At 63.5% G+C, this 922,746-nt stretch carries 661 protein-coding genes, 3 tRNA genes and 15 pseudogenes (2 of these 679 only partly in view); 320 read left to right on the top strand and 359 right to left on the bottom strand.

Features of this window, described 5'->3' with window-relative positions; translation table 11 throughout:
• The 7 genes from BW992_RS18085 to BW992_RS18115 form a co-directional block, all read right to left on the bottom strand.
• Window positions 1–155: the 5' end (the start) of an aldose 1-epimerase gene (locus tag BW992_RS18085; protein WP_072399000.1), read on the bottom strand. Its footprint begins 715 nt before the window's first position; the window shows 155 of its 870 coding nt (coding positions 1–155); it begins with the start codon at window positions 153–155; its stop codon lies beyond the left edge, outside the window.
• Between the two features lie 212 nt (window positions 156–367).
• The gene (locus tag BW992_RS18090) at window positions 368–1,648 is read right to left on the bottom strand and encodes a TRAP transporter large permease (RefSeq protein ID WP_072398999.1); all 1,281 of its coding nucleotides are present in this window, start codon (window positions 1,646–1,648) and stop codon (window positions 368–370) included.
• Window positions 1,648–2,175 (bottom strand): TRAP transporter small permease, encoded by a 528-nt coding sequence (locus BW992_RS18095; protein ID WP_072398998.1) that lies wholly within the window; start codon window positions 2,173–2,175, stop codon window positions 1,648–1,650. The genes BW992_RS18090 and BW992_RS18095 overlap by 1 nt, the downstream gene beginning before the upstream one ends.
• A 75-nt stretch (window positions 2,176–2,250) precedes the next feature.
• Entirely contained in the window at window positions 2,251–3,219 is a 969-nt protein-coding gene (locus BW992_RS18100; RefSeq protein ID WP_072398997.1) for a TRAP transporter substrate-binding protein, read from the bottom strand.
• 56 nt (window positions 3,220–3,275) lie between these two features.
• Window positions 3,276–4,181 (bottom strand): SMP-30/gluconolactonase/LRE family protein, encoded by a 906-nt coding sequence (locus BW992_RS18105; RefSeq protein WP_072398996.1) that lies wholly within the window; start codon window positions 4,179–4,181, stop codon window positions 3,276–3,278.
• 45 nt (window positions 4,182–4,226) lie between these two features.
• On the bottom strand, window positions 4,227–5,048 hold the full coding sequence (locus BW992_RS18110) for an NAD-dependent epimerase/dehydratase family protein (RefSeq protein WP_072398995.1): 822 nt from the start codon (window positions 5,046–5,048) through the stop codon (window positions 4,227–4,229).
• Between the two features lie 190 nt (window positions 5,049–5,238).
• Window positions 5,239–6,468 carry an OprD family porin gene (locus BW992_RS18115; RefSeq protein ID WP_207956537.1) on the bottom strand — a complete coding sequence of 410 codons (1,230 nt, stop codon included), beginning with the start codon at window positions 6,466–6,468 and terminating at the stop codon, window positions 5,239–5,241.
• 461 nt (window positions 6,469–6,929) lie between these two features.
• Here BW992_RS18115 and BW992_RS18120 point away from each other — a divergent pair, with 461 nt between their 5' ends.
• Together BW992_RS18120 and BW992_RS18125 are read left to right on the top strand one after the other, a co-directional pair.
• Window positions 6,930–8,414, top strand: a complete 1,485-nt coding sequence (locus BW992_RS18120) for a helix-turn-helix transcriptional regulator (protein ID WP_076406862.1) — start codon at window positions 6,930–6,932, stop codon at window positions 8,412–8,414.
• A gap of 239 nt (window positions 8,415–8,653) precedes the next feature.
• Window positions 8,654–8,902: a DUF1652 domain-containing protein gene (locus BW992_RS18125; protein WP_072396108.1), complete on the top strand. Its 249-nt coding sequence runs from the start codon at window positions 8,654–8,656 to the stop codon at window positions 8,900–8,902.
• A gap of 49 nt (window positions 8,903–8,951) precedes the next feature.
• Here the strand turns inward: BW992_RS18125 and BW992_RS18130 are convergent, their stop codons facing one another.
• Both BW992_RS18130 and BW992_RS18135 read right to left on the bottom strand, forming a co-directional pair.
• Window positions 8,952–10,337, bottom strand: coding sequence for a sensor histidine kinase (locus BW992_RS18130; RefSeq protein WP_072396111.1), 1,386 nt, complete (start codon window positions 10,335–10,337; stop codon window positions 8,952–8,954).
• A complete protein-coding gene (locus BW992_RS18135; protein WP_072396113.1) occupies window positions 10,315–10,998 on the bottom strand; it encodes a response regulator transcription factor in 684 nt (227 codons plus the stop codon). The genes BW992_RS18130 and BW992_RS18135 overlap by 23 nt, the downstream gene beginning before the upstream one ends.
• Before the next feature lie 293 nt (window positions 10,999–11,291).
• Between BW992_RS18135 and hcnA the strand changes: the two genes are divergently transcribed.
• The 3 genes from hcnA to hcnC are packed head-to-tail and all read left to right on the top strand — an operon-like array spanning window position 11,292 to window position 14,291.
• Window positions 11,292–11,615 carry a cyanide-forming glycine dehydrogenase subunit HcnA gene (gene hcnA, locus BW992_RS18140; RefSeq protein WP_072396115.1) on the top strand — a complete coding sequence of 108 codons (324 nt, stop codon included), beginning with the start codon at window positions 11,292–11,294 and terminating at the stop codon, window positions 11,613–11,615.
• Entirely contained in the window at window positions 11,612–13,021 is a 1,410-nt protein-coding gene (hcnB, locus tag BW992_RS18145) for a cyanide-forming glycine dehydrogenase subunit HcnB (protein WP_076406863.1), read from the top strand. The genes hcnA and hcnB overlap by 4 nt, the downstream gene beginning before the upstream one ends.
• Window positions 13,014–14,291: a cyanide-forming glycine dehydrogenase subunit HcnC gene (gene hcnC / locus BW992_RS18150; RefSeq protein ID WP_072459019.1), complete on the top strand. Its 1,278-nt coding sequence runs from the start codon at window positions 13,014–13,016 to the stop codon at window positions 14,289–14,291. Before hcnB ends, hcnC begins: the two co-directional genes overlap by 8 nt.
• A 557-nt stretch (window positions 14,292–14,848) precedes the next feature.
• Here hcnC and BW992_RS27580 read toward each other — a convergent pair.
• Window positions 14,849–15,166: pseudogene (locus BW992_RS27580) on the bottom strand (glutathione S-transferase N-terminal domain-containing protein); the annotation flags it as partial.
• Window positions 15,132–16,046 (bottom strand): MurR/RpiR family transcriptional regulator, encoded by a 915-nt coding sequence (locus BW992_RS18160; RefSeq protein ID WP_072396142.1) that lies wholly within the window; start codon window positions 16,044–16,046, stop codon window positions 15,132–15,134. The pseudogene BW992_RS27580 and the gene BW992_RS18160, both read right to left, overlap by 35 nt.
• Window positions 16,047–16,357: 311 nt before the next feature.
• On the opposite strand from BW992_RS18160, the gene BW992_RS18165 reads away from it, so the two are divergent.
• The 13 genes from BW992_RS18165 to BW992_RS18220 all read left to right on the top strand — a co-directional run bounded on the left by BW992_RS18165 (window position 16,358) and on the right by BW992_RS18220 (window position 31,963).
• The gene (locus tag BW992_RS18165; RefSeq protein ID WP_076406865.1) at window positions 16,358–18,295 is read left to right on the top strand and encodes a bifunctional 5-dehydro-2-deoxygluconokinase/5-dehydro-2-deoxyphosphogluconate aldolase; all 1,938 of its coding nucleotides are present in this window, start codon (window positions 16,358–16,360) and stop codon (window positions 18,293–18,295) included.
• Between the two features lie 100 nt (window positions 18,296–18,395).
• Window positions 18,396–19,289 carry a myo-inosose-2 dehydratase gene (iolE, locus tag BW992_RS18170; RefSeq protein WP_072396146.1) on the top strand — a complete coding sequence of 298 codons (894 nt, stop codon included), beginning with the start codon at window positions 18,396–18,398 and terminating at the stop codon, window positions 19,287–19,289.
• Window positions 19,286–20,095 carry a 5-deoxy-glucuronate isomerase gene (gene iolB, locus BW992_RS18175; RefSeq protein WP_072396148.1) on the top strand — a complete coding sequence of 270 codons (810 nt, stop codon included), beginning with the start codon at window positions 19,286–19,288 and terminating at the stop codon, window positions 20,093–20,095. The genes iolE and iolB overlap by 4 nt, the downstream gene beginning before the upstream one ends.
• A gap of 42 nt (window positions 20,096–20,137) precedes the next feature.
• The gene (locus BW992_RS18180) at window positions 20,138–20,959 is read left to right on the top strand and encodes a TIM barrel protein (RefSeq protein ID WP_076406866.1); all 822 of its coding nucleotides are present in this window, start codon (window positions 20,138–20,140) and stop codon (window positions 20,957–20,959) included.
• 142 nt (window positions 20,960–21,101) lie between these two features.
• Window positions 21,102–23,033, top strand: a complete 1,932-nt coding sequence (gene iolD / locus BW992_RS18185) for a 3D-(3,5/4)-trihydroxycyclohexane-1,2-dione acylhydrolase (decyclizing) (protein ID WP_076406867.1) — start codon at window positions 21,102–21,104, stop codon at window positions 23,031–23,033.
• Between the two features lie 32 nt (window positions 23,034–23,065).
• Window positions 23,066–24,076 carry a Gfo/Idh/MocA family protein gene (locus tag BW992_RS18190; RefSeq protein WP_076406868.1) on the top strand — a complete coding sequence of 337 codons (1,011 nt, stop codon included), beginning with the start codon at window positions 23,066–23,068 and terminating at the stop codon, window positions 24,074–24,076.
• 134 nt (window positions 24,077–24,210) lie between these two features.
• Window positions 24,211–25,263, top strand: a complete 1,053-nt coding sequence (locus BW992_RS18195; protein ID WP_072396156.1) for a Gfo/Idh/MocA family protein — start codon at window positions 24,211–24,213, stop codon at window positions 25,261–25,263.
• Window positions 25,264–25,401: 138 nt separating this feature from the next.
• Window positions 25,402–25,554 (top strand): hypothetical protein, encoded by a 153-nt coding sequence (locus BW992_RS27095; protein ID WP_165887479.1) that lies wholly within the window; start codon window positions 25,402–25,404, stop codon window positions 25,552–25,554.
• 53 nt (window positions 25,555–25,607) lie between these two features.
• On the top strand, window positions 25,608–26,534 hold the full coding sequence (locus BW992_RS18200) for a sugar ABC transporter substrate-binding protein (protein WP_072396167.1): 927 nt from the start codon (window positions 25,608–25,610) through the stop codon (window positions 26,532–26,534).
• Window positions 26,535–26,614: 80 nt separating this feature from the next.
• Entirely contained in the window at window positions 26,615–28,177 is a 1,563-nt protein-coding gene (locus BW992_RS18205) for a sugar ABC transporter ATP-binding protein (protein ID WP_072431458.1), read from the top strand.
• Between the two features lie 223 nt (window positions 28,178–28,400).
• Window positions 28,401–29,423 carry an ABC transporter permease gene (locus BW992_RS18210; RefSeq protein ID WP_072396170.1) on the top strand — a complete coding sequence of 341 codons (1,023 nt, stop codon included), beginning with the start codon at window positions 28,401–28,403 and terminating at the stop codon, window positions 29,421–29,423.
• A 347-nt stretch (window positions 29,424–29,770) separates the two neighbouring features.
• Window positions 29,771–30,175, top strand: coding sequence for a TraR/DksA family transcriptional regulator (locus tag BW992_RS18215; RefSeq protein WP_072396172.1), 405 nt, complete (start codon window positions 29,771–29,773; stop codon window positions 30,173–30,175).
• Window positions 30,176–30,739: 564 nt separating this feature from the next.
• The gene (locus BW992_RS18220; RefSeq protein ID WP_440776466.1) at window positions 30,740–31,963 is read left to right on the top strand and encodes a methyl-accepting chemotaxis protein; all 1,224 of its coding nucleotides are present in this window, start codon (window positions 30,740–30,742) and stop codon (window positions 31,961–31,963) included.
• 152 nt (window positions 31,964–32,115) lie between these two features.
• Here the strand turns inward: BW992_RS18220 and BW992_RS18225 are convergent, their stop codons facing one another.
• The gene (locus BW992_RS18225; protein ID WP_072396176.1) at window positions 32,116–32,352 is read right to left on the bottom strand and encodes a DUF2789 family protein; all 237 of its coding nucleotides are present in this window, start codon (window positions 32,350–32,352) and stop codon (window positions 32,116–32,118) included.
• Between the two features lie 762 nt (window positions 32,353–33,114).
• Between BW992_RS18225 and BW992_RS18235 the strand changes: the two genes are divergently transcribed.
• From BW992_RS18235 to BW992_RS18245, 3 genes are all read left to right on the top strand, one after another.
• Window positions 33,115–33,564, top strand: coding sequence for a hypothetical protein (locus BW992_RS18235; protein ID WP_072396180.1), 450 nt, complete (start codon window positions 33,115–33,117; stop codon window positions 33,562–33,564).
• A 189-nt stretch (window positions 33,565–33,753) separates the two neighbouring features.
• The gene (locus BW992_RS18240) at window positions 33,754–34,764 is read left to right on the top strand and encodes an ABC transporter substrate-binding protein (RefSeq protein ID WP_072431460.1); all 1,011 of its coding nucleotides are present in this window, start codon (window positions 33,754–33,756) and stop codon (window positions 34,762–34,764) included.
• Window positions 34,765–34,901: 137 nt separating this feature from the next.
• Window positions 34,902–35,339 carry a DUF3995 domain-containing protein gene (locus BW992_RS18245; RefSeq protein ID WP_072396184.1) on the top strand — a complete coding sequence of 146 codons (438 nt, stop codon included), beginning with the start codon at window positions 34,902–34,904 and terminating at the stop codon, window positions 35,337–35,339.
• Window positions 35,340–35,352: 13 nt separating this feature from the next.
• On the opposite strand, the gene BW992_RS18250 is transcribed toward BW992_RS18245, so the two are convergent.
• From BW992_RS18250 to BW992_RS18280, 7 genes and pseudogenes are all read right to left on the bottom strand, one after another.
• On the bottom strand, window positions 35,353–35,715 hold the full coding sequence (locus BW992_RS18250) for a Na+/H+ antiporter subunit G (protein WP_072396186.1): 363 nt from the start codon (window positions 35,713–35,715) through the stop codon (window positions 35,353–35,355).
• A complete protein-coding gene (locus tag BW992_RS18255) occupies window positions 35,712–35,990 on the bottom strand; it encodes a K+/H+ antiporter subunit F (RefSeq protein ID WP_072396188.1) in 279 nt (92 codons plus the stop codon). Before BW992_RS18255 ends, BW992_RS18250 begins: the two co-directional genes overlap by 4 nt.
• Entirely contained in the window at window positions 35,987–36,475 is a 489-nt protein-coding gene (locus BW992_RS18260) for a Na+/H+ antiporter subunit E (protein WP_072431461.1), read from the bottom strand. The genes BW992_RS18255 and BW992_RS18260 overlap by 4 nt, the downstream gene beginning before the upstream one ends.
• Window positions 36,472–38,154: a monovalent cation/H+ antiporter subunit D gene (locus BW992_RS18265; protein WP_072431462.1), complete on the bottom strand. Its 1,683-nt coding sequence runs from the start codon at window positions 38,152–38,154 to the stop codon at window positions 36,472–36,474. Before BW992_RS18265 ends, BW992_RS18260 begins: the two co-directional genes overlap by 4 nt.
• Window positions 38,151–38,495 carry a Na+/H+ antiporter subunit C gene (locus BW992_RS18270; RefSeq protein ID WP_030141296.1) on the bottom strand — a complete coding sequence of 115 codons (345 nt, stop codon included), beginning with the start codon at window positions 38,493–38,495 and terminating at the stop codon, window positions 38,151–38,153. The genes BW992_RS18265 and BW992_RS18270 overlap by 4 nt, the downstream gene beginning before the upstream one ends.
• On the bottom strand, window positions 38,495–41,419 hold the full coding sequence (locus tag BW992_RS18275) for a monovalent cation/H+ antiporter subunit A (protein WP_072396203.1): 2,925 nt from the start codon (window positions 41,417–41,419) through the stop codon (window positions 38,495–38,497). Before BW992_RS18275 ends, BW992_RS18270 begins: the two co-directional genes overlap by 1 nt.
• Before the next feature lie 281 nt (window positions 41,420–41,700).
• Window positions 41,701–42,703 (bottom strand): annotated as a pseudogene (locus BW992_RS18280) (DMT family transporter).
• A gap of 16 nt (window positions 42,704–42,719) precedes the next feature.
• On the opposite strand from BW992_RS18280, the gene BW992_RS18285 reads away from it, so the two are divergent.
• On the top strand, window positions 42,720–43,283 hold the full coding sequence (locus BW992_RS18285) for a helix-turn-helix domain-containing protein (RefSeq protein ID WP_072396247.1): 564 nt from the start codon (window positions 42,720–42,722) through the stop codon (window positions 43,281–43,283).
• Between the two features lie 14 nt (window positions 43,284–43,297).
• On the top strand, window positions 43,298–44,740 hold the full coding sequence (locus tag BW992_RS18290) for an FAD/NAD(P)-binding protein (RefSeq protein WP_076406870.1): 1,443 nt from the start codon (window positions 43,298–43,300) through the stop codon (window positions 44,738–44,740).
• 182 nt (window positions 44,741–44,922) lie between these two features.
• On the opposite strand, the gene BW992_RS18295 is transcribed toward BW992_RS18290, so the two are convergent.
• From BW992_RS18295 to BW992_RS18305, 3 genes are all read right to left on the bottom strand, one after another.
• Window positions 44,923–46,038 (bottom strand): Gfo/Idh/MocA family protein, encoded by a 1,116-nt coding sequence (locus BW992_RS18295; protein WP_076406871.1) that lies wholly within the window; start codon window positions 46,036–46,038, stop codon window positions 44,923–44,925.
• Window positions 46,039–46,270: 232 nt separating this feature from the next.
• On the bottom strand, window positions 46,271–47,038 hold the full coding sequence (locus BW992_RS18300) for an SDR family oxidoreductase (RefSeq protein ID WP_003180553.1): 768 nt from the start codon (window positions 47,036–47,038) through the stop codon (window positions 46,271–46,273).
• A 24-nt stretch (window positions 47,039–47,062) separates the two neighbouring features.
• Window positions 47,063–48,130, bottom strand: a complete 1,068-nt coding sequence (locus BW992_RS18305; protein ID WP_072459009.1) for a phosphotransferase family protein — start codon at window positions 48,128–48,130, stop codon at window positions 47,063–47,065.
• Window positions 48,131–48,327: 197 nt separating this feature from the next.
• On the opposite strand from BW992_RS18305, the gene BW992_RS18310 reads away from it, so the two are divergent.
• Window positions 48,328–48,723 (top strand): DUF4280 domain-containing protein, encoded by a 396-nt coding sequence (locus BW992_RS18310; RefSeq protein ID WP_072396255.1) that lies wholly within the window; start codon window positions 48,328–48,330, stop codon window positions 48,721–48,723.
• A 136-nt stretch (window positions 48,724–48,859) separates the two neighbouring features.
• Here the strand turns inward: BW992_RS18310 and BW992_RS18315 are convergent, their stop codons facing one another.
• From BW992_RS18315 to tssB, 11 genes are all read right to left on the bottom strand, one after another.
• A complete protein-coding gene (locus BW992_RS18315) occupies window positions 48,860–49,402 on the bottom strand; it encodes a toxin-antitoxin system YwqK family antitoxin (RefSeq protein WP_076406872.1) in 543 nt (180 codons plus the stop codon).
• An 11-nt stretch (window positions 49,403–49,413) separates the two neighbouring features.
• A complete protein-coding gene (gene tssI, locus BW992_RS18320) occupies window positions 49,414–51,423 on the bottom strand; it encodes a type VI secretion system tip protein TssI/VgrG (protein ID WP_076406873.1) in 2,010 nt (669 codons plus the stop codon).
• Window positions 51,424–51,455: 32 nt separating this feature from the next.
• Window positions 51,456–52,037 (bottom strand): hypothetical protein, encoded by a 582-nt coding sequence (locus BW992_RS18325; protein WP_072396261.1) that lies wholly within the window; start codon window positions 52,035–52,037, stop codon window positions 51,456–51,458.
• A gap of 71 nt (window positions 52,038–52,108) precedes the next feature.
• Window positions 52,109–52,750, bottom strand: coding sequence for a hypothetical protein (locus BW992_RS18330; protein ID WP_143007960.1), 642 nt, complete (start codon window positions 52,748–52,750; stop codon window positions 52,109–52,111).
• Window positions 52,751–52,795: 45 nt separating this feature from the next.
• On the bottom strand, window positions 52,796–55,339 hold the full coding sequence (tssH, locus tag BW992_RS18335; RefSeq protein WP_076406874.1) for a type VI secretion system ATPase TssH: 2,544 nt from the start codon (window positions 55,337–55,339) through the stop codon (window positions 52,796–52,798).
• 1 nt (window position 55,340) lies between these two features.
• Window positions 55,341–56,366 (bottom strand): type VI secretion system baseplate subunit TssG, encoded by a 1,026-nt coding sequence (gene tssG / locus BW992_RS18340; protein ID WP_076406875.1) that lies wholly within the window; start codon window positions 56,364–56,366, stop codon window positions 55,341–55,343.
• On the bottom strand, window positions 56,330–58,120 hold the full coding sequence (tssF, locus tag BW992_RS18345) for a type VI secretion system baseplate subunit TssF (RefSeq protein WP_076406876.1): 1,791 nt from the start codon (window positions 58,118–58,120) through the stop codon (window positions 56,330–56,332). Before tssF ends, tssG begins: the two co-directional genes overlap by 37 nt.
• Window positions 58,104–58,547, bottom strand: a complete 444-nt coding sequence (gene tssE, locus BW992_RS18350; RefSeq protein WP_072459004.1) for a type VI secretion system baseplate subunit TssE — start codon at window positions 58,545–58,547, stop codon at window positions 58,104–58,106. Before tssE ends, tssF begins: the two co-directional genes overlap by 17 nt.
• Before the next feature lie 12 nt (window positions 58,548–58,559).
• On the bottom strand, window positions 58,560–59,057 hold the full coding sequence (locus BW992_RS18355) for an Hcp family type VI secretion system effector (RefSeq protein WP_072431474.1): 498 nt from the start codon (window positions 59,055–59,057) through the stop codon (window positions 58,560–58,562).
• A gap of 125 nt (window positions 59,058–59,182) precedes the next feature.
• The gene (gene tssC / locus BW992_RS18360; protein ID WP_072396328.1) at window positions 59,183–60,664 is read right to left on the bottom strand and encodes a type VI secretion system contractile sheath large subunit; all 1,482 of its coding nucleotides are present in this window, start codon (window positions 60,662–60,664) and stop codon (window positions 59,183–59,185) included.
• 30 nt (window positions 60,665–60,694) lie between these two features.
• A complete protein-coding gene (gene tssB / locus BW992_RS18365; protein ID WP_072396330.1) occupies window positions 60,695–61,261 on the bottom strand; it encodes a type VI secretion system contractile sheath small subunit in 567 nt (188 codons plus the stop codon).
• A 224-nt stretch (window positions 61,262–61,485) separates the two neighbouring features.
• Here tssB and BW992_RS18375 point away from each other — a divergent pair, with 224 nt between their 5' ends.
• Genes BW992_RS18375 through tssA form a run of 5 tightly spaced genes read left to right on the top strand, consistent with a single transcriptional unit; the run spans window position 61,486 to window position 69,013 of the window.
• Window positions 61,486–61,950: a type VI secretion protein gene (locus BW992_RS18375; protein WP_072396334.1), complete on the top strand. Its 465-nt coding sequence runs from the start codon at window positions 61,486–61,488 to the stop codon at window positions 61,948–61,950.
• Between the two features lie 51 nt (window positions 61,951–62,001).
• Window positions 62,002–63,333 (top strand): type VI secretion system baseplate subunit TssK, encoded by a 1,332-nt coding sequence (gene tssK, locus BW992_RS18380; protein ID WP_072396355.1) that lies wholly within the window; start codon window positions 62,002–62,004, stop codon window positions 63,331–63,333.
• A gap of 18 nt (window positions 63,334–63,351) precedes the next feature.
• Window positions 63,352–64,113: a DotU family type IV/VI secretion system protein gene (locus tag BW992_RS18385; protein ID WP_072396357.1), complete on the top strand. Its 762-nt coding sequence runs from the start codon at window positions 63,352–63,354 to the stop codon at window positions 64,111–64,113.
• Window positions 64,110–67,934 (top strand): type VI secretion system protein, encoded by a 3,825-nt coding sequence (locus BW992_RS18390; protein WP_076406877.1) that lies wholly within the window; start codon window positions 64,110–64,112, stop codon window positions 67,932–67,934. Before BW992_RS18385 ends, BW992_RS18390 begins: the two co-directional genes overlap by 4 nt.
• Window positions 67,931–69,013 carry a type VI secretion system protein TssA gene (tssA, locus tag BW992_RS18395; protein WP_076406878.1) on the top strand — a complete coding sequence of 361 codons (1,083 nt, stop codon included), beginning with the start codon at window positions 67,931–67,933 and terminating at the stop codon, window positions 69,011–69,013. The genes BW992_RS18390 and tssA overlap by 4 nt, the downstream gene beginning before the upstream one ends.
• Here tssA and BW992_RS18400 read toward each other — a convergent pair.
• A complete protein-coding gene (locus tag BW992_RS18400; protein ID WP_072431477.1) occupies window positions 69,010–69,963 on the bottom strand; it encodes a 2-hydroxyacid dehydrogenase in 954 nt (317 codons plus the stop codon). The two genes, tssA and BW992_RS18400, sit on opposite strands and share 4 nt — an antisense overlap.
• Before the next feature lie 334 nt (window positions 69,964–70,297).
• On the opposite strand from BW992_RS18400, the gene BW992_RS18405 reads away from it, so the two are divergent.
• Complete coding sequence (locus BW992_RS18405; protein ID WP_072396365.1) at window positions 70,298–71,578, top strand: serine/threonine transporter; 1,281 nt, start codon at window positions 70,298–70,300, stop codon at window positions 71,576–71,578.
• Between the two features lie 123 nt (window positions 71,579–71,701).
• Here the strand turns inward: BW992_RS18405 and acnB are convergent, their stop codons facing one another.
• Complete coding sequence (gene acnB / locus BW992_RS18410) at window positions 71,702–74,302, bottom strand: bifunctional aconitate hydratase 2/2-methylisocitrate dehydratase (RefSeq protein WP_076406879.1); 2,601 nt, start codon at window positions 74,300–74,302, stop codon at window positions 71,702–71,704.
• Between the two features lie 407 nt (window positions 74,303–74,709).
• Here acnB and BW992_RS18415 point away from each other — a divergent pair, with 407 nt between their 5' ends.
• Together BW992_RS18415 and BW992_RS18420 are read left to right on the top strand one after the other, a co-directional pair.
• A complete protein-coding gene (locus BW992_RS18415) occupies window positions 74,710–75,180 on the top strand; it encodes a DUF1289 domain-containing protein (RefSeq protein WP_076406880.1) in 471 nt (156 codons plus the stop codon).
• 245 nt (window positions 75,181–75,425) lie between these two features.
• On the top strand, window positions 75,426–76,550 hold the full coding sequence (locus tag BW992_RS18420; RefSeq protein ID WP_076406881.1) for a hypothetical protein: 1,125 nt from the start codon (window positions 75,426–75,428) through the stop codon (window positions 76,548–76,550).
• Window positions 76,551–76,661: 111 nt separating this feature from the next.
• Here the strand turns inward: BW992_RS18420 and BW992_RS18425 are convergent, their stop codons facing one another.
• Window positions 76,662–77,525 carry a universal stress protein gene (locus BW992_RS18425; RefSeq protein WP_072396371.1) on the bottom strand — a complete coding sequence of 288 codons (864 nt, stop codon included), beginning with the start codon at window positions 77,523–77,525 and terminating at the stop codon, window positions 76,662–76,664.
• 160 nt (window positions 77,526–77,685) lie between these two features.
• Here BW992_RS18425 and BW992_RS18430 point away from each other — a divergent pair, with 160 nt between their 5' ends.
• Complete coding sequence (locus tag BW992_RS18430; RefSeq protein WP_072396382.1) at window positions 77,686–78,291, top strand: tRNA-(ms[2]io[6]A)-hydroxylase; 606 nt, start codon at window positions 77,686–77,688, stop codon at window positions 78,289–78,291.
• A gap of 19 nt (window positions 78,292–78,310) precedes the next feature.
• On the opposite strand, the gene BW992_RS18435 is transcribed toward BW992_RS18430, so the two are convergent.
• The 3 genes from BW992_RS18435 to BW992_RS18445 all read right to left on the bottom strand — a co-directional run bounded on the left by BW992_RS18435 (window position 78,311) and on the right by BW992_RS18445 (window position 80,676).
• Window positions 78,311–78,802: a GFA family protein gene (locus BW992_RS18435; RefSeq protein ID WP_072396393.1), complete on the bottom strand. Its 492-nt coding sequence runs from the start codon at window positions 78,800–78,802 to the stop codon at window positions 78,311–78,313.
• Window positions 78,803–78,943: 141 nt separating this feature from the next.
• Window positions 78,944–79,570 (bottom strand): DNA-3-methyladenine glycosylase family protein, encoded by a 627-nt coding sequence (locus tag BW992_RS18440; RefSeq protein WP_072396395.1) that lies wholly within the window; start codon window positions 79,568–79,570, stop codon window positions 78,944–78,946.
• 23 nt (window positions 79,571–79,593) lie between these two features.
• The gene (locus BW992_RS18445) at window positions 79,594–80,676 is read right to left on the bottom strand and encodes a bifunctional transcriptional activator/DNA repair enzyme AdaA (RefSeq protein ID WP_072396397.1); all 1,083 of its coding nucleotides are present in this window, start codon (window positions 80,674–80,676) and stop codon (window positions 79,594–79,596) included.
• A 144-nt stretch (window positions 80,677–80,820) separates the two neighbouring features.
• Here BW992_RS18445 and BW992_RS27125 point away from each other — a divergent pair, with 144 nt between their 5' ends.
• Window positions 80,821–81,327, top strand: coding sequence for a hypothetical protein (locus BW992_RS27125; RefSeq protein WP_177344740.1), 507 nt, complete (start codon window positions 80,821–80,823; stop codon window positions 81,325–81,327).
• An 80-nt stretch (window positions 81,328–81,407) separates the two neighbouring features.
• On the opposite strand, the gene BW992_RS18455 is transcribed toward BW992_RS27125, so the two are convergent.
• Window positions 81,408–82,862, bottom strand: a complete 1,455-nt coding sequence (locus BW992_RS18455; protein ID WP_072396401.1) for a TrkH family potassium uptake protein — start codon at window positions 82,860–82,862, stop codon at window positions 81,408–81,410.
• Window positions 82,863–83,064: 202 nt separating this feature from the next.
• On the opposite strand from BW992_RS18455, the gene BW992_RS18460 reads away from it, so the two are divergent.
• The gene (locus tag BW992_RS18460; RefSeq protein WP_072396404.1) at window positions 83,065–83,652 is read left to right on the top strand and encodes a LysE family translocator; all 588 of its coding nucleotides are present in this window, start codon (window positions 83,065–83,067) and stop codon (window positions 83,650–83,652) included.
• 13 nt (window positions 83,653–83,665) lie between these two features.
• Here BW992_RS18460 and BW992_RS18465 read toward each other — a convergent pair whose 3' ends face one another.
• On the bottom strand, window positions 83,666–84,490 hold the full coding sequence (locus tag BW992_RS18465) for a helix-turn-helix transcriptional regulator (RefSeq protein WP_072396406.1): 825 nt from the start codon (window positions 84,488–84,490) through the stop codon (window positions 83,666–83,668).
• A gap of 235 nt (window positions 84,491–84,725) precedes the next feature.
• Here BW992_RS18465 and BW992_RS18470 point away from each other — a divergent pair, with 235 nt between their 5' ends.
• Window positions 84,726–85,688, top strand: coding sequence for a sensor domain-containing diguanylate cyclase (locus BW992_RS18470; RefSeq protein ID WP_072396408.1), 963 nt, complete (start codon window positions 84,726–84,728; stop codon window positions 85,686–85,688).
• A gap of 188 nt (window positions 85,689–85,876) precedes the next feature.
• On the opposite strand, the gene BW992_RS18475 is transcribed toward BW992_RS18470, so the two are convergent.
• Window positions 85,877–86,872: an aldo/keto reductase gene (locus tag BW992_RS18475; protein WP_076406882.1), complete on the bottom strand. Its 996-nt coding sequence runs from the start codon at window positions 86,870–86,872 to the stop codon at window positions 85,877–85,879.
• Between the two features lie 114 nt (window positions 86,873–86,986).
• Between BW992_RS18475 and BW992_RS18480 the strand changes: the two genes are divergently transcribed.
• Window positions 86,987–87,910, top strand: coding sequence for a LysR family transcriptional regulator (locus BW992_RS18480; protein WP_076406883.1), 924 nt, complete (start codon window positions 86,987–86,989; stop codon window positions 87,908–87,910).
• Window positions 87,911–87,962: 52 nt separating this feature from the next.
• On the opposite strand, the gene BW992_RS18485 is transcribed toward BW992_RS18480, so the two are convergent.
• Window positions 87,963–89,432 (bottom strand): efflux transporter outer membrane subunit, encoded by a 1,470-nt coding sequence (locus tag BW992_RS18485; RefSeq protein ID WP_072431485.1) that lies wholly within the window; start codon window positions 89,430–89,432, stop codon window positions 87,963–87,965.
• 91 nt (window positions 89,433–89,523) lie between these two features.
• Here BW992_RS18485 and BW992_RS18490 point away from each other — a divergent pair, with 91 nt between their 5' ends.
• From BW992_RS18490 to BW992_RS18505, 4 genes are all read left to right on the top strand, one after another.
• Window positions 89,524–90,144, top strand: coding sequence for a TetR/AcrR family transcriptional regulator (locus BW992_RS18490; protein ID WP_072396434.1), 621 nt, complete (start codon window positions 89,524–89,526; stop codon window positions 90,142–90,144).
• A gap of 163 nt (window positions 90,145–90,307) precedes the next feature.
• On the top strand, window positions 90,308–91,429 hold the full coding sequence (locus BW992_RS18495) for an efflux RND transporter periplasmic adaptor subunit (protein WP_072396436.1): 1,122 nt from the start codon (window positions 90,308–90,310) through the stop codon (window positions 91,427–91,429).
• Window positions 91,426–94,518 carry an efflux RND transporter permease subunit gene (locus BW992_RS18500; protein ID WP_072458995.1) on the top strand — a complete coding sequence of 1,031 codons (3,093 nt, stop codon included), beginning with the start codon at window positions 91,426–91,428 and terminating at the stop codon, window positions 94,516–94,518. Before BW992_RS18495 ends, BW992_RS18500 begins: the two co-directional genes overlap by 4 nt.
• A 32-nt stretch (window positions 94,519–94,550) precedes the next feature.
• Window positions 94,551–95,330 carry a thioesterase family protein gene (locus tag BW992_RS18505; protein ID WP_072458994.1) on the top strand — a complete coding sequence of 260 codons (780 nt, stop codon included), beginning with the start codon at window positions 94,551–94,553 and terminating at the stop codon, window positions 95,328–95,330.
• Window positions 95,331–95,560: 230 nt separating this feature from the next.
• On the opposite strand, the gene BW992_RS18510 is transcribed toward BW992_RS18505, so the two are convergent.
• The 4 genes from BW992_RS18510 to BW992_RS18525 form a co-directional block, all read right to left on the bottom strand.
• Window positions 95,561–96,811, bottom strand: a complete 1,251-nt coding sequence (locus tag BW992_RS18510; RefSeq protein ID WP_083714637.1) for a multidrug effflux MFS transporter — start codon at window positions 96,809–96,811, stop codon at window positions 95,561–95,563.
• Complete coding sequence (gene fabF, locus BW992_RS18515) at window positions 96,811–98,103, bottom strand: beta-ketoacyl-ACP synthase II (protein ID WP_072396442.1); 1,293 nt, start codon at window positions 98,101–98,103, stop codon at window positions 96,811–96,813. Before fabF ends, BW992_RS18510 begins: the two co-directional genes overlap by 1 nt.
• Before the next feature lie 141 nt (window positions 98,104–98,244).
• Window positions 98,245–99,246, bottom strand: a complete 1,002-nt coding sequence (locus BW992_RS18520; RefSeq protein WP_072396445.1) for an NADP-dependent oxidoreductase — start codon at window positions 99,244–99,246, stop codon at window positions 98,245–98,247.
• 104 nt (window positions 99,247–99,350) lie between these two features.
• Window positions 99,351–100,139, bottom strand: coding sequence for an SDR family NAD(P)-dependent oxidoreductase (locus tag BW992_RS18525; RefSeq protein ID WP_072396447.1), 789 nt, complete (start codon window positions 100,137–100,139; stop codon window positions 99,351–99,353).
• 266 nt (window positions 100,140–100,405) lie between these two features.
• On the opposite strand from BW992_RS18525, the gene BW992_RS18535 reads away from it, so the two are divergent.
• The 3 genes from BW992_RS18535 (at window position 100,406) to BW992_RS18545 (ending at window position 101,799) form a co-directional block, all read left to right on the top strand.
• On the top strand, window positions 100,406–101,020 hold the full coding sequence (locus BW992_RS18535; protein WP_076406884.1) for a TetR/AcrR family transcriptional regulator: 615 nt from the start codon (window positions 100,406–100,408) through the stop codon (window positions 101,018–101,020).
• A 72-nt stretch (window positions 101,021–101,092) separates the two neighbouring features.
• Window positions 101,093–101,374, top strand: a complete 282-nt coding sequence (locus tag BW992_RS18540; protein WP_231991065.1) for a hypothetical protein — start codon at window positions 101,093–101,095, stop codon at window positions 101,372–101,374.
• Window positions 101,371–101,799 (top strand): DUF2846 domain-containing protein, encoded by a 429-nt coding sequence (locus BW992_RS18545; RefSeq protein ID WP_072431491.1) that lies wholly within the window; start codon window positions 101,371–101,373, stop codon window positions 101,797–101,799. The genes BW992_RS18540 and BW992_RS18545 overlap by 4 nt, the downstream gene beginning before the upstream one ends.
• A gap of 166 nt (window positions 101,800–101,965) precedes the next feature.
• Here BW992_RS18545 and BW992_RS18550 read toward each other — a convergent pair whose 3' ends face one another.
• The 4 genes from BW992_RS18550 to xylA form a co-directional block, all read right to left on the bottom strand.
• Window positions 101,966–103,102 (bottom strand): sugar ABC transporter permease, encoded by a 1,137-nt coding sequence (locus tag BW992_RS18550; RefSeq protein ID WP_072396456.1) that lies wholly within the window; start codon window positions 103,100–103,102, stop codon window positions 101,966–101,968.
• Window positions 103,103–104,659: a D-xylose ABC transporter ATP-binding protein gene (xylG, locus tag BW992_RS18555; protein WP_072396458.1), complete on the bottom strand. Its 1,557-nt coding sequence runs from the start codon at window positions 104,657–104,659 to the stop codon at window positions 103,103–103,105.
• Window positions 104,660–104,789: 130 nt separating this feature from the next.
• Window positions 104,790–105,791 (bottom strand): D-xylose ABC transporter substrate-binding protein, encoded by a 1,002-nt coding sequence (gene xylF / locus BW992_RS18560; RefSeq protein WP_072396461.1) that lies wholly within the window; start codon window positions 105,789–105,791, stop codon window positions 104,790–104,792.
• 147 nt (window positions 105,792–105,938) lie between these two features.
• Window positions 105,939–107,255 carry a xylose isomerase gene (gene xylA, locus BW992_RS18565; protein WP_076406885.1) on the bottom strand — a complete coding sequence of 439 codons (1,317 nt, stop codon included), beginning with the start codon at window positions 107,253–107,255 and terminating at the stop codon, window positions 105,939–105,941.
• 148 nt (window positions 107,256–107,403) lie between these two features.
• Here xylA and BW992_RS18570 point away from each other — a divergent pair, with 148 nt between their 5' ends.
• On the top strand, window positions 107,404–108,579 hold the full coding sequence (locus BW992_RS18570; RefSeq protein ID WP_072431493.1) for a XylR family transcriptional regulator: 1,176 nt from the start codon (window positions 107,404–107,406) through the stop codon (window positions 108,577–108,579).
• A gap of 30 nt (window positions 108,580–108,609) precedes the next feature.
• Here BW992_RS18570 and BW992_RS18575 read toward each other — a convergent pair whose 3' ends face one another.
• From BW992_RS18575 to BW992_RS18600, 6 genes are all read right to left on the bottom strand, one after another.
• The gene (locus tag BW992_RS18575) at window positions 108,610–109,569 is read right to left on the bottom strand and encodes a DUF3829 domain-containing protein (protein WP_072396467.1); all 960 of its coding nucleotides are present in this window, start codon (window positions 109,567–109,569) and stop codon (window positions 108,610–108,612) included.
• A complete protein-coding gene (locus tag BW992_RS18580) occupies window positions 109,566–111,224 on the bottom strand; it encodes a J domain-containing protein (RefSeq protein WP_076406886.1) in 1,659 nt (552 codons plus the stop codon). The genes BW992_RS18575 and BW992_RS18580 overlap by 4 nt, the downstream gene beginning before the upstream one ends.
• Window positions 111,221–112,927 carry a molecular chaperone HscC gene (locus BW992_RS18585; protein WP_072396471.1) on the bottom strand — a complete coding sequence of 569 codons (1,707 nt, stop codon included), beginning with the start codon at window positions 112,925–112,927 and terminating at the stop codon, window positions 111,221–111,223. Before BW992_RS18585 ends, BW992_RS18580 begins: the two co-directional genes overlap by 4 nt.
• Window positions 112,928–113,220: 293 nt before the next feature.
• Window positions 113,221–113,955 (bottom strand): substrate-binding periplasmic protein, encoded by a 735-nt coding sequence (locus BW992_RS18590; protein WP_072396473.1) that lies wholly within the window; start codon window positions 113,953–113,955, stop codon window positions 113,221–113,223.
• A gap of 16 nt (window positions 113,956–113,971) precedes the next feature.
• Window positions 113,972–115,315: a GGDEF domain-containing protein gene (locus BW992_RS18595; RefSeq protein WP_072396475.1), complete on the bottom strand. Its 1,344-nt coding sequence runs from the start codon at window positions 115,313–115,315 to the stop codon at window positions 113,972–113,974.
• Window position 115,316: 1 nt separating this feature from the next.
• Window positions 115,317–116,087, bottom strand: coding sequence for a substrate-binding periplasmic protein (locus BW992_RS18600; RefSeq protein WP_076406887.1), 771 nt, complete (start codon window positions 116,085–116,087; stop codon window positions 115,317–115,319).
• Window positions 116,088–116,291: 204 nt separating this feature from the next.
• On the opposite strand from BW992_RS18600, the gene treA reads away from it, so the two are divergent.
• Together treA and BW992_RS18610 are read left to right on the top strand one after the other, a co-directional pair.
• Window positions 116,292–117,917 (top strand): alpha,alpha-trehalase TreA, encoded by a 1,626-nt coding sequence (treA, locus tag BW992_RS18605; RefSeq protein WP_076407358.1) that lies wholly within the window; start codon window positions 116,292–116,294, stop codon window positions 117,915–117,917.
• Between the two features lie 22 nt (window positions 117,918–117,939).
• Window positions 117,940–118,473 carry a DUF488 domain-containing protein gene (locus BW992_RS18610; RefSeq protein WP_072396708.1) on the top strand — a complete coding sequence of 178 codons (534 nt, stop codon included), beginning with the start codon at window positions 117,940–117,942 and terminating at the stop codon, window positions 118,471–118,473.
• A 22-nt stretch (window positions 118,474–118,495) separates the two neighbouring features.
• On the opposite strand, the gene BW992_RS18615 is transcribed toward BW992_RS18610, so the two are convergent.
• On the bottom strand, window positions 118,496–119,431 hold the full coding sequence (locus tag BW992_RS18615; RefSeq protein ID WP_072431497.1) for a DMT family transporter: 936 nt from the start codon (window positions 119,429–119,431) through the stop codon (window positions 118,496–118,498).
• A gap of 74 nt (window positions 119,432–119,505) precedes the next feature.
• Between BW992_RS18615 and BW992_RS18620 the strand changes: the two genes are divergently transcribed.
• Window positions 119,506–120,360: a LysR family transcriptional regulator gene (locus tag BW992_RS18620; RefSeq protein WP_072396482.1), complete on the top strand. Its 855-nt coding sequence runs from the start codon at window positions 119,506–119,508 to the stop codon at window positions 120,358–120,360.
• Between the two features lie 28 nt (window positions 120,361–120,388).
• Here BW992_RS18620 and BW992_RS18625 read toward each other — a convergent pair whose 3' ends face one another.
• On the bottom strand, window positions 120,389–122,104 hold the full coding sequence (locus BW992_RS18625) for an amidase (protein WP_072431498.1): 1,716 nt from the start codon (window positions 122,102–122,104) through the stop codon (window positions 120,389–120,391).
• A gap of 284 nt (window positions 122,105–122,388) precedes the next feature.
• Here BW992_RS18625 and BW992_RS18630 point away from each other — a divergent pair, with 284 nt between their 5' ends.
• From BW992_RS18630 to BW992_RS18670, 9 genes are all read left to right on the top strand, one after another.
• Window positions 122,389–123,393, top strand: coding sequence for an ArsJ-associated glyceraldehyde-3-phosphate dehydrogenase (locus BW992_RS18630; RefSeq protein ID WP_072396485.1), 1,005 nt, complete (start codon window positions 122,389–122,391; stop codon window positions 123,391–123,393).
• A 9-nt stretch (window positions 123,394–123,402) separates the two neighbouring features.
• Window positions 123,403–124,620 (top strand): organoarsenical effux MFS transporter ArsJ, encoded by a 1,218-nt coding sequence (gene arsJ / locus BW992_RS18635; protein ID WP_076406888.1) that lies wholly within the window; start codon window positions 123,403–123,405, stop codon window positions 124,618–124,620.
• A gap of 71 nt (window positions 124,621–124,691) precedes the next feature.
• Window positions 124,692–125,369, top strand: a complete 678-nt coding sequence (locus tag BW992_RS18640) for a thermostable hemolysin (protein WP_072458981.1) — start codon at window positions 124,692–124,694, stop codon at window positions 125,367–125,369.
• Complete coding sequence (locus tag BW992_RS18645; protein ID WP_076406889.1) at window positions 125,359–126,840, top strand: AMP-binding protein; 1,482 nt, start codon at window positions 125,359–125,361, stop codon at window positions 126,838–126,840. Before BW992_RS18640 ends, BW992_RS18645 begins: the two co-directional genes overlap by 11 nt.
• Window positions 126,837–127,511, top strand: coding sequence for a TenA family transcriptional regulator (locus tag BW992_RS18650; protein ID WP_072396494.1), 675 nt, complete (start codon window positions 126,837–126,839; stop codon window positions 127,509–127,511). Before BW992_RS18645 ends, BW992_RS18650 begins: the two co-directional genes overlap by 4 nt.
• Window positions 127,498–128,307 (top strand): SDR family oxidoreductase, encoded by an 810-nt coding sequence (locus BW992_RS18655; protein ID WP_076406890.1) that lies wholly within the window; start codon window positions 127,498–127,500, stop codon window positions 128,305–128,307. Before BW992_RS18650 ends, BW992_RS18655 begins: the two co-directional genes overlap by 14 nt.
• Window positions 128,304–128,948 carry a tetratricopeptide repeat protein gene (locus tag BW992_RS18660; protein WP_072396498.1) on the top strand — a complete coding sequence of 215 codons (645 nt, stop codon included), beginning with the start codon at window positions 128,304–128,306 and terminating at the stop codon, window positions 128,946–128,948. Before BW992_RS18655 ends, BW992_RS18660 begins: the two co-directional genes overlap by 4 nt.
• A gap of 11 nt (window positions 128,949–128,959) precedes the next feature.
• Entirely contained in the window at window positions 128,960–129,622 is a 663-nt protein-coding gene (locus tag BW992_RS18665) for a response regulator (RefSeq protein WP_072396710.1), read from the top strand.
• Window positions 129,619–131,007, top strand: a complete 1,389-nt coding sequence (locus BW992_RS18670; RefSeq protein WP_072431501.1) for a sensor histidine kinase — start codon at window positions 129,619–129,621, stop codon at window positions 131,005–131,007. Before BW992_RS18665 ends, BW992_RS18670 begins: the two co-directional genes overlap by 4 nt.
• Before the next feature lie 9 nt (window positions 131,008–131,016).
• Here BW992_RS18670 and BW992_RS18675 read toward each other — a convergent pair whose 3' ends face one another.
• The 5 genes from BW992_RS18675 to BW992_RS18695 form a co-directional block, all read right to left on the bottom strand.
• A complete protein-coding gene (locus BW992_RS18675; protein ID WP_072431502.1) occupies window positions 131,017–132,108 on the bottom strand; it encodes an ArsO family NAD(P)H-dependent flavin-containing monooxygenase in 1,092 nt (363 codons plus the stop codon).
• A gap of 47 nt (window positions 132,109–132,155) precedes the next feature.
• A complete protein-coding gene (locus BW992_RS18680; RefSeq protein WP_072431503.1) occupies window positions 132,156–132,614 on the bottom strand; it encodes a YeeE/YedE family protein in 459 nt (152 codons plus the stop codon).
• Between the two features lie 2 nt (window positions 132,615–132,616).
• Entirely contained in the window at window positions 132,617–133,048 is a 432-nt protein-coding gene (locus tag BW992_RS18685) for a YeeE/YedE family protein (RefSeq protein WP_072396524.1), read from the bottom strand.
• Window positions 133,049–133,112: 64 nt separating this feature from the next.
• On the bottom strand, window positions 133,113–135,932 hold the full coding sequence (locus BW992_RS18690; protein ID WP_076406891.1) for a cation-transporting P-type ATPase: 2,820 nt from the start codon (window positions 135,930–135,932) through the stop codon (window positions 133,113–133,115).
• The gene (locus tag BW992_RS18695; protein ID WP_072396536.1) at window positions 135,933–136,856 is read right to left on the bottom strand and encodes a universal stress protein; all 924 of its coding nucleotides are present in this window, start codon (window positions 136,854–136,856) and stop codon (window positions 135,933–135,935) included. It abuts the gene before it with no gap.
• A gap of 252 nt (window positions 136,857–137,108) precedes the next feature.
• On the opposite strand from BW992_RS18695, the gene BW992_RS18700 reads away from it, so the two are divergent.
• Complete coding sequence (locus tag BW992_RS18700) at window positions 137,109–138,353, top strand: MgtC/SapB family protein (RefSeq protein ID WP_072396538.1); 1,245 nt, start codon at window positions 137,109–137,111, stop codon at window positions 138,351–138,353.
• 106 nt (window positions 138,354–138,459) lie between these two features.
• The gene (locus tag BW992_RS18705) at window positions 138,460–139,371 is read left to right on the top strand and encodes a universal stress protein (RefSeq protein ID WP_072396540.1); all 912 of its coding nucleotides are present in this window, start codon (window positions 138,460–138,462) and stop codon (window positions 139,369–139,371) included.
• 52 nt (window positions 139,372–139,423) lie between these two features.
• Here BW992_RS18705 and BW992_RS18710 read toward each other — a convergent pair whose 3' ends face one another.
• A complete protein-coding gene (locus BW992_RS18710; RefSeq protein ID WP_072431541.1) occupies window positions 139,424–139,987 on the bottom strand; it encodes a GNAT family N-acetyltransferase in 564 nt (187 codons plus the stop codon).
• A 249-nt stretch (window positions 139,988–140,236) separates the two neighbouring features.
• Here BW992_RS18710 and BW992_RS18715 point away from each other — a divergent pair, with 249 nt between their 5' ends.
• From BW992_RS18715 to BW992_RS18725, 3 genes are all read left to right on the top strand, one after another.
• Entirely contained in the window at window positions 140,237–141,127 is an 891-nt protein-coding gene (locus tag BW992_RS18715) for a universal stress protein (RefSeq protein ID WP_072396542.1), read from the top strand.
• Between the two features lie 207 nt (window positions 141,128–141,334).
• Window positions 141,335–142,225, top strand: a complete 891-nt coding sequence (locus BW992_RS18720) for a universal stress protein (protein WP_076406892.1) — start codon at window positions 141,335–141,337, stop codon at window positions 142,223–142,225.
• 97 nt (window positions 142,226–142,322) lie between these two features.
• A complete protein-coding gene (locus tag BW992_RS18725; protein ID WP_076406893.1) occupies window positions 142,323–143,678 on the top strand; it encodes an MBL fold metallo-hydrolase RNA specificity domain-containing protein in 1,356 nt (451 codons plus the stop codon).
• A 113-nt stretch (window positions 143,679–143,791) separates the two neighbouring features.
• On the opposite strand, the gene BW992_RS18730 is transcribed toward BW992_RS18725, so the two are convergent.
• Together BW992_RS18730 and fnr (BW992_RS18735) are read right to left on the bottom strand one after the other, a co-directional pair.
• Window positions 143,792–144,328: an Hsp20/alpha crystallin family protein gene (locus BW992_RS18730; RefSeq protein WP_072396548.1), complete on the bottom strand. Its 537-nt coding sequence runs from the start codon at window positions 144,326–144,328 to the stop codon at window positions 143,792–143,794.
• Between the two features lie 229 nt (window positions 144,329–144,557).
• On the bottom strand, window positions 144,558–145,310 hold the full coding sequence (gene fnr / locus BW992_RS18735) for a fumarate/nitrate reduction transcriptional regulator Fnr (protein ID WP_072396559.1): 753 nt from the start codon (window positions 145,308–145,310) through the stop codon (window positions 144,558–144,560).
• A 264-nt stretch (window positions 145,311–145,574) separates the two neighbouring features.
• On the opposite strand from fnr (BW992_RS18735), the gene BW992_RS18745 reads away from it, so the two are divergent.
• Entirely contained in the window at window positions 145,575–146,264 is a 690-nt protein-coding gene (locus BW992_RS18745) for a phosphoribosyltransferase (protein WP_072458972.1), read from the top strand.
• Window positions 146,265–146,285: 21 nt separating this feature from the next.
• Here the strand turns inward: BW992_RS18745 and BW992_RS18750 are convergent, their stop codons facing one another.
• Window positions 146,286–147,653, bottom strand: a complete 1,368-nt coding sequence (locus tag BW992_RS18750) for an erythromycin esterase family protein (protein WP_076406894.1) — start codon at window positions 147,651–147,653, stop codon at window positions 146,286–146,288.
• A gap of 168 nt (window positions 147,654–147,821) precedes the next feature.
• Between BW992_RS18750 and BW992_RS18755 the strand changes: the two genes are divergently transcribed.
• From BW992_RS18755 to BW992_RS18775, 5 genes are all read left to right on the top strand, one after another.
• Window positions 147,822–148,553, top strand: a complete 732-nt coding sequence (locus tag BW992_RS18755; RefSeq protein WP_076406895.1) for a GntR family transcriptional regulator — start codon at window positions 147,822–147,824, stop codon at window positions 148,551–148,553.
• A 134-nt stretch (window positions 148,554–148,687) separates the two neighbouring features.
• On the top strand, window positions 148,688–149,977 hold the full coding sequence (locus tag BW992_RS18760; protein ID WP_076406896.1) for an MFS transporter: 1,290 nt from the start codon (window positions 148,688–148,690) through the stop codon (window positions 149,975–149,977).
• A gap of 27 nt (window positions 149,978–150,004) precedes the next feature.
• Window positions 150,005–150,835 carry an amidohydrolase family protein gene (locus BW992_RS18765; protein ID WP_076406897.1) on the top strand — a complete coding sequence of 277 codons (831 nt, stop codon included), beginning with the start codon at window positions 150,005–150,007 and terminating at the stop codon, window positions 150,833–150,835.
• Between the two features lie 95 nt (window positions 150,836–150,930).
• A complete protein-coding gene (locus BW992_RS18770) occupies window positions 150,931–153,105 on the top strand; it encodes a PAS domain-containing sensor histidine kinase (protein WP_076406898.1) in 2,175 nt (724 codons plus the stop codon).
• A gap of 2 nt (window positions 153,106–153,107) precedes the next feature.
• Entirely contained in the window at window positions 153,108–153,494 is a 387-nt protein-coding gene (locus BW992_RS18775) for a response regulator (RefSeq protein WP_076406899.1), read from the top strand.
• 19 nt (window positions 153,495–153,513) lie between these two features.
• Here BW992_RS18775 and BW992_RS27245 read toward each other — a convergent pair.
• A pseudogene (locus BW992_RS27245) lies at window positions 153,514–153,636 on the bottom strand (LysR substrate-binding domain-containing protein); the annotation flags it as partial.
• A 246-nt stretch (window positions 153,637–153,882) separates the two neighbouring features.
• Between BW992_RS27245 and BW992_RS18785 the strand changes: the two are divergent.
• The gene (locus BW992_RS18785) at window positions 153,883–155,055 is read left to right on the top strand and encodes a (R)-mandelonitrile lyase (protein WP_072458968.1); all 1,173 of its coding nucleotides are present in this window, start codon (window positions 153,883–153,885) and stop codon (window positions 155,053–155,055) included.
• Here the strand turns inward: BW992_RS18785 and BW992_RS18790 are convergent.
• The 3 genes from BW992_RS18790 to BW992_RS18800 all read right to left on the bottom strand — a co-directional run bounded on the left by BW992_RS18790 (window position 155,043) and on the right by BW992_RS18800 (window position 157,502).
• Window positions 155,043–155,936, bottom strand: coding sequence for a LysR family transcriptional regulator (locus BW992_RS18790; RefSeq protein ID WP_072431520.1), 894 nt, complete (start codon window positions 155,934–155,936; stop codon window positions 155,043–155,045). The genes BW992_RS18785 and BW992_RS18790 overlap by 13 nt on opposite strands.
• Before the next feature lie 65 nt (window positions 155,937–156,001).
• Window positions 156,002–157,030: an alpha/beta hydrolase gene (locus BW992_RS18795; protein WP_076406901.1), complete on the bottom strand. Its 1,029-nt coding sequence runs from the start codon at window positions 157,028–157,030 to the stop codon at window positions 156,002–156,004.
• Window positions 157,031–157,052: 22 nt separating this feature from the next.
• Entirely contained in the window at window positions 157,053–157,502 is a 450-nt protein-coding gene (locus BW992_RS18800; protein ID WP_072431521.1) for a cyclophilin-like fold protein, read from the bottom strand.
• 124 nt (window positions 157,503–157,626) lie between these two features.
• Here BW992_RS18800 and BW992_RS18805 point away from each other — a divergent pair, with 124 nt between their 5' ends.
• The 5 genes from BW992_RS18805 (at window position 157,627) to BW992_RS18825 (ending at window position 163,965) form a co-directional block, all read left to right on the top strand.
• Window positions 157,627–158,550: a LysR family transcriptional regulator gene (locus BW992_RS18805; protein WP_072431522.1), complete on the top strand. Its 924-nt coding sequence runs from the start codon at window positions 157,627–157,629 to the stop codon at window positions 158,548–158,550.
• Window positions 158,551–158,838: 288 nt separating this feature from the next.
• Window positions 158,839–159,321, top strand: coding sequence for a formate dehydrogenase subunit gamma (locus BW992_RS18810; RefSeq protein ID WP_076406902.1), 483 nt, complete (start codon window positions 158,839–158,841; stop codon window positions 159,319–159,321).
• Window positions 159,315–160,874: a formate dehydrogenase beta subunit gene (locus BW992_RS18815; RefSeq protein WP_072396646.1), complete on the top strand. Its 1,560-nt coding sequence runs from the start codon at window positions 159,315–159,317 to the stop codon at window positions 160,872–160,874. The genes BW992_RS18810 and BW992_RS18815 overlap by 7 nt, the downstream gene beginning before the upstream one ends.
• On the top strand, window positions 160,871–163,747 hold the full coding sequence (gene fdhF / locus BW992_RS18820) for a formate dehydrogenase subunit alpha (protein WP_076406903.1): 2,877 nt from the start codon (window positions 160,871–160,873) through the stop codon (window positions 163,745–163,747). Before BW992_RS18815 ends, fdhF begins: the two co-directional genes overlap by 4 nt.
• A complete protein-coding gene (locus BW992_RS18825) occupies window positions 163,744–163,965 on the top strand; it encodes a formate dehydrogenase subunit delta (protein ID WP_072396650.1) in 222 nt (73 codons plus the stop codon). The genes fdhF and BW992_RS18825 overlap by 4 nt, the downstream gene beginning before the upstream one ends.
• A 117-nt stretch (window positions 163,966–164,082) precedes the next feature.
• On the opposite strand, the gene BW992_RS18830 is transcribed toward BW992_RS18825, so the two are convergent.
• A complete protein-coding gene (locus tag BW992_RS18830) occupies window positions 164,083–164,667 on the bottom strand; it encodes an alpha/beta fold hydrolase (protein WP_231991066.1) in 585 nt (194 codons plus the stop codon).
• A 131-nt stretch (window positions 164,668–164,798) separates the two neighbouring features.
• Between BW992_RS18830 and tspO the strand changes: the two genes are divergently transcribed.
• A complete protein-coding gene (gene tspO, locus BW992_RS18835; RefSeq protein WP_072458964.1) occupies window positions 164,799–165,239 on the top strand; it encodes a tryptophan-rich sensory protein TspO in 441 nt (146 codons plus the stop codon).
• Window positions 165,240–165,269: 30 nt separating this feature from the next.
• Here the strand turns inward: tspO and BW992_RS18840 are convergent, their stop codons facing one another.
• Window positions 165,270–166,514: an acyl-CoA dehydrogenase family protein gene (locus BW992_RS18840; protein WP_072431526.1), complete on the bottom strand. Its 1,245-nt coding sequence runs from the start codon at window positions 166,512–166,514 to the stop codon at window positions 165,270–165,272.
• A 381-nt stretch (window positions 166,515–166,895) separates the two neighbouring features.
• Here BW992_RS18840 and sfnG point away from each other — a divergent pair, with 381 nt between their 5' ends.
• Window positions 166,896–167,993, top strand: a complete 1,098-nt coding sequence (gene sfnG / locus BW992_RS18845; protein WP_072396656.1) for a dimethylsulfone monooxygenase SfnG — start codon at window positions 166,896–166,898, stop codon at window positions 167,991–167,993.
• Between the two features lie 138 nt (window positions 167,994–168,131).
• Here sfnG and BW992_RS18850 read toward each other — a convergent pair whose 3' ends face one another.
• Window positions 168,132–169,235: a sigma-54 interaction domain-containing protein gene (locus BW992_RS18850; RefSeq protein ID WP_072458961.1), complete on the bottom strand. Its 1,104-nt coding sequence runs from the start codon at window positions 169,233–169,235 to the stop codon at window positions 168,132–168,134.
• A gap of 290 nt (window positions 169,236–169,525) precedes the next feature.
• On the opposite strand from BW992_RS18850, the gene BW992_RS18855 reads away from it, so the two are divergent.
• The 3 genes from BW992_RS18855 to BW992_RS18865 all read left to right on the top strand — a co-directional run bounded on the left by BW992_RS18855 (window position 169,526) and on the right by BW992_RS18865 (window position 173,380).
• Window positions 169,526–170,785, top strand: a complete 1,260-nt coding sequence (locus BW992_RS18855; RefSeq protein ID WP_072396659.1) for a serine hydrolase domain-containing protein — start codon at window positions 169,526–169,528, stop codon at window positions 170,783–170,785.
• A 118-nt stretch (window positions 170,786–170,903) separates the two neighbouring features.
• Window positions 170,904–172,238: an alginate export family protein gene (locus tag BW992_RS18860; protein ID WP_072396661.1), complete on the top strand. Its 1,335-nt coding sequence runs from the start codon at window positions 170,904–170,906 to the stop codon at window positions 172,236–172,238.
• 38 nt (window positions 172,239–172,276) lie between these two features.
• Window positions 172,277–173,380, top strand: a complete 1,104-nt coding sequence (locus BW992_RS18865; protein WP_072396663.1) for a polyamine ABC transporter substrate-binding protein — start codon at window positions 172,277–172,279, stop codon at window positions 173,378–173,380.
• Between the two features lie 57 nt (window positions 173,381–173,437).
• Here the strand turns inward: BW992_RS18865 and BW992_RS18870 are convergent, their stop codons facing one another.
• The gene (locus BW992_RS18870) at window positions 173,438–174,049 is read right to left on the bottom strand and encodes a TetR/AcrR family transcriptional regulator (RefSeq protein WP_076406904.1); all 612 of its coding nucleotides are present in this window, start codon (window positions 174,047–174,049) and stop codon (window positions 173,438–173,440) included.
• 421 nt (window positions 174,050–174,470) lie between these two features.
• Between BW992_RS18870 and gabP the strand changes: the two genes are divergently transcribed.
• The 4 genes from gabP to BW992_RS18890 all read left to right on the top strand — a co-directional run bounded on the left by gabP (window position 174,471) and on the right by BW992_RS18890 (window position 180,595).
• Window positions 174,471–175,874, top strand: a complete 1,404-nt coding sequence (gabP, locus tag BW992_RS18875; protein ID WP_072396667.1) for a GABA permease — start codon at window positions 174,471–174,473, stop codon at window positions 175,872–175,874.
• A 281-nt stretch (window positions 175,875–176,155) separates the two neighbouring features.
• Window positions 176,156–177,877, top strand: coding sequence for a type I secretion system permease/ATPase (locus tag BW992_RS18880; RefSeq protein WP_072396680.1), 1,722 nt, complete (start codon window positions 176,156–176,158; stop codon window positions 177,875–177,877).
• A complete protein-coding gene (locus BW992_RS18885) occupies window positions 177,870–179,240 on the top strand; it encodes an HlyD family type I secretion periplasmic adaptor subunit (RefSeq protein ID WP_072396682.1) in 1,371 nt (456 codons plus the stop codon). Before BW992_RS18880 ends, BW992_RS18885 begins: the two co-directional genes overlap by 8 nt.
• A 2-nt stretch (window positions 179,241–179,242) precedes the next feature.
• Window positions 179,243–180,595, top strand: a complete 1,353-nt coding sequence (locus BW992_RS18890) for a TolC family outer membrane protein (protein WP_072396684.1) — start codon at window positions 179,243–179,245, stop codon at window positions 180,593–180,595.
• A gap of 192 nt (window positions 180,596–180,787) precedes the next feature.
• On the opposite strand, the gene BW992_RS18895 is transcribed toward BW992_RS18890, so the two are convergent.
• The gene (locus BW992_RS18895) at window positions 180,788–186,400 is read right to left on the bottom strand and encodes a putative Ig domain-containing protein (protein ID WP_076406905.1); all 5,613 of its coding nucleotides are present in this window, start codon (window positions 186,398–186,400) and stop codon (window positions 180,788–180,790) included.
• 278 nt (window positions 186,401–186,678) lie between these two features.
• Here BW992_RS18895 and BW992_RS18900 point away from each other — a divergent pair, with 278 nt between their 5' ends.
• From BW992_RS18900 to hemN, 3 genes are all read left to right on the top strand, one after another.
• Window positions 186,679–187,122, top strand: a complete 444-nt coding sequence (locus BW992_RS18900) for a CopD family copper resistance protein (protein ID WP_072396688.1) — start codon at window positions 186,679–186,681, stop codon at window positions 187,120–187,122.
• A gap of 93 nt (window positions 187,123–187,215) precedes the next feature.
• Complete coding sequence (locus BW992_RS18905; protein ID WP_076406906.1) at window positions 187,216–188,538, top strand: coproporphyrinogen III oxidase; 1,323 nt, start codon at window positions 187,216–187,218, stop codon at window positions 188,536–188,538.
• Window positions 188,535–189,923 (top strand): oxygen-independent coproporphyrinogen III oxidase, encoded by a 1,389-nt coding sequence (gene hemN, locus BW992_RS18910; RefSeq protein WP_076406907.1) that lies wholly within the window; start codon window positions 188,535–188,537, stop codon window positions 189,921–189,923. Before BW992_RS18905 ends, hemN begins: the two co-directional genes overlap by 4 nt.
• A 34-nt stretch (window positions 189,924–189,957) precedes the next feature.
• Here the strand turns inward: hemN and BW992_RS18915 are convergent, their stop codons facing one another.
• From BW992_RS18915 to BW992_RS18950, 8 genes and pseudogenes are all read right to left on the bottom strand, one after another.
• A complete protein-coding gene (locus BW992_RS18915; RefSeq protein WP_072396694.1) occupies window positions 189,958–190,164 on the bottom strand; it encodes a hypothetical protein in 207 nt (68 codons plus the stop codon).
• A 6-nt stretch (window positions 190,165–190,170) separates the two neighbouring features.
• Complete coding sequence (gene adeC, locus BW992_RS18920) at window positions 190,171–191,595, bottom strand: AdeC/AdeK/OprM family multidrug efflux complex outer membrane factor (protein WP_072396696.1); 1,425 nt, start codon at window positions 191,593–191,595, stop codon at window positions 190,171–190,173.
• 87 nt (window positions 191,596–191,682) lie between these two features.
• Complete coding sequence (locus tag BW992_RS18925; RefSeq protein ID WP_072396716.1) at window positions 191,683–192,510, bottom strand: helix-turn-helix transcriptional regulator; 828 nt, start codon at window positions 192,508–192,510, stop codon at window positions 191,683–191,685.
• Between the two features lie 537 nt (window positions 192,511–193,047).
• The gene (locus tag BW992_RS18930) at window positions 193,048–194,205 is read right to left on the bottom strand and encodes an FAD-dependent monooxygenase (RefSeq protein ID WP_072396698.1); all 1,158 of its coding nucleotides are present in this window, start codon (window positions 194,203–194,205) and stop codon (window positions 193,048–193,050) included.
• Window positions 194,206–194,239: 34 nt separating this feature from the next.
• Window positions 194,240–201,499, bottom strand: coding sequence for an amino acid adenylation domain-containing protein (locus BW992_RS18935; RefSeq protein ID WP_076406908.1), 7,260 nt, complete (start codon window positions 201,497–201,499; stop codon window positions 194,240–194,242).
• A gap of 91 nt (window positions 201,500–201,590) precedes the next feature.
• Window positions 201,591–202,874, bottom strand: a complete 1,284-nt coding sequence (locus BW992_RS18940) for a glycosyltransferase (protein ID WP_072431537.1) — start codon at window positions 202,872–202,874, stop codon at window positions 201,591–201,593.
• A 309-nt stretch (window positions 202,875–203,183) separates the two neighbouring features.
• Window positions 203,184–216,653: pseudogene (locus tag BW992_RS18945) on the bottom strand (amino acid adenylation domain-containing protein); the annotation flags it as partial.
• A 123-nt stretch (window positions 216,654–216,776) separates the two neighbouring features.
• The gene (locus BW992_RS18950; protein WP_076406910.1) at window positions 216,777–232,916 is read right to left on the bottom strand and encodes a non-ribosomal peptide synthetase; all 16,140 of its coding nucleotides are present in this window, start codon (window positions 232,914–232,916) and stop codon (window positions 216,777–216,779) included.
• Window positions 232,917–233,282: 366 nt separating this feature from the next.
• On the opposite strand from BW992_RS18950, the gene BW992_RS18955 reads away from it, so the two are divergent.
• From BW992_RS18955 to BW992_RS18965, 3 genes are all read left to right on the top strand, one after another.
• Window positions 233,283–234,287, top strand: a complete 1,005-nt coding sequence (locus BW992_RS18955) for a cupin-like domain-containing protein (protein WP_076406911.1) — start codon at window positions 233,283–233,285, stop codon at window positions 234,285–234,287.
• The gene (locus BW992_RS18960; RefSeq protein WP_083714577.1) at window positions 234,284–235,654 is read left to right on the top strand and encodes an MFS transporter; all 1,371 of its coding nucleotides are present in this window, start codon (window positions 234,284–234,286) and stop codon (window positions 235,652–235,654) included. The genes BW992_RS18955 and BW992_RS18960 overlap by 4 nt, the downstream gene beginning before the upstream one ends.
• 156 nt (window positions 235,655–235,810) lie before the next feature.
• Window positions 235,811–236,422 (top strand): aspartyl/asparaginyl beta-hydroxylase domain-containing protein, encoded by a 612-nt coding sequence (locus BW992_RS18965; RefSeq protein ID WP_072399261.1) that lies wholly within the window; start codon window positions 235,811–235,813, stop codon window positions 236,420–236,422.
• A 258-nt stretch (window positions 236,423–236,680) separates the two neighbouring features.
• Here the strand turns inward: BW992_RS18965 and BW992_RS18970 are convergent, their stop codons facing one another.
• The 6 genes from BW992_RS18970 to syrB1 all read right to left on the bottom strand — a co-directional run bounded on the left by BW992_RS18970 (window position 236,681) and on the right by syrB1 (window position 242,882).
• Window positions 236,681–237,508: an AraC family transcriptional regulator gene (locus BW992_RS18970; RefSeq protein WP_072399262.1), complete on the bottom strand. Its 828-nt coding sequence runs from the start codon at window positions 237,506–237,508 to the stop codon at window positions 236,681–236,683.
• Window positions 237,509–237,516: 8 nt separating this feature from the next.
• The gene (locus BW992_RS18975) at window positions 237,517–237,828 is read right to left on the bottom strand and encodes an AzlD domain-containing protein (protein ID WP_072399263.1); all 312 of its coding nucleotides are present in this window, start codon (window positions 237,826–237,828) and stop codon (window positions 237,517–237,519) included.
• Window positions 237,825–238,523: an AzlC family ABC transporter permease gene (locus tag BW992_RS18980; RefSeq protein ID WP_072432332.1), complete on the bottom strand. Its 699-nt coding sequence runs from the start codon at window positions 238,521–238,523 to the stop codon at window positions 237,825–237,827. The genes BW992_RS18975 and BW992_RS18980 overlap by 4 nt, the downstream gene beginning before the upstream one ends.
• A 290-nt stretch (window positions 238,524–238,813) precedes the next feature.
• Window positions 238,814–240,025 carry a syringomycin E biosynthesis aminoacyltransferase SyrC gene (gene syrC / locus BW992_RS18985; protein ID WP_072399265.1) on the bottom strand — a complete coding sequence of 404 codons (1,212 nt, stop codon included), beginning with the start codon at window positions 240,023–240,025 and terminating at the stop codon, window positions 238,814–238,816.
• 59 nt (window positions 240,026–240,084) lie between these two features.
• The gene (syrB2, locus tag BW992_RS18990; RefSeq protein ID WP_072399266.1) at window positions 240,085–241,020 is read right to left on the bottom strand and encodes a syringomycin E biosynthesis L-threonyl-[L-threonyl-carrier protein] 4-chlorinase SyrB2; all 936 of its coding nucleotides are present in this window, start codon (window positions 241,018–241,020) and stop codon (window positions 240,085–240,087) included.
• A gap of 17 nt (window positions 241,021–241,037) precedes the next feature.
• Window positions 241,038–242,882 carry a syringomycin E biosynthesis L-threonine--[L-threonyl-carrier protein] ligase SyrB1 gene (gene syrB1, locus BW992_RS18995; RefSeq protein ID WP_076406912.1) on the bottom strand — a complete coding sequence of 615 codons (1,845 nt, stop codon included), beginning with the start codon at window positions 242,880–242,882 and terminating at the stop codon, window positions 241,038–241,040.
• Window positions 242,883–243,364: 482 nt separating this feature from the next.
• Here syrB1 and BW992_RS19000 point away from each other — a divergent pair, with 482 nt between their 5' ends.
• The 9 genes and pseudogenes from BW992_RS19000 (at window position 243,365) to BW992_RS19035 (ending at window position 323,164) form a co-directional block, all read left to right on the top strand.
• On the top strand, window positions 243,365–244,411 hold the full coding sequence (locus BW992_RS19000) for a TauD/TfdA family dioxygenase (RefSeq protein WP_076406913.1): 1,047 nt from the start codon (window positions 243,365–243,367) through the stop codon (window positions 244,409–244,411).
• Window positions 244,412–244,445: 34 nt separating this feature from the next.
• Window positions 244,446–246,143 carry a cyclic peptide export ABC transporter gene (locus BW992_RS19005; protein ID WP_072399279.1) on the top strand — a complete coding sequence of 566 codons (1,698 nt, stop codon included), beginning with the start codon at window positions 244,446–244,448 and terminating at the stop codon, window positions 246,141–246,143.
• A gap of 343 nt (window positions 246,144–246,486) precedes the next feature.
• A complete protein-coding gene (locus tag BW992_RS19010; RefSeq protein WP_083714580.1) occupies window positions 246,487–275,553 on the top strand; it encodes a non-ribosomal peptide synthetase in 29,067 nt (9,688 codons plus the stop codon).
• Window positions 275,550–288,722: a non-ribosomal peptide synthetase gene (locus tag BW992_RS19020; RefSeq protein ID WP_076406915.1), complete on the top strand. Its 13,173-nt coding sequence runs from the start codon at window positions 275,550–275,552 to the stop codon at window positions 288,720–288,722. The genes BW992_RS19010 and BW992_RS19020 overlap by 4 nt, the downstream gene beginning before the upstream one ends.
• A gap of 531 nt (window positions 288,723–289,253) precedes the next feature.
• Window positions 289,254–293,801: pseudogene (locus BW992_RS27585) on the top strand (amino acid adenylation domain-containing protein); the annotation flags it as partial.
• A gap of 9 nt (window positions 293,802–293,810) precedes the next feature.
• A pseudogene (locus tag BW992_RS27590) lies at window positions 293,811–305,309 on the top strand (amino acid adenylation domain-containing protein); the annotation flags it as partial.
• Between the two features lie 60 nt (window positions 305,310–305,369).
• Window positions 305,370–319,970: pseudogene (locus BW992_RS27595) on the top strand (amino acid adenylation domain-containing protein); the annotation flags it as partial.
• A gap of 78 nt (window positions 319,971–320,048) precedes the next feature.
• On the top strand, window positions 320,049–321,200 hold the full coding sequence (gene macA, locus BW992_RS19030) for a macrolide transporter subunit MacA (protein ID WP_072398821.1): 1,152 nt from the start codon (window positions 320,049–320,051) through the stop codon (window positions 321,198–321,200).
• A 2-nt stretch (window positions 321,201–321,202) separates the two neighbouring features.
• Window positions 321,203–323,164, top strand: coding sequence for a MacB family efflux pump subunit (locus BW992_RS19035; RefSeq protein WP_072398820.1), 1,962 nt, complete (start codon window positions 321,203–321,205; stop codon window positions 323,162–323,164).
• Window positions 323,165–323,361: 197 nt separating this feature from the next.
• Here the strand turns inward: BW992_RS19035 and BW992_RS19040 are convergent, their stop codons facing one another.
• Window positions 323,362–324,702, bottom strand: a complete 1,341-nt coding sequence (locus tag BW992_RS19040; protein WP_072432100.1) for a diaminobutyrate--2-oxoglutarate transaminase family protein — start codon at window positions 324,700–324,702, stop codon at window positions 323,362–323,364.
• A 368-nt stretch (window positions 324,703–325,070) separates the two neighbouring features.
• On the opposite strand from BW992_RS19040, the gene BW992_RS19045 reads away from it, so the two are divergent.
• Genes BW992_RS19045 through BW992_RS19055 form a run of 3 tightly spaced genes read left to right on the top strand, consistent with a single transcriptional unit; the run spans window position 325,071 to window position 330,681 of the window.
• Window positions 325,071–326,501, top strand: a complete 1,431-nt coding sequence (locus BW992_RS19045; protein WP_076406917.1) for an efflux transporter outer membrane subunit — start codon at window positions 325,071–325,073, stop codon at window positions 326,499–326,501.
• A gap of 59 nt (window positions 326,502–326,560) precedes the next feature.
• A complete protein-coding gene (locus BW992_RS19050; RefSeq protein ID WP_072398825.1) occupies window positions 326,561–327,601 on the top strand; it encodes an efflux RND transporter periplasmic adaptor subunit in 1,041 nt (346 codons plus the stop codon).
• Window positions 327,598–330,681, top strand: a complete 3,084-nt coding sequence (locus tag BW992_RS19055; protein ID WP_072432099.1) for an efflux RND transporter permease subunit — start codon at window positions 327,598–327,600, stop codon at window positions 330,679–330,681. Before BW992_RS19050 ends, BW992_RS19055 begins: the two co-directional genes overlap by 4 nt.
• 52 nt (window positions 330,682–330,733) lie before the next feature.
• On the opposite strand, the gene BW992_RS19060 is transcribed toward BW992_RS19055, so the two are convergent.
• Together BW992_RS19060 and BW992_RS19065 are read right to left on the bottom strand one after the other, a co-directional pair.
• Window positions 330,734–331,600 carry a helix-turn-helix transcriptional regulator gene (locus tag BW992_RS19060; protein WP_072398816.1) on the bottom strand — a complete coding sequence of 289 codons (867 nt, stop codon included), beginning with the start codon at window positions 331,598–331,600 and terminating at the stop codon, window positions 330,734–330,736.
• Between the two features lie 32 nt (window positions 331,601–331,632).
• Window positions 331,633–332,406 carry an acyl-homoserine-lactone synthase gene (locus BW992_RS19065; protein ID WP_072398815.1) on the bottom strand — a complete coding sequence of 258 codons (774 nt, stop codon included), beginning with the start codon at window positions 332,404–332,406 and terminating at the stop codon, window positions 331,633–331,635.
• A 591-nt stretch (window positions 332,407–332,997) separates the two neighbouring features.
• Between BW992_RS19065 and BW992_RS19070 the strand changes: the two genes are divergently transcribed.
• Entirely contained in the window at window positions 332,998–333,597 is a 600-nt protein-coding gene (locus BW992_RS19070; RefSeq protein ID WP_072398824.1) for a LysE family translocator, read from the top strand.
• A gap of 75 nt (window positions 333,598–333,672) precedes the next feature.
• Here the strand turns inward: BW992_RS19070 and BW992_RS19075 are convergent, their stop codons facing one another.
• Both BW992_RS19075 and BW992_RS19080 read right to left on the bottom strand, forming a co-directional pair.
• The gene (locus BW992_RS19075; protein ID WP_072432097.1) at window positions 333,673–334,398 is read right to left on the bottom strand and encodes a helix-turn-helix transcriptional regulator; all 726 of its coding nucleotides are present in this window, start codon (window positions 334,396–334,398) and stop codon (window positions 333,673–333,675) included.
• 383 nt (window positions 334,399–334,781) lie between these two features.
• The gene (locus BW992_RS19080) at window positions 334,782–337,436 is read right to left on the bottom strand and encodes an excinuclease ABC subunit UvrA (RefSeq protein WP_076406918.1); all 2,655 of its coding nucleotides are present in this window, start codon (window positions 337,434–337,436) and stop codon (window positions 334,782–334,784) included.
• Window positions 337,437–337,629: 193 nt separating this feature from the next.
• Between BW992_RS19080 and BW992_RS19085 the strand changes: the two genes are divergently transcribed.
• The 7 genes from BW992_RS19085 to BW992_RS19115 all read left to right on the top strand — a co-directional run bounded on the left by BW992_RS19085 (window position 337,630) and on the right by BW992_RS19115 (window position 347,038).
• Window positions 337,630–339,114 carry a hypothetical protein gene (locus tag BW992_RS19085; protein ID WP_076406919.1) on the top strand — a complete coding sequence of 495 codons (1,485 nt, stop codon included), beginning with the start codon at window positions 337,630–337,632 and terminating at the stop codon, window positions 339,112–339,114.
• A gap of 144 nt (window positions 339,115–339,258) precedes the next feature.
• Window positions 339,259–341,418, top strand: a complete 2,160-nt coding sequence (gene nosR, locus BW992_RS19090) for a transcriptional regulator NosR (RefSeq protein ID WP_076407359.1) — start codon at window positions 339,259–339,261, stop codon at window positions 341,416–341,418.
• A gap of 54 nt (window positions 341,419–341,472) precedes the next feature.
• Complete coding sequence (gene nosZ, locus BW992_RS19095) at window positions 341,473–343,392, top strand: TAT-dependent nitrous-oxide reductase (protein ID WP_072432094.1); 1,920 nt, start codon at window positions 341,473–341,475, stop codon at window positions 343,390–343,392.
• A 28-nt stretch (window positions 343,393–343,420) separates the two neighbouring features.
• On the top strand, window positions 343,421–344,740 hold the full coding sequence (locus BW992_RS19100) for a nitrous oxide reductase family maturation protein NosD (protein ID WP_072398810.1): 1,320 nt from the start codon (window positions 343,421–343,423) through the stop codon (window positions 344,738–344,740).
• Window positions 344,737–345,654 (top strand): ABC transporter ATP-binding protein, encoded by a 918-nt coding sequence (locus BW992_RS19105; protein ID WP_076406920.1) that lies wholly within the window; start codon window positions 344,737–344,739, stop codon window positions 345,652–345,654. Before BW992_RS19100 ends, BW992_RS19105 begins: the two co-directional genes overlap by 4 nt.
• Window positions 345,651–346,481, top strand: a complete 831-nt coding sequence (locus BW992_RS19110) for an ABC transporter permease (protein WP_072398808.1) — start codon at window positions 345,651–345,653, stop codon at window positions 346,479–346,481. Before BW992_RS19105 ends, BW992_RS19110 begins: the two co-directional genes overlap by 4 nt.
• A 29-nt stretch (window positions 346,482–346,510) precedes the next feature.
• On the top strand, window positions 346,511–347,038 hold the full coding sequence (locus tag BW992_RS19115) for a nitrous oxide reductase accessory protein NosL (RefSeq protein WP_072398807.1): 528 nt from the start codon (window positions 346,511–346,513) through the stop codon (window positions 347,036–347,038).
• 121 nt (window positions 347,039–347,159) lie between these two features.
• On the opposite strand, the gene BW992_RS19120 is transcribed toward BW992_RS19115, so the two are convergent.
• The 11 genes from BW992_RS19120 to BW992_RS19170 all read right to left on the bottom strand — a co-directional run bounded on the left by BW992_RS19120 (window position 347,160) and on the right by BW992_RS19170 (window position 356,257).
• A complete protein-coding gene (locus BW992_RS19120; protein ID WP_076406921.1) occupies window positions 347,160–348,656 on the bottom strand; it encodes a nitrite reductase in 1,497 nt (498 codons plus the stop codon).
• Window positions 348,653–349,492 (bottom strand): uroporphyrinogen-III C-methyltransferase, encoded by an 840-nt coding sequence (gene cobA, locus BW992_RS19125; protein WP_072398805.1) that lies wholly within the window; start codon window positions 349,490–349,492, stop codon window positions 348,653–348,655. The genes BW992_RS19120 and cobA overlap by 4 nt, the downstream gene beginning before the upstream one ends.
• 37 nt (window positions 349,493–349,529) lie before the next feature.
• Entirely contained in the window at window positions 349,530–350,711 is a 1,182-nt protein-coding gene (gene nirJ / locus BW992_RS19130; protein ID WP_076406922.1) for a heme d1 biosynthesis radical SAM protein NirJ, read from the bottom strand.
• 41 nt (window positions 350,712–350,752) lie between these two features.
• Complete coding sequence (gene ahbB, locus BW992_RS19135; RefSeq protein ID WP_072432090.1) at window positions 350,753–351,280, bottom strand: siroheme decarboxylase subunit beta; 528 nt, start codon at window positions 351,278–351,280, stop codon at window positions 350,753–350,755.
• The gene (locus BW992_RS19140) at window positions 351,255–351,698 is read right to left on the bottom strand and encodes an Lrp/AsnC family transcriptional regulator (protein WP_072398802.1); all 444 of its coding nucleotides are present in this window, start codon (window positions 351,696–351,698) and stop codon (window positions 351,255–351,257) included. The genes ahbB (BW992_RS19135) and BW992_RS19140 overlap by 26 nt, the downstream gene beginning before the upstream one ends.
• Window positions 351,691–352,203: a siroheme decarboxylase subunit beta gene (gene ahbB, locus BW992_RS19145; RefSeq protein ID WP_072398801.1), complete on the bottom strand. Its 513-nt coding sequence runs from the start codon at window positions 352,201–352,203 to the stop codon at window positions 351,691–351,693. Before ahbB (BW992_RS19145) ends, BW992_RS19140 begins: the two co-directional genes overlap by 8 nt.
• Window positions 352,196–352,657, bottom strand: a complete 462-nt coding sequence (locus tag BW992_RS19150) for an Lrp/AsnC family transcriptional regulator (RefSeq protein ID WP_072398800.1) — start codon at window positions 352,655–352,657, stop codon at window positions 352,196–352,198. Before BW992_RS19150 ends, ahbB (BW992_RS19145) begins: the two co-directional genes overlap by 8 nt.
• 2 nt (window positions 352,658–352,659) lie before the next feature.
• Complete coding sequence (locus BW992_RS19155) at window positions 352,660–353,838, bottom strand: cytochrome D1 domain-containing protein (protein ID WP_076406923.1); 1,179 nt, start codon at window positions 353,836–353,838, stop codon at window positions 352,660–352,662.
• Window positions 353,835–354,137, bottom strand: coding sequence for a c-type cytochrome (locus tag BW992_RS19160; RefSeq protein ID WP_231991136.1), 303 nt, complete (start codon window positions 354,135–354,137; stop codon window positions 353,835–353,837). The genes BW992_RS19155 and BW992_RS19160 overlap by 4 nt, the downstream gene beginning before the upstream one ends.
• 107 nt (window positions 354,138–354,244) lie before the next feature.
• Window positions 354,245–354,553 (bottom strand): c-type cytochrome, encoded by a 309-nt coding sequence (locus BW992_RS19165; RefSeq protein ID WP_072432089.1) that lies wholly within the window; start codon window positions 354,551–354,553, stop codon window positions 354,245–354,247.
• A 24-nt stretch (window positions 354,554–354,577) separates the two neighbouring features.
• Window positions 354,578–356,257, bottom strand: a complete 1,680-nt coding sequence (locus BW992_RS19170; protein ID WP_072432088.1) for a cytochrome D1 domain-containing protein — start codon at window positions 356,255–356,257, stop codon at window positions 354,578–354,580.
• Window positions 356,258–356,455: 198 nt separating this feature from the next.
• Between BW992_RS19170 and BW992_RS19175 the strand changes: the two genes are divergently transcribed.
• The 6 genes from BW992_RS19175 (at window position 356,456) to BW992_RS19200 (ending at window position 362,158) form a co-directional block, all read left to right on the top strand.
• Window positions 356,456–357,259, top strand: a complete 804-nt coding sequence (locus tag BW992_RS19175) for a CbbQ/NirQ/NorQ/GpvN family protein (protein WP_072398795.1) — start codon at window positions 356,456–356,458, stop codon at window positions 357,257–357,259.
• Entirely contained in the window at window positions 357,243–357,827 is a 585-nt protein-coding gene (locus tag BW992_RS19180) for a cytochrome c oxidase subunit 3 family protein (protein WP_072398794.1), read from the top strand. The genes BW992_RS19175 and BW992_RS19180 overlap by 17 nt, the downstream gene beginning before the upstream one ends.
• 12 nt (window positions 357,828–357,839) lie before the next feature.
• Window positions 357,840–358,094 (top strand): cytochrome C oxidase subunit IV family protein, encoded by a 255-nt coding sequence (locus BW992_RS19185; protein WP_072398822.1) that lies wholly within the window; start codon window positions 357,840–357,842, stop codon window positions 358,092–358,094.
• A 174-nt stretch (window positions 358,095–358,268) separates the two neighbouring features.
• Window positions 358,269–358,709 carry a c-type cytochrome gene (locus tag BW992_RS19190; protein ID WP_072398793.1) on the top strand — a complete coding sequence of 147 codons (441 nt, stop codon included), beginning with the start codon at window positions 358,269–358,271 and terminating at the stop codon, window positions 358,707–358,709.
• A 3-nt stretch (window positions 358,710–358,712) separates the two neighbouring features.
• On the top strand, window positions 358,713–360,140 hold the full coding sequence (locus BW992_RS19195) for a cbb3-type cytochrome c oxidase subunit I (RefSeq protein WP_072398792.1): 1,428 nt from the start codon (window positions 358,713–358,715) through the stop codon (window positions 360,138–360,140).
• Window positions 360,141–360,319: 179 nt separating this feature from the next.
• Complete coding sequence (locus tag BW992_RS19200) at window positions 360,320–362,158, top strand: nitric oxide reductase activation protein NorD (protein ID WP_072398791.1); 1,839 nt, start codon at window positions 360,320–360,322, stop codon at window positions 362,156–362,158.
• 4 nt (window positions 362,159–362,162) lie between these two features.
• On the opposite strand, the gene BW992_RS19205 is transcribed toward BW992_RS19200, so the two are convergent.
• Together BW992_RS19205 and BW992_RS19210 are read right to left on the bottom strand one after the other, a co-directional pair.
• Window positions 362,163–362,363 (bottom strand): protein DnrP, encoded by a 201-nt coding sequence (locus BW992_RS19205; protein ID WP_072398790.1) that lies wholly within the window; start codon window positions 362,361–362,363, stop codon window positions 362,163–362,165.
• The gene (locus BW992_RS19210) at window positions 362,360–363,043 is read right to left on the bottom strand and encodes a Crp/Fnr family transcriptional regulator (RefSeq protein ID WP_076406924.1); all 684 of its coding nucleotides are present in this window, start codon (window positions 363,041–363,043) and stop codon (window positions 362,360–362,362) included. The genes BW992_RS19205 and BW992_RS19210 overlap by 4 nt, the downstream gene beginning before the upstream one ends.
• Before the next feature lie 583 nt (window positions 363,044–363,626).
• Here BW992_RS19210 and BW992_RS19215 point away from each other — a divergent pair.
• Window positions 363,627–364,817 carry an NnrS family protein gene (locus tag BW992_RS19215; RefSeq protein ID WP_072432087.1) on the top strand — a complete coding sequence of 397 codons (1,191 nt, stop codon included), beginning with the start codon at window positions 363,627–363,629 and terminating at the stop codon, window positions 364,815–364,817.
• 22 nt (window positions 364,818–364,839) lie between these two features.
• Entirely contained in the window at window positions 364,840–365,280 is a 441-nt protein-coding gene (locus tag BW992_RS19220; RefSeq protein ID WP_076406925.1) for a hypothetical protein, read from the top strand.
• Window positions 365,281–365,388: 108 nt separating this feature from the next.
• Here the strand turns inward: BW992_RS19220 and ytfE are convergent, their stop codons facing one another.
• Entirely contained in the window at window positions 365,389–366,063 is a 675-nt protein-coding gene (gene ytfE / locus BW992_RS19225; RefSeq protein WP_072432085.1) for an iron-sulfur cluster repair protein YtfE, read from the bottom strand.
• A gap of 159 nt (window positions 366,064–366,222) precedes the next feature.
• Here ytfE and norR point away from each other — a divergent pair, with 159 nt between their 5' ends.
• The 8 genes from norR to BW992_RS19265 all read left to right on the top strand — a co-directional run bounded on the left by norR (window position 366,223) and on the right by BW992_RS19265 (window position 373,248).
• Window positions 366,223–367,755: a nitric oxide reductase transcriptional regulator NorR gene (gene norR, locus BW992_RS19230; protein WP_076406926.1), complete on the top strand. Its 1,533-nt coding sequence runs from the start codon at window positions 366,223–366,225 to the stop codon at window positions 367,753–367,755.
• A gap of 123 nt (window positions 367,756–367,878) precedes the next feature.
• Window positions 367,879–368,526, top strand: coding sequence for a pyridoxamine 5'-phosphate oxidase (gene pdxH, locus BW992_RS19235; RefSeq protein WP_072398784.1), 648 nt, complete (start codon window positions 367,879–367,881; stop codon window positions 368,524–368,526).
• 91 nt (window positions 368,527–368,617) lie between these two features.
• On the top strand, window positions 368,618–369,172 hold the full coding sequence (gene moaB, locus BW992_RS19240; protein ID WP_072398783.1) for a molybdenum cofactor biosynthesis protein B: 555 nt from the start codon (window positions 368,618–368,620) through the stop codon (window positions 369,170–369,172).
• Entirely contained in the window at window positions 369,154–370,416 is a 1,263-nt protein-coding gene (locus tag BW992_RS19245) for a molybdopterin molybdotransferase MoeA (protein ID WP_231991067.1), read from the top strand. Before moaB ends, BW992_RS19245 begins: the two co-directional genes overlap by 19 nt.
• Before the next feature lie 82 nt (window positions 370,417–370,498).
• Entirely contained in the window at window positions 370,499–371,494 is a 996-nt protein-coding gene (gene ubiU, locus BW992_RS19250; protein WP_072398781.1) for a ubiquinone anaerobic biosynthesis protein UbiU, read from the top strand.
• Between the two features lie 10 nt (window positions 371,495–371,504).
• Window positions 371,505–372,395 carry a U32 family peptidase gene (locus BW992_RS19255; protein ID WP_072398780.1) on the top strand — a complete coding sequence of 297 codons (891 nt, stop codon included), beginning with the start codon at window positions 371,505–371,507 and terminating at the stop codon, window positions 372,393–372,395.
• A complete protein-coding gene (ubiT, locus tag BW992_RS19260) occupies window positions 372,389–372,859 on the top strand; it encodes a ubiquinone anaerobic biosynthesis accessory factor UbiT (protein ID WP_072398779.1) in 471 nt (156 codons plus the stop codon). The genes BW992_RS19255 and ubiT overlap by 7 nt, the downstream gene beginning before the upstream one ends.
• The gene (locus BW992_RS19265; protein ID WP_072432083.1) at window positions 372,859–373,248 is read left to right on the top strand and encodes a putative zinc-binding protein; all 390 of its coding nucleotides are present in this window, start codon (window positions 372,859–372,861) and stop codon (window positions 373,246–373,248) included. Before ubiT ends, BW992_RS19265 begins: the two co-directional genes overlap by 1 nt.
• 170 nt (window positions 373,249–373,418) lie before the next feature.
• Here BW992_RS19265 and BW992_RS19270 read toward each other — a convergent pair whose 3' ends face one another.
• A complete protein-coding gene (locus tag BW992_RS19270) occupies window positions 373,419–374,096 on the bottom strand; it encodes a Crp/Fnr family transcriptional regulator (RefSeq protein WP_072432082.1) in 678 nt (225 codons plus the stop codon).
• A 315-nt stretch (window positions 374,097–374,411) separates the two neighbouring features.
• Between BW992_RS19270 and BW992_RS27600 the strand changes: the two genes are divergently transcribed.
• The 10 genes from BW992_RS27600 (at window position 374,412) to BW992_RS19320 (ending at window position 384,563) form a co-directional block, all read left to right on the top strand.
• Window positions 374,412–375,014, top strand: a complete 603-nt coding sequence (locus tag BW992_RS27600; protein ID WP_072398776.1) for a transposase — start codon at window positions 374,412–374,414, stop codon at window positions 375,012–375,014.
• 26 nt (window positions 375,015–375,040) lie between these two features.
• A complete protein-coding gene (locus tag BW992_RS19280; RefSeq protein ID WP_072432081.1) occupies window positions 375,041–376,645 on the top strand; it encodes a ShlB/FhaC/HecB family hemolysin secretion/activation protein in 1,605 nt (534 codons plus the stop codon).
• Window positions 376,646–376,662: 17 nt separating this feature from the next.
• Window positions 376,663–378,468 (top strand): DUF2341 domain-containing protein, encoded by a 1,806-nt coding sequence (locus BW992_RS19285; RefSeq protein ID WP_072432080.1) that lies wholly within the window; start codon window positions 376,663–376,665, stop codon window positions 378,466–378,468.
• A 10-nt stretch (window positions 378,469–378,478) separates the two neighbouring features.
• Window positions 378,479–378,904 (top strand): ExbD/TolR family protein, encoded by a 426-nt coding sequence (locus BW992_RS19290; protein WP_072398773.1) that lies wholly within the window; start codon window positions 378,479–378,481, stop codon window positions 378,902–378,904.
• A gap of 2 nt (window positions 378,905–378,906) precedes the next feature.
• Window positions 378,907–379,614, top strand: coding sequence for a TonB C-terminal domain-containing protein (locus BW992_RS19295; protein WP_076406927.1), 708 nt, complete (start codon window positions 378,907–378,909; stop codon window positions 379,612–379,614).
• Window positions 379,615–379,653: 39 nt separating this feature from the next.
• Window positions 379,654–381,345 carry a putative porin gene (locus BW992_RS19300; RefSeq protein ID WP_072432079.1) on the top strand — a complete coding sequence of 564 codons (1,692 nt, stop codon included), beginning with the start codon at window positions 379,654–379,656 and terminating at the stop codon, window positions 381,343–381,345.
• 15 nt (window positions 381,346–381,360) lie between these two features.
• Entirely contained in the window at window positions 381,361–382,008 is a 648-nt protein-coding gene (locus tag BW992_RS19305; RefSeq protein ID WP_072432078.1) for a DNA repair protein, read from the top strand.
• A gap of 19 nt (window positions 382,009–382,027) precedes the next feature.
• Window positions 382,028–382,498: a YbjN domain-containing protein gene (locus BW992_RS19310; protein WP_072398769.1), complete on the top strand. Its 471-nt coding sequence runs from the start codon at window positions 382,028–382,030 to the stop codon at window positions 382,496–382,498.
• Window positions 382,495–383,439, top strand: coding sequence for a peptidylprolyl isomerase (locus tag BW992_RS19315; protein WP_076406928.1), 945 nt, complete (start codon window positions 382,495–382,497; stop codon window positions 383,437–383,439). The genes BW992_RS19310 and BW992_RS19315 overlap by 4 nt, the downstream gene beginning before the upstream one ends.
• Window positions 383,440–383,582: 143 nt before the next feature.
• Window positions 383,583–384,563 carry a LysR family transcriptional regulator gene (locus BW992_RS19320; RefSeq protein ID WP_076406929.1) on the top strand — a complete coding sequence of 327 codons (981 nt, stop codon included), beginning with the start codon at window positions 383,583–383,585 and terminating at the stop codon, window positions 384,561–384,563.
• A gap of 100 nt (window positions 384,564–384,663) precedes the next feature.
• Here BW992_RS19320 and BW992_RS19325 read toward each other — a convergent pair whose 3' ends face one another.
• A complete protein-coding gene (locus BW992_RS19325; protein ID WP_072398766.1) occupies window positions 384,664–385,356 on the bottom strand; it encodes an aspartate/glutamate racemase family protein in 693 nt (230 codons plus the stop codon).
• A gap of 278 nt (window positions 385,357–385,634) precedes the next feature.
• Here BW992_RS19325 and BW992_RS19330 point away from each other — a divergent pair, with 278 nt between their 5' ends.
• The 9 genes from BW992_RS19330 (at window position 385,635) to nudC (ending at window position 398,846) form a co-directional block, all read left to right on the top strand.
• Entirely contained in the window at window positions 385,635–386,129 is a 495-nt protein-coding gene (locus tag BW992_RS19330) for a hypothetical protein (protein ID WP_076406930.1), read from the top strand.
• 98 nt (window positions 386,130–386,227) lie between these two features.
• Entirely contained in the window at window positions 386,228–386,899 is a 672-nt protein-coding gene (locus tag BW992_RS19335; protein ID WP_072398764.1) for a DUF3313 domain-containing protein, read from the top strand.
• A 150-nt stretch (window positions 386,900–387,049) separates the two neighbouring features.
• Window positions 387,050–387,550, top strand: a complete 501-nt coding sequence (gene tpx, locus BW992_RS19340) for a thiol peroxidase (protein WP_072398763.1) — start codon at window positions 387,050–387,052, stop codon at window positions 387,548–387,550.
• Between the two features lie 178 nt (window positions 387,551–387,728).
• The gene (locus BW992_RS19345; protein ID WP_072398762.1) at window positions 387,729–389,045 is read left to right on the top strand and encodes an MdtA/MuxA family multidrug efflux RND transporter periplasmic adaptor subunit; all 1,317 of its coding nucleotides are present in this window, start codon (window positions 387,729–387,731) and stop codon (window positions 389,043–389,045) included.
• The gene (locus tag BW992_RS19350) at window positions 389,042–392,137 is read left to right on the top strand and encodes an MdtB/MuxB family multidrug efflux RND transporter permease subunit (RefSeq protein ID WP_072398761.1); all 3,096 of its coding nucleotides are present in this window, start codon (window positions 389,042–389,044) and stop codon (window positions 392,135–392,137) included. Before BW992_RS19345 ends, BW992_RS19350 begins: the two co-directional genes overlap by 4 nt.
• A 199-nt stretch (window positions 392,138–392,336) precedes the next feature.
• Window positions 392,337–395,441, top strand: a complete 3,105-nt coding sequence (locus tag BW992_RS19355; RefSeq protein WP_076406931.1) for an efflux RND transporter permease subunit — start codon at window positions 392,337–392,339, stop codon at window positions 395,439–395,441.
• On the top strand, window positions 395,438–396,913 hold the full coding sequence (locus BW992_RS19360) for an efflux transporter outer membrane subunit (RefSeq protein ID WP_072432073.1): 1,476 nt from the start codon (window positions 395,438–395,440) through the stop codon (window positions 396,911–396,913). Before BW992_RS19355 ends, BW992_RS19360 begins: the two co-directional genes overlap by 4 nt.
• Before the next feature lie 284 nt (window positions 396,914–397,197).
• Window positions 397,198–398,010 carry a crotonase/enoyl-CoA hydratase family protein gene (locus BW992_RS19365; RefSeq protein WP_072432072.1) on the top strand — a complete coding sequence of 271 codons (813 nt, stop codon included), beginning with the start codon at window positions 397,198–397,200 and terminating at the stop codon, window positions 398,008–398,010.
• A gap of 5 nt (window positions 398,011–398,015) precedes the next feature.
• A complete protein-coding gene (gene nudC / locus BW992_RS19370; protein ID WP_072398757.1) occupies window positions 398,016–398,846 on the top strand; it encodes an NAD(+) diphosphatase in 831 nt (276 codons plus the stop codon).
• Here nudC and BW992_RS19375 read toward each other — a convergent pair.
• The 5 genes and pseudogenes from BW992_RS19375 to BW992_RS19390 all read right to left on the bottom strand — a co-directional run bounded on the left by BW992_RS19375 (window position 398,814) and on the right by BW992_RS19390 (window position 402,335).
• Window positions 398,814–399,593, bottom strand: a complete 780-nt coding sequence (locus BW992_RS19375) for a TSUP family transporter (RefSeq protein WP_072398756.1) — start codon at window positions 399,591–399,593, stop codon at window positions 398,814–398,816. The two genes, nudC and BW992_RS19375, sit on opposite strands and share 33 nt — an antisense overlap.
• A gap of 102 nt (window positions 399,594–399,695) precedes the next feature.
• Window positions 399,696–399,806, bottom strand: a pseudogene (locus tag BW992_RS27135) (ABC transporter ATP-binding protein); the annotation flags it as partial.
• Window positions 399,801–400,211 (bottom strand): annotated as a pseudogene (locus BW992_RS19380) (MFS transporter); the annotation flags it as partial. The pseudogenes BW992_RS19380 and BW992_RS27135, both read right to left, overlap by 6 nt.
• Window positions 400,212–400,341: 130 nt before the next feature.
• Window positions 400,342–401,514 carry a zinc-dependent alcohol dehydrogenase gene (locus BW992_RS19385; protein ID WP_076406932.1) on the bottom strand — a complete coding sequence of 391 codons (1,173 nt, stop codon included), beginning with the start codon at window positions 401,512–401,514 and terminating at the stop codon, window positions 400,342–400,344.
• On the bottom strand, window positions 401,514–402,335 hold the full coding sequence (locus BW992_RS19390; RefSeq protein ID WP_072398754.1) for an SRPBCC family protein: 822 nt from the start codon (window positions 402,333–402,335) through the stop codon (window positions 401,514–401,516). Before BW992_RS19390 ends, BW992_RS19385 begins: the two co-directional genes overlap by 1 nt.
• A gap of 341 nt (window positions 402,336–402,676) precedes the next feature.
• On the opposite strand from BW992_RS19390, the gene BW992_RS19395 reads away from it, so the two are divergent.
• The 3 genes from BW992_RS19395 to BW992_RS19405 all read left to right on the top strand — a co-directional run bounded on the left by BW992_RS19395 (window position 402,677) and on the right by BW992_RS19405 (window position 404,024).
• Window positions 402,677–402,750 (top strand) — tRNA-Cys (locus tag BW992_RS19395).
• Window positions 402,751–402,946: 196 nt separating this feature from the next.
• A tRNA-Leu gene (locus BW992_RS19400) sits at window positions 402,947–403,033 on the top strand.
• A gap of 346 nt (window positions 403,034–403,379) precedes the next feature.
• Window positions 403,380–404,024, top strand: coding sequence for a hypothetical protein (locus BW992_RS19405; RefSeq protein WP_072432070.1), 645 nt, complete (start codon window positions 403,380–403,382; stop codon window positions 404,022–404,024).
• Window positions 404,025–404,318: 294 nt separating this feature from the next.
• Here the strand turns inward: BW992_RS19405 and BW992_RS19410 are convergent, their stop codons facing one another.
• The 9 genes from BW992_RS19410 to BW992_RS19450 form a co-directional block, all read right to left on the bottom strand.
• A complete protein-coding gene (locus BW992_RS19410) occupies window positions 404,319–404,888 on the bottom strand; it encodes a hypothetical protein (RefSeq protein WP_072398752.1) in 570 nt (189 codons plus the stop codon).
• Between the two features lie 113 nt (window positions 404,889–405,001).
• Window positions 405,002–405,364 carry a DUF5064 family protein gene (locus BW992_RS19415; protein WP_072398751.1) on the bottom strand — a complete coding sequence of 121 codons (363 nt, stop codon included), beginning with the start codon at window positions 405,362–405,364 and terminating at the stop codon, window positions 405,002–405,004.
• Window positions 405,365–405,425: 61 nt separating this feature from the next.
• The gene (arcC, locus tag BW992_RS19420) at window positions 405,426–406,355 is read right to left on the bottom strand and encodes a carbamate kinase (RefSeq protein WP_076406933.1); all 930 of its coding nucleotides are present in this window, start codon (window positions 406,353–406,355) and stop codon (window positions 405,426–405,428) included.
• A gap of 82 nt (window positions 406,356–406,437) precedes the next feature.
• Window positions 406,438–407,448 carry an ornithine carbamoyltransferase gene (locus BW992_RS19425; protein WP_072431156.1) on the bottom strand — a complete coding sequence of 337 codons (1,011 nt, stop codon included), beginning with the start codon at window positions 407,446–407,448 and terminating at the stop codon, window positions 406,438–406,440.
• A 67-nt stretch (window positions 407,449–407,515) separates the two neighbouring features.
• Window positions 407,516–408,772 carry an arginine deiminase gene (gene arcA / locus BW992_RS19430; RefSeq protein ID WP_072399312.1) on the bottom strand — a complete coding sequence of 419 codons (1,257 nt, stop codon included), beginning with the start codon at window positions 408,770–408,772 and terminating at the stop codon, window positions 407,516–407,518.
• Window positions 408,773–408,798: 26 nt separating this feature from the next.
• Window positions 408,799–410,226, bottom strand: a complete 1,428-nt coding sequence (gene arcD, locus BW992_RS19435; RefSeq protein WP_076406934.1) for an arginine-ornithine antiporter — start codon at window positions 410,224–410,226, stop codon at window positions 408,799–408,801.
• A gap of 420 nt (window positions 410,227–410,646) precedes the next feature.
• Window positions 410,647–411,606 (bottom strand): HlyD family secretion protein, encoded by a 960-nt coding sequence (locus tag BW992_RS19440; protein ID WP_072398414.1) that lies wholly within the window; start codon window positions 411,604–411,606, stop codon window positions 410,647–410,649.
• Between the two features lie 3 nt (window positions 411,607–411,609).
• Window positions 411,610–411,981 (bottom strand): DUF3302 domain-containing protein, encoded by a 372-nt coding sequence (locus BW992_RS19445; protein WP_072459330.1) that lies wholly within the window; start codon window positions 411,979–411,981, stop codon window positions 411,610–411,612.
• A 215-nt stretch (window positions 411,982–412,196) separates the two neighbouring features.
• Window positions 412,197–412,559: an NUDIX hydrolase gene (locus BW992_RS19450; RefSeq protein WP_072398490.1), complete on the bottom strand. Its 363-nt coding sequence runs from the start codon at window positions 412,557–412,559 to the stop codon at window positions 412,197–412,199.
• Window positions 412,560–412,848: 289 nt separating this feature from the next.
• On the opposite strand from BW992_RS19450, the gene BW992_RS19455 reads away from it, so the two are divergent.
• Window positions 412,849–413,037, top strand: coding sequence for a hypothetical protein (locus BW992_RS19455; protein ID WP_072398416.1), 189 nt, complete (start codon window positions 412,849–412,851; stop codon window positions 413,035–413,037).
• A gap of 232 nt (window positions 413,038–413,269) precedes the next feature.
• Complete coding sequence (locus BW992_RS19460; RefSeq protein ID WP_072398417.1) at window positions 413,270–413,497, top strand: PLD nuclease N-terminal domain-containing protein; 228 nt, start codon at window positions 413,270–413,272, stop codon at window positions 413,495–413,497.
• 29 nt (window positions 413,498–413,526) lie between these two features.
• Here the strand turns inward: BW992_RS19460 and BW992_RS19465 are convergent, their stop codons facing one another.
• From BW992_RS19465 to BW992_RS19475, 3 genes are all read right to left on the bottom strand, one after another.
• Window positions 413,527–413,955, bottom strand: coding sequence for a hypothetical protein (locus BW992_RS19465; RefSeq protein WP_072431159.1), 429 nt, complete (start codon window positions 413,953–413,955; stop codon window positions 413,527–413,529).
• A 121-nt stretch (window positions 413,956–414,076) separates the two neighbouring features.
• Window positions 414,077–414,307 carry a hypothetical protein gene (locus BW992_RS19470; protein ID WP_072398419.1) on the bottom strand — a complete coding sequence of 77 codons (231 nt, stop codon included), beginning with the start codon at window positions 414,305–414,307 and terminating at the stop codon, window positions 414,077–414,079.
• 152 nt (window positions 414,308–414,459) lie between these two features.
• Window positions 414,460–414,714, bottom strand: coding sequence for a DUF6555 family protein (locus BW992_RS19475; RefSeq protein ID WP_041022040.1), 255 nt, complete (start codon window positions 414,712–414,714; stop codon window positions 414,460–414,462).
• Window positions 414,715–414,948: 234 nt separating this feature from the next.
• On the opposite strand from BW992_RS19475, the gene BW992_RS19480 reads away from it, so the two are divergent.
• Window positions 414,949–415,848, top strand: coding sequence for a polysaccharide deacetylase family protein (locus BW992_RS19480; protein WP_076406935.1), 900 nt, complete (start codon window positions 414,949–414,951; stop codon window positions 415,846–415,848).
• 102 nt (window positions 415,849–415,950) lie between these two features.
• Window positions 415,951–416,142, top strand: a complete 192-nt coding sequence (locus tag BW992_RS19485) for a DUF2188 domain-containing protein (RefSeq protein ID WP_072398421.1) — start codon at window positions 415,951–415,953, stop codon at window positions 416,140–416,142.
• 164 nt (window positions 416,143–416,306) lie between these two features.
• Here the strand turns inward: BW992_RS19485 and BW992_RS19490 are convergent, their stop codons facing one another.
• From BW992_RS19490 to BW992_RS27255, 3 genes are all read right to left on the bottom strand, one after another.
• On the bottom strand, window positions 416,307–418,097 hold the full coding sequence (locus BW992_RS19490; RefSeq protein ID WP_076407360.1) for a DAHL domain-containing protein: 1,791 nt from the start codon (window positions 418,095–418,097) through the stop codon (window positions 416,307–416,309).
• Window positions 418,098–418,351: 254 nt separating this feature from the next.
• On the bottom strand, window positions 418,352–419,218 hold the full coding sequence (locus tag BW992_RS19495; protein ID WP_072398423.1) for a prohibitin family protein: 867 nt from the start codon (window positions 419,216–419,218) through the stop codon (window positions 418,352–418,354).
• A gap of 232 nt (window positions 419,219–419,450) precedes the next feature.
• Entirely contained in the window at window positions 419,451–421,313 is a 1,863-nt protein-coding gene (locus BW992_RS27255) for an NAD(P)-binding domain-containing protein (RefSeq protein ID WP_231991068.1), read from the bottom strand.
• A 119-nt stretch (window positions 421,314–421,432) separates the two neighbouring features.
• Between BW992_RS27255 and BW992_RS19510 the strand changes: the two genes are divergently transcribed.
• A complete protein-coding gene (locus tag BW992_RS19510) occupies window positions 421,433–422,293 on the top strand; it encodes a LysR family transcriptional regulator (RefSeq protein WP_076406936.1) in 861 nt (286 codons plus the stop codon).
• Between the two features lies 1 nt (window position 422,294).
• Here the strand turns inward: BW992_RS19510 and BW992_RS19515 are convergent, their stop codons facing one another.
• Window positions 422,295–423,752, bottom strand: coding sequence for an MFS transporter (locus BW992_RS19515; protein ID WP_072459333.1), 1,458 nt, complete (start codon window positions 423,750–423,752; stop codon window positions 422,295–422,297).
• A 248-nt stretch (window positions 423,753–424,000) separates the two neighbouring features.
• On the opposite strand from BW992_RS19515, the gene BW992_RS19520 reads away from it, so the two are divergent.
• The gene (locus BW992_RS19520) at window positions 424,001–424,759 is read left to right on the top strand and encodes an SDR family oxidoreductase (protein WP_072459354.1); all 759 of its coding nucleotides are present in this window, start codon (window positions 424,001–424,003) and stop codon (window positions 424,757–424,759) included.
• Window positions 424,760–424,839: 80 nt separating this feature from the next.
• Window positions 424,840–425,346, top strand: coding sequence for a nuclear transport factor 2 family protein (locus BW992_RS19525; RefSeq protein ID WP_072398426.1), 507 nt, complete (start codon window positions 424,840–424,842; stop codon window positions 425,344–425,346).
• Between the two features lie 239 nt (window positions 425,347–425,585).
• On the opposite strand, the gene BW992_RS19530 is transcribed toward BW992_RS19525, so the two are convergent.
• A tRNA-Ser gene (locus tag BW992_RS19530) sits at window positions 425,586–425,673 on the bottom strand.
• Between the two features lie 124 nt (window positions 425,674–425,797).
• On the opposite strand from BW992_RS19530, the gene BW992_RS19535 reads away from it, so the two are divergent.
• Window positions 425,798–426,469, top strand: a complete 672-nt coding sequence (locus BW992_RS19535) for a Bax inhibitor-1/YccA family protein (protein WP_039588756.1) — start codon at window positions 425,798–425,800, stop codon at window positions 426,467–426,469.
• 67 nt (window positions 426,470–426,536) lie between these two features.
• Here BW992_RS19535 and BW992_RS19540 read toward each other — a convergent pair whose 3' ends face one another.
• On the bottom strand, window positions 426,537–426,974 hold the full coding sequence (locus BW992_RS19540; RefSeq protein WP_072398427.1) for an Lrp/AsnC family transcriptional regulator: 438 nt from the start codon (window positions 426,972–426,974) through the stop codon (window positions 426,537–426,539).
• Between the two features lie 134 nt (window positions 426,975–427,108).
• Here BW992_RS19540 and BW992_RS19545 point away from each other — a divergent pair, with 134 nt between their 5' ends.
• Window positions 427,109–428,002: a DMT family transporter gene (locus BW992_RS19545; RefSeq protein WP_076406937.1), complete on the top strand. Its 894-nt coding sequence runs from the start codon at window positions 427,109–427,111 to the stop codon at window positions 428,000–428,002.
• Window positions 428,003–428,018: 16 nt separating this feature from the next.
• Here BW992_RS19545 and BW992_RS19550 read toward each other — a convergent pair whose 3' ends face one another.
• The 14 genes from BW992_RS19550 to BW992_RS19615 all read right to left on the bottom strand — a co-directional run bounded on the left by BW992_RS19550 (window position 428,019) and on the right by BW992_RS19615 (window position 449,728).
• Window positions 428,019–429,644 (bottom strand): NADP-dependent glyceraldehyde-3-phosphate dehydrogenase, encoded by a 1,626-nt coding sequence (locus BW992_RS19550; RefSeq protein WP_072431165.1) that lies wholly within the window; start codon window positions 429,642–429,644, stop codon window positions 428,019–428,021.
• Between the two features lie 159 nt (window positions 429,645–429,803).
• Window positions 429,804–430,718: an autotransporter domain-containing protein gene (locus BW992_RS19555; protein ID WP_072398430.1), complete on the bottom strand. Its 915-nt coding sequence runs from the start codon at window positions 430,716–430,718 to the stop codon at window positions 429,804–429,806.
• A 298-nt stretch (window positions 430,719–431,016) separates the two neighbouring features.
• Window positions 431,017–433,440 (bottom strand): autotransporter family protein, encoded by a 2,424-nt coding sequence (locus BW992_RS19560; RefSeq protein ID WP_076406938.1) that lies wholly within the window; start codon window positions 433,438–433,440, stop codon window positions 431,017–431,019.
• A 179-nt stretch (window positions 433,441–433,619) separates the two neighbouring features.
• A complete protein-coding gene (locus BW992_RS19565) occupies window positions 433,620–434,420 on the bottom strand; it encodes an endonuclease/exonuclease/phosphatase family protein (protein WP_072398432.1) in 801 nt (266 codons plus the stop codon).
• 164 nt (window positions 434,421–434,584) lie between these two features.
• Window positions 434,585–435,349: a PIG-L deacetylase family protein gene (locus BW992_RS19570; RefSeq protein WP_072398433.1), complete on the bottom strand. Its 765-nt coding sequence runs from the start codon at window positions 435,347–435,349 to the stop codon at window positions 434,585–434,587.
• A gap of 302 nt (window positions 435,350–435,651) precedes the next feature.
• Complete coding sequence (gene glgX, locus BW992_RS19575; protein ID WP_072398434.1) at window positions 435,652–437,811, bottom strand: glycogen debranching protein GlgX; 2,160 nt, start codon at window positions 437,809–437,811, stop codon at window positions 435,652–435,654.
• 208 nt (window positions 437,812–438,019) lie between these two features.
• A complete protein-coding gene (locus BW992_RS19580) occupies window positions 438,020–438,367 on the bottom strand; it encodes a DUF2934 domain-containing protein (protein WP_072398435.1) in 348 nt (115 codons plus the stop codon).
• Between the two features lie 20 nt (window positions 438,368–438,387).
• Entirely contained in the window at window positions 438,388–441,174 is a 2,787-nt protein-coding gene (locus BW992_RS19585; protein ID WP_072431169.1) for a malto-oligosyltrehalose synthase, read from the bottom strand.
• Window positions 441,171–443,249: a 4-alpha-glucanotransferase gene (gene malQ / locus BW992_RS19590; protein WP_076406939.1), complete on the bottom strand. Its 2,079-nt coding sequence runs from the start codon at window positions 443,247–443,249 to the stop codon at window positions 441,171–441,173. Before malQ ends, BW992_RS19585 begins: the two co-directional genes overlap by 4 nt.
• Entirely contained in the window at window positions 443,246–445,048 is a 1,803-nt protein-coding gene (treZ, locus tag BW992_RS19595; protein WP_076406940.1) for a malto-oligosyltrehalose trehalohydrolase, read from the bottom strand. The genes malQ and treZ overlap by 4 nt, the downstream gene beginning before the upstream one ends.
• 8 nt (window positions 445,049–445,056) lie before the next feature.
• Window positions 445,057–446,628 carry a glycogen synthase GlgA gene (glgA, locus tag BW992_RS19600; protein WP_072398439.1) on the bottom strand — a complete coding sequence of 524 codons (1,572 nt, stop codon included), beginning with the start codon at window positions 446,626–446,628 and terminating at the stop codon, window positions 445,057–445,059.
• A 549-nt stretch (window positions 446,629–447,177) separates the two neighbouring features.
• Window positions 447,178–448,140, bottom strand: a complete 963-nt coding sequence (locus BW992_RS19605) for a D-2-hydroxyacid dehydrogenase family protein (protein ID WP_076406941.1) — start codon at window positions 448,138–448,140, stop codon at window positions 447,178–447,180.
• A gap of 11 nt (window positions 448,141–448,151) precedes the next feature.
• Complete coding sequence (locus tag BW992_RS19610; RefSeq protein WP_072398441.1) at window positions 448,152–449,180, bottom strand: alpha/beta fold hydrolase; 1,029 nt, start codon at window positions 449,178–449,180, stop codon at window positions 448,152–448,154.
• A gap of 101 nt (window positions 449,181–449,281) precedes the next feature.
• The gene (locus tag BW992_RS19615; protein WP_072398442.1) at window positions 449,282–449,728 is read right to left on the bottom strand and encodes a DUF411 domain-containing protein; all 447 of its coding nucleotides are present in this window, start codon (window positions 449,726–449,728) and stop codon (window positions 449,282–449,284) included.
• Between the two features lie 173 nt (window positions 449,729–449,901).
• On the opposite strand from BW992_RS19615, the gene BW992_RS19620 reads away from it, so the two are divergent.
• From BW992_RS19620 to BW992_RS19645, 7 genes are all read left to right on the top strand, one after another.
• Window positions 449,902–450,840 (top strand): hypothetical protein, encoded by a 939-nt coding sequence (locus BW992_RS19620; protein WP_083532850.1) that lies wholly within the window; start codon window positions 449,902–449,904, stop codon window positions 450,838–450,840.
• 284 nt (window positions 450,841–451,124) lie between these two features.
• Complete coding sequence (locus BW992_RS19625; RefSeq protein ID WP_072459341.1) at window positions 451,125–452,453, top strand: flavin-containing monooxygenase; 1,329 nt, start codon at window positions 451,125–451,127, stop codon at window positions 452,451–452,453.
• Window positions 452,453–452,863 carry a RidA family protein gene (locus BW992_RS19630; RefSeq protein WP_072398444.1) on the top strand — a complete coding sequence of 137 codons (411 nt, stop codon included), beginning with the start codon at window positions 452,453–452,455 and terminating at the stop codon, window positions 452,861–452,863. Before BW992_RS19625 ends, BW992_RS19630 begins: the two co-directional genes overlap by 1 nt.
• A gap of 10 nt (window positions 452,864–452,873) precedes the next feature.
• On the top strand, window positions 452,874–453,548 hold the full coding sequence (locus tag BW992_RS19635; protein WP_072398445.1) for a DUF1028 domain-containing protein: 675 nt from the start codon (window positions 452,874–452,876) through the stop codon (window positions 453,546–453,548).
• Window positions 453,541–454,728 carry an acetylornithine deacetylase gene (gene argE / locus BW992_RS19640; protein ID WP_072398446.1) on the top strand — a complete coding sequence of 396 codons (1,188 nt, stop codon included), beginning with the start codon at window positions 453,541–453,543 and terminating at the stop codon, window positions 454,726–454,728. The genes BW992_RS19635 and argE overlap by 8 nt, the downstream gene beginning before the upstream one ends.
• Window positions 454,725–454,874, top strand: a complete 150-nt coding sequence (locus tag BW992_RS26975) for a hypothetical protein (RefSeq protein WP_156682196.1) — start codon at window positions 454,725–454,727, stop codon at window positions 454,872–454,874. Before argE ends, BW992_RS26975 begins: the two co-directional genes overlap by 4 nt.
• Before the next feature lie 49 nt (window positions 454,875–454,923).
• Window positions 454,924–455,964: an ABC transporter substrate-binding protein gene (locus BW992_RS19645; RefSeq protein ID WP_072398447.1), complete on the top strand. Its 1,041-nt coding sequence runs from the start codon at window positions 454,924–454,926 to the stop codon at window positions 455,962–455,964.
• A gap of 53 nt (window positions 455,965–456,017) precedes the next feature.
• On the opposite strand, the gene BW992_RS19650 is transcribed toward BW992_RS19645, so the two are convergent.
• From BW992_RS19650 to BW992_RS19675, 6 genes are all read right to left on the bottom strand, one after another.
• On the bottom strand, window positions 456,018–456,929 hold the full coding sequence (locus BW992_RS19650; protein ID WP_072398448.1) for a LysR family transcriptional regulator: 912 nt from the start codon (window positions 456,927–456,929) through the stop codon (window positions 456,018–456,020).
• Between the two features lie 208 nt (window positions 456,930–457,137).
• Window positions 457,138–458,340, bottom strand: coding sequence for an NAD(P)/FAD-dependent oxidoreductase (locus tag BW992_RS19655; RefSeq protein ID WP_072398449.1), 1,203 nt, complete (start codon window positions 458,338–458,340; stop codon window positions 457,138–457,140).
• A gap of 332 nt (window positions 458,341–458,672) precedes the next feature.
• The gene (locus BW992_RS19660) at window positions 458,673–459,047 is read right to left on the bottom strand and encodes a response regulator transcription factor (RefSeq protein WP_072398450.1); all 375 of its coding nucleotides are present in this window, start codon (window positions 459,045–459,047) and stop codon (window positions 458,673–458,675) included.
• Between the two features lie 100 nt (window positions 459,048–459,147).
• Entirely contained in the window at window positions 459,148–459,792 is a 645-nt protein-coding gene (locus tag BW992_RS19665) for a response regulator transcription factor (protein WP_072398451.1), read from the bottom strand.
• A gap of 24 nt (window positions 459,793–459,816) precedes the next feature.
• Window positions 459,817–461,241 (bottom strand): sensor histidine kinase, encoded by a 1,425-nt coding sequence (locus BW992_RS19670; protein WP_072398494.1) that lies wholly within the window; start codon window positions 461,239–461,241, stop codon window positions 459,817–459,819.
• 229 nt (window positions 461,242–461,470) lie between these two features.
• Complete coding sequence (locus BW992_RS19675) at window positions 461,471–462,475, bottom strand: GlxA family transcriptional regulator (RefSeq protein WP_092181767.1); 1,005 nt, start codon at window positions 462,473–462,475, stop codon at window positions 461,471–461,473.
• A gap of 259 nt (window positions 462,476–462,734) precedes the next feature.
• Between BW992_RS19675 and BW992_RS19680 the strand changes: the two genes are divergently transcribed.
• Entirely contained in the window at window positions 462,735–465,203 is a 2,469-nt protein-coding gene (locus BW992_RS19680) for a UvrD-helicase domain-containing protein (RefSeq protein ID WP_076406942.1), read from the top strand.
• A gap of 61 nt (window positions 465,204–465,264) precedes the next feature.
• On the opposite strand, the gene BW992_RS19685 is transcribed toward BW992_RS19680, so the two are convergent.
• A complete protein-coding gene (locus tag BW992_RS19685) occupies window positions 465,265–465,543 on the bottom strand; it encodes a DUF1652 domain-containing protein (protein WP_072398453.1) in 279 nt (92 codons plus the stop codon).
• A gap of 193 nt (window positions 465,544–465,736) precedes the next feature.
• Window positions 465,737–467,200 (bottom strand): MFS transporter, encoded by a 1,464-nt coding sequence (locus tag BW992_RS19690; RefSeq protein ID WP_076406943.1) that lies wholly within the window; start codon window positions 467,198–467,200, stop codon window positions 465,737–465,739.
• 134 nt (window positions 467,201–467,334) lie between these two features.
• On the opposite strand from BW992_RS19690, the gene BW992_RS19695 reads away from it, so the two are divergent.
• From BW992_RS19695 to BW992_RS19735, 9 genes are all read left to right on the top strand, one after another.
• On the top strand, window positions 467,335–468,249 hold the full coding sequence (locus tag BW992_RS19695) for a LysR family transcriptional regulator (RefSeq protein WP_072398455.1): 915 nt from the start codon (window positions 467,335–467,337) through the stop codon (window positions 468,247–468,249).
• Window positions 468,250–468,651: 402 nt separating this feature from the next.
• Entirely contained in the window at window positions 468,652–470,109 is a 1,458-nt protein-coding gene (locus BW992_RS19700) for a serralysin family metalloprotease (RefSeq protein WP_076406944.1), read from the top strand.
• Window positions 470,110–470,209: 100 nt separating this feature from the next.
• Entirely contained in the window at window positions 470,210–470,632 is a 423-nt protein-coding gene (locus BW992_RS19705; RefSeq protein ID WP_083526381.1) for an AprI/Inh family metalloprotease inhibitor, read from the top strand.
• A gap of 194 nt (window positions 470,633–470,826) precedes the next feature.
• Window positions 470,827–472,602 (top strand): type I secretion system permease/ATPase, encoded by a 1,776-nt coding sequence (locus BW992_RS19710; RefSeq protein ID WP_076406945.1) that lies wholly within the window; start codon window positions 470,827–470,829, stop codon window positions 472,600–472,602.
• Window positions 472,599–473,945, top strand: coding sequence for an HlyD family type I secretion periplasmic adaptor subunit (locus BW992_RS19715; protein ID WP_076406946.1), 1,347 nt, complete (start codon window positions 472,599–472,601; stop codon window positions 473,943–473,945). Before BW992_RS19710 ends, BW992_RS19715 begins: the two co-directional genes overlap by 4 nt.
• 14 nt (window positions 473,946–473,959) lie before the next feature.
• Window positions 473,960–475,303 carry a TolC family outer membrane protein gene (locus BW992_RS19720; RefSeq protein ID WP_076406947.1) on the top strand — a complete coding sequence of 448 codons (1,344 nt, stop codon included), beginning with the start codon at window positions 473,960–473,962 and terminating at the stop codon, window positions 475,301–475,303.
• Window positions 475,304–475,424: 121 nt separating this feature from the next.
• On the top strand, window positions 475,425–478,445 hold the full coding sequence (locus tag BW992_RS19725; protein ID WP_231991137.1) for an autotransporter serine protease: 3,021 nt from the start codon (window positions 475,425–475,427) through the stop codon (window positions 478,443–478,445).
• Between the two features lie 82 nt (window positions 478,446–478,527).
• The gene (locus BW992_RS19730) at window positions 478,528–480,381 is read left to right on the top strand and encodes a polyurethane esterase (RefSeq protein WP_076406948.1); all 1,854 of its coding nucleotides are present in this window, start codon (window positions 478,528–478,530) and stop codon (window positions 480,379–480,381) included.
• A 119-nt stretch (window positions 480,382–480,500) separates the two neighbouring features.
• Entirely contained in the window at window positions 480,501–480,887 is a 387-nt protein-coding gene (locus BW992_RS19735; protein WP_072398463.1) for a hypothetical protein, read from the top strand.
• Window positions 480,888–480,926: 39 nt separating this feature from the next.
• Here the strand turns inward: BW992_RS19735 and BW992_RS19740 are convergent, their stop codons facing one another.
• Window positions 480,927–481,151: a YgdI/YgdR family lipoprotein gene (locus BW992_RS19740; protein WP_053151286.1), complete on the bottom strand. Its 225-nt coding sequence runs from the start codon at window positions 481,149–481,151 to the stop codon at window positions 480,927–480,929.
• 213 nt (window positions 481,152–481,364) lie between these two features.
• On the opposite strand from BW992_RS19740, the gene BW992_RS19745 reads away from it, so the two are divergent.
• From BW992_RS19745 to BW992_RS19755, 3 genes are read left to right on the top strand one after another with little or no spacing between them, the layout of a single operon-like run.
• Entirely contained in the window at window positions 481,365–483,017 is a 1,653-nt protein-coding gene (locus BW992_RS19745; protein WP_076406949.1) for a VRR-NUC domain-containing protein, read from the top strand.
• Entirely contained in the window at window positions 483,014–485,341 is a 2,328-nt protein-coding gene (locus BW992_RS19750; RefSeq protein WP_076406950.1) for an ATP-dependent DNA helicase, read from the top strand. Before BW992_RS19745 ends, BW992_RS19750 begins: the two co-directional genes overlap by 4 nt.
• 54 nt (window positions 485,342–485,395) lie before the next feature.
• A complete protein-coding gene (locus tag BW992_RS19755) occupies window positions 485,396–486,940 on the top strand; it encodes a response regulator (protein ID WP_072459345.1) in 1,545 nt (514 codons plus the stop codon).
• A 24-nt stretch (window positions 486,941–486,964) separates the two neighbouring features.
• Here BW992_RS19755 and BW992_RS19760 read toward each other — a convergent pair whose 3' ends face one another.
• Window positions 486,965–487,195: a hypothetical protein gene (locus tag BW992_RS19760; protein ID WP_053151292.1), complete on the bottom strand. Its 231-nt coding sequence runs from the start codon at window positions 487,193–487,195 to the stop codon at window positions 486,965–486,967.
• A gap of 144 nt (window positions 487,196–487,339) precedes the next feature.
• Here BW992_RS19760 and BW992_RS19765 point away from each other — a divergent pair, with 144 nt between their 5' ends.
• Window positions 487,340–487,876 carry a hypothetical protein gene (locus tag BW992_RS19765; protein WP_072398468.1) on the top strand — a complete coding sequence of 179 codons (537 nt, stop codon included), beginning with the start codon at window positions 487,340–487,342 and terminating at the stop codon, window positions 487,874–487,876.
• Here the strand turns inward: BW992_RS19765 and BW992_RS19770 are convergent.
• Complete coding sequence (locus BW992_RS19770; protein ID WP_076406951.1) at window positions 487,848–489,218, bottom strand: cation:proton antiporter; 1,371 nt, start codon at window positions 489,216–489,218, stop codon at window positions 487,848–487,850. The genes BW992_RS19765 and BW992_RS19770 overlap by 29 nt on opposite strands.
• A 248-nt stretch (window positions 489,219–489,466) precedes the next feature.
• Here BW992_RS19770 and BW992_RS19775 point away from each other — a divergent pair, with 248 nt between their 5' ends.
• Genes BW992_RS19775 through ligD form a run of 4 tightly spaced genes read left to right on the top strand, consistent with a single transcriptional unit; the run spans window position 489,467 to window position 495,646 of the window.
• Window positions 489,467–490,864 (top strand): iron-containing redox enzyme family protein, encoded by a 1,398-nt coding sequence (locus BW992_RS19775; RefSeq protein WP_076406952.1) that lies wholly within the window; start codon window positions 489,467–489,469, stop codon window positions 490,862–490,864.
• Between the two features lie 9 nt (window positions 490,865–490,873).
• Window positions 490,874–491,875, top strand: coding sequence for a methyltransferase (locus tag BW992_RS19780; protein WP_072398471.1), 1,002 nt, complete (start codon window positions 490,874–490,876; stop codon window positions 491,873–491,875).
• Window positions 491,847–493,007: a carboxylate-amine ligase gene (locus tag BW992_RS19785; RefSeq protein ID WP_076406953.1), complete on the top strand. Its 1,161-nt coding sequence runs from the start codon at window positions 491,847–491,849 to the stop codon at window positions 493,005–493,007. The genes BW992_RS19780 and BW992_RS19785 overlap by 29 nt, the downstream gene beginning before the upstream one ends.
• Window positions 493,007–495,646 carry a DNA ligase D gene (ligD, locus tag BW992_RS19790; protein ID WP_076406954.1) on the top strand — a complete coding sequence of 880 codons (2,640 nt, stop codon included), beginning with the start codon at window positions 493,007–493,009 and terminating at the stop codon, window positions 495,644–495,646. The genes BW992_RS19785 and ligD overlap by 1 nt, the downstream gene beginning before the upstream one ends.
• 3 nt (window positions 495,647–495,649) lie before the next feature.
• On the opposite strand, the gene BW992_RS19795 is transcribed toward ligD, so the two are convergent.
• Complete coding sequence (locus tag BW992_RS19795) at window positions 495,650–496,261, bottom strand: Yip1 family protein (protein ID WP_072398474.1); 612 nt, start codon at window positions 496,259–496,261, stop codon at window positions 495,650–495,652.
• 168 nt (window positions 496,262–496,429) lie between these two features.
• Here BW992_RS19795 and BW992_RS19800 point away from each other — a divergent pair, with 168 nt between their 5' ends.
• Genes BW992_RS19800 through BW992_RS19810 form a run of 3 tightly spaced genes read left to right on the top strand, consistent with a single transcriptional unit; the run spans window position 496,430 to window position 497,922 of the window.
• The gene (locus BW992_RS19800; RefSeq protein ID WP_072398475.1) at window positions 496,430–496,930 is read left to right on the top strand and encodes a CinA family protein; all 501 of its coding nucleotides are present in this window, start codon (window positions 496,430–496,432) and stop codon (window positions 496,928–496,930) included.
• Between the two features lie 16 nt (window positions 496,931–496,946).
• On the top strand, window positions 496,947–497,465 hold the full coding sequence (locus BW992_RS19805) for a hypothetical protein (RefSeq protein ID WP_072398476.1): 519 nt from the start codon (window positions 496,947–496,949) through the stop codon (window positions 497,463–497,465).
• Window positions 497,466–497,472: 7 nt separating this feature from the next.
• Window positions 497,473–497,922, top strand: a complete 450-nt coding sequence (locus BW992_RS19810; RefSeq protein ID WP_072398477.1) for a DUF421 domain-containing protein — start codon at window positions 497,473–497,475, stop codon at window positions 497,920–497,922.
• A 40-nt stretch (window positions 497,923–497,962) separates the two neighbouring features.
• Here BW992_RS19810 and BW992_RS19815 read toward each other — a convergent pair whose 3' ends face one another.
• On the bottom strand, window positions 497,963–498,820 hold the full coding sequence (locus BW992_RS19815; protein WP_076406955.1) for an SDR family oxidoreductase: 858 nt from the start codon (window positions 498,818–498,820) through the stop codon (window positions 497,963–497,965).
• A 190-nt stretch (window positions 498,821–499,010) separates the two neighbouring features.
• Between BW992_RS19815 and BW992_RS19820 the strand changes: the two genes are divergently transcribed.
• Entirely contained in the window at window positions 499,011–499,415 is a 405-nt protein-coding gene (locus tag BW992_RS19820) for a VOC family protein (RefSeq protein ID WP_083526383.1), read from the top strand.
• Between the two features lie 91 nt (window positions 499,416–499,506).
• Here BW992_RS19820 and BW992_RS19825 read toward each other — a convergent pair whose 3' ends face one another.
• Together BW992_RS19825 and BW992_RS19830 are read right to left on the bottom strand one after the other, a co-directional pair.
• Entirely contained in the window at window positions 499,507–500,655 is a 1,149-nt protein-coding gene (locus tag BW992_RS19825; RefSeq protein ID WP_072398480.1) for a MalY/PatB family protein, read from the bottom strand.
• A gap of 88 nt (window positions 500,656–500,743) precedes the next feature.
• Window positions 500,744–502,390, bottom strand: a complete 1,647-nt coding sequence (locus tag BW992_RS19830) for a diguanylate cyclase domain-containing protein (protein WP_076406956.1) — start codon at window positions 502,388–502,390, stop codon at window positions 500,744–500,746.
• 303 nt (window positions 502,391–502,693) lie between these two features.
• Between BW992_RS19830 and BW992_RS19835 the strand changes: the two genes are divergently transcribed.
• Entirely contained in the window at window positions 502,694–503,854 is a 1,161-nt protein-coding gene (locus BW992_RS19835; RefSeq protein WP_076406957.1) for a hypothetical protein, read from the top strand.
• Window positions 503,855–503,894: 40 nt separating this feature from the next.
• Here the strand turns inward: BW992_RS19835 and BW992_RS19840 are convergent, their stop codons facing one another.
• Window positions 503,895–504,848 carry a sensor domain-containing diguanylate cyclase gene (locus tag BW992_RS19840; protein WP_072398483.1) on the bottom strand — a complete coding sequence of 318 codons (954 nt, stop codon included), beginning with the start codon at window positions 504,846–504,848 and terminating at the stop codon, window positions 503,895–503,897.
• 3 nt (window positions 504,849–504,851) lie between these two features.
• The gene (locus tag BW992_RS19845; RefSeq protein WP_231991069.1) at window positions 504,852–505,811 is read right to left on the bottom strand and encodes a response regulator; all 960 of its coding nucleotides are present in this window, start codon (window positions 505,809–505,811) and stop codon (window positions 504,852–504,854) included.
• A gap of 304 nt (window positions 505,812–506,115) precedes the next feature.
• Between BW992_RS19845 and BW992_RS19850 the strand changes: the two genes are divergently transcribed.
• Window positions 506,116–506,898, top strand: coding sequence for a DeoR/GlpR family DNA-binding transcription regulator (locus BW992_RS19850; protein ID WP_072398485.1), 783 nt, complete (start codon window positions 506,116–506,118; stop codon window positions 506,896–506,898).
• Between the two features lie 40 nt (window positions 506,899–506,938).
• On the opposite strand, the gene BW992_RS19855 is transcribed toward BW992_RS19850, so the two are convergent.
• Window positions 506,939–508,642 carry an ABC transporter ATP-binding protein/permease gene (locus BW992_RS19855; protein ID WP_072431189.1) on the bottom strand — a complete coding sequence of 568 codons (1,704 nt, stop codon included), beginning with the start codon at window positions 508,640–508,642 and terminating at the stop codon, window positions 506,939–506,941.
• A gap of 200 nt (window positions 508,643–508,842) precedes the next feature.
• Here BW992_RS19855 and fhuF point away from each other — a divergent pair, with 200 nt between their 5' ends.
• Entirely contained in the window at window positions 508,843–509,532 is a 690-nt protein-coding gene (gene fhuF, locus BW992_RS19860; protein ID WP_083526384.1) for a siderophore-iron reductase FhuF, read from the top strand.
• A 24-nt stretch (window positions 509,533–509,556) separates the two neighbouring features.
• Here fhuF and BW992_RS19865 read toward each other — a convergent pair whose 3' ends face one another.
• The 8 genes and pseudogenes from BW992_RS19865 to BW992_RS19900 all read right to left on the bottom strand — a co-directional run bounded on the left by BW992_RS19865 (window position 509,557) and on the right by BW992_RS19900 (window position 547,999).
• Window positions 509,557–511,209, bottom strand: coding sequence for a cyclic peptide export ABC transporter (locus tag BW992_RS19865; RefSeq protein WP_072431190.1), 1,653 nt, complete (start codon window positions 511,207–511,209; stop codon window positions 509,557–509,559).
• A 1-nt stretch (window position 511,210) separates the two neighbouring features.
• Complete coding sequence (locus tag BW992_RS19870; protein WP_076406958.1) at window positions 511,211–515,062, bottom strand: non-ribosomal peptide synthetase; 3,852 nt, start codon at window positions 515,060–515,062, stop codon at window positions 511,211–511,213.
• A pseudogene (locus BW992_RS19875) lies at window positions 515,059–525,263 on the bottom strand (amino acid adenylation domain-containing protein). Before BW992_RS19875 ends, BW992_RS19870 begins: the two are co-directional and overlap by 4 nt.
• An 89-nt stretch (window positions 525,264–525,352) precedes the next feature.
• Window positions 525,353–539,296 carry a non-ribosomal peptide synthetase gene (locus tag BW992_RS19880; RefSeq protein ID WP_076406959.1) on the bottom strand — a complete coding sequence of 4,648 codons (13,944 nt, stop codon included), beginning with the start codon at window positions 539,294–539,296 and terminating at the stop codon, window positions 525,353–525,355.
• Between the two features lie 55 nt (window positions 539,297–539,351).
• The gene (locus tag BW992_RS19885; RefSeq protein WP_076406960.1) at window positions 539,352–542,414 is read right to left on the bottom strand and encodes a non-ribosomal peptide synthetase; all 3,063 of its coding nucleotides are present in this window, start codon (window positions 542,412–542,414) and stop codon (window positions 539,352–539,354) included.
• Between the two features lie 106 nt (window positions 542,415–542,520).
• Entirely contained in the window at window positions 542,521–543,567 is a 1,047-nt protein-coding gene (locus BW992_RS19890; protein WP_076406961.1) for a TauD/TfdA family dioxygenase, read from the bottom strand.
• A gap of 17 nt (window positions 543,568–543,584) precedes the next feature.
• Window positions 543,585–547,013: a condensation domain-containing protein gene (locus BW992_RS19895; protein ID WP_076406962.1), complete on the bottom strand. Its 3,429-nt coding sequence runs from the start codon at window positions 547,011–547,013 to the stop codon at window positions 543,585–543,587.
• 8 nt (window positions 547,014–547,021) lie between these two features.
• Window positions 547,022–547,999: a TauD/TfdA family dioxygenase gene (locus BW992_RS19900; protein WP_076406963.1), complete on the bottom strand. Its 978-nt coding sequence runs from the start codon at window positions 547,997–547,999 to the stop codon at window positions 547,022–547,024.
• A gap of 247 nt (window positions 548,000–548,246) precedes the next feature.
• On the opposite strand from BW992_RS19900, the gene BW992_RS19905 reads away from it, so the two are divergent.
• The 5 genes from BW992_RS19905 (at window position 548,247) to BW992_RS19925 (ending at window position 556,691) form a co-directional block, all read left to right on the top strand.
• Entirely contained in the window at window positions 548,247–550,316 is a 2,070-nt protein-coding gene (locus BW992_RS19905) for a TonB-dependent receptor (protein WP_076407362.1), read from the top strand.
• Between the two features lie 108 nt (window positions 550,317–550,424).
• Entirely contained in the window at window positions 550,425–551,846 is a 1,422-nt protein-coding gene (locus BW992_RS19910; protein ID WP_083714590.1) for a diaminobutyrate--2-oxoglutarate transaminase, read from the top strand.
• A gap of 60 nt (window positions 551,847–551,906) precedes the next feature.
• Complete coding sequence (locus BW992_RS19915) at window positions 551,907–553,061, top strand: efflux RND transporter periplasmic adaptor subunit (protein ID WP_076406964.1); 1,155 nt, start codon at window positions 551,907–551,909, stop codon at window positions 553,059–553,061.
• Between the two features lie 19 nt (window positions 553,062–553,080).
• A complete protein-coding gene (locus BW992_RS19920) occupies window positions 553,081–556,221 on the top strand; it encodes a multidrug efflux RND transporter permease subunit (protein ID WP_076406965.1) in 3,141 nt (1,046 codons plus the stop codon).
• A gap of 86 nt (window positions 556,222–556,307) precedes the next feature.
• A complete protein-coding gene (locus tag BW992_RS19925; RefSeq protein WP_076406966.1) occupies window positions 556,308–556,691 on the top strand; it encodes a hypothetical protein in 384 nt (127 codons plus the stop codon).
• 75 nt (window positions 556,692–556,766) lie between these two features.
• On the opposite strand, the gene BW992_RS19930 is transcribed toward BW992_RS19925, so the two are convergent.
• The gene (locus tag BW992_RS19930) at window positions 556,767–557,195 is read right to left on the bottom strand and encodes a DUF2628 domain-containing protein (RefSeq protein WP_076406967.1); all 429 of its coding nucleotides are present in this window, start codon (window positions 557,193–557,195) and stop codon (window positions 556,767–556,769) included.
• 264 nt (window positions 557,196–557,459) lie between these two features.
• Here BW992_RS19930 and BW992_RS19935 point away from each other — a divergent pair, with 264 nt between their 5' ends.
• The gene (locus BW992_RS19935) at window positions 557,460–558,386 is read left to right on the top strand and encodes a Gfo/Idh/MocA family protein (RefSeq protein WP_072398394.1); all 927 of its coding nucleotides are present in this window, start codon (window positions 557,460–557,462) and stop codon (window positions 558,384–558,386) included.
• 110 nt (window positions 558,387–558,496) lie between these two features.
• On the opposite strand, the gene BW992_RS19940 is transcribed toward BW992_RS19935, so the two are convergent.
• The 4 genes from BW992_RS19940 to BW992_RS19955 form a co-directional block, all read right to left on the bottom strand.
• Window positions 558,497–560,737 carry a xanthine dehydrogenase family protein molybdopterin-binding subunit gene (locus tag BW992_RS19940; protein ID WP_076406968.1) on the bottom strand — a complete coding sequence of 747 codons (2,241 nt, stop codon included), beginning with the start codon at window positions 560,735–560,737 and terminating at the stop codon, window positions 558,497–558,499.
• A 12-nt stretch (window positions 560,738–560,749) separates the two neighbouring features.
• On the bottom strand, window positions 560,750–561,223 hold the full coding sequence (locus BW992_RS19945) for a (2Fe-2S)-binding protein (protein ID WP_072398392.1): 474 nt from the start codon (window positions 561,221–561,223) through the stop codon (window positions 560,750–560,752).
• A gap of 499 nt (window positions 561,224–561,722) precedes the next feature.
• Complete coding sequence (locus BW992_RS19950; RefSeq protein WP_072398391.1) at window positions 561,723–561,983, bottom strand: hypothetical protein; 261 nt, start codon at window positions 561,981–561,983, stop codon at window positions 561,723–561,725.
• Window positions 561,984–562,166: 183 nt separating this feature from the next.
• On the bottom strand, window positions 562,167–563,270 hold the full coding sequence (locus BW992_RS19955) for a polyamine ABC transporter substrate-binding protein (protein WP_072398390.1): 1,104 nt from the start codon (window positions 563,268–563,270) through the stop codon (window positions 562,167–562,169).
• Between the two features lie 136 nt (window positions 563,271–563,406).
• Between BW992_RS19955 and BW992_RS19960 the strand changes: the two genes are divergently transcribed.
• Window positions 563,407–564,198, top strand: coding sequence for a helix-turn-helix domain-containing protein (locus BW992_RS19960; RefSeq protein WP_072398389.1), 792 nt, complete (start codon window positions 563,407–563,409; stop codon window positions 564,196–564,198).
• A 45-nt stretch (window positions 564,199–564,243) separates the two neighbouring features.
• Here BW992_RS19960 and BW992_RS19965 read toward each other — a convergent pair whose 3' ends face one another.
• From BW992_RS19965 to BW992_RS19985, 5 genes are all read right to left on the bottom strand, one after another.
• Entirely contained in the window at window positions 564,244–565,179 is a 936-nt protein-coding gene (locus BW992_RS19965; protein ID WP_072398388.1) for an alpha/beta fold hydrolase, read from the bottom strand.
• Between the two features lie 47 nt (window positions 565,180–565,226).
• Window positions 565,227–565,838 carry a TetR/AcrR family transcriptional regulator gene (locus BW992_RS19970; protein WP_072398387.1) on the bottom strand — a complete coding sequence of 204 codons (612 nt, stop codon included), beginning with the start codon at window positions 565,836–565,838 and terminating at the stop codon, window positions 565,227–565,229.
• Window positions 565,839–565,964: 126 nt separating this feature from the next.
• On the bottom strand, window positions 565,965–567,335 hold the full coding sequence (locus BW992_RS19975) for an ATP-binding protein (protein WP_231991070.1): 1,371 nt from the start codon (window positions 567,333–567,335) through the stop codon (window positions 565,965–565,967).
• The gene (locus tag BW992_RS19980) at window positions 567,298–567,984 is read right to left on the bottom strand and encodes a response regulator transcription factor (protein ID WP_072458943.1); all 687 of its coding nucleotides are present in this window, start codon (window positions 567,982–567,984) and stop codon (window positions 567,298–567,300) included. Before BW992_RS19980 ends, BW992_RS19975 begins: the two co-directional genes overlap by 38 nt.
• Window positions 567,984–568,805, bottom strand: a complete 822-nt coding sequence (locus BW992_RS19985; RefSeq protein WP_231991071.1) for a MipA/OmpV family protein — start codon at window positions 568,803–568,805, stop codon at window positions 567,984–567,986. Before BW992_RS19985 ends, BW992_RS19980 begins: the two co-directional genes overlap by 1 nt.
• 204 nt (window positions 568,806–569,009) lie before the next feature.
• Between BW992_RS19985 and BW992_RS19990 the strand changes: the two genes are divergently transcribed.
• Window positions 569,010–570,203, top strand: a complete 1,194-nt coding sequence (locus tag BW992_RS19990; protein WP_076406970.1) for an efflux RND transporter periplasmic adaptor subunit — start codon at window positions 569,010–569,012, stop codon at window positions 570,201–570,203.
• A complete protein-coding gene (locus BW992_RS19995; protein ID WP_083714592.1) occupies window positions 570,200–573,331 on the top strand; it encodes an efflux RND transporter permease subunit in 3,132 nt (1,043 codons plus the stop codon). The genes BW992_RS19990 and BW992_RS19995 overlap by 4 nt, the downstream gene beginning before the upstream one ends.
• 107 nt (window positions 573,332–573,438) lie before the next feature.
• On the opposite strand, the gene BW992_RS20000 is transcribed toward BW992_RS19995, so the two are convergent.
• The 4 genes from BW992_RS20000 to BW992_RS20015 all read right to left on the bottom strand — a co-directional run bounded on the left by BW992_RS20000 (window position 573,439) and on the right by BW992_RS20015 (window position 576,826).
• The gene (locus tag BW992_RS20000) at window positions 573,439–573,684 is read right to left on the bottom strand and encodes a hypothetical protein (protein ID WP_143147073.1); all 246 of its coding nucleotides are present in this window, start codon (window positions 573,682–573,684) and stop codon (window positions 573,439–573,441) included.
• A gap of 463 nt (window positions 573,685–574,147) precedes the next feature.
• Entirely contained in the window at window positions 574,148–574,789 is a 642-nt protein-coding gene (locus BW992_RS20005; RefSeq protein ID WP_076406971.1) for a TetR/AcrR family transcriptional regulator, read from the bottom strand.
• Window positions 574,776–575,627 (bottom strand): 3-hydroxybutyryl-CoA dehydrogenase, encoded by an 852-nt coding sequence (locus BW992_RS20010; RefSeq protein WP_076406972.1) that lies wholly within the window; start codon window positions 575,625–575,627, stop codon window positions 574,776–574,778. Before BW992_RS20010 ends, BW992_RS20005 begins: the two co-directional genes overlap by 14 nt.
• Window positions 575,628–575,641: 14 nt before the next feature.
• Window positions 575,642–576,826: an acetyl-CoA C-acyltransferase family protein gene (locus tag BW992_RS20015; protein WP_072458940.1), complete on the bottom strand. Its 1,185-nt coding sequence runs from the start codon at window positions 576,824–576,826 to the stop codon at window positions 575,642–575,644.
• A 133-nt stretch (window positions 576,827–576,959) separates the two neighbouring features.
• On the opposite strand from BW992_RS20015, the gene BW992_RS20020 reads away from it, so the two are divergent.
• The 3 genes from BW992_RS20020 to BW992_RS20030 all read left to right on the top strand — a co-directional run bounded on the left by BW992_RS20020 (window position 576,960) and on the right by BW992_RS20030 (window position 582,590).
• The gene (locus tag BW992_RS20020) at window positions 576,960–577,976 is read left to right on the top strand and encodes an AraC family transcriptional regulator (RefSeq protein ID WP_072398379.1); all 1,017 of its coding nucleotides are present in this window, start codon (window positions 576,960–576,962) and stop codon (window positions 577,974–577,976) included.
• A 203-nt stretch (window positions 577,977–578,179) separates the two neighbouring features.
• Window positions 578,180–579,697 (top strand): sensor domain-containing diguanylate cyclase, encoded by a 1,518-nt coding sequence (locus BW992_RS20025; protein WP_231991072.1) that lies wholly within the window; start codon window positions 578,180–578,182, stop codon window positions 579,695–579,697.
• Between the two features lie 352 nt (window positions 579,698–580,049).
• Complete coding sequence (locus BW992_RS20030) at window positions 580,050–582,590, top strand: EAL domain-containing protein (RefSeq protein ID WP_076406973.1); 2,541 nt, start codon at window positions 580,050–580,052, stop codon at window positions 582,588–582,590.
• 92 nt (window positions 582,591–582,682) lie between these two features.
• Here BW992_RS20030 and BW992_RS20035 read toward each other — a convergent pair whose 3' ends face one another.
• From BW992_RS20035 to BW992_RS20045, 3 genes are read right to left on the bottom strand one after another with little or no spacing between them, the layout of a single operon-like run.
• A complete protein-coding gene (locus tag BW992_RS20035; RefSeq protein ID WP_076406974.1) occupies window positions 582,683–583,603 on the bottom strand; it encodes a sugar ABC transporter substrate-binding protein in 921 nt (306 codons plus the stop codon).
• A 45-nt stretch (window positions 583,604–583,648) separates the two neighbouring features.
• The gene (locus BW992_RS20040) at window positions 583,649–584,440 is read right to left on the bottom strand and encodes a TIM barrel protein (RefSeq protein WP_076406975.1); all 792 of its coding nucleotides are present in this window, start codon (window positions 584,438–584,440) and stop codon (window positions 583,649–583,651) included.
• A gap of 4 nt (window positions 584,441–584,444) precedes the next feature.
• Entirely contained in the window at window positions 584,445–585,461 is a 1,017-nt protein-coding gene (locus tag BW992_RS20045; protein WP_072398375.1) for a Gfo/Idh/MocA family oxidoreductase, read from the bottom strand.
• A 181-nt stretch (window positions 585,462–585,642) separates the two neighbouring features.
• On the opposite strand from BW992_RS20045, the gene BW992_RS20050 reads away from it, so the two are divergent.
• A complete protein-coding gene (locus tag BW992_RS20050) occupies window positions 585,643–587,664 on the top strand; it encodes a sigma-54-dependent Fis family transcriptional regulator (protein WP_072398374.1) in 2,022 nt (673 codons plus the stop codon).
• 30 nt (window positions 587,665–587,694) lie between these two features.
• Here BW992_RS20050 and BW992_RS20055 read toward each other — a convergent pair whose 3' ends face one another.
• From BW992_RS20055 to BW992_RS20065, 3 genes are read right to left on the bottom strand one after another with little or no spacing between them, the layout of a single operon-like run.
• Window positions 587,695–588,807, bottom strand: coding sequence for an FAD-dependent monooxygenase (locus BW992_RS20055; RefSeq protein WP_072431212.1), 1,113 nt, complete (start codon window positions 588,805–588,807; stop codon window positions 587,695–587,697).
• 4 nt (window positions 588,808–588,811) lie between these two features.
• Window positions 588,812–590,389 (bottom strand): GMC family oxidoreductase, encoded by a 1,578-nt coding sequence (locus BW992_RS20060; RefSeq protein WP_072458938.1) that lies wholly within the window; start codon window positions 590,387–590,389, stop codon window positions 588,812–588,814.
• Between the two features lie 55 nt (window positions 590,390–590,444).
• Window positions 590,445–591,218, bottom strand: a complete 774-nt coding sequence (locus tag BW992_RS20065) for an alpha/beta hydrolase (protein WP_076406976.1) — start codon at window positions 591,216–591,218, stop codon at window positions 590,445–590,447.
• Between the two features lie 87 nt (window positions 591,219–591,305).
• Here BW992_RS20065 and BW992_RS20070 point away from each other — a divergent pair, with 87 nt between their 5' ends.
• Complete coding sequence (locus BW992_RS20070) at window positions 591,306–592,745, top strand: HD domain-containing phosphohydrolase (protein WP_076406977.1); 1,440 nt, start codon at window positions 591,306–591,308, stop codon at window positions 592,743–592,745.
• A gap of 90 nt (window positions 592,746–592,835) precedes the next feature.
• On the opposite strand, the gene BW992_RS20075 is transcribed toward BW992_RS20070, so the two are convergent.
• From BW992_RS20075 to BW992_RS20095, 5 genes are all read right to left on the bottom strand, one after another.
• Window positions 592,836–593,135: an antibiotic biosynthesis monooxygenase family protein gene (locus BW992_RS20075; RefSeq protein ID WP_072398369.1), complete on the bottom strand. Its 300-nt coding sequence runs from the start codon at window positions 593,133–593,135 to the stop codon at window positions 592,836–592,838.
• A 41-nt stretch (window positions 593,136–593,176) separates the two neighbouring features.
• A complete protein-coding gene (locus BW992_RS20080; protein WP_072431216.1) occupies window positions 593,177–594,151 on the bottom strand; it encodes a zinc-dependent alcohol dehydrogenase family protein in 975 nt (324 codons plus the stop codon).
• 65 nt (window positions 594,152–594,216) lie between these two features.
• Complete coding sequence (locus BW992_RS20085; RefSeq protein WP_072398367.1) at window positions 594,217–594,519, bottom strand: ArsR/SmtB family transcription factor; 303 nt, start codon at window positions 594,517–594,519, stop codon at window positions 594,217–594,219.
• 85 nt (window positions 594,520–594,604) lie between these two features.
• Complete coding sequence (locus BW992_RS20090; RefSeq protein ID WP_072431217.1) at window positions 594,605–595,282, bottom strand: HD domain-containing protein; 678 nt, start codon at window positions 595,280–595,282, stop codon at window positions 594,605–594,607.
• A gap of 110 nt (window positions 595,283–595,392) precedes the next feature.
• Window positions 595,393–595,770, bottom strand: coding sequence for a MerR family transcriptional regulator (locus BW992_RS20095; RefSeq protein ID WP_072398365.1), 378 nt, complete (start codon window positions 595,768–595,770; stop codon window positions 595,393–595,395).
• A gap of 84 nt (window positions 595,771–595,854) precedes the next feature.
• Between BW992_RS20095 and BW992_RS20100 the strand changes: the two genes are divergently transcribed.
• Window positions 595,855–596,769 carry an alpha/beta fold hydrolase gene (locus BW992_RS20100; protein ID WP_076406978.1) on the top strand — a complete coding sequence of 305 codons (915 nt, stop codon included), beginning with the start codon at window positions 595,855–595,857 and terminating at the stop codon, window positions 596,767–596,769.
• A gap of 10 nt (window positions 596,770–596,779) precedes the next feature.
• Here the strand turns inward: BW992_RS20100 and BW992_RS20105 are convergent, their stop codons facing one another.
• Both BW992_RS20105 and BW992_RS20110 read right to left on the bottom strand, forming a co-directional pair.
• Window positions 596,780–598,075 (bottom strand): OprD family porin, encoded by a 1,296-nt coding sequence (locus BW992_RS20105; RefSeq protein ID WP_072398364.1) that lies wholly within the window; start codon window positions 598,073–598,075, stop codon window positions 596,780–596,782.
• Between the two features lie 225 nt (window positions 598,076–598,300).
• Complete coding sequence (locus BW992_RS20110) at window positions 598,301–598,792, bottom strand: DUF1543 domain-containing protein (RefSeq protein WP_072398363.1); 492 nt, start codon at window positions 598,790–598,792, stop codon at window positions 598,301–598,303.
• Window positions 598,793–598,941: 149 nt separating this feature from the next.
• On the opposite strand from BW992_RS20110, the gene BW992_RS20115 reads away from it, so the two are divergent.
• From BW992_RS20115 to BW992_RS20125, 3 genes are read left to right on the top strand one after another with little or no spacing between them, the layout of a single operon-like run.
• Window positions 598,942–599,472, top strand: a complete 531-nt coding sequence (locus BW992_RS20115) for a chalcone isomerase family protein (RefSeq protein WP_072398362.1) — start codon at window positions 598,942–598,944, stop codon at window positions 599,470–599,472.
• An 11-nt stretch (window positions 599,473–599,483) separates the two neighbouring features.
• Window positions 599,484–600,020, top strand: coding sequence for a DUF3833 domain-containing protein (locus BW992_RS20120; RefSeq protein ID WP_072398361.1), 537 nt, complete (start codon window positions 599,484–599,486; stop codon window positions 600,018–600,020).
• Window positions 600,017–600,322 carry a DUF6482 family protein gene (locus tag BW992_RS20125; protein WP_072398360.1) on the top strand — a complete coding sequence of 102 codons (306 nt, stop codon included), beginning with the start codon at window positions 600,017–600,019 and terminating at the stop codon, window positions 600,320–600,322. The genes BW992_RS20120 and BW992_RS20125 overlap by 4 nt, the downstream gene beginning before the upstream one ends.
• 17 nt (window positions 600,323–600,339) lie before the next feature.
• On the opposite strand, the gene BW992_RS20130 is transcribed toward BW992_RS20125, so the two are convergent.
• The 7 genes from BW992_RS20130 to BW992_RS20160 all read right to left on the bottom strand — a co-directional run bounded on the left by BW992_RS20130 (window position 600,340) and on the right by BW992_RS20160 (window position 605,848).
• The gene (locus BW992_RS20130) at window positions 600,340–600,828 is read right to left on the bottom strand and encodes a DUF2878 domain-containing protein (protein WP_076407364.1); all 489 of its coding nucleotides are present in this window, start codon (window positions 600,826–600,828) and stop codon (window positions 600,340–600,342) included.
• Window positions 600,828–602,090, bottom strand: coding sequence for an SAM-dependent methyltransferase (locus BW992_RS20135; RefSeq protein WP_072431220.1), 1,263 nt, complete (start codon window positions 602,088–602,090; stop codon window positions 600,828–600,830). Before BW992_RS20135 ends, BW992_RS20130 begins: the two co-directional genes overlap by 1 nt.
• Window positions 602,065–602,874 (bottom strand): DUF1365 domain-containing protein, encoded by an 810-nt coding sequence (locus tag BW992_RS20140; RefSeq protein ID WP_072431221.1) that lies wholly within the window; start codon window positions 602,872–602,874, stop codon window positions 602,065–602,067. The genes BW992_RS20135 and BW992_RS20140 overlap by 26 nt, the downstream gene beginning before the upstream one ends.
• Window positions 602,871–604,118: an NAD(P)/FAD-dependent oxidoreductase gene (locus BW992_RS20145; RefSeq protein ID WP_072458933.1), complete on the bottom strand. Its 1,248-nt coding sequence runs from the start codon at window positions 604,116–604,118 to the stop codon at window positions 602,871–602,873. Before BW992_RS20145 ends, BW992_RS20140 begins: the two co-directional genes overlap by 4 nt.
• Before the next feature lie 6 nt (window positions 604,119–604,124).
• Window positions 604,125–604,877 carry an SDR family NAD(P)-dependent oxidoreductase gene (locus BW992_RS20150; protein WP_076406979.1) on the bottom strand — a complete coding sequence of 251 codons (753 nt, stop codon included), beginning with the start codon at window positions 604,875–604,877 and terminating at the stop codon, window positions 604,125–604,127.
• Window positions 604,874–605,296 (bottom strand): nuclear transport factor 2 family protein, encoded by a 423-nt coding sequence (locus BW992_RS20155; protein ID WP_072398355.1) that lies wholly within the window; start codon window positions 605,294–605,296, stop codon window positions 604,874–604,876. Before BW992_RS20155 ends, BW992_RS20150 begins: the two co-directional genes overlap by 4 nt.
• Before the next feature lie 105 nt (window positions 605,297–605,401).
• Window positions 605,402–605,848: a PAS domain S-box protein gene (locus tag BW992_RS20160; RefSeq protein WP_072431224.1), complete on the bottom strand. Its 447-nt coding sequence runs from the start codon at window positions 605,846–605,848 to the stop codon at window positions 605,402–605,404.
• A gap of 128 nt (window positions 605,849–605,976) precedes the next feature.
• Between BW992_RS20160 and BW992_RS20165 the strand changes: the two genes are divergently transcribed.
• From BW992_RS20165 to BW992_RS20180, 4 genes are all read left to right on the top strand, one after another.
• Window positions 605,977–606,864: a MerR family transcriptional regulator gene (locus BW992_RS20165; RefSeq protein ID WP_072431225.1), complete on the top strand. Its 888-nt coding sequence runs from the start codon at window positions 605,977–605,979 to the stop codon at window positions 606,862–606,864.
• Window positions 606,865–607,091: 227 nt separating this feature from the next.
• On the top strand, window positions 607,092–608,180 hold the full coding sequence (locus tag BW992_RS20170; RefSeq protein WP_076406980.1) for a hypothetical protein: 1,089 nt from the start codon (window positions 607,092–607,094) through the stop codon (window positions 608,178–608,180).
• 214 nt (window positions 608,181–608,394) lie between these two features.
• Complete coding sequence (locus tag BW992_RS20175; protein ID WP_072398351.1) at window positions 608,395–609,282, top strand: DMT family transporter; 888 nt, start codon at window positions 608,395–608,397, stop codon at window positions 609,280–609,282.
• A 117-nt stretch (window positions 609,283–609,399) separates the two neighbouring features.
• On the top strand, window positions 609,400–610,035 hold the full coding sequence (locus tag BW992_RS20180) for a hypothetical protein (protein ID WP_072398350.1): 636 nt from the start codon (window positions 609,400–609,402) through the stop codon (window positions 610,033–610,035).
• Between the two features lie 42 nt (window positions 610,036–610,077).
• Here BW992_RS20180 and BW992_RS20185 read toward each other — a convergent pair whose 3' ends face one another.
• The gene (locus BW992_RS20185; RefSeq protein ID WP_072431227.1) at window positions 610,078–610,623 is read right to left on the bottom strand and encodes a hypothetical protein; all 546 of its coding nucleotides are present in this window, start codon (window positions 610,621–610,623) and stop codon (window positions 610,078–610,080) included.
• 231 nt (window positions 610,624–610,854) lie between these two features.
• Entirely contained in the window at window positions 610,855–611,763 is a 909-nt protein-coding gene (locus BW992_RS20190; RefSeq protein WP_072431228.1) for a LysR family transcriptional regulator, read from the bottom strand.
• A gap of 126 nt (window positions 611,764–611,889) precedes the next feature.
• Between BW992_RS20190 and BW992_RS20195 the strand changes: the two genes are divergently transcribed.
• Window positions 611,890–612,642, top strand: coding sequence for an SDR family oxidoreductase (locus BW992_RS20195; protein WP_072431229.1), 753 nt, complete (start codon window positions 611,890–611,892; stop codon window positions 612,640–612,642).
• Between the two features lie 125 nt (window positions 612,643–612,767).
• Here BW992_RS20195 and BW992_RS20200 read toward each other — a convergent pair whose 3' ends face one another.
• From BW992_RS20200 to BW992_RS20275, 16 genes are all read right to left on the bottom strand, one after another.
• Window positions 612,768–613,637 (bottom strand): DUF6282 family protein, encoded by an 870-nt coding sequence (locus BW992_RS20200; protein WP_072398346.1) that lies wholly within the window; start codon window positions 613,635–613,637, stop codon window positions 612,768–612,770.
• Complete coding sequence (locus BW992_RS20205; RefSeq protein ID WP_072431230.1) at window positions 613,634–614,410, bottom strand: alpha/beta hydrolase; 777 nt, start codon at window positions 614,408–614,410, stop codon at window positions 613,634–613,636. Before BW992_RS20205 ends, BW992_RS20200 begins: the two co-directional genes overlap by 4 nt.
• A 17-nt stretch (window positions 614,411–614,427) precedes the next feature.
• The gene (locus BW992_RS20210; RefSeq protein ID WP_072398344.1) at window positions 614,428–615,417 is read right to left on the bottom strand and encodes an NAD(P)H-dependent flavin oxidoreductase; all 990 of its coding nucleotides are present in this window, start codon (window positions 615,415–615,417) and stop codon (window positions 614,428–614,430) included.
• 61 nt (window positions 615,418–615,478) lie between these two features.
• A complete protein-coding gene (locus BW992_RS20215) occupies window positions 615,479–615,847 on the bottom strand; it encodes an antibiotic biosynthesis monooxygenase family protein (RefSeq protein ID WP_072398343.1) in 369 nt (122 codons plus the stop codon).
• A 28-nt stretch (window positions 615,848–615,875) separates the two neighbouring features.
• Entirely contained in the window at window positions 615,876–616,436 is a 561-nt protein-coding gene (locus BW992_RS20220) for a flavin reductase family protein (RefSeq protein ID WP_083714595.1), read from the bottom strand.
• The gene (locus BW992_RS20225; protein WP_072398342.1) at window positions 616,433–617,602 is read right to left on the bottom strand and encodes an LLM class flavin-dependent oxidoreductase; all 1,170 of its coding nucleotides are present in this window, start codon (window positions 617,600–617,602) and stop codon (window positions 616,433–616,435) included. The genes BW992_RS20220 and BW992_RS20225 overlap by 4 nt, the downstream gene beginning before the upstream one ends.
• Before the next feature lie 38 nt (window positions 617,603–617,640).
• Window positions 617,641–618,351, bottom strand: a complete 711-nt coding sequence (locus tag BW992_RS20230; RefSeq protein ID WP_076406981.1) for an RraA family protein — start codon at window positions 618,349–618,351, stop codon at window positions 617,641–617,643.
• Entirely contained in the window at window positions 618,348–619,538 is a 1,191-nt protein-coding gene (locus tag BW992_RS20235; protein ID WP_076406982.1) for an isocitrate/isopropylmalate dehydrogenase family protein, read from the bottom strand. The genes BW992_RS20230 and BW992_RS20235 overlap by 4 nt, the downstream gene beginning before the upstream one ends.
• Window positions 619,538–620,668, bottom strand: coding sequence for an aldolase catalytic domain-containing protein (locus BW992_RS20240; protein WP_231991073.1), 1,131 nt, complete (start codon window positions 620,666–620,668; stop codon window positions 619,538–619,540). The genes BW992_RS20235 and BW992_RS20240 overlap by 1 nt, the downstream gene beginning before the upstream one ends.
• Before the next feature lie 207 nt (window positions 620,669–620,875).
• The gene (locus tag BW992_RS20245) at window positions 620,876–621,796 is read right to left on the bottom strand and encodes a LysR family transcriptional regulator (RefSeq protein WP_083526353.1); all 921 of its coding nucleotides are present in this window, start codon (window positions 621,794–621,796) and stop codon (window positions 620,876–620,878) included.
• Window positions 621,797–621,886: 90 nt separating this feature from the next.
• Window positions 621,887–623,077, bottom strand: coding sequence for an MFS transporter (locus tag BW992_RS20250; protein WP_076406983.1), 1,191 nt, complete (start codon window positions 623,075–623,077; stop codon window positions 621,887–621,889).
• The gene (locus tag BW992_RS20255) at window positions 623,074–624,075 is read right to left on the bottom strand and encodes a zinc-dependent alcohol dehydrogenase family protein (RefSeq protein WP_076406984.1); all 1,002 of its coding nucleotides are present in this window, start codon (window positions 624,073–624,075) and stop codon (window positions 623,074–623,076) included. Before BW992_RS20255 ends, BW992_RS20250 begins: the two co-directional genes overlap by 4 nt.
• A 78-nt stretch (window positions 624,076–624,153) precedes the next feature.
• Entirely contained in the window at window positions 624,154–627,327 is a 3,174-nt protein-coding gene (locus BW992_RS20260; protein WP_076406985.1) for an efflux RND transporter permease subunit, read from the bottom strand.
• Window positions 627,327–628,343 carry an efflux RND transporter periplasmic adaptor subunit gene (locus tag BW992_RS20265; protein WP_231991074.1) on the bottom strand — a complete coding sequence of 339 codons (1,017 nt, stop codon included), beginning with the start codon at window positions 628,341–628,343 and terminating at the stop codon, window positions 627,327–627,329. The genes BW992_RS20260 and BW992_RS20265 overlap by 1 nt, the downstream gene beginning before the upstream one ends.
• 176 nt (window positions 628,344–628,519) lie before the next feature.
• Window positions 628,520–629,668, bottom strand: a complete 1,149-nt coding sequence (locus BW992_RS20270) for an acyltransferase family protein (RefSeq protein WP_076406986.1) — start codon at window positions 629,666–629,668, stop codon at window positions 628,520–628,522.
• 179 nt (window positions 629,669–629,847) lie between these two features.
• A complete protein-coding gene (locus BW992_RS20275) occupies window positions 629,848–630,978 on the bottom strand; it encodes a serine hydrolase domain-containing protein (protein ID WP_372239187.1) in 1,131 nt (376 codons plus the stop codon).
• A gap of 182 nt (window positions 630,979–631,160) precedes the next feature.
• Here BW992_RS20275 and BW992_RS20280 point away from each other — a divergent pair, with 182 nt between their 5' ends.
• The 3 genes from BW992_RS20280 (at window position 631,161) to BW992_RS20290 (ending at window position 633,516) form a co-directional block, all read left to right on the top strand.
• The gene (locus BW992_RS20280) at window positions 631,161–632,039 is read left to right on the top strand and encodes a LysR family transcriptional regulator (protein ID WP_076406988.1); all 879 of its coding nucleotides are present in this window, start codon (window positions 631,161–631,163) and stop codon (window positions 632,037–632,039) included.
• A 544-nt stretch (window positions 632,040–632,583) separates the two neighbouring features.
• Window positions 632,584–632,874 carry a DUF3144 domain-containing protein gene (locus BW992_RS20285; protein WP_076407365.1) on the top strand — a complete coding sequence of 97 codons (291 nt, stop codon included), beginning with the start codon at window positions 632,584–632,586 and terminating at the stop codon, window positions 632,872–632,874.
• Between the two features lie 123 nt (window positions 632,875–632,997).
• Entirely contained in the window at window positions 632,998–633,516 is a 519-nt protein-coding gene (locus BW992_RS20290) for a hypothetical protein (protein ID WP_076406989.1), read from the top strand.
• Window positions 633,517–633,619: 103 nt separating this feature from the next.
• Here BW992_RS20290 and BW992_RS20295 read toward each other — a convergent pair whose 3' ends face one another.
• Both BW992_RS20295 and BW992_RS20300 read right to left on the bottom strand, forming a co-directional pair.
• The gene (locus tag BW992_RS20295; RefSeq protein WP_231991075.1) at window positions 633,620–634,246 is read right to left on the bottom strand and encodes a tetratricopeptide repeat protein; all 627 of its coding nucleotides are present in this window, start codon (window positions 634,244–634,246) and stop codon (window positions 633,620–633,622) included.
• A gap of 74 nt (window positions 634,247–634,320) precedes the next feature.
• On the bottom strand, window positions 634,321–634,992 hold the full coding sequence (locus BW992_RS20300) for a hypothetical protein (RefSeq protein ID WP_083532846.1): 672 nt from the start codon (window positions 634,990–634,992) through the stop codon (window positions 634,321–634,323).
• A 352-nt stretch (window positions 634,993–635,344) separates the two neighbouring features.
• On the opposite strand from BW992_RS20300, the gene BW992_RS20305 reads away from it, so the two are divergent.
• A complete protein-coding gene (locus BW992_RS20305) occupies window positions 635,345–635,992 on the top strand; it encodes a hypothetical protein (RefSeq protein WP_076406991.1) in 648 nt (215 codons plus the stop codon).
• A gap of 184 nt (window positions 635,993–636,176) precedes the next feature.
• On the opposite strand, the gene BW992_RS20310 is transcribed toward BW992_RS20305, so the two are convergent.
• Both BW992_RS20310 and BW992_RS20315 read right to left on the bottom strand, forming a co-directional pair.
• Entirely contained in the window at window positions 636,177–637,037 is an 861-nt protein-coding gene (locus tag BW992_RS20310) for an AraC family transcriptional regulator (RefSeq protein WP_371919352.1), read from the bottom strand.
• Window positions 637,038–637,858: 821 nt separating this feature from the next.
• Window positions 637,859–638,743, bottom strand: a complete 885-nt coding sequence (locus tag BW992_RS20315) for a pirin family protein (protein ID WP_076406993.1) — start codon at window positions 638,741–638,743, stop codon at window positions 637,859–637,861.
• Window positions 638,744–638,879: 136 nt separating this feature from the next.
• Here BW992_RS20315 and BW992_RS20320 point away from each other — a divergent pair, with 136 nt between their 5' ends.
• Window positions 638,880–639,779 (top strand): LysR family transcriptional regulator, encoded by a 900-nt coding sequence (locus tag BW992_RS20320; protein WP_072391912.1) that lies wholly within the window; start codon window positions 638,880–638,882, stop codon window positions 639,777–639,779.
• A gap of 11 nt (window positions 639,780–639,790) precedes the next feature.
• Here BW992_RS20320 and BW992_RS20325 read toward each other — a convergent pair whose 3' ends face one another.
• A complete protein-coding gene (locus BW992_RS20325) occupies window positions 639,791–640,723 on the bottom strand; it encodes a LysR substrate-binding domain-containing protein (protein WP_072391908.1) in 933 nt (310 codons plus the stop codon).
• Between the two features lie 453 nt (window positions 640,724–641,176).
• On the opposite strand from BW992_RS20325, the gene BW992_RS20330 reads away from it, so the two are divergent.
• Window positions 641,177–642,097 carry an MBL fold metallo-hydrolase gene (locus BW992_RS20330; protein ID WP_072391905.1) on the top strand — a complete coding sequence of 307 codons (921 nt, stop codon included), beginning with the start codon at window positions 641,177–641,179 and terminating at the stop codon, window positions 642,095–642,097.
• Window positions 642,098–642,151: 54 nt separating this feature from the next.
• Here BW992_RS20330 and BW992_RS20335 read toward each other — a convergent pair whose 3' ends face one another.
• A complete protein-coding gene (locus BW992_RS20335) occupies window positions 642,152–642,940 on the bottom strand; it encodes an EAL domain-containing protein (protein WP_123397789.1) in 789 nt (262 codons plus the stop codon).
• 173 nt (window positions 642,941–643,113) lie between these two features.
• Between BW992_RS20335 and BW992_RS20340 the strand changes: the two genes are divergently transcribed.
• Both BW992_RS20340 and BW992_RS20345 read left to right on the top strand, forming a co-directional pair.
• On the top strand, window positions 643,114–643,575 hold the full coding sequence (locus tag BW992_RS20340) for a YqaA family protein (RefSeq protein WP_092180942.1): 462 nt from the start codon (window positions 643,114–643,116) through the stop codon (window positions 643,573–643,575).
• A gap of 330 nt (window positions 643,576–643,905) precedes the next feature.
• Window positions 643,906–648,093, top strand: a complete 4,188-nt coding sequence (locus BW992_RS20345; protein WP_372239186.1) for a DUF5801 repeats-in-toxin domain-containing protein — start codon at window positions 643,906–643,908, stop codon at window positions 648,091–648,093.
• A gap of 61 nt (window positions 648,094–648,154) precedes the next feature.
• On the opposite strand, the gene BW992_RS20350 is transcribed toward BW992_RS20345, so the two are convergent.
• The 9 genes from BW992_RS20350 to BW992_RS20390 form a co-directional block, all read right to left on the bottom strand.
• The gene (locus BW992_RS20350) at window positions 648,155–648,874 is read right to left on the bottom strand and encodes a response regulator transcription factor (RefSeq protein WP_072391894.1); all 720 of its coding nucleotides are present in this window, start codon (window positions 648,872–648,874) and stop codon (window positions 648,155–648,157) included.
• 432 nt (window positions 648,875–649,306) lie between these two features.
• Entirely contained in the window at window positions 649,307–650,692 is a 1,386-nt protein-coding gene (locus BW992_RS20355) for a TolC family protein (RefSeq protein ID WP_076406996.1), read from the bottom strand.
• Between the two features lie 3 nt (window positions 650,693–650,695).
• Window positions 650,696–652,021 (bottom strand): HlyD family type I secretion periplasmic adaptor subunit, encoded by a 1,326-nt coding sequence (locus BW992_RS20360; RefSeq protein WP_076406997.1) that lies wholly within the window; start codon window positions 652,019–652,021, stop codon window positions 650,696–650,698.
• The gene (locus BW992_RS20365) at window positions 651,990–653,774 is read right to left on the bottom strand and encodes a type I secretion system permease/ATPase (protein WP_076406998.1); all 1,785 of its coding nucleotides are present in this window, start codon (window positions 653,772–653,774) and stop codon (window positions 651,990–651,992) included. The genes BW992_RS20360 and BW992_RS20365 overlap by 32 nt, the downstream gene beginning before the upstream one ends.
• Before the next feature lie 252 nt (window positions 653,775–654,026).
• A complete protein-coding gene (locus BW992_RS20370; protein ID WP_076406999.1) occupies window positions 654,027–656,468 on the bottom strand; it encodes an efflux RND transporter permease subunit in 2,442 nt (813 codons plus the stop codon).
• Between the two features lie 43 nt (window positions 656,469–656,511).
• Entirely contained in the window at window positions 656,512–657,549 is a 1,038-nt protein-coding gene (locus tag BW992_RS20375) for a WD40/YVTN/BNR-like repeat-containing protein (RefSeq protein ID WP_083526351.1), read from the bottom strand.
• A gap of 136 nt (window positions 657,550–657,685) precedes the next feature.
• Window positions 657,686–659,047 (bottom strand): DUF1329 domain-containing protein, encoded by a 1,362-nt coding sequence (locus BW992_RS20380; protein WP_076407000.1) that lies wholly within the window; start codon window positions 659,045–659,047, stop codon window positions 657,686–657,688.
• Between the two features lie 18 nt (window positions 659,048–659,065).
• Complete coding sequence (locus BW992_RS20385; protein WP_076407001.1) at window positions 659,066–660,724, bottom strand: DUF1302 domain-containing protein; 1,659 nt, start codon at window positions 660,722–660,724, stop codon at window positions 659,066–659,068.
• Window positions 660,725–660,829: 105 nt separating this feature from the next.
• Complete coding sequence (locus tag BW992_RS20390; protein WP_072431245.1) at window positions 660,830–661,597, bottom strand: coniferyl-alcohol dehydrogenase; 768 nt, start codon at window positions 661,595–661,597, stop codon at window positions 660,830–660,832.
• A gap of 272 nt (window positions 661,598–661,869) precedes the next feature.
• On the opposite strand from BW992_RS20390, the gene BW992_RS20395 reads away from it, so the two are divergent.
• Window positions 661,870–663,705: a sigma-54-dependent Fis family transcriptional regulator gene (locus BW992_RS20395; protein WP_072391868.1), complete on the top strand. Its 1,836-nt coding sequence runs from the start codon at window positions 661,870–661,872 to the stop codon at window positions 663,703–663,705.
• An 18-nt stretch (window positions 663,706–663,723) separates the two neighbouring features.
• Here the strand turns inward: BW992_RS20395 and BW992_RS20400 are convergent, their stop codons facing one another.
• From BW992_RS20400 to BW992_RS20420, 5 genes are all read right to left on the bottom strand, one after another.
• Complete coding sequence (locus tag BW992_RS20400; protein ID WP_072431246.1) at window positions 663,724–664,395, bottom strand: TetR/AcrR family transcriptional regulator; 672 nt, start codon at window positions 664,393–664,395, stop codon at window positions 663,724–663,726.
• Entirely contained in the window at window positions 664,388–665,317 is a 930-nt protein-coding gene (locus BW992_RS20405) for an alpha/beta hydrolase (RefSeq protein WP_076407002.1), read from the bottom strand. Before BW992_RS20405 ends, BW992_RS20400 begins: the two co-directional genes overlap by 8 nt.
• A 20-nt stretch (window positions 665,318–665,337) precedes the next feature.
• A complete protein-coding gene (locus tag BW992_RS20410; protein WP_072431247.1) occupies window positions 665,338–666,780 on the bottom strand; it encodes a coniferyl aldehyde dehydrogenase in 1,443 nt (480 codons plus the stop codon).
• A 308-nt stretch (window positions 666,781–667,088) separates the two neighbouring features.
• Window positions 667,089–667,820 carry a tRNA (adenine(22)-N(1))-methyltransferase gene (locus BW992_RS20415; protein WP_083714597.1) on the bottom strand — a complete coding sequence of 244 codons (732 nt, stop codon included), beginning with the start codon at window positions 667,818–667,820 and terminating at the stop codon, window positions 667,089–667,091.
• Window positions 667,821–668,032: 212 nt separating this feature from the next.
• Window positions 668,033–668,374, bottom strand: coding sequence for a hypothetical protein (locus BW992_RS20420; RefSeq protein ID WP_072431248.1), 342 nt, complete (start codon window positions 668,372–668,374; stop codon window positions 668,033–668,035).
• A 247-nt stretch (window positions 668,375–668,621) separates the two neighbouring features.
• Here BW992_RS20420 and yghU point away from each other — a divergent pair, with 247 nt between their 5' ends.
• Entirely contained in the window at window positions 668,622–669,461 is an 840-nt protein-coding gene (yghU, locus tag BW992_RS20425; protein ID WP_076407003.1) for a glutathione-dependent disulfide-bond oxidoreductase, read from the top strand.
• A gap of 111 nt (window positions 669,462–669,572) precedes the next feature.
• On the opposite strand, the gene BW992_RS20430 is transcribed toward yghU, so the two are convergent.
• From BW992_RS20430 to BW992_RS20440, 3 genes are all read right to left on the bottom strand, one after another.
• Window positions 669,573–669,980 carry a VOC family protein gene (locus BW992_RS20430; RefSeq protein ID WP_072391851.1) on the bottom strand — a complete coding sequence of 136 codons (408 nt, stop codon included), beginning with the start codon at window positions 669,978–669,980 and terminating at the stop codon, window positions 669,573–669,575.
• 23 nt (window positions 669,981–670,003) lie between these two features.
• Window positions 670,004–670,429: a YciI family protein gene (locus tag BW992_RS20435; protein WP_072391848.1), complete on the bottom strand. Its 426-nt coding sequence runs from the start codon at window positions 670,427–670,429 to the stop codon at window positions 670,004–670,006.
• Between the two features lie 204 nt (window positions 670,430–670,633).
• On the bottom strand, window positions 670,634–670,903 hold the full coding sequence (locus tag BW992_RS20440; RefSeq protein ID WP_372239185.1) for an Lpp/OprI family alanine-zipper lipoprotein: 270 nt from the start codon (window positions 670,901–670,903) through the stop codon (window positions 670,634–670,636).
• A 204-nt stretch (window positions 670,904–671,107) separates the two neighbouring features.
• Here BW992_RS20440 and BW992_RS20445 point away from each other — a divergent pair, with 204 nt between their 5' ends.
• Window positions 671,108–671,755, top strand: coding sequence for a BON domain-containing protein (locus tag BW992_RS20445; protein ID WP_076407004.1), 648 nt, complete (start codon window positions 671,108–671,110; stop codon window positions 671,753–671,755).
• Between the two features lie 218 nt (window positions 671,756–671,973).
• On the opposite strand, the gene BW992_RS20450 is transcribed toward BW992_RS20445, so the two are convergent.
• Entirely contained in the window at window positions 671,974–672,381 is a 408-nt protein-coding gene (locus BW992_RS20450; protein ID WP_076407005.1) for a hypothetical protein, read from the bottom strand.
• A gap of 738 nt (window positions 672,382–673,119) precedes the next feature.
• Here BW992_RS20450 and fnr (BW992_RS20455) point away from each other — a divergent pair.
• Both fnr (BW992_RS20455) and arcD (BW992_RS20460) read left to right on the top strand, forming a co-directional pair.
• Entirely contained in the window at window positions 673,120–673,872 is a 753-nt protein-coding gene (gene fnr / locus BW992_RS20455) for a fumarate/nitrate reduction transcriptional regulator Fnr (RefSeq protein WP_076407006.1), read from the top strand.
• A gap of 129 nt (window positions 673,873–674,001) precedes the next feature.
• Entirely contained in the window at window positions 674,002–675,495 is a 1,494-nt protein-coding gene (arcD, locus tag BW992_RS20460; RefSeq protein ID WP_076407007.1) for an arginine-ornithine antiporter, read from the top strand.
• Between the two features lie 269 nt (window positions 675,496–675,764).
• Here the strand turns inward: arcD (BW992_RS20460) and BW992_RS20465 are convergent, their stop codons facing one another.
• Window positions 675,765–678,137, bottom strand: coding sequence for a phosphoketolase family protein (locus BW992_RS20465; RefSeq protein WP_076407008.1), 2,373 nt, complete (start codon window positions 678,135–678,137; stop codon window positions 675,765–675,767).
• A gap of 251 nt (window positions 678,138–678,388) precedes the next feature.
• Here BW992_RS20465 and BW992_RS20470 point away from each other — a divergent pair, with 251 nt between their 5' ends.
• The gene (locus BW992_RS20470; RefSeq protein WP_076407009.1) at window positions 678,389–679,372 is read left to right on the top strand and encodes a zinc-dependent alcohol dehydrogenase family protein; all 984 of its coding nucleotides are present in this window, start codon (window positions 678,389–678,391) and stop codon (window positions 679,370–679,372) included.
• Window positions 679,373–679,508: 136 nt separating this feature from the next.
• Here the strand turns inward: BW992_RS20470 and BW992_RS20475 are convergent, their stop codons facing one another.
• Window positions 679,509–680,420 (bottom strand): universal stress protein, encoded by a 912-nt coding sequence (locus tag BW992_RS20475; protein WP_076407010.1) that lies wholly within the window; start codon window positions 680,418–680,420, stop codon window positions 679,509–679,511.
• Window positions 680,421–681,443: 1,023 nt separating this feature from the next.
• Window positions 681,444–681,917 carry a hypothetical protein gene (locus BW992_RS20485; protein ID WP_076407012.1) on the bottom strand — a complete coding sequence of 158 codons (474 nt, stop codon included), beginning with the start codon at window positions 681,915–681,917 and terminating at the stop codon, window positions 681,444–681,446.
• Between the two features lie 406 nt (window positions 681,918–682,323).
• Between BW992_RS20485 and BW992_RS20490 the strand changes: the two genes are divergently transcribed.
• Both BW992_RS20490 and ftsH read left to right on the top strand, forming a co-directional pair.
• On the top strand, window positions 682,324–682,971 hold the full coding sequence (locus tag BW992_RS20490) for a BON domain-containing protein (protein WP_076407013.1): 648 nt from the start codon (window positions 682,324–682,326) through the stop codon (window positions 682,969–682,971).
• Window positions 682,972–683,040: 69 nt separating this feature from the next.
• Entirely contained in the window at window positions 683,041–684,885 is a 1,845-nt protein-coding gene (gene ftsH, locus BW992_RS20495; protein WP_076407014.1) for an ATP-dependent zinc metalloprotease FtsH, read from the top strand.
• Window positions 684,886–685,023: 138 nt separating this feature from the next.
• On the opposite strand, the gene BW992_RS20500 is transcribed toward ftsH, so the two are convergent.
• Window positions 685,024–687,303 carry a heavy metal translocating P-type ATPase gene (locus BW992_RS20500; protein ID WP_076407015.1) on the bottom strand — a complete coding sequence of 760 codons (2,280 nt, stop codon included), beginning with the start codon at window positions 687,301–687,303 and terminating at the stop codon, window positions 685,024–685,026.
• 381 nt (window positions 687,304–687,684) lie between these two features.
• Here BW992_RS20500 and BW992_RS20505 point away from each other — a divergent pair, with 381 nt between their 5' ends.
• Window positions 687,685–689,364 (top strand): HAD-IIB family hydrolase, encoded by a 1,680-nt coding sequence (locus tag BW992_RS20505; RefSeq protein WP_076407016.1) that lies wholly within the window; start codon window positions 687,685–687,687, stop codon window positions 689,362–689,364.
• Window positions 689,365–689,403: 39 nt separating this feature from the next.
• Here BW992_RS20505 and BW992_RS20510 read toward each other — a convergent pair whose 3' ends face one another.
• The 3 genes from BW992_RS20510 to BW992_RS20520 form a co-directional block, all read right to left on the bottom strand.
• On the bottom strand, window positions 689,404–689,856 hold the full coding sequence (locus BW992_RS20510; RefSeq protein ID WP_076407017.1) for an HIT family protein: 453 nt from the start codon (window positions 689,854–689,856) through the stop codon (window positions 689,404–689,406).
• A gap of 252 nt (window positions 689,857–690,108) precedes the next feature.
• On the bottom strand, window positions 690,109–690,606 hold the full coding sequence (locus tag BW992_RS20515) for a lipocalin-like domain-containing protein (protein WP_072391842.1): 498 nt from the start codon (window positions 690,604–690,606) through the stop codon (window positions 690,109–690,111).
• A complete protein-coding gene (locus BW992_RS20520) occupies window positions 690,603–691,427 on the bottom strand; it encodes an SDR family oxidoreductase (RefSeq protein WP_076407018.1) in 825 nt (274 codons plus the stop codon). Before BW992_RS20520 ends, BW992_RS20515 begins: the two co-directional genes overlap by 4 nt.
• Before the next feature lie 96 nt (window positions 691,428–691,523).
• Between BW992_RS20520 and BW992_RS20525 the strand changes: the two genes are divergently transcribed.
• From BW992_RS20525 to BW992_RS20565, 8 genes are all read left to right on the top strand, one after another.
• A complete protein-coding gene (locus BW992_RS20525; RefSeq protein WP_076407019.1) occupies window positions 691,524–692,420 on the top strand; it encodes a LysR family transcriptional regulator in 897 nt (298 codons plus the stop codon).
• A 259-nt stretch (window positions 692,421–692,679) separates the two neighbouring features.
• Complete coding sequence (locus tag BW992_RS20530; protein WP_076407020.1) at window positions 692,680–694,857, top strand: type VI secretion system Vgr family protein; 2,178 nt, start codon at window positions 692,680–692,682, stop codon at window positions 694,855–694,857.
• 16 nt (window positions 694,858–694,873) lie between these two features.
• Window positions 694,874–695,332 (top strand): DUF6484 domain-containing protein, encoded by a 459-nt coding sequence (locus BW992_RS20535; RefSeq protein WP_072391829.1) that lies wholly within the window; start codon window positions 694,874–694,876, stop codon window positions 695,330–695,332.
• 12 nt (window positions 695,333–695,344) lie between these two features.
• Window positions 695,345–696,460, top strand: coding sequence for a DUF2169 family type VI secretion system accessory protein (locus BW992_RS20540; protein ID WP_076407021.1), 1,116 nt, complete (start codon window positions 695,345–695,347; stop codon window positions 696,458–696,460).
• Window positions 696,457–697,494, top strand: coding sequence for a beta-ketoacyl synthase N-terminal-like domain-containing protein (locus BW992_RS20545; protein ID WP_072431253.1), 1,038 nt, complete (start codon window positions 696,457–696,459; stop codon window positions 697,492–697,494). The genes BW992_RS20540 and BW992_RS20545 overlap by 4 nt, the downstream gene beginning before the upstream one ends.
• Complete coding sequence (locus BW992_RS26805; protein WP_083526348.1) at window positions 697,494–698,576, top strand: PAAR-like domain-containing protein; 1,083 nt, start codon at window positions 697,494–697,496, stop codon at window positions 698,574–698,576. The genes BW992_RS20545 and BW992_RS26805 overlap by 1 nt, the downstream gene beginning before the upstream one ends.
• A 10-nt stretch (window positions 698,577–698,586) precedes the next feature.
• Window positions 698,587–699,495 carry a WD40/YVTN/BNR-like repeat-containing protein gene (locus BW992_RS20560; protein ID WP_076407022.1) on the top strand — a complete coding sequence of 303 codons (909 nt, stop codon included), beginning with the start codon at window positions 698,587–698,589 and terminating at the stop codon, window positions 699,493–699,495.
• Window positions 699,496–699,529: 34 nt separating this feature from the next.
• Entirely contained in the window at window positions 699,530–700,813 is a 1,284-nt protein-coding gene (locus BW992_RS20565; protein WP_072458903.1) for a TIGR02270 family protein, read from the top strand.
• Here BW992_RS20565 and BW992_RS20570 read toward each other — a convergent pair.
• From BW992_RS20570 to BW992_RS20580, 3 genes are all read right to left on the bottom strand, one after another.
• Entirely contained in the window at window positions 700,808–701,806 is a 999-nt protein-coding gene (locus BW992_RS20570) for a saccharopine dehydrogenase (protein WP_072431256.1), read from the bottom strand. The two genes, BW992_RS20565 and BW992_RS20570, sit on opposite strands and share 6 nt — an antisense overlap.
• A gap of 21 nt (window positions 701,807–701,827) precedes the next feature.
• Window positions 701,828–702,253, bottom strand: a complete 426-nt coding sequence (locus BW992_RS20575; RefSeq protein ID WP_072391811.1) for a DUF1810 domain-containing protein — start codon at window positions 702,251–702,253, stop codon at window positions 701,828–701,830.
• A gap of 94 nt (window positions 702,254–702,347) precedes the next feature.
• Window positions 702,348–703,262 carry a LysR substrate-binding domain-containing protein gene (locus tag BW992_RS20580; RefSeq protein ID WP_072391807.1) on the bottom strand — a complete coding sequence of 305 codons (915 nt, stop codon included), beginning with the start codon at window positions 703,260–703,262 and terminating at the stop codon, window positions 702,348–702,350.
• Between the two features lie 137 nt (window positions 703,263–703,399).
• Here BW992_RS20580 and BW992_RS20585 point away from each other — a divergent pair, with 137 nt between their 5' ends.
• Both BW992_RS20585 and BW992_RS20590 read left to right on the top strand, forming a co-directional pair.
• Window positions 703,400–703,966 (top strand): type 1 glutamine amidotransferase domain-containing protein, encoded by a 567-nt coding sequence (locus BW992_RS20585; protein WP_072391804.1) that lies wholly within the window; start codon window positions 703,400–703,402, stop codon window positions 703,964–703,966.
• Between the two features lie 62 nt (window positions 703,967–704,028).
• On the top strand, window positions 704,029–704,784 hold the full coding sequence (locus BW992_RS20590; protein WP_076407023.1) for an SDR family NAD(P)-dependent oxidoreductase: 756 nt from the start codon (window positions 704,029–704,031) through the stop codon (window positions 704,782–704,784).
• Between the two features lie 109 nt (window positions 704,785–704,893).
• Here the strand turns inward: BW992_RS20590 and BW992_RS20595 are convergent, their stop codons facing one another.
• The 4 genes from BW992_RS20595 to BW992_RS20610 form a co-directional block, all read right to left on the bottom strand.
• On the bottom strand, window positions 704,894–705,586 hold the full coding sequence (locus tag BW992_RS20595; protein WP_072391798.1) for a type 1 glutamine amidotransferase domain-containing protein: 693 nt from the start codon (window positions 705,584–705,586) through the stop codon (window positions 704,894–704,896).
• 121 nt (window positions 705,587–705,707) lie between these two features.
• On the bottom strand, window positions 705,708–706,961 hold the full coding sequence (locus tag BW992_RS20600; RefSeq protein ID WP_076407024.1) for an OprD family porin: 1,254 nt from the start codon (window positions 706,959–706,961) through the stop codon (window positions 705,708–705,710).
• Between the two features lie 93 nt (window positions 706,962–707,054).
• Window positions 707,055–708,359 (bottom strand): CitMHS family transporter, encoded by a 1,305-nt coding sequence (locus BW992_RS20605; RefSeq protein ID WP_076407025.1) that lies wholly within the window; start codon window positions 708,357–708,359, stop codon window positions 707,055–707,057.
• Window positions 708,360–708,571: 212 nt separating this feature from the next.
• On the bottom strand, window positions 708,572–709,654 hold the full coding sequence (locus BW992_RS20610) for a 4-oxalomesaconate tautomerase (RefSeq protein WP_072431260.1): 1,083 nt from the start codon (window positions 709,652–709,654) through the stop codon (window positions 708,572–708,574).
• Between the two features lie 167 nt (window positions 709,655–709,821).
• Here BW992_RS20610 and BW992_RS20615 point away from each other — a divergent pair, with 167 nt between their 5' ends.
• Window positions 709,822–710,712, top strand: a complete 891-nt coding sequence (locus tag BW992_RS20615) for a LysR family transcriptional regulator (protein ID WP_076407026.1) — start codon at window positions 709,822–709,824, stop codon at window positions 710,710–710,712.
• A 40-nt stretch (window positions 710,713–710,752) separates the two neighbouring features.
• Here the strand turns inward: BW992_RS20615 and BW992_RS20620 are convergent, their stop codons facing one another.
• From BW992_RS20620 to BW992_RS20660, 10 genes are all read right to left on the bottom strand, one after another.
• Entirely contained in the window at window positions 710,753–711,904 is a 1,152-nt protein-coding gene (locus BW992_RS20620; protein WP_072431261.1) for a TIGR03364 family FAD-dependent oxidoreductase, read from the bottom strand.
• Between the two features lie 78 nt (window positions 711,905–711,982).
• A complete protein-coding gene (locus BW992_RS20625) occupies window positions 711,983–713,002 on the bottom strand; it encodes a putative 2-aminoethylphosphonate ABC transporter substrate-binding protein (RefSeq protein ID WP_072391781.1) in 1,020 nt (339 codons plus the stop codon).
• A 50-nt stretch (window positions 713,003–713,052) separates the two neighbouring features.
• Window positions 713,053–713,880, bottom strand: a complete 828-nt coding sequence (gene phnX / locus BW992_RS20630) for a phosphonoacetaldehyde hydrolase (protein ID WP_076407027.1) — start codon at window positions 713,878–713,880, stop codon at window positions 713,053–713,055.
• 17 nt (window positions 713,881–713,897) lie between these two features.
• The gene (locus tag BW992_RS20635; RefSeq protein ID WP_083714599.1) at window positions 713,898–715,607 is read right to left on the bottom strand and encodes a putative 2-aminoethylphosphonate ABC transporter permease subunit; all 1,710 of its coding nucleotides are present in this window, start codon (window positions 715,605–715,607) and stop codon (window positions 713,898–713,900) included.
• Window positions 715,607–716,647 (bottom strand): putative 2-aminoethylphosphonate ABC transporter ATP-binding protein, encoded by a 1,041-nt coding sequence (locus BW992_RS20640; RefSeq protein ID WP_072391776.1) that lies wholly within the window; start codon window positions 716,645–716,647, stop codon window positions 715,607–715,609. Before BW992_RS20640 ends, BW992_RS20635 begins: the two co-directional genes overlap by 1 nt.
• Before the next feature lie 120 nt (window positions 716,648–716,767).
• Window positions 716,768–717,631 (bottom strand): LysR family transcriptional regulator, encoded by an 864-nt coding sequence (locus tag BW992_RS20645; protein ID WP_072391773.1) that lies wholly within the window; start codon window positions 717,629–717,631, stop codon window positions 716,768–716,770.
• Window positions 717,632–717,778: 147 nt separating this feature from the next.
• Window positions 717,779–719,221, bottom strand: a complete 1,443-nt coding sequence (locus BW992_RS20650; protein WP_076407028.1) for an aldehyde dehydrogenase family protein — start codon at window positions 719,219–719,221, stop codon at window positions 717,779–717,781.
• Between the two features lie 6 nt (window positions 719,222–719,227).
• On the bottom strand, window positions 719,228–720,001 hold the full coding sequence (locus BW992_RS20655) for a creatininase family protein (protein ID WP_072391769.1): 774 nt from the start codon (window positions 719,999–720,001) through the stop codon (window positions 719,228–719,230).
• Between the two features lie 50 nt (window positions 720,002–720,051).
• The gene (locus BW992_RS27265) at window positions 720,052–720,336 is read right to left on the bottom strand and encodes a hypothetical protein (RefSeq protein ID WP_231991076.1); all 285 of its coding nucleotides are present in this window, start codon (window positions 720,334–720,336) and stop codon (window positions 720,052–720,054) included.
• A 14-nt stretch (window positions 720,337–720,350) separates the two neighbouring features.
• Complete coding sequence (locus BW992_RS20660) at window positions 720,351–721,376, bottom strand: MFS transporter (protein ID WP_231991077.1); 1,026 nt, start codon at window positions 721,374–721,376, stop codon at window positions 720,351–720,353.
• Between the two features lie 128 nt (window positions 721,377–721,504).
• On the opposite strand from BW992_RS20660, the gene BW992_RS20665 reads away from it, so the two are divergent.
• Window positions 721,505–722,440 (top strand): LysR family transcriptional regulator, encoded by a 936-nt coding sequence (locus BW992_RS20665; RefSeq protein WP_072391763.1) that lies wholly within the window; start codon window positions 721,505–721,507, stop codon window positions 722,438–722,440.
• An 8-nt stretch (window positions 722,441–722,448) separates the two neighbouring features.
• On the opposite strand, the gene BW992_RS20670 is transcribed toward BW992_RS20665, so the two are convergent.
• The 4 genes from BW992_RS20670 to BW992_RS20685 form a co-directional block, all read right to left on the bottom strand.
• Window positions 722,449–723,123: a GntR family transcriptional regulator gene (locus BW992_RS20670; protein ID WP_072391760.1), complete on the bottom strand. Its 675-nt coding sequence runs from the start codon at window positions 723,121–723,123 to the stop codon at window positions 722,449–722,451.
• Between the two features lie 159 nt (window positions 723,124–723,282).
• Window positions 723,283–724,566 (bottom strand): aspartate aminotransferase family protein, encoded by a 1,284-nt coding sequence (locus tag BW992_RS20675; RefSeq protein WP_072391757.1) that lies wholly within the window; start codon window positions 724,564–724,566, stop codon window positions 723,283–723,285.
• Complete coding sequence (locus tag BW992_RS20680) at window positions 724,556–725,566, bottom strand: transketolase family protein (protein WP_072391754.1); 1,011 nt, start codon at window positions 725,564–725,566, stop codon at window positions 724,556–724,558. The genes BW992_RS20675 and BW992_RS20680 overlap by 11 nt, the downstream gene beginning before the upstream one ends.
• A complete protein-coding gene (locus BW992_RS20685) occupies window positions 725,563–726,447 on the bottom strand; it encodes a transketolase (RefSeq protein ID WP_072391751.1) in 885 nt (294 codons plus the stop codon). The genes BW992_RS20680 and BW992_RS20685 overlap by 4 nt, the downstream gene beginning before the upstream one ends.
• Window positions 726,448–726,634: 187 nt before the next feature.
• On the opposite strand from BW992_RS20685, the gene BW992_RS20690 reads away from it, so the two are divergent.
• The 6 genes from BW992_RS20690 (at window position 726,635) to BW992_RS20715 (ending at window position 733,290) form a co-directional block, all read left to right on the top strand.
• Window positions 726,635–728,026, top strand: coding sequence for an aminotransferase (locus BW992_RS20690; RefSeq protein ID WP_076407029.1), 1,392 nt, complete (start codon window positions 726,635–726,637; stop codon window positions 728,024–728,026).
• Window positions 728,026–729,132 carry an ABC transporter ATP-binding protein gene (locus tag BW992_RS20695; protein ID WP_072391745.1) on the top strand — a complete coding sequence of 369 codons (1,107 nt, stop codon included), beginning with the start codon at window positions 728,026–728,028 and terminating at the stop codon, window positions 729,130–729,132. Before BW992_RS20690 ends, BW992_RS20695 begins: the two co-directional genes overlap by 1 nt.
• A 150-nt stretch (window positions 729,133–729,282) precedes the next feature.
• Window positions 729,283–730,332 (top strand): ABC transporter substrate-binding protein, encoded by a 1,050-nt coding sequence (locus tag BW992_RS20700; protein ID WP_072391742.1) that lies wholly within the window; start codon window positions 729,283–729,285, stop codon window positions 730,330–730,332.
• A 140-nt stretch (window positions 730,333–730,472) separates the two neighbouring features.
• Window positions 730,473–731,651: an ABC transporter permease gene (locus BW992_RS20705; protein ID WP_231991078.1), complete on the top strand. Its 1,179-nt coding sequence runs from the start codon at window positions 730,473–730,475 to the stop codon at window positions 731,649–731,651.
• Between the two features lie 13 nt (window positions 731,652–731,664).
• The gene (locus BW992_RS20710) at window positions 731,665–732,483 is read left to right on the top strand and encodes an ABC transporter permease (protein ID WP_072391739.1); all 819 of its coding nucleotides are present in this window, start codon (window positions 731,665–731,667) and stop codon (window positions 732,481–732,483) included.
• Window positions 732,484–732,555: 72 nt separating this feature from the next.
• The gene (locus BW992_RS20715) at window positions 732,556–733,290 is read left to right on the top strand and encodes an SDR family NAD(P)-dependent oxidoreductase (RefSeq protein WP_072391736.1); all 735 of its coding nucleotides are present in this window, start codon (window positions 732,556–732,558) and stop codon (window positions 733,288–733,290) included.
• Between the two features lie 24 nt (window positions 733,291–733,314).
• Here BW992_RS20715 and BW992_RS20720 read toward each other — a convergent pair whose 3' ends face one another.
• Window positions 733,315–734,211 carry a LysR substrate-binding domain-containing protein gene (locus BW992_RS20720; RefSeq protein WP_076407030.1) on the bottom strand — a complete coding sequence of 299 codons (897 nt, stop codon included), beginning with the start codon at window positions 734,209–734,211 and terminating at the stop codon, window positions 733,315–733,317.
• Between the two features lie 228 nt (window positions 734,212–734,439).
• Between BW992_RS20720 and BW992_RS20725 the strand changes: the two genes are divergently transcribed.
• Window positions 734,440–735,066: a hydrolase gene (locus BW992_RS20725; RefSeq protein WP_072391730.1), complete on the top strand. Its 627-nt coding sequence runs from the start codon at window positions 734,440–734,442 to the stop codon at window positions 735,064–735,066.
• Window positions 735,067–735,216: 150 nt separating this feature from the next.
• Here the strand turns inward: BW992_RS20725 and BW992_RS20730 are convergent, their stop codons facing one another.
• From BW992_RS20730 to BW992_RS20760, 7 genes are all read right to left on the bottom strand, one after another.
• Window positions 735,217–736,827, bottom strand: coding sequence for a gamma-glutamyltransferase family protein (locus BW992_RS20730; RefSeq protein WP_076407031.1), 1,611 nt, complete (start codon window positions 736,825–736,827; stop codon window positions 735,217–735,219).
• Between the two features lie 78 nt (window positions 736,828–736,905).
• Complete coding sequence (locus BW992_RS20735; RefSeq protein ID WP_072391724.1) at window positions 736,906–737,685, bottom strand: amino acid ABC transporter ATP-binding protein; 780 nt, start codon at window positions 737,683–737,685, stop codon at window positions 736,906–736,908.
• A 2-nt stretch (window positions 737,686–737,687) separates the two neighbouring features.
• On the bottom strand, window positions 737,688–738,464 hold the full coding sequence (locus BW992_RS20740) for an amino acid ABC transporter permease (protein WP_072391721.1): 777 nt from the start codon (window positions 738,462–738,464) through the stop codon (window positions 737,688–737,690).
• Between the two features lie 11 nt (window positions 738,465–738,475).
• Window positions 738,476–739,282 (bottom strand): ABC transporter substrate-binding protein, encoded by an 807-nt coding sequence (locus BW992_RS20745; RefSeq protein WP_072391717.1) that lies wholly within the window; start codon window positions 739,280–739,282, stop codon window positions 738,476–738,478.
• Between the two features lie 76 nt (window positions 739,283–739,358).
• Entirely contained in the window at window positions 739,359–740,027 is a 669-nt protein-coding gene (locus tag BW992_RS20750) for a GntR family transcriptional regulator (protein ID WP_072391714.1), read from the bottom strand.
• A 221-nt stretch (window positions 740,028–740,248) separates the two neighbouring features.
• Window positions 740,249–740,701, bottom strand: a complete 453-nt coding sequence (locus BW992_RS20755) for a DNA methylase (RefSeq protein ID WP_072392001.1) — start codon at window positions 740,699–740,701, stop codon at window positions 740,249–740,251.
• A gap of 126 nt (window positions 740,702–740,827) precedes the next feature.
• Window positions 740,828–741,937, bottom strand: coding sequence for an L-dopachrome tautomerase-related protein (locus BW992_RS20760; protein ID WP_083526346.1), 1,110 nt, complete (start codon window positions 741,935–741,937; stop codon window positions 740,828–740,830).
• Window positions 741,938–742,166: 229 nt separating this feature from the next.
• Between BW992_RS20760 and BW992_RS20765 the strand changes: the two genes are divergently transcribed.
• Window positions 742,167–743,072 (top strand): LysR family transcriptional regulator, encoded by a 906-nt coding sequence (locus BW992_RS20765; RefSeq protein WP_076407032.1) that lies wholly within the window; start codon window positions 742,167–742,169, stop codon window positions 743,070–743,072.
• 14 nt (window positions 743,073–743,086) lie between these two features.
• Here the strand turns inward: BW992_RS20765 and BW992_RS20770 are convergent, their stop codons facing one another.
• On the bottom strand, window positions 743,087–744,031 hold the full coding sequence (locus BW992_RS20770; RefSeq protein ID WP_076407033.1) for a GlxA family transcriptional regulator: 945 nt from the start codon (window positions 744,029–744,031) through the stop codon (window positions 743,087–743,089).
• 110 nt (window positions 744,032–744,141) lie between these two features.
• Between BW992_RS20770 and BW992_RS20775 the strand changes: the two genes are divergently transcribed.
• The gene (locus BW992_RS20775) at window positions 744,142–744,942 is read left to right on the top strand and encodes an SDR family NAD(P)-dependent oxidoreductase (RefSeq protein ID WP_072431273.1); all 801 of its coding nucleotides are present in this window, start codon (window positions 744,142–744,144) and stop codon (window positions 744,940–744,942) included.
• 28 nt (window positions 744,943–744,970) lie between these two features.
• A complete protein-coding gene (locus BW992_RS20780) occupies window positions 744,971–745,735 on the top strand; it encodes an SDR family oxidoreductase (protein ID WP_072458884.1) in 765 nt (254 codons plus the stop codon).
• Window positions 745,736–745,840: 105 nt separating this feature from the next.
• Here the strand turns inward: BW992_RS20780 and BW992_RS26980 are convergent, their stop codons facing one another.
• From BW992_RS26980 to BW992_RS20795, 4 genes are all read right to left on the bottom strand, one after another.
• Window positions 745,841–746,044 carry a hypothetical protein gene (locus tag BW992_RS26980; RefSeq protein ID WP_072391694.1) on the bottom strand — a complete coding sequence of 68 codons (204 nt, stop codon included), beginning with the start codon at window positions 746,042–746,044 and terminating at the stop codon, window positions 745,841–745,843.
• Between the two features lie 119 nt (window positions 746,045–746,163).
• On the bottom strand, window positions 746,164–746,694 hold the full coding sequence (locus BW992_RS20785; RefSeq protein ID WP_072391691.1) for a hypothetical protein: 531 nt from the start codon (window positions 746,692–746,694) through the stop codon (window positions 746,164–746,166).
• Window positions 746,695–746,911: 217 nt separating this feature from the next.
• On the bottom strand, window positions 746,912–747,958 hold the full coding sequence (locus tag BW992_RS20790) for a class I SAM-dependent methyltransferase (protein WP_072391688.1): 1,047 nt from the start codon (window positions 747,956–747,958) through the stop codon (window positions 746,912–746,914).
• A 288-nt stretch (window positions 747,959–748,246) separates the two neighbouring features.
• Window positions 748,247–748,408, bottom strand: a complete 162-nt coding sequence (locus BW992_RS20795; protein WP_072391685.1) for a DUF2986 domain-containing protein — start codon at window positions 748,406–748,408, stop codon at window positions 748,247–748,249.
• Between the two features lie 87 nt (window positions 748,409–748,495).
• Here BW992_RS20795 and BW992_RS20800 point away from each other — a divergent pair, with 87 nt between their 5' ends.
• The 7 genes and pseudogenes from BW992_RS20800 (at window position 748,496) to BW992_RS20815 (ending at window position 778,416) form a co-directional block, all read left to right on the top strand.
• The gene (locus BW992_RS20800) at window positions 748,496–749,278 is read left to right on the top strand and encodes an SDR family NAD(P)-dependent oxidoreductase (RefSeq protein WP_072391682.1); all 783 of its coding nucleotides are present in this window, start codon (window positions 748,496–748,498) and stop codon (window positions 749,276–749,278) included.
• A 470-nt stretch (window positions 749,279–749,748) separates the two neighbouring features.
• A complete protein-coding gene (locus BW992_RS20805; RefSeq protein ID WP_076407034.1) occupies window positions 749,749–759,297 on the top strand; it encodes a non-ribosomal peptide synthetase in 9,549 nt (3,182 codons plus the stop codon).
• A 224-nt stretch (window positions 759,298–759,521) separates the two neighbouring features.
• Window positions 759,522–762,365: pseudogene (locus BW992_RS27605) on the top strand (non-ribosomal peptide synthetase); the annotation flags it as partial.
• Window positions 762,351–773,546, top strand: a pseudogene (locus BW992_RS27610) (amino acid adenylation domain-containing protein); the annotation flags it as partial. The pseudogenes BW992_RS27605 and BW992_RS27610, both read left to right, overlap by 15 nt.
• A 180-nt stretch (window positions 773,547–773,726) precedes the next feature.
• Window positions 773,727–775,100: pseudogene (locus BW992_RS27615) on the top strand (amino acid adenylation domain-containing protein); the annotation flags it as partial.
• 186 nt (window positions 775,101–775,286) lie between these two features.
• A pseudogene (locus BW992_RS27620) lies at window positions 775,287–777,110 on the top strand (thioesterase domain-containing protein); the annotation flags it as partial.
• On the top strand, window positions 777,094–778,416 hold the full coding sequence (locus BW992_RS20815) for an MFS transporter (RefSeq protein WP_072391676.1): 1,323 nt from the start codon (window positions 777,094–777,096) through the stop codon (window positions 778,414–778,416). The pseudogene BW992_RS27620 and the gene BW992_RS20815, both read left to right, overlap by 17 nt.
• A gap of 35 nt (window positions 778,417–778,451) precedes the next feature.
• On the opposite strand, the gene BW992_RS20820 is transcribed toward BW992_RS20815, so the two are convergent.
• Both BW992_RS20820 and BW992_RS20825 read right to left on the bottom strand, forming a co-directional pair.
• Entirely contained in the window at window positions 778,452–778,649 is a 198-nt protein-coding gene (locus BW992_RS20820; protein WP_072391673.1) for a hypothetical protein, read from the bottom strand.
• A gap of 218 nt (window positions 778,650–778,867) precedes the next feature.
• Window positions 778,868–779,209 (bottom strand): carboxymuconolactone decarboxylase family protein, encoded by a 342-nt coding sequence (locus BW992_RS20825; RefSeq protein ID WP_072391670.1) that lies wholly within the window; start codon window positions 779,207–779,209, stop codon window positions 778,868–778,870.
• Window positions 779,210–779,318: 109 nt separating this feature from the next.
• On the opposite strand from BW992_RS20825, the gene BW992_RS20830 reads away from it, so the two are divergent.
• Window positions 779,319–780,224, top strand: a complete 906-nt coding sequence (locus BW992_RS20830) for an AraC family transcriptional regulator (protein ID WP_072391667.1) — start codon at window positions 779,319–779,321, stop codon at window positions 780,222–780,224.
• Window positions 780,225–780,248: 24 nt separating this feature from the next.
• Here BW992_RS20830 and BW992_RS20835 read toward each other — a convergent pair whose 3' ends face one another.
• Both BW992_RS20835 and BW992_RS20840 read right to left on the bottom strand, forming a co-directional pair.
• A complete protein-coding gene (locus BW992_RS20835) occupies window positions 780,249–782,303 on the bottom strand; it encodes a 2Fe-2S iron-sulfur cluster-binding protein (RefSeq protein ID WP_076407036.1) in 2,055 nt (684 codons plus the stop codon).
• 194 nt (window positions 782,304–782,497) lie between these two features.
• Entirely contained in the window at window positions 782,498–783,736 is a 1,239-nt protein-coding gene (locus tag BW992_RS20840) for an OprD family porin (RefSeq protein ID WP_072391661.1), read from the bottom strand.
• A 253-nt stretch (window positions 783,737–783,989) separates the two neighbouring features.
• On the opposite strand from BW992_RS20840, the gene BW992_RS20845 reads away from it, so the two are divergent.
• From BW992_RS20845 to BW992_RS20880, 8 genes are all read left to right on the top strand, one after another.
• Window positions 783,990–784,934: a LysR family transcriptional regulator gene (locus BW992_RS20845; RefSeq protein WP_076407370.1), complete on the top strand. Its 945-nt coding sequence runs from the start codon at window positions 783,990–783,992 to the stop codon at window positions 784,932–784,934.
• A 180-nt stretch (window positions 784,935–785,114) separates the two neighbouring features.
• Complete coding sequence (locus tag BW992_RS20850; RefSeq protein WP_072430986.1) at window positions 785,115–785,918, top strand: putative hydro-lyase; 804 nt, start codon at window positions 785,115–785,117, stop codon at window positions 785,916–785,918.
• A gap of 36 nt (window positions 785,919–785,954) precedes the next feature.
• On the top strand, window positions 785,955–786,518 hold the full coding sequence (locus BW992_RS20855) for a nuclear transport factor 2 family protein (protein WP_072458770.1): 564 nt from the start codon (window positions 785,955–785,957) through the stop codon (window positions 786,516–786,518).
• Between the two features lie 62 nt (window positions 786,519–786,580).
• Window positions 786,581–787,501: a LysR family transcriptional regulator gene (locus BW992_RS20860; protein ID WP_076407037.1), complete on the top strand. Its 921-nt coding sequence runs from the start codon at window positions 786,581–786,583 to the stop codon at window positions 787,499–787,501.
• Window positions 787,502–787,741: 240 nt separating this feature from the next.
• Entirely contained in the window at window positions 787,742–788,449 is a 708-nt protein-coding gene (locus tag BW992_RS20865) for an HPP family protein (RefSeq protein WP_072430991.1), read from the top strand.
• A gap of 134 nt (window positions 788,450–788,583) precedes the next feature.
• A complete protein-coding gene (locus tag BW992_RS20870) occupies window positions 788,584–789,690 on the top strand; it encodes an enoyl-CoA hydratase/isomerase family protein (protein ID WP_076407038.1) in 1,107 nt (368 codons plus the stop codon).
• A gap of 4 nt (window positions 789,691–789,694) precedes the next feature.
• Complete coding sequence (locus BW992_RS20875) at window positions 789,695–790,846, top strand: acyl-CoA dehydrogenase family protein (RefSeq protein WP_076407039.1); 1,152 nt, start codon at window positions 789,695–789,697, stop codon at window positions 790,844–790,846.
• 227 nt (window positions 790,847–791,073) lie between these two features.
• Window positions 791,074–791,274 (top strand): hypothetical protein, encoded by a 201-nt coding sequence (locus tag BW992_RS20880; protein WP_072430993.1) that lies wholly within the window; start codon window positions 791,074–791,076, stop codon window positions 791,272–791,274.
• A 72-nt stretch (window positions 791,275–791,346) separates the two neighbouring features.
• On the opposite strand, the gene BW992_RS20885 is transcribed toward BW992_RS20880, so the two are convergent.
• The 7 genes from BW992_RS20885 to pssA form a co-directional block, all read right to left on the bottom strand.
• Window positions 791,347–792,120: an enoyl-CoA hydratase gene (locus tag BW992_RS20885; protein WP_072391639.1), complete on the bottom strand. Its 774-nt coding sequence runs from the start codon at window positions 792,118–792,120 to the stop codon at window positions 791,347–791,349.
• A gap of 13 nt (window positions 792,121–792,133) precedes the next feature.
• Window positions 792,134–793,261, bottom strand: a complete 1,128-nt coding sequence (locus tag BW992_RS20890; protein ID WP_072458771.1) for an acyl-CoA dehydrogenase — start codon at window positions 793,259–793,261, stop codon at window positions 792,134–792,136.
• A 9-nt stretch (window positions 793,262–793,270) separates the two neighbouring features.
• Complete coding sequence (locus BW992_RS20895) at window positions 793,271–794,458, bottom strand: acetyl-CoA C-acyltransferase (RefSeq protein ID WP_072458772.1); 1,188 nt, start codon at window positions 794,456–794,458, stop codon at window positions 793,271–793,273.
• Window positions 794,459–794,468: 10 nt separating this feature from the next.
• The gene (locus tag BW992_RS20900; RefSeq protein ID WP_072458773.1) at window positions 794,469–795,230 is read right to left on the bottom strand and encodes an SDR family NAD(P)-dependent oxidoreductase; all 762 of its coding nucleotides are present in this window, start codon (window positions 795,228–795,230) and stop codon (window positions 794,469–794,471) included.
• Between the two features lie 231 nt (window positions 795,231–795,461).
• Complete coding sequence (locus BW992_RS20905; protein ID WP_072458774.1) at window positions 795,462–797,114, bottom strand: AMP-binding protein; 1,653 nt, start codon at window positions 797,112–797,114, stop codon at window positions 795,462–795,464.
• A 207-nt stretch (window positions 797,115–797,321) separates the two neighbouring features.
• A complete protein-coding gene (locus BW992_RS20910; RefSeq protein WP_072458775.1) occupies window positions 797,322–798,338 on the bottom strand; it encodes an AraC family transcriptional regulator in 1,017 nt (338 codons plus the stop codon).
• Window positions 798,339–798,349: 11 nt separating this feature from the next.
• Window positions 798,350–799,693 carry a CDP-diacylglycerol--serine O-phosphatidyltransferase gene (pssA, locus tag BW992_RS20915; RefSeq protein ID WP_072458776.1) on the bottom strand — a complete coding sequence of 448 codons (1,344 nt, stop codon included), beginning with the start codon at window positions 799,691–799,693 and terminating at the stop codon, window positions 798,350–798,352.
• 123 nt (window positions 799,694–799,816) lie between these two features.
• Between pssA and BW992_RS20920 the strand changes: the two genes are divergently transcribed.
• The 3 genes from BW992_RS20920 to BW992_RS20930 all read left to right on the top strand — a co-directional run bounded on the left by BW992_RS20920 (window position 799,817) and on the right by BW992_RS20930 (window position 801,681).
• Entirely contained in the window at window positions 799,817–800,389 is a 573-nt protein-coding gene (locus tag BW992_RS20920) for a TetR/AcrR family transcriptional regulator (protein WP_072430997.1), read from the top strand.
• Between the two features lie 54 nt (window positions 800,390–800,443).
• Window positions 800,444–800,923, top strand: a complete 480-nt coding sequence (locus BW992_RS20925) for a nuclear transport factor 2 family protein (protein ID WP_072430998.1) — start codon at window positions 800,444–800,446, stop codon at window positions 800,921–800,923.
• Between the two features lie 356 nt (window positions 800,924–801,279).
• Entirely contained in the window at window positions 801,280–801,681 is a 402-nt protein-coding gene (locus tag BW992_RS20930) for a hypothetical protein (protein WP_072391612.1), read from the top strand.
• 103 nt (window positions 801,682–801,784) lie between these two features.
• Here BW992_RS20930 and BW992_RS20935 read toward each other — a convergent pair whose 3' ends face one another.
• The 4 genes from BW992_RS20935 to BW992_RS20950 all read right to left on the bottom strand — a co-directional run bounded on the left by BW992_RS20935 (window position 801,785) and on the right by BW992_RS20950 (window position 806,431).
• Window positions 801,785–804,208 (bottom strand): TonB-dependent receptor, encoded by a 2,424-nt coding sequence (locus BW992_RS20935; RefSeq protein WP_072391609.1) that lies wholly within the window; start codon window positions 804,206–804,208, stop codon window positions 801,785–801,787.
• 67 nt (window positions 804,209–804,275) lie between these two features.
• A complete protein-coding gene (locus BW992_RS20940) occupies window positions 804,276–805,220 on the bottom strand; it encodes a FecR family protein (protein WP_072458778.1) in 945 nt (314 codons plus the stop codon).
• Entirely contained in the window at window positions 805,220–805,729 is a 510-nt protein-coding gene (locus BW992_RS20945; RefSeq protein ID WP_072391603.1) for a sigma-70 family RNA polymerase sigma factor, read from the bottom strand. Before BW992_RS20945 ends, BW992_RS20940 begins: the two co-directional genes overlap by 1 nt.
• A gap of 180 nt (window positions 805,730–805,909) precedes the next feature.
• On the bottom strand, window positions 805,910–806,431 hold the full coding sequence (locus tag BW992_RS20950) for an SgcJ/EcaC family oxidoreductase (protein WP_076407040.1): 522 nt from the start codon (window positions 806,429–806,431) through the stop codon (window positions 805,910–805,912).
• Between the two features lie 259 nt (window positions 806,432–806,690).
• Here BW992_RS20950 and BW992_RS20955 point away from each other — a divergent pair, with 259 nt between their 5' ends.
• From BW992_RS20955 to BW992_RS20970, 4 genes are read left to right on the top strand one after another with little or no spacing between them, the layout of a single operon-like run.
• Entirely contained in the window at window positions 806,691–807,875 is a 1,185-nt protein-coding gene (locus BW992_RS20955; RefSeq protein WP_072458779.1) for a sensor histidine kinase, read from the top strand.
• Window positions 807,872–808,540, top strand: a complete 669-nt coding sequence (locus BW992_RS20960; protein WP_072391597.1) for a response regulator — start codon at window positions 807,872–807,874, stop codon at window positions 808,538–808,540. The genes BW992_RS20955 and BW992_RS20960 overlap by 4 nt, the downstream gene beginning before the upstream one ends.
• On the top strand, window positions 808,537–810,849 hold the full coding sequence (locus BW992_RS20965) for an ATP-binding protein (RefSeq protein ID WP_076407041.1): 2,313 nt from the start codon (window positions 808,537–808,539) through the stop codon (window positions 810,847–810,849). Before BW992_RS20960 ends, BW992_RS20965 begins: the two co-directional genes overlap by 4 nt.
• Window positions 810,846–811,310: a response regulator gene (locus BW992_RS20970; RefSeq protein WP_072391594.1), complete on the top strand. Its 465-nt coding sequence runs from the start codon at window positions 810,846–810,848 to the stop codon at window positions 811,308–811,310. Before BW992_RS20965 ends, BW992_RS20970 begins: the two co-directional genes overlap by 4 nt.
• A gap of 40 nt (window positions 811,311–811,350) precedes the next feature.
• Here the strand turns inward: BW992_RS20970 and BW992_RS20975 are convergent, their stop codons facing one another.
• The 5 genes from BW992_RS20975 to BW992_RS20995 all read right to left on the bottom strand — a co-directional run bounded on the left by BW992_RS20975 (window position 811,351) and on the right by BW992_RS20995 (window position 817,965).
• Window positions 811,351–812,178, bottom strand: coding sequence for an energy transducer TonB (locus BW992_RS20975; protein ID WP_072431006.1), 828 nt, complete (start codon window positions 812,176–812,178; stop codon window positions 811,351–811,353).
• Window positions 812,175–812,621: a protein TolR gene (gene tolR, locus BW992_RS20980; RefSeq protein WP_072391587.1), complete on the bottom strand. Its 447-nt coding sequence runs from the start codon at window positions 812,619–812,621 to the stop codon at window positions 812,175–812,177. The genes BW992_RS20975 and tolR overlap by 4 nt, the downstream gene beginning before the upstream one ends.
• A gap of 13 nt (window positions 812,622–812,634) precedes the next feature.
• The gene (tolQ, locus tag BW992_RS20985) at window positions 812,635–813,342 is read right to left on the bottom strand and encodes a protein TolQ (RefSeq protein WP_072391584.1); all 708 of its coding nucleotides are present in this window, start codon (window positions 813,340–813,342) and stop codon (window positions 812,635–812,637) included.
• A gap of 64 nt (window positions 813,343–813,406) precedes the next feature.
• A complete protein-coding gene (locus BW992_RS20990; RefSeq protein ID WP_072458781.1) occupies window positions 813,407–815,326 on the bottom strand; it encodes a phytase in 1,920 nt (639 codons plus the stop codon).
• A 110-nt stretch (window positions 815,327–815,436) separates the two neighbouring features.
• Entirely contained in the window at window positions 815,437–817,965 is a 2,529-nt protein-coding gene (locus tag BW992_RS20995; protein ID WP_072458782.1) for a TonB-dependent receptor, read from the bottom strand.
• 470 nt (window positions 817,966–818,435) lie between these two features.
• On the opposite strand from BW992_RS20995, the gene BW992_RS21000 reads away from it, so the two are divergent.
• Both BW992_RS21000 and BW992_RS21005 read left to right on the top strand, forming a co-directional pair.
• Window positions 818,436–819,350 (top strand): GGDEF domain-containing protein, encoded by a 915-nt coding sequence (locus tag BW992_RS21000; protein ID WP_072391576.1) that lies wholly within the window; start codon window positions 818,436–818,438, stop codon window positions 819,348–819,350.
• A 9-nt stretch (window positions 819,351–819,359) separates the two neighbouring features.
• Entirely contained in the window at window positions 819,360–820,397 is a 1,038-nt protein-coding gene (locus tag BW992_RS21005; RefSeq protein WP_076407042.1) for an AraC family transcriptional regulator, read from the top strand.
• Between the two features lie 100 nt (window positions 820,398–820,497).
• Here the strand turns inward: BW992_RS21005 and BW992_RS21010 are convergent, their stop codons facing one another.
• From BW992_RS21010 to nirB, 3 genes are all read right to left on the bottom strand, one after another.
• A complete protein-coding gene (locus BW992_RS21010; protein ID WP_072391571.1) occupies window positions 820,498–820,938 on the bottom strand; it encodes a CBS domain-containing protein in 441 nt (146 codons plus the stop codon).
• Between the two features lie 83 nt (window positions 820,939–821,021).
• Complete coding sequence (gene nirD, locus BW992_RS21015; RefSeq protein WP_076407043.1) at window positions 821,022–821,399, bottom strand: nitrite reductase small subunit NirD; 378 nt, start codon at window positions 821,397–821,399, stop codon at window positions 821,022–821,024.
• Window positions 821,399–823,960, bottom strand: a complete 2,562-nt coding sequence (gene nirB, locus BW992_RS21020) for a nitrite reductase large subunit NirB (RefSeq protein WP_072431010.1) — start codon at window positions 823,958–823,960, stop codon at window positions 821,399–821,401. Before nirB ends, nirD begins: the two co-directional genes overlap by 1 nt.
• Before the next feature lie 546 nt (window positions 823,961–824,506).
• On the opposite strand from nirB, the gene BW992_RS21025 reads away from it, so the two are divergent.
• Together BW992_RS21025 and BW992_RS21030 are read left to right on the top strand one after the other, a co-directional pair.
• Window positions 824,507–824,920 carry a CBS domain-containing protein gene (locus BW992_RS21025; RefSeq protein ID WP_053156782.1) on the top strand — a complete coding sequence of 138 codons (414 nt, stop codon included), beginning with the start codon at window positions 824,507–824,509 and terminating at the stop codon, window positions 824,918–824,920.
• Window positions 824,921–824,970: 50 nt separating this feature from the next.
• A complete protein-coding gene (locus tag BW992_RS21030; RefSeq protein WP_072391561.1) occupies window positions 824,971–825,954 on the top strand; it encodes an SDR family oxidoreductase in 984 nt (327 codons plus the stop codon).
• On the opposite strand, the gene BW992_RS21035 is transcribed toward BW992_RS21030, so the two are convergent.
• The 4 genes from BW992_RS21035 to BW992_RS27270 form a co-directional block, all read right to left on the bottom strand.
• Window positions 825,907–827,547 (bottom strand): alpha-amylase family protein, encoded by a 1,641-nt coding sequence (locus BW992_RS21035; RefSeq protein ID WP_072431011.1) that lies wholly within the window; start codon window positions 827,545–827,547, stop codon window positions 825,907–825,909. The two genes, BW992_RS21030 and BW992_RS21035, sit on opposite strands and share 48 nt — an antisense overlap.
• A gap of 10 nt (window positions 827,548–827,557) precedes the next feature.
• Complete coding sequence (locus tag BW992_RS21040; protein ID WP_072431012.1) at window positions 827,558–829,081, bottom strand: alpha-amylase family glycosyl hydrolase; 1,524 nt, start codon at window positions 829,079–829,081, stop codon at window positions 827,558–827,560.
• A gap of 213 nt (window positions 829,082–829,294) precedes the next feature.
• A complete protein-coding gene (locus BW992_RS21045; protein WP_076407044.1) occupies window positions 829,295–829,921 on the bottom strand; it encodes a TetR/AcrR family transcriptional regulator in 627 nt (208 codons plus the stop codon).
• Window positions 829,922–829,928: 7 nt separating this feature from the next.
• Window positions 829,929–830,180, bottom strand: a complete 252-nt coding sequence (locus BW992_RS27270; protein ID WP_231991152.1) for a hypothetical protein — start codon at window positions 830,178–830,180, stop codon at window positions 829,929–829,931.
• Here BW992_RS27270 and BW992_RS21050 point away from each other — a divergent pair.
• A pseudogene (locus BW992_RS21050) lies at window positions 830,061–830,638 on the top strand (NAD(P)H-dependent oxidoreductase). The gene BW992_RS27270 and the pseudogene BW992_RS21050 sit on opposite strands and share 120 nt — an antisense overlap.
• A 13-nt stretch (window positions 830,639–830,651) precedes the next feature.
• Here the strand turns inward: BW992_RS21050 and BW992_RS21055 are convergent.
• Window positions 830,652–832,220 (bottom strand): L,D-transpeptidase family protein, encoded by a 1,569-nt coding sequence (locus BW992_RS21055; protein WP_072431014.1) that lies wholly within the window; start codon window positions 832,218–832,220, stop codon window positions 830,652–830,654.
• Between the two features lie 165 nt (window positions 832,221–832,385).
• Between BW992_RS21055 and BW992_RS21060 the strand changes: the two genes are divergently transcribed.
• A complete protein-coding gene (locus BW992_RS21060) occupies window positions 832,386–833,066 on the top strand; it encodes a murein L,D-transpeptidase catalytic domain family protein (RefSeq protein WP_103894508.1) in 681 nt (226 codons plus the stop codon).
• A gap of 84 nt (window positions 833,067–833,150) precedes the next feature.
• Window positions 833,151–834,089, top strand: coding sequence for a class I SAM-dependent methyltransferase (locus tag BW992_RS21065; RefSeq protein ID WP_072391542.1), 939 nt, complete (start codon window positions 833,151–833,153; stop codon window positions 834,087–834,089).
• A gap of 76 nt (window positions 834,090–834,165) precedes the next feature.
• Here BW992_RS21065 and BW992_RS21070 read toward each other — a convergent pair whose 3' ends face one another.
• From BW992_RS21070 to BW992_RS21085, 4 genes are all read right to left on the bottom strand, one after another.
• Entirely contained in the window at window positions 834,166–839,295 is a 5,130-nt protein-coding gene (locus tag BW992_RS21070; RefSeq protein WP_076407045.1) for a leucine-rich repeat domain-containing protein, read from the bottom strand.
• Between the two features lie 124 nt (window positions 839,296–839,419).
• Window positions 839,420–840,022: a LysE family translocator gene (locus tag BW992_RS21075; protein WP_072391535.1), complete on the bottom strand. Its 603-nt coding sequence runs from the start codon at window positions 840,020–840,022 to the stop codon at window positions 839,420–839,422.
• 54 nt (window positions 840,023–840,076) lie between these two features.
• Window positions 840,077–840,913 (bottom strand): AraC family transcriptional regulator, encoded by an 837-nt coding sequence (locus BW992_RS21080; protein WP_072391532.1) that lies wholly within the window; start codon window positions 840,911–840,913, stop codon window positions 840,077–840,079.
• 79 nt (window positions 840,914–840,992) lie between these two features.
• Window positions 840,993–841,418 (bottom strand): GlcG/HbpS family heme-binding protein, encoded by a 426-nt coding sequence (locus BW992_RS21085; protein ID WP_072391529.1) that lies wholly within the window; start codon window positions 841,416–841,418, stop codon window positions 840,993–840,995.
• A gap of 222 nt (window positions 841,419–841,640) precedes the next feature.
• Here BW992_RS21085 and BW992_RS21090 point away from each other — a divergent pair, with 222 nt between their 5' ends.
• The gene (locus tag BW992_RS21090) at window positions 841,641–842,726 is read left to right on the top strand and encodes an aromatic ring-hydroxylating dioxygenase subunit alpha (protein ID WP_076407046.1); all 1,086 of its coding nucleotides are present in this window, start codon (window positions 841,641–841,643) and stop codon (window positions 842,724–842,726) included.
• Window positions 842,723–843,673 (top strand): PDR/VanB family oxidoreductase, encoded by a 951-nt coding sequence (locus tag BW992_RS21095; RefSeq protein WP_076407047.1) that lies wholly within the window; start codon window positions 842,723–842,725, stop codon window positions 843,671–843,673. The genes BW992_RS21090 and BW992_RS21095 overlap by 4 nt, the downstream gene beginning before the upstream one ends.
• A gap of 127 nt (window positions 843,674–843,800) precedes the next feature.
• Here the strand turns inward: BW992_RS21095 and BW992_RS21100 are convergent, their stop codons facing one another.
• The 4 genes from BW992_RS21100 to BW992_RS21115 all read right to left on the bottom strand — a co-directional run bounded on the left by BW992_RS21100 (window position 843,801) and on the right by BW992_RS21115 (window position 849,068).
• Entirely contained in the window at window positions 843,801–844,514 is a 714-nt protein-coding gene (locus tag BW992_RS21100) for a GntR family transcriptional regulator (protein ID WP_076407048.1), read from the bottom strand.
• A gap of 182 nt (window positions 844,515–844,696) precedes the next feature.
• Complete coding sequence (locus BW992_RS21105) at window positions 844,697–846,562, bottom strand: feruloyl-CoA synthase (RefSeq protein ID WP_076407372.1); 1,866 nt, start codon at window positions 846,560–846,562, stop codon at window positions 844,697–844,699.
• Window positions 846,563–846,702: 140 nt separating this feature from the next.
• Window positions 846,703–848,151 (bottom strand): aldehyde dehydrogenase, encoded by a 1,449-nt coding sequence (locus tag BW992_RS21110; RefSeq protein ID WP_076407049.1) that lies wholly within the window; start codon window positions 848,149–848,151, stop codon window positions 846,703–846,705.
• A gap of 86 nt (window positions 848,152–848,237) precedes the next feature.
• A complete protein-coding gene (locus BW992_RS21115; RefSeq protein WP_072391514.1) occupies window positions 848,238–849,068 on the bottom strand; it encodes a p-hydroxycinnamoyl CoA hydratase/lyase in 831 nt (276 codons plus the stop codon).
• Between the two features lie 213 nt (window positions 849,069–849,281).
• Between BW992_RS21115 and BW992_RS21120 the strand changes: the two genes are divergently transcribed.
• Window positions 849,282–849,770: a MarR family winged helix-turn-helix transcriptional regulator gene (locus BW992_RS21120; protein WP_072431021.1), complete on the top strand. Its 489-nt coding sequence runs from the start codon at window positions 849,282–849,284 to the stop codon at window positions 849,768–849,770.
• 52 nt (window positions 849,771–849,822) lie between these two features.
• On the opposite strand, the gene BW992_RS21125 is transcribed toward BW992_RS21120, so the two are convergent.
• Complete coding sequence (locus BW992_RS21125) at window positions 849,823–851,130, bottom strand: OprD family porin (protein ID WP_072431022.1); 1,308 nt, start codon at window positions 851,128–851,130, stop codon at window positions 849,823–849,825.
• 308 nt (window positions 851,131–851,438) lie between these two features.
• Between BW992_RS21125 and mhpT the strand changes: the two genes are divergently transcribed.
• Window positions 851,439–852,650, top strand: coding sequence for a 3-(3-hydroxy-phenyl)propionate transporter MhpT (gene mhpT / locus BW992_RS21130; protein ID WP_072391505.1), 1,212 nt, complete (start codon window positions 851,439–851,441; stop codon window positions 852,648–852,650).
• 28 nt (window positions 852,651–852,678) lie between these two features.
• Here the strand turns inward: mhpT and BW992_RS21135 are convergent, their stop codons facing one another.
• Entirely contained in the window at window positions 852,679–853,308 is a 630-nt protein-coding gene (locus BW992_RS21135) for a hypothetical protein (protein ID WP_072391502.1), read from the bottom strand.
• An 11-nt stretch (window positions 853,309–853,319) separates the two neighbouring features.
• A complete protein-coding gene (locus BW992_RS21140; protein ID WP_072458795.1) occupies window positions 853,320–854,546 on the bottom strand; it encodes an RtcB family protein in 1,227 nt (408 codons plus the stop codon).
• Between the two features lie 329 nt (window positions 854,547–854,875).
• Between BW992_RS21140 and BW992_RS21145 the strand changes: the two genes are divergently transcribed.
• Window positions 854,876–855,727, top strand: a complete 852-nt coding sequence (locus tag BW992_RS21145; RefSeq protein WP_072391494.1) for a CAP domain-containing protein — start codon at window positions 854,876–854,878, stop codon at window positions 855,725–855,727.
• A gap of 53 nt (window positions 855,728–855,780) precedes the next feature.
• On the opposite strand, the gene BW992_RS21150 is transcribed toward BW992_RS21145, so the two are convergent.
• Entirely contained in the window at window positions 855,781–856,665 is an 885-nt protein-coding gene (locus BW992_RS21150; RefSeq protein WP_076407050.1) for a LysR family transcriptional regulator, read from the bottom strand.
• A gap of 101 nt (window positions 856,666–856,766) precedes the next feature.
• On the opposite strand from BW992_RS21150, the gene BW992_RS27625 reads away from it, so the two are divergent.
• From BW992_RS27625 to BW992_RS21165, 4 genes are read left to right on the top strand one after another with little or no spacing between them, the layout of a single operon-like run.
• Window positions 856,767–857,099 carry an acyclic terpene utilization AtuA family protein gene (locus tag BW992_RS27625; RefSeq protein ID WP_269457896.1) on the top strand — a complete coding sequence of 111 codons (333 nt, stop codon included), beginning with the start codon at window positions 856,767–856,769 and terminating at the stop codon, window positions 857,097–857,099.
• Window positions 857,096–858,118: an acyclic terpene utilization AtuA family protein gene (locus BW992_RS21155; protein ID WP_269457897.1), complete on the top strand. Its 1,023-nt coding sequence runs from the start codon at window positions 857,096–857,098 to the stop codon at window positions 858,116–858,118. The genes BW992_RS27625 and BW992_RS21155 overlap by 4 nt, the downstream gene beginning before the upstream one ends.
• Window positions 858,118–858,441 carry an AtuA-related protein gene (locus BW992_RS21160; RefSeq protein WP_172834639.1) on the top strand — a complete coding sequence of 108 codons (324 nt, stop codon included), beginning with the start codon at window positions 858,118–858,120 and terminating at the stop codon, window positions 858,439–858,441. The genes BW992_RS21155 and BW992_RS21160 overlap by 1 nt, the downstream gene beginning before the upstream one ends.
• Window positions 858,442–858,490: 49 nt before the next feature.
• Complete coding sequence (locus BW992_RS21165) at window positions 858,491–859,798, top strand: CitMHS family transporter (protein WP_076407052.1); 1,308 nt, start codon at window positions 858,491–858,493, stop codon at window positions 859,796–859,798.
• 21 nt (window positions 859,799–859,819) lie between these two features.
• On the opposite strand, the gene BW992_RS21170 is transcribed toward BW992_RS21165, so the two are convergent.
• Window positions 859,820–860,713 carry an NAD(P)/FAD-dependent oxidoreductase gene (locus tag BW992_RS21170; RefSeq protein WP_072458796.1) on the bottom strand — a complete coding sequence of 298 codons (894 nt, stop codon included), beginning with the start codon at window positions 860,711–860,713 and terminating at the stop codon, window positions 859,820–859,822.
• 145 nt (window positions 860,714–860,858) lie between these two features.
• On the opposite strand from BW992_RS21170, the gene BW992_RS21175 reads away from it, so the two are divergent.
• Window positions 860,859–861,335 carry an Rrf2 family transcriptional regulator gene (locus tag BW992_RS21175; RefSeq protein WP_076407053.1) on the top strand — a complete coding sequence of 159 codons (477 nt, stop codon included), beginning with the start codon at window positions 860,859–860,861 and terminating at the stop codon, window positions 861,333–861,335.
• 97 nt (window positions 861,336–861,432) lie between these two features.
• Here BW992_RS21175 and mqo read toward each other — a convergent pair whose 3' ends face one another.
• The 11 genes from mqo to pedF form a co-directional block, all read right to left on the bottom strand.
• On the bottom strand, window positions 861,433–863,076 hold the full coding sequence (gene mqo / locus BW992_RS21180; protein WP_072391475.1) for a malate dehydrogenase (quinone): 1,644 nt from the start codon (window positions 863,074–863,076) through the stop codon (window positions 861,433–861,435).
• Window positions 863,077–863,467: 391 nt separating this feature from the next.
• Entirely contained in the window at window positions 863,468–864,673 is a 1,206-nt protein-coding gene (locus tag BW992_RS21185) for a DUF1624 domain-containing protein (RefSeq protein WP_072391472.1), read from the bottom strand.
• A gap of 117 nt (window positions 864,674–864,790) precedes the next feature.
• Window positions 864,791–866,161: an ATP-binding response regulator gene (locus BW992_RS21190; RefSeq protein WP_076407054.1), complete on the bottom strand. Its 1,371-nt coding sequence runs from the start codon at window positions 866,159–866,161 to the stop codon at window positions 864,791–864,793.
• Entirely contained in the window at window positions 866,145–867,302 is a 1,158-nt protein-coding gene (ercA, locus tag BW992_RS21195; RefSeq protein WP_371128607.1) for an alcohol dehydrogenase-like regulatory protein ErcA, read from the bottom strand. The genes BW992_RS21190 and ercA overlap by 17 nt, the downstream gene beginning before the upstream one ends.
• 132 nt (window positions 867,303–867,434) lie before the next feature.
• Window positions 867,435–867,506, bottom strand: a complete 72-nt coding sequence (gene pqqA, locus BW992_RS21200; protein ID WP_003243383.1) for a pyrroloquinoline quinone precursor peptide PqqA — start codon at window positions 867,504–867,506, stop codon at window positions 867,435–867,437.
• Between the two features lie 247 nt (window positions 867,507–867,753).
• Window positions 867,754–869,274: an acetaldehyde dehydrogenase ExaC gene (exaC, locus tag BW992_RS21205; RefSeq protein WP_076407055.1), complete on the bottom strand. Its 1,521-nt coding sequence runs from the start codon at window positions 869,272–869,274 to the stop codon at window positions 867,754–867,756.
• 268 nt (window positions 869,275–869,542) lie between these two features.
• The gene (locus BW992_RS21210; RefSeq protein WP_076407056.1) at window positions 869,543–871,318 is read right to left on the bottom strand and encodes a PQQ-dependent methanol/ethanol family dehydrogenase; all 1,776 of its coding nucleotides are present in this window, start codon (window positions 871,316–871,318) and stop codon (window positions 869,543–869,545) included.
• Between the two features lie 194 nt (window positions 871,319–871,512).
• A complete protein-coding gene (locus BW992_RS21215) occupies window positions 871,513–872,442 on the bottom strand; it encodes a quinoprotein relay system zinc metallohydrolase 1 (RefSeq protein ID WP_072391465.1) in 930 nt (309 codons plus the stop codon).
• A 16-nt stretch (window positions 872,443–872,458) separates the two neighbouring features.
• Window positions 872,459–873,229: a quinoprotein dehydrogenase-associated SoxYZ-like carrier gene (locus tag BW992_RS21220; protein WP_072431033.1), complete on the bottom strand. Its 771-nt coding sequence runs from the start codon at window positions 873,227–873,229 to the stop codon at window positions 872,459–872,461.
• A 10-nt stretch (window positions 873,230–873,239) separates the two neighbouring features.
• Window positions 873,240–874,115, bottom strand: coding sequence for a substrate-binding periplasmic protein (locus tag BW992_RS21225; protein WP_072391463.1), 876 nt, complete (start codon window positions 874,113–874,115; stop codon window positions 873,240–873,242).
• 5 nt (window positions 874,116–874,120) lie between these two features.
• Complete coding sequence (gene pedF, locus BW992_RS21230) at window positions 874,121–874,582, bottom strand: cytochrome c-550 PedF (protein ID WP_072391462.1); 462 nt, start codon at window positions 874,580–874,582, stop codon at window positions 874,121–874,123.
• A 252-nt stretch (window positions 874,583–874,834) separates the two neighbouring features.
• Between pedF and exaA the strand changes: the two genes are divergently transcribed.
• Window positions 874,835–876,709, top strand: a complete 1,875-nt coding sequence (exaA, locus tag BW992_RS21235) for a quinoprotein ethanol dehydrogenase (RefSeq protein ID WP_072391461.1) — start codon at window positions 874,835–874,837, stop codon at window positions 876,707–876,709.
• 150 nt (window positions 876,710–876,859) lie between these two features.
• Window positions 876,860–877,504 (top strand): pentapeptide repeat-containing protein, encoded by a 645-nt coding sequence (locus BW992_RS21240; protein WP_072391458.1) that lies wholly within the window; start codon window positions 876,860–876,862, stop codon window positions 877,502–877,504.
• A 178-nt stretch (window positions 877,505–877,682) separates the two neighbouring features.
• Here BW992_RS21240 and BW992_RS21245 read toward each other — a convergent pair whose 3' ends face one another.
• Both BW992_RS21245 and BW992_RS21250 read right to left on the bottom strand, forming a co-directional pair.
• Complete coding sequence (locus BW992_RS21245) at window positions 877,683–878,321, bottom strand: response regulator (RefSeq protein ID WP_076407057.1); 639 nt, start codon at window positions 878,319–878,321, stop codon at window positions 877,683–877,685.
• Window positions 878,318–879,577: a sensor histidine kinase gene (locus BW992_RS21250; RefSeq protein WP_072431034.1), complete on the bottom strand. Its 1,260-nt coding sequence runs from the start codon at window positions 879,575–879,577 to the stop codon at window positions 878,318–878,320. Before BW992_RS21250 ends, BW992_RS21245 begins: the two co-directional genes overlap by 4 nt.
• 377 nt (window positions 879,578–879,954) lie before the next feature.
• Here BW992_RS21250 and BW992_RS21260 point away from each other — a divergent pair, with 377 nt between their 5' ends.
• The 6 genes from BW992_RS21260 to BW992_RS21285 all read left to right on the top strand — a co-directional run bounded on the left by BW992_RS21260 (window position 879,955) and on the right by BW992_RS21285 (window position 885,145).
• Window positions 879,955–881,121 (top strand): ABC transporter substrate-binding protein, encoded by a 1,167-nt coding sequence (locus BW992_RS21260; protein WP_072391447.1) that lies wholly within the window; start codon window positions 879,955–879,957, stop codon window positions 881,119–881,121.
• A gap of 26 nt (window positions 881,122–881,147) precedes the next feature.
• Window positions 881,148–882,128, top strand: a complete 981-nt coding sequence (locus BW992_RS21265; RefSeq protein ID WP_072391444.1) for a YVTN family beta-propeller repeat protein — start codon at window positions 881,148–881,150, stop codon at window positions 882,126–882,128.
• A complete protein-coding gene (locus BW992_RS21270) occupies window positions 882,125–882,856 on the top strand; it encodes an ABC transporter ATP-binding protein (RefSeq protein ID WP_076407058.1) in 732 nt (243 codons plus the stop codon). The genes BW992_RS21265 and BW992_RS21270 overlap by 4 nt, the downstream gene beginning before the upstream one ends.
• The gene (locus BW992_RS21275; protein ID WP_076407059.1) at window positions 882,853–883,644 is read left to right on the top strand and encodes an ABC transporter permease; all 792 of its coding nucleotides are present in this window, start codon (window positions 882,853–882,855) and stop codon (window positions 883,642–883,644) included. Before BW992_RS21270 ends, BW992_RS21275 begins: the two co-directional genes overlap by 4 nt.
• A gap of 239 nt (window positions 883,645–883,883) precedes the next feature.
• A complete protein-coding gene (locus tag BW992_RS21280) occupies window positions 883,884–884,417 on the top strand; it encodes a PQQ-dependent catabolism-associated CXXCW motif protein (protein WP_072391434.1) in 534 nt (177 codons plus the stop codon).
• 62 nt (window positions 884,418–884,479) lie between these two features.
• The gene (locus BW992_RS21285) at window positions 884,480–885,145 is read left to right on the top strand and encodes a response regulator transcription factor (protein WP_076407373.1); all 666 of its coding nucleotides are present in this window, start codon (window positions 884,480–884,482) and stop codon (window positions 885,143–885,145) included.
• Window positions 885,146–885,282: 137 nt separating this feature from the next.
• Here BW992_RS21285 and nahK read toward each other — a convergent pair whose 3' ends face one another.
• From nahK to BW992_RS21310, 5 genes are all read right to left on the bottom strand, one after another.
• The gene (gene nahK, locus BW992_RS21290) at window positions 885,283–887,925 is read right to left on the bottom strand and encodes a hybrid sensor histidine kinase/response regulator NahK/ErcS' (protein ID WP_231991079.1); all 2,643 of its coding nucleotides are present in this window, start codon (window positions 887,923–887,925) and stop codon (window positions 885,283–885,285) included.
• Complete coding sequence (nosP, locus tag BW992_RS21295) at window positions 887,855–889,018, bottom strand: nitric oxide-sensing protein NosP (protein WP_072391428.1); 1,164 nt, start codon at window positions 889,016–889,018, stop codon at window positions 887,855–887,857. Before nosP ends, nahK begins: the two co-directional genes overlap by 71 nt.
• Before the next feature lie 262 nt (window positions 889,019–889,280).
• Window positions 889,281–890,465 (bottom strand): porin, encoded by a 1,185-nt coding sequence (locus tag BW992_RS21300; RefSeq protein ID WP_072391425.1) that lies wholly within the window; start codon window positions 890,463–890,465, stop codon window positions 889,281–889,283.
• A gap of 334 nt (window positions 890,466–890,799) precedes the next feature.
• Window positions 890,800–892,074 carry a glucarate dehydratase family protein gene (locus tag BW992_RS21305; RefSeq protein WP_072391422.1) on the bottom strand — a complete coding sequence of 425 codons (1,275 nt, stop codon included), beginning with the start codon at window positions 892,072–892,074 and terminating at the stop codon, window positions 890,800–890,802.
• Window positions 892,071–893,468, bottom strand: a complete 1,398-nt coding sequence (locus BW992_RS21310) for an MFS transporter (RefSeq protein ID WP_072391419.1) — start codon at window positions 893,466–893,468, stop codon at window positions 892,071–892,073. Before BW992_RS21310 ends, BW992_RS21305 begins: the two co-directional genes overlap by 4 nt.
• Before the next feature lie 107 nt (window positions 893,469–893,575).
• Here BW992_RS21310 and BW992_RS21315 point away from each other — a divergent pair, with 107 nt between their 5' ends.
• Together BW992_RS21315 and BW992_RS21320 are read left to right on the top strand one after the other, a co-directional pair.
• Entirely contained in the window at window positions 893,576–894,472 is an 897-nt protein-coding gene (locus BW992_RS21315; protein ID WP_072458806.1) for a LysR substrate-binding domain-containing protein, read from the top strand.
• A 199-nt stretch (window positions 894,473–894,671) separates the two neighbouring features.
• Window positions 894,672–895,106, top strand: coding sequence for a nuclear transport factor 2 family protein (locus tag BW992_RS21320; protein WP_072391413.1), 435 nt, complete (start codon window positions 894,672–894,674; stop codon window positions 895,104–895,106).
• Between the two features lie 72 nt (window positions 895,107–895,178).
• Here BW992_RS21320 and BW992_RS21325 read toward each other — a convergent pair whose 3' ends face one another.
• Complete coding sequence (locus BW992_RS21325; RefSeq protein WP_076407060.1) at window positions 895,179–896,102, bottom strand: LysR family transcriptional regulator; 924 nt, start codon at window positions 896,100–896,102, stop codon at window positions 895,179–895,181.
• Window positions 896,103–896,228: 126 nt separating this feature from the next.
• Between BW992_RS21325 and BW992_RS21330 the strand changes: the two genes are divergently transcribed.
• Together BW992_RS21330 and BW992_RS21335 are read left to right on the top strand one after the other, a co-directional pair.
• On the top strand, window positions 896,229–896,435 hold the full coding sequence (locus tag BW992_RS21330; RefSeq protein WP_076407061.1) for a tautomerase family protein: 207 nt from the start codon (window positions 896,229–896,231) through the stop codon (window positions 896,433–896,435).
• Between the two features lie 220 nt (window positions 896,436–896,655).
• Entirely contained in the window at window positions 896,656–897,390 is a 735-nt protein-coding gene (locus BW992_RS21335; protein WP_076407062.1) for an SDR family NAD(P)-dependent oxidoreductase, read from the top strand.
• 52 nt (window positions 897,391–897,442) lie between these two features.
• Here the strand turns inward: BW992_RS21335 and BW992_RS21340 are convergent, their stop codons facing one another.
• A complete protein-coding gene (locus BW992_RS21340; protein ID WP_072431041.1) occupies window positions 897,443–899,572 on the bottom strand; it encodes a TonB-dependent siderophore receptor in 2,130 nt (709 codons plus the stop codon).
• Between the two features lie 239 nt (window positions 899,573–899,811).
• Window positions 899,812–901,203 carry an aminotransferase-like domain-containing protein gene (locus tag BW992_RS21345; RefSeq protein WP_076407063.1) on the bottom strand — a complete coding sequence of 464 codons (1,392 nt, stop codon included), beginning with the start codon at window positions 901,201–901,203 and terminating at the stop codon, window positions 899,812–899,814.
• A gap of 145 nt (window positions 901,204–901,348) precedes the next feature.
• On the opposite strand from BW992_RS21345, the gene BW992_RS21350 reads away from it, so the two are divergent.
• The 17 genes from BW992_RS21350 (at window position 901,349) to BW992_RS21430 (ending at window position 916,454) form a co-directional block, all read left to right on the top strand.
• Window positions 901,349–902,515: an MFS transporter gene (locus BW992_RS21350; RefSeq protein WP_072458809.1), complete on the top strand. Its 1,167-nt coding sequence runs from the start codon at window positions 901,349–901,351 to the stop codon at window positions 902,513–902,515.
• 131 nt (window positions 902,516–902,646) lie between these two features.
• Entirely contained in the window at window positions 902,647–903,318 is a 672-nt protein-coding gene (locus BW992_RS21355) for a GntR family transcriptional regulator (protein WP_072391391.1), read from the top strand.
• Window positions 903,319–903,430: 112 nt separating this feature from the next.
• Window positions 903,431–904,363 (top strand): 4-hydroxyproline epimerase, encoded by a 933-nt coding sequence (locus BW992_RS21360; RefSeq protein ID WP_076407064.1) that lies wholly within the window; start codon window positions 903,431–903,433, stop codon window positions 904,361–904,363.
• Complete coding sequence (locus BW992_RS21365) at window positions 904,360–905,475, top strand: NAD(P)/FAD-dependent oxidoreductase (protein WP_076407065.1); 1,116 nt, start codon at window positions 904,360–904,362, stop codon at window positions 905,473–905,475. The genes BW992_RS21360 and BW992_RS21365 overlap by 4 nt, the downstream gene beginning before the upstream one ends.
• Complete coding sequence (locus BW992_RS21370; RefSeq protein ID WP_072391381.1) at window positions 905,468–905,704, top strand: 2Fe-2S iron-sulfur cluster-binding protein; 237 nt, start codon at window positions 905,468–905,470, stop codon at window positions 905,702–905,704. Before BW992_RS21365 ends, BW992_RS21370 begins: the two co-directional genes overlap by 8 nt.
• Complete coding sequence (locus BW992_RS21375; RefSeq protein WP_076407066.1) at window positions 905,701–906,957, top strand: NAD(P)/FAD-dependent oxidoreductase; 1,257 nt, start codon at window positions 905,701–905,703, stop codon at window positions 906,955–906,957. The genes BW992_RS21370 and BW992_RS21375 overlap by 4 nt, the downstream gene beginning before the upstream one ends.
• A 95-nt stretch (window positions 906,958–907,052) precedes the next feature.
• The gene (locus BW992_RS21380) at window positions 907,053–907,802 is read left to right on the top strand and encodes an AraC family transcriptional regulator (RefSeq protein WP_076407067.1); all 750 of its coding nucleotides are present in this window, start codon (window positions 907,053–907,055) and stop codon (window positions 907,800–907,802) included.
• 232 nt (window positions 907,803–908,034) lie between these two features.
• The gene (locus BW992_RS21385) at window positions 908,035–908,853 is read left to right on the top strand and encodes an ABC transporter substrate-binding protein (protein ID WP_072391372.1); all 819 of its coding nucleotides are present in this window, start codon (window positions 908,035–908,037) and stop codon (window positions 908,851–908,853) included.
• Between the two features lie 10 nt (window positions 908,854–908,863).
• Window positions 908,864–910,633 (top strand): cis-3-hydroxy-L-proline dehydratase, encoded by a 1,770-nt coding sequence (gene lhpI, locus BW992_RS21390; RefSeq protein WP_076407068.1) that lies wholly within the window; start codon window positions 908,864–908,866, stop codon window positions 910,631–910,633.
• Window positions 910,626–911,291: an amino acid ABC transporter permease gene (locus BW992_RS21395; RefSeq protein ID WP_072391361.1), complete on the top strand. Its 666-nt coding sequence runs from the start codon at window positions 910,626–910,628 to the stop codon at window positions 911,289–911,291. The genes lhpI and BW992_RS21395 overlap by 8 nt, the downstream gene beginning before the upstream one ends.
• A gap of 9 nt (window positions 911,292–911,300) precedes the next feature.
• A complete protein-coding gene (locus tag BW992_RS21400) occupies window positions 911,301–911,951 on the top strand; it encodes an amino acid ABC transporter permease (protein ID WP_072391358.1) in 651 nt (216 codons plus the stop codon).
• Window positions 911,944–912,666, top strand: coding sequence for an amino acid ABC transporter ATP-binding protein (locus BW992_RS21405; protein ID WP_072391355.1), 723 nt, complete (start codon window positions 911,944–911,946; stop codon window positions 912,664–912,666). Before BW992_RS21400 ends, BW992_RS21405 begins: the two co-directional genes overlap by 8 nt.
• Window positions 912,667–912,785: 119 nt before the next feature.
• Window positions 912,786–913,814 (top strand): trans-3-hydroxy-L-proline dehydratase, encoded by a 1,029-nt coding sequence (locus BW992_RS21410; protein ID WP_076407069.1) that lies wholly within the window; start codon window positions 912,786–912,788, stop codon window positions 913,812–913,814.
• A gap of 55 nt (window positions 913,815–913,869) precedes the next feature.
• Window positions 913,870–914,787, top strand: a complete 918-nt coding sequence (locus tag BW992_RS21415; protein WP_072431051.1) for a dihydrodipicolinate synthase family protein — start codon at window positions 913,870–913,872, stop codon at window positions 914,785–914,787.
• Between the two features lie 233 nt (window positions 914,788–915,020).
• Window positions 915,021–915,575, top strand: coding sequence for a DinB family protein (locus BW992_RS21420; RefSeq protein ID WP_072391346.1), 555 nt, complete (start codon window positions 915,021–915,023; stop codon window positions 915,573–915,575).
• A 25-nt stretch (window positions 915,576–915,600) separates the two neighbouring features.
• Window positions 915,601–915,951: a DUF6152 family protein gene (locus BW992_RS21425; RefSeq protein WP_072391343.1), complete on the top strand. Its 351-nt coding sequence runs from the start codon at window positions 915,601–915,603 to the stop codon at window positions 915,949–915,951.
• Window positions 915,951–916,454 carry a DUF6644 family protein gene (locus tag BW992_RS21430; RefSeq protein ID WP_072391340.1) on the top strand — a complete coding sequence of 168 codons (504 nt, stop codon included), beginning with the start codon at window positions 915,951–915,953 and terminating at the stop codon, window positions 916,452–916,454. Before BW992_RS21425 ends, BW992_RS21430 begins: the two co-directional genes overlap by 1 nt.
• A 53-nt stretch (window positions 916,455–916,507) precedes the next feature.
• On the opposite strand, the gene BW992_RS21435 is transcribed toward BW992_RS21430, so the two are convergent.
• From BW992_RS21435 to BW992_RS21455, 5 genes are all read right to left on the bottom strand, one after another.
• A complete protein-coding gene (locus BW992_RS21435) occupies window positions 916,508–917,572 on the bottom strand; it encodes a 2,3-butanediol dehydrogenase (protein WP_231991144.1) in 1,065 nt (354 codons plus the stop codon).
• A 79-nt stretch (window positions 917,573–917,651) separates the two neighbouring features.
• Complete coding sequence (locus BW992_RS21440; RefSeq protein WP_076407070.1) at window positions 917,652–918,764, bottom strand: acetoin dehydrogenase dihydrolipoyllysine-residue acetyltransferase subunit; 1,113 nt, start codon at window positions 918,762–918,764, stop codon at window positions 917,652–917,654.
• Window positions 918,764–919,780, bottom strand: coding sequence for an alpha-ketoacid dehydrogenase subunit beta (locus BW992_RS21445; protein WP_072391330.1), 1,017 nt, complete (start codon window positions 919,778–919,780; stop codon window positions 918,764–918,766). Before BW992_RS21445 ends, BW992_RS21440 begins: the two co-directional genes overlap by 1 nt.
• 35 nt (window positions 919,781–919,815) lie before the next feature.
• Window positions 919,816–920,793: a thiamine pyrophosphate-dependent dehydrogenase E1 component subunit alpha gene (locus BW992_RS21450; protein WP_072391327.1), complete on the bottom strand. Its 978-nt coding sequence runs from the start codon at window positions 920,791–920,793 to the stop codon at window positions 919,816–919,818.
• Between the two features lie 2 nt (window positions 920,794–920,795).
• Window positions 920,796–921,866 (bottom strand): ATP-NAD kinase family protein, encoded by a 1,071-nt coding sequence (locus tag BW992_RS21455; RefSeq protein ID WP_072431055.1) that lies wholly within the window; start codon window positions 921,864–921,866, stop codon window positions 920,796–920,798.
• 343 nt (window positions 921,867–922,209) lie between these two features.
• On the opposite strand from BW992_RS21455, the gene BW992_RS21460 reads away from it, so the two are divergent.
• Window positions 922,210–922,746 carry the 5' end (the start) of a sigma-54-dependent Fis family transcriptional regulator gene (locus BW992_RS21460; RefSeq protein WP_076407071.1) on the top strand. It continues 1,332 nt past the right edge of the window, so 537 of the gene's 1,869 nt are visible here — the first part of the coding sequence; its start codon is at window positions 922,210–922,212; its stop codon lies off the right edge, out of view.

Genomic DNA, 922,746 nt, shown 5'->3' on the forward strand with positions numbered 1-922,746 from the left:
CCTGGCAGGCCATTTTCCAGCGCCTGGGGCGCGGGAGGGCGCAGCAGGGGCGCACCGGTGCCACGCACGGTCCACTCAACGAGACTGGCACCCAGATGTGGGGCCAGGATGAGGCGGGTCAGTTCGTCTTCGAGATGGAGAAGGGGGGGCGTCATGGTGGTTGTCTGCCAAAGAGGAAAGGCTGTTATGCAGAGAATTGGATGTCTGTATGTGAACCCCGATTTTGGCGAAGGATTTATCCCCGCTGGGCTGCAAAGCAGCCCCGGAACCAGCAGCCCCGATCTGTCTGGCACCGGGATCTGAGCTTCAGTGCTGCGTTGCAGCCCAACGGGGAACCCTCCTTGCCACGAGAGGGATTTGTCGTTTGTTACAACACCAGTTTCGGCAGCCACAGGGAAATGGCAGGGATGTAGGTCACGGCCAGCAGGACCAGGAACAGCATGCCGTAGAACGGCAGCAGGGCCTTGACGGTGCTTTCGATGCTGACCTTGCCGATGGCGGATCCGACGAACAGCACCGCGCCCACAGGTGGCGTGATCAGGCCGATCCCCAGGTTCACCAGCATGATCATGCCGAACTGGACAGGGTCCACGCCGATGCCCACGATCACCGGCATCAGGATGGGTGTCAGGATCAGGATCAGCGGCGCCATGTCCATCACGGTGCCTAGCAGCAGCAACATCACGTTGATGCACATCAGGATCACGTAGCGGTTGTCCGACAGGGTCAGGAACGCGGTGGTGATCTTCGCCGGGATTTCCATCAGGGTCATGATGTAGCCGAAGCTGGCGGCGAAGCCGATCAGGATCATCACGATGGAGATGGTGCGTACCGTGCGGTGCATCAGTTTCGGCAGCTCGCTCCATTTGTAGTCGCGATAGATGCACATGGTCACGAAGAACGCCCACACCACGGCAATGGCGGCCGATTCTGTGGCGGTGAAGACGCCCGAGAGGATGCCGCCAAGGATGATGAACAGGGTCATCATGCCCCACATGGCTTCCTTGCAGATCTTCAGTGCTTGCTTGAGCGGAATCACTTCGCCCTTGGGGTAATTGCGCTTTTTCGCAAAAACCAGGCACAGAGCCATCAGGCAAAGGTTCATCAGGATGCCGGGGACGATGCCGGCCATGAACAGCGAACCGATGGAGACGGTGCCGCCAGCGGCGAGGGAATACAGCACCGCGTTGTGGCTGGGCGGTGTCAGCAGCGCTTGTACCGAACCACTGACGGTGACGGCGGTGGCGTAATCACGCGGATAGCCCCGGCGTGTCATTTCCGGTATCAGCACGGAGCCGACGGAGGCGGTGTCGGCCACCGAGGATCCGGAGATTGCACCGAAGAAGCTCGAAGCGACGAGGTTGACCAGGGACAGGCCTCCGCGTACGAACCCCACCAGCACACTGGCGAACGCCACCAACCGGCGGGACATGCCGCCCTCGGCCATGATGGCGCCGGCCAGCACGAAAAACGGAATGGCCAGCAACGAGAACTTGTTCACCCCGCCCGCGACCTGGATCATCATGGCCTGGAATGGAATATCGATCCACCACGCCCCGATCAGAGCGGCAGCGCCCAATGCGTAGGCGACCGGCATGCCGATCAGGATCAACAACAAAAAACTGCCCAGCAGGATCAGAGCGTCCATTAAACGGCACCTTCGCTTTCTTCAACCAGGTCGAACTGCACGACCCGACGCTGGCTTTGATCACCCAGCAAGAGTTTTTCCAGGACAAAAATCAGGGTCAGGAAACCTCCAATCGGAATCGGCATGTAGGTAATGCCGACGCGCAGGGTGGGTATGGCACTCATGAACTGATTCCAGGTGGTCATGCACAGCTTGGTGCCCCAGATGGTCATGAAAATGCAGACTGCGGCCATCAATAACTGGGTGAAGACCGACGCCACCGTGCGCCAGTGCGATGGCAAGCGGCTGGTGACCATGTCCACGGCCATGTGCGAGCCAGAGCGGTAGCTGGCGGCCGCACCGATGAAGGTGAACACGATCATCAGCAAGATCGCGGTGGGCTCCGGCCAGCTGGAACCTGAGCCCAACACATAACGGGCAAACACACCCCAGGGAATCATTAGTGCAACGGCCAGCACAGACAGGCCGGCCACCCAGATGCAAGTCATGTAAATCGTGTCGTTGATACGCAGCAGCAAATTCTTCATCGGGTTCCACCGTAACCGGGCGCGCCGTCAACCGCAGGCGCGCGCGGCCTTTTCAGGAGTACAGATCGAAAGGTCTTACTGGACAGCTTCGATACGCTTGATCAGGTCGGCATACGGCGCGCCGTATTTGGCGCGGATCGGCGCGGTGGCGTCATAGAAGGGCTTTTTGTCCACGGTGATGAACTCGACGCCGGCGGCCTTGAGTTTTTCTTCACTGGCGGCGGACTTCTGGTCCCACAGCTTGCGCTCCTCGGCCTGAGCAGCCTTGGCGGCTTTTTTCACCATGTCTTGCTGTTCCGGCGTGAGCTTGTTCCAAGTGATCTTCGACATCACGATAGGCTCGGGCAGGATCAGGTGGCCGGTCAGGCTGTAGTACTTGGCGTTCTGGTAGTGGTTGTGCTCGAGCATGGTCGGCGGGTTGTTTTCCGCCCCGTCGATCACGCCGGTCTGCAAGGCGCTGAAGATCTCACCGGTGTCCATGGCGATGCCGTTGGCGCCCATGGCATTGAACGTCTCGATGAACATCGGATTGCCCTGGACGCGGATCTTCATGCCCTTGAGGTCTTCGAGCTTGCGCACCGGCTTCTTGGTGTAGAGGTTGCGCGTGCCGCCGTCCATCCAGGCCAGGGCCACCAGACCGAACTCGGAGTTGGTGATCCGGTCGAGGATCGCATCGCCGACATCGCCGTCGATGACGGCGCGCATGTGGGCCTGGTCGCGGAAAATGAACGGCATGTTGAAGACGTTCACATCCGGCACCACGGGACCGACGATGCCGAGGCTGACTCGGGACATCTGGATCGCGCCGGCCTGCATCTGTTCGATGACTTCTTTCTCCGAACCCAGCACGCCGCCCGGGAAGTACTTGAACTTCAGTTCGCCATTACTTTCCTTTTCCAGGGTTTTACCCATGGATTCCTCGGCCACCACGGTCGGGTAACCCTTGGGATGGATGTCGGCGATCTTGAGTTCAAGGGCATGCGCCGCCTGGGCCAGGAAGGCCAGGGGCAGGGCCGCGATCAGAAGCGTGCGTTTGAAATTCATGGTCAGTCTCCAGTGTTGTTGTTTTTATGGCTCATCCAGTAAAGCGGTGCAGCAAGTCAGTTCGCGGCGTGTTTCAACCCTCCGAATGCGGGTTCGGCCAGGCCCTTGACGCCAGGGTTCAACGCGAACACACCCCCGGCGAGGGATTGGGGATCGCTGTCGTCGCCAGGACGGATCGAGGTGACGAAGAGGGTGTCGAGGCGGCTGCCGCCGAAGGCGCACATGGTCGGTTTCTTGACCGGCACTTCCAGCGAGCGGTCGAGGCGCCCATCCGGGGTGAAACGATGGATCAGGCCGGCATCGTTGGCGCAGATCCAATAGCAACCCTCGGCGTCCACTGCCGCGCCGTCCGGGCGACCGGCCAAGGGCATCATGTCGACGAACAGGCGCCGGTTGGTAGGCGTGCCGCTGTCGATGTCGTAGTCGAAGGCCCAGATCTGCTGGATCAGCGGATGCGAGTCTGAGAGATACATCGTGCGCCCGTCCGGGCTGAAGCCCAGGCCGTTGGGTACGATGAAACCGCTCAGTTGCGCCTCGACCGGGCTGCGTTGCCCGGCTTCAAAGCGGTACATCCTGCCTTCGGCGACGTTGGCGCCCATGTTCAGCACCATGCTGCCGGCCCAGAAGCGACCCTGGCGGTCGCAGCGGCCATCGTTGAGGCGCATGTCGGGGCGGCTGTGTTCGACGTTGGCGCACAACTCGCTGTCCAGCGTGTCGTCGTCATTGGGGTGCAGGCGAAAGAAGCCGCTTTCCATGCCGGCCACCCAGCCGCCGTCCTGGTGGCGGGCGATACAGGCAAGCATTTCCGGAGTGTTCCAGCCCTTGAGCTGGCCAGTCCCGGCGTTCCAGCACTGCAGGCCGCCGCTGGGGATGTCCACCCAGTACAGGGCGTTTTCCTCGGGGACCCAGACCGGGCTTTCCCCGACGGCGTTGCGTGCATCGACAATCAATTCGGCTTGCATGGTGATTCCCTTGTGGCGTTCGTATCCCATGGAAAAACAGACGAATCAGTCATCGAACGGGCCGGCCGCCACGAAGGCGCCGCCCTGATAGATCCTGGCCGGATCGTCGGCGGCCGGCATGGGTTGCGCCTCGACCTTGGCCCGGAAGATTTCAGAGCTGTCCTTGGGTTGATAACCCAGGTGTGCGGCGTGGCTGTTGTCCCACCAGACATCACGGTTGGCGGACATGCCATACACCACGGTATGGCGTACGCTCGGGGTGTAGAGCGAGCATTCGATCAGTTGGGTCAGGTCGTCGTAGCTCAGCCAGGTGCTCAGCATCCGGCGATTCTGCGGCTCCGGGAACGACGAGCCGATGCGGATGCTCACGGTCTCGATGCCGTAGCGATCGAAGTAGAAACTGGCCATGTCTTCGCCGTAGGACTTGGACAGGCCGTAGTAGCCATCCGGGCGGCGAGGGGAGAGGGCGTCGAGGGGCTCGTCCTGCTTGTAGAAACCGATGACATGGTTGGAGCTGGCGAAGATGACTCGCTTGACGCCGTGCTTGCGGGCCGCTTCGTAGATATGGAACACGCCGCTGATGTTGGCGCCAAGGATTTCTTCAAAGGGGCGCTCGACCGATACGCCGCCGAAATGCAGGATGGCGTCGACGCCTTCCACCAGTCGGTGCACTGCCTGCTTATCGGACAGGTCGCAGAGCACCACTTCTTCGCTTTCGTCGATGGCCGGCGCCATGTTGGCGATATCCGACAGGCGAATATGCCGCGCGAAAGGCTTGAGGCGCTCGCGCAGCACTTTGCCCAGGCCGCCGGCGGCACCGGTGAGCAACAGGCGATTGAAGGGATGGCGAATGGTTGTCGTAGTCATGAAGTTACCTGAGCAAACAGTGAGAGGTATCAGTTGTTATAAGTTGTCGTACGACCGAGGGCGAATATCCTTATCCTTGCGCTACCTTGTCAACGTCTGATCGACGAATCGCTCTAAACCGGCCTCCTTGCCACGCGTTACGCCAGCGTCATGACCGCTATGTGACAGGTCATGACGCCAGCTCCTTTGCTCAGAGAAGCGAAATCGGGTAGCTGATGAAAATGCGGTTCTCATCGAACTCGTTGGTGCTGAAGTCCCGACGCAGCGACGAGTTGCGCCATTTCACGTTGAGGTTCTTCAGCGCGCCGCTCTGTACGGTATAGGCCAGCTCGCTTTCGCGACCCCATTCCTTGCCATCGTCCACCGTGGCGGTGTGCACGTTGTCGCCGCTGATGTAGCGGTTCATCAGGGTCAGGCCCGGCACGCCGACGGCGGCGAAGTTGAAGTCGTGGCGCACTTGCCAGGACTTTTCCTTGGCGTTGTCGTAGCTGGAGTTGTAGCTGTCGTTGGCCAGGGTACCGCCGCTGGTGCCGTTGACCCGCATCCAGGCATCGTCGCCGCCGACTTTCTGCAGGCCGACATAGAAGGTGTTGCCGCCATATTTGGCCGAGAGCATGGCGAAGGCGGTCTTGTTGTCCAGGTCACCGGCCAGGGCGCTGCCGTTTTCCTTGCCGATGAAATAGCCGAGGTTGGCGCCCAGGGTCCAGTCGCCCATGGGCTGGCTGTGGGTCAGGTTGAAATATTGCTGCTGGTAGATGTCGGACAGTTCCGCGTACCACACGCCCACCTGGGTGCGTTTTTCGTTGAAGGCGTATTCGCCGCCGCCGAAGTTGAAGCGGTCGGAGGTGGCGGCGGGGCGGCCGTTCATGAACATGTCTTCCATGCTCGCATCGTTGCGCGGGCTGTTGCCGCGGAACTGGCCGCCATAGAGGCTCAGGCCGGCGATCTCGGTGGAAGTGACCTGGCCGCCGCGGAAGGTCTGCGGCAGGGAGCGACCGTCGTCGGAACGCAGGATCGGCAGCACCGGCATCCATTCGCCGACCTTCAGCTCGGTCTTGGAGACCTTGGCCTTGAGCGCGACGCCCAGGCGGCCGAAGTCATCGGCGGGGCGACCGTCGTCGTGCACCGGCAGCAACTGCGTTCCTGCCGTGCCACGGCCACCATCGAGCTTGACCGAGTACAGGCCCAGCACGTCCACGCCGAACCCCACCGTGCCCTGGGTGAAACCGGACTTGGCGTCGAGGATGAAACTCTGGGTCCATTCCTCGGCCTTGCCCTGGGCATTGTTCGGGTTGGTGAAGTTGCGGTTGAAGTAAGCGTTGCGCAGGTTCAGCGTGGCCTTGGCATCCTCGACGAAGCCTTCGGCCTGGGCGACGGTGGGCAGCAAGGCTGCCAGACTGCTGCAGCCGAGCAGGGTCAGGGCATGGCTGGTGCTGGAAAGGGTATGGCGAGAAGGACGGCTGGGGGAAAAACGGACACGTGTGCTCACAGTAACGCTCCCTACTTTTTTGTTGTTTTTATTTTTGTCATACGTCGTCGTACAACATGACGAGATTATTTGTGGCCGCCGACTCCTTGTCAACTGGCCATTATTTGATTTCTACCAGTGGATGCACCTTGTGAATGGGGCTCTCGTCAAGGGCAGAGCGAGTGACAGCCGTGACGATAAGGACATCGTGCGTGGCGAAAGGGGCGATGGTTGCGTTTACGGTTGTGCGATGACTGGTCTAAGACATTAGTCGAAGGCCGGCATCTTGATGATTTGCCTGGCACCCGAACGAACATCATCGGCATCGTCCCTGTCGGGCACCTTTCTCCAGGGAACGCGTCACCCTCGGGAAGGGTCGTACCACCATGCCTTGTCGATCACATGGAGACCCAATGAACCAAGACGTCCCCAATGCCGATACCAACCGTCGCCAGTTGCTGCAGATCATCGCCGGGCTGTCGGACGGGGTGATGCTGATCGAAGTCGACCAGACGATCGCGTGGGCCAATGAGGCCGCATTGACCATGCACGGCGTCAGCGATCTGAATGACCTGGGTGGCAACGCCAAGGGGTACGCCCAGCGTTTCAACCTGCGCTATCGCAACAATCACGCGTTGCCCGAGGACAACTACCCCATCGCCCGGGTGGCCCGTGGCGATGAGTTCAGCGACGTGCTGGTGGAAGTCACCCCCAAGGCCGATCCCGATCGCACCTGGGTCCATCGGATCCGCAGCATGGTGCTGACCGACCGTGGCGGTGAACCGGAATACCTGGTGTTGATCCTCAGTGATGCCACCGAATGGGCCAGCGCCGAGCAGCGTTTCGAAAAAACCTTTGCCGCGAACCCGGCGCCGGCGGTGATCTGCCGTCTCAGTGACCTGCGCTATATCAAGGTCAATCCGGGTTTCCTGGAGATGACCGGCTACAGTCGCGACCAGGTGATCGGTCGTTCAGTCTATGAACTGGACGTGCTGGAAGCCGCGGAAAAACGTGACCTGGCCGTCGAGCGCCTGGGGCAGGGCGCGACCATTCCGCAGATGCAGGCCGAGCTGAGACTGCCCGATGGCGGCAGCAAACAGGTGATCGTCGCCGGCCAGCCACTGGACCTGCAGGACGAAGACTGCATGCTGTTTTCCTTCATGGACATGGAGCCGCGCCGCAAGGCCGAGACTGCGTTGCGCCAGAGCGAAGAGCGCTTCGCCAAGTCGTTCCGACTGTCTCCCGTGCCTACCCTGGTATGCAGCGCCGAGCAACAGTTGCTGGAAATCAACGAAGCGTTCCTGGAAGCCACCGGTTATGCCAGCGAAGAGCTGCTGGGCAAGACCGTTGAAGAAATCGGCTTTATCGACAGCGAAGCCAGCGCCGCCCTGTTCGCCAAGCTGGAGAAGGCCGCCACGGTTTCAAGGATCGACGTCAAGGTGCAGAAAAAAGGTGGTGAGCTCATCGATTGTGAAGTGGCCGCCGATACGGTGCTGATACAGGACAAACCTTGCTACCTGTTGGTGCTGATGAACATCACCGAACGCAAGCGCTCGGAGCTGGAGCTGGTGGCTGCCATCGAAGAGGTGATGAAGGATGCTTCCTGGTTCAGCCGGACCCTGATTGAAAAACTGGCCAATGTGAAAAGCATCAACGCACCGGTTCCCAGCGTGTCGTTCACCGAGCTGACCGCCCGGGAACGTGATGTGCTGGGGCTGATCTGCCAGGGACTGGCCGACAAGGAAATCGCCGCACGCTTGAAACTGGCCCCCAATACCGTGCGCAATCATGTGGCGACGCTGTATTCGAAGCTGGACGTCCATAGCCGTAGCGAGGCGATAGTGTGGGCGCGGGAACGGGGTCTGTTCGCCAATGAGTGGCGCATGAAGGCACCATGATAGCCAGTGCAAATGTACCTGGCCCGTTGGTGCAAATTCGGGTTTTGCCTGTAGCCAGGCTTCCTTACGCTGTCGGGGTGCGACGTCGTCGGTGATGTCGCGTCCCCCACGAAACAGTCAAGGAATACGCCACATGTGCAGCAAGCCAATCGAATGCGGGATTGACAGGACGTCTACGCGGGTCCGGAAGCCGCAGCTGTCCGCCATTCATTCGAACCCGTGGACCTGAGGTGCAGCGCATGACTCACCTGGCTCCCTTGCGTGCTCGTCTCGAAGAGAATTTTACGCCCCTGGCCTGCGAATGCAGCCTCAATGGCGACGGCACCCTGACCGTGCGCCTCTATCACCGTGAAAGCGGTGAAGTCGATCTGGTAGTAAGCGGCATGAGCATCGACAGCGTCCGGTCGGAAGAAAGCATTGCAAAGCTGATCGAAGAACTGCGTTATGAGCTGGGCAACACTCCGCTGTATCGCGGTGATCCCGCCTGAAACTCCCTTCACCACCCCCTTCATTGCAAAGCCACGTCCTGGTTGATCGCTACAGCAGCGTCGCTCGGCAATCGAGCGCCAGGCGGGCTCCGCCCTGTTCGCTGCTGTCCACCTCAAGTGTAAATCCGTGCAGATTGACAATCGCCGCCACGATGGACAGGCCCAGGCCGAATCCACCGTGCTGGCTGCTGCCCTCTGCGCGATAGAAACGCCGGAACACGGCCTTGCGTTCCGCCTCCGGGATGCCGGGGCCGGAGTCGAGTACTTCGATGCGCGTGCTGTCGCCCTGGTCCACGCCCCGCAGGACGACCTCGCCTCCCGGCGGTGTGAACTTGATGGAATTGCTCAGCAGGTTCGACACGGCTTCGAACAGCAGCGCCCGGTCGCCATTGAGCAGGGGCAAGGTCTCGGGCACGTCGAGGCGGAAGGTCAGTTCGCGTTCTTCGGCCAGGGGCAGGTAGAAGTCGTGCAGTTCCTGCAAGAGTTGCAACGGGTCCAGGCGCACGAAACCCGAACGGCGCTGCTGGTCTTCCAGTTCGGAGATCCGCAGCAGCCCGCGAAACCGAGCCATCAGGGTATCCGTCTCGGCAATCACCTGATCCATCTGCAAGGCTTCGGGCGAGCCCTCTGCCGCTTCCTGCTGGATCCGGTAAAGCTGGGCGCGCAAGCGGGTGAGGGGCGTGCGCAGGTCGTGGGCGATGTTGTCGCACACGCCCTTGACCTCGTTCATCAGGCGCTCGATGCGATCGAGCATGGCGTTGACGATCGCCGCCAGCATGTCCAGTTCGTCGCGGCGGCTCGACAGTGGCAGGCGATGGGTGAGGTCGCCGGCCACGATGGCCTCGGCGCTGGCCTGCAGTTTGCGGATGCGCTGCAGTGGTCGGCGGCGCAGCAGATGCCAACCGGCGAGGCCCGGCAGGATGGTCAGCGACACGCCCCAGAACAATGCCCGCAGGATGATGTGCGTGACGGCGAAGAGCGAACCGTTGTCCCGTGCCAACACCAGCCAGCGTCCGTCCTGGGTCCGGGTCGCCACCGCATCGCAACTGTCCGAGGGCACGCCGGGGGCGTCGGAGTCGACGCAGCCGCCCAGCATGTGGATCTTGCCGTCCAGCGGCAGGTCGGCCGGAATCCGCTGGATCGGCCCGCTCAGGTGCCGCAGTTGCGGATCGAACAGGCCATAGGCATCGACCCCGCGCTCGTCCAGGGTCAGGCTGGCCATGAGCGCGTCCTCCAGCTGGTCGGCATGGATGCGGGCAAACAGGTGCTGGCGCTGCATCAGGGAGTGTTTGGCCAGGCTGTCGAGGTAGCCGAATACTTCGTAATACATCACCCCCATCAACAGAGCGCTCCAGATCACGAACAGCGCGCTGTACAGCGCCAGCAGGCGGCTGCTGGAGGAGCGCCAGCCCTTAGCGGGGTTCAGCAATGACATAGCCGGAACCTCGCACGGTGCGAATCAGGGGTTCCAGGCCCGGCGGGTCGATCTTCTTGCGCAGACGACCAATGTGCACGTCGATCAGGTTGGTGCCGGGGTCGAAGTGATAGCCCCAGACTTCCTCGAAAATCATCATGCGCGAAAGGATCTGTCCGCTGTTGCGCATCAGGAATTCCAGCAACTTGTACTCGGTGGGCAACAGGCTGAGCAGTTGCCCGTTGCGGCTGGCCTCGCGGCTGATCAGGTTCAGTTCCAGGTCGGCGACCCGAAGGGCGGTTTGCGTTTCCTGGGCGCCGTTGTTGCGGCGCAGCAACACTTCGACACGAGCCGCCATCTCGTCGGTAGCGAAGGGCTTGGTCAGGTAGTCGTCGCCGCCGGCCCGGAGACCGCGTACCCGTTCATCCACATCGGACAGGGCGCTGATCATCAGGATCGGCGTCGCCACGCCCATGTTGCGCAGTGTGGTGACGATCACCAGGCCGTCGAGCTCGGGCAGCATGCGGTCGAGGGTAATCAAGTCGTAATCGCCGCTCACCGCGCGTTCCAGACCTTCGCGGCCATTGTCGACCCAGTCGACGCTCAGGCCGTTGCGGGTCAGCTCGGCGACGATCTCACGGGCGGTCACGGCGTCGTCTTCGATGGTCAGGATGCGGTTCATGGGCGGTACCGGGTTGAGAAATTGATGCCATTGCGCGGCATTCTGCCAAAGATTACCTGTCGGCTTTCTGAAAAAAAGTTCATCGAAGCCGCCAGCGATTTCCCTGGCCTGGATCAACACTTGGTCACAAATTATCCCTAACATGCGTTTCGCCCGCACTATCATGTGGCATCGATTGCCCCGCCTTGGCGCGCTCGCGCTGACGCAGGCACCGACGCAACCGGTGATGGTGTGCTGCAAGGAGCCGAGACCTCACTGGTCCTTCAATAAAAGCATCAAGGAAGAGCAGCATCATGCAGTCTCAAGACCTTCTACGCCGAAAATTCGACATCCAGCCCCTGGCCAGGGCCGACATGACGGTGTGCCTGGACGGGCGGATCGTCGACGCCGCCCACGGCGAAACCGTTCTTACCGTCATCCAGTCCCTGGGCCAGCGCCAGGTGGCCCGCAACGATCACCAGCAGATCAGCGGCGCGTATTGCGGCATGGGCGTGTGCCATTGCTGCCTCGTCAAGATCGATGGGCGTCACAAGCGCCGCGCCTGCCAGACCCGGGTGCGTCCCGGCATGCAGATCGAGACCCGGGCCAACCGCATCGCCGAAACGGAGGCGCCATGAGCCTCGATCCGGTGATTGTCGGCGGTGGGCCGGCGGGCATGGCCGCAGCCATCGAGCTGGCGGCCCATGGGGTGCGCAGCACTTTGCTCGAAGAGGCGCCGCGCCTGGGTGGCGTGGTCTATCGTGGGCCGTTGCGCGACGGTGTGAGCCTGGACTACCTGGGTTCCCGCTATAGCCAGGCCCTGAACAGGCTTCACGGTGAGTTTCGCCAGTACGCCGGGCTGATCGACGTTCGGCTCGACAGCCGCGTCGTCGGAGCCGAAGGGTTCCGGGCGCTGATGCTGCTGGATGCCGACGAGCGTTTGCGGGAAGTCGCCTATTCCCATCTGGTATTGGCGGCCGGTTGCCATGAGCGCAGCGTGCCGTTTCCCGGCTGGACGCTTGCCGGGGTGATGATGCTGGGTGGGTTGCAGCTACAGATCAAGAGCGGGGTGGTCAAGCCGCCCAGTCCGGTGGTGATCGCGGGCACCGGCCCGCTGCTGCCCCTGGTGGCCTGCCAGCTGCATGCTTCAGGCGTGGCCGTGGCCGGCGTGTACGAGGCGTGCGCATTGGGCAGGATCGCCAAGGAAAGCCTGGCCTTGCTGAACAAGCCACAGCTGTTTCTCGACGGCCTGAGCATGCTGGGCTATCTCAAGCTGCACGGCATTGCGGTGCGTTATGGCTGGGGCGTGGTGCGGGCCGATGGCGACGGTGAGCTGAGCTGTGTCACCGTCGCGCCTTATTCCAGCGACTGGGAGCCGGACCTGGCCCGTGCCGAACAAGTGCCGGCCCAGACCCTGGCGGTCGGCTACGGCTTCATTCCACGCACCCAGTTGAGCCAGCAGATGGGCCTGGAGCATGGCTTCAGCGACGACGGCTACCTCAGGGCGGTGTCCGATGCCTGGCAGCAAAGCAGCGAGGCCCATATCCACCTGGCTGGCGACATGGGCGGGATCCGTGGCGGTGAAGCGGCCATGCTGAGCGGGCGCATCGCCGCGCTATCGATCCTGATGCAAGGCAATGTGCTCGACCCTCGTACCGCCCTTGAGCGCCGCGAGCGCTACCAGGCGCAACTGGACCGCATCGTGAGCTTCCGCGCCGCCGTGGACCGATACACTCGCCGCGGTGCCGGGCAAATCGCGCTGCCCGCCGCCGATACGGTGATCTGCCGCTGCGAGCACGCCACCCGCGCTGATATCGACCGGGCCCTGGAGCAGGGCGTGCAGGACATGGCCAGCCTGAAAATGCGCACCCGGGTGAGCATGGGCGACTGCCAGGGGCGGATGTGCGTCGGCTATTGCAGCGACCGGCTGCGCGAAGCCACCGGACGTGGGGATGTGGGCTGGTTGCGACCGCGCTTCCCCATCGACCCGGTGCCCTTTTCAGCGTTCCAGAACGTAGGCCAGGAGGGCGTACGGCATGACTGAGTATCAGAGCCTGAAGGATTACGACGTGGTCATCGCCGGTGGCGGTGTGATCGGGGCTTCGTGTGCCTATCAGTTGTCCAAGCGCAAGCATTTGAAGATCGCGCTGATCGATGCCAAGCGCCCGGGCAATGCCACCCGGGCTTCCGCGGGAGGCCTGTGGGCCATCGGCGAGTCCGTGGGGCTGGGGTGCGGGGTGATTTTCTTTCGCATGATGTCGGCCAACCGCAAGCGCCAGGCCCAGGGCGCCGCCGTGGCGGTGGACGCCAGTACGCCGCACATCCTGCCGCAATCGTTCTTCGACTTCGCCTTGCAGTCCAACGCCTTGTATCCGCAATTGCACCGGGAGTTGATGGACAACCACGGCATGGATTTCAAGTTCGAGGAGACCGGGCTCAAATTCGTGATCTATGACGATGAGGACCGCTTGTACGCCGAGCATATCGTCGCCTGCATCCCGCACCTGGCGGACCAGGTCCGCTGGCTCGACCAGGCCGCCCTGCGCGAGGCCGAGCCGAATGTCAGCCACGAGGCCCGGGGAGCGCTGGAGTTCCTGTGCGATCATCAGGTCAGTCCGTTCCGCCTGGCGGACGCCTATACCGAAGGCGCTCGACAGAACGGCGTCGACCTGTTCTTCAACACCAACGTCACCGAGGTCCTGCGCAAGGGCACGCGGGTCACCGGGGTGAAGACCGCCGAGGCGGGCACCTTCAATTGCCGGACCCTGATTAACGCCGCCGGTGCCTGGGCGGCGGACCTGAGTGAGCAGGCCACCGGCGTGCGGATTCCGGTCAAGCCGGTCAAGGGCCAGATCCTGTTGACCGAACGCATGCCGAAGATCCTCAAGGGCTGCCTGACCACCAGCGATTGTTATGTGGCCCAGAAGGACAACGGCGAAATCCTGATTGGCAGCACCACCGAAGACAAAGGCTTTGACGTGACCACCACGTACCCGGAAATCGAGGGGTTGGTCCAGGGTGCAGTGCGGTGCATCCCGCAATTGGCCGACATCAACCTGAAGCGGACCTGGGCCGGCCTGCGCCCTGGATCTCCCGACGAGTTGCCGATCCTGGGGCCGATGCGGGGCGTGGAAGGCTACCTCAATGCCTGCGGGCATTTCCGCACCGGCATCCTGACCTCGGCCATCACCGGGGTATTGCTGGACAAATTGGTGAACGACGAGCCGTTGCCACTGGACATCACGCCGTTCCTGGCGGATCGGTTCGAGGTGGCACCAGCGTTCGTGGAGCCGAAGGAAGTGGAACCGGCCTGAGCAAATCCTGTTTGGGATCTGTGGCGAATACCTATCCCGCCGTCACCCGAAAACAAACTGTGGGAGCGAGCTTGCTCGCGATAGCGTAAGGTCAGTCAGCATCCATGTTGGCTGGTACCCCGCCATCGCGAGCAAGCTCGTTCCCACAGGGATCCGGGGTGAATCAGAATCCTGCGCTCGACCGCCATCGCCGGTTATTCCATCGGCGTGCTGACAAACGCCTCCAACCCTTCGGCATAGGCGGTGAACGCGCTGATCGAAGGAAAGGACTTGCCCTGCACCTGATCCGGTACCACCAGGTTGGTGAAGCTCCAGGCCACTGCCAGGGTGATGCCTGCCTGATCGAGTGAGCCGTCGGTGACCAGGGGCTGTTTCACCAGTTCCTGTTCGAGCATGCCATAGGCCGCCGCCAGTTGGCCTTCAACGCGTTCGACCCAGGGGGCGTGTTGGATTTCTGTCGGCCGCAGGTTGCGTTCGTAGTAGATCTGCACCGACTTCTCGCACGCCGCCAGGGCCAGGCCGATAAGGCGCAGGGTGCGCAGCCGTTGCCCGCTGTCGACCGGCATCAGGCTTTTGCCCGGGGTGGCCAAGACCTCGAGGTGGTCGATGATCAACGTGGAGTCCATCAGCACCGCGCCATCGTCGAGCACCAGGGTCGGCGCCTTGACCACCGGGTTGATGCGCTGGAACTGTTCGAACTGCCTGAACACCGAAATCGATTCATGTTCCAGGGCAATGTCCAGGCATTTGGCGGAAATGGCGACGCGTCGTACGTATGGCGAGTCCAGCATGCCGATCAGTTTCATGGTGCTTCCTTCTGTGGTTGGACGGTCCGGGTTTCTAGTCCTCGAATCCTGCCTGTTCGTGGATTTCATCGACCTTGAGCTCCAGCCGGTAGGCCACGGCAATGAACAATGCCTGGCACAGGCAAAGGGTAGCGCTCAGGGAGCGAAACGCGAACGAGCTGCCTTCGTTTACCAGCAACACCGTATTGGCCCGTTTGGCCAGGGGCGACAGGTTGCTGTCGGTGATGATCAGGGTCTTGGCCTGGTGATGCTGGGCGATGCGCAGGCAATGCTGGGTTTCCTTGCCGTACGGGGTGAAGCTGATGGCGATCACCAGGTCGTTGGCCCGGACGCTGCGCATCTGCTCGCGATAGCTGCCACCGAGCCCGGACACCAGGTGAATGCGCTTGTTGGTGTGTTGCAGGTTGTACACCAGGTAATCGGCTACCGCGAAGGAACGCCGGACGCCCACCACATAGATATTGTCGGCATTGACCACCAGGTCCACGGCCTTGTCGAACGCCTGGTCGTCCAGTTCCAGCCCCAATCGCTCGATGCCCGAGAGTGTGGCGTTGATGCATTCGCGCGCCAGGTCGCCGCCGCAGGCCTTCTGGGATTTGTTGGCGATCATGCTGCGAATGCGCTGCTGGTAGTTCTGTACCGGCGTGGTCTTGTGGGTGTAGGCCTCCCGGAACAGCGCCTGCATTTCACTGAACCCGCTGAAACCGAAGCGTTGGGAAAAACGCACGATGGCCGACGGATGCACTTCGCATTCGCGAGCGATATCACTGATACGGTCGACCATGATGCGGTCGCTTTGCTGGCTCATGTAGCTGGCGATGCGTTTGAGCTGGCGCGGCAGGCTTTCATATTCCTCGGTGATCAGTTGCAACAGGCGTTCGGCATTGATCGGTGGGGTTGCGAGGGCGGACGCGCGCTCGGACGGCTCCGGCAGATCGGGGCGGGTCATAGAAAATCCTTCTGGCTTGTTCTTATAGGGCGGTCCGATAACGTCCCGGCCCTCGACAACAGGTTGGCTGGTCGCAGTCTACAGCGTAGGCGCAAGGAAAATAATGAGCGCGGCAGGCGACGTGACCTGCTGAAACGATGCACTGCGCCTGTCGCGGTTCCGAGCACAGGGTATTGGAAAAAATATTCCACGTAAAAAATTTATAGAATAATTATTGATATTTGCCCGTGGCTCGTTTTAGTCTGCATCCACCAACGCGTTGGCACCGCTCCGGCGGCGAACGCAGGCTGATAAAAATAACAGGAGCCAGCATGGGCCAGACTCGTTTTGCCAGTGGGCGTCAATTGGATGTGATCTGCCTGGGACGCCTGGGTGTCGACCTGTATGCGCAACAAGTCGGGGCGCGGCTGGAAGATGTCACAAGCTTCGCCAAATACCTGGGTGGCTCATCGGCCAACATCGCTTTCGGCACCGCTCGGCTCGGGCTCAGGTCCGCCATGCTGAGCCGGGTAGGGGACGACCACATGGGACGCTTCCTGGTGGAGTCCCTGGCCCGTGAGGGCTGCGATGTCAGCGGCATCAAGGTCGATCCGCAACGCCTGACCGCCCTGGTGCTGCTGGGTATCAAGGACCGGGAAACCTTCCCCCTGGTGTTCTACCGGGAAAACTGCGCCGACATGGCGTTGCGCGCCGAAGACATAAACGAGGCCTTTATCGCCTCCAGCAAGGCCCTGTTGATCACCGGCACTCATTTCTCCACCGACAGCGTCTACAAGGCCAGTATCCAGGCGCTGGACCATGCCCAGAAGCACAACGTCAGGCGGATCCTGGACATCGATTATCGCCCGGTGCTCTGGGGCTTGGCCGGCAAGGCCGATGGCGAGACCCGTTTCGTGGCCGACCAGACCGTCAGCCGGCATGTGCAAGGCATCCTTCCGCGTTTTGACCTGATCGTCGGCACCGAGGAGGAATTCCTGATCGCCGGTGGCAGCACGGATCTGCTGGCCGCGCTGCGCACCGTGCGTTCGCTGACGGCGGCGACCCTGGTGGTCAAGCTCGGCCCGCAGGGTTGCACGGTGATCCACGGCGCCATCCCCGACCGGCTTGAAGACGGTGCGATCTATCCGGGCGTCAAGGTGGAGGTCCTGAATGTCCTGGGGGCCGGCGATGCCTTCATGTCGGGCTTTCTCGCCGGCTGGCTGGAGGAAGCCGACGATGCGCGCTGCTGCCAGTTGGCCAATGCCTGTGGCGGCCTGGTGGTGTCGCGCCATGCCTGTGCCCCGGCGATGCCGACCCGGGCCGAACTCGATTACCTGTTCGACAGCCCGGTGCCCATCACCCGGCCGGACCAGGATGTCGTATTGCAACGGCTTCATCAGGTCAGTGTGCCTCGCAGGGCCTGGAAACAACTGTTCATCTTTGCCTTCGATCACCGTTGGCAACTGGTGGAACTGGCTCAAAAAGGCGACCGGGACCTGAGCAGCATCGGCGCGCTCAAGCAACTGTTCATCCAGGCGGTGGAGCGAGTCGAAGTCGATCTGCGTCGCCAGGGCATCGAGGCGGACGTCGGGTTGCTGGCCGATCAACGTTTCGGCCAGGATTCCCTCAATGCCGCCACCGGACGCGGCTGGTGGGTGGCGCGCCCGGTGGAGGTGCAAGGCTCGCGGCCGCTGGCTTTCGAGCATGGCCGCTCCATCGGCAGCAACCTGATCGCCTGGCCTGGCGAGCAGATCATCAAGTGTCTGGTGCAATTTCATCCCGATGACGAGCCGCTGCTGCGCCTGGAGCAGGAGGCGCAGTTGATGGGGTTGTACAAGGCATCCCAGGTCAGTGGCCATGAACTGCTGCTGGAAGTCATCCCGCCCAAGGATCATCCATCGCCGCATCCGGACGTGCTCTATCGCGCCTTGAAGCGCCTCTACAACCTGGGGATCTTTCCGGCCTGGTGGAAGATCGAAGCCCAGACCGCAGAGCAGTGGAAGCAACTCGATGAGTTGATCCAGCAGCGCGATCCGTACTGCCGTGGTGTGGTGCTGCTGGGCCTCAATGCTCCGGCCTCGGCCCTGGCCGAAGGTTTTCGCCAGGCCAGCCAGAGCACTACCTGCCGGGGTTTTGCCGTGGGGCGCACGATCTTCCAGGAACCGAGCCGAGCCTGGCTGGCGGGGGAGATCGATGACGAAACGCTGATCAGGCAGGTACAGGGCACGTTCGTGGAACTGATCGACGCGTGGCGAGCGGCCCGGGCGTGACCGATGGAACAAGCATCCGTGGCGAGGGGATAACCCCCCTTGCCACAGTAGTGTTGCGTTCACCCATGCATTCAGTTTGAAAACAATAAAAGGTGCAGCCATGCCCGCGATTCGAATTGGCATCAACCCGATTTCCTGGAGCAACGACGACTTGCCCTCGTTGGGCGGCGAGACACCGTTGAGCACCGCGCTGAGCGAGGGCAAGGCCATCGGCTATGAAGGTTTCGAGCTCAACGGCAAGTTTCCCAAGGACGCCAAGGGTGTGGGCGATGTGCTGCGCCCCTATGACCTGGCACTGGTCTCGGGTTGGTATTCCAGTCGTCTGGCCCGACGCTCGGCAGCCGAGGAAATCGACGCCATTGCCAGCCATGTCGAGTTGCTGGCGCAGAATGGCGCCACGGTGCTGGTCTACGGGGAAGTCGCCGACTCCATCCAAGGCCAGCGGATTCCCCTGATCGAGCGGCCGCGCTTTCACACCGACGAGGCCTGGCAGGCCTATGCCGACAAGCTGACCGAACTGGCCCGCTTCACGTTGTCCCAGGGGGTGCGTCTGGCCTATCACCATCACATGGGCGCTTATGTCGAGTCGCCTTCGGACATCGACAAGTTGATGGCTCTGACCGGTAGCGAAGTCGGCCTGCTGTTCGACTCGGGACACTGCTACATGGGCGGCGGCGAACCGCTGCAAGTCTTGCGCAAGCACATCGAGCGGATCTGCCACGTGCATTTCAAGGATGTGCGCAAGCCGGTGGTGCAGCTGGCGCGCAACAACCTGTGGAGCTTTCCCGACTGCATCATCAACGGCACCTTCACCGTGCCGGGGGATGGCGACATCGACTTCGCCGCGTTGCTCGACGTCCTGTTGGCCGCCGACTACCAGGGATGGCTGGTGGTGGAGGCCGAGCAGGATCCCGCCGTGGCGCCGAGCTATGTGTATGCCAAGAAGGGCTACGACACCCTGCGCGCCTTGCTGCAAGAGAGGATCCCGGCATGAGCCTGTTGATCAAGAGTCAAGCCAGCGGCCGGACCGTGGTGGCGTTGCCCCCGGGCGAGCTGGAATACGTCGGCTTCACGGCCTGTCGCCTGAGCCTCGGCGAAACCCTGCCGGTGGCCGCGGCCGACAAGGAGCTGTGCCTGGTGCTGCTCAGCGGGCGTATCGGTCTGAAGGGCGAGGCGCCGGGGCAGGGCGTTTTCGATTGGGACAACCTGGGTGATCGCCAGTCGGTGTTCGAGGACAAGTCGCCCTATGCCGCCTACCTGCCCCCCGGCAGCCAGGCGCTGGTGACCGCCTTGAGCGACGTGCAACTGGCGGTATGTGCCGCCCCGGGTTCGGCCGGAAACGAGTACGGCCCGCGCCTGATCCTGCCCGACAGCATGAAGCGCAGCGTTCGCGGCAAGGGTGCCAACACCCGGTATGTCTGCGACATCCTGCCGGACAGCGAGCCAGCCCATTCGCTGCTGGTGGTGGAGGTGCGCACGCCTTCGGGCCATTCGTCCAGCTACCCGCCCCACAAGCACGACACCGACGACCTGCCGCACCAGAGCTTCCTGGAAGAAACCTATTACCACCAGATCAGTCCGCCCCAGGGCTTCGTGTTCCAACGGGTCTATACCGACGATCGCAGCATCGACCAGGCCATGGCCGTGGAAAACAGCGACCTGGTCGTGGTGCCCAAGGGGTACCACCCGGTCAGCGTGCCCTACGGGTACGAGTCGTACTACCTGAATGTCATGGCCGGCCCGAAGCGGGTCTGGCAGTTCCATAACGACCCGCAGCACAGTTGGCTGCTGGACCTCTGAACGTCCCATCGCCCGTTTTGCACGAATGCCGGAGGAATAACAATGAACAAGCCCCTGCGTTTTGCCTTGAACCGAATGGTTGCGCCACGCCTGTCACTGCCTGAGTTCATCGACCTGGCCCTGGCCTTGAAAACCGATGCCATTGAAATCCGCAACGATCTGCAGGGCGTCGAGATCGAGAACGGCATGGCACCGGCCAGCGTGCGCCAGTTATGCGAGGCGCGGGGCATCAAGGTGCTGTCGATCAATGCCCTTTACCCTTTCGATGTGTGGAACGAAGAGCGCCGTGTCCAGGCCGTGAGGCTGGCCGACTACGCCCGCGAATGTGGTGCCCAGGGGCTGGTGATGTGTCCATTGAACGATCGCGCCGACCCGCGCAGCGAGGCCGAACGTTCGGCGGGGCTGCGTACCGCCCTCGGTGAGCTGGCGCCGATCCTGCGGGCCTTCGGTGTCTACGGCTATATCGAGCCCCTGGGGTTCGAGGAGTGCTCGCTGCGCCTCAAGCGCACGGCGGTGGAAGCGATCGCGGACACCGATACCCAGGATGTGTTTCGCCTGGTGCATGACACCTTTCACCATCATCTGGCGGGGGAGCGGGAGTGCTTTGCCGAGTTGACCGGCCTGGTGCACATCTCCGGCGTCGAAGATGCCCTGGCGCCCCTGGCGACGATCCGGGACGGTCACCGGGTGCTGGTGGGCGAGGGCGATATCCTCGGCAATGCCGCGCAGATCGAAGCGTTGGGGGCCGGCGGGTATGACGGCTACCTGTCCTTCGAACCGTTCGCCGAAAGCGTCCATCAGTTGGCCGACCTGCGCCAGGCGCTGGGAGCGAGCATGAATCACCTGCAGAACTCCCAGGCCTGACTGCCGTGTCGGGAAACTTTTCATGTGGGAGCGGGCTCGCCCGTCCAGGCGTCGGCATCGCATCGATGTCGCTGGCACGGCGCCTGCCCGGGGCAGGCCGGCTTCCACGCTCGATCGAGTTGCGTTTGAAAAAGGTGCAAGCATGTCCACAACACGACTGACCATGGCCCAGGCCCTGGTGAAATTCCTCGATAACCAGTATGTCGAGGTCGACGGCGTCCAGAGCAAGTTCATCGCCGGCGTCTTTACCATATTCGGTCACGGCAACGTGCTGGGCCTGGGCCAGGCGCTGGAGCAGGACAGCGGCGACCTGGTGGTGCACCAGGGGCGTAACGAGCAGGGCATGGCCCACGCCGCCATCGGCTTCGCCAAGCAGCACCTGCGTCGGAAAATCTATGCCTGCACCTCATCGGTCGGCCCCGGCGCGGCGAACATGCTGACCGCTGCCGCCACGGCCACCGCCAACCGTATCCCGTTGCTGCTGTTGCCCGGCGATGTCTATGCCAGCCGCCAGCCGGACCCGGTCCTGCAACAGATCGAGCAGTTCCACGACCTGAGCATCAGCACCAACGATGCGTTCAAGGCCGTGAGCAAATACTGGGACCGGATCAATCGCCCCGAACAATTGATGACCGCCGCGATCCACGCCATGCGCGTGCTCACCGACCCTGCCGAGACCGGCGCGGTGACCCTGGCGCTGCCCCAGGACGTACAAGCCGAGGCCTACGACTACCCTGACTATTTCCTGCAAAAGCGCGTGCATCGGATCGACCGCCGGCCGGCCACCGAGGCGATGCTGGGGGATGCCCTGGCATTGCTCAAGGGCAAGCGCAAGCCGCTGATCATCGCGGGCGGGGGCGTGAAGTATGCCGGCGCCAACGCCGCCCTCCAGGGGTTCGCCGAACGCTTCGAGATCCCCTTCGCCGAGACCCAGGCCGGCAAGAGCGCGGTGGTGTCCAGCCATCGTCTGAACGTGGGCGGTATCGGCGAAACCGGCTGCCTGGCGGCGAACCTGCTGGCCAAGGAAGCGGACCTGATCATCGGTATCGGTACTCGCTACAGCGATTTCACCACCGCCTCGAAATGGCTGTTCCAGCACCCGGAGGTGCAGTTCCTAAATCTCAACATCAGCCCATGCGACGCGTTGAAGCTCGATGGCGTGCAACTGGTGGCCGATGCCCGTTCGGGACTCGAGGCCTTGTCGTGCACCCTGGGCGACTATCGCGCCGAATGGGGCGGGCGCATCGCCGAAGCCAGGGCTCGACTGGATGCCGAGGTGGACCGGGTCTACCAGGCCGACTATCGAACCGAGGATTTCGTCCCGGAAATCAACGACCGCACGGACCCGGCGGTGTTGCGCGAATTCATCGAACTCACCGGCTCCTGCCTGACCCAGAGTCGTGTACTGGGTACCCTCAACGAAACCCTGGACGACGACGCCATCATCGTGGCCGCCGCTGGCAGCCTGCCTGGCGACTTGCAGCGCAGCTGGCGCAGCAAGGGCGTGAACACCTACCACGTCGAGTACGCGTATTCCTGCATGGGGTATGAGGTGAATGCGGCGTTGGGCGTGAAGCTCGCCGAGCCTGGAAAAGAGGTATATGCCCTGGTGGGCGATGGCTCCTACATGATGTTGCATTCGGAGCTGGCGACCTCGATCCAGGAACGGCGCAAGATCAATGTGGTGCTGCTGGACAACATGACCTTCGGCTGCATCAACAACCTGCAGATGGAACATGGCATGGACAGCTTCGGCACTGAATTCCGCTTCCGCAACCCGGACACCGGCAAGCTCGACGGCGGCTTCGTACCGGTGGATTTCGCCATGAGCGCGGCGGCCTATGGCTGCAAGACCTACAGGGTCAAGACCCTCGAGGAACTGCACGCGGCCCTGGCCGATGCGCGACGGCAGACCGTCTCGACCCTGATCGACATCAAGGTCCTGCCCAAGACCATGATCCACAAGTACTTGTCATGGTGGCGTGTCGGCGTGGCGCAGGTCTCCACCAGCACCCGTACCGATGAGGTCGCCCGCACCCTCAATGAACGACTGGCCCAGGCCCGTCAGTACTGATTGCCCCACCCAAACAACACAAGGAGTTGCAAATGTCTTTGAAGCTGGGCGTCATCGGCACCGGGGCCATCGGCCAGGATCATATCCGTCGTTGCAGCCAGACCTTGCTCAACAGCCAGGTGGTGGCGGTGACTGACATCAACCTCTCCCAAGCGGCAAAGGTCGTGGCCGACCTGAACCTCGCCGCCGAGGTGTGCCCCGATGGACATGCATTGATCAAGGCCCCGGAAGTGGAGGCGATCCTGGTCACCTCCTGGGGACCGAGCCACGAGGAATTCGTGCTGGCGGCCATCGCGGCCGGCAAGCCGGTGTTCTGCGAAAAACCCCTGGCGGTGACGGCCGAAGGCTGCCGCAGGATCGTCGACGCCGAGGTGGCCCATGGCAAGCGCCTGGTGCAGGTGGGTTTCATGCGGCCTTACGACCAGGGGTACCGGGCGCTCAAGGCGGTGATCGACAGCGGACAGATCGGCGAGCCGCTGATGCTGCACTGCGCTCACCGCAACCCGAGGGTGGGGGAGAACTACAAGACCGACATGGCCATCACCGACACCCTGATCCATGAGCTGGATGTGCTGCGCTGGTTGCTGGCCGACGACTACGTCTCGGTGCAGGTGGTGTTTCCACGCAAGACCAGCAAGGCCCTGGCTCACTTGCGTGACCCGCAGGTGGTGCTGCTGGAGACCGCCAGGGGCACTCGCATCGACGTGGAGGTGTTCGTCAATTGCCAGTACGGCTACGACATCCAGTGCGAAGTGGTGGGGGAGACCGGCATCGCCCGGCTTGCGGAACCGTCCCAGGTCCAGCTGCGCAGTGAGGCCAAACTGTCCAATGCCATCCTGATGGATTGGAAGGACCGTTTCATCGCCGCCTATGACGTCGAGCTGCAGGCATTCATCGATGGCGTGCGCGCCGGCCAGGTGGGTGGACCGTCGGCCTGGGATGGGTTTGCGGCGGCGGTGGCGGCGGATGCCTGTATTGAGGCGCAGCAGAGTGGGCAGATCGTCAAGGTCAGCTTGCCCGAGCGTCCGCCCTTCTACGGTTAACCCCAATCCCCTGTGGGAACGGGCTTGCTCGCGATAGCGGTGGGTCAGGCAACATTAATACTGGCTGATCCGACGCCATGGCGAGCAAGCTCGCTCCCACAGAGGACAGTGTCATATCCAGACAAGGAGCTTTCATGCGAATCGGACTAGTCGGCTACGGCAAGGGTGGGCGGTTTTTTCACGCGCCGCTGATCAGCAGCCTGCCGGGGGCTACGTTCGTCGGCGTGGTGACCCGGTCCGTCGAGCGACGCCAGCAGTTGGCGAGTGATTACCCACACGTCCAGGCTTTTGACACCCTCGCCGAACTGGTGGCGGCGGGCATCGACGCGGTGGTGGTGTCCACGCCTTTGGACGGCCGCCCGGCGGTGGTGATGGAGGCGATTGAACTCGGTGTGGCGGTGGTCAGCGACAAACCTTTTGCCCGGGACGCCGCGCAGGCCGAGGCAATGGTGGTGGCGGCCGAGCGGTGCAATGTGCCGCTCTGTGTTTACCAGAACCGTCGCTGGGATTCGGATTACCTGACCCTGCGCAAACTGCTGGCGTCCGGAGCCTTGGGGCAGGTCATTCGTTTCGAGTCCAGTGTCGAGCGCTATTCACCGACATCGGTTGGCAAAGGCAGCGGTGGTGGTTTCCTGCGCGATCTGGGCAGCCATCTGGTGGACCAGGCGCTGCAATTGTTCGGGCCGGTGACCAGGGTCTACGCCGAGCTGGACTACCGCCAGCCAGGCCAGGTATTCGACAACGGCTTCTTTGTGTCCCTGACCCATGCCAACGGCGTGGTTTCCCACCTGAGCGGCAACTGCCTGCAAAACGCACCGCGGCCGCGCTTTCGGGTCAGCGGCAGCGAGGGCAGTTATACCGTCGAAGGCCTCGATGGCCAGGAAGCCCTGGCGCTTGCCGGGTTGAGCCCGGCGACGGAGGGGGAACGCTGGGGTACCGAGGAACATCGACGCTGGGGGTGGTTCGAACAGGGTGGCGAGCGCGAGCGCGTGGCATCGGAGCGGGGTTGCTGGATCGAGTTCTACCAACGCCTGCAGCTCGCCTTGCAGGGCGCTGGCCCGCTGCCGGTCCAGGCCCGTGACGCCTGGGCGACGACCTCTATCCTGGACGCCGCCCGGCAGAGCGCCGAGGGGGGCGAAGTGCAGGTATTGCCCACGCCTGTCGGCCATGGAATAAAAGACGAATAAAATTCTAAAATAAGTTGATGTGGAAAATATTTTCCAATAAAGTCGTTTCCAGGTTACCGACACCCTGTTCCCATCCGTTGCCTGTCCTGAACGGATGACGAACTCAACAAAAACAAGAAACACAGCCAGGTACCGTCGATGAAAACCTTCAACCGTTCTGCGTTTCACCTGCCCCGTCCGTTGCGCCTGTCCGCAATTCTTCCTCTGTTCGAATCCCTGTGCATCCAGCGCCAAGGCGCCGTGGTGTGTTGCGTGCCGGGGGCGCCCATCGTGCGCCTGCCCCGTTCCTGAGAGCCGTCTCGCCTTATCCATAAAATCAACAAGAATGTGGAGAAAGACCGTTCATGAAGATCAAGACCCGTATCGCCTCGCTGGCCCTGTCGTTGATGTTCGCCAGCGGTGCTGCCCTGGCGGACCTGAAGATCGGCGTCAGCATGTCGCAGTTCGATGACACCTGGCTGACCTACCTGCGCGAATCCATGGACAAGAAAGCCAAGTCCATGCCGGACGGCGTCACGTTGCAATTCGAGGACGCCCGCAGCGATGTGGTCAAGCAACTGAGCCAGGTGGAAAGCTTCATCAGCCAGAAGGTCGACGCCATCATCGTCAACCCGGTGGACACCGCCGCGACCCAGCGCATCACCAAGGCCGCCGTGGCCGCGGGCATTCCCCTGGTCTACGTCAATCGTCGGCCCGATGACCTGAAATTGCCGGCGGGCGTGGTGACCGTCGCCTCCGACGACCTGGAAGCCGGGCGGATGCAGATGCAGTACCTGGCGCAAAAGATGGGCGGCAAGGGCAATATCGTGATCCTGCTGGGAGACCTGGCCAACAACTCCACCACCAACCGTACCAAGGGCGTCAAGGAAGTACTGGCCAAATACCCCGATATCAAGATCGAGCAGGAACAGACCGGGACCTGGTTGCGCGACAAGGGCATGACCCTGGTCAACGACTGGCTGACCCAGGGGCGCGAGTTCCAGGCGGTGGTGGCCAACAACGATGAGATGGCCATTGGCGCCTCGATGGCCCTGAAACAGGCCGGCCAGAAAAAAGGCAGCGTTTTGATCGCCGGGGTCGATGGCACGCCGGACGGCTTGAACGCCATCAAGAAGGGCGACATGGCGGTCTCGGTGTTCCAGGACGCCAAGGGCCAGGCGGATGGCTCCATCGATACAGCCGTGAAAATGGTCAAGAAACAAGCGGTGGAGCCGGCGGTGTGGGTGCCGTATCGCCTGATCACCCCGGAAAACGTCGCCCAGTTCAAGTGACGTCCAGCGCAGCCTCGGTCCGACCACACTAATCAGCAGGCAAGGTCGCCACGCCGATCTTGCCGAGGGAGTACCTGATCATGTTCGCCTCAGCGACTGCTTCGAGCGCCCCGGCAATGACTGTCCAGCCGGGCACACTACCTGACGAACCCTACCTGTTGGAGGTCGTCAATGTCAGCAAGGGGTTCCCTGGCGTGGTGGCCCTGTCCGACGTGCAATTGCGGGTACGTCCCGGTTCCGTGCTGGCCCTGATGGGGGAAAACGGCGCGGGCAAGTCCACCCTGATGAAGATCATCGCCGGCATCTACCAGCCGGATGCCGGTGAATTGCGCCTGCGAGGCAAGCCGGTGGCGTTCGACACGCCCCTGGCCGCGTTGCAGGCCGGCATCGCGATGATCCACCAGGAGTTGAACCTGATGCCCCACATGAGCATCGCCGAAAACATCTGGATCGGCCGCGAACAGCTCAACGGCCTGCACATGATCGATCACGGGGAAATGCACCGCTGCACCGCCAGGTTGCTGGAGCGCCTGCGCATCAACCTCGATCCCGAGGAACAGGTAGGCAACCTCAGCATTGCCGAGCGGCAGATGGTGGAAATCGCCAAGGCCGTGTCCTACGACTCCGACATTCTCATCATGGATGAACCGACCTCGGCCATCACCGAAACGGAAGTTGCCCATCTGTTTTCCATCATTGCCGACCTCAAGTCCCAGGGCAAAGGCATCATCTACATCACCCACAAGATGAACGAAGTGTTTGCCATCGCCGACGAGGTGGCGGTGTTCCGCGATGGTGCCTACATCGGCCTGCAACGGGCCGACAGCATGGATGGCGACAGCCTGATTTCGATGATGGTCGGGCGTGAGTTGAGCCAGCTTTTCCCGGAGCGGGAAACGCCCATCGGCGAACAGGTCCTGGCGGTACGCGACCTGAGCCTGGACGGTGTCTTCAAGGGGGTGTCCTTCGACCTGCATGCCGGGGAGATCCTGGGGATCGCCGGGTTGATGGGGTCGGGGCGGACCAATGTGGCCGAGGCGATCTTTGGCGTGACCCCGGCGACCGGCGGCCAGATTCTGCTCGACGGCCAACCGGTGCGCATCAGTGACCCGCACATGGCCATCGAGAAAGGTTTTGCGCTGTTGACCGAGGACCGCAAACTCAGTGGGCTGTTCCCGTGCCTGTCGGTACTGGAAAACATGGAAATGGCGGTGTTGCCCCATTACGTCGGCAACGGCTTCATCCAGCAGAAGGCCCTGCGAGCCCTGTGCGAAGACATGTGCAAGAAACTCAGGGTCAAGACCCCTTCCCTGGAGCAGTGCATCGACACCCTGTCCGGCGGCAACCAGCAGAAAGCGCTGCTGGCCCGCTGGCTGATGACCAACCCACGCATCCTGATCCTCGATGAGCCGACCCGGGGCATCGACGTCGGCGCCAAGGCCGAGATCTACCGGCTGATTGCCTTCCTCGCCAGCGAGGGCATGGCGGTGATCATGATTTCTTCGGAGCTGCCTGAGGTGCTGGGCATGAGCGACCGGGTGCTGGTCATGCACGAGGGCGACCAGATGGGCATCCTCGACCGCAGCGAAGCGACCCAGGAACGGGTCATGCAACTGGCCTCGGGTTTGTCCGCGGTCCACTAGGTTTTGTACAAAAAGTGCCTGCGCAACGATCAGGCTGCATTGAAAACAGGCTCGTGCGAGTCCGCTCGAAAGATCATAGACAGCTCGCCAAGTCGAGCGCGTTCCTCGCCTGTTTTCGCCTTGCCTGATCGCCACTCGGCGACTTTTCGTACAAACCCTTGCGATCAAACGGTTCGACAGCGATCCCCATGCCGTCGACATGTCATGAAAAAGGTGAATGGCTATGAACGCGATACTGGAAAACAAACCCGCGGCGGCGCCGGCCAGGACGCGTCGGCGGTTGCCAACGGAGCTGAGTATCTTCCTGGTGCTGATCGGCATCGGCCTGGTGTTCGAACTGTTTGGCTGGATCATGCGCGACCAGAGTTTCCTGATGAACTCCCAGCGCCTGGTGTTGATGATCCTGCAAGTGTCGATCATTGGCCTCTTGGCCATCGGGGTGACCCAGGTCATCATCACCACCGGTATCGACCTATCGTCCGGCTCAGTGCTGGCGCTGTCGGCGATGATCGCCGCGAGCCTGGCCCAGACCTCGGATTTCGCCCGGGCGGTGTTTCCTTCCCTGACTGACCTGCCGGCCTGGATCCCCGTAGTGGCGGGGTTGGGGGTAGGCCTGCTGGCCGGTGCGATCAACGGCAGCATCATCGCCATCACCGGCATCCCGCCTTTTATCGCCACCCTCGGCATGATGGTGTCGGCCCGTGGGCTGGCGCGTTACTACACGGAAGGCCAGCCGGTGAGCATGCTGTCGGATTCCTACACCGCCATCGGCCACGGGGCCATGCCGGTGATCATTTTCCTGGTGGTGGCGGTGATCTTTCATATTGCCCTGCGCTACACCAAGTACGGCAAATACACCTACGCCATCGGTGGCAACATGCAGGCGGCACGGACCTCGGGGATCAACGTCAAGCGTCACCTGGTGATCGTCTACAGCATCGCCGGGTTGCTGGCGGGGCTGGCCGGCGTGGTCGCCTCGGCACGGGCCGCAACCGGCCAGGCGGGCATGGGCATGTCCTACGAGCTGGATGCGATTGCCGCAGCGGTCATTGGCGGCACGAGCCTGGCGGGTGGGGTGGGGCGCATCACCGGGACGGTGATCGGAGCGCTGATCCTCGGTGTCATGGCCAGCGGCTTCACCTTCGTGGGGGTCGATGCCTACATCCAGGACATCATCAAGGGCGTGATCATCGTGGTGGCGGTGGTCATCGACCAGTACCGCAACAAGCGCAAGCTCAAGCGCTGAGGCCAGGGAACGGGCCCGCCTCCGTCCCGGTCCCTGCGACAAAGCGCCACGCCTGACCGCGTGGCGTTGCCATCTGTCTTCTCAATACAGCCACGGCACCGAATTTCTTGTTATAAACGCATTCCGATAACCGCCTGGCGCCTGTCAGACGGCTTTTAAAGGGGGTGTCGGATATTTTCCCTATGTTTTCAGTTGCTGAGGCTTCGACTCGGCCTTAGACTGCCGCCCCTCGTAAATTGAGTGCCGGGTGGCGCTTGGAATAAACGGCGCCTTCCCGATGAGCGTGGCAGCTTAGTGCGGGACGCTCCATAATTCGCCTTAATGCACGTTTTTTTATAGAGAAATCAATGACAAAGGAAAAGTTGCTGGCCATGCCGGCGGATGACTACATGAATGCCGAGCAGCTGGCTTTCTTCACCAAGCTGTTGCAGAACATGAAAGTCGAAACCCACGAGCGCATCGAACAGAACCGAATCGCCATTGAAAGTCTGGATTCCCCGGCTGACCCCGCAGACGCTGCTTCCGTAGAAGAAGAGCGTACCTGGCTGGTCAACGCCATCGACCGTGACCAGCGCATGCTGCCCCAGCTGGAGCAAGCCCTGGACCGTATCAACGACGACAGCTTCGGCTGGTGTGATGACAGCGGCGAGCCGATCGGCCTCAAGCGCCTGCTGATCAGCCCGACCACCAAATACTGCATCGAAGCCCAGGAACGTCACGAGCAGATCGACAAGCACCAGCGTCAGGCCTGATTTTTCTTCCGAGAGATCGCCGTCCACGGCCGTAGAGGCCCCCGGGCGGCGATCTTTTGCTTTTTCTCATCCTCCTTTCCGTTGACCTGCTGCAAGAACCCTACTAATGGACCATGGATAATGGCTCTGTAGTGGCGTTTAATGCAGGCATAACAATGAGAAGTGGTGGTGACGAACATGGCGACAGACGGATCTCTGGCGGGTGCTGTGCCTGCCTCGGTATCGGATACCAAGGGCCCGGCGCGCTGGCTGATGCCGACCCTGCAGAGCCTCGCCCTGAGTGCACTGCTGTGTGGCATGGCGCTGGGCGGGTGGTCCTTGTACCTGGTCCTGCCCCTGGCAATGGTGATTGTCTGGTTGCCGCGCCTGCGTTCGCGGCTGGCCACCACACCTGCGGCCGACACCGATGCCGACGCCCTGGCCGGGCTGACCCGCGACCTGTCCTATACCACCAGCCATAACGCCTTGTCGGCGGCGGGCGTAGCCTATTCGGTCAAGCAACTGGCCGGTAGAGTCCAGTCGCAACTCGATGCCGCGGCACAGATCGTCAGCAATGCCGAAGCGATGATCGCCACCGAACAAGCCACCTCGCAACTCAGCCAGCAGGCCCTGGGAGCCGCCAGCGAGGCCCATCGCAGCAGCGTGGCCGGGCGCAGCGAACTGGTGGAATCCATCAGCCGCATGCACCAGCTCAGCCAGCGCGCGAACGACAGTCGCGAGCTGATCGAGGCCTTGAGCGTACGCAGCGATGAAATCCAACGGGTCACCCTGGTGATCCAGTCCATCGCCAGCCAGACCAACCTGCTGGCACTGAACGCGGCCATCGAGGCGGCACGGGCCGGTGAGCATGGCCGTGGCTTCGCGGTGGTCGCCGACGAAGTCCGTGGCCTGGCTGGCCGCACTGCCGCCGCGACCGGCGAGGTCGGGGTCATGGTGGCGGATATCCAGCAACGCACCGCCCAGGTGGTCGAGCAGATCCGCCAGTTGGCCGGTGACCTGGACAGCGGCGTCCAGCAGGTCGAGCACACCGGACAGCACTTGGAGAACATCGCCCGGCTGGCCGCCGGTGTCGAGAATCAGGTCAGTGCCATCGCCCAAGGCACCGACACCAACCGCGAGCAGCTCGACAGCCTGTTCCATGCCATCGAGCAGATGCGCAGCGACCTGTCCGTCAGCGACCAGCAGACCCAGCGTCTGGCCGAGGCGGCCGTGCAGATGGAAGGCCAGGCCGAGACCATCAGCGAGCGTCTGGCCGAGGTTGGCCTGGACGATTATCACCAGCGCATCTACGACCTGGCCCGGGAAGGGGCGCGCCAGATCGCCGCGCAGTTCGAGGAGGATGTCGACCAGGGGCGGATCAGCCTGGACGACCTGTTCGACCGTAGCTACCAGCCCATCCCCAATACCCAACCGGCCAAGTACCAGACCCGTTTCGACCGTTACACCGACCAGGTCCTGCCGGCCATCCAGGAACCCTTGCTGGCCCGGCACGAGGGCCTGGTCTTCGCAATCGCCTGCACCCAACAGGGTTATGTGCCGACCCATAACAAGGTCTTCAGCCAGCCGCTGACCGGCGATCCCCAGGTGGACACGCTGAACAACCGCACCAAACGCAAGTTTTCCGATCGTACCGGGATCCGCTGCGGCAGCCACCAGCAGCCGGTACTGTTGCAGACCTACACCCGTGATACCGGCGAACTGATGCACGACTTGTCCGTGCCGATCATGATCAAGGGGCGTCACTGGGGTGGACTGCGACTGGGGTATAAACCCGAGAAGCCGCGCTAGGCGCTGTACGAAAGCCTTGATACTCGTTCATGCTGCGTTGAAAGCAGCCGCGCCTGGCCTTCGTTTCAGGACGCTGGTACAGAGCCCGGGCGGAGTAAGGAAGTGGGAGCACGTTCGCTCCCACGGAGCGCTTCATTCAGTTGGCGTCGTGACTATTTGCCGTCATGCAGGCGCACGTTCAGTTGGTCCACCAGCACGGCCTCTTCGCCATCGGCCAGCAACCACTCCCTGAGCAGGTCTTTCTGTTGATCCGACCAGAAGTCGGCTTCCACCAGCTTGGTCTCCGGCGCCAGCGGATGCGCCATGATGAAATCGTCTATGGCTTTGCCGTCCGAGGGCAGGCCCAGTTGATCGAACAGGGTCGAAAGTTCGTGAGAGGGCTGTTCCATGGGATTCTCCTTTGGGCGTGCGCCGGGATGGCGCTGGGTTGCACTCCTTTATCTGAGGCAAGCGGGCGCCAGGAGTTCTATCGCTTGTGTCCCGATGTTCAAGCGCTCTGTTCGAGGTACCTGGCCAGGTAGCAGGCTTCGTTATGATCAGCGCGGAAACCTCTTACACGTCCGGTTGATGTTTCTTCAATATGGAAAAAACACTTGCCGGCCAGGACGACCCGATAACGCGGTTGAAACAGGCCAACCTTGAGGTCATCGGCCCCGCCTAGGGGCTCATGGGGGGCGAGGTTGCGAGGCGTGGCGGGTTGGATCGGGGTTGTGAAGGCGTCCATGTGAATTCCTTTTCTATGGCTTACCGACGAATTGCCGGGTATTTCAAGTAGTCTCCGTGCCCACGGCTGCTCTAGAATCGGCAGCACCGTATGGACGGTGGTGCCTATCTAAAGCAATTTTTTTCAGGCTCGATGTCAGAAAAATGCTTTTTTAAGTCTGAAATTTCCCTAAAGTTAGTAGTCCGACCTTTTCCGATGTGCAGAGTGGAGATTTCCTTCAGCCCCTGACGCTCCTTGGGAAAGGCGGCGAGAGTGGCAATCCTTTAGTCTTCTCTCGCCCTGGGACAGGGTACGCCGTTCACTTCGAATTTCAGTGACAGGTCCATTGCGACGATACAGTCGGCACGGGTTCTTGTGGTCCGTCCGTTGTGTGGAACGGACCATTTTCAAAGATGGGGATGTTTCCTTGGCAGTAAGTAATCTCGACATGCATGCGTTATTTGTACTGGGTGACCTTCGGGCAAAACTGGTCAAACTCTTTCAGTCGCGTTTCGTCTACATCACCGAGCAGACCGCCGAAGGTATCTATGTCGCCGAAATCGATACCGAATCGGCCCTGGTGGTCGATGACAAGCAAAGGCTCGAGCTCAAGGTCGGTGATCATTTTCGCGCGGCGGTGTTGCCAAGCCGTGAAGGCGGCAAGTTTGAAATCAGGTTTCGCGAGATCAAGCTCACGGTCTATGGACTTGGCGACTATGCGTTTGTAACGACGCCGGGGGGCGAGGCGATCCTGTTCAAGGAAGGCCATAGCGTGGTCACCGTGTTCGCGGCGCACGAACAACTGCAGGAAGGCTTGACCAAGACCCTGAAGGCCGTCACCGCCAAAGCCGCGAAGTGGCGCAAGGGTGAACTCGTGACATTCAAGGCCAGTGAATGACAGATGCAAGGCCGGTGAAAAAATGTAGGAAGCGGGGCTGCGCAAGTTCCCAACTTCCACGCCGGTAACAGTTTTCACAAGATCTCGCTGGAACCTCGGCTACAGTCAGTTGACTGAACTATTCACACGCTTGCGTTCGGTTACGCAGGATCGTTCAGCTATCGCTGTGTCTGGCATGAGGTGCAATGCATGAAACGAGTTCGACAGTGGCTGGCTGCCTGGGCCACCTTCGCTGTGTTGGTTTCACCACTCCCGGCATCGGCCGCATCCGCGCCGATCCACTTCGCCGACTTGAACTGGGAAAGTGGCAGCCTGATCACCGATATCCTGCGGATCATCGTGGAGAAGGGCTACGGCCTGAAAACCGATACATTGCCGGGCACCACCATTACCCTGGAAACCGCCCTGGCCAACAACGACATCCAGGTGATCGGGGAAGAATGGGCCGGACGCAGTCCTGTGTGGGTCAAGGCCGAGGCCGAAGGCAAGGTGGTCGCCTTGGGCGATACGGTCAAAGGCGCGACCGAAGGCTGGTGGGTACCCGAGTACGTCATCAAGGGCGACCCGGCCAAGGGTATCAAGCCCCTGGCGCCGGACCTGCGCAGCGTCAGCGACCTGGCGCGATACAAACATGTGTTCAAGGATCCGGAGAGTCCGGACAAGGGGCGTTTCCTCAACAGCCCCATCGGCTGGACTTCCGAGGTGGTCAACAAACAGAAGCTCAAGGCCTATGGCCTGGCCGACAGTTTCGTCAACTTCCGCAGCGGTTCCGGTGCGGCGCTGGATGCGGAGATCACGTCCTCGATTCGCCGAGGCAAGCCGATCCTGTTCTATTACTGGTCGCCCACGCCCCTGCTTGGAAAGTTCAAGCTGGTGCAGCTGGAGGAGCCGCCATTCGATGCCGAGGCCTGGAAAACCCTGACCGATGCCGACAACCCCAATCCCAGGCCGACCCGCTCCCTGGCCTCGAAACTGTCCATCGGCGTATCGACCCCGTTCCAGAAACAGTATCCGGACATCGCCGAGTTCTTCAGCAAGGTCGACCTGCCCATCGATCCGTTGAACAAGGCCCTGGCGGACATGAGCGAAAAACGCATGCCCCCGCGCGAAGCCGCCGAGGCTTTCCTCAAGGCCCATCCACAGGTCTGGCAGGCCTGGCTGCCCAAGGATGTGGCGGACAAGGTGGCGGCGGGGCTGTAGGCATTCGCCTGGCGGCGGGTTGAACTCTTGATCCTGAGCAATGAGGGTTTCGCGCGAAGCTGGCAATCTGCGCCGGTCCAGCGAAATATCAAATTCGAGCTAGGATGAATGTTCAACCTTTTCCAGGAGACTGGCGAATGACGCTGTTATTGGCTCGGTCGCTGGTCGCGGTTTTCGCGGCCATCAGCTTGATCCATATGTATTGGGCCCTGGGCGGACGCTGGGCCGCCCTGGCGGTGGTGCCCCAGGTGCCGGTGCAGCACGGACAGGCGCTGCGCCCGGCGTTCGATCCATCGGGCTGGTTGACGCTGCTGGTCGCCCTGGGGCTGCTGTTGATCGCGCTGCTGGTAAGCCTGCGGGTCGGTCTGCTGGCGCCGCCGGTCACTCATCGGGCGCTCCAGTGGCTGATCAGCGCGATCGCCTTGCTGATGTTCGCCCGGGCCATTGGCGAGTCGAACCTGGTGGGCTTCTTCAAGGAGGTCAAGGATTCGACGTTCGCCAGGCTCGACACCTGGATCTACTCGCCCTTGTGCGTCGTGCTCGGGGCCGGGTTGTTGACGGTGGCCTGGGCCTGAGTCGGGTCACCGGCTAACTGTCGGATCCTGTCCGCCTGCTGCTCACTTCCGCCGGCACATCATCCCCGGCCATGCGCTTGCGGAACAACGCCGCCCGGGCCAGCAGCAGGGTGGTCACCGGTACGGTGATCGACAGCAGGATCGGGATCAGCCAGGCATGCAGCACCGGCCCGGACTTGAGCGCCGAGAAATACAGGATCGAGGCCAGTGCCACGCACCAGGCGCCCAGGGTCGAAGCCAGCGCCGGAGGATGCATGCGCTGGAAATAATCCTTGAGCCGCACCAGGCCAACGGCTCCGACCAGGGCGAACAGGCTGCTGAGCACCAGCAGGATCGCCACTGCGGCTTCGACCCACATCGACAATTGGCCATTCATTCGATCACCTCCCCACGCAGCAGGAACTTGGCCAGGGCGAACGAACCGACAAAGCCGAACAGGGCGATCAGCAACGCCGCTTCGAAGTAGGTGTCGCTGGCATAACGAATGCCCAGCACCAGCATCATCAGCATCGCAATGATGTAGAGATAATCCAGGGCCAGTACCCGATCCTGTGCCGATGGGCCCTTGAACAGTCGCACCAGGGTCAGCACCATCGCCAGGGAGAACAGGAAAAGACTCAACAGGATCGAGTTGGACAGGAACGGGCTCATTGGAAAATCTCCATCAAGGGGCGCTCATAGGTGGCCTTGAAGTGGGCGATGAACGACGCTTCGTCTTGCAGATCGAACACGTGCATCAGCAGGATGCTGCGGTCCAGTGCCAGTTCCGACCAGACTGTCCCGGGGATGACCGTGGTGATCATCGACAGCGCGGCCAGGCCATTGGCGTCATGCAGATCCAGCGGCACCTTGACGAAGCACGAGCGAGGTGGGCGCCGTCCGGCGTTCAGCACGCTCCAGGCCACTGCCAGGTTGGACAGCAGCACGTCGCGGCCCACCAGCAGGAACAGCCGAAGCACCGTGCCGGGGCGTCGGATACGAATGGGCCGCGGGCGCAGCGGACGCATCATCAGCGGCGCGAGAAAGCCCAGCGCCGCCCCCAGCAGCAGATGGCCGGGGCTGACCGTCAGGTTCAACGCCAGCCACAGTCCCCAGAGTGCCAGGGACAGCCAGGGTGCGGGAAACAGGCGTTTCATGGCTGCACCTCCCGTGACGCCGTGCTGGCGTCGGGGCTGGGAATGGCGCGGGTGGAAAGCACCGACATCACATAATGTTCCGGATTGTTCAGTGCCTGGGCAGCCTCCTGGGTGTAGCGCAACAGCGCCTCGGCCTTGAAGGTCAGTCCGATTCCCAGGCCCAGCAGAACGATGATCGGCAGGCATTCGAACGGCCTCAGCAACGGCGATGGCCGCTCCTTGGGCGTCCAGAAGCGCTGGATCCCCAGGCGCGAGAAGGCGACCAGCGAGGCCAGGCCGGACAGGATCAGCAAGGCCAGCAGCCCCCATGCCTGATACGAGATGGGGCCGCCACTGGTTCCAAGACCCTGGGGATTGAGCAGTGCGTTCAACAGGCCCAGCTTGCCGATGAAGCCCGACAGCGGCGGCATGCCCACCACCAGCAAGGTACACGCGATGAAACTCAAACCGAGGAACGCCAGGGTCCAGGGTATCACTTGCCCGACCACGGCCTTCTGTTCGTCATCGAGGTTGGTGCCCTTGGGCGGTTGCAGGGATTCCAGCGGCCGAGGCAACGTATCGAACTCGTCTTCCAGGGGCAGTTCGTTGGCCGAACGCGAGCGTTCGATCAGTTCGGCCAGCAGGAACAGCGCACAAAGCGCCAGGGTCGAGCTCACCAGGTAGAACAGCGCCGCGCCCACCAGGTTGGGCTGGGCGAACCCGATGGCCGACAGCAGGATGCCGGCCGATACCAGGATGCTCAGGCTGGCCATGCGCTCCAGCCGCTGGGCCGCGAGGATGGCGATGGCCGCGCAAACGATGGTGGCCATGCCTGCGTAGATCAGCCAGTCGCCGCCGAAATAGGCCGAGGCACCGGCCTGGCCGGAGAACAGCAGTGTCCACAGGCGAAGCAGGGTGTAGATGCCCACCTTGGTCATGATCGCGAACAGTGCCGCCACCGGAGCGCTGGCGGCACTGTAGGCCGGCACCAGCCAGAAGTTCAGCGGCCACATGCCGGCCTTGGCCAGGAACGCCACGGCCAGGATCGCCGCGCCGGCATGCAGCAGGCCTCGATCGGCTTCCGGTACCAGCGGTACTTTCAGGGCCAGGTCGGCCATGTTCAGGGTGCCGGTGACGCCATAGATCAGCGCCGCACCGATCAGGAACAGCGAGGAGGCCAGCAGGTTGATGGAAATGTAATGCAGCCCCGACGACACCCGTGCCCGTCCCGAGCCGTGCAGGAGCAAACCGTAGGACGCGGCCAGCAGCACTTCGAAGAACACGAACAGGTTGAACAGGTCCGCCGTGAGGAAGGCGCCGTAGAGGCCCATCAGCTGGATCTGGAACAGCGCGTGGAAGCTTGCGCCAGCGCCGTGCCAGCGGGCCGTGGCGAACAGCAGGGTGCATACGCCGATGATGCCGGTCAGCACCAGCATCAGGGCCGACAGCCGATCGACCACCAACACGATACCGAAGGGCGCCTGCCAGTTGCCCGGCAGGTACACGCCGATGGAGGCGGGCAGGGCCTGGTCCTGGGTCCAGCCCAGCAACAGCACGGCGATACCCAGGCCCAGGAGGCTGGAGAACAGGTTGATCCGGGCCTTGAGCGGGCGATGCTTCTCGCCCAGCATCAGCATCAATGCGGCGGTCAGCAGCGGCAGCAGGATGGGGGCGGCGATCAGGTGAGGCGTCAACATCATTCCCTGGGCTCCCGGCCGTCCACATGGTCGGTGCCGGTCAGGCCCCGGGAAGCCAGCAACACCACCAGGAACAGCGCAGTCATGGCGAAACTGATCACGATGGCGGTCAGCACCAGGGCCTGGGGCAACGGGTCGGTGTAGTGCAACAGGTTCTGGGGCACGCCGTCCTTGATGATCGGCTCCTTGCCGATGAACAGGCTGCCCATGCTGAAGATGAACAGGTTGACGCCATAGGAGAGCAGGCACAGCCCCATGACCACCTGGAAGGTCCGGGGCCGCAATACCAGCCAGACTCCGGAGGCGGCCAATACGCCGATTGCGATTGCGATGACTTCTTCCATCAGGCGGCTCCTGTTCCGGTGTGTGCCACGGGCTTGGGCTGCAGGCCCGGTTTATGGGCCCGCACCGACTGGTGGGCCAGGGCAGTGAGAATCAACAGGGTCGAACCGACCACCACGGCATACACGCCGATGTCGAAGAACAGGGCACTGGCCAGGTGGATATCCCCCAGCAGCGGCAGTTCGAAGTGCCAGGTGTGGGTGGTCAGGAAGGGGTAGCCGACCAGCATCGCCCCAAGGCCGGTGGTCGTGGCGAACAGCAGCCCGGTGCCCATCCAGCGCAATGGCCGCAGGCTCATCTGGGCCTCGACCCACTGGGTGCCGGCCACCATGTACTGCAGGATGAACGCCACCGACATCACCAACCCGGCGACGAAGCCACCTCCCGGCTGGTTGTGGCCGCGCATGAACAGGTAGAACGACACCACCAGGGCAATCGGCAGCAGCAGGCGCACCAGCACCGACGGCACCATCATGAAGCCCAGCGCGGTGTCGCTGGCATGCCGTGGGTTGACCAGGTCGGTGACCACGTCCGGCGCCAGCAGGCGCTGTTGCGCCGGCAACTGCATGCTTTCCTTCGGTGGTCGGAACCGCCGTAGCAGCGCGAATACGGCCAGGGCGACCGCCACCAGTACGGTGATTTCGCCCAGGGTATCGAAGCCGCGGAAATCCACCAGCATCACGTTCACCACATTGCTGCCGCCACCTTCAGGCAAGGCCCGGCTGAGGTAGAACGAGGAAATGTCGTTGGGGGTCTGGCGCGTCAGCATCGCATAGGACAGCAAGGCCATGCCGCCGCCTACCGCGATGGACAGCAACAGGTCGCGCAAACGGCGCACCCGCGCGCGTCGTTCGCTGTTGGGCAGGGGCGATGCGTCCTCGATCCGCCGGGGCAGCCAACGCAGGCCGAGCAGGATCAGCACCGTGGTCACCACCTCGACCACCAGTTGAGTCAAGGCCAGGTCGGGCGCCGAGAACCAGACAAAGGTAACGCAGGTCATCAGGCCGCAGACGCTGACCATGGTCAGGGCCGCGAGCCGGTGGTACTTGGCTTGCCAGGCCGCGCCCAAGGCGCAGGCGATTGCCAGCAACCACAGGGTGACGAAGACGATGGAGCCGGGAATCTTCGGCCGGTCGCCCCAGACCAGCGTGCCGTGCGACATCGGAATCAGTCCGGCCAACACCGCGACCAGCACCAGCAGGAACAGTTGCGCCTGCAGCCTCCGGGTACTGATTTTCCGTTCCAGCCGACGGCTCTGGCGCATCATCAGCACCAGGCTGCGTTCGAACAAGCGCTTGCCGCTGAGCCGGCCGATGAGGGGCGGTCGCTTGATCTGCCCGCGCTTGAGTTGCTGGCGCAGCAGCAGGTACAGCACGATGCCGCCGGACATTGCCACCAGGCTCATGATCATCGGCGCGTTCAGGCCATGCCAGATCGCCAGGCTGTACGAGGGCAGCGGGCCACCGAGCACCGGCAACGCGGCCGCGGCAAGCAGCGAACCGACCACCTGGGCCGGGAAGATTCCCACCAGCAGGCAGGTGAATACCAACAGCTCCACTGGCGCCCGCATCCAGCGCGGCGGTTCGTGGGGGGTATGGGGCAGGTCGGTGGCGGTGGGCCCGAAGAACACGTCCACGGTAAAGCGCAAGGAATAGGCGACGCTGAAGGTACCGGCAATGGTGGCGATGATTGGCAGCGACAGTTCGATCCAGGCCGTGGCGGAAATGAACACCGTCTCGGCGAAGAACATCTCCTTGGACAGGAAGCCGTTGAGCAATGGCACCCCGGCCATTGCCGCGCTGGCCACCATGGCCAGGGTGGCGGTGAACGGAATCAGCCGGACCAGGCCGCTGAGCTTACGGATATCCCGGGTGCCGCTTTCGTGGTCGATGATCCCGGCGGCCATGAACAACGAGGCCTTGAAGGTGGCGTGGTTGAGGATATGGAAGACCGCCGCCACGGCGGCCAGCGGACTGTTCAGGCCCAGCAGCAGGGTGATCAGCCCCAGGTGGCTGATGGTGGAATAGGCCAGCAGTCCCTTGAGGTCGTTCTGGAACATCGCGCAATAGGCGCCCAGCAGCAAGGTGCAGGCCCCCGCGCCGCCGACGATGTAGAACCACTCTTCGCTGCCCGACAACGACGGCCACAACCGTGCCAGCAGGAAAACCCCGGCCTTGACCATGGTCGCCGAGTGCAGGTAGGCCGATACCGGCGTGGGCGCGGCCATGGCGTGGGGCAGCCAGAAATGGAAGGGAAACTGAGCGCTTTTGCTCAGGGCGCCGATCAGGATCAGCGGCAAGAGAATGGGGTAGAGAGCGTGGTCACGGATGATATTGCCGGCGGCCAGGACCTTGTCCAGGTCGTAGCTGCCGACCACATGGCCGAGCAGCATCACTCCCGCCAGCAGGCACAGCCCGCCGGCCCCTGTCACCATCAAGGCCATGTAGGCGCCGCGCCGGGCATCGGCGCGGTGGTGCCAGTAGCCGATCAGCAGGAACGAGAACAGGCTGGTCAACTCCCAGAAAAACACGATCTGGATCAGGTTGCCGGAGATCACCAGTCCGAGCATGGCGCCCATGAACGCCAACAGGAATGCGAAGAAGCGCGGCACCGGATCATCCGGCGACATGTAATAGCGGGCATACAGCGAAACCAGCGTGCCGATACCCAGTACCAGCAGGGAAAACAGCCAGGCGAAACCGTCCAGGCGCAGCACGAAGTCCAGGCCCAGGCTGGGCAGCCATGAATAATGCTCACGGATCACGCCACCGTCGACGATCTGCGGATACAGCAGCGCCACCTGGACAGTACCGACCAGGGCCACCAGGCCAGCCAGCACCGATTCGGCGTTACGGGCGTTGTGCGGCAGCAGCGCCGCGACACAGCTGCCGATGAAGGGCAAAAGTAATAGAACTATCAGAGACATAGGCTTCTATTCGGCGGGTTCAGGTTGGGATCATACGTGGCGCATCCCGGATCACCAACCGCGAGGGTGTCGCAGAATCCTACAAGGTAGACGGAGTTTTCCTGTTTTGTGGTGTTTCAGCCTGGAAGCGGTGAGCGTTGCCAGGGCAGGCGCCTTGAAAAGAATCCGCACTCCGGCCCCGGAGTGCCTCATCCCCGTTCAATGATCGCCGGGGATGGTCCGAGCCTGGCGTAGAAGACGCTTGCGCCTTGGACAGGTCTTTCCGACGTTCGGGCGATGCCTCAACTCTCGCCCTCGGGCACCTCATCCACCACGACGGCATCCTTGTTCCGGGTCTTCAGTTCGCTGACGATCACCGCCGCCACGATCAGCCCGGCACCCACCAGCGCAATCGCCGGCAACCGCTCGCCCGCCAGGCGCCCGGCGATGCCGGCCCACACCGGTTCACCGGCGTAGATCAATGTGGCACGGGTAGGCGAGACGCTTCTCTGCGCCCAGTTCATCGCCACCTGGATCGCCGCGCTGGCCGCGCCCAACCCTACTGCACTGAACAGCAGGAACCAGGAAAAGTCCGGGATCGTTTCCTGGGTCGGTACTACCATCGAAAATGCCAGCACCGCCGTGCTCGCCAGTTGCACCACGGTAACGCGACGCACATCGACCTGGCCGGCGTAAGTGCTGATCAGGATGATTTCGGCGGCAATCGCGATGGCGCTGATGAGCGTGGCGATCTCTCCGGGGCTGAAGTTCAGCGAGGCACCGGCGGGGCCCGATACCAGCAAAAGCCCCGTGAACGCCAGCATGATGCCGATGCTGGGCATCAAGCCCGGCCTGCGGCCCAGCACCAGCCACTGCAACAGCGGCACGAAGGGAACATAGAGCGCGGTGATGAACGCCGACTGGCTGCTGGGAATGCTTTGCAGGCCCACGGTCTGCAAGCCGTAGCCGAGCATGATCGCCACGCCGATGAAAGCGCCGGCCTTGAGTTCGAACAGGGTCAGGTCGCGCAGGTGACGCCAGGAGAACAAGGCGACGAATGCCGCCGCGGCGGCGAATCGCAGGCCGACGAAGAACATCGGGCCGCTGACCGTCATGGCGTGCTGGACCAGCAGGAAGGTCCCACCCCAGATCATGGTGATCAGCACCAGCACGCACTCAGCCTTGCTGAGCTGCAGGAAACGGGAGGGAGCCTGTGGGGAATTCACCGATGTCATGACCTTGCGCGCCAATGGAGGCGGACGCACAATGCGTCCGAAAGTTGAGCAGTATAGTGCGCAACCCCATGGAACGAGCAATCCCAGTGCATAAAGATCACGGCCAGCGGGCATCCGTCCTGCAACACGTCAGCCAGAATGTCCGGCGCTTGCGCCATGCCGCGCAACTCAGCCAGACCGCGCTGGCGCAACTGTCCGGGGTGAGCCGGCGGATGCTGGTCGCCATCGAGGCCGGGGAAAAGAACGTCAGCCTGACCACCCTGGACCGGGTCGCCGAAGCCCTGGACGTCGCCTTCAGCGATCTGATCCAGGCCCCCGATGCCCGGGATCCCAGCCGGATCGATGAGTTGGCCTGGGCCGGCGCGATCCCCGGCAGCAAGGCCGTGCTCCTGGCCAAGGCCACGGCCACCCGTGAGGTGGAACTGTGGGAGTGGCGCCTGGAGCCCGGCGAGTCTTATCAGTCCGAGCCCGACAACGATGGCTGGAGCGAGCAACTCTACGTATTCGAGGGATGCCTGACGCTGCTGTTGGGCAGTGATGAACGCCGGATCGGTGCCGGTGAGTTTTTCATGTTCGCCAGCAACCAGCCCCATGCCTATCGAAACGATGGCCCGGTGGCGGCGAGATTCGTACGCAACGTGGTGATTTGACCCTGGAGATCGGTATGGACACAACGTTGGAGCGACAGGGGCGCGACCTCATCCGCGAAGCCGAGATCCTGATCATTGGCGGCGGCCTGAGCGGTGCCATGCTGGCCGCGCAGTTACTGCGCCTGCCGGGCCGGCGCGAGGTGCTGATCGTCGAGCCGCGCAGTGAACTGGGCCGGGGCGAAGCCTACAGTGCCGTGGAACCGGGCCATACCTTGAACGGTAACGCGGCGCGCATGAGTGTCGACCCGGACAACGCCGATGACCTGACCCAATGGCTCACCGCGTTCATCGAAGCCGGCGGCTGGCCCGAGTCGGGCCTACAGCATGTGCCGATCAGCGAATTGTTCCCACCCCGGGGGATATTCGGCCTCTATGTGCAGCAGCGCCTGGCCGAGGCTCGCCAGTTGGGCGCACAAAACGGTTCGACTGCCGAGCACGTGCGCGGGGAGGCCGTGGACCTGCGGCTTGCCGACGATACCGTGATGGTGACGCTGGACGACGGCCAACTCTTGCGTGGCCGTTTCGCCGTGCTCGCCACTGGCATGTTTCCGGCGGCGCGCACTCCGCAGACCGAATCCAGCGGCTTGAATGCCGCGGCCCTGGATCCCTGGGATGTGGCCGCGATGCGCCAGCTCGACCCGCAGTCCACGGTGTTGATCATCGGCTCGGGACTGACCATGGTCGACGCCGTGGTCTCCCTGGAGCAGGCCGGGCACCGGGGGCCGATCGAAGTGTTTTCCCGGCATGGCCTGCTGCCCCACGTGCGCCGCCAGCCACCGGCCTGGGTGGATTTCCTCGCTGAAGATCACAGCCTGCGTTCGCCCCGCCAACTGATGCGGGCCCTGCGCGAGCAATGCCGTCAGGCCCAGGCCCTGGGGATCGATTGGCAAGCGCCGCTGGACACGGTGCGTGCGCATATCGGGCGTTTGTGGAACCAGGCCAGTGACGTGCAGCGCCGGCAGTTCGTGCGGCATGTCCGGCCATGGTGGGAGAGTCATCACCATCGTTCGCCGCCGTTGAGCGCGGAGCTGGTGGCGCGTTTGCATGGGGAAGGGCGATTGCGGATCCAGGCGGCGTCGTTCAAGGGGCTGGCGTCGTCTCCCGAGGGCACAGTGGGTATTCACATCCGCCACCGGGGACAAGCCGGCCTGACAGTGGTGCAGGGCGCGGCATTGATCAACTCCAGCGGTATTGAATATGACTGGCGCCGCGTGGCGCGACCGTTGCCGCAGCAGCTGCTGGCTCGCGGACTGATCCAGCCGGGGCCGTTGGCCCTGGGCATTGCCGCCCGGCCTGACGGTGCGGTGCTGGACGCCCAAGGAGCGCCCGCCCGGCGGCTGTTCGCCATGGGGCCGCCGTTGCGGGGGATGTGGTGGGAAAGCACTGCCGTGACCGACGTGGCGAGCCAGGCCAAGGCGCTGGCGGCGCGGTTGGTTGAGTTGCAAACCCAGGTTTGAGTTGAACACGGTCCCTTGTGGCGAGGGGATTTATTCCCGTTGGGTCGCGCAGCGGCCCCAAATTTAGCCTGACACACCAAGGACGCATTTTTAGGAGCGCTTTGCACCCCAACGGGGATAAATCCCCTCGCCACACGGTTAACCATATCTCCGGACCAAACAGGGGGGACTGAAGTCAGGGGTTATAGCTCGCTGACCTTCACCCAACGCTGCTCCCGCGCCGCCACCCGAATCGCCGCCGCCAGCCGCTCCACTTCCCAGGCCTCGTCGAAGTCCGTGCCGCTGCCGCCTTCGCCGGCCAGCGTCATGATCAGTTCCTGCACTTCCAGCGTCTTCAATTCGTTGTAGCCCAACTGGTGTCCGGCGGCCGGGCTGAATGCGGCATAGCCGGGCAAGTCCGGGCCGGCCAGCAGGCGCTGGAAGCCTGGCTGGCCGACGCGACACAGGCGCAGCTCATTGAGTCGCTCCTGATCGAATGCCAGCGTGCCGAGGGTGCCGCTGATCTCGAAGCTCAGGTGGTTCTTGTAGCCATGTTTGAGCCAACTGCTGCTCACCGTGCCTCGGGCGCCATTGGCGAAGCGCAGCAGTGCGTGGACGTGGTCGTCCACCGCGATGGCCCGTTGTTCGGCATTGCCGGCGCTGGCAGGGCGCTGGTGGTGCACGGTCTGGCTGTCGGCGCACACGGCCTCGACATCGCCCAACAAGTGCCGGGCCATGGCCAGCAAGTGGCTGCCCAGGTCTGCCAGTGCGCCACCGGCGTGGGCCGCTTCGCAACGCCATGACCACGGCGAGGTCGGGTCGGCCATGAAGTCTTCGCTGAACTCACCCTGGAAGCTGATGATCTGTCCCAGCTCGCCGCGCTGGATCATGTCTCGGGCCAGCCCGATGATCGGATTGTGCTGGTAGTTGTAGCCGACCCGCGTCACCACCCCTGCGGCCTTGGCCGCCTGGCGCATCTGCTCGGCCTGTTCCAGGGACACCGCCAGGGGCTTTTCACAATAGACCGGCTTGCCCGCCGCCAACGCCGCCATGGCCATCGGGAAGTGCAGGTGGTTGGGTGTGGTAATGGCGATCAGGTGAACCTTCGGGTCGTCGATCAGCCGCTGCCAGTGGCTGTGGGCCGTCTCGAACCCCCAACTCTGGGCGCACTGCCGGGCACGCTGTGGATCGGCGTCGGCCAGGGCCGCGAGTGTCAGGTTCAGGGGGAGGTCGAACACTGCCTTGGCATTGTGGAACGCCAAGGCATGGGCACGGCCCATGAAGCCGGTGCCAATCAGACCGATGCCGAGTTCGCGCATGAGAAAGAGCCCTTTGAATTGTTATTTTCAGAAGGGTTCTTTATGGAATAAATATTCTCAAATTGCAAATTCTGGAATAAATATTCATTTGTGCGATTGCAGAGGACTCCTTGTGGGAGCGAGCTTGCTCGCGATAGCGGTGGGTCAGCAGTACTGGTGTGACTGATGCGACGCCATCGCGAGCATGCTCGCTCCCACAGGGTTTCTCACAGGTCTTGCATGGCGCTCGCTATCAGGACAGGAACCCACCATCCACATTCAACGCCACACCTGTGGTGTAGCTCGACGCATCGCTGGCCAGGTACAGCACCGCGCCGGCCATTTCGCTCGGGTCGGCCACGCGCTTGAGGGGGATCTGCGCCAGGGCGGTTTTCAGGATGGCGTCGTTCTTGACCAGTGCCGAGGCGAACTTGGTGTCGGTCAGGCCCGGCAGCAGGGCGTTGCAACGGATGCCGAATTGCGCGCATTCCTTGGCGAAGACCTTGGTCATGTTGATCACCGCCGCCTTGGTCACCGAATAGATGCCCTGGAAGATGCCCGGGGAAATGCCATTGATCGACGCGACGTTGATGATGCTGCCGCCACCGTTCTCGCGCATCAGCTTGCCGGCTTCCACCGACATGAAGAAATAGCCGCGGATATTCACATCGACGGTTTTCTGGAACGCACCCAGGTCGGTGTCCAGCACGTTGCAGAACTGCGGGTTGGTGGCCGCGTTGTTCACCAGGATGTCCAGGCGCCCGAACTGTTCGCGGATGCCGGCGAACACCTGGCTGATCTGTTCCATTTCACCGATGTGGCAGGCGATGGCGGTGGCCTTGCCGCCAGCGGCGATGATCGCATCGGCGACGTGCTGGCAACCGTCGAGCTTGCGGCTGGAAACGATCACATGGGCGCCTTGCTGGGCCAGCAGTTTGGCGATGGCTTCGCCGATGCCACGGCTGGCGCCGGAAACGAAGGCGATTTTACCGTCGAGGTCGAACAACTGGGTCTTGGACATGCTGTTTCCTTGTTATAGGTGCGCTCAGAGCGTGGATTTTTTGATGACTTGCAGGCTCATCTGCTCCAGCAGCGCGTTCATCTGAACGAACTGCGCGAAGCGTTTGTCCTGGGTCTGGCCGTGGAAATAGCGGTAGTAGATCTGCTGGACGATGCCGGCTAGGCGGAACAGGCCGTAGGTGTAGTAGAAGTCGAAGTTGTCGATGCGCATCCCGGCGCGCTCGGCGTAGTAATCGACGAATGCCCGGCGGGTCAGCATGCCTGGGGCGTGGCTGGGCTGGCGGCGCATCAGTTGCACGGGCGCCGGGTCGCCGGCTTCGATCCAGTAGGCCAGGCTGTTGCCCAGGTCCATCAACGGGTCGCCGATGGTAGTCAGCTCCCAATCCAGTACACCGATGATCTGCATCGGGTTGTCCGGATCGAGGATGACGTTGTCGAAGCGGTAATCGTTGTGGACGATGCTCGACGTCGGATGGTCGGCAGGCATCTTGTCGTTGAGCCAGGCCTTGACCGCCTCCCATTTCGGCGCGTCGGGCGTCAGGGCTTTTTCATAACGATCGCTCCAGCCCCGGATCTGCCGCGCCACGTAGCCTTCGGGCTTGCCCAGGTCCGCCAGGCCGCAGGCCTGATAGTCGACCCGATGCAGTTCCACCAGCCGATCGATGAAGCTTTTGCACAGCGCCTCGGTCCGGGCGGCGTCGAAACCCAGTTCCGGCGGCAGGTCGGAACGCAGGATGATGCCCTTGACCCGTTCCATCACATAGAACTCGGCGCCTATTACCGATTCGTCGGTGCAATGCACGTAGGCTTTCGGGCAATACGGGAAGCCGTCGCGCAATTGATTGAGGATACGGAACTCACGGCCCATGTCATGGGCGGATTTGGCCTTGTGGCCGAACGGCGGGCGACGCAGGACGAATTCCTGTTCGGGGTATTCCAGCAGGTAGGTCAGGTTCGATGCGCCACCGGGAAACTGGCTGATCCGTGGCAGGCCGGTGAGGCCGGGAATGTGGGCCTTGAGGTACGGGTCGATCAGATTGGCATCGAGTTCTTCACCGTCGCGCACGCGGGTGGACTGATCTGTAAACGCCATGCTTATCCCTTCTGCTTATTTTGGAGGCCATCGATCATTGGCTAATCTAATGGCGCGTGGGAGGCGTCACAAGCACGCCAGGGTCTTATAGGTTAGCGTGTTGCCGGATAATCAGCGGGCTTGATGCATGGCGGCGTGCGCCTCGGAAGCTGGCGAGCTATGGTTTCGGGACAGTCGCTGTCAAAGGAGCCACCGCGATGGGATGTCCGCAAGTCTGTGCGACCGCAACCCTGCAATGCAGCTTCGGCGCAGCCCCGGCGGTGCTCAATGTGCTGCCGGTCAATCGCCTGCTGACCGGCGGGATGCCGGCGGCCAATATCATGGACCACATCCCGCTGGTGAATATCACCACGTTTGGCATGTGCATGAGCCTGGCGAACCCGACCGTGGCCGCCGCCACCGCGGCGGCACTCGGCGTACTGACCCCCATGCCGTGCATTCCCGCCACTGCCACCCCGTGGATCCCTGGCGGCGCCCCGACCCTGTTGCTGGGCAACATGCCGGCCATCGATGCCAATAGCACCTTGATGTGCACCTGGGCCGGGGTGATCAAGATCGTTGTACCAGGGCAGGTGCAGATGTTGATTCCCTGATGGGCAATCCGGCGGGCATTGCACCGCCCCTGTGGAAGCGAGCTTGCTCGCGATAGCGGTGGGTCAGTGGGTGGTGAGGTTGATTGTGAGGCCGTCATCGCGAGCAAGCTCGCGCTCACTGGGGGTAAGACAATCGTCACGCCTGGGCCGGATCGTTCCAGCGCCTGAACCACCAGCGCAGCCGGGAGATCGGCTTGCCGTCGGCATCCAGCGGCCGGCCATCCTCGGCATAGGCTTGCGCCGGCTCCAACAGTTGGCCATTAAGGTAGCGGGCCTCGACTGCCGGATTGCCATTGGGGTGCATTCGCCGATAATGACCGTCACGCACCCCGTCGCGATAGAACTCGGCTTCGGCCAGTTGCCCATCGGGAAAGTAATTGTTCGCTTCGCCGTGCAGCAACCCGCGACGGTAGCTGGCCTGGCGCTGCAACCCGCCTTCGGCGGCGTAGAAGCTCGCCACGCCTTGCAACCTGCCATTCACGAAGGGCAGCACCGCCGACACCTTGCCATTGGGGTGATACAGCGTGCTGCTGCCTTGCAGTTCACCCTGGCTGTAGTTGAGCCTGGCCTGCGGACGTTGGGCTTCTTCGATCTTGAGCATGCCGTCGAGGCGGCCATCGACCAGTTGCCCCTGCAGTTGGCTGTCGTCTCGCTCCAGGTCCAGTTTTTTCGAAGCCATCGACACTCCTGTCAGTTGACCTTCACCAGGCCACCCTTGATCGTCAGCATGCCACCGCCATCCACGGTCTGTTCGGCCGCCGCCTTGTTCACCAGGCTGATGCCGGCATCGTTGGTCAGGGTGGTGCCGGCCTTGTTTTCCAGCGACGTACCAGCCTGATTGCTCAAGGCCGTGCCGGCCTTCTGGCTGATGGAGGTGCTGGCCTGGGCGGCCAGGTCGGCGCCGCTCTTGATGGCGAAACTGCCGCCGCTTTGCAGGGTCAGGGTGCCGCTGACCTTGATGGTCAGGTTACCGTCCACCGTCAGGTCGTAGTTGCCGCTGACCTTGTGCGCGTAGTTGCCCCCGGTGCTGTGGTTCTGGTCCGAGCCCACGGTCACGGTGCGGGTGTCCTTCACATCCAGGCTGTCGCTGCCGGTCTGGATGGTCACGCTGCGCTTGCCTTTCTCCAGGGTGACGGTCTCGTCGCCATCCTTGACAGTGCGGGTACGGGCGTTCTGTACCGTGAGGGTTTCGTCATGGCCGACGGTGGCGGTGGTGTCGTTGAGCACGTTGATGTTGAAGTCTTTCTGGGCCTGGAGAAATACCTCTTCGGCGTCCTTCTTGTCTTCGAAACGCAGCTCGTTGAAACCGCCGCCGCCCTTGGAGGAATTGGTCTTGATTCCGGACTGGGTCTGGTTCGCCGGCAATGCGTAGGGCAGGGCGTTGTCGCCGTTGTAGACGCAGCCGGTCACCAGCGGACGGTCCGGGTCGCCGTCGATGAAGGTCACGATCACTTCCTGGCCGATGCGCGGCACGAACTGCATGCCGAACCCCTTGCCGCTCCAGGGCAGCACGACGCGCACCCAGCAGGACGAGGTTTCGTCGTTCTTGCCGGTGCGGTCCCAGGGGAATTGCAACTTGATCCGCCCGTATTCGTCGGTCCAGATTTCCTCGCCGGCCTTGCCCACCACCAGCGCCGTCTGGGTATGCATGCGCGGTTTTGGCGTGATGCGGGCCGGCCGATACGCCGTGGCCTTGGGAATCGCTTCGAAGCGGTTGCGATAGCTGTCGTGGCTGCCTTCGTGGCTGACCGAGGTCACGACCCAGTCGATGTTCAATGTCGAGTCATCATGGCCGGCGAGGGTGAACCAATACCCCGGTACCAGCCAACGGCAATCGCTTTCACCGACAAAACGCTTCTCCTGGCTGCGCAGGCCGTCCACCCGCTGCTTGGTCAGGGCATCGCCCTGGGCCTTGGCGGTATAGCCGCCCGGATGTTCATACATCGAGTTCGGCCCAGCCACGGCTTCGGCCTGGCTGAAGAGCGACGTTGTCGGCGTGGTGAACTCGTAATCGGTCGCCTGGTAAACCCCGGCCACTGCCTGCAGGCACACTTGCCCCGAGCGAATGCCATGCAGTTCCCGAGCGCCCATTTTCTGCCCGAGATAGTTCACCGTTGGTCCATTGGGAATCGGCGCGAAGGCGTCGTTGCTGTCGGCCAGTACCAGGGTGTGCTTGCTGTCCTCGTGGCTGAAGAACCAGAAGATCCCGTCTTCCTCCATCAAGCGTGAAACGAAGGCCAGATCGGTTTCGCCGTATTGCACGCAGTACTCACGCGGGGTGTAGTTGCCGGTGAGCTTGAGCTGGAAGTCGGTGAAACCATGGGCCTTGAAAATCGTGGTGACGATGTCCGAGGTAGCCAGGTTCTGGAACACGCGGTTGTTGCTGGCCAGGCCCAGCCACCAGAGCCATGGGCGCAGCAGGAGTTGATAACGCTCTGCGGTGGCGTCGGCAGGGAGCTGGCGGATCTCGGCGACCAGCCAATCCATCGGGCGCAACAGCGCGTCCTTGTGCAGGGTGGTGGTGACGTGGCTGGCGACCGCGCTGGCGAGTGTCAGCGGGGCGCCATCGACGACGCCATTGAGGATATGCAAGCCCAGGGCATTGAGGCTTTCTTCGCCGGACAGTGATTCAGGGTACAGCGCCGAGAGCGAGGCGGCGGTGAGGGATAGGGTCGTGTTGCTGTCGGTGGAGCGGGCCATTGGACATCCTCAGGTAAAAGTCGAGGTCACACTTACCATTTGAATGTTCCACCTTTTGAATGGATCGCTGCCTGATTGTCACTGACCCATCCTCCCATCTCGTTATCGTTTCCATAGGTGTAGCTGTACATCAATACCGAGTTTTCAACATAGGGCGACAATTGCGGACCACAGAGTGGGCAGGGACTGAGTTCGATATAAATGCGGGTAACGAAATTACTGTAATCACCGTCGGGAAGCGTGACGCTATTTATTGCTTGGACCAACGCGCTGATCTCCGCGTGTCCTCGTAATGTCGTGACAACTTTTTTGGTTGTTGTAGTGTAGTTTCCAAGCAAATCCAGTTTTAACGCGCTGTCGCCGAACTTGTACATCAACAGGCCTCGAGCGGCATCGAAATGTTCGATTAGCGCGAAGCAGGTTCCATGAGATGCTCCCGAACCAGCCAAAGCCCGGCGATTGGAGGAGGATTCGTGACAGATACTGGCCAAGTCGGGAATGGTGCCGCCATTAGTAGCCTGATTGGCTGCCAGCCATGAGGCATATAAAGGGTTTGCCCCAGTCATCGCAATATTGCCGCCAGAGTAGCGACCCACTTTATGCACTTCCGTCATGTAAATCTCCTTTTCGAACAGCCCATTCAGAGATGCGAGGCCAAGCGCGCCCCATGCCAACGACGCATGACTCAAAGATTCTTCGTGTTGTACATGACACTTGAATGCCAACCGGTGACGCCGAAGGATAGGCTGTACGCCCACGGCGTAAGCCAGCTCCAGGGTCGTCCGCTCCAGCCTGACAGACCTCCCGCATTCAAGATGTCGTCGACGATGGTGTGGCAGTTGTAGGCGTCGTTATAACGATTTCCATCAAATTCTTTATACGTCAGTGTCTTTGACGAAAGAGCCGTGATCCTATTGGTCATTTTTTCGATATTGCTTTTGCTGACTTTTTTTGTGAAGAACCACAAATCCAGCGTTTTTGATTCGCTTAAATCTGTCGTCAATACACCTTCAGGGTCCAGTTCGCCCTCCATCACAATTCCGACTGAGTAAAATTGCGTTTTAGGCCCAGAGGTATGCCAAAGTATCAAGCCCGCATGGCCCGGATAGTACTTTCCACCGGATATCGGATTGAGGCGCGAAACCAGATCAATCATCACTGTTGTCCTCCAGCCATCGTCGGAAGCCAAAGTGATGAGTTTTTCCGTCGTGACTGACTTCCCGCTGGTCACCAGTTTTTTTACTTCGTTATGAACGGTATTGTCTGTCCAGCGCGGCTCCAGCTTTTTTGCCTGACCCGATGAACCACCAGAAAGGAATTTACCCACGATCTGCTCCAATCGCTTCTGTTTAATATTTTTTGGTGTACAGCATCACTCCAGCACCCACTCCGCCAGCTTCCCCGTCACCTGTGTCATCAATACATTCTCGACATCCCGTGCCCCGGCCGCGCTGCACTTGGCGAGTACGGCCTTGACGATCCCCGCGTCGAACTCGAACTGCTTGCCGGTCGCGGCCTTGTAGCGCCCGCGCAATTTCTCCAGCTTCGCCAGCACAATCCCCTCCAGCGTCGCCTCATCCAGCGGCCGGTACGCCACCACCGTCATGCGCGCCAGGAATGCCGGGCGAAACGCTTGCAGCAGGACTTTGTGCAGGGCTTCGTTGAAGGCATCGGTGCCCAGTTGCGCGGCGGGCGTATCCAGCAGCAGTTCGGCGCCGACGTTGCTGGTGGCGAGCATCACGGTGTTCTTGAAATCCACCACCAGCCCGGTGCCGTCTTCCATCAAGCCTTTGTCGAAGACGTTGTAGAAGGCTTCGAGCACATCGGGGTGGGCTTTTTCGATTTCATCCAGCAACACCACGGAATAGGGTTTGCGTCGCACCGCTTCGGTGAGCACGCCGCCGCTGCCGTATCCGACATAGCCGGGCGGGGCGCCCTTGAGCTGGCTGACGGTGTGGGCTTCCTGGTATTCCGAGAGGTTGATGCTGATCAGGTTGCGTTCGCCGCCATACAAGGCATCGGCCAGGGCGTAGGCGGTTTCGGTCTTGCCCACGCCGGTGGGGCCGACGAGCAGGAACACGCCGACTGGTTTTTGCGGGTCGGTGAGGCCGGCGCGGTAGGCTTGCAGGCGTTGGGCGATGGTATCGAGCGCGGCGCCCTGGCCCATCACCCGCAGCCCCATGCGCTGGCCGAGGGTGCGCACGGCATGGGCTTCGTCGGCGAGCATCTTGCCCACCGGGATGCCGGTCCAGCCGGCGATCACGGCGGCGACGGTCTTGCTGTCCACTTGCTCCGGCACCAGGGGATCGTCCTGGCGGATAGCATCGAGACCGGCCTCCAGGCGCAGCAGTTCGGCGGCCAGGTGGTCGATGCGATTGTCGACTTCGATGTCGGGCTTTTCGCTGTCGGCGCGTTCGCTCAAGGCCAGCAGTTCGCGGCGGGTGTCGAGCAGTTCACGCACCGCTTCGCGCTCTTCGCCCCAACGGGTCTCCAGCTCGCGGATGGCCTGCACGTTGCTGGCGGATTCATCTTCCAGCAGGGTGATGCGTTCGCGGTGATCCAGGCCGGTGGCCTGTTCCCGGCGCAGGCGTTCGAGCTCGTCCTTGAGGCTGTTTTGGCGGTGGCGCAGGCTTTCCAGGGGCGGCGGCACGTCGTGTTGGCCGAGGGCGACCCGGGCGCAGGCGGTGTCGAGCACGCTGATGGCCTTGTCCGGTAGTTGACGGCCGGAGATGTAGCGGTGCGACAGCTTCACCGCTTCATGAATGGCGGCATCGAGCACTTGCACGCCATGGTGCTGTTCCAGCTTGGCGGCCACGCCACGGAGCATTTCCACGGCGGTCACTTCGTCCGGCTCCTCGACTTGCACCAGCTGGAAGCGACGGGCCAGGGCCGGGTCTTTCTCGAAATATTTCTTGTATTCCAGCCAGGTGGTGGCGGCCAGGGTGCGCAGTTCGCCCCGGGCCAGGGCTGGTTTGAGCAGGTTGGCGGCGTCGCTGCCGCCCTCTGCGCCGCCAGCGCCGATCAGGGTGTGGGCTTCGTCGATGAACAGGATGATGGGTTTTTCCGCGCTGCGGACCGCGTCGATCACCCCCTTGAGGCGCTGCTCGAACTCACCCTTGACGCCGGCGCCGGCCTGCAGCAGACCGAGGTCGAGGACCCGCAGCGTGACCTCCTGCAAGGATGGCGGCACATCCCCCGCAGCGATGCGCAAGGCCAGGCCCTCCACCACGGCGGTCTTGCCCACGCCCGGCGCGCCCACCAGGATCGGGTTGTTCTGCCGACGTCGCAGCAGAATGTCGATGCACTGGCGAATCTCGCCGTCGCGCCCGACGATGGGGTCGATGCGTCCATCGCGGGCGTCGGCAGTCAGGTCCTGGGTGTACTGGTCCAGTACAGGGTCCTGTTTGCGGGACGCCTCACCGGGTTTGGCCGGGCGTGCGCCGCCGGTATGCTCCCGGGAGTTCTCGGTCCATTCCAGCCAGTGCGTACGCAAGGCTTCCTTGGGAATGCGCAGCAACGACGAGGCGCTGTTGAGCAGCAGGCTGCGGCGCTCGTCGCGGTCCAGCAGGGCCAGCAGCAACAGCCCGGAGCGGATGCCGTCCAGGCCCAACACGCTGGCCTGGACCACGGCGTCCTCCAGCAGCCCGATGGTTTGCGCCGACAGGGCAGGAGTGCGGGTGCTGCCGGATTTGAACAGGTCCAGGGCCTTGTTGATTTCCGCCGCCACCGCATCGCGCTCCAGGCCGAAGCGCGGCAACAGGCAAGCGAAATCGCCCCCTTCGATGTCGAGCAGTTCCAGAAGCAGGTGTTCGATTTCCACGTAATGATGGCTGCGCTGCAGACAGCGTTGCGCGGCCCGTTCCAGGGCGCGACGGTTGTCCGGGTTGAGGCGTCCGATCAGGCTGGCCAGTTCCATTTCAGGCGATCTCCGGCTGGCGAAGGCGGGTTTCGATCCGTTGTACGGTCAGGCTGGGCCTGCGTTGCAGGCCGCCATTCCAGCTCAGGCGTGGCGGTACCTGATGGCCCAGTTGCAGTGGGCTGGCGCCACGGACCAGCAACACCAGCGTGCAGTCCAGGTCGGGACCGAAATACAGGGCATAGAGGCTGGCGAGCAGCGGATGGGTTTCGCCGTCGGGCAGCAAGCCGTTGGCCTGGGTCGTGCTCAGCGGTCCGAGGGTCAGGCGCACGCCGGCATGTTCATCCCAGACCCGCGTACCGGCCACTGCGCTGCGTCCCAGGCACAGGTTGCGGCCACCTGCTTGCAGGCGGCTGCGACTGGCGGCCGGGATTAGCCGCCAGCCACCTTCATACGCGCTCAGTTCCACCGGCAACCCCAACTGCTCGCGGACGATCGCCGCGAAGCCGGCCAGGGAGCGTCGGCCATCGGCGTACAGGGCTGTGCAGGCCAGCACGGCAGAGTCGGGCGCAGCCTGGCGTTCCTGCAGGGCCTTGGGCAGCAGGCCGGTCAGTGCCCGCAGTTGTGCCTGGACGGCGGACGCCCCCGGGGCGGTGAAGCCCAGGGCGATGCGGTGCTTGCGCATGACCTTGTAGAGCAGGCTGAGCAAGCGATGCTGGAACAGGTCGAGAAATTGCGCTGGTGCGTGATCCCGGGCACGCGCCCGTTGTTGCAGCCATTCCTGATAGGCATAGGGTAATGGACCGTCGGGACCGCCGAGACCGAAGATCGGCGTGCTCAGCACTGGCGCCTGGCCGGATTCCTGGCTCAGGCTTTCGACCTCACTGGCGGCGAACAGTGGCGTCAATGGGCCGCGCAGGCGCAGGGCTTCGGCGTGGGGCGCGGTGCCGCTGCCCAGGGATTCGGCCTGGGGGTGCTCGCGCTCGAGCAACAGCAATGCCTGGAGCCATTCGAAGCGCTGCGGATCGCGCCGCAGTCGCTGGCTGAGGTTCAGAGACTCAGGGGTTTGCCGGCCTGGGGTTGCCATGTCTTCACCTCCCTGTCGGACTGGACCAAGACCGTGCGCACGAAGCGGTTGGCGGTGGCATAGAGTGAGAAGAACTGCGCCAGTACGCCGGAAAACAGTACGGCGCTGCTGCCGACGAAATGCTGCGGATCCAGTTGCAGGCGTACCTCCAGGCCGTTGCGCCAGCCACGCCAGGCATCTTCGCCCACATGGGCGATCACCCGCTCGCAGGCCAGCCCCAGCACGCCTTCGATCTGGCGCCGGGCGCTGGCTTCGTCCCGCAGGTTGTGCAGTTCGAGAATCTCGCGCAGCGCATCCAGCGCCTGGGGACCTTCCACCAGTGAAAGATGATTGAGGGTCAGTTGGGACACCAGCCGCCAGCGCGACTCACCGTCCAGGCGCGGCAGGCTCTGGGGGCTGGGCGGGTTGCGCAGGCGGGCCCAGGCCACCGGGCCGGGACGCTCGAAACCCAGCGGCGTGCCGGCCGGCAGGCTCTGGGCCAGGTGCCGGTTGGTGCACAGCAATTCGGCAGTCAGGCTGTAGTCCCGGGGATCGCTCAGGGGATCGAGCTGGGTGTCCACCAGGCTGACCATCAGGTCGGTGCCCAGCCGGTTCGGGCTCATGCCACTGACCCGACGCGCATGCCAGTAACAGGTCTGGTCGTTGCCGTGCTGGCTGCCGTAATAGGCCGGCACCCTGCGCACGCCCTGGCTGGAACTGGCCCGCATGGCGCGGATGCTGTGGATCTCGACGCTGTTTTCGCGATGACTGTCGGCCACCAGCCGGTATTCGCTGCGGGTGCCGTCCGGGCGCAATGGTTCGCTGGTCCTGGGAAACAGGTTGATCACCGGCGCGCAGCCCAGGGCGATGTCGCTGGCCTGGAGCGGCAGGCGACTGACGGGGGCGCGGTCGAAAACGATATAGAGATACAGGGACGGTTGGTCGCTGGTGGCGCCCGCCAATGGCAGGTCGAAGAAGCCGAACTTGTCGGGGAAGGCGAAATATTCGGCCAGCAATCGCATGCCCGGGTGCACACCGTCCTCGTCCGGCAGCAGGGCTTCGTCGCTGGCGAAACCGACGATCCGGGGCAAGCCCGCCAGCGGTTCCGGCACGCTGCCCGGAGCGCCGGCCAGGACCTTGACCGCATGGGCGCCGAGCAGGTCGTACAGCCAGGCGTTGATCATCGGTGAAGCCGCCAGGTGCACCCGCAGTTCATCGATCCCCAGCGTCGCCCATGAGCGTTCCCCCAGGCACCGCAGCTCCAGGCGCAAGGCCGAGCGTGCCTGTACCACACCGGTCAGCGCCTGGGCCTCATCGCTGCCCAGCAGCACGGCTTCGCAGATTTGCAGCGGCCACAGGTGCACTGCGGCGGTGGTACGCAAGTGAATGCTCTGGCCTTTGTCCGTGGTCACGAACAGGGGCGTATCCCGGGGCAGGGGATAGCCATCGTCGAGGTTGCCTTTGCTCGGGTCGGGCTCGAACTGCACGATCGCGCAGGACGGCAGCGGGCGCATGGCCAGGGGGTACAACTGTTCGAGCAAGGCATCGCTGAACTCGGCATAGTCGTCATCCAGCCTGCGTTGCAACCGTGCAGCGAGCAATGCGAAACCTTCCAGCAGCCGTTCGACGTGGGGGTCCGGGCATTCACCGGGAGACAGCTCCAGGCGCCGGGCAACCTTGGGGTAGCGTTCGGCGAACAGGCTGCCGGCATGTCGCAGCCAGGTCAGTTCACGCTGGTAATAGTCCAGCAGTTGCGGGTCAATCGAGTCGCTCATGTCGTACCTCAAGGCCGTCGCCGGCGTGCTCGATGACAAAGGCTACGGGCCAGGAGCGCGAGTCGCCGCGCAGTTCCCCCAGCAGCCGGATGCTCAATTGCTGCGGATGGCCGGGTACGGGGATGACCTGGACCTCGCCCAGTTGCAGGCGAGGCTCGAAGCAGGTGATGGCCTGGCGGATTTCCCGGGTCAACAGGCGACGGTCATCGCTGCGCTGCTGCTGCAACGCGGTCCAGTCGGCGATGCCGTAGTCCAGGATGCTCGGCGGTTCGGTCAGGGCCCGGGGGCCGCGGCGGGTGTTGAACAGACGGTGCAGTTCGGCGTGGACCGAGTCTTGCAACGCCTGGCGGTCGAACACCCGGCCATGTTCCTCCGGCAGGTCGGCCAGGCGTTCGAACAACGGCGGGCGAAATCCCTGGCCAGCCATGGCGCGGCTCCGTCACTTGCTCATCTTGTTGGCGGCCAGGTCCCAGGTGGTGCCCGCCGTGCCTTCCTTGGTGCCGTCGTCTTTCTGGGCGGTGAGCTCCCATTTGATCTTGGTGAAGTTCAGCGACAGGGTCTCCACTGGCTTGCCGCCCGTGCCGCCGCTGACACTGACGTTGGACAGTACGACGTTGGACAGGGTGTAGACGATGAAGGGCATGAGCTGGCCGCTGCCTTCGGCGGCGTTGCGGCCAATGGTGATGACGGCTTGCGGGATCGGTTTGCCGGCGCAGCAATACTCGTTGAGCGAGGGGGTGGAGCTGTCGATGAACTTGGTCAGGGTGAATTCCCCGACATGGGGTCTGCCGGAGGTCCGCTCCGAGTTGCTGACGTCGTTGGTGACTTGCATCGCCACGTTGTGGCTGTAGGACATGACTTCGATCTTGTCCGTGAAACCCTCCAGCAGGCTGTCGCCCTTGATGTCGCCGCCGAGGTCGAGAATGATCGCATCCATTGTGTTGAACTCCTGAAAAAGACAAAGGGGTGGTGGTGCCCGATACCGTTAGAACGACCGCCGAAGCTGTGGCGAGGGGATAAATCCCCTCGCCACAAAAGCTCGCTCGCCACAGGATTCCCGGGTCAGGCAGCGACCGGCGGCGGCAGGGTCGCGACCAGGCGGATCGAGGCGGTCAGCTCCTCGAGCTGGAAGTGCGGCCGCAGGAACACCGTGGCCTTGTAGGCCCCGGGCTTGCCGGCCACCTCGGTCACGTCCACCCGTGCTTCGCGCAGGGGGTACTGCGCCTTGATCTCTTGCGGCGCGTTGTCGTTGATCAGCACATAGTCGGCGATCCAGTTGTTGAGGTAGGTCTGCACGTTGTCGCGGGTCATGAAGCTGCCGACCTTGTCGCGCATGATGACCTTCAGGTAATGGGCAAAACGCGAGGCCGCGAGGACGTACGGCAACATCGCCGAGATCCGTGCGTTGGCGTTGGCTTCGTTGGTGTTGTAGACCTTGGCCTTGTTGGTGGTCTGGCCACCGAAGAACACCGCGATGTCGCTGTTTTTCTTGTGGCACAGGGCAATGAAACCGAGGTCGTTGAGCTCTTTCTCGCGGCGGTCGGTAATCGCCACTTCGGTCGGGCACTTGAGGGAAAGGTCCCCGGAACTGGTGCGGAAGGTATGGGCCGGCAGGCCTTCGACCGCGCCACCGCCCTCGGCGCCGCGAATCGCCGCGCACCAGCCGTACTTGGCGAAGGCTTCGGTGATGCGTTGCGACAGCGCCCAGGCGGCATTGCCCCACAGGTATTTGCTGTGGTCGGTGCCGTTGACGTCCTCGACGTAGTTGATGCCTTCCACCGGCAGGGTGTCCGGGCCGTAGGGCAGGCGCAGCAGGAAGTGCGGCAGCACCAGGGACACGTAGCGCGAGTCTTCGCTTTCACGGAAGGCGCGCCATTTGATCAGTTCCTGGCTCTCGAAGATCTTCGACAGGTCCCTGGGTACCGCCAGTTCGGTGAAGCTGCTCATGTCGAACAGGCGCGGGCTGGCCGCGGCAATGAACGGTGCGTGCGCCGCGGCGGCGACGTTCGACAGTTTTTCCAGCAGGCCGATGTCCTGCGGGTGCCGGCCAAAGGTGTAGTCGCCCACCAGCAGGCTGAACGGGTGCCCGCCGAAGGTACCGTATTCTTCCTCGTAGATTTTCTTGAACAGGGCGCTCTGGTCGAATTCGACGGCTTTTTCCAGGTCGTTCTGCAGCTCTTTCTGGGTCACGTTGAGCAGGCGCAACTTGAGGCGGGTGCTGGTCTCGGTGTTCTGCACCAGCATGTGCAGGCCACGCCAGGATGCCTCGAGTTTCTGAAGTTCCGGGTGGTGCAGCACTTCGTTGAGCTGGGCGCTGATCAGCTGGTCGATCTGGCTGATGCGGTCGTTGATCATGGCCACGGTGTCCTTGTCGATGGCCATGCCTTCGTCGAGGACCTGGGTGGCGAATTCGGCCAGCATGTCGCGGGCGTAGTCCTGCTGGCTGTCATCGTGGGCCATGCGGCCTTCGGCGATGATCTTGTCCAGCAGCGACAGGGTCTGGGTCGTGCTCTCGCTGGTTTGAGCGCTGGATGAAGCGGGCATGGCGTTATCTCCCTTGAGTGATGGGCACGATCAGGCCTTGGGTTCGTCGGCCGGGGCCGGGTCATCGTTGGCGGCCACGGTGGGCAGCTCCTGCGGTGCTGCGTCCTGGGGCCGGGCCGACTTGATCTCTTGCAGGCCCTCGGTGTTGGCGATGACGTCGCGCAGCAGCTTGTCCAGGTCATCGTTGCCATCGAGCTTGGTCAGCAGGTCGCGCAGGCGCTGGCGGGCTTCGAACAGCCGGCGCAGAGGCGTGATCTGCTCCACGACCTTGACCGGGTCGAAATCGTCGATGTGGCGGAACTTGAGTTCGATGTTCAGCTTGCTGTCGTCGCCGCTCAGGGTGTTGTTCACCTGGAGCGTGGCGCGGGGGCCGATGGAGGCGAGCACCTCGTTGAAGTTGTCGCGATCGATTTCGGTGAAGCGCCGTTCGTTGAGCTTGGGCAGCGGCTCCAGCGGCTTGCCCGAAAGGTCGGCCAGGATGCCGACGACCAGTGGCAACTCTTTCTTTTCGATGGCATTGCCGATTTCCACGTCATAGGTGATCTGGACGCGGGGAGGGCGGACTCTGTCGAGCTTGTGCTGGGTACTTTCTGCCATGGCGGCCGACTCCGATGCATGAGTGGAAGCAATGCATCGGGAGGCCCGCTCATCGCATTCCCTTGCTGATCCACAGGTTGCAAATGGAGGGCAGTAGACCTGTCATTCCCTTGACGAACCTGGCGCATTCGACCGTGCTGGCCGAACTATCCAAGACGCTAGAACAGGTCTATAAAAATGCAAGCAAAAACAATTTTTGACCGCTGTGAGAAGGAAGATTCATTTTGCGTGAGTTTTTTTTCGGATTTTTCTTGAGCCTGGCCCTCACCGGTTGCTCGCTCTTTGCCCCCAGCGTCGACCTGGACAGCCTCACCCTGGACGTCGCGCCCCGGGCCAATGACGACACGCCGATCGCCGTGGATTTCATTGCCGTGAACGACCCGGACCTGCTCAAGCAGCTATCGGGGATCACCGCCAGGCAGTGGTTCGCCGAGCGCGAGCAGTTCCAGCGCGACTATCGTCAGCTGATGTCGGTGTGGGGGCTGGAGCTGGTCCCCGGCCAGTTCATCGACCGCCAGCCGTTCCCGCTGGAGGGCCGGCGGGCCGCTGGACTTTTGGTCTTCGCCAGCTATAACACTCCCGGAGCCCACCGGCTCCGGCTGGACGATCAGCGCGAGGCCTGGCTCAGGTTCGACAGCCGGGAGATGACCCTCGTGAACGATGGGAAGGTCGATGCCAGTCAGCCTTGAATGACCGCGGGCCGCCTGGCGCGGCGACACTGGGATGTCGAAGGGAGTCGTATGAGTCTGTTACCTGACGCGGTGTGCTGGCACGAGGGCATGCAGTTGCTGCCCCAGCATTTCCAATTGCAAGGGTTGCGCGCCGAGGCCCTGGCCGCGCATGTCGCCACTGCCTGCAACCCCTGGTTCTGGGGTGTCAGCCAACTGGAAGTCGACCCTTCGGCCCTCGCCGCCGGCCAGGTGCGGCTGCTGCAGTTGCAAGGCACCTTGCCGGACGGGTTGCCCGTCAACCTGCAGGCCGGTGTCGGCCCGACCCTGGAGCTGGATATCACCGAGGCGGTCAACAAGACCGACGACGCCACGGTGACCGTGTACCTGGCCATCAGTCCGCTCTGGCGCGCCGGGCAATTGCTGCCCCTCAAGGGACGCCTGCAATCGGTGGTCGGCGATGCGCTGCCGGACCTCACCAGTGGCGAGTTCCCGGAGTCCATCACCGTCTGGCGGCCGAACCCGCGGTTGTGCACGCAGCTGAGCAAGGCCGATTCGATCTGCCTGCCGTTGTTGCGTATCCGCAAGGAAGGCGGCGGGTTCCTGCGCGTGCCCTACACCCCACCCACGCCCGTGCTGTTGCCCGAGTCGATGCTGGGGCGGCGGGTCGCCGGGCTGTGCGCCCGGGCGCGGGAGAAATGCATGTTTCTCGCCGGCCGGTTGCGTCAGGCCCAGGCTGCCGGTAACCAGGACGACGCGGCGGAAATCCGCCGGCAGATGACGGCGTTGTGGGCGCGCTTGCCGGAAGTGGAAGGCGCGTTGAACACCCGCGTGACGACGCCCCAGGCGATGCACGGCTTGTTGCTGGGATTGGCCGGTGCCTGGTCGGCCCTCGATCCGCTGGCCGGTGTCCCGGCTTTCGCCCCGCTGGATTTCGTCGAACTGCAACGCGGCTACGAACCCTTGCTCGACTGGCTGGAAGACACCCTGGAACGGGTCCGTGCCGGCTATCGCAGCCTGGCTTTCGAACGCAACGACCAGGTCTTTTCCATTCAGTTGCCCGACGACCAGCCGAGCCAGCGCCTGGTCATCGGCCTGCGCATGCCCAACGGTGCCAGCGAGCAGGCCGCGGCCGACTGGTTGCGCGGGGCGATCATCGCATCCGCACCGCATATTCCATTGCTGAGCCGCCAGCGCATGAGCGGTCTGCCTCACCAGGCCATGAGTCGCAACGAACAGGTGGCCTACAGCGTGGGAGACGATACCCGGTTGTTTGTGGTGAACGCCGGCGGCCAATGGTTCGACGGGCAGTTGCCGTTGCACATCGTCGCCCCGGCATCGGCCCAGGTCAGCAGCCCGTGGCAAGTGGTGCTGTTCGTGGCGCAAGTCGGTGAAAGTGCCTGATCGCAGAAGGGGAGTGGTATGCCTGACGGAAGTGGCGGGGCGGTTCGGAGTCTGCATGAGGCGCCGCTGAGCAGCGCTTTCCGGCAGGCCTGGCTGAAATGGTCCCAGCAATGGCAGGACCTGCCCAAGGACAGCGACTCCGCGGCCCTGGTCAGTCGTGTGGTGGAGTTTTCCGGACGCAGTGCCCAGCGCCTGTGGCGGACGGCCTTCGCCAGCGTCGGTGACTCCGCCACCGAGCAGGTCAAGGCGCTGGTCTATGCCTTCGTCGCACTGGTGGACGAAACCCTGCTGTTCAGCCCCTGGCCGGGGCAGCTCGCCTGGCAACAGCATCCGTTGGAATCGCGCATGTATTCCAGCCGCCAGGCCGGCGAGCGTTTGCCTTCGGCCATCAAGAAGCTGCTGGACGAGCAGATGCCCGGTACCCGGGACCTGGCGAATGTCTACCTGCAATGCCTGATCCTCGGTTTCCAGGGGCGCCTGCGTGGCGAACCCGGTCAGGTCCAGCATGAAAAATGGCGCCTGGCACTCTTCGCGTTTGCCTGGCAGTACGATGCGGACTACGAGGAGGTCAGCGAACGCCTGGCGATGTCCGCGGCGGCGCCACCGATGCGCATGCCGGCGCAGACATCGTTGCCGGACGGCTTTCGCCTGGGGCTGGCGATCCTGGCGATGGTCCTGCTGCTGACCGGGCTGGGGCAGGTGTTCTGGCGTGACATCCGTTCGGAGCTCGAACCGGTGCTGCAACTGAACGAGTCGGTGGTCCAGGAGCAGGATTCATGAGCCCCCTGAGCATCGTCGCGCTGGTGTTGCTGACCATTGTCCTGGTGGTGCTGGTCGCGGCGCTGGTCTGGTGGCTGCGGACCCAGGGCGGAGCCGCCATCCGCAGCTTCTATGGCTCGGTGCGCCACATGGAGCAGGAGCAAGGCACCCGCGACCGCTACCAGATGCCCTGGCTGATGATGCTGGGCAACGAAACCGATGCAGCCCGGTTGTGCAGCCAGTGGCGCTTGCAACCGACGGACAGGGTGGCGTGGTTCGGGCGTTGGTGGTCGGATGCCGAAGGCGCGGTGCTGGTGGTGCCCCAGGCGCTGTTCCTGCCCGACGAAGGCATGAACCGGCAACGGGGCAACTGGTGGCGTTTGCTGGGACTGATCCTGCGCTTGCGCAGTCGGCGCCCGCTGGACGCGGTGATCTGGACGGTGCCGTTCGACAAGCTCGACGATATCGAGCACACCACCGAGCTGAGCCTCAAGGTCCGGCGAGGTTTCATCGACCTGTTGCAGCGCTTCGGCCTGAGCCTTCCGGTGTATGTGGTGATCACCGGCATGGAAGAAATGCCCAGCTTCCAGGAATTGGTCAGCGCGCTGCCGGGCGACGCCCGTGAATCGATAGTGGGCTGGTCCTCGCCGTACTCGCCGGAGGCGGCGTGGCAGTCGCACTGGAGCGACCAGGCCCTGGATCAGGTCCATGCCGCGTTGTCGCAGTCGATCATTGAAATCGGCGCCCTGTCGGGGCAGTTGAGTGGCGACCTGTATGCTCTGCCGGAGCGCTTCGAAGGCTTGCGCCGGGCCTTGCAGGTGCTGTTGGAGCCGGTGTTCCAGGGCAATGTCCAGGGTGAAGCCCCACGCTTTCGCGGCGTGTATTTCACCGCCAGCCAGGCACCGGCTGCCATCGGGGACGGCTTTCCTGCCGACGACAAGGTCTTGCGGCAAACGGTGTTCGCCCGGCAGCTGTGGACCCGCCGGCTGGTGGCTGAGCGCGGCCTGGCCCAGCCGGTGCCGCGGCTGCTGCGCTTGCGCCAGCGCTGGCATCGGCTGGCCGGCGCGGTCGCGCTGGTGGTCGGGCTGGTCTGGTTGGGGGGCATGCTCTGGGTCTGGCACGATTCGGTGGAGCAAGCCGAGGGCTTGTCGCAGTTGGTGTTGCGCGCCCACAAGAACCACATGGTGGTCGATCCTGACGAACCGCAACTGGAGCCGACCCGGTTCAATGTACTGAACTACTGGAACGTGCTGGAAACAGCCCCGCGCTGGCGCTTCGTCTCGGTGGTCTTTCCCACCTCGTGGTTTTCCTCCGTGGACACGCAACTGGAACAGGGTCTGCGCCAGACCGCGCGGCACCACTGGATCCTGCCGTTGCGTGACCTGCTGGTATCGGACCTGGAGAAACTCAAGTCCATCCGCAACACCGAGCGTCGCGGCAACGTGCAGAGCGATGACCCGGCCCAGTGGCAGAGCTATGTGAAGGCCAGGGACCTGGTGGAGCGCGCGGTCCGCCTCGAACAGCACAACCAGTTGTTCAACCAGGTCATCAGTAACCCCAAGGCGCCGCTGGACGAGTTGGTGCAACTGAGCAACAACGCCCTGTCGTTGAACCTCAACCCTGGCACCCTGGGCCGGGCGCGGTTCTACAACCGGGTGCTGTTCGATGCACAGAACTCCGATCTCAAGGGCCTGGACCTGAACGCCGCGCGCCCGGTGGTCTCCGACAATTTCACCGGCCTGATGCAACGCTGGCTCGATCATTATTTTCTCGCCGACAACTTCGTGCGCCAGGCCGGTTACCTCAAGCTGCACCTGCAACGGCTGGAGGCGGGCGGTGGCAACTCGTTGAGCGAGCTGGAAGACCTGATGGCGCTGATCGATGACCTGCAGACCCTGGTCAGCCTGACCAATGCGGCCTGGAGCCGGGGCAAGGGCCAGGACCTGGTGCCCGGCTACAGCCAGTTGATGGACAAGGTCAGCCACAGCGCGCTGCTTGGGCCGCAGTTGGAACAGGATCTGCAAAGCCAGGCGGCGAAGTTGCAGCAGAGCTTTCGCGACCAGTGGATCGTGCAGAGCGGGTCCCGGGACAACCTGCTGGTCCAGCAGGGCAGCGGCCTGCTGGTGCTGCAAGAACATGTCACGGCCCTGGACGACGCGGTGCAGGCCCTGTTCAAGCGTGACTTCGTCGCCCTGGCCTTGCAGAAGGCCCCGTCCGTCGGCACCGCCGATGGTATGGGCAGCGGCAGCGACGACTTCAGCGTGGCCCTGAACTACTTCGCCAGCTACAAGAGCTACGCCAATGACGAGCTGCCACGCATTCCGCCGGCGTACCGCGACGCGCTGATCCAGGCCGCCGAAGGCGCGGCGGCGCGGGCCATGTGGCTGAGCCTGGATGAGAGCGACGAGCAATGGCCGGGCATGGGCTTCAACGTGCAGGCTTCCCAGGCCGTCGCACTGCAGAAAGCCTTCATGGACGTCAATCGTGGCGACCTGGCGGTGCGTTTCCAGCGCCTGCTCAATCGCCGTGCATTGGCCCAGATCAACAGCGGCCTGCAGGAAATCGATGCCCAGCCGCTGTTCAGCCAGCGGGCCGATATCCAGCGCTGGGACGGCTCGAAGAACTTCGGCCTGCAGCTGTATGGTGCCAGCGATCCGCAAGGGCTGAAGCTGAGCCTGAACCAGCAGTTCGACGCCATGCTGCAGATTGCCGAGCAACGCATGCCGGCCCTGGAATGGCTGATTGTCCAGCAGGACAACCTGTCGGCCTCGGAGCATGACCAGGTGTCGCGCTTCATGGCGATGAACGACGAGTTGCTCAAATACAAGAACCAGAATCCGGCCAGTTCGGCGGCGCAACTGACGCAATTGGTGAGCCGGGATTTCATCGAAATGGATACGGCGTCCTGCGGGCAGATCCTGCAGACCACCCAACTGTCCGGCGGGCGCGGCGACCTGGCCCGGCGTGCCGTGGCGTTGCAGCAGAGCGCCCTGCAGCGCTGCCTGTATCTGCAGCAAAGCCAGGCGGCGGCCGCCTGGAACGATGTGGCCGATTACTTCAACCAGTACCTGGCCGGGCGTTTTCCGTTTTCCCAGGACGCGCGGGCCAGTGACGCCGATCCGGCGCGGGTGCAGCGTTTGCTGGAGCTGATCGACACGCGCCTGCCCCTGGCCCAGGCCGGGTTGGCGCTGAGCCAGACGCCGGAGCGGCTGGCCGCGGAGGATTTCCTCAACCGGCTGAAACAGGCCGGGACCTGGTTGGGACCGCTGTTCGTGCGGGACAAGAGCGGGATCCTCGGTGTGGAGATGGATGTACGCTGGCGCACCGATCGCGACGAAGAGCGCGGTGCCGACCAGGTGATCGCCTGGGGGCTGAACACTGGCAACCAGCAGATCGGCTACCCCGGCGAACCCCAGCAGAACCTGCGCTGGATGGTCGGGCAACCCGTGCGGCTGACCCTGCGCTGGGCCCGCAACGGTTACCAGCGGCCGGCCAATGACCCGTTGCAGCCCAACCTGGTGGTACGCGACCTGGAAGCCGGTTGGGAATACCAGGGGCCGTGGTCGTTGCTGCGCCTGATGCGTGCGCAGGTGTCGGCCCAGCGCCAGCCGAACGTCGATTACACCGATTTCCCGCTGACCCTGCAGTTGCCGGTGACCGCCCAGCTCCAGACCCAGGCCCGCACCACACAGCAGACCCTGATGTTCCTGCGCCTGTCGTTGATGAGCCAGGGGTCGAAGCTGCCCCTGTCGATTGTGCCACCGCCGACCCGGGCACCCCGTTCACCTTTCATGGCGACCTCGTCGAGCCCCGCCGTCGCCACCCGTGAGGAGGGCCTGTGAGCGTACCGATATCCCCTCTGCCTGATCTGATCGCTCGCTTGCTCGAGCCCATTGGCGCCGAATCGCCTTGCGGCCAGGACCTGCGCTACGAAGCGGAATACGACCAACTGCGGGAGTTGCGCCGTGAGGACGACACCAGCCTGCCCACTGGCGTCTGGCAAGCCTCGGTCAAGCGCGCCCACTGGCCGGAGCTGGAAAGACTCGCCACGGCGCTGCTGCTCGAGCGCAGCAAGGACTTGATGATCAGCGCCTGGCTGGGGGAGGCCTGGCTGCACCTGAGCGGGCTGGACGGCCTGCCGGGCAGCCTGGCCCTGGTGGCGGGCCTGTGCGAGCGGTATCCCGAGCAACTGCACCCCATGGCCGATGAGGGCGACCAGTCATGGCGGGTGATTCCGCTGGAGTGGTTGGCTCGTCGTTATGGCGAGGTGCTGTTGACCCGGGTGGCCTTGTTCGATGGCCGGGACCCGTCCTTCGACCGCTTCTGCCTGGATGACTGGCAACGCCTGCAGCGCCAGCAAGTGCAGGTCAACGACAGCAAGAACGCCACGGCATCGGCGGAAGCCGCCCGCAGCGACCAGAAGAAACTCAGTGAGTTGATTCGCAGCACGCCGTTGTCGTTCTGGTTGCATCGCCAGGGCACCCTGATGTTGAGCCTGCAACACCTGCAGCGGCTCGAAGCCTGGAGCGATACTTACCTGGGCTCACTGGCGCCGGGCTACAAATCCTTGCAGGACGTGATCCAGGCCCTGCTGGCACTGGTAGAGGAGTTCATTGCGATGCATCCACAACAACCCTCCACGGTACCGGTGCAGGCGCCGCCGACGCTTGCGCCGTCGACGTCCGATGCGCAAAGCCCTGTGCTCCAGGCTTTCCAGGAACCGGCCAGCCGCGAGGAAGCCTATCGACAATTGCTGGTCATCGCTGCCTACCTGGCGCGTACCGAGCCCCACAGCCCGGTGCCATACCTGATCCGGCGCGGCGTGGAATGGGGCAACAAGCCGCTGAGCGAGCTGTTGGGGGAATTGATCAGCGCCGATGCCGAGTCCCGGCGGGTGTGGACCCTGCTGGGAGTACTCTAAGGTAGCGGCTCGGGCAACGGCACCGGCGTCAGTACCGGCTTGCCGGCGAAGAATGCGTTCAGGTTCTGGCCCACCAGTTCCACGGTGCCCCGGGTCGCCTCCGGTGAAAGGCCGGCGACATGGGGCGTCAGGACGACGTTGGGCAGGTGCTTCAAGGCGTCAGGCACTTCAGGCTCGTGGTCGAACACGTCCAGGGCCGCTCCGGCGATGCGTCGATATTCCAGGGCGCTGATCAGGTCGGCGGTCGAGACCACGCTGGCCCGGGCGATGTTCACCAGGAAACCGTTGGGCCCCAGGGCATCGAGGGCCTGTTTGTTGATCAACTGCCGGGTGTCGAGGCCACCGGGTGTGGCGACCACCAGGAAATCCGAAACCCTGGCCAGTTCCGTAGGCGTGGCGCAGTAGGCGTAGGGCACGTCGTTGCGCACCCGGCGGCTGTGGTAGCTGACGCTCATGTCGAAACCGAGGGCGCCCCGCTTGGCGATCGCCATCCCTACCGCGCCGAGGCCCAGCACCCCCAGCCGTTTGCCGGCCAGGGAGGGGCGCATGACCTTCGCCCATTCGCCCCGGCGCACGCAGGCGTCGGCGCGAGGAATATCGCGCACCAGCGCCAGCAGCAGCGCCATGGCATGGTCGGCCACCGATGAAGCGTTGACCCCGGCACCATTGGTTACCACGATGCCGCGCTCCCGGGCGGCCTGCAGGTCCACCTGCTCGTAGCCGGCGCCGATCACGCAAATGATCTGCAGGTTGGGCAGTGCGGCAATCTCCTGCGCCGTCAGGCCCAGGGGACCGCGCGTCAGCACCGCGTTGAACCGCTCGCCATGCTCGAAGATCGCCGCCCTGCGTTCGGCAGGCGTCGGCGCCAGTTCCAGGTGATAGCCCTGGCGCTCGAGAATCGGCAGGTATTCATTGACGGTTTCAACCAGTACCAGGACGGTTGCGGGCATGCTGTGCTCCTGTGGGCAATCGGGCTGAGAAAAAAGTGTGGGCGAGCCTGCGGCGACGGGGTTTTGTGCAGTATGGCTCATGGTGCTCTGGAATCGTTTCAATCTGTCCTGAGTGTAGGAGCTGGCGCAATGTGGCGATAGGGCCGCCAGCCTGCTCACGGGCATTACCCACAACCCATGTGCTGATCCGCACCACCGCTCCTCAGCTAAGTCTTTGCTTCTGCTCGCTAATCCCGGACAATCGCGCCCCTGTTTCGGCCAGGGCGCTGCCTGTCGGGCTTTTCCGACTCGTCCTGGCCGGGTGCACGTGACCGGACAGCGGAGATCCGACCGGATGAATGATCAGGCCAATAGCGTCGAAGAGCGCTTTGAAGCGACAGCCCCAGCCACCCTCAGTCAATGGAGTCGCCACGACACCACCTGGATGCTGGGCCTGTTTGGCACCGCCATCGGAGCAGGCACTCTGTTCCTTCCCATCAATGCCGGACTGGGCGGTTTCTGGCCACTGCTGATCCTGGCATTGCTGGCGTTCCCCATGACGTTCTATGCGCACCGGGGCCTGACCCGTTTCGTGTTGTCCGGTCGAGACGGCGCGGATATCACCGAGGTGGTGGAAGAGCACTTCGGGATCAAGGCGGGCGCGCTGATCACCTTGCTGTACTTCTTTGCGATCTTCCCGATCCTGCTGATCTACAGTGTGGCGCTGACCAATACGGTGGGCAGTTTCCTGGAGCACCAGCTGCACATCCAGCCGCCGCCGCGGGCGGTGTTGTCCCTGGTGTTGATCCTGGGCCTGCTGGCGGTGGTGCGGTGTGGCGAGCAGGCCATCGTCAAGGCCATGAGCCTGATGGTCTATCCCTTCATCGTTGCGTTGCTGTTTTTGGCAGTGTTCCTGATCCCCCACTGGAACGGTGGCATCCTGACCACGGCGTCCACGTTGCCCGAGCCGTCGGCTTTGCTGCACACGCTGTGGCTGGCGATCCCGGTGATGGTGTTCTCGTTCAACCACTCGCCGATCATCTCGGCGTTTGCGGTGGACCAGAAGCGTCGCTACGGTGTGAACGCCCAGGCGCGCAGCTCGCAGATCCTGTCTCGCGCCCATGTGCTGATGGTGGTGATGGTGCTGTTCTTTGTATTCAGTTGCGTGCTGACCCTGTCGCCGGCGCAACTGGCCGAAGCCAAGGCGCAGAATCTGTCGATCCTGTCGTACCTGGCCAATCACTTCAGCAATCGGACCATTGCCTTCGCCGCGCCGTTGATCGCGTTCGTGGCGATTTCCAAATCGTTCCTGGGGCATTACATCGGTGCCAGCGAGGGGCTCAAGGGCCTGATCGTCAAGAGCGGCCGCCGTCCGGCGCCCAAGACCCTGGATCGCCTGACGGCGATGTTCATGCTGGTGGTGTGCTGGATCGTCGCCACGCTCAACCCGAGCATCCTGGGCATGATCGAAACCCTGGGCGGCCCGGTAATTGCGGCGATCCTGTTCCTGATGCCGATGTACGCCATCCAAAAGGTCCCGGCCATGGCCCGTTACCGCGGCCAGGCGTCCAATGTGTTCGTGACGCTGGTAGGGGTTGTGGCAATTACCGCGCTGGTCTATTCCCTGACATCCTGACTGGATTCCTTGTGGGAGCGAGCCTGCTCGCGATGGCGTCAGTTCAGGTTGCATCGAAATTACAGGCATAAAAAAACGCCGCCCCTCGCAAGAAGGGCGGCGTTTTAGTCGAGCGTTGAAGCCTTAGGCTTGAACGACCGGGATGTTGGCGTTTGCAGCCGCTTCACGGAACTCGGCGATCTGGTCGAAGCTCAGGTAGCGGTATACGTCCGCCGCCATGCTGTCGATCTTGCCGGCGTATTCCATGTACTCCTCGACGGTCGGCAGCCGACCCAGGATGGATGCCACGGATGCCAGCTCGGCCGAAGCCAGGTAGACATTCGCGCCGTCACCCAGACGGTTCGGGAAGTTACGGGTCGAGGTGGATACCACGGTGGAGTTCGGCTCGACGCGTGCCTGGTTACCCATGCACAGCGAGCAGCCTGGCATTTCCATGCGTGCACCGGCCTTGCCGTAGATGCCGTAGTAGCCTTCCTCGGTGAGCTGGTGAGCGTCCATCTTGGTCGGCGGCGACAGCCACAGACGGGTCGGCAGCTGGCCCTTGACCTGATCCAGCAGCTTGCCGGCCGCGCGGAAGTGGCCGATGTTGGTCATGCACGAACCGATGAAGACTTCGTCGATCTTCTCGCCAGCGACGCTGGAGAGCAGGCGGGCGTCGTCCGGGTCGTTCGGCGCGCAGAGCACAGGCTCCTTGATCTCGGCCAGGTCGATCTCGATGACTTCGGCGTACTCGGCGTCCTTGTCGGCTTCCAGCAGTTCCGGGTTGGCCAGCCAGGCTTCCATCGCCTGGGCACGACGCTCCAGGGTGCGGGCATCGCCGTAGCCTTCGCCGATCATCCAGCGCAGCAGGGTGATGTTCGACTTCAGGTATTCGGCGATGGATTCCTTGGACAGCTTGATGGTGCAACCGGCTGCCGAACGTTCTGCCGAAGCGTCGGACAGTTCGAAGGCTTGCTCGACGGTCAGGGTTTCCAGGCCTTCGATCTCCAGGATACGGCCGGAGAAGGCGTTCTTCTTGCCTTTCTTCTCGACGGTCAGCAGGCCTTTCTGGATCGCGTAGTAAGGGATGGCATGAACCAGGTCACGCAGGGTGACGCCTGGCTGCAGCTTGCCCTTGAAGCGAACCAGGATCGACTCCGGCATGTCCAGCGGCATGACGCCGGTGGCGGCAGCGAAGGCTACCAGGCCGGAACCGGCCGGGAAGGAGATGCCGATCGGGAAGCGGGTGTGGGAGTCGCCACCGGTGCCGACGGTGTCCGGCAGCAGCATGCGGTTCAGCCAGCTGTGGATGATGCCGTCGCCTGGACGCAGGGACACGCCGCCACGGGTCATGATGAAGTCAGGCAGGGTGTGGTGGGTGGTGACGTCGATCGGCTTTGGATAGGCCGCGGTGTGGCAGAACGACTGCATGACCAGGTCGGCGGAGAAGCCCAGGCAAGCCAGGTCTTTGAGCTCGTCACGGGTCATCGGGCCAGTGGTGTCCTGGGAACCGACGGTGGTCATCTTCGGCTCGCAGTAGGTGCCAGGGCGAACGCCCTTCACGCCGCAGGCCTTGCCGACCATTTTCTGCGCCAGGGTGTAGCCCTTGCTGCTTTCGGCCGGTGCTTCAGGCTTCTTGAACAGGTCCGAAGGTGGCAGGCCGAGTTCGGCGCGGGCCTTCTCGGTCAGGCCGCGGCCGATGATCAGGGGGATGCGGCCACCGGCGCGGACTTCGTCCAGCAGGACCGGAGTCTTCATTTCGAAGGTGGTCAGGACTTCATCGGTGCCGTGCTTGCAGACCTTGCCAGCATGAGGGTACAGGTCGATCACGTCGCCCATGTTCATGTTGGACACGTCGAATTCGATCGGCAGGGCGCCGGCGTCTTCCATGGTGTTGTAGAAGATCGGGGCGATCTTGCTGCCGAAGCAGAAACCGCCGGCACGCTTGTTCGGCACGTACGGGATGTCGTCGCCGAAGAACCACAGGACCGAGTTGGTCGCCGACTTACGCGACGAACCGGTACCGACCACGTCGCCAACGTAGGCGATCGGGAAGCCGCCGTTGCGCATTTCCTCGATCTGCTTCATCGGGCCGGTCTTGCCTTGCTCGTCGGGCACGATGCCGTCGCGGGCCATTTTCAGCATGGCCAGGGCGTGCAGCGGGATGTCCGGGCGGGACCAGGCATCAGGGGCAGGGGACAGGTCGTCGGTGTTGGTCTCGCCGGTGACCTTGAAGACCCGCAGGCTGATCTTGTCGGCCAGTACGGGACGCTTCTTGAACCACTCGCCGTCGGCCCAGGATTGCAGGACGGCCTTGGCGTGGACGTTGCCATTGCGGGCTTTTTCAGCCACGTCGTGGAAGGCGTCGAACATCAGCAGGGTGTGCTTGAGCTCTTCGGCGGCTACCGGGGCCAGTTCGGCGTCGTCCAGCAGCTCTACCAGGGTCACGATGTTGTAGCCACCCTGCATGGTGCCGAGCAGTTCGACGGCACGCTTCTTGTCCAGCAGGGGGGATTGGGCCTGGCCCTTGGCCAGGGCGGACAGGAAGCCGGCCTTGACGTAGGCGGCTTCGTCGACTCCTGGTGGAACGCGATTGGTGATCAGGTCAACGAGGAAAGCTTCTTCGCCAGCCGGGGGATTCTTCAGCAGCTCGACCAGGCCTGCGGTTTGTTCGGCGTTAAGCGGCTGGGGAACGATACCCAGTGCTGCGCGCTCTTCGATATGTTTGCGGTAGGCTTCAAGCACAGTATTACCCTCATCAGTGGTCCCAAATGGGTGTCCGGGACGCTCATCCAGGAGCCCGCGGTACGCATGCGCGTCGGAGGCTTTTTGAGCCACCATGCCAGCGTTGCCGGGGTTCCTCACAGAAGCTGCTTTCAAAGTTTTACGCCTGCAGAACGGGGAGCTGATGAGGGTTGGCGTCGGGCTTTCCCCGCTGGAAAGACCCTTCGCCAACACCGTTCTGAAGGAACGACTGTGCTCGTGACGCTTTGAAAACAGCTTCTAACGGACATTTGGCGCCTTAAAAGGCTGGCTGATTCTACGGGAAAAAAAGATTAAAGGTAAGTTGGGCCAGCAAGTTTGAAGGGGTGATCAATCTTAGACAAAGGGCTAACATGCCGGCCTGTCCTGCTTTTGCGTGTGCGTGTCCTATGCCCAACCAGCTCATCAAGACCCCCTGCGTCGGCCTCTGCTCCACTGTCTACGGTGACCTGGTGTGCCGTGGCTGCAAGCGGTTCCACCATGAAGTGATCCACTGGAACGGCTATAACGAGGATGAGAAACGGGCGGTGTGGCTGCGGTTGGAAAAGCTGCTGGTGCAAGTGATGGTGGCCAAGCTGGAGGTCTTCGAGCCGGAGCTGCTGCGCCAGCAACTGGTGACACGGCAGATCCGCTTCGTGCCGCAGCAGTCGGAGTACTGCTGGGCTTATCAACTGATCGCCCGGGGCGCGCGGGTGATCAACAACCTGGAAGCCTACGGCATGGTGCTGTTGCCGGAGTTTCGCGACTGGGAACTGCCCGACTTGCGCGATGCCATCGATCGGGAATTCTTCCTGCTGTCCGAAGCCCACTACCAGCGCTACATCGCGCCGGGTTTCCTCAAGGATGCGATGGGCGGTTGATCCCCCCTCCTGGAGCTTGAGCACCGGCGCATCGCTTTCCAGCGTGTCGAGCACCGCTTCGGCGGTCGCTGGGTGGCTGAGGCCGTCCAGCAGGGGAGGAGCCGCGTCGCTTCTTCTCATGCTCCTGCGGCGTCGGCTCCGTTTATCGGATAGAGCCGTCCACCTGTTGGTTCTGACAGTAGCCAGCCTCTCGTTTGCACCGCTCAATAGACTCCAACATCTTCCCCGACAGGAGTTGCGCCACCATGTTCGAGAAAACCGATTCATCGCACGTACAAGCCAACCGTCAGATCCAGGTCTTCGACGGCGAAGAGCTCAAGGGAACCGCCAACGTCAGTGACGCGGGTGACTGGAGCCTGACGGTGACCGGGCTCAGGAGGGGATGGCACAGCTTCAAGGCGCGTGGGCTGTATGGCGAAAATCCTGAGTCGGCGGTGCGCACGCTGGAGGTCGGGTCACGGTCGGATCTGCGGCGGCCCGTGGTGGTCGAGGCCGACGCGAACGCTCAGGTGGACCCGAGCCTGTTGCCCGGCGGCATTACCGTTCGCATAGAGTATGACGGCATGCAGCCTGGCGACCAGGTGAAAATGGTGTTCGAAGGGACCGCCGATGGCAGCGCCACGCAGACCAAGAGCGTCGCGACACCGCCCGCCCCGCTTGAATACGCCATCTCCCAGGCCACCTTGTTCCCCAACAGCGCGCGCACGGTCCAGGTGTTCTACGAAGTCACCCGCGGCGGACTGCCTTACGGCGAGTCCCTGAGGTTTCCATTGAGCGTGCTGGGCCTTGCCTGGAACAGTTTCACCATCAATGGCTGGAATACGGAGTCCTTCCAGCCGGTGACCGCTTTTGACGGGGTGTTTTTCGGGCGGACCGTCAGCCGCGCCGTCGCGCCCGTGGTGTATTCCTCCTCCAAGGCGGAGGTAACCGTTGACGGTTCAGGGAAAGTCACCTTTGCCCGCGCCTGGACAGGCAGCGTCACCCTTACTGCCCGCGATGCTGGCGGGCGCTCCATTGCCTATACCCTCAACGCCCCCAGTAAATGGTTCCTGATGGAGACGCTGGCAATACGCACTGTGGCCGAGCATTATCAGTTCGTGCAGGCCAATACCGCCAAGGGTTATCGAGCGGCCAGGATCCCAGATTACACCTTCCACCTTACGAGAAAAGTGGGGCGGCTTTGGAGTGAGTGGGGCAATTTGACAGCGTATGGTTGGTCAAATACTCCAGGTTCTATTTGGCTAGCAGACGACCCGGGTGGTACTACCATGTGGCGGGATCTCAGTAGTGTCACAAATGGACCTCACGCATCCATAGAGAGTCCAGGCACATCCCGCTGGTGGACAATCTGCTACCGCAACAACCCATAGACCCTGGGCCGCCAGTCGCAGGCAAGTGAGCGACTGGCGGCATCCCCCCGATAGGCCCCCCCACATACGCCCATCAGTTCGGTCGCCATGGCGATTCTCGAATGTCCAGGATCATTCCTTGACCGCCAGCTCCACCAGGTGATCCTCCACCTCCTGGGGCTTGAGCACCAGCACATCGCTTTCCAGCGTGTCGAGCACCGCTTCGGCGGTGTTGCCGATCAGGACCCCTGACAATCCCGAGCGCGCCACGGTGCCGATCACCGTCACGGCCGCTTCGAGCCGGCGTGCCATGTAAGGGATCAGGACGTCCGCCGGGCCCTCTTCGATGTGCAGGTGCTGATCGTCGATATCGAATTCGGCCTGGAATGCCCGGCATTGTTCGCGATAACGGGCTTCGATGGTTTCCTTGAGCTGGAACGTCGGGTCGGCGGACGACAGCATCGGGGTGGGATGGGCGCTGATCACGTGAAGGTGCGCCTTGGCCAGGAGTGCAATGTCATAGCCATGATCGATGATGGTGTTGTGCAGGTGCCGATGTTCCTCGTCGGCATTGCCCACGTCGACGGCGGCCAGGATCACTCTGTCCTTCCAGGAACCTGCGGTTTTCACCAGCAGCACCGGGGTCGGGCAGTGGCGCAGCAGTTTCCAGTCCGCCGGGGTGAGCAGGGCTTTTTTCAGCGGGCTGTCGGCAAAGTGCTGCTTGATGACCAGGCCGCAACCTTCGGCCTGTTGCACATCGATGATGGTCTCGTGAAGGCTCTCGTTCCAGGCCTGTTCCGTGGTGACGCTGTAGCCATCGGCTGCCAGGCCGGCCTTGAGCACGCTGAGCATGCCGCCGTGGTCATGCTTTTTATCGCAGACCAGCAGATGCAGGTGGGCCTGGGTCACTCCGGCGATCAGCTTGGCGCGCTTGAGCGCCAGGCTTTCCGAGTGTTCGGGGTCGATGACCACCAGAATGCTGCGAATGGCTTGCATGATCGGCGTCTCCAGCAATGAAAAGGCAGGGTGTTGCTCAACTATAGTTGTTGCCGGTCAGTCGTGGACTTGATGCATATCAACGGCAATGGCTGGTGGTCTGGGAGCAGGCCGGTATAATCGGCGCCCTTTGCTGGTCTACCTTTTTTCCGTGAGCCCCATGACCCTTCCCGACATTCATGAATTCCTCGGCTGCCGCACGCCCGATGCCTGGGTCCAGGCCGCGCTGGCGGATCAGGAAACCTTGCTGATCGATCACAAGAATTGTGAGTTCAAGGCCGCCAGTACCGCCCTGAGCCTGATCGCCAAGTACCATTCCCATGTCGACCTGATCAACATGATGTCGCGCCTGGCCCGGGAAGAGTTGGTGCACCACGAGCAGGTCATGCGCCTGATGAAGAAGCGCAAGGTCGGCCTGCGCCAGCTCTCCGCCGGGCGCTATGCCTCGGGGCTGCGCAAGGTGGTGCGCAGCCACGAGCCGGTCAAGCTGGTGGACACCCTGGTGGTCGGTGCCTTCATCGAAGCCCGCAGCTGCGAGCGTTTCGAGGCCCTGGTTCCGCATCTGGACGAGGAACTGGGCAAGTTCTATTTCGGCCTGCTGAAAAGCGAGGCCCGGCATTTCCAGGGCTACCTGAAGCTGGCCTACCAGTACGGTGATGCCGATGACGTTGCCCGGGTGATCGACAGGGTGCGTGAGGCGGAGCGGGAACTGATCGAATCGCCGGACGTGGAATTGCGCTTCCACAGTGGTGTGCCGACGCTATAGACGCAGCCCCTGCACACCATCAGCCATCGGTCAGGCCCAGGCGTTCATGCCACTGGGCAATCGATTCCTCGGGGTAGACATCGAACCGCTGGTCGCCCGGATGCGCTTCGACTTCCACCCAAGGCGCCCTGGACCCCAGCATCAGATGAGTGTGCTCCGGCGGGACCGGCAGCGGGGTGTCGATGGCCGAGGCGAAGGGATGGATCAGTTCCGGCCATTCGGGGCTGAACAACCACAGCCCCGAGCCGCACAGGGAGCAGAAATGCCGTTCGGCACTGCTGCGGTGGGCGCGCTTGTCGCCTTCTTCCTTGAGTCGTGCATGGTAGATCGTGATGTGCTGGCGGCCACGCACCTTGAGACTTTGCGCGTCGCCGCCCAGGTTGATGGCAAAGCCACCGCCGCCCTGGGTCTTGCGGCAGATCGAGCAGTAGCAGCGCTGGTAAGGGTAGGGGTGGGCGCAGGTCAGGCTGAATGACACCGCGCCGCAGTGGCAGGAACCTTCGAGCTGCATGGGGACCTCCGTCGGCTGGCTTGAGACGTCGGGGTTTTTGACAGCCGATCGAGGCTGGACGTTCGAACGCTTTCGCCAGCAGGCCTCCCTTTGCAGTGGCCGGCAGTCCCGGGCGTGAGCAAACGGGGTGGGAAAAAAGCATCAGGCGCTCCCGCGGCCGGGCACTCGCCACAAGTACCATGCCGCCACGGTCCGATACGGGCTCCAGGCCAGGCCGATGTCGATCATCTGCCGACGACCGGGTTGTCGCTCCAGTCCTTTCATCCGCCGATACCCCTCGCGAACGCCAAAGTCGTCGGCTGGCAGGATGTCCGGCCGCTCCAGGCTGTAGATCAGCAGCATCTCCACGGTCCAGCGGCCGACGCCGCGCAGCGTGACCAGGCGCTCGATCAGGTTTTCATCGTCCATGGCCAATGCCGTCGGGTAATCCGGTACCACGCCGTCCAGCGCCGCTTGGGCGATGCCCTGGAGGGTGGCGATCTTGCCGGCGGAAAAACCGCAGGCCCGCAGCCGTTCGAAGTCGGTGGCCAGGATCTGTTCGGGACGAGGGAAGGCCTGCGTCGGAAACAGGGCCAGCAACCGGCCGAGAATGGCATCGCCGGCCTTGGCGTGCAGCTGCTGGTAGGCGATGGCTCGCATCAGCGCCTCGTAAGGATCGCGAGCCGGCTTGGGTTGCAGCAGGCAGGGGCCCACCGTTTCGACGTGCTGTCGCCAGTCTTCGTCGAGGTTTGCCAGAAAGGCGCTGGCTTCGTGGTAGGGCACGGGCATCGGCTGTTCACTGTTCGGGCTGATCAGAAGGCCAGGGGCAACGAGACCTGTACCGCGGCTTGTTCCAGCCGCAGCAGAAAGGCCTTGCGTGGCTGCCCGCCACCATAGCCGGTCAGCGAGCCGTCCGCACCGATCACCCGATGGCAGGGAATGACGATGGCCAGGCGATTCTGTCCGTTCGCCAGGCCCACGGCGCGGCTGGCGCCAGGGCTGCCGAGCCGGGCGGCGATGGTGCCATAGCTGCGGGTTTCGCCATAGGGGATGTCTTGCAACGCGGCCCAGACCCGTACAGCGAAAGCACTGCCGGGCATGTGCAGTGTGACAGTGAAGGTGGTGAGCTTGCCGGCGAAATAGTCGGCCAGTTCGGTTTCGATCTGCCGCAGGTGCGGGTTGTGCCCCGGCGCGACGGTATAGCCGTAGCGCTGTTGCAGCTCTTCGATTTCCCGGGTCAGGGCCGGGCGGTCGAGAAATTCCAGCAGCACCAGGCCGCGTCGTTCGGCCATGGCCAGCATGGGACCCAATGGCGTGGTCAGGCGGGTGAACAGCAGCGGTTCGCTGAGGGCGGCGCGACCTGGTGTGATGTGGAAAGACTTGACGAAGGCATCGCGAAATCCGCTCAGGGACTCGTAGCCTGAATCGAACGCGGCATTGTCGATGGAGGCTCCCTCCTTTATGCCTCCCAGCGCCATGCCCAGGCGTCGGGTGCGCAGGTAGCCGTGGAAGGTCATGCCGAAATGCTGCTTGAACCAGCGCCGGAGCTTCAGCGGCTCGATGCCACGCTCCAACAGCAGGGCGTCGGTCCAGCGCAGGTCGGGTTCGGCGTCCACGGCCTTGAGCAGGCCCTGGATCCAGTCCGGTGCGATGGCGGCGGCGTCCAGCGGCTTGCAGCGCAGGCAGGCGCGGTAGCCGGCGGACATGGCTTCGTCGGCATGGGCGAAGAATTCCACGTTCTCCGGCTTAGGCTTGCGCGCCGTGCAAGCGGGGCGACAGAAAATGCCGGTGGTCTTGACGGCCGTGAAGAACACCCCCTCGTAGGCGGTGTCTCGTTCGAGCATGGCGCGGACCATCTCGGCGTGGGGTGGGAGCAGCGAGTCTTGTCGGTTCATGGGGCTGAGCATAGATCCGCGCCCGGGTCGGCTCCACCGAAAAATCGACAGTGAATTTCCGGTCGCCGGTCGGATTTGCGCGAACAAAAAATGAACCTTTGAGTCTTAAAGGCTCAACCGTTGATTTTGTCTTTCGGAGACATCATGTCCAAACATAATAAATCCCTTATCGCCGTTGCGGTCTGCACCCTGATGCTGGGTGCTTCGGCCTTGCTGCCAGCGGATCTGTCGCCCATTGGCGCCAGTTATGCCGCAGGTGGCGGCAATGGTGGTGGCGGTGGCGGCGGTAACGGGGGAGGTAATGGCGGCGGCAACGGAGGAGGCAATGGGGCCGGCAATGGCGGCGGTCATGCCGGCGGCAAGGGCAATGGCAAGTCCGGCGACTCCAGCGGCCATGGTTTCGGCTTGAGCAGCGACCATGCCGGCAAGGCCACCCGTACCCGTGACCATGGCCTGAGCGGCATTCACACCGGTACCACCCGCACCGACCGTGCCGGCAAGACACACGCTTCGGTGACCTCGAGCGTCGCGCAGGATCGTGACACCCGTGGCCTGACCAAGGCCTCGGCAATCTCCGCCACCACCCCTGGCACCCACAACACCAAAGGCCTGACCAACGCGACCAGCTCTTCGATCAAGAACGATCGCTGATCGCCAATGAAAAGCCGCGGCGCCTCTATCGAGGTGTCGCGGCTTTTTATTGGTCGGTTACCCAGCAGCAAACGAAGCGTTCAGTACTTCCAGAACACGGGCGTGAACAGTACCAGGACGGTCAGGATCTCCAGTCGGCCCAGCAGCATGCCCAGGGTCAAGAGCCATTTGGCCGCGTCCGGCAACGTCGAGAAATTGCCCGCCGGCCCGATGATCGGCCCCAGTCCCGGTCCCACGTTGCACACGGCAGTGGCTGCGCCGGTCAAGGCCGTTGTCCAGTCCAGGCCGATCAGCGCCAGGCCCAGGGCGATGCCACCGATGGTGATGGTGAAGAAAAACGAGAAGGTCAGCAGCGAGCGGACGATCTCTTCGTCGATGGGATGGTCGTTGTACTTTTTCTGAATCACCGCCCGTGGATGGATCAGCTGTTTCAGGCTGCCTATCAGCAAGGCCTCGGCCACCTGGAAGCGAAAGATCTTCAACCCGCCGGCCGTTGAGCCCGAACAACCGCCGACGAAGGTCAGGTAGAAGAACAGCAACAGGGCAAAACTGCCCCAGAGGGTGTAGTCGCCCAGCGCAACGCCTGTGGTGGTGACCACCGAAGTCACATTGACCGCCACGATACGCACCGCATCCCACCACGAGTGATCGCTGTTCAGGCTCAGCCAGGTGCCGACCAGCAGCCAGGTAATGACCAGGAAACCGACGAATCCCCTGACTTGCTGGTCCTTGAGCAATGCACGCCTGTGGCCACGCAACGTGGCCACATAAAGGGTAAAGGGCAAGGAGCCGGCCATCATCACGACGACCGAGACCCAGTGGACGGCCGGTTGAGGCCAATGAGCCAGGGAAGAATCCGAGGTGGAAAACCCGCCCGTGGAAATCAGCGACATCGCATGATTGATCGCTTCGAAGGGCGTCATGCCGGCTCCCCACAAGGCCAGGGCCGCCAGGGCAGTCAATCCGGTGTAGATCCACAGGATGTAGTTCGCCGCGACGTGGGAGCGCGGCGTGACTTTTTCCGACCAGTCCGACGACTCGGTCTGGAACAGACGCATGCCGCCGACCCGCAGCAACGGCAGGATCGCCACGGCCATGCCGATAAAGCCGATTCCGCCGAGCCAGTGCAGCATCGAACGCCAGACCAGCAGGCCCGGGGACGCATTGTCGAGGCCGGTCAGGATGGTCGAGCCAGTGGTCGTGATGCCCGACATCGTCTCGAAAAAGGCGTCGGTGTAGCTGATGTGCTGGATGAGCACCATGGGCAGGGCGGCGAACGCGCAGACAACGACCCAACTGGCGGTGGTGAGCAGGTACATGTCTCTGGGGCGTATCTGCGTATGGGCCGGGCGGCCACGGGCCACCAGGGCGATGCCGCAGACAAAGGTGATCAGGCTCGACCACAGGAAGGCCGACAGGTCATCGTTTCGCTCATACCACATCAGCGTCAGGAGCGGGATCGCCATGCTGGCGGCCAGGGTGATCAGGAAAATGCCGAGGATGAAACCAATGAACCGCAGTACCGCAAAAGACATGGCGCGCGCCCGGTTGAGTGAGCCGCCGAGTATCGATTTCTCCGTAGAGGTTCGGCGTAAAGTTTGCGTAAAAAATCAACAGTGATGGGCCTGTTCCAAGGCTGGCGGCTGGCCGCGTCGCACTTGGGCAGTTTTGTTCAATACCCCGCCCAGCACGGCATTTACCCTGGTCGCCACCCCACAGACATGAAGAAGGTATGCGATGAATCTGATTATTTCCATGGCGGCTTTTGCCCTGGTGGCTTCCATTACGCCGGGGCCGGTCAATATCGTGGCCCTCAGTTCCGGGGCCCGTTATGGGTTCCGGGCCACCTTGCGCCATGTGGCCGGTGCCACCCTGGGGTTCGTGTTGCTGCTGGTGCTGATGGGCCTGGGATTGCACGAAGTGTTGCAGCGCTGGCCCGGCCTTACGCGGGTGGTTCAGCTGGGGGGCGTGGGATTTCTGTTGTTCATGGCCTGGAAGCTGGCGATGGATGATGGAGAGCTCGGCGCAGCGCAGGAGGGGCGTGCGCCCTCGATGTTCCATGGCGCGTTGATGCAATGGCTCAATCCCAAGGCCTGGCTGGCCTGCGTGGCGGGCATGGGTGCCTTCGTGGCCGATGGCGAAGCGCGGCTGGTGTGGCAGTTCGCAGCCATCTACCTGGTGATCTGCTACGTTTCGGTGGGTTGCTGGGCCTATGCCGGCAGTTTCCTGCGGGCCTGGCTGGGCAACCCGGCCGCCATGCGTCTGTTCAATCGGTCGATGGCGGCGCTGCTGGTGGCCAGCGCGGTGTACCTGCTGCTGCCTTGAACCGGCCTGGCCGTCAGCCGCGATACTGGCCGGGTGTCGCCGCCAGGTGCTGCTTGAAGGCTCGCTGGAAATGCGCCTGGTCGGCGAACCCGCTGTCCAGCGCCACATCGGCGATCAGCCGGCCTTCGCGCAGTTGGCGGCGGGCGAACTGGATCCGGCGATTGACCAGGAATGCATGGGGCGTCATCCCGTAATGGCGCTTGAAGGCCCGGCTCAGGTAGGACGGCGAAAGCTGCGCGGCGCTGCAGATGTCTTCCAGTCTCAGGGCTTCGGTGCAGTGATCGTGGATGAATTGCGCCGCCCGCATCAGGCCCGGATGGCTGCCCCGGTCCGGACGACCCGCCGGGTTGAGGCGCTGTTGCAGGTCGGTGAAGAACGCCTCGGCGGCGGCCTGTTTGTGCCGGATGTCGATCCGTTCATCCACCAGCAGCCCATACAGCGCCTGCAAAGCGGCGAACAGCTCGGCATCGCGGCTATGGGTGGTGGCGAAACCCTGGAAATCCGTGGTTTGGTCAAAGCCGATACGCTGTTGCAAGTCCCTCAGCCACTGGGTATCGACGTAGAGCATCACATAGGACCAGGGTTGATCGTCGATCGGGTTGCAGGCATGGACGTCGCCGGGGTTCATCAGCACCACCGTGCCGCTTTCCACCCGCAAGGCCGACTGTTCGTGAAGATAGGTGCTGCACCCGGCGGTAATCGCCCCGATGGAGAAATGATCGTGGGAATGACGCGAATAACAGACCTTGCGTCCGTCGGCGATGGCCCGGGCTTCGATGAAAGGCAGCGCCGCGTCACGCCAGAAGCGCGGGGCGTCATCTTGGGGGGCGGGCTTCATCGGCTGGCATCCTCGTGTTGGACCTGCGTCGCAGTGTACTGGAGTACATGCGCATTGCGAGGCGGTTTTCGATGCAACCTGCACTGGTATCAAGATTATTCGTACAGGGCCAGGGCTTGGCCCGTAGATATCCGCGGGATTTACCGTTCGGCTGGGTCGGCAGTGGAAGGGGCGACGGGCTGGACTAGACTGCTCCTGGACCAGACTGCGAAAAGTCCCGCCAATGGAGTTTCCAATGCTCGCGCCAGGTAAACCTGACAACGAAGCTACCCGCCTCAAGAATCTGCAAGCGCTCAAGCTGCTCGACACCGCGCCCGAGGAGCGGTTCGACCGGTTGACCCGACTGGCCCGACGCCTGTTCGACGTGCCCATTGCGCTGGTGTCCCTGGTGGACGCCAATCGCCAGTGGTTCAAGTCCAACGCCGGGCTGGATGCGAGCCAATCACCGCGGGAGATTTCTTTCTGCGGGCACGCGATTCTGCAGGACCAGATCCTGGAGATCTGCGATGCGGAGCAGGATGAGCGGTTCAGCGACAATCCGCTGGTCGTAAGTGAGCCGGGCATTCGCTTTTATGCCGGGCAACCGTTGGGGCTGGAAGATGGAAGCAAGCTGGGCACGTTGTGCCTGATCGACACCCGGCCGCGCAAGCTCGATGGCGAGGAGCGCCAATTACTGCGCGACCTGGCTCGCATGGCCGAGCAGGAATTGATCGCCGTGCAGATGGCGAGCATGGACGAACTGACCTTGCTGTCCAACCGACGCGGGTTCAAGACCCTGGCCCAGCATGCCTTGAGTGTGTGTGATCGCTTGGGGCGCCCGGCGACATTGCTGTTCTTCGATCTCAACGAGTTCAAGGCCGTCAACGACCGTTTCGGCCATGCCGAGGGCGACCATGCCCTGAAGACCTTCGCCGACGTGCTGCGCATCGCCTTTCGCGAAAGCGACGTGATCGGCCGTTTGGGCGGGGATGAGTTCGTGGCGTTGCTCACCGGGGCTTCTCATGTGGAAATCACGTCGATCATGGCGCGGCTCCAGGAAATCCTGGATGAGCGCAATGCGATGCTGCAGCGCGGCTATGACATCCGCTTCAGCGTGGGCCAGATCGAGTATCAGCCGCAGCGCCATGGGTCCATCGACACCCTGCTGGCCGATGCGGACGCGGCCATGTATGCCCATAAGCAGGCCCAGCGCCGCTAGGCTCTGTACGAAAAGCCTTGATGCTCGTTCAGGCAGCGTTGAAAACTGCCTGACCTTCGTCTCAATACGTTCGTACAGAGCCTGGCACGACGGTCGCCTGTAGGGAGCGGGCTTGCCCGCTCTCACAAAGCATCCCGGCCAAATGACAGCCCACCCCCAGACAGAACGGGCTTGCCCGCGAAGGCGGTTCAACCATTGAGCAAGCTCATCGTCTGGGCACCGTACCGCTCACCCGCGACCACGCCTTTGGCGCCGAAAATCTCATCGAGCTGGCCCAGTTCGGCAGCACTCAATGCGACCGCTGCCGCCGCCACGTTGCTTTCCAGGTATTTGCGTTGCTTGGTGCCCGGGATAGGGATCACATGTTCGCCCTGGGCCAGTACCCAGGCCAGGGCCAGTTGCGAAGCGCTGATGCCCTTGCTCGCGGCCATGGACTTGACCCGATCCACCAGCGCCAGGTTGCGATTGAAATTGTCTGCCTGGAACCGTGGGCTGAAGCGGCGATAGTCATCGGCGGCGAAGTCGTCCGGGCTCTTCAATTCCCCTGTCAGGAAACCACGGCCCAAAGGGCTGTAGGCAACGAACGCGATGCCCAGGCGTCGGCATGTCTCCAGCACGTCGTTGTGTTGCGGGTCGCGGGACCATAACGAGTATTCGCTCTGGACCGCCGCCAGGGGATGCACCCCATGGGCCCTGCGGATGGTTTCGGCGCTGGCTTCGCAAATGCCGATGTGGCGCACCTTGCCGGCCCTGACCAGTTCGGCCATGGCGCCGACCGTCTCCTCGACCGGGACCTGCGGGTCAATGCGGTGCTGGTAGTACAGGTCGAGATAATCGGTGCCGAGGCGCCTGAGGCTGCCTTCGACCGATTGCCTGACGTATTCGGGGCGACCATTGACGCCCCGGGCATGGGGATCGTCGCTGCGCACCAGGCCGAACTTGCTCGCCAGGCAGATGCCCTCGCGCTTGCCGCGCAGGGCACGACCGAGCAACTCCTCATTGGTGTACGGCCCATACATGTCAGCCGTGTCGAACAGCGTCACTCCCAGTTCCAGCGCACGATGCAGGGTGGCGATGGCCTCTGGTTCGTCCACGCCCGTGGTGTAGAAATCCGACATGCCCATGCAGCCCAGGCCGATGGCGGAAACGAAGGGGCCTTGCTGGCCTAATTGGCGGGTCTTCATAAGATTGACTCCTGGTTCATGGATGACCCGTTCAGTTTCCGGCGAACAGTGAAGTGGATAAAGTGGCGATATTTGGTTTAACTATTCGTGAATCACGAATAATGAGGCGCGAAGATGGACCGGTTACAGGCAATGCAAGTGTTCCGACGTATCGTCGAGCTGGGCGGTTTTGGCAAGGCTGCGGACGATCTGGGATTGCCACGGGCCACGGTCAGCCTGTTGATCCAGCAACTGGAAGCGCACCTGGGGGTGCAATTGCTCCAGCGCACCACCCGGCAGGTGCGGGCGACACTCGACGGCGAGGCCTACTATCAGCGTTGCGGCCAGCTGTTGGACGATCTGGACGATCTGGAAGGCTCGATGTCGGCGCAACGCAGTCAGCCTTGCGGCACGTTGAAAGTGGACATGCCGATTGCCTTTGGCTGCACCTGGATCCTGCCGCACCTGCAAGACTTCTATCAGCGATACCCGCTGTTGCGATTGGACCTGGGCTTTCATGACCACCAGGTGCACCTGCAGCGCGAAGGGGTGGATTGTGCTATCCGGGCCGGCAATATCACGGACCAGGCGCTGGTGGCGCGGCCGGTCGTACGCTTGAGCCAGTTGACGTGCGCCAGCCCGGACTATCTCGCCCGTTCCGGCACGCCGCGCCGGCTGGAGGATCTGGCGGAACATCGCGCTGTCAGCTTCGGGGCGGGCAATGGACGGTATTTCCCGTTCGAATTCGAGATGGCAGGGCAGGTGCGTGAGTGGCAAGTGCCGGGTGAGCTGACGGTCAACAATGCCGATGCCTACGTGACGGCGTGTGAAGCCGGCTTTGGCCTGATCCAGGCCCCGCGGTACCACGTGCAACGGCAACTGGCCGAGGGGCGTCTGGTGGAGGTGCTGCAGGCCTTTGCCGTACCGGCCTGGCCGATTTCGCTGGTGTACCCGCCGCACCGCCAGCTCTCGCCCCGGGTACGGGTATTCATCGACTGGGTGATCGAGCTGCTGCACGGGATCGCGCAGGCGCGGCGAGAACTGATGGTCAAGGCTTGATCGGTCTTGAGGCCACAGCCCGCACCGCTGGGCGTTGTCGTGCCGCGTTCCCTCAGGGGGCTTTCGAAATGAAACGGGCATCGACGCCGTCGTGTTGCCAGCCTCCACCCAGTGCCTTGAAGGTGGCGATCGCGGCGCGAGCCGATTCGGTTTGCGCCTGGGCCCTGCCATCCGCCGCCGCCAGGAGGTGCTCGTCGGCGTCCAGCACTTCGATCAGGCTGACCACGCCTTTCTCATAGGCTGCGAATGAGGTCGAGCGAGCCTTGGCATAGGCGGATTCGCCCTGGACCAGGTGAATCGACTGTTGCTGTCGATTGATCAAGGCCGAGAGGGAGGTTTCGACATCTTCGCAAGCCCGCAGGACGGACTGCCGATAGGCCGCCAGGGCTTCGGCTTCCTGGCCTTTCGCCAAGTCGATCTGGGCATCGATGCGGGCGAAGTCGAACAGTCTCCAACGCAATCCCAGCACCGCCGAAGCCTGGCTGGCGTCATTGCTGAACAGGTTGCCACTGGACACCGCCGTGGCAGTGCCCAGCAACGCACCCAGGGAGAGTTTCGGGTAGTACTCGGAAGTGGCTTGCCCGATGCGTGCGTTGGCTGCCGCAAGGCGACGCTCGGCGACGATCAGGTCCGGGCGTCGCCGCAAGAGATCGGCCACGGCGCCCATGTCCGCCAGGTTCGGCACGCCCGGAATGGCGCCAGGTTCGGTGAACTGTCCGCGGTAGGTGCCCGGTGGCTTGCCCAGCAGGACGTCCAGTGCGTTCATGGCTGCATCGAGGCCCGCTTGCAGGACCGGTACGCTGGCCTGGGCCTGGGTCAGCGATCCTTGGGTCTGGTGCAACTGCAATTCGGGCGCCAGGCCCTTTGCATACAAGTGCTCGATGGTGGAAAGAAGCTGTTCCCGGGTCTTGACTTGCTGCCGGGCGATGTCCAGGCGTGTCTGCAGGCCGCGGATGCTGACATAGAGGTCCGCCGTTTGCGCCACGACCGCCAGGCGGGTCGCCACCGCTGCGGCCTGGGAGGCCTGGTACTCGGCCAGGGCGGCCTCTTTGCCGCGGCGCAGCCCACCGGAGATGTCGAGTTCCCAGCCCGCGTTCAAGTTTGCCTCATAGGCGTTGCCATAGCGGTTGTAGGAGGGGGTTGAATTCAACACCTGGCCCAGCGGCGTCTCCAAAGATTGGCGAGACCGGGCGGCCTGGGCATCGACGGTGGCCGACGGCAGCAGCGCTGCGTTGGCGGCGCCCAGTCCGGCGCGAGCCTGTTCGATCCTTGCGCTGGCCTGGGCCAGGTCCAGGTTCTGCTCGAGTGCCTGGCGAACCAGCTGGTTCAGGAGCGGGTCGTTGAACGCGCCCCACCAACGGGCGAGGTCGGTTCTTGCAACGCTATCCGGCCCCGGTGCGGGCGCCTGGGTGGAAAAATGCGCCGGCAATTGCAGGTCGGGCTCGGAGTAGTCGGGACCTGCCGCGCAGCCCGCGACCATACCGAAGCACAGCATGACGGCAAAACGGGGAGTAGGGGGCATGCAATACCTTCGCAAAGGGGAGGGGTTTGTGACGATATTACGATTTGGTCACAAGTTGTCAAGCTGGCCCGGGATGAGTAAGCTGGCCCCCATGAACCAGCCATCCCCCCCATCGCCCAGCGTTCGCGGCCCTGCCGATCACGACATTCGAGACCAGATCGTCGCGGCGGCCAACGAGCACTTCAGCCAGTATGGCTACGGCAAGACCACGGTGTCCGACCTGGCCAAGGCCATCGGCTTTTCCAAGGCCTATATCTACAAATTCTTCGACTCCAAGCAGGCGATCGGCGAAGCCATCTGCTCCAACTGCCTGGGGAAGATCGTCGACGCCGTGGAACAGGCCATCGAGGTTGAAGGCCTGTCCAGCACCGAACGTCTGCGGCGCCTGGTCAAGGCCCTGGTCGAGACGGGCGTGAGCCTGTTTTTCAATGAGCGCAAGCTCTACGACATCGCGGCGTTTTCCGCGATGGAGCGCTGGCCCAGCTCGCAGGTCTATAGCGCCCGGATCAGGCGCTTCGTGCTGGATATCGTGCGCGAAGGGCGGGAATCGGGTGAGTTCGAGCGCAAGACCCCCCTGGACGAAACCGTCGAGGCGATCCATCTGTCGCTGCGTCCGTTCACCAACCCGCTGTTATTGCAGTACAACCTCGACTACGTCGAGCAAGCCCCCACCCTGATCTCCAACCTGATCCTGCGCAGCCTGATGCCATAAGGCGCGGCGGTGGGTGCGCTGGCATCCATCGCCCGTTCCAGTCCCATTCATGAACCTTCGCCTTTGCTGACGGGCAGGAAGCTCTTCCTTGTCGATGTTTTGTGACCATTGACAGAATTGGTCACTTGAATGAGCATAACGCATCCGCTATCGAGAGGTCGTTATGATCCCGCGCCATTCCCTGTCATTCATGCTGCTTGGTTTGTTGTCATGTGCCCTGGTGGCCTGCAGTGAGACCGCGCCGCCCGATCCGCGCCTGCAAACACCTCTCGTACGGGTCGAAGTGGTGCAGCCGGCCGATCCCGCGAAACGGGTATTCACCGGTATCGTCGCGGCACGGGTGCAGAGTGACCTCGGTTTCCGGGTCTCCGGCAAAGTGCTGGAGCGGCTGGTGGATACCGGCCAGAGCGTCAAGCGCGGGCAGCCGCTGATGCGCATCGATGCCAATGACTTGAGGCTGGCCGCCCGTGCACAGCAGCAGGCAGTGCTGGCAGCCACGGCACGGGCCCGCCAGGCCGCTGACGATGAACTTCGCTACCGTGACCTGGTGTCGATCGGAGCGGTGTCCGCTTCAGCCTATGCAGCGATCAAGGCGACCGCCGATTCGGCCAAGGCCCAGCTCAACGCGGCCCAGGCCGAGGCCGATGTGGCAGCCAATGCGACGAGCTATTCGACCTTGGTGGCCGATGCCGATGGGGTGGTGGTCGACACCCTGGCCGAGCCCGGGCAGGTCGTCAGTGCGGGCCAGGTGGTGGTGCGCGTCGCCCATTCGGGCCAGCGCGAGGCGGTGATCCAGTTGCCCGAAACGCTGCGCCCGGCGCTGGGCTCGCCGGCGACGGTCGAGCGTTATGGCCAGCACCGCAGCGGTGCCAGCGCCTACCTGCGCCAGTTGTCCGATTCGGCGGACCGGCAGACCCGGACATTCGAGGCGCGCTACGTATTGGACGGCGCGCTGGCCAACGCAACCCTGGGTTCGACCATCACGGTGGCGATCGCCGATGGCCAGGCGGCCAACGGCAATGACGTGCAAGTACCCATCGCCGCCCTCCATGATGCCGGAAAAGGCCCGGGTGTCTGGGTCGTGGCCGGCGACCCGGGGCAGGTGACCTGGCGACCCGTCACGATCCAGGCCTTGAACAATGCCGAGACCGCTCGGGTGACAGGCGCGCTGCAGGCCGGTGAGCGCATCGTTGCGCTGGGTGCCCATCTTCTGAGCGAGGGGCAGCAGGTCAGGTCCGAGTCGCCCGTCAGCCTTCGCACGCCTGTGGCTGAGGTGGCTCGATGAGTGGCTTCAATCTGTCGGCACTGGCGGTGCGGGAGCGCTCGATCACGCTGTTCCTGATCCTGCTGATTTCCATCGGCGGGCTCTACGCTTTCTTCAAGCTTGGGCGTGCGGAAGACCCGGCATTCACCATCAAGCAGATGACCGTGATCACGGCCTGGCCCGGTGCGACGGCCCAGGAGATGCAGGATCAAGTCGTCGAGAAGCTGGAAAAGCGCATGCAGGAACTGCGCTGGTACGACCGCACCGAAACCTTCACCCGTCCGGGGCTGGCTTTCACCACCGTCTACCTGCTCGATAGCACACCGCCTTCGGCTGTCGCGGACGAGTTCTACCAGGCGCGCAAGAAGATTCATGATGAAGAGAACGGCTTGCCGCCGGGTGTGATCGGCCCGATGGTCAACGACGAGTATGCCGACGTCACCTTCGCCCTTTATGCCCTGAAGGCCAAGGGCGAACCGCAGCGCAGGCTGGTGCGGGAGGCCGAAGGCCTGCGCCAGCGCCTGCTGCATGTGGCGGGTGTCAAGAAGGTCAATATCATTGGCGAGCAGGCCGAGCGGATCTATGTCGAGCTGTCGTACGAGCACCTGGCGACGCTGGGTATCTCTGCCCGGGACATTTTCAACGCGCTCAATGCCCAGAACCTGATGACGCCGGCCGGTTCGGTGGAAGCGAAGGGGCCCCAGGTCTTCATCCGCCTGGACGGCGCATTCGATGACTTGCAGAAGATCCGCGATACGCCGCTGGTGGTGCAGGGCAGGACCCTGAAGCTGTCCGATGTGGCCGAAGTCCGGCGCGGTTATGAAGACCCCGCCACCTTCCTGGTACGCAATAACGGCGAGCCGGCCCTGCTGCTGGGCGTGGTCATGCGCGACGGCTGGAACGGCCTCGACCTGGGGAAGGCGCTCGATGCCGAGGCGACGGCCATCAATGAGCAGATGCCCTTGGGCCTGACGCTGACCAAGGTCACGGATCAGGCGGTCAACATCAGCGCGTCCGTCAATGAATTCATGGTCAAGTTCTTCGCCGCCCTGGGCGTGGTGCTGCTGGTGTGCTTCCTGAGCATGGGCTGGCGCGTGGGCATTGTCGTCGCGGCGGCGGTGCCGTTGACCCTCGCCGCGGTCTTCATCGTGATGGCTGCGACGGGCAAGGATTTCGACCGGATCACCCTGGGCTCGCTGATCCTGGCGTTGGGGCTGCTGGTGGACGACGCCATCATCGCCATCGAGATGATGGTGGTGAAAATGGAGGAGGGCTATGACCGGATCAAGGCCAGCGCCTATGCCTGGAGCCATACCGCGGCGCCCATGTTGTCGGGCACGCTGGTCACGGCGATCGGCTTCATGCCCAACGGTTTTGCCAAGTCCACGGCGGGTGAGTACACCGCCAACATGTTCTGGATCGTCGGCATTGCCCTGATCACCTCGTGGGTCGTCGCGGTGGTGTTCACGCCGTACCTGGGGGTCAGGCTGTTGCCTTCGATCAAGGCCCCGGAGGGCGGCCACGCCGCTATCTACGGTACGCCTCGTTACCAGCGTTTCAGGCGCCTGCTGGGTGGTGTCATTCGCCGCAAGGGCCTGGTCGCGTTATCCGTCGTCGGCCTGTTCGTCGTGGCGGTGCTGGGCATGGGGGTGGTGAAGAAGCAGTTCTTCCCGACCTCGGACCGGCCCGAGGTACTGGTGGAGGTGCAGATGCCCTACGGCACCTCGATCGAGCAGACCGATGCGGCCACGGCCAAGGTGGAGGCCTGGCTGGCGAAACAGCCGGAAGCGCGCATCGTCACGGCCTACATAGGACAGGGCGCACCGCGTTTCTATCTGGCGATGGCACCGGAACTGCCTGATCCTTCGTTCGCCAAAATCGTTGTCCTGACCGCCAGCCAGGAGGAGCGTGACGCGCTGAAGCTACGGCTTCGACAAGCGGCGGCCGACGGCCTGGCCCCTGAAGCCCGGGTTCGTGTGACCCAGTTGGTGTTCGGTCCTTATTCGCCGTTCCCGGTGGCCTTCCGGGTCATGGGCCCGGACCGCGCTGTGCTGCGCGATATCGCCGCGCAAGTGCGCGAAGTAATGGCCGCCAGCCCGATGATGAGAACCGTCAATACGGACATGGGCGAACGTGTCCCGACGTTGCACCTCACCCTGGACCAGGATCGCCTGCAGGCTTTCGGCCTGACTTCCACGGACGTTGCCCAGCAACTTCAGTTCCTGCTCACTGGCGCCCCCGTCACGCAGGTTCGCGAGGATATCCGTTCGGTCCAGGTGATCGCGCGTTCGGCAGGCGACACGCGCCTGGATCCGTCGCAGATCGGTGCCTTCACCTTGACCGGTGCCCAGGGCCAGCGAGTCTCGCTGTTGCAGGTCGGCACGGTGGGGACGCGCATGGAGGATTCGCTCCTGCGCCGCCGTGACCGTACGCCCACCATCACCGTGCGCGGCGACGTCGCCGAAGGGCTCCAGCCGCCGGATGTGTCCAATGCGGTCATGGCTCAGCTGCAACCGATCATCGAGCGACTGCCGCCCGGCTACCGGATCCAGATGGCCGGGGCTGTCGAGGAGTCGGGAAAGGCGAACAAGGCATTGCTGCCCCTGTTCCCGATCATGATCGCGCTGATGCTGCTGACCATCATCGTCCAGGTACGCTCGATGTCGGCCATGCTGATGGTGTTCGCCACCGCGCCCCTGGGGTTGATCGGCGTGGTGCCGATCCTGCTGCTGTTCCAGCAGCCGTTCGGCATCAACGCCCTGGTGGGCCTGATTGCGCTGTCGGGCATCCTGATGCGCAACACCCTGATCCTCATCGGCCAGATCCACGTGAACGAACAGGCCGGCCTGTCGCCTTACGACGCGGTGGTCGAAGCCACGGTGCAACGTGCGCGACCGGTGATCCTCACCGCGCTGGCGGCGATGCTGGCATTCATTCCGCTGACCCATTCGGTGTTCTGGGGAACGCTGGCCTACACGCTGATCGGCGGGACCTTCGCCGGTACCGTGCTGACCCTGATATTCCTGCCTGCGATGTATTCGCTCTGGTTCAAGATCAAGCCCGGGCCTGCCCACCAACCCGTCCTGGAGGCGCACGCCGTATCGCGCTGAACGGTCCGTGTGCGTAAAAAGAGGAGATCCGCATGAGTTCGTTGGCCGGGGTCATCCAGCGGTTCGATCCCGCTGCACCGTTTGTGGCAGCGGACAACTGGCGCCAGGGCCGAACGGTCTTCGGCGGTTTGTCCGCGGCCTTGTCGTTGCAGACAGTGTTGCTCGAGACCGGCGCGGACCTGCCGCCCTTCAAATCGGCGCAGGTTTCCTTCATCGGCCCGGTGACGGATGCCCAGACATTCAACACCAGCGTCTTGCGCCGTGGTCGCTCGATGACCTCGGTCGCGGTGGATTGCATGTCGGGTAATGACCTGGCGCTGCGTACAACGCTGTCGTTCGCCTTGCCCCGCACCAGCCGGATCGTCCATGAGGCATGGGGACGCCCGGCCGTCGCGGGGCCAACCCGATACCCGGTGTTGCATCTGGACAGGCAGATTGCCCCGGCATGTGCCTTCAATTTCGAAATGCGCCCGGCGGGAGGCTCCCTTCCGATGACCGGAGCCGACCATCCCGAGTTGCTGATGTGGGTGCGCCACCTGGATGCGCAAGGCGTGGATCCGGCTGTCGCCTTGATTGCATTGGCTGACAGCCTGCCACCTGCGGCCATGACCTGCTTCACCGAGCCGGCTGCCATCAGTTCCGCGTCATGGATGATCGACTTGCCCCAGCCTGCGACCGCTGGCCGTTGGTTCCTGATCAATGCCTTCAGCCGACAGGCCCTGGAAGGTTATTCCCTGCAAGACATGGAAATCTGGGACGAGAGCGGCCGCAGGGTGCTTTGGGCACGCCAGACCGTGGCGGTCTTTATCTAGGCTCTGTACGAGAGGCCTTGATACTCGCTCATGTTGCGTTGAAAACAGCCTCGCCTGACCTTCGTCTCAAGGCTTTTCTTACAGAACCCAGGATTTTTATCCGGCAAGTCGAGCGTGGGGATTCCAGCGCTCGAGTTCCCCGCACAATCCACCCGCCTTGCTCGAGGAGGCCGAACGTCATCCGTATCGTTCTTTTTCGAGCAAGGGCACGGGTGAGCGGTGATTGCCGCTCAGGTGCGATGGGTGAAGAGAAACAGGATGATCGCCACCAGGCAGACGCTGGCCTGTGTGACACCCAGGGTGGTGACGGGGGCGAAGTCCGATGCGGACCCCAGCCAGGTGGTTACCGCCGACGCCCCCATGGTCAGGAAGCCAAGCAGCGCTGACGCCAGCCCGGCCTCTTTACCGAAAGGGTTCAGGGTGATGGCTGTTCCCAGAGGGTTGGCGAGGCCCATGCCCCACAGGAAAATCACCATCGACAGGGAATACCAGGCCAGGCCCGGATCGGCGGGACCGACGATGAGCACCAGTCCGCCCGCCAGGGCCGTGGCGAAGCCCAGGGCTGTGATCTTCCGGCTGCCGTAGCGTCGAGCCAGGTGCGGGGCCGCCATGCCCGCCGCGAACACGACGAACACAGTGGCCGCGAAGTACAGCCCGGCTTCCAGGGATGTCAGGCCGATCCCGCTCATCAGGATCGCCGGGGCGGCGCCGAACGAGGCGAACAGCCCGCTCATCAACAGGCTCACCGACACGGCGGGAAGCACGAACCGGCGGTCGCGCAGCAAGCCGCCATAGGCCCGCAGGACACTCAGCGGCGAATGCGGGGCCCGGCGCTCGGGCGGGTGTTTCTCCCCCAGGCCACGGGCATAGAAGATCGCAATGGCGATGGCCGCCAGAGCGACCAGGGCGAAGATCGCCCGCCAGCCCAGCGTCGAGGTCAGCAGGCTACCGATCAGCGGCGAGAACCCTGGCGCGGCTGCCGTGGCGATCATCGTCAGCGACAAGGCCCGGGCCAGGTTCTCGCCTTCGAACAGATCGCGGGCGATGGCACGGGAAAGCACCGCCGCCGCACAAACGCCCAGGGCCTGGATAATACGCCCGAGCAGGAGCGTTTCCAGGGTGGTGGCGAAACCCGCGACAGCCGTGCCCGCCACGAACAGGGACAAACCGCCCAGTACCAGTTTCTTGCGTCCGTACCGATCCGCCAGCGGCCCGACGATGAGTTGGGCCAAGGCGAAGGTGATGAAGAAACTGGAGAGGGTCAGGCCCAGCGCCCGGGTCGGCACGCCGAGTTCCTGCCCGATGTCGGCAAAGGCCGGGAGGATGATGTTGGTGGACAGGATGCTGATGGCGGCAAGGCCGGCCAGCAGCACCACGATCCTGGCGCTCAGTATCGGCTGCCCGGGGGCGGAAGCCGCGACGAGGGTTCCCGCAGTCCCGCCCTCGACTGGTTGCAGCGAAGGCGTTCGCGGTTCGGCCATCATGGTGTGGCTTCCCAGCGGCGGAACAATACGCTGGCATTCACCCCGCCGAATCCAAAGCCATTGGACAAGGCATAGGTCAGGGGCATTTTCCGCGCATCGAGGCCAACCAGGTCCAGCCCTTCGGCAGCCTCGTCGGGGCTGACCAGGTTCAGGGTGGGTGGCACGACCTGGTCGCGTAGCGCCAATACCGTGAAGATCGCTTCGATGCCTCCGGCGGCGCCAAGCAGGTGACCGGTGGCGGATTTCGTGGAAGTGATCGCCACGCCTGAGCCGGTGCCGAACACCGACCTGATCGCGGCCAGCTCGCCCTTGTCGCCCACCTGGGTCGACGTGGCATGGGCGTTGATATGCTGGACTTCGCTTGCGCTCACATCGGCCTGGCGCAAGGCTTGCTCCATGGCCCGTCTTGCACCGTTGCCATCCTCGGGGCCGGCGGTGAGGTGATAGGCGTCGGCGCTGGTGCCATAGCCCACCAGTTCCGCCAAGGGTGTCGCGCCCCGGGCGAGGGCATGTTCCAGCGACTCGATGACCAGCAGCCCGGCGCCTTCTGCCATGACAAAACCATCGCGGTCGCGATCGAACGGGCGCGAGGCGGTTTCAGGAGCCTCGGCCGGGTGCGTGGACAGTGCCCGGGCGGCGGCGAAGCAACCCAGGGTCACCCGATCCATCGCGGCTTCCGTACCGCCGCAGATGGCGATGTCCGCTTCACCGCTGGCGATGAGGCGGGCTGCGTCGCCGATGGCCTGGACGCCGGCGGCGCAGGCCGTCACCGGAGCACCGAGAGGGCCCTTGAAACCGTTCTGGATCGACACGTTGCCTGCCGCCATGTTCGCGAGGAAGGAGGGGGCCGTGAACGGGGACAGCCGGCGAGGGCCGCGGCTGTCGGTGATGCGAATGGCCTCGGCGATCGCGCCGAAACCTCCGACGCCCGAGGCGATGATGGTGGCCGTGCGCTCTTGCTGGTGCGCTTGCGCTGGGTGCCAGCCTGCCTGCTCCAGTGCTTCATGGGCGGCGACCATTGCGAATTCGATGAAGCGATCCATCTTCTTGCGTTCTTTCGCCGCGATGATCCGGTCAGGCGCATAACCGGCAACGGCATCTTCTTCCAGCGTCGGCACCTGGCCGCCTACCGCGATTCCCGTGCCCTCGACCATTTCGTCTGGAAGCCTGCGGATGCCCGAGCGCCCGTCAAGCAGACGACGCCACACTTCTTCGACGCCACACCCCAGCGGGCCGACGATACCGGTTCCCGTGACTACTATTCGCTTGCGACCTTTGGAATTGATCATTTGACCCTCGTCATTACTGATTCGGCGCCCGTCGGATCGCACCGATCCATATGCCGGCCAGGATCGACGGGAGGCCAGTTTTAGTCTTGTGACCAATATTGTCAATGGTCACAAAGCTGAGAGACCAAGGCCATGGCGGTTTCATTTGAGCTGAACCACGACCTTGCCCTTGGCGCGGCCCTGCGCCAGGTATTGCAGTGCCTCTGTCGCGCGTTCGAAGGCAAAGACCTTGTCGATCACCGGACGAATGCGCTCCGACTCGAGCAATCCGCCGATCTCCTCGAGCTGAGCGCCATCGGGACGGACGAAAAGAAACGAATAGCTGACGCCCTTCTTTTTCGCCAGGCCCATGATGCGGCGGCTCATGAGGCCGAATACGAAGGCCAGGAAGAAATTGAGCCCGCGGGCGCGGGCGAATGCCTTGTCCAGGGGGCCGACGAGAGAAACGATCCTGCCTCCCGGCTTGAGTACCTCGAGGGACTTTTCAATCGTGTCGCCTCTGAGCGTGCCCAGGACACTGTCGTAGCCGCGCAGCACCGTCTCGAACGCTAGCTGTTTATAGTCCAGCACTTCGTCGGCCCCCAGGTCGCTGACCCATTGGACATTTGCCGTGCTGGTGGTGGTGGCCACCTTGGCGCCGAAGTGTTTGGCCAGCTGGATCGCAAAGCTGCCGATGCCACCCGAACCTGCGGGGATGAAGACGTTCTGCCCCGCCTGCAGATGGGCACGTTCCTTCAGGGCTTGCCATGAGGTGAGGCCGACCATGGGTATCGACGCTGCCTGGACGAAATCCAGGTTGGCCGGTTTGGGCGCCGCCACGTCCTGGGGTACCGCGGCCAATTCGGCCAGTGACCCGGTACCCCGGTCGAACAGGCTGGCGAAGATGGCGTCACCGACCTTGAAACGTGTCACGCGGCTGCCCACCTCCACGACGACCCCGGCCAGGTCGCTGCCGATGACGGCCGGTAGCTGGAGCTTGAGCACCGGCTTGAACAGGCCGGTCATGATCATGTTGTCGATGGGGTTCAAGGCGGCGGCATGAACCTCGACCAACAGTTCGTCCGGCTTGAGCGTGGGGCGTGGGACTTCGGCAAACCCGATGTCGGGCGATCTGCCGTAGCGTTTGAAGGTGAGTGCTTTCATTCCTTTATCCTGGTCGGGGCAGGTTGGGCTTGGCGGGGCTTCGATGCGACGATGCGGCGACGACAGGACTGTCGCCACCGCACGGTATCCACATCGGCAGAACCTCAGGCTTGAGGCTGGTAGCGCTCGGCCGCGTGGGCCTGGCGGATGTCCGACATGAGTCCCTGGCGCGCGCCATCCAGGGCGTCCCAGCGTTCGGCGACATGCAGGGGGGGAATGGTGACCCGTTCGCGACGATCGAAGCCGACCAGGGCCGCATCCACCAGTTCACCCACCTCCATCACTTGCGCAAGGATGTTGATGTCGATGCCGGCGCGTTCCCAGATCTCCGTGCGAGTCGATGCCGGTAGCACCGCCTGCACATAGACACCCTTGGACGACAGTTCATGGTCCAGCCCCTGGGAGAGGAACAGCACGAAGGCCTTGGTGGCGCCATAGACCGACATGCCGAACTCGGGCGCAAAACCCACCACCGAGCCGATGTTCACGATCGCGCCGCTGCCAGCCTGCGCAAAGCGCGGGGCGACTGCGCAGGCCAGCCGGGTCAGAGCGGTGACGTTGAGAGTGATCAGGCGTTCGATGGCGTCGGAAGACTGCTGCACGAAGCCGCCTGACTGGGCCATGCCGGCGTTGTTGATCAGCACGCCGATGCGAGCGTCATCGCGCAGACGAGTCTCAAGCGCGGCCAGGTCGGCGGATTCGGTCAAGTCCGCTTGCAGCACCTCGACGGCGACACCGTGGTCCGCCCGCAGGCGTTGCGCCAGGGTGTCCAGGCGGGCCTTGTCGCGTGCGGCCAGCACCAGGTCGTGGCCGCGGCGGGCGAAACGTTCTGCGTAAGTCGCGCCGATGCCGGTGGAAGCGCCGGTGATGAAGACGGTTGGAAGCGTGGTCATGAGTCTTTCCTTTACGGGAGAGTCGGTCAGGCAGGGAGGGCTCGCCTCAGCCGGCGAGGGTTGGGTAATCGGTGTAGCCCGCGGCGCCGCCGCCATAAAGCGTGGCCGGGTTCGAAAAGCGTTTTTCCGGACATTCCTTTCAGATTCCAGGATGGGGAAAGGCTTTATGATTACGATCATAATCTAAATTGTCAAATCTTTGATGATGATCGACATCAATGTATAGTGAGGCTTCCCCAGCAGGCAGATATCCACCTGGATGCGTTATGAAAGTCTCTAAAGCACAGGCACAGGCCAACCGGGCGCGGGTTGTCGAGACGGCGTCCACGCTGTTTCGTGAACGCGGCTACGACGGCGTTGGCGTCGCTGACCTGATGGCGGCGGCCGGCTTTACCCACGGCGGTTTCTACAAGCAATTCAACTCCAAGGCCGACCTGATGGCGGAGTCGGCGGCCTGCGGTATCGCACAGACCGTTGCGCTGAGCGACGGCATCAACATCCAGGATTTCGTTCGGTATTACCTGTCGCGCCAGCATCGCGACGCCCGTGCCACCGGTTGCACCATGGCGGCGCTGGGCGGGGATGCCGCGCGTCAACCAGAGGCTGTCCGGGCCACCTTCGCGGCGGGCATCGAAAGCCTGTTGGACGCGCTCAGCCATGAGGCAGGGGAGTCGAGCGAAGCTGACCCCGCGCAGGTGCGAGCCGAGTCCCTCAGCACGCTGGCGCATGTCATCGGCGCAATGGTCATGTCGCGAGCCTGTCCGGACGATTCGCCGCTGGCCGACGAAATCCTGAGTGTGTGCCGCGACCGCCTCCTTGCCTCACCGAGCCCGTCCGAAGAGGCGGGGCAAGACGGTGACCCTGGGGTTGGCCCGCTATGAACCCGAAGGGTTGAGCTTGCAAGGCTTGATAAAGTGGTGAGTGGCGCCTTGGTGGGTCAGTGGTGGCATGGAATGCATTTTTCGGATGGCGGCGAGCAGGGGCGTCATCGGGAAATACGCGGTCAGGCCGTTCCGCAGCGTTGTGAGTACCGTCTCACTTACACCGCCATTCGATCCTGGGGCGTTTCTCCCTATCTATCCGATGCCAGTGCCCGGCTCTTCAAGGGCGGGCAGCAGATCGGTTTTGGGCATTATCATCTGACAGGCCAAGGCGGTCTCGATCCAACCAAGGTCGCTCCGCTCGAGCAGAAGATGGCGCTGGTAATCAACCAACTATTAGGTCAAGACCAATGAGTTCATTCAAAAGTATCGCGGCCCTGTTGCTCATGCTCGTCTTGGCCGGCTGCGCTCACACCAGCTCCAATCAGCCCTATTTCGAACCGCCGCCACTGCCACCAGGCAAGGCATTGGTGTACCTGATGCGGACTCAGGTCCTGCAAGGCAGTTTTTATGACAGCGTGTTCAGCATCGACGACAGTGCCGTGGTGGGACTCAATAACAAGACCTATTCCTGGGTACAGGTGAGTCCGGGCCTGTACAAGGTATCGGCGGGGCCGCGTCCGCATCCCAGGAACGTATTCCTGAACCTGCCGGTCGAGTCGGGCAAAGAGTACTTCATAGAATATACGCAGGAATATGCGGCCGAGATGATCCGGGTACGCGATCCCAAGGAAGGGAAGGCCATGGTGAAAGGGTATTTCTATATCCCGGCCAAATAGAGGCTCCTTGAATCATGTTGAGCTAACTGAACGGGCGACTTTGGGGCGCCCGTTTTCGTGATTCAACTGCCTGCACGAGCCTGCGTCTTCCTTGCGCCGTCCGCACCCTTGATCCCAGGTCGATGCCGTTGCGGTGCCGATCGAGCCGATCAACGTCACTGCGAACTCAACGCCGCCCCACCCGCGTACTCACATCCACCCACACCGCCAGCACCAGGATGCTGCCCTTGACGATCATCTGCCAGTAGCTGTCGACATCGAGCATGGACATGCCGTTGTCCAGGCTGGTGATGACCAGCGCGCCGAGCAGGGCTCCGTAGACGGTGCCGGAGCCGCCGCGCATGGAGGTGCCACCGATGAAGCAGGCGGCGATGGCGTCGAGTTCGCCCATGTTGCCGGCCGAGGGCGAGCCCGCCGCCAGGCGCGCGGTGTTGACCACGCCGGCGAGGGCGCACATCACCCCCATGATGCCGAAGATCCACAGCTTCACTGCCTGCACATTGATGCCGGACAGGCGCGTGGCTTCCATGTTGCTGCCCACCGAGTAGACCCGGCGACCGAATACGGTCTGGCTGGTGACGTAGCTGAACACCCCCAGCAGAATCAGCAAAAGCAGTACCGGCACAGGAATGCCGTCGTAGCTGTTCAGGGTGTAGACGAACCCGGCCAGCACCACGCCGATCAGCACCACGCGCAGCACGTCACGCACCCGTGAATGGGCGGCCAGGCCATGGAGGGCGCGGTTGCGGCGTTGTTTCCAGGTCAGGAACAGCGTCAGGGCGAACAGCAGCACACCCAGGCCCGTGCCTACGGTGTGGGGCAGATATCCCTGGCCGACGTAGACCAGTTCCGGCGACACCGGGGCGATGGTGGTGCCGCCGGTGACGCCCAGCAGAATGCCGCGAAAGGCCAGCATGCCGCCCAGGCCGACGATGAACGAGGGGATGCGCAGGTAGGCCGTCATGTAGCCGTTGCCCAGGCCGATCATCAGGCCGCACAAGGCGACCAGGCTCAGGTTCGCCAGCAGCGGGATGTGATAGACCACGTCCAGGATCGCCGCCAGTCCTCCCAGCAAGCCGAGCAACGAGCCCACCGACAGGTCGATCTCGCCACTGATGATCACCAGCACCATGCCGCAGGCGAGGATTCCGGTGATGGACATCTGCCGCAGCAGGTTGGACAGGTTGCGCGGGGTCAGGAACCCGCCATCGGTCTGCCAGCTGAAAAACAGCCAGATGACCGCCACGGCGATCACCAGCGCGAGCATTTTGTAGCGGCTGAAAAGTTGTTTGACCTGATTCATCTACGCAGACTTCCGATCGTTATTGTCATGGCCATCGGGATGGCTGAGCGCAGCGGCGAGCACCTGTTCCTGGGTCAGGCCCTGGTTGATGAAATCCCCCCGCAATTGGCCGTCGCCGATTACCAGCACGCGGTCGGAAACCCCCAGCACTTCGGCCAGTTCCGACGACACCATGATGATCGACACGCCTTCGGCCGCCAGGGCGCCCATCAGTTTGTAGATCTCGTACTTGGCGCCGACGTCCACGCCCCGGGTGGGCTCGTCGAGAATCAGCACGCGGGGTCTGGTCAGGAGCATCTTCGCCAGCACGGCCTTCTGCTGGTTGCCGCCGGATAGGCTGGTGATCGGCAGGAACGGGCTGGCGGTCTTGAGATGCATGCGCGAGATCTCCCTGTCGATGCAGCCCAGCTCCGCTTCGGCGTCGATGCGGGTCATCTTCGAATAGTTCTCCAGCACGGCCAGGGTGATGTTCTGGCCAACGCCCAGGTCCGGGATGATGCCCTGGCGCTTGCGGTCCTCGGGGACCATGCACAGGCCGGCGCGGATCGATTTCAGGGGCGTGCGCGTGTCGATCGGCTTGCCGTCCAGCCAGACTTCGCCTTCGTAGCGCCCGGGGTAGGCGCCGAACAGCGCCGACACCAGTTCCGTGCGGCCGGCCCCCACCAGGCCTGCGATGCCAAGGATCTCCCCGCGCTTGAGCACGAAGGAGATGTTGTCGACCCGCTTGCGCCTGGGGTTGTCGACGTCGTAGCAGGTGACGTGGCGAGCCTCGAATATCACGTCGCCGATGTCATGGGGTTCGGTGGGGTAGAGGTTGTTCATTTCCCGTCCCACCATCTGGGCGATGATGCTGGGGATGTCCATGTCCGCCATTGCGGTAGTGGCGATGTGTTTGCCATCGCGGATCACCGAAATGGTGTCGCAGACGGCTGCGACTTCATCGAGCTTGTGGGAGATGTAGACGCAAGCGACGCCCTTGGCCTTGAGGCCACGGATGATGTCCAGCAACACTTCGATTTCCGAGCGGGTCAGGGCCGATGACGGTTCGTCGAGGATCAGCAGGCGCGCCTGTTTGTTCAGGGCCTTGGCGATTTCCACCAGTTGCTGGTAGCCGCCGCCATACTGGGAGACGGGCAGCGAGACGTTCATGTCCGGCACCTTGAGTTCGCGCATCAGGGCTTCGGCGCGGTGGATCATCGCCGGGTAGTTCATGCGTCCGCCGGGCAGCGTCAGCTCATGGCCCATGAAGATGTTCTCGGCCACCGACAGGTCGGGCACCAGGGTCAGTTCCTGGTGGATGATGACGATGCCGGCGGCTTCGGTCTCGCTGATCGATTGGGCCTTGAGCGGCTGGCCATCCCAGAGGATTTCGCCGTCCCAGGTGCCATGGGGATAGACCGCCGACAGGACCTTCATCAACGTGGATTTGCCGGCACCGTTCTCGCCGCACAGGCCGACGCATTCGCCGGGCCTGACCTTGATATCGATACCGTTCAGCGCTTTGACACCGCCGAAAGTCTTGACGATGCCATTCATTTGCAACAGGTAGTCGGACATGGTGAAGGCTCGTGAAAAAGGGCTCACACAGACGCAGGGGGCAAGAATTTCTGGTGTCAGTCAGGCCCCTGTGGGAGCGAGCAAGCTCGCTTCCACAGGGACTTTGCTTAACCCGGGATGTGCATCCAGGTCACTGCCCGGCGATCTGCGCCTTGGTATAGAACCCGTCCTTTTCCAGCAGGTCGATGTTGTCCTTGGTCAGCGGCGTTGGCGTGAGCAGGATGGTGTCGACTTTCTTGCTGCCGTTGTCGTATTGCGAACTGAAGTTGGGTTTCTCGTTGCGTGCCAGTTGCACCGAGAGCTTGGCGGCTTCGGAGGCGATCAGCTTCAGGGGCTTGTAGACGGTCATGGTCTGGGTGCCGTCGATCACCCGCTTGACCGCCGCCAGGTCGGCGTCCTGCCCGGAGATCGGCACCTTGCCAGCCAGCTTCTGCGCGGCCAGGGCCTGGATGGCGCCGCCGGCGGTGGCGTCGTTGGAAGCGACGATGCCATCGATCCTGTTGTTGTTCCGGGTCAGGGCGTTTTCAACGATGCTCAGGGCTTCGGTGGGGTTCCATTCCTTGACCCATTGCTGGCCGACTATCTTGATGTCGCCCTTGTCGATGGCCGGTTGCAGCACCTTCATCTGGCCCTCGCGCAGGACCTTGGCGTTGTTGTCGGTGGGCGCGCCGCCGAGCAGGAAGTAGTTGCCCTTGGGGGCCGCTTTCAGCACGCCGCTGGCCTGCATCTCTCCGACCTTTTCGTTATCGAAGGAAATGTAGGCGTCGATATCGGCGTTGAGGATCAGCCGGTCATAGGACACCACCTTGATCCCGGCCTTCTTGGCCTCGGCGACGGCGTTGGTCAGCACGGTGGCGTTGAACGGCACGATGACGATCACATCGACGCCACGGGAGATGAGGTTTTCGATCTGTGAAATCTGCTTCTGCTCGTTGGCATCGGCCGACTGTACATAGACCTTGGCATCGAGTTTTTCCGCTGCGGCGACGAAGTAGTCCCGGTCCCGCGACCAGCGTTCCAGGCGCAGGTCATCGATGGAGAAACCGATCTTCGGGTGGGTGGCGTCGGCCATGACCGGAAGCGACAGCAGGGCCAGGGCGCCGGCGAGCAAGGTGCGTTTGACTGTTTTCATGGGTGCGTCCTTTTATTGTTTTTTGAAAGACACTGCCTGACGGTGAACGTGGTGCCGGTAGAACTGTAGAGAGTCTCGGGGCGCGGCGAGCGGAGATTTGTCGCGAGAATGTAACAGCCTCGCGGCGCCCGTCGGCTCTCCTGGCCGTCAGGGATAGATGAACCGATTGACCAGGTTTTCGAGCATCTCCTGGCGACCGCTGACCGCCTGCGGGTTCAGTTCGTGGGCAAATGCATGTTCGGCCAGGGCGGCGAGGCTGAATTCCCCCGCCAGCACCGCTTGCCCGAAAGGTTGCTGCCAGCCGGCATAGCGCTGGTCCTTGAACTGCTGGAGCCGATCGTTGCGCACCATGGCCGCTGCACGCTCCAGGGACACGGCGAGCACGTCCATGGCGGTGACGTGGCCATGGAACAGGTCGAGTTCGTCCACGCTCTGGCGACGCACCTTGGCGTCGAAGTTGAAGCCGCCATTGCCGAAGCCACCGGCCTTGAGGATCTCGTAGATCGCCAGGGTCATTTCCTCGACGCTGTTGGGGAACTGGTCGGTGTCCCAGCCGTTCTGCGGATCGCCCCGGTTGGCATCGATGCTGCCGAATATTCCCAGTGAAACGGCCGTGGCGATCTCGTGATGGAAGCTGTGGCCGGCCAGGGTCGCATGGTTGGCCTCGATGTTGACCTTGATTTCCTTCTCAAGGCCGAACTGCTGCAAGAAGCCGAAGACCGTGGCGCTGTCGTAGTCGTATTGATGCTTGGTCGGTTCCTGGGGCTTGGGTTCGATCAGCAGGTCGCCCTTGAAACCGATCCTGTGCTTGTGCTCCACCACCATGGCCATGAACCGGCCCAGTTGCTCGCGCTCGCGCTTCAGGTCGGTGTTGAGCAGGGTTTCATAACCCTCGCGACCGCCCCACAGGACGTAGTTTTCGCCCTTGAGACGCTGGGTGGCGTTCATCGCGCTGCACACCTGGGCGGCGGCACAGGCGAACACTTCCGGGTCCGGGTTGGTGGCGGCGCCCGCGGCGAAACGCGGGTTGCTGAAGCAATTGGCCGTGCCCCACAACAGCTTGACCCCGGTCTGCTCCTGGTGGCGTTCCAAGTGGTCGATCATCTGTGCGAAGTGGTTGCGATAGTCCTTCAACGAGTTGCCTTCCGCAGCGACATCGGTGTCGTGGAAGCAGTAGTAGTCGACACCCAGCTTGGAGAAGAATTCGAAGGCCGCCTCGGCCTTGCCGATGGCCACTGCCATGGGGTCCCCGGGCTGGTGCCAAGGGCGCTTGAAGGTGCCGGCGCCGAATACGTCAGAACCGGGCCAGACAAAGGAGTGCCAATAGCAGACCGCCATGCGCAGGTGCTCGCGCATGGGCTTGCCGAGCACGAGTTTGTTGGCGTCGTAGTGGCGAAAGGCAAGGGGCGAGTCGCTGGCAGGCCCTTCGTAGCGAATCTTGTCGACAACGGGAAAGTAGGGCATTTGCAGGTTTCCTTGTTGTTCTTGGCGGTGTCCCGATACTAGCAACGGCCCGCCGGCCGCTGATTATGAAAATCACCAATGCATGGTTCGATTTTGAGTACTAGTCTGTGGCAACCGCCTCGACGTCGACCGGCCCAGGACCACAACAATGAAAACCGTCCCTCCCGTCCACCGCATTGCACTGCTTTTCAACGGCAGCAAGATCTACGACCGCGGCATCATCAGCGGCATCGGCAATTACCTGAGCAGCACCCGCGCGTCCTGGGACCTGTTCCTGGAAGAGGATTTCCTCTGTCGCTTGAAAGGCATCGAGCGCTGGCAGGGCGACGGGATCATCGCCGACTTCGACGACCCACTGATCGGCGAGGCGTTGGCCGGGATCCGCCTGCCCGTGGTGGCGGTGGGGGGCTCCTATGAGGATGAGCGTGCCTATCCCAAGGGCATTCCCTATGTCGCCACGGATAATTTTGCGTTGATGAAGCTGGCCTACGAGCATCTGATCGAGGCCGGACTGACACGCTTTGCCTGTTTCAGCCTGCCCGTGGCGCAAGCCAATCGCTGGGCGCAGGAGCGTGAAAGAGCCTTTCGCTCGCTGCTGCAGCGCGACGGCTTGCATGTGGAGGTATATCGCGGCATGGGCACCAGCGCGCCGCTCTGGGACAGCGCGGTGGAACAGCAGATCGCCTGGCTGCAAAGCCTGCCCAAACCCATCGGTATCATTGCCGTCAGCGATGCGCGGGCACGGCAGTTGCTGCAAGCCTGCCTGACCGCTGGCATCGCTGTGCCGGAACAGGTGGCGCTGATCGGCATCGATAACGACCCGCTGACCCGCAGCCTGACCCGGGTGCCCCTCAGCTCGGTCATTCAAGGCACCGAGACCATGGGCCGCACTGCCGCGCGCCTGCTCCACCAGATGTTGCACGGCATGCCCTCCACGGGCACTCAGGTGTTGATCCCGCCGGATGCGATCAATGTCCAGGCGTCGAGCCTGCATCAACCCCTGGGCAACCCTTACGTCATGCAGGCCTTGCTGTTTATCCGCCAATACGCCTGCCAGGGCATCAAGACTGCCCAGGTGGCGGCCTATGTCGGTGTGTCCCGCTCATCCCTGGAAGCGCATTTTCGCAAGGTGCGCGGATGCAGCGTGCACGACGAAATCCTGCGCTTCAAACTGGCCGCCGCTGCCAGCGGACTGGAGAAAACCGATTCGCCGATTGCCGACATCGCCCGTCAGTGCGGCTTCAAGTCGGCGCAATACCTGCACACGGTGTTTCGTCGGGAGTTCGGCTGCACACCGCGCGAGTATCAGCAAGGCGCAACGTGACGATGGCTCGTTCCACCGTGCAGAAGCTCATCAATACTGGCGCACGACCACGGCGTTGTAGCGCCGTTGCAACTCGTCGTAACCTGCCCGTGCAGCGGCGAGGTCCTGGTTCAGTTGCGCGGCGTCCGCCCCGGCGGCCCAGTGCTGTTGCAGGCGTTCGAGGTACGTCAACCATTCCCAGGCCTGCGAGCTGATGACGCTCCACACGGGCAGGTTGCCATCTGCCGAGCGCAAGCGGGGCAGTGCCTGGATGAAGGTCTCTGCGTCCGCCCAACGGGTCATCAATGACTGATGCAGGTCGAGCAACTGACGGGGCGTCAGCGCCGCGCCGGTGGTCATGGCATCGAGGGCATCCATGGTCTGGCGGGCATCGATCATGAAGCGCAGCGTATACCAATGCTGGTCATGCCCCAGGCGTTGCTCGATGGAGGCCAGTTGCTGCTGTCGCGCCTCCAGTTGCGGCTGCTCGAACGCCTGGCGCAAAGGGATCGCCCGGGTGCGTGCTTCTTGCAGGCGCGCGCTCAGGGCTTGTTCAAGCCGGGCCAGTTCGAGGGGATCCCGATCCATCGGCCGCTGCGCCAGCCAGCGCTCGACGGCCTCGGCGTCCGGACGCAGTTGGTCGTAGGCCGTGACGTAGTTTCTGGCTAGCGCTTGCAGGCCTTCCGGTGTTCCTGCGCCGAGCCATCGGTAACAGGGCGATGGCGGTGCATCGTTGCCGGGGACGATTTCACCGGAGCCCATGCCGAAGCCGGCAAAGAAATGTCGGTAGGCATCGTGCTGCGTCGATGAAGCGACCAGGTCACGGTATTCGGCGTAGCGTCGCTCCAGGAGCTCCGCGCCATTCAACAGGCAGGTGTTGATCTGCTGCACTTGCTGCCAGCGCGAGCGGGTCTGCGGGTCGATGTGCTTGCGAGGGTCCAGCTGCAGCACCAGCCAGGTCAGGCCCAGCAGTGCAATCACAGCAATCGCGAAGGCTCGATTACTGATCATGGCTTTCCTGCCTGGGAGGACGTGGGTACATGCCACTGCTGCGCGGACAATTCGGTCGGGCAGGGCGTCGAGGTGGATTGGCGTGCGGCGCAGGTTCGCTGTGGCCAGGCCTGGAGCCCCTCGTTCGGGGCGAGCGGCGCATTGCCCGCGAGGGTATTGCCCAGCAGGAGCAGCGGGATGAGGATGCCCAGCGAGAGGCCGACAAGGACATCGTCCGGCAAGCGCTCATAGACTCGGGAATACAGGGCGGCGGCGCGTTTGGTCAGATTGCCTCGGCTCAGGATCGCCAGCGTGGCGAGGATGCCGAAGTAGGCAACCGCTCCGGCAAGTCCACCCGCCAGGTAGATGACGCCGCCCAGCAGTCCGACCCAGAGGCTTTCGCGTATCGGCAGCGGGGTGGGGCGTCGCAGGCTCAGCCAGCGCCCGTAGCGGTCATGGAGCCATTGATCGAGGCGCCATGCCCGGCTCAGGGTCTTGCATGCCGCGTTGAGCCCCCATGCAGCGGCGCCGAGAAACAGCGCGCGCAGGAACATGTCGATGACGCTGATGTAGAACGTCCCGCCGAGGCGATACTCCAGCAGCCAGCTCATGCTGGCCGAAGCGCCGACGATGGCCAGGGGCACCGCCATGGCCGGCGGCCGACGACGCAGCGCGCGCCAGTTGTCCGGGGCCAACTGCGGCATCTGGTACAGCAACTGCGGATAGCGAAGCTGCACGGTGCGATACAACGCCTCGCAGGCATCCCAGTCGGCGGCGCTGAAGGTGATGCTCAGGCGCACCCGGGCGTCTTCGTCGAGGGTGCCGAACAGCATGCGCGCTGCCTGGGATTCGCTGCTGTCATAGAACTGGGTGAGGCGGGTCTGTTCCTGCACGAACATGGCACAGTCGCTGCGAGCCAGCAGTTGGCTCCACCAGGGCTCGGGGCAGGCGTTATGATGACCGCTGCGGGTCCAGCCCTGTTGCGTGCAAATGCTTTCGAACAGCCTCTGCGACCAGTTCGGCGACTGTAGCAGCACCAGGGCCAGGCTCTGGTTCAGCCACTGGCGCGCATCCAGGGTTTGCAGCCAGGGGCTTGCGGCCAGCTTGCGGGCCAGTTCGAGGAATCGCCCGCTATCCTGCCGGGCCTCGGTCAGGCGCGACGAGGCCTGCTCCATGAGGGTGTTGCGCAGGTGTTCGAGGGTGGTTCGCGGCAAGCCTTCATGTTGCCAAGGGGTGAGCCAGTGCAATTGCTCGATGGCCGCCTCGGCCAGTTCGTAGCGGTCGTCTGGCAGGCAGCGCAGCAGCAGGCCTTGTTCGAACGCCGCTTCGCATCCAAGCAGGCGTGCCTGGGCCACGCGGTCGGCGAGGTTGGTCGCGCTGATTCCTTCCAGGCATTGCGCCGCCAGGCCTTCGGCCGGGCAAGCCCCGTCATCCGTCTGCCGAGGGGACGGTTGTTGCACCCGAGGCGACTCGATGGGCTCGGGCAGCGAGGTGTCGGCGGGCTCCTCACGCTGCCAATCGGCCCATGCCATCGCCTGCTCATAAGCCTCGCGCAGTCGCTGGAAGCCCTCGGGGTCTTCGTCGGGCCGGTGTCGCTTGAGCAGGCTGGCATACTGGCGCTTGATGCTGCGCTTGTCGGCATCCTCCGGCAGATCCAGGACCACCCAGCAACTCATCGCCAGACGTCCCGTTCCAAGGTGTCGAGCTGTTCGGAAATCTGCATTCGCAGGGCGCGGATGTCGTGCAGTTCCTGGGTTTCGAGCACCTGGGCAAAACGCGTGGCCAGGTCGTCGACCCGCTGGCGAAGGTCACCGCGGCTTTCCTGGTAGAGGCGTTCGAGGCGGGCGATCAGCACGGTATTGGGCTGCTCGTCACGCGGATGGACCTTCAGCGCCGCCAGCGCTTCGAGCCGACGGGCGATGTCGGCTTCGTCCAGCAGGCCGGTGTTGTTGGTGATCACCAGTTTGTGCCGCTCCCCGGTCTGGACGGTCTGCGCATCGGCTTCCAGCAGGCCGTTGGTGTCGTAGGTGAAGCGCACGTCGATGCTCACCTCACCGGCGGGCATGGGGGGCACGGGGATTTCCAGCTCGCCGAGCAGGATGTTTTCGCTGACCTGGCGGCTCTCGCCCTGGTAGACCTTCAGCAGAACCATCTTCTGCTGGTCGCGCAGGGTCACCACGCGTTTGACCCGGCTCACGGGGACCACGCAATTGCGTTCGATGATCGGCAGGTAATGGCCCGACTCGAGCTTGCCACCGTAGTCGACCGATATCTCGATGCCCATGGAGTAGGGGCAGACATCCGTGAGCACCACTTCTTCGAGCGCCGCGTCACGGCTTTTCAGGCCCGCTTGCACGGCGGCGCCGAGCGCCACGGCTTCGTCGGGGTTGAGTTGGATCGACGGAAAGCGGCCGAACAGGCTGGCGACCAGTTTTCGCACCAGGGGCATGCGGGTGGTGCCGCCCACCAGCAGCACCTCGTCCAGCTCGCTGGCGCGGATCCGGGCATCGCGCAGGGCCGTTTCGATGGGGGCGCGCAGCCGGGCGAACAGCGGCGCATAGAGCCCGGCCATTTCCGCCTGGGTGTATGGCTGATGCCACTCGCGGTCGCCCTGGCGCACCGAGAACGTGGCGCTGGGCTCATGCCCGAGGGCCCTGCGCACCCGTTCGGCTTCCCGATGCAGGCGACTGAACAGTTGCGCATCGCCAAGGGGGACAGGGCCGGCAGCCGATTTGCCCTGGGCGCTCACGAAGGCCTGGAGCAGCAGCGTGTCGAAATCTTCCCCGCCAAGGTAGTTGTCGCCGGCGCTGGCCCGGACTTCCATCACGCCTTCGAACAGCTCCAGGATGGACACGTCGAAGGTCCCGCCGCCAAGGTCGAAGACCAGGAAGGTGCTGGCGTTGTCGCGTTGATGCAGGCCATAGGCGAGCGCCGCCGCCGTGGGTTCGTTGACCAGTCGCTCGACCTTGAAGCCGGCCAGTTCGCCGGCGATGCGCGTGGCTTTGCGCTGGGCGTCGTTGAAGTAGGCCGGGACGCTGATGACGGCTTCCTCCACCGGCTCGCCGAAGTGCCGTTCGGCATCCTCGCGCAGGCTGCGCAGCACCATGGCCGAAAGCTCCTCGGCGCGGAACTGACGATTGCCAAGGGCGGTGAGTCGGGCGCTGCCCATGTAGCGCTTGAAGAGAGCGGTGGTCACTTGCGGATGGGTCTGCAAGCGTTCCAGTGCCGCGCGACCGACCATCATCCGGCCTTCATCGTCCAGGCCCACCACACTGGGGGTCAGCCACTCGCCGAGGGCATTGGGCACCAGTTGCGCAGCGCCATCGCGCCATGCCGCAATCAGGCTATGGGTGGTGCCCAGGTCAATGCCGACAATCATGTCCGTTAAGCCTCCCTTACTTTTCGCGCCTTGGCGTTACCTGCGAGCCGGCCAGCCTAGCAGAGATGAATCCACTTGATCGGGAAAACCGTCGGATTTCATGCAGCACAATCCATCGCCGAGCTGCCCGTGGGCGAGTCCCGTCGCCGGCTGGGAAGCCCTTCACAGGGCCCTTTTCAGGCTCGGCCTGATACGAAAAAAAGCCTGGGCAGTGCCCATTGTCAGTCGGGCAACGGCGCTTGCTCGGCGCTTTCACGCCGCATCATCGAGTCTCAAGGCTTTCCGGACAGAGCCTAGCGTTCTTCCCGCATGATCCGCGCCACTTCTCCCGCAGCCTCCAATTGCTCGAAGGCCTGTCGCGCCCTGGCGACGATCTCGTCCGGCGTGCTCAGGCTGAAGGCCATGGACACCCGGGCGGGGCGGTCGTCGATCGAAAACACCTCTTGCAGGATGGCGAAATCCACATGCTCGTCTTCGCAGATCACTCGCGCAGCCTTCTCGGGCATCGGGATCAGCTGGACTTGATGGTTGAGCAGTTTCTGAAAGTTGTCGCGACGATCGCCCGAGACCACCAGCCGGGTGAAGCCTGCCTGCTGCAGCAGCAGTTGCTTGGAGTCGTTACGCACCACGCCCACGCTGTAGCGCTTGGCATCCTCGAGGCTGGCCAGGACGATGTCGTGGCGCTCGCGCAGCTTGTAGAGCTTGATCGTGACTCGCTCCAGCTCCCCGACCCATTTGAACAGCGATTCACGCAAGGGGGTACGATCCATGGGATAGATCAGCACGTTGGGCTCGTGCAGGGCTTTCTCGTAGGCCCGGGCCCAGGGATACAGCAGGATGCGGTGATCGGTCAGGCCGGCCTTGTTCAGGGTTTCCTCGACGACGCGGGTGCCCGGCCCGACCAGCTTGCCTTCGCGGGGGTATGCGTAGAGTGAATCCTCGGTGACCACTTCGATCCCCGCACCACGGCTTTCCAGGCAGGCCAGGGCCAGCAACAACGACAGGCAGAGCGGCAGACGACGGTGCATATAGGCCTCACGGGTGTCAGAAGGCGACGCAATTGCGTCCCTGGTGTTTGGCTCGGTACAACGCCTGGTCGGCGCATTGCAGCAACAGGTCGAAGTGATTCATGGTGCGAGGATCCAGTTCGGCCACACCGATGCTCAGGGTGACGAAGGGCGACACCGTCGAGCCGCTGTGGGGCAATTGGCGTTCGGCCAGGTGCGCGCGGACCCGTTGGGCCGCCTCGTAAGCCTGGCTGGCGTCGACGTTGGGCAGTACCACGACGAACTCTTCGCCGCCAACCCGGGCGGTCAGTTCCCCCGAGCGCCCGAAGACACTGCGCAGGGTTTCGGCGATCTGCTGCAGACACTCGTCGCCCTTGATATGGCCGTAGGTGTCGTTGTAGGTCTTGAAGAAATCTACATCGCACATCAGCACCGCCAGCGGCGTGCCGTGGCGCAGCGCGCGGCGAAATTCGATTTCCTTCAGTTCGTCGAAGTAGCGGCGGTTGGGCAGTCCCGTCAATGCGTCGTGGCGTGACAACGCTTCGAGGGACTGGTTGGCTGCCTTCAGTTCCGCGGTACGTGCCTCGACCAGCTCGGCCAACTGGTCGCGGCTGGCTGCCATGGCCAGTTCATCCAGGCGCTGGCGTTCCAGGTGGGCGTGGAGGTTGTCCTGCAATTCATTGACCTGGGACTCCAGCAGGCTCAACTCGTCCTGGCGCCGTACCGAGCGCTGCAGCTTGAAGTGCCGTTTGAGGGTATCGGGCGTGAGCTGGCCCAGGTGCCGGGCGATATGGACCACATGCACGGTCACCAGGCGATTGAACATGGTCATGACCAAGCCGGCCAGCAGCAGCGACTGGACAAGCTGGGTGATGACGATGCTGCGGGCCTCGCCCCAGAGGCGCTCCCACAACAGGTTGCTGTCGCCTTCGATGATCAGCTCGCCGACTTTTTCGTTCGCCCCGGCATAGGGCTGCGCGACGAGCTCGCGACGCAACACAGGCGCAGGCCCCGGGGCCACGTTGGCGTATCGGTTGAGTTCGATGATTTCAGGGGGCTGGCCGGGACGTGGGATAGTGAGCAGCAATCGGCCCACCGGCGCGGCCTTCGCGACGCTGGCCAGTTGCTTGCCCAGCGATTCGCGATCCATTTCCCAGATGGCATGGGCCAGCGTGTTCTGGAACACCTGGTCGATCAGTACCAGTTCGGAGTTCATTTCCGCCAGGTTGTTTTCCCACGCCAGCCAGGTCCGCAAGGTGACCATCGCCAGGGTGAAAAGCAGGCAGAACAGCAGCGTCGCCAGTACCAGCCGACGGCCTAGCGAGCTGAATGCCTTGATACGTGGCTGTTTCGCGGACGATGTCTCTGAATTGCGCGCCATGTCACAGCCATTTGCGCAAGATGGCATCGTAGACGCCGTTGCGCTGGATCGCCTCCAGGCCCGCGCGGAATTTCTCCACCGTCTCGGCCGGTGTCTTGCGGCTGAACGCCATGCTCAGGCCTTCCTCGCTGCTGAGGTCGGGAATCGGCAGCGAACGAATCAGCACCTTGGCCGGGTCCTCGCCATTCTGGCGGGCCAGGTATTGTGCGTTGAGCTCGTTGGAAATCCACATTTCCACGTGATCGACCTTGAGCTTGCGGTAGTTATGCTCGTACTTGGTACTCGACTGCAGTTGCTCGCCAATGCGGAATCCCTTCGCGATGAGGTATTGCTCGCCGACGTCCTGGTTGACGGTGGCGATCTGGTAATGACGGGCATCGTCCAGGGAACTGAGCTTCACCGGCCGCTCGGCCAGCGAATACAGGAACCAGCGGGTCGGTGCAATGGCGCCCACCCAGTGGAACAGCGGCTCGCGGGCCGGCGTGCGGGAGATGGAATAGATCAGGACATTGCCTTCGTTGAGCGCCAGCTCGTAGGCCCGTGCCCAGGGCATGACATGGATTGGCGCCTCCACGCCGATTTCCTTGAGCACCGCCTGGACCACCTCGGTGCTCATGCCGGTCACCCGGCCATCCTGGGTCATGTTGTAGGGCGGCAGCTCCTCCGTGACGATACGCAGCGGAGCCTCTGCCGCGGCGTTCGGCGAGAGTGCGCCGACGGCCATGAGCATCAGGACGCCAAGCATCAGTAAACGGTTAAGCGGCAAGACCATCGATGATTACCTATACGACCAGCAGAGCCCGGCAAGGCTTGGAGTCCTTCTACTCGATTGTTATCGGCTGGGCGGGCGCCTGCTTGAGGGCCACCTGTCAAAGCGCGACCGCCATTCGACCCTCCCCACGTTCCTTTAAATGAACCGTGCCCGCAAGAGCCCTGTCATTCGTTGGGTCAGGAACGACAACTCATGGAGCCGCCGATGCGACCTTTGCCCTTTACCAGCCTTTGCTTCACTGCCGTGCTCTGCGCGGCCTGCTCAAGCCAACCCGCTGCGACCTGGAGCTACATGGATGCCCGGGATCGCGTCACCCAGACGCCCGACCAGGCCTATCCCGAACTGTTCGAGGCAGTGCAGCGTGGCGCGATCTTCACCGACCAGAAGCACTTCGTGGACGCACTGCCCAAGCGTGATCCGGCGACGATCCGCGCCGATTACCTGGCCCGTCGCGACGCCGCCGGCTTCGACCTGAAGGCTTTCGTCGAGGACAACTTCATCGAGTCTGGCGAAGCCCTGAGCCCGGCGCCCAAGCCCGGGGCGCCCATCAAGGAACACATCGACAAGCTCTGGCCGGTGCTCAGCCGAACGTATCGGCAAGTGCCGCCATACAGCAGCCTGCTGCCCTTGCCGGAACCCTATGTGGTCCCGGGCGGGCGCTTTCGCGAGATGTACTACTGGGACTCCTACTTCACCATGCTGGGGTTGGAACAAAGTGGCGACAAGGCCCAGGTTCGCCACATGACCGACAACTTTGCCTACATGATCGACACCTATGGCCACATTCCCAATGGCAACCGTACCTACTACCTGAGCCGGTCACAGCCGCCGTTCTTTGCCTACATGGTGGAGTTGCAGGCCCATATCGAAGGAAGCCAGGCCTATGGCCGATACCTTCCTCAACTGCAAAAGGAATATGCGTACTGGATGCAGGACAGCCAGACGCTCAAGCCCGGCACGGCCGCCCGCCATGTGGTCAAGCTCGCCGACGGCAGTGTGCTCAATCGCTACTGGGACGCCAGCCCGACGCCACGCCAGGAATCCTGGCTGCAGGACGTCAAGACCGCCGCACAAGCGCCCGACAGGCCTCGGGTAGAGGTGTGGCGCGACTTGCGGGCGGGCGCCGAAAGCGGCTGGGATTTCAGTTCCCGCTGGCTGGGCGACGGCAAGGACCTGGCCAGCATCCGCACCACCTCCATCGTGCCGGTGGACCTGAACAGTCTGCTCTACCACCTGGAACGCACCATCGCCAAGGCCTGTGAAACCACGCGAAACGCACCGTGCGTCCAGGCCTATGGCCAGCGCGCCGAGCAGCGCCAGCGAGCCATCGAAAAACACCTGTGGAATGAAGCGGCGGGTTACTACGTGGACTACGACTGGCAGGAAAACCGTCAGCGGCCGGACCTCACTGCCGCGACACTGTTCCCCCTGTACACGGGCCTGGCTGGCGCCGAGCGCGGCCATCGTACCGGGGAGGCCGTGCGCAAGGGGCTGTTGCGTCCCGGCGGCATCGCCACGACCCAGGTCGACAATGGGCAGCAGTGGGACGAGCCCAATGGTTGGGCACCGCTGCAATGGGTGGCGGTGCAAGGGCTGGACCGTTACCGGCAGACCGCGCTGGCCGGGCAGATCGGCCAGCGATTCCTGCAGCAGGTCCGCAAGCTCTATGACGCCGAAGACAAACTGGTGGAAAAATACGACGTGTCGGGAGCCGGGCAGGGTGGCGGCGGAGGTGAATACGAGCTGCAGGACGGCTTCGGTTGGACCAATGGCGTGACGTTGAAACTGCTGGAGAAATATGGCGAAAATACCGGAGCCGGCGCCCGGTGATCGCACGAGTCGAGGGCCGTCCATGAGCCAAGTCGTCTACACCATCGGTCATTCGACCCGGACCCTCGAGCAATTCGTCGAGATGCTCGAAGGCTTCCAGGTCGATACGCTTGTCGATGTCAGGACGGTTCCCCGCTCACGGACGAACCCCCACTACAACCTCGATACGCTGCCCGGACAGCTGGCGGGGTACGGCCTGCGCCATGAGCGGATCCTGGCGCTTGGAGGCCTGCGGAAGAAATCCAGGACCATCCCCGAGCAAACCAATGGGTTCTGGGACAACCGCAGCTTTCATAACTACGCGGACTACGCGCTGTCGGAGGCGTTCGAGGAGGGGCTCCAGCGCCTCCTGGCACTCAGTGAAAACCACTGCTGCGCCATCATGTGCGCCGAAGCGGTCTGGTGGCGATGTCATCGCAGGATCATCGCCGATTATCTGTTGGTCCGTGGCGTCGACGTCATTCACATCATGGACCGGAACAAGTCGAACAAAGCGGTATTGAATCCCGCTGCGCGGGTACAGGGGCTGAAACTGACGTATCCCGCGCCGGCGTAGCGCAGGTGCGTCAGGCGAGGCGTCACGACGTCCGCGTGGCGGCCTCCGTGCGCACCACCATCCAGATGCCCAGCCCTGAAGCCGCCAGGCCTGCTGCCATTTGCCACGACAGCGGCTCGTCGAACATGGCCCAGGCCCACAGCATCGTAATGGGAGGGCTGAGGTAAAGCAGGCTGGTGATCCGGGTGGCGGATGCGCGACGCAGGCACAGCCAATAGAGCCCATACCCTCCGATCGTCGACAACCCGGCTGTCCATGCCACGCTGAGGGCGAACCCGACGCTGGGGATCGGCGCCAGGCTGCCCTGCGTCCCCTCGAGGATGCCGAAGGCAAGCCCGGAGACCGCGCATTGCAGCCAGAGATTGGGCAGCAGGCCCAACTGCTCGCGAGGGGCCAGGGCCTTCTGCCACAGTGTCGCGATCGCCAGCGACAGCATGCCCAGCAACGGCAAGGCATATGCCCACGCAGGAGCATCGCCCCAGGTCATCGCGCTCTGGGTCACCAAGGCGACTCCGGCCAGTCCGACCATCAATCCGATCCAGATCGGCCAGGCCAGGCGCCGCCCGAGCACGCCAGCGCTCAACAGCGCCAGCCCTATCGGCAGCAGGTCGGCGAACAGCGCGGCAAGGCCGGCGGGCACGCCTAGGGCGATCCCCTGGGTGATACCGGCCAGGTACCCCGCCATGGCCAGCAGGCCGATGCCTGCGTTTTTCAGCAGCACCGCAACGGGTGCCTGTCGCAACGCCGGAAGGGCGAAGGGAAACAGCAGGAGCGTGACCAGTACGCAGCGCCAGAACACCACCAGCAGGGCCGGTGCGTAGTCCACCGAGAACCGCGCGCCGATGAATCCGGAGCTCCAGGCCAGCAGCAAGCCGGCCTCCAGGATCGGAAGTGGAATTGCCTGGCGCCAGTCAGGTCTGGGCAGGGCCTCGCAAGACATCGATTTATCAGGGTTCATGACCACAGGCTACGAAAGCGGCGTAATCTAATAAATCAAAATATCCTGCAGCAGTGATTCAGGAGGATTGAATCATGTCCGCCATTCTCGATATCGAGCTGATACGCACCTTCCATTGCGTCGCGCGAATCGGAAAGTTCAGCGCGGCGGCCGAGCAGCTCCACAAAAGCCCGGCGGCGGTAAGTGTGCACATCCAGCGCCTCGAGACGGTGGCCGGGGGGCGTTTGTTGAACCGTGACAACCAGTCCGTTTCCCTCACCGCACTGGGCAAGCGCCTGCTCCTGTCCACGAGTGAGCTGCTGAGTATCCATGACCGGGTGCTGGCGGATCTGCACGGTACCCACCTGGCCGGGCGCGTCACCTTCGGCGTACCGGACGAATACGCCGAGCATGTCATCCGCGACATCCTTCCGACTTTTTCCACCGCATGGCCCAACGTGGTGCTGGAGCTCAAGACGGCGCCAAGCTACGCGCTGCGGGACCAGGTGCTGCGTGGCAAGCTCCAGGCGGCGGTGATCGCCCAGCCGAAAGGCCAGCCCGGCCCTCAGGCGCAGGTCCTGGTGAGCACCACGCCGGTCTGGGTCGCGCCGGTCAACCTGGCGGCCAGCTCCCTGGACCCGCTTCCGCTGGCGGTGCATGCGCCGCAATGTCCCTATCGGCAAGCCATGATGCAGGGCCTCAGGCAAAGCGGCCGCAGGGTGCGCATCGTGCTGGAAAGTCCCTCCAACCAGGCCGTGAAGGCCTGCGTGGAGGCCGGGTTGGCCATCAGCCTGATCGACCGGGCGCGGGTGACGGCGCGCATGCAGATCCTCGACGACCTGGCGGTGATACCGGAGCATGAGGTGGTGTTCATGCGCTCCCAGGCGTCACACGCCGATGAGGCGGTGAGCCTGCTTTGCCGGACCTTGCAGCAGCACTTTCGACTGTAGCGGGAGCGGGGCGGACCCCGCTGCCTGTCTATTTGCCAACGGTCGACAGCGGTGGCGTGCGGGGCGGGATGCGTCGCTTGGAGCCCAGCGATTCGAATGCCGCGGCCAGGCGCAGCAACGTCGAGTCGTCATAGGCACGGCCGGCGAACGTCAGCCCGACGGGCATGCCGATGTCTGCCATGATGCCCATCGGCACGGTGACGGTGGGGACGCCCAGGTGCCGGATGGCGAGGTTGCCGTTGGCGACCCAGACGCCGTTGCTCCAGGCGATATCGGCAGACACCGGATTGACATCGGCATCCGCCGGCCCGACATCGGCGACGGTGGGGAAGATCACCGCGTCGAGCCCGAGCCGGTCCATCCAGTCCTCGAGGTCGATCCGGCGCGTTTCCTCGAGCCCCCGAAGACCGTCGGGCAGGGTGGGGATCTGGTCCCAGGGGGTGATACCGCGCTTGGCCATCTCCACGTACTTCTCCATGCCGGCGGCCAGGTCATCCTCCCGGTTGGGCAGGGTTCCCGGATCGTGCGGGAAGATCAGCGGGCCATCCACGTCGGCCAGGCGATTGAGGTTCGGATCATTGTTCGCCCGCAGGAAATCGTCGAACGCCCAGGCCGAAAGGTCCCACAGCTCGTGGTGCAGGAACTCCCTGGACACCAGGCCGCGGGTAAACACCGTCGGCGCACCAGGGCGATCACCCTCGCAGTTGGACACCAGCGGGAAGTCGACCTCGATGACTTCGGCGCCGCAGGCTTGCAGCGCCTGGCGGGCCTGCTCCCAGAGGTCGATCACCGAGGCCCGGGTGATGATGCGTTGCCCCGTCGGGCCACCGATGCCCGGGGCTTCGGCCGTGCCGGCCTCGGGATCGGCGTTGATGTACATGCGCGGCACACCGAAGCGGATGCCGGCAAGGGCACCGGCGTTGGCGGCAAGCCCGGGATAAGAGGCGGGGCGGACGGAGTCGACGCTCGGAAGGGGCACCCAGGGTTGCAGGCGCCACAGGTCGCCACGGGTATCCGGGTCCTCTGCCACCACCACATCCAACACTTCGAGGAGATCGGCCATGGTCCTGGCGTAGGGCACGACGACGTCCATCGTGGGCGTCAGCGGCCAGTTGCCACGGACCGAGATCACACCGCGAGAAGGGGTATAGGCGCACAAGCCGTTGTTCGAGGCCGGCCCGCGTCCGCTGGACCAGGTTTCTTCGGCCAGGCCGAAGGCCGCGAAACTGGCGGCGGTGGCAGTGCCTGCTCCGTTCGACGAGCCGGAGGCGAATGGGGCGGTGAGGTAGTCGGCGTTGTACGGGCTTTGCGCGCGACCGTACACGCCGCGTTGCATGCCGCCGTTCGCCATGGGCGGCATGTTGGTCTTGCCCAGGCAGATCGCCCCGGCGGCGCGAAGCCGTTCGATGGTGAACGCGTCCCGGCAGGCCATCAGGTTGGCGAACGCCGGGCTGCCGGAAGCGGCGGTGAGCCCTTTGACCAGGTAACTGTCCTTCGCCGTATAGGGAATGCCGTCCAGGGGGCCCAGCGCCTGGCCCTTGGCCCGACGGGCATCGGATGCCCGGGCCTCGGCGAGCGCCTCGGGATTTCGCACCACGACCGCATTGAGGGCGGTGGGCGTGTCGGGTCCATCGTAGGCATCGATCCTGGCAAGGTAGGCCTGGACCAGCTCGACCGCGGTCGTCTGGCCGGACTCGAGCGCGGCGCGCAGTTGGGCAATGGAAACTTCAGTGATTTCGATCATGCTGTTATCGCTGGAGATGACGTGAGAGGGTTCGTGGCCACTTCAGGCGTCTGGAAGTGGACCGTCGATTTCATGCCGTGCACTGTACTACGGGACGGCCGGTCGAGGGTCTGCAAAATTGCCCACCCGTGAAGCCAGGACCCGGCCGGCAGGCGCCGCAAGCCGGACGGCTGCTCGCAAACCGAAGGGGGAGCCCGCCCGCCGGCACAGGAATTTCGGCCCATGGCTTTCCTTTATATCTGTAAAAACATATATTCGTTTTTTCGCATATGGGGGCAGGCGTCATGACGATCAAAGTGGGTATCAACGGTTTCGGACGCATCGGTCGTCTCGCGCTGCGGGCTGCCTGGCACTGGCCGGAATTGGAGTTCGTGCAGATCAACGATCCGGCAGGTGACGCCGCCACCCATGCCCATCTGCTGAACTTCGACTCGGTGCATGGCCGTTGGCAGCGCCAGGCCGAGGCCCAGGGCGAGAGCATTGTCATCGACGGCAAGTCGATCAGGGTCACGGCCAACAAGGCGATCGCCGACACCGACTGGTCGGGTTGCGACCTGGTGATCGAGGCCAGCGGCAAGATGAAGACCGTGGCGGTGCTCCAGGCTTACCTCGATCAAGGCGTCAAGCGCGTGGTGGTCAGCGCCCCGGTGAAGGAAAAGGGCGCACTGAACATCGTCATGGGCGTCAACCATCACCTGTTCAAACCCGCCGAACACGCCATCGTCACGGCAGCGTCCTGCACCACCAATTGCCTGGCACCGGTGGTCAAGGTCATTCACGAGAAACTGGGCATCCGCCACGGTTCGATCACCACCATCCATGACCTGACCAACACCCAGAGCATCCTCGATCAACCCCACAAGGACCTGCGTCGCGCCCGTGCTTCGGGCATGAGCCTGATTCCCACCAGCACCGGCTCGGCCACGGCCATCGCGCAAATCTTTCCCGAGTTGCGTGGACGCCTGAACGGGCACGCCGTGCGCGTGCCGCTGGCCAATGCTTCGCTGACCGATTGCGTCTTCGAGGTCGAGCGAGCCACCACGGCCGAGGAAGTGAACCAGCTGTTCAAGGACGCTTGCGAGGGGGAGTTGAAAGACATCCTCGGCTACGAAGAGCGCCCCCTGGTGTCCATCGATTACCGTACCGATCCGCGTTCATCGATCATCGATGCGCTGTCGACCATGGTCGTCAACGGCACCCAGGTCAAGGTCTACGCCTGGTATGACAATGAATGGGGCTATGCCAATCGCACCGTCGAACTGGCCCGGATGGTCGGCCTGGCGGTCTGAGGAGCAGCCATGAAAACCCTGTCGGCCCCGGTGCGGCAATACCTGCTGGTGACGGGCAACTATTGGGCATTCACCCTCACCGATGGCGCCTTGCGCATGCTGGTGGTGCTGCATTTCCATGCGCTGGGCTACAGCCCGTTGCAGATTGCGGCGTTGTTTCTGTTCTATGAACTCTTCGGTGTCGTCACCAACCTGGTGGGAGGGTATCTCGGCGCTCGACTGGGTCTGAACCGGACCATGAACATCGGATTGGGCATGCAGGTCCTGGCATTGCTGATGCTGACGGTGCCATCGGCCTGGCTGACCGTGCACTGGGTGATGGGCGCCCAGGCCCTGTCCGGTATCGCCAAGGACTTGAACAAGATGAGCGCCAAGAGCGCTATCAAGCTGCTCGTTCCGGATGGGCAGCAAGGCAGGCTCTACACCTGGGTGGCCATCCTCACCGGTTCGAAAAATGCCCTCAAGGGGGTGGGCTTCTTTCTCGGCGGGGCCTTGCTGGCGTTGATCGGTTTCAAGGGCTCGCTGCTGGCGATGGCTGGCGTACTGGGGCTGATCTGGCTGGGTAGCCTGATCCTGCTGAAAAAGGACCTGGGCAAGGCCAGGGCCAAGCCCAGGTTTCGCGACCTGCTGTCCAAGAGCCGGGCGATCAACCTGTTGTCGGCGGCGCGGATGTTCCTGTTCGGTGCCCGCGACGTCTGGTTCGTAGTGGCCTTGCCGGTCTACCTGAGCAGCGTCCTGGGCTGGGACTTCTGGAAGGTGGGTGGGTTCCTCGCCGCCTGGGTGATCGGCTACGGCATCGTGCAATCCTTCGCCCCGTACATCACCGGCAGGAAACGGGGCCATGTGCCGGATGGCCGCACGGCGTTTCTCTGGGCCCTTGCCCTGGCGGGCCTGCCGGCGGCCATCGCGCTGGGGCTGGGCAGCGGGCCGTCCCAGGGGGTGCTGCTCGGCGGGCTCATGGCATTTGGTGTGCTGTTTGCCGTGAACTCGTCCCTGCACAGCTACCTGATCGTTTCCTACGCCAAGGAGGACGGCGTTTCGTTGGACGTGGGGTTCTACTACATGTCCAACGCCATGGGGCGGTTGATCGGAACGCTGCTTTCCGGCTGGGTGTACCAGGTGCATGGCCTGGAGGCGTGCCTGTGGATCTCCAGCCTGTTCGTGGTGGTGGCGGCCGTGGTGTCGGTAGGGTTGCTCCGGCATGCCGACCCGGCGGCCAGCGCCTGATCGCCTTCAGACTTCGTTAAGAAACGGCCTGGATACTTTCTCCCACTAGCCCTGGGGGAGACTGTCGATCCATGCCCGATATTGATTGGAACATTCATCTGCCGCTGGCCTTCGGCGTTGCCGGCCAGCCGCTTCGTCGCCTGCACAAGGCTTCGTCAGGAGAACCCCGGCGCACTGAATTCGAAGCGTTTATCCAGCAACGTTTTCGCCAGGTACACGGCGCCGACATTCGTCATTTCATGCCCGAACTGTTCGGCTTCGATGACGGCCAGGGCGTGCTTGGCGCGGTGGCCGGCGTGCGCCTGGCCGCGCAAGAGGCGTTGTTCCTCGAGCGTTACCTGGACGGGCCTGTGGAGCCGTTGATCACGGCTACGACCGGTCGGCCGGTGGAGCGTGCCAGCATCGTCGAGGTCGGCAACCTGGCCGCCAGCGACACCGGCAACGCCCGGCTGAGCATCATTTCCATCACTTACCTGCTGGCTGTCGCCGGCCTGGAGTGGGTGGCGTTCACCGGCAATGTCGGCCTGGTCAACAGCTTCCATCGCCTGGGCCTCAAGCCCGTGACCCTTTGCCAGGCCGATCCACAGCGCCTGGGCGAGGAACGTCACCTCTGGGGGCGCTACTACGACAGCCAACCATGGGTCCATGTCGGAAACATCCGCGCCGGTTTCATTCATCTGCGCAATACCGGCCTGTTCAATCGCCTGGGACTGTCGGCCACCCCTGGGGAGGCAAGCCATGTCGCCTGAAATGCAACGATTCAAGCAAGCCCTGCGTGGGCATGCCGAGCGCCGGGGGCATGCCATTGCTCTCTGGGGGGATGGCTCGCAAATGGATTACGCCACGCTTTTCGCCGAAGTGCGGTATCGCCAGCAACGCTTGCGCGATGAGTGCGTCAGCGTTGTCGCGCTGGCCTTGGACAACGGTATCGAAATCATGCTCTGGGACCTGGCCGCACTGTTCGAAGGACTGGCGTGCGTCATCCTGCCCGGATTCTTCAGCCCGGCCCAGCGGCGCCACTGCCTGGAGCAGAGCCAGGCCGCGCGGGTGATAGCAGAGCCCCCCTACGCGGACGAACTTCAAGCCGCCGGATACCAGCACAGTGGCGAATTCTGGCGCCGAGGCTATCTCGGGCCGAACGTCTTGCCGGCGGGCACCGCCAAGCTGACCTTTACGTCCGGCACCACGGGTACGCCCAAGGGGGTCTGCCTTGGCGCCGAGAGCCTGCTGCGGGTCGTCCATGAACTGGAACAGGCCAGTCAACCGGTCGGGGCGAGGCACCATCTGGCTTTGTTGCCCCTGGCGATTCTCCTGGAGAACCTCGGCTGTTACGCGGCTCTGTACGCCGGCGCCATGCTCAGCCTGCCCAGCCAGAACGCCCTCGGTATCCAGGGTGCCAGCGGGGCCGACCCGACGCGCCTGCTGGGATGCCTGGCCGAGCGCCGGGCGCAGAGCCTGATCCTGGTGCCACAGTTGCTGTCGATGCTGGTCATGGCCGCCGAACGAAAGGCGTTCAACCCACACGTCGTCCGGTTCGCCGCGGTGGGCGGGGCGCGGGTATCCCGCGATCTGCTGCTGCGGGCCGAGCGGGTGGGTTTGCCGGTATTCGAAGGCTACGGACTGTCGGAATGCGCGTCGGTGGTGTGCCTCAACCGGCCAAACGCACATCGCCCCGGCAGTGTGGGCCAGCCGTTGCCCCACGTGCAGCTTCGCCTGGCCGATGACGGCGAAGTCATGATCAAGGGATCGACCTTGCTCGGGTACCTGGGGGAGGCGCCCTGCACGCAGGCGTGGTGGCCCAGCGGCGACCTGGGGGCGTTCGACGACGATGGCTTCCTCTATCTGCACGGGCGCAAGAAACACCAGTTCGTCACCAGTTTCGGCCGCAACGTCAATCCCGAGTGGGTCGAAGCCGAACTGACCCAGGGCGGCGATATCGCCCAGGCCTTCGTCCATGGCGAAGCCTTGCCGTACAACCATGCGTTGCTCTGGCCGGCCCACGGCGACTGCACCCGGCAAACGCTGGAACTGGCAGTGGCCAGGGTCAACGCCACGTTACCCGATTACGCGCGGGTCCATCGCTGGACGCGACTGGAGCATCCCTTCACCCCGGCCAATGGTTTGCTCACCGCCAATGGGCGCCCGCGCCGGGAAGCCATTGTCGAGCATTACCGTGCCTTGCTCACCGAATCCGTTCTGTCCGAGGAGTCTGCTCCATGAGTTTTTTCGATACCCTGCAAGAAGCTACCCAGCAAGAACGCCATACCTTGTTCAACCTGCCGATCATTCGCGATGCGCTCGAAGGGCAGGTCAGTCTGGCCGCTTACCGGGCGTTCCTGATCCAGGCCTATTACCACGTGCGCCACACCGTGCCGTTGATGATGGCTTGTGGCGCGCGATTGCCGACGCGCCTGGAGTGGCTGCGCAAAGCCGTATGCGAGTACATCGAAGAAGAATACGGCCATGAGCAGTGGATACTGGACGACATCGCGGCCTGTGGTGGCGATCCGCAGGTCGTGCGTCACGGGCAGCCGTCGTTGCCCATCGAACTGATGGTCGGTTACCTCTATGACCTGATCGCCCGGGGCAATCCGGTGGGGCTGTTCGGCATGGTCAACGTGCTCGAAGGCACCAGCATCGCCCTGGCGACCCACGCCGCCGACAGCATCCGCCAGCGCCTGGAACTGCCGGCCACGGCCTTCAGTTACCTCAGCTCCCACGGTTCTCTGGACATCGAGCACATGCAGACCTATCGCGGCCTGATGAACAGGCTGGACGACCCGCAGGACCAGGCTGCGGTGATTCATGCCTCCCGGGTGGTGTACCGGCTCTATACCGATATGTTCCGGGGCCTGCCCCGCGACGGGGAGCATGAACATGCGCCTGTGTGATGCCCGGGTGGTGTTGACCGGGGCCAGCGGTGGGATCGGGCTGGCGATTGCCGCCGCCCTGTGCGCCAGTGGCGCCCGGGTGCTGGCCGTGGCCAGGCATCGCGAAACCTTGCAACCCTTGATCGCCCGCTACCCGCAGCATCTGTTCTGGGTCGGCGCGGACCTGACCTACCTGGCCGACCGGCGCAAGGTCCTGGCCTGCGCGGAGGCCCTGGGAGGCATCAACCTGTTGATCAACGCCGCCGGCGTGAACCACTTCGCCATGCTCGAACAGCTCGACGACAGCGAGATCGGCGCCATGCTGACGTTGAATGTCACTGCGCCGATCTGCCTGACCAAACTGTTGCTGCCGTTGCTCAAGCAAGCCGACAGCGCCATGGTGGTCAATGTCGGTTCCACCTACGGGTCCATCGGCTACCCCGGCTATGCCAGCTATTGCGCCAGCAAGTTCGCCTTGCGCGGGTTTTCCGAAGCCTTGCGCCGGGAACTGGCCGATACCCGTGTCGGTGTGCTCTACGTGGCGCCCCGGGCCACCCGTACCGCGATGAACACCCCGGCGGCCGACGCCCTCAACCAGGCGCTCAAGGCCAATGTCGACGACCCGGCAACGGTGGCGTCGGCGGTGATCCACGCCATAACCGGTGATCGTCGCGAACTGTACCTGGGATGGCCCGAGCGGTTCTTCGTCGGCCTCAACAGTCTGTTGCCCAATCTGGTGGATCGCGGTCTGCGCAAGCAGTTGCCGCTGATTCGCCGCCTGAGTCATAAACCTGTGAACGAGCACCTCAAGCCATGAAAAGAATCCTTCTCGCTTTCCTGTTGGGCGCCTTGGGTCAAGGCGCCTGGGCCCTGGACAGCGCCGACCAGCAACGCCTGCATGATATCCAGCAGCGCTGGGCGCACATTCAATACGATCTGCCTGAAGGCCAGCGGGCCGAAGCTTTCGAAAAGCTCGCCGTCCAGTCTTCGGCTTTCAAGCAGGAACGCCAGTCCGTGGCCGAGGCCTGGATCTGGTCCGCAATCGTCAACAGCAGTTGGGCCGGCGCCCAGGGCGGGCTGGGTGCGCTGAGCAAGGTCAAGGAGGCCAGAGCCGATCTGGAAAAGGCCCTGGCCCTCGATCCCCAGGCCCTGCAAGGCTCGGCCTACACCAGTCTTGGCGCGTTGTATGATCGGGTGCCGGGCTGGCCCCTGGGATTCGGCGACCCGGACAAGGCCGAACAGTTGCTCAAGCAGGCATTGCAACTCAATCCCGACGGTATCGATAGCCTGTACTTCTGGGGCGATCACCTCTACCGTCAAAAGCGCTATGGTGAAGCCAGGGCGGCCCTGCAGAAAGCCTTGCTGGCCGCGCCCCGGCCTGGCCGGGAAAGCGCTGATGCAGGGCGCCGAAAGGACATCGAAACGCTGCTGGCGGATGTAAACAGGAAACTCGACTGACGGGAGTGCGCGTGCGCTTATTACTGATCGAGGACGATGTGGCGCTGGGCGAGGGCATTCGTCAGGCGCTGGGCCGCGAGGGCTATACCGTCGACTGGCTGCAGGATGGGAGCAGTGCCTTGCATGCACTGCGCAGTGAAACCTTTGACCTGGCGGTCCTCGACCTGGGGCTGCCGCGCATGGACGGCCTGCAGGTGCTGCGCCGCTTGCGCGACAGCGGATCCAACCTGCCGGTACTGATTCTCACCGCCCGCGACGCCACCGAAGACCGGATCGCCGGGCTGGATGCCGGGGCGGACGATTACCTGATCAAGCCCTTCGACCTGGCGGAGCTCAAGGCCCGGCTGAGGGCCTTGCTGCGCCGCAGCGCCGGCCGTGCCCAGGCGCTGATCGAGCACGCCGGCATCAGCCTGAATCCCGGTACCCAGCAGGTCAGCTACCAGGGCAAACCGGTGGCATTGACGCCCAAGGAGTATCAGTTGCTCCACGAGCTGCTCTCGCCCCCGGGACGGGTCATGACCCGCGATCACCTGATGCAGCTGCTGTACGGCTGGAGCGAGGAGGCCGAGAGCAACACCCTCGAAGTGCATATTCATCATCTGCGCAAGAAATTCTCCAGCGACCTGATCCGCACCATCCGCGGTGTCGGCTATCTGGTGGAGGAGTGTCGATGAGTTCGATCCGCCGCCGCACCCTGACACTGATCCTCGGGCTCCTGTTCCTTGGCCTGATGATCATCACGGTCTTCAACCTGCATGACAGCAACCACGAAATCGCTGAAGTCTATGATGCGCAACTGGCGCAGAATGCCCGGCTGCTGCAGGGCGTCATGCGCATGCCCATGGCGAGCAAGGAACACGCCGAGCTGTACCAGGCATTCAATTCGGCGCTGGGGCTGGCGGTGCCCAAGGTCGATGGTCACCCCTACGAAAGCAAGATCGCGTTCCAGGTCTGGAATTCACAAGGTGCCGTGCTGGTTCACACGTCCAGCGCGCCGTCCCTCGCTTCGCCACCGACCGCCGCCGGTTTCAGCGAAGTGGTGGACCAGAAGAACCACACATGGCGGGCATTCGTGCTGGACGACCCGCAGTACGGCCTGAAGATCTGGGTAGGGGAGCGCGACGATGTGCGCGCCGACCTGGTGGACCGTATCGTTCGTCATACCGTGCTGCCCAACCTGATCGGTAGCGTGCTCCTGGCCACGGTGATCTGGCTGGCCATCGGCTGGGGACTCAAGCCCCTGGTGGACATGGCGGCGACATTGCGGGCCCGGCACCCAGGCTCGCTCGAACCGCTGCGGATGGTGCCGTTGCCGACGGAGCTTGAGCCCATGCAGGCGGCGCTCAACCGCGTGCTGGCGCAAATCCAGGAGGTGATGGGCCGCGAGCGACGTTTCATCGCCGATGCCGCCCATGAGATGCGCACGCCCCTGGCCGTGCTCAGGGTGCATGCGCAGAACCTGATGGAAGCGGGTAGCGAGCAAAGCCGCCGCGAATCCCTCGAGCATCTGCTGGCCGGTGTCGATCGCACCACGCGCCTGGTCAATCAATTGCTCACCATGGCACGCCTCGAACCGCAGACCGGCGCTGCCATGTCCAAGGCGATCGACCTGCCCGCCACGGTTCGTGAAGGCCTGGTCCAATTGACGCCATGGCTATTGAGCAAAGGACTGGAACTGGTTCTGGAGGTCGGTGACGACATCGCACCAGTGGACATCGACCCGGTGGCGGTTCATATCGCCCTGAACAACCTGGTGACCAATGCCGCCAATTTCTCTCCCGCCCACGGACAGATCACCGTACGCCTCGTGCGCAAGGAGGATCATTACGAACTGTCGGTCGAGGACCAGGGGCCCGGCATCGATGAAGCCGAGCGTGAACGGCTTTTCGAACGCTTCTACAGCCGCGGCAACGATCAGGGCGCCGGTCTGGGACTGACCATCGTACGGACCATCGCAGAGCGTCTGGGAGGGCGCATCCGATTAGAAAATCGACCGGAGGGCGGATTGTGCGCGACCCTGGAGATCGGCCAGCGCCAGAGGAATGTGCCTTCCGTGTAGCGGGTTGAGCTACCCGGGCCCGTTGTCGGTGGGGTGTGCGCTGAGAAAGGCGGCTATTTCGCTGGCAGTGCTGCGTGCCGTGCGCGTGACGCCGATCAGGGTCGCGGAGGCCGAACCGGTCCACTCGCCATAACCGACCAGCCATAGCCTGGGCTCCTGAATCGAGCGGGTCCCCTGGACTTCGACACGCCCCTCGCGGTCAATGGGTACCAGGGTCTCCAGGTGCTGCAAGGCGGGCCTGAACCCGGTGCACCAGATCACCACGTCCACGAGCGACTCACTGCCATTGGCCCATATCACACCGTTGCGGCTGAAGCGCTCAAAAGGTCGTACCGACTGCAGGACGCCGCGTTCACGTGCCTCGACCACCGGCGGCACCATGACAATGTCCCCCAAACCACCCACGGGCTGGTCGATCACACGCCCTTGCTGTTGAGCCTTCCAGCGTTCGGTGGCACGTTCGAACAGCACACGCCCATCCACCTCGTCGGGAAGGAACAGCGGGGCCTGGGGAGTGACCCAGGTGGTCCTGGCGACCCTGGACACCTCGGCCAGGATCTGCGCGCCGGAATTGCCGCCTCCCACCACCAGGACGTTCTTGCCGGCGAACGGCCGCGCCTCGACATAATGGGCCGAATGCAGTTGCTGGCCGGCGAACAGGGCGGCGTCAGGGTAGCGGGGGATATAGGGATTGCTCCAGGTACCTGTCGCACTGACCACCACCCGTGCCTCCCATTGCCGGTCCGCGGCGCTGACCCGTAAACCGCCTTGGATGCGCTCCACAGCGGTCACCCGCACCGGTCGCACCACCTCCAATCCATAGCGCTGCTCGTACCGGTCGAGGTAATCGATCACATGGTTGCGCGACGGATAGCCGTCCTGCGTGGGGGGCATCATCCAGCCGGGGAGCGAGCTCCAGGTCGCGGGGGAGAACAGTCGCAGCGAGTTCCAGCCATGTCGCCACGCGCCTCCCGGTCCTTCCTGGGCGTCGAGCATGACGAACGAGAACGGCGTGCGGCGCAGGAAATAGGCTGTCGCCAGGGCAGCCTGGCCTGCGCCGATAATGACGACATCGAAACGATCAGGCTGTGAACGGGACATGACGGCCATACCTGTAGCGAGAATGGAAAAGCGCCACGGGCAGGTACCTATGGCCGCTCATGACGCGGGGTGCCGGCGTTGAGCGTGGGGCGGTTGCGCCGGGCCTCCAGGGCCATGAACAGCAACATGCCCGCCAGCATCGCCAGGGTGAACACAAGGGCCTGCCAGCGTCCCGTCAGCAAGACCGCAGCCGCGGGCCCGGGGCAAATGCCGGCGATGCCCCAGCCGATGCCGAATATCAGGCTGCCACCGACCAGGCGGCGATCCAGCTCACGCTTGACCGGCAGTTGCATGGGGTTGCCCAGCAGTGAGCGGGACTGTCGGCGTGCCCAGGCCAGTGGGCCGATGGCCGTGCCGATCGCGCCTGTCATCACCAATGCCAGGGACGGATCCCAGGCGCCGGCCAGGTCGAGGAACGCCAGTACCTTCTTCGGGTTGGCCATGCCGGCCAGCAGAAGGCCCAGGCCAAAGAGCAACCCGGCAATGAATGCGGTGAGCTTGGGCATGTTCAGGCTCCTGTTGCGTGGCGCAGGACAAACACCGTGGCAAAGCCACTGAACATGAAGCACGCCGTGGCGATCATCGAGCGCGGCGAGAGTCGCGATAGGCCGCACACCCCATGGCCGCTCGTGCATCCTGAACCGTAGCGGGTGCCGACCCCCACCAACAGGCCCGCGACGATAAGGCCGAACCAGCCACTCTGGAATTCGATTGCCGGCAACGAGGTGAACAGACCCCAGAACAGTGGTGCGACGAGCAGACCCAGGATGAACAGGGCCTTCTCGCTCAAGCCTTCCCCACGCTCCAGCAGACTGGCGATCAGTCCGCTGACGCCGGCGATCCGGCCATTGGCGACGACGAACAGGCTGGCCGCCAGGCCGATCAACATCCCTCCGGCCAGGGATGACCACGGCGTGAAGTTGAGCCAGTCTATATTCATGGGCGTTCTCCGGTACATCCGTTGATTGCAGGCGACGTCGGTCAACTCTGTACAGCGACAGGCTTCATTCGTCCAGTGGCGTTGCGCGCTTGGGCTCGGTCAGGCGCAGTCGGATCTGTTTTTCAATCTCGATGATCGCGAACAGGGCCGTGCCCACCCCGATGACCAGCAACCCGTCGATCAAGGCAATCGCCTGTGTCGCGAATACTGCCTGCAGCGCCGGTACATAGGTAATGGCTAGCTGGGCAAGGCTGACCGCGGCGATGGTCGTCCAGACGACCCTGGTGCCTCGGACGCCTTTCCAGGTCAGCGAGGTACCGTAGAGATTTCTGATGAAGAACAGGTGGAAGATCTCCATGACGACCAGGGTGTTCACGGCGAGGGTCCGCGCCAGCTCCACGGAATAACCGCGGTTCAGGGCATAGGAAAAGATCCCGTAGACACCGCAGAGGAACAGTATGGAAACCAGCACCATATGCCAGATCAGCGCACCGCTGATCAGAGGTGCCTGCCTTGGTCGTGGCGGCCTGCGCATGGTGTTCTCTTCGGTCGGTTCGAAGGCCAGGGCGATGCCCAGGGTGACAGCGGTGATCAGGTTGATCCACAGGATCTGTATCGGCGTCACGGGCAGGGTAATGCCCAGCAGCAAGGCAACCACGATGGTCATGGTTTCGCCCGCGTTGGTCGGCAACGTCCAGCTCAGCACTTTCTTGATGTTGTCGTAGACCGTCCGGCCCTCGCGCACGGCGGCGACGATGGAAGCGAAGTTGTCATCGGCCAGCACCAGGTCCGCGGCTTCCTTGGCCGCCTCGCTGCCTTTTTCGCCCATGGCGATACCGGCGTCCGCGCGTTTCAAGGCGGGGGCATCGTTGACCCCATCTCCTGTCATTGCCACCGTCATGCCGTTGGACTGCAGCGACATCACCAGCCGGAGTTTATGTTCGGGACTGGTGCGGGCGAAGATGTTCACCGCTTTCACGGCTTCCTTCAGGGCGACGTCGTCCATGGCGTCCAGATCGAGGCCCGTCAGGACCTTGTCGGGGTTGCGCAGGCCGATCTGGTGACCGATGGCGCAGGCGGTGCCGGAATGATCCCCGGTGATCATTTTCACCACGATACCGGCTCCCTGGCATTGCTTGATGGCTTGTAGGGTTTCCGATCGAGGTGGATCGATCATGGCAACCATGCCAAGCAGGGTCAGGGGACCCTGGATGTCCGCCAGTTCCAGGACAGTGTGCTCGGGGCGTACCGTGTGGCTTGCCAATGCCAGTACCCGCTGGCCCTGCCGGGCAAGGGTGTCCACCTGTGCACGCCAATACCCTGCGTCCAGCGGCTCGCCGTCACCGTTGGCGCCACGCTGCCGGGAGCACATGCCGAGCATCTGCTCCGGGGCACCCTTTACCAGGATCGAGGCTTGTCGCGCGTGGTTGTGATGCAGTGTCGCCATGAAGCGATGCCTTGCGTCGAACGGGATGGTATCGGTACGGGTCCAGGTGCGACGTTCTTCTTCACTGTCGATGCCGGCTTTTGCGGCAAAGACCAGCAGCGCACCCTCCATGGGGTCGCCCTCGACTTTCCAGTCATCCTCTCGCTGGCTCAACATGGCGTCGTTGCACAGGCTGGCGACCAGGGCCAACTCGGCCAGCACCGGATGACTGGAGGTGTCGATCAACTGGTCGGCCAGGCTCATGCCGCCCTCTGGCCGATAACCCGCACCATCGACGGTGAAGGCGAAGTCGCTGGTGACGACGGACGTCACCATCATCTCGTTGCGAGTGAGGGTGCCGGTCTTGTCCGTGCAGATGACCGATACGCAACCCAGTGTCTCGATGGTGGGAAGGTGTCGCACGATGGTGTTGCGGCGGGCCATCGCGCGAACCCCGACCGCCAGGGTGATGGTCAGCACGGCGGGCAGCCCTTCGGGAATCGCCGCCACCGACATGCCCACCACGACCATGAATATTTCAGTGAACGGATAGTGGCCTGCGAAGTGTCCGTAGACCAGCAGCAGGCCGGCGATCAACAGGATCAGTATCGTCAGCCAGCGAGCCAGGACGTTCATCTGCTGCACGAGGGGAGTGGTCAGGGGAGCGACTCCGGACAGCAGGTCGCTGATCCGACCGATCTGAGTCGAGGTCGCGGTGGCGACGACCACGCCGGTGGCTTGGCCACAGGTGACGAGGGTACCGCTGAAGACCATGCAGGCACGATCGCCCAGGGCGGCGTCCAGGCTCACGGGCCCGGTATTTTTTTCGGCCGGGGCGGATTCACCGGTCAGGATGGCTTCGTGGACCTGGAGTCTGTTTGCGTGCAGCAAGCGCAGATCGGCCGGGACCTTGTCGCCGGCCTCCAGCAAAACGATGTCGCCCGGTACCAGCTCTTCGCCTGCGATGCTGATCCGTTTGCCGCCACGAATCACCGCCGCCCGGGGCGCCAGCATCTGACGGATGGCATCCATGGCCTTCTCCGCCTTGCCCTCCTGGACAAAACCGATGATCGCATTGGCGATGACCACGGCGAGGATGACCACCGTGTCCCACACGTGCTGCAACACCGCGGTAATAAGCGCTGAGCCCAGCAGCACATGAATCAGGATATTGTTGAATTGCTGCAGGAACCGCCGCCATGCCGGTCGAGGGGGGGCGGCGGGCAGGCAATTCAAGCCGCTGCGCTCGCGCCGGGCGCCAACCTCGTCGGGGCCGAGCCCGGCACGCCCGTTGACCTGGAGCCGGCTCAATACCTGTTCGGCGGGCAGCGTGTGCCAGGCTACGGCATCGGCGGTGCCAGGCACGCGCTCGGCCGCTGCATCGCCCGACGGCGCGCTTACGCTGTCTGCGCTTGCGGCGCTCAGTTGAACCGCCCACCCAGGCTGACGTTCCGACATTCAGTCGACCTGCTGCGGTGCGATGACCCATACGCTGCAGGGCATCTTGTAGAGCAACGCCTCGACGGTGCTGCCGATCAGCTTGTCCAGGCCGCTGTAGCGCACTCGTCCCATGACGATGACGTCAATGTCATGGGAGGCTGCGTAGCTGGCCAGGACCTTGGCCGGGTCGCCCATGATCATGCGCCGCTGTTGCGGGGCAATGCCATTGCGTTCGGCCAGGGCATCGAATGCCGCGCCCTGGGATTCGTAGAGTTGCCGGGCCAGGGTCGAGGAGAAGAACACCGACCCATTGCCAAAGCCGTATTCGGCGGCGGTGATGGATGACAGGTCGTAGGCGTAGACCACCTCCAGCGTTGCGTCACAGGCCGTCGCCAGCTTGTTGGCTTCGTTCAGGATCCGGTCGTTGAGGCCTTCGTAGCGTCCGTCGTGATGGAACGGATCGATGGCGGCCAGGATCTTGCGCGGGCGCGCATGCGTGGCTTTGTTGACGAAGTGCAGCGGCACTTCGCACTCGCGCAGCAGGTGGACGTCCAGCGGCGTGAACATCATGCGCGTGAACCAGGACTGCGCGTCCACCGACTTGATCAGCGCGTCCATCGGCTGTTCCTTGAGATGGATCAGGATTTCCTGCAGGGGGCGCTCGACCCAGGCCACCTCCGTGGTGACTTCGATACCGAGCTTGCGCAGCGGCCTGGCCTGTTCCTCCAGCCACTGGCGATGGCGTTCGATATAGCCGAGGCGCATCTGCTCCAGCGCCTGCTCATTGACCAGCGCGGCCGTGGCCAGGCCTTCCAGGTAGTCGAAAGCCACGATGTGCAGCGCGGCACCTTCGGCCTTGGCCAGGGCGGCCGCGCGATCGAAGGCGGGGCTGTGTTCCATCAGCGGCGAAACGACCAGCATCAGACGTGGTTGCGTAGACATGACAAACCTCCCGGAAGGACCTGTAGGCACCGGGCGACCCTTCGCTCGGCGTGGTGTCTGGTTCGATCATGAGCGCCTCGGGCCTGAAGAACTTGATTTGTATCAACCTCGGTTGAAAGCGTTGCTTGAAGAGCGGCAAGGGCCAGGCAATGGCGCTATGGTTGATCATGAACAGTCGTTCCCGGGCCCGCATGAGGCAGGCTTGGGGCTGGCCCCAGACATCAGCGGAGCAATCGCCATCGAGTCGTTCCCATGACCGAGCCCCTGGTCTTCGCCAATGCTGCGGCAGCGCTGGGTATCGGCCTGCTGGTCGGGCTGGAGCGCGAGCGGCGCAAGGGCGAGGGCGACCAGCGTGATTTCGCCGGTTTGCGCACCTTTGCCGTTACTTCATTGCTGGGCTACCTCACGGTCCAGGTGGGCGGGCCCCTGTTGCTGGGGTTCGTGATGCTGGCCTTGGGCGCCTTGGTCACGGCGGCGCATTGGAAAAGCCTCGACAAGGACCCGGGTATCACCACTGAAGTGGCGTTGTTCGCCGTACTGGTGCTGGGCGCGTTGTGTGTGAGTGCCCCGGCCCTGGCGACGGCGATCGGGGTGGTGATGGTGGGGCTGCTCGCCAGTCGCCAGGCGTTGCACCACTTTGCCCGCAGCCAGTTGACCGCCGCCGAACTGCGCGACGGCCTGGTGCTGTTGATCGCTGCGCTGGTGGTGCTGCCGCTGGCGCCGGATCGTTTCCTCGGGCCCTTCGATGCCATCAACCTGCGCACCATCTGCACCTTGACGGTCATGCTGATGGCGGTGGGCGCGCTGGGGCATGTCGCGGTCCGTACCCTGGGTGCCCGCTACGGTTACGCGGTCAGCGCCATTGCCTCGGGGTTTGCCTCCGCTACGGCGACCATCGCCGCCATGGGGGACATCGCCGCCCGGCAGCCGAACGACATCAAGGCGCTGAGCGCCGCCGCGATACTGTCGAACCTGGCCACGCTGGCGCAGATGGCATTGATCCTCGGCGCCGTGGAGCCGGCGTTGTTGCGCTGGATATGGGGGCCGATACTGTGCGGCGTGTCGATGACCCTGCTGTATGCCGGTCTGCTGATGTTTCCCCGCCCCAAGGGGCAGGTCGATGAACCGATCAGGGTGGGCGGTGCGTTCAACCTCAAGCTGGCGCTCCTGGTGACGCTGGCGATGACGGGGATCGCGCTCCTGTCCTCGGCGATGCTCGACCATTTCGGGCAGACAGGGGTGATCCTGACCGCCATCTTCAGCGGGCTGGCCGACGCCCATGCCTCGATAGCCTCCATCGCATCCCTGGCGAAGGCCGGCTTGTTGTCTCTCGACGGCAGCGCCGTGCCAGTCCTGATGGCCCTGAGCACCAACTCGCTGAGCAAGTGCGCGGTGGCCTGGCTCAGCGGCGGACGACGGTTCGCCGGATACGTCATTCCCGGCCAGGTCCTGGTGACCTTGGCGTGGTGGAGCGGACTCTTGCTCCCCAGCCTGTGAGGCTGATCGATAGCCCTTTGATGAAGATCAAGGCGTGTCTGCGGCAGGCGATCATGCTGGAGTCCTCCATCCCTTGAGTGGCTGACGCCACGTGCCGAGGTCTTCCATGTCCCAGACTCAACGATTGTTACTGGTGGCGCCTGACGCCATGATTCGTACGCCAGCGTTCGACCGCGCCACCGAACTGGCCCTGGCGCTGGACCTGCCCCTGCATATCGTGGCCATCGATTATCTGGAAGTGCTTTCGATGGCCGGCCTTTTCGCCCCGGATCAGGTCAAGCGGGCGCGTGACGGTTACCTCGAGACCCATCGACACTGGCTATGGCAGCAGGCCGAGCTGGCGCGTCGGCATGGGGTTGAAGTGACGTGCGAGGTGATCTGGGGCAAGGAGGCCTACCAGGCCTTGCAGCAATACGTCAAAGAGATGCCACTGGCCCTGATCATCAAGGATGCCCAGCCGGAACCGGCGCTGAAGCGAATTTTCTTCACCCCGCTGGACTGGCGCCTGCTGCGCGACTGCCCGGTGCCGGTGCATCTGGTCACCGACCCGCGCCACCCTCGGCCACGGCGAATCCTGGCGATTGTCGACGTGCTGCGCAGCGAGGAGCAAGACAGGGTGTTCAACGACCGGATCGTCGACGCCGCGGTCAAGCTGGCCGAGCAATGCAATGCCCAGGTCGAGCTGTTGCATGCCTTCGACTGGACGGCCGTATATGCCTCGGACATGGGCATTGGCACGCTCCCCCTGGCCACCGGACTCTACGAAGCGCTGGGCGAGGCACAACACGACGTGTTCGGGTATCTGGCCGAGCGCCACGGGGTCGCGCCGCAGCAACGTCATTTCATCGAAGGCTCGCCAGTGAACAGTATCTGCACCTTCGCTGCCGACCAACAGATCGATGTCATCGTCATGGGCACCACCGAGCATCGTGGCCTGGACAGACGCCTGGGCACCACCGCCGAACTGCTGTTGCAGCGGGCACCCTGCAGCATCTGGGCGGTCAAGCCGCAGGCGTGACGAGGCGGGCGCTGCGCGAGGCCGCCTGCGGACCTCGCGCCAGCGTCCAGGGCTACAGATAGAGCCGGTGGATGACCTGCCGGGTATCGTCGGGATCGGTGCGGGTTTCGAACCCCAGACCATGGGCCAGATCACGCATCGCAGCATTGCTGGCAGCGTCGACCGAATACATCTGGCGAAAGCCGTTCTTGCGCGCTGCGTCGATCAGATGCTCCATCAGCAATGTTCCCAGTCCCAGGTGCTGCCAGGCGTCGGCCACGGTCACCGCGCATTCGCATTCATGTTCCGTGGTCGCGCAATAGCGGCTGACTCCGATCTCGACCAGTTGGCCGTTGTCATGGACCAGGGCGATATAGGCCATGCGCGCCTTGCAATCGACATCCATCAACTGATCGAGCAATGCCGTGCCCGGCTCGGTGACTTGCGCCAGAAAACGCATGTGCCGCGATTCGGGTGACAGGCGCTTGATGAAATCATATTCACGCTGGCGATCTTCGTCCCTGAGAGGCCTGATCAAGACGTGCCGGCCGTCCTTGAGGGCCTGTACCCAGTGTTTGCCGCTGATACTGGCGTACAGGGCGGCAGCGCGTTCGTTGTGGTCTTTGGCAGTGAGCATGATGCGATCCTCCATCGGATGGGAACGAGCGGTGCGCCGCAAAAGCATGCGCATTGCGAACCGTTCTACCCTGACCGCGCTGGCCGATTCTGATCTGGATCAGTGCTCGTGTTCCCATCTGTCGATTGCCCTGCGCTTGATTCAGATCAAACCGCTTGGGGGCTCGATGGGTGCACGCTGCAGATCGTGCTGCAAGCCGACTGAAGCACCTTTCACAGTCGGAGTCGAACGGCCCGATGGAGGTGTGCGATGGGGCAATACCAGCGTCTGCTATTGATCGTCGAACCCGACCTGCATCCCTCTGCCGCCATGCGCCGAGCCTGTGCCCTGGCCAGGGCCAGCGGCGCGCTGCTGCATTTGTGTGCCTTTGTCCAGCCGCCGCCGCGCACGCACCTGTGGGGTGAAAAGATCGACCAGGCGACGGTGCAGCGTTATCTGCACCGCTACCGTCGCTGGATGGTGGAGGAGGCGGCGCTGCTCCGGGAGGAGGGGCTGGAGGTGACGACTCATGTGACCTGGACCCTGCATCCGCTGCTTGAAATCCTGCACTATGTCGAAACCTTCAAGCCAGACCTGCTGATCAAGGATGTCACCCTCGAACCCTTGCTCAAGCGGGTCTTCGTCACGCCGCTGGATTGCCATCTGCTGCGCGACTGCCCGGTGCCGGTGCACCTGGTCAACCAGGCGGTGCATGGCTTGCCGCGCCAGGTGGTAGCTGCCGTGGACCCCTCCGACCCCCAGGCCAATGCCTTGAACGAGCAGATCGTCCGGACGGCCGGCGCCTTGGCCCTGCAATGCGATGCTTCGTTGCATTTGCTGTACGCCTGCGACCTGACGCCGGCTTTCAACGGTGAGGCGTCGCTGCTGGCCGGGGCCTGGGACGAGGATTTCGCCGACGCCCTGCGCGAGTCGCTGCACGCGGCGTTCATCAACCTTGCCCAGAGCCAAGGCGTGCCAGCCGAGCGACGGCACTTCGTCGTCGGCCAGCCGGTACCGGTGATCCACGAGTTCATCGAAGCGTTCGAGGCCGACGTGGTGGTCATGGGGACCACGCAGCGCGTCGGCCTGGAGCGCTTGATCGGCAGTACGACGGAGCGGGCGCTGTATTCGGTGCCGGGCAGTCTGTTGGCGGTCAAGTGAGCCGTGGCCCCGTCGGCCAGCCCCCGGTTGCGCTGCTGGCCTGTTGCAGCACCGGCGAGCCCGGGATCTGATGTAAATCAAGTCGGGCTCGGTACCGCGCTCCACAATCGTTCCATGACGTGCCGTTCGCAACGGCCCGGTGGATCGTGGCGCTGGAGACGAACTCTGCGCCGTGGCAGCCGCGCCCGACTCTGGAGATCCATCATCATGAGCCAATACCAACGCCTGTTGCTGATCCTCAACCCGGCACAACGGCATTCTCCCGCGCTCCATCACGCCGCTGCCCTGGCGGCCGCCAGCGAGGCGCACCTGCATGTCACCGCCTTGATCCCTTCGCTGGGCGTGCTCTCGTTGCTCGAGGAAGAGCCGCGTGAAGAAGCGCGCCAGAACTATTTCCAGGACCAGCGCAATTGGTTGGAGACCGAGGCCGAGCAGATGCGTCATCGAGGTTTGCGGATCACCACCGAGGTGGCATGGGCCGAGGTCATGCGCCAACAGATCCTGGAGCACGTCACCCAGTTCCAGCCCGACCTGCTGATCAAGCAGGTCCAGCATGAATCCTTGCTCAAGCGCGCTTTCTTCACGCCCCTGGACTGGCATCTGCTGCGCGAATGCCCCGTTCCGTCATACCTGGTGGGAGCCACCGGCCACGCCTTGCCCCGCAAAGTCATCGCGGCAGTGGACCCTTCCAGCACATTTGCACACAACAGCGGGCTCAACGACCGGATTATCCGCCAGGCCCTGGGGCTGGCGTTGCAATGCGATGCCGAGTTGCACCTGGTCCATGCTTTCGACGTGTCGTCCGTCTACCTGGGCGACGCGGGAGGCGGCGGCCTGGCGCTTTCGCAGCTCAGCAAGGAGCTGCGCCGGGCCCTGGAAAGATCGTTCCTGGAGCTGGCCAATCTCTTCGGGGTACCCGCCGAACGCAGGCATTTCCTGCTCGGGCAACCGGTCTCTGCCCTCAGTGAATTCGCTTTGGAGCATGAGGTCGACGTGATCGTCATGGGGCGATCCCAACGCAGCGATCCTCTCGGCCTGCTGGGCAGCACCACGGAACACATCCTCTACCAGGTGCAATGCAGTGTCCTGGCGGTATGACCAGGCGGGCCCTGGCCGCATCGTTGAACGAAACGGCACTGGCCAGGGCCGACACCATGACCGATAGCGCATCTATCGAACGTTCAGGGGCATCGCCATGCGCATGACATTTCTGGGAGCGGCTGGCACCGTCACCGGCAGTAAATACCTGCTGGAGCATGACGAGCAGCGCGTGCTGGTCGATTGCGGGCTGTTCCAGGGCTACAAGCAGTTGCGCCTGCACAACTGGGACCCGTTCCAACTGCCGGTACGTGACCTGGATGCGATTGTGCTGACCCACGCCCACCTGGACCACAGCGGTTATCTGCCGGTACTGGTGCGCAACGGTTATCGCGGACCGGTCTATGCCACGGCTGCAACGTGCGAGCTGCTCAAGATCCTTTTGCGCGACAGTGCGCGATTGCAGGAGGAGGAAGCCGAGTACGCCAATCGCAGGGGGTTCTCGAAGCATGAGCCCGCGCTGCCCCTGTATACCGTGGAACATGCCGAGCGGGCGCTGAAACTGCTGCGCCCGATAGCGTTCGACCATCCCGTGGACATTGCCCGGGGCATGAACATCCTGTTGCGTCGCGCCGGACACATCCTGGGTGCCGCCACCGTCCAGGTACAGGCTGGCGGCGTGACACTGATCTGTTCCGGGGATCTGGGGCGGCCAGAGGACCCGGTCATGTTCGCGCCCCAGGCGATCGAACAGGCGGACTATCTGCTGGTGGAGTCCACCTATGGGGATCGCCTGCATCCTCGTGATTCCCCGGAAGACCAATTGGCCGAGGTGATCACCCGCACGGCGTTGCGCCGGGGCATCACCCTGGTGCCCTCGTTCACGGTCGGCCGCGCTCAGTTGCTGATGTATCACTTGTATCGCCTCAAGCAGCGTCGGGCGATCCCGGACTTGCCGATCTACCTTAACAGTCCCATGGCCATCGACGTCACGCGGCTATATCAACGTTTTGGCAATGAACATCGCCTGTCCAGGGAGGAGTGCGAAGGCATGTGTCGCATCGCGCATCCGGTGCGCTCGGCCAAGGACTCCATGGCCCTGGACCTGCAACGCACCCCGGCGGTGATCATCGCTGCCAGTGGCATGGCCACGGGCGGCCGGGTGCTGCACCATCTCAAGAGTCTGGCCCCCAATCCCATCAACACCTTGCTGATGCCCGGTTTCCAGGCGGGCGGCACGCGAGGCGCAAGGATCGTGGCCGGGGAGCCTTCGGTGCGGATCCATGGCAAGGATGTGCCGATCAATGCCGAAGTGGTGCCCATGCAAACGCTGTCGGCCCATGCCGATGCGGACGAAATCATGCAGTGGCTGCGTGGTTTCAAGACACCGCCCCGGCACACCTATGTCGTTCATGGGGAGCCCAACGCATCCGATGTGCTGCGACATCGCATTCGCGACGAGCTTGGCTGGTCGGTGTCGGTGCCGGAGTACCGCGACAGCGTCGAACTCTGAAGGGCTGGCGCCGGGGGCGAACAACCCGAGCAGACTGTTTATATTCGCAGATGAACAGCCGGCAGGAAAAAAGCCCCTCGTCGTTGGCCGGCGAGGGGCGAGGTTCGAAGCGTTCAATCAGCCTTGATCGGCACGACTTTTTCCGCTTTCAGTGCTTCGGCTTTTTTCGGCAGCGTCAGCGTCAGCACGCCTTTGCTGAACTGTGCCTCGACCTTGTCGGTATCGATCCCTTTTGGCAGGTTGAACACGCGCTCGAACGAGCCGTAATGGCGCTCGGACAGGTGATACCCCTTCCTTTTTTCTTCCTTGTCCTCTTTTTTCTCCCCCTTGATGATCAGGTTGCCGTTGGCCAGGCGGATTTCGATGTCTTTCTGGTCCATGCCGGGCAGCTCGGCGGTGATTTCAAAGCTTTTTTCCTTTTCGCTGATGTCCACGGCCGGCAGGCTCGTGGAAAACTCGCGGCGCCAGAAGGGCTCCACATCGAACAGTCCCCGGTTGAAGGGGGAGAGCCCGGTTCCTCGGTTGAAATCGTCGAACAGGTGGTCGACTTGCTGGCGGAGCTTCTCCAGCGGATGCCAGAAGTCGGTCCGGGCGCGATGTGGAGCGTTTTCTTCGGTATTGACCGGCATTTTTTTCACTGAATTGGACATGAGATCTTCCTCTTTGGTGATGTCCGTACGGTCCCTGGCGTGATCGCCGGGGACCGGTCTACGGGCGGTTCAATGCACGCTTGCAACTTCTACACTGGAAATTGGCGAAAGCCTTCACAGGACGAGGTTCTGTAACCCTCGTCGAAGAGGCTCCGAACGCTGTGACTTAATGTCGGCCTGCAGGCGTGGGAGGGTATTGATGTAGATCAGATGTGCGGCGAGGCAGGCATCACAGCTCGACGTGACGATGGCAGCCGGCGACTTTGTGCTTGAGGCCGGGCAAGTCCAGGATCGTGACATTGCGTCCCTGGATATCCACCAGTTCTTCCTGGCGAAGATGAGCGATGCTGCGACAGATGGTTTCCAGGCGCAGCCCCAGGTACGAGCCGATGGCCTCGCGGCTCATTCGCAGCACGAATTCCCGGGAGGAATAGCCACGCTGGTTCAGCCGTTGAGACAGGTTCAGGAAAAACGCCGCCAGGCGCTCATCGGCATTCATGTTGCCGAGCATCAGCAACATGCTGTGGTCGCGTACGATTTCCTGGCTCAGGAGCCTGTTCAGGTTGTGCTGCAACGACGGCAGGTCCCGTGCCAGCTTCTCCAGGTTGCCGAACGGGATAGGGCACACCTCACTGTCTTCCAGCGCGATTGCATTACAGGCGTAATGTTCGGTGCTGATGGCGTCGAGGCCGAGCATTTCCCCTTGCATCTGGAAACCGGTGACCTGTTCGCGACCGTCTACCGAGAGCACACTGGTCTTGAAGAACCCCAGGCGCACCGCATACAACGAGCGCAGCGGATCACCGGTGCGGTACAGCGCCGCTCCCTTTTTGACCTTCACGCGCTGGGCGATCAAGGTGTCCAGGCGTTCGACTTCACCGCCCGTCAGGCCAATGGGCAGGCACAGTTCAAGCACGCTGCAATTGGAGCAGGCGGCCTTGAGGGCGTGCACGTGCAGGAGCTGGACTTCATGATCGGCCATGGAAGGGATCCTCCGATGGACAAGCATAGATGCTTGAACAGGTCACGCCTGTTATTTGTCAGCCGATGCCGTACCGACGGTCGATTGGCGGAGCCTGAGGCAGGTATTTCCCGCGCAGGTTGTCGTGGCTGCAGGTCTCGGGCCGGCAATTGACATCAATCAATGCCAGCGCCGCGGTATCGGAGGACGCTGGATCGAGCCGACAGGCTGGGTTCGGCGAATTCATCACGAACGGGCAGGCGTCGTCGCCTGGGGAGGTTTCCAATGGGTCAGAGTCCCTCGCTGCAAACCGTCTTGAAGGACCGGCACGCCGCAGGACAAGGACTGGCGAACCATTTGCTCAAGTACGCCCATCGACCGGATGTTGTCGTGCTGGCCCTGCCTCGCGGCGGGGTTCCGGTGGCGTATGAAGTCGCCACCGCCCTGCGAGTGCGCCTGGACCTGATGCTGGTGCGCAAGCTGGGCATGGCGTCGAATCCGGAGTTCGCCATGGGCGCCATCGCCAGCGGCGGGATCAGAATCCTCAATGACGATGTCCTGCGTGCGCATCCGATCGACCAGGACCGCTTCGACGCGGTGGTCGAGCAGGAATCTCGCGAGCTGATGCGTCGTGAACAGGCGTACCGGGGCGCACGCGCGCCGCTGCCGCTCAAGGACCAGGTGGTGATCCTGGTCGACGATGGCCTGGCGACGGGAGCCTCCATGATGGCGGCGATCCACGCGGTGCGAACCCAGGCACCTTCGCGCATCGTCGTCGCCGTACCGGTTGCCCCCTTGGAAACCCTGGAGGCCTTGCGCAGCGAGGTGGACGAGGTGATTTGCCCATTGGTGCCTGAGTGGATGATCTCGATCGGTCACTGGTACGAGGACTTTTCCCAGACCCCGGATGAAGTCGTCATCGATCTGTTGCAGCGTGCCTGGCAACGAGAGTCGACGGGCGACCTCCTTGCGTAGGGTCAGGCTTGCGCTGGCCGGCTACACGCCGAACGGAAAGATTTCGTCTTCCGATTCGATTGCCTGGCCCTCGGGCAATGCCAGTGCGGTCACCGGTTGCGTCTGTTCGACCCAGATCATGGCGTCGAATTGCTCGGCCAGCACGGCCTCGAAGTAATGACTGTGGCGCTCGGTTTCGGGGCGGTAGATCACGCCGATGGCCCTTTGCAGCAGGGGCTTGGAGAGGGCGTGGCGCAGCTCAGTGCGTCGCGGGTCTCGCCAGTCGGTCAATGACCCCGCGATGCCGGTCTCAAGGAACTGATGTTCCCAACTGTCGGGGCGGGACGGCCGGATATCCTTGATGAGCATGTCGCCGTCCCAGTCATCGGCCGCTGCCACCTGGCCACGGTCGGTGCCCATGCCGATCAGCACCGCGTCGTGGCCATGGGTGTTGCGGCAGAGCTGGCCGATATTGAATTGGCCCTGCCAACCCATCTCTGTGGCGGCCGCGTTGCCGATATGGGAGTTATGTGCCCATACCACTGCTTTCGCCTGGGGGCCGCGGTGTTCCAGCAGAGCTTGCAAGGTGTCGAACATGTGTTGGTCGCGCAGGTTCCAGGAGGTGGTCGATCCACGGTAGATCGCCCGGTAATAATGCTCGGCCGCTTGGACGACCCGTGCATTCTGCGCGGCATTGAAAAATGCCTCGTCGTCCTTGACCAACCCGGCCAGCCGTTCGGCCAACAGGGTATTGAGCTGCTCGACCACCGCATTTTCACAGGGCATCAAGCCATCGCGCTCGACGAAGTGGCCGTACAACGCAGGCTCATCCTGCCAGGGCGTCAGGCAGCCATACCGCCGTCGGGCTTCCTGGGCCAGTCGGGGATCGACCCGTTCCAGGTAGGCCAACACTTCATGGATGGAGTTGCGCAGGCTGTAGATATCCAGCCCGCGGAATTCGACGCGGTTGTCCGGGGCCAGCCGCTGGTTGTAGCGATGCAGCCAGTGGGCAAACGCCCTCACATCGGTGTTGCGCCACATCCAGGTCGGGAATCGGCTGAAGATGTGCCGTTTCCACGCCGAGGGTGCCAGTCCCCGGACGTATCGGTCCAGATGGCCCGCGTCCGGCCAGTCCGCTTCGACGGCGACGATGTTGAAGCCGTGCCGCTCGATCAGGCGTCGGGTGATGGCCGCCCTGAGTCGATAGAAGTCGCTGGTGCCATGGCTGGCCTCGCCGATCATCACTACCCGGGCGTCGGCGTAACGGTCGAACATCGGGGCGAAGTCAGGTGAGTCCGGATCGGGCAGCGGTTCGGCGTATCGCCGCAGGAGCGAGGCGATGACTGTCTTCCCGTCGGGAAGAGGGGAGCCGTGGGAGCCTTGCGGTGCGTCTTGCGAGGGCGTGGTCATATCGTCATCCCCTTGGGGGTGGATGTTCGATGGCGACGCTGACAGCAGCCTCGGTCGCTCCGTTCGTCAGCCAGCCTCTGTTTCCATTCTTGACAACAAACCATCGGGAAGCAAATACTCGCCGCCAAGATTCATATATATGACTAGATAACAAGGTGAATAAGGTCGATGAAATCTCTTCCCAGCGATGTCCGCCTGCCGCTCTATCAACGTCTGCGAGACCAATTGGCTGAGCAGATCGCCAATAACCGTTGGCGTCCGGGGGAGGCGATCCCCACCGAGGCGGCGCTGTCGGCGGAGCACCAGTTGTCCACGGGCACCGTGCGCAAAGCCATCGATGCCCTGGTCAGCGAGGGCATCCTCGAGCGCCAGCAGGGCCGCGGGACGTTCATTCGTCGGCCGCAGTTCCAGTCGTCGCTGTTCCGCTTCTTCCGTTTCCAGAGTGCATCGGGCGAACGTCGGGTGCCGGAAAGTCGCATCCTGTCCATCGAGCCGGTGACCGCACCGTCGGCGGTGGCCCAGGCATTGGGGCTGCCGGCCGATGCGCCGGTGATTCGTATTGTCCGGGTGCGTCTGCTGGATGTGAAACCGGTGCTCGCCGAGGAGATCTGGTTGCCCCGCAGCCGGTTTCAGCCGTTGCTCGAACTCGACCTGAACCAGAAAGGGCCGTTGCTGTATCCCATCTACGAAGAAGCCTGCGGTCAGGTGGTCGCCTATGCCCAGGAAACCCTCACCGCCGAATCGGTGAATGAAGTACACGCGCGGTTGCTGCACGTGCCGGTCAACAGTGCGGTAGTGGTGATCGAGCGCCTGGCCCGCGACTACGCCGGCAACCCCCTGGAGTGGCGACGCTCTCGCGGGCATGCCGAGCATTTCCGCTACAGCGTGGAAATCCGTTGACCCCGCCGGATTAGCGGGGCGCTCGGCGGCGTATCGGTCGCCGCTGTCTCGATCGTTTTGTTTGCCATGACTGGCCCAGCAGCGGCGCGGTTCGCTCTCGGCTGCCTTTCGTTCCACCTATAAGGACAAGAATCATGTTCAGTTGGTATCGCCAGATCACTGCGCGCGAGCGCAAAACGTTTTGGGCCTGTTTCGGCGGATGGTCGCTGGACGCGCTGGAAGTACAGATGTTCGGCCTGGCGATACCGGCGCTGATTGCCGCCTTCGCCTTGAGCAAGGGCGACGCGGGGCTGATCAGCGGTGTCACCCTGGTCACTTCGGCCCTGGGTGGCTGGGTCGGCGGGACGCTGTCGGACCGTTACGGTCGGGTGCGCACGCTGCAGTGGATGATCCTGTGGTTCTCGTTCTTCACGTTCCTGTCGGCCTTCGTCACCGGCTTCCACCAGTTGCTGATCGTCAAGGCCTTGCAAGGCTTCGGCATCGGCGGGGAGTGGGCCGCCGGTGCGGTGTTGATGGCCGAAACCATCAATCCCAAATACCGCGGCAAGGTCATGGGTACGGTGCAGAGTGCCTGGGCGGTGGGGTGGGGGCTGGCGGTCGGCGTCTTCACGCTGATCTACTCCCTGGTGCCCCAGGACATGGCCTGGCGCGTGATGTTCATCGTCGGCCTGTTGCCGTCGCTTTTGATCATCTGGGTGCGGCGTAACGTGGAGGAGCCGGACACCTTCCAGCGGCTGCAGAAGGAACAGGCCATCCCACAGAGTTTCTTCAAGTCCCTGGGCGGGATCTTTCGTCCCGAGCTGATCCGCGTAACCTTGTTCGGCGGTCTGTTGGGGCTGGGCGCCCACGGCGGTTACCACGCGGTGATGACCTGGCTGCCGACTTTCCTCAAGACCGAGCGCAACCTGTCGGTGCTCAATTCCGGCGGCTACCTGGCAGTGATCATCCTGGCCTTCTGGTGCGGGTGCGTGGTCAGCGGCCTGTTGATCGATCGCATCGGCCGGCGCAGGAACATCGTGCTGTTCGCGCTGTGCTGTGTGGTGACCGTGCAGTGCTACGTATTCCTGCCCCTGAGCAATACCCAGATGCTGTTCCTGGGATTCCCCCTCGGTTTCTTCGCAGCCGGTATCCCGGCGAGCCTCGGGGCATTGTTCAACGAACTGTACCCGGCGGACGTGCGCGGCGCCGGCGTGGGTTTCTGCTACAACTTCGGCCGGGTACTGTCGGCGGTGTTTCCGTTCCTGGTCGGTCACATGAGTGACTCGATGTCCCTGGGCTCGGCCATCGGCATCGATGCGGGAATTGCCTATGGCGTGGCAGTGATCGCAGCCCTTTGCCTGCCGGAAACCCGTGGCCGCAGCCTGGAAGCTGCGGCCGCACCAGCGAAAACCGCCGAGATCGATAACCAGAGCGTCCGGGCCTGACAGGCCCGCCCTTGATAGATGAAACCCATGTTCGAGACCTGTTCCACGCCGCTTACCGGCATCGATTCCCATGCCCATGTGTTCAGCCGTTCACTGCGGCTGGTCCCTGGCCGGCGGTACACACCGGATTACGACGCCACGCTGGCGCAGTACCTGGCGCACTTGCACGCCCATGGCCTGAGCCATGGTGTGCTGGTGCAGCCCAGTTTCCTGGGCACCGATAACAGTTACCTGCTGGCGGCGCTGCGGCAGGCGCCGGAGCGGTTGCGAGGCGTGGTCGTGCTGGAGCGCGATGTCAGTCGCGCCGCGCTGGACGACCTGGCCGGGCAGGGCGTGGTGGGCGTACGCCTGAATCTGATCGGCAGGGCCTTGCCCGATTTGCGTGACGTTGCCTGGAAGGCGTTCTTCGGCCATGTCGCTGAATTGGACTGGCATGTGGAGTTGCATGCCGGCGTGGAGGCGTTGCCGGGCCTGATTCGTCAGTTGCTGCCGTTCGGCGTCAAGCTGGTGGTCGACCATTTCGGCCGTCCGGATGCACGCCTGGACACCGCCCAACCGGGTTTTGCCGAGTTGCTGGAGCTGGGATCGACCGGTCAGGTGTGGATGAAGGTGTCCGGCATCTATCGACTGGGCGGGACGGACCCGCAGAACATGGCCTTCGCCCGGGCCGCGCTGGCCCTGCTGGAGCAGGGTTTCGGCCCGCATCGCCTGGTGTGGGGCAGTGACTGGCCCCATACGCAGCATGAACGCCACATCGTTTTCGCGACGGTGCTGGAGCAGTTGAACGCATTGGCGTGTCCAGCGCCGCTGAGGCATGCGTTAATGGTGCAGGCGCCTCGGGTATTATTCGGTTTTTGAGAGGCCAGTACGATAAATCCCGGTTTTCCTGAACTCGTGAGGGCGATGGGGATCTAGAGTCAATTGCGTCAGTGCGAAAAGATCGAGGATGACCCGTGTCGAACGTTGAAGAGCTACCCAGGGAAGCACTGGCGCCGAGTGAATACGAAAGCCTTGTGTCGATAGGCGCGAACGCGCTCGAAGCCATTCCCGGCGCGGTGTACCTGTGCGATCACCAGGGCTGGCTCGTGCGGTACAACAGCGAGGCCGCCCAGCTTTGGGGCCGCACGCCTGTGCTGGGGGAGAACGGCGACCGCTTCTGTGGTTCCCATCGCCTGTTCCTCACTGACGGCACCCCCCTGGCGCCCGGGGATTGCCCCATGGCCCAGGCCCTCAGCGAAGGCAGCGTGACGCGCAACCAGGAAATCATCATCCAGCGCCCGGATGGCTCGCGATTCGTGGCGCTGGTGAACATCCGGGCCCTGAGGGACCGGCAGGGCGTCATCCAGGGGGCCATCAACTGCTTCCAGGACGTCTCGGCCCATCACGCCATGGCCGAGGAGTTGCGGCGCAAGAGCGCCGACCTCGAGGACTTCTTCGAAAACAGCGCCGTGGGCCTGCATATTGTCAGTGGCGACGGGATCATCCTGCGTGCCAACAAGGCCGAGCTGGCGCTGCTGGGCTACTCCGAGCAGGAGTACATCGGCCGTCATATCACCGACTTCCATGTCGACGAGCCGGTCATCGGCGACATCCTCCATAAACTCGCCAGCGGCCATTGCCTGGATCGTTATCCGGCGCGACTTATGGCCAAGGACGGCTCGATCAAGCATGTGGCGATCACCTCCAACGGTCGGTTCGAGGAAGGAAAACTCTTCAATACCCGCTGCTTCACCATCGACCTGACCGGCGTGTACGCTGCCGAGACGGCGCGCCAGCAGAGCGATGACAGGCTGTCGGCGACCTACGAAGCGGCCACCATCGGCATTGCCGAGGCCGATATCCATGGCCGTCTGCTGCGTGTGAACGATGCCCTGTGCACCATGCTGGGCCGGTCTCGCGAAGAGCTGCTGGCGATGACCTTCCTGGACTATACCCACCCGGACAGCGTCGAAGAGGATGCCGCCCAATACGAGCGGCAGGTGGCCGGCGAGCTGGACAGCTACGTCGTGCGCAAGCGGGCCTTGAAGCCGGACGGCGAGATCATCTATCTGGACGTCTACAGCTCGTCGGTCCGGGATGCCAACGGTGGGTTCTGCTACGGCGTGCGAGTGATCCAGGATGTCACGGCAGCTCGTCGAATGGAGATCCAGGTTCGCGAGAGCGAGCGGCACATGCGCAATCTGCTCGAGGCCTTGCCAGCGGCGGTCTATACCACCGACGCGCAGGGCCGCATCACGTTCTACAATCGGGCGGCGGTCGAGCTGTCGGGCCGCACGCCGCAATTGGGCGATATGTGGTGCGTCACCTGGAAGCTGTTCAACACCGACGGCACACCCCTTGCCCACGACGAGTGCCCCATGGCGGTGGCCCTGAAGGAAAACCGCCCGATACGAGGCGTGGAGGCCGTCGCCCAGCGTCCCGATGGCAGCCTCGTACCGTTCACCCCGTATCCCACGCCCCTGCACGACGCCGAGGGGAACCTGGTGGGGGCGATCAACATGCTGGTGGACATCACCGAGCGCAAGCAGGCGGAAAACCGGCAGAAAACCCTGATCGACGAACTCAATCACCGGGTCAAGAACACTCTGGCCACGGTGCAATCCCTGGCGGTGCAGACGGCCCGCGATGCGAGCGATGCGAAGGACGGCTACAGGCGCTTCGAAGCAAGGCTGCTGGCGCTGTCGCGGGCGCATGACCTGCTGACGAGACGGCACTGGGGCAATACGCCCCTCGATTCCCTGGCCCAGGAGGTGCTCATGCCGGTATTCGGTCATGAGCCCGACCGTGTCACGGTCAAGGGCGAGTCCATCGATGTCGGTACCCGGGTTGCGCTGAACCTCACGATGACCCTCAACGAACTGGCGATCAACGCCCTGAAATACGGTGCCATGTCGGTCGAGACCGGCACGGTGGCCGTCACCTGGGACCTGCAGCCCCAGGCCGATGGCACGCTGTTTACCCTGGACTGGCAAGAATCCGGCGGGCCTCCGGTCTCCGGGCCGGAGCGAGAGGGGCTGGGGTCGCGCTTGATGAAGCGTTGTATCGAGCGCGATCTGGGAGGCCACTTTGACCTGCGCTTCGTCCCGGAGGGCGTGTCCTGTCGTTTCTCGTTCCTGATCGGAGCCTAGGCATGACACCATTCGCCGGGGTCAGGGTGCTCCTTGTCGAGGACGAGGGTACGATCGCCCTGTTGATCGAAGAGATGCTGGAAGACTTCGGTTGTGCAGTGGTGGCGTCAGTCGCCCGGTTCGCACAGGCGCTCGATGCAGCGGCGACGGTGCAGGTCGACCTGGCCATCCTGGATGTCAACCTGGCGGGAGAGCGGGTTTTTCCGGTGGCCGACATCCTGCGCAGTCGCGATATTCCCTTGCTGTTCAGCACCGGCTACGGTCCCAGCGGCGTCCCTGCCGAATACGCCGGATACCCTGTGCTGCGCAAGCCGTTCTCGGAAAGCCAGCTGCAGCATTGCATAGCCCTTGCGCTGAAGGGCGCTGGCGAAAGCAGCGACACCGACTGACTCCCCGCCGTGGGTCCCATCAGTTTCCAAGCCCCTGGCTGTTGCGAATCAATTCATAGGCCCGGCGCACCAGGGGATTGACAGTATGGGGCCGAATCCACAAGTGATAGGTCACGTCCGGCAGGCGCGGCAAACCAGCGTTTACTGCCTGCGCGGGCGCGTCCCGGATTGATGCGCTTGCGATATGAGTGCTATGCAATTGACGCGGTTTATCGATCAATCACCCGAGGGTAACGTGCTTCTGTGAAATCAATTCGAGAGGCAAGCCAATGACACAGCGTCTTGACCCACCCAGCATGCCCGTCGAAGCGGCGGTGGGTATCTCCTGTTTTGCACCCCGGCCCCGTCGTCTTCTCCAGGGCACCCGGATCCCAAGGAGCCGTCGGCCATGAAAAAGACCCTGATAGGTATTGCGGTATGTGCCGCCGCGCCTTTCACCGGTGCCGTCGGTTCGGACAGTGCCGGGGAATCCCGGATGTCGCAGCAGATCAGCCGGGCGGGCAGCCAGGCGGTGGTGGCGGGCCCTGGAGAGTTTTTCACCGGGCAGGTACGTGTCGAACCGTTGTTTCCCGCGGCAGCGGATATCGATGCGTCCGGCGCTTACGTCAGCTTCGAGCCGGGCGCGCGTTCGGCCTGGCACACCCATCCCGCAGGACAACGTCTGGTGGTGGTTTCCGGTGTGGGGCTGACCCAGGAATGGGGCAAGCCGGTGCAGAGAATCCACCCGGGTGACGTGATCGTCTGTCCGCCGGGCGTAAAGCATTGGCACGGTGCCGCACCCATGAGCGCCATGACCCACCTGGCTATCACCGGCACGGTGGATGGCAAGAACGTGGAGTGGATGGAGCAGGTCAGCGACCAGCAATACAATGCCGGCGCAACGCTGACGTCACCCGCCAGGTCGGATGCCCAGGCGGTTTCGGCAACGCTATCGGCCAAGCAACAGGCCATCCCGCTGATCGCCGCTGCCATGGCGACGAGCGACATGCCGGGCCTCGATGCGGCCTTGAACCGAGGACTGGATGCGGGCCTGACCATCAGCGAGGCGAAGGAAATCCTGGTGCAGCTCTACGCCTACAGCGGGTTTCCCCGCAGTCTCAATGCGCTTGGCGAACTGATGAAGGTGGTGGAGGCGCGCAAGCAAGATGGCGTACAGGATGATCCGGGGCGTGAGCCCGCCCGCGCGATTCCCACTGGCGATGCGCTACTGGCAGCGGGGCGGGCCAATCAGACGCGGATTGCCGGCGCTCCCGTCCAGGGGCCCTTGTTCGACTTCGTCCCGGTAATCAACCAGTACTTGCAGACGCATCTGTTCGGAGACATTTTCGAGCGCGACAACCTGGACTGGCAAAGTCGTGAGCTGGCGACGGTTGCCGCGCTGGCCGTCACCCCCGGCGTGGAGTCGCAGCTGCGTTCGCACATGGCGGCCAGCCTGCGAGTCGGTCTGAGCGTCACGCAGTTGCGACAATTGATAGGGCTGCTGGGTGAGCAAGGGAACGCCGCTGCGGCCAGGCGTGCCACCGAAGCGCTGGACGCTGTCCAGCCCCGTCAACCGTCGTAGCGCAAGGCTTCGCGCAGCAGCGTGAAGGCCGGTGAGTTCTGGCGTCGGCTTGGGTAGTAGAGGTGGTAGCCGGAAAACGGTTCGCACCAATCTTCCAGTACCCGGATCAGCCGGCCTTGCGCTACGGCGTCCTGCACCAGGTCCTCGGGCATGAAGGCCAGCCCCAACCCTGCCAGCGCAGCCTCCAGGCGCATGGCAATGGTGTTGAAGACCAGTTGGCCTTCTACCCGGACGTTCAGCTCCTGTCCGTCCTTTTCGAATTCCCAGACGTAGAGACCGCCGTGGGTCGGCATGCGAAGGTTGATGCAGTTGTGTGCCGTGAGGTCGTCAGGGATGAGAGGCTTGGCATGCCGAGCGAAATATGCCGGGGAGCCGACGACGGCCATGCGCATGTCCGCAGCGATGCGCATGGCGATCATGTCCTTGGCCACTTGCGGGCCGAGCCGCACCCCAGCATCGAACCCCTGTGCGACGATGTCGACGAACCCGTAGTCGACGATGATTTCGATACTCAGGTCGGGGTGGTCAGGCAGCAGCCTGGCGAGAGCAGGCTGCAGGACCTTGATGGCGGAATGCTCGCCGGCGGTGATGCGCAATTTCCCGGCCGGTTTATCGCGATACTCGCTGAGCATCGCCATTTCGTTGTCGATCTCTTCGAACCGCGGTGCCACCACCCGCAGCAGATGTTCGCCCGCTTCGGTCGGCGCGACACTTCGCGTGGTACGCGACAACAGCCTGACTCCCAGCCGTTGCTCCAACTGGCGCATCGCCCGGCTCAGGGCCGGTTGCGAGAGGCCAAGCTTGGCTGCGGCCCGGGTGAAGCTGCGCTCCCGGGCCACGGCAGCGAAAATGGCGAGTTGGTCGTAGCGCTCGGTGGTCATCGATCCGTCTCTGGTATGAGCAGGGCGGGATTATGTCATCGGTGAATGGCCGGTTGGCGCAATTGTCACTTCAGATTGCTCTGGAAGAAGGTGGTGAGCTTGTCAAAAGGGATGAGATCGACCCGATCGTAAAGATCGACATGGCCGGCCCCGGGGACGATGACCAGTTCTTTCGGTTGCCCCGCAAGTTTGTAAGCCTCTTCGCTGAACTCCCTGGAATGCGCATCGGCGCCAGTGATGAACAGCACGGGGTGGGGCGAGATCGTCTCGATGTCGTTGAGTGGGTAGAAGTTCATGAACTTGATGTTGCTGGTCAGCGTCGGGTGCGTAGTGAGATCCCTGGACGAACCCGGTGGCGTGTATTCCCCACGCGGGGTGCGGTAGAAGTCGAAGAACTCGCGTTGGATCGGATGGGTATTTTCATCCAGTTGATGCACCGTGCCACTGGTGTAGAGCGTTTCACCGCCCGCGAACTCCACGCTACGCTGCTGGGTGGCCTGGGCGATGATCGCCCGGCGTTGTTCCAGCGTCTGGGAGTGCTTCAGTCCATTGCGATTGACGCCGCCCATGTCATACATGCTGACCGTGGCGATGGCTTTCATGCGCGGATCGATCTTGGCTGCGCTGATCACGAAACTGCCACTGCCACAGATGCCGAGCGCGCCGATCCGTTCCTTGTCGACATTGGGCTGGACACCGAGAAAATCCACCGCGGCACTGAAGTCTTCGGCGTACAGGTCCGGCGAGACCGCATTGCGCGGCTGCCCCTCGCTTTCGCCCCAGAACGAAAGGTCCAGGGACAGGGTGATAAAACCTCTTTGCGCCAGCTTGGTGGCATACAGATTGGCGCTCTGTTCCTTGACCGCGCCCATCGGGTGGCCTACCACGATTGCCGGATGCCGGCTCTGGTCATTGAGTTTCCTTGGAATGAACAGATTGCCTGCCACTTTCATCTGATATTGGTTCTTGAAGCTGACCTTGCGCACGATCACCTCCTTGCTGGTGTAGAAGTTATCGGCGCCGTCAGACATATCGGCCGCAGTGGCGGACAACGAGCTGAGCAGCAATGTCATTGAGGCGATGAGTCTTTTCATGGGCAATCCTGTCGATTCGGGTTTATCGGTTGCGGTGAAACGTCACTTGCACACCCCGACGGCCGAGTGCCTGGGCCAGCTTCGCGGTGTCTTCCACCCGACCCAGGCGCGTGTAGGCGTAGGCGGTTTGGAAATCCAGGTAGAAGAGGACCAGGGTGTCCGTGCCGTACAGCATCAGGTCCCCGTTGCGGATCGCTCCCGGCTTGCTCTCCTGGGCCGGGAACGCCTGGGGGAGGGTGGCGTATTTCTCGTTGCGGTTGAGATCGCTCATGTCCAGCGTCAGTGGCAGTGAAGCGACAAACGCGCGAGCCGCCGCGTTGTCGGCCAGGGTGATGGCGAAACGTTGTTCGCCGACGGTCATCCACATGTCGGGTTTCTCCATTGTCGAAGCTGCCGCTGCAGCACCGTTCATGGCCAGGTGACTGGCCAGTGTGAGCACCACCGACAGCCCGCACCGCCTTGAGCCTTTCATCGCAACTGCGCCTTCGCTCTTTACGTGGCGTAATGGTGACGGGGGAAGGCTGATGCGACTAGCTAATGGATACTTAACAGGGCTATAAGCATGACTAATCAATCCCTGTCGAAGTGCTTGCGCCATGGTCAGAAGAAATCTCAACGATCTGCTGTCTTTCGTCACGGTGGCCCGGGAAGGCAGTTTTACCCGCGCCGCCGGGACGCTGGGGGTCACCCAATCGGCACTGAGCCAGGCAATCAGTGGTCTGGAAGCGCGTTTGCGGATCAGGTTACTGACGCGCAATACCCGCAGCGTTTCGCCGACGGTCGCCGGGGAGCGGCTGCTGCAAGCCATCGGTAACCGCTTCGATGAGATAGAAGCCGAGCTGGACAGGCTCACGGAGCTGCGCGACAAGCCCGCCGGCACTGTTCGCATCACCTGCGGCGACCATGTCTTGCGTACGACATTGCTGCCCAAGCTCACCGGATTACTGCACCAGTACCCGGATATCAACGTCGAGTTCGACGTGAGCTACGGATTTCGGGATATCGTCGCGGACCGCTTCGATGCAGGCGTACGCCTGGGCGATACCATCGACAAGGACATGGTCGCGGTTCCCATCGGTCCCTCGTTGCGCATGGCCGCCGTTGCGTCGCCAGGGTATTTCGCCAGCCGCGCGATACCCGCAAATCCCCGGGACCTGATCGATCATCGCTGCATCAACCAGCGCATGCAGACGTCAGGTGGGCTCTATGTCTGGGATTTTGAGCGACAAGGCGAACCCGTCAACGTGAGGGTGGACGGGCAGCTCATTTTCAATACCTCCACCCATATCGTGGAGGCAGCATTGGCGGGGCTGGGGGTCGCGTACCTGCCTGAAGAAGAGTTTGAACCGCACCTTCGAGAAGGTCGGCTGGTTCGGGTGCTGGAAGACTGGTGCCCACCGTTTCCAGGCTACTATCTGTACTACCCCAGCCGACGACAACCCTCGCCGGCGTTCACCCTGGTTGCCAACGCGCTGCGCAAACCCATCGAGGGCTCCCATGGGCCGGGCGGCGACCGGTGAGCCCGGATCTGCGCATCGTCTATTCTTAAGGCAGTGCCGGGCCGCGAGGACCCTGCGCAAAAGTCGTCGCTTTCAGGACACGTTGAGTCGTCCACGTGCAATCGCCGCCCCTTGGGAGTGGCAAGCTGTAAAGATGCCCCCGGATCAGGTGCGCCAAGACACCCGACCGGAGAGCAAGGAGGGCGACCGGATTTGCCACGCTACCGTGACGTGGACCGGACGCCGCAGCCAAGACTCCGGACGGCTGCCGCCAGGCGGCGGTATCGTTCGAGATGCCGAGGTACGTTTATGCCTGATGAGACGCTTCACCTGCCTTTGATCCACAGCGTTCTGGAACGCGAGAAGGACACCCCCGGTGCCTTGCTGCCGATTCTCCACGCCATTCAGGAAGGTTGCGGGTATGTACCTGACGCCGCCGTCCCTGAAATCGCCCATGTCCTGAACCTCAGCCAGGCTGAAGTGCGCGGTGTGATCAGCTTCTACCACGATTTCCGTACAACGCCGCCCGCGCGCCATACCCTGCGTCTGTGCCGGGCGGAGTCGTGCCAGAGCATGGGCGCCGAAGGCCTGGCCGCCCAGTTGCGCGAACACCTGTCCCTGGACGACCACGGCACCAGCGCCGACGGCAGCATCAGTCTGCGGCCGGTCTATTGCCTGGGGGCCTGCGTCTGTTCGCCGGCCCTGGAACTGGATGGTGAACTGCATGCTCGGGTCACGCCCGAGCGCTTGCGCCAGCTGGTGACCGGTTGCCTGGAGGACGGCGCATGCTGAACCTCCATATCCCTCAGGACTCGGTGTCCCGCGCCGTGGGCGCGGACAAGGTGGCGGCCGCCCTGGCCCAGGAGGCCGAACGTCGTCAGGTGCCGCTGCAGCTGCGGCGGACCAGCTCCCGTGGCCTTTATTGGCTGGAGCCGCTGGTGGAGCTGGACAGCGGCGGCGTACGCTGGGGCTTCGGCCCCGTGACGCCCCAGGACGTGCCCAGCCTGCTCGATGCCCTGGCCGGCGATCCCGCCAGTCATCCATTGGCCCTCGGGCCGGTGGAGCAGATCCCCTATCTCAAGACCCAGCAGCGGCTATTGTTCGCCCGCGCCGGTATCACCCGGCCGCTGTCGCTGGACGATTATCGTGCCCAGGGCGGCTTCCAGGGCCTGGCCCGGGCCCTGCAGATGGAAGGCGCCGACGTGGTCGCCAGCGTCCTCGATTCGGGCTTGCGAGGCCGGGGCGGGGCGGCATTCCCGGCGGGCATCAAGTGGCGCACCGTGCGTGAAGCGCAGGGGCCACAGAAGTATGTGGTCTGCAACGCCGACGAGGGCGACTCGGGCACCTTCGCCGACCGTATGCTGATGGAAGGCGATCCCTTCCTGTTGATCGAAGGCATGACCATCGCCGGCATCGCCGTGGGCGCCACCCTGGGCTACATCTACGTGCGTTCGGAATACCCGGACGCCGTGGCGACGCTGAACAAAGCCCTGGTCATCGCCCGGGAGGCCGGTTACCTGGGCACGAACGTGGGCGGCAGTGGCCGCACGTTCGAGCTGCACGTCCGGGTGGGGGCCGGTGCCTACATCTGTGGCGAGGAAACCGCTCTGCTGGAGTCCCTCGAAGGCAAGCGAGGCACGGTGCGCGCCAAGCCGCCGCTGCCGGCCCTGCAAGGCCTGTTCGGGCTGCCGACGCTGGTGCATAACGTGCTGACCCTGGCGTCGGTGCCGATCATCCTGGAGAAGGGCGCGCAGTTCTACCGCGACTTCGGCATGGGCCGCTCCCTGGGCACCATGCCGTTCCAGCTGGCCGGCAACGTTCGCCATGGCGGCCTGGTGGAGCGCGCCTTCGGCCTGAGCCTGCGGGAGCTGGTGGAAGGCTACGGCGGCGGCACCGCCAGCGGCCGTCCGCTGAAGGCCGCGCAGGTGGGCGGCCCGTTGGGCGCCTGGGTTCCACCCGCGCAGTTCGACACGCCGCTGGATTACGAAGCGTTCGCCGCCATGGGCGCGATGCTCGGCCACGGTGGCGTGGTGGTTGCCGATGACAGCCTGGACATGGCCCACATGGCCCGTTTCGCCTTGCAATTCTGCGCCGAGGAGTCCTGCGGCAAATGCACGCCGTGCAGGATCGGCTCGACCCGTGGGGTCGAGGTGGTGGATCGCCTGATCGCCAGTACCGATGCCGGGGCCCGACAGGAACAGGCCCTGCTGCTGCAAGACCTTTGCGACACCCTGCAATACGGTTCGCTTTGTGCCCTCGGTGGGATGACCTCCTACCCCGTCGCCAGCGCCCTCAAGCACTTTCCCGCCGACTTCGGTCTGGCGCCCCTGGAGGCCGACCAATGATCACTGTCTTCGACCCTAAAACGGATATCGACCTCGGCACCCCGGCGCGGGACAGCGAGGTGCAAGTCAGCCTGACCATCGATGGCCGCGAAGTCAGCGTCCCATCCGGTACTTCGGTGATGCGCGCCGCGGCGCTGCTCGGTACCACCATCCCCAAACTCTGCGCCACCGACAGCCTGGAGGCCTTCGGCTCCTGCCGCATGTGCCTGGTGGAGATCGAGGGCATGCGCGGCTATCCGGCTTCCTGTACCACGCCGGTGACCGAAGGCATGGTGGTGCGTACCCAGACCTCCAAGCTCGCCACGCTGCGCCGCAACGTGATGGAACTGTACATTTCCGACCATCCGCTGGACTGCCTGACCTGCCCGGCCAACGGTAACTGCGAACTGCAGACGGTGGCGGGGCAGGTGGGCCTGCGCGAAGTACGCTACGGCTATGAAGGCGCCAACCACCTGACCGAGACCAAGGACGTCTCCAACCCGTACTTCGATTACGACCCGAGCAAATGCATTGTCTGCAGTCGTTGCGTACGGGCTTGCGAGGAGGTCCAGGGCACCTTTGCCCTGACCATCAGCGGGCGCGGTTTCGACTCCCGGGTGGCGGCGGCCGGCGGCGACAATTTCCTCGATTCCGAATGCGTGTCCTGCGGTGCCTGCGTGCAGGCCTGTCCGACAGCGACCCTGATCGACAAGAGCGTCGTGGAGATCGGCCAGCCGGAACGCAGCGTCATCACCACCTGCGCCTACTGCGGTGTGGGCTGCTCCTTCCGTGCCGAAATGAAGGGCGAGCAACTGGTGCGCATGGTCCCGGACAAGAACGGCCAGGCCAACCATGGCCACTCCTGCGTCAAGGGGCGTTTCGCCTGGGGCTACGCGACCCACCCGGACCGCATCACCAAGCCCATGATCCGCAAGCACATCAACGATCCATGGCAGGAGGTCAGCTGGGACGAGGCAGTGACCTATGCGGCCAGCGAATTGCGGCGCATCCAGCTCAAGTACGGACGCGACTCCATCGGCGGCATCACCTCCAGTCGTTGCACCAACGAAGAAACCTACCTGGTGCAGAAGCTGGTGCGCACGGCTTTTGGCAACAACAACGTCGACACCTGCGCCCGGGTCTGCCACTCGCCCACGGGCTATGGCCTCAAGCAGACGCTGGGTGAGTCCGCCGGTACCCAGAGTTTCGACTCGGTGATGAAGGCCGACGTCATCCTGGTGATGGGGGCCAACCCCACCGATGCCCACCCGGTCTTCGGTTCCCAGCTCAAGCGCCGCCTGCGCCAGGGCGCCCAACTGATCGTCATCGATCCACGGCGCATCGACCTGGTGGACTCGCCCCATGCCCGGGCCGAACTGCACCTGCAGCTGCGTCCCGGCACCAACGTGGCGATGCTCAACGCATTGGCCCATGTGATCGTCACCGAAGGGCTGGTGAACCAGCGCTTTGTCGACGAGCGCTGCGAGCCGGCGGATTTCGCGCGCTGGCGCGATTTCGTCAGCCTGCCGGAGAATGCCCCGCAGGTCCTGGGCCCGGTCTGCGGCGTGCCCGCCGAACAGATCCGCGCTGCCGCGCGGCTCTACGCCACCGGCGGTAACGCGGCCATCTACTATGGCCTCGGGGTCACCGAGCACAGCCAGGGCAGTACCTCGGTGATGGGCATCGCCAACCTGGCGATGGCCACCGGCAACATCGGTCGGGAAGGCGTCGGGGTGAACCCGCTGCGTGGACAGAACAACGTCCAGGGCTCCTGCGACATGGGCTCGTTCCCCCACGAGTTGCCCGGCTACCGGCACATTTCCAACGAAGCGGTGCGGGCCCAGTTCGAGCAGGCCTGGAACGTGACCCTGCAACCCGACCCGGGCCTTAGGATCCCGAACATGTTCGAGGCGGCCCTGGACGGCTCCTTCAAGGCGCTGTACTGCCAAGGGGAAGACATCGCCCAGAGCGATCCCAACACCCAGCACGTGACGGCGGCCCTGTCGGCGATGGAATGCGTGATCGTGCAGGACATCTTCCTCAACGAGACGGCCAAGTTCGCCCACGTGTTCCTGCCGGGCAGCTCCTTCCTGGAAAAGGACGGCACCTTCACCAACGCCGAGCGCCGTATATCCCGGGTGCGCAAGGTGATGGAGCCGCTGGCCGGCAAGGCCGACTGGGAAGCCACCATCGCCCTGGCCGATGCCCTGGGCTACAAGATGAACTACAGCCATCCTTCGCAGATCATGGATGAGATCGCCCGCCTGACGCCCACCTTCCACCGTGTCAGCTACGCCGAGCTGGAGCGTCATGGCAGCCTGCAATGGCCCTGCAACGACGCCGCGCCGGATGGTACGCCAACCATGCACATCGATGAGTTCGTGCGCGGCAAGGGGCGTTTCATGCTCACCGGCTACGTGCCGACCGAGGAGAAGGTCAACAGCCGCTACCCGTTGTTGCTGACCACCGGACGAATCCTCAGCCAGTACAACGTCGGTGCCCAGACCCGCCGGACCGAGAACGTGGCGTGGCACGAAGAGGACCGCCTGGAAATCCATCCGACCGACGCCGAGAGTCGCGGCATCGTCGATGGCGACTGGGTCGGCATCGGCAGCCGCGCCGGGCAGACGGTGCTGCGGGCCAGGGTCACCGAGCGGGTGGCGCCGGGCGTGGTCTACACCACGTTCCACTTCCCTGAATCGGGGGCCAACGTGATCACCACCGACAACTCCGACTGGGCCACCAACTGCCCGGAATACAAGGTCACGGCGGTGGAGATCGTGCGGGTCAGCCAGCCTTCGGAATGGCAGAAGCGCTACCAGGCGTTCAGTGACGAACAAAGCCGCCTGCTGCGCGAGCGCCGCCATGCCGAAACCGCCGAGGTGCGCCGATGAGTTGCGAAAGCCTGATCAAGATGGCCAACCAGATCGCCCAGTACTTCGCCAGCGAACCGGATCACACGCTGGCGGTGAATGGCGTGCGTCAGCACATCAAGAGCTTCTGGACCCCGGGCATGCGCCGGGAACTGGCCGAGTGGCAGGAGAAACATCCGGATGCGGCCCTCCACCCACTGGTGGTGGAGGCACTGACGGCGTTTCGAGAGCCCGCCTAGCGAGCGGATCGTTGGCTCGAGGGAGGGATCACGCCGTATCGATCCCTCCCACGAGCCTGCGGGGAAGCGCTGCCCGGGCCGCTTCGTGAACGTTTCAGGGACAGGCAGTGCGTGCCGTCACACCGCATGCAATGGCCGGAAAAACGCCCTGATATCCTCTGCCAGCAACGCCGGCTGCTCCAGCGCGGCAAAGTGGCCACCGCGTGGCATCTGGGTCCAGCGCTGCACGTTGTAGCAGCGCTCCACCCAGCTACGTGGCGGCAGCGGCAGCTCCCTGGGAAACGCCGCGACCCCAAGCGGCGGTTTCACGCGCTCGCCGCTCTTGAACAGCAAGGGCCGCCGGCTTCCTTCCACATAAGGGCGGAACGACGAGCCAATGCAGTTCGTCAGCCAGTACAGCGTCGCATTGGTCAGGAGCCATTCGTGACTGATGGCCGGTTTCGTATCGCACCACGACAGCACCTTTTCCCCCATCCAGGCCAGCAATCCCGCCGGAGAGTCGCTCAGGCCCACGGCCAGGGTTTGCGGCTTGGTACGCTGGATGTGCGCATAGGCGCCTTCGGCTTCGCTGAAGGCCGCGGCACGGTGCAGGAAAGCCGTTTCTTCTTCTGTCGGCGGCGGGTCGTTTTCGCCAAGGGGCGGGCGATAGGCACCGGGGATGTAGTTGAGATGGATGCCCGTCAAACGCTCGGGATAACGCACGCCCGCATGGAGTACGAATCGGCGTTGAATTTATACGAGGGCCAGCGAGTCTTTGAAAGAAGTACATGGCGATGGAGTGTAGTCATCCGCTGCCTGTCATGTTTCCCCATCCGCCCAGCCAAGGACCGCCAATGACCTTCTTCATTTTTCTTCTCGCCTGCTGTGCCGCCGCAAGTACCGGCGTCATTTTCAAGCCAGGACAATGGTACGAGTCCCTCGTCAAGCCACGCTTCACACCCCCCAACTGGCTGTTTCCCGTGGCTTGGACAGTGATCTACCTGTTGCTCGCATGGGCGGGCTACCGGCTGAGCATGATACCGGGAAGCCAGCAGGCGCTGGCGTTATGGGCGGCGCAGATTGCGTTGAACACCCTGTGGACCCCGGTATTCTTCGGGGCCCACCAGGTGCTCGCCGGTATGGTGGTCATCGCGCTGCTCTGGCTGGTGGTCGCGGCGATGGTGGTGTTGGCGTTGCGCCTGGACGTGATCACAGGGTTGATCCTGTTTCCCTACCTGGCATGGCTTTGCGTGGCCGCCACGTTGAATTTCTCCATCCTGCGTAACAATCGCTGATGCCCCACCGATGAATGCTCCAAGGCGAATTCAACGCTGCTTCGACCCGCCACCAATCTGCCAGACATACGGCGGCTCCGTCCCGTTGATTTCCCAGTCGCCAATGATGCGTTCCTTGTAGATCAGCGGGTTGTGCGAAGCCGCGGTCCGGGCGTTGCGCCAGTGGCGATCGAGGGCCTTGCTGGTGCTGGTGGCCGACGCGCCCAGTGCGTTGAACACCTCGCTGGTGGCGCGCAAGGCCAGGTCGGCCACCACCACCTGGGCCTGGGCCGACTCCAGTTCGGCGGCAATGTTGGCGGTGTGCTCGGTCTCGGCGTTCTGGCTGAAGCGACTTTCATAGGCTCGTTGCGAAGCAGCGGCGGCGCGCAGGGTCGTGGCTTCGGCGGCATAGACCTGGGCCGATGCCTTGCCGATCACCTGCTGTACTTGCACATCCTGGCTCACTTCACTGGCGTTGCCGGTGCTGAACACCCGCGTGCGCTGGCGCACTTGCTCGGTAATGTCCCGGACGGCGGCACGTCCGGCGCCTGTCTGCACGGCGAGCAGCACCAGTTGGTAAAAAGCGGTCTGGTACTTGAAACGGGTGGAGAAGTCGATGAGGTTCTCCGCTTCCACCACGGCGTTGTCGAACACCGAAGTACCACTGCCGGTGGTGCGTTGACCGAAGCCGTCCCAGTCATCGCTCTGCCTGACACCCGGCTGATTCACACGTACGGCGGCGATCACGTCGGCGCCGTTGTCGTCACGCTGGGCATACAGGTCGATCCAGTCGGCGAAGATGCTACCGGTGCTGTAGTACTTGCTGCCGTTGACCACCCATCGATCGTCCTGACGGGAAACCCGGGTGAGGACTTCGCCGATTTTCACGGCGCCGACTTCAGTCCAGGCATTGCCCACCAGTTCGCCGTCGACGAAGCGCTTGAACCAGACGTCCTGCGGGCTGGTCGCCTGGGCATTGAGGCGATCCTCGACAAAAGCGAAGTGCCCGCGCAGGGCCTGGGGCAGGTTGGAATCGGCTTCGGCCAGTTCGATCAGCAATTGCAACAGTTGCGGTAACGAGGCGCCGGCGCCTCCGTATTCGACCGGGACGCGAATGGCGCCAAACCCGGCCTCCTTCAACCATTTCACTTGCTCGAAGGGCAGGCTGCGGGTCTGCTCGCGCTCCAGCGCGCCGGCCTGGATGCGCGCGAAGATCGGCCGGAACCGTTCGGCCAAGGCTTCGTAGTCGGTACCGGTGGACAGGGTCGGCGGCAGGTGTTGTTGCTGTGCGGTCATGGCAGTGTTCCTTCTGAGGACGAAAGGGCGGCAGGGCGAAGATCTGCCGTCAAGGACATCGTTGCATGCTCCATGCCCGGTGGCCGAAACCTGCGCAAACGGGACGTTTGCCGGATTGATGCTGGTGTCGGGCTGTCGTGCTGCGGGCAATCTGCCTGGCGACTGTGGGTGTGGCAACAGTCAAGCAGCTTGCGCCGGGCGGCGCCGGGTGTTGGCTGTGCAACAGCGATCCGACAGCCTGCCCGCCGCACGACAGTATTGAATTGAGGGATAGAGTCAACTCATTGAAAACAAATGAAAAACGTAAGTGGCACGGTTGCTGCTCCAGCGGTTGTACAGAGGCGAGCACGCCTATATCTCAACGAGCCGGGAGTACACGCAATGAGCCAGGACACGATCAAGTTTGCCTACTGGGTGCCCAATGTCAGCGGCGGACTGGTGGTCAGCAAGATACCGCAACGCACCGACTGGGGAATCGATTACAACCGTAAGCTGGCACAGATCGCCGAGGATGCCGGCTTCGACTACGCCCTGACCCAGATTCGTTTTACCGCCGGCTATGGCGCCGAGTACCAGCATGAATCGGTGGCTTTCAGCCACGCCTTGCTGGCGGCCACCACGAAGTTGAAAGTGATTGCGGCGGTGTTGCCCGGACCATGGACGCCTTCGGTGCTGGCCAAGCAGATCGCGACCATCGATCAGCTCACCGGCGGTCGCGTGGCGATCAACGTGGTGTCCGGCTGGTTCAAGGGCGAATTCACCGCTATCGGCGAACCCTGGCTGGAGCACGATGAACGCTATCGTCGTTCGGAGGAATTCATCACCACGCTCAAGGGCATCTGGACCACCGACAACTTCACTTTCCGCGGCGACTTCTATCGTTTCAACGGCTACACCCTCAAGCCCAAGCCCCTGCAGCAGCACCCGGAAATTTTCCAGGGCGGCAGTTCCCGGGCCGCGCGGGACATGGCCGCCCGGGTATCCGACTGGTACTTCACCAACGGCAACACGGTGGAAGGGGTCAAGGCCCAGGTCGACGACCTGCGGGCCAAAGCGGCGGCCAACCACCACACGGTCAAGGTCGGCGTGAACGCCTTCGTCATTGCCCGCGACACCGAGGAAGAAGCCCGTGCGGTGCTGGCCCAGATCATTGACCAGGCCGATCCCGAAGCCGTCAACGCGTTCGGTGACGCGGCCAGGCAGGCCGGCAAGGCAAGCCCCGAAGGCGAGGGCAACTGGGCCAGGTCCAGCTTCGAAGACCTGGTGCAGTACAACGACGGCTTCAAGACCAACCTGATCGGCACCCCCCAGCAGATTGCCGAACGTATCGTTGCCTTGAAGGCCGTGGGTGTAGACCTGGTGCTGGCCGCCTTCCTGCATTTCCAGGAGGAGGTCGAGTATTTCGGTCGCCGGGTCCTGCCGTTGGTACGCGAGCTGGAGCAAGGCAAAGTGGCGACCAGAACGGCGGCGGTTGCCTAGGCTTCGTACGAAAGTGCCTGCCCGACGATCAGGCTGGGTTGAAGACAGGCTCGTGCGTGAGTGCGCTTGCTCGCCTGTTTTCGCTTCGTCGGATCGTCGCTCGGCGACCCTTCGTACGCGCCCCCGGCCAGGGAGCCATCAGGTCGATAGATTGACCAGCCGGCCGTCCCGGGCGCTCAGCGCGGGGCGGCGTTTGTTGACCACCAATTCGCCAATCCTGATCAAGAGCGTGCGGGTGACATTGCGACTCAGGCCCAACAGGCTGGCGGTGTGAACTTGGTTGCGGTTGGCGTATCGATAGGCGGCACGCAGCAGTTCGGCTTCCACCGTTTCATACAGCTTGCCATGCTCTTGTTCGAGCAGTTTCTCCAGGGCTTTTTGCAACAGTGCCTCTGCGCTTTGGGGCTCGCGTTGCGGTGGGTTGTCCTGGCGCTCGATGCGCCAGTTGGACAAGTGCAGGTCCTGCACGCCGATCACGTCGCTACGGCAAATCAGCAGCGTGTGATGGATGACGTTTTCCAGCTCGCGAATGTTCCCCGGCCAGGCATAGTCGAGCAACTTGCGCTGCGCCTCGGCATCCAGCGTCGCCTCGCCACGGCCCAACCGGCGGCTGTATTGGGCGATGAAGTGACTTATCAACGGCAGGATATCGCCGGGGCGTTCGCGCAAGGGCTTGAGTGCCAGGCTGACCACATTCAGGCGGTAATACAGGTCTTCGCGAAAGTGCCCGGCGTCGATGGCTTTTTCCAGCTGAACGTTAGTGGCAGCCAACACACGCACGTCGATCCTGATGCTTTTGCGCGAGCCCAGGCGGACCACCTCCCGTTCCTGCAGCACCCGTAGCAGCTTGACCTGGATCGGCAACGGCAAGTCGCCAATTTCATCGAGGAACAACGTGCCGCCGTCGGCTTCCTCGAACCAGCCTGCCTTGGCCGCCAATGCTCCGGTGAAGGCGCCTTTCTCGTGGCCGAACAATTCGGCTTCCACCAGCGATTCGGAAAACGCCCCGCAGTTGACCGCGACGAACGGCTTGTCGCGGCGAGCGCTGAGGCTGTGTATGTGGCGCGCCACCAGTTCCTTGCCGGTACCGGTCTGGCCGATGATCAGGACGCTGGCGTCACTGGGGGCCACTTGCTGCAGGTGGGCCAGCAGGGCGCGGGAGGATGCGTCTTCGAAGACCTGGGCCGTGGCGCGGATCGAGGTCGCCAGGTCGGGAGAAGATGGAAGCGTTAGAAGCTGCATGAGTGCCCATTCCTATGAGTTCGCAGTGGCTGAAGTGAGGCGCCGGCCAACGCTCCCTGATGGCTGCACCGCGCGAGGCATTCGGTGTGAGGGCTAATCTAAATGATCTAAAAATTGTAGATAAAATAACTTTTAGGCATTTGCTTAAGCCGACAGACGAATGATTCGGCCTCCTGGGTGGATCCAAATAAATAAAGTGCGGTAAAAAACTTTATTGACTAAAAATAAATACCGGGTAATTATTTCCCCGCATCTGCTTTCACGCAGAGTCACTTTTCAGGGGCAACCCGATGAGTCAGAACGCCGTGCCTTCGTTGGCCAGTCTCTACGTCGAGGCGATCGAATCGTCCGACCCACGCTCCACATCTTCATTCATGCAAGGCTTTCCGCCTGAACCTCAACGCCGGGTGAGCTGGCATAACTGGATGCGCGCTCCGTTCAATCAATGGGGTTTCCGCAACCTGGCGCGTCTGCGGCCGTCCATCGACGTGCAGGCAGGGGCCGCGCCGGTCAGTCCGTTGCAGCAGGCACCGCAGCCGCTGGACCAACTGCACTTCAACAGCGAATGTGGCTTGAGCATCAGTGTGATCGAGCACCTGCTTGCCAGCCAGACCGACGCTTTCCTGGTGATGCAGGGCGACACGGTGCTCTACGAACGCTATTTCAACGGTCAGCGTCCCCAGGACCGGCACATCATGTTCTCGGTGACCAAGTCGCTGATCGGCACCCTGGGCGAACAGCTGGTCTGCGAGGGTTTGCTGGATACCGCATTGCCTGCGGCCCATTACGTACCGGAACTGGCCGGCAGCGCATTTGCCGATGCAACGGTGCGCCAGCTGTTCGACATGGCCGTGGGCATCGATTACAGCGAGGTCTATGAAGACCCTGATTCCGAGAGTTCCCAGTACGGTTATGCCTGCGGTTTCCAGCCGGCACCGGTGCAGTACGGGCAGTTCGAATCCTTGTACGAGTACTTGCCGAGCCTGCGCAAACGCGGCAGCCACGGTGGTTTCTTCCACTATGTGACGGCCACCACCGAAGCGTTGGCCTGGGTCATGGAGCGTGCCTGCGGCAGGGCTTGCCATGAGTTGTTGCAGGACATCTGGAGTCAGTTGGGCTGTGAGCGCGACGGCTATTTCATGGCCGACCCCTGGGGGCGCAATGTTGCCGGTGCCGGCTTCAGTGCGACGTTGCGGGACATGGCGCGGTTCGGGCGATTGCTGGCCAACGAGGGCCGCCACGCCGGACGGCAGCTGCTATCGAGCGAGGCCATCGCCGGCATCCTCGCTGGCGCCGACCCCGCGGTCTACGCCACATCCCCGGACTTCAGCGCATGGACCCCCGGCGCGTCCTACCGTAGCCAGTGGTACGTCTTCAACGACCACAGCCAGGCATTGATGGCCGGTGGCATCCACGGCCAGTACCTGTTCGTCGACAAACCGTCCGGTGTGGTGATCGTCAAGCAATCGTCCCTCAGCGAAGCCGTCAGCCCGTTCGACGGGGACAGCGTGCGCATGCTGCGAGCCATCGCCGCGCACCTGACTCGCTGACCACATCCCTCTATTACAAGAATTCGCGTTCCGTTCACCTGGCCTGGCCAGGTGTTGGCGAGGCCCTGCGCCGCCATTCACTGCCCTGTAACAACAATAAATCAAACAGGAGCTTCATATGGTTTGCATGACACGTTGGTCCCGGACGCTCTTGGCGTTCGGCTTACCCCTGGCCGCCCAGGTTGCCTGGGCGGGCTATACCTTCGAGGAGGGCGCCCTCAAGGGCGAAGTCAACCTGACCGCCGGTGCGGCGACCCTCTCTACGCGCAACGTCAACTTCGGCAGTGGCCGGGTGGACATGCGCAGCCGAAGCAACGGCGGCACGAAAATCGACTGGCAGGAGTTCTACGTCAAGCCCGGTGCCACGCTGGACTACGCCTTGCAGCCGGACTTCAGCCTGCTGGCCGGTGGTTCGCTCGTGGCGGCCACCACCCTTGGCGATGGCGATGCCGGCGGTTTCACCCGCAGCTCCGATGGTGATGTGGCCCTCGAGGAACTGTACGGCGGTTTCCGGGCCGGGGAGTGGACATTCACCGCTGGCCGGCAGAACTACATGATCGGCAATGGCTTCATTGTCATGGACGGTAATCTCGACCAGCTCGAGGACGGTGCCTATTGGCTCGCCCCCAGGACGGCCTTCAAGGATTCCGCGATCCTGGCCTGGGATCACGGTGCGTTGAAAACCCAGGCATTCACCTTGCGCACCGATGATGACATGGGTGATTTGCGGATGACCGGCGTCAACCTGGACTACAACCTCGATGACCGGGTGACGCTGGGCGCCATGGCCATGAAGATCGACTCCCTGGCCCCCCAGGGTTCGACGCCCTTGAGCCGGGATGGCATGCGGGTCTACAACGTCCGGGCGCTCAATGCCAAGGTGCCGGGCCTGCCAGCGCTGACGCTCAATGCCGAATACGCACTGCAGCGCGGCAGCGGGGCCGGGGTCGATTACGCCGCCAAGGCCTGGTATGGCCAGGCGGACTATGCCTTCGACACCTTGCCGTTGACGCCGGTCCTGGGTTATCGCTACGCCAGCTTTTCCGGTGACAGCGACCTCACCGATAACCGCCAGGCGTCCTGGGATCCCCTCAGCAAAGGCTTCATCGACTGGGGGACGTGGCTGGTGGGAGATGTCGTCGGCAATTACCTGCTGTTCAACAGCAACGAAAACGTCCAGCAGTTTTCCCTCAAGACGCATCTGAACGAAACCCTGACGCTCGGGGCGATTCACTACCAGTTCTGGCTGGACGAAAAAAACTACATGGGAGCCGCGGTCAGTGATCGGCGCTTCGCCGACGAGAGCGTCGTGTTCCTGGATTGGGCGGCGTCGAAATCGCTCTCCACCTCGCTCTCCTATAACTGGGTCAAGCCAATGGCCGCGGCCAGGCAAGTGTTCGGAGACGACCGCAAATTCAGCGCGCTGGAACTCTATCTCACCTATCGCTATTAAGTGCCGCGAGCCCCGGGGCCGCGTTGGAGTGTCTGATCATGAACAGATTTTTGCGTAACACCTTGCTGGGTGCAGCCGTTTCCTTGTCGGTATGCGGGGCGACCCTTGCCGAGGAACGGACGGTGCGGATCTACAACTGGATCGAGTACCTGCCGCCCGAAATCCTGAAGAGCTTCCAGGAAGAAACCGGGATTCGGCCGATCTACGACGTCTTCGACAGCGTCGAGACCCTGGAATCGAAACTGTTGACCGGCAACTCCGGGTACGACGTGGTGTACCCGAGCAGTTCCAACATCAGTCACCTGATCGCCGCCGGAGCGGTCCAGCCCCTGGATCGCAGCCAATTGCCGAACTGGCAGCACCTGGACCCGGAATTCATGAAGTCCCTCGAAGCGGTGGGTGACCCGGGCAACCGTTACGCGACGCCGTACCTGTGGGGCACGACATTGATCGGCTACAACGTCGACATGGTCCGCAAAGTACTGGGTGCCGACGTGCAGATGAACACCTGGGACATCCTCTTCAAGGAAGAGAACATGGTCAGGCTGGCCAGTTGTGGTGTCGGGTTGCTCGACGCCGCCAATGAAATCGTACCGATTGCCCTGCACTACCAGGGCCTGGATCCCAACAGCCAGAAACGCGAGGACTACCCACGGGCCCAGGCGGCAATGCTCAAGGTCCGTCCCTACATCACCTATTTCAATTCATCGCGCTATGGCATGGACCTGGCCAATGGTGAAATCTGCGTCGGGGTGGGCTGGTCGGGTGGTGTCGCCCTGGCCAGGCGACTGGCCGACGCGGCCGGCAAAGGGGTCAAGGTGGAAATGGCGTTGCCCAGGGAAGGCGCGCCGATGTGGTCGGACGTGATGATGGTGCCTACCAACGCTCCCCACACCCAGGAAGCCTACGCCTTCATCAACTACATCCTGCGCCCGGATGTCATCGCCCGGATCAGCAACAAGATCGGCTACCCCAACCCCAACAAGGACGCCACGGCGCTGGTGAATGCCGAAATCCGCAACGACCCGGCGATGTATATACCGGACGACGCACGCAAGACCCTGTTCGCCCTGGAGCCCGTGCCGGCAGCGGTGGAGCGGATTCGCACTCGCACCTGGACCGCCATCAAGACCCGGCGTTGAGCCCCGCGGCCCGGCTTATACCGCCGGGCCCGCCATGACCCCGCGGATCATCCCGCTTCAGGCGCGCATCCCCTGGAACAGCAGTTCGGTGATGCGCCTGACCTGGGTGGAATGAGCCTCGACATCCGGCTGCTCCTGGTTGACCAGTCGGTACAATTGCTGGTGCGAATAGTCGTTCAGCAGGAAGGCGGCCAGTTCGACGTCGAGGTCGGCGCGCAGCTTGCCGGCCTGCTGCAACGCCCTGATCAGCCCGCTGATCTCGGCCCTGAGCGCGTCGTTCATGGCTCGATAGCCTTCCGGCAATCCGTTGTCACCACCGAACAGGATCAGTGGCAGCAATTCGCGCCAGAGGCTGGGGTGCATGACTTCCAGGGCGTACCCGGTCAGCAAGCGTTCCAGATAACAAAGGGCTTCCACCGGATCCTCTATTTCAGGCATCCGGCTGCGAGTGTCCTTGAGGGCTCGCTGGTCGGCCTCGTGCAGGATCTCGAGGATGATCTCCTGCTTGTTGCCGAAGTACTTGAACACCGTGGGGGCCGACACGCCGGCCTGGCTGGCGATCTGCTCGATGGTGGTGTCCTGGAAGCCTTGGCGCTCGAACAGTTCGATGGCCGCCTTGCTGATGGCCTGGCGTCGTTCGGCTTTTTGTCGTTCACGCAATCCGCTCACGAAGAATCCTTGTCGTTGGGTAGAGCAGGGTGGTGCGATGGTCAGTCGGGATTTGCGCAACCTGTGGACGCGAGACTGGCATCGAATGGCCCCGGAGATCTTTTCAAAATACTTAACCCGGTAAAATATTTAAAGCGATTATTTCGACACGAGCCCGCCGGCCACGGGGATTATGGGGGCATTCGACCCTACCGGCCTGGGCAAAATGCCATGTATTGAGTGGCGAGAACAGGCACAAACCCGACGCATACAGCTAACTGACTGGTGAGGAAAGACAGGTACCGTGGCGCAGCTTCCACCGCCGTGCGCCCGTACGAGACGGTGGCGAATACTCATTCAGGTGCCGCTTTTCAGGAGGAGCGAGTACCCAGGCACCGACCATTGCCCTGCACGCCTCATGCCGCCACAAGAGAATAAGAAAATGACCAGCCCCAGTTTCAAGGATTCGAACGGCCACCTGGCGCAGGGCTTCAAGCCTCGTCACGTCACCATGCTCTCCATCGCCGGGATTATCGGCGCCGGTTTATTCGTGGGATCGGGACACGCCATCGCGGCGGCGGGGCCCGCCGTCCTGCTGGCCTATCTGTTTTCCGGCCTGCTGGTGGTACTGGTGATGCGGATGCTCGGGGAGATGGCGGTGGCACGCCCGGACACCGGCTCCTTTTCAACCTACGCCGACCAGGCCATCGGGCGCTGGGCGGGGTTCACCATCGGGTGGCTCTATTGGTGGTTCTGGGTGCTGGTGATCCCCATCGAGGCCCTGGCCGCCGGGCATGTATTGAACCAATGGTTTCCCTCCATCGACGCCTGGTTCTTCGCCTCGGTGTCGATTGTCGCGCTGGCGGTGACGAACCTGTTCAGCGTATCCAAGTATGGCGAGTTCGAGTTCTGGTTCGCGATGGCCAAGGTCGTGGCGATCATCGGTTTCATTTCCCTGGGGTTCGCCGTGCTGATGGGCTGGATCCCGGAGCGGGAAGCCAGCGGCTTGAGTCGTCTGATGCAGGAGCACGGCGGTTTCGCCCCCAACGGCCTGTCGGCGGTGGTAGGGGCTTTCATCACCATCATGTTCAGTTTCATCGGCACGGAGGCGGTGACCATCGCCGCGGCCGAATCCGATAATCCCGCGCAGAACATCGCCAAGGCGACCCGCTCGGTGATCTGGCGCATCGGGGTGTTCTACCTGCTGTCGATCTTCGTGGTCATCTCCGTGGTGCCCTGGAACGATCCGCAGCTGGCTTCGGTGGGTTCCTACCAACGCGCCCTGGAGCTGATGAACATTCCCCATGCCAAGTTCCTGGTGGATGCGGTGGTGCTGATCGCCGTGGCCAGTTGCATGAATTCCTCGATCTACATTGCCTCGCGCATGCTGTACTCCCTGGGCCGGCGCGGCGATGCGCCGAAGTCGCTGAAGGTGACATCCTCCCAGGGCGTGCCGAGGGCGGCAGTCATTGCCAGCACCGTGCTGGGCGCCGGCATCACGCTGTTCAGCTACTTCATGCCCGCCGGGCTGTTCCAGTTCCTGCTCGCCAGTTCCGGGGCCATCGCCTTGCTGGTGTACCTGGTGATCGCCATCTCGCAACTGCGCATGCGCCGCATGCTGCGTCGCCAGAACGTCGAGTTGTCCTTTCGCATGTGGTTGTTTCCCTGGCTGACCTGGCTGGTCATCGTGTTCATCTCGGCGGCGCTGGCCGTCATGATGATCACCCCAGAACACCGTAGCGAAGTGAGCACGACCCTGGGCCTGGCGCTGGCCATTTCCTTCATCGGGCTGGTGACATCGCGGCAGCATTCCCAGGCGAAAGGCGCCGTTTCCCTGGGTTCGTAACCTACACACTGCGAAGGCCCTGTCGGGGCCTTCGTCCCCAAGCTGTTTCAACCCTGAAACAGCTCTCGGGTGCCCGGCATCCGCCCGTCACCCGCATTTGAAACCCCACCCTGCGAACCGGCACTAACCCGTGCTTGCGTTGTCAGTAATTGGCGCCTATGGCGATGAGGATCGCGCCTGATGGCGGCACGTCAGCTGCATGGGGCACACGCGCCTTCGGGCAAATAACTCGCGATGGATTGCGTCCTGGACCGACTATTCCTTTTGCGGGTTGCACAACTATGGGTTTGCTTCTCGATCCGCGGCATGACATCGATGCCGCCTTGTTGAGTTATCGCCGCGTGTTCTGGGCTCTGGCACTGTTCAGTGGGGTGATCAACCTGCTGGTACTGGTGCCTTCGCTGTACATGATGCAGGTCTACGACCGTGTCCTGACCAGTCGCAACGAAACCACGTTGTTCATGCTGACCCTGATCGCCCTGGGGCTGTTCATGTTCAGTGCCTTGATCGAGTGGGTCCGCGGCGAGGTGATGATCCGCATGAGCGCCGGGCTCGACGATGCCCTGGGCGAGCGGATCTTCGACGCCGCGTTCGCCCGTAGCCTGCGCGAGCACAACGCCAACCCGGCCCAGGTGCTCAGCGACCTGGCCACGCTGCGGCAGCTGATTACCGGCCAGGGGCTGATCGCCTTGCTCGATGCGCCCTGGCTGCCGATCTTCCTGCTGGTGGCGTTCATCTTCCATCCCTGGTTCGGCGTGCTCACGCTGGTGCTGGCCCTGGTGCTCATCGGTCTGGCGCTGTGGGGCGAACTGGCGACGCGGGCGCGCCTGGGCGAAGCCAACCGGCTGGGCGTGCAGTCGGCGGTCTACGTCAACAGCACGCTGCATAACGCCGAAGTGATCCAGGCCCTGGGCATGCTTGGGCCATTGCGTCAGCGCTGGAGCCTGTTGCAGCAACGCATCATTGCCGCCCAGGCCCACGCCAGCGACCGCAGTGCCCGTATCACATCGACAACCCGTTTCGTGCGCATCTCCGGACAGTCCCTGGCCTTGGGGCTGGGCGCGTTGCTGGTGCTCGAAGGGCAACTGTCGGCGGGCATGATGATCGCGATGTCGCTGCTGCTGGGTCGAGCCCTGGCACCGGTGGAAATCGCCATCGGTTCGTGGAAGCAGTTCAATGCCGGACGCCAGAGCTACCAGCGCCTGAGCCAGTTGCTGGCCCAGCATCCGCGCGAGCGCCTGCGCATGCCGTTGCCACCGCCGACCGGCGCGGTGCGCCTGGAGCAACTGTATGTCGGGGCGCCCGGGGCTTCTCAGCCGATAGTGCGGGGGATCAACTTCAGCTTGAACAAAGGGGACGTGCTCGCGGTGGTCGGGCCCAGCGCCAGCGGCAAGTCGACCCTGGCCAGGGCACTGGTTGGCGTATGGCCGCCCCTGGGCGGCTCGGTGCGCCTGGACAACGCCGAGATCAGTCAGTGGTCCGCCGACGCCCTGGGCCCGCACCTGGGTTATCTGCCGCAGGACATCGAACTGTTCGACGGCAGCGTGGCGGACAACATCGCGCGCTTCGGCGAGCAGGACGCCGACAAGATCATCGCCGCCAGCCGCCACGCCGGCATCCACGAAATGATCCTGAGATTCCCCCTGGGCTATGACACGCCGCTGGGCCCCGGCGGGCTTGGCTTGTCCGGTGGACAGAAACAACGCCTCGGCCTGGCCCGGGCATTGTATGGGCACCCGTCCCTGGTCGTGCTCGACGAACCCAATTCCAATCTCGATGAAGCCGGCGAGCTGGCGCTGGTGCAGGCCATCAACGCGTTGAAGTCTTCCGGCAGCACCGTGGTGCTGATCACCCATCGACCCACCGTACTGGCGGTGGTCGATCACATCCTGGTGCTCAAGGACGGGATCCAACAGGCGTTCGGGCCCCGTGACCGGGTGCTCAAGGCGCTGATGCCGGGGCCGCGACCGGCCACGGTCAAGGAGGCCGGCGAAGATGCGTGATCTGACTCCGGGGAAACAGGTGTACAGCGAGCATGGGATGAGCGTGCGCAACGTCAGTGTGCTGCCCGGCGCCAGCACCGATGCCGGTGCGGCGGCGCGATATGGCATGGGGTTCCTGGTGCTGGCACTCGGCGGCGCCTTGCTCTGGGCCTGCCTGGCACCGCTGGACCAGGGCGTGGTGGGCAGCGGCACCGTGGTGGTGGCGGGCGAGCGCAAGGCGGTGCAGTCGCTGGTGGGGGGCGTGGTGGAAAAACTGCTGGTGAGCGATGGCGATCGTGTCAGCCAGGGCCAATTGCTGGTGCAGCTCAACACGGTGCAGGCGCAGTCGCAACTGGACGTGACCCTGGGCAAGCTGCTCAGCGGCCGGAGCATCGAGGCACGCTTGATCGCCGAGCGCCTGGGCGCTTCGCAGATTCAATGGCCGACGCAATTGCTGGAGCGCGCCGAAGAGCCTCGAGTCAAGGCCGCCATGGCACTGCAGAGCCAGTTGTTCCTGACCCGTCGCGCAGAGTTGGGCAGCCGCTTGCAGATCATCGAACACGAAGTGGCCGCGTTGCAGCAGCAATTGCTCGGCTATGAGGGCGTGAAGCGCAACTACGACGCGCAGATGCGGTTCCAGCAACAGGAACTGGAAGGCCTGCGTGACCTGGCCCGTGAAGGCTATGTCCCGCGCAACAAACTCTTCGAGGCCGAGCGCAACGCGGCGCAACTGGCCGGCCAGATCGCCTCCGGGGTCGGCGACATCGGCAGGACCCGGCAGGCCATCAACGAGAGTCGGCTCAAGGCCTTGCAGGCGCAACAGGAGTTTCGTCGCGACGCCGAGACCCAGCTCAGCGAAGTGTCTGCCGAAGTCGCGGGATACGCCGACCAGATCCGTGCCTTGCAGTTCGAAGTCGATAACGGTGCCATCCGCGCGCCGACGGCCGGGCAGGTCATGGACCTTAACATTCACACGGTCGGTGGCGTCGCCCAGGCCGGCCAGACCCTGATGCAGGTGGTACCGCTGGATGCGCCCATGGCCATCACTGCCCGCTTCGAGCCGCTGATGGCCAACAAGCTGCGACCGGGCTTGCCGGTGCATGTGCATTTCACCGCCCTGCAACGGGTGGACACCCCGACGGTGACGGGCACGGTGAGTACGGTGTCGGCGGACCAGTTGATCGATGAGCAGACGCACCTGCCGTACTTCTCCGCCAAGGTCGAGATCGCCGCCGACACGGTCGCCGCGCTGCAGGCCGCCGGGTTGCAGGTGCGCCCCGGCATGCTGGCCGACGTCACCGTGGTGACCGGCGAGCGAACCCTGATGAATTACCTGATGAAACCTTTGCGCGAACGCTTGCTGGCGGCCTTCAAGGAGGAATGAGCATGACTGACCGTTGGCTTTATCGTCGCCGGATGCTGTTGAGCCTGTGGTGCAGCGGTTGGGCGGCAATCAGCCCCTCGTGGGCCGCCGAGGACGGCCTGAGCCTGATTGCGGCGTACGATGCTTCGCGTCTCAATGATCCGACCGTGCAGTCGGCGGCCCACGCATTCGAAGCCTCGCGTCATGAAGAGGCGATCGGGCGTGGCGGGCTCTATCCGCAGGTGTCCCTGACTTCCCGTTATGGTTATGGCGGACGCACCGATGGTGGCGATGACAGCACCTACGTCAACAGCAACGACTACCAGGCCAACAACGTCACCCTGGCGGCGCAGCAGCCGCTCTACGACAAGGCCCGCTGGGCGGCCTACCAGGAAGGCAAGGCCCGTGGTCAGTTGGGCAGCCAACAGTTCGATGTCGCTGACCAGGCCCTGTACGACCGGGTCGCCAAGGCCTACTTCGACGTCGCCCGGGCCGAGAACGAAATCAAGCTGATCGCCCAGCAGAAGGCCGCCATCAATGGGCTGGTCATACAGAGCAAGAAGCTGTTCCAGGGGGGGCAGGGGGCGGTGACCGATATCGATGAAGCCCAGGCCCGCCTGGACCTGGTCGAGGCCCAGGAAGCCGAGGCACAGGCACGACGGGTGGCTGCGCTGCGGGCGTTGTCGGGCCGGGCCAGCGTGCCCATCGAAGACATCCAGCCGATGCGCGAGGAGCTGGCCGCCAGCAGCCCGCTGCCGCCCGAGCAGGACCTGGGCTACTGGACCGCCATCGCCCGCCAGGCCAGCCCCGAGCTGGCGGCCCGGCTGGCGGCGGTCAAGGTGGCCGAGGCGCAGGCCGAGAGCCAGCGCGCCGGGCATTATCCGACCTTGTCGCTGACCACTCAGCTGACCCGTCGGGAAACCCGTCAATACCAGGAGCTCGATCCTCGCCAGGACACCTATTACGTTGGTGTGCAGCTGGATATCCCGTTGTATCGCGGCGGCGCGGTACGCGCCTCGGTGGCCAAGGCCGAAGCGCAACTGGCCGGCGCCCAGTCGGACTATGACGTACAGCGCCAGCAACTGGCCGAGGATATCGAAACCGACTACATGGGCGTGGTGGCCGGGTTCGCCAAGAGCAAGGCGATGCAAAGGGCGGTGGAGTCCAACCAGCGGGCATTGACCTCGACAGAAAAAGGTTTCCAGGGCGGCGTGCGTTCCACCGTGGACATCCTCGATGCCCAGCAGCGCGTCTTCCAGGCCCGTCGAGACCTGCTCGACACCAAGCTCGACATGCTGCAAAGCTACGTCAGCCTGCACACCCATACCGGCCAGATGAATCGCGCGGTACTGGCGCAGGTGCAAGGCCTGTTCTAGACAGTCCAGGGGTCAGGTTCGCCACAAGAAAACCGTCCAGGCGCCGTGCCTGCCTTCAGGTTTTCAGGCACAGCAGGCCCCCTGTGGAAGCGAGCTTGCTCGCGATAGCGGTGGGTCAGTCAGCATCCATGCTGGATCTGCCGCCGTTCATTGCGAGCAAGCTCGCCCCACCGTTTGACCTGGGGGCTTGATTCAGGCGGTGAAGTCGCTGGCATGCAGCTCCTTGACCCCCACCAGTTCGAACTCGAACTCGGCGGTGGCGTCGGCGTCGACACTGCCGTAGAGAATGCCATCGGCGAAGCGCAATTGGCCGGTGGCGTTGCTGGCATCGAAGGCATTGCTGCCGATGAAGGTGAAGGCATCGACCGTGGCGGTCAACGGATTGGCGTCCAGGCCGGTGAGGTCCAACTTGTCGAACTCCGCGCTCTTGAAGCCACTGATCACATCGCGCAGAGCCCCGACGCCCATGTCCGACAGCGCACCAAACGCGTAGGTGTCGGCGCCCGTGCCACCGGTGAGGTTGTCGGTGCCCGCGCCGCCGATCAGCCGGTCATCGCCCGAACCGCCCACCAGCGTATCGTTGCCGGCCCCTCCATCCAGGATGTTCGCCGCACTGTTTCCCGACAGCGTGTCGGCGTAGGCGCTTCCTTTCAGGTTCTCGATGAATTTCAAGGTGTCGAGCCCCGAGCCCACGGTGTTCTGTTGCGCAGACGTCGAGAGGTTGACGGTTACGCCGGACAAGGTGCGTTCAAAACTGGCCGTGTCATTGCCGTCGCGTCCATCCAGGACGTTGTTGCCGGCGCCGGCGAACAGCGTATTGTCCAGGGCATTACCGGTGCCGTTGGCGGCGCCCGTGCTATCGACATACAGGTTCTCGACGTTGTTGCCCAAGGTATAGGCCGCCAGGCTGCTGTGCACGCTGTCGATCCCGCCTGTCAGCGCATTGCCGTTGGTCTCGATCACGCTGTCGTCGACGTTGTCGACAAAGTAACCGTCGTTGCCGTCGCCACCGCTCATGCTGTCGGCCCCGGCGGCGCCGTCCAGCACGTTGTTGGCGGCATTGCCGGTGATGAAGTTGCGGCGTTCATTGCCGGTACCGTCGATCTGCGACACACCGGTGAGCACCAGGTTCTCGAGATTGGCTCCCAGGGTCCAACTGACCGAGGCCTGCACCGTATCGATCTGCGCGGTCGAGGTGTTGGTTTCCACCACGCTGTCGAGGGCATTGTCGACCACATAGATGTCGTTGCCATCGCCCCCGGTCAGGGTGTCGGCGCCCAGGTCGCCATCGAGGGTGTCATTGCCCGAGCTGCCCACCAGGGTGTCGTCCTGGTCAGTGCCGGAGATCATTCCGCCTTCGTTCTGGGCACCGTCGAAAATGTCCTGCACGCTGTTGTTGTCGTTGGGGTTGCCCTGGAAGCCCAGGTCATTGGCAATGTAATCCGCCAGGCGCTGGCCGACGATCTCCGCCGATTCCTCGTGCAGGTGCCAGACATCGTCCGGGTACACCAGTGGATCGACTTCATAGCGCAGGGGCAGGTCGTTGTAGTCCACCGCCAGCTTGACGTCGGCACGTTCGGCGGCGATGGCTTCCTGGGCGGCGCGGACATAACCGACGCCTTCGACGATGGAAGCGATCTTCTCTTGCGAATAGCCGCGGGCCCGGGCCGCGTCCTGCTCGTAGTGGCCGGTCTCCATCAGGTACACATTGAAATTGCCGAACTGGGCGTGCAGGTAATCGAAGACTTTCAAGGTCGCGGCCTTGTACGCCGCAGCCGCCGCGGCCTTGTCGGTGGAACGGGCGATCTCCTGGGCGGCTTCCTCGCCCTGGCCCCAGATGATGCCCATGGTGACGTTGTCGATCGCCTGCAGTTCGGTGCGCTGGTCGCGCAGCAACGTCACCGCTCGCAACAGTGCCGGCCCGGGTTGGTTGGTGTCTGTCAGCCACCAGCACAGCTGGAGTTCCTCGGGGCTGAGTGTGGACAGGCCGTTGACCGTGCTGCCACCGACCGCGATGTCGATGCCGTTGCCATCGGCATCGGTGAACTGGCTGCGCACGTCGTAGGTGGTGTAGCGGTTCAGGTCATTGACCAGCATCGAGGTGCCGGACTGGTCGTCGTCCTCGGTCATGCGCAGCAGGCGCGCATTGGATTGGCCAAGGGTGGGCAGGTAGAGGATGTCCTGCTGGGCACGCTCGCCGAAGACGAAGTCGTTGGCGGTGAGGGTGTTGAGGTAGTTGCCGTTGAGGGCGATCTCGAAGCGATTGCCATCGGCGTCGGCTTCGGCGGACTTGATGTAGGTCTTGTCGCCGGCCGCGTTCAGGGTCATGTACAGCGTGCCGTTGCTGCCATCGCCGAGGCCGAGCAAACCCAGCCCCGAAACGTCGATCTTGTCGACGCCCACGGTGAAGTCATAGATCGTGTCGGTGGCCGTGACACCGCCGGTGTCGTAGTCGCGATAACTGTCGGACAGGTTGTTGTAGCGGAAGGTGTCGACCCCATCGCCACCGTACAGCGAGTCCCGTCCGGCGCCACCGTCGATGATGTCCGCACCGGTCCCGGCCTTGATCGTGTCGGCGCCGCCCAGGCCGAGGATCAGGTCCGCGCCCGCCGTACCGTTGAGGCTGTCGCCATTACTGGTGCCGGTGATGGTGTTGGCGGGGGCATCCGCCACTGCCAGGCTGAAGTTGTCGCTGACCGATGCGCCCGCCGGGTCGGTGGCCTTGACCAGTACGTCGTAGGTCCCCGCGGCGGTACTGGTGGGCGTACCGCTGAAGGTCAGGCTGGTGGCATTGAATGTCAGCCAGGCGGGCAGGGCGCTGCCGTTGGCCAGGGTGGCGGTATAGGTCAGCACATCCTGGTTGGCGTCGGTGAAGCTGTTGTTCGCCACCGTGTAGGTGAATGGCGTGCTTTCACTGGCCGTCTGGTCCAGGAGCGGGATGGCCACCACCGGCGCCACGTTGGTGGGGGTGGTCTGGTCGGCGAAGACGAAGTGACTGGCCGTCAGGCTGCTGGCGAGGTTGCCCGCCATGGAGATCTCGAACCGGTTGCCGTTGGCGTCGACCGTCAGGTCCTTGAGATAGGTCCGGTTGGTGGAGGAACTGTAGGTGACCTGCAAGGTGCCGTTGAGCCCGTTGCCCAGGCCGGTATAGCCCAGGGCCGATACATCGATCTTGTCGGCGGCCACGTCGAAATCGAGGATCTGGTCACTGGCGCTGGTGGAGCTGGTGCGGTAGCTGTCGAGCTTCGAGGTGTAGCGGAACACATCGGCCCCTGTGCCGCCGGTGAGTTTGTCGACGCCAGTGCCGCCCACCAGGATGTCGTTGCCGGCACCGCCATTGAGGGTGTCGTTGCCCGCGCCGCCGAACAGCTGTTCATTGGCCGCTGTGCCAGTCAGGGTGTCGTTGTTCGGCGTGCCATTGATGACAATGGCGGTGGGCACGTCCTGTACGGCGAGGGTGAAGCTGTCACTGACCGTGGCGTTGCTGCCGTCGGTGGCGGTGACCTGGATCGAGTAGGTGCCCGATGCCGTATCGGGAGGCGTGCCGTTGAAGGTGCGTGTGGCGGCATCGAAGGTCAGCCAGGCGGGCAGCGGGTTGCCATTGGCGAGCCTGGCGGTGTAGCTGAGGCTGTCGTTGTCCGGGTCGGTGAAGCTGGTGGCCGGTACGACGTAGCTGAACGGGGTGTTCTCGGTGGCGTTCTGGTCCAGCAAGGGCGTGGCCAGCACAGGGGCCTGGTTGGTCGGTGAGGTCGTGGCGAAGACGAAATTGGCGCTGGTCAAGGTGTTGAGGTAGTTACCCTCCAGCGCCACTTCGAAGCGGTTGCCGTTGGCGTCGGCCTCCAGGGATTTGACGTAGGTCTTGGTGCCGGCGCTGTTGAGCACCAGATAGACGGTGTTGTTCTTGCCGTCGCCCAGGCCGGTGAAGCCCATGGCCGAGAGGTCGAGCTTGTCGGCACTGACGTTGAAGTCGGTGATCAGGTCTCCCAGGTTGGCGCCGCCGGTGTTGTAGTTGCGGTAGCTGTCCAGGCGGTTGGCGAACACGAAGGTGTCCGCCCCGGTACCGCCACTGAGGGTATCCATGCCGGCGCCGCCGTCGAGCTTGTCGTCCCCTGCGCCGGCGCTGAGGCTGTCGTTGCCGGCCAGGCCCAGCAGGGTGTCGGCCGCATCGCTGCCCAGCAACGAGTCGCTGGCGCTGGTACCGGTGATTACGCGATTGAAGATGAAATTGCTCGCCGTCAGGGTGCTGGCCAAGTTGCCCGAAAGGATCAGCTCGAAGCGATTGCCGCTGGCATCGGCGTCGAAGTCCTTGATGTAGGTGCGGTCGCTGCTGGCGTTGTAGCTGACTTGCAAGGTGCCGCCACGACCGTTGCCCAGGCCGGTGAAACCGAGGCCGGCGAGATCGATCTTGTCCTGGGTGACGTCGAAGTCGGTGATGGTGTCGTCGAAGCTGGTGGTGGCGTTGCGATAGCTGTCGAACTGGCTGCCGAAGCGGAAGGTATCGGCCCCGGTGCCGCCGGTGAGCTTGTCGACGCCCGCGCCGCCGACGAGGATGTCGCCACCGGCCGCGCCATTGATGGTGTCGTTGCCCGCGCCGCCATAGAAAATCTCGCTGGCGGCGCTGCCCAGCAGGGTGTCGTTGCCGGCAGTGCCTTGTACCGTGGTCATGGGCACCGTAGCACTGACGTAGCTGCCGTCGCCATAGACCAGCGTGGCGCCCTTGCTGGTGTGGCTGATGGTGTTGGCGATGATGGCGTTGCGGTCGGTGCCGTCCTCGTTGCGCTCGGCGACGCCGTAGGTCGACAGGTCGCTGCCGGTGATGAGGTTGCCCTGGATCGTGTTGTCGCTGCCGTTGAAGTACTTCCCGGAGACCCCCAGCGTGTCGTCGTAGGACTGGATGATGATTTCCGGCACCGGTGCGCCCAGGGAGTTGTTGTTGAGGGTGTTATCGATGACCTCGACGTGGTTGCTGCCGTAGATGCGAATGCCGGCGCTGGCGTTGTCGTGGATGTCCACGCCGCTGACCGTCACTTCGCTGGACAGCTTGATCAGCACCCCTTCGGCGCCGTTGCCATAGACCTCGCCACCGGTGATGGTGATGTTGCTGGGGGAGGGGATGTCCTCGCTGCCGCGCTGGACCACGATGCCATTGCCGCCGTTGTCGTAGGCGATGTTGTTGGTCAGGGTGAAATCATGGGTGCTGGTGACGACGTTGAAGCCGTGGCGGTCGTTGTTGTAGGCGACGTTGTTTTCGAACGTGCTGTCGCTGAGGAAGTCCGCCACGAAGCCATCCAGGCCGTTGCCGTGGGACACGCTGTTCTTGATGACCATGTTCACGGTCTGCTCGTGGGGGTCGAAGCCGTACCCGGAGCAATCCTTGATCTCGACGCTGTCGAGGGTGACGTTGGAATCGTAGCCTTCTTCGCCGGGGATATAGCCGTTGAACCAACCGTCGACCTTGCCGGTGGTGCTGTCGCGGTTGCCGTCGATGGTGAGGTTGCTGACGCCGAAATCGTGGGTTTCCTCGCCATAGGCCGAGCGGATGATGCCGGTGATCTTGGTGTCGGAGCCATCGGCCAGCTTGACCGTGGTGTCGCCCATGCCGTCGCCGTACAGATAGACGTTGCTCTTGAGCATCAGGCAGCCGTCTGAAGGTTCCTCTCCACCCGAAACGATATAGGTGCCGGTCGGCATGTAGACCTGGCCCCCACCCGCAGCGGCCGCCGCGTCGATCGCAGCCTGGATGGCCGCGGTGTCATCGGTAATACCGTCTCCTTTGGCGCCAAAATTTTGTACGTTGAAAATCATGAGCTTATCTCCGTATCGGGCTGGAACTACGGTAAATGCCAATATTCCATCGGCAACCACGCAGTTATGACCCGGTGGAGCGAGAAAGTTGTGACCGCATATCGGGCAAGTGTCAAAAAGCCGGACTACCGGATCGACGGTCGAAACGAAAACAACGGTCCATTGACGCCTGCGGCGTCCTGGAGCGGCCATTGCTGCCTTTGTTGATTGGCATCAAGCCCGGGGCCGAGCGCCCGCGGTAGCCTCGAACAAAGGTCGCCCGGTGATGAAGGAGCCCCATGAGCTATCCGCTGTTTCTGACGTTGCACCTGTTCGCCGCGCTGGTCTTTATCGGCACGGTGTTCTTCGAGGTGCTGTTCCTGGAAAGCATCCGCCGGCAACTGCCCGGCAAGGTCATGGTGCTGCTGGAGCAGGGCATCAGTCGGCGCGCCCGGCAATTGATGCCCTGGGTGCTGCTGGCGCTGTTCGGTGCGGGCGCCGCCATGGTCTGGCTGCGCTACTGGCCGGCGCTGATGTCGCCCCTGCAATCACCGTTCGGCTTGCTGCTGGGGCTCAAGATCGGGCTGGCCGCCAGCGTGCTGGGGCATTTCCTCTGGGCCATGTGGCTGTTCAAGCGTGGACGGATGAATGCCCGTTACGTACGGATCATTCATACCCGGGTGTTCCTGCACCTGGTGGCCATCGTGCTGCTGGCCAAGGCCATGTTCTACGTGACCTGGTAGCGATGGGGGCATGTGTTCCGGGCGCTTGATACAGGTCAAGGTGGCCTGGCGGATCACATCGGACAATGGCCCGGCAGCCACTCGGAGATCGTCATGTTCGACCTGTTCCATAAATTCCACGGCGGCGTCGGTTCCCTCGACCTGCTCCGGGGCTTGCGCAACAGCCGCCAGAAGCGACGCCCACTGTCGTTGTCGGTGCACTTGCCTTCGCGCCTGAGGCTGGCGTCATGTTCACCCCTTGCCAGCGTCTGCCGGTGCGCCGAGATCGACGTCTACCTGCAGCACCTGACCTACGAAATGGGACTGGTGGGCTGCCATCTGGGGGCTGGGCGGCGAGTCGAGCAGTTCTACCTGACCGGTGGCACACCGGTGATCGTCCATCTGCAGCGGCTGATGGAGGAACTGCACAAGCGCTTCGATTTCTGTGAGAGCGGCGACCACAGTATCGAGGTGGACCTGCATCACACCGATTGGTCGACCATGGGCCTGATCCGTGACCAGGGCTTCAGCCACGTCAGCATCGGCGTTCCCGATATGGGGCCCGATGCCGATCTCTCGGTGGATTGCTACCAGAACCCGGCACCGATCCATTCGTTGATCGATGCGGCGCGCACCTTCGGTTTCCGCTCGGTCAACATTGACCTGGGCTACGGCCATGCCTGGCAGACACCCCACAGTTTCGCCGCGAAGCTGGCCACTTTGATCGAGCTGGAACCGGACCGGCTGCATGTGTTCGATTACGCCCGCGCCCCCTGGCGCTACCGCCTGGCCCATACCCCGGGCGCCGGGGCCTTTTGCAGCCAGGCCGACAAGGATGCGATGGGCCGGATCTGCTGCGAGCAACTGATCGCGGCGGGTTATCACTACATTGGCCAGGGGCAGTTCGTCAGGACCGACGACGACCTGGCGGTCGCCCAGGAACATGGGCGCCTGCACCGCAATTGCCAAGGGTTCACCCGGCATGGCTGTTGCGATCATGTGGGGTTCGGCTTGTCCGCCGTCACCCAGATCGAGCACCTGTACGTGCAGAACACCGACGATCTGTCGCACTACCGCCAGGCCCTGGATGCCGGACAGTTACCCATCTACCGGGGTTGGCGTTGCGAGGCCCGGGACCTGGTCCGGGCCAGCGTGACCGAACAACTGTCCTGCGACCTGGAGCTGGATATCCCCGCCATCGAAGCCCGCTTCGGGCTGGTGTTTCGCGAGCATTTCGCCTCGATCTGGCCGCAGCTGGAGGCCCTGCATGCCAAGGGCTCGATCGATTTGTCGAGCCGCTTCATCGGCATCCTGCCGGCCGGGCGACTGGACGTGGACGCGATCTGCGACCTGTTCGATCCGCGCCCGGACGCAGCGCGCCGCGCGCCCTTCGAGCCGATACCTGACCAGACCTTTGAAAAGTTGAATCCATCATGACGCCTTCCTCCGGTTTCAATCGGGCCCTGGTCGAGAAATACGATCGTCCGGGACCGCGCTACACCTCCTATCCCACGGCACCTCAGTTCCACCAGGCGTTTGCCATGGATGAATACCGCCAGGCGGCGCAGCGCAGTAACCAGGCGCCGGCGCCCAAGCCATTGTCGGTGTACATCCACGTGCCGTTCTGCCAGAGCCTTTGCTATTACTGCGCGTGCAACAAGATCATCACGCGCAAGACCCATCGCGCGGCCGAATACCTGACGTACCTCAAGCGGGAAATTGCCTTGCAGGCGGCGCTGTTCGACCGCACGCGCAAACTGACCCAGTTGCACCTGGGAGGCGGCACCCCCACCTACCTGACCCATGAGCAGCTGGGCGAGCTGATGGACTGCCTGCACCAGTGGTTCGACATGGACGACAGCGACGAACATGAGTTCTCCATCGAGGTCGACCCGCGCACCGTCGGTGCCGCGCAGATCCGGGGCCTGCGCCAGCTGGGATTCAACCGCCTGAGCTTCGGTGTCCAGGATTTCGATGCCCAGGTGCAACAGGCCGTCAATCGGGTGCAGAGCGAGGCACAGGTCGCGGAGCTGGTCACGGCGGCCCGCCTGGCGCGTTTCAAGTCGGTCAGTGTCGATCTGATCTATGGCCTGCCGCTGCAGACCATCGCCAGTTTCGATGTCACCCTGAGCAAGATCATCGCGCTGCGTCCCGACCGGATCGCGGCCTACAGCTACGCGCATCTGCCCCAGCGGGTGCGAGCGCAGCGGATGATCCGGCCCGAGGACATGCCGCCGCCGGAGCGCAAGCTGGAACTGCTGGAGCTGACCATCAACCGCCTGACCGAGGCCGGATATGTCTACATCGGCATGGACCATTTCGCCCTGCCGGACGATGAACTGGTGCGCGCCCGCGTCCAGGGCACGTTGCAGCGCAATTTCCAGGGCTATTCCACCCATGCCGATTGCGATTTGATCGGCCTGGGGGTGTCCTCGATCGGCAAGGTCGGCGACAGCTACAACCAGAACGTCAAGGAGCTTTCCCAGTACTACGCGCGCCTGGACCAGGGCCTGCTGCCGGTGCAGCGCGGCTATCGCCTGAGTGACGATGACCGGCTGCGGCGCGAGGTCATCAGCGAGCTGATGTGCCACGGCCGGGTCGACTTCGGTCGGGTGGAGGCGGTCCATGGCATACGTTTCAACGAATATTTCGCCGACTCGCTGGCTCGTCTCCAGGAACAGGCGGGCGATGGGCTGTTGCAGATTCGCCCTGACGCACTGGAGCTGTTGCCCCAGGGACAACTGATGATGCGCAGTGTCGCGATGGCCTTCGATGCCTACCTTGAGGCTGCCCCGACGATCCAGTATTCGCGTACGGTCTGATGGGGCATCAGAGGGTGGGGGAAGCTGCCAGCCGTCAGCTCCTGTCGTCGTCGGGCTCCGTCGAGGCCGGGATCAGGTCGCGTATCGCATAGAAACCCTGCACCAGGCGTTTCTTGGCCCGGTACTCGCACAGCAGCAACAGGGTATCGGGCAGTTGGGAGATCGACGAGGCGTGCTTGACCACCATCGTCTTGCCTCCCGAGCGCAAACGGACCCGTGTCCCGGGCTCGAACGTCCCCATTTTCAGTCACCTCGCGGTTATCTTGTTTGTGCTTTCGATCCAGCCCCCGCCCAGCGCCTTGTACAGATTGACTTCGGCCAACAGCTGCGCCAGGCGGTCGACGATGAGGGTCTGGCGGGCACTGAACAGCGAGCGTTGCGCATCGAGAAACGTCAGGCTGCTATCGACGCCGATGCGATAGCGGCGCTCGGCGAGCCTGTAGTAGTCCTGGTTGGCCTGCACCAGATCGTTCTGGGCGATCAGTTGATCCTTGTAGGTCTTGCGTGCCGCCAGGCCATCGGACACTTCCTGGAAGGCGGTCTGGATCGATTTTTCATACTGCGAGACGCGAATGTCTTTCTGGATTTTCGAATAGTCCAGGCTCGCCCTGAGGCTGCCGGCATTGAAAATCGGCAGGTTGATCTGTGGCTGGAACAACCAGCTGCCGGAGCCGCCCTTGAACAGGCCCGACAGCTCGTTGCTGGAACTGCCGGCATTGGCCGTCAGGCTGATGCTGGGGAAGAACGCGGCCCGGGCCGCGCCGATGTTGGCATTGGCCGACTGCAGCAGGTATTCGGCCTCGAGAATATCCGGACGCCGTTGCAGCAGGTCCGAGGGCAGGCCCGCCGGGACTTCGGCCAGCAGATCGTCCGCCAGCGCCAGGCCAGGCAGCTCATCGTCTACCGACGTGCCGACCAGCAGGGTGAGGTTGTTGAAGTCCTGGGCCACTTGTCGCTGGAATTTCGCCAGGCTGGCCCTGGCGCTTTCCACCGAGGTGCGCGATTGGCTCAGGTCCAGGGCCGAGGCGGTGCCGACCTGGTTGCTGCGCTCGGTCAGGCGCAGGCTTTGTTCAAAGGACTGGAGCGTATCCTGGGTCAGTTTCAACAGCTCCTGGTCGGCCCGCCAGGTCAGGTAGGCGCTGGCCACGCTGGCCACCAGGCTCAACTGGGTGCTGCGACGGGCTTCTTCGCTGGACAGGTAGATGAGGGACGCCTGGTCGCTGAGGCTGCGTATGCGTCCGAACAGGTCCAGCTCATAGGCACTGATGCCCAGGGTGGCGGAGTACGAGCTGCTGATCGTCGAATCGCCGGTCTGGGTGATACTGGCCGGCACTCGCTGGCGTGACCCCGAGCCGTTGGCACTGACCGCCGGGAACATGTCCGCGCGCTGGATCCGGTACTGCGCCTGATAGGCCTCGACATTCAATGCCGCCACCCGCAAGTCGCGGTTGTTGAGCAAGGCTTTCTCGATGAGTTGTTGCAGCGTCGGGTCGCGGAACAGGTCGCGCCAACCCTGGTCGGCGGCCAGGGGCCCTTGCAAGGCCGGGGCATAGGCCGACGTCTGCGGGTACTGCGCGGCGACGGGGGCATCTGGGCGCTGGTAGTCCGGGATCAGCGAACAGCCACCAAGCAGCAAAGCCGCGGCCGTCAGGGGGCTCAGGAGTTTATGCATCGACCTGTCTCATCAAGATGCCTGCTCAGGGCCCACAGGCGGGGGCAGGCGGGTTCGGTTGGGGGCGCGGTTGCCCGCGCCGGTCGGTCATGATCCGATCATCCACTTCGCCAGCCCATGGCGTCCGCTGACGCCAAGCTTGGCGGCGGCGCGTTTGAGATAGGTTTCGATGGAGCTGTTCTTGACCCGAAGCTTTTCCGCGATCTCCGGGACGGTACCCCCGGCCAGCAGCCCCAGGCACACCTCTTTCTCCCGCACCGAAAGGGTGACGTCGCAGGGACTCAACCGTTCGTTGAAGTCGCGCTGCAACTGCGTCTGCTCAGCCGCATTGAGCGAGTGGCTCGATGCACCGCCAAGCGCCTTGACACTGGACTGGCGGTTCAGATGGGCATGGCGCTCGGCCAGGGGCAGCAGGGTTTCGGAGAGGTATTTCAAAAACGACAGTTCCTGAAGGGAAAAGTCGCGATGCAGCTGGGGGCGGTGCAATGAGATCACGCAGCGGCGGTTGCCTTTGCGGGAAATCAGGCTGCACTGGTGGGACGTGCCCAGGCAGGTATTGCCTCGTTCGTCCTTCAGTCGGGCGCCCAGGTGGATCAACAGGGCGTCATCGACTTCCAGTACTCGTTTCACCAGGGGATGGTCGTTGCGCTGGATTGCCGTGGTAGGGCAGACCGATTGCATCTCCGGGCTTTTCTGCTGGCCAGCCTCGCCCAGCAATTGCACATCGAGGACAGTCGTCTGGTTGTCGTCCACCGTCCACTCACTCAGTTCGAGTCGACCGATCGGCACCGAGGGTTCGATCAGCTGGTGCATGTTGGTCAAGAAACTCTCGTGTCCGACACTTGAAATCAGCCTTCCTAGCTCCGCGTAGATGTGCGTGTTTTGCGCACCTCCAAAAACCGCATGTCGATTCATATGCTTATCCTGCATATCGAAACTGCTCTGCATTTCAGTGATCGTTGACGGAGGAAAATCCGACCGCTTCCCAAAATGCTGAAGCCTTTCTGGATTAATACCTGAGGATCAAATATCACCTGTGAATCCATTCACATAAAAAACGATTCAGCCGGTAGGACTATATAAGCATTCGCATGTAGGAAAAGTCTGTAAGGGAAAACAGGGACAATCCGGGGGCAACCGGGTAGCACTGTCCAACCGATCCTTCCCTGCTTGCTGGCAAAACGCTTCCGGTCAACGACATCCTCATTGCTGAATGGCTGCTTTTTCGGCGATGGAAATACCCTTTTGAAAACAAACGAATAGGGAGTTCGCTAGCGACTCCTACGAGCAATCCGTCTGTTTTCTGGCGGCTCAGCAGGCCGTTTGCTATCCCCAAATGGCCACAGAATTGCGCGTTCAAGTATGTAGGACAATTCCATTTTTTGAATTTTTTTTCATTTTTTGTCTATGGGTGAGTCCGTTTTTGTCATTGACGTAGGTGCAAACCTGCGGTCAACCGCCCTTGAACGACAGGATATCCAGGTTCTTCTTGCGCCAGCTGCTTTGCGGGACAAGGCGGAAATACCATTCCCGGAACCAGCAGGCGAGCGCTGACTCGGCTTGCTCGATACCACTCATGAAGCGCGCGGCATTGACGATCCCGTTGGCCCGTGGGAGCCGGTATTCCTGGTATTGGGCCAGTGCGGTACGCAGGTCCGGCGTCTGCGTCAGACGGTCGGCCAGCACCACGGCATCTTCGATCGCCTGCGCCGCGCCCTGGCCCAGGCTGGGCAACATCGGATGCGCCGCATCGCCCAGCAACACGACGTGGCCGTCGCAGAACTGCTTCACCGGCTGGCGATCCCGGGCATGCATTTTCAGCAGCGCACTTTCGGGGGTGGCCGCGATGGCCGCGACGACTTCCGGCGCCCAGCCGGCATAGGCCGCCAGCACTTCCTGCTTGTCGATGTTCAAGGCGGCATCCGCCGCGTTGTCGCTGTTGCAGGTGCCCCACCAGTAAGCCTGGCCGTCCCCCACGTCGCACAAGCCGAAGCGTTTGCCGCGACCCCAGTAATGCGCCACATACCCTTCGCTCATCACCGGGTGACTGAACGGCGTCACCGCCAGCCAGGCGATGTAGCCCGAGGCTCGTGTCGGTGTTTTCCCCAGCATCTGCTGGCGCACCACCGAGTTCAGGCCATCGGCGCCGATCAACAGGTCGGCCTCCTGGCTGCTGCCATCCTCGAAGCGTACCGTCACGCCATTCGGGCGATGGGCGTAACCCACGCAGCGCAACCCTGTGGTCAGGGTGTCGGGGGCAAGCTGGCGGGCCAAGGCCTGCAGCAGCAAGGGACGCTGGATATTCACGCTGGGGTGGCCCAGCTGTTCGCCGATCTCATGGATCGGCATGCTGGTGATGGGCGTGCCGGTCTGTTTCTTGAAGAAAAACCGTTTGATGGCCTGGCCCGCCTGTTCCACCGGGACATGGGCATCGATGGCGTGCAGCGCCGCCATGGCATTGGCCATGATGGACAGGCCGGTACCACCGGTACGCAGCGTCTGGGCCGCTTCGAAGACCTTGACCTGCCAACCGGCCCGCTGCAGGGCGATGGCGGCGGTCAGCCCGCCGATGCCGGCGCCCGCCACGATGGCTTTCCTGGGTTCAGTCATGCTGTTTCACCTTTCTCGAGCCGCTTAGGGGCGTTCAAACGATTGCCGTCCGGGATCCGATGTGCTCGGTCCGGGCCGCGTCCATGCGTAGCTTGATGAATTCACCGACCCGGACGATGTGCGGTTCACGCATCATGGTCAGGTGGTCGCCCTCCACGGCGATCCGTTGTACCTGGGGGGCGATCGAGCGCCAGCCGCGATACGGATCGTCGAAGGCGGTGCCCACCAGTTCGTGGGGGGCTTGCAGCACCTCGGGCAACTGCACATCCGCGGCGAACAGCGTGATCGGCAGATCCAGTGGCGCAAAGCGGTAGTCCAGCAACGACTGCCAGTTCGCATGGAAGACCCGGAACAACTGGTCCAGGGTGGCCAGGGTCAGGGTCTGGTCGAAAACGCCGCGGTCGATGGCGTGCCGCCTGATCGCCTCGAAGGCTTGCTGGTCTTGCATGGCAGAGAAGTCGAGCGCCTGGTAGTCGTATTCTTTCTGGCCATCGCCGCTGAGCAGTTCCCACATGAACCAGTTCATGAATTCGCTGCGCTCGATCTGCACGTCGCCTTGCTTGACGCGCACGATGGTGTCCAGCAGAAACACGTTGTGCAGGCGCCGGCCGCGCCGTTGCAGCTCGCTCGCCAGTTCATACGCCACGACCCCGCCGTAGGACCAGCCACCGATATTGAGCGGGCCCTGGGGCGCGACCTGTTCGATGGCGTCGGCGTAATGCACCGCCTGGGCCGGTACCGAGTGCAACGGGCCACGCTCATCCCAGGTGCCCGGAGCCTGCAGCGCATAGAGATGGACCTGGTCCTTGAGCACCCGGGCCAGGGCGGCATAGCAGAGCACATGCCCGCCGATGGGGTGGACCAGGAACAGCGTCGGTGCCCGGCTGGCGTTCTTGAAGTCCACCAGCGCGCCGGTTTCGGCGGGCGCGGTACCGGCCTGTTGCAGCACCTGGGCAAATTCGGCGATGGTCGGTGCCTGGATGAAATCGGACAGCGACGGCGCGAAGCCCTGGTGCCGGGTCAGCATGGCGACCAGCTGCACGGCCTTGAGGGAGTTGCCACCCAGCTCGAAGAAGTTGTCGTGCACGCTGATCCGTTCCAGGCCGAGGGTTTCCTGCCAGTAGGCTTGCAGCAGGTCCTCGGCGACCGTGCGAGGGCCGGTGAACGGACGTTGGGAGGTGTGCTGCACATCGACTTCCTGCAAGCGTCGCCGGTCAATCTTGCCGGTGGGGCCGAGGGGTATCCGGACGATGCCGACCAGGGTGTTCGGCACCATGTAGTCGGGCAGGGCCAGGCGCATTTCGGCCTTGAGCTGGTCGAGATCCGGCTGGCACCCCGGCATGGCCTGGACGAAGCCCACCAGGTAGCGCGTGCCGTCGGCGGCGGTCTTGTCGATGACCGCCACCTGTTGAATGTCCGCGCCGAACCGGGCGGAGCCGAGCATCGCCAGTTCGATCTCGCCCAGCTCGACGCGATAGCCGCGGATCTTGACCTGGGCGTCGCTGCGTCCCTGGTAGACCAGGTCGCCCCAGGGCAGGTAGAAACCGATGTCTCCAGTTTCGTACAGGCGCCGGGTCCGGCCGTCCAGCTGGCGATAGACGAAGCGCTCGTCAGTCAGGTCGGGTCGATTCCAGTAGCCGTTCGCCAGGCAGGTGCCCTCGATGTACAGGTCGCCCATGACCCCGACCGGGCAGGCTTCGCCCGCTGCGTCCAGCACATGCATGCGAACCCCGTCGATTGGCGCACCGATGGGCGGCATGCTCGGCCAGGTCGTGGTGGCGCCTTCGAGCTTCAGGCTCGTGACCACGTGGGCTTCGGTCGGGCCGTAGTGGTTTTCCACCCGGCAATCGTCGAGGCCATCGATCAGGGCGCGGATTTCGCCGGTGATCTTCAGTTGTTCGCCAGCCACGCTGATCTGGCGCAGCGATACGGGGCGAATGCCCAGTTGCTGGGCCACTTCCGCCAGGCCCTGGAAGGCGACGTAGGGCAGGAACAGGCGATTGACCGCGTGCTCGCCGATGAATTTCAGCAGGCGGATGAAGTCGTAGCGCAGCCCTTCATCGATCAAGGCCAGTTCCGCGCCGCAGCACAGGGTCGAGAAGATTTCCTGGAACGACACGTCGAACGAAATGGGCGAGTACTGCAAGGTTTTCAGCGGTGCGGCGCTGCTGTCCTCGTCCTGTCGGCGGTTCTGCCAGAGGATCATGTTGGTCAGTGCGCGGTGAGGCATCGCCACGCCCTTGGGCCGTCCCGTCGAGCCCGAGGTATAGAGCACGTAGGCGTTATCTTCGTCGGCGATGGTGGCGGCGAGGGTGGAAACCAGCGCGAGGTGGCGTGCAAGGTCATCGTCGAACTCGCTGACGACACTGTCCCAATGGCGCTTCACTCCCTGGCTGGCCAGGGGCGCCAGGTGCGCCGAGGCGTCGGCGAACAGCACCAGGCTGGGCTGAGAGTCTTCCAGGATCAGCCGGATGCGGTCGTGGGGGTAACTCAGGTCGATCGGCACATAGGCCGCGCCGGCCTGGACGACACCCAGCAGGGCGACGATCAGCTCGGGGGAGCGGGGCATCATGATCGCCACCCGATCGCCCTGGCCGATACCCTGCCGGTGCAGCCACTGCGTGAGCTGCGCACAACCGTTGCGCAGCTCACGGTAGGACAGGCGGGTCTGCTCGAAGCTCAGGGCGATCTGCTCGTCGTGGCGACCCAGGCTCTCCTGCAGCAGGGTCGACAGATTGTGCCGGGGAGCGGTCACCGGCGTGGCTTGCTCGATCTGGGGAAGCCAGGCTGGAATGCGGGGCACCGCAGTGGGCTCGGCGACGATCGACTCAAGGGTGCGCAACAGGTATTCGGCATAGGCCTCGACCTGGCTCGTGGCGACGCGGGCCGTGCAATAGTCCATTTTCAGCATCAGCGAACCATTGCCCGGGTGGCGGCCCATGGTGGTCAGCAAGTCGTAGTTGCTGGCTTCCGTGGTGTCCCATTCCACCAGGATCTCGTCACCCTGGGTCAGCATGTCCTTGAGTACATAGAAGTCGACGTAGTTGAACACCACGTTCAGCGCAACGGCGGTGTCGCGATGAATCAGGGCGAACGGATAACGCCGATGGGGGAAGACCTGCTGCTCCTCGCCGATCAACCCTCGGATCATCTCCAGCCAACTCTGGCCCTGGGCGTTGAAGCGCAGGGGCAGGGTGTTGAGGAACAGGCCCAGGACCGAGGCCGCGTCCTCGAACTCCGGCCGGCCATGGCTGATGACACCGCACAGCACTTCTTTCTGGTTGGACATGATGGCTTGCGCGAAACCGTGGGCGGCCAGCAGCACGGCGCGCAACGGCAGGTCCTGGTCGCGGCAGAACGCTTCGAGCCGCGCCAGATCCGCACCAGGCAGCTCCCGGTAGGCCGAGCGGTGCGGCGTCGTATCCGGGGCCACCACGGGCACCCAGCTGGTCATGGACGCGGTGGGCGCCTCGCGCAGGTATTCGCTCCAGAACTGGCGATGGGCATCATCGGCCATGGCCTCCCGCTCCAGGACGATGAAATCGGCCGGCGTGGTCGTCAGCGCCGGCAGGGCGTCCGAGCCTTGCGTCGAGGTGTAGAGCGTGATCAGGTCGCGCATGAGGGTCGCCACGCTCCAACCGTCGAGAATCGCATGGTGGAAACTCAACACCAGGTCGATTTCCTGCGCCGCCACGAAGACACAGAACTGATACAGCGGGGCCTGCTGCCAATCCTCGCGATAACGCTTGCGTTCATCCACATAGCGGGCGATGGCCTGGGCGCGGGCATCGGGGCTCAGCGAGCGTGCATCGACAACCTGCACGGGGGCTTCGACCACGGGGTGTACCCGGGCCATGGGCACTTCGGCGTGACCGATGTCGAACGACATGCGCAACGCCGGGTGGCGCTGGATCAGTGTCTGGCAGGCACGCTGCCAGGCCATCGGATCCCAGTGCAGGCGCAGGCGATAGCGGAAGATATCGTGATAGATCGCCGAGTCCGGATGCATCATCGAGTGATAGATCATCCCGACCTGCAACTGCGAGGCCGCGTACACATCGTCGAACTCGCCTTCGTGGGCCAGGCGAATCGCCTCGGGGACCTGGGCGAACGGTGCCACGTGCATCGACGGCAGCAGGGGGATCGGCGAGATGGCCTGGGCCTGGATGCTGTGGGCCAGTTGCGCGATGGTCGGGTGCTGATAGACCTGGGCCAGTGTCAGGCCGATCCCTTGTTCACGTGCCTTGATCTGCAAATGGATGACTTTCAGCGAGTCGCCGCCCAGCATGAAGTAGTTGTCGTGGATGCCCGGCGCCGGCCGGTCCAGGTTCTCTGCCCAGAGGTCGGCCAGCATCCGTTCCAGGGGGGTACGCGGCGCCGTCGCATCGCTGCTGCCGAAGGTCTGTTCGGGCTCGGGCAGGGCCTTTCGGTCCAGCTTGCCGTTGACGTTCAGGGGCAGTCGTTCAAGCTGGATCAGGTGCCGGGGCACCATGTAGTCGGGCACCTGTCGGCGCAAGGCCTCGCGCAGGGCCTGCGGGCAGAGTTCGTGCCCGGGTTCGCCCACCAGGTAGGCGCTGAGGTACGCATCGCCTTCACCTGCCTGGCGAGCGATCACGACCGCTTCCTTCACGCCTTCGCAGGTAGCGAGGCGCGCCTCCAGTTCGCCGAGTTCGATCCGCAGGCCGCGGATTTTCACCTGGAAGTCGTTGCGCCCCAGGTATTCGAGACTGCCATCGGGCAGCCAGCGAGCCAGGTCGCCGGTCTTGTACAGCCGCGCCTGGGGATCGGCCTGGAACGGGTCGCCGACAAACCGCTCGGCGGTGAGCTGCGGCCGGTTGAAGTAACCTCGCGCCACACCGATGCCGCCGATATGCAGCTCGCCGGCGATGCCGGGCGGCAGCGGTTGCAGGTTCGCGTCGAGGACATACAGCTGGATATTGGCGATCGGCTGTCCGATCGGGACGATGCCGGGGTGTACGTCGGGCCGGCACTGCCAGGCAGTGACGTCGATGGCCGCTTCGGTGGGGCCATACAGGTTGTGCAGTCGCACCTGCGGCAAATGCTCGAAAAACCGCACCTGCAGGGCATGGGGCAAGGCTTCGCCACTGCACAGCACTTGCTGCAGGGCCGACAGGCGCTGGGGCTCGACCTGGTCCAGGAACACTTGCAGCATCGACGGCACGAAATGCAGCAACGTGATGCCGGCGCCAGCCATGATGTCCATCAGGTAGCGGGGATCCTGGTGACCGCCGGGGGCCGCGACCACCAGTTGCGCGCCGCTCAGCAAGGGCAGGAAGAATTCCCAGACGGAGACGTCGAAACTGAAGGGGGTTTTCTGCAGGATCCGACTGTGCTCGTCCACCCGGTAAGTATCGCGAGCCCAGAGCAGGCGGTTCACGACGCCGTCATGCTGGTTCATGACGCCTTTGGGCAGGCCGGTGGAGCCTGAGGTGTAGATCACGTAGGCCAGGTGCCGGGGTGTCAGGCCCAGGGCCCTGGCGTCCGGGTTGTGCGTCGGTTGCCGGGCCAGGCGGTCGAGGTCGGTGTCCAGGCACAGCACAGGCACATCCACCGTGGGCAGGTTCGCCAGCAACCCCCGGGTGGTGACAAGCACGCCGGGAGCGCTGTCCTTGAGCATGTGGTCCAGGCGGTCGGCGGGATATCCGGGGTCCAGGGGGACATAGGCAGCGCCCGCCTTGAGGATTCCCAGCAGGCCCACCACCATTTCCAGGCTCCGCTCCAGGCAGATGGCGACTCGGGCGTCGGGGCCGATGCCTTGCTCGATCAGGGCATGGGCCAACCGGTTGGCCTGTTGGTTCAGCGCATCATAGGTCAGTGCCCGGCTCTCGAAACGTACCGCTATCGCTTCCGGGCGCGCGGCCACCTGGGCTTCGATCAGCCCGTGCAGCAGCACGTCCCTGGGGTAGTCGACGGCTGTGCGGTTCCACTGCGCCAGCAACTGGTGTTCGGCCGGTGGCATGAGGTCGAGAGCCTTGACCGGCACGTCGAAATCATCGACCACGCCCTGCAGCATATGCATGAAGCGCTGTTGCATCGCCTCGATCTGCGTGGCATCGAAGTAGGCTTCGTTGTAGATGAAATGCATCGACACATCGTCGTCCGGCGCCGCTTCGCGGATGTGCATCGCCAGGGGCATCTGTTCGTAGCCGTTGCTGAGCTTGACCGGCTGCGCGGGGGCCGTTGCGTACCAGGTGTCCTGGTCCTGTTCGTAGGACACCACCAGGTCGAACAGCTGCCGGCGGCCCTGATGCTGCAAGCCCAGTTCCCGGTTCAGTTCGCTCAAGGGAAAACGTTGATGGCGGTAGTCCTGCTTGAGTGTCAGGGCGATCCTTGAGACCAGCTCGCTGAAACTTGACTCGGTACCCAGGCTCAGGCGTACCGGGCTCATGCCGACAAACAGCCCCACCGTGGCCTTGTGCGCGGCATTGGCGCGGTTGAGGATCGGCAGCCCGATCACGATTTCATCGCGCAGGGTCACTCGGGCAAAGTAGCTGTACAACAGGCCCAGCATGGCGTGGAACACCGTCGCTTGTCCGCAGGCCTTCGCCCGCTCGCCAAGACGGTCGTACAACGCTCGCGGCAGGCGCCAGGCATGGTTTCGGCTGGGGGCCAGGCGCTGGCCGGACTGGGCCTGGTAACGAGGCGCGAGCAAGGGTTCGGGCACCGTCCTGTATTTGTCCAGCCAGTACTGGCGTTGGCGTTGGAAGGCCGGTGAGTCCCTGTCGGCTCGCTGTTGTTCGATGTACGCCTGATAGGTCGGCGCTGGTTCCAGGGCGTCCGGCGACACCGAAAGGTCGGTGTAGGCCTGGCTGATGGCCCGGCCGATCATGGCGAAGGACCAGCCGTCGATGATCAGGTGATGGCAATTGATGAAAAAGTAATGGAGGTCTTCGCGGACCTTGATCAGGACCGCGCGAAACAGCAGCCCGCTGTCGAAGGAAAACGGCGTTTGCAGGTTCCCTTGCAACAAGGCCAGGGCGCTGGCTTGCGGATCGGCTTGCGTCGACACGTCGTGCAGGGCCAGCGGTACGCTCGCCGACGCCAGGAAGCGCTGGCGCGGCATGGGATGTTCGGCCGAACCGGGCACCAGATGGATGCGCAGGGCATCGTGGCGGGCGACCACCTGGTCGATGGCCTGTCGCAGTCTCGAGGCATCCACCGAGCCATTGATGCGCGCGTAGCCGCCGATGTTGTACAGCGGACTGTCTCCATGCAGCACCTGATCCAGCCAGATGTCCAGTTGCGGGGCGGTAAGCGGGTAAAGTACGTCCATGTCCGTTGTCCTTTTCAAAGCCGACAGCAGGCATCCGGGCGCTTGCTGTCGGTGGCGGGTTCTTCCCTGCGTACGCTGTGCCTGGGTGGGCTTATGCGACCTGGTAGCGTTTCGGCGCGGTGCCGTGCGTGGCCCGGCGGGCGAGGGCTTCGACTTGCTGCGCCGCCGCTTCACAGGCGCTGTCGCCACTGGCGATCAGCGCGCGATAGCGATCACAGCTGGCGCGCACGTCGGGGCTGTTCAAGACCTTGTCCAGCGCCGCGGCCAGCGATTCGGCGGAGGCGGGCGGGAATACCCGCAAACCGCAACCCAGTCGCTCCATCCGCGCGGCGTTGTCGAACTGGTCGTGGGCGAACGGCGTGGCGATCTGCGGCACGCCAGCCGCCATGGCCAGCGCCGTGGTCCCGACGCCTCCGTGATGCACCAGGGCCGCACTCTGGGGCAGGATGCGACTCATCGGTACATAGCGCCGCACCAGGATCCGGCCTTGGGCGGACACCGCCGGGTCGACTGGCTGGCTGGTGAGGAATACGCCGCGCCGATTCACTTGCTTCAGGGCCTGGACCGCCGCAGTGAAATACTGCTCGCTGTTGACCATGGTCGAGCCCGGGGTGAACACCACCGGATTGTCCTCGTCCAGGAAGTCTTGCAGTTCGGCGTCCATCTGCTGGAAGCCCGACTCATCGAACAGCGGAAAGCCGGTCAGCACCGTCTGCGCGGGCCAGTCATGCTGCACCGGGGCGAACCACTGCGGGAACAGCCCCAGTACCCGATCCGGCGAGGAAATCCATTGGCTGATGATGCGTTTGACCGCAGGCAATCCCAGCTCCTGACGGAAACTGTTGAGTTGCGGCGCCATGACCCGATCCAGGAACGCTCGTTCGATGAGGCCCAGCAGCAGGCGCTTCATCCGATAAGGCACGAAGCCTGGCAGGTTGGTGCCTGGTGGATGGGTCGAAGGCGCCGCGGCGGACCAGAAGCCGAATGGCGAGACCTGGGCGGTGACCAGGGGAATGCCGTGCTTCTCATGCAGCAGACGCGCCGAAAACGCCCACAAGGAACCCAGCATGACGGTTTCGTCGTCGCAGGCCTGTTCCAGCAGTCGATACTGTTCACGCAGGGTGCTGGCGATGGTTTTCCAGAGCGTCGGCAACGAAGTCCGCGGGTGCCAGAGGGCCGGGTCGGCCATGACTTCGTCATATTCTTCACGGGTGCCCAAGGGCAGGAACTCGAAGCCGCAGCGTTCTATCAATGGGGCGAACGCGGCGCTGGCGCAAAACGTGATCCGATGCCCGCGCGCCGCAAGGGTGCGACCGATGCCGACAAAAGGATGGACGTCACCGGCTGAGCCGACGGCCGTAATGATCACATGCATAAGGCTCCCTCCAGAGTGATCGTGGGTTACGCAACGGATGAGCGTTCGTGGACTCCAGCCACTAAAACGATTCAGCCTTGGTGGTTATTAAGCATGGCCCGGCGGGAAAAGTCTGTGGCGGAAAACCGGGACAGTTGCCAGGCCATGGAACCTCGTGACGGCGGGCCGACCTTCGAAAGTGTCGAGCCAGACACCTTGCAGCTGTCTGGGCCATTGCCGTCGCAGGCAAACCCGCGCGGCGATGGCCCGGTCATCGTCGAGACTGACCGGGCCATCGCCCTGCAGGCTGGACCACGCCCACGGGGTGGGTCATGACGCCATGGCAGTCCTCAGCTCCCGGGAAATCGCCTCGCCCAGCCCGGTGACATGGGGAGCCTTGACCACGGTGTTGTGAGTGCCGGGAAGGGCCGTGACGCTCACCCGATCCTGGAGCAGTGCGCGCCAGCCCAGGGTCGGATCGCTGCGTTGCTGGTCACTGGCTGTGAACAACGACACCTTGAGCGGGCTCGGCAGGCTGACATAGGCACCGATGGCCTGCCGTGTCGCATAGGCCACCGCCAGGTGCGTGCGCAACAGGCCGGCATCGATGTCGTGAGGCAGCTCCTCGGGCAACAGGCGATTGGCTGTGCACAGCGCCAGCATCGCCTCGATGGCGCAGTTCTCGGCCAGCGCCGTCAGTTGCCGGGACAGGTCGGGGTCGATCTGCTCGGGCAGCCAGGCCATCAGGAACTGAGCCTCGCTCACCGCCGGCGCCGGGACCGGATCAGGGCGTGCCGATGCGTCGATGATGCCGAGGAACTCCAGGGCTTCACCACCGGCCTGGAGCTGGCGTGCCATTTCATAGGCGATCAGCCCACCGGCCGACCAACCGGCGATCCGGTACGGCCCTTGCGGCTGGACCTGGCGGATGGCGGCCAGGTAGCGCGTGGCCATGGCGCCGACATCCGACAGCGGCGCCTCCCCCGCCACCAGGCCGCTGGCGGCCAGGCCGTAGACCGGCATCTGGGGATCGAGTGCCGACGCCAGGTCCCGCGCATACTGGACCTCACCGCCCAACGGATGCACCAGGAACAATGGCCGCTGGGAGCCGGTCCGCCGGATCGGCACCAGATTGCCGTGGGCGCCCGGTCGTGCCTGGCCGTCGAGTGTCCTGGCGAAACCGGCGATGGTCGGCTCGACGAACAGGTCACGCACCGCGATGGGTTTGCCCAGCACCTTGCGCAGCCGCGAAGCCATCTGCACCGCCATCAACGAAATGCCGCCAAGGCTGAAGAAATCGTCATGCCGGCTGACCTGTTCCAGCTTGAACAGGTCCTGCCAGAGCGCCGCGATGGCGATCTCGGTATCGCCTTGCGGCGCCTCGTAGGGCAGGGCCTGGACCGGGCTGTCCGCGAGGCTTTCCGGCTGCTGCGTGGCGCTGGCCGAGCGCACCAGCATCGGGAGGTTGTCCAGCAACTGGCCGAGGGACTGGCGGGGATCGGCGACCAGCTGTTCCAGGACCGTGGCGAACAGTCCGGCGATGTTCTGCACGGTGACACGGTCGAACAGGTCGTTGGCGTACTGCAGGCTGCCACCGATGCGCTCGCCGTTGTCGATCAACGACAGGGACAGGTCGAACTGAGTGGTGTTGTGTGGGCTTTCCAGGGTCTGCACGTCCAGCCCTGGCAGTTGCAGCGGTGACGGCGGCGTGTTGTCCAGGCTCAGCATCACCTGGAACAACGGGCTGTGACTCATGCTGCGGGTTGGTTGCAGGGCGCTGACCACCTGTTCGAAAGGCAGGTCCTGATGACTGTAGGCCGCCAGTGTCTGCTGCTTGATGCGTTCCAACAGGTTTTCGACACGGCTGTCGCGCCCGGTGTCGACCCGCAATGCCAGGGTATTGGCAAAAAAACCGATCAGTGCCTCCAGCTCGGGGCGTTGGCGATTGGCGACAGGGGTGCCGACCACCACATCGTGCTGGCCGCTCAGGTGGCTCATCAGCACTGCCCAACCGCCCAGCAGCACCATGAACAACGTGGTGCCCCGGGCCTGGCTGAACGCGCGCAACTGCGCACTGAGTGCCGGTGTGAACGCGCACTCGACGATACCGCCGGCATAGCTCTGGATCGCCGGGCGCGGGCGATCCAACGGCAGGTTCAACAGCGCGGGCGCGCCCTCCAGGTGTTGTCGCCAGAAATCGATCTGCGCCTGCAGCGCCGGGCCTTCCAGGGACTTGCGCTGCCAGGCGGCGTAATCCACGTATTGCAGCGCCAGGGGCGGCAGCGGGTCTTTGTGCCCCTGACTGAAGGCGCTGTAGAGCGCGCTCACTTCACGGGCCAGTACACTGTTGGACCAGCCGTCGGACACGATGTGGTGCAAGGTCATGAACAACACATGCTCTTCATCCGCCAATTGCACCAGATGGCCGCGCATCAATGGTCCCCGGTTCAGGTCGAACAGTTGCGTCGCATTCACCTGGCCGAGGCGTTCCAGCGTGGCGCTGCGTTCGTCGGCCGGCAGCGAGCGCAGGTCTTGTTGCTCCAGTTGGAAGCGGTAATCGGCTGGAGCGATCTTCTGTACCGGTTCGCCATCCACCAGTTCGAAACGGGTGCGCAGGGTTTCATGGCGCGCCACCAGGCGGTCCAGGGTGGCCTGCAGGGCGGACTTGTCCAGCGGCCCTTTCAGGCGCAAGGCCAGCGGCAGGTGATAGGCGGCGCCCGCCGCGTGATCCAGATGATCGAGGAACCACAGGCGTTGCTGGGAGAACGACAGCGGCAGGCGTCCCGAGCGATTGGCCAGGGGAATCGATGCCGATTCGCTGGACGACGCGGCGTTGACCAGCGCGGCAAGGCCGCGCACGGTCGGTGCTTCGAACAGCTCGCGCAGGCTGATCCGCGCACCCAGCTTGCGGCGCAGCCGCGAAAGCAATTGCACGGCCAGCAGGGAGTGGCCGCCCAGTTCGAGGAAGCCGTCGTGGCGGCCGACCTGATCCAGGTGCAGCAAGCCTTTCCAGATCTCGGCAATGGCGATTTCGGTTTCGCCCTGGGGCGCTTCGTAGGCCTGGCTGGCCAGGGCCTCGGCACCCGGTGCGGGCAGGGCCCGGCGATCGAGCTTGCCGTTGGCGGTCAGGGGCAGGGCGTCCAGGTGCACGAAGGCGCTGGGCACCATGTACTCGGGCAGACTGTCCAGCAGGGCGCTGCGCAGTTGCTCGACCGGAACCGGCTCGCCGCAGACGTAGGCCACCAGGCGTTTGTTGTCGGTATCGCCCTGGCTGTCTTCCCGAGCGATCACCACGGCTTCGCGGATGCCGGGGCAGGCCAGCAGGGCGCTTTCGATCTCGCCCAGTTCGATGCGAAAACCCCGGATCTTCACCTGGAAGTCGTTGCGGCCCAGGTATTCCAGTGTGCCGTCGGCCAGCCAGCGACCCAGGTCGCCGGTCTTGTACAGGCGCGCATCCGGCTGGTCGCTGAACGGGTCGGCGATGAAGCGCTCGGCGCTCAGTTCCGGCCGGTTCAGGTAACCCCTGGCCACGCCGATGCCGCCGATATGGATTTCCCCGGCCACCCCCAACGGCGTCGGTTCGCCCCGGGCATCGAGGACATGGACCTGCACATTGGCAAACGGCCGGCCGATGCTCGGACGGTCGCCCAGGTCGCGGATCAGGTCGAGGGTGGCGTCCACCGTGCACTCGGTGGGGCCGTACATGTTGTAGAAGCGGATGTTTCGGCAGTTGCGCAGTTTCTCCCAGGTGGCGCTGTTGATCGCCTCGCCGCCGAGCAGCACGCTCACCGGCTGGTAACGCTGGCGCTCCAGCAGGCCGGCGGCCAGCAGGGTGTCGAGCTGGGACGGGGTGGAGTCGAAGGCGTGGACCTGGTGCTGTTCGAGGAAGTCCAGCAGCTCGTGGCCGCTGGCGCGGATCAGTTGCGGGATGATCACCAGGCGATGGCCGCAGAACAGCTGGGCGATGCCCTTGATCGACATGTCGAAGAAGAAGCCGGCATTCAAGGCCACGGTGGCCGGGGCCGGGCAATGCTGGTGGGTGGTGCGGCGCATCACCTGCCAGAAGTTGAACACCGAGCGGTGCTCGACCATCACGCCCTTGGACTGGCCGGTGGAGCCGGAGGTGTAGATCACGTAGGCCAGGTGTTGCGGGGTCAGGCCGGCGATCCGCGGGTTCACGTCGAACGCCACATCGTGGGCGGCATGCAGCGAGGCGTCAGTGTCCAGTAGCAGGCATGGCAGGTCCCCGGTGGGCAGCGACAGCGCCGACTGGGTCAGCACCGCCAGTGGCTGGCTGTCCTGGAGCATGAAGGCCATGCGGTCGGCGGGGTGGGCCGGGTCGATGGGCACATAGGCCGCGCCGGCCTTGAGCACGCCCAGCAGGCCGACGATCATGTCCAGACTGCGCTCGGCGCAGATGGCGACCCGTTGATCGGGCTGCACGCCGAGGGCGAGCAGCTGGCGGGCCAGGTGGTTGGCGCGGCGGTTGAGCTGGCGGTAGGTCAGCTGGCGGTCTTCGCAGACCAGGGCCACGGCGTCGGGGGCGAGCCGGACCTGGGTTTCGAACAGGGTATGGATCGGCTGGGCCGGCCCGAAGTCGGTGGCGGTGCGGTTGAAGTCGCGCAACAGCAACTGGCGCTCGTCGTCGGGCAGCACGTCCAGGCTGCTGGCGAGGCGCTCGGGGGTTTGCTCCAGGGCCTGCACCAGGGCGGCGACGGCCTGGGCCAGGTAGGCGGCGATGCGGTGCGGGTCGATTCCGGTGATGGACTGGGCGGTCAGGGAGAACCCATTGCCCACGTTGGCCACGGCGATTTCGATGGGGTAGTTGGTACGGGTTTCCGAAGCAATGAAGTGCATGCCTTCCTGCTCGCCCATGTCCTCGACGTTTTCCCCGGAGGCGTTCACCAGGTCGCCATGCCGGCAGTTGAGGATCACCGTGAACAGTGGCAGCGAGGCGTCCACCGCACTGCATCGCTGGGCCAGGGCCAGGGATGCCTGCTCGTGGGTCAGCAGTTCACTGAGCTGCTGGTAGGCGTCACGGACGATGTCGCTGACGGTGTGCTGCTGCAAGCGAATGCGCATGGGCAAGGTGTTGATGAACATGCCCAGGGCGTGGTCGGCCCCGGCGGTGCCTTGGGAGCGACCCGAGAGCACGGTGCCGAAGATCCCGTCGTCGCGGCCGCTGGTGGCAGCCACCACCAGGCCCCAGGCAGCGTGGAACAGCACCGAAGTCGGCACCCCTTGCTGGCGCGCGGTGCGATGCACACGGGCACTGAGTTCATCGCCCAGAGGGCGGACCGCACGCTTGATCCCGGCGCCGTTGCCTCGTACATCCAGCACGCCGTAAGGCGCGGTGGTGGAGTCGACATCGGCCAGCAGGCGACGGAAGTAGGCCTCGTGTTCGGCCTGGGACACGCTGGCCGCCTGGGCGATGAAGTTACGGTACGGCTGGGACGGCGGCAGGCTGTCGGCCTGGCCGGCCAGCACCGCCTGGATCTCCAGCATGATCAGGCGCAAGGTCACGTTGTCGCTGACCAGGTGATGGTCGAGCAGCGCCAGCAGCCACTGGTCACCCGGTTCATCGTGGATGATGTAGGCCGCGATCAGCGGCGCCCGCTGCAGGTCGAGTCGCAGGTGATGGGTGTCCGTATGGTCGCGCAGGACCTGCAGGGCGTCTTCGCCGGGGGCGCACTCCAGGGCCACCACCGGCAGCCGGGCCTGGCGATGCACCACCTGCACCGGTTGCGGCAGGCCCTGCCAGCGCAAGGCGGTGCGCAGGATATCGTGGCGGTCGATCACCACCTGCACGGCGGCGAGGAAATTGTCGAGCAACTGGCGCCGAGCGAAGGTCACCACGGTGCGCATCAGGTAGGCATCGCCTTCGGACTGCAACAGATGGTGGAACAGGATGCCTTCCTGCAACGAGGACAAGGGGTAGATGTCCTGGACATTGCCGGCGCCGCCGGGAACGTCGGCGACGATCTGCTCGATTTCCCCCTGGCTGAGGGTGACCAGGGGCAGCATCTGCGGTTCGATGGCGGTGCAGCCGGCGGGGATCAGGTTCTCCGGCACGGCCCGTCGCGCATTGTCGCCACCGGCCAGGACGGCTGCCATGGCCTTGAGGGTCGGGGCGGAAAATACCGTGCGCACGTCCAGTTGCAGGCCGGCCTGGCGCAGGCGCTCGATCAGGCTGATGACCAGGAACGAATGCCCACCCAGTTCGAAAAAATGATCGTGGCGGCCCACCCGTTCGACCCCCAGCAGTTCCTGCCAGGCACTTGCCAGGGTGTTTTCGACCGGCCCCAGCGGGGCTTCGTAATGCTGGCTGGCGGTGGCGGATGCATCCGGCGCCGGCAGGGCATTGCGGTCCAGCTTGCCGTTGGTGGTCAGCGGCCAGGCCGTCAGGGTCACGAACGCGCTGGGCAGCATGTGTTCGGCCAGCACGCTCGCCAGTTGGCTGCGCAAGGCGGACGACTCCGGGACGACCCCGTCATGGGCGATCAGGTAGGCCACCAGGCGCTTGTCGCCGGGCTGGTCTTCGCGCACGGTGACCAGGGCTTCGCGGACTTCGGCACAGGCCAACAGCTGGGCCTGGATTTCTCCCAGTTCGATGCGGAAACCGCGGATCTTGATCTGTGAGTCGTTGCGGCCCACATAGACCACGCCGCCGTCGGCCCGGTAGCGGGCGATATCGCCGGTGCGATACAGCCGCGCGCCGGGCTCGCTGGCGAATGGGTCGGCGATGAACCGCTGGGCATTGAGCTCGTCGCGGTTGAGGTAATGCCGGGCCACGCCGGCGCCGCCGATGTAGATCTCGCCATCGACGCCCACCGGGGCCGGTTGTCCATAGTCGTCGAGAATGCGCAGGCACAGGTCGGGCAATGGCGGGCCGATCAGGCTGGGAGCGCCGGCGTCGATTTCATCCTGGCTGACGGGGTAGTAAGTGGCGTGCACGGTGATCTCGGTGATCCCGTACATGTTCACCAGGCGGGTCCGGGTCAGCGCCGTGCGAGCGGTCCACGGCCGCAGGCTGCGGAAGTCCAGAGCCTCGCCACCGAAAATCACTTCCCGCAGGCTGTGCTCCCGGTCGCTGCGTTCCCGGGCTTCGATGAACTGGCGGAAGGCGCTCGGCGTCTGGTTCAGGACGCTGACCTGGTGCTGGCACACCAGCGCGTAGAAATCATCGGGGGAGCGGGCGATCTCGCTCGGCACGACCACCAGCTTGCCGCCGTAGCTCAGGGCGCCCCAGATTTCCCAGACCGAGAAGTCGAAGGCAAAGGAATGGAACAGCGTCCACACGTCGTCGCTGCCGAAGCTGAACAGCTCGGCGGTGGCGTCGAACAGCCGGGCGACATTGCCATGCTCCACCAGCACCCCCTTGGGCAGCCCGGTGGAACCGGAGGTGTAGATCACGTAGGCCAGGTGCCGGGACGTCAGGCCTAGGTCGTCGGCCAGCGGGTTCACATCCAGCGAATCGTCCGCCAGGTCGGCGGCCGGGACGTAGTCGTCCAGGCTCACCCATGGCACTCGGTGCGCGGGCAGGGCGTCCAGGCAATCCGGCTGCGCCAGCAAGGCCACCGGGGCACTGTCGTCCAGCAGATAGGCCAGGCGCTCGGCGGGATAGGCCGGGTCCAGCGGCACGTACGCCGCGCCGGCCTTGAGCACGGCCAGCACCGCGCAGACCATCTCCACGCCGCGCCGGGCCAGGATCGCTACCCGGTCGTCAGGGCGTACCCCTTGGGCGAGCAGTTGCCGGGCGATGCGGTTGGCCCGGCGATTGAGCGCCTGATAGCTGAGTTCCTGCTCGCCGAAGACCAGGGCGATGTCCCGGGGCTGGGCGCTGGCGAACGCTTCGAAGCGTTGGTGAACCAGCAGGCCGGGGGCAAAGACAGCCTTGGGCGGCAGTACCGCCGGCGAAGCCTGGCGCTGTGCCGGGCTGAGCAATGGTAAACCGAGCACGGGTTGCTCGACGTCTTCGACCATGGCCGCCAGCAGGATCTGGAAGTGCTGGGCGAACCGCTCCACGGTGCCGCGATCGAACAGGTCGCTGGCGTACTCGATCACACCGGCCAGCGTACCGCCGTCGTTGCCCAGGGTCAGCATCAGGTCGAACTGCGATGTTTCATGGGCCTGGGCCACGGGCATCAGGGTCAGGCCGGGCAGGCTCAGCTCGGTGCCGCCCGGGGTGTTGTCCAGGGACAGCGCGACCTGGCACAGCGGGTTGTGGCTCAGCGAGCGTGGCGGCTGCACGGCTTCGATGACCTGCTCGAACGGAATGTCCTGGTGCTCGTGGGCGGCCAGCGTCGTCTGTCTGATCTGCGCCAGCAGCTGGGTCACGCTGGGGTTCTGCGTCAGGTCCACCCGCAGGGCCAGGGTGTTGACGAAGAAGCCGATCAGTTGTTCGGTTTCGGTACGGCCGCGGTTGGCCGTCGGCACGCCGATGACCACGTCCCGCTCGTTGCCCAGCCTGGCCATGAGCACCGACCAGGCACTGAGCAGCGCCATGAACAGCGTGACGTCGTGGGCCTGGCAGAAATGCTCCAGCCGCTGGCGCAATGCCGCCGGGATCTGCACCGGCACATCGCCGCCCCGGTAGCTTTGCGTCGCCGGGCGTGGGCGGTCGGTGGGCAACGACAGCAGCGCCGGCGCCCCCGCCAGGTGGTCGCGCCAGAAGTCGGCCTGCCGGGCGAGGCGTTCGCCGCTGAGGGCCCGGTGTTGCCAGGCGGCGTAGTCGGCGTACTGGATCGGCAGCGCCGGCAGGGGATCGGGCTGTTGCTGGCTGAACGCCCGGTAGAGGGCGGCCAGTTCCCTGACCAGGATACCCACCGACCAGCCGTCGGAGATGATGTGGTGCTGGGTGATCAGCAGGATGTGTTCGTCATCGGCCAAACGCAGCAGGCGCCCACGGATCAGCGGTCCCTGGCTGAGGTCGAACGGCGCCAGGGCCTCGCTGTTGCCGATGCGCGACGCACTGAGGCTGGCCTGCTCGTACGGCAGCGCGCTCAGGTCCTGTTCGGCCAGCGCGAAGCCGCAGTCGGCCGGGGCGATGATCTGCACCGGCTGTTCGCCATGGCGTTCGAAGGTAGTGCGCAGGCTTTCGTGGCGCGCCACCAGGCGGTCCAGGGCAGCCTTGAGCGCGACCCGGTCCAGGTGACCGCGCAGCAGCAGGGCCGCAGGCATGTGATACGCGCTGCCGGCCCCGGCGTCGAGTTGGTCGAGGAACCACAGGCGTTGCTGGGCGAACGACAGCGCCAGCGGTGCGTTGCGGTCGGCCGGTTCGAGGGGCTCGATGGCGCTGCTTTGCAGGTTGCCCACCACCCGCGCCAGTTCTGCCACGGTGGGATGGCTGAACAGTTCGCGCAACATCAGCTCGCCGCCCAGCTGTTGGCGCACCCGAGCCACCAGTTGCGCCGCCAGCAGGGAATGCCCGCCGAGTTCGAAGAAACTGTCGCTGCGGCCGACGCGCTCCAGGCCCAGCAGCTCCTGGAAAATCTGTGCCAGGGCCTTTTCAGTGGCCCCCTCGGGGGCGACGTAGCCGCGATCGGACATGGCGTCCAGGTCCGGTGCCGGCAAGGCATCCTGGTCCAGTTTGCCGTTGGCGGTGAGCGGGTAGGCGTGCAGGCTGACGAAGGCCGTCGGGATCATGTAGTCGGGCAGGGTGGCCCCCAGCTGCTTGCGCAGGGCGGCCACTTCCAGCACCGCCCCGGGACGGGGGATCAGATAGGCGATCAGGCGTTTGCCCTGGCTGGCGTCTTCACGCGCCAGCACCCGGGCTTCGCGCACGCCGTCGCAGGCCAGCAGCTTGGCTTCGATCTCGCCCAGTTCGATGCGGAAACCGCGGATTTTCACCTGGGCGTCCATCCGGCCCAGATGCACGATCTCACCGTTGTCCAGCAGTTTGCCCAGGTCCCCGGAGCGGTACAGCCGCTCGCCGGGACGGAACGGATCGGCAATGAAGCGTTCGGCGGTCAGTGCCGGACGGTTCAGGTAGCCCCGGCCCACGCCCAGCCCGCCGACACAGATTTCCCCGGCCACTCCCAGCGGCAGCAAGCGCTGACGGGCGTCGAGCACATAGGCCACGGTGGTGGGGATCGGCCGGCCGACGTTGGAAATGCCGGCGGCGATGTCCGCCGCGCCGATGGCCTTGTAGGTCACGTGGACGCAAGTCTCGGTGATGCCATACATGTTCACCAGGGCCACGTGGCCGAAGGCGCGGTGGAAGGCGTCGAGCTTGCCCAGCTCCAGGCTCTCGCCACCGAAGATCACATAGCGCAGCCGTTCCAGGCGCACGTGCGCGGCTGCCAGCGCCGCGGCGCTGAGCTGATGGAACGCCGAAGGCGTCTGGTTCAGGACGCTGACCTGTTCGCTTTCGAGGAAGCCCAGCAACGCTTGGGGATCACGGCGCAGGGCGTCGGGTACCAGGGTCAGGCGCGCACCGAAGAGCAGCGCGCCGAAGATTTCCCAGACCGAGAAGTCGAAGGCGTTGGAGTGGAACAGCGACCAGACGTCGTCGGCGCTGAACTGGAAGTCCGGGCGATTGGTGTGCAGCAGGCGCACCACATTGCGGTGTTCGAGCAGCGCGCCCTTGGGCTCGCCAGTGGAGCCCGAGGTATAGATCACATAGCAGAGGTGGTCCGGGGCATTGACACAAGGCGGGTTGGCGCTGCTGGCGCCGTTGTCCGGGTTGGCTTCGAAGGCCTCGATGCCCAATGCCTGCAACGTCGGCGCCATGTCCGGGCGAGCGATGGCCTTGCGCGTGCCGCTGTCGCGCAGCACATAGGCGATGCGATCCTGGGGCGAGGCCGGGTCGATGGGTACATAGGCACCGCCGGCCTTGAGCACTGCCAGGGTGGCGACGATCATCTGCACCGAGCGATCCAGCGCGATGGCCACCGGTTCCTGCGGTTGCACGCCCGCGGCGCGCAAGTGGTGGGCGAGGCGGTTGGCCTGCTCGTTGAGCTGGCGATAGCTCAGGCGTTCCTGGCCCAGGTTGACGGCGATGCGCTCCGGGTGCTGGCGCGCCTGGTCCTCGAAAATCTGCTGCAGGGTCAGGGTGTCGGGCCAGGCCGCTTCGCTGTCGTTGAAGTCGATGATCTGCCGCTGCCGCTCGGTGGCGTCCAGCAGGTTGACGTCATCGATGCACTGCCCGGCGTCCTCGACGAAGGCTTGCAGCAGGCGCACGTAGTGACGCATCAGTTGTTCGATGAAGCCGGCGTCGAAGAACTGCGCGTTGTACACCAGATGCCCGGACCACTGCTGCTCGCCGGCCGAAATCAGCAGGTGCAGGTCGTTCTTGCCATAGCCCAGGTTGGTTTCCAGGGTATTGACCGCCAGGCCGGCGACCAGGGCACCGGTATCGGTGCTGCGCTGGAAATTGAAGAGCACATCGAACAACGCGGTGCGGCTCATGTCCTTGGCCGGGTTGAGGGCCAGCACCAATTGGTCGAACTGCATGTGGCGATGGCGCAGGCCCTGGTTCAGGTTGTCGGCGGTCTGCTCCCAGAGTTCCTGCAAGGTGGTATCGCTGGCGCAGAGACCGCGCATCACCAGCAGGTTGTCCAGCGGCCCGACCACATCGCGCAAGGCCGGTTCTCGGCAAGCGGCCGTGGTGCCGACCACCAGTTCGTCGTGTCCGGCGTAGCGTCGCAGCAGGGCGGTGAAGGCGCTCAGGGCCAGGCTGTCGGCGCTGACGCCGGTTTCCCGGGCCAAGGCTTCGAGGCGACGTGCCAAGGCCGCTTCGATGGTGAAGTCATGGGTCGCCTCGGCGAACACATGCACGGCCATCCGCGGACGATTCAACGGCAGTTCCAGGGCCTGCAGCTTGCCCCGCAGTTGATAGGCCCAGTAGGCCCGCAGGTTCTCCGTGAGCGCCGCCGGCAACTGCCGCTGCCAGGCGGCGAAGTCGCCGTAGGTCAGGGACAGGGGCGGCAGTTCGGCGCTGCGTCCGGCGCAGGCGGCTTCATAGAGAGCCAGCAGGTCGCGCTTGAGCAGTTGCATGGAGGTACGGTCGGCCAGCAGGTGGTGCACGGCGATCGCCAGGACGGCGTTGTGTTCGTCCCCTTGTACCAGGCAGGCACGTACCAGGCTGCCACCGTTCATGGTCAATGGCCGGCGGGTCTCGGCCAGGGCCAGGGTCGCCAGGTTGTCCGGCTGGCCCTGGATCACTTCCAGGGGCTGGCTCGCCGGCCCGTCGAAGCATTGCCAGGCGCTGGCGCCATCGTCACTCGACACCCGGCAGCGCAGGATCGCATGGCGGGCGAGCAACCCGTCGAGGGCGGTTTGCAAGGCCGGCTGGTGCAACTCGCCGGCCAGTTCCAGCAGCAGGGGAATGTTGTGATAGACCGGGTTGGCTTCGTACAGGTAACCGTTCTCGAAGGTGTCGACGAACCAGAGCCGTTCCTGGTGATAGGACAAGGGCATTCGCTGTGGCATGGGCGCCTGGGCGACGACATCGGGCAGGGCCAGCGCCGGATCCAGCTGCAACGCACCGATACGGGTGTCCGGGGCTTCGGTGAAACAGCGCAGCAGGCGTTCGAAACGGTTGGCCAGGCGTTCGACGGTGCTGGCATCGAACAGCGCGGTGGAATACGACAGGCTGCAGGACAGGCTCGGGCCGCCCTCGTCGATGTGCAAGGACAGGTCGTGCTGGGTGTTGTCCTTGCGTGACGGCAGGAACTCCAGGTCCACCCCCGGCAGGTGCAACTGGCCGCCGGCGCCCCCTGCGTTGGTGTAGAGCATGGTCTGGAACACCGGGCTGTGGCTGGCACTGCGCGGCGGCTTGAGGGCTTCGACCACCAGCTCGAACGGTGTGTCCTGGCGGCTGGAGGCGTCCAGCATCGTCTGCTTGACCTGCTGCAGCACCTGGTCGAGGGTCGGGTTGGCTTCCAGGCGGATGCGCAAGGCCAGGGTATTGACGAAGAAGCCGATCAGCGATTGCACATCCTGGCGGTCGCGGTTGGCGGCAACGGTGCCGATCACCAGGTCCTGCTGGCCGCTGATGCGCGCCAACAGGACTGCCCAGGCCGCCATCAGGGTCATGAATGGCGTCGCGGCGCGCGACTGGGCGAACTGCACGATGGCGCTGGACAGCGAGACCGGCAGGTCGAAACCCAGGGTTTCGCCACGGTAGCTCTGCACCGCCGGGCGCGGCCGATCGGTGGGGAGCGAGAGCAGGGCCGGGGCGCCGGCCAGCTGGGCGCGCCAGAACTCCACCTGCTGGTCGAGACGCTCGCCCTCCAGGTGTTGGCGTTGCCAGGCGGCGTAGTCGGCGTATTGCAGGTCCAGGGGCGGTAGCGGATCGGCCTGTCCAGCGCTGAACGCGCCATAGAGCGCGGCGAATTCCTTGACCAGGATGCCGATGGACCAACCGTCGGAAATGATGTGGTGCTGGGTGATCAGCAACCGGTGCTCAGCGTCGCCCAGGCGCAGCAGGCTGCCACGGATCAGCGGTCCATGCAGCAGGTCGAACGGTTGCGCCGCTTCGTCTTCGGCCAGGCGTTGTGCCTCGCGTCCGGCTTCGTCCGCGGGCAGGTGGCTGAGGTCATGTTCGGCCAGGGCGAAGCCGCAATCGGCCGGGGCGATGACCTGCACCGGCTGTTCGCCGTCGCGACGAAAGGTGGTGCGCAGGCTTTCATGCCGCGCCACGAGACGGTCGAGGGCGGCCTTGAGGGCGGTCCGGTCGAGAGCGCCGCGCAGGACCAGCACGGCGGGTATGTGGTAGGCGGCGCTGGCCGTCGGGTCCAGTTGGTCGAGGAACCAGAGCCGCTGCTGGGCGAAAGACAGCGCCAGGGGAGCGTCGCGATCCGCGCCGGGAATGGCTTCATGAGCCGTTTCGATGACCCGTGTGGCGCCGCGTTGCTTGAGCAGACGCAGGAGTGCGGCACGTTTCAACTGGTCGAGACTATCGTTATGTTCGTTCAATTTTTAAGCATCCTTGGAGACGATAGCGAGCAGTTCGCTTTCAGACAGCGAAGCCATTTCTTGTTGCAGGTCCATCAATTCATCCGACTCGAACTGCGCCAGTTGCAGGGTGGTGATCAGGTCGGCCAATGCCAGCAGCGACGGGTGCTCGAACACACTCCGCAGCGGCACCTCGACGGCGAAGGTCTCCCGTGCCCGCAGCGTGACTTGCACGGCCAGCAGCGAATGACCGCCGAGCTCGAAGAAGTCGTCGTGCCGGCCGATCCGCTCCAGGCCCAGCAGGTCGGCCCAGATCTGCGCCAGCAGCTCTTCGGTCTCGCCGTTGGGCGCTTCGTACTGGCGCAAGGCAAAGTCTTCGCTGCGCGGCGCGGGCAGGGCCCGGCGGTCCAGCTTGCCGTTGGGGCTCAACGGCAACCGCTCCACCACCACGAACGCCGCCGGGACCATGTAGTCCGGCAGTTGCGACGTCAGGTATGGCCGCAGGGTGCTGCTGGCGTTGCGACCGGCCAGGTGCGGCTCGACACTCAGGTACGCCACCAGGCGCATCGCCCCAGGCGTGTCCTCCCGGGCGATGACCGCGGCTTCGCGCACCCCCGGCAGGGTCAGCATCAGGGCTTCGATTTCACCCGGTTCGATACGGAAACCACGGATCTTCACCTGCTGGTCGTTGCGTCCGAGGAATTCGAGCACACCGTCGGCGCGCAGCCGCACCAGGTCGCCGGTGCGGTACATCCGCGCCTCGTCGCCAGGGCAAAACGGATCGGCGAGGAAGTGTTCGGCGTTCAGCTGGGCACGGTCCAGGTAGCCTCGCGCGACACCCGCGCCCCCGACGTACAGCTCACCCGGCACGCCGAGGGGCACCGGTTGGCGCTGCTCGTCGAGCACGTACAGGCGGCTGTTGGGGATGGCGCGGCCGATCGGCACGGTGCCCCGGTCCTCGGCAGTGCAGCGATGTACCGTGGCCCAGACGGTGGCTTCGGTTGGGCCGTATTCGTTGTACAGGGCGATGGCCGGCTCCAGCCCGGCGCACTCCTGCACCAGTTGCGCCGGGCAGGCCTCGCCGGCAACGATCATTTCCCGCAGGTGGCCGTGGCCGTTACCGCTGGCAAGGCTCGTCAGTACCAGGCGGCCCAGGGACGGCACGCACAGCAACGAGGTGACGGCCTGCTGGTCGATGAAGCGGGCGATGGCCTCGGGGTCGCGTGCGGTCTCGGCATCCGGGATGCACAAGGTGCCGCCGCCTACCAGGGTGCCGAAGATCCCGGCCACGGAGCTGTCGAAGGCAATCGAGGACAGCAACAGGAAGCGCTTGTCGATCGCCGGCCCGTACACCGCGCCCCGGGCCAGTGTCGAGGCCACCAGGTTGCGATGTTCGATCATCACCCCCTTGGGCTTGCCGGTGGAGCCCGAGGTGTAGATCACATAGGCCAGGTGGGCCGGGGTCAGGCCCGAGCCGTCCAGTTGCGGATCGCGACTGTTGGCCTGGGCCGCCAGGGCCTGTTCGATGGCCAGGTAGCGGGTACCTTCCTGCAGCGTACCCACCGCCGTGCGTCCCACCGGATCGGCCAGTAGCAGGCGTGGCCGGGCGTCGTCGAGGATCGAGGCCAGGCGCTCGGCCGGGTAGGTCGGGTCCAGCGGCACGTAGGCGCCACCGGCCTTGAGGATCCCCAGCAGGCCCGTGATCATGGACACACCGCGTTCGACGCAGATGGCGACCAGGTCCCCTGGCTGGACGCCTGCTGCCAGCAGGTGATGGGCCAGGCGATTGGCCTGGGCATTGAGCTCGGTGTAGCTGAGCTGCGTGCGGCTGTCGAGCAGTGCGCAGGCGTCCGGCGTCCGGCGCACCTGTTCTTCGAACAGTTGCTGGATGCACAGGTGCGTCGGGTAATCCACCCGGGTCTGGTTGAAGGTCTCCAGCAGCAGCGTGCGCTCCTTTGGAGGCAACACGTCCAGTTGCATGAGAGGGATCTGCGGCGTGTACATCAGGGCCTGGGCCAGTTGTTCCAGGGCCCGTTGCATCAAGGCGCAGATACGCTGCGGGTCCACCACCCGGACGCTTTGCACGGTCAGCCCCAGGGCATCGCCGTAGTCGTTGACCGACAGGGTCAGCGGATAGTTGGTCCGTTCGGCGCTGTCGAGGATACGCATGCCCGGCCATTGCAACTGGCTGTCGTCGCGCTGGTGCCGGTAGTTGAGCAGGGTGGTGAACAACGGCAACGCACTGGGCACGCCGCTGCAACGCTGCGCCAGCGCCAGGGAGGCTTGCTCGTGGTCCAGCAGTTCCACCAGGTCGCGGTGGGTCGCCAGGACCTTCTCGTTGGCACCGCAACCGGTCAGGCACACCCGTACCGGCAAGGTGTTGATGAACACGCCCAGGGCCCGTTCGGCCCCCGCGGAGCCTTGCAGGCGTCCGGCGACCACCGTGCCGAATACCACATCGTCGCGCCCGGTGCAGCGGGCCAGCACCTGCGCCCAGGCAACGTGGAACAGGGTCGCCGGGGTAATGCCCCGTTCCCTGGCCTGGGCCCGGAGGCGCAGGTTGAGTTCGACGCTCAGTTGCACGCTGGCTTCTTCGATGTGATTGCCGTCGCCCTGCACTTCGAGCAGGTCGAAGGGCGCGGTAGGGGCATCGACGTCGGCCAGTCGCCGGGTGAAGTAGGCTTCGTGGACCTCGGCCGGGGTGGCCTGGGTCTGGGCGATGAAGTCGCGGTACGGCTGTGCGGCGCCCAGGCTTTCACTTTGTCCATGGAGGATCGCGTGGATCTCTTCCAGGACGATTTCCAGGGTCACATGGTCACTGGCCATGTGGTGGTTGAGCAGCGCCAGCAGCCAGCGTTCGGAGTGCGGATCCCGGGCAATGCAGGCACGCATCAACGGCGCCTGGCGCAGGTCCAGGCGCAGTTGCCGTGGATCGCTCAAGGCTTCGAGCTGGCCGAGCGGGTCCTGATGTCCGTTCAAGGTGACGCTGTGCACCGGCAACCGCGCGTGGCGCTGTACCACTTGCACCGCTTGGGGCAGGCCATCCCAATGCACGCAGGTGCGCAGGATGTCGTGGCGATCGATCACTTGCTGCAGGGCGCCGATAAAGGCATCGAGGCGCTGGCGATCGTCGAACTCCAGCATCGAGCGCACCAGGTAGGCATCGCCTTCGTGTCCGAGCAGGTGATGGAACAGGATGCCTTGCTGCAGGGGCGCCAGGGGGTAGATGTCCTGGACGTTGGCGACGCCGCCCGGCACGGCGCCGACCAGGCGCTCGATCTGCTGCGCGGTGAGTTTCACCAACGGCAGCATGTCCGGGGTCAACAGCTGGCAGTCGGCCGGAATGCGGTTGGCCGGTGCCTGGAAGGCGGTGTGGGTGCTGTCGCCCAGTGCGATAGCCAGTTCTCGCAGGGTCGGCGCACTGAAGACACTGCGCACGTCGGCGTTCAAGCCTTGTTCGCGCAGGCGTTCGATGAGGCTGACCGCCATCAGCGAATGTCCGCCGAGTTCGAAGAACCCGTCATGCCGGCCAATGCGCTCGTGCCCCAGCAATTGCTGCCAGATCCCGGCGATAGCCACTTCCACCTCGTCTTGGGGCGCCTCGTAGGTCCGGCTGGCGTAGGCGTCCTGGCCCGGCTCGGGCAGGGCGCGACGGTCGAGCTTGCCGTTGGGGGTGAGGGGCAATGCGTCCAGCACCACGAAGGCACTGGGCACCATGTGTCCGGGCAGGCGACCCAGGAGCTCGGCGCGCAATTGTTCGGCCGATGCCGGCTCGCCGCACAGATACGCCACCAGGCGTTTGTCGCCGCCCTGGTGGTCGCGGGGGACGACCGCCGCTTCCCGGACCCCATCGAGGGCGGCGAGGGCCGCCTCGATTTCGCCCAGCTCGACACGCAGGCCGCGGATCTTCACCTGGTCGTCGTTGCGTCCCAGGTACTGGAGGGTGCCGTCGGGCAACCAGCGACCGATGTCACCGGTCTTGTACAGGCGCGCACCGGCCCGGTCGCTGAACGGGTCGGCAATGAAGCGCTCGGTCGTCAACTCCAGGCGGTTGAGGTAGCCGCGCGCGACCCCGACGCCACCGATGTGGATCTCGCCCGACACGCCCACCGGCAACAATTGTCCATGGTCGTCCAGCACATGCAGTTGCATGTTGCGGATCGGCCGGCCGATGGGGATCGAGCGGTTCCGGTAATGGGCAAGGTCGCGGTCGGCGGTGTACCAGGCCACTACGTCACTGCACTCGGTGGGTCCGTAGCTGTTGATGATCGCCGGGCGCGGCAACGGCAGTTTTTCCAGCATGGCGACCTGGATCGGCTCGCCCCCCAGCACCACCCGCTTGAGGCACGCCAATGCCTGTTGCCGGTCGGCGTCCACCAGCGCGTGGAACGCGCTGGGCGACAGGTTGATATGGCTGATACCCGCCCTGGCGATCTGGGCGACGATGGCGTCAGGGTTGAACGGTTCTTCGGCCAGGTGCAGCGAGGCCCCCACCATGAGCGGGGCGAGAATGTTCTTCTGGGTCAGGTCGAAGTTATAGGACGAGGCCAGCAGCACCGCATCGCCGGCATGGAAGGCCAGGTCGTCCAGGTACCAGTCCAGCAGGTTGCGCAGGCCGCGATGTTCCACCATGACCCCTTTGGGCAACCCGGTGGAGCCGGAAGTGTAGATCACGTAGGCCAGGTGCCCGAAGTGCAGGTCCGTGATCCCAGGGTTATGGGTCGGGTTTTGCAGCAGCGCCGGGCTGTCCGCTTCGAGGGTGGCCAGGCCCGCCGGCAGCGGCAGGGTGTCCAGGTCTTGCTGGCGTACCAGCGCCCTGGGCGCGCTGTCGGCCAGCATATGGGTCAGGCGTTGCGCCGGGTATTGCGGATCGAGCGGCACATAGGCCGCCCCGGCCTTGAGGATGCCCAGCAGGCCAGCGACCATCTGCGGACTGCGTCGGGCGCACAGGCCGACGGTGTCGTCGGGCCGCACACCCAGGGCAATCAGGCCATGGGCGATGCGGTTGGCCCAGGCGTTGAGCTCGGCGTAGCTGAGGGTCTGTCCGTCGCCCGCCAGTGCCACGGCTTGCGGCGTGCGCCCGGCCTGGGCTTCGAAGACCGCATGGGGGAAGCGCGCCGGGTCTTCGTCGAGGACCGCGCTGGCGCTGTTGAAGGTTTCCAGCAATTGCCGGCGTTGTGACTCATCCAGCAGCGGCAAGGTCGCCACTGGTTGGGTGGCATCCTCCAGCATGGCATCGAGCAGTTGCAGCAGATGCTGGCCCCAACGGGCGATGGTGCTTTCATCGAACAGGTCGGTGGCATATTCGAACTGGCCGGCGATGATGTCGCCGTCATCGTTCAGGGACAGGCTCACGTCGAACTGGGTGGTGCCGGTGGCCGGGGCCAGCGGGGTCAGGCTCAGGCCGGGCAGGGCCAGGGCCTGGTCCTGCGGGGTGTTGCCGAGTACCAGCATGGCCTGGAACAGCGGGCTGTGGCCGAGGCTGCGTTCCGGTTGCAACGCCTCCACCACCTGTTCGAACGGCAAGTCCTGATGGCCGTAGGCGTCGAGGGTGATGCGCTTGATCCGGGCCAGCAACTGTTCGACCCGGTCATGGGCCTGCACGTCGACGCGCAGGGCCAGGGTGTTGACGAAGAAGCCGATCAGCGCCTCGGTTTCGCGCCGGGTGCGGTTGGCCACTGGCGTGCCGACCACCACCTCGGCCTGATTGCTCAGGCGCGACAGCAGGATCGACCAGGCTCCCAGCAGGGTCATGAACGGCGTCAGGCCTTGCTGCTGGCTGAAGCGGCGCAGCCGGGCACTCAAGGGCGCGGGCAGTTGCAGGGCCAGGGCCGCGCCCTGGTAACTCTGCACCTGGGGCCGTGGATGGTCGGCGGGCAGTTCCAGCAGCGCCGGGGCGCCGGTGAGGTGCTCCTGCCAGAAGCGGACCTGGGCTTGCAGGCGTTCGCCTTGCAAATGTTGCTGTTGCCAGGCGGCGTAGTCGGCGTATTGCAGGGCCAGGGGCGGCAGGGGATCGTCGAGGTCCTGGCAGAACGCGGCGTACAGGGCGTTGAACTCGCCGATCAGGACCGCCACCGACCAACCGTCGGAGACGATGTGATGCTGGGTCACCAGCAGGATGTGCTCCTCCTCGGCCAGGCGCAGCAGGCGACCGCGGATCAGTGGGCCGGCACTCAGGTCGAAGGCCTCGCGGGCTTCGTCCCGGGTCAGTCGCTCGACGGCCTGTTGCCGGGCGTCGCTGTCCAGGGCCTGCAGGTCGTGCTCGGTCAGGGCGAAGCCACTGTCGGCGGGGGCGAAGCGTTGCCGGGCTTCACCGTCAATGCGTTCGAAGGTGGTGCGCAGGCTTTCGTGGCGGGCGACGATACGGTCCAGGGCGCGTTGCAGGGCGTGGCGATCCAGGTGGCCGCGCAGGTGCAGGGCGGCGGGCATGTGATAGGCGACGCTGGCGGCGTGGTCCAGCTGGTCGAGGAACCACAGGCGTTGCTGGGCCAAAGACAGCGGCAACGGCTGGTCGCGAGGGACCACGGCAATCGCCTGGAGACTGGACTGAGCGGCCTGATCCACATGCCGGGCCAGTTCCCTCAGGGAGGTCTGGGCGAACAGCGTGCGCAGGTCGATCTCGACCCCCAGGTCCTGGTGCAGGCGGGCTTGCAGCTGCACGGTCAGCAGGGAGTGGCCGCCCAGTTCGAGGAAGCCGTCGTGGCGACCGACCTGATCCAGGTGCAGCAAGCCTTTCCAGATCTCGGCAATGGCGATTTCGGTCTCGCCCTGGGGCGCTTCGTAGGCCTGGCTGGCCAGGGCCTCGGCACCCGGCGCGGGCAGGGCCCGGCGATCGAGCTTGCCGTTGGCGGTCAGGGGCAGGGCGTCCAGGTGCACGAAGGCCGTGGGGACCATGTACTCGGGCAGGTGCTTGAGCAAGGTGCTGCGCAGTACGTCGGCACTGGCCGGTTCACCACACAGATAGGCGACGAGTCGATGGTCCTCGCGGGCGATCACCACGGCGTCGGTGACACCGGCGCAACCCAGCAACACATTCTCGATCTCGCCCAGTTCGATGCGAAAACCCCGGATCTTCACCTGGAAGTCGTTGCGGCCCAGGTATTCCAGCGTGCCGTCGGCCAGCCAGCGACCCAGGTCGCCGGTCTTGTACAGGCGCGCATCCGGCTGGTCGCTGAACGGGTCGGCGATGAAGCGCTCGGCGCTCAGTTCCGGCCGGTTCAGGTAACCCCTGGCCACGCCGATGCCGCCGATATGGATTTCCCCGGCCACCCCCAACGGCGTCGGTTCGCCCCGGGCATCGAGGACATGGACCTGCACATTGGCAAACGGCCGGCCGATGCTCGGACGGTCGCCCAGGTCGCGGATCAGGTCGAGGGTGGCGTCCACCGTGCACTCGGTGGGGCCGTACATGTTGTAGAAGCGGATGTTTCGGCAGTTGCGCAGTTTCTCCCAGGTGGCGCTGTTGATCGCCTCGCCGCCGAGCAGCACGCTCACCGGCTGGTAACGCTGGCGCTCCAGCAGGCCGGCGGCCAGCAGGGTGTCGAGCTGGGACGGGGTGGAGTCGAAGGCGTGGACCTGGTGCTGTTCGAGGAAGTCCAGCAGCTCGTGGCCGCTGGCGCGGATCAGTTGCGGGATGATCACCAGGCGATGGCCGCAGAACAGCTGGGCGATGCCCTTGATCGACATGTCGAAGAAGAAGCCGGCATTCAAGGCCACGGTGGCCGGGGCCGGGCAATGCTGGTGGGTGGTGCGGCGCATCACCTGCCAGAAGTTGAACACCGAGCGGTGCTCGACCATCACGCCCTTGGACTGGCCGGTGGAGCCGGAGGTGTAGATCACGTAGGCCAGGTGTTGCGGGGTCAGGCCGGCAATCCGCGGGTTCACGTCGAACGCCACATCGTGGGCGGCATGCAGCGAGGCGTCAGTGTCCAGCAGCAGGCATGGCTGGTCCCCGGTGGGCAGCGACAGCGCCGACTGGGTCAGCACCGCCAGTGGCTGGCTGTCCTGGAGCATGAAGGCCATGCGGTCGGCGGGGTGGGCCGGGTCGATGGGCACATAGGCCGCGCCGGCCTTGAGCACGCCCAGCAGGCCGACGATCATGTCCAGGCTGCGCTCGGCGCAGATGGCGACCCGTTGATCGGGCTGCACGCCGAGGGCGAGCAACTGGCGGGCCAGGTGGTTGGCGCGGCGATTGAGCTGGCGGTAGGTCAGCTGGCGGTCTTCGCAGACCAGGGCCACGGCGTCGGGGGCGAGCCGGACCTGGGTTTCGAACAGGGCATGGATCGGCTGGGCCGGCCCGAAGTCGGTGGCGGTGCGGTTGAAGTCGCGCAGCAGCAACTGGCGCTCGTCGTCGGGCAGCACGTCCAGGCTGCTGGCGAGACGCTCGGGGGCTTGCTCCAGGGCCTGCACCAGGGCGGCGACGGCCTGGCCCAGGTAGGCGGCGATGCGGTGCGGGTCGATTCCGGTGATGGCTTGGGCCGTCACCGAGAAGTCGTCTCCTTCATCGGCCACCGCCACTTCGATCGGATAGTTGGTACGGGCTTCGTTGCTCAGGAAGCGTACGCCGTCCCAGGCCAGCACCTGGCCTTCGTTGGCCAGCGAGCCGCCATCGGTCTGGTGCCGGTAATTGAGCAGGGTGGTGAACAGCGGCAGGCCGGGGCCGACGCCGCTGCAACGCTGGGCCAGGGCCAGGGACGCCTGCTCATGGGACAGCAGTTCGCTGAGGTCGCGATAGGTTTCGTCCACCAGCGCGCCGACCCCCGACCCGGCCAGTCGCACCCGCACCGGCAAGGTGTTGATGAACACGCCCAGCGCCCGGTCGGCGCCCCGGGAGCCTTGCAGGCGTCCGGCGACCACGGTGCCGAACACCACATCGTCGCGGTCGGTGCAGCGCCCGAGCACCTGGGCCCAGGCGATGTGAAACAGCACCGCCGGCGTCACGCCGGCGCTGCGCGAGCAGGCGCGGATGCGCTGGCTCAGGGCTGGATCCAGGCGCACGCTGGTTTCCGTCACCTGGCTGCCGTCGCCCTGGACATCCAGGACGCCGAAGGGGGCGGTGGGCTCGTCGACGCTGCCCAGGCGCTGGCTGAAATAGGCTTCATGGACCTGGGGCGGGGTCGCCAGGATCTGCGCGACGAACTCCCGATAGGGCATCGGTGCCGGCAGCTCGGCGCCCCGGCCTTGCACCAGGGCCTGGACTTCTTCGAGCACGATCCCCAAAGACACGTGATCGCTGATCATGTGGTGGTCCAGCAGGCTCAGCCACCAGCGTTCGGAGTGCGGGTCCCGGGCGATGCAGGCGCGCATCAACGGCGCCTGTTGCAAGTCCAGGCGCAGGTGGCGCGGGTCGCTCAAGCGCTCCAGCTGAGCGCGCGGGTCTTCATCGCCAGCCAGGGTGACAAGCTGCACCGGCAACGTTGCCTGGCGTTGCACCACCTGCACCGCCTGCGGCTGGCCGACCCAGTGCACGGCGCTGCGCAGAATGTCGTGGCGATCGATCACCTGCTGCAAGGCGTCGATAAAGGCATCGAGACGCGCGCGATCGTCGAACTCGATCATCGAGCGCACCAGATACGCATCCCCTTCGTGCCCCAGCAGGTGATGGAACAGGATGCCTTGCTGCAACGGCGCCAGGGGGTAGATGTCCTGGACATTGGCGGCGCCGCCGGGCACGCCGGCGACGATGCGTTCGAGCTGGGCCGGGGTCAGTTCCACCAGCGACAGCATGTCTGGCGTCAGGGCGCTGCAGTCGGCCGCAATGCGGTTGGCTGGCGCCAGGAACGGGGTTTCATCGCTGCGGCCCAGGGCCTGGGCCATCTCCCGCAGGCTGGGCGCGGTGAACACGGTGCGTACCGACGCATTCAGGCCATGCTGGCGCAAGCGGTCGATGAGGCTGACCGCCATCAGCGAATGCCCGCCGAGCTCGAAGAAACGGTCATGGCGTCCGACCTGTTCAAGGCCCAGCAGTTCTTGCCAGACCGTGGCCAGCAGTTGTTCGATCTCGCCCCGCGGCGCCTCGTAGGCCCGGCTGGCGAATGCTTCCTGGCCCGGGGCCGGAAGCGCGCGACGGTCGAGCTTGCCATTGGGCGTCAAGGGCATGGCTTCGAGCTGCACGAAGGCGCTGGGCACCATGTAGTCGGGCAGCACCGCCAGCAGCGCGGCGCGCAATTGCTCCACCGGCACTGGCTCGCCACACAGGTAGGCGACCAGGCGCTTGCTGTCGGATTGGCCCGGTCTGCTTTCCTGGGCCACCACCACGGCCTCGCGCACGCCGGGGCGACCGGCGAGGACGGCCTCGATCTCTCCCAGTTCCACGCGGAAACCGCGGATCTTCACCTGGTCGTCGTTGCGACCCAGGTACTGGAGGGTGCCGTCGGCGCACCAGCGACCCAGGTCACCGGTCTTGTACAGGCGTGCCTGGGGATCGGTGGTGAACGGGTCGGCGATGAACCGTTCGGCGGTCAATGCCTGGCGGTTGAGATAGCCACGCGCGACGCCGACGCCGCCGATATGGATTTCCCCGGCGACTCCCAGGGGGGCCAGGTTGCCGGCGCCGTCCAGCACATGCAGCTGGGTATTGCGCAGCGGCTTGCCGATGGAACGGAAGTCGTCCCGGTCACTTTCCATGCGGCGGATCGAGGCGTTCACGGTGGCCTCGGTTGGGCCATAGGCGTTGTACAGCGCCGGACGATGGCCGCTGCGGGCGAACCACTGGCTCACCGCCTGTTTACTCACCGCTTCACCACCGATCATGAACTGCCGCAGGCAGGTGGGCAGGGCCACATGGGCATCCCGGCTCACCTGTTGCCAGAACACGGTGGGCAGGTTGGCGACAGTGATCGCGTACTGCTCGCACAAGGTGGCGAAAGCCGCGGTGCCGGCTATCCAGGCATCGCTGCGCAGCACCAGGGTGGCTCCGGACAGCAAGGCGCCGAAGATTTCTTCCACGGACATGTCGAAGGTCATGGTGGCGAATTGCAGGATGCGGTCCCGGGCATCGAGGCTGTAGCGTTCCTGCAAGGCGCCGATCTGGTTGCACAGCGAGCGGTGCTCGAGCATCACGCCTTTCGGTTTGCCGGTAGAACCGGAGGTGTACATGACGTAGGCCAGGTGGCGGGAGGTCAGGCCCTCGATGCGAGGGTTGCCGGCGTCGCCGTCAGCCGTGTCGTCCAGCAGCAGCCGGGGCAGTCGCAGCGCCGGCAGTTGCTCGCCCATGGCATTCACCAGGGCAGCCTGGGTGAGCAGTACCCGGGGCGCACTGTCGTCGAGCATGTGTTGCAGGCGATCCTGCGGGTAGTTCGGGTCCAGCGGCACGTAGGCGCCGCCCGCCTTGAGGATCCCCAGCATGCCGACGATCATTTCCAGGCTGCGTTCCACCAGCAGTGCGACACGCTCATCCGGACGCACGCCCGCGGCAATCAGCCGATGCGCGATGCGGTTGGCCCGGGCATTGAGTTCGGCGTAGCTGAGGCTGGCCTCTTCGGCCTGCACGGCAATGGCATCGGGATGCGCTTGCACATGCTGCTCGAACCATTCGTGGACCAGGCGGCCCTCGGGAAAGGGCACATGCGTCCGGTTGAAGTCACCGAGCAACTGGCGACGTTGTGGATTGCTCAGCAGCGGCAAGGTCGCCACTGGCTGGGTGGCATCCTCCAGCATGGCATCGAGCAGTTGCAGCAGATGCTGTCCCCAACGGGCGATGGTGCTTTCATCGAACAGGTCGGTGGCATATTCGAACTGGCCGGCGATGATGTCGCCGTCATCGTTCAGGGACAGGCTCACGTCGAACTGGGTGGTGCCGGTGGCCGGGGCCAGCGGGGTCAGGCTCAGGCCGGGCAGGGCCAGGGCCTGGTCCTGCGGGGTGTTGCCGAGTACCAGCATGGCCTGGAACAGCGGGCTGTGGCCGAGGCTGCGTTCCGGTTGCAACGCCTCCACCACCTGTTCGAACGGCAAGTCCTGATGGCCGTAGGCGTCGAGGGTGATGCGCTTGATCCGGGCCAGCAACTGTTCGACCCGGTCATGGGCCTGCACGTCGACGCGCAGGGCCAGGGTGTTGACGAAGAAGCCGATCAGCGCCTCGGTTTCGCGCCGGGTGCGGTTGGCCACTGGCGTGCCGACCACCACCTCGGCCTGATTGCTCAGGCGCGACAGCAGGATCGACCAGGCTCCCAGCAGGGTCATGAACGGCGTCAGGCCTTGCTGCTGGCTGAAGCGGCGCAGCCGGGCACTCAAGGGCGCGGGCAGTTGCAGGGCCAGGGCCGCGCCCTGGTAACTCTGCACCTGGGGCCGTGGATGGTCGGCGGGCAGTTCCAGCAGCGCCGGGGCGCCGGTGAGGTGCTCCTGCCAGAAGCGGACCTGGGCTTGCAGGCGTTCGCCTTGCAAATGTTGCTGTTGCCAGGCGGCGTAGTCGGCGTATTGCAAGGCCAGGGGCGGCAGGGGATCGTCGAGGCCCTGGCAGAACGCGGCGTACAGGGCGTTGAACTCGCCGATCAGGACCGCCACCGACCAACCGTCGGAGACGATGTGATGCTGGGTCACCAGCAGGATGTGCTCCTCCTCGGCCAGGCGCAGCAGGCGACCGCGGATCAGTGGGCCGGCACTCAGGTCGAAGGCTTCGCGGGCTTCGTCCCGGGTCAGTCGCTCGACGGCCTGTTGCCGGGCGTCGCTGTCCAGGGCCTGCAGGTCGTGCTCGGTCAGGGCGAAGCCACTGTCGGCGGGGGCGAAGCGTTGCCGGGCTTCACCGTCAATGCGTTCGAAGGTGGTGCGCAGGCTTTCGTGGCGAGCGACGATACGGTCCAGGGCGCGTTGCAGGGCGTGGCGATCCAGGTGGCCGCGCAGGTGCAGGGCGGCGGGCATGTGATAGGCGACGCTGGCGGCGTGGTCCAGCTGGTCGAGGAACCACAGGCGTTGCTGGGCCAAAGACAGCGGCAACGGCTGGTCGCGGGGGACCACGGCAATCGCCTGGAGACTGGACTGAGCGGCCTGATCCACATGCCGGGCCAGTTCCCTCAGGGAGGTCTGGGCGAACAGCGTGCGCAGGTCGATCTCGACCCCCAGGTCCTGGTGCAGGCGGGCTTGCAACTGCACGGTCAGCAGGGAGTGGCCGCCCAGTTCGAGGAAGCCGTCGTGGCGACCGACCTGATCCAGGCCGAGCAGGGTTTTCCAGATCTCGGCAATGGCGATTTCGGTCTCGCCCTGGGGCGCTTCGTAGGCCTGGCTGGCCAGAGCCTCGGCACCCGGCGCGGGCAGGGCCCGGCGATCGAGCTTGCCGTTGGCGGTCAGGGGCAGGGTGTCCAGGTGCACGAAGGCCGTGGGAACCATGTACTCGGGCAGGTGCTTGAGCAAGGTGCTGCGCAGCACGTCGGCGGGTACCTGTTCGCCGCAGACATAAGCCACCAGGCGCTTGCTGTCCGGCTGCCCGGGATGATCTTCCCGGGCGACGACCACCACTTCGCGGATGCCAGGGCACAGGGCCAGGGCCGCTTCGACTTCACCGATCTCGATGCGCAGGCCACGGATCTTCACCTGGAAGTCGTTGCGCCCCAGGTACTCCAGCGCCCCGTTGGCCAGCCAGCGGCCCAGGTCGCCGGTCTTGTACAGGCGCGCATCCGGCTGGTCGCTGAACGGGTCGGCGATGAAGCGCTCGGCACTCAGCTCAGGCTGGTTCAGATAACCCCTGGCCACGCCGATGCCGCCGATATGGATTTCCCCGGCCACGCCCAGCGGCTGGATCTTGCCCCGGGGGTCGAGCACGTACATCTGGATATTGGCGATCGGCTTGCCAATGGGCACGCTTTCGCCCGGGTCGCCGGGGCGGCATTGCCAGGCGGTGACGTCGATGGCGGCTTCGGTGGGGCCGTACAGGTTATGCAGCTCGACGCCCGGCAACTGCTCTTCGAAGCGGCGCTGCAGGCTGCGGGGCAGGGCTTCGCCGCTGCACAGTACCCGACGCAGCGTCGGGAAGTCCTGGCTGTCGCGATGCTCCAGGAACAGGTCGAGCATCGACGGCACGAAGTGCAGCAAGGTAATGCCGGTCTGGCGCATCACCTGGGCCAGGTAGTCCGGTTCCTGATGGCCACCGGGACGGGCCATGACCAGTTCGGCACCGGCCAGCAACGGCAGGAAGAATTCCCAGACCGACACATCGAAACCGAACGGGGTCTTCTGCAGGACCCGGTCGTCGGCGTCGACACGGTATTCGTCCCGGGCCCAGAGCAGACGGTTGACCACCCCCATGTGCTCGTTCATCACCCCTTTGGGGGTACCGGTGGAACCGGAGGTGTAGAGCACGTAGGCCAGGTGCCTCGGCGTCAGGCCCAGGGCCGCCGGATCCGGGTCGTGGGTGGGCTGCGCAGCCAGGCGGGCCAGGTCCTGGTCGCCATCGAGAAGCAGCAGCGGCCTGTCCGACGGCGGCAAATGCTCCAGCAGTGCCTGGCTGCTCAGCACGGCGTGGGGAGCGCTGTCCTCGAGCATGTAGGCCTGGCGCGCGCTGGGCAGGTCCGGGTCGATGGGCACGTAGGCGCCGCCGGCCTTGAGGATGCCCAGCAGGGCGATAACCATGTCCGCGCCGCGCCGCAGGCATACGGCCACGCGGGCGTCCGGCCCGACGCCGAGTTCGCCCAGGTGATGGGCGAGCTGGTTGGCCCGGCGGTTGAGTTCGGCGTAACTGAGCAACGGACCGTCGTCGCCGCGCACGGCACAGGCCTGCGGACGCCGCTCGGCCTGTTGCTCGAACAGCCCGTGAATCAGCACGTCCCGGGGATATTCCCGGGCCGTGGCGTTGAAATCCACTTGCAGGTGTCGCCGCTCCACCTGGCTCATCAGCGGGAAGTCGCCCACGGGCGTGTCATGCTGCTCCAGCACCGCTTCGAGCATCGAGACCATGCGGTCTTGCAGGTAGCGGGCTTCCTCCAGGCTGAAGTACGCGGTGTTGAAGTTGAAGTCCAGATGGACGTCTTCGAAGGGATGGTAATCGCGCACGAAGATCGCCATGGGCGTCTGCTCGTAGCCATTGTCCATGGTGATCACGGTGGACGAGGTACCGCCGAACTGATCGTCGCCGTCCAGGCTTTCGAACGACAGCGACACGTCGAACAGTTGCCGGCGGCCGGTCTGGGCCAGGCGCAACGTGCGGTTGAGTTCGGCGATGGGGAACCGCTGGTGGCGGTAGCAGCGGCGCAGTTGGCCGCCAGCGGTGTGCATCAGGTCCAGCAGCGAGGCGTCGGGATCCACCGGCAGGCGAATCGGGCTGACCGAGGAAAACATGCCCGCGGTTTCCTTGGTGCGCGCGGTGGTACGGTTGTGCACGGGCATGCCGATGACGATTTCATCGACGCCCACGGTGCGGCAGAAATACGTGGCGACCACGCTGATCAGGACATGGGCCACCGACAGGCTGCGTTCGCTGGCAAATTGCGTCAGGGCGTTGTACAGCGCCCGTGGCAGCATCGCCTGGACCTGGGCGCTGGGGGCCAGTTCGTTGGCCTGGCCGGTCTTGAAGTCGGCCCGGCGTTGCAGCAGCGAAGGAGGCATCTGGGCGTAGGTTTCCTGCCAGAACTGCCGGTCGCGCTCGTAGCGCGAGGACTGCAGGTAAGCCCGGTCGTCTTCGAGGAACGACAGGTAGGAATGGCCTTGGGCAACCTCCTCGTTGCCCGCCAGCAACCCGTTGTAGGCGGCGCCCACGGCGTGGCCGATCAACGCCACGCCGATGCCGTCGGTGACCAGGTGATGGTAACGGTTCAACCAGTAATGGCGGTTCGGGCCGCAACGCACCATGCGGGCTTCCCAGAGCTGGCCGGTCAGCGACTCGAACGGCTGGCGAAAGGCGTTGCGCAGGTACTCCATGGCCAGCCCGGCATCGGCCTCGGCTTCGGTGAACTCCACCACCTGCATGTCGACCTTGACCTCGGGCAAGACCCGCTGGCGACCGGTACCGCCTTCATGGCTGAAGCTCAGGCGCAGGGCGTCGTGACGGTTGGCAACCAGCTCGATGGCTTTCTCGAACAGCGCAATGTCGATCTCACCCTTGATCTCCAGGGCCATGCCGATGTTGTAGTAGGGCAGGTCCGGGTGCGCGATCTGGTCGAGCCAGATGCCCTGCTGGACGGAGGCCAGTTCGTGGGCGGCGCAGTCTTGCGTGGGCAACATTTCGGTCGACGAATCCATATCGGAGCACCTGCTGGCGGAATCAATTGAGGTCTGTCTCCGTTCGAATGGCGGTGCATGGAGGCCTGGGCGACTGCCAATCGGCGGGATGCAGATAAACGTGGCGAGGGACAACGGCGCGGTTGGACAGGCACCTGATGCGATGTCGGCGTCGAGGGGCGGTGTCGTGGCTCGTCGATGGGTCGGGCTGCCGTCCGGTCACGCCCGGTGTCCCTTCACAAGGTGGGAAAAAATTAGAGGATCCGATGGGTGATGTCTGTCATGGGAAGCAGGGACAACGTCGGGAAACGGGGCTTTGCGGTGCTTGGGCGAGGTCGAGGGAGTCTGTTATACCAACGACCCTGAAAGCGCTTGCGAGGGTCTGAAATGCCATTGGTCGCCGAATCGGATCGCCCGGTCTCCAAGTTCTGGAGCCTGTCCCGTTTTCCCAATCACCCCCAGGCAGGAAAGGTCGATGTGATCGATGCACTGGCGATTTCCAAAGCCGATTTCACCCGGCTCTATGTCAATCGCAACCGTCCCTGCCTGATCAGGAATGCCGTGCGCCACTGGCCGGCATTCGAAAAATGGAAGCGCCTGGACTATCTCAAGGCCCATTCACGAAACAGCCCGGTGGTGGTCCGTTCACAGATCGTTTCCGAGGTCATCGGTTGGTCCAATCCGGAGGTCAAGGCCGAGCTGACCGCATACGCCAATACGGTCTACCGGGAAATGCCGTTCCACCAGTTCCTCGAGGCCCTGGGCCAGGGTGACTCACCGTTGGTGGCCGACAGCTGCCGCTTCTCCGAAGGCTCGGCCATCGAGTCGATGAAGGCCGACGTCGGCGGCCTGCCGTTCATGCCGCAGTTGGGCAAGACCCGGGCCTATCCGCCCCATCGCAGCTTCCTGTATCGCAACTCCTATACCGATTGGCATTTCCATGTCACCGACGAAACCTTCATGGCCCAGGTGGTCGGGGCCAAGGAGGTCTTGCTGCTGCCACCGGACCAGACCAGTTGGCGGGCGTTGCGGCCGGTGATCGAACAGGCCGGCTACCTGTACGACATTGACACCGGTCGCTTCCCCGGTACCCGCGACTTGCGTGCCTTGCGCGCGGTGGTGGAGCCGGGCGATGCCCTGTACATCCCGGTGTACTGGTGGCATGCGGTGCAGTCGATGGACGACGCCTTCGGCGCTACTGTCGCGGCGACGTTCCCGACGCCACTGCATGTCAGTGGCGACATCAGCTCGCCCATCGCCAGGCGAGTGTTGCGCACCTACCTGTTTTCCCGCTTCGCGCCCCTGGTGTTCGGCGCGGTGGCGTATTCCCTGGCCTACCGGTTGCTGAACGGGCTGATCGGTGTCTTCACGCCGCGTGACGTGCGCACATGAGTCGCGTGGGCGAGCGCCGCGGATTCGATCTGGGCCGAGGCTTCTATTTCCTCTGGTGCGGCGAGTCACTGGCGGTGGTGGGCACGGCGCTGATGGAGTTCGCCCTGGGCGTCTGGGTGTACACCCACACCGGCTCGGCGGTGGCGTTCGCCAACGTGGTGCTGGCGGCCACATTGCCGGCGGTGCTGTTCCTGCCCCTGGCCGGCGGGCTGGCTGACCGGATCAGTCACCGGGTCATCATTGTCTGTTGTGATGTGAGCCTGGCATTGCTGTTGTTGGGCGTCATGGCGTTGCTCTGGTTCGAACGCCTGGAATCTCTGCACCTGTACATCTTCAACTGCCTGGCTTCCATCGTCAGCGCCTTTCGCAAACCGGCGTACCAGGCCGCCGTCAGCACCATCGTCGCCCCGGAAAAATTCACCCGGGCCTCAGGGCTGATCAGTATCAGCAAGAACGCCTCGGCCCTGGTGGCGCCACTGGTGGCGGGGGCGATCATGGCGAAGGCCGGGCTGGTGACGATCCTCGCGGTGGACCTGCTGACGTTCTGCTCCGGCACGCTGCTGGTGATCAAGGCGTTCTCCCACGTCCGCGGCGCGTCGACCCATCCCGACGATGCGCCCAAGGACACGGTGTTCGCAGGGGCAGTGGGCAACGTCAGTGTGGCGCTCAGGTTCTTTGCCAGGGAGCGCCTGATGGCCGGCCTGCTGGTGTACACCATGATGCGCGGCGCGGTACTGGCGCTGGCGACGTTGATGATGACGCCGTTGCTGCTGTCCACCCTGGGCAGTCAGACCCTGGGGCTGGCCTATACCTGGGCCGCCCTGGGCGGCCTGGCCGGGGCGGGGCTGCTGATTTCCATGGGCAATCCGCGACGACTGATGGCGTTGGTGGCGGTGGCCGATCTGCTCCTGGCCGGCTGTGTCATCGCCCTGGGCGTGGTATCGCAAGCCGTCGCCTACTGCGCCTTGGCGTTCGTCGCGATCACCATGGCAAGCATCGCCGATGCCAGCGTCAACTCGTTGTGGATGCGCAGGATTCCCGCTGGCAACCGCGCCAGCATGTTCGCGCTGATCAGCATGCTGACCATTGCCAGCACCAGCCTGGCCGTCATCGTCGGTGGCTTGCTGGTGGATCACTGGTTCCAGCCGGCGCTGCTGCCGGGCGGCCCGTATGCCGATTCCATCGGCCGTTGGCTCGGGGTCGGCCCCGGGCGAGGCGTGGGCCTGTTGTTCGTGGTGACCGGCGCGCTGTTTGCGCTCCTGCCTTTGAGCGTCCTGCTCTACGGCCCGATGCGTCGCCTGGACGAGACACCCACGCCCCAGGCCACCGCGCGGATGGCCGATGGTCCCCAGGTCGAGCCCCTGTAATGCCCGCCCCGGCTGCTGTACCGGATTCCCGTGACAGACAGGCCAGGCCCGCTGGGTCACCCTTTGCAGACGCTCCTGCCGTGCCCGCTTTCCGGGCGTGCGGGACTGTATCGCCACCGCCATCGGAATCGACAACCCTCATTGAAAGGAGCACCTATGCGCCCGTCGTTTTATGATTCCAGCCGTTTTCCGCACCTCAAGAACCTCGCCGATAACTGGGAAGTGATCCGCGAGGAATTCCTGGCCCTCGATGCGCCGACCCTGACCATCAACCGCGTGGGCAAATCGATCACCGAGATCGTCGATGAAGTGACCGCGCACATGGAAGCCGGCGGTGAATATGGCTGGCTCTGGGGCTGGGGAGACGACATGGATGTCATGCCGGAATGGACCCAATACGGCCTGGTCGCCTATGACACCCCGATCCCCTATGCCCGCGCGGCCATGCCCGGGACCATCGAGCTGTTGAGCAAGATCCCCGGCATCAAGCTCTGTGCATTGCTGCGCATGGAGCCCAACGTCTTCCTCGGCACCCACTCCCACACGGGCACCTGGGAAGAGGGCCTGCTGCACATGCAATTGACCATCGATGCGCCCACCACCCAGAACTATGCCTACCTCAACGTCAACGGCAGCTTCAACCAGAGCACCAACGGCAACCTGGTGATCTTCGACGGCTCCCTGGACCACTTCGCCGTCAATGCTTCTCGTGCTCACCGCACTGTGCTTTATCTTGAGTTCTATCGCGAGAAGCACATGGCGGCATGAGGTCCACCTGGTTGGGCGAGTGCAAGTCTGCTCGTGAAGATGAGTGTCGGTCGACGTCACCGCGAGCAGGCTTTCCCTTGAAGTGAGAACGTCGTCCCGGCATCACGATATCTACGTATCCGCACCTGGCTTCATATGAAACGTATCCCGTGCGATCGATGGGCATTGTGAACATCGACGACGAACTGCATGACCCCTGCGCCGGGCCGCCAGGCTGTTGCGTCTCATCAACGCGCAGGTCGCCACCGGCCTGCTGCATCACCTCACCATCGCAGACCGGTAAGCGCCTGGCCCTATGCCGAAAGCCTGTTTGAACTGCCTGGTGAGATGGCTTTGATCAGCAAAACCGAGCTCCGCGGCGACCCTTGATGGCGTAGTGCCTTGCTTCAACAACACTTGCGCACACGCCAGGCGCTTTTGCGTGACCCAGCTATGGGGAGGCAGGCCGGTTGCCTTGCGAAACACTCGGGCAAAGTGAAAAGGGGAGAGGCCGACGCTGGAGGCAAGCGCCTCAAGGGAAGGGGGGAACGCCAAGTGCTCAAGCAGTATTTCCCTGGCTCTACGCACCGCTACAGGCTCGTTCCCTGGCGCAGCGACCGGGCCTAACCTGGCATGCCGCTGGAACAGCATCAGCGCCGCTTCCCTCCAGGCGGTTTGCTGCAGCAATGCTGAAGCCTCATGTTCTGCAAACAAATGAACGTTACTGAACGCACGTGCCACTTGTGAATCGGTCACGACGCTGCTGATAAAGCGAGGAGAGCCGTTGAAGCGCATTTCCAGCTCAGCCAGGACCTCGGCAAGCTGCGTCAACGTGGGGTAAAAACCTCGGTAGCGCCATCCTTCGTCATGGGCGGTAGCGCCGGTATGCACCTCGTCCGGATTGATCAAGACCACGGTACCGAGGGGGGCAACGTGTTCACTGCCTCGATGCCGAAACCGCTGCGCCCCCGACTCGATGACCGAGATGACAAAACTGTCGTGAACGTGAGGGGTAAAGCGTTGCTGGTAATATTGAGCGTGCAGCAATTCCACGCCACCCAGGCTTGAGGCTTGCCAGAAACGTGCGTTTTCAATCTTGCCGGCCACGGTTCACCTCAGAGCATTGACCTGAACAGGTAGAAACAGCCCATGCTGACCAGGACGCTCGTCAGCACCTGTCCCGTCCAGAGCATGAGAACCATGGTGCAGAACCCACCCAACAGATACGGATTCAAAACGCTCAGGCTCAGCGTTTGGCCTGGGAGGAAAATGATGGGGCCGCAGATGGCGGTCAGCATCCCCGGCACTGCGTAGGAAAGCAGATCCCGCGTGCCTTGGCTGAGTCTAAACGGTAAGCGCGGTTCCAGAAACAGGTAGCGGTTCAGGAAGACAATCGCACCCATCCCCACGATAACGGCAAGGATCATGGGCGTCCCTCCAGGAGCCGCTTGCACACGAAGCCCGCCGTCATGCCAGCCAACCCCGATACCACCAGCGCAGACTCCCAACGCCAATAACTGAGCAGCACCGAGCAGGCAAGGGATACGAGCACGCACACGACCGTCGGGATCGATTTCACCACAGGGGTGATCAACGCGATGAAGGTTGCAGCGATGGAAAATTCCAACCCGAGCGACTCAAGGTTCGCAATGCTCTTGCCCAGCAGGATCCCTGCCAGGGTGAACACATTCCAGGCCAGGTAAAAGCTGAGGCCGACGCCCAGCGCAAACCAGCGGCTGAATGTCTTTTGATCGTACTGGCTGTTCAGCGCGAAGAATTCGTCGGTCAAAAGAAAGCCCAGACCTAGTCTCCATCGCGAAGAAAGCGAGGACAGGGTGGCGCGCATGTGCAAACCGTAGAGCAGGTGCTGTGACGTCAGGAGAAAGGTCGTCACGAGAATCGAGGGCAGGCTGGCCCCTGTCTTGATCATGCCAATGGCCACGAGCTGGGCGGCGCCGGCGAAAACGATGGCCGAGAAGCCTTGGCCTTCCAGAGGCGTCATCCGGGCATCGATCGCCAATGATCCAACCAGCAAGCCCCAGGGAGCGCAGGCCAGGGACAATGGAATCACAGCCATCGAGCCTTTCCAGAAAGCCTGGCAAGGCGAAAGGGTGGAACGCATGAGCGGTGCACTTCGGTTATGAACGGGGGTTCAGAATCCTGGATTGTGCGGCTGGCGTATTGAACGATATTGCTGTCTGGGGATATTGGCGGCTTGAGCACCGCCATCCTGCGCCAGGAGCTGACTGAAGCCATCATTATGGCTAAGTCTCGCAAAGACCTGTGCTTCGCCGAGATCGTTGAAGATGGCAAGAATCGAGCGTGTCAGCCCGTCTTGAGCAAGATGTGCCTGGTCAGCACAGGGCGCCAACCTCAAGAGTCGGCACTCTGTCCAGGTCTTGAATCCCAGCCTCAGACGGCCATCGATTCCAACGTCGACTCGAGGAATTTGAATGCGGTTTGTTTCGAACGCTGGGTCGATTCGAAGAACGCCAGGTGACTGCCGTTGCGCTCCACGTGCAGCAGGGCATCGCTGATGGATTCGGCAATACGCTGGGAACCACCGATGTGAGTGGTTTCGTCGGCATCGCCAGCCACCACCAGGGTCGGCACGCTGATGCGTTCCAGGCGTGGCGGCAGCTCGGTCTTGTTCAAGGCATCGTTGAGCCGCGCATAGCGATAGAACAGCTCTTCGTTGACGTAGGGATAGAGCGCGGCATGGGCGATGGAGTCCGGGATGGTCGCCAGTGTCGCCTGGTCGAGGAACAGCGCTTGCAGGTCGCTGGCCTCGTTGCGGTCCACGGCGGCCGACTCCATCAGCCATTCGAAATTCTGCTGATGGGCGGTACGCAGGCTGTTGTCGCCCAGGTTGTAGTCGCCATGCCACAGGCTCAGGGAGTTCACCCGGTCGCCGTGCAGGGCAGCGGCGCTCAGCGCGATCACCGCGCCGCCGCAGATGCCCATCAGGTGGGCATTGGACAGGCCGAAGTGATTCATCACATTGATCAGGTCGCCCACCTGGGCGTCGGTATCCACCGACAGTTGATCGAACGAAGTACAGGAACCGAACAACCCCCGGGTTTCCCAGGTGACCACGAAGAATCGCTCGCTGAGGGCATTGAACCAGTCGCGGCACAGGTCGAACGGCATGCCGCAGGGCAGTGCCAGGACGATCGCCGGGCGCTGGCGGTCGGCGCTGGAGTGCACCGACAGCGCGACGTTGTCCCGGGTGATCAGGTGTACTGTCTCTACCTCGGGCACTGCACCGCTGAAATCGAAGTGCCTGACCAGGCGCCCGAAACGCTTGACGCTTTCGAACTCGTCGAAATGGTCATAGGTGAATTCCAGGGCCTGGCAGATTTTCTTGCTGATGAACATCTCGAAGGACGACAGTTGCGCCTCGCCGTCATGCACGTATTGCACGGCCTTGACGCCGATCCGTGCGAAGGCGGCACTGACCGCCCGTTCCGTGGCCCTCACGCTGGGCGAGGCCTGCTCGGGAGGCAACCCGTCCCCCTGGGCCAGGAAGCTCAGGCAGATGGGGTCGGGCAAATGGATGGCAAGGTGCCTAAGCATCCTCACGGTCTCGCACAGGCGCGTCGCTGCGTCAGTGGAAATAGTCATGGATTGGGGACTCCTGTCAGGCACGTTGCGCATGCCACTGTCGTATGGCACAGAAAAAATCAGACCGCTTCGAACTTCTTGCCTCGGGTGGTGTGGGTGACAAGGCGGTTGTATTCCGGGGTCTTGTCCCCGATCACCTGGACCGCGCCGTACTTCTCGAGGCTGATGCGCCCACCGTATTCCTCGATGTGGTCGGAGTCCGGATAGATCTTCACGAAGGACGGCACGTAGCGCGACGCAAAGCCCATGCGCATGTCCTGGGACTCGCCGCTGTGGGGGTAGGACGCGTGCATCAGGGTCGACCAGAAAATGATGAACTGGCCGGCCTTCATCTGCATGGGCACCGCGGCCGACTCGTCGGGCTTCCAGTTCTCGTCGATCTGCAGCTGGCGATAGTCGTAGCCGAAGAATCCGCGGCGCACACCGTCCTTGACCACCGAGCTGTTGTTGGCGTCGGGATCGTAGGCCATGCGCTTGGTTTCGTCGTAGTTCATGCTGTTCTGGGTACCGGGGATGAACTGCAGGCAACCATTGGCGATGTTGGCGTCGGTGAATGCGGTCCAGACGGTGATGGTGCCACCGAAATCCTCGTTTTCCGGCCAGAGGATCTGCGGCTTGCCCGAGGCGTTGGCGAAGGTGTCGGCCTGGTGCCAGTCGGTGCCTTCGTCGCCCGGATACTTGGGAAAGAACTCGGTGCGCCAGCACAGCACATCCGGACCGAGGATGCTTTCGACGCGGTCGCAGATTTCCGGACGGCAGATGTGGCTGGCGAGGAAATCGTCGTCCAGGTGGCGGTCATAGTTGGCGATGTTGGTACCGGCGGAAATCGCATCCAGGTCCTGGTAGGCCGCGGCGCTGCGGTCGAGCAAGCGCAGGCGTGTGCGCTTCCAGGTTTCTTTCATTTCTTCGGGCGAATAGGCGTCGAATGGTCCGATGAAACCGTTCTTCTCGAAGGACGCGCGTTCTTCCGGGGTCAAGGCGAATTTCTTGCTCATGGGCTGTTCCTTTTCGGTCAATGGGCTTGGACAAGGGAGCGCTGGATGCAATCGGCCAATACCTTGGCGGTCGCACCGTTGGCCAGCACGCCAGGATCCAGGTTGACCTGGTAATGGGCCTTCAAGGTGCTCAGGGAGCGGATCAGGGCCAGGGAAGTGCCGCCGAAATCGAAGAAATCGTCGTTCAGGCCGATGTTCTTCAGGCCGATGTCCTGCGACCAGACCTTGAGCACGAACTGCTCTTGCTCGGTGAGGCCTTCGCTGGTGTGGTGCACGGTGGCGGCGATGGATTCGGGTGCGGGCAGGCGTTGCCTGTCGATCTTGCCGTGGGCGGTCACCGGCAGTTCCGCCAGGGGGATGTAGGCGGAGGGGCGCATGTAGTCCGGCAGGCTGGCGGCCACCAGGGCGGCGACTTCGCTGCGCGTCTGTTCGTTCCAGGCCTGCACCCCCTGGGTCGGCACCACATAGGTGACCAGGCGCCAGTCGCCATCGCCGAAATCGTGACCGGCCACGTGGGCGGCGGCCACGGCCGGACTGCTTTGCAGGCAGGCTTCGACTTCCCCCGGCTCGATGCGGAAACCGCGGATCTTCAGTTGTTCGTCGCAACGGCCGGCATAGCGGTACTCGCCGTCATCGCCCAGTACCAGCAGGTCTCCGGTGCGATAGGCACGACCGGAACCACCGGGCAGTTGCACGAAGCGCTCGGCGTTGAGGGCCGGACGATTGAGATAACCCATCGCCACGCCGGCGCCTTCGATATACAGTTCTGCGGCCGTGCCCTGGGGAACGGGTTGCTGGTTGGCGTCGAGCAGGTTCAGGCGCCAGCCGTCCAGCGGGGCACCGATGGATACCATCGCGTTGCTCTCCAGGTCCTGGGCCAGCACGCGCTTGAAGGTGGTGTGGACGGTGGCTTCGGTAATGCCGTACATATTGATCAGCGCGGGTTTCTGGTCACCATGGCGCTCCACCCAGGGACGCAGCACCGTGGCCGGCAGTGCCTCGCCACCGAACACCACGTAGCGCAGCGCCAACGGCGCGCCGGCCTGGCGGTCGGCTTCATCGAGGCCGCGGAACGCCGACGGTGTCTGGCTCAGGACGGTCACGCCCTGGCCGGCCAGCCATTGGAGCATGGCCGCGGGCGAACGCGAGACATCGTAAGGCACCACGGCAACGTGACCACCGTGGGCCAGGGCACCCCAGATCTCCCAGACGGAAAAGTCGAAACCGATGGAGTGGAACATCGACCAGACGTCATATTCGGTGAAGGCGTATTCGCGTTGCGTGCTTTCCAGCAGGCGGCTGACATTGCCATGGGCGACCAGCACGCCCTTGGGTTCGCCGGTGGAACCGGAGGTGTAGATGACGTAGGCCACCGCATTGTCGGGGTCACGACGTTCGGCCTCGGCAACCGGCTCCAGCGTCGGGCCGGCCAGCAGCTCGGCGAGCGGTAGCACGCGCAGGGAAGAGCTCTGCGGCAGGTCGGCGAGGTCGCCGATCAACAGGCTCATGCCACTGTCGCGCACGATGTGTTCGACGCGCTTGCCCGGGTACTGCGGGTCGACCGGGACGTAGGCGCCGCCGGCCTTGAGGATGCCCAGCAGGCTGATGACCAGGTCGACGCTACGCGCCAGGCACATCCCCACCAGCATGCCGTCCTTCACGCCTTCCTGGCGAAGACGAGCCGCCAGTTGCGACGAAGCCGCATCCAGTTGCGCGTAACTCAACGAGCGAGTGGCATCGGATACCGCCGTTCGCTCAGGGAATTCACGGGCCCGGGCGGCGAAGATTTCATGCAGCAATGCACCGGGCGTGAGGGGGGCTGGCGCGGGGTTGACCGATCCGCCAGTGTTCTTAATCGGCATGACTAACGCTCCTGTTAATTGCCAGGTGCAGCGTATTTGCGCAGTTGCGAAAACCGTTGCACTCGAGACGTCACTGCGGCCCACGGGATCGTTTGATATGCCTGTGCGAATCGCAGCTGGCGCATTTCAGCACCGACTCCGTGCGTGCGTCTGTCGCGGGAAATGGGGACAAATCGGTCAATGCCGATCCGAGGGCGGAAACAGCGACGAACCTGCAGGACGATGCGGACCGCGAGGCTGAGCAAGCTGGCTGGCGCAGGACGGCGTGGCACCTGCGGATCCGCCCAGGCACCTGGCCGCGTGGCCTGGGCAAGCGTACCGACCCAGGCGGTCGGTCCGGCGTGACGCGGTGTGCCGGGTCTGTCCCGGTTTGCGGTGCCAGACATCCCCGGCGATCAATGTTTTTATCCTTGCCCGACAGTGGGGCGTATTGGTTTTGCCCCCAAGACATGGATCCGCGGATCAGAAGTCAGGAGTGATGCATGAGTCTTCAAACTAACGCTGCGCCCGTCCTGGACGATGACACGCTGGCCTGGCCCGGCCAGGACGACGGGGCGGTCAGGTTGTCGCTGCTCGCCGATGGCCTGAGCCTGCCAGTGGTGGTTGAACCCAACGACCCGGGCCTGGACCCGGCGCAGTGGGCCGGCCAGCATCGAGGGGCGATCGAGGCGCTGCTGTGTCGCCACGGCGCGGTGTTGTTTCGTGGCTTCGACCTGGCCTCGGTCCCGGCTTTCGAAGCCTTCGCCGAAGCCCTGTCCCCCGGCCTGCACGGCAGCTACGGCGACCTGCCGAAGAAAGAGGGCGGACGCAACGTCTATCGCTCCACGCCTTATCCCGAGCGGGAAATGATCCTGTACCACAACGAGAGCTCGCACCTGGAAAGCTGGCCGCGCAAGCAATGGTTCTATTGCGAGCAACCCTCTCGGGTCGGTGGCGCGACGCCGTTGGCCGACATCCGGCAGGTGCTGCAGCGGCTGCCCGAGCAGGTGGTGGCCCGTTTCGAACAGAAGGGATTGATGTACAGCCGTACCTTCACCGCCGGCGTCGAGCCCAGCTGGGAGTCGTTCTTCGGCACCACCGACCGTGCCGCCGTCGAACAGCGTTGCCGCGAGCAGGGCACCGATTTCGAGTGGCTCGATGCCGACACCCTGCAGGTACGTACCCTTTGCCCGGCAGTCATCCGCCACCCGCTGACCGGCGAACCGGGGTTCTTCAACCAGGTGCAACTGCACCATCCGTTCTGCCTGGGCGAAGAAATGCGCGAGGACCTGCTGGACATGTTCGGCGCCGATCGCCTGCCACGCATGGTCAGCTATGGCGACGGAACACCCATCGAGGACGACGTCATGGCGCTGGTGGGGGAGGCCTATGAGGCTTGCGCCGTCCGGTTCGCCTGGCGCAAGGGCGATGTGGTCATGCTCGACAACATGCTGGCCGCCCACGCCCGGGACCCATACGAGGAGCCCCGCCTGATTGTCGTGGCCATGGGCGAGATGACCGCCAGGGGCGATGTCTGGCAACCGGCGTGAGCCAGCTCGCGAGCCCATTCGAGGATAGCAACCCATGAAAGACCAGAAAGAGAAGAAGACCAGGCCCGGTTCGGTCATGCGTCTGCTGTGGCGCAACCATCCCTGGCTGACGTTCTTCACCTTGATTTGCGGTGTCATCAGTGGGGTCGCGTCCATTGCGGTGGTGAGTGTGATCAACCAGGCGATCCATAACGACGGCAACCGCCTGCAGGCCTTGTACTGGTTCATCGGGCTCAGTGCCACGGCCCTGATCCTGCGCAACGGCGCCGCGCTGTTCCCGGCCTATGCCAGCATGCGGATCATGACCCGGTTGCGCATCGCGTTGTGCCGCAAGATCCTCGCCACGCCACTGGAAGAAGTGGACCGTCGTGGCCCGCCCAACGTGTTGACCATGTTGACCAACGATATCCCGCAGCTGAACACGACGCTGGTGGTCATGCCCACGGTACTGGTGGAAATGACGGTGTTCCTGTTCGGCATCGGTTACCTGGCTTACCTGTCGTGGGTGGTCCTGGCCTTGACGGTGTCGCTGATGGTCCTGGGGGTCGGGCTCTACCTGTTCTTCTTCGCCAGTGGCGTGCGCTCCACCAATCGGGTCCGGGACGAATTCACAGCGTTCAATGAATACACCCATGCCCTGGTGTTCGGTCTCAAGGAACTCAAGCTCAACGGTGTTCGCCGTCGCTGGTTCGGCCGCTCCGCCATCGAGGCATCGTCGACCCGGGTGGCACGCTACAACTTCGTCGAGCGCGTGTGGTACACCGCGGCCGACAACGTGGGCCAGTTCACTTTGTCGTTGCTGATCGGTTGCCTGTTGTTCGCCGCGCCCTTGGTCAGCGCGGTGGACCCGAAGGTGATGACGGCCAGTGTGCTGGCGGTGCTCTACATCATGGGGCCGCTGTCGCTGCTGGTGGGGGCGATGCCGGTGCTGGCGGCGGGCCGGGTCGCCTGCACCCGGCTCGCGGACTTCGGTTTCGCGATCAACGATCCGCATCCCGAACCTGTGGCCGTCGAGGCCCCGAAAGTGCATCTGCTGGAGCACAAGAAAACCTGGGACAGCATCGAGTTGAAAGGCGTGCGGATGCACTACCAGGATCCCCATGCCGGAAGCGGCTTCTCCCTTGGCCCCATCGACCTGACGGTGCAATCGGGTGAACTGATCTACATCGTCGGTGGCAACGGTTGCGGCAAGAGCACCCTGGCCAAGGTGCTGTGCGGGCTCTATATCCCGCAAAGCGGCGAGGTGCTGCTCGACGGTGTCACGATCACCGATGAAAGCCGCAGCGAATACCGGGACCTGTTTTCCGCAGTGTTTTCCGACTTCCATCTGTTCAACCGCCTGATCGGACCCGACGAGGAGGAAGGCAATCCGGAGTTGGCGAGCAAGTACCTGGAGACCCTCGGCCTGGCTGACAAGATCAAGATCGAGGGACTCGGTTATTCGACCCTCAAGGCCTTGTCCTATGGCCAGCAGAAACGACTGGCCCTGGTATGTGCCTACATGGAGGACCGGCCGGTCTACGTGCTCGATGAATGGGCCGCCGACCAGGACCCACCGTTCAAGAAGTTCTTCTACGAGGAGCTGCTGCCGGACCTCAAGCGCCGCGGCAAGACGGTCCTGATCATCACCCATGACGACCAGTATTTCCAACTGGCCGACCGGATCATCAAGCTGGCCGATGGGCACATCGTGTCGGACATCAACTGCGCCATTCGCGATAAGCGAGCCTGAATGAGCGTCCCGAGCCCATCGTCCGGCTTGCGATGTTGTCGCGACAGCACCTGCAAGACCCCGTGAAACCCGCCTGGCATCCAGCCCGCCCGACAGCCGCGAGTCCGCTGTCGGGTGGCGGCGCCATGCACCCACGATTCGCCCGTTAACCCGTACTGCGCGGCTGTTTGCGCGGACCTGCACCAACCCAGGCGTGCCTGTTGCGTTTGTCCGGGCAGCACTGACAAATTTCTGAGAAGGAACGTATGACATTTTTCTTTGCTGTGGACGTCGTTGTCGCAACCGGTTGCCGGTTCTCCCAGATGCCATCGCCGACAGGCGTTCCTGCTGCGGAGGGCCGGGTATGAACCAGTCCCTCAAGCTTGCGGCCACCTATCCGCTGACGGCGTCCCAGCGGGATATCTGGCTGGACCAGATGACCAAGGGCGATTCGCCCCTGTACACCATCGGCGGTTACCTCCATATCCAGGGCGCCGTCGATCCCCAGCGGGTCGAACAGGCGGTCGGCCTGCTGGTGCGCAAGCACGACGCCCTGCGCACGATCCTGCACAGTGACGCCGGCGCCGACGGCGTGCCCATGCAGACCCTGGTCGAATCGCTGGAGGTGCGCGTCCCGCTGATCGACGTGTCCAACCGGCCCGAACCCCAGGTCGCGGCCCAGAGCTGGGTGCAGCAGGGGCTGGAAGTGGCCTTCGCGCTGGACAAGGGCCCGCTGTTCCGCTTCTACCTGGTCAAGCTCCACGACACGTCGTTCTACTTCGTGGTCAATCTGCACCACATCATCCAGGATGGCTGGGGCATCAACCTGATGCTCGCCTCGTTCAGCGACCTCTACAACGCCCTGGAGGAAAACCGCGAACCAGACCTGTCGGCGCCGTCCTATGTCGGCTTCATCGAGGACGACGCCCGCTATCACGGTTCGGATCGTTACCTGCGGGACCAGGCGTACTGGCTGGACAAATACCAGGACGTGCCGGACCCGCTGTTCACCGCCCGTTACCGGGACCGTTTTACCGAAACCGTGGTGCCCAGCGCCCACGCCATGACGCCCTTTCCCCATACCCTGAACGAGCGCGTCGATACCCTGGCCCTCGTGCACAAGGTGTCGCGTTTCCCGGTATTGCTGGCGGCGCTGTATGTGTATTTCGTGCGCACCACCCAGCGCGACGAGCTGGTGGTGGGGCTGCCGATCCTCAACCGCTCCAATCCGGCCTTCAAGCAAACCGTCGGGTTGTTCACCCAGGTCAGCGCCATGCGCCTGCAGTTCGCCGATGACCTGCCGTTCGGTGAACTGGTCCGGGAGGTGGCGCGCGCGCTCAAGCAGGACTATCGCTACCAGCGCTTTCCCCTGAGCGATATCCATCGTTCCCTGGAGTTGCGGCGCGATAACCGCGCCCAGCTGTTCGATGTGTCGTTCTCCTACGAGGAGGAGAACTACCTGTACCGGTTCGGCGAGGCCACGGCCTATTCGGTGAAGAGTTCCAACGGCCAGGAGCAGATGCCACTGGCCATTCACGTGCGGACCAACCCCAACGAAGACAACGCCTGGCTGCACTGGATCTACAACCAGGCGTACCTGCAGGCCGATGAAGTCGAGGCCATGGCCGAGCGCTTCCAGCATGTGCTGGAACAGGGCCTGGCGGACGATACGCTGGCGGTGCGCGATTTTGTCTTGCCGACGCCAGCCGAAGCCCGCCTGCTCAAGGCCTGGAACGCGGATGGCGCGCAGCGCTACGAGCATGACCGCACCCTCCATGGCCTGTTCGAAGCACGGGCGGCTACGCAACCCAAGGCGGTGGCCGTGGTCCATGAAGGCCAGGCGCTGACCTATCGCGAGCTGAACGAACGGGCCAACCAGGTCGCTCACCGGCTGCTGGCCCTGGGGATCTTCCCAGACGATCGGGTGGCGATCTGTGTCGAGCGTGGGCTGGACATGATCGTCGGGCTGCTGGGCATTCTCAAGTCCGGTGCCGGCTATGTGCCGCTGGACCCGGCATACCCCCAGGAGCGCCTGGCCTTCATGCTGGAGGACAGCGCACCGGTGGCGATGCTCACCCAGGCGATGTTGCAAGATCAATTGCCGGAAGTCTCGGTGCCGGTGCTGTTGCTCGACCAGCCCGAAGCCGCAGGTATCGCCGCACAACCCCGGCACGATCCGAATATCGGCACCCTGGCATCCCGCAGCCTGGCCTATGTGATCTACACCTCCGGCTCCACCGGCCTGCCCAAGGGGGTGATGGTGGAGCATCGCAACGTGGCGCGGCTGTTCTCGGCCACCCGACCCTGGTTCGATTTCGGTCCCCAGGACGTCTGGGCCCTGTTCCATTCCTTCGCCTTCGACTTCTCGGTCTGGGAAATCTGGGGCGCGCTGACCCACGGCGGCCGCCTGCTGGTGGTACCGCAACTGGTGAGCCGTTCGCCGCAGGATTGCTACACGCTGCTGTGCGAGGAGGGCGTCACGGTACTGAACCAGACGCCGAGCGCCTTCCGCCAACTGATCGCGGCCCAGGGCGAAAGCGAGCTCAGGCACAGCCTGCGCCAGGTGATCTTCGGTGGCGAAGCCTTGGAGACCGGCATTCTCAAACCGTGGTATGCCCGGGAGATCAACGCCGGCACGCAACTGGTGAACATGTACGGCATCACCGAAACCACCGTGCACGTGACCTACCGCGCGCTACACGCGGCGGACGCGCAACTGGTGGGCGTCAGCCCGATCGGCAAGCGGATCCCCGATCTGCGCCTGTACCTGCTGGACAAGTACGGCAAGCCGGTGCCCAAGGGGGTGGACGGCGAGCTGTATGTGGGGGGCGCGGGTGTGGCGCGTGGCTACCTTAACCGCCCGGAGCTCAATGAAACACGCTTCCTGCCCGATCCGTTCGACGACGATGCGAACGCGCGGATGTACCGCACTGGCGATCTGGGACGCTGGTTGAGCAACGGTGAACTGCAATACCTGGGGCGTAACGACGAACAGGTGAAGATCCGTGGCTTCCGCATCGAACTGGGGGAGATCGAGGCCAGGCTGGCCGCGTGCCAAGGCGTCCGCGAAGCGGTGGTCATCGCGCGCGAGGACGAGCCGGGGGACAAGCGCCTGGTGGCGTATGTACTGTCCCGGGACGGGGTCGCCTTGTCCGCTGCCCAGTTGCGTGGCGAGTTGCTGGGCTCGCTGGCGGACTACATGGTACCGAGCGCCTTCGTGATGCTCGACGCCTTCCCGCTGACCACCAACGGCAAGCTCGACCGCAAGGCGCTGCCCGCACCCGACTCCCAGGCCTATGCCCGACGCAGCTATGAGGCACCGGTGGGCCAGGTCGAAACCACCCTGGCCGCGCTGTGGGCCGAGCTGCTCGGTGTCGAGCAGGTGGGGCGCCACGACCGCTTCTTCGAACTGGGCGGTCACTCGCTGCTGGCGGTCAAGCTGATCGAACGCATGCGCCAGCTGGATCTGGACCCGGATGTACGGGTGCTGTTCGGCCAGCCGACCCTGGCCACCCTGGCGGCCGCCACGGGAGACAGCGGTGGCGTCGCAGTACCGGCCAACCGGATCGCCCATGACACCACGCGCATCACCCCGGACATGCTGCCCCTGGCCGACCTGGACCAGGCCGCCATCGACCGCATCGTCGCCACCGTGCCGGGGGGCGTGACCAACGTGCAGGACATCTATGCCCTGGTGCCGTTGCAAGAGGGCATCCTCTACCATCATCTGGCAACCACCGAAGGCGATCCATACCTGTTGCAGGCCCTGTTGCGCTTCGACAGTCGCCAGCGACTGGACGCTTTCGCCCAGGCTCTGCAGGCCGTGATCGCCCGGCACGATATCCTGCGCACCTCGGTGGCCTGGGAAGGGCTGGAGGAGCCGGTGCAAGTGGTCTGGCGCGAAGCGCCGCTGACGGTGCAGCAAGTGCACCTGGACCAGGTCGACGGCGATATCGCCGGCCAATTGCAGAGCCGCTTCGACCCACGCCACACCCGTTTCGACCTGCGCTTGGCGCCGATGATGCGCATCCACTTCAGCGAGGATCCCGCCGACGGCAGTTGGGTGGCAGTGCTGTTGTTCCATCATTTGATCGATGACGCCACATCTCTCGGCATGCTGGGCAAGGAAATCGAAGCACACCTGGAAGGGCGCGCAGCGGCGTTGCCGGTGTCGGTGCCTTACCGCAACTATGTGGCCCAGGTGCGCCTGGGCAGCGATAGCTCGCCACACGAGGCGTTCTTCAGCGAGATGCTCGGGGATGTCGACGAGCCGACATTGCCGTTCGGCCTGCAGGATGTGCAGGGTGACGGCAGCGGTATCGAGGAGGCGACGCTGGCCGTGGACACCGGGTTGGCCAGGCGCCTGCGCGCCCAGGCCCGGCGGCTGGGGGTGAGTACCGCCAGCCTGCATCACCTGGCCTGGGGCCAGGTAGTGGGGCGTCTGTCCGCTCGCCAGGACGTGGTGTTCGGTACCGTGCTGATGGGCCGCCTGCACAGCGGCCAGGATACCGGCCATGCCCTGGGCATGTTCGTCAACACCCTGCCGTTGCGGGTCGAGGCCGGCGCCCAGGGCGTGCTTGCCGCGCTCAAGACCACCCATGGCCGATTGGCCACCCTGCTGAGCCATGAACATGCGCCGTTGGCCCTGGCCCAGCGTTGCAGTGGCGTGGCCGCGCCGACGCCGTTGTTCAGCGCGCTGATGAACTACCGCCAGACCGCCGTTGCGGCACAGGCACCCAAGGATGCAGGCCAGGCGCGGGTCTGGGCCGGGGCGCGGATCCTCGCAGGGGAAGAGCGCACCAACTACCCGCTGTCGCTGTCGGTGGATGACCTGGGCGAATCGTTCGGGCTGACGGTCCAGGCCGTGGCCGGGATCGGTGCGCAGCGGATCTGCGGCTACATGCACACCATGCTCGAATCGGTGGCCGATGCCCTGGACGGCGACGTGGCTACGCCGCTGCACAGCCTGGCCTTCGTACCCGCCGCCGAGCGTCGGCAATTGCTGGACGAGTTCAATGCCTTCGATGCGGCGTACCCGTCGGGGTTGCGGGTCCATCAATTGTTCGAAGCCCAGGTGCGCGCCCAGCCCGACGCCATCGCGTTGAGCTATCAAGGCCAGCACCTGACTTACGCGCAACTGAACCGTCTGTCCAATCAGATTGCCCATCGGCTGCTGGAGTTGGGCATCCGTGTCGACGATCGGGTGGCGATCTGCATGGAACGCGGCCTGGAAATGGTCGCCGGGCTGGTGGCCATCCTCAAGGCCGGTGCCGGCTACGTGCCGCTGGACCCGGCGTATCCCATCGAGCGCCTGGCGTACATGCTGCAGGACAGCGCGCCCAAGGTGCTGCTGACCCAGGACTCGTTGCAGGAGCGTTTCTCGCAATCAGGCGTGCCCGCGCTATTGCTCGACGCTCAGGCACGCGACGCCTTCGACATCAGTTCGCAACCCACCAGCGATCCGGATGTGCCGGCGAGCGACGACAGCCTGGCCTATGTCATCTACACCTCGGGTTCCACCGGGCAACCCAAGGGCGTGGCGATGGGGCACCGGGCCCTGGTCAACCTCATGCAATGGCAGGGCGCGCAAGCGGCTCAGCATGGCAGGCGTGGGGCGCGCACCTTGCAGTTCGCCGCGCTGGGCTTTGACGTGGCGTTCCAGGAAATCTTCAGCACCCTGTGCGACGGTGGCGAACTGTCCCTGATCCATGCTGACATCCGCCTGAATTTCCACCGTCTGTTCGAGCACATCCGTCAACAGCGCATCGAGCGCCTGTACCTGCCGTGCATCGCCCTGCAGGCCCTGGCTGAGGCGGTGGTGGGCGAGCATCGGGACACGCCCCTGGAGTGCAACCTGCGGGACGTCATCACCGCAGGCGAGCAGTTGCGCATCACGCCCCAGATCCGCGCCTTGTTCGAACGCCTGGATGGCTGCCGCCTGCACAACCACTACGGGCCGACCGAGTCCCATGTCACCACGGCGCTGACTTTGCCGGACGCTGTCGCGGCCTGGCCGACGTTGCCGGCGATCGGTCAGCCGGTGGCCAATACCCGCATCTATCTGCTGGACGAACACCTGCAACCGGTGCCGGTTGGCGTGGCGGGCGAGATCCACATCGGTGGCGTCTGCGTCGCCCGTGGCTACCTGAACCGCGACGACCTGACTGCGCAGCGTTTCATCCGCGACCCGTTCGCCAGCGATGGGCAGGCACGCCTGTACAAGACCGGCGACCTGGGGCGCTACCTGCCCGATGGCCATATCGAATACCTGGGTCGTAACGACGACCAGATCAAGATCCGCGGCTTCCGTGTCGAGCTGGGGGAAATCGAGGCCAGGCTCTGCCAGCACGCCGGTGTGAAAGAGGCGGCCGTGGTCGCCCGTGAGGACAGCCCCGGCGACAAGCGCCTGGTGGCCTACATCACCGCCCAGTCCACTGATGCCGTGGCCGAGGCTGATGACCTGCGTGCGCACCTGCAAGCGCTGCTGCCGGACTATATGGTCCCGGCGGCCTTCGTGCGCCTGGAAAAACTGCCGCTGTCACCCAATGGCAAGCTGGACCGTCGTGCGTTGCCGGCCCCGGAAGCGGATGCCTTCGCCAGCCGTGCGTACGAAGCGCCGCTGGGGGAGGTGGAAACCACGCTGGCAGGCTTGTGGGCCGAGGTGCTCGGTGTCGGGCAGGTGGGACGGCACGATCATTTCTTCGAGTTGGGCGGACATTCGCTGCTGGCGGTGAAACTGATCGAACTGATGCGCAAGGCCGGCCTGAGCGCCGATGTGCGGGTGCTGTTCGGTCAACCTACCTTGGCCGCCCTGGCGGCGGCCGTGGGCGGTCGCGCCGAGATCAGCGTGCCGGCCAACGGCATTCCCGCCGGGTGCCAGCGCATTACGCCGTCCATGCTGGCGCTGGTGAGCCTGGACCAGGACACCCTCGACCGGATCGTCGCCGGTGTGCCGGGCGGTGCCGGCAACGTGCAGGACATCTACCCCCTGGCGCCGTTGCAGGAGGGCATCCTTTATCACCACATCGCCGCCGAACAAGGCGATCCCTACCTGCTGCAAGCCACGTTCGCCCTGGACAGCCGCCCTCGGCTCGACGACTTCGTGGCTGCCTTGCAGGCGGTGATCGATCGCCACGATATCCTCAGGACCGCGCTGCTTCGCGAAGGCCTCGACGCGCCATTGCAGGTGGTACTGCGCCAGAGCCGGCTGACGCTCGAAGAGCAGGCCCTCGACCCGGCCGAAGGCGATATCGCCGCGCAGTTGCAGGCGCGGTTCGATCCTCGTCATTGCCGGCTGGACCTGGACAAGGCGCCGCTGATGCGCCTGGCCTGCGCCTGGGACAGCGTTCACCAGCGGTGGGTCGCGGTTCTGCTGTTCCATCACATCGCCCTGGACCACACCGCCCTGGACGTGATGCAGGAGGAGATGCTGGCGTTCCTCGCGGGCGAGGCTGACCGCCTGGAGGCGGCCATGCCTTACCGCAACTACGTGGCCCAGACGCTGTTGGGGGTACCCCGTGAGCAGCATGAGCGTTTCTTCCGCGACATGCTCGCCGATGTGGAGGAGCCGACGCTGCCGTTCGGCCTGCGGGAAGTCCAGGGTGACGGTCGGGGCATCGAGGAGGTCAAGCTGAACCTCGATCCCACGCTGTGCCGGCGCCTGCGGCAGCAGGCGCGCCAACTCGGCGTGAGCGCGGCAGCCTTGCATCACCTGGCGTGGGCACGAGTGCTGGGACGTGTGTCCGGTCGCGAGGATGTGGTCTTCGGTACGGTGTTGCTGGGCCGCATGCAAAGCGGCGAAGGAGCCGATCGGGCCTTGGGCATGTTCATCAACACCCTGCCGTTGCGAGTCGACGTGGGAGGGCAGCCGGTACGCGCCGGGGTCAAGGCGACCCACGCACGGCTGACGGCCCTGTTGGGCCATGAGCACGCCTCCCTGGCCCTGGCCCAGCGCTGCAGTGGCGTACCGGCATCGTTGCCGCTGTTCAGCGCCTTGCTCAACTACCGCCACAGCCCGTCCCAGGAGGGCGAGAGTGTCGACCGCTGGGCCGGTACGCAAGTGCTGCAGGTCATGGAGCGGACCAACTATCCGTGCATGTTGTCGGTGGACGACCAGGGCGAAGGGTTCCTGCTGAGCGTGCAGACCGCCGGTGCGGTGGATGCTCGCCAGGTCGGTGGCTACATGCAGACAGCATTGGCGAGCCTGGTGGAGGCGCTGGAGTTCGCCCCCGACACCGCCGTCAATGACCTGGAGATCCTGTCCGAGTCCGAGCGGCGGCAGGTGTTGCAGGCGTTCAACGCCACCCAGGCCGAATACCCGCTGGCGCAGACGATTCACGGGCTGTTCGAAGCGCAAGTTCAGCGCACGCCGGAGTCGTTGGCGGTGCTGCATCGCGGACAACGCCTGAGCTATCGCGAACTGAACGAGCGGGCCAACCGCCTGGCCCATTACCTGCGCAAGCAGGGGGTGAAACCCGATTCCCGGGTGGCGATCTGTGTCGAGCGAAGCCTCGACATGGTGGTAGGCCTGTTGGCGATCCTCAAGGCCGGCGGCGGTTACGTACCGCTGGACCCGGCCTATCCGGCGGACCGGATCGCCTACATGCTGGAAGACAGCGCCCCGGCAGCGGTGCTGGCCCAGGCGGCGACGCTTGGATTGTTGGCCGGCGCTGCGATGCCGGTCATCGATCTGGGTAGCGAACTTTGGCAGGACGAGTCCGTCCTGAATCCGCAGGTTCCGGAACTGACTTCCGCGCACCTGGCCTATGTGATCTACACCTCCGGCTCCACCGGTCTGCCCAAGGGCGTGATGATCGAGCACCGCAACACGGTGAACTTCCTGACCTGGGCACAGCGTTCCTTCGACTCTGAAACCTTGTCGAAGACGCTGTTCTCCACTTCGCTGAACTTCGACCTGGCGGTCTACGAGTGCTTCGCGCCGTTGACCTGCGGTGGCAGCATCGACGTGGTCGCCAATGTGCTGGAACTGCAACAGGGCGAGCACGACATCACCTTGATCAACACGGTGCCGTCGGCCCTCAAGGCACTGCTGGAATCCGGTGGCTTGGGCGAGGGTGTCGAGACCGTCAACGTGGCGGGTGAAGCCCTCAAGCGCAGCCTGGTGGAAGCGCTGTTCGAGCAGACTTCCGTCAAGCGCCTGTGCAACCTCTATGGCCCATCGGAAACCACCACTTACTCAAGCTGGGTATCGATGTCCCGCGAAGAGGGTTTCGCTGCGCATATCGGTAAACCGGTGGCCAATACCCAGTTCTATCTGCTGGATGAACAGCGACAACCGGTGCCATTGGGTGTGCCAGGAGAAATCTATATCGGCGGTGCCGGTGTGGCGCGCGGTTACCTCAATCGCGATGACCTCACCGCCGAACGCTTCCTGAAGGACCCGTTCAGCCACGAAACCAACGCCCGGATGTACAGGACCGGCGACCTGGGGAGATACCTGCCGGACGGCAATATCGAATACCTGGGTCGTAACGACGATCAGGTGAAGATCCGTGGTTTCCGCATCGAACTGGGGGAGATCGAAGCACGGCTCGCTGGGCATGAAGCGGTAAAAGAGGCGGTGATCCTGGCCCGTGAGGACGTCCCCGGCGATAAACGCCTGGTGGCCTATTTCACCGAGTCCCGGGCTGTGGACATCGAGGCCCTGCGCAGCCACCTGCAAGGGCAATTGCCGGACTACATGGTGCCCGTGGCCTACGTACGCCTGGACGCCTTGCCGTTGACCCCCAATGGCAAGCTGGACCGCAAGGCCTTGCCGGCACCGGATCTGGATGCAGTGATCACCCGTGGCTACGAAGCCCCGCAAGGCGACGTCGAAACCACCCTGGCGCAGCTCTGGCAGGCGCTGCTGAGTGTGGAACAGGTCGGTCGCCATGACCATTTCTTTGAACTGGGCGGTCATTCCCTGCTGGCTGTCAGCCTGATCGAGCGGATGCGCCAGGTGGGCCTGAGTGCCGACGTGCGCGTGCTGTTCGGCCAACCCACCCTGGCCGCGCTGGCCGCGGCCGTCGGCCGCCATGACAACCAGGAAGTGCAGGTTCCGGCGAACCTGATCGCACCCGATTGCCAACGCATCACACCGGACCTGCTGCCGCTGGTGGCCTTGTCCCAGGAGGCCATCGATCGGATCGTGGCGAGCGTGCCGGGTGGTGCGGGCAATGTGCAGGACATCTATCCCCTGGCGCCGTTGCAGGAAGGCATCCTTTATCACCATCTCGCCGCCAGACAGGGCGATCCCTACGTATTGCAGGCGCAGTTCGCCTTCGACAGCCGCGAACGCCTGGATGACTTCTCCCTGGCCTTGCAGGGTGTGATCGACCGCCATGACATCCTGCGCACTTCCATGGCCTGGGAAGGGCTGGAGGAGCCGGTGCAGGTGGTCTGGCGCAAGGCAGTGTTGGGCGTCGAGCAGATGCGCCTCAGTCCTGGCGACGGCGACGTCGCTGGCCAGTTGAAGGCGCGTTTTGACGCCAGTCATCATCGCCTGGATATTCGCCAGGCACCGCTGATGTGCATTCGATTTGCCGAGGATGCGCCCAACCGGCGTTGGGTGGCGAGCCTGCTGTTCCATCACATGGCGCTTGACCATGCGGCGCTGGAAGTGGTTCGGCACGAGATGCAGGCCCACCTGCTGGGGCAGGCTGGCCGGTTGGGCGATGCGGTGCCGTATCGCAACTATGTGGCCCAGGCGCGCCTGGGCGTGAGCCCTGAAGAGCACGAAGAATTCTTCCGCGATATGCTCGGGGGTGTCGACGAGCCGACGCTGCCTTTCGGCTTGCAGGATGTTCGCGGCGATAACGCCGTCATGGAGGAAACCCGACAGGACGTCGCGATCGATCTGAGTCAACGCCTGCGCGCCCAGGCCCGGCGCCTGGGGGTGAGCGCGGCTGCCCTGCATCACCTGGCCTGGGCTCAGGTGCTGGGCCGGGTCTCGGGCCGTGAGAAGGTGGTGTTCGGCACGGTACTGATGGGCCGGATGCAGGGCGGCGAGGGCGCCGACCGGGCGCTGGGGATGTTCATCAATACACTGCCCATCTGTGTACCGGTGGGTGGGCGCGTGCGGGACAGTGTATTGGCGACGCACGCTCGACTGTCCGGATTGCTGGGGCATGAACACGCCTCCCTGGCACTGGCCCAGCGTTGCAGCGGGGTAGCCGCGCCGACACCGTTGTTCAGCGCGCTGCTCAATTATCGTCATACCAGCGCCGAGTCCATTACGTTGCACATGTCATCGGCCTGGCAAGGGATCGAGGCATTGGGTGGCGAAGAGCGCACCAACTATCCATTGACGTTGTCGGTGGACGATCTCGGCGAAGGCTTCAGTCTCACCGTCCAGGCGGTGACCGGTATCGACGCGGCACGGGTCGGTGCCTACATGGAAACGGCCCTGGCGAGCCTGGTGGAGGCCCTGGAGCATGCGCCGGAAAATCCATTGGCCGACCTGTCGATCTTGCCGGCGACGGAACGCGAAGAGTTGCTGGTGGGCTTCAACGCCACCCAGGCCGAATACCCGCTGGCGCAGACGATTCACGGGTTGTTCGAAGCGCAAGTTCAGCGCACGCCGGAATCGCTGGCGGTGCTGCATCGCGGACAACGCCTGAGCTATCGCGAACTGAACGAGCGGGCCAACCGCCTGGCCCATTACCTGCGCAAGCAGGGGGTGAAACCCGATTCCCGGGTGGCGATCTGTGTCGAGCGAAGCCTCGACATGGTGGTGGGCCTGTTGGCGATCCTCAAGGCCGGCGGCGGTTACGTACCGCTGGATCCGGCTTACCCGGCGGACCGGATCGCCTACATGCTGGAAGACAGCGCCCCGGCGGCGGTGCTGGCCCAGGCGGCGACGCTTGGATTGTTGGCCGGCGCTGCGATGCCGGTCATCGATCTGGGCAGCGAACTTTGGCAGGACGAATCCGTTCTGAATCCCCAGGTTCCGGAACTGACCTCGTCGCACCTGGCCTATGTGATCTACACCTCCGGTTCCACCGGTCTGCCCAAGGGCGTGATGATCGAGCACCGCAACACGGTGAACTTCCTGACCTGGGCGCAGCGTTCCTTCGATGCGCAAACCCTGTCGAAGACGCTGTTTTCCACTTCTTTGAACTTCGACCTGGCGGTCTACGAGTGCTTCGCGCCGTTGACCTGCGGTGGCAGCATCGACGTGGTCACCAACGTGCTGGAACTGCAACAGGGCGAGCACGACATCACCTTGATCAACACGGTGCCATCGGCCCTCAAGGCATTGCTGGAATCCGGTGGCTTGAGCGAGGGTGTCGAGATCGTCAACGTGGCGGGCGAGGCCCTCAAGCGCAGCCTGGTGGAAGCGTTGTTCGAACAAACCCAGGTCAAGCGTTTGTGCAACCTGTATGGCCCATCGGAAACCACCACTTATTCAAGCTGGGTATCGATGTCCCGCGAAGAGGGTTTCGCTGCGCATATCGGTAAACCGGTGGCCAACACCCAGTTCTATCTGCTGGATGAACACCGTCAACCGGTGCCATTGGGCGTACCGGGAGAGATCTATATCGGCGGTGCCGGTGTGGCGCGCGGTTACCTCAATCGCGATGACCTCACTGCCGAACGCTTCCTGAAGGACCCGTTCAGCAGCGAAACCAACGCCCGGATGTACAGGACTGGCGACCTGGGTCGCTACCTGCCGGACGGCAATATCGAATACCTGGGCCGTAACGACGACCAGGTGAAGATCCGTGGTTTCCGCATCGAACTGGGGGAGATCGAAGCCAGGCTCGCTCAGTATCCAGGTCTCCAGGAAACCGTGGTCCTGGCGCGCGAGGACATACCCGGCGATAAACGTCTGGTCGCCTATTTCACTCAATCCCGGACGAATGAGGCCGTGGACATCGAGGCGCTGCGCAGCCACCTGCAGGGGCAACTGCCGGCATACATGGTGCCGATGGCCTATGTCCGTCTCGATGCCTTGCCGTTGACCCCCAACGGCAAGCTGGACCGCAAGGCCTTGCCGGCGCCAGACCTCGACTCGGTCATTACCCGAGGCTATGAAGCCCCTCAAGGCGACGTCGAAACCACCCTGGCGCAGCTCTGGCAGGCGCTGCTGGGTGTGGAACAGGTCGGTCGTCACGACCATTTCTTCGAACTGGGCGGTCATTCCTTGCTGGCTGTCAGCCTGATCGAGCGGATGCGTCAGGTGGGCCTGAGTGCCGACGTGCGCGTGCTGTTCAGTCAACCCACCCTGGCTGCGTTGGCCGCCGCGGTGGGTGGCAGCAATGAAATCGTGGTACCGGCCAACCGGATCCCGTCTGGCTGTACGCGGATCACCCCTGACATGCTGCTCCTGGCCGACCTGGACCAGGAGACCCTCGACCGGGTCGTTGAAACGGTGCCCGGTGGCGCTCGCAACGTGCAGGACATCTACCCCCTGGCGCCGCTGCAGGAAGGCATTCTTTATCACCATCTCGCCGCCCGGCAGGGCGACCCCTACGTGCTCCAGACCCAGTTCGCCTTCGCAACCAGGGAGCGCCTGGAAGACTTCTGCCGTGCGTTGCAGCAGGTCATCGACCGCCACGACATTCTCAGGACCGCGGTACTCTGGGAAGGGCTCGATCAACCCTTGCAGGTCGTCTGGCGCGAAGCAGCGCTGATGCAGGAAGAGGTCGCACTGGACCCGGTCGACGGCGACATGGCGGCGCTGCTGTACCAGCGCTTCGACTCGAGGCATCACCGCCTGGATATCACCCGGGCCCCGATGCTGCAACTGGTCTATGCCCATGACACCGATACGGATCGCTGGCTGGCGATGCTGTTGTTCCACCATATGGCACTGGACCACACCGCGATGGACGTGGTGCGCCACGAGATGCAGTTGCATCTGCTGGGCCAGGCCGATCGTCTGGGCGCTGCGATGCCGTATCGCAACTATGTGGCCCAGGCGCGTCTGGGCGTGAGCCCTGAAGCGCACGAAGCGTTCTTCCGCGAAATGCTGGGCGATGTGGACGCACCGACCCTGCCGTTCGGCCTGCAGGATGTACAGGCCACGGGGCAGGGTATCGAGGAGGCCACGCGGGTACTCGCCCATGATCTGGGCCAGGGCTTGAGAGCGCGAGCCCGTCACCTGGGCGTGAGCGCCGCGAGCCTGGTCCATCTGGCCTGGGCGCAGGTGCTGGGGCGAGTGACCGGCCAGGACGATGTGGTGTTCGGCACCGTGCTGATGGGCCGGATGCAGGGCGGCGAGGGGGCTGATCGAGCCTTGGGCATGTTCATCAACACCTTGCCGTTGCGGGTGCGCGTGGGGTCAACCGGCGTCCGTGCCGGCGTGAAAGCCACCCACGCACGACTGGCTGCGTTGCTGGCCCATGAGCACGCCTCGCTGGCGCTGGCGCAACGCTGCAGCGGTGTGGCTGCGCCGACGCCGTTGTTCAGCGCCTTGCTCAACTACCGCCACAGCGCACCGACGGCGTCCAGCGAGGCGCTGCCGGCCTGGAACGGTATCGAGGTGCTCGGTGGCGAGGAACGCACCAACTATCCGCTGATGCTGTCGGTGGACGACCTGGGCGACGGCTTCAGTCTCACCGTCCAGGCGGTGACCGGTATCGACGCGGCACGGGTCGGTGCCTACATGGAAACGGCCCTGGCGAGCCTGGTGGAGGCCCTGGAGCATGCGCCGGAAAATCCATTGGCCGACCTGTCGATCTTGCCGGCGACGGAACGCGAAGAGTTGCTGGTGGGCTTCAACGCCACCCAGGCCGAATACCCGCTGGCGCAGACGATTCACGGGTTGTTCGAAGCGCAAGTTCAGCGCACGCCGGAATCGCTGGCGGTGCTGCATCGCGGACAACGCCTGAGCTATCGCGAACTGAACGAGCGGGCCAACCGCCTGGCCCATTACCTGCGCAAGCAGGGGGTGAAACCCGATTCCCGGGTGGCGATCTGTGTCGAGCGAAGCCTCGACATGGTGGTGGGCCTGTTGGCGATCCTCAAGGCCGGCGGCGGTTACGTACCGCTGGATCCGGCTTACCCGGCGGACCGGATCGCCTACATGCTGGAAGACAGCGCCCCGGCGGCGGTGCTGGCCCAGGCGGCGACGCTTGGATTGTTGGCCGGCGCTGCGATGCCGGTCATCGATCTGGGCAGCGAACTTTGGCAGGACGAATCCGTTCTGAATCCCCAGGTTCCGGAACTGACCTCGTCGCACCTGGCCTATGTGATCTACACCTCCGGTTCCACCGGTCTGCCCAAGGGCGTGATGATCGAGCACCGCAACACGGTGAACTTCCTGACCTGGGCGCAGCGTTCCTTCGATGCGCAAACCCTGTCGAAGACGCTGTTTTCCACTTCTTTGAACTTCGACCTGGCGGTCTACGAGTGCTTCGCGCCGTTGACCTGCGGTGGCAGCATCGACGTGGTCACCAACGTGCTGGAACTGCAACAGGGCGAGCACGACATCACCTTGATCAACACCGTACCGTCCGCCCTCAAGGCACTGCTGGAATCCGGTGGCTTGGGCGAGGGTGTCGAGACCGTCAACGTGGCGGGCGAAGCCCTCAAGCGCAGCCTGGTGGAGGCGCTGTTCGAGCAGACTTCCGTCAAGCGCCTGTGCAACCTGTATGGCCCATCGGAAACCACCACTTATTCAAGCTGGGTATCGATGTCCCGCGAAGAGGGTTTCGCTGCGCATATCGGTAAACCGGTGGCCAACACCCAGTTCTATCTGCTGGATGAACACCGTCAACCGGTGCCATTGGGCGTACCGGGAGAGATCTATATCGGCGGTGCCGGTGTGGCGCGCGGTTACCTCAATCGCGATGACCTCACTGCCGAACGCTTCCTGAAGGACCCGTTCAGCAGCGAAACCAACGCCCGGATGTACAAGACCGGCGACCTGGGGAGATACCTGCCGGACGGCAATATCGAATACCTGGGTCGTAACGACGATCAGGTGAAGATCCGTGGTTTCCGCATCGAACTGGGGGAGATCGAAGCACGGCTCGCTGGGCATGAAGCGGTAAAAGAGGCGGTGATCCTGGCCCGTGAGGACGTCCCCGGCGATAAACGCCTGGTGGCCTATTTCACCGAGTCCCGGGCCGTGGACATCGAGGCCCTGCGCAGCCATCTGCAAGGGCAATTGCCGGATTACATGGTGCCCGTGGCCTACGTACGCCTGGACGCCTTGCCGTTGACCCCCAACGGCAAGCTGGACCGCAAGGCCTTGCCGGCGCCAGACCTCGACTCGGTCATTACCCGAGGCTATGAAGCCCCTCAAGGCGACGTCGAAACCACCCTGGCGCAGATCTGGCAAGCGCTGCTGGGCGTGGAACAGGTCGGTCGTCACGACCATTTCTTCGAACTGGGCGGTCATTCCCTGCTGGCCGTCAGCCTGATCGAGCGGATGCGCCAGGTGGGCCTGAGTGCCGACGTGCGCGTGCTGTTCGGCCAGCCAACGCTATCGGCGCTGGCGGCGGCAGTGGGCGGGTACTGCGAAGTCGAGGTGCCGGCCAACGGCATTGCCCGGGATTGCACGAGAATCATGCCGGACATGCTGTCGTTGACCAGGCTGGACCAGGAGGCCATCGACCGGATCGTGGCGAGCGTGCCGGGTGGTGCGGGCAATGTGCAGGACATCTACCCCCTGGCACCGCTCCAGGAGGGGATTCTCTACCATCATCTGTCGGCCGAGCAGGGCGACCCCTATCTCCTTCAGGCGCTGTTTGGCCTGCGAGACCGGCAGCGCCTCGATGATTTCATCCTTGCGTTGCAGAGCGTCATCGATCGCCACGACATCTTGCGTACCGCGATCGTGTGGGAAGGCCTCGACGAACCTCAGCAAGTGGTCTGGCGCCAGGCGCCGCTGAAGCTGGAAGCGTTCGAGCCGGACCCGCAAGGCGCAGGCATCGTCGAACAGTTGCAACAACGTTTCGATGCCCGGCTCTATGGGCTGGACATGACCCAGGCACCGTTGATGCACCTGGCCTTCGCCGAAGACAAGCCCAACCAGCGCTGGGTCGCCCTGCTGCTGTTCCACCACATCGCCCTTGACCATACGGCGCTCAAAGTGGTGCAGCGCGAAATGCAGGCGCATCTGCTGGGGCAAGTCGGGCAACTGGATGCGGCAGTGCCTTATCGCAACTATGTGGCCCAGGCTCGCCTGGGCGTGAGCCAGGAAGAGCACGAGGCGTTCTTCCGCGACATGCTCGGCGACGTGGAGGAGCCGACCCTGCCGTTCGGCTTGCAACAGGTGCAGGGGGACGGCCACGACATCGAAGAAGCCGGCCGATTGCTCGAGCGCGATCTGAGCCGTCGTCTGCGGCGTCTTGCGCGCCGGTCCGGCGTGGGGACGGCCAGCCTTTGTCACTTGGCCTGGGCGCAAGTCCTGGCCTGTGTCTCGGGCAAATCCGAGGTGGTGTTCGGTACGGTGCTGCTGGGCCGGATGCAGGGCGGCCAGGGTGCCGACCGCGCATTGGGCATGTTCATCAATACCTTGCCCCTTCGCGTCAGCGTCGATGACCAGGATGTCCGCACGGGTGTCCAGGCCGTCCATGGGCGTCTCACCGCGCTGTTGGGCCATGAGCACGCCTCGCTGGCCCTGGCGCAACGCTGCAGTGGCGTGAGCGCACCGGCACCGCTGTTCAGTGCCTTGCTGAACTACCGCAACTCCAGTGAACAGGTCGATGCGCTGGAGGTTGACGCTGCCTGGCAGGGCATCGAGACGCTGGACGGCGAATCACGTACCAACTATCCCCTGACGTTGTCGGTGGATGACCTGGGCGAGGATTTCGCCCTGACCGTCCTGGTGAAGAACGGCATCGGCGCGCAGCGGGTCTGCGCGTATATGGAGCGCGCGCTGCAGAGCCTCGCCACGGCACTGGAGTCCAGCCCGGCTACACGTCTGCACGACCTGGCTGTGCTGCCCCATGCCGAACGCGAGCGGGTACTGGAGGCGTTCAACGCGACCACACGCGCCTATCCACGGGACAAGACCGTCCATGCCGTGTTCGAACAGCAGGCGCAGGATTGTGCGGATGCCATCGCCGTGGTGCACGATGAACAATGCCTGACCTACGGTGAACTCAACATCAGGGCCAATCGTCTGGCTCGCCATCTGGCAGGCCTGGGTGTGCAGCCGGGGGACCGTGTAGCGCTGGGATTGGCCCGTTCGGTTGAACTGCTGGTCAGCCAGTTGGCGGTGCTCAAGTGCGCCGCCGTCTACGTGCCGCTGGACACCAGCGCGCCGTTGGAACGCCAGCAGTTCATGGTCGACGACAGCGGGGCCAAGGTCCTGCTGACCCAGAGCTCCCTGGTCTCGGCGCAGAGCGCTGTGCGGGTCGACCTGGATCGCCTGGAGTTGGCTGAAGCCAGCACCGACCTCGATCTGCCCCAGAGCGCCGAAGCGGTGGCCTACATCATGTACACCTCCGGTTCCACCGGCACTCCCAAGGGTGTGCTGGTGCCGCATCGGGCGATCAACCGACTGGTGATCAACAACGGCTACGCCGATTTCAATGCCCGGGACCGGGTGGCGTTCGCCTCCAACCCGGCCTTCGACGCCAGTACCCTGGACGTCTGGGCGCCATTGCTCAACGGCGGCTGCGTGGTGGTGGTCGACCAGGACGTGCTGTTGTCCCGGGAGCGTTTCGCCCGGTTGCTGACCGAGCAGCGGGTCAGCGTGCTGTGGATGACCGCCGGCCTGTTCCATCAGTACGCCGCCGGCCTGATGCCGGTGTTCAAGCACTTGCGTTACCTGATCGTCGGCGGTGATGTGCTCGATCCGGCGGTGATCGGCCGGGTCTTGAAAGAAGGCGCGCCGCAGCACCTGCTCAATGGCTATGGCCCGACGGAAGCCACCACATTCACCACGACCCACGAAATCCGAGCCGTGGGCGAGGGCGGCATTCCCATTGGCCGTCCGGTGGGCAACAGCCGTGTCTACGTGCTGGACGCCCAGCTGCAACCGGTGCCGGTGGGCGTGGCGGGGGAGTTGTACATCGGTGGCGATGGCGTGGCGAAAGGGTATCTGAACCGCCCCGAACTGACCGCCGAGAAGTTCGTGACCGACCCGTTCAGCGCCGGCCCTGGGGCGTTGCTCTATCGCACCGGCGACCTGGCGCGCTGGCGTGTCGACGGCAGCGTGGACTACCTGGGGCGTAACGACGACCAGGTGAAGATCCGTGGCTTTCGTATCGAACTGGGGGAAATCGAAGCGCGGCTCGCCGAGCATGACAGCATCAGGACGGCTGCCGTCCTGGCGCGTGAAGACGTGCCAGGCGAGAAGCGCCTGGTGGCTTATTTCACCCTGAACGACCCGCAGGCAGGTGTGACCATCGAGACGCTGCGTAGCCATCTGCATGCGCAGTTGCCCGATTACATGATGCCCATGGCCTACGTACTGCTTGAGACGCTGCCGCTGACGGCCAACGGCAAGCTGGACCGCCGGGCCTTGCCGGCGCCGGACGCCGAGGCTTATGCCAGCCGTGAATACGAAGCGCCCCAGGGAGCGGTGGAACAGACCCTGGCCCGGCTCTGGGCCGAGGTGCTCAAGGTCGAACAGGTGGGGCGTCACGACCACTTCTTTGAATTGGGGGGCCATTCGCTGCTGGCGGTGACCCTGATCGAACGCATGCGCCAGGCCGGGCTGAGCGCCGATGTGCGCGTGCTGTTCAGCCAGCCGACCCTGGCGGCCCTGGCGGCCGCCATTGGCAGCGGCAAGGAAATCGAGGTGCCGGCGAACCTGATTGCCGCCGACTGTGTGCAGATCACCCCGGACATGCTCACCTTGGTAGCGCTTGATCAGCCAACCATTGACCGGATCGTGGCCACGGTGCCCGGTGGCGCACGCAACGTACAGGACATCTACCCGCTGGCGCCGCTGCAGGAAGGCATCCTCTACCACCACCTGACCGCCGAGCAGGGCGACCCCTATGTACTGAAAATACTCTTCGAACTGCACAATCGTGACCGATTGACGGCTTTCGTCGATGCGCTTGAGCATGTCATCGATCGCCACGACATCCTGCGCACCAGCGTGGTCTGGGAAGGATTCGACTCACCGGTGCAGGTGGTCTGGCGTAAAGCCCGACTGGTGGTGGAAGAGGTGGCGCTGGCCGACGCGGCGGGGGATATCGCCTCGCAGTTGCAGGCCCGCTTCGACCCGCGGCATTACCGTCTCGATATCACCCGTGCCCCCATGCTGCGGCTGGCTTACGCGCAAGACGCGGCCAGGGGACGCTGGGTCGCGGTGTTGCTCTTCCACCACATGGCCCTGGACCACACGGCCATGGAAGTGGTGCAGCACGAGATGCAGGCGCATCTGTTGGGCAAGACCGCTCCGCTGGCGGCGGCAGTGCCTTATCGCAACTATGTGGCGCAGGCGTGCCTGGGCGTGAGCGAACAGGAGCACGAACACTTCTTCCGCGAGATGCTCGGCGATATCGACGAGCCGACCCTGCCGTTCGGTGTACGGGACGTGCAGGGTGACGGGCGGGATATCGAGGAAGCCCGGCGGCCTGTCGACACGGCGTTGAGCCAGCGCCTACGGGTCCTGGCGCGGCAGTTGGGTGTCAGCGCTGCCAGCCTGGTTCACCTGGCCTGGGCACAGTTGCTGGGCCGCGTGTCCGGCAAGGACGACGTGGTATTCGGCACCGTACTGATGGGGCGCATGCAAGGCGGGGACGGTGCTGACCGGGCCCTGGGCATGTTCATCAACACCTTGCCCCTGCGAGTGGAAGTGGGCATCCAAAGCGTGCGTGAAGGGGTGGAAGCCACCCACGCGCGATTGACCGGCCTGCTGGGCCATGAACACGCGTCCCTGGCCCTGGCACAGCGTTGCAGTGGCGTGGTTGCGCCCATGCCGCTGTTCAGCGCCTTGCTCAACTATCGTCACAGCGCCGGCCTCGCGGATTCCAGCCAGGCCCTGGCCGGTTGGGAAGGCATCGAGACCCTGAGCAACGAAGAACGCACCAATTACCCGCTGACCCTGTCGGTGGACGACCTGGGCGACGATTTCCACCTGACCGCGCTGGCGGTGCCACGGATCGGCGCGCAACGGGTCTGCGAGTACATGCACATTGCCCTGGAAACCCTGGTGGAGTCCCTGGAGCTGGCGCCGTCGACGCCGTTGAACCGTCTGGCGATACTGCCGGCTGCCGAGCGTCGGCAGGTGGTAGCGGGTTTCAATGCGACCATGCGTCCTTATCCGCAGGATCGGACCGTCCATGGGTTGTTCGAAGCCCAGGCCGAGGCTCGTCCACACGCCATCGCCGCTGTGCAGGATGGGCGTTGCCTGACCTACAGCGAGCTCAACGCCTGGGCCAACGGCCTGGCGCGCCATCTGGCAGGCCTGGGCGTGCAGCCCGGGGACCGCGTGGCGCTGGGGCTGGGGCGTTCGATCGAGCTGCTGGTCGGCCAGTTGGCGGTGCTCAAGTGTGCCGCCGTCTACGTGCCGCTGGATATCGGCGCGCCGCTGGAGCGCCAGCAGTTCATGGTCGACGACAGTGGAGCGCAGGTGGTCCTGGCCCGCAAAGGTCAGAAGGTTCCTGCGGGTCCTCTGCGGGTGGACCTGGGTCACATGGAGGTGGATGAAACCTGTGTCGACCTCGATCTGCCCCAGAGCGCCGAAGCGGTGGCCTACATCATGTACACCTCCGGTTCCACCGGCACTCCCAAGGGTGTGCTGGTGCCGCATCGGGCGATCAACCGACTGGTGATCAACAACGGCTACGCCGATTTCAATGCCCGGGACCGGGTGGCGTTCGCCTCCAACCCGGCCTTCGACGCCAGTACCCTGGACGTCTGGGCGCCGTTGCTCAACGGCGGCTGCGTGGTAGTGGTCGACCAGGACGTGCTGTTGTCCCGGGAGCGTTTCGCCCGGTTGCTGACCGAGCAGCGGGTCAGCGTGCTGTGGATGACCGCCGGCCTGTTCCATCAGTACGCCGCCGGCCTGATGCCGGTGTTCAAGCACTTGCGTTACCTGATCGTGGGCGGTGATGTGCTCGATCCGGCGGTGATCGGCCGGGTCTTGAAAGAAGGCGCGCCGCAGCATCTGCTCAATGGCTATGGCCCGACGGAGGCCACCACATTCACCACGACCCACGAAATCCGAGCCGTGGGCGAGGGCGGCATTCCCATTGGCCGTCCGGTGGGCAACAGCCGTGTCTATGTGCTGGATGCCCAGCTGCAACCGGTGCCGGTGGGCGTGGCGGGCGAGCTGTACATCGGTGGCGATGGCGTGGCGAAAGGGTATCTGAACCGCCCCGAACTGACCGCCGAGAAGTTCGTGACCGACCCGTTCAGCGCCGACCCTGGGGCGTTGCTCTATCGCACCGGCGACCTGGCGCGCTGGCGTGTCGACGGCAGCGTGGACTACCTGGGGCGTAACGACGACCAGGTGAAGATCCGTGGCTTTCGTATCGAGCTGGGGGAAATCGAAGCGCGGCTCGGCCAGTGTCCGGGGGTGCAGGACGCGGTGGTGCTGGCGCGCCAGGACGAGACCGGTCCCAAGCGCCTGGTGGGGTATGTGATTGCCGAGCCGGGTGTCACCCTGTCGGTGCAGGATCTGCGCGCAGAGTTGGCGAGTGCACTGGCCGACTACATGGTCCCCAGCGCCTTCGTGGTGCTGCCGTCGTTCCCCTTGACGGCCAACGGCAAGCTGGACCGCCGGGCCTTGCCGGCGCCGGACGCCGAGGCTTATGCCAGCCGTGAATACGAAGCGCCCCAGGGAGCGGTGGAACAGACCCTGGCCCGGCTCTGGGCCGAGGTGCTCAAGGTCGAACAGGTGGGGCGTCACGACCACTTCTTTGAATTGGGGGGCCATTCGCTGCTGGCGGTGACCCTGATCGAACGCATGCGCCAGGCCGGGCTGAGCGCCGATGTGCGCGTGCTGTTCAGCCAGCCGACCCTGGCGGCCCTGGCGGCCGCCATTGGCAGTGGCAAGGAAATCGAGGTGCCGGCGAACCTGATTGCCGCCGACTGTGTGCAGATCACCCCGGACATGCTCACCTTGGTAGCGCTTGATCAGCCAACCATTGACCGGATCGTGGCCACGGTGCCCGGTGGCGCGCGCAACGTACAGGACATCTACCCGCTGGCGCCGCTGCAGGAAGGCATCCTCTATCACCACCTGGCCGCCGAACAGGGCGACCCCTACGTGCTTCAATCGCAGTTCGCCTTCGATACGCTCGAGCGTTTCGAAGCGTTCGTCGAGGCGTTGCAAGTGGTGATCGATCGCCATGACATCCTGCGCACCAGCGTGGTCTGGGAAGGCCTGGACGAGCCGCTGCAAGTGGTCTGGCGCCAGGTGCGGCTGGAGCCGCAACGCTTCGAGCCCGAGGCCACCGCCGGTGACGTCGCCACGCAACTGGCGACCCGCTTCGATGCGCGGCACTACCGCCTGGATCTGCGTCGGGCGCCGATGCTGCAACTGGTCCATGCCCGGGACGAGGCCCAGGACCGCTGGGTGGCGATCCTGCTGTTCCACCACATGGCCCTGGACCATACGGCCCTGGAAGTGGTGCAGCACGAAATGCAGGCGCACCTGATGGGCGAAGCCGCACAGTTGGCCGAAGCGGTGCCGTACCGCAACTATGTCGCCCAGGCCAGGCTTGGAATGAGCGAGCAAGAGCACGAAGTGTTTTTCCGGCAGATGCTCGGTGAGATCGAGGAGCCGACGCTGCCGTTCGGATTGGCCCAGGTCCAGGGCGACGGGCGTGGCATCGAGGAAGTCACGGTTGCGGTCGATGACGCTGTGGGCCGGGGGCTGCGCAGCCAGGCCCGGCGCCTGGGCGTCAGCGCCGCGAGCCTGATCCATCTGGCCTGGGCACGGGTCATGGCCCTGGCGTGCGGCCAGGAACACGTGGTCTTCGGCACCGTACTGATGGGGCGGATGCAGGGGGGCGACGGTGCCGACCGTGCGCTGGGGATGTTCATCAATACCTTGCCGATATGCGTGTCGGTGGGCGAGCAAAGCGTGGACGAGGCGGTGAAGGCGACCCATGCCCGGCTGACCGGAATGCTGGCTCATGAGCACGCTTCCCTGGCCCTGGCCCAGCGTTGCAGTGGCGTGGCGGCGCCGACGCCTTTGTTCAGTGCGCTGCTGAATTACCGCCACAGTGCCACGCAGGTGACAGAGGCCTTGCTGTCGGCCTGGAGCGGCATGCAGATGCTGTCCAGCGAAGAACGTACCAACTACCCGCTGACCATGAACGTCGATGACCTGGGGGATGGCTTCAGCCTGACGGCGCTGGTGGAATCGCGGATCGGGGCGCAACGCATCTGCGACTACCTGCAAGTCGCGCTGCGCAGCCTGTTCGAGGCCCTGGAACAGGCGCCGCAAACACCGGTGCAGAGCCTGCCGGTGCTGCCGCAGGCCGAGCGTCGCCAACTGCTGGAGACCTGGAATGCGTCGTCGGCGACCTACCCCCATGACGCGTTGATCCACGGGCAGGTGGAGGCCTGCGCCGCAGCCCGGCCCGATGCGCTGGCGGTGCGGTTCGAGGACCGTTCGCTGACCTATGGCGAACTCAACGCCCGGGCCAACCAGGTGGCCCATCACCTGTTGTCCCTGGGCATTCGCCCCGATGACCGGGTGGCGATCTGCGTCGAGCGTGGGCTGGACATGATCGTCGGCCTGCTGGGTATCCTCAAGTCCGGTGCCGGCTATGTACCGCTGGATCCGGCCTATCCGGCCGAGCGCCTGGCCTTCATGCTGCAGGACAGCACGCCGGTGGCGGTGCTCACCCAGGCTGCGACGCGGCATTGCCTGGCAGACGTGACGGTTCCGGTGATCGATCTGGACCGTGCTGAATGGCCGGAAGCGTCCCTGGGCAACCCCCAGGTGGCGGGCCTGGATTCCAGCCACCTGGCCTACGTGATCTACACCTCCGGCTCCACCGGCCTGCCCAAGGGGGTGATGGTGGAGCATCGCAACGTGGCGCGGCTGTTCTCGGCCACCCGACCCTGGTTCGATTTCGGTCCCCAGGACGTCTGGGCCCTGTTCCATTCCTTCGCCTTCGACTTCTCGGTCTGGGAAATCTGGGGCGCGCTGACCCACGGCGGCCGCCTGCTGGTGGTACCGCAACTGGTAAGCCGTTCGCCGCAGGATTGCTACACGCTGCTGTGCGAGGAGGGCGTCACGGTACTGAACCAGACGCCGAGTGCCTTCCGCCAACTGATCGCGGCCCAGGGCGAAAGCGAGCTCAGACACAGCCTGCGCCAGGTGATCTTCGGCGGCGAAGCCTTGGAAACCGGCATCCTCAAACCGTGGTATGCCCGGGAGATCAACGCCGGCACGCAACTGGTGAACATGTACGGCATCACCGAAACCACCGTGCACGTGACTTACCACGCACTGAGCGCGGACGACGCGCAGCGGGTCGGTGTCAGCCCCATCGGCACGCGCATTCCCGACCTGCAATTGCATGTGCTCGACGCCCGGCGCGAGCCGGTACCGGTGGGTGTAGTCGGGGAAATGTACGTCGGCGGTGCGGGTGTGGCCCGTGGTTACCTGAATCGTCCCGAGCTCGATCGGCAGCGCTTTATCGCCGATCCCTTCAGTGGATGCGAAGGGGCGCGTCTGTACCGGACCGGCGACCTGGGACGCCGACTGGCCGACGGCAGCATCGAATACCTGGGCCGCAACGACGACCAGGTGAAGATTCGTGGCTTCCGCATCGAGCTGGGCGAGATCGAAGCCAGGCTGGCCGCGTGCGAAGGTGTCCGCGAAGCGGTGGTCATCGCGCGCGAGGACGAGCCGGGGGACAAGCGCCTGGTGGCCTATGTGATCGCCGAAGAAGGCGAGCCGCCCACGGCAGCCGGGTTGCGTGCCGCACTGCTGGGCTCCCTGGCGGACTACATGGTGCCAGGCGCCTTCGTGATGCTCGATGCCTTCCCGTTGACCACCAACGGCAAGCTCGACCGCAAGGCGTTGCCGGCGCCGGACCAGTCATCGGTGGCGACTCGCGAATACGAAGCACCGCAAGGCGATGCCGAAACCGTCATCGCCACGATCTGGCAGGACCTGCTGGATCTTGATCGGATCGGTCGTCACGATAACTTCTTCGAACTGGGGGGCCATTCCCTGCTGGCGGTGAAGCTGATCGAACGCATGCGCCAGGCCGGGCTGAGCGCCGACGTCCGGGTGCTGTTCGGTCAACCGACCCTGGCGGCCCTGGCCGCTGCGGTAGGCGGACGTACGGACGTGGTGGTGCCGGCCAATCGTATTGCCTCGGACTGTCGACGGATCACGCCAGAGCTGTTGCCTCTGGCGACCCTGAGCCAGGACGAGATCGACCGCGTGGTGGCGATGGTGCCGGGCGGCTTGGCCAACGTACAGGACATCTATGCCCTGGCACCGCTGCAGGAAGGTATCCTTTATCACCACCTCGCCGCCGCCCAGGGCGATCCCTATCTGCAATACATGATGTTCGCGTTCGACACCTTCGCCCGACTGGAGGCGTTTACCCACGCGTTCCAATCGGTCGTCGCCCGGCATGACATCTTGCGTACGAGTGTGCTCTGGGAGGACCTGGCCGAGCCCGTGCAGGTGGTCTGGCGTGACGCCCGGATGGTGGTGGAGTCGGTGGAGCTGGACCCGGCGGCGGGCGATGTCGCCGCGCAGTTGCACCAGCGCTTCGACCCCAGGCACTACCGCCTGGACATTCGCCAGGCACCGCTGATACGGGTCGCCTATGCCCAGGACCCGGCGAACCAGCGCTGGGTGGGTATGCTGCTGTTCCATCATCTGGTGGACGACGCCACGTCCCTGGCGGCACTGTCCGCCGAGATCGAGGCGCACATGCTCGGGCGGGCAGATCGCTTGCCGGCGTCGGTGCCGTACCGCAACTACGTGGCCCAGGCTCGCCTGGGGGTGAGCCGCGAGGCCCACGAAGCGTTTTTCCGCGACATGCTTGGCGACGTCGACGAGCCGACATTGCCGTTCGGTTTGCAGGATGTGCAAGGCGATGGCAGCGGGATCGAGGAGGCCGGACAGCTTGTCGAGGCCGACCTGAGCCGCCGATTGCGGGCCCAGGCCCGTCTGCTCGGTGTGAGCGCGGCGAGCCTGTACCACCTGGTCTGGGCCCAGGTGCTGGGCAAGGTGTCGGGCCGCGAAGAGGTGGTGTTCGGTACCGTCCTGATGGGCCGGATGCAAGGCGGCGAGGGGGCCGACCGGGCGCTGGGGATGTTCATCAATACGCTGCCACTGCGGGTCAGCCTGCAAACCGATGTGCGTGCCGGTGTGACCACGACCCATGCGCGGCTGACCGCCTTGCTGGGGCACGAGCACGCCTCGCTGGCACTGGCGCAACGTTGCAGCGGCGTGGAAGCGCCGACGCCACTGTTCAGTGCCTTGCTCAATTATCGGCACACGGGTGCGATCACCACCACCGAGGCGTTGTCGGCCTGGGACGGTATCCAGATGCTCAGTGGCGAAGAGCGGACCAACTATCCCTTGACGCTGGCGGTGGACGACCAGGGCGAGGCGTTCAGCTTCACTGTGATGACGCCTGCGCGCATCGGTGCCCAGCGGATGTGTGGTTATGTGCGCCAGACCCTGGAAAGGCTGATCGAGATGCTCGAACAGTCTCCTCAGGCGCCACTGCATCAGCTGTCGATCCTGCCGCCTGGCGAGCGCCACAGGCTGCTGGCCGAGTTCAATGCCCACCAAGCCGACGCCCCACGGCAGCAACCAGCCATTCAGGCGTCGTTCGAGGCGCAGGCACAGCGTACGCCGGATGACCTGGCCGTGCACGGTGGCGCACAGCGGCTGACCTATCGCCAGTTGAACGAGCGAGCCAACCGGCTGGCCCATTATCTGCGCAAGCAGGGCGTGGAAGGGGATTCGCGGGTGGCGATCTGCGTCGAGCGCAGTGTCGACATGGTGGTAGGACTGCTGGCGGTGCTCAAGGCCGGCGGGGGGTATGTCCCCCTGGATCCGGCTTATCCGGCCGAGCGCCTTGCGTTCATGCTGCAGGACAGCGCGCCGGTTGCGGTGCTGACCCAGGCCGGTACCCGGGCGCTGCTGTCGGACGCCCAGGTGCCCCTGATCGACCTGGACGCCGGCCCATGGCTGGACGAGCCGGATCACAACCCGCACGTGACAGGCCTGACACCTGACCATCTGGCCTATGTCATCTACACCTCCGGTTCGACCGGACTGCCCAAGGGCGTGATGGTGGAGCGTCGCGGCCTGCGCAACCTGATGGACTGGTACCTCGAGGACCTGGCGTTCCATGCCGGCGATGCAGTGCTGTTGGCCTCTTCCTACAACTTCGACCTGACCCAGAAGAACATCCTGGCACCGCTCATGGTGGGCGCCACGCTGCATCTGGCTGAAGAACCCTTCAATCCAGGTGCCATCGTCGCCCAGGTCGCCGAGGCCGGGATCACTCACCTCAACATGTCGCCCAGCGCGTTCCATGCGCTGGTGGACGCCGACCATCAGCAGGCACTGGCCTGCCTGAAGCGGGTGGTCCTGGGCGGCGAGCCGATCCAGGTCGCCCTGCTGGAGAAACTGCCGCAGCCACGGCCAACGGTGATCAACAGCTACGGGCCGACCGAGTGCAGCGACGTGGTTGCCTGGCACATCGTGGATAGCCATCTGGAAACCTACCGGGACCAGTCGATCCCGATTGGCCGGCCCATCCGCAACATGCAGCTGCACGTGCTGGACCACCACGGCCAGCTGTTGCCGGTGGGGGTGCCGGGCGAGATTCACATCGGCGGTGTCGGTGTGGCGCGTGGCTACCTGAACCGGCCGGAGCTCAACCAAACCCGCTTCATGGCCGATCCGTTCTACGGCCAGGCCGATGCCCGCTTGTACAAGACCGGAGACATCGGTCGCTGGTTGCCCGACGGTACCCTGCAGTACCTGGGGCGCAACGACGACCAGGTGAAGATCCGCGGTTTCCGTATCGAACTGGGCGAAATCGAAGCCAGGCTCGCCCAGCACGAGGCGGTGAAGGAAGCGGCGGTGCTGGCCCGTGAAGACGTTCTGGGGGAGAAGCGCCTGGTGGCCTATTTCACCCAGTACCCGGCAGACGAAGCACTGGGCATCGAAGCGCTGCGCCTGTACCTGCAGGCACAACTGCCCGCCTTCATGGTACCGGTGGCCTACGTCTGCCTGGACGCGATGCCCCTGACCCCCAACGGCAAGCTCGACCGCAAGACGCTGCCGGCGCCGGACCTGGGGGCGTTCATCAGCCGTGGCTATGAAGCGCCGGTCGGCGACACCGAAATCACCCTGGCCCAGTTGTGGGCTGAAGTGCTCAACGTAGAGCGTGTCGGTCGTCACGATCATTTCTTCGAACTGGGCGGGCATTCCCTGCTCGCCGTCAGCCTGATGGAGCGGATGCGCCAGGAAGGCATGGAAGCGGATGTGCGGACGTTATTCGAGCGGCCAACGCTCTCGGAATACGCGGCAACGACAGAAAAAATGGAGATTGTCCTGTGAGTGTGATCGAACTGTTGGCGACACTAAGAGAGAAAGACGTACAGCTTTCAGTCAAGGGCGATCAGCTCGTGGTGCGGGGCCGAAAACAATCGCTGAGCGAGCCTGCGGTACTGGCCTTGCTGCGCGAACACAAGAGCGCACTGATCTCGTTGATCCAGGCCGGCCAATACGATGCCAACCAGGGCGGCGAACCCGACGTCGCCCCCAACGCCATCCCCGCCGGCTGCACGCGCATCACGCCGCAGATGCTGCCGCTGGTGAGCCTGGACCAGAGCGCCATCGACCGCATCGTTGCCACGGTTCCGGGCGGTGCGCCCAATGTGCAGGACATTTACCCGCTGGCGCCGTTGCAGGAGGGGATTCTCTATCACCACCTGATGGCGACCCAGGGCGACCCGTATGTCCTGCAGGCACGGTTCAGCATCGCTCGGCGTGAGCGCCTGGCGGATTTTGTCGATGCCTTGCAAAGCGTGATCGACCGACACGACATCCTGCGCACCGCCATCGTCCGCGAAGGGCTGGAAGAGCCGGTCCAGGTGGTCTGGCGCCAGGCCCGGCTGGGTGTCAAGGACATCAGCGCCGAGCTGGGCGAGGGCGATGCGATGGCGCAATTGCAGGCGCGCTTCGATCCTCGCCACTATCGCCTGGATGTCAGCCAGGCGCCGTTGCTGTTGCTGGTGGTCGCCGAAGACACCGTACACCAGCGCTGGGCCGCCATGCTGCTGTTCCATCACATGGCCCTGGACCACGCGGCCCTGACGGTCGTGCAGAGCGAAATGCAGGCTTGCCTGATGGGGCAGGCTGATCAGTTGCAGCCTGCCATCCCTTACCGCAACTATGTGGCCCGCACCCGTCAGGCCGGCCAGCGGCAGGCCGACGAGGCGTTCTTCCGCAAGATGCTTGGCGACGTCGAGGAGCCGACGCTGCCCTTCGGCCAACAGGATGTACTGGGGGACGGCACTGCCATCGAGGAACATCACCTGGCAGTGCCTCTGGACCTCGGTCGGCGCTTGCGCGGGCACGCGCGACAGCTCGGGGTGAGCGCGGCGAGTATTTTCCATCTCGCCTGGGCCCAGGTACTGGGCTGCGTCTCGGGCCGCGAGGACGTGGTGTTCGGCACGGTGATGCTGGGGCGGATGCAGGCGGGCGAAAGCATGAGCCGGGCGCTGGGCATGTTCATCAATACCCTGCCGCTGCGGGTCGGTGTAGGGGCGCAGAGTGTCCGCGATGGGGTGAAGAGCACCCACGGCTGGCTGAGCAGCCTGCTGGGCCACGAATACGCATCCCTGGCCCTGGCGCAACGTTGCAGCGGCGTGGCGGCCCCGGCGCCGCTGTTCAGTACGCTGTTGAACTACCGCCACAGCGCCAGCGCGGCTCAAGTCCTGCCTGTGGAAGCGAGCCAGGCCTGGGAGGGGATCGAAGCCCTGAGTGCGGAAGAACGCACCAACTACCCGCTGACTCTCTCGGTGGACGATTTCTCCGACGCGTTTGCCCTGACGGTGCAGGCCAGTGCGCTCATCGGTGCGCAGCGCATAGGCGAATACATGCTGGCGGCCGTTGAAAGCCTGGTCGGCGCCCTGGAGTCAAGCCCCGGGGCGATGCTCAAAAGCCTGTCATGGCTGCCGGCGGCGGAGCGGGAACGTGTGTTGCTGGGTTTCAACGACAGCGACCGCGATTATCCCCGGGAACAGCCGATCCAGGTTTTGTTCCAGGCTCAGGCCCGGGCCCGGCCGGATGCGCCGGCAGCGGTGCAGGGCGGACGAACCCTGACCTATGGTGAACTGGATTGCCAGTCCGACCGCCTGGCGGCCCATCTGATGGGGCTTGGCCTGCAGGCCGGTGAAAGCGTGGCCCTGCTGCTGCCTCGTTCGCTCGAACTGTTGGTCAGCCAGTTGGCGGTCCTCAAGTGCGCGGCGGTCTATGTGCCGCTGGACGTCAACGCGCCCGCCGAGCGCCAGGGGTTCATGATCCAGGACAGTTGCGCGGTGCTGGCGCTGACCCTCAGCGCCGAGGCGTTGCCGTCGCACGTGCGCCGCGTGGACCTGGACACCATCGACCTTGGCGGGCAGCCGGCCCACGCCGAGCCGCCGCCACAGTCGAGTGAAGCGCCGGCCTACATCATGTACACCTCCGGATCCACGGGCACGCCCAAGGGCGTGCTGGTACCGCACCGGGCCATCAGTCGGCTGGTGATCAATAACGGCTATGCCGATTTCAACGAGCGGGACCGGGTGGCCTTTGCCTCCAATCCCGCCTTCGACGCCAGCACCCTGGACGTCTGGGCCCCCTTGCTCAACGGCGGGTGCGTGGTGGTGGTCGAGCAGCAAGTGCTGCTGTCCCAGGAGCGCCTGCGCACGCTGCTGATCGAGCAATCGGTGAGTGTGTTGTGGATGACTGCGGGGCTGTTCCATCAATACGCGGCCAGCCTGATGACGGCTTTCGCCCGCTTGCGCTACCTGATCGTGGGCGGCGATGTACTCGACCCGGCGGTGATCGGGCGCGTCTTGAAGGAAGGCGCCCCGGTTCACCTGCTCAACGGCTACGGTCCCACGGAAGCCACTACCTTCACCACCACGTACGAGATCAAGGCGGTCGGCGAGGGCAGCATTCCCATCGGTCGCCCCTTGGGCAACACCCGGGTCTACATTCTCGACGCCCAACAGCGGCCTGTGCCGCAGGGCGTGGCGGGTGAGCTGTACATCGGCGGCATGGGCGTCGCCAAGGGCTACCTGAACCGTCCGGAACTGACGGTCGAGAAATTCCTCACCGATCCCTTCAGCCAGCGACCCGGGGCCCTGATGTACCGCACCGGAGACCTGGGACGTTTCCTGGCCGACGGCAACATCGAGTACCTGGGCCGTAACGACGGCCAGGTGAAGATCCGTGGTTTCCGTATCGAGCCGGGGGAGATCGAAGCCCGGTTGGCCCAACACCATGACGTGAAGGAAGCCGTGGTGCTGGTTCGCGAGGACGCGCCTGGGGAGAAACGCCTGGTGGCGTATTTCACGCTGCGCTCCAGCGACGAGGCGGTGGATATCGAAGCCCTGCGCGCTCATCTGCAAAGTCGCTTGCCGGACTACATGGTGCCGGCGGCCTATGTACAGCTCCAGGCCTTGCCCCTCACCTCCAATGGCAAGCTGGACCGCAGGGCCTTGCCGGTGCCGGACCAGGCTTCGATCGTCAGCCGGGGCTACGAAGCCCCCGTGGGGGAGGTCGAAAACACCCTGGCCCGCCTGTGGAGGCAGGTCCTGCATGTGGAGCGGGTGGGGCGCCACGATCATTTCTTCGAGCTGGGCGGCCATTCGTTGCTGGCGGTCAACCTGATCGAACAGATGCGCCAGGTCGGCTTGAGTGCCGATGTCCGCGTACTGTTCGGCCAGCCGACCCTGGCGGCCCTGGCCGCGGCGGTGGGCGGCGGCAATGAGGTCGAGGTCCCGGCCAACGCAATCACCTGCGGCTGCGAACGGATCACGCCTGACCTGTTGCCGCTGGTGTCGTTGACCCAGGAGGCGATCGACCAGATCGTCGCCAGCGTGCCGGGCGGTGTGTCCAACGTACAGGACATCTACCCGCTGGCGCCGCTGCAGGAAGGCATTCTCTACCACCATATCGCGGCGCGGCAGGGCGATCCCTACGTGCTCCAGGCGATGTTCGCCTTCCACAGCGAAGCGCGTATCGAGGCCTTCGCGCAGGCGCTGCAAGGCGTTATCGATCGTCACGATATCCTGCGCACGGCGGTGTTGTGGGAGGGCCTGGAACAGCCGATCCAGGTGGTCTGGCGCAGGGCCGCGTTGAGTGTCGAAGCCGTCACGCTGGAAACCGGAGGCGCCGATGCCGTGACCCAGCTCCATTCGCGCTTCGACTCCCGGCACCATTGCCTGGACATTCGCCAGGCTCCGCTGATATGCCTGCGCCATGCCCATGACCCGGTCAACCAGCGCTGGGTGGCGATGCTGCTGTTCCACCATATCGCGCTGGACCATACCGCGCTGGAAGTGGTGCAACAGGAGATGCAGATGCTCCTGCTCGGCCAGGCCGATCGGCTCGGCGAGGCGATGCCGTACCGAAACTATGTGGCCCAGGCTCGCCTGGGTGTCAGCGAGCAGGAGCACGAGGCATTTTTCCGCGACATGCTGGGCGACGTCGACGAACCGACGCTGCCCTTGGGCTTGCAACAGGTCCAGGGTGACGGCCTTGGCATCGAGGAGGCGAAGCTCGCGGTGGAAGCCGGCTTGAGCCGCCGGCTGCGGGCACAGGCGCGGCGAATCGGTGTCAGTGCGGCCAGCCTGCATCACCTGGCGTGGGCCCAGGTGCTGGGACGGTTGTCCGGACGCCAGGATGTTGTCTTCGGCACGGTGCTGATGGGGCGGATGCAGGGCGGCGAGGGCGCCGACCGGGCCCTGGGCATGTTCATCAATACGTTGCCGCTGCGGGTCGATCTGCAAGCACAGGGCGTGCTGGCCGGCGTCAAGGCTACCCATGGGCGACTGACTGCCTTGCTCGGCCACGAGCATGCGTCCCTGGCCCTGGCCCAGCGTTGCAGCGGCGTGGCTTCACCGGCCCCGCTGTTCAGCGCGTTGCTGAACTACCGGCACAGCGCGGCCGATGCGACCTCGGTCGAGGCCCGGGATGCCTGGCAGGGCATGGAAGTCCTTGGCAGCGAGGAACGTACCAACTACCCGCTGACCCTGTCGGTGGATGACTTGGGCGAAGGCTTCATGTTGAGCACCCTTGTCGTCCAGGGAATAGGTGCGCAGCGCATCTGTGCCTATATGCACACCGCGCTCGAAGGCCTGGTACAAGCCCTCGAGCAAGCGCCGCGCATGCCCCTCGACCGTCTGGAGATCCTGCCGCAAACCGAACGCGACCTGTTGCTGGCGGATTTCAACGCCACCGATCGCCCTTATCCGCAGGACCAGACCGTCCTGGCGCTGTTCGAGGCCCAGGTTGCACACCTGCCCCAGGCGGTCGCGGCGGTGCATGGGCAGCGACAGGTCAGTTATGCGCAACTGAACGAGCGAGCCAATCGCCTGGCCCATTACCTGTTGGGACTCGGCGTGCAACCGGACGACTGCGTCGCGATCCTGCTGCCGCGCTCGATCGACCTGCTGGTCGGCCAGTTGGCGGTCCTCAAATGCGCGGCGGCCTATGTGCCCCTGGATCGCAACGCTTCGTTGGAGCGCCAGGGCTTCATGCTGGAGGATTGCCGGGCGAAGGTCTTGCTCACCTTCAGTACCGAAGTCGCCCCCGAGGGCACCTCTCGCGTCGAGCTGGACACCTTGACCCTGCAAGGCCCGATCCACAATCCGGCACTGGCGCAGTCCAGTGAATCGATTGCCTACATCATGTATACCTCGGGTTCGACAGGGCAGCCCAAAGGTGTCCTGGTTCCCCACCGGGCCATCAACCGGCTGGTGATCAACAACGGCTACGCCGATTTCAATGCCCACGACCGAATCGCCTTTGCCTCCAATCCGGCGTTCGACGCCAGCACCATGGATGTCTGGGGCGCGCTGCTCAACGGCGGGCAGGTGGTGGTGATCGACCATGAAACCCTCCTCGAACCAGCGCGGTTCGCCCAGGTCCTGGTCGATACGGGCGTCACGGTGCTGTTCGTGACCACGGCCATTTTCAACCAGTACGTGCAACTGATCCCCGAAGCCATCGGCGGCTTGCGCATTCTTTTGTGCGGTGGCGAACGCGCCGACGCGGCCTCCTTCCGACGCTTGTTGAGCCTGGCGCCGGGCTTGCGCCTGGTGCATTGCTACGGTCCGACCGAAACCACCACCTACGCCACGACCCTGGAAGTCAAGGCTGTGGCCGAGCACGCGCAAAGCGTGCCCATTGGCGGGCCCATCTCCAATACCCGGGTCTACGTACTGGATGCACGCCAGCGGCTGGCGCCCCTGGGTGTGGTCGGCGAGATCTGCATCGGCGGCAAGGGCGTGGCCAAGGGGTACTTGAACCGAGCGGACCTGAGCGCGGAGAAGTTCATCGCCGATCCGTTCAGCCCCGAGCCCGGCGCGCTGCTTTACCGCACCGGTGACCTGGGCCGCTGGCTGCCCGAGGGCAATCTGGAGTGCCTGGGACGAAACGACGATCAGGTCAAGGTCCGCGGGTTCCGTGTGGAACTGGGAGAGATCGAGGCCAGGCTCGTCGCCTGTGACGGCGTGAAGGACGCGGTGGTCATGGTGCGGGCCGACGAGCCGGGAGAGAAACGCCTGGTGGCGTACCTCATTGCACAGCCTGAGGACAGCCTCACCGTGGCGGCGTTACGCGAGCAGTTGTCCGCCACCCTGGCCGAATACATGGTACCTGCCGCGTTTGTCCTGATGCCGGCGTTCCCCTTGACACTGAACGGCAAGGTGGACCGCAAGGCCTTGCCGGTGCCGGCGGCGGAGGCGTACGCCAGCCAGGCCTACGAGGCCCCCCAGGGCGAGGTCGAGCAAGCGCTGGCCGGCCTGTGGGCCGAGTTGTTGAACGTCGAGCGTGTGGGGCGTCACGACAACTTCTTCGAACTGGGCGGCCATTCGCTGCTGGCGATGAGGCTGATCGAGCGCATGCGCCAGGCCGAGATGGCCGTGGACGTGCGGGTCCTGTTCAGCCAACCGACGCTGCGGGCACTGGCAGCCGCCGTGGGCGGACACCGCGAGGTGGTGGTACCGGCCAATGCCATCGTCCAAGGGTGCGAGCGAATCACCCCGGACATGTTGCCACTGGCTGCATTGAGCCAGGAGGCCATCGATCGGATCGTGGCAAGCGTGCCGGGAGGCACGCAAAACGTGCAGGACATCTACCCCCTGGCGCCCCTGCAGGAAGGCATCCTGTATCACCACCTGACGGCGAAAAAAGGTGATCCCTATGTGCTGCAGACGCTGTTCGGCTTTGACAGCCGCGCACGCCTGGATGACTTCATCCTCGCGTTGCAGCGGGTGATCGAGCGCCACGACATCTTCAGGACCTCGATGGCCTGGGAAAGCCTCGACGAACCGGTGCAGGTGGTATGGCGGCAGGCTCGGCTGATCGTCGATGAGCTGGAACCGGATCCGAGCGCCGGGAATGTCGTTGCGCAGCTGCAGGAGCGTTTCGACGCCCGGCATGTGCGCCTGGATGTGCGCCAGGCGCCGATGTTGCGCCTGGTTATCGCAGAGGACGTCGACAACGGACGCTGGATCGCGATGCTCCTGTTCCATCACATGGTGCTGGACCATACGGGGCTGGAAGTCCTGGAGCGTGAAATGCAGGCCCAGTTGCTTGGCAAGGCGCACGAACTGGGCAATGCGGTGCCTTACCGCAACTATGTGGCCCAGGCGCGCCTGGGTGTCGGCCAGCAGGAACACGAAGCCTTTTTCCGCGAGATGCTTGGCGATATCCAGGAGCCGACCCTGCCGTTCGGTCTGCAGGATGTGCAGCGCGATGGCTCCGGTGTGGAGGAAGTGAAGCTGGCGGTGGAGGCGGGCTTGTGTCGCCGCCTTCGCGCCCGGGCCCGGCAGTTGGGCGTCAGTGCGGCGAGTGTGATGCACCTGGCATGGGCCCAGGTACTGGGTCGTGTCAGCGGTCGCGACGAAGTGGTGTTCGGCACCGTGCTGTTGGGGCGGATGCAGGGGGGCGAGGGCGCCGATCGGGCACTGGGCATGTTCATCAACACCCTGCCATTGCGGGTGAGCCTGGGTGGACACGGTGTGTCCGCCGGGGTCAAGGCCACCCACAGGCGTCTCACTGGCCTGCTGGGGCATGAGCATGCCTCACTGGCCCTGGCGCAACGCTGCAGCGGTGTGGTTGCACCGACGCCGTTGTTCAGTTCAATGCTCAACTATCGCCATTGCGGGGTCGAGGTGACTGCCCAGGCGCTGTCGGCGTGGCAGGGCATCGAGTCGATTGGCGGCCAAGAGCGTACCAATTACCCCCTGGCGCTGGCGGTGGATGACGAAGGCGAAGGCTTCAGCCTGGTGGTGCAGGCACTGGCCGGTACCGATGCGCGGCGTGTCGGCGACTACATGCACACTACCCTCGAAAGCCTGGTCACGGCACTGGAGCTGGCGCCGGAGACGCCCCTGGGTGAGCTGGCGATTCTGCCCATGACTGAACGCCAGCGCCTGCTGGAAACGTTCAATGCCACCACGGTCGATTATCCCCGAGGCCTGACCTTGCACGGTCTGTTCGAAACCCGTGCCGAGGCCAGCCCGGACGCCATCGCCGTGGTGACTGACGACGAGCAATGGAGCTACCAGCAACTGAACCACCGCGCCAACCAGGTTGCCCATCGCCTGATCGCCCTGGGCATCCGCCCGGACGATCGGGTGGCGATCTGCGCCGAGCGCAGCCTGGAAATGGTGGCCGGCCTGCTGGGCATTCTCAAGTCCGGTGCTGCTTATGTGCCGCTCGATCCGGATTACCCGCTCGATCGCCTGGCCTACATGCTGGACAACTGCGCGCCGAGCGTGGTGCTGACCCAGGGGGCCTTGCAGGCACGCCTGCCCGCCACCGATGCCCGGACGTTGTTGCTGGACGATGCCGCGTTCTCGACCCAGTCGACGGCTAATCCAAGGGTCGAGGAGCTGCGCTGCGACCATCTGGCCTATGTCATCTACACCTCCGGTTCCACCGGCCTGCCCAAAGGCGTGATGAACGAACATGGGGCGGTGGTCAACCGCCTGCTGTGGATGCAGGACGCTTATCCGTTGACGGCTGCCGATGCGGTGCTGCAGAAGACCCCGTTCAGCTTCGACGTATCGGTGTGGGAGTTCTTCTGGCCGCTGTTCACCGGCGCCCGGCTGGTGATGGCCCGTCCTGGCGGGCATCGCGACCCAGCCTACCTGTGCGAGGTAATCCAGGCCCAGGGCATCAGCACGCTGCACTTCGTACCGTCGATGCTGGACGTGTTCCTGGCCCATGGCGCCGCCCACGGCTGCGACGGGCTGCGGCAGGTGATGTGCAGCGGCGAAGCCTTGCCGGGGCATCTGGTGCGGCGTTTCAAGGCGCAACTGCCGCAGGTGGCGTTGCACAACCTGTACGGCCCCACCGAAGCCGCCGTGGACGTCACGGCCTGGGACTGCTCGGGCGTCGATACCCCCGACAGCACCCCCATCGGCAAGCCGATCGCCAACACCCGCATCTACCTGCTGGACGCCCATCGTCAGCCGGTGCCCATGGGGGTGGCTGGGGAGATCTACATCGGCGGTGTGCAGGTGGCACGCGGTTACCTGCATCGTCCGGAACTCACCGCCGAGCGTTTCCTCGACGACCCGTTCAGCACCGTGCCGAATGCGCGGATGTACCGCACCGGCGACCTGGGCCGCTACCTGGCGGACGGCAACATCGACTACCTGGGGCGTAACGACGATCAGGTTAAGATTCGCGGTTTCCGCATCGAACTGGGCGAGATCGAAGCGCGGCTGGCGCAACATCCAGGCCTCAAGGAGGCCGTGGTACTGGCCCGTGAGGAGGAGCCCGGCGAGAAGCGCCTGGTGGCCTATTTCACGACCCATGCCGCCGATGCGGGCCTCGACATCGAGACTCTGCGGGGCCATCTGCAGAACCTGCTGCCTGAATACATGGTGCCGAGCGCTTTCGTGCACCTCGACGCCTTGCCGCTGACCCCCAATTGCAAGCTGGACCGCAAGGCATTGCCAGCGCCGGATCGTACTGCGGTAGTGGCCCGTGCGTACGAAGCTCCACAAGGCGAAACCGAGGCGACCATCGCCGGGATCTGGCAGGACTTGCTCGGTATCGAACGGGTCGGCCGCCACGACAATTTCTTCGAGCTGGGCGGTCATTCGCTGTTGGCCGTGAAAATGATCGAGCGTATGCGTCAGGTCAAGCTGAGCGTCGACGCACGCGTCCTGTTCGACCAATCGACATTGGCGGCACTGGCCGCTGCGGTCGGCGGGTACAGGGAGGTCGATGTACCGGCCAATGGCATCCCGGCTGGTTGCACACGGATTACGCCGGGGATGCTGCCGCTGGCCGAGCTGGATCAGCCGGCCATCGATGAAATCGTGGCAAGGGTGCCGGGTGGCGTGGCCAACGTCCAGGACATCTATGCCTTGGCACCTCTGCAGGAGGGGATCCTGTATCACCACCTTGCCGCCGCCCAGGGTGATCCCTATCTGCAACACGTGATGTTCGGTTTTGACAGTTTCGCGCGCCTCGAACAGTTCGCCCAGGCGTTGCAGGCCGTCATTGCCCGGCACGATATCCTGCGTACCGGTGTGCTCTGGGAGGGCTTGCCCGAGCCCATGCAGGTGGTATGGCGCGACGCCCGTTTGAATGTCGAGCCGGTCGTTCTGGATCCGGCCGCAGGGGATATCGCCACCCAACTGCACCAGCGTTTCGACCCCAGGTTCTATCGCCTGGACATCCGCCAGGCACCGATGATGCGGATTGCCTATGCCCAGGACCCGGAGAACCAACGTTGGGTGGGCATGTTGCTGTTCCATCATCTGGTGGACGATGTCACCTCACTGGCGGTGCTGGTTGCGGAAATCGAGGCACACATGCTGGGCCAGGCACAGCGCTTGCCCGCCTCGGTGCCGTACCGCAACTACGTGGCCCAGGCTCGCCTGGGGGTGAGCCGCGAGGCCCACGAAGCGTTTTTCCGCGACATGCTCGGCGACGTCGACGAGCCGACGCTGCCGTTCGGTCTGCAGGATGTGCAAGGTGACGGCAGCGGGATCGAGGAAGCTCGCCAGGATGTCGAGGCGGACCTGAGCCGCCGGTTGCGTGCCCAGGCGCGGCAGTTGGGGGTCAGTGCGGCGAGTGTGTATCACCTGGTCTGGGCGCAGGTCTTGAGCCAGGTGTCGGGCCAGGACGACGTGGTGTTCGGTACCGTGCTGGTCGGCCGGATGCAAGGTGGCGAAGGGGCCGACCGGGCGCTGGGGATGTTCATCAATACGCTGCCCGTGCGGGTGAGCCTGGGGGCGCAAGGCGTGCGGGCCGGGGTCAAGGCGGCCCATGCACGATTGACGGCCTTGCTCGGCCATGAACATGCCTCGTTGGCCCTGGCACAACGCTGCAGCGGCGTGGAGGCACCGACGCCGTTGTTCAGTGCCTTGCTCAACTATCGGCACACCGCAACGACGGTTTCGGCCGAAGCGGTGTCGGCCTGGAACGGCATCCAGATGCTCAGTGGCGAAGAGCGGACCAACTACCCGTTGATGTTGTCGGTGGACGACCTGGGCGAGGCGTTCAGTTTCACCGTCATGACCCCGGCCCGCATTGGCGCGCAGCGGCTTTGCGGGTACGTGCAGCACACGTTGGAAAGTCTGGTCCGGATGCTGGAGCAGACGCCGCAAGCGCCGTTGCACCAGTTATCGGTGCTGCCGGCCACGGAGCGCGAGCAACTGCTGGTGGGCTTCAACGCCACCCAGGCCGAATACCCGCTGGAGCAGACGATTCACGGGTTGTTCGAAGCGCAAGTTCAGCGCACGCCGGAGTCGCTGGCGGTGCTGCATCGCGGACAACGCCTGAGCTATCGCGAACTGAACGAGCGGGCCAACCGCCTGGCCCATTACCTGCGCAAGCAGGGGGTGAAACCCGATTCCCGGGTGGCGATCTGTGTCGAGCGAAGCCTCGACATGGTGGTGGGCCTGTTGGCGATCCTCAAGGCCGGCGGCGGTTACGTACCGCTGGATCCGGCTTACCCGGCGGACCGGATCGCCTACATGCTGGAAGACAGCGCCCCGGCGGCGGTGCTGGCCCAGGCGGCGACGCTTGGATTGTTGGCCGGCGCTGCGATGCCGGTCATCGATCTGGGCAGCGAACTTTGGCAGGACGAATCCGTTCTGAATCCCCAGGTTCCGGAACTGACCTCGTCGCACCTGGCCTATGTGATCTACACCTCCGGTTCCACCGGTCTGCCCAAGGGCGTGATGATCGAGCACCGCAACACGGTGAACTTCCTGACCTGGGCGCAGCGTTCCTTCGATGCGCAAACCCTGTCGAAGACGCTGTTTTCCACTTCTTTGAACTTCGACCTGGCGGTCTACGAGTGCTTCGCGCCGTTGACCTGCGGTGGCAGCATCGACGTGGTCGCCAATGTGCTGGAACTGCAACAGGGCGAGCACGACATCACCTTGATCAACACCGTACCGTCGGCCCTCAAGGCACTGCTGGAATCCGGTGGCTTGGGCGAGGGTGTCGAGACCGTCAACGTGGCGGGCGAGGCCCTCAAGCGCAGCCTGGTGGAAGCGCTGTTCGAGCAGACTTCCGTCAAGCGCCTGTGCAACCTGTATGGCCCATCGGAAACCACCACTTACTCAAGCTGGGTATCGATGTCCCGCGAAGAGGGTTTCGCCGCGCATATCGGTAAACCGGTGGCCAACACCCAGTTCTATCTGCTGGATGAACAGCGACAACCGGTGCCGTTGGGTGTACCAGGAGAGATCTATATCGGCGGCGCCGGTGTGGCGCGCGGTTACCTCAATCGCGATGACCTCACCGCCGAACGTTTCCTCAAGGACCCGTTCAGCCACGAAACCAACGCCCGGATGTACAAGACCGGCGACCTGGGTCGCTACCTGCCGGACGGCAATATCGAATACCTGGGTCGTAACGACGACCAGGTGAAGATCCGTGGCTTCCGTATCGAACTGGGGGAGGTCGAAGCACGGCTCGCCAGGCATGAAGCGGTAAAAGAGGCGGTGATCCTGGCCCGTGAGGACGTCCCCGGCGATAAACGCCTGGTGGCGTATTTCACCCGGCCCTCGCCAGGCCAGGCGGTGGACGTGGGCCTGCTGCGTGGCTACCTGCAAGCGCAGTTGCCGGAGTACATGGTGCCGGCGGCCTACGTGAGTCTTGACGCCTTGCCGTTGACTCCCAATGGCAAGCTCGATCGCAAGGCCTTGCCCGTCCCTGACAGCGAGGCGTTCGCCACGCATCGCTACGAAGCCCCCGTGGGAGAGGTGGAGATCAAGCTCGCCTCGCTGTGGGCCGAATTGCTGAAAATCGAGCGTGTCGGCCGGCATGACCACTTCTTCGAACTGGGGGGACATTCCCTGCTGGCCGTGACGTTGATCGAGCGCATGCGCAAGGAGGGCATGGAGGCCGATGTGCGGGTGCTGTTCGGTCAGCCGACCCTGGCACTGGTGGCCGCGGCGGTAGGGCAGGTGCAGCGTATCGAAGTACCCGCGACGAAGATTCCCACCCTGGCGCGCCAGCGCCGCATCTGAGTCGCATACCGCACGATCCGCGGATGAAAAACCTTGCCGGGGGGCTTCCCCCGGCAGGGCGTTCGCCGCGATTTTTTCCCGACACAATGCCTGTCCTGCCGGGGCCGGAGCTTGTCCCTGCTTCCCATGACAGACATGCCCCAACGAATGCTCTAATTTTTTTTGGCCTGTGAGGAGACGGTCCAGAGAGGGATCTCCTTGGGTTGAACATGACGCTCTTCCATTGCCCTGGCCTGTACGCCGTATGCGTTCCGGCGCGACGCCGTACCTGAAAGACGAGATTTCGATCGTCAACCATTCCGAACTACGAAGCAGGTTTCCTCGATGCAATTCAGCGAATTGATGGCAGCGCTTTCCAAGCACCCGATCCGTCTCCAGCAGGACGACGACAACCTTGTGATCCAGGGCGACGACGAAGGACTGGACGACGCGTTGTGGGAAAGCCTTGCCCTCCATAAGCGTGAACTGCTCGAGCTGGTGGAGCGAAACGGTGGCGACTGGCTGAGCCCGGCCTTCCGTATCACCCCCGACATGTTGCCCCTGGTCAGCCTTACCCAGGAACAGATCGACCGGATCATCGACAGCGTGCCCGGCGGCGCGGGCAATGTGCAGGACATCTATCCCCTGGCGCCGTTGCAGGAGGGCATCCTCTATCATCACCTCGCTGCGGAGCAGGGCGATCCGTATGTCCTGCATGCGCTGTTCGGGGTCGACCGACGCGCTCGCCTGGACGATTTCCTCCAGGCCCTGCAAGGGGTGATCGACCGCCATGACATCCTGCGCACCTCGGTGGCGTGGGAAGGGCTGGACGAGCCGGTGCAAGTGGTCTGGCACAAGGCCGTGCTGACCCTGGAGGAGCTGCAGCTGGATCCGGCCCAGGGCGCCGTCGAGGCACAGTTGCAACAACGCTTCGATACCCGCCACCACCGCCTGGACATGGGACGGGCGCCGTTGCTGCGGCTGGTCTGCGCCGAGGATCGCCCCAACCAGCGTTGGGTAGCGCTTCTGCTGTTCCACCATATGGCGCTGGACCATGCGGCCCTGGAACTGGTGCAGCACGAGATGCAAGCGTTCCTGCTGGGCCAGGGCCACGCCCTGCCCGAGGCGGTACCGTACCGCAACTACGTGGCCCAGGTGCGCCTGGGTGTGAGTCGCCAGGAACACGAAGCCTTTTTCCGCGAAATGCTCGGTGACGTCGACGAGCCGACCTTGCCGTTTGGCTTGCAGGAAGTGCAAGGCAGCGGGCAGGTGGTCGAGGAAGCCTTCATGACGCTCCCGGCCAGCCTGAGCCAGGCCATGCGCTCCCAGGCCCGGCAACTGGGGGTGAGCGTGGCCAGCCTGGTCCATCTGGCCTGGGCGCAGGTACTGGGGCGTGTGTCCGGCCGGCAGGATGTGGTGTTCGGCACCGTGCTGCTGGGTCGGATGCAGGGCGGCGAGGGGGCTGATCGAGCCTTGGGCATGTTCATCAACACCTTGCCGTTGCGAGTCGACGTGGAAGGGCAGCCGGTACGCGCCGGGGTCAAGGCGACCCACGCACGGCTGACGGCCCTGCTGGGCCATGAGCACGCCTCCCTGGCGCTGGCGCAACGCTGCAGCGGCGTGGCTGCGCCGACGCCATTGTTCAGCGCCTTGCTCAACTATCGCCACAGCGGTACGGCGACTTCGACCGAAGCGGTGTCGGCCTGGAACGGTATTCAGGTACTCGGTGGCGAGGAACGCACCAACTACCCACTGATGCTGTCGGTGGACGACATGGGCGAGGACTTCGGCCTGACCGTCCAGGCGGTGGAGGGCGTTGGCGCGGCACGGGTCGGTGCCTATATGGAAACGGCGCTGGCGAGCCTGATGGAGGCATTGCGGCAGACGCCGGGGGCCTTGTTATCCGGGCTGTCGGTCGTGCCCCACACAGAGCTCGAGCAATTGCTGGCGACATTCAACGCCACCCAGGCCGAATACCCGCTGGAGCAGACGATTCACGGGTTGTTCGAAGCGCAAGTTCAGCGCACGCCGGAGTCGTTGGCGGTGCTGCATCGTGGGCAACGCCTGACTTATCGCGAATTGAACGAGCGGGCCAACCGCCTGGCCCATTACCTGCGCAAGCAGGGCGTAAAACCCGATTCTCGGGTGGCGATCTGCGTCGAGCGCGGCCTCGACATGGTGGTGGGCCTGCTGGCGATCCTCAAGGCTGGCGGCGGTTACGTACCGCTGGATCCGGCTTACCCGGCGGACCGGATCGCCTACATGCTGGAAGACAGCGCTCCGGCGGCGGTGCTGGCCCAGGCGGCGACGCTTGGATTGTTGGCCGGCGCTGCGATGCCGGTCATCGATCTGGGTAGCGAACTTTGGCAGGACGAATCCGTTCTGAATCCCCAGGTTCCGGAACTGACCTCGTCGCACCTGGCCTATGTGATCTACACCTCTGGCTCCACCGGTCTGCCCAAGGGCGTGATGATCGAGCACCGCAACACGGTGAACTTCCTGACCTGGGCGCAGCGTTCCTTCGATGCGCAGACCCTGTCGAAGACGCTGTTTTCCACTTCTTTGAACTTCGACCTGGCGGTCTACGAGTGCTTCGCGCCGTTGACCTGCGGTGGCAGCATCGACGTGGTCACCAATGTGCTGGAACTGCAACAGGGCGAGCACGACATCACCTTGATCAACACCGTACCGTCCGCCCTCAAGGCATTGCTGGAATCCGGTGGCTTGAGCGAGGGTGTCGAGACCGTCAACGTGGCGGGCGAAGCCCTCAAGCGCAGCCTGGTGGAAGCGCTGTTCGAACAAACCCAGGTCAAGCGCCTGTGCAACCTGTATGGCCCATCGGAAACCACCACTTATTCAAGCTGGGTGTCGATGTCACGCGAAGAGGGTTTCGCCGCGCATATCGGTAAACCGGTGGCCAACACCCAGTTCTATCTGCTGGATGAACAGCGCCAACCGGTGCCATTGGGCGTACCGGGAGAGATCTATATCGGCGGCGCCGGTGTGGCGCGCGGTTACCTCAATCGTGATGACCTGACTGCCGAACGCTTCCTGAAGGACCCGTTCAGCCACGAAACCAATGCCCGGATGTACAGGACTGGCGACCTGGGGAGATACCTGCCGGACGGCAATATCGAATACCTGGGTCGTAACGACGATCAGGTGAAGATCCGTGGCTTCCGTATCGAACTGGGCGAGATCGAAGCACGGCTCGCCGGGCACGAGGCCGTAAAAGAAGCCGTGGTACAAGCTCGCGAAGATGTCCCGGGGGACAAGCGCCTGGTGGCCTATTTCACCGAGTCCCGGGCTGTGGACATCGAGGCCCTGCGCAGCCACCTGCAAGGGCAATTGCCGGACTACATGGTCCCGGTGGCCTACGTGCGCCTGGACGCCTTGCCGTTGACCCCCAACGGCAAGCTGGACCGCAAGGCCTTGCCGGCGCCAGACCTCGACTCGGTCATTACCCGTGGCTACGAAGCCCCTCAAGGCGACGTCGAAACCACCCTGGCGCAGCTCTGGCAGGCGCTGCTGGGCGTGGAACAGGTTGGGCGTCACGACCATTTCTTCGAACTGGGCGGTCATTCCCTGCTGGCTGTCAGCCTGATCGGACGCATGCGCCAGTTGGGCTGGTCGGCGGATATCCGTGTACTGTTCGGCCAGCCGACCTTGAAGGCGCTGGCCGCTGCGGTTGGCAGCGGTCACGATGTGGAGGTGCCGGACAACGGCATCCTGCCGGGAAGCACCCGGATCACGCCGTCGATGCTGCCGCTGGTGGTGCTGGACCAGGACGCCATCGACCGCATCGTGGCGACTGTGCCGGGTGGTGCGCGCAACGTGCAGGACATCTACCCCCTGGCGCCCTTGCAGGAAGGCATTCTCTATCATCACCTCTCGGCGGAGCAGGGTGACCTGTACGTCCTCCAGACGCAGTTCGCCTTCGAGGACCGTGAGCGTCTGGAAGCCTTCGCCCAGGCGTTGCAAGCGGTGATCGATCGCCATGACATCCTGCGCACCAGCGTGGTCTGGGAAGGCCTCGATGAGCCTGTGCAAGTGGTCTGGCGCGAGGCGAAACTTCACCTCGAAGAGGTCCGGTTCGACCCTACCGCCGGGGACGCCGTAACGCAGCTGCGCCAGCGCTTCGACCCGCGACAGCATCGCCTGGACGTGGGCCAGGCACCGTTGATGCGCCTGGCCTACGGTCAAGACGAGGCCAATCGTCGATGGGTGGCGAGTTTGCTGTTCCACCATATGGCGCTGGATCATACGGCGCTGGAGGTGGTGCAACACGAAATGCAGGCGCACCTGCTGGGCGAGACCGCCCGACTGGCGGAAACGGTGCCCTATCGCAATTATGTGGCGCAGGCACGGTTGGGGGTGACTCGGCAAGAGCATGAAGCCTTCTTCCGTGACATGCTCGGCGACGTGGACGAACCGACATTGCCGTTCGGCCTGCTGGACGTGCAGGGGCAGAACCACGACATCGACGAGGCCCGGCAAGCGCTGGCTCCGGCGCTGGATCTGCGCCTGCGCCAGCAGGCCCGTCAGGCGGGGGTGAGCGTCGCCAGCCTGGTGCACCTGGCCTGGGCCCAGGTGTTGGGCAAGGTGTCCGGCCGGCAGGACGTGGTGTTCGGCACCGTGCTGATGGGCCGGATGCAGGGCGGCGAGGGCGCCGACCGGGCGCTGGGGATGTTCATCAATACCCTGCCATTGCGCGTGACGTTGGGGCAGCAGGGCGTGCGGGCGGGCGTCAAGGCGACCCATGCACGGCTGACGGCCCTGTTGGGCCATGAGCACGCCTCTCTGGCCCTGGCCCAGCGATGCAGTGCCGTGGCGGCGCCATTGCCGTTGTTCAGCGCCTTGCTCAACTATCGCCACAGCGCCACTGGCGCAGACGCGGCCTCGACCTCGGCGGTGCAGGCATGGCGCGGTATCCAGGCCCTGGAAGGCGAGGAGCGCACCAACTATCCGCTGACCTTGAACGTCGACGACCTGGGCAGCGGCTTCAGTCTGACGGTGCTGGTGGCTGCCGGGATCGGCGCACAACGGGTCTGCGGGTATGTGCAGGCAGCGTTGGAAACACTGGTGGAGGCCCTGGAGCAGACACCCCAGGTGCCGTTGTATCGCCTGCCGATTCTGCCGGCCAGGGAGCGTGAACAGGTGCTGGTGGGCTTCAACGCCACCCAGGCCGAATACCCGCTGGCGCAGACGATTCACGGGCTGTTCGAAGCGCAAGTTCAGCGCACGCCGGAGTCGTTGGCGGTGCTGCATCGCGGACAACGCCTGAGCTATCGCGAACTGAACGAGCGGGCCAACCGCCTGGCCCATTACCTGCGCAAGCAGGGGGTGAAACCCGATTCCCGGGTGGCGATCTGTGTCGAGCGAAGCCTCGACATGGTGGTAGGCCTGTTGGCGATCCTCAAGGCCGGCGGCGGTTACGTACCGCTGGACCCGGCCTATCCGGCGGACCGGATCGCCTACATGCTGGAAGACAGCGCCCCGGCAGCGGTGCTGGCCCAGGCGGCGACGCTTGGATTGTTGGCCGGCGCTGCGATGCCGGTCATCGATCTGGGTAGCGAACTTTGGCAGGACGAATCCGTTCTGAATCCCCAGGTTCCGGAACTGACCTCGTCGCACCTGGCCTATGTGATCTACACCTCCGGCTCCACCGGTCTGCCCAAGGGCGTGATGATCGAGCACCGCAACACGGTGAACTTCCTGACCTGGGCACAGCGTTCCTTCGATGCGCAAACCCTGTCGAAGACGCTGTTCTCCACTTCGCTGAACTTCGACCTGGCGGTCTACGAGTGCTTCGCGCCGTTGACCTGCGGTGGCAGCATCGACGTGGTCGCCAATGTGCTGGAACTGCAACAGGGCGAGCACGACATCACCTTGATCAACACGGTGCCGTCGGCCCTCAAGGCACTGCTGGAATCCGGTGGCTTGGGCGAGGGTGTCGAGACCGTCAACGTGGCGGGTGAAGCCCTCAAGCGCAGCCTGGTGGAAGCGCTGTTCGAGCAGACTTCCGTCAAGCGCCTGTGCAACCTCTATGGCCCATCGGAAACCACCACTTACTCAAGCTGGGTATCGATGTCCCGCGAAGAGGGTTTCGCTGCGCATATCGGTAAACCGGTGGCCAATACCCAGTTCTATCTGCTGGATGAACAGCGACAACCGGTGCCATTGGGTGTGCCAGGAGAAATCTATATCGGCGGTGCCGGTGTGGCGCGCGGTTACCTCAATCGCGATGACCTCACCGCCGAACGCTTCCTGAAGGACCCGTTCAGCCACGAAACCAACGCCCGGATGTACAGGACCGGCGACCTGGGGAGATACCTGCCGGACGGCAATATCGAATACCTGGGTCGTAACGACGATCAGGTGAAGATCCGTGGTTTCCGCATCGAACTGGGGGAGATCGAAGCACGGCTCGCTGGGCATGAAGCGGTAAAAGAGGCGGTGATCCTGGCCCGTGAGGACGTCCCCGGCGATAAACGCCTGGTGGCCTATTTCACCGAGTCCCGGGCCGTGGACATCGAGGCCCTGCGCAGCCATCTGCAAGGGCAATTGCCGGATTACATGGTGCCCGTGGCCTACGTACGCCTGGACGCCTTGCCGTTGACCCCCAACGGCAAGCTGGACCGCAAGGCCTTGCCGGCGCCAGACCTCGACTCGGTCATTACCCGAGGCTATGAAGCCCCTCAAGGCGACGTCGAAACCACCCTGGCGCAGATCTGGCAAGCGCTGCTGGGCGTGGAACAGGTCGGTCGTCACGACCATTTCTTCGAACTGGGCGGTCATTCCCTGCTGGCCGTCAGCCTGATCGGACGCATGCGCCAGTTGGGCTGGTCGGCGGATATCCGTGTACTGTTCGGCCAGCCGACCTTGAAGGCGCTGGCCGCTGCGGTTGGCAGCGGTCGCGATGTGGAGGTGCCGGACAACGGCATCCTGCTGGGAAGCACCCGGATCACGCCGTCGATGCTGCCGCTGGTGGCGCTGGACCAGGACGCCATCGACCGCATCGTGGCGACTGTGCCGGGTGGCGCGCGCAACGTGAAGGACATCTACCCCCTGGCGCCCTTGCAGGAGGGCATTCTCTATCACCATATTGCGGCGGCCGCGGGCGATCCGTACGTATTGCAGGCCACGTTCAGCATCGCCGACCGCGAGCGCCTGGACGCATTTGCCCACGCACTGCAAGCGGTGATCGATCGCCATGACATCCTGCGCACCAGCGTGGTCTGGGAAGGCCTCGATGAGCCTGTGCAGGTGGTCTGGCGCAAGGCGCAGCTGGCCGTGGAGGAGGTGATGCTGGCTGCGGCGACGGGGGATATCGCCGGGCAGCTGCGCGAGCGTTTCGACGCTTTGCACTACCGTCTCGACATGCAACAGGCGCCGCTGATGCGCATCGCCTTTGCCCATGACCCCGCCAACCAGCGCTGGGTGGCGCTGCTGTTGTTCCATCACATGGCCCTCGATCACACGGCGCTTGAAAGGGTGCGCCACGAGATGCAGTTGCATCTGCTGGGTCAGGCCGATCGTCTGGGCGAGGCGGCGCCTTTCCGCAACTACGTGGCCCAGGCGCGCCTGGGAAGCAGTCGCGAGGAGCATGAGGCATTTTTCCGCCAGATGCTCGGTGACATCGAAGAGCCGACGCTGCCTTTTGGCGTGCAGGACGTGCGCGGCAACGGCAGCGATATCGAAGAGGCCGGGTTGCACCTCGGTGCCGACCTGAGCCGTCGTCTGCGGGCTCAGGCCCGGGCACTGGGTGTGAGCGCGGCGAGCCTGCATCACCTGGCCTGGGCACGGGTGCTGAGCCAGGTGTCCGGCAAACCGGACGTGGTGTTCGGCACCGTGCTGATGGGGCGGATGCAGGGTGGTGACGGTGCCGAGCATGCGCTGGGCATGTTCATCAATACCTTACCGTTGCGGGTGGACGTCGCAGAGCAGGATGTGCGCGGCAGTATCAAGGCGGCCCATGCCCGGCTGACCGGCCTGCTGGGTCATGAACACGCGTCCCTGGCCCTGGCACAGCGTTGCAGTGGCGTGGTTGCGCCCATGCCGTTGTTCAGCGCCTTGCTCAACTACCGCCACAGCAATGCGGGGATGGACTCGAGCGATGCACTGGCGGCCTGGAACGGCATCGAAATCCTGAGCAACGAAGAGCGCACCAACTATCCACTGACCCTCTCGGTGGATGACCTGGGCGAAGGTTTCAGCCTGACCGCGCTGGCGGTGCCGCAGATCGGCGCGCAGCGGATCTGCGCCTATATGAACGTGGTGCTGGAGAACCTGGTGTCTGCCCTGGAGCAAGCACCGCAGACGCCGTTGAGCCGCGTGTCGATCCTGCCGGCGAGCGAGCGTCGCCAACTGCTGCTGGAGTTCAACGCCACCACGCGTCGCTATCCACAGGACAGGACCGTCCACGGACTGTTCGAAGCCCTGGCGCAGGCCAATCCGCAAGCGTCGGCGGCGGTGCACGACTGCAACAGCCTGACGTATGCCGAACTCAACGCCAGGGCCAACCGCCTGGCTCGTCATCTGGCGGGCCAGGGCGTGCAGCCCGGGGACCGTGTGGCGATCCTGCTGGAGCGTTCACTGGAACTGTTGGTGAGTCAACTGGCGGTGCTCAAGTGCGCCGCCGTCTTCGTGCCACTGGATATCCATGCGCCGTTGGAACGCCAGCAGTTCATGATCGAAGACAGCGGGGCCAAGGTCCTGCTGACCCTCAGTTCCGCGAGTGTGGCCGAAGGCACTGCCCGGCTCGATCTGGATCGCCTGGAATTGGCTGACATCAGCGCCAACCTCGATCTGCCCCAGAGCGCCGAAGCGGTGGCCTACATCATGTACACCTCCGGTTCCACCGGCACTCCCAAGGGTGTGCTGGTGCCGCATCGGGCGATCAATCGACTGGTGATCAACAACGGCTATGCCGATTTCAATGCCCGGGACCGGGTAGCGTTCGCCTCCAACCCGGCCTTCGACGCCAGTACCCTGGACGTCTGGGCGCCGTTGCTCAACGGCGGCTGCGTGGTGGTGGTCGACCAGGACGTGCTGTTGTCCCGGGAGCGTTTCGCCCGGTTGCTGACCGAGCAGCGGGTCAGCGTGCTGTGGATGACCGCCGGCCTGTTCCATCAGTACGCCGCCGGCCTGATGCCGGTGTTCAAGCAGTTGCGTTACCTGATCGTCGGCGGTGATGTGCTCGATCCGGCGGTGATCGGCCGGGTCTTGAAAGAAGGCGCGCCGCAGCACCTGCTCAATGGCTATGGCCCGACGGAAGCCACCACATTCACCACGACCCACGAAATCAGAACCGTGGGCGAGGGCGGCATTCCCATTGGCCGTCCGGTGGGCAACAGCCGTGTCTACGTGCTGGATGCCCAGCTGCAACCGGTGCCGGTGGGCGTGGCGGGGGAGTTGTACATCGGTGGCGATGGCGTGGCGAAAGGGTATCTGAACCGCCCCGAACTGACCGCCGAGAAGTTCGTGACCGACCCGTTCAGCGCCGACCCTGGGGCGTTGCTCTATCGCACCGGCGACCTGGCGCGCTGGCGTGTCGACGGCAGCGTGGACTACCTGGGGCGTAACGACGACCAGGTGAAGATCCGTGGCTTTCGTATCGAGCTGGGGGAAATCGAAGCGCGGCTCGGCCAGTGTCCGGGGGTGCAGGACGCGGTGGTGCTGGCGCGCCAGGACGAGACCGGTCCCAAGCGCCTGGTGGGGTATGTGATTGCCGAGCCGGGTGTCACCCTGTCGGTGCAGGATCTGCGCGCAGAGTTGGCGAGCGCACTGGCCGACTACATGGTCCCCAGCGCCTTCGTGGTGCTGCCGTCGTTCCCCTTGACGGCCAACGGCAAGCTGGATCGCCGGGCCTTGCCGGCGCCGGACGCCGAGGCTTATGCCAGCCGTGAATACGAAGCGCCCCAGGGAGCGGTGGAACAGACCCTGGCCCGGCTCTGGGCCGAGGTGCTCAAGGTCGAACAGGTGGGGCGTCACGACCACTTCTTCGAACTGGGGGGCCATTCGCTGCTGGCGGTGACCCTGATCGAACGCATGCGCCAGGCCGGGCTGAGCGCCGATGTGCGCGTGCTGTTCAGCCAGCCGACCCTGGCGGCCCTGGCGGCCGCCATTGGCAGCGGCAAGGAAATCAGCGTGCCGGAAAACCGCATTGCGGCCGATTGCGAGCACATCACCCCCGAGCTGCTGCCGCTGGTCAAGCTGACCCAGGAGACCATCGACCGTCTACTGACGACGGTGCCGGGCGGCGCGCGCAACGTACAGGACATCTACCCGCTGGCGCCGCTGCAGGAAGGCATCCTCTATCACCACCTGGCCGCCGAACAGGGCGACCCCTACGTGCTTCAATCGCAGTTCGCCTTCGATACGCTCGAGCGTTTCGAAGCGTTCGTCGAGGCGTTGCAAGTGGTGATCGATCGCCATGACATCCTGCGCACCAGCGTGGTCTGGGAAGGCCTGGACGAGCCGCTGCAAGTGGTCTGGCGCCAGGTGCGGCTGGAGCCGCAACGCTTCGAGCCCGAGGCCACCGCCGGTGACGTCGCCACGCAACTGGCGACCCGTTTCGATGCGCGGCACTACCGCCTGGATCTGCGTCGGGCGCCGATGCTGCAACTGGTCCATGCCCGGGACGAGGCCCAGGACCGCTGGGTGGCGATCCTGCTGTTTCACCACATGGCCCTGGACCATACGGCCCTGGACGTGATGCAGCATGAAATGCAACTGCTGTTGCTGGGGCAGGGGGCGCAGTTGGGTGAGGCGATGCCTTATCGCAACTACGTGGCCCAGTCACGGCTGGGCGCGAGCGAAGCGGAGCACGAAGCCTTTTTCCGCGAGATGCTCGGCGATATCGACGAGCCGACCTTGCCATTCGGTTTGCAGGACGTGCAGGGCGACGGGCACGGTATCGATGAAATCCGCCAGGCCGTAGACCCGGCGTTGTCCCGGCGCCTGCGGGTGCAGGCACGCCAGTTGGGTGTCAGTGCCGCCAGCCTGGTGCATCTGGCCTGGGCCCAGGTACTGGGCAAGGTGTCCGGCCGGCACGAGGTCGTCTTCGGCACGGTGCTGTTGGGCCGGCTGCAGGGGGGCGAGGGCGCCGACCGTGCATTGGGCATGTTCATCAACACCTTGCCGTTGCGGGTGGATGTAGGCGCCGAGGATGTCAGGGCCGGAGTCAAGGCGACCCATGCCCGGCTGACGGCCCTGCTGGGCCATGAGCATGCCTCCCTGGCCCTGGCCCAGCGTTGCAGTGGCGTGGCGGCCCCGACGCCGCTGTTCAGCGCTTTGCTCAACTACCGGCACAGCGCGGTCGTGGTGGACCAGGATGCGCGCTCGGCCTGGAACGGGATCGAGGCACTGAACGGCGACGAACGCACCAACTATCCGCTGACGCTGAACGTCGACGACCTGGGTGAGGATTTTTCCCTCACGGCCCTGGTGGATTCGTCCATCGGTGCGGCGCGCATCTGCGGTTATATGCAGATGGCCCTGGGCAGCCTGGTCGAGGCCCTGGAGCAGGCGCCGCAGACGCCGTTGCAGGCCTTGTCCATCCTGCCGGCGGCCGAGCGCCAGCAATTGCTCGATGCCTGGAACCGCTGCGACGTCGAATACGCGGGGGATGCCCTGATCCATCGCCAATTCGAAGCCTGGGCCGCGACTCAACCTGACGCGACGGCCGTGGTCCACGAGGACCAGGCGCTCACCTATGCCCAGCTCAATGCGCAAGCCAACCAATTGGCCCATCGTCTGTTGGCTTTGGGGATCCGTCCGGATGACCGGGTGGCGATCTGCGCCGAGCGTGGGCTGGAGATGATCGTCGGCCTGCTGGGCATCCTCAAGTCCGGCGCCGGCTATGTGCCGCTGGACCCGGCCTATCCGGCCGAGCGCCTGGCCTACATGCTGCACGACAGCCGTCCGGCGGCCCTGGTGACCCAACCGCAATGCCGCGACAACCTGCCGCCCATGACCATCCCGGCCATCGTGCTCGATCCGCTGGATGTCGATGAGCCAGCCCAGCAACCGTCCCACAACCCCGATGTGCCGGAGCTGGACGCCAGTCACCTGGCCTACGTGATCTACACCTCCGGCTCCACCGGCCTGCCCAAGGGGGTGATGGTGGAGCATCGCAACGTGGCGCGGCTGTTCTCGGCCACCCGACCCTGGTTCGATTTCGGTCCCCAGGACGTCTGGGCCCTGTTCCATTCCTTCGCCTTCGACTTCTCGGTCTGGGAAATCTGGGGCGCGCTGACCCACGGCGGCCGCCTGCTGGTGGTGCCGCAACTGGTCAGCCGTTCACCGCAATACTGCTATGCGCTGTTGTGCGAGGCCGGGGTGACCATCCTCAACCAGACGCCGAGTGCCTTCCGCCAACTGATCGCGGCCCAGGGCGAAAGCGAGCTCAGGCACAGCCTGCGCCAGGTGATCTTCGGCGGCGAAGCCTTGGAAACCGGCATTCTCAAGCCGTGGTATGCCCGGGAGATCAACGCCGGCACGCAACTGGTGAACATGTACGGCATCACCGAAACCACCGTGCACGTGACTTACCACGCACTGAGCGCGGACGACGCGCAGCGGGTCGGTGTCAGCCCCATCGGCAAGCGCATTCCCGACCTGCAGTTGTATGTGCTCGACCCCCAGCGCGAACCGGTGCCGGTGGGCGTGGTGGGAGAGATGTACGTGGGCGGCGCGGGCGTCAGCCGGGGTTACCTGAACCGCGACGAACTGACCGCCGAACGTTTCCTGGACAACCCGTTCAGTGCCGAACCGAACGCGCGGATGTACCGCACCGGCGACCTGGGTCGCTGGCTGGCCGACGGCAGCATCGAATACCTGGGCCGCAACGACGACCAGGTGAAGATCCGTGGTTTCCGCATCGAACTGGGCGAGATCGAAGCCAAGCTGGCTGCATGCAACGGGGTACGTGAAGCCGTGGTGCTGGCGCGCCAGGACAGCCCAGGCGACCAGCGCCTGGTGGCCTACGTGATCGCCGAGGAAGGCGAGCCTCCCACGGCGGCCGAGCTGCGCGCAGAGCTGCTGGGTTCCCTGGCCGAATACATGGTGCCCAGCGCCTTCGTGATGCTGACGGTGTTTCCACTGACCACCAACGGCAAGCTCGACCGCAAGGCCTTGCCGGTGCCCGACCAGTCGGCGGTGGTGAGCCGCGAATACGAAGCGCCGCAAGGGGAAATCGAGACCGCCATCGCCGCAATCTGGCAGGACCTGCTGCAGCTGGAGCGGGTCGGTCGCCATGATCATTTCTTCGAACTGGGGGGCCATTCCCTGCTGGCGGTGAAACTGATCGAGCGCATGCGCCAGATCGACCTGGCGGCCGACGTGCGCGTGCTGTTCGGCCAACCCACCCTGGCGGCCCTGGCGGCGGCCGTGGGCGGCCGTCATGAGATCCGCGTGCCGGCCAATGTCATTCCCGACGACTGCTCGCGAATCACCCCGGACATGCTGCCCCTGGCCGACCTGGACCAGGATGGCATCGACCGTGTGCTGGCAACGGTGCCGGGGGGCGTGGCCAACGTACAGGACATCTATGCCCTGGCTCCGCTACAGGAAGGCATCCTGTATCACCACCTCGCCGCCGCCCAGGGCGACCCCTATCTGCAATACATTCTGTTCGCTTTCGACAGCCGCTCGCGGCTGGAAGATTTTGCCAATGCCCTGCAAGGCGTGGTGTCCCGGCACGATATCCTGCGCACGGCGGTGGTGTGGGAAGGCCTGGACGAGCCGGTGCAGGTGGTCTGGCGCGAAGCGCCGCTGGGCCTCGAAGAGGTGGCGCTGGACCCGGCGGCGGGGGATATCGCCGAGCAACTGCGGACTCACCTGGACCCCCGTCATTACCGCCTGGATATCCGCCAGGCGCCGATGATGCGCCTGGGGTATGCCGAAGACGCGGCAAACGCTCGTTGGGTGGGCATGTTGCTGTTCCATCACATGGTGGATGACGCGACGTCCCTGGGCATGCTCACCGCGGAAATCGAGGCCCATGTGGTGGGGCGCGGGCATTCGCTGCCGGCGTCGGTGCCCTACCGCAATTACGTGGCCCAGGCGCGACTGGGCGTCAGCCGCGAGGAGCACGAAGCGTTTTTCCGGGAGATGCTCGGCGATGTGAGCGAACCGACGCTGCCGTTCGGCTTGCAGGATGTGCAGGGCGACGGGCATGGGATCGAGGAGGTCCGGCAGCGGGTCGATGCGGCGCTGTGCAAACGCCTGCGAGTCCAGGCCCGGCAGCTCGGGGTGAGCGCGGCGAGCCTGTATCACCTGGCCTGGGCCCAGGTGCTGGGCCGTGTGTCGGGCAAGGACGATGTGGTGTTCGGTACGGTGTTGCTGGGTCGGATGCAGGGCGGCGAGGGCGCCGACCGGGCGCTGGGAATGTTCATCAACACCCTGCCGCTGCGGGTGGACCTGGGCAGCCAGGGTGTAAGGGCCGGGGTCAAGGCGACCCACGCTCGCTTGTCCGCATTGCTGGGGCACGAGCACGCCTCGCTGGTCCTGGCCCAGCGTTGCAGCGGCGTGACCGCACCGGCGCCGCTGTTCAGCGCACTGCTGAACTATCGGCATCTCGGTGCGCAGACAGCCACCAGCGAAGCCATCGCCGCCTGGGACGGTATCCAGGTGCTGGATGGCGAAGAGCGCACCAACTATCCGCTGACGTTGTCGGTGGACGACCTGGGCGAAGATTTCAACCTGACGGTCATGGCCCAGGCGCCGATCGGTGCAGGGCGGGTCTGCAATTATGTGCAGACCGTGCTGGAAAACCTGGTCGAGGCACTGGAGCAAACGCCGCTGGCCCCGTTGAACGGGTTGCGGATCCTGCCGCAGGCCGAGCGTCGCCAACTGCTGGAGACCTGGAATGCGTCGCCGGCGACCTACCCCCATGACGCGTTGATCCACGGGCAGGTGGAGGCCTGCGCCGCAGCCCGGCCCGATGCGCTGGCGGTGCGGTTCGAGGACCGTTCGCTGACCTATGGCGAACTCAACGCCCGGGCCAACCAGGTGGCCCATCACCTGTTGTCCCTGGGCATTCGCCCCGATGACCGGGTGGCGATCTGCGTCGAGCGTGGGCTGGACATGATTGTCGGCCTGCTGGGTATCCTCAAGTCCGGTGCCGGCTATGTACCGCTGGATCCGGCCTATCCGGCCGAGCGCCTGGCCTTCATGCTGCAGGACAGCACGCCGGTGGCGGTGCTCACCCAGGCTGCGACGCGGCATTGCCTGGCAGACGTGACGGTTCCGGTGATCGATCTGGACCGTGCTGAATGGCCGGAAGCGTCCCTGGGCAACCCCCAGGTGGCGGGCCTGGATTCCAGCCACCTGGCCTACGTGATCTACACCTCCGGCTCCACCGGCCTGCCCAAGGGGGTGATGGTGGAGCATCGCAACGTGGCGCGGCTGTTCTCGGCCACCCGACCCTGGTTCGATTTCGGTCCCCAGGACGTCTGGGCCCTGTTCCATTCCTTCGCCTTCGACTTCTCGGTCTGGGAAATCTGGGGCGCGCTGACCCACGGCGGCCGCCTGCTGGTGGTACCGCAACTGGTAAGCCGTTCGCCGCAGGATTGCTACACGCTGCTGTGCGAGGAGGGCGTCACGGTACTGAACCAGACGCCGAGCGCCTTCCGCCAACTGATCGCGGCCCAGGGCGAAAGCGAGCTCAGGCACAGCCTGCGCCAGGTGATCTTTGGCGGCGAAGCCTTGGAGACCGGCATTCTCAAACCGTGGTATGCCCGGGAGATCAACGCCGGCACGCAACTGGTGAACATGTACGGCATCACCGAAACCACCGTGCACGTGACCTACCGTGCGCTATGTGCGGCGGATGCCGAACTGGTGGGCGTCAGCCCGATTGGCGGACGTATTCCCGACCTGCAGTTGTATGTGCTCGACACCCAGGGCGAGCCAGTGCCGGTGGGTGTGGTGGGGGAAATGTACGTGGGCGGCGCGGGCGTCAGCCGGGGCTACCTGAACCGCGACGAACTGACGGCCGAACGTTTCCTGGGCAACCCGTTCAGTGCCGAACCGAACGCGCGGATGTACCGCACCGGCGACCTGGGTCGCTGGCTGGCCGACGGCAGCATCGAATACCTGGGCCGCAACGACGACCAGGTGAAGATCCGTGGCTTCCGCATCGAACTGGGGGAGATCGAAGCCAGGCTGGCCGCGTGCGAAGGTGTCCGCGAAGCGGTGGTCATCGCGCGCGAGGACGAGCCGGGGGACAAGCGCCTGGTGGCCTATGTGATCGCCGAAGAAGGCGAGTCGCCCACGGCAGCCGGGTTGCGCGCCGCACTGCTGGGCTCCCTGGCGGACTACATGGTGCCAAGCGCCTTCGTGATGCTCGATGCCTTCCCGTTGACCACCAACGGCAAGCTCGACCGCAAGGCGTTGCCGGCGCCGGATCGCTCGGCCCTGATCAGTCGCGAATACGAGGCCCCGCAAGGTGAAGTGGAGATCGCCATCGCCCGGATCTGGCAGGACCTGCTCAAGGTCGAACAAGTGGGGCGTCACGACCATTTCTTCGAACTGGGGGGCCATTCCCTGCTGGCGGTGAAACTGATCGAGCGCATGCGCCAGATTGAACTGGCGGCCGATGTGCGCGTGCTGTTCGGCCAACCGACCCTGGCGGCCCTGGCTGCTGCCGTGAGCGATGCTCGGCAGATCGTGGTGCCGGCCAACCTGATCGCGCAGAACTGCACCCGCATCACCCCGGACATGCTGCCCCTGGCCGACCTGGACCAGGAGGCCATCGACCGCATCGTGGCGACGGTGCCGGGAGGCGTGGCCAACGTGCAGGACATCTACGCCCTGGCGCCGTTGCAGGAAGGCATTCTTTACCATCACCTGGCCGCGGAGCAGGGCGATCCCTACGTGTTGCAGGTGATGTTCGGCTTCGACAACCGCGAGCGCTTGCAAGCCTTTGCCCATGCCTTGCAAAGCGTGGTGTCGCGCAACGATATCCTGCGTACCAGCGTGCTCTGGCAAGGCCTGCCGGCCCCGGTGCAAGTGGTCTGGCGACACGCTACCCTGGCCCTCGAAGAGGTCGAGGTGGACCCGGCTTCGGGCGACGTCGTGCAGCAGTTGCAGGCGCGTTTCGACCCTCGGCATTACCGTCTCGACATCGCTCAGGCGCCGTTGATGCGAGTGGCCTATGCCCAGGACCTGGCGAACCAGCGCTGGGTGGGCATGCTGCTGTTCCACCACATGGCCCTGGACCACACCGCCCTTGAGGTGGTGGTGCACGAAATGCAGGCCAGCCTGCTGGGCCAGTCGGAGCAACTGGCGGCGGCCGTGCCGTATCGCAATCACGTGGCACAGGCCCGTCTGGGTGTGAGTCGCGAGCAACACGAAGCGTTCTTCCACGACATGCTGGGTGACATCGACGAGCCGACGCTGCCGTTCGGCCTGCAGGATGTGCAGGGCGATGGCAGTGGCATCGAAGAAGGGCAGCAGCACGTGGAAGCGGCGCTGGCCCGGCGCCTGCGGACCCAGGCCCGTCAGCTCGGTGTGAGCGCGGCGAGCCTGGTCCACCTGGCCTGGGCCCAGGTGGTGGGGCGTGTCTCGGGCCGCGAAGAGGTGGTGTTCGGTACCGTCCTGATGGGCCGGATGCAGGGCGGCGAAGGGGCCGACCGCGCCCTGGGCATGTTCATCAATACCTTGCCGTTGCGCATCAGCGTGGGCGCCCAGGGCGTGCGTGCCGGGGTCAAGGCGACTCACGCACGGCTATCGGCCCTGTTGGGCCATGAGCATGCGTCCTTGTCCCTGGCCCAGCGCTGCAGTGGCGTCCCGGCCTCGCTGCCGCTGTTCAGCGCCTTGCTGAACTACCGGCACAGCGCGGCTGAAACGCCGTCCGAGCCGGCCATCGCGGCCTGGCATGGCATCCAGACCCTGAGCATGGAAGAGCGGACCAACTATCCATTGATGCTGTCGGTGGATGACCTGGGCGAGGGCTTCATGCTCACGGCCCAGGCGGTGGCCCAGGTGGGCGCCCGACGTGTCTGCGACTACATGCACACCGCGCTGGAAGGACTGGTGAGCGCCCTGGAACAGGCCCCCGACTCGGCATTGCGTGACGTGCCCATCGTGCCGGTCGACGAACGCAAGCGACTGCTGGTGACCTTCAATGCCACCGCGGCCGAATATCCTGCGCAGCAGACGATCCATGGATTGTTCGAAGAGCAGGTACGGCGCACGCCGGATGCCCTGGCGGTGCGCCATGGCCATCAGCGTCTCAACTACCGTGAGCTCAACGGGCTCGCCAATCGTCTGGCCCATCACCTGCGCAAGCAGGGGGTGCAGCCCGATTCCCGAGTCGCGATCTGCGTCGAGCGCGGCCTCGACATGGTGGTGGGCCTGTTGGCGATCCTCAAGGCAGGGGGCGGTTACGTACCGCTGGATCCGGCTTATCCGACGGAACGGATCGCCTACATGCTGGAGGACAGCACACCGGCGGCGATCCTGGTGCAAGGGGCCACGCGCCGCTTGCTGGGCGAGACGAGGGTGCCGTTGATCGACCTCGACAAGGGCACCTGGCAGGATGAGGCGGCTCCCAATCCCCAGGTTCCGGAACTGACCTCGTCGCACCTGGCCTATGTGATCTACACCTCCGGCTCCACCGGTTTGCCCAAGGGCGTGATGATCGAGCACCGCAACACGGTGAACTTCCTGACCTGGGCGCAGCGTTCCTTCGATGCGCAGACCCTGTCGAAGACGCTGTTCTCCACTTCTTTGAACTTCGACCTGGCGGTCTACGAGTGCTTCGCGCCGTTGACCTGCGGTGGCAGCATCGATGTGGTCGCCAATGTGCTGGAACTGCAACAGGGCGAGCACGACATCACCTTGATCAACACGGTGCCATCGGCCCTCAAGGCATTGCTGGAGTCCGATGGCTTGGGCGAGGGTGTCGAGACCGTCAACGTGGCGGGCGAAGCCCTCAAGCGCAGCCTGGTGGAGGCGCTGTTCGAGCAGACTTCCGTCAAGCGCCTGTGCAACCTCTATGGCCCATCGGAAACCACCACTTACTCAAGCTGGGTATCGATGTCTCGCGAAGAGGGTTTCGCCGCGCATATCGGTAAACCGGTGGCCAACACCCAGTTCTATCTGCTGGATGAACACCGCCAACCGGTGCCGTTGGGCGTACCGGGAGAGATCTATATCGGCGGTGCCGGTGTGGCGCGCGGTTACCTCAATCGTGATGACCTGACTGCCGAACGCTTCCTGAAGGACCCGTTCAGCAGCGAAACCAATGCCCGGATGTACAAGACCGGCGACCTGGGTCGCTACCTGCCGGACGGCAATATCGAATACCTGGGTCGTAACGACGACCAGGTGAAGATCCGTGGTTTCCGCATCGAACTGGGCGAGATCGAAGCACGGCTCGCCGGGCACGAGGCCGTAAAAGAAGCCGTGGTACAAGCTCGCGAAGATGTCCCTGGCGACAAGCGCCTGGTGGCCTATTTCACCGAGTCCCGGGCCGTGGACATCGAGGCCCTGCGCAGCCATCTGCAAGGGCAACTGCCGGATTACATGGTGCCCGTGGCCTACGTGCGTCTGGACGCCTTGCCGTTGACCCCCAATGGCAAGCTGGACCGCAAGGCCTTGCCGGCGCCAGACCTCGAATCGGTCATTACCCGAGGCTATGAAGCCCCTCAAGGCGACGTCGAAACCACCCTGGCGCAGATCTGGCAAGCGCTGCTGGGCGTGGATCAGGTCGGCCGCCACGATCATTTCTTCGACCTGGGCGGGCATTCATTGCTGGCGATGCAGTTGATTTCCCAGGTTCGCCTGCGCCTGGGCGTGGAACTGGGCCTGGCGCAACTGTTCGCTCATCCACAGCTCAAGGCGTTGGCGCAGGCAGTGGCCCAGGCCGGACGCAGCACCTTGCCGGAAATCGTCCGGGTGGCCCGCGATGAAGACCTGCCCCTATCGTTCGCCCAGCAGCGCCTGTGGTTCCTGGCGCAGATGGAAGGGGCCAGCTCGGCCTATCACATGCCCGCCGGGCTGCGCCTGCGCGGGAGCCTGGACGGTGTCGCCTTGCAGCGGGCGCTGGATCGCATCGTGGCCCGTCACGAAGCGCTGCGGACCACCTTCGTGCGTACCCGGGGGGAAGAGGCCTTGCAGTGCATCGCACCGGCCGATACAGGATTCGCCCTGTTGCGGCAGGACTTGTCCGGTCACGCCGATGTCGAAGCCGAGCTGCAAGTCCTGGCGGCGCAGGAAGCCGCCGACGCTTTCGACCTGGAGCAGGGGCCGTTGATCCGGGGGCGTTTGATCCGTCTCGGTGATGACGATCATGTGCTGTTGGTGACCATGCACCACATCGTTTCGGACGCCTGGTCCATCGGCGTGTTGATCAAGGAACTGGCGGCGCTCTACGAAGCGTTCCGCCATGGCCTGGACGATCCGCTGCCGGCGCTGACGATGCAGTACGCCGACTACGCCGTGTGGCAACGCCGCTGGTTGAGCGGCGAGGTGTTGCAGGCCCAGTGCGGCTACTGGCAGCGAACCCTGGCCGATGCGCCGGCGCTGCTGATGCTGCCGACGGATCGACCACGCCCGGCCCGGCAGGATTACGCCGGGGCGGCGCTGCCGGTGGCGTTCGATGCCGGCCTGACCGCCGACCTCAAGGCACTGAGCCAGCGCCACGGTGTGACCCTGTACATGACGCTGATGGCCGCCTGGGCGGCGTTGCTGGGCCGTCTTTCGGGGCAGGACGAGGTGGTGATCGGTTCGCCGGCCGCCAACCGCACGCGCTCGGAGGTCGAAGGGCTGATCGGTTTCTTCGTCAATACACTGGCCGTGCGTGTCGATGTGTCCGGGTCGCCCACTGTCGAAACCCTGCTGGCCCGGGTCAAGGCCCAGGCCCTCGGGGCCCAGGCGCACCAGGACCTGCCATTCGAACAGGTGGTGGAACTGCTCAAGCCGGTGCGCAGCCTGGCCCACAGTCCGCTGTTCCAGGCCATGCTGTCGTGGCAGACCCTGGACAGCACCGAGCTGGTGCTCGGCGACCTGAAGCTCGAAGGGCTGGGGGTGGCGAACACGGTTGCCAAGTTCGACCTGTCCCTGGAACTGGGCGAGCTGCAGGGCCAGGTCTTCGGCACTCTCGAATACGCCACGGCCCTGTTCGATGCGCGCACGGTGCAGCGCTACATCGGGTACTTCGAGCGTGTGCTGCGAGCCATGGTGGCGAACGAGCAGACTCTGGTCGACCGGATCGCGCTGGTGGATGACGCCGAGCGCGAGCATCTGCTGGTGGGCCTCAACGCCAACCAGGCGCCGTACCCACGCACGCAGGTGATCCATCAACTGTTCGAGGCTCAGGTTGTGGCCAGGCCGGATGCCATCGCGGTGGTGTTCGAAGGGGAGCGCTTGAGCTATGCCGAACTGAACCGTCAGGCCAACCAGGTGGCCCATCACCTGATCGGGCTGGGTATCCGCCCCGACGACCGGGTGGCGATCTGTGTCGAGCGCAGCGCCGAAATGCTGGTAGGCCTGCTGGGGATTCTCAAGGCCGGTGGTGGCTACGTCCCCCTCGACCCGGCGTATCCGGCCGAGCGACTGGCCTACATGCTGGGCGACAGTGCCCCGGTGGCGCTGCTGACCCAGCGCCGACTGCAGGACCGCTTGCCGCCGCTGTCGGCGCCGGTGTTGCTGCTCGACCACGCCGAACGCACGAGCCAGGGCATCGCCGCAGGGCGTGACGACAACCCGGTGGTCGCGTCATTGGGCTCGCGTCACCTGGCCTATGTGATCTACACCTCGGGTTCGACCGGCACGCCCAAAGGGGTGATGATCGAGCATCGCGGGCTGGTCAACTATTGCGTGGACGCGGTCCGGCTGTTCGGCCTGACGCCGGCCGATACGGTATTGCAACAGAACACCTTGAACTTCGACCTGTCGGTAGAGGAAATTTTCCCGGCGCTGGTGGCCGGCGCCACCCTGGCGCCGACCCGCAAGCTGTTCGGCAGCGCCGAACTGCAGCAGGACGGCGACATCCGGCCGACCTTCCTGCACCTGACCGCGGCGCACTGGCACACCCTGGCGGCCGAATGGCACAACACGCCGGCCCAGGCCCGGGATCATCTGCGCGAGGTGCGGCTGGTCAACGTCACCGGCGACGCCCTGTCGATGCAGAAACTGCAGATGTGGGACGCGGTGCGTCCGGCCCACACGCAACTGATCAACACCTATGGCCCCACCGAAGCCACCGTGTCCTGTACCGCCGCCTACATGCGCTACGACGCCAGCGCCGTGGCCGGCAACGCCACCATCGGCACACCGATGGCCAACACCCGCATCTACCTGCTCGACGGGCACCGGCAGCCAGTGCCGTTCGGGGTCGCGGGGGAGATCTATATCGGTGGCGATGGCGTGGCGCGCGGCTATTTGAACCTTGATGCCATCAATGCCGAACGTTTCCTTGTCGATCCGTTCAGCGATCAGCCCGATGCCCGCATGTACAAGACCGGCGACCTGGCCCGTTATCGTCCTGACGGGCGTATCGAGTACCTGGGGCGCAACGATTTCCAGGTCAAGGTGCGAGGTTTCCGTATTGAACTGGGCGAGATCGAAACCCGGCTGGGCCAGTGTGCCGGGGTCAAGGAAGCCGCGGTGATCGTGCGCGAAGACCAGCCGGGGGACAAGCGCCTGGTGGCCTACGTCGTGCCCCGGGCCGGCGTGACCCTGAGCGCGGCCGCCTTGCGTGCCGAACTGTCGACGTTGCTGACCGACTACATGATGCCGGGTGCGTTTGTCAGCCTGGCCGCGCTGCCGCTCACACCGAACCGCAAGCTCGACCGCCAGGCCTTGCCGGCCCCGGATGCCGAGGCCTATGCCAGCCGTACCCATGAAGCGCCCCAAGGCGCTACGGAAGTCGCCTTGGCGCAGATCTGGCAGGACTTGCTCAACGTCGAAGCGGTGGGGCGTCACGATCATTTCTTCGAATTGGGCGGGCATTCGTTGCTGGTGATGCGCCTGATTGCCCAGGTGCGCGAACAGCTGGACGTGGAGCTGAACCTGAGCGATGTCTTTGCCCAACCGCAACTGAGCGCGCTGGCCCAGGTCCTGTCCCGGGCGACACGCAGCACGCGGCCGGACATCCTGCCGGTATCCCGCGAGCAGGCGCTGCCGTTGTCGTTCGCCCAGCAGCGCCTGTGGTTCCTGGCGCAGTTGGACGCGGGCAGCGCGGCGTATCACATCCCCACCGGCCTGCGCCTGCGGGGGACGCTGGATACCCGGGCGCTCACCCGTGCCCTGGATCGCATCGTGGCCCGGCACGAAGCCTTGCGCACCACTTTTGTCCAGATGCAGGGCGAGGACGTGGCGCAACGCATCGCCCCGGCGGATTGCGGCTTTGCCCTGGCGCTGCACGACCTGACAGATGACCCCGACGCCGAAGCGACCTTGTCGCGCCTGGCCGGGGAAGAGGCTCGCCAGGCCTTCGATCTGAGCCAAGGTCCGCTTGCCCGTGGCCGCCTGGTACGCATGGACGAGCAGGACCATGTGTTGCTGGTGACCTTGCACCATATCGTCTCGGACGGCTGGTCCGCCGATGTCCTGACCCGGGAGCTGGGCGTTTTGTACGCGGCGTTCAGCCAGGGGCAGGACGACCCGCTGCCGGCCCTGCCGGTCCAGTACGCCGATTACGCCTTCTGGCAACGGCGCTGGCTCACCGGCGAGGTCCTGGACAGGCAGGAGCACTATTGGCAGCAAGCCCTGGCCGGAGCGCCGGCATTGCTGACGCTGCCCACCGACCGGCCGCGGCCGGCGCAGCAGGACCATTGCGGCAATGCGGTGGGGCTCGTCCTGGATGAAACCCTGACCGCAGCGCTCAAGGCATTGAGCCAACGGCAGGGCACCACGCTGTTCATGACAGTGATGGCGGCCTGGGCCGCGGTGCTGGCGAGAATGTCCGGGCAGGACGATGTGGTCATCGGGACCCCGACGGCCAACCGTCTGCAGGCGCAGGTGGAAGACCTGATCGGCCTGTTCGTCAATACCCTGGCGGTGCGGGTCGATGTGTCGGCCGATCGGACGGTCCAGGCGCTGCTGCAACACGTCAAGGCCCAGACCCTGGGAGCCCAGGCCCACCAGGACTTGCCATTCGAGCAGGTGGTGGAGGTGGTGCGGCCGCTGCGCAGCCTGTCCCACAGCCCGGTGTTCCAGGCCATGCTGTCGTGGCAGAACACCGAAACCGCCGGGATGGAGCTGCCGGACATGTCGCTGCAGGCACTGGGGGTGAGCAGTCGCACCGCCAAGTTCGATGTGCTGCTGGACATGGCCTTGATCGAGGGCCGCCTGTTCGGTTCGCTGGAATATGCCACGGCGCTGTTCGACCAGGCCACGATGGAGCGCTACCTGGGTTACCTCGAATGCATGCTGCGGGCCATGGTCGCCGACGAGCAGGCTGTCGTGGCGAAAATCCCGCTGTTGGCGGAGCAGGAGCGCCGGCATGTGCTGGAAACCCTCAACGCCACGACCGTCGACTACCCACGCGACCAGACCCTCCACGGTCTGTTCGAAACCCGTGCCGAGGCCAGCCCGGACGCCATCGCCGTGGTGACTGACGACGAGCAATGGAGCTACCAGCAACTGAACCACCGCGCCAACCAGGTTGCCCATCGCCTGATCGCCCTGGGCATCCGCCCGGACGATCGGGTGGCGATCTGCGCCGAGCGCAGCCTGGAAATGGTGGCCGGCCTGCTGGGCATTCTCAAGTCCGGTGCTGCTTATGTGCCGCTCGATCCGGATTATCCGCTCGATCGCCTGGCCTACATGCTGGACAACTGCGCGCCGAGCGTGGTGCTGACCCAGGGGGCCTTGCAGGCACGCCTGCCCGCCACCGATGCCCGGACGTTGTTGCTGGACGATGCCGCGTTCTCGACCCAGTCGACGGCTAATCCAAGGGTCGAGGAGCTGCGCTGCGACCATCTGGCCTATGTCATCTACACCTCCGGTTCCACCGGCCTGCCCAAAGGCGTGATGAACGAACATGGGGCGGTGGTCAACCGCCTGCTGTGGATGCAGGACGCTTATCCGTTGACGGCTGCCGATGCGGTGCTGCAGAAGACCCCGTTCAGCTTCGACGTATCGGTGTGGGAGTTCTTCTGGCCGCTGTTCACCGGCGCCCGGCTGGTGATGGCCCGTCCTGGCGGGCATCGCGACCCAGCCTACCTGTGCGAGGTGATCCAGGCCCAGGGCATCAGCACGCTGCACTTCGTACCGTCGATGCTGGACGTGTTCCTGGCCCATGGCGCCGCCCACGGCTGCGACGGGCTGCGGCAAGTGATGTGCAGCGGCGAAGCCTTGCCGGGGCATCTGGTGCGGCGTTTCAAGGCGCAACTGCCGCAGGTGGCGTTGCACAACCTGTACGGCCCCACCGAAGCCGCCGTGGACGTCACGGCCTGGGACTGCTCGGGCGTCGATACCCCCGACAGCACCCCCATCGGCAAGCCGATCGCCAACACCCGCATCTACCTGCTGGACGCCCATCGTCAGCCGGTGCCCATGGGGGTGGCTGGGGAGATCTACATCGGCGGTGTGCAGGTGGCACGCGGTTACCTGCATCGGCCGGAACTCACCGCCGAGCGTTTCCTCGACGACCCGTTCAGCACCGTGCCGAATGCGCGGATGTACCGCACCGGCGACCTGGGCCGCTACCTGGCGGACGGCAACATCGACTACCTGGGGCGTAACGACGATCAGGTTAAGATTCGCGGTTTCCGCATCGAACTGGGCGAGATCGAAGCGCGGCTGGCGCAACATCCAGGCCTCAAGGAGGCCGTGGTACTGGCCCGGGAAGATGTGCCGGGAACCAAACGCCTGGTGGCCTATTTCACCACCCACGCCGGCGATGACACGGTGGGGATCGAAGCCTTGCGCAGCGGATTGCAGGCACAGCTGCCGGAATACATGGTCCCGGCGGCCTATGTCTGGCTCGAGGCTCTGCCGTTGACGCCCAATGGCAAGCTCGATCGCAAGGCCTTGCCGGCACCGGACCTGGCTGCGCTGATCAGCCGTGAATACGAAGCGCCCCAGGGCGCGGTGGAGACACTGCTGGCCGAGCTCTGGGCCGATCTGCTCGACGTCGAGCGGGTAGGGCGTCACGACCATTTCTTCGAGCTGGGCGGTCATTCCTTGCTGGCGGTCACGCTGGTGGAGCGCATGCGCCAGGCCGGCCTGTCGGCCGATGTCCGGGTGCTGTTCGGCCAGCCGACGCTGGCCGCGTTGGCGGCTGCCGTGGGGCGAACGACGGAACGCGCGGTACCGGCCAATGGCATCGTGCCGGGCTGCACCGCGATCACGCCGGACATGCTGCCACTGGCCGACCTGAGCCAGGCACAGATCGAGCGGATCGTCGCCGGGCTGCCGGGAGGCGTCGCAAACGTCCAGGACATCTATGCCCTGGCCCCGCTGCAGGAAGGCATCCTGTATCACCATCTGGCATCGCAACAGGGTGATCTCTACCTGCAACAGGCCCTGTTCAACCTTGCCGACCGCGGTCGCCTGGATGCCTTCGCCGGTGCCCTGCAAGGCGTGATCGATCGCCACGACATCCTGCGCACCGCCGTGCTCTGGGAGGGCTTGGGCGAGCCGGTGCAGGTGGTCCTGCGCCAGGCAGAGCTGGTGGTGGAAGAGTGCGTGGTCGAGCCGGGGCGTGACGTCGCCACGCAATTGCGCGAGCGCTTCGATCCACGGCATTACCGGCTCGACGTGCGCCAGGCTCCGCTGATGCGGCTGGCCTGTGCCTATGACGCCGGACAGGAACGCTGGGTGGCGCTGCTGCTGTTCCATCACATTGCCCTCGACCATACCGCGCTGGAGGTAATCCAGCACGACATGCAAGCCTTTCTGCTGGGGCAGCAAGCCCGACTGGGCGAGGCGGTGCCGTACCGCAACTATGTGGCGCAGGCGCGACTGGGTGTCACCCAGGCCGAGCATGAGGCGTTCTTCAGTGACATGCTCAAGGATGTCCGGGAGCCGACCCTTCCGTTCGGCCTGCAGGATGTGCGCGGCGACAACCGTGACGTCGAGCAGGCTCAGTGTCCGGTGGACGAGGACTTGAGCCGACGGCTGCGGGCCCAGGCACGCCAGCTCGGGGTGAGCGCGGCAAGCCTGCATCACCTGGCATGGGCGCGGGTGCTGGCCGGCGTCAGCGTTCGTGAGGATGTGGTATTCGGAACAGTGCTGATGGGCCGGATGCAGGGTGGCGAAGGGGCCGACCGGGCGTTGGGGCTGTTCATCAACACCTTGCCGCTACGGGTCGACGTAGGCACCCTCGGCGCACGGGCCGGGGTGCAGGCCACCCATGCACGCCTGACTGCGTTGCTGGGGCATGAACATGCCTCCCTGGCCTTGGCCCAGCGTTGCAGCGGCGTCGCCACGCCTGCGCCATTGTTCAGCGCACTGTTGAACTACCGGCACAGCGCGTCCCAGGTCAGCCAGGAGACCCAGGCGGCCTGGCGCGGCATCGAAGGACTCGGTGGCGAGGAGTGGAGCAACTACCCGCTGTCGCTCAACGTCGACGACCTGGGCGAGGGCTTCGTGCTGAGCGCCACGGTGACCGCGCGGATCGGCGCGAAACGCGTGTGCGGCTACATGCATACAGCACTGGAAAGCCTGGTGGATGCCCTGGAGCATGCGCCACAGACGCCGCTGCGAGAGCTGGGGATATTGCCGCAGGCCGAGCGCCAGCAACTGCTGCAGGCATTCAACGCGACCGACACGGTCTATCCGCGCCAACAGACGGTACAAGCCTTGTTCGAAGCCCAGGCGGCTATACGGCCCGAGGCGGTTGCCCTCCAGCATGGCGACCGGCAACTGACCTATCGGGAACTGGATGCCCGCGCCAGTCTCCTGGCGCAGTACCTGCTGGCGCAAGGGGTGAAACCCCAGGCGCGAGTAGCGGTGCTGCTGGGCCGTTCCTTCGACCTGGTCATCAGCGAACTGGCTATCCTCAAGTGCGCCGCCGTCTACGTACCGCTGGACCATCACGCGCCCGAAGAGCGCCAGCGCTTCATCCTCCAGGACAGCGAGGCGGCACTGGTACTGACCACCCACGACAGGGCAGTGCCGCAAGCGCTGCGACGGGTGGACCTGGATACGTTGCACCTGGACACGTTGCACTTGGCCCAGGGCACATCCGCCTGCCCAATCGCTGCCCAGGCGAGCGATACCCCGGCCTACATCATGTACACCTCGGGCTCCACCGGCCATCCCAAGGGAGTGATCGTGCCGCACCTGGCCATCGGTCGGCTGTCGATCAACAACGGTTATGCGGATTTCGGCCCGCAGGATCGGCTGGCCTTCGTCTCGAACCCGGCGTTCGACGCCAGCACGATGGAAGTCTGGGGAGCGTTGCTCAACGGTGGCCGCGTGGTGATCATCGATCACGATACGCTGCTCGATCCACCCGGGTTTGCCCGGGCGCTGGCAGAGGCGAAGGTGTCGGTGCTGTTCCTGACCACCGCCTTGTTCAACCAGTACCTGATGCTGATCCCGGACGCACTGGCGGGCCTGCGCATCCTGATGTGCGGTGGCGAGCGCGCCGATCCGGCGTCGTTCCGGCGCCTGCTGGACCGGGCGCCGACGCTGCAGATGATGAACTGCTATGGACCCACCGAGACCACCACGTTCGCCACGGCCCACACGGTCACCCGCTTGCCTCACGGCGCGACGAGCATTCCCATCGGGCGGCCCATCGCCAACACCCGGGTCTATATCCTCGACGCGGCAGGCCAGCCGGTGCCCATCGGCGTGGCGGGAGAGATCCATATCGGCGGCGACGGGGTAGCGCTGGGCTACCTGAATCGCAAGGACCTGACCGACGAGCGCTTCATCGCCGATCCGTTCAGCGACCAGGCCGGTGCGCGCCTGTACCGCAGCGGCGACCTGGGCTGCTGGTTGCCCGACGGTACGATCGAATACCTGGGCCGCAATGACGGGCAGGTGAAGATCCGTGGGTTCCGTATCGAACTGGGTGAGATCGAGGCCCGCTTGCATGAGTATCCCGGGGTGCGCGAGGCGTTGGTGGTGGCCCGCGAGGACAACCCTGGCGACAAGCGCCTGATCGCCTACTACACCGGGCAGGCGGACAGCGACATCATCGATGCGCAAGCATTGCGCGAACACCTGCACGCCTGTCTGCCGGAGTTCATGGTTCCGGCGGCCTATGTGCGGTTGATGGCGCTGCCGCTGACACTGAACGGCAAGATCAATGTCGGTGCGTTGCCGGTACCGGAGGCCCACGCCTACGGCGAGCGCGGTTACGAGCCGCCAGAGGACGAGCTGGAAGCCACGCTGGCCGGCCTGTGGGCCGAAGTACTGGGGCTGGAGCAGGTAGGGCGGCGGGACAGTTTCTTCGAGCTGGGCGGGCATTCGTTGCTGGCGATCCGACTGGTGGGGCTGCTGGTCCAGGCCGGATTGACGGTGTCCCTGGCGGAGCTGTTCCAGCACGACAATGTGGCAGCGTTGGCGACGTTGCTCCGGTCCCGCACCGCCGATGTCCAGGTGCAGGAGTCGGTCGTGCCGGTGCGCACCAGTGGCCAGCAGAATCCGTTGTTCCTGGTGCACGAGTTCAGCGGCCTGGATCTGTATTTCCCGGCACTGGGCAAGTACATCGACGAGGACATTCCGGTCTATGGTCTGCCGGCCGTAGAGTGGGGCGAGCCGCAGCTGCAGACGATGGAGTGCATGGCTTCGCGGTTGGTGGGCATCATCCGTTCGCTGCAACCCAAGGGACCTTATCGCCTGGCCGGTTGGTCGTTCGGCGGGGTCCTGGCCTACGAGACCGCCATCCAGCTCATCGGCCTGGACGAGGAGGTCGAGTTCGTCGGCCTGATCGACAGCTACCTGCCGCGCCTGGTGGACCAGGGACGCGAACGCTGGGCCCTGGACGAAGCCCACAAGCTTCACCTGCTGGACCGCTGCGACGTGTTCTGGAGAGCCTGCGAGCCCGAAGCGCAAGGGCTCGCGTCGATCCTGGACAAACTGGCCGACCTGCAAGGGTGCCTGGACCGGTTCGAGTTCGAAGCCCTGGTGCAGCATTGCCGCGAGCTGGGCGTACTGCCCCCGGAGCTGGCCGTCTATGACGCGGCCCAACTCTGGCAGTACCTCGATCGCGAGGTGGCCCACGGTCATGCGCTGGCCCATTACATGGTGTATCCGATTTCGGTACCGGTGCACCTGCTGGTGGCCGAGGAGCGCAAGGACGATGCTCCCGAGCATTCCGGCTACCTGGGTTGGGACGCGGTGCTGCCCAAGACGCAACTGCACTGCATCAGGGTTGCCGGCAATCACCAGACCATGATGCAAGCGCCACATGTGCAGGTACTGGGCCAGGCCATCAGCGATGCGCTGCAGGGTGTCGCTTCACGTCCGATGCCTTCGCCCAAGCGCACGTTCCAGCCGCTGTTGACGATCCAGGGCGGGCGCGCCGATCGGGCGCCGATCTTCTGCGTGCCTGGCGCCGGGGACAGCGTCACCGGCTTCATCGGCCTGACCGACGCCTTTGGTCCGGACTGGCCGATCCATGGCTTGCAACCTCGTGGACTGGACGGCACCACGGAGCCTTTCGGCCTGGTGGAAACCGCGGCGCAGGCCTACCTCGAAGCGATCGACAACGTGCAACCCGAAGGGCCGGTGCATCTGCTCGGGCATTCCTTCGGTGGCTGGGTCGTGTTCGAGATGGCGGCCCGCTTGCATGCCCGTGGCCGCAAGGTGGCTTCGCTGACCCTGATCGACAGCGAATCACCGGGGGGCAATGGCGTGGTGGGCCGGCCTTACACCGGGACGGGCGTGTTGAACCGACTGATCGAGGCGATGCAACTGGCCTCGGGCAAATCCCTCGGTATCGATGCCACGGTGTTCGGTGCCCAGGACGATGCGGCACAGATGCGCCTGCTGCATGCCGGCATGGTCCGCGCCGGCATGTTGCCGCAGCGCTCGGCGGTGGACGCGATGCGCGGTCCGGCGCGAGCCTTCGGGACGGCCCTGCGCACGGTCTATCAACCGCAACACCAATACACCGGCCCGGTGCGGCTGGTACTGGCGAACGATCCGACCCTGGATACAGCCGGCAACCAGCGCGAACAACAGCAGATGATCGAAGGATGGCGCAAGCATGTCCCCGACCTGAGCATCTGGTACGGGCCGGGCAACCATTTCACGATTCTCAAGGCGCCTCATGTCCACAACCTGGCTGCCTGGTGGCACGACAGCCTGCCCGAGCCCGACGAGGAGGTCACCCGTGATCTTGTCTAGCCGTGCGCCCCTGGGGCGCTTACCTCAAGCCCGGTGCCGTACTGGCCGGGCCCGAACCCAACGCACATAGAGTTATTTATGGAAAAGTCGAAGTTTCGCAAAATCGCTATCGTGCTTGTCCTGGTCGTGGTGACCGGCCTGGTTTTCTACAGCGCGCAGTCGCCGGGCAAGCCGCCGGAGTACCTGACCGCCACGGTCGAGCGCACGGACATCGAGAACGCGGTCCTGGCCACCGGAACGCTGCAGGGCGTCAAGCAGGTGGACGTCGGCGCCCAGGTGTCGGGCCAGTTGAAGTCGCTCAAGGTCAAGTTGGGCGACAAGGTCAAGAAAGGCCAGTGGCTGGCGGAAATCGACCCGTTGATCGCCCAGAACGCGCTGCGCCAGGCCCAGGTCAACGAAGAAAACCTGATGGCGCGGCGGCAGGCCACCGCGGCCCAGCTCAAGGATGCCAAGGCCACCTACGAGCGTTATAAGGTGCTGCAGCCGGACGATGCGATTTCCAAGCAGGAATACGAGACCGCCGAGTCCAACTACCGGGTGGAGGCGGCCAATCTGCTGTCCCTCGATGCCCAGATAAAAGACGCCAGGATCCAGGTGGAGACGGCGCGGGTCAACCTGGCCTACACCCACATCGTGGCCCCCATCGACGGTTACGTCGTGGGCATCGTGACCCAGGAAGGCCAGACCGTGATCGCCGAGCAACTGGCACCCGTGCTGCTCAAGCTGGCCGACCTGGACACCATGACCGTCAAGGCCCAGGTCTCCGAAGCCGACGTCATCCATATCAAGCCGGGCCAGGAGGTGTATTTCACCATCCTGGGGGAAGCGGAAAAACGTTACTACGCCACCCTGCGAGGCACCGAGCCGGCCCCGCAGAACTTCCTCGAGACCCAGACCGCCGGCACGCCCAAGCAGAACACCGCAGTGTTCTACAACAGCCTGTTCGACGTGCCGAACCCCGACCATCGCCTGCGCATCTCCATGACGGCCCAGGTCCGTATCGTGCTGGACAAGGCCAAGGCCGTGCTGACGGTACCGGTCGCCGCCCTGGGTGCGAAGAACCAGGACGGCAGCTACGTGGTCCGGGTGCTGGATGCCGAGGGCAAGGCCCAGCCGCGTAACGTCCAGACGGGCATCAACAATAACGTCCGGGCGGAAATCAAGGACGGGCTGGCCGAAGGCGACAAGGTGGTCATCGGTGAGCCTGCCCCGGCCGTGGCGGGGGCCTGACCATGACGCAACCACTGTTGGAACTCAAAGGGATCACCCGCAGCTTCCAGGCCGGGGAAAAGGCTTTCATCGCGCTCAAGGATATCAACCTGACGATCAACGCCGGGGAAATCGTGGCGATCACGGGGGCGTCCGGCTCCGGCAAGTCCACCCTGATGAATGTGCTCGGCTGCCTCGATCATCCGAGTTCCGGCAGCTACAAGGTGGATGGGCGCGAAACCGGTTCGATGAACGACCATGAACTGGCGGTGCTGCGACGCGACCACTTCGGCTTCATTTTCCAGCGCTATCACTTGCTGCCGCACCTGAGCGCGTTGCACAACGTCGAAATGCCGGCCATCTATGCCGGCGCCGCGGAATCGCAACGGCATAGCCGGGCAGGGGAACTGCTGGGGCGCCTGGGCTTGCAAGGGCACCTGGCCAACCGGCCCAGCCAGCTATCGGGTGGTCAGCAGCAGCGGGTGAGTATCGCCCGGGCCCTGATGAATGGCGGCGAGATCATCCTGGCCGACGAGCCCACCGGGGCACTGGATACCGCCAGTGGCAAGGAGGTGATGAAGATCCTGCTGGAGCTCAACGCGGCGGGGCACACGGTCATCATCGTCACCCACGACGACAAGGTGGCCGCCCATGCCCAGCGCATCATCGAGATACGCGATGGCGAAATCGTCAGCGACCGGCCCAATCCGCAACGCACGCTGGAAGACCAGCCACCCCAGGAAGCGCGCCCGGCCAGGGTCAAGCCGTCGAATCGCCTGCTGGCCAGCTTCGGCTTGTTCAGCGAGGCGTTCAACATGGCCTGGGTGGCGTTGATCTCCCATCGGATGCGCACGCTGTTGACCATGCTGGGGATCATCATCGGCATCACGTCGGTGGTCTCGATCGTCGCCATCGGCGAAGGGGTCAAGCAGTACGTGCTCAAGGACATCGAGGCCATTGGCAGCAATACCATCGAAATCATGCCGGGTTCGGACTGGGGAGACAGCCGCTCGACCGCCATCGAGACCCTGGTGCTGTCCGACGTCACGGCTTTGAGCGATCAGTATTACATCGACAGCGCCACCCCCAACCTGGGGCGCAACCTGTTGCTGCGATATCAGAACATCGACGTCAATGCCACCGTCAACGGCGTGAGTTCCAGTTACTTCCAGGTGCGCGGCATCAAGATCGGCTCGGGGGTGAAGTTCAGTGAAGACGATGCCCGCCGGCAGTCGCAGGTAGTGGTGATCGACCATAACACCCGCCAGAGGTTGTTCGGCCCCCACGTCGATCCCCTGGGCAAGGTGATCCTGATCGACAATCTGCCATGCACCGTCATCGGCGTGACCGAAGATCGCAAGAGCGTGTTCAACACCAACAAGAACCTGAACGTCTGGATGCCCTATGAAACGGCGGCCGGACGATTGCTGGGACAGCGTTTCCTGGACAGCATCACGGTAAGGATCAAGGACGGACAACCGAGCAAGCTGGTGGAGGACAATGTCGTCAAGCTCCTGGAACAACGCCATGGCATCAAGGACTTCTTCACCTACAACCTCGACAGTGTGCTGCAGACCGTGCAGAAGACCAGCCAGTCGCTGGCGCTGCTGCTCTCGCTGATCGCAGTCATTTCCCTGGTGGTGGGTGGTATCGGGGTGATGAACATCATGCTGGTTTCGGTGACCGAGCGTACCCGCGAGATCGGTATCCGCATGGCGGTGGGGGCACGGCAGTCCGATATCCGCCAGCAGTTCCTGGTGGAGGCGGTGATGGTGTGCCTCCTGGGAGGCACGATCGGTATCGCCCTGTCGTTCGGCATCGGCTACGTCTTCTCGATCTTCGTCAAGGAGTGGCAGATGGTGTTCTCCATGGGATCGATCATCACCGCAGTGGTGTGCTCGACCTTCATCGGCATCGTGTTCGGCTTCGTACCCGCCCGCAATGCCGCACGCCTGGATCCCATCAACGCCCTGGCGCGGGACTGAGACTCTGTGGCGCGTGCGGTGTGTGCGGTCTTGCGAGCAACGATCCTCCTGAGGACGTCAGGGGGATGACAGCCTTGGGCGTTTCCCGGGGCCACTATGCGGGCTTGTCGACGAAGGCTTCGGATCAGTCCAGGTGAAACACCGCTGACGCCAGAGGACCTCCGGAACCGAGCCGCCAGGCCCGGTTCCGGTGGGGGTCATACCGCTTCGCGTGCCAGGTGCGGACGGGTTTCGTGGGTCTTTGCGAGGGCCTGTTCGAAGCGATCCAGCACCATGCCGACCTCGGCTTCGGTGATGGTCAGGGGGGGCAGGAACCTGAGCACCGCGCCATGGCGTCCTCCGGTTTCCATCATCAGCCCATTGTCGAAACAGTTGAGCTTGATGGCGTGGGCGAGGGCACCGTCAGCCTGTCCGGCACGCTGGTTGGCCGCTGGCCGGGTGATCTCCACGCCGATCATCAGACCACGACCGCGGATGTCGCCCATGCAGGCGAACCGCCGGGCGATGTCCCGCAGGCCGCTCTGCAACAACTCACCCATCCGCGCGGCATTGGCCACCAGATTGTCCCGCCGGATCTGCTGCATGGTGGCGACACCGGCGACCATGGCCACCTGATTGCCACGGAACGTACCGGCGTGCATGCCGGGGCCCCAGGTATCCAGATGCTCGGCATACACGACGACCGCCAGGGGGTAGCCCCCTCCGATGGCCTTCGACAGCACCAGGATGTCGGGCACGATGCCCGCATGCTCGATGGCGAAGGTGGTGCCGGTCCGGCCCAGGCCGGTCTGGACTTCATCGACGATCAGCAGGATGTCCTGCTCCAGGGTGATTTCCCGCAATGCCCGCAGCCATTGGGCGGAGGCGGGGATGCAGCCGCCTTCCCCCTGCACGACTTCGACGATGACCGCCGCCGGCTTGGCGACGCCGCCTTCGGGATCCGACAGGACGGTGCGGATATAGTCGATGGACAACTGATCGGTGTGCTCGCCGGCGGTGCCGAACGGGCAGCGGAACCGATAGGGGAACGGCAGGAAATGGGTGCCCTGTGCGATGAGACCGTCGCCACTCTTGGGCGACAGCTTGCCCATTGCCGATAACGCCCCGGCGGTCATCCCGTGATAGCCGCCGTGGAACGCCATCAATGGCGAGCGACGGGTGTAATGGCGGGCCAGCTTGATGGCGGCCTCGACGGCATCCGAGCCGCTGGGGCCGCAGAACAGGATCTTGCTGGCCTCGCGCATTTTTGCCGGCAGCATCGAAAACAGTTCCTGCACGAAGGCGTGCTTGGCCGGGGTCGCCAGGTCGAGGGCCTGCTGCAGATGATCGCTGCCGAGAAACGCCATCACGGCATCCCGGACTTCGGGCGGGTTATGCCCCAGGGCCAGGGTGCCGGCGTTCGACAGGCAGTCCAGGTACTCCTGGCCGCTGGCGTCCCTGATGCGCATCCCCTTGCCGCTGACAAAGAGCCGTTGGAAAGTCTGCGCATAGGTCCTTGCGTTCGACTCGACGTTTTCCAGATAACTGAGTGCTTCCATATTCGATCATCCATTGGCCATGGAACGGGAACCGGGCAGGGGGAATACGAGCCAGCCAAGGGGCCTGATCCGTGGGATCCGTGCTTGCCTGACCCACTGTCGGGCCAGCCCGATATGGCTGGCCCGACGGCAGATGCCGCCCTTGTCTGGCAGGTCCCGGGCATTTCAACAGGCCTGTGCGCTTACCGCGAATTTTCTTGCCGGCACCTGTCCCCGTTTCCCACGCCAGACACAGAATCCAGGCCGGGGTTAAATGCCTCGCACATGAATTTCAACCACCCACCCTCAACAATCTGCCGTCTCCCGAGCCGCGCCGGTGCCGGATGCCTGGCTGCTCGCTCCCATTGTCAGGTCCCGTAGAGAGCCCTATGCATGCCTTCAAGCCTCCAGGAAAAAGACTGCTGGTGATCTTGTGCGCGATGGCCCTGAACGGCTGCGTACTGGGGCCTGATTACCGAGTGCCGGACGTTCCGGTCGCCGACCGATGGCAGGCACCGCTTCCCCATGGCGCCTCCGTGGCGGCCCTGGCTGACTGGTGGCAGCAATTCGACGATCCGGCCCTGGCCGAGCTGTTGCGCCTGGCCGAAGCCGACAGTCCGTCCATGGACCAGGCGTGGGCCAACATCGCCCTGGCCCGGGCCACGGCGGACAGCGATGCGGCCGATGCCTTGCCCAGGGTCGATGGCCGTCTTTCCGGCGGTCGTGGCGCACAGCGGACCGGTCCCACACGCCTGGGCGGCTCGGGCTCCTCCGCCGAGCTGGACGCCGCCTGGGAGCTCGATCTGTTCGGCAAACTGCGGCGCAACAACGAAGCGGCGCAGTCGCGTGTCGAGGCGCGGGTGGATGACTGGCACGACGCACGGGTGTCCCTCGCGGCCCAGGTAGGCGATTACTACGTGCAGTACCGCGGCTGCCAGAAGCTGGTGCTGGCCTACCGGGACCAGGCCCAGTCGCAACAGGACACGGCGCGCATCACTCGCCAGTCGTTCGAGGCCGGCTTCACTTCCTCCGCCGACGCGGCGCTGGCCGACGCCAGCGCCGCCAGCAGCGCGGCCACTCTGGTCCGGCAGCAGAGCGAGTGCCAGGTGTTGCTCAAGAGCCTGGTGGCCTTGACCGGCGGAGATGAAGAACGGCTCGACGACGTGCTCGGCAAGACTCCGGCGCAACTGCCCCAGCCGGCCGAACTCAACGTTCGGCAGATTCCTGCCGATCTGCTGCGCCAGCGTCCGGACCTGGCTTCCAGCGAACGGGAACTGGCGGCGGCGAACGCCGAGATCGGCGTGGCCCAGGCCGACCGGCTGCCGAGCCTGAGCCTGTCCGGTACGTTTTCGGTCGGCGATACCGTGGGCCAGCACAACCGATCCTGGTCGCTGGGGCCGGTGCTGTCTGTGCCCCTGTTCGACGGCGGCAAGCGCCGCGCGGCGGTGGAAGGGGCGCGGGCCTCTTATGACGCAGCCCTGGCGGTCTATCGCCAGACATTGCGCACCAGCGTCATGGAAGTCGAACAGGCCCTGGTGCGCCTGGATGCGGCGCGGCGGCGGGAGTCGGATGTCGAGCGTTCCACCGCCGGTTTCCGCGAGTCGTTCCAAGCCATCGACCGTAATTGGCAGGCAGGCAGCGTGAGCCTGCTGGACCGTGAAACCGCGCGCCGCCAGGCCCTGACGGCGGAAATCGAATTGATCACCTTGCAGCAGGACCAGGTCCGCTACTGGATCGCCCTGTACAAGGCCCTGGGAGGCGGATGGCAACTCGGTCAACCGCTTGCGCGACACCCGGCAACGAACGGAGGGGGAGCGTGAGGACGAAATCGGGCAAGATTCTGCTGGCCGTTGCCGTGCTTACGGTCGTGGCGATATTCATGACCCTGCGCCGTGGTGCCGAGCCGGCCGTGGCCGCCCCCACCGTCAGCAGCCTGAGCGTGGAAGTCGTCCAGGCGCGGCGGCAGGTCTGGCCGCAGCTGCTGTTCGCCAATGGAGCCCTGGCTCCCTGGCAGGAAGCGGTCATCAATGCCGAGACCGGCAACCTGCGCATCGCCAGCCTCGAAGCCGACGTGGGCAGCCGGGTGAAGAAAGGCCAGTTGCTGGCAACGCTGGCCTGCGATGCGGTACTGGCCGAAGAGCGCAAGCAGACAGCGCTGGTCGCCCAGGCCGTGGCGAATCTGGAGCAGGCCCGGTCCAACGATCGCCGGGCCAGGGTCGTCGGCCAGGGCGGGGCCCTGTCGGAGCAGCAGCGCGAAGAGTATCGGATCAAGGTGGCCCTTGCCGAAGCCGACCTGGCCGGCGCCAGGGCTGAATTGCAAAGTACCCGGATCCGCTTGCGGCAGACGCGGATCGTGGCGGTGGACGACGGCATCGTTTCCGCCCGCACGGCATTGCTCGGCAAGGTGGTGGCGGCCGGCGACGAGCTGTTTCGCCTGGTGCGCGACGGCCGTATCGAGTGGCAGGCCGAGCTGGACGCCCGTCAGTTGGCCCAGGTACAGCCCGGGCAGGTGGCCCGCCTGACCTTGCCGGGCGGGCAGAGCCTGGAAGGACGGGTGCGGCTGGTGTCGCCCACCCTCAACACCAAGACCAGCCGGGCGCTGGTCTACGTATCCCTGCCCACCGACAGCCCCGCCCAGGCCGGCATGTACGCCAGCGGTCAGATCGAACTGGCGGCCCGCGAGGCCCTCACGGTACCGGATACCGCAGTGATCCTGCGTGACGGCCGCTCCTATGTGTTCACCCTCAACGATGACATGCGTGTCGTCCAGCGACCGGTAACGGTGGGCAGGCGCCTGCAGCAGGCCGTGGAGATCCTCGGCGGCCTGGATGAGCCGGCCCGTATCGTGCGCGCCGGCGGTGCTTTCCTCAACGATGGCGCGAGCGTGAGCCTCGTACAATCCCAGGTTGCCCAGCCATGAACGTTTCTGCCCTGTCGATCCGCTATCCGGTCCCGGCCGTCATGCTGTTCATCCTGCTGACGGTCCTGGGCCTGCTGGGGTTCGGCAAGCTCGCCATCCAGGATTTCCCCGACATGGACCTGCCGGTGGTGATGGTCAACGCATCGCTGGAGGGCGCAGCCCCCGAGCAACTGGAAACGGAGGTGGCACGCAAGATCGAGGACAAGCTCACGTCCCTGCGCCTGCTCAAGCATGTGACGACAGTGATCACCGACGGCGCGGTCAGCATCAGCATCAGTTTCGACATCGACAAGGATGGCAACGAGGCGCTCAACGAAGTGCGCAACGCGGTGGACAGCGCCATGCCGCAGTTGCCGGCCAGTCTGGATACGCCCTCGGTTTCCCGGCTGACCACCAGCGCCTCGCCGCTGCTCACCTACGTCATCGAGTCCGATGCGCTGGATGAAGAGGCGCTGTCATGGTTTGTCGATAACGAGCTGAGCAAACAGCTGTTGTCGGTACCCGGCGTCGCGCTGGTGTCTCGGATCGGCGGGGTGGACCGGGAAGTGCAGGTCAATCTCGACCCGGCGTTGATGGCAGGCCTGGGCATTCGCGTCGCGGATGTCGCTGCGCAACTGAGGGCGATGCAGAAGGACAACTCCGGTGGCCAGGGCAACCTGGGCAGTGGCCAGCAAGCCGTACGGACCCTGGGGGCCATCGACGACCCGGCCGCCCTGGGAGCCATCGATATTCCCAGCGGGGATGGCCGCCTGCTGGCGTTGAATCAGCTGGCGGATATTCGCGACACCCATGCCGAGCGCAGCAGCCGGGCCTTTCGCGACGGCAAGCCGGTCATCGGTTTCCAGGTGACCCGGTCACTGGGCTTCTCCGATGTCGGCGTGGCCAATGACGTACGCAAGTCCATGGCCGGTTTCGTGGAGAAACACACCAATGTGCGGATCGTTGAAGCCAGTGACACGGTCAAGGCGGTGCTTGCCAATTACCATGACTCGATGAACCTGCTGTACGAGGGCATGTTGCTGGCGGTGCTGGTGGTCTGGTGGTTTCTGCGGGACTGGCGCGCCACCCTGATCGTCGCTACGGCGCTGCCGTTGTCGATCATTCCTACCTTCGGCGTGATGTACCTGGCCGGGTTCACGCTCAACTCGGTCTCCTTGCTGGCGCTGGCGCTGGTCATCGGCGTGCTGGTGGACGATGCCATCGTTGAAATCGAGAACATTGCGCGACACCTGCGCATGGGCAAGACGCCGCTTCAGGCGGCCACCGAGGCGGCGGACGAAATCGGCCTGGCGGTGCTCGCCACGACGGCCACTCTGGTTGCGGTCTTCCTGCCCACGGCCTTCATGGGCGGCGTGGCAGGCAAGCTGTTCCGCCAGTTCGGGGTGACGGCTTCGGTGGCGCTGCTGTTTTCCTTGCTGGTGGCCCGGGTGCTGACACCAATGATGGCGGCGTACTTTCTCAAGGCGAAAGCCGACGCCGAGCACGATGGCCCCTTGATGACCCGCTATCTGGGCTGGATCCATGCCAGCCTGGACCGTCGCAAGACCACGATGTTGCTGGCCAGTCTTTTCTTCATCGGCGCCCTGGCCCTGGTTCCGTTGCTGCCGACCAGTTTCCTGCCGTCCCAGGACGCGGGTCGCAGCAGTATCACGTTGGAAATGCCACCGGGAACAACGCTGGAGCAGACCACCGAGATGGCTTTGCAGGCCAGCGAAAGGCTGCAGGACATGCCGGACGTCAAACATGTATTCGTCTCGGTGGGCACCGCCAGCAACTCGGGCGCCGGGCCTGCCGGCATCACTGGTGCCGGCGATGCGGTCCTGACGGTGGATCTGGTGGCACGGGACCAGCGCGAGCTCAAGCAGGTTGAAGTCGAGGCGCAGATGCGCCAGGCCCTGCGTACGCTGGCCGGCGTGCGTATCAACGTCGGCGGGGATGGCAGCGGCGAGAAACTCAACATCGTCTTGGCCAGCGACGACGGCGATCTGCTGGAACGCACTGCCAATGCCCTGGAGCCGCAGCTGCGCGGCCTGCACGGGATCGGCAACGTCACCTCCAGCAGTGCCCTGCAGCGACCGGAAATCCAGATGCGTCCCAATTTTGCCCGGGCCGCGGAGCTGGGCGTCACCAGCCAGGACATCGCCGATACCTTGCGCATGGCGACCTACGGTGAATACTCCTCGCAGTTGGGCAAGATCAACCTGTCCCAGCGTCAGGTGGACGTGCGCGTGCGCATGGATTCGCTGTTGCGCGATGACTTGCGAAGCATCGATCAGTTGCGGGTGACTGGACGGGACGGCCAGGTGGCGCTGTCCTCGCTCGGGGAACTCAGCCTGGGCAGTGGACCGGCCCAGATCACCCGGCTGGATCGGCTGCGCAACATCACCTTGTCGATCGAACTCAACGGCCGCAACCTGGGCGAGGTCATGGCCGAGGCAAGCCAGTTGCCGGCCATGCGCAATCTGCCTCCAGAGATCAAGCCGGTGGAGCAGGGTGAACTGCAACTGATGACGGAGCTATTCGCAAGCTTCAGCCTGGCCATGGCCATCGGTGTGTTCTGTATCTACGCGGTCCTGGTGCTGCTGTTCCATGATTTCCTGCAGCCGGCCACCATCCTCTCGGCTTTGCCGCTCTCCCTGGGCGGCGCGCTGCTGGCCTTGCTGATATGCAATTTCAGCTTTTCCCTGCCCTCGGTCATCGGGTTATTGATGTTGATGGGGATCGTGACCAAGAACTCCATTCTGCTGGTGGAATACGCCATCATGGCTCGGCGTGATCACGGCCTGGATCGCTATGACGCCCTGGTGGACGCCTGCCACAAGCGCGCGCGGCCCATCCTGATGACCACCATTGCCATGGGCGCCGGGATGTTGCCCACCGCGATGGGCATGGGCGAAGACCCGAGTTTCAGGCAGCCGATGGCCGTGGTGGTCATGGGGGGGCTGTTGACTTCAACGTTGCTGAGTCTGCTGGTGGTGCCGGTGATCTTCACGTACGTCGACGATCTGCTGCAATGGTTCAGGCGGCATACGCCTGGACTGGCGTCGGCAGGCAGGGTCGAAGAGGAAGCGAAAAGCTGAATCATCCCCCAACGTACCCGATGATGACCGGGCAGACATTGGGGGGAGAGGTTCAGACGGCCTGGCGAATGGGCGGAGCGCCGTTCCATTCAGTGCCCGATGGCGTAGCGTCCATCGAGTGCATCCAGCGAATGAGGGAGCGACGACCACCAATGCCCATCTTGATGGCTGCACGCTTCAGATAGCTTTCGACGGTATTGACCTTGAGGTTGAGTTGCTCGGCAAGTTCGGGCGCCGTGCGTCCCGCCAGCAGACCCACGCACACTTCGGTTTCACGCGACGACAGGCTCAAGCCGGACAGTTGCAGTCGATCGGCGAATCGCTGGCGCAACGCTTCCATCCCACCGTTCTCCGGGCCGTCCAGCGACAGGTTGGTGTCCTGCCGATGAGGTTCCGATGGCACCAGGGCGGCAACATGCTCTTCTACCATGGGCATCAACAGGCAGGAAAAGTCTTTCAGAAGGGCATGTTCCTGGGCGGTAAAGCCCTTGGAAAAAGGTGACCGATACACGGACAGGACATAACGGTGGCCATTTTTCCGTGTGGTCAGATGCAGTTGGGTCGTTGTGTTGTGGCCGGGTGCCTTGCCCGAGAGTTCACGCTTGAGCAGACATCGGGAAAAATTGGGGACCTTCTGTGCGGGCGCGTCTTCGAAGAGGATATCGTCGGCGAGGAAAAAAGGCTTGCTTGTATGGGTGTCCACTACAGTGTCGACACAGGTATTGTCCATGCCGACGAAACCAATGCTTGAAGTGCTGTGTTCAGCGATATTACTTGTGCCTATCCTTTGCTCGGTAATATGTGTTGCGTCGACCGGGATTTCCGTGAGTATCAGGTCGTGCAACATGCGAGGGAAGTGGCGGCTGCCGGTACTGGCAATGACTTTGCCAACATGCGGAAATAGTCTTTGCAGGTTCATCCTTTCTCCAATTTCATACCAGAAGTTTGATTTTATAGATGCAGCTCAGTGTGCATGTGTATTTTTGCTGGAATGTTTCGGCCACGGCGCATTTGGCCGATATCAATGGATTTATGGAGTGTGTCTGACGAACGGTTCGTCATAAGGAAAGGGTCGTAAACGCTCGCTTCGGCAATGGTGTTTTTTCTGAGAACTCCCTCATAAGTTTCGATGGAACATGGCAACGTGCCGTAGATGATCGTCTCGCCCTTCGAGCCCAGTGCCGTGTTGTGTCGTTCGATATTCCATCCGGAACGCTTGAGAATTTTCGCCATCGAAGTGTCGACGACAACTTCATAGGCTTCGATATCTTGATGTTGGGCAAACTTCAGCATGGTCAGGAAGAGTGCCGCGGTGCGAATGTCCACACTGGCCTGGGTCAATTCGCAGGTAATGGATCTGTCAGCGAAAAGTGCAAAGCGGGTGGCTTCCCATAAATATGTTGAGCGACGTCCGGACTTCTGGGTTGGAAGAATGAAACTCAAGGGGCCGGTCATGAGTGTCGGTTTGCTGGAAGGGCGAAGTCGAACACAACCGGTGACCTGCTGGTGCTGGATTGAATATATGTAAACTGCATCAGCGTCATCGTATTCATCCCATTCGTAATTGCTGCCTCGATAGCTTTCTATATCCCACTTCTTTCTGTCGATAAAGGCAGACTTGCGAATGGCCAGTATTTGTCCCAGGGTTTTGCTCGGAATACTCGAGTAGCTTGCGATACGAGTAGATATACCGAAAAAACGAAAGGTGGCCGGGGCGTAGTTCATGAATGAGGTTTCGTGGTTGTGGGTGGAGCTACTGTTAACTTTGCACTAGGGCATTTCAACTGTCCTAAAGTACAGTGCGTGGATTTATAGAGTGGATAGTCTAATTAGTTGCCAGATTGGTGATGTGGCAGTATTCCGGGACAAACTGAGTCGCTGCGCGAATTAGTATCGTCGTTAGTCCAAGAAAGTACAGGGAGGGAGTAGCATGCGAAGGGTCTTGACTTTAGTCCGCCAACTCAACATGAACGCCATTGGCGAGGAGAATTTCTTGACGATTACGCGACGGATTGGCTAAGTCGCTGATAGTATGTGGGCCGGAAAATTGACGCTCCAACAGTGCCTGGGTTGGCCTGCAATAAAAAGGTAATAAGGCTATGGGAGCGTAGTTTGGGAGACAACAAATGGGTAAAAGCTCACGCTGATAAGTCATACGTTTGAAAGTTTCAGGGCGGCAGTGGGCAAATCTAGTGTAATTGCTCTATGCTGGAAAATTGGTCTGATGTCATACAACCAAAATATTGATTTGTATGATCGGGCCTGTCCGAACCCGAAGAAAATGAGCCATTCTGGCTCCCTGGCATGGATGACCTTATGTCTTATATCGCGCTTTCGTTGATGACAGTCCTGTTGGTTCCTGGACCGACGAACTCTCTGTTGTTGCAAACTGGCATCAACAGGGGCTTGAACGCCCGCTCCATGAGGTTCGTTGTAGCGGAATGGCTGGCTTATATTGTTCAGATGACGATGTGGGGAGTGTTTATCGATCTTCTGATCACGGATCATTCCTGGGTGGTCATTGCCACCAAGATCTTCGCTGTCTGTTTCCTGTTCTATATCTCCCTGAAGTTGTGGTTTTCGGTAAAGGATCATTTACCTGGTACTTCGGCGGGCATCAGTGTGCCGGATCTCTTCGTGGCAACGTTGACCAACCCCAAGGGCTTGTTCTTTGTGTCTTTCGTTGCGCCGGCGGGAACATTCCTGTCCGTGAGCCACTACTTGTCTTTCATGTCATTGTTCACGGCCATTATCTTTCCGGTCGGGCTGACCTGGATAGCCATTGGAGCGTTCTGTGGAAGGAAACTGCATGCCATCGTTTCCGGCAAGTTCTTGAGTCGGGCTATCTCATTGGTTATCGGTTTGTTCGCCTGTGGCATGCTCTTCAATATCGCATCGCAGGTGGGATTCGCCTGAATGGATTATGACCAGGCGCTGGCGTCGGACTTGGCAAAAGGCCGCCGCCAGGTTAGGGCAGGATAGGGGCGGGATTCAAACGAGGTTGAGTTGAACTGCCTTGATCATGGCTTGCTTGACGTTGACACAATCCATCTTCTCGGTCATCTGCTTGGCATGAAACTTCACCGTTCGCTCGGTGATGCTCATGATCAGACCTATTTCCTTGTAGTTCTTGCCTAATGAAAGCCAGCGCAAGAACTCGATCTCCCGAGGGGACAGCTTCAAGTTGCTTTCCATGGGGGCTTCCATGGGGCGATATTGGTTGGCGATTATACTGAGCGCCTTGATGATGAATAGATTGGATCGGACGATGATGGGGAAGTCCGGATCGTTCTCTTCGGAAGACAAGTGAAGTGAGCCGAATGCCCGTCCGGGCTCATGGATCGGTACGGTGAATCCCTGCTTGATGCCGTAGGACGCAGACTGGTCGAAGATTTCCGGGTTGTCGATCTCCTCGGGAATTTCATTCCAGAAGAAGGGCGTCGCCGTGACGGCGGTATTGATCATGACCGGATCGGTCTTATAAAGGGCGTTCTTGCGATAGGTTTCAACCCATTCGGCTGGGTAGTTGCTATGGATCGAGATCTTGGAGCTGTTGAACGGTGTCGGTTCCACATGGACATAAGCGAATTTATCGATCCCCAGTTTGGAAAAAATCCAGCCCAGTACTGCGGTGTACTCTTCTTCGCTGGCGCCCGAGATGTTGTTTTCCACCTCTTGGATCAGATTGAAAAGATGGCTTGAAATAGGCTTGAGCATAATGAACGAGCTCGAAAACTGATGTAAGACTTGACGCAGCCAGGCGCTATACCTTTAGAGTCGCCAAATGGAAGTTGCAAGGATGCCGCGGGGCCGACATCAACAACAGGATCTGCCTGCTATCGGCAACGGTAATGTGGAGGGAGGTGGACTGGGCGAGGCTTCGCCGTGATTCACGGGGCGCTGCTGGGGAAGATGCTGCTGTTCTGTAACCCTATGGAATGTTTTTCTTGAACATGGGGCCGACATCATTTGCCTCCTGGCCTGTACAGCCTCACATCCATCAGCAAGTGAGGCCGTCGTTAAACTACTCGTACTGAAACGATTAACTGAAAGACAGTATAGACAGGTTTCCCGGGACGGCCAGCCAGATTAAAAAAGCTTTAATATTCAGCCGCTAACGCGCTCTTGAGGAATGGCGCCGTACGACTTTCCGGACATTGGGCCACCTCGGCCGGCGCTCCGCACACCACGACTTGCCCGCCCTGGGTTCCGGCGCCCGGACCGATGTCGATGACCCAGTCGCTCTGGGCCACGACCCGCATGTCATGTTCCACCACGACCACGCTATGGCCGTCATCCACCAGGCGATTCAACTGCACCAGCAACCTGTCCACGTCCTGTGGGTGCAGCCCGTTGGTGGGTTCATCCAGCACATACAGGGTGGCCCCTCGGGCCTTTCGCTGCAGCTCTGTCGCCAGCTTGATGCGTTGCGCCTCGCCGCCGGACAGTTCGGTGGCGGGTTGGCCCAGGCGCAGATAACCCAGTCCGATATCCTGCAGCACTTGCAGCGAGCGCCGTGCCGACGCCTGTCCGGAAAAGACTTCGAGCGCCTGATTGACGGTCAGTTGCAGGACCTGCGCGATGTCCAGGCCTTGCCAGCGTACCGCCAGCGTCTGCCGGTTGTAGCGGGCACCGTGGCAGGTCGGGCAGGGGGCGTACACGCTGGGCATGAACAGCAGTTCGACACTGACGAAGCCTTCCCCTTCGCAGGTTTCGCAGCGTCCCTTGGCCACATTGAAGGAGAACCGTCCGGCGTCGAACCCCAGTTCACGGGCCTGTTCGGTCCCGGCGAACAATTTGCGCACGTGATCGAACAGGCCGGTGTAGGTGGCGAGGTTGGAGCGCGGCGTGCGGCCGATGGGCTTCTGGTCCACCCGGACCAGGCGCTTGATCGCATCGAGGCCCGCACTGACATGCCCGCCACTGGTTTGCTCGGGTTCGTCTTCCAGGCTTCGTTCGTCGGGCTCGGCGTCCTGGCCGGGTTGGCCCAGGTGAGCGCCGACCAGGTCCAGCAACGCCTGGCTGACGAGGCTGGATTTGCCCGAACCGGAGATGCCGGTCACGGCGGTGAAACAGCCGAGGGGGAAGGCCGCGCTCAGGTTGTCGAGGTTATTGCGGGTGATGCCTTCCAGGCGCAGCCAGTCGCTGGGTGTCCGCGGGGCGTGCGCAGCCTGGGACCGCTCGGCGAAGAGGTAAGTGCGGGTGCGTGATTGCGGCACCTGGCGAAGGCCGGCGGGCGGGCCGCTGTAGAGGATCCGGCCGCCTTGTTCGCCGGCATCCGGCCCGACATCGACGAGCCAGTCGGCGCGACGCATGGTCCCCAGGTCGTGTTCGACCACGAATACCGAGTTGCCGGCGGCCTTGAGCCGCTGCAGCGCGTCGAACAGGGCTTCGCTGTCGGCCGGATGCAGGCCGGCGGACGGTTCGTCCAGCACGTAGATGACCCCGAACAGCTGAGAGTTGAGTTGGGTCGCCAGGCGCAAGCGCTGCAGCTCGCCGGAAGAGAGCGTCGGGGTGCTGCGCTCCAGGGCCAGGTAACCCAGGCCAAGGTCGATCAGGGTGCCGATGCGCTCCAGCAGTTCGGCAGCGATGCGTTGGGCGGCCAGGCGCTTTTCCAGGGACAGGTTGGGCGTGTGGCGCGCATCCGGCCCTCCTGAGTGCGGATTGTCACCTCGGGCGGCGCGTTGCTCGCGCGCCTCGCGGGTTTGCCGGTGGGTGAGGACTTCGCCCGGTTCTTCGGCCTGCTCCAGATAATCGGGTGCGGTGACGCGCCTGAACACCTCGGCCAGCTCCAGCAACGGCAGGTGCGACAGCTCGGCGATGTCCAGGCCGGCGAATGTCACGCCCAGCGCCTGGCGCTTGAGACGCTTGCCTTCGCACACGGGACAATGGCTGGCGCGCATGTATTGCGCCACGCGCTTGCGCATCTGAGCGCTCTGGGAGTGCATGAAGGTATGCAGCAGGTAACGTCGGGCGCCGCTGAACGTGCCCTGGTAGCTGGGTTCGAGCTTGCGCTTGAGGGCGGCACGGGTCTGGGCAGGCGTCAATCCGGCGTACACCGGGACAGTGGGGGTTTCTTCCGTGAAGAGTATCCAGTCGCGCTGTTCCTGGGGCAGGTCACGCCAGGGAACGTCGACGTCGTAGCCCAGGGTGACCAGGATGTCCCGCAGGTTCTGGCCTTGCCAGGCCATGGGCCAGGCGGCCACGGCCCGCTCGCGGATGGTCAGCGAGGGGTCCGGCACCATGGAGTCTTCGGTCACTGCATAGACCCGCCCCAAGCCATGGCATTGCGCACAGGCACCCTGGGGCGTGTTGGGGGAAAAATCCTCGGCGTAGAGCATGGGCTGATCGGCCGGATAGCTGCCGGCCCGGGAGTAGAGCATGCGGATCAGGCTCGACAGGGTGGTGACACTGCCCACCGAAGAGCGCGCGCTGGGGCTGCCCCGTTGTTGCTGCAAGGCCACCGCCGGCGGCAGGCCGTCGATGCTGTCCACGTCGGGCACGCCCACCTGGTCGATCAGGCGCCGCGCGTAGGGCGCGACGGACTCGAAATAGCGACGCTGGGCTTCGGCGTAGAGCGTGGAAAAGGCCAGCGACGACTTGCCTGACCCCGACACGCCGGTAAAGACCACCAGGGCATCGCGGGGGATATCGACGTCGACATTCTGGAGGTTGTGTTCGCGGGCGCCACGCACCCGGACGAAACCGGTGGATGGCGATGAAAAGGCGTGCGCTGGGCCGGAGCGTGGGGGCATGAGGGGTCCTTGTCGTGATGTGCGCACCTTAACGCGTCGGCGCTGCTCGACGAAACTGCTGCGCCGAATGAATGCAACCCGGCTCACAGATGAACGATGCGACCGGCTCCAGTCGTTTTAGTGCAATAAGAATTTACTCCGGATGAAAGAGATGAGAAAAGCTTCTCAGTTTCCCCATGGATATGGATCCTTCATGCCTCGATCGAAATTCTTCACTACGCTCTTTGTCGCGCTGATTGTCGGCGCTGGCCTGTGGTACATGTGGATGATCACCAGCGCCAAGCTGGAGTGGGGCGGCGCCAGCCCCGGCCAGCAACAGCTGGGCGCCGTAGCGGATACCCGGCACCGGGCCGCCTCCCAGTACTGCACAGGCGTGGTGGCGACCCCCCAGGGCACCTGGCTGGTCGCCCGTCTGAACGGGGATGCCGGGCAGGTCGAGGCCTCCGCCGATGTGGTGGACCTCGATGCGCTGGTGCGCGGCAAGTCCAATGACGAGCCTGAGCCGGTGGGCTCCGGTGCCTTCGCCTACCTGCTTTCCGGCAGGGAAAAAGAGACCTCTTTCATTTCGCGCCTGGACGCCCAGGGACAATTCCAGTTGGTCGCCCACGTAAGCGCCGCCGCCTGCCTGGTTGCCAGTCCCGATGGCGCCAGCGTCTTGCTGCTCACCGGCCTCGACCGGCCGGAGGCCGGATCCGGCGACAGCGTCGGCCAGACCGTGGTCTTTCGCAGCGACGATCAGGGCAAGCGCTGGACCTGGCTGGAGCAGGGCTGGTTTCCCAAGGCCGATCAAGTGGCCTGGAACCTGAAACCGTACTTCCATGGCACGGATGAAGTCTGGGCCTGGGGCACCCCCAGCGGCGTCGACAACGAGAGTGGCGAAGATGCGCCAGGCGCCATTTCAACCGGTGTCTACTATTCCGCCGATCGCGGCGACCACAGTACGCCGGTCATGGCGGCCGAATCGCTGCTGGTCACCAGCGAATATGTTCGGGTCAAGCGTCCGGATGTCTTGCAGTGGCATACCGATGCCGGCACCTATGGCGACATCCGCACCCATGTGATCCAGCTGGACCCGCAACGCGCGTTCATCTGGGTTTCCCAACGCTTCTGGGGCAGCAACCCCGACGGCGAGGGCGCCCACATCGCCTTCAACGTCACGACACGGGCTCGATTGCAGCGCAGCACCGGTCAATGGCAGGTCGTGGATACCCAGCGCGACGACAAGCTGTTCATCGCGGCCTTGGCTCAGAACGCCGACGGGCGGGTGGCCGGCCTGGTGGACCAGGAGGAATCCGGACGACACGTGATCGCCGAGCTGGATACCGCGACGCTGGCCTGGCGTCCCCTGGGCGAGCTGCCCAGCGTGTTCGCCCCCCTGGCGTCGCAGAGCCGGCTGCGCGAGGGGCATTTCTATCTGGGGCAGAACAGCCTGCTGGTCAATGTCACCAGCGAGCACCGGCCACCGCGCTGGCTCTATTGGTGGTCGGATGCGAGCATTTGCGCCGATGGGGTGTTCTATTCCCGGGACTGGGGCCGTTCCTGGCAGCGTCTCGCCATCGGCGGCTACCTGGGCATCCTGGGTTTCCAACCGACGCAGGATCGTGTGATCTGGGCCAAGGGCAACTGGTACGACAATAACGATCAAGGCATCTACTCCTACAGTCTTGCGCAGGACTGAACGTCTGCGTCGGGGCGAGAGGTACCAGCCTCTCGCCCCGTGATGCCCGCCAGGCAATTTTTTTCAAGTTGATTTCAATCAAGGGCGCCGGATAGAGCGGCTCCTACCATGATCGCCACGATCCTGTCTCAAGCCCTGGCGTTCATGACCCGTTCCTTTGCGTTCTCGCACCTCATCCGCTTCTGGCTCAACGCATTCTTCATTCTGCTGGCCCTGTGCGCGGGCTTCGCCCAGGCCAGGGATTACGGCGAAATCCAGCGACAGCGTATCCACCATGTCCTGGGCCGGACCGATTCGGTGTCCGAGCCCCAGGGGCCCTTCAAGGTGCGCACGCTCTCGACGGCCGGCAAGGTATCGGGCTATGTGTTCCAGAGCCTGGATGTGGTGGACATTCCCGCCTACTCGGGCAAGCCGATCAACGTGCAGGTGATTCTCGACCCCGCCGGTGTGATCCTGGATGCCTATGTGCTGGAGCACCATGAGCCGATCCTGCTGATCGGTATCGCCGAGGAGAAACTCCACGGATTCAGTGCCCGCTACAGCGGTGTCAAGGTCAATCAGCGGGTCGTGGTAGGGCATTCCAGCGACCCGGATGCGGTGACGGTGGACGCCATTGCCGGAGCCACCGTGACGGCGATGGTGGTCAACGAAGTCATCATGCGTGCCGCCCATGACGTCGCGGTGTCCCTGGGCCTGGTCAAGGGCGATGCAGGCCTGGCCGTGGCGCCGGCGCGAGTGCGCGAGGACGTCTACGAGCCCGCCGACTGGAAGACCCTGGCCGGCAATGGAGCGGTGCGTCGGCTGCACCTGACCCGCGACCAGGTCGACGCTTCCTTCAAGGGGACCGCCGCCGAAAAGGTCGAAGCCGCCAGTGCCGAGCAGGCGGGCGACACCTTCATCGATCTGTACGTCACTCACCTGAACCCGCCCACCATCGGCCGCAACCTGCTGGGCGAGGCGCAGTACCGCGCGCTGATGAGTGAGCTCAAGCCTGGCGAGCAGGCCATTGCCGTGATGGGCAGCGGACGGTATTCCTTCAAGGGCTCGGGTTATGTGCGCGGTGGGATCTTCGATCGGGTGCTGTTGCGCCAGTTCGGCGACACCATCAGTTTTCGCGACATGGACTTCCAGCGCCTGGATGATGTGGCTGCCGAGGGCATGCCCGAGTTCGATGAAATGGCGATCTTTATCATCCGTGCCTCCCACCGTTTCGATCCCGGTTCGCCCTGGAGCCTGGAGCTGCTGGTGCGCCGCCAGACCGGGCCGGTCAGTGGACTCTTCAGCAGTTTCGAGCTGGCCTATCGATTGCCCGAGGCGTACCTGGAAAGGCCCTTGCCCACGGCCGCGCAACTGGCAGCGGCCGAAGAAGCCAGCCGCCCCCTGTGGCTGACCCTCTGGTACCGCAAGAGCGTGGAAATCGTCGTGCTGGCGGTGGCCTTGCTGGTGCTTACGATCATCCTGTTCTTCCAGGACCCGCTGGCCCGCCGGCCCAGGCTTTTGCATTGGGTTCGTCGGGGTTACCTGGTCTTGACCGTGGTATTTCTCGGCGGCTATGCCTTGGCGCAATTGTCAGTGGTCAATGTGCTGACCTTCGTTCATGCATTGTTCGAAGGTTTCCGCTGGGAGCTGTTCCTCACCGATCCGCTGATCTTCATCCTGTGGGTGTTCACCGCGGCCAGCCTCCTGCTGTGGGGGCGCGGGGTGTTCTGTGGCTGGCTGTGTCCGTTCGGCGCGCTGCAGGAACTGATCAACGAGCTGGCGCGCCGGTTCAGGGTGCCCCAGTACGAGCTGCCTTTCGCCGTGCATGAACGGTTGTGGGCCATCAAGTACATCATCCTGCTGGTGCTGTTCGGCGTTTCGCTGGAGTCCATGGCGACCGCCGAACGCCTGGCGGAGGTCGAACCCTTCAAGACCGCCGTCACCCTCAGGTTCGACCGCCAATGGTGGTTCGTGGCCTATGCCGCAGGCTGGCTGTTGATCAACCTTTTTACCCGCAAGGTCTATTGCCGCTACATCTGTCCGCTGGGGGCCGCCCTGGCCATGCCGACCCGCCTGCGTCTGTTCGACTGGCTCAAGCGCCGCAAGGAGTGCGGCAATCCCTGCCAACTGTGCGCCAAGGAATGCGAGATCCAGGCGATTCATCCCGACGGCCGGATCAACGCCAACGAATGCCATTACTGCCTCGACTGCCAGATGACCTGGCACAACGAAAACAAATGCCCGCCGCTGATCAACAAGCGCAAGAAGCGTGGCAAGGCGAGCGCGGCCGATCCGCAGCTGATTCCCGTGGTGCAGGCGCCCTGAGGCACCCCGATGGCCTGTTCCCCTGACCATTTCATTCTTCACGGAGCACACAGCATGAGCGATAAGAAAACCGACAATCCTGACGTGGCGCAAGAGCCCCGGGGCGTCAGCCGCCGCAGTTTCCTGGGTACCGGCGCCGTCACCGGAGCGGTACTGGCCGGCGCAACGGCGCTGGGCGCGGGGACATTCACCCGTGAATCCTGGGCCGCTGCGGCCAAGGAGGCCAAGTCCAGGATCCATGTGGCCCCCGGCGAGCTGGACGAGTACTACGGGTTCTGGAGCGGCGGCCACCAGGGCGAGGTGAGGGTGCTGGGGGTGCCGTCGATGCGCGAACTGATGCGTATCCCGGTCTTCAACGTCGACTCGGCCACCGGGTGGGGGCTGACCAACGAAAGCAAGCGCGTGCTGGGGGACAGCGCCAGGTTCCAGAACGGCGATTGCCACCACCCGCACATCTCCATGACGAACGGCAAATACGACGGCAAATACCTGTTCATCAACGACAAGGCCAACTCCCGGGTGGCGCGTATCCGCCTGGACATCATGAAGTGCGACAAGATGCTTACGGTGCCCAACGTGCAAGCCATCCATGGCCTGCGCCTGCAGAAGGTGCCGTACACCAAGTACGTGTTCGCCAACGGCGAGTTCGTGATTCCGCACCCCAATGACGGCCATACCTTCGACTTGCAGGACAAGAACAGTTTCACGATGTTCAACGCCATCGACGCCGAGAAGATGGAAATGGCGTTCCAGGTGATCGTCGACGGCAACCTGGACAACACCGATGCCGACTACACCGGCAAATATGCCGCGAGCACCTGCTACAACTCCGAGAAGGCCTATGACCTGGGCGGCATGATGCGCAACGAGCGCGACTGGGTGGTAGTGTACAACATCCCGCGTATCGAGGCGGCGATCAAGGCCGGCAGGTTCATGACCCTGGACGGTTCCAAGGTGCCGGTGGTCGATGGGCGCCGGGTCAATGGCAAGGATTGCGAATTCACCCGCTACATCCCGGTGCCGAAGAATCCCCACGGCTGCAATACTTCCCCCGACGGCAAATACTTCATCGCCAACGGCAAGCTATCGCCCACGGTCTCGATGATTGCCATCGACCGCCTGGACGATCTGTTCGCCGACCGCCTCAAGGATCCTCGCGACGTGATCGTCGCCGAGCCGGAACTGGGCCTGGGGCCACTGCACACCACCTTCGACGGACGCGGCAACGCCTATACCACCTTGTTCATCGACAGCCAGGTGGTGAAATGGAACATGGATGAGGCCATCCGCGCCTACAAGGGCGAGCAGGTCAACTACATCAAGCAGAAGCTGGATGTGCAGTACCAGCCTGGCCATAACCATGCGTCCTTGACCGAATCCAGCGATGCCGACGGCAAATGGCTGGTGGTGCTGTGCAAGTTCTCCAAGGACCGTTTCCTGCCCACCGGTCCGCTGCACCCAGAGAATGACCAGTTGATCGACATTTCCGGGGAGGAAATGAAGCTGGTGCACGATGGCCCCACCTTCGCCGAGCCCCATGACTGCATCCTCGCCCGGCGCGACCAGATCAAGACCCAGAAGATCTGGAACCGCAATGACCCGTTCTTCGCCGACACCGTGGCGCTGGCCAAGAAAGACGGGATCAACCTGGAGACCGATAACAAGGTCATCCGTGACGGCAACAAGGTGCGGGTCTACATGACCTCCATGGCACCGGCCTATGGCGTGACGGAGTTCACCGTCAAGCAAGGCAACGAGGTGACCGTGACGATCACCAACATCGACCAGATCGAGGACGTCTCCCACGGCTTTGTCATGACCAACCACGGCGCGAGCATGGAGATCAGCCCGCAACAGACTTCGTCCATCACCTTCATCGCCGACAAGCCTGGCCTGCACTGGTACTACTGCAGCTGGTTCTGCCACGCCCTGCACATGGAGATGGTCGGACGCATGCTGGTGGAAAAGGCCTGAGTCGGCCCATCGAAAGGAGACAGGTGCAATGACCTGGAACACGCGGCCACCCGCGGGCCATGCTCGCCAACCGGTCATTGCGCTGGTGCTCTGCCTGCTGTCTGGCGGCGCGCTCGCCGCGCCGCAACCCATCACGAATCTGCCCTTGCAGGCCGAGGGCGAGCGCCAATGGCGCCTGCCTGCCGGGCAATACACCGGCTCGTTCAGCATTGATCAGCCGATGACCCTCACTTGTGCGCCGGGGGCGGTATTCCAGGGGCAGGGGGAGGGCAACGGGCTGATCATCCGGGCCCCGGACGTCCAGGTCCAGGGCTGTACGTTCCTGGATTGGGGCCATGACCTGACCGCCATGAACGCCGCCGTGTTCGTCCAGCCGGTCGCCAGGGGGGCCGTGGTGCGCTTGAGCCGCATGCAGGGCCAGGGTTTCGGCATCTGGGTCGATGGCGCGCGGGACGTCAGCCTGATCGACAACGTCATCCAGGGCGATCCGAGCCTGCGTTCCCAGGACCGAGGCAATGGCATCCATCTGTATGCCGTGCAGGGCGCCCGGGTCATTGGCAACCAGGTGCGGCAGGCCCGCGACGGCATCTACATCGATACCTCCAGCGACAACCTGCTCCAGGGCAATACCCTGGAGGACCTGCGCTACGGTGTGCATTACATGTTCGCCAACGATAACCGCCTGCTGGGCAATACCACCCGGCGTACCCGCACCGGGTATGCCCTGATGCAAAGTCGCAAGCTGACGGTCATCGGCAACCGTTCCGAGCAGGACCAGAACTACGGGATCCTGATGAACTACATCACCTATTCGACCCTGCGGGACAACTTCGTCACCGACGTACGCGACGGCTCCACCGGCGACACCATGATCACCGGCGCCGAGGGCAAGGGGCTGTTCATCTACAACTCATTGTTCAACCGTATCGAAGGCAATCACTTCGAGCGCAGCGCCCTGGGCATACACCTTACCGCCGGCTCGGAAGACAACCGCATCGCCGGCAATGTCTTTGCCGGCAATCGCCGTCAGGTCAAGTACGTCGCCACGCGCTTGCAGGAGTGGTCGGCGGACGGACGCGGCAATTACTGGAGCGACTACCTTGGCTGGGATCGCAATGGCGACGGCCTGGGCGACGTGGCCTATGAGCCCAACGACAACGTCGATCGCCTGTTGTGGCGCTACCCCCAGGTACGGCTGTTGATGAACAGTCCGGGCGTCGAGCTGTTGCGCTGGGTGCAGCGAGCCTTCCCGGTAATGAAATCCCCTGGGGTGACGGACAGCCATCCGTTGATGGCGGCACCGGTCTTCGCCCCGCAACGCAACACTGCTTCGGAGGACGCGCCTTGAACGTCGTCGAGATCGAGGGCGTCAGCCAGCGTTATGGCGACGCCACCGTATTGCATGGATTGGACCTGGACCTGGCCCAGGGCGAGGTGCTTGGTCTGTTCGGCCATAACGGCGCGGGCAAGACCACCACCATGAAACTGGTCCTGGGCCTGCTGCGGGCCAGTGAAGGACAGGTGCGGGTATTCGGCCGGGCACCGAGCGATTCCAGCGTGCGACAGATGCTCGGTTATCTGCCGGAGAACGTGATGTTCTACCCGCAGTTGAGCGGCCTGGAAACCTTGCGCCATTTCGCCCGGCTCAAGGGCGCCGCGCCAGGGCAGGTCGAGCGCCTGCTGGAGGAGGTGGGGCTGAGCCAGGCCTCGCGGCGCAAGGTGCGGACCTACTCCAAAGGCATGCGGCAACGCCTCGGCCTGGCCCAGGCCTTGCTCGGCCGACCGCGGCTGTTGCTGCTGGACGAGCCGACCGTGGGCCTGGACCCCATCGCGACCCAGGACCTCTACCAGTTGCTCGATCGCCTGCGCTGGCAGGGCACCAGCATCATCCTCTGTTCCCACGTCCTGCCCGGCGTCGAGGCGCATATCAATCGCGCGGCGATCCTGACCCGAGGGCGCCTGCTGGCCCTGGGCAGCCTGGCGCGGCTGCGGGAGGAGGCACGGCTGCCGACCCTGATCCGGGCTTCGGGCCTGGCCCGTGCCAGCCAGTTGCAACAGCATTGGCGCAGCGAGGGGCATGTCACCCAGGGCTGGGGAGCCGAAGGCTTGCAGGTGGCCGCGCCCGACGGCAGCAAGCTGGCGTTGCTGCGTCAGTTGCTGGCGCAACACAACCCGACGGATGTCGAGATCAAGCCGCCGTCCCTCGAGGACTTGTACCGCCATTACATGAGCGGCGCGGCAGCCGGGGAGGTGCGTCCATGAACCCGATCTGGAACATGGCCCGCAAGGAGTTCAGCGATGGCCTGCGTAACCGCTGGCTGCTGGCGATCAGTCTGTTGTTCGCCGTGCTGGCGATCGGCATCGCCTGGTTGGGCGCCGCGGCGTCCGGCCAGTTGGGCTTCACCTCGGTACCGGCCACCGTGGCCAGCCTGGCCAGCCTGGCGACCTTCCTGATGCCCTTGATCGCCTTGCTGCTGGCCTATGACGCCATCGTCGGCGAGGACGAGAGCGGGACCTTGCTGCTGTTGCTGACCTACCCGCTGAGCCGTGGACAGTTGCTGCTGGGCAAGTTTGTCGGCCATGGCCTGATCCTGAGCCTGGCGACGCTGATCGGCTTCGGTTGCGCAACGCTCGCCATCGCCTTGCTGGTCGACGACGTCGAGCTGGGCCTGCTGCTCTGGGCCTTTGGCCGTTTCATGCTGTCGAGTTCGCTGCTGGGCTGGGTCTTCTTGGGATTGGCCTATGTGCTGAGCAGTCTTTCGACGCAAAAGTCCACCGCCGCCGGCCTCGCGCTGGGGGTGTGGTTTTTCTTCGTGCTGGTGTTCGACCTGGTACTGCTGGCGCTGCTGGTACTGAGTGAGGGCCGCTTCAGCCCGGACCTGCTGCCCTGGCTGTTGCTGTTCAACCCTACCGATGTGTACCGGCTGATCAACCTGTCGGGGTTCGACGGCGTCTCCAGCGGTGCGTCGGTCATGACCCTGGGCAGCGACTTGCCGGTGTCGGGGCCGGTGCTCTGGCTTTGCCTCGGGGTGTGGATGGCGGTGCCGTTAGGGTTGGCCTATCGGCTGTTCGAGCGCCGGTGCCCTTGAATTGTGATTGATGAATGGAGCATGCAACGATGAACAAGGTGTCCTACAAGGCGAGCCGCCTCCTGGCCGGGATAGTGGTGTGCCTGGCGCTGGCGGGGTGTGAAAAGGCTGCGGCGCCATCGTCCAGCGAGGCGACCCTGGCGTTTCACCCCGGTGACGAGTGCCATGTATGCGGCATGGTCATCACTGACTTCCCCGGGCCCAAGGGGGCGGCGGTGGGGGCGGGCGGCGTGAAGAAATTCTGCTCGCCGGCGGAGATGCTCGGCTGGTGGCTGCAGCCGGAGAACCAACGGGCCGACGTCAAGCTGTACGTCCACGACATGGGCCGCGGCCATTGGGATGCCCCGGACGATGCCCACCTGATCGATGCGCGTACCGCCTGGTTCGTCGTCGGCACCGGCCTCAAGGGCGCCATGGGCGTGGTGCTGGCCTCCTTCTCAGATGCCCAGGCAGCCCGGAAACTCGCCAGTGAGACTGGCGGCCGTGTCCTGCGCCTGGAAGACATCGACCAGGAGCTGCTCGGGCAGGCCTCGGCCATGTCTTCCATGAGCCATTGACCGAGCCCTTCGTGTCGGCTGAGCTGTCGCCATCGTGGGCAGGTAAGCGCACGAGGGATCCGTATCGGCAATGATGCAAATGACCACCCCGGGGAAGGCTCGCGCTGCGGGGTGGTGTGTTTCAGTGGGACGTGCCCTCGGCGAATTCGATCTTGTTGCCGACGTTGTACTTGCCCGAAGGCTTGTTCATGGGCAGGCGCTTGATTTCCTGCAGTGTCTGGCTGTCATAGACGATCAGCGCGCCATCGGTGTCCCAGATGCTCAGCAGCAGGTAGCGGCCGTCGCGGGTGAATTCGACATGGGCGGCGGTCTTGCCGGGCATGGGGCGCAGGGTATGGGCGATTTCCAGGGTCTGCTTGTCGATCAGGTGGATGGCATCGTTGCCCGGGGCGAAGAACACGTCGGTCCAGGCGTAGCGGGAATTGGCGTGGCTGCGCAGGAAGAATCCCGGCCCCAGGGTGGGGATCTGCTTGATGACTTTCCAGGTGCTCAAATCGATGACCGAGACCAGCCCCTTACTGATGTTGGGCGTGGCGAACACCCAGTGCCCATCGCGTTGCCAATAGGTTCCCGAACCCAGGTGCGGCATGCCCGGCAAGGCAATGTCGGTCACGACCCGGCCATTGTCGAGGTCGACCACCTGTCCCCCCTGGGCCTTGCGTGAAGTGGCGAGCAACTGGCGATAGTCGGGGGAGAAAGAGAAGTCGTCGAGGTGATCCTGGACCTCGATGCGCCGCGGCACGAAGTCCGGATTCGGGCCGGTGGGCAATTCCCAGACTTCCTTCGCATCCTTCAGGGCAACGATGAAGCTGTCTCGCGGTGGAGCGGTATAGACCGCGCTGACCCGGGAAGCCTGGCCACTGCTGTCGACGGTCTCGATGGTCTTGACCAACGAAAGGTCCCGGGCATCCAGCACGGCAAGGCTGCCGGGCAGGTAGTTGCCCACCAGCACCCAGCGCCCGTCCTTGCTGACCGCCAGGTTGCGGGTGTTGAGACCGGCCCGCACCTCGGCGATCAGCTTGAGATTGTGCAGGTCGTACAGGCTGACCCAGCCGTCCCGGGACGCCAGGTAGACGAAGCGCCCATCAGGCGAGAACTTCGGCCCGCCATGCACCGCGAAATGCGAGGCGAAGCGGGCCAGCACTTCGAAGCGGTCCCCATCGACGATATCGACATGGTGGTCACCGGCTTCCACCACCACGAACAGGTTCAGCGGGTCGGCCTGGTGCTGGGGCTTGTCGGGCAGGCTGGCGACATCCGCCAGCAGGTGGTGGCTGTGGCGGATGTCGTCCTCGCTCCAGCTTGGCTCGACGGCGGGCGGCCGCTGCAGGTAATGGGTCAGGCCATCGATCCGGGCGGCGTCCAGTACTGTACCGAACCCTGCCATCTGGCTGGCCGGCCGGCCCTTTTCGATGACCTGGCGAATCTCGGCGGGTTTGATCCGGCCCAGGCTCTGGGGTAACAGCGCAGGCCCGGCACCGCCGATGCGATTGACCCCATGGCACTGCTGGCAGTACTGCTGGTAGGTGCGCTCGGCCAGTTCCAGGTCCGGGACGTTGGCATCGCTGCCATGGGCCGTGCCCACCCACAGCAGGGGGGCCAGCCACCAGCGGATCATGGCGCCACCTTCGAGACCGGGAACAGGGATTGCACAGGATGCAGGCACGCCGGATGCTGCAGCGGCTGGTGGGCGAACAAGCCGACCACCCGACCGATCACCGTCAGGGTCGGCAGGCCCTCGCAACACTGCGCGGCCATGTCCGGCAAATGCGCGAGGGTGCCGCGATGCACTCGCTGGTCGGGGCGTGTGCCGTTGCTGATCAAGGCCGCCGGGGTGTCGGCCGCCAGGCCTGCCGCCATCAGCCGCGTGGCGATGGTGCCCAGGTTCGACAAGCCCATGTAGAACACCAGGGTCTGGCTGTCGTCCGCCAGGCTCTGCCAGGGCAGCTCAAGATCACCTTCGCGTTGCAGGTGGCCAGTGATGAAGCGGCAGGAATTCACCAGGTCGCGGTGGGTCAGGGGAATGCCGGCGTAGGCGCTGCAACCGGCAGCGGCGGTGATCCCCGGTACCACCTGGCAATCGATGCCGCGGGCCAGCAGGTATTCCAGTTCTTCGGCGCCGCGCCCGAAGATGAATGGATCGCCGCCCTTGAGCCGGACCACCCGCTGTCCCTGTCCGGCCAGGTCGGCCAGCAGCGTGTTGATCTGTGCCTGGGGCAGGCTGTGGCAACCGGCGGCTTTGCCAACGTAGTGCCGGGCGCATGTCAGCGGAACCAGGCCCAGCAGCTGCGGGCTGATCAAGCGGTCGTAGACCACTGCGTCGGCCTGCTGCAACAGGCTCCAGGCACGCAGCGTCAGCAGGCCGGGGTCACCGGGGCCGGCGCCGACCAGGGCGACTTCCCCCGGTCTGAAGGGCGATTGCAGGGCAGCGGGCAAAACGATGGGGGCAGGCATGGGATTTCCTTGGTTCGGTAGCAGATTCGCCATTGGCTCAGCGCGCGGGGGACAGGGAGACATTGGCAATCGCCTGCAGGCCGATTTCTTCGTCCAGCAGATGACACCCGGGGTCCTGGCCCCACAGGTCACCCTCGGCCCAGGCCCGGGTGCGCGTATTGCCGTTGCAGATGGCCAGCCAGCGGCAGTGGCCGCAGCGGCCGCCCACGGTCCGTGGGTGCTCGCGCAGTTTCAGCAGAAGGGGGTCGGGGCGCTCGTACCAGAGGGTGCGAAACGGCGTACGGCGCACGTTGCCCACCGAGTGCTGCCACCAGTAGGTATCGGGATGAACCTCGCCGGTATTGTCGATATTGGCGATGCCGCAGCCCGAGGCATTGCCGCCCCAGGCTCGCAGCATCTGCTCCAGTGCGTCGGCATGCCGGGGCAGGCGTCGGGCGACCCATTGCAGCAGCAGGATCGCATCGGCGTCGTTGTTGCCGCTGACGAAATCGCTGTCGCGGCCCTGTTCGATGTCGTCCCAGGCCTGTTCGAAGATCAATGCCATGGCCTCGCGGCTCATCTGTTGGTGGGCATCGAGCGTGCGGCTGCGCTTGCCCCGGCCGCTGTAGTTGAGGTGTGACAGGTAGAACTTCTGTACGTCGTATTCCCTCATCAAGCCCAGCAGTTGGGGAAGCTGTGGGTGGTTCTGCCGGGTGAGGGTGGTCCGCAGTCCCACTCGGATACCTTGCTCGCGGCAGAGCCGGATGGCCGCCATGGAGCGGGCGAAGCTGCCCTTGAGCTGGCGGAATTCATCGTGGGTCGCTTCCAGGCCATCGATGCTGATGCCGACGTAATCGAACTGCGCCGCGCCAATTCGCTCGATGTTGTCCGCAGTGATCAGGGTGCCGTTGGTGGACAGGGCGAGAAACAATCCCCGATCCCGGGCATGCCGGCTGAGCTGGAACAGGTCTTCGCGCAGCAGGGGTTCGCCACCGGAAAGAATCAGCACGCGGACCCCGGCGTCATGCAGGTCATCGATGACCTTGAGGGCCGCGGCGGTATCCAGCTCGTCGCGAAACACGCTGTCGGCGGAGGTGGCGTAGCAATGCTTGCAGGTCAGGTTGCAACGCCGCAGCAGGTTCCAGATCACCACCGGTGGCCGGACGCTGCCCGGTGGCGAGGTGCGCGGGGCAGGGCATTGCCCGGCCAGGGCCCGCAGATAATGGCTGATCCTCAACATAAAGCGCTCCTTCGTCGCGCAGGCACTCTTTCATACAACGCCTAGGGGGAGGGCAGGCGCAGGCCGGTTTTCTTCAGGATGCGGCTGCTCACCAGCATGTCGTCGGCGGCGCAGGCCTCGCCCAGCAGATACCGCAAATGTTCGCGGTAGCGGTCGATCTCTTCGCGGCTGCGGCCATGCACCATGGCGAACAGGTTGTAGCGCCAGCCGGGCTGGCGCGGACGGCGGTAGCAGTGGCTGACGAAGGGCTGCGCGCCCAACAGGGCACCGAGGCGCGGGACGTCGGCATCGGCCACGTCCCAGACCGTCATGCCGTTGTGGCGGTAGCCCAGGCGGTAGTGATTGGGAACGGCGGCGATGCGACGGATGGCGCCTTCGGCCTGCAGGCACTTGAGCAGGTCGAGGGTCGCTTCCACGCTCAGCCCCAGCTGTTCGGCCAGCCACCCCCAGGGGTCGTCCACCAGCGGCAGGCCGGCCTGGGTCAGTTCCACCAACCGCCGTACCGAAGTCGCTGGCGCCGCAGGCGGCGTGGACAGCAACGAATCACACGGGGAAATACAGGCCGACATGGTATGTCTCCTCCTTGGGCAGGTTCAGCGGTACCAGGCCTGTCAGGCGCTCGATGCGCAGCAGGGTGTCGGTGATCGCCTGTTCGCTGGAGCAGGCGAGTACGAACCACATGTTCCAGGCGTGCTCGCGACGGTAGTTGTGGGCCACCTCGGGCATGCCGTTGAGCAGCTCGGCGATGGTGTCGAAGCGCGGCTCGGGCACCGCCAGGGCGGCCAGGGTGAACGCCCCGCCCAGTCGATCGATGTCGAACATCGGGCCGAAACGGGTGAGCACGCCGTCATTGAGCAGCTCATGCAATCGGTCGAGCAGTTCGGTACTGCTGCTACCCAGTTCATGGGCCAATGCCTGCCAGGGCTGACGTACCAGCGGCAGGCCCAGTTGCAGGCGGTTGATCAGGCGTCGATCCAGGTCATCCATCGAGACGCGCTCCGGCAGGAGGGGCGTATCGCCCGCCGCACTGCTTGAACAGATGGGAGCTGAACAGCAATTCATGGGGCAGGTCGTCCAGCAGGTGCTGTTCGAGCAGGGCCTTGACCTGTGCCTGTACGCGGTCACGCTGGCGTCCATGGATCATGCAGAACAGGTTGTATTGCCACTGGGGCAGGCGTCGCGGACGCTGGTAGCAGAGGCTGATTCCCGGGGCCTGGCCAAGGCGGCGACCCACTTCGTCCACCAGGGCATCCGGTACGTCCAGTACCAGCATGGCGTTGGCGGCGAAGCCCAGGGCACGATGGTTGACCACCAGGCCGACCCGCCGGAACAACCCCTCTTGATGCCATTGCCGCATCTGTTCGAGGACCTGTTCTTCGCGGGCTTCGATCTGCCCGGCCAGCGCCTGGAAAGGGCGCGGGGTCAGGGGCAGTCCCGTTTCCAGGAGACGGCGCAGGGCCAGGGATTGTCGTTCGCTCAACGCGTTATTCATCAGCAGCCTCCAGGGCGAAGCCCAGGTCGATGCGGTAGGCGGTCAGCATGGGCAGGTCCAACGGCGTGAGGCCGGTGTCCCTTTCCAGCTCCAGGAGAATGTTGTCCAGGTGGGCGCGGTCGGGGCCGGTGAGCACGAACCACAGGTTGTAGCGGTGTTCCCTGGCGTAGTTGTGATTGACCTCCGGGTAATGGCTGACGCGGGCCGCCACCTGATGCAGGCGGTCCACGGGCACCGCCAGGGCTGCCAGGGTGCTGGCGCCGGCCCGGGTGTGCTCGAACACCGGGCCGATCCTCGACAGGGTGCCGGCCAGTTGCAGGTGTTGCAGGCAGTCGAGCACCTGGGCTTGCGTACAACCCAAGGCCTCGGCCATGGCCTGGTAAGGCTGCGGGCACAACGGCATGCCATGCTGAAAACGGTCGATCAGGCGACGGGAGAGCGAGGCGGTGTTCATGCTCAGTACCCCGGCTTGTGGGCGCGGCTGCTGAAGAAAATCCCGCTGGGGCTCTGGGCGGGCAGGGTGGCCAGTCGCTCGAGCCGGTACGGATCCCACACCTGCACCTCGCCGCCGTCCCGGACAGACAACCACATCTGGTCGCCCCTCGCGGTGAATTCCATGTGCAGCACCGCAGGTCCCGGCTTCAGGTCGGCGACGATGGCGTGGGTCTGGGTGTCGATGACCTGGACGCGGTCGTTATCCGGGTAGGCGAAGTTGACCCACAGCTGCCGGCCATCCGGGCGTGCCGTGACAAACACCGGCTGGCCGGCCACGGCGATGGCATCGACCGGCTGCCAGCGCCGAGCGTCCATCACCAGCACCTGGTGATGACCGACGGCGGGCACGAAGGCGTGTCGGTCGGCCATGGCCCAACCTTCCAGATGAGGCATCTTGTACACCGGGAGCCTGGCCTGGCCGCGCCCGTAGTGTCCGAGTACACGTTTCACGCCGCGTTCGGGGTGCCACAGGTCGAGTTGGGCCATGCCGTCCTCGCCGAACAGTCCGGCCATGTAATAGCGACCGTCCGGGGTGATCAGCGCGTCATAGGGTTGCTGGCCGATGCCTGTGAAACGTTCGATTCGTGGCGTTGGGCCCTGGCTGAAATCGGCGCTCCAGATTTCCCCGGTGTCGAACAGGCTGAAGACGAAGCGTTGCCCCGGTGCATCCACCAGGCCCACCACCCGGGAGCGCTTCTGCCTGTCAGGCAGCGGCGTGGCGGGAATGTCGGCGATCTGCTCCAGGGTCCGGGCATTGAACACCTTGACGCCCCCGGGCTCGTAGTTGGAGACGGCGATCAGCTTGCCGTCCTGGCTGATCGCCCCGCCGATGCTGTTACCGCCCTGGATGATGCGGCGATCGATACGTGCGCTGAGCAGGTCGACCTTGCTCAAGCCGCCATCGCGGCCGAACACGTAGGCATAACGCTGGTCCCGGGAAAACACCACCGAGGCATGTGACAGGTCGCCCAGCCCTTCGACACGAGCGAGGGCGGTATGGGTGTCGCTCTCGATGATCTGCAGGCTGCCGGTGGCGCGCTCCACCACCACCCCCAGGTCACCTGTGCCGCGCAGCGGCGTCTGGGCGCAAGCCGACAGCAGCATGGCGATGGCCGTGAAGGACAGGAGAGAACGGATCATGAGGCGGGTTTTCCTTGAAGGAGCCGGTCCACCAGCCAGCGGATATCGTCGGGAGCAAGCAGTGCCGCCCAACCGGGCATGGCGCTGCCGGGGCGGCCGAAGGTGACGGTGGCGATGAGGCTGTCGCGGGATTTACCGGCCAGGGCTTCATGGGTCAGGGGAGGGCCGAGGCCGCCGGTCAGGTACAGGCCGTGGCAGGCGCCACAGTCCTGGTCCAGCAGGTGTTGCAATTGAGCCTGGCGCTGGTGGTCGGGAGCGGCCAGCACGCAGGAAGAGAAAGCGAAGAGGAGGGTGGTCATCGAGATTGCAGTGCTGTGTCGTTCCATGACGCCTCCTGAATTGAAATCGTGCGCGCTCCTGTGACGAGGGGATAAATCCCTCGCCACAGGGATGGACTCCTTGAGCGTTATTTAAGAGTCAAGACCCACGCCGCGAGGATCTTGGCTTCCTCTTCGGTCACGGGGTTGGCCGGCATTGGCATCGGGCCCCAGTTTCCCTGGGTCCCTTCCTTGATGTGCTTGGCCAGTACCTCCTGTGCCCCGGCGACGCCGGCATTCTTCGCCGCCACCTCCTTGAGCGCCGGGCCCACCACCTTGGTGTCGATGGAGTGGCAGGCGGCGCAGGGCTTGCTCTTGAACAGCGTCGGGCCGTCTTGCGCCGACGCCGGCAGGCCGTAGGCGGCAGTCAAGGCCAACGCAATCAGAATAGGCTTCATGGTTTTTCCTCTTATTGATGGGGCTCAATAGATGTCGTGTTGGGTGTTGTAGACGTTGAATTTTCCGGTCGGGGTGATCAGGCGCTTGTCCTTGATCACGTTCTTGACCTTGAGGGTCTTGTCGTCGATCACCACCAGCGCCGACTCGTCTTCCTGACCACTCCAGACCGAGAACCAGACCTCATCGCCGGCCTTGTTGTATTCCGGTTGCACCACTCGCAGCGCGCCTTTCCTGATTCCGGCGTATTCGGCGATCGGCAGCACCTTGTAGCCGGCGTCGAGCTTGTCGATGTCGAACACCGCCACCGACTGGCTGAGCTTGGCGTCGGGGCTCAGGGTGGTGTCGACGTACAGGTGACGGGACTGGGGATGGGTCTTGATGAACAACGAACCGCCGCCCTGGCCCTGGAGCGAGCCGACCTGCTTCCAGGCATATTGCGGATGCTTGAGCGGGTCGGTGCCGATCAGCGAGACCCCGGCGTCGCCCAGGTGGCTGGTGGCCCAGACGGGGCCGTAGAGCGGGTGGTCGAAGTTGGCGCCACGACCCGGGTGCGGGGTCTTGCCCACGTCCACCAGGGCGGTGAGCTTGCGCTCCTTGGAATCGATCACCGCGACCTTGTTGGAGTTGTTGGCGGCCGTCATGAAGTAGCGGTGGCTGCTGTCCCAACCGCCGTCATGGAGGAATGGCGCGGCGTCGATGCTGGTGATGGTGAGGTTCTTGATGTCCTGGTAGTTGACCAGCATCACCTTGCCGGTTTCCTTGACATTGACGATGAACTCCGGCCATTCGTGAGACGCGATGATGGCCGCGACCCGGGGCTCGGGATGGTATTGCTGGGTATCGACCGTCATGCCCCGGGTCGAGACGATCTGCCTGGGCTCCAGGGTCTCGCCGTCCATGATGGTGAACTGCGGCGGCCAGTACGAACCGGCTATGGCGTACTTGTCTTCATAGCCCTTGAACTTGGAGGTTTCCACCGAGCGGGCCTCGATGCCCACCTTGATTTCGGCGACCTTGGTCGGCTCCTTCGGCCACAGGTCGATCATGTCGATCTTGGCGTCCCGGCCGATCACCAGCAGGTAGCGTCCCGAAGCGGAGATGCGAGAAATGTGCACCGCATAGCCGGTGTCGATCAGCTTGACGATCTGCTTGCTGTCCCCGTCGATCAGGGCGATCTTGCCATCGTCGCGCAGGGTCACCGAGAACAGGTTCTGCAGGTTCAGGGAGTTGAGTTGCCGGGTGGGCCGATCCTCAGGCTTGACCAGCACTTTCCAGGTCTTGAGCGTCTCGGCCATGCCCCATTCAGGGGGTGTCGGCGGGGTGTGCTGGATAAACTTGGCCATGACCGTGATCTGGTCCTTGGTCAGGGCGTTGGAGGTGCCCCAGTTCGGCATGCCGGCGGCCGAGCCGTAGGTGATCAGCGCTTCCAGATAGGCCTGGCCGCGCGACTGGGTGATGTCCGGTGTCAGCGGCTTGCCGGTGGCGCCTTTGCGCAGGACACCGTGGCAGCCGGCGCAGCGCTGGAAATAGATTTCCTTGGCCGCGTCGAAGTCGGCCTGGCTCAGGTCCGGTGCGCCTTCGGTCTTGACCAGGCGAGGCTGGTCGGGGGCGGCGGATTGGTCGGCGAAGGCGTGGGACGCCACCAGCGCGGTACACAGCGCCGTGACCCTCAGGACCCACGATTTTTTGTGGCTGATCAGCATTCCATTTCTCCTCAGGCATGACCCGCGCTGCGCTGTAATGGATGTTCGGCGCGCAGGTTCCGGGTGCGATGCAAGGCTATTCCCTGGCCTGTGATTACTCGCTTGACGTCGATCAAGTTTGCCCGCCGAGCTCCTTGCCAGGTTGTCGCAGGGGCCCGTAGCGTGGCCGGTAATCGTATTGTCCCAGCAGGCCTTGCCATGAACCCGAGCCACACGCTCCACCAACCGGACGAGCCTTTCTATCAACCCCAGGACAACGAACCTGCGCTGTTCGAGCAGGCCTGGCGCCATGGCATGCCGGTGCTGATCAAGGGGCCCACGGGTTGCGGCAAGACCCGTTTTGTCCAGCACATGGCCCACCGCCTCAAACTGCCGCTGTACACGGTGGCGTGCCACGACGACCTGAGTGCCGCCGACCTGGTGGGCCGCCACCTGATCGGCGCCCAGGGCACCTGGTGGCAGGACGGACCATTGACCCGCGCGGTGCGCGAGGGCGGCATCTGCTACCTGGACGAAGTGGTGGAGGCGCGCCAGGACACGGCGGTCGTTTTGCATCCGCTGGCCGACGATCGCCGCCAGCTGTATCTGGAGCGCACCGGCGAGGTGCTCCAGGCGCCGCCGTCGTTCATGCTGGTGGTGTCTTACAACCCGGGTTACCAGAACCTGCTCAAGGGCATGAAACCCAGCACGCGCCAGCGTTTCGTGGCGATGCGCTTCGGTTATCCTGCGGTGCCGGACGAGGAGCGCATCGTGGCTCGCGAGGCCGCGGTGGACCCGGCCCTGGCGGCCCAGGTGGTGCGGTTGGGACAGGCGTTGCGCCGGCTCGACCAGCATGACCTGGAAGAAGTGGCATCGACCCGCCTGTTGATATTCGCGGCGCGGATGATCGGCGCCGGGATGGAGCCGCGCCAGGCCTGCCTGGCGTGCCTGGCCGAGCCGTTGAGCGACGATCCGCAGACCGTCGCGGCGTTGATGGAAGTGGTCGATGTCCACTTCGGTTGAGCCCGTGGCGGTGGCCCGGCGTTTGCCGGGTGACCTGGCGATGTGGTTTTTCATCCTCGCCGAATTGTCGGTGTTCGCACTGCTGATCCTGGCCTTCACCGTCGCCCAGGCGTTGCATCCGCAAATGTTCAGCGAAGGCCGGCAACTGCTGGATCGCTCCACCGGCCTGGCCATGACCCTCAGCCTGCTCACCGCCGGACTGTTCGCCGCACTGGCCCAGGAACAGGTCCGGCAGGATCGGCCACGGCGGGGCGCGGTGTCGCTGTGGCTGGCGTTGCTGTTCGCGTCGGGCTACGTGGGGATCAAACTCACCGAATATGCCCATCTTTCGGCTAGCGGCCTGGGCCTGGAGCGCAACACGTTTTTCACGTTGTACTGGATCCTCACGGCGTTCCATTTCCTGCATGTGCTGCTGGGCATGGTGATCCTCGGCTGGCTGGCCGAGCGCTGCCGGCGGCGTCGCCATGATTCGCAGCGTTGCAGCGGGTTGGAGTCCGGTGTGCTGTATTGGCACATGGTGGACCTGGTTTGGGTGGTGCTGTTTCCGGTTGTCTACGTGCTCGATTGAGCGGAGGTGCTCGTGCCGGCTTCCCGTGTCCTGATCGCCTGCTGGTCGATGCTGGTCGTGCTGAGCATCGGTACTGTCGCCCTGGGCCAGGTCGCCGCCACCGGGCTGGTGTCCATCGCCATCCTGGCGGTCGCGGTGGGCAAGGCCTGGTTGATCGCCGACGGCTTCATGGAACTGCGCCATGCGCCGCGGTTGTGGCGTTGGTTGGTGCTGAGCTGGGCGGTGCTGTTGGCGAGTGTAATAGGGATCGTCATCACACCCGCCTGAACCTGTGAACACAGAATCCCTCGCCACAAAACAACCCCTGCCATAAAAGCTCACCTGCCTTTTGGGCGGTGGCGGAACAACCCACCAGAACCATCGGAGATTCTTGATTGCCATCAAGCGGTTTCAGAGCCCTCGCTTCCTAGAATGAACACGCCAAGCAATGAGGAAGTGACCATGTCAGATACCTTCACCAAAGGCATGGCCAGGAATATTTATTTCGGGGGGAGCATCTTCTTCTTCCTGATATTCCTGGCCCTGACCTACCACACCGAACAGACCTTTCCAGACCGTAGCAACCAGGCCCAACTGAGCGAGTCGGTGATTCGCGGCAAGGGCGTCTGGGAGCGCAACAACTGCATCGGTTGCCACACGCTGCTGGGCGAGGGCGCTTATTTCGCGCCGGAGCTGGGCAATGTGATCAACCGGCGCGGTGGCGAGGAAGCCTTCAAGCCGTTCCTCCAGGCCTGGATGAAAATGCAGCCCTTGGGAGCCCCTGGGCGCCGGGCCATGCCGCAGTTCAACCTGAGCGAGCAGGAAGTCGACGACCTCGGCGAATTCCTCAAGTGGAGCTCGAAAATCAACACCAATGGCTGGCCGCCAAACAAGGAGGGCTGAGAGATGAGCATGGCTAATCCGCATCTGAAATTCGCCTCGCAAGCCGTCGCCAAACCCTACTTCGTGTTTGCCCTGATGCTGTTCCTGGGACAGGTGCTGTTCGGTTTGATCATGGGCCTGCAATACGTGGTCGGCGACTTCCTGTTCCCGCTGATCCCCTTCAACGTGGCCCGCATGGTCCACACCAACCTGCTGATCGTGTGGCTGCTGTTCGGCTTCATGGGCGCGGCTTACTACCTGGTGCCGGAGGAGGCCGATCGCGAGTTGCACAGCCCGAAACTGGCGCTGCTGTTGTTCTGGGTGTTCGCCGCCGCGGGCGTGATGACCATCCTGGGTTACCTCTCGGTACCCTACGCGACACTGGCGAAAGTCACCGGCAACGACCTGCTGCCCACCATGGGGCGGGAGTTCCTGGAGCAGCCGACCATCACCAAGATGGGTATCGTGGTGGTGTGCCTGGGCTTTCTCTACAACATCGGCATGACACTGCTCAAGGGCCGCAAGACCACGGTCAGCATGGTGATGATGACAGGCCTGATCGGCCTGGCGGTGTTCTTCCTGTTCTCCTTCTACAACCCGGAAAACCTGGCCCGCGACAAGTATTACTGGTGGTGGGTGGTGCATCTTTGGGTGGAAGGCGTGTGGGAGCTGATCATGGGCTCGATGCTGGCCTTCGTGCTGATCAAGGTCACCGGCGTGGACCGGGAGGTGGTGGAGAAATGGCTCTATGTGATCATCGCCATGGCGCTGATCACCGGGATCATCGGCACCGGCCACCACTTCTTCTGGATCGGCGCGCCCGAGGTCTGGCTGTGGGTCGGCTCGATCTTCTCGGCCATGGAGCCGCTGCCGTTCCTGGCAATGGTGGTCTTCGCCTTCAGCATGGTGAAGAACCGTCGGCGGCAACACCCGAACCGTGCGGCGACGCTGTGGGCCAAGGGCACCACGGTCACTGCCTTCTTCGGGGCGGGCGTCTGGGGTTTCCTGCACACCCTGGCACCGGTGAACTACTACACCCACGGCTCGCAACTGACCGCGGCCCATGGTCACCTGGCGTTCTACGGCGCCTACGCGATGATCGTCATGACACTGATCAGCTATGCCATGCCGCGCCTGCGCGGACTGGGCGAAGCGGCGGACGAGCGTTCCCAGCGACTGGAAGTCTGGGGCTTCTGGCTGATGACCCTGTCGATGGTAATGATCACCTTGTTCCTCACCGCGGCCGGTGTCGTCCAGGTATGGCTGCAACGCTGGGCGGTGGATGGCAGTGCCTTGCCGTTCATGGCCACCATGGATCAGCTCAAGCCGCTGTTCTGGGCGCGCCTGGTCAGTGGGGTCGGGTTCCTGCTCGGGTTGCTCTGCTACCTGTTCAGCTTCCGTCAACGGGGGCGTGCGGCGCTGCGTGCACCGGCGGCGGTGGTGCCTTCGTGAGTCACCACAGTGGTTAGTCCGGACCCATTTGTGGCAAGGGGATTCATCCCCGCTGGGCTGCGAAGCAGCTCCAAAAGGTCTGCTACTGCGGTGTATCAGACCGGATGCAGGGGCCGATTCACGCCCCAGCGGGATGAATCCCCTCGCCACAATGGGTTCGGCTTAAGAGGAGAATAACCATGGCATTCACCCTGGAGCTGGAAGAATGGGTCGGCAGTGTCTGGCACCGTTTCATCACCCGTCGCGCCAGTGTGGATTTTCCCGAAGCACGGGTGGAATTGAATGCGCGACTACGCGCCCTTCAAGTGCTGTTTCACGCCACGGGCGGTTCTCGCCAGTTGGGTGTGGAGGCGGTCAGCGACCGTGATCTGCTGCTACGTCGCAACCTGTTGCAGCAGATCGCCGGCACCTGCAAGCGAGTACCCCTGGCTTGCTGCGACGGCAATAACCTGCGTCTGCCGGCGAGCCTGGCGGCGTTTCCCGATGTCGGCCTGAACGAAGAGCTGTATCGCTGGCTCGCGTTGCTGGCCGCGCAGTCGGGGCCGATGAGGCACTGGGGGCGGGACAACCAGCGCTGGACCCAGGCGGTATTGCAGCGCTACCCGGTGCTGCGTCCTCGCTACCGGCGGTTGGTGGAAACGCACTTGGCGCTGCGCCCCGATCCGGCCACACTCGACCCGGCTGAAGCGGCCCTGGAGCGCGCGTTGTGCCAGGCCCTGCGCGAGCCCGGCAGTGTCGAGCATTTCCCGCGCAGCGAACGGGCAGCCTGGCCGCTTCCGCTCTGGTTATATCCGCCCCGGCATCTGGCCAATCCCCAAGGCGCCGATCTCGAAGAGTCCGATCAGTACCTGGCGACACCGCCGGGTGAACAGCAGGGTGGACGCAAGCGCGCCGAACGCATCGACGAAACCAGTCGTGACGGCGGCCTACTCATCGTGCGCCTGGAAAACCTGTTCAGTTGGACCGAGCACGTGGACCTGGATCGCTGGTCGGACGACAGCGAGGATCCGCACGCCGCCCGGGTGGCCGAAGACCTCGATCAACTGACCCTGTCGCGCACGCGGTTGCGCAAGGGCGGTGGCTTGAAACTGCATCTGGACCTGCCGCCAGCCGACGCGGATGACATGCCGCTGGGCGAAGGCATCCTGTTGCCGGAATGGGACTACCGCAAACAGCGCCTCCAGGATGATTTCGTCAGCTTGCAGACGTTTGCTCCTCGCGACTGCGAACCCCAACCGTTGCCAGCACGTCTGCGTTCCCCGGCCCAGCGGTTGCGCCGCCAGTTCGAGCATCTGCGCAACGACCGGCAGTGGTTGCGCCAGCAAACCCAGGGTTCGGAACTGGATCTGCAGGCCTGGCTGGATTTTCACGTCGAGCGCCGGCAAGGACCGTGCAGCGAGCGTGGCCTGTTCATGGAGCAACGCCAGACCCGCCGCGACCTGGCCTGCCTGCTGCTGGCCGACCTGTCGATGTCCACCGATGCCCATCTCAACGATGAGCACCGGGTGATCGATGTGATCCGCGACAGCCTGCTGCTGTTCGCCGAAACGCTGTCGGTGCTGGGGGACGACTTTGCCTTGTATGGCTTTTCATCCCTGCGTCGCCAGCAGGTGCGGATGTATGAGCTCAAGACATTCCACCAGCACTACGATGACCAGGCCCGCGGCCGTATCCAGGGCCTCAAGCCCGGTTATTACACGCGCATGGGCGCCGCTATCCGGCAGGCCACGCAACGCCTGGCAGGCTGCAAGCGGCGGCGCAGGCTGTTGCTGCTGCTCAGTGACGGCAAGCCCAATGACCTGGACCTGTATGAGGGCCGCTACGGTGTGGAGGATACTCGCCAGGCCGTGCTGGAAGCCCGCCGCCAGGGGGTGACGCCGTTCTGCATCACCATCGATCGCGAGGCGGGGGATTATCTGCCGTACATGTTCGGGGCCAACGGCTACACCTTGATTCGCCAGCCCGAGCAACTGCCGCTACGCCTTCCGCAGCTGTACCGGCAATTGACCCAGGATTGAGGTGTCAGGCGATGTCGCGAGGCAACCAGAAGAACATCGCCACGCACAATACCGCCAGCCCTACGCAGAACCAGGTGAAACGGCGCACCCGCCGTGCCCCAGCCAGTGCCGCCTCGGCCGGCAGGGGCATGCCGCACTGGCGGCATTGGGTTTCACTGGCAGGGTTGGCCTGTTGGCAATACAGGCAGATGGGGCGTGGGCTCATTCGAATTGCTCCAGGCGCAGGCGATCGAGGATTGCGATCTGGCGACCGTCCTGGGTGATGATCTTTTCATCGATCAAGCGCCGGATGATTCGCGAAAACGTTTCCGGCTGGATGGACAGGTGGCCGGCGATCAACTGCTTGGCCATCGGCAACTCGAACTGGCTGTCCACGGTTTGCAGGCGTACCAGCTGCGTCAGCAGGTAGCGAACCACGCGGTGGGTGGCGTTCTTCAGCGACAGGGTCTCGATTTCGTTGACCCGTTGATGCAGGCGCACGCACAGCTTGCCGAGCAGGGCGAAGGTCAGCCGGCTGTTGCTTTGCAGCAGGCGCATATAGGTGGCATTGGACAGGCGATACAGCTGGGTCGGGCCGACCGCATCGGCGGAGGCGACATAGTTGGGGGTGTCCATCAGCATCATGGCCTCGGCGAAGGTCTGGCGTTCGCTGATGACCTCGAAGACTTTCTCCTGGCCGTCGGGGGTGAGCCGGTAGATCTTCACCGCCCCGGCAATCACGAAGTAGAACGCCTGCGCCGGTTCGCCCTGGCGGAACAGCGGATCACCCTTGTCGATGTTCAGCAGTTGACTGGTACTCATCAATTCGTCGAGCTGTTCTTCGTTCAGGGGCTCGAACAGATGATGGCTGCGCAAGATCTGGTGATGGACACGGTGGAGCACCATGGCGTGGATCCTTGTGATGGAAAATGAAGGTTCGGGTCAGAGCAGGCTCAGGGACAGACCGCTGGCCAGGGCCACGATGCAGGACAGCACGACGAACCAGGCAAGCGGCAAAGCGACATGTTTCATGGGGCACCCCAGGGCAGAAGACTATGCCGTCCCTGAGCAAGAGGCGGGCCAGGGGGCCGAGCGTGGTTCCCTGGGGCTTTGTCGTCGATGAGGGTAAAAATTACCCTGATGCATCAGGGTAAAAACAACCCTGAACGGGTAATAACTACCTTTCCTGCTACAGTTTTTTCGGACGATGGACAGGCTTTCCATCGCCGCGTGGCTGTCGGTTCCGTGTCCGACACGCCTCGCAGCCCCGGCCAGCCCCGCTCCCGCAGGGTTGCGCCGGGTCCGCCTGGGCAGGGCCTGGGGAGCGTGGTCGTGTCCGGCAAGCCCCTTGCAAGTGAGGGTCGAAGGCGCAGCGTCGCCGACGGGCTGGCTTGATCTGAGACAAGGCCGGTCTGCGGCGATAGCCGATCATTCGAACCCTGATTTGTCGTACCTCCCTGGCGAGCCAGATGAGGCAAAGGAGTGGTGTATGCAAGTGCTCGACCGTCGCAAGGCCATGGCCATCCTGCCGTTGTGGCGCCTGGCGTTCCGGCCGTTTTTCCTGGCCGGCTGCGTGCTCGCCCTTGTGGCGATACCGTTGTGGCTGTCGGTGTTCACAGGGCACCTGTCGGCCTGGCAGCCGGCGGGCGGCTGGTTGGCCTGGCACCGTCATGAGCTGCTGTTCGGCTTCGGCCTGGCGATCATCGCCGGGTTCCTGCTGACGGCGGTACAGACCTGGACGGGGACGCCGGGGCTCAGCGGCAGGCGCCTGGCGGCCCTGGCGATGGTTTGGCTGGGGGCGCGTCTGGCCTGGCTGGGCGCGGCACCCTGGCCGTTGCTGCTGGTGTTGGAGCTGGGATTCGCCGTGGCGGTGGCGGCCTTGATGGGCAGCATGCTGTGGCGCGTGCGGCAGAAGCGCAATTACCCGGTCGTGCTGGTGTTGCTGTTGCTGGCCGCGGCCGATGGGTTATCCATCTATGGCCTGGCCCGGCATGACGACGCTCTGCAGCGCCAGAGCGTGCTCACTGGCCTGTGGCTGGTGGCGGCGATGATGGGGCTGATCGGCGGGCGAGTCATTCCGTTCTTCACCCAGCGAGGCCTCGGCCGGGTAGAGGGCGTTGCCCCCTGGCCGTGGCTCGACTGGCTGCTGCTGGCGGGGTCGGCATGGGTGGCGCTGCTGTACGCGTTCGGCACGGCGCTGACCGTCAACCCCGTGTGTGGCCTGCTGTTCGCCGGGCTGGCGGTCGGGCACGGAATTCGTCTGGTGCGTTGGCATGATCGGGACCTGTGGCGGGTCCCGCTGCTGTGGTCGCTGCACCTGGCCTATGCCTGGCTGGTGCTGGCTTGCCTGGGCATGGCGCTCTGGCATTTCGGCGTGCCGCTGAATCCGAGCCTGGCGGTGCACAGCCTGAGCATCGGCGCCATGGCCGGGCTGATCCTGGCGATGATCGCACGGGTCAGCCTGGGCCATACCGGGCGACCGCTCGAGCCGCCGTCGGGCATGACCCTGGCGTTCATCCTGCTCAACCTCGCCGGCCTGAGCCGCGTGTTGCTGGTGATGGTGTTTCCGTTGGCCGCCCTTTGGCTGGCGGGACTCTGCTGGACGCTGGCGTTCGGGCTCTATGCCTGGCGCTACGGTCCGATGCTGTTGCAGGCCCGGGTGGACGGGCATCCGGGATGAGTCCTGCGGACGGAGGCGAACGATGATGTATGGGGTCTTGCTGGTCATGCACCTGTTGGCGGCCATCGCCTTCATCGGCACCTTGTTTTTCGAGGTGTGCATCTGGCACGCGGCCCGCCGGCCTCTGGCCGAAGGTGCACGGGAGGCTGCCGAGCAGGCCATCGCCCGACGCTCGCGCCATGTGCTGCATGGTGTGGTGCTGTTGCTGTATGGCGCCGGTATCGGCCTGGCCTGGCAGCATCGTGGCGCATTGAGCCAGCCCTTGAGCAACAGCTTCGGCCTGCTGCTGAGCCTGAAGATCCTGTTGGCTTCGAGCATCATCGGACACTATCTGTTGCTGGCCTACTGGTTGACCCGTGGTCGGCTGAGCCCGTCGCGAGGCTGCTGGCTGCGGCGCAGTATCCTGGCACACATGGTGTTGATCGTGGTGTTGGCCAAGGCGATGTTCTATTGGCAGTTTTGAGCAGGGAGGTGAAGGCCAACACTGGATCCAGGAGGGGCCGAACAGGTTGAACGACATCAACCCCCTGCTGGAGCTCGCTTGCACAAGGGGCAATGCGCTGTTTGAGGGTCAGCGAGTCGGCTGCATCGCATTGACGAACAGCACGTTGTTCTCCAGGTGAATGTGCTGCATCAGGTCGTCCCGCAGCTCCACGAGCCCGCGGTACAGGGCGCGCCAGGTATTGCAGGCATCGGCTGGCGGGGTGATCTGGTCGGTGAGGTCCAGCATGATTTCCAGGGCTTCGCCGTGCTGGTCGTGTTCGTAGCGCAGCACCTGGATCGGCGCCGAGGCCCGATCACCGAGTCCGCCTTGCAGCATCGGGAACAGCACCTGTTCCTCCTTGAGCATGTGGCCTTCGAGTTCCTGATACAGGTCCTGCAGGTGGTCGGCCAGGCCGTTGGGGCACGTGGCGCGGGCGCCATGCACCTGTTCCACACGGCGAGCCAGGCGGATCAGTTCCGGCAACTGTTCGCGGTGGCGGGCATGATAGCGTTCCAGGATGTGGGCGATCAGGCGCTCCTGGGGTTCGTCGCGCCAATCATGGCCCGGCTCCCCGGCGGCCTGCAGCGTGCTGAGGGCGTCGGCGATCAGGAGCGGGTTCAGGCCCTTGACCAGGGCCGCTTCGCGCAAGGTCTTCTGTCCGCCGCAGCAGAAGTCGAGGTTGTAATGGTGAAAGGTGCGGGTGGCACCGGGAATGTCACAGGCCAGTTGGCCAAGGCTTCGTTCCAGCAGGTCGAGGTTCATCATGTTTCCTTGGGTTGAATCCCGGGAGGGACAGATGACCGGACGTTGCAGTCCGTGTGCCAGATTCAAGTTACTGAAAGGCAAAGGAAAATTTTTACAGGGGGTGATTATCACCCTGTTTGCAAGGGGTCAAACGAACCCTGGAGGGTACTCATTACCATGCTGCGTGAAAGCCTGGCCGCCGACCTGATCGTCGAGCTGCCCAATGCCGTGCGGTTGCAGCGTCTGGTGCAGACCCTGCGCGAATATTTCAACAGCGGTGCCGTGGCGCTGTTGCGCCTGGACGACGACAGCCTCCGGCCCGTAGCGACCGTGGGCCTGGTCCATGAGGCGCTGGGCCGCCGATTCGTGATTGCCCAGCATCCTCGGTTGGCGGCCATCATGGCGTCGCGCGAGCCCACCTGGTTCGAACCCGACAGTCGCTTGCCGGATCCTTATGACGGCCTGCTCGATCATCATGTGGGCGAGCCGTTGCCGGTGCACGATTGCATGGGTGTGAGCCTGTACGTGGAAGGGCGCCTCTGGGGTGCGATCACCCTGGATGCACCGCACGCCGGCACCTTCGACAGCCGGGCCCGGGAGGAGCTCAAGCGGTGCACCCTGCAAATCGAAGCGGCGGTACGGGTCACCCGGCTCGAACAGGAGAACCGCAGCCTGCGGGCTTCGCGCAGCGACCCCTCGGACCTGCGCCTGCCGGCCGAAGAGGGCGAAATCATCGGCCGCAGCGAAGGGCTGCAGCAGTTGCTCAACGAGCTGGACGTGCTGGCCGATTCCGAACTGCCGGTGCTGTTGCTGGGAGAGACTGGGGTGGGCAAGGAGCTGTTCGCCCGACGTCTGCACCGACTGTCCCGGCGCGGCCGCAAGCCGCTGGTGCAGGTCAACTGCGCGGCGCTGCCGGAGTCCCTGGCGGAGAGCGAGCTGTTCGGCCACGTCAAGGGCGCGTTCTCCGGCGCCACGACCGATCGTGCCGGCCGCTTCGACGCGGCCAATGGCGGCACGCTGTTCCTCGATGAGGTGGGTGAGCTGCCGTTGAGCGTACAGGCCAAATTGCTGCGCACCTTGCAGAACGGCGAGATCCAGCGCCTGGGCGCCGACAAGCCGCTGCACGTCGATGTGCGCATCATCGCCGCCACCAACCGGCATCTGCCCGACAGCATCCGCGACGGGCTGTTTCGCGCCGATCTGTACCACCGGCTTTCGGTCTACCCGGTACCGATCCCGCCCCTGCGCGAGCGCGGCCACGACGTGTTGATGCTGGCCGGGCACTTCCTCGAACTGAACCGCACACGGCTGGGCCTGCGCGGCCTGCGCCTGTCACCGGCCGCCGAGCAGGCGCTGCTGGCGTATACCTGGCCTGGCAACGTGCGTGAGCTGGAACACGTGATCAGCCGCGCGGCATTGAAGGAACTGAGCCGGGGCGCCAACCGCAGCCTGATCATGACCCTGGAACCCCAGGTGCTGGACCTGGATGTCAGCGCCAGCGTCGGCCCCGCGCAAGCCCGGCCGGATTCGCCCGCGCAGACGGACGACGCACCGTTGCTGCCCTTGAATGAAACCGTCGACGCTTGCCAGCGGCAGGCGATTCTCAAGGCCCTGGAGCGCTGCGGGCAGAACTGGGCCGGCGCGGCGCGGTTGCTGGAGGTCGATCCCAGCAACCTGCACAAACTGGCGCGGCGGTTGGGACTCAAATAGCGTTCACCGGGATCGTTGCATTCAACGCGAGCAGGTAGACCGCGCGCCGGCATTGACAACGATCAAGGCTTCCCCAGGCCACAAAATCCACACTGGGCCAAATCCAGAGTGGAACTCATTGCCATGCCCCTATCCCTGGCCGATATGCGCCGCCAATACACCCGCGATGGCCTCGACGAAGCCCAGGCACCGGACGAGCCGCTGGCCCTGTTCGAACGCTGGATACAACAGGCCCGCGACACCGAAAGCCCGCCGGTGGAAGCCAACAGCATGATCCTGGCAACGGTCGACCCGCAGGGGCGGCCCCATGCCCGGGTGCTGTTGCTCAAGGGCTTCGACAAGGATGGCTTTGTGTTCTTCGGCAACTATGACAGCGCCAAGGGGCGGGACCTGGCGGTCAACCCCTGGGCCGCCATGACCTTCTTCTGGCCGGGCCTGGAGCGGCAGGTACGCGTCGAAGGGCAGGTCCACAGGCTCGACCCGGTGCTGTCGGACGAATATTTCCACTCCCGCCCCATGGCCAGTCGCATCGGCGCCTGGGCGTCGCCGCAAAGCGCTCCATTGGAGGGGCGCTTTGCGCTGGAGGCCTCGCTGGCACAAGTCCGAGAGCGTTTTTCGGACCAACCGGTGCCGCGTCCCGAGCACTGGGGTGGCTACTGCCTGTGCCCCGAGCGACTGGAGTTCTGGCAGGGCCGCGCAGACCGTTTGCATGATCGTCTCGATTACCGTCTGCGAGCGGGCATCTGGCAACGCAGCCGCCTCGCACCCTGAATGCCGGGGGAGGTACCTCCAACGAGGAATAGGCCCGGCGAGGATTGCAGTTCAGGCTGGGCCATCTTTTCTCAAAGGACGGCTGATCCCAATGGCCCATCTGACGCAACGCCACTTTCAACCCTTGAACATCGCGGTGCTGACCATCAGCGATACCCGCAGCCTCGACACCGATACGTCCGGCCAGACCCTCGTCGATCTGCTGCACGCGGCAGGGCACGTGCTGGTCGACCGAGGGCTGGTGAAGGACGACATCTACCAGATCCGTGCCCGTGTCTCGCAATGGATCGCCGCGCCTGATGTGCAAGTGGTGCTGATGACAGGCGGCACCGGTTTCACGCCAAGGGACAACACGCCCCAAGCGGTACTGCCCTTGCTGGACAGGTTGGTGGACGGCTTCGGTGAGCTGTTTCGCCAGGTGTCGCTGGCGCAGATCGGCATGTCCAGCCTGCAGTCCCGGGCGTTGGCCGGCATGAGCAACGGTGTGCTGGTGTGCTGCCTGCCTGGCTCGCCGGGCGCCTGTCGGACCGGCTGGGAACAGATCCTGGTGGGGCAGTTGGACAGCCGCACCGGCCCCTGCAATTTCACGCCTCACCTCAAGCCCCAGGAAGGGAGTGCCCCGACGGCTTGCGAGACACGCTCGTGAGCGGCGGGGGATGCGCCCACGCCTGTGACAGCGGCGTGCTGGTGCCAGTGGACGAGGCGATCCGTCATCTGCTCGACCAGGCCCCGCCGCCACCGGCCATGCAACAGGTTGCCCTGGGCCAGGCGTTGGGCCGGGTGCTGGCCCGCGACGTCATCTGCCCCATGAACCTGCCGGCCTGGGACAACAGCGCCATGGACGGCTACGCCCTGAGGGCCGCTGACTTGCCCGATGGCGGTGGCTATCTGGCGCTGGCCGGGCGAATCGCCGCCGGCGATGAGCCGGGAATGCCATTGAGGGAAGGGCAGGCGGTGCGGATTTTCACCGGTGCGCCGCTGCCGCCCGGCGCTGACACGGTGGTGCCCCAGGAAAGCTGTCGGGTCGAGGAGGCGCGCGTCTGGTTGCCCTCGGTCAGGCGCGGCGATCACGTTCGCAAGGAGGGCGAAGAGCTGCGCCAGGGCGAACGCCTGTTCACCGCCGGCACGCGCCTGCGTGCCCAGGAACTGGGGCTGCTGGCCGGCGCCGGGATCGCTCATGTGCAGGCCTATCGCCCCTTGCGGGTGGGCCTGCTCAGCAGCGGCGACGAGTTGCGAGAGCCGGGGGAGGCATTGGCGCCCGGCCAGATCTACAACAGCAACCGCCACAGCCTCGCGGCGCTGCTGAGAGGCTGGGGTGTCGAGGTGCATGATTTTGGCGTGATGCCTGATCGGTTGCAGGCCAGCCGGCAGGCCCTGGGCCTGGCCGCTGGCGAATGTGACCTGCTGCTGACTTCGGGAGGGGTGTCGGTGGGCGAGGAGGACCACCTCAAGCAAGCTATCGAAGCCCTGGGCAACATCGACCTCTGGCGCCTGGCGATCCAGCCGGGCAAGCCCCTGGCGTTCGGCGACGTGATGGGCAAGCCCTGGATCGGGTTGCCGGGCAATCCGTCGGCGGCACTGGTGACGGCGTTGATCGTGGTGCGTCCATTCCTGTTCCGGGCCCAGGGCCTGGCCGAGGTGCTGCCCGTCCCGTTGCAGTTGCCAGCCGGTTTTGACTGGCAGCATCGCAACAGGCGCCGGCAATACCTGCGCGCCAGGCTGGTCCCTGACGCCAACGGCCACCTGAGCGTGGTGCTGCATCCGCAGCAGGGCTCGGCCATGCTCGCCGCCGCCTGCTGGGCCGACGGACTGGCGGTGGTGGAACGCGATGCCCTGGTGCATCAGCACGACCGGGTGATGTACCTGCCGTTCGCCGCGCTGATGCATTGACGGCAATTGATTGCCGTCAAGGTGCTCGTCCGGGGGCTGGCTAGACTGGGCGACGCTGTCAGTTCTTCCATGAGGATGCCCCATGCAACTGGTTTGCCCGGCAGGTAACCTGCCTGCCCTCAAAGCGGCGGTGCGCCAAGGCGCCGATGCCGTCTATGTCGGCTTTCGCGATGACACCAACGCCCGGCATTTCGCCGGGCTGAACATGGACGACAAGCAATTCGATGCCGCTGTCGCGCATATCCGCCAGCACCAGCGCAAGCTGTACGTGGCGGTCAATACCTACCCTCAGCCCAAGGGGTGGGAGCGCTGGCAGCGGGCGGTGGATCGGGCCGCCGATTTCGGTGTGGACGCCCTGATCGCGGCCGACCCCGGCGTGCTGGGCTACGCCAGCGCGCGCCATCCACAGTTGGCGCTGCACCTGTCCGTACAGGGTTCGGCGACTCACGCCGCGGCCCTGGCTTTCTACGCCCAGCGCTATGACATTCGCCGTGCCGTGCTGCCGCGGGTGCTATCCCTGGCCCAGGTGCGGCAGGTGGCGGCGAGCAGCCCGGTGCCCATCGAGGTCTTCGGTTTCGGCAGCCTGTGCATCATGGCCGAGGGTCGCTGCCATCTGTCCTCCTACATCACCGGCGAATCGCCGAACCTGTGCGGCGTCTGCTCGCCCGCCAAGGCGGTGCGCTGGAGCGAAGATGCCCAAGGCTTGAGCGCCCGCCTGAGTGAAGTCCTGATCGACCGCTACACCCCTGAGGAACCGGCCGGCTATCCGACCCTGTGCAAGGGCCGTTTCCTGGTGGGGGGCAAGCGCTTCCACGCCCTGGAAGAGCCCACCAGCCTGGATACCCTGGACTTGCTGCCGGAACTGGCGGCGGTCGGCGTCGAAGCCGTGAAGATCGAAGGTCGCCAGCGCAGCCCGGCCTACGTCGAACAGGTGACCCGGGTCTGGCGCGCCGCGCTGGATGCACACCAAAGCGCGCCGCAACGGTTCAGGGTTCGTGAAGAATGGCGCCAGGTGCTGGCAGGCTTGTCGGAAGGCAGCCAGACCACCCTGGGCGCCTACCACCGATCATGGCAATGAGGGAGGCCCGATGAAACTCAGCCTGGGACCGGTCCTGTTCTACTGGGACAAAACGCAACTTGGAAACTTCTATGCCGAGATGTCGGCGTTGCCGCTGGATGTGATCTACCTGGGGGAAACCGTCTGTTCGAAACGCCGGGCCTTCTCCCTGGATCAATGGCTGGGCCTGGGCCGTGAGCTGCAGGGATGCAGCCAGGCGCAGATCGTGTTGTCGAGCCTGACACTGATCGAGGCGGCGTCGGAGCTTTCCACCTTGCGTCGGCTGTGCGACAACGGCCAACTGCTGGTGGAAGCCAACGACATGGGGGCGGTGCAGTTTCTGGCCGAGCGCAAGCTGCCGTTCGTGGGCGGCCCGGCGCTGAACCTGTACAACGGTCACGCCCTGGCGCAACTGCTCGACAGCGGCATGCTCCGTTGGGTACCCCCGGTGGAGTGCTCTGCCGCGCTGATCGCCGATGTGCTGGAGCAAGTGCGGGAACTGGACCGTGAGCTGCCTGAGGTCGAGATCTTTTCCTATGGGCATCTGCCCTTGGCCTATTCGGCCCGCTGCTTCACCGCGAGAGCGGAAAACCGGCCCAAGGACGACTGCCAGTTCTGCTGCATCAACTATCCCGACGGCCTGGCCCTGAGCAGCCAGGAGGGGCAGTCGCTGTTCACCCTCAATGGCATCCAGACGATGTCTGGGGAGCCCACCAACCTGTTGGCCGATTACAACGCACTGATGGCCTGTGGCGCGGATGTGCTGCGCCTGAGTCCACGGGCCCAGGGCATGGCCGACGTGGTCCGGGCCTTCGACAGGGTTCGCCAGGGCGAGGCGCCGCCGCTGTTCGTGGAAGGCTGCAACGGTTACTGGCACGGCCAGGCCGGCATGTTGAAAGTAGAGGAGGCGGGACTGTGCTGAATCCGAAGAAGTGGTTGCTCAAGGGTGCCGACCGACTGCTGCCGCTGATGGGCAGGGTTCCCTTCGTGGTGCAGCGCCTGGCATTGCAGCAGGCCCTCAATCGCTGCCTGGCCGAGCCGCTGCGCGACGGCGGGTTCGATGTGCTGCGGGGGCGCTGGTTGTGCCTGCGGATTCCCGACCTGAAGTTGTGCTGGTACCTGACCTTGGGTCGCGATGGGTTGTGCATCGCCGAGCGGGCGCAAGCCCAGGTCACCATCAGCGGCAACTGGCGCGAGTTCCTGTTGCTGGCCAGCCGCCAGGAAGACCCCGACACCCTGTTCTTCCGCCGGCGACTGGTGATCGAGGGTGACACCGAACTGGGGCTGGCAGTGAAGAACCTGATCGACAGCCTCGATCCGGAGGTATTGCCGCCGTGGTTGTGGCGCAATCTGGAGCGGGCGGGCAAGGGCTTGGCGACCGTGTAATGAAGCCTTCGAGCGCGTTGCCCCTGGTGTATTCCTGCTCCGGTTGCTCCAACGTTGCGCAACTGGCAAACAACGTGGCCCTGCGCCTGGACCGCGCTGGTCTGGCCGAGATGTCCTGCATCGTCGGGGTCGGCGGGCATGTGGTGCCGCTAGTCAACAAGGCTCGCTCGGGGCGGCGGATCATTGCCTTGGATGGCTGCCCGTTGCAATGCGTCCAGGCGTGCTTGCAGCAGCACGACCTGGAAGCGGATGTGCACGTGATCCTGAGTCAGTTGGGCTGGCGCAAGCGTTTCGGGGTCGAGTGCTCGCAAGAAGAGGGCGATGCGTTGTTCGAACGGTTGATACCGATGATTGGTGTTGATGATATCGATGGGCCGAGCGGCGAGTAAAAGGCCCATACACCCCCTGCGGCGAGAGGATTTATCCCCGCTGGGCTGCGAAGCAGCCCCAAAGCCTGAGCCTGCGGTGTATCAGGCGGTTGAGGGGGGCGCTGCGCCCCCAGTGGGGATAAATCCTCTCGCCACAGGGGGATGGGATGCCTTGCGTAGAGGATTCGCAGCTATTGCTGGTAATCCGCCAGCGCTTCCTCGGCCAGGATTCGAATGTTGCGTCGCTCCATGGCGATCAGCCCGGCGTCCACCAGGCGATGAAGAATGCGCGAAAAGGTCTCCGGCTGGATCCCCAGCTTGGAGGCCACCAGACGCTTGGATACCTGGAGCACCAGACGACCATCGCGTGGGTCGCGTTCCTGCAAGAGGAAATTGATGACCCGCCGGCTGGCGCTGGCCAGGGTCAGGTTGTCGATGTCCCTGAGGCGCTGATGCAGGTGCACGCTCATGCTCGCCAGGATCGCCAGGCAGACCTTGGGCTGGTCTTCCAGGGCCTTGCGGTAATGGGTGCCCTCGATACTCACCAGCACACTGTCCTTGAGCGCCGACGCGCTCACCGGGTAGCAGCGGGCCTGGCTGAACAGCAGGGCTTCGGCGAAGGTCTGGCCTGGCTGGATGATCTCCACCAGGTTTTCCTGGCCTTCGCCGGTGACCCGGAACAGCTTGACCTGGCCGCTGACCAGCAGGAAAAACCGCTTGGCCGGGTCGCCCTGGTGCATGAGCGTGCTGTTGCAGGCCAGGCGCTTGAGCACCGCCAGGCCGCACACCTCCTCGAAGACACGCTCCGGCAGCTGGCTGAACAGGTGATGACGGCGCAACAGTAGGACGATGGAAGGGTGGGTCAACATGGCGTACCTCCGCGTACCGCCATGGTAGGGCCGGTAGCCTCTTCGGCCTATGCCTCGGCAGGCCTACCTCCGAAGAGGGAGACATCCTCCCGGTACCCATATCGGGTGTGTTGCCGTCATCGCCGACAGGCCCGCTTGCTTGCCCCGATCCGTCCCGCCCGGGATTTTCCGGGATCGAAAAAACGACATGAAGCTTTCATGACAAAAGTTCGGTAGCACATCGCCATTCCCGTCATGCCTGTGTGACGTGTTCGAGAGGGCCTTCGAGGCCTTTCGGAGCCGGGGCGCGAAGCCGGGAGCGAGGCGATGGGAACTATGGAACGTTATTCGAAAGTGGGCATGCAGGAGCTCGACCAGCGGCTGTCGAAAATCGTCGAGGCGGCGCGCAAGCAACCGGTCTCGGTGTATCGCTATGGCGCGCCGTGGGTCTGGATCGTTTCCCAGGATGACTGGCAGGGCGCACTCAAGGAAGTGTCCAGCTACATCCCGCAGGGCCATTCGCTGGTCCTGCTGCGACCACAGATCGACGATCTGCTGGACGAGCATCGTGACGTACTGCAAGGCCTCAACGCCGATGCCGGGATGCGGATCGCACCCCAGACCGCCATGCACATTCTCTTGCTGCAACTGCTCTATTCGGTGCCCAGCGAGCGGCAACTCTACGAGCAACTCAATTACAACCTGCTGTTCCGCTGGTTCGTCGGCCTGGACCTGAACCAGAAGGTCTGGAACTTCAACGTCTTGAGCAAGGACCTCGCCACGCTGCTGGACGATGCGCGAGCGGTGCGGCTCATCCAGAAAATCATCGGTGAAGTGTTCTGTGGCGCCTTGCTGCAAATGCCGGAGTTCTCCTTGAACTTCGCGTTGCTGCACACCTGGCTGGCCCGGCACGCCACGACATCGACAGCCAGCAATTGAGCGGTACTTTGAATTCAGGGGGTGGTGTGGAGCATTTCTTCAAGTCACGGCCGGCGCTGTGGGGCTGGCTGTTGCTGGCCGTCGGCGGGCCATCGGCCTTCGCTGCGCAGGAAGGATCCCAGGCTGAGGCGACGCCGGCCCGCCTGGTGGACGTGAACGAGTATTTCGTGCGCGGCAACACAGTGCTCGATGCCCGGTCCATCGAGGAAGCGGTGTACCCGTTTCTCGGTCCGCAAAAGACCTTGAGCGATATCGAAGGCGCCCGGGAGGCCCTGCAGAAGGTGTATCAGGCCCGCGGCTATCAGTCGGTGTTCGTCGAACTGCCGGAGCAGAAAGTGGAAGACGGCATCGTCTACCTGCAAGTCAGCGAGACCAAGGTCGGCCGGGTGCGGGTGGTGGGGGCCAGGCACTACTCCCCGGTGGAAATCCGCGAAGACGTCCCGGCTCTCAAGGAAGGTGAAGTGCCGGATTTCGCCAGGGTCCAGGCACAGCTGGCGCAGTTGAACAAGACCCCGGGGCGCCAGGTGATGCCCCTGGTCCGCGAAGGCCAGCGGCCCGGCACCATGGATGTGGATCTGCAGGTGGAGGACCAGGATCCCTGGCAGGCCAGCCTTGGCCTGAACAACGACTACAGCGCCGACACCGAAAAACTGCGGACAGTCGCCAGCCTGGGCTACAACAACCTCTGGCAGCTGGGCCACAGCGTTTCGCTGACTTTCTTCACCGCGCCCCAGGACACCGACAACGCCAAGGTCTGGTCGGGGTCCTACACCGCGCCGTTGGACGAGCGCTGGAGCGTGCAGTTCTCCGGCTACCAATCCGACAGCAACGTGGCCACCGTCGGCGGCAGCAACGTGCTGGGCAAGGGGCATTCCTACGGGGTCTCGGCGATCTACAGCCTGCCGTCCAGCGCGGCCTGGGCCAATACCTTTTCCATCGCAGTGGATTTCAAGGATTTCGACGAGGAGTTGAGCCTGGGGGGCGCCAGCGACAAGGCACCGCTCAAATACGCGCCATTCACCTTCGCCTACAACGGGCTTCGCTACACCGAAAGCAGCCAGTTGGGTCTTGGCCTGAGCCTGGTGGCGGGCACACGCAGCCTGCTGGGCTACGGCAGTTCCGACGAAGACTTCGATTACAAGCGCTATCGAGCCAGTCCCAGCTTCGCGGTGCTCAAGGGCGACGGCAACTACACCTTCACCTTCGCCGGCGATTGGCAGAGCGCCTCCAAGGCCGCTTTCCAGCTGGCCTCCGGGCCGCTGGTTTCCAACGAGCAGTTCTCCGCCGGAGGCGCCACGTCGGTACGCGGTTACCTGGCAGCCGAGCGCACCGGGGATGACGGCTACCTGCTGTCCCAGGAGTTGCGTACCCCGTCCATGGCGAAGTTCCTCGGCAGCTATGTCCAGGAATGGCGCTTCTACGCCTTCGCCGAGGGGGCGCAGTTGTACCTGCGCGACGAACTGCCCGACCAGGAGGCCGACTACAGCCTGGCCAGCGTCGGCCTGGGCACCCGGGCGAGCTTGAGCAAATGGCTGTCCGGCAGCCTCGACTGGGGCTTTGCGCTGCTCGACGGACCGAACACCACGAAACAGGAATCACGCCTGCACTTCAACCTGCAAGCGACGTTTTGAACCCAGGAGTCATGTCCATGCAACGCATACTGTTATCCCTGCTGATCTGCCTGGGGCTGGTGCTTCCGGCGACGGCCAACGCCTGGTGGCAGGACGATTGGCACTACCGCAAACAGATTTCGGTGGACACCACGCCCCAGGGCGCGGCCATCGCCCAGGCCCTGGGGCGCACCGCGCTGCTGGTGCGGCTGCACACCGGCAATTTCACCTTCGACGGCGTCAAGGAAGACGGTTCGGACCTGCGCTTCGTCAGTGCCGACGACAAGACCGTGCTCAACCACCAGATCGAGAGCTTCGACCCGTTGATGGGCATGGCGCTGATCTGGGTCGATGTGCCGAGCGTGGAGGGCGGCCAGCGCCAGGACCTGTGGATGTACTACGGCAACCAGAAGGCAGCGGCCACCGGCAGCGGCCAGTTGACCTTCGACCCGGACTACACCGCGCTGTATCACTTCGACGGCGCCACCGGCGTGCCGCCCCGGGACACCACGGCCTATGGCAACAATGCCCAGGGCGCGGTGGGTACCAGCATCGATGGCGTGGTCGGCCGGGCGCTGCAATTCAACGGCCAGCCGCTGCTGTTGCCGGCCAGCCCGTCACTGCAACACAACGCTGGCGCGGCGTTCACCTTCAGCACCTGGTTGCGCCAGGACCAGGCCAGCGGCGAACAGGTGGTCCTGGCCCGGCGCGAAGCGGCTGCCAACCTCCTGATCGGGGTGAACCAAGGGGTACCGTTCGTGGCGGTCGATGGCCTGCGCGCTGTCTCCACCCAGCCACTGAACCCAGGGCAGTGGCAGCACCTGGCAGTGACCGCGTCCGGGGATCGGATCGTGCTGTACGTCAACGGCCGTGAGACCGCGAGCCTGGCGGCGCCGATGCCGGTGTTCAATTCGCCCATCGCCCTGGGGGCCGATGTTGCCGCCGGTGCCCTGGCGCCTTTGAGCGGCGCCATGGATGAGGTCCGCCTGTCCAAGGTCGCCCGTGCGGCACCCTTGCTGCTGGCCGATGCCAATGCCCAGGGCGCCGAGTCTAAGCTGGTGGCCTATGGCGTGGATGAGGAGCAATCCGGCTTCGGTTTCGGCAGCCTGGGCTTTTTGCTCAACGCCGTGCCCCTGGACGCCTGGGTGATCATCGGGGTGCTGGTGCTGATGATGTTCCAGTCGTGGATCATCATGATCCGCAAGAACCGCATGGTCAGTCGCCTCAGCGCGGCCAACACGGCCTTTCGCGAGCAGTTCGCCCGGGTTGGCACGCGCCTGGAGATGTTCGCCGATGACCAGGAGCTCGCCCAGCGCCTGCAACATTCCTCCCTGTGGCGCCTGTACCTGGTGGCGGTGAAGGAAATCCGCACCCGCCGCGAACAGGGCGCCGATACCTCGTCGGTGTCGGCGGCCACCATCGAAGCGATCCGCTGTTCCATGGACGGCGTGCGTACCCGCGAGAACCAGGCGCTGGGTTCGAAACTCTCGACCCTGTCCAACGCCATCGCCGGCGGCCCCTACATCGGCCTGCTCGGCACCGTGCTGGGGATCATGGTGGTGTTCCTCGGCACGGCCATGGCCGGTGATGTGAATATCAATGCCATCGCCCCGGGCATGGCCGCGGCACTGCTTGCCACCGCCATGGGCCTGTTCGTCGCGATCCCCGCGCTGTTTGGCTACAACCGCCTGATCACCCGCAATAAAGAAGTCAGTGCCGACATGCGGGTGTTCGTCGATGAATTCATCACGCGCCTGGCGGAGATGCACGGGGAAGGGCAGTCCGGCGAAGCGGCCCATCGCCGGGATCACCACCACCCAAACCAAACGTCCGTACCGGCCTGAGGGAATCGCGATGGCTAGCGTAAATGCTTCGCACGATGACGACGATGACGCCGCGGTGGACAGCATCAACATCACGCCCCTGGTGGACGTGCTCATGGTGGTGCTGGTGATGTTCATCCTCACGGCCACGGCCCAGGTGTCGGGCATCCAGATCAACCTGCCCAAGGCCAGTGCCTCGGTGTCTCTGTCGGAAGCCAAGACCAAGGCGATCTCGGTGAACGATGGCGGCCAGGTGTTCCTCGATGCCTACCCGGTGACCCTGGCGGAACTGGAGGAACGCCTGCGCATCGAGAAGGCCCAGAGCCCCGATTTTCCGATCATCGTGCGTGGTGACGCCACAGTGCAGTACCAGAAGGTCATCGAGGTGCTGGATCTGTTGCGGCGCCTGGAACTGTCCCAGGTCGGTCTGGTGACCGGCAAACCGAGCCAGGGCTGACCATGACCGCCAGACTCCCCATCGATCCGCCCCCGGTGAAGACCTCGCCCTGGCGCCTGCTCAAGTGGGCGGCGGGCCTGGCGCTGGGCGCCCTGGCGGCCTGGCTGCTGTGGCAGTGGGCCAACGACATGAGCGGCGTGCGGCGCGAGGCGCCGAAGGTCCCGACCATCATTGCGCTGCCGCCCCCACCTCCACCCCCACCGCCGGAGAAGCCCAAGGAACCGGAGTCACAGGTGGAGGAAAAGGTGGTGGAGCCCGAGCCCACCCCGGAGCCGGAGGAGGTCAAGCCTGAAGAGCAGGCCCCGCCTTCGCCGGTGGACGACCTGGCGAACCCGATGCAGATGGACGGCGAGGCCCAGTCCGGCAACGACGCTTTCAATATCGGCGCCGGCAAGGGAGGTGGCATGGCTGGTGCTGGAGGCGGGCGCCTGGGCAACGGTACCTACAGCCAGTTCCTGGCCTTCACCTTCCAGCGCCTGCTGCGGGAGAACCCGCAGCTGCGCAGCCTGGCGTTTTCCCTACAGGCTGACGTCTGGCTGAGTGCCGTCGGCGAGATCACACGGGTCGAGCTGGTCAAGTCCAGCGGCAATCGGCAAGTGGATGAACAAGTGATTTCGGCCCTGCGCGCCTCACCTCATCTGAGCGAGCGGCCACCGGCTTCCCTGACATTGCCCGTGCGCCTGTCCTTGCAAGGGCGGCGTCCGGGTTAACCGAATGCTTGAAAGTTTGCCAACAGGAGTTGTGTGCAGATGATTTCCAATGTGAATCGATTGTCGTGGAGGGTCGGCCTGGTAGTCCTGGGTCTGGCCGGGCAGGCGGTCGCCGCTGCGGCGCCCTCGGAAAACGCCACGATCAATCTGATCCGCCTGCTGGTGCAGCAGGGGGTACTCAAGCAGGACCAGGCCGATGGGCTGATCGCCCAGGCCGAGCGCGAAGCCGTGCAGGCCCGCCAGGCCGCCACGGCGGTGGCTGCGGCACCGGTGGGGGCGCCCGGGGACGTACGGGTGCAATACGTGCCGAACATCGTTCGCGAGCAGATCCGCGATCAGGTGAAGGCTGAAGTCATGGCCACCGCCAAGCAGGAGAACTGGGCCCAGCCCAACACGTTCCCGGACTGGGTGTCACGCATCAGCTTCGATGGCGACATTCGCCTGCGTGACGAGTCGCGCTACTACTCGGGCAACAACAGCAACGAGATCGTCGACTTCGCCCGGCTCAATGACAAGGGACCGTACGACGTCAATCCCAACAGCAGCTCCAGCCTGCCGCCCTTGCTCAACACCCGCGAGGATCGGGAAAACCTGTTCCGCCTGCGGGCGCGCCTGGGGATGAAGGCGGTGATTGCGCCGCAATGGACCGCCGGCATCCGCATCGGTACCGGTTCGGACAATAACCCGGTGTCCACCACCCAGACCCTGGGCGGTGGCTTCGGCAAGAAAGACATCTGGCTCGATCAGGGCTACCTGACCTGGAAGGCATCGGATGAACTGACCCTGACCGGGGGGCGGATTGCGAATCCGTTCTTCTCCACCGACATGCTGTATTCCGGCGATCTGAATTTCGATGGGGTGGCGGCGATCTTCAATCGCAAGCTCAATCGGGACTGGGGCCTGTTCGGCACCGTCGGCGCGTTCCCGGTGGAATACACCAATGACACCAGCACCAGCAATGGCACGGACAAGGAGGAGAGCGACAACAAGTGGCTCTACGGTGCGCAACTGGGGGCGAACTGGGCGATCAACGACAGCAACCGGGTCAAGGGTGCGCTGGCCTATTACCGCTTCGACGACATCGAGGGCAAGCGCTCCTCGCCGTGCCAGCCGTGGGCCGGTGACCCCGGGTGCGACAGCGACGGTTCTCGCGTGGCTTTCATGCAGAAGGGCAATACGGTGTTCCTGCTGCGCGACATCACGCCCAACCCGCTCAACCCGTCCACCACGCCCCAGCCGCAATACGTCGGCCTGGCGTCGGAGTTCAACCTGCTGGACCTGAACCTGGTCTGGGATGCCGACCTGCCCGAGGACTTGAAACTGCGCAGCCAGGCCAACTACGTACACAACCTGGGCTACGACGAAGGCGAGATGCGCAAGCGTTCCGAAGGCCAGTTCGCCAACAACCTGGACGAGAGTGGCGAACTGGAAAGCGGCGCCAACGCCTGGATGCTCCAGTTCACCCTGGGCAGGGCCCTGGAGCTAAAGCGCGAGGGCGACTGGAACCTGTTCGCCGGTTACAAGTACATCCAGCCGGATGCCTTGCCGGACGGTTTCAACGACTCGTCGTTCCATTTGGGCGGCACCAACGCCAAAGGCTACTTCCTCGGTGGCAACTACGGCCTGGCCAGCAACGTCTTCGCCACCGGCCGTTGGTTGAGTGCCGAGGCGGTGTATGGCGCGCCCTACGATATCGACGTTCTGCAGCTTGAAATCAACACGCGCTTCTAAGCGCAGGGAGGCTTCATGAAAAGGCGAGCCATGGGTTCATGCCCAGCCGCGTTGCTGGTGCTGGGCCTGCTATTGAACAGCGGTGCCCACGGCGAGGGCCTGGAGGAACGGCTGCGGGCGCAACTGCGCAGCACCACGGCCCAGTTGCAAGCCCTGCAAAGCGAGCAGGCCCAGGCCAGTGCGGCCCGACAGGCGGCCGAAGGCCAGGCCAGGGAGGCCCAGGCGCAGGTCAAGCAATTGACCGCGCAACTGAACAAGGCCCAGGCCTTGAACGAACAACTGGCCGGGCGCCAGGAAAGCCTGCAGAGCCAGGCCCAGGCCCAGGTGGCCGCCCGCAATGAGCAGATCGGCAAATTCAAGAAAGCCTACGACGAGCTGCTGACCCTGGCCCGTGGCAAGGAGGCCGAGCGCGCCCGCCTGGAGGCCCGTCTGGCCGAACGTGACACACAAGTGCAGCAATGTTCGGTCAAGAATCAGCAGATGTACGAAGTCGCCCAGTCGTTGCTGCATGCCTATGAAACCATCGACGTCACCGATGTCATGAAGATTCGCCAGCCGTTCGCGGCCAAGGCCCGGGTACGTTTCGAAGAGCTGGCCCAAGGGTTTGGCGACGATCTCTACAAGAACCGTTTCGACGCCCCCCAGGCCTCGATTACTCATTGAAAGCAAGGATGGACCGAGCATGACTTCATTGATTGAACACGTTTCCCCGACATCGCTGACCGAGCTGTTGCAAAGCGCCGGTTACCGGGTCAACGAAACGGAGCAGAACGGCATCGTGCAGCTGCTCAGCGCCAGCCAGGGTATCGGCTTCGCGGTACGCTTCGGCAATCCGACGCCCACTGCGGGGCAGTACCTGGACTTCACGTTCAGCTGCGCCTTGCGGGTCCAGGGCGAGCTGCCGGCCGGGCTGGCCGAGCTGTGGAATGCCTCGCGGCGCTTTGCCCGGCTGTCGGTGCAGGGCGAGTTCCTGGTGATGGAGATGGACGTGGTGGTCGCCGCCGGCGTCAGCGGCGATCACCTGCGCAGCCACCTGGAACTGTGGGACCGTCTGTTGCAGGAGTTCATCGTCTACCTGCGCGAGTACAGCCAGAACGCGGCGCGCCTGCAGGCTTCGGCCGAGGCATCGGTGGAGGAGGCCAGCGCATCGTGAGAAAAACGATCTTCGCGGTTCTTTTTGCAGCGGTGGCCCTGGTTGCGGTGGCCGTGGTGCAAGGCCTGCGACCGGGCAACGATCCGGTGGCGGCGGTGCAGGACGCCAGCGTCATGCCCGCCGACGGGCCGAGCCTGGCGCGCTTGGGCAATCAGCAGGTCAGCCCCGACGAGCTCAAGGCGCTGCTGGCCGCCCTGACACCGCAGGTCCGCGAGCAGATGCGCGGTAACCGGGCCGCGCTGGAGAGTTGGATTCGGGCGCGGCTGGCGGAAAAGGCCGTGCTGGAGCAGGCCGATGCCCAGGGTTGGCGACATCGTCCGGACGTGGAGCGCCAGACCCGGGCGGCCACCGAGCAGATCGTGTTTCGCGATTACCTGCAATCGGTCAGCCAGGTGCCGGCCGGCTATCCCAGTGAAGAAGAGTTGAAACAGGCCTACGATGCGGGCAAAGCCAACTGGACGATGCCGGCGCTGTATCGGGTGAGCCAGATCTTCCTGGCGGCGACCGAGCCGCAGACCTTCGAAGCGGTGCGTCGGCAAGCCATCGAACTGAGCAGAAAGGCCCAGGCGTCGCCGGCGGAGTTTGCCGCGCTGGCGAACCGCTTTTCCCAGGATCGTGCCACTGCCGAGCGAGGCGGGGACAGCGGTATGCAGCCCTTGCAGCAACTGCTGCCGCAAGTGCGCGAGGCGGTGGCGCGGTTGAAGGTGGGGGCGGTTTCGGATCCGGTGCAGAGCGCGGCGGGGTATCACGTCATCAAACTGACCGAACAGCAGCCGGCCAGGGAAGCCACCCTGGACGAAGTTCGCGGGCAACTGACCCAGGCGCTGCGCGCGCAACGCCAGGAACAGATCGCCAAGGCCTACCTGGATGGCATGCTCGATACCGCGACCCTGAGCATCGACGGCGCGCAATTGAGCAAGGTGCTGGAGGAGGTGCGTTAACCTCGGCCCACCATGGGTGTGAGCATCTTTGTGATGTGAACACTTTTGTGGCGAGGGATCGATCCCCTCGCCACAGGGCGCTGCGCTGTATCGGGAACGCCAGCGCAGTTCAACGTATTCGTAGAACCGACAGGGAGTCACCCATGACCTTCATCGAGCCCGCAGGACCGCAGGCCATCACCGCTTATCGCGCACCGCTGCGCGCGCCCGAACCCTGGCTGGCCCTGGCCGGCGACATCGACCCCCAGGTGGCCCAGTGCTTCCTGGTGAGCGCCCGTTGTGGCTGTTTCATGCAGGCGGCTCGCAGCCTCAATGTCAAGGCGATCTGGCTGCGCAAGCAACTGATGCAGCTCGAGGCACGCCTGCAGCGCTCCCTGTTCAACTTCCAGGGCAGCGCCCTGACCCTCAGCCGGGAGGGGCGCCAATTGCAGTCCCGGCTGAAGGCCCTGGCCGATGAAAGCTCGCCACCCTTGCTGGACCAGCCATTGGTGCGCCTGGCGGTGGCCGAGTCGATCCTGCATGACATCCTGGGGCGTGACCTGATTGCGTTGTTGCGCCGCAATGCCAGTGCGCGGTTGCAAATCATCACCCTGGACAGTGAACTGGCGCTGCAAGCCGTCAGTGCCGACCTGGTGTTGTGGCTGAGCGACCCACTCGGTTCAGTGCCCGGGCCGAGCTTTCCCACGCTGCCGCCCGAGCATCTGGCGCGGCTGGACTACCTGCCTCACATCGCCAAGCGATATTCGCGGCCGGCAACCCGGCCGGGCTGCCTGGGCGACCTGAACGACTACATGCTGGTGCAGTGGCAGGCGGACCGGCAGCCGGACAGCTTCGCCCCGTGGAACACTCTCCTGGAACAGCGTCGGGCCGGCGTGGTGCAGGTGCAGTCCTATGAGCTGATGCTGGAAATGATTCGCTGCAGTGCCTGCATCGGCCTGTTGCCGCAGTATATGAGCCACTTCGACCGTGGCCTGGTGGCCTTGCCGGGGTTGTTCGACGTGCCGATGCAGCGCCACCTGTGGATGGCCGTCGGCACCCAGGCCCGGCAGACCCCGGAAGTGCGCATGCTGGTGGAGATGATTCAACACGCGCTGTACGAGCGCAGGGATTGGTTCCAGGCGTGATCGCCACTCCTGGCGGTGATGGTGTTGCTGACGATGCCAGCGGTGCCGCCTCTTCGCGGGCCCGCCCGCGTCCAGGAGATGACGGGCAATCCGCTGGCGATCAGTCCTCCAATGCGAACGCCACCGCCGCACGGGCGTGCAGGTGGGTGGTGTCGAGCAGCGGCAGGGGGCTGTGTTCGGGTTTGATCAGCAGGCCGATTTCCGTGCAGCCCAGGATGATCGCCTGGGCGCCGCGCTCGGCCAGGGACTCGATGACCCGCTGGTAGACCTGGCGCGATGCCGGATCGATCACGCCGACGCACAGTTCGTCATAGATGATGCGATGCACTGCCTGGCGTTCCTCGGGGGCGGGTATCACTACGTTCAAGCCTTGGGCGCTCAGGCGCTCCTTGAGGAACTCCTGTTCCATGGTGAATGCCGTGCCCAGCAGGCCGACCGTGACGGCCCCCGCTTCGAGGGCGGCCTGGCCGGTGGGGTCGGCAATGTGCAGGAACGGAATCGAAACCGCCGACTGGATCTGCGCCGCCACCTTGTGCATGGTGTTGGTACACAGCACCACGCATTCGGCGCCCCCGGCCTCGAGACGTCGCGCCGCATCCACGAGAATCGCGGCGGCATCCTCCCAGCGCCCCGCATGCTGGGCCTGTTCCACCGGGCCGAAGTCGACGCTGTGCATCAACAGTTGGGCCGAGCGCAGCGGCCCGAGCCGGTCTCGTACCTGCTGGTTGATGAGGCGATAGTATTCGGCGCTGGACTCCCAGCTCATGCCGCCAATCAGGCCGATGGTGCGCATTCGTCAATCCTCAGGCTGTGGCCTGTACCGACAGGGCAGGCCTGCCTGGAGTCTCTATTCGTTGATGGACGGATGCCAGCGCAACATCAACTGTTGCGCTCATCTTTGTGCCAGGTGTCATGGTTCCGGGATCGGCCGTGGGCCCGGCGCCGTGCCTCGGGCCATTTCCAGCAGGCGAGACGTAGCTCTCCTGCCATGCCGGTGGGTTTTGCATACGCCAGCCTCCCGAACCTGTCATCATCCCGGTTCGCAGCAAGCCCTTGATCGAGGAACAGCGCATGGACGGTGTACAGCAACTGGGCGAGACGCTTCGTCGCTACGCAGACAGTGAGGCGCACAAAAAACAGCAGCACCAGGCTCAGGCGGCGGTGTGGGCCGAGCAGATCGAAGCGTTGTATGGGCAAATCGAGCAATGGCTGGCACCGGTGATGGCGCCCGGTCTCCTGGCGCTGAGCCGGGAAGCCCACGTGGCCCACGGGCCGGGCGTCCCGGTGGAAACATCCACCTTCAGGACCGAAAAGCTCACGGTGTCCATCACGGGCAAGGCGGTGGAGTTCGTCCCGGATGCAATGGGTGGCGGTGGACAAATCTCGCTGGCGGTCATGGGACTGACGGCGGCGCGGTACGGAAGCATTTCGCTGGTGCATTCGCTGGCCTCCGGGGAATGGCAGTGGCGCAAGACCAATGGGTTGAAAGACCCGGATACCTTCGTGTTCGATGCTGATTTTCTTGCGCAGCAATTACAGAGCCTGATTCCTCGAGATCGCGCCTGACTTGCCACAGGGCTTCTGGATATTTGCGGCAAAAATGTGCCCATTGGCTATACCTGTAGTTCCCGGCCCCGTCTCGTGTGGCTGACAGGAGTGACAGCATGAAGCTCGCATCAGTGATTGGCACCATCTGCATCGCCTCGCTCGCCCTGGCTGGGTGTTCGAGCAAGATCACTCAGCCGGACGAGTATTCCGGGTTCCTGGGCGACTACAGCCGGCTCAAGGAAGACAAGTCACCGTCCGGTGCCGAGGTGATGCGCTGGGTCGATCCGAAGGTCGACCTGGACAAGTACACCAGCATCTACATCGAGCCGACCCAGCTGTACCCCAAGCCGCAACCGACGGTGAAGATTCCCCAGGCCACCTTGTCCGGCATCACCGGTTATTACGATCAGGCCCTCCAGCGTGAAGCGGGAAAAACGTTGCCGCTGGCCAAGGCGCCGGGGCCGGGTGTGCTGGTGATGCGCGCGGCGATCACCGCCGTCAGCAGCAAGACCGAAGGGCTGAAACCGTATGAGGTGGTGCCGATTGCGCTGGTGGCGGCGGCTGTCAGCACCGCCAGTGGCATCCGCGACCAGGAAACCACCCTGGGCACCGAAGCGGTCTTCCTCGATGGCGCCAGCAATGCCGTGGTGGCCCAGGTGGTGCGCAAGGGGACAGGCAAGCCGTTGTCCAACGAGTCCCAGGTGATGAAACCCGATGATGTCAAAGGTGTCATGGATGGCTGGGCTTCGGACCTGCATCAGTCGTTCCTCAAGCTCAAGGCCCGGTAGCGTCCTTTCGTGGGGGCGGGCAGGCTCGCCCCCACAGGATTGCGCGGTCATGAACACCATGACTTTTCATGTCCAGCCATAGGTCGGGCGAGCATTTCGTGGTTAACTCCTGCCTCACCATTTTTCAAACCTGTCAGAAGGAATTCGCCCATGGCTCAAGTCACCCTCAAAGGCAACCCGGTCCAGGTCAACGGCCAATTGCCACAAGCCGGTAGCAAGGCGCCAGCCTTTTCCCTGGTGGCCGGCAATCTGTCCGACGTGTCCCTGAAGGACTTCGCGGGCAAGCGCAAAGTACTGAACATTTTCCCAAGCGTCGACACCCCGACCTGCGCCACCTCCGTGCGCAAGTTCAATGCCCAGGCCAACGCACTGGATAACACCGTCGTGCTTTGTATTTCCGCCGACCTGCCGTTCGCACAGGCGCGCTTCTGCGGTGCCGAAGGCCTGGAGAATGTGCAGAACCTGTCCACCCTGCGCGGCGCCGAGTTCATCCAGAACTACGGCGTGGCCATTGCCGATGGTCCGCTGAAAGGCCTGACCGCTCGCGCCGTGGTGGTGCTGGACGAAGAGGACAACGTGCTGCACAGCGAACTGGTCAAGGAAATCGCTGAAGAGCCAAACTACGACGCTGCGCTGGCTGTCCTGAAATAAGGGATTTATTACATTTGTTGACGGCCTGGCCAAGTCCAGGCCGTTTTCATTTGTACTTCAAGCGCTTAGCCTGTCATCACGCTACGTAAGCCCAAGGTAAATTGCCGGTAAAGGCGCTTTGCTAAATTCCCGCCAGTGCTTATCGTTCAGCCTCTCGTAAAAGATGCCCACGCGCCCAATGGTTGATCACTCCATGCAATCCTCCGTTTCTCGTAACTCCCGCCGCTGGCTGTTGAGCCTGTTCATCGTCTTGGTCGTCGCGGTGGTGGCCTGGAAATTCTGGCCCGCCGGCACGGATCCCAAGCAAGGGGCAGGGCAGAAAGCCGCACAGGGGCACACAGGGCGTTCGGGCAGCATGCGACCTGGCTTCGGTGGGGCCACGGGGCCGGTGCCGGTCCGGGTGGCGCCGGCAGTCACCGGGGACTTTGCGCTGTACTACAAGGCGCTGGGCACTGTCACGGCCCTCAATACCATCAACGTGCGCAGCCGGGTGAGCGGTGAGCTGGTCAAGATCGCCTTCGAAGAAGGGCAGATGGTCAAGGCCGGGGACCTGCTGGCCGAAATCGATCCGCGTCCCTACCAGAACGCCTTGCTCCAGGCTGAAGGCACGCTGTTGCAGAACCAGGCACAACTGAAGAACGCCCAGGTCGATCTTGAGCGCTATCGCGGGCTGTATGCCGAGGACAGCATCGCCAAGCAGACCCTGGATACCGCCGCCGCGCTGGTGGGCCAGTACCAGGGCACCGTCAAGACCAATCAGGCGGCGGTCAATGATGCCAAGCTCAACCTCGAATTCACCAGGATCCGTGCACCGATTTCCGGACGGGTCGGCCTGCGGCAGCTGGATATCGGCAACCTGGTGGCGGCCAACGACACCACGGCCCTGGCGGTCATTACCCAGACCCAACCCATCAGCGTTGTCTTCACCCTGCCGGAAAGCAATCTGGACACCGTGCTCGCCCGTTACCGCAGCGGCGCGAAACTGCCTGTCGAGGCCTGGGACCGCGGCGATGTGAAACTCCAGGCCAGCGGTGTGCTGCAAAGCCTGGACAACCAGATCGACACCACCACCGGAACCCTGAAATTCAAGGCCCGCTACGATAACCGCGACCAGTCGCTGTTCCCCAACCAGTTCGTCAACGTCCGCCTGCTGGCCGACACCCTCAAGGGCGTCGTCCTGGCACCCACCGCCGCGATCCAGTTCGGCACCAATGGCACCTTCGTCTATGCCCTGGATGGCGACAGGAAGGTCACCATCAAAACGTTGAAGATCGGCCCCAGCGACGGCAGCAACACCGTGGTCACCGAAGGCCTGGCGGCCGGCGAGCGTGTCGTGCTCGAAGGCACCGACCGCTTGAAGGAGGGCAGCGAAGTGGAGGTGGTCAATGACAGCCAGGACGTGCCCACCACGCCGACCGAGCACCTGCAGGGCAAGACCGCGGCGGGTCCGAGTGAACCGGCCGTGGTCGACAAGGCGAAAAAGGGCGGCGCATGAATCTCTCGCGGCTGTTCATCCTTCGCCCGGTGGCGACCACCCTGAGCATGCTGGCCATTGTCCTGGCCGGCCTGATCGCCTATCGGCTGCTGCCGGTGTCGGCATTGCCCCAGGTCGACTATCCCACCATCCGGGTGATGACCTTGTACCCGGGCGCGAGCCCCGATGTGATGACCAGTGCGGTGACCGCTCCCCTGGAGCGGCAGTTCGGCCAGATGCCGGGCCTGACCCAGATGGCCTCCACCAGCTCCGGTGGGGCTTCGGTGATTACCCTGCGGTTCAATCTCGAGACCAACATGGATGTCGCCGAACAGCAGGTGCAGGCGGCGATCAACGCGGCGACCAACCTGCTGCCCGACGATCTGCCGGCGCCCCCGGTGTACAACAAGGTCAACCCCGCCGATACCCCGGTGCTGACCCTGGCGATCACCTCCAGGACCATGCTGCTGCCCAAGCTCAATGACCTGGTGGATACGCGCATGGCGCAGAAGATCGCCCAGATCAGCGGGGTCGGTATGGTGACCATCGCCGGCGGCCAGCGCCAGGCCGTGCGGATCAAGGTCAACCCCCAGGCCCTGGCGGCCAACGGCCTGAACCTGGCGGATGTGCGCACACTGATCGGGGCCTCCAACGTCAACCAGCCCAAGGGCAACTTCGACGGCCCGACCCGGGTCTCGATGCTTGACGCCAACGACCAGCTGACCTCGCCCAAGGACTATGCCGAACTGATCCTGGCCTATGCCAATGGTGCGCCATTGCGGCTCAAGGACGTGGCACAGATCGTCGACGGCGCCGAGAACGAACGCCTTGCCGCCTGGGCCAACGAGAACCAGGCCGTGCTGCTGAACATCCAGCGCCAGCCGGGGGCCAACGTGATCGAGGTGGTGGACCGGATCAAGGCCCTGTTGCCAAGTATCACCGACAACCTGCCGGCCGGCCTGGACGTCACGGTGCTGACCGATCGTACCCAGACCATCCGTGCCTCGGTCAAGGATGTGCAACATGAACTGCTGATCGCCATCGCCCTGGTGGTCATGGTGACGTTCCTGTTCCTGCGTCGTTTCAGCGCCACTATCATTCCCTCGGTGGCCGTGCCGCTGTCGCTGATCGGGACCTTCGGGGTGATGTACCTGGCCGGCTTTTCCATCAACAACCTGACCCTGATGGCCCTGACCATCGCCACCGGTTTCGTGGTGGACGACGCCATCGTCATGCTGGAGAACGTCGCCCGTTACATCGAGGAGGGCGACAGCCCATTGCAGGCGGCGCTCAAGGGGGCGAGGCAGATTGGCTTCACCCTGGTGTCCCTGACGCTGTCGCTGATCGCCGTGCTGATCCCCCTGCTGTTCATGGCGGACGTGGTCGGACGGTTGTTTCGCGAATTCGCCATCACCCTGGCGGTGGCGATCCTGATTTCCCTGGTGGTGTCCCTGACGCTGACGCCGATGATGTGCGCGCGCTTGCTCAAGCGTGAGCCGAAGGAAGAGGAACAGGGCCGGTTCTACCGCGCCAGTGGCGCCTGGATCGACTGGCTGATCGCCGCCTATGGCCGCAAGCTGCAATGGGTGCTCAAGCACCAGCCGCTGACCCTGCTGGTGGCGGTGGGCAGCCTCGTGCTCACGGTGGTGTTGTACCTGGCGGTGCCCAAGGGCTTTTTCCCGGTGCAGGACACGGGTGTGATCCAGGGCATTTCCGAAGCGCCCCAGTCGATTTCCTTCGCCGCCATGAGCGAGCGCCAGCAGCAACTGGCCAAGGTGATCCTGGCCGACCCGGCGGTGCAGAGCCTGTCTTCCTATATCGGCGTGGACGGTGACAACGCCACGCTCAACAGCGGGCGTCTGCTGATCAACCTCAAGCCCCACAAGGAGCGTGATGACAGCGCTACGCAGGTCATTGCCCGCTTGCAGCCGCAACTGGACCGCCTGGTGGGGATCCGCCTGTTCATGCAGCCGGTACAGGACCTGACCATCGAGGACCGGGTCAGTCGGACCCAGTACCAGTTCAGCCTGTCGTCGCCGGATGCCGAGTTGCTCACCCTCTGGAGCGCCCGCCTCACCGAGGCGCTGGCCCGCCAGCCGGAACTGACCGACGTCGCCAGCGACCTGCAGGACAAGGGCCTGCAGGTCTATCTGGTGATCGACCGTGACGCCGCCTCGCGCCTGGGCGTGTCGGTGGCGAACATCACCGATGCGCTGTACGACGCTTTCGGCCAGCGGCAGATTTCCACCATCTACACCCAGGCCAGCCAGTATCGCGTGGTGCTGCAGGCCCAGGCCGGGGAGCGGATCGGGCCCAAGGCCCTGGACCAGATCTACGTCAAGACCACCGAAGGCGGGCAGGTGCGGTTGTCGAGCCTGGCCCGGGTCGAAGAGCGTCAGGCGCAGCTGGCGATTGCCCATATCGGCCAGTTCCCGGCGGTGATGATGTCGTTCAACCTGGCTCCGGACGTGGCCCTGGGCCATGCGGTGGAGGTGATCGAAAAGGTCCAGCGGGAGATCGGCATGCCGGTGGGCGTGCAGACCCAGTTCCAGGGTGCCGCCCAGGCATTCCAGGCATCGCTGTCGAGCACCTTGCTGCTGATCCTGGCGGCGGTGGTGACCATGTACATCGTGCTGGGCGTGCTGTACGAGAGCTACATCCACCCGATCACGATCCTCTCCACCTTGCCCTCGGCGGCCATTGGCGCCTTGCTGGCGTTGATCCTAAGCGGCAACGACCTGGGCATGATCGCGATCATCGGCATCATCCTGCTGATCGGTATCGTCAAGAAGAACGCGATCATGATGATCGACTTCGCCCTCGACGCGGAGCGCAACCAGGGCATGGACCCGCAGACGGCCATCTACCAGGCCGCGTTGCTGCGCTTCCGGCCGATCCTGATGACCACCCTGGCGGCCCTGTTCGGCGCAGTGCCGCTGATGCTCGCCACCGGCTCCGGCGCGGAATTGCGCCAGCCCCTGGGCCTGGTGATGGTCGGTGGGCTGCTGGTGAGCCAGGTCTTGACGTTGTTCACCACGCCAGTGATCTACCTGTATTTCGATCGCCTGGGCCGCCGGTTTGCCAGGCCGGAAGGGAAAGAGGTGCGGGTATGACGCTCGGGAGCTTGCGGTTGGAGCCTGCGCCGGAGAACCTGGGGCAAGCGCGTTTTCTGCGGCAAGGCGATTCATCCCCGCTGGACTGCGTAGCGGCCCCTTTTGTGAGCGCTTGGCACTCAAGCGGGGATGAGTCCCCTCGCCATGAAAGCCCGGACATTTCCTGCATTCCTTCATCTGCAGCCCGGAGCGGCGGTCGATGAACCTCTCCGGCCCCTTCATCCGCCGCCCCGTCGCGACCATGCTCCTGAGCCTGGCGATCACCCTGCTCGGTGGCGTGTGCTTTGGCCTGTTGCCGGTTTCGCCCTTGCCGCAGATGGACTTTCCGGTGATCGTGGTCCAGGCCAACTTGCCGGGGGCCAGCCCGGAGGTCATGGCGTCGACGGTGGCAACGCCTCTCGAACGGTCCTTCGGCGCCATCGCCGGGGTCAATACCATGAGCAGCCGCTCGAGCCAGGGCTCCACCCGCGTGATCCTGCAGTTCGACCTGGACCGCGATATCAACGGCGCGGCCCGGGAGGTGCAAGCGGCGATCAATGCTTCGCGCAACCTGTTGCCCAGCGGCATGCGCAGCATGCCCACCTACAAGAAGGTCAACCCGTCCCAGGCGCCGATCATGGTGCTGTCGCTGACCTCCGATGTCCTGGAGAAAGGCCAGCTCTACGACCTGGCTTCCACCATCCTGTCCCAGAGCCTGTCCCAGGTGTCGGGGGTCGGCGAGGTGCAGATCGGCGGCAGTTCCCTGCCGGCGGTGCGGATCGAACTGGAGCCGCAGTTGCTCAACCAGTACGGCGTTGCGTTGGACGACGTGCGCAGCGCCATCGCCGACAGCAACGTGCGCCGGCCCAAGGGTTCGGTTGAGGATGACCAGCGCATGTGGCAGGTCCAGGCCAATGACCAGCTGGAAAAGGCCAAGGACTACGAAACCCTGATCATCCGCTACCAGGACGGCTCGGTGCTTCGGCTCAAGGATGTGGCGAAAGTCACCGACGGTGTCGAGGACCGCTACAACAGCGGTTTCTTCAATGACGATGCCGCCGTGCTGCTGGTGATCAATCGCCAGGCGGGGGCCAACATCATCGAGACGGTCAACGAGATCAAGGCGCAGCTGCCGGCCTTGCAGGCCGTGCTGCCGGCCAGCGTCAAGCTGGACCTGGCCATGGATCGCTCGCCGGTGATCAAGGCTACCCTGCATGAAGCGGAAATGACCCTGCTGATCGCCGTGGCCCTGGTGGTGCTGGTGGTGTTCCTGTTCCTCGGCAACCTGCGCGCTTCGCTGATCCCGACCCTGGCGGTGCCGGTGTCACTGGTGGGGACGTTCGCGGTGATGTACCTCTACGGCTTTTCGCTGAACAACCTGTCGCTGATGGCGCTGATCCTCGCCACCGGACTGGTGGTGGACGACGCCATCGTCGTGCTGGAGAACATTTCCCGGCACATCGACGAAGGCGTGCCGCCGATGAAGGCGGCCTACCTGGGCGCCCGGGAAGTGGGCTTCACCCTGTTGTCGATGAACGCCTCCCTGGTGGCGGTGTTCCTGTCGATCCTGTTCATGGGCGGCATCGTCGAGAGCCTGTTCCGGGAGTTTTCCATCACTCTGGCGGCGTCCATCCTGGTCTCGTTGCTGGTGTCCCTGACCCTCACGCCGATGCTCTGTTCCCGTTGGCTCAAGCCCCACGTACCAGGGCAGGAAAATCGCCTGCAACGCGCGAGCCGGCGTCTCAACGAGCGGATGGTTCGTGGCTACGCCTCCAGCCTCGACTGGGTGCTGCGCCACCGCCGCCTGACGCTGCTGAGCCTGTTGGTGACCATTGGTGTGAACATCGCCCTGTACGTGGTGGTGCCCAAGACCTTCATGCCGCAGCAGGACACCGGCCAGTTGATCGGTTTCGTGCGCGGCGACGACGGGCTGTCGTTCAGCGTGATGCAGCCGAAGATGGAAATCTTCCGCCGCGCCGTGCTCAAGGACGACGCGGTGCAGAGCGTGGCCGGTTTCATCGGCGGCAACAACGGCACCAATAACGCCTTCATGCTGGTGCGCCTCAAGCCGATCAAGGAGCGCGAGATCTCCGCGCAGAAAGTCATCGAGCGCCTGCGCAAGGAAATGCCCAAGGTCCCCGGTGCCCAGCTGATGCTGATGGCCGACCAGGACCTGCAGTTCGGAGGCGGCCGCGAGCAGACCACGTCGCAATACTCCTATATCCTGCAAAGCGCCGACCTGGCCTCCCTGCGGGAGTGGTATCCCAAGGTCGTGGCGGCATTCCGGGCCTTGCCCGAGCTGACCGCCATCGACGCCCGGGACGGCGGCGGGGCCCAGCAGGTGACGCTGGTGGTGGACCGTGACCAGGCCAAGCGCCTGGGTATCGACATGGCCATGGTCACCACGGTATTGAACAACGCCTACAGCCAGCGGCAGATTTCCACCATCTACGACAGCCTGAACCAGTACCAGGTGGTGATGGAGGTCAATCCCAAGTACGCCCAGGATCCGAACACCCTCGAACAGGTCCAGGTGATCACCGACGACGGCGCGCGGGTCCCCCTGTCGACCATTGCTCATTATGAAAACAGCCTGGAGGACGACCGGGTCAGCCACGAAGGCCAGTTCGCGTCCGAGGGCATTTCCTTCGACATGGCCGAAAGCGTGACGGTGGAGCAGGGCACGGCGGCCATCGAACGGGCCATCGCCAGGCTCGGCATGCCGGAGGATGTGATCGCCAAGATGGCCGGTACCGCCGATGCCTTCGCGGCCACCCAGAAGGGCCAGCCTCTCATGATCCTCGGGGCGCTGCTGGCGGTGTACCTGGTGCTGGGAGTGTTGTACGAAAGCTATATCCATCCGTTGACGATCCTGTCCACCCTGCCATCGGCCGGGGTCGGCGCATTGCTGTCGATCTACGTGCTGGGCCAGGAATTCAGCCTGATATCGCTGCTGGGGCTGTTCCTGCTGATCGGCGTGGTGAAGAAGAACGCGATCCTGATGATCGACCTGGCGTTGCAGCTCGAACGGGGCGGTCAGACACCCGAGGAGTCGATCCGCAGTGCCTGCCTGCTGCGTTTGCGGCCGATCCTGATGACCACGCTTGCGGCGATCCTCGGCGCCTTGCCGTTGCTGCTGGGCGGCGCGGAAGGCTCGGAAATGCGCCAGCCCCTGGGCCTGACGATCATCGGCGGGCTGGTCTTCAGCCAGGTCCTGACCCTCTACACCACACCGGTGGTTTACCTTTATCTCGACAAGTTGCGCCATCGTTTCAATCGCTGGCGCGGCGTGCGTACCGATGCTGCTCTGGAAACTGCGCTATGACCGATCGCTCGTTTTTCAATCTTGTCGCGCCCTTGGCGACCGCCCGGGGTTCGCGGGTCCTGAGCCTGGCGCTGTGCGTGGCGATGCTCAGCGCCTGCGCCATCGGCCCGGACTACCAGCGCCCATCGACGGCGCAGCCGGCGCAGTACAAGCAAGCCCAGGGCTGGCGCCAGGCCAACCCCAGCGATGCGTTGGCCCGTGGCGCCTGGTGGGAGCTGTACGGTGACACGCAACTCAATGGCCTGGTGGAAAAGCTCAACACCTCCAACCAGACCGTCGCCCAGGCCGAAGCCCAGTACCGCCAGGCCCAGGCCCTGGCGCGCAGTGCCCGTGGCGCCTTCTTCCCGACAGTGGACCTGACCGTTGGCAAGAACCGCTCCAGCCAGGGGACCGGCAGCAGCAATTCGAGCCTGAGCAGTTCGGCCAGCGGTATCCGCGATACCTACAGCGCCCAGGCCGGCGTCAGCTGGGAGGCAGATGTCTGGGGCAAGCTGCGACGCACCCTGGAGGCCAACGAAGCCAGTGCCCAGGCCAGTTATGCCGACCTGGCCGCCATGCGCCTGAGCCAGCAGTCGGAGCTGGTGCAGAACTACCTGCAACTGCGGGTGATCGATGAGCAGAAACGCCTGTTGCAGGCCACGCTGGAAAACTACCAGCGTTCGCTGAAAATGACCGAGAACCAGTACCGTGCCGGCGTGTCAGGCAGGGATGCGGTGGCCCAGGCCCAGAACCAGCTCAAGACCACCCAGGCAGACCTGATCGACCTGATCTGGCAGCGTGCCCAGTTCGAAAATGCCATTGCCGTGCTGATCGGCCTGCCGCCCGCCGAGTTCAACCTGGCCGAAACCCGGGACATTCCCACATTGCCGCAGATTCCCGTGGCGCTGCCGTCGCAACTGCTCGAGCGACGGCCGGACATCGCTTCGGCGGAGCGCTCGGTCATGGCCGCCAACGCCGACATCGGCGTAGCCAAGGCGGCCTACTACCCGGACCTGACCCTGAGCCTGAGCGGCGGCTATAGCAGCAGTACCTACGACAACTGGATCAGCGTACCGAATCGCTTCTGGTCGGTGGGGCCGCAACTGGCGATGACGCTGTTCGATGGCGGCCAGCGCTCGGCGGAAGTCGACCGCACCGTCGCCGCCTATGACCAGACCGTCGCCACCTACCGCCAGACCGTGCTGGACGGGTTTCGTGAGGTGGAAAACTACATGATCCAGCTCAAGGTGCTTGAAGACGAGGCCCGTGTGCGCCAGGAAGCCCTGGACGCCGCGCGCGAATCCTTGCGCCTGACCCAGAACCAGTACAAGGCCGGGTTGATCGCCTATCTCGACGTGGTCACGGTCCAGGCCACCGCCCTGAGCAATGAACGCAGCGTGTTGAGCCTGCAACAGAGCCGGCTGATCGCCAGCGTGCAACTGATCGCGGCGCTGGGCGGTGGCTGGGACGGGCAGCCAGGGCCGGATGAATAAGCCAGAACGAAGCCGGTCCCTGTGACGAGGGGATCTATCCCCGTTGGGCTGCGTAGCAGCCCTGACTATCGGCACTGCGATACGCCAGGCAGGATGCAAAAGGGAGGCTTCGCGCCCCAGCGGGGATCAATCCCCTCGCCACAGGGGGTGTTTCGACTGGGGACAGGGTAGCGCCTGTACCGGGTGCCAGCCAGGTCCGGCTTTTGGCCGATGCACTGTCTACGACCTGTCGTGAGGGCTTGTTATAGTTCAGGCCTCTTCCCAGCCGGTAAAGGATCACTGCCATGTCGCAATACCAAGCGTTCACCGTCGAACTTGCAGACAACATCGCCCATGTGCAGATCAATCGCCCGGACAAGATCAATGCGATGAACGCGGCGTTCTGGAGCGAGATCATCGAGATCTTCCAGTGGATCGACGACACCGACGAGGTGCGGGTGGTGGTATTGAGCGGGGCCGGCAAGCATTTTTCCTCGGGCATCGACCTGATGATGCTGGCCGGCGTGGCCAATGAACTGGGCAAGGACGTGGGCCGCAACGCGCGCCTGCTGCGGCGCAAGATCCTGCAACTGCAAGCCTCGTTCAATGCGGTGGACAACTGCCGCAAGCCGGTGCTCGCCGCTGTCCAGGGTTACTGCCTGGGTGGGGCCATCGACCTGATCTCCGCCTGCGACATGCGCTATGCCGCCGAGGATGCCCAGTTCTCCATCAAGGAGATCGATATCGGCATGGCAGCCGATGTTGGCACATTGCAACGCTTGCCCCGGATCATCGGGGACGGCATGCTGCGTGAACTCGCTTATACGGGGCGTACGTTCGGTGCCGATGAAGCGCGCAGTATCGGCCTGGTCAATCGTGTCTATACCGATACCGCCAGCCTACTCGACGGCGTCATGGGCATCGCCCGGGACATCGCCGCCAAGTCGCCGATTGCCGTGACCGGCACCAAGGAAATGATTGGTTACATGCGCGACCACCGCATCGACGACGGGTTGGAGTACGTCGCCACCTGGAACGCCGCCATGTTGCAATCGACCGACCTGCGCGTGGCCATGGCCGCCCATATGAGCAAACAGAAACCCGAATTTCTGGATTGATCATCATGATTCCACGCTGGACCACCGCAGTACTCGATACCGATCTGGCGGGCGGCTGGGCCGTGGCCCGCAGCCCGGAAGGCTTCCTGTTCGACGATAACGGCCCGCTGTTTCCCCGCCAGTGGCTCAAGCGCCAGGACCTGTCGATCCTTGCCGAGCACGGCATCGGCCACCTGGACGGCGAGCCGGTCTATCTGCTGGAGCTCCACAGTTCCCTGGACGTCCCTGGTTGCAACTGGAAAGGCCTGCGGGCCTTCATGCTCGAGGACGATCACACGCTGTACAAGGTGCTCGGGTATGCGGCGCAGATCGGCACCTGGGCCAGGGAGCATCGTTTCTGTGGCAGTTGCGGCAAGCGCATGGGGCAGATTGCGCTGGAGCGGGCGATGTATTGCGATGTATGCGACCTGCGCCACTATCCGCGGCTTTCACCCAGCATGATCGTGCTGATTACCCGTGGCGACGAGGTCTTGCTGGCCCGTTCGCCACGCTTCGTCACCGGTATCTACAGCACCCTGGCGGGGTTTGCCGAGCCGGGCGAATCGGCCGAGGATTGCCTGGTCCGCGAAGTGCGCGAGGAAGTCGGCATCGAAGTGAAGAACATCCAGTATGTGGGCAGCCAGTGCTGGCCGTTCCCTCATTCGATGATGCTGGGCTTCCATGCCGAATATGCCAGCGGCGACATCGTGCGCCAGGAAGAAGAAATCGAGGACGCCCAGTGGTTCAGCGTCCACGACCTGCCGCCGTTGCCGGCTTCGCGTTCGATCGCCCGCTACCTGATCGACCTCTATGTGGCGCGCCGTCTAGGCCACGCTGAACCAGTGCTGCCAGGCTAGGCGCACGGTAAGGCCCAGGACCACGGTGATGAACACCGGCCGGATGAACTTCGCGCCGCCGCTGATGGCGGTGCGGGCACCGAAGAATGCGCCGATCATCACCGACAGGCCCATGCTCAGGCCGATGACCCAGTCCACTTGCCCGGAGAAGATGAACACCGCCAGCGCCGCGATGTTGCTGACGAAGTTCATGCTGCGTGCCACGCCGCTGGCCTTGACCAGGTCGATGGGGTAGAGCAGCAGGCTGCTGACGGTCCAGAACGCCCCCGTGCCAGGGCCCGCCACGCCGTCGTAGAAGCCCAGGGTGAAACCCTGGGGCGATTGCCAGGTCTTCCTGATCGGCGCGTCGCTGTCCAGCGGCGCCTTGGGCGTGCCCCCGAACAACAGATACAGGCCACAGGCGAACACGATCACCGGCAGCATCTTGTTCAGCCACTCGGCGGGCAGGTAGTGGGCGACGATGGCGCCGGTCAGGGCGCCGACCAACGTACCGACCAGGGCATGGGTCCATTGCCTGGGGTGGAACAGCTTGCGCTTGTAGAAGGTGAAGCTGGCCGTGGCGGAGCCGAACGTCGAACTGAGTTTGTTGGTCCCCAGCACCAGGTGAGGGGGCAGGCCGGCGGTCAGCAGGGCGGGGGTGGTCAACAGGCCACCGCCACCGGCGATGGCATCAATGAAGCCTGCGATGAACGCGACAAGGGCAAGGATAGCGAGGGTGGTGAGGTCAACGCTGAGTTCAAAAGGCATGGAGTGGGCTTATTCGGCAGGTCGCAGAGGCGGCGGGAAAGGCCGGTATGTTACCTGCAATGGCCTTGGGCCGCGACTGCCTGAGCGCCCAGGCCTGGCGGTTCAGGCCACGCTGTCGACAATCACGTGCCGCTCCCCCCTGGAACACTGTTCGATCCTTGCCTCGACCCGGTAGACGCTGCGCAGCATCTGCTCGGTAATCACCTCTGAGGAGGCTTCGATACTGACCCCGCAGGCCTGGGCCGGGGCGATGTAGCCGGCGAATGCGCCCTGCAGGAAGCGCAGCACCAGGATGACCCAGATATCGCTGCTCAGTGCCAGCCCCAGCTGCGTCAGGGACAAACCGGCCAAGGCGCGGATCATCATAAGCTTGTGCCCATGGCGATCACCGATCCGCCCCCAAAAGGCGCTGGTCAGCATGATGCCCAGCATCGGGCCGACGTACACCGCGGTACTGGCGAAGCTGAAGAGCGCGTCGTTGTCGGTCAACTGGTGCAGATGAACCGGCCAGAAGGGGCCACTCATCTCCATGGCACCCATGGACACCAACTGGATGGCGAACAGCAGGTAAACCAGCAGGCGGATGTTCGAACCCTGGAGGACACCGACGCGGGGCATGGACGGACTCTGAGACGGCTGAGGCTGTGTCTTATCCGACAGTGCGTCGATCCTGGCAAGAAAAAAATACGCTGGACTCACGCAGACGGGCGTCGGGAGCCTGGCAGGCAGGCCCCCTTGACCGCGCTGGTTATTCCGGTCGGAATACCGCCCGCAGGCACTGCTCGCGCTTGTCCTTGAACATCTCATAACCCTGCACCGACTGCTCCAGCCCCATGGGGTGGGTCAGCAGATAGGAAGGGTCCAGTTCGCCTTTCTGAATATATTCGAACAGCCTCGGCACATAACGTTGCCCCGGTTGCTGGCCCGAGCGCAGGGTCAGGGACTTGTTGACGATCGCTCCCATGGGGAACTTGTCCAGGAGACCGCCATACACCCCGACCACCGAGACGGTGCCCCCCTTGCGACAAGCGCGGATGGACTGGCGCAACACCGTTCCGCGCTCGGTGTGCAGGCGCATCATCTGTTTGGTCTTGTCATAGTAGTAATCGACCTCGGTGCCGTGGGCCTCCATGCCCACGCAGTCGATGCAGCGATCCGGGCCGCGGCCCCCGGTCAGCTCCAGCAGGGCGGCATGCACGTCGGTGGTTTCGTAATTGAGCGCGATGGCACCGGTCTTTTCCTCGGCCAGACGCAAGCGGTCGGTAAAGCGGTCGATGGCGATCACCCGTTCGGCGCCCAACAGGTACGCGCTGGCAATCGCCATCAACCCGACCCCGCCACAACCCCAGACCGCAACCGTGTCGCCGCGCTGGATGTTGGCGTTATCAGCAGCGAAGAAGCCGGTGGGCACTGCATCGGAGACAAAAACCGCTTGTTCGTCTGTCACGCCTTCGGGAATGGTGAACAGGTTCACGTCGGCGAATGGCACGCGGATATAAGTGGCGTGACTGCCCGCGAAGCCGCCGAAGGCGTGGCTGTAGCCGATGATGCCGCAGGCCGGTTGGCCGTAGGCAATGTCCGTCGCGGTGGGGTTGGGATTGGAGTTGTCGCAGCAGGAAAAGTCCGCGCGCTGGCAATGCTCGCACTGGCCGCAGCCGAGGATCGACACGGTGACAACACGGTCACCTTTCTTGAACTGCGTGACGGCCGAACCGGTTTCCACCACCTCGCCCATGAATTCGTGACCGATGATGTCGCCAGCTTGCATGGTGGGTACGTAGCCGCCCAATAGGTGCAGGTCCGAACCGCAGACCGAGGACAGCTTCACCCGCACGATAGCATCGCGAGGGTTGAGGATGGACGGATCATCGACGGTGTCGACTTGTAGCTTGTTGGGTCCTTGCCAGGTGAGTGCGCGCATCAGACTGTTCCTCCGTTGGACGGGGCATGGCCCGGTGTTGAAGTCGCGGTCGTGGCCGGGTGAATGAACAGGAAGTCCTTCGTGCCCTCGGCCCGCATCCGGTTGGTGGTCACTTCGCCCGTTTCCAGTTGCTGCTTGATGCTGCGAAGCAGATGGAGCAGGGCCTTGTCGGAGAATTTCGAAATGGCACTGGCCAATGCATAACCCGCACTGCCGAGGGAAGTCTTGCAGGCGACGATCACCTTGATCTGCGTGCCCCGGCCCGTCGGCGCATCGCTGAAGTGCATCTGGATGTCGTGCTTGAAGCGCGTGTCCGGCCCGGCGATCCAGTGCAGCTTGCGGCCTTCCTTGGGTTCGTGCTGCTCGAGGTCGCAGTGCAGGGTCTTGTCCATCGGCCCGCGCGCCACCCAGCGGTAGGTGTGTTCGCCGGTCTGTTCGATCTCATCGATCCAGGGCACCAAGGCGCCCAGGTTGGCGGGGTTGCGACAGAACTCAAAGACCTCTTCCCGCGGCTTGCCGACCGTGATGCTGCGGGAGATCACTTTGCTCCCGTCCCAGCCCCGATCCTGCTCGAAGGCCTGTTCGAACGGGGTATGGGTAAGCGCCTGCTTGACCCGGCAGGTACCCGAATAGGCACGCCAGGTCGCGCAGGCCCCCAGCAGTACCTGTGGCCAACCTTTGAGCCCGCCTTCACGCAGCCCGTTGGCAATCAGCAGCGTGCCGGCCAGGAGTGATAATGCACGCTCCGGTGTACCGAGATTGGGGTGCGACGGACTCGGCACCGCAGCCCGGCTCGCAACCAGTGGTGGACGTTCAGTCATGATGGTTTTCCTTACAAAGTCCGAGGGCAACATAAGGAATGAACCGGCGGGGCGGTCGGTCGTTCCATCGACGTCAGGGGTTTCCGATGAGGCGGCGGGACAGGCGGCCCGAGTAAGATTGTCGAACCGATGAAACGGAGCAGGGACCCGCGTGCCGGCTGATTTTTTTTTGAAATCAAGGGGTTGTCAGCTTCGGCAAATGAGTACATAATTGCGCCCATCGAACGCATTGAGGGCTAAAAAAACTCAATGTTTTCAAGGAGATAGCGCTCAATTAGATTGATCCGCTCCTCATCAGGTTTAAAAGCGGTTGATGGTTTCACTGGCATCAAGCGTCCTGAGGCCGAATAGCAAAATGGTTATGCAGTGGATTGCAAATCCACCTACGCCGGTTCGATTCCGACTTCGGCCTCCACTATTAAAAAGCTCTGTAGATCTATGATTTACAGAGCTTTTTTCTTTATGTGGCAATGCAGTTTTTTGTTTCGAAAGAACATGGGCTACCTTGCTTCATAGGGGAGGGATGTATATATTTCGTCCCCTCTGCTGTACCGGCTTCGACCTGTCAGATCCATGATCTTGACCGCTTCAGGAAGCTTGACCGCGCTACCGCCCGAATGGCGAAACTGGTAGACGCATGGGACTTAAAATCCCCCGCTCGTAAGGGCGTGCCGGTTCGATTCCGGCTTCGGGCACCATCTAAAATCAAGGGTTTGCGAGCGAATGCTGATGCAAACCCTTGTTTGTTTCATCCCTCGCAATTTTTATCCGCAATCATGTCGACGGCACCCTATGCCGATCGGGCTGTTCTGTGTGCCATGATCCGCTTTATCAACAGATCCGGTCCCCCTTTTGTAATCTGCTCGCAGTTGGCTGAGTAATGGAAAACGATGCGGCATAAAGAAGCCTTCAGAAGGGCTTGAATATCATTTCGTCATGTCCCAGTATTCGCCGCCCTGTCACTCCTGCGTGTGTGGGCGTGCACAGAAAACCGATCATAGTGTCGGTTTTTTTTTGAGCTATCGAGTACATAAGGACATGGTCATGCGGGTTATCACTTTCGTAACTATTTTTTCTGCAGCGCTTGCCGGTTGCTCTGGGATACCTTCGGTTCCGTACGAAGAGCCTGTCCAATCAGAGGGGGTGGCGCATGTTCGCGTCATCACGAACTCCAGTGTGTATGGCGATAGCATCATGGGCAGTTGTGCGCCTGCCACCCGGCATAAGATGGCTGAAGCCGGACGTTTCGGGGAGGACGGTACGGCGAGCATCAACTATCCGCAGTACCCCCTGAAGTCGGTGAGCATTGGCATGCCGAAAAGGGTGATGCCCCCTCTTGTCCAATACATCCCCTCGATCCGCAGAGCCCAAGGCGCATACAAGGAGGTTGTCACCGAATATCGCGTCAGGACAGACTTGCCATTTCAGATTGCAACCCAGGGCGCGACCGTTGCTGGTTCTGGCAGCACTTATTGGGCCTGCGCTGACCAGGCACTCGTGTACAAACTGGAACCCGGGAAAGACTACGAAGTTTTTGCAGGAGTGGACATGAGGCCAGACAAGGATGGTCGGCAAGCACTTATTTGCCTGCTGGGAGTTTTCGAGCTCACCCCTGTGCCTGGCACGTCAATTGTAATCCCCTCCAAGTTGACGTCTGCCGCGCCTGCCCAGGTGGCCTGCAAAAGCTGACAGGCACTCATCGCCATCCACATCTCTGATGCCTGAATCTCGCGAGCATTGCGATGGTGTCTGTTGGTCTGTTGGTCTGTTGGTCTGTTGGCCGGCTTGCAAGCGCGACGCCATGTCCGCCCAGGCCAGCCAGTGGTTAAGTCGGGGGTTCCCTAGGCTCTGTACGAGAAGACTTGATACTCGTTCATGCCGCGTTGAAAACTGCCTCGCAATGCTCATGTACTCCGGTACACCGCGCTTGCTCGGCTGTTTTCGCCTTGCCTGATCTTCATCTCGAGACTTTTCGTACAGAGCCTAGCGTGAGGTTTTGACTTTCAATACCTCGGTATAAATGGCATCGATCGTCTGACCCTCCTGCAGTTTCTTCATCCGTTCCTGAAGCTTTGGATCCTCCACTTTCAATACGATGACTTGTCCCTCCGGAGGTAGCAAAGTCACTTCATGTTCTTTCAAATCAATGCGAGTGATCTTGGACGTGACTCTGACTTGACGGAAAGCTTCACCGCCGGGATTGGGATTGTCCTTGGTGGTGCGGATGGCCATGGCTTCATTGGATACTCCTGGCTCCCCGCCAACGTTCGTATCCAATACATAAGCGACTGAGCGAATCACGTGAATCTCGACGTTGTCACCGACTCTCAGATTGTGCAGGTTCTTGGCTTGGTCGGAGAGCTGGATGGGCACCGGTTCTTTGTTGCGGCCTTCGATGGTGACTTGATAGAGCGCCGGATCAACGGCGAGTACGCGCGAAACGATATGGCCTTCCATGGCATTGCTGCCCAGCGGTATATCAGCGGCACGGACCGCCAGACTGGTCGTTGACAGCAGTGCAGCAATTAAAGCCAGGGTGCGAATCGGTGTCATGGCTGCTTTCCTTGAGTACCTGGGATGTGAATCAAGGTCACGTAACAACAGCGCTCCTGCCAACCGGCACAATCGTGTGAGCGTGCAGGTGCGTGCCATTTACGCTCGGTGAGTCATTCAAAATGTTCAGGGTTGACGGGGTCTCCGGACTTCATGTTCAACTGCACCCGCACATCCTCGAACATCAGATCGTAATGTTTGTGTTGCGAACCGATGCTGCTGTAAGCCTTGGGAATTCCATGTTTCTCCGCAATCTTGGTCACGTTGCTGGCGAAGTTGTATGCCTGCTCCTTGCTCAGGAAAAACGTTTCCTTCATATCCTTGCCCTGAATGCTGCCGTGCATCGTGAATTGCATCCCTTTGCCTTCCTTGGGATCGGTGGTGACCTCATAATCCAGGCACAGGTCGTAGCTGACATCGTCCTTGTTCAGTGCGTGTCGTTCGATATGCAGACGACCGGGTTCAAAGTGGGCCATGGTGCTCTCCTTTCAGGGTTCGGGAGGAGGGGCAGGCCTGACCCTGCCCCTGCAGTTCTGATTATCGATAGGTAATGCCGGGAGTGGCCGTGCTGATACGCGTGCCCGCAGTGCCCTGGACGATGGCATCGATGTCCGCCAGTGCGCCGATCACCGCGACCTTGCCGGTGTTGCGGGCAAATTCGCAGGCTGCCTGGACCTTGGGTCCCATGGAGCCGGCGGCGAAGCCGAGCCTGTCCATTTCGTCCGGGTGGGCCTGGGCGATGGCTTTCTGGGTTGGCTTGCCGTAGTCGATGAACGCGGCGTTGACGTCGGTGGCGATCACCAGCAGGTCGCTCTCCAGCTGTTGGGCCAGCAGCGCCGAACACAGGTCCTTGTCGATCACCGCTTCGACGCCCTGCAGCTTGCCGTGGGCGTCGTACATCGTCGGGATGCCGCCGCCACCGGCGCAGATCACGATGCTGCCTTTTTCCAGCAGCCACTTGATCGGACGGATTTCAAAGATGCGCTTGGGCCGTGGGCTGGCCACCACCCGGCGGTACTTGTCGCCGTCCGGGGCGATGGCCCAGCCTTTCTCGGCGGCGAGTCTTTCGGCTTCGGTCTTGTCGTAGACCGGGCCGATGGGCTTGGTGGGGTGTTGGAAGGCCGGGTCGTCGGCGTCCACCTCCACCTGGGTCAGCAACGTGGCGAACGGCACTTCGAAGTCCAGCAGGTTGCCCAGTTCCTGTTCGATGATGTAGCCGATCATGCCCTCGGTTTCGGCCCCCAGCACGTCCAGCGGATAGGGTGTGACCGAGGTGTAGGCCGCCGCCTGCAATGACAGCAGGCCGACCTGCGGGCCGTTGCCGTGGGCGATGACCAGCTGGTTGCCGCCATGGATCTTGGCGATCTGCTCGGTCGCGGTGCGGATGTTGCTGCGTTGGTTGTCTGCGGTCATGGGCTCACCCCGACGCAGGAGGGCGTTACCGCCCAGGGCAACGACGATGCGCATGATGCTGTCCTTCTAAAAATGTGATGAGCAACGTAGCCCCTGTGGGAGCGAGCTTGCTCCCACAGTGATTCGCGTCGGGCATTCAGATATCCGCCAATGCCGACACCAGGATCGCCTTGATGGTGTGCATGCGGTTTTCCGCCTGCTCGAAGGCGATGTTGGCTGGGGACTCGAAGACGTCCTCGGTCACTTCCACGCCGTTGGCCAGGTGCGGGTAGCGGCCGGCGATGTCCTTGCCGACCTTGGTCTCGCTGTTGTGGAACGCGGGCAGGCAGTGCATGAATTTCACCCGGGGATTGCCCGAGGCTTTCATCATCTGGGCGTTGACCTGGTAGGGCAGCAACTGCTCGATGCGCTCGTCCCAGGCTTCCACCGGCTCGCCCATGGAGACCCAGATGTCGGTGTGGATGAAGTCCACGCCCTTGACCGCTTCTTTCGGATCCTCGGTGATGGTGATGCGTGCGCCACTTTCGGCGGCGAAGGCCTGGCACTGGTCGATGAAGTCCTGGTGCGGCCACAAGGCTTTCGGTGCGCCGATGCGCACGTCCATGCCCAGTTTGGCGCCGATCATCAGCAGCGAATTGCCCATGTTGTAGCGCGCGTCGCCCAGGTAGGCGTAGCTGATGTCATGCAGCGGCTTGTCGCTGTGCTCGCGCATGGTCAGGGTGTCGGCGATCATCTGGGTGGGGTGGAATTCGGCGGTCAGGCCGTTGAACACCGGCACGCCGGCGAACTTGGCCAGTTCCTCGACGATCTCTTGTTCGAAGCCGCGGTACTCGATGGCGTCGAACATCCGCCCCAGGACGCGGGCGGTGTCCTTCATGCTTTCCTTGTGACCGATCTGCGACGACACCGGGTCGATGTAGGTGACGTGGGCGCCCTGGTCATGGGCTGCGACTTCGAAGGCGCAGCGGGTGCGGGTCGAAGTCTTTTCGAAGATCAGCGCGATGTTCTTGCCCTTGAGGTGGGGCTGCTCGGTGCCGGTGTACTTGGCGCGCTTGAGGTCGCGGGACAGGTCCAGCAGGTAATGCAGCTCGCGGTTGGTGTGGTGCATCAAACTCAGCAGGCTGCGGTTGCGCATGTTGAAAGCCATGATGGATCTCCTTGGGTTTCGGTTATCCCCTGGGCGGGATCGGGTCGATGCCGCCCAGGCTCGAAGGTCAGTAGTCGATGGGGTCGCGGATGATCGGGCAGGTCATGCAATGGCCGCCGCCGCGGCCGCGGCCCAGTTCGCTGGCGCTGATGGTGATCACTTCCACGCCGGCCTTGCGCAGCAGCGTGTTGGTGTAGGTGTTGCGGTCATAGCCGATCACCACGCCGGGCTCCATGGCCACCACGTTGTTGCCGTCGTCCCATTGCTCGCGCTCGGCGGCGAAGCTGTTGCCACCGGTTTCCACCACCCGCAGCGCCGGCAGCTTGAGGGCGGCGGCCACGGTGTCGAGGAAGCTGCCTTCCTCGCGGCGCACGTCGATGCCGCCGGGCTTGCTCTCGTCGGGCCGCAGGGAGAAGGCGACGATCTGGCCGACGACTTCGGGGAAGATGGTCACCAGGTCGCGGTCGCAGAAACTGAACACGGTGTCCAGGTGCATGGCGGCACGGGACTTGGGCAGGCCGGCGACGATCACCCGTTCCACGGCCTTGTGCTTGAACAGGTTCAGCGCCAGTTGGCCGATGGCCTGGCGGGACGAGCGCTCGCCCATGCCGATCAGCACCACGCCATTGCCGATGGGCATCACGTCACCGCCTTCGAGGGTGGCGTTGCCATGGTCCTGGTCCGGGTCGCCGTACCAGATCTGGAAGTCGGCGTGGGTGAACTCGGGGTGGAACTTGTAGATGGCGGTGGTCAGCAGGGTCTCCTGGCGACGCGCCGGCCAGTACATCGGGTTCAGGGTCACGCCGCCGTAGATCCAGCAGGTGGTGTCGCGGGTGAACTGGGTGTTGGGCAGCGGCGGCAGGATGAAGCTGGAGTGGCCGAGAAAATCGCGGAACATCTGGATGGTCTTGCCACCGAAGCTGTCCGGCAAGTCGTCGGCCGAGACGCCGCCGATCAGGAATTCGGCGATCTTGCGCGGTTCCAGGCTGCGCAGCCACGAACCGACTTCATTCACCAGGCCCAGGCCCACCGAATTGGCGGTGATCTTGCGCTGCAGGATCCAGTCCAGGGCGTCGGGCATGGCGACGATGTCGGTCAGCAGGTTGTGCATCTCCAGCACATCGATGCCGCGCTCGCGCATCTTGGTGACGAAATCGAAATGGTCGCGCTTGGCCTGGTTGACCCAGATCACATCGTCGAACAGCAGTTCGTCGCAGTTGTTCGGGGTCAAGCGCTGATGGGCCAGGCCTGGGGAGCACACCATGACTTTACGCAGTTTGCCGGCTTCGGAATGAACGCCGTACTTCACTTTTTCCGTGGTCATTACACATCCTCCAGTTGAACAGTCGGCTACAGGGTCAGGAAGCCGTCGTAGAGTCCATAGGCCGCCACCAGGGCGCCTGCGACCACTGCGGCGAAAATCAGCTTCTCGACAGAGGTGAAAACCGGTTTGCCCAGCTCGCGCTTGGCCTTGGCGAACAGGATCGCGCCGGGGGCGTAGAGCAGGGCGGACAGCAGCAGGTACTTGATCCCGCCGGCATACAGCAGCCAGACGGCGTAGACCAGGGCGATGGCGCCGATGGCCAGGTCCTTGCGCCGCTCGGCCGCGAAACCCTCGTAGGTCTCGCCACGCACCGCCAGCAGCAGCGCGTAGGCCGCCGACCACAGGTACGGCACCAGGATCATCGAGGTGGCGAGGTAGATCAGGGACAGGTAGGTGCTGGCCGAGAACAGGGTGATGATCAAGAACAGCTGGACCATCGCGTTGGTCAGCCACAGGGCGTTGGCCGGTACGTGGTTGGCGTTCTCGCGGCGCAGGAACTCCGGCATGGTGTGGTCCTTGGCGGCGGCGAACATGATCTCGGCGCACAGCAGCACCCAGGACAAGAGGGCGCCCAGCAGCGAGATGATCAGGCCGACGCTGATGAGCACCGCACCCCAGTGGCCCACCACGTGCTCCAGCACCGCGGCCATGGATGGATTCTGCAGCTTGGCCAGTTCCGGCTGGGTCATGATGCCCAGGGACAACACGTTCACCAGCACCAGGAACAGCAGCACGGTGATGAAGCCGATCACGGTGGCCTTGCCCACGTCGGTGCGTTTCTCGGCACGGGCGGAAAAGATGCTCGCCCCCTCGATGCCGATGAACACCCACACGGTGACCAGCATCATGTTGCGCACCTGGTTCATCACGCTGCCCAGGTCGGGGTTCATCGTGCCCCAGATGTCCCGGGTGAAGATCTCGAGCTTGAAGGCGAACAGTGCGATCAGCACGAACAGCAACAGCGGCACGACCTTGGCGACGGTGGTCACCAGGTTGATGAACGCCGCCTCCTTGATGCCGCGCAGCACCAGCCAATGCACCGCCCACAACAGCACCGAGGCACCGATCACCGCCGCCACGGTGTTGCCCTCGCCGAAAATCGGGAAGAAGTAGCCCAGGGTACTGAACAGCAGGACGAAATAACCGACGTTGCCCAACCAGGCGCTGATCCAGTAGCCCCAGGCCGAGGAGAAGCCCATGTAGTCGCCGAAACCGGCCTTGGCGTAGGCATACACGCCGCCGTCCAGGTCGGGTTTGCGGTTGGCCAGGGTCTGGAAGACGAAGGCCAGGGTCAGCATGCCGACGGCGGTGATGGCCCAACCGATCAGTACCGCTCCGACATCGGCGCTGGCGGCCATGTTCTGCGGCAGGGAAAAGATCCCGCCACCGATCATGGAGCCGACAACCAGTGCAACCAATGCACCAAGGTGCAGTTTTCCAGGCGCTTCAGACATGGCATGACTCCATAGGTGGCAAGCGGTGTTTTAGGCTCTGTACGAAAAGCCTTGATACTCGTTCAGGCAGCGTTGAAAACTGCCTGACCTTGATCTCAAGACTTTTCGTACAGCGCCTGGTTTTTAAATAACAAATTCCATGGTTTTGCCTTTCGCCGGATTGACGTTAGACAAGTTTTTAATGTTGTAAAGGATGCTTGTTTATTCTGTTTGTGCTTTGTATGTTTATTTGCAATTAAAAATAACTGCTGAGCTGTTTTTGTAATAAAGAGGGCAAGACATCGCCTCGATAGCGTGGTTTCTCGCGGAATGCTCGGGCAGGATTTCGTTTTGGGGCGTTCAATAGGGAATATTGAAAGGCAGGGGCAATATCCCAAGCGTTTGAAGGGTGCTTATGGATTTTGGCGATCAGTAAAGAAATTAATGGAATGGAAAGATATAGTTCATCCACGCAGCCATCCGCAACAGTATCTTGCGCATCATGCCTATATGGTGAAAGTGCTGACTATAAACCGCCGCCTGACCGTAGGCGCCACCGGGGACGAAGTCCCGATACTGGGTAAAATCCGGATCATTGATTTCAATGACGACAGGAACTCGACCTGGTGGCGGTGAGCCGGTATAGCTGGTGAGTGTTCCCGAAGGCTGAACCTGCCCCTCTCCGATGACGCTCAAGACACTCGCAACCTTGCCTTTGAATACTTTTCCCGGGATTCCGTCGAATGCCACTTCCGCTTCATCGCCAACGACCAGACGCAATAAACTGTTCTGGCGCATCCAGGCCGCGAAATATTGGCCCTCGTCAGGGATGAATATCATTGAAGGCCTTAGCGGTAGTTTGGTTGCCATCATCCCGGGCCGCAAGGAGACCTGTGCGACGAACCCTTTGCTCGGGGCACGCACGATCGTGTTATCCAATTCATATTGAGCGTGATCCAGCTGTGCTTGCAGATCGTCCGTACGGGCGATGGTGGCCTCCAGCTCCCGTTGGGTGCCAAAGCTGCGCTTGATCAGCTCGGTGATCCTGGCGCGATCGCCTTTTGCGGCGATCAGCTGCGCCTTGATTGACTTGACCCGGTACGTGAATGGCGTCGGGTCTATGCGAAATAGAATATCGCCCTTTTGAATGAGTTCGTTGCCTTTTACCGGAACCTCGATGACTTGACCACTGACGACCGGAATCACTGGGACGGAAACAAAATAATAACGGGCCACCTCTGAATAAGGGTGGTTGTAATTCATCGTAAAAATCAGGGCGCCAATGATAAGGATGCCGCCCAGGACAGCGGTAGGCACCGTCCATTTATTTAACGGAATATGGAAGATTTTAAAGATGGCAACACAGAGGGCGGCATAGGTCAAAATGAGCAAAAGGTCCATGACCTAAATACCCCCGTCGCTTTTGCTGGGTGCCGGTGTTTGTCGATTTTTGCCGGCGGATATTTCCAGTCGCTCAACGCGGCCTTGCAGTTCTGCCAGTTGCTGCTCTAACTGGGTAATGTGACTGAGGGGAGATTTACCATCGCCAAAACCCCAGCCCCGATCCTCGCGATAGGCCATTGCCCAAATCCACAGAAATGGCCAAAGCGCATGCAGCGTGAACAGGCTGACCCAGCCGGTCGCATGGATGGCATCCTGGTGTGGGTGGTTTCGGTGCACGGCAATTTCATAAGGAATGTCGTGCAATAAGATGATTCCGTAGAAAAGGAACAGTCCGGCAAAGATCAGGATACCCAGCGCAAAATAATCAAGCACGACAGCCTCCCATCCGCACGGTTCACCATGAGGAATGATTGTAGTCGTGACTTTTCCATTCGCTTGGTCGACAACAAAAATATCAGCGACCAGGCTTCACCACGGTGATGCAAGGGCTCCAGGCCGGGTCGAACAACGAGTCCCGGTAGAAGGGTGAACGATGAGTCTATTCGGTTCTTTCTGTTGGCTGCGCAGTCACTGACGCCTGCGGATAATCATAATCTGCGCCGGAACGCTTCCAGTATTTCCTGTGTGCCTTTTTTCAGCTGCAACTGGGCGATGGCGTCCAGTGGATGCCAGAGGCAGTCGTGGATTTCATTCAATGGACGGGCCGCCTTCGAGTCGTTGACCGAGGCTTCGAATACGTGATGTTCGGTGCCGCCGTCGTTGAGGCGCATCAGGTAGAGCAGATTTTCAGCGGTCAGTCCGGTTTCTTCGGCCAGCTCCCTGAGGGCGGCATCGGCATGGGTTTCGCCGCGCTCGACGGTTCCACCCGGCAACGCCCAACGGCTGTTGGGCTTTCGCACCAACAGCACATGGCGATTTTCCTGGCAGATGACGGTCGCTCGAATTTTCATGGGGGTGTCCGGCACATCGCTGTCATAAAAATGAAATATAACTGAAACATAGGACGCAGGTCTTGTTGCAAGTGTTCAATCAGGTTTTTGGACTCTCTATCGGTACGACCACATCCATCCAGGAAAGATTGAACCTGATTCGAATGAATAGGTGCGGTCGAGTATCCCGTCTGAATCATGGTCGCCGGACAGGTCGAGCTGACCGGCCATCGCCTAAAATGAATCAGATGGGAAAAAAGGTATCCATGTTGAGTGGATAGCCACCCCGGGCAGTGGGGAGAGAGGAAAAATGACCACTGTGGAAGACTTCAAGATCAAATCCCACGAGCTTCTTGTGGAGCTCGATGCGGCGACTTCGGAAATGATGACCCTTATCTGTGCCCACCAGATGACCGGTGCGGCCTGGGAAGAGGCGGTTCGGCGTCAGCATGAAGCCTATGAGCAGTGGATCGGCTATCTGAATGAGCGTCCCTCTTAGCCGCAGTACGAAAAAGCCTTGATACTCGTTTATGCGGCATTGAGAACAGGCTCGTGCGCGAGTCCGGTCGAGATGCTTGTTGACAGCCGGTAGACTCCGCTTCCTCGCCCCGTTTCCCTTGCCTGGCCTTCGCGCAAACCTATGCAGGCAACGTCAGGACATCTGGCAGATTTTTTGAACGGTCCCGGGGCGCCCAGGCCTAATCCTTAGACCTTGAATGGAGGATTGGGCCATGTCTGAATTAGCCAGTTATTTCTGGATTGCTGTCGCAGTGCTTTTGCTGCTGGTAGATCTCTGGGCAATCGTCAGCGTCTTTCGCAGCGACAAATCAGCCGGTACCAAGGCCGGCTGGGCCCTGTTACTGATTATCCTGCCGGTAGTGGGCTTGATCATCTGGGGCGTGGCTGGTCCACGCGGGGTCAAGGAGCCGCCGTCGTCGCCGGAGCACAGCAAAGGCTAGTCGTCGGGTATTGCTCGCAGGGCTGAACATCAGCGATTCTGCCAGCGGCCGCCGGTGGTTTCGCAGTCCTTTTTTGCCTGCTGCAGTTGCTCGACACCGTAGTAGTACCAGATGACTTGCGCGTCGTCCGGGATGTTGGCCGAGCCCCCCGTCCTGTCTTTGCTGGTGGAATGCGGATTGGCCAGGGCTTCCTGGGTCAGCCTGGCCTCGCATGTGGCGACGTGGCCGGCAGCGCAGCGTTCGACCGGTGTCTTGCGGGTGCTCAGGGTTCCCTTGCTTTCATTGCTGCAAGACCAGCCGATGGCTTCGGCGGGCACGCCTTTGTACTCATAGCAACTGTGGGTTTCGATTTCCGACACTGACTGGCTCTGGGACTGGGTCCTGACATCGCAGCCTTGTGCCATGACGGCGGTGGGGCTGGCGCAAGCCGTCATCAGCAGCAGGACTTTGGCGTTCATGATGGATCTCCTTTTCGCGGTTTTTGCACCTGTTTCAATATCGAGGAGCAAAAAGCCGCCGCGTTCCATCGATTTTCAGGGTCGACGTACGTGAGCAGACGCGGGGCTGACGCGCTTGAAGCTAGCGGAATTTGGGCAAGGGCCGTTCGACTGGCTTGAGTGACGACAGGGCGTGCTGGATCGACGGGGCATCCTTCTCGATGTCGTTGAGGCGGTCCCGGATGCGTACGGCCGTTGGATGGCCGCCGTTGTGGTCGACCCAGTCGGCGATTTCCTTGCAGGCAGCCGTCAACCGGGCCTGGCGCGATTCCAGCAGGGTGAGCAGGGTGGTGATGGACTCTTTTTCAGACATGTCACACCTCCAATTCAGAGTTGATCGAGCAGCACGAGGCCCGCTGGAGGCGGGTCGTGCTGTCGATTAAGCGTAGTAGAGTTATCGGGGTTGCGCCGCAGGCTCCGGCACCCGGCTGGACAGCCGGCACGCCGGAAAAAGGGTTTGTATGATCAGCCGGATTCCTTGATCCAGCTCGGTGCGACGCTTGCGCGCCAGCGCACATCCGTGATGCCGTATTTCTCCGCAAGGGGCTTGGTGACCCGCTTGACCTTTTCTCTCCCGAATTTGGGTATGCGCCCGACACCTGCGTCGCAACTGGCCCAATGCCAAGCCTCGGAGTTATTCATCACCTCTGCTCGAATGATGAATGACTTGGGTTCGCCATGGAGCATGTAGTCGATGATGTAAAGCGATGGCCCGCCCATAAATCCTCCCTAATTTAGTCCTATACGGATGGATGCGGAGGCGTCCGGAAAATTCCATCGGATTTCCAGACGGTCAGGACAAGGCCTGAAAAGGGCGGCATTGAGCGCCGGAAGCGAAACCCACCGGAAGCGTTCGCGGCCAGGAACCAAACCCGGTTAACCTTCTCCAAGCTGGGCTTGAGCACCATGGCCAGGGAACGAAGGCGAAGCAGTCAGCATCATGAAAGGTAGAACATGAGGAACCTCGCCAGGGTAGTGGTCAGTGTAGTCCTTGCCTGTGGTTTGGCGGGATGTATCGGACCGCCCATCGAACTCACCGCGCAAACCGAGCAACGGCTGCGTACGCAACCGCCGATCCGTTTCCTCCTGACATTCGATGACGGGCCCAGCGCATCGTCTTTCTGGAACCCTAGCCTGAGCGTGCTGGATGCCCTTGCGGATAATCCGGTGCAACCCGGTATCAAGGCGGTATTTTTCGTACAGACTCGTGCCCCGCGTGCCGGTGGCAGCGAAATCGGTCGCTCGGTGATGCAGCGTGAGCAACGCGAAGGGCACGTACTGGGCTTTCACACTGCCACAGGGTGGCATACCAATCATCGCTCCCTCGGTCCCGACGAGCTGGAGCAGTCACTGGTCAACGGCGCAGCCGATATCGCGGCGATCACCGGTGTCGCTCCGACCTTGGTGAGGCCGCCGTTCTGGAGCTATGACAGGCGCACCTTCGCGGCTTATCAACGGCAGGGCATGCACGTATTGCTCACCGATCTGAGTGCCAACGACGGCAAGGTCTGGGGCATCACGGCCAGTCCGCGTCGGCGGATCAACCTGATACGCCAGCTTTCAGAGGTACGCGAGCGCATCGCGGCCGGGGAGCTTGCGGCGGTGGAGGGGGTGATCCCGGTGGTGGTGACCTTTCATGATCTCAACCGCTACACCGCCCGGCACGCCCGGGAATATCTGCAGATCCTGCTGGACGCCGCCAGGGCCACCGGGGTCAAGACCGATGCCAAGCCGTTCTATGACGACCGCCAGGCACTGGAGCGAGCCGCCATGGCACGTACGGTCAAGGAAAGCGGTCAGCCGGTGCGCCTGCCGGGCCTGTGGGACTGGATATGGGATTCGGACGCGCGATGAGCTGCATGATCGGTGGGGTGCGTCACGACGTTCGGTGCGCATCCCGGCACGAAGTGCGTGTAAGGTAGGCGAGCTAACCTGGTTATCTCGGAGGAGTTGACGATGAGTACCGCGATGCTGACGAAAATGCACATCAACGGTTATGACGTTCTCAGCGTAAACAGCGGCCCTTGGAGGGTCTGTACCCAGGCTGACCGACTGGGATCCTTTGCTTCCCGTGAAGAAGCGCTGGCATACGCCGCCGCGTTGCCGGTCAGGAAGAACCGTGATGAGCGTACTGCCAGCGACAAATAGCGCCGGTGGTTGACGGTTTGGCTCGCGAAGGCGCAGAACAATTGCCACGAGGCGGATTGTCTCGTCGTCTTCGCGGGCTCGGGCTCCAGGCCGTGAGCCAGCGCTGCTGGCAATCGGTTTGAAGCGTGTCCAATGCTCTGCGGGCGCCGTCAGGCGAGCCACCTTCAGGCAGGTGCCAGTTCCAACGGAATCTCCAGCGTGAACAGGGCGCCTTGCCCGGGGCCGTCGCTATGGACATGGAGGTGACCATTCATCTCGACGGCCGCCAGGGCGCAGCTGTGCAAGCCGAACCCATGACCCTCCTTGCGCGTCGTGAAGCCGTGGTTGAAGATGCGGGCCAGGTTCTCGGGCGCAATACCTTCCCCTCGATCCTGGACGCTGAGGCATAACCTGGTCTGGTCGAGGATTCGTATGCCCAAGGTCATTTCCCGTGGATGCTCGCAGACATGGGACATGGCGAACTTGGCGTTGCTGATGAGGTTGATCAGGATCAGCAGCAGCCTGTGCTTGTCGCCCATGATCGTGGGCGTGTCCTGATAGTCCTTGATGACGGTGACGTGGTGTCGGCTCAGGGCGCCGGCATTCATGCGCAGCGCGTCTTCGAACAGATCGCTGATCCTGAGCGGTTCCACCAGCCTTGCGGCACCGGCATAGGCTTGCTGGGTGGTGACGATTTCCTTGATGTGGTCGACGCTTTTGGTCAGTTGCGCCAGCTCCTCGATCAGCTGTGCCTGCTCGGCGCTGATGGACTCCACCAGCTCGTTGAAGTAGCGGGGCAGCAACTTGCCTTTTTCGTCGAGGGTGATGAACCGGCCCAGATCGTCGGCATGTTCGTTCATCATCCTGACCGCTTTCCCAAGCCCTGCCGTCCTGCTGTTCTTCAACTTGCGGGTCACCAGGTCCGCTGAAATATTCACGCTGTTCAGAACGTTCCCGACGTTGTGCAGCACGTTGGTGGCAATTTCCGCCATGCCCGCCATGCGGGCGGCGTCCACCAGCTCGCGTTCGGCTTCCCTCAGTTCGCGAGTGCGTTCCTCCACTCGTTCTTCCAGGCGTTCGTTGGATTGTTGCAGCTCATGGTTGATCTGGTTGATGACCGAATAGCTGCGAACCAGCCGTACCGCCAGGTAGATCATCAACAGTGCCATCAGGCTGGCGCATACGGCCAGGTAAATATGGTATTGGCGGTCGGTGGCGGCGGTCCTGCGTTGTGTCTCGTTCAGCAGCTCATTGATGTTGTCCAGCTCCTGGGCCACCGGAATGACGCTGATGCGGTCGAGCAGGTCATTGACGATGGGCTGCTCCTGGATGATGGTCCTCACATGTTGCGTCAGCCTGGCGAAGGCCGGCCGATATTCGTTGGGCAACCGGTCGATGTAGCTGTCCAGCTTGCTCAGTTGGCCTTGGATTTCCCGAGCCTTGTCCGACGTGACATAAAGCGCGAATTCCAGCGTCGTCAATGTCAGGTCCAGAACATCGGAAGCCATCGCCAGATGCTCCGCCGGGGCCGGTCCATTCATCCCGTTCAACAGGTCCTGGATAGCGTCTTCCGCCGACGGTAGCGCGTCCAAGGACGAGCGCAGGCTCGCATTATGGTGGTCGAACTGCTCGACCAGCGCGGTCTTGTTCCTGACCGCATCGACATAGCCCTGGCGCCGGGACTCCCAAAGCGTGGCCAAGGGACCGCTGTCGTTGAGCCGTTCCAGTTGTTCCCAGCGGCTACTCGCATCGGGTGGTGGGCTCAGTGACAGGTTGTTATTGAGCCCTGTCTTCTTCTTCAGGATCTTGACGTTCCAATTGGCGTCGGATTGCTTGAGCTGCCGGATGAAGTCGCGGGACTCGAAGTATGTCGTCGTGTCATAGGTATAGGACTTGATGAGAAAGAACATCAGGGCCGAAAACGTCACCAGCGCCACAGCCAGCAAGGCGGGCCATTTATATTTCCTGATGAGCATGGTCACGCAGCTCTCCTGTCGGGGGCGGGGGAAGACGCGGTGGATGAGTTCCGGAAGGCGCGGGCACTGGGGGGCTTGAATCGATGAGGCGAGGGAGCGATTGATTGTCGCGTCGTGGTGTTTCGGCCTGGGTACACGTTGAGCTCCCTGCTAACGCTGGATATCGAAATCGTCACTCAAGCCAGTGTAGCGTCAACGGAGCGCCAGGACGGCAAGGCGGGCGCGACCAGGACAGGTCGCGCCGCGACGAGGGATCAGCGGTTGTCGGCCCGAGTATCGATGAAAGGCAGGGCACCGTTCGGCAGCACGGTGGTCGGCAGCACGCCATTCCAGCGCTCGGCCTTGGTCAGCTCCACCAGGTTCTGGTTGCTGGCCAGGGCCTGTGCCCGCGCCTTGATGGCCTCGGCTTCAGCCTTGCCGCGAAGTTCGGTGGCCAACGCGTCCGCCTTGGCCTGGGCGACCTGCGAGTCGGCTTCGGCCTGGGCCTGGGTGACGCGGATCTGGGCCTGGACCTGCTCGGTGGCCAGTTGCTGCTCACGGGTCTTGACCTGGACTTCCGCCGCCATGCGCGCTTCGATGGCCTTCTCATAGGCGTCGCTGAAATCGATGTTTTCCACCTGGACACTGTCGATGATCACAGGCCCGGTGATGGTCGACTTGATGGCGGCCGAGATGTCATTGACCAGCTGGACGCGATTCTGCACGGCGGCCACGGCGTTGAACTTGCCGAAGACGTTCTCCACCTGAGTGGGCACCTGCCGGCTGATCATCCGGTCCCGGATGCCTTCGAGATCCTTGAACTGGGTGTAGACCTTGGCCACATCGGACGGCGCGATGTGCCAGGACACCGATACCTTGAGCTGTGCGGACTGCTGGTCCTTGCTGTATGCCTGGAGATCGTCGTACGAAGTGACCTGGCTTTGAACGCTGATCAGACGCACGGATTCGATGAAGGGGGTCTTGAAGGACAGCCCGGGTTCCACCACGCCCACCAGCGCACCGTTACGCAGCAGCACGCCGCGTTCGGTTTCGTCGACCGTGTACCAACTGCCGAAGAAGACGCTCAGCAGGACGACGCCGATGACGGCGGCAGCGAGGGAGCCCATGGTTTTTCTGGTCATTTTCTCTTTCCTTGTAACAGCCACCGAGGCTGCGATGTTTTCCGAGTGCCAGACACGAAAAAGCCCTGGATAACCAGGGCATCAACGTATGGATATGGCGCAGGCGATGGGATTCTAACTCACGGGGCTGTCATTTTCCGTGATGAACGTTCCAATCCTTTCTTCCAGGTCCTGGGCAGCAACAGCCAGGTCTGTTGGCCTGAGGTGCAGTGCCCTTGACCCGGGTAGCGCTTTACGCGGGATCGGGCACGCTCAATGATCGGTCCAGCCACTGCGTGACGACCTTGAAAGCCTCATCGGAATTACGTTCATAGATCAATCCGTGGCCGTTGCCGTGAATGCCCAGTGCCGGTAGATCCAGGTGATGAATGTTGGCACCGGCATTTCGCAGGAAGGCGACGATGCTGGATGCGTAGGCAGCAAACGCCGATGTCTCACCTGTCAACAGCGCTATCGGGACGCCCTGCAGGCCAGGGACCCTCAGGGTTGAAGGTTCTGCTGTACGCACTTGTTCAGGCGTTTTGCGAGGCGGATCGAAGGTCAGAGGTGCGGCAGTCAGCCCCCAATCGAGGCTGCCTATGCCCGGTGTGTGGCCAAATACCGGACCCATGGGTTCCACCGCCACAATTCCTGCGACCAGGCCGGGTCGACGATCGGCGGCGAGCCAGCCACTGGGCCCGGACGCGGAATGCGTAACGATGATCGCTTTGCCGATCTTGTCGAGCAGCGCGGCCAGTCGATCCGCATCCAGGGTCTGGGATGCCGCAAGGTCAGCCGGCATGGGGCCGTAAGCTGCGACGAAGGCGTCAAACGCGGGTCCATCGTCCGGCTCGAATGGCCACTGCGTTTCTCCTGCGCCTTCTGGAAAGTAGACTTCACGCGCGCGCTCATAGGAGAACGCTGGCCCCATCGGCCCCATGATGTCTGGGTGATACGGCGATCGGCCATGGCCTGGTCTGTCGACGCGAAAAACGACGAAACCGGCTTCGATGAACCGCTGCGCCCACCCTGGTCGGCCATCGGGTGTGTCCAGCCATTCAGTGCCCTGCAGCGTGCCTCCGTGCACCAGCACCACGGGATAGGGCTGGGTGATGTGCTCAGGGGATTCCCAGGCCACGTACATCGGACCTTTCTGGAAGCTCTTACCGTTATGGGTAACGCGGGCTCCGGTCACCCAGAAGTTGCCACGGCGCGAGCGTTTCACCGGAGCGGTTCGCCAGGGTTGCGAGGCATGATCGAACGATCGGGACACTGTCTGCGTAGCGAATGCCGACCAGTCCTTGTGCCCGTATCCCCGGGCAAGCGCCGACGTCATCTTCGATCGCACAGCATCGGCCGCCGGCAGTTCCAGGCCCTTGCGACGGGCCGCCTCGATGGCCAGGTTTATATCCTTGAGGCCAAGAGACAGTTTGAAACCCGGTTCAAAACGGTTGTTGACGATGTTCTGCCCGTACCGCTGATAACTGGGGCAGGCGAACAGGGTCTGGGTCATGAGGTCGACGAAAACCTGCGGACTCAGTCCGTGGTGTTGAACGAGTTCGGTTGCTTCGCCCAGCGACTGGATGGCTTGAGTGATCATCATGTTGCCCGCGATTTTCGCGATACAGGCCTGTTCAGGTCGAGCGCCCAGGTACCAGGTCTTTTTGCCGAGCAGGTCAAAGATCGGTTGGACCGTCGAGATGGCTTCCCGCGATCCGGCCGCCAGGATATTCAACTCGCCGTTTGCCGCCACGGCAGGCACGCCGAAAACCGGCGCCGCGACCAGTCCGATGCCGATTTCATCGTGCACGCTTTGCAACTCCACCATGAGCGAAGGCGACAAGGTCGACATCACGACATGAACGCAAGCCTTGCCTGCATTTTCCAGAGCTGCGCTGGCCAGCAGCACTTCCCTGACGGCGGCATCATCGGCAAGCATGCTGATGACGACCTCTTGCTGAAATGCCGAGGCGGGAGATTCGAGAATGCTTGCTCCTTCGAGATCCTTGATCGCCGCGTGACTACGGTTCCATGCCGATACGCGGTGGCCTGCCTGGATGAGCAGAGCAATGATCGCTCTGCCCATGCTTCCCACACCGATAAAGCCAATATTCATTTTCCAGTCCCCGGATGGTGTTTCGACGAACGTGTTTGCGGACAAGTATGTCGGGCGCGGGATTGCTACGGCAGTGCCATTGCTGCACTCTCTGCGTTCATTTTTGTACGGGGTAGCGCATGGACTGGAGTGATGTGCGGGTCTTTCTCGCGATTGCCCGCAGCGGGTCGTTGGGCGCTGCCGCCAAGCTGTTGGGAGTAAGCCATCCGACCGTGGGGCGACGCTTGCAGGTGCTTGAGCAGTCCAGCGGCCAGCCCATTTTTCTTCGCACCGCCCAAGGTCTGGTACTGACCGACAGCGGAGAAAAGCTACTCAGCCTGGCGCAGGAGATGGAGCGAAGTGCGTTGGCAATCGAAAGGCGCCTTGCGGGGGACAGCGCACAGCCCGAAGGTGTGTTGCGCATTTCTTCCGCCGACTGGTTCGCCTGTTATGTGTTGGCCCCGGTACTGAATGAACTGGGGCGACGTTACCCGCTGATCGTGCCTGAGGTCATCGCGGGGCATCGGTTGTTTGACCTTGCTCGTCGCGACGCCGATATCGCGTTCCGAATCGTTCCTTTCACCGAGCCGGATATCGTTCACCGCAAGCTGACTACCCTGAACTATGGGTTGTATGCGGCCGTCGGATCTCCCGACCCTGAGCCGCAGGGCGATGGGCTTGGTTTGATCACCATGAGCATCGCCCAGTCTCATTATCCAGATGTGCAGTGGCTGCAGCAGCGTTACCCTCTGGCTCGTACCGTATTCACCAGCAGCAGCCGTACAGTCCAGGCACAGATGTGCGCGCAAGGGCAGGGTGTCGCCGTATTGCCCCGCGTCCTGGGCGACCAGTTAACGGCGCTGCGGCTGATTGATCCGCATGAGCCGCCACCGGGTCGCGATATATGGATGGGGTACCACCAGGACATGCGGCAGATGGACAGCCTCCGTGCCCTTGCAGACCTTGCCTCCCTGATGATCGGCTCGCAGGGAGGCGGTTGATTCACTCTGCTGGGCGCATGGCTGCCGTTTGCAGGCCCGCAGCCGGTTGGCGGGCCAGGCCAAGGCTGAGTGCCGCACCTGCCGCCAGGCATACCGCGATGCACAGTATGGAGACGGTGAAGGCGTGGGTGATGGCCGCCGCGTCCGTATCCGTGCCCAGAAGGGTGTAGAAAATCCCGCCGATGATCGCCACGCTCAATGACGTGCTGATTTGCAGGGTGGAGCTGGTAATGCCCGCAATCATGCCGGAATACGCGGGTGCCACGCGTCCTGTGATCATCCGCATCAATGTTGGAAGGGCCAGTCCTTGTCCGAAACCGATCACAAAAAGAATGACGGCAAGGGGCAGTGCAGTGGGACTGACGGTCATCGGCGTCCGCACCACGAGCCAGGCCAGGAGCACGAACCCCAACACTTCAAGCCCCATTCCGACGGGATTCACGTAAGCACCCAGAAAACGCCTGAAACGATTGGTGGAGAGTGGTCCCAGCAAAAATCCCGCGCCGAAAGGAAGAAAGACGAGACCAGCATCGAGTGGGCTCATATGCAGTGCTCCCTGTAGATAAATGGAAAACAGCAGGAAAAACACGCCGATCGCATAGAAGGTCAGGGCCACGAGCAACGCACGGCCCAGGCCAGGCGTGCGCAGTGCGGCAGGATTGAGCAACGGTGCGCCTTGCGCTTGATGCAGACGGGTTTCGTAGCGCCAGAACAGCCAGGCCAGCAGCGGCACCGCCGCAAGCGAGAGCCAGGTCCACAAAGGCCAGCCCGCTTCGCGCCCTTCGATCAATGGAACGATCAGAGCCCCAAGCGTCACCATGGACAGTGCCGTTCCGCCCAGGTCCAGCTTGCTTGTATGTGGCGCGCGGGTTTCCTTGACCACTGCAATGGCGACCAGAATGATCAGCACCGCGATCGGCAAATTGACCAGAAATATCGCCCGCCACCCCAAGCCCATCAGGTTGAGCGATATCAGGATCCCGCCAAGTGCCTGGCCGACTACCGAAGCCAGGCCAAAGACCGCGCCATAGAGACTCAGCGCCAAGGGTTTTTCCGATTCGGGGAATATAGCCTGCACTGAAGCGAGTGCCTGGGGTGCCATTACGGCCGCTGTTACGCCTTGCAGCGAACGTCCGGCGATCAACACCCAGGGTGAGTCGGCGACGCCGCAGACCAGTGAGGCGACTGCAAAGCCAACCAGGCCAACGAAAAACATCCGCATGCGGCCGTAGATGTCACCAAGCCGTCCACCAGTGATCAGTGTCACGGCATAAAGCGCCGCGTAAGAGGAAATGACCAACTGTTCGGCGGAGGAGGCCGTGCCCAGCGATTCCTGAATCGAGGGCAGTGCCACGTTCACGATAAAAAAATCCAGGGGCGGTAAAAACGCACCGACCAGCAAGATGGCGAACATCAACCAGCGCCGCGGTTCTGCGAGCGCTACTTTTTCCCGAGGCATAGGATCTCCTGTCTGGAACCGTTCGGTTCCAGAGTATTGAATGTCTGAATGTTCGAGCTTCAGTCGAAAAGACGGCCCATGCGCTGAACCAATGAGTGGCAATCTAAACGATTCAACCTTTGCCGACGCCTCACATAATTGAACGACCAATGTTCATTTATGGCAGTGCCAACCAGCACCTGACTCCCCACAAAATGCCCGCACTGTGGTTTCAGTCGATCCACACAACCAGGACCGAGGAGTCAGCTATGTCAGGTAAATTCGCTAATCGGATTGCAGTCGTCACCGGCGCATCCACCGGGATCGGCTTTGCGATTGCGCAGGGTTTGATTGCCGAGGGGGCCAAGCGTGTTTACATCACGGGGCGTTCTGCTGCCACGCTGGAGGCGGCGGTCGCCAAGCTCGGTGATAAAGCGGTTGCGGTAATTTGCGATGTCGCGAGCCAGGCTGATCTCGATAAGCTCAAGGCGACGATTGATGCTCACGACGATCAGTTGGACTCGGTGTTCGCCAACGCGGGTATCTGTGAAAGGAACCCGGTGGGGGAGACCACCGAGGCTGCTTATTTCAACATGTTCGACATTAATGTGAAGGGCGTCTTTTTTACTGTCCAGACGCTGATGCCCTTGTTGAAAAATGGCGCTTCGATCGTGCTGACGGCTTCTATCTGCTCCAGCAATGGGATGGAAGGATTGAGCCTCTATAACGCATCCAAGGCAGCGGTGCGATCTTTTGCAAGGACCTGGGCCAACGAACTCAAAGGTCGCAAGATTCGAACGAATGTCCTGAGCCCAGGCTTCACCCGCACCCCGCTGATGGATAACGGCTTGAAGATGAGTGAAAGCGACATAGCGGCGCTGCGCCAACATGTCGAGCAGATCACACCGCTGGGGTATATGGCTCAGCCCGAAGAGATCGCCTCATCGGCGCTGTTCCTTGCATCCGCCGATGCGAAATATGTCAACGGTGTGGAGCTGATGGTCGACGGCGGCCTGTCGCAGATCTGAACACCCGCTTGACCGTAGCGCAGCCCTCGCCGTGGGTTGCTTTTTTCGCTGTTGCGAAGCCTCAGACAGGAAGTGTCATCATGAACATTGAAGAGCTGACCACTCGACTGGAAGCCTTGGAAAGTCGCGCCGCTATCGAGTCGCTGATCAGCGCCTATGCCAACGCATTCGATCGCATCGACGTGTCGCTCCTGGGCCGGATCTGGCACGAAGAATCGACACTGGACTTACCGGGTTTCGGCAAGGCCGGAAATAGGAATGAAATCCTGGCGATGGCTCAAGACAGTTGGCGCCAGATGCCACATATGCACCACTGGATGGCCAACCCGGTGATCGAAATCGAGGGTGACAGTGCCTTGGGTACGGTGGCAGCGGATTGCCTGTTCCTGGACATTGAAAAAGGTCCAGTTCAAGTCAGCGGGCTGTACCACGATAAGTTTGAACGTCGGCAGGGGAAATGGGCATTTCTGTCACGCCGTTTTGAACTCCATTTCCTGACGCCGTTGAAAGACTGGATACCCTTGGCGGGCGATGAAAAGTACGCCGTGGACGAACATCGGAGCCTGGACTTGCTCCCGAAAGGTTGACGTGCTTGCGGGATCTGCGTGAGAGCGCGAACGACAAGTGCTGCCTGTCCTAGTTGTTCAAGTTCCAGGAAACGATAGTGAAAAACGGATAATCCCGGGCTCTGGCCGTTCGACAGGCATGTGGCCTCCATCGGACGCACCTCGAAAAGACCCGGAAAACGACCCTGAAGGGAGCCACGAGGTTCCTGGATCCCAGAAACGACAAAGCCCTGAATAATCAGGGCTTTGTCGCAAGAAGATGGCGGAGGCGATGGGATTCGAACTCATGGACCTGTTACAGTCGACGGTTTTCAAGACCGTTGCCTTAAACCACTCGGCCACACCTCCGTATTGCATTGCGGGCGCCATGATACCCGAATGAAACACACTGTCAAACTCTCCACGTAGCTTGTTACAGAGCGTCTGTTATGATCCTTGCCACTGAATGTTTCAAAACCGGAGGAGTGTCGCCATGCGCGAACAGGATTACGCAGTGAACAACAGCGTGCAGGCCGAGCAGCTAGAGGTTAGCCGTGTCCTGCGCAACACTTATGGCCTGCTGGCACTGACGCTGGCTTTCAGCGGTGTGATGGCCTTTGTCGCCCAACAGATGCGTGTCGGCTACCCGAACATCTTCGTGGTGCTGATCGGCTTCTACGGCCTTTTCTTCCTTACCAACAAGCTTCGCGATTCGGCCTGGGGCCTGGTGTCGGCGTTCGCGCTGACCGGTTTCATGGGCTTCCTGCTCGGCCCGATCCTCAACCGTTACCTGGGAATGCAGGGAGGCGCCGAGGTGGTCAGTTCGGCATTCGCCATGACCGCACTGGTGTTCGGTGGCCTTTCGGCCTACGTGCTGATCTCCCGCAAGGACATGAGTTTCCTGAGCGGTTTCATCACCGCTGGTTTCTTCGTGTTGCTGGGCGCGGTAGTAGCCAGCTTCTTCTTCCAGATCAGCGGCCTGCAGCTGGCGATCAGCGCCGGTTTCGTGCTGTTCTCGTCGGTCTGCATCCTGTACCAGACCAGCGCCATCATTCACGGCGGCGAGCGCAACTACATCATGGCTACCATCAGCCTGTATGTCTCGATCTACAACCTGTTTGTCAGCCTGCTGCAGCTGTTCGGCCTGATGGGCCGCGACGACTGATCACTTCGTGACAACGAAAGCCCGCCTTCTGGCGGGCTTTTTTTCGTCCACGAAATTCCGATCATCCTCAGTTCATCGGTGGCAAGCGTCGCTTGACCGGCGTCTTCTTGACGATGGCGGTACTGGTTTCGGCCAATACGTTGAGCTTGTCCAGCACGGTATCCAACTGCTCCATGGAGCGTACGTGGAGCCGGGCGATGAAACAGTCATCGCCGGTGACCTTGTCGCATTCGGTAAATTCGGCGATGGCCTGGATCTGCCGTTCCACCTCCTGCAGTTGTCCCGGTAACGGGCGGATACGCACGATGGCCTGGAGTTGATAGCCGAAGCACCGTGGATCCACCTCGACGGTGTAACCCTTGAGTACGCCGCGCTCTTCGAGCCTGCGCAGGCGCTCGGCCACGCTGGGTGAAGAAAGTCCACTCAGGTTTGCCAGCGCCTTGAGGGAAAGGCGGGAGTCTTCCATCAAGGCGCTGATGAGGATCTGGTCGATGTCGTCGGTCATTTGGGCTCCGTTAGGCGAATAGTCGATCTTGCCTTGATAAAAAAGGTCGAAACCCAGTTTAGCCTTTTTCCAGCTATGGAGAACGCGGCGGCCGGCTCGGCATACTGTGCCTCACTTGCTGAAGGAGCCTGAAGATGGACAAGACCTTACGTCGCGGTTCGCTGGAAATGACCGCTGCCATGCTGATTTCCGGAACCATAGGTTGGTTCGTGCTGGTATCGGGCCAGCCGGTATTGGACGTGGTGTTCTGGCGCTGTGTATTCGGCGCTGCCACCTTGCTGCTGATCTGCGCCGGCCTTGGTTTCCTGCGCCGGGATATCCTGACCCGGACGACCTTTCTGCTGGCGGTGCTCAGTGGCGTGGCAATCGTCGGCAACTGGGTGTTGCTGTTCGCTTCCTACTCCCGTGCATCGATCGCTATCGGCACGGCGGTGTACAACGTCCAACCGTTCATGCTGGTAGGGCTGGCGGCGCTGTTCCTGGGGGAAAAGATCACCGCGCAGAAGCTGTTCTGGTTGTTGGTGTCGTTTCTCGGGATGCTGGCCATCGTCAGTGCCCACGGTGAACAGGAGCAGGGGGGCGCAAACTACCTGGCGGGCATCGCGCTGGCCCTCGGGGCGGCGTTGCTGTATGCCATTGCCGCGCTGATCATCAAGCGCCTGACCGGTACGCCACCGCACCTGATCGCGCTGATCCAGGTCAGTACCGGTGTCCTGCTGCTGGCGCCCTGGGCGAACTTCTCGGCGTTGCCGCAACAAGCCCAGGCGTGGGCCAGCCTGCTGACCCTCGGCATGGTCCACACCGGCCTGATGTACGTATTGCTGTATAGCGCCATCCAACGGTTGCCCACCGCGATCACCGGGGCACTATCGTTCGTCTATCCGATCGCGGCGATCTTCGTCGACTGGTTCGCCTTCGGCCATCGCCTCGAACCGCTGCAATGGCTGGGGGTGGCGGCGATCCTGCTGGCGGCCGCCGGCATGCAGCAGGGCTGGGGCATCAAGGCCCGTCGCCCAGCCCTGTCATGAGACGCCGTGGCGCGAGTCAGAAGATGTAGTCGGTGGTGAGGAAGTTCGAATCCCGCTCCCGGATGATGTCGCTGATCAGCGCCTTGTTGCTGTCCTGGAATTTGGTCGCCACCAGGGTTCTGATCGAAAAGGTACGCAGGGCATCGTGGACGGACAAGGTGCCCTCGGCCGAGTTTTTCCGGCCATTGAAAGGGAAGGTGTCCGGGCCGCGCTGGCATTGCGCGTTGATGTTGATGCGCCCGACCTGGTTAGCGAAGGTATCCACCAGCTTGCCGACTTCGGCTGGGTTGGTGCCGAAAATGCTCAGTTGCTGGCCGAAATCGGATTCCAGGACGTAGTCGACCACGGTGTTCAAGTCCCGATAGGGCACGATGGGGACAACCGGACCGAACTGTTCCTCATGGTAGACCCGCATCGCGGTGTTCACCGGATAGAGCACTGCCGGGTAGAAGAATGAACTGCGGGATTCTCCGCCATGGGCATTCACCACCGCGGCGCCTTTGGCAACGGCATCGGCCACGAGCGAATGCAGGTAATCGACCTTGCCCGCCTCGGGCAGCGGAGTCAGTGCCACGCCGTCTTCCCAGGGCATGCCCGGTTTCAGGGCGGCGAGCCTGGCGTTGAATTTTTCGATGAAGGCCGGCGCGACGTCTTCGTGGACGAACAGGATCTTCAATGCCGTGCAGCGCTGGCCGTTGAACGACAGCGAGCCGGTCAACGCTTCGCTGACGGCGTTGTCCAGGTCGACGTCCGGCAGCACCAGCCCGGGATTTTTCGCATCCAGGCCCAGGGCGGCACGCAGGCGGTGCGGGCGCGGATGGAGTTTCTTCAAGTCGCTGGCCGCCTTGTTGGTTCCGATGAAGGCGAAGATGTCGATCTTGCCGCTGGCCATCAACGCACTGACGGTTTCCCGGCCGCTGCCGTAGATCACATTGATCACGCCTGCCGGGAAGCTGTCGCGGAAGGCTTCCAGCAGCGGTCGCACCAGCAGTACACCGAGCTTGGCCGGTTTGAATACCACGGTATTGCCCATGATCAGGGCGGGAATCAAGGTTGTGAAGGTTTCGTTCAATGGGTAGTTGTACGGACCCATGCACAAGGCCACGCCCAGGGGGACGCGACGGATCTGGCCGAGGGTGTCCTGTTCCAGTTCGAAACGGCTGGAGCGGCGGTCCAGTTCCTTGAGGGCGTTGATGGTGTCGACGATATAGTCGCAGGTGCGATCGAATTCCTTCTGGGAGTCCTTTAGGTTCTTGCCGATTTCCCACATCAGCAGTTTCACCACCGCTTCGCGTTGCTCGCGCATGCGTGCAAGGAAGCTTTCCACATGGCGGATCCGTTCGGCAACGCGCATTGTCGGCCATTGGCCCTGGCCGCGATCATAGGCACGGACGGCCGCGTCCAGGGCAGTGAGGGCGGTTTCGGCATCCAGCAACGGAGTGCTGCCCAGTACCACCTGCTCGTCCCCTTGTTCGCCCGCCAGGTACACCGGGCTGCGTACCACGGCCAGCGGCCCCTGCCAGGTTTTCAGGACACCATCGACCAGATATTCGCGCTGTTCGATCCGCCCATCGAGACGGTAGGCCTGGGGAATGTCCGCGGCACTGGGAAACAGGTCGGCGAGAAGGTTGGCTGTGGTCATGTCGTTACTCCCTCAATGAAATGAGCCATGAGCTGATGGCAAGTCGTCAATACAGGGTTATACGCCTTAATGGAGGGAGTTTTTAAGGGGGGCAGGGTTCAATTGCAGTGCAGGCGGGGGCTGGCGGTGTGGTTCGGCCACCGGCCCCGGCACGTCGCGCTACCAGCGCATGCGCACACCCAGGCTGGCGATGATGCCATCGAGGTCGTTGTCATCGACGTCACTGCTGTAGTCGGCGCTGACATACAGGCTCACCACGGGCGTGACCCGTGCCACCAGGCCGAGGCCCACTTCGACGGTGGACGATTTGCGGCTGCTGCTGATCTTGTCCACCTTGTCCAGGCTCAGGGTGTCCGCGTTCTGGACGGTGTGCCACAGGTTGGTTCGCACGTAGGGCTCCATGCCCAGGCCGTTGACTTGATAATGACCCTTGAGGCGCGCACCGACGCGACCGCTCCAGGTGCTCAACTCATTGCCGGTACCGTCGCCGGAATTGGGCGCGTCGAGGGTGATGCGTCGATTGATCAACTGCGCCTGGGGTTCGACCACCCAGTTTTCACTGATGCCGATGGGAAAGCCACCTTCGACCGACAACGTGACGGCGTTGCCTTCGGCGGCCTGGCGTTGGCCTTGCTCGTTGCGGCTGTAACCGCTGACCCGGCCGCCGCTGGCACTCAGGTCCACGTGCCAGCCGGCAGGGCCGGTCAGGCTCCAGTAGGCACCCAGGTTCGTCCCTTGCAGGTTCAAGGTGTCCTTGCCCTGTCCGGCCAGGGCGGGTGTCACCAGGGTACCCGTGACGTTGCCTATGACCTGGTGCTGTTCGCTGATCAGCCCCATGCGCTGGGTATGGCCGTTGTCGTTACGCAGCGTGAACAGCGCCGGACTCTTGCTGGAGACCGGGTCGGTGCCGATGAGCGTGGGGGACGGGTTGCCGGATTGTGTTCGGTCATACCAGGCTTGCGCTGATTGCTCGACAGGCCAGGCCAGGACTTCCATGGAGGAGCACAGCAACAGCGACGTCGATACGGTGTGGAAGGTGGTGGCGATCTCTTGTGGACGGTGGGAAGTTTTCATGGGGGTCTGCCTTGCAATCGCATGCATTTCTCGCTTGGCGTCTCTCCTACCCCGAATGAGGGGCGACCGAATGGATTGAGGCAAGCCTCGGGCGGCCCGCTGTGGCGGGTTCCAGAGGCCTGCCCCTGACTGTATTTCCGGGGGTAGTACGTTGTAGTCAAGAAGACCGATGCCAGCGCGTCAAGAAACCGAGCGATAAATGGCACTCTGAAATCAGGGTTTATAACTCTCTGATTTTTTGATGATCAGAGTCGTCTTGCAGGCGTCAAAAAAACTTCCTCGAAGGCGCTGGATGACCCTACCAACTGACCCGCAGCCCCAGGTTCCCCGCCACGCTGCGTTGCTGGTTGCTATCGAGGTTATTGCTGTAATCCGCGCCGGCATAGACGCTGACGGAGGGCGCCAGGCTCACGATGACGCCGACGCCCAGGTCGCCGGTGGATGCGCGCTGCCGGGTCTCGATCCGGTCGGCGTTGTCGAAGGTGACCGAGTCGGTACCGGAAAAGGTGTGCCACAGGTTGGCCCGCAGGTACGGCTCCACAGGCAGGCCGCCGACTTGATAGCGCCCCTTGAGGCGAGCCCCGAGACGGCCCGTCCAGGCGCTGTCCGAGTCGAACTCGACCCTGGAAACCCCGTCATCCTGGGTGTCCAGCGAAACTTTCTGGTGGATGAGCTGGACCTGGGGTTCGAATACCCAGTCGCCCGCCACGGCGAAGGGATAACCGGCCTCTGCGGACAGGGTCAGTGCATGCCCGCGATTGTCGATCTTCAGGCCTCTTTCGGAGCGGTTGTCGCCGTTCAGGCGCGTGCCCATCACGACTGCGTCGACATAGCCACCGGTGGGATCGGTAAGCGTCCAATAGAGTCCATAGCTGTCACCGTCCAGCTCGATCTTGCCGGCGCGTCGCCCCTCGAAGCCCAGGTTGAAGCCATCGACGTTGCCGTTCAGTTCGGTATGCCCGACAAAAAAACCGATGCGCTGGGTCTGGCCACCGGACAACGGTGCGGCGTACAGGTCGTTGCCCACCTGGAAGCCTTTGATCGATCCATCGAACCGGGGGCTCACCGTACCGGCCCACGTCTGGTCCAGGTCCTTGCCATAGACCCGGCCCCAACCCGCGCCGAACGCCCCGGTTTCGGTGAGCAGGCGCTGGTCGCCCTGGCGGTCATGGAACGTGCCCAGGGCCATCAGGGTCAGCTGCGCCGCGGCCGGAGGCAAGACCGACCAGGTGGGTACTTCAGGGCGGTACAAAGGAATGGGCGCGGCGCCGGGCGCCGGCACCGGCAAGACAGGCAGGCCGGGGCTGGGCGCCGGTACCGGTCCCGCTATCACAGTGGAGCGCAAGTACCAGCTGTTCCCGTCGCCGGTCACGCCTCCCTTGAACAAGCGATAGTCGAACGCACCGGCCGATACCGAGTTCGCCAGGGAAAACGCGCCACTGTCGCTGACGGCCCCGCCCTGGGCCTGCACCAGTTCGATGCCGTTTTGGGTGGTCAAGGCGCCTGCGCCTCCCAGGTTTGTCACGGCGATGGAGGTACTGCCAGTGAGTGTCCCGCCATCGACCACCAGTTTGTCGCTGGATGAGCCGTCCGCACCCACCTTCGTCTGCAGGCGCAATTGTCCGTTATTGCCCACATAGTTGCCTTGGACGGTCAGCGTGTCGCTGGTGCGGGTATTGCCCTGGGTGAGATCCACCGTCCCGGCGTTGTTGAGTGTCACCCGTTGGCCGGCGGTAAAGGGCGCGATGCTGCCCTGGGAGGAAGTCAGCACGCTGCTGGCATCGATGTCGAGTTTCCCCAGGCCCGTGGCGCTGTCGCCCAATACCAGGGCGTCCTCCAGGTCCAGGCGCGAGCCCTGGGTGAGGTCGACATCTTCCCAGTTGAGGTAGCGCGCGCCGGTGGCGGAGGTCGTGTTCTCGAACGTCAGCACGTCCAGGCCCAGGCCGCCGTCCAGGTTAGGTGTGACCGCGAGCCCTGTTTCATCCAGCCGCCGCAACAGCGCCGTGTCACTGCCATCGCCCATCAGGATGGCCGAGTGAATGAGCCCGCCGCTCCACTCCAGTTGGTCATCGCCGGCACTGGCCCTGACCTGGCCAATGATTTCGCCGCCGCTCACGGTAATGCTGTCGTTGCCGCCGCTGACGCTGACATTGCCACCGATGCGTCCCGCGGACAGGATGATGGTGTCCTGGCCGAAGCCCGTCACCAGGTTGCCAATGATCTGCCCACCCGACATGTCGAAAAGGTTGTCGTCGAGTTTCATGTCGACCCGGCCGATGGTGCCACCGCTCATGCGGGCGATGTCGCCGTCCTCGAATGCATCGACGATGGTGCCCCCGGTCATGGAAAACGTATCGAGGCCGTCGCCCTGGGACAGGGACAGGATGCGCCCGCCGGTCATGAGGAAATCGTCGATTCCCGAGCCTTGGCCCACGTCGCCGTCGATCACGCCATTGGCATGGATCTCGACGCGATCTTCACCATCGTCGAACGTGACGTCGCCCTGGATGAGGCCGCTGCCATTGGCAGGCATCGTCAGGCTGTTATTGCCGGTAAGGTCAGTCAGTCCGGGGCTGGTGCCGCTGTCGCAGACATAGTCGTCATTGCCTGCCGTGGGCGTCAGCGTGCAGGCGGCCAGGGCACTGGGGACAGGGACCAGGAAGGGGACCGAAATCCATAGGACGTAGAACAGCCGATTGAATCCATGATCGCGCAGGCTCATGTGCTATCCCTCTGCATCGGCATTCCTGGAATGCCGGTTTCAGCATCGGCTGCACGACAGCTGGCACATGGGCCTGGCAACGCTCGCTGTATGGGATGGCACCCTAGCAACGAATACTCGTCGTCGCTACTGTCAGAACTTACAGGTCGTGAGTCCGCGAATTCCAATGAACAGGGGCACTACAGATGCACTTCCACTGAAAGGGGCAAGTGATCGCTCAGATGCGTCCAGGGCTTGTTGCCCAGGATCTGTGGGGCATGGCTGGTGGCGTTGCGCAGGTAGATGCGGTCCAGGCGCAGCAGAGGGAAGCGGGCGGGATAGGTCCTTGCCGGCCGGCCATGGTGGTGTTCGAAGGCTTCGTGCAGGTACCGGCGGCGGGCGAGGGCGGTATTACCACGTAGCTGCCAGTCGTTGAAGTCCCCCGCGATAATCACCGGGGCGTCCTCGGGCAGCGATTCGAGCAGTTGGCAGAGCAGCTTGAGCTGGAGCTGGCGGTGGCTTTCCAGCAGGCTCAGGTGCACACAGATCCCGTGGACCTCGGCATGGCCCGGCACGTCCAGAACGCAATGCAGCAAGCCGCGCCGCTCCGGACCGGTAATGGAGACATCGAGGTTACGGAACTGGCGGATCGGGTACTTCGACAGCAGCGCATTGCCGTGATGACCATCCGGATACACCGCGTTGCGGCCGTAGGCGAAGTCGTTCCACATGCTGTCGGCCAGGAATTCGTACTGGGAGGTCTGGGGCCAGTTATCGTAGCGCGAGGCATGACGGTCATGTTCGCCCAGCACCTCCTGCAGGAATACCAGGTCGGCGCCGGTGCTGCGTACCGCTTCACGCAGCTCAGGCAGGATGAAGCGACGGTTGAGGGCGGTGAAACCCTTGTGGGTATTGACGGTGAGAACCCGCAGCCGATGGACCGCCACGGGGGTGTCCAACGGCACCGATTCGACAGCCCGCCAGTCGGGATCTCGAGTCACGTTCACTCCTGAATCAGAGGTATCTGTTCATGCGACTGACAGGCGCTGTCGCAGTTCCGGATTTTTCCTGACGAGCGTGGGAGTGTTCCTGTTGCCGCACCGCCTGGCACCGGCCCGCGGGGCGTGACCGTTTCGGCATGCAGGCGCTCCAACCCGCAGCCGATTCAGATGAAGACGATTTCGTACGGCAAACCCATGCGATCCAGGATGACCCGGGGCACCAGGGGGGCGATGCCGCTGGCGGGCTCGCGATTGAGCTGGCTGGCATAGGCATGCATGGCGTGGCGCTTGCGGGCAGTGGTCCACACGTCCAGCCTTAGCTTGCGCGCCCGGTGCCAGGGAATCCTGCCATGTTCGCGGGCCGGCCAGTGCCAGGCCCATACGGGCAGCTCGTTGAAGGTTGCACCGATGCTCTCGGCCGCCACGGCTCCGGCGCGGCCGACCGTGTCGTGGTCGCTGTCGCCGTCCTTGCGCCAGGTGCTGAACACCACGTCGCCGGGGCGCAGGTAATGCCCAATGAAGGCGGTCAGTTGGGCCTCATGGTCGGCTAGGGTCTTTTCCGTGAAGCCCCCGCGTACCCACTGCAAAGCCTGGATCGATACGCCCAGGCGATGCAGGGCGTCCACGCTTTCCTGGGGGTGGGGGCGGTAGATGCGCAGGCGTTCGTCGGTCCACAGTGGTGAGCCGGGGTGGCTGAGCTCCCCGTCGGTGACCGAGATCAGCAGCATGGGCATGTCCAGGTTGCTCAGCAACTGGAGCAGCCCGCCGCAGGCGCCGATCTCGTCGCCGGGGTGTGGGGCGAGGATGACGGCGCGGGCGCCTTCGGGAACCAGTGTCTGGGTACTGATGATGGGAATGTCGGCCAGTTGGGAAGCACTGTTCCAGATCTGCGGGTGCTGCCGGCCTTGCAAGCGAGAGGCAAGTTTCATGAGGGGACATCCTTGTTGTGTTCAATCTTTCAGCCATGCATCGCGCTCACTGCGCGATGATGCCGCCGGCTTCGTACGAAAGGTGCCTGCGCGACTTTCGTACAAACCCTGATGGCCTGGCTGCGATTCGCGGTACTCCGAATCCTGGAATCGACCGCATGGGAAGTATTGACCATGACGGCCAATTCGTCGCGTCACTTGTGTATCTGAACTGCAATTTTTCGTTCGAACTGAGCTGCGTGAGCCCGGAGCACCGCGTCCTTGCGGTGCCTGGCCCTGTGTAACCTTTCTTATCGCCGGCGTTATTGCTCCTCTTCCCGCTGCAGCTCGAACAACAGCAGGGAGCGCCCGGTGACGGAGTATTCGGCGCCGAACTCGAAACGCTCCTGGCCACGAATCGTTGGCTGGTTGGTGTCCACCATGCAGGTCCAGAAGTCACCTTCGGGTACCTCTGGCAGGCGGAAATTGACGATATCGTGATGAGCGTTGACCACCAGCAACAGCGTCGCGTCGCCACCCTTGCGCCGGATACCGGTTTCCTGGGCACGGCCGTCCATCAGCATGCCCAGGCAGCGGCCATGGCCGTCCTGCCACTGCTCGACGGTCATTTCACTGCCGTCCGGCGCCAGCCAGGTCACGTCCTTGACGCCGATGTCCTCGTTGTAATTGCCCACCAGGAATCGGCCACGGCGCAGGATCGGATAGGCCAGGCGCAGCTTGATCAGGCGCTTGACGAACTTCAGCAGTGCCGCCCCGTCCTCGCTCAGGTCCCAGTTGACCCAGCCGATCTCGCTGTCCTGGCAGTAGGCGTTGTTGTTGCCGTGCTGCGTCCTTGCGAATTCGTCCCCGGCCACGATCATCGGCGTGCCCTGGGCCAGCAGCAGGGTGGCGAAGAAGTTGCGCATCTGGCGATGGCGCAGGGCGTTGATCTCGGGATCGTCGGTCGGGCCTTCGACGCCATGGTTCCAGGACAAGTTGTTGTTGCTGCCGTCCTGGTTGTTTTCATCGTTGGCTTCGTTGTGCTTGTCGTTGTACGACACCAGGTCATGCAGGGTGAACCCGTCATGAGCGGTGACGAAGTTCACCGAGGCATAGGGGCGCCGGCCGCGCTGGTTGAACATCTCCCCCGAAGCGGTCATGCGGCTGGCGAAATCGGCAAGCTGGCCGTCGTCGCCTTTCCAGAACGCCCGCACTGTGTCGCGAAACTTGTCGTTCCACTCGACCCAGCCCGGTGGGAAACGCCCCACCTGGTAGCCGCCGGGGCCGCAGTCCCAGGGCTCGGCGATCAGCTTGACCTGGCGCAGGACCGGATCCTGGCGGCAGGCGACGAGGAAACTGTGACGCTCGTCGAAACCGTCGTGATAGCGGCCCAGGATGGTCGCCAGGTCGAAACGGAATCCGTCCACGTGCATTTCCGTGGCCCAGTAACGCAACGAGTCCGTGACCATCTGCAACACGCAGGGGTGGCTCAGGTCCAGGGTGTTGCCGGTGCCGGAGTCATTGATGTAGAAGCGCTTGTCGTCGGGCATCAGCCGGTAATAGGAGGCGTTGTCGATGCCGCGCATGGACAGTGTGGGGCCCTGCTCGTTGCCTTCGGCGGTATGGTTGTAGACCACGTCCAGGATGACTTCCAGGTTGGCCTCGTGCATGTGCGCGACCATTTCCTTGAACTCGGCGATCTTGCCGCTGGCCAGGTAGCGCGGATCCGGGGCGAAGAACGCGATGCTGTTATAGCCCCAGTAGTTGGTCATGCCTTTGTGCAGCAAGTGCTGGTCATTGACGAACGCATGGATGGGCAACAGCTCCACCGACGAAACACCCAGTTTGCGGATGTGGTCGAGCACGTCGTCCACCATCAGCCCGGCGAAGGTGCCGCGCAGGTTTTCCGGCACCGAGGGGTGGCGCATGCTGAAGCCGCGTACATGGGTTTCGTACAGGATGGTCTTGTCCCACGGCACGTTGACGCGATGGTCGTGGCCCCAGGTGTGGGCCGGGTCGATGACCTTGCATTTAGGCACGAACGGGGCACTGTCGCGCTCATCGAAGCTCAGGTCGCCGTCGGGGTGGCCAATGGTGTAGCCGAACAGGGCCTCGGACCACTTGAGTTCGCCCACCAGTTGCTTGGCATAGGGGTCGATGAGCAATTTGTTGGGGTTGAAACGATGACCGTTTTCCGGGTCGTACGGGCCGTATACCCGATAGCCGTAGATCAGTCCCGGATGGGCATCGGGCAGATAGCCGTGATAGATCTCGTCGGTGTATTCAGGCAGTTCGATACGCTCGATCTCGACTTCGCCGGCGGCGTCGAAGATACACAGTTCGACCTTGGTGGCATTGGCGGAAAACAGCGCGAAGTTGACCCCCAGGCCATCCCAGGTCGCGCCAAGGGGGAAAGGCAGCCCTTCGCGAATCCGCGAAGCCTCGATAACGGGCGGCGGGGTGGTTTTCTTTGGACGGGTCATGTTTGCTCCTGCAAAAGGCAGCCAGATTGAGTGAGGCTGTTGACTCGGAATACGTTCATTTCTATTGGGGCCGGGACCTGTGCAGCCAAGGCGAAGGATCACTCCCCGCTAAGGCGCACAGCGGACCTGTGTTGACGGCTGTCGCGCCATCAGGCGGGGACAGCTGGCCCCGCCATCCGCGCGACGTGAGAAGCCGTGAGCCTGATGATCAGACCGCTGGGGGCTTGCGCGCCGCGCGCGGCTTTTTATCCGCAGCCTTGCTGGCCGGTGGCACCACTGCCGGGCTGGCAGAAGGTTTGGCTGCCGGCTTGGCCTTGGGCGTGGTGCTTTTGGTGGCGGCCTTGGCGGCTGTGCTCTTGGCTGCGGCTGGCTTGGCACCATCGGCCTTCGCCGCAGGCTTGGCGGCGGCCTTGGGCGGCTTGCTCGGTGCCAGCGCTTCGGCCTCGGCAAGCTTGCGTGCCATCTCCCAGTGGCGTTTTTCCTGCCCGGTAGGTTTACCTTCGGATTCCCAGATCTGATAGGCAAACTCTCGGATGCGTTTATCGTCGGTACTCATCGCGATGCTCCTGACTTCACTCAAGATTGGATAAAGATGTTGACCGGGAAATCCCCCAGCGCGGCGCTGACCATCAGCTCCCCTTGGGGTGTGACTGCTGCGCTTGCAAAAAGTCCCTTCAGTTTTCCATCCTCGGCGGCGAACGGTAACGACACCCGGGTATCGCTCCAATCCGATGCAACCACCTGTGGCTCGGCACTGTTTTCCAGCAACCGGGCCGCATGGATCGGTACCACCACGATCGCCCGCTGTTGTCCGTGCTCGCGCATGAACGCCAGGACCCGGCCGGCATGCTCGCCCACCACCTGCAGCGGTTGATAGCGACCCTCACGGAACAGGTGCGGGTATTCGGCCCGCAGGGCCAGTGTCCTGGCGATCAGGGCCTGTTTGATCCGGCCGTCGCGCCAGTCGCGGACCAGCGTTGCCGCCTGGTCGTCGGCCTGCAGGCCCTCTCGGCGGGCATCGAAGTCCACAGGCCGGCGGTTGTCCGGATCCACCAGGCTGAAATCCCAGAACTCGTTGCCCTGGTACAGGTCGGGTACGCCGGGCACCGTCATGCGCAGCAAGGTTTGCGCCAGACTGTTGAGGGCGCCCGCAGGGGCGACGGCCTGTACCGCATCGGCGATGGCGCTGCGCAGCGGCAACCCTTCGTCCCCGAGCAGCAAGCGTTCGAGGAACATCTGGGTCGCCTGTTCGTAGGCGTCGTTGACGGACGCCCAACTGCTTTGCAGCTTGGCTTCGCGCAGGGCCTTGCGCTGCCATTGCCACAGGCGCTCGTTGTAGTTGGCCAGAGCACTGTGGTCCTGCAGGTCGAGGTCCAGCGGCCAGCTGCCAAGCAGCGCCTGATACAGGATCAGTTCGTCGCCGGCGGAGGGGGCCGCGGGATCGCTGTGCAGGGAAGGAGAGAGGATGCGCCATTGATCCACGCACGCGGTGTACCAGTCGGCGCGTTCGCTGAGCACCGCCAGCCGGGCACGGGTGTCTTCGCCGCGCTTGTGGTCGTGGGTAGCGGTCGTGATCAGGTTGTCGGGGAAATGTTCGAGTCGCTCCAGGCAGGCGTCGTGGAATTCCTGGGGCGGGGCGCTGAACCGCTCGGTGTTGTAGCCCACGTCATTGCGTGACAACAACACTGCCGAACGATACAGCGCCGTATCTTCCACCGCCTTGGCGGCGGCGGGCGAGGTCAGTTGCTGGAAGCGCACACAGGCATGGCGCAGGCGCTTGCGCTGGCTACCCCGTGGACGTTGTCGCCAGGCCATGCCGCCGAGCCAGTTGGCCAGGCAGTCGAGCACCGGCCAGTCGGCTTCGCTGAGGGTTTGCCGGGCGCCTGCCAGCGCCTTCTGGAAAAACATCTCGTCTTCGGCGCTGCGGCCCAGGGCACTGATATAGGTGCGATAGACCGGGAAATGCACGATCAGCTCCTGCAAGGCCCGCCTGATCGCGCCCAGGGTCAGGTCCCGGGTCATCACGTCGTCCCGCGCCACCTGGAGCAGGGCCTGGGCGACGCTCTCGAAGTCACCGGCCAATGAGCCGTTGAGGATCTGCTGGCGAGCCAGGCGGGCTTCTTCGATGAAGTGCGCCGGCCGCTCGCTGTTCCGGCTCCAGAACTCGGCCAGGACATCGGCGCCGGCCGGGTCATGCTGCAGCAGCGACACCTGGTTCATGAACTCATAGCCGGTGCTGCCGTCGACCTTCCAGTCCTGGCGCAGGGTCTCGCCATCGCCAAGGATCTTCTCGATGAAGATCGGCAGGTGTCGCGAAGGCGACAGGCTATCGACACGCCTGCGCAACTTGCGACAGTAGCCGCGTGGGTCCGCCAGGCCGTCGATGTGGTCGATGCGCAGCCCGTCCACCAGGCCCTCGGCGATCAACTCGAAGATCTTCGCATGGGTGGCTTCGAACACGGCGGGGCGTTCGACCCGCAGCCCGCCCAGTTCATTGACATCGAAAAAGCGTCGCCAGTTGATATCGTCCGCGGCGGTGCGCCAACTGGCGAGCCGATAGCTCTGGCGTTCGAGCAACTGATGCAGCAGCTCGAAGCCCTGGGGCTGCGTGGAGTCGTAGCCTTGCAGGCTGCCTTCGATGGCGGCCAGGATGCCCGGCTGGGTCGCCAGGTCCCGCAGTTGCGCCTGCAACGGGCGGGCGAGGGTATGGGCGTCGGTCTGGTAGTTCAGCGTGGTGAAGCGTTCGGCCAGGGCCTTGAGGGCTTCGGCTTGCTCGGATGGCAGGTGTTGCGCAGGCCTGAGCAGTTCGCCGTACTGCATGGGGCAGATGGGGAAATGATGCTCGTAATGCTCGGCATAGAAACTGCCGCGGCTCGGGTCGAAGCGCAGTCGCAGCGTACCCTCCTGCAACGCCACCCCATAATCGCTGCCCAGGAACGGCAGCAGCAACTGGCCTTCCATCAATGGGTCGGGGGAGTGCCACTGGATATCGAAGAACTGGCCGTAGGGACTCAGGCGTCCCCATTCCAGCAGGTCCAGCCACCAGGGGTTGTCGTTGCCGCCCACGGCCATGTGATTGGACACGATGTCGAGGATCAGGCCCATCCGGTGTTCGCGCAGTGTCGCCACCAGGCGCCTGAGGGCGGCTTCGCCACCAAGCTCCGGGTTGACCAGGGTCGGATCGACCACATCATAGCCGTGCATCGACCCGGCACGGGCCTTCAACAGCGGGGATGCGTAGATATGACTGATCCCCAGCGAGGCGAAGTAGGGCACCTGGGGGATCGCGTCGTCCAGGGTGAAGCCTTTATGGAATTGCAGGCGCAAGGTGGCCTGCAAGGGTTGGATCAACGTCTGTTTCATCGGTCACGCTCGTTCGCCTGAAGTCTCGCGCAGGCGAGTATTTCCAGACGCCGGGCGGCGTCCGGGCCATCCAGCAGCGCCTGGCTCTCGCAAGGCAAGCGTCTGCGCCAATTGGGGTGTGTGTCGATCGTGCCGGGCAGGTTGGCCTGCTCGTCGATGCCCAGGGCATCTTCCAGCGGCAACAGCACCAGCGGTGCCCGAGTGTGGCCGAGGAAACGGACGCTGGCATCCAGCACCTGATCGGTTTCGCGATGTTCTTCGCGGAAGTTCTGCGGGTCCTGGTTCAGTACATGGCGCAAGCCTTCGCGTTCTCGCTCGCGGTGCCTGCGCCAGTCCATCTCGGTGTGGGAGTCGATCAGGTTCAGGCGCGCGTTCCAGTCGATATCGTGGCCATGCCACCAACCGTTGAGGGTCGGCAGGTCATGAGTGCTGGTGGTTGCCAGGGCGTTGTCCGGCCAGTCGAGGATCGGCTTGAAGTGGGTGTTGTCCTGTTCGAACAACAGCACGCGCATGCCGAGGATCGCCCGCGCGCTGAGTTTTTCCCGCAGGCCATCGGGCACGGTGCCGAGGTCTTCGCCCAGCACGATGGCCTGGTGGCGATGGGATTCGAGTGCCAGCAGGCGCAGCAAGTCGTCCACCGGGTAATAGAGGTAGGCGCCGTCGGTGGGGGGCGCGCCGTTGGGGATCACCCACAGGCGCTGCAGGCCCATGACATGATCGATGCGCAAGCCGCCGGCATGGGCGAAGTTGGCCCGCAGCATTTCGATGAACGCGCGAAAGCCGTTGCGCACCAGGCCTTCCGGCGAAAACGCCGAGATTCCCCAGCCCTGGCCGGAACGGTTGAGAATGTCCGGTGGCGCCCCCACGGTCAGCGAGGCGAGCAGTTCGTCCTGCCGGCTCCAGGCCTGGCTGCCGGCCCCATCGGCCCCCACGGCCAGGTCGGCGATCAGGCCGATGCCCATGCCGCTGGACTTGGCGGCGCTCTGGGCACGCTCCAGGCAGCGGGCGATCAACCATTGGCAGAAGGCGTAGAAGCCGATTTCGTCGGCGTTCTCCTCGGCGAAACGCGCCAGGGTGGGGCTGCGCGGGTTGCGCCACTGCTCGGGCCATTCGCGCCAGTCCAGGCTTTCACCCCGGGCGGCGCGTTCGGCTTGCAGGGCTTCGAAGCGGCAGTGGTTCTCCAGGGCTTCGCCACTGCTGTGGCGGAAGCTGGCGAAGTCTTCGTGCAGCGGGTGTTCGCCCTGGTTGAAACCGTCATACAGGGCGCGCAGGATCTTCTGCTTGGCTTCGGCCGCCACTGGCCAGTCCACCAGGGGCTGGTCTTCCAGATGGCGCAGCTGATTGGTCAGCCCGGTGGCATCGATGGCCGTGCGCAGCGCCCGCTCGCCGAGGATGGTGCCCGGTGCGGCGTACAGGCTGTTGAGGAACAGTCGGCTGGAGGGCGAGTAGGGGCTGTAGCGCCCGGTGTCGCTGCTGAACATCGCATGGATCGGGCTGATTGCCAGGGCGTCGGCCCCGCGTTCGCCGGCCGTACGTGCCAGTTCTTCCAAAGCCTGGGTGTCGCCGAAACCACCGTCCCCAGGGCGACGCAACGCATACAACTGCGCGCTCAGGCCCCAGGCCCTGGGTGTCGGGTCGTCCACCGCATCGGCCACGCTGTAGCAGCGGGCCGGTGCCACGGCCAGGGTGAAATGCTGGTCCTGGATGCTGACATGTTGGTAACCCACCGGGACCATCCCCGGCAACCTGGCGTCGGCATCGAGTTTCAGGTTCAGTGTCGCGCCATCGTCGAGGCGGATTTCACAGGGCGTCGATCCCTCGAAATAGCGACTCAGGTCCACGCTGACGCCGACGTCGGCGGTGATCAGCGGTGGCAGGCGATGGTCTTGCTGGTCTTGCTGCAATTGCAGCAGGCTGGCGTCGATTTCCTGGGCAGTGCCGGCTGGATGGCCGAGGCCTGTCAGGACCGAACGCAACACGGCGGGAGAGACTTTTTGAGCCCGGCCATTGGCGTCGATCCAGTCCACTGCCAGGCCCGCTCGCCCGGCAAGGATCTCCAGTTGTGCATCGCTCATAGGCGCTCTCCAGTGATATTCGGTGACATTACCGCTTGAGTCAGGGTGACCAGCGCGCTGTAAGGCGCAAGTGCACCTTGCTGCAACAGACCCATGGCTTGCGGCGGATGTTCGAAAAGAATGCGCACATCTTCGGGGGCGGTATGTTCGATCGACTGGTCGCCGAGGTTCAGGTCGATACGCAGCACGCTGCCGTCTTCCAGGCGCCAGCGCGCACTGATCGCAGCGTGCCCCAGCACATCGGCGCCCAGGGCCTGTATCGCGGGCAGGCGCGGGACGATTTCCTCGCGACGAATCTTCAGCAGTTGGCGGTAGAAGGTCTCATTGGCCAGTTGCTCCGGTTCAAGGGTTTCCAGGGCCGGACGGGAGGCCTCGAAGGTCTCGATCGCATTGGGGTCGGGGATCCGCTTGCGTTTTTCCGGATCGGCGAAGGCGCTGAAAGCCTTGAACTCGTTGCGCCGACCTTCGCGTACCAGTTCCGCCAGCTCACCGTGATGGCTGGTGAAAAACAGGAACGGCTGTTGGGCTTTCACTTCGTCGCCCATGAACAGCAGCGGAATCATCGGCGACAGCAGCAAGAGCACCGTTGCCGCTTGCAACGCCTGGGGATTGGCCAGTTGATGCAGGCGCTCGCCCAGGGCCCGGTTGCCGATCTGGTCGTGGTTCTGCAGGAACAGCACGAAGGCGTTGGCCGGCAGGTGGCCGCTGGGTTCGCCCCGGGGTTCTCCATGGCGGTTGATATGGCCCTGGAAGACAAAGCCCTGGCTGAGGCAGCGCGCCAGTTTCTCCGTGGTCTGTTCGGCATAGTCGGCGTAATAGGCGTCGGTCTCGCCGGTCAGCAGGACATGCAGCGCGTTATGGCCGTCGTCGTTCCACTGGGCGTCGTAGCCTTGCTCCAGCAGGCTGGCCTGGTTGTGTTCGTTCTCCACGGTCAGCCAGACATGCCGCGTCGGGTCGACCTGCAGGCGCACCCTGGCGGCCAGTTCCTGGAGAAAGTCCGGGTCTTCGATGGCGTGCACGGCATCCAGGCGCAGACCGTCGAAACGGTACTCCAGCACCCACATCAACGCGTTGTCGATGAAGAAGTCCCGCACCTCGCGGCGGCGGAAATCGATGGCCGCGCCCCAGGGGGTGTGCCGGTCTTCCCGGAAGAAACCCTTGGCATAGCGGTGCAGGTAGTTGCCGTCGGGACCGAAGTGGTTGTAGACCACGTCAAGGATCACTGCCAACCCGTGCCCGTGGGCGCTGTCGATCAAGTGCTTGAGCTGCTCCGGCGTGCCATAGGACGCCTGGGGGGCGTAGGGCAGCACGCCGTCATAGCCCCAGTTGCGATCTCCGGGAAACTGCGCCAGGGGCATCAGTTCGATGGCGGTCACGCCCAGGCCGGCCAGGCGAGCCAACTGCTGCTCGACCCCCTCGAACCCACCGAGGGCGCCAACGTGCAGTTCGTAGATCACCGCCTCGTACCAGGGGCGCCCCGACCAGCCGGTGTGTCGCCATTGGTAAGCGTGGGGATCGACCACCACGCTGTGGCGGTCGATGTCGCCGGCCTGGGCGCGGGAGGCCGGGTCGGGGACCTCCAGTTCGCCGTCGATGTTGAAGCGGTAGCGGGTGCCGGCGGGGCAACGGGTCTGGATCATGAACCAGCCGTTGGCCTGTGGCAGCAGGGGTATTGATTCTCCAGTGTCGAGTTCGACACTGACGTAAAACGCATCCGGGGCCCACAGGGCGAAACGAGTGTGCTCGGTATCAAGCATGATCGCGCCGTGGGTCCAGGTCTCGGGCGTCCTTGTCGGCATCGATCACCTCATTGTCTGGCGGATTTACCCAGGGATTTCGCCACCAGTTGTTCGTAGAGTTCGGCGTAGGGTTCGACCGCCTTGCGCCAGTTGAAAGGCGCCGACATCGCCCGGCAACGCATGGCATTGAGCAGTTCGGGGAAGGCGAAGACCTTGAAGGCCCGGCCCAGCGCTTCCTTGTAGCTCTCGACGGTGGACTCGTTGAACAGGAAACCGGTGACTCCATCCTCGATGGTGTCCGCCAGCCCCCCGGTATTGCGGGCCACCGGCAGCGAGCCGAAGCGCTGCGCATACATCTGGCTCAAGCCGCAGGGTTCATAGCGCGATGGCATCAGCAGGAAGTCGCTGCCGGCGAACATCCGCCGCGCGTCGGTTTCATTGAAGCCGATGCGTACGCCGATCCGTCCTGGAAAGCGCAGGGCCAGCTCGCGCATGGCTTGCTCTTCTTCCGGCTCGCCGCGACCGATAATGGCGATCTGACCGCCAGATTCGACGATGAACTCGGCCACCGCTTCGGTCAGGTCCAGGCCTTTCTGATAGACCAGCCGGGACACCACGGCGAACAGCGGGCCGTTGGACTCGTCGAGGCCGAAGAGCTCGCGTACATGGGCAGCGTTGGCCGCCTTGCCTTCCCAGTCGCCAATGGCGAACCGGCGCTGCAGGTGGGTATCGGTGGCCGAGTCCCAGCTCTCATCGATGCCGTTGGGGATGCCGCTGAGCAGACCCTGCTGTGTCTTGGCCGCGAGGAAACCGTCGAGCCCGCAACCGAACGCCGGGGTGGTGATTTCCTGGGCGTAGGTGGCGCTGACCGTGGTGATGTGGCTGGAGTAGGCCATGCCGGCCTTGAGGAACGACAGCTTGCCGTAGAACTCCATGCCTTCCTGTTGCAGCGCATGTTCGGGGATGCCCAGCTCCGGGCAGGACGCCAGGCTCACCACGCCCTGGTATGCCAGGTTATGGATGGTGAACAGGGTCGGGGTGCGCTGGCCGCGCCAGTGCATATACGCTGGTGCCAGTCCGGCAGGCCAGTCGTGGGCGTGGACCAGGTCCGGGCACCAGTGGATCTGCGCAAGGTTGGCCGCGATATCCGCCGCCGCCAGGCCCAGGCGGGCAAAGCGGATGTGGTTGTCGGGCCAGTCGCGGCCATTGTTGGCGCCGTATGGCGAACCTTCGCGGGCATACAGCTCGGGGCAGATCAGCACGTAGATCACCAGGCCATCGGCCATGTCCATGCGTCCGATCTTGCAGGGCGGCAGCGCGGCGTGGCCGCCCAGTTCGCCGATGATGTGGATCGGATTGCCGCTGTTCATGACCTGGGGATAGCCGGGAATCAGGACCCGGACATCGTGCAGGCCGGCCATGGCCCGGGGCAGGGCGGACGAGACGTCGCCCAGGCCGCCGGTCTTGACCAGGTCGGCGATTTCCGAGGTCACGAACAGGATCTTCTTGCGGTTGGGGTTTTGTCGAACGACGGGGAGCAGTGCCTTGCCTCCGGTAGTCAACACCGGTGCCGTCGGCGATCCTGCCGCCGGTGGCAGTTGTGAGCGGACTTGTTGTGGTTCCAAGGCAGCACTGATCATAAATATCTCCTGTTTTCTCGATCTGTTTCCGGCAAGCGCCAGAGCTGATGTTTCATTGGCCGAATCCTGCGGCCAGGCGCACAAGCGCTACGCAAGGAGAGCAAAGCGCTGCCCAATGCGGCAAAGCGAATCAGATGAAAGAGCTGTGCAAGGACTTGCAAGGACTGCACCAGCCACCGTTGCCCTACCTCTAACCTGACCCGTGGCCGCTGCGAAAAGTTTCGACTTTTTTTCGTCTGGATGACCGGTCGGTTTTTGCCCCGGTTTGGCAGTCTAGGCCAGAACCTAGAGCGCTACGGTGCGCTTCGTCGAATTGTCGGACAATCACGTTTTTTGGCGGCAATGTCTTACACGACAATCGGTGATACGCACCGACGAAGTGCAGGTTTCTGTCACGCAAGAGGAGTAGGAGGCGAGGGGGTGTTTCATCGCCGTGCGCGGTGCAATGGCGTGCTGCACCATCAGGGGGCGTTGAAAATAGAGGCGTTTTGATGGCGCTGTGAGCGCCGCGAAGGGGGAGCGAACTCCCCCGTGCAGTGACTCGGGCGGTCAGCCGGCCGGAATCAACGAGCGGATCGGCGCCCCTGCGGCCCAGGCCCGGATGTCGTCGATCATCAGGGCGTAGAACTGTCGGTAATTCTGTCGGCTGACGTAGCCGATGTGAGGTGTGGCCAGGACGTTGTCCAGCGTCCGGAACGGATGCCCGGGCGGCAAGGGCTCCTCGGCAAAAACGTCGAGGGCGGCGCCAGCCAGGCGCTTGTGGCGCAAGGCATCGATCAGGGCGCCCTCATCGACGATCGGGCCGCGGGCGGTATTGACCAGCAACGCCCCGGGTTTCATCCAGCCCAGGGCCTGGGCGTCCACCAGCCCACGGGTACGCTCGCCAAGGACCAGGTGGATCGAGAGGATGTCGGCCTGCTCGAATAGCTGCTGCTTGCTCACATAGGACACCCCCGCTTCGGCGGCCCGCTCCGGGGTGAGGTTCTGGCTCCAGGCGATCACGTGCATGCCGAACACCTGGCCGAACTGCGCCACGCGCTGGCCGATGCTGCCCAGGCCGAGGATCGCCAGGGTCTTGCCGTGGAGGTCGCCCCCCAATCCTTGCTGCCACAGACCGGCGCGCAAGGCGTTGGCTTCCGGCAGGAGGTTGCGGCTCAGGGCCATGACCAGTGCCCAGGTCAGCTCGGGGGCGGCATGCTTGTAGCTTTCGGTGCCGCAGACCTGGATACCCAGCTCGGCGGCGGCCTTGAGGTCCAGGGCGGCATTGCGCATGCCGCCGGTCAGCAACAGCTTGAGCCTGGGCAGGCGTCGCAGCAGGCCTTCGTCGAATGTCGTGCGTTCACGCATCACGCAGATCACCTCGAAAGGCTCGAGGCGTTCGGCCAGGGTATCGCGGTCGGCGGGGTAGTCATGCAGGAACGTCACCTGGCCGATGTCGTCCAGCACTGACCAGTCCACCACGTCCCGCGCCACGTTTTGCCAATCATCGATGACCGCTATCTGCACCGCCATGGAACACCTCGTCAGGGGATGGGTTTGTTCAGCCAGCTCAACAATGCTTCATGGAACCGGTCCGGCTCTTCCATCTGCGGTGCGTGCCCCAGGTTGGCGAACTCCACCAGCGTCGAGCGCGGGATGAGCTGTGCCACCTGTTTGCCCAGTACGTCATAACGGCCCAGCCTGGCCTTCACGGCGGGTGGCGCTATGTCGCTGCCGATGGCGGTGGTGTCGGACGTGCCGATCAGCAACAGGGTCGGCACCTTAAGGTCCTTGAATTCGTAGTAGACCGGCTGGGTGAAGATCATGTCGTAGATCAGCGCCGAGTTCCACGCGACCTGGGTGTGTCCCGGCCCTTTGTTCAGGCCGGCGAGCATATCCACCCAGCGGTCGAACTCCGGCTTCCAGCGGCCCCCATAGTAAGTGGTGCGCTCGTAATTGCGAATCCCGTCGGCGTTGAGCTTCAGCTCGCGTTCATACCATTGGTCCACGGTGCGGTAGGGCACGCCAAGGGCCTTCCAGTCTTCGAGACCGATGGGGTTGACCATCGCCAGGCGCTCTACCTGATCTGGGAATTGCAGGGCGTATCGGGTGGCGAGCATACCGCCCGTGGAGTGGCCCAGGACAATGGCCTTCTGCACGCCGAGGGCCTTGAGCAGGGCCTGGGTATTGGTCGCCAGTTGATGGAAACTGTACTGGTAATAGTCCGGCTTGCTGGAAGTGCAGAAGCCGATCTGATCGGGCGCGATCACCCGATACCCGGCTTCGCTGAGGGCCTTGATGGAGTCGCCCCAGGTGGCTGCGCAGAAGTTCTTGCCATGCATCAGCACGACACTGCGGCCGTTGACCTTGCCCTGGGCCGGTACGTCCATGTAACCCATCTGCAACGATTGGCCCTGGGACTGCAGGTTGAAATGCTTGAGGGTATAAGGGTATTCGAAACCCTGTAGCTGCGGCCCGTAGGCAGGGCCTTCGGGGGGATTCGCGGCGTGAGCGAACAGCGGCAGGGTGCTCAGCAGCAGGCTGGGAAGCCAGCGGGCGGTCAAACGCGACATGGTCAATCTCCTTGGGGCAACCGGCCGATCCTGGGGCTACCCGATTATGGCGACATTAACCACAGGCAATCGAACCGCCCGAACGTTCCCGGCCGCCTCCGTCAGTGGGCCGGATAATCCGCCACCACGGTCTGGCTTCCATCCTTTTTCTGACCGATCACCTGGTAGGCATCGCTCATGCCGTCCATTTCCATGCCGGGCGAGCCCATGGGCATGCCAGGCGCGGCCAGGCCAAGCAGGTCGTCGCGCTTGCTCAATGCCAGTACCTGATCCGCCGGTACGTGACCTTCGACGAACTTGCCATTGATTTCGGCGGTGTGGCAGGAACGCAGGTTCGTTGCCACGCCCAGGCGCTGCTTGACCGCGCCCATGTCGGTTTCGACATGGTCGTTGACCTTGAAGCCGTTCTCTTGCAGGTGCGAGATCCATTTCTTGCAGCAACCGCAGTTGGCGTCGCGGTGCACGTCGATGGCCACCGGTTCGGCGGCCTGGGCCAGGGTGGAGATGAACAGGGCGCTCAGGGCGAGCAGATGCAGGGGATTAGCCATGGGAGCGGTCTCGTGTGGAGCGGTTTGCAAAGGAGGATAACAGAGTAGTGCAGAGGAGCTGACAGGCAGCTGAGGAGCAGATGACACAATTGTCAGCTTGTGGTGAATGACATTGTTATTCGAAAGATGACATCATTTTGCCTTCATTGATTGAAATGGATGGCAGGGAAGACATGCACATCGAAAATCTCAAGCGGTTCCTGGATGCCGGCACCACGTTTTCCTTCGGCGACCGCGTCACGCCCCATACGGCCAACGATTTCTGGCGATGGGCGTTCTCCAACATGAACGTACCCGTGTTGCGGGGCGTGTTGATCGAATACCTGGTGGCCCAAAAACTCATCGCCCACTGCGACGATATCGTCGGCGATACGGTGAGAGCGTTGACCACCTATACCCCTGGGCCCGGCGACCTGACCCGCAGCATCGAAAAGCACTATCAGGTCCAGCCCCATGGTGATGTGTTCGACCTGCAATTGAGCTGGGGCGTGACGCTGGAAATCAAGAGCACGGCTTCGCCGGCCAACTGGCGCCTGAACAAGACCTGCCGATGGAACATCATCGAAGGCAAGAATCTCAAGGAAACGGTATTTCCGGCCCAGTTCTACATTCTCGCCCAGATGGGCCCACAGGTGAGCTTCAGCGACAGTGCCCTGGACCTGGGGGCGATCACCTTTCATGTGCGTACCGGCGAAGAACTCGAACGCCTGGCCGCTGGGCAGCAGTCGCTGGGATTCGCCCGGTTCGTGGGCGACGAGAGTGCTCGTCCCGGCTGCGGATATGACCAATTGCCCGCCGTGCTGCTCGATCTGCAGACACAGCGCCTGCAGCGTGTGCGCAAGAAACTCCGGCCAGACTGGAAACTGGTGCCGCGCGATGGCCAGGATGACTTCATGCCGCTGGCCGTGGAACGGGACGGCAAAGTGGAGGCCTGGTGGTATTGGCAAGTTGAGGTGGAGGGTAAATGGACTGCGGTGCCCATCGAACCGATCGAGTCTCCCTGGTTGCCGGACGAGACACCTGGCTGGCGGGATTGGGAGGCGGCGGGGTTTGCCTATGTGCCGGAGGTGGTGGCCATGGCCGAGCCCGAAGAGGCCATCGTCGGCCCCTGAGGCAAGGCCGTTTGCCGAGCTATCGGCTGATCCGTCCCTTCTTTGCGCAGCCTTCGCTGTGCAACTTCTCTGACCCATGAGTCGCCTGCCAGGCACCTGTCTTCGAGGCAGGCGCCCAGGCAGCTTTTTCCTTTCCAGCAACGATAAAAAGCCTCGTTTCGCAAATCCCCGCCGGCCAACACAATCGCTTCGACATCGCTCCAAACACACCGCAGAACAACAAGACAGAACCCGAAGCGGTCGCGATGCAGCTCTGAATCGAACCCACTGCCGGAAGTGCACACATGCCCTTTGAAACGATCCACATCGATACGCTTGTCATTGGCGCCGGCCAGGCCGGCGTGGCCATGAGCGAACATTTGAGCAGGCAAGGCGTGCCTCACCTCGTGGTGGAGCGCAACCGCATTGCCGAAGCCTGGCGCACGGCGCGCTGGGATTCCCTGGTCGCCAACGGTCCGGCCTGGCATGACCGGTTTCCCGGGCTCGAATTCGAGGGGCTCGATCCCGACGCCTTCGCCGGCAAGGACCAGGTGGCCGATTACTTCGTTGCCTATGCCAGCAAGTTCAACGCGCCGATCCGTACCGGGGTGGACGTGAGGAAGGTCCAGCGCAATGTCGGTCGTCCCGGCTTCAGCGTTGAAACGTCGGAGGGGCTGATCGAGGCGATCCATGTGGTGGTCGCCACCGGGCCGTTCCAGCGGGCGGTCATTCCGCCCATCGCACCTGATCTGGCCGGCATCGTCCAGATGCACTCCGCACAGTATCGCAATCCCGGTCAGTTGTCCGAAGGCGCGGTCCTGGTCGTGGGAGCGGGCTCATCGGGTGTGCAGATCGCCGATGAGTTGCTACGTGCCGGCAAGCGCGTCTACCTTTCCGTGGGGGCCCATGACCGTCCACCCCGGTCCTACCGCAACCGGGATTTCTGCTGGTGGCTGGGGGTGCTTGGGGAGTGGGATGCCGAGGCTGTCCGGCCCGGCAAGGAGCACGTGACCATTGCCGTGAGCGGTGCCCGTGGCGGTCATACCGTGGACTTCCGCAGGCTCGCCCATGAAGGCATCACCCTGGTGGGCCTGACGAAAGCGTTCGATGGCGGCCAGGTTCGCTTTGAGCCGAACCTGGCCGAGAACATCGCCCGCGGCGATGAAAACTACCTGGCGCTGCTGGATGCCGCTGATGCCTACATTGCCCGCAACGGGCTGGACCTGCCTCTCGAACCTGAGGCCCGCCAACTGCCGCCCGACCCGCCATGCCTGACCCATCCGATCCTGGCGCTCGATCTGCTGGAGGCTGGCGTCGGTACGATCATCTGGGCCACAGGGTATTCGGTGGACTACAGCTGGCTGAAGGTCGACGTCCTCGATGCCAACGGCAAGCCCCGTCACCAGCGAGGCGTGTCCAGCGAGCCGGGTTTGTATTTTGTCGGCCTGCCTTGGTTGTCGCGGCGCGGGTCGGCGTTCATCTGGGGCGTCTGGCACGACGCCCGGCATATCAGTGACCACATCGTCAAACAGCGCACGTACCTGGCCTATCGTCGCCCGAGCGACAGCCTGGACTCGCCTGCGCCCGCCATCGATCCGCACAACTCGAAAACCAGCCTGATGGGAGTCCGCTGATGCCTACTCACACCCGTATCCGCATGTTCAACACCAAGGACACCTACCCGAACCAGGCCCTGGACAACGACCTGTGCCAGGCCGTACGGGCCGGCAACACGGTCTATGTTCGCGGGCAGGTCGGCACCGACTTCGAGGGGCGGCTGGTGGGGCTCGGCGATCCCAGGGCCCAGGCCGAACAAGCCATGCGCAACGTCAAGCAATTGCTGGAAGAAGCCGGCAGCGACCTGACGCACATCGTCAAGACCACCACCTACCTGACCGATCCGCGCTACCGCGAGCCCGTGTACCAGGAGGTCGGTAAATGGCTCAAGGGTGTGTTTCCGATTTCCACCGGACTGGTGGTCAGTGCTCTTGGCCAGCCCCAGTGGCTGATGGAAATCGACGTGATCGCCGTGATTCCCGAATAAGGACCGAACCATGACTTTTTCCATTGTCGGACGCTGCGCCGAAACCGGCCAGCTGGGCGTCGCCATCAGTTCTTCGAGTATCGCCGTCGGTGCCCGCTGCCCCTGGTTGCGGGCAGGGGTTGGCGCGGTGTCGAGCCAGAACATCACACTGCCGGCGCTGGGCCCGTTGATCCTGGACGAACTCGCCACGGGCCGGGGGGCGCAAGAAGCCGTGGACCGTGTCCTGGCGCGCAATGGCTATAGCGAGTATCGCCAGGTGGCAGTGATCGATGCCCAGGGCAACACGGCGATCTACAGCGGCAGCCGTGCCTTGGGGATTCATCGTGCCTTGGCCGGCGAGCAGTGCGTGGCGGCCGGCAACCTGTTGGCCGACGATATCGTGATCGACGCGATGGTCATGGCCTTCCAGCACAGCGAGGGCAGTCTCGCCGCCCGTCTGATGCGGGCCTTGCGAGCCGGCCAGGAAGCGGGTGGCGAAGCCGGGGCGGTGCACTCGGCGGCGCTGTCGGTGGTGGACGACCTGACCTGGCCCATCGTCGACCTGCGGGTGGACTGGGCGGAGCAGGATCCTGTCGGCGAACTGGAAAAACTCTGGACGGCCTATCAGCCGCAACTGCAGGACTACCTGACCCGCGCCTTGAACCCCACCCTGGCGCCCAGCTATGGAGTGCCGGGCGATGAATGAACTGCGCAGTCGCGCACTGCTGGCCAGGCTGGTGGGTTTCGCCACGGTCAGTCGCGACTCCAACCTGGCGCTGGTCGGATTCGTGCGTCAGTACCTGGCGGACCTGGGGGTTGAATGCGAGCTGATCTACAACTCCGAGCGGACCAAGGCCAACCTGCTGGCCAGCATTGGCCCGCTGGAACCTGGCGGGGTCGTTCTGTCGGGGCACACCGACGTGGTACCGGTAGACGGGCAGGCCTGGACGGTGGATCCGTTCTGCCTGAGCGAAGCCGACGGCAAACTGTTCGGCCGGGGCACGGCGGACATGAAAGGCTACCTGGCCTCGGTGCTGGCAGCGGTGCCAATGTTCCTCGCCAGCCCACTTCGTCGGCCGGTGCATCTGGCGTTCTCCTACGACGAAGAAGTCGGTTGCCTGGGTGTACGCAGCCTGCTGGAAACACTGCCCGAGTCCATTGCCGAGCCTGCGTTGTGCCTGATCGGCGAGCCTACGCAGCTGCAGCCGGTGCTCGGTCACAAGGGCAAGTTGGCGATGCGTTGTCATGTCAGAGGGGCAGCCTGCCACTCGGCCTATGCCCCTCACGGCGTGAACGCCATCGAGCAGGCGGCACGGCTGATCGGCAGGCTGGGAGAGATTGGCGCATGGCTGGCCGATCCGGCACGGCATGACCCGCGCTTCGACCCGGCGTATTCGACGGTGCAGGTCGGGGTGATCCAGGGAGGCACCGCGTTGAACATCGTGCCGGCCGATTGTCGTTTCGATTTTGAAATCCGGGCCTTGCCGGATTTCGCTCCGCAGGGGGTCGTCGCGCAGTTGCAAGGCTTTGCCGAACAGACCCTTCTGCCGGCCATGCAGGCGGTAAATGGCGCCACCGCCATCCGTTTCGAACAGCTGTCTTGCTACCCGGGGCTGGCGACGTCACCCAAGAGCGCCGCCGCGCGCCTGGTCGCGCAGCTGTGCGGCAGCGACGCTTTTGGCACGGTGGCTTTCGGTACCGAAGGTGGCCTGTTCGACCAGGCCGGTATCCCCACCGTGGTGTGCGGCCCCGGCAGCATGGACCAGGGACATAAACCCGATGAATACGTGAGCGTCGAGCAGATGGCGGCCTGTGATCGCATGATGGATCGATTGGCACGCCACCTCAGCGAACCCCACCCTTTCTGGGCCGAGGAGCTTGCGTGAACGACTTCAACGACTGGCGAACCCGGGGCGCGACACTGCGCCTGACGGATACGGTGCCGATGGCGAGCTCCCCGGGTAACAACGAACGGGTCGACAAGACCGGTAATGCTGTAGACCGCACCGCCCGCGCTTACGGTCACCCCTGAGTCCCGCGCTGGCTCGTGCGGGCGAGCCGGCATTTCGAGGAACCGCTTCATGTCCAGATCCTTGCGTTGCAACATTGCGTGCGTCCTGGCTTTGCTGAGTACCAGCGCCTTGGCCGCGCCACAAAGCCTGACCGTGATTTCCTTTGGCGGCGCCACCAAGCAGGCCCAGGACAAGGCCTACTTCCAACCCTTCAATGCCAGCGGTGCAGGAAGCATCGTGGCTGGCGAATACAATGGCGAACTGTCGAAGATCAAGGCCATGGTCACGGCGGGTCACACCAGTTGGGACGTGGTCGAAGTGGAAAGCCCCGAGCTGCTGCGAGGCTGTGAAGAAGGCCTGTTCGAGAAACTCGACCTGACGGCCATGGGCGACCCGGCGAACTACGTACCGGGTGCGCTCAACGAATGCGGCGTCGCCACCTATGTGTGGTCGATGGTCCTGGCCTACGACCAGAGCAAGCTCGGCAAGGCGCCCAGGTCATGGGCGGACTTCTGGAACCTCACCGAGTATCCCGGCAAGCGCGGCCTGCGCAAGGGTGCCAAATACACCCTGGAAATCGCCTTGCTCGCCGACGGCGTCAAGGCAGAGGAGCTGTACAACGTCTTGAACACGCCGGAGGGAGTGTCGCGGGCTTTCGCCAAGCTGGACCAGATCAAGCCGAATATCCAATGGTGGGAAGCCGGCGCCCAACCGGCGCAATGGCTGGTGGCAGGGGATGTGGCGATGAGTGCCGCCTACAACGGGCGCATCGCTTCGGCGCAGAAGGAGGGCATGAAGCTGAGCATCGTCTGGCCGCAAAGCCTGTATGACCCGGAGTACTGGGCCGTGGTCAAGGGCACGCCGAACAAGGCCCTGGCCGAGCGGTTCATCGCGTTCGCCAGCCAGCCCCAGACCCAGAAAGTGTTCTCGGAAAATATCCCTTACGGGCCCGTGCATCGCCAGACGCTGGGTTTGCTGCCCGAGGCCGTGAGGGACCAGTTGCCTACCGCCGAAGCCAATCTGGCCGGGGCTCGGGCCGTGGACTCCGAGTTCTGGGTCGACCATGGCGAGGAGCTGGAGCAGCGTTTCAACGCCTGGGCGGCCCGCTAGGCGAACCAGCCGTGGCGAGGGGACTTTTCCTCGTCACGGCCTGCCTGGCGGGTTCACGGCAACCACTGCCTGAATTGTTCCCGGCAATACTCCACGAACAGCTGTGCCGGTTTGGTCAGGTGCGCGCGCCGCAGCCAGCCCGCCACCAGCGCCGAGCCTGTGACGTCTTCGGTGATACCGACGCAGACCACCTGTTGCCCATCGTAAGTGGTGGTGCAATGGGGGCGTGTCACCAGCACCGCGAACCCGAAACCCTGGCCGACCATGCCGCGTACCATTTCGATGGAGGGCGAGCTGAAGACGATATTCGGCGTCAGGCCCAATTCTTCGAAGATGCTGACGAAATACGTCCGGCTCGGTTGTACATCCAACAGGATCATCGGCTCCAGGGCCAGGTCGCGTAGCGACACCTGGGCCTGGCCGGCGAAGCGATGCCCCACCGGCAACAGGGCGTAGGGGCGCTGCGGCGCCGTCAGGGCCTGGGTCTCGATGGTGCTGTCGAGGTCGTGCTCATAGAAAATCGCCAGGTCGAAACGCCCGCCGGTCAGACCTTGCACCAGCTCCTGCTGCTCGCCGTCCTGCACACGGATCTCCACGCCGGGAAAGCGCTGGCGAAAGCCGGCGATCAGGCGGGGCAGGTAGAGCGGGGCGACGGTCTCGAAGCAACCGATGTCGATCTGGCCGCTTACGACATCATTGTCGGCCAGCGCGTTCTGCTCGAATTCCCGGGCCATGCGCAGCAGCTCCTGGGCCTTGCGGTAGAAACGAGCGCCTCCCGGGGTCAGCGAGACGCCCTGGGCATGATGGCGGATAAGCAACTGCACACCGAAGCTGTCCTCGAGCCCCTTGACGGCGGTGGCGATGGACGGCTGCGCGATGTACAGCTTGCGGGAGGCCTCGGCGACGCTGCCGCATTCAACGGTGGTGACGAAGTACTTCAGCTGACGCAAGGAATAGGACGCCACGACACACCTCTATACGGATGGTTTGGCCTACCTTACCTCGTGCCGCCGGGGTGAAGGGCGGGCCTTGCAACGGATTTTGCTGGGCAATGGCAATATCCAGGCTTGTTTATGGCGGAGCAGGAAAAAGACGCCCGCCTGAAAAGGGTGGGCGGGCGTTCGGGAAGGACCGGCTCGCAAAGGAGAGTGGCGGCCGGTCAGGACGAAAGGATCAGGCCACCGGTATCAGTGGGTCGGCCGCTGCCAGGGCGGTTGCGCGATCCGCCGCAGGTGGATAGATCCATACCGTGTTGATCTGGGTCTTGAGCGACTTGGCTTCCTGTCCCACCAGTTTGAGCTGGCGATCCCAGCCCTCGGTGAACACCGCGCCCCAGGCTCCCAGGTCCAGGCATGTGACGTACTTGGGCTGGCTGTAGGCCATCGGTGCTACGCCCAGCAGGTCGGCCGCCACGTTATTGCCGGCATAGCGACCCAGGGCGATGGCGTGCTGGCAGGACATGGCCGCATAGTTGCCCAAGGTGTCGGTTGCGGCATAGGCCACGTCACCAGCGGCGAAAATGTCGTTCTGGCCCAGCACCTTCAGGTTGCCATCGACGTGCAGGCGACCCTGGCGGTCCCGGGTGCCCGGCACTTGTTGAGTCAGCGCACTGGCGCGGAACCCTACGGTCCAGATCACAGTGTTGGACTCGATACGCTGGCCGTCAGACAGTGTGACGCCGCCGGCATCCACCGACTCGACCGAAGCGTTGAGGATCCACTCGATGCCCAGGTGGCCCGAGGCCTCGATGATCGACGGGCGGATACCGTCACCCAGGGACGCGCCGATCTGGGGGCCGCGGTCCACCACGATCACGCGGATTTTTGCCTCGTCCCCCAGCACCGCTCGCAGGCGGGCGGGCATTTCGGTTGCGGTCTCGATACCGGTGAAGCCTCCGCCGGCGACCACCACGGTGTTGCGGGCCGGGCTGTCTGGCAGGTGCTTGAGGGATTTGAGGTGGGCTTCGAGGCGCGTCGCCTGTTCGATCTCATCGACGTCGAAGGCGTGCTCCAGCATGCCTTCAAGGTCCGGACGCACCAGTTGGCTGCCGGTGGCGAGGACCAGGCGATCATAGCTCAGCGTGGCCTGGCTGCCTGAGGCGTCGCGGTAGCCTACTTCCTTGCGATCGGGGTCGATACGGTGGGCCGAGCCCTGTACGAAGTTCACACCCACCGCATCGAACAATCCATGAAGCGGTGCTGCCATGGTATGCACATCGGGCTCGTAGAAACGAGGCCGGATGCGCAGCTCGGCCTGGGGAGCCAGGACCGAAATCTGCACATCGTTGCGCTTGTGCAGGTCGATGAGCCGGGCAGCGCTCAACGCGCTCCAGACCCCGCCGAACCCCGCGCCTACCACCAGAATATGCTGTTTCATGATTTGCTCCCGAAGAAAGATCGATACGTTGAAGGGTTCAGCCCATTCATTGTGGCCACGCCGCGAATGCCCGAAAGTGCTTGGCTCATGCCTTCAGCTTCGGTTCGCCAGAGCAATGCTATTCGCCGGTGGGGGGGCCAGCACTTCTACATAAGGTCAGCGGGAATATGTCTGGGTATGAAGGACCTATACGAAGGTGTGAGTGCCGCAACCGGCACGGCGCGGATCGACCGGAAAAATGCCTGGCCCACAGGCGACGCAGGATAGGCCGTCGCGTTCGCGGGCAAGCCTGTAGGGTTTGCAGTGACGCGCTGATGAGAAGGGCTGGCCTGTCAAACCGTGTGCTTGAGCACCGATTCGATGCAGGCGATCAGTTCCACGCATCCGAACGGCTTGGGGAAAAGCGCCACGGGCTCGGCCACGCCGGGCTTGACCCGAGGCGGTGGGCCGGGGTGGCCGCTGATGATAATGACGGGAATCCGGATGTTCCGCGCAGCCAGTTCGTTGCACAGCTCGATGCCGCTCATGCCGGGCATCCTGATGTCCGATAGCAGGCAATCGGTCTGTTCGGGGCCGCCGCCGGAAAGGAACTCCAGGGCGCTGGCGTAAGTGTGTACTGTGTACCCGCTGGAACGCAGCAGGCCGTCCAGTGCTTTTCGAACGGATTCGTCGTCATCGACAACTGAAATGATTGCGGTGTTTGACATTGAGAGACCCGGCAGCGATATCAGGTCGCCATAACGGCGCCGTCTTCACTGCAAGATACCCTGTCCATGACCCGCGCCTAGTATACGTGGGTATGAAGATTCAGCCGGGCATATCCAGCGCCTGGCCCATGCGTACCAGATCGGCGAAGGAGCGGGCGCACATCTTGCGCATGGCCTGGCCGCGGTGGATCTTGACGGTAATCTCGCTCAGGCCGATTTCCCCGGCGATCTGCTTGTTCATCAGGCCCGAGATGGCCAGCGCCATGACCTGCCTTTCCCTGGGCGTCAGTGCCGCATAGCGAGCTTCCAGCGCCTGGCGGGCGCGGTCGGACTCGCGGCGCAAGCGGTCTCGCTGATGAGCGGCAGATACCGCATCGATCAGGTCCTGCTCCCGGAACGGCTTGCTCAGGAAATCCACCGCCCCGGCTTTCATGGCCCGGACCGTCATGGGGATATCGCCGTGGCCGGTCATGAACACTATCGGCAGGTTGATGTTGGCCGCCGCCAGTTCCTGCTGGAAATCCAGGCCGCTGGTGCCCCGCAGGCGTACATCCAGCACCAGGCAACTGGGGACGGCGGGGCGGGGGAATTGCATGAACTGCGCTACCGAGCCGAATAGCTCCACCTGCAGGTCGATGGAGCGCAATAGGCTGCCAAGGGCCTCGCGCAGTGGCGCATCGTCGTCGACGATGTAGACGATCGGTTCCTGGAGATTGGCCTGGCGAGCGGCGTGATCGAAAGTCATGGGCGTGTCCGAGGCGGTCATGGGTCAAGGGATAAGCGGCAATGCGAACCTGAACGAAGTCCCTCGACCGGCTTCGCTGGTGGCCCAGATCCTGCCGTCGTGGAATTCGATGATGGAGCGACAGATGGCCAGGCCCATGCCGAGGCCGTTCTCTCTCGTGGTGAAGAACGGGGTGAACAGCGAAGGCAGGACATCCTGCGCGATGCCCGTGCCCTGGTCAGTCACCTCCAGGACGGCCTCGTTGTCCTCTATCCAGGTGCGTATCTGCAGGAGCCGGTCGCTGACCGCAACGGCGTCCATGGCATGACAGGCATTGATGACCAGGTTGATGATCACCTGCTGCAATTGCACCCGGTCGGCGCTGACATGGCCTGCGCAGGTCGCCAGGTCCACTTTCGCCGTGACCTTGTGCAGCACCAGTTGCTGCTGGACCAGGTTCAGGGTCTCGTTGACCACTTCGTCCAGCGACTCGGCCTGACGCCGTGGATCGCATTTGCGCGACAGCGACCGGATACGGTCGATGACTTCGCTGGCGCGGCTCGAGCTGGCGACGATCCGCTCGAGGGAATCGAGGGCTTCCTCCAGGTCGGGCTGCGGACGCTCCAGCCAGCGTCGACAGGCCTGGGCACTGCTGGTGATGGCGGTGAGCGGCTGGTTGACTTCATGGGCAATGGAGGCGGCCATTTCCCCCAGCGAGGTCAGGCGGGTGACATGGGCCAGTTGAGCCTGGGCGCGGAACAGCGCTTCCTCGGCCTGCTTGCTGGCCGTCATGTCCATCAAGGCCCCCAGGTACTGGAAACGACCCTGTGCGGAAGGCAGGAGGCTGGCGATCAGATGGATATGCTTGATGCGCCCGTCAGGCATCAGCAGCCGCAGCTCGACCTCGATCTGGGGGGCGCGACGGGCGGCCTGGCCGAACATATCCAGCACCCGTTCGAGGTCTTCGGGGTGGGTGCGTTCCAGCACCATCGAAACCGTCGGCGTCTTGCCGCTGGGGTATTCGAAGATCCGCGCCGACTCCTCCGACCAGGACAGGTCCGAACGATCGCCGCGAAAGCCGAAGCTGCCGGTCTGGCTCAGGCGTTGGGCTCCGACCAGATAGGCCTCGTTGTGGCGCAGGCTGTCGGACGCCTGCTTGCTGCGCAGCGCCAGGAACGCGATGGCGGACAGGGCCGTCAGGCAGCGAAAGAAGCCGGTGGTGGAGTCCCAGCGATGATAACCGCCGTTGTACAGGAACATCGCCGTGAGCAGGAGCATGCACATCAGCGCGACGGTGATGACCAGGTTGATGGAGAACAGGTTGGCCGCCATCAACAGCAAGGTAATGTAGAGCAGGGTGGGGGCCAGGTCGGATCGGGTCTCGGAATTGATGATGACAATGCCGCAGGCCACCACCAGCCCGACCGCCCAGCCCAGGGCGTTCACCAGCGGATGGGGACTGATCCCCATCGAAGGTCGCGAGGCGATCTGACAGGGGGTGTACCGGAGGCTGTCATGGATGCTTTTGAACATCGTGGCGGGTGTGGGCACGCTGGCGGACCTTTTGTATTTTTTGAGGGGCCGGCTCCGGGGCGTCGCAAGGACAGAGCTTCGGTCTCGTATCTTAAAAGTGCCGCGTTTTCGCCGGTAGGACAGAAAACCCTGAAATCCTGCCAGCATCGGGTCTGGCAGGCCGGGGTCAGCGGGAAAACCGTTGACGGTAGTCCCGTGGGGAAATCGAAAGGTGGCGCTGGAAGGTGAGGCGCATCCGCTCCTCGTCACCGAAGCCGCACGACCGGGCAATCTGGTCGATGTTGCGCTGGGAGTCTTCCAGCAGCCGTCGCGCGGCTTCCAGGCGGAACATCTCCACGGCCTTGGCCGGGGTATGTCCCGTGCGACGCTTGTAGACCCGGGCGAAATTGCGCGGACTCATCCGGGCCTGGCGAGCCAGTTGTTCGATGGTCAGGTCATCGTCCAGGTGCTGGCTGATCCAGACGTGCAGCTCGTCGAATCCGGCGCTGTCCCGGGTCTGCAATTGCAGCAGTTGGCTGAACTGCGCCTGTCCGCCGGGCCGCTTGAGAAACACCACCAGCTCCCGGGCCACTTGCAGCGCGACTTCGCGACCGCAGTCGGCTTCGACCAGGGCCAGGGCCATGTCGATGCCAGCACTGACGCCCGCCGAGGTCCATATCCGGTCCTGCTGGATGAAAATCGCGTCCAGGTCGACTTCGACCGCCGGGAAACCGTTCCTGAGCATCTCGCACATGGCCCAATGGGTGGCGGCCCGGCGCCCGTCGAGCAGGCCTGCCTGGGCCATCAGGAACGTGCCGCTGCATACCGATGCGGTGCGCCTGGCCTTGACCGAGGCGGCCCGCAGCCAATCCACCAGATCGACGCAGTCGATCATGGCCTGGCGGATATCGGGGGCGCCGGGCACGATCAAGGTATCGATAGGCGCCTCGTCGAAGCGGTGCAGGGCGCAGGTGTCCACGGCGAGGCCTTCGGCGGTTCGCATCAACCCGCCGTCGAGGCTCGCCGTGTGCACTGCGTAGCCGGGCAGGCCACGTTCAGTCATGGCCTTGGTAGCCGCCCAGAAGACGGTCTGGGCACCGGTCAGGTCCAGCAAGCCCATCTGCGGGTAGGCCAGGAAGACCAGGGTACGGGGCTGGCAGATCGAATCGCTGGCGACGACGTCATGGTTCATCTGGTTCATGCTGGCTTCGCAGTCCGTGATTGCCCAAGGGAAGGACAAGGTATCGAACGGCACGATACCGGATCGCCCCAATGCTCGTCGATTGCCCGTATCCGGCAGCCTTGCTTGAGGGACAGGCCCGCGGTGCTGGCGTTATCAAGGCACTTTCAGTTCATCGCCTAACCCTCTGACCTGCAAGCTTTTGAGTGGCACTCAACGGCAAATCAAGACACCATAGCGCCCATGGTTCTGTACACCGGAGTTTTTCAGCGTGGCGCAACACTCTCCCGATCTTCCTCCCGAATTTCTACCCGTGGCCCAGATGCCGCTGCTCAAGCGCCTGGCCGCGCGCTTGTTCGGCCACGGCCTGACGCGGCTGCGAGCCCAGCACCGGGCATCGTGGTTGCACGGTCAGGCGGATGGTTTTCGTAGTGGTCATACCGCCGGTTTCGATTACGGATATCAGGAAGGCCGGGCCGAGGGGCTGGAAGAGGGGCGCCAGGTCCTGTTGATCCGTGACGCTCGCAGCACCGAGCACCCGGCGCCGAGAGTCGATGATCTGTTGTTCGATGACTGGCGCCTGCCCTTGACCGCTGAACTGAAGAAACGCATCAAGGCGGATGTGGCCCGATTGCTGCCCGCCCACGCGCAGCCCAGTGCCGCGCAATGGAAGATGATTTTCAGCGACACACCGTCCACCTCGGTGGTGGCGGGGGCCGGTGCGGGCAAGTCCACGACCCTGGTGCTGCGTATCGTGCTGCTGTCCCAATACCTGGGGTTCGAACTGGATTCGATGACCGTGGTGACCTTCACCCGCGAGTCACGCAAGGATTTCATCCAGAAACTGATCGAGGTTTTCGCCTTGTGGGGGCGTACGGTCAGTCTCAAGGAAGCGCGAGACCTGGTGCGGACCTTCCATTCGAGAATTCTGCCCATGGTGCGCAGCCTGCCGGGATTCGAACGGCTCCAGGCTTTCGAGACCCTGAGCCATCGCGCGGTGGCGGGCGATGACGATGAGGGCAATCCCTTTGACTTGCGCATCAATGATGCTCAACGCCAGCAGCTAAACGCCTGCTATCACCACCTTTACCAGCGCGATGAACGATTCCGTGAGCTGATCGGCTCGCTGTCCCGGCACGCCCTGCAACTCAAGGCCTTGGAGCGCGACCACCCCGATGTACAGAAACGCGTCGCCGTCACCGAACTTGCCGCCCAGCGTGACGAAGAGTTGTGCGATGCCATCGAGGACCTGTGGTTCCGCGCCGGGGCGTGGCCCATCAAGGGCATCGAGCCCAGGCGCCAGACCTTCCAGATCAACGGCTCGACATTCCACTGCCATGGCTACATTGCCTCGCTGGATGCCTGGGTAATGCTGGGCTTCGACCCGCAGGAGGATGCCCGGCTCAGCCGACCGGGGGCACGCCTGGGCATCCGGGCGGAATGGGCTGTAAAGCGCACCCTGTTTCAAGCTTTCTGTCGTAAGCCATTGATATGGATAGAAAGTTACGAATCGTCAAGACGTGTTTTGAGTGCGTTGGCTGGGGATGCCAGCGCCGGCCCAGGGTTCGACTATAAGGTCAAGGGCGAACTGGGGGCGGCACCGCTGCTGGATTGTTTCGTGGCCGCCGCCAGTTTCATCGAGAACCTTGGCCTGGACGTTCCGGATGCGGTAGGACAGATGTGCTTCGCACAGGACGACCCGGACCGATACTTTTTCGAGGCACTGAGTCGTTTCTGGCGAGCCTTCGAAGACCATCTGCTCGACCAGTCGCCACCTGTGATGACCTACAACCGGATGTTCGCGCTGTTCAGCGAGCATTCACCGGAAAACTTCAGATTGCTGGGCGATGAGCACCTACGGCCCTTGTCGCACCTGATGATCGACGAGTTCCAGGACGTCTCGCCGCAGATCGTCTCCTGGCTTCGCGCCTGTCTTCGAGAAGTGCGCAGTCGTGGAGCGGCCATGCACGTGGGGCGCGCCGCGCAACGTTCGTCATTGCTGTGCGTGGGGGACGACTGGCAATCCATCTACGGCTGGCGCGGCAGCTCACCCAGTTACTTCATGGCGTTCACCAAGCAGTTTCCGTCGCCGGCGAACACCCGGGTCATGCTCACGGACAACTACCGCAGCCATCAATACATCATCGATGCGGCCGAGCACATCGTGCGGGCCGCCGCCGCCATCCCCGGCAAGAAAGCCAAGGCCAGCGGCAAGCCTTCGGTACCCAGCCCGGTCGCGGTGCTCGATCGCGACGACGAGGGCATGGCCCGCAAGCTGGAAGAACATTATCGCAAGGGCGATTCAATCTTGATGTTGTATCGAAAAACAAGCGATAAGCTTTTAATAGAAAAGCATATTCAGCCAATAGTTAATGTGGATTCTAGCTTGCCGCATCCGGCTCGCCGCTTGCGCCAAATGACCTATCACAGTGCTAAAGGGCTACAGGCAGATGCGGTATTCCTGCTTGGTGACTGCCAGCACCTGAGCAGCTCGCCCTACAAGAATCAGGTCTACCGAATGGCCGGGCTGGGACAGGACGGGGATGCCGAACCGTACGATACGGCGCAGAAAGACGAGATCCTGCGCCTGGCCTACGTGGGGATCACACGAGCAGTGCAGCACTGCTACTGGTACGTCGACGGGCAGGAAGGCCAGGCCGCCAACGCGCCCAGGGCCTCGGATCGCATCGGAACGGGCAAGGCCTTCTTTGCCGACCAGCGTCGCGCCCGGGGTGGGTGACGGTTCGCCAGGGTGTGAAACCGTCGCCCACAAAAAAGCCCACTGGCGTGGGCTTTTTTCGTCAGGATGCAAATCGCCTCAAGCCAACGGGAGGCACAAAGGCTTCCAGCTCCGCTTCCACCGCCTCGATGATTCGCTCCACATCGGGAGCGTTCATCACGGTCGCGCAGGGAATGCCCGCAATCGCGATCATGGTTTCGCCGCTGGCGCGGTCGAACAGACGGGCCACCATGCTGCCCGGGGCGTCCATACTGGCCTCGAAACCCATGGGATGGAAATGCCAACGCATCAACTGGCAGGCGTTGGGAAACGTAACCTTGCCGGACGATCCTCTATTCATCTGTTGCCCGCCCTCTTCATCAAGCGCTTCCTTTTGCTCATGTCAGGAAGGAAGAACCATCATGGCTCTACCAGTGAGACCTAAAAATAGCACCTGAAAATGAATGTCATGTGGCTTTTTTCAGTCCATTTTGCGATTGGTTCACTTTTTTTTGATCTGCATCATGACTTGGGCATTTGAAATCATATTGCCATCATTGGCGGGGTGGGGACGCTTCAACCTCCCGAAACGGCTCTGGGACGCGGCTTCGCAAGGCAATGCCCAAAGCCAGGACCAGCAATAATGAAGCGACGGCGAAGGTGAAATTCAGGCCGTTGGTGACCGCTTGGGCAGTGGCCGCGCCGATACCGTTCGTCGGCAGCGCGGCGGCGAAGACCGCGCCGAGCACCGAAGCGCCGGTGAAGAACCCCAGATTGCGCGACAGGTTGAGCAGCGCGGAGATGACGCCACGCCTGCTGGCGGGGATTTCGGCCATCACCGCTGTGTTGTTGGCGGTCTGACACAGTGCGTAGCCCACGGTGGTCACCATGATCGTCGCGATGTAGCCGGTCGTTCCCAAAGACGCTGACAACAGCGTCAGCCCGACGCAGCCGAGCAGCATGATCGCCAGCCCGATCAACCGTATCGTGCCCGCGCCGAACCGGTCCACCAGGCGCCCGGCAGGCACCCCGCTCAACGCGGTTGTGGCGGGTCCGACGGCCAGGGCCAGCCCCACCTGGGTCGCCGGTAGGCCAAGGGCGATGGCCAGGTAGAACGGCCCCACCAGCAGGGTCGCCATCATCACCGTCGCCACCAGGGCGTTGGTGGCCAGGCCACCGACCATGGGGCGATCACGCAACAGCCCCAGGGGAATCAATGGCGATATGGCTTGCTTCTGGACCCGGATGAACAACCCCACGCACAGGGCGGCCAGCGCCAGCAAGGCGGCATGAGTCCCGTCGAAATGCCCGCGACCCTGGGTCATGGCCAGCGCGTAGGCGCCCAGGGCCATCGCCAGCAACACCGTGCCGGGGATATCGAAGCGGATGCTGTCGGTGCTGGTCGCGCTGGCGCGTGCAGGCAGGAAGCGCCAGGCGAGCAGCAGCGTCAGCAGCCCCAAGGGGACGTTCAGCAGGAAGATCGCCTGCCAGCCGAACCCCTCGATCAGCGTGCCCCCCAGGGAAGGGCCAAGGGCCGTACCCACCGCCGACAGGGTGCCCAGCAGCCCCATGGCGCTGCCGGTCCGGTCCTTGTCGACCAATTCGCCCACCAGGGCCAGGGTCAACGTCATCATGATGGCCGCCCCCAGGCCTTGAAAGGCTCGTCCCGCGACCAGCCACCCCAGGGACGGTGCGAGGCCGCACACGGCTGAGGCCAGGGTAAACAGCAGGATCCCGGCCAGCAGCAGTCTGCGTCGCCCCAGCAAGTCCCCCAGGCGCCCGACGCTGACGATCAAGGTGGTGATCGCCAGCAGATAAGCCAGCACCACCCATTGCACCGCCTGAAACGATGCATTCAGCCCGTGGGCCAGCGCCGGCAAGGCCACTGCAGCGACACTGGCGCCGAGAGAAGCCAGGAGCGTCGCCAGCGCAAGGCTGGACAGCGCCCAGCGTGGCCAGGCCGTGGTCCGAGGAGATGTGTCGAGTGGCGGGCACTGTTGCGTATTGACTGGCTTCATCGCGGTTCCTCTGTCTGCGGCTTTCCTGAAATGGAGCTGTCAGAACGGTACGCCCAGGCTTAACATGGCGGAAGACGCAGCATTTGCACTTTATAGCTGCATACGACGCCATCTCTTAGTACAGGGCCGTGCGAATGTCCGTTCCAGACCTCAACCTGCTGATCACCCTCGATGCATTGCTGTCGGAGGGCAGTGTGGCCCGTGCCGCCAAGCGGCTGCGGCTCAGCCCGTCGGCGATGAGCCGGGCACTGGCACGGTTGCGGGACACCTTGGCAGACCCGCTGCTGGTGCGGGCCGGGCGAGGGTTGGTCCCCACGCCACGGGCGCTGGCGTTGCGCGAGCAGGTCGCACAGTTGGTACAGGATGCCCAGGCTGTGCTGCGCCCCGTGCAGATTCCGGACCTGCGACGGTTGAGCCGGACCTTCACCTTGCGCACCCGTGAAGGGTTCGTGGAAAACTTCGCGGCGGACCTCATCGCCCGCATCGCCGAGCAGGCGCCTGGCGTGCGGTTGCGCTTCGTGGATAAGGCCAACAAGGACAGCACGGCCCTGCGCGAGGGCAGCGTGGACCTGGAAACCGCTGTCGTGGACCAGGACACCGGCCCCGAATTGAGAACCCAGGCGTTGTTCACAGACCGTTTCGTCGGGGTGGTGCGCGTGGGGCATCCGCTGAGCCTGGCCCAGGTCAGCGTCGCCGACTACGTGGCGGGCGGGCATATCGGGGTTTCCCTGCGCGACCTCGATCACGGCCCCATCGACCGCGCGCTGGCAGCGTCGAACCTGTCGCGAGACATCGCTATCACGGTCCCCGGGTTTTCCACGGCCCTGGGGCTTGCCGGTGCCAGCGACCTGATCGCCACCGTGCCCGAACGCTACACCGAGCGGCTTCGCGTCGGCTTGCACAGTTTTGCGCTGCCGTTTGCGGTGCCGTCCTTCACGATAGCCATGCTCTGGCACCCACGGATGGAGGCCGACCCCGGGCATCGTTGGCTTCGAGGTTGCCTGCGAGAAGTCTGCGCGGCGAAAGTCGGTGAACACGAAAAGCCTTGATGCTCCTTACATGCGTTGAAAACCGCCTCGCCTGACCTTCGTCCCAAGAGTTTTCGTAGAGTGCTTGGTAGATATTGATTAATAGCGTTTCGCTGGCACTTAGTTGTTGAAACTGCGACGGGTTTCGCCAAGTCGTGTTTATCGATATTTAATATTTAAATAGGATTTTGTCCGACAATCCTAAACGAAATTCGATAAGCGCCCGTATTAACGGGGACAGCGCCGCGTACCCGGCTTAGTTGCTTGAACGGGTGCTTTGCGGGTTCGAAAAAATTCGCTAGACGTTTGATTTCGAATTGTGTCAGTTTTCTTGCGTCCTCAATTGGGCGAGTGATTGGACGATCTCGCCAGAGATTGTCTGTCTGACAAAAACTGTTCCATTGCAAACAAGGAAGTGTGTTTATGTCGAAAATCAAAACCAGCGCCATTGATTCTGCCGATCAACTCCTGTGGGCTCCGCAGCCCTTGGCCGCCCCCAGTACCGCATTCAACCAGATCAATAATTTCAGCCATCAATATGACCGGGGTGGGGACCTGACCATCAACGGCAAGCCTTCGTATTCCGTGGATGAAGCCGCCACCCAGTTGCTGCGTGATGGCGCGGCCTACCAGGATCGGGACGGCAGCGGCAAGATCGAGCTGACCTATACCTTTCTGACCTCTGCCTCCTCGAGCACCATGAACAAGCACGGGATCAGCGGTTTCAGCCAGTTCAGCGCCCAGCAGAAAGGCCAGGCGGTCCTGGCCATGCAGTCCTGGTCGGATGTTGCCAACGTCACGTTTACCGAAAGGGCCAGCGGCGGCGACGGCCACATGACCTTCGGCAACTACAGCAGCGGCCAGGACGGTGCGGCGGCCTTCGCCTACCTCCCTGGTACCGGCGCGGGGTATGACGGGACGTCCTGGTACCTGATCAACAGCAGCTACACCCAGAACAAGAACCCGGACCTCAACAACTACGGTCGCCAGACCCTGACCCACGAGATCGGCCACACCCTTGGCCTGGCCCACCCCGGCGACTACAACGCCGGTGAAGGCAGCCCGTCCTACGATGATGTCACGTATGCCGAGGACACCCGCGGCTACAGCCTCATGAGCTACTGGAGCGAAAGCAATACCGACCAGAACTTCAGCAAGGGCGGGGTCGAGGCCTATGCTTCCGGACCGTTGATGGACGACATCGCCGCCATCCAGAAACTCTACGGGGCCAACACCAGCACCCGTACCGGCGATACGACCTACGGCTTCAATTCCAATACCGGTCGCGATTTCCTCAGCGCTTCGTCATCGTCGGACAAGGTGGTGTTTTCGGTATGGGACGCGGGCGGACGCGATACGCTGGACTTCTCCGGCTTCACCCAGAACCAGAAGATCAATCTCAACGATGCCTCGTTCTCTGACGTTGGCGGCATGGTCGGCAACGTGTCCATCGCCCAGGGCGCAACCATCGAAAACGCCATTGGCGGCTCGGGCAGCGACCTGCTGATCGGCAATGAAGTGGCCAACGAGCTCAAGGGTGGTGCCGGCAGCGACATCCTGTGGGGCGCGGGCGGCGCGGACAAGCTGTGGGGCGGTTCGGGCTCGGACACCTTCGTGTTCGCGGCCAGTTCCGACTCGCGTCCGGGCGCCACGGACCAGATCCTCGATTTCGTCAGTGGCCTGGACAAGATCGACCTGACGGGCATCACCAACGGCGCAGGCCTGCATTTCGTCAATGCCTTCACCGGTGCGGCGGGCGATGCGGTGCTCTCGACCTCGGGTGGCAATAGCGTACTGGCGGTGGACTTCTCCGGCCATGGCGTGGCTGACTTCCTGGTCAGCACCGTCGGCCAGGCAGCCGTCTCGGACATCGTGGCCTGATATCGCTACCCTGGGGCGCTGGCGCTGGTCGTGTTGAAGACGCACGGCTGGCGCCAGCCCCCAGGGGCAGCGTTGGAATCAAGAAATGAGTAGAAATTCCATGCACCGTAGCGCCCCGGCAATCGCCTGGCTACTCGCTACCTCGCTATCGCTTTTTGGAGAAGTCGCCATGGCACGCAGCCTGTTGCTAGCAGAACCCTCACAGTTGGCTGGTGTCTGGCGGGCCGTCTTGTCTGGCCCCCAGGAAAATGCGCCGGCCCAGGCATTGCAGGACAAACCGTCCAACACTTGCACGATCGAGCTCAACGCGGACCAGAGCCTGGGCGGCCAGACCGATTGCCTGGGTCACTGGCTCGGAGATGAACCGGTGCATTGGTTCCCCGAACCCGATGGGCTTTCGCTGATCGGCAAACAGAATGCCCGGACACATCTGGGATTGCGCCAGACGGACCATTACCAGGTGACGCTGAAATCCGGATTGAAAATCCTGCTTGAACGCGATATCCCGCAAAGCGCGCGTTAAATCGTTCGTACAATATCGCCGATTTGCACTCGCTTGTTTGAACAGGTGCGAACAGGGGTGTGTGCCACTTGAATGAGTAGGGGTTGCACGAAAAATTGCCGAGGGACGATCAGGCACTTTTCGTACAAAGCCTGGAAGATTGGCAAGTTGCAGAGTTATCAACTCACTGGCAAAGCCAACAGCAAGGAAGATCGATGAACATGGCAAGGAGCGCTGCCGCGCTGCCGCTGATTAAAGCGCTGGGCGATTATAAGAATATTCTGTTGAGTGTCGGTTGTTTTACTGCGCTGATTAATGTCCTGATGCTGGCACCTTCGATATATATGCTTCAGGTGTACGATCGCGGGCTGTCTTCGCAAAACGAAACCACATTGGTGATGTTGTCGTTGATGGTGGTGGGGTTTTTCGTGTTCATCGGGCTGTTGGAAATGGTCCGCAGTTTCATCGTCATCCGCATTGGCAGCCAACTGGAGCGGCGCTTCAACCTCCAGGTCTACAAGGCCGCGTTCGAGCGCAACCTGTTCCAGGGCGAAGGCAACGCCGGCCAATCCCTGGGCGACCTGACCCATATTCGCCAGTTCGTCACCGGGCCGGCGCTGTTCGCCTTCTTCGATGCACCGTGGTTCCCGATCTATCTACTGGTGATCTACCTGTTCAATGTCTGGCTCGGCGTGTTCGCCACCGTCGGCACTTTGTTGCTTATCGGCCTGGCCTGCCTGAACGAAATCATGACCAGCAAGCCGTTGGGGCAGGCCAGCGGTTATTCGCAGCAGTCCAGCCAATTGGCCACCAGCCACCTGCACAACGCCGAATCCATCCAGGCCATGGGCATGCTCGACGCCTTGCGCAATCGTTGGTTTGCCGTGCACTCGCGTTTTCTCGGCCTGCAGAACCAGGCCAGCGATACTGGCGCGGTGATCAGCGCCTTCAGCAAGACCCTGCGCCTGTGCCTGCAATCCCTGGCACTGGGATTGGGCGCGGTGCTGGTGATCAAGGGCGACATGACCGCCGGCATGATGATCGCCGGCTCGATCCTGATGGGCCGGGTGCTGAGCCCCATCGATCAGTTGATTGCAGTATGGAAGCAGTGGAGCGGTGCCAAATTGGCTTATCGCCGTCTGGACGCGCTGTTGCGCGCCTACCCGCCCCAGGACGACACGATGCCATTGCCACCGCCCAAGGGCCAGGTGAGCTTCGAACAGGTCAGCGCCGGGCCTCCCGGACGACGCCAGGCGACCTTGCATCACGTCAGCTTCGGTCTTGCCGCCGGGGAAGTGCTCGGGGTGCTGGGCGCCTCGGGGTCCGGCAAGTCCACCCTGGCCCGGGCGCTGGTGGGGGTATGGCCGCTCCTGGGGGGCACGGTGCGGCTCGACGGGGCCGATATCCATCGCTGGAACCGCGACCAGCTGGGCCCGTACATCGGCTACCTGCCCCAGGACATCGAGCTGTTCAGCGGCACCATCGCCGAGAATATCGCCCGGTTTCGCGAGGCCGATCCGCAGAAGGTCGTTGCCGCCGCGCAGCAGGCCGGCGTGCATGAGCTGATCCTGCGCATGCCCCAAGGCTACGACACGCTGCTTGGAGAGGACGGCGGCGGCTTGTCGGGTGGCCAGAAACAACGGGTGGCCCTGGCCCGGGCGATGTACGACCGGCCGAGCCTGGTGGTGCTCGACGAGCCCAATTCCAACCTCGACACCGTCGGCGAGGCCGCCCTGGCCAGCGCCATTGCCCTGATGAAGGCCCAGGGCACCAGTGTCGTCCTGGTGACCCATCGTTCTTCGGCCCTGGCCCAGGCCGACAAGCTACTGGTGCTCAACGAAGGCCGGCTCCAGGCCTTCGGTCCGAGCCAGGACGTGCTGCGAGAGCTGTCCGGACAAGCCCAGGCCCCACGGGATAAGCCCCCGGCAGCGCCCAGCGGAGTGAGCATGAGCCGCCAGTATCACGCCAACCGCCAGCCCGGCAGCGTATGAACAAGGATCGCGATATGAGCCTCGAACATTCTTCGCGCTCGGGACAACACCTCGAGCGTCCCGAACGCGACGCCCGTTTTTTTACCCGCATGGGCTGGGCATTGGCGCTCATCGGCGCGGGCAGTTTTTTCACCTGGGCCAGCCTGGCGCCCCTGGACCAGGGCATCGCCGTGCAAGGCACCGTGGTGGTCTCAGGCAAGCGCAAGGCCGTGCAGTCGATGAGCAGCGGCGTGGTGAGCCGGATCCTGGTGCGTGAAGGCGAGGCGGTCAGGCAGGGCCAGGCGCTGTTCCGGCTTGACCAGACCCAGGCCGCTGCCGATGTGCAATCGCTGCAGGCCCAGTACCGCATGGCCCGGGCCAGCCTGGCGCGCTGGCAAAGCGAGCGGGACAACCTGGGCCAGGTGAGCTTCCCGTCAGAGTTGGGCGATGACCTGGATCCCCGCCTGGCGTTGGTGCTCGAAGGCCAGCGCCAGCTGTTCAGCAGCCGCCGCGAGGCCTTTGCCCGGGAGCAGGCCGCGTTGTGCGCCAGCATCGATGGCGCCACGGCGCAACTGGCGGGCATGCGTCGGGCTCGCAGCGACTTGAGCGCCCAGGCCGATTCGCTGCGTTCGCAACTGAGTAACCTGCAACCTCTGGCGGACAATGGTTACATCCCGCGCAATCGCTTGCTGGAGTACCAGCGGCAATTGTCGCAGGTACAGCAGGAGCTGGCCCAGAACGCCGGTGAAAGCGGCCGGGTGGAGCAGGGCATCGTCGAGTCGCGCCTGAAGCTGCAACAGCATGGCGAGGAATACCAGAAGGAAGTGCGCAGCCAGTTGGCCGATGCCCAGCTCAAGAGCGAAACCCTGCAACAGCAATTGAAATCCGCCGGCTTCGAGCTGCAACACAGCGAGATCCTTGCCACCGCCGACGGCATCGCCGTCAACCTCGGGGTGCACACCGAAGGGGCGGTGGTGCGCCAGGGCGATACCTTGCTGGAAATCGTGCCCCAGGGCACGCGGCTGGAGGTGGAAGGGCATCTGCCGGTCAACCTGGTCGACAAGGTGGGGCTTGATCTGCCGGTGGACATCCTCTTCACCGCCTTCAACCAGAACCGCACCCCCAGGGTCGCGGGCGAAGTCAGCCTGGTCTCGGCCGACCAGATGCTCGATGAGAAGACCGGCGAGCCGTATTACGTGCTGCGCAGCAATGTCGGCGAGCAGGCGCTGGAAAAGCTCAATGGCCTGGTGATCAAGCCTGGCATGCCGGCGCAGATGTTCGTGCGCACCGGCGAGCGCTCGCTGCTCAACTACCTGTTCAAACCGCTGCTCGACCGAGCCGGCTCTGCGTTGACCGAAGAATAAGGATGTCCGGTGGCATGAAGTATTTCCAGTGGTTGGCGGTGCTGGCCGTTTCCGCCTGCGGCAACGTCTGGGCCATGGGGCCATTCGAGATCTATGAGCAGGCCCTGCGCAACGACCCGGTCTACCTCGGGGCTGTCAAGGAACGCGACGCGGGCCTGGAGAACCGCGCCATCGGCCGTGCGGGGCTGCTGCCTCACCTGGGTTACAGCTATAACAAGGGGCGTAACCGATCCAAGGTGACCTATCTCAATGACCATGGCGCCAGTCAGCATGACAATCGCAACTACAGCAGCTACGGCTCCAGCCTGACCTTGCAACAGCCGCTGCTGGACTACGAGGCCTACGCGGCCTATCGCAAGGGTGTGGCGCAGGCATTGTTCGCCGATGAAAATTTCCGCAGCAAGAGCCAGGAGCTCCTGGTGCGGGTGCTGAGCCATTACACTCAGGCGCTGTTCGCCCAGGATCAGATCGACATCGCCCAGGCCAAGAAACGGGCGTTCGAACAGCAGTTCCGGCAGAACGAACACATGTTTCGCCAGGGCGAAGGCACGCGCACCGACATCCTCGAGGCCGAGTCGCGATACGAGCTGGCCATTGCCGAAGAAATCGAAGCCCGCGACGAGCAGGATGCCGCCTTGCGTGAGCTTGGCGCGCTGATCGGTGTGCCGGCGCTGGACATCGGCGACCTGGCGCCACTGAACGAGACCTTCCAGGTGTTCACCCTGCAACCGGCCAGTTTCGACAGCTGGCATGGCCTGGCGGTGAGCAACAACCCGACCCTGGCTTCCCAGCGCCAGGCGGTGGATGTGGCCCGCTTCGAAGTGGAACGCAACCGCGCCGGACACCTGCCCACCATCAGCGCTTATGCAACGATGCGTCAGAACGAGTCCGAAAGCGGCAACACCTATAACCAGCGCTACGACACCAACACCATCGGCCTGGAAGTCAGCGTGCCGTTGTATGCCGGCGGCGGGGTCTCGGCGTCGACCCGCCAGGCCAGCCGCAACATGGAACAGGCCGAATACGAGCTGGATGCCAAGACCCGCGAAACCCTGATCGAGCTGCGCCGCCAGTTCAGCGCCTGTGTGTCGGGGGCGAACAAGCTGCGGGCCTACCAGAAAGCCCTGAGTTCCGCCGAAGCGCTGGTGGTCTCCACCCGGCAGAGCATCCTGGGCGGCGAACGGGTCAACCTCGATGCGCTCAATGCCGAACAGCAGCTCTACACCACACGCCGCGACCTGGCCGAGGCCCGCTATGACTACCTCATGGCCTGGACCAAGTTGCACTACTACGCCGGCACCCTGGGGGAACAGGACCTGGCGAAAGTGGACGAGGCCTTCGTGACACGGGGGCAATAGCCGACCAAGGCAACCCAAGGATTCTTGCAACAACTAAGGATGGTTCGTGATGAAGACCGATAACAAGAAATACCCCTCGCTACCGGGGCGCCTGTTCCTGCCCAGGACGCTCAACCGCGCCATGCTCTGCGCCCTGGCTACCCTGGGCACGGCCCAGGCGGCGCCCTACGTCGAGGGTGGCCGGCCCGGGGATCCGGCCAGTTGGCGCAGCGCCGAATTCGATGCGCAGTGGGGGCTTGGGGCGATCAATGCACAGCAGGCCTACGCCGCCGGCTACACTGGCAAGGGCGTCAAGCTGGGTATCTTCGATCAACCGGTCTATGCCGCCCACCCGGAATTCTCCGGCACCGACAAGGTGGTGACCCTGGTCACCAGCGGCATTCGCGAATACACCGACCCGTACATTCCGGTGAAGGCCGGCGACCCGTTCCGCTATGACGGCTCTCCCACGGTGGGCTCCGATGGCAAGCTCGGCTCCCATGGTACCCACGTCGGCGGGATCGCTGCCGGCAGCCGCGATGGCGGGTCGATGCACGGCGTGGCGTTCGATGCGCAGATCATCAGCGCCGATAACGGCGACCCGGGGCCTGAAGACGGCATTATCCGGGGCAACGATGGCGCGGTGTACAAGGCCGGTTGGGATGCGCTGATTGCCAGCGGGGCTCGGATCATCAACAACAGCTGGGGCATCGGCATCACTGACCGCTTCGACCAGGGCGGCCGTGACCCGGCATTTGCGCATTTCACCGTGCAGGATGCGCAGTTGCAGTTCGACCAGATCGAACCGCTGCTGGGTACCCGGGCCGGGGGCGCCTACGAAGGGGCCATCGCCGCGGCCCGCAGCGGGATCGTCACCATCTTCGCCGCCGGCAACGACTACAACCTCAACAACCCCGACGCCATCGCGGGCCTGGCGTACTTCGTGCCGGACATCGCCCCCAACTGGCTGACGGTGGCGGCCCTGCAGATCAACCCTGACACCAGCAGTGCCGACCCGTACACCATCAGCACCTTCTCTTCGCGCTGTGGCTATACCGCCAGTTTCTGCGTCTCGGCACCGGGCACCCGGGTCTACAGCGCCGTGATCGGCGGCACCAGCCTGGACGACCTGACCGTGGGCTACGCCAACAAGAGCGGTACGTCCATGGCCGCGCCCCATGTGGCCGGCAGCGTGGCGGTGCTGATGGAGCGTTTCCCCTACATGACCGGTGCCCAGGTGGCCAGCGTCTTGCGCACCACGGCCACGGACATGGGCGCGCCGGGTGTCGACGCGCTGTACGGCTGGGGCATGATCAACCTGGGCAAGGCCATCGACGGGCCGTCGATGCTGGTGACCGCGCAGGATATACCCCAAGCGTTTCGGGTCGATGGCGCCTATGGCTCCGGCCAGTTCGTCGCGAATCTGCCGGGGATCGGCGCGGTCATCGATGCAGGCCTGCCCACCCAACGAGTGTGCAGTGGCATACAGTGCGGCCTGGATGTCTGGCGCAACGATATTTCCGGGCACGGCGGCCTGACCAAGGAAGGCATCGGCACCCTGGTGCTCACCGGTAACAACACTTACAGCGGACCGACCCTGGTCAACGAAGGGCGGCTGGCGGTCACCGGCTCCCTGGCCTCGGCCGTGACCGTGAACGAGGGCGGTATCCTCGGCGGCAACGGTCGCATCGCCAGCCTGACGGCGAAACGCGGCGCCAGCGTGGCACCGGGCAACTCCATCGGCACCTTGCAGGTGGCCGCAGACGTGACCTTCGAGCCCGGCTCGAATTACGCGGTAGAGGTGTCTCCTGTCTCCAGCGACCTGATCGTTGCCGGCGGCAAGGCCATCATCGACGGGGCGACGGTATCCCTGTCTCTGGAAAACAGCCCGACACTGCTCACCGCCGGTGAAGTGAAAAGCCTGCTGGGCCGGCAATTAAACATCCTGCAGGCGGCCGGCGGCATTGAAGGGCGCTTCGATCAGGTGTTGCCCGACTATGCGTTCCTGGGCGGCGACCTGGCGTACTCCGCCAGTGGCATCCAGTTGGCGGTGGCGCGCAACGCGACCTCCTTCAGCAGCCTTGGCCTGACGCCCAACCAGCGCGCCGTGGCGAGCGCAGCCGAGCAATTGGGGGCGGGCAACGCCTTGTATGAAGCGTTGTTGCTGTCCCCCAGCGCCGCGGTGGCGCAACAGGCATTCCAACAACTGTCCGGCGAGATCCACCCGGCCATCGGCACGTTGCTGATCAATGACAGCCGTCATCTGCGCGACGCGGTGATCGACCGGTTGCGACAGGACGCGCTGTACGACGCCGCCGCGCCGACCGATGCCGGCAGCAATGCCTGGGTCAAGGTCCTGGGAGCCTGGGGCAAAAGCGACGGCGGCAACGAAAACGCCAGTTCCACCAGCTCCATTGGCGGTCTGCTGGCCGGTGTGGATGGCCTGGTCGCCGACGGGACGCGGCTGGGCTTCGTCACCGGGTACAGCGACAGTTCGTTGAGCATGGGGGATGGCACCCACTCGTCAGCCAAGGCAGACAGCTATCACCTGGGGGCGTACCTGGGGCATGAGATCGATGCCCTGCGCCTGACGGTGGGTGGTGCCTACGCCTGGCATCGCATCGATGTCCAGCGCGACCTGCAATTCAACGAGGTGAACGGCCGGGAGAAAACCAAGCGTGATGCCCGCACCGCCCAGTTCTTCACCGAGGCGGCGTATCGCCTTGATCTTGAACCCGTGGCCCTGGAGCCGTTCGCCAACCTGGCCTATGTGCACCTGGACAGCGACAGCTTCCATGAGAAGGGCGACGCCGCGGCCTTGCGTGCCGGTGACGACCGTCGCGACGCGCTGCTGTCGACGCTGGGCGTGCGGGCCGGGCATACCCTGGCGTTGTCCAGGACGCAGCAGTTGCAGCTGTCCGGAACCCTCGGCTGGCAGCACAACCTGAGCGACACCCGTTCCGAGCAGGACCTGGCGTTCGTCGGCGGTGGCAGCACCTTCGCGGTGCAGAGCGTGTCCATGGACCGCAACGCGGCGGTGGTGGGGGCCCGTGCCGGGCTGGCGGTGGCCAAGGACGTCCAGCTCAACCTGGACTACAACGGCCTGCTCGGTTCCCGGGACAAGAACCACGGCGTCGGCCTGACGCTGGACTGGCGCTTCTGAAAACGTTGCCCGGCCGCTGCTGTGCGAGCGCGTCGGGCAAGGCATATCCACTCATTCCAACAACAAAAAGAGTGCAACAACCATGGGAATCTACGACTACAAGAACTTCGGCACCATCGAATCGAAGGCATTGGTCAGCGATGCGATGGCGATCATGCTGTATTCCTATCACAACCTCGACCACGGTTTTGCCGCCGGGTACCAGCAGAACGGCTTCGGCGCCGGCCTGCCCGCGACCTTGGTGACGGCCCTGCTGGGAGGCACCGACTCCCAAGGGGTGATTCCCGGCGTGCCATGGAATCCCGACTCGGAAAAGCTGGCCCTGGAAGCGCTGCAAAAGGCCGGCTGGACCCCCATCAGCGCCTCCCAGTTGGGCTATGCCGGCAAGGTGGACGGCCGGGGAACGTTCTTTGGCGAGAAGGCCGGCTATACCACCGCCCAGGTGGAAATCCTCGGCAAGTACGATGCCGACGGGCAGCTCAAGGAAATCGGGATTTCCTTTCGCGGCACCAGCGGTCCTCGTGAAAACCTGATCAGCGACTCCATCGGCGATGTAATCCATGATGTGATGGCCGCGCTGGGCCCCAAGGACTTCGCCAGAAACTATGTCGGCGAAGCCTTCGGCAACCTGCTCGGCGATGTCGCGGCATTTGCCCGGGCCCATGGCCTGACAGGCGAAGACGTACTGGTCAGCGGCCACAGCCTGGGCGGGCTGGCGGTCAACAGCCTGGCGGACCTGAGCGGCGACAAGTGGGGGGGCTTCTACAGCGGCGCGAACTACATCGCCTATGCATCACCCACCCAAAGCGCCAGTGACAAGGTCTTGAACATCGGTTACGAGAACGACCCGGTGTTCCGGGCGCTGGACGGCTCGACGTTCAACCTGTCGTCGGTGGGGGTACATGACGCGCACCAGGACTCGGCGACCAACAACATCGTCAGCTTCAACGACCATTACGCCTCGGCGGCATGGAACGTGCTGCCGTTTTCCATCCTCAACATCCCGACCTGGATTTCCCACCTGCCCACGGGCTACGGCGACGGCATGGGGCGGATAATGGACTCCGCGTTCTATGACCTCACCGGCAAAGACTCTACCATCGTGGTCGCCAACCTCTCGGACCCGGCACGCGGTAATACGTGGGTGCAGGACCTCAATCGCAACGCCGAGGCTCATACGGGCAGCACTTTGATCATCGGCAGCGACAAGGATGACCTGATCCAGGGCGGGCAGGGCAGCGATTACCTGGAGGGACGCGCCGGCAATGACACCTTTCGCGACAGTGGCGGCTACAACGTGATCCTGGGCGGTCAGGGCAACAACACCTTGCAGCTGCAACAGTCGGTGAAGGATTTCAGTTTCGCCCATGATGGGGCGGGAACGCTGTACGTGCGTGACGCCCATGGGGAGATCAGCATGACCCGCGACATCGGCACGCTGGTGAGCAAGGAGTCCGGCTCGTTCTGGGGGCTGCTCAAGGATCAGGTGAGCCACAGCGTCACCGCGAACGGCCTGGTCAGCGATGGCCATGTCACCGCGTATGCGTCAGCGGTCAAGGGCGGTGCGGCCAACGATACCCTGGCGGCCCGGGCGACAGGCGACTGGCTGTTCGGCCTGGACGGCGACGATGTGCTGGTGGGCGGCGCGGGGAACGACACCTTCGTGGGCGGCTCGGGCAACGACGTGATGCAGTCCGGTGGCGGACAGGACACGTTTATCTTCAATGGCGCGTTCGGCCAGGACCGCATCAGCGGGTATGATGTCGGCGACACACTGGTGTTCCTGGGCGTCCAAGGCGCCGGCGCGGGTTACGACTACCGCCAGCACCTGTCGCAGGTGGGCAACGACACCTTGCTCAAGGTAGGCGACAGCTCCGTGACCCTGGTGGGTGTCGGACTGGCCCAGGTAGGAGGCGACGGCCTTGTGTTCGCCTGATTGACTTGATTCGAGGAAGACGTGAGAGGGGGCATCGACCAGGAGGGAAACCGGGCCGTCAAGGCTTCGGCACCGCATGAGGTCATGTCCCCTCGTCACGTATGAGGAGAGGTACTGCAGTGAAGGGTAGACAAGGGTTGTTCATCGGTCTGATGGGGGCAATGGTTTCGGTTGGCGTGCTGGCGGATCTACCGGATCAGTCGATCCTGACCCGGTATGGCATCTCTGCCGACCAGTTGCCCATGGCCGAGGGCGACCACCGCGCAGATGCGCCTTCGCACCTGCCGCGTTTCGAGTTGCAGATGCCCAGGTCCTGGATCAGGGTGGACATCGAGGCGGCGAAGAGGCCGGGCATCACCGGAAACATCAGTATCGATCGTTCCAACCGGCAGGAATACGAGCATTGCCTGCGCATGCAGGAACAGTCCTTGCGAAGGACGGGGGCGACCATCAGTTGCGACGAGGGCGGCCTGGCCCTGGAAATGGATGTCGATCAGGTCCGCTGAGCGAGAGCGGCCCCCCGGGGGCAGAGGGCCTGTAGAGGATCAGTCTTCCTTGCGGATCGTCGCCACTTCGTCGGCGCGAACCCGGACTTTCTTGCCCGAGATGTCTTCGAATTCATAGAAGCCATCGGAGGTGCGGGTGTTGGGGGTGTCCTGGGTCAAATACTGGGTGCCGTTCTGCAGGGTCACCACGGTCGGCGTCGAGCAACCGGCCAGCGCCAGGAACGCGGCAGCGGCCAAAGGCAGGCCCAGAAATCTGATGTTCATATCCATAACCTCTCGATCAAAGGCGCGGTCAGGCTGATTCGACCGCGCCACTACTGTAGTCAACCGCCATTGGTCTCGCTTGTTGTAGGAAAGTTCATCGCTGGCCGCAGGATTTCACCTTTAAATATAGGAGACCGCTCATCTTTTGCAGTTGCCTGTGCCCTTCGTTGCTGATATCTGTACGCATAACCAGTATTTGTGACGCTTCTTTCCGTGACCGCCAACCCCCTCGACGATCCGTTCTACTATCTGAACAACTTCCAGCAGGTACTCGCCTGGTTGACGCAGCGTTATGCCGATGTGCTCAGCCCCGAGGAACAGCGCTTCATCGATGAGTTCGCAGCGGTCCCCCGAGCGTCCCAGGCCCTGCTGGTGCGAATGGTGATGCGCAAGGGATTGCGCTTTCGGCACAGCAAGCTCAGTTATTGCGAAATCGGTGACATCGGCACCGCCGTCGAACCGTTGCTGGCCCTGGGTTGGGTCGTCGAACAGGTTCCCGTAAGCCTCGCCGAGTTGTTCGACGTACTGCTCAAACCGGAAATTCTCCTGTGCCTGGGGCACCTGATCGAGCGGCCCAAGGCGAAGAAGACCGAGTGGCTCCAGGCCCTGGGCGAGCAGTTCAACGAGCCGCAGCCGTTCCACGCCTGGTGTCCGCAACTTGAGGATCGGCTGTACAGCTTGACCATCATGGGCATCTGCGATCGTCTGCGGCTGATGTTCTTCGGCAACCTCTATCAGGACTGGTCGGAATTCGTACTGGCAGACCTGGGCATCTTTACCTATGAAACCGTGGCGTTCAGCGCCGAATCACGGGGCTTGCGCAGCCGTCGGGACGTGGATGCCTGCGTATTCCTGTACGAGTGCCAGCAACGCCTGGAAGCTGGTGAGGCCCCCCAGGACATCGTCGCCCAGGTCAATGCCCTGGAGCTGGGCAACCCGTGGCTGGAGCGCCGCCGGGGCAAGCTGTTGTTCCAGGTCGGCCAGTATGGCGAACGCATCGCCGACTTTGCCTTGGCCCTGGGCATCTACCGTGACTGCACCTACCCCGGGGCCCGTTTGCGGATGATCCGTGTGCTGGAGCGCATCGGCGAGTACGCCCTGGCCCTGGCATTGAGCGAAGAGGCTGCGGGGGCCCCCCAGGACGCCGCCGAGGCCCAGGCCCTGCTCAGGATCGTGCCCCGCCTGCGGCGCAAGCTCGGCGGCCCGCCGGTGCCGCGTATGCTGGCCCGGGAAGTGGAGCGCCTGGACTTGCAACTGCCGCGCATCGACCCGACCCTGTCGGTGGAATATCACGTCCAGGCCCACCTGCACGATGAAGCCGCTCCGGTGCATTACGTCGAGAACAGCCTGATCAACTCGCTGTTCGGGCTGCTGTGCTGGCCGGCGATATTCGCGCCGTTACCCGGGGCGTTTTTCCACCCGTTCCAGCGTGGTCCGGTGGACCTGCTCAACGAAGATTTCCACGCCCGTCGCGCCGACCTGTTCGCGGACTGCTTTGCCGAGCTGGACGACGGCCGCTATCGGCACACCATCATCCGGCGCTACGTGGAAAAGTGGGGCATCCAGTCGCCGTTCGTGTTCTGGGGCGCCTTGTCCGAAGAGCTGTTGAACCAGGCGCTGGACTGCCTGCCGGCCGCGCACCTCAAACACTGGTTCGACCGCCTGCTGCTGGATATCAAGGCCAACCGCGCCGGCATGCCGGACCTGATCCAGTTCTGGCCGCAGCACAAGACCTACCGGATGATCGAAGTCAAAGGCCCCGGCGATCGCCTGCAAGACAATCAGTTGCGCTGGCTGGAGTTCTGCCATGAGCATCGGATGCCGGTCGCCGTGTGCTACGTGCAATGGATGGAACAGGGCGCATGAGCCAGGAGCCGGTGTACAGCATCGCCGTGCGGGCACTCTGCGAGTTCACCGCCAAGACAGGCGACCTGGACCTGCGATTCACCCCGTCGCCCACGGCCCTGGAGGGTATCGTCGGTCATCGCACCGTGGCGTCGCGTCGCAGTGAGGGCTATCAGGCCGAAGTCAGCCTCGAAGGTAGCTACCGTGGGGTGAAGGTCAGGGGCCGGGCCGACGGTTATGACCCGCTGTGCAATTGCTTGGAGGAAGTGAAGACCTATCGGGGCGACCTGTCGCGGCAACCGGCCAATCATCGTCAGTTGCACTGGGCCCAGGCCAGGATCTACGGCTGGCTGATGTGCGACAGGTTGCAACTGCCGCGCATCGATGTGGCGCTGGTGTATTTCGATATCGTCAGCGAAAGGGAAACCCGCCTGGCGCAAAGCTTCGAGGCGACCCAGCTGCGGGATTTCTTCGAGCAGCAGTGCGCGCTGTTCCTCGCCTGGGCCGAGCAGGAGGTTGCCCATCGACAGGCCCGCAACGACGGTGCGCTGGCCCTGGCCTTTCCCCACGCCGGCTTCAGGCCGGGACAGCGACACCTGGCCGAGTCGGTGTTCAAGGCCGTCAGCACCGGTCGATGCCTGATGGCCCAGGCGCCCACCGGCATTGGCAAGACCGTCGGTACCCTGTTTCCGATGCTCAAGGCCCTGGCGCCGCAGAAACTGGACAAGGTGTTCTTTCTCACGGCGAAGACCCCGGGTCGCAAACTGGCCCTGGATGCGGCACGGGTGCTGACCCGCAGCGCGCCGTCGATGCCGTTGCGGGTATTGGAGATGATTGCCCGGGACAAGGCTTGCGAGCATCCGGACAAAGCCTGCCACGGCGAGTCCTGCCCGCTGGCCCGGGGGTTCTATGATCGCCTGCCGGCTGCCCGCCAGGCCGCGAGCCAGGTCACGCTGCTGGACCAGGCCGCGTTGCGAGAGATCGCACTGGCCCACCAGGTGTGCCCGTACTACCTCAGCCAGGAAATGGCCCGGTGGGCCGATGTGGTGGTGGCCGACTATAACTATTACTTCGATTTCAGCGCCTTGCTGTTCGGCCTGGCCCAGGCCAATGGCTGGACCGTCGCGACCCTGGTGGACGAAGCCCATAACCTGGTGGAGCGGGGCCGGCAGATGTACAGCGCGACCCTCGACCAGTCGACCCTGGCCGCCGTGCGCAAGAGCGCTCCCGAACCGCTGAAGAAAGCCTTGCAGCGGGTCCACCGGCAATGGAACGCCCTGCACGCGCCACAGCTGGCGATCTACCAGGCCTACGACAAACCTCCGGACAAGCTCCTGCAGGCCTTGACGCAATGCACCACGGTCATCGGTGATTATCTCAACGACCATCCCCAGGGCCTGGACAGCGCATTGCAGGCGTTCTACTTCGATGCCTTGCAGTTCGCCCGGGTGGCGGAGTCGTTCGATGAGCACTTTCTGTTCGATATAGACAAGCGCGAGCCGCACAGCCAGCGCAGCCGGTCAACCCTGTGCCTGCGCAACGTGGTGCCGGCCGGTTTCCTGCGGCCACGCTTCACGGCCGCCCGGGCCAGCGTGCTGTTTTCCGCGACCCTGAGCCCCCGGCATTATTATGCCGACCTGCTGGGCACGCCGGCGGACACGGTCTGGATCGATGTGGAGTCGCCATTCCAGGCCGAACAGCTGGACGTCCAGGTGGTCAGCCGGATTTCCACTCGGTTTGCCCATCGCCAGGCATCCCTGGAACCGATCGTGGCGTTGATGGCCCGCCAGTTCAGCGCGCGTCCTGGCAATTACCTGGCATTCTTCAGCAGTTTCGACTATTTGCAGCAGGTGGCCGGGCTGTTTGCCGAGCGTCACCCGGACATCGCCACCTGGACGCAATCGCGGGGCATGGGAGAAGCCCCCCGCCAAGCCTTCCTCGAACGCTTCGAGGAACATGGCCGGGGCATCGGTTTCGCGGTATTGGGTGGGGCGTTCGGGGAAGGTGTCGACTTGCCGGGCTCCCGCCTGATCGGCGCGTTCATCGCGACCCTGGGCCTGGCGCAATTCAACCCGGTCAACGAGCAGATCAAGCAGCGCATGGCCGCGATCTTCGGCGACGGTTACGACTACACCTACCTGTATCCGGGGTTGCAGAAAGTCGTCCAGGCCGCGGGAAGGGTCATTCGTACCCAGCAGGACCGTGGCGTGGTCATGCTGATCGACGACCGTTTCGGCGAGGCCAGGGTGCGGCACTTGTTGCCGCGCTGGTGGTCAGTGACGGAGGAACACCCCCAGATGGCCCACCCGAATGTTCCGTCGGGCTTGCCTGGTGCTTTTTCCTGAGAGCAGACTTGCCCCATACTTCGCAAAAACGCCTCCACGGATGCCCTGGCCAACATGCCCGATAACGACAACAAGCCCATCCTCATCAACGAAGAACAGCGTTTTCGCCTGCTCATCGATGCCGTGGTCGACTACGCCATCTACATGACCGATCCCACGGGCATCATCATCAGCTGGAACTCCGGTGCCCGACGCTTCAAGGGCTATGAGGAAGCGGAAATCATCGGCCAGCACTTTTCCCGTTTCTACACCGAAAAGGACCGTGCCGCCGGACTGCCGCAACGGGCCCTCAGTACGGCGGCCCGGGAGGGGCGCTTCGAAGGCGAAGGCTGGCGGGTGCGCAAGGACGGCACGCAATTCATGGCCCATGTGGTCATCGATGCGATCCGCAGCGATACCGGCGTATTGCTGGGCTTTGCCAAGATCACCCGTGACATCACGGATGTCACCCAGGCGCAGTTGGCCCTGGAGCAAGCCCGCGAAGCGCTGTTCCAATCCCAGAAGCTGCAAGCCATCGGTCAACTGACGGGTGGTATCGCCCATGATTTCAATAACCTGCTGACGGTGATCCTCGGCAACCTGGAGATCGTTCGCAAGCGCATGCCTGGCGACCCCAAGCTTGCCCAACTGCTGGACAACGCAACCCAGGGCGCGTTGCGCGGCGTTTCCCTAACCCAGCGGATGCTGGCGTTTGCCCGTCGGCAGAAACTGACGTCCGAATCGGTCCAGTTGCCGGCCCTGGTGCAGGGCATCAGTGGTTTGCTGCAAAGCTCCCTGGGCCCGTCGTTCCACATCCAGACTTCCTTTGCCCCTGGCCTTTCCCCCGTGCTGGCGGACGTCAACCAACTGGAACTGGCGATCCTCAACCTGGCGACCAACGCCCGTGATGCCATGCCCAACGGGGGGCGTATCCTGATCGCGGCCGATGAGCGACGGGATACCCCGGCCTCGCCACAGGCCGCCATGAAGCCCGGGCGCTATGTATGCCTGTCGATCATCGACGAGGGCGAGGGCATGGATGAAGCGACCCTGGCCTCGGCCGTCGAGCCGTTTTTCACCACCAAGGGAGTGGGCAAGGGCACCGGCCTGGGGTTGTCCATGGTCCATGGCCTGGCGGAACAGCTGGGCGGCCGCCTGCTGCTGCTCAGCGAGAAGGGCGTGGGCACCACCGCTGAACTGTGGCTGCCGGTGGCGCAGGCCCAGGTGTCGCAGAAGGCCCAGGTGCAGGACTCGGCTTCACTGATGACCCAGGAGTTGCTGGTGCTGGTGGTGGACGATGACAGCCTGGTGCTGACCAGTACCCGGCTGCTGATCGAAGACCTGGGACACCGGGTCCTTTGCGCGTCCTCCGGGGCCCAGGCCCTGGAGCTGTACGAATCCAACCAGGACATCGACCTGGTGATCACCGACATGGCCATGCCGCAGATGGACGGCTCGCAGTTGGCCAAACTGCTTCGTGACCGGCAGCCCACCTTGCCCATCGTCCTGGCCACCGGTTATGCCGAACGCCTGGAAGGCTTCGCCACGCAATTGCCGCGCCTGACCAAGCCGTTCAAGCAGATCGACCTGGTGAAGGCCATCGGTCAGACGATGAAATGAGCGCAGGGCCCCCGGTTCGCAGCGCTATGTGGTGTTCTTCCTGAACCCCCGCAGGTTCATTGCGCACAGGCAGAACTGCAACACGATCAGTGCATAGGCATCCGTATGCAGGCCCCAGATCACCCATAGGATGTTGCTCGCGATGAAACAACTGAACCCAGCCACGCGCCGGCGCGGCTGGCGCGAGCCGATCAGCCAGGCCGCCAGTACCGTCACCACCATCGCGGGCCATTGCACCCATCCAACATAATCCACCGCATGCTCCTCGTGCTTTCGATGATCTACAGACCGCAGGCAGCGCTCCGACGTTTCGTTGGACCGGCGGTCCATCGACTTGAACTTGCCCGATGGCGCGTTCCTCCAACGAAGCTCAATCATCATCGAGGAATGACCTGCGCAATGCCCCGCATCCTGACCAGCCAGACCCAGGAAGAAGAACTGACGGAACACAACGCCAAGCTGTTCGGCTCTCCCAAGGAGCGGCTGGATTTCTATCGACGGGAGATCCAGTACGAAACCAGCATCCTGGCCAATCGAACCGATGCCTACCTGGCCGCCCAGTCCTTCCTGGTGATCGCCTTCGCCTCATGCATGGCCAACCTGAACCCGGAGTGGGGCAAGTTGTTCACCCTGGTGGTGCCACCGTTCCTGGCGCTACTGGGGTTCTTGAGTTCCCTCAATGCCTGGCCGGGCATACGCGCGGCCTACGAGATCATCGACCACTGGCATTTCAAGCAGAGCGAGCTGCTGCGCGCCGAACCGATGATGGGGCTGGTCTATGACGAGTCGCCGTTGTTCAGCGAGCGGGAATCGACCCACAAGGGCTATCGCAAGTCGCTGCTGTTTTCCCTGCGCACGCCCTGGATCTTCGCTACGTTCTGGGTACTGCTGGGAGGCTATTCGATCTTTATCCAGGTGACCGATCCGGGGGGCTAGGCCGACGGTCCGGTTGCTTGCGACTCTCATACCAGGTCAGCGTTGGCTGGGTGCTCAGGCCATGGACCAGGATACTCAGGGCGACCACCGACAAGGTCAGGTTGGTGCACAGTTGCGCCACGTCGGGTGGCAGCACATGGTTCAAGGCGAAGAACAGATAGAATAGGCTGCCGATGCCGCGTATGCCGAACCAGCCGATCAGCAGGCGCTGGGGCCGGTTCAGCAGGCGGCCCCAGGGCATTGCCAACACACTCAGTGGGCGGATGAGCAGAAACAGCAGTGCTCCGATGGCCAGGGCGCGCCAGTCCCAATGGCTGGCCAGCACGACCCCCAACAGGGTGACGAGGAACACCTCCATGGCGCGTTCCACCAGGCTGCCGAAGGCCAGCATGTCCCCCATCATGACGCCAGCGGCCACCTGTCCTTCATCCAGCGATTGTGTGTCGCCCACCAGCGCCTCGGGCGGCGCGACGGTCTCATGGCCCACCACCGGTTGTACCAGGTGCTCGGCGGGCGGCGCGTCCTTGTCGGTGGAGGCGACCTCGGCCTGCCGCAGGCCCAGCCCGGCGGCGAACACCGAGAGAAAGCCATAGCCCTGGATCGACTCGGCAGCGACATAGGCCAGGGCGATCAGCGCCAGGGCCAGGTAATCGTTGGGGGAGAGGGTGCTATCGGCATTCCTGATGCGCATCGACAAGGTGAGTTTGCCGATCCCGCGTCCCATCCAATAGCCCACCAGCAGGCCGGCCGGAACAGCCCACAAGACATTGCGCAAAGTCCACTCCAGGAGGAAACCGCTGCCGTCCTCGCGCAGCATCAGCAAACCCAGGATCACGAACGGAAATGCCGTACCGTCGTTCAACCCCGCCTCGCCGGACAGGCCAAAGCGCACCCGGTCGTCGTCGCGGGCATCGTTGACCTGGACCAGCGCCGCCAGCACCGGATCGGTCGGGGCCAGCATCGCGCCGATCAGCAGCGACACGCCCCAGCCGAGACCGAACAGGTAGTGCAGCGCCAGGCACAGGCCGGCGATGGTCAGGATCATCACCGGGCCGGCCAGGCCATAGGCCACGCGCCAGGTGTGGTCCTTGAATGGCAAGCGCAACTTGAGACCGCTGACGAACAACGAAAACACCACGGCGATTTCGGTGAGGTGTTCCATCCAGGCAGACGAGTCGGCGAGGTCCAGCCTCAGCAGATCCAGCCCCATCGGGCCGATGGCGGCGCCCAGTACCAGGCACACCGCCGAGGTGGTGACCGGCATCCAGCGCAGGTAGGAGGAGGTCAGGGCCAGGGTCAGCAGAACGGCACCGAGCACAGCGACCCAAGCGGTGAAAATCATTGTCGCTCCTTGGAGGGGGGCCGTGGTCATGCCAGCCATGGTTACCGGGCGCCCCATCGAATCGAGGCGCTAGAGCCCTTGGGCAAAGCGGTTCAAGGCGGCCTGTCATTCATTCGAGGCATGGGGGGCGATACGGTTCCGTTTATCCGGCGGCCGTTCAACCGGAGGGAATTTTTCGTCGTGCCAAGCGCTCTGCAATGAAAGAGACGTGCTGGTTCAGCGTCCTGCCGACCATACATGAGGCCCTTATGACTGCGCTGACATCCCTCCACCGGCCTGCCACCGGACACCCGCTTGCAGATGCACCGTTCCCCCAGGCCGGGAGCGTACGCCAATGCTACGAACGGTTGCTCCAAGACCCCGACGACGGCGACAAGCAAGCCGCCGCCCAGGCCTTTCTCCAGCCATGCCTGGAAAAAGCCGCGGCGTTGCCTCAGCAAATGCCCGACGACCCTACAGCCTTGCATGCCTGGGTCGAACAGCACAGCGCTGGCGTGGCCCGGCAATATGCCGATTACCTGGAACGTCGCAAAGGCGGCGGTGCGCGGGAGTTCTTCGGCAGCAAGGCCCATGCCTTGTTCTTTCTGCAGGCTGTCGCGCCCACCAAGCTGGTGGACGGCGCCTGGCTCTACGCAGTGCTCAAGCATTGGCATGACCACCGCTTCGAAGGGCTGTTGTGTACCTACCTGGAAGAACTGGGAGATGGCAACCCGGCGCAGAACCACGTGGTGATCTATCGCAAGCTGCTGGCCGAACACGGGCTGGCGGATGCCCCGCAGATCGACGATGAACTCTACCTGCAGGGTGCGGTGCAACTGGCCTTGGGTCATGCCGGCGACGATTACCTGCCGGAAGTCATCGGCTACAACCTGGGCTACGAACAACTGCCCCTGCACCTGCTGATCAGCGCCTACGAGCTGAGCGAGCTGGAGATCGACCCGTATTATTTCACCCTGCACGTCACCATCGACAACGCCAGCACCGGCCACGCCTACAAGGCCGTGCAAGCGCTGCTGCAATTGATGCCGATGGAAGCCGACCGCGAGGCTTTCTGGCGACGGGTCACCCTGGGCTATCGCCTCAACGACCTGGGACAGGGCAGCCGGGCGATCATCGAGTCGTTCGACCTGGAGCGTGAAGTGCTGGACATGCTGGAACGCAAGCGCCCGTTCGGCCAGCACATGCATTCCGATTACTGCAAGTTCGAAGGCCAGACCGTCAACCAATGGCTCTCCAGGCCCGGGCAACTGCAAGGGTTCCTCCAGGCACTGCAGAACAAGGGCTGGATCAAGCGCCACGAAGACCCACGCAACAGCCGCTTCTGGACCCTGATCGAAGGGGCCGGCGCGGCCATGTTCGGGGTCTTCAGCCCCTACGAAAAACAGTTGCTGCACGATTGGATCGCCGGCGACTGGCAGCCCGAGGGCGGCCGCAGTACTCCACGCCGCAACCAGGGGGCTGCCTGCGAGCCGCCGATGCCGGTGGAAGATCCCGATGTCCAGAACCTGCAACAGGCCCTGCGGGGCAAGGCCGCCGATGAGCAGATGCAGATCCTGATGCCCTGGCTATCGGCCCATCGCCACAGTCATCCGGCGGGTCTGTTGGCCACCCGACGGTTCATCGAACTCAAATCCGTACTTCGCTAGGAGCCCTGCATGAATCAGGAAGAACGCCTGTCCGAGCCCGACCTGGCGCTACTGCAGCTTGGCCGCCGCCTGCAAGCGGACGGCTATCGTTTCATCACGCCGACGCCGTTGACCCACGAGCGGGTCAACCAGCGGCCCGGCAACGAACGCTCCAGGACGCTGCGGGATGTGTTCGGCTGGTCGCGGCCGTTTGCGCCGGGGCTGATTTCCGCCGACGAGCAGCGCCAGTTGCAGGATGCGCAGGTGCTGGAAGCGCGCGACGGTCTGCTGTACAGCCGGGTTCGCTGGTCGAGCCTGGACGGGATGCTTTTCGCCCACTCCCGGTTTCCGACCCAGGCCAACGATGCGGTGTTCTTCGGGCCAGACAGCTATCGTTTCGCCCAGTTGATCCATGCGCACCTGCAACAGAACTTCACTGCGGTGCATCGGGCGGTGGACATCGGCTGCGGCGCCGGGGTCGGCGCGATCGTGATCGCTCGGGCCCGGCGCGAGGCGCAGGTGTTGGCGCTGGACATCAATCCATTGGCCCTGCGCCTGAGCGCGGTCAATGCGGCACTGGCGGAGGTGGGTAATATCGAGATCGCCCACAGCGATCTGCTCAAGGACGTGGAGGGCGACTTCGACCTGATCGTCGCCAACCCGCCCTACATGGCCGATCCGGACGAGCGTGCCTATCGCCATGGTGGCGGGGCTCTGGGCGCCGGCCTGTCGCTGCGCATCGTCGAACAGGCCTTGCCGCGCCTGCGCCCCGGCGGTTCGCTGGTGCTCTATACCGGTGTGGCGATGGTCGACGGTCGCGATCCGTTCCTGGAGGCTCTGGGTGCGTGGCGCGACTCGGCGCAATTTGGCTGGACCTACAAGGAATTGGACCCGGATGTCTTTGGCGAGGAATTGCTGACACCGGGGTATCAGGACGTGGAAAGGATCGCCGTGGTGGCGTTGGTTGTAACCCGCATTGGCGCGGGAACCGGAGGGATCATCGATGAACAGGCGTCTGAAGTTCGGCATTGAAGAAGAATATTTCCTCACCGACCTGCAAACCCGCAGCATGCCCGGGCAACCGTCGGCGGCCGCCGTCGCGGCTTGCCGGACCGAGTTGGGCAAGCATTTCGCCCATGAGATGTTCCAGAGCCAGATCGAGATGGCGTCGCCCATCTTTCGCAGCCTGCCCGAGGCCGCCGATTTCCTGGCCCAGGTACGCGCCGGGTTGACCCAGCGCCTGGCGCCTTATGGGCTGGGGCTGCTCAGCGCCGGTTCGCACCCCATGGCGACCCAGGACCTGCAGCCCACCGATGAACTGCATTTCCAGCAATTGTTCGACGACTACCAGCGGGTGGCGCGGCGCAGCGTGCTGTCGGGCTTGCATGTGCACGTGGAGGTGCCGGCCGATCGGGACCGGGTCAAGGTGATGAACGAGGTCCTGCCCTGGCTGCCGATGTTCCTGGCCTTGAGCGCATCGTCACCGTTCTGGAATGGGGCCTACAGTGGCTTCAGCAGCTATCGTCAGGTCGCCTGCGATGAGTGGCCACGGATGGGGGTGCCGGAATATTTCGAGAACGAATCGGCTTTCGCCAGCTACGTCGACCTGCTCATGCGCACCGGCTCGATTCGTCAGGCCAGCGATTGCTGGTGGGTGATACGGCCTTCGTCCCGCTATCCGACCCTGGAGCTGCGGATCTGCGATGCCTGTCCCCGGGTCGAGGATGTGCTCTGCCTGGTCTCGCTGTTTCGCCTGATGGTGGCCCATGCCGCGGCCCAACCCAAGCCAGGTGCCCGGTACAGCCAGATGTCCCAATGGATCCTCAAGGAAAACCGCTTGCGGGCCAAGCGCCACGGCATCCTGGCGGAGTTCATCATCGAAGGCCAGGAGCAACCGGTGCTCATCGGTGAATGGTTGACCATGGCCGAACAGACCTTCGGCGACACCGCCGCTGCACTCGGGGTCCAGGACGTATTCAAGCAGGCTCGACGCATCGTCCAGGAAGGCACCAGCGCCGACCGGCAGGTGGTGCTCTACGAACAGGGGCTGTTGCTGGGGGACTCCATCGAGCAGGCCTTGGGCCGGGTTGTCGATCAACTGCTCTCGGAAACCGCCGGGCTGCCTGTTGCCAGCCCGCAATTGCCCCAGGCCGCAGGTGCATGATGGCCAGCAAGACCCTCGACGACTACAACCGCATGCGCGATTTCGCCGCCACCCCGGAGCCGGCGGCGAAGCGCTCGCGTCGAGCGAAGAAGGCGGCCCACGCCCTGCAGTTCTGTATCCAGAAGCACGACGCCACGCGCCTGCATTACGACTTCCGGCTTGAACTGGACGGTGCGCTCAAGAGCTGGGCGGTGCCCAAGGGCCCGTCCCTGGACCCCAAGGCCAAGCGCCTGGCGGTGCATGTCGAAGACCACCCGCTGGACTATGCGACGTTCGAGGGCAGCATTCCGGAAGGGCACTACGGTGCTGGCGATGTCATTGTCTGGGATCGGGGCGTATGGATTCCCCAGGGCGATCCCCACGAGGCCTACGAAAAGGGCCGACTCAAGTTCGAGTTGCAAGGCGAGAAGCTCGCCGGCCTGTGGAACCTGGTGCGCACTCACATGCCCGGCAAGCAGGAGCAGTGGTTCTTGATCAAGCATCAGGACGAAGCGGCCCGCCCGCAAAGCGAATACGACGTGGTGCAGGCCGAGCCCGACAGCGTGCTCAGCGACCGTACCATCATACCCAAGCGCCGTGGCAAGGCCGCCGCTGCCAAGGCCGTGAAACAGCCGGAAAAAGCCTCCCCGCAAAAGTCGTCGAAAAAAGCTTCCGGTACCACTCTCAGTGGCGCGGTTCCGGGGCCGATCCCGAAGACTCTCAAGCCGGAACTGGCGACGTTGGTGCAAAGCGCTCCCGACGGCGAATGGCTCTACGAGATCAAGTTCGACGGCTACCGGGTCATGGCCCGTATCGAAGACGGCGACGTTCGCCTGATCACCCGCAACGGCCATGACTGGACCCATAAATTGCCACGCCAGGCCGAGGCCCTGGCCGGGCTGGGGCTGGAGTCGGCCTGGCTCGATGGGGAAATGGTGGTGGCCAACGAGGATGGAGTACCGGACTTCCAGGCCCTGCAGAACGCCTTCGATGCGGGCAGCAGCGGCAAGATCGCCTATTACCTGTTCGACCTGCCTTATCTCAATGGCATGGACTTGCGCAAAGTGCCGGTGCAGGAGCGGCGCGCGGCGCTGGCGGCGGTGCTCGAACGCAATCGAGACCCGCTGCTGCACTTTTCCGATGCCTTCGAGGAAACGCCCGAAGCCCTGCTCAACAGCGCCTGCCAGATGCGCATGGAAGGGTTGATCGGCAAGCGAATGGGCAGCGCCTACGTGTCCCGGCGCAGCAACGACTGGATCAAGCTCAAGTGCAAGAATCGCCAGGAGTTCGTAGTGGTGGGCTTCAGCGAGCCCAAGGGTGCACGCAGTGCCTTCGGTGCGCTGCTGCTGGGGCTGCATGACGCCGACAGCGGTGAGTTGCGCTACGCCGGCAAAGTGGGCACGGGCTTTAACGAAACCACCCTCAAGAGCATCTACCAGCAGCTGTTGCCCCTTGAGACGAAAAAAGCCGCGGTGGTGAATCCGCCCACCGGCTACGAGGCCAAGGGCGTGCATTGGCTCGAACCCAGCTTGCTGGCCGAAGTGGCGTTCGCCGAAATGACCAAGGAAGGTTCGGTGCGACACGCGGTGTTCCATGGTTTGCGCAACGACAAACCGGCCAAGGACATCACCCAGGAGAAGGCCAGACCGGTGAAGAAATCAGCCGACACGAAGAAGGCCAAGGCTGCCGAGGCCCAGAGCGCTCCCGCTCGCGCGCCAGACAAACCCAAGGCGAAAGGCAAGGCCAAGGCGTCGGCAGCCCAGGGCATGGAGGGCAAGGTCCGCATCACCCACCCGGACCGGATCATCGACGCCACCAGCGGCACCACCAAGCTGCAGTTGGCCGAGTATTACGCCAGCGTCGCCGAATTCATCCTGCCGGAATTGGCCGAGCGTCCCGTGGCACTGGTGCGGGCGCCGGATGGCATCGCCGGCGAACTGTTTTTCCAGAAAAACGCCGAGCGCCTGGCCATTCCGGGCATCACGAGCCTGGACAAATCAGTCACCGGACACCCGGTGATGATCATCAACAATCCCGAAGCGTTGATCGGCGCGGTGCAGATGAGCACGGTGGAACTGCACACCTGGAACGCAACGACGGTGGACCTGGACAAGCCTGATCGCTTCGTCCTGGACCTTGACCCGGATCCGGCGCTGCCCTGGAAAAGCATGGTGGAGGCCACGCAGCTGACCCTGTCGGTGCTCGATGAGCTGGGCCTGAAGGCGTTTCTCAAGACCAGCGGCGGCAAAGGCATCCATGTGGTGGTGCCATTGACGCGCAAAGCGGGTTGGGACGAGGTGAAGGGCTTCAGCCACGCCATCGTCAGCCACATGGCGAAGTTGCTGCCGGACCGTTTCTCCGCGGTGTCCGGGCCGAAGAACCGGGTAGGGCGGATCTTCATCGATTACCTGCGCAACGGCCTCGGTGCCACCACCATCTGTGCCTACGCCGCCCGCACCCGGGAAGGGTTGCCGGTGTCCGTACCGATCTATCGCGAAGAGGTGGCCGAGCTCAAGGGGGCAAACCTGTGGAACATCCACAACGTTCACGAACGCCTCGCCGAGGTGGGTCATGAACCCTGGACCGAACTCAGGAAAACCCGCCAGAGCATCACCGCCGACATGCGTCGGCGGATCGGCATGAAGAAGGCGGGCAAATGATCCTCAGCCCGCCGGGAAGCGCAGGTACTCAGGCTGCAGCACGTTGAACCAGAACAGGATCATTTCCACCAGGATGGTCACCAGGACCAGCAGCCCCACGCCCCAGACACTGGCCGAATACAGCAGGCCTTGCTCCTTCTTCAGGTTCATGAACCTGGGCAGGCCAACGAACAACAGGAAGGTCGCGTAGGCCGACGCCGCCAACAGTACAATGGCCGCCAGCCAACGGTTGGGGTAGAGGCCCATCAGACCGGCGAGAAAGTAGGGCGTGGCGGTATAGGCCGCAAACCCGATGCATTGGTTGAGCGTGGGACGGGCCTCGAAAGTACGCGACATCCAGCGGATGAACGCGCCCATGAGCACCACGCCCGCCACGATGGTCAGGTACAGCAGCACGCACAGCTGCAAGGCGCTGGCACTGTTGAGGCGTACGGTTTCGTTCTCGGCCAGGCTCCAGCCGGTCCAGGTGGTGCCGATGAACAGGCACACCGTAGGGATCAGGGCCAACAGCAGCAGGTGGCCGAGGTAATGGCTCGGATGAGCCTGTTCCTGTTCGCGGATGTCTTTCCAGGCGAACTCGGGATGGGTGAACAGCTTGACGAGGGGTGCTGACATGACGACCTCCTATCGAGACAGCCTCTGCGTGAGGCCCATGTGGTTTTGAGGTGCGGGATTTCCCTGGGGTTTCATTTATTTGCTGCTCACAGGCGGCGATGCGATCAAAGGGAATGAATGACGGCGACGGCGGTCAACCCATCAGATCTCCTGAAGGACCCATGTGCCATGACTGTCGCTCATTCACTGGTTGCTTATCTGCGTGACCACAACCTGCGCCTGACCACTGCCGAATCCTGTACCGCCGGCCAGATCGTCACGCTGCTGGCCGAGGTGCCGGGCAGCGGTTCGTTGATCGAAAGCGGCTATGTGGTCTATTCCCCCGAGGCGAAACAACGGCTGCTGGGGGTCAACCCCCGCACCATCGATACCTTCAACCTCACCAGTCGCGAAGTAGCCGAGGAAATGGCCTTAGGCGCCTTGCATGACGCCAATGCCAATGTTTCGGTCGCCACCACAGGCATCCTCGGCCCAGACGACATGGACGGGATTCCCGCCGGCACCGTATGTTTTGCCTGGGCCTTCGATATCCAGGGCCAACGGGCGCTGTTCAGTCGCCAGGAGCGTTTTTTCGGTACGCGCAGCCAGGTCCAGCTATGGGCTGCCGAGCATGCGCTCCTGCAGTTGCGACACTTCCACCAGCGCGCCTTGGCGGGAGAGCGCAGGTAGCAGGCAGGAGGCGTGCATGAACGAAAACACCGAGCCCGACGATTTCCACAATCGGGTATTTCCGGTACGCGAAGACATGGCCTACCAGCTCAAGGTCTGGCGCTTCGAGCGCGTGGGTTGGTACGTGCTGGTGCTCTTGGTGATCCTGACGCTGGCGGGGCTGTTTTCCCGGGGCCCCCTGAGTAGCCGTGAGGCACAGAGCAGCGATGGCCGGCTGAGGGTCAGCTACGAGTTGTTTCATCGCAACGGCTCCACCCATCCCATGATCCTGCAGCTCAAGGGCCAGCCGGATGCCTTGCTGGAGGTGGAGCTGGGCGGTGACTGGATGGATGGGTTCGACGTGCAGACGCTACAGCCCCAGCCTGTGCGTTCGGCAAGCGCGGGGCCGGGTATGAAACTCTGGGTCCGGGCCGATGCCCGGGGCGAGGCGAGTCTTCACCTGTCCTTGCTCAGCGAGGGACTGGGTACGTACCACAGCCGCATCGCCATGCCCGGTGGCGTGGCGGTGAGTTTCGATCAATTCATTTTTCCGTAGGTGACGTATGGATTCGGTGCTGCGGGCCGCTGTGATGTACCTGGCATTGATGGTGCTGTTCAAGATCGCCGGCCGTCGTTCCCTGGCGGACATCACCACTTTCGACTTCGTGCTGCTGATGATCATTGGCGAGGCGACCCAGCAGGCCCTGCTGGGGGATGACTTCTCGTTGACCAATGCGCTGATGGTGATCGTGACGCTGATCGCCATCGACGTGGGGCTGTCGCTGCTCAAGCAGCGTTCCAGTTGGGTGTCACGGCTGATCGATGGCGGACCGACCGTGATCGTCGAGGATGGCCGGCTCCTGCGGGGGCGCATGCGGCATGCGCGGTTGATAGAGGAAGACATCATGGAAGCGGCGCGTTCGAGCCAGGGCATCGAGACCCTGGCGCAGATCAAGTTCGCGATCATCGAGCGCAACGGGAAAATATCGGTGATCCCCAAGGAGCCGTCCTGACGGGCGAGGGATAAGCTTACTCGCCCGTACCGCCGCAGCTTCAGAGCATCGGTTTGCCGCCGGTAATGCCATAGCGGGACCCGGAAATATAGCTGGACTCATCCGATGCCAGCAGTACATAGATCGGCGCCACTTCCACCGGCTGGCCCGGACGGCCCAGGGGTGTCTGGGAGCCGAAATTCTGCACCTCTTGCTCGGGCATGGTCGCCACGATCAGCGGCGTCCAGATCGGCCCTGGCGCCACGCTGTTCACACGGATGCCCTTGGGGCCGAGCATCTGTGCCAGGCCACCGGTGAAGTTGGCGATGGCGCCCTTGGTCGTGGCGTAGGCCAGCAAGGTCGGCTTGGGCATGTCGGAGTTGACCGAACTGGTATTGATGATCGAGCCACCGGCCTTCATGTGCGGCACGGCTGCCTGGCAGATCCTGAACATCGCGGTGATGTTGATATCGAAGGTGCGAACCCATTCTTCATCTGGAATGTCTTCCAGGTTCTCGTGGGTCATCTGGAAGGCGGCGTTGTTGATCAGGATGTCGATATGCCCGAAGCGGGCCACGGTCTCGTCAACCGTCTTGCGACATTGCGCCTTGTCCGCGAGGTCCCCTGGCAGCAACAGGCATTGGCGGCCGGCCTGTTCGACCCAGCGGGCGGTCTCCCTGGCGTCTTCGTGTTCGTCCAGGTAGGCGATGGCCACGTCCGCGCCTTCCCGGGCGAAGGCAATCGCCACGGCGCGACCGATGCCGCTGTCGGCTCCGGTGATCAGGGCAATCTTGTTGGCCAGGCGCCCGGAGCCGGTGTAGCTCTGTTCGCCGCAGTCCGGGTACGGATCCATCTTGCGCTGTGTACCGGGTACCGGTTGGCTCTGTTTCGGAAAAGGTGGGAAAGGGTAGTCGGCCATTGTCGTTCTCCAGGGCAGGTTGAAGTTGCGTTGCAGGGTGGACTGCCTGCCTTCGGCCAGAGTTCGGTCGGATCATCGCGTCGGTCGATGAGCGTGGCGCGGGACGTTTCGGCGACCGCTCATCAACGGCAATGAACGCCTTGGAACAGGCGTCATCCAACGGCCATGCGCATCCAACCGGGAGATGGAAGTGTTCAGCCACATACAGATCGGCGCGCGCGACCTGCCGAAAATGATCGCGTTCTACGATGCAGTCCTTGGCTGCCTGGGGTTGGTGCGCATGGAAAGCGAGGACGATTCGGGCCCGCCGGGAGAAGGCTGGCATCAACCCGGAAAACGCTGGCCCCAGGTGTTCGTGCAGTTGCCGTTCAATGGCCTGCCCGCGACCTGGGGCAACGGCATGCAAGTCAGCTTCGCCGCCGACTCACCGCAGACCGTGCGCGCCGCCTGGGAGCTGGCCATCGCCATGGGTGGGCACGACGAAGGCCCACCGGGGCTGCGTCCGCAGTATTCGCAAGGATATTTCGGCGCGTATTGCCGGGACCCGGAAGGTAACAAGCTGTGCTTCGTGCACACCCCGGACATGCACGAATAGTCGGCATCGGTGCGACGGGGCCCGCGCGTGGCCAGGGCTGGGCAGCAGCCCTGGCCATTCGGCCTATTCCAGCACGACGGCCCTCTAACGATCAGCCCCTGGCTTTCAGGCTGCGCTCCATCCGGGCGATACCTTCTTCCAGCAGTGCCCGCGGACAGCCGAAGTTCAGGCGCACGAATTGCCCGGCATCGTCGCCGAAATCCAGCCCGGCGCTGAGGCCTACCCTGGCCTCGTCGAGGAAGAACGCGTGGGGATTGTCCAATCCCAGCGCCGAACAATCCAGCCAGGCCAGGTAAGTGCCTTGGGGAACGGTCATGGTGATACCGGGCAGCCGGGTATTGACCGCATCCACCAGGTAATCGCGGTTGGCCTGCAGGTACGCCTTGAGGGCTTCGAGCCAGGGGCCCGCTTCGCTGTAGGCGGCGCGTGTGGCCTCCAGACCCATGGCGTTGACGCTGTCCACCATGCCTGCCCGGGCATTGTTGACCCGTTCGCGGACCTTGGCGTCCTGGATAATGGCGAACGAGGTTTTCAAGCCGGCGATGTTGAAGGCCTTGCTGGCCGACATCAGGGTGATGGTGCGCTCGGCGATAGCCGGGCTCAGGGACGCGGTGGGAATGTGCACGCGGCCGTCGAAACACAGTTCGGCATGGATCTCGTCGGAGATGATCCAGGCGTTCTGCTCCAGGCAGGTGCGCGCCACGGCTTCGAGTTCTTCCCGGGCGAACACCTTGCCCAACGGGTTGTGGGGATTGCTCAGCAACAGTGCGCCGCCACCTTGCAGGGCATCGCGCAGTGCCGCCAGGGGCGTATGGAATTGGCCGTCGAGCGGCTCGAACGGCAGCTCCACCTTGTTCAGGTTCCAGTGGCCCGGGGCATTGCGCAGCGGCGGATAGTTGGGCACCTGCACCACCACGTTCTGGTCCGCCTCCACCAGGGCGTGCAGGGCCATGTTGAAGCCCGGCTCGACCCCCGGCAGGAACACGATCTGCTGGGGCTCCACGCGCCAGGCATATTTATTCCACAGATCCGTCACGATGGCCGCCCGCAGGTTGTCCTGGGCCACGCTGTAACCCAGCATCGGATGTTCCAGGCGTTTGCGCAGTGCATCGATGACCACCGGCGGGGCGGGGAAGTCCATATCGGCCACCCACATCGGCAGCACGTCGGCCGGATAGCGACTCCACTTGGTACTGCCGGTGCCGTGGCGGTCGAATACTGTGTCGAAATCGAAAGTCATGATCGTTCCATCGGGTCGCAAAGGAAATGGCGCACATGATAAAGCAATCGGCCGGGCACTTCGCGTCCGCGTCACGTGTGCGCTACGTTCAGGCCTCGGCTTTTGTCGTCGGCGCGAGCATGGTTCCATGGAACTTCGCCTGCGACTTGCCCGCCCGCTTGGCCTGGTAGAGGGCCTCGTCGGCCTGGGCCAAGGCCTCGGTGAACGCGCCGGTGGTCCACAATGCTCCGCCAATGCTGCAACCGATGCCGATGGCTTCCCCGTCCAGGACCACCGGTTCGGCCAGCTTCGCGATGATCCGTTCGGCGGCGCCTTGCATGCTGGCCAAGGGGTCTGCCGTGCGCACGCGCAGCAGGAGCACGAACTCATCCCCGCCATGGCGGACGGCGATATCGCCTTCGCGTACGGCCGTCATGAGCCGGATGCCGACTTCCCGCAACAGCGCATCGCCAACGGCATGGCCGAAGCGGTCATTGACCGGCTTGAATCCGTCCAGGTCCACGCACAGGACGCCGAAGTCAGGCGATGCCCCAGCCTCGCTGCGTACAGCCTGGACGTACTTGTCGAGGGCCGCCCGGTTCGGCAGCCCGGTAACCACGTCGCGATAGGCAATGCCTTCGACGACGGCCAATTGGCCTCTTTTGCGCGTCAGGCTGTCGACCAGGTGACGGATCGCCGCGCTGAGGGTTTCGACTTCCCGGCTGCCCTTGAGCAATGGGATGCTCACATCGGCACCTTCGGACAGGCGAGCGGCGGCATCGGCGATTGCGTTCACCGGCCCCGTGACGATGCCGGCCACCACCCAGCCGATCACGGCGAACAGCAAGGACAGGATCACCCCCCATATGAAGATTTCCTTGCGCACTTCATGGGCTTGGGCAAAGGCGACCTCGGCGGGCTGCCGAGTCACCACCGTCCAGCCCAGGCCCGCGTATTCGTCGACTCCGACGCTCTGGGCAGAGCCTGCCACGTACAGGTTGCCGTCCGGCCAGCGTTCCACCGACCAGCTGGACTTGGCGTCATCGAGTTTCAGGCCGATGGGCTTGCCGATCATGTCCCGAGGGCCCAGCAACACCGTGCCGTCCTTGCTCAGGACCAGGAACTCCAGGCCAGGGAGGCGCTTCTGCAGCGGCACAAAGAGCGAGCGCCCCACCTCGGCGGCCCACTCCCAGGAGAGATGCGTCGCGAGCACGCCCATGAAATGCCCGCTTTCGTCCCGGACCGGCATGCTGATATCGACAAACTTCATGGCTTCGCCGGAAGGGTTGGGAAGCAGCTTCGCCAGCATCACGGCTTCATGCACGTCGCCGACGAAGGTACTGTCCCGTCCATTGGTGAAGACCGGCCGATGGGAGATGTCGACGCCTTCGAGCAGGCTGTCGGTGGATGCCACGACCGTGCCTCGGGCATCGGTCAGCCCGATCCAGGAATAACTGGGAAACTGGTCGCTCAGGTGATTGAGCAGCGCCTGCGCTTGGGCGCGGTCTGCGGAGTCGCGCAACGCCTCCAGCTTGCTCAGGACGGTGAGGGCCTTCGAACGGCTATTCATATCGCGATCAAGGCGATCGATCATGGAATAGGCGTATTCGCTCAGCTGGAGACCGGTCTGTTCCTTGAGCCGGGATACGGATGAGTCGCCAATGACGGTGCCGAATATGCCGCTGAGCACCAGCACGACCAGGGCGACGACGACGGCGAATCGCGCGCGCAAGCTACGAAATGACAGGAAAGACATGTTATGCCCGTAGGGAAGGAGACGAGGGGCCTGCATTCCCTGGCCATTTTTTTTGCCTATGGTCGCAGAATTCATGGATTTGAAACACTGCTTGTTTCAACAAGCGGCCTGCGGGGCGACAGAGTCTGGTCGAGCGATGCGCCGTGAGCGAACGAGTCTGTAATGCCGGAGAGTCGCGGGTGACGGGGTGGCGCGGCGTCACCCAGGCTTGAGGGTTGATTGCCTCGATCCTCGGGCCTCCATTTGTTCGCAACCGTGCTAATTTCTAGCAAGTCGACGCACACATTTTTCAAGGATGACACGATGTCCAAAGGATCTGTTTATCTGGCTGGCTGGGTCATGGCGGTCTGCTCAGGCTTTTCCACCGCACCGTTGGCCGACAAGGAGGCCCGTGTCTACACCGGTACGCTGGGGGGCATGCCGATCGTACTGGAGCTCGATTCCAGTTCGGGCGAGGGCCGCTATTTCTATCGCAAGTACCGCAAGGACCTGATGCTCAGCGGCAAGAAGCAAGGCCAGACGCTGGTGCTGGACGAAGGCCAACGTCGGCATGACAGCGATGCGCCGGGGCCGCAGCTTCATCTGGTGACCACGGCCGACGGTCTTGACGGCGAATGGCGCAGTGGCAAAGGCAAGGTCCTGAAGATTGAGCTCGAGCCGGCCAGGCTGGCCGATGTGCCGGGCGGAACGTTGCCCTATATCGCCCGGCTCCACGACAGCGCGCCCTACGAATACCTGCGTCTTCAGGGCATGACGCTCAAGCCGGGCAAGACCGGGACGTTCAATGGCTACTCGTTGCAATGGTGGATCGAGCCGCAGACGAAGTTGACCCTGTTCGAAGTGGTGTCGGGCTACAGCGTCGAAGAGCGGCAGCGGATCAACCAGCAATTGTTGGGGCGCCTGTGGCAGGAAGTGGTGGGGTACTACGGGTGCCTGGCCGGTGGTGAGGCAAGCTCCTACGATCAGACGATCAAGCCGCTGCTGATGACGCCCTCGGTCATTAGCGTGAACATCGGCACCGCGTACAGTTGTGGCGGTCCCTATCCGGATCACAACAACGTTGCGCTCAATCTCGATGCGAAGACCGGCCGGCCCCTGGTGCTCGAGGACGTGCTCTGGGTCGGCGAAGGCAAGCCGTTGCACTACGACGAACTCGACAGTCAGAGCGACGCATCCGCCGACGGATTCGCGGCCTTCTCCGCCTACCGTTCCAACGAGTTCGCGCCCTGGCTGGTGGCGCAGTTCCTCAAGCTTTATCCGAACCCGATGAGCAGCGACGAAGAGTGCGCGTACAGCGAGGAGGACCCGTGGCGCTTCCCATCCTGGTACTTCACCGACAAAGGCCTGATGATCGAGCCTTCCTTCCCCCATGTCGCCGCGGCGTGTGGTGGAGTCGAGTGGAGCGTCCTGCCCTATAGCCTGGTCAGCAAGCATCCGGGTGCAGTAGCGCTGCAGTTGCCCTGAAGGGCGGTGGACACCCTGACCCGGGGTGTCCCAACATGCATCACTCGTACACTGTCACCCGGTTGCGCCCGGTCTTCTTGGAGGTATACAAGGCCTGGTCGGCCCGGGCGATCAGGTCGGCGTGGCTGTTCAGCGGCTGGTTGAGCTCGGCCACCCCGAGGCTGATGGTGAAACGGATGACCTGCTCACCGTAAGGCACGTCCATTTCCTCGACGGCCTTGCGCAGGCGTTCGGCGAACATCCCGGCGCCGACCTTGTCGGTGTCCGAGAGCACCACGCCGAATTCTTCACCACCATAGCGCCCGGCAATGTCCGAATCACGCACGTGCTCGCGAACCATCGCGGCGATCTGTTCGATCACCTTGTCGCCCGCCGGGTGCCCGTAGGTGTCGTTGATCCGCTTGAAATGATCGATGTCGAACATCACCAGGCTGGAAGTGTTGCCATAGCGCTGGTAGCGGGCAAAGGCGGCTTTCAGGCTTTCTTCCCAGTGGCCGCGGTTGTACAGCCCGGTCAGCCGGTCGGTGCTGGAGAGCTTCTGCAGTTGCGCGTTGGCGGCCTGGAGCTGATGACGGTTGGTGGCGACGTCCGTGACATCGTAGATCACCAGGCAGATGTGGTTGATCTTGCTGTCGGGCGAGCGCAGGGGCAGCAACGTGGTGTTCTGGAACATGTACTCTTCCTGGCCGGTGATCGGCTGGTAGCTCTTGAACCGCACCAGGTATGGACGTTGCTCCCAGACCGTGAACGCTGGCGTGCCCAGGGCGGCGACGCTTTCGACCTTGCGACTGAACCATTGACGGTCGACTTCAGGAAACAGGCTGAAGAAATGCTGGTTGTGGGCGTCCTTGGGTTGTATCCCGGAACGGTTCTCCATGAAGGTGTTCCACACTTGCACCCGGTAGTCGCGGTCGAGCACCACCACGCCGACATCGATGCTCTGGACAATCGCCAGCAACCAGTGGAATTCGTTCAGATCGACAGGATTGTTCATGGCTCAGCTCATCAAGTAGGCGAGTTTGTGGGTCAGCCGCTCGATGGAGTCTTCCGTGAACAGCAACAGCAGGTCGAAGCGAATGTCGTGGCCTTCCAGGCCGTAGCTGATTTCCACCGCCAGGGTCTTTTTCCAGTGGGTGCGGTTGACCCGGATGAGCTCCTCGATGGCGGCGTGCTGACCGAGCACTTGTGGGTGGCCTTGGGAAAACACCACATCGATCTGCTCGGCGATGCTGCTCAGGCATGCACCGATCAGCACGCTGGAAAGGTCCAGTAGCATTTCCAGGTCCGAGTAGTCGGCGCTCTGGCGCTGCATCAACTGGGCGATATCGGCGATTTCCGAATCGTGGAATATCAGCAATGCTTCGCCGGCGATGCCACTGCCGATGAACCCCTGGCAGATGGCGGTCAGTTGCTGGGAGCTGCCGGCGTCGGCCAGCGCCATGTGCAGCTCGCCCACTTCCAGGATATTCACGTTCGGCACCGGCAACTGCACGAAGACCCCCAGCACCCTGGCGATCAGCGCGGCGGCGCGACCAATGGCCACGTTGACCGTTTCGCGAAAGGCATCGTGAAAATTGATGGCGGTATTGGCGGCCGAACGATTCTGCGACGACACCAGGCCGGGGCCGTTCAGCAGGCCCAGGCGACTGAGGGTCTGGCGCAGCTCGTTTTCGTCGAAGGGTTTTTTCAGAAAGGCAAGGGCGCCCAGTTCATGTACGCGGCGCACCGCTTCTTCCTGGATGTCGCCGGAAATCACGATGACCTGGGCCTTCAGTCCCTCGGCGCGCAAGGCGCTCAGTACTTGATAACCGTCCATTTCCGGCATGGTCAGGTCAAGCAATACCACCTGGCCCAGCCCCTGGCGTATGGCGTCCATCGCCTGGCGTCCATGGCTGGCCTCGGTGATGGAGACGGGCCAGTCCGCCGGTAATGCCCGTAGAACCTGCTTACGGGCCATATTGGAGTCGTCGCATACCACTAGGGGAATCACTGACACAGACAAGGCTCTCATCGGGGAAAGTACTAGGGCATGATGCCATAGGCCCTTTAAACCACCTAATAAGAAGGGTTATTACCTGCAAATTGTTTCGGTGGTCTTCTGTTTTGAAGCACCGGCCGCCGCGGAAGTTCGATTTGAAAGCCGGCGCACCCAGGTGCCGAGAGCTAACGAGACGCCGCACATGCGCTTTGACGGCAAGACCAATAACCGGCATATTGCTCGCTTATGATTGTTTGTGCTTGTTTATGCGGGTTGTTGATCCATGAATACATCATCAGAAGCTTTTCCCGGCGAACGCCAGCAGTTGATCAGGGACCGCCTGGCCCTGTATGGCCGGGTGATCGCGGCCGATCTGGCCAGCGAGTTCAAGGTGTCCGAGCATTCCATACGGCGAGACCTGAGCGCATTGGCCGCGGCGGGGTTCTGCAAGCGTGTCTACGGCGGCGCCATCCTGTTGCCTGTCGCCGAAGGGCCGATGGATGTGCGGGTACGCCAGGATACGGCGCGCAAGGGGCGACTTGCCCAGGCGGCGGCTTCGTTACTGAGTGAAGGGCAGCACGTGTTCATGGATGCGGGTTCGACCAACCTGGCCATCGCCCGTGCCATCGACCCCAGGCTGCCATTGACCGTGGGCACCAATTCACCGCTGATCGCGGTGCAGTTGATGAAGCTGCCCTGCGCCAAGGTCATTTTGCTGGGCGGCCAACTGGATCCCGTCACGGGTGGGGTGATCGGCTTGACGGCTGTACGGCAGTTGCAGCAGTTCAGTTTCGACCTGTGTTTCCTCGGCGCCTGCGCCATCGATGCGGACAACGGCATCACCGCGTTCGGCCTGGATGACGCGGAATTCAAGCGTGCGGTGGTGGCCGCGAGCGGCCAGGTGGTGGTGGCGGTGACCAACCAGAAACTGTCCAGCATCGCTCACTATCAGGTGGCGTCCTGCGAGGAGGTCTCGGCCCTGGTGGTGGAGCACGATGCGCCACGTGAGCGGTTGGAGCCGTTCCTGAGCAGGATTTCCAATGTCCTGACCGGGGCCCGCGAATGATGCCGGGAGATGGCAGATTTCGCGCTCGACGACTGCTGGCTCAGACGGCCTGCTTGACCTTTCGGCAGGCCCACTGCGCTTCGCTCTGCAGCTCCAGCACTTGCCAATGGAAGCGTTCCAGGGAGGCATTGTGGCCGACGCTGATCATGATGGTTTCCGGCAGTGCCTGCCTGAGCATCTGGTAGCAGCGCGCTTCGTTCTCCGCGTCCAGCGCTGAACTGCTTTCATCCAGGAACAGAACCGCCGGGCGAGCCATCAGCGCCCGCACGAAGGCGCAGCGTTGCTGCTCGCCGATGCTCAGGGTCTGCGCCCAGTCCCGATCCTCATCCAGTTGCTCGCCCAGGTGCTGCAGGCCGACTTGCTCCATGGCCAGGCGCAGGTTGGCCTCTTCTTCCGGGCGGGGCGGGTTGGGATACCACAGCGCCTCGCGCAGGCTGCCCAGGGGCAGGTAGGGTTTCTGCGAAAGGGTCAGGGCCCGTTCGCGATCATAGGAACTCGAGCCGCAGGCGTGATGCCAGAGCCCGGTGACAGTGCGAATCAACGTCGACTTGCCGTAGCCCGACGGGGCGCTGATCAGCAGGCTGTCGCCAGGTTCCAGGGAGAGGTTGAAGCCCTTGAGCAAGCGTCGGCCGTTCGGCAGCCAGACGTCCAGGTCCTTGATGTGGAGCCCCTTGGCTTGGCGTCCGAGGGTGACCTTGGACTTGACCTGGACGTTGTCCAGGCGCTCCTGGAAGCCTACCAGCCGGTCGATCACCGATTTCCATTCCGACAGCTCCGGGAAGACCCCCACCAGGTAGGCAATGGCCGCGTGGACTTCGCCGAAAGCCGCGCTGATCTGGGTCAGGCGGCCCAGGGGAAAGGCGCCGGAGAAGAACTGCGGCGCCATGATGAACATCGGGATGACCGTGGCGCTGCGCAGATAGAAGGTCGAATAGCCCATGATCAGCTTCTGTTTTTTCACCAGCGCCCAGAAGTTCTCCAGTGCCGCTTCCAGGCGTTGGTTGAAGCGCTGGTTTTCCACGGCTTCGCCCCGATACTGCGCGACCGAGTCGGCGTTTTCCCGCAGGCGGATGAGGGAGAAGCGGAAATCCGCCTCGCGTCGCTGCTGCATGAAATTGAGGCCGGGTAACGCGCGTCCCAACCAGAATGCCAGGCCGGTGCCCAGCAGCGCGTAGACCAGGGCGATCCACACCAGCAGGCCCGGGACCACCACGGCATCGCCGGCGAAGGGGATGCTGACCAGGCTGGAGGCTTGCCAGAGGATGTGCAGGAAGGAGAACAGCGACACCACCGAAGTCAGCAGGCCCAGGCTCAATTTCAGCGACTTGACGATGAACAGGTCGATGTCTTCGGCGATCCGCTGGTCCGGGTTGTCCACCTCGGTCTCGGTGAGTTTCAGCTTCTGATACCGCTGGGCGCCCAACCATTGATCGAGCATGTTGCGCGTGGCCCAGCGACGCCAGCGCAGGGTCAGTTTCTGCTGGAAGTGAAAGGCGCCGACGGTGAAGGCGGCGGTGCCGACCTGCAACAGGATGAATTGCACGCTGCCGACCAGAAAGCCAGGGTAGTCCAGGGCTTGCAAGGCGTTATAGAAATGCAGGTTCCAGAAATTGGTGAGGATGTTGACGCCCACCAGGCACAAGGTCATCAGCACGGTGGCCGCCAGCAACAGCAGGGCCGGATACTTCTCTTCGGATGCCCAGAAAGGCCGCGCTAGACGCCAGAAATTGCGGAGTGTGTGCATGTGGTTTTCGGTGAGCCCGGTCGCTGACGACGTTGAGTTTGCAAAGGAGGGAGGATAGGATCGGCCAATGCTAATCGTTTGCATTAATTTGGGAAAGCCACGGGAGCCCCGTCATCGAATTTCCAGAATGGCTTGAACAAGCGTGGCCGCCGATTAAACGGGTGGTCCGGCCGCTATCCGGCGAGCAATCGTCCGTCGCCCTGAGCCGGCTCGCCGACCCAGCCGTACTGAATCCGTTGCTGGCCAGCTTCGCCTTGCAATACCCGGGGGTGAATCGTGCCGCCGTGGTTTCGCAGTGGTCGATGAACTACATGAGCATCGTACTGCCCGCCACGTTCGCCTGCGTGCTGACACGCCATGGCCGGATCGACTTCTGGGGCGAAGAGGCGGTGCTGTTCCATGAACAGGGCCAACCCCAGTCCCTCGGCTTGCCCGGCTCGCTACCGGCGCTGTCCGCCGGCGAGCGTGCCGAGTATTGGTCGCAGTTGATTCATCGGCACATGGCGCCGCTGTTCGCCACCTTGGCCGCTGCCGGTGGCCTGGCGCCGAAGATAATGTGGGGCAACCTGGTCGCCATCTGGGACGGTGCCTTCGCCAGGATGGACCCCGACCTGTGCCGGGACGGTTTCGCCGAGGCACACCGCTGGCTGGAACAGGCCGTGGTGAACGATGGACGGTTGAAACTGCGGGGTCTGCAACGCATGGTGGAATCCCCCGCGCCGCAGATCTGCCCCTGCTTGCCGTTGCGTCGGCATTGCTGCCTGCATTACCAACTGCACGAACCCGTCGAAGGGCAGACACCGGTGCTCTGCGAGTCCTGTCCCAAGCTGCATCGCCTGCCTCTGGCCGAGCAGGTGAGTTACCTGCACTCCATCTACGAGGACGCCTGAGGGGCGTCGCCGCTTCGTTGTTGCCTATGAATACGCCTTGGCCAGCGCCGTCGGGCCCTCTTCGCAACGGGGCTCGATTTCGCTGAGTTTGCCGTGCTCGATGCGAATCAGGCGGTCGGCCAGGCCGAAATAGGCATCGTCGTGGGAAATGACGATCAGCAGTTTGCCGCGTTCGCGAAGGTCCGGCAGGATCCGGGTGTAGAAGAAGTGCTTGAACACCGGATCCTGGTCGGCCGCCCACTCGTCGAAGAGGTAGCAAGGGCGGTCGTCCAGGTAGGCACTGAGCAGGGCCAGCCGCTTGCGTTGTCCGGTCGAGAGCGCCAGGGTGGTCAGCCGGCCTTCCTCGATCTGCACTTTATGGTCCAGCTGCAGTTGCACCAGATAGTCCTGGGCCTGCTGCATCAGGTGTGGATCGTCGCCGTCGAAGAGGTTTTCGAACAGGCAGAAGTCGGTGAAGATCGCCGAGAAGTGCTGCCGGTAGTGGTGGTTGTCGTTGCTCGACGACACCTGTTCGTCGAGTATGATGTCGCCGCTTTCCGGACGGTACAAACCTGTGAGCAACAACGCCAGGGTGGTCTTGCCGCTGCCGTTGCCGCCCGTGATGAACACCACCTCGCCGGCATTGAGGGTCAGGTCGATGGGGCCCAGGGTGAAATGCCCATCCTCACGTTCACGGTAGTAGGTGTGGGCAACCTGTCGGCAGACCAGGTGGCGGACCTGGGTCGGCGGGATCGTCTCGATGATTTCGCCACCGGCTTGCATCTCGCTTTCCAGGGCCCGGATCTTGTTCAGGGCGACGCTGGCTCGGCCCAGGGTGGGCAAGGCATGCATCAGTTCCGACAGCGGGGTGATCATGTAGAGGATGGCCAGGATGTAGCCGGTCACCAGGCTGGCGCTGAGTTCGATGATATGGGGCGCGGCGAACAGCACCACACCGATCAGCATGTAGAACACCGCATTGCCCCAGTTCATGACCAAGGCATAGATGCTCATGCCACGGACGAAGTCCCGGCGGTATTGCAGGCTCACCGGTAGCAACAGGCGTGAGAAGAAATGCTGCCGGCGCGGATGGTTGAGCTGCAGTTCCTTGCTGCCTTCGGTCAGCAGGCGGTACTGGTCGAACAACTGATCCTTGAGTTCCCGGGCTCGGGAGATCGACGTCAGGGCCCGCCGTTGCGGCCAGTTGAAACTGAGGCTGCCCAGGATGATCAGCGCCAGCGTCAGCCCCAGCAGGGGCAGGCTGAGCCAGCCCAGGTAACCCAGGCAGGCCGCAATGATCCCGGCGTTGACCAGCAGGATCGGGACCAGTTCCACCGCCTGGCTGATGGTTTGCGTATCGTCGGTCAGCATCGCCAGCAGGCGATGCTTGCCCAGGCGTTGCAATTGCGCATAAGGCGTATCGATCAACTTGGCGCTCAGGTGCAGCCGCATATCGTGCACCGCTCCCTGTCCCAGGCGCAGGAGGCTGACATCGGAAATTACCCGCGAGACCGCTACCAGCACCACCAGGGCGGCGAAATACAGGCCGTCCACGGGGCGCAACCGATCGAACACTTCCAGGCTGTGATTGATGTTGGCGATCAGGCCCGCCGCGGCCAGCCCGCAGACCAGGCCCGTCAGGGTCGCGATCGACAAGGCGCGCCAGGAACGTTTGGCCATGAGTAACAACAAATCCATTTCAAACAGCTCCGTCAGGTGTGATGGTCTCGAGGCAGGCGGCCAGTTGCTCATGCAAGGCGGGTTGCTCGAGAAGGGTCAGGTGTTGCGCAGCGATGACCTGGCGAGTGAACGGCCCACTGCTCAAACCTTCCCAGTGCGGGTCGGCGAAGGCAGCCTCGGCCAGGGTATCGCTGGCCCACCATACGTGTACCGGGCAGCTTAACCGCGGTGGCTCGAAAGTCGACAACAGATGCTGCGTATGCTGCTGGTAGCGCAGCCGGGTCTGCAGATGGTCCCAGCTGTCGCCATCGAGCTGCAGGCCTTGCTGACGCGCCCACTGGGCCAGCTCCGGCAGGCGCTGCACGGCGGGCAGGGCAGCCAGTTGCGTCATCAGGGCCGTCAGGGTCGATGGCGGCAGCTGGCGCAACACGGCCTGGCTGTCGGCCGTCAGGGAGGGAACCGCCGATTCCCAGAGCGCTTCGACGCTGTCGTCCGCTTCTCGATGCTGGTATTGCGAGTCGAGGATTGCGAGCAATGCCACGGTTTCGCCCTGGCTCTCCAGGCGGGCGGCTGCGGTAATCGCCAGCAGGCCGCCCAGGGAGAACCCCAGCAGGTGATACGGGCCGTGTGGCTGCTGCTGGCGCAGCTGTTCGACGTAGATCGTCGCCAGTTGCTCGATGTCTCCCCCCAGCGTCGTGCTGTCGTCGTTCAGGTAGGCCGCCTGCAGTCCCCACAATTGCCAGCCCGATAACGGTGCCAGCAGGCAGCGATAGTCCTGCACATGGCCGGTGGAGGGGTGGAAGCAGAACAGCTTGGCGCTCTGCACCGAGGTAGCGTTGGGGGGCGATAGCCTGACCAGGGGCGAGAGCTTGAGTTCGGCCTGCACCAGTGCCGCGAATGCCGAGACGCTGGGGGCGTTGAACACCGCATTGACCGTCACCGGGGCCGACAACGCGCTCTGCAGACGGCTGGCAAGCGTCACCGCCGCCAGGGAATGCCCGCCCAGTTCAAAGAAGTCATCGTCGATGCCCACCCTTTCCAGGCCCAGCACCTGCGCCCAGATATCGGCGAGCAGCGCTTCCAGAGGAGTGCGCGGCAGGGCGCTGCCTACGGTGTCCAGGACCTTGTCGGCCCACTGCTGCAAGGTCTTGCGGTCCAGCTTGCCGTTACCCATCAGGGGCAAGGCTTCGACGATCCGCAAGGTGGGCAGCATGTAGTCCGGCAGGCAGTCCTGGGCCTGGCCATGGAGGCGCGCGATGGTGGTCGAATGCCCGGGCACGAGGGTCAGGAAGGCGAACAGTTGCTGGCCGAGCTCACCTCGGGACAGGCATTGCACCGCCGCCTGGGCGACGCCTGGAAGGCGAACCAGCTGCGCCTGTATCTCATCGAGTTCCACCCGGAAGCCACGGATCTTGACCTGGCGGTCCGCGCGTCCGGTGATTTCCACGCTGCCATCATGGAGATAACGCGCCATGTCACCGGTGCGATAGAGGCGTTCGCCGAAAGTGGCGGCCGGTTCGATAAAGCGGTCGGCGTTCTGCTGGTCATCCAGGTAACCGCGGGCCAGTTGCGGACCGGCGATGTACAGTTCCGCGCTCTGGCCGGGGCCCACCAGTTGGCCTTGTTCGTCGAGCAGGTACAGGCGCATGCCGTCGAGACGGTCGTCCAGGGGCAGGCAGCGATAGTCCACGGCTGGCTCGGTCTTGTGCATCGCCACCCCGACGGTGGTTTCGGTCGGGCCGTAATGGTTGAAGATGGCCAGGGCCGGTGCGAGCTCGCGAATGCCTTGCAGCAGGCGGCGCGAACAGCTTTCGCCGCCGAGCACCAGTTGCTTGCGGGGCAGTACCGCGGCGCTTTGGGCGTGCATCAACCAGGCGTCGAGCAGCGAGGGCACGACTTTCAGGTGGTCGATGGGGTACTCGGCCTGCCAGGCGGCCCAGGCCTGGGCGTCCATGGCGGTGTCCTTGTCCAGCAGGTGCAATTCACCTGCGCTGAGCAATGCCGGGAACAGCAAGGTGTAGCCCAGGTCCGCCGCCAGGGAAGTGACCACCGCGCTGCGTTCGCCAGGGGCCAGTCGCAGGCGCCGGGACACGCTGTCGACATAACTGGCCAACTGGGCGTGTTCGACGATGACGCCCTTGGGCGTGCCGGTGCTGCCGGAAGTGAACAGCACGTAGGCGGCATCCTCGGGTTGGATCCGGGCGTCCACCACGGCCGTGGATGCCTGCTGCCAGATCGCCTCATCCCTCAGGTCGAGGCTGCCGGCCGAGGGCAACGCGGGCGCGCTGCCGGCCGAGCCGCTGAGCACGAAAGCGGGCCGGGCCTGCTGCAGGATCGCCAGGGAGCGTTGCGCGGGCTGGTGCACGTCCAGGGGAACGAATGCGGCGCCACTCTTGAGCACGGCGAGCATGGCCAGGATCATCTGCGAGGAGCGATCCAGGTACAACGCCACGCGGTCTTCGCGGCCGACGCCCTGGGCGCGCAGGTAATGCGCCAACTGATTGCTGCGGGCCTGCAATTGAGCGTAGCTCTGGTGCCCGTTGGGGTCGCGCAGCGCCAGGTGGCCGGGGAAGCGCGCGGCGCACGCCTCGAAACGCGCCGGCACGCTGGCAAACGAGGGGGCCGTGACCTGGCCATGCAGGGCCGCCAGGGTCGCCTTGAAGCTCGGCGCTTGTAACGACAGTCCGGCCAGGGGTTTTTCCGGATTGGCCAGGGCATCGAGCAGCAGCGACTGGAACTGCTCCAACAGCGTGCGTGCGGCTTGTTCGCTGTAGCGGCTCGGCAGGTGGCACAGGTTCAGGCGGTAGCCGTGGCCGACGGTCTCGTAGCGGGTCGTCTCGACAACCAGCAGCAGCTCCATGCCCGCCGGGACCGCCTGTGCATCCAGTACTGAGAGGGTCGAGGCAGGACTGCCCAATGCAGGGAGTCGCTCCGGCAGTTGCCCGCCCCATTGGAAACCGTAGTGCAGCGTTTCGGCCGGCAGCGGGGTACTGACCCCGCAGTACTCCTGCCATTCGGTGGCTTGCTCGCACAGGGCCTGCAAGTTCGTCAGCGCCTGGGCAAAGCCGCTGTCCGTGGCCGGTTGCCAGCGCAAGGGCAACGGCTTGGCGAACAGGCCCCAGCAGTCTTCGAGTTCCTCGTAGTCGTCACGGCAGTCGTGCACCCAGTTCAAGGTCAGTGCCGGACTGTCCACCGTGCCCAGGCGCTGCAACAGGGCGCCCCAGGCAGCCATCAGGACATGCTCGGGGGATGCCCCGTGACGCTGGCAGAAACTGTCCAGGGCCGCATTCACCAGGGGGCCGGCTTGCTCACGGGTGGTCAGCGGGGTGTCCGGTCGATCGGTGCGCACCTGGCGATACAGCAGCTCGCTGGCGGTCGGTTCGTTGAGGGCCTGGCTGGCCCAGAAGCGCCGGCCCGGCACAGCGTCTTCATCGGACTGCAGCTCGTAGAGCCAGGCGCTGTACTGGGTGTAGGTCATGGCTTCATCGTCGGGCAACGGCGCATCCGCCGTGCCCAGGGCCCGAGCCAGGCGCAGCAGGGTGCCGCGATCCGCGCTCAGGCCGGGCAGCTGCAAGGTGACCCGATGCCTGTCGGCTCCGAGCGCTTGCACATCGACGCCGATCACGTCCGTGGCCGTGACGGCCGCCTCTATCACCTGCAACGGCAGCAGCAGGCCCGGCTCAGGCCGCACCCGCAGGCGCAGGGCCTCGTGGCAGGCGCTGAGCGCGGCCAGACGCTGCTGCAAGCGTTCCAGCGCCAGCGCCCCGGTGATCTTCAGTTCCAGGCGCACGGGCGGCAAGCCCGCCAGCCATTGGCTGCGTTGCTGCGGCGAGAGGGCGAAGGCTTCTTCACGCTGTTCGTAGATCGTCATGCCTGCACCTCCGCATCCGACGCCGATCGGGCTTCAGGCACAGGCCCCGTCAGCTCTTCACGACGCATCATCTGGCCCATGGCGACGCAGATCTTGCGTTCGCCCTCGAAGGGGTCCCGGGCATGGGCCACCAGCATATTGTCCAGCATGACCATGTCGCCCTTTTGCCAGGTAAAACGTACGGCGCAGGCTTCGTACGCTTCCCCGATCACTTGCATGACAGCGTCTTCGATCACGCTGCCATCGCCGTAATAGACATTGCGGGGCAGGTGGCCGGGGCCGAACAGGTTGATCAGGTTGGCGCGCACTTCAGGCTCCAGGCAGGCGGTGTGGTGCAGTTGCACCTGGTTGAAGAACGACAGTTCGCCGGTCTGCGGATGAGCCACGATGGCCGGGCAATGCTGGGCGATGCGCAGGTTATCGGTACCGAGCCATTCCCAACGCATGCCCGAGGCGAGGCATTGGCGCTCCACTTCCTCGCGCTGCTCGGTCTTGAAGAAGTCCTGCCAGCGCACATCCAGCTTGTCGGTGAAATGCCGCACGTACAGCAACCCCAGCGTCTTGAAGCGCTCGACAACGTCTTCGGGCAACCGCGCCAGTACCTGGCGGCAATCGACGATGGGCGTACAGCCGCCACGCGGAGCGGGAGTCTCGCAATAGAACCACTGCTTGCGCGGCCATTGGGGCAGGTGCGAGCTTTCGTTGTGGAAGAGAATCATGTGTTGTTCCGGGTACGGCGTGGAATGGTAGATGTTCTTGCCGGAGGTGTTCTTCGGCAGGTCACCGTAGGTGCCGTAGAGATCAGGCTCGATGGCCTGGGCGAATTGCTCGAAGGCTGCGGCATCCGGCAGGTTGAAGCCGCGGAACAGCAGGCCGCCGTGGGTACGCAATTGAGCATTGATCCACTCCCGGGCCTGCAGCGCCCAATGCACCGGGTCCAGGTCGCCGAGCAGCGGTTCGATCACCAGGGGCAAGGGATTGCCGGCGTCGAGATGACGGGTGCGCACCTGTTCGTGGGCCACTTGGCTCACGGCCGTGGCCCGGGTCTGCTTGAGCTTGCTCAACTTGGACTGCTTGCGTGCGCTGCGCGCGGTGGCATCGTCCGGCGCCCCTTCGGCCTCGGCCGATGGCGCGTTGTTCCTGGCGGCCTCGACGCCCCAGCTCCAGTGATCCAGGGCCTGGCCGGGGGCCGAGGCCAGCGCTGCCAGCAGGCTTTCGAAGCCTTGTTCGAAGCGCTGGACCGTCGCTTGCTGCAATACACTGGTGCGATAGACCCAACGCACGTTCAGGCCTTGCTCCTCGTCTTCCTCGACGAATACGGCCAGGTCGAACTTGCTGCTCTCCTGGCGAGCCACCAGGTGTTCCACGTCCAGGTCCGGCAGGCTGGCGTTGCCGCTGGGGGTGTTCTGCATCACGAACAGCACCTGCACCAGCGGGTTGACCCCAGGCGTGCGCGGCGGCTGCAGTTCCTCCACCAGCTTGTCGAACGGCACCTGCTGGTGCTGGAACGCCGACAGGCAATCCTCGCGCAAGCGTTGCAAGCGCGCATCGAAGCTTTCGCCCTCGTTGAGGCGGGCCCGGATCGGCAGCACGTTGACGAAGAAGCCGATGAGGTTTTCCAGGGCCGGGTGCTCGCGGTTGGCCAGGTCGGTACCGACGATGAAGTCATTGGCGCCGGTGGCACGCTGCAAGAGGCTGTTGAACGCATTGAGCAAGACCATGAACAGGGTCGCCCGCTGCTGTTGCGCATAGGCCTTGAGCACCTGGGCCTGGGCCGGCGTGAAGCGTTGTTCCAGGGCTGCGCCCTGGTAGTCGGGCCGCGCCGGGCGCGGGCGGTCGAGGGGCAGCGGGATCAGCGTCGGCGCACCGTCCAGCTGGCGGCGCCAATAGTCGATTGCCCGCGCCAGCAGCCGTTGCTGGGCTTCGCTGCGCTGCCAGTAGGCATAGTCGGCGAACTGCACCGGCAATGTCGGCAAGACCGGTGTCGAGCCGTAGCTGAACGCCTGGTAGCCGGTAATCAGTTCCTGCACCAGGATACCCATGGACCATGCATCGGTGGCGATGTGGTGCAGCACCAACTGCAGCACGTGATCGTCCGTGCCCAGGCGCAGCAGGTGGGCCCGCAACATCGGCGCCTGTTGCAGGTCGAACGCTCGCCCGGCCTGTTCGTCGATCAGGCGTTGCAGGGTTTGTGCCTGCTGTTCGCCGTCCAGGTGAGCGAGTTCGGTGGGCGTCAGGTCAAGCACGGGTGCCGGGCTGATCACCTGGCACGGCTGGTCGCCGTCGAGCTGGAAAGCGGTGCGCAAGGATTCATGGCGCTCCAGCACACACTGCAGCGCCGCTTGCAGCGCGGCGATGTCCAGGGCTCCACGCAGCCTGACCGTGGTAGTCATGTTGTAGGCGGCGCTCGGGCCTTCGAAGCGATCCAGGAACCACAGCCGTTGTTGGCTGTAGGACAGCGGTAGCGGCTGGTTGCGCGGTGCCAGGGCCATGTCGGCTTCGCCATCGGGCTCGGCCTGTACGGCGAGCTGCTGGTCCACCGCAGCGGCCAGTTGCTCCAGGGTCCCACGTTCGAACAGCGTGCGCAGTGGCAGGTTGACGTTCAACCGCCGACGGATGCGCGACAGCACCTGGGTCGCCAGCAACGAGTGCCCGCCGATGGCGAAGAAGTCGTCGTGTACGCCAACCTCGTCCAGGCCGAGGATCTCCTGCCACAGTGCGGCCAGGACTTTTTCAGTCGGCGTGCGAGGCGCCACGCACTGCTGCTGTGCGTTTTCGTCCTGAGGCACGCCCAGGGCGGCGAGGGCACGGCGATCGACCTTGCCATTGGCATTCAACGGCAGTTGCACAAGCGCCAGCCAACGGGCCGGCACCATGTAGCTTGCCAGTTGCTTGGCCAGGTAAGCGCTCAAGACCTGCTGCGCGGGTTCGTCGCCCAGGTCCACGGTGTCGTCGAGCACGTACCAGGCCACCAGTTGCAAGGAACCCCGGGCATCGGGCAGGGCCAATACCGCCGCGCTGTCCACCGCCGGATGCTGCATCAGGCGGTTTTCGATTTCACCCAGCTCGATGCGGTGGCCGCGGATCTTGACCTGCTGGTCGCGGCGACCGAGGTATTCGATCACGCCGTCCTCACGCATTCGGCCGATGTCGCCACTGCGGTACAGGCGTGCGCCTGCCTGGAATGGATGCGCAACGAAAGCTTCACGGGTGCGTTGCGGGTCGCGCAGGTAGCCGCGGCCCACGCCGACGCCGCCGATGCACAATTCACCGGGTACGCCGACGGGAACCATGCGCAGCGCCGAGTCGAGGACGAACACCTGGTTATTGGCGGTCGGCTTGCCGATGGGCATGTGCAGGCAGTCGTGGGCCGGCGCCTCGGTGATGGGGTGGAACGCCACGTCATCGGAGCATTCGGCCGGACCGTAGGCGTTCATCAAGGCGACGGCCGGGAAACGTGCGAACCAGTCCCGGGCCAGGGCCGGGGGCAAGGCTTCGCCAGTGGGCAGCAGCCAGCGCAGGCTCGCCAGGGTGTGATGGGCCTGGCTTTCCTGGAGCATGCCGCGAATCAGCGCCGGCACGGTCTCCAGCAGCGTCAACCGGTGTGCCTGGACCGCATCGAGCAGAGCCACCGGGTCGTGGGCCTGGGCATCGGGAAGAATGTGGACCGTGGCACCGAACAGTGGCGCGGCGAGGAACTGCCAGACGCTGATGTCGAAGGCCGCCGAAGCCGTCTGGGCGATGCGATCATGCTCATCCAGGCCCAGGCTCGGCACCTTGCCGAACATGTTGTTGAGCATGCCGCGCTGTTCCACCATGACCCCTTTGGGGGTGCCGGTGGAGCCCGAGGTGAAGATCACGTACGCCAGTTGGTCAGGGGAGTGGGCGTAGCCGACCGGTTCTTGGGCGGCGCCGTTCCAGAGGGCCTGGGCAACCAGGCAGGTCGGTTGCTGGCGCATCTGTGGCAGGACGTTATCCAGGGTCGATGCGGCATTTTCGCAGACCAGCAGCAGCGGGGCCTCGCCCAGGTCCAGTAGTTCGGCCAGGCGAGTGCCGGGCTGTTGGATGTCCAGGGACTGGAATGCCGCACCGGCCTTGAGCGTGGCGACCATCATCGTCAGCAAGGCCAGGCCACGTTCGGCAAACAGCGCCACCAGGGTTTCCGGACCGGCACCGGCCGCTTGAAGGGCATGGGCGATGGCATTGGCGCGACGGTCCAGTTCGGCGTAGGTCAGCGACTCCCCCTGGCAGACGGCGGCGATGTGCTGCGGGCGACTGCGCACCTGATCGGCGAACAGCGACGCATAGCCACGCTCCAGCGGGAACTCGACGGCGCTGCGGTTGCATTCGATCTGCAGCTGCTGGCGCTCCGCTTCCGGCAGCATGTGCAGGCTGCCCAGTGGGGCCTGGGGTGCCTCCAGCATGCCCGACAGCAGTTGCACCAGATGCCCGAGCATCCGCTGCACGGTGGCGGTGGTGAAGCGCTGGCTGTCGTAGGACAGGCGGATGCCCAGGCGATCGCCCGGATACAGCACCACGGTCATCGGGAAGTTGGTGTGCACCCGGTCTTCGTAGATGTCGATGCTGAAGACGTCGAGCTGCACGCTGCTGATGTCCAGCGGGGCGTTTTCGAACACCACCAGGCTGTCGAACAATTGCTGGCCGCGCGGCACCTGGCTGCAACGCTGGATGTCCACCAGGGATGCGCTTTCATGTTCGCGCAACCGGGCGTTGTGGGACAGCAGGGCCTGCAGCCAGTCGGCCACCGGTGCCTGCGGGTCCACGTCGATGCGCAGCGGCAGGCTGTTGATGAACAGCCCGACCATTTCTTCCACCCCGGCCAGGTCGGTCGGACGACCGGCGACGGTCACCCCGAACAGCACGTCGCGGTTGCCGCTGTAGCGCGACAGCAACAATGCCCAGGCGCCCTGGATCCAGGTGTTGGGAGTCAGCTGGTATTGCTGGCAGAGTTGCTGCAGGCGCTGGGTCTGGGCAATGCTCAGGGTATGGTCGAAGTCTCCCACCTGTTCCGGCGCCTGCTCGGGACGCGCCACGGGGGTGTCCACGTGCAGCGGCGTCGGTTCGCTGAAGCCGGCCATCTCGGCCTGCCAGAACGCGTGGGCGGCGGCCATGTCGTGACGCTCCAGCCAGCTCATGTAGCCACGGAACGAGCGCAGGCGAGGGCGAGCCACCGGCTCCTGGCGCACGATGGCCTGGTAGATCGCCAACAGGTCTTCCATCAGCAGGCCGAAGCACCAGGCATCGGTGAGGATGTGGTGGAAGCTGCGCACCACTGCAAAGCGACGCTCATCCAGCTGGAACACCCGCAGGTGAGTCAGTGGTGCGCAGGCCATGTCGAAGCCTTGCAGGCGTTGCTCTTCCAGGGCCTTGTCCATGGCCAGGCGCTGCTGTTCTTCGTCGAGATGACGCAGGTCCTGCCAGTCGAATGCCCGATGGGTCTGACGGTACACGCACTGCAGCGGCTCATGGTCGTCCTGCCACCAGAACGCGGTACGCATCATCGGATGGCGCTCGAGGAACAGTTGCCAGGCCGCTTCCATCGCCGGACGCTGCATTACGCCGTCCCAGCTGTAGCGTTGCTGCATCAGGTAGATCCCGCTGTGAGGTTGCAGCAGGGTGTGCAGCAGCATGCCCTGTTGCATGGACGACAGCGGGTAGACGTCTTCGATGTTCGCCCAGTCCAGGGGCTCGGCGGCCAGGGTCGCCGCCTGCTTGTGGCACAGTGGGAAGGCCTGGCTGGCGGGGCGCAGGTCAGGCGTGTCGGTCAGTTCGGCGAGTTCGATCAACCGTTGCACAAGCCTTGGCGCCCAGTCGGCCGCCAGCGCCCCTTGGCTGCGCAGGTGCAGGCAATCGTCCTGCCACCAGGCGTCCAGGGTCAGGGGGCACGAGGCCGCCGGTGACGGCGCCGCCTCGACCCGGGCCAGGATGCCACGCTCTTCGCGATGGCTGTCCAGATCGCCCTGCCAGCGGATGGCGATGGCGGCTGGCGGGAGGTCGCGCAGCGGTTCTTGCAGGTAGGTATTGTCCGACAGATAGCGCAGGGCACCATAGTCGACACCATGCTGAGGATACGCCCGCATCTGCCCGACCAGGGCTTGCAAGCGTTGCAGCCGGCTGTCGCCTTCGGGCTGGAGGAAGTACGGCACCGCCAGGGTCAACGGACCCAGGATGCGCGCCGGGTCGAAGTCGGCCACGGCAATCGGTGCGTTGGCGGGCAGGCGCTCGACCCGGGGACGAGCCGCCTGCACGCTCAGGGCCAGCAGGCCTTCGCCGCACACTTCACGGCAGTGCTCGGCCACGGCGCTGGCCAGCAGGCTGTTCCAGTCCAGTTGCAGCACCTCGCCCAGGCGCTTGAGGGCCGCCGAGGTGGCGGCCGGCAGCGTCTGTTCGACCACGCTGGGCGGTTGTTGGCCGTCAGGCAATTGAAGCGGCTCCATGCCGGCGTATTGCAGCCAATGCTCCCAGGCGTCGTCCAGTCCATCACCCTGGGCATGGGTCTGCTGGTGGCGGGTCCACTGGCTGAAATCACCGCCGACGTGGGACAGGCGCACTGGCCGTTGGTAACGCAGTTGGGCCAGCGCCAGGTTGAGGTCGTTGAGCAGCAGCTCCCAGGAGGCTTCGTCCAGGCACAGCGGGTGCGCGGCCAGCAGCAGGAATGGCTTGCCCGCCACCTCCAGCAGGCTGGCATGCAGGGTCTGGCCGGCGTCCAGCGCCAGTGCGTCGACGCCGGCCTGGGCCAGGGCCTGCAACTGTGCCGGGTCGTTTGCCGCGAGTGTCCCGGTGGTGACGGCCGGGGCCTTGGCCGTTGACAGCACCCGTTGCTGCCATTCCCCATCCGGTTGGGCCTTGAGTGCCAGGCGCAATGCCTGGTGGTGATGTTGCAAGGCGCCGATGGCCTGGCTCAGCAGCTCGCCGTCGACCGCCTGGCTCAACGCCACGCAACGCCAGGTCGCCTCCAGCGGCCCCTGTTGCAAGCGGGCCAGTTGCCCGGCGGCCAGTGGCAGCTCATGACCATCGGCGTTGCTTTCGGCCACGCCGTGGCCGGCGTCGGCGCCCAGTACACGGGCGATGTCGGCGATGGTGCGGTTCTCGAACAACTGGCGTGGAGTGAGCTTCAAGCCTTGCTGGTTGGCCCGGGCGATGATCTGCAGGTTGATGATCGAATCGCCGCCGAGGGCGAAGAAGTTATCGTGTACCCCGACACGTTCGAGCTTGAGGACATCCTTCCAGATCTGCGCCAGCAGCGCCTCGACTTCGTTGCGTGGGGCCACGTGGGTGGCGCTGTCGTCGCTGGACTTGTGGGGGATCGGCAGGCGCTGTACGTCGACCTTGCCGTTGCGGGTCAGGGGCAATTCATCGAGGGTGATGAAGTGCGCCGGCACCATGTAGTCCGGTACTCGCGCCCCCAGGTCGTTACGCAACTTGGTGGCGGACAGCGACTGGCTGGCCACCAGGTAGGCCACCAGGCGCAGGCTGCCGTCCAGTTCCACGGCACGCACCAGGGCTTGCTCGATCAGCGGCGACAGGCGCTTGAGCTGCGCTTCGACTTCGCCCAGCTCCAGCCGGTTGCCGCGGATCTTGACCTGGCTGTCGATCCGGCCGAGGAACGCCAGTTGACCGTCCACCTGCCAGCGTACGCGGTCACCGGTGCGATACCAGCGTTGCTGGTCTTCATCGAGCAGGAAGCGTTCGGCGGTGAGGTCCGGCCGGTGCAGGTAGCCCCGGGCCAAGGCGCCGTTGATCAGCAACTCACCGCAGACGCCGGTCGGCACCAGACGACCGTTGGCATCCACCACACGCACTTGACGATTGGGCAGCGGCCTGCCGAGAGCAATGCTGCGCAGGCCTGCGGGCAGTTCGGTGGCAATCGCCCCGACCGTCGCTTCGCTCGGGCCATAGTGGTTGAACACCCTGAGCCCTGGCGCCAGGTGGTTCACCTGTTCCAACAACCCCGGGCTGAGAGCGTCGCCGCCAAACACCAGCAGGGTGCGGGGCAGCAACCGGGCATCGGGAAGCGCCTGCAACAGGCCGGCCAGGTGGCTCGGGGTGATCTTCAGCACATCCACCGGGTGCCGGTCGAACAGTTCAGCCAGCGCCAATGGGCTGAAACCGCTGTCTTCATCCACCAGCAGCAGGCTGCCGCCGTTGCACAGGGCACCGAACAGCTGGGTGTGACCCAGGTCGGCGGCGATGCTGGACAGCAGGCCATAACGGGCCGCCGCCGGAGGGTTGAGCACCGCGTGCACGGCTGTCAGGTAGTCGACGATGGACTGGTGTTCCACCACCACTCCCTTGGGTGTGCCGGTGGAGCCCGAGGTGTAGATCACATAGGCGGCGTCCGTCGGGCTATGGGCCACGGCGGGTGGCGTAGCCGGCTGGCTGGCGATGGCCGCAGCCTGTTCCTCCAGCCAGAGGGCCGGCGTGCGTTCGGCCAGGCCTGCGAGCAGTGGCGAAGGGGCGGCGCCTATCAGTAGCGCGGCGCGGCTGTCCACCAGCACATCGGCCAGGCGGCCGGCGGGCTGCTTGATGTCCAGGGGCAGATAGGCCGCGCCGGCCTTGAGGACACCCAGCAAGGTGACCACGAAATCGACACTGCGCTCCAGGGCCAAGGCCACCACGCTGTCCTGGCCGATACCCCGGGCGCGCAGATAATGGCCGAGGCGGTTGGCCTGCTGATCCAGCTCACGGTAGGTCAGCGCCACCTGACGGTCCCGGACTGCCAGCGCCTCGGGGTTCGCGGCCGCCTGCTGTTCGAAGCGCTGGTGCAGGCAGGCCAGGGGCACCGGCAGTTGCACACCACGTCCCTGGACCCGCAACTGCTGGCTTTCCTCCGAAGCCAGCCATTCCAGCTCGCTGACGCGGCGCTGTGGCTGCGTGGTCATCGCCAACAGGATGCTGCGCAACTGCGTCGACAGTATCGTCACCTCGGCATCGCTGAAGCGGCTGCGGTCGTAACTGATCAGGTAGTGCAGCTGCTTGTCCGGCATCACAATCAGCGACAGCGGGAAGTGGTTGCGGCCCTGGGTGAGGGTCAGGCCTTCGACCTGCTGGTCGTTGGCCGGCGCGCTGAAGCTCAGGCCACCGGTGTCCTGGTTGAGGGCATCGGTCACCGGGAAGTTTTCGAATACCAGGATCGAATCGAACAGCGCCTGTTCAGCGGCAATGCGCGACATGGACTTGAGCTTGCCCAGGGGCAGGTAGGCGTGGTGGCGCAAGTCGCTGTTGGCCTGCTGCAGCTGTTGCAACCAGTCCACCAGGGGCGGGCCCTCGGACCATTGCACGCGCAGCGGCAGGGTATTGATAAACAGCCCGACGGTGCCGTCCACCGCGGCCAGGTTTTCAGGACGGCCGGCGACGGTGACGCCATAGACCACGTCGTCACGCCCCGCATGCTGGCCCAGCAGCAGCGCCCAGGCGCCCTGGATCAGGGTGTTGATGGTCAGGTCGTTCTGGCGCGCGAAGTGCGACAACCGCTCGGTTTCGCTGGCGTCCAGACGGCTTTCCCGCTCGGCGAAGGGGGCGCCCGAGGGCGCTGCCTGGCGTTTGGCGAAATGGGGCAGCGGGGTCGGCTCGCTGACATCGTGCAATTGCTCGCGCCAGAAGCCTTCGGTGGCGGCCATGTCCTGCTCCGCCAGCCAGGCGATGTAGTCGCGATAAGGCCGGGTCGGCGCCAGGTTGGCAGGGCGGCCGTGAGCCTGTTCGTAATAGAACGCCAGCCACTCCTGAACCGCGATGCCCACGCTCCAGCCATCCATGAGAATGTGGTGGAAGGTCCAGATCAGGTGCCAGCGCTCGGGGCCAGGCGTACCAGGCACACGCGCATCAGCGGCGATTCGTTCAGTTCCAGGGGCTGGGCCCGTTGCTCCAGCGCCAGTCGCTCCAGGGCTGCCTGGGGTTCGGCCTGGTCCTGCCAGTCCAGTTCGGTCAGGGGCAGCGCCACGTCCTGCTGCACCACTTGATAAGCATCGTCCAGCTCTTCCCACAGAAAGGCACTGCGCAGCACGGCATGGCGCTGCATCAGCGCCTGCCAGGCGCCGCGAAACGCGTTCAACTGCAGCGGACCGTCCATTTCCAGGCTCAATTGCTGGTAATAAACCCGCGAATCCGGTTCATAGACGCTGTGGAACAACAGGCCGTGCTGGGTCGGCGAAAGGGAGTAGATGTCTTCGATGTTGTTCATGCTTGCTTGGTCCATTTCAAAGGCTTGAAACACAGTGAGCGTCAGTCAGGGGGCCGCGGTGGTCGAGGACCCCGCGGCCGCATCGCTCGCTAGCTTTGGGAATTCGGTTTGGTCTTGAGCTTGCCCAGCAGCTTGTCCAGGGATTTCTGGTTCAGCGCCTTGGCCAGCGGGAAGTCCGATGGCATCAGCGCACCGGCCTGGGGATCGAGGCAGTGCTCGACCAACACCTGCAAACGTTCCAGCAGGCGAGCGGGCAACTGGCGGTCGATGGCTGGCGTGACGCTGTGCCACTCGACGCGCAATACGCCTTCCTCCAGCCAGGCCACCACTTCCCGGTCATGGGTCACCCGGTTGGCGGGAGCCACGTCCGGTGGCGGAGTCAGGCTGCTGGGGCGCAACCAGCCCTCGGGCGTCTGCTCATGGCCCAGGTAGTTGAACAGTACGTCGCCGCTGCTGGCCGGCAATTGACCCCGCTGGCGCAGCAGCCCGTAACCCAGGCCCTGGCCCGGCACGGCGCGCAAGGCTTCCTTGGCGTTACGCACCTGGTCGCCCGGGGCGCCGCTGGCATTGACCCGCAATGGGTACAGCGTGGTGAACCAGCCGACGGTGCGGCTCACGTCCAGGCCGTCGAATGGCGCATCCCGACCATGGCGCTCCAGGTCCACCACGATGTCGCTGCGGCTTTCCACCTCGGCCAGGGTCGCGGCGAGGGCGGCGATCAACAGTTCTTCCGGTTGCGTGCGGTAGGCCGCGTGGGCCTCGGTCAGCCATTGATGGGTACGAGTGGCATCCCAGCGGGCTGACAGGGTCTGCCGTTCGGCCACGGTGGCCACAGGCGCCGGGTTCGCTCCCGGCTGGGTGCTCCAGTAGCGCTGTTCGGCGCTGACCTTGATGGCATGGGCCTGCAAACGCTCCGCCCATTGACGGTAGGACGTGGTCTTGGCCGGCAACGTCGGGTTTTCGCCGCGTTCCAGGGCCGGGTAAAGGTGCTGGAAGTCTTCCAGCAACGGCGTCCAGGAGACCGCGTCCACCACCAGGTGATGGGCCACCAGGTACAGGCGTTGCGGTGCGCCTTCCAGCAGTGCGGCGGCAAACAGCGGACCGTCCTGCAGGTCGAGGCTGCGGGCCACGTCCAGCAGCTGTTCGGGATGTTCGCAGCAGGTCAGTCGTGCAGGTGCCACGGGCGCGATGCGCGCTTGCCATTGTCCCTCGACCTGGGCGAAACGCAGGCGCAGGGCGTCATGGTGGGCCACCAGTCGGTCCAGGGTGGCCTGTACCACGGCCGCGTCGAGACGTCGCTCGCTGTCGGCCAGCACCGACTGGTTCCAATGGCCGGCCTCGGGCTGCTGTTGATCGAAGAACCACTGGTGCAGCGGCATCAGCGGCATCGTACCGGTCACATCACCCTGTTCGGCCTGGCTCAGCAGGGCCGTGGTCACCTGGGCCAGCGCCGCCGGGGTCGGCGAGCGGAACAGGTCCCTCGGGGTGAGGGCATAACCCTGCTCGCGCAGGCGGGAGATCAGTTTCAGGCCAAGGATCGAGTCACCGCCCAGGGCGAAGAAGCTGTCCGAGGTGCCGACCTGCTGTCCACCGGTCAGGGTTTCGCCGAGCAGTTCGCCGAACAGTTGGCAAAGCAGGCGCTCCAGGTCATTGCGCGGTGCCGCGTAGTCTTTCTGGGTCTGCGGCAAGGGCAGCGCCGCCAGGGCCTTGCGGTCTATCTTGCCGTTGCTGTTCAACGGCAAGGCCGGTACTTCGACCCATACCGAAGGCACCATGTACGCCGGCAACTGGGCCGCCAACAGGTTGTCCAGTTCCGATTGCACGGCGCTGCCGCTGTAGAACGCCACCAGGCGGTTGTCGATGACCAGGGTGCAGGCAGCGGTGATCGCCGGCAGGTCCAGCAGGGCCGCATCGATTTCCCCCAGCTCGATGCGCTGGCCCCGCAGCTTGACCTGATGGTCGAGACGTCCCAGGTATTCGATGTTGCCATCGGCCAGGAAACGGCAGCGGTCGCCGGTGCGGTACAGGCGGTCGCCGGCCACGAACGGGCTGGCGAGGAAGCGTTCTTCGGTCAGGTCCGGGCGTTTCAGATAGCCACGGGCCACGCCGACGCCGCCGATGTACAGCTCGCCGATGCTGCCGATGGGCAATGGCTGCATGGCTTCGTCGAGGATGTACAGGCGCAGGTTGGCGATGGGCTTGCCGATCGGCACGATTGTGTCGTCCGCCGAGCAACGCCAGACCGAGACGTCGATGGCCGCTTCGGTGGGGCCATACAGGTTGACCAGGGCTGCCGGGTGCTGGCCCATGAAACGCCGCACCAGGTCCACTGGCAAGGCTTCGCCGCTGGCGAACACCTGGCGCAGGCTGTGGCAATTCACCAGGCTCGGTTCCTCGACGAACGCCCGCAGCATGGACGGCACGAAGTGTAACGTGGTGACCTGTTCCTGCTGGATCAACTGGCTGAGGTAAGCCGGGTCACGGTGGCCGTCCGGACGGGCCACCACCAGGGTGGCGCCGGTGATCAGCGGCCAGAAGAACTCCCACACCGACACGTCGAAGCTGTACGGGGTCTTCTGCAGGACCCGGTCGTTCGGGCCGATCGGGAAGGCGTCCTGCATCCAGTACAGGCGGTTCATCAAGGCGCCGTGTTCGTTCATCACGCCTTTTGGCTGGCCGGTGGAACCGGAGGTGTAGAGCACGTAGGCCAGGTCATTGGCGGCGACGCTGATGGGTTCGAACGCCGGGGCCTGGGGCAGGGCGTCGAGGGTCCAGGCCAGGTGCCCGGCCGGCAGGCGCTCCAGCCACTGCGCCTGGGTCAGGGTGACCTTGGCATCGGCGTCCTGGATCAGGAAGGCCAGGCGCGCGGCCGGCAATTGCGGGTCCAGCGGCAGCCACGCGGCGCCGGCATGGACGATGCCGAGCAAGGCCACGACCATTTCCACCGAGCGCTCCATGCACACCGGCACGATGTGCTCGGCGCCGATGCCGGCGGCGCGCAGGGCGCGGGCGACGACCTGGGCACGCTGGTCCAGTTCGGCATAGCTCAGGCGTTGGCCTTCGAACACCAGCGCCGAGGCGTTGGGGCTCAGGGCTGCCTGCTGGCTCAGGGCCGTGTGCAGGTTGGTCGGGCCGCTGTAGTGGCGGTCGGTGGCGTTCCACTGGTCCAGTCGTGGCTGGTCCTGCTGCTGCGGGAACAGCTCGATCAACGTGCGCTGCGGCGTCGCCACCAAGGCATCGAGCAGCGCGCACCACTGTGCGCTCCAGCGCTGCATTGTCGTTTCGTCGAACAACGCCGCCTGGTACTCCAGTGACAGGGTCATGTCACTGCCGTCGTCCTGGACTTCCCAGCTTTGCTCGAACTTGGCATCGACCACTGGCAGGGTCTGCTCTTGCACCTCCAGCCCCGGCCATTGACGGCTGTCCACGCGACCGTAGTTGAGAGAGAACAGTACCTGGAACAGCGGCGTGCGGTTCAGGTCACGATGCTGGGCAACGGTGCTGACCAGGGTGGCGAAAGGCAGGTCGGCGTGGGCCTGGGCCGCACGCAGGTCGGCTTCGAGGCTGGTCAGCAAGCGTTCGGCCGGCGCACGCTGCTCGACGTCGCTACGGATTACCAGGGTGTTGACCAGACAGGCCAGCAGCGCCTGGGATTGCGCCTGGTCACGCTGGTCCGCCGGCGTGCCGAGGCGAATCTCGCGTTGCCCGCTGTAGCGCGCCAGCAGCGCACTCAAGGCGGTGGCCAGGACCACATAAGTGGTGGTGCCCCGTTGACGGGCGAATCGGCGGATGGCTTCGGCCCGTTCGGCACCGAGGCTGACGATTACCTGCCGGGCACGACGGTCGACTTCGGCGCCGCGCGGATGATCGATGGGCAGGTCCAGTTGATAATTGTCCTGGCCCAGATGGTTTTTCCAGTATTCCAGGCTGCTGTTACGCCGTGCCTGGGTGTCCGGGTGCTGCTGCCACAGGGCGAAGTCGACGTAATCGATCTCCAGCGGTGCCCAGGCGGGGGCCTGTCCGTTCAGCCCGGCGGCATAGGCCTGGGTCAGCTCGTCGATGAGCAATTGCATGGCCCAGCCATCGGTGGCGCTGTGATGCAGGCAGACCAGCAGACGGTGCTCGTCGCTGTCCTGGCGCTGCAACAGGTGCGCGCGCCATGGCGCGGCGGCAGCCAGGTCGAACGGTGCCATCAGTTCGTCCTGGGCCTTGGCGCAAGCCCAAGTCCAGTCCTGGGTCGGCACCGAGGTGACCGCGAGTGCCGGACCCTGCGGGTCGATCAGCAACTGTGGCTCCCCCTGGACCTCGACGATCCGGCTGCGCAGCACCAGGTGGCGCTGGCTGACCTGCTCGAATGCCGCGCGCAGGGCCTGGACCTGCAGTTCGCCGCGCAAGGTCAGAGCGAATGGCATGTGGTATTCGCGGGACTCAGGCACCAGTCGGCTGAGCATCCAGAACCGGCGTTGGGCCAGGCCCAGGGGCAGTTGCGCCGGGCGCGGTTGTACGCTGATCGATTCATCGGGCAGAGCCGCCCGCAAGTGCCTGGCCAGGGCCGCCACCGTCGGCTGGGCGAACACCAGCGGCAAGGGCAGGGACACCCCCAGGCGTTCACGGACCCGGCTGACCAGACGGGTGGCCAGCAAGGAGTGGCCGCCGAGTTGGAAAAAGTGGTCCTCGATACCGACGACAGAGCAGTCCAGCACCTCGCTGAACAGTTCGCAGAGCACGGTTTCAGTGGCATTGCGCGGCGCGGTGCGCGGCTGGTCGCTCTGGCTTTGCGGCAGCGGCGTGGCAGCCAGGGCCTTGCGGTCCAGCTTGCCGTTGCTGTTGAGCGGCAGGCGGTCGAGCTGCACGAAAAGACTCGGCTGCATGTGCGAAGGCAGGCGTTCGCCCAGGGTGGCACGCAGGGTGGCTTCGTCAGCCTCACCACACCAGAAGCTCACCAGGCGCTGGTCCAGCAACAAGGTCGCGGCGTCGCGAACGCCCGCTTGCGCCAGCAGTCCGGCGTCGATTTCCCCCAGCTCGATGCGCTGGCCCCGCAGCTTGACCTGATGGTCGAGACGTCCCAGGTATTCGATGTTTCCATCGGCCAGGAAACGGCAGCGGTCGCCGGTGCGGTACAGACGGTCGCCGGCCACGAACGGGCTGGCGAGGAAGCGTTCTTCGGTCAGGTCCGGGCGTTTCAGATAGCCACGGGCCACGCCGACGCCGCCGATGTACAGCTCGCCGATGCTGCCGATGGGCAATGGCTGCATGGCTTCGTCGAGGATGTACAGGCGCAGGTTGGCGATGGGCTTGCCGATCGGCACGATTGTGTCGTCCGCCGAGCAACGCCAGACCGAGACGTCGATGGCCGCTTCGGTGGGGCCATACAGGTTGACCAGGGCGGCCGGGTGCTGGCCCATGAAACGCCGCACCAGGTCCACTGGCAAGGCTTCGCCGCTGGCGAACACCTGGCGCAGGCTGTGGCAATTCACCAGGCTCGGTTCCTCGACGAACGCCCGCAGCATGGACGGCACGAAGTGCAACGTGGTGACCTGTTCCTGCTGGATCAACTGGCTGAGGTAAGCCGGGTCACGGTGGCCGTCCGGACGGGCCACCACCAGGGTGGCGCCGGTGATCAGCGGCCAGAAGAACTCCCATACCGACACGTCGAAGCTGTACGGGGTCTTCTGCAGGACCCGGTCGTTCGGGCCGATCGGGAAGGCGTCCTGCATCCAGTACAGGCGGTTCATCAAGGCGCCGTGTTCGTTCATCACGCCTTTTGGCTGGCCGGTGGAACCGGAGGTGTAGAGCACGTAGGCCAGGTCATTGGCGGCGACGCTGATGGGTTCGAACGCCGGGGCCTGGGGCAGGGCGTCGAGGGTCCAGGCCAGGTGCCCGGCCGGCAGGCGCTCCAGCCACTGCGCCTGGGTCAGGGTGACCTTGGCATCGGCGTCCTGGATCAGGAAGGCCAGGCGCGCGGCCGGCAATTGCGGGTCCAGCGGCAGCCACGCGGCGCCGGCATGGACGATGCCGAGCAAGGCCACGACCATTTCCACCGAGCGCTCCATGCACACCGGCACGATGTGCTCGGCGCCGATGCCGGCGGCGCGCAGGGCGCGGGCGACGACCTGGGCACGCTGGTCCAGTTCGGCATAGCTCAGGCGTTGGCCTTCGAACACCAGCGCCGGGGCGTTGGGGCTCAGGGCTGCCTGCTGGCTCAGGGCCGTGTGCAGGTTGGTCGGGCCGCTGTAGTGGCGGTCGGTGGCGTTCCATTCGACCAGCTGGCGTTGGCGCTCGGCTGCCGCCATCGGCGTCCATTCCCCGAGACGGGTCTGTGGCGCGTCGAGCATGGCTTCCAGCAGTTGCTGCCATTGCGTCAACCAACGCCGGGCGGTGGTTTCGCTGAACAACGCGGCACGGTATTCCAGCAACACCGACAGCACTTCGCCGTCGTGCACTTCCCAGTTCAGGTCGTACTTGGTGGCCTGGGCGGTCACCGCTCGTTCGCTGACATGCAGTCGCGGCCAGTGCCGGCCGCAGGCATCGGCGTTCTGCATGACGAAGAGCACCTGGAACAGTGGCGTCTGGCCGAGGCTGCGGGAAGGCTTGAGGTGGTCCACGACCTGCTCGAACGGCACGTCCTGGTGCTGCTGGGCGTCCAGTACGCGGTTGCGCACCTGGCTCAGCAAGCCTTCGAAATCCAGGCTCGGATCGAGATCGGCGCGCATGACCACGGTGTTGACGAAGCAACCGATCAAAGGCTGCAGCTCGGCGAACGGCCGCTGGGCCACCGGACTGCCGACCCGCACATCGCGCTGGTTGGCGTAGCGGCCCAGCAGCAGTTGCGCCGCACTCAGCATCAGCATGTACAGGGTGGCGCCGCGTTGCTGGGCGAATTGCCGCAGACGCGCCACCAGCGCTGGTGGCAGTTGCAGTTGGACGGCACCGGCGGCCGGAGCGAGGTGGTCGGGACGGCCTTGCTCGGTGGGCAGGTCCAGCAGGTAATCGCCATCCTCCAATTGGTTGCGCCAGTATTCCAGTTGCTGGCTGAACAGGCGCTGCTGGGCGGGTTCGCGTTGCCAGAGGGCATAGTCCGGGTATTGCAGGGCCAGCTCTGGCAGTAATGTCGCGGTGCCCTGGCATTGGGCGGCGTAGAAGCGACCCAGCTCATCCAGCAGGTTCTGGCTGGACGCATCGTCGGTTGCGCAATGATGCACGGTGAGCAACAACAGCGACTGGTTACCGCCACTGCGCTGTATCAAGGTGGCTCGCACGGGGATTTCGCGGGCCAGATCGAACGGACGTCCGGTTGCTTGGCGCAGGGCATCATCGGTCAACTGCTGCCAGGCGGCGTCGCAGGCAGCTTCCAGTACCGTTGCCTGCAGCGGGACATCGACCTGCCCATCGACCACCAGCATCAGCTCGCCGTCGGTGTCGCGCACGATGCGGCTGCGCAGGATCTCGTGACGTTGGATCACGTTGTTCAAGGCTACCTGCAGGGCCTGGGTATCGAGTTCGCCGTCCAGCTGCACCGCGCTGACCACGTTGTATTCACCGCCACCGACGCTCAGTTGTTCGAGGAACCACAGGCGCTGCTGCTCGAACGACAACGGCAAGCGCGCCGGGCGTGGCGCCGGGACGAAGGCCGTCGCCGCTTGCAGGGGATCGCCCAGCAAGGCGGCCAGGGCTTGGAGGGTCGGGTGTTCGAAAACGGCCCGCAGCGGCGGTACCGTGGCGAACTGTTGGCGCAGGCGGGCGAACAGTGTCGCCGCCAGCAGCGAGTGGCCGCCAAGGTAGAAAAAGTGGCTGTCGCGACCGATCTGCGCCGCCGGCACCTTCAGCAGTTCGGACCACAGGGCCGCCAGTTGCCGCTCGGCACCGCCGCGTGGCGGATCCAGCGCGTCCGGCGCGGCCTGGATGTCCGGCGCCGGCAACGCCTTGCGGTTGAGCTTGCCGTTGTCGGTCAACGGCAGTTCATCGAGCACCACGAAGGCCGAGGGCACCATGTAGTCGGGCAGGGCTGCGCCAATGGCCTTGCGCCAGGCATCGATATCGGCCTGCTGTTCGCAAGTGACGTAGGCCACCAGGCGCTTGTCGCCGGGCACGTCTTCGCGAGCCAGCACCACGGCCTGGCGCACGCCTGGTTGCGCGCCGAGCAGGGTTTCGATTTCCCCCAGTTCGACGCGGAAGCCACGGATCTTCACCTGATGGTCCATGCGTCCGAGGTATTCGAGCTGGCCATCGGGCAACCAGCGCACCAGGTCGCCGGATTTGTACAACCGGGCACCGGGCAGGGACGAGAACGGGTCTTCGATGAAGACCTTGGCGGTCTGCTCGGCGCGGTTGAGGTAACCCAGGGTCACGCCGGCACCGCCGATGTGCAGCTCCCCCGGGACGCCCACCGGCATCGGGTTGAGGAAGGCATCGAGCACGTAGGTGCGCACGTTGGCGATGGGGCGGCCGATGATCGGGCGCTGGGGGAAGTCGTCCACCGCGCAACCGGTGGCGTCAACCGTGCATTCGGTGGGGCCGTAGGTGTTGAAGAAGCGGCTGCCGGCAATCGCTGGCAGGCGTTGCCACAGCTGGGTGTCCACGGCATCGCCACCGAACAGCACGAAGCGGGGCAGGTACACCTCGCCACGTCGCACGCCTTCGCTTTCCAGCAGGGCCTTGAGCTGTGCCGGGGTGCATTCGAAGGCCTCCAGGCGGGTCTCGCGGAAGAACTGCGCCAGCGCCTCGGGGTCGTAGCGCACGTCTTCCGGCGTCAGGTACAGGCTGTGGCCGTCGAGCAGCAGGATCAGCTCGGCCACCGAACTGTCGAAGGCGAAGGAGTAGTTGAAACTGGTGCGCATCGGCTGGTCGGTGTAGCGCCGGTACAGGCCATGGATACGTGCCCAGGCCAGGTTGACCACCGAGGCCTGGGTAACCAGGGTGCCTTTGGGCTTACCGGTCGAGCCGGAGGTGTACATGATGTAGGCCAGGTCTTGCGGGCCGGAAAGCGGCGCCGGGTTGCTGTCCGGCTGGTGAGCGAACAAGGCCGCGTCGCTGTCCAGGTGAACGCGTGGCAGCCCGGCCCCCAATTGTTCCAGCAGCCCGTGCTGACCGAGGAGCAACGCCGGCTGCGCGTCTTCGAGCATGTAGGCCAGGCGGTCCGCCGGGTAGCTCGGATCCAGCGGCACATAGGCGCCCCCGGACTTGAGGATGCCCAGCAGGCCGATCAGCAGTTCCAGGGAGCGCTCGACACACAGCGCCACCGGACTGTTGGCGCCCACGCCACGCCCGCGCAGGTAGTGCGCCACCTGGTTGGCCCGGCGGTTCAGTTCGCCATAACTCAGGCTGCGTCCTGCGAAGGTCAGTGCGTCACGCTCCGGAGTTCGCTCGGCCTGTTGTTCGAACAGTTGGGCGAAGGTCAGGTGGCGCGGTACCTCCATTTCGGTGCGGTTCCACTCGACCACGGTGCGCTGCCATTCGTCCGCCATCAGCAACGGCAACGCTGCCACCGGAAGTTGCGGTTCGGCGAGCATCCGCTCCAGCAGATGCTCCAGGCGGGCCAGGGTCTGGCGGGCGCTGTCGGCCACGAACAGGTCCAGGGCGAACATCAGTTCCAGCTGGATCGGCGCATCGGCCGGACACAGCACATGCAGGTCCAGGTCGCATTCGGAGTGGCGCAGCGGGGTGTCCAGGGCCTCGAATGCCAGCCCGGGGAAGCGCAGGCGCGATTCCATGGCCAGTTGCTGGGCGACCATCACCTGGTACAGCGGTGCATGGCTGAGGCTTCGGGGCAGTTGCAGGCTGTCCACCAGTTGTTCGAAAGGCAGGTCCTGGTGCCGCAGGCCGTTGCGCAGCCGCTCGGCCACTTGTTGGACCAGGGCGGTGAAGTCCGCTTGTGGCTCGAAGTCGGCGCGGATCGCCAGGTTGTTCAGCAAAATACCCAGCAGGCCTTCGGTGCCCGGCTGTTCACGGTGGGTCACCGGGGTGCCGACCAGCACCGTGGCGTCGCCGCTCAAGCGGTGCATCAGTACGGCGAAGCCAGCGAACAGAACGGTGAATGGCGTGGTGCCGAGGCGACTGGCAAAGGCCTGAACTCGCTTGCTGAGGTCGGCGCTGAGTTCGCGCTGGACGATCCCGGCGCGGTAGCTCTGCACCGATGGCCGCGGATGGTCGGTGGGCAGGGCCAGCAGTGGGCTGCCTTCGCTGTCGCGGCGATCCAGGGTGGCGGTCCAGTAGTCCAGTTGGCGCTTGAGTTCGGCGCCCTGCAAATGCTCCCGCTGCCAGAGGGCGAAGTCGGCGTATTGCACCGGCAGCGCCGGCAGCTCGGCGGCGGCACCGTTGCAGCGGGCTTCGTAGCCCAGGGCCAGCTCGCGCAGGGCGATGGTGGCCGACCAGGCGTCGGAGACCATGTGGTGCAGGGCGATGCCCAGCACATGTTCATCCGGCGCCAGGCGCAGCAAGCGGGCGCGCAGCAACGGCGGGCAGGCCAGGTCGAAAGGCTGTTCGAAGGTCTCTTGCAGGGCATTGAATTGCGCACCCGCCCGAGCGGTGGCGGTCAGGCCCGACAGGTCCTCGAAGGGCAACGCGATGTCCAGGGTTGCGCTGATGCGCTGGCACGGTACGCCGTCGACGCTGTGGATGCCGGTGCGCAGGATTTCGTGGCGCGCCAGCAGGTCGTTCAGGCTGGCGTGCAGCGCCTGGACATCGAGTTTACCCTTAAGGTGCAGGGCGAACGGGATGTTGAACAGGGTAGTGCCCGGTGTCAGTTGCTCGATGAACCACAGTCGTTGCTGCGAGAACGACAACGGCAGCAACGCCGGACGCGGCTGGGCCTTGGGGGCACTGATGGGCGCGGCTTGCGGTTCGGCGGCCTGGGCCTGGCGGGTGGCGATGGCCACGGCCAGCAGGGCCACGGTGGGATGCTCGAACAGCACACGCAACGGCAGGTCGAGTTTGAAATGGGTACGCAGGCGAGCCACGATCTGGGTCGCCAGCAACGAATGCCCGCCAAGGGTGAAGAAGTTGTCTTCCACCCCCACTGTGTCCCGACCCAGCACCTCGGCCCAGATCTTCGCCACGCTGCTTTCCAGGTCGTTGCGCGGGGCGATGCTTTGCCGGGTGTCGCCCTGCCAGTCCAGTTCTCGTGCGGCGAGGGCCTTGCGATCGACCTTGCCGTTATTGTTCAGGGGCAGTTTGTCCAGGCAGACGAACGCGGCCGGCACCATGTACGGTGGCAGCTGCGCCCGCAGGTGTTCACTCAGGCCGTCGCTGCCCTGGGCTTGGTCATGGGCCGACCAGTACGCCACCAGCCAGGCTTCGCCGACGGTATTTTCCTGCAGCAGGACCGCGGCTTCGCGCACGTTTTCATGCTGCGCCAGACGGTGTTCGATTTCGGTCAGTTCGATGCGGTGCCCACGCAGCTTTACCTGCTGGTCACGGCGGCCGAGGTATTCGATCACGCCATCTGCACGCCAGCGTCCCAGGTCACCGGTGCGATACAGGCGTCCTTCGAGTTGCGGATGGTCGATGAACGCCTGCGCGGTGCGCTGTGGATCGTGCAGGTAGCCACGGCCGACGCCGACGCCGCCGACACAGATTTCCCCGGCCACGCCAACCGGCACCGGGCGCAGGTAATCATCGAGCACATACATGCGGTTGTTGGCCGTCGGACGGCCGATGGGCATGTGGCTGACTTCGGCCGCCGGTGCTTCGAAAATGGCCTGGAACGCCACGTCATCGGCGCATTCGGCCGGCCCGTAGGCGTTCATCAAGGCAATGTCGGGAAAGCGCGCGAACCAGTCCCGGGCCACGGTCGGTGGCAGGGCTTCGCCAGTGGGCAACACCCAGCGCAGATCGGGCAATTGCAGGTCGCACGGGCACAGGGCGAGCAGGGTGCGCATCAGGCTCGGAACGATCTCCAGCACGCTCAGGCGCTCCTCGGCCAGGACCTGTAGCAGGCGCTGCGGGTCGTGGGCGACTTCGTCCGCAAGGATATGGACGGTAGCGCCCAGCACTGGCGCGGCGAGGAACTGCCACACCGAAATGTCGAAGGCCACCGAGGCGGTCTGGGGAATCCGGTCGTCGGCGCCAAGCCCCAGGGCCGGCACTTTGCCGAAGATATTATTGAGCATGCCCCGTTGCTCGATCATCACGCCCTTGGGCCTACCGGTCGAGCCCGAGGTGAACAGCACGTAGGCCAGGCTGTCCGGGCCGGCGAGGGCCGGCAAGGGCGCGTCGTTGCCAGATGCCCAGCAGGCTTGGGCGAACAGGGCTTCGGGGGCCTGGTCGAGGCCGCTGAGCAATTGATCGAGCAGACCGCTGCAACCTTCGCTGGCGATCAGGAACGGGGCACGGGACAGGCCAAGGATTTCCCGCAGGCGCTCCGGCGGATGATTGACTTCCAATGGCAGCATCGCCGCGCCGGCCTTGAACACCGCCAGCATCATGGTCAACAACGCCAGGCCCCGGGGGGCCAGCAGCGCCACCAGGTCACCCTCGCTGGCGCCGGCGGCGCGCAGGGCATGGGCCAGGCGGGTGGAAAGCCGGTCCAGCTCGGCGTAGGTCAGGGATTCACCGGCGCAGACCGCGGCCACCTGCCCACCTCGCTGGGCGACCTGGGCGGCGAACAGTTGCGCGTAGCTTTGATCCAGGGGGAACTCATGGGGATTGACCGCCCATTCGCCCAGCAGTCGCTGGCGCTCTTGTGGGGCGAGCAGTTCGAAGCTGCCTAGGGGCGCGTCGGGCGCGGCCAGCATGCTGTGCACCAGGCTGGCGATGTGACCCAACAGGCGCTGCACGGTAGCGGCATCGAAGCGCTCACGGTCGTAGGACACCCGGATACCCAGCTGTTCACCGGGCAGGATCACCACGGTCAGGCCGTAGTGGGTGTGCACGCTGTGGTCCATGCCTTCGAGGCTGAACTGGAAGCCCCCTTCGAGGATCTGCTCGTCGATGGGTGCGTTCTCGAACACCAGGATGCTGTCGAACAGGGTTTCGCCGCGAGGGAAATCGCTCCAGCCCTGGATGTCGGTCAGCGGTGTGTGCTCGAAGTCGCGCATGTCGACATTGAGCCCCTGCAAGGCTTGCAGCCAATTGCCGAGGGCAGCGTCCGGGTCCACTGAAACCCTCAAGGGCAAGGTATTGATGAACAGGCCGATCATTTCAGCCACACCGGTCAGGTCGGCGGGCCGACCGGCCACGGTGACGCCGAACACCACGTCCCGTTGCCCGCTGTAGCGCGACAGCAGCAACGACCAGACCCCTTGGAAGAACGTGTTCGCAGTGATGCGACGCTGGCGGCAGAAAGTGGCCAGCGCCTGGGTTTGCTGTTCGTCCAGGTGGATCAATTGATCGTCCACCAGCACCGCATCGGTGTAGCGGTCGCGGCTCACGCCATTGTCCACGGTCAGCGGCGTGGGCGCACTGAGACCTTGCAGCTGGCCGCGCCAGAACTGCTCGGCCTTGCCGGCATCCTGGCGCTGCAGCCATTGGATGTAGTCGCGAAATGGCCGCGGGCTTTTGAGTTCCGGCGTGCGGTCGTTGCACAGCGCTTCATAGACCTTGAGGAAATCCACGGTCACCAGGGAAATGCACCAGGCATCCATCAGGATGTGGTGGAAGCTGCGAATGAACTCGTAGGACTCGTCGGCCAGGCGCACCAGGCGGAAGCGGATCAGCGGTGGCTTCGACAGGTTGAAGCCGACTTTCTGTTCGTCCTCCAGCAGTGTGCGGATCCGCGCTTCCTGCTCGTGGGGCGCCAGGCCGCGCAGGTCGAGGGTGTCCAACGGCACCTTGACCTCCCGGTGGATCACCTGCACCGGTTGCTTCTGGCTTTTCCATTGGAAGCTGGCACGCAGGGACGGGTGCAGCGCTACCACCCGACGCCAGGATTCGAGAAACGCCACTTCGTCGATGGCCCCGCCGATGCGGTAGCGATCCTGCATCAGGTAGACGCCGGAGTCTTCATGCAGCAAGGAGTGAAACAGCATCCCCTGTTGCAGTGGCGACAGCGGGTAGATGTCTTCGATCGGATTGCTGGTGGTTTTTTCGGTGGTCATTGAAAGCGTCCTGCGTAAAAAGGGGCGACGGCGGCACGGCGGCGCAAGGAACCGGTCACAGGTCGGTCTCGTTCAGTTCGGCCATCAGGGCTTGCATTTCGTCATCGGACAGGCCCGAGGCGCTGAATTCGGTGCTCTCGGCCACGGGCTCGACGGCGTCGGCGGCCAGCGGTTGCGCAACTTCGGCCATGGCCGCGATGGTCTGGCGTTCGAAGACTTGCTTGGCCGACAGCGCGATGCCTTGCTCGTGGGCCTGGGCCACCACTTGCAGGCTGAGGATCGAGTCGCCGCCGATGGCGAAGAAGTTGTCGGTGACGCTCACGGTGGACAGCTTCAAGACCTTGGCGACGATGGCTTGCAGGGTGGTTTCCATGGCATTGCGCGGGGCCACGTGGGCGCTTGCGTCGAACTGGTCCGGATCAGGCAACTGGCGAATGTCGAGCTTGCCGTTGGGGGTACGCGGGAAGGTCGGCAGGGTCAGGACCTGGGCCGGCACCATGTACGAGGGCAGGCGCTCACCGAGGAAGCGCTTGATCGCCTCCGAGTCCGGGGCGTAGCCGTGGGCGGCCAGGATGTAGGCGAGCAGGCGCTTGCCGGCGGTGTGCTCCTGGACGATCACCGCGGCTTCGCGTACGTCGCTGTGGCTGCACAGCTGGCGTTCGATTTCTCCCAGTTCGATGCGGTAGCCGCGAACCTTGACCTGATGGTCCTTGCGGCCAAGGAACGCCAGGCGCCCATCCGCCAGCCAGCAGGCCAGGTCGCCGGTACGGTAGGCGCGGGTGCCGTCGGCCAGGGTGACGAAGGCCTTGGCGGTTTCTTCGGGTTTGTTGCGATAGCCACGGGCCAGGGTCGGGCCGGCGAGGACGATTTCACCTGGCTCGCCGATGCCGCAGGCAACGTCCTGTTCGTTGAGCAGGCGCAAGTCCATGCCGGCGATGGGACGCCCGATGCTGACACTGCGGTTGGGTTCCAGAACTTCGTAGGTGGCCCATACCGTGGCTTCGGTGGGGCCGTATTCGTTGACCAATCGGGCTTGCGGCAGGGTCTTGCCGTGTTGCGCCACCAGGGACGGCGGACAGGCTTCGCCGGCGACGATCCAGCATTCGAGGCTGTCGCTCCCGCCGCTGCGCTGCAACTGATCGAGCAAGGCCTGGTACAGCGATGGCAGCGACAGGCCGTGGCTGACCTGGTGCTCTGTGATCAATTGGGCCAGGCGCGCCATTTCCAACTCTTCGCCGGTGGCGGGCAATACCAGGCGTCCGCCCTGGGCCAGGGTCCAGAAAATCCCGGCGACCGAACTGTCGAAGGCGAAGGAGGACAGCAGCAGATAGGCCCGCACTGGCGTCTCATAGGCGGCCATGCGTACCTGAGTGGAGAAGCTCAGGGCACCGTGAGTGATTTCCACGGCTTTGGGTGCACCGGTGGAGCCGGAGGTATAGATCAGGTAGGCCAGGTCGTCCGCTCCTGGCGTCGGCAGGGCTGGCAGATGGCTGGCGTCCTCGGCGCTCAGCTCGTCGAGCACGAAGCGTTGCAGGCTGGCCGGTACGCTGTCGGCCAGCTCGGCGCTGACCACGATATGGTCGATGGCGCTGTCGGCGAGCATGTAGGTCCGTCGGTCGGCCGGGTAGGTCGGGTCGATTGGCACATAGGCACCGCCGGCCTTCAGGACCGCGAGCATGGCGACAATGGCGGCATTGCCGCGCGGGAACACAATCCCCACGGGCACCCCCGGGCCGATGCCGGCGCCGACCAGTCGATGAGCCAGGTGCGTGGCGCAGGCATCCAGGCGGCTGTAGCTCAGCTCGCCGTCCTGGTCGCTGAGGGCGATGGCATCCGGCTGCTGGCGAACGCGGCGGGCAATCAGTTCCACCAGCGTCAGCGGTTCGATGTTCGGCCGGTTCGGCTCGTTCGCCACCACCTGCGACTGGAGCGGTCCACCAAGGGGCAGATGGGCCCAGGCCCGTTGCGGTTCCGCCAGGGCACCCTGCAGCAATTGCAGCCACTGCTCGGCCAGGCAGGCGGCGGCTTCGGCGCTGAGTGCGTGGCGATCATAGACCAGATGCGCCTGCACGCGGTCGGGGAGCTGGCGTACGTTCAGGCAGGCCTTTGCCGGCGCCATCACCGCCCCGGCAAAACGTTCCCGGGCATCGCCGCAACGCCAGGCGAAGGCGTAGTCCGCAGAGAGATCGTGGGTATAGTAGTCCTGCCAGCCCATGGCTCGTTCGACGCAGGCACCGACCTGGGTGCTCTGCTCCAGCAAAGTCGCCTGGGCATCCAGTTCGAGGCTGACGGGCAGGCATTGCTCGAACAGGCCCAGGGCGTTTTCCAGTTCCGGGCCACGGCTTTCATGGACCACGGCAAGGGGAACCTGTTGCTGGCCCGCCAGCCGGCCGAGTACGACGGCCCATGCGGTCAATGCCAGGTTCGCCGTCAGGGCCGGGTGGGTGGCCAGGGCGGCGGGCAATGTCAGGTCGTAGCGGGCAGGGGCGAAAGCGCCGGCGCTCGCCGCTTCGAGGGACAATTGCAAGGCAGCCTGTTCGGTTTCGCTCGATGGTTTCCAGAAGCTGACGCCGGGATGATCCGGTTCGTCTTCCACCAGGCTCCAGCGCCATTCGGCGTAATCGGCATATTGCAAAACGTCCGACAGCGGCGCGGTGCTGTCCTGCAGCAATGCACCGGCCAGCCACTTCAGGCTGGCCAGATCCAAATGGCTGCTGGCGGCCGCCAGGTCCAGCACGCTTTGCTCACCGGGCAGGCGCACCAGGGTCACGTACAAGGGCGTCGCCCAGTCGCGGGCCTGGATGGCCAGTCGCTTCAAGGCGCTGTCCTGTTTGGCGGGGCTGTGTTGTTGCAAGTCCAGCAGCTCCACTTTCAGGGAGCCAGTCTCGTCGATTACCTGCACCGGATGGCGCAACCCCGGCACCGGCATCAGGCGTGTGCGCAAGATCTCGTTGTCGGCCACGAGCGCGAGCAGGCGCTCGTTCAACGCATCGACCTCCAGCGGCAGGGACACCGCCCACTGTAGATGGCAGCTCAAAGAATGGGCGGCCACGCCGTTGAGGTGGGGATATACCGATGCCTGTTGCGGCGAAATGCGAAAACCTTGAAGTCCGTTCATGTTGATCTCGACTGAAAAGGGCTTGAACCTGGGGTGCGGCACAGCGCTCGGGGCTTGTCGACAGGTCGGCCAGGCCTCCGGGGAACGGTGGGTGCCCCCTTGAATGTCAGACGGCGACGTCGCTCGACAGCAGGGCTTCAGCCATGCCGGTCATGATTGCGCGCTTGCCGGTAAAGGGTTCACGACCGTGGACGGCGAGCATGTTGTCGATGAACAACACGTCGCCCTGTTGCCAGCTGAACCGCACCAGCGAATCGAGATAGGCCGTGCGCAGGGACTCCAGCACGTGCGGCTCGATGGGTTCGCCGTCGCCATAAAAGGTGTTGGTCGGCAGGTCCAGGTCGTTGAAGTTGCTCTGCAGCGAATCGCGGATCGCCGGGGGCAGGGTGCTGATGTGAAAAAAAGTCGCGTGGTTGAACCAGACTTCCTCGCCGGTGCGTGGATGACGCACCACGGCCGGGCCGCGCTGGCGGGTGCGCAGGCGATTGTTTTCCTTCCATTCCACTTCGATGCCAACGCTGGCGCAATACGCCTGCACCTCGTTGCGGTCTTCGGACTGGAACACGGTTTGCCACGGCAAGCCGAAACCGTCGCCGTAGTTGCGCACGTACAGCACGCCCTTTTCCCGGAACCGCGCCTCGATCTCGGGACTGATCCGGGCTTTCACGGCTCGGGTGGAACCGATCGGGGTTTGCCCGCCAGTCTCGGACGGCTGCTGGCAGTAGAAGAACAGGCGCAGCGGAAAGCGTGGCGAGTAGGAATGTTCGTTGTGGGGAAAGATCATCTGGTCGGCCGGGTAGTCGGTCGAGGTATAGATGTTGCCGCCGACCCGGGTACGGGGCGAAGCTCGGAACATGTATTCCAGCGCCCCGGGGGAGAGGGCGGCAATCACCTGGTCGAACTGTTCGACAGAGGTTACGTTGAAGCCGCGAAACAGCAGTGCGCCGTACTGCAGCACTTTCTTTTCCAGCGACTCGCGTTCACGGGCAGCCCAGGCGGCCAGGTCGACGCCACTGACAGCCGGCTCGATCACCAGGGGCAGGGCATGTTGCGGGCTGAGCAGGCGCTCGCTGACCAGTTGTTGTTCAGAGACGTTCATGGCTTTACGACGCACGGCGCCCAGGGCGCGTGGCGATGAGGGCAGGGTAGACATAACGGCATCCGACTCGGTTAAAGGGACAATGAGCGACGTTTGGCTTGCATCATCTGGCTGCGACCGGCCAGCGCCTGGGACTGTTGGCGTTCACGCTGAAAAGCCTGGTCCCAGCCATCGATGCGCTCGGCCAACGCCGGCAATGGCTCATCCAGCAGGTTGCGGGTCTGCTCCAGCAGGCACATCCACAGGTGTTGCAGCCGCGCGGCGCGATCCTGGTCGAAGTATTCGCCGCGGTACTTGAGCGTCGCGTCGAGGCCTTCGGCGCCATGCACCAGGTCGAGGACCAGATGGAAGTCCCCCGGCGCCTGGGCTACGTCCAGCGCCGTTAGCTGCGCGCCGGCGATTTCGGTCGGTGTGACGCGTGACGGTTGATAGTTGAGTTTCACCTGGAACAGCGGCGAATGGCCGGCACGGCGTTGCGGCGAGAGGGCCGAGACCACCAGGTCGAACGGCAGGCCCTGGTGGGCGTAGGCCCGTCGGGCTTCATCGCGGACACGTTCGAGGAAACCGGCCAGGGTCGCTTCGCCGTGCAGGTCGCAGCGCAGGGTCAACTGGTTGACGAAGAAACCGATGACATCCGCGTGTTGCGCCAGCGGCCGGCCGCTGACATCGGTGCCCAGCAGGAACTGCTGCTGGCCGCCCAGTTGCCGCAGGACCAGTTGGTAACTGGCCAACAGCAGCATGAATAAAGTCATGCCCCGGTCGCGAGCCAATGCCCCCAGCTGGTCGCAGGTGGCCTGGGGCACCTTGAAATCCAGGCTGTGCTGGCCCGGATTCCTGCCGCTGCCGCCCAGCGCCAGGGACTGAGGCACGCCGGCCAGGTACTCGCGCCAGAATGCCTGCTCCGTGGCAATCCGTTGTTCGCTCCAGTGCAAGGCTTCCCATTGTGCGAAGTCCAGGTATTGCACCGGTGGCGCGGTGTCTGCCGAACCGGCCAGTTCCTCCAGCAATACTTGCGCCGAGCGCCCATCGAAAGCGATGTGATGCAGGGTCAACAGCAGGTCGTGTCGCTGGTCATCCTGGCTGAGCAACTGCGCGCGCAGCACCGGCCCGGCGTCAAGATCCACGGGCGTGGCATGTTCGTGGGCCAGGCGGTCACGCATCGCCTGCTGTTGCTGCGCCTCGCTCAAGCTGCGCAAGTCATGCTGCTCCAGCGCTACCGCCGTCACCGGCAGCACCCGTTGTTGCGGGCCTTCGACGCTGTCGCGGTATACCGTGCGCAGCACGCCATGGCGCTGGACCAGGGCGTTCAGCCGCGATGCCAGCGTCTCGATGTCCAGGGGACCGTGCAGTTGCAGGTGCAGTACCAGATTGTGCTGGGTGTCGTCCGGGTTCAGTTGACGCAGGAACCAGAGGCGGCTCTGAGCGAACGACTGGCGACCGGCCTGGAGGTCGGCGCGCTGCATCGAAGTGGTGGCGCTCGGTGCCGGGGCGCGGAGAAACTCCTCCAGGGCCAGGGCCCATTGCCCGAGGGTTCGTTCGCCGAACAAGTCCTGGGTGTCGAGGTTCCAGCCCAGGTCGTTGTACAGCCGAGCGGCGAAGTCGGCCACGCCGATGGAATCCAGGCCCTGGCCAACCAGGCTGAGTTCGAAGTCTGCCGAGCAATAGGGATTGACCTTGTGCAGGGTCTGCTCCAGCCACTGACGGCATGCGGTCGGCGCCAGTCGAGCGGTTTCGGCTACCAGGCGCTTGAGGTCCTTTGGTTCGAGCGTCTCGCCGCATGCGGCGAGGCTGCCACCGCTCTGGGCAATGATGCTCAGCGTTCCCGCCGCCAGCTGCTTGCGTGCGCCCTGTCGGGCAATCTTGCCGCTGGTGGTCATCGGGATAGTGCCGGCTTCTACCAGGACAATCTGGTCGATGCCACAATCGGCGGCTTCCCGCACGGCGTTCTGCATCGAGGCAAACAGGGCTGGGTGGCGCGCCGGGTCGACGAACCTGCGCTGTGGCTCGGCGACGATCACCAGCTTCTCGCGGCCCAGCACCGGGTCCATTTCCGAGAACGCGGCGATGCGCCCGGTGCGGATGCCCGGCTCGGCATCAGTGATGGCGAACTCGATGTCGTGGGGATAGAGATTGCGACCGTTGAGAATCAGCAGGTCCTTGAGCCGTCCGCAGATCACCACCTGGCCTTCGTGCATGAAGCCCAGGTCGCCGGAGCGCAGGTAATGTTCCGATGAGCCGACAATGCGCGCCTCGAAGGCTTCGCGAGTGGCCTGGGGATTGTTCCAATAGGATTCGGCGTTGCTCGGGCCCTTGAGCCAGACTTCGCCGATGCGATCGGCGGCGCAGCGCTCGAAGGTCTGCGGGTCGACGATGGCAATGCTGTGCAAGGGCTGAGGGAAGCCGCAGGCGACGAACTCCACGGCGGGGGCATCGTCGGCGGCCAGTGCGACGCGACCGGTTTCCAGCATCGCCTTGTCCAGGCGCAAGACCACCGGCAGGGCATCGGCCGGCGTGGCGCTGACGCACAGCGTGGCTTCGGCCTGGCCATAGCCGGGGCTGATGGCCAAGGGGTTCAGGCCGCAGGCGGCAAACCGTTCGGCGAACGCTTCGAGGGTGCCGGGGTGGATCGGTTCGGCGCCGTTGATGGCGTGCTTCCAGTTGCTCAGGTCCAGTTGGGCGATCAGGTTGTCACTGACCACCCGGTTGCACAGGGCGTAGGCGAAATTGGGGGCAAAACTGGCGGTGGCGCGGTAGCGGCTCAGCGCCTGCAGCCAGGTGGATGGCGCGTTGACGAAGGTCTGGGAGGCTATCAGGTAGCACGGCATGCCGCTGTAGAGCGGCGCCAGCATGCCGCCGATCAGGCCCATGTCATGGTACAGCGGCAGCCAGTTGACCATGGCGCCGTGTTCATCGAAACCGTAGGCCTGGCGCATCAGTTCGACGTTGGCAATGAGGTTGCGCTGACGCACTTCGACGCCCTTGGGCGACCCCGTGGAACCGGAGGTGTATTGCAGGAATGCCACGGTGGATCCGTCGATGGCCGGTGGTTGCCACTGGCTGGCCGGCGGCGTGCCCAACTGCTGCACGGTCAACACATCGACCTGGCCTTGCACCAGCTCCCGCAGGCCTTCGCAATGATCCGCCGGAGCGAGGATCAGGCCCGGCTCGGCATCCACCACCACATTGCGTACGCGGTCCAGGTGGCGTGGCTTGCGCGACGGTGGCGGAAACAGCGGCACGGCGATCATCCCGGCATATAGGCAGGCGCAGAACGCCCGGGCGTAGTCGAGGCTGGTCGGCAACATCAATAGCACGCGGTCGCCCGGCGTGTAGCGCGATTGCAGCGCCGCGGCCAGTGACCGGGCTTGCTCGTCGAGCTGGGAAAAAGTCAGGGTTTCGCCGATCTCTACACCGTCCGGCAGAAAGTGCAGGGCAGTACGCTGGGGGAAGTGCTGAGCGTTGGCTTGCAGCACCTCGATCCAATGTTCGAATGAAAACATGAGTCAGTTCACGCCATGGCCACGATGACCTTGCGGTCACCGGTGAAAGGATTGCGACCGTGTGCCACCAGTCGGTTGTCGAGCATCAGGATGTCGCCGGGCTGCCAGGGGAAGCTGATGGCAGTCTGGCGATAGACCTCGCGCACGGTGTCGAGCATCTCGTCGGCGATCGCCGAGCCATCGCCGAAGTAGACATGGCGCGGCAGGTTCTCTTCCCCTACCGCCGCCAGCAGGCTGGCGCGTACGCTCGGCTCGATGGCCGACACATGGAACAGGTGCGCCTGGTTGAACCAGACCCACTCACCGGTATCGGGATGCTGTTGCACCGCGGCGCAACGCTGGCGGGTGCGCAGGTCACCATCGGCTTTCCATTCCCACTCGATGTCGTTGTCCTGGCAATAACGTTCGACCTGGGCACGATCCTCGGTGTTGAAGACTTTCTGCCAGGGCAAGTCCAGGGCGCCGCTGTAGTTGCGCACGTAGAGCAGTTCGCGGCTGGCGAACAGCTCGCGGATCTCGGCGGGCATGCGCTGGTAGACCAGGCGGCTGTCGGCAATCGGCGTTTCGCCGCCCGTGTCGCTGGCTTTCATGCAGTGGAACCAGATGCGCGAAGGCCAGGGCCGGGTGTAGGCCTGTTCGTTGTGCAGGGGAATGAATTGATGGGCCGGGTATTCGGTGGAGCTGTAGACCCCGGCAAAGACTTTGCTGCGAGGCGTGGAGCCGAATTCGTAACTGGCCAGCGGCGCGCCGAAACTGGCGGCGAAGCGCTTGAAGTCGATGGGCGTGGCGACAGTGAAGCCGCGAAACAGGACGCCACCCACCGTCGTCAGGGTATTGGCCACGCTGTCGCGAATCGAGGCGTCCAGATCGTGGATCGACTGTCCGGCTGTCGCGTGCACCACCACGGGGAGAGTCCCCGCGCTTCCTTGCGTGGATGCGATTGAAAACGGCTCGGAACGCCCGTGCAGGTGTTCGATTGAGGTCATCCTTGTGCTTCCTCTTTTATCTTTTTCGACCCATCAAAGACCGTGAAAGCAAGGCAGTGGTCTATGGTGCGAGACGGGGCGGCAAATGTATCCAGATCAATACACGGCGGCATATTAGGTACAAATGAGATGGATTATCAATACTATTTATTTAAAATTTTTTTTGGATTAGACTCCGCTCCGCTGGCCCGAGATGGGGTTCGGCTGGCTCAAAAAAACCAAAAAAATCTGTCGCAGGGGACGGGGCGTGAATTTCAAAAAAAATACAATTGCGTTGGCGGTGGGGTCGGCGATCGGTCTGCTCAACTGCGCATGGGCGGCTGAAGAATCCGATGCTTCCAACACTCTGGAAATCGCTCCGATCACGGTGTCGGGGGAAAAGATCGACCGTACCCTTGAGCAGACTCAGTCCAGCGTCGTGGTAGTGACTGAAAAGAACCTGCGCGAGCATGCCGACAAGGACCTGGTGGATGTATTTGCCCGCACGCCAGGCGTCTATAGCCAGGCCGGCAACGAGAACTGGGGTATCCGTGGCGTGCCGGTGTCCGGTTTCGACGACCAGGGCCCGGCGGCCCTCAACGGTGCGGTATCGGTGTATGTCGACGGTGCCGTCCAGCCCAACCGCGCACTGACCCTCAGCCCGGTCCCGCTCTGGGATGCCGAGCAGGTCGAGGTTTTCCTGGGGCCGCAGTCCACCACCCAGGGCCGTAACTCCCTGGCGGGTGCGGTGGTCATCCGGACCAAGAATCCCACCTTCGAACCGAGTTTCTCGGCGCAGACCAACGTGGGCAACTACGGTGAGCACGGTGCTGCCGTGGCGGGCGGCGGCTCGATCATCGACGACAAGGTCGCGGGCCGTATCGCCGTGGACTATGGCGAAGGTGATGGCTACATCCGCAACACCGCCCTCAATGACGACGCCAACCCGCGTCGCACCAGCAACGTGCGCGGCAAACTGCTGATCCTGCCCAATGACGACACCGACGTCCTGCTGACCTACGCCCACAGCGAACACCGCCAGGGCGACCGTTCTACCATGCGCGTCAACGGCAAGCCGAGCTATTACGACATCTCTTCCAACACAAAGGCTTTCGACAACCTCAAGCAGGACACCCTCAGCGCCAAGGTGGACTATCGCCTGAACGACGCGTGGTCGCTGACGAGCATGACGGCCAATACCAGTACGGACTACAGCAACCGCCTGGATTTCGACCAGAATGCCGTGGACAATCAGGTCGTTCTGCGTAAGCAAGACGGAAACCTGTTCAGTCAGGAGCTGCGCCTGAACTACACCTCGGACACGGTGAAGAGTTTTGTGGGCGCTTACTATGGCCACAACAGCAACGATATCCACGACCGATTGCTGTTCGATGACGCGTTGTTCGGTACGGTCAAGGGCGATACCACCATCGAGAACAAGGCCGTGTTCGGTGAAGTCAACTGGACGTTCGCACCACGCTGGACCTTGATCACCGGCCTGCGTTACGACCACGAAACGAACGACACCGAGATCAAGCAGGACGATTTCTCCGAAGCGGCCGATGTCAGCAAGTCGTTCGATGCGGTGCTGCCGAAGCTCGGTATCGACTACGAATTGGCGACTGATCAATACCTCGGTTTCATGGTGCAAAAAGGTTACCGCGGTGGTGGCGTCAACCTGCGCTCCGGTAGTGGTCACCAGGCCTACGACCCGGAATACACCACCAACTACGAGCTTTCCTATCGCGGTTCGTTCTTCGACAAGACCCTGCGTGCCCGCGCCAACCTGTACTACACCGACTGGAAAGACCAGCAGGTCAGCGTACGGCAGAGCGGCAGTTCGGTTATCGATGTCTTCAACGCCGGTCGCAGCGACATCAAGGGCCTGGAAGTCTTCGTCGAGAAAGACATCACCGAACAACTGACCCTGAACGTCGGTGGCGCCATTACCGATAGCAAATACAAGGACTTCATCACGGGCAGTGGCCAGGATATGAGCGGTGAGTCGTTCCTTTACTCGCCTAAATACAAGGTGTCCGTAGGTGGCGTCTACCGCCTCGACGACCGCTTCATTTTCGGTACGGATGTCACCTATCAGAGCACTGCGCCTTCGGAATACGAGTTCGACGCCAGCGGCAAGGTGAGCGGTGAGCGCCGTAGCGACAACTACGTGCTGGTGAACTTCAACACCGAGTACAAGGTGACCAAGAACGTTGCCGTGTCCGCCTACGTGAAGAACGCTTTCGACAAGGAGTACGTCACCAACAACCGCAGCGACGACATCATCGACGTCGGCGCGCCGCGCACGGTGGGCATGGCTCTGCGTTACGACATGTAAACCCACGAGCGCGGGGAGGCAATCTCCCCGCGCCTGGTTTGCAACGTCACGGATGTTTGTTTTCAGGCTGTTTGTTCCCTTCCAAACCCAGCCTCCATGGAGGAAATCATGAATACTTCTTCGAATGCCACGGCGGGTGGCGCGCAACAGCTACGTCTGTTGCACACCGGTCTGTCGACCCCTTACTGCCTCGATCCGACCCCGTTGCTGGAGCGTCAGCAACAGCAGGAATCCAATGCCCGCAGTTATCCGCGACGCATCCCCCTGGTGCTCGAAAGGGCCCACGGCATCTATGTACAGGACAGCCGAGGGCAAGTATTCGTCGATTGCCTGGCCGGCGCCGGGACCCTGGCGCTGGGCCACAATCACCCGGTCATCATCCAGGCCATCACCCAGGTCATGGCGGCGGGTGTGCCGATGCATACTCTGGACCTCATGACTCCGGTCAAGGACGCATTCGTCCAGGAAATTTTCGGGTGCCTGCCGGCCGAGTTCGCTCGTAACGCACGCATCCAGTTCTGCGGCCCCAGCGGGGCCGATGCGGTCGAGGCCGCCCTCAAGCTGACCCGCACCGCGACAGGGCGTCACTCGGTCCTGGCGTTCGAAGGCGCCTATCACGGCATGACCCTGGGCACGCTGGCCATCAGCGGCAACCTGTCGCCGAAAAACGCCCTGGGCGCCCTGATGGCGGGGGTGCAGCGCCTGCCATACCCCAACGATTACCGTTGCCCGTTCGGCGTCGCCGGCGAGCAAGGAGTCACGTTGAATGTGCGTTACCTGGAGCACCTGCTCAACGACCCGGAAAGCGGTGTGACCGCGCCGGCGGCGATGATCCTCGAACCGATCCAGGGGGAGGGCGGCGTGATCGCCGCGCCTGACCGCTGGCTCCAGGAACTGCGCCGGCTGACCCAGGCCCACGGTATTCCCCTGATCGTCGACGAAATCCAGTGCGGCATCGCCCGCAGCGGGCGCATGTTCGGCTTCGAGCAATCGGGCATCACGCCGGATGTGATCACGTTGTCCAAGGCCATCGGCGGCGGCCTGCCGCTGTCGGTCGTGGTCTACAACGATTCCCTGGATGTCTGGCAGCCGGGGGCCCACGCCGGAACATTCCGAGGCAACCAGCTGGCGATGGCGGCGGGCACGGCGACCTTGCGCTTCATCCGCGATGAGGGCCTGGTGAAGCACGCCGAATCCATGGGGGCGCATCTGCGCAAGCACCTGCTGGCCCTGCAAAGCGAGTTCGCCTGGATCGGCGATGTGCGTGGTCGTGGCCTGATGCTCGGCATGGAAGTCGTCGATCCCCAAGGCACTGCGGACGTCCAGGGCCATCCGCCGGTGGACACTGCCAGGGCCAAGGCCTTCCAGCAGGCTTGCCTGCGACATGGCCTGATCCTCGAACTGGGAGGCCGTCATGGCGCGACCGTGCGCTTCCTGCCGCCGCTGATCATCACCGAGCAGGAGATCGATTTCGTCGCGCAAATCCTGTTCCGTGCCGCCAGCGCGATCAATGAGCGTCCGGCTGGCTGATCGGACACCGTACAAGGCCTGCCTGCCATGGCAGGCCTTTTTCATGGACAGGGAGCGACGATGCCCAGGGTTCTTGCCTCGATGAAACCCGCCTGGCTGATGCTGGCGGTGCTAGGGATAGGCGGTTGCGGCGAGCCGAAGCCATCCACCGAACGTAACGTGCCGGTACCCCGGGTCAAGACGCTGACGGTACAGCCGCAGGCGTTGGCCATGACCACGGAGCTGCCCGGCCGTATCGAGCCGGTACGCATTGCCGAGGTGCGCGCCCGCGTGGCCGGTGTGGTGCTGACCCGGCACTTCCAGGAGGGCGCCGACGTCAAGGCGGGGCAGTTGCTGTTCAGCATCGACCCGGCGCCGTTCAAGGCCGCGTTGATGCGCGCCGAGGGGACGTTGGCCAGGGCCGAGGCGGATGTCTATCGGGCCAAGGCCCAGGCAAGGCGCTTCAAGGAACTGGTGGCGATCAATGCCATCAGCCCACAGGCCTTCGACGACGCGGTCTCGGACCTCAAGAGTGCCGAGGCCGATCGCCTCACCGCCCGGGCCGACCTGGACAGCGCCCGGCTCAGCCTGGGGTACTGCCAGGTGCGGGCGCCGATCGATGGTCGTATCGGCCGGGCCCTGGTCAGTGAGGGATCGCTGGTCGGGCAGGACGAGGCCACGCAGATGGCGCGGATCCAGCAACTGGACCCGATCTATGCCGATTTCACCCAATCGGCCGATAAAGTCGTGGCGCTGCAGCAAGCCCTGGCCGACGGCCGCCTGACGCATGATGGCAGTGGCTCGGCGCAGGTGACCGTACAGGTGGGCGACCCACCCCAGGTGCGACATGGCAAGTTGATCTTTTCCGATATTTCCGTCGATCGCAGTACCGGCCAGGTCACCCTGCGTGGCGAATTTGCCAACCCGGACAACCTGCTGTTGCCCGGCATGTATGTGCGCGTCAAGGCGCCGGCCGGCGTCGATCCGCAGGCGTTGTTCGTTCCGCAACAGGCGGTGCAGCGCGGTGCCGATGGCCAGGCCCGGTTGATGCTGGTGGACAGCGGCGCGGTGGTGCGCGAGCGGGTGGTCAGCACCGGTGTGATGCAAGGTTCCAACTGGCAGATCACCCAGGGGTTGTCGGCCGGCGAGCGGGTCGTGATCGAACGGGCCGACAAGCTCGGCGCCGGGACCCAGGTCAGCCCTATCACGCTGGCCGAGCAACAGGCCCAGCACTGACGGTCAAGGAACAACAACCGTGCCGGAATTTTTCATCAATCGTCCGAATCTTGCCTGGGTCATTGCCCTGTTCATCGTGCTGGCGGGGCTGCTGACCCTGCGTACCCTGCCGGTCAGCCAGTACCCGGACGTGGCTCCACCGCAGATCAGTGTCAGCGCCAATTACCCCGGGGCGTCCGCGCAGATCGTCGGCCAGAACGTCACCAGCCTGATCGAGGAGGAGCTCAACGGCCTCAAGGGCTTGATCTATTACGAGTCCACCAGCGCCAATGGTGGGGCCGATATCACCGTCACCTTCACTCCGGGGACCGACCCCGACATGGCACAGGTCGATGTGCAGAATCGCCTGCAGCGAGTGATCGGGCGGTTGCCTCAAGCCGTCATCGAGCAAGGCCTGAAGGTGGAACAGGCGCGCTCCAACTTTCTCCTGGTGTATGCCCTGTCCTATGTCGATGGACAGGCCGACTCCGTGGTGCTGGCGGATTATGCGGCCCGGGCCATCAACAACGAAATCCGCCGGGTGGCCGGGGTCGGGCGGGTACAGATGTACACCTCCGAACGGGCCATGCGGATCTGGGTCGATCCCGCCCGCCTCGTGGCGTACAACCTGTCGATGGCCGATGTCGGCCGGGCCATTGCCGCGCAGAACGTGCAGGTGCCCGCCGGCAGCACGGGAGAACGGCCGGGGCCCGCCGAGCAGCACATCACCGCCACCGTGATGGTGCAGGGGCAACTGGAGTCGGTCGAGGCGTTCGGCAATATCGTGTTGCGGGCCAACGACGACGGCTCCAGTGTGCGAATCCACGACGTGGCGCGGGTCGAGCTGGGGCGCAAGGACTATCGTTTCGACGCGCGCCTGAACGGCAAGCCTGCCGCCGCCATGTCGGTGCAGCTGGCCCCCGGCGCCAACGCGCTGCAGGCCGCGCAAGCGATCAAGGCGCGGCTTGGGCAACTGTCGAGTACATTGCCGGCGAACATGGCCCTGAGCGTGCCTTATGACACTTCCTACTTCGTCGATGTGGCGATCGAGCAAGTCCTCTACACCCTGGCCGAAGCCATGGTCCTGGTGTTCCTGGTCATGCTGCTGTTCCTGCAGAACCTGCGTTACACGCTGATTCCCGCCGTGACCGTGCCGGTCTGCCTGCTGGGAACGATCGCGCTCATGGCGCCGTTGGGTTTCTCCATCAACATGATGACCCTGTTCGGCATGGTCCTGGCCATCGGCATCCTGGTGGATGACGCCATCGTCGTGGTGGAAAACGTCGAGCGGCTGATTTCCCGCGAGCACCTGTCGCCCGGGGAGGCGACCCGCAAGGCCATGCAGCAGATCAGCGGGGCGATTGTCGGCATTACCCTGGTGCTGTCCGCGGTATTCGTGCCACTGGCGTTCATGGGCGGATCGGTGGGAGTGATCTACCAGCAGTTCGCCATGACCTTGTCGATATCCATCCTGTTTTCCGGGTTCCTCGCCCTGAGCCTGACGCCCGCCCTGTGCGCGACCCTGCTCAAGCCCCACGACCCGACCCGCCGGGCCGGCGCTCATCGCTGGGCGCACGCCTTCAATCGGCGCTTCGATGCCCTGGCCGAGCGCTTCGAGGGACTGGGAGCCAGTTGGGTCCGACGGTCCGGGCGCAGCATGGCTGTCTACCTGGTGTTGCTGCTGGTACTGGCCTTGGCCTACCTGCGGCTGCCAACCTCGTTCCTGCCGGACGAGGACCAGGGATACATCGTCACCGATATCCAGTTGCCGCCTGCGGCGTCCGCCTCTCGTACCGATGTCACGGTCCGGGCGTGGGAGGACTATGCCCTGGCGCAACCGGCCACCGAGCACGTGCTGGCGATCATGGGCTTCAGCTTCTCCGGGGAGGGCGCCAATGCGGCGCTATCCTACGTCACCCTCAAGGACTGGTCGTTGCGCGGCAGCGGCCAGGCCAGCGACGAAGTGGCCGAGCGGGCTAACGAGGCCTTCGAGGACATTGCCGACGGTACGCTGTACAGCGTGGTGCCGCCGCCGGTGGATGGGCTCGGTACGTCCGGTGGTTTCGACCTGCGCCTGCTGGACCTGGCGGGCCGGGGGCACGAAGCGCTATCGAAGGCGCGTGACCAGTTGCTCGAGGGCGCCAAGGCATCGCCGCAGATCGGGCATCTGTCGGAAGACGGCCTGGCTGATGCGCCCCAGATCAATGTCAGCATCGACCGTGAAAAAGCCGAGGCCCTGGGGGTGAGTTTCGACGTGATCAGCTCGGCATTGGCCGCCGCCCTGGGCTCGGAGCAGATCAACGAATTCGCCAATCAGGGGCGGATGCAGCGGGTGATCATCCAGGCTGACGGCGTCAGCCGGCAGACGCCCGAAGCGCTGCTGCGCCTGCAAGTGCCCAACCGGCAGGGGCGCCTGGTGCCGCTGGATGCCTTCAGTCGTTTCGAGTGGCAGGTCGGGCCCCTGCAGATCGCCCGCTACAACGGCTCGGCGTCGTTGCGTTTTTCCGGAGAGCCGGCGCCGGGGTACAGCACCGGCCAGGCGATGGAGGCGTTGCAGGGCATCGCGCGGCAGTTGCCGTCCGGGTTCAGCCTGGAATGGGCGGGGCTTTCACTGCAGGAACAGCAAGCCAGCGACCAGGTCCCCTGGCTGGTGGGCTTGGCATTGACCATGGTCTTGCTGGTGCTGGTCGCGTTGTATGAAAGCTGGTCGATTCCCTTCGCCGTGTTGCTGGTGGTGCCGCTGGGCATGCTCGGTTCGGTATTGGCGGTGACGGTGATGGGCATGCCCGATGACGTCTATTTCAAAGTAGGGCTGATCACCATCATCGGCCTGTGTGCAAAGAACGCCATCCTCATCGTCGAGTTCGCCAAGTCCCTTCATGGCCAGGGCGTCAGCCTGGCGCAGGCGGCGGCCCGGGCGACCCGCCTGCGCTTTCGGCCGATTGTCATGACTTCCCTGGCTTTCATCCTGGGGGTATTGCCCCTGGCGTTGGCCAGCGGCGCCGGAGCGGCGAGCCAGCGTGCAATCGGCGTCGGTGTCATCGGCGGCATGCTGGCGGCGACGGTGCTGGGCATTCTGTACGTCCCGGTGTTTTTCGTCTGGGTGCTGTCCATCGCCCAACGGCGACGTGATCGCCGGGGTACGGTCAGCGCGCCAGTGCCCGGGGAAGCGGGGCCATGACTCGCACCGCAGGCTGACAAGGGCAACGTGACGGCCGGGAGCGGTCGTTTCCGGTTTTACCAGGTAGGTGTTGAAAAGGATTTCTCATGAACGACCCATCGGCCTCGTTGCCGCGTATCAGGCCACAGCAACCCTCCCTCGGCGTCGGCCGAGGGCTTGCCGAGGATGATCGCGACACGAATCGACGTATCCGTGAATTGCTGCGCTTCTATGGGCTGCGCACCAGCCTGATTCGTTTGAAGGTGATCGAGGCCATGCTGGTCGCGGCCAGGGCGGATCATGCCCTAGAGGTGCGTGAACTGCATGCCGCCCTGGGCGAGCCTTGCGCGCAGCTGTCATTCATCAGCGTGAGGGAAGTGCTGCGGCGCTTATGCGAGGAGGATGTCGTTCTCCTGCGGGACAAGCGCTACAGCTTCACCGTCGACGCCCGGGCGATGTTGCACCTGGACACTGCTCAAGCGTTCGGATGAGGTTGTTCGCTGCACAAAATGCAGCGCCCGCGCCCTTTTTACGGGGCGCGGGCGCTTGAGCGGACCGGCGTGCAATCACAAGCGCATGCCCTGGAACGGGTTCCAGCCTTGCTCGCCTTTGACTTCCTTGAGGTAGTAAGCGTAGTTGGTCATCATCGCGTAGGTCATGGAGAACGCGATGCTCAGGCCGGTATTCAGAGGCCTTGGCACCTCCATGCCCATGATGGCGAAAAGCACGCTCAGCGCGATGTTGATGGCGATGATGAGGCCGATCATGGCCAGGTTCTTCTTCCACAGCCCCAGGACGAACAGATAGATCGGGCCAAAGAAGAAGGCGATGATGTTGGCGTTGATGAGGATCTTTTTCCTGAAGTCGGGCAGCTTTTTCATCGCTTCCTTGTAGCGCGGGTCGCTCGGCGCTCCATAGGTGTCGAAGAAGTTGAAGCGCTCCTGCCACTTGGCGCTGTATTTGCCGCTATCTTGCAACTGTTCGGTGGTGCTCATCCGGGGCTCCTTGGGGTCCATGAGGGGGCAATCGTTCTTCCGGGATTTTCCTGTGCTTGCGCTGCAAGCTTTATAAGCGTTGGGGCGAAAAAATACTCCATCGCCTGCCCGTGGGACCGCCTGATCTGTGACCCGTATCACTTTCCTGCGCACACCGGCCCGCCCTCATTCGGAACGTGCCCATTGTCTGGCACGGCAATTACGTCTAGTTTGCTGCCCGACCCTTAAATAAAAACCAGCGTACAAAAAAATCAGGAGTCCCAGATGCAACCGATTCGTCTCGGTCTGGTGGGCTATGGCAAGATCGCCCAGGACCAACACGTTCCCGCCATCCAGGCCAACCCCGCCTTCCAGCTGGTGGCCGTCGCTACCCAGGGCAAGCCCTGTGCCGGCGTGGAGAATTTCCAGTCCCTGGGCCAGTTGCTCGATAACGGCCCGCAGGTCGATGCCATTGCGTTCTGCACGCCGCCCCAGGGTCGATTCGCGTTGGTGCAGCAAGCGCTGGCCGCAGGCAAGCATGTCCTGGTGGAAAAGCCGCCGTGCGCCACGTTGGGCGAAGCCATGGAACTGGTGAGCCAGGCGCACAAGCACGGTGTCAGCGCGCTGTTCGCCTGGCATTCTCGCTACGCGCCGGGAATCGAAGCCGCTCGCGACTGGTTGGCCACCCGGACGTTGCAGAGCGTGCAGATCGACTGGAAGGAAGACGTGCGCAAGTGGCATCCCGGCCAGGCGTGGATCTGGCAGCCGGGTGGCCTGGGTGTGTTCGATCCCGGAATCAACGCGCTGTCCATCGCGACCCATCTGCTGCCCTTGCCACTGTTCGTCGAATCTGCCGAGCTGCGGGTTCCGGACAATTGCCAATCACCTATCGCCGCCAGCATCAGGATGTCGGATGCACGCCACCTCGATGTCCGGGCGGAGTTCGATTTCGACCATGGTCATGATGAGCTCTGGAGCATCGAGATTCGCTGCGCCGAGGGTGTCCTGCGGCTGGACAACGGTGGCGCGTTGTTGAGTATCGATGGCGTGCGCCAGGCCGTTTCGGAGGAAGGGGAATACCCGGCGGTGTATCGGCATTTCCAGCAGTTGATCACGGACAAGGCCCGCGACCTGGACCTGCAGCCCTTGCGGCTGGTGGCGGACAGCTTCTTCGTGGGCAGCCGGACGCTGGTCGAACCGTTCTACGATTGAAGATCGGGCAACGGCACTGCACCCGTTGGCGTGGCAAGGTCATCGCCGGGCCCCATGTGAGGCTGCCGGACACTGCGACTCGCTCGCAGAGTCCGGCAGCCTTTTTCATGTCATGCCAGCTGGAACGGCAACTGGCGTAGCGGCTTGCCCGTGAGGCTCGCGATGGCGTTGGCAAAAGCAGGTGCCAGGGCCGGCAGGCCGGGTTCACCCATCCCCGTGGGAGGCTCGGCGCTGGGTACGACATGGACGGCGATGTCCGGCATGTCGGTGATGCGCGGCACGCTGAAGTCGGCGAAGTTGCTCTGCTGCACCACCCCGTCCGTCAAGGTGACAGCGCCGCCTGGCAGGCACATGGACAAGCCCATCACGGCCGCGCCCTGTACCTGGGCTTCCACGCTGCGCGGGTTGACCACCAGGTTGCAGTGCACGCCAGCGGTGGCGCGATGCAGCACCGGGCGACCGTCTTGCACGGAGGCCTCCACGACATAGGCCACCACGGAACTGAACGACTCATGGACCGCCACGCCCCAGGCATGGCCGGCGTTAAGCTGACGCTTGCCATATTCGCTCTTGTCCACGGCCAGTTGCAGGGCCGCGCGATGGCGAGGACTTTGGTCGCCGAACAGCTTCATCCTGTAGGCCACCGGATCCTGCCGGGTGGTGCGGGCGATTTCGTCGATCAAGGTTTCCATGACGAAGGCGGTGTGGGTGGAACCCACGCTGCGCCACCAGAGCACCGGTACGTTGAGTTTGGGATGATGGACCGTCAGGCGCATCGGCAGCGGGTAAGGGTTGCGCATGCCCTCGGTCGCGGTAGGATCGATGCCGTTTTTCACCCGGCCACCGAACAGGGTGCCGCTGAGGATCGACTGCCCGACCAGGGCGTGGTCCCAGGCCAGCACCTTGCCGTTGTCATCGAAGCCTATTCGCGCGCGGTGCAGGTGCATGGGCCGGTAGTAGCCGCCCTTGATGTCGTCTTCCCGGCTCCAGAGCGTGCGTATCGGGACCTCCAGCCCACTGGCGCGGGCAGCCTTGGCCACCTCGCAGGCCAGGGCGACGAAATCGCCGCTGGGGACACCACGCCGGCCGAAGCCTCCGCCCGCCGTCTGCACGTTGACCAGGACCTGTTCCGGCTTGAGATTCAGCACCTTGGCGGCCACGCTCCCATCGCCGCCGGGAAACTGCGTGCCGACCCACAGGCGGGCGCCATCGTCGGCAAGCTGCACGGTGCAGTTCAGGGGCTCCATGGGGGCATGGGCGAGGTAGGGGAATACGAATTCGGCTTCGAGCTTGTGCGGTGCCGTGGCCAGGGGCGCCATGTCGGCCTCGAAATGCAACGGGCCGGGCTGGCCGGCGAGTTCCCGGTACTGGACCAGTTGCTTGTCGCTGTCCACTTTCTCCAAGCCAGCCAGGTTCCATTCCAGCTTCAAGGCGTCTCGGGCGAGCTTGGCTTGCCAGTAGCCATCGGCGATGACCGCCACGCCTTCGGCACCGCCATCCAGCGGCACCCGCACCACGGCTTTCACGCCCTTGGTGGCACGCGCCGCGCTGTCGTCCAGGGAGCTGATTTTCGCGCCGAATACCGGTGGCCTGGCGACGACGGCCGTAAGCTGCCCAGGCAGGTGCATGTCGATGCCGAAATCCTGCTGGCCGCTGCTCTTGGCCTTGGCATCGATGCGGGTGGTGGCCTGGCCGATGATGCGGAAGTCCTTGGGGTCCTTGAGCGTGATCTGCTCGGGCACGGGCATTTTCATTGCGGCTTCGGCCAGTTCCCCATAGCTTGCCTGGCGTCCTCCAGGCCCCAGCACCTTGCCAGATTGCGTGCTCAGGCTCGCCACGTCCACGTTCCAGCGCGCGGCCGCGGCGGCAAGCAGCATGGCGCGAGCGCGGGCGCCGAGTTCGCGGTATTGGATGTAGCTGTTCTTGATCGAATTGGAGCCGCCGGTGAGGTGGATGCCGAAGATCGGGTCCTGGTAGGCGGCGTCGCCGTTGCCGTTGCGACTGCGCACCAGGCTCCAGTCGGCATCGAGTTCTTCGGCGAGAATCATCGGCAGGGCGGTCTGCACCCCTTGGCCGAACTCCAGTCGATTGATGGTCACGATGACCTCTCCGCTGGGGGCGATCTGCACGAAGGCAGACGGTTGCTGGGCCGGTTTGAGAGGGGCGCCGGCAGTGTCGTCGGCCTGTTGGGCCATGGCCAGGTGCGGAAAGGCACCCAGCGCCAGCCCGCCGATGCCGACGATCTTAAGGAAACTGCGACGGGGCAGGGTGGTGGGGCCGTCGGCAAGATCGCGCTCGAACATAGGCTGCAAGGCGCGGGGAACCTCACCGGGAAAGATGTCGTTCAGCATGACGAGCTCCGATCAGGCAAGGGCCTTGGCGGCATCAGCCACCGCGGCGCGAATACGGGCATAAGTGCCGCAACGGCAGATATTGCCGGCCATGGCTGAGTCGATTTCAGCCACGGTGGGTTGCTTGCCCTTGGGTTGGGCCTTGAGGAAAGCGGTGGCGCTCATGATCTGGCCGCTCTGGCAGTAGCCGCACTGCGCCACGTCGTGCTTGACCCAGGCTTCATGGACCGCGGTGCCGACCGGATCGCTGCCGTTGGTGGCCGCTTCGATGGTGGTGATGTGCTTGCCTTCGGCGGCGGCAATGGGCGTCACGCAGGAACGAATGGCCTGGCCATCGAGGTGAACGGTGCAGGCGCCGCACAGTGCCGCGCCGCAGCCGAACTTGGTGCCGGTCATGCCCAGCGTGTCGCGCAGGGTCCAGAGGATGGGCGTTCCTGGGTCTACGTCGACCGTGTATTCACGGCCGTTGATAGTGAGTGCACTCATGATGGGCTAGCTCTCCGGACAAGAGTGGGTCAGTGCTTGGATACGACGCGTGTTGAAGACAAGGGGAGGCCGGTAGCGGAAGGTCAATCTGGCCCACTTCCGCTGTGGACACACCGCATCATCAGGCTTTGCACGAAAAGCCTTGATACTCGCTCATGCTGCGTTGAAAACAGCCTCGCCTGAACTTCGTCTCAAGACTTTTCGTACAGAGCCTGGCGCCGTGACTCGATCAGATACCGATTTGATGTGAATGACTCTAACCCACTATAGAAGTCATTGCGTTAGACCGGATTGCCTGATCCTCTCGAATAATTGCCTGATCTGGCAAATTGGCGGGTCAGTCGAATCGAAGTTGTCGATAGCCGCTTCGCCTCATCCAGGGCTCCTGAGGGCGCTAGACTCGGTACGGAAAGCCTTGACACTCGTTCAGGCTGCGTTGAAAACCGCCTCGCCTGATCTTCGCCTCAAGACTTTTCGTACAGAGCCTGACTGTCAGGATTCAGCGCGTTGAGCGTCTGTTCGATTCGTGATCGGCCGTTGCGGCCGGGGCAAGTTCCGGGAACTGCGCCAGCAGCGCCTTGTTCCCGGCGGCGATGAGTTTCTTCACTGCCTGGGTGATGTTGAGTCGGACCATTCCGGTGGAAATGGAATACATGGCCCAGGCTTGTTCGGGTGTGCAATGGATGATTTGCTCTTCAATTTCCTTATAGGCCTTGCGGTCGTCTGACTCCGGATAGCCCTGGTGGTTACTTTGGTGCATGAATGGATTCCTTCCCTCTATGACAGCCCTGGCGTCGGGCTGTCTTTTCCCTGGGTGACGTTCATGGCTTCAGATAGCCGCGTCAGAACTGCAGCGGTTCTCCCACCCTGGGCGCTGTCTGAAAAGCCTCAAACAGAGCCTGATTCAAGCGTTGCAGGAGGCGTCAACGACAACTCCATCAGATCAAGTGCCGCTCTTTACCTTGGTCCAGACCCGGGTGCGGATGCGCTCCAGTTTCAAGGGCAGGGGTTCGAGAGGAACCAGTGTGGCAATCGTCTTCTTGTCCGGATAGATCCAGGGATTGTCGCGCAGCTGTTGCTCGACGAATTCCGTGGCGTCTTTATTGGCGTTGGGATAGAGGGTGTGATTCGAGGTCTTGGCGATGACTTCCGGACGCAGCATGTAGTTGATGAATGCCATGCCTTCCTTCGGGTGGGGGGCGTCTTTCAATAGAACCAGGTTTTCCGACCAGACCAGCGCACCTTCGCGGGGAAGGCTGTAGGCGATCTTGCGACCAGTGTTGTTCTTTTCGTTGATGGCCTGCGCCGCAAGCGCACCGTTTGCCCAGCCCACGACCGCGCAGATATTGCCATCGGCCAGGTCGGCGTCGATTCGCGACGAGTCGAAATAGAGGACGTAGGGACGGATTTTCAGCAGCAGCGCCTGGGCCTTCTGGTAGTCGTCCGGATTCTTGCTGTTGCTTGGCAGCCCAAGGTAATGCAAGGCAATGGAGATGATCTCGCTGGGAGAGTCGAGCATCGCCACGCCACACGACTTGAGTTTGCTGATGTTCTCTTCCTTGAAGATCAGGTCCCAGCTGTCCACCGGCGCATCGTCGCCCAGGGCGGCCTTGATCTTGTCCACGTCATAACCAATGCCGGTGGTCCCCCACAGATAGGGCACGGCATAGCGGTTGCCTGGATCATTGACTGCCAGTTGGGCCAGGATGTCAGGGTCGACATGGGACAAGTTTCCGAGCTGGTTGCGATCCAGCGGTTGCAGCACACCTGCCTGGATGAGGCTTGGCAATACATTGGAGGTGGCCACCACCACATCGTACCCTGTACGCCCGGCCATCACCTTGCTCTGCATGATTTCGGCGCTGTCGAATGGGTCCATGTGGAATCGGGTGCCGGTTTCCTGCTCGAACTCTTTCGGAGTCTGCGGTGCGATAAACCCGAACCAGTTATACAGATACATCGTCGGTTCTGCGGCACCCGCCGAGCTGTTTATCCCGATACAAAGAAGCGAAGCTGAAAGAATGCGGCGCAGGCGCGACTTGCTCATACAACTATCCTTGTCAAGGCGATGGCCTTCATGGCCGTCGTAACCCGGGACCGAATATACCCCGCATTGACGAATAGTAAATACCTACGAATACTTATCCGCGCCCGACGAATCCCTAACCCTAAAGGGGTAGAAAATGCCGCTCGACCTTCACAGCCTGGCTTGGCATCGATCGATCGGACAACTGATCATGCGGTTGAATCGTCCAGAGTTCTGGAGCTCTCTTGTCCGTCTTTTGAATGAACATGTGCAGGTCGATAACTGGGTCGTATTGATTTTCAGCAATCAGCAAGTTCAAGTGGTCAGCCTTCCTGAAGTGGCCGACACGGAAGAAGTCGATGCGTTCATTCATCGCTATGTAAAAGGGCTCTACATGCTGGACCCGTTCTATATAGCCGATCGGGAAAATCCGCAGACCGGTTTCTTCCATATGTTGGATGTGGCGCCGGAGCACTTTCTCGAGACAGAGTATTACCACCAGTATTTTGAACAGTACATCTCGGTGGATGAGGCGCAATACAACGTCAAGCTCGATCCCGAAAGAACGCTATGCGTGTCCTTCGGCAGCAATGTTCGCTTTACCCAGGAACAAATCACGACGCTCGATATCATCAAGCCCTGGGTGACAGCGTTGATGCACCAGCGCATGGCTTTTGAAGTTGACGTGGCAAAACATCCTGGCGAGCCAGCACCCTGGCCAGAGACCATCGCCTCGCTGGGGGCACAGATCACCGTGCGTGAAAAAGATGTGCTCAAGTTGTTATTGAGTGGCTTTTCAAACAAGGAAATCGCAGGAAAGCTTTCCCTGTCGGCGGAAACCATAAAAGTGCACCGTCGTAACATCTACGCCAAGTTGAATATCAAGTCACAGTCCGAATTGTTTGCACGATTCTTTACCTCCAAGCAGGACGCCATGGCGTTGAGTTGAGGCCGGTATGCCTTTGCAGAATGAGCAGAGGCACCGCTATTTCCCTCACGGCTTGCCGAAGAAATCAACCAACAGGTCGGCCACGCGGTTGGCCGCTTCCTCTGGCAGGTAATGCCCGGCATCGAGGATCACCTCGCCTTGCACATCTGCCGCCAGAGGCTTCAATGCATCGATGATGTGATTCGCGACACCTCGCTGCGCTCCGAGGGCCAGGACGGGGATGCCGAGTGGCGTCTCGGCGCGGCGACGGTTCGCGGCGACCCCTTCGCCGGACAATGCAGATTGGTAGTAGCCGGTCACCGCCCGTAATGCGCCAGGGGCCGCAAGCTGGCGTGCATAGACGGCGATGTCTTCAGGCGTGATGGTCCAGGGCTGAAGGGCCTTGGCCCTGAACAGCCAGGTGAGAAAGGCCTCTTCGCGCCCGGATATGAGTAGCTGGGGGAGGTCATCGAGCTGGTTGAACGCAAAGTGCCAACTGCGTCGGTTGGCCTCATCGACAGGCAGGTCGGTGCGAGGCGTTGAAAGGCCGGGTATCAACGCGTCGAGCAGTGCGACGCGACGGATGTCCGAGCGCCAGTCCGCGGCCCAGGCGTAGGCGATCCAGGTGCCTACGTCATGCCCCGCGACATCGATGGGGCCGTTTTCGAACAATCCGAGGACCTGGGCGAACTGGTGCAGTTCGGTGGCGACAGTGGCCAGGTCATAACGACCGGCAGGCGCATCGCTTTCACCCATGCCGCGAGGGTCGAGCGCGATGACCCGATAACCGGCGTCCACCAGTTGGGGCATCACATAGCGCCATGCATACCAGCTTTGCGGCCAACCTGGGATCAGCAGGATGGGTGGGCCTTCGCCGCCCTCGACGTAGTGAATATTGACGTCACTTACCCGTGTGCTGGCATGGCGAAAACGCTGCCAGAAGTCGGTGCGGAGCAGGAAATCCTGACCGACGAAATCAGGCTGTGCTGATCGAGTGTTCATGTGGTTTCCTCAAATGGAACTGAATGTTTCCTAATTGGGCAAAAAAATCATTCGAGCAAGCGCATCAACTCGAAAACCATGCCAGACATTGCCTCGCTGCTGGATCCGGTCTTTCCCAATACCCGCATGCCTTGCTGGAGTGCCAGCAGGAGTTTGGCCAGGGGAGCGGCATCGATCTGTGCATTGACGGACCCGTCGAGCTGCCCTTCTTCGATCAGGCGACGCAACTGTGCCTCCCGCCTGTTCTGCTGTGCAGCGATCCGGTCTGCCACGTCCATATCGGCCTGGGAAAGCTCCACGGCGGCTTCGACCACCAGGCATCCGGTGCGGCCCGGGATCTCGCCGCTCAGCTGCGCGTATTGAGTGAGCAAGGCCTGGATTTTGTCGCGGCCCGAATGCCTGTCCAGCAACTGAGCGGCGATGGCTTCGGCGCGCAGCGCCATATAGCGATCGAGCGCCGCCAGAAAAAGTCCGCGTTTGTCGCCCCAGGCCTTGTAGATGCTGCCCGACGTCAGCCCCAGGCAGGCGTTCAGGTCGGCGATGGAGGTGCCGTGATAGCCATATTCGCTGAAGCGCTTGATTGCCTTGTCCAGCACCGCATCCGTATCGAATTCGCGGGGGCGGCCTGGGCGGATGGATATTTCGGATTGAGTCGTCATGGCGACAGCATAGGAAACATTTGTTTCCAAATAAAGGGGGGGGAAACAAAAAATACCGTTGCCCCCACAGAAAGACAGGCGGGTCCAGGCGAACCCGCGCCTCCTGATGCATGGCTCCGGGGCGTCTCACTGCTGCCGGATAAGCTGGAACCGTAGCCCGGGATCCGCTCGCTGTACGGACAGTGTCCAGCCGTGGGCCGTGGCGATTTCCTGGCAGATGGCCAGGCCCAGCCCCGCGCCGTGATCACGCCGATGGGCCCCGCGCCAGAACCGCTCGAAGAGATGCACCAGATGCTCTTTGTCCACGCCCGGACCGTGATCGCGCAATGTCAGGGTGTCGGCATCCACTTCGATATGAATGTCGCTGCCTTGAGGCGCATGCTGGAGAGCGTTTTCCAGCAGGTTCTTGAGTAGCGTGAAGAGGGCGCCTCGATCCGCCAGCCACTGTGTGTCGGCATCGCCGCCGACGAGCAGTTTCACCTGTGCCGTGTCGGCCATTCGTTGGAGGTAATCGACGGTTTCCCTGACCACTTCGCGGACGTTGACCGTAGCGAACCGGTAGCTCTGGATCTCGCTCGCTTCGGCCAGGTGCAGCAATTGATGGACCTGGCGGGTCATGTGCTCGACGTCGTTGAGCAGCGCTCCGCGTTCATGGCCTTGATCCAGTAATTCGATCTGGGCACGGATCAAGGCCAGCGGCGTCTTCAGCTCATGCGCCGCTTTGGCCAGGAATTCCTGCTGCACGCGATAACCACGTTCCAGGCGCATCAGCACGTGGTTGAAACTCTCGACCAGGGGCGCGATTTCCGCCGGAACCGAAGCGGTTGGCAGGCGTGCGTGAATGGACCGGGGGGAAATGGCGGCGGCCAGGTTCGATATGTCGCGCAGTGGCTTGAAGGTGTATCTCAAGGTGACGTAGACGCAGGTGCCGAAGACGAACAGCAGCACCAGGCTGAACAGGGCGATTCCCAGCCCGGTGAAAGGCAGTGCGAAGGCCCGGTAGACCAGGTGCAGGAACCTCGTGCTGGCGGCGAATTGCAGATACCAGACGCGTCCCTCGTGTTCGACGACCGCGGTGGCGCCGTGCATCCGCACGTCAGCATGCGTGAACACGAAGCGCTCCGGTGGCGGCAGGCTGGCCGCGCTGTAGGGCGGCCATTGGACTTCGCTGGCGGAAGCCAGCGCGACCTTGCCGGAATCGTCCAGCACGCGGTAAGCCGTTTCCTGTTTAAGGCTGTCGAACACCCATTCGACGTCGAAGTCGGTGACGTCCAGGTCCACCGGATTGCCCTGGCTGTCGAACACCAGGTCATCGACCATGTCGTGTGTCGTATCGGCCACTTCTGCGCCCGAGAGCAGGTCGCTCTGGGAAGAGGACATCGAAACCACCACCAGCACCACCAGCGCGGTGGTCAGCGCTGCCCCGGCGACATACGCGAGCAACACCTTAACGGCGAGGCTATTGAACCTGATCATGCGTGCCCAGGGCATAGCCATGTCCCCTGACGTTCACGATGGTGTATTGCGACCCCACCATGATCAATTTACGACGAATGCGGTGCAGGGCGACGTCCAGTGCATTGGGTGTGACCGCATCGGTCAATCCCCAGGCTGCCGCCTCCAATGCTTTGCGTCGCACCACATCGGACTGATTGCGCACCAGAAGCAGCATGATCTGCATTTGCGCAGCGGACAGGGCCATGCTCCTGTCCCCTCGGCACAGTACGCCGGTGTCGGGTCGCAAGGTTAGGTCGCCATGGCTGGGATTGAGGGTGCTGAGCTGGACGGGGCGGCGAAGCAGCGCCTTGACCCGTGCCACCATCTCATCCATGGCGAAGGGTTTGGGAAGATAGTCGTCCGCGCCGGCGTCCAGGCCTTCGACGCGATCATGCAGCGCATCCCGCGCCGTCAAGACCAGGCACGGCAAGCCCAGGGCGACCCTGCGCATTTTCTGCAGCAGCACGAGCCCGTCGCCATCCGGCAGCCCTCGGTCCAGGACCATTGCCTGGTAAGGAAGCCGCTGCACGGCCGCCCAGGCGGTGTCGATGCGGCCGACCACATCCACCGCGATGCCGACGCCGGCCAGGCCCTTGCAGATCAGCTGCGCAAGCCGTTCGTGGTCCTCGACCAGGAGTATGCGGCTCATCAGAAACGGTACAGGTAACCGAAGCGCACGCTGTTTTCGGTAGAAGCATCCACCAGCGGGCTGTCCTTGATCTCATTGGCCAGGCGTACCGCTTCCAGGTCGAGAAATACCGAGTGGTGTCGATCGAACAGGTAGGTACCACGCAGGCCGAATTCAGTGTTCATAGCGGACTTCCCGTCATAGGCTGGGCGATCGGAACGGGCTTCCTCGTCGCGAACCCCGAAATAGTAGTCGACATAGTCCTTGTCCTGCCAGACGGCGGCCAGCCGCGGAGTGAGCCTGATCCGGTCGCCCAGCTCCCACGTCCTGTCCAGGCCGAGGGTGAAGCGCTGTCCATCGCTGTTGCCCGAGGCGTCGGCCGTCCACTGCGCCGTGACGTTCGCCCATGGGTTTTCCCATTTCACGTTCCCCCCGGCCCATAGGCCGCCGTCCCGGTCATCCATACCGTCGAGAATCCGTGCGTCGTCGTCCTCATAGCCGCTGGAGTCGTAGTGGATCACTGCGTTGAACTTCAGTTGCTGAGTGTCATCGAGGCGCAGGCTCGGCAGCTTGATCTCGGCAGTGGTGCCGAACACCTCCAGATAATCGTTCTCGAAATAGATCAGCGGTATGACCTGGTTATCCCGATCGATATCGGTATAGGGCTGTTGGCTGCTGGCGGCACCGATCCCCAGCCCCCAGGATGAACTCCCTTCGGCGCGTTCCGGTTCGGCGGCGCGGACCACCAGGGACGTACTCGACCCAACCAGAGCGGCTGAAATGACCATGCAGCGCGTCAGCGCCGTCAAGCGTTTCGGAGCAGGGAAGCGTGAAAGAGACATGCAGCTCTCCAGAGCGAGGATAAGGACGCCGCGATGATCGGCAGCTTCGTCTTACCGAACACTTACCGGGCGACATCTTTCGCTCCTTGTTCCTGGTAAGGATCTGGAAAGGTTTCCCGCTGGATAGTGGCCGCCTTGCAGCGATTTGCGCACAAGCCCCATCAGCATCGCGCCGACAGCGCTGTGTCCAGGAATACCACCCGCATGAAATCGATCTCCCGCCAAACGGCTCTCGTGGCCGTGAGCACCGCCGCAGCGATCATTTTGGTGATCGTCGCCCTTGCAACGAGCCCCTCTGAATCCACGCCGGATGTCAGCCAGGCAGCCCCCGCGGCAAAGCCTGCGCTTTCGGTCGCGGTCACCACGCTGCAGCCGTTGCGGCTTCCCGTGCGGATTCATGCCAACGGCGACATCATGCCGTGGCAGGAGGCGAGCATCGGGACCGAGGCGGACGGGCTGCGCCTGGCGGAGGTCAAGGTCAATGTCGGCGACCAGGTCCGGCGCAACCAGTTGCTCGCCACCTTTGCCCCCGACACGCCTGGCGCCGAGCTTGCGCAAAGTCAGGCCGCCACGGCGGAGGCGCGGGCTGCCCTTGTCGAAGCCGAGGCCAATGCCAAGCGGGCGCGCTTGCTGGAGGTCGACGGTGCGATGTCAGCGCAGCAGATCACCCAATACCTGGTGGCCGAGCGCACCGCGCAGGCCCGGCTGAAGTCCGCCGAGGCCACCGAGCAGTTGCGGCGCCTTCGACTGGCCCACACCCAGGTACTGGCCCCGGACGACGGTGTCATCTCGTCTCGAACCGCCACCGTGGGCGCCGTGCTGCCGGCTGGCCAGGAACTGTTTCGCCTGATCCGTGGCCAGCGGCTCGAATGGCGGGCCGAAGTCGCGGCCGCCGATCTTGCGCGGTTGAAACCCGGCCAGGTGGCCAGGGTACGCCTGGCCGATGGCCAGGTGGCGCAGGGCACCCTGCGGATGATCGCGCCCACGGTGGATACGCAAACCCGCAACGGGATGGCCTATGTCGATCTGCCGGCCGGTGGCGTCGCCCGTGCCGGCATGTTCGCACGAGGCGAATTCGAGGTGGGTGCCGATCGGGCGATGACCTTGCCGCAGAGCGCGGTACTGTTGAGCGATGGCTTCAGCTACGTGCTGCGCGTAGGGCCGGACGCCAGGGTCATGCGAAGCAAGGTATCGGTCGGGCGCAGCGTGGGCGAGCGGATCGAAATCATTCATGGCCTCGACCCTGCTAGCCCCGTGGTCCTGGCCGGTGGCGGCTTCCTGAACGAAGGCGATCATGTCCGGGTCGTTGAGGCGCTGCCGGCTCCCGACCCTGACCAGGTGACATCCAGTTCGAGGGTGGGTGCTGGCAGCCTGCGTTTGCCGGAGAGCCAGCCATGAGCCTGAACGTGTCGTCCTGGTCGATCCGAAACCCGACACCGGCCATTCTGCTGTTCATCCTGCTGACGTTCGTTGGCCTGATGAGTTTCGCGATGATGAAAGTGCAGGAGTTTCCCGATATCGACTTGCCGGTGGTGACGGTGACGGCTGAATTGCCGGGCGCTTCGCCGGTCCAGCTGGAAAACGACGTCGCCCGCAAGATCGAGGATTCCCTCGCCACGGTGCAGGGCGTCAAGCACATTCGCAGCACCCTGTCCGACGGCACCGTGGACATCTCCGTCGAGTTTCGTCTGGAGAAGTCCAGCCAGCAAGGGTTGGACGAGGTTCGCGACGCCGTGGCCCGTGTGCGCGCGGACTTGCCCGCCGACCTGCGGGACCCGGTGATCAGAAAGGTCGACATCGCCGGCTCGGCGATATTGATCTATACCCTGGCATCGACGCGCCTGGACGATGAAGCCCTGTCCTGGTTCGTCGAGCACGAACTCAGCAAGGCGCTGCTGGCGGTTCGGGGTGTCGGGGCGGTTTCCCGCGTCGGTGGGGTCAGTCGTGAGGTGCGCATCGACCTGGATCCGGTGAAACTGCTCGCCCTCAATACCAGCGCCTTGGATATCTCCCGCCAGCTGCGGCAGATGCAGCAGGAGGCGTCCGGCGGCCGGGCCTATCTGGGTGGCGCGGAACAGTCGATCCGCATGCTGGCCAACGTGCAGTCGAGCGAAGAAATCGCCCGTTTCGAAATCACCCTGAGCGACGGTCGCCGTGTCAGGCTCGACGAAATCGCCTCCGTGGCCGATACGGTGGCCGAACCGCGTTCAGCCGCACTGCTCAACGGCCAGCCAGTGGTCGGTTTCGAGGTGCTGCGCGCGCGCGGCGCCGGGGAGGTCGAAGTGGGCGAAGGCGTCCAGGCCGCCCTCGACGCCCTCAAGGCCAGGCATCCTCATATCGTGGTCACAGAGGTATTCAACTCGGTGGAGCTGGTGGTGGAGAACTATGACGGTTCGATGCGCCTGCTCTACGAAGGTGCCGCCCTTGCCATCCTGGTGGTGTTTTTCTTCCTGCGTGACTGGCGAGCGACCGCCGTTGTCGCCGTCGCGCTACCCCTGTCGGCCATTCCGACCTTCGCCGTGATGCACTGGATGGGATTCACGCTGAACACCGTAACGCTGTTGTCCTTGTCCCTGGTGATCGGTGTGCTGGTGGACGATGCCATAGTCGAGATCGAGAACATCGAGCGCCATATGCGGCTGGGCAAGACTCCTTATCAGGCCGCGCTGGAGGCCGCTGATGAGATCGGGTTGGCAGTGATAGCCACCACGTTCACCTTGATCGCGGTATTTTTGCCGACGGCGTTCATGAGCGGGACCGTCGGCAAGTTCTTCGTCCAGTTCGGCTGGACAGCTGCCATTGCGGTGTTCTTTTCACTGCTCGTCGCGCGAATGTTGACCCCGATGATGGCGGCCTACCTGCTCAGAGCACCGAAGTCGTCGAACCGACAGTCTTCACGGTGGATGAACCTGTATCTGTCCTGGGCTCGCTGGTGCTTGCGTCATCGTCTGTTGACGGTGACGATCGCGGCGGCCTTTTTCGCCGGTGGCCTGATGCTCGCGGTGTCGTTGCCAGGAACGTTCATTCCTGCCGATGACGATTGGCAAACCCAGGTCACGCTGACACTCGCTCCGGGCAGCAAGATGGCCGATACCCTTTCCCTCGCCGAACGGGCACGCCGGATCGTCGAACAGAACCCCCAGGTAAAGCGGGTTTACACCGCCATTGGTAAAAGCGCCGCCGAGGATGATCCAGGCGAACCGCCTGCCAGTTCCGCCGGGGACGTGCGTACCGCCGTACTCACGATCAGCATCGCACACCGCAATGACCGCCCCGGCCTGAGCAAGCAACAGATCGAGGGCGAACTGCGCGAAGCGCTGGGCGTGTTGCCGGGAGTGCGGGTCGGGGTCGGCATGGGCGGTTCGGACAACTTCGTGCTGGTGTTGGCGGGTGAAGACGCTCTGGTGCTGACCCGACATGCGCAGCAGGTAGCGCGCGAGCTGCGTACGCTTCCAGGGGGCGGCGCGGTCACTTCAACCGCCAGCCTGGTGCGACCCGAGTTGATCGTGCGTCCTGACTTTGCGCGTGCCGCCGACCTGGGCGTCACCTCCGCTGCGATCGCCGATACCCTGCGGGTCGCTACCCTGGGGGATTACGACCAGGCGCTCGCAAAGTTGAGTTTCAGCGAGCGACAGGTGCCGGTGGTGGTAAGGCTTGCCGATGCTGCCCGGGCAGACATCGAGGTGCTCAAGCGGCTTCCGGTTCCCGGGGCCAGGGGGCCTGTAGCGCTGGAGAATGTCGCCACGCTGGAAATCGGCAGCGGCCCGGCTGAAATCGCACGCTACGACCGCATGCGCAACGTCGACATCGAAGTCGAGCTCAACGGCCAAGCCTTGGGAGACGTCGAGGAGGCGGTGCTGGCGTTGCCCAGCCTGCGGACGTTGCCGGCAGGGGTGGTGCAAACCTCCGGTGGCGATGCCGAGGCCATGGGCGAGCTGGCCATCGGCTTCGGCCTGGCGATGCTGACGGGCGTCCTGTGCATCTACATGGTGCTAGTCTTGCTGCTGAAGGATTTCATGCAGCCGTTGACAATCCTGGCGGCGCCGATGCTATCGATCCCCGGGGCATTCGTGGCCTTGTTCTTCACCGACACCGAGATGTCGATGCCGGCGATGATCGGGCTCATCATGCTGATGGGCATCGCCACGAAGAACTCTATCCTGCTGGTCGACTACATCATCCTCGCTCGCCGGGATCATGGCCTTTCCCGCTGGGATGCGATTATCGATGCCTGTGGCAAGCGTGCCCGTCCCATCATCATGACCACGATGGCCATGGGGGGTGGGATGCTACCGGTGGCCCTGGGTATAGGGGCCGATCCGAGTTTTCGAGCGCCCATGGCCATCGGCGTATTGGGCGGCCTGATGACGTCGACCCTGTTCAGCCTGCTGGTGATCCCGGTGGTCTTTACCTATGTGGACGACGCCGCCCAGTGGATCGGCAGACTCACCGGCACCTTTGGCGGGCGGCCGATGGCGGGCAAGGAAGGGCATGCCGATCTCTCTGGTGGAGGTGCTGGGTCATGAGTGGACGATGCCGCCCGAGAACCATACGCCTTACCAAAAACCGTGATACTCGTTCAGGCTGCGTTGAAAACAGCCTGATCTTGGGCTCAAGATTTTTCGGACAGAGCCTAAGGCTGCCTTTTGGTGTCGGTCGAGACCACGTTCTCGAGACCGGCCGCATGGGGTATGTGGTTCGGCACGATCAATTGCACTTGCTGACGGCGGCATTTGAATTTCACGCCCTTGCGGGGCGCCATGCCCCTGGCCGTTTCCATGCATATTTCCTTGGTGGCATAGGTCGGTCCCGGCTTGCGTTCTTCCACGCAGCCTTCCTTGCCACTGCAGATCGCCATGACCATAACGTATACAGTCATCATCCCGGTGTTGCTCCCATAGAAGCGATGCGATTGTTGCGTCCTGCGCCAGCCCTTGAAGGGGCAAACGAGTAGCAATGACACGCGGATGATGAGCCTTCATTCGAACACCCAGCAATGGCATGGTGATGCCATTTGTCGGAAAAACGTCACTATTTTAGTCTTTGGCATTTTTGCCAAAAATGGCGACAGTATATTGGCGCTATTGCTTGGAGGGCTGGGTTAATACTATGGGTTGAGCTGAGGTAATGGCCCGTAAATAAAGGGTTGTAAGTGACGCTGCGGCTGGGTGGGGGGACTGCTGTTTCGATCCGTGGATTCTGCTCAAAAATGATCGTGCAATACCTTGATTCGAATCACTTTTAAAGGGCCCAGGGCTGCGATGGCGGGGGTACATGCCGCTGTCAACGCGATCTGGATGAGGGCGATAAGGGTGGGGCAGCGCGGCGGGTCTCGAAGCAATTCACCCTTCGCAAGCCTGACCTGATTGACGAGCGGATTGTTTTCTCGTGCTGGGGCGAGAAACTGGCGACAGCAAGCGCTCGATGGCACCGCCCACCATATTTGTCATCATCAGGCCGCGTGCTTGTTCATCCAGCGCATATTGACCAAGCCAACTGGGCGCGCTGTTGAGCAAGGCGGCAATGGCATGAGCGGCAGCCATCTGGCCTTGTTCGTCGAGTTGCAGGCGCACGCCGAGCAGCAGCAAGAGCTTGCTCTCATACTGTTCGCGCAACTGCCGGACCCGTTCCTGTTGCGCCTCGTTCAGGCAACCGCTGTCACGTTCCGCCAGACGGAAATGCCAAGGCATCTCCAGATGCAGGTTCAGGTGCGCGCGGATCACAAGGTCGAGCCTGTCGCGTTTCGCCGGGGCGGTTCGTTCGACGCGTTGCAGGGTGGCGAGCAACTCTTCGTAGAACTCTTCGATCAGGTCGAGCAGCAAATGCTGCTTGCTGGGGTAATGGTGATACAGCGAGCCTGGGGCGAGCCCCAGGCAGGTTGCGAGCTCACGCATGCCGACTTGACCGAAACCCTTGCAGGCAAAGAGCTCCAGTACCTTGTCCCGGTATTCGGCGAAGCGTGAGCAGCGCTCAGGCATAGGCATGGAAGCCACGCCCCGTCTTGCGTCCCAGGTAACCGGCGGCGACCATTTCCTTGAGCAACGGGGCAGGGCGGTACTTGCTGTCATTGAAACCCTCGTAGAAGGCTTCGAGGATTGCCAGCACCGTGTCCAGACCGATCAGGTCCGCCAGGGCCAGAGGGCCGATCGGCTGGTTGCAGCCCAGGCGCATGCCCGCGTCGATATCCTCGGCACTGGCCAGGCCTTCCTGGAACACCAGGATCGCTTCATTGATCATCGGCACCAGGATCCGGTTGACCACGAATCCCGGACGGTTGCCGGCGGTGATGGCGGTCTTGCCGAGCGCGGTGGCCATGTCCAGCGCCAGGGCGTGGGTGGCGTCGCTGGTCTGCAGGCGACGAATCTCTTCGATCAGGCCCATCACCGGCACCGGATTGAAGAAATGCAGGCCGATGAAGCGCTCAGGTCGGCTGACGCTGGCGGCGAGCTGGGTTATGGACAGTGACGAGGTGTTCGAGGCGATCACGCAATCGGCGCCGACCTGGGCCGCGATCTGTTGCAGGACGCGCAGCTTCAAGTCGAGGTTTTCGGTGGCGGCCTCGATCACCAGTTGCGCATCCTGGAGGCTGTCGTAATCGCAGCGGGTGCGGATCCTGTCCAAGGCTGCGCATTTTCGCTCGGGGGTCAGCGTGTCCTTGGCGACCTGGCGGTCGAGATTTTTATCAATCGTCGCGATGGCTTTCTGCAGGGCCGTCTCGCTGATGTCGATCAGCGTTACGTCGAAGCCGGCCAAGGCGCAGACCTGGGCAATACCGTTGCCCATGGTGCCGGCGCCAATGACGCCGATATTTCGTGGATTCATGCGCATCTCCTGGATCACACCCGTTCGAACAACACGGCGATGCCTTGGCCGCCGCCAATGCACATGGTTGCCAGGGCATAGCGGCCCTGGCAGCGATGCAATTCATGGATGGCCTTGGTGGCGATGATGGCGCCGGTCGCGCCTACCGGATGCCCCAGGGAAATGCCCGATCCGTTCGGGTTGACCTTCTGCGGGTCGAACCCCAGCTCTTGCGCGACGGCACAGGCCTGGGCAGCGAAGGCTTCGTTGGACTCAATGACGTCCAGGTCGGCGACGGTCAGGCCGGCGCGCTTGAGCACCAGGCGGGTGGCGGGAATCGGTCCCAGGCCCATCATCGAAGGCTCGACGCCGGCATGGGCGTAACCCACCAATCGGGCCATGGGCTTGAGGCCTTGAGCCTGGACGACCTGGCCCGTGGCCAGGATCAATGCACCGGCCCCGTCGTTGAGGCCGGACGCATTGCCGGCGGTAACGCTGCCGTCCTTCTTGAAGGCGGGTTTCATGCGGCTCAATTGCTCGACATCCACCTCACCTCGGACATGCTCATCCGTGGCAAAGGAAACCGTTCCTTTGCGGGTGCTGATTTCGATCGGCACGATCTGCCCATCGAAACGCCCTTCGGCAATCGCCCGGGCGGCCCGCTGCTGGCTGAGGACCGCCAATTCATCCTGGGCCTGACGACTGATGCCGTAGTGCTCGGCGATGTTTTCAGCGGTGATGCCCATGTGGAACCCGCCAAACGGGTCCTGCAGGACCCCAAGCATGTAGTCGATGGCCTGCATGTCGCCCATTCGTGCGCCCCAGCGGGCCTGCGGCAGCAGGTACGCGCCTCGGCTCATGGACTCGACGCCACCGGCCAGCGCCGCGCCGGCATCTCCCAGCATCAGGCTTTGCGCGGCGCTGACGATTGCCTGCAGACCCGAACCGCAAAGGCGGTTGACGTTGAAGGCAGGCGTCTCTTTCGGCAGGCCCGCATTCATCGCCACGGCCCGTGAAATATAGGCATCACGCGCTTCGGTGGGGATCACATGGCCCATCACCGCATGGCCGATGTGTTCGGGCGCCAGGCCCGACCGCTCGATAGCGGCGCGGCAAATGTCGGTTGCCAGCTGGACAGGCGGCACATCCTTGAGCGAACCGCCGAAGCTGCCGATGGCAGAACGGACGGCGCTCATCACAAAAATATCGGAAGGGTTCATGGCGACTCTCCAGGCAGGTCTTTTTTGTTGGCTAGGAGTCTAGAATCTGCAGCGCCACTGGCCTATGCCAAAACTGTCCAGGGGTGATGGCGTTTTTTGCCATGTCCAGGGGTGACGAGAGGGGCGTTCAACAATGCGGGAAACGGACTCGGTGGCGGTCTACTTCATGTACCCCATGCTTCATGCACTGCGTGACGAGCCGCAGCGCCTGCGCTCGGTGCTCGAGCAGGTGGGGATCGATCCGGCATGGGTGGATCAGCCGACGGCACGGGTACCGGCCAAGGCTTTCGCCGCGTTGTGGCTGGTGCAGATTCGTGAGTTGAACGACGAGTTTTTCCAGCTGGACTCCCATGGCATGCCGCCGGGCAGCTTTGCCTTGATCTGCCGGGCATTGATCCAGGAACCGACGCTGGAAAAAGCCATGCGCCAGTGCCTGGCCAACTTCGGACTGTTCCTGCGTGATTTCCGTGGCACGTTGAGTGTGCGGGGCAAGCGCGCGGTCATCAGCTTGCAGACCCGTTCGCAGAGCCGTGAGCTCGGCAGACTGGGGGAGGAAACGTTCATGGTATTGATGATCAGCCTGCTGTGTTGGCTGGGCGGACGGCGCATCCCCATCGACCGGGCGGATTTTCACCATACCCGCCTGTCACTGCAGGATGATCCCTTGCTCTGGGGGCCGAACCTGACCTTTGGCACCGAACACACCGAAATCGAGTTCGCCAGTCACTACCTGCGGCTGCCGGTGGTCCAGGACCTGGCCTCGCTGAAAGTATTCTTGCGTACCGCTCCCCAATGGCTGGTGATTCGCTTCCGCAACCAGCATGGGTTGGCATCCCAGGTCTACCAGCGCCTGCGCCATAGCCATTACAGCGAATGGCCCACCTTGCAGGCCTTCGCCCTGGAACAGCGCCTGAGCCCCAGCACCTTGCGCCGCAAGCTGGGGCGTGAGGGCTGTTCATACCAGGAAATCAAGGACGAGGTACGGCGCGGGGTGGCGTTCGAACGGCTGCGCCAGGGCCAGGCGAACATCAGCGAGATCGCCGAGCAGCTGGGGTTCCAGGAGCCGAGTGCTTTTCACCGGGCATTCAAGAAATGGACCGGAGAGAGCCCCGGGCAGTACCGGTTGCGGTTTCAGGGGCGCGATGGTTGATTGCTTTGCGGCGGCTGGCGCGAGCAGGCTCCACTTAAGGATTATCCCTAAGTCGGTTATGAATGCATCCTGGCATTTGATATCATTCTGCTATTGAGAGTGGGCGGAGGTCCCTGACGGCACGCGGCGCGAACCTGGAATGTTCTGATGGCCTGGGTGAATTGAAATCCCTTCGCTGGAGGCATCCATTGTTACGACATCGAGTGACCAAGACCAAGGCTGGGTTAGTGGCTGCGGCAGCCTTGCTGCTGACTTTGGTACCCATGTGGGTCACCCTGAGCGCATGGCTCAAGCATGAGCAGGTCCTGGTGGAGCAGGCGGCGGGCAATGATGCCATGAACCTGGCCATTGCCTTCGAAGAACACATCCAGAGTGTGGTGCGTTATGCAGATGCTCTGGTCCAGGACATTCGAGAGGATGTCATCGAGGACCCGAGCGAATTCGAAGAGATCGTCAAGGAAGAGACCCAGGTCTACGGAGACATGGTTGCCCAGGTCGCCGTGATCGATGCCCAGGGCAAGTTGGTCTATTCCTCGCTGGGTCCGGTGAACGGTACTGTGGACCTGAGCGGCCGTGAACATTTTCAGGTGCATCGCAACAATCCGTCCCAAGACAAACTGTTCATCAGCAAACCCGTTCTTGGGCGGATATCGGGGATCTGGTCGATGCAGTTCACTCGGCCCATTCTCGATAAGGGCAAGTTTGCCGGTGTCTTTGTGCTGTCGATCCCTGTCAGCTTCTTTACCGACTTCTATCAGAAGATCAATGTGGGGCCGAACGGCCTCATTGCGCTCGTGGGGCAAGACGGCGTTCCTCGAGCCGCCGCTTCCAAAGTTGGCGTCAACACGGCTTTGGACGGAATCGTTCTGGCCCGGCATGAACCCTATTTCGCCTCCGACAAGCCGCCGCAAGGACTCTATCGGGGGCTGAGTGCCTTAGACAAGAAAGATAGCCTGGTTGCCTATCGACGCCTGATGCAGGCCGAGCTGGTGGTACTGGTTCAACTTTCGCCTGTGGACTATCTGGCGTCCTTCAATGAACGTCGTCAGTTTCTGTTGTTTTCTGCTGCAGCCATCTCGCTCTTGTTGGTCGCCTTTGCCGTGTTCATCTATTTCGCCACACGGCTGCATTTGGGCAATACGGCCGCGCTCAAGCAATCCCATAGTGCGCTAAGACAACTTGTCAGTATCGATGCGCTGACCGGTGCCCGTAGCAGGAGCGACTTTCTCAATGCCCTCGATAATGAATTCAGTCGAGCGAAGCGCCATGGCACGGAGCTCAGTCTCATATGGCTTGACCTCGATCACTTCAAGCGAGTGAACGATACGTTTGGTCATCCGATTGGTGACATCGTGTTGAAACAGGTGGCCACTCTCTGCAACGGCGTGCTTCGGGCCCATGACGTGTTCGGCAGGCTTGGAGGAGAGGAGTTCGGGGTGGTCCTTGCTCATACCAGCGGGGTCGATGCGCTGGAGGTGGCCGAGAAGCTACGCGTGACCATCGAAGCGGCCATTATTCAAACGGACCGAGGCCCATTGCAGATCACGATCAGTTGTGGAGTCGCCTCCCTGTCGCTGGCGGGAGACAGTCCGAGCCAACTGATCGTGCGTGCGGACGATGCGCTATACAGCGCCAAGCACGCAGGTCGCAATCGAGCACGAGCTGCTCCTGCCTGTGTCGAGCAGCCGACGCAATCCCAAGGGCGATCTGCAGACTGGTAGCAGGTCGTCAACGGTCAGGATCGAGGCCTGTCTCAACCGGTAGCAACCCACTGCTGCGGTTCGTTGATTTGAGTCAAGGGAGGAATGTCGGGTAGTGGCACATTGGTATTCATTCGCCTGTGCTTCTACCAATAAGAGATACGCCCGTATATGCCAGCCTGCAGCCGTGTTCGCAGAGGTTTCTTGCCGACCCGACGTCTTGCTTCAGTTCTTCCCGCCACCCCGTCACTCTTGGCTTGCATCTCCATTGCAACGTCTTCGCAGGATCGCAGCGAGGCTGGATTCGCCTCGCCAAGCATCAAGTACTGGAAGGGATTCTGCTCATGCCCATCTCCTTCAGTAGATCACTGCCATGCCGGATCATAAGGATCTTTCGCAAGTCTTCATCCAGACCCTGGAGCAGAGTGTCGACAGCGTCGTCGTCATCGACAGCCATAACTCCATCATCTTGTTCAACGAGGCTGCCCAGAAGCTTTGGGGGTACAGTCCTGACGAAGTCATGGGCCGAAATGTGGACCTGTTGGTCCCGCAGAAGATTCGCCCTCATCACGATGGGTTCATCGATGCCAACCGCCGCACCGGCATCAACAAGATCGTCGGCACCAGTCGCACTGTGCCGATCGAGCGCAAGGACGGGTCTCGTCGTTGGGGGGCGATGTCCATTTCGAGGGTCGAGACTCAAGGGCAGATCCTGTATACCGCCTTCATCAAGGACATTACCCAGCAACATGAAGAACAGCATCGCCTGTATCTCTTGTCGCTGGTCGTCGACACCACCGAAAACGCCATCCTCATAACGGATGCCTCCTGGCGGATCATTTTCGTCAATGACGGTTTCGTCCAGATGTTCGGCTATGGCGCTCAAGAGGCTGCCGGCAAGACGCCAATCGAGCTGCTCGCGCCGCACCTTGAACACCGCCAGGTCGCAGGGATTCGCCACCAGGTGGCCAGACACCATGTCTATCACGGACAGAACTATGGCTATCACCGGGAAGGGCCGCGGGTGTGGTGCAACATCACCAGCCATTCGGTCCACGATGCCCATGGACAACTGGCCAACACCGTAAGCGTGTTGACGGACGTGACGCATACGCGGATGCATGAGGTGCTGCGCCACAAGATTCTCGAGGCGATGGTGCGCGAGGAGTCATTGAAAACCGTCTTGAACCTGGCATGCCTCGAAGTCCAACGTATTGCCCCTGAAGTCACTGCTTCGGTCCTGCATGTCGATGACCGCGGGTGCCTGCAGACATTGGCTGCCCCTGGCTTGCCGTCAGGCTTTTGCATGGCCCTGGACGGCACGGCCATGGGAGCCGGGCTCGATGCCTTGGCTGCGACGGTATTCAGCGGCGAGGCCGCCACGATAAGCGAACTCGACGCTCATCCGTTCTGGGCACGATTCAAGGAGCAGAAGCAGCCACTGGGCCTGACGAGATGCTGGGCGACGCCCGTCAAGTCCAACGACGGACGAGTGCTCGGCCTGTTCGCTTTCTACTACCGCGACTCAGGCCAGCCAAGCAGGCTTCATCAGTTGCTTGTCGACGCCTGCATTCATTTGTGTGCCTTGGCGCTGGAGCGGGAAGAGTCGCGCCAGCACATACGCAAGCTGGCGTTCTATGACGAACTGACGGGGCTGGCCAATCGCAATCTGCTCCACGCCCGGGCCGAGCAGGCGATCGCCGATGCGTCCAGACATCAGTCGAACCTGGCTGTGGTGTTCATCGACATGGACCGGTTCAAGCAGGTCAACGATTCGTTGGGGCATCCGGCCGGCGATGAGTTTCTGCGTCTGGTCGCCCATCGCCTGTCCGAGGACCGGCGTGAGCACGATATCGTCAGCCGGTTATCGGGCGATGAGTTCGTGCTGGTGCTGCCTCAATGCGACTCGGCGCAGGCGATCGACCTGATCGAGAAACTGCGGGCACGCCTGAATGTTCCTAGCCAGGTGTGCGGTGTGACCCTCAGGCCCTCGGCGAGTATTGGCGTCAGCCTGTTTCCCGAGGATGGCTGCACCATGGAGGTGCTCCTGCACCGCGCCGACATGGCGATGTACCAAGCCAAGACTCGTGCGCGGGGAAGCGTCTGTTTCTTCAACGATGGGCTTAGCCAACTGACCCAATGCCGGTTGCGCCTGGAAGCGGCGCTGCGTGAGGCGATGGATCAGCGATCCCTGCACCTGGCCTATCAGCCGCAGATCGATCTGGGCCGGTCGGCGTTGTATGGGGTGGAAGTGCTCGCGCGTTGGACGCATCCCCAACTGGGAGAGATTTCGCCCGCTCGTTTCATTGCGCTGGCGCAGGAGTGCGGGCTGATCAGCGAGCTGGGCCTCTGGGTGCTCAGCGAGGCCTGTCGTCAATTGGCCGCGTGGCGCAAGCAGGGACTGTTGGTACCGGCGGTATCGGTGAACATGTCGCCCACCCATTTTCATGACCGTGACCTTCCGACGATCCTGATGCGGACGCTGCGGGCCCATGGCCTGCAAGCCAGGGACCTGACATTGGAGATTACCGAAAATGTGCTGATGGACATCAATCCGGACACGCTGACCACCATCGAGCAGGTTCATGCCTTGGGTATAACCCTGGCAATGGATGATTTCGGTACCGGTTATTCAAGCCTCAGCTACCTGCGGCGCTTGCCGATCCAGGAGCTCAAGCTTGATCGAAGCTTCGTCCACGACCTTGAGCGCGATACGACCAGCCAGGCCTTGAGCGAGGCCGTCATCCGTATCGGCGAAAGCTTGCAGATGAGAGTGGTCGCCGAGGGCGTCGAGACGTTGGCGCAACAGCAAGTCTTGCAAAACCAGGGGTACCGGATCGTTCAAGGGTTCCTGTATTCGAGGCCTTTGGTGGCCGAGGAAATAGGCCCCTGGATCAGGGCGCGCTACGTGTAGATGTGGTTGACCCGGCCCACGAGCCGGGTTTTTTATGGCCACCTGCTCGGGGCGCTGGGAGCGAACTGGCTTCAAGCGTGCATCGGCCTGCTCTATTTGAAGCGTGCCGCATAGGTCGCCAGATTGTCTGCGGTGATCAGTTCGTAGGGGACCCAGACGTCTCCCTGCACCGGCTCCTTGCGGATCATCTTCAGCGCGGCCTGGACGGCCTGCAGCGCCTGGCCCCCGGGATCCTGAAACACCGAAGCCGCCAACAGGCCGCGCTTGATGGCCGCCTGGCCATCGGGCAAGCCATCCACACCCACCACGGGGACGTCCTCCCTGCCAGCCTGGCGCAACGCCATGGCAGCGCCGATCGCCATTTCGTCGTTGTTGGCGACGACGGCGTCGAAGTCTGTACCAGCGGTCAACCAGTTGCTCGTCAGGTCCATGCCCTTGCTGCGATCCCAATCGGCGTTCTGCTGCACCACCACCTGAATGCCCGGAAAGGCCTTGAGGCCCTCCTTGAGGCCTTCGGAACGGCCCCGGGTGGCGTTTTGGGTCAGTTCACCCATGATCAGGGCGATGCTGCCCTTGCCGTTCAACCGCTTGGCAATGAACCGGGCCTGCAGTTGGCCGGCCTGCAGGTCATCCGAGGCCACGGCAACCACGCCGTTGGGAATGCCGGGATCGTCGGGGCGGCGGTTGACGTAGACCAGCGGGACCTTGGCGGAGGTGGCGGCCTGGGTGATGTTGACGGTGGCGGCGGTGTCCACCGGCAGCACGATCACGGCGTCGACGTTCTGGGCCAGGAAACTCTGTACCTGGTTGAGCTGGCGCACGACATCGCCCTGGGCGTCCTCGAATTGCAGGGAGACCTTTTGCGTCTTGCCGGCTTCCTCGAGGTTACGGCGAACGTAGGTCATGAAGTTGTCGTCGACCTTGGCAATGCTGACACCGATGCGGTAGTCGGCCAGGGCCAGGGGAGTGAGGGAAAGCGCGAAGGCGGCGCACAGCAGTTTGCGAAGTAGCATGTCCGGTTCCTTTTGTTGTTATGCAAACGGGATGAAAACCTGGATCTATAACGTGAAGGCACTTTTGAAACGCTGGAGCGCACGTTCGCAATTGCCATCCGCCGCCCAGCCCTCCAGACCGACCACGCCTCGATAACCCAGCTCGGCAAGCGTCCGGGCGATGGCGGGGTAATGGATTTCGCCGGTGCCGGGTTCGCAGCGGCCCGGCACGTCGGCCACCTGGATCTCGCCGATAGCCGCCCCGGCGCGCCGGATCAACTCGATCAGATTGCCCTCGCCGATCTGGGCGTGATAGAGGTCCAGATTGAGCCGCAGGTGTGGGCTGTCCACGGCCTCGATCAGCGCCAGAGTGTCTTCGGCACGCGCAAAGGGAACCCCCGGATGATCCACCGCGGTGTTGAGATTCTCCAGGAGGAAGACTTTGCCAGCGGCCTCGCCCAGGCGCGCGATCACCATGAGGGTGTCCCGCGCGGCCAGCCATTGCGCGCCAGTCACGGTGGGCAGGGGCCTGACCGGCAGGCCGTTGCTGTCCAGGCCGGTGCCATGCAGGTTGAGGGAGGGGCAGCCGAGCCGCTCTGCGACGGCCAGAGACTCCCGGGCACTGGCCAGCAGTGCGGCGCGTCCCTCGGCGGTGACCAGGTCGCCCGAAACATACCCGGTCATGGAGGTGAAGCGGGCGCCGGTAGCGGCCAGGGCGTCGATGTCGTGGCGCGTCCAGTCCCAGATTTCCACTGCGAAACCCAGGGCGTGCAAGCGACGAACCCGCTCGACGAAGGGCAGGTCGATAAAGACCATCTCGGCGCTGACGGCCAGTACAAAAGGTGTGGTAGAGGTCATGGCATCACGCTCCGACGGCGACCGGCTGGCCGGATTTCACCGATTCGATGGCCGCCAGAGCGATGGCCAGGGCGGCCCGGGCGTCGGTTCCGTCCACCGGCACGGGGGTGCCGCCGCGCACGGCGTCGACGAAGGCGCGCAGCTCGGCCAGATAGGCGTCGCGCAGCAGCTGCGCATCCGAGCGCTGGGTGGTCTGGCTGATGCCTTCGGCTCCGTAGCAGACCAGCTCGCTGGTGCGCACGTCGCCGGCGGTGAGCATGCCTGCGCTGCCGAACACCTCGCCACGTACGTCATAGCCGTATACCGCCTGGAAGTTGGCCTCGGCGGTAGCGATGGCGCCGTTATCGTAGCGGACGGTGACCACTGCGGTATCGAGCAACCCCTGGTCGCGCAAATCGGGTCGTACCAAGGCGTCGGCCACCGCATACACCTGGGTGGCTTTGGCGCCTGGGTTGAAAAAATTGAGGGTGTCGAAATCGTGGATCAGGGTTTCCAGGAAAATGGTCCAGGGTTTCACCGCGGCGGGATTGTGCAGGGCCGGATCCCGGGTGAGCGAGCGCAGCAGTTGCGGCGTGCCGATGCGACCCGCGAGGATCAAGTCGCGCGCCGTACGAAAACTGGTGGCGAAGCGCCGATTGAAGCCAACCTGCAGGGCGACACGGGCTTGGGCGCAGGCCGCGATGGCCCGGTCGGCTTCTTCCAGGGTCACTGCCATGGGTTTCTCGCAGAATACCGGCTTGCCAGCGCGGGCGGCCGCCACCACCAGTTCAGCGTGACTGCGTGCCGGAGCGACGATCACCACCGCGTCCACGGCGCGGTCCTCGATCAGTGCCTGGGGATCGGTGTAGATGCGCTCGACATCCAGGGTCTCCCCAAGTCGAGCGGCGGCACCCGGGGCTGGATCGGCCAGGGCAACCAGGCGGGCGCCGTAAAGATGCCGGGCGAGGGCGGTGGCGTGGAATGTGCCCATGCGACCGGTACCGATGAGGCCGAGGGACAGAGGTGTCTTGGAATGCGGCATGGAAGGGCGTCCTTTTGTGGTTGTTATAGGCGGCCGTGGGCCTTGATAGCCCGGGAGCAATCGCCATGCCACTCCTCCAGCCCCCGTTTCCAGGCGCTTTGGCGGCTTGCCTGCTACTGTCTATGTCTAAGAAAAAGACATGTCTAGCTGGACATGTCCAACCTCTGGACAAGACTGACCCATGACGCCCCTGACCGCCGCGACCGACCTTGAACAAGAGCTGCTGTTCGTCACCGAGCTGCAGCAGCCTTCATCCGCCGACGCCACCCAGCATTCCCTGCACGCGGCATGGGAAGCCTGCCTGGCTGGCGATTGCGATCTGGCCGCTGTACGACCGGTGATTCGCGCGTCCTGGCTACGCAGCCGGGAGGCAGGCATTGCCGCGGATGAATTCCACTATGAATTCGTCTCCCCCGAGGATCTGGCGAGCCGTCTCGCTGCCCATCGCGAGCTGCTGGACATCGCCGCACCGATCATGGCCGACCTGTTGCGCTACAACCCGGACGGCCACCTCAATCTGGCGGACGCCGATGGCGTGACCCTCAGCGCTTGTGGGGTGGACCTGACCCCGTTGGGGAGCCGCCTGCTGGAGCAGGTTCAAGGGACCAATTGCACGGGTTTGGCGCTGCGCGAGCAGCGCCTGGTATTCGTCCTGGCCGCAGAGAACTTCAAGCGGGAACTGCGCGAGCGACACATGCATTGTGCTTCGGCACCGGTGCGCGATACCCAGGGACGCCTGCTGGGCGCCCTGACGCTCACAGCGGCCGTGGGCAATTTCCATTGCCACACCCTTGGCACCGTACAGGCAGCGGCCGAGGCCATCTCCCGGCAACTGGCGCTCAAGGCGTTGCTGGAGGAGCAACAGCGGGTACTGGAGGTGCTCAACGAAGGGGTCATCCTGCTGGACGATGACCGCCGGATCCGTAGCCTGAACGGCTATGCCCGGCGGCTGTTGCAGCTCGACGAGCCGCAGCAGGGCCGCCCCTTCGCCAGCCTCATCACCCAGGACACCGACCTCGATGTCTGGTTGGACCGGCGCTGGGAGCGCCAGGATCGCGATCTTACGCTGCTGCTGCCCGATGGCAGCGGTCTGCCGTGCCTGGCCTCGGCCTGTCCCATCGCCCAGGGCGGCTGGGTGCTGTCGCTCCGTGAAAACCGCCGCATCCGTGAGATTACCCGCCAGTTGCTGGGGACCCGGGCGCGCTACAGCTTCGCCGATATCCAGGGCCGTTCGGCGGCGCTGCAGGCCAGCCTGCAACTGGCACAGGCGGCCAGTCGCAGCGAAGCCACGGTGCTGGTGCTGGGGGAAAGCGGGGTGGGCAAGGAACTGTTCGCCCAAGCCATCCACAATGCCAGCGGACGTCGCCACGGTCCTTTCGTGGCGGTGAACTGTGGCGCCATCCCAAGGGATCTGGTGCAGAGCGAGTTGTTCGGTCATGTCGAGGGGGCCTTCACTGGTGCTGCGCGGGGTGGCGCGGCCGGCAAATTCGAACTGGCCGACGGCGGGACCCTGTTTCTCGATGAGATCGGCGACATGCCCCTCGAGGCCCAGATCAGCCTGTTGCGGGTTTTGCAGGAAGGCGAGGTCACCCGCGTCGGGGCGAGGAAGGCCCAGGCGGTGGACGTGCGGGTCATCGCCGCCACCCACCGCGACCTGGCCCAGGCCGTGGCGGAAGGAACCTTTCGCGAAGACGTCTTCTATCGCCTCAACGTCCTCACCCTGCAGGTGCCTGCGCTGCGCGAGCGCCGCGAGGATATCCCGCTGCTGGTGGCAACACTGCTCAAGCGCCTGGGCCGCAACCTGGAGCGACCGCCGCTGGCCATTTCCGACGAGGCGCTGGCGCGGTTGATGGCTCACGACTGGCCCGGCAACGTCCGGGAGTTGGAAAACGTCATCGAGCGAGCCATGAATCTCGCCCAGGGTGCGTTCATCGAGCCTGCAGACTTTCCCCCCGCGCTGCTCGTCGATACCGCAAGAACAGCGCAGGACGAGGAGCGCCTGACGCCCTTGGAGCAGGGGCAGCGCGAACTGATCCGTGCGGCCTTGAAAGACTCGGGGGGTAACTTGCGCCAGACGGCGAGTCGCCTTGGCATTTCGCGGGCGGGACTCTACGTCAAGCTCAAACGCTACGGGCTTAGCGCAGCCAACTTTCGAGGGGCCTCGGCGCCTTCGCCACGAATGTCAGGCCGGCGCCACGAATAGGAGGGCGTCGGCGCCTCGTCCAGCCGCGGTTCATATCGGTTCGGTCAATGGCGTGTAGCTTCGCCGGTACAGCAGATTGCCCGCCAGCTTGAGCACAGACGCGCGGCCCCAGCCAGGCAGCCTGCGCATCTTGTCCCGGGCGATGCATTGCTTCTGGACCCAATCGACGCGTGGCTTGCGTCGTTGCGTATAGCCAGCAAGGGCATCGCCGATGCGCTCACTGGCGGATAGCATCTCAGCCAGCACCAGCGCATCCTCCATCGCCATCGCAGCCCCTTGTGCCATGCTCGGAGAAGACGCGTGCGCCGCATCGCCGATCAGCACTACATGCCCCGAGACCCAATCCTCCATGACCACCTGCTCCAGACGACCAGCATGGACCTGGGTGTGCGCAGGCATCTGCTCGACAAGCGCGGACAACGGTGCCGGGAACGTCTCGAGCAGGGCATTGCGGGGTAGTTGGGCCAGGTCCTGCTGCGCTTCCCGTTCGCTGGCGCTCCTATCGGCATACATGTAGACCTGCCCGTCACCGATGGGCAGCGCCAGCAGGCTCATCGAGTCCCCGAGCATCACTGTCCAGGCATCGATGCCCACGGTGTCGGCGGTGATGAAGCGCCAACAGACGTTCCCGACATACTGGCTCAAGACCTCAGGGAACACGCTTTGACGTACCTTCGAATGAACGCCGTCGGCGCCGATGACGAGGTCATACTCGACCATGGTCCCGTCGGAAAAGGTCGCCAGGCTGGTCTTTTCGAGGGGTTCGATCTCGCTGATCGAAGTCCCGAAACGCAGGTGTGTTTCACGCAGCGATTGGCGCAGCGTCGCGTGGAGGACGCCACGGGGAAGCGCCAGGCACGGCCCGCAGGATGCCCAGACGTCCTGGGTCTGGGTAATGCTCAACGGTCGGCCTTTGTGGTCCAGGATGCGCTGGGTCTTGATCGGTGTCGCCAGCGCTGAGGTCGCATCCAGCAATCCCAGGGCTTGCAAGGCCCGGGCTGCGTTGCCTGGCAAGTAGAGCCCGGTCCCGCCTTGGGGCACGTCGGCCTTGCGTTCGATCAGGTCGGGGCGCAATCCCTTGAGTTCCAGCGCCCTGGCCATTGCCAGGCCAGCGATACCGCCGCCCACGATCAGTATTCTCATTGCATTACCCGATGGTTGCTGTGGTTGGCGCGATCATACCGTGCGCGGCGAGGAGGAGATCTGCGGCTCGTTCGCCGATGACCACGCAAGGGGCCATGGTATTGCCGACGGTGATCCTGGGCATGATCGAGGCATCGGCGATGCGCAGTTTCTCGAAGCCATGCACCCGCAGCCGATGATCGACCACGGACATCTCGTCGCGGCCCATTCTGGCGGTGCAGCACGGGTGCCAGTAGGACACGGCGGCGTTGCGGATGAATTGCTCCATGGCGCGGTGATCCCTGGGGCCGGGTACGACTTCGCGCTTGACCAGGCCGTCGAAGGCTTCGCTGTTGCCCAGTGCCCGGCAGAGATCGACCGATGCGAATGCCGCCGCCATGTCCTCGGGCGCGCTCAGCGAGTTCGGCTCGATGAGCGGGGCATCCAGGGGGCCGGCCCCCGACAGGCGCACGGCCCCTCGGCTGACGGGACGGGCCAGCCCGGCGAACATCGTCCAACCCTGTGGCGGTGGCTGGATGTCGACTTCGGCTGGGGAGGGCACCGCGAATTCCAACTGGCAGTGCAGAAGGTCCGGGGCATCCAGGCGGCTGTCGCTTTTCCAGTACAGCGTGGTCTCACAACCACCGCCGCCCACCGCCTGGGGATGCAGGTACTCCCAGGTGCAGCCAAAGGCGATATGGTCCTGGAAATTGCGACCCACGCCGGGCAGGTGACTGATCGGCGCGATGCCATGGGGGCGCAGTTCGCTTTCCGGGCCGATACCTGACTGCATCAGCACCTTGGGCGTGTTCACCGCGCCCATGGACAAGATGACCTCGGCGTGGGCATGGAAGCGCTGGCGCTGACCATCGACCACCGCTTCGACTCCGATCGCCGTTGTGCCGCGCAACAGCACCCGGCAGACCCATGCGCCGGTGAGCACCGTCAGATTCGGCTGCTTCAGCAATGGTCGAAGATAGGAGTCGTAAACGGATTCGCGCCTGCCCTGGTTGATGCGCAGATCGGTGATCGCGACCCCGCCCGGGCTTTCCATCATCGCTCCGTTGGGACTGTCATAGCGGGGAATGCCCAGGCGATTGGCCGCTTCCAGCGTTGCCCAGGCCAGGGGCTGGGGCTCGGCCGGTTGCTCGACGTGCGCAGGACCACCCGAACCGCGCCGTGCGGCGTCCGGTATGCCTTGCCAGTTCTCGATCCGCCGGTAGTAGTCCAGTACCGAGTCGTAACCCCAGGCAGGATCGCCGGACTCGGCCGCGAAATGATCCCAGTCCGTTCGATGCCCGCGGGCCCAGACCATCACATTGATGCTGGAGCCGCCCCCCAGGCCCTTGCCCATGTTCAAGGCCAGGCGGCGACCGTTGAGATGGGGGTTGGGCTGCCCGGCGAAGGCCCAATCGCGCTCGGAGCCGAGGTTCAACGGCCATTGGCCGGGCTCGACCACCTCAGGGCCGGCGTACGCCTGGCCGGCTTCGATCAGCAGTACGCGTACGTTGTCCTGGCGAGCGAGGCGGGCCGCGACCACGCAGCCCGCCGTACCTGCGCCACATACGATGAAGTCATAGTGACGATCATGCAGATGATCCATGCGTCCGTTCCGTACAAATGCAGCGGTTGAGTTCAGGGCTGTGAAGAGGCGGCGATCACGGTTTGTCGACGCTGTTCACTGCCTCGAGGATCACCTTGGCCACTTCGGCTGGCTGCGACTGCTGGGGAACATGGCTGGTGCGCAGCTCCGTCAGGGTGGCGCCGATACGCTTGGCGGCGGAACGCTGGACATCGGGATGGATCATCCGGTCTTCGCGGGCGAGCAGGTACCAGGACGGCTTGGTCTTCCAGGCGGAGACGGTCGTCTTGTCCTCGAAGGCGGAGGCCTTGATAGGGCCTTGCGTCGCAGTCATCACGGCGGTCTGTGCCGCGGGGAGATCCTGGGCGAAGTCCTTGGCCATACCTTCTGGCGTGAGGTAGAGGAAACCGTTGCCGTCCGCCTTGATCTGACTGATACCAGGGGGCGTGGGCGCGCCTTTGCCCTGTTCGCCGCTGGTTTGTCCGGCATCGGGCGCGAAGGCGGCCACGTAGACCAGGGCGCGGACTTTCTCGTCGTTGCCGGCCTGGGTAATGACAGTGCCGCCCCAGGAGTGACCGACCAGCACGACGGGGCCCGACTGGTTGTTGAGTGTTCTCTGCGTGGCGGCCACGTCGTCGGCCAGGGAGGTGAGCGGGTTCTGCACCACCGAGACGGCCACCCCTTTGGCCTGCAGAAGCGGCACGACTTTGGCCCAATCGGAGCCGTCGGCGAACGCGCCGTGTACGATGACGACCGAAGGCGTTGTATCTTTGGCCTGGCTGACACCGGCGGCGAATGTGCTTGCAACGGCAAAGGCGACGGTGATGGCTTTCAATCTGAATGTTTTCATGGGATGAGCTCCTGTGTAGGTGCTCGAATTCTGCTGACTGGCCTGCTCGCTGGGCATCGGTCATTTATCCGACCCCAAGGTTTTTCCATGGATAGTGCGTTGCGGCTGGACATTTCATTGAGCGGAGCGCTGCGGGCGATCGGCCAGGTCGGCGACCTCAGCATGGGACAACCCCTGGGGCACTCCCGCCGCGTCGCCACGTTGGCACAGAGGTTGGCGCAGGCCGCGCACGGCGAAGGCGAGCACCTGGCAGTGGCGGAGCAGGTCGCCTTGCTGCGCTGGTCCGGCTGCACCGCCAACGCCGAAGGTTTTGCCGACCTGCTGGGCGATGACGTCGACGGCCGCCGCGCGATGCTCGACCTGACCTTGAGCCGCGAGGAAATGACCGCGGTGCACCAGGCGACCCCGTTGGCGGTGGTGCACTGCGAGGTATCCGGCGAAGTCGCCAGGACCCTCGAACTGGGTGAGGCGGTGCAGGCAGGCTTGTGTCGTGTATTCGAAACCTACGATGGGACCGGCCGGCCGCTGGGCCTGACCCATGAGCACATTCCGGAAGTCGCTTATCAGGTGGTGCTGGCCGGTGACCTGGATATCCTCAGCCGAGCCCATGGCCTGGACGCCGCCCTGCGCTGGATCCGGGACCAGTCGGATCGACGTTATCCCGCCGCGCTCGCATCGTTGCTGGCGGATAACGCCAATGATTGGCTGACCGAGCTGGAAAATTCTTCTCAAGCCCCGGCCAGTGAGCATGCCGAGCGTTCTGTCTCACTGACGTTGGTGGGGGATGTGATCGACTTGAAGCTACCCTGGCTGGCGGGCCATTCGCGGCGGGTGGCCCTCCTGGCGATGGAAGCAGCCCGTCTGTGGGGGGTGAGCGAGCCCACCCTGACGGCGCTCGGGAAGGCCGCGCTTGTCTACGGGCTCGGTCGGGCAGCAGTGTCCAACCAGCTCTGGAACACCGCCGGGGCACTGCCTTATGGCGCCGTGGAGCGGGTGCACCTGGTTCCCTACTGGACGCAACAGGCGCTCAGGCCGATCAGCGAACTGGTCGTGCCCGCGCAGATTGCAGCCCATGCCTACGAGCGGCTCGACGGCAGTGGTTATTTTCGAGGCGTGATGGGCGATGCGCTGTGTGCCGAACATCGGCTGTTCGCTACTACCGTCGCCTGGGTCGCGCTGAGGGAGGCCAGGCCGTGGAGGGCGGCCCATGGAGAATCGGAAGCGGCCAGGCTGCTCGAACAGGAGGCCGTCCGTGGCTTGTTCGACAAGGATATCTGCGACGCGGTGATCGCCGCCGCCCGTGGCGAGCGTCGAGCGCATCAGCCCAAGGCGTCGTTACTCACCGCGCGCGAGTGTGATGTGCTCCAGGAGATCAGTCGCGGCGCCAGTAACAAACAAGTGGCGCGACTGCTGGACATCAGCCCGAGCACGGTTCGCACACACATGGAGAGCATCTTTCGCAAACTGCAATGCTCGACCCGAGCCGCCGCGACCCTCAAGGGATTGACGCTGGGGTTGATCTCCTGAAGTCGGACAATAGCGTCAGTTCTCCATCAGGCTGGAAGTGCCATGGAAGATCGTCCCATTCGGCTGGCGAACACGAACGCACCGATGGCGTCAGCCCTCAAAGCTGCCCCCCTCGATATGGTAGACCTGCGGTTCTTCGGAAAAATATTCCTCCAGGCCCATCATGAACAACCGATGGTCTTCACTCGCTTCGAAGCCTGGCGTGTGATCTTCCAGTGATTGCCATCTCACGATCAGATTGAACACCTCGGGACTTTCGATCCCTTGTGCGAGCAGATGGCCGCCGTAACCTTTCGCACGGCTGAGCAAAGGGGCGACCTCGGCAAATGCGCCTCGGAACATTTCAATGCGTTCTTTGTGAACGGGAAGTCGAGCGATCTCGTAGATCATGGCGTTTCCTCTGGCTTGGCTTGATGATTGAAATTACCCACTCAAGGAATCAGCGATGGCTCCACTGCGATCGCGATTTTTCCTTGGAGACCGTTGTTGGGCGTTTCCAAACGGGCATGGGCGAGGGCAATGTCGGCGAGCGAATAGACGGCGCCGACATGAGGCCGCAGCTGACCGCGCGTTATCAATGCACTGAGCTCATCCAGCTTGCCGCGGTTTTGCCGGGTGAACACGAAGTGATAACTGGCGTTCTTGCCCCAGGCCTGGATGAGGTTTTGTGGCTGTGCGATGTCCACGATGGTGACGACGCGGCCAAGCTGGGCCAGCACGTCGGAGCTGCGTGACAATGTGTTGCCGCCAATGGTGTCGAAGACGACATCGACGCCGCGACCATTCGTTTCCCCCATGACGGCGTCGACGTAATCCTGTTTTTCGTAATCGATGGTCACGTCGGCCCCCATGCTGCGGGCGAATGCGGCGTTTGTCTGGCGTACGGTGGTGAACACCCGGGCTCCCATGGCTTTGGCCAGTTGAATCGCGACATGACCGACGCCGCCCGCGCCGCCGTGGACAAGAATGCTTTCCCCGACCCTGAGCGCCGCACGCACCACCAGCGCTTCCCATACTGTCCCGCCGACCAGGCTCAGGCTTGCCGCCTCGAGGTGGCTCAGCGAGGAGGGCTTCTTACCGACAATGCTTTGGGCGGCGACGTGGTACTCGGCATAACTGCCTGGGCCTTCGAATATCTGTGGCGTGTACCAGACTTCGTCTCCCGGAACGAAGGCCGTCACCCCTGGCCCCACTGCTTCGACAACGCCCGATACGTCGTGCCCGGTAATGGCCGGCAGTGGTACCAGGTCGGGATAGTCGCCACGTCGAACCTGGTAATCCAGCGGATTGATGGACGTGGCGTGGACCCGCACCAGCACTTGCCCGGCTTGCGGTACGGGCTTGGGTACTTCGCAGAGCTCGAACGATTCAGGACCGCCGAATGCCTTGAGAATCATCGCTTTCATGGTTGAAAACCTCGTATCGATAAAAAGGGATATCGAGATATCTCGATATATTGCGGCAAAAAAATCTACAGCTCTTTCCCTATGATCTCGGCCAGTGCACCGATGGCCGCTTCATTGCGCTTGTAGTACGTCCACTGGCCGATGCGCCTGACTTCCACCAGGCCGACTCGTTGCAACGTAGCGAGGTAACCCGACACCGTCGACTGCGACAGCCCGATACCTTCCTGGATACTGCTGACGCAGACGCCGACCGTGAGAACGTCCCCTTCATCCTGTGGAGGGAAGTTCTTTACGGGGTCCTTCAAACCTTTCAGGATCTGAAGACGCGTAGGGTTCGAGAGGGCTTTGAATATTTCGATCAATTCCATGCGCCGAGGATATCGAGATTTACCGATATGTCAATACGAAAAAATTGGTCCGCCCGGTTTTTCCTCGGCCGAAGCATGCCGCTCTTCAGTCGAGGCGGCCGATGGCGTGGGCAAGGTTCGCACGTGCCTGTGTTTCAAACGCGTCGAAGTAAGTGGCAGTCGTATAGAGCCGCCCCCGGGCCAGAAAGCCCTCCAGCACCTGGCGCCGCTTTTGGCGGTAAAGGGGCAGGGGCACGTAGCTGTATTCCTGACGGATTTGCCGGTCGTACTCCTCGAAGCGTTCGGGCGGCGCCCCGAGAATCGCCAGATCCGTGTCCACCAGCACTGCCTGGTCTGCCGAAGCAGGGGCTGCGTCGTGCCGCGTCACCATGACCAGGTCGTACAGCCTGCGCTGTGTTTCGGCACACAAGCCGTGATCCCGAGCGACCTCGGCCAGCCACTGGGCACTGCGCAGCTCGTTGTCGTTGCGAAGTGGATCGTAGATCGCATCATGGAACCACAGGGCGAGGTCGACCTCGGCGGCTGCCTGGCAGCTGGCGCCGACGCCTCGTCTCACCCGCAGGCACTCAGTCAGGTGCTGGCGGTTGTGGTAAGCGCGATGTGGTTCGTCGTAGCGCCGAATGAGTGCTTCGTATGTCTCGTGCGACGCCGCTGTGACGCCCAGCACCGACCAGGCACGAGCCCAGGCCGAAAAGTCCATCGCGCCGGTGTCTTCATGTGTATTGGCTGGAAACGGGGTGCTTTTTTCTGATGATGCCGTCATTTCGTGTCCTTACCATCAATCCAGGGGCTTAGCTGCATGTGCTGGCAATAACCAGAGGAGGCGATACCTGATACAAGGATTGATTCGCCGGTCAAACCGAGCGATCTCGATCAGCCTCCTGAACTTTCAATCAGCATGGCGCGCAAGCGTTGGCGTTGTTCTTCGAGTGCATCGATCTGTCGTTCGAGCCTCGCCAGCCGCTTGCGTTGAGTCTCGGTGATGTCCGCGCAGGCTTTCGCTCCTTCGATCAACAGCATGCAATCGGGAAAGCTGCGGATTTCATCCAGGCTGAAGCCCGTGGCGATCAGGCGCTGGATCTGCTTCACCTGGGTGATGGCTTTTTCCGGGAACGCCCGGTAGCCATTTTCGCTTCGCGTGGAGGCCAGCAGGCCATGCTGATCATAATGACGAATCGAGCGCACGCTGACGCCGGTGGCCCGGGCCAGGGCACCGATCTTGAGCACGGTGGGGGGCGATATCTGGTTCATGGGCGAACGATAGCATTGCGGCTTGACTGTGACACTAATGTCAGGGTCCAGGCTGTGCTCTTTCAATACTTGAGGAGCTTGAACATGATGTCGTTCAAATGCATCAACCACGGGCGCAGCTGGCTGGCTGGCCTGCTGCTGATGGGCGCGTCCTGGCTGGCACAGGCCGCCGTGCAACCGTATACCGTGACGGCGCCTGACGGTGTGTCCATCGCGGTGCAAGAGGCGGGGGACCCGAACGGTCAGCCCATCATCTTCATTCATGGCTTGCTGGGCAGTCATCTGAGCTGGGAAAAACAAGTCGAGAGCCCTGAGCTTCAGCGTTATCGCCTGATCACCTACGACCTGCGTGGGCATGGGCGTTCCGGCCAACCCGGGGAGGGCGATGCCTACAGCGACGGACGACGTTGGGCCGATGACCTGGCGGCGGTGATCGCAGGATCAGGCGCCCGACGCCCCGTCTTGGTGGGATGGTCCCTGGGGGCTGCCGTAGCGACCAACTACCTGGCCGCCTATGGCGACGAGAAGATCGCCGGCGCCGTTTACGTCGGCGGCGTCATTGAGCTCAAGCCTGATCAGATCGTTGCGCACCCCTCTGTGTACAGCGGCATGACGTCGCCTGATCTCAAGACCCACCTCGATGCCGAGCGTGAGTTCGTCGCGCTGTGTTTCGCCACACGGCCTGATGCCGATACTTTCCAGCGTTTGTTGGCCAATGCGGCCATGGCTTCCGAAAACATGCAGAAAGCCGTGCATGGCATGTCGCTGGACGCCCCCAAGGGCCTGGGTGCGATGCACAAGCCGTTGCTCTTGATTTATGGGGCGCGTGACGCCCTGGTGCAGGCCGAACCGTCCTTCAATCGCGCCAAGGCGTTGAACCCCAGCGTCCTCGGCAAGTTCTACCCGAGTTCGGGGCATTCTCCCTTTCTGGAAGAGGCGCAGCGGTTCAATCATGACCTGTCTGCGTTCGTTGACGCTGCGATGCGCGCTCGGCGATGAAGCCGGCCGCTCACAGCTTCAACGGGTATTCGATCACGATGTAAATCCGGTCGATGTCATCCCCGCCCTGAGCGCTGTTGGCCCGATGGGACACGTGGGATACCTGCATGGACAAATCCTTGGCCGGCCCGGAGGGCACGATGTAGTGCAGGTCTATATCCCGTTCCCAGTGGCGTCCGCCATCCCCTTGTTGCGGGACGAACTGGCCGGTGTCCGGGTCGAGTGGGTTATACGCTCCACCTTGGGGGGCATGGGTGCCGTCGATACCGCGACCGGTGACGTAGCGGGTCATGAATTTCAACCCCGGGACGCCGAAAGCGCCCAGGTCAAGGTCATAGCGGGCCTGCCACGAACGTTCGCCGGCACCGTTGAAATCAGCGTATTTGATGGAGTTGGCAAGGTAGATCGAGTCGCCGCCCACAAAGTCGAATGGCGTGTCGCCCTGGATCTTCTGATAGGCCAGCGTGAATCCCTGTGCGCCAAGGGTGTATTTGCCCGACAGGCTGTACGCAGTGTTATCGATCCTGCCGGACGTAGCGTTGCCGTAATCCCGGGTGTGGTAGACGTTGCTGTCCAGGAAGAACCCGGATCGCTTCAGATGTGCATTGGCGTAGTACTGACGCCAGGTGTCGGTCAGCTCGGAAGCGTACAGGGCGCCGCCCAGGGGCTGGTCTTCGAAAAATTGGGTACCGAGAAAACTGATGCTGCCTGGGTCAGTGCTTGCCCCGTAGCCCGTGAAGTCCCCTTCGCTGGTGGAGGCGTCCTGATTCTTGAACGCGGTGAACCGCCCGGCCTGCACGTGCACATCGTCGAACTCCCGACTGTCGAGCAGAAACCCTGTGGCATATTCCGGTTGCAGGCGTTTGTCGGCGGTGTCGAACACCGGAGTTTGCACGGTCATTTCACCGTAGGCCAGGGTGGTTCTGGACGAGCGCAGTTTCAACGCGCCACCGGCACTGGAGTATTCGCGCTCACTGCGGCCTTGCGAATCCAGCGGCAGCAATCCCGTTCCGGAATGCCCTCGGCCGCCATCCAGTTTCAATCCGAGAAAACCATGGGCATCGACACCGAACCCGACAGTGCCGGGGGTAAAACCGGAGGAAAACGAGGCGATGAAACCTTGGGCCCACTCCTGTTTGTAGTTTTTGTTCGCCGGGGAGGGGGATCGGTAGTCGTTCTGCAGGAAGAAATTTCGGCTCAGCACGCCGAAGGTCGAGCCGGCCATGACATCCTGCACCGAAGGCTCGGCAGCCAGGGCCGTGGTGCTGGAGCCGATCAGCACCATGGATAGCCAGAGTCTGTGCATGGGTTGTGGCCACCGTTGCGTGCAAGCTTCATTGCTGTAAAGGCGCCGGGTTTTCACCGCGTGATTTGTCGTGTGCATGCTACAACCGGTTCGGTGACTTCAAAGGGGGCGTCGGGCCATGTATGCGGGCGTGGGAAAGGCTCGCGCAGAGGGCTTGATTATTGGCTGCGGGGCTCTGGCGAGTGAGTTAAACGTTGTTAATTTCAAGCGGAACGCGTCGGGGCCTCAGATCAGGATGTAATCGCTGCGTTGGCCAATCCCCTTATGAGCGCCTGGAACCAGATGCACGTAACGGCCATTCACCAGGTCGACCGGCAAGCAATCGTCCACCTCGAGTACCGCGTCGGTGTGTGACTTGAGCCAATCGGCCGGCATGCGTTGCCTGCCCAGTTGTCTGGCCTGGGCCTTGTTCTGCGCCACCACCAGCAGGTAACGATGTGCCTCGCCAAACACACCGGGTTCGTAGCCCCCAAGGTTGATGAAAAACAGCCTCGGATCGTCGGGCCCCGGGGCCAATTGGCCGAGTTCGACACGGTAGGAGTCGATGCCGTCGACCTCCAGCCACGAGTCGATGTGCAGGCCCTTGGGGCTGCCGAACCAGGCGTCGCGCAGTTGCGGATACGCCTGTTGCAGTGAGTCCGCCTGGGCGAACAGCACATCATGTACTTCAATGCTCGCCCTTGGATGACGGCCACCGAGCATGACGATGTACAGCATGGATAACTCCTTCGGGACGCGTAAGGCGCGACATTCTGCGGATGATGGGGCGTTTATTCAAAGTCGTGAAAAACCTATACATGGTTTGAAATTATCTGTACAAGAAACTAGTCTTGTACAAGTATTTCTCTCGCCCTGATAGGTGCCTCATGGCAAATCCGGCTCGTTGGGCCTGCCTCTGCTTGCTGTTGACGGTGATGTCGTCGGCGGCAGCGGACTGGCGCACGACATTGCCCACGGCGCAACGGCTGGGAGGCGGTGATTTCACCTGGTTTGGCCTGCGCCTCTATACCGCACGGTTGTGGACTGTCGGTCTTGTACATGACTGGAACCAGCCTTTCGCCCTGGAACTGCTTTACCACCGATCCATGTCCCGGGACACGCTGGTGCAGGCCAGCCTCGAGGAGATGCGCCGCCTGGGTTCCGGTAGCGTGCTCCCGCAAGACATCACGACCTGGACTGAAGCCATGGAAGCGGCGTTCGTGGACGTTCGCCCCGGCATGCGGATCACGGGACTGTATCTGCCAGGAGAGGGCTGCCGCTTCTATGTCGACGGCAAGCTCAGTCGGGAAATTGCCGACCCGGTTTTCGCCCGGGCGTTCTTTTCCATCTGGCTGGATCCCCAGGCCCGAGACCCACAACTGCGTCAACGCCTGCTTGGCCTGGCTGACAACGACTGAGGAACATGAACATGTACAAAGCGCTTGTGCTGGTAGCCTGCCTGTTTCTGGGCAGTTGCGGCAATGTCGGGGTCGAGCATTACGCCGGGGAGCAGCCACGTCTGGACCTGGCGGCTTTCTTTTCTCGACCGGTGCAGGCCTGGGGCATGTTCCAGAAGCGCTCCGGGGAGGTGGTCAAGCGCTTTCATGTGCGTATCGACAGCCGTCGGGAAGGCGAGCAGCTGATCCTCGACGAACATTTCCTCTACAGCGACGGCACGCGTCAGCAACGCACCTGGACGCTGGTGCCGGATGGCCCGGGCCGGTGGAGCGGCACGGCGGGGGATGTGATTGGCCAGGCCCGCGGCGAAGTAGCCGGCAATGCCCTGCGTTGGCGTTACCGATTGGACCTGCCGGTGGACGGAGAACACTGGCAGGTGGATCTGGATGACTGGATGTACCTGATGGATGAGGACACCCTGATCAATCGCTCGAGCATGAGCAAACTGGGCGTGGAGATCGGTCAGATCACCTTGTTCTTCCGCCGCCTGCCGGAGGGCACACCATGAACCTGAACAATCTCGCCGAGCGAGTCACTGCCGGGGAAGTCCAAGAGCTTGAACTGCTGTCGCTGGAAGGAGGTTTCTACATCCTGCGGGCCCTTACTGGCACGGGGCCGATCACCCTGAGCGATGCGCAGGGGCAACCCCTTCGATTGCGCTCCACCACCGAGCTGCGCCAGTTACTGGCGGACATGCCTGCGGTGCCGTGCATGCTGGTGCAGCAAGTGGTGCATGACGAGATGTGCGGCCTGCGTGATGGCCCCGTTGCACCGCTGCGGGTACCGGTGTCGCTGACGACCCAGTGGTAACCGGTGGATGCTGGGGCTCAGCGCCACGCCGCGATGCGCACCAGCAGCATAAAGACCAATGCCCACACCGCGGATAACAGCAGCGCTGTTTCCACGGTTCCCAGGGGCAGGTCCACATTCGCCAGCCTGGCGCCGCCCAGATACGCCAATGGCCCCCCAAGGGCACCCAGCAGTGCGCCGCGCCAGATGGGTCGGCCTGCCCAGGCCAGGCTGTGACGCAAGCCGCTGGCCAGCACCAGCCACAGCAACCCCAGCCACAAGGGCAGCGGCCTGGCGTCGAAGCTGAACACACCCAGTGCCCCCAGCACGCTGTCGAGCACGCAGCCGGCCAGTGCGACGCGCAACAGTGCCTTGGCCTCGGCAGCCAAGTCCGGGCAAAGCCACAGGTGCACTGCCAGGCCGAGGGGTACCAGGAGCAACAGCCAGGGGCGCTGCGCGCCCAGGACGCAGATCCACCAGCCGGCCTGCAGCCAAAGGGCGTTGCCGATCAGCCAGTATCCGGGCATCAGGCTGGCCCGGACATTGGCGCGCGCCGTGCCTGGGGCGCCGCCCACAACAGTTGTGCCACACCGATGGCACGCTCCTCGAAGCCGCCCTGGCAATAACACAGGTAGAACTCCCACAGGCGCTGGAATGTATCGTCGTAGCCCAGCGTGGTCAGCTCGGCACGGGCATGGCGCAGGTTATCGCGCCAATGTTCCAGGGTGCGGGCGTAGTCCAGGCCGAAGTCCTCCAGGTGCACGAGGTTGAGCGGGGTGTGCCGGCTGGCGGTGTCCAGCATCACGCTCAGCGAGGGCAGGGCGCCGCCAGGGAAAATGTAGCGCTGGATGAAATCCACCGAGCGCCTTGCCTGGGCGTAGCGCTGGTCGCGGATGGTGATGGCTTGCAACAGCATGAGTCCATCGGGCTTGAGCAGTGCCGCACACTGGCGGAAATACACCGGCAGATAGCGGTGCCCGACAGCCTCGATCATTTCGATCGAGACGAGTTTGTCGAAGGTTCCTTCAAGGTCACGATAATCTTCACGCAGCACCGTCACCCGCGCCTCCAACCCCAACGCCTGAACACGCTGCAGGGTATGAGCGTACTGCGCCTCGGAAAGCGTCGTGGTGGTGACCCGGCAGCCATGGCGGGTGGCGGCGTGGATCGCCAGGCTGCCCCAACCACACCCGATTTCCAGCAGATGATCGCCGGGGTGTAATTCGAGTTTCTGGCAGATGCGCTCCAGTTTGTTCAACTGGGCCTGTTCCAGGGGCTGCCCGGGGTGTTCGAACTGGGCGGCCGAATACATCATGGTCGGATCCAGCAGCCGTTCGAACAGGGCGTTGCCCAGGTCGTAGTGGGCCAGGATATTGCGTCGTGAACCGCGCTTGCTGTTGCGGTTCAACCGGTGCAGCAAACGCAGGGCCGGACGGCCGAAGCGTGCCAGGCCACCTTCCAGGGCATCGAGCACGTCCAGGTTGGCGACGAACAGGCGGGTCACCCGTGCCAGGTCCGGGCTGCGCCAGTAGCCATGGATGTAGGCCTCGCCGGCACCGATCGAGCCATTGCCGGCGATCATGCTCCAGGCGGTGTCATCCAGGACCTCCACTTCGGCCTGCAAAGCGCTGTCGGCATCGCCAAAATTCCACTGCTGTCCGTGGCTGAGCAGGCGCAGATGGCCGTGGCGCAGTTTGCCCAGTTGGGCGAGCACAGCGGTTCGCGCGAGGCCGCCGAGCAGAGGCGCCAGGCCCGCGGACTTGCTAACGCTCAGGGTAGGATTCGACATGATCGGGATTCTCGCAAGGTTGGCCGAGCGCCAGGTTGCCCCGGCGGGTCGTGTGGTCATGGATAGGGGTACGTTTGAACAACAGGCGCAGGGCTTGCCAGTAGATGGCCGAGACGGTGCGCAGGCTCATCCAGGGGAAGGCCAGGATGTATCGATGCAGTGCCTTTCGCTCCAGCGGTTGGCGGTGCAAGGCGAGGTCGGCCTCGAAGACCTTGTCGGCGCCTTGCCAGTTCTCCATGTGGATGCGGACGCGCTCCTCGTCCAGGACGAATCGCAGGCGATACTCCATGTCCAACGGCATGAACGGCGACACATGGAAAGCCTTGGCCATGGCGAATGACTTCGCATGAGCGTCTTGCACCGGCAGTACATAGTGAAAACGTTCATGCCAGGGGGTGTTGCGCACTTCCAGCAGGATCGCCGTCAGATGCCCGTCCCGGTCATGGCAAAAATAGAAACTCACCGGGTTGAACGACAGCCCCCAGCAACGCAGTTGGGTGAGCAAGCGGACCGGGCCCTCGGGCATCTGTCCCGTGGCCTGACCGACCAGCAGGCGGGCAGCCTGGGCCAGCGATTCACCCTGGCGGGTCAGCGCCGGCAGGTAGTCGGTCTCGCGCCAGCTCAGGGGCGCCAGGCGCCGACGCCCCAGCCACCGAGACAGGCCCAGCAGCCAGGTTTGCTCGTCCAGGTCCAGGTAAAACATGCCGGTCCGGTAGCGAAAAGCATGGCGTCGCGGCGACAGGCGCCGATGGCTGATCCAGCCCAGGCAAAGGCTGCTGTTCACAATGATTCTCCGAAGTGCTCAGCCACCTTCAGAGCACTGACCACGCCGTCTTCGTGAAAACCGTTGCCCCAGTAGGCGCCACAGTAATAAGTGAACTGCTGGCCCTGCAGCTCCGCCTGGCGCGCCTGTGCGGCGGAGGCCGCCAGGCTGTACTGCGGATGGGCGTACTGGAAGCGGGCGATGATTTTCGCTGGATCCACGAGCGCCGTCTGGTTGAGGCTCACGCAGAAGGTCTCCGGCGCCTGGAGGCCTTGCAGGATGTTCATGTTGTAGGTCACTGCGGCCGGAGCCTGCTCGGTGCCGCCGAGGCGGTAGTTCCAGCTGGCCCAGGCCCGGCTTCGGCTTGGCAGCAGGCGGGTATCGGTGTGCAGCACTACATCGTTGTCGGCATAGCCGATGGCGCCCAGCACGGCTCGTTCTTGCAGGCTGGGCGCTTCCAGCAGCGCCAGGGCCTGGTCGCTATGGCAGGCGAACACCACGTTGTCGAAGCGTTCGGTGCCGGCGGCGCTGACAAGAGTGACGCCTCCTTCGTCACGGCTGACGCGCAGGACTTTGCAACCGAGGCGGATCCGTTCGGCAAACGGCCGGCACAGCGGGGCTACATAGCTACGCGATCCGCCCTGGATAACCCGCCATTGCGGACGATCATTCACCGACAGCAAACCGTGGTTGCGACAGAAACGCACGAAGAACTGCAAGGGGAAGCCGAGCATGTCAGCCCGAGACATGGACCAGATGGCCGACCCCATCGGCACGATGTAATGGTCGATGAAGCGGTGCCCGTATCCTTGGGCCTGCAGGTACGCACCCAGGGTGGTGTCGGTATCGATACGCTGACTGTCCAGGTCGGCCAGGGCCTGGCGGTTGAAGCGCAGGATATCGCGCAGCATCCTCCAGAACCCCGGGGATACGAGATTGCGCCGTTGGGCGAACAGGGTGTTCAGGTCGTGGCCGTTGTATTCCAGGCCTGTGAGCGGATCATGGACAGAGAAGCTCATCTCGGTCGGCTGTGAGGTCACCTCGAGCTGATCGAGCAAACGGATGAAGTTCGGATAGGTCCAGTCGTTGAATACGATGAAGCCGGTATCTATGGCATAGGGCTGACCACGCCAGATTACATCGACGGTATGGGTGTGGCCGCCGATCCATTCGGCGGCCTCGAACACCGTCACCTCGTGTTTGCGTGACAGCAAGTGGGCACAGGTCAGGCCCGCGATGCCACTGCCAATAATCGCTATGCGCATTGATCGTTATTCCTGTTCATGACGGGCCAGGCGTTGACCGAGAGCCAGACGCAGGCGCGCGGGCAGCGCCCCGAGCAGGCGCAGCACCAGGGTGAAAATGCCGGGGAAATTGATCTCCAACGGGCGTCTGGGCAGACGCCGGGCGATGTGTGTGGCGGCACGCTGCGCCGACCACAGCAGGGGCATGGGGAAGTCGTTGCGGCGCGTCAGCGGCGTGTCGACGAAGCCGGGGCTGACCAGGGTGACGTCGATGCCCTCGCGGGCCAGGTCGATGCGCTGTGACTCCACCAGATAGCGCACCGCGGCCTTGGAGGCCCCATAGGCACCGGCCCGGGGCAAGGCCAGCCAGGTCACGGAGCTGCCCATCACCACCAGGTGGGGGCGTTGGCCGGCGCGAAGCAAGGGGAGGGCCGCCGCCAGACAGTAGCTGACGCCCAGCAGATTGGTGCGCAACACACGCTCGACCACGGCCGGGTCGAACTGGCCCGGCTCCAGGTACTCGCAGGTGCCAGCGTTGAGGACCGCCATGTCCAGCGCCCCCCAGGCCTGCTCGATCCGGGCGGCGATTCCGGCAACCTGCTGCGGGTCGTCCAGATCGCCGATGGCCAGCAATACCTGCCCCGGAAAGCGTTCAGCCAAAGGAGCAAGGCGATCGGCGCAGCGACCACCCAGTGCGACCTGATGACCTTGCTCCAGCAGGCTTTGCGCCAGGGCGGCACCGATACCGCTGCTGGCGCCGGTCAGCCAACAGCGGCTCATGCCAGCCTGCCTTTGAGCCAGCGGATTGCGCCGCCCATGACGGGAATGTGTTCGTAAAGCAGGGCGCCAGCGTCGAAATAATCCTGGTGGAAGTGGACACGGTCATGCCACTGCAAGTGACTGCATCCCTGCAAGGTGATCTGTTGTCCATGGGCCAGGCGTGAATGGCGGAACTGCAGGGTCCAGCGCAGGTAACCCTGCCCGGGCTGCACTTCGTCCGTGCCGCTGATGAGGTAGCGGATATCCTCTGCGTTGGCGTACAACTGGGCGAAATAGGCCCGCAGGTCCTGCAATCCGCGAATATGGTGCAGAGGGTCGCAGAAGACGACATCTTCACTGTACAGCTTTTCCAGCGTGTCGAGGTTATCCCCATCGAGGCTGGCGAAGCGCTCGGCGAATTGCTGCAGATAGGCTGACATGGGTGGCTCCGGGCAATCTTGTACAAGAAAGAATATCTGTACAAGTATTGCTGAAGCCTAAGGCTAAATCTGTACAAGTCAATGGCTTTGTACAGTTATTTTGAGTCAGCGTTTGACTGCGTCCAGTTGGCGGCGCAATTCAGCGACTTCTGCCTCCAGTTCGCGGACCTTCTCTTCGGCCGATATCTGCGCGGTGACGTCACGCTGGATGCCGATGTAATAGGTCAACTGATCCGCCTCATTGTGCACGGGCGTGATGGACAGTTCGTTCCAGAACAGGCTGCCATCCTTGCGGTAGTTACGCAGCACCTGGCGGCAGGGCCGGCGTTCGCGAATCGCCTGGCGGATGGTCGCGATGCCCGCCTGGTCATGATCCTGGCCCTGGAGAAAACGGCAATCCTGATAGAGGATGTCGTCGGCGCTATAACCGGTGAGGCGCTCGAAGGCAGGGTTGGTGTAGATGAGGATGCTCTCGTGGCCCTCCTGCTCGGCGACGACGATGCCATCGTTGGAGTGCTCGACCATCAATTGCAGGAGTTTGGCGTCGATCATGGGGGTCACCTACAGGATTATGCGGCGCTATGCGAAGCGCCGAGGCGGTTCGCTACATGATGACCTACGCAGGCTCGCCGCAAAAGGTATCTATGGGTTTAGAATGTGCCACCCTTCGGAAAACCACTATGACTCAAACCCCTTCACCCGATCTGCTGCCCATGCGGGATGTGGTCAGCCTGACCGGCATCAATCCGGTGACGCTGCGTGCCTGGGAGCGGCGCCATGGGCTGATTCGCCCGCAACGCACCGACGGTGGGCATCGGCTGTACACGCCCGACGATGTCCAACGGATACGCGATATCCTGCGCTGGACTTCCGATGGCCTGCCCATCAGCAAGGTCGGCGAAATGCTCCAGGGCGAACGCGATGAGCCCCCTCGGCAACTCAATGCCATCCAGGATTGGCGCGCCGCCGTATTACGCGCCACGAAGGCATTCGATATCCAAGCGCTGGAAGAGACTTATCAGCAACTGTTCACGCTCCTGCCCAGGGCAACGGCATTGCGTGAAGTGTTGATGCCGGCCTGGCACGAGCTGTCATCAGGCAGCGCGTTTGGCGAGTGCAGTCAATGGCTGCTGCTCGATACCTTCCTGCGCGCTCGCCTCATGCTGCGCTTGCAGATGAACCAGGTCGAAGCCCCGCGCGTACTGCTGGCGGGCACCGAAGGGCATGCCGAGTTGCAACTGCTGTGCGCCGGTGTGCTGTTGAGCGGTAGGCAACAACGCATCGAAGTGCTCGGCTGTGGGCAACCACTGGAGGAGCTCCCCTTGCTCTGCGCGGCGATCCAGCCTGCTGCGCTGGTGATTGCGGTACAGGCACCAGTGAGCCCGATCCTGGCCAAGCGGCTGCGTTCGTTGCAGATGGAAATCGCCTGTCCACTGGCCCTGACAGGGGCGGGATCGGCGGGTTCGCAGGCTGCCTTGCAAGGTATTCCGCTGTGTCTGTTGAACGAGCAGGACGCCGATGTGGCAGGGGTGCTCAGTGCCTTGATCAAGGGCACCCTGGACCTTTGATTTGCATGGCCTACCGTGGCTCCGCTACGTATAGCCCGCCAGTATTGCTCCTCCTGGCCCGAAAAAAGATCGTAGGCCTGCACGCCTTGCCAGCGGATATCTGGGTGGCGATCACTACGACGCTGGTTCTTGCCATGGAAAAAATGATGGTAAAGTGATGGCGTTGTCTGAGGGTCAATCGAGCTACGCTGGACGTTTTCAAGAGCCAATTCGAGCAAGGAAGCCAAATGAATCAAAATGCATCCGCCACTGAATTCCAGCTACCTGAGCGCATAGGTATCGCAGCTGACCTGTGTTTTTCAGTTTCAGATCATGTTGGCTACCTGGCGGATTGTCTGCTCGTTCATGACGAAGTCGTGATTCCACTCGACGCTGCGGTATTGAACCGACTGGAGGCAGCTTTTGATACGGGCCCCCTCCATCTGCTGATACAGAAAAAACGTATTCGTTTTTGCCCGTCCTACTCGTTAAGTCATGCAAACGGCGTCGAGCCGCAAACGTATGATCGCGATCGATTTTTCGCCAGTGTCCGCGACAGGGACATGCATAAGCATGGCAGTGATCGCGATGCGCTGTTCAAGGACATAGAAGACACGTTCGTTGACCCGATTGGATTCAACTACTCGACCTGGTTGCCAGCCAGGGATGTCATTGAAGATGCCTTCGCTTATTACGCAGGGCGTCCAGGTTATGAGTTTCTCTTTCCCAGCGCGCGGTACTATCTGAGTGGTGCAATAACCGGGGTCGCCAGAATGAATGACCTGATGCTGGCCGGGGTCCCCTCCATGGAAATGGATCTGGAGTTACCTCAGTTATTGGAATTGTGCTACCCCATCAAACGATTGAAAGGCGCCTCCCCAGAAGCTGACCATTTCGCGGCAAAGGGTGTAATCGAGCAACTTCATAAGGTTCAGAATCTTCCAACGTTTGAAAAGCTCGCTTCAAGTTCACTCAGGCGAGAAGAGGAAATCAAAGACATCGTGGACATCATCTTGAGTGATGAAGCCCACGACCTGAAGTCTTGGCTGGCAAGAAATCTGAAAGCCGATCTTGATGTACGTGCAGCCTATGATTCGGCTGAAAAGCGGCTGCCGTCCAAAAAGTCATGGACGAATTGGGTCAGGTTCGGGATGTCCACCGGCGTCGGTACGGTTGCCGGTTTGTTCCTGGCTGGACCACCAGGTGCCATAGCGGGGGCAGCGATAGGAGCAGCAGATCTGGCCGGAGGTGAAAAAGCAGTCGCTCTTTTTGATGGCTATCACCCTAAATTATGGCTATCGCACATACAACGAACCGGGCTACTGAAAAAAATCTGATCCCGATCGCATCGGGTGCGTATGCCTTGAGCAAACGCCTCCAGCAATGACAGGCGAAAGTTCATGTTTGCCTGCAAGCAGCGTTCGCGCACCGTAGCCGGACGCTACCGTCCTACCTCAGACGTCCTCGACCAGCCACAGGTCGTTTCTGGAATATCGAGGCGCCCAGCTAAGGGGCAGTGTGCTGATGACCTGCTGACGCCGATGGATTCTCATGAGTGACCCAATGGAACGCATACCCTTGGCGCAGCAGGTGCCTCGCCCGCAGCTGGGGATTGTCCTGTGCCTGCTGTCGATGATGATATTCGCGTTCCAGGACGCGATCACCAAGGTCATGGTGAGGGACCTTCCGGTCACCCAACTGGTGATGGTCAGGTATTGGGCCTTCCTCGCGTTCGCCATCGTCTACAGCCTTTGCAAGGGTGGTTTGCGCGCCGCGTCCAGAACCCGTCACCCTTATCTGCAGGTCATCCGCGCGCTGATCGGCATTGGCGAGATCGCCTTGTTCGGCATCGGCCTGCGTTATCTGGGACTGGCGCAAACCCACGCACTCTTTGCGGTATTCCCGTTGATGACGTTGGCTTTGGCCGGCATTTTCCTGAAGGAATTCGTCGGAATCCGCCGATGGCTGGCGGCAGCGGTAGGCTTTGCCGGCACCCTGGTCATCCTGCGCCCGGGTAGCGGGGTATTCGAGCTGGCGGCGCTTATTCCCCTGATTGCAGCGCTGTGCTTCGCTGTTTTCAACGTCCTGACGCGAAGAATCAGCCAGGGCGACGCCTTCGCCACCAACATGCTCTATATGGGGTTGGTGGGAGCGGCCGCCATCACGCTGGTGGGATTTCCCGGCTGGGTCGCGCCAAATCCGTTGCAATGGGCATTGCTGGGCGTCCTTTCGATCACCGGCGTCGTGGCCCAGCTGCTACTGTTCCAGGCCCTGCGCTATGCGACGGCTTCTACTTTGCAGCCTTTCAATTACACGCTGCTGGTGTTCGCTACGCTCATTGGATTGTTGTTCTTTGGCGAGCTTCCCGATATCTGGACGGTGACAGGAGGCTGCATGGTCATTGCGGCCGGCTTGTACGCGGCGCGGGTCGCGAGGTAAAGCCCAGGCGAGGGGAGAGAGCCTAGAGATGATGGCCTTTTGATTTCAGCTGGATCCGGCTAGAATTCGTGCCCCTCTCAGTGAGCGGCATGTAGAAATTCACGCAAGGAAGTTGATATGCAATTTGCAAAAGCCATAGGCCTCGCCTTGGCCCTGAGCCTCAGTGGATGCGCCAGTTTCACCAAAGATGAAGTCGCACCCGTGAACCTGCCTTCAATGGCCAGCTACTCGAACAAGCCAAACGTTTATGTCGACTTCGATTTCTATCAAGGCGAACCTGGCAATGCCAAGGCCACCGAGGTGCCACAGGCGCGTGACATGCTCAAGCCCGAGCTGAAACGAACCTTCGATGAATCGGGGCTCTTCGGGCGGGTGGTCTTCGACGAGTTCCAGAAGCAACCAGGCGACTACAGCCTTCGACTGAAGGTCTATAACCATGCGCCAGGCGGCGGACAGCTGGTATTGGCGTTCATCAGTGGTTTCACACTGGGTGTGATACCCGCGGTAGGAACCGACCAGTACACCATGAGCCTTGAAACCCTGGACGATCAAGGACAGCCCCTGGCCAAGTCCAGCAATCATGATGCGATCAATACCTGGATCGGCATCTGGTTCCTGCCGCTGGCAGGCAACACGCCCAAGGCTGCGGTCACCGATACCTTCAACCGGCAGGTCAATGCGCTGTTGAAGAACTGGGTCGACACCAACCGCATGAAATACTCCGCTGTCGACACCCGCATTCCAAGGGGCTGACACTGATGAAAAAAAGAGCCGCAATCGCGGCTCTTTTCTTTATTACTTCAACGCTTGAGTGAACTGTGGGTCGCTGTACAGGCTCTTGAGAAGATCGTGCACCATCGGGTTGTAATTGTTCGCGGCTGCCGGAATGGCGATTGCGCCAATGAAACTACTGTCCCATTCACGTTGCACGTCCTTGGTGGACTCGTACAACACCTGATCACCTTTACGCAGCGTGAAGCGTGCCGCCAGTTGCCCGTGCCCAGTGCCCATGCCTGCGGTCAGCTGACTCTTGACCAGCTGAACCTGCAGCTGCCGGTCAGCACGTGGGTCCAACAGACCCGCCTGGCGAAGCTCATCGTTGATCGCGGCCTGGATATGCAATGGAACGCTGCCTGCGGGGGAGGAAATCGGGTTCATGCGCACCATCAGCGACCCTTGGCCGGAATCGGCATTTACCTGTGCTTCGCGCAGAGGCTGCATGGGTTCGTTTTTCTTGAGCTGCTGAACGTTCTGGAAATCGGGTTCATAGCGGGTCATGGTGACACCACAGCCCTGGAGCAACAGAGCGCAGATTGGTAGAGCCAGATAGAGCTTCTTCACAGCAAATCCTTATGTGCTTTTTTGAAGGGAGGGGATTATCGGCAGATAGCTATTGGCCATCAAGGAATAAGTTCTGCGGCAGCAGATACGCCTGACGTCGTGGTAGCTGCGATGTGCGATGAACCTTGCTCATTGCCGGAGCCGAAACGGTTCAAATGAGGGCCAACCGACGAGACGGCCGATCTGGAGCAGACCGTGATCCAGACCTCTGAATCCAGTCACCATGTCCTTTCACGGCACCGGAAAAGGAATATTGCCGTTCAGGGCCGCAGTTCTCGAGAACACCTCAGCCATGAAGTCCATGAACACGATTGCCCGCGTGGGGAGCAGTCTGTTGGCGACATAGACGATCTGCACCGGGACGGGCGGAGCGACGTGGTCCGCCAGGATGAGTTGCAATCGACCACTGCTCAAGCCTTCCTCAAACAGCCACGCGGGCCCATGTCCCACCCCCAAGCCTGCCGTGACCGCAGCACTCACGGCGTCGGGCGAGTTGACCCGGAACCTGCCGGAAACCGCAATTTCAGCGTCACGCAAGCGCCAGGTCGCCCCGGACGCCAGCAGGGTGTAGATGACGCAGTCGTGGTCGCGCAGGTCATCCGGTGTCAGCGGGACTCCGCGTTTGCCCAGGTAGTCCTTGCTGGCCACGAAGACGCGGTCGTACCATCCAAGACGCCGGGCGCGCAGGGCGCTGTCTTCCAGGTGTCCGATGCGAATGGCAAGTTCGGTTCCTTCATTGACCAGATCCACGTAGCGATCGTTGAGCTGAAGATCCAGGGTCAGTTGGGGGTAACGCTCCAGAAACGCCGGTACGTGCGGCAGCACGAACGCGTGTGCAAGCGCTGTCGGGCAGGCTACACGCAAGAGTCCCGACGGCTCGATGATGTTTCGCAAGGACGACTCGGATTCATCCACCGCATCGAGGATTCGCCGCACGTCCGCATAGTAGCGTTCACCCTCCGGCGTCAAAGACAGCTTTCGCGTCGAGCGGTGAAGCAGACGCGTCTGCAAATGCTCTTCCAGCGCCGCCACGTAGCGACTGACATTGGGTTGCCCCAGTCCCAGGTCGCGGCCCGCAGCGGAAAAGCTTCCGGTTTCCACGGCGCGTGCGAAGCATGACATCAAGAGAAACCGATCCATACCACTCCCTGGATTCATGTAATTTCTGCATGAATCATATTCAAAAGCTGGATCTTATCTATTTGTTGGCATGAGCGCACATTCTCCATCCCGACCGTGTGGGTCGCTATTCCCAGGAGAAACCAAATGTCGCGCTTGCAAGGTAAACGTACTCTCATCACTGGCGGCACCAGTGGCATCGGCCTGGAAACCGCAAAGCAGTTTCTGGCCGAAGGCGCCCGGGTCATCGTCACGGGCGTCAATCCCGATTCGATCGTCAAAGCTCAGGCTGAACTGGGATCCGAAGTCCTGGTACTACGGGCCGACTCGGCCAGTGTCGCCGCGCAACAGGAACTGGCACAAGCCGTCAAGGACCACTACGGCCAGTTGGATGTTGCTTTCCTCAATGCCGGGATATCTGTCTGGCTGCCCATCGAGCAGTGGACACCAGAGATGTTCGAGCGCTCTTTCGACATCAATGTCAAAGGCCCTTACTTCCTGATGCAGGCGTTGCTGCCGGCCTTTGCGAATCCTGCTTGCATCGTACTCAACACCTCCATCAGCGCACATGTGGGCGCGGCCCGCTCGTCCGTGTATGCCGCCACGAAGGCTGCATTGTTGAACATGTCGAAGACACTTTCGACTGAACTGCTGGGACGCGGTATCCGTGTCAACGCCGTCAGCCCCGGACCGATCGACACCCCCCTGTACGATAAGCTCGGGGTTGCGGATGCGTATCGCGAGCAAGTCAACAAGGAGATCACGGCAAGCATTCCGCTTGGCCGCTTCGGTACGGCCGAGGAGGTTGCCAAAGCGGTGCTGTATCTGGCGTCCGACGAGTCGCGCTGGACCGTGGGTTCTGAAATCGTCGTTGACGGTGGCCGCCTGCTCAATGGGTAAGCGCACCGCCCGGATGTTGGGCGAAAGCGACTTGGCATCGGGCCGATGCAACGAGGCGCTGAAGGTTTGCTTCAGCGCTGAGCGACGCGCCGACCTACTGGCGAACAAAGCGCGCGCCTTGCGCACTACAACGCCAGCTGCAACAGTGCCTGCGCGTGCCCTTTGCTGACCTGCTGCGCTCGCTCAGTGCCTAACCCCATTTTTTCAAACCACAGCAAGCTGTCTACCTGCCATTGTTCGATATCAGGCTGAGAGGTCTGGCCCAGGTCGGAACTGTAGAGCGCCCTGGGGACTTCGCACAGGACCTTGCTGAAGTCTCCCCAGGGCTGGTAGCCGAGCAGATAGGTCAGGGCGGTTTGTTCGGTGTAGACCATGGGCGCTTGAGCCAGCTCCAGCAGAGCGGTGGCGTCCAACCCGGTCAAGGGATTGGCCGGCTGGTTGAGCATAAGCCTGGGCACATCCAACCGCACCGCCGCGTCTACCAAAAGACGTACTTCCCGGGCGTCGGCATGACCGGTGGAAATGACGATCGGATAGTCCCGGGCCATCCGCAGCACATCCAGGGTTTGCGCATTGAGTTTCCCCTCCTGACTGACGGTGAGCGGCCGGATGGGGTATTTATCCAGAATCCAATGACTACTGTTGCGTTTGAGGCGGGACTGGTGGGAGCGACCTGTGACGGTGGGAAGGTGCACGATCAGCCGGGCTTCGCTGTCCCCGTGGTGGCACAGCGAACGCTGCACCACCCTGAAATCGATACCGCCGGCGATTTCATTGAGAACCACCGAGCCTGAAACCGGAAGCCCTTCCTGCCTGGCCTCCCAGGCTTGGGACGCGCTGCAGCCAAGGTGGTTCTTCAGCACCACCCAGCCGTTCAACGAGCGGTAATGCCGACCGGCCTCCATCACGCCATGGCGCCGCAGGTACGCGTCGGGACCGGCGTGATAATGCACATCGATGAAGTCAGCCTCGAACAAACCCAGCGGGCGGCTCATGCGGCCACCTCCAGGTTGATGCCCAGGTGATCGCGCACGGTGCGCATGACCAATGCCGGCGCGTCGAGCAATGGACGCATGCCGCCATCGGGAATGGATAACCGGCAGTGGCGGGCCTGATCGTTGACATGCACGTTTATACCCCGCACCAGCTGCGACTGTTCGCCATAAACCGCCAGCAGTGCGCCGGAAAAACCGTGGCTCGCTTGTCGCAGGTCGAGGCGATTAAGCAGCCGGAAACCCAGGTGCAGGCGCCTGGCCTGGCGTGCGGCGCTGGCCTGGTCGATGGCGATTGGCCCGCTGGGACGTATCCGGGTCGCCGGTTGTACAAGCTGGTCGAGTAGCTGGAGCGCTTGTTCGAGATCGCCGAGCAGGGCCAGGTCAGCCATCTTCCCCAGTCGACCGTCGAGGATTCCATCGGCGAAGGCAGGGGAGGACAGCAATAGCACTTTGCTGATGTGCGGGGCGAGGCTGGTGCCGAGTAGCGCCTGGACGACCGCGCCACCCAAGGCCGATCCCACCAGCAGATCGATCTGGCCCAACGCCGACAACTCTTGGCGCCAGCGCTGTGAAAACTCTTCAAGCGATTCGTTTTCGTCGCCCAGCAGCGATAGCGTGTCGAAGACCACTATCCGGTAACCCGCTTTTACCAGTGGTGCGATCATGGGTTGGAAGAACTGCCCTTCATCCCATACGGGCATGACCGGCGACATGACCACTGCCAGTTGATTGCCGTTGCCCCAACGGCGGCTGACTGCATTGGACGTTTGCATAATCCTTCTCCGGATGATCAGGCGATTTTGCCGAGAGCCAGCAGTTGCTGGCTGTTGCGCAAGATGCGCGTGGTTTCGCTTAACAGGTCATGGACGATCTGGCGGGCGGGCTTGATGTCGCCTACCAGGTCCAATACTTCACCTGCCCAGATCGCCCGGTTGTCGAGATCATCAGCGAGCACCGCCCTGGCGTAGTCCTGGCGAATCGAATCCGGCGCCTCTCGCAATGCCTCGTCGCGCCCCAGCCAAGCTTGCGAGAAGCGGTTGGCAATGGCCCGGCCGCTGTAGTGCTCAGGCCATTCGATGCCACGCACCAGATCGAAGATCCGGGTGCGCACGGTGTCCGACGTGCTGGATTCGATCAGGCGCTTCTTGAACGCGGCCGAAGGCAGGGCCTCCTCGGTCGCGAGCAAGCGTGTGCCCAGCATGACCCCATCGGCACCCAGCATCAGCGCCGCTGCCACGCCACGCCCGTCTGCGATGCCGCCGGCCGCAATCAGCGGGATTTTGTCCCCGACCCGATCCTGCACCGCAGGCAACAATGGCATCAGGCCCCGGCGCAAGCTGTGCCCGCCGGCTTCGGCACCTTGGACGATCAAGGCATCAGCCCCGGCGTCCAGGGCCGCAGTGGCCTGGTCAAGCTCATGAATCTGTACGATGGCTTTCGCGCCGGCCCGATGGATGATCGGCACGAATGCGGCAGGATCGCCAAACGACAATGCGACGGCGTCTGGTCCGTATTCCAGTGCCAGGTCCAGCAGCGCCATGTTTCGGGCTACGGTGAACATCACCAGGCCAACGCCCCATGGTTGCTTCAGGTCCCGCATGGGCGCCAGCTCGGTGCGCATCCACCGCTCCTCGCCATAGCTGGCGCCGACCAGGCCCAGCCCTCCGGCCTGGGATACCGCAGTGGCCAGCCTGGCCCCAGAGGCTCCCCCCATGGGCGCGAGGACGATCGGGTGGGAAATATTGAAGGCCTGTGTAAGGCGCGTGTTTAGCTCAGCCATATCGATACTCCTGTTCTCGTGCGGGCAGGCCGTTTCGGCCTGCCCGTTCTGGCTTTGGGATTTATTCAGCGATGAGCGCCGCGGCCAGGGCCTGAGGAATGAAATCGCTCACCTGGTAAAGGTGGAACTCCCATGTCCCGGTGTCCTTGAGCCCTGAATAACGTGACATGAATGACTCGTCCTGAAACAACGAATCAAAGGCATCCTTACTGCTCCATTGGGCCTGGTTGATGACCGTTTTGCCATCGAGGCTCTTGTACAGTCGGCTCCACTGGAAGGCAGGGTAGGTTTGCGCCACGTACTGGACGGTTTCGCGCAGGACGGCGAGGGCGGCATCTTGCTGGCCCGGGTTCACATGGACGACGTTCACCAGGAAGATGGCCTGGTCTTCGCCCGATTGCGGTGCCTGGAATTGTTCGATTTGTGTCATGAGTCATTCTCCTTGGGATTGGGGCGGGTCATTGCGTCAGGCGGGCGGATATCGCCGGGCTGCCGTTTTCCCAAAGCAGTGGATTGATGCAGTCGGCGAACCGGACTGCGTCGACGCGACCGATGATCACGTCGTGGGTGCCGTAGCTGAGGTGACTGTCCAAGGTGCAGACAAGGCTCGATTGCGCATCCGCCAGGCAGGGCAGGCCCTGAATGTCTTCCCATTGACCATGGGCGAAACGTTCGGGCCCTTTGACCTGGCCGGCGAACACCGGCACCAGGTCGCTATGGGTCGCGCTCAACAGGTTGACGCTAAAGCGCCCGGATAGCATGAGCGGGCTGTGGAGGCTGGCTGAGCGGTTGATGCATATCAGCAGAGCAGGGGGGCTGGTGCTGACTGAGATCACAGCGGTCGCGACCATGCCCACCGGGGCATCGCCGTCGCGGCTGGCAATGATCGCCACGCTCGATGTCAACCTGCGCATGGCGTGCTTGAACTGATCCGCCAGTTCGCCAGAAACCACGTCCGTGGTGATCGGCAGGACCGTGACATTGCCCGTAGCACTGCGGGCCTGGGAATATCTGCTCATGCCACGGCCTCCATGATCCTGCCCGGCTTGTGCGGCGCGCGTTGGCCGGCTTGCTCCATCAAGGGCAATACCTCCTTGACGAAGCGCTGAAGCCCGCTCTGGTAGTCCAGCCAGGTCAAGTTGATGCCGTCCACCCCCAGGTCGGACCAGCGCTGCATCTGGTCGACGATCATCTGGGCGGTGCCCACCAACGGCACGCCGGCAAAACCGGCCTTGAAATGGAAGCGAAAACGCTCGGCATCGGCGGCGTCCTTGAACATGCCGCTTTGTACGCCGATCTCGCGGGTTACGTTATCCAGCGCCGCGTCGTCCCCGTGCTGGGTCACGTAGTAGTCGAGTTGCTGGTGCGCCTGGTCCAGTGTGTCTTCGTGGACGACGTAGGCGTAGACCCAGATCTGCAGTTCCCGGCCATGTTCCAGGCGTGCCAGGTCGCGATAGGCCTTGATCTGCGCGCGGATGGTGTCATCGTCATCTTCATGCTTGAGGATCAGGAACGCGGCATCGCAATGTTGGGCGCAGAATTGCCGGCCCCTTGGGGAGCCACCAGCGTTCATCAGAAACGGCCGGTTGATCGGCTTGGGCTCCGCGTAGCCTTGCTTGACGTTGAAGAACTCGCCCTCGTAGTCAAAGTACCCGTTGGCCTCCCACGCTTTTTTAGCGATCGCTATCCACTCATCGGCATGGTCGTAGCGTTTATCGTGGTCACGCTGGTGACCATTGAACATGCCCATTTCCTGGCCGAACCAACCGCAGATCATGTTCAACCCGAAGCGACCGCCGCTGATGTGATCGATGGTCGCCGCCTGCTTGGCGGCAAACAATGGGTGGACGGTGGACAAGTGTGATGTAGTGAACAGCGCGATCTGCTCGGTGACCGATGCCAGGCCTGCTGCCCAGGTGTAGGTTTCGTAGGAAACGCCCATCGGATTGCTGGCGCCTTCCCAGCCTCGCCAGCGGCCCACGGGTAGCAAAAGCTCAAGGCCTGCGCGATCGGCCAGTGTGGCGATCGCCAGGTTGCTTTGCCAATCGGCTGCCCTGTGGCGCTCTGGAACGGTGGTCAGTGTGCAACCGCCTTCGATGTTGAAACCGAACACGCCGAGTTTGATTTTGTTCTGGCTGTCGCGAACCGGATTAGGCTTGCGAATGGACACGTTTGCAGTGGTCATGTCTTGAATACTCTTTCGAATGGGGAAATAAGTCGAAATCAAGCGTTCGCCTGCTTTTCCTTGGATGACAGCCAAGGCTGGTCGTAGCGGTGCAGGGCGCGGGCCTGTTCCAGGGTGTAGCCATTGCTCACGCTCTGGATAATGTCCTTCTCTGTCTGCTCGACAGCCTGGGCACGCCGGATGACCTCTTGGGCCTTGTCTGCCGGAATTGCCAGGCAACCGCTGCTATCGCACACCATCACGTCGCCCGGATTGATCGTCACCCCGGATATCTGCACGGGTATCTGGGTTGCCTTGAGCTGCACTCGGTTTTTCGCCGATTGCATGAAGCGGGCTCGACTGAATAACGGGTAGTTCAGGCGCTGGACCGTATCGATATCCCGCGCGGCCCCGTCGATCAGCGTTCCTCGAATGCCTCGGCTTATCGCCACATGGGTCAGGATGTCGCCCCAGGTTGTGCAGTCCGTGCGCCCGGGATTGCTGGAAACGATGACCGCGTCGGGCGGCACTTCATCGATGTAATTGGCGGCGGACCTGAAGCCGTTCCGTTCCTGGACTGGCTCGTACAACACGGTGTAGGCGAAGCCGATACAACGGGTCCCTGGCACCTGCTGGTTGTTGAGGCCGGCCAGGCCCCCGGCCAGCCCCAGGCTGTCGAGTGCATCTGACAGGCTGGCGGTGTCGAGCGCCTCGCAGGCCTTGAGCAGCGCATGGTTGTTTTGCAAAGCGGGAGAAATGATGGCGTTCATGCATGGGCTCCTTTTTTCAGGCCGTGCTTGTCCTGGTCTCCGGACTGCCGGGATGTCAGCCCGTCAAGCCGCGCCACCCATTCGAGAGCTTGCTTGACGATGGCGGCCGCCACTTCGAAGGTATTGGCCGTTCCGCCCAGGTCGTAGGTGCGGCAATCACTGCGTGCGACCTGGGAGACGGCGTTGCGAATCGCCTGGGCGGAGTGCCGATGTCCGAGGTGCTCGAGCATCAGCGCGACCGACAGGAACATTGCGCTCGGGTTGGCCCGACGTTGGCCGGCGTAGGCGGGCGCGCTGCCATGGACCGGTTCGAAGTAGGCACCCTGGGCCCCGATGTTTGCGCTGGGCGCCAGGCCCAGGCCACCCATGACCCCGGCCCCGAGGTCGGAAAGAATGTCGCCAAACATGTTTTCCGCCACGATCACCCCGAAGCGCTCGGGCCGTCGGACCATCCACAACGCAACGGCGTCGACGTTATCGATGTTGAACTGGATGTCGGGAAAGTCCGCGGCAACCGACTCCAGGATCTCTCGGGCAAACGCGCCGCTGTACCGCAGGACGTTGGGTTTGTCCGCCAGCGTGACGCGCTCGTGGCCCTGCTGGCGTGCGTACTCGAAGGCAAAGCGGAACAGGCGCAGTAGTCCTGCGCGGGTTTGCAGGCGCACCGTCATCGTGGCATCGGTGCAACTCTCTCGCGACCATGGCGCGCCATTGCGTTCGCGCTCAGCCAGTATCGGTTCGAACGCCTGCGGAATGCTGGCAAAATCCAGCCCAGCATACAGGCCCTCGGTATTCTCTCGAATCACCGAAAAACGATAGCGGTTGTTGCCCAGTACATCGGTGACAGGCCGTACATTGGCAAACAGTCCAAGTTTTTGGCGAAGCTGGATAACCGGAGAAACATAGACTCGCCCGGTTCCCCTGAGTATCGATGAAAGTTCCGCTTCCGCTTCACGAAGAGGCTTGCTGGTAATCGCTCCTAATAACGTGGCGTCACTTTCATTGATCAAGTCCCAGGTTTTATCTGGAATGCAATTTCCTTCTTTCTGCCAACAGCTCCAACCGATATCCCCAAACTTTAGATCGATGGGCAATCCAAGGGCTTCGAATAACGGCAGTACCGCGTCGGTAACTTCGACGCCAATGCCGTCACCTGGCAATACACATACTTGTTGTCGCCGGCTCATTAGCGGATACCTCCGCTTGCCAGGGAGGGCGATAGAGTCGTCGGCAATGGCTTTATAGACTTTTCCGGCTTGCGGCTACCCTGTTCGTGCAATATCTGCAAAGCGTGGAAAGTTGAAGCGGGGCTGTACGCCTTTATCACATCATCCAGGCGTTGCTGAACATCGAAGGGCATGTTGTAGGTGCCCATCATGACATCTGTCAGCGACAATGGCAGGCTGCTGGCGGGCACGGTGTCGGCGGTGAGCTGGGATAAATGCAGGGCACTCACCAGGTCATAGTCATTGCGAATGCCGGCACGGTGCAGGTAGGCGACAAAAACACCCAGGTGCAGATTGCCCGCCCCCTTGCCCATGCCACAGATTGAAGCATCGATGTATTCGGCGCCGGCATCCATGGCGGCAATGGAATTGGAAAGCGCCAGGGAAAGGTTGTTGTGGGCATGGAAGCCCAAGGGGATCAGGACCCGGCTGGATATCCGAGTGATCAGCCGGTCTACATCGGCAGGTATCATGTTGCCGTTGGAGTCCGCGAACACCAGCAGGTCTGCCCCGGCGTTTTCCGCGCGCAGGCTCATATCGGAAATTTCCCCAGGACCCAGGGTTGTGACATGGGTGATATTGGCGCTTACCTGGAAGCCATGAGCCTTGGCCAGTCGCACGGTGGCCAACCCGTCGTCCAGACGGTCGCGGCGCAGGCAAACCCTGATCATCGACACGCCATATTCCTGAAGCAGCTGGAAGTCGCTGGCATCGACATTGTGCGGATGCACCATGACGCACAAGTCGATCCGCCCCGCGGCGGCGTCATGGACCGCACTCAGGTACTGGGCGTCGACAGCGCTGGTGAGCCCATGCTCGTGCTTGCGTACGAACGAACCGTTGCGGTAACCGATTTCGCAGTACGGAATGCCGGCTTCGACCATTTGAGAAATTGCAGACTGGGCATAATCAACGGTGAAGTTGAAATCATTGCGGTATCCACCGTCTCGCAGCGTGACATCGATAATCTTTATCTGGCTCATGAATACAGTCCCTTTTTCATGTTTCGAAGGCACGCAAGTGTGCCGCTTTAACTTCGAATAAGCAGAGGTAACCAGGAGTAACAATGTCTTGCGCAGCCGTATACGCATAACGATCAGCCGACAGTGGCGGCGTTATTGGCGTAAAAGGCAGGGGGATTATTATTATAGGAATGTAACGGTTTTCTACGAGGTCATGATTTCAGCGAAAACTCGTTCGCCTGACCTGATTCGATACTGGACAACATTCCGCAGATTGTAAACAGGTTGTTTTTAACAGCTGCTGTTAAAAAATTCCCAGTCGGGTCGAACCTTTTATTAACGATGTTGCTGTGCAAAGCAATGAATGATGAAGTCCATCATGGCCCTTATTCCGGGAGCCGTTCGCATGTCGCGATGGACCACCAGCCATAGCTCAGCATGTAACGGCCGCTCTTCGATCGAGACCCTGTGCAGGCCGCTTTGAGGATTGGCCATGAATACGGGGAGCAAGGCGATACCGGCGCCGGCCCTGGCCGCTTCGGCCTGTACATCGAAGGATTTGACCCTTAGCACCACTGGCCTTTGGCCCGCGGCATTCTCCAGCCAGATGCGCTGAGGGGAGGGTTCTTGTTCATCGTCATGGGCGATGAATTCATAGGCTGAGGGGGCACGGCCCTGGAGATAGGATTGCGCGGCGAAAAAACCGAAATCCAGGGTGCCGATCTTCCGCACGACCAGGTCCGTCTCGGTCGGTCGTCCGACGCTGATCGCGATATCCGCTTCGCGCCTTGCCATGGAGGCCATGCGGGGGTTGGACAGGATCCGCACGTTGACGCCAGGACATTGCTCCCTTAGCTGACCGAGACGGGGCGCAATGAAATGCGTCGTCAGGTGGGGAGGTGAGCTGAGGGTAATGTCTGCGACTTTATCGGTGCGGATCGCGCAGACCGCGCGGCTCAGCGCGCAGGCAGTTTCCTGCATGCGGTTACCCAACTGGGCGATCCGCTCGCCGTTTTCGGTCAATTCGTATCGGTGGCTGCGCCGGTCCACCAGGCGTATTTTCAGTGCCGTTTCAAGGGCCGCTATCCGCCGTGAAACAGTCGCGTGTTCGACGTTTAACGACCGCGCTGCGGCAGCCAGGGAGCGTATTCTCGCGAAGGCGATGAAATACCGAAGGTTCTCCCAATCGAACTGGGTGCTGTCCACAGGGAAATCGACGGCCTGCGAGGCGGTGAGTGAAGTGCTGCTAACATCCATATCGTAACTCCGTCCGAGTGGTTCTGACCGATAAAAACTCCGCTGAGTTCGAGAAAGACCGTGGCAGGCCACGGTCTCCGAGGAATGACTTTAGTGCAAAACCGCCTGGGTTTCCGACGCAAGGCCTGGTTGTCGGGCTCCATACACAAGCACCTTGGTCGCGATTGTCGCAGCTGCCAGTGCACAGAAAACCAGCCCGCTGACGATGGTTCCTTCCATTCCCAAGCGTGCGAGGAACCAGCCGCCGGCGGTTGCACCGAGCGTCACGCCCAAATTGATGAATGAAATGTAGAGTCCCGTCACAAACTCGGGAGCCTCCGGGGCTTCGGAGGTCAACCATACCTGCGTTACGATCAGGCCACTGGTGTGTGTGGCGCCCCACAGCACGACGATCAACACCATCGGCAAAATGGCTGCACTGGCGAAGAAATGGAGGATCAGGTAGGACGCACCCAGCATGATCGGATGCATCAGCGTGGTACTCACTTTGTTCCTGGACAGCAAGCGGCCCGCCAGCAAATTACCGGCTACACCTCCCACACCAAAGAGGATCAACATGGCGCTGATCACCTCACCGCTCATGCCGGCTTCACGAGACAGGTATTCGGCGCTGTAGGAGTACACCGAAAACATCGCACCGAAGATCAGGGTGGAGGCCAGGATATTGAGCCACAGCGTCGGTTTGCGCAGGATAGCCAGCTGTTCCCCATAAGGGGTTCGCTGTCCGGCAAAGGTATCGGGTAGCCGGGCGATGATGCCGAGGCCGGCGATCACATTGACTGCGGTGCAGAACAGAAAGGCCGCCTCGTAGGAGAAGCGTGCGGCGATCCAGGTGGTGATAGGCACGCCCAGGACCATGCCCATGCTGGTGCCGACAAACGCTTTGGCCGTCGCTTGCGTAGCCTGTTCCTTGGGATAAAGAGACACCGCTGCGACAAAAGCCAGAGAGAAATACACCGGATGGAAGAACGCCGGAATGATCCGCAGGACCGCAAGCCATCCGTAATCGGGCGCATAGGCCGACAAGGCGCTGGAACCGGCAAAAATGAACAACGACAGGGTCAGGATCCGCTTGCGGTTGTAACGTGAAAACAACAGCACCATGAAGGGGCCGAATACCGCAATGATCAGGGCGAACAGGCCCACCAGATAGCCCGCCTGAGAGGCGCTGACGCTGTAGCGTTCGATGATCACCGGCAAGATACCGACTACGCCGAACTCGATGGTGTAGACCCCGAACAAACCCAGCGCGATGAAGAACAACGGGTTGAACATTTTCATGGCCGGTCCTCCAGGGTCACGATGACTTTGCCGAACTGCTCACCGGCCTCCAGGTATTCATGGGCCTCGACGATCTCGTCGAAGGTAAAGGTTCTGGCGATTACAGGGGACAGGCTGCCCTCGATCAGGCCGCTGGAGACGAACGCCTTGCCTTGGGCAAACAGGACCGGGTCGTTGACGATTTCGTGCAGCAGGTAGCCTCGCAGCGTGAGGCTTTTCCCTAGCACGGTGAACAGCGGAAAGGGCGAGGGCTCGCTGCTCAAGGCTCCGTACTCGATGATAATGCCGCCGCGACGGGTGGCATCCGCCAACGGCTCGATAGCCGGACCGCCCACTGGATCGAAGACAACCCTGGCGCCATCGCCGGCCGTGATCTCCCCGACACGTACCGCCAGATTTTCCTTGTCGCTGACAATCACATGAGCGGCACCGGCCGCCAGCAGCTTGCGGACCTTTTCCTCGCCACGGGTCACCGCGATAGGTATCGCCCCTACACGGTTGGCAATCTGAATGGCAGCCAGGCCTACACTGCTCGAAGCGGCGGTTATCAGCACGATGTCACCTGCAACCAGTCCGGCGACGGGCAATAACGCGCCCCAGGCCGTGAGATATTGCATCCAGACGCCAGCGGCCTGTTCGAGGCTGAGGCTGTCCGGATGTTTGACCAGCATCGCCGCCGGCACCACCGCCTGCTCGGCATAGGTTCCCCATCGAGCGATGCTCGAAGGGGGAACGAGGCTGACCGGATCGCCTATCTCAAAATCGTGTACGGCATCGCCTAAGGCTTCGACAAAACCGGCTGCTTCGTACCCCAGCCGGCTGGGAAACTCAGCCTGCTCAAGGTACTGGCCGCGCCTGAACATGGATTCGGCGCGGTTGAGACCGATGGCTTTTACCCGGATGCGGACCTCATCAGGGCCTGGCTGGGCGACCGGTAAATCCTCGATTCGCAGGACCTCTGGATCACCATACTCATGGAACCGAACGACACGTGTCATGGCATTTCTCGCAAGGGTTGGGGACGTTTGCAGTCTAGAGGCGCGCCGAATGCAGAAAAACGCGCTGGAGTTCCGGTGTTAACGGATGTATGTGTCCGCAATGGGAATTGACCGGGCCTGGGGTAGCCGGCGGCCAACACTGCGAACCAGGACGTAGAAGAGCGGGGTGAAGAGCAATCCGAATGCGGTCACGCCCAACATGCCGAAGAACACCGCGACGCCCATCGCCTGGCGCATTTCCGCTCCGGCTCCGGTGGAAATCACCAGGGGGACGACGCCCATGACAAAGGCAATCGAGGTCATCAGGATCGGCCTGAGCCTCAACTTGCTGGCCTCCCAGGCGGCGCTCGACGGGGTGTGCCCCTGGCGTTCCAGATCCCTTGCAAATTCGACGATCAGGATGGCGTTCTTGGACGCCAGGCCCACCAGTACCATCAGGCCTATCTGGGTGAAAATGTTGTTATCGCCTCCGGTCAACCAGACGCCCGCGAGCGCCGAAAGCACCCCCATCGGCACGATCAGGATCACCGCCAGCGGCAGCAGGAGACTTTCGTACAGCGCCGCCAGAACCAGAAAAACCAGGAGCGTGCTGACCGCCAGCACCCAGGCGGTCGTGTCACCGGCCAGCCGTTGCTGGTAGGTCAGGTCGGTCCATTCCATACGTACGCCCTGGGGCAGGGTCTGCCGGGCGATGCGCTCGATGGCTGCTTCTGCCTGGCCCGAAGAGTAACCGGGGGCGGGGGCGCCGTTGACGTCCGCCGCTGTAAAAGCGTTGTAATGCACGACCATTTCCGGCCCATAGCCGGGATCGACCGACAGCAGCGTCGACAAGGGCACCATGTCGCCGTAGGCATTACGAACCTTCAAGCGTTTGATGTCTTCGGGGTGGGCCCTGAACGGCGCATCGGCCTGCGCCCTGACTTGGTAAACACGCCCGAAAAGGTTGAAATCGTTGACGTATAGAGATCCCAGGTAAATCTGCAGGGTCTCGAATACATCGGTTACCGAGACGCCGAGCTGCTTGGCTTTGACCCGATTTAGATCGACGTCCAGTTGGGGCACGTTTATCTGGTAGCTGGAGAAAAGGGGGCCTAATTCCGGCGCCTTGGCAGCCTCGGTCATGAAGGCTTTGACCGCGCTGTCGAGTGCGACATAACCCAGGCTGGCGCGGTCCTCGATCTGGAGTTTGAACCCGCCCAGTGTTCCCAGCCCAAGGACGGGGGGCGGCGGGAAGACCGCAGTGAAGGACTGCGCAATCTTGCTGAACTCGGCATTGAGTTCTGCCGCTATCCGGTTCGCCCCCAACTCCTCGCCGGAACGCTCGGCAAAGGGTTTGAGGATGACGAAGATGATCCCGGAGCTTGAAGAGTTCATCAGACCGTTGACGGACATGCCGGGAAACTCGAGGGTGTGGGCAACGCCAGGATGTTTCAGCGCGATGTCGTTCATTTGCTGGATGACCTGCTCGGTTCGATCCAGCGAGGCACCGGCGGGCAGTTGAGCGAAACCCACCAGGAACTCCTTGTCCTGGGCCGGAACGAACCCCGTCGGTAGCGTGTGGCTCAACCAGGCGCAGGCACACAGCAGAACCGCGAACACCGCGAACGTCCTGCCCTTGTGCGCCAGCACACCGTGTACGCCGGCACCATAGTGCTCCTCGGCTTGCTTGAATCGACGATTGAAACCTTTGAAAAAACGCCCCATGACTTTGTCGATTCCACGTTCCAGCGGATCCTTTGGCGCGCCGTGTGGCTTGAGCAGCAGGGCGCAGAGGGCCGGGGAAAGTGTCAACGAATTGAATGCCGAGATCACCGTGGAAATGGCTATGGTCAAGGCGAACTGGCGGTAGAAACCGCCAGAAAGGCCGGGCATGAACGCCAATGGAATGAACACGCAAACCAGCGTAAGGGTGATGGCGACGATGGGTTTGCTCACCTCTGCCATTGCCTGGTAAGTGGCCTGGTGCGGTGACAACCCTTGGCTGATGTTGCGTTCGACATTTTCCACCACGACGATCGCGTCATCCACGACGATGCCGATCGCCAATACCAGGCCGAACAGTGACAACGCGTTGATGGAGAATCCGAACGCCAGCAAGAACGCCAGTGTGCCGACGATGGATATCGGCACAGCCAGCAATGGAATGACCGAGGCGCGCCAGGTTTGCAGGAACACGATCACCACCAGCACCACCAGCACGATGGCTTCGAACAGAGTGCTGATCACCGCATCGATACTGGAACGGACGAACTGGGTCGGGTCGAAGACGATTTTGTAATCGACGCCTGCCGGCATATCGGCCTTGGCTTGAGTCATGATTTCCCGAGCCCGGGCTGAAATGTCCAGCGCGTTGCCGCCCGCCATCTGGAAAACTCCGAAGCCTACCGCCGGCTGCCCGTCGACTAGCGAGCGAAGCGCGTAGGTGGAAGCGGCCAATTCGATCCGGGCCACATCGCGCAAGTACGTCACGCCCCCGTCCGGTACCGTCTTGATGACGATATTGCCGAATTCCTCTTCGGTTTTCAGCCGACCTTTGGCGTTGACCGAAAGCTGCAGTGGAACGCCCGCGTTCATGGGCGACGCGCCTATGACGCCGGCCGCGACCTGAATGTTCTGTTCTCGTATGGCCGCCACCACTTCGCCGGCGGTGAGGCCTCGCTGTACAACGCTGTCGGGGTCGATCCAGATACGCATGGCGTAGTCGCCGCCGCCCCAGATGCGCACTTCGCCGACGCCAGGGATACGTTCAAGCTGGCTCTTGATGTTAAGGATGCCGTAGTTGCGAAGGTAGTTGGCGTCGTATTCGTTGTTGGGCGACACCAGATGAATCGCCAGGGTCTGGGTCGATGACGATTTGCTGGTGGTGACGCCAAGGTTCAACACGTCGGCCGGCAGGCGTGGGAGCGCTTCGGAGACACGGTTCTGTACCAACTGCTGAGCCTTGTCGGGGTCGGTGCCCAGCGCGAATGTCACATTGATCGCCAAGGTGCCATCGCTGTTGGCCTGCGATTGCATGTACAGCATGCCTTCCACGCCGTTGATACGCTCTTCAAGCGGCGCGGCGACGCTCTCAGCCACCACTTTGGGGTTGGCACCTGGGTATTGGGCGCTCACCACGATCAACGGCGGCACCACATCGGGGTACTCCGACACTGGCAGCCGCGTTAGCGAGAGTATCCCGGCCAGCAATACAAGAGCGCTGAGGACGCCGGAAAAAATCGGACGGTCGATGAAAAATCCGGAAATGTTCATCATTGTTGCGCCTGTGGTTGGGAAGGCGCACGTACCGGAGCAACCTGGGAGCCCGGTGTCGCCAGGTGCAGGGAACTCACGACCACCTGCTCCTCGGGTGAGATGCCCTGGTCAATGACCCGTAGCGCACCCTGACGTATCCCGGGCTTGACCTGGCGATACTGGACGCGGCCCTCGGCATCGACCACCAGTACGTACTTTTTGTCCTGGTCGGTGCCGATGGCGCTGTCGTCGACCAAGGTTGCCGGGCGGCTGGCACTGCCTGGCAGCAGGACCCTGGCAAACAGGCCCGGGCGCAGCTCTCCGTTGCTGTTGTCGAAACTGGCCCTGACGCGGATAGTGGCTGATCGAGTATCCAGCCGGTTGTCCAGGGAGCTTAGGTTGCCCTTGCGTGGATAACCCTCTTCGTGGGCCAGCCCGAGCATGACGGGTACCGGATCGCCTGCGGGGCGGTTGCCCAGGTAGCGCAGGAAGGTTTGTTCATCCACGTCGAAGTCCGCGTAGATCGGAGAGATGGACACCAGGTTCGTCAGGGCTGTGGAGCGCTCTCCCACGTCAACGATATTTCCCGGTGTCACCTCCACCCGTGAGGCGCGACCGTCAAATGGCGCGAGGATGCGGGTGTGCTCCAGGTCGAGTCGGGCCAGTTCGACCCTGGCCTGGGCTTCATTGACCCTGGCCTGAGCTTCGTTGGCGCTCTGTATGCGCTTGTCCAGGTCGGTTTTCGCGATGGCATTGCTGGTGATTAAATGCTCGTAGCGCTGCAGCTCTTTCTGCGCAAACAGACTCATCGACCTGGCGGCCACCAGCGCGGCTTGGGCTTGTTGCAGCGTCGCGGCATAAGGACGAGGGTCGATCTCGAACATCAGGTCGCCTTTGCGCAGCAGCGCGCCGTCCTTGAAGTGCACACTGATGAGCGTACCGGCCACCAGAGGCTTTATGACTACGGTGTCGGTGGCGACCAAGCGACCGGTGTAGCTCTGCCAGTCGACGACATCTCGCGTGATGGCGCTCATCACTTGCACCTGAGGCAGCGGAGCGGGGGCGCTTTTAGCCTGGGCTACCGGGGCCCGCATGCTGATTGCGAAGCCGGCGATTAGCGCCAGCGCCAATAAGCCGAGTGCCCAAACGGGCACGCCGCTCAACCTGCGAATAAACGATGACATGGCTAGCATCCTTTCCAGTGGAGAAATCAAACCTGAGGAACACTCATTGGTCGCTCGATCGGCTTGGCTTTGCCCCAACGTCGCATGGCGGGCCGCTCGACGAAGGCGAAAAGCAGCCAGCCCCCCAGGATCGACAGGCAGAACGTGGCCGCGAGAATCAGAGAGGCCGGTACTACTGCGAAACGTTGTCCATCCAACAGCGAAGTCACGCACATCATGATCAGCAGGTGGACCATGTAGAACCCGAACGAGATCTCTCCCAGCCAGACCATCAGTGGATGACGAAACCAGGACTTGAGCTGCGCGACGTCGGCGGCAGCCAGGCTGGTGATCAGCAAGGCAATCGGAATGACGGTGGTGAGTGACAGGCTGTAGATGAAGGGCATTTCTCCTGCGAGGAAGTATGTCGCCGCCGCCAATGCCAGCGTCGGTGCGACCGGGATCGCAATCCAGCGTCCCGTCATCAGGATGCGGGCCATCAACATGCCGAGAACGAACTCGAACAACCGTAGCGGCGGAAAGTAGTAAGCCAACCACCACTGGCTTAGGGAGATGGGGTATTCGGCGATCTGCGGTGCATCGTCGACAACCTCGGCGATGAGCCAGTGGGTCACAGCCATCGCACAGACTGTGAGGCCCGCGGTCAGCCAGAGGCGGTCCTCGCCGACCTTCCACAAGGCGCGCAAGAGAAACGGAAACGCCAGGTAGAAAACCAGTTCACAACACAGGGACCAGGAAGGCCCGTTGACACTCAGGAACACCGACATGTCCGGGACCCAGGCATGAACCAGCAGCAAGTTGGGCAACCAGGCACTCACGGCTGTCAGCGGTACAGCGAACAAGATCATCGCCAGGACGAAGGTGACCAGATGATTGGGATAGATCTTCACCAGGCGACGGCGCCAGAACGCCCCAAGCGTATCGTCCCTGCGGGCCGACCAGGTTATGACGAAACCACTGAGGACGAAAAAAAACGATACGCCAAGCCAGCCCCCCACGCTGAACAAGCGCTGGAAGCCGGCGACAATGTGCTGGTCGGCAAAGGGGTTGAATCCGATGATCTTTGTCAGTGAGGCGTGAAAGAAGAACACCAAGGCAGCCGCGACAAATCGGAACCCCGTCAGGGAGTCCAGGCGTACGTTGGCATGGTTGTGATACAGGCGTGAATGCGTCATGAGTCGATACCTTTCAATAAAGATCCGCGGCGCTGTCGAAAGCCCAGGCGCCTGGTCAATTCCATGGGGCAGGTAGCCAAAAAAAAGCTGGACAACTCAAACTGCATTCGCATGAAGGCCGGCTCTCAAGCCGGTCTTTTCATCATGAACTCCTTATCGCCGCGTGAACCTTTGGCCATTCAGGCACCGTATACGGCGTTGCATAGATCGACGGTGAACTGCCCGAACATGCCTTCGAACGCCGTGTTGGTGAAGGCCACCACGCAGATCTGTTGCACCGGATCGACGAACCAGGAATGACCGAAAGCCCCACCCAGACGCCACGTGCCAACGGACTCGGTCGTTTGTGCGGCCTGCGGGTCAGTCAGCACGGTGAATCCCAGGCCGAAACCACGGCCAGGCCAATTGGCGAGTTCCAGATTGCCGGTCTGGACACTTCCCATTTCTTTCGCAAGGGTCGCTGGCATGAGCGGCCCACCACCCTGGCGCAAGGTTTCGAGCAGGGTCAGGAACTCTTCGGCGGAGCCGATCATGCCGGAGCCTCCCGATGGATAGGCACTGCTATCGAGGGCCCGATCCGCGTCCATCCGGATACCTGCAGTGTTCTCGAATACTTCGATCACTTCGACGCCATTCATGCGGCGTGGAACGGGATCGGCATTGAGGTAGGCGGCTGTCAGGCGGGAGGTGTCGACGACGTTGAAGCGGGTGTCGGACAGGCCGAGAGGCTCGCACACCAGTTGATTGACTGCTTCAGCCAGGCTACTGCCGCATACCCTGGCGATGAGGGCTCCCAACACGTCGGTGGCAATGGAATATCCCCAGTTGGTGCCGGGGCGATAGAGCAACGGCGCGGTCGCCAGCCGCCGGATGTTTTCCTCCAGGGTCAGCGGTGCGCTCTCCAGCCCGTCACACACACCGGCCTGCGCGTAGGCGCCGCCACCCTGGGCTTCGAGAAAACCATAATTCAGGCCTGCTGTATGGCTGAGCAATTGGCGCACGCTGATAGACACCCGAGTGCCGTCCGCCAGGGTCGGCTGGAACTCCGGTAGCCAGCGGGCGATAGGGTCATCCAGGCCAATGCGGCCTTGGGCAACCAAGGCCAGGGCGGCCGCCGAGGTGATAGGTTTGGTGACCGAGGAGAGCCGGAACAGGGCGTCGGTGCGCATCGGTATCCCGGCCTCTCTGTCGGCCAGGCCCACCGCGTTTCGATAGGTGATTTCGCCACGGCGGGCAACCAGTACGACAGCTCCCACCAGGCGTTTGTCTTCAATGGCGCTGCTCAGCGCAGCGTCAATTCGGGCCTGCATAGGGTCAGTGGCGATAGCGCTGGATAACTGAATGGATGCTTTGGCGGTCATGATCGCGATTCCCTGCTGTGATAGACGGTTGTCATGCTAGGTCGCAGACGGCAGGGGAAACAGAGGCTAGAATTCCGGACACATCGGACGTTTCGTTCCGCAATCAAAGCGCCAATACTCAAGGAGAGAGCGTGGACAACCTCAGCGGTATCTCGGTTTTCGTCCAGGTCGCCGAAACCCGTAGTTTTGTCGCAGCCGGTCGGCAATTGGGTGTGTCGTCATCGGCCGTTGGCAAAAGCGTCGCGCGCCTGGAGCAGCGCCTGGGAGTCAGGCTGTTTCATCGCAGCACTCGAAGCATCAACCTGACAGCGGAGGGCATGCTTTTCCTGAACCGCTGCCAGCGTGTGCTCAATGAACTGGAAGCAGCGGAGCTCGAGCTGTCCAGCTCCAGCAGCGAACCCCGTGGCAAGCTGCGCGTGAGCCTGCCCTTGGCAGGGCAGTTCCTGTTCACTTTGTTGTCCCGCTTTGCCAAGCGATACCCGGACATCCATTTGGAGCTGGACTTCAGCGACCGTCTGGTGGATGTCGTGGAGGAGGGCTTTGATGCCGTGGTCAGAACCGGCGAATTGAACGACTCTCGTCTGGTGGCGCGGCGATTGGGCGCCTTCCGTTTCCTGCTGGTGGGTGCTCCGGCCTATTTCCAGGCCCAGGGCGTGCCCTTGGACGCTGGCGACTTGAGCAACCATGACTGCTTGTTGTACCGAGTGCCTTCCACCGGGAAGCTCGAGCGCTGGCCGCTACCGGATAAAACTCACAATGGCGCGCAGGATTTGCCGGCAGTGCTGGTTTGCAACAACATCGACATGCTTTTCAACGCCGCCATGGAAGGTCGGGGCATCGCCTGCCTGCCGGAATTTGCCGTCAAGGATGCCCTTGAGTCCGGAGAGTTGCAGGCGGTGCTGACCCAAGAGGTCACCCGCACCATCCACTTCAGTGTGCTGTGGCCGCCGAACCGCTTCATCACGCCCAAGCTGCGTTGTTTCGTAGATTTCATCTCCCTGCATATGTAAGTGATCAACCGTCTAGATCCGATGACAGTTCCTTGAGGAAATCCTGGATCTTGTCTTCGTCGATTTTGACGTTCAGCGTCTTGCAGAGATGATCGGGTCACCCTGCACGTGAGCGTAGCTGTCACCGAATGCGTGGATCAGGAACCCCGGTTCCCAGCCAGGCACCTCGAAGTTTGGCCATCCTTGCCGTAGTAGGGGATCAGTACACCCAAGTTGCCCGCCGACAAAGAGTGGACCTCGGATTGCCGGCCTGGATCGGCCCGGGGCACTTTGAGCCTGTGAATCTCTGGCGACGTTGAAGAACAGCCGTATAGCAGCGCAAAAGCAACCTTTCCATAACTATCGAAATAACCGGATTGGTTGACCAATTCGCCCAGCGTTTCGCACGTGAGGCAGGGTTTGATGGTGTTGAAATCCACGGCACCATTGGCTGCGAAGATAAGTATTCCTTTGACTGGTCTCGCCGGGGCTCGATGGAGGCAGCTGCAATCCTGCCGCGCAATATGCTCCAATGGCATCCTTCATTGAATATCGAGACCTCATCATGGCTGACGCCTCCGACCAAGCCTTCTACGACCGTGCAGACGCCCATATCGAACTGTCCAACGAACAGATCAAGACCCATGGAGATCTCGGTGGGGTCAGCGCCTCAATGATGTTCGGCACCACTCGTTTCAATGCTTGGGCGAGCGCGCAGAACTTCAAGTCTGGTGCCGAAATGGCTGATGCTCGGGAGGCGCTGTTGAAGTATTTCTGCGATCAGTTCCGGCTGATGCTCGAGGATAATCTTGATGATCACATCAACAATTTCAGCCAGTACATGCAGGTGAAATAGGTTCTGGTGCCGGCACATCCAGACCTACTCGCATCTGCACTCAATCCATTACCATTGAACCGCTTTTCAACAGTCCCAAGTCTCCGACTGGCTAGGGCACCCGATGGAACCAGGGAGAAAGGGATGTACGTCAAACAAAAGTATGGCCGGTTCATCTTGCTGGCCGGCGCGTTACTGGTCAGCGGTTGCACTTCGTTTCTACAGGGCAAGCAATATGTCATCCCCGGACCCGCTGACCCTTCAGCAACGGTTCGCCTCAAGGCTGGAGGAGGGGCGAGGCTGGATGCCATGACCTTCAGCGATAATGGATGCTATGCCGGTTATACGGTCCTGCCCTCCAACGGGGAACATATCGAATCACGGGTTGCCGTGGACAAAGAGCTGATCCTGACCTATTGGCAAGTCGCGGGTAGCAGCGCTTGCAAGATCCCGTTCTCCTTCAAGCCACAGAACGGAGCCACTTATACCTTGATTTCGGGCTCCTGGACCGAGCCTAAGGCTGGCATTCTTCCGATCTTCAACCGTGACGAGTCTTTCTGCGGGGTGGCCGTCATCAAGAAGGTCGGTGAACAGGAAAATATCGAACCCATTCAGCAACTGCGGATCAAGACCGGGTTCGGGTGCCTCAGGTTCGTCAAATAAAGACATTGAGGCCAGTGGCAAAGCAGAGGGGGAGTGCAATGACAATAACCATGGCACTGCGCCCCCAAGATCGAAACTGCCCGACATTAAGCCGGCTCAGCCATTACGGTACGGAAACCCCGAGTTCGGCGAGCTTGGCCTTATGTTTCTCCAGCAGGTATTTCTTGTCGACCAGCGCCAGGAATTTCTTGAAGTCGGCCCTGGCATCATCCTTCGCCCCCAAATGGTCGTACGCGACCCCGCGGGTGTAATAGGCCCAGGCATAGTCCGGCTGGCGTTCAAGGCCGGCGCTGAAGGCTTCGGCGGCCTCTCGGTATTGGCCCAGGTCCGTCAGGGCCAGGCCCAGATGATAGTAGGTCGGCATATGGAAGCCGGAGCCCTTACCGGCTTCTCCCAGTCCGTTGTCGAGGTTGTACTGCACAAGTTCGAGTGCTTTCCTGGGGTTGCCGGCGTCACGATACATCGCGCTCAAATCCAGGTTCGCCCGCGGATCTGGCTTGACTGCCAGTTGGATGGATTTTTCCTTGGCAGTCACGGCTTGGGAAAATTGGTTGAGGTTGCTGTGGGCTTCAGCCTGCACCGCATAAATCACGCTTTGCAGCGAGGCGGGCAGTGTATTTTTCTGCAAGCACAGATCACCTTCCTGCAGCACCAGGGTGTAGTTTTCGGCCTTGAGCGCCTTCAATTGATTGGAGCAGTGGGCGAGATTGGCTCTTTGCGGATTCTGCATCCCGGCGCATCCTGTAAGGAGGAGGGAACAAGCGATCAGTGCGGACCAGCGAGCATTCATGGAAAACATCCTTGTCAGTCGAGCAGATGAGCGTTGAGGTCAGGGCGATAGACCTGCAGCAACGGCGCGGTCACGGTGCCTTGTAGCGAGCAGAACACGGTGGTACGTCCTGCGAGCGGCGGTTTCATGTCGCCCGTATCGACCATCAAGGCGCGGTCTACGAAACCAAACGGAGTAGCAACCCCCGGGCCGGTCAACCCTTCGGTGCGCCATTGGCCGATCGGATCACCGATGCGACGGATTTCGGCGCGGGTGATGGCTTGGCCCTGGCTGGCGAAACGTGCGTTATCGACAATGAGTGGCTTGAGTTTCGTGGCCACCTCTTGTGGCGAGCCATCTGCCACGAATCCCCAAAACAGAAAATTGCCGACGTTTTTGATGGTTTGGGCCTGGTTGTAGTAGCCGACCATACGCACGCCATTGATGATCAGGGGTGTTTCGAAGTGCTGGTAAGTGCCACCTTCCTGCAACGGATCTCTGATGGTCGGCGCCTTGACCGAGCCGTAATCACTCAGGCGCAAGGTAGCTGCAGGGAGACGGGCGTCGCGCAGGCTTTCGAAGAAATGTGCATCGCAGCGAGAAAATTCGCGAAACAGTTGCTCGGGCGTGGTGACGGGCTGAGCCTGGGCCGTAAAGGCGGCGGCGACGGCGAGTAAGGCAACGCCGGGGAGAACAGAGCGGAACATTGAAATCATCCGTGAGACAAGAATGAAGGCTGTCGGCCTATCAGGGGCGAACTTTAGTAAGACGGGGCGGAGGAGGGGTTAGCGTCGGCGTCTCAGAATAAAAGATCGGGTCTGGTCGAGGATGGCACAGCAGAAATTTTCAATAGATCACTACACATCGTTGGGGTGGCCAAGCCACCTTGGATGATCATGGTTGAGCTCATTCTCGTCGCGTCTTGCCACGGGGCGAGACAGGCTTCTTGCGATCTTGACCGACATCCGTCGTGTTCCTGTCGCTTGCGAAACGCCGAGCCTGACCTAGCCTGACGAGGTGGCTTCATCGTCTCCAGCAATATCTTGTGAGAAACAAAGCATGCCTACAGACTACATAGTGACAAAGAGACAGGCACAATTGCTGAGGCTTGGCAACGCAGTGATCGACATTATCAAGGGGTTAACTCCCTACGGTAGTGGCAATCAGTTGGATGAGGAGTACGCCGCCTCACACATTCGTACTGCGGCCACCTACAACTTCATGGAAAACCCAGTCAACAGCGCCATGCTAAGACCTCGGCGTATATTAGAAATCGCCAAAAGAACAGGTGCGGGCAATTGCGATCAGCTGGGGGCAATGGCTTACGCAATCTGCAGGGATTATCTGTCGTCAGATTATTATTCAGCGTGGGTCGGCACCAACGCCCACACGTTTGCTTTGATTGGACATAACTCTGGAGATGCTGAGGACGCCATAGCGGTGGACGCTTGGCCTCAGCGGCCGCAAGCGGTGTTGTATAAACACCACTTCTGTTACGGCATGCAATTCGACACCCATGTCGCAAAACCAGGTACAGGGCGAGGGAGATACAAGGAATCAACGGCAGCTGAAGGCCTTAATTTCAAAATGTCGAATCAATGGGACGCCGTATTCAACAATGCTGAGATTCAAAACTGGAGATATGAGAATAATAACGTTGTGACCCCATGGAGGGGCCGTCAATATCGATACGTTACCGTCGGTTAACACATATCGCTGTCGCATCGAGTCTCGCGTTTCCACACAATCTTATAGACACACATAAACATTGAATCGCCCCGGGTTTCGTAGACCACTACATGCGTGTCGACGAGCTAGCTGCCCATAGGTAGCCACTGTGAGGTGTCCTTAGAAATAAGAAGTGGCTACCCAAGGCAGTGTATCGTTCACGTTATTGCAACGGAACATACACGTCAGTTTTCCACTGGTCCTGCGGCGTCTCGGGAAAGAGGCTCAGGTAATGGAAGAACAGTGGCTGGTCACGCAGTTCCTCTCCACTGGCAGGAAGCCAATCGCGGTAAATCGGATAGATCGTTTCGCCGATGTGATCCGGTGACCCCACATGTCGCACCACGGCGCAGCGCCCGCCTGGAATCACGGTCTCCCGCACCCCGAACTCATTTGGCGCCACGGCCTCGTGAATTTCGCCGCAGATTGCGAAGCGAAATGCCTGCGCAGGTGTCGTATCGGGGTTGCCAAAGGGAATGCCGAAGCTGCGACTCGAAGCTACCGGCGACTGTCCGCTTTGCTTGCGCCACTCGATGAACTTGCGCACGCTCTCATTGAGAAGCCCGGCGGGCCCGCGATGTTCAAATGCCGCGACCCTGACTTCAGGGAATTGCACGACTCGTATCTGCATCATGATCGTCCTGGAAAAATGAGGGATTGCGAACACCGTATTCCAGACCTGCCAGTTCGGCTCTTTTCTGAAAGCACTCGGCGACATACCGAACGCCCGGCTGAAGGCCCTGCAAAATGCCTCCGGACTTTCGAAGGCAGCACCCAGTGCTGCCTCCAGTACCGAGTGCTCCGCGACGGTTGCCAGGCGATGCGCCGCGCGTCGTAATCGCATCAGTTGCACATAACGTGAAACAGGCACACCTACGAACGCGCTGAATTGCCGATGGAAGTGAAATGCCGAAAAGTTCGCCACACGGCTCAACGTATTCACCGACAGATCACCTTCGAGATTCTCATCAATGTAGGTGAGGACGGCGTTGAAGCGTTTTGTGTAAGCGACGTTGGTCGACATGTCGGGCACTGGGTAAATGCTCCTGGAGGTACGGTCGGCGATAGAGTCGACTATAGCAACGTGAACGTGCCTAGCCGCGTTTGCTCAATGCACGGATCGGATTGACTCATGTGGCTCAACGCAGCTCAAAGGTCGAGCATGTCAATTCAGCAAGGCTGAGCGAGGCATTGCGAGGGTGCTTGTCCGAATCTTTCCAGTGCTTGCGCGAGGTGGCATAGAGGGAGGCAGGGTGGGAAGGTCGTTGGTTTGGCTGGATTACGGTAATGGCGGCAAAGTTCGGTTTTCAGGTACAGGTGACAGCTAGTGATAAACAGGAAAACACACACTGTTTAACATAATATACATTATGCGTAACTATTTGTTTCAGAGCCGGACCGCAACACCCGGTTTGAAACCCATCCCGTGATCAACTTCTGTAGCGTTTGTCTGGACTTCGGAAACATAACCCAGGAACCCAGGAACCCAGGAACCCAGGAACCCAAGAAGAGTTTCCTGGAAACCGCGCTCCTTGTGACAAGCGATCACGCTGACCAATGTCCACCGTTACGGATAACGGTCTCTGGTGAACACATTACGGTAACGCTCGAACGAATCTTCCTGACTGCCCAGTGCCGCCGTTCTACGGATCTGCAGGCGCGGTATGAAGCCACTTCAACAGGTCGTGACCGTCAAGCTGTACTTGCGACTTGCCGATTGACTGAAGATGCTGGTGCGCCGCTCTGGGTGCATCAACGTCAGGATCTACCTTGGATGCTGAGATCGGGCACGGACATGAAACTCTTCAGCTGGATCTCCATACCGATCATTGAGCGACGCTTCTTTTACTTGAAGATCGGCACCGAGCCCGACCGGTTCCGAAGCTGTTCCTGCTCCCGCAGCCTAAGACCGATTTCGGCGATTTTCTGCTCGCCGGCGCGCAATGCCTCGGGGCTGGTGTGGACCGAGTAGTAACCGAGATTAAGATCGAACGGGTGCGCAATGGCTGAGCCAATGACAAACACCGCATCGCCCTCTCCCGCCGTGATGCGTATCGAAGCGCTGCCTGGCTCGAACACCACCATCTCTCCCGCTTCGACAACATCCGGCGATGTCAGTTGTCCACGGGCGACGCTCAGCCACAAGGCGTCATGGCCTGCTGGTGGGGTGTATTCCCAGCTGGTGCCTTCTGAGAGAGTAACCAGCAGGTAGTTGATACCCTCGGGGGCCCGAACCGGACTTCGGCCCCCCGCATAGTGGCCGAGAATGACCCGGGCTGGGCCCGCTTCAGGCATCGCAGCGGCCTCCAGGTATTGGCTGTCGACGGCCGCGTTCTCCAGGTCTGGAGGTAACGCGATCCATAGCTGAAAGCCCTGGACGCGTTCAGAAGTGCCGGCGCTCATCTCTTTGCCATGCCAGACACCGCCGCCGGCTCGCATCCATTCGACGCCGCCATAGGCGATTTCGCCGCTGCCGGACTCAGGATCATCAAAGTGCAGATTGCCTTCGGTGATGACCGTGACCGTGGCGATTCCTGAATGAGGGTGCATGGCCATCTGGCCGAGAAACGACCTGTCGCCTTCGAACAAGTCGAGGAATACGAAGGGTTTGATCAACTGGCCCAAGTCCGACGGGCTCATGAGCCGGACAATCGGCCCATGCTTGTGCCCCCGGGTGCGGTGAGTGATCCGACGGGAAACCATTGCATTGCCAAGCGCTGAAATACCCATGACAACTCCTCGAAGAATGATCGGTCCGCCCGTCCAAAGCCTGGCGGCGGCGTATGTGCAGTGATCATAAGGAATCGGCATTAAGCTGATTAGAGCCTACAATTGCTTTTCACTCGGCCATTTTTGGAGTAATCGAATGTTCGATCTGAACGACGTGGCCATTTTTATCCAGGTCGTCGAATCCGGAAGTTTCGCCGGCGGCGCACGGCGCATGGGCGTTCCGCCCAACACGTTGAGCCGGCGGATCAAGCAGTTGGAGGACACGATGGGCGTGCGGCTGTTACACCGTTCGACCCGCAAACTGGCACTGACCGATGCGGGCCGGGCGTTGTTCGAACAAAGTGCCTCCCAGATCGGAGAGCTGCTGGAAGTGAGCCGACGCTTTGCCGACCGCAGCCAGGAACCTGCGGGACGGGTGCGTGTGGCCGTGACGGCAGATTTCTTCGACGTGTTCCGCATGGAGTTCGTTGCCGGTTTCCTGGCTCAATATCCCAGGATCCAGCTGGATTTCCTGCTGAGTGACCATCGTGTCGACCTGATTGCCGAAGGCATCGACCTGGCGTTCAGATCGGGAATGCTGCCTGATTCCAGCCTGGTCGCACGCAAGATATTCATTGGTAGCCGCATGCTTGCCGCCAGCGCAGGTTATCTGGAGCAGCATGGATCGCCTTCGCATGTTTCCGAACTGAACCAGCACCTGTGCATTTTCCCTTCCAGCCCCTCAGGTCAAGCCACGTGGCGCTTTTCCGGGCCGGGCGGCGCCGCGGACATCGTGGTGACCGGGCGAGTCTGCGCAAACACCGCTCAGGCGCAATTGAAGGCGGCGGTCGCGGGCCTGGGCATCTGTTTCTTGCCGGGGCCCATCCTGCATGCCAGCTTGAGGAACGGAGCGCTCGTCGAAGTGCTTCCCGAGTTTCGCCAACAAGACATCGACCTGTACGTGGTCTATCCGAGTCGACGCCAGATTCCGTTGGCGGTAAGCACGTTTGCCGATCAGGCCGTCACTCATTTGCTCGAAGAAATGGCCTTCCAATAGCGGCTGGATGATCAGGCCACGGCCAAGGACAAGCAATACTCGGGCTGCCGCTCAAGATGTCGGGCGAAGCAGGAGCGCAGCCAGCGTTCTCGAGGATCGGCATGGCTGGTGCCCCGCCATGCCATGGCCAGATCGGGACTTGAAAGCTGCAGCGGCGGGTATTCAGCGCGCAGTCCATGGATCCGGGCCATCGCCTGAGCCGCGTAGTCGGGTACGACCGCAAGCATGTCGCTATCGACCAGCAGCGCGGGCAAGGCGCTGAACTGCGGGACCGCCAGCACGACACGGCGCCGACGGCCATGGCAAGCCAGGGCACGGTCCACATGATCGGTTACCTTTCCCAGGGCAGATACTGTCACATGGGGGCGCCGGCAGAACTCATCGAGGCTCATGGGACCTGCCGAGTCGGCGCATAGCAGCATCGGCTGCACCGGGCGCAGACTCCGGCAGTGAGCCCGGGCCGGTAGTTCCTGGGCTTGGCCGACACCCAAGGAAATGTCCCCGGCAATCAGCAACTGCGGCAATTGCCACGAATCCACCCGGCGTACCACCAGGGTAATGTTGGGGGCCTCAGCTCGAAGATGCTGCATCAACTGAGGCAGCAGTGCGTACTCCACTTCGTCACACAGCCCGACGTGAAAAGTCTCCTCGCTGGTGCGCGGATCGAAGGTCTGCGCGCAGCTCAGGGCCAGGGCAACACTCTCCAGCGCGGGCCCCAGATGGACATGAATTTCCTCGGCCCGCGCGGTGGGCTCCATCAGCCGTCCGGTCCGGATGAACAACGGGTCATCGAACATTGTCCGGAGCCGGTTCAGCGCGCTGCTGACAGTGGCCTGGCCGAGGAAAAGACGCTCTCCTGTCCGGGTGACATTGCGTTCGCGCATCATGGTTTCGAAGATCACCAATAAGTTGATATCGGCATGTCGCAGGTCATATCTGTTCATCTTATCCGCCGCCTGAGGAAGTTGATGTTCAACAGCCCTTATTTCGTCCCTCTATCGATGGGACTTTCGAGACGACCTGAGTATTTCAAGCGAGTACCTGCCAGTCACTTGTACATGGGTTCAACGGGGTCGTCCGTTGGGTATCCAGAATAATACTTGTGTATTGCCTCGCTCGTTTCCAGCCGAGGGCTCGGGCTCCGTCTGAGCCGAAGCAGTTCGGCGCCTGACACTTCTGCGGACGATACTTTCGTATGGTTCTGTCCAACGCATGAGTGATCGCCCTACACCCATGTAGAACTGTGCCTGGAAGTTTTCCTATCTAGCATTCACTCACGGCAGCCCACTGCAACTCCATAACGCATATCGCGGTTAACGGTGAGCAGCCTGTCGTGCCGAAATGCTCGAAAGGATCAATAGCCCTATCCCTCTAGATGAACTAACAGGAGAACGACCATGAGCACTTACCTGAACAGTTTCGCCCCCGACAGTGCCTTGCCGACTCAGGAGTTGGTGCCCTCGCGCTATGCCCTGCGCCTGGGTGAGATCGATGTGCTGGTGGTCAGCGATGGCGTGCTGCCGCTGCCGACCGAAACCATGTCCACCAATGCCGATCCGAGCGAGCGTGAAGCCTGGTTCAAAGAAATGTACCTGGGGCCGGACATGTTCGATTGGGCGCTGAACGTGCTGGTTGTGCGTAGCGGCGAACAACTCATCCTGGTCGATGCCGGCCTGGGCAACCAGTTCCCCGGTTTTCCCCGCGCGGGACAGTTTCCCAAACGCTTGAAGGATGCCGGCATCGAGCTGTCTGCCATCACCGATATCGTGATCACCCATATGCACATGGACCATATCGGTGGGCTGCTGGTCGATACGGTGAAGCAAGGCTTGAGCCCGAATGTGCGTATTCATGTCACGGCCACGGAAGTCGATTTCTGGAAGATTCCCGACTTCAGCCTGACCGAAATGCCTCAACCGGTGCCGGACGTCCTGCGCCGGACTGCCAACCAGTTCATTGCGCACTATCAGGATCGCCTGCAGACCTTCGAAGACGAGCACGAAATAGCCCCGGGCGTGGTCGCGAAACTCACCGGCGGACACACGCCAGGCCATTGCATCGTCTATGTGAATTCCGGCGGCGAACGCCTGACCTTTGCCGGCGACGCCCTATTCCCGGTGGCTTTCGATCATCCTGAATGGCACAACGGTTTCGAGCACGATCCGCAGGAGTCGGTCCACGTGCGTGTACGTCTGTTGCGAGAGGCTGCGGCAAGCGGAGAGCTGTTCGTTGCGACTCACCTGCCCTTCCCCTCGGTTGGCCGTGTGGCGCTGGACGGCACTGCATTCCGTTGGATTGCAGCCTACTGGGACTACTGAGAATCGACAGGTAGCTGACATTTGATCCTGTCGAACTGGCTCCCACTCACCTTTTCAATCGAAGACGCAGGTGGGAAGCCGCCCTACTTCAGGCCGCGCATACAGGTAGCCTTGCATCAGCTCGACCCCCAGGTTCAGGAGCTCGGCACTTTCTCCACGGGTCTCGATACCTTCAGCTATCACGGTGATCCCCAAGCGTTTCGCCACCAGGATGATGCCCTCGACGATGGCTTGCTTGACCGGGTCCTGATCGATGGTGCGGGTCAAGGCCATGTCGATCTTCATGACGTTGGGCTGGAACATGGCCAACAGATTGAGACCTGAATAGCCGGAACCGAAATCGTCGATCGCCGTGGTGAAACCCTGGCGTTCGTATTCCGTGAAGATGGACCTGAGGTGTTCCGGGTCGTCCACCCTTTCGCCTTCGGTCACTTCGAACATGAGCCGTTCGGGCGGGAAACTGGCCTGGCGGGCGGCTTCCAGCGTAGCGCGTATACAAGTCTCGGCCCGATACACCGCATTGGGCAGGAAGTTGATGCTCAACAGGCAGTCGGGAATATCGAGGATACCCAGCCTGGCCGCTTCCTCGATGGCCTTGACTCTGCACGCCTGGTCGAACCGATAGCGGTTACCGTCATTGACCAATCCCAGGATATGTCCCGCCGATTCGCCATTGATGCCCCTCACCAGGGCTTCATAGGCAAACGTGGTGCCTGTGCGGATATTGAAGATAGGCTGGAAAGCCATGGTGAAATCAAACCCGAGTGCCACGTGGTCGCGGCATTCAGCACAACCGATGGATTTGAAGGGTCGAGAGGAAAATTGCTCGGTCATGATCATCATCCGTCGCGGTCACGGGACGTCCCTGCAGTTGCAAAGAACACTAGCCAACGCTTAGTGAATCGGCAAAGACCGGGTATTCTGAAATTTTGATCAGGATATGTGCCCAGTGTTCCAGCAATCGTGCCCATCCCCCTCCAACAGCGTCCATGGCAGGATCGGGCTCAATGCCTGAGCTGATGGCGTTATCCGGTTACTTCGGGCTGTTCTTCGCCGCCATGGGAGCCGCCACGCTGTTGCCCATGCAGTCGGAAGCGGTACTGGTCGGGTTGCTGTTGACCGGTCAATACGCGACCTGGGCACTGCTGGTGGTGGCCATCACCGGCAACGTGTTCGGTTCGGTGCTCAATTGGCTGTTGGGCCGCTCTATCGAGCATTACCGGCATAAACGCTGGTTCCCGGTCAGCGAAGCCAGGCTGGAGAAAGCCCAGCGTGCCTATCAGCGCTACGGGCGCTGGTCGCTGTTGCTCAGCTGGGTACCGATCATCGGTGATCCAATTACCATGATTGCTGGAGTCCTGCGCGAACCCTTCTGGAGCTTCGTATTGATCGTTACGCTGGCCAAGGCCAGCCGCTATCTTCTGCTCGCTGCGTTGACGCTTGGCTGGCTCGGGGTGGGTTACTCGATAAGTGTCTGACTCGGCTGCACAAAAATACGGGTTGAGGGGTGGCCAGGGCAGGCGTTTCATGTCGCTGCGCAAGGGCGCAATCCATAACGGCTCATCGGTATACAACCGCAAATGTATCAATGTGAGATGAGGCTAGCGTTTTCAAACCATCCCTGGCCGACCCAGCCGAGACTGATCGCTCCCCTCGGGGTACAGGCGCTTCTCTCCATCTGTCGCTCCCACCACGCGGGTTGTGCGCCTGAATAGTCCGAAACTCCCAGTCGGGCTGGGAGTATCGGTCGATGCGCAATCCGCGGCGCTTTCCCATAGTGACGAGCAATGGTCAACGGTCAGGCCTCGATGACCGCACTAGCTCTGGAGCACATCATGACTATTGGCGAGCAGAAATCCTTGTTCACCCCCACGGCAGCCACCGACCTGGAAGTCGTGGCCACCGGTGCCGACGTTACCCTGGACGAAACGGCCGGCCTGCAGAACGGCACCGCGACACCAGGCACTGCGGGCGATGCCGACGACAACGACATCCTGCTGACGTCCCTGCCCTCTGCCTTTGCCAGTCGCCTGACCGCCCTCGGTGCCGGCACCGCTACGGGCGCAGCGCTGAGTGGCTATACCGGCGCAGCCGGCAATAGCGGCAGCAATGCGTTCACGCTTTCCGCCGACCCTGGTGCGATCATTACCGATATCGGCTTCGTCGACAGTTCCGGGGTACCCCTGGACGGTGTCGACAGCGGTCTGTTCACCCTGGATGGCATCAGCATCCTGCTCTACACGGACACTGACAACAACATCGCCCTCGGCCGCGCCGGAGGCTCGGACGGTGCGATTGTATTTGCCGCCTACATCGAGGAAACCGGCTCGCCTGTCTCTGGTGGCAAGATCTGGACCGTGGAATACGCCGCGTTGAGCCATCCGGACACCACCAACCCCGATGACCCGCTCAGCCTGCAGGACAAAGTCTTCATCGGCGCCAGCCAGGACCTTGAGTTCAGCCTGGCCAATGCACCTTCCGGGCAGAATCTGTTCCTGATGTTCACCGCTGCGAACCCGACGACGGAGGTGGTCGACGGTGTTACCCGTATCACCGAGCCCACCATCATTGCCACCGGGAAGAACCCCGCCGACCAGTCCAGCGGCGTCAACATCACCACCGGCGACACCGTCAATACAAGCCAGGCCGGCGGACCGACCACCTTCGGTACCAACAACCAGATGATCGTGGAACAGGAAGGCATTCGATTTACCTTTGTCACCGGGGCCAGGCAGGATGTGACCATACCCAACCTGGACCAGAACGAAGCGGACCTTGAATCCAACATCGATTTCACCGAGATGTTCGATGCCAAGACCGCGAGCTTTGACGTGGTGCAATTGCAAAGCGGCAAAAGTGCCGTGATCACCGTCAGCGCTTTCGACACTGCTGTCGAAGCGGGCGCGGACTTTATCAACGGCTATGCGGGGGATGACCCCGTTGCGATCACCAACGTGCGCGTCATCAATATCAGTACCGGTCTGGTGATCGCAGATTCGGACGGCTCGGTGACTGATCCAACCCTCCTGATCAGCTTCGTGGATGGCGTTGCGACCATCAGCGGTGTGAAGGCCGGTTATCAGATCGAATACAGCACCACAGCGGATCACAACCGTGTGCTGATCGAAAATGGCGCGGCCGTGGATGCCAAAGGCAATAACCACGCCGATTTCGATATTGGCGGCTTCACCCTGCTCCAGGCCTCTGTCGCCAAGGCCGAGATAGGCTCGCAGATCATTTTCGAAGACGACGGTCCAAGCATCACTACCACCGGCACGGAACCTACGTTGACCGTAGACGAGACGGTGCTGGCGACTGACGCGACCCAGAGCTTCGCCGCCAACTTCACCTCGGCGTTCGGTGCCGATGGCGCTGGCACGAAGGCCTATTCACTGGGAGTGGTCGCCGGTGCCTGCGGATTGACCGACACGGCCACGGGTGAAGCGGTGAACCTGTCGCTCAACGGTACAGTGGTGGAAGGCCGTACCGCCGGCACCAACCTGCTGGTATTCACCGTCAGCGTGGATGCCGATGGCAGCGTTACCCTGGATCAGCTTCGAGCAGTGGTCCATCCGGATGCCACCGATCCGAATGATTCAACGAGCCTGACTTCGGACGAGCTGGTCACACTGACGGCAACCACAATCGACAGGGACGGCGACAGTGTCCAGGCAACGCTGAACATCGGGCAGAACCTGGTATTCAGGGATGATGGTCCCAGCATCAGCACCACCGGTACGGAACCTGCACTGACAGTGGACGAAACGGACCTGACCAGTGACGCGACCCAAGGCTTTGCCGCCAATTTCACCTCTGCTTTCGGGGCTGACGGCGCCGGCACCCTCACCTACGCGCTGGGAGTGGTCGCCGGCGCTTCGGGGCTGACCGACACCGCCACGGGCGAAGCGGTGAACCTGTCGCTCAATGGCACGGTGGTGGAGGGTCGTACGGCCGGCACCAACCTGCTGGTATTCACCGCCAGCGTGGATACCAATGGCAGCGTTACCCTGGATCAGCTTCGTGCAGTGGTTCACCCGGATGCCACCAATCCCGACGATTCGACGAGCCTGGCATCGGACAATCTGGTCACCCTGACGGCAACCGTGACCGACAAGGAAGGCGACACGGCCCAGGCGATCCTGGATATCGGCCATGACCTGGTGTTCAAGGACGACGGCCCCAGCATCAGCACCACCGGTACGGAACCCACCCTGACGGTGGACGAGACCGACCTGACGAGCGACGCGACCGAGGGTTTCGCGGCCAACTTCACCTCAGCGTTCGGCGCCGATGGCGCCGGCACCCTGAGCTATGCGCTGGGCGTGGTCGCCGGCGCCTCGGGGCTGACCGACAGCGCCTCGGGCGAAGCGGTGAACCTATCGCTCAACGGCACGGTGGTGGAAGGTCGTACGGCTGGCACCAACCTGCTGGTCTTTACCGTCAGTGTGGCCAGCAACGGCAACGTTACGCTGGATCAGCTCCGGGCGATCATTCATCCGGATGCAACCAATCCTGATGACTCGACGAGCCTGAGCGCGGATAACCTGGTGACGTTGGCCGCGACCAAGACAGACAAGGATGGGGACATGGCCCAGGCGACGCTCAATATCGGGCAGAACCTGATATTCAAGGACGACGGCCCATCGCTCGCCTTCGGCAACCTGATCGGGACCGGCAGCGTACTGCCGCAATACGGTTACTGGGACCGGTCCGCCGGGGCCGATGGACTGGGCGCGGCCGGGTTGGATATTTCCCTGCTCAACGGCCAGTTCACCCTGGTCCGGCCAGACAACACGACCACCACCGGAACCGGGACACTGACGGAACAGGCGCCCTCGCCGGACATCGACGGTGCGTATCATTTTTCCGGCACCCTGACCGGTGACTTCGACAACAACGCCGACACAGCGCACACCAGCGTCGATTACACGCTGACGGCTTATGCCAATGGCAGCTACGCACTCGATCTGGTGCAAGGCTTCAGTTCGACCATCGTGCGCAGCAGCGCCGACGGCTCCCTCGATGCCGGCGGCCCGGACCCCGTGCGCACATTGTTGATCCCGGAAACCAACGCCCCGACCATTCCTTCGGCCTCGGAGGAAATCGTGTTCTTCTCCGCGAAGGCGCTTGCCTCCACCACAGACATCCTGGCGGGTATCGGCCTTGGCGCACCCGACCCCACCGAGGCGGCCCTGCAGACCAATCCCCTGCCCTCGTACATCGACCCGACGGCGATGAACGTCAGCACCTCCGGGATCGGCGTGGGCAACAATCTCCTCCAGGGCGATAACCTGGCGGCGATCGGCGCCGCCGATGAAAGCTTCGTCATCAACCCGGAAAGCCTGCTGACCGGCATGAAGATCTTCATCGACAACTCCGTGGCGGGCTATAACACGGCCACCGAAGACCTGTACTTCAGGATCTTCTACGAGGATGGCACTTTCTCCAATCTCACGGAGGTGAACACCCTGACTGCGGAAGCCGGCGGCCAGGTGTCTTTCCTGGTCGAACGTGAAGGCACGGCGATGATCGATGCCGTCCAGCTCACCATGGCCCGGGGCGCGATCAAGATTCCAGTGATCCAGTTCATCCAGGAATCCGAGAGCCTGGCCAGCGACATCCAGCTGACGTTCAACGCAACGTTGACCGACAAGGATGGGGATAGCGCCACCAGCACCTTCGACGCCAACCTGTTCGCCGACGAAGCGGACGACGCCACGTTCGACTACCTGCTGGCAGGCACGGGCGGTGAGCGAGATGCCTTCAACGTCGACCTGACATTCACCGAAAACCTGTACCAGCTCACCGGCTTCGATACCGCAGGCCAGCGAGACAGCCTGGTACTCAACGGTGACCAGGGCGCGGTGGTACAACTGATCGACAACACGGGAGCCGACAGCATCGTGACGGTGGCCGAGTCGGGCGGACAGGTGACTACCATTACCCTGGTGGGCGTCGACCTGCTGAGTACCGACATCGTGCTTGGCAGTGCCTGATAACCGAAGGTGCTTGACCCGATGCGAGGGCGGCCTGGAAGCCACCCTCGCACGATGAGCATCAATCCAGCTCCACCCAGGTCGACTCGGGTGGTGCCTGGTTGCTGGTGAGCCCGTGTTTGAGGGCATACATCAGCAGGTCGATGCGATTGATGAGATTGAGCTTCTGATAGATGTTGCTCAGATGATTGTGCACGGTGTGTTCGCTGATGCCCAAACGCTCGGCGATGCTGATGTATTTGGCGGAAGGATCACCCACGATGGCGAGAATCAGCTCTCTTTCGCGCAGAGTCAGCCGCGCCTGCTTGGCCTGCTCCAGGTTGCACTTCAACGGTATGTGCCCACTGGCGGCATAACCTGAAAGCCCATCGGCCCACGCCCGGTCCATACCGACATCGCGGTGATGAACCTGGATGATGGCCCGGATGATGGATTCCGTCGGATCCTCCGCCAATACAATCCCGCGGGCCCCTGCCTCGATCGCCTGGGCAGCGGGCACCGCCTCGTAAAGTCCCTTGAGCACCAGGACTTTCATTTCGGCGCTGCGAGTGAGCTCCGCGACGACCTCCAGCGGATCCAGGGCGTCCGGAAAGAAGCTGAAGAAGATCACGTTGGGTCGCAATTGATCGGCCAGGTCCAGCGCATTGGTGTAGGTGGAGGCCTGGCCGCTCACTTCCATCTGGGGCTTCCTGGCATTGATCAGATCGTGAAGCCCCATCAGTACCAGGGGACGACAGTCGATCAGCATCACACGAATCGGTTTCTTATGGTCCGACGTCATATTCCTGGCCCCCCTGAAGCACCGACGAGAGCCTCCATCCTTGACACTTGTTGTGAGGGTGGATAATCCATGAAGCTGGATAAACCCACTGAGGCGGGATAAACAGGAATAATTATCAACAGCTTACACATGATAATGTGCTCCCTCGAGCCTGTTTGCTGAGTCTAGGCCAGCTGGCGCCCTGTCAGTCGCAACTGGCAGGGCCGCTGCATCGAGCGCAGATCCGCCGTTTCGCTGCGCGTGGCCAGTCAATAAAAAATATCCATTGAAATCATCCAGCTACCTCTTTTTCCTGTGACGATATCGCTGATCTGGAAAAGCGCACTTCGTCAATTAACCGACCAGCGGCGCGAAATTGGAAGTGACAGCCGCAGGCTCGTCAATTTGCCGTCGACTCCGCGCAGCGCGGCACGTTGCTGAACGCCGGCGCCTTCACCTGGCGGCATCGATACGTTTCTCGCCCGGACCGTTACCGGGGCCCAGCCAGACATTGACGTTTGCGATGCTGTCGGCTGGTGGTTTTCCTGCCCAGCGATTGAGGATCAGCACATTGCTGAGAAAATCGTATTGCGTCTTGAGCAGGTCGCGTCGAGCGCGGAACTCGTTGCGCACGCTGGCCAGCACATCGACGGAATTGATCATCCCGTAGCTCAGCGCTTTTTCCGCCGCGACCCGGGACAGCTGGGCGGAACTCAGGGCCAGGCGATTCGCGGCGATTTTCTCGCCATTGGAGCTGGCCGTCAGATAGGCATTGGTGATTTCCTTGACCACCCGGCGCCGGACGGCTTCCAGTTCCTGTTCGGCAACCTGCTGGTCCTGATAGAGCCCACGGACCCTCGCCGAAGTCGAACCACCGCTGTACAGCGGCACCTGGATGCCGATTCCAGCGACATAGCTGTCAGTACGCGGAGCGAGGGAATTGTTGTAGCCCTCGTTGGTCTGCAGGGCGCTCAGGTTCAGGCTCAGGGTCGGGTAATGCCCGCCCTTGCCGCTGCGCAAGGCAGCGCCGGCGGCTTCGACACCGCTCTCGTTGGCCTTGAGGGCCGGGTTGAGCGCGATGCCGTCGCGGACCCAGGCTTCCAGGCTCTGGGTCGAAACCTGCAAATCAATGTCGTCGCGGATCCGGTTGAGCCTTTCCTTCACGGGGCGCCCGACGATTTCCGCCAATGCCTCGCGGCTGATGCTGGCCTGGTTGCGGGCATCGAGCTCCTGAGCTGCCAACAAGTCCACCCTGGCCTTGAGATCAAGCTGGTCGGTGACCAGGGCCAACTGCTTCTCGTACAGGGCATTGACCCGATCCAGGCTGCTCTGGGTGGTTCGACGTTCCGCCCGCACCAACTCCAGCTCATCTTCGGCCGCCAGCGCCAGGAAATAACGCCGCGCCAGCTCCACCGCCGCCTCGGCCTGGGTATCCAGCGCCTGGGATTCGGACTGTCGCGCCAGGCTCTGGAATTTGCGGTAGTTCTCCCACGCCGTTTTGTTGTAGAGGTACTGACGCAGCACCAGGTTGTAGCTTTCACTGTCGTAGCTGCGCTGCACCAGGTCGCTGTCCTGATGGATTCGATTGGTCCCGGCGTTGAACGAAAGTTGCGGCAACAGCGCTCCCATGGCTTCGCGCTGGTGTTCCTGGCCTGCCTGTGCCCGTGCATGGGAAGCCAGTATCTGCGGATCTTCCAGGCGCGCTTCGCGATACAGCTGCATCAGGTCGGTGGAAAATGTCGAGGCACTGACCCCGGTCGAGATGGTCTCGGAGGCCTGTGCCAGGACGGCATTCGTGGCGAGCATCAACCCGCCCAAAAAAACGGCTGCACGGTCCATGCCTCACTCCTCGATCATCGATTGAGACAAGGCCGCCCGGGCTGGCTGCATCAAGTACTGCAGCAGCGTGCGTTCGCCGGTGATGATCAATACATCCGCCGGCATCCCCGGCAGCAGCTTGCGTTCCCCCAGGGTCCGAGCGCCGTTGGCAGTCACCCGCACGCGTGCCAGGTAATAGGCAGTGCCGGTCTTTTCCTGGGTCAGTCGGTCAGCCGATACGCTGCTGACCTCTCCTTCGATGACGGGCGTCGTTGCACTGTCGAACGCGCCAAAACGGATGTCTGCACGTTTGCCGATGGCAATGCGATCGATGTCCACCGGCGCGACCTGGGCCTCGATCACCAGCTCGGAAACCGAAGGCACGATGTCCAGCAACGGCGTGGCCGGACTCACCACCCCACCAATGGTGTGCACCGTCATGCCGATCACCATGCCCGCATCGGGGGCGCGGATGACGACACGGCTGAGGCGGTCTTCCAGGGCCGAGGTCTTTTCCTGCAGGTCGTACATGCGCCCCTGGACTTCGGCCAACTGCTTGACCACATCGGCGTTGAAGTCCTTGTCGATCTGCAGGATCTGCAACTGGGTTTCGTTGATCTGCAGGCGGGTCCTGTTGATGCTGGAACGGTGATCGGCGAGCTCCGACCTGAGCAGCCCCAGCTTGCGCTCCTGCTCGACCAGGCGCTGCTTGTCGACGAATCCTTGCTTGAGCAGGTCGCCCAGCTCGGTGATTTCACCGCCATAGGAGCGTTCCAGATGCGCCTTGGCGGCGATCATCGATTCCAGGCCCTTGACCTGTTGCTGCAGCTGGCCGATACGCTCACGCAATACCGCGACCTGCCCCGCCCGTGCTCCTCGGCGGGCATTGAACACCTGGGTCTCGCCTTGGCGTGCCTCCTCAGCACGCAGGCTGGCCGGGCCGGAAGCCTCGCCAAAGTCGATGGTCGCGAGTTCGTCGCGTTCGGCCCTGAGCCTTGCCTCCATGGCCTTGGTCGCGACCAGTTGGTTTCGGCTGATCTCGTATTCGAAGCGCAACTGGGCGTCGTCGAGAATGATCAAGGGGTCGTCACGCTGGACGATGTCACCGTCATGGGCCAGCAGCGTCTTGACGATGCCACCTTCCAGGTGCTGGACCGTCTTGCGGTAGGACTGCACGGTGACCACCCCCGGCGCGTAAGCGGCGCCATCGATAGGCGCGACTGCCGCCCAGGTGCCGAACAGGCCAAAGGTCACGCCGACAATCGCAATGCCCAGGCGGCGGATCTTTCGATCGGAGGTCGGTAGTTCGGTAGGGCTTTCAATTCGACGGTCTGGCGTCGCAGGGTTCATCGGTATCACCCCTGCCGGTATCGACACACGTGATGCCGGCGCTGGCGGGCATGGCGGGCTTCTGTGCCCGCTGTTGCTGCGCTTTGAGTTCGGCCAGCACATCCTCGCGTGCCCCATACAGACTGATCGTTCCGGCGTTCATCACCAGGAGCCGGTTGAGTTGCGACACGATATTGGTGCGGTGCGTGATGACGAACAGCGTCGCGCCGGTCTGCTTGAGCTGCTGCAAGGCAGCCGCCAGGGCACGGTCACCGACGTCATCCAGGTTGGAATTGGGCTCGTCGAGCACGATCAGGCGCGGGCGGCCATAGAGCGCTCGGGCCAGACCGATGCGCTGGCGCTGCCCTGCCGACAGCATCACACCTTCACTGCCGATGACGGTGTCGTAGCCATCGGGCAGTTGCAGGATCATCTCGTGGACACCGGCGGTCCTGGCGGCCAGGATGACCTCCGCCGGATCCACCGCGGAGAAGCGTGCGATGTTCTCCGCGATACTGCCCTCGAACAATTCGATGTCCTGGGGCAAGTAGCCGATATGGGGGCCGAGATCATGCTTGTTCCAGGCACTGATGTCCGCGCCATCGAGCCGGACCACCCCATGTTGGGCGACCCACACCCCGATGAGCGCCCGGGCCAGGGTCGACTTGCCCGCGGCACTGGGGCCGATGATGCCGACCATGCAACCGGCCGGCACGCTGAAGCTGATGTTCTTGATGATCGGGGTCCTGGAGCCGGGCGCTGTCACCACCAGGTTCTCCACCTGCACATGTCCCTGGGGCGCCGGCAAGGGCATGCATTCGGGTTGGGCTTGTTGTTTGCGCAGGATGTCGTTCAGGCGACCATACTGCGACCGCGCGGCGGTGAAACCCTTCCAGCTGCCGATGATCAGGTCGATGGGAGCCAGGGCCCGCCCCAGCAGCACGGAGCCGGCGAACACCATGCCGGCACCCACCTGGTGATCCACCGCCAGGTACGCACCCACTCCCAGTACCAGCGATTGCACCAGCAGCCGGAAGGTCCGGGACAGCGTGCTGATGGCCGCGCCTCGATTGCTCGCCAGCGCCTGCAGCAACAGCACGCTCCGTTGCCGACGCCCCCATCGGTCCATCAGGGTTTCAAGCATGCCCATGGACTCGATGACTTCGGCGTTACGCAGGTTCTTCGTGGTGTCGAGCGTGGCGCCGATGTGCTCCTTGTTGGCCTGGGCCAGCACCGGCCCGGTGAGTTTTTCGTTGATGAACGCGAGCATCAGCAACAACAGGGCACTGCTCGTGGCGACCCAGCCAAACCAGGGATGGAAGACAAACATCACGGCGATATAGATCGGTAGCCAGGGCGCGTCGAAGAAAGCGAACAGGCCATTGCCGGAAAGAAACTGCCGCAAGCCTGTCAGGTCGTTGAGGGACTGAGCCGAGGCGTCCATGCCACCGCTGTCCAGCGCCCGTCTGAAGCTGGCCTTGTAGACCTGGCGACTGAGCAGTACATCCAGCCGGGTACTGACGTGGACCATGATGCGCGAACGTATCCACTCCAGGGACCCCAGGGTCACCACCAGCCCGGTCATGATCAGCGTCAGCATGGCCAGGGTGGTGAGACTGCCGCTGGTCATCACTCGACCGTAGACCTGGAGCATGTAGAAGGTCGGAACGAGCATGAGTGCATTGATGAAAAGGCTGAAGAAGCCTACAGAAATGAAGCTGTCCCTGCAGGCCTCCAACGCTTTCCCGAGACTGTTTTCAGATGCGCTTCGCATTGGACCCCCCTGCTCGGGGCGACTCTTTTCTGGAGCTTAGATCAAGCCAGGCGAAGCCGTGGTTTTCCTTTTGCAATTCAATGAAAAAGCTCATCTGAAAAGCGGTCTGCCAAAAATATGGCAGCGAAATCCCGGCGTCCGAAGTACGTCCGCAAGCTGCCAATGACCATCCCCTCAGGAGGCGTGGTGACGGTCGGGCGTCGCGAAGGCGAGCATCGACAATCCATCAGGATCAGGACCCGCCCCTGGATGTCAGTTGCCCCCCTCCCCGATCGGCTGCAGCGCCCCGGAGGGCTCAGGCTTTTTTGCGAAGAGTCGCTGGGGCAACAGGAAGTAAGCCAGCGCCGGCAGCAGGATCAGGGCGCCGAGCATGTTCACCAAGAACATGAACGCCAGCAGGATGCCCATGTCGGCCTGGAACTTGATCGGCGACCAGGCCCAGGTTGCCACGGCGATGGCCAGGGTGATGCCGGTCAGCAGCACCACCTTGCCGGTGAACAGCAATGCCCGGTAGTACGCCTCGGACAACGAGGCGCCGGCGCGCATGTGCACCAGGATGATGCTCAGCACGTAGAGTGCGTAGTCGACGCCAATCCCCACGCCCAGGGCGATCACCGGCAAGGTGGCCACCTTGACGCCCATGCCGAGTCCGACCATCAGCGCCTCGCAGAGAATCGACGTGAGCACCAATGGCAGCACCGCGGCGAGTACCGCGCGCCAGGAGCGGAAGGTTACCCAGCAAAGCAGGACAACGGCGCCATAGACCCAGAACAGCATCTCGCGCATGGCCTTCTTGACCACAATGTTGGTGGCGGCCTCGATCCCGGCGCTGCCGGCGGCGAGCATGAACTTGACGTCCGGCAACTGCTGCCGGGCGATGAAGGCTTCGCTGGTTTCCACCACCCGTTGCAAGGTGTCGGCCTTATGGTCGGCCAGGTACACGTAGAGCGAGAGCACCGAACAGCCCTGGTTGAACAGTTCTCGGGGCGCCCGGGTCTGTACCGCGCCAAGGGCGCCGTCGTTGGGAATCAACTCGTACCACTTGAAGTTGCCCTCGTTATAGCCGGCGGCGGCGATCTTGCTCAGGGCGGCCATGGAGTTGGTGGACTCCACGCCCGGCAGTTGTTCCAGTTGCCAGGCCAGGGAATCGACGGCAGCCAGGGTCGGATAGCGGGTGCACTGGTCTTCCGGAGTTTTCACCATCACCACGAAAATGTCCGAACTGGCCGCATAGTTTTGCGTCATGAAGGCCGCATCGCGGTTATAGCGTGAGTCCGGCCGCAGTTCCGGCGCGCCGGGATCCAGGTCGCCCACCTTCAATTGCAGGCTGACGGCGAACCCGCCCACTGCCAGCGCCAGGCCAACCAGGCAGGCCGAGCACGCCCAGGAACGCTGGGTGAACAGATCGAGGAAGCGCCAGAACGGATGCCTGACGCTCGCAGCCAACTCGGCCGTTTCCGTACGCAGGCTGCGTGCCGCCGCCTTGGCACCGACCCCGACATAACTGAGCAGAATCGGCAGCAGGATCAGGTTGGTGAAGATCAGCACCGCCACACCGATGCTGGCGGTGATCGCCAGGTCCTGGATCACCTGGATCTTGATCACGATCAGCACAGCGAAGCCCACGGCATCGCAGAGCAACGCGGTCATGCCAGCGGCGAACAGACGACGGAAGGTGTAGCGCGCGGCAATCACCCGGTGGGTGCCACGACCGATGTCCTGCATGATGCCATTCATTTTCTGCGCGCCATGGCTCATGCCGATGGCGAATACCAGGAAGGGAACCAGCGCCGAATAGGGATCCAGGTCGTAACCGAGGCTGGCGAGCAGGCCGATCTGCCAAAGCACAGCCACCAGCGAGCAGAGCACCACCAATGCCGTGCTGCGCGCACAGCGGGTGTACCAATAGAGCACCGCCACCGTCACCAGCACCGCCACCACGAAGAACAGCAGCACCTGGGTCAGGCCGGCGATCAGGTCGCCGATGATCTTGGTGAACCCTGTGATATGGATCTGGATCCGCGCGCTCTGGTACTTGTCGCGCAACGCTTCCAACTGCCGGGAGAACTCGCCGGCGTCCAGCGCCTTGCCGGTCGCCGGGTTGATCTCCAGCAACGGCACGAAGATCACGCTGGACTGAAAGTTGGCCGCCACCAGTTGGCCGATCTCGCCGGAACGGGCGACGTTGGTGCGCACCTCGTCCAGGCTGGTCGGCGAGCCGTCGTAGCTGTCCGGGATCACCGTGCCGCCATCCAGTCCCTCTTCGGTCACGGCGGTCCAGCGGGTGGTCGGTGTCCACAATGACTTCATATAGGGCTTGTCGACACCGGGCAGCAGATAGATTTCGTCGTTGAGCCGGGCCAGGGTGTCGAGGTAGTCCTTGTCGAAGATACTGCCGTCCTTGACCTCCACGGCGATGCGGATCGAATTGCCCAGACCGCTCAGTTCGCTGCGTTGTTCGAGGAAATGGGCGACATAGGGATGGGACGTCGGGATGGTCTTCTCGAAACTGGCATTCAACCCGATCTTGCTGGCCTGGTAACCCAGTACCAGGGTCGCCAGCAGGCAGAGCAGGATGACCCAGGGCCGGTGATTGAAGATCGCCCGCTCGCCCAGGTTGCCGGAGCGCGGGTCGAAGTCCTCCAGGCGGGCGGTCACCACTTGCTGTTCGAGGGCGGGATTATGGTCGTTCACGTCAGGCTCCGAATACGGCCACGAGGGCTCAGGCGAGTTGTGTTCAGCGTTGCGCCGGGGAAAGGTCGGGATCGAGGCGGGTCACGCCGCCCAGGCCGACGCAGATCAGGCTGCCGTCCGGAGCCGCCACCAGACCGGCGACCGAAGTGCCGGCCGCAGCGGCCAGGGGCCGGAAACGACTGCCGCCACCGGGGCTGAGCAGCAGGTCACCGCCCTGGCTCGCCAGGACCGACGCGCCATCACCCAGGCGGGTCGAGGCGGACAAGGCCGACTCCAGGCCGGTGTCCATGCGTCGCCAGCTAGCTCCCTGGTCGCCCGACCAATACGCATTGCCTCGCAGCCCGAATGCCAGCAACTCGCCGTTGGCGCTGCCCTGCACGCCGAAGAAACTGCCGGGGTAAGGTGACTCCAGGGAGTGGAAGCTGGCCCCGTCGTCCGTAGAACGCAGCAGCAGGCCTCGCTCACCGACAATGAACAACGCGCGACCGGCCGCCCGGATGCCGTACAGGTTCAGCCCTTCGGGGTTGTCGACCTGTTGCATCCAGGGCTGCCAGTTCTGCCCTCCGTCCTGGGTCCGCAGGATGAGGCCATAGGCACCCACCACATAGCCATTGCGCGCGTCGCTGAAGTACAGGTCGAGGAACGGCTTGTCCGGACCGTCCGCCACCAGCCGTTCGGCGTCCTTCAACCGCTGGACGTCTTGCCGTTGGCGGGCCAGAAATAGCGCTTGCTGCGCGGCTTCGATGCCGTCCAACTGCCTGGTCCAGGTTTCACCGCCGTCGCGGCTGTGCAGCACCACCCCCATGTGGCCGACCGCCCAGCCCTGCTGCGGATCGACGAACTGCACCGCCGTCAGGCTGACGCTGACCGGCACCTCGGCCTGGCGCCAGCGCTTGCCGGAGTCGTCGGAGAGCAGGACGATCCCCCGCTCCCCCACCGCCACCAACCGTTCGCCCGCGCGGGTCACCGCCAGGAGCACGGCACGGGGTGCCTTGGCGCTACGCATGGCCGGTTGATCCAGCAACACGGGTGTAGGACTGGCCAGCGTCCAGCCCGATACCAACAGCAAGGTCAGCATCATGCTCAACAACCGGGCCGCCGACCGCCCTCGCCTCAGTGAAAATGTCCCGATCATGTCCGCTCCCGTCACTGCATGAAAATTATCCAGCCCCCAGCCAGGCGCACCGCTGCCCAGGCAGTGGCGCGCCTTGCAATGCCTAGCGCGAACTGTCGTTGGCCATGGCATCGGGGGTGAAGAACGAAGCCGACGGACGCGGATAACTCTGGTACTGCACATCCAGGTCGTTGGCCGAGGAGTTCAGGAAGTAGGCGCCGGTTTCCAGGTTGTAACTGCCCCATTGCATCTGCGCGGTCAGTGCCGGCATCTCGGGGGCCAGCAGGGTCAGCGAGTAGTTATGCCGTCCCAGCTTGCCCTGGGCGTCGTAACCGTCGACCAGCAGCACTTGCCAGGAATCCTCATCCACGTAGTAGGTACGCTTGGGCACGACGTGACGCTTGCCTTCGCGCAGGGTGGCGCTCACGACCCAGACCCGATGTTTCTCCCAGCGCACCAGGTCGGGATTGAGGAAGCCCGGCTTGACCAGGTCGTCACTCCTGGCCGCTGCGCAGCGGTTGTTGTTGTACGGCACCAGCAGTTCTTTCTTGCCTTCCAGCTTCAGCTCGTAACGGTCGGTCGGGCCGAAGATCATGAAGGCTTCGTCGAAGAAACCGACGCCGGAGGTGACGAAGTCCGGAGTGTCATAGGCGATGTTCGGTGCGCGCCGTACCCGGCGCTGGCCGACCAGGTACTGCCAGGCAGCACGTTTTCCAGGATCCATGTCCCAGTGGGTCATCAGGCCTTCGCCCGCCTTTGAAGAGGGCAATTCCGTGGACAGCTTGCCGATCCGGAATTTGCCGGCGAACGTTTCGAGGCTGCCTTCCTTGAAGTAGTACGGATCCTGGTACCAGAAACGGGCCCGGGTAGCCTGGATCTTCTTGCCGCCGGCGGTCATCAGCCAGGTGTCGAACGGCGCATAGAAGGTGTCGGCGCCCTGCCAGGACAATCGATAGTTCCACAGGGCCTCGGTACCGTTCTGCGGCAGCGGGAACGGAATCCCGCCGTAGGCACCGCTGACTTTCTCGGTTTCCACATCAACGGTGGCCCGGGTCGCGTTCTGCAGGGTGTTGTCATATACCCACTGCGGGGCGGCGGCACTGCGGTGGGTCGGATAGACGTCCAGGCGATAGCCCGGGTATTTCTGCATCAGGGCCTTGGTGCCCTCGGCCAACAGGTCGGAGTATTGCGCCATGTTCGCGGCGCTGACCGAATACAGCGGTTTCTCGGAGGCAAATGGATCGGCGCGTTTGTCGCCGTTCTTGTAACCGGCGGGCACCTGGGTGTAGCCGCCTGTCCATGCCGGGATGCTGCCGTCCTTGTTGCCTGCACGCTCGGCGCCCATGGGGGTGAGGTCTTTGTTCAGTCGTGCCGCCTGCTCGGGGGACACCGCCGCGTGCACGAAACCAGTGCTCGACAAGGCAATGACCAGGGCCGCAATACGCAAGGAAAATAGGCTTTGCATGGAAAATGAAACCTCTTATTAGAATGTGGTTTTCACGTACACGGACACGAAATCGCGGTCGGCCAGGGACTGCGCGTAGCTGAAGTTGCCGTCCTCGCGCAGCCCGGCGCCGGTCTTGCCGAAGAAGTTCACGTAGTTGACGCCGAAGTCCCAGCGCTGCAGGTAGGTGGCCTTCAGCCCGATACTCCAGTCACCGGCGTGGGTATTGCCGAAGCCGGACTTGCTCACTGCCGATGAACGTCCATCGAGCACCACGCCAAAGCCCATGGGAACGCTCACGTCCAGCGCATCCGCCACCTGGAAGTAGGCAGGCTCGGCCAGCACCCGCAGCGCGGTGGCATCGCGGGTGGTGTTGGAGTCCAGGGCCGCGCGGTTTTCAGTGACACTGAGGGTCCGGTTCCAGGCCAGCTCGGCGAGGACCGAACCTCCGCCCCACAGCGCGTTGGGTGGCAGCAGGTAGATGGTCGACAGATTGACGTGGGCGGTCTTGCCTTTGGCGTAAAGCGCATCGCCACTGTTGTCCGCCGCGGTCCCGGGCGTCACCACTTGCAGGTTGCTGACCAGGGGCGCGTCCCAACGCACCGAGGTCTCGCCGGCGAAGTTGAACGGGCCATACGCGGTCGAGAAGCTGACGCCCACGGTCTTGATGTCTTCGGCATAGACCTGGCGATAGGCGCCCAGGATCGGCAACCCGGTGGCAGCCGCCGCCGCGCCGTCGAGGTAGGCATAGAGCGCGCTCGGGGCCTTGTCATGATACTGGGCGGCATAGAAACCCAGTTCCAGTTCGGTGCCGTCGGGCTTGTAGCGCAGTTGCATGCCGCCCTGCCCCGAGTTCCGCGCCTCGATATCGGACGCATGCACGGTGGTATTGCCGAACACCTGGGTCCAGTCCCCGGAGCCTTCGCCGATACCGTCGTTGTCGCTCAGATAGCTGCCGGCACCCGGCAGATTGGAACGCTCCCACTCGAACTGGTAGTACGCCCCCACCGACAACTGCGGATTGATCTGCAATTGCCCGGACACCTGGTTGACCGGGCGCAGGATTTCCTTGAACTGGGTTCCCGGAACACTGAGCAACTTGACGACGTCGGTGGGGCCCTGGGCGGCGGCGATACCGTTGCCACCGTAGAACAGGCTCTCGCCGTAGATCAGGCTATGGCGCCCCAGGCGCAGCGTTCCCTGGCTCGAATCGCCGACATTGCCTCGCAGGAAGACAAAGGCATCGAGCAACTCGGCGTCGCGCCCGTGCAGTTCGCGGGTATCGTCGAGAAAATGCGGGTTGGCGCTGTCGTCGGTGTCCTGGTTATAGATGTCGTCGTACCAGGCCGCCCCACTGATCCGCAGGCCATAGTTTTCCCGGCTCAGGTCCATTTCACTGAACAGGTCCAGGCGATTGGAGACCAGGCCACGGCTGAAATTGCGATCGCCCTGGCTCTGGATCGAAGGATACAGGCCGCCCGCCGTCGGTGCGTTGATCAGCTTGTCGTCGGCACCGTGCAGGCGCCAGGCCTGGCTGTACTTGATGGTGTTGTCCCAACGCAGGCGCCATTCACTGTCGCCCAGATCTATCTGCGCCGCCTGGGACTGGGAAGCCAGGCTGGCCAGGCAGGCCGACAGCGCCAGGGCGGAACGCTTGAAACCCGGGTTGTAACGAAAGTTGCTCCGAGAGTTGCGCATGGTGTTCCTCATTGTTCTTGTTGTGGGAAACAGATTCTTGGATCGACCTCTGGCCGGCACCACCGGCAAGGGCTGCACGTCAAAACGCGGCAAGCGGTACCTCGTTCAGATGTAGGTGGAGGCCAGCCCGCCATCGACAGGCAGGTTGACGCCGTTGATCCAGCGCGACTCATCGGCGCACAGGAAGGCGATGACGGCCGCCACCTCATCGGCGTAGGCCGGACGTTTCATGCGGTGGGCATCGGCCGCGACGCGCTCCTGGCCGAGCATGCTGACGAAGTCACCGAGGATCGGCGTGAACACCGGGCCGGGGGCCACGCTGTTCATGCGCACCGAGGTCTGCATGAACCAGGGCTGGGCCTGCAGGTAGGTCCAGACGATCAGGGCTTCCTTGAAATACTGGTAGCAGCTGTCAACCGGCACCGGATGTCGAGCCAGCCAGGCCTCGCCTTCGCCATACCCCTCGGTGCGCGCCAGGGCCCTGTGCAGTTCCAGCCGTTGTGGCCACTGGGCGCCGAGGATCGAGGCGACGTTGACGATGCTGCCCCCGGCACCGATGCGTGGCAGCATCGCCGTGCACAGATAACGCAGGCCCAGATAATTGACCTGGGCGACCAGATGCGGATCGGCAGTTCCCGGCACCCCGGCGATATTGCACAGGCCATCGAGAGCCTGCGGCAATTGGCGCACGGCGGCATCGATGGCTGTGGGATGGCTGAGATCGGCCTGGATGAAACCGTCCAGGCTCAGGTTGGGCTCATTGCGATCCATGCCGATCACAATGGCTCCGTGGGCACGCAGGGTTCGGGCTGTTTCGGCGCCTATGCCGGAGGAGACTCCGGTCACGACGATCCTCTTGTTGGTCAGCTTCATACGGGTTTCCCGATTCGCGCTTGTGCTGTGCCAGGGGGGCGCCAACCAAGCCATGTTGTTATTGCCGAATTAGTTAAACTCGGTAACTAGTTGTAGCAAGCGATATGCCATCTAACGGAAATGACACAGCGACCGCTCAAGCACGGGACATTCAGCGAATCAGGGGAATGACAGCGGAGAAACCGAAGCGGAACAGGACCAGGAAAAGTGATGATTTCATCAAATTCATGCTGCACTATGCAGATTATGATTATTCCTATTAAGGATTGGCGATGGCAGACAAGCTGATTTCCCTGGCGGAACTTTCTCGCGGAGCCCAGCAAAAACCGGTGCGCGGGGCCAGCGAGCAACTGCCCCCCGGCGCCGCGCCTACCCTGCAGGACCTGACGGAGTGCCTGCTGTTCAGCCCCGGCGATGGCCGCATCTGGCTCAATGGTGCACGCATGCTGTTGATGCACAACAGCGGCATCGGTGCATTGCGCCGGGAACTGATCGAAAGCATGGGCCTGGCCCGGGCCCGCGGCATCATGCTGCGCACCGGCTACCATTGCGGCGCCCGGGACGCAGCGCTGATCAAGGAGCGTTTCCCCGAAGCCGATACCCTCGCCCTGTTCGCCGCCGGCCCGGTGATCCACGCCATCGAAGGGGCCGTCAAGGTCGAACCGGTACACTTCGAATTCGACATGAACCTGGGGACCTATTACGGCGAGTTCCTCTGGCATCATTCCAGCGAGGACGATGAACACATCGCCCAATACGGCATCGGCACCGAGCCGGCCTGCTGGATGCAGACCGGCTACGCCACGGGCTACACCTCGGCGATGGTGGGCCGGTTGATCGTCTACCGCGAGGTCGAATGCCGTTCCACCGGCTCGAATATCTGCCGCCTGATCGGCAAGCCCGCCGAAGAATGGGAAGACGCGGAACAGGACCTGGCCGATCTCAGCGCCGAACCCTTCGTCAGCAGCAGCGGACGCAGCACGACACCCCGCGGCGCTGCCGGCAGCGGCACCCTGCCGGCGAACCCGCAAGCCGATTCGGGGCCGGCCCAGGACGGCGACATGGTGGGCATCTCCTCTTCCTTCAATGCCGCCTGTCACATGCTGCGCCGGGTCGCGCCTACCCAGGCGACCGTGCTGTTCACCGGTGAGTCCGGGGTCGGCAAGGAAATGTTCGCGCGGATGCTGCACCGCATCAGTCCGCGCCATGACGCCCCGTTCGTGGCCATCAACTGCGCGGCCATTCCGGAAAACCTGATGGAGTCGGAACTGTTCGGAGTCGAGCGCGGCGCCTTCACCGGTGCGACCCAGTCACGCGCCGGCCGCTTCGAGCGCGCCAACGGCGGCACGCTGTTCCTCGACGAAATCGGTACCCTCAGCCTGGTGGCCCAGGGCAAGTTATTGCGCGCCCTGCAGGAAGGCGAAGTCGAGCGGGTCGGCGGCAGCCGCACCCTCAAGGTCGATGTGCGAGTGGTGGCCGCTACCAACGTCGATCTGCGTGCCGCGGCGCAGCGAGGGGAATTTCGCGAGGACCTGTTCTTTCGCCTGAATGTGTTTCCCATCCACTTGCCGCCACTACGCGAGCGCAAGGAAGACATCCCGTTGCTGATGACGCACTTCCTGCATCGTTTCACGCGCCTGCATGGTCGCCAGATCAGTGGTTTCACGCCGCGCACCGCCGACACCCTGCTGGCCTACGACTTTCCAGGCAACATCCGGGAATTGCAAAACCTGGTCGAGCGCGGTGTGATCAGTGCGCCGGATGGCGGTGCGATCGACCTGGCCCACCTGTTCACCAGCGGTGAACGCCTGGCCCAGCCGATGTTTTCCATCGGCACCCGCGGCCAGTTGGCAGCGGCGCCGAACGACTCGCCCTCGTCTCAGCGCCCTATCCCAGCGCCCGTGCCTGCCGACGCAGGTATTGAGGCGATCCAGGCCTTGTTCGGTGGCAAGGACCTTAGCCGACTGTCATTGCAGGAAATCGAAGACACGATGATCGACCATTGCCTGAAAGAGGTGAAAGGCAACGTCTCGGAAGCGGCCCGCCGCCTCGGCCTGACCCGAGCCCAACTGTCTTATCGTCTGTCCCGGCGCCCAGGCGGCAATTGAGCTTGCCGCGGGATTGGCCTACGCCTTCGATAAGGGTGAGTGCTGGATGAAACAACGGCCGAACATGTCGAGGGCGACGTCGACCCGCTGGCTGATCTGCTCGTCGCTCCAGTGCTGCTGGATGCCCAGGGTGAACAGCTTGAGGGGCTGTGAAATCAACAAGGCGTCGATCAATTCGATCGCAGGTTCCACATCACGGGCCGCCAGCAGTCCCTTGCCGGCGGCCTTGCCCAACCAGCCCCGCAACAGGCTCAGGCAGCGCTCGGCGCCCTCCTGGTACCAGATCCTGGCGATACCTGGCGCGTTCTCACGTCCCTGGGCCGCCATCAGATAAAGGCCCAGCGCCAACGGCGACAACGTCAGGCGTGCCCACAGCGTCAGGTACATGCGCAACTCACTGAGCAGGTCCTCGGCGCAATCGATGCCGCTTTCCAGCAGCAGTTCGAGGGTCGACAAATCCCGGGCCACCAGTTGCGACAACAGCGCTTCCTTGCTTTCCACCAGCAGGTAGACGGTCTTTTTCGAGACTCCGGCGGCACGGGCGATGGCGTCCATGGTGACATTGGCGAAATTGCCATTGCCGACCGCCTCCGCCGCCGCATCCAGCAGCAGGCTCATCTGCTCCTGGCGACTGCGAACAGGCGGTCGGCCTCGACCGCGCCTGACGGTCTGCAAGGTGCTTTCAGGCATAAGCGCTCTCGTTCTCCTGCACTGCCCTGCCGTGAAACGCCTCGCGCAGGGCATCCTCTATCGACTGCCAGGCCTCATGGGCCGAAGCGTCCGGTCCCAGATGGGTGAACATATGGTCGCAACCTTGGAACATCTTCGCGTTCACCGAGACACCGGCCTGACGCAACTTTTGCGCATAGGCGTCACCCTCGGCGCGCAGGATATCGTACTCGGCCGTGATCAGGGTCGTGGCGGGCATGCCCTTCAACGCCTCGACCGTTGCCAGCAATGGCGACGCCAGAGGGTCCTGGGCCTGGGCTGGATCGCTCAGGTAGCAGCTGTTGAAGAAACGCACCAGGCCCGCGCCAAGCAGCGGCTTGTCCAGGGGCGAATGCTTGAGTGACGGGTCCTGGAGCAAATCCAGGACCGGATAATCGATGATTTGATGCACCACCCGCAGCCCTTGGTGCCCCCGCGCAAGATTGGCCACGCCGGTGGCCAGGTTGCCGCCAGCGCTGTGCCCGCCGACAGCGATACGCTGGGGGTCGATGCCCAGGTCCGCAGCCTGTTCGGCCAGCCATTCGAGCACCTTGAAACTCTGGCGCAGGCCGGCGGGAAACGGATGTTCGGGCGCCAGGACGTAATCCAGGTTCACCACCAGGCACCCAAGGTTATGGGCCAGTCGGCGGCAGTAACTGTCGTCATGTTCGGGCACGCCGGCCACGAAACCGCCGCCGTGCAGGTTCAGATACACCGGTAAAGGGCTTGTGTACGTGACAACCGGCCAATAGAACAATGCCCGTGCCGGCCCCCAGGCCGTCGGGATATCGACTTCGTCCACGCTGCGCAGCGGATGCTGCGCCGGATCGTACGTGAACCTGGCTTTCATGCGCTTGGCCAGGGCACGCAGCAGCTTGGCCTTGAAGCTTTTCAATACGCTCATGATCAGGCTCCCTTCGCGGCTCACTCGGCCGTCAGCAATTGATCCAGCAATCCGTGAATCATTGCGCCGTAGGGTGCGCGCATCGCCAGGTTCGACTCACCGATCGGGCTCTGTACCACCACCGCCTTGGCATGGCTGAAGGTACGGAATCCGTAGACGCCATGATAGGCGCCCATGCCGGAATGGCCGACACCACCGAAAGGCAGCGCCTCGAACAGCACATGGCTCATGACATCATTGATCACCACCGCGCCTGATGTGGTGCGCTTGAGCACCTGCTGGCGCTCGTCGGCATCCTCGCCGAAGTAATACGCCGCCAGGGGGCGTGGACGGCTATTGACGTAGTCGATTGCGCTGGCGAAGTCGCGGTAGGTCTTGATCGGCAATAACGGCCCGAAAATCTCGTCGTGCAGGACCTGCATGTGCTCGCTGGGATCGAGTACCAAAGTCGGGGCGATCTTGCGAATCTCGCGATCGGCCAGGTCTTCCTGGGCCGGATTCATCTCGATCAGCCGAGCCCCCTTGGCCCTGGCGTCGGCGAGATAACCGTGCAAGCGGTCGAAGTTGCGCGGGTTGATGATAGAGGTGTAGTCCGGATTGTCCCGCAACGTCGGGTACAGGGTGGCTACAAATCGCAGCGCCTCTTCGACGAAGTCTTCGAGCCACTCTTGCGGCAACAGCACATAGTCCGGCGCCAGGCAGATCTGGCCGGCGTTGAAGGTCTTCACCGTCAGCACTCGCTGGACCGCCATAGCCAGATCGGCGCTGCGCGAGACCAGCACGGGCGATTTGCCGCCCAGCTCCAGGGTCACCGGCACCAGGTTCTCCGAGGCGGCCCGCATGATGTGCCGAGCCACTGACGTACCGCCGGTGAAGATCAGGTGATCGAACGGTTGTGCACTGAACAGCGCCCCGACCTCAGCGTCGCCCAGTACCGTGCTCAATTCGTTCTCGTGGAAATAGCGGCCCACCAGCTCACCGATCAGCGCCGAGGTGCGCGGGGTCAGCTCCGAGGGCTTGAGCATGGCGCGGTTGCCGGCGGCGAAAATGCTCGCCAACGGCCCGAAGGCCAGCACGATGGGGAAATTCCACGGACTGATCACCCCGACCACGCCCAGTGGCTGGTACTCGACCCGGGCCTGGCATCCGGGAAACGGGGCCGGATGGGATTGCGGCTGCATCCATTGAGCCAGGTATTCACGGCAGTGCTTGAGGCTGGCCACCGAACCGGCGATATCGGACAACAGGGTTTGCTCGCGGCTGCGATTGCCGAAGTCCGCAGACACCGCAGCGACGATGGCCTCACGGTTGTCCAGCAACAAGGCAATCGCCCGGTCGAGGCGATCACGGCGCAATTCCAGGCTCGCCGGCCCCTCGTCCAGGTGAGCTTGCTTCATTCGTGCGAGTGCTGCCGACAGTTGTTCGGCACAAGACGTCGTGGCGGATTGGCTGGTGATGCTCATGGTGTGGGTGCCTGCTGATTGATTGTTATTAGACAGTACTAAATACCGGGCAAGCGGACGCCGCTGTCGGCTCGCGGGCCGAGTATGACAAAAAAATCAACAAAGGAAACCCTTCAGTTTCTTTATTTGATGACACCTGTGAACGTGCCTTATAGCCAATGAAAACAGGAATATCGAGAAGAAATGACAGGTACGTTGCCCGTTCTGGCGACGCACCTGATATGAAATAGAAGCAAGGAGAAAAGCTGCACGGTCAATGCATCTAATTAATTTAGATAACTATTTTTTCTTGCATCAAACGGGCGGTCTCAACCGGTGAAATGCCCAGGATGAGCCTTCTCGCAAGCGTTCAAAAGCACGCTGATCCAGCGGATCTGCCGGGTGAGGTCCTGGACCTTCTCCTCGGGCATGGTTTGTCGCGCGCGGGTGAAACCCGCCAGGGTGCCCTGCTTGCGGCGCAGCGCGCGCTGCCACTTGTCCAGGAATGCCGGCGTACGCGCCTGCATCAGCAAGGGGCCAAAATACAATTCTTCATCGGTATAGATCACCGGTCCGGTACGATCGGCGACGATGATTTCGTAGTCGAAACGATTTTCCCGCAAGGCTTCCTCACACAGGATCCGGTAGTCGTTTCGCATCAGCCACTGGCGCAGCGGTTGTTCGCCGCCGTTGGGTTGCAGGATCAGCCGCTCCTGGCCGTTAAGGCGTGCCTTGCCGTCCTCGAGAATGTCGCGGATGGTCTCGCCGCCCATGCCGCAGAGGCTGATCGCGCTGATCCCGTCCTGCGCTTCGATGGCTGCCAGGCCATCGGCCAGGCGCACGCAGATTCGCGTCTGCAGGTCATTCTCGTGCACGGTGCGCATGGCCGCGCGATACGGCGTCAGTGCCACTTCACCGGCCACCGCCGCGACGATAGCGCCACGACGCATCAACGCTACCGGCAGGTAGCCGTGGTCCGAGCCGATATCGGCCAGGCGTGCGCCGGCCGGCACATGCGCGGCCACCCGTTCCAGGCGCGTGGACAATGTCTGCTCGTTCAACCCACCGCTCCTTTGCGTGATCGTCGGCCCGGTTGACCGGATCGGGGGGCGCAATTGTGTCGGGCAATGCAGCGCATTTCAAATCCAACTGACGGAGTCGGGCTACCGGCCCGAGCAGGCAAAAAAAACCCCGTTACCGAGGCCGGTACGGGGCTAAGGGAATTGGTTGGTTGCGGCCAACCAAAGGAGCACAGACAAAACGTTCGGGCCGGTCAGATGCAATCCTGTGCGGCGCGTTCAAAACTCGATGGCAGCAGGCTCGAAGCCAGCAGCCGGCGTTCGTAGATGAATACCTTGCCGCCATTTCCAGCCTTGTAGGCTTCCAGCACGTTGTCCGCCGCGACCTTGCTCGGCACTACGATCCGGTAGCTGCGCTGGGTTTGCGAAACGGTCGGGTTCAAGGTGCTGCTCTGCAGCTTGGGCACGACGCAATCTGCGTATTCGGCCGGTGTCTTCTCGGTCGTCAAGGTCAGGGACGGATCGTTCGGTGCGGACGCACAACCGGCGAGCAACAGTGAGGCCATCGCCATGGCGGGCATGAATAAAGGGCGCATCGGGCTTTCCTGGAAATGAAGTCTGGTTCGTTATGCGATGGAGGCGATTGTCCTTGGATCGACAACGAAGCAGAACTTGCTTTTCTTGATGGTCACTATCACTTCAAGCAATAGTTATGGCGTAGACCTTCCCGGCCGACTGCTATTCAATCGTGACGTTGGCTCGGGCACGGTCATGGACCGTGGCTGAGTCGTCCATATTTGCGGCCTGCCGTGATCGCCGCTAGCAAACGATGAGGTCCGTCCCATGAATGAAACGTCCTACATACCTCCGAAAGTCTGGACACACGAAGCCCCCTCAGGCGGTCACTTCGCCAATATCAATCGACCCGTCGCAGGGCCCACCCATGAGAAGACCCTGCCCGTCGGCAAGCATCCGTTGCAGCTTTATTCCCTGGCCACGCCCAACGGCGTGAAAGTGACCATCCTGCTGGAGGAGCTGCTGGCACTTGGGCATACCGGCGCGGAGTACGACGCCTGGCTGATTCGCATCAACGAGGGCGACCAGTTCTCCAGCGGCTTCGTCCAGATCAACCCTAACTCGAAGATCCCGGCCCTGCTGGACCGTAGCGTCGAGCCGTCGATCCGTGTCTTCGAATCGGGCTCGATCCTTCTTTACCTGGCGCAGAAGTTCTCGGCGTTCCTGCCCACCGACCTGGCCGGGCGCACCGAAACCCTGAACTGGCTGTTCTGGCAAATGGGCTCGGCGCCCTACCTGGGCGGAGGCTTCGGCCATTTCTATGCCTATGCACCGGAGAAACTCGAGTACCCCATCAACCGCTTCACCATGGAAGCCAAGCGCCAACTGGATGTGCTGGATCGTCGCCTTGCCGAAAGTCGTTACCTGGCCGGCAATGATTACACCATCGCCGATATCGCGGTCTGGCCGTGGTATGGCCAACTGGTGCGCAACAATGTTTATTCGGCTGCCGAGTTCCTCAGTGCCCACGAATACACCCATGTGCAGCGCTGGGCGGAAGAGATCGCCAAGCGGCCAGCGGTGATCCGGGGACAACGGGTCAACAGGACCTGGGGCGATGAGGCGAGCCAGGTGCCGGAGCGGCATGACGCACGGGATCTGGGCTGACCTGCCTCTCGGTCCGGGGGCATGTCCCCCGGACCGAGAGCGGTCAACGCTTAGGCTGTACGAAAACTCTTGAGACGAAGGTCAGGCAAGGCTGTGTTCAACGCAGCGTTTTCAGCTCTGCCCCTCGCAGTTGACCATCCAGGCAATCCCGAAACGATCTTCGAACATGGCGAAACGCTCCGCCCAGAAGGTCTTCGCCAACGGCATCTGTACGTTGCCACCCGCGCTCAAGCCATGGAACAGGCGCTCGGCCTCGGCAACGCTGTCGACATTGAGGGATATCGATACACCCTGGGGTTTTTGAAAGGGCTGGCCCGGTGGGCAATCGGAAGCCATGATGCTGAAATCGCCCACCGTCAGGCAGGCATGCAGGATCATGTCCGGGTCCTTGGGCACGCCCGCCTCCTGCGGCGCGTCGGCGAAAGACATGGAAAACACCTCGCCGCCCAGCACCTCTTTGTACAAGGCAAAAGCTTCCTTACAGTGACCATTGAAACCCAGGTAGGGAATGATTTTCATGGCGTAACTCCTGTTGTCGGTTTTCACGATTGACGGGACACCCGGGCTCGCAAGCGTTCTTCCTGCTCGCGCAACTCAGGTGTAAAGGTCTCGCCAAAATCCTCGGCTTCGAAGATCTGGCGTATTTCGATTTCGCTGTCGCTGATCATTGGGTTCGGGCAACGCTTGACCCAATCGATCGCCTCTTGCAACGACTGGACCTGGAAAATCCAGAAGCCGGCAATCAGCTCCCCGGTGTGGGCAAAGGGTCCGTCGACCACCGTCCGGTCCTGCCCTGAAAACCGCACGCGCACCCCCTTGGCGCTGGGATGCAGACCTTCGGCGGCGAGCAGGACGCCTGCCTTGACCAGTTCCTCATTGTAGGCCCCCATGGCCGTCAGCAAGGCTTCGCTGGGCAGTTGCCCGGCTTCCGATTCCGGGCTGGCTTTTACGATCACCATGAATCGCATGGTCTTATCTCCTGGTGGCAGATAAGCCGTCCTTGTGGCGGCTCCATGGATAATCGAACGGCAACGGATGGAATCGACAGCGATGGGAAAGTTATTTTGCCTGGCTCTTTACGAAGGTATTGAGACGAAGGTCAGGCAAGGCAAAGAATCCAGGAACGTTCTATGCCGATGCCCTCAGTCCAAGGCAATTCGATTATTTTGAAGTCATTTTCTATTGTTCATCCGACTGGCGCGAATGCTCGCCTCCTGGGCGGTCCGTTGTGCCTGTTCAGCGAGCGCCATAGCCTGGTCTGCTTTCATGTAGGCTTCATCGGCCCTTAGCCGCGCCGTTGCGGCGTTATTTTCTGCAGACTCCAACCGCGCATCGACTTCTTGGGCGTGCCTGTTACTGCACCCGGCGCTGATCGCCAGGGCAGCCCCAACGAAACGATGGGCAAATATCTGTTCATGACCGGTTCCTCGAGATAGACGCAATCAGAAAAGACTGCCGCTCAACTATCGGGCCTCATCGTTCACCCGCGCTGATCTTTATCAAGCTAATGCCCGCAGAACTACCGTCCCGAGGGCTTACTTGGATCCTGTTGACTTAGCTCAATGTCCTGGCATCGCTCGAGCGTAGAAGAAACAGGCTGGGCAAACGCGCCCCGTACCTTCAACTCCTGCCTGGAGGACTTTGAAATGAGCGACTTGAGCCTGCGCAACTCCATTCTTGAAGCACTGGAATTCGAGCCTGATATCAACGCTGCAAATATTGGCGTGGCCGTTGAAGACGGTATTGTCACCCTATCCGGACACGTCAGCAGTTTCACTCAGAAAATCAATGCTGAACGAGCCGTCAAGAGCGTCAAAGGGGTGCGCGGCGTGGCTGAAGAAATACAGGTCAGGCTCGATAAAGGAGCCGGAGCGGCAGATGACGTCCTTGCCAATCGTGCACTGAGCATTCTTGATTGGAACTGCGATGTACCCGAAGGCGACATCAAGGTGGTGGTGCAGGATGGATGGGTTGCGCTGGAAGGCGAAGTAGACTGGCAGTACCAGAGGGAAGCGGCTGAACGTGCGGTGTTCAAGTTATCCGGCGTCGTTGGCGTGAAGAACAGGCTCACACTGCGCCCGCGCGTGAATGCGAGCAATATCAAGCATTGTATCGAGCAGGCGCTCAAACGCAGTGCCGAGCTGGATGCCAAAGAGATCCACGTCAGTGTTGCAGGCGATGTAGTGAGACTCGACGGCAAGGTTCATCTATGGAGTCAGCGCCGATTGGCAGAGCGGGCTGCCTGGTCCGTGCCTGGGGTCAGAGAGGTGAACGATCATTTATTGTTGGCATGAATCGCTACCCTGATCGATCCTGTCGGCGCCATGCAGTCTCATCGATGAACCGTACCTGAGTGCCCCCACGGGGATTCGCTCGTGCGGGGTGTTGAGCCGCGCAGGAGTACCCGCCTCCACTCACAGTGAGCGCCTCATGCCGACACATACCCGGCGGGTGCGATTGGCGCCGACCACCCGCCAGCAAAGTGATGCAACGTCGCTGCATCACCTTGCATCTACTCCGGCGCCGGCATTCCCATCATGGACGATTGCTGCTCCATCATCTGCATCATCATGCCCATCATGCCTTTGCCTGGACCGCCTTTCGCGCCAGGCATCCCCATACAGCCCATTGCCCCAGGTTCCTTGTTCATCATGGCCATGCTCTCCTTCATCACTTTCATGCCTTCCTGCATGGCGGCCTGACGTTCAACCGGCGTTTTTGCCGCAACTGCCTTGGCATGTGCCGCCTGCATTTTCTGCATTTGCTCGGCCATGGCCGTGGTCATGTCCGTCGATGCGGGAGCTATGTTTTCAGTCGACTCAACGGATGCATTGGCTGGGGGGGGCGCGTCTTGGGCAAGAGCAATGACTGCGCTGCCAGACAAGATGACAGCCAGAACGAGTTTCGAATGCTTTTTCATGATGAACTCCCGGGATGGTGCAGGGTAAGGAGCATTAACCGAGCCGCTAAAAGCGACGTTGCAGGACAGATCAATTCAAGCCCTGCCATTGCAGGGGTCAATCGTTGGAACGAACAAAAGCCAGATAGGTATCTGCGCTGCAGAGTCGCACAGATTGTTTGAAGGCAACCGCTGAAGAGGACTGCGTCCCCTCACTGAATCAATACATCGTCTTGTATTCAGTCTAATGGGTAAGGAAAAGGGGAGATTGACCAATGTCAAACTGGCTGCTGGCTCGATGTTCGAGTAACAGGCTCGCTCGGATCATCCATGCTCGGATGCCAGGGCCTTGGCATGGTTACCTTGAGATGCTACCGATGCCGCCGGTCGGATAACCTGGACATTCGACGGCGACAAACGGCTCCGAACTTATCGAGGATCGCGTTGAGCTGCTCCCTATTCGCCCCCCTTGAGCCGGGTTTCAGTAACACGACTCTACCCCATAGCCCCTGCGCACGAGGCGGCGAATCCCGTGCCTTTCACTCGTAACTTTTTGAAACGTCAAGACAGTTGTTCGATTCGTGCCGCCATACGAGCACGCCCGCAAAGTGTCGAGCCAACAAGCGATCCTGATTCCATTGGTGTCGCTGCATCGCTTGCGGCGGAACTCATGCGGATCGCAGGTCTACCGTTAGGCGCCAAAAAAAAAGCACAACGGGTTAGATCTTCTATGCTGCTTCCAAATAAAGGATTTTTCCCATGGCCGACGCTGATATTCGACTGCTTCGTACGCATGCGCTGAAAACCGCCTGTGCCAATTGCAGCGTGCTTGAACTGTGCCTGCCCATTGGCTTGACGGGCGTTGAAGTCGAACGCCTGGATACCTTGATCGCCCAGCGCGTGAAGGTCAAAAAGGGAGCGGCGCTGTACCGCACCGGTGATCCGCTGCGCTCGTTGTATGCGGTGCGCCTGGGGTTCTTCAAGACCAGTGTGCTCTCGGTAGACGGTCGCGAACAGGTCACCGGTTTCCAGATGCAGGGGGAAATGCTCGGCCTCGACGCCATCAGCACCGAACATTACGCCTGTAATGCAATCGCGCTGGAAGACAGTGAGGTGTGCCCTATCCCGTTCGGCACCCTGGAGAAGCTGGCACGGGACCTGCCGTCGTTGCAGCACAACCTGAACAGGCTCCTGAGCCAGGAAATCGTACGCGACCACAGCATGTTGCTGATGCTCGGCAACATGAATGCCGATGAGCGCCTGGCGGCGTTTTTCCTGAATCTGTCCCAACGACTGGTCCAACGTGGTTACTCCTCCCGGGAATTCGTGCTGCGAATGAGCCGCGAGGCCATCGGCTCGTACCTGGGGCTGCGCCTGGAAACCATCTGTCGCAGCATCGCTCATCTTCGCCAGGAAGAACTGGTGGATATCCAGGGACGCAATGTCACGATCCTGGACTTGCCCGGCCTCAAGCACAAAGTCGCCGGCTGCCATCGTCACGTCGAGCTGTGATGCCTGCCTCGCCGCACATCTGATCTACATCAGTACCGCCCCACGTCGGCGGGTCGACATTAAGACTGGTGTTCGAACCTTTGTATCGACGAGGGTTATCGAACCTCACGTCTCATGGAGGCTTCCAACATGGCAACGCATCTGCAAGGTACAGAACCGATCATCCCGACCGTCAAACCCCACCCCCTGGCCGGCAGCTTGCGAAAGGTCGAACCCAGACGACTGTCGTTGAGCCTCCTTGTCGCACTGGTAGTCGGCTCGATGATCGGCAGCGGTATTTTCAGCCTTCCTCAGAACATGGCGGCCAGCGCGGGCGCCGGAGCGATCCTGATAGGCTGGTTGATCACTGGCGTGGGAATGCTGTCGCTGGCACTGGTCTACCAGACCCTCTCCAATCGCCAGCCGGAACTCGACAACGGCGTGTTCGCCTACGCCCGGGCGCTGGGTGGGGAGTTCCTGGGTTTCAATTCCGCCTGGGGCTATTGGATCAGCGCCTGGATCGGGAACGTCAGTTACCTGGTCATCCTGTTCGCCGCGCTCAGTTATTTTTTTCCAGTGTTCGGCGAAGGCAATAACAGAGCCGCGATTGCCGGTGCATCCGTGGTGCTCTGGGCTTTGCATTGGATGATTCTTCGCGGCATGCGCACCGCCGCCAAAGCCAACGCCCTGACCACGATCGCCAAGGTCGTGCCGTTGCTGCTGTTCATCGGGTTGGTCATCGCTGGTTTTTCCAGGGACACCTTCATGGTTGATCTCTGGGGCACACCGGCACTGGGCAGTACCCTGGATCAGGTAAAGAGCACCATGCTGGTCACCGTATGGGTGTTCATCGGCATTGAAGGCGCCAACGTGTTTTCCGCACGGGCCGCAAAACGGGCCGATGTAGGCCGGGCCACCGTGATCGGCTTCGTTCTCACTTTGTTACTATTGATCGCCGTTTCCCTGCTGTCGCTGGGCATCCTCCGGCAACCGGAACTGGCGGCCCTGAAGAATCCCTCCATGGCAGGTGTGCTGGAAGCAGTGGCCGGGCCCTGGGGCGCTGTACTGATCAGCATCGGCCTGATCGTGTCTGTAGGGGGAGCCTTGCTGGCCTGGACGTTGCTGGCGGCCGAATCGGTATTCACCCCGGCCAGGGAAAAGGTCATGCCGCGCCTGCTGGCCTCGGAGAACTCCCACGGTGCGCCCGCCAACGCGCTATGGATCACCAATGGCTGCATCCAGGTGTTTCTCCTGCTGACCCTGTATTCGAGCGCCAGCTACCTGGCACTGATTTCCCTTGCCACCTCGATGATCTTGCTGCCCTATCTGTTCAGTGGCCTTTATGCATTGAAAATGACCTGGCAAGGCCAGACCTACGTCGGTCACCGGGGCCTGCAATGGCGGGACATGGCCATCGCCCTGGTTGCCACAGCCTATTGCATCTGGCTCCTGTACGCTGCCGGCCCTCGCTACATGTTGCTCAGTGCCCTGCTCTATGCCCCCGGCTCGCTGATTTACCTGAGCGCCCAACGGGCCAGGACGAACCGGGCTCTGAATGGTTTCGGCTGGGCCCTGCTGCTGGGCATCTGGGGGGCCGCGATTGTCGCCGGCTGGATGCTCTGGTCCGGCCAGCTCACTTTGTAGCAGTTGCAAGCGTTCATCGAACTGGCCGTAGACCGGTCCCTGGCGCTCACGCCAGGGACTGCCCATGTCCAATCCAGTGAAAAAAATGCCGGTCAATACCGAAGTGAGCGCCCAAGTCACGCCGATCGAAGCTGATTGAACGCTTCGCCCCTCGCGCCTCGGCGGCCATCGATGAAGGCGTATTCATTCTTGTAGCAATGATCCCGCCGGGTTTCCACTGTCCAGGGTGACATGTACCGGGCCCGGCGCCCCACAAACTGTCTGGGGCGTCATGCCGGTGTCGGCGTCCACTGCCAGTTCAGTATCTCTGGCATATCCTGTCCATGCTCGATGACGTACAGCTGATGCCTTTGCATGGTGGCCCAGTAGCGAGCCCGGGCGCCTTCTACCAGAGGCTGCAGACGAGGTACGCGCTGGATGACATCGAGGGCCAGTTGGTAGCGGTCCAGATGGTTGATGACTGCCATGTCGAAGGGCGTAGTAGTGGCGCCCTCTTCCATGAAACCGCGAACATGGAAATTGTCGTGGTTATGACGTTTATAAACCAGTCGATGGATCAGCGCCGGATAACCGTGAAACGCGAAAATCACGGGTTTATCTACCGAGAACAACTCATCGAATTCGGCATCCGGCAAGCCGTGGGCGTGCTCTTGAGGCGGTTGCAGAGCCATCAGGTCCACCACATTCACGACTCTCACACGCAGGTCGGGGGCGTATTCACGCAGCAGCGTGACAGCGGCGAGAGTCTCCAAGGTCGGTACATCACCAGCGCAGGCCATCACCACGTCAGGATCACCATCGTCCTTGCAGGCGAAGTCCCACCGGCCAACACCCGCCATGCAATGGCGAATGGCCGAATCCATGTCCAGCCACTGCCACTCCGGTTGTTTTCCGGCCACGATCACGTTGATATAACCGCGACTCCTGAGGCAGTGATCGGCGACCGACAGCAGGCAATTGCCGTCCGCCGGCAAATAAATGCGCACGATATCGGCGCTCTTGTTCGCCACATGATCGATGAAACCAGGATCCTGATGGGAGAATCCGTTGTGGTCCTGTCTCCAGACGTGAGAGGTGAGCAGGTAATTGAGCGAGGCGATTGGCGCTCTCCAGGGAACCTGGGCGGCGGTCTTGAGCCATTTGGCGTGCTGATTGAACATTGAATCGACAATATGAATGAACGCCTCATAACAGGAAAACAGACCATGTCGACCGGTCAGCAGGTATCCCTCCAGCCAGCCTTCACAGACCTGCTCACTGAGAATCTCCATTACCCGTCCGTCGCAGTCCAGGTTCGTATCCCCCGCTTCCAGCGAAGCCATCCATGTCTTTGCGCTGGCCTGATATACCGCATCGAGACGATTGGAAGCGGTTTCATCGGGGCCGAACAAGCGAAAATTGGCAGCCTTGAGATTGCGCTTCATCACATCCCGCAGGTAGCCCCCCAACAAACGGGTGGCTTCTGCCTGCACGCCGCCGGGCGTCGGCACAGGTAACGCGTAGTCTGTAAAGCGAGGCAGGTCCAGTGCCTCAAGAAGCAAGCCGCCGTTGGCATGGGGGTTGGCCCCCAATCGGCGGTGCCCCGTCGGCGCCATTGCGGCAATGTCCGGCATCAGGGTCCCGTCATCATCAAACAGTTCGTCTGGCCGATAACTGCCGAGCCATTGTTCCAATTGCAGCAAGTGCAGGGGTTGTTCGAAATGGCACAGCGGTACCTGATGAGCGCGCCAAGTGCCCTCGACTGGCTGCCCATCGACGAGTTTCGGCCCGGTCCAGCCTTTCGGCGTGCGTAATACCAGCATCGGCCAGAGGGCACGCTCCTGGGCGTCCTCATGCGATCCGGTCCGCGCCCGGCGCTGGATCTCCCGGATCTTGAGCAACAGCTCTTCCAGGGTCCTGGCCAGTTGTTGATGGACGGTTGACGCATCGTCCCCTTCTACAAAGTAGGGTTCGTAACCGTAGCCATACATCAAGGCCGACAGCTCATCCTCGCTGATACGTGAAAGCAGCGTGGGATTTGCGATCTTGAAGCCGTTGAGATGGAGAATAGGCAGTACTGCGCCGTCGCGCCTGGGGTTGAGGAATTTGTTGGAGTGCCAGCTTGCCGCAAGCGTACCGGTCTCGGCCTCACCGTCACCGATGACACACGCCACGATCAGGTCCGGATTGTCGAACGCAGCGCCATAGGCGTGCGCAAGCGAATAGCCCAGTTCTCCTCCCTCGTGGATGGAACCGGGTATCTGCGCCGAGACATGACTTGACAGCCCATAGGGCCAGGAGAATTGTCGGAACAGACGCAGTATCCCGTTCTCGTTCTGCTCTACCGAGGGATAGCACTGGGTGAAACTGCCCTCCAGGTAACTCTGAGCGACGATGGCCGGGCCGCCGTGGCCGGGCCCGGTTATCAAGATCATGTCCAGGTCATGGGCAGTGATCAGGAGGTTGAGGTGAACATAGATCAGGTTCAGCCCGGGCGTCGTCCCCCAATGTCCCAGTAGCCGCGGCTTGATATGGTTCGGTTGCAGGGGCTTGCGCAGCAAAGGGTTGTCCTTGAGGTAGATCTGCCCCACGGCCAGGTAGTTGGACGCCCGCCAATAGGCGTCAAGTCTCTTCAGTTGATCGTTGCTGAGGAAATCGTTCATCAATATCCCTTTCAACTAACGGCAATCGCTGCCAATGCCCCAAGGCATCGCTTCCATGGCAAGGCCCTGTAAGGGCTGCCCCCTGACTGATCGCACCGAACGACCCGCCACGCCTGATTGTGGATCGTGGTGCTGCCCCCGACTTGATCTACATCAGAACCGGGGTCGCAACGCTGCGACACTGTTCAGTCTCGTTGTCCAGTCGCTGCTCGCCGGCCCGGCGAGCGCATTGCTCACCCAGGAGAACGCTCATGCGTGCCATGGTCCTGCATACCCCGGGGCAGCCGTTGCAATTGGAGGATCGCCCTCTGCCGACGCCTGGTGCCCGGCAGATGCTGATCAAGGTCCAGGCTTGCGGTGTCTGCCGCACCGACCTGCATCTGCTTGATGGTGAGTTGCCACAAGCTCGTTTTCCTCGGGTTCCCGGCCACGAAATTGTCGGTGACGTCGTTGCTGTCGGTGATCAGGTGGCGCCGGACTGGGTCGGGCGACGAGTGGGCGTGCCCTGGCTGGGATGGACGTGTGGCGTGTGCCAATACTGCCGTTCGGGACGGGAGAATCTGTGCGACAAGGCGCTGTTCACCGGTTGCCAGCTGGACGGTGGTTACGCCGATTACACGATTGCCGATGCGCGCTTTTGTTTTCCCATCCCGCTGACGATGGACGCCACCGAAGCAGCCCCTTTGCTATGTGCAGGGCTGATCGGTTTCCGAGCGTTGCAGATGACGCAGAACGCCCCTCATCTCGGTCTTTATGGCTTCGGCGCGGCAGCGCATCTGGCGATTCAGGTTGCCGTGGGCCGCGGCCAGAAAGTCTACGCGTTCACCCGCCCGGGTGACGATGAGGGCCAGGCTTATGCCCGCTCACTCGGCGCGACCTGGGCCGGTGCATCGGATCAGCCTCCTTCGCACCTGCTGGACGCCAGCTTGATTTTTGCCCCGGTCGGCGCACTGGTACCGCAAGCCCTGCAGGTAACCGCCAAAGGGGGCTGCGTCGTGTGCGCAGGCATCCACATGAGCGATATTCCCAGCTTCCCGTATCGCCTGTTGTGGCAGGAACGCACTGTACGGTCAGTCGCCAACCTGACCCGCGCGGATGGCGTGGCGTTTTTCGAGCAGATCCGTCACACGCCTGTCCATTGCAACGTGACGTGTTTCCCGCTGATCGAAGCCAACGAGGCCTTGGAGCGTTTGAGAGGCGGTCAAGTCAAAGGGGCCATTGTGCTGACCCCTTGACGAGCGGAGATCGCGGGGCGCGCGCAAGGTCGATTTTGCGCGCAGCCCATCGACGCCAAAAAAGTCATGAGACGACACTCAGCCGCCCCCCAGAATCATCTGATTCCCCCCAGCCCTTGAGAACCGGTTGGCTACGTCACACATCCGGCTTGACCGCCCAGATGCTGCAGGGTGCTCGCTGCAACAGCTGCTCGGCAGTGGTGCCCAGGCGTCTGTCCAGGCCACGATGCCCCGCAGTGCCCATGACGATGACATCGATCTGCTGGTCGGCAGCGAACGTGCAGATGCCGTTCACCGGCGAGCCTTCGATGAAGTGACGCTGCTGCGGCCCCACCCCGTGGCGCTCGGCCAAGGCTTCGAATGCCTCATGTTGTGCCTGGCCCAACGCTTCGTAAGGCCCGGAGGCCAGGGGCAACGCACCGATACTCATATCCGAGGCATATATGATCGTCCAGTCGAAGGCATGCAAAAGCGCGACCTGGGCATTGCATTGCTCGGCCAGCTTGACTGCGGTGTCGACGATCCGGTCGTTGAACACCAGGTCTTGTTCCTCACTGCGCAGCACGTCGACAATCGCCAGGATTCGCCGTGGCCGAGGGTGGCGCGGGTCGGTGACCAGATGCACCGGCACCGGGCAGTCGCGCAGCAGGCGCCAGTCCAGTGGGGTGAAGAAAATCCGTTTCAGCGCCGGTTCCGGCTGCGCATCCTTGATGATCAGGGCCAGTGGCATCTCTTTGACGTATTGCTGCAGCGCCTGATAGGCGTCGCCGCTCCAGACCACTTCGCTTGTCACCTCGATGCCATGTCGACGTGCCAGTTCCGCCTGCTGCCACAACCATTGTCGATGGGTTTCCAGATAACCGCTGCGCGCCCTCTTGATCTGGTCCGGCGCAAAAAGGCCGGCCACCGAGAGCACCTCCAGGTAATCAATGGCCACGATGTGCAGAGGCAGGTCCAGCGCCAGGGCCAGCTCGGTGGCACGATCGAATGCAGGCGTACGGGTCAGGGAGTCAGGGGCCAATAAGAGCAAACGTTGATTCGCGGACATGGAACACCTCATCGCGTGGCGCCTCCCACTGAATGGGGATGCGAGACATCAGCATGAGCGCGTGAACGACGCAGGGACTTGACCTATGTCAGACAGCCATCATCGATGTCGAATCATGCATTTTTTCCACCGCCAATGCGCAACCGTCCCTTATCGATGCACGCTGAAGAGCGTCAACAATCGACTCCCCGCAGCACCAGAATCATTGTGAGGCTGGCGCAGGGACCCAGAGAGACGCTGGAGCACCACATACCGTGTCGGGTCGCTGGCGAGTGTCCCCCGTTGGCCAGGCATGAGGCGCTTCGATTCGAGCCTGCAAGGTCTTCATGAAGGCGTGGGCTTCATCGATTTTTCTGAAACCTACCCACCATATACCCAGGTGTACGATCCAGCGCTCGCCAGTCTGCTGCTCTTCAATCCAGATAATCATGACTACCCTCACACTACGCTATGGCGTGGACGAGTAATTGATCGGGACGCGATAGCCACCTTCATCACGCCATCGCGTCAGGAATGTATGTATCGCTCGCAGCGATGCGATTCCTGTCCACGCAAATCGCCGCTTTCATCTTCGCCATGGCCAATGTCTGCAGTGTCCGGTGGCCAAGGTATAGCCCGAGACTGCTCCCCTGAGTCGTGAGATAGGTTGACCATGGTCAAACATTGCTGCGTTCTCGATTGCCACTCATCACGCAGACGCTCCTTCGGCTCAACGGCGACCAGAGATGGCGGCCGAGGGCGCAGGTCCAAGTCCATGTTTTCAGCAAGCGCGCTCCCTCGACAGCAAACCTGGTCGGGATCAAACACAATCACGCTTACGGGTTGAATATCGCCCTGTGGGATTCACATCGCCGACGGTGCGCCAGCGGGCAATGGGATCGATCCCTGAACAGAGCGCAGGCATGCCAATGAACGATTCGGAGCAGCGTCGCGGTATTGTTGATGAGTGGAGTCGTACGCCATCAGGGCGATGTGGCATCGATTGGCGTTGCAGCGCAAAACGGCATCGTCAGCCAGACCAGGTCATCGCGAACTTTCCTGATTGAGCAGTGACTTGGCAAGTTCGTGATCCGGGATCCATAAGGTATTGATACAGAGCCGGGCATCTTCCTGGGTCACTGGCTCAAGGTTGAGCGGGTCGAGTTTGAAGGCGTCAACCAATGCCAGACGCGCAATACCGTTTTTCTCTACAAGCGCCTGCGCCAGGCATTCACACAGGACGCGCGGCGGCGTCTCTCTGGGGAACACTATTGCAGCGCCCTCAAACTCGATCTGCAGTCGCGAGGTGCACGTGCTGATCAAAGTCTGCACGGCATGTGACGCGAAATGAAACGTGACCAGATAACCCACCGACAGGATCGACAAGGCCACTATCCAGGTAGCCGCCTCTCTTCTCAATGTCCTTGTATCGGGTCGACGACGAGGGAGCAGTCCGGCCATGCCGCGCCAACCGCCGCGTAGGGCGTGGAGCGCATTCACGAACCAATGGACAGTCATGATCGAGCCCCTGTGCCCCAGTGTGTCTTGAGAACATACCCCCTGCCGGGGACCGCCGTTTGATCTGAATCATGCCCGGTGCGATCGGTGCGGATGTACAGCTCCAGGCTCTGTACGGAAAGCCTTGATACTCGCGCAGCTGCGTTGAAAGCTGCCCCCCCATTGCCTGAGCTTGATCATAAGACTTCACGACAGAGCCCAGGGCGCGCCAACCTCAGTGACTGTTCGGCACCACGACTACCGTCGGCGACACGGGAGCCTGATTTTCATAGGTCGGACGATCGATCAGCAATCGACAGAGCACTCAAAGAAGGCTTGTTGATTTAGCTCAATGCCGCCTCATCGTTCAAGGGTAAAAACGAACGGACCAGGCTTGCAGCCATTGTCATCCACAGAGGACTTCCCAATGAGCGACTTGAGTTTGCGTCAACATATCCTGGAGGAGCTTGAATTCCATCCCGAAATCAATGCTGCCAATATCGGTGCGACCGTGGACAACGGCGTCGTCACGCTCTCCGGTCACGTCAGTAGCTACGCTGAGAAAATCAACGCAGAACGCGCCGTGAAGAGCATCAGAGGAGTTCGTGCGCTGGCCCAGGAAATTCAGGTCCGGCCCGACAAGAACGCGGGTACGACGGATGATGCCATCGCAGCTCGCGCCTTGAGCATCATTGCGTGGAGCTCGGACGTTCCTGAGCAGGATATCAATATCACGGTGCAAAACGGCTGGGTCACACTGGAAGGCCAGGTGGACTGGCAATATCAGAAAGAAGCCGTGGAGCGGGCGGTGCACAAACTGTCGGGAGTGGTCGCAATAGACAACCGCCTGACCCTTCGTGCGCGGGTGAACGTGGAGGACGTCCGGCAGCGTATCGAACAAGCGCTCAAGCGCAATGCCGAAGTGGACGCCCAGAGGATCCAGGTCAAGGTCGAGGGTGACACTGTAAAGCTTCAAGGCAGGGTTCATTTGTGGCGCGAACGCAAGATCGCGGAACGAGCTGCCTGGTCAGTGCCCGGTGTGAGGCAGGTCGAAGATCATCTGCTGCTCGCCTGAGCCAATTATTCCGGACAAGCCGATACCTCCCCGGATAATGCCCATGCCTCGCCTCATGGAGCCAAGCTCATGAAAAGACAGCACCAATGGAACCTGTCCTACTTCGCGATTGCTTTTCTCATCCTGATCGGCGTCCAGTTCCTGTTCGTCCATCGCGATGAAGTCGAGAACCTCCCCTACAGTCAGTTCCTGCAACTGCTGAATGAGCATAAAGTCAGCGACCTTCTGGTCCAGAAGGACCGGATCAGCGGCAAGCTGCAAGAGCCTATCGACGGCCGCGAGCGGTTTTCCACGGTACGGATCGATCCGGTGTTTGCGACCGAGCTTGCCCAATCGGGCGTCAACTTCACAGCGATCAATGAAAACAGCCTTCTGAACGGCCTGGTGGGCTGGTTGATGCCTTTGATGCTGATCATGGCGACCTGGCATTTTCTTTTTCGCGGGCTGGCGGATAAACAGGGTATTGGCGGCTTGATGAGCATCGGCAAGTCCAAGGCAAAGGTCTTCCTGCAACGTGATACCGGGGTGACTTTCGCCGATGTCGCCGGGATCGATGAGGCCAAGGCCGAGTTGGTTGAGATTGTGTCGTTTCTCAAGGACAAGGCCAGATACACACGGCTGGGGGCGCACATTCCCAAGGGCATCCTGTTGATCGGCCCGCCAGGCACCGGCAAGACTCTGGTAGCCAAGGCCATCGCCGGGGAAGCCGGGGTCCCGTTTTTTTCGATTTCGGGCTCCGAATTCGTCGAAATGTTCGTCGGGGTCGGCGCGGCTCGGGTTCGCGAGCTGTTCGAACACGCACGGCAGGCAGCCCCCTGCATCATTTTCATCGATGAGCTCGACGCCTTGGGCAAGACGCGCGGCGTCGGCATGTTGGGTGGCAATGACGAGAAAGAGCAGACACTCAACCAGTTGCTGGCTGAGCTGGACGGCTTTGATCCCCGTGAGGGTGTGGTACTGCTGGCCGCGACCAACCGCCCGGAAGTCCTCGATCCGGCGTTGCTACGGGCTGGACGGTTCGACCGGCAAATCCTGATCGATCGGCCCGATCGCAAGGGGCGAGAGGCCATTCTCAAGGTCCATCTCAAGAAGATCACCGTGGAACCTGGTCTCGATGGCGCGCGTATCGCCGAAATCACCACCGGCTTCACTGGGGCTGACCTGGCCAATCTGGTTAACGAAGCGGCCATCGTTGCCACTCGACGTGGTGCCGAGTCGGTCAACCTGAATGATTTCACTGCCGCGGTAGAACGTCTTATCGCTGGGCTGGAACGCAAGAGCAGCCTGCTCGATCCTGAAGAACGCCGGGTAGTGGCCTATCACGAAATGGGGCATGCCCTGGCTGCCAGCTCACTGCCGGCCATGGACCCGGTCCACAAAGTCTCGATCGTGCCGCGCGCCATCGGCTCCCTCGGCTATACCTTGCAGCGTCCCAACGAGGACCACTTCCTGATCAGTTGCCAGACCCTGAAGGACCGGATCGTCGTTCTGATGGCCGGACGCGCCGCCGAAGAACTCGTCTATGGCCAGATCTCCACCGGGGCAGCCGATGACCTGGGTCGCGCGACTGATATCGCTCGTCAGTTGATTACCCGGTTCGGTATGAGCCCCGAGCTGGGACAATCGGTACTGGAACGCCAGAATACGACGTATCTGGGAGACCGCATGGCCACGGTGGGCGGCAAGGACTATTCCGAACAGACAGCCCGGGAGATCGACCTGGGCATTCGCGCCTTGCTCGATGACGCCTACCAACGGGCCAAGGTATTACTGACGCATCGTCGGGCCGAACTGGACATGGGCGCGGGGCTTCTCGCTGAAAAGGAGACCCTTACGCCAGAGGAGTTTCCTGCGCTCATGCCCCTCAAGCGCGGGTTGATATCCCTACGACCTGCTACGGGGACATCCTCCTGAAATCGGGCCATGCAGACGTATTCACTGGGGCGCGGGTCGTGGTGATCAGCGTTGTGATCCAGCAGTTTTCAGAAGTACTGGAGACGCAGTCAGGCAGTCGCCCTCCCCCGTGCACAGTTCGACTGGAACCGAATTTAATCAGCGTCGGTCCAGATAGCGGAACAGCTCCTCCTCTTGGCTAAAGTGCAATTGCACAAGCGTGTCCAGACGAATCAACTGATGCTGGATTTCATCGGCGAACGACGCTGCAGGGTGGGCGCTGAAATCAGCACTCATGCGCGCGAGCAAATGAATCAGGCGAAAGATTTCCCGATGGGCATGACTCAATGCCGACAAGGAAGCCTCCCCCTGCATGCTTCGCGTCAGCAGCGGGTAAAGTTTTTCTTCATCTTCGCGTTCATGACGGGCCACTGAGCATTGCAGCCTCTTTATCAGTTGCCCCAAGTCGGCCTGCGCCTGCAAGAGCGGACGCTGGGAGAAGTCAGTTGCCATCTGGTGCAGATCGCCCAGTACGGTAGAAAGCTGATCGTGTTCTACCTGTAGACGATCAATCTGCTCCCCCGCCAGCTGTTTGTTCAGGCTTCGCGACGGTCTCAATGCGCTCAGGGCATACAGGACGATCACCACATCGATGCCTTCCTGCGCTACGGCGCCTATCAACGGCGGTAGGTAGCCAAAGGCCGCCGCTATCATGGCCAGCAAGGACATTCCCATGCCGACCCACACACCCTGGCGGGCAATGCGACGAGTTCGGCGAGCTATGTCCAACGCCTCGACCAGGCGATCCAGGCGATCGACCAGCAGTACGACCCCGGCCGCCTGCGCGGATGCCGTGGTACCGCTGGCGCCCATCGCGACTCCGACATCAGCCGCCGCCAGTGCGGGAGCGTCGTTGATGCCATCCCCTACCATCAGCGTGCTGGCGCGCAGGCAGCCTGCCTGGACCGCACGCACTTTGTCTTCAGGCGTCAACCCGGCGAGCAGTTCATCGATCCCGGCAGACAGCGCAATCATCTCGGCGGTTTCCACGCGATCGCCGGTGAGCATGACTATTTTCTCGATGCCTCTGTTGCGCAGTCGACGCAGGGTCAGTGGCGTTTCCAGGCGCAGCTTGTCCGAAAAGATCAGCAGGCCAACGAGCGACCCCTCCACGTCGATGAAACTGCCGGTGCATGCCAGGTAATCCATTTGACGCAGCATGTCTGCGACCCAGCCAGACACCGGCATGTCTGCGTGCACAAACGACAAGGTGCCTAAACGCACGCGCCTGCCCTCGATCAACCCGCAAAGACCGGCGCCCGGAACTTCCTCCACCTCCTGCGGCAAGCTGAGCGTCACTGCGCGCTGACAGGCTGCTGCGACAATTGCCTGAGAAATCGGGTGCGTCGAGGCTTGCGCCAGAGAAGCGGCGAGGCCAAGCAGGCGTCCTGGCTCGATCGCTCCGTTGGCTTCGATCGCCTGTAAACGGGCATGGCCGCTGGTCAGCGTGCCGGTCTTGTCGAGAAATACCTGCTTGATTCCGGCAAGCGCTTCCAGGGTCACCCCGTCCTTGATCAAGATGCCGCGGCGTGCCGCCCTGGAGATACCCGACATGATCGCTATCGGCACTCCCAGAATCAAAGGACAGGGAGTGGCCACTACCAGTACTGCCAGTGCGCGCAGCGTATCGCCGCTGTTATGCCAAGCGAGTCCGGCCACCAGCAGTGTCAGGGGGACGAAGAGCAATGCGTAACGGTCGGCCATACGCACGAAGGGCGCGCGCGAGCGTCGTGCGGCTTCTGCCAGGCGCACCACCCCGGCGTAAGTGCTCTGCGCTGCCGTTCGATCGGATGTCAGGAGAATGGGCGCACCGACGTTGGTCACTCCACTGGACAATTGCTCTCCTGCCTGACGGGTGACCGACAGTGACTCGCCGCTCAGCGCCGACTCGTCCAGAACGGCGGTAGGGCTGAGCAAACGGCCATCGACCGGTATCACCTCCCCCAAGCGTACCAGCAGTGTCTGCTGCGGCTGGATCTGTTCGACCGGTATCTGCCGTAAATCGCCATTTTCCTGAAGCCAGGCAAAGCGTGGCGCACGATCGACCAGCGCGCGCAGTTCGCGTTCTGCGCGCTGCCTGGTGAAGAACTCCAGGATGCGTCCAGACGCCAGCATCAAGGCGATCACCGCCGCTACCAGGGTCTGTTCGAACAGCAATGACGCGGCGATTGCCAACAACGCAACCAGATCGACGCCCGCTTCGCGCCGAGCCAGGCGCCTGACAATCTCGAAAAGTAATACCAGCGCCATTACCAGACTGCCTGCGCCCCAACCTATCGACGCCCAGTCGGGCTTGCCCATGATCCGCGCAATGCCCCCGCCCAGCAGGGTCAAGGCTGTCAGGACTAACAGGGCCGGGTCCAGCCACTTGCCGAGCATGGCTTCGAATCCTCTATTAATGCGCGCCCAGTGCAGTGCATGCATGGGGCATGGATGGCGGCGCCGTTGCTCGATGGCCTGACAGCTGAGGCTTGCGCCCCTCTGGCCAGTTGTTCACCAGGCTCTGTATGAAAAGCCTAGATTGCTTGGGTGAATGCTCCTTTTATTGACAAACCTCAAGCAATTCTCTCTGGCCCGGCGTAGGAGTTATCTGGCAGCAGGGCGCAGAGGGGAAAGCTTCAACGCTCAGGCTGTGGACCTGCGCAGTGATCGCAGGCAGGCCAGTGACTTGCACGTATCCAGCCCGATCCTGCCCACGCTCAAGACCTGTCGAACTTCACGATCAGACAATCAACCCTGACCGAGCCTAACGGAGCATGTATGCACTTTTTGGCCCTAGCGGTGGATTACGATGGAACCATCGCCGAAAACGGTAGCGTTTCACCTGAGGTCTGCGCATCGCTCGCCAAGCTTAAAAACAGCGGCCGCAAGTTGCTATTGATTACAGGGCGAGAACTGCAAGCGCTCAAACATCACTTTGCGCAGTTGGCGCTATTCGACTTGGTGGTCGCGGAGAACGGCGCCCTCTTGTATGACCCGATAACAGGTTCCGAGGAACTCATAGCCGATCCAGCCTCCACCGAATTGGTGAGCCGCTTGCGCGACAAGGGCGTCTCTCCACTGTCGATCGGCCGGTCGGTCATCGCCACCTGGCACCCATTCGAGAACGCAGTGATCACCAGCATTCACGAGCTGGGCCTCGAGCTGCAAATGACCTTCAACAAGGATGCGATCATGGTCTTGCCGCCTTGTGTCAATAAAGCCTCTGGCCTCAGGGCTGCCTTGCGGAGACTGGGAATTTGTGAACTCAACGTGGTAGGCGTGGGCGATGCAGAAAACGATCACGCCTTTCTCTCGATCTGTGGCTGCGCGGCCGCAGTGAACAATGCCATCGAGTCTATAAAGTCCAGCGCCGACCTATGCCTCAGCCAGGATCATGGCCAAGGGGTCTGCGAGTTGGTGGACTTGCTGCTGGATAAGGACGCGACCCTGGTTCCCATCGAGCGCACCGGAATCCTGCTGGGCCAGACCGATGATGCGCGCAACGTATGGCTTGCGTCGGAATCGGTGATGCTGGTCGTTGGCAATTCGGGCTCCGGAAAATCCAGCTACGTCACTTGGCTGACCGAAGGCATGGTCCATGCCCGTCAGGGATTTTGCATCATTGATCCCGAAGGCGACTATCTCACCCTGGATGCAGCGGTAACGGTTGGCGGCCTGACGGCGCCTCCAACGACAGAGGAGTCGGTGCATCACCTGTTGCAGGCACAGCTCAATGTGGTGGTCAGTACCCTTGCGTTGGATCCCCCCGCTCGAGTTCGACTTTTTGGCGAGCTACTGCCCTTTATCCAGCAACTGCGCAGTGCCTCAGGTCGGCCCTACTGGTTGATAGTGGACGAAGCCCATTACATGATGCCCCACTGTGCCGATTGGCCGCCCGAGTTTCTCGGTGATATCGGGGCAATCATCGTTGTCCTCGATTTTGATCAGGTGTGCCCGGCACTCCTGGAACAAGTAGACGTGCTGGTGACTCTCGGCAGCGCTGCTCGTGAACTGGTCGAACAGTTCGCCGCACGTATGCAGCGACCTTGCCCGGAACTTGGGGAGCGCTCCGAGAGACTCGAACATGCCTGTTTCTGGAATCTTCATGAAGGAGAAGAAGTCCTTCTGCTTGATCTGGTAAAGCCCCGTCAAAAACACCATCGCCACAGTGGCAAGTACGTGGCGGGAGACGTAGGCGCATGGCACTCGTTCTATTTCCCCTCACTGGGCAAAAGTGCCTCCAACCTGAGCGAATTCCTGTTTTCGTCAGCCCAACTTGAAGACACCGCCCTTCGCGAGCATATGAATGGCGGCGATTTTTCCAGTTGGTTTCGCAAGGTGATCCGCGACGATGTGCTTGCCAGCAAGACCCATCTTGTTGAGATCGACAGAAATCTGCCCCCCAAGGTCGCGCTGGAGCAGATTTGCGGACTTGTGCGATCGCGCTACCACCTCTGACGATAGCGGGATGTCCCTATTTCAAACCAGTCATGTGTTTCACCTGGCGTCTTGCGCGGCGCTGAGCCGTGCGACCAGCCGCGCCTGGAGCGCCCTGAGTTCTTCGGCCTCGGCCTTGCCCCTGCCGTGTTCGCCCGCCTGCAGGCCTTCCCAGCGAGGGATGATGTGCATGTGAATGTGATAGACCGTCTGCCCGGCCACCGCACCGTTGAATTGCGCGATCTGGACGCCATCGGGCTGCAGCTCGTCGACGATGATTCGCGTCAGGTACTGCACGGCCGACATCATCGCGCTCAGCACGGTGGGTTCGACCTCCAGGATGTTGCGGGCCCGGGAGGCCTTGGGAATGACCAGGACGTGGCCGGTGGACTGGGGAAAGATGTCCAGGAAAGCCAGGACCTGGTCGTCTTCGTAGATTTTGTAGCACGGCGCGTCGCCGCGAAGGATCAGGGCAAAGATGTTCTGTGGATCGTATTGACCGTGGAGGCTCATGCTCGCTCCTTCAATGAGCTGGGGGGTGGCATCGGCATCGGCCGACCGGAAAATGGCTGGGCTGCCCGAGGCTTCGGCGCAGGGGCAACGTCCTACTGTAGTTCGATATCCCGGCGATAGTCGCATTACCGCAGAGGCCCGTTGACTATAACCGAGAAACAGCAGATCCAGCCCCCATGACCGCCTCGGCCGATCCATGCCCGCAGTGGCCTGTGTGGCCAATTCGAGTACTCGGATTAACCGTACAGGCCTCTAGCGAACCCGCACGAACTCGGCGCTCACCCGCCCGCCGTCCGGGCGTGTAAAGCTTTCGAACATCCGCTCGCCTTCCACCTTGAGTTGCAGCTCCTGTTTCGTGCGAACGCTGCCGACCCAATTCGGGAACGTGGAGCCCTCCACACGGTTGCCCGAAAAATGCCCCTGGGCGTCCACGGTATAGGTGCCGAAGAAACCGATGCTCGAGGCCATGGCGCGCCGGTTCTCCTCATCCTTGCCATTGCCGCGTACGTCTGATTCAAAGCGTGGGGCCTGGCCATTGGTGAGCACCTCGACAAAGTGCATGTCGGCGGTGAAGACCAGCATGCCCTGGGGATGCTCGCCATAGGGCCGTTCGATGCGACCGTCGCGTTCCAGCGTGGCGGACACCATGCGCCACGTGCCGGCGATTTCGTTGGGGCCAGCCGGCCACAGGCGTTCACTGGCACCAACGGCCCCGGCCGCGACGAGCAGAAGCGCAGGCAGCCACTTCATGGCTTGTCCGCCGTCAGGGTCAGGGCTCTTTGCGCCATCAGGTCGTCCAGCCGAGCGGTCAGTGCCTGATGGATGTGCTCGAATGCCGTGCTGCCCAGCGCAATGCGGCGCCTGGGCCGGGCCGAATCCGCCACCTGGATGATCGCCTCGACCGTGCGCTCGACGTCTCCCTTCACTTCGAACGTTCCGCCGGACAAGGCCCGGCGCATCTCGCCAGCCGGCGTCACATCGTAGACAGGGAGCGGCGTCGCGTGATCCAGGCCCTGGCCGAAGCCGGTCTCGGTCGGCCCCGGTTCGGCAATGACGACGTCGATGCCAAACGGGGCGACCTCTTGCGCGACCGCATCAAGAAAGCCTTCGATGCCCCACTTGGTGGCGTGGTACAGGCTGAAGTTGGGATAGGCCACCTGACCGCCCTCGGAGGACACCTGCACGATCCGCCCGCCGCCCTGGGCCCGCAGATGAGGCAGCGCCGCGCGCACCAGCTGGATCGAGGCGCTCAGGTTGGTGGCGATCTGGCGCTCGATCTGCGCATCACTGGCCTCCTCCGCGGCGCCGAACAACCCGTAGCCCGCGTTGCTGACCACCGTGTCGATGCGCCCGAAAGCCTGGAAGGCGTCGTCCAGCGCTCGACGCAAGGCGTGCGTGTCGGTGATATCGAAAAGCGCGACACGCAGCCGGTCTGCCGCCATCCGCTGGAGCGCTTCGAAGGCTGTGGCCCGTCGCCCGCAAGCCACCACCCGGTCGCCTCGCTCCAGCAGCTTGCGGGTCATGGCCCAGCCAATCCCGGACGACGCACCTGTGATCAACCATGTCTTCATCGGTAGCTCCTCTTGGGGTTTGTCCCGAGTATATGAAGCCGGATCGCCTACAATAAGCCTCACCAATACGAACGAGCTGGTTAGAAATATTCACCAATGGCCGATATCAGTCTTTCCGATCTCAAGGTTTTCGCTCACGTGGCGCACCATCGCGGTTTTCAGAAGGCCGCCGACGCGCTGGGCGTATCCCGGTCCTCCCTCAGCCATGCCATCAAGGGACTCGAGCGGCGTCTTGGCGTGCGCCTTCTGCATCGCACCACCCGCAGCGTGGCTATGACCGAGGCAGGCGAACAATTGCTGTTGCGCTTGAACCCGCTGTTGCGGGAACTGGACGACGTGCTGGATGCGGTCAGCCATGGTCAGGACGAACTGGTCGGCACCCTGCGTATCAACGCCAGCAAGGGCGGCGCGCGATGGTTGCTCAAGCACGTGGTCCCGTCGTTCCAGCAGCGTTACCCTCGTGTCGCGCTTGACCTGGTGGCCGAAGGGCAACTGGTGGATATCGTGGCCGAAGGTTTCGACGCCGGCGTGCGCCTGGCTGAATCCGTTCCCAAGGACATGATCGCGGTGCCCTTCGGCGGCGACGTCCGGTTCGTGGCGGTCGCTGCGCCGGGTTATATCCAGGCGTTTGGCCTGCCCGTGACGCCGAACGACTTGATGGCCCACCGTTGCATTCGCCAACGCCTGCCCAGCGGGAAGCGCTATCGCTGGGAGTTTGAACAGGGCAATCGGCAACTCGCGCTGGACGTGCCCGGCACGCTGTGCCTGGACGACAACGACCTGATGGTCGAGGCGGCTTGCGCTGGCTTGGGGATCGCCTTCGTTCCGGAGCCCTTCGCCCGCCCGGCCTTGGATGAAGGCGCGCTGGTCCTGCTCCTGGAAGACTGGACGCCCGCCTCACCCGGCCTGTGTCTCTATTACGCCGATTTCCGCCATGTGCCCGCGCCACTGCGAGCATTCATCGAGGTGGTACGCGAGGCAACACAGCATTAGCCATGCGCCGATACCCATGCACGCTATGAACCGGGAGCATGCCAGGCATGCTGCCATGGGATTCATTCCAATTCGAAATAACCCCTATAACTAAAGAAACTGATCAATAACCGCCTGTCGCCTATCTTGAAACACACTTCAGTGCTGTCGCCTTGGTCAGGAACATTGGAACCAGGCCAGGTGATCGCGGACGAGCGCTATCCGCAGGATACGGATCGAGCCGTACGTCCACGCTGATTGGGGTGAATGACGAGGCGATATGGAGATCACGCAAAACAACCGGCTGGTGCAGGTCGACAGTCCCCTGGGCGGCGATGTCCTGCTGCTCAGGAGCATGGAAGGCAGTGAAGAGTTGGGGCGTTGTTTCCACTATGAGCTGGATCTGACGTCCGATGATCGGGCGATCACGTTCGATCAGTTACTGGGCAAGCCCATGGGCCTGACCCTGGAACTGTATGACGGGGCCAAGCGCTACTTCCATGGCATTGTCTGCAGCTGCCGCCAACTGACCGGCCATGGCCAGTTCGCCGGTTACCGGGTCAGCCTGCGACCCTGGTTCTGGTTGCTCACGCGCACCTCGGACTGTCGGATCTTCCAGAACAAGACGGTGCCGGACATCATCAAGCAGGTGTTGCGCGACCTCGGTTTCTCCGACTTCGAAGACAGCCTCAGCGGCAGCTATCGTGAGTGGGAATACTGCGTTCAGTACCGCGAGACCAGCTTCGATTTCGTCAGTCGACTGATGGAACAGGAGGGTATCTATTACTACTTCCGCCATGAGAAGGCCCGTCACGTCCTGGTGATGGCCGATGCCTATGGCGCCCACTCCACGGTGCCGGATTACGCGTCGGTGCCCTTCTACCCGCCTGACCGGCAGATGCGCGAGCGCGACCATTTCTACGATTGGCAACTGGCGCGGCAAGTGCAACCCGGCTCCCTGGCGCTGAACGACTACGACTTCTCGCGGCCCCGCGCCAGTCTCGAGGTGCGTTCAAGCGTGCCGCGCAGCCATAGCAACAGCGACTACCCGCTATACGACTATCCCGGTGAATACCTGCAGAGCAACGACGGCGAGCACTACGCTCGTACCCGTATCGAGGCCATTCACAGCCAGTTCGAGCGGGTGCAGCTGCGTGGCCGCGCCCGCGGGCTCGGCGCCGGTCACTTGTTCAAGCTGAGCGGCTATGAACGAACGGACCAGAATCGCGAGTACCTGGTGGTGGTCGCCCGTTATCAGATCCGCCAGGAACCTTATGAAAGCGGCCAGGCTGACCTGGGCGAACAGTTCACCAGCGAACTGGATTGCATGGACGCCAGCCAGGCCTTCCGCCCTCTTCCCCTGACACCGATGCCCATCGTCCGCGGACCGCAGACGGCCGTGGTGGTCGGTCCCGGTGGCGAGGAGATCTGGACCGACCAGTATGGTCGGGTCAAGGTGCATTTCCATTGGGATCGCCATGACCAGTTCAACGAAAACAGCTCCTGCTGGATCCGGGTGTCCCAGGCCTGGGCCGGCAAGAACTGGGGATCGGTGCAGATTCCGCGGATTGGCCAGGAGGTGATCGTCAGCTTCCTCGAAGGCGACCCGGATCGGCCGATCATCACTGGTCGGGTCTACAACGCCGAGCAGACCGTACCTTACAAGTTGCCGGCCAACGCGACCCAGAGCGGCGTGAAGAGTCGCTCAAGCAAGGAAGGGTCGCCGGCCAACTTCAATGAAATCCGCATGGAAGACAAGAAAGGCGCGGAGCAACTGTTCATCCATGCCGAGAAAGACCAGGACATCGAGGTAGAAAACGACGAAACCCACTGGGTCGGTCATGACCGCAGCAAGACCATCGACAACGACGAAACCGTTCACGTCAAGCACGACCGCACCGAAACGGTGGACAACCACGAAACCATCACCATCGGCGTGGACCGGACCGAGAAGGTCGGCAACAACGAAAAGATCAGCATCGGCGTCAATCGTACCGAGGATGTCGGCAGCAACGAGACCATCACCATTGGCGCGGACCGCACGGAAAGAGTCGGTGCCAACGAAAAGATCTCCATCGCCAGCAATCGCACCGAGGACGTGGGTGGCAACGAGACCATCGGCATCGGCGGCAACCGCAACGAGACAGTCCAGGGCAATGAAGGCATCGAGATCAACGGAAACCAGAGTACCCGGATCGGCCAGAACGAATCACGGGACGTCGACCAGAACCGCAACAGCAATGTCCGGCAGAACGACAGCCTGGACGTCGGCAAGCATTTTTCCCTCACTGCCGGCGATTCCATCACCCTGACCACCGGGGCAGCCAGCATCACCATGAAGAAGGACGGCACCATCCTGATCAAGGGCAAGAATATTACCCTGGATGGCTCCGGCGCCATCAATATCAAGGCCAACAAGAATGTGGTCGTCAAAGGCCAGAAGATTTTGCAGAACTAGCCACGGAGTGGGCGCCATGACCGTCGAATACCACCTCCCCGTTTCCTCGACATCCACCCCGACCCGGGTGGACGGCGTCGTGATTGGCGTGCTGCTGGATGTGCCCATGGCGGACGCTCCGGTGGTGGCCTTCGCCGGCTGCCCCGTTGACACAGGCCTTGCCGCACGCACCACCACCCCACTCACTCGCGATGACATCGGCGCCCAGGTCGCGCTGATGTTCGAAGCCGGGGACGTGGCCCGTCCGCTGGTGGTCGGGCGCATCCAGCGCTTGCAGGAAACCGTGACGCCGGCGATCGCCCATCTGGACGGAGAGCGCCTGGAGTTCAGCGCAGAACGGGAAATCGTCCTGCGCTGCGGCAAGGCCAGCATCACCCTGACCCGCGCGGGCAAAGTGATCATCCGCGGCACCTACCTTTCCAGCCGCTCCAGCGGGGCCAACCGCATCAAGGGCGGCTCGGTGCAGATCAACTAGAGGCCGCAGCCCATGGAATTGCTCAACGCCAGCAAACTGGCTGCTGCCTATACCCTGGGCATGGGGAGCGACGGTCGCGAATCCCTGGTCGTGGTGGCCAAGGGCACTTTCAACCTGCCACTGGATGGCCGCGTCGCGTCCCTGGCGGATGCCCAGCAGCCGCTGTTGATGGCCGATACTTTCCTGGGCGAGCCGGGGCTCAGCGCGCCGCTGCAGGAGATGGACTTCGCCCCGGTCAAGCCATGCTGCGATGTGCTGGTGCGCGGCAAGGCCTATGCACCCGCAGGCCGGCCCGTGACACAGTTGACCGCAGGCATTCGCATCGGCCGGGTCAGCAAGGCTTTTTCCGTGCTCGGTCCTCGGCAATGGCAGCAGGGAATAATGGGCGTTGCCCCAGGCGCGCCGCAGCCCTTTGTCGAGCAGGACATCTCCTACGCCCAGGCCTTCGGTGGTGCCCACCCCACGCTGAACGCCCCCGAAATGATGCGTTGCTATCCGCACAACCCGAGCGGTTGCGGTTGGTACCCCAGCGACATCGACAGTACTGGTATCGTCGCAAGACCGATGCCGAACACCGAGGAACTGGGCAAGCCGATCGACAGCCCCTCGGGGGACTTCCGGCCCATGGCCCTCGGCCCCATCGGGCGTAGCTGGCCGCAGCGGGGCCGTTTCGCCGGTACCTATGACGACGCCTGGTTGGCGGACTGCTTTCCGTTCCTGCCAGGGGATTTCGACAATCGCTACTTCCAGGCCGCCCCCGAGGACCAGCAGGCCGACTATCTGCGTGGCGGCGAAGATGTGCTGCTGCTCAATCTCACGCCTCAGGAACGCGCAGGCTTTCGCATTCCCGAGATGGATGTGCCGGTCACCTTCTTCCTGAAAAAAGGCGGCCACGAGACGGTGCGCGGGGTGATCGATACCCTGCTGATCGACACGGACGCTCGCCAGGTACAGTTGACCTGGCGTGTATCCCGGCCCCTGCGGCGCAATCTGTTCGAGATCGCCCAGGTGCTGGTCGGAACGATGCCTGCGGGCTGGTGGCGCGCCCGGGAGCTGGGCAAGGATTATTACCCATCGCTCCGCTCCCTGGTCAAAACCAGGCGGGCTTTCGAGGAGACAGACGGATGAGCGCGCTGTGCATCATCGGTTCGGGCATGGTCAGCGCGGTCGGCCTCAGCGCACCGGCGAGCTGCGCGGCGATCCGTTGCGCCATCGACAACTTCCAGGAGACCCGCTTTATCGACCGTGGTGGCGAGTGGCTGATCGCCGCCGGCGTGATGTTGGAGCAGCCCTGGCGGGGTCGCGCCAAGCTGATCAAGATGGCCGCCCGCGCCATCGCCGAGGCATTGCAGAGCGCTCCCGGCATCGATCCGCAGCAGACGCCCCTGCTACTGGGCCTGGCGGAAGCCGAGCGCCCGGGTCGCCTCGATGGCCTGGACAACAGCTTGCTGCAAGCCATCGAGGCCGAGCTGGGCCTGCGCTTTCATCCTGACTCCTGCATCATCGCCCGTGGCCGGGTCAGCGGTGCCGTGGCCCTGCTCGATGCGCGCACGCTGATCTACCAGGGGGGGCATCGCTATGTACTCGTCGCCGGGGTGGATTCTTTTCTCGCCGCACCGACCCTGGACGCCTTCGAAGACCGCCAGCGCCTGCTCACCAGCCAGAACTCCAATGGTTTCATCCCTGGTGAAGGCGCCGCCGCTGTGGTGTTGACACGCCCTGTCGCCAGCACAGAGCCGCAATTGACCTGCATCGGCCTGGGGTTCGGGATGGAAAAGGCCACGGTGGAGGCCGAAGACATGCCCCTGCGCGCCGAAGGCCTGAGTCAAGCCATACGCGCGGCCCTGGGCGAAGCCGGCTGTGGGCTGGAACAGATGGATTATCGGCTCACCGACATTTCCGGAGAACAGTACTACTTCAAGGAGGCCTCTCTTGCCTTGGGCCGTACCCTGCGGGTGCGCAAGGAGCACTTCCATCTCTGGCATCCGGCCGACTGCATCGGCGAAGTCGGCGCCGCCATCGGCCCGGCCATGCTCGCCGTGGCCCTGGCCGCCAGCCGCAAGGGATACGGCGATGGCCCGAATATCTTCTGCCATCTGGGCAACGACGCCGGCGAACGTGCTGTCGCCCTGCTCAGTTACCAGACAACGAGGGCTGCCTGATGGCGAACGAGGTCTACGCCAACAATATGGAAATATCCTGCAAGGCGGCGGACGGCAAGTCGGTGGCCTGCTTCCCGGACGTCTGTTTCACCCCGCCGCAAACCGCCGCCACTCCACTGGGGGTGCCTATCCCCTACCCCAACACCGGCTTGGCCAAGGACACCACCCGGGGCTCGCGAACGGTGAAGATCAGTGGCAAGGAAGTCATGCTCAAGGACAAGAGCTACTTCAAGACCAGTTACGGGGACGAGGCTGGAAATGCGCCGAAGAAAGGCATCATCACCAATAAAATCAAGGGAAAGGTGTATTTCACTGCCTGGTCGATGAATGTGAAGTTCGAGGGCGAGAACGTCGTCCGGAACATGGACCTGACCACCCATAACCACGGCTCGACGGCCAACACGCTGGCGTGGCCGTACCTGGACGCGGTAGCCATGGCGGACCCCGAGAATCCGTGCGTCAAGTCCGGCACCGTGAAGAAAATCAAGGCGGCCTGCCCACCGCCGGCCAAGTCATTGTCGCGCGGTGCCATCCCCGGCCCAGCCGACAACACAAGCCCGGAATGCTGTGAAGCACGCAAGTGCATGCTGGTGCCAAACTCGCCAAAGACCCGTTGTTCGAAATGTGGCGGGAAGACACCCCACCACCCGGTGCCGGTGGCAGACCTGTCGACTCCCCGGCCGATCAACCCCAAGACCGGCAAACTGAAAGTGCGCGGGGACGCCTTCGTTCCTACCTACGATCACAACAAAGCTCCCTGCGTCTGCGTGGAAGGCGCCGACCACAACTCCCGTGAGGGGCCGACCGAAAAGCTCATGCAACATGGTCGTATCGGTCGCGGCTACGTGGTCAAGCGCGATGCGATGTTGGGCGGGGCCGATGACTTCACCTACGCACAGATCAGCGACCTCGCAGCCCAGGCGGTCGCCGATGAGACTGGCTGCGACAAAGACTGCCTGAAGGCCCAGATCGACAAGGGGCACCAGGATCTGGGCGTAGGCCCGGAATCAGGCATGCGCAGGGGCGAAGTTCGCGCACCAGCCCTGGAGAAGAAGCCGAAGAATCCGGCCCCAATGATATAGAGAGCCCATCATGGATAATGAAGACTCGCTGTTTTTTACCTGCGGCCTGGTCATCAAGGCGGGCACGATCGTCGTGCCTGGGCAGTACAACTCCCTGCCGGACGAGCAAATGTCCAGGGTCGCCTTCTGCTTCGATGGAAACTGGGTCTACAACGACGTGGACGACGACGTCATAGGCGCCATCTGTTTCAGGCACAGTGACAGAAGCCTCTGGATGCTCGGACGCAAGGGCCACCTGCGTCATGTGAAAACCGGCTCGGCGGACTTCACACTCGCCAACGTCCGAGGGAAATTCGAAAACCAGCGGATCGAAACGGGCCGGCTTGGCGAACTGCTGTGCATCCGGGAAATCGCCAATGAGCTGTATATCTGCGGTCAGTCGTCCCAGGTCTACCGTCATTCGAACGGTGGCTGGGTCGGCATCAGCCCGCCGGGGGCGAAGATAGCCTCCCCCACCCTGGAAAGCCTGGATGGCCTGTCGTCCGATGATATTTATGCCGTCGGCGAAAAGGGCCTCATCATGCATTACGACGGGGCACGCTGGAGCACCCTGGACTCTGCGACCAATCGCCCGCTGTCACGGGTCCTGTGCAAGAGCGCAGAGGAGGTTTACGCCTGCGGGAACGATGGCGTGCTGCTGGTGGGCAATCGAAATCAGTGGCAGGTACTCGATACGGAACGAACCATGAATTTCTGGGACATGGCGCTGTACGACGGGCAGTTGTACATCGCCCACGTGCATGGCCTCGTTCGATATGACGGAAAAGACTTCTTCGATGTCGACACCGGCCTCCTCCCCGCGCCCGGCGCCCACAAGCTCGATGTCGGTGACGGGCTGCTTTACTCCTTTGGAGTCGACGACATTCTCAAGTTCGATGGCAGCCGGTGGGAGCGCGTGATATGCCCGCACAACACCTGAGTTCGCCTGCGGCCATCGCGGCGATGCAGTGTTCATGAGCGACTCGCTGTCTCTGGTGATCGAGCAACATGCTGAAGAAGCCAGCTTCCTTGCTGTCCTGCGCGACGATGCCTCGCGCGCGCCGCACTACGATCTGGATCACCTTGGCAAACTCGACAGCCGCCTTGACGCCCACCTCGATGGCTTGCGCATCGCAGGGCCACCTGGGCTGGAAACGCTGCTGATGCAACTCGGCCCAGACACCCTCGGCGAGATGTTCGCCAGTGTGGTGCTGGCCTTCGAGTCGGCCAATGGCAAAGTGTTGTCACGGCTCAGCGAACACCTGCGCAATGCCGCAGAAACGGAGCGCGGTTATCTGATGGCCCTGGGGTGGCTCGATTGGCAGCGGCTCTCACCCTGGATCGACCGCATGCTCGCTGCGCCTGAGCCGCTGTTTCGTCGACTCGGCCTGGCGGCCTGCGGCATGCATCGTCAGGACCCTGGCCCTGCGCTGCTGGGCGGCCTTCGCGACCCTGACCCAAGCGTGATGGCCCGGGCTGCCCGCTCCGCCGGCGAGCTGCGCCGGCGTGACCTGCTGGCCGAGATCCGCGCCCATTGCCGACACCCGGATGCGACCACGGGTTTCTGGGCCAGCTGGGCCGCCGCCCAGATGGGTGATCGGCAGGCCCTGGAGCCGCTGCGCCAGTTCGCCGAGCAACCGAGCTTTTTTCAGTACCGCGCCCTCTGCGTGTTGTTGGCGTGGCAAGAACGCGAGTCCAGCATCGCCGGGATACGCCAGTGGGTGCAGGATCCCCGGCTTCGACGTGTCGGCATCCAGGCCCTTGGGCTGCTGGGCGATCCGGTCTGCATCCCCTGGCTGATGGAACAGATGCGCGATTTGCCGTTCGCCCGTGTCGCCGGCGAAGCCTTCAGCCTGATCACTGGAGCCGACCTGGCATTGCTCGATCTGGAATTGAAGGACCTGCCGGATTTCGATGCCGGTCCGAACGATAATCCACAGGATCCGAACGTCGCCATGGACCCAGATGAAAATCTGCCCTGGCCCGATCCGCCGTCAATCGAACGCTGGTGGCAGACCCACGGCGGACAGTTCCAGTCGGGAACTCGCTACATGCTCGGACTGGTCCACAGCGAAGCCGCCTTCGGGCAGGTGCTGGTCAGGGGCCAACAGCGCCAGCGCATCGCCGCCGCCTGTGGTCTGGCACGCTTTCGGCCGGATGAAGCGCTTTTTCCCACCAGCGCCCCGGCCTGGCGGCAAAAGCGCTTGCTGGGCATGAAGCAGGCATCCGGCCCGCAGGTTTGGCCCGGTCACCTATAGTTTGCGCAACTCGCCGCCCTCCTTCTCCAAACGGGCCAGGTACGCGTCGGCATCCAGCAACTGATAGGGAAAGTAGAGCCCTGGCGGCGTTGGCGGTTGGCCGTCCAAGCCGAGCAGCCGCTCCAGGGTCATTGCGACGCTGAGGCCGGTCAGCGGTGCTGCGCCTGCCGGGTGCACGACGGCATGACGGGTGCGCAGTGGTTTACCCACCAGGTCCTCGCCAGACAGTTCGATGATGATCTCGGTGGACTTCGGCCGGCCCTGGCGTCGAGTCGAGCTCACCCCGGTGCCCATGTTGAACTGCACATTGGGGGCGCCCGTGGCCGCCCCCAGGCCGACGACATCGATGGACGAGAAACCGGAGGCCTGGATTGGCGTGCCATCCACCGCGTGAAAGCTGACCCTGGCGTCCTCGCCTTCGCGCCAGACATAGACGCCATCGCGCCGTGTCAGCGCGGCCGGCAGCATTTTATTCAGGTGCTCGAAGTCGGTGGCGACAGTCGGGCCTCCGGTGTCCTGCTCATCCACCAGCGCGTGGAGGCTGATGTCCTGGACCCGGCTGAAGGCCCGGGCAATGCGCAGCGTCGCCACCGTCGTCGCCCCTGCCATCCATTCGTAGCCGAGGACAATGGGCGAGGCCTCGGGTGTGTGCATGTACGTCGCGATTTCCGGCGCGATCTCGAAGACACCGGAAGAAATGCTGAGGTGCGGCACCCGGCATTTCTGCGCATAACGCAGTCCCGCCAGGGCGTGGTCCATGTAGAAGATCACGACGGCGCTGACCTGGCGCTCACCGAGGCCCAGGTCCTGGGCGCGGGAATCGATCACCACTCCCTGCGCCCCGCCAATTTCCTCTGCGGTGCGCTGGGCCTTGGCAAGATCGCGGCCGCCAATCAGCAGCGGCACGTCCGGGTAAGCGGCGCGCAGCGCCCGGGCAGTCTGATGACCAATGGCGCCAGAGCCGCCCATGAACAAGATTGGATCAAGTGACATCGTATGCTCTCCTTTTCGGGGTCAGTCACCCAATAGCAGAAGCGTCTTGGGGTCGGGTTCGCCGCAATAGAACTGATCGAGGGCTCGCTGGTACACAGGGGAATCGGGCTGGGCATGGACGAACAGTGTGAGGCAGGAGCGAAACTTCAGGTCGTCGGGCGAGCCGAACAGCTGCCCGGCGCTTATATCGCGGTGCTCCAGGACAGTGTTCACACACTGCTCCAGCCGGGGGCCTAGTACCTCGTGCTGCAGATATGCGCGTGCTTCGGCAAGGCCGGAGATGGCGAACCGAGCTGCCATCGCGGAACGACCCAGGCCTTGCAGTTGAGGAAAGATGAACCACATCCAGTGACTCGTTTTGCGCCCGGCGCGCAGTTCATCCATGACACGACTGAACACAGGGCGCTGGGCTTCGACGAACCGGGACAGGTCAAAGGTGTCGTGCATGCTCGTTGTGCCTCCATCGGTGAACGCGCCTGATCGGCATCTTGACACCAGGCGCTGTCTGAACGACCTGCGCGGTTGGCCAGGCGAGCAGCGCCTAGCCGTCGGACCGACGCCGACTGCCGCCCGGTCCCGCGTTCTTTATTTGTTCGATATTTTCCAGAAAGGTTTTAAGGATGGGCGATGGATTATCGGTCCGGTACCCCACCGCCAGATCAATGGTCGGTCGGGTGCCCTTGAGCTGTCGGCTCACGATGGTCCAGGGAAGCAGCGGCTCGACGTACGCCGGCAGGATGGCGACGCCCCGGGTGGAGCTGATCAATGAAATACCGGTGCCATAGTCATCCAGCCAGTAGGAAGAGCTGACCTGCACGTTGCAACTGGCGAAATATTGCGCGATGACGTCGCGCAGTACATGGGGGATCTCGGAACAGCCGATGAACGTCTCCCTGGCCAGCTCGGCAGGGTCGATATCGCCCACACTGGCCAGGCGATGGTCGTTCGGCATGATGACCAGCAGCGGCTCCTTGGCGACCACCTCGTAACGCACATCCGGGCGAGGCTCCACGCGCAGGAAACCCAGATCGACGTCGCCTCGCTGAATGGCGTCGGCCAATGAGGGCGACTGCAGGCTGATGACCTTGAATTCGATGTTGGGCAGTTCGTGGCGAAGCAAGCCGGTCACACTGGGCAACCAGTCCGCCTCCTGCCCCGTAAGGAAACCCACCGAAAACACTTTCTTCGCTGGCCGCGCCGCCCGTCGTGCAGCCGCCACCGCCTCTTGCGCATGGCTGAGGGCGAGCCTGGCCTGATCCAGGAACGCGGCGCCCGCTGGCGTCAGCTCGACCCCCCTGGCCTTGCGGACAAACAGCTCCGCGCCGACCTCCAGCTCCAGATCGCGCAATTGCCGGCTCAGGGACGGCTGCGCGGTGTGAAGGCGCTTGGTTGCCGCGGACGTCAGGTTGCCCTCCTCGGCAACGGCCACGAAATAACGAAGATGACGCAGTTCCATTCAGCGATGCCTCCGGGGCATGGGGGAGGACAGACAAAGTCTTTCTAAAAAACACTGTCGTTCTCTAAAGTCTGGGCAACGGAGCGAGATCCCTCGCCCGTCGAAAAAAACGCCAGTCACGCAAGGGGAAGAAGATCATGACACCCACTCATCCACCCCGGGTCCTGATGATTGCAGCCAAGGGCTTCGAAGATTCGGAGCTTTTCGATGTCCGTACCGCGCTCGCTGACGCCGGCGCGCAAGTCTACCTTGCCTCGATCGATAAAGAGCCGATCAAGGGTGTGGTCTGGGACGCCGCCACCGGTGTGTCCGCGCCCTCTGCTCAATCGATCACGCCTGACAAGACCTTGGAACAGGTCTCGGTGGACGACTATGAAGCGCTGGTGCTTCCAGGTGGCCTGGTCAACCCGGACATTTTGCGGACGATCCCGGCGGCCGTGGAAATCGTGCAGCAATTCATGGGGCGAAACAAGGTCGTTGCGGCCCTCTGCCATGCTCCCTGGCTATTGGTGGAGGCTGACGTCCTGCGGGGCCGGACGTTGACCGGCTGGCGATCCATCCGGCGCGACCTGCTCAACGCTGGCGCAACGGTGGTGGATCAGGAGGTGGTGGTGGACGGCAACCTGATTTCCAGTCGCATGCCTTCCGACATCCCGGCGTTCTCCAATGCCATCAAGCACGCGCTGGGCCTTGTCGCCGCATGACTGACGGTGACTGGCTCAACGTTCTCTCTACGATTGATTCAACAGCCCAAGAGGATAACTCCATGAACAAGATCGCACTGGTGACCGGCGCCAGCCGTGGCCTGGGGCGCAATGCCGCGCTTGCCATCGCCCGAAAGGGACATGACGTGGTCGTCACCTACCGCAACGGCGAGGCCGAAGCTCGCCAGGTCGTCGCAGAAATCGAACGCCTCGGGCAGGCGGCTATTGCGCTGAAACTCGACGTCGGTGACGTGTCCAGCTTTGCTGCGTTCGCCACCGCGCTGTCCAGTGCACTGCATGAAGTCTGGGGTCGAGCCGATTTCGACTTTCTCATCAATAATGCGGGGCACGGCGCCATGGCGGCGTTTGCAGAAACCACCGAACAACAGTTCGACGATCTCTTCAACGTTCATGTCAAAGGCGTGTTCTTCCTGACCCAGGCGCTCTTGCCGCTGATCAGGGACGGCGGGCGTATCGTCAACTATTCATCGGGCCTGACGCGAGTGTCCTTTCCAGGCTTTTCAGCCTATGCCGCGGCCAAGGGGGCGGTCGAAATCCTCACTGTGTACCTGGCCAGGGAACTGGGCAGCCGAGGGATCACCGTGGATACCGTTGCTCCTGGCGCTATCGCCACCGACTTCCTCGGCGGCGCCGTGCGCGACATGCCCGATCTCAATGCGCAGTTCGCCGGGATGACGGCGCTCGGTCGGGTAGGTGTCCCGGACGACATCGGCCCGATGGTCGCCAGCCTGCTGGCCGAGGATAACCGCTGGGTCACGGGGCAGCGTATCGAGGTGTCCGGCGGGCAGGTCATCTGATTCCAGGCGTGGGCAGCGTGTCCTGCTGGCCATACTGCCCTCACCTACGATCGCTGCCGGCCGCGTGAGTCGCAACCGGCGGTGCCCGTTTTCGTCCGGCAGCCCTGGCTCAGGCCGTCTGTTCCTGCTTCAAGCGCTTGAGCAGCGCCTGGGCCGCGGCTTCGGAGGACGCGGGGTTCTGGCCGGTGATCAGGTGCCCATCCTCGACGATATGGCTGGCCCAATCCGCAGCCTTGATATAGTCCCCTCCCTTGGCCTTGAGCATGTCTTCCACCAGGAACGGCACCACCTGTGTCAGCCCCACCGCCTCCTCTTCGGAGTTGGTGAACCCGGTGACTTTCTTACCCTCCACTACAGGCCGTCCGTCCGGTGCGTTGACGTTCTTGAATACCCCAGGCGCGTGGCAGACCGCCGCGATGGGTTTGTTCGATGCATAGAACGCTTCGAGGAGGGTCTTGGAGTCGCTGTCCTCGGCCAGGTCCCACAGCGGTCCATGGCCTCCTGGATAGAACACCGCGTCGAAGTCGTAAGGGTCCACCTCCCCCAACGGCACCGTGTTGGCCAAGGCCGCCTGGGCCTTGGTATCCGCATCGAAGCGACGGGTGGCATCGGTTTGGGCATCCTCTTCATTGCTCTTGGGGTCCAGCGGCGGCTGCCCGCCCTTGGGAGAAGCAAGCGTGACCGCAGCGTTGGCATCGACGAACACGTAGTACGGAGCGGCGAACTCTTCCAGCCAGAAGCCGGTCTTCTTGCCGGTGTCGCCCAACTGATCGTGAGATGTGAGGACCATCAGAATGTTCATGTGAATCCAGCCTCCAGGTCTGAACGGGCGAACGGTGTCCACCCTGCATTACTCTCAGAGGCTGTGTCGCGGCAGACGTTCAAGCGGATGTAGCGAACGCCCCTTCGCTTGCGTCACCGTCCTACCAGAGCGCGACGTCATAGGTGAAGTAGATGCGGTTGCTGTCCCGCCCCCGTGAAAAATCCGAACGGTAGACATAATTGCGCAGCTTCACGCCCACCCCCTTGAAGATGCCTTGCTGGACGACATAAGCGATTTCGGCATCCCGTTCCCATTCCCTTACGGCACTGCCGGACTTGCCGTCGCTGCCGCTGAGGTAGCGGCTGGAAAATGTCAGGCCAGGCACGCCAAGACGGGCAAAGTCATAGCCATAGCCGGCCATCCAGGTCTTCTCGTCTTCTTCAATGAACTTGCCAATGCCGACATTGCTGAAGGAATAGACGGTGGCGCCGCTGATATATGGCAAGCCGGCTTCGCCGCTGAGCTTCTGGTAGCCGGCGCTGAACGTATGACCGACCACGGCGTAGGACAGCTGGCCGCTGAACATATCGTTGTCGATCCTGCCGCTGTAGGCCGAACCTGAGTCGACGCTGTTGAAATAGCGCAGGTCGCTGGTCAGAACCCCGGCGCCCAGTGCCAGGTCATGCTGGATACCGGCGTAGTTCTGTCGATAGAAGTTCTCGAGCTCACCGAAGAAATAGCTCAAGCGGATAGCCTTGCCCAGCTTGTAATCGGCGCCGGCATAGCTGAAGTCGCCAGCCTCGTTGCCGCTGTAGCCGTCAGGCACGATCGGCATGCTGTCGGCGGAGTCCCGCAGCTTGAAACGCTCAAGATGGCCGGCAGTGAGCGCAAGATTGTCGATGTCGGTGCTGTTGATCTGCGTGCCCTGGTAAGTCTGGGGCAACAGTCGTGCATCGTTGTAGACCAGCACCGGGGTCTTGGGCAGCAAGGTGCCGTACTTGACCGTGGTCCTGGCAATCCGGGCCTTGGCGGTCATGCCCGCGCTGGCGAACTCATCGGCGGCACGACCATCGTCATGCACCGGCAGCAGGCCGCTGCCACTGCGCCCGCGTCCCGAGTCGAGCTTGACCCCGAGCAGCCCCAGGGCATCGACGCCAAAACCGACGAAACCCGGCGTGAACCCAGACTGGTAATCCAGCAGGAAGCCTTGGGCCCACTCGGTGCGCTCGCTCTTGGCCGTGCGCGCCGCTCGCGGACTCAGGCCCTGCTCGTCGCGAAAATTCTCGTTGAAATAGACGTTGCGCAGCTGCAGCTTGAGCTTGCTGTCGTCGACGAAACCTTCGGCGTTGGCCGCGGCCAGCGGCATCAGGGCGAGCATGGGAAGCAAAGCCCCACGGGTGGCAAAAATGGTCATATCAAGCTTCTCGTTGTTGTTATTGGACGTGCAGCCCGGCGCACACCTCGACGGCGAGGTGTGTCAGGCAGGAAGGCGCAAGGGTCGGGTCGATCAGGAAAACAGCGTCAACGCCCCGGTCAGCAGGGCCAGCGCGGTAATCACCAGGGAAGTGAGCACGGCCCACTTGACGGTGGCTTTCTGGAAATCCCCCAGGTCGCGATCGACCATGCCCACCAACAACAGGGTCGAAGCCACCAGCGGACTCATCAGGTGCACCGGCTGACCGAGAATGGAGGCCCGTGCGATTTCCACCGGATCGATCCCGTAGGCCGCCGCGGCGTTGGCCAGGATCGGCACCACGCCAAAGTAATAGGCATCGTTGGACAGGACGAAGGTCAGCGGCATGCTGGTGATCGCAACCACCAGCGGGAACAGATGTCCCCAGGATGGCGGGATCCAGTCGACCAGGGTCTGCGCCAGCGCGTCGACCATTTTTGTCCCGGAAAAAATCCCGGCGAAGATGCCTGCGGCAAACACCAGCAGCACCACCGTCATGGCATTGCCCGAGTGGGCAAGAATGCGTTCTTTCTGAATATCCAGTTGCGGATAGTTGATCATCAGCGCCAGGACGAAACCGATCAGGAACAGGATCGCCGAATGCATGAGCCCCATCACCAGGGCGACCATCACCGCGATCACCAGCAGCAGGTTGACGTAGGCCAGTTTCGGACGCTTGTGCGGGGTGTCTTCGATGATCGCCTTGATATAGCAATCCCCACCACCGCTCTGCAACTGGATGTTACCGATGCGCTTGCGCTCGGCGCGGCCCAGCACAAAGGCCGTGAACACCACCCACATGGCCCCGCCGATCATGGTCGGCAACAGCGGTACGAAATAGTCGCCGGCATCCAGGCCCAGGGCCGCGATCGCGCGGGTCGCCGGCCCGCCCCAGGGCGTCATGCCGCTCATGATGCTCAACGAAAGCATCGCCACGGTCGCCAGGATCATGGGGTTCATGCCGATACGCTTGTACAGGGGCAGCATGGCGGCGCAGGTAATCATGTAGGTCGTCGTGCCGTCACCGTCCAGTGCCACCACCAGCGACAGCAGTGCCGTACCCACGGCGATTTTCATCGGATCGCCATTGACGCGCTTGAGGATCTTGCGGATCAACGGATCGAACAGGCCGGCGTCGATCATCAGGCCAAAGAACAGGATCGCGAAAAGCAACAGCGCAGCCGAAGGAGCGACCATCTTCAAGCCGTCCAGCATCATCTTGCCGGTGGTCCCGCCAAAGCCGCCGATGACCGCAAAGACGATTGGCACCACCGTCAAGGCCACGATGGGCGACAGCCGTTTGGTCATTATCAGGAAGGTGAAGACCACCACCATGGCCAAGCCAAGTAAAGCGAGCATATGTCAGATCTCTTGTTGTTATTCAGTAGCCTTACCAACATCCGGGCGCACGGCTCCAACCTGCCAGGCAATAGGCTGAGTGTGCCTGGCAGAGGTCATTCATGTCGTCCCGCCCTGATATTGAATTTGCCGTGCCCGGCTAGGTGTGTTGCGCGACTTTCATGGCATCACCCATTCTTGCAATTGTGCTGATGCAACGACCCGGCAGCCGGCTAACCCGCCAGCCGGTGCGAAGCCTTGGCGTAGACGAAACCGGAAAAGAGCCGGCGTGCGGTACGCACCACCGAGGCGCGGATGGTCTCCCCGTGTTCGCCGACGTAGGACAGAACGACATCGATCGCACCGCTCGGGTGCTCGATGCGAACCCGCTGCAAGCGAGGCTCGCCTGGGCCGCCGGTCAGTCGTGCGGCGACGCTGCCTTCGGTTACACACGCGGTGGCAAGGCCGATGGAGCCTGTGATCGCCAGCGCCCGATGACAGTTGTGTGGCATGAAATAACGCACCTGCAGTGTCCCGCCGGAGCTGGCTGGCGACACCAGGACCGGCTTGGGAATCACCTTGTCGCTGACGTCCCCCAGGCCCATGGCCAGGCCGGCCTTGAGCCGCAGGGATTCAAGGCGCTGCAGGAAGTCGTGGTCGGCATCCAGTTCGGCGGGGCTTTCGTCGCCGCGCTTGCCGAGCTGGCTGGCCTCGACGATCACCATGGGCATCGCCATATCGATGCAGGTCACCGGGATGCCGTCGATCAGGTCCAGCACCTGGCCGGTGGGAAACAGTTTGCCCGTCTTGCTGCCGGCCGCATCCAGGAATGTCAGTTGCACTGGCGCGGCGGTGCCCGGTACGCCATCGATGGCCGTGTCGCCTTCATAGCTGACCTTGCCCCCAGGGGTCTGCACCTCGGAAACGACGAAAGTCCCGGTATTGAGATTGCGAATGCGCACCCGAGTCAGGTCGCCACCGGCCTTGACCAACCCTTGTTCGATGGCAAAGGGACCCACCGCACAGAGCATGTTGCCGCAGTTGGGCGCGGTGTCGACCCGACGCTGGGAAACCATCACCTGGACGAACAGGTAATCGACGTCCGCCTCGGGGTGCAGCGAGGGGCTGACGATCGCCACCTTGCTGGTTTGCGGGCTGCCCCCCCCGATGCCGTCGATCTCCAGTTCATGGCCGGAACCCATCAGATCGAGCAGCAGCTCGTCACGCTCGGTGACGGAGGCCGGCAGATCCCAGGCGAGAAAGACCGGTCCTTTGGAGGTACCGCCGCGCATGAGCACACAAGGAATACGTTGCATGAACACTAACTCTTGTTGATCAATCTGGATAATTGATGTTCTGAAGGCAAGAGTGGCAGGGTTTAAAAAGTGTTTCCAATGCAAAGATCGGCGCGTTTATTGCGTTTTACAAATGAATAGCCTTAGGATGATTTGCAAGACACGTCGCGAGCTTGAGTGGAACCTGCATGGAATATGAACTTCAGGACATACGATCTTTCGTCAAGATCGCCGAACTTGGCAGCTTTCACGAAGCAGCCGATGCACTGCACCTGTCACAGCCGGCGCTGAGCCGACGGATGAAAAAACTCGAGGAAGGGTTGGGGACGGCTTTGCTGGATCGCACCACCCGCAAGGTCAGCCTGACCAGTGTCGGCCGTGATTTCCTGCCCAAGGCGCGGCGCCTGCTGGACGATTTCGACGATTCGATCCTCAACATCCGCGAGTTGGCGCAGCGGCAGATCGGCCGGGTGACCCTGGCGTGCATCCCAACGGCCGCCTTCTACTTCCTGCCCTCGGTGATCCGCCTGTACAACGAGCGTTATCCGAAGATCCGCATACGCCTGCTGGACCTGAGTGCCAACGAAGGTTTGGAGGCGGTCCTGCGCGGCGAAGCCGACTTCGGCATCAACATGATGAGCGGCCAGCACCCGGACATCGAATTCGTGCCGCTGGTCAACGAACCCTTCGTCCTGGCGTGCCGCCGCGATCATGAACTGGCAGGACGCAGCGCCGTCACCTGGTCGGAACTGAGCGACTACCGACTGATCGGCGTGGGACGACTGAGCGGTAACCGGATGCTGCTCGATCATGCCTTGTCGGGCCTGAGCTGGCGCCCCCAGTGGTTTTACGAAGTACAACACCTGTCCACGTCGCTGGGGTTGGTCGAGGCTGGCCTTGGCGTGTCGGCGATGCCCAGCCTGGCGATGCCGGCCGGAGACCACCCGACACTGGTCAGCGTACCGCTGGTGGAGCCGGTGGTGAACCGCTCACTGGGGCTGGTCTATCGACGCGGCGCGTCACTGTCCCCTGCCGCCGAGAAATTCGTCTCGATTCTGCTCGAGCAGTGGCCACAGTGAGCCTCGTGCGGGGCGCTGATGCGCCCCGCCGGAACCGCATTCAGCTGGATACGGGCCACGCCCCCTCCCCCAGCAACGCCGCAACGGTCCGCTCGCCCAGGCCGAGCCCCACGCTCATGCCCAGGCCGGTGTGCATCAACACGGCGGTTACACCGTCGGCGGCAGGCAACACACTGAACGGGCCTGGGCCGCGAGCACCATAGACGCCCTGCCAGCGCTCCAATACTTGCAGGCGTCCACCCAGGGTGTGCTCCGCCAGGTCGATCAGCAGGTTATCCACGTCCTCTTGGTTGAATGGCGCGGCATCTGTGCCGTAGTCGTGAGAATCGCCGATGATCAACTCGCCATGGGGTGTAGGGCTGATCAACAGATGGATGCCATGCTTTTCCAGTTGCGGGTAATCACGCTGGATTTCCCGGCGGATCGCATCGGCCTCGGGCAGGTCGCTGAAGGCGCCGTAGTGCACGCAACTCAGTCCCGTGAGCACCGCGTGGCGCAGATCCAGAGGCTGCGCCAGGCGCGCCCGCAACATCTGCAAACGACAGACTGACGGTCTCAACGCAGCCATCTGCTCGGCCAGTAGCGTCTGATAATCGTGACCGGAGCAGACGATGATCTGGCCTGCCGAAAAGCGGCCTGCCGTGGTCAAGGCGCTGCCAGGTCCGACGTCCCGTACCAGCGTCGAGAAGTGGAATTCGACGCCCTGCCCAGCCAGGTAGTCGATGATTTGTGGCAGCGCCTGCCGGGAGAACAACTGCTGATCGTCGAGCCCATGCAGAGCCGCGCGGTGATGGACGAAGCGGCCTTGGTAGAGGTTGTCCAGGGCCGGGCCGCGCAGCAGCTCGGTGCGGTAGCCCAGTTCCTCGGCACGGCCAAGGCAGAACGCGTCCAGCATGGCCTCCTCGGCCTCGGTGCGAGCGAACACCAGTGAACCCTGTTGTCTGATCGCCAGCCCGGCCGCCCTGCCCAGCTCGGCCCAGAGCCCGTGGGACTGACGCGCGAGGTCGAGCATGGGCCCGGGAGCCTGGCCCGTGACCAGTGCCTGGCCAAAATTGCGGATGGATGCACCCAGCGGTGTATGGCTGCGTTCGAATACCCGGACCTTGAGGCCGCGACGCATGCCTGCCCAGGCATGGGCGAGGCCCAGGATGCCGGCGCCTACGATCAGCAGGTCACAGTCGTGCTGATGCATGGAAATCTCCTTGATGGGGGAAGTGGCCGCCGGGGCGGCCAGGTGAGTCACGATGGAAGGCGCGGATGAGTGCGCCGCTTACTGGCTGACCGGCTCGGACTTGCCGTCATAGCGCTTGCGCCATTCGGTCAGGATGCGATCGCGGTTCTGGGAGGCCCAGTTGAAGTCGTTCTTGATCAGGCGCTGTTCGTAGTCGGCCGGCAGTTCCTGGAACCGTTCGGCGATACCTGGCTGGGCCAGTACGGCAAAGTTGGCCTTGTACAGGTCCATGGCTTCGCGGCTGGCAGCAAAGTCCGCGAGTTTCCTCGCGGCGTCCAGATGCCGGGTGCCCTTGATGATCGCGCTTGCCTCGATCTCCCAACCCAGGCCTTCCTTGGGCAGTACGATGGCCAGCGGCGCCCCCTTGCGCTTGAGCTGCACCGCCGGATACTCGAAGGAAATACCGATGGGAAACTCCCCCGCCGCGGCCTGCTTGCAAGGTTTGGAGCCGGAATGAGTGTATTGGCCGATGTTCTGGTGCAACCGGTCCATGTAGGCCCATCCACCGTCTTCGCCAAAGGTCTGCAGCCAGGCGCTGACGTCCAGGTAGCCGGTACCTGAGGACGCCGGGTTGGGCATGACGATCTTGCCCTTGTAGACCGGGTCGGTCAGGTCTTCCCATCTGGTCGGCTTCGGCAGCCCCTGTTTTTCGGCTTCGATGGTGTTGAAGCAGATGCTCGCGGCCCACACATCCATGCCCACCCAGGACGGTGGATTGTCGCTGTCACGATAATGGGCACCGATCTTGTCCAGGCTGGCCGGTGCGTAGGCTTCGAGCATGCCCTGCTGCTTGAGGATGGCCAGGCTGGAGCCCGCCAGTCCCCAGACGGCATCCGCCTGGGGACGGTCTTTTTCGGCCAGCAGCTTGGCGGTGACGACCCCGGTGGAGTCACGTACCCACTTGATGCGGATATCCGGGTGCTGTTTCTCGAATGCCTGCTGGTAGGGCTTGAGTTGTTCGACTTCCAGCGCGCTGTAGACCGTCAGCTCGGTGGCGGCCTGTGCATGCAGGGCGCCGGCGGCGAGCAGGCCGGCGGCAAGGGCGATGCGCTTGAACATGGTGTGGTTCCTGTGGGTGAAGGATGGGCGAGCGAACAGGGAAAACAGCTTCAGCAGCCTTGCGGACTTTCACCGCGAGCCAAGCGCGCGTTGATGGCGTCGACGACCGGTGGCAGGTCGGCCAGAGTGTCGATCAGGTAATGGGGGCGGCTGTTGGCGAACAAGTCATCGATCCGTTGACGCTCGGCCTCCAGCCGTTCATTGGGCAACGCCTGGTATTGCGCCCAGGTGAGGCCCAGGAAGTTACCCGAGAAACGCAGCGCCACCGTCCACATGCCGGCGCAGCGCCCTTCGAGAATGCCAGGTTCGGTGTCGTCGACCTTGACGCAGGCGGCCACGTCGTCGAGCCCCAGGGCAATCACATTGGCCAGCGCCTGGGCCGGACTAGGGCGGCCCTTGGGCACTTCGTCGGTGGCGACGACGTGGTCCGGTCGATAGCCGGCCGCAGCCGCCAGTTCGACCACCTGCTGCATGACCCCCTTGGGATAGCCAGAACAACTGCCTATCTTCAGGCCGCGTTCACGCAGGCTCGCTACGGTCGCCAGGGCGCCGGGAATCGGCGCGCTGTGCTCGGCGACCCTGGCGATCTGCAGAGGCATGAAGCGCTCGTAGATGGCCGTCACGTCGGCATCGCTCGGCCGGCGCCCGAAACGCTTCTCGAAGCGCTCGGCCACAGCAGGCTGGTCGCACAGGGTGCGGATGTGATCCCACTTGCCCATGCCCATGGGACCACGAGCTTCAGCCAGGCTGACGGCGATGTCGAATTCGGCGAATGCCTCGACGAAAATCCGCGTCGGAGCGAAGGAGCCGAAATCGACCACGGTTCCCGCCCAGTCGAGAATGACGGCCTGGAGACGATCAGGGTGTTGGTAGTGCATGGCAGTACTCCGCGAGATCAGAGGCCCGGCGCCGCGCGCCAGGCCTGGGAGCGGCGCGACAGACCACGCGAAGCCCAGGCCAGCAGGAGCGACACGCTGGCACAGGTGAGAAGAATGAGGGTCGACATGGCGGCGGCACCGCCGACGTTGCCAGCATCGTCCATGTTCAGCACGGCGACGGATGCCACCATGCTGTCCGGGCTATAGAGGAAGATCACCGCCGATACGGTGGTCATCGCCGAAACGAACAGATAGCGGACGATGTCCAGCAGCGCCGGCAGGCAGATGGGCACCGTCACGCGCAGGAAATGTCGCAGCAGCGGTACCTTGAGCGACAGCGCGGCGGACTCGAATTCAGCATCGAGCTGACGCAACGCGGTGGCGGCAGTCATCTGCGCCGTGGTCAGGAAATGCGCCACGGTGCATACCACCAGCAACCCCAGGCTGCCGTAGAGCCCATGCAAGGGATTGGCCGGCAGGTTGAAAAAGAATACATAACCCAGCCCGAGCACCAGGCCGGGTACGGCCATGGGAATGAAGCACAGCAGGCGCAGCACTTGCGTCAACGGGTTCTGCCGGGGCTTTTCCAGGAGGTAGCTGCCGGTGAAAATCGCCACGCTGCCGAACAACGCTGTCGCGGTGGCCAGCACCAGGCTGTTGCGATAGGCCAGCCAACCGCCGGGAAGATCGGAGAACACGTAATTGTCCAGCGATAGCGACAGGTCGTAAGGCCAGAATTTCACCAGCGACGAATACACCGCCATGCCGAACACGCCGAGCAGCAGCGTGCCGACCAGCGCGACCAGCAGCAGAAAGGCGCCATCGCGCCCACTGCGCGGTTGCGGATGATAAACCTGGGCGCGACCACTCATGGCGTCGCGCTGGCGGCGGCGCAGCCAGGAGTCGACGGCGAAGCTGAACAGCGCCGGCAGGAGCAGGAACAACCCAATCAGGGCGCCGCGGCCGAATTGCTGTTGACCCAGTACCGCCTTGTAGGCTTCCAACGCCAGCACCTGGTAATCGCCACCGACCACCACGGGCACGCCGAAGTCGGTGATGCACAGGGTGAACACCAGGCATCCTGCGGCGAATGCCCCCTGGCGGGTGCCGGGCCAGGTGATGCTGCGAAAGGCCCGCCACGGCGACGCCCCCATGCTGGACGCTGCGTCGAACAGTCGTGCGTCCGCCAGCGCGAGGGCGCTGAGCAACACCATCAGGGCATGGGGGAACGTGTAGATGACCTGCCCCAGCACGATGCCCCAGAAACCGTAGAGACTGTCCGGCATCCAGTCACGGAGCATGCCCTGGTTGCCGAACAGGTAGATCAGCGCGATCCCTGGCAACATCGAAGGCGCCAGGAGTGGAAGCAACGATAGGCCGCGCCACAGTTTCTTGCCCGGCAGGCAGGTACGCAGCAAGCCATAGGCGAAACCATAGGCCAGCGGCAACACGATCATCACCACGGTCAGCGCGCTGGTCAGGCTGTTGCCCAGCAGCCAGCGAAAGTGGGCGCTGCGATACAGTTGCGCCGCAGCCGCAAGGCCACCGCCTTGCGTCGGGTCGCCCGCCAGGCCTCGCCAAAGAATGGCCAGCAGCGGCAGCAATACGGCCAGCACCAGCAGCGCCAGCATCACCCATCGGCCACCCAGCACGAATAGCCGGTCGGCCAGGTCCGTCGAACGCCGCGGGGATTTCACCCCCTGCTCCATCATCGCCACCTGTTCCATCAGGCGAACACCTGCAGGCTGCTCGGCGGCAAGGCCACGCGTATCTGCTGGCCGTGCAAATGCGGCAGCGCTTCAGGAGACATTTCCGCCAGCAAGGCGTGGCCCGGCAGGTCCTCCAGCTCGAAGCTCAGGCGACAGCGATTGCCCAGGAAGGTGAGTTCGCGCATGCGCGCCGGGAACAGGTTGTCCTGCTCGAATCGAGGGTTGACCCGTATCGCCTCGGGCCGGCAGAACAGGCGTCCGTCTCCACCGGGCCCGGTATCCGGCAAACGCATGCTCAGGCCACCGACACGGGCATGCTGGCCGTCACGCTGGAACGGCAACCAGTTGCCCTGGCCGACGAATTCGGCCACGAAAGGCGTCGCGGGCGTGTTGTAGACGGCCTGGGGAGTGGCGTACTGCTCGATCCGCCCCTGGTTCATCACCGCGATGCGGTCGGCCATCAGCATGGCCTCTTCCTGATTGTGGGTGACCATCAGGGTGGTGATGCCAAGCCGGCGTTGCAGGGCGCGCAGCTCGCCGCACAGATGCTCGCGCACCTGGGCATCGAGGGCCGACATCGGCTCATCGAGCAGCAGCAGCGAGGGACCCGGCGCCAGTGCGCGGGCCAATGCCACGCGTTGCTGCTGTCCGCCTGAAAGTTGTGCGGGGTATTTGTGCCCACTGCCCCCCAGGCTGACCAACTCGAGCATTTCATCGACCCGGCGGCGCACCTCATCGCGCCCACGGCCAGACAGGCCATAAGCGATGTTCTGAATGACCGTCAGGTTGGGGAACAGCGCGTAGGACTGGAACAGAATACCGTAGTCACGCGCCTGTGGCGGTAGCGTCGAGACGTCTCGCGCGGCGAAATGCAGGCTGCCCTGCCCCTGGCGCTCCAGGCCGGCGATACAGCGCAGCAGTGTGGTCTTGCCGCAGCCGGACGGCCCGAGCAGACAGACCAGTTCGCCGGCCTTGACCTCCAGCGATACGCCGTCCAGCGCCTTGAAAGTGCCGAAGCCCTTGTGAATGTCGCGCAGTTGCAAGTCGACGGTAGCCATGCCAGGAATCTCGTTTGGAATCGAACGAGGGTCATCTTGGGTCCGGCTTGCGAAGGCTTTATGGCAGTTGGGCAAAAGTTGCCGATAGTGATATCGGCGTTTTTTGTGACGACGCCCTGGTCAGGCCTCGGTCGACTCCCGGGCGATGGCCAGGAAAGCCGCCGGCAGGCGTGCTTGGCGGCGTTCTCGCAGGCAATAGAGATACTCAGGAATGAGAGGCGCGTCATCCAGGGCGATCACCCGCAGCTCCTGATTGTCCGGAACCTCATGGCGGGCGATGACACTGATGCCGATATTGCGCAGCACCGCCTCGCGTATCGACTCGCGGCTGCCGATTTCCAGCAGCGGCCCCTGCGCGACTGCGGCCTTGCGCAGCATCTGCTCGGTGAGCTGGCGGGTGGTCGAGCCCACTTCGCGCATCAACAGGCAGTGCCCGGCCAGGGCCGAGGGCGGCAATCGTGTGTGCTTGGCCAGCGGATGGCTGCGGTGCACGGCCAGCACCAGAGGGTCCTCGCCCAGCAGCAGACGGGTGAAGCGCGGGTCTTCCTCCAACTGCGAGGATGCGGCCACGTCAACGCGATATTCTTCCAGCGCCTCGATCACCTGGAGCGAGTTGCCTATGTCCATGGTCACCTGGATCTGCGGCATGCGCTCGCGAAAGCGCCTGACCAGATCAAGCATGTAGTAAGGCGCGGTCGCGGCGATGCGCAAGGTACCCTGCAGCTGGCCGCAGTTATGCAGGTAGAACTCGATATCGGCTTCCTGCTGCAGCAGCGCCTGGACCATGGGCAACAGGCGCGCGCCATCCTCGCTCAGGGTGAACCGTCGGCCGCCGCGGTAGAACAGCTCGACACCATACTGTGCTTCCAGGTTGCGAATCTGGGTGGTGACGGTGGGCTGGCTGAGGCCGAGCTTTTTCGCTGCATGGGTAATGCTGCCCAGGCGGGCGACCATATGGAAGGACTTGAGCTCGGCAGAAAGCATCCGTTGACAGCTCCTTGGGCCAGGCAGGCATTTGGGTGACTTGAGGCACGAAGGCGAATGGTAGGCTGCCGACGTAGCGAAGGCCACCTGAGTTTTGCCCGCGAGATTGAAGGCTCATCCCGTCGCCATCAACCGAACCGGGCCCGATCACATGGTCGCGCCAGGCACGGGCTGATCCGATACGATGCTTTTGGCCTCGAGAAACGCCTCCAGGCCAAAGACCCCGAACTCCCGACCTACACCGGACTGCTTGACCCCGCCGAACGGGGCAAGCAATTCCGGTGCGATTCTGTTGATCAACACTGAGCCGGCCTGCAGTCCGGCCGCCACGTGGCGTGCGCGTTCCGGTCGCCGGGAAAACACGTAGGCCTGCAAGCCGTAGAGGCTGGCATTGGCGATTTCCACCGCCTGCTCTTGCGAGTCATAGGCGATGATCGATAGCACGGGGCCAAAAATCTCCTGTTGGGCGATATCCATGTCGTTGCTGACCTCGGCAAACACCGTAGGCCTGACGAAATAGCCCCTGTCCAGGCCGACCGGCCTGCCCTCCCCGCCGATGACCAGCTTCGCCCCCTGGGCCAACCCACGGCGGATGAAACCTTGCACGCGGTCATATTGCGTCTGGCTGACCAGGGGGCCGATGAGGGTGGATGGATCCTGCGGATTGCCGACGACCATCGCCTCTACCAGGTTCTTCATCCGGTCGATGATGAGCTTGGCCTGCCTGCGCGGCACCAGTAGCCGCGTGCCGGCGACACACGCCTGGCCGTTGTTCATGAACGCGGCATTCAGTGCCAGGGGAATGGCGATGTCGAGATCGGCATCATCCAGGATGATGGACGCTGACTTTCCCGAGAGCGAGAGGCTGACGCGCTTCATCGTCTCGATGCCGGCGCGAGCGATCAGTTTGCCGGTGGCGGTGGAGCCCGTGAATGAAATTTTTGCGACCTCCGGGTTCGTGCTGATTTCTTCACCGACATCGCTGCCAAGTCCCAGCAGAATGTTGAAGACGCCCTCAGGCAAACCCGCACCGTGCAAGGCTTGGGCAAGCACATCGGTCTGCAGCGGGCTCAGCTCACTGGGCTTGATGACCGAAGCACAGCCAGCGGCGATGGCCGATGCCAGCTTGCTGCAAATCGTCCCTGCCGTGCTGTTCCAGGGAGCGATCAACGCCGATACGCCCACCGGCTCCATCACGACGGTGGCGTCGCCGACCGTGCGACGCAGCGCATGGTTCTCCAGCACCTGCGCCGCATTGGCGAAAGACTGGGACGCGTAACGGCTGACCCATTGGGCACGGGCAAACGGCGCGCCGTATTCCTCGATGGCCGTGTCGCGAATTTCATCCGTCTTGGCCAGCACAGCGGCCTGTAGCTGTCTGAGCATGTCGATACGCTCGGCCTTGGAGCTGCCGCGCATCGCGACCTGCGCACGGGAGGCCGCGGCGATGGCCTGCCTGGCATCATCACGATTCGCCAAGGTGACCGTACCGATGACCGCCTCGGTCGCCGGGTTGATGCATTCCACCGTTTCGTTGCCCTGGACGGGAACGAATACTCCATCAATGTAACTGTGATCGATCTTCCACATCGTGGCTTACCTGGCTGATTGCAGTGTTTGCGGGTCCGGCATGGCCTCTCGGCTGAAGGCTTGCACCTCCTGCACCAGGCCTTGGGCGGCCATCATCACCAGTTGCCGACCTTTTTCCGGGGAGGCTTGCGCCGGGTCCGACCCCATGCGGCCATCCGGATGACGGGCACGGAAATCGGCAGCCTCCCGGATCGGGCCCCAGTTGGCGATCTGTGGCGAGTAGTCCGCCGTCTTGATGGCGTGGGGATAGGCCCATTGGGTCACGGCAATTTCCGACGGTGTCGCATGGATACCGTGGCCAGACGGGAACTGCTCCCGCGCCAGGTCATTGACCCCTTCCAGGTCCCACCAGTTGCACAATTTCAAGGCAAAGCCCGCCGGGCGACGGGCGAAACTCGCCTCGGCATAAAGCTCCGAAAACGCCGCTTCGATTGACGCGATATTGCCGCCATGTCCATTGAGGAAGAATATTTTTTCGAACCCGTGGGCAGCCAGGGAGCGTGTCCAGTCGCCGATGGCGGCGATGAACGTAGAAGGCCTGAGCGAAATCGTCCCCGGAAAACCGAGATGATGCTGGGCCATGCCGATGTTGAAGGTCGGAGCCACCAGGATATCGGCTGTCTGTTGTGCCTGATGGGCGATGATTTCCGGGCACATCCAGTCCGTGCCCAACAGCCCGGTGGGACCGTGCTGCTCGTTGGAGCCGATCGGAATTACGACGGTACGGCTGCGCTGGAGGAAATGCTCGATTTCGGCCCAGGTCGATAAATGCAGAAGCATGTGCGTTCTCTCTCTTGAATGGGTTCCTTGCGGAACACGTGGGTTGACGTTCAAAGCGCCTGTTCGATTCGCCCTGTACCCAGGGTCCGGTCGCGGTGCGCCAACGGTTTGCTCGCGATGATGACGAACGCTGTACACAGGAACACGCAACCGACCGCGACGATGCCGGGGGTCATACTGGCCGTCGATGTCTTTGCCCACCCGATCACCGCGGGGCCCCAGAAGCCGCCGCACAGACCGATGGTATTGATCAGTGCGATGCCGCCCGCTGCCGCCTCGCCCTTGATCAGTTCAGAGGGCATTGCCCACAGGACCGTATAGGCCATGAACATCATGGCAACCGCCAGCGTCAGCAGGACCAGGGAGAACAGCAGCTCCCATCGGCATAGGGGTACAGGAGCAACGACATTGCCCCGATGCCTGCCGGCACCGCGCAGTGATAGCGGCGCTCTGCGAAGCGATCGGAGCGACGCCCGATCCAGTACATGCCCGCTGCTGCGGCTACATAGGGAATGGCGACATACCAACCCAATTGCATCATGCTCTGGATACCCTGGGCCTTGAGAATTGCCGGCAGCCAGAAACTCATGGCGTAGATCGAAAAAATGATGCAGAAATAGGCGCACGCCAGAATGTAGATCCTGCGATCGCGCAACACGGCCCCGAACGAGTGGCCCCCCTCCGGCCCTGCACCCAGCTCACGCTGCAATAGCTGTTTTTCGCCTGTGCTCAGCCAGCGAGCTTCGGCAGGATGGTTGCAAAGGCAGCAATAGGCGACCACACCCAGCAGAACGCAGGGCAAGCCTTCGATCAGGAACATCCATTGCCATCCGACGAGCCCACCCACGCCTTCGAACGTGGTGATCAGCCATGCCGACAGCGGACCGCCGGCAATGCCGCCCACCGGACCGGCAATGAATACGATCGCAATGGCCCGGGCCATCCGCTTGGGGCCGTACCAGCAAGACAGGTAATAGATCATTCCCGGGGCGAAACCGGCTTCGAAGACACCCAGCAGAAATCGCATGGCGTAGAACATCGGCACATTGCGTACGAACAGCATGCAGGCCGAGGTGATGCCCCATAGCACCAGGATGCGACTGAAGGTCTTTCTGGCCCCCACCTTGGGCAACATCAGGTTGCTGGGCACCTCGAACAGCACATAGCCCAGAAAGAACACACCTGCACCGACACCATATGCAGCGTCGGATAACCCAAGGTCGTTCTGCATCTGCAATTTGGCAAAGCCGACGTTGATCCGGTCCAGATACGCGAAGACGTAGCAGACGAACAGGAGCGGCAACAGGCGCCAGTTGAGTTTGCGGTACAGGGTTGCAAGGGCCGCGGCGGAAGCCGGCGTCACGACGGTCGACATGGGGAGTCTCCAGTTTCTTGTTGCTCTGACGTGCCGAGGATGTTGCGCCGACAACGCAGACAGCAGCAAGAGCAACTATGTTCGTGTATTGTTGCCCTATGAGCAACGCACAAACTGAGGGAGAACCCATGCGCGAGATCAACCAGCAACGCTTGCGGTACTTCCATGAAGTGCTGACCCACGGATCGATACGTGGCGCGGCGGACAGCATCAACACCTCGCCGTCGGTGATCACCCGTCAGATCAAACTGCTGGAAGAAGAACTGGGCACCCGACTGTTCGAACGCCAGGCCCGCGGCGTCCAGCCCACCGAGGCTGCCGCGCACCTGCTGGAGTTCTGGCGCGGCTATCGATCACACCAGGAGAAGCTCGAAGACCAGCTCCAGGCCATCAAGGGGCTGCAATTGGGACAGGTGCGGGTCGTCATCAGCGAGGGCTATGTCGATACCCTGGTGGACCATGTGCTCGCGCCGTTCTGCAAGCAGTACCCCAAGCTCGACATCCGGTTGGACATATTGCCGGTGGACGACGTGCTGAACGAGATTGCGGAGAATCGTGCGCATATCGGCCTGGCCTACAACCCTCCTGCGCACCCGCATATCGATTACCGAGCGACGTCCCGGCAGCCCGTCATGCTGCTGGTTCGCCCGGACCATGCGCTGGCGTTGCGCGGAGCAATGGCCACCGTCGCCGACCTGCTCGAATGCCGGTTGGTGCTGACACCGACGACCTTCGGGATCGGCCATGCGTTGAAGATGCTCGAGTATGCCGAGAAGATCCAGATCCGCCCGGCGCTGGTCAGCAATTCGTTGGCCGCCCTCAAGCGCCTTGTCGCCTCCGGTGAGTTTGCCTCGCTGTTGGGCGAAGTGGCGGCCTACCGAGAGATTGCCCAGGGCAACCTCGCGGCCGTGGCCATCGACCATCCCTTGTTCCTGGGCGTGGAGGCGAAACTGTTGGTGAAGGCCGGACGCCCGCTGGCGGCACCGGCCCAGGAACTGCTCGACTGGATGCTGCGGCGTTTGCCGATGTTCGCCAGCGGCGACCCTGGCCAGCCAGGTGCTTGAACTGCAGGCTAAGCCGTCTTGCCCTCGGTTTCGTCGATGAATTTCAGGATGCTGATACCGCCACGCAGGATATCGTCGGCGATGGCCTTGCGAGCCTTTGCCGGTTTCCTGTCTCTCAGAGCGTCGATCAACACCAGGTGTTCGTCGGCGCCGATGTAGGAGTTGTGGCCGAAGGTATAGAACAGATTCAGGATCGGGCCCATGGACACCCAGAGGCTCTCGATTTGCGCGGTAAGCATGTCCATGCCCGACAGCCGGTAGAGGGTGAAGTGGAACTCGCGATTGTGATGCATCGCAGCGAGGCCGTCGTTCTGTCGATCGGCTTGTTCGAAGGCATTGTGCAGTTCCAGCAGCTTCGCCAGGTCGGCATCGGTCACATGGTGCGTCGCCAGTTCCGCAGCCAGCCCTTCCAGGGCAATGCGGATGGTACGGACCTCCAGATAGCGCGCCCGGGTCAATGCAGGCACGGTCGCAAACCGGCCGGATCGAAGCTCCAGGCCGCGCTCGCTCACCAGCCGAAGGCATGCTTCACGCACCGGCGTCACACTGGTTCCCAGTCGCTCTGCCAGATCCTGCATGACCAACCGTTCCCCCGGCTTGAAATTGCCGGCGATCAGTCCTTCGCGAATCGAATAGTACGCCCGGGCCGAAAGGTTGCCTTGTTCCAAGGGTTGAATCTGCACAGTTCACTCCTAATGATGACCGTCCCGTGCCATGACAGGACTTTCCCATACCCATACGCGATAAGCCGCCACTTATAACATATAGGCAGCCGAGTTCCGACAAGCGCCCGCACCGAAGGCAGCGGTCAGGCTGCCTCCGGTGCCTGGCGCCAGGAACGATCAGACCAGGGTCTTCAACACGTCCTCCATCACCCCGAGGGACTCATCCAGGATCTCCCGAGTATGAGCGGTGCAGAGGTATAGCCGCTTGAGCTGCATCGGCTGGAAGATAAGCCGCTTCTCGATCAAACGCTGACGAAAGGCCACATCGAGTGCGTCATCGTTGCGCAGCAGGTCCGTGTACTGGCTGTACGGTCCCTCGAAGAAATACAGCAGCCAGGCCGAGCCATAACCGGCGCTCTGTGCGGGAATCCCGAGGCGCTGGACGATGAGGTCCAGCTGGGCACGCATATAGTCGCCCAACTCGAACAGCTTCTCGTAGGTCCCGGGGCGCGCCAACTCTTCAAGAGTCGCCTGCACGGCCGCCAACGTCGAAGGTGTGCCATTGCAGGTGCCGCCCATGAACACGCCCTTGGGCCCGGTCAAACCGATCAAGTGCATCAGTTCCCGTTTACCGGCGATGAACCCTACGGGATAGCCGGATGAGGCGGCCTTGCCGAAGGTGGCCAGGTCCGGGGTCACCCCGACGATGGACTGATAGCCTCCCAATGCATGCCGGAAGCCAGTGATCACCTCATCGAAGATCAGCACGACGCCATGGGCGCTGGTCAGGCTGCGCAGGTCTTTGAGGAATGCATCCGTAGCAGCCACCGCCCCCATGTTGTGAGCGATGGGTTCGACGATGATCGCAGCCACCTCGCCCGGGTGAGCCTTGAGGTACCGCTCCACCGAGTCGGCATCGTTATAGGGCAGGATGATCGTGTATTCGGCGGCGGCGCGCAGGATTCCGTCGGACATCGGATCGAATTGACCGATGCGCTCCCGGGTCGTCTGCCCGTTCATGGCGACATAATCGTGCCAGCCGTGGTAACCGCCCTGGAACTTGATGATCCGTTTGCGTCCCGTCGCCGCGCGGGCCAGTCGCAAGGCGTGATAGGTGGCCTCCGATCCGCTGTTGCAGAATGCGATCTGCTCGGCGCAGGGAATGTACTGGACCAGTGTCTCCGCCACTTCGACTTCCAGGTCGGTGATGCCGGCCCCCATCAGGTCCATGCGCTGGGCGACTTCGAAAACCCGGTCCCGTATCGCCGGATGCCCATGGCCCAGTACATGGGCACCGAATCCACAGTGGAAGTCAGTGTGGCGTTGCCCGTCCGCGTCGAAGAGATAGGCCCCTTGCGCACGTACGAATGCGTAGGGTTGCCCGAGCCTGCGACTGGGGCTCAGGTGTCCACCGGGCAGTACCTTTTGTGCGCGTGCATACCACGCCTGGTTAGCCGACATGACGCTGCTCCTTGCCGGAGAACCGGGCCAGCGCCTGGCGGGTGACGGCTTCGATACCCGCCGCGTCCAGCCGATAGTGACGGTACAGGTGGGTGGGCGGTGCGATCAGGCTGTACTCGTCATGGATACCATGACGGACCAGGCGCACGCCGATGCCCTCATCCGCCAGCACTTCGGCCACAGCGCCTCCCAGGCCGCCGAGTACGTTGTGCTCCTCCACGGTGATGAGCAGGTTCGTTGCGGCGGCAGCCTTCAGGATGGCTTCGCGGTCGATGGGCTTGAGGGTGTGCATGTCGATGACCCCCACCGCCAGGCCGCTATCGGCAAGGGCGTTGGCCGCCTCCAGGGTCGGGTGCAGCATGCTGCCGGTGGCGATCAGGGTCACGTCGGCACCGACGCGATGGACGATGGCCTTGCCGAACTCGAAAGTGACGTTTTGCGGATAGACGTTGGGCTCCTGGCCACGCCCGATGCGGAAATAGATCGGCTGCGGATGATGAATCGATGCGCGGATGGCAGCCGCCAGCTGTGGGCCGTCCGCCGGGGCGACCACCGTGAGGTCGGCGATGCTGCGCATGATCGCGATGTCCTCGGTGGCATGGTGGGAAGTGCCGTAGAACCCCAGGCTGATGCCGGTGTGATGACCGATCAGCCGGACCGGCAGCGCCGAGTACGCCACGTCCATGCGGATCTGCTCGCAGCACAGCAACGCCAGGAACGAAGCGAACGTGGCGACGTAAGGTGTGGTCCCGGTGGTGGCGATGCCCGCGGCGGCACTCACCATGTTCTGCTCGGCGATACCGAACTGGATGAACAGCTCCGGGTGCTTGTCGGCGAAACGGTTGAGGCCGTTGGAGTACTGCAGGTCGGCCGTCCCGACGGCAATCGAGTGGCCGTCGGCAACCAGGTCCAGGAGGCCTTCCGAGAGATAGTCGAGCCCGGGATTGATCGCGTTCAGCTGGCGATACTGCCAGCTGGCCGGCTTGACTGGCGCACTCATTGAACACCTCCATTGACCTTGATTTCTTCGATCGCCAGCGCTTCGTCTTCTGGCGCGAGCCAGCCCAGGTGCCATCCCGGTTCGGTCTCCATGTACCCCACCCCCTTGCCCTTGGCCGTCAGTGCGATCACGCAGACCGGGCGCTCGCGCGCGGGCTGCGCTTTCAACTCACGAAACAGCGTCGCGAGCGCCGCCACGTCATGGCCGTCCACCTCCCTGACATCCCAGCCAAAGGCACGCCATTTATCGGCCAGGGGCTCGATACCCACCACATCGTCGACCTTGCCGTCGAGCTGGTAGCCGTTGCGATCGACGATGGCAATGAGGTTGCCGGTCTTGTGGTGCGCCGCCGCCAGCGCGGCTTCCCAGACCTGCCCCTCCTGCATCTCTCCGTCACCCAGCAATACGTAGACATCGAATGCCTGCCCCCGCAGGCGCGCACCCAGGGCCATGCCCAAACCGCCCGACAAGGCATGACCGATGGACCCCGAGCTGAAATCGATGCCCGGCACCTTGCGCATATCCGGGTGATCGCCCAAGGGGCTGCCCAGTCGGGTGTAATCATCGAGCCAGGCCTTGTCGAAGAAGTCCCAGTCGGCGAGCAACGGGTATAGCCCGACAGCGGCGTGCCCCTTGCCCATCAGGAAGCGGTCGCGCTGCGGCCACTTCGGTTCGCCGCGCTTGAGGCGCATGGCGTCGTAATACAGCGCCGAAAATATTTCGGCGCAGGAAAACACCGAGGTGTAGTGGCCGACCTTGGCGATGGAAATCAGTCGCACCGTTTCGAGACGCACGAACAGCGCGCGTTCTTTCAAACGTGCGACCTGCTCGGGCGTCAACGGCATTACGGGGTCACGAACCGCAGGGTTTGCAGCGGGCATGAGGGCACTCCTGAGTGGGTTGATCGAGGCCTGACGCGGCCTTCTTCTTACAACTTATAAGTTATATTTTGTAGAATCAACCACCGATCGACGGTTTATTTTTTTCTCGTCGAGGGCTTGCGTGACGTTGAATTCAGTGCCAATCATATAAGTTATAAGTGATCAGCAGCCCTCAACGAGGTTTTTCATGATGCAGGAAACGCCCCTTCCCTTAACCGAACTGGCCCGCACAGACGTGCGTTTTCATCTGCATTCGCAGACCAATCTGCGGGCGCATCAACAACATGGCCCGCTGGTCATCGAACGTGGATCGGGGATTCATGTGACGGATGAACATGGTCGCGACTACATCGAGGGGATGTCGGGCCTCTGGTGTGCGGGGCTTGGCTTTTCCAATGCGAGGCTGGTGCAGGCCGCACAGCGCCAGATGTCGGTCTTGCCCTACTACCACACCTTCAACCATCGTGTGCCGAGCGTGGTCGCGCAGTTGGCCGAACGCATTGCCTGCCTGGTGCCGTTCGATAGGCCAAAGGTGTTTTTCGCCTGTTCGGGCTCGGAAGCCAACGACTCGATGATCAAGCTCGCCTGGGCCTATCATCGTGCTCGTGGCCATGGCGACAAGCGCAGGATCATCGCCCACCAGAAAGGTTTCCATGGTTCGACGGTAATGGGCGCCAGCCTGTCGGGGCTGCCCAACATGCACGCGGCGTTCGGCCTGCCCCTGCAAGACAGCGTCCTGCATGTGCAATGTCCGCATTTCTATCGCTACGGTGCCGAAGGAGAAAATGAAGCGCAGTTCACCGAGCGCCTGCTACGGGACCTCGAGCAACGCATCGAGGCCGTGGGCGCGGACTCCATCGCTGCCTTCATCTCCGAACCGGTGATGGGAGCCGGTGGCGTGATCGTGCCGCCGCCAGGTTACTTCGCCGGTGTGCAGGCGATCCTGAAGAAGCACGACATCCTGTTCCTTGCCGACGAGATCATCTGCGGCTTCGGCCGCACCGGCCAATGGTTCGGCCATCAGACCCTGGGTTTTGCGCCTGACATGATGGCCTGTGCCAAGAGCTTGTCATCGGGTTATCAACCGATTTCCTGCGTGGTGGTCGCCGGAGATATCTACACGGCCATCGAAGAACAAAGCCAGCAACTGGGCGGCTTTGGCCACGGCTTTACTTATTCCGGGCACCCGGTGGCGGCCGCCGTTGCCCTTGAAACCCTGACCATCTACGAAGAAATGCGTTTGCCGCAACTCACGCGAGAACTGGGGAGCTTCCTGCACCAGCAACTCGAACCGCTGCTCGACCATTCGCTGATCGGGGAGATTCGGGGGGTGGGCCTGGTGGCCGGACTGGAACTGGTTGCGGACAAACGAACCCGCGCCTCCTTCCCCGTCGACCGCACCATCGGTGTTCAGGTCGAACGGGCCTGTCGGGCGAACGGCCTGATCGTGCGCAACATGGGGGACTCCATTGCCCTGGCCCCGCCTTTCATCATCACCGCCGAAGAGATCGTCGAGCTGGTAGCCCGCCTGAAGCGCGCGCTCGATACCGTCGCCTTGGCCAACGGGTTGTCACTGTGATGAACGCCAAGGTCTCTATCTCCCAAAGCACCCAGCCCCTGATCGAGTTCAATGGGGTCCAGAAAAGCTATGACGGCAAGACCCTGGTCATCAAGGATCTGAACCTGGGCATCAGTCGTGGCGAATTCCTGACCCTGTTGGGCGCCTCGGGCTCCGGCAAGACCACCACGCTGATGATGCTGGCCGGTTTCGAGACGCCAACCCGGGGCGAAATCCGCATGGGCGGCACGCCGATCCAGAAAAAGCCGGCGCATCAGCGTGGCATGGGCATGGTGTTCCAGAACTACGCCTTGTTTCCCCACATGAGCGTCGAGGAAAACCTCGCCTACCCGTTGAAGATGCGTGGCCTCAAGCGCGCCGATCTACAAGCCAAGGTCAAGCGCGCCATCGACATGGTGCAATTGCATGGCATGCAACAGCGGCGCATCACCGAGCTTTCCGGTGGGCAGCAGCAACGCGTGGCCCTTGCCAGGGCGATGGTCTTCGAGCCCGAGATCATTCTGATGGACGAGCCTCTGGGAGCCCTGGACAAGAATCTTCGCGAACACATGCAGTACGAGATCAAGCAACTGCACAAGTCCCTCGGCGTCACCGTGGTCTACGTGACTCACGACCAGAGCGAAGCCCTGACGATGTCGGACCGGATCGCGGTCTTCCACCAGGGCGATATCGCCCAGATCGGCTCGCCGGCGGCGCTGTACGAACATCCGGAAAACGCCTACGTCGCCAACTTCATTGGCGAGAACAACGTGCTGGTCGGTACCGCCCGACGGCGCGACGAACAGAGTTGCGAAGTGATCCTGGAAAACGGCCTGCAGCTCACCGGGTCCGCCAAGGCGCTGAAAAACCCTCGACCGGAGCGGGTGGAACTGGTCATCCGCCCGGAGAACATTCGCCTGGGCCCTAGCGAGACCATGCCCTGGCAGGCCACGGTGACCGACACCGTCTACCTCGGCGACCACTTGCGGGTGCACCTGCGCCTGGGCAACGAACAACCCCTGGTGGTGAAAGTGGCCAATAACGCGCTCTTCAAGCAACTGCGGCCCGGTCAGGTGACCGGCTTCGACTGGAGTACCGACGACGCCCATCTATTCGAACTGAACTGATCCACCGTCGCACCCTGAACCATAAGTCTCGACAACAATAATGATCCGAGAGGCAACCATGCACACCCTTTCCGACACCGTCTAGTTCGTTACTGCCCGTTTGTGAACCTTGTATTTCCCTTACATCCTCAAACAGCAGGAGGGACACCCATGTCCTCGATATTGCGCCGCACCGCACTGACTACCATCTGCGCCGTCACCTTGTTCTCCAGCCAGGCGCTCCTGGCGAGGGACCTCACCGTCGTCGGTTTCGGTGGCGCCACCCAGGAAGCCTTCGACAAGGCTTACTTCAAGCCATACGCCGCGCAAAGCGGCAAGCCAGTCGTGCAGGACACCTACGACGGCGGCATCGCCAAGCAAAAGGCCATGGTCCAGGCCGGCAACCCGACCTGGGACGTGGTCCAGATGGATGAGAACGAGATGGCGCTGGCCTGCGAGCAAGGCCTGCTGGAGCCCCTCGACCGCAGCAGGTTGAGCAGTGCCGCGGACATCGCCCCCGACAAGTTCGCGCCTTGCGGCGTAGGCGCCATTGTCTGGTCGGAAGTCATGACCTACGACCACAGGAAATTCCCCAGCGAGGGTCCGCAGACCTGGGCCGACTTCTGGAACGTCAAGAAATGGCCTGGCAAGCGTGGCCTGCGCAAGCAGGCTCGCATGACCCTGGAAATCGCCCTCATGGCCGATGGTGTAAAGCCTGCCGATGTCTACACGGTGCTGGCGACCAAGGCCGGACAGGACCGAGCCTTCGCCAAGCTCGATGAAATCAAGCCGCATATCCAATGGTGGGAAACCGGCGCCCAGCCCCTGGAATGGTTGTCTTCGGGCAGCATCGCCGTCACGGCGGCCTACAACGGACGCATCGCCATCGCCAACCAGCAGGGCGCGCATTTTCCGCTGATCTGGAACCAGCAGCTCTACAGCATGGATTACTGGACCATCATCAAAGGCACGCCGAACCTCAAGGAAAGCTATGCCCTGCTCGACTACATGCTCAGCCCGAAAGCCCAGGGTGCCTTCGTCCAGGCCATCCCTTACGGCATCGTCAACGGCAAGGCCCAGGCGGCACTGGACAAGCAAACCCTGAACAACCTGCCCACCGCGCCGGCGAACCTGGAAAACGCCTTGCTGCTCGATACACCGTTCTGGGTCAACTACGAGGAAGACCTCATGGCTCGCTTCACCAACTGGGCGGCGAAGTAGATCCATCCCTTTGAATGGCGGCTTCGTTATCGAAGCCGCTGACATCCCATTCCGAGGTCATCGATATGTTCGCCCCTGCATTGGATTCACTCGCCAGCGCCCACCAGAGATCCAGCCGGCACAAACGGCTCGTTTCTGTCTTGCTGCTTTTGCCGCTGCTGGCCTACACCGCCGTATTCTTCGTTCTGCCCATCGGCATGATGCTCTATCGTGCCGTCAGCAATCCGGAGCTGGTACAGGCATTCCCCCGCACCGTCCAGGCATTGGAACAGGAAATACGCCGTGACGCCTCGAGCCTGCCTGGCGACGCGGTGTTCGAAGCGATCGAGCAGGACTTCATCCACGCCGAGAACATGGGCGTCATGGGTGAAGCCGCGCGGCGCATGAACTATGAAAACAGCGGCTACCGTTTCCTCATCACGGCCACTGCCCGCCGCTACCAGTGGCCAGCCAACCAGCAACCCGTCAACGGTGAGACACCCCGGGCGCGCCTGGTGGCCATTGATCCGCGCTGGGCAACCCCCGAGCTTTGGAATGCGTTCGAGCGTGCATCACCGGCGTATACATCCTATTACCTGCTCAGCGCCCTAGACCTGGAGCGTACGGCTGACGGCATCCAGCGCGTGCCCGCGGAGAAACGGGTCTACCTGGACCTCACTTTCAAGACCCTGAAGATCGCCTTCGTTGTCTCGGTGCTGTGCCTGCTGCTGGGCTTTCCCTTCGCCGTCCTGCTGGTCAAGGCGTCGCGGCCGTTCCAGATGCTGCTGATCCTGGCGGTGATGCTGCCCTTCTGGACCTCATTGCTGGCCCGCACCACGGCCTGGATCGTGGTGCTTCAAGAGAAGGGCATCGTCAATACCCTGCTGCTCAAGCTCGGCCTGATCGACCATCCGTTGCCCATGATCTTCGATGCCCTGGGGGTCTACATCGTCATGGTGCACATCCTGCTGCCGTTCACCGTCCTGCCGTTGTGCAGCGTGATGAAAGGCATCGAGGCCCATTACATGCGCGCCTCGGGGTCCCTCGGCGCGCACCCGGTTCGCGGTTTCCTGCACGTCTACTTGCCCATGACCCTGACCGGCATCGGTTCCGGCACGCTGCTGACGTTCATTGTCGCGGCAGGCTACTACGTCACCCCAACCCTGGTGGGCAGCGCACGAGAGCAGATGCTTGGCTACTTCATCGCGTTCTACACCAACACCACGGTGAACTGGGGCATGGCTTCGGCACTGGGCCTGGTGCTGATCCTCTGTGTCATGGCGATCTACCTGGTCGCTGCCCGACTGGTGGGCATCCGCCAGATCGCCGGACTCAAGTAATCGGGAAAATCCTATGAATCATTTCACCCTGTGTTTCATCAGCCGCAACCTTTTGCGCCTGTTCGGGCTCCTCATGATCGTCTTCATGATCGCGCCCTTGCTGGCGGTGGTGCCCATTTCCTTCAGCAGCGGCACCTTCCTGTCCTATCCGCTGCCGGGATTGTCATTGCGCTGGTACGAGAAAGTGTTCAGCGCCGGCCCCTGGCTGCAGTCGCTGCGCAACAGCCTGCTGGTGGGCTGCGCCTCGACGGCGCTGGCGACATTGCTGGGCACCCTGGCGGCCCTGGCCTTCGCCCGACGCAACCTGCCCGGCGCCACCCATGTGTTGGCCTTGCTGATTTCGCCCATGATCATTCCACCGGTGATTTCGGGGCTGGGCATGTATTTTCTGTTCGGCCAACTGGGGCTCACAGGCACCCTGACCGGAATGATCCTGGCTCATACCGTGCTGGCGACCCCCTTCGTCCTCATCAACGTTGCCGCCAGCCTGCAAGGCCTGGACATGAGCCTGCTGAGGGCCGCGGCAATGGCCGGGGCCTCACCGGTACGGGCGTTCATCGATGTCGCCTTGCCCATCATCGCGCCTGGGGTGATATCGGGGGCGCTGTTTGCCTTCATGACGTCGTTCGACGAGATTGTCGTCGTACTGTTCATCGGCGGCCCCGGCCAGCGCACGCTGCCGCGGCAGATGTTCGACGGTATTCGTGACACCATCGATCCGTCGATTGTCGCCATGTCATCGTTCCTGCTGGTGGTGGGCCTGTTGGGCCTGCTGGCCACGACCTGGCTTTCCCTGCGTTCGAACAGGTCCCTGAACCAACCGGCAGCGTGACCCGCGACTGCCCCCATTCCCTCACCGACGCCGTCCGGTCAAGAGGCGGCAAGACCTTCAGGAGCGACACCCATGTATATCGTGACAGGCGGCACCCAGGGCATCGGCGCCGCAACCGTGGAAAAACTCGCCAGCCTCGGCCATCCGGTGGTGTTCACCGGGCGCGATCCATCTGCAGGTAGCCAATTGGCCGAGCGCTTGCCCGACTGCACCTTTGTGCCGGGCGACGTACTGAACGAAGACGATTGCCGTCACGTCGTGGCGACGGCGCTGCAATTGGGCGACGGCAAGCTGGCGGGCCTGGTGAACAATGCCGGCATGTCAGGACGCAAGACCTTTACCGACACCACGCAGCAGGAATGGGACCTGCTGTTCGCCGTCAATACTCGCTCGGTCTTCTTCTACACCAAGCACGCGCTGCCAGGCCTGATCGCAGGTCGCGGCGCCGTGGTGAACGTTTCGTCCATCGCGGGCAAGACCGGCGAGCAGGGGCTTGCCACCTACTGCGCCAGCAAGGCCGCCCTCCTCGGCCTGACCCAGGCCCTGGCGCTGGAATACGGCGGCCAGGTGCGCTTCAACGCCGTCTGCCCGGGGCAAATCGCCACGCGAATGATGGATGCCATCGTCAACGACGAAAAACGGCTCGCCGCGCTGACAGCCAGGATTCCCGAAGGCCGCCTGGCCAGCGCTGCAGAAGTTGCCCAGGCCATCTGCTGGTTGCTTTCGCCAGAATCCAGCTATGTGAACGGCACCACCCTGACAGTCGATGGCGGTGAAACCGCCGGCCTGCTCACGCCAAGGTCCTAGCGATCGGCACGCCCGTCAGGTCGATCAGACACGGGCAGGTCCGGCAAAGTGCGGCGACTGCCCGAACGATTCGATCAAGAGCTCGGTGAGTATGCGTATCTTGCGCGCGGGATGCTGGCCTGGCGGGCGCACGACATAGGCACCCGCCGTTGGCGGCGGATACCGCGTCATGATCGGTACCAGCGCCCCCGAAACCCTGTCTTCGTGGGTGAGGCAATCCGGCAGGTACGCAACCCCGAGCCCTGCGACGGCGGCCGCCACCAGCGCGGTGCCATTGTCGGCCTTGAAGCGCCCGTGGGGACGCACCGTGACGATCTGGTCGCCATCCATGAATTGCCAGGTCTCGGTGCTTTGCATGAGGGCCTCATGGTGGATGAGCTCGTCCGGCGACTCGGGTGCGCCATGGGCCTGGATGTAGGCCGGGCTGGCCACCAGCTTCGTGTAGATCGGCCCGATGCACCTTGCGATCAGGTTCGAATCCGGAAGGTAGCCAACCCGAATCGCACAATCGAAACCCTCGGCAATGAGGTCGACGAAGCGGTCGCTGTAGCAGGTCTGGATATGGAGCTGGGGATGACGCCGCGCCAGTTCAGCAAGCATCGGGGCAAAGTGGGTCGGGCCAAAGGACAGCGGCGCGGCCACCCGCAGTCGGCCACGCAGGGCGCCGGCGGGCAGGATGGTTTCCTTGGCGATCTCTATTTCGGCGCAGACCCTGGCGGCGTAGTCCCGGAATGTCGCCCCGGCTTCCGTCAGCGCTGCCCCGCGGGTAGTGCGCGCAAGCAACTGGATACCCAGTTCCGCCTCAAGCCTGGCAAGCCTGCGGCTGACGATCGACTTGGACACCCCCAGCCGCACCGCCGCAGCGGACACCCCTGCGGCATCGGCGACTTCCACGAAGGTCTGCAGCTCTTCGATATCCAAATCAGCGTTCCTCGTTCTGCAACACAGCAAGCCTCGGGATGCTACTACTGCAGCGGTCGAGGGAACAGCACAATCCTGCTTCCTGGCGATGTCGCCGCTGGCGCGTTTCCGGGAGAACCAAACCACTCACAACATCAGTAGAGGCGTCGTCACGGCGGTGGTTATCCACCTGGCCGTGTCCCGCTCCTCCTACCTGCGTGTAGTACAACTGAGAAAAGGATCCGCAAAATGACAAGCGAGATTATCCGCAACCCCCATACCGACCAGCTCTTGTCGCCTGAAAACTCGATGTTGATCATCATCGACTACCAGCCGATCCAGGTGTCCTCGATCCGCTCGATGCCCCGTGACGAACTGGTCTTCAACATCACGAGCGTCGCCAAGGCGGCCGTCAACTACCACCTTCCCATCGTCCATTCGACCGTCAACGTCGCGACCGGCCGCAACAAGCCACCGATCCAGGAACTGCAGGACGTGCTTGGCCATTTGCCGACCTACGACCGCACCTCGATCAACAGCTGGGAAGACACCGAGTTCAAGCAGGCGGTCAAGGCGATGGGTCGGCGCAAGCTCATCATGACCGCGCTCTGGACCGAAGCCTGCCTCACGTTCCCGGTGCTGGACGCCCTCCAGGAGGGTTACGAGGTCTATGTACCGGTGGATGCGGTCGGCGGTACATCGCCCGCCGCCCATGAGGCGGCCCTGCGCCGCATCGAACAGGCAGGTGCGAAACTCATCAGCCGGGTGCAGATGTACTGCGAGCTCCAGCGCGACTGGGCACGTGAATCAACCCTACCGGGCTTCATGGGGGTATTCGAGAACGCGGATGGCTTCAACGCTGAAAAAGCGCGCTAGGAAACGACGCGAGACGCTCCAGGCTGTTGAAACGTGAACAAGATGGGCTCGCGAATGCGGGCGCCATCCTTGTTGCTTCCTCGGCTGTTTTTGCCTTGCCTGACCTTCGTCTCAAGACTCTTCGTACAGGGCCTAGGGGCCAGAGGCAATCTACAGGACCGCGATGTGGGAGTCCGCCCTGGGCTCCGTGCCGCCACACAGTACGCCGCTGACCGGATCGCGCAGGATGATCTGGCCGCGCCCGTAGTCGGTCAGGTCGCTGGCGAGCTGCACCTGATGGCCGCGCCGGGCCAGGGCATTGGCCAGGTCGCGGGAGGCGCCGTGTTCGATGCCGACCTTCATGTCCCCTAGCCATTGCCAGCGCGGCGCATCCAGGGCTGCCTGCGGATTGAGGCCGAAGTCCACCAGGTTCATGACCATCTGCACATGCCCCTGGGGCTGCATGTAGCCGCCCATCACCCCGAAGGGACCGAGGGCCTGACCATTCTGGCTGAGGAACCCGGGAATGATGGTGTGGAAGGTTTTCTTGCCGGGGACCAGGCTGTTGGCATGGGTGGGATCGAGGCTGAACTCCTGCCCCCGGTTCTGCAGCGCGATGCCACTGTCAGGCAGCACCACCCCGGAACCGAAGCCGTGGTAGTTGCTCTGGATGAACGAGACCATGTTGCCTTGCGCATCCGCGGTGGCCAGGTAGACCGTGCCACTGGCATGAGGGTCCCCCGGGGCCGGGGGCTGGGCCCGCTCGCCGATCTGGCTGCGCCGCCGGCTGCTGTAGTCGTCGCTGAGCAGGTCGGCTACGGCCACGCGCATGTGCGCCGGGTCGGTGATGTAGTGCAGGCCGTCGCTGTAGGCCAGCTTCATGGCTTCCAACTGGCGATGCCAGGTCTGCTGGCTGTCGCGATGATCGAAGCTGAACCCTTCGAGGATCTTCAGGGCCATCAACGCCACCAGCCCCTGCCCGCTCGGCGGGATCTCCCAGACATCGACGCCGCGATAATTGATGTGGATCGGCTCCACCCACCGGGCCCGGTAATCCTTCAGGTCCGAGGCGCGCAGATAGCCCCCGGTGGCGCGAGAGTGGGCATCCAGGCGTTGGGCCAGCGCGCCGCGATACAGGCTCTCGCATCGAGTGGCGGCCAGTTCCTCCAGGGTGCGGGCCTGGGCCGGGTTGCGGAATATCTCTCCCGCCCGTGGCGCACGCCCCTCGATCAGAAATGTGTCGAACCAGGCCTGCAGGACCCCGTCGCGATGGGGCGTGAATTCGTCCACCGCGATCTGCCATTGATGGGCGACTACCGGGGACAAGGCGAAGCCATCCCGCGCCAGGCTGATCGCCGGTTGCAGCAAGTGGGCGAAGGGCAACTTGCCGAAGCGTTGCGACAGCTCGGCCCAGGCCGATGGGCAACCCGGGACGGTCACGGGCGTCCAGCCGTAGAGCGGCATCCGGTCATGGCCGGCCGATTTGACCGCATCGATGCTCAAGGCCGCCGGGGCATGGCCGTTGCCGTTGAGACCGTGCAACTGGCCGTTGCACCAGACCAGGGCGAAGGCATCACCGCCGAGGCCGCAGCCCGTCGGCTCCACCACCGTCAGCGCCGCTGCCGTGGCGATGGCCGCATCGATGGCATTGCCGCCCTTTTGAATCATCTCGATACCCGCCTGGGCCGCCAGGGGCTGGGACGCGGCGACCATGCCACGGCGGGCGAAAACGCTCTGGCGCTGGGACGGATAAGGGTACTCGTGAGCAGAAAATTTCAACATGGCAGAGGCTCTTCGACACAAGGTTTCAATGGCCGGGTCCGACGCCGATGGCGCCCCAGGACATCAGGCAGCGACAGGTCATAGCACCCGGCTCAGGAAAGCCCGGGTACGCGGATGGACGGGATGGCTGAAGATCTGCTCCGGCGGCCCCTGTTCGATGAGTTCGCCCTGGTCCAGGACCACCACGCGGTCGGCCACTTCTCGCGCGAACCCCATCTCGTGGGTGACCACCACCATGGTCATGCCCTCCTCGGCCAGCTCCTTCATCACCTGCAGCACCTCACCAACGGTTTCCGGATCGAGGGCACTGGTGGGTTCATCGAACAGCATGGCCTGGGGCTTCATGGCCAGGGCCCGGGCAATCGCTACCCGTTGCTGCTGGCCGCCGGAGAGCATCGAGGGGTAATGGTTGGCCTTGTCCGCCAGGCCCACCCGCTCCAGCAGGCCGCGCGCCTGCTCCAGCGCCTCCGCACGCGGCACGCCGAGCACCTGGGTCGGTGCCTCGATGATGTTTTCCAGGGCGGTCATGTGGGGGAACAGGTTGAAACGCTGGAACACCATGCCGATGTCGCGACGCTGGCGAGCGATGTTGCGTTCCGAATCCCGCACCAGGCTACCGTCGGCCCGCTCGCGATACCCCATGGCCCGGCCGTTGACCCGGATGCGTCCACCCTGGATGTCTTCCAGCAGATTGATGCAACGGATGAAGGTGGTCTTGCCGGAACCGGAGGCGCCGATCAGCACCACTACCTCCCCACGTCGAACCTGCAAGCAAATGCCCTTGAGGATCTGCAGGTCGCCGAAGGACTTATGGACATCCAGCGCCTCGATGATCAGCTCTTCGCTTTTGTGCGCCATGCTCAACGCTCCCTCAGCAGTTTGAGTGTGCTACGGCCGAACATCCGAGTGGCGGCCGGTGGTGGCGAGGACGGCCGGTCCGATTGGCCGAAGCGCGCTTCCAGCCAGCGCTGGAAAAAGCCCCAGAGGGTGGTCAGCAGCAGGAAATAGATCGCCACCACCAGGTACAGCTCGAATACCCGGAACGTTGCCGACGTGACCATCTGGGTACTGAGCAACAATTCCTGTACGCCGATCACACTGACCAGCGTAGTGTTCTTGAGCATCACGTTGAACTCGTTGCCCAGCGGCGGCACGATGACCCGGAACGCCTGGGGCAGCACGATGCGGCGCATCAGCCTGGCGAACGTCATGCCCAGGGACCGCCCGGCTTCGTACTGGCCCTTGTCCACCGCACCGATACCGGCACGGATGATCTCGGCCATATAGGCGCCTTCGTTGAGCCCCAGGGCGATGATTGCCGCCTGGATATTGCCCGGGATCACCAGGCCGAACAGATCGATGTCTTCGAAACGGAAAATCCCACCGGCCGCCAATGCCGTGTAGAGAAAGACGATCTGCACCAGCAACGGCGTGCCGCGCATCAACCACACATAAAAGCGCACTGGCAGATGCAGCAACGGATTGCTCGACAGCCGCAACAGCGCCGCGGCCAGCCCCAGCGCGCAGCCCAGCAACATGGCCAGCACGCTGATCAGGCAGGTCAACCACAGACCGGTGAGATAGACCCCGCTGGGTTGCAGCAGGTACTGCCAGAACACATCCCAATTGAAATTCATCAAGGCTCACCTCAATCGAGCGTGTCACTGGCCACATGCCATTTGCTCAGCAACTGGCTGTAGCTGCCGTCGCTGCGCATGTCGCTGATCACCTGCTGCACCGCCGCCGTCAGTTGCGGATCGTCCTTGCGAATGCCCAGACCGGTGAGAATCCGGCTAAAGGCCGGCACGCCTTCCTCGAACAGATCGGGCGCCATCGCCGCGTAATAGCCGGCGGTTTCCACAGTGGTGCCGTAGGCATCCACCTGGCTGATGCGCAGGGCCTGGAAGGCATCGGTATCCGTGTTGTAGACCACCAGCTTCATCGCCGGCTTGCCGGCCTTGGCCAGGGTTTCGTTCTCGGCGTCGAGCAGGGTCTTGATGGTGGAGCCGTTGAGCACCGCGACTTTGTGACCGGACAGGTCCGCCAGGCTCTTGAGGCCTTTCGGGTTGCCCTTGGGCACGACGACGGCCTGGCTGGAGTACATGTAGTTGACGATGTCGATCACCTCGCGGCGCTCGGGCTTGTCGAACAGCTGGTCGACGATCATGTCGCATTGCTTGGCCAGCAAGGCGGGAAGCAGTCCGGAAAATGGAATGACTCGCCATTCGACCTGCTTGCCGCCCAGCCGCTTGGCCACTTCCAGGCCCAGGTCCACGGTCAGCCCCCTGGGCTTTTGCGTTTCATCGAAGGACACCAGTGGCGGCGAATCCATGCCCGAGCAATAGACGAGCCTGTCGACCTTTTGCAGGCGTTCCGGAACCACGGGCGCAGCCATCGCCCCCTGTGCAAGCAATCCCAATGACAGTACGGCAAACAACAGGCGAGGCGTATGCATGACCAGACACTCCAGTTCAGTGGGTAACGGGCAGTACTCAAAGTCAGAACACGGACAGGCTCGCGGCCTGTTCTCGTTATTTTTTCGCTTGCAGGAACGTGATGAGCTCCACAACGGTGCCCTCGATATGGGCACGCAACACCGCTTCGGCCTTATCGGCGTCGCCAGAGCGAATGGCCTCGAGAATCACCGCATGCTCCTGGCGTGCGCTCAAGGGCTTCTCAACGTGTTGCAGCCATAGGCGCATGGGCGCCTCGACCAGGGCGTAGAGGGCACTGATCTGCTTCAGCAACCGCGGACGGCCACTGAGGCTGCACAGGTATTCATGGAAAGCGCGGTGTCGGCTGACCCACTCGGCGCTTTCGTCGCGGTAATCGTCCATCTCGTCCAGCAGGCGTTCCAGCGCAGCCAACTGACGGTCACCGATGCGCCCCACCGCCACTCGGATGGCCAGGCCTTCAAGGGCACTGCGCATCTCGAACACCTCCTGCAGTTCCTCGATGTCCAGGCCACTGACGATGGCGCCGCGATTGGGCCGCAGTGTCACCAGGCCTTGTGCGTCGAGGCGGCGGAAAGCCTCGCGCACCGGCATCCGACTCATCCCGATTTCGCCGGCGATGTCTTCGGCGATCAACCGATCACCCTTGCGCAACCTGCCGCCACAGATGGCATCCAGCAGATAGCTGTAGGCCTCTTCCTCGGCAGTCATCGGCGGACGTTCAGCGAATGTAGGAACGAACTGCATGGCGACACCCTTTGAATTTTTGTATCCAATTATCCATGTATTCAAAAAAGCAGAATGCATGCCACTTTTGATGGGCATTGCACAAGCGATTGATTCCTAAGGACAGAGCCGACCCAAGAGGCTTCTTGAGCGGGATGGAACCGCAGGACGGCCGCAGGGAAGTGCTACCAAATGGCACAACCCCTGCTCATTTCCGTGCAGGGGGTAGCCAGGTAACGACCTCAACCCGGGCGTTTCGTGACGAGGGGCTCCAGTACGGGCGCGGCTTCACGCATGAAGATCTCCAATGTCTTGGGCCCGATACCCTCGAAGGTCAATAGCCAGAGTCCGATCCCCTGGAGTCCGTCCCGCCCTTCTTCGAGTGCTTCGAGCCGGGCCGGCATTTCATCATCCAGGCGAGCCCCCAGCAGCCGGAGGCGTCGCGCAGTGGATTCGTCATAGCGGGCATAACCTGCCTGGCCCAGCCACCGGACCAGTTCACGGTGAGGGCATTGCCGGAGCTTGGCGGGTGTATCGAGACCATGCTGGTGGACGAGGATCCGATAGGCCCGCAGGGCCACCGAGGCGCGTATGCGTTTGCCCAGGAGAAAGCTTGCGAGCAGCCAACGGTACAGGCCCGGGCCAGGCGGATGAAGCATGTCGATCTCAAGATCCGCCGCACTGACGGGATTCAACTTCATGCACCTCCAGTCCTTGATGAGCGACTCACGCCGCCGGATCGGCATTGTCGGGCGCCAAGCCCCCGACAGTGTCCTGCCCTGGGGCTCTTTCCGGTCAAGGATGTCGCAGGGCCAAGGGAATCAACGGGTCGGCGCCGGTGCCGCATCGATTTTGACACGCAGCAGGCTGTAGGGTTTGACACGCTGGTCGACCCCGTTGCGAAAACCGGCCTGGCGATGGAGCTGGTTGGCCGTGAAATACAGATAGCCGTCCGGACCGATAGAGAGGGTGTCAGGCCACAATACCCGCGGGTCCTGAACAATGGTCTTCCAAGCACCGTCGGCCAGGCGCTTGCGAATCGCGTTGTGTTCATAATCGGTCGCATAGACTGCACCCTCGGCGTCCGCTTCCAGACCATCGGAAGCACCCTTTTCGCCCAGGTCTACCACCGCCGCTTCCAGGCGTTTGTCGCTGATGCCGGCATCACGCAGCAACGCCGTTGGCACCGAATACAGATGGCGACTTGATAACGGGCTGAAATACAACGTCTTGCCATCCGCCGAGAGGGCGATGCCGTCGCTAGCCACCCCCAAAGGCTTGGGTTTGCCATCGGCCCCTCGGGACATGACCGGCTGTCCTTCCACCATCGGAATGAACGACGGATCCACGGAAGTGGACCTTGCTCCACTCAAGCGCCGCATCGCCTTGCCGCTTTCGATGTCCATGACAATGATTGCCCCCGGGCCGCTGACCGACGAGTCAGTGACGTACACGGTCCCCTGATTGCCGTGGCGAAAATCGAAGCGCATGTCGTTCACATAGGTACTGGGCAATATGACGTGCGGCGGGAACACCAGCGTCTTTACCACCTGGTTGCTCGCCAGGTCCACCGCCACCAGTTTTGCGCCTCCGGCCCTGGGCGCAGTGAAACCGGGAGCCGCCGTATCCAGCAGCCAGACCCGCCCCTGCCCGTCGGCCACCACGCTCTGCACGCTGATCAGGCCCTTGGCCGGGTCGACGCTGTTCTCATGGTTGATCCGGTCATTGGGGTAAGGCCGCAATTTTCCTTCGCTGATCTCAGCCACCGTGAACGGTACATCATCCCCCCAGCGCGGGAAATTGACGAAGATCCGCCCCGTCTCGCTCACCGTGACGCCGGTCGGCATGGCGTCCTGGAAAGCGAACACCTGCTGCAAGGGGCCGATGGACCGATCAGCCGGCGCATCACTGGGAAAGTCCGTGGCCGCCATGGTCGATGTCGCTTGGACAGCCGACGCAAGAGCGAGGGCAATGGCAGATGTTGCGAATCTGTTTGTCTTGATCATGTTCATGCTCCGGGAGGCCGACGGCTGTAGGCCTGGCTGTCTGCCAAGGGTTGGAAGGAAGTCCGCAAGGACAACCGGTGGGGGCCATACTCGCCTTCTCTCCCGGGAAGAAAAATACGTAGAATGCGCCAACACTTTCACAGCTGGAGTGAAAATGATCCGCATCGACGACCTTGCGCTGTTCGTACGGACCGCAGCCCTCGGCAGTTTTTCCAACGCCGCTCGGGAAGTCGACCTGCTGCCTGGGCAGGTGGCCGCCGCTATCAAGCGCCTGGAGCGTGAGCTGGATGTTCGTCTCTTCGCCCGCTCGACACGCAGCCTGCGCTTGACCGCCGAAGGCGAACAGTACCTGCCCAATGCGCAGACCGTGCTCGATACGCTTAGAGAAGGCCGGGAAAAGATCAGGCGCGAAAGCGCCGAACTGCGTGGCGTGCTTCAGGTAGCGGCACCCTCGGATCTGGGACGCAATGTCCTGCTGCCATGGCTATCGGAATTCCGGCACCGCCATCCGCAATTGTCGTTGCGCTATTTCCTGTCCGATCAAGTGGCGGACATGTTCCGCGATCCAGTCGACGTCGCCATCCGGTACGGCCAGCTGGACGATGCCAATTACATCGCCCTGCCCCTGGCCCCCTGGAACCGCCGTGTACTGGTGGCATCCCCGGACTATCTGCACAAACACGGGCGCCCGCGCACGCCGGATGACTTGCTGCACCACGATTGTCTGCTCTACACCCTCCACGGTCGGGTCTACGACAAATGGCGGCTGGGGGCCAAGGTCGTCTCGGTGTCCGGTCCGCTGTTTTCCGACGACGCCGATGTGGTGCGGCGCTGGGCCCTCGCTGGCGAGGGGATCACCTATAGATCCTGGCTGGACCTGAACGACGATATCGGTGCGGGTCGACTGGAGGTACTGCTGCCGGATCACCCAGGCGAACCCCTGCCATTGAGCTTCGTTTGCCCACACCGCAAGCAGTTTTCGGCGGCGGTGCAACAATTGCATTCGTTGTTGCGCAGCCGGTTTGCCGAACTGGAGGAGCGATCGCCCAAGCTGGTTTGAGCCTGCCGTGGCCATCAACTCCCACGAGCATCCCGTCGCACCGCCAAGGGGGTGACACCGAAGCCCCGCAGGAACACCTCGCGCAGATGGCGGCGATCACGAAAGCCGGTTTCCCGGGCGACGGTCTCCAGGCTGTGGCGGCTCTGTTCGATCATCAGCCGTGCCGCTTCCAGGCGCAGGTTTTCGATGGCCTTGGCCGGCGACTGGCCGGTCTCCGCAGTGAACACCCGGGTGAACTGGCGCGGGCTCAGGTGCACGTGCTCGGCCAATGCCTCGACGCTCAACGGGCCGGCCAGGTTGAGCCGCGCATAATCCAGCGCGCTCTGGATCCGGTCCGATTTCGGCGCCAGGACCAGCAGCTCGGAATGCTGGGACTGACCTCCTGTACGTCGTTGGTGCATCACCAGCTTGCGCGCCACCGAGCGGGCGACTTCGGCTCCCAGGTCCTTTTCCAGCATGCCCATCGCCAGGTCGAGGCCGGCGGTCATGCCGGCCGAGGTCCAGATCGGGCCGTCGATGATATAGATACGATCGTCTTCCACCTGCACGTCCGGGAACCGCCGCTGCAACTCGCTGGCGTAGGCCCAGTGGGTGGTCGCTCGGCGATCGGCCAGCAAGCCGGCCTCGGCCAGGACGAAACCACCGGTGCAGATGCCTGCCGTACGCCGGGCCTGTCCCCCGGCCAGGCGGGCGAATGCCAGCAGTTCGGCCGAAGGTGCAACAGTGAGCGGGTCGTTCACGCCGGTGAAGATCCAGGTCTGTGCATGCCCGGGCGCGCCCAACGGCGCGGTTTCAATGAGCATGCCCAGGGAAGAGCGGACAAGACCGCCGGTCACGGAGTAATTCTCTATGGCATAGAACGGCTCGCCGGCGACGACATTCGCGTACTCGAACACCGTCTGAGAGGCCAACGACATCACCTGGAAGCCGTCCGCGACAACATAGCCGATACGGTGCATGCCGAGTTTCCTTCTTGAATGTCCTGAAAAACGACCATAAACGTCATTTAAGACATCGTCAAATCCCCGCAATATTTCTCCAACGCAACCCACCGCTCTGGAGAATGAAAATGACTCACGCACATCCGGGTACTGCCTTGATCACGGGCGCCTCATCCGGCATCGGTGCCGTCTATGCCGACCGCCTCGCCCGCCGGGGCTACAACCTGATCCTGGTGGCACGCAACCGCGACCGCCTCAACGCACTGGCCAGGCGCATCGCCGATGAGACCGGGCGCATTGTCGAGGTGCTCGACGCAGACCTCAACGAGCGCACTTCCCTGGCCAGGGTCGAAGCCAAGCTCAGGGAAGACGCCAGCATCACCCTGTTGGTCAACAACGCCGGGATCGGCACCCACACCGCCTTGCTCGACAGCGACGTGGAACAGATGACGCGGATGATCGAACTGAACGTCACCGCCCCGACCCGGCTGACGTATGCCGCCGCGCCCGGCTTCGTCGCCAGGGGCACAGGCGCAATCATCAACATTTCCTCCATCGTCAGCGTCGCTCCGGAAATCCTCAACGGCGTCTATGGCGGCAGCAAAGCCTTCGTCACGGCACTGAGCCAATCGCTGCACCGTGAACTGGCCGACAAAGGCGTGCGCATCCAGGCCGTCCTGCCAGGCGCCACGGCCACCGACTTCTGGGCCATTGGCGGGCTGCCCGTGGAAAACCTGGACCCGGGCATCGTGATGTCCGCCAGCGACCTGGTCGACTCGGCACTGTTGGATTTCGATCGAGGTGAGCTGATTTCCATCCCTTCGCTGCACGCCCTTGAAACCTGGCAGGCCTACGAAGCGGCGCGCCAGCACCTCTCGACCCAGCTATCGAGCAACGTCCCGGCGCCCCGTTACAAAGCCGCCCATTGATCACCGAATTCATCCAGGAGAATGTCCCATGAAGCTGACCCAGAACACCGTATTCATCACCGGCGGCACCTCCGGCATCGGTCGAGCCCTGGCCGAAGCCTTCCACCAACGTGGCAACCAGGTGATTATCGCTGGCCGGCGTAAAGCCCTGCTGGATGAGATCACCCAAGCCAACCCCGGCATGGACAGCGTCGAGCTCGATATTGGCAACCCGGCCCAGATCAAGGCCGTCGCCGAGCAGGTGATCGCCCGTTATCCAGCCCTCAACGTGGTCATCAACAACGCCGGGATCATGCCGTTCGACAACGCAGGATCGGGTGAACACGACGACGCCGCGGCGGTGCAGTTGATCGATACCAACCTGCTCGGACCTGTTCGGGTCAGTGCCGCGTTCGTCGAACATCTCAAGACACAGCCCGAGGCGTACATCATCAACAACAGCTCGGTGCTCGCCTTCATTCCGCTGGCCGTCACGGCGCTGTATTCGGCCACCAAGGCCGCCATCCACTCCTACACTCTGTCGCAGCGCTTCATGCTGCGCGAGACCTCGGTGAAGGTGCTGGAGATCTCGCCGCCCTGGGTCGATACCGACCTGATTCACCGCAGTGGCGACGAACGCGCCATGCCTCTCGACGAGTTCATCGCCGAAACCATGGACAAGCTCGAAGGCTCCCGCCATGAAATCATCGTCGACCGCATCGCGGCACTGCGCTCGAACCCCGGGCCGGACGAATACGCCCTGATCGAGCAGTTCAACCTGTCGATGGTGGAGAACCCCATCCCGGTCGCATGACCCAAACGGCCCGACGTCATCCGACGCCGGGCCGTTTCCCATCGGGCTTGGATAAAAAGGGTGGAGCCGGAGCGTTGAATGCCCGACCTGGCTTTCAGACGGAGCCTAGTTTTCGAATGACATCCGGATGTCATCCAGGGCACTCCACGGGCTCATGCCCGGGCGCATCGCCGTGCATTGCGGGTGGTGAACGAAGTCCCTGTCCTTGTCCTGCTCCGGTTGCTCTGCACCGCAGCCCTTGCATTTAACGGTCTGTTTGGAAAGAGCCCAGTTCGAATGCCATAAAAGAAGCTTTTCTTGAGGAGTCATGCCAGCAGTCCCATACGTAACGCCAAAACCTGTACAAATAATAGTTTCTGTATAGAAAACTGTCACCTAGCGAAACCAATCCCACCGCTTGCGTCGCACCTTCCCCTTTCGGACATACGTCACTTGCACCCCAGCCTGCTGGCAATTTCCCGCCGATAGGGTGTATCGATCTGTCGGGGAACCTGCCTGATGTAGTCCCGGGCATGGGCCAGCGTTTCCCCCGTCAGGCCAGACAGATAAGCCAGCACATCGTCCAGGGAAGGTACCCGGCCCTCGTTGTCCTCGAACCTGGGCTCAAGCGCCGTCCAGACCACCGCATCGAGCTGACGCTGCGCAGCCCATCGCGCCATCGTGCCCACCGGCGAACGGCCGGCCTTGAACAGGCCGATACCGCCTTGTCGATCCGCCGGAATCTGTTCGCGTTGGCGCAGCGCTTCACAGGCCTGCTCCAGCGATTCGACGGCCAACACCGACCACAGAACCTTGACGGGCGGCGCGTCCGGGCAGATCGCCGTGGCGAGTTCACCGCCGTCACCGACCCGTGAAAACTCTATCGGCAACAGCGGGCCGTCCAGGAACCACTCGCTGGCCAATGGCAAGGATTCAGGTTTCCAGATCAACGAACCCCATCCCAGGCAGGCAATCATCATCGTTCACATCCTTGACCGTTGGCCTTGGTTCCCTGCCGCCCTTCGGGCCGCCTTCGCGCAGCGCTTCGCGGCGGGCGGTGGGTTTGCGCTGCGCCACGCTTCAAGACGTAGACCATGGGCTGTCGAGGGCTGTTCAATCTTTACGCCGCCGGCGTTGCTTCGCCAGCGGATTGAGCCGTGCACGGATTCCTTGCGCACACGGCGTACCCACCATCGGTTACTTGCGAGCCTCGAGGATCAGGTTGAAAGGCGTCTGGGCCGCGCGGCGCAGTTGTCTGAAGCCGGCCGCCTCGAATATCTCCCGCAACCGGGTCTCCCCGGCCTGGGCGCCCAGGCCCAGGCCCACTTCCTGGGAGAGTGAGTTGGGTGTGCAGATAAAGGTGGAAGCGGCGTAGAACAGCCGTCCGACAGGGGTGATGTTCTCGTCCAGCGTGTCGTTGGCAAACGGTTCGACCAGCAGGACCGTACCGTCATCCTTCAGCGACCGATAGGCATGTTGCGCCGCGCCGACCGGGTCGCCCATGTCATGCAGGCAATCGAAATAGCAGATCAGGTCGTAAGCCTCCCCGGGATAGTCCTTGGCAGTGCTTTGGGCGAAACTGACGCGGTCCTCGACGCCGGCCTCCCTGGCGCGCTGTGTCGCAGTGGCGATGGAGGGGGCGTGATAGTCGAACCCCATGAAGCGGGACGCCGCGAAGGCCTGTGCCATGACAATGGTGGAGGCGCCGTGGCCACAGCCGATATCGGCGACACGCGCGCCGGCGGTGAGTTTTTCCACCACACCTTCCAATGCCGGCAACCATTGCGACACCAGATACGTCTTGTACCCCGGTCGGAAAAAGCGCTCGGTACCGCTGAACATGCAGGGATGGTGATCGCCCCAGGCGAGCCCGCCATCACCGCGCATGGCGGCCACCAGTTTGTCCTTGTCGTGGAACATGGAAGCGACCACCATGACCCCGCCCGCCACATACACCGGCGAATCCTCGATGGCCAGGGCCAGGGCCTGCTCTTCGGGCAATACGAACTGCCCTTCGTGATGCTCCATGTACCCGGACGCCACGTGGGCGCTGAGCCATTCCCGGATCAACCGTGGGTTGCAGCCGGTCCTGGAGGCAAGCGCCTCGCAGGTCACCGGCCGGCTATCGGCCATTGCCTTGTACAGCCCGAGTTCGTCCCCCAGTATCACGTTGGCGAGCATGGCCGAGGCGCCCATATCGGACACCAGCTTACCCATGAACTCGTTCAGTTTTGCCTCGTCCATTACGTACCCTCCTGCAAGAAGGCCACCGTCGACACGGGCGCAAGAAACCTGAAGACTGTTTGCGGTGGTCGGATGGATAAACGCGCGGGCACGTGTCGCCGTTCGTCCGGCACGCAATCACCCGGCAAACCGGACGCCAGCCCGGCTACCCGCGGCCCTGATTCACCGCAGGGATACCCAGTCTATGCCTTGCAAGGCAACGGCGTGGCATGACGCGACGCCCGGCGAAGCGGCGATCGAAGGTGGCCCGAACGAGGCAGGATGGATCAGGACAGGGACGGCCCTGGGTCAGCTTTCAGTGGCGTCGCTCGATGCCTGGTCGGCTTCGGCCGCCAGTTTCAATCGGTCGGCTTTACTGATGTACTTGGGCTTGTTGCGCGGCGCCAGCTTGGCGCTGGCCTTCTTGGCATTGGCCTGAAGTAGCTGCTTGATCTTTTTGCGACGATTCATGTGGCTCTGCCCGGCGTGTACGTGCGGGCATGATGCCAGATAAAAATAATGAGCCAACCATAATCACTACCCTTGCGGAGTAAGACGATGATGACGGATTGGAAAGGACAGGTGGCGTTGATCAGCGGCGCCGGCAGCGGGCAAGGCATCGGGATCGCCATCGCCCGGCGCCTGGGGGCCGCCGGGGCCAGGCTGGTGATCACCGCCAGCAGCGCCCGCATCGACGAGCGCGTCGCCGAACTGCGTGCCGAAGGTTTCGACGTCGAAGGGCGCGCCGCAGACCTGACCGACGAAGCCCAGGTCCGACCGTTCACGGCCTGGGCCGAGTCGCTATGGGGTCGCATCGATATCTTGGTGAACAACGCCGGCATGGCTGTCCAGGGCGCGCCCGAAGCGGCCACCGAAGTGGCCGGCATGAGCCTGGAGACCTGGAACGGCTCGATCGCGCGCAACCTGACCAGCGCGTTCCTGCTCACCCGCGGCGTACTCCCAGGCATGCAGGCGCGCCGTTATGGCCGCATCGTCCAGATCAGCTCCACCACCGGCACCCGTGCCAGCTACCCCAGCGGCGCAGCCTACAGCGCCGCGAAAGCCGGGATGGTCGGCATGAACATGAGCCTGGCACTGGAAGTCGCCTCCTACGGCATCACGGTGAACTCGGTCGCGCCGGGCTGGATCGCCACCGGCTCAAGCTTGCCTGAGGAAGTGCACGCCGCCCGCCATACCCCGCTCGGACGCGCCGGCCGCCCAGAAGAAGTGGCGGCCGCCGTCGCATTTCTCGCCTCTCCCGAAGCCAGCTATATCACCGGGGAACTGCTGGTGGTGGACGGTGGGAACTGCCTGGTTGAAAACAAGGCGCCGGGCCTTTGAATCCATGGCCAGCGCCTCCGTGGCCTGGCTTGGCAAAGCGCGGCTGTAGCGACCGACACAACATGCCGATGTCGATGGAGTCGCGACCGATCTGGCCTTCTGCTGCATTCGGTCACCCTCGCGAATGCCTGCTGGCTTGTGACGGCTTCTTCGCTGCCGATGCCGCGATGAACCGAGTCCACCCGCACCTCCAGGACGAATAATCGTTTCGTCAGAAACAAAATAAAAAAAACTTTCCATTTGCCAAACCACTGCTATGTTTATCCGCTTGGACGGATCTGGCAGGCGCCGCAGGGAGTTCTCCGTGGTCGCTGGCAAACGTTTGGCCCCTCGATAAACCCTGAATCAGGCCCCGAGCCAGGCTTTGCCGATCCCGTCGCCCGTGTCTAAACAGGATATGCCCGTCCGGGCGTGCCGATCCCACCCCTTGGGGTCGCCGCCAGGTCGGCGCAAGCACATATGGACGTGTCATGATCGAACCGCGATGCTTTTCGTTGAGCTCCACGCAACAATCCGTCTGGTTCGACCAATTGCTCTCGCCCGATACACCCTCCTACAACATCGGCGTCACGGTGCAGATCGACGGCGCCGTGGACCCGGCGATTTTCGCGGCCGCGCTCAAGTGGGTCATCACCCAGTACGATGCATTGCGACTGATCTTCAGCGAAAGCGAAGGACAGGCCCAACAACAGGTCGTCGCCGCGCTGGAGGCGCCGTTCACCTTCCATGATTTGCGCGCTGCGCCCGATGCGCCCGCCCAGGCACTGGCCACCCTCACGCAACTGAACCGCACTCCGTTCGCACTTTATGGCCGTCCGCTGTGGAGCATGGAATGGTTCCAGCTCTCCGATACCCAGGCACTGTGGAACGCCCGTTATCACCACCTGATTTGCGATGGCACGTCCGTGGGGCTGATCGGCCAGGCCGTCAGCGCGACGTACAACCAGATGCTGCGCGGTGAGCAGCCGGTGATCGACCCGGAACTGGCGCAGGGTTACCAGGCTTTCGTGGCAAAGGATCGGGCGTACCTGGGGTCGGCCCGCTACGCCAAGGCCCGCGATTATTGGCTGGAGCAGTTTTCGACGCTGCCGGCGCCGTTGTTCCAATCCCCGGTGTCGCCGGCCACCCAGGGCCAGGCGCAACCCAACCTTACCGCTCCGGTGCCCAGCGCCCAGGCGGTCTGGACCCTGGGGGCGAGCCGCCTGGAGCGCTTGAGCCAGTGGGCAAAGACCCAGGGGGCGACCCTCAGCCACTGCTTGAGCGCGTTACTGGCCGGCTATTTCAGCCGCATGACCGATGGCCGTGAACAGCTGGTGATCGGCTTGCCGGTGCACAACCGCGGCGATGCCCTGCAGAAACGGACCGTGGGGATGTTTTCTTCGGTGCTGCCACTGGCGGTCCGGGTCGACGGACAAGCCAGCTTCGCCGAGGCGGTGCAGCGAGTCGCCCATCAGACTCGGCGCAGCTATCGGCACCAGCGCTATCCATTGCAGGACCTGCACCGTGAGCTGCGGGCACGCGCCGGCCATCCCGGCCAGTTGTTCGAGTTGATGCTTTCGGTGGAACAGTACCCCGGCGATGTGAACCTGGGCCGAGCGCGCTGCACGTTGCGCACCTGGCACAACGGCTACGAACGCTACCCGCTGGCGATCTACCTGCGCGACTACGAAGTGCAGACCGAACCGTTCCTGGAATTCAACTACGACCCGCGCCTCTTCAGCACCGAGCAGATGAGCGCGCACCTGAAGCGCCTCGAACACCTCACCGAACAGGTGCTCGCCGACCCGAGCCGGGCGCTGATGGACTACACCTTGCTCGATGCAACCGAGCAGCACCGGGTCATCCAAGACTTCAACGCCACCGCCTGGGAATATCCCGCCGAAACGTCGCTGTGCGCGCTCTTCGAGGCGCAGGTCCGACTTCGTCCCCAAGCCACGGCGCTGCAGGACGACAGGCAGTCGCTGAGCTATCGCCAGCTCGACCAGCGCGCCGAGTGGCTGGCCGGACACCTGGCGGCACAGGGAGTCAAGGCCGGTGACAAGGTCGCGTTATACCTGGGCCGAGGCGCGGGGCTGATCGTGTCGATACTGGCGATCCTGAAACGCGGCGCGGCCTATGTGCCGGTGGATCGCGACGCTCCCGCCGCGCATCTGGCAAGGGTACTGGCCGACAGCGGCAGCGCCTGGCTGCTGTGCGAACACGGGCCCGCATTGTCGGTGGCAGGCGTCCTGACCCTCGACCTCGACGAACTGCCCAGCGAAGCCCCCCCTGCTCCACCGCAGGCAAGCGGTGCGAACGATGTGGCCTACGTCATGTACACCTCCGGCTCGACCGGCGTGCCCAAGGGGGTGCAGGTGCCCCACCGCGCCATCACCCGCTTGGTGCGCAACAACGGTTTCGCCGATTTCAACGCCCAGGATCGCATCGCCCTGGCCGCCAACCCGGCCTTCGACGCCAGCACCCTGGAAATCTGGGGCGCATTGCTCAACGGCGGCTGCCTGGTGGTCTGTCCCCGCGACACCCTGCTGGATGCGGCCCGGTTCAATGAACATCTGCTGCGCCATGAAGTCAGCGTCCTCTGGCTCACCGCCGGGCTGTTCCATCAGTTCGCCGAACCTCTGGCCCCGGCCTTCGCGGCCCTGCGCTACCTGATGGTGGGCGGCGATGTGCTCGATCCCCGGCGCATCGCCCAGGTGTTGCGCCACTCGCCGCCCCAGCATCTGCTCAACGGCTACGGTCCCACCGAAAGCACCACCTTCGCCACCACCCATCGCATCACCCTGGAAGACGCCCTGGCCGGTGACATTCCCATCGGCAAGCCGATCGGCAATACCCAGGTCTACGTGCTCGACGACCAACGTCGCCCCGTGCCCATCGGCGTCGCCGGCGAGCTGTACATCGGCGGCGATGGCCTGGCCCTGGGTTACCTGAACCAGCCGCAGTTGAGCGAACAGCGCTTCGTGCCCCATCCCTTCGACCCGACGCCGGGGGCGCGGTTGTACCGCACCGGCGACCTGGCGCGCTGGCGCGTCGACGGCGTGTTGCTGTTCCTGGGGCGCAACGACTTCCAGGTCAAGATCCGCGGTTTCCGGATCGAGCTGGGGGAGATCGAGGCGCAGCTCAAGGCCTTGCCACCCGTGACCGAAGCGGTGGTGCTGGCCGACGCCCAGCAACGCCTGCTGGCCTACTTCACCGCCACCAGCGCCCAGGACCCCAGCGAACTGCGCGCCCGGTTGGCCGCGGTGCTCCCGGACTACATGCTGCCCGCCGCGTTCGTCCAGGTGGACGCCTTCAGCCTCACCGCCAACGGCAAGCTGGACCGCCGCGCCTTGCCCGAGCCAGGCGAAGCTCACTTCGCCCTGCACCGCTACGACGCGCCGCAGGGGCCGGTGGAAACCCGCCTGGCCGAACTCTGGGCCCAGATCCTGGGCGTACCGCGTGTCGGTCGCCAGGACAATTTCTTTGCCCTGGGCGGTCACTCCCTGCTGGCCGTGCAGATGGTGGAGCAACTGCGCGCCGAAGGCTGGAGCCTCGACGTCGGGACCCTGTTCAACGCGACCAACCTTCTCAACCTGGCGGCGACGCTGGAACACTCAGTCCAGGACCCGGAACCTGCGGCGACGCTCTCACTCGACCTGACCCAGGCGCAGATCGACCACATCGTCACCACGGTGGAAGGCGGTCTGGCCAACGTACAAGACATCTATCCCCTGGCACCGCTGCAGGAAGGCCTGCTGTTCCACCACCTGTTGCAGCCCAGGGACGATGCCTACCTGCTGCGCGCGACCCTGGCCTTCGACAGCCAGGCACGCCTGCAACGGTTCATCGACGCCTTCGACCAAGTCATCGCTCGTCATGACGTGTTGCGCAGCGCCGTGCTCTGGGAAGGCCTGGATACACCGGTGCAAGTGGTCTGGCGCGTCGCCCGCTTGCCCGTGGTCCTGCTCGACGAGGGCCGAGCCTTTGCTGAGGAGCACCTGGACATTCGCCGTGCCCCCCTGGCGCAAGCCTTCGTACGCTTCGACGCCGCCGACCAGCGCTGGCACCTGCAACTGGTTCACCATCACCTGTCCATCGACCACGCCACCCTGGGCCTGCTGTTCGCCGAAGTCCGGGCGCTGATGCTCGATCCCCGGCATCCGCTGCCCCCCGCCATCGCGTTTCGCCAATTCGTGGCCCAGGCGCGCCAGCCCCGACGCCAGGCGGATGCAGAGGCCTATTTCCAACGCTTGCTCGGTGATCTCCACGAGCCGACCCTGCCCTATGGGCTGAACGATATCCAGGGTTCGGGACGCGACAATCGCGAGGCCCAGTGCCAGCTCGACCCGGCACTATCCGTGCGCCTGCGGCATCTGGCCAAGGCCCAGGCAGTGGGCGTCGCCAGCCTGTTTCACCTGGCCTGGGCAATGCTGGTGGGCAAGACCAGCGGCCGCGACGACGTCGTATTCGGCACGGTGCTGTTCGGACGCTTCAACGCCGAACAGCACGTCGGCCGCGCCTTGGGCATGTTCATCAACACCTTGCCGCTGCGTATCGACCTCGACCTACCATTGCAGACGGCATTGCGCCAAGTCCATGGGCGGCTGGTGGAACTACTGGCCCATGAACATGCGCCCCTGGCCCTGGCCCAACGCTGCAGTGCCTTGCCCGCCCATGCGCCGCTGTTCTCGGCACTGCTGAACTTTCGTCACAGTCAGGGCCAACGCTCGACGCGCCCGGAATTCGACCTGCCCGGCATCCAGGTAATGGGCAGCGAGGAGCGCAGCAACTACCCGTTCTGCCTGTCGGTGGACGACCTGGGTGATGAATTTGCCCTGAGCGCACAGATCCATCGCTCGGTCTGCGCCGAAACCGTCCTGGCCCATATGGTCCAGGCCCTTCACGTGGTGGCGCAGACCCTGGAGACAGCGCCGACCACCGGTGCCTGCACCCTGGACAGCCTGCCCGTGGCGCAACGGCAACAGTTGCTGGAAGGGTTCAACCAGACTCGACACGCACATCCGCGCGACACCCTGCTGCACCAGCCGTTCGAGCGCCAGGCCGCCTTGTGGCCCGATGCCGTGGCCGCCCATATCGAAACCGCGTCAGCCGGCACGACCACGCTCACCTATGGCCAGCTCAATCGCCAGGCCAACCGGTTGGCCCACGCCCTGCTGGCGACCGGGTTGCGACCCGACGACCGGGTGGCGATCTGCCTGGAGCGTGGTCCGCACATGCTGGTGGCGTTACTGGCCACCCTGAAGGCCGGCGCTGCCTACGTCCCCCTGGACCCGACCTATCCGCCGGCACGCCTGCGGCACATGCTGGAAGACAGCGCCCCGCGCCTGGTGCTCAGCAGTGACGCATTGCGCACGCGCCTACCGGCCACCACCGCAATCGAGCGATGGGACCTGGACACACCGCAGCTACAGGCCCGGCTGGACGCCCAGCCCATCGACAATCCCGATGCCGCGGACCTGAACGCCGCGCACCTGGCCTATGTGATCTATACGTCAGGCTCCACCGGTATGCCCAAGGGCGTGATGATCGAGCACCGCAACGCCTGCAACCTGCTGCACTGGGCCCTGCGCAGTTTCGACGTCGATGAGTTGCACCACAGCCTGTTCGCCACCTCGATCAATTTCGACCTGGCGGTGTTCGAGTGCTTCGTGCCCCTGGCCGCCGGCGCCACCTTGCATCTGGTGGACAATGCCTTGGCCCTGGTGGAGCGCCCCCGTACGGTATCGCTGATCAACAGCGTGCCCTCGGCCGTGGAGGAACTGGTGAGGATCGGCGCCATCGCGCCGACCACCCGAGTCGTCAACCTGGCCGGCGAGCCCCTCAAGGCACGGCTGGTGGAGCAACTGTTTGCCCAGGGCGCCACGGACCGGGTCTGCAATCTCTATGGCCCGACGGAAACCACCACCTACTCCACCTGGCTGTCGATGAGCCGTGAACAGGGGTTCCTGCCCGGTATCGGTCAACCCCTGGACAACACGCGCATCTACCTGCTCGATCGGCATCGCCAACCAGTGCCTCTGGGTGTGGCCGGGGAAATCCATATCGGCGGGGCCGGCGTGGCCCGTGGCTACCTGAACCGGGCCGAACTCACCGCCGAGCGGTTCTTGCCGGACCCTTTCGTCAGCGATCCCGAAGCGCGCATGTACCGCACCGGCGATCTGGGCCGCTGGCGTGCCGACGGACACCTGGAGTACCTGGGCCGCAACGACTTCCAGGTCAAGGTGCGGGGCTTTCGCATCGAACTGGGAGAGATCGAAGCGCAACTGCTGGGCATGCCGGGCCTGCGCGAAGCGGTGGTCCTGGCCCAACCCGGGCCTGGCGGGGATCCGCGGCTGGTGGCCTACCTGGTCGCCCAGGATCCCGCCGCGCCGGTCCCGGACCTGGCGCAGGTGCGGGCCTACCTGGAAAACCGCTTGCCGGACTACATGTTGCCCAGCGCCTGCATCGCGCTACCCCAGTTGCCCCTGACGCCCAACGGCAAGCTCGACCGGCAGGCACTGCCCCTGCCCGTGACGCTGCCCGCCGACCGTGACAAGTCCCCTCCGCGCAGCGACACCGAACGTCGGCTTGCGGCGATCTGGGCCCAGGTGCTCGGCCAGCCGGACATCGGTCGCGAGGATGATTTTTTCAGCCTGGGCGGACACTCCCTGCTGGCCGTGCAGCTGCTCGAACGACTGCGCCGCAACGGCTGGAACCTGGATATCCGCAGTGTCTTCGAGCGATCGACCCTCGCGGCCCTGGCGCAACGCCTGGACACCCTGGGTACCGAGGCCGCGCCCGTGGAAAGCGTCAGTTGCATCCCTACCCCCTGCTCGCGGATCACCCCGCCGATGCTCGATCTCGTCGAACTGGCCCAGGCGCAGATCGACAGGATCGCGGCACAGGTTCCCGGCGGTGCCGGCAACATCCAGGATATCTATCCGCTGGGCCCTCTGCAGGAAGGCATGCTTTACCACCATCGGGCCCAGAGTGCCGGGGACAACTACCTGTTGCGCAGCCTGCTGGCGTTCACCGACGAAGCGTGCCTGCAACGTTTCTGCGCTGCGCTGGAACAGGTCATCGCCCGGCATGATGCCTTGCGCACCCTGGTGCTCTGGGAGGATTTGCAGGAGCCGCTGCAAGTGGTGCTGCGCCAGGTGGCCTTCAAGCCAGTGCGCCTGGCATTCGAGGGCGACGTCGCCGCGCAACTGCACGCCAGTGCCGACCCTCGCCATTACCGCCTCGACCTGCGCCAGGCGCCATTGATCGAAGCACGGGTAGCGTTCGACGCCGTCCACGACCGCTGGCTGCTGTTGCTTGTGCATCACCATGTGGTGGTCGATCACACTTCCCTGGAACTGATGATCGAGGAAATCGCACTGATCGAAGGCGGCCGGCAGGCGCAGCTGTCGCGCCCCGTCAGCGCTCGCGGGCTGGTGGCCCATGCGCGTCGACCGCAGGTTGTCAGTGCGGCACAGGCGTTCTTCAGCGAGCAGTTGGGCGACCTGGACGAACCCACCCTGCCGCTCGCCATCGATGTGCAGGCCGATCCCCGCTGGCGCGCCCTGGAACACCAACAGCCGATGGAGCCTGGGCTGGCGCGCCGCCTGCGTCAGCAAGCCAGTGCCCATGGCGTGAGTGCCGCCAGCGTCTGCCACCTGGCCTGGGCGCTGGTGTTGAGCCGTCTGAGCGGGCGCGATGACGTGGTGTTCGGCACCGTGCTGTTCGGCCGCCTGCAAGCCGGAGCCCATGCCGACCGGGCCCTGGGACTGTTCATCAACACCCTGCCTTTGCGGGTGCGCCTGGATGGCGATGTGGGCATCGTGCTCGAAGGCGTGCAGCAGGCCTTGAACGGGTTGCTCAGCCACGAGCAGACCCCACTCGCACTGGCCCAGCGCTGCAGCGCGGTACCCGCCGGCACCGCGCTGTTCAGTGCGATGTTCAACTACCGCTACAGCCATGCCGACCAGGCGAACGTCCGCCAGGCCATGCCGGGCATGAGCCTGTTGCACAGCGAAGAACGCACTCACTATCCCTTCAACCTCGCGGTGGACGACCTGGGCGAAGGCTTTCAACTGACCGCCCAGACCCACCCGGCGTACGCGCCTGCGCGCCTGGTCGGGTTCATGCTGCAAACCCTGGACGCCCTTGTCGAGGCACTGGAACAGGCCGACGACACCCCCGTCCAGCAGTTGCGCGTGCTGCCCGACGACGAAGAAGCGCGGCTGGATCGCTTCAACCGGCCAGTGGCCCTGCCGTCGTCCGGCGCGACCTTGCAGCAGCGCTTCGCCGAACAGGCTGCGCGCACCCCCGATGCCTTGGCCGTCATCGACGAACACCAGGCATTGAGCTTCCGCCAGCTCAACGAACAGGCCAACCGGTTGGCTCATCACTTGCGCAACCTGGGTGTGCAGAGCGGCCAGCTCGTCGCCGTGTGCCTGGAGCGCGAGGTGCAGTTGGCGATTGCCCTGCTGGCGGTGTGGAAAGCCGGTTGCGCCTATGTGCCGCTGGATCCTGACTACCCGGCGCCCCGGCTGGCCTACATGCTCAACGACAGCGCACCGGCGGCCCTGCTCACCCAGGAACGGGTGCGTCCTCGTTTACCGACCTTTACGGGTGGACCACTGCTCAGCCTTGACGCGCCCGAATCCCTGGCCTGGACCCAGGCCAGCGCGGACGACCCGGACGCTATCGCCCTGGGCCAGCAGCCCACGGACCTGGCCTACCTGATCTACACCTCTGGCTCCACCGGACAGCCCAAGGGTGTGATGGTCGAGCACCACTCGGTGCTCAACCTCTGGGCCGGGCTGCGTCAACGCCTGGACGACCTGCCGCCGGGCACCCGTTGCTCGCTCAATGCCTCGGTCGCCTTCGATGCCTCGGTACAACAGCTTTGCCAATGGCTCAGCGGCCACTGCCTGGTGCTGATTCCCAAACGGGTGCGCCTGGATGCCAGCGCCCTGCTGGACTACCTGCACAGCCGCCAGGTCACGCTGTTCGATTGCACCCCGACCCAGTTGCAGGTCTTGCTCAAGCATCGGCAGGCGGCGCAGACACGACAACCGTTGCCACGGCGCATCCTGCTCGGCGGCGAGGCGGTGCCCAGCGAACTCTGGACGCAACTGGCCGCTGAAGCCGAGGTTCGGGTGCTCAACGTCTATGGGCCCACCGAGTGCACCGTCGACACCACCAGTGCCTGGCTCGACAGCCATTCGACGCCGAGCCTCGGCCAACCGCTGCCCAACACCCAGGTGCATGTCCTCGATCGACATGGCCGGCGCGTGCCGGTGGGAGTGGCCGGGGAAATACACATCGGTGGCCATGGGGTCGCCCGTGGTTATTGGCAGCGCGCGGCCCTGACCGACGAACGATTCCTCAGCGATCCGTTCACTGCCCAGGCCGGTGGGCGGCTCTACCGCACCGGCGACCTCGGGCGCTGGGAAGAGGATGGCAGCCTCAGCTACCTGGGGCGCACGGATTTCCAGGTCAAGATCCACGGCCACCGCATCGAGCTGGGTGAAATCGAAAGCCAGTTGCTGGCCTTGCCCGGTGTGCAGCAAGCCGTGGTGGTGGGGCGCAACGACCGCCACGGCGTGACACGGCTGGTCGCCTACCTGCAGGGCACGGCGCCACCGACGCCGAGCCAGGCCCGGGCCGCCCTGGCCGAACGCCTGCCCGACTACATGCTGCCCGGCCTGTACGTGCGCCTGGACAGCCTGCCGCTGACCGCCAACGGCAAGCTCGACCGCAACGCCCTGCCGGAACCCGACGCCCAGGCTTACGTGCAGACCCTCTACGAAGCCCCGCAAGGCGAACTGGAGATCACCCTGGCGGCGCTCTGGTGCGAGTTGCTGAATGTCGAACGGGTCAGCCGGCACGACAACTTCTTCGCCCTGGGCGGCCATTCGCTGATCGCCATGACTCTGGTGGAGCGCATGCGACAGCACAACCTGCGGGTCGACATCAGCCAACTCTTCACCACCCCGACCCTCGCCGGTCTGGCCATGGCCACCACCCCTTTGAAGGAACTGCTTCTGTGACCACGGAACAATTGCTGGCCCTGCTCAAACAACGTGGCGTAACCCTGTCCTTGCGCGGCGATCAATTATCGGTAGTGGCCGATGACCAGGTATTGGCCGACCAGGCACTGATCGCCTTGTTGCGCAGCCATAAACCGGCCCTGATCGAAGCCCTGCGCAACCCCGCCGCCCAGGCCGGCAGCAGTAGCGGCCTGCCGCCAGGCACCGACGACATCACCCCGGCGATGCTCGATCTCTGCCAGTTGGACGAAGCACAGATCGCCAGTATCGTCGCCAGCGTGCCGGGCGGCTGCGCCAATATCCAGGACATCTATCCTCTGGTGCCGTTGCAGGCGGGCATCCTCTTTCATCACCTGCTCCAGCAGCACGGCGATACCTATCTGCTGCATGTGCTGCTGGCCTTCGACGATGAGCCCTGCCTGCGACGTTTCATGGATGCCCTCAACCAGGCCATCGCCCGCCACGACATCCTGCGCACGGCACTGGCCTGGGAGGGCCTTGACGAGCCGGTGCAGGTAGTCTGGCGCCATGCGCCCCTGGCGCTGGAAGTCCTCCATCCGAGCCAGGTCGACGTCGAGGCCGCTCTGCGTGCCCATGCCGACCCGCGTCATCAGCGCCTGGACCTGCGCCAGGCGCCCCTGATGCGCGCCGTGGCCGCCGAGGATCCGGGAACCGGACGCTGGCTGCTGCAATTGCTGCATCACCACGCGGTAATGGACCATACCTCGCTGGAACGCCTGGTGGGAGAAGTCGCCGCGATCCAGCAAGGCCGTCTGGCGGATCTGCAGCCGCCGCAGCCGTTCCGGGATTTCGTGTTGCGCGCACGCCAGGGCCTGGGCGAAGCGCTGCACGAGGCATTCTTCACCGAGCTGCTGGGGGACATCGACGAACCCACCGCGCCCTGCGGCCTTTTGGACGTACGCGGCGATGGCAACCAGGTACAGACCCTGGAGACCGCACTCACCCTCGACCTGAGCCGGCGGATCCGTGAGCGTGCGCGTGTCCTGGGGGTCAGCAGCGCCAGCCTGTTCCATCTTGCCTGGGCATTGGTCCTGGGCAAGTCCAGCGGCCGCGACGACGTGGTCTTCGGCACCGTGATGTTCGGTCGCCTGCTGGGTGCCGGCGAAGCGACCAGTGCCATGGGCCTGTTCATCAATACACTGCCCCTGCGGGTACGCCTGGCCGTCTCCGTGGAACAGGCATTGCGCGACACCCACACGCTGCTCAGCCGGCTGATCGCCCACGAGCACGCCCCCCTGGGCCTGGCCCAGCGTTGCAGCGCCTTGCCCAGCGGCACCGCGCTGTTCTCGGCGTTGCTCAACTATCGCCACAGTGCGGCCCCCGGGCATGCACCCCAGGTCGATGGCATGCAGGTTCTGGGCGGTGAGGAGCGCACCAACTACCCCTTCAACCTGTCGGTGGACGACCTGGGGGAAGGCTTTTCGCTGAGCCTGCAAATCGATCACCAGGTGGGCGCCGAACCGGTACTGGGCTGGCTGCGCACCGCGTTGGAGAACCTGCTCGACGCCCTGGAACAGCGTCCCCTGACCCTGGCTTGCCAGCTTTCGGTATTGCCCGCCGCCGAACAGGAGCGGGTCCTGCGCACGTTCAACGCCACCACCCGCCCGCATAACGGCCCGGCTCTGCTGCACCTGGCCGTGGAGCGGCAGGCCCAACGGCAACCCCAGGCCATCGCCGCCCGTTTCGACGCCGCCAACGGTACCAGCCCCCTGACCTATGAGGCGCTCAATACCCAGGCCAATCGGCTGGCGCACCTGCTGCTGCAGGCCGGTGTCGAGCCGGACAGCCGCGTGGCGATCTGCCTGGAGCGTGGCCCCCACCTGCTGATCGCCCTGCTCGGCATTCTCAAGGCCGGTGCCGCCTATGTGCCGCTGGACCCGGCCTACCCGCGGGAACGCCTGCTGCACATGCTCGCCGACAGCACGCCTCGCGCGCTGCTGACACTCGGCACGCTGCAATCGAGCGTCCCGGCGCCCGCCGGTTGCGAAGTGCTTTGCCTGGACGCGGCCCCTGTCAAGGCGCGCCTGGCCGAACAACCCGTCCATGACCCGGATCCCGCCAGCCTTGGCCTGACCAGCGCTCACCTGGCCTATGTCATCTATACCTCGGGATCCACCGGCACGCCCAAGGGCGTGATGATCGAGCACCGCAACGCTTGCAACCTGCTGCACTGGGCGCTGCATGCGTTCGATACCGCCAGCCTGCGGGACAGCCTCTTCGCCACCTCGATCAATTTCGACCTGGCGGTGTTCGAATATTTCGTGCCCCTGGCCGCCGGCGCCACCTTGCACGTGGCCACCAACGCCTTGGCCTTGCTCGACCGCCCCGTGCCGGTCACACTGATCAACAGCGTGCCTTCGGCCCTTGATGCGCTGGTCAATGCCCAGGCGATCCCAGGGTCAACACAGGTGGTCAACCTGGCCGGCGAGCCCCTCAAGCAAAGCCTGGTGGAGCAGGTGTTCGCCCACAGCGCAGTGCAACGCCTGTGCAACCTGTACGGCCCTTCGGAGACCACCACCTACTCGACGTGGGTGTCGATGAGTCGTGAGCAGGGTTTCGTCCCCGGTATCGGACGACCGCTGGACAATACCCAGGTCTACATTCTCGATGCGCACCGCCAGTTGGTGCCCCAGGGCGTGGTGGGCGAACTCTATATCGGGGGTGCCGGCGTTGCCCGGGGCTACCTGAACCGACCCGAGCTGACCCAGGAGCGCTTCGTCGACGACCCGTTCGCGCTCCAGGCCGGGGCCCGGATGTACCGCACCGGCGACCTGGGTCGCTGGACTGCCGACGGTCAGCTTCTCTACCTGGGGCGCAACGACTTCCAGGTCAAGGTGCGTGGCTACCGCATCGAGCTGGGAGAAATCGAAGCCGCCCTGGCCCGGGTGCCCGGGGTGTTGCATGCCGTCGTGATCGCCCGCGAAGACGCCAGCGGCGATCCGCGCCTGGTGGCGTACTGGGTGGGGCAGGCGGACAGCCCGGTATCCGAGGCCCAGTTACGCGAGGCCCTGCACGCCTGTCTGCCTGAGTACATGCAGCCTGGGGCCTACGTGGCCTTGCCGACCCTGCCCCTGACCCCCAACGGCAAGCTGGACCGCGGCGCGCTGCCGGCGCCGGAGCAGACGGAAAGCGATCATTTCGAAGCGCCCCAAGGGCCGCTGGAGACTCAACTGGCGTCGATCTGGAGTCGCCTGCTGGGACGCCCACGGGTAGGCCGTGAGGACCATTTCTTCCAATCCGGCGGCCATTCGCTGCTGGCGGTGCAACTGATTTCCCAACTGCGCCAGCAACTGCGCATCGAACTGCCCCTGGCCTGCGTGTTCGATCACCCGACCCTGGCGCGGCAGGCCCGTGCCATCGAATCCCTGGGAGCGTCCGGGTTGTCCGGGGCGGCGCCTGTTCCGGCGGCGATGCGCCCGGCGCGGCTACCGTTGTCCTTCGCCCAGCAGCGCCTGTGGTTCATCGCCCACCTCGATGCCCAGGCCAGCGCGGCCTACCACATGGCCGGCGGACTGCGCCTGCGGGGAGCGCTTGACCCAGCGGCGTTGCAGGCCGCCCTGTCGCGAATCGTCGAGCGGCATGAAGCCTTGCGCACCCGGTTCGTTTCCGAGGGCGCGCAACCGTTCCAGATCATCGACCCGCCGCAGGCCTTCGCCATGCCCGTCGACGACCTGCGCGGCCAGCCCCCGGCGGTCTTCCAGGCCCACTGCACCGCCGAGGCCCAGGCACCGTTCGACCTGGCGCGCGGTCCGCTGATCCGTGCGCGCCTGTTGCGCCTGGAGGAGCAGGAGCACGTCTTGCTGGTCACGCTGCACCACATCGTCGGCGATGCCTGGTCGTTATCGGTCATCACCCGGGAACTGACTGAACTGTACCGGGCCTTTGTCCACGGCCAGGCCGACCGCCTGCCGCCACTGGCCATCCAGTACGCCGACTATGCCCTGTGGCAGCGCTCTGCGCGCCAGGCGCAACGGATCGCCGAACAACTGGCCTACTGGCGCACCCAGCTCGAAGACGCACCGCCGCTGTTGAACCTCGCCCTGGACCGCCCTCGCCCGGCGCACCAGGATTTCACCGGTGCCAGCCTGGAGGTGGGCATCGACGCCCACCTGGTCCAGTCGCTCAAGCACGTGGCCGAACGACATGGCTGCACCCTGTTCATGACGCTCCTGGCCGCGTGGTCGGTGGTGCTGGCGCGCCTGTCGGGGCAGGACGACCTGGTCATCGGTTCGGTCCTGGCGAACCGGACCCGGGCGGAGGTCGAGCCGCTGGTCGGCTTTTTCGTCAACACCCAGGCGTTGCGGGTGCGGCTCGGTGAGGTCGATGCGTTCAGCCAACTGCTGGCCCAGGTGCGGCGTACCGCCCTGGATGCGCAGGCCCATCAGGAAGTTGCCTTCGAGCAATTGGTCGAGGCATTGAACCCCTCGCGCTCATTGGCCCACAGTCCGATCTTCCAGGTCATGTTCGCCTGGCAGAACGCCCCGCAGCCCAGCCTGGAGCTGGACTCGCTGGAGCTGACGCCGTTATCCACCCACGAAGACAGCGCCAAGTTCGACCTGACCCTGGACCTGCACGAGCGTGACGGCCGGATTGCCGGTCGGTTCATCTACGCCACCGCCCTGTTCGAGGCCGACACTGTGCAACGTCACTGGCAGGCCTTGCACACCACCCTGCAAGCATTGGTCGCCGATGACCGACAACCGCTCGAGGCCGTGTCCATTCTCGGCCCGGCCGAGCGCGAACACGTGCTGCACACCTTCAATGCCACCGCCCGTGACTACCCTCGCGATGAGTCGCTGCCTCGCCTGTTCGAGGCGCAGGTCAAGCGGCGGCCCGAGGCGACGGCGATCCAGACCGGCGAGCAGTCCCTGAGCTATCGCCAGCTCGATGAGCGCGCCAGCCGACTGGCCGGTTGGCTGGCCGAACACGGCGTGGTGCCGGGCGCCCGGGTTGCCCTGTGCCTTGCCCGTGGCCCACGGTTGATCGTGGCGATCCTGGCGATCCTGAAAAACGGCGCGGCCTATGTGCCCATCGACACGGCCACGCCCTCGGAGCGGCGCCGCAATCTGCTGCACGATTGCGGCAGCGCCTGGTTGCTGGTGGACGAACCGCACTCGATCCCCGCGGACCCAGCCGTCCAATCCCTTGCCTTGGCGACCTGGGAAGACACCCTGGACAGCGTCGCGGCGCCCGCCGCGGATGTACCGCGGCCCGCCGACGCGACGGCCTGCGTCATGTACACCTCCGGCTCGACCGGCGTGCCCAAGGGGGTGCAGGTGCCCCACCGCGCCATCACCCGCCTGGTGCGCAACAACGGTTTCGCCGATTTCAACGCCCAGGATCGCATCGCCCTGGCCGCCAACCCGGCCTTCGACGCCAGCACCCTGGAAATCTGGGGCGCATTGCTCAACGGCGGCTGCCTGGTGGTCTGTCCCCGCGACACCCTGCTGGATGCGGCCCGGTTCAATGAACATCTGCTGCGCCATGAAGTCAGCGTCCTCTGGCTCACCGCCGGGCTGTTCCATCAGTTCGCCGAACCTCTGGCCCCGGCCTTCGCGGCCCTGCGCTACCTGATGGTGGGCGGCGATGTGCTCGATCCCCGGCGCATCGCCCAGGTGTTGCGCCACTCGCCGCCCCAGCATCTGCTCAACGGCTACGGTCCCACCGAAAGCACCACCTTCGCCACCACCCATCGCATCACCCTGGAAGACGCCCTGGCCGGTGACATTCCCATCGGCAAGCCGATCGGCAATACCCAGGTCTACGTGCTCGACGACCAACGTCGCCCCGTGCCCATCGGCGTCGCCGGCGAGCTGTACATCGGCGGCGATGGCCTGGCCCTGGGTTACCTGAACCAGCCGCAGTTGAGCGAACAGCGCTTCGTGCCCCATCCCTTCGACCCGACGCCGGGGGCGCGGTTGTACCGCACCGGCGACCTGGCGCGCTGGCGCGTCGACGGCGTGTTGCTGTTCCTGGGGCGCAACGACTTCCAGGTCAAGATCCGCGGTTTCCGGATCGAGCTGGGGGAGATCGAGGCGCAGCTCAAGGCCTTGCCACCCGTGACCGAAGCGGTGGTGCTGGCCGACGCCCAGCAACGCCTGCTGGCCTACTTCACCGCCACCAGCGCCCAGGACCCCAGCGAACTGCGCGCCCGGTTGGCCGCGGTGCTCCCGGACTACATGCTGCCCGCCGCGTTCGTCCAGATGGACGCCTTCAGCCTCACCGCCAACGGCAAGCTAGACCGCCGCACCTTGCCCGAGCCGGGAGAAGCTCACTTCGCCCTGCACCGCTACGACGCGCCGCAGGGACCGGTGGAAACCCGCCTGGCCGAACTCTGGGCCCAGGTCCTGGGCGTACCGCGTGTCGGTCGCCAGGACAATTTCTTTGCCCTGGGCGGTCACTCCCTGCTGGCCGTGCAGATGGTGGAGCAACTGCGTACGCAAGGCTGGTCCCTCGACGTGCGCACCTTGTTCGCCACGCCCAATGTCGCCGCGCTGGCCGTCGCCCTGGCGCAACGCCCGCAAGCTTCTGACCAGGCCCCCGTTTCGGCGGGCACCGCCATTGCCCCGGGCTGCACCCGCATCACACCTGAAATGCTGCCCTTGGTGCACCTGACCCAGGCGCAGATCGACCGTATCGTCGCCAATGTCGAAGGCGGCGCGGCCAACGTGCAGGACATCTATCCGATGGCTCCCCTGCAAGAGGGCCTGTTCTTTCATTATTTGCTCCAGGACCAAGGCGATACCTACCTGCTGCACACCACCCTGGCGTTCACCGACGAGGCGCGACTGGATGGGTTCTGCCTGGCACTGCAGCAAGTCATCGCCCGCCACGATATCCTGCGGACCGCCCTGGCCTGGGAGGGCCTCGACGAGCCGGTGCAGGTGGTCTGGCGCGAGGCGCCGTTGCCCATCGAGGTCCTGCGCATCACCGAAGCCGATGCGCTCACCCAACTGCTGGCCCACACCGACGCCCGCACCCGGCGCCTGGACATCCGCCAGGCGCCTCTGCTGCGGGTGGTGAAGGCATTCGACGCCCGGGAGCAACGCTGGTTACTGCAGGTACTGCACCACCATCTGGTGCTGGACCACACCACGCTGGAACGCATGGTCGAGGAGATCGTCCTGATCCAGCAGGGCCAGGCAGCGCAGCTACGTGAGCCCGTACCGTTCCGCCATTTCGTGGCCAACGCTCGACATGGCCAGGACACCGACCGGCAGCAGGCTTTTTTCCAGCGCATGCTGGCCGACGTCAGCGAACCCACGGCACCGTTCGGCCTGCTCGACGTTCAGAATACCGGCGCCCTCGACGAGGCCCGCGGGACATTGGAACCGGAACTGGCGCGGGCCCTGCGCCAGGCGGCGCGACGCCACCAAGTGAGCGCCGCCAGCCTGTTCCACCTGGCCATGGCCCTGGTGCTGGGCAAAGCCACCGGACGCGCCGACGTGGTGTTCGGCACGGTCTTGCTGGGTCGCTTGCAAGGCGTGCAGGGGGCCGACCAGGCGCTGGGGGTGTTCATCAATACCCTGCCCCTGCGCATCGACTTGGCGAACAGCCCGATCGGCGACAGCCTGCAGCACACCCACCAGGCGCTGATGGCCTTGCTCGAACACGAACATGCGGCCCTGGCCCTGGCCCAACGCTGCAGTGGCGTGCCGGCGGGGACCCCGCTCTTTTCCGCGCTGCTGAATTTCCGCTACAGCCTGCAAGACACGCCCCACCAGAGTGTCGAAGGCATGCGCGTACTGAGCACCGCCGAACGCACCAATTATCCCTTCACGTTTTCCGTGGACGACCTCGGCGAAGGTTTCAGCGTGACCGCACAGATCGCCGGGGCAGTGGGTGCTCAGCGAGCCTGGGACTTCATGCATCAGGCCCTCGCCAGCCTGGTGGATGCCCTGGAAAACAGCCCGCAACGGCTCGCCCGGACCCTGAATGTCCTGCCGGCACAAGAACACCTGCGGCTGGCGCGTTTCAATGCCACGCAGCGCCCGCGGCCGGAACGGGCCTTGCTGCACGAACGCTTCGAAGCCCAGGCGCGTCTCACTCCCGCGGCCGACGCGGTGCGCTGCGACGCGCGCGTGCTCAGCTATGGGCAACTCGATCAGCAGGCCACTCGCCTGGCCCGGCACCTGCGGGCGCTGGGGGTAGGCCCCGACGCTCGGGTCGGCATCCACCTGCGGCGCAGCCCGGAACTGATCGTCGCGCTGCTCGCCGTGCTCAAGGCCGGCGGCGCCTATGTGCCCCTGGACCCGGCCTATCCCGCGCAACGCCTGGCCTACATGCTCGATGACAGCGCGCCGGTGGCGATACTGACCATGAGCGATGCGCCACTGGACCTTGTCCTTGCCGCTGACTGCCAGCGCCTCGATGTGGACCGCGCACTGCGCAGCGACGAGACGGACGCCACAGCGTTGGCGCCGGCATTGGAGGCACCGGCATTGGAGTCCCGCCACCTGGCCTACATGATCTACACCTCCGGCTCCACCGGCCAACCCAAGGGGGTGATGATCGAGCACGGTAACGCCCGCAACTTCCTCGACTGGGCCTTGCGCAGCTTCGACCCTCAGACCCTGGAACACAGCCTGTTCAGCACCTCCATCAACTTCGACCTGTCGGTGTTCGAATGCTTCGTGCCGTTATCCTGCGGTGGCGTGCTGGAACTGGTGGACGACGCCCTTGCCCTGCTTGAACGGCGCCCGGCGTTGAGCCTGCTCAACACCGTGCCGTCAGCTGCCGACGCGTTGCTGCGGGCCGATGCCCTGCCGGCTTCGCTGCAAACCCTCAACCTGGCCGGCGAAGCCCTGCCGCGCCACCTGGTGGAACGGCTGTTCGCCGACAGCGAGGTGCGTCGGGTCAATAACCTCTATGGCCCCACCGAAACCACGGTCTACTCGACCTGGGTGTCGATGGACCGCGAACAGGGTTTCGTCCCGCACATTGGCCGGCCCATCGACAACACCCAGGTGCATGTCCTGGACGAGGCCTTGCAACCGCTGCCGATCGGCGTGATGGGAGAGCTGTACATCGGCGGCGCAGGTGTCGGGCGCGGCTACCATCGCCGACCGGAACTGACCCGCGAGCGCTTCCTGGCCGATCCGTTCAGCGATGATCCGGCGGCTCGCCTGTACCGCACCGGCGACCTGGGCTTCTGGGACGCCGACGGCCAGCTCCATTACCTGGGGCGCAACGACTTCCAGGTCAAGATTCGCGGCTTCCGCATCGAACTGGGGGAAATCGAAGCCGCCCTGCTCGCCCTGCCTCAGGTGGCGGCCGCCGCCGTGCTGGCGGTCCGGCGCGGCGCTCGCGAACCGGCCCTGGTGGCCTATGCCGTCGCGGCCGAGGACAGCGCGCCGCTGGTGCCCGGCGCCTTGCGCGACGCCCTGGCGAGCCGTCTGCCGGGGTACATGGTGCCGGCGCTGATCGTGCCCCTGGATGTCCTGCCCCTGACCCCCAACGGCAAGCTCGACCGCGCGGCCCTGCCGGCACCTGGGGAAGAAGCCTGGGCCGTCCAGGCCTACGAGGCGCCGCGGGGGGAACAGGAAACGCTCATGGCCGAGATCTGGTGCGACCTTTTGGCCGTCGCCCGGGTCGGTCGCCACGACAACTTCTTCGAATTGGGCGGGCATTCGCTGCTGGCGGTGCAATGGGTATCCCGGGTGCGCCAACGCCTGGGCCTGGAGTTGTCCCTGGCCACCTTGTATGCCCACCCCACCGTGGCCGAACTGGCCACTCTCATGGGCAGCGCCTCACGCTCCGCGCTGGCACCGATCGCCGTGCTGCCGGAAGCGGCCGTCCGGCCCCTGTCCTTTGCCCAGCAGCGCCTTTGGTTCATCGCCCGCCTGGACGCCCAGGCGAGCGCCGCGTACCACATCAGTGGCGCCCTGCGCCTGGACGGCGAACTGGACGAAGCCGCCCTGCGCAACGCCCTGACCCGCATCGTCGAGCGCCACGCCGTACTGCGCACGCGCTTCATCGAGCAGGACGGCGAAGTGAGGCAAGTCGTCGACCCGCAGCCGCGCTGGAGCTTCTCGCGCCTGGAGCCGGACGCGAGCGATCTGCGGGCGGTCCTGGCGAGCGATGCGGCGCAGCCGTTCGCCCTGGACGAAGGCCCCTTGCTGCGAGTGTTGCTGGCGCGCCAGAACCCCGCCAGTCATGTGTTGCAAGTGACCCTGCACCACATCGTTGCCGACGGCTGGTCCATCGGCGTGCTGATCGACGAACTGTCGCTGTTGTACCGGGCGTTTCGCCAAGGTGCGCCGGATCCACTGCCGGCCCTGGCGATCCAGTACGCCGACTATGCCGCCTGGCAGCGGGAATGGCTGGTGGGCGAGCGCCACGCCGAGCAACTGGCCTATTGGCTGGAGCATCTGCGCGACGCACCGCAACGGTTGGACCTGCCCAGCGATCGGCCACGGCCGCCGCGCCAGGATTTCTCCGGGGCACGCCTGGCCGTGGCGCTGGACGCGCCGTTGAGCGCCGCGCTCAAGGCCTTGAGCCGCCGCCATGGCACGTCGCTGTACATGACACTGCTGGCGGCCTGGGCGATCGTGATCGGGCGCCTCGCCGTACAGGAACGCGTGGTGATCGGCACGCCGGTGGCCAACCGCACCCGCAGTGAAGTCGAGCCATTGATCGGCTTCTTCGTCAACACCCAGGCGCTGTGTATCGACCTGGGCGGACAGCCGGACGTCGGCCAGTTGCTGGCCCAGGTGCGCCAGCATGCGTTGCAGGCCCAGGCCCACCAGGACGTACCTTTCGAACAGGTGGTCGAAGCCCTCAACCCGCCGCGTTCCCTGGCCCACAGCCCGGTATTCCAACTGATGTTCGCCTGGCAGAACGCGCCCCGCGGCGCCCTCGACCTCGACGGGCTGAGCCTCGCGCCCTTGGCTGCCGAGCAGACCACCGCGCCGTTCGACGTGTCCCTGGAACTCTACGAAGCCCAAGGGTGCATCGTCGGCGGGCTCAACTACGCCACCGCGCTGTTCGATGCCGACAGCCTGCAACGGCACTGGGGTTACCTGGTCAACGTGCTGCGCCAGTTGTGCGCCGACGATCGGCAGCCGCTGGCGCACCTGTCCCTGGTGGATGCACAGGAGCGTGAGCGCCTGCTGCACCAGCTCAACCCGGCCCCGACCCCGTTCCCCCAGGCGGGCTGGGTGCATGAACGGTTCGAACGCAGGGCACTGGAGCAGCCCGACGCTATCGCGGTCGAGTTGCATGGGCGCGGGCTGAGCTACGCCGAGCTCGACCGTCAGGCCAATCACCTGGCCTGGCGGATGATCGAACAAGGGGCCGGCACCGGCCAGCGGGTGGCCATCCACCTGCCGCGCAGCCTGGAGATGGTGCTGGCAGTGATTGCCACGCTCAAGACCGGGGCGGCCTATGTGCCGCTCGATCCCAGTCAGCCCCTGGCTCGTCGCCAGGGCATCGTCGAGGATTGCCAGCCGTGCCTGCTGCTGTGGGATGACCAGCGTGTCGAAGGGCTGCGAGTCGGCGACACGTGCACGCCGCTGTCGGTTCGACTGGCGGTTACGGCAGACCAGGCCCTTGCCGCGCCGCCACTTGGACAACCGTCCCTTTCGGACCTGGCCTACGTCATGTACACCTCCGGCTCCACCGGGTTGCCCAAGGGCGTGGCCATGGGTCACCTGGCCCTGAGCAACCTGTTGGCCTGGCAAGCCGCACAGGCGCTGCCCGGGCCGGCCCGGACCCTGCAATTCGCCGCCTTGGGGTTCGATGTCGCGTTCCAGGAAATCTTCTCGACCCTGGGCAGCGGCGGTACCCTGGTGCTGCTGGAAGAAGCCCAGCGCCTGGATCTCGCGGCGTTGCCGCACTGGCTTGCCCAGGAGCGCATCGAGCGGCTGTTCCTGCCCTATATCGCCCTGGCGGGCCTGGCCGAAAATTGGGCCAGCGACCCCGTGGAACTGCCCGCCCTGCGCGATGTGGTGGTCGCCGGCGAAGCGTTGCGCATCACCGGCCCGTTGCGCGAGCTGTTCAAGCGCCACCCGCGCGCGCGGCTGCACAACCACTACGGCCCGACCGAAACCCACGTGGTGTGTACGCACACCCTGCCCGACGCCCCCGAGCAGTGGGCAGACGTGCCGGTGATCGGGCGCCCCATCGCCAACACCCAGGTGTGCCTGCTCGATGCCAACGGCCACTGGGTCCCCCAAGGCGTCGCCGGCGAACTGCACGTCGCCGGCGTGGCCCTGGCCCAGGGCTACCTGAATCGGCCGGACCTGACCGCCGAGCGCTTCATCGCCCATCCGTTCGATGCCGCCCCTGGCGCGCGTCTCTATAAGACCGGCGACCTGGCGCGCTGGACCGCCGAAGGTACGCTGCAATACCTGGGACGCAACGACTCGCAAGTGAAGATCCGTGGCTATCGCGTCGAACTGACGGAGGTGGAGAGCCGCCTCGACCAGGTACCCGGTGTGCGCGAATCGGTGGTGGTGATGCTGCCGGGGGACGGGGGCCATCCGCGCCTGATCGCCTACTTCAGCGCCACCGAGCCACTGTCGCCCCTGGCCTTGCGCAGCCAGCTGAGCGAACGCTTGCCCGAATACATGCTGCCCAGCGCCTTCGTACAGCTGCAGGCACTGCCGCAGACCGGCAATGGCAAGGTCGATCGGCAGCGCCTGCCGGCACCGGCTCCCGAGGCGTTCGCGCAGACCGAATACAGCCCGCCCCAAGGCGAACTGGAGACCACCCTGGCGGCGATCTGGAGCGAACTGCTGGGGGTCGAGCCCATCGGCCGCCAGGACGACTTCTTCGCCTTGGGCGGACACTCCTTGCTGGCCCTGCGATTGCTGGCTCAAGTGCGTCACCGGCTGGGCCTGGAAGTGCCGCTGTCGGCGGTCTTCGCCCAACCGAGCTTGCACGCCCTGGCCAGCGTGCTGCAGGACGCCGGGCACAGTCGCCTGGGCCCCTTGCAGGAGGCCGACCGCAGCCAGCCCCTGCCCCTGTCGTTCGCTCAACAGAACCTCTGGCTGATCCAACAGCTCAATCCGGATTCGACGGCAGCCTTCAACATGCCGGCAGGCTTGCGGCTGCGTGGCGAACTGGATATCGAGGCGTTGCGTCGTGCCCTGGATCGTATCGTCGCCCGTCATGAAAGCCTGCGGACCCGGTTCGTGAGCCTCGCCGGCCAGGCGCGTCAGGTGATCGACCCGCCACGCTCGCTGGCCCTGGAGGTCGTCGACCTGAGCGTGCCCGGCGCGGCGGACTGGCAAGCGCTGTGCGCCGAGCAGGCCAATCAGCCGTTCGACCTGACGAGCCAGTGGCCGATCCGCGCCTGCCTGTTACGCCTGGGCGCCGATGACCATGTCCTGCTGGTGACCGTGCACCACCTGGTCTCGGACGGCTGGTCCATGGGCGTGCTCACCGAGGAGTTCTCCGGTCTTTACCAGGCCTTCAGCCAGGGCCGGGGCGATCCCCTGCCGCCCCTGGCCCGCCAGTATGGCGACTACACGCTGTGGCAACGCCAATGGCTGCAAGCAGACGAACTGCAACGCCAACGCACCTATTGGACACGACACCTGAGCGGTGCGCCGACTTGCGTCACCCTGCCCACCGACCGCCCTCGTCCGGCCCGGCAGGACTACGCCGGGGCCAGCCTGCCGGTGCGCATCGAGCCCGGACTGACCCAGGCGCTCAAGGCCCTCGGACGGCGCCATGGCACGACCCTGTACATGACCTTGCTGGCGGCCTGGGCCGTGGTGGTCAGCCGATTCTCGGGACAATCGGAGGTGGTCATCGGCTCGCCCGTGGCCAATCGCAACCGGGTCGAGCTCGAATCGATGATCGGCTTCTTCGTGAACTTCCAGGCCCTGCGCATCGACTTGGACGAAGGGCCCCGGGTGGACACGTTGCTGGCCCAGGTCAAGGGCCTGGCATTGGCCGCCCAGGAGCACCAGGACATACCGTTCGAGCAGGTCATCGAAGCACTCAACCCGCCTCGCTCACTGGCCCACAACGCCATTTTCCAATTGATGCTGGCCTGGCAGAACGCTCCCCAGGGCAACCTGGACCTGGGCAATGGCCTGCAGTTGCACAGCGTCGGCGCGCCGGTCAGCACGGCCAAGTTCGACCTGGCCCTGGATGTCCATGAGGTGGGCGACGCCATCAAGGGCGGATTCAACTACGCCACCGCCCTGTTCGATGCCGATACCGTGGACCGTCACTGGCATGCGTTGCTGGCGGTATTGCGGGCGATGGTGGACGACGATCGGCAACCCGTGGCCGGCATCGACCTGCTCAGCCAGGCCGAACGCGACCAGTTGCTGCACGGCTTCAATCCGCCGCCGCCCGGCTTGCCGGCGCCGGTCGGTGAGCGCCTGCACCAGCGCTTCGAGGCCCAGGTGGCTAGCCGTGGCGACGCGGTGGCGGTTCAGTTCGGGACGCAGAGCTTGAGCTACCGGGCGCTCAACGAACGGGCCAATCGCCTGGCCCATCGCCTGCGCGAGCTGGGCGTGGGCCCGGATGACCGCGTGGCGATCCTGGCCGAGCGGGGTCTCGACCTTTTGGTCGGCATCCTCGCCACCCTCAAGGCCGGAGGCGCCTATGTGCCCCTGGATCCGGTCTATCCGGCGCAGCGCCTGAATTTCATGCTCGACGACAGCGCGCCGCAGGTGCTCCTGGCCCTCGAAGCACTGCCGGCAACAGTGCGGGCGCCGGCATCGTGCGTCACCGTTTCGCTGGACCCGGACGCCGGTGGCTGGAGCCATCTGTCTGGGGCGAACCCGGCAAGCGATCCCCGGGCCAGCGATACGGACCTGGCCTATATCATCTACACCTCGGGTTCCACCGGCGAACCCAAGGGCGTGATGATCGAACATCGCGCGGTGCTGCGGCTGTTCAGCGCCACCGACGCCTGGTTCGGCTTCAACGACCGGGACGTCTGGACGCTGTTCCACTCCTTCGCCTTCGATTTCTCGGTCTGGGAAATCTGGGGTGCGCTGCTGCATGGCGGCCGCCTGGTGGTGGTGCCCTACCTGACATCCCGCAGCCCGGAGGATTTCTACCGCCTGGTGGTGGAAACCGGCGTCACCGTGCTCAACCAGACCCCCAGCGCGTTCTACGCCTGGATGAAACACACGGGCGGCGAGCCCCACCGCCTTCGCTACGTGATCTTCGGTGGCGAAGCCCTGGACGGCGCGGCCTTGAGGCCGTGGTTCGACCGGCCGGACAGCCAGGCCACACGCCTGGTGAACATGTACGGCATCACCGAGACCTGCGTGCACGTCACCTACCAGTTGATCGAACCCGCGCTCTGCGCCACCGACGCCGGGCTGGTGCCCATTGGCCGGCCGATCCCGGACCTGCGCGTCTACCTGCTCGACGCCGAGGGCGAGCTGGTGCCCCGGGGCGTGGGGGGCGAATTGCACATCGCCGGGCCAGGCCTGGCGCGTGGCTACCTGAATCGGGCAGTCCTCGATGCCGAGCGTTTCCAGCCGGCGCGCTTTGCCGGCGGCCACGGCGAGCGCCTGTACAAGACCGGAGACCTGGCACGCTGGACCGCCGACGGCGTGCTCCAGTACCTGGGCCGCAACGACCAGCAGGTCAAGGTGCGCGGTTTCCGCATCGAACTGGGGGAAATCGAAGCGCGGCTCGCGGGCTTGGATGGCGTGCGCTCGGCGGCGGTCCTGGCCCGCCAGGACGAACCCGGCGACCCGCGCCTGGTCGCCTACCTGCTGGCCGAACCAGGCCAGCACCTGGAACCCGGGCAATTGCGCGCGGCACTCGCCGAGCAGTTACCGGCCCACATGCTGCCCGGTGCCTATGTCCAGCTACCGCAGTGGCCACTGACCGCCAACGGCAAGCTCGACCGCCGCGCCTTGCCGGCGCCCGACCGGCAAGCCCTGCAACGGCAGCCCTATGCTGCGCCACAAGGCGCCACGGAGCTACGCCTGGCGCAACTCTGGTCGCGATTGCTGGGCGTGGAACAGATCGGCCGGGACGACAATTTCTTTGCCCTCGGCGGCCATTCGTTGCTGCTGGTGCAACTACTCGATGGCCTGCGCGAACAGGGCATGGACGTGGCCGTGGGGGCCTTGTTCAGTGCCGAAAACCTAGCCGCGCTGGCCCGACAGGTGGTCACCCCGGAGACCTCCCGCGCAACCGCCCAGGGGCTGCTGTGCATTCGTGCCGGCTCGCCGGAGCGGGCACCGCTGTTTTTCATCCATGAAGGCACTGGCGAAGCGCTGCCCTATGCCAGGCTGGCACGGCACCTGGATCCGGAGTTGGGCCTCTACGCCGTGCAGGCGGCCGCCGAACTGGAGGATGGCATCGACAACGTGAGCCTCGCCCGCCGCTACATCGACCTGCTGCGCAGTGTCCAACCCCAAGGCCCGTACCGTTTGGCGGGCTGGTCGGCAGGCGGCGTGCTGGCTTATGAAATGGCTCGCCAGTTGCTGGGCGAGGATTGCCCCGTGGCCTTCCTCGGGCTGATCGACAGCAGCGAGCCGGGCGCCTTGCGCGCCGCGCCGTTGGCACTGACGTTCGATGAAGCCGGCCTGCGTCAGCAACTGATCGGCTACCTGGCACAGCATTGGAGCGGTGAAGACGCTAGCGGCCAGGCTGCGTGGCACACCGGGCTCGACCTGGATGCGCTCATCGCCTCGGCCCAGGCCCGGGGCTGGCTGCCATCGGGCTTCGACCGTGAGGAACTGACCCGTCGGGCACGCCTCAACCTGAACCTGCGCAACGCCATGGTTCGCTACCGGCCGGCGCCCCTGGGCCTGCCCGTGCATTTGTTCCGGGCCGCGTCGGGGCATCCGGGGGCCGACCCGAGGGACCTGGCCGCCGACTGGCGTGCGCTGCTGGGGGTCGACCTGATAGATCGGCGCGTCGAAGGCGACCACTGGTCCATCATGCGCGACCCCGAGCACCTGCGGCAGTTGGCCCAGGCCTTGGAGCAGGTCCTGGCGCAGACCGAGGGGCAGCCTGCGCAAACGGCCGGCGTGCGTGCCAGCCTGGTGCTGCAGACCGGCGCTGCGCATGCGCCTTGCCTCTTCATGATCCCGGGGGCCGGCGCCAACGTCGCCAGTTTCGTGCCCCTAGTCCGGCACCTGGGCCCGCACTTGACCGTGATCGGGTTGCAGGCCCGCGGTTCCGATGGCCGGCGCGAGCCCCATGCCTCGGTACAGGCCGCGGCGAGCGCCTATGTCCGCGAGATCCGTGCCCGAGTCCCCCAGGGTCCCTACTACCTGCTGGGCCATTCCTTCGGCGGCTGGCTGGCTTTTGAGGTCGCCCGTCAATTGCAACTCGAAGGGGCAGCGGTGGCACCGGTGATGTTGATCGACAGCCGCCCGCCAGGTTCGCGCATGGCCAGGGATCGGCGCGCGGCCCTGGGCCGGTATGTGGCGTTGCTGGAGATGGACACCGGGCGCGACCTGAACCTGGACATCGACACCCTGGCAAGCCTGGAAACGGACGAGCAATGCGCCCAACTGCTGGCGCGCATGCAAGCCGTCGGCCTGATGCCGACGCAGGCTCGTCCCGAAGCCTTGCGCGGGCCGTTGCGAGTCTTCCAGGCCAACCTGGCGACGGACTATCGACCGGCACCGGCCTACACCGGCCCGGTGGTGCTGTTCAGCGCCACAAAAGCTCGCGTCGAACCAGGTCCAGCCGAGCCCGGCTGGGAGGCATTCGCTGCGGACTGCCGACGCCATGTGCTTGCAGATTGCGACCACCTGTCCATCCTCAAGACGGGGGCGGCGTCGACCTTGGCCGAACACCTGCGTCGCTACTGGCCCGCCCTGGAGAAATCCCATGCTCATGAGGGTTGAACCGGCGATGCGGCCCTGGCTGTGGGCGTGGGGCGGCCAGGTCGCCTCGACCCTGGGGGCGGCGCTGGCGGCGTTCAGTCTGGGTATCTGGTTGCTGCAGCAGCATGCCAGTGTCACCGACTACGCCTGGGTCATTGCGCTGTCGGCCCTGCCCGGCCTGTTTCTGGCCCCATTGGCCGGTTGGCTGGTGGATCGCTGCGAGGCGCGGGCGCTGCTGCTGGGTGTCGAGGTCTGCGGCGGCCTGGCGGCGCTCATCCTCTGGTGGCTGTTCGAACACGACGCACTGGAGCGCTGGCAGGTGTACACCTTCGCGGCGATCAACTCGAGTGGGCAAGTGGCGCGCATGCTGGTCTGTCAGGCGGCGATCCCGCGGATCCTGAGCAGCCCGAAGGCGATCGGCCGGGCCAACGGCCTGATGCAACTGATGGTCGGCTTGCCGCAACTGATCGCCCCGACCCTGGCGGCGCTGTTGCTGACCCGCGTGGGAGTGCCCGGCGTGTTATTGCTGGACCTGGGGACCGTACTGTTCTGCGCAGGTGTGCTGGGCTGGCTCGCCGTGGTCGCCCCCCCCGTACGCGCCAGCCGCCAGGCAGGCGCCCTGGTCACAGACGGATTGCCCGCGGTCCTGATGGTACTGCGTACGCGCCCGGCACTGGGGGTACTGCTGGCCTACCTGGGCCTGGAGCACCTGATGCTCGGCCTGGCCTCGGCCCTGCTGTCGCCCCTGGTCCTGGAGCGTCATTCGGTACTGGTATTGGGCACGCTGATGACCTGCGGCGGGCTGGGCATGCTCGGTGGTTCATTGTGGGTGGTCATGCGCCCGCCGGTGCGGCTGATCCGCACGGTCCTGGTGGCCGACCTGTTGCTCGGCGCCAGTGTCCTGAGCATCGGCACCAGCACTTCTCCGGCGGTCCTCTACGTGGCGGCCTTCGTGGCGTTCGGGTGCTTCTCGCTGAGTACCAGCAGTGACCAGAGCTTCTGGCAGCGCAGCCTGCCCGGAGCCCTGCTGGGTCGGGTGTTGTCCGCACGGCAGATGGTCTGCCTGCTGGCGATGCCGATGGGTGCCCTGGGGGCTGGCGCGCTGGCGGACCACTGGGCGATTCCCTGGATGAGCGAAGCCGGCGACATGCAGGCCAGGCTCACCCTGGCGATGGGCACCGGCAAGGCGGGCGGCCTGAGCCTGCTGTTCGCTGTGGCGGGCCTGCTGTATGTGCTGCTCGCCAGCCTCGGCCTGGCCACCACGCCGCTGCGTCGGCTGGAACCCGGGTGGACAGAGCCTCGCCCGGCCGTTGTCGGCAGCGGATGAGTGTGCCGGCCCCGTCCAGGCTCTGTACAAAAACTCTATGGAGCCCAGGGCCGCTCGGCCTCCGGGGAAATAGCACCGCGTCGGGGCACATCGCACCTGTCCATGCTGGCGGACTCCCGCGCCAGGGCACCCATCAGTTGGGGCAGCAGGTAACCGCTTTCATATTCGCCCTGCGTCCTTTGCGGCGCATCCGTCCAGGACGTCGAGGCGTAGCAATCGTTTGTGTCGTACATGGGGTGGACCTCCTGGCGGGTGGAGAAACCGCAACGCCTCACCCGGCCATTGCTTGATCGCAGTCTGAACCTTGGGCCGCCGTTGGAGAATGACCAGCAACGGCATGACTCGATTGCAGCGGATGCAACAATGACGGCTTGCTTGCATCAGGCGCCGCCCTGTCATGAAAAGCCCCGGGACCTTGAAGTGCCCGGGGCCTGGTGTGCGCGGCAATCGACTAGTTCTTCAAAGCGTCGAACGCCTCCAGGGAATGCAGCGAGTAGATGTACGCAGCGCCGGCGTTGAGGGATATCGCGGTGGCCAGTGCGGCGGCCACTTCTTCCCGGCTGGCGCCGGCCTTGATCGCCGCTTGCGTATGGGTCGCGATACAGCCGTCGCAGCGGGTGGTGACGGCGACCGCGATGGAGATCAACTCTCGCGTCCGGGCATCGAGCACATCATTTTCAGCCGCCGCTTCGCCGAGTGCCATGTAGGCCTTGGCCATTTTCGGATTGCTTTTGCCCAGCGCGCCAAAGGATTTCTTGATGGTGGGCAGCAATTGGGACCAGTCATTGAACATCGTGTTAACTCCTGAGCAGGTTGGTGTACTGTTTCGACGTGCTCAGTTTTTCATCACCACGCGAACCGGTTTTGTTCGATCCGCTCAGTTTTTTTCGCGAAGCTCTCAAATGAATGCAATCGATAAACTCATCAGCCTGGCCAACGTCCGCGGCAGCCTGGACCTGCGTTGCCAGTTCCAGGGCGACTGGGCACTGGAGCATGGGCCGCAAGCCCTGGGCAAGGCGCCGTATCACATTGTCCTGGCGGGGGAATGCCGGGTGGAGTTCCCTGATGGCCAGCGATTGCCCATGCGCGCCGGCGACATCCTGCTGTTGCCCCGGGGCAGCCGGCACGTCATGCACAGCCCCGGCAGGACCGTCGCGCCAACGGTGCCTGAGACCGTCCTGGGCGGCGTATTACCGATACACCGCATTGGTCGTGCCAGCCCGGACCTGGACATGATTTGCGGCGGCTTTCATTTCAACCGCGCGTCGCTGCTGTTCGCCGCCCTGCCCGATTACCTGGTGATTCCCAGCGCCGCCTTGCCGGCCAACGGAGCGTTGCCGGCGCTGGTAGACGTCATTCGCGCAGAAGCGGACGGGGATCAGGCGGGGGCGCGTTTTTTGCTGGATGCGCTTTCCCAGGCATTGTTCACCCTGATTTTGCGGGCGCACCTGGCAAGCCGGGGGCCGGACGCCGGTTCACTGGCCTTGCTGGGGGACAAGCGCCTGGGCAAGGCCTGGCGGGCAATGCTGGACGACCCGGCCCATGAATGGGCGATCCAGGACCTGGCCGAGATGGCCAGCATGTCCCGGGCATCGTTCATGCGGGCATTCGTGCGGGTGGCGGGTGTTTCGCCATGGGTACTGCTGACCCAGTTGCGAATGGAGCTGGCGTTCAGCCTGCTGAGTCAATCGCACCTCGGTTTGAGCGACATTGCCCAGCAGGTCGGCTATCAGTCCCAGGCGGCGTTCAGCAAGAAGTTCAAGGAGATCTATGGCGAGGCGCCCGGGAAGGTGCGCCGCGCAATCTGATGGACTCCGAGAGGGACAGTCCCTTCACACCTCCAGCACCAGCGTCTCGCTGCCCTGGGCCGGTACCGCACAGCAGATCAGTACTTCATCGTCTGCCAGCGGCATGGCCGGTGTGTTCAGGTAATGCACCTGGCCACGGGTCATGCGGGTCTTACAGGTGCCGCAGGAACCGCCCCGGCAACTGAATTCCGGGCTCAGGCCCCGTGCCTCCGCCAGTTCCAGGAGCGTTCCGCTTCCGGGTTCCCAGCGGCCTTCCTTGGCCGACGTGGCGAACAACACCTTGACCGGCTCACTCGCCACCGGCACTTGCTGCGCCGCCGGAGTACTGATCTCGACGTCCCGCACCAGGGTGGAAGGACCGAAGGTTTCGGCGTGGATCCGGTCGTCCGGGATACGCAACCCCCGCAAGCCGTCATACAGGGCCTGGGTAAAGCTGCCGGGACCGCACAGGTAGTAGTCGTAGTCGTCGAGGGGCAGCAGTTGCTTGAGCAGTTCGATATCGATCCGGCCCTGTGCGTCGTAGCCCTTGCCGGCCTCGCCCCCACTGGGCGGTTGGCTGACCATGCGCAATACCCGCACCTTGCCGCCGGCCCGGGCCGCCAGTGCGTCGATTTCCTCACGAAAGGCCAGGCCGGCCACCGAACGGGCGCTTTGTACCACCCAGACCGGGCGCATCCGATTGATGCGCAGCCCCTGGTAGACCACCTCGCGCAGCATCGACAGCAGCGGCGTCACACCGACGCCCGCCGCCAATAGCACCAGGGGCCGCCGTTCGCCTGGCTGGACGGTGAAGTGCCCCTGCGGTGCCCGGGCTTCAAGGGCATCGCCGACCTGGATCCGGTCATGCAGATGGGAGGACACCGACCCGTCGCGCTTGACGCTGATGCGCAGGAAATCGTCCGAAGGCGCGCTGGAAACGCTATAGGTCCGGATCACCGGGGCATCCTGCCCGTCCAGCCCGACCCGCACGGGCAGGTGCTGGCCGGCCTCGAAACGGGGCAAGCCGACACCGTCGGTGGCTTGCAGGTAGAACGAGCGGATGTTGTGGCTCTCGTCCACCACCCGGGCGACCTGCAATGCGCGCCAGCGGGTACGCAAGGCCTCGGCCTGCAGACGCTCATTGGCCTGTTCCCAGCTGCCGGTCATCAGCGAGTTGGGCGAGTCACCGTCGGCCTGCTCTTTCCAGCGCAGCGCGATGGCCGCCCGGCGCAGGACAACGCGCTGCGGCGTGAAGCGCCACAGCCGCTCGGCGCCCTGGAACGCGGCGATCTCGGGCGCATCCAGCAGGACCTCGGCGGTCCCGCTCATTTGCAAAAGGTCACCGGTGGAGAAATCGATGAACACCAGCCCCGCGCGCGGATTGACCAGGATATTGCCCAGTGTGTTGAAAAACAGGTTGCCGGAGAAATCCGGAATGGTCAGGGTCCCGGCTTCATCCATGTGCACGAAACCGGGTTTGCCGCCGCGGTGGGAAACATCGACCTGGCGTTCGCCGTCGCGCTCGACATAGGTGGCGACATGGAAAGAATCGGCTGACGTGACCAGGGTGCGCACCGCCGGATCCGCCACCGTCAGTTCGAGGGCCGCCGAAGGCCGCTCATCGACAAAGGAATACTGGCGCAGGTTGATGTAACGCGGGCAATTGCCATAGGCCTGGCGAACCGTGATGTCCACGCCGCGGTCGCGACGACGGGCGATGGTGCCGTTCATGCGGTTGCGTCGGCGAGTGTGCAACTCGATGCCCAGCAGGCCGATGGCGTCGCCCTCGTTCAGCCCGGCCTGGGCCGGATCTTCCGGTTGCGGGGTGAGGTCGATGTGCAGTGTCTGCGGATCGGGTGAGTGCATGAAGCCCGGTTGCCCCGTGCGCAGGGTGGCCCACGCATCGCCTTGGGGATCCACCGCACCGAGCACGACGAAAGGCAGTTGGGCATAGAACTCCCGATGCTGGTCCGGCATCCATGTCCGGGACATCTGCCGCTGGCCGACCCCGACCATCATTTCCACTGCGCCGACGGAGCGTTGCAGGGTCAGTTCACCTTCGTGCCAGGGGGAGACGGTTGATTTCGAGGCGTTGTCCATGGGTCTGTCCTCGCGGCCGCAGGGATGCCCGCTGCGGTGTGGGTGGGTTCGCGCCTCATGCAGAGGTGCCCGTTGTCGTGGGCTCATCTTCTGCCGTTCGCCGGCACGGCGGAATACGCACGAACCGCAATCCACCCTTTCATGAAATGCAATAGCGCCGCTCGGGAAGCCGCGCCATCGCAGGCAGCCATGGCCTACCAGAGCGTCATCGTATAGCTGACGATCAAGCGGTTCTCGTCCAGGTCGTTGCCGAAGTTCGAGCGTACCGAGGCGTTGCGCCACTTCAAGCCCAACCCCTTGAGCGTGCCGTCCTGCACCACATAGGCGATGTCCGTGTTGCGCTCCCACTCGCGACCCTCGCCCGGTGCGGCGCGTTGTACGTTGTCGCCACTGATGTAGCGCGTCATGAACGTCAGTCCAGGCACGCTAAGGCCGGCGAAGTTGTAGTCGTAGCGAGCCTGCCAGGAGCGCTCGTCGACGTTGGCGAAGTCACCGATCTGGACGAAGTTGACCAGGTAAGGGTCGCTGCGGCTGATGTACGGAAACGGATCGTCACCGCTCATGCGCTGGTAGCCCAGGCCCAGCGCATGCGCACCGAGGCTGTAGGTGAACAGCGCCCCGAATGCCTGGTTGTCGAGGTCGCGGAAACTGCCGTCTTCGGTGCTGCGCGAATAGCGCACGTCGCTCTTGAGCGCCTGGCCTGCCCCCAGGTCCAGGGTATGGACGAAGCCGAGGTAGTTCTGGCGATAGATGTCCTCCAGCTTCCCATAGCGATACTGCGCCGTGAGGTTCGGCAGGAACTGATAGTCCGCCCCGGCGAACTGGAACCGGTCGCTGGTGCCGCCGATACGGTTGGCGGTCAAGTCCTGGTAATCGGTGGAATCGACGAAGTTGATCCGGGTGAGCTGTCCACCGGTCAGTTTCAGCCGGTCGATTTCCTGCACGTTCACTTGGCCGCCCTTGAACGTCCCCGGTAGCAGGCGGGTGTCGTTGGAGTTGACCACCGGATCCTTGATTTGCAGCGTACCCAGCTTGAGGGTGCTGTTGGACAGACGCACCTTGGCGCTCACGCCCAGTTCGCCATAGCGGTCCTGGGAACCGCCCGACGAGTCGGCAGGCAGCAGATTGGTACCGGCCGTGCCACCACCTGAGTCCAGCTTGAAACCGGCCATGCCCAGGGCGTCCAGGCCGACCCCCAGGGTGCCGGCGGTATAGCCTGACTCGATGCGCAGCAAAAAGCCTTGCGCCCATTCCTCGGCCTTGTCCCGTGCACCTTCCTGGCGGAAATCGCGGTTGAAGTAGAAGTTGCGGGCTTCCAGGGTGCCCTTGCTGTCGGCGAGAAAATCGGCATGGGCGGTCGGCACGCCCATCAGGTTCAGGCCCAGCACGGTGCCGATGGGAAGGTGAAGTGGAATGAATCTGCAATAGCGCATGCGTGCTCCCTTTATCGGCGCGAGCGAACCCGCTCGGGGTGCGTTTGCGCGCGCCTCGTTATTGTTGTGTGAAGACGTGGTTCTGGGACTCGGCGCAGTGGGCTGCGTCGTGGGGCGGATTCTTCGCGGGGTGGTTTGCAGGCGTCAAACGGGAAAAAAGCCGGATCGGACATAAGAAAATTTGATGCCTGCCTGGCGCCGATCTGGAGTAACAATTGCAATGAACAAGAACGTCTGCGCCAAGAGAGCCGTCATGAACCTCAAGTTCCTCGAAACCTTCGTCTGGGTTGCCCGCCTGCAGAGCTTCAGCCTGACCGCCGAAAAGATGTTCAGCACCCAGGCAGCGATCTCCAGCCGGATCGCTTCCCTGGAGGATGAACTGGGCCTGCGCCTGTTCGTGCGCGACTCGCGCGGTGTCTCGCTGACCCCGGAAGGTTTCAAGGTGCTCACCTACGCCGAACAGATGCTGGAGGTCCAGCGTGCGTTGAAACAGTCGCTGGACGACACCAGTCCCCAGCAGGGCCTGGTGCGCATCGGCGTGATGGACACGGTGATTCACACCTGGCTCAGCCCGTTGATGTCGATGCTGATGCAGGCTTTCCCGGCGGTGGAAATCGAAATCACCGCGGACGCGGCGCGCAATCTCTGCGAACAATTGCAGAAAGGCTACCTGGACATCGCTTTCCAGACCGATACGGTACGCCACGAAAGCGTGCGCAACCTCGACCTGGCGCATTACCCCATGCACTGGATCGCTGCCAGCCAGTCGATCTACGCCCGCCCCTACGGATCGCTGGCGGAAATGGCCGGCGAGCGCATCATCACCTTCGTCAAGCATTCCCGACCGCACCAGGACGTGCTCAACCTGCTGTATGCCCATGGGGTGAATGCACCGCGGGTCAGTTGCGTCAATTCGGTGTCGGCGATGACCCGGCTGATCCGCGATGGCTTCGGCATCGGTGCCTTGCCGGCGGCGCTGGTGGCCAAGCCCCTGGCAAGCGGCGAGTTGATCCAGCTGGAGCCCGGTACATCCCTGCCCCAACTGGACGTGGTGGCCTCCTGGCGCGTGGGGGTGGGGCTGGAGCTGATCGAGAGCATCGTGCAGATGAGCCGTCAGGTGGTGGGACAATATGCCCTTGATGTCGGGCCGCAACGGATGGTGGCGGCACCCGGCCTGGCCAGCGCGACGCTGGAATAACTTTTCCTTGTCGGGGGGTAACAGGATTCCTTGTTGGACGTCGACACCCCGGGGCTCTTAGGGTCTGTACGCAATGTCTTGAGACGAAGGTCAGGCAGTTTTCAACGCAGCCTGAACGAGTTCAAGGCTTTTCCTACAGACCCGACTTGAACGTCCCGACGTGCCCATGGAGCCCCTTCGATGACCCATCCCACCCCATCCTTCGAGCAACTGCAGCGCTACGAGCCCCTCGCCCTGCGCCAAAGCATCGCCGCCGGTGCCTACCAGGGCCATACCAGCGGCCTGGGCCAGGGACGGGTGCAAGCCAACATCGTGATCCTGCCCCTGGACTGGGCCAATGAGTTCCTGCGCTACTGCACCCTCAACCGCCAGGCTTGTCCGGTACTGGACGTGACCGCACCCGGGGATCCGTTTTTCCGCAACCTGGGCACCGCCATCGATATCCGCCACGACGTCCCTCGCTACCGGGTCTACCGGCACGGCGAGCTGAGCGAAGAGCCGCTGGACATCGGGCACCTGTGGCAGGACGACATGGTCGCCTTCGCCATCGGCTGTTCGTTTTCCTTCGAGCAGCCGCTGCTGGAAGCCGGCATCCGACTCAGGCACATTGAACTGGGGCGAAATGTGGCGATGTTCCGTACCGACATCGACACCCGCCCCACTTCGCGGCTGTCCGGCAAGCTGGTGGTGAGCATGCGCCCCATGAAGGCCGCCGCGGCGATCCAGGCGATCCAGATCACTAGCCGCATGCCCGATGTCCATGGCGCCCCGGTGCACATCGGCGATCCATCGCTGATCGGTATCCATGCCCTGGATACCCCGGACTTCGGTGACGCCGTGCCAGTGGCGGCGGATGAGATCCCGGTGTTCTGGGCCTGTGGCGTGACCCCGCAAGCGGTCATCCAGGCTTCTCGCCCGCCACTGTGCATCACCCACGCGCCGGGTTGCATGCTGGTGACGGACCTGTGGAACAGCGCGTTGTAACCTTGAAAGCGGCCCCTACCTATGACAGGACACCCGATGACCACCGCACGGCAATCGATCCAGCGCTACATAGACGCCAAGGACGGCAACCGCCCGCACCTGCTGGCCCAGGCCTTCACGCCCGATGCCACGCTGGACATGGACATGCGCACCGACACCCTCTCGTTTCCGGCCCACACCGAGGGCCGCGACGGCATCGGCGACGTGCTGGTCCGCCGCTTTGGCCAGACCTTCGAAAACGTGTACACCTTCTGCCTGGAATCCGCGCCACCGGCAAATGTCGCCACCTTCCAGTGCAAATGGCTGGTGGCGATGTCGGACAAACACAGCGGCGAAGTCCGTGTCGGCTGCGGTGAATATGACTGGCGGTTCGAAGCCGAGTCGGGCCTGGTACAGCGCCTGGCGATCACCATCGAACACATGAAGACCCTGCCGGCCAGCGAACTGGCGGCGGTCATGGCCTGGATCTCGACGCTGGACTATCCCTGGTGCAGCCCGGCCGCCGCCGTCCGCCATGCTCCGGACTCAGGCGAGCTGGATGAAGTGATCCGCTACGTGACGGCCAGGCGCATTCAACCGCGCGCCGACGCGTTCGGATAACCTACGCTGGCAACAAGCCCCATGACATCGCCCTGCGTCATCGCACCAAGGAATCGATCCACGTGAACATCAAGTTTCTGGAAACTTTCGTCTGGGTCGCCCGCCTGAAGAGCTTTCGTCTCACCGCGGAAAAACTGTTCACCACCCAGGCGTCCATCTCCAGCCGGATTGCCGCGCTGGAGGATGAAATGGGCGTGCGCCTGTTCGTACGCGATTCCAAGGGCGTGTCGCTGACATCCGAAGGGCAGCGGGTGCTGGAATATGCCGAGCGCATCATGGACACCATGCAAAGCATGAAGGCGGTGATCAAGGATCCACGCCAGGTGCGCGGTCGGATCCGCATCGGCGCCATGGACACCGTGATCCACACCTGGCTCAGCCCGCTGGTGACCCGGCTGATGCAATGCTACCCGGCCCTGGAGATCGAACTGTCGGCCGATACCGCAAGCAACCTGTGCTCCCAGTTGGAAAAAGGCTACCAGGACATCATTTTCCAGACCGATATCCTGCGCCTGGACAGCGTACGCAACGCCCTGCTGACCCGCTACCCGATGCATTGGGTGGTCCGCACCGGCTCGGTCTACGATCGGCAATACGCATCGCTGGAGGAGCTGTCCCAGGAACGCATCGTGACTTTCTCGCGCAACTCCCGGCCTCACCAGGACATCCTCAACCTGCTGCACTCGGCGAACATCGTCTCGCCACGCATCAATTGCGTGAACTCCGCGTCCGCCATCACCCGCCTGGTTCGCGATGGCTTTGGCATCGGCGCCATGCCCGCGGCCCTGGTACAGGGCGAACTGGCCCAGGGCTCGCTGACGCTGCTGGACGGCGTTCCGCTGCCCTCGGTGATGGACATCGTCGCCAGCTGGCGCACCGGCGCCGGCATGGAACGGGTGGAAGATATCGTCAGTCTGACGCGGGATGTGGTGGGTGACTTCGTTGCGCAATTGCCGGGCGGGGACGGGCTCGAGCTGGACTAGCCCTCGCTCCTCCATCGAACCATTTTCCAGCGCCCGCGAATCCTGACGTCAGTTCTCTTCCATGACGATGCATTACCTCAAAATAAATGCATTGAAACTGCATTAATATGAATTTGTAACTCAGGGGGCCCGGGGGCAGACTGTGCATGTTCCTCACCCCCAACTGTTGGAACACTTAAAGGGCTTTCTGGGATTTTCCCGTAAGCCCATTTTTTTGTTCGTTTTTTGGATTTTTGCTGAATGCTTGCCCGCTGGTTCCCCGCTGCGATCAATACCCGTCCCACCGAATGGAGCCGCGCCGCCATCGGCATGGCGTTGGGAACGATGTTCAGTGTCTGGCTTTGCAGCCAGGTGTACGGCCTCGAAGTGGCGCAGCACCTGATCGGGCCGCTTGGCGCCTCGGCCGTGCTGCTGTTCGCGGTGTCCTCGGGCGCCCTTGCCCAGCCCTGGTCGATTTTTGGCGGATACCTGTGTGCCTCGGTCGTGGCGCTGCTGGTGGCTCATGTACTGGGACGCACGCTGGGCAGCGCCTGCCTGGCGGCCGGCACTGCGCTGGTATTGATGTGCTGGCTGCGGTGCGTGCATCCTCCAGCGGGTGCGCTGGCCGCGACCATGGTACTGGCCGACCCGTCCATCGTTGCCCTGGACTGGCAGGGCGTGGCCGCCGCCATGCTGGCCGGCTCCGGCCTGCTGGCCAGCGCGCTGGCCTACAACAACCTGACGCAGGTGCGCTACCCCAAGCGCGCCAGTGAGCCGGTGGCGGTCATCCCGGCCGATCATCCCCCGGTCGATCGACATGCCATCACCGCCGAAGACTTGAAGCTGGCGTTGGCGGAAATGGAAGCATTCTTCGACGTAACCCCCGAAGATCTCGAACAATTGATCCACGCCAGCGAGCGAAATGCCCGGCGCCGCAGCATCACGGAGGTGCTGTCGGGTCGCGGCTGATCCTGTGGCTGCTATAAATATGCAGAAAGGACCTGCACGTATGCCGGTTGTGCGATGCAAATTTGCACTGTTACGATCCCGACCGGGTACGCGCGACATCATTCATAAAGAACAATAAAAGCAGGGAGTTAGCGATGACAGCTCAGGTTTCATCCAAAGCCACAGGGACTGTAGAAGTGATGGCCTGTGACGTATTGGTCGATGTGCGCAACCACATCGGCCACGTGACCCTGAACCGGCCCGCTGGCCTCAATGCCCTGACCCTGGACATGGTGCGCAGCCTGCAGCGACAGCTCGACGCCTGGGCCCTCGATCCGCAGATCCGCGCGGTTGTCTTGCGCGGTGCCGGCGACAAGGCATTCTGCGCCGGCGGCGACATCCGTTCGCTGTACGACAGCTACAAACAGGGCGATTCCCTGCATGAAGACTTCTTCGTCGAGGAGTACGCCCTTGACCTGACGATCCACCATTACCGCAAGCCCATCGTGGCCCTGATGGACGGGTTCGTCCTGGGCGGCGGCATGGGCCTGGTGCAAGGCGCAGACCTGCGGGTGGTCACCGAACGAAGCCGACTGGGCATGCCGGAAACCGGCATCGGTTATTTCCCGGACGTGGGCGGCAGTTACTTCCTGCCGCGCATTCCCGGCGAGCTGGGTATCTATCTGGGGGTCAGCGGCGTGCAGATCCGGGCGGCCGACGCCCTGTACTGCCGGCTGGCCGACTGGTACCTGGAGAGCCGCAAGCTCGCCCAGCTCGACGAGCGTCTCGACCGCCTGGAGTGGAGCGACATGCCGCTCAAGGACCTGCAAAGCCTGCTGGCGAAACTCGCCGTGCAGCAACTGCCAGCCCCTCCCCTCGATGCCCTGCGCCCGGCCATCGATCATTTCTTCGCCCTGCCCGACGTACCGAGCATGGTCGAACAATTGCGCCAGGTGACGGTCGCCAACAGCCATGAATGGGCCCTGGAAACCGCCACCCTGCTGGAAACCCGTTCCCCCCTGGCCATGGGCGTGACGCTGCAGATGCTGCGCCGGGGCCGGCACCTGAGCCTGGAAAACTGCTTTGCCCTGGAGCTGCACCTGGACCGGCAATGGTTCGAGCGTGGCGACCTGATCGAAGGTGTACGCGCGCTGCTGATCGATAAAGACAAAAAACCGCGCTGGAACCCGCCCACCCTGGAGGCGCTGGACGCCGGCCACGTGGCGAGTTTCTTCGACGGCTTCGACGACCTCGGGAATTGAGTCCATGCACGACCTCGAACTGACAGAAGAACAAGTGATGATCCGCGACATGGCCCGGGACTTTGCCCGTGGTGAAATCGCGCCCCATGCCCAGGCCTGGGAAAAGGCCGGCTGGATCGACGACAGCGTCGTGGCAAAGATGGGCGAACTGGGACTGCTGGGCATGGTGGTGCCCGAAGAATGGGGCGGCACCTACGTCGACTACGTGGCTTATGCGTTGGCGGTGGAAGAGATTTCTGCAGGTGACGGCGCCGTCGGGGCACTGATGAGCATCCATAACTCGGTGGGCTGCGGGCCAGTACTCAATTACGGCAGCGACGAACAGAAACAGGCCTGGCTGGCCGAGCTCGCGAGCGGCCAGGCCATCGGTTGCTTCTGCCTGACCGAGCCCCAGGCCGGCTCCGAGGCCCACAACCTGCGCACCCGCGCCGAATTGCGAGACGGCCAGTGGGTCATCAACGGCGCCAAGCAGTTCGTCAGCAATGGCAAGCGGGCGAAGCTGGCGATCGTCTTCGCCGTGACGGATCCTGAACTGGGCAAGAAAGGGATCTCGGCGTTTCTGGTGCCGACCGATACGCCAGGCTTCATCGTGGATCGCACCGAGCACAAGATGGGCATTCGCGCTTCGGATACCTGCGCGGTCACCCTCAACGACTGCACCGTTGCCGAGGCCAGTCTGCTGGGCGCCCGGGGCAAGGGCCTGGCCATCGCCCTGTCCAACCTAGAAGGCGGTCGCATCGGCATCGCGGCCCAGGCCCTGGGCATCGCCCGGGCGGCGTTTGAAGCGGCCCTGGCCTACGCCCGGGACCGGACGCAGTTCGACAAGCCCATCATCGAGCACCAGAGCATCGCCAACCTGCTGGCCGACATGCACACCCGCCTGAACGCCGCCCGCCTGCTCATCCTCCATGCCGCCCGCCTGCGCAGCGCCGGCAAGCCCTGCCTGTCGGAAGCCTCTCAGGCCAAGCTGTTCGCCTCGGAAATGGCCGAGAAAGTCTGCTCCTCGGCGATCCAGATCCATGGCGGGTATGGGTATCTTGAAGATTATCCGGTGGAGCGCTACTACCGCGACGCGCGGATCACCCAGATCTATGAGGGGTCGAGCGAGATCCAGCGGATGGTCATCGCCCGGGAACTCAAGCACTACCTGGTTTAACAGCAGGAGAAGCATTGCGAGCAAGCTTGCGATGCAGGGGTGCAGTTGATGAAGACGTCGACTGCGCCGCCGCTCATCTGGAAAACTCGCTACCTGTAAGCTCCTACAGTAGCCACCTCCCGCCATCCAGGTCCTAATGATTTCGTCGCTGCATCAGTCCGTCCCTGCTCGGCTTCGGTCGCCGGCTGGACGGGCCTGTCCAGCCTTGGCCGAACAGGAGCCGAATCATGACAGACCAAGCAGGAGATGTACTTGTCGAGAACCACCGAGGCGTGGATATCTGGCGAAGACAATACGACCCTTATGGCGGTCCAGCAAATTACTTTTATGTTTACAGAGGCCGCCAGAGCCCGATGTATAGCGACCCGGGCACGCTGAAAAAGGACCTGGATATTGAAATTGACAAGGACCTAACCGCAAAAAAATAGAAACCGCTTGCCCGGCTGAACGGCCCCCGCCCATCGCGAGCAAGCTCGCGATGGCGTCAGTCAGGGTTACGGTTATTTGTCCTGGAACTGGGGCGCGCGCTTGTCCACGAACGCCGCCATGCCTTCTTTCTGATCCTGCGTGGCGAACGCCGCGTGGAACACCCGGCGCTCGAAACGCACGCCTTCGGACAGGCTCACTTCAAAGGCGCGGTTGACGCTTTCCTTGACCATCATGCTGACAGGCACCGACTTGGACGCGATCAGGGCGGCGGTCTTCAGGGCGTCATCCAGCAGTTCGTCGGCCGGTACGATCCGCGCCACGATGCCGCAACGCTCGGCCTCGACCGCGTCGATGAAACGTCCGGTCAGGCACATCTCCATGGCCTTGGCCTTGCCCACCGCGCGAGTCAGGCGCTGGGTGCCGCCCATGCCTGGCAACACGCCCAGGTTGATTTCCGGCTGGCCGAACTTGGCGTTGTCGCCCGCCAGGATGAAATCGCACATCAACGCCAGCTCACAGCCGCCCCCCAGGGCGAAACCGTTAACCGCCGCGATGATCGGCTTGCGCCGGTTGGCCACGCGGTCGCTGTCGCTGAACAGGTCGTCGAGGTAGATCTGCGGATAGGTCAGCTCGGCCATTTCCTTGATATCGGCACCGGCGGCGAACGCCTTCTTCGAACCGGTCAGTACGATGCAGCCGATCCTGGGGTCCGCTTCCAGGCTGTCCAGGGCGTGGTTCAGTTCGCTGACGATCTGCGCGTTCAAGGCGTTCAAGGCCTGGGGACGGTTGAGGGTGATCAGGCCGACGCGGTCCTGGATCTCCAATAGAATCGTTTCGTAGTTCATGCAGCACTCCTGTTCAAAGATTGCGCGAAATGACCATGCGCTGAATGTCGCTGGTGCCTTCGTAGATCTGGCAGACCCGTACGTCGCGGTAGATGCGTTCCAGCGGGAAGTCGTTGAGGTAACCGTATCCACCCAGGGTTTGCAATGCCATGGAGCAGACTTTCTCGGCCATTTCCGAGGCGAACAGCTTGGCCATGGACGCTTCCACCAGCGCTGGCTGGTCGTTGTCCCGCAAGGTTGCGGCGTAATGGACCATTTGCCGGGCCACGGCGATCTGGGTCGCCATGTCCGCCAGGCGGAACGCCACGGCCTGATGCTCGATGATCGGCTTGCCGAAACTCTGCCGTTCGCGGGCATAGTCCCGGGCCGCTTCGAACGCGGCCCGGGCCATGCCCACCGCCTGGGCGGCAATACCGACGCGTCCGCCTTCCAGGTTCGCCAGGGCGATGCGATAGCCTTCACCCTCCTCCCCCAAGCGATTGGCCAGCGGCACCTTCACGTCCTCGAAAAGGATCTGGCATGTGTCGGATGCGTGCTGGCCGAGCTTGTCCTCGACCCGCGCCACGCTGTAGCCCGGCGAGTCGGTGGGCACGATAAAGGCACTGATGCCGCGCTTGCCGGCGCTCGGATCGGTCACCGCGAACACGATCACCACCCCGGCATTCTGCCCCGAGGTGATGAACTGCTTGCTGCCGTTGAGCACGTAATGGTCGCCCTCGAGGCGCGCCCGGGTCTTCAGGCTGCTGGCGTCGGAACCGGCCTGAGGCTCGGTCAGGGCGAAGGCGCCGAGCATCGCGCCGCTGGCCAGGGGAGCCAGGAACCGGGCCTTTTGCTCATCGGTGCCGAACTTGAGGATCGGCACGCAGCCCACCGAGTTATGCACGCTCATGATGGTCGAGCAGGCCCCATCGCCCGCGGCGATTTCTTCCAGGGCCATGGCATAGGCCAGGTAACCGGTGTCGCAACCGCCCCACTGTTCCGGCACCAGCATGCCGAAGAAACCCAGTTCGGCCATCTCGGCGATGGCCTCCCTGGGAAAACGGTGCTCGCGGTCCCAGTCGGCGGCAAATGGTTTCAGGCGTTCCTGGGCGAACTGCCGGGCCATGTCGCGGATTTGCGTCTGTTCTTCAGTGGCAAGCATGGTCATTCCTTAATACAGGCATTCGACAGCCATGGCCGTGGCTTCGCCGCCACCGATGCAGATGGCCGCGACGCCGCGCTTGAGGCCTTTCTGGCGCAGGGCCGAAAGCAGGGTCACCAGGATCCGCGCGCCGGACGCACCGATCGGATGCCCCAATGCGCACGCACCGCCATGGACGTTGACTTTGTCGTGGGGGATTTCCAGCTTGCCCATGGTCACCAGCCCTACCACCGCAAAGGCTTCGTTGACCTCGAACAGGTCGACTTCATCCAGCGACCAGCCGGTTTTCTTCATCAGCTTCTTCACCGCACCGACCGGTGCCGTGGGAAACAGGCTCGGGGTGTCGGCGAATGCCGCATGCCCATGGATCACCGCCAACGGCTTCAAGCCGCGCTGTACAGCCTGGCTCTGGCGCATCAGCACCAGCGCGGCGGCACCGTCGGAAATGGAACTGGCATTGGCCGCCGTCACGGTACCGCCTTCGCGGAAAGCCGGTTTGAGGGAGGCGATCTTGTCGATCCGCGCCTTGGGCGGCTGCTCGTCATGGCGCACGGTCACCTGCTCCTTGCCGACCATCACCTGCAACGGCACGATCTCGGCATCGAAACTGCCGTCCTTGATTGCTTGCTGGGCACGGGTGGTGGACGCAATGGCGAAGGCATCCTGGGCCTCACGACTGAAGCCGTTGGCTTGGGCACAGTCTTCGGCGAAGGTTCCCATCAGGCGCCCCTTGTCGTAGGCATCCTCCAGGCCATCGAGGAACATATGGTCGAGCACCTTGCCGTGGCCCATGCGCAAGCCGCTGCGAGCGCGATCGAGCAGGTACGGCGCGTTGGACATGCTCTCCATGCCGCCGGCCACGACCACATCGGCGCTGCCGGCCACGAGCATGTCATGGGCCAGGATCGCCGCCTCCATGCCCGAACCACACATCTTGTTGAGGGTGGTGCAGCGGGTCGACTTGTCGAGCCCCGCCCCCAATGCCGCCTGGCGTGCCGGCGCCTGGCCCTGGCCGGCGGCGAGCACGCAACCGAACAGCACTTCCTCGACCGCGTCCGGCGCGATACCGGCACGTTCAACGGCGGCCTTGATGGCGGCAGCCCCCAACTGTGGCGCGGTCAGGCTTTTCAGTTCGCCCTGGAAGCCGCCCATGGGGGTGCGGACAGCGCTGACGATGACAATCGGATCGTTGGACATGGAAAACCTCCTATTTGGCTGCCATGCGCAAGGCACCGTCGAGACGGATCACCTCGCCATTGAGCATGCTGTTTTCAATGATATGCCGGACCAGCGCGGCGTACTCGGTCGGTTTGCCCAGCCGCTGCGGGAATGGCACGCCGGCGGCGAGGGACTGGCGCACTTCGGGGGTCATACCGGCCATCATCGGTGTTTCGAAAATACCGGGGGCGATGGTCATCACCCGGATGCCGAAGCGCGCCAGCTCCCGGGCTGCCGGCAGGGTCAGGCTGGCGATGGCGCCTTTGGAGGCAGCATAGGCCGCCTGGCCGATCTGGCCGTCGAAGGCAGCCACCGAAGCGGTGTTGATGATCACGCCACGCTCGCCGTCGGCATTGGCCTGCGTTTCGGCAATGACAGCCGCGGCCAGGCGCAGCAGGTTGAAGCTGCCGATCAGGTTGACGTTGATCACCTGGCTGAAACTGGCCAGGGCATGCGGACCGTTCTTGCCGAGGACTTTCTCTGCGCGCACGATGCCTGCGCAGTTCACCAGCCCGTTCAGGCCGCCAAAGGCATCCACCGTGGCCTTGACCGCCGCTTCGGCCGCGGCCTCGTCGCTGATGTCCGCCACCACACTGTGGCAACCGAGTGCCTGGGCCTGGGCGGCCACGGCGTCGGCATTGAGGTCCACCAGCATCACCTTGGCACCGGCCTTGACCAGCATTTCGCCGGTGGCCGCGCCGAGGCCGGACGCACCGCCGCTGACGAGGAAAATCTTGTTGTCGATCTGCATCATGGTTTCCTTTGGTTCAAGCTGTAACGTTCTGCGCCGCGGCCCAGGGGGTGTTCTCAGTTGCTTTCCCCATCGCGTTGTCGCCTTAAAGCGGGCCAGGCAAGGCGCAGGCCGCCGGGAATGGTTGTTCCCTTCCCAAGGCCTGCCACGAAGCCTGGCCCGCTTTAAGGCACAACCCGAAGGGCTGGCCCGCTTTAAGGCACAACCCGAAGGGCTGGCGCGGTGGGGGAACTAACTGAGAACACCCCCTAGAGCCTTGGCAATCTCTTGGTTGCGCAAGATAAAGCGCTGCAACTTGCCGCTCGGGGTCTTCGGCAAATCACTGACAAATTCGATTTCACGAGGATAGGCGTGCGCCGCCAGGCGCTTGCGCACGTACTGGCGCAACTCTTCGGCCAGTTCCGGCGCGGCACGGTACTGGGCGCCCAGCACCACGAAAGCCTTCACCAGTTCGGTCCGCTCCGGGTCGGGCTTGCCGATCACGGCCGCCTCCACCACCGCCGGGTGCTCGATCAACGCGCTTTCCACGTCGAACGGGCCGACGCGGTAGCCGGACGTGGTGATGACGTCGTCGCTGCGTCCGACGAAACTGATGCTGCCGTCGGCGTTGAACTCCACCGTGTCGCCGCTCAGGTAGTAGTCGCCAACGAAGGACTTGGTGGGACCGCCCTCGTAACCGGCGAACCAGCACATCGGCGACTGGCTGCGGTCGATGGCGAGGATGCCTGGCTGCCCCACCCCCAGTTCCCGCTGGTTTTCATCCAGCACCACGATCCGGTGGCCCGGCGAGGCGAAGCCGGCCGCCCCCAGGTGCACCGGATGCTCCAGCCCGTGGTGGTTGCACAGCACCATGCCCAGCTCGGTCTGGCCGTAGTGGTCATGGATCACCACATCGAGGTGATCGGCGAACCAGCGGATCACTTCCGGGTTCAGCGGCTCGCCGGCACTGCTGACGACCCGCAGACGGCCCTTGATCGAACGTGCGAACTGCTCGCCTCCGGCAATCAACAGGCGATAGGCCGTGGGCGAGCCCGTCAGGTTGGTGATGCCGTACTTGTTGATCACCCGGCAGGTGCTTTCCAGGGTGAACGGGCCGTCGTAGAAGGTGATCGGATGCCCCATGGCCAGCGGCCCGGTCACACCGAAATAGATGCCATAGGCCCAGCCCGGATCGGCGACATTCCAGAAAGCGTCCTCGGGGCGCAGGTCCACGGCGTCACGGGTGTAGCTCTGGAAGGCCACGATGGCCTTGAGCGGCACGGACAAGGCCTTGGCCGGCCCGGTGGTGCCGGAGGTGAACATCATCAGGAACGGGTCTTCGCCGGTGAGCATCACCGGTTCGCACTGGCTGGAATGGTTGTCCACTTCGGCCCAGAAACTGTAGTCGCCACGCACAATGCCCCGGCCTTTCTCGCCGCCCACCGTCACCACCGTGGGACAGCCATCGACGTCAGCGAGCTTGGGACGGTTGACCGCGTCGGTGACCACCATGCGTGCCCCCGAGCTCCCGAGGCGGTGCTCGATGGCCTTGGGGCCGAACGCGGTGAATAGCGGTTGATAGACGGCACCGATACGCCAGGTGGCAAGCACCACGATCAGCAATTCGGCGGTGCGCGGCAGCAGCCCGGCCACCTTGTCGCCCTTGCCCACGCCCTGGGCCAGCAGGAAATTGGCGAAACGCGCGGCGTTGTCCTGCAGGTCTCGGTAGGTCCAGGTCGCGTCGCTGCCGTCGCGTCCCTCCCAGAACAAGGCGATGCGTCCCGGCAAGGCATGCCGGTCGCAACATTCGACGCAAGCGTTCATTGCTTCGAGCGAGCCGTGCAACGCGGCATTGACGGTGTTCAGGTAATCGAACTGCGACGTGGCGGACGAGTAATCGCGCATGACCAGAATCCCTCTGTACTTTTTATTGGTGGGGGAACCGTAAACAGGCAAATACTCGCGCCGAAGGGAGGGGGCGGCAATGGTCAAAGCCATCAAGTTGCATGACTGGTTTGGCCATGGTCCGGATCGCCAGCACGGGCGCACCGCAAGAACGCCCTGGGGTAAGCGGATTCAATGCGTCCAGGCCGATAGTCGCGGGATCGACGATCAGTGAGGTTCGTTGAGGATCAGGCTTCGATAATGCCCGGGGTTGGACCCGGACCACTTGCGAAACGCCTTGTAGAACGAACTGGCATCGGCAAACCCCAGGCGCGCGGCGATCTCCACGAAACTGATGGAAGGCTCGGCCAGCCAGGCAATCGCCAGTTCCTTGCGCACGCTGTCCTTGAGGCCCTGGTAGGTCTGCCCTTCCTCCGCCAGGCGTCGACGCAGGGTCGAGGCGGAAACGCAGAGCTGCTGGGCCAGGGCCTCGGTTTCCGGCCACTGTTCGGCGGGCAGCTGGCGCAGGTCGTGCCTGATACGGCTGGCGAGGCTTTGCGGGTCGCGGTATTTGACCAGGATATTGGCCGGGGCGCGGGCGAGAAAGCGCTTGAGCTCATCGGCATTGCGCCGGATGGGCTGGTCCAGGCATTCGGCGGCAAAGATCATCCGGGTCCGTGGCCGGTCAAAGCGCAGGTTCTGGGAAAACATCACACGGTAGTCGTCGCAGAAATCCGGCGCCGGGCAACGCAGTTCGATGGAAAGAATCGGGATGCGCCGCCCGGCCAGCCAGCAGGTCACACCATGGACGATCATCCAGTACGTGAAATAGGTGAAGGCCCGGCGTGGCTCCCGGTCGTCCTCCAGCAGGACGATTTCCGCCAGGCTCTGCTGGCGGGTCCACTGCGCCGGCAAGTGTTCGAGCATCAGCGACAGGAACCCCAGCCCCGCCGTCAACCCGGCGGCCAGGGTGGGCTGGGCCATGGCGCACTGGCAGAGAAAGGCCAGGCTGCCGGACTTGAGCCGGCGCGGGTCCATGCCGAAGAACTCGTCGTCGAGTCGCCTGGCCAGCAACCGCCAGAGCCGCGCATAGGCATCGGCCGGGACCCGGGCCTGGGGATCGTCCAGCGACATGGGCTCGATGCCGACCTTGTTCAGCACTTCATCCATAGCCGCTCCGGGGGCGCAGCTTTGCAGCAGCGCTTCGCGCACCAACTGGATGGAGATGGTGTCTTTTTCGGACATGGCGCCAGTGTTCACAGGATCCGGTAGAGCAGCCGTTCTATCCGCACACGGCTGACCCGCTTGAGGAACTTGGCCACCGCCGCCGGGTAATCCGGCAAGGCTTCCAGGTCCAGGTAGCGCTCGATCCGATGAGTGTGCCGGTAGATCTGTTCGAGTTCGGCCTGGCGTGGTGCCAGCAGCTCGCCCTTGGGATCGTCCAGTAGCAAGGCGTTTTCCAGGTCCAGGCGAAAGGCCCGGGGGTTGAGGTTGTTGCCGGTCAGCAAGGTATAGCGCTCGTCGACCCACATGCCCTTGAGGTGATAGCTGTTGTCGCCATCGCGCCACAGGTGCAGGTTCAACAGGCCGCTGTCGATGTAGCGCTGGTGCCGCCTGGCGAAGCGCCGCAGGCTGATCTCATACAGGTAGGGCAACGCGGCGATGATCTTGAACGGCTCGCTCGGCGGGATGAAGAAGTCGTTGGCGGTCTTGTCGCCGACGATGATGTCGATCCTGACGCCACGGGCCAGGGCTCGGTTGATCTCGCGGGTCAGCCCCAGGGGCAGGTTGAAGTACGGGGTACAGATCGTCAGTTGGCGACGACTGCTGGCGATCAGCTCGACGATGACCCGGCTCAACGGATTGTTCTTGCCCACCCCCAGCAACGGACTGACCGACAGGCCGTGCCTGTCGAGGCTGCCGGCGCTGGTGTCGTAGGCCGCGTGCTTGAGCCGGCTGCGCAGGTCGCCGATGTCATTGCGCAGGCTGCGGGTGCTGGGCAGGTTCGGCAGGTCCAGGCGGTGCACGGCCTTAGACGCGATCAGGCCGTGCTGCACCAGATGGTGCATCGAGTCGGCCAGGGCGGCGTTGTGCAGCAGGTGATAGCGGTCGTAGCGATACTTGTCGAACTTGTGCAGGTACACATTGTTCAGGCTCGCGCCGCTGTAGAGCACGCAATCGTCGATCACGAACCCCTTGAGGTGCAGCACCCCGAACAGCTCGCGGGTCTGCACCGGCACGCCGTAGATCGGCACTTCACTGGCATGGGTGCGCGTCTGCTCCTGGTACCACGCCGAGTTGCCCGGCTGTTTCTTGGCGCCGATCAGCCCGCGCTGGGCCCGCAGCCAGTCCACCACCACGACCACTTCCAGTTCGGGACGCGCGGCCTTGGCGGCATGCAGGGCATCGAGGATTTCCTGGCCGGCCTCATCCTGTTGCAGGTACAGGGCGACGATGTAGATGCGCCGGGTAGCCTGGGCGATCTTCTCCAGCAGGCAGCGGCGGAATTCGGCCGGGCCATCGAGGATGGCCACGGCATCGGCAGTCAGTGCAAAGCTGCGCAGCTTGGGCAGCAAGGGGCGTTTGAAAAGCGACGGCATAGGGCTCGCAATAAGATCGATTCCAAAGAACGGATGAGCTTACACCATGGACGAGGCCCGGTCTTCCCGTCGTCATGAAAAAAACATTTGACCAAGGAGAACGATCGTTCTACTGTCTATCCCATGAATGAAATCATTAGCAATGACACACGAGACATCATCCTCGATGTCGCCGAAAAGTTGATCTATAAAAGTGGCATCGCGGCCACCGGCATGGATCTGCTGGTGAAAACCGCCGGCGTCTCCAGGAAAAGCGTTTATCGCTACTTCGCCAACAAGGACGACCTGATCGTGGCCGCCCTCAAGCGACGGGACGAACGCTGGATGCACTGGTTCAGCACCGAGGTCGACAAGGCCCCGACCCCGGCCGCACGCCTGTCCAACCTGTTCACCGTGCTCAAGGCCTGGTTCCAGAGCGAGGGCTTTCGCGGCTGTGCGTTCATCAATACCAGCGGCGAAACCGGCGACCCGCAAGACCCGGTCCGCCTGGTGGCGAAGCTGCATAAACAGAAACTGCTCGACTACGTCACCCGACTTTGCACCGAACAAGGCGTCGAGCACCCGGACGCCCTGGCCCGGCAGCTGCTGATCCTGATTGATGGCGCCATTACGGTCGCGCTGGTCATGGGCGATCACAGTGCCGCCGATGATGCCCAGGACATGCTGCACACGTTGTTGTTGGAAAAGAAGCAATAAACCTGCCCCGTTGAACTTTGTGAACTTGATTCATCACCCCACTGGAGATTTGCCATGTCATCTTGCGCTGAAGTTCGTCCACCGTTGCCGCCCTTTACCCGTGAATCGGCCATCGAGAAAGTCCGCCTGGCCGAGGATGGCTGGAATTCCCGTGACCCGCAGCGGGTATCCCTGGCCTATACCCTGGATACCCAATGGCGCAACCGCGCCGAGTTCGCCCATAACCGGGAAGAAGCCAAGGCATTCCTGACGCGCAAATGGGACAAGGAACTGGATTACCGCCTGATCAAGGAACTCTGGGCCTTTACCGACAACCGCATCGCCGTGCGCTACGCCTACGAATGGCACGACGATTCGGGCAACTGGTTCCGCTCCTATGGCAATGAGAACTGGGAATTCGATGAACAGGGCCTGATGAGCAACCGGTATGCCTGCATCAACGACATGCCGATCAAGGAAAGCGAGCGCAAGTTCCACTGGCCGCTGGGACGCCGCCCGGACGATCATCCGGGCCTGTCCGAGCTGGGGCTGTAGTCCTTAAACGCTGCTGCGAGGGACCGTTGCTCGCGGGCAACGGTCCCTGGCGGCCGGCCAGGAAGCCAGCAACGTAGCGGCTGGCGGCACACGCCTCGACGCCGCCCCCACCATCAGTTCGTTGCCGTGGATATACTCGATGGGGGGCGCAATGCAGCCGCCCATGCCGAGATACTGGGGTCGCTGCCGCGCAAGGATTCGCTCGAATCGAGGCAGAAACAGACGAGCGGATCGTACCCGGCGACAGACAAGCGGCCTGATGACGGGGTTGACCCCGATACCATCAGGCATCACATTGCCTGGGCCGCCGGCAGATCCGGCGGCAGTTGCATTGTGTCGCAGAGTTTGTGGAGCCCATGACCGCGTCGATTCCGATCCGTCCCCCCTGCCCGCCCGGCGTTTGCGATTGCGGCCGCGATGCGTTGCTGGAAACGCCCGGCGCAGACTTGCGCATCCTTTGCCTGAACCGCCAGGAAGAAAAGCGCCTGCTCGAACGCCTGGAAAGCATCCAGGACCTGGCCGAGCTGGAACGGTTGCAGCAGCGCCTGTATGAGAATCTCGGGGTACGCCTGACCATAGAGCCGGGCTACAACGAAGTCAGGACCATGCGCGGCATCGTCATCGAATTCCAGCCGCAACCGGGGCTGTGCCGCAAGATTCGCCAGTCGATCCCCGCTGCCATTCGCCGCGCGCTGGAGAAACGTCCGCAAATCGCCTGGCGACTGCTGGACGCCCACGACCTGTTCCGCGACACCTGATTGACGGGGTGCCTGGCGGGCCTGTTTCACGCCGCGACCGAACAGCCCTCCCCCCCCATGCTGACGCCTGGAAATGGCTCCCTCCCTGGAGCTCTACGACGGGTCAGAAATCGACGGTCGCTGACAGCAGGTAGGTGCGCGGCGTCGACAGCGTCAAGCCTGGTTCGCTGTCGTCCGAGGCACCGGCCGAGCTCCAGTAGCGTTTGTCCGCCACGTTCTCGATGTTGGCGCGCAAGGTGATGTTCTTCTCGTCGACCTTGAATGTATAGCGGGCGCCCACGTCGAAACGGAACCAGGAGTCGATTTCCTTGACGTTGGACTGGTCCAGGTATTGCGAGCTGGAATAGATGCCGCGACTGGTCAGGGTCAGGCCCTGCATCGTCGGCACGTCCCACTCGGCTCCTAGGTTGACGTTGTATTTGGGGGTGGCCGGGGCCCGGTTGCCATCGAAAGCGCCGCCCGTGGTATCGGTCAGCTCGCTGTCGATGTACATCACACCTCCGAGCAGGCGGGTGCCCTTGATCGGCTCACCGAAGACACTCAGTTCCACGCCGCTGTTCTCGCGCTTGCCATTGGGTCCGAAGACACGGGTGGTGGCATCGGTGGCATAGGCCGGCTGCTTGATCCGGAACAGCGCCGCCGTCAAGGCGAATGGACCTGCGTCATACTTGGCCCCCACTTCGACCTGGCGACTGATGAACGGCGGGAAAATCTCGTCCTCGTTTATCGAGGTCGACGGTGCGATCTTGCCCTGGCTCAGGCCTTCCATGTAGTTGGCATACAAAGACAGTCTGTCGGTGGCCTTGAACAGGAGGCCACCCGACGGCGAGACCTTCTCTTCATCGTAGGCCGTGTCGCCTTTGACATGGTTGGTCCAGTCATCCACCTCCACCCGCTGCCACCGGGCACCGAGGGTCAACAACAGCCGGTCATCGAAGAAGCCCAGGGTGTCGGACAATGCCACGCCGCTGAAGTGGTTCTCGGTGTAGACCTTGTCGTCCTGTCGCGTAGGCCTGCTGGGGGTCGGGGTCTGTACCGGGTCGTACAGGTTGCTGCGGCCGTTGGCATAGCGGGCGCCGCCATTGGTGAAGTCCATGTAGAAATAACTGGCGGCCAGGTTGACCTCATGGCTCACCGGCCCGGTGTGGAACCAGTTGCGAACCCCGGCCGTGGCCGTCCGGACATTTTCGTCCCGGGTGAAATCCCGTGGCTGAACGGTGAAGTCGCCGGCGTCATTGCTCACCGAGACGTTATGGCGAAGGAAGTCATGGTTGCTTTTACGCGCTCCGACACCGCCATACAGCATCACGGCATCGTTGACATCGAATTCGGCGTTCACCGTACCGAAGGTGTCTTTGGTCCGCGCCTTGGTCCAGGGCTGCGCATAGTTGTCGCGCACGTCGCTGGCATGGGGAACCTGGGCATTGGCGCCCACTTGTACGCGCTCCTGCGGTGCATCCGTATCGCGCTCGGTATGACCAATGTCGGTGGACAGACGCAGGCGTTCGCCGCGGAAGTCCAGGCCCAGCACGGCCATCTCCCGATCCACGCTCTGGTGGTCCCACTCGGTGTCGCCGGACTGCTTGACGCCGTTGAAGCGGATGCCGAACTTGTTGTCTTCGCCGAACCGCCGACCGACGTCCACCGCACCGCCCAGTTGGTTGTTGGAGGCGTAGTTGCCGGTGAACGAGGTGATGGGCTTGTCGCTCGCGCGCTTGGGCACCACGTTGATGCCGCCGCCCACGCTGCCACGTGGCGAGATTCCGTTGATCAGTTGGGTCGGGCCCTTGAGGATATCGACCCGGTCGGCCATTTCCATGTCGATGGTGTATGTCGGCAAGACACCGTAGAGACCGTTGTAGGCCACATCACTGTTGAACAGACTGAAACCACGGATGGTGAATTGCTCATAGCGGCCACCCGCCGGGTTGGTGGAACGAACCGAGGGGTCGCTGGCGATCAGGTCGCCCAGGGTCCGCGCCTGTTGGTTCTTTACCGTCTCGCTGGTGTAGGTGGTCATGCTGAACGGCGTTTCCATGAAATCCCGCGAGCCCAGCAAGCCCTGTGAGCCACGACGCGCCACCTGGCCGCCGGCATACACGTCGCCTCCCGAGGTAGCACCGGCTCCGAGAATCGAGGTGGGCGCCAGTTGCAGGCTGCTGCCTTCCGGCGCGGGCACCAGGACATAGGCCTGTTCACCCACCGGTTGCAATTGCAGGCCGGAGCCCTGCAGCAGACGGGCAAAGCCCTCCTCAACACCGTATTCGCCCGCGAGGCCGGGGCTGTTGCGGCCGCTGACCAGGGACGGATCCACCGACAGGTTGACCCCCGCCAGACCGGCGAACCGGGTCAGTGCGGCGCTGAGGCTGCCGGCCGGCACCTGGTAGCTGCGCCGGGACGCATCCTCGGCCTGGCTGGTGGCGATGAAGAATGGGCTGGCACTCAGGCTCAGCATCAGGCTCAGGTTCAACAGCGGACGCCAGCCGGCAACGGCCGGGCGAAAACGCAAAGGTACTGCTACGGACATTGGAGGGAGCTCTCGTTTTTGTTCACTTGCCTTGAATGACAAGCGAGACAAAAAAAGGGGACAGGCTTCAGGCGATATTTTTACGAGGGACCAGCGTGACCCAGTACCGGGTGCGCATTTGCACATCCAACGGCAGGCTGGCCGCCAGCAGCGCAAGGATCCGATCGGTGTTTTCCAGGCGAAAGCTCCCGGTCACCCGTAGCGACTCCAGGCTCTGGTCCCAACGCAACACGCCCGGACGATAACGGTCCAGCTCTCGCAGAAAATCCCCCAACGGCTGGTTCTGCGCCACCAGCACGCCGTCGCGCCAGCCCAACTGAGCCACATCGAAGGCACTCACAGGCCCTGCGCCGGCGGCCTGTAAACTGACCTGCTGGCCTTTCTCCAACGTCAGCGACAGCCCATGCAGCGGCTGCAGTTGCGCTGAACCGCTGAGCAACGACACCTGGCAACTGCCCTGGCTCAACCGCACGCAGACTTCGCCATCCCTGAGGGTGATCGTCCCATAAGGTGCCTGGACGGTCAGCGGCATATCGCCCGCGACCTTAAGGGCCATCTCGCCTTGGACCAGAAGCACTCGCCGTGCCTTGAGATCCAGGTCCACGGCGCTGTCGGTGTTCAACTGCAATACGCTGCCATCCACCAGCGACCAGCGCCGCTGTTCTCCGGTGGCGGTGTGCAAGTCGGCCCGCAAGGCTTGCAGCGGCAGCTCTCGTCCCAGCATCCAGGCGGCCGGCACCAGTGCAGCGACGCCCAAGGCCCGCTTGAGTACATCGCGCCGAGGCAGGGATGGCCGATCCAGGGTCGCCATGCCCAACTCAGGAGGCACACCGGCGAATCGCTGACGCAATCGCAGGGCCTTCTGCCAGGCCGCCTCATGCTGGGCACAGCTGTCCCGCCAACGCTGCAGGCCGGCGGAATCGAATTTACCGTCACCAACGTCCATCATGGCCAACCAGCGAGCCGCCGCCCGGGCCACTTCCCGGGCTTCGGGGCAAGGAGCCGGGTTCATCAGAAGTCCACCAGCAGGCAATGCTCGTAGGCCTGGGCCATGTAGCGCTTGATGGTGCGCTCGGACACCTGCATGCGCTCGGCGATTTCCCGGTAGCCCAGCCCTTCGAGCTGGCTCCATAAAAAGGCCCGCCGCACCAGGGGCGGCAGGCCATCGAGCAACTCATCCAGGGCGTGCAGGGTTTCGAGCAGCAACCAACGTTGTTCGGGAGACGGCACGCACGCTTCGGGCAAGCTCGCCAATGCGTCGAGATAAGCCTGCTCTAGGTTGCGCCGGGTGTAGAAATTGCTCAGCAGCCGCTTGCCGATCGTCAGCAGATAGGCGCGAGGCTCGTGCAGGTCGGCCAGGGGCTGGGCGCTGGACAGCACTCGCAGGAAGGTATCCTGGCGCAGGTCCGCGGCATCCCAGGCGTTGCCCATGCGCCGCCTCAGCCAGCCTTCCAGCCAGCTGCCGTGATCACGGTACAACGTATGTAGGGACTGCTCCGCCGGCGTAGCTGCATCAAACATGTCAAGAGGCCCTGCGCATGGAATGTCTCAAATGAGACTGATTCTAATTAATATTCATGCGCTAATCCAAGTCCTTTATGCCCCATGAATGCATAAAGCCCTGCTCGCCGGGCGATGACTCGGCCTTGCCGAGAAACGACAACGCCCTTGCAAGCAAGGGCGCGGGTGCGGCAAGACGGGTCAGTGGCTGGCGTGCAGGACTTTCGGCACCTCCGGCATGGCCGAAGAGTGATGGTTGATGATCTTCCACTGCCCATCCAGGCGTTCGTAGAGGAAGGTATAGCGGGCCTGGACATCCCGCTTGCTGCCGTCGGCGCTGGTGAGCGTGAAGGTGTAGACCCCACTGTCCATGGCCGCATCGGGGCCCATATGACGGATCTCCCGGTAATTGATCGTTCCCTCCGGCTTGCCGGTCAGGAAGTGATCGAAGTAGTCCTGGATCTGTGCCGGTGTGGTGCGCACCTTGTTGGACAGCGTCGGCTGCAGGATGGCGTCCGGCGCATAAAGGCTGGTCATTGCCCTGGCACTGCCGGTCTTCAGCGTGGTGTTCCACTGGTCGAAGAGCGCAGCGATTTCGCGATCACCCACGTCTTTCGGCTGTTCGGCCACGGTGCGATACACGTAAGGCGTGGCATCGGCCGCATGGACCAACGGCGAGGTCAGCACAAAAAAGGCGGCAAGGGCGAAGGTTTTCATTTTCATCGTGGGGCTCCTTTGGGTTTCAATGACCCCACTTTGCCGGCCGCCCGCACCGCCGCCATCGGCCAACCGGTGCCGATCGACTATGCCGTTCGGCAGATGGGCCCCGCCACCGACACGCTCTAGGCTGTACATGCAAAGCCAACGATTGACGACCAGGCAAGGCGGTTTTCAACGCAGCCTGATCGTCGCGCAGGTACTTTTCATGCAAGGCTTGATACCGCCTCGCGACCGAATCGGTCCCTTTGATACCGGAGCCCCCATGCAAAGCCCTCCCCATGATCCCGGCAGCGCCCTGGCCATTCGGACCCAGTATCGCCAGTCGCAAAGCCGTGCCGCGCGCCTGGGCCTGCTGCTGGGCACCGGCCATGAACTGACCCGGCTGCCGCTGGCCCAGATGCGCCAGCGCGTGGTGCAACGGGCCTGTGCGTTCATGGCCATGGATCACGGCCTGCTGTTGGAGTGGACGGCGGATGATCCGCTGCGCACCCTCGCCAGCCATGGCAGCGGCGAGCGCCTGGAACGGCTCGCCAGCCTCGCCCATTCGCCTTCGGCCGACCCGCAATGGCTGGAGTGCCCCGGCAGTGTCCTGCCGCAAGTGCTGCGCGTGCCCTTGCGCACCTCCGACGGCGCGGTATCCCGAGTCTTGCTGCTGGGCAACAGCGTGACCATCACGGCGCCGGACAACGAAGACATCGACTCGCTGCAACTGCTGGCGACACTGTTGGCCGCGCATCTGGAGAACCATCGGCTGCTCGAAGCGCTCCAGGCCCGGGAGCGCACCATGTCGGAGCTGGTCCATCGCCTGTTCAGTGCCCAGGAGGACGAGCGCAAGCGCGTGGCCTACGACCTGCACGACGGCCTGGCGCAGAATCTGGCCGGCCTGCATCAACGCTTGCAGGGCTTCGCCGGGCGCTGCCCCTCCCTGCCTCCGGAGCTGGCGAACGAGTTGCAGACCATCCTGGCCCTGGCCAAGGGCTGCGTCGGTGAAGGCCGGCAATTGATCGGCGGCCTGCGCCCCCATGTGCTGGATGACTTTGGCCTGTACAAGGCTGTCGACAAGGAAGCCGATCGCCTGCGCGAGGCGGGACTGGCGGTGAGCTGGGACGATCACAGCGCCGCCCGCCTGCCCGGCGCGGTAGAGATCGCCCTGTTCCGCATCGCGCAGGAGGGCATCAACAATATCCTCAAGCACGCCCAGGCCAGCCATGCGCGCCTGGGCCTGTCGGTGAGCGACGGCCAGGCCTGCCTGCGGGTCGAGGACGACGGCCGTGGCTTCGCCCTGCGGCAACCTGTCGAAACCAATGGCCGCTGCCACCTGGGGCTTGCCGCGATGCAAGAGCGCGCCAGCCTTCTGGGAGGGCAATTGAGCTGTTCGAGCGCCCCCCTGGGCGGGACCCGGCTGCTGATCCGCGTACCACTGCCCGCCCATGGAGAGCAGCCATGACCGCGCCCATACGCCTGTTGCTGGCCGACGATCATGAAGTCACCCGCACCGGGTTCATCGCCATGCTGGCCGCAAGCGAAGGTTTCGAGGTGGTCGGCCAGGCCCGAGATGGCCAGGAAGCCCTGGACCTGTGCGAGCGGCTGCACCCGGACATCGCCATCCTCGACATCCGCATGCCGGTGCTCAACGGCCTGGGCGCGGCGCGCCTCCTGCGACAACGCCAGCCCTTCATCAAAGTCATGATCTTCACCATGGACGACAGCCCCGACCACCTGGAAGCAGCCATCGATGCCGGTGCCGTTGGCTACCTGCTCAAGGACGCCAGCCGCGAGGAAGTGCTGGATGCCCTCCGGCGGGTGGCCCGGGGCGAAGAGACCTTGAACAGCGCCGTCAGCGCCCGCTTGCTGCGGCGCATGGCCGAGCGCGGAGGCAGCGCCGCCGCTCAATTGCAGGCCCTCACGACCCGGGAACGCCAGGTGCTGGGCCTGGTGGCGGGCGGTTTCAGCAACCGGGAAATCGGCGAAAAGCTCGGCATCGCCCCCGGCACCGCCAAGGCCCATGTGGAGCGGGTCATCGGCAAGCTGGGCGCCGCCGACCGGACCCAGGCCGCGGTGCGCGGCATCGCCCTGGGCCTGGTGGCGCAACCCGCCGGGCAATGGCCATGAAGCTGCGGATCACGCGTCGCTGGGACGACCTGCCCCTGCGAGGCAAGGCCCTGGTGGTGATTTCCCTGCCGCTGGTGGTGCTGTTGCTGTCGCTGGTGCTGATCTACTTCACCGAACGCCAGACTGCCCGCGCCGAGGAGGACGTTCGCCGGGTGTTGCGGGTCCAGGGTGATATCCAGGCGGTCCATACCCTGCTGGCCGAAGCAGCGGCCAGCGTGAGGGGCTACCTGTTGACCCGCCGCGAGGACTTCCTGCCCGGCTACGAAAAGGCCACGTCGCTGATCCAGGCCGCCCTGCAACGCCTGGACCACAACATCCGCGACGCCAGCGTGCGCGATCATCTGCAGACCATCACGCCGCTGATCGAGGAGAAACTCGACGGATTGGCGGCGCTGCGCAACGGCAGGGCCGATGACACCGAGGCCATCACGGCGATCCTGATCGAAAACAAGCAGGTGCTGGACGTGCTGCGCGAACAGATCAACGCCATGCGCATCCGTGAGGACGCCCTGCTCGACGAACGCAGCGCCGCCGCCTCGGCCACCCGCATGCGCCTGCTGTTCGCCACGTTGCTGGCGGCGGTGTGCGGTCTGTTCGGTGCGATAGTCGCGGTGCTGTTCCTGTCCAAGGGCATCGTTGCCCGGGTGCAGCAGGTGCAAGGCAACGCCCAGCGCCTGGCCCTGGGCCAACCCTTGCTGCCGCAACCACCGGAACAGGACGAGATCGGGCAGTTGGGCACCCGCCTGGTGGAGGCCGGGCAACTGCTGGCCGAGCGCGAGCGGGCGCTGCGGGACAACGAGGAACGGCTGCGGCTGATCATCGACGGCGTGAAGGACTACGGGATCTTCGCGCTGGATGCCCAGGGCCACGTGATCACCTGGAATGCCGGCGCCGAGCGGATCAAGGGCTATACCGAACAGGAAATCCTCGGTCGGCATTTTTCCCTGTTCTACCTGGCCGAGGAATGCCCGGCACATCCGGACATGGCCCTGCGCGAAGCCACCCGCGACGGCCATTACATGGAAGAAGGCTGGCGCTGTCGCAAGGATGGCAGTCGCTTCTGGGCCAGCGTGGTCATCACGGCCCAATACGACGCCACCGGCGCCCTGCGCGGTTTCTCCAAGATCACCCGGGACATCACCGACCGGCGTGCCGCCGAGATCGCCCTGGGCACTGCCCGCGAAGAAGCGGAAAGCGCCAGCCGGGCCAAGAGCGAGTTTCTGTCGCGCATGAGCCATGAGTTGCGCACGCCCCTCAATGCCATCCTCGGCTTCGCGCAGTTGCTGGACATGGACTCCACGGCCGGGCAGCGCCCCCAGGTCAGCCATATCCTGCGCGCCGGCCAGCACCTGCTGGCGCTGATCAACGAGGTGCTGGACATCGCCCGCATCGAGGCCGGCCGCCTGCCGCTGAATATCGAGCCCATCGCTCTGTCGGCGGTCCTGCACGAGGCCCTGACGCTGGTTTCGCCCATGGCCGCCGACGCCGGCATTCGTCTCGTCGAACTGCCGCCGCTTCCGGAGGGCACTGGTGTGCGGGCCGACCGTCAGCGCCTGGTCCAGGTGCTGCTCAACCTGCTGTCCAACGCCATCAAGTACAACCGTCCCGGCGGCGAGGTGCGCATCGAAGTGACCGCCCAGGCCCATCAGGTCAGCATCGCCGTCAGCGATACCGGGCACGGCATTGCCCTCGATCAACTGGCGCAGTTGTTCAAGCCGTTCGAACGCCTGGACGCCGATCCCCAGGTCGAGGGCACCGGCCTCGGACTGTCCCTGAGCAAGAGCCTGCTGGAAATGATGCAGGGCAGCCTCCAGGTGCACAGCGTGCCGCAACAGGGTTGCTGCTTTACCCTGCTGTTGCCGGCCGCCCAGGTGAGCGACAGCCATTCGGCGCCCATCGCGCCCCTGGCGGTGGCCCGCCCACCCGTCCAGTACCACGGCAAGGTCCTGTGCATCGAAGACAACCTTTCGAGCCTCGCGCTGATCGAGACCCTGATGCAACGCCGTCCGGGCATCCAGCTGCTGTCGAGCATGCAGGGCCAGATAGGCCTGGACCTGGCGCGCCAGCACGCGCCGCAACTGATCCTGCTGGACGTGACCCTGCCGGACCTGGAGGGCCTGGAAGTCTTGCGTCGCTTGCGCCAGTCCCCCGCCACTGCCGCGACGCCGGTGCTGATGATCACCGCCGACGCCAGCGACCTGACCCACCGAGCCCTGCAGGATGCCGGCGCCACGGCGATCCTGACCAAACCCATTCACATCCAGGCCTTCCTGGCCCATCTTGAGCACTATCTGCCGGAGCCCGCATGAACCGCGACCTGCGCATCCTGATCGTCGACGATCAGCGCCCCAACCTGGACCTGATGGAGCAATTGCTGGCCCGCGAAGGCCTGCATAATGTGCTGAGCAGCACAGAACCGCTGCGCACCCTCGACCTGTTCAACAGCTTCGAGCCGGACCTGGTGATCCTTGACCTGCACATGCCCGCCTTCGACGGCTTCGCCGTACTGGAACAGCTCAACCGCCGCATACCGGCCAACGACTACCTGCCGATCCTGGTCCTGACCGCCGACGCGACCCGGGACACCCGTCTGCGGGCGCTGGCCCTGGGCGCGCGGGACTTCATCAGCAAGCCCCTGGATGCGCTGGAAACCATGCTACGCATCTGGAACCTGCTGGAGACCCGCGCGCTGTACAAGGCGTTGCGCACCTTGATCCCATCCCAGCAGATCGAACTGCTGCGCCAGCATCGGCCCGCCGACCCGGCCTAGGCGCTGTACCGCGAACCTTGCGTGGACGGTTGTCCGCAGCTCATTTGATCCGATAGTGGAAGGTATTGCGCACCGCCGGCACGGTCACCGCCTTGCCATCGATGATCCGGGGCTGATAACGAAAGCCCTGGGCCGCGGCCAGGGACGGACGGATGAACAGTGGATGGCAACCGTCGAGTACCTTGGGATTATCGATGCGCCCATCCGGCGTCACGCTGTATTCCACGGTGCAGTCGCCTTCCAGGCCTTTGTCCAGGGCACGCTGCGGATAATCCGGGGCCTGCTTGCTCAACGGCTGGTAGCTGCGGCTGTCGGCGGCAGCCAGGCGGGCCTGCTCGGCCTGGTGTTGCCGGGCCAGTTCATCGGCCTGCCTGGCCTGGCGTTGTTGTTCGGCGGCCTGCTGGGCTTCCTGCAAGTGCCGCTCATGCTCCGCACGCCGCTCGTTCTCTACGCGCTCGCGTTGCTGTCGGGCCTGTTGCTCGCGTTTGTGCTCCTCTACCCGTTTGCGCGCCAAGGCTGCCTGTTCCAGTTTTCGCGCCTGGAGGCTCGGGTCCGGGATGGGCTTGGCCGTTTCGGGCCGGGGCATCTCGGCCGGCGCCGGGACGGACTCCACCGGTTGCGCTGCCACAGGTTCCAGCGGGGCCGGGGCGGCCGCCTCGGGCGCGGGGGCCAGCATCACCCATTGCGTGCGTAGCACCCGGGCTGCCTCCGCGGCAGGCTTTTCCACGCTCCAACCCAGTACCAGCAAGGCCGCCACGGCAGCGTGCAGGGCCACGGCGAGCCCGGCCGCCAGGCTGTTTTGCCAGAAACGGTGGCTGGCCGCTACCGGCAGGTTCATGGAAGAACTGTGCATGATCATCGCCGTCATTGCGGCGCCTCGGTCACCAGTCCCAGGTTGCTCACGCCGCCCTGCTGCAAGGCGGCCATGGCGGCGACGACCCGGCCGTAATCGGCATGATCGTCGGCCCGGATATACACCTGGGTGTCGCTGCGCTCGGCAACCACCTGGGCCACCTTGGCCCGCATCTGCTCAAGGTCCACGGCGCTGTCGGTCTGGTGTCGGGTGTCCAGTTCGTCGCCCAGGTTCCAGTAGTAGCCGCCTTCGGCCTTGACCGACAGGGTCAGGATCCGCTGGCGACTGTCGTTGGCCAGTGCCTCGCTCGCGACCTTGGGCAGTTCTATCTTCACACCCTGGGTCAGCATGGGCGCGGTGACCATGAAAATCACCAGCAGCACCAACATCACGTCGATGTAAGGCACCACGTTCATTTCGGCCTTGGGCCCGTGCTTGCGTTGTGGCTTGACTAGCATCTGCCCTCTCCTTTCAAGCGACCGAAGCCAGGTTCACCGGGGCGCCGTGCAGCTTGCGATGCAGACGGGCCTGCAACTCGTTGCCGAAGGCGTAGTAGCAGGTCAGCAGGGTCTGGCCACGGGCGGCGAACCGGTTGTACGCGATCACCGCCGGGATTGCGGCGAACAGGCCGATGGCCGTGGCGATCAGCGCTTCGGCGATGCCCGGCGCTACCGTGGAGAGGCTGGCCTGCTGTACCTGGGACAGGCCGAGGAATGCGTTCATGATCCCCCAGACGGTGCCGAACAGACCGATGTAGGGGCTGACCGAACCGACGGTGGCGAGCAATTGCAGGCCCTTTTCCAGTTGCACTTCCTGCTCGCTGATCGCCACTTGCAGCGAACGCTCCACCCCTTCGAGCACCACCTCGGGTTGGCAGGAAGGCTGGTGGAACTGAGTGAAGGCCAGCAGGCCTGCCTGGAAAATCGGCGTGATGCCGCCGTCCACGTCCCTGGCCTGGGCACTTTCGCGGTACAGGGGCAACAGGTCCTGGCTGCTGCGAAAACGCTGCATGAAACCCTTGAGCTGTCGCTCGTTGCGTTGCAGCACCGTGCTGCGCTGGATGATCAGGTACCAGCTCGACAGCGACGCCAGCAACAGCGTGAGCATGACCGCCTTGACCAGCAGACTCGCGTCGCCGATAAGGCCCCAGATCGTCATGTGTTCCAAAGTGGCTTGCATGGGTAGAACTCCTGTCTGGCTGCTATTCGATGAAATGTTCGTGACCGGTTGATGACAGCGTCGCTCAAGGCAGGCGCAGCGCCCTGGCGATATCGGCCCAGGGCACGAACTTGAAGTTCTGGGCCTGTTCGGGCATGCGCTTGCGTCCGTCCTGGACCACCAGCATCCCCTGGCTCCAGGGCCCGCCGAGGTTGACCGAAGTGACTTCCAGGCCGTCGGTTTCCGAGGCGCCGTCGATACCCGCCGCCGCATTCAAGCCGACCCGGAAAGCACCGCGTACGGCGAAAGGCGGCGCGGCATCGAGCACCAGGTAGCTGTCGTTGCCCTGGCTGGACACCACCAGGTAATCGCCGCCGTCGCCTCGGTACAGGGCCATGCCTTCGACGTCGGCGTGCAGTTGCGGGCCGACTTCGATCACGCGGGTCAAGGTGGCCGGCTGGTCGGCCCGGGCATCCACGGCCCAGACGCCGACGTCTTCCTCCCCCAGGAACAACCGCTGATGGCGCTCATCGGCCACGCAGCCTTCAGGCTGGCTATCGACGCTGAACTGGCGCACCAACTCGCCCTTGACCAGCCCATCCGGGGCGCTGAGGCGATATTGCAGGTAGCGGCCGTCCTTGCCGTTGACGAAGGCATACAACTCGCCCTCGGCGGGCTGGAACAGGCAGATGCCGTAGATGTCCTCCAGCGGCGTGGGGACCTCGCCCGCTTCGCGCAGCTCGCCACTGGCGCGGTCGATGCTGAACAGGCTCAGGCTGTTGCGGTCGCGGTTACTGGCCACCGCCAGGTCGACGGTTTGCATGCCGAGTTTGAAATTGGCCCGCAAGTCGACGTTGTTCAGACGCCCCACCGACAGCTCCTGCAGCAATTTGCCTTGCAGGTCGTAGGCGAGCAGCCCTTGCTTCTTGTTGGTGCCCAGCACCCGGCTCGCCCCGGGCGTCGTCGGGTGCACCCAGATCGCCGGGTCATCCGCGGCGTCGCCCTGGCGAGCCACCGGTTCGCTCTGGGCGACGGCAGCCACGCTGGGCAACACCGGCGCCAGCGCTACCGGCGCCGGTTGCCAGCGGATTTCGCCCTGGTACAGCTGGCCGTTGTCGTCGTCCCGCAGTAGCACTTCGAGCGCGTCTTTTGTCAACCGTGCCGCCAGGCCTTCCGGCTCTTTCAGGCCTGCCAGGGCCAGGATGCCCTGGGACGTCCATCCCGCGTCCGTTTGCTGGTACAGATGCAATTGCGCGGCGTCGGGATCGAGGCCCAGCATGCCCCCCGGCATCACCGCCATGGCACCTGCCGTCTGCCGGATATCCCCGAACGGCGTGCGCATCGCCACGGGCATCCGCACGGTCTCGGCTTCAGCGGACGCCGGATAGGCCCACCAGCCGACCCGCTCTTCGTTGACGAACAACTGGCCGGCGGCGTCCTGCACCTGGCAGGTCTTGGCGTCCGGTGGCAATGGCAGACCGCGCACGCGCTGGGGCTTCGCACTCAATTGCCCGTCGGCGCCTACCAGCCATTGTTCGCCCTTGCCCTCTTCGCCCACCAGGAACACGAACAGGTTGCTCGCCTCATCGCGGTACAGGCACAGGCCGTTGACCGGAAAGTCCCGGGTGGGCAGGTACACCGGCGCCCCCCATCGGCGGCCCTTGGGGTCGAGGTTGACCAGTACCGCCTGCTGGCGCGTGCTGTCGAGGCTGGCGACCAGCACGTCGGTGCCGAGGGTGCGGCTGTCGAGGCCTTCGAAACGACCCTTCAGGCGCGCCAGTTCGCGACCTCGGGCATCGAGCAGCAGCAGCCCGTCGCGCCCGGCGGCCAGGCGTTCGCGGGTCTGCTCGCCGGGCAGGAACGTCAGCGCATCCAGGGAAAGTGCCTGGGTCGGCGCCCAGGGTTGCAGCGTCAGGCCGGGGCTGGCTGGAGCCGCCAGGGCCGGGCCGGTGGCCAGGCCGATCAACATTGCCAGCCAATAGTGCTTGGAAAAACCGATATTCATATCCAACGCAAAATCCTTGTCATCGAGCCGGGCTCAAAGTGGTTTTTATTTACCTTGTGGCGAGAGGGTTTCGCTGAGTCCCCTCGCCACAGAAAGATCAGCCCCGTCATTCAGAAATGCGTGAAGGTCAGCCCCAGCTTGTAGGTCGGGCCGTACTCCTCGTACTGGCCGTTGTAGGAGCGATGCCCGGTGTAGACGAAATACGGCTCGTCGGTGAGGTTCTGGGCCTCCAGGCTGACCTGCAGGTTCTTGGTCAGCGAATAGCGGGCGCTGAAGTCGACGAAGGTCTGGGCATCGACGTGCAGGTCGTGATCGCGGTCGCCGATGGACGCCAGTTCGAACAGATACGCCGACTTGTAGTTGGCCGACAGGCGCAGGCTCAGCTTGTCGTCTTCCCAGCCCAGCATCAGGTTGCCAACCGTGTCGGACTGGTTCGGCAGATCGATGCTGCGCTTGCGCTGGGTACCGCTGGCCTGGTCGAAGCCTTCGATTTCGGCATCCGAACGACTGAAGGTGGCATTGGCACCCAGCAGCAGGCCGTTCCAGGGCGCCGGCAGCCAGTCGAATTTTTGTGAGTAGGCCAGTTCCAGGCCATACAACTTGGCGCTGTCGCCGTTGGCATAGCTGTGGGCTTCGGCAAAATCCGTCCAGGCGCCGGTGCCGGCCAGGTCGGTGTTGTAGACGAAGTGCTTGATGTCCTTGTAGAACACGAAGGCCGAGACGGTGCCGGCATGGCCCATGAAATGCTCGATGCCCAGGTCCAGGTTGCTCGACTCCAGCGGCTTGAGGTCCGGGTTGCCGAAGGTTGCCTCGTCATCGTCGATGACGAAGCCCGGCGCCAGTTGCCCAAAGGTCGGACGCACCACGGATTTGGTCCAGGCCGCACGGACCTGGGTGTTCTTGTCCAGCTGGTAGCGCGCGTGCAGTCCTGGCAGCCAGTGGTGGTACTTGCGACGGGTCTGGGTGTCGGTGAATACGCCGTCGGTGGCGCCGGTGCCCTTGGCTTCGAATTCGGTGCCTTCGTAGCGCATGCCGGCGATGAAGCGCCAGTCGTCGATGTCGACGGTGTTCATCAGGTACGCGGCATTGATGTCTTCGCTCATCTTGAAGTCGTTGACCCGGGACTCCTGCTCGTCGAAAAACGCATCGCGATCCAGGCCGCCCAGCAATTGCTTGATGGCACCGGGGCTGATGCCCGGTCCGTAATGCCCGAGGCGGTAGTCCACATTGCCTTTCTGGAATTGCCCGAGGTTGAGCTGTTCGTCGGTGAAGCCCAGGTCATCGAAGTCTTCATAGACCCAGGCGTCCAGGTCGTTGTCCTTGTCGCGCCGGCTCACCTTGCCGCCGAACTTGACCTGGGAGGCATAGCCGCTCAAGTCATAGTCCCGGGCCAGGTCCAGGCGCAGGTTTTTCTCGGTGTCGGTGGTTTTCTGTTCCTCCCAGTCCACCTTGTCGAGGCTGAAGTTGGTCGGGTCGTAGAACCCCGGGCCGATGATCGGTCGCGGCTTGTCACTGTCGTAGAAACCACCGTCGAAACCGTCGATACCCTTGAAGGTGGCGCCGGCGATATGGCCCGGGCTGTCCTCGCTGGAGCGGCTGTAGCCGCCCTGGCCGCTGAGGGTCCAGAGGCCGAACATGCGCTCGCCACCCAGCACGTAGGACTGGATTTCCTGGGTTTCCTCCCGCTGCTTGAGTTTGCGCTCGCCTTCGGCAGCCCCCACCTCGCCCGGCGCTTGCGGGTCGTCGAAGGCAATGCTGGCGGCATTGCGCACTTCGCTGTCCTTGTAGCGGCTGTACAGGGTGCGCAGGTAATAGCTGCTGAAGTCGTCGGGCTTGTAGTCGAAGTTCAAACCGCCCCCGGCCCGTTCACGGCGGATGTCGTAGTCGCGCTGTTCGAACTCTTCGAGCCGCGAGCCTTGCTCGAAATCCCAGGCGCCCCCGGTTTCGACGTTGTCCGAACCGAAGTCGCGCTTCTGCCAGCTCAGCGCGGCGGCCACACCGAAGTTGTCGATGCCATCGCCCAGGCTGAAGCGGTCGCTGGCGGCACCAGAGAATTTCGGGCTGGTCTGGCCGGTGTTCTTGTCGTAGCTGGCTTCGCTGCTCCCGGTGTAGAACAGGCCCTTGTGGTCGAAGGCCGAGAGGCTTTTCACATCCACCGTGCCGCCGAGGGAGTTGGCGTCCATGTCTGGCGTCAGGGTCTTGATCACCGACAGCGACTGCACCAGCTCCGATGGCAATACGTCCAGCGCCACGGCCCGTCGTTCGCTTTCCGGGGCCGGCACCAGCGTGCCGTTGATGGTCACACTGTTGAGGTCCGGCCCCAGGCCCCGCACGCTGACAAACCGTCCCTCGCCCTGGTCGCGCTCCACGGCGACACCGGGCAGGCGCTGCACCGCCTCGGCGACGTTCTCGTCCGGCAACTGCGCCACGCCGTCGGCATGCACCACGCTCTTGATGCTGTCGGCGCTGCGCTGTTCCTTGAGGGCCTGATCGATACTGGCCGCCTGCCCCACCACTTCAACGTGTTCCGTGGCGCCGGCGGACTGCTCTGCGGCGTTCAGTCGTTCACTGGCGATGGCCATCGCCAACGCGGTGAACGTGAAGCCCACGAGCCCGGCAGTGCTTGTGCGGTGATGCATGATGGTCCTCCCCGGAATCCGAATCCGCCAGGCAATGGCCCGGCAACTGGGAGGGCACGCTAGGGCCGGGCAATGACGGTTCTGTGACAGCGGGGCCGAGCCAGAGGACGATATCGGCGATTCAGACGGGTTGGTCGGCCGAAGTGAGCTGAAATGACCTCTTCCCTGCGGCCCGATGAAGCTGAAGACGCTGACCTCGTGGCGAGGGGATCGATCCCCGTTGGGCTGCACAGCAGCCCTGTAGCGCTGATTGCATGGTGCGACAGGTATGCCGGCCGGGAGCGCATCGCCTCCCAACGGGGATCAATCCCCGCGCCACAATGGGAGAGATGCGGCCTCCCTGCAGCAAAAAAAACCGGACAACCGATGAGCTGATTCGACCTCCCCCAGGCATTCGCCCGTCGTCACCGCACTGTCACATTCATCTGCTGTGCTGGGCCGCATTCCACTTCTGGCAAAGGATTCCGGCCATGTTCTGCGTGCTCGGCCCGCATCGTTTCAAACTCGCCCTGCTGCTCTTGGCCGCCAACCTCGGGTTGATCCTGCACCTGGCCTGTGGCGAGCTCAAACCCGTCGCACAATGGGTCTGGCTGGACATCCTGGGCGAAGGCGGCTCGGCGCTGCTGGCACTGGTCTGGCTGGGCCTGGTGCTCAAGAGCCGGCCGGCCGGACGAGTGACCAACTACCTGATCCTGGGCCTGGGCTGCATCTTCTTTTCCTGGTGGATCGACAGCCTCGACGAGTTCATCCATCTGCCCGACAGCATCACCTGGGATCATTGGCTGGAATCCGGCCCGATGCCGGTGGGCATGATCCTGCTGACCCTCGGCATCTACCACTGGCACCGCGAGCAACTGGCAATCAATGGCCAGATGGAAAAGCGCGAACGACTGTTCCGCGAGCACCGCTTGTTCGACAAGCTCACGCCCCTGGGCGGCGCGGACTTCCTCAAGCACGAATTGTCCGCCTGCCTGGAAGACAGCCGGCGCCGCCAGCAACCGCTGTCGCTGCTGGCCCTGGACCTGGACAACTTCACCGCCATCAACCAGCGTTTCGGCCACGGCGAGGGCGATGCAGTGCTCCAGGCCGTCAGCCAGTTGGTGGTGCTGAACCTGCGCCGCCAGGACCTGCTGTGCCGGCTGGCTGGCGATCGTTTCGTGGTGCTGTTGCCCGACACCGGCGAAAGCCAGGCCCGGCGCCTGGCCGCAGAGTTGCAGGACGCGGTGCGCAGCCTGGCTCACAAGACCCGGCAACACGGCGAACGCCTGCAACTGCTGGCCAGTGCGGCGGTGGTGATGGCGTTCGACGAATCCCCCGAGGCCCTGCTCAAACGTCTCAACCTGGCGCTGGCCCAATCCCGGCCCAGCCTGGCGAAAAGCGCCTGAGGCTGCGCCATGACCATCAAGACCTGCTGGTACGAGACCGACTGCCGCTTCATTCCGGGGCACTATCAGCCTGCCGCGCTGATCGACCTGGCGCTGTCGCGGGACATCGACAGCCATCGCCTGCTGCGCGGCACCGGGTTGTTCCATGACGATATCCTGGCCGGCCGCAGCCGCATCAGCCCGCAGCAGTTTCTTGGCCTGATCGAGAACAGTCGGCGCCTGCTGGATGCCAGCGACAGCAGTTTCCTCTTAGGCCAGCGGCTGTTACCTGGGCACTATGGGCCGGCCAGCCATGCCTTGCGCCATGCGCCGAACCTGCACCAGGCCCTGCAGACCCTGATCGAGCAACAGGCGCTGCTCAGTCCGCTGGCCGCACCACGCCTGCTGCTGGATGAGCATTACGCCTACGTCCACTGGCTGGACAGCTGCGGCGCCCATGACCAGTGGCGCTTCGTGCTGGAAGCGAGCATGACCTCGATGATCGCGATGAGCACCTGGCTGAGCGGCGAACGCCTGCCGTGGCAATGCAGCTTTCGCCACAGCGAGCCGCGTTATGTGGAGCAATACTGGGTACATCTGGGGGAACAGACACAGTTCGACCGGCCCCTGGACCTGATGCGCCTGCCCCGCCACTGCCTGGCCCAGCCCTGGCCCGACGCTTCGGCCACCGCCGGCCAGGTGGCACGGATCGAAGCCCGGGAACAGCTCGATCACCTGGGCTTCACCGCCAGTTTCCTCGACTGCGTCTACGAGTACCTGCGTGCCCATGTGCGCCAGACCCCGAGCCTGGAGCAGACCGCCCAAGCGTTTGCCATGAGCCCGGCCACCCTCAAGCGCAAGTTGCACAAGCACCACACCGGGTTTCAGCAACAGGTGGACCGGGTGCATACCCATGTGGCCTTGTACCTGTATCAGGTCAAGGGCTTCAGCAATGAAGAGGTGGCGCAGTACCTGAGCTTCAATGACACCGCGAACTTCCGGCGCTCGTTCAAGCGCTGGACCGGCAGCACGCCCAACCTGATTCGCCAACTGCTGATGCTGGGCTGACACCTATTGGTTGCCAAGGTCGGAGCGACCTGTGGCAAGGAGCTTCATCCCCTTGCCACAGAGGTGATGCCGGACGGTGCCGGCAATGATTGTGCGAGCCTCAGTGCCCGCGGATGTAGTGTTCCAACTGCCGGATCAGATCGGCCTGTTCGACGATGGCCTCTTTCACCAGGTCGCCGATGGACAACAGCCCGATCAACTGCCCATTGTCCAGCACCGGCAGGTGCCGCAGATGGCTGTCGGTCATGACCTCCATGCAGCGATCGATGCTTTGCTGGCTATCGGCGGTGATCACCGGCGCACTCATGATCGTGCGCACCGGCGTGCCTACCGAGGAGCGTCCCTGCAGCACCATCTTGCGTGCATAGTCCCGTTCGCTGAACACGCCCACCACCTGGCCGTCTTCGATCACCGGCAGCGCACCGACATTTTTCTCGGCCATGATCCGCAGCGCCTCAAGCACCGTCTGCTCCGGCGCGATGCTATGGACCTGCTGGTTCTGCACGCTCTTGAGTCTTACCAGTTGAGCTGCGGTTTTCATTGCTTCCCCCCGACCTGCGGCTTGGTACGTTCGCTTAAGGGCCCTTGTGGCGAGGGAGCAGGCGCCCTCGCCACAAGAGCGGATCAGTGCTCGCCAATCTCCACCACGTCGCCGTTGAGTCGCACCGGCCATACCCGCAGGCGTTGTTCCGGGTACTCCAGGCAATGGCCGTCCTCCAGACGGAAATGCTGCTTGTACATGGGCGATGCGATCACCAGTTCACCCTTGATACTGCCCAGCAAGCCGCGACCGATGACGTTCGCGCCGGACTTGGGGTCGCGGTTGTCGATGGCGTAGAGCGGCCGGTCCACCTGCTCCGGCAAGTACAGCAGCGCCACCTGGCTGCCGTCGTGCCAGGCGACCACGCCGGAATTGGGCACCAGGTCCTGGCGACTGCACAGGGGCCGCCACTGCACCGGGGTCTGGGCGACGGGAATACGGACGACATTTGACTGGCTCATCAGAGCACCTCCTCGGTGACGGGAATCAGGTGAAGTTCGCCGGCATGAACCGGCCGGCGCTGGCCGCGTTCCCTGACGAAATGGACATCCGGGTCGCCGCGGCCATCGTTGACGAAGGTACGGAAACGCTTGAGCTTTTCCGGGTCTTTCAGGGCATTGGCCCACTCGCATTCGTAGCGGTCGACCACCAGTTGCATCTGGGCTTCGAGCTCGGTGCCCAGGCCCAGGCTGTCATGGATGATCACGTCCTTGAGGTAGTCCAGGCCGCCCTCCAGGCTTTCGCGCCAGACCGATGTGCGCTGCAGCTTGTCGGCGGTGCGGATGTAGAACATCAGGAAGCGGTCGATGTAGCGGATCAGGGCTTCGTCGTCCAGGTCGGTGGCGAACAGCTCCGCATGCCGTGGACGCATACCCCCATTACCGGCCACGTAGAGGTTCCAGCCCTTCTCGGTGGCGATCACGCCGACGTCCTTGCTCTGGGCCTCGGCGCACTCGCGGGTGCAACCGGATACGGCGAACTTGAGCTTGTGAGGCGAACGCAGGCCCTTGTAGCGATCTTCGATAGTCAGGGCCATCTGCACGCTGTCCTGCACACCGTAGCGGCACCAGGTGCTGCCGACGCAGGATTTCACCGTACGGGTGGATTTGCCGTAGGCATGCCCGGTTTCGAAGCCGGCCTCGATCAGCTCGGCCCAGATGTCCGGCAGCTGGTGCAACTGGGCGCCGAACAGGTCGATGCGCTGGCCACCGGTGATCTTGGTGTAAAGGTCATATTTCTTGGCGACCACGCCGATGGCGATCAGCTTGTCAGCGGTGATCTCGCCACCGGCGATCCGGGGCACCACCGAATAGGTACCGTTCTTCTGCATGTTCGCCATGAAGGTGTCGTTGGTGTCCTGCAACGGCACCAGTGACGGGTCCATGATCGGCTGGTTCCAGCAGGAGGCCAGGATCGAGCCAACCGCCGGCTTGCAGAGGTCGCAGCCGGTGTGCCCGCGACCGTGCTTGGCCAGCAGCTCCTCGAAACTGATGATGCCTTCCACCCGCACCAGCGCGTACAGCTCCTGCCGGGTGTAGGCGAAATGTTCGCACAGGCTCTTGTCGACGCTGACGCCACGGGCGACCAGCTCGTGTTCGAACACCTGCTTGACCAACGCGGCACAGCCGCCGCAACCGGTGCCGGCCTTGGTGTCGCACTTCAGTTGTCCGAGATCGGTGCAACCGCTGTCGATGGCCGAGCAGATCGACCCCTTGGTGACGTTGTGGCACGAGCAGATCGTGGCGGTTTCGGGCAACGCCGCCGGGCCCAGTGTCGGAGCGCCGGCAGACGACGGCAGGATCAGGCTGGCGGCATCCTTGGGCAGCGCGATGCCGTTCTGCATGTATTGCAACAGCGTGTCGTAGTAACTGTTGTCACCCACCAGCACCGCGCCGATCACTCGCTTGCCGGCGGCGTCCACCACCAGTCGCCGATAGCTGGCGCTGGTTTCGTCGATGAACTGGAAGCTGCGCGAGCCTGGGGTGTTGCCATGGGCATCACCGATGGAACCGACGTCCACGCCAAGCAGTTTCAGCTTGGTGGACATGTCGGCACCGGTGAACGGCTCGGCATTTTCACCGCACAGTCGTGCCGCGACACTGCGGGCCATCTGGTAACCCGGAGCGACCAGGCCGAAGATGCTGCCGTTCCAGGCGGCGCATTCGCCGATGGCGTAGATGTCCGGATCGCAGGTCATGCACTGGTCATCGATGACCACGCCACCGCGTGGGCCGATGGGCAATCCGCTCTGGCGCGCCAGGGCGTCCTGGGCACGGATACCGGCGGAGAACACGATGAAATCGGTTTCCAGGAAATCATCGTCACCGAAATTCATCCGGTAGCGATACTGCTCACCGGCGGTAATGGACTGGGTTCCCTTGGACAGGTGCACACCGACACCCAGCATCTCGATACGGGCCTTGAGCGCCAGGCCGCCCCGCTCGTCCAGTTGCACCGGCATCAACCGTGGCGCGAACTCCACCACATGGGCTTCCAGGCCGAGGGTCTTGAGGGCATTGGCCGCTTCCAGGCCCAACAGGCCGCCACCGACCACCACGCCGCGACGGGCATTGCCGGCAGCGGCGCGAATGGCATCGAGGTCCTCGAGGGTGCGATAGACCAGGCAGGCATCGCCTTGGGCACCCTGGATCGGTGGCACGAACGGGTAGGACCCGGTGGCGAGTACCAACTTGTCGTAGCTGATGCGATCCCCGGCAATCACCACCTGGCGCGCCTGGCGATCGATCTCCTGGACAGGTACGCCCAGGTGCAGGGTGACGCCTGGCGTCTGGTACAGCGACGCTTCGCCGAGGGCCAGGGACTCGGCATCACGACCTGAAAAATACTCGGACAGGTGCACACGGTCATAGGCACGCATCGGCTCTTCGCTGAACACGTGCACGCGGTAATGGTTGAGGGCACCGCGCTCGATCAGTTGCTCGACGCAGTGATGGCCGACCATGCCATTGCCGATCACGATCAGCGTTTGCAGCTTGTTCAGGGAAGCGACGTTGGAATTCATATAAAGCACCCGACAAAAGCCCATCACGGTTTTTGAAAGCAAAAAAAAAAGACGCCTGAAACCTTGCGGTTCCAGGCGTCTTTGCCTGTTCTGTGCGGTATCGGCCCGGCGACTGCGCCTCGACCTACCGTTATTTCCCCGACCTGCTGGCGTTCGATCTTCGTTGACCGACGGGGCTGCCCACTCGATTGCATTCGCGGTGGGCCTGGTCACCCTCTTGCAGCGAGCGTGCCAAACCTTGCGTGCAACGCCTCGGTCATGCCCAGAGTGCCCAGCCGCCCCTTGTGGAATCGGGTCCTGCAGCGAACCTGTCGCCTTGGTGAGCCATGGCCAGGACCTGCGCCGCCACCGCCGACGCCTGCCTTCCCATGGTGCGAATCCTCACCTGCGGCTTCATAAAAGTGCAGCTATCCCTGCCTGGGCAAAAAATGCTGAACCATCGCCAACTCGGATTTTCACAATAGACAGGAGCCGGCCACGGCACTGCCCAGACCCAGCGCAGCCGCCAGGCCAGGTTACTGTCCAACCCGAAAGAGGAGATCAACGATGAAAGTCAATGAAATCATGAGTCGGGAAATTCGCACGGTTTCACCCGATACGCCGCTGCGCGAGATCGCACTGATCATGCGCCAGGCCGACATCGGCGCGCTGATCATCAACCAGGACGACCGCATGGCCGGGATGATCACCGACCGCGACCTGGTGATTCGCGCCATGGCCGACGGCATGGACCTGAACACCCCGGTCAGCCGGATCATGAGCGACGAGGTGCGCTACTGCTTCGAAGACGAAGAAGTCGACCATGTCGCCAAGAACATGGCCCAGCTGGAAAAACGTCGCCTGCCGGTGGTAAACCGCGACAAGCGGCTGGTGGGCATGGTGTCGCTGGCCAACGTCGCCAGCTGCAACGCCGACAAGCTCAGTGCCAACCTGCTGCGGGGCGTGGCGCGGCCTCACTGATGCTACCGCACCGGCCATCGGGCAGAGATCATTGAATTGGAAGAAACGCAATGGATGAGCCAAACCCGCCGGTGGTGGTGATCTGCGGCGGCAGCGCCGGTGTCGGTCGCGCGACGGCCCACCGGTTCGCCGCCGCCGGTTATCGGGTCGGCCTGCTGGCCCGGGGCGCCCAAGCCCTGGCCGACACCGAAGATGAACTGCAGCAGCGCGGCACGCGGACCCTGGGCATCGGCGTCGACGTGGCCGACGCCGCGGCCGTGCTCGAAGCGGCGCGACGCATCGAGCACGAGCTGGGCCCGGTGCAGGTCTGGATCAACTGCGCCATGACCACGGTGTTTTCCCCTGTCCGCCAACTCAGCGCCGAGGAAATCCAGCGGGTGACGTCGGTGACCTACCTGGGCACCGTCCACGGCACGATGGCGGCACTGGCGCTCATGGAGCCGCGTGATCGCGGGGTGATCATCCAGGTCGGCTCGGCACTGGCCTACCGCGCCATTCCGTTGCAGGCGGCGTATTGCGGGGCCAAGTTCGCCGTCCGCGGGTTTACCGACTCACTGCGCTGCGAACTGCTTCATGCCCGCAGCGGTATCCGCGTCTGCATGGTCCAGCTGCCCGCCATCAATACCCCACAGTTCGATTGGGCACGCAATAAACTCGACAAGCGCCCGCAACCGGTTCCGCCCATCCACGATCCGGACGTCGCCGCCCGGGCGATCCTCAGCGTGGTACGACGCACGCCCAGGGAACTGTGGTTGGGCGCGGCGTCGGTGAAGGCCATTGTCGGTACTTGCCTGATGCCCGGCCTGCTCGACCGCCTGCTTGCCCGCAGGGCCTGCACCGGCCAGATGACCCGGGAAGACGACGACGGGCAACGGCCGGACAATCTGTTCGAGTCGCAGCAATCGCTGCACCGGATCCAGGGCCGGTTCAGCGGGCAATCACGGGCAGACGCACTGGCCTTGAGCTCCACCCAAGTGTCCGCATTGCTACTGGTGGTCTGCGGTCTCCTGGCGGTCACCCTGCTGCTGTTCTGAGCCTGCGTAGCGAAACCAGCGATAACCATAGCCACAAAGACTCATGCTGGCACCCTCGGGCGCGGGATATGGGCTGTCTGAAACGATTTCCTCGAAGCCCTCCAGGTCCGTCTGCAAACGTACCTCGACAGTCTCTGGGCCGAGATTGGCCAGCATCACCGAAGTGGCCTGGCCGACATGGGCAATGGCGAACACGGCGCGATGGTCTGCCGTCAACAACTGCGCCTCGCCGTTCCCCACTTCCGACAGCCCTGAGCGAGCCCATAGCAGGCGACGTGTGCGAGCCAGCAGCGACTCGGGGTCGTCCTGCTGCCGTGCGACGTTCAGGTGCGTATAGGCGAACGGCCCGTGTTCGATCAAAGGAGCAGCCAAATGATGGGCCGAGGAAAATCCCGCGTTGGCTTCGGCGTTCCATTGCATGGGAGTGCGCACCGAAAGCCGCTCGGGGCGCGACAAGTCATCGCCCATGCCGATCTCCTCGCCATAGCGCACGATTGGCGTACCGGGAAGCGACAACAATAGCGACTGGGCCAGTGCCTGGCGGCGCACGTCACCTTCGAGCATGGGGGCCAGGCGCCGGCGAATCCCGCGCCCATACAGGCGCATGTCCGGCTCCGGCGCGAAGGCCTGCATCACTTCCTCACGTTCCTCTTCGCTCAGACGCTCCAGGTCCAGCTCGTCGTGATTGCGCAACCACACCGCATAATGGGCGCCGTCCGGCGGGGCGGGGCGGCGGGCAATGGCGCGTTGCAACGGTTGCGCCTCGCCCCGGGCCAGCGCCAGGAAAATATGGTTGTTGACCCAGAAATCCAGCACCAGCCCCAGACGATCCCCCGCTCCGAAGTAGTGGCTGTAACGTTCTGGCTCGACATCCACCTCCCCCATCAAGATCCCTTCGGGGTTGATACGGATCATGCATCTGTAAAGCCTTTCGAGCAGCCAGACCCCCTGCTCCTCGTCACCGCCGCCGGCCTGTTCCACCAGGTGCGAAGCGGCATCCAGGCGAAAACCGGCGATCCCCAGCTCCAGCCAGTGGACCATGATCCGTTCGATGTCCTCGACAACTCGCGGGTTGGCAAGGTTGAGGTCCGGCTCATGCCGATAGAACAGGTGGCGATAATACTGTCCGGCCTCTTCGTCCCACTGCCAGATGCTGTCCTCCACCGAGGGAAAGATCGGCTGGTTGCCATCGTCCACGGGGGTATCGGACCACAGGTAATAATCGCGATAGACACTGTTTCTATCGCGCCGCGCCCGCTGGAACCAGGGATGCTGGTCGCAAGTGTGCTGCACCACCAACTCGAGGATCACCCGTATGCCGCGCTCCCCGGCCTTGACAATCAACTGGCGCAAGTCCTCTTCGCTGCCGAAACGAGGGTCCAGCGCCAGGAAGTCGCTGACATCGTAGCCTGCATCCTTGAATGGCGAGCGGTACAGCGGCATCAGCCAGAGCGCGCCTACCCCCAGTGCCTGCAGATAATCGAGCTGGCGGATGATGCCCTTGAGGTCGCCCCGGCCATCACCGTTGCTGTCGTAGAACAAGGAAGGATCGATCTGGTAGATCAAGGTGTTGCGGTGCCAATTGGCTTTCATTGCAGACTCCTCAACGGCACAGGATCAGCGCCTGCTCAGGGTTCAATCGACCGCTGAACGGCTGGCCTTCGCCCTGCCCGTCGCTGGCGATTTCCACTCGCCAGGGGGTGGCCAGGGGAAAGGCGTGTTCACTGTCGGCGAAATTGATGCACACCAACCTTTCGTCAGCCTCGTGATGGCGCCGGTAGGCCAGGACCTGTGGATGCGACGGCAGCTCTTCCCAGTCCCCCAGGCACAAGGCCGTGCTGCGCCTGCGACAAGCCAGGAGCCGTCGGTACAGCGCCAGGGTGGAATCGGCGGCGCTCTCCTGGGCCTGTACTGAAAGAACGTCGGCATCCGCGGCAAAGGGCAGCCAAGGCGTCGGTCCCCAGCCATGGGGTGCCTGGACGGTCCATGGCAATGGCGCCCGGCTGCCGTCCCTCCCGCCAGGGTCGACGCGCGTCCGGGCGGTAACGACGGTATCCTCCAGGCCCAGTTCCTCGCCCTGGTAGATGAAGGGCGTGCCGCGCAAGGTCAACAACATCACGGCGGCCGCACGGGCACGGCGCAGGGAGCCACCATAGCGGCTGCGATGACGGCTGTTGTCGTGATTGGACAGCACCCAGGTCGGCCAAGCCTGCAACGGTCCGAGGTCGGCTTCCACCTCGCGTATGCACATGCGCAACACCACCGGATCCCAGGGGGCGTCCAAAGGCGGAAAATTGAAGGACATGTGCAATTCGTCGCTGGCGCCGTAATAGGCAGCCACCCGGGCGGTGGAGCGAATGTTCACCTCACCGATCAGGACGCGGTCTCCGGGGTAGCTGTCCACCAGCCGGCGCAGGCCGCGCAGCACCTCATGGCTGTATGGCTGGTCGTTGATCTTGACCATGGGTTCGCCGGCCAGGCAGCGCGGGTCGTCGGCGAAACTCTGGTCCTTGCCCACGCAATGCACGACGTCGACGCGAAAGCCGTCCACCCCGCGCGCCAGCCAGAAATGCAGCACCTGGTGCATGGCCGCCACCACTTGGGGGTGGTGCCAATTGAGATCGGGCTGCTGGGGCAGGAAGAAGTGCAGGTAGTACTGCTGACTGGTTTCATCCCAGGTCCAGGCGCTGCCACCCTCTATGGAGGCGCGCCAGTTGTTGGGCTGGTCGCGCCAGATATACCAGTCGCGCCTGGGATTATCACGACTGGCCCGGGACTCGATGAACCACGGATGCTGGTCGGAGGTGTGATTGGGCACGAAATCCAGGAGCACTTTCAGGCCGCGCTCATGGGCCTGGGCGATCAACTCGTCCAGGTCGGCCAGGCTGCCGAACAACGGATCGACATCGGTGTAGTCGCATATATCGTAGCCGGCATCGCACATGGGTGAAGGATAGATCGGCGACAACCACAGGGCGTCGACCCCGAGGCGTTGCAAGTGATCCAGGCGCGTTATCAGTCCGGCAAGGTCCCCTACGCCATCGCCGTTGGCATCGGCAAACGAGCGAGGATAGACCTGATAGACCACAGCGCTCTTCCACCAGGGCGAATGGAAGGAGTTGGGCATGTCGCCTCCTTTTATCGCGATGTCGGGAGCGCAAGACCGCAGCCCGCCTGGCGTCCCCCGTGTCACAGACTGTATTGCAGGCCTTGGTTAAGAACCGGGAAACGAACCGAGGGTTCATTTTTTGATGGGCAGGCCGGGTTGCGACGGGGCAAGCCATCCGGACAATCCCCGTGGAACGCGGCGGCTCCGGATGGTGATCCGCTGAGCGGCGGGTCAGCTTGCGGGCGCGTCAAGGGTCCGCGTGACCATCGCGACGATGTTCACGAAAAGCTCCTCCTTGGCCTGCGCCGCGCTGAGCTCACCGCCGGCCGCCGCGTTGGACAACGCCTCCGCGGCCCCGAGCATGGCCCGCAGGGCCGCCTGGCCGATGCCCCGGGGGCCGGCGTACGGCGCCAGGACATCACGGCATTTCTCCAGGAAAACCGCCTCGTACTCGCGCTTGATGCGCTCCAGCTCAGGCGAACTTTCCAACGCCGCCACCACCCCGGGAGTCTCCCGACCCTGTTGCTGTACGCAGTCGACATAGGCAGAAGCGATCACCGCCGCCCGGCCCTGCAGGGTGGGTTCGCTCGCCTCCAGGGCCGTCTCCATGAGGGCGCTCTGGCGCGCGTCGTAATCCTGGTAAAGCGCGGCCAGGAGCCCTGGCCGGGTGACGAAGTGGTCGTACACGATGGGCTTGGTCACGCCGGCCTGTTCCGCGAGTCGCGCCAGGGTCAGCGCTTCGCTGCCCTCCTCGCGCACGAGCCGCCAGGCGACATCCAATAACTGCCGTTGCCGGTCCTCCCGGGAAAGACGGCGACGGGGAGGAACGGAAGATGAGGGTTGTTCAAGGCTTGACATGCTTACTTTACCAACCGTAACTTACCAAAGGTAACTTAACCGAAGCATAACGCGTTCCCGTCCTTACCGCAGCAGGAGATTGACCATGCATGCACTCATTGTCGTTGCCCACCATGATCCCCACTCCCTGACCCATGGCCTGGCGGCGAAGATCGCCGAAGGCATCACCCTCGCCCATGACACCGATACGTTCGAGATCGCCGACCTGGCCGCCGAAGGCTTCGATCCACGCTTCGGTTTCGCCGACCATGCGGTCCATCATCGCGAAGCCTTGCCCCCGCGGACGTGCTGGCCGAACAGGCCAGGATCGACCGGGCCGATGCGCTGGTATTGGTGTACCCCATCTACTGGTGGTCGATGCCGGCATTGCTCAAGGGCTGGATAGACCGGGTATTCTCCAATGGCTGGGCGTTCGACTTCAGCCTCGACAAACCCTTTGTCAAGAAACTGCAGCGCCTGAAGGTGCATCTGGTGGCGGTCGGTGGTGCCGATGCCGACTCGTTCCGGCGTCACGGCTATGACGAGGCCATGACCGTCCAGATCGACCACGGCATCTTCGACTACTGCGGTGCGCGGGTGATCAGTTCCCAGCGCTTGCTCGAATCGGAAACCCTGGATCCGGCGGCGCACCTGGAGGCTGCCCAGGCCCTCGGCCAGCGCCTGTTCGCCCGGTCAGGGGAAACCGCACGGGAACAGGCCGACGCCGAATGTGCCTGATCACGGGCCGGGATCAGAGCGTGCGACTGCCGGCGGCGGACAGGGCGGCATCGCGCTTGTAGATATCCGGAATGTACACCGGCTGCCCCTGGCTGTCCGCCTGCACGGTCCAGTAACCCATCAGGATCGGCACGGGCTTGGCCAGCCTGAACTCATGGGTCTGTTCGCTGGCCAGCAGCGTCTCGGTGCGGGCGCGTTCGGGGGGGCTGAGCAACCAGTCGCGCAGGCGCATCACCTGTTCGATGCGCACGCAGCCCGAACTGAACGCCCGCGGGCCTTTGCTGAACAGCGCCTGGCTGGGGGTGTCATGCAGGTAGACGGAAAACGGATTGGGAAAACGGATCGCCATCTTGCCCAACGGGTTCCTCGGCCCGGGGTCCTGGCGCAGCATCAGATCGCCAGGATGGTCCCAGTCGATATCGGCCGCCGCCAATGGCAGGCCGTCCCGGTCGATCACCCTCAGGTTCTGCCGCCCCAGGAATTCCGGATCGCGACGGATCTCGGGCAGTTTGTCTTCCCGCAGTATCGTCGGGGGAATGGTCCAGGTGGGGTTGAGCGTCAGGCGCGTGACCCGGGATTTGAGCAACGGCGTTTCCCGCCCCGCGCGACCGACCTGGGTCCGGGTCTGCCATACCGGCACGCCGCCCTGGTAAACCGTCAACTGGGCTGCGGCCACGTTGACCAGCACGCTGTCCGGCTCCAGGTCCTGGGCCATCCAGCGCATGCGCTCCAGATTGATGCGCAACTGTTCGCGGCGCATGGCCGGGCTGATATTCAACTCGGTGACGGTCCACGGTCCGACCACGCCGTCGGCCTGTAGCGAATGCTGCAGCTGGAAACTTTTCATCGCCGCCACCAGCTCGGGGCTGTAATGCTCGTCGACATCCGGCGGCAACGCGCTCAGGTAACCTTCGTTGAACAGCCGCTGGGCCAGCGCCGGGACGCGGGCGTCGCGTTTGTCCGGCTGCAACAGAGCGCCGCCGGGCACCGGTTGCCAGTCGGCCAGGGGTTGCTGCCGTTGCAAGGCGTAGGCCTGACGCAAGTTGCGATACAGCGCCAGGCTCGGCCGGGCTTGTTCGAACGCGCCGGCCAGGTCGTGCAGGCCGACCACGGCAATGTTCAGCAGGACCGCCTGACGGTCCAGAGGCTGCGGGTCGGCTTTCCATACCGGCTCCAGGCGGTCCTGGGGCAGATAACCGAAACGCAGATCCCGCAGCGCTTGCAGGTAGCGCTGGCTGATGGCGATGTCAGCGCAGGCATCGTTCGAGGAGGCTTCGGCAGGCAGGCTGTAACGAGACGGGTCCAGGCCGTCGTCGGCCAGTTGCTGAAGCTGCGTTCCCAGCGCCGCGCGTCGTTCGTCGCTCGACCAGACTGCCTGGCCTGCGTTTTGCTCATAGAACGCCTGCAGGTTCATGATCGTCGGAAAGTCGACAGCCGCCGCCAGAGCCGGGCAAGTGACCGATAATTGCGCCAGCGTGGTGTGTACAGGGGCCGGATCGCCGAACGAAACATCACCGGCCGTCGCGACCAATGGCGAAGCGAGGCATAGGAAGCTCAAGTAACATGCGGACTTTTTGAACAACTGCTTAACTCCAATCCATGGCCGTCTCGATGACGGTGACTTTTGCGACAGGTAAGACCCGCCATCATGATACAAACCAACAAATACGGACGGGATGCCGCGAATAAATACCTGCGTGGACATTTTTCGTCGGCGCTGACCTTCACTCGTCGATTCTGTCTGCTCGTGACCGGCCTGGGCGTCCTGTGCAGCCCGGCGCTGGCGGAGAAGGCAAAGGCTCAAACCCTTTACAACAGCCTCGCCCACGCAGCGCCGGAACTCAATCCCCAGGCGCTCAAAAGTGCCTTGAGCGCCATGCAATGCGCGGTCGCCAATGGTGCGCGCCAGGCCCGCCACCTGGCTGTGATCGATTATTCCCAACCCTCCACGGCCCGGCGGCTGTGGATCTTCGACCTGCGTCAGAAGAAGCTGGTGTTGCGCGACCTGGTGGCCCACGGGCAGAAATCCGGGGAAAACTTCGCCACTCAGTTTTCCAATCGCCTGGGCAGCTACCAGTCCAGCCTCGGACTGTTTCGTACCCAGGAAAGCTACCAGGGCGCCCACGGCTATTCGTTGCGCATGGACGGCCTGGAACCTGGCTTCAACGACCTGGCCCGGGACCGTGCCATCGTGATCCATGCCGCCGACTACGTGAACCCGCTGTGGAGCGCGCGCCAGGGCCGTATCGGGCGCAGCCAGGGCTGTCCCGCCGTACGTCCCCAGGTGGCGCGGCAGGTGATCGATCGACTCAAGGGTGGGCAGTTCATGTTTTCCTGGTATCCGGATCCGGGCTGGCTGAAGCGTTCGGCGTATCTGAACTGCCAGCCGCAACAGGTTGCCAGCATCCTGGCCAGCAGTGGCGGCTGACCCGCACAGGCTTGCTCGGGCCAGGGTTGCAGTCGAACGGCCGGTGGTTAAAATGCCGGCCTTTCGAATCCCTGGCGTTGTCCGATGAACCCTGAAGCCCTTCACACCCTTCAAACGCATTTGCTGACGGCCCTGGCCTCCCTGCCCGACGAAACCCGGCGCCTGTTCCATGGCCGCGGACGCTGCTGGCCGGGGCTGGAACAGGTCACGGTCGACTGGCTGCAAGGGGTGGTGCTGGTTTCGTTGTTCAAGGAGCCCGAGCCGACGCAACTGGACGATCTGATGTCCATGTTGCTCGCCCTCGCTGCCTCGTCCACCTGGCAGCACAGCACCGCCCATACCCTGGCGGTCCAGCACCGCTATCTGCCCCAGAGCCTGACCCAATGGCTGGTGGGGGAACCGGTGGATGAGTGGACGCTGACCGAAGGTGGCCTGCGCTACCGCATCGACCTGGGCAAGAAGCAGAACAACGGCTTGTTCCTGGACATGCGCTATGGTCGCGACTGGGTTCGCGCCCATGCCAGCGGCAAACGCGTGCTGAACCTGTTCGCCTACACCTGTGGTTTCTCGGTGGCGGCCATCGCCGGCGGTGCCCGGCAGGTGGTGAACCTGGATATGTCGCGGGCGGCACTGAGTCGCGGACGCGACAATCATCGCCTGAACGGCCATGACCTGGGCCAGGTCAGTTTCCTGGGCCACGACCTGTTCAAATCCTGGGGCAAGGTCATCAACAGCGGCCCCTATGACCTGGTCATCATCGACCCACCGACCTTCCAGAAAGGCAGCTTCCTGTTGACCAAGGACTACCAGCGCGTCCTGCGGCGGCTGCCGGAGCTGCTGGCACCCCACGGCACGGTGCTGGCGTGCAGCAACGATCCGGCCACCGGCCCGGACTTCCTCATCGAAGGGGTCACCCGGGAAGCGCCAGGCCTGGCGTTCGTGCAGCGCCTGGACAACCCACCGGAGTTTCCCGACGCCGATATGGCCTGCGGCCTCAAGGCCCTGGTGTTCCAGGCCCCCTGAGGACAATTGCCCACTGGCGCCGCCCCGCAAAGCCGTTGCGGCGAAGGGGCTCGCCCCCCTTTCGCCACAGGATCGATCAGACGCTCGCCGTGGGCGGCGATGGCGGTCGCAATGGCCACCAGGGATCGACCAGATCAGTGGTCAGGCGGCGTGCCAATACTTCGATCTCCCGGCTCTTGACCGAACGATAGATCGCCATGGTCCTGCGCAACTGGTCCTCGGTGAGCATCACCGGCTCGCCAGCCGCCCAGTTCACATCCGCGACGCCTTCGAGCGCGACGCGTCGCCAGACCGTGCCGTTGGCTTGGGGCATCTCTTCGAGAGCGCTGGGCAGGCCAGCTTCCGGCCGGGCTAGATTATCCAGCAGTACCCGAGGCCAATGGGACGGGTCCACCGGCTCGCTGAAAGCATCCACCAGGTCCTCCTCCACCCGGTCCCATATGGCCAACCCTTCTGACCATTCGTGAGACATCAACCCCAGGTAGGGACGCCAGGTCATCTCTCCTACCCGAGGTGCCTGGTCGTTGCTGTTGAAGGTGTCCTGGGCGTCGCTGAGCCAATCGATGAACCCTTCCCGGGTGATGGCTGCGTAACGCTGGGCATCGTCCGGATAACGGCCCCTCAATACCTGGTTCCAATAGCTGTAGTGATCACTCACGAACCTGGCGAAAGGCACGCCCTGGTGTTCGAGGCGAGCCCGCTGGATCGATTCGAACGACAGGAAGTGCAGCTCCAGTTCGGCGACATCCGGTTGTTGCCTGTCCAGAATCCGCGCTTGCAGGCGGGTACGCAACTGCCCCAGTTGCAGATCGAAGTCCGGCAGCCGGGCGGCCAGATCGGCATAGAGCGCTGGTGAGCCGATATAGAACTGCAGGATGGCCGCCGCCCGCTGGCGATCGCCCAGCGACAGCCCATCGGGCGCATCGGCATCGGCATCGCGGATGGCTCCGGAGAACCAATCGATGAACCGGCGCCCTCCAGCATCGTCCCGGGCGGCTTCCAATGAGCGCTGAAGGTCGGGAAAGATATTCAGCCAGTCATCGGCGGTATAACGGAAAGCTTCGGCGTCCAAGGCACGCAGGGCCTGGATCTGCGCGCTGGGCAATGGATTGTCTTCCAGCCACAGACCGAGGGTGTTTTCCCTCGGCATGTTCGCAAGGGTCGGGATCAGGTCATCCTGGATGTTGGTGATACGGTTGCCTTTCAAGTCGACGAAAATCGGGTCGGCCGAGGGCCTCGAGAGTACGGCGAGCGCCAGGGGTGGCACCCGATCGAGCCCGGCATTGGACAGTTCCAGCTCGGTCAGGGACGCGAGTTCCGGCAGGTCTGGCAGTTCGCGGCAGTTGTTGCCACTCAAGCGCAGGTCTTGCAGGCCGTTGGCGGTACGCAGGAACGCGCTGCCCTCTTCATCCAGGCGCAGGCCACAACGCACCAGGTCCAGCCCTCGCAAACCGGGTAACGCGGTGATGGCCCGCAGTTCTTCGAGGGTGAAGCTCAGGTTGTCCGACCATACCAGCTCACGCAGCGCGGGCAACTCGGCCAGGCGGCCGATGGCTGCGACCAGGTTGGCGCTGGCCATGGCATCTCCTGCGCTGCCTATCTGCGACAGGTGCAGCTCCCGCAGGCTGACTGCACGCCCTTCGCCCAAAAGCGGGGCAAAGACATTGGCGTCCATGACCAGGGGATTGGCCCCTAACGAAAGCTCCATCAAGGACGAGAACTCGCCCACGGCCACGGGGACCGCGGTGAGTTGATTGCCGTGCAGGCGCAAGGTATCGAGATTGGGGAACAACCGCAGGAAATCCGAAGGGTCCTCATTCAGGTTCATATGGGCCAGGGTCAGTTCCTCGATATGTTCGAAACGGACGCTGATGGGAGGAAGCCGGCCGATGTCCCACCCGGACAGGCGCAATATCAGCTCGCTGTCTTCCCTGCCCGGCTCGGGCTCACGCCGCCACGCCCGCCGGATTTCATTCGCCACGCCGCGGCGCGAAAAGAGCACGTCTGCCCGCTGGTACTGGCTTTCGGCAGGATGATGGATGCCCTCGAAGCCCTCCCATTGCTGCAATCCCGTGTCCAGCGTGACCCACTCGGTGCCTAGCCGGATGACCAGGTCGTCCAGGCTGATGCCTTCGCGTTCGGCCTGTTCGGTCAGGCTCCACTGGAGTCTTTCGAGGGCCTCGCCTGCGTAAAAGGGAAACAGTTGCTCCAGACGCGCCGCCAGGCTGGCGCGCCAGCGCAGCAATGGCAAACGCCCACGGCCGCTGAGGGGATATCCCAGCCCCCCGTTCATCCATTGCGGCCGATAGGCGCCGCTGTCGAGGTGCTTGAGCGCCAGATAGGGGCGCAGGCCCTGGCGATCTTCAAGGGCAAGGTCCAGCAGTTTCCTGCGAAGCCGTGCCGCCTCCCAGATATTCAAGCCCAGCGCCGTTCGAGCCCCGTCCGGCATTGCCCTGAGCAATGCTTGCTCCAGGCTCGAGGCTCCGGCCAGCTCGGCCCCCTCCTCATCGAAAGGCCAGTATTGTCCGTTTTCCTGACGGATCACTTTCAGAGGCCCATCGCTGCCCATCACAAGCGGCTGTGCCAGTTCCCCGGACGCCAGGCTCAGGTGAAGCTTGCCCTGCAACTCAGGCATGTCGCCCAGCAGCCCCATGACGATCCGGTCCCGGTCAGCACCGCTTTCACCGCGCTCCAGGTCGCGCAGGGCCTGGGTCAGGCGCAGTTCGCTCTGGGCCTGCGCACACTGCTTGCCAAGGCTTCCCGTCACCCGCCCCTCCCGCAGTCGCATCCGCTCCTGGCCATGGGATTGACGCGCAAGTTCGTTGGCCATGGCGCGCGAAAGTCTTGCAAAGGCCCGCCCCACCGGGGCTGCCAATGGATCAAGCTCAGGGGTCGGGACCATGGCCGTACTTATCCGCCCGGCATGGCGCTCCAGATGATCGGCCCAGCGTTCAGCCAATAGGTCGCTGAGCTCGGCCGGCCGCGGGCCGATGGAGCTTTGTCCCAGCAACCTGTCCCGCTCCTCCACACTCAGGCCAACCAGGATGCACTCGGCCCAGGCGTCCTGCTCCAGGTCCAGGTTGTTCAAATCCAGTAGACGCGTCGCGCTCGCTTCGCCCGCGATGTGAACGCCCATGCCGTCGCGATAGCGCAGCGCCAGTTTTCCCGGCCAACCTGGCAAGTCCACCAGCGTGTGGACGATCTGGTAAGGCAGGTTATTCCCTGGCGCCTCGCCGCGACGCAAACGTGCGATGGCATGCTGCACCCACTGCCAGTTTCGGGCCTCGTTCAGGGCCTCGGCAAGCAGGGCCGGCATCGGCTGCCCACCCATTTGCAGATAACGCAGGTGATCCTCGCTGATGCCAGCCTGCCGCTGTACGGTCAGGATCGTATCGTCGTCCAGTTCACCCGGGGTTTCGGCAAAGTTTCGCAGCAATTGGAGATTGCCCCGCTGCAACGGATTGCGGTGCGCCCATTGCCAGCCGCGACTACGGCTCCATTCCAGAAGTGGCGTCACGCCCCGATGGTCGGCAGGCAGACGCAGGTGCAGGGCATCGCCGGTGCCCTGCACTTCGTAATAGTGGCCGTCGACCTGTACCCAGGCTTCGTCTTCGTTACGCCAGACACCCCAGGCGTCCTGCTCGGCCTCCACGGGCGGCAAGCGCCGCGCCCGATATGGCGTGACATCGCCATTCCACAGCCGCGTGCTGCCATCACGCACCGGCATGGGTTCCACCGCGCCGCCGACGAACCCCAGGTAAGCGCCCTGGGCGACTCCGAACAGCACATTGAAAATGTGTTCGATCCCCTCCTGGGCGTGCCCTTCGTTGAAAGCCTGGATACCCTCGAATACCTCATAGATCAGGCGGACCCCGCCGACCGCCGCCGCAGCCATCCCCACCGGGGCACAGAACGGGATGAAGCTCGCCGCGAGCATCAGCGAGCGCTCGGCCAGGCTTTCCCAGTATTCAAGCCGGGCCATCCAAGCCTGCCAGTCCTGGTCGCGGGTCGGCACCATCAGGGCCGAAGCGTTGCCCAGGGTGTGGGCCCGCCATTCGTGGTAACGGCCATGCCAGTGGTCTTCTCGCAGATGACCGACGTTCCAGGCCACGCGGGGCGCAGGCACCCGAATGCGACGCGTGTCCCGGTCCTCCCCAGGCTCGCCGTCGCGCCAGCCGACGATACGGGCATGGATCTCCTCGAAGAGGTTGGGGTTGTCCTTGATTTCCCACTCCACCTGATCATGCAGGGTTGCGCCAATACTGGCCTGCAACCGCACCGGGAAGTACCGCATCAGGCCCTGGCGGTAGCTGCGCTTGCGGACCCGTTCGGTCAGTTCTCTGGCCATGGCGTGGATGCTGGGAAATTGCTTGAGGGGCGCGACCTCATCGTGGGGCAAGTGCAAGACCACCGGCCGATTGCCCTTGGCGTCCCTTTCCAGGCCCCAATACACCCGGGCACCGAACAGTGGCGCGGACAGCACCTCCAACGCCTTGACCTCACAGGCCAGGGCGACGACGGTGTCCTCCAGCCGTACACCGGCATGGGTCAGCAGGCGCTCGCCGGTTTCATCGAGGCGACCATCCAGCTTCGCCTCATAGGCGTCGTAGGCAAGCAGGCTGCGGGCATAGGCGATGTACGCCTGGGCGACCGCTGGAATGCCGGTGCCGATGCGTGGCAGCCACTGTTCCAGCAAGCGCTGGTAGGCGCCCCCCACATCCACCCGTCGGCACAGGCTCGCGAAGCTGGCCGGCGTGATGGGCAACGCCGTGGTGTCCGACGCAATGCCGTCGCGGGAGAACTCGCCGCGCCGCCCCTGGATATACAGACGGCCGTGCTTGTCGAACTCGCTGCCCGGGCGGGCGTCCGCCGGCGGATAGTTGCGCATGGCTGCCTCGACCACCGACAGCGCCGGATCGGTCACGTAGGGGCCGCGCCTGACCCGTGCCCGACGTACCGCATCCGAAGCATGCCGGCTGCCATTGACCGGGCGCCACGCCCGCACCTCCGGCTGGGCCTGGAGCAAGTGGCGCGCGAAAATCTCGGGGGGCGGCAGGTCGATCAGTAGCGCATTGAGCGCATCGCTGTCGCGCTGCAGTTGCCGGACCAGCACCTTGAAGCGTTCCTGCCGGGGCCGCGAAGCGTTTTTCAGCCAGGCGGGCAGCCTGGCCTGGATAAACTCGACATGAGTATCGAGGGTAGACATGGTGGACCTCCATCCTTGGGGGCGATTGGGATATCGACATGCAACGAACCCAGGATCCTCGCGAAAATGATCGGGTATTGAAACCGTTCAACCGTTGCAAGGGGTTGCGGGTCCGTGTCCATCGTCACACCAGCAAGGTCAGCCAGGCCGACGCCAGCAACAACAGCGCCATGACCCGGTTGAACCGTCCCATCGCCACAGCGGAGCGGCAGAATCTCGCGGCCCCGCGGCCCAGGAATGCCCAGACGGTCATGCATGGGATCGAGATCGCGAAGAACGCCAGGGACAACCACAGCACCCGGGTCGTGCGATCGATCTCGGCGCCAGCAAACACGCTGACCACCGCCAGGGCCATCATCCAGGTCTTCGGGTTGACCAACTGCAAGGCAGCCGCCCCGGCCAGGCCAAGCCGAGGCCCTTCCACCGGGCGGTCGGGGTCGATGGCCTGGGCCGGCGCGCTGAAAATCTGCCAGGCCATCCAGCTCAACCAGGCGATGCCGGCCCAGGACAGCAGTGCCTGGAGGGTGGCATGGCGCGCCAGCACGTCCCCCAGGCCGGTGCCCACCAGCAGCACCAGCAGCGCCGCTGCGGCGCAGGCACCCAGGATGATGGGCGCGGTGTTGGAAAGGCCGAAGCGCGAGCTATGGCTCAACACCAGGATATTGGTGGGGCCCGGGGTGATGGAGGCAACGAAGGCGAACAGGGCAAACGGCAGCAACTGGTCCATGGGACAACGTCTCGGTGAATGATCGTGAGTCGATCATCCCCAAGGGCGCGATGTTCAGTCTGGAACGTTTGAGCAGCGCTTGCGGTAGTCCGCCGGGCTCATGCGATAGGCCCGCTGGAACCAGCGGCCCAGGTGGCTCTGGTCGGCAAACCCCAGCGAAGCCGCCACCGCCACGGCACTGTCGCCACGGGCCAGCAGGCGCCGGGCACGGGCCAGCCGCAGTTGAATCAGATAGGCGTGCGGCGCCAGGCCGAATGCCGCCTTGAAGGCACGGGTCAGGCGAAAACGATCCACGCCAGTGACCCGCGCCAGGTCATCCAGGCCGATGTCTTCACTCAAGTGGGCGTGCAGGTAGTCGCGGGCCTGCTGCGCCACCAGCGGCAACCGTGGATCGGGGTTGATCCGTGCCCGCCAATGCAGATGTCCGGTGAGTTCGGCCAGCAGGGTGTCGAGGGCGGTCTGGCGAACGATGCGGATTTCCTGCTGGTGCAGGCTCTGGAAGGCCATGGCGGTGGCATGGGCCAGTCGGGTGTCCTCGGCCAGCGTGGTGGCGAACCCCAGCTGCGCGTTGTCTGGCGCCACGTCGAACAACGAACGCAATTCACGCTCCAGCCAATGGGGCTCCAGGTACAGGGTGCGATAGGTGAAACCGTCGATGTGGGGTGCATTGCCGTCGTGCAGCTCCCCCGGTTCGAGGAGGAACACCTTGCCCGGCGTGCTGTTGTGCTGCTGGCGACGGCAATGAAACTGCTGCACGCCCTGCTCGGTCACCCCCACCAGGTAGGTGTCATGCCAGTGGGGATCGTACGCATGCCCCTCGAAATGCGCGCGCACGGTCTCGATACCGGACGTGACGTCCTGCTTGAGATCGATCCAGTTGCGCGAGGTCATGGGCTGGCCCTGTCGTGTGTATTGGCCCGGAACAGGTTAAACGCCACGGGCGACGGCGTCTGGAAGATTTGTGCAGCGATCAGGCATCCGGGGCAAGCGCCGGCAGCACCGTTTCCACCGCCAGGCGCGCCAGCTCGGCGTCCTGCTCGGCCTTGACCCCGGACACGCCAATGGCGCCGATGCACTGTCCGTCATGGCGGATGGTCACCCCGCCTTCGAGCATCCCCTGCAGATGCGGTGCGCTGAGAAAAGCCTGGCGACCGCCATTGATCATGTCTTCGTAGAACTTGCTGTCACGCCGGCCCATGGCGGCGGTGCGGGCTTTTTCGGTGGCGATGTAGGCCGACAACGCCGAAGCCTCGTCCAGGCGCAACAGCCCCAGGGGGTGGCCGCCGTCATCCACTACGCAAACCGACACTGCCCACTGGCGCTGGTGAGCCAGCTCCTTGGCGGCAACCAGCAACTGCGCAACGTCTTGCTCGGTCAGTACAGCTTTGATCTTCATGAAACACTCCGATGGCAACGCAAGGGTCCGCATCAAAGTATGTCCTGTGAGGACATTGGAGCCAACCCATTGCCGCCCACAGGTTCGATTCAGGATCCCTCCCCGCTAATGGATCCATTGATCAGAAAATTATCGCCACTCACTCAATAATCATTTGACAGAAAAACTAGTTAAGAGAGTTAATGGATCCACAACATAACAAAATCAGCCTGGAGATCCATCATGTACCCCAAGAATGCCTGGTACGTTGCGTGCACCCCCGATGAAATCGCCGACAAACCACTGGGTCGTCAGATCTGTGGCGAGAAAATGGTTTTTTACCGAGGACAGGCAGGCAAGGTCGCCGCCGTCGAAGACTTCTGCCCACACCGCGGCGCCCCGCTCTCCCTGGGCTACGTGGAGAATGGCAACCTGGTGTGCGGCTACCACGGGCTGATGATGGGAGGCGATGGCAGGACCGTCGAGATGCCCGGCCAGCGAGTACGTGGCTTCCCCTGCAGCAAGACTTTCGCAGTGCAGGAGCGCTACGGGTTCATCTGGGTCTGGCCCGGTGACCAGGCGCTGGCCGACCCGGCATCGATACACCCACTGGAATGGGCGCAGAACGCTGAATGGGCCTATGGCGGCGGCCTGTTCCACATCCAGTGCGACTATCGCCTGATGATCGACAACCTCATGGACCTGACCCACGAAACCTACGTGCACGCATCCAGCATCGGTCAGAAGGAGATCGATGAAGCGCCCCCGGTCACCACGGTCGAGGGCGATGAGGTCATCACCGCCCGGCATATGGAGAACATCATGGCCCCGCCGTTCTGGCGCATGGCCCTGCGCGGCAACAACCTGGCCGACGACGTGCCGGTGGACCGCTGGCAGATCTGCCGCTTCACGCCCCCCAGCCACGTCATGATCGAAGTCGGCGTCGCCCATGCCGGTCACGGCGGTTACCACGCGGCGCCCCAGTTCAAGGCGTCCAGCATCGTCGTGGATTTCATCACACCGGAAACCGAGACCTCCATCTGGTATTTCTGGGGCATGGCCCGGCATTTCCAGCCGCAGGACGAGGCGCTGACGGCGAGCATTCGCGAAGGCCAGGGCAAGATCTTCAGCGAAGACCTGGAAATGCTCGAACGCCAGCAACGCAACCTGCTGGACCACCCGCAACGCAACCTGCTCAAGCTCAATATCGACGCTGGCGGCGTACAGTCGCGCCGGGTGTTGGAGCGCTGGATCGCCCGAGAGCGTGAGGCCCGGACCGGACTGATCGCCAGCACTGCCCAACCCCAGCTCGCGGAGGGCCGGTCATGATCGAAGTCCTGGTCGCCGCACGGCGCGAAGAAGCCCTGGACATCTGCAGCTATGAGCTCAGGCGTGTCGATGGCCAGCCACTGCCGGCGTTCACTGCCGGTGCCCATATCGATGTGCACTTGCCCGACGGCCTCGTTCGCCAATACTCGCTGTGCAATCATCCCGAGGAGCGGCACCGCTACCTCATCGGCGTGCTCAAGGACCCGGCGTCACGCGGCGGCTCCCGCGGCCTGCACGAGCAGGTTCAGCCGGGTACGCGGTTGACCATCAGCGAACCACGCAACCTGTTCCCCCTCGCGAGCCAAGCCCGCCGTCATCTGCTGTTTGCCGGCGGCATCGGCATTACACCGATCCTGTGCATGGCCGAACACCTTGCCCAGGACGGTGCGGACTTCCAACTGCACTATTGCGCCCGGTCCCTGGATCGGGCGGCCTTTGTCGAGCGTCTGCGGCGATCGGCGTATGCCGATCGGGTGTTCCTGCACTTCGACGAAGCGCCCGAAACGGCGCTGCAGGCCGCCCAGGTGCTGGCGATGCCCGACGATGATCTGCACCTTTATGTGTGTGGCCCCGGCGGCTTCATGCAACATGTGCTGGACACGGCAAAAGCCCAGGGTTGGCAGGAACCCTGCCTGCACCGAGAATACTTTGCCGCGACGCCTGTCGATACCGGCGATGACGGCAGCTTTGCGGTGAAGCTGGCCAGCAGCGGCCAGGTGTTCGACATTCCGGCGGACCGCAGTGTGGTTCAAGTGCTGGAAAGCCATGGCATCGAGATTCCGATCTCCTGCGAACAGGGCGTCTGCGGCACCTGCCTGACCCGTGTGCTGGAAGGCGTGCCGGAACACCGGGACATGTTCCTGACCGAGGCGGAGCAAGCCTGCAACGATCAGTTCACCCCCTGCTGCTCCCGCTCGAAGACTTCCTTGCTGGTGCTGGATCTCTGACCTGCCGGACAACCCCGCGCCCCTGTGGAAGCGAGCCTGCTCGCAATGGCGTCCCATCAGTCGACGAGGCGGCTGGATGCGCCGCCTCGGTCGGCTTGTCGCCCGGTGCAAGACCCCAGGGGCTGCTTTATTCAGGACGCAGTATCACCGTCATCCGCTCATCCGCCGAGGACGAGCCGAACACTTCGGCGTAACGCAAGGTGGCATTGGCATGTTCGCGCATGATGGCCTCGGCCCGGGCCCCCTGGCCATGGATCAAGGCGTCGAACACCGAATGGTGCTGCATGTGGGCATAGTTGAAGCGCCGATACTCGCCAGCCATGTCCTGTCGGTCTACCGCCAGGGCGGTGACTGAGGCGAACGGCAAGTGGTCGTTGCGCGCCAGCGCATGGGCAATCGCCGGGTTGTGACTGCCTTCGACGATAACCCGGTGAAAGCGCATGTTGAGATCGTGATAGACCTCCAGGTCCTCCTCGGTCACATAGCCCTTGGCGAACAACGCGTCGCCTTGGGCCAGGCATTGCTCCAGGGTGGCACGGTCCTCGTCACTCAACCCCCGCTCGGCCGTCTGCCGCGCGGCCAGTCCCTCCAGCACACCACGCACTTCCACGGCCCCGGCAATGTCCTGGGCGCTGACCGAGCGCACCTGGAAGCCCCGCCCGCCAAAACGCACCAGCAGCCCTTCCTGCTCCAGGGTCCGGAACGCCATGCGCACCGGCATTCGCGAGACACCGAACAGTTGCGCAGTAGGGATCTCCATCAACCGTTCACCGGCCGCCAACTCGCCAGAAGCGATCATCTTGCGCAACGCAATCAGCACCGTTTGGCCGGGCTTACTCATCCAGGGACTTCCAGGCAATCAGACAGCCGCCATAGTAGAAGGCCCGGGACAGTGTGTCACGGCGGGACTGAACTGGATCGGAAAAACACCTGGACCGAAGGCCCATTGAAGATCCCTCTACAGGGACATTGGAGATGTCCACCTTCGCGAGCCAGCCCGTTCCTCCAGGTACGGGCATAGCCTCATGCCCGCAGGATCGCAGGGTCCTCGCCGCGATACAGCGCCTCGACCTTCGCCGCTCGCCACTGCAATACCGCCCGCTGATTGAGCGACCCCTTGTCGGTGATCTCGCCGCGGTCGATGGAGGCCGGCTCATCGAGCAATGCGATCCATTCCACGCGGCTGGCGTTGCCGCTGGCCTGGCGATTCAAGCGCTGCAGCCAGTCGGCGAACCATTGGCGCACCGGTGCGCTGGCAAGCACCTGGGCATCGCTGGCGGCCGAGCCCAGGCCCGACAGGCGCCGGCATTCGGGCAACCGCGGGAAGACCAGCGCCCCCAGGCACTCGCGATCCGGCGCGGTCACCACCAGGTCCTGGACGTACGGCGTCCCTTCCAGGACCGCGCGGTTACGCAACGGCCCCACACTGACGAAGACCCCGGAAGACAGCTTGAAGTCCTCGGCGATGCGCCCATCGAACATCAGCCCCAACTGCGGGTTGCCGGGATCGGCCAGCTTGATGGCATCTCCCGAGCAATAGAAGCCGTCCTCGTCGAACACCTCGGCGGTCTGCTGCGGCGAGCGCCAGTAGCCCGGCATGATGTGCGGCCCGCGAAAACGCCCTTCGAACTTGCCGTCCACCGGTACCAGCCGTACCTCGCAACCCGGTGCCGGCAGGCCGATGTAGCCGGCCACGGACAGCGGCCCGGTGGTGAAGGTGCAGGACGGCGACGCCTCGGTCATGCCCAGCCCCGCCATCATGCGGATCCGTTCGCCGCAATGCTGCTCGGCCACCTTGTCGAGCCGGTCCCAGGTGCTTTGGGACAATCCCGCCGCTGCAAAGAAGAACAGGCTGATGCGGTCGAAGAAACGCTCACGCAACTCGCCGTCCTGCTCCAGGGCGCTGACCAGCTCTTCCCAGCCCTTGGGCACGGTCAGGTAGGCGGTCGGGGAGATTTCCTTGAGATTGCGCAAGGTCTCGGCGAAGCCCTGGGCGGTGGGCTTGCCGTCGTCCAGGTAAAACGTACCGCCGTTGTACAGCACGATGCCGACGTTGTGACTGCCGCCGAAGGTATGGTTCCAGGGTAACCAATCCACCAGCACCGGCGGCTCCTCGCCGAACACCGGGAACGTCTGCAACAGCATCTGCTGATTGGCGCAGAGCATGCGCTGAGTGGTGATCACTGCCTTGGGCAGCTTGGTCGAACCGGAGGTAAAGAGAAACTTGGCGATGCTGTCGGGCCCGGTGGCGGCAAAGGCGCGCTCGGCCTCGACACCACCGGGTTGCGCCAGCAGGCTGGCGAAACGAGTCCGGGCGCGCCCGGGGATTTCTCCACGCGCGGTAATCAAGGGAACGCCGGCGGGTAACACTGCATTGATCGCGCGTTCGAAAGGCGCCGCGTCGCTGACGTACACCAGGCCCGGCTGCAACAGGTCGCAGACGTGCCGCAGCTTGGCGAAATCCTGGGACAGCAATGAATAAGCCGGTGACACCGGGCAATAGGGAATACCGGCATACATGGCCCCGAGGGCCATCTGCAGATGCTCGATGTCGTTGCCCGATAGCAACACCAACGGTCTCTCGGCGGACAAGCCGTAGCCCAACAGGCCTTGGGCGATGGCCCTGACGCTGTCGAGCATCTCGGCATAGCTGACTCGACGCCAGTCACCACCGGCCACGCGGGCTGCGATGAACGTCTGTTGCGGACGGACCCGGGCCCAATGCACCAGGCGGTCGAGCAGGCGCGCCGGCAAGGGCTCCAGGGCCTCCAGGGAGCGCATGTGCAGGATGCCCTGCGCCTCGCTGACCTCGACGGCGGGATGACCGATCGACACCTGGCGATAACGCCCGGCGTCGGGTCGGGAGGACGATCTGGACTCGGAACTCACGTGCATTTCCTCCACCAAGGCACGCTCGGGTCGCGCTGAGCGAGCGGAGCGTGGCAGCGTCTGGCTGCGGCCTTGTCATTATTATTGGCCTGCGTCGCGGCGGAGGTCTTCAAGCCTGTCCGCCGGCGACGCAACGGATTTCAGATCGGGTAATGCCGAGGTCCGTTCTGCAGCGTCACCCAGCGCAACTGGGTGAAGTGCTCGATGGAGACCTTGGCACCAAAGCTGCCGTAGCCGCTGGACTTGACCCCACCGAAAGGCATCTGCGCCTCGTCGTGCACAGTCGGTCCGTTGATATGGCAGATGCCGGACTCGATGCGTTGGGCCAGGGCCAGCGCCCGGCTGGTGTCGCGGCTGAAGATCGCCGCCGACAGGCCGAACTCGGAGTCATTGGCCAGGCGCAGCAATGCTTCATCGCCCTCGCCGCGCAGTACCACCGCCACCGGACCGAAGGATTCTTCACGGTACAGGCGCATGTCGGCGGTGACGTCATCGAGCAGGGTCGGTTGCAGGATGCTGCCGTCCAATTGCCCGCCTGCCAGCAGCCTCGCGCCTTTGGCCAGGGCATCGTCGATCAGACCCTTGATGCGCTGGCCGGCACTGGCGTCCACCAGGGAACCCAGCACCGAGCCGTCGGCCGCGGGATCGCCGGCACGCAACGTAGCGATCTTGGCCGTCAATCGGCTGATGAAAGCCTCGGCCACGCTCGCATCGACGATCAGCCGCTCGGTGGACATGCAGATCTGGCCCTGGTTGAAATACGCACCAAAGGCTGCCGCTTCCACCGCGGCGTCCAGGTCGGCATCGTCCAGCACCAGGAACGGGGCCTTGCCTCCCAGTTCCAGCAACGCCGGCTTGAGATGACGTGCCGACAGCTCGCCGACGATACGCCCGACGTGGGTCGAGCCAGTGAAATTGACGCGACGTACCGCCGGGTTGGCAATCAGCCGCTCGACAATGGCCGGCGCATCGGCCGGTGCGTTGCAGATGACGTTGACCACACCGTCCCCCAGGCCGGCGTCCTGCAGCACCTGGCCGATCAGCCGGTGCACCGCCGGGCTGACTTCCGAGGCCTTGAGCACCACGGTGTTGCCACAGGCCAGGGGCATGGCGATAGCGCGGGTGGCGAGGATCACCGGCGCGTTCCACGGTGCGATGCCCAGCACCACGCCACAGGGTTGACGCAAGGCCATGGCAAAACTGCCGGGCACGTCCGAGGGGATGACTTCGCCATTGATCTGCGTGGTCATGGAAGCGGCTTCGCGCAGCATATTGGCCGCCAGGTGCACATTGAAACCGTACCAGTTGGCCATGGCTCCGGTTTCGCCGGCAGCGGCGATGAACTCGGCGCTGCGGGCCTGCAACTGTTCGGCCGCGCGCAACAGTCGGGTGCGTCGCTCATTGGGCGACAACGCCGCCCAGCCCGGAAACGCAGCGTGCGCGGCAGCCACTGCGGCGTCGGCGTCTTCCAGGGTAGCGGCGGCCACGCGCGACACCACTTGGCCGGTGACCGGGTTGCAACGTTCGAAAGTCCGACCGTCACGGGCGGGGCACGACTGGCCGCCGATCAGCAGGGGCACGTCCAGCATGGTGATTCCTCTTTATTGTCTTTATCGGGAATACGTTCACAGTAGCGTCGAGGGCCCTCGGCGAACAGCCGCCGGGCCCTGCTCGTTCAGCGCTTGTAAGCCTGCAGGCCCGGCTTGATGCTCTTGTCGTCCAGGAACTGCTTCATGCCCTGCTCCCGGCCGCCCTCCTTGTCCAGCAGGCGCGACTGGTCGAGCTTGGCGTACAGGTAGTCTTCGTTCTGCTCCCAGGTCAGCTCGCGGCAGCGCTTGAAGCCATGCTTGGCCGCTCGCAGCACCACCGGGTTTTTCTCCAGCAGGTTGCGCGCCAGCTCCACGGTGACTTCCCGCAGTTGCGCCAGGGGCACGCTTTCGTTGACCAGGCCCATTTCGGCGGCTTTCTGCCCGCCGAAAGTCTTGCCGGTCATGATGTAGTACAGCGATTGGCGATGCCCGACGGTATCGGCCATGGCCTTGCTGACCAGGTTGCCAGGCGGGATGCCCCAGTTGATTTCCGAAAGGCCGAAGGTAGCTTCATCGGCGCAGATCGCCAGGTCGCAGGCCACCAACGGGCTGAAACCGCCGCCAAAGCACCAACCATTGACCATGGCGATGGTGGGCTTGGCGTACATGCGCAGCAGCTTCCACTGCCATTGGGACGCCTCGCGGCGGATTTTTTCCTGGAGGATCTCCGGACCGGCATCCACTTCGCGGAAGTATTCCTTGAGGTCCATGCCCGCGGTCCAGGAGTCCCCGGCGCCGGTCAGCACCAGTACACCGGCGGCCGGGTCCTGCTCCAGGGTTTCCAGCACGTCGACCATCTCGCGGTTGAGGGTCGGGCTCATGGCGTTGCGTTTTTCCGGGCGATTGAGAGTGACCCAGGCGATGCCCTCCTCGATCTCGACCTTGACGGTTGTCCAGCGACCTTCGTAGTTGCTCATGACACGTGCTCTCTTGTTCTGGGCTGAAGATGAGCTGAAACTAAACCGCAAATTTAGTTATGTCAATTAACTATTAATCAATTTATCAGTATGCCGTTCTCAGGATCGCTGCAGGCCGGATCAACAAATCTGTAATCCACCGTAGCCAGGGCCGCCTAACCCCGGCAAACTGGATAGCCTTGTTAATCACTCACCTTGAGGACGCTCTTTTCAATGGCCAAGTCTGCAAAACTTGCCGAAGCCGCCGAGGCCGTGACCGATGTCGCTGCCGTGCAGGCGCCGCTGGACTCCGCGCTGGACGAGCTGATCGGTTACGCCCTGCGCCGCGCTCAGTTGAAACTGTTCCAGAACCTGATCGGCCGGCTCGCCGTTCACGATCTGCGGCCTGCCCAGTTCTCGGCGCTGGCGATCATCGATCAGAATCCGGGCCTAATGCAGGCCGACCTGGCCCGGGCCCTGGCCATCGAACCACCACAGGTGGTGCCGCTGCTGAACAAGCTGGAAAGCCGGGCGCTGGCCGTGCGGGTACGCTGCAAGCCGGACAAGCGCTCCTATGGGATCTTCCTGAGCAAGACCGGCGAAACCCTGCTCAAGGAACTCAAGCAGATCGCCGCCCAGAGCGACCTGGACTCCACGGCGGCCCTCTCGGGCACGGAGCGCGAAGAACTGCTGCGGTTGCTGAAGAAGGTCTACCAGTCATGAAGAACGCACTGTGGCGAGAGGCTGAACGGTCTCGCCACAGTGGCCTGGAGCCCTACCAGATCGGCACGCTGTAGGTCACCAGAAAGCGGATCTGGTTCTCGTCGCGAAACGCCGCAGCCGCGGGAAAATCATTGCGATAGATGGACTTGCGCGCCAGCAGCCCGACGTTTTTCAGCGGGCCACTCTGGATCACATAACCCAACTCCATCTGCAATTCCCGCTCCTTGCGATCCTCGGCATTGTAGGCGGCCAGCTCGATGTGATCGCCACGCACGTAGCGCAATCGGGTCCGCAGGCCCGGCACGCCCACTGCGGCAAAATCATAATCATGGATCGCTTGCCAGGTGCGTTCACGGGCGTTGAGGAAATCCGAGCTCATGGTCATTTCACTCAGGCCCATCAACTCGGTGCCGGACACATATGGCGTGGCGGTATCACCACTGGCATGCATATAGCCCAGGCTGACGCTGTGCCCGCCCCAGCGGTAGCCGAACAGAGCCGAGACGTTGCGGTTATCCACCTTCCCGGCCTTGGCGGCGCCGTCTTCGCCACTGAAGAAGCTGCGCAGGTCGGTGGTCAGTACGCCGTCGCCAAGGGGCAGCTTATGCAATAGCGCCAGGGTCTCCTGCCGGTACAGGTCCGCCACTTCGGCGTGATAGACCCGCAGGCTGAGCGCCTTGTCGACCTGATAGTCCCCCCCGGCGTAAACCAGGTGCGAGGAGGTGGCCGCGCCATTGAAGCGCCGGTTGGGGGACGCGATGCTCATTGCCTGGTAGTCGGTGGAGTCGCGCCGGTTGATGCGATCGATATAGCCAGTATTGAGTGTCAATCCGTCGATGTCCTTGGAACTGAGCGTCGTTCCTCGGAAGGTCTGTGGCAGCAGCCGCGACGGGCTGGCGAACGCAAACGGCAGGAAGATCGACACATCGCCTGTCTTCACCGTGGTCTGGCCGAAACGCAGCTTGCCGGTCAGGGCCAGGCGCGAATACTCATCCGGTGCCCGCCTGTCGCCACTGGACACCGGCAACAGCTCGGTACCGCTGCGATCCGGCGAGGAGTCGAGCTTGATGCCCATCAATCCCCGGGCATCCAGGCCGAACCCCACCGTGCCGGGGGTGAATCCCGACTCCACGTTCATGATCACCCCTTGGGCCCACTCCCTGGCGGCGGTCTTGGCGCCGTCATCCTTGTAGTCGCGATCCATGTAGTAATTGCGCAGTGTCAGGGTGCCATGGCTGTCGTCGATCAATCCTTGGGCTGACGCGGTGACCGAAGACAGGCTCAGCCCGAAACAGGCCAGCAGATGAGCGAAACGTGTGACAGGGGCCGCTACACAAGCGCCCCGGGCAAGATTGGGCATGTTCGACGTCCATTATTGTTGTTGTTTTGTTCGCACCCCTCCGGCTGGAAGGGATGCCGGACAAGAGAATGGAAACCCCTCGGCATTCTCGTCAATCCAGAATGACCGATAATCGAACATTAATATCGTTAACTTGTTTTGCCGTTTTAGTGCCTTTTTCCCTCAAGGCCATGATTTAACGGAAAAAATATCGATTTCCAGCCCGTTTCTTCAGGCCATTCATTTTTTAGTTAGCTTTGTTAATCTAAATCCCGCTGCCTCGCCGGCTCCATCACCGGCCCCCGACAAAAACAATAAGAGGACTTGTCATGAACCATCCGGCGCGTCGTGCAACGCTGACCATTGCCTTGTGTTTCATCGTTGCGTTGATCGAAGGTTTCGACCTGCAATCGGCCGGCACCGCTGCCGCCGGTCTGCGACAGACGTTTGCCCTGGACCCGAAAATGATGGGCTGGGTATTCAGCGCCGGCATCATCGGGCTGCTGCCAGGCGCCTTCTTCGGCGGCTGGATCGCCGATCGCATCGGCCGCAAGAAAATCCTGGTGGGTGCGGTGCTGCTGTTCGGGGTCTTTTCCCTCGGCACAGCCCATGTCGAAAACGTATCCAGCCTGCTGCTGGTGCGCTTCATGACAGGCCTGGGCCTTGGCGCCGCCCTGCCCAACCTCATTGCCCTGTGTGCCGAGGCGGTGGGCGAACAGCGACGCGGCACCGCCATCAGCGTGATGTACGCAGGCGTTCCGCTGGGAGGAGCGCTGGCGGCAGTGGTCGCCATGCTGTCGGGCGAACATTGGCAGATGACGTTTTTCATCGGCGGCCTGGCGCCGCTGCTGGTGGTGCCATTGATGTTGCTGTGGCTGCCGGAATCCAGTGCCTTTCGCCAGGCACGGGCTGCTGGCCCGCAAACTCGCGGCTCCACTGGCCAGGCGCTGTTCGGTGAGGGTCGCAGCCGGACCACCCTGTCCCTCTGGATGAGTTACTTCTTCACCCTGACGGTGATGTACATGTTGCTCAACTGGCTGCCTTCGTTGCTGCTGGAACAAGGTTTCAGCAAGCCCCAGGCCGGCCTGGTACAGATGCTGTTCAACATTGGCGGTACCCTCGGGTCGTTGCTCGGTGGTTGGTTGCTGGACCGCTGCAACGGCATCAAGGTGGTGCTGTTCGTCTATGCCGGCTTGTTGAGCGCACTGGCCGGAGTGGGTTTTTCGGTCGGCATCGTGCCGATGACCATCGCCGGATTCGCCGCCGGACTGTTCGTGATGGCGGCGCAACTGGTGCTCTATGCGTTGGCGCCGCCCTCCTACCCCACCGCCGTGCGGGCGACAGGCGTCGGGGCGGCGGTGGCCATCGGGCGCCTGGGCTCGGTGGCAGGCCCCTTGGCCGCCGGGCAGATCCTGGCGGCCGGCGCAGGAACGACCGGCGTCCTGTTGGCGACGTCCCCCGGATTGGTGATCGCCGCCCTGGCGGCCATCGGTGTGATGACCCGCGCGGTGTCGGCAGGTGAGGTGCAAGCCGCGCGCTGACAAGGAGGCAGGACGAGGGCCGATGGAGTCAATCCGTGGTGCTGGCCGCCAGCACGCTCAAGGTGCGGCGCCGGGGATTCCAGATACTGAGGCACCACACGCCCCACCACTCCAGCCCATCTTCGAAGTAATTGCTCCAGGGATCACGTGCCGGATCGGGCTCGTCGCTGGCCAGCCAGTCGAGGTTGAAGTTGTCGACCCAGGTCAGCACCTCGGCCCCCTCCTCGAGCCCGAGCACATCGAGCCAGTCCTTGAACAGCGCCTGTGGGCTGTCGTCGACGAAGCGAGTGCCGTAGGGCGGCTCGCAAAATGCTTCGTACAAGGCAAAAGGCGGCGGGTCGTGCGCCGCCTTGTCGGCATGCAGGAGTTGCTCGATCTCTTGCCGGTCCAGGGGCCTGGGCCTGGCCTTGTCCAGATCCCAGCGCATATCGGGAGGCGTGGCGCCGGCAAACCGAGGATCAAGGATCAACTGGCGATGGCGCTCCAGCCACAGGTTCATGATGGACCGGAACAGCAGGTCCACCGCCTCGCGGTGGAGCGCTGGGGTGACCGCCTCACCCGGTTCGGGAGCGAGCACCAGGAAATCGAAGGCGCAGCCGGCCTTTTCCATCCGCTGGCGCAAGGCGGCGCTGGCTTGCCTTTCAACCACATTCAACATGACGGGCTTCCTCAACCTTTGACACACACCACCTGACGCAAGGTGTGCACGACCTCGACCAGCTCACGCTGGGCGTGCATGACCTGATCGATATCCTTGTACGCCATGGGGATCTCATCGATCACCGCCTCATCCTTGCGGCACTCCACATGAGCGGTGGCGCGAACCTGGTCTTCGACGCTGAAGCGTTTTTTCGCCTGGGTGCGGCTCATGACCCGGCCCGCGCCATGGCTGCAGGAGCAGAACGATTGCTCGTTGCCCAGCCCCCGGACGATAAAGCTCTTGGCCCCCATCGAACCTGGAATGATCCCCAGCTCGCCCTTGTGCGCCGACACCGCGCCCTTGCGAGTGACCAGGACGTCGCGCCCGAAATGGCGTTCCTTCTGCACGTAATTGTGATGACAATTGACCGCTTCGAGCGCCACCTCGAACGGCTTGGTGATGACCTGGCGGGTGGCGCGTATCACCGCGTCCATCATCAGCGCGCGATTCTGCCGGGCGAAATCCTGGGCCCAGCCCACCGCTTGCACATAATCGTCGAAATGCCGACTGCCCTCCTCGAAATAGGCCAGGTCGCGGTCCGGCAGGTTGGCGAGGTGTTGGCGCATGTCGGCCTGGGCCAATTGGATGAACAAGCTACCGATGGCGTTGCCCACGCCGCGCGAGCCGCTGTGCAGCATGAACCAGACCCGGTTGGCTTCGTCCAGGCATACCTCGATGAAATGATTGCCACTGCCCAGGGTGCCAAGGTGCTGGCGATTGTTGCTCCGGGCCAGCTTCGGGTACTTGTCGGTAATCGCCTTGAACCGCTCGGCCAGCGCGCCCCAGGCCTGGTCGGCCTGTGGGGGAATGCTGTTCCAGGCGCCTTTGTCCCGCCCGCCGTGACTGACCGTACGCCCGTGGGGCACGGCTTTCTCGATGGCGCTGCGCAGGCCATGGAGGTTGTCCGGCAGATCGGTCGCGGTCAGCGAGGTACGGGCGGCGATCATGCCGCAACCGATGTCCACCCCGACCGCGGCAGGAATGATCGCACCCACGGTGGGAATCACGCTGCCTATGGTGGAGCCCTTGCCCAGGTGCACGTCGGGCATCACCGCCAGGTGCTTGAAGATGAAGGGCATCTTCGCCGTGTTTATCAGTTGCTGGCGGGCCTCGGCTTGAACCGGCACGCCCTGGGTCCAGAGCTTGACGGGCTTGCCATTGGCGACTTCCAGCAGTTCGTAGGTTCTTTCTTCCATGGTCCGGCTTCTGTTCGATGGGCGAGCCGCTTTCATGGGCGGCTCACGACTTTGACAGCCAGCATGAACGCAGATTCAGGGGGATTTGTCGAAGGTCGGCGTCCCAGGGCGCTCTCAACAGCCGCCGCTGCAATCGAATACTTTATGATTGGCCGGCTAAAAACCACGGAAATGGACTTATTTGGCACAAAATCGATCCCATACGATGAGGAGTGTCCCAAGCGGTGCCGGACGGTATCGTGCCAGGGACTTCAACAGAGCGTGAAACCGTTGCCCCAGCGGGGCAAAAATTGCGCATCATAGGCGCCGTCCGCTCAAGGGAGATTTACATGCGTGCCATTTCATCCGCCATGCGTCTTGTGGTGCTGTCGCTGGGCCTGGCCTTCGCCGCCGGTGCCGCTGCCACCGAAGAGACGCAACTGGTCGAGTCCATCAATCTCTACCGCAGCCAATCCCAGAGCTGCGCCGGCCAGGCCTCGCTGGAGTTGCCGCCGCTGGCGATGGATTCGCGACTGATCCTGTCGGCCAATGGCATTGGCGATCTGCAGCAAGCGCTGGCGCGGGCGGCCTATCCGATGGTCAACGTGCAGGCCATCAGCCTGTCGGGCCCGCGGGATGCCCAAGCGGCGATGAAAGCCGTGCAGGAGAGTTTCTGCCAGGTAGTGCTCGACCCGCAGTTCGTCGACATCGGGGTCAGCCGCATGGACCGCGAATGGCGCATCGTACTGGCGCGCCCGCTGCTGTCGGCGCGCCTGGGCGACTGGCAGGCCGAAGGCCAGAAACTGCTGAAGCTGATCAATAGTGCCCGCGCACAGCCGCGCCGCTGTGGCACGCAAGCCTTCTCGGCCACCACACCGCTGTCGTGGAACGCCACCCTGGCCCTCGCTGGCGTGAGCCACGCCCGAGCCATGGCCAACAACAACTTCTTCGACCACAAGGACCGAGACGGCCGCATGCCCGGCGACCGCGCCGAACTGGCCGGCTATCTCGGCCAGCTGATCGGCGAGAACATTGCTGCCGGACAGGACACCGCCCTCAAGGTGGTGGACGGCTGGCTGGCGAGCCCAGGACACTGCGCCAACCTGATGAACCCGCAATACCGCGAGCTGGGCGCCGGGTACGCCACCGATCCGAAAAGTGATGCGGGAATCTACTGGACGGCCATGTTTGGCACGCAGTAGGGATTGGCCCGGGCGCCGTTATCGCGTACCCCGCGCAACGGCATCCCACCCCATCAAAGCGGCTCCTGCCGCAACGTCTGCCGCAAATGCTGCATGAACCGGCTCAACGACGGTGACTGGGCCACCGGCTTGTGCTGCAGCAGTCCGATGGAGCGCTTGCCGGGCTGGTCGATGGCAATCACCGAGCATTGCTCACCGATGTTGAACACCGCCGTGCAACTGGCCGGCAGCAGGGAAAATCCCAGGCCTTCGCGCACCAGTCCAGTGGCCGTGCTCATGTGGGCCACCTCCCACGCCGGTTCCGGCTCGACATTCAAATAGCGCAACGCCGCATCTGCCAGGGGACGGATGCTGGTATCGGGTGTCAGGGCGATATAGGGCTGGCGCTTCCAGCCGTCCAGGCTGTCGCGTTGATGATCCTTGTGCGCCAGCAATACCAGGTTGTCATCCAACAGGCGTACGAAGCTCAGCCCGGACAGGTCGTCCGGCAATGAGGTGATGCCTGCGTCCACCTCGCCGCGCTGAACCCAGCCCATGATTTCCCCCGCACGGCCGTCCAGCACACTCACTCGTATTCCCGGGTGCTCGCGCTGGAACGAGGCAATGACCACGGGCAGGAAGGACGCGGCAGCGGTGGGCAACGCCCCGAGGCGCAGGGTGCCGCGGCTCAGGCTGAGAGTATCGCGAGCGTCGCGCACGGCATCGTCCATGTCCCTGAGCATCCGCCTGGCCTGGGGCAGGAAGTGTTCGCCGGCCGGCGTCAACTCGACACTGCGGGTGTTACGCGCCAATAACGCCAGCCCCATGGTTTCTTCCAGCCTGCGGATGCTGTAGCTCAGGGCTGGCTGGGACAGATGCAACTGCTCGGCGGTACGGGTGAAACTGGAGGTTTCGGCAATCAGGATGAAGGCGCGAAGCTGTCTGAAGGAAACGTTCATGGGCGCACTTATAAAGATACTGGATCAATTTATCTTACCTTTAAAATTCACAGAACAATGCGTTACAGCCACCATGAGCCATCACCTCAGTGGACATGGACATGACAAAAACAATCTTCGTCGGGTGCGGCGCCGGTTTCGCCAATGACCGTCCAGATGCCGCGCTGCGCCTGGCCCAGGACCTGGCGCAACGAAGCGGCCAGCGCTACATCATGCTCGAGCTGCTGGCCGAGCGGACCCTGGCCGAGGCGCAACTGCGCAAAAGGCTCGATCCCCAGGCTGGATACGCGTCCCGGCTGTTCGACTTCCTCGAACCGATGATGCAGGTGTGCATCGAAGCCGGGATCCCCATCATCACCAACGGCGGCGCCGCCAACCCCAGGGCGGCGGCACAACGGTTGCGGGACAGCCTCGGGGACGCTACCCCGGGTTGAAAATTGCCTGCGTACTGGGCGACGACCTGCTGGAGCAAAAGCCAGCACGCTACGATCGCTGGCTGTCCCTGGCTCCGGCGGAACACGACCCGGTGTCGGTGAATGTCTATACCGGCGCCGACGGCATCGCGACGGCGCTGGCCGAAGGCGCCGGTGTCGTGCTCTGCGGTCGGGTAGCCGATCCGTCGCTGGCGGTGGGGGCGATACGACACGGGCTGGGTTGGGCCGCCGACGATTGGCAGAAGATGGCGGTTGCGACCGCGGCCGGGCACCTGCTGGAGTGTTGCACCCAAGTCACCGGCGGCTATTTTGCCCATCCAGGGATGAAAGATGTTCCGGATCCGGCCAACCTCGGCTGCCCGATCGCCGAGATCCATGAGAACGGTCGCCTGATCCTCGGCAAGACCCGCCATTGTGGTGGATGGGTCAGCGAACAGACAGTCAAGGAGCAACTGCTGTATGAAGTGCACGACCCACAGCGATACCTGACACCAGACGTCGTGCTGGACCTGGGCCAGGCACAGGTGCGGGCGTTGGGCGACGACCGGGTGGAAATCAGCGGCCTGCTCGGGCATCCGCGTCCCGATACACTCAAGGGCCTGGTGGGCGTGCGCGGCCTCTGGTTCGGCGAGGCGGAAATCTCCTATGCCGGCCCTGGCGCCGTGGCCCGTGCGGCCCTGGCCCGGGAAATCCTGTTGCAGCGCTTCGACAGGTTGGCACCCGGCGTGCAGCCCTGGATCGACTTATCCGGCATCGCCAGCCTGTTCAACGACCATGATGGCCGCTATCTGCAACAACGCCTGGCCCAGGCCCCAGCGCTCGACGATGTACGCGTGCGGGTTGGCCTGACCCATTCCCAGCGATCTCTGGTCGAAGCTCTCCTGGCCGAGGTGGAGTCGCTCTATACCAACGGACCGGCCGGTGGCGGAGGCGTTCGTCGCCACCTCAGCGAAGCCGTCACGACCCGCAGCTTCCTTCTGCCGCGAAGCGAAATCCATACGACCTTGGAGTGGCACTGATGAACATGGTCCTGCTCGCCGACTACGCCCACGCCCGCGCCGGAGACAAAGGCAACATCCTCAGTGTCGCGGTGTTTCCCCACGATCCGGCGCACTACCCATGGTTGGTACGCGAGCTGAGCGCGGCGCGCGTCGCCGCGCAATTCGCCACGCGACGGCCCTCCCGGGTCCATCGCTACGAGCTGCCGAACCTCAAGGCACTCAACTTCGTGCTCGAAGATGCACTGGAGGGGGGCGTGAACCTGAGCTGCGGCCTAGACCGCCACGGCAAGAGCCTGAGCTACCTGTTATTGGCCCTGTGCCTGCCCGAACCACCGGGCTGACCGCTCTTCCACCCGAACCGCCGACAACAATAAAAAGCGAGGTCGCAACATGATCACTCTCCTGGGATTCACGATGATGCTGGGCATCATCGGGCTGATACTGATGCGCCGGATCAGCCCCGTGGTGGCTTTCACCACCCTGCCCGTCGCCATCTGCCTGCTGGCCGGTTTCAACCTTGGACAGATCGGTGAATTCATCAAGGCCGGGCTGGCCACGGTGGCCCCGACGGCCGCGTTGTTCCTGTTCGCCATCCTGTTTTTCGGCATCATGCGCGATCGTGGATTGTTCGACCCGCTGGTCAACCTGCTGATCCGCAGCACCGGCGGCAAGCCCCTCGCCGTGGCGTGGGTCACGGTACTGGTGACCTCCGTCGTGCACCTGGACGGGGTCGGCGCCGCCACTTTCCTGCTGACCATTCCGGCGTTGCTGCCTTTGTACAAGCGGCTGAACATGAGCCCCGCCATGCTGCTGTGCCTGGTGGGTACCACGGCGGGGGTCGTGAACATGGTGCCTTGGGGCGGCACCACGGCCCGGGCCGCCGCTGTCTCCGGGTTGGATGCCACCGAGCTGTGGCTGGGGCTGCTGCCGGTGCAGATGGTGGGTCTGGCCTGCATGCTGCTGGTGGCGACAGTGCTGGGGCTGCGGGCCCAGCGCCGTCGCCCCCTGTCGTTGGGCGCGGCGGCCACATGCGACCTGGATGAACTGCAACTCCAGGGCCGTGAGTTCAGCCTCTCTCCCCGGGACCTGCGCTACTGGCTGAATGTGATCCTGACCGGCGGGATCCTGGCGTGCCTGTTCACCGGCATCTTTCCGCTCTATGCCTGTTTCATGGTCGGCCTGGGTATCGCCTTGCCATTGAACTTCCCCTCCCTGGATGCACAGGCCGAGCGTCTCAAGGCCCATGCGTTCGATGCGCTGCAAATGGTGCTGGTGATGATGGCCGCCGCCGTGCTGCTGGGCGTGCTTTCCGGCGCCAAGATGTCCGATGGCATGGCCTTGGCATTGATCGATATCCTGCCAGCCGGTTCGGCCCAGTACCTGCACGTGATCATCGGTATGTTCGGCGTCCCCCTGGGCATGATCTTCTCGCCGGACGCCTACTACTTCGCCCTGTTGCCTGTGATCAAGGACGTGGCCGCCGCTGCCGGGGTCCCCCTCGAGGCCGTGGCTCGCGCCATGCTGATCGGCGAGAACACCGGTTTCTCCATCAGCCCGGTGGTACCCAGCGTCTACCTGGCACTGGCCCTGAGCGGCGTGGAACTGCGCAAGCACATGGCGTACACCTTTTTCTGGGCCTGGGGCGTCAGCCTGGTAATGCTGGCTTTCGCCGTGGCGACCGGGGCGATCCAGGTGTGAGCCCAACCAGGCGTGCCGATTTCAATGCGTGTCGAAAATCAACGACCGGTGCACCCCCGACCCCGCCCGCACGCCATCACCGACGGCCAGCGCCACCGAGCCGAAGGGCATGGCCGCATCACCACAGACGAACACCCCCGGCACGCTGGTTTCCCGGGTCATGTCGCTCTGGATGAAGGCGCCAAGCGGGCCGTCTTCGAAATCGCAGCCCAGGGTCGCGGCCAGGGTGCCGGCGACGCGGGTGCGCGGCAAGACGAACAGGCCATCGAGGGCCACCACACGCCCATCGACCAGTACGGCGTCGGCCCGCTCGCCCTCGATGCGCCGCACCCGTTGCGATACCAGTGTCACGCCGCGCCGCTCGAGGCTCGCCCGTTGTTCGGGGTCAGGCTCGAACGCGCCGTTGAGCAGGAAGGTGGTGGGCCCCCAGTCTGGCAGCATCAAGGCATGGTGCAGCGACATTTGCGAAGTCGCCAGCACGCCTATGGGCCCTTGCTCCAGCTCGTAGCCGTGGCAGTACGGGCAATGGAAAACACTTGTGCCCCAGCGCTCGGCCAGGCCTTGCACCGCCGGCAGCTCATCGGTCACTCCCGTGGCCAGCAGCAGGCGCCGGGCGCTGTAGCATTGCCCGCCGGCGGTTTCCAGGCTGAAGCCATCCCCTTCCTTGCGGGCGCTGACTGCGCAATCGGCAAGCCATTGCACCGTTGGATAGGCCATCAACTGCCGACGGGCATCCTCGGCAATGTCTCCGGGGGCACGACCGTCCTGGCCAAGGAAGCCATGGGACGTCGCGGCGAAGCGGTTTCGACGCTGGCCGGCATCGATCACCAGCACCCTGCGCCGGGCGCGAGCCAGTTGAAGACCTGCGGACAGACCGGCATAGCTGCCGCCGGCGATGATGACGTCGTAATCCATGGTCGTTCTCCAGCGTGATTTGGAAGGCGTTGCAAAAGTCTCGACACATCGTATGTTTCTTGAAAAGCAGCTGTCAACGATCTCGTAACTTTTGCAATTACAGGCGATACTCGGCACCGCCTCGACTTCAGAACCCCAAGCGATCATGAGAAACGACACCCGCCTGTCCCGCATGCTTCACGTCCTGATCCATATGGATCGCCATCAGCAATCGGCCACCTCTGACACCATCGCGCAGATGCTGGGTACCAATCCCGTCGTGGTGCGCCGCACCATGGCCCTGCTCAAGGAGCAGGGCTACGTCACCTCGGAAAAAGGCCACCGTGGCGGCTGGACCCTGAGCAAGCCCTTGTCGGAAATGACCTTGCTGGACATCCACCAGGCCCTGGGCAACACCACGATCTTTGCCATCGGCCTGTCCACCGATCACCCGCAGTGCCTGGTGGAGCAAGCCGTCAACGCGGCGCTGACGGATGCGTTCGATGAGGCGCAAGCCTTGCTGCTCAAGCGCCTGGGAAGCATTACCCTGGCGCAGTTGGCGGAGGATTTCGACCAGCGTTTTCGGGAGGGTTGCGGGGCAGGCACCGATGGCCTTTCCCCTGTGGAACGCAACGGGCATTGAGAAGGCTGAGCGCCGCTGTCACGATCGCGCCGCCATCGCCCATAAAAAAACGCCGCTCGATGAGCGGCGTTTTTTTCCTGACCAGACAGCGTCCGGTTTACAGCGCCATGTCGGCCGCCGGATTGGCTTCACGGGCGGCAGCCGGTTTGGCCGGAACCACGGCAGCGCCTGGCTTGCCGATTGCCGGCGGCGGGTCCAGTTGCAGGACCTCGCTGGTGTACGCCCATTCCTGAGCGACGCGCTCAGGGCTTTCGTTGAGCTTGGTGCCGTAGCTCGGCACGATCTGGCGCAGTTTTTCCTGCCAGGCCGGGGTGGCGACCTTGTCCTTGAAGACTTTCTCGAGCACGGTCAGCATGATCGGCGCAGCGGTCGAAGCGCCTGGCGAGGCACCCAGCAGGCCGGCGATGCTGCCATCCTGGGACGCGACCACTTCGGTACCGAGCTTCAGGACACCGCCCTTCTCCTCGTCACGCTTGATGATCTGTACGCGCTGGCCGGCTTGCCACAGGCGCCAGTCTTCCTGCTTGGCCTCAGGGAAGTATTCCTTGAGGGCATTGAAACGATCTTCATCCGACAGCATCAGCTGGCCGGCCAGGTACTCGACCAGAGGGTACTGCTCGATACCGACCTTGGTCATCGGCCACACGTTGTGGGTGGTGGTGCTGGTCAGCAGGTCGAAGTACGAACCGTTCTTGAGGAACTTGGTGGAGAACGTCGCGAACGGGCCAAACAGGATCACACGCTTGCCATCGAGCACGCGGGTGTCCAGGTGCGGCACCGACATCGGCGGCGCGCCGACCGAAGCCTTGCCGTAGGCCTTGGCCAGGTGCAGTTGGGCGATGGTCGGGTTCTCGGTCACCAGGAACGAGCCACCTACCGGGAAACCGGCGTATTCACGGGCTTCCGGAATGTCGGACTTCTGCAGCAGGTGCAGCGCACCGCCACCGGCGCCGATGAAGACGAACTTGGCGTCGGTCTCGGTTTCGGTACCGTCCTTCAGGTTCTTGTACGAAACGCGCCAGCTGCCGTCTTCATTGCGGGTGATGTCTTCCACTTCGCTGGACAGCTTGAGGGAGAAGTTCGGCTTGGTTTGCAGGTAGGTCGCGAACTGACGGGTGATCTCGCCGAAGTTCACGTCGGTGCCCAGGGGACTCCAGGTGGCTGCCACTTTCTGGCTCGGATCACGACCTTGCATCATCAGCGGAACCCATTTGCTGATCTGCTCGGGATCTTCGGAGTACTGCATGCCGGCGAACAACGGGCTGGCCTGGAGCGCTTCGTAGCGCTTCTTCAGGAACGCGATGTTCTCCTCGCCCCACAGGAAACTCATGTGCGGCGTGGAGTTGATGAACGAGCGCGGGTTCTTCAGTACACCGTTCTTGACCTGCCAGGACCAGAACTGACGGGAGATCTGGAAGGCCTCGTTGATTTCGATGGCCTTGGAGATGTCGACCTTGCCGTTCTTGTCTTCCGGCGTGTAGTTCAATTCAGCCAGCGCAGAGTGGCCGGTACCGGCATTGTTCCAGCCGTTGGAGCTCTCTTCGGCAACACCGTCCAGGCGCTCGACCATTTCCATGGTCCAGCCCGGCTCCAGCTCATTGAGCCAGACGCCGAGAGTCGTGCTCATGATGCCCCCACCGATGAGCAAGACATCCACTTTTTTTGGCTCGGCGGCGTGCGTGGTCGCAAGACCCATCGCCATCGCCAGGCCCAGTAGCGCCGTGTGTGTTTTCTTCAACATGTGTGTATCCCTAGGATGGAACGCCATTCCGTCCTCCCGTCTGCTCAAGGATAGACCACGCCCATGGCCGGCTGCGCCAGCATGGCGGTTATCGAGAAGGACTGGAGGAAGGACCTACAGGGCCGAGCAGTGCGTCGGCCTCTCATTTATGTCTCTCCGGCGCTGACTTCTTGTAGGTCTTGGCTTCAGCTGGGTGAGGGACACTGCAAAACGGTCGTCATCGGGCCTGGCGTGGCCGTGCCCGATTGTCGCAGCGGGGGGAGTTTACATAATGAAATAACGAGACCGAAGCCCCTTTTTCATATTCCTGACAAAAGCGCTGGGTAAAATCGGGCATTTTGATGGCCCAGCGGGACTGGCATTGACGCGCAAGCCCCGCAGATCCTGGCCTTCAGAAGTATTTCAGGATCGCGATGTCACGGCGGCGCTGTTTGACACCTGCGAACCAACGCGTGGGGAAAAACAGCACGACCGCCAGCAGCACGCTCCACAGCCAGACCATCGGCAGGTGGTCGAAGCCGTAATAGGCGCCCTGGTTGGTCCCCCAGATGGCCACCGCCACCAGGTACAGCGCCTTGAGCACGTAAAGGTGCAGCAGATAGAAAAACATCGGGGCGCCGCCATAGATCGCCAGTAGCGCGATGCTGCCCCGCTGCCGGGCTTTCTCGAAAAGCGCCAGCAGTATCAAGCCCACGCCCAGGGTCGGCAGCAGGAACATCAGGGACGGCGGATACTTCGTCGCACTCAGGAAGCTCATGACGGTACGCAGCGCATCACCGGTCTGGACCCAGGGCTTGTCGCCATACACGTTCAGGTAACGGATCAAGACAAAGGCCAGCAGCAGGCCGATGCCGACCTGCAACAGCCGGCGCAGCCGCACCGCAGGCGCAGTGTCCTTGCCGAACCACGGCCCGATGGCCCAGCCCAGCAGGATCACGCCGATCCATGGCAATACCGGATAAGTAGTGCGAGCCCGGGTGAACTCGGTGATATCGATGAACGCGCGCTGGTGAAGAATCGACCAGGGCACGAAAAATGGCGAGTCAGGCCCCAGCACCACGCCATCGAGCAGGTTGTGCCCCGCGACGATGACCACCCCCAGGGCAATCAGCCAACTGCGCTTGAGGTGCAACAGAGCGGCCAGGACGATCATGCACAGGCCAATGCACCAGATCACCTGCAGCCATAAGGTCCTGGGCGGGAATTCGGCGTTCCAGGCGAAACAGACAAAGGTCAGTTCCAGGAACACCAGGAACAGGCCGCGCTTGAGCAGGAACAACGACGTCTGGCCCGCGGTGTGTTTCTGGCTGTAGAGCCACGCCGACAGGCCGGTGAGGAAAATGAACACCGGGGCGCAGAGCGTGCTGAGCAGGCGGGTGAAATACAGGTCCGGAGTGACGCTCAGTGCGTCGATGGGGTCGCTGACCTGGCGGTGCAGCAGAAAGGTCTCGCGGACATGGTCCACCAGCATCAACAGCATGACAAAACCGCGCAACGCATCGATGGCGAGCATGCGGACGTGGGTGGCGGCGGCGCTGGAGGCCAGGGTGGGCGCGCTGACGCCGGACGGACTCGTCGCGCGTGGGAATAGGCTCATGGCATTACTCGGATGCAAAGGGATCGTGGGGGTCCACGCCTGGCGAGGATGAGAATCCCTGCCAAACGAAATCGGATAACATAACATGAAATCCGCTTAACCCATCAACCCTGGGCCTTACCCGAGCATCTGGCTCAACACCGCCCGCAGCTTGCCGGGCTTGACCGGCTTGTTGAGCAGCGGTGCGTTCAGCTTGCGCAAGGCGCGACGACACTGGTCACTGCGGTCGGCGGTGATGATCACCGCCGGGATCGGCTGCTGGAAGTGCTCACGCAGGTGCTTGACCACTTCGCAGCCCACCACGTCATGATCCAGATGAAAATCCGCCAGGATCAACTCCGGTGCATGCCCTTGCAATACATCCAGGGCCCCGGCTTCGTCTGTCGCGATCAACACGTCGCAACCCCACTGCCCCAGCAACGCGGCCATGCTTTGCAGGATGCTCAGTTCATTGTCGATCACCAGCAAACGGCGGCCCGGCAACGGGTTGCCGGCCACCGCCTGTATGGGCATCTGCGACACGGGCAGCGGCTTGTCCTCGGACAGCGGCACCTCGATGCTGAACACCGAGCCGCGTCCCGGCCGGGAACGTACCTGGACCCGATGACCGAGGATATTGGCGATCCGTTCGACGATCGCCAGCCCCAGCCCTACCCCTTTGCGATCGGCGGCCCGCCCCACGTCCAGTTGGTTGAACTCGAGGAAAATCGACTCCAGGTTATCCGCCGCGATGCCGCGTCCCGTGTCCCAGACCTCCAGGCTCACCCACCCGCCCCTGCGCCGCGCCGCCAGGAGAATGCCGCCATGATCGGTGTAGCGACAGGCGTTGCTGAGCAGATTGCGCAGGATGCGCGTTATCAGCCGCAGGTCGGTCAACACCGCTTCATCGATAAAGCGCACCCGCAGCTCCAAGCCCGTGGCGCCGGCCACCGACTGGAACTCCGACACCAGCGGGGCCAGCAACTCATCCAGCCGATACGACGCCGGGTCGGGACGAACCGCCGCCTGGTCCAGCCGGGAGATGTCCAGCAAGTCGGTGAGCAGGTCTTCCGCGCCTTCCAGGGCCTGATGGGTGCGCTCCACCAGCAATTGCTCGGTGGTGGGCAACGCGCGCTCGCGCAAGGTGGCGATCAACAGGCGTGCGGCATTGAGCGGCTGCAGCAGGTCGTGGCTGGCGGCGGCGAGGTATTTGTCCTTGCTGCGATTGGCGGCCTGGGCGGCGTCCCGGGCCTGGCGCAGTTGCTGCTCCACCAGCTTGCGCTGGGCGATCTGCTGCTGCAGGTTGTGGTTGGCCTCCAGCAGTGCATCGGTGCGCTCGGCCACCCGCTGCTCCAGCTGGTCGTTGAGCTGCTGCAGGCGGTGCTTGGCCTGCTCCAGCTCCTCCAGGCGTGCCGCCAGCTCCGGATAATGGCTCTTGCGTGTCGAGTGGTTGCCCAGGCCCAGCAGCCCTGCCAGGGCTTTCTGTTGCTCGTCAGAGGGCTTCGCCATAGACGACCTCGACATCCCGCTGGCTCGACTCCCGAGGGTTGGTAAGGATGCACGGGTCATCCATCGCGTGTTGCGACAGGAACGGAATATCCGAGGTGCTCACCCCGTGCAGCCCCAGGGTTTCGTGGAAACCGATGGTACGCTTGAGAGCAATCAGGTGCTCCACCAGCCGGGTGCGGATCTGCCGGTGGTTGAGCCCCCGGCAATCGATGCCCAGTGTCTCGGCAATCACCTTGAACCGCTCCGGCGCCGAGGTGTAGTTGAATGCCACCACATGCTCCACCAGCACCGCATTGCACAGGCCATGGGGCAGGTCCAGGAAACCGCCCAGGCTGTGGGACATGGCGTGTACTGCGCCGAGGATGGCGTTGGAGAAGGCCAGTCCGGCCTGCATGCTGCCGAGCATGATCTTTTCCCGCAGCGCGATATCCGCCGGGTTGGCGATCATCTGCACCAGGTTGTTGTTGATCAGGCGCATCGCCTCCAGCGCGTGGGGGTCGGTCAGCGGTCCGTGCCCGGTGGACACGAAGGCCTCGATGGCGTGGACCAGCGCGTCGATACCGGTACAGGCCGACAGGAACGGGTCCATGCTCAGGGTGGTTTCCGGGTCGATCAGCGACACGTCCGGCACCGCCGCCTTGCTGACGATGGAGAACTTCATCCGCTCCTGCTGGTTGGAGATGATCACGAACTGCGACACGTCCGCCGAGGTGCCGGCCGTGGTGGGAATCAGGATCAGCGGTGGGCTGGGTATGTGCAGGGTGTCGACACCTTCGAACTCGAGGATGTTGCGACCATGGGCAACGACGATGCCGATGCCCTTGCCGCAATCCATGGGGCTGCCGCCACCGACCGCGACGATGACATCGCAGTGGTTCTCCCGGTACAGCTCGGCACCGAGCATCACTTCCTCGACCCGGGGATTGGGTGAAACGTCACTGTAGATGCAGTAATCGATGCCCAGGGCCTGGAGGCTGGCCTCGACGTCCCCCACCCAGCCGGCGGCGATGACGCCTGGATCGGTGACCACCAGCACCTTGCGCGCGCCGAAGGTCTTGGCGTAATTGCCGACATTGTGCCGACAGCCGGCACCGAACATGATTTCTGGGGATACGAACTTGCGCAGTGGACTGAGGCTCATCTTCACAGGTGCATGGCTCATTGGTAAGCCTGTTGTTATTGTCTTGGGATACCCTGAGCCTAAAGCATCCCACCGTGATTGCAATCAGACCATTGGGTAGCCCGGCCTGAACGCGTCAGGCCGGGCCCGCACTCATCGGTTGGCGAAGTACATCGTCACTTCGAAGCCGATACGCAGGTCGGTGTACGCGGGTTTAGTCCACATGGGTCTTTCCTCTTCTTGTACCGGGCGATTCCGGCAAGGTCATTAAGGCATCCAGCGCCCCAGGCTCGAATGCTACTTTCGAAGCGGTGGATGGGGTGCGTTGGTATGGGGTGGATGACATGCCACTACCTACCCCTTGTGGGAACGAGCTTGCCCGCGATGAAGTCGAGACATTCAACACGCAGGTTGACTGATCGGCCGCTATCGCGAGCAAGCTCGCTCCCACAGGTGCAGCTGTGCTATCGGGTTAGAAGAACCCCAGCGGATTGATGTCGTAGCTCACCAGCAGGTTCTTGGTCTGCTGGTAGTGGTCGAGCATCATCTTGTGGGTTTCACGGCCGACACCGGACTTCTTGTAGCCACCGAACGCGGCGTGGGCCGGGTACAGGTGGTAGCAGTTGGTCCAGACGCGCCCGGCCTTGATGGCCCGGCCCATGCGGTAGGCCCGGTTGATGTCGCGGGTCCACAGGCCGGCACCGAGGCCGAACTCGCTGTCGTTGGCGATCGCCAGGGCTTCGGCTTCGTCCTTGAAGGTGGTGATCCCTACCACCGGGCCGAAGATTTCTTCCTGGAACACGCGCATCTTGTTATGACCCTTGAGCAGGGTCGGCTGGATGTAGTAACCGCTCGACAGGTCGCCTTCCAGGCGCTCGGCCGCGCCGCCGGTGAGCAGCTCGGCGCCCTCTTCCCGGGCGATGTCCAGGTAGGAAAGGATCTTGTCGTATTGCTGCTGGGAGGCCTGGGCCCCCACCATGGTCTCGGTGTCCAGCGGGTTGCCGCGCTTGATCCTGGCGATTTTCTTCAAGACTTCGGCCATGAACGGCGCGTAGATCGATTCCTGCACCAGGGCCCGGGATGGGCAGGTGCAGACTTCGCCCTGGTTGAAGAACGCCAGCACCAGACCTTCGGCGGCCTTTTCGATGAAGGCCGGCTCGGCCTGCATGATGTCTTCGAAGAAGATGTTCGGTGACTTGCCGCCCAGTTCCACAGTGGACGGGATGATGTTTTCGGCGGCGCATTTCATGATGTGCGAGCCCACCGGGGTGGAACCGGTGAAGGCGATCTTGGCGATACGCTTGCTGGTGGCCAGGGCCTCGCCCGCTTCGCGGCCGAAACCGTGGACGATATTCAACACACCGGCCGGCAGCAGGTCGGCGATCAGCTCGGCAAAAACCATGATGGACAGTGGCGTCTGCTCCGCCGGCTTGAGCACGATGCAGTTACCGGCGGCCAGGGCCGGCGCCAGTTTCCAGGCCGCCATCAGCAGCGGGAAATTCCACGGAATGATCTGCCCGACCACGCCCAGCGGTTCATGGAAATGGTAAGCGGTGGTCAACTCGTTGATTTCTGCCGCCCCGCCTTCCTGGGCGCGGATGCAGCCGGCGAAATAACGGAAATGATCGGCGGCCAGTGGCACGTCGGCGTTGAGGGTTTCGCGAACGGCCTTGCCGTTGTCCCAGGTTTCGCTGACCGCGAGGATCTCCAGGTTCTGCTCGATACGATCGGCGATCTTGAGCAGCACCAGGGCGCGGTCCTGGACAGAAGTCTTGCCCCACGCGTCGGCGGCTGCATGGGCGGCATCCAGGGCCTTGTCGATGTCGGCGGCACTGGAGCGTGGGAATTCGGCGATCACTTCGCCATTGACCGGCGAGGTGTTGGTGAAATATTCGCCATGGACCGGCGCGACGAATTCGCCGCCGATGAAATTGCCATAGCGCGGTTTGAAGGAAACGACGGCGCCTGGGGTTCCGGGTTGTGCATAGATCATGATTGGGCCTCTGCCTGGTCGATGCCTGTCACGGGACAGGCGATAGGCCGATGGTAGAGAGCCCCGGAAGCCGGACGAATGCGTCGTTGGCAGGGGGGGCTCTCGTTATTTGGTCGTAGGTTTTGCTGCGATCCGAGGATGAGCGGGGCTTCTTTGTGCGAGCGAGCTTGCTTGCGATGAGGTCGGCAGCTCCAGCATGGAGGGTGGCTGATCGACCGCTATCGCGAGCAAGCTCGCTCCCACAGGTTCTGCATTTACCAAGGTTGGCTCAGCGCTTGGCCACCAGGTCCTTCGGCAGCTTGAAGGTCCAGAGCATGCCGCCCTGGTTGAAGTCCTTCACCCGCTTGGCCACTTCGCCGCCCCACAGGGGAACCGCGCCGCCCCAACCGGAAACCACGGACACGTATTGCTCGCCGTCCATCTCCCAGGTGATGGGCGAGCCCAGCACACCGGAACCGGTCTGGAATTCCCAGACCTTTTCCCCGGTCTTGGCGTTGAAGGCCTGCAGGAAACCTTCAGGCGTACCGGTGAAGACCAGGTTGCCCTTGGTGGTCAGCACCCCGCCCCACAGTGGCGCGAAGTTCTTGTGGCGCCACACTTCCTTGCCGGTCTTGGGATCGATGGCACGCAGCACTCCGATATAGTCCTCGTTCAACGGCTTGATGGTGAAACCGGCGCCGAGGAAGGCCGCGCCTTTCTTGTAGGCGATGCCTTCGTTCCAGATGTCCATGCCCCACTCGTTGGACGGTACATAGAACAGCCCGGTGTCCTGGTTGTAGGCCATGGGCATCCAGTTCTTCGCGCCGAGGAAGGCCGGAGCGACGAACACCGAGCTGCCCTTCGCTTCACTGCCCGGCGCCCCCGGACGACTGGCCTCGTTGTAGATCGGCCGCCCGTCCTTGTCCAGGCCGCTGGCCCAGGTGATCTTGTCGACAAACGGGAAGCCACGGATGAACTTGCCGTTGGTGCGGTCCAGCACGTAGAAGAAGCCGTTGCGGTCGGCGGTGGCCGCGGCCTTGATGTCCTTGCCGCCTTCCTTGTAGTTGAACGAGATCAGCTCGTTGACGCCGTCATAGTCCCAGCCATCGTGAGGCGTGCTCTGGAAGTGCCATTTGATGCTGCCATCGTCCGGGTTCAGGGCCAGGCGCGACGAGGAATAGAGGTTGTCGCCAGGGCGCAGGTGGGAGTTCCACGGGGCCGGGTTACCGGTGCCGAACAGCAACAGGTTGGTTTCCGGGTCGTAGTAGCCGCCCAGCCAGGGCGCCGCGCCACCGGTCTTCCAGAGGTCGCCCGGCCAGGTCTTGCCGGCCTCGCCACCGGAAATGCCATTCTCGACCGCCTTGCCGTTCTTGTAGACGTAGCCCATGTGGCCTTCCACGGTCGGACGGGTCCACAGCAGTTCGCCGTTCTTCGGGTCGAAGGCGCTGATCTGGCCCACCACGCCGAACTCGCCACCGGCCACGCCGGTGATCAGCTTGCCATTGACGATCAGCGGAGCGGCGCTGATGGAGTAGCCTTCCTTGTGGTCGGCCACCTTCTTGCTCCACACCACCTTGCCGGTGTCCTTGTTCAGGGCCACGAGCTTGGCATCCAGGGTGCCGAAGAACACCAGGTCACCGTACAGGGCCACGCCACGGTTGATCACATCGCAGCAAGGGCGGATGTCGTCGGGCAGGCGCGCATCGTACTGCCACAGTTTCCGGCCGGTGCGGGCGTCCACTGCGAACACCCGCGAATAGGAACCGGTGAGGTACATCACCCCATCCTTGATCATCGGCTGGGCCTGCTGGCCGCGCTGCTTTTCGCCGCCGAAGGAGAACGCCCAGACCGGACGCAGGTCCTTGACGTTGTCGACATTGAGGGTATCGAGGGGACTGTAGCGCTGACCCTGGACGCCCAGGCCGTTGGTCACGACATGCTGTGGGTTCTTGGGATCCTGGAGGATTTCCTGGTCGGTCACGGCGGCCAGGGCCGAACCGGACAGCAGCATGGCACTGAGCAGCAGGCTGATGGCGAAGGGTTGGCGACGTGCGGGATGAGTCATGACGGCTACCTCTGCGGTTATTGTTATACCCGGGAAATTTTCCCGGTCTGCCGCAGATTCTTGGGCCCGGCGGCGCCGCCAACAATTGCCCGCTGTGTTGAGTTTCCTAGTTCCTTGGTACATGTGGGGCCATTGCCTGTGCCCACAACTCCTGCGACGGGCCCCTCGCCACAGAGGGTTTGTTCAGCCGAGGGTCATCGGGCATCCACCCGCTTCATCCCCGCGCGCTCATAACGCGGATAAAGATGGCTGACACTGCGGATCAGCTCATAACGGGTCAGGCTGATCCCGGCGAATCGCTCGGGGATGGGGCTGCGGATCATCTCGGCCATGTCGTCGCCCCGGGCGGCGCCGTCGCGCATCAGTTGGTCGAGCCAGCCAAGGTAATCGCGCATCTGCGCAAAGGGCCGGAGGTCGCCTGCCACCGGACCATGGCCGGGCACCAGCAGTTTCCAGGGCAAGGCCTGCAAGGTGTCCAGGTCCTTGAGCCAGACCTCCAGCCCCGGGCTGTTGGGGGTGGTCAAGGCTCGCTCGTAGAACACCAGGTCGCCGGCGAACAATACGCCGGTGGTCTCGTCCAGGATCGCCAGGTCGGCCCCGGTGTGCCCGGCCAGTTGCAGAAGGCGCAGGGAATGATCGCCCACCACCAGCCTGCCGGGCTCCAGGACCTGGGTAGGCAATACCACCTCGGTACCGCGCATCCAGTCGCCTACCAGCCGGTACATGTTCTCGGCCATCGCGTCGCCCTGCTGGCGCAATAGCTCCCCAGTCCCCGCCAGGGCGGCGATGGGCACGTCGGTGAACGCCTGGTTGCCCAGGACATGGTCGGGATGATGATGGGTCAGCAGTACGCGAATCACCGGTTTATCCGTGGTCGCCGCGATGGCCCGGCGAAAGGCCTCGCCATAACGCCTGGACGGCCCGGTGTCGATCACCACCACCCCCGCATCGGTCACGATGAAACCGGTGTTGACGATGTTGCCGCCATTGCCCTTGGCAAAATTCTCCGTACTGCCTTCCAGCAGCCAGGTGCCCTCGGCGATCCGCCGGGGCTGGAGGGTATAGTCTGCCCCGGCCCAGGCTGGCCCGTTCAGGCAGATGAAGATCAGCAGCAGCCAACGCATGGCGCGCTCCTTGTGGTCAGGGGATCGCCGCCTCGAACGTGTTGCCGCTGTTGTCGCGCAGCGACAGGCGGGTCTGTCCGGGGCCCTGGATGTCGAAGCCCAGGTTGGGGTTTTCGCTGACCGCCGGGAACAGTTCCAGGCGCGCCAGCACCCGGCCTTCGGCGTCCAGCAGTTGGGCCTGGTCGAGAAAGAATTCCGGGATGCCACTCACCAGGCCGTTGTCCATCGGGTGGGCCACCTGCAGGCGCAGGCGGCTGGTGTCGCCCCGGGGGTAGCGCGCCCCGAGCACTTCGCCCAGGTGTTCCTCCCACCCCGGCTGGGTCCGCACCACACTGGGCGCGGTGCAGCCGCCTCCGGCCGCGTCGATCAGGGTCGAGCCGACGTGCCACAGGCCGTCGCGGGTCTGTACGGCGGCCCGCAGTGGCGTGGCCTGTTCGATACGGATGCGAATCGACAACCAGGGCAGCACCCGCTCTCCCGGTTGGAAATCGACGATCTTCGGCAACGGGTTCAGCTCGGCCCAGGCCAGTATCCGAACCACGTCTGCGGCAAAAGCCCGCGCATCGATTTCCAGCGGTACCTGGCGCGCATCTTCGGCAAAGGGCGGCGCCAGCAGCCGGACCCGGTCATCGAACACGAACGGTGCGTCACCCAGCAATTGCTTGTGATAGAAGGCCCACATCACCGAGGGCACCGGATCCTTGCCGGGCTCGACCGCCGCCTGCGCCATCAACGACAGGCCGCACCACAGCAGGCAACACCCCAAGCGATAAGCAGGCCATTTCATCCTGGTGCTCCTATTGGTACATCTCGGGCACTTCGTAACGCAGGCCGTAATGGGCGTAGACAGCCTTGAGGCTGCCGTCGCGGATCAAGCCTTCCAGTGCTTCTTCCACCGCATAGGCCAACTGGCGATTGCTTTCATGCACCGCCATGCCGATTTCCCAACGCTGCTTGCCCATGTTCGGGTAGGCATTCTCGGCGAGGGCCAGCTGCGGGTCGCGCGCCTGGTGCACTTGCCAGTCCACCTCGCCGCGCATGGCCATGACGGCATCGACCTCCCCGGCGTGCATGGCCTTGAACGCCTGGCCGACACCAGGGTAATGGCGGGTCCTGGCGCTGAGCATGCCGTTGAATACCGAAGTCAGGTAGAACGACGGCACGCTGTCGACTTCGACGCCGATAGGGTGCTGCTGGAATACCGCGACGCTGCCCACCGAGTCCAGCCGACGGCGGTCATAAGCCACCTGCCAACACTCCTGCTGATAGGGTCCGAACATCACCACCTGGGCATTTTCCAACTCACCGACATCGTTACGCCTTTGCACGTAATCGTGATCGTAGGGCACCCGCATCATCAGGTCGGCCAATTGTCGGTCGTGGAGCGGGCTGCTGCGCCAGATGTAATCGCGCAGGTCGTCGTCGAGCTTCTCGCCGGGGGGCGCCCAGATCAGTTTCAGCCGCACACCCAGCGCCTTGGCCAGGGCCTGGGCCAGTTCCACATCGACGCCCCTGGGCTGGCCGTCGTCTTCGAAGCTGTAGGGCGCGAAGTCCTTGTAGACCGCCACCTTCAACTCCCCGGCGGCAATCATCTGGTCAAAGCTGCGCACCTGGGCCTGAACCGCCTGGGCACCCAGCAACACATAGCAGATTACCCAGGCGAACCAGCGCATGGCGGTCACTCCTCGACGTGCACGCTGTCGAGGTAGGTGCGCACCGCCCAGAGCGCTTCCTGGCTCAGGTAGTCGGCCATTTTCGGCATGTAGACCCGGCCATCGCGCACCGCACCGTGGCGCACGCGCTCGACGAACCACTCGTCACCGGCTTCGGCGGCGTCCAGCATGCGCAGGTCGGGTGCGATCCCGCCGGACTTGGCTTCCAGGCCATGGCACGCGGCACAGTTCTGGTTGTACGCCGAAGCGCCGATCTCCACGGCCTTTTCACGTTCGGGAGAATTGCGATAAGGGTTCTGCGAGGCCCAGCCATCGCCGTCCAATGGCAGGTTGGTGTCCTTGATCGGGGTCAGGCCCTTGGTTTCCACTGCCTGGGGCACTACGTTGCCATGGGCCCATGCGGAGCCTGCGCCGGTCAGCCCCATCAGCAATGCGGTAGCGATGATGGCGTTGCGTTTTGTTGTCATTGTTATGCCCTCTGGATTGCACGCCGACCTCTCTGCAGAGGCCGTGCCGTCATCTTAGGAACCGTGCCGCACCAGCCGAATGCTGCTTTGGTGGCCGGGTCCTAGTTCCTTGGTATCGGGTCATCCGACGCAGGTCGCAAAGACAGCCGGTTCAGGAAGTCTTCCCGGCAAGGGCGGGACTTTTTCCGTATCGGCCGGCCCCCGGCGCGACCGAACCTAGTCAGGCCAAAACCTCCACTGGGAACCGCCACCATGACAATAAGAACGCTACCCGCCCTCTCCCCCCTGACCGTGGCCTTGCACGCCTTGCTGCTGGCCGGCAGTCTCTCGTTGAGCCCCATGGCCAGCGCCGCCACGCCGGGAGTCAGCTGGGAGGACATCGCCAACGACCACCTGACCACCCGCGACGTGCTGCAATACGGCATGGGCACCAACGCCCAACGCTGGAGCCCGCTGGCCCAGGTCAATGACAAGAACGTCTTCAAGCTCACGCCCGCCTGGTCCTATTCGTTCGGCGACGAAAAGCAGCGCGGCCAGGAATCCCAGGCCATCGTCAGCGACGGCGTGGTGTACGTCACCGGCTCGTACTCGCGGGTGTTCGCCCTCGACGCCAAGACCGGCAAGCGTCTGTGGACCTACAACCACCGGCTGCCGGACAACATTCGTCCTTGCTGCGACGTGGTCAATCGCGGCGCAGCCATCTATGGCGACAAGATCTACTTCGGTACCCTGGATGCGCGGGTGGTCGCCCTGGACAAGAACACCGGCAAGGTGGTCTGGAACAAGAAGTTCGGTGATCACTCCGCCGGCTACACCATGACCGGCGCCCCGGTGCTGATCAAGGACAAGACCAGCGGCAAGGTGCTGCTGATCCACGGCAGTTCCGGCGATGAGTTCGGCGTGGTCGGGCAATTGTTCGCTCGCGATCCGGACACCGGCGAGGAAGTCTGGATGCGGCCCTTCGTCGAAGGCCACATGGGTCGCCTCAACGGCAAGGACAGCACGCCCACCGGCGATGTGAAGGCCCCATCCTGGCCAGACGACAAGACCACCGAAACCGGCAAGGTCGAGGCCTGGAGCCACGGCGGTGGCGCCCCGTGGCAGAGCGCCAGTTTCGACCCCGAGACCAACACCATCATCGTCGGCGCGGGCAACCCCGGCCCGTGGAACACCTGGGCCCGCACGGCCAAGGACGGCAACCCCCACGACTATGACAGCCTCTACACCTCCGGCCAGGTGGGCGTCGACCCGAGCACCGGCGAAGTGAAATGGTTCTACCAGCACACGCCCAACGATGCCTGGGATTTTTCCGGCAACAACGAGCTGGTGCTGTTCGACTACAAGGACAAGGACGGCAAGGTGATCAAGGCCACCGCCCATGCCGACCGCAACGGTTTCTTCTATGTCGTGGACCGCAACAACGGCAAGCTGCAGAACGCCTTCCCCTTCGTCGACAACATCACCTGGGCCAGCCACATCGACCTCAAGACCGGCCGGCCGGTGGAGAATCCCGGCCAGCGTCCGGCCAAGCCGTTGCCCGGCGAAACCAAGGGCAAGCCGGTGGAAGTCTCGCCGCCGTTCCTGGGCGGCAAGAACTGGAACCCCATGGCCTACAGCCAGGACACAGGACTGTTCTACGTCCCCGGCAACCAGTGGAAGGAGGAATACTGGACCGAGGAAGTGAACTACAAGAAAGGCTCGGCCTACCTGGGCATGGGGTTTCGCATCAAGCGCATGTATGACGATCACGTCGGCAGCCTGCGGGCGATGAACCCCACCACGGGCAAGGTGGTCTGGGAGCACAAGGAGCCGCTGCCGCTGTGGGCCGGCGTGCTCGCCACCAAGGGCAACCTGGTGTTCACCGGCACCGGCGACGGCTTCTTCAAGGCCTTCGATGCCAAGACCGGCAAGGAGCTGTGGAAATTCCAGACCGGCAGCGGCATCGTCTCCCCGCCCATCACCTGGGAGCAGGACGGTGAGCAGTACATCGGCGTGACTGTCGGTTATGGCGGCGCGGTGCCGTTGTGGGGCGGCGACATGGCCGAGCTGACCAAGCCGGTAGCCCAGGGCGGGTCGTTCTGGGTGTTCAAGATTCCGAGTTGGGACAAGGCGACGGCGCAGAAGTAACCCGTCCCCACCTGAACTGCGATCGATATACCAACCCTCTGTGGGAGCGAGCCTGCTCGCGATAGCGCCGCGGCAGTCAACATTACTGCCAGCTCATGCTCCGCCATCGCGGGCAAGCTCGCTCCCACACCGCTCTGCGAGCTAGCCGCCATGAACTACCTGCCTCTTGTACTGCTGCTGATCGCGGCATGTACCAACGCCGACGACCTCGACACCCCGCTCACCCTCAACGGCTGCGTCATTGCCGAAGCCAGCCAATGCCCCGGCGCCAACCTGCGGGGCGCAAGACTGGCGAACCAGGACTTGCGCAAGATGAACCTCAGTGGTGCCGACCTGCGTGACGCCGACCTGCGGCACGCGCGCCTGGACCTGGCGAACCTTGAGAAAGCCCAGCTACAAGGCGCCAACCTGACCCGTGCCAGCCTGCAGCAGAGCAATCTGCGCCTGGCCGATTTCAGCGGCGCCACGCTCAAGGCGATCCAGGGATGGGGGCTGTTCGCCCAGGGTGCGCAGTTCCAGCGTGCAGACCTGACCGGCGCGTATCTTCAGTTCGCCCGCTTGTCCGGCGCTCGCCTGCACGATGCCAACCTGCAAGCCGCCGACCTGGAAATGGCCTGGCTGAGCAAGGCCGACCTCAAGGGCGCCGACCTGCGCGACGCCAATCTGCAGGAGGTCAAGCTGGGAGAAAGCAACCTGGAGCAGGCTGACCTGAGTGGGTCGCGTCAGCATTACGGGAATTTCCAGGACGCCAACATGCAGGGTTGCAAGGGATGCCCGCAATCCTGGGATCGATGAGAGCCCTTCGGCAAACACCTGTGGCAAGGGGATTTATCTCCGTTGGGCTGCGAAGCGGCCCCTGTTCGGTTAACTCGGCGAACCGACTGAAGAGGGACCGCTTCGCAGCCCAGCGGGGCGTTGCGACGTTCCGCCAAATCCCCTCACCACCGTTGACCGTCGCAGTGGAACCCGGGATTCATCCCGCCACCCGCACCACCCCCATATCAATCCCCAAGTGCACCAGCTCGGCATGCGAGCTGACCTGCAACTTGCTTTTGAGCAGCGTGAGATGGTTGGACACCGTCTTGGCGCTGATGCACAGCTGTTCGGCGATGGTGCGCGCAGGCGTGCCTTTGGCGAGCATGACGAAGATCTCCAGCTCTCGTTGGGTCATGCATTGCAGGCGCGGGTCGGCGTCATGCCGGGAGCTGGCGCAGGCCAGTTGTGTCGCCAGGGACTGTTCGATATAGGCATGGCCGGCCAATACCCGTCGCACCGCCTCCACCAGCACCTGGGGCGCCGAGTTCTTGGTCAGGTACCCCGAGGCGCCGGCATCCAGCGCCTGGCGTACCAATGGCAGTTCGTCATGCATGCTGAAAAACAGCACCCGCAGTTGCGGCAGGCGCTGACGCAGGCGCCGGGTGGTTTCCAGCCCGCTGATGCCAGGCAGGCCGAAGTCCATGATCACCAGATGCGGCACCTGCTCCTGCACCTGGCTCAACGCCTCTTCACCGGTGGTCGCTTCCCGAACCAGCAGGTCCGGCATCAAGGCTCGCAAAAGGCTGGCGTAGCCCTGCCGGACCACCGCGTGATCATCCACCAACAAAATGTTCATCGTGCCTCCAGGGGAATATTCAAGGCCAGCGCCCAGCCGGCACCGGGCTGGCAGATGACCCGCAGCTCGCCGCCCAGGCTGCGGGCCCGTTCGCACATCGAATGCAGGCCGACACCCGGTCGGGGCGGCTGCTGTGCCCCTCGGCCGTTGTCCCGCACCAGCAGGCGCAAGCGGCCGGCACGCTGGCCCAGGCGGATCCTTACCCGGGTGGCATTGGCATGGCGGGCGACATTGGTCAGCGCTTCCTGCAACAGGCGATACAGGTGGGTCTTGTCCGAGCCGGACAATGCCGGCAAGGCCCCTTCGATGCGCAAATCACAGGCAATGCCATGGGTGTCGCGGCATTGCCGTGCCAGCAATTCGACGGCTTCTTCCAGCGGCAAGTGCTGCAGCACCACCGGATACAAGTCGTGCACCAAGGCCCGGAAGCCCTGTTGCAGGTGTTCGCAATCCGCTTCGAGCTGACTGACGGTCTGCTCCAGCACCGTCGGCTGGCCGGTGACCAGGCGCAGCAGGCAGGCCCGGGCGCGGATGCCCGTCACATACTGGCCCAGGTCGTCGTGCAGCGCCTGGGCCAGATGCGTACGTTCCTGCTCCTGCACGGCCAGCAGTGCCTGGGTGAGCCGGGTGTTATCGGCCTGGGACTGGGCCAGGGCGGCGGTCATCCGATTGAAGTGCCCCGCCAGTTGCCGCGCCTCCGGTATGCCTTCGGCGGGCAAGTGCACATTCAGGTCGCCGTTGGACACCTGGCGCAACGCCCCCAGCAGTTGGTCGAGCATCGACATGACCCGGCGCACCGCCCAGCGAATCACCAACAGGCTGAGCAACAGGGCCATGGCGCAGACGCCCAGCAGTTGCACCAGTGAATCGAGGATTTCGTCGATTTCGTCCCGCGGATCGACAGCGATCCAGGCCCGCCGCCCATCACGCAGATCCACCACCTGCGGCGCCGGGCCATCGGCGAGCAGTCGATGGCCGAGCCAGGCCTGCAGCCCGCTGTCGGCACCTGCCGGAAATTCTTCCCCTGGTGCCAGCCAGCGTATCCGCACATGCCGCAGGCTGCCGGTCAGGCGTGTCTGCAGGCTGGCCGGGTCGCGCTCGGCGGTTTCCTTGAGGTAATGCACCACCGATTCGGCCGATTGCAGCTCGCGCTTCACATCGGTCATGGCCTGCTGCAGCGACAACAGGGAGCACGCCAGGGTCACCAGGGCGAAAAACACCGTGACCCAGAGATTGATGCGCCAGAGGGCCGACATGACTAGCGTTCCGCCCCGAAGTTGACACCCATACCCTGTGGGAGCGAGCTTGCTCGCGATGACGGCGGCACAGCCAATACCGAGGCCGACTGAACCACCGCTATCGCGAGCAAGCTCGCTCCCACAGGAGGGCCTGGGCGGTGACAGGCTTTGGGACGATCCACCCCGATCAGACTCAGGATCAGCAGAAACGGCAGCAGCAGGGCCTTGAAAATCCGCACGGTCTGTCCACTCCTGGTCGATGACGATTGCCTGCATCCTAAAACCCTGGCGGCGACGGCGAGCTACTACCTTGGTACTGCCCCGGCGGTACTTTCTGCATATTTCCCCATGCCCCCGGCCTTCCTATGCTGGCGCTACCCGCAATGGAGGATGTCATGCGCCGGCTCGTCAGTTACGCCCTGGTTTCACTGCTGGCAGCGGCAACCGCTCACGCGAACGATGCCGCGCCACTGCAAGTGCGCATCGGCTACCTGGGTTATCGCCCCGATCCAGGACCGTTGTTGTCCAATGTGATTACCGAGCCTGCCGACGCCGGGCTGCGCGGCGCCGAGCTGGCGATCGTCGACAGCAACAGTACCGGGCGTTTCCTCAAGCACGATTACCGCCTGCAAAGCGCCAGCGTCGACAGCCCCGAAGCGCTGGTGCAAGCCGCTCGCGCGCAACATGAACAGGGCCTGCGGCTGTTCGTGGTCAACGCCCCGGCCGACAGCCTGCGCCAGCTCAGCGCCGCCCTGCCCGACAGCCTGCTGTTCAATGCCGGCAGTCCCGACGACAGCCTGCGCACCACCGATTGCCTGGGCAACGTGCTGCACAGCCTGCCCGACCGGGCCATGCTCGCCGATGCCCTGGTGCAGTTCAGCGTCGTGCGCAAATGGCAGCGGGCTTTGCTGATCGTCGGCCAGACGCCCGACGACCAGGCCTACGCCGCCGCCCTGCGCCGGGCCATGAAACGCTTCGGCATCAAGACCGTCGCCGAAAAAGCCTGGCAGTTCGATAACGATCAGCGCCGCAGCGCCCAGGCCGATATGCCGTTGTTCACCCAGACCGCCGAATACGACGTGGTGCTGGTGGCGGACGAACGCGGGGATTTCGGCGAATACCTGCCCTACCAGACCTGGTACCCGCGGCCGGTGGCCGGCACCCAGGGGCTGGTGCCCACCGGCTGGCACAAGACCGTGGAAACCTACGGCGCGGCGCAACTGCAGAAGCGCTTCGAGGCCCTGGCCGGCCGCTGGATGAACGACCGTGACTTCGCGGCCTGGATCGCCGTGCGCAGCATCGCCAGCGCGGTGAGCAAGCTGCGCCAGGACGACCCGTCGGCAATCCGCCAACTGGCTCTGAGCGATCAATTGCCGCTGGACGGCTTCAAGGGCCGCAAGCTCAGCTACCGGCCATGGAATGGCCAACTGCGCCAACCGATTCCCCTGGTCCAGCCGCGGGCCCTGGTCAGCACCTCCCCCCAGGACGGCTTCCTGCACCCCTCCAACGAAATGGACAGCCTGGGCTATGACAAACCCGAAGTGAGCTGCCGTTACCCCTGATCGATAACAACAATAAGGAAACCGCCATGCCTCGCCCCTTGCTCCAAGCCTGCCAGGTCCTCACCCTGGGCATGGCGTTGTTCGCCGCCGGTCCCGCCGCCGCGAGCATCGCCTGGGTCTCCAACGAGAAGGACAACAGCCTGAGCCTGATCGACCTGCAGCGCCTGGAGGTCATCGAGACCCTGCCGGTGGGCCAACGTCCACGGGGCCTGTTGCTGTCCCACGACAACCGTCTCCTGTACATCTGCGCCAGCGATTCGGACCGGGTCCAGGTGATGGACGTGGCCACCCGCAAGATCGTCAAGGAGCTGCCCTCCGGCAAGGATCCGGAACAGTTCGCCCTGCATCCCAACGACCGCTGGCTCTACGTCTCCAACGAGGACGACGCCTTGGTGACGGTGATCGACACCCAGACCTCCGAAGTGCTCGGCCAGATCGGCGTGGGCGTCGAGCCGGAGGGCATGGCCGTCAGCCCCGACGGCAAGTGGGCGGTCAACACCAGCGAAACCACCAACATGCTGCACTGGATCGACACCAGCACCCAGACCCTGGCCGACAACACCCTGGTGGACCAGCGGCCGCGTTTCGTCGAGTTCAGCCGCGATGGCTCGCAACTCTGGGCGTCGGCGGAGATCGGCGGCACCCTGACCATCCTTGATGTCGCGACTCGCCAGGTGCTCAAGACCCTGACCTTCCAGATCAAGGGCGTACACCCGGACAAGGTGCAACCGGTGGGCATCAAGCTCAGTGCCGACGGCCAGCTCGCCTTCGTCGCCCTGGGCCCGGCCAACCATGTGGCGGTGATCGACGCCAAGACTTTCGAAGTGCTGGACTACCTGCTGGTGGGCCGCCGGGTCTGGCAACTGGCGTTCACCCCGGACCAACGCCAACTGCTGGCGACCAACGGCGTGAGCGGTGATGTCTCGGTGATCGATGTCCAGAGCCGCAAGGTGCTCAAGTCGGTGAAAGTCGGGCGCTATCCGTGGGGCGTGGTGGTCACGCCATGAACGCCTTGCAGGTCAGTGACCTGAGCTTCGCCTATGGCGCCCGCGAAGCCCTCAGGCAAGTCGGTTTCGCGCTGCCCGCCGGGCAGTTCGCCGCGCTGTTGGGCCCCAACGGAGCTGGCAAGTCGACGCTGATCGCCCTGCTCACGCGCCTCTACGATGTGCAGCGAGGCGAGATCCGTGTCGGCGGCCACTGCTTGCAGGCTTCGCCTCGGGCGGCCTTGCGTCAGTTGGGCGTGGTCTTCCAGCAGAGCACCCTGGACCTGGACCTGAGCGTCGAGCAGAACCTGCGTTATCACGCCGCCCTGCATGGCCTGTCGCGGCGCCAGGGAGGTTCCAGGATCGACGCCGAGCTGGCCCGCCAGGGCCTGGCTGAGCGACGCGACGAACGAGTGCGCAATCTCAATGGCGGTCACCGTCGTCGGGTGGAAATCGCCCGGGCACTGCTCCATGAACCACGCCTGTTGCTGCTGGACGAGCCCAGCGTCGGCCTGGATCCGGGCAGTCGCCAGGCCCTTGGCCTGCATGTCCGGCAACTGTGCAGCGAGCAAGGCATCAGCGTGCTCTGGACCACCCATCTGCTGGATGAAGTGCAGCCCGGCGACGCGCTGCTGATCCTGCATCAAGGCCGCCTCGTCGCCAGTGGCCGAGCCGATGCCGTGAGCCAGGCCCATGGCGGTGACCTGGGCTCGGCCTTTACTTGCCTGACCACGCCGGGAGTTTGCTCATGAATGCGTATTGGCAATGTTTCAGCGGCATCGTGATGCGCGAATGGCTGCGCTTCATGCTGCAACGCACGCGCCTGCTCAGTGCGCTGGTCCGCCCGCTGCTGTGGCTGCTGGTCTTCGCAGCCGGCTTTCGGGCGGCACTGGGCATCGCCATCATCGCCCCCTACGACACCTACATTCCCTATGAGGTGTACATCGTGCCTGGGCTGGCGTGCATGATCCTGTTGTTCAACGGCATGCAAGGCTCGTTGTCGATGGTCTACGACCGGGAGATGGGCAGCATGCGGGTGCTGCTGACCAGCCCCCTGCCCCGGGCATTCCTGCTGGCGAGCAAGCTGGTGGCGACCTCGCTTATCTCATTGCTGCAGGTCTATGCCTTCCTGGCCATTGCCTGGCTGTATGGCGTCCAGCCCCCGGTCGAGGGCCTGCTGCTGGCATTGCCGGCGCTGCTGCTGGTGGCCCTGATGCTCAGCGCCCTGGGCTTGCTGCTGTCCAACGCTATCCGGCAGCTGGAGAACTTCGCCGGGGTCATGAACTTCGTGATCTTCCCGATGTTCTTCCTGTCTTCGGCACTGTATCCGCTATGGAAAATGCTCGAGGCCAGCCCCTGGCTGTACTGGCTCTGCGCGGTGAACCCGTTCACCCACGGGGTGGAACTGGTGCGGTTTGCCTTGTACGGGCAGTTCAACCTGCTGGCAATGGTGGTGTGCCTGGTGCTGACCCTGGTGTTCGCGCTGCTGGCGGTGTGGACGTTCAATCCGCAGCATGCGGCGTTGCGCAAGGCAGGTTAACCGTGCCTGTCCCTCTGTGGGAGCGAGCCTGCTCGCGATAGCGTTGGTTCAGTCGACCTCGGTATTGGCTGTGCCGCCGTCATCGCGAGCAAGCTCGCTCCCACAAGATCCGGTGGCGATCCCCAGCCTGTGACAGGAGCATTTTTACGACTTTAGTACTGGTTTTCCTGTCTATGGTCGCATTCACAAGACCGCGACCCTGGCATGTAATGCACCCATAACAACAAGGATCAATCCCCATGCTCCGTTTGCTGGCAATCGTCTTGCCGTGCCTGTGGCTGAGCGTCGCCCAGGCCGACGACACGCTGTTCTCGCCCCAGGGTTATCGCATCGACCGGTATCGCAGCCCCACGCCCGCCGAGGTCCAAGGCGCGCAGACCATCGATACCCAGGCGTTGCAGCGACTGCTCCAGCAAGCCTCGCCTCCCGTGCTGGTGGACGTCTACCGTCGGCCCTGGGTCCAGGGCCGGTTCATCGACAACGAACCCCACGCCAACCTCCCCGGCAGCCTGTGGCTGGCCAATACCGGCGACGGCCACCTGGATCCGACCTGGCAGGACTACTTCGCTCATTACCTGCGCAAAGCCACCGCCGGGCGCATGGACCAACCGTTGGTCTTTTATTGCCGCTCCGATTGCTGGTTGAGCTGGAACGCGGTAAAACGCGCCGCTGCCATGGGCTATAAGCATCTGTACTGGTATCGCGATGGCCTCGATGCCTGGGAAGCGGCCAACCTGCCCTTGCAGGCCGCCCGACCCGAACCTTTTCCCTGATGCACAAGTGCGAGTCAAAAGCGTGCTGCAACTGCCCCACAACAATAACGAGGTGAATGGCCATGTATAAAATCCTGATAGCCGACGATCACCCACTGTTTCGCGAAGCCATCCACAACGTTATCAGCGACGGCTTCCCTGGCAGCGAAGTCATGGAAACCGCCGACCTGGACAGTGCCCTGGCACTGACCCACGAGCACGACGACCTGGACCTGATCCTGCTGGACCTGAACATGCCCGGCATGCACGGCCTCAATGGCCTGATCAACCTGCGCAACGAGGCGCCGACGATCCCCGTGGTGATCGTTTCCGCCGAACAGGACAAGCAGATCGTCCTGCAGACCATCACCTACGGTGCGGTGGGGTTCATTACCAAATCCTCGCCACGTTCGCAGATGACCGACGCCATCGAACAGATCCTCAACGGCAACGTGTACCTGCCACCGGACATCATCCGCACCCAGAAGAACCCGGTAGGCCGGCGCCTGAGCGAAACCCCGGCGTTCCCGCCCGAACTGCTCCAGGCCCTGACCCGCAAGCAGCTGCTGGTACTCGAGCGCATGACCAAGGGTGAGTCGAACAAACAGATCGCCTACACCCTGGACATCGCCGAGACCACGGTCAAGGCCCACGTCTCGGCCATCCTGCGCAAGCTCAATGTGCACAACCGGGTGCAGGCGATCCTCAGTGCCGGGGATATCGATTTCGGGGCTTATCTGCGGCGTTGACACACATCCCTGTGGCGAGGGGATTAGCGAAACGTAGCACCGCCCCGCTGGGGCGCGAAGCGGCCCTGAAAACTGACAACCGGGGTCTGCCAGGCAGACCCGGGGGGAACAATCCCCTCGCCGCAACAGCGTTCGGCTCAATGGTTGCGGGGCTGACCCAACAAATGACTCATCGCCGTCTTGAGCTTCATCGGCCGCACCGGCTTGTGCATCAAGGTGTGGCCGCGCTCACGGATCTGCTGCTTGAGCTCGTTGCTGTAGTTGGCGGTGATCAACATGGCCGGGATCGCCGAAGCCCGTTGAGCGTTGATACGGGCCACCGCGTCGACGCCGTTCTGATCGTTGTCCAGGTGATAGTCGGCGATCAACAGGTCCACCTCGGCGTGGGCGCAGTCCACCTGGCCCGCCAGGTCCTGCTCCGACAGCGCGGTCACCACCTGGCACCCCCATCCTTGCAATAGCGTGCGCATGCCGGCGCAAATGGCCGCGTCGTTGTCCAGCACCCAGATCCGCGCGCCGCGCAAGCGTTCGAGCATGGGTTCGCTCATGTCCAGGCAGGGCTGCGGCGTGGGCGCGGTGGCGCTCAGAGGCACGTCGATGGAGAACATCGAGCCCTTGCCCGGCCACGAACGCACCTGGATCCGGTGCCCGAGGATACCGGCGATCTTTTCGACGATCGCCAGCCCCAGGCCCAGGCCGCGGTCCTGGTCCGGGCGCTGCACATCGCCGCGCTTGAACTCCTGGAAGATTTCCTCCAGGCGTTCCTCGGCGATGCCGATGCCGCTGTCCCAGACCTGGATCGAGACCTGCCGTCGATGCCGTCGGCACCCCAGCACCACCCGGCCGCTGGGGGTATAGCGGATGGCATTGCTCAACAGGTTGCGCAGGATCCGCGCGAGCAACTGCATGTCGCTGCGCACCAGGACCGAACACGGTACGAAGCGCAGCCCCAGCCCTTCGCTACGGGCCACCTGGGCGTATTCGGCGGCGAGGTTGTCGAGCAGCTCGCTGAGGGCGAACGGGGCGACATCCGCCTTGATCACCCCGGCGTCCAGCTTGGAGATATCCACCAGGGTGCCCAGCAGGTTTTCCACGTCCTGCAGAGAATTGCTGACGTTGCGCACCAACTGCGCGTTCGCCACCGGCTCGCGGCGTTCGAGCAAGGCGCTGGTGAACAATCGCGCGGCATTGAGGGGCTGCAGCAAATCGTGGCTGACCGCCGCGAGGAATTTGGTTTTCGACAGGTTGGCCTGCTCGGCTTCGCGCTTGGCCTCGCGCAAGCGCACCTCCACCCGACTGCGCTCGTCGATTTCCCGCAACAGTTGGTCATTGAGGGTGGTCAGTTCGGCGGTGCGCTCCTGCACCCGTTGCTCCAGGTTCTGATAGGCCTGGTGCAGCGCCTCGGCGGTGCGCCGCCGCTCGGTGATGTCGCGGATCAGCACGAAGATCCCCACCACTTCGCCGTTGGCCAACCGGTTCGGCACGTAGGAGCGCAGCATGTAGCGCTCCTGGTTGTTGATGTTGGTCTCGGCGAATTCGAACGTTACGCTCTCCCCCGCCAAGGCCCGGGCCACATAGGCCTCCAGGCGCTGGTAATGCTGCTCGCTGTGGGCCTCGCGCAGGCTCTGGCCGAGCATCACGCCCCGGGGCCAGCAGTACCATTGCTCGTAGACCTTGTTGGTGAACTCATAGACCAGGTCGGCATTGAGGTAGGCGATCAACGCCGGGACATGGTCGGTGATCAGACGGATCCAGCGCTCGCTTTCACTCAGCGCCTCGGCATGCTGGTAACGCTCGGTGATGTCGGTGAAGGTATTGACGTAGCCGCCGGTGGGCAGCGGATGGGTACGGATCTCCAGGACCCGGCCATCGGACAGGCGTTGCTCGCACTCGTGGATCAACCGACCGTTGCCGTCGCGGCTGGCGGGGGTCAGCAGTTGCAGTTCGCTGTCGGCGATCACCTCGTTGAACGGCCTGTGGGCGGCTACCGGGGCCAGGCCGCTGAGTTCCAGGAAACGCCGGTTCCACAGTTCCAGCACGCCTTGGGCGTTGACCATCGCCACGCCCTGGGACAGGTTGTCCACCGCCCGCTGCAACAGATGGGACTTCTGCGCCACGGCCTGTTCGCGACGCACGGTTTCGCTGAGCTTGACGTCGGTGATATCGGTGAACAGTATCACCCGCCCGCCTTCCTGGGTCGGCCGTTCGCTGACCTGCAACCAGCGCCCGTTCTGCAGCCGGTAGAGCACATGCTCGTCATCCTGCCCGCGGGTTTCCTCGCTGAACAGGCCGTTGGCGGTCATCAGGCGCTTGACCTCGCCAAGACGCATCCCGGCGATGATCCTCACCCGGCTGTGGGCCCAGAACGCCTTGAAGCGGCTGTTGAACAGGACGATGCGCTGCTGTTCGTCGAACAGCACGAAGGCATCGGAAATGCTCTCGATGGCGTCGATCAGGTGCCGATGGGCCATCTCCGCGCGCAACCTTGCCTCGCCCAGCAAGTGATTACCGGCCTTGAGCTCGGCCATGGCCTGGTTCAGGGCGTCGGTGCGTTCGCGAACCTGCTCGGCCAGGACCACCGAATGCTGGAACGCCGCATACGGGTCGCTGCCTCGGGTCACACCGGACTCCACGCGCTCGATCAGGGCATCGTTGATACGCCGCAACTTGCGGTTTTCGTGCTGCAGCTTGGCGAGCTGCGCCTGCAGCTCAGCGATGGCCGGGGACGCGATGTCGGGCAATGGCAACTCCGGTGAAGGTCTGGTTGATATGCATGCCATTGAACTGTTCTCCATAGGTGTTGAAGCCCATCACCCGTTGTTCACGCAGGAACTGCCCGATCGGCTCCAGGCCGCCACGATCCTCCAGCTCCAGGCGCCGGAGGAAGCAATCGCAGCCGATGGTCAGCAAGAGGTCGCCGAGGCGCGACTTAAGGCCGTCGAACAGGTCTTGCAGGTTGTCCAGCAGAGGCCCCGGGGTCATGGCCGTCAGGACGATGCCGTTCTCCACCGCGCAGTAAAAACTCAGGCTCAGGTCCGGATGCACCTGCTGGATGGCGCGCACGTAGTACTGGTCGTTGATGCGCACCGCCAGCGGATGGGCGGCGAACACCCGGTAATCGAGGGCGCCGACCGGCACGCCGATGTGCCGGGCGTATTCCTCGGCGGCGGGTTCGGCGTTGAGCTCATAGACCCGCCGGGAAGCGCTGTCGGCGCCGGTCACCACCAGTTTCTCCTGGCGGGGCAGGATGTGATGAGTGGTGAACACTTCGAACTCCAGCCAGGTGTTGACCAGCACCACCACGGCGGCGCCGCTGTGGAACTGGCCTTCGAAGTACACGTGGGTGTGGGTGAGGTAATTGTCGTCTCCGGCCGAGCCGCCGAAATGCGGGATGTCTCCCAGGGCCGCACTCAACGCCGCCAGCACCATTTCCTCGCGGCTCGACAGGCCATCGAGCAAGGTCAGCGCGAAGCTGTGGCCCTTGATCGGCGCCAGGGCATTGCTGCGACAACCGCCAGCCAGTCGTTCGACCATCTGCTGGGCGTCGATCAGGCTGAAATGCTCCATTTCGCCGATCAACTCGGCGGCGATGGAAAAGTGCCGGTGGTCGAAGCCCACCGCTGTCACGCAGTTGCGCCCGTAGCCCAGGGACGTGATCTCCCCGGCGCTGGTGCACCCCACCAGGCGAATGCCACCGAAACTGCGCGAAAGCGCCTGGCCGAGGGCCGGCAGATCGTATTCGGCTGAACAGAAGAACAGTACGAACCCCAGATAGGGATGCAGCAACTGCCGCGCCAGCTCCTGGGCCACTTGCTGGACGTCCGTTGCCTGGGACATTGCGCTGACCACGCCTTCGTTCCGGGCCTGTGGCATCTTCGCCTCCGACGGGTGCGTGATAGGAGTCTTGAGTGTACGAAGCCGCGCCAGGGCGACGAATGCTACTTGGGTAGCGGGTGCACGCTTCCATGGGAGGAGAACGGTGGCGGTCCCGACCGCGATGCGCACGGTGGGACCGCCACGAAACTGGCTCGATGACTGATCGCTCCCACGCTCCGCGTGGGAGCGATCATGACCTCAGTGTCTCAGGCGCATCGTACAGCCCCGCGGGGTGTGCTTTTCGCCCGGCGAATCGGTGTCACCAGGTCAACACAGCGCCCACCGCAAAGGTATCGGTGTCCTCGTTCTGGGCGCTGGTGTCGTGGCCATTGATTTCGAACTGGTTGTACTCGGCCACGAGCTTGAGGTTGTCGTTGATGTCGTGGAACAAGGCGATGCCACGGGTTTCGTAATCGGCGCCGCTGCCCACCACCCCGTTGCCGTCGTCATCGGTCTTGCCATAGGACAGCGCCAGGCGATTCTTGCCCAGCTTGTACGAGCCCTGCAGCAGGTAGCCCTTGCTGTCGACATTGCGCAACGTGGCTTCGCCCGCGTTGTTGGTGAAGAACGGGTTGATGCCCTTGGCCTGGAATCCGGAGCCGGTGAGCGACAGCCCGCCCATCTTGGCCTGCACGCCATAGCCCAACCCCTTGGAAGTCACGGACTCGACGGTGGTATCGGTGTTGTCCGAGGTCTGGTAGCTGCCGTTGAGCCAGCTGTAGATCTTGGCTCCGGCGAGGTCGAACTGGTAGGTGATCTCGCTCTCGGTGCGTGGGTTTTCCTGGTAGGCCTTGCCGGTGGCGCTGTTGTCGTTGGTGTCCACCGGGTCCATGATCCCCACCGCCATGCGCAGTCCGTCCACCACCGGCGTGCGATAGGTGATCTGCGAGGTGGGGAACGGATAGGGATAGCCGCTGCCGATGTTGCCGAACGACACGCCACCACCGTCCACCAGGCCCAGGGTATCGCTGACCTGGCCGTAGCCGGCCAACAGCTCGTCCAGCAGGATGTTGGAACGGGCGAACAGGCCGAAGTCCTTGCCGATCAATACCTCGCCCCACTCCGGGTTGGCCACGGTGCCGTAGAACTGGCGCACGTCGATGGCGGTGTCGGTGCCGTTGGTTTCGCTGTCGTTGATGGTCACCCAGAACGATGCGCGGGCGCCTAGCTTGAGGTCATCGACCTGCTTGCCCATGTTGAAGCCCAGATAGTTGGGCAAGAACCCCATCTTGACCCGCGACTGACGACGGTCGAATTGCTCGCCGGCACGATCCACGTCGCTGTTGACGTAGAAAGCATTGATATAGCCGTCGGTGGAAAAAGTGGTCTGGTCCTTGTCGTACAGCATGATTTCAGCCTGGGCCCACGGCGTCAGGCCGAGGGTCGAAAGGCCGGCGATCACCGCAGGCAAAAAACGGTGGCGGGTATTGTTATTGTTGTGCATGGCGCGCTCCGCAACAGGGGACAGGATGTCGGAGGCGATTATCGAAAGGCTGCAGGCCCCGCCATACGCTGCCTTGGGGGCAATTGGCGAGTGCTTTGGAAGCGCCGGGCTGGCGCGGCATTTTGGATGTAAGACGGCGAGGCTGACGGGCGCGGCAGTTTGGGCGTAAGACTGCGTTGTCGGCGGGCGCGGTACTTTGGGTGTGGGCCACTGGATGGCCTGGGAGGGTATAAGGTGGGTGCTCAATACCACCGACCTTGTGGTGAGGAGATTTATCCCCTCACCACAAGGGCCTGCTTTCGCTGGCCTGCGCGGCAGGCCCGCCGCCGTCGCCTCAGAACCTCGGCTTGACGATTTTCCAGTCCGGCCGGTAGCGCTGCATCTGCCGCACATCGTCACGCTGACGAATGCCGCAACGCAGGTACTGTTCATGCAGCAGGCCCAACTGGTCTCGGTCCAGCTCCAGCCCGAGCCCCGGCGCCCGGGTAATTTTCACGCAGCCATCGACGATGGGCAGCTTGCCGCCCTGGATGACTTCTTCGTCCGGCTCCTGCCATGGGTAATGGGTGTCGCAGGCGTAGTCCAGGTTCGGCACCGCTGCCGCCACGTGGGCCATGGCCATGAGGCTGATGCCCAGGTGCGAATTCGAATGCATCGACACCCCAAGGCCGAAGGTGGCGCACATCTTCGCCAGCACCTGGGTGTCGCGCAGCCCGCCCCAGTAATGGTGATCGGCCAGGACGATCTGCACGCTGTCCTGGGCGATGCTGCGACGCAGCTCGTCGAAGTCGGTGACCACCATGTTGGTGGCCAGGGGCAGCCCCGTGCGCCTGTGCAGTTCGGCCATCCCCGCCAGCCCTGGCGTCGGGTCTTCGTAATATTGCAGGTCATCGCCCAGTAACTCGGCCATGCGAATGGAAGTCTCCAGCGACCAGTTGCCATTGGGGTCGATGCGCAAGGGATAACCGGGAAACGCCTGCTTCAACGCCTTGATGCACGACACTTCATGCTCCGGCTCCAGGGCACCGGCCTTGAGCTTGATGCTCTTGAAGCCGTAGTCCTGGATCATGCGCCGGGCCTGGGCGACGATCTGCCGTTCATCCAGGGCTTCACCCCAGCTGTCCGGCGGGTACGGTGAATCGATGTGCTCGGCATACTTGAAGAACAGGTAGGCACTGAACGGCACTTGATCGCGAATCGCCCCGCCCAGCAGGTCCACCAACGGTACGTTCAGGTAACGGGCCTGAAGATCCAGGCACGCCACCTCGAAGGCCGAATAGGCATTGCTCACTGCCTTGCTGGCGTGGGATCCCGGCGCCAGCTCCGCCCCCGCGACGCTCGCCGGGCGGTGGGCCGCCACGGTGGCCTGGACAATGGCCCTCAGCTGATTGAGGTTGAACGGATCCAGGCCGATCAGCTGGCTTTGCAGCTGTTGCTGGATCGCCAGAGCCGGCGCATCGCCGTAACTTTCTCCCAGGCCGATGTAGCCGTTGTCGCTCTCGATTTCGATGATCGAGCGCAGCGCGTAGGGTTCGTGGATGCCGCTGGCGTTGAGCAGCGGCGGATCACGGAAGGCGATGGGTGTGACGGTGACGCGTTTGATCTTCATACAGCGGCTCCCGATGGGCCAGGGTTCAGGGCTTGTGATTTTTCCGATGAGTCGGCGTGGGTCGCTGCTTCGGGCCGACCGGACAACGAGTCAGGCTTGTCCCGACGCGGCGCGGTGCGGGCGAAAAAGATCACCACGGCCGCCACGAGCGAGGTGATGGCCAGCCCGTACAGGCCGCCTTCGATGGAACCGGTGGTCTGTTCCAGGAAGCCGAAGGCCGTGGGCGCGACGAAACCGCCGAGGTTGCCGATGGAGTTGATGAGGGCGATCACCGCCGCTGCGATGCGCGCGTCCAGGTAGCCCTGGGGGATGGGCCAGAACAGTGCCGAGGCCGCCTTGAAACCGATGGCCGCGAAGCAGATCGCGACGAAGGCGAACACCGGACCGCCGGTGGTGGACATGAACATGCCGAAGGCAGCGATCACCAGGGTCACCGCGACCCAGGCCTGCTGGAACTTCCAGCGGCTGGCCAAGGCGGCGAAGCCATACATCGCCACGATGGAAATGATCCACGGGATGGAGTTGAGCAGGCCCACCTGGAAATCCCCCAGGCCGCCCATTTTCTTGATCATGCTCGGCAGCCAGAAGGTGGCGCCGTAGATGGTCAGGGCGATGGAAAAGTAGATGAAACAGAACAGCGCGATCTGGCGGTCGGCGAGCAACTTGAACACCGACGGCTTGATGACCTGGGCGGCTTCCCTGGCACGTTGCTCCTCGGCAATGGCGGCGATCAGCACGGTCTTCTCTTCAGCGGTCAGCCACTTGGCCTGGCTGGGGTGCGATTGCAACCAGAACCAGACAAACCCGCACAGGGCGATGGAGGCGAAACCTTCGATCAGGAACATCCATTGCCAGCCATGCAGGCCCATGCCGCTGATGTGCAGCAAGGCACCGGACACCGGTCCGGAAATCACCGAGGCGATGGCCGAGCCGCTGAGGAAGATCGCCATGGCCTTGCCGCGTTCGTTGGCGGGCAGCCATTGGGTGAAGTAGTAGATGATGCCGGGGAAGAACCCTGCTTCCGCCGCGCCGAGGATGAAACGCAAGACATAGAAACTGGTTTCGCCGCGCACGAAGGCCATGGCCATCGCCGCCGCGCCCCAGGTGAACATGATCCGGGTCAGCCAGGCCCGGGCGCCGTAACGTTGCAGCAGCATGTTGGATGGCACTTCGAACAGCGCATAGCCGACGAAGAACAGCCCGGCGCCCAGGCCATAGGCAGCGGCGCCGATGCCCAGGTCGGTTTCCAGGTGGCTGCGCACGAAGCCGATGTTGACCCGGTCGATGTAGTTGACGATGAACATCACCACCACCAGGGGCAGGACATGACGTTTGACCTTGGCGGCAGCGACCGCGAGGGTGCTGTCATGCGTGGAGTCCGACAGGTTGTTCAAGGGAGCCTCCCATTCATTGTTTTTGTGGAGAACGGCCCGATGATGGACGGCTGGTATTGTTCCCGTCTAATCTAACTTGGCACTTGATTGATACCTGGATTGAATCAATGTTTGAACTGGCCCAACTGCGCTGCTTCACCACCGTGGCGACCGAGCTCAACTTCCGTCGCGCCGCCGAACGGCTGAACATGACCCAGCCGCCCTTGAGCCGGCAGATCCAGTTGCTGGAGCACCACCTGGGGGTCGAGCTGTTCACCCGCAGCACCCGCAGCGTCGCGCTCACGGCCGCCGGCCGGGCTTTCTTCATCGAGGCGCAGAATCTCCTGGAGCAGGCGCAACAGGCCGCCGTGGCCGCCCGGCGGTTCGCCCAGGGCGATATCGGTTCGGTGACGATCAGCTTCGTCGGCAGCGCCGTGTATGAGTTCCTGCCCAGGGTCATTGCCGAGGCACGACTGAAACAGCCTCAGGTCAAGATTGTCCTGTCGGAAATGAATACCTATCAGCAGCATGAAGCACTGCGGGCCCGGCGGATCGACCTGGGCATCGTCCGCTCCCCGCTGCTGGAGACCGGCTACGCCACCGAGTGCCTGGTACGCGAACCCTTCGTCCTGGCGGTGCCTGCCGGCCACCCGCTGGCCCGCGCCGACTCCGTGAACGTCCAGGATCTCGACGGCCAACCGTTCCTCATGTACTCCCATACCGCCTACCCGCCCTTCAACGAACTGCTTACCGGCATGCTCCGCTCGGCCCGGGTCGCGCCGCAATTCGTGCAGTGGCTGGGTTCGTCGCTGACGATCCTGGCGCTGGTCAACGCCGGCATGGGCCTGGCGCTAGTGCCGCGCTGCGCCACCAGCGTGGTGTTCAAGCATGTCGTATTCCGTGAAATCGACCTGGGTGAAGGGGTGCAGAGCGAACTGCACCTGGTGTGGAGAGAGGACAACGACAACCCGGCGTTCACCATGTTGCTGGACGGCATTCGGGGAGCGGTTCGCGAGGGGCTGTGAATGCGCCGCCAGCCCAGGAAGGCCCTCGCAGTATCGTTGTCCCTCCCCGGTGTCCTCTGACCAGACCTCGCCGATTTCACAGATGGCCCGGCTGTACGACTATTCCCGTAGCCTTCGGCAAGTTGTACGATGACCGACGAGCACAATTCAAGCAAAGTGCTCGTGCATTGCCGATACCTACAACAACAAGGAAATCTTCATGAAAAAAGCGACATTGATCGTCAGCTTCTTGTGCCTGTTCAGCGGCTACGCAGCGGCAGCCACCTCATCGGCCGAACAGGAAGTGGCCCAGGCCGTCGACCACCTGACCCAGGCCATGCTGCACAAGGACATCCCGCAACTCCAGGCCCTGGCCGCCGAGAACCTGACCTATGGGCATTCCAGCGGCAACATCCAGGACAAGAAAGCCTTCATTGCCGACATCGAAACCGGCAAGAGTGCGTTCAAGACCCTGGAAATGAAGAATCAGAAAATCATCCTGTCGGGAGACACCGCCCTGGTGCGTAACCACTTTTCGGCCCAAGCGCTCAAGGGCACCGAAGTGGTCCCAACGGAAATCGAGAACTTCCAGATCTGGCAGAAGCAGAAAGACGGCAAGTGGTTGTTGATCGGTCGTCAGGCATTCCGGTTCTGATCGCTGACCGAACGCAAACCTGATCGCTTCATTGTGGCGGGGGGATTTATCCCCTCGCCACAGGTTTTTGCTTCAGGCTTCGGCCCACTGCTGCCGGTACGTCAACAGGAAGTCCACGAAAGCACGCACCCGTTGCGGCACATACCGGCCGTGAGGATAGAGCAACGTAAACGGACGGGATCGGCCACTGTAGGGTTGTAGCACCTCCACCAGGCTCCCATCCGCCAGTTCCTTTTCGACAATGAATCGATACGTCTGAAACAACCCAGCCCCATGCCTGGCCAGGCTGACCCCACCCAGCACATCATCCGAACAGCAGTAGCCGCCCTGGCCGAACACTTCGCGCTCCCGGCCGTCGACATTGAACAACCAGGAGATGCGACGACCGCTGCTGGGCAATTCGAACTGGATGCATTCGTGAACGTCCAGGTCTTCCAGGGTCTGTGGGGTCCCGGCCCGACGCAGATAGTCCGGGGAAGCGATGACCACCAGCTTCGCGTCTTCCAGCAGGCGGGCGATCATGGAGGAGTCCGGCTGGGCCCGCACCCGGACAGCCAGGTCATACCCTTCGGCCACGAAATCGATGTTGCGGTTGCTCAAGTGGACGTCCACGCTGACTTGCGGATGCAGCGCCCGAAAGGTCGGCAATAATGGCAGGATGCGGTGGTGACCATACGTGGTGGGCAAGCTGATGCGCAGTTGCCCGGACGGTACCGACTGCGCCCCCATCATTTCCTGCTGCGCCTCCACCAGTTGCGTCAACGCCTGGCGGCATTGCTCGAAGTAGGTCCTGCCGGCTTCGGTCAGGCGGATGCTGCGGGTGGTACGCACGAAAAGCCGGGAGCCCAGGCGCTCTTCCAGGCGAAAGACCGAACGGCTCACCGCCGCGGGGGTTACCCCTGCCAGTTGCGCCGCAGCGGTGAAACTGCCCGCCTCTGCCGCCAGGCAAAACAGTTCTATGCTGCCCAACTGCAGGTCTTCGAAATGACGTTTCATGATTGATTACACCGCGTATCAACTGAATATGCCGAGGCCCTGTTTATCAGCCTGTGGCGTATAAATACAGTGAGTTCGTTGACGTGGGAATTTCTCCTGCGTCTTTTTGATCAGCAGGAGTGCGACATGCCTTTCGTCAATGTGCGAATTACCCGAGACGGCGTTACCCGCGAACAAAAAGCCCAGGTGATCGCCGAAATCACCGATACCCTTCAGCGCGTACTGGGCAAGGATCCACACCTGACCCATATCGTGATCGAGGAAGTCGATACGGATAACTGGGGGTACGCGGGAATGGCGACGACCCACTATCGAAGTCTTCCCAAGGAATGACAGATCCCTTCCGAGCCCGGTCCATTGACCGGGCTTTTTTCTGCCTGCCAGTCTGACAAATCCATGGGAACGAGCTTGCGTTGCCCTTGCCACTCATTACATGAGGTATCAACTCAAGTACCAGAACCCATATTTATCAAGCATCGATGCAGCAATACCCTGACCACAACCACCGCCCACACGGGCGCCCGGTTCCATTCAATGTGATCAGGAGTCAATCATGAGCATCAACAAAACCGTCATCGTCACCGGCGCGTCCAGCGGGATCGGCCTGGGTCTGGTCAAGGCATTCCTGGACCGGGGTTATAACGTGGTGGGTAATGCGCGCTCCGGGGCCGGCCTGGACAATGCCGCCGCCCTGCTCGGTCATCCGGCCGCCTTCATCGGCGTGGTGGGCGATATCGCCGATCCTTCGACCGCAACGGCACTGGTCGAAAGAGCCATCGAGGCGTTCGGCGCCGTCGACGGATTGGTCAACAACGCCGGCTTCTTCCTGCCCAAGCCCTTTGTCGAATACAGCCCCCAGGACCTGGACGCGTTGCTGGACACCAACCTCAAAGGGCTCGTCTTCACCAGCCAGGCCGCGGCCGCCCATATGATCAGCCGTCAGCAAGGTTTCATCATCAACATCTCGGCCGCCGTGGCCCTGCAGCCCAACATCCAGGTACCGGCGGCGTTGCCGGTGCTGATCAAGGGCGGCGTCAACCAGATGACCCGCGCCCTGGCCCTCGAGCTGTCGCCCTACAACATCAAGGTCAACGCCGTGGCCCCCGGGATCGTCGACACACCGATGCATGATCCGGCACACCGCGAGTTCCTCAACGGCCTGGCCCCGGCCGGACGCGTAGGCACCATCGAAGAGATCGCCCAAGCCGTGCTGTACCTGGCCAGCGCAGATTTCACCACCGGCGCGATACTGCCAGTGGACGGCGGCATGAGCACGGGCAAGTGGTAATAAAGAAAAACCCCGGAGGCAGGACCTCCGGGGTTTTCATGACGCACTGGATTCAGAGCGTGTAGGAGATGCCGGCCTGCACGGTCCGCGGAGCGCCCGGGTAGGCGTAGACGCCACCGAATGCTCCCTCTTCGTAGTCGGCATCAAACAGGTTCTTCAGATCCAGGTTGAGGCGGATCCGCTCGTTGACCTTGTAGAAACCGAGTAGGTCCACGACGCTGTAGCTGTCCATGCTAAAGGTGCTGGCCGCGGTATTGCCGGCCCGCTCGTCGACGTACCGGGCACCGACACCAAGGCCTAGGCCCTTGAGGCCACCGTCCTGGAACTCGTAGACGTTCAACAGGCTGAAGGAGTTCCTGGGCACGTTGAGCAAGCGGGTGCCGGACGGGATGCTGGTGTCCTTGGTCACTTCGGCATCCACATAGGCGTAGCCACCGATCATTCGCCATTGTGGTGTCAGGTTGCCCGCCACATTCAAGTCGAAACCGCGGCTGCGCACTTCGCCGGCCGCCACTTTGAAGTCCTGGTCCAAGGGATCGGGGGTCAGTACGTTACGCTTTTCGATCTGGTACACCGCCGCATCGACACTCAACTGGCGGTCCAGCGCTTCCCACTTGACGCCCATTTCGTAGGACTTGCCCTCCTCCGGCTTGAACCCACCGCCTGCACGGCTACGGCCAGTGTTAGGTTTGAACGAACGGGCGGTATTGGCATACACCGCCACGGTGTCGGTCAGGTCGTAGATCACGCCCAGTCGTGGAGTGGTCGCGTTATGGCTGGCATCCCAATCCCCATTGCGGGTGGTGAAATTCTCGTACCGATGCTCGAACCGCTCGATGCGCGCGCCGGCCAACACCTTCAAGCGCTCGGTCAGCGCCACCTGGTCCTGGATGAATACGCCCAGGGTCTTGAGGTTTTCCTGGTCATTGGTCGGCGTGCGTGTCAACGCCGGACGTGGCTGGCCGTACACCGGATCGAAGATGTCGATCGGGTAGGCACCGGCGGCGCCGGAGGAACGCTGGATGATGGACTGATAGTCGTAGTCTTCGTACTCGATACCGGTCAACAGTGTGTGTTCGAACCCTGCGGTGGAGAAATGCCCGGTGAGGTTGAGCTGGGTGTCACGATCGGTCCACTCCAGCTTGCGGTAGTTGAAGTTGCGGCCCAGGGTGCGCCCGTCGGCAGCGATCCCGTTGCCCTCCACCGCGTTGCCCTGCAAGGTGCCGTCGAGCCACTGGGTTCCGCCAGCGAGGGTCCAGTCGTCGTTGAGCATGTGCTCGAAGCGTACCTGCAGCATGTTGTTGTCGTTGTGCAGCTTGCCGGCGTCCTTTTCGCCGAAAAACGTATCCCGCGACGCAGTGCCGCGCTGGCCGGCGTAATGGGTCAGGCCACGGTCCAGCGGCGCATTGTTGCGCATGAAATCGCCTTCGAAGGTCAGGCGCGTGGTGTCGTTGACCTGCCAGGTGACCACGGGCGCAATGCCATAGCGCTCGGTCTCGACGTGATCGCGGAAGGTATCGCCGCCCTCGCCGATCACGTTCAACCGGTAAGCCAGGCGGCCCTCTTCGTCCAGCGGTCCGGAGGCATCCAGGGTGCCACGACGCATGCCCTGGTCATTGACCTGGCTGCCCAGGGTCACCGTGCGCTCGGCCAACGGCTGCTTGGACACCACGTTGAAGGTACCGCCCGGATCGCCACGACCGTAAAGCATGGTGGCCGGGCCACGCAGGACCTCCAGCCGCTCGATGGTGTTGGCGTCGGGCATGTTCGGGTAGCCACGGTTGATGGGGAAACCGTTGCGGTAGAACTCCCCCGTGGTAAAGCCGCGCACGGTAAACGTGGTCAGGCCCTGGCCACCGAAGTTGTTGGCCCGGCCTACGCCGCCGGCGTAATCGAGGGCATCCTGCAGGCGCGTGGCACTGAGGTCTTGGACCACGTCGCGGGATACCACGGAAATGGACTGTGGCGTTTCATGAATCGCGGTGTCGGTACGGGTGGCACTGGCCGAACGGGTGGCATGATAGCCCTTTACCGGTCCCTGTGCCGATTCATAGTCGGCGCTACCGACGATATCCGTGGCTTGCAACTCAAGGGAAGCCGGCTTGGCAGGGACTGGCTGTTCAGCCCAGGTGGAAACGGAATAAGCCTGGAGCACACACAGTGAAACGAGAATCCGACGCATCGATGCACAATCCTAATGGAAAAAAGCCTCCGCATCGGGAGGCTGACAAGAATGTGTCGCGAAAGATACAGCAACTCATTCCTGTTCGATATCTATTCCCATTAACGAAAATATTTTTTGTGACCGGTCAGTCCGCCATCGCGAGCAAGCTCGCTCCCACAGGGATCTTCGGTGCCCCCCGGCTCTGCTCCGTGGGAGCGAGCTTGCTCGCGATGGCGCCAGAACAGTCTCCCCATGCTCTACTGGCCCGCCACAATCGATTCCTGCTCCACCCTCTGGAAGAACACCTGCGCACGATGATCCTGGGTATGGGCCACATTCAACCGCAACCAGTCGCACGCCTCCCCTTGGGGCAGGAACGTCGAACCCTGGGACAACTGGATCTGCAATTGCCGGGCGATCTGCTGCACCCGTTGTGCCGTCAGGTACCGAGGCCTGGCCCAGACGAACATCCCCCCCATCGGCTCGGCAAACACTTCCCAGTGGGCCGGGTCCAGGTGGCGCAGCGTACTTGCCATCTGCTTGTTCAGTCGCTGGCGCAAGCGCTGGATCAGCTTGCGATAGGCACCGTTGGCCAGCAATGTCGCTACCACGTTTTCCGCCAGCAGTGAGCAACCGATGCCGGTAATCATCTTGACTTCGGCCAGGCGCCGGATGATGTCGGGCTGGGCGACCACATAACCGATGCGCAGCGAACTGGACAAGGTCTTGGAAAAACTCGCCAGGTAAATCACCCGGTCCAGTGCATCCAGGGAGGCCAGGCGGGACGTCGGGCCATTCTGGAAATCGGCGTAGATGTCGTCTTCGATGAGGCGAAAGTCATGGGCCGTCGCCAGTTGCAACAGACGATAGGCCACGCTCGGCGCCAGGCTGGTGCCGGTGGGGTTCTGGTACATGCTGTTGATGAAGAAATATGAGGGTTTGTGATCGCCGAGAAGCTGTTCCAGGCGGGCGATGTCCGGGCCTTGGGCGGTTCTCGGCACCGCCACGGTCCTGACCCCCTGCAACTTCAGCAGATTGAACAGGTTGTAGTAGCCGGGACTTTCCACCAGTACCAGGTCGCCGGGCTTGAGCAGGGTTCGCACCAACAGGTCGAGGCCCTGGCTGGCGCCTTGGGTGGTGATGATCTGTGCCGGGTCGACGTGAATGTCGATCAGGCCCAGGCGTTTTTGCAGTTGCAGGCGCAGATGAGGCGAGCCCAACGGGCTGCTGTAGTTGAACAATGCGTGGTTGTCGCTGCGCACCACCTGGCGGATCGCCTGGCCCAGGTCGGTATCGTCGCGCCAGGCGTCGGGCAGCCAGCCGCAACCGAGCTTGAGCTGCGTCGACGCGTTGTCGAACAGCGACCACCGCCCATCCCCCGGATCTGTGTCCGGCTCGGCGGCGCGGGCCGCCTGTTGCGCCACGAAGAATCCCGAGCCGTGGCGGGACTCCAGCACCCCACTGGCGACCATCTGGTCGTAGGCCTTGATCACGCAAGACAGGCTCACGCCGTTTTCCCGGGCCAGGGAACGAATGGAGGGCATCCGCGCGCCAGGACGGATGTGCTGGGCGTGTATCCACTCCCCGAGGTGTGTCACCAGTTGCCGGATCACTGGGGTCCCGGCGTTGCGATCGATGTTCAAGTCCATGGCGCGTGCCCTTGGCGTTCTCTTGGCTCAAGTGTTTCCATAATTCGAGGGAACAGTTAAACACAAAAGGCACCGTTGTGTTCCTTGTCCGTCTGCGGCCCGGACTTGATAGTCCCTCACACGTGCAGACCATCAGGACATACGCTTGAACACACCGGATCGACACTCATGGGGACTGGCCTTCGGCCTTTGCCTGATCACCCTGGCGGTCAACCTCCAGGCGCCGCTGTACACCACCTATGCGCAAGCCTCCGGCCACGGTGCCGGGGCCACGGCGGTGGCATTCTCCTGTTATGTGCTGGGGGTGCTGCCGGTCCTGCTCGCCCTTGGCGGCTTGCCCGACCGGGTCGGGCGCAAGCCGCTGATCCTGGTCGCCCTGGGCCTGTCGATGGTGGCCACCGTGATGACCTCGCTCTGGCCGAACCTGATCGCCCTGGGACTGGCGCGCCTGATGATGGGACTGGGTACCGGATTGGCCTCGGCGACTTCCACCGCCTATATGAGCGAACTGCTGGCGAACGGCGACCCGCGCGCCTGCGCCAATCGGGTCACGGCCAGTACGTCCCTTGGGTTCGGCCTGGGTGCCGCCCTGACCAGCCTGTTCCTGTTGGTATATCCCAGCGTGGTCCCCGGCAGTTTCTGGTTGCAGCTGGCCATGGCCACCGTGGCGATCGTGGTGGTATGGCGACTGCCGGACCCTGCCGCAAGGAACCGCCATGCGCCAATGCTACGCCTGCCCCTGTTCCCGGCCGGCAGCCTGCCCTACAGCTTCTCCATGCTGCTGGCCTGGGCCACCTCGGGCCTGGTCATCGCCATCCTGCCGTCGGTGCTGGCAACCCATGATCTGCAGCGCTGGTCGGGCCTGTCGACATTCACCGTGATCAGTTGCGGCCTGCTTTTCCAGCCCTGGGTACGCCGCCTGCAACCGGCCAGGGCCACGAGCCTGGGCCTGTTGATCCTGCCTGGGAGCTACGCGTTGCTGGCCTGGGGCGCGAGCGTCGGCTCCCTGCTCGCCGTGTTGGTGGGAGCATTGGGTGCCAGCAGTGCTTGTTACGGTTTCCTGTACCTGGGCGGGTTATCAGCCGTCACCGCCATGGCCGGCATGGAAAAGGCGCGTGTCAGCGCGGGGTTCTTCCTGTTCGCCTATGTTGGCTTCAGCATCCCGGTCGTGGTGACCGGGCTGTTGGCGGATGGCTTCGGCGCCAATGTGGCGTTGATACTGTTTGGCATAGCGTTGAGCGTCGGAGCGTGCGTCACCGGGCTGGTCGTCGTTCGGACGCAGGCCAGCGTGGCCAGTTTCTCCCATGGATAACGCAGAAACCCTGTGTCCAGGGGATTGATCCCCGCGCCACACAGTGGGGTCGGCTTGACGGCTGATAGTCCCAACGACCGTCTCGGTAAAGTCGTATACCATATCCCCATCTCAGCCATCCGACCGCCGCCGTGACTTTATCCAAGTTCAACCTGCCCGACCTGGGCAATACCCCCTCCACTTCGGAAATCATCACCCGCCACCTGCGCGACGCCATCGTGGCCGGGCATTTCGCCGAGGACGAACCGATCCGCCAGGACGACATCGCCCGGCAGTTCAACGTCAGCAAGATTCCCGTGCGCGAAGCCCTCAAGCGACTGGAGGCCGAAGGGCTGGTGATGTTCCAGCGTAATCGCGGGGCAATGGTGACGCGCATTTCCGAGGCAGAACTGGCACAGATGTTCGAGGTGCGGATGCTGCTCGAAGACAAGGTGCTGCGCCTGGCGATTCCCAACATGACCGAAGAGACCTTCGCTCGGGCCGAGGGCATCTGTCGCGAATTCATCGGCGAAGACGACGTGGGGCGTTGGGCCGAACTCAACTGGCAATTGCATGCCTGCCTGTACGAGCCGGCGCAGCGGCCGTTCATGGTCAGCCTGATCCGCTCGGTGCACGACAAGCTGGAGCGCTACCTGCGCATGCAGATGAGCCTGTCGGCCGGCAAGGAACGCGCCGACCACGAACACCGGGAGATCGTCGACGCCTGCCGGGCCGGGGATGTAGAGCGGGCCGTGAAACTGCTGGACGAACACATCGCCGGTGTCTGCAAGACCCTTTTCGAGTTCCTGCCGTCCAGTCATTGAGGGACCGGCGCTGTGCCAATTTCGTCATCGGCGGCGGATAAAAGCATCAAGCCGCCGGCCCCCGGCACGGGCGACGCTTGCGTTCACTCATCTGAATGGACGTGGCCCACCCATGAAGCGCATCACCGTGATCGACTCCCATACCGGCGGCGAACCGACCCGACTGGTCATCGACGGGTTTCCCGACCTGGGCCAGGGCAGCATGGCCGAACGCAAGCAGCGCCTGGCGAGCCTGCACGACGCCTGGCGCACGGCCTGCGTGCTGGAGCCGCGCGGCAGCGACGTGCTGGTGGGCGCGCTGCTCTGTGAGCCGCAGGACCCCAGCGCCTGTGCCGGAGTGATCTTCTTCAACAACAGCGGCTACCTGGGCATGTGCGGCCACGGCACCATCGGCCTGGTGGCGTCGCTGGCCCACCTGGGACGGATCAGGCCCGGCGTGCACGCCATCGAAACCCCGGTGGGCACCGTGCAGGCGACCTTGCACGAGGACCGCTCGGTCAGCGTGCGCAACGTGCCCGCCTATCGCTACCGCAAGGCGCTGACCCTGGAGGTTCCCGGAATCGGCCCGGTGACGGGTGACGTGGCCTGGGGGGGCAACTGGTTTTTCCTGATCGCCGACCACGGCCAACAGGTGGCGGGCGATAACCTCGACGGGCTGACCGCCTACACCTATGCCGTGCAGCAAGCCTTGGAACAGCAAGGCTTTCGTGGCGAAGACGGCGGCCTGATCGATCATGTCGAGCTGTTTGCCGATGACCCTGACGCTGACAGCCGCAACTTCGTGCTCTGCCCCGGCAAGGCCTATGACCGCTCCCCTTGCGGCACCGGTACCAGCGCCAAGCTGGCGTGCCTGGCCGCGGACGGAAAGCTGCAAGCGGGCCAGACCTGGCGCCAGGCGAGCGTCATCGGCAGCCAGTTCGAAGGTTGCTACGAAACGGCGGGCGAACGCATCGTACCGACCATTCGCGGCCGGGCATTCATCAGCGCCGAAGCCTCGCTGATCATCGAGCCGGACGACCCGTTCGCCTGGGGCATCCGTCCGTGAGCGAGGGCGCCGTTGCCGACGTGATTGTCATCGGTGCCGGCATCATCGGCGCCGCCTGTGCCCGGGCGCTGGCCCAACGAGGCGTGCGGGCCCTGGTGCTGGACGCCGGTTGGCACGGCGCCACTGCCGCCGGCATGGGCCATTTGCTGGTGCTGGACGACAACCCGGCGGAACTGGCCCTGAGCCAATATTCGCTCGGCCGCTGGCGCGAGCTGGCCGATGCCCTGCCCCCAGGCTGCGCCTGGCGCAACAACGGCACCCTGTGGCTGGCGGCCAATCCCGAGGAAATGGCGGTGGCCCACAGCAAATACCTGAACCTGCTGGCCCATGGCGAAGCCTGCGAGTTGATCGGCCAGGCCAGCCTGCAGCAGCGCGAACCTGGGCTGCGCAAAGGCCTCGAGGGTGGCTTGCTGATCAACGGCGACGCCATCCTCTACGCTCCGGCGGCCGCCCGCTGGATGCTGGACAATCCGCTCATCGATCAGCAGCGCGCTCAGGTCGTCGAAGTGGATGGCCAGCGGGTACGCCTGGACGACGGTCGCTGGCTGCGCGCCGACGCGGTGATTCTCGCCAACGGCATCCAGGCCACCGACCTCTGCCCGGAACTGCCGATCGAGCCGAAGAAAGGTCACCTGCTGATCACCGATCGTTACCCCGCCACCGTTACCCACACCTTGGTTGAACTGGGTTACGTCACCAGCGCCCACAACGCCAGCGGCCCTTCCGTGGCGTGCAATATCCAGCCCCGACCGACCGGCCAGTTGTTCATCGGTGCGTCGCGGCAGTTCGGTACCGTCGACCCGCAGGTAGAAGGCTGGATGCTGGCCAGGATGCTCAAGCGCGCCGTCGACTACCTGCCGGGGCTGGCGCAACTCAACGGCATCCGCGCCTGGACCGGTTTTCGCGCCGCCAGCCCGGACGGCCTGCCACTGGTGGGGCAACACCCACAGCGCAAGGGCTTGTGGCTGGCGGTGGGCCATGAAGGGCTGGGGGTCACCACCGCACCGGCCACGGCCGACCTGCTGGTGGCTCAACTGTTCAACGAAACGTCACCGCTGGCGGCACGCCCCTACCTGCCGCAGCGTTTCCTGGGAGAACCGGCCCATGCCTGAATTATTCCTCGATGACCGGCCGCTGTCGGTCGCCACTGGGACCAGCGTCGCGGCCGCCCTCGCCCTGGGCGCGGACGGCTGCAGCCGGACCTCGGTCAGCGGACAACGCCGCGCGCCGTTGTGCGGCATGGGCATCTGCCAGGAATGCCGGGTGCTGATCGACGGCCAGCGGCGCCTGGCCTGCCAGACGCTGTGCCGCGATGGCATGCAGGTGCGAACCCGACCATGAACCAAACCACCGACCTGCTGATCATCGGCGCCGGCCCCGCCGGCATGGCCGCAGCCCTGGCCGCCGCCGGCAGCGGCGCACGGATCGTGCTGCTGGACGACAACCCGTCACCGGGCGGACAGATCTGGCGCGACGGGCCCCAGGCCAACCTGCCGCCCGCGGCGCGACGCCTGCGCGCCCGACTGCAGGCCTGCGCCAACGTGCACTGCCATGCCGGCACCCGGGTGATCGCGGAGGTTGGCGACAAGACCTTGCTGCTTGAAGATGCCGAACGTGGCTGGCAGATCACCTATGAGCGCCTGGTCCTCTGCACCGGTGCACGCGAACTGCTGCTGCCCTTCCCCGGCTGGACGCTGCCCGGGGTGACCGGTGCCGGCGGCTTGCAGGCATTGATCAAGGCTGGCTTGCCGGTACGCGGCGAACGGCTGGTGATCGCCGGCAGCGGGCCGCTGCTGCTGGCCAGCGCCGCCACAGCCAGGCACCAGGGCGCGCAGCTCGTACGGATTGCCGAGCAAGCCAAGCGCAGCGCCGTGGCCGGTTTTGCCGCACGACTGCCGCGCTGGCCGGGCAAGTGCCTGCAAGCTGTCGCTCTGTTCGATCGGCACTACCGCACCGACAGCCATGTGCTGCAAGCCTATGGTCATGATCGGCTCGAAGGCGTGCGTCTGCTGCAACAGGGCAAGACGACAGAGCTGGCCTGTGATCGCCTGGCCTGTGGTTTCGGACTCATCCCCAACACCCAGCTCGGCCAGGCCCTGGGCTGCGAGCTGGCTGGCAATGCCCTCGCGGTGGACGCCTGGCAAGCCACCAGCCGCCCCGAACACTACGCCGCCGGCGAATGCACCGGTTTCGGCGGCAGCGAGCTGGCGCTTGTGGAAGGCAGCATCGCCGGGCATGCGGCGGTGGGCGATACCGCCTCGGCCCAGGCGCTGTGGACCCGTCGCCGCTACTGGCAAGGTTTTGCCACGACCCTGAACAAGGCGTTCGCCCTGGATGACAGGCTCAAGTCATTGGCCCAAGCAGACACCCTGGTCTGCCGCTGCGAGGATGTGCCCTTTGGCGAGCTGACGGGCCATCGGAACTGGCGCGAGGCGAAACTCGCCAGTCGCTGCGGGATGGGCGCCTGCCAGGGCCAGGTCTGCGGTGCCGCCCTGGAACACCTGCTTGGCTGGACCCCGCCGGTGCCGCGTCCGCCTTTCAGCCCGGCGCGAATCGAAACACTGCTGGACCTGGGGGCCTCTGCAAGCGACTGAGCCTGCCTGCGATTGCGGCGTGACAGCCACCCGATTTTCGAACGACACTGCGCTATCGCGAGCACCCTCGCGCCCACTCCAAGACGATGCCGGCCATGTACCCCTCGTTCACTTCTTTCCCGCCCTGCGACCTGGACACCCTGCTGCACAGCCTGCAACCCATCGCACCGTTGCTCGATACCCTTTCGGACGTGGTGTTCTTCATCAAGGACAGGCAGGCACGTTATGCCTTCGTCAACCAGACCCTGGCCAGACGCTGCGGCTTCAAGCACAGCGGCGATCTGCTGGGGCTCACCGCCGAACAAGTCTTCCCCGAACGATTCGGGCCGCTGTACACCGAACAGGATCGGCGGGTGCTGGCAAGCGGCCGAGAGCTGGCGGACCAACTCGAACTCCACCTGTACTACGGCAACCAACCGGTATGGTGCTTGACCCACAAGCTTGCCCTGCGCGATGCCGATGCACGGATCGTAGGCCTGGCGGGCATTTCCCGGGACCTGCAATTGCCCCAGTCCAGCCACCCGGCGTTCCAGAAACTGGCGGCGGTGGATGCCCATATCAAGCAGCACTTCGCCCGCGCCGTCAGCCTGGCGGAACTGACCGCAATCGCCGGCTTGTCGGTGGCGCAACTGGAGCGTCACTGCAAACGCATCTTCCAGCTCACGCCCCGGCAGATGATTCACAAGGCGCGCCTGGAAGAAGCCTCGCGGCTGTTGCTGGACAAGGACCTGCCCATCACCGAAATCGCCCTGCGCTGTGGCTATACCGACCACAGCGCCTTCAGCCGTCAGTTCCGCGCCTTGACCAGCCTTTCGCCCAGCCAGTATCGGGAGAACCAGCGCTGAATTGTTCCCTCTCGGGGCACGAGCGCGCCGCGCTGCTCCTATCTGTAACACCCTGGACCAGGTTCGCCCACGGCCTTGTAGGGCGCCTGTTTGAGCGAAAGCCCTCTAGATCAACCCTCTGACGCGTCGCCAGGCGACCCAACCTGAACAGGCATGGGGATTGCTTATTTAATATCGTATACGAAATCCTCAATACGATATTTCAACGCACCCATTCGACAGCGAGGCATCTATGAAGAACCCTGCATTGGCCGTAGCGTTAAGCGTTGTACTGACCCCTCTCCTTGTTTCCCCGGCCCAGGCCGACAAGCTCGACGACATCATCGGTTCGGGCAAGCTGCGTTGCGCCGTGACCCTGGACTTCCCGCCCATGGGCTCGCGCGATGAAAGCAACAAACCGGTAGGCTTTGACGTGGACTATTGCCACGACCTGGCGAAAGTCCTGGGCGTGGAAGCCGAAGTGGTGGAGACGCCCTTTCCGGACCGCATCCCGGCGCTGATTTCCGGCCGCGCCGATGTCATCGTCGCATCCACCTCCGACACCCTTGAGCGGGCCAAGACCGTTGGCCTCACCGTGCCTTACTTCGCGTTCCAGATGGTGGTCCTGACCCGGGACAACACCGGCATCAACAGCTACGCCGACCTCAAGGGCAAGGCCCTGGGCAATACCAGCGGTACCTACGAGGCCATTGCCCTGGAAAAGGACCAGAAGAGTTGGGGCAGCGGCAGTTTCCGCGCCTACCAGTCGCAGAACGACACGCTGCTGGCCGTTGCCCAGGGGCACATCGATGCCACCGTGGTGACCAACACCGTGGCGGCCGCCACCATCAAGTCGGGTAAATACAAGAACCTGAAGATCGCTGGCGACGCACCTTATGTCATCGACTACGTCTCCCTCGGTGCCAAGCGCAACGAGTATGGCCTGATCAACTACCTCAACCTGTTCATCAACCAGCAAGTGCGCACCGGGCGGTACAAGGAGCTGTTCACCAAATGGGTCGGCACTGACATCCCGCCCACCGACCTGACCGTTCCCCAGGTCTATTACTAAGGAGCGGCGCATGCCAAGCACGCCTGTGCGCATCGAAGGACGTTGCCTGGTGGAGGGAGCCGCTCAGGGCACCCTGCTCTTCGCCGACGTGGGCCTGAGTTTCTGGGGCGGTGTCGACCCGGCCAGCGGCGAGGTCATCGACCGCCATCATCCGCTGAGCGGCGAGCGCCTGGCCGGGCGCGTGCTGGCGATTCCCGGCGGACGCGGCTCCTGCACCGGCAGCAGCGTGTTGATGGAACTGATCAGCAACGGTCATGCCCCCGCCGCCCTGGTGCTTGCCGAGGTGGACGAGATCCTGGCCTTGGGCGTGCTGGTGGCGCAGGTGATCTTCCAGCGTTCATTGCCGGTGGTCTGCGTTGGACGCGAAGCGTTCGAGCGCTTGCGGGGCCAGGGTTTCGTGCGTGTCGAAGACAACCGCCTGACCCTGTCCGGCCGTCGTCCCGACGATGGCTGGCAAGGCCGCGAGGGATTTACGCCGTCCTGCACACCGACGCACATCCAGCTCACCGAACGGGACCGGGCCTTGCTCGATGGCACCCACGGCAAGGCCGCCCAGGTGGCGATGCAGATCGTGCTGCACATGGCCGGGATCCAGGCTGCCACACAACTGCTGGACGTGACCCAGGCCCACATCGACGGTTGCATCTACACAGGCCCGGCGAGCCTGCGCTTCGCCGAGCAACTGGTGCAGTGGGGGGCAAAGGTCTGCATCCCCACCACCCTCAATGCCATTTCCGTGGACCAGCGCCGCTGGCGAGAACTGGGGGTCGATCCGGCGCTGGGCGAGCCGGCCAGCGCCCTGGGGGATGCCTACATGGCAATGGGCGCGCAATTGAGCTTCACCTGCGCACCCTACCTGCTGGACACCGCTCCCAAGGTCGGCGAGCAGATCGTCTGGGCCGAGTCCAACGCAGTGGTCTACGCCAACAGCGTGCTGGGCGCCCGCACTCAGAAGTACCCGGATTTCCTAGACATCTGCATCGCCCTGTGCGGCCGCGCGCCGTTGTCCGGCTGTCATCTCGACGCCCAGCGCGAGGCTCAACTGATCATCGACGTGCCGGCCATGGAGGTCGCCGACGACAGCTTCTATCCGCTTTTGGGCTATCACATCGGCCACCTGGCGGGCCGGCGAATCCCGTTGATTCGTGGCCTGCAAAATGCCGCTCCGACACTGGACGACCTCAAGGCCTTCGGCGCCGCGTTCGCCACCACCAGCGCCGCGCCGCTGTTCCATATCGCCGGGGTGACCCCGCAAGCCTTGGACCCCGACGCATGGGACCAGGCCTTGCCGCTGGAAACCGTGGCCATCGCCGGCCTGCTTGCCAGTTGGCGCGAGCTGAACAACGCCCGGGACAACCACGTGGATGTGGTGTCCCTGGGCAACCCGCATTTTTCCCTCAGTGAGTTCGCCGCACTGGCGGCGCTGTGCGCGGGACGCCGCAAACATCCGCACGTGGTGCTGGCGATCACCTGCGGCCGCACCGTGCTGGAACAGGCCCGGGCCGCGGGGCATATCGAGCCCCTGGAGGCCTTTGGCGCAACGCTGGTCACCGATACCTGCTGGTGCATGCTGGGCGAACCCGTCATCCCGCCACGGGCCACCACGTTGATGACCAATTCCGGCAAATACGCCCATTACGCGCCAGGCCTGGTGGGACGCGGCGTGCACTTCGCCAGCCTGGCCGAATGCGTCGAGGCAGCCTGCACCGCCGCCACCGGCGGACAGCCGCCGCGCTGGCTGCAACCTGCCACTGGCCGAGGATCCCGCCCCCATGTTTGACTACAGCTTCCAATGGCGCCCCGCCCTGCGGGCCCTGCCCGACATGCTCGCCGGCGCCTGGGTGACGTTCGAGACCGCCGCCCTGTCGATGATCTTCGGCGTGCTGATCGCCCTGGTCCTGACCGTGATGCGCCAGGCGCGCAACCCTCTGCTGCGGGGCGTGGGCAATGGCTGGGTGTCCATCGCCCGCAACACGCCCTCGCTGTTCCAGATCTACATCCTCTACTTCGGCCTCGGCTCCCTCGGCCTGCATGTCAGCTCATGGCTGGCGCTGCTGGCCGGGATCACCTTCAACAACGCCGGCTACCTGGCGGAAAACCTGCGCGGCGGCCTCAAGGCGGTACCCGATACGCAGATGCGCGCGGCCCGCTCCCTGGGCATGAGCGCGTCCCAGGCCTACCGGATGATCATCGTCCCGCAGTTGTTGCGCATCGTGTTCTATCCGCTTACCAACCAGATGGTCTGGGCGGTGCTGATGACCTCCCTGGGCGTGGTCGTCGGCTTGAACAACGACCTCACCGGCGTGACCCAGGAATACAACGTCAAGACGTTCCGGACCTTCGAGTACTTCGCCCTTGCGGCGCTGCTGTATTACCTGATCGCCAAGGCGATCGTCGGATTGGCCCGGCTGCTGTCCTGGCGTCTGTTCCGTTATTGAGGGTTCGTCATGTTCGCCACCAGCCTCACGCTCAACGACCTGCTGTTCCTGCTCGACGGCGCCTGGGTCACAGTGCAGTTGACCGCTTGGTCGATCCTGCTGGGCACCCTGGCCGGGCTGCTGTTCGGCCTGCTGCGCGCGCTGATGCCCCGAGCCAGCCTGCCGCTGGCCTGGGTGCTGGACGTGTTTCGCAGCGTGCCGTTGCTGATCCAGTTCGTGCTGTTCAACTCCCTCAAGAGCATCGCCGGCCTGGACCTCAGCGCGTTCGCAGTCGGCTGCATCGTGCTCGGGATCTACGCCGCGGCGTACTTCACCGAAATCGTGCGCGGCGGCGTGCTGGCGGTGCCCCTCAGCACTCGGCGGGCCAGCCGTTCACTGGGCCTGAGCTACCTGCAGGACCTGCGCTTCATCGTCCTGCCCATCGCCACGCGGGTCGCGTTTCCCGGCTGGCTGAACCTGGTGCTCGGGGTCATGAAAGACACCGCCCTGGTGATGTGGATCGGCATCGTCGAACTGCTGCGGGCCTCCCAGACCATCGTCACGCGCATTCAGGAACCCCTGCTGGTGCTGTGCATCGCGGGCCTCATCTACTACGTCATGAGCCTGGTGGTCGCCCGCCTTGGCGCACGCCTGGAAAGAAGGTGGCAGGAAAATGATTGAGATCGAAAACGTACACAAATCCTTCGGCCACCTGGAAGTGGTCAAGGGGGTGAGCCTGACGGTGGACAAAGGCGAAGTGGTGTCGATCATCGGCGGCTCGGGCTCCGGCAAGTCGACCTTGCTGATGTGCATCAACGGCCTGGAACCGATCCAGAAAGGCAGCATCCGCGTGGACGGCGTCGAGGTCCATGCCCCGTCCACCGACCTCAACCGCCTGCGGCGCAAGATCGGCATCGTCTTCCAGCAATGGAACGCATTCCCCCACCTGACCGTGCTGGAAAACGTCATGCTGGCCCCGCGCAAGGTACTGGGCAAGAGCAGGCAGGACGCCGAGGCCCTGGCGGTTCGCCAACTCGAACACGTGGGCCTGGGGGACAAGCTCAAGACGTTTCCGGGCAAGCTTTCCGGCGGTCAGCAACAGCGCATGGCCATCGCCCGGGCCCTGGCCATGTCGCCGGACTACATGCTTTTCGACGAAGCCACCTCGGCCCTGGACCCGCAGCTGGTGGGTGAAGTGCTGGACACCATGCGCATGCTCGCCGAAGACGGCATGACCATGGTGCTGGTGACCCACGAAATCCGTTTTGCCCGGGACGTGTCCGACCGGGTGGCGTTCTTCTGCAACGGCCGGGTCCATGAAATCGGACCGCCGGACCAGGTGATCGGCAATCCGGTGCAGCCGGAGACGGCGGCGTTTCTCAAGTCGGTGAAATAGCGGATGGCCCTGTCGCGAGCGAGCTCGCTCCCACACTGTTTTGTGTACACGACAGCCCCCCTTTTGGGAGCGAGCTTGCTCGCGATGAAACCCAGCCAGACAACACAAGGATTTGATCCATGCGCTCATCGAAAATCATCCATGTAGTCAGTTGCCACGCCGAAGGCGAAGTCGGCGATGTCATCGTCGGCGGCGTCGCCCCACCACCCGGTGCCACGGTGTGGGAGCAGTCACGCTGGATCGCCCGGGACCAGACCCTGCGCAACTTCGTCCTCAACGAGCCCCGTGGCGGTGTGTTCCGCCACGTCAACTTGCTGGTGCCGGCCAAGGACCCGCGGGCGCAGATGGCCTGGATCATCATGGAGCCGGCCGACACCCCGCCGATGTCCGGCTCCAACTCGCTGTGCGTCGCCACCGTGTTGCTGGACAGCGGCATCCTGCCCATGACCGAGCCCCGGACCCGCCTGGTACTGGAGGCCCCTGGCGGCCTGATCGAAGCGGTGGCCGACTGCCGCGACGGCAAGGTGCAACGGGTCGAGATCAAGAACGTGCCCTCCTTCGCCGACCGCCTCGATGCCTGGATCGAAGTCGAAGGCCTGGGCTCCCTGCAAGTGGACACCGCTTATGGCGGCGACAGCTTCGTCATCGTCGACGCCCAACGCCTGGGCTTTGCCATTCGCCCCGAGGAAGCCGCCGAGCTGGTGGCCGTGGGCTTGAAGATCACCCGCGCCGCCAACGAACAACTGGGCTTCGTGCACCCGTTGAATCCTGACTGGTCACACATCTCGTTCTGCCAGATCGCCGCGCCCATCGTCCAGGAGAACGGCATTGCCACCGGCGCCAACGCCGTGGTGATCCAGCCCGGCAAGATCGACCGCTCCCCCACCGGCACCGGCTGCTCGGCACGCATGGCGGTGCTGCACGCCAAGGGCTTGATGCAGGTGGGCGAGCGATTTATCGGCCGCTCGATCATCGGCTCCGAATTCCACTGCCGCATCGACTCACTGACCGACGTGGCCGGACGCCCGGCGATTTACCCGTGCATCGCCGGACGGGCATGGATCACCGGGACCCATCAGCTGTTGCTCGACCCGGCCGATCCGTGGCCACAAGGCTATCGGCTTTCAGATACCTGGCCTGGCGCATGATTTTCCGATTGTGCAAGTCCTCTTGCCACATACCGCTAACCACCGGAGACAACCCATGAGCAAACGCATCAACTGGAGCGGCGTATTCCCCGCTGTCACCACTCAATTCAACGAAGACTTTTCCATCAACCTGGAAAAGACCCACCAAGTGATTTCCAATGTTATCCGCGACGGCGTATCCGGCCTGGTGGTCTGCGGCTCGGTGGGCGAGAACACCTCCCTGAGCGCCGAGGAGAAGATCGCCGTGACCGAAGTGGCGGTGGACGCCTCCCGTGGCCGGGTCCCGGTGATCTGCGGCGTAGCCGAGTTCACCAGCGTGCAGGCGGCCAAGGTCGCCAACGCGGTGCGCAAGGTCGGGGTCGACGGGGTGATGCTGATGCCGGCGCTGGTCTACGGCTCCAAGCCGTTCGAAACCGCCGAACACTTCCGCTATGTGGCCCGGCATGCCGACGTACCGCTGATGGTCTATAACAACCCGCCGATCTATAAGAACGACGTGACGCCGGACATCCTGATCTCCCTGGCCGACTGCGACAACGTGGTGTGCTTCAAGGATTCCTCCGGCGACACCCGGCGCTTCATCGATGTGCGCAATGAGGTGGGAGACCGCTTCGTGCTGTTCGCCGGCCTTGACGACGTGGTGCTGGAAAGCCTCGCCGTGGGGGCCGAAGGCTGGGTCTCGGGGATGTCCAATGTGTTCCCGAAGGAAGGCGAGACCATCTTCCGGCTGGCCCGCGCCGGACGCTTTGCCGAAGCGATGCCGATCTACGAGTGGCTGATGCCGATCCTGCACCTGGACGCCCGCGCCGACCTGGTGCAGTGCATCAAGCTGTGCGAAGCCATCGCCGGTCGCGGCAGCGCCCTCACCCGCCCACCGCGCCTGGCCTTGCCGGAAGAGGACCGGGTGTATGTGGAACAGATCATGGCCAAGGCCATGGCCAATCGGCCGGCGTTACCGGATGTAGGGCTTTGACCCCGGGGCATGGCGCCAACTGGCGGTGACTGGGACGCCGCCATCGCGAGCAGGCTCGCTCCCACAGGGTTCTATGGTGAATACACGATAGTGGGCGCATGGGACTCAAACTGTGGGGGCGAGCTTGCTCGCGATAGCGGTCGGCCTGAACCGGCTATGCTGGATATGCCGCCTTCATCGCGAGCAAGCTCGCTCCCACGATGTCTGTGGCGGACACCACAGGGAGACCGCCCATGAACTATTTCCTGGCCCAGGCCCTGAACAACCAATGGGCCAATCACCGGCTGCTCAGCACCTGCGCGCAGTTGAGCGAGGCTGACTATGCCGCGCCGCGCACGGGATTCTTCCCGTCCATCCAAGCCACGCTTTGCCACATCCTGGAAGTGGACCGCTATTACCTCACCGCCCTGGAAGGCGACCGGGACGGCCAGATAAAGGATTTCTCCGAGACCCTGGCCTTTGTGCCTCTGGTGCATCAGCAGACCCAGACCGACCAGCGGCTGGTGGCGTTCTGCGAAACCCTGCGGCAAACAGACCTCGCCCGCTGCGTCGACCTGGTCCGGGTCGACGGTGTCGTGCGCGAACGAATCGACCGGCTGCTGTTGCACCTGTTCGAACATCAGATCCATCATCGTGGGCAGGTCCACTCCATGCTCAGCGCCACCCATGTCGAGCCGCCACAACTCGATGAGTTCTTTCTCGATTGCGACCGCCCCTTGCGCAAGGACGAGGAACAGCGGCTTCAGCTCGATGAACGGCGGGTCTGGCGCGATTACTTGCCGGGTTGAACCGCCCCCAACAGGAGACCTTGCCATGAACGTTATCCTTCGTTGCATCGGTTTGGCGTCGATGCTGATGGCCACGGCAGCACTCGCTCACCACGGCTGGAGCGAATATGACGCCAGCACCCCCTTGGAACTCGACGGCACCATCAAGGAATCCGGTTACTCCCATCCCCACGGCTACGTGCGCCTGCAAACCACCGACAAAACCTGGACCGTCGTGCTGGCCCCGCCGTCGCGCATGGAGAATCGGGGCCTGACCAAAGACAGGCTCAAAGCGGGTAACCGGGCCACCGTGGTCGGCTATGCAAACCGCAACAAACCCGACGAATTGCGCGCCGAACGCATCACCATCGACGGCAAGACCACCGAGTTGCGCTGATGCAGGCCTCCCCGGCGGGTGCGACCCAAGGCTGGATGGACCAACTGGCGGATTCATCCCTGGCGGTGGCCATGCGCGGCGAGCTGTGGCTCTACCCGCTGGTGGAAGTCGTGCACATCATCGGCTTTTCGGTGCTGGTGGGCGCGGTGGTGATGTTCGACCTGCGCATCCTGGGGTTGTCCAAGGGCATCGCCGTGACCGCCCTGGCCCGTCATCTGCTGACCTGGGCCCTTGCGGCCCTGCTGCTCATCGTGCCTGCCGGGCTGATGATGTTCAGCGCGCACCCCCATGACTTTGCCGGCAACGACGTCTTCGTCCTCAAACTCTGCCTGATCGCGACGGCGGGCCTCAACGCCCTGGTGTTCCACGTTGGAACCTACCGCGGCGTCCAGCAATGGAATATCGGCCACAAGGCACCCGGCCTGGCCAGAATCCAGGCACTGCTGTCCATGGCGCTATGGTTCGCGGTGATCTGCTGTGGCCGGCTGCTGGCCTATACCTGAAAAAAGGCGATGGCCACTCCGACCATCGCCAAATCGCCCCACCTCAGGCGCCCTCAGATCCGTGCGGGTGACACGATGATCTTCACGTTGTGCTCCTTGTTGTTGACCAGTTCCTCGAAGCCCTGCCCAACGATCTGCTCCAGCTGGATACGTCCGGTCACCAGGGGCGAGATGTCCAGGCGTCCGTCGGCGATAAAGGCGATCACGTCGGCGAACTCGCCGTTGTAGGCCAGCGCCCCGAGCACCTGCTTCTCGGTGGAGACCAGTTCAAAGAAGTTGAATGAACTCGGCTCCTCGAAGATCCCCACCAGCACACATTTGCCGGCCTTGCGGATCAGGTCGATGGCCAGCTTGGCGGTGTGCTTGTTGCCGATGCACTCGAAGCTGACGTCGGCCCCCAGGCCGCCGGTCAACCGTCGCACTTCGGCCAGGGCGTCGCATTCGTTGGGATCGATCACGTGGCTGGCCCCGACTTCCAGGGCCTTGGCCTTGCGGGCGCTGGACATTTCCAGGGCGATCACCTGGGCCGCGCCGGCAGCCTTGGCACACATGATGGTGCACAAGCCGATGGTTCCGGCGCCGACCACCACCACGTTCTGCCCCAACAGGCTGCCAGCCTTTTTCACCGCGTGCATGCCCACCGCCAGCGGTTCGATCAGCGCACCGGCCTCGGCCGGGAATCCGGCGGGCAGCTTGTACAGCAGGTTGGCGGGAACATTGACCAGCTCGGCGAATGCGCCGTTGTTCATCAACCCGGTGAAGGCCAGGTTTTCACAGATGTTGTAGAGCCCATGGGTGCAGTAATAGCAGGTGCCGCAATGCTGGCAGGCATCGGCCGCCACCGGTTCGCCGACACTGAAACCCTCCACACCGGCACCCAGTTCGACAATTTCGCCGCAGAACTCGTGGCCAAGGATGCACTGGCCCTTGATACCGGTCAGCGGATGCGGTGCATCCACCGGGATGAACACCGGCCCGGCCACGTATTCGTGCAGGTCGGAGCCACAGATACCGCACCACTGCACCCGAATCTGCACCCAGCCGGCGGGCGGCGAAACCGGCAACGGTACGTCCTCGACGCGGATATCGTTGCGACCGTGCCAGACGGCGGCGCGCATGCTGCGGGCAGGCGTGATTGAAACATTCATGATAGTGCCTCCAAGGCTTGGGGCGACGACCCGGTCGGCGCCCGCTTGATCAGTTCTGTTGAACGAATTCGAGAATCAGCCGGTTGACCTGCTCGGCCGCTTCCATCTGCACCATGTGGCCCTGCCCGGCGAGCACCTCGACCCGCGCCGCCAGCCCTTCACTGTGGGCCGCCGGAATGATTGCGTCGTCGCTACCCCAGATCACCAGGGTCGGTACATGGCCGGCCTGCACCACTTCGCGCAGGTCCACCTGCTGGCGGCCGTCGGCGAACAGCGTCGCCGACAGTTGCCGCAGGGCGGCGTCCACGCCTTCCAGGCGCTTGTACTTGAGCATGTCGTCGAGCATCTGCCGCGTGACCAGCTCGGCATTGGAGAACAGTTGCACCAGTGACGGCTTGAGGGCGTTGCGGTTGGCCGCCTCGACGAAGCCCTGCAGGTAGCTGCCATTGATCTGCGTGCCCAGCCCGGCGCTGCCGATCAAGGTCAAGGACCGTATCCGCTGGGGCATCAGGCGCGCGACATTCAACGACACCGCCCCGCCCATGGAATGACCCACCAGATGCACAGCATTGATATCCAGGTGATCGAGCAAGGCCAGCACCACGCCGCTCAGCTCGTCCAGGTCGCCACGTTGCAGGGATTTCGACGATTCGCCATGGCCCGGCAGGTCCAGGGCAATGACCCGACGCCCGACGGCCAGTGCTTCATGGTTGAACAGCCAGTTATTCAAGTCGCCGCCAAAACCATGCACCAGCACCAACGGCACACCGCCCTCGCCGCGTTCGAAATAGCGAATCACCCGGCCGTCCAATTCGACTTTCTGAGGTGCCGGGCCGCTGTCTTCATCGGCTGCGTCACCGGGCACGAAGCTGGATTGGAACTGCTCGATGACCGCGTCGATCTCGGCGTCGCTGGCCTCGCCTTCCACGACGATGCCGAGCAAGGCGCCCACCGGCAGGGTTTCGTCCTGGCGGGCGACTTGCCGGCGCAACACACCGCCAAACGGGGCCTCGACACTGCTGGAGATCTTGTCGGTCTCCACATCCAGCACCTCGTCGCCCTTGGTGATGGCCTGGCCCTCTTCCTTGAGCCAGGCATCGACCCGGCCCTCGGTCATCGACAGCCCCCACTTGGGCATGGTCAGGGTATGAATCTGGCTCATCAGCGCTTGCTCCACTCGATCACATTGAGCACGGCGCTCTCGATCTTCGCCGCATCGGGGATGTACAGGTCTTCCAGGGCATCGGAGAACGGCACCGGAGTGTGGGGCGCGGTGACCATTTCAATCGGCGCCTTGAGCGCCCCGAAGGCTTTTTGCGCCACCAGTGCCGAGATATCGGTGGCCATGGAGCATCGCGGGTTGGCCTCGTCGATGACCACCAGCCGCCCGGTCTTTTCCACGCTTTCCAGGATGCTGTCCTCGTCCATCGGGCTGGTGGTGCGCAGGTCGATGACTTCGCAGTCGATACCCCGCCCCGCCAGGCTGCGGGCCGCATCCATGGCGATATTCACCGTGCGGCCATAGGAGACCAGGGTCACGTCCTTGCCATCGCGCAGGAAATTGGCTTCGCCAAAGGGAATGGTATAGAGCTCTTGCGGCACCTCGCCCTGCATGCCGTACAGCAATTTGTGCTCGCAGAAGATCACCGGGTCGTTGTCGCGAATCGCCTGGATCAGCAGCCCCTTGGCGTCGTAGGGTGATGACGGGCAGACCACCTTCAGCCCCGGGATATGCGTCCACAGCGAGGTGAGCATCTGCGAGTGCTGGGCCGCGGCGCGCAGGCCGGCACCCACCATGGTGCGGATCACCAGGGGCGTGGAGGCCTTGCCGCCGAACATGTAGCGAAACTTCGCCGCCTGGTTGAGGATCTGGTCCAGGCAGCAACCGGCGAAGTCGACGAACATCAGTTCGCACACCGGCCGCACGCCGCAGGTGGCGGCACCGACGGCGGCGCCGACATAGCCGATTTCCGACAGCGGGGTATCCAGCACCCGTCCGGGAAACTGGTCGTAAAGCCCCTTGGTGACGCCGAGCACTCCGCCCCAGGCGTCGTTTTCACCGGGCGCACCGGCGCCGCCGGCCACGTCCTCGCCCATGATGAAGACACTGGCGTCGCGACGCATTTCCTGGGCCAGGGCCTCGTTGATTGCCTGCTGGTAGCTGATTTTTCTCGCCATGATGGGATTCTCTATTCTTGTTTTGAGGAAGGCGTTCAGGGATAGGAGACGTACACGTCGGTGAGCAGGTCCGCGGCCGTGGGCTTGGGATCGGACTTGGCCTTGTACACCGCGTTCTCGATCAGCAGCTCCACTTCCTTGTCGATCTGGTCCAACTGCTCTGCCGACAGCAAGCCGGCCCGGGTGGTGCGCTCGCGGAACTGCATCAGGCAGTCCTGGTTTTCGCGAAAATGCTTGACCTCATCGGGTGCCCGATAAGTCTGGGCATCGCCCTCGAAGTGCCCGTAGTAACGGGTCAGCTTGACCTCGATCAGCGACGGTCCTTCCCCGGCCCGGGCCCGCTCGATGGCGGCCCCGGCGGCTTCGTGCACGGCAAAGAAGTCAAAGCCGTCCACGGTCACGCCCGGCATCCCGAACCCGGCCGCGCGGTCGGCGATGTGATCGCAGGCCACCGACCAGTTGGACGCGGTGGCTTCGGCATAGCCGTTGTTTTCCGCGATGAACAGACACGGCAGGTTCCACACCGACGCCATGTTCATGGCTTCGAACACCGCGCCCTCGTTGGAGCCGCCATCGCCGAAGAACACCACGGCGACGCTGTCGGTGCCCTTGAGCCGGGCCGCCAGCGCCGCGCCCACCACCAGGGGCGCGCCGGCACCGACGATGCCATTGGCGCCGAGCATGCCTTTCTCGAAATCAGCGATGTGCATCGAGCCGCCCTTGCCTTGGCAGACGCCGGTTTTCTTGCCGTAGATCTCGGCCATCATCCCGTAGACGTCCACGCCCTTGGCGATGCAATGGCCATGGCCACGGTGATTGGAGGCGATGCAATCGTCATCGCCCAGGTGGGCCATGACCCCGGCGGCCGAGGCTTCTTCGCCGGCATACAGGTGGACGAACCCAGGGATCTCGCCCGTGGCGAATTCCACGTGCAGGCGCTCTTCGAAGGCGCGGATGGTGCGCATGACCTGGTAGGCGTGCAGCAATTGATCGTGGGTGAGGGTTGTCGACATTTTTATTCTCCAGGGGTGTCTTGAAGGTTTTGGGGGTGTTGCGGGTGTTCGCGGCCGATGGCCAGCAGACGGTGCTGCGCGGCGTAGGCCAGCACCGCATTGACATCGATACTCAGCGGGCCACCGGCATCGAGGGTGACCGTGGGCCGGTCGTTGACGTTGAATTCGATTTCCCGTTCGCCATCCAGGGCCAGGGTGCCGCTGGACAGCGACAGCCCGTGGGCAATGCCAGGCTCCAGCGGGCCGGCGGCCAGTACGCCGCAGCCCTGCAGCAGACCGGGAGCCAGCGGTACCAGCAGCGCCTCGGGCGATTGCGGGTCCAGGCGCATCCAGGCCCCTCCCGGCGCCTGGCGCGACACCGGGAACCACAGCCCGCACAGCGCCGACAAGCCCACGGACTGCGGCTCGGCAAAGGTCACGAAGACCTCGGCCAGGTCCGCCGCCCGGCTGATGGCCCGGGCGCCGACAAACCGCAGCGGCGACACAGCCACATCCACCAGGGCGACTTCCCGCAGGCCACGCTGGGCCTCGCAGACCAGAAGCCGCTTGTTGCGGCGCAAGCCGATCTGCGCGGGGATCCGGCCGCTGGCGTACAGGCCGCCGGCCAACCCGGCGGTGGTCGCCTCGCGCAGTTCGGGGAATGCATTGTTGGTACCGGTGGACAGGGTCAGCAGGGGGATGTCTCCCACGTGCGCCGCCACCGCCTTGTGGGTGCCGTCGCCGCCGAGTACGGCGATCAACGCCACTCCCCGCTCGGCCATCAGGCGCGCGGCATTGCGCGTATCTTCGACCGTCTGGCGCAGGGTCAGGTCGAGGAACTCCAGGGCCGGCCAGTGGCTGCCACGGGCCTGCCGGCCATGACTGTTCTTCAGTACGGCGGCGGCGATGCCGGTCATGTCGGTGGGCATCAGCACCTGCTGGATGCCGGTGGCACCGAAGGCCGCCAGCAGGCGCTGGATCACCGAGACCTTGTCGGTGCTGGAAAACAACCCGGCATTGGCGGTCAGGCGACGCACGTCCCGACCCGAAGCGGGATTGGCGATGATGCCTACGGTCAGGGGCGGCCGGTTCATGGCGCCACCCCGTTGCGGGCAGGAAAAGAACCTGAGCGATAACCCATGCGAACCTCGTTTTTATTATTGGAAGACCCGTCGGGCGGGTTGAAGGGGATAGAGCAAGGGCGGTGCCAGAACCGCGCAGAAGCGGCGAGACAGGCGAGCCAGAGCGGCCGGCTTCGGATCAGCCCGGCCACGGATCCGGTCTGGGTGAGACGTGGCATGTCAGCCTGCACGAGCCAGTCGTGAGACTGTGAGACGTGGCGTCTCACAGCGGGCCTGTCGTCCGTCGTGCTTGTCTGCGCCAGGGGAACGGCGCTTAATGAGCACACAACGATAAGAAGCTGAACCGGAGGCCCGTATGCTTTCCACTCACTCCCGGGCGCATGTGGATTGCGTCAGCCGCGTGGTGAAGAACGCGGACCAGTTGCCCCAACGTCCCGTCCCCGACCTGATCCTCGATTCCTGGCGCCGCTCCATGGAGCAACACCACCTGGACCCTGGCTCGCTGCAGGGTCCGCGCATCCTGTCCGAAGACGTGCTCCGGCAGTGTCGCGAGCGCTCGGAGCTGTTTCTCAACATCGCCAGTGAAGAAGTGACCCGCCTCCACGGCCGGGTGCGCGATGCCGACTACTGCGTGCTGCTGACCGATGCCCAGGGCCAGACCATCGACTACCGGGTGGAAACCACGATCCGCAACGACTGCCGCAAGGCCGGGTTGTACCTGGGGACCTGCTGGTCGGAAGGCGAAGAAGGCACCTGCGGCGTAGCGGCGGTGCTCACCGCCCGGGCCCCGGTGACCGTGCACAAGCGCGACCATTTCCGAGCCGCATTCATTGGCCTGACCTGTTCCGCCGCGCCGGTATTCGATCCCCAGGGAGAACTGCTCGGGGTGCTG

This window comes from Pseudomonas sp. 7SR1, from assembly GCF_900156465.1.
In the GTDB taxonomy this organism is placed as follows: Bacteria; Pseudomonadota; Gammaproteobacteria; order Pseudomonadales; family Pseudomonadaceae; genus Aquipseudomonas.

Bases quoted from the DNA above. Each gene is read 5' to 3' on its own strand.
- BW992_RS18090 (WP_072398999.1), bottom strand. From the start codon at position 1,648: ATGGACGCTCTGATCCTGCTGGGCAGTTTTTTGTTGTTGATCCTGATC.
- BW992_RS18095 (WP_072398998.1), bottom strand. From the start codon at position 2,175: ATGAAGAATTTGCTGCTGCGTATCAACGACACGATTTACATGACTTGC.
- BW992_RS18100 (WP_072398997.1), bottom strand. From the start codon at position 3,219: ATGAATTTCAAACGCACGCTTCTGATCGCGGCCCTGCCCCTGGCCTTC.
- BW992_RS18105 (WP_072398996.1), bottom strand. From the start codon at position 4,181: ATGCAAGCCGAATTGATTGTCGATGCACGCAACGCCGTCGGGGAAAGC.
- BW992_RS18110 (WP_072398995.1), bottom strand. From the start codon at position 5,048: ATGACTACGACAACCATTCGCCATCCCTTCAATCGCCTGTTGCTCACC.
- BW992_RS18120 (WP_076406862.1), top strand. From the start codon at position 6,930: ATGAACCAAGACGTCCCCAATGCCGATACCAACCGTCGCCAGTTGCTG.
- BW992_RS18125 (WP_072396108.1), top strand. From the start codon at position 8,654: ATGACTCACCTGGCTCCCTTGCGTGCTCGTCTCGAAGAGAATTTTACG.
- BW992_RS18130 (WP_072396111.1), bottom strand. From the start codon at position 10,337: ATGTCATTGCTGAACCCCGCTAAGGGCTGGCGCTCCTCCAGCAGCCGC.
- BW992_RS18135 (WP_072396113.1), bottom strand. From the start codon at position 10,998: ATGAACCGCATCCTGACCATCGAAGACGACGCCGTGACCGCCCGTGAG.
- hcnA (WP_072396115.1), top strand. From the start codon at position 11,292: ATGCAGTCTCAAGACCTTCTACGCCGAAAATTCGACATCCAGCCCCTG.
- hcnB (WP_076406863.1), top strand. From the start codon at position 11,612: ATGAGCCTCGATCCGGTGATTGTCGGCGGTGGGCCGGCGGGCATGGCC.
- hcnC (WP_072459019.1), top strand. From the start codon at position 13,014: ATGACTGAGTATCAGAGCCTGAAGGATTACGACGTGGTCATCGCCGGT.
- BW992_RS18160 (WP_072396142.1), bottom strand. From the start codon at position 16,046: ATGACCCGCCCCGATCTGCCGGAGCCGTCCGAGCGCGCGTCCGCCCTC.
- BW992_RS18165 (WP_076406865.1), top strand. From the start codon at position 16,358: ATGGGCCAGACTCGTTTTGCCAGTGGGCGTCAATTGGATGTGATCTGC.
- iolE (WP_072396146.1), top strand. From the start codon at position 18,396: ATGCCCGCGATTCGAATTGGCATCAACCCGATTTCCTGGAGCAACGAC.
- iolB (WP_072396148.1), top strand. From the start codon at position 19,286: ATGAGCCTGTTGATCAAGAGTCAAGCCAGCGGCCGGACCGTGGTGGCG.
- BW992_RS18180 (WP_076406866.1), top strand. From the start codon at position 20,138: ATGAACAAGCCCCTGCGTTTTGCCTTGAACCGAATGGTTGCGCCACGC.
- iolD (WP_076406867.1), top strand. From the start codon at position 21,102: ATGTCCACAACACGACTGACCATGGCCCAGGCCCTGGTGAAATTCCTC.
- BW992_RS18190 (WP_076406868.1), top strand. From the start codon at position 23,066: ATGTCTTTGAAGCTGGGCGTCATCGGCACCGGGGCCATCGGCCAGGAT.
- BW992_RS18195 (WP_072396156.1), top strand. From the start codon at position 24,211: ATGCGAATCGGACTAGTCGGCTACGGCAAGGGTGGGCGGTTTTTTCAC.
- BW992_RS27095 (WP_165887479.1), top strand. From the start codon at position 25,402: ATGAAAACCTTCAACCGTTCTGCGTTTCACCTGCCCCGTCCGTTGCGC.
- BW992_RS18200 (WP_072396167.1), top strand. From the start codon at position 25,608: ATGAAGATCAAGACCCGTATCGCCTCGCTGGCCCTGTCGTTGATGTTC.
- BW992_RS18205 (WP_072431458.1), top strand. From the start codon at position 26,615: ATGTTCGCCTCAGCGACTGCTTCGAGCGCCCCGGCAATGACTGTCCAG.
- BW992_RS18210 (WP_072396170.1), top strand. From the start codon at position 28,401: ATGAACGCGATACTGGAAAACAAACCCGCGGCGGCGCCGGCCAGGACG.
- BW992_RS18215 (WP_072396172.1), top strand. From the start codon at position 29,771: ATGACAAAGGAAAAGTTGCTGGCCATGCCGGCGGATGACTACATGAAT.
- BW992_RS18220 (WP_440776466.1), top strand. From the start codon at position 30,740: ATGATCGCCACCGAACAAGCCACCTCGCAACTCAGCCAGCAGGCCCTG.
- BW992_RS18225 (WP_072396176.1), bottom strand. From the start codon at position 32,352: ATGGAACAGCCCTCTCACGAACTTTCGACCCTGTTCGATCAACTGGGC.
- BW992_RS18235 (WP_072396180.1), top strand. From the start codon at position 33,115: ATGCATGCGTTATTTGTACTGGGTGACCTTCGGGCAAAACTGGTCAAA.
- BW992_RS18240 (WP_072431460.1), top strand. From the start codon at position 33,754: ATGAAACGAGTTCGACAGTGGCTGGCTGCCTGGGCCACCTTCGCTGTG.
- BW992_RS18245 (WP_072396184.1), top strand. From the start codon at position 34,902: ATGACGCTGTTATTGGCTCGGTCGCTGGTCGCGGTTTTCGCGGCCATC.
- BW992_RS18250 (WP_072396186.1), bottom strand. From the start codon at position 35,715: ATGAATGGCCAATTGTCGATGTGGGTCGAAGCCGCAGTGGCGATCCTG.
- BW992_RS18255 (WP_072396188.1), bottom strand. From the start codon at position 35,990: ATGAGCCCGTTCCTGTCCAACTCGATCCTGTTGAGTCTTTTCCTGTTC.
- BW992_RS18260 (WP_072431461.1), bottom strand. From the start codon at position 36,475: ATGAAACGCCTGTTTCCCGCACCCTGGCTGTCCCTGGCACTCTGGGGA.
- BW992_RS18265 (WP_072431462.1), bottom strand. From the start codon at position 38,154: ATGATGTTGACGCCTCACCTGATCGCCGCCCCCATCCTGCTGCCGCTG.
- BW992_RS18270 (WP_030141296.1), bottom strand. From the start codon at position 38,495: ATGGAAGAAGTCATCGCAATCGCAATCGGCGTATTGGCCGCCTCCGGA.
- BW992_RS18275 (WP_072396203.1), bottom strand. From the start codon at position 41,419: ATGTCTCTGATAGTTCTATTACTTTTGCCCTTCATCGGCAGCTGTGTC.
- BW992_RS18290 (WP_076406870.1), top strand. From the start codon at position 43,298: ATGGACACAACGTTGGAGCGACAGGGGCGCGACCTCATCCGCGAAGCC.
- BW992_RS18295 (WP_076406871.1), bottom strand. From the start codon at position 46,038: ATGCGCGAACTCGGCATCGGTCTGATTGGCACCGGCTTCATGGGCCGT.
- BW992_RS18300 (WP_003180553.1), bottom strand. From the start codon at position 47,038: ATGTCCAAGACCCAGTTGTTCGACCTCGACGGTAAAATCGCCTTCGTT.
- BW992_RS18305 (WP_072459009.1), bottom strand. From the start codon at position 48,130: ATGGCGTTTACAGATCAGTCCACCCGCGTGCGCGACGGTGAAGAACTC.
- BW992_RS18310 (WP_072396255.1), top strand. From the start codon at position 48,328: ATGGGATGTCCGCAAGTCTGTGCGACCGCAACCCTGCAATGCAGCTTC.
- BW992_RS18315 (WP_076406872.1), bottom strand. From the start codon at position 49,402: ATGGCTTCGAAAAAACTGGACCTGGAGCGAGACGACAGCCAACTGCAG.
- tssI (WP_076406873.1), bottom strand. From the start codon at position 51,423: ATGGCCCGCTCCACCGACAGCAACACGACCCTATCCCTCACCGCCGCC.
- BW992_RS18325 (WP_072396261.1), bottom strand. From the start codon at position 52,037: ATGACGGAAGTGCATAAAGTGGGTCGCTACTCTGGCGGCAATATTGCG.
- tssH (WP_076406874.1), bottom strand. From the start codon at position 55,339: ATGGAACTGGCCAGCCTGATCGGACGCCTCAACCCGGACAACCGTCGC.
- tssG (WP_076406875.1), bottom strand. From the start codon at position 56,366: ATGGCAACCCCAGGCCGGCAAACCCCTGAGTCTCTGAACCTCAGCCAG.
- tssF (WP_076406876.1), bottom strand. From the start codon at position 58,120: ATGAGCGACTCGATTGACCCGCAACTGCTGGACTATTACCAGCGTGAA.
- tssE (WP_072459004.1), bottom strand. From the start codon at position 58,547: ATGGCTGGCCAGGGATTTCGCCCGCCGTTGTTCGAACGCCTGGCCGAC.
- BW992_RS18355 (WP_072431474.1), bottom strand. From the start codon at position 59,057: ATGGATGCGATCATTCTCGACCTCGGCGGCGACATCAAGGGCGACAGC.
- tssC (WP_072396328.1), bottom strand. From the start codon at position 60,664: ATGCCCGCTTCATCCAGCGCTCAAACCAGCGAGAGCACGACCCAGACC.
- tssB (WP_072396330.1), bottom strand. From the start codon at position 61,261: ATGGCAGAAAGTACCCAGCACAAGCTCGACAGAGTCCGCCCTCCCCGC.
- tssK (WP_072396355.1), top strand. From the start codon at position 62,002: ATGAGTCTGTTACCTGACGCGGTGTGCTGGCACGAGGGCATGCAGTTG.
- BW992_RS18385 (WP_072396357.1), top strand. From the start codon at position 63,352: ATGCCTGACGGAAGTGGCGGGGCGGTTCGGAGTCTGCATGAGGCGCCG.
- BW992_RS18390 (WP_076406877.1), top strand. From the start codon at position 64,110: ATGAGCCCCCTGAGCATCGTCGCGCTGGTGTTGCTGACCATTGTCCTG.
- BW992_RS18400 (WP_072431477.1), bottom strand. From the start codon at position 69,963: ATGCCCGCAACCGTCCTGGTACTGGTTGAAACCGTCAATGAATACCTG.
- BW992_RS18405 (WP_072396365.1), top strand. From the start codon at position 70,298: ATGAATGATCAGGCCAATAGCGTCGAAGAGCGCTTTGAAGCGACAGCC.
- BW992_RS18415 (WP_076406880.1), top strand. From the start codon at position 74,710: ATGCCCAACCAGCTCATCAAGACCCCCTGCGTCGGCCTCTGCTCCACT.
- BW992_RS18420 (WP_076406881.1), top strand. From the start codon at position 75,426: ATGTTCGAGAAAACCGATTCATCGCACGTACAAGCCAACCGTCAGATC.
- BW992_RS18425 (WP_072396371.1), bottom strand. From the start codon at position 77,525: ATGCAAGCCATTCGCAGCATTCTGGTGGTCATCGACCCCGAACACTCG.
- BW992_RS18430 (WP_072396382.1), top strand. From the start codon at position 77,686: ATGACCCTTCCCGACATTCATGAATTCCTCGGCTGCCGCACGCCCGAT.
- BW992_RS18435 (WP_072396393.1), bottom strand. From the start codon at position 78,802: ATGCAGCTCGAAGGTTCCTGCCACTGCGGCGCGGTGTCATTCAGCCTG.
- BW992_RS18440 (WP_072396395.1), bottom strand. From the start codon at position 79,570: ATGCCCGTGCCCTACCACGAAGCCAGCGCCTTTCTGGCAAACCTCGAC.
- BW992_RS18445 (WP_072396397.1), bottom strand. From the start codon at position 80,676: ATGAACCGACAAGACTCGCTGCTCCCACCCCACGCCGAGATGGTCCGC.
- BW992_RS27125 (WP_177344740.1), top strand. From the start codon at position 80,821: ATGTCCAAACATAATAAATCCCTTATCGCCGTTGCGGTCTGCACCCTG.
- BW992_RS18455 (WP_072396401.1), bottom strand. From the start codon at position 82,862: ATGTCTTTTGCGGTACTGCGGTTCATTGGTTTCATCCTCGGCATTTTC.
- BW992_RS18460 (WP_072396404.1), top strand. From the start codon at position 83,065: ATGAATCTGATTATTTCCATGGCGGCTTTTGCCCTGGTGGCTTCCATT.
- BW992_RS18465 (WP_072396406.1), bottom strand. From the start codon at position 84,490: ATGAAGCCCGCCCCCCAAGATGACGCCCCGCGCTTCTGGCGTGACGCG.
- BW992_RS18470 (WP_072396408.1), top strand. From the start codon at position 84,726: ATGCTCGCGCCAGGTAAACCTGACAACGAAGCTACCCGCCTCAAGAAT.
- BW992_RS18475 (WP_076406882.1), bottom strand. From the start codon at position 86,872: ATGAAGACCCGCCAATTAGGCCAGCAAGGCCCCTTCGTTTCCGCCATC.
- BW992_RS18480 (WP_076406883.1), top strand. From the start codon at position 86,987: ATGGACCGGTTACAGGCAATGCAAGTGTTCCGACGTATCGTCGAGCTG.
- BW992_RS18485 (WP_072431485.1), bottom strand. From the start codon at position 89,432: ATGCCCCCTACTCCCCGTTTTGCCGTCATGCTGTGCTTCGGTATGGTC.
- BW992_RS18490 (WP_072396434.1), top strand. From the start codon at position 89,524: ATGAACCAGCCATCCCCCCCATCGCCCAGCGTTCGCGGCCCTGCCGAT.
- BW992_RS18495 (WP_072396436.1), top strand. From the start codon at position 90,308: ATGATCCCGCGCCATTCCCTGTCATTCATGCTGCTTGGTTTGTTGTCA.
- BW992_RS18500 (WP_072458995.1), top strand. From the start codon at position 91,426: ATGAGTGGCTTCAATCTGTCGGCACTGGCGGTGCGGGAGCGCTCGATC.
- BW992_RS18505 (WP_072458994.1), top strand. From the start codon at position 94,551: ATGAGTTCGTTGGCCGGGGTCATCCAGCGGTTCGATCCCGCTGCACCG.
- BW992_RS18510 (WP_083714637.1), bottom strand. From the start codon at position 96,811: ATGGCCGAACCGCGAACGCCTTCGCTGCAACCAGTCGAGGGCGGGACT.
- fabF (WP_072396442.1), bottom strand. From the start codon at position 98,103: ATGATCAATTCCAAAGGTCGCAAGCGAATAGTAGTCACGGGAACCGGT.
- BW992_RS18520 (WP_072396445.1), bottom strand. From the start codon at position 99,246: ATGAAAGCACTCACCTTCAAACGCTACGGCAGATCGCCCGACATCGGG.
- BW992_RS18525 (WP_072396447.1), bottom strand. From the start codon at position 100,139: ATGACCACGCTTCCAACCGTCTTCATCACCGGCGCTTCCACCGGCATC.
- BW992_RS18535 (WP_076406884.1), top strand. From the start codon at position 100,406: ATGAAAGTCTCTAAAGCACAGGCACAGGCCAACCGGGCGCGGGTTGTC.
- BW992_RS18540 (WP_231991065.1), top strand. From the start codon at position 101,093: ATGCATTTTTCGGATGGCGGCGAGCAGGGGCGTCATCGGGAAATACGC.
- BW992_RS18545 (WP_072431491.1), top strand. From the start codon at position 101,371: ATGAGTTCATTCAAAAGTATCGCGGCCCTGTTGCTCATGCTCGTCTTG.
- BW992_RS18550 (WP_072396456.1), bottom strand. From the start codon at position 103,102: ATGAATCAGGTCAAACAACTTTTCAGCCGCTACAAAATGCTCGCGCTG.
- xylG (WP_072396458.1), bottom strand. From the start codon at position 104,659: ATGTCCGACTACCTGTTGCAAATGAATGGCATCGTCAAGACTTTCGGC.
- xylF (WP_072396461.1), bottom strand. From the start codon at position 105,791: ATGAAAACAGTCAAACGCACCTTGCTCGCCGGCGCCCTGGCCCTGCTG.
- xylA (WP_076406885.1), bottom strand. From the start codon at position 107,255: ATGCCCTACTTTCCCGTTGTCGACAAGATTCGCTACGAAGGGCCTGCC.
- BW992_RS18570 (WP_072431493.1), top strand. From the start codon at position 107,404: ATGAAAACCGTCCCTCCCGTCCACCGCATTGCACTGCTTTTCAACGGC.
- BW992_RS18575 (WP_072396467.1), bottom strand. From the start codon at position 109,569: ATGATCAGTAATCGAGCCTTCGCGATTGCTGTGATTGCACTGCTGGGC.
- BW992_RS18580 (WP_076406886.1), bottom strand. From the start codon at position 111,224: ATGAGTTGCTGGGTGGTCCTGGATCTGCCGGAGGATGCCGACAAGCGC.
- BW992_RS18585 (WP_072396471.1), bottom strand. From the start codon at position 112,927: ATGATTGTCGGCATTGACCTGGGCACCACCCATAGCCTGATTGCGGCA.
- BW992_RS18590 (WP_072396473.1), bottom strand. From the start codon at position 113,955: ATGCACCGTCGTCTGCCGCTCTGCCTGTCGTTGTTGCTGGCCCTGGCC.
- BW992_RS18595 (WP_072396475.1), bottom strand. From the start codon at position 115,315: ATGGCGCGCAATTCAGAGACATCGTCCGCGAAACAGCCACGTATCAAG.
- BW992_RS18600 (WP_076406887.1), bottom strand. From the start codon at position 116,087: ATGGTCTTGCCGCTTAACCGTTTACTGATGCTTGGCGTCCTGATGCTC.
- treA (WP_076407358.1), top strand. From the start codon at position 116,292: ATGCGACCTTTGCCCTTTACCAGCCTTTGCTTCACTGCCGTGCTCTGC.
- BW992_RS18610 (WP_072396708.1), top strand. From the start codon at position 117,940: ATGAGCCAAGTCGTCTACACCATCGGTCATTCGACCCGGACCCTCGAG.
- BW992_RS18615 (WP_072431497.1), bottom strand. From the start codon at position 119,431: ATGAACCCTGATAAATCGATGTCTTGCGAGGCCCTGCCCAGACCTGAC.
- BW992_RS18620 (WP_072396482.1), top strand. From the start codon at position 119,506: ATGTCCGCCATTCTCGATATCGAGCTGATACGCACCTTCCATTGCGTC.
- BW992_RS18625 (WP_072431498.1), bottom strand. From the start codon at position 122,104: ATGATCGAAATCACTGAAGTTTCCATTGCCCAACTGCGCGCCGCGCTC.
- BW992_RS18630 (WP_072396485.1), top strand. From the start codon at position 122,389: ATGACGATCAAAGTGGGTATCAACGGTTTCGGACGCATCGGTCGTCTC.
- arsJ (WP_076406888.1), top strand. From the start codon at position 123,403: ATGAAAACCCTGTCGGCCCCGGTGCGGCAATACCTGCTGGTGACGGGC.
- BW992_RS18640 (WP_072458981.1), top strand. From the start codon at position 124,692: ATGCCCGATATTGATTGGAACATTCATCTGCCGCTGGCCTTCGGCGTT.
- BW992_RS18645 (WP_076406889.1), top strand. From the start codon at position 125,359: ATGTCGCCTGAAATGCAACGATTCAAGCAAGCCCTGCGTGGGCATGCC.
- BW992_RS18650 (WP_072396494.1), top strand. From the start codon at position 126,837: ATGAGTTTTTTCGATACCCTGCAAGAAGCTACCCAGCAAGAACGCCAT.
- BW992_RS18655 (WP_076406890.1), top strand. From the start codon at position 127,498: ATGCGCCTGTGTGATGCCCGGGTGGTGTTGACCGGGGCCAGCGGTGGG.
- BW992_RS18660 (WP_072396498.1), top strand. From the start codon at position 128,304: ATGAAAAGAATCCTTCTCGCTTTCCTGTTGGGCGCCTTGGGTCAAGGC.
- BW992_RS18670 (WP_072431501.1), top strand. From the start codon at position 129,619: ATGAGTTCGATCCGCCGCCGCACCCTGACACTGATCCTCGGGCTCCTG.
- BW992_RS18675 (WP_072431502.1), bottom strand. From the start codon at position 132,108: ATGTCCCGTTCACAGCCTGATCGTTTCGATGTCGTCATTATCGGCGCA.
- BW992_RS18680 (WP_072431503.1), bottom strand. From the start codon at position 132,614: ATGCCCAAGCTCACCGCATTCATTGCCGGGTTGCTCTTTGGCCTGGGC.
- BW992_RS18685 (WP_072396524.1), bottom strand. From the start codon at position 133,048: ATGAATATAGACTGGCTCAACTTCACGCCGTGGTCATCCCTGGCCGGA.
- BW992_RS18690 (WP_076406891.1), bottom strand. From the start codon at position 135,932: ATGTCGGAACGTCAGCCTGGGTGGGCGGTTCAACTGAGCGCCGCAAGC.
- BW992_RS18695 (WP_072396536.1), bottom strand. From the start codon at position 136,856: ATGTCTACGCAACCACGTCTGATGCTGGTCGTTTCGCCGCTGATGGAA.
- BW992_RS18700 (WP_072396538.1), top strand. From the start codon at position 137,109: ATGACCGAGCCCCTGGTCTTCGCCAATGCTGCGGCAGCGCTGGGTATC.
- BW992_RS18705 (WP_072396540.1), top strand. From the start codon at position 138,460: ATGTCCCAGACTCAACGATTGTTACTGGTGGCGCCTGACGCCATGATT.
- BW992_RS18710 (WP_072431541.1), bottom strand. From the start codon at position 139,987: ATGCTCACTGCCAAAGACCACAACGAACGCGCTGCCGCCCTGTACGCC.
- BW992_RS18715 (WP_072396542.1), top strand. From the start codon at position 140,237: ATGGGGCAATACCAGCGTCTGCTATTGATCGTCGAACCCGACCTGCAT.
- BW992_RS18720 (WP_076406892.1), top strand. From the start codon at position 141,335: ATGAGCCAATACCAACGCCTGTTGCTGATCCTCAACCCGGCACAACGG.
- BW992_RS18725 (WP_076406893.1), top strand. From the start codon at position 142,323: ATGCGCATGACATTTCTGGGAGCGGCTGGCACCGTCACCGGCAGTAAA.
- BW992_RS18730 (WP_072396548.1), bottom strand. From the start codon at position 144,328: ATGTCCAATTCAGTGAAAAAAATGCCGGTCAATACCGAAGAAAACGCT.
- fnr (WP_072396559.1), bottom strand. From the start codon at position 145,310: ATGGCCGATCATGAAGTCCAGCTCCTGCACGTGCACGCCCTCAAGGCC.
- BW992_RS18745 (WP_072458972.1), top strand. From the start codon at position 145,575: ATGGGTCAGAGTCCCTCGCTGCAAACCGTCTTGAAGGACCGGCACGCC.
- BW992_RS18750 (WP_076406894.1), bottom strand. From the start codon at position 147,653: ATGACCACGCCCTCGCAAGACGCACCGCAAGGCTCCCACGGCTCCCCT.
- BW992_RS18755 (WP_076406895.1), top strand. From the start codon at position 147,822: ATGAAATCTCTTCCCAGCGATGTCCGCCTGCCGCTCTATCAACGTCTG.
- BW992_RS18760 (WP_076406896.1), top strand. From the start codon at position 148,688: ATGTTCAGTTGGTATCGCCAGATCACTGCGCGCGAGCGCAAAACGTTT.
- BW992_RS18765 (WP_076406897.1), top strand. From the start codon at position 150,005: ATGTTCGAGACCTGTTCCACGCCGCTTACCGGCATCGATTCCCATGCC.
- BW992_RS18775 (WP_076406899.1), top strand. From the start codon at position 153,108: ATGACACCATTCGCCGGGGTCAGGGTGCTCCTTGTCGAGGACGAGGGT.
- BW992_RS18785 (WP_072458968.1), top strand. From the start codon at position 153,883: ATGAAAAAGACCCTGATAGGTATTGCGGTATGTGCCGCCGCGCCTTTC.
- BW992_RS18790 (WP_072431520.1), bottom strand. From the start codon at position 155,936: ATGACCACCGAGCGCTACGACCAACTCGCCATTTTCGCTGCCGTGGCC.
- BW992_RS18795 (WP_076406901.1), bottom strand. From the start codon at position 157,030: ATGAAAAGACTCATCGCCTCAATGACATTGCTGCTCAGCTCGTTGTCC.
- BW992_RS18800 (WP_072431521.1), bottom strand. From the start codon at position 157,502: ATGAAAGGCTCAAGGCGGTGCGGGCTGTCGGTGGTGCTCACACTGGCC.
- BW992_RS18805 (WP_072431522.1), top strand. From the start codon at position 157,627: ATGGTCAGAAGAAATCTCAACGATCTGCTGTCTTTCGTCACGGTGGCC.
- BW992_RS18810 (WP_076406902.1), top strand. From the start codon at position 158,839: ATGCCTGATGAGACGCTTCACCTGCCTTTGATCCACAGCGTTCTGGAA.
- BW992_RS18815 (WP_072396646.1), top strand. From the start codon at position 159,315: ATGCTGAACCTCCATATCCCTCAGGACTCGGTGTCCCGCGCCGTGGGC.
- fdhF (WP_076406903.1), top strand. From the start codon at position 160,871: ATGATCACTGTCTTCGACCCTAAAACGGATATCGACCTCGGCACCCCG.
- BW992_RS18825 (WP_072396650.1), top strand. From the start codon at position 163,744: ATGAGTTGCGAAAGCCTGATCAAGATGGCCAACCAGATCGCCCAGTAC.
- tspO (WP_072458964.1), top strand. From the start codon at position 164,799: ATGACCTTCTTCATTTTTCTTCTCGCCTGCTGTGCCGCCGCAAGTACC.
- BW992_RS18840 (WP_072431526.1), bottom strand. From the start codon at position 166,514: ATGACCGCACAGCAACAACACCTGCCGCCGACCCTGTCCACCGGTACC.
- sfnG (WP_072396656.1), top strand. From the start codon at position 166,896: ATGAGCCAGGACACGATCAAGTTTGCCTACTGGGTGCCCAATGTCAGC.
- BW992_RS18850 (WP_072458961.1), bottom strand. From the start codon at position 169,235: ATGCAGCTTCTAACGCTTCCATCTTCTCCCGACCTGGCGACCTCGATC.
- BW992_RS18855 (WP_072396659.1), top strand. From the start codon at position 169,526: ATGAGTCAGAACGCCGTGCCTTCGTTGGCCAGTCTCTACGTCGAGGCG.
- BW992_RS18860 (WP_072396661.1), top strand. From the start codon at position 170,904: ATGGTTTGCATGACACGTTGGTCCCGGACGCTCTTGGCGTTCGGCTTA.
- BW992_RS18865 (WP_072396663.1), top strand. From the start codon at position 172,277: ATGAACAGATTTTTGCGTAACACCTTGCTGGGTGCAGCCGTTTCCTTG.
- gabP (WP_072396667.1), top strand. From the start codon at position 174,471: ATGACCAGCCCCAGTTTCAAGGATTCGAACGGCCACCTGGCGCAGGGC.
- BW992_RS18880 (WP_072396680.1), top strand. From the start codon at position 176,156: ATGGGTTTGCTTCTCGATCCGCGGCATGACATCGATGCCGCCTTGTTG.
- BW992_RS18885 (WP_072396682.1), top strand. From the start codon at position 177,870: ATGCGTGATCTGACTCCGGGGAAACAGGTGTACAGCGAGCATGGGATG.
- BW992_RS18890 (WP_072396684.1), top strand. From the start codon at position 179,243: ATGACTGACCGTTGGCTTTATCGTCGCCGGATGCTGTTGAGCCTGTGG.
- BW992_RS18895 (WP_076406905.1), bottom strand. From the start codon at position 186,400: ATGATTTTCAACGTACAAAATTTTGGCGCCAAAGGAGACGGTATTACC.
- BW992_RS18900 (WP_072396688.1), top strand. From the start codon at position 186,679: ATGAGCTATCCGCTGTTTCTGACGTTGCACCTGTTCGCCGCGCTGGTC.
- BW992_RS18905 (WP_076406906.1), top strand. From the start codon at position 187,216: ATGTTCGACCTGTTCCATAAATTCCACGGCGGCGTCGGTTCCCTCGAC.
- hemN (WP_076406907.1), top strand. From the start codon at position 188,535: ATGACGCCTTCCTCCGGTTTCAATCGGGCCCTGGTCGAGAAATACGAT.
- BW992_RS18915 (WP_072396694.1), bottom strand. From the start codon at position 190,164: ATGGGGACGTTCGAGCCCGGGACACGGGTCCGTTTGCGCTCGGGAGGC.
- adeC (WP_072396696.1), bottom strand. From the start codon at position 191,595: ATGCATAAACTCCTGAGCCCCCTGACGGCCGCGGCTTTGCTGCTTGGT.
- BW992_RS18925 (WP_072396716.1), bottom strand. From the start codon at position 192,510: ATGAATCGACATGCGGTTTTTGGAGGTGCGCAAAACACGCACATCTAC.
- BW992_RS18930 (WP_072396698.1), bottom strand. From the start codon at position 194,205: ATGACTGAACCCAGGAAAGCCATCGTGGCGGGCGCCGGCATCGGCGGG.
- BW992_RS18935 (WP_076406908.1), bottom strand. From the start codon at position 201,499: ATGGACGTACTTTACCCGCTTACCGCCCCGCAACTGGACATCTGGCTG.
- BW992_RS18940 (WP_072431537.1), bottom strand. From the start codon at position 202,874: ATGCATGTGATCATTACGGCCGTCGGCTCAGCCGGTGACGTCCATCCT.
- BW992_RS18950 (WP_076406910.1), bottom strand. From the start codon at position 232,916: ATGGATTCGTCGACCGAAATGTTGCCCACGCAAGACTGCGCCGCCCAC.
- BW992_RS18955 (WP_076406911.1), top strand. From the start codon at position 233,283: ATGCCATTGGTCGCCGAATCGGATCGCCCGGTCTCCAAGTTCTGGAGC.
- BW992_RS18960 (WP_083714577.1), top strand. From the start codon at position 234,284: ATGAGTCGCGTGGGCGAGCGCCGCGGATTCGATCTGGGCCGAGGCTTC.
- BW992_RS18965 (WP_072399261.1), top strand. From the start codon at position 235,811: ATGCGCCCGTCGTTTTATGATTCCAGCCGTTTTCCGCACCTCAAGAAC.
- BW992_RS18975 (WP_072399263.1), bottom strand. From the start codon at position 237,828: ATGATCCTTGCCGTTATCGTGGGGATGGGTGCGATTGTCTTCCTGAAC.
- BW992_RS18980 (WP_072432332.1), bottom strand. From the start codon at position 238,523: ATGCGTTCCACCCTTTCGCCTTGCCAGGCTTTCTGGAAAGGCTCGATG.
- syrC (WP_072399265.1), bottom strand. From the start codon at position 240,025: ATGACTATTTCCACTGACGCAGCGACGCGCCTGTGCGAGACCGTGAGG.
- syrB2 (WP_072399266.1), bottom strand. From the start codon at position 241,020: ATGAGCAAGAAATTCGCCTTGACCCCGGAAGAACGCGCGTCCTTCGAG.
- syrB1 (WP_076406912.1), bottom strand. From the start codon at position 242,882: ATGCCGATTAAGAACACTGGCGGATCGGTCAACCCCGCGCCAGCCCCC.
- BW992_RS19000 (WP_076406913.1), top strand. From the start codon at position 243,365: ATGAGTCTTCAAACTAACGCTGCGCCCGTCCTGGACGATGACACGCTG.
- BW992_RS19005 (WP_072399279.1), top strand. From the start codon at position 244,446: ATGAAAGACCAGAAAGAGAAGAAGACCAGGCCCGGTTCGGTCATGCGT.
- BW992_RS19010 (WP_083714580.1), top strand. From the start codon at position 246,487: ATGAACCAGTCCCTCAAGCTTGCGGCCACCTATCCGCTGACGGCGTCC.
- macA (WP_072398821.1), top strand. From the start codon at position 320,049: ATGGAAAAGTCGAAGTTTCGCAAAATCGCTATCGTGCTTGTCCTGGTC.
- BW992_RS19035 (WP_072398820.1), top strand. From the start codon at position 321,203: ATGACGCAACCACTGTTGGAACTCAAAGGGATCACCCGCAGCTTCCAG.
- BW992_RS19040 (WP_072432100.1), bottom strand. From the start codon at position 324,702: ATGGAAGCACTCAGTTATCTGGAAAACGTCGAGTCGAACGCAAGGACC.
- BW992_RS19045 (WP_076406917.1), top strand. From the start codon at position 325,071: ATGCATGCCTTCAAGCCTCCAGGAAAAAGACTGCTGGTGATCTTGTGC.
- BW992_RS19050 (WP_072398825.1), top strand. From the start codon at position 326,561: ATGACCCTGCGCCGTGGTGCCGAGCCGGCCGTGGCCGCCCCCACCGTC.
- BW992_RS19055 (WP_072432099.1), top strand. From the start codon at position 327,598: ATGAACGTTTCTGCCCTGTCGATCCGCTATCCGGTCCCGGCCGTCATG.
- BW992_RS19060 (WP_072398816.1), bottom strand. From the start codon at position 331,600: ATGAACCTGCAAAGACTATTTCCGCATGTTGGCAAAGTCATTGCCAGT.
- BW992_RS19065 (WP_072398815.1), bottom strand. From the start codon at position 332,406: ATGAACTACGCCCCGGCCACCTTTCGTTTTTTCGGTATATCTACTCGT.
- BW992_RS19070 (WP_072398824.1), top strand. From the start codon at position 332,998: ATGTCTTATATCGCGCTTTCGTTGATGACAGTCCTGTTGGTTCCTGGA.
- BW992_RS19075 (WP_072432097.1), bottom strand. From the start codon at position 334,398: ATGCTCAAGCCTATTTCAAGCCATCTTTTCAATCTGATCCAAGAGGTG.
- BW992_RS19080 (WP_076406918.1), bottom strand. From the start codon at position 337,436: ATGCCCCCACGCTCCGGCCCAGCGCACGCCTTTTCATCGCCATCCACC.
- BW992_RS19085 (WP_076406919.1), top strand. From the start codon at position 337,630: ATGCCTCGATCGAAATTCTTCACTACGCTCTTTGTCGCGCTGATTGTC.
- nosR (WP_076407359.1), top strand. From the start codon at position 339,259: ATGACCCGTTCCTTTGCGTTCTCGCACCTCATCCGCTTCTGGCTCAAC.
- nosZ (WP_072432094.1), top strand. From the start codon at position 341,473: ATGAGCGATAAGAAAACCGACAATCCTGACGTGGCGCAAGAGCCCCGG.
- BW992_RS19100 (WP_072398810.1), top strand. From the start codon at position 343,421: ATGACCTGGAACACGCGGCCACCCGCGGGCCATGCTCGCCAACCGGTC.
- BW992_RS19110 (WP_072398808.1), top strand. From the start codon at position 345,651: ATGAACCCGATCTGGAACATGGCCCGCAAGGAGTTCAGCGATGGCCTG.
- BW992_RS19115 (WP_072398807.1), top strand. From the start codon at position 346,511: ATGAACAAGGTGTCCTACAAGGCGAGCCGCCTCCTGGCCGGGATAGTG.
- BW992_RS19120 (WP_076406921.1), bottom strand. From the start codon at position 348,656: ATGATCCGCTGGTGGCTGGCCCCCCTGCTGTGGGTGGGCACGGCCCAT.
- cobA (WP_072398805.1), bottom strand. From the start codon at position 349,492: ATGCCTGCCCCCATCGTTTTGCCCGCTGCCCTGCAATCGCCCTTCAGA.
- nirJ (WP_076406922.1), bottom strand. From the start codon at position 350,711: ATGTTGAGGATCAGCCATTATCTGCGGGCCCTGGCCGGGCAATGCCCT.
- ahbB (WP_072432090.1), bottom strand. From the start codon at position 351,280: ATGTCGGCCTGTATTTCCCCGTGTGATTCGTTGCTGTCCACGCCGCCT.
- BW992_RS19140 (WP_072398802.1), bottom strand. From the start codon at position 351,698: ATGGATGACCTGGATCGACGCCTGATCAACCGCCTGCAACTGGGCCTG.
- ahbB (WP_072398801.1), bottom strand. From the start codon at position 352,203: ATGAATAACGCGTTGAGCGAACGACAATCCCTGGCCCTGCGCCGTCTC.
- BW992_RS19150 (WP_072398800.1), bottom strand. From the start codon at position 352,657: ATGAACACCGCCTCGCTCTCCCGTCGCCTGATCGACCGTTTTCAGCAT.
- BW992_RS19155 (WP_076406923.1), bottom strand. From the start codon at position 353,838: ATGATCCGTTCTCTCCTGTCCTTCACGGCCATCGCCATGCTGCTGTCG.
- BW992_RS19160 (WP_231991136.1), bottom strand. From the start codon at position 354,137: ATGACCACCCTCCTCTTCGCTTTCTCTTCCTGCGTGCTGGCCGCTCCC.
- BW992_RS19165 (WP_072432089.1), bottom strand. From the start codon at position 354,553: ATGAAGCCTATTCTGATTGCGTTGGCCTTGACTGCCGCCTACGGCCTG.
- BW992_RS19170 (WP_072432088.1), bottom strand. From the start codon at position 356,257: ATGCTGATCAGCCACAAAAAATCGTGGGTCCTGAGGGTCACGGCGCTG.
- BW992_RS19175 (WP_072398795.1), top strand. From the start codon at position 356,456: ATGAACCCGAGCCACACGCTCCACCAACCGGACGAGCCTTTCTATCAA.
- BW992_RS19180 (WP_072398794.1), top strand. From the start codon at position 357,243: ATGTCCACTTCGGTTGAGCCCGTGGCGGTGGCCCGGCGTTTGCCGGGT.
- BW992_RS19190 (WP_072398793.1), top strand. From the start codon at position 358,269: ATGTCAGATACCTTCACCAAAGGCATGGCCAGGAATATTTATTTCGGG.
- BW992_RS19195 (WP_072398792.1), top strand. From the start codon at position 358,713: ATGAGCATGGCTAATCCGCATCTGAAATTCGCCTCGCAAGCCGTCGCC.
- BW992_RS19200 (WP_072398791.1), top strand. From the start codon at position 360,320: ATGGCATTCACCCTGGAGCTGGAAGAATGGGTCGGCAGTGTCTGGCAC.
- BW992_RS19205 (WP_072398790.1), bottom strand. From the start codon at position 362,363: ATGAGCCCACGCCCCATCTGCCTGTATTGCCAACAGGCCAACCCTGCC.
- BW992_RS19210 (WP_076406924.1), bottom strand. From the start codon at position 363,043: ATGGTGCTCCACCGTGTCCATCACCAGATCTTGCGCAGCCATCATCTG.
- BW992_RS19215 (WP_072432087.1), top strand. From the start codon at position 363,627: ATGCAAGTGCTCGACCGTCGCAAGGCCATGGCCATCCTGCCGTTGTGG.
- BW992_RS19220 (WP_076406925.1), top strand. From the start codon at position 364,840: ATGATGTATGGGGTCTTGCTGGTCATGCACCTGTTGGCGGCCATCGCC.
- ytfE (WP_072432085.1), bottom strand. From the start codon at position 366,063: ATGAACCTCGACCTGCTGGAACGAAGCCTTGGCCAACTGGCCTGTGAC.
- norR (WP_076406926.1), top strand. From the start codon at position 366,223: ATGCTGCGTGAAAGCCTGGCCGCCGACCTGATCGTCGAGCTGCCCAAT.
- pdxH (WP_072398784.1), top strand. From the start codon at position 367,879: ATGCCCCTATCCCTGGCCGATATGCGCCGCCAATACACCCGCGATGGC.
- moaB (WP_072398783.1), top strand. From the start codon at position 368,618: ATGGCCCATCTGACGCAACGCCACTTTCAACCCTTGAACATCGCGGTG.
- ubiU (WP_072398781.1), top strand. From the start codon at position 370,499: ATGCAACTGGTTTGCCCGGCAGGTAACCTGCCTGCCCTCAAAGCGGCG.
- BW992_RS19255 (WP_072398780.1), top strand. From the start codon at position 371,505: ATGAAACTCAGCCTGGGACCGGTCCTGTTCTACTGGGACAAAACGCAA.
- BW992_RS19265 (WP_072432083.1), top strand. From the start codon at position 372,859: ATGAAGCCTTCGAGCGCGTTGCCCCTGGTGTATTCCTGCTCCGGTTGC.
- BW992_RS19270 (WP_072432082.1), bottom strand. From the start codon at position 374,096: ATGTTGACCCACCCTTCCATCGTCCTACTGTTGCGCCGTCATCACCTG.
- BW992_RS27600 (WP_072398776.1), top strand. From the start codon at position 374,412: ATGGAACGTTATTCGAAAGTGGGCATGCAGGAGCTCGACCAGCGGCTG.
- BW992_RS19285 (WP_072432080.1), top strand. From the start codon at position 376,663: ATGCAACGCATACTGTTATCCCTGCTGATCTGCCTGGGGCTGGTGCTT.
- BW992_RS19290 (WP_072398773.1), top strand. From the start codon at position 378,479: ATGGCTAGCGTAAATGCTTCGCACGATGACGACGATGACGCCGCGGTG.
- BW992_RS19295 (WP_076406927.1), top strand. From the start codon at position 378,907: ATGACCGCCAGACTCCCCATCGATCCGCCCCCGGTGAAGACCTCGCCC.
- BW992_RS19300 (WP_072432079.1), top strand. From the start codon at position 379,654: ATGATTTCCAATGTGAATCGATTGTCGTGGAGGGTCGGCCTGGTAGTC.
- BW992_RS19305 (WP_072432078.1), top strand. From the start codon at position 381,361: ATGAAAAGGCGAGCCATGGGTTCATGCCCAGCCGCGTTGCTGGTGCTG.
- BW992_RS19310 (WP_072398769.1), top strand. From the start codon at position 382,028: ATGACTTCATTGATTGAACACGTTTCCCCGACATCGCTGACCGAGCTG.
- BW992_RS19320 (WP_076406929.1), top strand. From the start codon at position 383,583: ATGACCTTCATCGAGCCCGCAGGACCGCAGGCCATCACCGCTTATCGC.
- BW992_RS19325 (WP_072398766.1), bottom strand. From the start codon at position 385,356: ATGCGCACCATCGGCCTGATTGGCGGCATGAGCTGGGAGTCCAGCGCC.
- BW992_RS19330 (WP_076406930.1), top strand. From the start codon at position 385,635: ATGGACGGTGTACAGCAACTGGGCGAGACGCTTCGTCGCTACGCAGAC.
- BW992_RS19335 (WP_072398764.1), top strand. From the start codon at position 386,228: ATGAAGCTCGCATCAGTGATTGGCACCATCTGCATCGCCTCGCTCGCC.
- tpx (WP_072398763.1), top strand. From the start codon at position 387,050: ATGGCTCAAGTCACCCTCAAAGGCAACCCGGTCCAGGTCAACGGCCAA.
- BW992_RS19345 (WP_072398762.1), top strand. From the start codon at position 387,729: ATGGTTGATCACTCCATGCAATCCTCCGTTTCTCGTAACTCCCGCCGC.
- BW992_RS19350 (WP_072398761.1), top strand. From the start codon at position 389,042: ATGAATCTCTCGCGGCTGTTCATCCTTCGCCCGGTGGCGACCACCCTG.
- BW992_RS19355 (WP_076406931.1), top strand. From the start codon at position 392,337: ATGAACCTCTCCGGCCCCTTCATCCGCCGCCCCGTCGCGACCATGCTC.
- BW992_RS19360 (WP_072432073.1), top strand. From the start codon at position 395,438: ATGACCGATCGCTCGTTTTTCAATCTTGTCGCGCCCTTGGCGACCGCC.
- BW992_RS19365 (WP_072432072.1), top strand. From the start codon at position 397,198: ATGTCGCAATACCAAGCGTTCACCGTCGAACTTGCAGACAACATCGCC.
- nudC (WP_072398757.1), top strand. From the start codon at position 398,016: ATGATTCCACGCTGGACCACCGCAGTACTCGATACCGATCTGGCGGGC.
- BW992_RS19375 (WP_072398756.1), bottom strand. From the start codon at position 399,593: ATGCCTTTTGAACTCAGCGTTGACCTCACCACCCTCGCTATCCTTGCC.
- BW992_RS19385 (WP_076406932.1), bottom strand. From the start codon at position 401,514: ATGCGCGCACTCACCTGGCAAGGACCCAACAAGCTACAAGTCGACACC.
- BW992_RS19390 (WP_072398754.1), bottom strand. From the start codon at position 402,335: ATGACTGAACGTCCACCACTGGTTGCGAGCCGGGCTGCGGTGCCGAGT.
- BW992_RS19405 (WP_072432070.1), top strand. From the start codon at position 403,380: ATGCGGGTTATCACTTTCGTAACTATTTTTTCTGCAGCGCTTGCCGGT.
- BW992_RS19410 (WP_072398752.1), bottom strand. From the start codon at position 404,888: ATGACACCGATTCGCACCCTGGCTTTAATTGCTGCACTGCTGTCAACG.
- BW992_RS19415 (WP_072398751.1), bottom strand. From the start codon at position 405,364: ATGGCCCACTTTGAACCCGGTCGTCTGCATATCGAACGACACGCACTG.
- arcC (WP_076406933.1), bottom strand. From the start codon at position 406,355: ATGCGCATCGTCGTTGCCCTGGGCGGTAACGCCCTCCTGCGTCGGGGT.
- BW992_RS19425 (WP_072431156.1), bottom strand. From the start codon at position 407,448: ATGGCTTTCAACATGCGCAACCGCAGCCTGCTGAGTTTGATGCACCAC.
- arcA (WP_072399312.1), bottom strand. From the start codon at position 408,772: ATGACCACGGAAAAAGTGAAGTACGGCGTTCATTCCGAAGCCGGCAAA.
- arcD (WP_076406934.1), bottom strand. From the start codon at position 410,226: ATGTCTGAAGCGCCTGGAAAACTGCACCTTGGTGCATTGGTTGCACTG.
- BW992_RS19440 (WP_072398414.1), bottom strand. From the start codon at position 411,606: ATGGACCTTTTGCTCATTTTGACCTATGCCGCCCTCTGTGTTGCCATC.
- BW992_RS19450 (WP_072398490.1), bottom strand. From the start codon at position 412,559: ATGAAAATTCGAGCGACCGTCATCTGCCAGGAAAATCGCCATGTGCTG.
- BW992_RS19455 (WP_072398416.1), top strand. From the start codon at position 412,849: ATGACCACTGTGGAAGACTTCAAGATCAAATCCCACGAGCTTCTTGTG.
- BW992_RS19460 (WP_072398417.1), top strand. From the start codon at position 413,270: ATGTCTGAATTAGCCAGTTATTTCTGGATTGCTGTCGCAGTGCTTTTG.
- BW992_RS19465 (WP_072431159.1), bottom strand. From the start codon at position 413,955: ATGAACGCCAAAGTCCTGCTGCTGATGACGGCTTGCGCCAGCCCCACC.
- BW992_RS19470 (WP_072398419.1), bottom strand. From the start codon at position 414,307: ATGTCTGAAAAAGAGTCCATCACCACCCTGCTCACCCTGCTGGAATCG.
- BW992_RS19475 (WP_041022040.1), bottom strand. From the start codon at position 414,714: ATGGGCGGGCCATCGCTTTACATCATCGACTACATGCTCCATGGCGAA.
- BW992_RS19480 (WP_076406935.1), top strand. From the start codon at position 414,949: ATGAGGAACCTCGCCAGGGTAGTGGTCAGTGTAGTCCTTGCCTGTGGT.
- BW992_RS19485 (WP_072398421.1), top strand. From the start codon at position 415,951: ATGAGTACCGCGATGCTGACGAAAATGCACATCAACGGTTATGACGTT.
- BW992_RS19490 (WP_076407360.1), bottom strand. From the start codon at position 418,097: ATGCTCATCAGGAAATATAAATGGCCCGCCTTGCTGGCTGTGGCGCTG.
- BW992_RS19495 (WP_072398423.1), bottom strand. From the start codon at position 419,218: ATGACCAGAAAAACCATGGGCTCCCTCGCTGCCGCCGTCATCGGCGTC.
- BW992_RS27255 (WP_231991068.1), bottom strand. From the start codon at position 421,313: ATGAATATTGGCTTTATCGGTGTGGGAAGCATGGGCAGAGCGATCATT.
- BW992_RS19510 (WP_076406936.1), top strand. From the start codon at position 421,433: ATGGACTGGAGTGATGTGCGGGTCTTTCTCGCGATTGCCCGCAGCGGG.
- BW992_RS19515 (WP_072459333.1), bottom strand. From the start codon at position 423,752: ATGCCTCGGGAAAAAGTAGCGCTCGCAGAACCGCGGCGCTGGTTGATG.
- BW992_RS19520 (WP_072459354.1), top strand. From the start codon at position 424,001: ATGTCAGGTAAATTCGCTAATCGGATTGCAGTCGTCACCGGCGCATCC.
- BW992_RS19525 (WP_072398426.1), top strand. From the start codon at position 424,840: ATGAACATTGAAGAGCTGACCACTCGACTGGAAGCCTTGGAAAGTCGC.
- BW992_RS19535 (WP_039588756.1), top strand. From the start codon at position 425,798: ATGCGCGAACAGGATTACGCAGTGAACAACAGCGTGCAGGCCGAGCAG.
- BW992_RS19540 (WP_072398427.1), bottom strand. From the start codon at position 426,974: ATGACCGACGACATCGACCAGATCCTCATCAGCGCCTTGATGGAAGAC.
- BW992_RS19545 (WP_076406937.1), top strand. From the start codon at position 427,109: ATGGACAAGACCTTACGTCGCGGTTCGCTGGAAATGACCGCTGCCATG.
- BW992_RS19550 (WP_072431165.1), bottom strand. From the start codon at position 429,644: ATGACCACAGCCAACCTTCTCGCCGACCTGTTTCCCAGTGCCGCGGAC.
- BW992_RS19555 (WP_072398430.1), bottom strand. From the start codon at position 430,718: ATGAAAACTTCCCACCGTCCACAAGAGATCGCCACCACCTTCCACACC.
- BW992_RS19560 (WP_076406938.1), bottom strand. From the start codon at position 433,440: ATGAGCCTGCGCGATCATGGATTCAATCGGCTGTTCTACGTCCTATGG.
- BW992_RS19570 (WP_072398433.1), bottom strand. From the start codon at position 435,349: ATGAAACTTGCCTCTCGCTTGCAAGGCCGGCAGCACCCGCAGATCTGG.
- glgX (WP_072398434.1), bottom strand. From the start codon at position 437,811: ATGACCCGTCCAAAGAAAACCACCCCGCCGCCCGTTATCGAGGCTTCG.
- BW992_RS19580 (WP_072398435.1), bottom strand. From the start codon at position 438,367: ATGAGTACCGACGATAAACGCATCCGAGAGTTTGCCTATCAGATCTGG.
- BW992_RS19585 (WP_072431169.1), bottom strand. From the start codon at position 441,174: ATGAAACAGACGTTGATCCAACCCTTGCAGGCCACCTTGCGCCTGCAA.
- malQ (WP_076406939.1), bottom strand. From the start codon at position 443,249: ATGAGCGATGCACAACTGGAGATCCTTGCCGGGCGAGCGGGCCTGGCA.
- treZ (WP_076406940.1), bottom strand. From the start codon at position 445,048: ATGCCGACAAGGACGCCCGAGACCTGGACCCACGGCGCGATCATGCTT.
- glgA (WP_072398439.1), bottom strand. From the start codon at position 446,628: ATGATCAGTGCTGCCTTGGAACCACAACAAGTCCGCTCACAACTGCCA.
- BW992_RS19605 (WP_076406941.1), bottom strand. From the start codon at position 448,140: ATGGCGGTGCAGATAGCGGTCATCGATGATTGGCAAAACGTGGCGCGG.
- BW992_RS19610 (WP_072398441.1), bottom strand. From the start codon at position 449,180: ATGTCGCGTTTGACCGCCCGCTGGCTTCCCAGCCTGCTGCTGAGCACC.
- BW992_RS19615 (WP_072398442.1), bottom strand. From the start codon at position 449,728: ATGGCTAATCCCCTGCATCTGCTCGCCCTGAGCGCCCTGTTCATCTCC.
- BW992_RS19620 (WP_083532850.1), top strand. From the start codon at position 449,902: ATGCACATCGAAAATCTCAAGCGGTTCCTGGATGCCGGCACCACGTTT.
- BW992_RS19625 (WP_072459341.1), top strand. From the start codon at position 451,125: ATGCCCTTTGAAACGATCCACATCGATACGCTTGTCATTGGCGCCGGC.
- BW992_RS19630 (WP_072398444.1), top strand. From the start codon at position 452,453: ATGCCTACTCACACCCGTATCCGCATGTTCAACACCAAGGACACCTAC.
- BW992_RS19635 (WP_072398445.1), top strand. From the start codon at position 452,874: ATGACTTTTTCCATTGTCGGACGCTGCGCCGAAACCGGCCAGCTGGGC.
- argE (WP_072398446.1), top strand. From the start codon at position 453,541: ATGAATGAACTGCGCAGTCGCGCACTGCTGGCCAGGCTGGTGGGTTTC.
- BW992_RS19645 (WP_072398447.1), top strand. From the start codon at position 454,924: ATGTCCAGATCCTTGCGTTGCAACATTGCGTGCGTCCTGGCTTTGCTG.
- BW992_RS19655 (WP_072398449.1), bottom strand. From the start codon at position 458,340: ATGAAACAGCATATTCTGGTGGTAGGCGCGGGGTTCGGCGGGGTCTGG.
- BW992_RS19660 (WP_072398450.1), bottom strand. From the start codon at position 459,047: ATGTCAAACACCGCAATCATTTCAGTTGTCGATGACGACGAATCCGTT.
- BW992_RS19665 (WP_072398451.1), bottom strand. From the start codon at position 459,792: ATGACTTTCGATCACGCCGCTCGCCAGGCCAATCTCCAGGAACCGATC.
- BW992_RS19670 (WP_072398494.1), bottom strand. From the start codon at position 461,241: ATGGGGATCAGTCCCCATCCGCTGGTGAACGCCCTGGGCTGGGCGGTC.
- BW992_RS19675 (WP_092181767.1), bottom strand. From the start codon at position 462,475: ATGAACCATGACGTCGTCGCCAGCGATTCGATCTGCCAGCCCCGTACC.
- BW992_RS19685 (WP_072398453.1), bottom strand. From the start codon at position 465,543: ATGAATAGAGGATCGTCCGGCAAGGTTACGTTTCCCAACGCCTGCCAG.
- BW992_RS19690 (WP_076406943.1), bottom strand. From the start codon at position 467,200: ATGAAGCCAGTCAATACGCAACAGTGCCCGCCACTCGACACATCTCCT.
- BW992_RS19695 (WP_072398455.1), top strand. From the start codon at position 467,335: ATGTCCGTTCCAGACCTCAACCTGCTGATCACCCTCGATGCATTGCTG.
- BW992_RS19700 (WP_076406944.1), top strand. From the start codon at position 468,652: ATGTCGAAAATCAAAACCAGCGCCATTGATTCTGCCGATCAACTCCTG.
- BW992_RS19705 (WP_083526381.1), top strand. From the start codon at position 470,210: ATGCACCGTAGCGCCCCGGCAATCGCCTGGCTACTCGCTACCTCGCTA.
- BW992_RS19710 (WP_076406945.1), top strand. From the start codon at position 470,827: ATGAACATGGCAAGGAGCGCTGCCGCGCTGCCGCTGATTAAAGCGCTG.
- BW992_RS19715 (WP_076406946.1), top strand. From the start codon at position 472,599: ATGAACAAGGATCGCGATATGAGCCTCGAACATTCTTCGCGCTCGGGA.
- BW992_RS19720 (WP_076406947.1), top strand. From the start codon at position 473,960: ATGAAGTATTTCCAGTGGTTGGCGGTGCTGGCCGTTTCCGCCTGCGGC.
- BW992_RS19725 (WP_231991137.1), top strand. From the start codon at position 475,425: ATGCTCTGCGCCCTGGCTACCCTGGGCACGGCCCAGGCGGCGCCCTAC.
- BW992_RS19730 (WP_076406948.1), top strand. From the start codon at position 478,528: ATGGGAATCTACGACTACAAGAACTTCGGCACCATCGAATCGAAGGCA.
- BW992_RS19740 (WP_053151286.1), bottom strand. From the start codon at position 481,151: ATGAACATCAGATTTCTGGGCCTGCCTTTGGCCGCTGCCGCGTTCCTG.
- BW992_RS19750 (WP_076406950.1), top strand. From the start codon at position 483,014: ATGAGCCAGGAGCCGGTGTACAGCATCGCCGTGCGGGCACTCTGCGAG.
- BW992_RS19755 (WP_072459345.1), top strand. From the start codon at position 485,396: ATGCCCGATAACGACAACAAGCCCATCCTCATCAACGAAGAACAGCGT.
- BW992_RS19765 (WP_072398468.1), top strand. From the start codon at position 487,340: ATGCCCCGCATCCTGACCAGCCAGACCCAGGAAGAAGAACTGACGGAA.
- BW992_RS19770 (WP_076406951.1), bottom strand. From the start codon at position 489,218: ATGATTTTCACCGCTTGGGTCGCTGTGCTCGGTGCCGTTCTGCTGACC.
- BW992_RS19775 (WP_076406952.1), top strand. From the start codon at position 489,467: ATGACTGCGCTGACATCCCTCCACCGGCCTGCCACCGGACACCCGCTT.
- BW992_RS19780 (WP_072398471.1), top strand. From the start codon at position 490,874: ATGAATCAGGAAGAACGCCTGTCCGAGCCCGACCTGGCGCTACTGCAG.
- BW992_RS19785 (WP_076406953.1), top strand. From the start codon at position 491,847: ATGAACAGGCGTCTGAAGTTCGGCATTGAAGAAGAATATTTCCTCACC.
- ligD (WP_076406954.1), top strand. From the start codon at position 493,007: ATGGCCAGCAAGACCCTCGACGACTACAACCGCATGCGCGATTTCGCC.
- BW992_RS19795 (WP_072398474.1), bottom strand. From the start codon at position 496,261: ATGTCAGCACCCCTCGTCAAGCTGTTCACCCATCCCGAGTTCGCCTGG.
- BW992_RS19800 (WP_072398475.1), top strand. From the start codon at position 496,430: ATGACTGTCGCTCATTCACTGGTTGCTTATCTGCGTGACCACAACCTG.
- BW992_RS19805 (WP_072398476.1), top strand. From the start codon at position 496,947: ATGAACGAAAACACCGAGCCCGACGATTTCCACAATCGGGTATTTCCG.
- BW992_RS19810 (WP_072398477.1), top strand. From the start codon at position 497,473: ATGGATTCGGTGCTGCGGGCCGCTGTGATGTACCTGGCATTGATGGTG.
- BW992_RS19815 (WP_076406955.1), bottom strand. From the start codon at position 498,820: ATGGCCGACTACCCTTTCCCACCTTTTCCGAAACAGAGCCAACCGGTA.
- BW992_RS19825 (WP_072398480.1), bottom strand. From the start codon at position 500,655: ATGACTTTCGATTTCGACACAGTATTCGACCGCCACGGCACCGGCAGT.
- BW992_RS19830 (WP_076406956.1), bottom strand. From the start codon at position 502,390: ATGTCTTTCCTGTCATTTCGTAGCTTGCGCGCGCGATTCGCCGTCGTC.
- BW992_RS19835 (WP_076406957.1), top strand. From the start codon at position 502,694: ATGTCCAAAGGATCTGTTTATCTGGCTGGCTGGGTCATGGCGGTCTGC.
- BW992_RS19840 (WP_072398483.1), bottom strand. From the start codon at position 504,848: ATGAACAATCCTGTCGATCTGAACGAATTCCACTGGTTGCTGGCGATT.
- BW992_RS19845 (WP_231991069.1), bottom strand. From the start codon at position 505,811: ATGGCCCGTAAGCAGGTTCTACGGGCATTACCGGCGGACTGGCCCGTC.
- BW992_RS19850 (WP_072398485.1), top strand. From the start codon at position 506,116: ATGAATACATCATCAGAAGCTTTTCCCGGCGAACGCCAGCAGTTGATC.
- BW992_RS19855 (WP_072431189.1), bottom strand. From the start codon at position 508,642: ATGCACACACTCCGCAATTTCTGGCGTCTAGCGCGGCCTTTCTGGGCA.
- BW992_RS19865 (WP_072431190.1), bottom strand. From the start codon at position 511,209: ATGGATTTGTTGTTACTCATGGCCAAACGTTCCTGGCGCGCCTTGTCG.
- BW992_RS19870 (WP_076406958.1), bottom strand. From the start codon at position 515,062: ATGACGATCTACGAACAGCGTGAAGAAGCCTTCGCCCTCTCGCCGCAG.
- BW992_RS19880 (WP_076406959.1), bottom strand. From the start codon at position 539,296: ATGACCACCGAAAAAACCACCAGCAATCCGATCGAAGACATCTACCCG.
- BW992_RS19885 (WP_076406960.1), bottom strand. From the start codon at position 542,414: ATGAACGGACTTCAAGGTTTTCGCATTTCGCCGCAACAGGCATCGGTA.
- BW992_RS19890 (WP_076406961.1), bottom strand. From the start codon at position 543,567: ATGTCTACCCTGCCCTCATCGCCACGCGCCCTGGGCGCCGTGCGTCGT.
- BW992_RS19895 (WP_076406962.1), bottom strand. From the start codon at position 547,013: ATGTTTTCATTCGAACATTGGATCGAGGTGCTGCAAGCCAACGCTCAG.
- BW992_RS19900 (WP_076406963.1), bottom strand. From the start codon at position 547,999: ATGACCTCAATCGAACACCTGCACGGGCGTTCCGAGCCGTTTTCAATC.
- BW992_RS19910 (WP_083714590.1), top strand. From the start codon at position 550,425: ATGAATACTTCTTCGAATGCCACGGCGGGTGGCGCGCAACAGCTACGT.
- BW992_RS19915 (WP_076406964.1), top strand. From the start codon at position 551,907: ATGCCCAGGGTTCTTGCCTCGATGAAACCCGCCTGGCTGATGCTGGCG.
- BW992_RS19925 (WP_076406966.1), top strand. From the start codon at position 556,308: ATGAACGACCCATCGGCCTCGTTGCCGCGTATCAGGCCACAGCAACCC.
- BW992_RS19930 (WP_076406967.1), bottom strand. From the start codon at position 557,195: ATGAGCACCACCGAACAGTTGCAAGATAGCGGCAAATACAGCGCCAAG.
- BW992_RS19935 (WP_072398394.1), top strand. From the start codon at position 557,460: ATGCAACCGATTCGTCTCGGTCTGGTGGGCTATGGCAAGATCGCCCAG.
- BW992_RS19940 (WP_076406968.1), bottom strand. From the start codon at position 560,737: ATGCTGAACGACATCTTTCCCGGTGAGGTTCCCCGCGCCTTGCAGCCT.
- BW992_RS19945 (WP_072398392.1), bottom strand. From the start codon at position 561,223: ATGAGTGCACTCACTATCAACGGCCGTGAATACACGGTCGACGTAGAC.
- BW992_RS19950 (WP_072398391.1), bottom strand. From the start codon at position 561,983: ATGCACCAAAGTAACCACCAGGGCTATCCGGAGTCAGACGACCGCAAG.
- BW992_RS19955 (WP_072398390.1), bottom strand. From the start codon at position 563,270: ATGAGCAAGTCGCGCCTGCGCCGCATTCTTTCAGCTTCGCTTCTTTGT.
- BW992_RS19960 (WP_072398389.1), top strand. From the start codon at position 563,407: ATGCCGCTCGACCTTCACAGCCTGGCTTGGCATCGATCGATCGGACAA.
- BW992_RS19965 (WP_072398388.1), bottom strand. From the start codon at position 565,179: ATGAACACTCGATCAGCACAGCCTGATTTCGTCGGTCAGGATTTCCTG.
- BW992_RS19970 (WP_072398387.1), bottom strand. From the start codon at position 565,838: ATGACGACTCAATCCGAAATATCCATCCGCCCAGGCCGCCCCCGCGAA.
- BW992_RS19975 (WP_231991070.1), bottom strand. From the start codon at position 567,335: ATGGCTATGCCCTGGGCACGCATGATCAGGTTCAATAGCCTCGCCGTT.
- BW992_RS19980 (WP_072458943.1), bottom strand. From the start codon at position 567,984: ATGAGCCGCATACTCCTGGTCGAGGACCACGAACGGCTTGCGCAGCTG.
- BW992_RS19985 (WP_231991071.1), bottom strand. From the start codon at position 568,805: ATGTCTCTTTCACGCTTCCCTGCTCCGAAACGCTTGACGGCGCTGACG.
- BW992_RS19990 (WP_076406970.1), top strand. From the start codon at position 569,010: ATGAAATCGATCTCCCGCCAAACGGCTCTCGTGGCCGTGAGCACCGCC.
- BW992_RS19995 (WP_083714592.1), top strand. From the start codon at position 570,200: ATGAGCCTGAACGTGTCGTCCTGGTCGATCCGAAACCCGACACCGGCC.
- BW992_RS20000 (WP_143147073.1), bottom strand. From the start codon at position 573,684: ATGACTGTATACGTTATGGTCATGGCGATCTGCAGTGGCAAGGAAGGC.
- BW992_RS20005 (WP_076406971.1), bottom strand. From the start codon at position 574,789: ATGCCTATGCCTGAGCGCTGCTCACGCTTCGCCGAATACCGGGACAAG.
- BW992_RS20010 (WP_076406972.1), bottom strand. From the start codon at position 575,627: ATGAATCCACGAAATATCGGCGTCATTGGCGCCGGCACCATGGGCAAC.
- BW992_RS20015 (WP_072458940.1), bottom strand. From the start codon at position 576,826: ATGAACCCTTCCGATATTTTTGTGATGAGCGCCGTCCGTTCTGCCATC.
- BW992_RS20020 (WP_072398379.1), top strand. From the start codon at position 576,960: ATGCGGGAAACGGACTCGGTGGCGGTCTACTTCATGTACCCCATGCTT.
- BW992_RS20030 (WP_076406973.1), top strand. From the start codon at position 580,050: ATGCCGGATCATAAGGATCTTTCGCAAGTCTTCATCCAGACCCTGGAG.
- BW992_RS20035 (WP_076406974.1), bottom strand. From the start codon at position 583,603: ATGCTACTTCGCAAACTGCTGTGCGCCGCCTTCGCGCTTTCCCTCACT.
- BW992_RS20040 (WP_076406975.1), bottom strand. From the start codon at position 584,440: ATGACCTCTACCACACCTTTTGTACTGGCCGTCAGCGCCGAGATGGTC.
- BW992_RS20045 (WP_072398375.1), bottom strand. From the start codon at position 585,461: ATGCCGCATTCCAAGACACCTCTGTCCCTCGGCCTCATCGGTACCGGT.
- BW992_RS20050 (WP_072398374.1), top strand. From the start codon at position 585,643: ATGACGCCCCTGACCGCCGCGACCGACCTTGAACAAGAGCTGCTGTTC.
- BW992_RS20055 (WP_072431212.1), bottom strand. From the start codon at position 588,807: ATGAGAATACTGATCGTGGGCGGCGGTATCGCTGGCCTGGCAATGGCC.
- BW992_RS20060 (WP_072458938.1), bottom strand. From the start codon at position 590,389: ATGGATCATCTGCATGATCGTCACTATGACTTCATCGTATGTGGCGCA.
- BW992_RS20065 (WP_076406976.1), bottom strand. From the start codon at position 591,218: ATGAAAACATTCAGATTGAAAGCCATCACCGTCGCCTTTGCCGTTGCA.
- BW992_RS20070 (WP_076406977.1), top strand. From the start codon at position 591,306: ATGGATAGTGCGTTGCGGCTGGACATTTCATTGAGCGGAGCGCTGCGG.
- BW992_RS20075 (WP_072398369.1), bottom strand. From the start codon at position 593,135: ATGATCTACGAGATCGCTCGACTTCCCGTTCACAAAGAACGCATTGAA.
- BW992_RS20080 (WP_072431216.1), bottom strand. From the start codon at position 594,151: ATGAAAGCGATGATTCTCAAGGCATTCGGCGGTCCTGAATCGTTCGAG.
- BW992_RS20085 (WP_072398367.1), bottom strand. From the start codon at position 594,519: ATGGAATTGATCGAAATATTCAAAGCCCTCTCGAACCCTACGCGTCTT.
- BW992_RS20090 (WP_072431217.1), bottom strand. From the start codon at position 595,282: ATGACGGCATCATCAGAAAAAAGCACCCCGTTTCCAGCCAATACACAT.
- BW992_RS20095 (WP_072398365.1), bottom strand. From the start codon at position 595,770: ATGAACCAGATATCGCCCCCCACCGTGCTCAAGATCGGTGCCCTGGCC.
- BW992_RS20100 (WP_076406978.1), top strand. From the start codon at position 595,855: ATGATGTCGTTCAAATGCATCAACCACGGGCGCAGCTGGCTGGCTGGC.
- BW992_RS20105 (WP_072398364.1), bottom strand. From the start codon at position 598,075: ATGCACAGACTCTGGCTATCCATGGTGCTGATCGGCTCCAGCACCACG.
- BW992_RS20110 (WP_072398363.1), bottom strand. From the start codon at position 598,792: ATGCTGTACATCGTCATGCTCGGTGGCCGTCATCCAAGGGCGAGCATT.
- BW992_RS20115 (WP_072398362.1), top strand. From the start codon at position 598,942: ATGGCAAATCCGGCTCGTTGGGCCTGCCTCTGCTTGCTGTTGACGGTG.
- BW992_RS20120 (WP_072398361.1), top strand. From the start codon at position 599,484: ATGTACAAAGCGCTTGTGCTGGTAGCCTGCCTGTTTCTGGGCAGTTGC.
- BW992_RS20125 (WP_072398360.1), top strand. From the start codon at position 600,017: ATGAACCTGAACAATCTCGCCGAGCGAGTCACTGCCGGGGAAGTCCAA.
- BW992_RS20130 (WP_076407364.1), bottom strand. From the start codon at position 600,828: ATGCCCGGATACTGGCTGATCGGCAACGCCCTTTGGCTGCAGGCCGGC.
- BW992_RS20135 (WP_072431220.1), bottom strand. From the start codon at position 602,090: ATGTCGAATCCTACCCTGAGCGTTAGCAAGTCCGCGGGCCTGGCGCCT.
- BW992_RS20145 (WP_072458933.1), bottom strand. From the start codon at position 604,118: ATGCGCATAGCGATTATTGGCAGTGGCATCGCGGGCCTGACCTGTGCC.
- BW992_RS20150 (WP_076406979.1), bottom strand. From the start codon at position 604,877: ATGAGCCGCTGTTGGCTGACCGGCGCCAGCAGCGGTATCGGTGCCGCC.
- BW992_RS20155 (WP_072398355.1), bottom strand. From the start codon at position 605,296: ATGTCAGCCTATCTGCAGCAATTCGCCGAGCGCTTCGCCAGCCTCGAT.
- BW992_RS20160 (WP_072431224.1), bottom strand. From the start codon at position 605,848: ATGATCGACGCCAAACTCCTGCAATTGATGGTCGAGCACTCCAACGAT.
- BW992_RS20165 (WP_072431225.1), top strand. From the start codon at position 605,977: ATGACTCAAACCCCTTCACCCGATCTGCTGCCCATGCGGGATGTGGTC.
- BW992_RS20170 (WP_076406980.1), top strand. From the start codon at position 607,092: ATGAATCAAAATGCATCCGCCACTGAATTCCAGCTACCTGAGCGCATA.
- BW992_RS20175 (WP_072398351.1), top strand. From the start codon at position 608,395: ATGAGTGACCCAATGGAACGCATACCCTTGGCGCAGCAGGTGCCTCGC.
- BW992_RS20180 (WP_072398350.1), top strand. From the start codon at position 609,400: ATGCAATTTGCAAAAGCCATAGGCCTCGCCTTGGCCCTGAGCCTCAGT.
- BW992_RS20190 (WP_072431228.1), bottom strand. From the start codon at position 611,763: ATGGATCGGTTTCTCTTGATGTCATGCTTCGCACGCGCCGTGGAAACC.
- BW992_RS20195 (WP_072431229.1), top strand. From the start codon at position 611,890: ATGTCGCGCTTGCAAGGTAAACGTACTCTCATCACTGGCGGCACCAGT.
- BW992_RS20200 (WP_072398346.1), bottom strand. From the start codon at position 613,637: ATGAGCCGCCCGCTGGGTTTGTTCGAGGCTGACTTCATCGATGTGCAT.
- BW992_RS20205 (WP_072431230.1), bottom strand. From the start codon at position 614,410: ATGCAAACGTCCAATGCAGTCAGCCGCCGTTGGGGCAACGGCAATCAA.
- BW992_RS20210 (WP_072398344.1), bottom strand. From the start codon at position 615,417: ATGGCTGAGCTAAACACGCGCCTTACACAGGCCTTCAATATTTCCCAC.
- BW992_RS20215 (WP_072398343.1), bottom strand. From the start codon at position 615,847: ATGACACAAATCGAACAATTCCAGGCACCGCAATCGGGCGAAGACCAG.
- BW992_RS20220 (WP_083714595.1), bottom strand. From the start codon at position 616,436: ATGAGCAGATATTCCCAGGCCCGCAGTGCTACGGGCAATGTCACGGTC.
- BW992_RS20225 (WP_072398342.1), bottom strand. From the start codon at position 617,602: ATGACCACTGCAAACGTGTCCATTCGCAAGCCTAATCCGGTTCGCGAC.
- BW992_RS20230 (WP_076406981.1), bottom strand. From the start codon at position 618,351: ATGAACGCCATCATTTCTCCCGCTTTGCAAAACAACCATGCGCTGCTC.
- BW992_RS20235 (WP_076406982.1), bottom strand. From the start codon at position 619,538: ATGAGCCGGCGACAACAAGTATGTGTATTGCCAGGTGACGGCATTGGC.
- BW992_RS20240 (WP_231991073.1), bottom strand. From the start codon at position 620,668: ATGCGTATACGGCTGCGCAAGACATTGTTACTCCTGGTTACCTCTGCT.
- BW992_RS20245 (WP_083526353.1), bottom strand. From the start codon at position 621,796: ATGGATGTTAGCAGCACTTCACTCACCGCCTCGCAGGCCGTCGATTTC.
- BW992_RS20250 (WP_076406983.1), bottom strand. From the start codon at position 623,077: ATGAAAATGTTCAACCCGTTGTTCTTCATCGCGCTGGGTTTGTTCGGG.
- BW992_RS20255 (WP_076406984.1), bottom strand. From the start codon at position 624,075: ATGACACGTGTCGTTCGGTTCCATGAGTATGGTGATCCAGAGGTCCTG.
- BW992_RS20260 (WP_076406985.1), bottom strand. From the start codon at position 627,327: ATGAACATTTCCGGATTTTTCATCGACCGTCCGATTTTTTCCGGCGTC.
- BW992_RS20265 (WP_231991074.1), bottom strand. From the start codon at position 628,343: ATGAGCGCCATCACGCGAGATGTCGTCGACTGGCAGAGCTACACCGGT.
- BW992_RS20270 (WP_076406986.1), bottom strand. From the start codon at position 629,668: ATGACGCATTCACGCCTGTATCACAACCATGCCAACGTACGCCTGGAC.
- BW992_RS20275 (WP_372239187.1), bottom strand. From the start codon at position 630,978: ATGCAGGCCCGAATTGACGCTGCGCTGAGCAGCGCCATTGAAGACAAA.
- BW992_RS20285 (WP_076407365.1), top strand. From the start codon at position 632,584: ATGGCTGACGCCTCCGACCAAGCCTTCTACGACCGTGCAGACGCCCAT.
- BW992_RS20290 (WP_076406989.1), top strand. From the start codon at position 632,998: ATGTACGTCAAACAAAAGTATGGCCGGTTCATCTTGCTGGCCGGCGCG.
- BW992_RS20295 (WP_231991075.1), bottom strand. From the start codon at position 634,246: ATGCAGAATCCGCAAAGAGCCAATCTCGCCCACTGCTCCAATCAATTG.
- BW992_RS20300 (WP_083532846.1), bottom strand. From the start codon at position 634,992: ATGTTCCGCTCTGTTCTCCCCGGCGTTGCCTTACTCGCCGTCGCCGCC.
- BW992_RS20305 (WP_076406991.1), top strand. From the start codon at position 635,345: ATGCCTACAGACTACATAGTGACAAAGAGACAGGCACAATTGCTGAGG.
- BW992_RS20310 (WP_371919352.1), bottom strand. From the start codon at position 637,037: ATGTCGACCAACGTCGCTTACACAAAACGCTTCAACGCCGTCCTCACC.
- BW992_RS20315 (WP_076406993.1), bottom strand. From the start codon at position 638,743: ATGGGTATTTCAGCGCTTGGCAATGCAATGGTTTCCCGTCGGATCACT.
- BW992_RS20320 (WP_072391912.1), top strand. From the start codon at position 638,880: ATGTTCGATCTGAACGACGTGGCCATTTTTATCCAGGTCGTCGAATCC.
- BW992_RS20325 (WP_072391908.1), bottom strand. From the start codon at position 640,723: ATGAACAGATATGACCTGCGACATGCCGATATCAACTTATTGGTGATC.
- BW992_RS20330 (WP_072391905.1), top strand. From the start codon at position 641,177: ATGAGCACTTACCTGAACAGTTTCGCCCCCGACAGTGCCTTGCCGACT.
- BW992_RS20335 (WP_123397789.1), bottom strand. From the start codon at position 642,940: ATGATGATCATGACCGAGCAATTTTCCTCTCGACCCTTCAAATCCATC.
- BW992_RS20345 (WP_372239186.1), top strand. From the start codon at position 643,906: ATGACCGCACTAGCTCTGGAGCACATCATGACTATTGGCGAGCAGAAA.
- BW992_RS20350 (WP_072391894.1), bottom strand. From the start codon at position 648,874: ATGACGTCGGACCATAAGAAACCGATTCGTGTGATGCTGATCGACTGT.
- BW992_RS20355 (WP_076406996.1), bottom strand. From the start codon at position 650,692: ATGGACCGTGCAGCCGTTTTTTTGGGCGGGTTGATGCTCGCCACGAAT.
- BW992_RS20360 (WP_076406997.1), bottom strand. From the start codon at position 652,021: ATGAACCCTGCGACGCCAGACCGTCGAATTGAAAGCCCTACCGAACTA.
- BW992_RS20365 (WP_076406998.1), bottom strand. From the start codon at position 653,774: ATGCGAAGCGCATCTGAAAACAGTCTCGGGAAAGCGTTGGAGGCCTGC.
- BW992_RS20375 (WP_083526351.1), bottom strand. From the start codon at position 657,549: ATGATGCTGACCTTGCTGTTGGTATCGGGCTGGACGCTGGCCAGTCCT.
- BW992_RS20380 (WP_076407000.1), bottom strand. From the start codon at position 659,047: ATGCAAAGCCTATTTTCCTTGCGTATTGCGGCCCTGGTCATTGCCTTG.
- BW992_RS20385 (WP_076407001.1), bottom strand. From the start codon at position 660,724: ATGCGCAACTCTCGGAGCAACTTTCGTTACAACCCGGGTTTCAAGCGT.
- BW992_RS20390 (WP_072431245.1), bottom strand. From the start codon at position 661,597: ATGAAGCTGACCAACAAGAGGATCGTCGTGACCGGAGTCTCCTCCGGC.
- BW992_RS20395 (WP_072391868.1), top strand. From the start codon at position 661,870: ATGGCAGACAAGCTGATTTCCCTGGCGGAACTTTCTCGCGGAGCCCAG.
- BW992_RS20400 (WP_072431246.1), bottom strand. From the start codon at position 664,395: ATGCCTGAAAGCACCTTGCAGACCGTCAGGCGCGGTCGAGGCCGACCG.
- BW992_RS20405 (WP_076407002.1), bottom strand. From the start codon at position 665,317: ATGAGCGTATTGAAAAGCTTCAAGGCCAAGCTGCTGCGTGCCCTGGCC.
- BW992_RS20410 (WP_072431247.1), bottom strand. From the start codon at position 666,780: ATGAGCATCACCAGCCAATCCGCCACGACGTCTTGTGCCGAACAACTG.
- BW992_RS20420 (WP_072431248.1), bottom strand. From the start codon at position 668,374: ATGCGCCCTTTATTCATGCCCGCCATGGCGATGGCCTCACTGTTGCTC.
- yghU (WP_076407003.1), top strand. From the start codon at position 668,622: ATGAATGAAACGTCCTACATACCTCCGAAAGTCTGGACACACGAAGCC.
- BW992_RS20430 (WP_072391851.1), bottom strand. From the start codon at position 669,980: ATGAAAATCATTCCCTACCTGGGTTTCAATGGTCACTGTAAGGAAGCT.
- BW992_RS20435 (WP_072391848.1), bottom strand. From the start codon at position 670,429: ATGCGATTCATGGTGATCGTAAAAGCCAGCCCGGAATCGGAAGCCGGG.
- BW992_RS20445 (WP_076407004.1), top strand. From the start codon at position 671,108: ATGAGCGACTTGAGCCTGCGCAACTCCATTCTTGAAGCACTGGAATTC.
- BW992_RS20450 (WP_076407005.1), bottom strand. From the start codon at position 672,381: ATGAAAAAGCATTCGAAACTCGTTCTGGCTGTCATCTTGTCTGGCAGC.
- fnr (WP_076407006.1), top strand. From the start codon at position 673,120: ATGGCCGACGCTGATATTCGACTGCTTCGTACGCATGCGCTGAAAACC.
- arcD (WP_076407007.1), top strand. From the start codon at position 674,002: ATGGCAACGCATCTGCAAGGTACAGAACCGATCATCCCGACCGTCAAA.
- BW992_RS20465 (WP_076407008.1), bottom strand. From the start codon at position 678,137: ATGAACGATTTCCTCAGCAACGATCAACTGAAGAGACTTGACGCCTAT.
- BW992_RS20470 (WP_076407009.1), top strand. From the start codon at position 678,389: ATGCGTGCCATGGTCCTGCATACCCCGGGGCAGCCGTTGCAATTGGAG.
- BW992_RS20475 (WP_076407010.1), bottom strand. From the start codon at position 680,420: ATGTCCGCGAATCAACGTTTGCTCTTATTGGCCCCTGACTCCCTGACC.
- BW992_RS20485 (WP_076407012.1), bottom strand. From the start codon at position 681,917: ATGACTGTCCATTGGTTCGTGAATGCGCTCCACGCCCTACGCGGCGGT.
- BW992_RS20490 (WP_076407013.1), top strand. From the start codon at position 682,324: ATGAGCGACTTGAGTTTGCGTCAACATATCCTGGAGGAGCTTGAATTC.
- ftsH (WP_076407014.1), top strand. From the start codon at position 683,041: ATGAAAAGACAGCACCAATGGAACCTGTCCTACTTCGCGATTGCTTTT.
- BW992_RS20500 (WP_076407015.1), bottom strand. From the start codon at position 687,303: ATGCTCGGCAAGTGGCTGGACCCGGCCCTGTTAGTCCTGACAGCCTTG.
- BW992_RS20505 (WP_076407016.1), top strand. From the start codon at position 687,685: ATGCACTTTTTGGCCCTAGCGGTGGATTACGATGGAACCATCGCCGAA.
- BW992_RS20510 (WP_076407017.1), bottom strand. From the start codon at position 689,856: ATGAGCCTCCACGGTCAATACGATCCACAGAACATCTTTGCCCTGATC.
- BW992_RS20515 (WP_072391842.1), bottom strand. From the start codon at position 690,606: ATGAAGTGGCTGCCTGCGCTTCTGCTCGTCGCGGCCGGGGCCGTTGGT.
- BW992_RS20520 (WP_076407018.1), bottom strand. From the start codon at position 691,427: ATGAAGACATGGTTGATCACAGGTGCGTCGTCCGGGATTGGCTGGGCC.
- BW992_RS20525 (WP_076407019.1), top strand. From the start codon at position 691,524: ATGGCCGATATCAGTCTTTCCGATCTCAAGGTTTTCGCTCACGTGGCG.
- BW992_RS20530 (WP_076407020.1), top strand. From the start codon at position 692,680: ATGGAGATCACGCAAAACAACCGGCTGGTGCAGGTCGACAGTCCCCTG.
- BW992_RS20535 (WP_072391829.1), top strand. From the start codon at position 694,874: ATGACCGTCGAATACCACCTCCCCGTTTCCTCGACATCCACCCCGACC.
- BW992_RS20540 (WP_076407021.1), top strand. From the start codon at position 695,345: ATGGAATTGCTCAACGCCAGCAAACTGGCTGCTGCCTATACCCTGGGC.
- BW992_RS20545 (WP_072431253.1), top strand. From the start codon at position 696,457: ATGAGCGCGCTGTGCATCATCGGTTCGGGCATGGTCAGCGCGGTCGGC.
- BW992_RS26805 (WP_083526348.1), top strand. From the start codon at position 697,494: ATGGCGAACGAGGTCTACGCCAACAATATGGAAATATCCTGCAAGGCG.
- BW992_RS20560 (WP_076407022.1), top strand. From the start codon at position 698,587: ATGGATAATGAAGACTCGCTGTTTTTTACCTGCGGCCTGGTCATCAAG.
- BW992_RS20565 (WP_072458903.1), top strand. From the start codon at position 699,530: ATGAGCGACTCGCTGTCTCTGGTGATCGAGCAACATGCTGAAGAAGCC.
- BW992_RS20570 (WP_072431256.1), bottom strand. From the start codon at position 701,806: ATGTCACTTGATCCAATCTTGTTCATGGGCGGCTCTGGCGCCATTGGT.
- BW992_RS20575 (WP_072391811.1), bottom strand. From the start codon at position 702,253: ATGCACGACACCTTTGACCTGTCCCGGTTCGTCGAAGCCCAGCGCCCT.
- BW992_RS20580 (WP_072391807.1), bottom strand. From the start codon at position 703,262: ATGGAACTGCGTCATCTTCGTTATTTCGTGGCCGTTGCCGAGGAGGGC.
- BW992_RS20585 (WP_072391804.1), top strand. From the start codon at position 703,400: ATGACACCCACTCATCCACCCCGGGTCCTGATGATTGCAGCCAAGGGC.
- BW992_RS20590 (WP_076407023.1), top strand. From the start codon at position 704,029: ATGAACAAGATCGCACTGGTGACCGGCGCCAGCCGTGGCCTGGGGCGC.
- BW992_RS20595 (WP_072391798.1), bottom strand. From the start codon at position 705,586: ATGAACATTCTGATGGTCCTCACATCTCACGATCAGTTGGGCGACACC.
- BW992_RS20600 (WP_076407024.1), bottom strand. From the start codon at position 706,961: ATGACCATTTTTGCCACCCGTGGGGCTTTGCTTCCCATGCTCGCCCTG.
- BW992_RS20605 (WP_076407025.1), bottom strand. From the start codon at position 708,359: ATGCTCGCTTTACTTGGCTTGGCCATGGTGGTGGTCTTCACCTTCCTG.
- BW992_RS20610 (WP_072431260.1), bottom strand. From the start codon at position 709,654: ATGCAACGTATTCCTTGTGTGCTCATGCGCGGCGGTACCTCCAAAGGA.
- BW992_RS20615 (WP_076407026.1), top strand. From the start codon at position 709,822: ATGGAATATGAACTTCAGGACATACGATCTTTCGTCAAGATCGCCGAA.
- BW992_RS20620 (WP_072431261.1), bottom strand. From the start codon at position 711,904: ATGCATCAGCACGACTGTGACCTGCTGATCGTAGGCGCCGGCATCCTG.
- BW992_RS20625 (WP_072391781.1), bottom strand. From the start codon at position 713,002: ATGTTCAAGCGCATCGCCCTTGCCGCCGGCCTGCTCGCCGCCGGCGCC.
- phnX (WP_076407027.1), bottom strand. From the start codon at position 713,880: ATGCACTACCAACACCCTGATCGTCTCCAGGCCGTCATTCTCGACTGG.
- BW992_RS20635 (WP_083714599.1), bottom strand. From the start codon at position 715,607: ATGGAACAGGTGGCGATGATGGAGCAGGGGGTGAAATCCCCGCGGCGT.
- BW992_RS20640 (WP_072391776.1), bottom strand. From the start codon at position 716,647: ATGGCTACCGTCGACTTGCAACTGCGCGACATTCACAAGGGCTTCGGC.
- BW992_RS20645 (WP_072391773.1), bottom strand. From the start codon at position 717,631: ATGCTTTCTGCCGAGCTCAAGTCCTTCCATATGGTCGCCCGCCTGGGC.
- BW992_RS20650 (WP_076407028.1), bottom strand. From the start codon at position 719,221: ATGTGGAAGATCGATCACAGTTACATTGATGGAGTATTCGTTCCCGTC.
- BW992_RS20655 (WP_072391769.1), bottom strand. From the start codon at position 720,001: ATGCTTCTGCATTTATCGACCTGGGCCGAAATCGAGCATTTCCTCCAG.
- BW992_RS27265 (WP_231991076.1), bottom strand. From the start codon at position 720,336: ATGATGTTCATGGCCTATACGGTCCTGTGGGCAATGCCCTCTGAACTG.
- BW992_RS20660 (WP_231991077.1), bottom strand. From the start codon at position 721,376: ATGTCGACCGTCGTGACGCCGGCTTCCGCCGCGGCCCTTGCAACCCTG.
- BW992_RS20665 (WP_072391763.1), top strand. From the start codon at position 721,505: ATGCGCGAGATCAACCAGCAACGCTTGCGGTACTTCCATGAAGTGCTG.
- BW992_RS20675 (WP_072391757.1), bottom strand. From the start codon at position 724,566: ATGTCGGCTAACCAGGCGTGGTATGCACGCGCACAAAAGGTACTGCCC.
- BW992_RS20680 (WP_072391754.1), bottom strand. From the start codon at position 725,566: ATGAGTGCGCCAGTCAAGCCGGCCAGCTGGCAGTATCGCCAGCTGAAC.
- BW992_RS20685 (WP_072391751.1), bottom strand. From the start codon at position 726,447: ATGCCCGCTGCAAACCCTGCGGTTCGTGACCCCGTAATGCCGTTGACG.
- BW992_RS20690 (WP_076407029.1), top strand. From the start codon at position 726,635: ATGATGCAGGAAACGCCCCTTCCCTTAACCGAACTGGCCCGCACAGAC.
- BW992_RS20695 (WP_072391745.1), top strand. From the start codon at position 728,026: ATGAACGCCAAGGTCTCTATCTCCCAAAGCACCCAGCCCCTGATCGAG.
- BW992_RS20700 (WP_072391742.1), top strand. From the start codon at position 729,283: ATGTCCTCGATATTGCGCCGCACCGCACTGACTACCATCTGCGCCGTC.
- BW992_RS20710 (WP_072391739.1), top strand. From the start codon at position 731,665: ATGAATCATTTCACCCTGTGTTTCATCAGCCGCAACCTTTTGCGCCTG.
- BW992_RS20715 (WP_072391736.1), top strand. From the start codon at position 732,556: ATGTATATCGTGACAGGCGGCACCCAGGGCATCGGCGCCGCAACCGTG.
- BW992_RS20725 (WP_072391730.1), top strand. From the start codon at position 734,440: ATGACAAGCGAGATTATCCGCAACCCCCATACCGACCAGCTCTTGTCG.
- BW992_RS20730 (WP_076407031.1), bottom strand. From the start codon at position 736,827: ATGTTGAAATTTTCTGCTCACGAGTACCCTTATCCGTCCCAGCGCCAG.
- BW992_RS20735 (WP_072391724.1), bottom strand. From the start codon at position 737,685: ATGGCGCACAAAAGCGAAGAGCTGATCATCGAGGCGCTGGATGTCCAT.
- BW992_RS20740 (WP_072391721.1), bottom strand. From the start codon at position 738,464: ATGAATTTCAATTGGGATGTGTTCTGGCAGTACCTGCTGCAACCCAGC.
- BW992_RS20745 (WP_072391717.1), bottom strand. From the start codon at position 739,282: ATGCATACGCCTCGCCTGTTGTTTGCCGTACTGTCATTGGGATTGCTT.
- BW992_RS20750 (WP_072391714.1), bottom strand. From the start codon at position 740,027: ATGCAGTTCGTTCCTACATTCGCTGAACGTCCGCCGATGACTGCCGAG.
- BW992_RS20760 (WP_083526346.1), bottom strand. From the start codon at position 741,937: ATGGCGGCCACGGACTTTCCCAGTGATGCGCCGGCTGATCGGTCCATC.
- BW992_RS20765 (WP_076407032.1), top strand. From the start codon at position 742,167: ATGATCCGCATCGACGACCTTGCGCTGTTCGTACGGACCGCAGCCCTC.
- BW992_RS20770 (WP_076407033.1), bottom strand. From the start codon at position 744,031: ATGCACCGTATCGGCTATGTTGTCGCGGACGGCTTCCAGGTGATGTCG.
- BW992_RS20775 (WP_072431273.1), top strand. From the start codon at position 744,142: ATGACTCACGCACATCCGGGTACTGCCTTGATCACGGGCGCCTCATCC.
- BW992_RS20780 (WP_072458884.1), top strand. From the start codon at position 744,971: ATGAAGCTGACCCAGAACACCGTATTCATCACCGGCGGCACCTCCGGC.
- BW992_RS26980 (WP_072391694.1), bottom strand. From the start codon at position 746,044: ATGACTCCTCAAGAAAAGCTTCTTTTATGGCATTCGAACTGGGCTCTT.
- BW992_RS20785 (WP_072391691.1), bottom strand. From the start codon at position 746,694: ATGATGATTGCCTGCCTGGGATGGGGTTCGTTGATCTGGAAACCTGAA.
- BW992_RS20790 (WP_072391688.1), bottom strand. From the start codon at position 747,958: ATGGACGAGGCAAAACTGAACGAGTTCATGGGTAAGCTGGTGTCCGAT.
- BW992_RS20795 (WP_072391685.1), bottom strand. From the start codon at position 748,408: ATGAATCGTCGCAAAAAGATCAAGCAGCTACTTCAGGCCAATGCCAAG.
- BW992_RS20800 (WP_072391682.1), top strand. From the start codon at position 748,496: ATGATGACGGATTGGAAAGGACAGGTGGCGTTGATCAGCGGCGCCGGC.
- BW992_RS20805 (WP_076407034.1), top strand. From the start codon at position 749,749: ATGATCGAACCGCGATGCTTTTCGTTGAGCTCCACGCAACAATCCGTC.
- BW992_RS20815 (WP_072391676.1), top strand. From the start codon at position 777,094: ATGCTCATGAGGGTTGAACCGGCGATGCGGCCCTGGCTGTGGGCGTGG.
- BW992_RS20820 (WP_072391673.1), bottom strand. From the start codon at position 778,649: ATGTACGACACAAACGATTGCTACGCCTCGACGTCCTGGACGGATGCG.
- BW992_RS20825 (WP_072391670.1), bottom strand. From the start codon at position 779,209: ATGTTCAATGACTGGTCCCAATTGCTGCCCACCATCAAGAAATCCTTT.
- BW992_RS20830 (WP_072391667.1), top strand. From the start codon at position 779,319: ATGAATGCAATCGATAAACTCATCAGCCTGGCCAACGTCCGCGGCAGC.
- BW992_RS20835 (WP_076407036.1), bottom strand. From the start codon at position 782,303: ATGGACAACGCCTCGAAATCAACCGTCTCCCCCTGGCACGAAGGTGAA.
- BW992_RS20840 (WP_072391661.1), bottom strand. From the start codon at position 783,736: ATGCGCTATTGCAGATTCATTCCACTTCACCTTCCCATCGGCACCGTG.
- BW992_RS20845 (WP_076407370.1), top strand. From the start codon at position 783,990: ATGAACCTCAAGTTCCTCGAAACCTTCGTCTGGGTTGCCCGCCTGCAG.
- BW992_RS20850 (WP_072430986.1), top strand. From the start codon at position 785,115: ATGACCCATCCCACCCCATCCTTCGAGCAACTGCAGCGCTACGAGCCC.
- BW992_RS20855 (WP_072458770.1), top strand. From the start codon at position 785,955: ATGACCACCGCACGGCAATCGATCCAGCGCTACATAGACGCCAAGGAC.
- BW992_RS20865 (WP_072430991.1), top strand. From the start codon at position 787,742: ATGCTTGCCCGCTGGTTCCCCGCTGCGATCAATACCCGTCCCACCGAA.
- BW992_RS20870 (WP_076407038.1), top strand. From the start codon at position 788,584: ATGACAGCTCAGGTTTCATCCAAAGCCACAGGGACTGTAGAAGTGATG.
- BW992_RS20875 (WP_076407039.1), top strand. From the start codon at position 789,695: ATGCACGACCTCGAACTGACAGAAGAACAAGTGATGATCCGCGACATG.
- BW992_RS20880 (WP_072430993.1), top strand. From the start codon at position 791,074: ATGACAGACCAAGCAGGAGATGTACTTGTCGAGAACCACCGAGGCGTG.
- BW992_RS20885 (WP_072391639.1), bottom strand. From the start codon at position 792,120: ATGAACTACGAAACGATTCTATTGGAGATCCAGGACCGCGTCGGCCTG.
- BW992_RS20890 (WP_072458771.1), bottom strand. From the start codon at position 793,261: ATGCTTGCCACTGAAGAACAGACGCAAATCCGCGACATGGCCCGGCAG.
- BW992_RS20895 (WP_072458772.1), bottom strand. From the start codon at position 794,458: ATGTCCAACGATCCGATTGTCATCGTCAGCGCTGTCCGCACCCCCATG.
- BW992_RS20900 (WP_072458773.1), bottom strand. From the start codon at position 795,230: ATGCAGATCGACAACAAGATTTTCCTCGTCAGCGGCGGTGCGTCCGGC.
- BW992_RS20905 (WP_072458774.1), bottom strand. From the start codon at position 797,114: ATGCGCGATTACTCGTCCGCCACGTCGCAGTTCGATTACCTGAACACC.
- BW992_RS20910 (WP_072458775.1), bottom strand. From the start codon at position 798,338: ATGTCCGAAAAAGACACCATCTCCATCCAGTTGGTGCGCGAAGCGCTG.
- pssA (WP_072458776.1), bottom strand. From the start codon at position 799,693: ATGCCGTCGCTTTTCAAACGCCCCTTGCTGCCCAAGCTGCGCAGCTTT.
- BW992_RS20920 (WP_072430997.1), top strand. From the start codon at position 799,817: ATGAATGAAATCATTAGCAATGACACACGAGACATCATCCTCGATGTC.
- BW992_RS20925 (WP_072430998.1), top strand. From the start codon at position 800,444: ATGTCATCTTGCGCTGAAGTTCGTCCACCGTTGCCGCCCTTTACCCGT.
- BW992_RS20930 (WP_072391612.1), top strand. From the start codon at position 801,280: ATGACCGCGTCGATTCCGATCCGTCCCCCCTGCCCGCCCGGCGTTTGC.
- BW992_RS20935 (WP_072391609.1), bottom strand. From the start codon at position 804,208: ATGTCCGTAGCAGTACCTTTGCGTTTTCGCCCGGCCGTTGCCGGCTGG.
- BW992_RS20940 (WP_072458778.1), bottom strand. From the start codon at position 805,220: ATGAACCCGGCTCCTTGCCCCGAAGCCCGGGAAGTGGCCCGGGCGGCG.
- BW992_RS20945 (WP_072391603.1), bottom strand. From the start codon at position 805,729: ATGTTTGATGCAGCTACGCCGGCGGAGCAGTCCCTACATACGTTGTAC.
- BW992_RS20950 (WP_076407040.1), bottom strand. From the start codon at position 806,431: ATGAAAATGAAAACCTTCGCCCTTGCCGCCTTTTTTGTGCTGACCTCG.
- BW992_RS20955 (WP_072458779.1), top strand. From the start codon at position 806,691: ATGCAAAGCCCTCCCCATGATCCCGGCAGCGCCCTGGCCATTCGGACC.
- BW992_RS20960 (WP_072391597.1), top strand. From the start codon at position 807,872: ATGACCGCGCCCATACGCCTGTTGCTGGCCGACGATCATGAAGTCACC.
- BW992_RS20965 (WP_076407041.1), top strand. From the start codon at position 808,537: ATGAAGCTGCGGATCACGCGTCGCTGGGACGACCTGCCCCTGCGAGGC.
- BW992_RS20970 (WP_072391594.1), top strand. From the start codon at position 810,846: ATGAACCGCGACCTGCGCATCCTGATCGTCGACGATCAGCGCCCCAAC.
- BW992_RS20975 (WP_072431006.1), bottom strand. From the start codon at position 812,178: ATGACGGCGATGATCATGCACAGTTCTTCCATGAACCTGCCGGTAGCG.
- tolR (WP_072391587.1), bottom strand. From the start codon at position 812,621: ATGCTAGTCAAGCCACAACGCAAGCACGGGCCCAAGGCCGAAATGAAC.
- tolQ (WP_072391584.1), bottom strand. From the start codon at position 813,342: ATGCAAGCCACTTTGGAACACATGACGATCTGGGGCCTTATCGGCGAC.
- BW992_RS20990 (WP_072458781.1), bottom strand. From the start codon at position 815,326: ATGAATATCGGTTTTTCCAAGCACTATTGGCTGGCAATGTTGATCGGC.
- BW992_RS20995 (WP_072458782.1), bottom strand. From the start codon at position 817,965: ATGCATCACCGCACAAGCACTGCCGGGCTCGTGGGCTTCACGTTCACC.
- BW992_RS21000 (WP_072391576.1), top strand. From the start codon at position 818,436: ATGTTCTGCGTGCTCGGCCCGCATCGTTTCAAACTCGCCCTGCTGCTC.
- BW992_RS21005 (WP_076407042.1), top strand. From the start codon at position 819,360: ATGACCATCAAGACCTGCTGGTACGAGACCGACTGCCGCTTCATTCCG.
- BW992_RS21010 (WP_072391571.1), bottom strand. From the start codon at position 820,938: ATGAAAACCGCAGCTCAACTGGTAAGACTCAAGAGCGTGCAGAACCAG.
- nirD (WP_076407043.1), bottom strand. From the start codon at position 821,399: ATGAGCCAGTCAAATGTCGTCCGTATTCCCGTCGCCCAGACCCCGGTG.
- nirB (WP_072431010.1), bottom strand. From the start codon at position 823,960: ATGAATTCCAACGTCGCTTCCCTGAACAAGCTGCAAACGCTGATCGTG.
- BW992_RS21025 (WP_053156782.1), top strand. From the start codon at position 824,507: ATGAAAGTCAATGAAATCATGAGTCGGGAAATTCGCACGGTTTCACCC.
- BW992_RS21030 (WP_072391561.1), top strand. From the start codon at position 824,971: ATGGATGAGCCAAACCCGCCGGTGGTGGTGATCTGCGGCGGCAGCGCC.
- BW992_RS21035 (WP_072431011.1), bottom strand. From the start codon at position 827,547: ATGAAAGCCAATTGGCACCGCAACACCTTGATCTACCAGATCGATCCT.
- BW992_RS21040 (WP_072431012.1), bottom strand. From the start codon at position 829,081: ATGCCCAACTCCTTCCATTCGCCCTGGTGGAAGAGCGCTGTGGTCTAT.
- BW992_RS21045 (WP_076407044.1), bottom strand. From the start codon at position 829,921: ATGTCAAGCCTTGAACAACCCTCATCTTCCGTTCCTCCCCGTCGCCGT.
- BW992_RS27270 (WP_231991152.1), bottom strand. From the start codon at position 830,180: ATGGACCGCATGGTCGGCGAAACCGAAGCGTGGATCGAAGCCTTCGGC.
- BW992_RS21065 (WP_072391542.1), top strand. From the start codon at position 833,151: ATGAACCCTGAAGCCCTTCACACCCTTCAAACGCATTTGCTGACGGCC.
- BW992_RS21070 (WP_076407045.1), bottom strand. From the start codon at position 839,295: ATGTCTACCCTCGATACTCATGTCGAGTTTATCCAGGCCAGGCTGCCC.
- BW992_RS21075 (WP_072391535.1), bottom strand. From the start codon at position 840,022: ATGGACCAGTTGCTGCCGTTTGCCCTGTTCGCCTTCGTTGCCTCCATC.
- BW992_RS21080 (WP_072391532.1), bottom strand. From the start codon at position 840,913: ATGACCTCGCGCAACTGGATCGATCTCAAGCAGGACGTCACGTCCGGT.
- BW992_RS21085 (WP_072391529.1), bottom strand. From the start codon at position 841,418: ATGAAGATCAAAGCTGTACTGACCGAGCAAGACGTTGCGCAGTTGCTG.
- BW992_RS21090 (WP_076407046.1), top strand. From the start codon at position 841,641: ATGTACCCCAAGAATGCCTGGTACGTTGCGTGCACCCCCGATGAAATC.
- BW992_RS21095 (WP_076407047.1), top strand. From the start codon at position 842,723: ATGATCGAAGTCCTGGTCGCCGCACGGCGCGAAGAAGCCCTGGACATC.
- BW992_RS21100 (WP_076407048.1), bottom strand. From the start codon at position 844,514: ATGAGTAAGCCCGGCCAAACGGTGCTGATTGCGTTGCGCAAGATGATC.
- BW992_RS21110 (WP_076407049.1), bottom strand. From the start codon at position 848,151: ATGCTGGACGTGCCCCTGCTGATCGGCGGCCAGTCGTGCCCCGCCCGT.
- BW992_RS21115 (WP_072391514.1), bottom strand. From the start codon at position 849,068: ATGAGCAACTACGAAGGTCGCTGGACAACCGTCAAGGTCGAGATCGAG.
- BW992_RS21120 (WP_072431021.1), top strand. From the start codon at position 849,282: ATGGCCAAGTCTGCAAAACTTGCCGAAGCCGCCGAGGCCGTGACCGAT.
- BW992_RS21125 (WP_072431022.1), bottom strand. From the start codon at position 851,130: ATGCCCAATCTTGCCCGGGGCGCTTGTGTAGCGGCCCCTGTCACACGT.
- mhpT (WP_072391505.1), top strand. From the start codon at position 851,439: ATGAACCATCCGGCGCGTCGTGCAACGCTGACCATTGCCTTGTGTTTC.
- BW992_RS21135 (WP_072391502.1), bottom strand. From the start codon at position 853,308: ATGTTGAATGTGGTTGAAAGGCAAGCCAGCGCCGCCTTGCGCCAGCGG.
- BW992_RS21140 (WP_072458795.1), bottom strand. From the start codon at position 854,546: ATGGAAGAAAGAACCTACGAACTGCTGGAAGTCGCCAATGGCAAGCCC.
- BW992_RS21145 (WP_072391494.1), top strand. From the start codon at position 854,876: ATGCGTGCCATTTCATCCGCCATGCGTCTTGTGGTGCTGTCGCTGGGC.
- BW992_RS21150 (WP_076407050.1), bottom strand. From the start codon at position 856,665: ATGAACGTTTCCTTCAGACAGCTTCGCGCCTTCATCCTGATTGCCGAA.
- BW992_RS27625 (WP_269457896.1), top strand. From the start codon at position 856,767: ATGACAAAAACAATCTTCGTCGGGTGCGGCGCCGGTTTCGCCAATGAC.
- BW992_RS21160 (WP_172834639.1), top strand. From the start codon at position 858,118: ATGAACATGGTCCTGCTCGCCGACTACGCCCACGCCCGCGCCGGAGAC.
- BW992_RS21165 (WP_076407052.1), top strand. From the start codon at position 858,491: ATGATCACTCTCCTGGGATTCACGATGATGCTGGGCATCATCGGGCTG.
- BW992_RS21170 (WP_072458796.1), bottom strand. From the start codon at position 860,713: ATGGATTACGACGTCATCATCGCCGGCGGCAGCTATGCCGGTCTGTCC.
- BW992_RS21175 (WP_076407053.1), top strand. From the start codon at position 860,859: ATGAGAAACGACACCCGCCTGTCCCGCATGCTTCACGTCCTGATCCAT.
- mqo (WP_072391475.1), bottom strand. From the start codon at position 863,076: ATGTTGAAGAAAACACACACGGCGCTACTGGGCCTGGCGATGGCGATG.
- BW992_RS21185 (WP_072391472.1), bottom strand. From the start codon at position 864,673: ATGAGCCTATTCCCACGCGCGACGAGTCCGTCCGGCGTCAGCGCGCCC.
- BW992_RS21190 (WP_076407054.1), bottom strand. From the start codon at position 866,161: ATGGCGAAGCCCTCTGACGAGCAACAGAAAGCCCTGGCAGGGCTGCTG.
- ercA (WP_371128607.1), bottom strand. From the start codon at position 867,302: ATGAGCCTCAGTCCACTGCGCAAGTTCGTATCCCCAGAAATCATGTTC.
- exaC (WP_076407055.1), bottom strand. From the start codon at position 869,274: ATGATCTATGCACAACCCGGAACCCCAGGCGCCGTCGTTTCCTTCAAA.
- BW992_RS21210 (WP_076407056.1), bottom strand. From the start codon at position 871,318: ATGACTCATCCCGCACGTCGCCAACCCTTCGCCATCAGCCTGCTGCTC.
- BW992_RS21215 (WP_072391465.1), bottom strand. From the start codon at position 872,442: ATGCGTTGGCTGCTGCTGATCTTCATCTGCCTGAACGGGCCAGCCTGG.
- BW992_RS21220 (WP_072431033.1), bottom strand. From the start codon at position 873,229: ATGAAATGGCCTGCTTATCGCTTGGGGTGTTGCCTGCTGTGGTGCGGC.
- BW992_RS21225 (WP_072391463.1), bottom strand. From the start codon at position 874,115: ATGCGCTGGTTCGCCTGGGTAATCTGCTATGTGTTGCTGGGTGCCCAG.
- pedF (WP_072391462.1), bottom strand. From the start codon at position 874,582: ATGACAACAAAACGCAACGCCATCATCGCTACCGCATTGCTGATGGGG.
- exaA (WP_072391461.1), top strand. From the start codon at position 874,835: ATGACAATAAGAACGCTACCCGCCCTCTCCCCCCTGACCGTGGCCTTG.
- BW992_RS21240 (WP_072391458.1), top strand. From the start codon at position 876,860: ATGAACTACCTGCCTCTTGTACTGCTGCTGATCGCGGCATGTACCAAC.
- BW992_RS21245 (WP_076407057.1), bottom strand. From the start codon at position 878,321: ATGAACATTTTGTTGGTGGATGATCACGCGGTGGTCCGGCAGGGCTAC.
- BW992_RS21250 (WP_072431034.1), bottom strand. From the start codon at position 879,577: ATGTCGGCCCTCTGGCGCATCAATCTCTGGGTCACGGTGTTTTTCGCC.
- BW992_RS21260 (WP_072391447.1), top strand. From the start codon at position 879,955: ATGCGCCGGCTCGTCAGTTACGCCCTGGTTTCACTGCTGGCAGCGGCA.
- BW992_RS21265 (WP_072391444.1), top strand. From the start codon at position 881,148: ATGCCTCGCCCCTTGCTCCAAGCCTGCCAGGTCCTCACCCTGGGCATG.
- BW992_RS21270 (WP_076407058.1), top strand. From the start codon at position 882,125: ATGAACGCCTTGCAGGTCAGTGACCTGAGCTTCGCCTATGGCGCCCGC.
- BW992_RS21275 (WP_076407059.1), top strand. From the start codon at position 882,853: ATGAATGCGTATTGGCAATGTTTCAGCGGCATCGTGATGCGCGAATGG.
- BW992_RS21280 (WP_072391434.1), top strand. From the start codon at position 883,884: ATGCTCCGTTTGCTGGCAATCGTCTTGCCGTGCCTGTGGCTGAGCGTC.
- BW992_RS21285 (WP_076407373.1), top strand. From the start codon at position 884,480: ATGTATAAAATCCTGATAGCCGACGATCACCCACTGTTTCGCGAAGCC.
- nahK (WP_231991079.1), bottom strand. From the start codon at position 887,925: ATGGCATGCATATCAACCAGACCTTCACCGGAGTTGCCATTGCCCGAC.
- nosP (WP_072391428.1), bottom strand. From the start codon at position 889,018: ATGCCACAGGCCCGGAACGAAGGCGTGGTCAGCGCAATGTCCCAGGCA.
- BW992_RS21300 (WP_072391425.1), bottom strand. From the start codon at position 890,465: ATGCACAACAATAACAATACCCGCCACCGTTTTTTGCCTGCGGTGATC.
- BW992_RS21305 (WP_072391422.1), bottom strand. From the start codon at position 892,074: ATGAAGATCAAACGCGTCACCGTCACACCCATCGCCTTCCGTGATCCG.
- BW992_RS21315 (WP_072458806.1), top strand. From the start codon at position 893,576: ATGTTTGAACTGGCCCAACTGCGCTGCTTCACCACCGTGGCGACCGAG.
- BW992_RS21320 (WP_072391413.1), top strand. From the start codon at position 894,672: ATGAAAAAAGCGACATTGATCGTCAGCTTCTTGTGCCTGTTCAGCGGC.
- BW992_RS21325 (WP_076407060.1), bottom strand. From the start codon at position 896,102: ATGAAACGTCATTTCGAAGACCTGCAGTTGGGCAGCATAGAACTGTTT.
- BW992_RS21330 (WP_076407061.1), top strand. From the start codon at position 896,229: ATGCCTTTCGTCAATGTGCGAATTACCCGAGACGGCGTTACCCGCGAA.
- BW992_RS21335 (WP_076407062.1), top strand. From the start codon at position 896,656: ATGAGCATCAACAAAACCGTCATCGTCACCGGCGCGTCCAGCGGGATC.
- BW992_RS21340 (WP_072431041.1), bottom strand. From the start codon at position 899,572: ATGCGTCGGATTCTCGTTTCACTGTGTGTGCTCCAGGCTTATTCCGTT.
- BW992_RS21345 (WP_076407063.1), bottom strand. From the start codon at position 901,203: ATGGACTTGAACATCGATCGCAACGCCGGGACCCCAGTGATCCGGCAA.
- BW992_RS21360 (WP_076407064.1), top strand. From the start codon at position 903,431: ATGAAGCGCATCACCGTGATCGACTCCCATACCGGCGGCGAACCGACC.
- BW992_RS21370 (WP_072391381.1), top strand. From the start codon at position 905,468: ATGCCTGAATTATTCCTCGATGACCGGCCGCTGTCGGTCGCCACTGGG.
- BW992_RS21375 (WP_076407066.1), top strand. From the start codon at position 905,701: ATGAACCAAACCACCGACCTGCTGATCATCGGCGCCGGCCCCGCCGGC.
- BW992_RS21380 (WP_076407067.1), top strand. From the start codon at position 907,053: ATGTACCCCTCGTTCACTTCTTTCCCGCCCTGCGACCTGGACACCCTG.
- BW992_RS21385 (WP_072391372.1), top strand. From the start codon at position 908,035: ATGAAGAACCCTGCATTGGCCGTAGCGTTAAGCGTTGTACTGACCCCT.
- lhpI (WP_076407068.1), top strand. From the start codon at position 908,864: ATGCCAAGCACGCCTGTGCGCATCGAAGGACGTTGCCTGGTGGAGGGA.
- BW992_RS21395 (WP_072391361.1), top strand. From the start codon at position 910,626: ATGTTTGACTACAGCTTCCAATGGCGCCCCGCCCTGCGGGCCCTGCCC.
- BW992_RS21400 (WP_072391358.1), top strand. From the start codon at position 911,301: ATGTTCGCCACCAGCCTCACGCTCAACGACCTGCTGTTCCTGCTCGAC.
- BW992_RS21405 (WP_072391355.1), top strand. From the start codon at position 911,944: ATGATTGAGATCGAAAACGTACACAAATCCTTCGGCCACCTGGAAGTG.
- BW992_RS21410 (WP_076407069.1), top strand. From the start codon at position 912,786: ATGCGCTCATCGAAAATCATCCATGTAGTCAGTTGCCACGCCGAAGGC.
- BW992_RS21415 (WP_072431051.1), top strand. From the start codon at position 913,870: ATGAGCAAACGCATCAACTGGAGCGGCGTATTCCCCGCTGTCACCACT.
- BW992_RS21420 (WP_072391346.1), top strand. From the start codon at position 915,021: ATGAACTATTTCCTGGCCCAGGCCCTGAACAACCAATGGGCCAATCAC.
- BW992_RS21425 (WP_072391343.1), top strand. From the start codon at position 915,601: ATGAACGTTATCCTTCGTTGCATCGGTTTGGCGTCGATGCTGATGGCC.
- BW992_RS21430 (WP_072391340.1), top strand. From the start codon at position 915,951: ATGCAGGCCTCCCCGGCGGGTGCGACCCAAGGCTGGATGGACCAACTG.
- BW992_RS21435 (WP_231991144.1), bottom strand. From the start codon at position 917,572: ATGCGCGCCGCCGTCTGGCACGGTCGCAACGATATCCGCGTCGAGGAC.
- BW992_RS21440 (WP_076407070.1), bottom strand. From the start codon at position 918,764: ATGAGCCAGATTCATACCCTGACCATGCCCAAGTGGGGGCTGTCGATG.
- BW992_RS21445 (WP_072391330.1), bottom strand. From the start codon at position 919,780: ATGGCGAGAAAAATCAGCTACCAGCAGGCAATCAACGAGGCCCTGGCC.
- BW992_RS21450 (WP_072391327.1), bottom strand. From the start codon at position 920,793: ATGTCGACAACCCTCACCCACGATCAATTGCTGCACGCCTACCAGGTC.
- BW992_RS21455 (WP_072431055.1), bottom strand. From the start codon at position 921,866: ATGAACCGGCCGCCCCTGACCGTAGGCATCATCGCCAATCCCGCTTCG.